This window comes from Bradyrhizobium sp. CCGUVB4N (assembly GCF_024199945.1).
Lineage (GTDB): Bacteria > Pseudomonadota > Alphaproteobacteria > Rhizobiales > Xanthobacteraceae > Bradyrhizobium.
The window spans coordinates 4,224,580-5,124,025 of sequence record NZ_JANADP010000001.1; the positions used below are offsets into that span (position 1 = coordinate 4,224,580).

898 protein-coding genes, 7 tRNA genes and 6 pseudogenes (2 of these 911 running past the window's edge) are annotated in these 899,446 nt (G+C 64.2%); 486 read left to right on the top strand and 425 right to left on the bottom strand.

The window, feature by feature from the left end:
- The 3 genes in view from exbB to NLM31_RS19010 are tightly spaced (at most 10 nt apart) and all read left to right on the top strand, a layout consistent with a single transcriptional unit that may run on beyond the window.
- Positions 1-189: the end of a tonB-system energizer ExbB gene (exbB, locus tag NLM31_RS19000; protein ID WP_254193242.1), read on the top strand. The gene continues 816 nt to the left of window position 1, outside the view; only the last 189 of its 1,005 coding nucleotides appear in the window; its start codon lies off the left edge, out of view; it ends in the stop codon at positions 187-189.
- Positions 190-192: 3 nt separating this feature from the next.
- Positions 193-654 carry a TonB system transport protein ExbD gene (gene exbD, locus NLM31_RS19005; RefSeq protein WP_254130822.1) on the top strand — a complete coding sequence of 154 codons (462 nt, stop codon included), beginning with the start codon at positions 193-195 and terminating at the stop codon, positions 652-654.
- A 10-nt stretch (positions 655-664) separates the two neighbouring features.
- The gene (locus NLM31_RS19010) at positions 665-1,456 is read left to right on the top strand and encodes a TonB family protein (RefSeq protein WP_254193243.1); all 792 of its coding nucleotides are present in this window, start codon (positions 665-667) and stop codon (positions 1,454-1,456) included.
- 3 nt (positions 1,457-1,459) lie between these two features.
- On the opposite strand, the gene NLM31_RS19015 is transcribed toward NLM31_RS19010, so the two are convergent.
- The 3 genes from NLM31_RS19015 to NLM31_RS19025 all read right to left on the bottom strand — a co-directional run bounded on the left by NLM31_RS19015 (position 1,460) and on the right by NLM31_RS19025 (position 3,612).
- Positions 1,460-1,882, bottom strand: a complete 423-nt coding sequence (locus tag NLM31_RS19015) for a hypothetical protein (RefSeq protein WP_254135381.1) — start codon at positions 1,880-1,882, stop codon at positions 1,460-1,462.
- Positions 1,883-1,990: 108 nt separating this feature from the next.
- On the bottom strand, positions 1,991-2,671 hold the full coding sequence (locus tag NLM31_RS19020) for a site-2 protease family protein (RefSeq protein WP_254130824.1): 681 nt from the start codon (positions 2,669-2,671) through the stop codon (positions 1,991-1,993).
- A 74-nt stretch (positions 2,672-2,745) separates the two neighbouring features.
- Positions 2,746-3,612, bottom strand: coding sequence for a LysR family transcriptional regulator (locus NLM31_RS19025; RefSeq protein WP_254193244.1), 867 nt, complete (start codon positions 3,610-3,612; stop codon positions 2,746-2,748).
- A 91-nt stretch (positions 3,613-3,703) separates the two neighbouring features.
- Between NLM31_RS19025 and NLM31_RS19030 the strand changes: the two genes are divergently transcribed.
- On the top strand, positions 3,704-4,615 hold the full coding sequence (locus NLM31_RS19030; protein WP_254193245.1) for a DMT family transporter: 912 nt from the start codon (positions 3,704-3,706) through the stop codon (positions 4,613-4,615).
- Positions 4,616-4,617: 2 nt separating this feature from the next.
- On the opposite strand, the gene NLM31_RS19035 is transcribed toward NLM31_RS19030, so the two are convergent.
- From NLM31_RS19035 to NLM31_RS19060, 6 genes are all read right to left on the bottom strand, one after another.
- Positions 4,618-5,010: a GFA family protein gene (locus NLM31_RS19035; RefSeq protein WP_254130827.1), complete on the bottom strand. Its 393-nt coding sequence runs from the start codon at positions 5,008-5,010 to the stop codon at positions 4,618-4,620.
- Complete coding sequence (locus NLM31_RS19040) at positions 5,007-6,164, bottom strand: serine hydrolase (protein ID WP_254193246.1); 1,158 nt, start codon at positions 6,162-6,164, stop codon at positions 5,007-5,009. Before NLM31_RS19040 ends, NLM31_RS19035 begins: the two co-directional genes overlap by 4 nt.
- A gap of 31 nt (positions 6,165-6,195) precedes the next feature.
- Positions 6,196-6,942: an SDR family NAD(P)-dependent oxidoreductase gene (locus NLM31_RS19045; RefSeq protein WP_254193247.1), complete on the bottom strand. Its 747-nt coding sequence runs from the start codon at positions 6,940-6,942 to the stop codon at positions 6,196-6,198.
- 123 nt (positions 6,943-7,065) lie between these two features.
- On the bottom strand, positions 7,066-7,797 hold the full coding sequence (locus NLM31_RS19050) for an SDR family oxidoreductase (RefSeq protein ID WP_254193248.1): 732 nt from the start codon (positions 7,795-7,797) through the stop codon (positions 7,066-7,068).
- 137 nt (positions 7,798-7,934) lie between these two features.
- Complete coding sequence (locus NLM31_RS19055; RefSeq protein ID WP_254193249.1) at positions 7,935-9,764, bottom strand: IlvD/Edd family dehydratase; 1,830 nt, start codon at positions 9,762-9,764, stop codon at positions 7,935-7,937.
- Between the two features lie 127 nt (positions 9,765-9,891).
- Positions 9,892-10,989 carry a LacI family DNA-binding transcriptional regulator gene (locus NLM31_RS19060; protein ID WP_254130832.1) on the bottom strand — a complete coding sequence of 366 codons (1,098 nt, stop codon included), beginning with the start codon at positions 10,987-10,989 and terminating at the stop codon, positions 9,892-9,894.
- A gap of 206 nt (positions 10,990-11,195) precedes the next feature.
- Here NLM31_RS19060 and NLM31_RS19065 point away from each other — a divergent pair, with 206 nt between their 5' ends.
- The 12 genes from NLM31_RS19065 (at position 11,196) to NLM31_RS19120 (ending at position 22,723) form a co-directional block, all read left to right on the top strand.
- Positions 11,196-12,257 (top strand): ABC transporter ATP-binding protein, encoded by a 1,062-nt coding sequence (locus NLM31_RS19065; protein ID WP_254130833.1) that lies wholly within the window; start codon positions 11,196-11,198, stop codon positions 12,255-12,257.
- Between the two features lie 57 nt (positions 12,258-12,314).
- The gene (locus tag NLM31_RS19070) at positions 12,315-13,628 is read left to right on the top strand and encodes an ABC transporter substrate-binding protein (protein ID WP_254130834.1); all 1,314 of its coding nucleotides are present in this window, start codon (positions 12,315-12,317) and stop codon (positions 13,626-13,628) included.
- A 67-nt stretch (positions 13,629-13,695) separates the two neighbouring features.
- A complete protein-coding gene (locus NLM31_RS19075) occupies positions 13,696-14,643 on the top strand; it encodes a carbohydrate ABC transporter permease (RefSeq protein WP_254130835.1) in 948 nt (315 codons plus the stop codon).
- Positions 14,644-14,645: 2 nt separating this feature from the next.
- The gene (locus NLM31_RS19080) at positions 14,646-15,521 is read left to right on the top strand and encodes a carbohydrate ABC transporter permease (RefSeq protein ID WP_254130836.1); all 876 of its coding nucleotides are present in this window, start codon (positions 14,646-14,648) and stop codon (positions 15,519-15,521) included.
- 73 nt (positions 15,522-15,594) lie between these two features.
- Complete coding sequence (gene denD / locus NLM31_RS19085) at positions 15,595-16,581, top strand: D-erythronate dehydrogenase (protein WP_254130837.1); 987 nt, start codon at positions 15,595-15,597, stop codon at positions 16,579-16,581.
- 30 nt (positions 16,582-16,611) lie between these two features.
- Complete coding sequence (locus NLM31_RS19090) at positions 16,612-17,592, top strand: sugar kinase (protein ID WP_254193250.1); 981 nt, start codon at positions 16,612-16,614, stop codon at positions 17,590-17,592.
- A gap of 18 nt (positions 17,593-17,610) precedes the next feature.
- Entirely contained in the window at positions 17,611-18,261 is a 651-nt protein-coding gene (gene eda / locus NLM31_RS19095; RefSeq protein WP_254130839.1) for a bifunctional 4-hydroxy-2-oxoglutarate aldolase/2-dehydro-3-deoxy-phosphogluconate aldolase, read from the top strand.
- A 77-nt stretch (positions 18,262-18,338) separates the two neighbouring features.
- Positions 18,339-19,508 carry an acetyl-CoA acetyltransferase gene (locus NLM31_RS19100; RefSeq protein WP_254193251.1) on the top strand — a complete coding sequence of 390 codons (1,170 nt, stop codon included), beginning with the start codon at positions 18,339-18,341 and terminating at the stop codon, positions 19,506-19,508.
- A gap of 125 nt (positions 19,509-19,633) precedes the next feature.
- Positions 19,634-19,840, top strand: a complete 207-nt coding sequence (locus tag NLM31_RS19105) for a hypothetical protein (protein ID WP_254130841.1) — start codon at positions 19,634-19,636, stop codon at positions 19,838-19,840.
- 181 nt (positions 19,841-20,021) lie between these two features.
- The gene (locus NLM31_RS19110; protein ID WP_254193252.1) at positions 20,022-21,221 is read left to right on the top strand and encodes a CaiB/BaiF CoA-transferase family protein; all 1,200 of its coding nucleotides are present in this window, start codon (positions 20,022-20,024) and stop codon (positions 21,219-21,221) included.
- 9 nt (positions 21,222-21,230) lie between these two features.
- Positions 21,231-22,367 carry a thiolase family protein gene (locus tag NLM31_RS19115; RefSeq protein WP_254193253.1) on the top strand — a complete coding sequence of 379 codons (1,137 nt, stop codon included), beginning with the start codon at positions 21,231-21,233 and terminating at the stop codon, positions 22,365-22,367.
- Positions 22,364-22,723 carry a Zn-ribbon domain-containing OB-fold protein gene (locus NLM31_RS19120; RefSeq protein WP_254193254.1) on the top strand — a complete coding sequence of 120 codons (360 nt, stop codon included), beginning with the start codon at positions 22,364-22,366 and terminating at the stop codon, positions 22,721-22,723. The genes NLM31_RS19115 and NLM31_RS19120 overlap by 4 nt, the downstream gene beginning before the upstream one ends.
- A 468-nt stretch (positions 22,724-23,191) precedes the next feature.
- Here the strand turns inward: NLM31_RS19120 and NLM31_RS19125 are convergent, their stop codons facing one another.
- On the bottom strand, positions 23,192-23,950 hold the full coding sequence (locus NLM31_RS19125) for a FadR/GntR family transcriptional regulator (RefSeq protein WP_254130845.1): 759 nt from the start codon (positions 23,948-23,950) through the stop codon (positions 23,192-23,194).
- A 128-nt stretch (positions 23,951-24,078) separates the two neighbouring features.
- Between NLM31_RS19125 and NLM31_RS19130 the strand changes: the two genes are divergently transcribed.
- From NLM31_RS19130 to NLM31_RS19150, 5 genes are all read left to right on the top strand, one after another.
- Positions 24,079-25,470: an aspartate aminotransferase family protein gene (locus NLM31_RS19130; RefSeq protein WP_254130846.1), complete on the top strand. Its 1,392-nt coding sequence runs from the start codon at positions 24,079-24,081 to the stop codon at positions 25,468-25,470.
- A 20-nt stretch (positions 25,471-25,490) separates the two neighbouring features.
- Positions 25,491-27,095, top strand: a complete 1,605-nt coding sequence (locus NLM31_RS19135) for an ABC transporter substrate-binding protein (protein ID WP_254193255.1) — start codon at positions 25,491-25,493, stop codon at positions 27,093-27,095.
- Positions 27,096-27,108: 13 nt separating this feature from the next.
- Positions 27,109-29,337 (top strand): N,N-dimethylformamidase beta subunit family domain-containing protein, encoded by a 2,229-nt coding sequence (locus NLM31_RS19140; RefSeq protein ID WP_254193256.1) that lies wholly within the window; start codon positions 27,109-27,111, stop codon positions 29,335-29,337.
- A 70-nt stretch (positions 29,338-29,407) separates the two neighbouring features.
- On the top strand, positions 29,408-29,935 hold the full coding sequence (locus NLM31_RS19145) for a carboxymuconolactone decarboxylase family protein (RefSeq protein ID WP_254193257.1): 528 nt from the start codon (positions 29,408-29,410) through the stop codon (positions 29,933-29,935).
- A gap of 28 nt (positions 29,936-29,963) precedes the next feature.
- Positions 29,964-30,266, top strand: coding sequence for a nucleoside triphosphate pyrophosphohydrolase family protein (locus NLM31_RS19150; RefSeq protein ID WP_254130850.1), 303 nt, complete (start codon positions 29,964-29,966; stop codon positions 30,264-30,266).
- An 8-nt stretch (positions 30,267-30,274) separates the two neighbouring features.
- On the opposite strand, the gene glsA is transcribed toward NLM31_RS19150, so the two are convergent.
- Both glsA and NLM31_RS19160 read right to left on the bottom strand, forming a co-directional pair.
- Positions 30,275-32,122: a glutaminase A gene (gene glsA, locus NLM31_RS19155; protein WP_254193258.1), complete on the bottom strand. Its 1,848-nt coding sequence runs from the start codon at positions 32,120-32,122 to the stop codon at positions 30,275-30,277.
- Between the two features lie 185 nt (positions 32,123-32,307).
- A complete protein-coding gene (locus tag NLM31_RS19160; RefSeq protein ID WP_254135382.1) occupies positions 32,308-32,529 on the bottom strand; it encodes an acetyl-CoA carboxylase biotin carboxyl carrier protein subunit in 222 nt (73 codons plus the stop codon).
- Between the two features lie 94 nt (positions 32,530-32,623).
- Between NLM31_RS19160 and NLM31_RS19165 the strand changes: the two genes are divergently transcribed.
- The 3 genes from NLM31_RS19165 (at position 32,624) to NLM31_RS19175 (ending at position 35,872) form a co-directional block, all read left to right on the top strand.
- Positions 32,624-33,598, top strand: coding sequence for an IclR family transcriptional regulator (locus NLM31_RS19165; protein WP_254193259.1), 975 nt, complete (start codon positions 32,624-32,626; stop codon positions 33,596-33,598).
- Complete coding sequence (locus NLM31_RS19170; RefSeq protein WP_254193260.1) at positions 33,528-35,087, top strand: acyl-CoA carboxylase subunit beta; 1,560 nt, start codon at positions 33,528-33,530, stop codon at positions 35,085-35,087. The genes NLM31_RS19165 and NLM31_RS19170 overlap by 71 nt, the downstream gene beginning before the upstream one ends.
- A gap of 431 nt (positions 35,088-35,518) precedes the next feature.
- Positions 35,519-35,872, top strand: a complete 354-nt coding sequence (locus NLM31_RS19175; RefSeq protein ID WP_309143695.1) for a hypothetical protein — start codon at positions 35,519-35,521, stop codon at positions 35,870-35,872.
- A 27-nt stretch (positions 35,873-35,899) separates the two neighbouring features.
- Here the strand turns inward: NLM31_RS19175 and NLM31_RS19180 are convergent, their stop codons facing one another.
- Entirely contained in the window at positions 35,900-37,375 is a 1,476-nt protein-coding gene (locus NLM31_RS19180; protein ID WP_254193262.1) for an FAD-binding oxidoreductase, read from the bottom strand.
- A 199-nt stretch (positions 37,376-37,574) separates the two neighbouring features.
- Here NLM31_RS19180 and NLM31_RS19185 point away from each other — a divergent pair, with 199 nt between their 5' ends.
- Positions 37,575-38,069, top strand: a complete 495-nt coding sequence (locus NLM31_RS19185; protein ID WP_254193263.1) for a hypothetical protein — start codon at positions 37,575-37,577, stop codon at positions 38,067-38,069.
- Positions 38,070-38,159: 90 nt separating this feature from the next.
- Complete coding sequence (locus NLM31_RS19190; protein WP_254193264.1) at positions 38,160-38,579, top strand: alpha/beta hydrolase; 420 nt, start codon at positions 38,160-38,162, stop codon at positions 38,577-38,579.
- A gap of 70 nt (positions 38,580-38,649) precedes the next feature.
- Here NLM31_RS19190 and NLM31_RS19195 read toward each other — a convergent pair whose 3' ends face one another.
- Both NLM31_RS19195 and NLM31_RS19200 read right to left on the bottom strand, forming a co-directional pair.
- Positions 38,650-40,023 carry an aldehyde dehydrogenase family protein gene (locus tag NLM31_RS19195; RefSeq protein WP_254193265.1) on the bottom strand — a complete coding sequence of 458 codons (1,374 nt, stop codon included), beginning with the start codon at positions 40,021-40,023 and terminating at the stop codon, positions 38,650-38,652.
- A gap of 312 nt (positions 40,024-40,335) precedes the next feature.
- Positions 40,336-41,511: a patatin-like phospholipase family protein gene (locus NLM31_RS19200; protein WP_254130860.1), complete on the bottom strand. Its 1,176-nt coding sequence runs from the start codon at positions 41,509-41,511 to the stop codon at positions 40,336-40,338.
- Between the two features lie 210 nt (positions 41,512-41,721).
- Here NLM31_RS19200 and NLM31_RS19205 point away from each other — a divergent pair, with 210 nt between their 5' ends.
- The 3 genes from NLM31_RS19205 (at position 41,722) to NLM31_RS19215 (ending at position 45,054) form a co-directional block, all read left to right on the top strand.
- On the top strand, positions 41,722-42,498 hold the full coding sequence (locus tag NLM31_RS19205; protein WP_254193266.1) for an acetoacetate decarboxylase: 777 nt from the start codon (positions 41,722-41,724) through the stop codon (positions 42,496-42,498).
- A 110-nt stretch (positions 42,499-42,608) separates the two neighbouring features.
- Positions 42,609-43,628 carry a transporter gene (locus NLM31_RS19210; protein ID WP_254193267.1) on the top strand — a complete coding sequence of 340 codons (1,020 nt, stop codon included), beginning with the start codon at positions 42,609-42,611 and terminating at the stop codon, positions 43,626-43,628.
- A gap of 31 nt (positions 43,629-43,659) precedes the next feature.
- Entirely contained in the window at positions 43,660-45,054 is a 1,395-nt protein-coding gene (locus NLM31_RS19215) for a carbohydrate porin (protein WP_375167550.1), read from the top strand.
- Here the strand turns inward: NLM31_RS19215 and NLM31_RS19220 are convergent.
- From NLM31_RS19220 to NLM31_RS19230, 3 genes are all read right to left on the bottom strand, one after another.
- Positions 45,051-46,346, bottom strand: coding sequence for an MFS transporter (locus NLM31_RS19220; protein ID WP_254193269.1), 1,296 nt, complete (start codon positions 46,344-46,346; stop codon positions 45,051-45,053). The genes NLM31_RS19215 and NLM31_RS19220 overlap by 4 nt on opposite strands.
- A 114-nt stretch (positions 46,347-46,460) precedes the next feature.
- Positions 46,461-47,657 carry an acetyl-CoA C-acyltransferase gene (locus tag NLM31_RS19225; RefSeq protein ID WP_254130864.1) on the bottom strand — a complete coding sequence of 399 codons (1,197 nt, stop codon included), beginning with the start codon at positions 47,655-47,657 and terminating at the stop codon, positions 46,461-46,463.
- 248 nt (positions 47,658-47,905) lie between these two features.
- Positions 47,906-48,676 carry an enoyl-CoA hydratase gene (locus tag NLM31_RS19230; RefSeq protein WP_254130865.1) on the bottom strand — a complete coding sequence of 257 codons (771 nt, stop codon included), beginning with the start codon at positions 48,674-48,676 and terminating at the stop codon, positions 47,906-47,908.
- Between the two features lie 153 nt (positions 48,677-48,829).
- Here NLM31_RS19230 and NLM31_RS19235 point away from each other — a divergent pair, with 153 nt between their 5' ends.
- Positions 48,830-49,369 carry a PaaI family thioesterase gene (locus NLM31_RS19235; protein ID WP_254193270.1) on the top strand — a complete coding sequence of 180 codons (540 nt, stop codon included), beginning with the start codon at positions 48,830-48,832 and terminating at the stop codon, positions 49,367-49,369.
- 59 nt (positions 49,370-49,428) lie between these two features.
- Complete coding sequence (locus NLM31_RS19240) at positions 49,429-50,049, top strand: TetR/AcrR family transcriptional regulator (RefSeq protein WP_254193271.1); 621 nt, start codon at positions 49,429-49,431, stop codon at positions 50,047-50,049.
- A 112-nt stretch (positions 50,050-50,161) separates the two neighbouring features.
- On the opposite strand, the gene NLM31_RS19245 is transcribed toward NLM31_RS19240, so the two are convergent.
- The gene (locus NLM31_RS19245) at positions 50,162-51,070 is read right to left on the bottom strand and encodes a LysR family transcriptional regulator (RefSeq protein ID WP_254193272.1); all 909 of its coding nucleotides are present in this window, start codon (positions 51,068-51,070) and stop codon (positions 50,162-50,164) included.
- Positions 51,071-51,172: 102 nt separating this feature from the next.
- On the opposite strand from NLM31_RS19245, the gene NLM31_RS19250 reads away from it, so the two are divergent.
- The 8 genes from NLM31_RS19250 to NLM31_RS19285 all read left to right on the top strand — a co-directional run bounded on the left by NLM31_RS19250 (position 51,173) and on the right by NLM31_RS19285 (position 60,540).
- Complete coding sequence (locus tag NLM31_RS19250; protein ID WP_254193273.1) at positions 51,173-52,669, top strand: CoA-acylating methylmalonate-semialdehyde dehydrogenase; 1,497 nt, start codon at positions 51,173-51,175, stop codon at positions 52,667-52,669.
- A gap of 21 nt (positions 52,670-52,690) precedes the next feature.
- Positions 52,691-53,836, top strand: a complete 1,146-nt coding sequence (locus NLM31_RS19255; RefSeq protein ID WP_254193274.1) for an isobutyryl-CoA dehydrogenase — start codon at positions 52,691-52,693, stop codon at positions 53,834-53,836.
- The gene (locus NLM31_RS19260) at positions 53,833-54,900 is read left to right on the top strand and encodes an enoyl-CoA hydratase/isomerase family protein (protein WP_254193275.1); all 1,068 of its coding nucleotides are present in this window, start codon (positions 53,833-53,835) and stop codon (positions 54,898-54,900) included. Before NLM31_RS19255 ends, NLM31_RS19260 begins: the two co-directional genes overlap by 4 nt.
- A 26-nt stretch (positions 54,901-54,926) precedes the next feature.
- A complete protein-coding gene (gene mmsB, locus NLM31_RS19265; RefSeq protein WP_254193276.1) occupies positions 54,927-55,817 on the top strand; it encodes a 3-hydroxyisobutyrate dehydrogenase in 891 nt (296 codons plus the stop codon).
- Positions 55,817-57,532 carry an AMP-binding protein gene (locus NLM31_RS19270; protein WP_254193277.1) on the top strand — a complete coding sequence of 572 codons (1,716 nt, stop codon included), beginning with the start codon at positions 55,817-55,819 and terminating at the stop codon, positions 57,530-57,532. The genes mmsB and NLM31_RS19270 overlap by 1 nt, the downstream gene beginning before the upstream one ends.
- 6 nt (positions 57,533-57,538) lie before the next feature.
- Positions 57,539-58,018: a MaoC family dehydratase gene (locus NLM31_RS19275; RefSeq protein ID WP_254193278.1), complete on the top strand. Its 480-nt coding sequence runs from the start codon at positions 57,539-57,541 to the stop codon at positions 58,016-58,018.
- 227 nt (positions 58,019-58,245) lie between these two features.
- Entirely contained in the window at positions 58,246-59,163 is a 918-nt protein-coding gene (locus NLM31_RS19280) for an SDR family NAD(P)-dependent oxidoreductase (RefSeq protein WP_254193279.1), read from the top strand.
- 144 nt (positions 59,164-59,307) lie between these two features.
- Positions 59,308-60,540 (top strand): TIGR03862 family flavoprotein, encoded by a 1,233-nt coding sequence (locus NLM31_RS19285; RefSeq protein WP_254193280.1) that lies wholly within the window; start codon positions 59,308-59,310, stop codon positions 60,538-60,540.
- On the opposite strand, the gene NLM31_RS19290 is transcribed toward NLM31_RS19285, so the two are convergent.
- Positions 60,541-61,758: an MFS transporter gene (locus tag NLM31_RS19290; RefSeq protein WP_254193281.1), complete on the bottom strand. Its 1,218-nt coding sequence runs from the start codon at positions 61,756-61,758 to the stop codon at positions 60,541-60,543.
- 92 nt (positions 61,759-61,850) lie between these two features.
- On the opposite strand from NLM31_RS19290, the gene NLM31_RS19295 reads away from it, so the two are divergent.
- The gene (locus NLM31_RS19295) at positions 61,851-62,753 is read left to right on the top strand and encodes a LysR family transcriptional regulator (RefSeq protein ID WP_254193282.1); all 903 of its coding nucleotides are present in this window, start codon (positions 61,851-61,853) and stop codon (positions 62,751-62,753) included.
- Here NLM31_RS19295 and NLM31_RS19300 read toward each other — a convergent pair.
- The 3 genes from NLM31_RS19300 to NLM31_RS19310 form a co-directional block, all read right to left on the bottom strand.
- Positions 62,750-63,829, bottom strand: a complete 1,080-nt coding sequence (locus NLM31_RS19300; protein WP_254130879.1) for a D-TA family PLP-dependent enzyme — start codon at positions 63,827-63,829, stop codon at positions 62,750-62,752. The two genes, NLM31_RS19295 and NLM31_RS19300, sit on opposite strands and share 4 nt — an antisense overlap.
- Positions 63,830-63,945: 116 nt before the next feature.
- Positions 63,946-65,757 carry an ABC-F family ATP-binding cassette domain-containing protein gene (locus NLM31_RS19305; protein ID WP_254193283.1) on the bottom strand — a complete coding sequence of 604 codons (1,812 nt, stop codon included), beginning with the start codon at positions 65,755-65,757 and terminating at the stop codon, positions 63,946-63,948.
- Between the two features lie 2 nt (positions 65,758-65,759).
- On the bottom strand, positions 65,760-66,251 hold the full coding sequence (locus NLM31_RS19310; protein WP_254193284.1) for a YaiI/YqxD family protein: 492 nt from the start codon (positions 66,249-66,251) through the stop codon (positions 65,760-65,762).
- A gap of 107 nt (positions 66,252-66,358) precedes the next feature.
- On the opposite strand from NLM31_RS19310, the gene NLM31_RS19315 reads away from it, so the two are divergent.
- Positions 66,359-67,159 (top strand): hypothetical protein, encoded by an 801-nt coding sequence (locus tag NLM31_RS19315; RefSeq protein WP_254193285.1) that lies wholly within the window; start codon positions 66,359-66,361, stop codon positions 67,157-67,159.
- A gap of 170 nt (positions 67,160-67,329) precedes the next feature.
- Here the strand turns inward: NLM31_RS19315 and NLM31_RS19320 are convergent, their stop codons facing one another.
- Entirely contained in the window at positions 67,330-69,699 is a 2,370-nt protein-coding gene (locus NLM31_RS19320) for a xanthine dehydrogenase family protein molybdopterin-binding subunit (RefSeq protein WP_254193286.1), read from the bottom strand.
- A gap of 211 nt (positions 69,700-69,910) precedes the next feature.
- Here NLM31_RS19320 and NLM31_RS19325 point away from each other — a divergent pair, with 211 nt between their 5' ends.
- On the top strand, positions 69,911-70,981 hold the full coding sequence (locus NLM31_RS19325; RefSeq protein ID WP_254193287.1) for a Ppx/GppA phosphatase family protein: 1,071 nt from the start codon (positions 69,911-69,913) through the stop codon (positions 70,979-70,981).
- A 1-nt stretch (position 70,982) separates the two neighbouring features.
- Positions 70,983-71,669: an RlmE family RNA methyltransferase gene (locus NLM31_RS19330; RefSeq protein ID WP_254130885.1), complete on the top strand. Its 687-nt coding sequence runs from the start codon at positions 70,983-70,985 to the stop codon at positions 71,667-71,669.
- A gap of 109 nt (positions 71,670-71,778) precedes the next feature.
- On the opposite strand, the gene NLM31_RS19335 is transcribed toward NLM31_RS19330, so the two are convergent.
- Entirely contained in the window at positions 71,779-73,269 is a 1,491-nt protein-coding gene (locus NLM31_RS19335; RefSeq protein WP_254193288.1) for an MFS transporter, read from the bottom strand.
- A 378-nt stretch (positions 73,270-73,647) separates the two neighbouring features.
- On the opposite strand from NLM31_RS19335, the gene guaB reads away from it, so the two are divergent.
- Complete coding sequence (gene guaB, locus NLM31_RS19340; RefSeq protein ID WP_254193289.1) at positions 73,648-75,138, top strand: IMP dehydrogenase; 1,491 nt, start codon at positions 73,648-73,650, stop codon at positions 75,136-75,138.
- A 16-nt stretch (positions 75,139-75,154) separates the two neighbouring features.
- Here guaB and NLM31_RS19345 read toward each other — a convergent pair whose 3' ends face one another.
- Positions 75,155-75,637 carry a hypothetical protein gene (locus NLM31_RS19345; RefSeq protein ID WP_254193290.1) on the bottom strand — a complete coding sequence of 161 codons (483 nt, stop codon included), beginning with the start codon at positions 75,635-75,637 and terminating at the stop codon, positions 75,155-75,157.
- A gap of 204 nt (positions 75,638-75,841) precedes the next feature.
- Here NLM31_RS19345 and NLM31_RS19350 point away from each other — a divergent pair, with 204 nt between their 5' ends.
- Both NLM31_RS19350 and NLM31_RS19355 read left to right on the top strand, forming a co-directional pair.
- Positions 75,842-76,864 carry an NADP-dependent oxidoreductase gene (locus NLM31_RS19350; RefSeq protein ID WP_254193291.1) on the top strand — a complete coding sequence of 341 codons (1,023 nt, stop codon included), beginning with the start codon at positions 75,842-75,844 and terminating at the stop codon, positions 76,862-76,864.
- Positions 76,865-77,058: 194 nt separating this feature from the next.
- Positions 77,059-77,367, top strand: a complete 309-nt coding sequence (locus tag NLM31_RS19355) for a hypothetical protein (protein WP_254130890.1) — start codon at positions 77,059-77,061, stop codon at positions 77,365-77,367.
- A 1-nt stretch (position 77,368) separates the two neighbouring features.
- Here NLM31_RS19355 and NLM31_RS19360 read toward each other — a convergent pair whose 3' ends face one another.
- The 10 genes from NLM31_RS19360 to NLM31_RS19405 all read right to left on the bottom strand — a co-directional run bounded on the left by NLM31_RS19360 (position 77,369) and on the right by NLM31_RS19405 (position 85,798).
- Complete coding sequence (locus NLM31_RS19360; RefSeq protein ID WP_254193292.1) at positions 77,369-78,433, bottom strand: LacI family DNA-binding transcriptional regulator; 1,065 nt, start codon at positions 78,431-78,433, stop codon at positions 77,369-77,371.
- 40 nt (positions 78,434-78,473) lie between these two features.
- Positions 78,474-79,499, bottom strand: a complete 1,026-nt coding sequence (locus tag NLM31_RS19365) for a succinylglutamate desuccinylase/aspartoacylase family protein (protein WP_254193293.1) — start codon at positions 79,497-79,499, stop codon at positions 78,474-78,476.
- Positions 79,500-79,557: 58 nt separating this feature from the next.
- Positions 79,558-79,902, bottom strand: a complete 345-nt coding sequence (locus tag NLM31_RS19370; RefSeq protein ID WP_254130893.1) for a RidA family protein — start codon at positions 79,900-79,902, stop codon at positions 79,558-79,560.
- A 56-nt stretch (positions 79,903-79,958) separates the two neighbouring features.
- Complete coding sequence (locus NLM31_RS19375; protein ID WP_254130894.1) at positions 79,959-80,756, bottom strand: transporter substrate-binding domain-containing protein; 798 nt, start codon at positions 80,754-80,756, stop codon at positions 79,959-79,961.
- Positions 80,757-80,787: 31 nt separating this feature from the next.
- Positions 80,788-81,516 carry an amino acid ABC transporter ATP-binding protein gene (locus NLM31_RS19380; protein ID WP_254130895.1) on the bottom strand — a complete coding sequence of 243 codons (729 nt, stop codon included), beginning with the start codon at positions 81,514-81,516 and terminating at the stop codon, positions 80,788-80,790.
- Positions 81,503-82,153 (bottom strand): amino acid ABC transporter permease, encoded by a 651-nt coding sequence (locus NLM31_RS19385; RefSeq protein ID WP_254130896.1) that lies wholly within the window; start codon positions 82,151-82,153, stop codon positions 81,503-81,505. Before NLM31_RS19385 ends, NLM31_RS19380 begins: the two co-directional genes overlap by 14 nt.
- Positions 82,154-82,163: 10 nt before the next feature.
- A complete protein-coding gene (locus NLM31_RS19390) occupies positions 82,164-82,823 on the bottom strand; it encodes an amino acid ABC transporter permease (protein WP_254193294.1) in 660 nt (219 codons plus the stop codon).
- A gap of 7 nt (positions 82,824-82,830) precedes the next feature.
- Complete coding sequence (locus NLM31_RS19395) at positions 82,831-84,126, bottom strand: amino acid deaminase (protein ID WP_254193295.1); 1,296 nt, start codon at positions 84,124-84,126, stop codon at positions 82,831-82,833.
- A gap of 143 nt (positions 84,127-84,269) precedes the next feature.
- Complete coding sequence (locus tag NLM31_RS19400; protein WP_254193296.1) at positions 84,270-85,112, bottom strand: metallophosphoesterase; 843 nt, start codon at positions 85,110-85,112, stop codon at positions 84,270-84,272.
- A 68-nt stretch (positions 85,113-85,180) separates the two neighbouring features.
- Positions 85,181-85,798, bottom strand: a complete 618-nt coding sequence (locus tag NLM31_RS19405) for an acriflavin resistance protein (protein WP_254193297.1) — start codon at positions 85,796-85,798, stop codon at positions 85,181-85,183.
- 166 nt (positions 85,799-85,964) lie between these two features.
- On the opposite strand from NLM31_RS19405, the gene NLM31_RS19410 reads away from it, so the two are divergent.
- Both NLM31_RS19410 and NLM31_RS19415 read left to right on the top strand, forming a co-directional pair.
- Positions 85,965-86,387 carry an MAPEG family protein gene (locus NLM31_RS19410; protein ID WP_254130901.1) on the top strand — a complete coding sequence of 141 codons (423 nt, stop codon included), beginning with the start codon at positions 85,965-85,967 and terminating at the stop codon, positions 86,385-86,387.
- A 115-nt stretch (positions 86,388-86,502) separates the two neighbouring features.
- Positions 86,503-87,804, top strand: a complete 1,302-nt coding sequence (locus NLM31_RS19415) for an RsmB/NOP family class I SAM-dependent RNA methyltransferase (protein ID WP_254193298.1) — start codon at positions 86,503-86,505, stop codon at positions 87,802-87,804.
- A gap of 215 nt (positions 87,805-88,019) precedes the next feature.
- Here NLM31_RS19415 and NLM31_RS19420 read toward each other — a convergent pair whose 3' ends face one another.
- The 3 genes from NLM31_RS19420 to NLM31_RS19430 form a co-directional block, all read right to left on the bottom strand.
- Entirely contained in the window at positions 88,020-88,229 is a 210-nt protein-coding gene (locus NLM31_RS19420; protein WP_027532363.1) for a cold-shock protein, read from the bottom strand.
- Positions 88,230-88,482: 253 nt separating this feature from the next.
- Positions 88,483-88,815: a DHCW motif cupin fold protein gene (locus NLM31_RS19425; protein WP_254193299.1), complete on the bottom strand. Its 333-nt coding sequence runs from the start codon at positions 88,813-88,815 to the stop codon at positions 88,483-88,485.
- A 179-nt stretch (positions 88,816-88,994) separates the two neighbouring features.
- Positions 88,995-89,366 (bottom strand): nuclear transport factor 2 family protein, encoded by a 372-nt coding sequence (locus NLM31_RS19430; RefSeq protein ID WP_254193300.1) that lies wholly within the window; start codon positions 89,364-89,366, stop codon positions 88,995-88,997.
- Between the two features lie 150 nt (positions 89,367-89,516).
- Between NLM31_RS19430 and guaA the strand changes: the two genes are divergently transcribed.
- The 5 genes from guaA (at position 89,517) to NLM31_RS19455 (ending at position 95,146) form a co-directional block, all read left to right on the top strand.
- The gene (guaA, locus tag NLM31_RS19435; protein ID WP_254196230.1) at positions 89,517-91,115 is read left to right on the top strand and encodes a glutamine-hydrolyzing GMP synthase; all 1,599 of its coding nucleotides are present in this window, start codon (positions 89,517-89,519) and stop codon (positions 91,113-91,115) included.
- Between the two features lie 52 nt (positions 91,116-91,167).
- The gene (locus tag NLM31_RS19440; RefSeq protein WP_254193301.1) at positions 91,168-92,067 is read left to right on the top strand and encodes an HNH endonuclease; all 900 of its coding nucleotides are present in this window, start codon (positions 91,168-91,170) and stop codon (positions 92,065-92,067) included.
- Between the two features lie 188 nt (positions 92,068-92,255).
- Positions 92,256-92,741, top strand: a complete 486-nt coding sequence (locus tag NLM31_RS19445) for a hypothetical protein (RefSeq protein WP_254193302.1) — start codon at positions 92,256-92,258, stop codon at positions 92,739-92,741.
- 105 nt (positions 92,742-92,846) lie between these two features.
- Positions 92,847-94,094, top strand: coding sequence for a serine hydrolase (locus NLM31_RS19450; RefSeq protein WP_254193303.1), 1,248 nt, complete (start codon positions 92,847-92,849; stop codon positions 94,092-94,094).
- Between the two features lie 170 nt (positions 94,095-94,264).
- Complete coding sequence (locus NLM31_RS19455) at positions 94,265-95,146, top strand: GyrI-like domain-containing protein (RefSeq protein ID WP_254193304.1); 882 nt, start codon at positions 94,265-94,267, stop codon at positions 95,144-95,146.
- 46 nt (positions 95,147-95,192) lie between these two features.
- Here NLM31_RS19455 and NLM31_RS19460 read toward each other — a convergent pair whose 3' ends face one another.
- The gene (locus NLM31_RS19460) at positions 95,193-96,323 is read right to left on the bottom strand and encodes an NAD(P)/FAD-dependent oxidoreductase (protein WP_254130908.1); all 1,131 of its coding nucleotides are present in this window, start codon (positions 96,321-96,323) and stop codon (positions 95,193-95,195) included.
- A gap of 77 nt (positions 96,324-96,400) precedes the next feature.
- Between NLM31_RS19460 and NLM31_RS19465 the strand changes: the two genes are divergently transcribed.
- Entirely contained in the window at positions 96,401-97,081 is a 681-nt protein-coding gene (locus NLM31_RS19465; RefSeq protein WP_254130909.1) for a TetR/AcrR family transcriptional regulator, read from the top strand.
- Positions 97,082-97,160: 79 nt separating this feature from the next.
- On the opposite strand, the gene NLM31_RS19470 is transcribed toward NLM31_RS19465, so the two are convergent.
- Positions 97,161-97,658 (bottom strand): peptide deformylase, encoded by a 498-nt coding sequence (locus tag NLM31_RS19470; protein ID WP_254130910.1) that lies wholly within the window; start codon positions 97,656-97,658, stop codon positions 97,161-97,163.
- Positions 97,659-97,736: 78 nt separating this feature from the next.
- Between NLM31_RS19470 and NLM31_RS19475 the strand changes: the two are divergent.
- Positions 97,737-98,316: pseudogene (locus tag NLM31_RS19475) on the top strand (TetR/AcrR family transcriptional regulator).
- A gap of 92 nt (positions 98,317-98,408) precedes the next feature.
- Positions 98,409-98,999: a DUF308 domain-containing protein gene (locus NLM31_RS19480; RefSeq protein WP_254130912.1), complete on the top strand. Its 591-nt coding sequence runs from the start codon at positions 98,409-98,411 to the stop codon at positions 98,997-98,999.
- 25 nt (positions 99,000-99,024) lie between these two features.
- On the opposite strand, the gene NLM31_RS19485 is transcribed toward NLM31_RS19480, so the two are convergent.
- Positions 99,025-99,501: an Lrp/AsnC family transcriptional regulator gene (locus NLM31_RS19485; protein WP_254130913.1), complete on the bottom strand. Its 477-nt coding sequence runs from the start codon at positions 99,499-99,501 to the stop codon at positions 99,025-99,027.
- A 110-nt stretch (positions 99,502-99,611) separates the two neighbouring features.
- Here NLM31_RS19485 and NLM31_RS19490 point away from each other — a divergent pair, with 110 nt between their 5' ends.
- Positions 99,612-100,145 (top strand): alpha/beta fold hydrolase, encoded by a 534-nt coding sequence (locus NLM31_RS19490; protein ID WP_254130914.1) that lies wholly within the window; start codon positions 99,612-99,614, stop codon positions 100,143-100,145.
- Between the two features lie 34 nt (positions 100,146-100,179).
- Entirely contained in the window at positions 100,180-100,650 is a 471-nt protein-coding gene (locus tag NLM31_RS19495) for an SRPBCC domain-containing protein (RefSeq protein WP_254193305.1), read from the top strand.
- 73 nt (positions 100,651-100,723) lie between these two features.
- On the opposite strand, the gene NLM31_RS19500 is transcribed toward NLM31_RS19495, so the two are convergent.
- Positions 100,724-101,185 carry a cupin domain-containing protein gene (locus tag NLM31_RS19500; protein ID WP_254130916.1) on the bottom strand — a complete coding sequence of 154 codons (462 nt, stop codon included), beginning with the start codon at positions 101,183-101,185 and terminating at the stop codon, positions 100,724-100,726.
- 184 nt (positions 101,186-101,369) lie between these two features.
- On the opposite strand from NLM31_RS19500, the gene NLM31_RS19505 reads away from it, so the two are divergent.
- Positions 101,370-102,596, top strand: coding sequence for an MFS transporter (locus NLM31_RS19505; RefSeq protein WP_254130917.1), 1,227 nt, complete (start codon positions 101,370-101,372; stop codon positions 102,594-102,596).
- 18 nt (positions 102,597-102,614) lie between these two features.
- Here the strand turns inward: NLM31_RS19505 and NLM31_RS19510 are convergent, their stop codons facing one another.
- The 4 genes from NLM31_RS19510 to NLM31_RS19525 form a co-directional block, all read right to left on the bottom strand.
- Complete coding sequence (locus NLM31_RS19510) at positions 102,615-103,001, bottom strand: ester cyclase (RefSeq protein ID WP_254130918.1); 387 nt, start codon at positions 102,999-103,001, stop codon at positions 102,615-102,617.
- Positions 103,002-103,057: 56 nt separating this feature from the next.
- Entirely contained in the window at positions 103,058-103,930 is an 873-nt protein-coding gene (locus NLM31_RS19515) for a helix-turn-helix domain-containing GNAT family N-acetyltransferase (protein WP_254130919.1), read from the bottom strand.
- 41 nt (positions 103,931-103,971) lie between these two features.
- Positions 103,972-104,388: a cupin domain-containing protein gene (locus NLM31_RS19520; RefSeq protein WP_254130920.1), complete on the bottom strand. Its 417-nt coding sequence runs from the start codon at positions 104,386-104,388 to the stop codon at positions 103,972-103,974.
- 70 nt (positions 104,389-104,458) lie between these two features.
- Positions 104,459-104,860, bottom strand: coding sequence for an Ohr family peroxiredoxin (locus tag NLM31_RS19525; protein ID WP_254130921.1), 402 nt, complete (start codon positions 104,858-104,860; stop codon positions 104,459-104,461).
- Between the two features lie 143 nt (positions 104,861-105,003).
- On the opposite strand from NLM31_RS19525, the gene NLM31_RS19530 reads away from it, so the two are divergent.
- Entirely contained in the window at positions 105,004-105,474 is a 471-nt protein-coding gene (locus tag NLM31_RS19530) for a MarR family winged helix-turn-helix transcriptional regulator (protein ID WP_254130922.1), read from the top strand.
- An 84-nt stretch (positions 105,475-105,558) separates the two neighbouring features.
- On the opposite strand, the gene NLM31_RS19535 is transcribed toward NLM31_RS19530, so the two are convergent.
- Positions 105,559-105,711, bottom strand: a complete 153-nt coding sequence (locus tag NLM31_RS19535; protein ID WP_254193306.1) for a hypothetical protein — start codon at positions 105,709-105,711, stop codon at positions 105,559-105,561.
- Between the two features lie 204 nt (positions 105,712-105,915).
- Here NLM31_RS19535 and NLM31_RS19540 point away from each other — a divergent pair, with 204 nt between their 5' ends.
- Positions 105,916-106,809 (top strand): LysR family transcriptional regulator, encoded by an 894-nt coding sequence (locus NLM31_RS19540; RefSeq protein WP_254193307.1) that lies wholly within the window; start codon positions 105,916-105,918, stop codon positions 106,807-106,809.
- Here the strand turns inward: NLM31_RS19540 and NLM31_RS19545 are convergent.
- Positions 106,806-107,150, bottom strand: a complete 345-nt coding sequence (locus NLM31_RS19545; RefSeq protein WP_254135385.1) for an MmcQ/YjbR family DNA-binding protein — start codon at positions 107,148-107,150, stop codon at positions 106,806-106,808. The genes NLM31_RS19540 and NLM31_RS19545 overlap by 4 nt on opposite strands.
- 69 nt (positions 107,151-107,219) lie before the next feature.
- Here NLM31_RS19545 and NLM31_RS19550 point away from each other — a divergent pair, with 69 nt between their 5' ends.
- From NLM31_RS19550 to NLM31_RS19580, 7 genes are all read left to right on the top strand, one after another.
- Positions 107,220-107,771: a carboxymuconolactone decarboxylase family protein gene (locus NLM31_RS19550; protein ID WP_254193308.1), complete on the top strand. Its 552-nt coding sequence runs from the start codon at positions 107,220-107,222 to the stop codon at positions 107,769-107,771.
- A gap of 109 nt (positions 107,772-107,880) precedes the next feature.
- Entirely contained in the window at positions 107,881-108,507 is a 627-nt protein-coding gene (locus tag NLM31_RS19555; RefSeq protein ID WP_254193309.1) for a PadR family transcriptional regulator, read from the top strand.
- 15 nt (positions 108,508-108,522) lie between these two features.
- On the top strand, positions 108,523-109,167 hold the full coding sequence (locus NLM31_RS19560; RefSeq protein WP_254193310.1) for an O-methyltransferase: 645 nt from the start codon (positions 108,523-108,525) through the stop codon (positions 109,165-109,167).
- Positions 109,168-109,402: 235 nt separating this feature from the next.
- A complete protein-coding gene (locus NLM31_RS19565) occupies positions 109,403-111,058 on the top strand; it encodes an acetolactate synthase large subunit (RefSeq protein WP_254130928.1) in 1,656 nt (551 codons plus the stop codon).
- A 244-nt stretch (positions 111,059-111,302) separates the two neighbouring features.
- Positions 111,303-113,129 (top strand): chloride channel protein, encoded by a 1,827-nt coding sequence (locus NLM31_RS19570; RefSeq protein WP_254193311.1) that lies wholly within the window; start codon positions 111,303-111,305, stop codon positions 113,127-113,129.
- A gap of 24 nt (positions 113,130-113,153) precedes the next feature.
- The gene (locus NLM31_RS19575; protein ID WP_254130930.1) at positions 113,154-113,501 is read left to right on the top strand and encodes a Lin0512 family protein; all 348 of its coding nucleotides are present in this window, start codon (positions 113,154-113,156) and stop codon (positions 113,499-113,501) included.
- 4 nt (positions 113,502-113,505) lie between these two features.
- Complete coding sequence (locus tag NLM31_RS19580) at positions 113,506-114,198, top strand: GNAT family N-acetyltransferase (RefSeq protein ID WP_254130931.1); 693 nt, start codon at positions 113,506-113,508, stop codon at positions 114,196-114,198.
- A 31-nt stretch (positions 114,199-114,229) separates the two neighbouring features.
- Here the strand turns inward: NLM31_RS19580 and NLM31_RS19585 are convergent, their stop codons facing one another.
- Positions 114,230-114,799, bottom strand: a complete 570-nt coding sequence (locus NLM31_RS19585) for a hypothetical protein (protein ID WP_254130932.1) — start codon at positions 114,797-114,799, stop codon at positions 114,230-114,232.
- Positions 114,800-115,045: 246 nt separating this feature from the next.
- On the opposite strand from NLM31_RS19585, the gene NLM31_RS19590 reads away from it, so the two are divergent.
- The 7 genes from NLM31_RS19590 to NLM31_RS19620 all read left to right on the top strand — a co-directional run bounded on the left by NLM31_RS19590 (position 115,046) and on the right by NLM31_RS19620 (position 119,142).
- Positions 115,046-116,230: a serine hydrolase domain-containing protein gene (locus NLM31_RS19590; RefSeq protein ID WP_309143696.1), complete on the top strand. Its 1,185-nt coding sequence runs from the start codon at positions 115,046-115,048 to the stop codon at positions 116,228-116,230.
- A 95-nt stretch (positions 116,231-116,325) separates the two neighbouring features.
- Complete coding sequence (locus NLM31_RS19595) at positions 116,326-116,535, top strand: DUF2892 domain-containing protein (RefSeq protein WP_254130934.1); 210 nt, start codon at positions 116,326-116,328, stop codon at positions 116,533-116,535.
- Positions 116,532-117,053 carry an RNA polymerase sigma factor gene (locus NLM31_RS19600; protein WP_254193313.1) on the top strand — a complete coding sequence of 174 codons (522 nt, stop codon included), beginning with the start codon at positions 116,532-116,534 and terminating at the stop codon, positions 117,051-117,053. The genes NLM31_RS19595 and NLM31_RS19600 overlap by 4 nt, the downstream gene beginning before the upstream one ends.
- A 3-nt stretch (positions 117,054-117,056) precedes the next feature.
- The gene (locus NLM31_RS19605; RefSeq protein ID WP_254193314.1) at positions 117,057-117,398 is read left to right on the top strand and encodes a carboxymuconolactone decarboxylase family protein; all 342 of its coding nucleotides are present in this window, start codon (positions 117,057-117,059) and stop codon (positions 117,396-117,398) included.
- A gap of 31 nt (positions 117,399-117,429) precedes the next feature.
- Positions 117,430-118,095, top strand: coding sequence for a DUF429 domain-containing protein (locus tag NLM31_RS19610; RefSeq protein WP_254193315.1), 666 nt, complete (start codon positions 117,430-117,432; stop codon positions 118,093-118,095).
- A gap of 117 nt (positions 118,096-118,212) precedes the next feature.
- Positions 118,213-118,356, top strand: a complete 144-nt coding sequence (locus NLM31_RS19615) for a hypothetical protein (protein ID WP_254130938.1) — start codon at positions 118,213-118,215, stop codon at positions 118,354-118,356.
- Between the two features lie 81 nt (positions 118,357-118,437).
- Positions 118,438-119,142, top strand: a complete 705-nt coding sequence (locus NLM31_RS19620; RefSeq protein ID WP_254193316.1) for a glutathione S-transferase family protein — start codon at positions 118,438-118,440, stop codon at positions 119,140-119,142.
- A 2-nt stretch (positions 119,143-119,144) separates the two neighbouring features.
- On the opposite strand, the gene NLM31_RS19625 is transcribed toward NLM31_RS19620, so the two are convergent.
- From NLM31_RS19625 to NLM31_RS19635, 3 genes are all read right to left on the bottom strand, one after another.
- Positions 119,145-119,927: a sulfite exporter TauE/SafE family protein gene (locus tag NLM31_RS19625; protein ID WP_254193317.1), complete on the bottom strand. Its 783-nt coding sequence runs from the start codon at positions 119,925-119,927 to the stop codon at positions 119,145-119,147.
- A gap of 3 nt (positions 119,928-119,930) precedes the next feature.
- Complete coding sequence (locus tag NLM31_RS19630) at positions 119,931-120,563, bottom strand: TetR/AcrR family transcriptional regulator (RefSeq protein ID WP_254130941.1); 633 nt, start codon at positions 120,561-120,563, stop codon at positions 119,931-119,933.
- 189 nt (positions 120,564-120,752) lie between these two features.
- Positions 120,753-121,124 carry a tRNA-binding protein gene (locus NLM31_RS19635; protein ID WP_128961888.1) on the bottom strand — a complete coding sequence of 124 codons (372 nt, stop codon included), beginning with the start codon at positions 121,122-121,124 and terminating at the stop codon, positions 120,753-120,755.
- 107 nt (positions 121,125-121,231) lie between these two features.
- Here NLM31_RS19635 and NLM31_RS19640 point away from each other — a divergent pair, with 107 nt between their 5' ends.
- Entirely contained in the window at positions 121,232-121,597 is a 366-nt protein-coding gene (locus NLM31_RS19640) for an ArsC family reductase (RefSeq protein ID WP_254193318.1), read from the top strand.
- Here NLM31_RS19640 and NLM31_RS19645 read toward each other — a convergent pair.
- On the bottom strand, positions 121,594-122,244 hold the full coding sequence (locus tag NLM31_RS19645) for a PAS domain-containing protein (protein ID WP_254193319.1): 651 nt from the start codon (positions 122,242-122,244) through the stop codon (positions 121,594-121,596). The two genes, NLM31_RS19640 and NLM31_RS19645, sit on opposite strands and share 4 nt — an antisense overlap.
- Positions 122,245-122,584: 340 nt before the next feature.
- Between NLM31_RS19645 and NLM31_RS19650 the strand changes: the two genes are divergently transcribed.
- From NLM31_RS19650 to NLM31_RS19680, 7 genes are all read left to right on the top strand, one after another.
- Positions 122,585-123,340, top strand: a complete 756-nt coding sequence (locus NLM31_RS19650; RefSeq protein WP_254130944.1) for an ABC transporter ATP-binding protein — start codon at positions 122,585-122,587, stop codon at positions 123,338-123,340.
- Positions 123,333-124,079 (top strand): ABC transporter ATP-binding protein, encoded by a 747-nt coding sequence (locus NLM31_RS19655; protein WP_254130945.1) that lies wholly within the window; start codon positions 123,333-123,335, stop codon positions 124,077-124,079. The genes NLM31_RS19650 and NLM31_RS19655 overlap by 8 nt, the downstream gene beginning before the upstream one ends.
- Positions 124,080-124,127: 48 nt before the next feature.
- A complete protein-coding gene (locus tag NLM31_RS19660) occupies positions 124,128-125,348 on the top strand; it encodes an ABC transporter substrate-binding protein (protein ID WP_254193320.1) in 1,221 nt (406 codons plus the stop codon).
- 72 nt (positions 125,349-125,420) lie between these two features.
- A complete protein-coding gene (locus NLM31_RS19665; protein ID WP_234680633.1) occupies positions 125,421-126,284 on the top strand; it encodes a branched-chain amino acid ABC transporter permease in 864 nt (287 codons plus the stop codon).
- Position 126,285: 1 nt separating this feature from the next.
- Positions 126,286-127,254: a branched-chain amino acid ABC transporter permease gene (locus tag NLM31_RS19670; RefSeq protein ID WP_254193321.1), complete on the top strand. Its 969-nt coding sequence runs from the start codon at positions 126,286-126,288 to the stop codon at positions 127,252-127,254.
- A gap of 156 nt (positions 127,255-127,410) precedes the next feature.
- A complete protein-coding gene (locus NLM31_RS19675; protein ID WP_254193322.1) occupies positions 127,411-128,055 on the top strand; it encodes a DUF47 domain-containing protein in 645 nt (214 codons plus the stop codon).
- A gap of 15 nt (positions 128,056-128,070) precedes the next feature.
- Entirely contained in the window at positions 128,071-129,078 is a 1,008-nt protein-coding gene (locus NLM31_RS19680; protein ID WP_254130948.1) for an inorganic phosphate transporter, read from the top strand.
- Here NLM31_RS19680 and sugE read toward each other — a convergent pair.
- Positions 129,071-129,385, bottom strand: coding sequence for a quaternary ammonium compound efflux SMR transporter SugE (gene sugE, locus NLM31_RS19685; RefSeq protein WP_254130949.1), 315 nt, complete (start codon positions 129,383-129,385; stop codon positions 129,071-129,073). The genes NLM31_RS19680 and sugE overlap by 8 nt on opposite strands.
- 158 nt (positions 129,386-129,543) lie before the next feature.
- On the opposite strand from sugE, the gene NLM31_RS19690 reads away from it, so the two are divergent.
- The 8 genes from NLM31_RS19690 (at position 129,544) to NLM31_RS19725 (ending at position 138,277) form a co-directional block, all read left to right on the top strand.
- Positions 129,544-131,163, top strand: coding sequence for a peptide chain release factor 3 (locus NLM31_RS19690; RefSeq protein WP_254193323.1), 1,620 nt, complete (start codon positions 129,544-129,546; stop codon positions 131,161-131,163).
- Between the two features lie 102 nt (positions 131,164-131,265).
- Positions 131,266-131,844 carry a hypothetical protein gene (locus tag NLM31_RS19695; protein ID WP_254130951.1) on the top strand — a complete coding sequence of 193 codons (579 nt, stop codon included), beginning with the start codon at positions 131,266-131,268 and terminating at the stop codon, positions 131,842-131,844.
- Positions 131,845-131,915: 71 nt separating this feature from the next.
- On the top strand, positions 131,916-132,500 hold the full coding sequence (locus NLM31_RS19700) for an NnrU family protein (protein ID WP_254193324.1): 585 nt from the start codon (positions 131,916-131,918) through the stop codon (positions 132,498-132,500).
- Between the two features lie 73 nt (positions 132,501-132,573).
- Positions 132,574-134,169, top strand: a complete 1,596-nt coding sequence (locus NLM31_RS19705; RefSeq protein WP_254193325.1) for a class I adenylate-forming enzyme family protein — start codon at positions 132,574-132,576, stop codon at positions 134,167-134,169.
- A gap of 172 nt (positions 134,170-134,341) precedes the next feature.
- Positions 134,342-134,995: a tetratricopeptide repeat protein gene (locus tag NLM31_RS19710; RefSeq protein WP_254193326.1), complete on the top strand. Its 654-nt coding sequence runs from the start codon at positions 134,342-134,344 to the stop codon at positions 134,993-134,995.
- Between the two features lie 35 nt (positions 134,996-135,030).
- Positions 135,031-135,591, top strand: a complete 561-nt coding sequence (locus NLM31_RS19715; RefSeq protein ID WP_254193327.1) for a hypothetical protein — start codon at positions 135,031-135,033, stop codon at positions 135,589-135,591.
- 50 nt (positions 135,592-135,641) lie between these two features.
- Positions 135,642-137,024, top strand: coding sequence for a ribosome biogenesis GTPase Der (gene der, locus NLM31_RS19720; protein WP_254193328.1), 1,383 nt, complete (start codon positions 135,642-135,644; stop codon positions 137,022-137,024).
- Complete coding sequence (locus NLM31_RS19725; RefSeq protein ID WP_254193329.1) at positions 137,021-138,277, top strand: TCR/Tet family MFS transporter; 1,257 nt, start codon at positions 137,021-137,023, stop codon at positions 138,275-138,277. The genes der and NLM31_RS19725 overlap by 4 nt, the downstream gene beginning before the upstream one ends.
- 101 nt (positions 138,278-138,378) lie before the next feature.
- Here NLM31_RS19725 and NLM31_RS19730 read toward each other — a convergent pair whose 3' ends face one another.
- The 7 genes from NLM31_RS19730 to radA all read right to left on the bottom strand — a co-directional run bounded on the left by NLM31_RS19730 (position 138,379) and on the right by radA (position 145,958).
- Complete coding sequence (locus NLM31_RS19730; RefSeq protein WP_254130958.1) at positions 138,379-139,605, bottom strand: ABC transporter substrate-binding protein; 1,227 nt, start codon at positions 139,603-139,605, stop codon at positions 138,379-138,381.
- Between the two features lie 165 nt (positions 139,606-139,770).
- A complete protein-coding gene (locus NLM31_RS19735; protein ID WP_254193330.1) occupies positions 139,771-140,916 on the bottom strand; it encodes a hypothetical protein in 1,146 nt (381 codons plus the stop codon).
- 78 nt (positions 140,917-140,994) lie between these two features.
- On the bottom strand, positions 140,995-141,738 hold the full coding sequence (locus NLM31_RS19740) for an SDR family NAD(P)-dependent oxidoreductase (protein ID WP_254193331.1): 744 nt from the start codon (positions 141,736-141,738) through the stop codon (positions 140,995-140,997).
- A 69-nt stretch (positions 141,739-141,807) separates the two neighbouring features.
- Positions 141,808-142,161, bottom strand: coding sequence for an immunity 8 family protein (locus NLM31_RS19745; protein WP_254193332.1), 354 nt, complete (start codon positions 142,159-142,161; stop codon positions 141,808-141,810).
- Positions 142,162-142,171: 10 nt separating this feature from the next.
- Entirely contained in the window at positions 142,172-143,683 is a 1,512-nt protein-coding gene (gene purF, locus NLM31_RS19750) for an amidophosphoribosyltransferase (RefSeq protein WP_254130962.1), read from the bottom strand.
- A 28-nt stretch (positions 143,684-143,711) separates the two neighbouring features.
- The gene (locus NLM31_RS19755) at positions 143,712-144,341 is read right to left on the bottom strand and encodes a CvpA family protein (RefSeq protein WP_234680617.1); all 630 of its coding nucleotides are present in this window, start codon (positions 144,339-144,341) and stop codon (positions 143,712-143,714) included.
- A 168-nt stretch (positions 144,342-144,509) separates the two neighbouring features.
- Positions 144,510-145,958 (bottom strand): DNA repair protein RadA, encoded by a 1,449-nt coding sequence (radA, locus tag NLM31_RS19760; RefSeq protein ID WP_254193333.1) that lies wholly within the window; start codon positions 145,956-145,958, stop codon positions 144,510-144,512.
- A gap of 237 nt (positions 145,959-146,195) precedes the next feature.
- Between radA and NLM31_RS19765 the strand changes: the two genes are divergently transcribed.
- Together NLM31_RS19765 and NLM31_RS19770 are read left to right on the top strand one after the other, a co-directional pair.
- Positions 146,196-147,317: an ABC transporter substrate-binding protein gene (locus NLM31_RS19765; RefSeq protein WP_254196231.1), complete on the top strand. Its 1,122-nt coding sequence runs from the start codon at positions 146,196-146,198 to the stop codon at positions 147,315-147,317.
- Between the two features lie 17 nt (positions 147,318-147,334).
- Positions 147,335-149,371: a bifunctional diguanylate cyclase/phosphodiesterase gene (locus tag NLM31_RS19770; RefSeq protein WP_254193334.1), complete on the top strand. Its 2,037-nt coding sequence runs from the start codon at positions 147,335-147,337 to the stop codon at positions 149,369-149,371.
- Between the two features lie 9 nt (positions 149,372-149,380).
- Here NLM31_RS19770 and NLM31_RS19775 read toward each other — a convergent pair whose 3' ends face one another.
- On the bottom strand, positions 149,381-150,106 hold the full coding sequence (locus NLM31_RS19775) for a sulfite exporter TauE/SafE family protein (protein WP_254193335.1): 726 nt from the start codon (positions 150,104-150,106) through the stop codon (positions 149,381-149,383).
- Between the two features lie 183 nt (positions 150,107-150,289).
- Between NLM31_RS19775 and NLM31_RS19780 the strand changes: the two genes are divergently transcribed.
- From NLM31_RS19780 to NLM31_RS19795, 4 genes are all read left to right on the top strand, one after another.
- The gene (locus NLM31_RS19780) at positions 150,290-150,598 is read left to right on the top strand and encodes a hypothetical protein (RefSeq protein ID WP_254196232.1); all 309 of its coding nucleotides are present in this window, start codon (positions 150,290-150,292) and stop codon (positions 150,596-150,598) included.
- A gap of 71 nt (positions 150,599-150,669) precedes the next feature.
- Positions 150,670-151,326: a hypothetical protein gene (locus NLM31_RS19785; protein ID WP_254193336.1), complete on the top strand. Its 657-nt coding sequence runs from the start codon at positions 150,670-150,672 to the stop codon at positions 151,324-151,326.
- Between the two features lie 84 nt (positions 151,327-151,410).
- The gene (locus tag NLM31_RS19790; RefSeq protein ID WP_254193337.1) at positions 151,411-151,779 is read left to right on the top strand and encodes a GFA family protein; all 369 of its coding nucleotides are present in this window, start codon (positions 151,411-151,413) and stop codon (positions 151,777-151,779) included.
- Between the two features lie 97 nt (positions 151,780-151,876).
- Complete coding sequence (locus tag NLM31_RS19795; RefSeq protein WP_254193338.1) at positions 151,877-152,692, top strand: DUF4886 domain-containing protein; 816 nt, start codon at positions 151,877-151,879, stop codon at positions 152,690-152,692.
- Between the two features lie 114 nt (positions 152,693-152,806).
- Here the strand turns inward: NLM31_RS19795 and NLM31_RS19800 are convergent, their stop codons facing one another.
- Positions 152,807-153,577: an exodeoxyribonuclease III gene (locus NLM31_RS19800; RefSeq protein WP_254193339.1), complete on the bottom strand. Its 771-nt coding sequence runs from the start codon at positions 153,575-153,577 to the stop codon at positions 152,807-152,809.
- A 41-nt stretch (positions 153,578-153,618) separates the two neighbouring features.
- On the opposite strand from NLM31_RS19800, the gene NLM31_RS19805 reads away from it, so the two are divergent.
- The gene (locus NLM31_RS19805) at positions 153,619-153,837 is read left to right on the top strand and encodes a cysteine rich repeat-containing protein (RefSeq protein ID WP_254130970.1); all 219 of its coding nucleotides are present in this window, start codon (positions 153,619-153,621) and stop codon (positions 153,835-153,837) included.
- Positions 153,838-153,845: 8 nt separating this feature from the next.
- Here the strand turns inward: NLM31_RS19805 and alr are convergent, their stop codons facing one another.
- The 3 genes and pseudogenes from alr to NLM31_RS43435 all read right to left on the bottom strand — a co-directional run bounded on the left by alr (position 153,846) and on the right by NLM31_RS43435 (position 158,010).
- Complete coding sequence (gene alr / locus NLM31_RS19810) at positions 153,846-155,129, bottom strand: alanine racemase (RefSeq protein WP_254193340.1); 1,284 nt, start codon at positions 155,127-155,129, stop codon at positions 153,846-153,848.
- Between the two features lie 46 nt (positions 155,130-155,175).
- Positions 155,176-156,687, bottom strand: a complete 1,512-nt coding sequence (locus NLM31_RS19815; RefSeq protein ID WP_254193341.1) for a replicative DNA helicase — start codon at positions 156,685-156,687, stop codon at positions 155,176-155,178.
- A 762-nt stretch (positions 156,688-157,449) separates the two neighbouring features.
- Positions 157,450-158,010: pseudogene (locus NLM31_RS43435) on the bottom strand (class I SAM-dependent methyltransferase).
- Positions 158,011-158,320: 310 nt separating this feature from the next.
- Between NLM31_RS43435 and NLM31_RS19825 the strand changes: the two are divergent.
- The 3 genes from NLM31_RS19825 (at position 158,321) to NLM31_RS19835 (ending at position 160,526) form a co-directional block, all read left to right on the top strand.
- Positions 158,321-159,346 (top strand): hypothetical protein, encoded by a 1,026-nt coding sequence (locus NLM31_RS19825; protein WP_254193342.1) that lies wholly within the window; start codon positions 158,321-158,323, stop codon positions 159,344-159,346.
- A gap of 104 nt (positions 159,347-159,450) precedes the next feature.
- Positions 159,451-160,062, top strand: coding sequence for a TetR/AcrR family transcriptional regulator (locus tag NLM31_RS19830; protein WP_254193343.1), 612 nt, complete (start codon positions 159,451-159,453; stop codon positions 160,060-160,062).
- Entirely contained in the window at positions 160,059-160,526 is a 468-nt protein-coding gene (locus NLM31_RS19835; RefSeq protein ID WP_254130974.1) for a PaaI family thioesterase, read from the top strand. Before NLM31_RS19830 ends, NLM31_RS19835 begins: the two co-directional genes overlap by 4 nt.
- A 50-nt stretch (positions 160,527-160,576) precedes the next feature.
- Here the strand turns inward: NLM31_RS19835 and rplI are convergent, their stop codons facing one another.
- The 4 genes from rplI to rpsF form a co-directional block, all read right to left on the bottom strand.
- Positions 160,577-161,182 (bottom strand): 50S ribosomal protein L9, encoded by a 606-nt coding sequence (gene rplI, locus NLM31_RS19840; protein WP_254130975.1) that lies wholly within the window; start codon positions 161,180-161,182, stop codon positions 160,577-160,579.
- Positions 161,183-161,229: 47 nt separating this feature from the next.
- The gene (locus NLM31_RS19845) at positions 161,230-162,198 is read right to left on the bottom strand and encodes a DUF2232 domain-containing protein (protein ID WP_254193344.1); all 969 of its coding nucleotides are present in this window, start codon (positions 162,196-162,198) and stop codon (positions 161,230-161,232) included.
- A 128-nt stretch (positions 162,199-162,326) separates the two neighbouring features.
- Positions 162,327-162,566 (bottom strand): 30S ribosomal protein S18, encoded by a 240-nt coding sequence (rpsR, locus tag NLM31_RS19850; RefSeq protein ID WP_007592020.1) that lies wholly within the window; start codon positions 162,564-162,566, stop codon positions 162,327-162,329.
- A 5-nt stretch (positions 162,567-162,571) separates the two neighbouring features.
- Positions 162,572-163,075 (bottom strand): 30S ribosomal protein S6, encoded by a 504-nt coding sequence (gene rpsF, locus NLM31_RS19855; RefSeq protein ID WP_254130977.1) that lies wholly within the window; start codon positions 163,073-163,075, stop codon positions 162,572-162,574.
- A gap of 344 nt (positions 163,076-163,419) precedes the next feature.
- Between rpsF and NLM31_RS19860 the strand changes: the two genes are divergently transcribed.
- From NLM31_RS19860 to gmk, 9 genes are all read left to right on the top strand, one after another.
- Positions 163,420-164,136: a TetR/AcrR family transcriptional regulator C-terminal domain-containing protein gene (locus NLM31_RS19860; protein ID WP_254193345.1), complete on the top strand. Its 717-nt coding sequence runs from the start codon at positions 163,420-163,422 to the stop codon at positions 164,134-164,136.
- Between the two features lie 3 nt (positions 164,137-164,139).
- Entirely contained in the window at positions 164,140-165,165 is a 1,026-nt protein-coding gene (locus tag NLM31_RS19865; RefSeq protein WP_254193346.1) for a fatty acid desaturase family protein, read from the top strand.
- A 173-nt stretch (positions 165,166-165,338) separates the two neighbouring features.
- Positions 165,339-166,298, top strand: coding sequence for an ACP S-malonyltransferase (gene fabD / locus NLM31_RS19870; protein ID WP_254193347.1), 960 nt, complete (start codon positions 165,339-165,341; stop codon positions 166,296-166,298).
- Between the two features lie 67 nt (positions 166,299-166,365).
- The gene (gene fabG / locus NLM31_RS19875; RefSeq protein WP_254193348.1) at positions 166,366-167,103 is read left to right on the top strand and encodes a 3-oxoacyl-[acyl-carrier-protein] reductase; all 738 of its coding nucleotides are present in this window, start codon (positions 166,366-166,368) and stop codon (positions 167,101-167,103) included.
- Between the two features lie 310 nt (positions 167,104-167,413).
- Positions 167,414-167,653, top strand: coding sequence for an acyl carrier protein (locus NLM31_RS19880; protein WP_008130699.1), 240 nt, complete (start codon positions 167,414-167,416; stop codon positions 167,651-167,653).
- Between the two features lie 107 nt (positions 167,654-167,760).
- On the top strand, positions 167,761-169,026 hold the full coding sequence (gene fabF, locus NLM31_RS19885) for a beta-ketoacyl-ACP synthase II (RefSeq protein WP_254193349.1): 1,266 nt from the start codon (positions 167,761-167,763) through the stop codon (positions 169,024-169,026).
- A gap of 125 nt (positions 169,027-169,151) precedes the next feature.
- A complete protein-coding gene (gene mltG / locus NLM31_RS19890; protein ID WP_254130983.1) occupies positions 169,152-170,426 on the top strand; it encodes an endolytic transglycosylase MltG in 1,275 nt (424 codons plus the stop codon).
- 134 nt (positions 170,427-170,560) lie between these two features.
- A complete protein-coding gene (locus NLM31_RS19895; RefSeq protein WP_254196233.1) occupies positions 170,561-171,448 on the top strand; it encodes a YicC/YloC family endoribonuclease in 888 nt (295 codons plus the stop codon).
- A gap of 3 nt (positions 171,449-171,451) precedes the next feature.
- Positions 171,452-172,111, top strand: a complete 660-nt coding sequence (gmk, locus tag NLM31_RS19900; RefSeq protein ID WP_254130984.1) for a guanylate kinase — start codon at positions 171,452-171,454, stop codon at positions 172,109-172,111.
- On the opposite strand, the gene NLM31_RS19905 is transcribed toward gmk, so the two are convergent.
- From NLM31_RS19905 to lptF, 16 genes are all read right to left on the bottom strand, one after another.
- Complete coding sequence (locus NLM31_RS19905; protein WP_254193350.1) at positions 172,044-173,357, bottom strand: hypothetical protein; 1,314 nt, start codon at positions 173,355-173,357, stop codon at positions 172,044-172,046. The two genes, gmk and NLM31_RS19905, sit on opposite strands and share 68 nt — an antisense overlap.
- 323 nt (positions 173,358-173,680) lie before the next feature.
- Positions 173,681-176,209, bottom strand: coding sequence for an arylsulfatase (locus NLM31_RS19910; protein WP_254193351.1), 2,529 nt, complete (start codon positions 176,207-176,209; stop codon positions 173,681-173,683).
- Positions 176,210-176,505: 296 nt separating this feature from the next.
- A complete protein-coding gene (locus NLM31_RS19915) occupies positions 176,506-176,739 on the bottom strand; it encodes a hypothetical protein (RefSeq protein ID WP_254130989.1) in 234 nt (77 codons plus the stop codon).
- 34 nt (positions 176,740-176,773) lie between these two features.
- Entirely contained in the window at positions 176,774-176,950 is a 177-nt protein-coding gene (locus NLM31_RS19920) for a hypothetical protein (protein WP_254130990.1), read from the bottom strand.
- Positions 176,951-177,068: 118 nt separating this feature from the next.
- Positions 177,069-177,485, bottom strand: coding sequence for a phosphonate metabolism protein PhnM (locus NLM31_RS19925; RefSeq protein WP_254130991.1), 417 nt, complete (start codon positions 177,483-177,485; stop codon positions 177,069-177,071).
- A 195-nt stretch (positions 177,486-177,680) separates the two neighbouring features.
- A complete protein-coding gene (locus NLM31_RS19930; protein WP_254130992.1) occupies positions 177,681-177,896 on the bottom strand; it encodes a DUF6894 family protein in 216 nt (71 codons plus the stop codon).
- A gap of 57 nt (positions 177,897-177,953) precedes the next feature.
- Positions 177,954-178,658 carry a Crp/Fnr family transcriptional regulator gene (locus tag NLM31_RS19935; RefSeq protein WP_254130993.1) on the bottom strand — a complete coding sequence of 235 codons (705 nt, stop codon included), beginning with the start codon at positions 178,656-178,658 and terminating at the stop codon, positions 177,954-177,956.
- A gap of 278 nt (positions 178,659-178,936) precedes the next feature.
- A complete protein-coding gene (locus NLM31_RS19940; protein ID WP_254135390.1) occupies positions 178,937-179,164 on the bottom strand; it encodes a hypothetical protein in 228 nt (75 codons plus the stop codon).
- A 75-nt stretch (positions 179,165-179,239) separates the two neighbouring features.
- A complete protein-coding gene (locus NLM31_RS19945; protein WP_045000328.1) occupies positions 179,240-179,401 on the bottom strand; it encodes a Flp family type IVb pilin in 162 nt (53 codons plus the stop codon).
- Positions 179,402-179,550: 149 nt separating this feature from the next.
- Entirely contained in the window at positions 179,551-180,609 is a 1,059-nt protein-coding gene (locus tag NLM31_RS19950; protein ID WP_254193352.1) for an alcohol dehydrogenase, read from the bottom strand.
- Between the two features lie 25 nt (positions 180,610-180,634).
- A complete protein-coding gene (gene rsmA, locus NLM31_RS19955) occupies positions 180,635-181,489 on the bottom strand; it encodes a 16S rRNA (adenine(1518)-N(6)/adenine(1519)-N(6))-dimethyltransferase RsmA (protein WP_254193353.1) in 855 nt (284 codons plus the stop codon).
- Positions 181,489-182,499, bottom strand: a complete 1,011-nt coding sequence (gene pdxA / locus NLM31_RS19960; protein WP_254193354.1) for a 4-hydroxythreonine-4-phosphate dehydrogenase PdxA — start codon at positions 182,497-182,499, stop codon at positions 181,489-181,491. The genes rsmA and pdxA overlap by 1 nt, the downstream gene beginning before the upstream one ends.
- Positions 182,499-183,443, bottom strand: coding sequence for a SurA N-terminal domain-containing protein (locus NLM31_RS19965; RefSeq protein WP_254193355.1), 945 nt, complete (start codon positions 183,441-183,443; stop codon positions 182,499-182,501). The genes pdxA and NLM31_RS19965 overlap by 1 nt, the downstream gene beginning before the upstream one ends.
- A gap of 69 nt (positions 183,444-183,512) precedes the next feature.
- Positions 183,513-185,999 (bottom strand): LPS-assembly protein LptD, encoded by a 2,487-nt coding sequence (locus NLM31_RS19970; RefSeq protein WP_254130998.1) that lies wholly within the window; start codon positions 185,997-185,999, stop codon positions 183,513-183,515.
- The gene (gene lptG / locus NLM31_RS19975; protein ID WP_254193356.1) at positions 185,999-187,096 is read right to left on the bottom strand and encodes an LPS export ABC transporter permease LptG; all 1,098 of its coding nucleotides are present in this window, start codon (positions 187,094-187,096) and stop codon (positions 185,999-186,001) included. The genes NLM31_RS19970 and lptG overlap by 1 nt, the downstream gene beginning before the upstream one ends.
- Positions 187,093-188,262 carry an LPS export ABC transporter permease LptF gene (gene lptF / locus NLM31_RS19980; RefSeq protein WP_254131000.1) on the bottom strand — a complete coding sequence of 390 codons (1,170 nt, stop codon included), beginning with the start codon at positions 188,260-188,262 and terminating at the stop codon, positions 187,093-187,095. The genes lptG and lptF overlap by 4 nt, the downstream gene beginning before the upstream one ends.
- Before the next feature lie 341 nt (positions 188,263-188,603).
- Here lptF and NLM31_RS19985 point away from each other — a divergent pair, with 341 nt between their 5' ends.
- From NLM31_RS19985 to NLM31_RS19995, 3 genes are all read left to right on the top strand, one after another.
- On the top strand, positions 188,604-190,103 hold the full coding sequence (locus NLM31_RS19985) for a leucyl aminopeptidase (protein WP_254193357.1): 1,500 nt from the start codon (positions 188,604-188,606) through the stop codon (positions 190,101-190,103).
- Positions 190,104-190,109: 6 nt separating this feature from the next.
- On the top strand, positions 190,110-190,562 hold the full coding sequence (locus NLM31_RS19990; protein WP_254193358.1) for a DNA polymerase III subunit chi: 453 nt from the start codon (positions 190,110-190,112) through the stop codon (positions 190,560-190,562).
- 166 nt (positions 190,563-190,728) lie between these two features.
- Positions 190,729-191,229, top strand: a complete 501-nt coding sequence (locus NLM31_RS19995) for a hypothetical protein (RefSeq protein WP_254196234.1) — start codon at positions 190,729-190,731, stop codon at positions 191,227-191,229.
- Positions 191,230-191,303: 74 nt separating this feature from the next.
- Here NLM31_RS19995 and NLM31_RS20000 read toward each other — a convergent pair whose 3' ends face one another.
- Positions 191,304-192,092 (bottom strand): class I SAM-dependent methyltransferase, encoded by a 789-nt coding sequence (locus NLM31_RS20000; RefSeq protein WP_254193359.1) that lies wholly within the window; start codon positions 192,090-192,092, stop codon positions 191,304-191,306.
- A gap of 479 nt (positions 192,093-192,571) precedes the next feature.
- Here NLM31_RS20000 and NLM31_RS20005 point away from each other — a divergent pair, with 479 nt between their 5' ends.
- The 5 genes from NLM31_RS20005 (at position 192,572) to NLM31_RS20025 (ending at position 200,741) form a co-directional block, all read left to right on the top strand.
- Positions 192,572-193,735, top strand: a complete 1,164-nt coding sequence (locus NLM31_RS20005; protein ID WP_254193360.1) for a YncE family protein — start codon at positions 192,572-192,574, stop codon at positions 193,733-193,735.
- 77 nt (positions 193,736-193,812) lie between these two features.
- A complete protein-coding gene (locus NLM31_RS20010) occupies positions 193,813-194,058 on the top strand; it encodes a hypothetical protein (RefSeq protein WP_254193361.1) in 246 nt (81 codons plus the stop codon).
- A gap of 240 nt (positions 194,059-194,298) precedes the next feature.
- A complete protein-coding gene (locus NLM31_RS20015; protein WP_254193362.1) occupies positions 194,299-197,148 on the top strand; it encodes a calcium-binding protein in 2,850 nt (949 codons plus the stop codon).
- A gap of 22 nt (positions 197,149-197,170) precedes the next feature.
- A complete protein-coding gene (locus NLM31_RS20020) occupies positions 197,171-199,303 on the top strand; it encodes a type I secretion system permease/ATPase (RefSeq protein WP_254193363.1) in 2,133 nt (710 codons plus the stop codon).
- The gene (locus NLM31_RS20025) at positions 199,290-200,741 is read left to right on the top strand and encodes an HlyD family type I secretion periplasmic adaptor subunit (RefSeq protein ID WP_254131009.1); all 1,452 of its coding nucleotides are present in this window, start codon (positions 199,290-199,292) and stop codon (positions 200,739-200,741) included. Before NLM31_RS20020 ends, NLM31_RS20025 begins: the two co-directional genes overlap by 14 nt.
- 10 nt (positions 200,742-200,751) lie before the next feature.
- On the opposite strand, the gene NLM31_RS20030 is transcribed toward NLM31_RS20025, so the two are convergent.
- The 10 genes from NLM31_RS20030 to NLM31_RS20075 all read right to left on the bottom strand — a co-directional run bounded on the left by NLM31_RS20030 (position 200,752) and on the right by NLM31_RS20075 (position 212,026).
- Positions 200,752-202,896, bottom strand: a complete 2,145-nt coding sequence (locus tag NLM31_RS20030) for an adenylate/guanylate cyclase domain-containing protein (RefSeq protein ID WP_254131010.1) — start codon at positions 202,894-202,896, stop codon at positions 200,752-200,754.
- A 24-nt stretch (positions 202,897-202,920) separates the two neighbouring features.
- A complete protein-coding gene (locus NLM31_RS20035; protein ID WP_254131011.1) occupies positions 202,921-203,310 on the bottom strand; it encodes a cyclic nucleotide-binding domain-containing protein in 390 nt (129 codons plus the stop codon).
- The gene (locus tag NLM31_RS20040; RefSeq protein WP_254193364.1) at positions 203,307-204,275 is read right to left on the bottom strand and encodes a formylglycine-generating enzyme family protein; all 969 of its coding nucleotides are present in this window, start codon (positions 204,273-204,275) and stop codon (positions 203,307-203,309) included. The genes NLM31_RS20035 and NLM31_RS20040 overlap by 4 nt, the downstream gene beginning before the upstream one ends.
- An 80-nt stretch (positions 204,276-204,355) precedes the next feature.
- A complete protein-coding gene (locus NLM31_RS20045; RefSeq protein WP_375167551.1) occupies positions 204,356-206,011 on the bottom strand; it encodes an arylsulfatase in 1,656 nt (551 codons plus the stop codon).
- Positions 206,012-206,136: 125 nt separating this feature from the next.
- Positions 206,137-206,556, bottom strand: a complete 420-nt coding sequence (locus NLM31_RS20050; protein ID WP_256561495.1) for a response regulator transcription factor — start codon at positions 206,554-206,556, stop codon at positions 206,137-206,139.
- Positions 206,557-206,690: 134 nt separating this feature from the next.
- A complete protein-coding gene (locus tag NLM31_RS20055; RefSeq protein WP_254131015.1) occupies positions 206,691-207,308 on the bottom strand; it encodes a response regulator transcription factor in 618 nt (205 codons plus the stop codon).
- 8 nt (positions 207,309-207,316) lie between these two features.
- Positions 207,317-209,113: an ABC transporter substrate binding protein gene (locus tag NLM31_RS20060; protein ID WP_254193367.1), complete on the bottom strand. Its 1,797-nt coding sequence runs from the start codon at positions 209,111-209,113 to the stop codon at positions 207,317-207,319.
- Between the two features lie 353 nt (positions 209,114-209,466).
- Positions 209,467-211,329 (bottom strand): ABC-F family ATP-binding cassette domain-containing protein, encoded by a 1,863-nt coding sequence (locus NLM31_RS20065; protein ID WP_254193368.1) that lies wholly within the window; start codon positions 211,327-211,329, stop codon positions 209,467-209,469.
- A 47-nt stretch (positions 211,330-211,376) separates the two neighbouring features.
- Positions 211,377-211,550: a hypothetical protein gene (locus tag NLM31_RS20070; RefSeq protein ID WP_254193369.1), complete on the bottom strand. Its 174-nt coding sequence runs from the start codon at positions 211,548-211,550 to the stop codon at positions 211,377-211,379.
- Between the two features lie 215 nt (positions 211,551-211,765).
- On the bottom strand, positions 211,766-212,026 hold the full coding sequence (locus tag NLM31_RS20075; RefSeq protein WP_148752965.1) for a sulfur globule protein precursor: 261 nt from the start codon (positions 212,024-212,026) through the stop codon (positions 211,766-211,768).
- A gap of 321 nt (positions 212,027-212,347) precedes the next feature.
- Between NLM31_RS20075 and ndk the strand changes: the two genes are divergently transcribed.
- Both ndk and NLM31_RS20085 read left to right on the top strand, forming a co-directional pair.
- On the top strand, positions 212,348-212,770 hold the full coding sequence (ndk, locus tag NLM31_RS20080; RefSeq protein ID WP_027535388.1) for a nucleoside-diphosphate kinase: 423 nt from the start codon (positions 212,348-212,350) through the stop codon (positions 212,768-212,770).
- 44 nt (positions 212,771-212,814) lie between these two features.
- Positions 212,815-213,675, top strand: coding sequence for a TerC family protein (locus tag NLM31_RS20085; RefSeq protein ID WP_254193370.1), 861 nt, complete (start codon positions 212,815-212,817; stop codon positions 213,673-213,675).
- Positions 213,676-213,678: 3 nt separating this feature from the next.
- On the opposite strand, the gene ppx is transcribed toward NLM31_RS20085, so the two are convergent.
- From ppx to NLM31_RS20105, 4 genes are all read right to left on the bottom strand, one after another.
- The gene (gene ppx, locus NLM31_RS20090; RefSeq protein WP_254131020.1) at positions 213,679-215,181 is read right to left on the bottom strand and encodes an exopolyphosphatase; all 1,503 of its coding nucleotides are present in this window, start codon (positions 215,179-215,181) and stop codon (positions 213,679-213,681) included.
- 15 nt (positions 215,182-215,196) lie between these two features.
- On the bottom strand, positions 215,197-217,398 hold the full coding sequence (locus NLM31_RS20095; RefSeq protein WP_254196235.1) for an RNA degradosome polyphosphate kinase: 2,202 nt from the start codon (positions 217,396-217,398) through the stop codon (positions 215,197-215,199).
- Between the two features lie 145 nt (positions 217,399-217,543).
- Positions 217,544-218,221 carry a DnaA ATPase domain-containing protein gene (locus NLM31_RS20100; RefSeq protein WP_254193371.1) on the bottom strand — a complete coding sequence of 226 codons (678 nt, stop codon included), beginning with the start codon at positions 218,219-218,221 and terminating at the stop codon, positions 217,544-217,546.
- A 96-nt stretch (positions 218,222-218,317) separates the two neighbouring features.
- On the bottom strand, positions 218,318-218,860 hold the full coding sequence (locus tag NLM31_RS20105) for a CDP-alcohol phosphatidyltransferase family protein (protein ID WP_254131022.1): 543 nt from the start codon (positions 218,858-218,860) through the stop codon (positions 218,318-218,320).
- A 156-nt stretch (positions 218,861-219,016) separates the two neighbouring features.
- On the opposite strand from NLM31_RS20105, the gene purM reads away from it, so the two are divergent.
- On the top strand, positions 219,017-220,090 hold the full coding sequence (gene purM / locus NLM31_RS20110) for a phosphoribosylformylglycinamidine cyclo-ligase (RefSeq protein ID WP_254193372.1): 1,074 nt from the start codon (positions 219,017-219,019) through the stop codon (positions 220,088-220,090).
- A complete protein-coding gene (gene purN, locus NLM31_RS20115; RefSeq protein WP_254193373.1) occupies positions 220,090-220,743 on the top strand; it encodes a phosphoribosylglycinamide formyltransferase in 654 nt (217 codons plus the stop codon). The genes purM and purN overlap by 1 nt, the downstream gene beginning before the upstream one ends.
- Before the next feature lie 91 nt (positions 220,744-220,834).
- Here the strand turns inward: purN and NLM31_RS20120 are convergent, their stop codons facing one another.
- Complete coding sequence (locus NLM31_RS20120) at positions 220,835-221,041, bottom strand: cold-shock protein (protein WP_008129967.1); 207 nt, start codon at positions 221,039-221,041, stop codon at positions 220,835-220,837.
- A 373-nt stretch (positions 221,042-221,414) separates the two neighbouring features.
- Between NLM31_RS20120 and NLM31_RS20125 the strand changes: the two genes are divergently transcribed.
- On the top strand, positions 221,415-222,572 hold the full coding sequence (locus NLM31_RS20125) for an autotransporter outer membrane beta-barrel domain-containing protein (protein ID WP_254193374.1): 1,158 nt from the start codon (positions 221,415-221,417) through the stop codon (positions 222,570-222,572).
- Positions 222,573-222,594: 22 nt separating this feature from the next.
- On the opposite strand, the gene NLM31_RS20130 is transcribed toward NLM31_RS20125, so the two are convergent.
- Complete coding sequence (locus NLM31_RS20130) at positions 222,595-223,635, bottom strand: LysR family transcriptional regulator (RefSeq protein WP_254131026.1); 1,041 nt, start codon at positions 223,633-223,635, stop codon at positions 222,595-222,597.
- A 71-nt stretch (positions 223,636-223,706) separates the two neighbouring features.
- On the opposite strand from NLM31_RS20130, the gene NLM31_RS20135 reads away from it, so the two are divergent.
- From NLM31_RS20135 to NLM31_RS20155, 5 genes are all read left to right on the top strand, one after another.
- The gene (locus NLM31_RS20135; RefSeq protein WP_254131027.1) at positions 223,707-224,324 is read left to right on the top strand and encodes a hypothetical protein; all 618 of its coding nucleotides are present in this window, start codon (positions 223,707-223,709) and stop codon (positions 224,322-224,324) included.
- Complete coding sequence (locus NLM31_RS20140; RefSeq protein ID WP_254131028.1) at positions 224,311-224,931, top strand: GNAT family N-acetyltransferase; 621 nt, start codon at positions 224,311-224,313, stop codon at positions 224,929-224,931. Before NLM31_RS20135 ends, NLM31_RS20140 begins: the two co-directional genes overlap by 14 nt.
- 25 nt (positions 224,932-224,956) lie before the next feature.
- Entirely contained in the window at positions 224,957-225,520 is a 564-nt protein-coding gene (locus tag NLM31_RS20145; protein WP_254193375.1) for an isochorismatase family protein, read from the top strand.
- Between the two features lie 34 nt (positions 225,521-225,554).
- On the top strand, positions 225,555-225,722 hold the full coding sequence (locus NLM31_RS20150; RefSeq protein WP_254131030.1) for a hypothetical protein: 168 nt from the start codon (positions 225,555-225,557) through the stop codon (positions 225,720-225,722).
- 158 nt (positions 225,723-225,880) lie between these two features.
- A complete protein-coding gene (locus tag NLM31_RS20155) occupies positions 225,881-227,263 on the top strand; it encodes an aspartate aminotransferase family protein (RefSeq protein ID WP_254193376.1) in 1,383 nt (460 codons plus the stop codon).
- A 238-nt stretch (positions 227,264-227,501) separates the two neighbouring features.
- Here the strand turns inward: NLM31_RS20155 and rnd are convergent, their stop codons facing one another.
- The 9 genes from rnd to NLM31_RS20200 all read right to left on the bottom strand — a co-directional run bounded on the left by rnd (position 227,502) and on the right by NLM31_RS20200 (position 237,106).
- On the bottom strand, positions 227,502-228,650 hold the full coding sequence (gene rnd, locus NLM31_RS20160; protein ID WP_254193377.1) for a ribonuclease D: 1,149 nt from the start codon (positions 228,648-228,650) through the stop codon (positions 227,502-227,504).
- A gap of 361 nt (positions 228,651-229,011) precedes the next feature.
- The gene (locus NLM31_RS20165) at positions 229,012-229,434 is read right to left on the bottom strand and encodes a hypothetical protein (RefSeq protein WP_254193378.1); all 423 of its coding nucleotides are present in this window, start codon (positions 229,432-229,434) and stop codon (positions 229,012-229,014) included.
- A 145-nt stretch (positions 229,435-229,579) separates the two neighbouring features.
- Positions 229,580-229,735 carry a hypothetical protein gene (locus NLM31_RS20170; RefSeq protein ID WP_254193379.1) on the bottom strand — a complete coding sequence of 52 codons (156 nt, stop codon included), beginning with the start codon at positions 229,733-229,735 and terminating at the stop codon, positions 229,580-229,582.
- On the bottom strand, positions 229,732-230,919 hold the full coding sequence (locus tag NLM31_RS20175) for a heme-binding protein (RefSeq protein ID WP_254193380.1): 1,188 nt from the start codon (positions 230,917-230,919) through the stop codon (positions 229,732-229,734). The genes NLM31_RS20170 and NLM31_RS20175 overlap by 4 nt, the downstream gene beginning before the upstream one ends.
- Positions 230,920-231,415: 496 nt before the next feature.
- Complete coding sequence (locus NLM31_RS20180; RefSeq protein ID WP_254193381.1) at positions 231,416-232,750, bottom strand: ABC transporter substrate-binding protein; 1,335 nt, start codon at positions 232,748-232,750, stop codon at positions 231,416-231,418.
- 11 nt (positions 232,751-232,761) lie between these two features.
- Positions 232,762-233,631: a carbohydrate ABC transporter permease gene (locus tag NLM31_RS20185; protein WP_254193382.1), complete on the bottom strand. Its 870-nt coding sequence runs from the start codon at positions 233,629-233,631 to the stop codon at positions 232,762-232,764.
- Positions 233,628-234,578 carry a carbohydrate ABC transporter permease gene (locus NLM31_RS20190; protein WP_254131037.1) on the bottom strand — a complete coding sequence of 317 codons (951 nt, stop codon included), beginning with the start codon at positions 234,576-234,578 and terminating at the stop codon, positions 233,628-233,630. Before NLM31_RS20190 ends, NLM31_RS20185 begins: the two co-directional genes overlap by 4 nt.
- 1 nt (position 234,579) lies before the next feature.
- Complete coding sequence (locus tag NLM31_RS20195; protein ID WP_254193383.1) at positions 234,580-235,431, bottom strand: phosphodiesterase; 852 nt, start codon at positions 235,429-235,431, stop codon at positions 234,580-234,582.
- 202 nt (positions 235,432-235,633) lie between these two features.
- Positions 235,634-237,106 (bottom strand): YdiU family protein, encoded by a 1,473-nt coding sequence (locus tag NLM31_RS20200; RefSeq protein WP_254193384.1) that lies wholly within the window; start codon positions 237,104-237,106, stop codon positions 235,634-235,636.
- Between the two features lie 196 nt (positions 237,107-237,302).
- Here NLM31_RS20200 and aspS point away from each other — a divergent pair, with 196 nt between their 5' ends.
- Positions 237,303-239,072, top strand: coding sequence for an aspartate--tRNA ligase (gene aspS / locus NLM31_RS20205; protein WP_254193385.1), 1,770 nt, complete (start codon positions 237,303-237,305; stop codon positions 239,070-239,072).
- A gap of 144 nt (positions 239,073-239,216) precedes the next feature.
- On the opposite strand, the gene NLM31_RS20210 is transcribed toward aspS, so the two are convergent.
- Positions 239,217-241,187, bottom strand: a complete 1,971-nt coding sequence (locus NLM31_RS20210) for a hypothetical protein (RefSeq protein ID WP_254193386.1) — start codon at positions 241,185-241,187, stop codon at positions 239,217-239,219.
- Positions 241,188-241,439: 252 nt separating this feature from the next.
- Here NLM31_RS20210 and NLM31_RS20215 point away from each other — a divergent pair, with 252 nt between their 5' ends.
- From NLM31_RS20215 to NLM31_RS43240, 8 genes are all read left to right on the top strand, one after another.
- The gene (locus NLM31_RS20215) at positions 241,440-243,749 is read left to right on the top strand and encodes an NADP-dependent malic enzyme (RefSeq protein WP_254131042.1); all 2,310 of its coding nucleotides are present in this window, start codon (positions 241,440-241,442) and stop codon (positions 243,747-243,749) included.
- A 303-nt stretch (positions 243,750-244,052) separates the two neighbouring features.
- Positions 244,053-244,505, top strand: coding sequence for a DoxX family protein (locus NLM31_RS20220; protein WP_254131043.1), 453 nt, complete (start codon positions 244,053-244,055; stop codon positions 244,503-244,505).
- A 166-nt stretch (positions 244,506-244,671) separates the two neighbouring features.
- Positions 244,672-246,117 (top strand): outer membrane protein, encoded by a 1,446-nt coding sequence (locus NLM31_RS20225; RefSeq protein WP_256561501.1) that lies wholly within the window; start codon positions 244,672-244,674, stop codon positions 246,115-246,117.
- Between the two features lie 128 nt (positions 246,118-246,245).
- Positions 246,246-247,709 carry a tetratricopeptide repeat protein gene (locus NLM31_RS43440; RefSeq protein WP_375167494.1) on the top strand — a complete coding sequence of 488 codons (1,464 nt, stop codon included), beginning with the start codon at positions 246,246-246,248 and terminating at the stop codon, positions 247,707-247,709.
- An 825-nt stretch (positions 247,710-248,534) separates the two neighbouring features.
- Complete coding sequence (istA, locus tag NLM31_RS20235) at positions 248,535-250,040, top strand: IS21 family transposase (RefSeq protein WP_254191935.1); 1,506 nt, start codon at positions 248,535-248,537, stop codon at positions 250,038-250,040.
- The gene (gene istB, locus NLM31_RS20240) at positions 250,030-250,809 is read left to right on the top strand and encodes an IS21-like element helper ATPase IstB (protein WP_254191783.1); all 780 of its coding nucleotides are present in this window, start codon (positions 250,030-250,032) and stop codon (positions 250,807-250,809) included. The genes istA and istB overlap by 11 nt, the downstream gene beginning before the upstream one ends.
- Positions 250,806-251,027 (top strand): hypothetical protein, encoded by a 222-nt coding sequence (locus NLM31_RS20245; RefSeq protein WP_254191782.1) that lies wholly within the window; start codon positions 250,806-250,808, stop codon positions 251,025-251,027. Before istB ends, NLM31_RS20245 begins: the two co-directional genes overlap by 4 nt.
- A gap of 179 nt (positions 251,028-251,206) precedes the next feature.
- On the top strand, positions 251,207-251,713 hold the full coding sequence (locus tag NLM31_RS43240) for a glycosyltransferase family 9 protein (protein ID WP_254193389.1): 507 nt from the start codon (positions 251,207-251,209) through the stop codon (positions 251,711-251,713).
- Between the two features lie 85 nt (positions 251,714-251,798).
- Here NLM31_RS43240 and NLM31_RS20255 read toward each other — a convergent pair whose 3' ends face one another.
- The 4 genes from NLM31_RS20255 to NLM31_RS20270 form a co-directional block, all read right to left on the bottom strand.
- Positions 251,799-252,362, bottom strand: coding sequence for a dihydrofolate reductase (locus tag NLM31_RS20255; RefSeq protein WP_254131047.1), 564 nt, complete (start codon positions 252,360-252,362; stop codon positions 251,799-251,801).
- A 7-nt stretch (positions 252,363-252,369) separates the two neighbouring features.
- Positions 252,370-253,386 (bottom strand): polysaccharide deacetylase family protein, encoded by a 1,017-nt coding sequence (locus tag NLM31_RS20260; protein WP_254193390.1) that lies wholly within the window; start codon positions 253,384-253,386, stop codon positions 252,370-252,372.
- Between the two features lie 179 nt (positions 253,387-253,565).
- Positions 253,566-254,135, bottom strand: a complete 570-nt coding sequence (locus tag NLM31_RS20265; RefSeq protein ID WP_254193391.1) for a glutathione peroxidase — start codon at positions 254,133-254,135, stop codon at positions 253,566-253,568.
- 149 nt (positions 254,136-254,284) lie between these two features.
- Complete coding sequence (locus tag NLM31_RS20270; RefSeq protein ID WP_254193392.1) at positions 254,285-256,006, bottom strand: L,D-transpeptidase; 1,722 nt, start codon at positions 256,004-256,006, stop codon at positions 254,285-254,287.
- A 208-nt stretch (positions 256,007-256,214) separates the two neighbouring features.
- Here NLM31_RS20270 and NLM31_RS20275 point away from each other — a divergent pair, with 208 nt between their 5' ends.
- Positions 256,215-256,763: a CreA family protein gene (locus NLM31_RS20275; RefSeq protein WP_254131051.1), complete on the top strand. Its 549-nt coding sequence runs from the start codon at positions 256,215-256,217 to the stop codon at positions 256,761-256,763.
- Between the two features lie 52 nt (positions 256,764-256,815).
- Here the strand turns inward: NLM31_RS20275 and NLM31_RS20280 are convergent, their stop codons facing one another.
- Complete coding sequence (locus NLM31_RS20280; RefSeq protein WP_254131052.1) at positions 256,816-257,010, bottom strand: hypothetical protein; 195 nt, start codon at positions 257,008-257,010, stop codon at positions 256,816-256,818.
- Between the two features lie 232 nt (positions 257,011-257,242).
- Here NLM31_RS20280 and NLM31_RS20285 point away from each other — a divergent pair, with 232 nt between their 5' ends.
- Complete coding sequence (locus NLM31_RS20285; protein ID WP_254193393.1) at positions 257,243-257,578, top strand: hypothetical protein; 336 nt, start codon at positions 257,243-257,245, stop codon at positions 257,576-257,578.
- A gap of 34 nt (positions 257,579-257,612) precedes the next feature.
- On the top strand, positions 257,613-257,978 hold the full coding sequence (locus NLM31_RS20290; RefSeq protein ID WP_254193394.1) for a hypothetical protein: 366 nt from the start codon (positions 257,613-257,615) through the stop codon (positions 257,976-257,978).
- Positions 257,979-257,980: 2 nt separating this feature from the next.
- Here NLM31_RS20290 and NLM31_RS20295 read toward each other — a convergent pair whose 3' ends face one another.
- Together NLM31_RS20295 and NLM31_RS20300 are read right to left on the bottom strand one after the other, a co-directional pair.
- Positions 257,981-258,226, bottom strand: a complete 246-nt coding sequence (locus NLM31_RS20295; protein ID WP_254193395.1) for a DUF6719 family protein — start codon at positions 258,224-258,226, stop codon at positions 257,981-257,983.
- 67 nt (positions 258,227-258,293) lie between these two features.
- Positions 258,294-259,763 (bottom strand): PLP-dependent aminotransferase family protein, encoded by a 1,470-nt coding sequence (locus tag NLM31_RS20300; protein WP_254193396.1) that lies wholly within the window; start codon positions 259,761-259,763, stop codon positions 258,294-258,296.
- A 76-nt stretch (positions 259,764-259,839) separates the two neighbouring features.
- Between NLM31_RS20300 and NLM31_RS20305 the strand changes: the two genes are divergently transcribed.
- The 5 genes from NLM31_RS20305 (at position 259,840) to kynU (ending at position 265,042) form a co-directional block, all read left to right on the top strand.
- Positions 259,840-260,565, top strand: a complete 726-nt coding sequence (locus NLM31_RS20305; protein ID WP_254193397.1) for a pyridoxamine 5'-phosphate oxidase family protein — start codon at positions 259,840-259,842, stop codon at positions 260,563-260,565.
- 52 nt (positions 260,566-260,617) lie between these two features.
- Positions 260,618-261,895 (top strand): ArgE/DapE family deacylase, encoded by a 1,278-nt coding sequence (locus NLM31_RS20310; protein WP_254193398.1) that lies wholly within the window; start codon positions 260,618-260,620, stop codon positions 261,893-261,895.
- A 252-nt stretch (positions 261,896-262,147) separates the two neighbouring features.
- A complete protein-coding gene (locus tag NLM31_RS20315) occupies positions 262,148-262,957 on the top strand; it encodes an alpha/beta hydrolase (protein ID WP_254193399.1) in 810 nt (269 codons plus the stop codon).
- Between the two features lie 34 nt (positions 262,958-262,991).
- Positions 262,992-263,831 (top strand): tryptophan 2,3-dioxygenase, encoded by an 840-nt coding sequence (gene kynA, locus NLM31_RS20320; RefSeq protein WP_254193400.1) that lies wholly within the window; start codon positions 262,992-262,994, stop codon positions 263,829-263,831.
- Between the two features lie 8 nt (positions 263,832-263,839).
- On the top strand, positions 263,840-265,042 hold the full coding sequence (gene kynU, locus NLM31_RS20325) for a kynureninase (protein WP_254193401.1): 1,203 nt from the start codon (positions 263,840-263,842) through the stop codon (positions 265,040-265,042).
- Between the two features lie 2 nt (positions 265,043-265,044).
- Here kynU and NLM31_RS20330 read toward each other — a convergent pair whose 3' ends face one another.
- Positions 265,045-265,824: a cobalamin-binding protein gene (locus tag NLM31_RS20330; RefSeq protein WP_254193402.1), complete on the bottom strand. Its 780-nt coding sequence runs from the start codon at positions 265,822-265,824 to the stop codon at positions 265,045-265,047.
- 119 nt (positions 265,825-265,943) lie between these two features.
- Between NLM31_RS20330 and NLM31_RS20335 the strand changes: the two genes are divergently transcribed.
- Positions 265,944-266,342 carry a PaaI family thioesterase gene (locus NLM31_RS20335; RefSeq protein WP_254131063.1) on the top strand — a complete coding sequence of 133 codons (399 nt, stop codon included), beginning with the start codon at positions 265,944-265,946 and terminating at the stop codon, positions 266,340-266,342.
- Between the two features lie 152 nt (positions 266,343-266,494).
- Positions 266,495-267,100 (top strand): GNAT family N-acetyltransferase, encoded by a 606-nt coding sequence (locus NLM31_RS20340; protein WP_254193403.1) that lies wholly within the window; start codon positions 266,495-266,497, stop codon positions 267,098-267,100.
- A gap of 88 nt (positions 267,101-267,188) precedes the next feature.
- Here NLM31_RS20340 and NLM31_RS20345 read toward each other — a convergent pair whose 3' ends face one another.
- From NLM31_RS20345 to NLM31_RS20355, 3 genes are all read right to left on the bottom strand, one after another.
- A complete protein-coding gene (locus tag NLM31_RS20345; RefSeq protein WP_148779049.1) occupies positions 267,189-267,494 on the bottom strand; it encodes a hypothetical protein in 306 nt (101 codons plus the stop codon).
- 85 nt (positions 267,495-267,579) lie between these two features.
- Positions 267,580-267,879 (bottom strand): putative quinol monooxygenase, encoded by a 300-nt coding sequence (locus NLM31_RS20350; RefSeq protein WP_254193404.1) that lies wholly within the window; start codon positions 267,877-267,879, stop codon positions 267,580-267,582.
- A gap of 23 nt (positions 267,880-267,902) precedes the next feature.
- Complete coding sequence (locus NLM31_RS20355) at positions 267,903-268,589, bottom strand: DUF2161 domain-containing phosphodiesterase (RefSeq protein WP_254193405.1); 687 nt, start codon at positions 268,587-268,589, stop codon at positions 267,903-267,905.
- 126 nt (positions 268,590-268,715) lie between these two features.
- Between NLM31_RS20355 and NLM31_RS20360 the strand changes: the two genes are divergently transcribed.
- On the top strand, positions 268,716-269,063 hold the full coding sequence (locus NLM31_RS20360; RefSeq protein ID WP_254131067.1) for a GrlR family regulatory protein: 348 nt from the start codon (positions 268,716-268,718) through the stop codon (positions 269,061-269,063).
- Here the strand turns inward: NLM31_RS20360 and NLM31_RS20365 are convergent, their stop codons facing one another.
- Complete coding sequence (locus NLM31_RS20365) at positions 269,064-269,744, bottom strand: SDR family oxidoreductase (RefSeq protein ID WP_254193406.1); 681 nt, start codon at positions 269,742-269,744, stop codon at positions 269,064-269,066.
- A 47-nt stretch (positions 269,745-269,791) separates the two neighbouring features.
- On the opposite strand from NLM31_RS20365, the gene NLM31_RS20370 reads away from it, so the two are divergent.
- The gene (locus NLM31_RS20370; protein ID WP_254193407.1) at positions 269,792-270,586 is read left to right on the top strand and encodes an SGNH/GDSL hydrolase family protein; all 795 of its coding nucleotides are present in this window, start codon (positions 269,792-269,794) and stop codon (positions 270,584-270,586) included.
- Between the two features lie 15 nt (positions 270,587-270,601).
- On the opposite strand, the gene NLM31_RS20375 is transcribed toward NLM31_RS20370, so the two are convergent.
- On the bottom strand, positions 270,602-271,345 hold the full coding sequence (locus NLM31_RS20375; RefSeq protein WP_254193408.1) for a tyrosine-protein phosphatase: 744 nt from the start codon (positions 271,343-271,345) through the stop codon (positions 270,602-270,604).
- A 48-nt stretch (positions 271,346-271,393) separates the two neighbouring features.
- Here NLM31_RS20375 and NLM31_RS20380 point away from each other — a divergent pair, with 48 nt between their 5' ends.
- Positions 271,394-271,705, top strand: coding sequence for an MliC family protein (locus NLM31_RS20380; protein ID WP_254193409.1), 312 nt, complete (start codon positions 271,394-271,396; stop codon positions 271,703-271,705).
- Positions 271,706-271,815: 110 nt separating this feature from the next.
- Here the strand turns inward: NLM31_RS20380 and NLM31_RS20385 are convergent, their stop codons facing one another.
- Entirely contained in the window at positions 271,816-272,019 is a 204-nt protein-coding gene (locus NLM31_RS20385) for a DUF2735 domain-containing protein (RefSeq protein ID WP_254131072.1), read from the bottom strand.
- Positions 272,020-272,553: 534 nt separating this feature from the next.
- Between NLM31_RS20385 and NLM31_RS20390 the strand changes: the two genes are divergently transcribed.
- The 4 genes from NLM31_RS20390 (at position 272,554) to NLM31_RS20405 (ending at position 276,064) form a co-directional block, all read left to right on the top strand.
- Positions 272,554-273,588 (top strand): glutamine synthetase beta-grasp domain-containing protein, encoded by a 1,035-nt coding sequence (locus NLM31_RS20390; protein WP_008129886.1) that lies wholly within the window; start codon positions 272,554-272,556, stop codon positions 273,586-273,588.
- Between the two features lie 217 nt (positions 273,589-273,805).
- The gene (locus tag NLM31_RS20395) at positions 273,806-274,507 is read left to right on the top strand and encodes a GrlR family regulatory protein (RefSeq protein WP_254193410.1); all 702 of its coding nucleotides are present in this window, start codon (positions 273,806-273,808) and stop codon (positions 274,505-274,507) included.
- Positions 274,508-274,526: 19 nt separating this feature from the next.
- On the top strand, positions 274,527-275,210 hold the full coding sequence (locus NLM31_RS20400; RefSeq protein ID WP_254193411.1) for a substrate-binding domain-containing protein: 684 nt from the start codon (positions 274,527-274,529) through the stop codon (positions 275,208-275,210).
- Between the two features lie 32 nt (positions 275,211-275,242).
- Entirely contained in the window at positions 275,243-276,064 is an 822-nt protein-coding gene (locus NLM31_RS20405) for a tetratricopeptide repeat protein (RefSeq protein ID WP_254193412.1), read from the top strand.
- A 31-nt stretch (positions 276,065-276,095) separates the two neighbouring features.
- On the opposite strand, the gene NLM31_RS20410 is transcribed toward NLM31_RS20405, so the two are convergent.
- Entirely contained in the window at positions 276,096-276,554 is a 459-nt protein-coding gene (locus NLM31_RS20410) for a hypothetical protein (protein WP_254193413.1), read from the bottom strand.
- A 275-nt stretch (positions 276,555-276,829) separates the two neighbouring features.
- On the opposite strand from NLM31_RS20410, the gene NLM31_RS20415 reads away from it, so the two are divergent.
- Positions 276,830-277,537 (top strand): hypothetical protein, encoded by a 708-nt coding sequence (locus tag NLM31_RS20415; RefSeq protein ID WP_254196236.1) that lies wholly within the window; start codon positions 276,830-276,832, stop codon positions 277,535-277,537.
- 1,003 nt (positions 277,538-278,540) lie between these two features.
- Here the strand turns inward: NLM31_RS20415 and NLM31_RS20420 are convergent.
- Positions 278,541-280,115, bottom strand: a complete 1,575-nt coding sequence (locus NLM31_RS20420; protein ID WP_254193414.1) for a winged helix-turn-helix domain-containing protein — start codon at positions 280,113-280,115, stop codon at positions 278,541-278,543.
- Positions 280,116-280,273: 158 nt separating this feature from the next.
- Between NLM31_RS20420 and NLM31_RS20425 the strand changes: the two genes are divergently transcribed.
- Positions 280,274-280,513, top strand: coding sequence for a DUF1127 domain-containing protein (locus NLM31_RS20425; protein ID WP_254131078.1), 240 nt, complete (start codon positions 280,274-280,276; stop codon positions 280,511-280,513).
- Positions 280,514-280,582: 69 nt separating this feature from the next.
- Here NLM31_RS20425 and NLM31_RS20430 read toward each other — a convergent pair whose 3' ends face one another.
- The 4 genes from NLM31_RS20430 to NLM31_RS20445 form a co-directional block, all read right to left on the bottom strand.
- Positions 280,583-281,197 (bottom strand): Isoquinoline 1-oxidoreductase subunit, encoded by a 615-nt coding sequence (locus NLM31_RS20430; protein WP_254193415.1) that lies wholly within the window; start codon positions 281,195-281,197, stop codon positions 280,583-280,585.
- Positions 281,198-281,208: 11 nt separating this feature from the next.
- Positions 281,209-281,733 carry a (2Fe-2S)-binding protein gene (locus NLM31_RS20435; RefSeq protein ID WP_254193416.1) on the bottom strand — a complete coding sequence of 175 codons (525 nt, stop codon included), beginning with the start codon at positions 281,731-281,733 and terminating at the stop codon, positions 281,209-281,211.
- On the bottom strand, positions 281,730-284,501 hold the full coding sequence (locus tag NLM31_RS20440) for a xanthine dehydrogenase family protein molybdopterin-binding subunit (RefSeq protein ID WP_254193417.1): 2,772 nt from the start codon (positions 284,499-284,501) through the stop codon (positions 281,730-281,732). The genes NLM31_RS20435 and NLM31_RS20440 overlap by 4 nt, the downstream gene beginning before the upstream one ends.
- A gap of 190 nt (positions 284,502-284,691) precedes the next feature.
- Positions 284,692-285,780 carry a hypothetical protein gene (locus tag NLM31_RS20445; protein WP_254193418.1) on the bottom strand — a complete coding sequence of 363 codons (1,089 nt, stop codon included), beginning with the start codon at positions 285,778-285,780 and terminating at the stop codon, positions 284,692-284,694.
- A gap of 191 nt (positions 285,781-285,971) precedes the next feature.
- Here NLM31_RS20445 and NLM31_RS20450 point away from each other — a divergent pair, with 191 nt between their 5' ends.
- The gene (locus NLM31_RS20450; protein ID WP_254193419.1) at positions 285,972-287,594 is read left to right on the top strand and encodes an ABC-F family ATP-binding cassette domain-containing protein; all 1,623 of its coding nucleotides are present in this window, start codon (positions 285,972-285,974) and stop codon (positions 287,592-287,594) included.
- A gap of 45 nt (positions 287,595-287,639) precedes the next feature.
- On the opposite strand, the gene NLM31_RS20455 is transcribed toward NLM31_RS20450, so the two are convergent.
- A complete protein-coding gene (locus tag NLM31_RS20455) occupies positions 287,640-289,844 on the bottom strand; it encodes an alkaline phosphatase family protein (protein ID WP_254193420.1) in 2,205 nt (734 codons plus the stop codon).
- A gap of 254 nt (positions 289,845-290,098) precedes the next feature.
- On the opposite strand from NLM31_RS20455, the gene NLM31_RS20460 reads away from it, so the two are divergent.
- Entirely contained in the window at positions 290,099-290,974 is an 876-nt protein-coding gene (locus NLM31_RS20460; protein ID WP_254193421.1) for an MBL fold metallo-hydrolase, read from the top strand.
- Positions 290,975-291,141: 167 nt separating this feature from the next.
- Here NLM31_RS20460 and NLM31_RS20465 read toward each other — a convergent pair whose 3' ends face one another.
- The 4 genes from NLM31_RS20465 to NLM31_RS20480 all read right to left on the bottom strand — a co-directional run bounded on the left by NLM31_RS20465 (position 291,142) and on the right by NLM31_RS20480 (position 294,703).
- Positions 291,142-292,230 (bottom strand): type II asparaginase, encoded by a 1,089-nt coding sequence (locus NLM31_RS20465; RefSeq protein ID WP_256561512.1) that lies wholly within the window; start codon positions 292,228-292,230, stop codon positions 291,142-291,144.
- 255 nt (positions 292,231-292,485) lie between these two features.
- On the bottom strand, positions 292,486-292,734 hold the full coding sequence (locus NLM31_RS20470; RefSeq protein ID WP_148777798.1) for a hypothetical protein: 249 nt from the start codon (positions 292,732-292,734) through the stop codon (positions 292,486-292,488).
- A gap of 95 nt (positions 292,735-292,829) precedes the next feature.
- Positions 292,830-293,714, bottom strand: a complete 885-nt coding sequence (locus tag NLM31_RS20475; protein WP_254193422.1) for a dienelactone hydrolase family protein — start codon at positions 293,712-293,714, stop codon at positions 292,830-292,832.
- Positions 293,715-293,740: 26 nt separating this feature from the next.
- On the bottom strand, positions 293,741-294,703 hold the full coding sequence (locus tag NLM31_RS20480; protein ID WP_254193423.1) for an alpha/beta hydrolase: 963 nt from the start codon (positions 294,701-294,703) through the stop codon (positions 293,741-293,743).
- 125 nt (positions 294,704-294,828) lie between these two features.
- On the opposite strand from NLM31_RS20480, the pseudogene NLM31_RS20485 reads away from it, so the two are divergent.
- Positions 294,829-295,503 (top strand): annotated as a pseudogene (locus tag NLM31_RS20485) (nitroreductase); the annotation flags it as partial.
- A gap of 396 nt (positions 295,504-295,899) precedes the next feature.
- Here NLM31_RS20485 and NLM31_RS20490 read toward each other — a convergent pair.
- The 3 genes from NLM31_RS20490 to NLM31_RS20500 all read right to left on the bottom strand — a co-directional run bounded on the left by NLM31_RS20490 (position 295,900) and on the right by NLM31_RS20500 (position 298,523).
- Positions 295,900-297,021: an HD domain-containing phosphohydrolase gene (locus tag NLM31_RS20490; RefSeq protein WP_254196238.1), complete on the bottom strand. Its 1,122-nt coding sequence runs from the start codon at positions 297,019-297,021 to the stop codon at positions 295,900-295,902.
- A gap of 66 nt (positions 297,022-297,087) precedes the next feature.
- Positions 297,088-297,408, bottom strand: a complete 321-nt coding sequence (locus tag NLM31_RS20495; protein ID WP_254131092.1) for a PilZ domain-containing protein — start codon at positions 297,406-297,408, stop codon at positions 297,088-297,090.
- Positions 297,405-298,523 (bottom strand): DUF2336 domain-containing protein, encoded by a 1,119-nt coding sequence (locus tag NLM31_RS20500; protein ID WP_254193424.1) that lies wholly within the window; start codon positions 298,521-298,523, stop codon positions 297,405-297,407. Before NLM31_RS20500 ends, NLM31_RS20495 begins: the two co-directional genes overlap by 4 nt.
- Positions 298,524-298,823: 300 nt before the next feature.
- Here NLM31_RS20500 and NLM31_RS20505 point away from each other — a divergent pair, with 300 nt between their 5' ends.
- The gene (locus tag NLM31_RS20505) at positions 298,824-299,771 is read left to right on the top strand and encodes an AraC family transcriptional regulator (protein WP_254131094.1); all 948 of its coding nucleotides are present in this window, start codon (positions 298,824-298,826) and stop codon (positions 299,769-299,771) included.
- A 42-nt stretch (positions 299,772-299,813) separates the two neighbouring features.
- Positions 299,814-300,404 (top strand): NADPH-dependent FMN reductase, encoded by a 591-nt coding sequence (locus NLM31_RS20510; protein ID WP_254193425.1) that lies wholly within the window; start codon positions 299,814-299,816, stop codon positions 300,402-300,404.
- Positions 300,405-300,576: 172 nt separating this feature from the next.
- Here the strand turns inward: NLM31_RS20510 and NLM31_RS20515 are convergent, their stop codons facing one another.
- The 4 genes from NLM31_RS20515 to NLM31_RS20530 form a co-directional block, all read right to left on the bottom strand.
- On the bottom strand, positions 300,577-301,320 hold the full coding sequence (locus NLM31_RS20515) for a hypothetical protein (protein WP_254193426.1): 744 nt from the start codon (positions 301,318-301,320) through the stop codon (positions 300,577-300,579).
- Positions 301,321-301,575: 255 nt separating this feature from the next.
- Entirely contained in the window at positions 301,576-303,657 is a 2,082-nt protein-coding gene (locus NLM31_RS20520; RefSeq protein WP_254193427.1) for a methyl-accepting chemotaxis protein, read from the bottom strand.
- A 118-nt stretch (positions 303,658-303,775) separates the two neighbouring features.
- On the bottom strand, positions 303,776-304,561 hold the full coding sequence (locus tag NLM31_RS20525; protein WP_254193428.1) for a 2-keto-4-pentenoate hydratase: 786 nt from the start codon (positions 304,559-304,561) through the stop codon (positions 303,776-303,778).
- A gap of 15 nt (positions 304,562-304,576) precedes the next feature.
- Complete coding sequence (locus NLM31_RS20530; protein ID WP_254193429.1) at positions 304,577-305,281, bottom strand: TetR/AcrR family transcriptional regulator; 705 nt, start codon at positions 305,279-305,281, stop codon at positions 304,577-304,579.
- Between the two features lie 15 nt (positions 305,282-305,296).
- On the opposite strand from NLM31_RS20530, the gene NLM31_RS20535 reads away from it, so the two are divergent.
- Positions 305,297-306,076, top strand: coding sequence for a crotonase/enoyl-CoA hydratase family protein (locus tag NLM31_RS20535; RefSeq protein WP_254193430.1), 780 nt, complete (start codon positions 305,297-305,299; stop codon positions 306,074-306,076).
- A gap of 10 nt (positions 306,077-306,086) precedes the next feature.
- On the opposite strand, the gene NLM31_RS20540 is transcribed toward NLM31_RS20535, so the two are convergent.
- On the bottom strand, positions 306,087-306,524 hold the full coding sequence (locus tag NLM31_RS20540; RefSeq protein ID WP_254193431.1) for a DUF1810 domain-containing protein: 438 nt from the start codon (positions 306,522-306,524) through the stop codon (positions 306,087-306,089).
- Positions 306,525-306,713: 189 nt separating this feature from the next.
- Between NLM31_RS20540 and NLM31_RS20545 the strand changes: the two genes are divergently transcribed.
- The 3 genes from NLM31_RS20545 to NLM31_RS20555 all read left to right on the top strand — a co-directional run bounded on the left by NLM31_RS20545 (position 306,714) and on the right by NLM31_RS20555 (position 308,575).
- Complete coding sequence (locus NLM31_RS20545; protein ID WP_254196239.1) at positions 306,714-307,670, top strand: DUF2778 domain-containing protein; 957 nt, start codon at positions 306,714-306,716, stop codon at positions 307,668-307,670.
- Between the two features lie 64 nt (positions 307,671-307,734).
- The gene (locus NLM31_RS20550; protein WP_254131101.1) at positions 307,735-307,992 is read left to right on the top strand and encodes a hypothetical protein; all 258 of its coding nucleotides are present in this window, start codon (positions 307,735-307,737) and stop codon (positions 307,990-307,992) included.
- A gap of 79 nt (positions 307,993-308,071) precedes the next feature.
- Entirely contained in the window at positions 308,072-308,575 is a 504-nt protein-coding gene (locus NLM31_RS20555) for an SMI1/KNR4 family protein (protein ID WP_254193432.1), read from the top strand.
- A 171-nt stretch (positions 308,576-308,746) separates the two neighbouring features.
- Here the strand turns inward: NLM31_RS20555 and NLM31_RS20560 are convergent, their stop codons facing one another.
- Positions 308,747-310,603 carry a tannase/feruloyl esterase family alpha/beta hydrolase gene (locus NLM31_RS20560; protein WP_254193433.1) on the bottom strand — a complete coding sequence of 619 codons (1,857 nt, stop codon included), beginning with the start codon at positions 310,601-310,603 and terminating at the stop codon, positions 308,747-308,749.
- A 235-nt stretch (positions 310,604-310,838) separates the two neighbouring features.
- Between NLM31_RS20560 and NLM31_RS20565 the strand changes: the two genes are divergently transcribed.
- From NLM31_RS20565 to NLM31_RS20575, 3 genes are all read left to right on the top strand, one after another.
- Positions 310,839-311,621 (top strand): MarR family winged helix-turn-helix transcriptional regulator, encoded by a 783-nt coding sequence (locus NLM31_RS20565; protein ID WP_254193434.1) that lies wholly within the window; start codon positions 310,839-310,841, stop codon positions 311,619-311,621.
- A 150-nt stretch (positions 311,622-311,771) separates the two neighbouring features.
- Positions 311,772-312,863 (top strand): TRAP transporter substrate-binding protein, encoded by a 1,092-nt coding sequence (locus NLM31_RS20570; RefSeq protein ID WP_254193435.1) that lies wholly within the window; start codon positions 311,772-311,774, stop codon positions 312,861-312,863.
- Between the two features lie 401 nt (positions 312,864-313,264).
- Entirely contained in the window at positions 313,265-314,512 is a 1,248-nt protein-coding gene (locus NLM31_RS20575) for a YadA family autotransporter adhesin (protein WP_254193436.1), read from the top strand.
- A gap of 9 nt (positions 314,513-314,521) precedes the next feature.
- Here NLM31_RS20575 and NLM31_RS20580 read toward each other — a convergent pair whose 3' ends face one another.
- The 6 genes from NLM31_RS20580 to NLM31_RS20605 form a co-directional block, all read right to left on the bottom strand.
- Positions 314,522-315,304, bottom strand: a complete 783-nt coding sequence (locus NLM31_RS20580; protein ID WP_254193437.1) for an ABC transporter ATP-binding protein — start codon at positions 315,302-315,304, stop codon at positions 314,522-314,524.
- Entirely contained in the window at positions 315,292-316,347 is a 1,056-nt protein-coding gene (locus NLM31_RS20585) for a dihydrodipicolinate synthase family protein (RefSeq protein ID WP_254193438.1), read from the bottom strand. Before NLM31_RS20585 ends, NLM31_RS20580 begins: the two co-directional genes overlap by 13 nt.
- 6 nt (positions 316,348-316,353) lie before the next feature.
- Complete coding sequence (locus NLM31_RS20590) at positions 316,354-317,175, bottom strand: GNAT family N-acetyltransferase (protein ID WP_254193439.1); 822 nt, start codon at positions 317,173-317,175, stop codon at positions 316,354-316,356.
- Complete coding sequence (locus tag NLM31_RS20595; protein ID WP_254193440.1) at positions 317,162-318,199, bottom strand: NAD(P)-dependent oxidoreductase; 1,038 nt, start codon at positions 318,197-318,199, stop codon at positions 317,162-317,164. The genes NLM31_RS20590 and NLM31_RS20595 overlap by 14 nt, the downstream gene beginning before the upstream one ends.
- 41 nt (positions 318,200-318,240) lie before the next feature.
- Positions 318,241-319,014: an ABC transporter permease gene (locus NLM31_RS20600; protein WP_254193441.1), complete on the bottom strand. Its 774-nt coding sequence runs from the start codon at positions 319,012-319,014 to the stop codon at positions 318,241-318,243.
- An 82-nt stretch (positions 319,015-319,096) separates the two neighbouring features.
- The gene (locus tag NLM31_RS20605) at positions 319,097-319,744 is read right to left on the bottom strand and encodes a TetR/AcrR family transcriptional regulator (RefSeq protein ID WP_254131112.1); all 648 of its coding nucleotides are present in this window, start codon (positions 319,742-319,744) and stop codon (positions 319,097-319,099) included.
- A 100-nt stretch (positions 319,745-319,844) separates the two neighbouring features.
- On the opposite strand from NLM31_RS20605, the gene NLM31_RS20610 reads away from it, so the two are divergent.
- Positions 319,845-320,849 carry an ABC transporter substrate-binding protein gene (locus NLM31_RS20610; RefSeq protein ID WP_254193442.1) on the top strand — a complete coding sequence of 335 codons (1,005 nt, stop codon included), beginning with the start codon at positions 319,845-319,847 and terminating at the stop codon, positions 320,847-320,849.
- Positions 320,850-320,851: 2 nt separating this feature from the next.
- Here NLM31_RS20610 and NLM31_RS20615 read toward each other — a convergent pair whose 3' ends face one another.
- Positions 320,852-322,336 carry a lytic transglycosylase F gene (locus tag NLM31_RS20615; protein ID WP_254193443.1) on the bottom strand — a complete coding sequence of 495 codons (1,485 nt, stop codon included), beginning with the start codon at positions 322,334-322,336 and terminating at the stop codon, positions 320,852-320,854.
- Positions 322,337-322,618: 282 nt separating this feature from the next.
- Here NLM31_RS20615 and minC point away from each other — a divergent pair, with 282 nt between their 5' ends.
- From minC to NLM31_RS20640, 5 genes are all read left to right on the top strand, one after another.
- Positions 322,619-323,317 (top strand): septum site-determining protein MinC, encoded by a 699-nt coding sequence (gene minC, locus NLM31_RS20620; protein WP_254193444.1) that lies wholly within the window; start codon positions 322,619-322,621, stop codon positions 323,315-323,317.
- Between the two features lie 21 nt (positions 323,318-323,338).
- Positions 323,339-324,154 carry a septum site-determining protein MinD gene (minD, locus tag NLM31_RS20625; RefSeq protein ID WP_254131116.1) on the top strand — a complete coding sequence of 272 codons (816 nt, stop codon included), beginning with the start codon at positions 323,339-323,341 and terminating at the stop codon, positions 324,152-324,154.
- Positions 324,151-324,432: a cell division topological specificity factor MinE gene (gene minE, locus NLM31_RS20630; protein ID WP_254131117.1), complete on the top strand. Its 282-nt coding sequence runs from the start codon at positions 324,151-324,153 to the stop codon at positions 324,430-324,432. The genes minD and minE overlap by 4 nt, the downstream gene beginning before the upstream one ends.
- A 204-nt stretch (positions 324,433-324,636) precedes the next feature.
- Positions 324,637-325,677 carry a linear amide C-N hydrolase gene (locus NLM31_RS20635; RefSeq protein WP_254196240.1) on the top strand — a complete coding sequence of 347 codons (1,041 nt, stop codon included), beginning with the start codon at positions 324,637-324,639 and terminating at the stop codon, positions 325,675-325,677.
- A gap of 99 nt (positions 325,678-325,776) precedes the next feature.
- Positions 325,777-325,962: a hypothetical protein gene (locus NLM31_RS20640; RefSeq protein WP_254131118.1), complete on the top strand. Its 186-nt coding sequence runs from the start codon at positions 325,777-325,779 to the stop codon at positions 325,960-325,962.
- A gap of 19 nt (positions 325,963-325,981) precedes the next feature.
- Here NLM31_RS20640 and NLM31_RS20645 read toward each other — a convergent pair whose 3' ends face one another.
- From NLM31_RS20645 to NLM31_RS20655, 3 genes are all read right to left on the bottom strand, one after another.
- Positions 325,982-328,093, bottom strand: a complete 2,112-nt coding sequence (locus NLM31_RS20645; protein ID WP_254131119.1) for a PAS domain-containing protein — start codon at positions 328,091-328,093, stop codon at positions 325,982-325,984.
- Positions 328,094-328,223: 130 nt separating this feature from the next.
- Positions 328,224-328,472: a hypothetical protein gene (locus NLM31_RS20650; RefSeq protein ID WP_254131120.1), complete on the bottom strand. Its 249-nt coding sequence runs from the start codon at positions 328,470-328,472 to the stop codon at positions 328,224-328,226.
- A gap of 107 nt (positions 328,473-328,579) precedes the next feature.
- Entirely contained in the window at positions 328,580-328,972 is a 393-nt protein-coding gene (locus NLM31_RS20655; RefSeq protein WP_254131121.1) for a hypothetical protein, read from the bottom strand.
- A 129-nt stretch (positions 328,973-329,101) separates the two neighbouring features.
- Between NLM31_RS20655 and NLM31_RS20660 the strand changes: the two genes are divergently transcribed.
- A complete protein-coding gene (locus NLM31_RS20660) occupies positions 329,102-329,887 on the top strand; it encodes an SDR family NAD(P)-dependent oxidoreductase (protein WP_254193445.1) in 786 nt (261 codons plus the stop codon).
- Here NLM31_RS20660 and NLM31_RS20665 read toward each other — a convergent pair whose 3' ends face one another.
- Together NLM31_RS20665 and NLM31_RS20670 are read right to left on the bottom strand one after the other, a co-directional pair.
- On the bottom strand, positions 329,888-330,118 hold the full coding sequence (locus NLM31_RS20665; protein ID WP_254131123.1) for a DUF6894 family protein: 231 nt from the start codon (positions 330,116-330,118) through the stop codon (positions 329,888-329,890). It lies immediately after the preceding gene.
- 368 nt (positions 330,119-330,486) lie between these two features.
- Positions 330,487-331,500, bottom strand: coding sequence for a hypothetical protein (locus tag NLM31_RS20670; protein ID WP_254193446.1), 1,014 nt, complete (start codon positions 331,498-331,500; stop codon positions 330,487-330,489).
- A 339-nt stretch (positions 331,501-331,839) separates the two neighbouring features.
- Between NLM31_RS20670 and NLM31_RS20675 the strand changes: the two genes are divergently transcribed.
- Positions 331,840-332,436 carry a L,D-transpeptidase gene (locus NLM31_RS20675; protein ID WP_254135397.1) on the top strand — a complete coding sequence of 199 codons (597 nt, stop codon included), beginning with the start codon at positions 331,840-331,842 and terminating at the stop codon, positions 332,434-332,436.
- Between the two features lie 157 nt (positions 332,437-332,593).
- Positions 332,594-332,815 (top strand): hypothetical protein, encoded by a 222-nt coding sequence (locus tag NLM31_RS20680; RefSeq protein ID WP_254131125.1) that lies wholly within the window; start codon positions 332,594-332,596, stop codon positions 332,813-332,815.
- Here the strand turns inward: NLM31_RS20680 and NLM31_RS20685 are convergent.
- Both NLM31_RS20685 and NLM31_RS20690 read right to left on the bottom strand, forming a co-directional pair.
- Positions 332,812-333,252 carry a hypothetical protein gene (locus tag NLM31_RS20685; RefSeq protein ID WP_254193447.1) on the bottom strand — a complete coding sequence of 147 codons (441 nt, stop codon included), beginning with the start codon at positions 333,250-333,252 and terminating at the stop codon, positions 332,812-332,814. The genes NLM31_RS20680 and NLM31_RS20685 overlap by 4 nt on opposite strands.
- 186 nt (positions 333,253-333,438) lie before the next feature.
- A complete protein-coding gene (locus NLM31_RS20690; RefSeq protein WP_254193448.1) occupies positions 333,439-333,897 on the bottom strand; it encodes a MarR family transcriptional regulator in 459 nt (152 codons plus the stop codon).
- Positions 333,898-334,000: 103 nt separating this feature from the next.
- On the opposite strand from NLM31_RS20690, the gene NLM31_RS20695 reads away from it, so the two are divergent.
- The 5 genes from NLM31_RS20695 (at position 334,001) to NLM31_RS20715 (ending at position 338,388) form a co-directional block, all read left to right on the top strand.
- The gene (locus NLM31_RS20695; protein ID WP_254193449.1) at positions 334,001-335,923 is read left to right on the top strand and encodes an FAD-binding monooxygenase; all 1,923 of its coding nucleotides are present in this window, start codon (positions 334,001-334,003) and stop codon (positions 335,921-335,923) included.
- A 141-nt stretch (positions 335,924-336,064) separates the two neighbouring features.
- Complete coding sequence (locus NLM31_RS20700; protein ID WP_254193450.1) at positions 336,065-337,033, top strand: SH3 domain-containing protein; 969 nt, start codon at positions 336,065-336,067, stop codon at positions 337,031-337,033.
- 169 nt (positions 337,034-337,202) lie between these two features.
- A complete protein-coding gene (locus NLM31_RS20705) occupies positions 337,203-337,481 on the top strand; it encodes a hypothetical protein (RefSeq protein ID WP_254131130.1) in 279 nt (92 codons plus the stop codon).
- A 334-nt stretch (positions 337,482-337,815) separates the two neighbouring features.
- Positions 337,816-337,983: a hypothetical protein gene (locus tag NLM31_RS20710; RefSeq protein WP_245305985.1), complete on the top strand. Its 168-nt coding sequence runs from the start codon at positions 337,816-337,818 to the stop codon at positions 337,981-337,983.
- 27 nt (positions 337,984-338,010) lie between these two features.
- Positions 338,011-338,388 (top strand): hypothetical protein, encoded by a 378-nt coding sequence (locus tag NLM31_RS20715; protein ID WP_254193451.1) that lies wholly within the window; start codon positions 338,011-338,013, stop codon positions 338,386-338,388.
- A gap of 9 nt (positions 338,389-338,397) precedes the next feature.
- Here NLM31_RS20715 and NLM31_RS20720 read toward each other — a convergent pair whose 3' ends face one another.
- From NLM31_RS20720 to NLM31_RS20730, 3 genes are all read right to left on the bottom strand, one after another.
- Positions 338,398-338,967, bottom strand: coding sequence for a TetR/AcrR family transcriptional regulator (locus NLM31_RS20720; protein ID WP_254193452.1), 570 nt, complete (start codon positions 338,965-338,967; stop codon positions 338,398-338,400).
- Entirely contained in the window at positions 338,967-339,311 is a 345-nt protein-coding gene (locus NLM31_RS20725; RefSeq protein WP_254131133.1) for a multidrug efflux SMR transporter, read from the bottom strand. The genes NLM31_RS20720 and NLM31_RS20725 overlap by 1 nt, the downstream gene beginning before the upstream one ends.
- 201 nt (positions 339,312-339,512) lie before the next feature.
- The gene (locus NLM31_RS20730; RefSeq protein WP_254193453.1) at positions 339,513-340,178 is read right to left on the bottom strand and encodes an O-methyltransferase; all 666 of its coding nucleotides are present in this window, start codon (positions 340,176-340,178) and stop codon (positions 339,513-339,515) included.
- Positions 340,179-340,276: 98 nt separating this feature from the next.
- Between NLM31_RS20730 and NLM31_RS20735 the strand changes: the two genes are divergently transcribed.
- From NLM31_RS20735 to pdxY, 3 genes are all read left to right on the top strand, one after another.
- Positions 340,277-340,921 carry a TetR family transcriptional regulator gene (locus NLM31_RS20735; RefSeq protein ID WP_254193454.1) on the top strand — a complete coding sequence of 215 codons (645 nt, stop codon included), beginning with the start codon at positions 340,277-340,279 and terminating at the stop codon, positions 340,919-340,921.
- 90 nt (positions 340,922-341,011) lie between these two features.
- Positions 341,012-341,653 (top strand): FMN-binding negative transcriptional regulator, encoded by a 642-nt coding sequence (locus tag NLM31_RS20740; RefSeq protein WP_254193455.1) that lies wholly within the window; start codon positions 341,012-341,014, stop codon positions 341,651-341,653.
- A 48-nt stretch (positions 341,654-341,701) separates the two neighbouring features.
- On the top strand, positions 341,702-342,514 hold the full coding sequence (pdxY, locus tag NLM31_RS20745; protein ID WP_254193456.1) for a pyridoxal kinase: 813 nt from the start codon (positions 341,702-341,704) through the stop codon (positions 342,512-342,514).
- Between the two features lie 8 nt (positions 342,515-342,522).
- Here the strand turns inward: pdxY and NLM31_RS20750 are convergent, their stop codons facing one another.
- Positions 342,523-343,920: a hypothetical protein gene (locus NLM31_RS20750; RefSeq protein WP_254193457.1), complete on the bottom strand. Its 1,398-nt coding sequence runs from the start codon at positions 343,918-343,920 to the stop codon at positions 342,523-342,525.
- 176 nt (positions 343,921-344,096) lie between these two features.
- Between NLM31_RS20750 and NLM31_RS20755 the strand changes: the two genes are divergently transcribed.
- The 4 genes from NLM31_RS20755 (at position 344,097) to NLM31_RS20770 (ending at position 345,322) form a co-directional block, all read left to right on the top strand.
- On the top strand, positions 344,097-344,252 hold the full coding sequence (locus NLM31_RS20755) for a hypothetical protein (RefSeq protein WP_254196360.1): 156 nt from the start codon (positions 344,097-344,099) through the stop codon (positions 344,250-344,252).
- A complete protein-coding gene (locus NLM31_RS20760) occupies positions 344,233-344,397 on the top strand; it encodes a Flp family type IVb pilin (RefSeq protein ID WP_254135398.1) in 165 nt (54 codons plus the stop codon). The genes NLM31_RS20755 and NLM31_RS20760 overlap by 20 nt, the downstream gene beginning before the upstream one ends.
- A 207-nt stretch (positions 344,398-344,604) precedes the next feature.
- Complete coding sequence (locus tag NLM31_RS20765; protein WP_254193458.1) at positions 344,605-344,853, top strand: hypothetical protein; 249 nt, start codon at positions 344,605-344,607, stop codon at positions 344,851-344,853.
- 322 nt (positions 344,854-345,175) lie between these two features.
- On the top strand, positions 345,176-345,322 hold the full coding sequence (locus NLM31_RS20770; protein WP_187437598.1) for a hypothetical protein: 147 nt from the start codon (positions 345,176-345,178) through the stop codon (positions 345,320-345,322).
- 4 nt (positions 345,323-345,326) lie between these two features.
- Here the strand turns inward: NLM31_RS20770 and NLM31_RS20775 are convergent, their stop codons facing one another.
- Entirely contained in the window at positions 345,327-345,908 is a 582-nt protein-coding gene (locus tag NLM31_RS20775) for a bifunctional transcriptional activator/DNA repair enzyme AdaA (RefSeq protein WP_254193459.1), read from the bottom strand.
- Between the two features lie 113 nt (positions 345,909-346,021).
- Between NLM31_RS20775 and NLM31_RS20780 the strand changes: the two genes are divergently transcribed.
- Together NLM31_RS20780 and NLM31_RS20785 are read left to right on the top strand one after the other, a co-directional pair.
- A complete protein-coding gene (locus NLM31_RS20780) occupies positions 346,022-346,441 on the top strand; it encodes a nuclear transport factor 2 family protein (protein WP_254193460.1) in 420 nt (139 codons plus the stop codon).
- Between the two features lie 73 nt (positions 346,442-346,514).
- Positions 346,515-347,435, top strand: coding sequence for a DMT family transporter (locus tag NLM31_RS20785; protein WP_254131142.1), 921 nt, complete (start codon positions 346,515-346,517; stop codon positions 347,433-347,435).
- 12 nt (positions 347,436-347,447) lie between these two features.
- Here NLM31_RS20785 and NLM31_RS20790 read toward each other — a convergent pair whose 3' ends face one another.
- From NLM31_RS20790 to NLM31_RS20820, 7 genes are all read right to left on the bottom strand, one after another.
- The gene (locus NLM31_RS20790) at positions 347,448-348,296 is read right to left on the bottom strand and encodes an outer membrane protein (RefSeq protein WP_254193461.1); all 849 of its coding nucleotides are present in this window, start codon (positions 348,294-348,296) and stop codon (positions 347,448-347,450) included.
- A gap of 177 nt (positions 348,297-348,473) precedes the next feature.
- On the bottom strand, positions 348,474-348,761 hold the full coding sequence (locus NLM31_RS20795; RefSeq protein ID WP_254193462.1) for a hypothetical protein: 288 nt from the start codon (positions 348,759-348,761) through the stop codon (positions 348,474-348,476).
- A 97-nt stretch (positions 348,762-348,858) separates the two neighbouring features.
- Complete coding sequence (locus NLM31_RS20800) at positions 348,859-349,101, bottom strand: hypothetical protein (RefSeq protein WP_254131145.1); 243 nt, start codon at positions 349,099-349,101, stop codon at positions 348,859-348,861.
- Between the two features lie 133 nt (positions 349,102-349,234).
- The gene (locus NLM31_RS20805) at positions 349,235-349,585 is read right to left on the bottom strand and encodes a zinc ribbon domain-containing protein YjdM (protein WP_254131146.1); all 351 of its coding nucleotides are present in this window, start codon (positions 349,583-349,585) and stop codon (positions 349,235-349,237) included.
- 199 nt (positions 349,586-349,784) lie between these two features.
- Complete coding sequence (locus NLM31_RS20810) at positions 349,785-350,621, bottom strand: PhzF family phenazine biosynthesis protein (RefSeq protein WP_254193463.1); 837 nt, start codon at positions 350,619-350,621, stop codon at positions 349,785-349,787.
- A gap of 63 nt (positions 350,622-350,684) precedes the next feature.
- Complete coding sequence (locus NLM31_RS20815) at positions 350,685-351,338, bottom strand: hypothetical protein (RefSeq protein WP_254193464.1); 654 nt, start codon at positions 351,336-351,338, stop codon at positions 350,685-350,687.
- Between the two features lie 155 nt (positions 351,339-351,493).
- The gene (locus tag NLM31_RS20820; RefSeq protein WP_254193465.1) at positions 351,494-351,922 is read right to left on the bottom strand and encodes a hypothetical protein; all 429 of its coding nucleotides are present in this window, start codon (positions 351,920-351,922) and stop codon (positions 351,494-351,496) included.
- A 381-nt stretch (positions 351,923-352,303) separates the two neighbouring features.
- On the opposite strand from NLM31_RS20820, the gene NLM31_RS20825 reads away from it, so the two are divergent.
- The 6 genes from NLM31_RS20825 to NLM31_RS20850 all read left to right on the top strand — a co-directional run bounded on the left by NLM31_RS20825 (position 352,304) and on the right by NLM31_RS20850 (position 356,652).
- Positions 352,304-353,110 carry an FkbM family methyltransferase gene (locus NLM31_RS20825; protein WP_254193466.1) on the top strand — a complete coding sequence of 269 codons (807 nt, stop codon included), beginning with the start codon at positions 352,304-352,306 and terminating at the stop codon, positions 353,108-353,110.
- A gap of 304 nt (positions 353,111-353,414) precedes the next feature.
- A complete protein-coding gene (locus tag NLM31_RS20830) occupies positions 353,415-353,696 on the top strand; it encodes a hypothetical protein (protein WP_254193467.1) in 282 nt (93 codons plus the stop codon).
- 262 nt (positions 353,697-353,958) lie between these two features.
- Positions 353,959-354,957 (top strand): acyl-CoA desaturase, encoded by a 999-nt coding sequence (locus NLM31_RS20835; RefSeq protein ID WP_254193468.1) that lies wholly within the window; start codon positions 353,959-353,961, stop codon positions 354,955-354,957.
- Positions 354,958-355,194: 237 nt separating this feature from the next.
- Positions 355,195-355,704 carry a GDSL-type esterase/lipase family protein gene (locus NLM31_RS20840; protein WP_254193469.1) on the top strand — a complete coding sequence of 170 codons (510 nt, stop codon included), beginning with the start codon at positions 355,195-355,197 and terminating at the stop codon, positions 355,702-355,704.
- A gap of 173 nt (positions 355,705-355,877) precedes the next feature.
- A complete protein-coding gene (locus NLM31_RS20845; protein ID WP_254193470.1) occupies positions 355,878-356,306 on the top strand; it encodes a MerR family transcriptional regulator in 429 nt (142 codons plus the stop codon).
- Positions 356,242-356,652, top strand: coding sequence for a carboxymuconolactone decarboxylase family protein (locus NLM31_RS20850; RefSeq protein WP_254193471.1), 411 nt, complete (start codon positions 356,242-356,244; stop codon positions 356,650-356,652). The genes NLM31_RS20845 and NLM31_RS20850 overlap by 65 nt, the downstream gene beginning before the upstream one ends.
- A 66-nt stretch (positions 356,653-356,718) precedes the next feature.
- On the opposite strand, the gene NLM31_RS20855 is transcribed toward NLM31_RS20850, so the two are convergent.
- From NLM31_RS20855 to NLM31_RS20865, 3 genes are all read right to left on the bottom strand, one after another.
- Positions 356,719-357,513: a transglycosylase SLT domain-containing protein gene (locus tag NLM31_RS20855; RefSeq protein ID WP_254193472.1), complete on the bottom strand. Its 795-nt coding sequence runs from the start codon at positions 357,511-357,513 to the stop codon at positions 356,719-356,721.
- A gap of 47 nt (positions 357,514-357,560) precedes the next feature.
- Positions 357,561-358,439 (bottom strand): hypothetical protein, encoded by an 879-nt coding sequence (locus tag NLM31_RS20860; RefSeq protein ID WP_309143697.1) that lies wholly within the window; start codon positions 358,437-358,439, stop codon positions 357,561-357,563.
- A gap of 312 nt (positions 358,440-358,751) precedes the next feature.
- Positions 358,752-359,267, bottom strand: coding sequence for a ParB N-terminal domain-containing protein (locus NLM31_RS20865; RefSeq protein WP_254193474.1), 516 nt, complete (start codon positions 359,265-359,267; stop codon positions 358,752-358,754).
- Positions 359,268-359,514: 247 nt separating this feature from the next.
- On the opposite strand from NLM31_RS20865, the gene NLM31_RS20870 reads away from it, so the two are divergent.
- A complete protein-coding gene (locus tag NLM31_RS20870; RefSeq protein ID WP_254193475.1) occupies positions 359,515-360,129 on the top strand; it encodes a hypothetical protein in 615 nt (204 codons plus the stop codon).
- Between the two features lie 857 nt (positions 360,130-360,986).
- On the opposite strand, the gene NLM31_RS20875 is transcribed toward NLM31_RS20870, so the two are convergent.
- Positions 360,987-364,754 carry a vitamin B12-dependent ribonucleotide reductase gene (locus tag NLM31_RS20875; protein ID WP_254193476.1) on the bottom strand — a complete coding sequence of 1,256 codons (3,768 nt, stop codon included), beginning with the start codon at positions 364,752-364,754 and terminating at the stop codon, positions 360,987-360,989.
- A 767-nt stretch (positions 364,755-365,521) separates the two neighbouring features.
- On the opposite strand from NLM31_RS20875, the gene NLM31_RS20880 reads away from it, so the two are divergent.
- The 4 genes from NLM31_RS20880 to NLM31_RS20895 all read left to right on the top strand — a co-directional run bounded on the left by NLM31_RS20880 (position 365,522) and on the right by NLM31_RS20895 (position 369,108).
- The gene (locus NLM31_RS20880; protein ID WP_254131159.1) at positions 365,522-366,418 is read left to right on the top strand and encodes a DMT family transporter; all 897 of its coding nucleotides are present in this window, start codon (positions 365,522-365,524) and stop codon (positions 366,416-366,418) included.
- A 93-nt stretch (positions 366,419-366,511) separates the two neighbouring features.
- Positions 366,512-367,258 carry a response regulator gene (locus tag NLM31_RS20885; protein WP_254193477.1) on the top strand — a complete coding sequence of 249 codons (747 nt, stop codon included), beginning with the start codon at positions 366,512-366,514 and terminating at the stop codon, positions 367,256-367,258.
- A gap of 119 nt (positions 367,259-367,377) precedes the next feature.
- Complete coding sequence (locus NLM31_RS20890; RefSeq protein ID WP_254193478.1) at positions 367,378-368,637, top strand: hypothetical protein; 1,260 nt, start codon at positions 367,378-367,380, stop codon at positions 368,635-368,637.
- Between the two features lie 72 nt (positions 368,638-368,709).
- Complete coding sequence (locus tag NLM31_RS20895) at positions 368,710-369,108, top strand: hypothetical protein (RefSeq protein ID WP_254193479.1); 399 nt, start codon at positions 368,710-368,712, stop codon at positions 369,106-369,108.
- Between the two features lie 96 nt (positions 369,109-369,204).
- On the opposite strand, the gene NLM31_RS20900 is transcribed toward NLM31_RS20895, so the two are convergent.
- The 5 genes from NLM31_RS20900 to NLM31_RS20920 form a co-directional block, all read right to left on the bottom strand.
- Complete coding sequence (locus NLM31_RS20900) at positions 369,205-371,004, bottom strand: adenylate/guanylate cyclase domain-containing protein (RefSeq protein WP_254193480.1); 1,800 nt, start codon at positions 371,002-371,004, stop codon at positions 369,205-369,207.
- Between the two features lie 8 nt (positions 371,005-371,012).
- Positions 371,013-371,984 (bottom strand): ABC transporter substrate-binding protein, encoded by a 972-nt coding sequence (locus NLM31_RS20905; RefSeq protein ID WP_254193481.1) that lies wholly within the window; start codon positions 371,982-371,984, stop codon positions 371,013-371,015.
- Positions 371,985-372,362: 378 nt separating this feature from the next.
- A complete protein-coding gene (locus NLM31_RS20910) occupies positions 372,363-374,621 on the bottom strand; it encodes a CHASE3 domain-containing protein (RefSeq protein ID WP_254131165.1) in 2,259 nt (752 codons plus the stop codon).
- Positions 374,618-375,031: a response regulator gene (locus NLM31_RS20915; RefSeq protein ID WP_027530880.1), complete on the bottom strand. Its 414-nt coding sequence runs from the start codon at positions 375,029-375,031 to the stop codon at positions 374,618-374,620. The genes NLM31_RS20910 and NLM31_RS20915 overlap by 4 nt, the downstream gene beginning before the upstream one ends.
- Positions 375,032-375,614: 583 nt before the next feature.
- Positions 375,615-376,220, bottom strand: a complete 606-nt coding sequence (locus tag NLM31_RS20920; RefSeq protein WP_254193482.1) for a BA14K family protein — start codon at positions 376,218-376,220, stop codon at positions 375,615-375,617.
- A gap of 248 nt (positions 376,221-376,468) precedes the next feature.
- Between NLM31_RS20920 and NLM31_RS20925 the strand changes: the two genes are divergently transcribed.
- Entirely contained in the window at positions 376,469-376,876 is a 408-nt protein-coding gene (locus NLM31_RS20925) for an NADH:ubiquinone oxidoreductase subunit NDUFA12 (RefSeq protein WP_254131167.1), read from the top strand.
- Positions 376,877-377,294: 418 nt separating this feature from the next.
- Here the strand turns inward: NLM31_RS20925 and NLM31_RS20930 are convergent, their stop codons facing one another.
- Positions 377,295-377,981 (bottom strand): DJ-1/PfpI family protein, encoded by a 687-nt coding sequence (locus tag NLM31_RS20930; RefSeq protein ID WP_254193483.1) that lies wholly within the window; start codon positions 377,979-377,981, stop codon positions 377,295-377,297.
- A gap of 91 nt (positions 377,982-378,072) precedes the next feature.
- Between NLM31_RS20930 and NLM31_RS20935 the strand changes: the two genes are divergently transcribed.
- Both NLM31_RS20935 and NLM31_RS20940 read left to right on the top strand, forming a co-directional pair.
- A complete protein-coding gene (locus NLM31_RS20935; RefSeq protein WP_254193484.1) occupies positions 378,073-379,011 on the top strand; it encodes a GlxA family transcriptional regulator in 939 nt (312 codons plus the stop codon).
- A gap of 35 nt (positions 379,012-379,046) precedes the next feature.
- A complete protein-coding gene (locus NLM31_RS20940) occupies positions 379,047-379,835 on the top strand; it encodes a methyltransferase domain-containing protein (protein ID WP_254193485.1) in 789 nt (262 codons plus the stop codon).
- A 12-nt stretch (positions 379,836-379,847) separates the two neighbouring features.
- Here the strand turns inward: NLM31_RS20940 and NLM31_RS20945 are convergent, their stop codons facing one another.
- From NLM31_RS20945 to NLM31_RS20960, 4 genes are all read right to left on the bottom strand, one after another.
- Entirely contained in the window at positions 379,848-380,849 is a 1,002-nt protein-coding gene (locus tag NLM31_RS20945) for a Na+-dependent transporter (protein ID WP_254193486.1), read from the bottom strand.
- Positions 380,850-380,865: 16 nt separating this feature from the next.
- Entirely contained in the window at positions 380,866-381,813 is a 948-nt protein-coding gene (locus NLM31_RS20950; RefSeq protein ID WP_254193487.1) for an alpha/beta hydrolase, read from the bottom strand.
- Positions 381,814-382,077: 264 nt separating this feature from the next.
- Positions 382,078-383,196, bottom strand: a complete 1,119-nt coding sequence (locus NLM31_RS20955) for a tyrosine-type recombinase/integrase (protein ID WP_254193488.1) — start codon at positions 383,194-383,196, stop codon at positions 382,078-382,080.
- Positions 383,197-383,448: 252 nt separating this feature from the next.
- Entirely contained in the window at positions 383,449-383,688 is a 240-nt protein-coding gene (locus tag NLM31_RS20960; RefSeq protein ID WP_254193489.1) for an Arc family DNA-binding protein, read from the bottom strand.
- 67 nt (positions 383,689-383,755) lie between these two features.
- Here NLM31_RS20960 and NLM31_RS20965 point away from each other — a divergent pair, with 67 nt between their 5' ends.
- The 8 genes from NLM31_RS20965 to NLM31_RS21000 all read left to right on the top strand — a co-directional run bounded on the left by NLM31_RS20965 (position 383,756) and on the right by NLM31_RS21000 (position 389,447).
- Positions 383,756-384,367: a helix-turn-helix domain-containing protein gene (locus NLM31_RS20965; RefSeq protein ID WP_254193490.1), complete on the top strand. Its 612-nt coding sequence runs from the start codon at positions 383,756-383,758 to the stop codon at positions 384,365-384,367.
- Positions 384,364-384,747, top strand: coding sequence for a transcriptional coactivator p15/PC4 family protein (locus tag NLM31_RS20970; RefSeq protein ID WP_254193491.1), 384 nt, complete (start codon positions 384,364-384,366; stop codon positions 384,745-384,747). Before NLM31_RS20965 ends, NLM31_RS20970 begins: the two co-directional genes overlap by 4 nt.
- The gene (locus tag NLM31_RS20975) at positions 384,744-385,445 is read left to right on the top strand and encodes a hypothetical protein (RefSeq protein WP_254193492.1); all 702 of its coding nucleotides are present in this window, start codon (positions 384,744-384,746) and stop codon (positions 385,443-385,445) included. The genes NLM31_RS20970 and NLM31_RS20975 overlap by 4 nt, the downstream gene beginning before the upstream one ends.
- Positions 385,446-385,869: 424 nt before the next feature.
- Positions 385,870-386,430 (top strand): hypothetical protein, encoded by a 561-nt coding sequence (locus tag NLM31_RS20980; protein ID WP_254193493.1) that lies wholly within the window; start codon positions 385,870-385,872, stop codon positions 386,428-386,430.
- A gap of 23 nt (positions 386,431-386,453) precedes the next feature.
- Entirely contained in the window at positions 386,454-387,203 is a 750-nt protein-coding gene (locus tag NLM31_RS20985) for a recombinase family protein (RefSeq protein ID WP_254193494.1), read from the top strand.
- Positions 387,204-387,869: 666 nt separating this feature from the next.
- On the top strand, positions 387,870-388,139 hold the full coding sequence (locus tag NLM31_RS20990) for a hypothetical protein (RefSeq protein WP_254193495.1): 270 nt from the start codon (positions 387,870-387,872) through the stop codon (positions 388,137-388,139).
- Positions 388,140-388,395: 256 nt separating this feature from the next.
- Positions 388,396-389,226 carry a hypothetical protein gene (locus NLM31_RS20995; protein ID WP_254193496.1) on the top strand — a complete coding sequence of 277 codons (831 nt, stop codon included), beginning with the start codon at positions 388,396-388,398 and terminating at the stop codon, positions 389,224-389,226.
- On the top strand, positions 389,226-389,447 hold the full coding sequence (locus tag NLM31_RS21000) for a hypothetical protein (RefSeq protein ID WP_254193497.1): 222 nt from the start codon (positions 389,226-389,228) through the stop codon (positions 389,445-389,447). The genes NLM31_RS20995 and NLM31_RS21000 overlap by 1 nt, the downstream gene beginning before the upstream one ends.
- 149 nt (positions 389,448-389,596) lie before the next feature.
- Here NLM31_RS21000 and coaD read toward each other — a convergent pair whose 3' ends face one another.
- The 4 genes from coaD to NLM31_RS21020 form a co-directional block, all read right to left on the bottom strand.
- Positions 389,597-390,091 carry a pantetheine-phosphate adenylyltransferase gene (coaD, locus tag NLM31_RS21005; protein WP_254193498.1) on the bottom strand — a complete coding sequence of 165 codons (495 nt, stop codon included), beginning with the start codon at positions 390,089-390,091 and terminating at the stop codon, positions 389,597-389,599.
- A 200-nt stretch (positions 390,092-390,291) separates the two neighbouring features.
- Positions 390,292-390,594 carry a hypothetical protein gene (locus NLM31_RS21010; protein WP_254193499.1) on the bottom strand — a complete coding sequence of 101 codons (303 nt, stop codon included), beginning with the start codon at positions 390,592-390,594 and terminating at the stop codon, positions 390,292-390,294.
- 88 nt (positions 390,595-390,682) lie between these two features.
- Positions 390,683-391,327 (bottom strand): hypothetical protein, encoded by a 645-nt coding sequence (locus NLM31_RS21015; RefSeq protein ID WP_254193500.1) that lies wholly within the window; start codon positions 391,325-391,327, stop codon positions 390,683-390,685.
- Positions 391,324-391,674, bottom strand: a complete 351-nt coding sequence (locus NLM31_RS21020; RefSeq protein WP_254193501.1) for a hypothetical protein — start codon at positions 391,672-391,674, stop codon at positions 391,324-391,326. The genes NLM31_RS21015 and NLM31_RS21020 overlap by 4 nt, the downstream gene beginning before the upstream one ends.
- A gap of 121 nt (positions 391,675-391,795) precedes the next feature.
- On the opposite strand from NLM31_RS21020, the gene NLM31_RS21025 reads away from it, so the two are divergent.
- The 10 genes from NLM31_RS21025 (at position 391,796) to NLM31_RS21070 (ending at position 396,610) form a co-directional block, all read left to right on the top strand.
- Positions 391,796-391,987, top strand: a complete 192-nt coding sequence (locus NLM31_RS21025) for a hypothetical protein (protein ID WP_254193502.1) — start codon at positions 391,796-391,798, stop codon at positions 391,985-391,987.
- A gap of 69 nt (positions 391,988-392,056) precedes the next feature.
- A complete protein-coding gene (locus tag NLM31_RS21030) occupies positions 392,057-392,260 on the top strand; it encodes a hypothetical protein (RefSeq protein ID WP_254193503.1) in 204 nt (67 codons plus the stop codon).
- Complete coding sequence (locus tag NLM31_RS21035; RefSeq protein WP_254193504.1) at positions 392,244-393,962, top strand: hypothetical protein; 1,719 nt, start codon at positions 392,244-392,246, stop codon at positions 393,960-393,962. The genes NLM31_RS21030 and NLM31_RS21035 overlap by 17 nt, the downstream gene beginning before the upstream one ends.
- A gap of 12 nt (positions 393,963-393,974) precedes the next feature.
- A complete protein-coding gene (locus NLM31_RS21040) occupies positions 393,975-394,352 on the top strand; it encodes a hypothetical protein (protein WP_254193505.1) in 378 nt (125 codons plus the stop codon).
- 2 nt (positions 394,353-394,354) lie between these two features.
- Entirely contained in the window at positions 394,355-394,606 is a 252-nt protein-coding gene (locus NLM31_RS21045) for a hypothetical protein (RefSeq protein ID WP_254193506.1), read from the top strand.
- Positions 394,607-394,617: 11 nt separating this feature from the next.
- Positions 394,618-394,953, top strand: coding sequence for a hypothetical protein (locus NLM31_RS21050; RefSeq protein ID WP_254193507.1), 336 nt, complete (start codon positions 394,618-394,620; stop codon positions 394,951-394,953).
- A gap of 3 nt (positions 394,954-394,956) precedes the next feature.
- Complete coding sequence (locus tag NLM31_RS21055) at positions 394,957-395,814, top strand: hypothetical protein (protein ID WP_254193508.1); 858 nt, start codon at positions 394,957-394,959, stop codon at positions 395,812-395,814.
- 3 nt (positions 395,815-395,817) lie between these two features.
- Positions 395,818-396,054 (top strand): hypothetical protein, encoded by a 237-nt coding sequence (locus NLM31_RS21060; protein ID WP_254193509.1) that lies wholly within the window; start codon positions 395,818-395,820, stop codon positions 396,052-396,054.
- The gene (locus tag NLM31_RS21065; protein WP_254193510.1) at positions 396,054-396,233 is read left to right on the top strand and encodes a hypothetical protein; all 180 of its coding nucleotides are present in this window, start codon (positions 396,054-396,056) and stop codon (positions 396,231-396,233) included. The genes NLM31_RS21060 and NLM31_RS21065 overlap by 1 nt, the downstream gene beginning before the upstream one ends.
- Positions 396,233-396,610: a hypothetical protein gene (locus NLM31_RS21070; protein ID WP_254193511.1), complete on the top strand. Its 378-nt coding sequence runs from the start codon at positions 396,233-396,235 to the stop codon at positions 396,608-396,610. The genes NLM31_RS21065 and NLM31_RS21070 overlap by 1 nt, the downstream gene beginning before the upstream one ends.
- Before the next feature lie 15 nt (positions 396,611-396,625).
- Here NLM31_RS21070 and NLM31_RS21075 read toward each other — a convergent pair whose 3' ends face one another.
- A complete protein-coding gene (locus NLM31_RS21075) occupies positions 396,626-397,456 on the bottom strand; it encodes a hypothetical protein (RefSeq protein WP_254193512.1) in 831 nt (276 codons plus the stop codon).
- Positions 397,457-397,620: 164 nt separating this feature from the next.
- On the bottom strand, positions 397,621-397,908 hold the full coding sequence (locus tag NLM31_RS21080; protein ID WP_254193513.1) for a hypothetical protein: 288 nt from the start codon (positions 397,906-397,908) through the stop codon (positions 397,621-397,623).
- A 392-nt stretch (positions 397,909-398,300) separates the two neighbouring features.
- Between NLM31_RS21080 and NLM31_RS21085 the strand changes: the two genes are divergently transcribed.
- The gene (locus tag NLM31_RS21085) at positions 398,301-399,362 is read left to right on the top strand and encodes a DUF2155 domain-containing protein (RefSeq protein ID WP_254193514.1); all 1,062 of its coding nucleotides are present in this window, start codon (positions 398,301-398,303) and stop codon (positions 399,360-399,362) included.
- A 6-nt stretch (positions 399,363-399,368) separates the two neighbouring features.
- Here the strand turns inward: NLM31_RS21085 and aat are convergent, their stop codons facing one another.
- From aat to NLM31_RS21135, 10 genes are all read right to left on the bottom strand, one after another.
- Positions 399,369-400,049: a leucyl/phenylalanyl-tRNA--protein transferase gene (gene aat, locus NLM31_RS21090; RefSeq protein ID WP_254193515.1), complete on the bottom strand. Its 681-nt coding sequence runs from the start codon at positions 400,047-400,049 to the stop codon at positions 399,369-399,371.
- A gap of 62 nt (positions 400,050-400,111) precedes the next feature.
- Entirely contained in the window at positions 400,112-401,218 is a 1,107-nt protein-coding gene (locus NLM31_RS21095; protein WP_254131175.1) for a sensor histidine kinase, read from the bottom strand.
- Positions 401,215-401,655, bottom strand: coding sequence for a response regulator (locus tag NLM31_RS21100; protein ID WP_254131176.1), 441 nt, complete (start codon positions 401,653-401,655; stop codon positions 401,215-401,217). The genes NLM31_RS21095 and NLM31_RS21100 overlap by 4 nt, the downstream gene beginning before the upstream one ends.
- On the bottom strand, positions 401,652-403,169 hold the full coding sequence (locus NLM31_RS21105; protein ID WP_254131177.1) for a CHASE3 domain-containing protein: 1,518 nt from the start codon (positions 403,167-403,169) through the stop codon (positions 401,652-401,654). The genes NLM31_RS21100 and NLM31_RS21105 overlap by 4 nt, the downstream gene beginning before the upstream one ends.
- Before the next feature lie 106 nt (positions 403,170-403,275).
- A complete protein-coding gene (gene accC / locus NLM31_RS21110) occupies positions 403,276-404,634 on the bottom strand; it encodes an acetyl-CoA carboxylase biotin carboxylase subunit (protein WP_254193516.1) in 1,359 nt (452 codons plus the stop codon).
- 31 nt (positions 404,635-404,665) lie between these two features.
- Positions 404,666-405,157 carry an acetyl-CoA carboxylase biotin carboxyl carrier protein gene (accB, locus tag NLM31_RS21115; protein ID WP_254131179.1) on the bottom strand — a complete coding sequence of 164 codons (492 nt, stop codon included), beginning with the start codon at positions 405,155-405,157 and terminating at the stop codon, positions 404,666-404,668.
- A 37-nt stretch (positions 405,158-405,194) separates the two neighbouring features.
- A complete protein-coding gene (aroQ, locus tag NLM31_RS21120; RefSeq protein WP_212427781.1) occupies positions 405,195-405,662 on the bottom strand; it encodes a type II 3-dehydroquinate dehydratase in 468 nt (155 codons plus the stop codon).
- A 258-nt stretch (positions 405,663-405,920) separates the two neighbouring features.
- Entirely contained in the window at positions 405,921-406,730 is an 810-nt protein-coding gene (locus NLM31_RS21125; protein WP_254193517.1) for a DUF1236 domain-containing protein, read from the bottom strand.
- 221 nt (positions 406,731-406,951) lie between these two features.
- Positions 406,952-407,719: a DsbA family protein gene (locus tag NLM31_RS21130; protein WP_254131181.1), complete on the bottom strand. Its 768-nt coding sequence runs from the start codon at positions 407,717-407,719 to the stop codon at positions 406,952-406,954.
- A gap of 97 nt (positions 407,720-407,816) precedes the next feature.
- Complete coding sequence (locus NLM31_RS21135) at positions 407,817-409,220, bottom strand: M48 family metalloprotease (protein ID WP_254193518.1); 1,404 nt, start codon at positions 409,218-409,220, stop codon at positions 407,817-407,819.
- Between the two features lie 216 nt (positions 409,221-409,436).
- Between NLM31_RS21135 and NLM31_RS21140 the strand changes: the two genes are divergently transcribed.
- From NLM31_RS21140 to NLM31_RS21150, 3 genes are all read left to right on the top strand, one after another.
- The gene (locus NLM31_RS21140; RefSeq protein WP_254193519.1) at positions 409,437-410,624 is read left to right on the top strand and encodes a pyridoxal phosphate-dependent aminotransferase; all 1,188 of its coding nucleotides are present in this window, start codon (positions 409,437-409,439) and stop codon (positions 410,622-410,624) included.
- Positions 410,625-410,711: 87 nt separating this feature from the next.
- The gene (locus tag NLM31_RS21145; RefSeq protein ID WP_254135400.1) at positions 410,712-411,269 is read left to right on the top strand and encodes a biotin transporter BioY; all 558 of its coding nucleotides are present in this window, start codon (positions 410,712-410,714) and stop codon (positions 411,267-411,269) included.
- Between the two features lie 86 nt (positions 411,270-411,355).
- The gene (locus NLM31_RS21150; RefSeq protein WP_254131184.1) at positions 411,356-412,690 is read left to right on the top strand and encodes a dicarboxylate/amino acid:cation symporter; all 1,335 of its coding nucleotides are present in this window, start codon (positions 411,356-411,358) and stop codon (positions 412,688-412,690) included.
- Between the two features lie 33 nt (positions 412,691-412,723).
- Here the strand turns inward: NLM31_RS21150 and NLM31_RS21155 are convergent, their stop codons facing one another.
- Entirely contained in the window at positions 412,724-413,602 is an 879-nt protein-coding gene (locus tag NLM31_RS21155; protein ID WP_254131185.1) for an SDR family oxidoreductase, read from the bottom strand.
- A gap of 92 nt (positions 413,603-413,694) precedes the next feature.
- Between NLM31_RS21155 and NLM31_RS21160 the strand changes: the two genes are divergently transcribed.
- Positions 413,695-414,528, top strand: coding sequence for a helix-turn-helix transcriptional regulator (locus NLM31_RS21160; RefSeq protein WP_254193520.1), 834 nt, complete (start codon positions 413,695-413,697; stop codon positions 414,526-414,528).
- A 38-nt stretch (positions 414,529-414,566) separates the two neighbouring features.
- Positions 414,567-416,672 carry a tetratricopeptide repeat protein gene (locus NLM31_RS21165; RefSeq protein WP_254193521.1) on the top strand — a complete coding sequence of 702 codons (2,106 nt, stop codon included), beginning with the start codon at positions 414,567-414,569 and terminating at the stop codon, positions 416,670-416,672.
- Here NLM31_RS21165 and NLM31_RS21170 read toward each other — a convergent pair.
- The 3 genes from NLM31_RS21170 to NLM31_RS21180 form a co-directional block, all read right to left on the bottom strand.
- The gene (locus tag NLM31_RS21170) at positions 416,669-417,901 is read right to left on the bottom strand and encodes an FAD-binding oxidoreductase (protein ID WP_254193522.1); all 1,233 of its coding nucleotides are present in this window, start codon (positions 417,899-417,901) and stop codon (positions 416,669-416,671) included. The genes NLM31_RS21165 and NLM31_RS21170 overlap by 4 nt on opposite strands.
- A gap of 16 nt (positions 417,902-417,917) precedes the next feature.
- Positions 417,918-419,132, bottom strand: coding sequence for an MFS transporter (locus NLM31_RS21175; RefSeq protein ID WP_254193523.1), 1,215 nt, complete (start codon positions 419,130-419,132; stop codon positions 417,918-417,920).
- 62 nt (positions 419,133-419,194) lie between these two features.
- The gene (locus tag NLM31_RS21180; protein WP_254193524.1) at positions 419,195-420,691 is read right to left on the bottom strand and encodes an amidase; all 1,497 of its coding nucleotides are present in this window, start codon (positions 420,689-420,691) and stop codon (positions 419,195-419,197) included.
- 209 nt (positions 420,692-420,900) lie between these two features.
- On the opposite strand from NLM31_RS21180, the gene NLM31_RS21185 reads away from it, so the two are divergent.
- The gene (locus tag NLM31_RS21185) at positions 420,901-421,581 is read left to right on the top strand and encodes a helix-turn-helix domain-containing protein (protein ID WP_254193525.1); all 681 of its coding nucleotides are present in this window, start codon (positions 420,901-420,903) and stop codon (positions 421,579-421,581) included.
- 64 nt (positions 421,582-421,645) lie between these two features.
- Here the strand turns inward: NLM31_RS21185 and NLM31_RS21190 are convergent, their stop codons facing one another.
- Entirely contained in the window at positions 421,646-424,027 is a 2,382-nt protein-coding gene (locus NLM31_RS21190) for a ribonuclease E/G (protein WP_305884450.1), read from the bottom strand.
- On the opposite strand from NLM31_RS21190, the gene NLM31_RS43150 reads away from it, so the two are divergent.
- The 8 genes and pseudogenes from NLM31_RS43150 to NLM31_RS21225 all read left to right on the top strand — a co-directional run bounded on the left by NLM31_RS43150 (position 423,992) and on the right by NLM31_RS21225 (position 434,832).
- Complete coding sequence (locus NLM31_RS43150; RefSeq protein ID WP_305884451.1) at positions 423,992-424,849, top strand: hypothetical protein; 858 nt, start codon at positions 423,992-423,994, stop codon at positions 424,847-424,849. The two genes, NLM31_RS21190 and NLM31_RS43150, sit on opposite strands and share 36 nt — an antisense overlap.
- 615 nt (positions 424,850-425,464) lie before the next feature.
- A complete protein-coding gene (locus tag NLM31_RS21195; RefSeq protein WP_254193527.1) occupies positions 425,465-426,754 on the top strand; it encodes an N-acetylmuramoyl-L-alanine amidase in 1,290 nt (429 codons plus the stop codon).
- Between the two features lie 232 nt (positions 426,755-426,986).
- Complete coding sequence (locus tag NLM31_RS21200; RefSeq protein ID WP_254131193.1) at positions 426,987-429,494, top strand: penicillin-binding protein 1A; 2,508 nt, start codon at positions 426,987-426,989, stop codon at positions 429,492-429,494.
- Positions 429,495-429,603: 109 nt separating this feature from the next.
- Positions 429,604-430,735, top strand: a protein-coding gene (gene prfB / locus NLM31_RS21205) for a peptide chain release factor 2 (RefSeq protein ID WP_254131194.1) whose coding sequence is annotated in 2 segments (ribosomal slippage) — positions 429,604-429,672 and positions 429,674-430,735 — 1,131 coding nt in all. Because the reading frame shifts where the segments join, the coding sequence is not laid out codon by codon here.
- A gap of 2 nt (positions 430,736-430,737) precedes the next feature.
- Positions 430,738-431,619: an NAD(P)-dependent oxidoreductase gene (locus NLM31_RS21210; RefSeq protein ID WP_254193528.1), complete on the top strand. Its 882-nt coding sequence runs from the start codon at positions 430,738-430,740 to the stop codon at positions 431,617-431,619.
- 14 nt (positions 431,620-431,633) lie between these two features.
- Positions 431,634-432,503 carry a DMT family transporter gene (locus tag NLM31_RS43245; RefSeq protein WP_254193529.1) on the top strand — a complete coding sequence of 290 codons (870 nt, stop codon included), beginning with the start codon at positions 431,634-431,636 and terminating at the stop codon, positions 432,501-432,503.
- A 71-nt stretch (positions 432,504-432,574) separates the two neighbouring features.
- Positions 432,575-433,486, top strand: coding sequence for a DMT family transporter (locus NLM31_RS21220; protein WP_254193530.1), 912 nt, complete (start codon positions 432,575-432,577; stop codon positions 433,484-433,486).
- Positions 433,487-433,595: 109 nt separating this feature from the next.
- Positions 433,596-434,832: pseudogene (locus NLM31_RS21225) on the top strand (ABC transporter substrate-binding protein).
- A 63-nt stretch (positions 434,833-434,895) separates the two neighbouring features.
- On the opposite strand, the gene NLM31_RS21230 reads toward NLM31_RS21225, so the two are convergent.
- Genes NLM31_RS21230 through NLM31_RS21250 form a run of 5 tightly spaced genes read right to left on the bottom strand, consistent with a single transcriptional unit; the run spans position 434,896 to position 440,402 of the window.
- On the bottom strand, positions 434,896-436,179 hold the full coding sequence (locus tag NLM31_RS21230; RefSeq protein WP_254193531.1) for an O-antigen ligase: 1,284 nt from the start codon (positions 436,177-436,179) through the stop codon (positions 434,896-434,898).
- Positions 436,176-437,561, bottom strand: a complete 1,386-nt coding sequence (locus NLM31_RS21235; protein ID WP_254193532.1) for a glycosyltransferase family 1 protein — start codon at positions 437,559-437,561, stop codon at positions 436,176-436,178. The genes NLM31_RS21230 and NLM31_RS21235 overlap by 4 nt, the downstream gene beginning before the upstream one ends.
- Positions 437,558-438,298 carry an ABC transporter ATP-binding protein gene (locus tag NLM31_RS21240; protein ID WP_254193533.1) on the bottom strand — a complete coding sequence of 247 codons (741 nt, stop codon included), beginning with the start codon at positions 438,296-438,298 and terminating at the stop codon, positions 437,558-437,560. The genes NLM31_RS21235 and NLM31_RS21240 overlap by 4 nt, the downstream gene beginning before the upstream one ends.
- Positions 438,299-438,301: 3 nt before the next feature.
- On the bottom strand, positions 438,302-440,230 hold the full coding sequence (locus tag NLM31_RS21245) for a glycosyltransferase (RefSeq protein ID WP_254193534.1): 1,929 nt from the start codon (positions 440,228-440,230) through the stop codon (positions 438,302-438,304).
- 7 nt (positions 440,231-440,237) lie between these two features.
- Positions 440,238-440,402 carry a hypothetical protein gene (locus NLM31_RS21250; protein ID WP_254131203.1) on the bottom strand — a complete coding sequence of 55 codons (165 nt, stop codon included), beginning with the start codon at positions 440,400-440,402 and terminating at the stop codon, positions 440,238-440,240.
- 126 nt (positions 440,403-440,528) lie between these two features.
- On the opposite strand from NLM31_RS21250, the gene NLM31_RS21255 reads away from it, so the two are divergent.
- Together NLM31_RS21255 and NLM31_RS21260 are read left to right on the top strand one after the other, a co-directional pair.
- Complete coding sequence (locus tag NLM31_RS21255) at positions 440,529-441,428, top strand: DUF6502 family protein (RefSeq protein ID WP_254193535.1); 900 nt, start codon at positions 440,529-440,531, stop codon at positions 441,426-441,428.
- Positions 441,428-442,618 (top strand): DUF5666 domain-containing protein, encoded by a 1,191-nt coding sequence (locus tag NLM31_RS21260; RefSeq protein ID WP_254193536.1) that lies wholly within the window; start codon positions 441,428-441,430, stop codon positions 442,616-442,618. Before NLM31_RS21255 ends, NLM31_RS21260 begins: the two co-directional genes overlap by 1 nt.
- A gap of 11 nt (positions 442,619-442,629) precedes the next feature.
- Here the strand turns inward: NLM31_RS21260 and NLM31_RS21265 are convergent, their stop codons facing one another.
- From NLM31_RS21265 to NLM31_RS21290, 6 genes are read right to left on the bottom strand one after another with little or no spacing between them, the layout of a single operon-like run.
- Complete coding sequence (locus tag NLM31_RS21265) at positions 442,630-443,352, bottom strand: amino acid ABC transporter ATP-binding protein (RefSeq protein WP_254193537.1); 723 nt, start codon at positions 443,350-443,352, stop codon at positions 442,630-442,632.
- 8 nt (positions 443,353-443,360) lie between these two features.
- Positions 443,361-444,065, bottom strand: a complete 705-nt coding sequence (locus NLM31_RS21270; RefSeq protein WP_254193538.1) for an amino acid ABC transporter permease — start codon at positions 444,063-444,065, stop codon at positions 443,361-443,363.
- A complete protein-coding gene (locus NLM31_RS21275; protein ID WP_254131208.1) occupies positions 444,065-444,763 on the bottom strand; it encodes an amino acid ABC transporter permease in 699 nt (232 codons plus the stop codon). Before NLM31_RS21275 ends, NLM31_RS21270 begins: the two co-directional genes overlap by 1 nt.
- Before the next feature lie 49 nt (positions 444,764-444,812).
- The gene (locus NLM31_RS21280) at positions 444,813-445,631 is read right to left on the bottom strand and encodes an ABC transporter substrate-binding protein (protein WP_254193539.1); all 819 of its coding nucleotides are present in this window, start codon (positions 445,629-445,631) and stop codon (positions 444,813-444,815) included.
- 25 nt (positions 445,632-445,656) lie between these two features.
- Positions 445,657-446,874, bottom strand: a complete 1,218-nt coding sequence (locus NLM31_RS21285; RefSeq protein WP_254193540.1) for an aspartate transaminase — start codon at positions 446,872-446,874, stop codon at positions 445,657-445,659.
- Positions 446,871-447,545 (bottom strand): RraA family protein, encoded by a 675-nt coding sequence (locus NLM31_RS21290; protein ID WP_254193541.1) that lies wholly within the window; start codon positions 447,543-447,545, stop codon positions 446,871-446,873. The genes NLM31_RS21285 and NLM31_RS21290 overlap by 4 nt, the downstream gene beginning before the upstream one ends.
- A gap of 130 nt (positions 447,546-447,675) precedes the next feature.
- Here NLM31_RS21290 and NLM31_RS21295 point away from each other — a divergent pair, with 130 nt between their 5' ends.
- Positions 447,676-448,614 (top strand): LysR family transcriptional regulator, encoded by a 939-nt coding sequence (locus NLM31_RS21295; RefSeq protein WP_254193542.1) that lies wholly within the window; start codon positions 447,676-447,678, stop codon positions 448,612-448,614.
- On the opposite strand, the gene NLM31_RS21300 is transcribed toward NLM31_RS21295, so the two are convergent.
- Entirely contained in the window at positions 448,601-449,965 is a 1,365-nt protein-coding gene (locus NLM31_RS21300) for a M23 family metallopeptidase (RefSeq protein ID WP_254131213.1), read from the bottom strand. The two genes, NLM31_RS21295 and NLM31_RS21300, sit on opposite strands and share 14 nt — an antisense overlap.
- 111 nt (positions 449,966-450,076) lie before the next feature.
- Complete coding sequence (locus tag NLM31_RS21305; protein ID WP_254193543.1) at positions 450,077-450,796, bottom strand: peroxiredoxin; 720 nt, start codon at positions 450,794-450,796, stop codon at positions 450,077-450,079.
- A 204-nt stretch (positions 450,797-451,000) separates the two neighbouring features.
- On the opposite strand from NLM31_RS21305, the gene NLM31_RS21310 reads away from it, so the two are divergent.
- The gene (locus tag NLM31_RS21310; protein ID WP_254196241.1) at positions 451,001-454,807 is read left to right on the top strand and encodes an AsmA-like C-terminal region-containing protein; all 3,807 of its coding nucleotides are present in this window, start codon (positions 451,001-451,003) and stop codon (positions 454,805-454,807) included.
- Between the two features lie 166 nt (positions 454,808-454,973).
- Here NLM31_RS21310 and NLM31_RS21315 read toward each other — a convergent pair whose 3' ends face one another.
- From NLM31_RS21315 to tyrS, 4 genes are all read right to left on the bottom strand, one after another.
- A complete protein-coding gene (locus NLM31_RS21315; RefSeq protein WP_254193544.1) occupies positions 454,974-456,668 on the bottom strand; it encodes a methyl-accepting chemotaxis protein in 1,695 nt (564 codons plus the stop codon).
- 359 nt (positions 456,669-457,027) lie between these two features.
- Positions 457,028-457,465, bottom strand: a complete 438-nt coding sequence (locus tag NLM31_RS21320) for a DoxX family protein (RefSeq protein WP_254193545.1) — start codon at positions 457,463-457,465, stop codon at positions 457,028-457,030.
- 220 nt (positions 457,466-457,685) lie between these two features.
- A complete protein-coding gene (locus NLM31_RS21325; RefSeq protein ID WP_254196242.1) occupies positions 457,686-458,930 on the bottom strand; it encodes an MFS transporter in 1,245 nt (414 codons plus the stop codon).
- A gap of 55 nt (positions 458,931-458,985) precedes the next feature.
- Positions 458,986-460,239, bottom strand: coding sequence for a tyrosine--tRNA ligase (gene tyrS / locus NLM31_RS21330; RefSeq protein ID WP_254193546.1), 1,254 nt, complete (start codon positions 460,237-460,239; stop codon positions 458,986-458,988).
- A 167-nt stretch (positions 460,240-460,406) separates the two neighbouring features.
- Between tyrS and NLM31_RS21335 the strand changes: the two genes are divergently transcribed.
- The 3 genes from NLM31_RS21335 (at position 460,407) to NLM31_RS21345 (ending at position 462,631) form a co-directional block, all read left to right on the top strand.
- Positions 460,407-461,510: an anhydro-N-acetylmuramic acid kinase gene (locus tag NLM31_RS21335; RefSeq protein ID WP_254131219.1), complete on the top strand. Its 1,104-nt coding sequence runs from the start codon at positions 460,407-460,409 to the stop codon at positions 461,508-461,510.
- Positions 461,511-461,619: 109 nt separating this feature from the next.
- The gene (locus NLM31_RS21340; protein WP_254131220.1) at positions 461,620-462,297 is read left to right on the top strand and encodes a glutathione S-transferase family protein; all 678 of its coding nucleotides are present in this window, start codon (positions 461,620-461,622) and stop codon (positions 462,295-462,297) included.
- A gap of 10 nt (positions 462,298-462,307) precedes the next feature.
- Positions 462,308-462,631: a multidrug efflux SMR transporter gene (locus tag NLM31_RS21345; protein WP_254131221.1), complete on the top strand. Its 324-nt coding sequence runs from the start codon at positions 462,308-462,310 to the stop codon at positions 462,629-462,631.
- Positions 462,632-462,646: 15 nt separating this feature from the next.
- Here the strand turns inward: NLM31_RS21345 and NLM31_RS21350 are convergent, their stop codons facing one another.
- The 5 genes from NLM31_RS21350 to NLM31_RS21370 form a co-directional block, all read right to left on the bottom strand.
- A complete protein-coding gene (locus NLM31_RS21350) occupies positions 462,647-462,937 on the bottom strand; it encodes a DUF1330 domain-containing protein (protein WP_254193547.1) in 291 nt (96 codons plus the stop codon).
- 39 nt (positions 462,938-462,976) lie between these two features.
- Positions 462,977-463,489 (bottom strand): DUF1697 domain-containing protein, encoded by a 513-nt coding sequence (locus NLM31_RS21355; RefSeq protein ID WP_254131223.1) that lies wholly within the window; start codon positions 463,487-463,489, stop codon positions 462,977-462,979.
- 7 nt (positions 463,490-463,496) lie between these two features.
- Complete coding sequence (locus NLM31_RS21360; protein ID WP_014495555.1) at positions 463,497-464,144, bottom strand: alpha/beta hydrolase; 648 nt, start codon at positions 464,142-464,144, stop codon at positions 463,497-463,499.
- A 354-nt stretch (positions 464,145-464,498) separates the two neighbouring features.
- On the bottom strand, positions 464,499-465,044 hold the full coding sequence (locus NLM31_RS21365) for a LytTR family DNA-binding domain-containing protein (RefSeq protein WP_309143698.1): 546 nt from the start codon (positions 465,042-465,044) through the stop codon (positions 464,499-464,501).
- Positions 465,045-465,091: 47 nt separating this feature from the next.
- Positions 465,092-466,471, bottom strand: coding sequence for a transposase (locus NLM31_RS21370; protein ID WP_254192027.1), 1,380 nt, complete (start codon positions 466,469-466,471; stop codon positions 465,092-465,094).
- A 115-nt stretch (positions 466,472-466,586) separates the two neighbouring features.
- Here NLM31_RS21370 and NLM31_RS21375 point away from each other — a divergent pair, with 115 nt between their 5' ends.
- Positions 466,587-466,871 carry a hypothetical protein gene (locus tag NLM31_RS21375; RefSeq protein WP_254192028.1) on the top strand — a complete coding sequence of 95 codons (285 nt, stop codon included), beginning with the start codon at positions 466,587-466,589 and terminating at the stop codon, positions 466,869-466,871.
- Positions 466,872-466,893: 22 nt separating this feature from the next.
- On the opposite strand, the gene NLM31_RS21380 is transcribed toward NLM31_RS21375, so the two are convergent.
- Positions 466,894-467,280: a hypothetical protein gene (locus tag NLM31_RS21380; RefSeq protein ID WP_254193548.1), complete on the bottom strand. Its 387-nt coding sequence runs from the start codon at positions 467,278-467,280 to the stop codon at positions 466,894-466,896.
- 44 nt (positions 467,281-467,324) lie between these two features.
- Between NLM31_RS21380 and NLM31_RS21385 the strand changes: the two genes are divergently transcribed.
- From NLM31_RS21385 to NLM31_RS21425, 9 genes are all read left to right on the top strand, one after another.
- Positions 467,325-468,533, top strand: coding sequence for an acyltransferase family protein (locus tag NLM31_RS21385; protein WP_254131225.1), 1,209 nt, complete (start codon positions 467,325-467,327; stop codon positions 468,531-468,533).
- A 51-nt stretch (positions 468,534-468,584) separates the two neighbouring features.
- Positions 468,585-469,724 (top strand): cysteine desulfurase family protein, encoded by a 1,140-nt coding sequence (locus tag NLM31_RS21390; protein WP_254131226.1) that lies wholly within the window; start codon positions 468,585-468,587, stop codon positions 469,722-469,724.
- Between the two features lie 113 nt (positions 469,725-469,837).
- Positions 469,838-471,334, top strand: coding sequence for a Fe-S cluster assembly protein SufB (gene sufB / locus NLM31_RS21395; RefSeq protein ID WP_254131227.1), 1,497 nt, complete (start codon positions 469,838-469,840; stop codon positions 471,332-471,334).
- Between the two features lie 62 nt (positions 471,335-471,396).
- Positions 471,397-472,149, top strand: coding sequence for a Fe-S cluster assembly ATPase SufC (gene sufC / locus NLM31_RS21400; RefSeq protein WP_254131228.1), 753 nt, complete (start codon positions 471,397-471,399; stop codon positions 472,147-472,149).
- An 11-nt stretch (positions 472,150-472,160) separates the two neighbouring features.
- Entirely contained in the window at positions 472,161-473,465 is a 1,305-nt protein-coding gene (gene sufD, locus NLM31_RS21405) for a Fe-S cluster assembly protein SufD (protein ID WP_254131229.1), read from the top strand.
- Positions 473,462-474,709: a cysteine desulfurase gene (locus tag NLM31_RS21410; RefSeq protein ID WP_254193549.1), complete on the top strand. Its 1,248-nt coding sequence runs from the start codon at positions 473,462-473,464 to the stop codon at positions 474,707-474,709. The genes sufD and NLM31_RS21410 overlap by 4 nt, the downstream gene beginning before the upstream one ends.
- The gene (locus tag NLM31_RS21415) at positions 474,706-475,077 is read left to right on the top strand and encodes an SUF system Fe-S cluster assembly protein (RefSeq protein ID WP_148748806.1); all 372 of its coding nucleotides are present in this window, start codon (positions 474,706-474,708) and stop codon (positions 475,075-475,077) included. The genes NLM31_RS21410 and NLM31_RS21415 overlap by 4 nt, the downstream gene beginning before the upstream one ends.
- A 49-nt stretch (positions 475,078-475,126) precedes the next feature.
- Complete coding sequence (locus NLM31_RS21420; RefSeq protein WP_254131231.1) at positions 475,127-475,537, top strand: iron-sulfur cluster assembly accessory protein; 411 nt, start codon at positions 475,127-475,129, stop codon at positions 475,535-475,537.
- Between the two features lie 210 nt (positions 475,538-475,747).
- The gene (locus NLM31_RS21425; protein ID WP_254193550.1) at positions 475,748-476,188 is read left to right on the top strand and encodes a TfoX/Sxy family protein; all 441 of its coding nucleotides are present in this window, start codon (positions 475,748-475,750) and stop codon (positions 476,186-476,188) included.
- A 46-nt stretch (positions 476,189-476,234) separates the two neighbouring features.
- On the opposite strand, the gene fabA is transcribed toward NLM31_RS21425, so the two are convergent.
- The 4 genes from fabA to NLM31_RS21445 form a co-directional block, all read right to left on the bottom strand.
- Positions 476,235-476,765 carry a bifunctional 3-hydroxydecanoyl-ACP dehydratase/trans-2-decenoyl-ACP isomerase gene (gene fabA / locus NLM31_RS21430; RefSeq protein ID WP_254193551.1) on the bottom strand — a complete coding sequence of 177 codons (531 nt, stop codon included), beginning with the start codon at positions 476,763-476,765 and terminating at the stop codon, positions 476,235-476,237.
- Positions 476,766-476,983: 218 nt separating this feature from the next.
- Positions 476,984-478,054 (bottom strand): GGDEF domain-containing protein, encoded by a 1,071-nt coding sequence (locus tag NLM31_RS21435; RefSeq protein WP_254131234.1) that lies wholly within the window; start codon positions 478,052-478,054, stop codon positions 476,984-476,986.
- Between the two features lie 128 nt (positions 478,055-478,182).
- Entirely contained in the window at positions 478,183-479,727 is a 1,545-nt protein-coding gene (locus NLM31_RS21440) for a DEAD/DEAH box helicase (protein WP_254131235.1), read from the bottom strand.
- Between the two features lie 282 nt (positions 479,728-480,009).
- Entirely contained in the window at positions 480,010-480,972 is a 963-nt protein-coding gene (locus NLM31_RS21445; protein ID WP_254193552.1) for a helix-turn-helix transcriptional regulator, read from the bottom strand.
- Positions 480,973-481,164: 192 nt separating this feature from the next.
- Between NLM31_RS21445 and NLM31_RS21450 the strand changes: the two genes are divergently transcribed.
- The 4 genes from NLM31_RS21450 to NLM31_RS21465 all read left to right on the top strand — a co-directional run bounded on the left by NLM31_RS21450 (position 481,165) and on the right by NLM31_RS21465 (position 486,109).
- Positions 481,165-482,679, top strand: a complete 1,515-nt coding sequence (locus NLM31_RS21450; RefSeq protein ID WP_254193553.1) for a caspase family protein — start codon at positions 481,165-481,167, stop codon at positions 482,677-482,679.
- Positions 482,680-482,758: 79 nt separating this feature from the next.
- Positions 482,759-484,012: an FAD-dependent oxidoreductase gene (locus NLM31_RS21455; protein ID WP_254193554.1), complete on the top strand. Its 1,254-nt coding sequence runs from the start codon at positions 482,759-482,761 to the stop codon at positions 484,010-484,012.
- A gap of 179 nt (positions 484,013-484,191) precedes the next feature.
- Positions 484,192-484,962, top strand: coding sequence for an outer membrane protein (locus NLM31_RS21460; protein WP_254131239.1), 771 nt, complete (start codon positions 484,192-484,194; stop codon positions 484,960-484,962).
- Positions 484,963-485,293: 331 nt separating this feature from the next.
- Positions 485,294-486,109, top strand: a complete 816-nt coding sequence (locus NLM31_RS21465; protein ID WP_254131240.1) for an outer membrane protein — start codon at positions 485,294-485,296, stop codon at positions 486,107-486,109.
- 72 nt (positions 486,110-486,181) lie between these two features.
- Here the strand turns inward: NLM31_RS21465 and NLM31_RS21470 are convergent, their stop codons facing one another.
- Both NLM31_RS21470 and NLM31_RS21475 read right to left on the bottom strand, forming a co-directional pair.
- The gene (locus tag NLM31_RS21470; RefSeq protein WP_254131241.1) at positions 486,182-486,952 is read right to left on the bottom strand and encodes an SDR family NAD(P)-dependent oxidoreductase; all 771 of its coding nucleotides are present in this window, start codon (positions 486,950-486,952) and stop codon (positions 486,182-486,184) included.
- A gap of 21 nt (positions 486,953-486,973) precedes the next feature.
- On the bottom strand, positions 486,974-487,159 hold the full coding sequence (locus NLM31_RS21475; protein ID WP_254193555.1) for a hypothetical protein: 186 nt from the start codon (positions 487,157-487,159) through the stop codon (positions 486,974-486,976).
- A 138-nt stretch (positions 487,160-487,297) separates the two neighbouring features.
- Between NLM31_RS21475 and NLM31_RS21480 the strand changes: the two genes are divergently transcribed.
- The gene (locus NLM31_RS21480) at positions 487,298-487,936 is read left to right on the top strand and encodes a hypothetical protein (protein ID WP_254193556.1); all 639 of its coding nucleotides are present in this window, start codon (positions 487,298-487,300) and stop codon (positions 487,934-487,936) included.
- Positions 487,937-488,014: 78 nt separating this feature from the next.
- Here NLM31_RS21480 and NLM31_RS21485 read toward each other — a convergent pair whose 3' ends face one another.
- Entirely contained in the window at positions 488,015-488,800 is a 786-nt protein-coding gene (locus NLM31_RS21485) for an outer membrane protein (protein WP_254193557.1), read from the bottom strand.
- Positions 488,801-489,228: 428 nt separating this feature from the next.
- Positions 489,229-491,277, bottom strand: coding sequence for a DNA topoisomerase IV subunit B (parE, locus tag NLM31_RS21490; protein WP_254193558.1), 2,049 nt, complete (start codon positions 491,275-491,277; stop codon positions 489,229-489,231).
- A gap of 274 nt (positions 491,278-491,551) precedes the next feature.
- Between parE and NLM31_RS21495 the strand changes: the two genes are divergently transcribed.
- From NLM31_RS21495 to argC (NLM31_RS21510), 4 genes are all read left to right on the top strand, one after another.
- Entirely contained in the window at positions 491,552-492,082 is a 531-nt protein-coding gene (locus tag NLM31_RS21495; RefSeq protein WP_254193559.1) for a DedA family protein, read from the top strand.
- A 225-nt stretch (positions 492,083-492,307) separates the two neighbouring features.
- Complete coding sequence (locus tag NLM31_RS21500) at positions 492,308-492,991, top strand: FMN-binding negative transcriptional regulator (protein WP_254193560.1); 684 nt, start codon at positions 492,308-492,310, stop codon at positions 492,989-492,991.
- Positions 492,991-494,040, top strand: coding sequence for an N-acetyl-gamma-glutamyl-phosphate reductase (gene argC / locus NLM31_RS21505; protein ID WP_254193561.1), 1,050 nt, complete (start codon positions 492,991-492,993; stop codon positions 494,038-494,040). The genes NLM31_RS21500 and argC (NLM31_RS21505) overlap by 1 nt, the downstream gene beginning before the upstream one ends.
- Before the next feature lie 46 nt (positions 494,041-494,086).
- A complete protein-coding gene (gene argC / locus NLM31_RS21510) occupies positions 494,087-495,076 on the top strand; it encodes an N-acetyl-gamma-glutamyl-phosphate reductase (RefSeq protein WP_254193562.1) in 990 nt (329 codons plus the stop codon).
- A 65-nt stretch (positions 495,077-495,141) separates the two neighbouring features.
- Here the strand turns inward: argC (NLM31_RS21510) and NLM31_RS21515 are convergent, their stop codons facing one another.
- The 3 genes from NLM31_RS21515 to NLM31_RS21525 all read right to left on the bottom strand — a co-directional run bounded on the left by NLM31_RS21515 (position 495,142) and on the right by NLM31_RS21525 (position 498,384).
- On the bottom strand, positions 495,142-495,909 hold the full coding sequence (locus tag NLM31_RS21515) for an outer membrane protein (RefSeq protein WP_254193563.1): 768 nt from the start codon (positions 495,907-495,909) through the stop codon (positions 495,142-495,144).
- 198 nt (positions 495,910-496,107) lie between these two features.
- Entirely contained in the window at positions 496,108-496,506 is a 399-nt protein-coding gene (locus NLM31_RS21520) for an MAPEG family protein (RefSeq protein ID WP_254193564.1), read from the bottom strand.
- A 57-nt stretch (positions 496,507-496,563) separates the two neighbouring features.
- On the bottom strand, positions 496,564-498,384 hold the full coding sequence (locus NLM31_RS21525) for an alpha/beta hydrolase (protein ID WP_254193565.1): 1,821 nt from the start codon (positions 498,382-498,384) through the stop codon (positions 496,564-496,566).
- Between the two features lie 253 nt (positions 498,385-498,637).
- Here NLM31_RS21525 and NLM31_RS21530 point away from each other — a divergent pair, with 253 nt between their 5' ends.
- The 6 genes from NLM31_RS21530 (at position 498,638) to NLM31_RS21555 (ending at position 504,268) form a co-directional block, all read left to right on the top strand.
- Positions 498,638-498,913 (top strand): hypothetical protein, encoded by a 276-nt coding sequence (locus NLM31_RS21530; protein WP_254131252.1) that lies wholly within the window; start codon positions 498,638-498,640, stop codon positions 498,911-498,913.
- A 248-nt stretch (positions 498,914-499,161) separates the two neighbouring features.
- Positions 499,162-500,382 (top strand): LL-diaminopimelate aminotransferase, encoded by a 1,221-nt coding sequence (locus NLM31_RS21535; protein ID WP_254131253.1) that lies wholly within the window; start codon positions 499,162-499,164, stop codon positions 500,380-500,382.
- A gap of 39 nt (positions 500,383-500,421) precedes the next feature.
- Positions 500,422-501,738 carry a homoserine dehydrogenase gene (locus NLM31_RS21540; RefSeq protein WP_254131254.1) on the top strand — a complete coding sequence of 439 codons (1,317 nt, stop codon included), beginning with the start codon at positions 500,422-500,424 and terminating at the stop codon, positions 501,736-501,738.
- Positions 501,739-501,876: 138 nt separating this feature from the next.
- Positions 501,877-502,878: a class II fructose-bisphosphatase gene (gene glpX / locus NLM31_RS21545; protein ID WP_254131255.1), complete on the top strand. Its 1,002-nt coding sequence runs from the start codon at positions 501,877-501,879 to the stop codon at positions 502,876-502,878.
- Between the two features lie 88 nt (positions 502,879-502,966).
- A complete protein-coding gene (locus tag NLM31_RS21550; protein ID WP_254193566.1) occupies positions 502,967-503,686 on the top strand; it encodes a haloacid dehalogenase type II in 720 nt (239 codons plus the stop codon).
- A gap of 81 nt (positions 503,687-503,767) precedes the next feature.
- Positions 503,768-504,268 (top strand): hypothetical protein, encoded by a 501-nt coding sequence (locus NLM31_RS21555; RefSeq protein ID WP_254193567.1) that lies wholly within the window; start codon positions 503,768-503,770, stop codon positions 504,266-504,268.
- A gap of 54 nt (positions 504,269-504,322) precedes the next feature.
- Here NLM31_RS21555 and NLM31_RS21560 read toward each other — a convergent pair whose 3' ends face one another.
- On the bottom strand, positions 504,323-505,198 hold the full coding sequence (locus tag NLM31_RS21560) for an ABC transporter substrate-binding protein (RefSeq protein ID WP_254193568.1): 876 nt from the start codon (positions 505,196-505,198) through the stop codon (positions 504,323-504,325).
- An 88-nt stretch (positions 505,199-505,286) separates the two neighbouring features.
- Between NLM31_RS21560 and NLM31_RS21565 the strand changes: the two genes are divergently transcribed.
- Entirely contained in the window at positions 505,287-506,213 is a 927-nt protein-coding gene (locus tag NLM31_RS21565; protein ID WP_254193569.1) for a LysR family transcriptional regulator, read from the top strand.
- Between the two features lie 19 nt (positions 506,214-506,232).
- On the opposite strand, the gene NLM31_RS21570 is transcribed toward NLM31_RS21565, so the two are convergent.
- The gene (locus NLM31_RS21570; RefSeq protein ID WP_254193570.1) at positions 506,233-506,898 is read right to left on the bottom strand and encodes a GntR family transcriptional regulator; all 666 of its coding nucleotides are present in this window, start codon (positions 506,896-506,898) and stop codon (positions 506,233-506,235) included.
- 116 nt (positions 506,899-507,014) lie between these two features.
- On the opposite strand from NLM31_RS21570, the gene NLM31_RS21575 reads away from it, so the two are divergent.
- From NLM31_RS21575 to NLM31_RS21600, 6 genes are all read left to right on the top strand, one after another.
- Positions 507,015-507,809: an enoyl-CoA hydratase/isomerase family protein gene (locus NLM31_RS21575; RefSeq protein WP_254193571.1), complete on the top strand. Its 795-nt coding sequence runs from the start codon at positions 507,015-507,017 to the stop codon at positions 507,807-507,809.
- Positions 507,810-507,818: 9 nt separating this feature from the next.
- On the top strand, positions 507,819-509,078 hold the full coding sequence (locus tag NLM31_RS21580) for a CaiB/BaiF CoA-transferase family protein (protein ID WP_254193572.1): 1,260 nt from the start codon (positions 507,819-507,821) through the stop codon (positions 509,076-509,078).
- 55 nt (positions 509,079-509,133) lie between these two features.
- On the top strand, positions 509,134-510,126 hold the full coding sequence (locus NLM31_RS21585; RefSeq protein ID WP_254193573.1) for a tripartite tricarboxylate transporter substrate binding protein: 993 nt from the start codon (positions 509,134-509,136) through the stop codon (positions 510,124-510,126).
- A 148-nt stretch (positions 510,127-510,274) separates the two neighbouring features.
- Positions 510,275-510,757 carry a tripartite tricarboxylate transporter TctB family protein gene (locus NLM31_RS21590; RefSeq protein WP_254131262.1) on the top strand — a complete coding sequence of 161 codons (483 nt, stop codon included), beginning with the start codon at positions 510,275-510,277 and terminating at the stop codon, positions 510,755-510,757.
- Positions 510,758-510,768: 11 nt separating this feature from the next.
- Positions 510,769-512,307 carry a tripartite tricarboxylate transporter permease gene (locus tag NLM31_RS21595; RefSeq protein WP_254193574.1) on the top strand — a complete coding sequence of 513 codons (1,539 nt, stop codon included), beginning with the start codon at positions 510,769-510,771 and terminating at the stop codon, positions 512,305-512,307.
- Entirely contained in the window at positions 512,304-513,302 is a 999-nt protein-coding gene (locus tag NLM31_RS21600; RefSeq protein ID WP_254193575.1) for a 4-hydroxythreonine-4-phosphate dehydrogenase PdxA, read from the top strand. The genes NLM31_RS21595 and NLM31_RS21600 overlap by 4 nt, the downstream gene beginning before the upstream one ends.
- A 40-nt stretch (positions 513,303-513,342) precedes the next feature.
- Here NLM31_RS21600 and NLM31_RS21605 read toward each other — a convergent pair whose 3' ends face one another.
- Both NLM31_RS21605 and cax read right to left on the bottom strand, forming a co-directional pair.
- A complete protein-coding gene (locus NLM31_RS21605; RefSeq protein WP_254193576.1) occupies positions 513,343-513,777 on the bottom strand; it encodes a hypothetical protein in 435 nt (144 codons plus the stop codon).
- Positions 513,778-514,026: 249 nt separating this feature from the next.
- A complete protein-coding gene (gene cax, locus NLM31_RS21610; protein WP_254193577.1) occupies positions 514,027-515,130 on the bottom strand; it encodes a calcium/proton exchanger in 1,104 nt (367 codons plus the stop codon).
- A 155-nt stretch (positions 515,131-515,285) separates the two neighbouring features.
- Here cax and NLM31_RS21615 point away from each other — a divergent pair, with 155 nt between their 5' ends.
- Positions 515,286-516,293: a L,D-transpeptidase family protein gene (locus NLM31_RS21615; protein WP_254193578.1), complete on the top strand. Its 1,008-nt coding sequence runs from the start codon at positions 515,286-515,288 to the stop codon at positions 516,291-516,293.
- A gap of 16 nt (positions 516,294-516,309) precedes the next feature.
- Here NLM31_RS21615 and NLM31_RS21620 read toward each other — a convergent pair whose 3' ends face one another.
- The 18 genes from NLM31_RS21620 to NLM31_RS21705 all read right to left on the bottom strand — a co-directional run bounded on the left by NLM31_RS21620 (position 516,310) and on the right by NLM31_RS21705 (position 536,654).
- A complete protein-coding gene (locus NLM31_RS21620) occupies positions 516,310-517,053 on the bottom strand; it encodes an SDR family oxidoreductase (RefSeq protein ID WP_254131268.1) in 744 nt (247 codons plus the stop codon).
- 186 nt (positions 517,054-517,239) lie between these two features.
- Positions 517,240-518,244 (bottom strand): ABC transporter substrate-binding protein, encoded by a 1,005-nt coding sequence (locus NLM31_RS21625; RefSeq protein ID WP_254193579.1) that lies wholly within the window; start codon positions 518,242-518,244, stop codon positions 517,240-517,242.
- On the bottom strand, positions 518,241-520,346 hold the full coding sequence (locus tag NLM31_RS21630) for an adenylate/guanylate cyclase domain-containing protein (RefSeq protein WP_254193580.1): 2,106 nt from the start codon (positions 520,344-520,346) through the stop codon (positions 518,241-518,243). Before NLM31_RS21630 ends, NLM31_RS21625 begins: the two co-directional genes overlap by 4 nt.
- A gap of 21 nt (positions 520,347-520,367) precedes the next feature.
- Complete coding sequence (locus NLM31_RS21635) at positions 520,368-521,384, bottom strand: transporter (protein WP_254193581.1); 1,017 nt, start codon at positions 521,382-521,384, stop codon at positions 520,368-520,370.
- A 77-nt stretch (positions 521,385-521,461) separates the two neighbouring features.
- Positions 521,462-522,889 (bottom strand): DUF1254 domain-containing protein, encoded by a 1,428-nt coding sequence (locus NLM31_RS21640; protein WP_254193582.1) that lies wholly within the window; start codon positions 522,887-522,889, stop codon positions 521,462-521,464.
- An 11-nt stretch (positions 522,890-522,900) separates the two neighbouring features.
- Entirely contained in the window at positions 522,901-523,842 is a 942-nt protein-coding gene (locus tag NLM31_RS21645; RefSeq protein ID WP_254193583.1) for an HlyD family secretion protein, read from the bottom strand.
- Positions 523,842-524,081: a DUF3302 domain-containing protein gene (locus tag NLM31_RS21650; protein ID WP_254131274.1), complete on the bottom strand. Its 240-nt coding sequence runs from the start codon at positions 524,079-524,081 to the stop codon at positions 523,842-523,844. The genes NLM31_RS21645 and NLM31_RS21650 overlap by 1 nt, the downstream gene beginning before the upstream one ends.
- A gap of 33 nt (positions 524,082-524,114) precedes the next feature.
- The gene (locus NLM31_RS21655; protein ID WP_254193584.1) at positions 524,115-524,624 is read right to left on the bottom strand and encodes a hypothetical protein; all 510 of its coding nucleotides are present in this window, start codon (positions 524,622-524,624) and stop codon (positions 524,115-524,117) included.
- 58 nt (positions 524,625-524,682) lie between these two features.
- Positions 524,683-525,696 (bottom strand): HAD family phosphatase, encoded by a 1,014-nt coding sequence (locus tag NLM31_RS21660; protein WP_254193585.1) that lies wholly within the window; start codon positions 525,694-525,696, stop codon positions 524,683-524,685.
- Between the two features lie 28 nt (positions 525,697-525,724).
- Entirely contained in the window at positions 525,725-527,410 is a 1,686-nt protein-coding gene (locus tag NLM31_RS21665; protein ID WP_254193586.1) for an arylsulfatase, read from the bottom strand.
- 86 nt (positions 527,411-527,496) lie between these two features.
- Positions 527,497-528,894, bottom strand: a complete 1,398-nt coding sequence (locus tag NLM31_RS21670; RefSeq protein WP_254193587.1) for a BatD family protein — start codon at positions 528,892-528,894, stop codon at positions 527,497-527,499.
- On the bottom strand, positions 528,891-530,405 hold the full coding sequence (locus tag NLM31_RS21675) for a VWA domain-containing protein (RefSeq protein WP_254193588.1): 1,515 nt from the start codon (positions 530,403-530,405) through the stop codon (positions 528,891-528,893). The genes NLM31_RS21670 and NLM31_RS21675 overlap by 4 nt, the downstream gene beginning before the upstream one ends.
- Complete coding sequence (locus NLM31_RS21680; protein WP_254193589.1) at positions 530,398-531,396, bottom strand: VWA domain-containing protein; 999 nt, start codon at positions 531,394-531,396, stop codon at positions 530,398-530,400. The genes NLM31_RS21675 and NLM31_RS21680 overlap by 8 nt, the downstream gene beginning before the upstream one ends.
- Positions 531,389-531,880 (bottom strand): DUF4381 domain-containing protein, encoded by a 492-nt coding sequence (locus NLM31_RS21685; protein ID WP_254193590.1) that lies wholly within the window; start codon positions 531,878-531,880, stop codon positions 531,389-531,391. The genes NLM31_RS21680 and NLM31_RS21685 overlap by 8 nt, the downstream gene beginning before the upstream one ends.
- Positions 531,873-532,874: a DUF58 domain-containing protein gene (locus tag NLM31_RS21690; RefSeq protein WP_254193591.1), complete on the bottom strand. Its 1,002-nt coding sequence runs from the start codon at positions 532,872-532,874 to the stop codon at positions 531,873-531,875. The genes NLM31_RS21685 and NLM31_RS21690 overlap by 8 nt, the downstream gene beginning before the upstream one ends.
- A 7-nt stretch (positions 532,875-532,881) precedes the next feature.
- Entirely contained in the window at positions 532,882-533,916 is a 1,035-nt protein-coding gene (locus NLM31_RS21695; RefSeq protein WP_254131283.1) for a MoxR family ATPase, read from the bottom strand.
- A 64-nt stretch (positions 533,917-533,980) separates the two neighbouring features.
- Positions 533,981-535,630, bottom strand: a complete 1,650-nt coding sequence (locus NLM31_RS21700) for an arylsulfatase (RefSeq protein ID WP_254193592.1) — start codon at positions 535,628-535,630, stop codon at positions 533,981-533,983.
- A 10-nt stretch (positions 535,631-535,640) separates the two neighbouring features.
- Positions 535,641-536,654: a formylglycine-generating enzyme family protein gene (locus NLM31_RS21705; protein ID WP_254131285.1), complete on the bottom strand. Its 1,014-nt coding sequence runs from the start codon at positions 536,652-536,654 to the stop codon at positions 535,641-535,643.
- A gap of 495 nt (positions 536,655-537,149) precedes the next feature.
- Between NLM31_RS21705 and NLM31_RS21710 the strand changes: the two genes are divergently transcribed.
- Positions 537,150-538,136: a helix-turn-helix domain-containing protein gene (locus NLM31_RS21710; RefSeq protein WP_254193593.1), complete on the top strand. Its 987-nt coding sequence runs from the start codon at positions 537,150-537,152 to the stop codon at positions 538,134-538,136.
- On the opposite strand, the gene NLM31_RS21715 is transcribed toward NLM31_RS21710, so the two are convergent.
- Positions 538,133-538,630 (bottom strand): VOC family protein, encoded by a 498-nt coding sequence (locus NLM31_RS21715; RefSeq protein ID WP_254193594.1) that lies wholly within the window; start codon positions 538,628-538,630, stop codon positions 538,133-538,135. The two genes, NLM31_RS21710 and NLM31_RS21715, sit on opposite strands and share 4 nt — an antisense overlap.
- A gap of 190 nt (positions 538,631-538,820) precedes the next feature.
- The gene (locus tag NLM31_RS21720) at positions 538,821-539,897 is read right to left on the bottom strand and encodes a methyl-accepting chemotaxis protein (protein ID WP_254193595.1); all 1,077 of its coding nucleotides are present in this window, start codon (positions 539,895-539,897) and stop codon (positions 538,821-538,823) included.
- A 285-nt stretch (positions 539,898-540,182) separates the two neighbouring features.
- On the opposite strand from NLM31_RS21720, the gene recJ reads away from it, so the two are divergent.
- The 3 genes from recJ (at position 540,183) to NLM31_RS21735 (ending at position 543,812) form a co-directional block, all read left to right on the top strand.
- Positions 540,183-542,024: a single-stranded-DNA-specific exonuclease RecJ gene (gene recJ, locus NLM31_RS21725; protein ID WP_254193596.1), complete on the top strand. Its 1,842-nt coding sequence runs from the start codon at positions 540,183-540,185 to the stop codon at positions 542,022-542,024.
- A 90-nt stretch (positions 542,025-542,114) separates the two neighbouring features.
- The gene (locus NLM31_RS21730) at positions 542,115-542,924 is read left to right on the top strand and encodes an SDR family NAD(P)-dependent oxidoreductase (protein ID WP_254193597.1); all 810 of its coding nucleotides are present in this window, start codon (positions 542,115-542,117) and stop codon (positions 542,922-542,924) included.
- Positions 542,925-543,020: 96 nt separating this feature from the next.
- Positions 543,021-543,812, top strand: a complete 792-nt coding sequence (locus tag NLM31_RS21735; protein WP_254193598.1) for an aldolase — start codon at positions 543,021-543,023, stop codon at positions 543,810-543,812.
- 6 nt (positions 543,813-543,818) lie between these two features.
- Here NLM31_RS21735 and NLM31_RS21740 read toward each other — a convergent pair whose 3' ends face one another.
- The gene (locus NLM31_RS21740; protein WP_254193599.1) at positions 543,819-545,051 is read right to left on the bottom strand and encodes a lytic murein transglycosylase; all 1,233 of its coding nucleotides are present in this window, start codon (positions 545,049-545,051) and stop codon (positions 543,819-543,821) included.
- 136 nt (positions 545,052-545,187) lie between these two features.
- Here NLM31_RS21740 and NLM31_RS21745 point away from each other — a divergent pair, with 136 nt between their 5' ends.
- The 3 genes from NLM31_RS21745 (at position 545,188) to NLM31_RS21755 (ending at position 545,997) form a co-directional block, all read left to right on the top strand.
- Entirely contained in the window at positions 545,188-545,448 is a 261-nt protein-coding gene (locus tag NLM31_RS21745) for a hypothetical protein (protein ID WP_254193600.1), read from the top strand.
- Positions 545,449-545,505: 57 nt separating this feature from the next.
- Positions 545,506-545,757, top strand: coding sequence for a hypothetical protein (locus tag NLM31_RS21750; protein WP_254193601.1), 252 nt, complete (start codon positions 545,506-545,508; stop codon positions 545,755-545,757).
- 75 nt (positions 545,758-545,832) lie between these two features.
- Entirely contained in the window at positions 545,833-545,997 is a 165-nt protein-coding gene (locus tag NLM31_RS21755; RefSeq protein ID WP_254193602.1) for a hypothetical protein, read from the top strand.
- Here the strand turns inward: NLM31_RS21755 and NLM31_RS21760 are convergent.
- Positions 545,994-546,515: a MarR family winged helix-turn-helix transcriptional regulator gene (locus tag NLM31_RS21760; protein ID WP_254193603.1), complete on the bottom strand. Its 522-nt coding sequence runs from the start codon at positions 546,513-546,515 to the stop codon at positions 545,994-545,996. The two genes, NLM31_RS21755 and NLM31_RS21760, sit on opposite strands and share 4 nt — an antisense overlap.
- Before the next feature lie 57 nt (positions 546,516-546,572).
- On the opposite strand from NLM31_RS21760, the gene NLM31_RS21765 reads away from it, so the two are divergent.
- Entirely contained in the window at positions 546,573-547,052 is a 480-nt protein-coding gene (locus NLM31_RS21765; protein ID WP_254193604.1) for a carboxymuconolactone decarboxylase family protein, read from the top strand.
- Positions 547,053-547,073: 21 nt separating this feature from the next.
- Positions 547,074-547,577 (top strand): cupin domain-containing protein, encoded by a 504-nt coding sequence (locus NLM31_RS21770; protein ID WP_254193605.1) that lies wholly within the window; start codon positions 547,074-547,076, stop codon positions 547,575-547,577.
- Positions 547,578-547,625: 48 nt separating this feature from the next.
- Here NLM31_RS21770 and NLM31_RS21775 read toward each other — a convergent pair whose 3' ends face one another.
- The 3 genes from NLM31_RS21775 to efp form a co-directional block, all read right to left on the bottom strand.
- Positions 547,626-548,534, bottom strand: a complete 909-nt coding sequence (locus NLM31_RS21775) for an amino acid ABC transporter substrate-binding protein (protein WP_254131297.1) — start codon at positions 548,532-548,534, stop codon at positions 547,626-547,628.
- A gap of 168 nt (positions 548,535-548,702) precedes the next feature.
- Positions 548,703-550,316, bottom strand: a complete 1,614-nt coding sequence (locus NLM31_RS21780; protein WP_254193606.1) for a M23 family metallopeptidase — start codon at positions 550,314-550,316, stop codon at positions 548,703-548,705.
- 23 nt (positions 550,317-550,339) lie between these two features.
- Positions 550,340-550,906 carry an elongation factor P gene (gene efp, locus NLM31_RS21785; protein WP_234682817.1) on the bottom strand — a complete coding sequence of 189 codons (567 nt, stop codon included), beginning with the start codon at positions 550,904-550,906 and terminating at the stop codon, positions 550,340-550,342.
- A 162-nt stretch (positions 550,907-551,068) separates the two neighbouring features.
- Here efp and epmA point away from each other — a divergent pair, with 162 nt between their 5' ends.
- From epmA to NLM31_RS21800, 3 genes are read left to right on the top strand one after another with little or no spacing between them, the layout of a single operon-like run.
- Positions 551,069-552,133, top strand: coding sequence for an EF-P lysine aminoacylase EpmA (gene epmA / locus NLM31_RS21790; protein WP_254193607.1), 1,065 nt, complete (start codon positions 551,069-551,071; stop codon positions 552,131-552,133).
- On the top strand, positions 552,130-553,224 hold the full coding sequence (locus NLM31_RS21795) for a lysine-2,3-aminomutase-like protein (RefSeq protein ID WP_254193608.1): 1,095 nt from the start codon (positions 552,130-552,132) through the stop codon (positions 553,222-553,224). The genes epmA and NLM31_RS21795 overlap by 4 nt, the downstream gene beginning before the upstream one ends.
- Positions 553,225-553,264: 40 nt before the next feature.
- A complete protein-coding gene (locus NLM31_RS21800) occupies positions 553,265-553,519 on the top strand; it encodes a hypothetical protein (protein ID WP_254131301.1) in 255 nt (84 codons plus the stop codon).
- 63 nt (positions 553,520-553,582) lie between these two features.
- On the opposite strand, the gene NLM31_RS21805 is transcribed toward NLM31_RS21800, so the two are convergent.
- The 7 genes from NLM31_RS21805 to NLM31_RS21835 all read right to left on the bottom strand — a co-directional run bounded on the left by NLM31_RS21805 (position 553,583) and on the right by NLM31_RS21835 (position 559,462).
- Positions 553,583-554,668: a 3-deoxy-7-phosphoheptulonate synthase gene (locus NLM31_RS21805; RefSeq protein WP_283044025.1), complete on the bottom strand. Its 1,086-nt coding sequence runs from the start codon at positions 554,666-554,668 to the stop codon at positions 553,583-553,585.
- A 233-nt stretch (positions 554,669-554,901) separates the two neighbouring features.
- Complete coding sequence (locus NLM31_RS21810; protein WP_254131302.1) at positions 554,902-555,480, bottom strand: HdeD family acid-resistance protein; 579 nt, start codon at positions 555,478-555,480, stop codon at positions 554,902-554,904.
- A gap of 69 nt (positions 555,481-555,549) precedes the next feature.
- A complete protein-coding gene (locus tag NLM31_RS21815) occupies positions 555,550-556,590 on the bottom strand; it encodes a PrsW family intramembrane metalloprotease (RefSeq protein ID WP_254131303.1) in 1,041 nt (346 codons plus the stop codon).
- A gap of 620 nt (positions 556,591-557,210) precedes the next feature.
- On the bottom strand, positions 557,211-557,468 hold the full coding sequence (locus tag NLM31_RS21820) for a hypothetical protein (protein ID WP_254193609.1): 258 nt from the start codon (positions 557,466-557,468) through the stop codon (positions 557,211-557,213).
- A gap of 114 nt (positions 557,469-557,582) precedes the next feature.
- Positions 557,583-558,209, bottom strand: coding sequence for a PilZ domain-containing protein (locus NLM31_RS21825; protein ID WP_254131305.1), 627 nt, complete (start codon positions 558,207-558,209; stop codon positions 557,583-557,585).
- 254 nt (positions 558,210-558,463) lie between these two features.
- Positions 558,464-558,670 carry a hypothetical protein gene (locus NLM31_RS21830; RefSeq protein WP_148778603.1) on the bottom strand — a complete coding sequence of 69 codons (207 nt, stop codon included), beginning with the start codon at positions 558,668-558,670 and terminating at the stop codon, positions 558,464-558,466.
- Positions 558,671-558,793: 123 nt separating this feature from the next.
- Positions 558,794-559,462, bottom strand: a complete 669-nt coding sequence (locus tag NLM31_RS21835) for a hypothetical protein (protein ID WP_254193610.1) — start codon at positions 559,460-559,462, stop codon at positions 558,794-558,796.
- A gap of 212 nt (positions 559,463-559,674) precedes the next feature.
- Here NLM31_RS21835 and NLM31_RS21840 point away from each other — a divergent pair, with 212 nt between their 5' ends.
- The 3 genes from NLM31_RS21840 to NLM31_RS21850 all read left to right on the top strand — a co-directional run bounded on the left by NLM31_RS21840 (position 559,675) and on the right by NLM31_RS21850 (position 564,133).
- Positions 559,675-560,751 (top strand): acyltransferase, encoded by a 1,077-nt coding sequence (locus tag NLM31_RS21840; protein ID WP_254193611.1) that lies wholly within the window; start codon positions 559,675-559,677, stop codon positions 560,749-560,751.
- Between the two features lie 260 nt (positions 560,752-561,011).
- Complete coding sequence (locus NLM31_RS21845) at positions 561,012-562,463, top strand: glycosyltransferase (protein ID WP_254193612.1); 1,452 nt, start codon at positions 561,012-561,014, stop codon at positions 562,461-562,463.
- Between the two features lie 20 nt (positions 562,464-562,483).
- The gene (locus NLM31_RS21850) at positions 562,484-564,133 is read left to right on the top strand and encodes a hypothetical protein (RefSeq protein ID WP_254193613.1); all 1,650 of its coding nucleotides are present in this window, start codon (positions 562,484-562,486) and stop codon (positions 564,131-564,133) included.
- Between the two features lie 16 nt (positions 564,134-564,149).
- On the opposite strand, the gene NLM31_RS21855 is transcribed toward NLM31_RS21850, so the two are convergent.
- Positions 564,150-564,224, bottom strand: a tRNA-Glu gene (locus NLM31_RS21855).
- A gap of 229 nt (positions 564,225-564,453) precedes the next feature.
- On the opposite strand from NLM31_RS21855, the gene NLM31_RS21860 reads away from it, so the two are divergent.
- From NLM31_RS21860 to NLM31_RS21870, 3 genes are read left to right on the top strand one after another with little or no spacing between them, the layout of a single operon-like run.
- Positions 564,454-564,708 (top strand): PilZ domain-containing protein, encoded by a 255-nt coding sequence (locus NLM31_RS21860; protein WP_254131310.1) that lies wholly within the window; start codon positions 564,454-564,456, stop codon positions 564,706-564,708.
- Between the two features lie 46 nt (positions 564,709-564,754).
- On the top strand, positions 564,755-564,997 hold the full coding sequence (locus tag NLM31_RS21865) for a porin (RefSeq protein WP_254193614.1): 243 nt from the start codon (positions 564,755-564,757) through the stop codon (positions 564,995-564,997).
- A gap of 7 nt (positions 564,998-565,004) precedes the next feature.
- The gene (locus NLM31_RS21870) at positions 565,005-565,172 is read left to right on the top strand and encodes a hypothetical protein (RefSeq protein WP_254193615.1); all 168 of its coding nucleotides are present in this window, start codon (positions 565,005-565,007) and stop codon (positions 565,170-565,172) included.
- Between the two features lie 132 nt (positions 565,173-565,304).
- Here the strand turns inward: NLM31_RS21870 and NLM31_RS21875 are convergent, their stop codons facing one another.
- Both NLM31_RS21875 and NLM31_RS21880 read right to left on the bottom strand, forming a co-directional pair.
- Positions 565,305-565,943, bottom strand: a complete 639-nt coding sequence (locus NLM31_RS21875; protein ID WP_254193616.1) for a glutathione S-transferase family protein — start codon at positions 565,941-565,943, stop codon at positions 565,305-565,307.
- A 319-nt stretch (positions 565,944-566,262) separates the two neighbouring features.
- Complete coding sequence (locus NLM31_RS21880) at positions 566,263-566,715, bottom strand: VOC family protein (protein ID WP_254193617.1); 453 nt, start codon at positions 566,713-566,715, stop codon at positions 566,263-566,265.
- Positions 566,716-566,901: 186 nt separating this feature from the next.
- On the opposite strand from NLM31_RS21880, the gene NLM31_RS21885 reads away from it, so the two are divergent.
- Entirely contained in the window at positions 566,902-567,330 is a 429-nt protein-coding gene (locus NLM31_RS21885; RefSeq protein ID WP_254193618.1) for a hydrogenase, read from the top strand.
- A gap of 193 nt (positions 567,331-567,523) precedes the next feature.
- The gene (locus tag NLM31_RS21890; protein WP_254193619.1) at positions 567,524-567,997 is read left to right on the top strand and encodes a hypothetical protein; all 474 of its coding nucleotides are present in this window, start codon (positions 567,524-567,526) and stop codon (positions 567,995-567,997) included.
- Between the two features lie 103 nt (positions 567,998-568,100).
- Here the strand turns inward: NLM31_RS21890 and NLM31_RS21895 are convergent, their stop codons facing one another.
- The 3 genes from NLM31_RS21895 to NLM31_RS21905 form a co-directional block, all read right to left on the bottom strand.
- A complete protein-coding gene (locus NLM31_RS21895) occupies positions 568,101-568,550 on the bottom strand; it encodes a hypothetical protein (protein ID WP_254193620.1) in 450 nt (149 codons plus the stop codon).
- Positions 568,551-569,065: 515 nt separating this feature from the next.
- Positions 569,066-569,734 carry a hypothetical protein gene (locus NLM31_RS21900; protein WP_254193621.1) on the bottom strand — a complete coding sequence of 223 codons (669 nt, stop codon included), beginning with the start codon at positions 569,732-569,734 and terminating at the stop codon, positions 569,066-569,068.
- A gap of 82 nt (positions 569,735-569,816) precedes the next feature.
- Positions 569,817-570,095, bottom strand: a complete 279-nt coding sequence (locus NLM31_RS21905) for a recombinase family protein (protein WP_254196243.1) — start codon at positions 570,093-570,095, stop codon at positions 569,817-569,819.
- Between NLM31_RS21905 and NLM31_RS21910 the strand changes: the two genes are divergently transcribed.
- From NLM31_RS21910 to NLM31_RS21920, 3 genes are all read left to right on the top strand, one after another.
- Complete coding sequence (locus NLM31_RS21910) at positions 570,058-570,306, top strand: hypothetical protein (protein ID WP_254196361.1); 249 nt, start codon at positions 570,058-570,060, stop codon at positions 570,304-570,306. The two genes, NLM31_RS21905 and NLM31_RS21910, sit on opposite strands and share 38 nt — an antisense overlap.
- 223 nt (positions 570,307-570,529) lie before the next feature.
- Positions 570,530-571,504 carry an ABC transporter substrate-binding protein gene (locus NLM31_RS21915; protein WP_254193622.1) on the top strand — a complete coding sequence of 325 codons (975 nt, stop codon included), beginning with the start codon at positions 570,530-570,532 and terminating at the stop codon, positions 571,502-571,504.
- A 428-nt stretch (positions 571,505-571,932) separates the two neighbouring features.
- A complete protein-coding gene (locus NLM31_RS21920; protein WP_254193623.1) occupies positions 571,933-572,568 on the top strand; it encodes a LysE family translocator in 636 nt (211 codons plus the stop codon).
- Positions 572,569-572,584: 16 nt separating this feature from the next.
- On the opposite strand, the gene NLM31_RS43445 is transcribed toward NLM31_RS21920, so the two are convergent.
- The 3 genes and pseudogenes from NLM31_RS43445 to NLM31_RS21930 form a co-directional block, all read right to left on the bottom strand.
- The gene (locus NLM31_RS43445; RefSeq protein WP_375167552.1) at positions 572,585-573,103 is read right to left on the bottom strand and encodes a tannase/feruloyl esterase family alpha/beta hydrolase; all 519 of its coding nucleotides are present in this window, start codon (positions 573,101-573,103) and stop codon (positions 572,585-572,587) included.
- A gap of 18 nt (positions 573,104-573,121) precedes the next feature.
- Positions 573,122-574,228, bottom strand: a pseudogene (locus NLM31_RS21925) (tannase/feruloyl esterase family alpha/beta hydrolase); the annotation flags it as partial.
- 422 nt (positions 574,229-574,650) lie between these two features.
- Positions 574,651-575,946 carry a hypothetical protein gene (locus NLM31_RS21930; protein ID WP_254131325.1) on the bottom strand — a complete coding sequence of 432 codons (1,296 nt, stop codon included), beginning with the start codon at positions 575,944-575,946 and terminating at the stop codon, positions 574,651-574,653.
- Positions 575,947-576,205: 259 nt separating this feature from the next.
- Here NLM31_RS21930 and NLM31_RS21935 point away from each other — a divergent pair, with 259 nt between their 5' ends.
- Positions 576,206-577,138, top strand: coding sequence for an alpha/beta hydrolase (locus NLM31_RS21935; RefSeq protein ID WP_254193625.1), 933 nt, complete (start codon positions 576,206-576,208; stop codon positions 577,136-577,138).
- Between the two features lie 119 nt (positions 577,139-577,257).
- A complete protein-coding gene (locus NLM31_RS21940; protein ID WP_254193626.1) occupies positions 577,258-577,449 on the top strand; it encodes a hypothetical protein in 192 nt (63 codons plus the stop codon).
- A gap of 176 nt (positions 577,450-577,625) precedes the next feature.
- On the opposite strand, the gene NLM31_RS21945 is transcribed toward NLM31_RS21940, so the two are convergent.
- Entirely contained in the window at positions 577,626-578,093 is a 468-nt protein-coding gene (locus tag NLM31_RS21945) for a cupin domain-containing protein (RefSeq protein WP_254193627.1), read from the bottom strand.
- A 213-nt stretch (positions 578,094-578,306) separates the two neighbouring features.
- Here NLM31_RS21945 and NLM31_RS21950 point away from each other — a divergent pair, with 213 nt between their 5' ends.
- The 4 genes from NLM31_RS21950 to NLM31_RS43075 all read left to right on the top strand — a co-directional run bounded on the left by NLM31_RS21950 (position 578,307) and on the right by NLM31_RS43075 (position 579,387).
- Positions 578,307-578,513: a hypothetical protein gene (locus NLM31_RS21950; protein ID WP_254193628.1), complete on the top strand. Its 207-nt coding sequence runs from the start codon at positions 578,307-578,309 to the stop codon at positions 578,511-578,513.
- Positions 578,514-578,519: 6 nt separating this feature from the next.
- Positions 578,520-578,684, top strand: a complete 165-nt coding sequence (locus NLM31_RS21955) for a hypothetical protein (RefSeq protein WP_254131329.1) — start codon at positions 578,520-578,522, stop codon at positions 578,682-578,684.
- Positions 578,685-579,127: 443 nt separating this feature from the next.
- Complete coding sequence (locus NLM31_RS43070) at positions 579,128-579,262, top strand: hypothetical protein (protein WP_256561560.1); 135 nt, start codon at positions 579,128-579,130, stop codon at positions 579,260-579,262.
- On the top strand, positions 579,262-579,387 hold the full coding sequence (locus tag NLM31_RS43075) for a hypothetical protein (protein WP_256561562.1): 126 nt from the start codon (positions 579,262-579,264) through the stop codon (positions 579,385-579,387). Before NLM31_RS43070 ends, NLM31_RS43075 begins: the two co-directional genes overlap by 1 nt.
- Positions 579,388-579,499: 112 nt before the next feature.
- Here NLM31_RS43075 and NLM31_RS21960 read toward each other — a convergent pair whose 3' ends face one another.
- Positions 579,500-579,808, bottom strand: a complete 309-nt coding sequence (locus NLM31_RS21960; RefSeq protein WP_254193629.1) for a hypothetical protein — start codon at positions 579,806-579,808, stop codon at positions 579,500-579,502.
- Between the two features lie 156 nt (positions 579,809-579,964).
- Positions 579,965-581,497: a carboxylesterase/lipase family protein gene (locus NLM31_RS21965; protein WP_254193630.1), complete on the bottom strand. Its 1,533-nt coding sequence runs from the start codon at positions 581,495-581,497 to the stop codon at positions 579,965-579,967.
- A gap of 107 nt (positions 581,498-581,604) precedes the next feature.
- Between NLM31_RS21965 and NLM31_RS21970 the strand changes: the two genes are divergently transcribed.
- The 5 genes from NLM31_RS21970 (at position 581,605) to NLM31_RS21990 (ending at position 584,612) form a co-directional block, all read left to right on the top strand.
- Entirely contained in the window at positions 581,605-582,411 is an 807-nt protein-coding gene (locus NLM31_RS21970; protein WP_254193631.1) for a helix-turn-helix domain-containing protein, read from the top strand.
- A 287-nt stretch (positions 582,412-582,698) separates the two neighbouring features.
- Entirely contained in the window at positions 582,699-582,995 is a 297-nt protein-coding gene (locus tag NLM31_RS21975; RefSeq protein WP_027531020.1) for an HU family DNA-binding protein, read from the top strand.
- 520 nt (positions 582,996-583,515) lie between these two features.
- Positions 583,516-583,668, top strand: a complete 153-nt coding sequence (locus tag NLM31_RS21980) for a hypothetical protein (protein WP_254131333.1) — start codon at positions 583,516-583,518, stop codon at positions 583,666-583,668.
- Positions 583,669-583,913: 245 nt separating this feature from the next.
- A complete protein-coding gene (locus tag NLM31_RS21985; RefSeq protein ID WP_254193632.1) occupies positions 583,914-584,264 on the top strand; it encodes a GrlR family regulatory protein in 351 nt (116 codons plus the stop codon).
- Positions 584,265-584,414: 150 nt separating this feature from the next.
- The gene (locus NLM31_RS21990; RefSeq protein WP_254131335.1) at positions 584,415-584,612 is read left to right on the top strand and encodes a hypothetical protein; all 198 of its coding nucleotides are present in this window, start codon (positions 584,415-584,417) and stop codon (positions 584,610-584,612) included.
- Positions 584,613-584,644: 32 nt separating this feature from the next.
- Here the strand turns inward: NLM31_RS21990 and NLM31_RS43080 are convergent, their stop codons facing one another.
- Together NLM31_RS43080 and NLM31_RS21995 are read right to left on the bottom strand one after the other, a co-directional pair.
- Positions 584,645-584,770, bottom strand: coding sequence for a hypothetical protein (locus NLM31_RS43080; protein ID WP_256561566.1), 126 nt, complete (start codon positions 584,768-584,770; stop codon positions 584,645-584,647).
- Positions 584,771-584,861: 91 nt separating this feature from the next.
- Complete coding sequence (locus NLM31_RS21995) at positions 584,862-585,092, bottom strand: hypothetical protein (protein ID WP_254131336.1); 231 nt, start codon at positions 585,090-585,092, stop codon at positions 584,862-584,864.
- 282 nt (positions 585,093-585,374) lie between these two features.
- Between NLM31_RS21995 and NLM31_RS22000 the strand changes: the two genes are divergently transcribed.
- On the top strand, positions 585,375-585,650 hold the full coding sequence (locus NLM31_RS22000; RefSeq protein ID WP_254131337.1) for a hypothetical protein: 276 nt from the start codon (positions 585,375-585,377) through the stop codon (positions 585,648-585,650).
- An 80-nt stretch (positions 585,651-585,730) separates the two neighbouring features.
- Here NLM31_RS22000 and NLM31_RS22005 read toward each other — a convergent pair whose 3' ends face one another.
- Entirely contained in the window at positions 585,731-585,895 is a 165-nt protein-coding gene (locus NLM31_RS22005; RefSeq protein ID WP_164933808.1) for a hypothetical protein, read from the bottom strand.
- A gap of 265 nt (positions 585,896-586,160) precedes the next feature.
- Between NLM31_RS22005 and NLM31_RS22010 the strand changes: the two genes are divergently transcribed.
- The 7 genes from NLM31_RS22010 to NLM31_RS22040 all read left to right on the top strand — a co-directional run bounded on the left by NLM31_RS22010 (position 586,161) and on the right by NLM31_RS22040 (position 590,512).
- Positions 586,161-586,922: an NAD-dependent protein deacetylase gene (locus NLM31_RS22010; RefSeq protein ID WP_254193633.1), complete on the top strand. Its 762-nt coding sequence runs from the start codon at positions 586,161-586,163 to the stop codon at positions 586,920-586,922.
- A 208-nt stretch (positions 586,923-587,130) separates the two neighbouring features.
- Entirely contained in the window at positions 587,131-587,763 is a 633-nt protein-coding gene (locus NLM31_RS22015; RefSeq protein ID WP_254131339.1) for a cold-shock protein, read from the top strand.
- 130 nt (positions 587,764-587,893) lie between these two features.
- Positions 587,894-588,379, top strand: a complete 486-nt coding sequence (locus NLM31_RS22020; protein WP_254193634.1) for a DUF192 domain-containing protein — start codon at positions 587,894-587,896, stop codon at positions 588,377-588,379.
- 129 nt (positions 588,380-588,508) lie between these two features.
- Positions 588,509-588,585: transfer RNA gene (locus NLM31_RS22025), tRNA-Pro, on the top strand.
- A 239-nt stretch (positions 588,586-588,824) separates the two neighbouring features.
- Entirely contained in the window at positions 588,825-589,028 is a 204-nt protein-coding gene (locus NLM31_RS22030) for a hypothetical protein (protein ID WP_254193635.1), read from the top strand.
- A gap of 111 nt (positions 589,029-589,139) precedes the next feature.
- Positions 589,140-589,430, top strand: coding sequence for a hypothetical protein (locus NLM31_RS22035; protein ID WP_254193636.1), 291 nt, complete (start codon positions 589,140-589,142; stop codon positions 589,428-589,430).
- 353 nt (positions 589,431-589,783) lie between these two features.
- On the top strand, positions 589,784-590,512 hold the full coding sequence (locus tag NLM31_RS22040; protein WP_254193637.1) for an outer membrane protein: 729 nt from the start codon (positions 589,784-589,786) through the stop codon (positions 590,510-590,512).
- 48 nt (positions 590,513-590,560) lie between these two features.
- On the opposite strand, the gene NLM31_RS22045 is transcribed toward NLM31_RS22040, so the two are convergent.
- Together NLM31_RS22045 and NLM31_RS22050 are read right to left on the bottom strand one after the other, a co-directional pair.
- The gene (locus tag NLM31_RS22045; protein WP_254193638.1) at positions 590,561-590,782 is read right to left on the bottom strand and encodes an RNA-binding protein; all 222 of its coding nucleotides are present in this window, start codon (positions 590,780-590,782) and stop codon (positions 590,561-590,563) included.
- Positions 590,783-590,946: 164 nt separating this feature from the next.
- Positions 590,947-591,327, bottom strand: coding sequence for a hypothetical protein (locus tag NLM31_RS22050; RefSeq protein ID WP_254193639.1), 381 nt, complete (start codon positions 591,325-591,327; stop codon positions 590,947-590,949).
- Between NLM31_RS22050 and NLM31_RS22055 the strand changes: the two genes are divergently transcribed.
- Together NLM31_RS22055 and NLM31_RS22060 are read left to right on the top strand one after the other, a co-directional pair.
- Complete coding sequence (locus NLM31_RS22055; protein WP_254131347.1) at positions 591,308-591,472, top strand: hypothetical protein; 165 nt, start codon at positions 591,308-591,310, stop codon at positions 591,470-591,472. The two genes, NLM31_RS22050 and NLM31_RS22055, sit on opposite strands and share 20 nt — an antisense overlap.
- Before the next feature lie 728 nt (positions 591,473-592,200).
- Positions 592,201-592,395, top strand: coding sequence for a hypothetical protein (locus NLM31_RS22060; RefSeq protein ID WP_254193640.1), 195 nt, complete (start codon positions 592,201-592,203; stop codon positions 592,393-592,395).
- Positions 592,396-592,444: 49 nt separating this feature from the next.
- On the opposite strand, the gene NLM31_RS22065 is transcribed toward NLM31_RS22060, so the two are convergent.
- Positions 592,445-593,623, bottom strand: a complete 1,179-nt coding sequence (locus NLM31_RS22065; protein WP_254131349.1) for an OpgC domain-containing protein — start codon at positions 593,621-593,623, stop codon at positions 592,445-592,447.
- A gap of 270 nt (positions 593,624-593,893) precedes the next feature.
- Between NLM31_RS22065 and NLM31_RS22070 the strand changes: the two genes are divergently transcribed.
- Both NLM31_RS22070 and NLM31_RS22075 read left to right on the top strand, forming a co-directional pair.
- A complete protein-coding gene (locus tag NLM31_RS22070; protein ID WP_057754809.1) occupies positions 593,894-594,199 on the top strand; it encodes an ETC complex I subunit in 306 nt (101 codons plus the stop codon).
- A gap of 97 nt (positions 594,200-594,296) precedes the next feature.
- On the top strand, positions 594,297-594,791 hold the full coding sequence (locus NLM31_RS22075) for an Lrp/AsnC family transcriptional regulator (RefSeq protein WP_254193641.1): 495 nt from the start codon (positions 594,297-594,299) through the stop codon (positions 594,789-594,791).
- Positions 594,792-594,801: 10 nt separating this feature from the next.
- Here NLM31_RS22075 and NLM31_RS22080 read toward each other — a convergent pair whose 3' ends face one another.
- Positions 594,802-595,839 carry an AraC family transcriptional regulator gene (locus tag NLM31_RS22080; RefSeq protein ID WP_254193642.1) on the bottom strand — a complete coding sequence of 346 codons (1,038 nt, stop codon included), beginning with the start codon at positions 595,837-595,839 and terminating at the stop codon, positions 594,802-594,804.
- A gap of 115 nt (positions 595,840-595,954) precedes the next feature.
- Here NLM31_RS22080 and NLM31_RS22085 point away from each other — a divergent pair, with 115 nt between their 5' ends.
- The 4 genes from NLM31_RS22085 to NLM31_RS22100 are packed head-to-tail and all read left to right on the top strand — an operon-like array spanning position 595,955 to position 601,702.
- Positions 595,955-597,127, top strand: coding sequence for an isovaleryl-CoA dehydrogenase (locus NLM31_RS22085; RefSeq protein WP_254193643.1), 1,173 nt, complete (start codon positions 595,955-595,957; stop codon positions 597,125-597,127).
- Positions 597,128-597,164: 37 nt separating this feature from the next.
- A complete protein-coding gene (locus NLM31_RS22090) occupies positions 597,165-598,769 on the top strand; it encodes a carboxyl transferase domain-containing protein (RefSeq protein WP_254131353.1) in 1,605 nt (534 codons plus the stop codon).
- A 4-nt stretch (positions 598,770-598,773) separates the two neighbouring features.
- Positions 598,774-600,789: an acetyl/propionyl/methylcrotonyl-CoA carboxylase subunit alpha gene (locus NLM31_RS22095; RefSeq protein WP_254193644.1), complete on the top strand. Its 2,016-nt coding sequence runs from the start codon at positions 598,774-598,776 to the stop codon at positions 600,787-600,789.
- A 1-nt stretch (position 600,790) separates the two neighbouring features.
- Positions 600,791-601,702, top strand: coding sequence for a hydroxymethylglutaryl-CoA lyase (locus tag NLM31_RS22100; protein WP_254193645.1), 912 nt, complete (start codon positions 600,791-600,793; stop codon positions 601,700-601,702).
- Between the two features lie 115 nt (positions 601,703-601,817).
- Here NLM31_RS22100 and NLM31_RS22105 read toward each other — a convergent pair whose 3' ends face one another.
- Genes NLM31_RS22105 through dctP form a run of 3 tightly spaced genes read right to left on the bottom strand, consistent with a single transcriptional unit; the run spans position 601,818 to position 604,746 of the window.
- Positions 601,818-603,176: a TRAP transporter large permease gene (locus NLM31_RS22105; RefSeq protein ID WP_254131356.1), complete on the bottom strand. Its 1,359-nt coding sequence runs from the start codon at positions 603,174-603,176 to the stop codon at positions 601,818-601,820.
- Positions 603,173-603,727, bottom strand: a complete 555-nt coding sequence (locus NLM31_RS22110) for a TRAP transporter small permease (protein WP_254131357.1) — start codon at positions 603,725-603,727, stop codon at positions 603,173-603,175. Before NLM31_RS22110 ends, NLM31_RS22105 begins: the two co-directional genes overlap by 4 nt.
- Positions 603,724-604,746, bottom strand: a complete 1,023-nt coding sequence (dctP, locus tag NLM31_RS22115) for a TRAP transporter substrate-binding protein DctP (protein ID WP_254131358.1) — start codon at positions 604,744-604,746, stop codon at positions 603,724-603,726. Before dctP ends, NLM31_RS22110 begins: the two co-directional genes overlap by 4 nt.
- A gap of 332 nt (positions 604,747-605,078) precedes the next feature.
- On the opposite strand from dctP, the gene NLM31_RS22120 reads away from it, so the two are divergent.
- Positions 605,079-605,321, top strand: coding sequence for a pentapeptide MXKDX repeat protein (locus tag NLM31_RS22120; protein WP_254193646.1), 243 nt, complete (start codon positions 605,079-605,081; stop codon positions 605,319-605,321).
- A gap of 166 nt (positions 605,322-605,487) precedes the next feature.
- On the opposite strand, the gene NLM31_RS22125 is transcribed toward NLM31_RS22120, so the two are convergent.
- Positions 605,488-605,835, bottom strand: a complete 348-nt coding sequence (locus NLM31_RS22125) for a DUF6481 family protein (protein WP_254131360.1) — start codon at positions 605,833-605,835, stop codon at positions 605,488-605,490.
- Between the two features lie 267 nt (positions 605,836-606,102).
- Here NLM31_RS22125 and NLM31_RS22130 point away from each other — a divergent pair, with 267 nt between their 5' ends.
- The 3 genes from NLM31_RS22130 (at position 606,103) to NLM31_RS22140 (ending at position 607,644) form a co-directional block, all read left to right on the top strand.
- Positions 606,103-606,339 (top strand): hypothetical protein, encoded by a 237-nt coding sequence (locus NLM31_RS22130; RefSeq protein ID WP_254131361.1) that lies wholly within the window; start codon positions 606,103-606,105, stop codon positions 606,337-606,339.
- Positions 606,340-606,415: 76 nt separating this feature from the next.
- Entirely contained in the window at positions 606,416-606,640 is a 225-nt protein-coding gene (locus NLM31_RS22135) for a hypothetical protein (RefSeq protein WP_254193647.1), read from the top strand.
- 185 nt (positions 606,641-606,825) lie between these two features.
- Positions 606,826-607,644 (top strand): hypothetical protein, encoded by an 819-nt coding sequence (locus tag NLM31_RS22140; protein ID WP_254193648.1) that lies wholly within the window; start codon positions 606,826-606,828, stop codon positions 607,642-607,644.
- 133 nt (positions 607,645-607,777) lie between these two features.
- Here the strand turns inward: NLM31_RS22140 and NLM31_RS22145 are convergent, their stop codons facing one another.
- The 3 genes from NLM31_RS22145 to NLM31_RS22155 all read right to left on the bottom strand — a co-directional run bounded on the left by NLM31_RS22145 (position 607,778) and on the right by NLM31_RS22155 (position 609,419).
- Positions 607,778-607,954, bottom strand: a complete 177-nt coding sequence (locus NLM31_RS22145) for a hypothetical protein (protein WP_254131364.1) — start codon at positions 607,952-607,954, stop codon at positions 607,778-607,780.
- A gap of 982 nt (positions 607,955-608,936) precedes the next feature.
- Complete coding sequence (locus NLM31_RS22150; protein ID WP_254193649.1) at positions 608,937-609,146, bottom strand: hypothetical protein; 210 nt, start codon at positions 609,144-609,146, stop codon at positions 608,937-608,939.
- Between the two features lie 196 nt (positions 609,147-609,342).
- Positions 609,343-609,419: transfer RNA gene (locus tag NLM31_RS22155), tRNA-Arg, on the bottom strand.
- 402 nt (positions 609,420-609,821) lie between these two features.
- Here NLM31_RS22155 and NLM31_RS22160 point away from each other — a divergent pair.
- From NLM31_RS22160 to NLM31_RS22190, 7 genes are all read left to right on the top strand, one after another.
- Positions 609,822-615,026, top strand: a complete 5,205-nt coding sequence (locus NLM31_RS22160; protein WP_254193650.1) for an alpha-2-macroglobulin — start codon at positions 609,822-609,824, stop codon at positions 615,024-615,026.
- A gap of 8 nt (positions 615,027-615,034) precedes the next feature.
- Positions 615,035-617,167 carry a penicillin-binding protein 1C gene (gene pbpC, locus NLM31_RS22165; protein WP_254193651.1) on the top strand — a complete coding sequence of 711 codons (2,133 nt, stop codon included), beginning with the start codon at positions 615,035-615,037 and terminating at the stop codon, positions 617,165-617,167.
- A 50-nt stretch (positions 617,168-617,217) separates the two neighbouring features.
- Positions 617,218-618,960: a glycosyltransferase family 39 protein gene (locus NLM31_RS22170; protein ID WP_254193652.1), complete on the top strand. Its 1,743-nt coding sequence runs from the start codon at positions 617,218-617,220 to the stop codon at positions 618,958-618,960.
- 1 nt (position 618,961) lies between these two features.
- Positions 618,962-619,807, top strand: a complete 846-nt coding sequence (locus NLM31_RS22175; protein ID WP_254131369.1) for a phosphatase PAP2 family protein — start codon at positions 618,962-618,964, stop codon at positions 619,805-619,807.
- Between the two features lie 66 nt (positions 619,808-619,873).
- Entirely contained in the window at positions 619,874-620,608 is a 735-nt protein-coding gene (locus tag NLM31_RS22180; RefSeq protein WP_254193653.1) for a glycosyltransferase family 2 protein, read from the top strand.
- Positions 620,605-620,943, top strand: coding sequence for a lipid-A-disaccharide synthase N-terminal domain-containing protein (locus tag NLM31_RS22185; RefSeq protein ID WP_254193654.1), 339 nt, complete (start codon positions 620,605-620,607; stop codon positions 620,941-620,943). Before NLM31_RS22180 ends, NLM31_RS22185 begins: the two co-directional genes overlap by 4 nt.
- A 33-nt stretch (positions 620,944-620,976) precedes the next feature.
- A complete protein-coding gene (locus NLM31_RS22190; protein ID WP_254193655.1) occupies positions 620,977-621,420 on the top strand; it encodes a DUF3592 domain-containing protein in 444 nt (147 codons plus the stop codon).
- On the opposite strand, the gene NLM31_RS22195 is transcribed toward NLM31_RS22190, so the two are convergent.
- Both NLM31_RS22195 and metC read right to left on the bottom strand, forming a co-directional pair.
- Complete coding sequence (locus NLM31_RS22195) at positions 621,394-623,082, bottom strand: Na/Pi cotransporter family protein (protein WP_254193656.1); 1,689 nt, start codon at positions 623,080-623,082, stop codon at positions 621,394-621,396. The genes NLM31_RS22190 and NLM31_RS22195 overlap by 27 nt on opposite strands.
- Positions 623,083-623,242: 160 nt before the next feature.
- Positions 623,243-624,427: a cystathionine beta-lyase gene (metC, locus tag NLM31_RS22200; RefSeq protein WP_254193657.1), complete on the bottom strand. Its 1,185-nt coding sequence runs from the start codon at positions 624,425-624,427 to the stop codon at positions 623,243-623,245.
- A gap of 386 nt (positions 624,428-624,813) precedes the next feature.
- Between metC and NLM31_RS22205 the strand changes: the two genes are divergently transcribed.
- The 5 genes from NLM31_RS22205 to NLM31_RS22225 all read left to right on the top strand — a co-directional run bounded on the left by NLM31_RS22205 (position 624,814) and on the right by NLM31_RS22225 (position 629,945).
- Positions 624,814-625,830 carry an amino acid ABC transporter substrate-binding protein gene (locus NLM31_RS22205; RefSeq protein ID WP_254193658.1) on the top strand — a complete coding sequence of 339 codons (1,017 nt, stop codon included), beginning with the start codon at positions 624,814-624,816 and terminating at the stop codon, positions 625,828-625,830.
- 27 nt (positions 625,831-625,857) lie between these two features.
- Positions 625,858-627,063, top strand: a complete 1,206-nt coding sequence (locus tag NLM31_RS22210; RefSeq protein ID WP_254193659.1) for an amino acid ABC transporter permease — start codon at positions 625,858-625,860, stop codon at positions 627,061-627,063.
- Positions 627,060-628,580, top strand: coding sequence for an amino acid ABC transporter permease (locus NLM31_RS22215; RefSeq protein ID WP_254131378.1), 1,521 nt, complete (start codon positions 627,060-627,062; stop codon positions 628,578-628,580). The genes NLM31_RS22210 and NLM31_RS22215 overlap by 4 nt, the downstream gene beginning before the upstream one ends.
- 11 nt (positions 628,581-628,591) lie before the next feature.
- Positions 628,592-629,332: an amino acid ABC transporter ATP-binding protein gene (locus NLM31_RS22220; protein ID WP_254193660.1), complete on the top strand. Its 741-nt coding sequence runs from the start codon at positions 628,592-628,594 to the stop codon at positions 629,330-629,332.
- A 184-nt stretch (positions 629,333-629,516) separates the two neighbouring features.
- The gene (locus NLM31_RS22225; protein ID WP_254193661.1) at positions 629,517-629,945 is read left to right on the top strand and encodes a hypothetical protein; all 429 of its coding nucleotides are present in this window, start codon (positions 629,517-629,519) and stop codon (positions 629,943-629,945) included.
- Positions 629,946-629,971: 26 nt separating this feature from the next.
- On the opposite strand, the gene NLM31_RS22230 is transcribed toward NLM31_RS22225, so the two are convergent.
- The 4 genes from NLM31_RS22230 to NLM31_RS22245 form a co-directional block, all read right to left on the bottom strand.
- Positions 629,972-631,006: a cysteine synthase A gene (locus NLM31_RS22230; RefSeq protein ID WP_254131381.1), complete on the bottom strand. Its 1,035-nt coding sequence runs from the start codon at positions 631,004-631,006 to the stop codon at positions 629,972-629,974.
- Positions 631,007-631,103: 97 nt separating this feature from the next.
- On the bottom strand, positions 631,104-632,333 hold the full coding sequence (locus NLM31_RS22235; RefSeq protein WP_254131382.1) for a cyclopropane-fatty-acyl-phospholipid synthase family protein: 1,230 nt from the start codon (positions 632,331-632,333) through the stop codon (positions 631,104-631,106).
- Positions 632,334-632,428: 95 nt separating this feature from the next.
- Positions 632,429-633,265: a DUF1365 domain-containing protein gene (locus tag NLM31_RS22240; protein WP_254193662.1), complete on the bottom strand. Its 837-nt coding sequence runs from the start codon at positions 633,263-633,265 to the stop codon at positions 632,429-632,431.
- 4 nt (positions 633,266-633,269) lie between these two features.
- Positions 633,270-634,583, bottom strand: a complete 1,314-nt coding sequence (locus tag NLM31_RS22245) for an NAD(P)/FAD-dependent oxidoreductase (protein ID WP_254193663.1) — start codon at positions 634,581-634,583, stop codon at positions 633,270-633,272.
- A 397-nt stretch (positions 634,584-634,980) separates the two neighbouring features.
- Between NLM31_RS22245 and NLM31_RS22250 the strand changes: the two genes are divergently transcribed.
- The 9 genes from NLM31_RS22250 to NLM31_RS22290 all read left to right on the top strand — a co-directional run bounded on the left by NLM31_RS22250 (position 634,981) and on the right by NLM31_RS22290 (position 647,069).
- A complete protein-coding gene (locus NLM31_RS22250) occupies positions 634,981-636,456 on the top strand; it encodes an efflux transporter outer membrane subunit (RefSeq protein WP_254131385.1) in 1,476 nt (491 codons plus the stop codon).
- Complete coding sequence (locus NLM31_RS22255; RefSeq protein WP_254193664.1) at positions 636,446-637,894, top strand: efflux RND transporter periplasmic adaptor subunit; 1,449 nt, start codon at positions 636,446-636,448, stop codon at positions 637,892-637,894. Before NLM31_RS22250 ends, NLM31_RS22255 begins: the two co-directional genes overlap by 11 nt.
- A 36-nt stretch (positions 637,895-637,930) precedes the next feature.
- On the top strand, positions 637,931-641,083 hold the full coding sequence (locus NLM31_RS22260) for an efflux RND transporter permease subunit (protein WP_254193665.1): 3,153 nt from the start codon (positions 637,931-637,933) through the stop codon (positions 641,081-641,083).
- Positions 641,083-644,190, top strand: coding sequence for an efflux RND transporter permease subunit (locus tag NLM31_RS22265; RefSeq protein WP_254193666.1), 3,108 nt, complete (start codon positions 641,083-641,085; stop codon positions 644,188-644,190). Before NLM31_RS22260 ends, NLM31_RS22265 begins: the two co-directional genes overlap by 1 nt.
- Before the next feature lie 36 nt (positions 644,191-644,226).
- The gene (locus NLM31_RS22270; RefSeq protein WP_254193667.1) at positions 644,227-644,967 is read left to right on the top strand and encodes a tRNA-uridine aminocarboxypropyltransferase; all 741 of its coding nucleotides are present in this window, start codon (positions 644,227-644,229) and stop codon (positions 644,965-644,967) included.
- A gap of 157 nt (positions 644,968-645,124) precedes the next feature.
- The gene (locus NLM31_RS22275) at positions 645,125-645,841 is read left to right on the top strand and encodes an ABC transporter permease (protein WP_254193668.1); all 717 of its coding nucleotides are present in this window, start codon (positions 645,125-645,127) and stop codon (positions 645,839-645,841) included.
- 8 nt (positions 645,842-645,849) lie between these two features.
- Positions 645,850-646,602 (top strand): ABC transporter ATP-binding protein, encoded by a 753-nt coding sequence (locus NLM31_RS22280; RefSeq protein ID WP_254193669.1) that lies wholly within the window; start codon positions 645,850-645,852, stop codon positions 646,600-646,602.
- Positions 646,603-646,658: 56 nt separating this feature from the next.
- Positions 646,659-646,732, top strand: a tRNA-Cys gene (locus NLM31_RS22285).
- Between the two features lie 190 nt (positions 646,733-646,922).
- Complete coding sequence (locus NLM31_RS22290; RefSeq protein WP_254193670.1) at positions 646,923-647,069, top strand: hypothetical protein; 147 nt, start codon at positions 646,923-646,925, stop codon at positions 647,067-647,069.
- 45 nt (positions 647,070-647,114) lie between these two features.
- On the opposite strand, the gene NLM31_RS22295 is transcribed toward NLM31_RS22290, so the two are convergent.
- Positions 647,115-647,309 carry a hypothetical protein gene (locus NLM31_RS22295; protein WP_254131393.1) on the bottom strand — a complete coding sequence of 65 codons (195 nt, stop codon included), beginning with the start codon at positions 647,307-647,309 and terminating at the stop codon, positions 647,115-647,117.
- A gap of 270 nt (positions 647,310-647,579) precedes the next feature.
- Between NLM31_RS22295 and NLM31_RS22300 the strand changes: the two genes are divergently transcribed.
- Complete coding sequence (locus tag NLM31_RS22300) at positions 647,580-647,843, top strand: hypothetical protein (RefSeq protein ID WP_254131394.1); 264 nt, start codon at positions 647,580-647,582, stop codon at positions 647,841-647,843.
- Positions 647,844-648,080: 237 nt separating this feature from the next.
- On the opposite strand, the gene NLM31_RS22305 is transcribed toward NLM31_RS22300, so the two are convergent.
- The gene (locus NLM31_RS22305) at positions 648,081-649,223 is read right to left on the bottom strand and encodes a transporter substrate-binding domain-containing protein (protein ID WP_254193671.1); all 1,143 of its coding nucleotides are present in this window, start codon (positions 649,221-649,223) and stop codon (positions 648,081-648,083) included.
- A gap of 453 nt (positions 649,224-649,676) precedes the next feature.
- Between NLM31_RS22305 and NLM31_RS22310 the strand changes: the two genes are divergently transcribed.
- The 10 genes from NLM31_RS22310 (at position 649,677) to NLM31_RS22355 (ending at position 660,916) form a co-directional block, all read left to right on the top strand.
- On the top strand, positions 649,677-650,840 hold the full coding sequence (locus NLM31_RS22310) for a PspA/IM30 family protein (RefSeq protein ID WP_254193672.1): 1,164 nt from the start codon (positions 649,677-649,679) through the stop codon (positions 650,838-650,840).
- Positions 650,841-650,850: 10 nt separating this feature from the next.
- On the top strand, positions 650,851-651,519 hold the full coding sequence (locus tag NLM31_RS22315) for an OB-fold-containig protein (protein ID WP_254131397.1): 669 nt from the start codon (positions 650,851-650,853) through the stop codon (positions 651,517-651,519).
- Between the two features lie 11 nt (positions 651,520-651,530).
- Positions 651,531-653,240 (top strand): flotillin family protein, encoded by a 1,710-nt coding sequence (locus NLM31_RS22320; protein WP_254193673.1) that lies wholly within the window; start codon positions 651,531-651,533, stop codon positions 653,238-653,240.
- A gap of 213 nt (positions 653,241-653,453) precedes the next feature.
- Positions 653,454-653,825 carry a hypothetical protein gene (locus NLM31_RS22325; protein WP_254193674.1) on the top strand — a complete coding sequence of 124 codons (372 nt, stop codon included), beginning with the start codon at positions 653,454-653,456 and terminating at the stop codon, positions 653,823-653,825.
- Between the two features lie 135 nt (positions 653,826-653,960).
- A tRNA-Asn gene (locus NLM31_RS22330) sits at positions 653,961-654,035 on the top strand.
- A 213-nt stretch (positions 654,036-654,248) separates the two neighbouring features.
- Positions 654,249-654,428: a hypothetical protein gene (locus NLM31_RS22335; RefSeq protein WP_254193675.1), complete on the top strand. Its 180-nt coding sequence runs from the start codon at positions 654,249-654,251 to the stop codon at positions 654,426-654,428.
- Positions 654,429-654,564: 136 nt separating this feature from the next.
- Positions 654,565-655,227, top strand: a complete 663-nt coding sequence (locus tag NLM31_RS22340) for a protein-L-isoaspartate O-methyltransferase (protein WP_254193676.1) — start codon at positions 654,565-654,567, stop codon at positions 655,225-655,227.
- A 205-nt stretch (positions 655,228-655,432) separates the two neighbouring features.
- Entirely contained in the window at positions 655,433-656,824 is a 1,392-nt protein-coding gene (locus NLM31_RS22345; protein ID WP_254135405.1) for a TolC family outer membrane protein, read from the top strand.
- 303 nt (positions 656,825-657,127) lie between these two features.
- Positions 657,128-657,910: a PopZ family protein gene (locus NLM31_RS22350; RefSeq protein WP_254193677.1), complete on the top strand. Its 783-nt coding sequence runs from the start codon at positions 657,128-657,130 to the stop codon at positions 657,908-657,910.
- 129 nt (positions 657,911-658,039) lie between these two features.
- A complete protein-coding gene (locus NLM31_RS22355; protein WP_254193678.1) occupies positions 658,040-660,916 on the top strand; it encodes a valine--tRNA ligase in 2,877 nt (958 codons plus the stop codon).
- Here the strand turns inward: NLM31_RS22355 and NLM31_RS22360 are convergent.
- Positions 660,913-661,521 (bottom strand): DNA-3-methyladenine glycosylase, encoded by a 609-nt coding sequence (locus tag NLM31_RS22360; protein WP_254193679.1) that lies wholly within the window; start codon positions 661,519-661,521, stop codon positions 660,913-660,915. The genes NLM31_RS22355 and NLM31_RS22360 overlap by 4 nt on opposite strands.
- Positions 661,522-661,651: 130 nt before the next feature.
- Between NLM31_RS22360 and lipA the strand changes: the two genes are divergently transcribed.
- Both lipA and NLM31_RS22370 read left to right on the top strand, forming a co-directional pair.
- The gene (gene lipA / locus NLM31_RS22365; RefSeq protein WP_254193680.1) at positions 661,652-662,608 is read left to right on the top strand and encodes a lipoyl synthase; all 957 of its coding nucleotides are present in this window, start codon (positions 661,652-661,654) and stop codon (positions 662,606-662,608) included.
- 6 nt (positions 662,609-662,614) lie between these two features.
- Positions 662,615-663,085, top strand: a complete 471-nt coding sequence (locus tag NLM31_RS22370; RefSeq protein ID WP_254131406.1) for a type II toxin-antitoxin system RatA family toxin — start codon at positions 662,615-662,617, stop codon at positions 663,083-663,085.
- Here the strand turns inward: NLM31_RS22370 and NLM31_RS22375 are convergent, their stop codons facing one another.
- From NLM31_RS22375 to NLM31_RS22400, 6 genes are read right to left on the bottom strand one after another with little or no spacing between them, the layout of a single operon-like run.
- On the bottom strand, positions 663,086-663,901 hold the full coding sequence (locus NLM31_RS22375; protein WP_254193681.1) for a cytochrome c: 816 nt from the start codon (positions 663,899-663,901) through the stop codon (positions 663,086-663,088). It lies immediately after the preceding gene.
- Entirely contained in the window at positions 663,901-665,523 is a 1,623-nt protein-coding gene (locus NLM31_RS22380; RefSeq protein ID WP_254193682.1) for a b(o/a)3-type cytochrome-c oxidase subunit 1, read from the bottom strand. The genes NLM31_RS22375 and NLM31_RS22380 overlap by 1 nt, the downstream gene beginning before the upstream one ends.
- Complete coding sequence (locus tag NLM31_RS22385) at positions 665,510-666,073, bottom strand: cytochrome C oxidase subunit II (RefSeq protein WP_254193683.1); 564 nt, start codon at positions 666,071-666,073, stop codon at positions 665,510-665,512. The genes NLM31_RS22380 and NLM31_RS22385 overlap by 14 nt, the downstream gene beginning before the upstream one ends.
- A complete protein-coding gene (locus NLM31_RS22390; protein WP_188103317.1) occupies positions 666,070-666,246 on the bottom strand; it encodes a hypothetical protein in 177 nt (58 codons plus the stop codon). Before NLM31_RS22390 ends, NLM31_RS22385 begins: the two co-directional genes overlap by 4 nt.
- Before the next feature lie 8 nt (positions 666,247-666,254).
- Positions 666,255-667,493 (bottom strand): cytochrome c, encoded by a 1,239-nt coding sequence (locus tag NLM31_RS22395; protein WP_254196244.1) that lies wholly within the window; start codon positions 667,491-667,493, stop codon positions 666,255-666,257.
- An 11-nt stretch (positions 667,494-667,504) separates the two neighbouring features.
- Entirely contained in the window at positions 667,505-668,212 is a 708-nt protein-coding gene (locus NLM31_RS22400; protein ID WP_254131410.1) for a c-type cytochrome, read from the bottom strand.
- A gap of 700 nt (positions 668,213-668,912) precedes the next feature.
- Between NLM31_RS22400 and NLM31_RS22405 the strand changes: the two genes are divergently transcribed.
- Positions 668,913-669,107 carry a hypothetical protein gene (locus NLM31_RS22405; protein WP_254131411.1) on the top strand — a complete coding sequence of 65 codons (195 nt, stop codon included), beginning with the start codon at positions 668,913-668,915 and terminating at the stop codon, positions 669,105-669,107.
- A 225-nt stretch (positions 669,108-669,332) separates the two neighbouring features.
- Here the strand turns inward: NLM31_RS22405 and NLM31_RS22410 are convergent, their stop codons facing one another.
- Positions 669,333-669,944, bottom strand: a complete 612-nt coding sequence (locus NLM31_RS22410; RefSeq protein WP_254193684.1) for a CinA family protein — start codon at positions 669,942-669,944, stop codon at positions 669,333-669,335.
- Positions 669,945-669,947: 3 nt separating this feature from the next.
- Complete coding sequence (locus NLM31_RS22415) at positions 669,948-671,144, bottom strand: bifunctional 2-C-methyl-D-erythritol 4-phosphate cytidylyltransferase/2-C-methyl-D-erythritol 2,4-cyclodiphosphate synthase (RefSeq protein ID WP_254193685.1); 1,197 nt, start codon at positions 671,142-671,144, stop codon at positions 669,948-669,950.
- Between the two features lie 281 nt (positions 671,145-671,425).
- On the opposite strand from NLM31_RS22415, the gene dusB reads away from it, so the two are divergent.
- Genes dusB through ntrC form a run of 3 tightly spaced genes read left to right on the top strand, consistent with a single transcriptional unit; the run spans position 671,426 to position 675,051 of the window.
- Complete coding sequence (gene dusB / locus NLM31_RS22420; protein ID WP_254131414.1) at positions 671,426-672,427, top strand: tRNA dihydrouridine synthase DusB; 1,002 nt, start codon at positions 671,426-671,428, stop codon at positions 672,425-672,427.
- Entirely contained in the window at positions 672,424-673,599 is a 1,176-nt protein-coding gene (locus NLM31_RS22425; RefSeq protein ID WP_254131415.1) for a nitrogen regulation protein NR(II), read from the top strand. The genes dusB and NLM31_RS22425 overlap by 4 nt, the downstream gene beginning before the upstream one ends.
- A gap of 9 nt (positions 673,600-673,608) precedes the next feature.
- Positions 673,609-675,051, top strand: coding sequence for a nitrogen regulation protein NR(I) (ntrC, locus tag NLM31_RS22430; RefSeq protein ID WP_254131416.1), 1,443 nt, complete (start codon positions 673,609-673,611; stop codon positions 675,049-675,051).
- Positions 675,052-675,237: 186 nt separating this feature from the next.
- Here the strand turns inward: ntrC and NLM31_RS22435 are convergent, their stop codons facing one another.
- Positions 675,238-675,384 carry a hypothetical protein gene (locus NLM31_RS22435; protein WP_254131417.1) on the bottom strand — a complete coding sequence of 49 codons (147 nt, stop codon included), beginning with the start codon at positions 675,382-675,384 and terminating at the stop codon, positions 675,238-675,240.
- 179 nt (positions 675,385-675,563) lie between these two features.
- On the opposite strand from NLM31_RS22435, the gene NLM31_RS22440 reads away from it, so the two are divergent.
- The 5 genes from NLM31_RS22440 (at position 675,564) to NLM31_RS22460 (ending at position 682,865) form a co-directional block, all read left to right on the top strand.
- On the top strand, positions 675,564-678,008 hold the full coding sequence (locus NLM31_RS22440; RefSeq protein WP_254193686.1) for a PAS domain-containing sensor histidine kinase: 2,445 nt from the start codon (positions 675,564-675,566) through the stop codon (positions 678,006-678,008).
- 17 nt (positions 678,009-678,025) lie between these two features.
- Entirely contained in the window at positions 678,026-679,396 is a 1,371-nt protein-coding gene (locus NLM31_RS22445) for a sigma-54 dependent transcriptional regulator (protein WP_194475938.1), read from the top strand.
- Between the two features lie 235 nt (positions 679,397-679,631).
- Positions 679,632-679,880: an RNA chaperone Hfq gene (gene hfq, locus NLM31_RS22450; RefSeq protein WP_007591126.1), complete on the top strand. Its 249-nt coding sequence runs from the start codon at positions 679,632-679,634 to the stop codon at positions 679,878-679,880.
- An 11-nt stretch (positions 679,881-679,891) separates the two neighbouring features.
- The gene (gene hflX, locus NLM31_RS22455; RefSeq protein ID WP_254193687.1) at positions 679,892-681,274 is read left to right on the top strand and encodes a GTPase HflX; all 1,383 of its coding nucleotides are present in this window, start codon (positions 679,892-679,894) and stop codon (positions 681,272-681,274) included.
- Between the two features lie 193 nt (positions 681,275-681,467).
- Positions 681,468-682,865 (top strand): NAD(P)-binding protein, encoded by a 1,398-nt coding sequence (locus tag NLM31_RS22460; protein WP_254193688.1) that lies wholly within the window; start codon positions 681,468-681,470, stop codon positions 682,863-682,865.
- Positions 682,866-682,928: 63 nt separating this feature from the next.
- On the opposite strand, the gene NLM31_RS22465 is transcribed toward NLM31_RS22460, so the two are convergent.
- From NLM31_RS22465 to mazG, 4 genes are all read right to left on the bottom strand, one after another.
- Complete coding sequence (locus NLM31_RS22465) at positions 682,929-683,957, bottom strand: DUF2278 family protein (protein ID WP_254193689.1); 1,029 nt, start codon at positions 683,955-683,957, stop codon at positions 682,929-682,931.
- 200 nt (positions 683,958-684,157) lie between these two features.
- Entirely contained in the window at positions 684,158-684,616 is a 459-nt protein-coding gene (locus NLM31_RS22470; RefSeq protein WP_254193690.1) for a GNAT family N-acetyltransferase, read from the bottom strand.
- 21 nt (positions 684,617-684,637) lie between these two features.
- Positions 684,638-685,054, bottom strand: coding sequence for a hypothetical protein (locus NLM31_RS22475; RefSeq protein WP_254193691.1), 417 nt, complete (start codon positions 685,052-685,054; stop codon positions 684,638-684,640).
- A gap of 12 nt (positions 685,055-685,066) precedes the next feature.
- The gene (mazG, locus tag NLM31_RS22480) at positions 685,067-685,903 is read right to left on the bottom strand and encodes a nucleoside triphosphate pyrophosphohydrolase (protein ID WP_254193692.1); all 837 of its coding nucleotides are present in this window, start codon (positions 685,901-685,903) and stop codon (positions 685,067-685,069) included.
- Between the two features lie 126 nt (positions 685,904-686,029).
- Between mazG and queC the strand changes: the two genes are divergently transcribed.
- Positions 686,030-686,743, top strand: coding sequence for a 7-cyano-7-deazaguanine synthase QueC (gene queC / locus NLM31_RS22485; protein WP_254193693.1), 714 nt, complete (start codon positions 686,030-686,032; stop codon positions 686,741-686,743).
- A gap of 173 nt (positions 686,744-686,916) precedes the next feature.
- Here queC and NLM31_RS22490 read toward each other — a convergent pair whose 3' ends face one another.
- From NLM31_RS22490 to nthA, 3 genes are read right to left on the bottom strand one after another with little or no spacing between them, the layout of a single operon-like run.
- Positions 686,917-687,294 (bottom strand): nitrile hydratase accessory protein, encoded by a 378-nt coding sequence (locus tag NLM31_RS22490; RefSeq protein ID WP_254193694.1) that lies wholly within the window; start codon positions 687,292-687,294, stop codon positions 686,917-686,919.
- Positions 687,294-687,953, bottom strand: a complete 660-nt coding sequence (gene nthB, locus NLM31_RS22495) for a nitrile hydratase subunit beta (protein ID WP_254193695.1) — start codon at positions 687,951-687,953, stop codon at positions 687,294-687,296. Before nthB ends, NLM31_RS22490 begins: the two co-directional genes overlap by 1 nt.
- A complete protein-coding gene (nthA, locus tag NLM31_RS22500; protein WP_254135407.1) occupies positions 687,950-688,585 on the bottom strand; it encodes a nitrile hydratase subunit alpha in 636 nt (211 codons plus the stop codon). Before nthA ends, nthB begins: the two co-directional genes overlap by 4 nt.
- A gap of 121 nt (positions 688,586-688,706) precedes the next feature.
- Here nthA and NLM31_RS22505 point away from each other — a divergent pair, with 121 nt between their 5' ends.
- From NLM31_RS22505 to NLM31_RS22530, 6 genes are all read left to right on the top strand, one after another.
- Positions 688,707-689,513 (top strand): enoyl-CoA hydratase/isomerase family protein, encoded by an 807-nt coding sequence (locus NLM31_RS22505; protein ID WP_254131451.1) that lies wholly within the window; start codon positions 688,707-688,709, stop codon positions 689,511-689,513.
- Positions 689,514-689,638: 125 nt separating this feature from the next.
- On the top strand, positions 689,639-690,880 hold the full coding sequence (locus NLM31_RS22510) for a sensor domain-containing diguanylate cyclase (protein WP_254193696.1): 1,242 nt from the start codon (positions 689,639-689,641) through the stop codon (positions 690,878-690,880).
- Positions 690,881-690,985: 105 nt separating this feature from the next.
- The gene (locus tag NLM31_RS22515; protein WP_254131453.1) at positions 690,986-692,428 is read left to right on the top strand and encodes a DASS family sodium-coupled anion symporter; all 1,443 of its coding nucleotides are present in this window, start codon (positions 690,986-690,988) and stop codon (positions 692,426-692,428) included.
- Between the two features lie 233 nt (positions 692,429-692,661).
- Entirely contained in the window at positions 692,662-693,783 is a 1,122-nt protein-coding gene (locus NLM31_RS22520) for a methionine ABC transporter ATP-binding protein (RefSeq protein ID WP_254193697.1), read from the top strand.
- Positions 693,773-694,438, top strand: a complete 666-nt coding sequence (locus NLM31_RS22525) for a methionine ABC transporter permease (protein ID WP_254193698.1) — start codon at positions 693,773-693,775, stop codon at positions 694,436-694,438. The genes NLM31_RS22520 and NLM31_RS22525 overlap by 11 nt, the downstream gene beginning before the upstream one ends.
- A 29-nt stretch (positions 694,439-694,467) precedes the next feature.
- Complete coding sequence (locus NLM31_RS22530; protein ID WP_254193699.1) at positions 694,468-695,241, top strand: MetQ/NlpA family ABC transporter substrate-binding protein; 774 nt, start codon at positions 694,468-694,470, stop codon at positions 695,239-695,241.
- Positions 695,242-695,256: 15 nt separating this feature from the next.
- Here the strand turns inward: NLM31_RS22530 and NLM31_RS22535 are convergent, their stop codons facing one another.
- Positions 695,257-696,240, bottom strand: coding sequence for a helix-turn-helix domain-containing protein (locus tag NLM31_RS22535; RefSeq protein ID WP_254193700.1), 984 nt, complete (start codon positions 696,238-696,240; stop codon positions 695,257-695,259).
- Between the two features lie 188 nt (positions 696,241-696,428).
- On the opposite strand from NLM31_RS22535, the gene NLM31_RS22540 reads away from it, so the two are divergent.
- The 3 genes from NLM31_RS22540 to NLM31_RS22550 all read left to right on the top strand — a co-directional run bounded on the left by NLM31_RS22540 (position 696,429) and on the right by NLM31_RS22550 (position 701,035).
- Positions 696,429-697,625 (top strand): serine hydrolase, encoded by a 1,197-nt coding sequence (locus NLM31_RS22540; RefSeq protein ID WP_254193701.1) that lies wholly within the window; start codon positions 696,429-696,431, stop codon positions 697,623-697,625.
- Positions 697,626-697,640: 15 nt separating this feature from the next.
- The gene (locus tag NLM31_RS22545) at positions 697,641-699,635 is read left to right on the top strand and encodes a primary-amine oxidase (RefSeq protein ID WP_254193702.1); all 1,995 of its coding nucleotides are present in this window, start codon (positions 697,641-697,643) and stop codon (positions 699,633-699,635) included.
- Between the two features lie 77 nt (positions 699,636-699,712).
- Positions 699,713-701,035, top strand: a complete 1,323-nt coding sequence (locus NLM31_RS22550; RefSeq protein ID WP_254193703.1) for an adenylate/guanylate cyclase domain-containing protein — start codon at positions 699,713-699,715, stop codon at positions 701,033-701,035.
- Between the two features lie 67 nt (positions 701,036-701,102).
- Here the strand turns inward: NLM31_RS22550 and NLM31_RS22555 are convergent, their stop codons facing one another.
- Both NLM31_RS22555 and NLM31_RS22560 read right to left on the bottom strand, forming a co-directional pair.
- Complete coding sequence (locus tag NLM31_RS22555) at positions 701,103-701,495, bottom strand: cupin domain-containing protein (RefSeq protein ID WP_254193704.1); 393 nt, start codon at positions 701,493-701,495, stop codon at positions 701,103-701,105.
- A 107-nt stretch (positions 701,496-701,602) separates the two neighbouring features.
- The gene (locus NLM31_RS22560) at positions 701,603-702,142 is read right to left on the bottom strand and encodes a helix-turn-helix domain-containing protein (RefSeq protein WP_254193705.1); all 540 of its coding nucleotides are present in this window, start codon (positions 702,140-702,142) and stop codon (positions 701,603-701,605) included.
- Positions 702,143-702,334: 192 nt separating this feature from the next.
- On the opposite strand from NLM31_RS22560, the gene NLM31_RS22565 reads away from it, so the two are divergent.
- On the top strand, positions 702,335-703,150 hold the full coding sequence (locus NLM31_RS22565; protein ID WP_254193706.1) for a hypothetical protein: 816 nt from the start codon (positions 702,335-702,337) through the stop codon (positions 703,148-703,150).
- Here NLM31_RS22565 and NLM31_RS22570 read toward each other — a convergent pair.
- From NLM31_RS22570 to NLM31_RS22580, 3 genes are read right to left on the bottom strand one after another with little or no spacing between them, the layout of a single operon-like run.
- The gene (locus tag NLM31_RS22570) at positions 703,147-704,016 is read right to left on the bottom strand and encodes an SMP-30/gluconolactonase/LRE family protein (protein ID WP_254193707.1); all 870 of its coding nucleotides are present in this window, start codon (positions 704,014-704,016) and stop codon (positions 703,147-703,149) included. The genes NLM31_RS22565 and NLM31_RS22570 overlap by 4 nt on opposite strands.
- Positions 704,013-705,185: a Xaa-Pro peptidase family protein gene (locus tag NLM31_RS22575; protein ID WP_254193708.1), complete on the bottom strand. Its 1,173-nt coding sequence runs from the start codon at positions 705,183-705,185 to the stop codon at positions 704,013-704,015. Before NLM31_RS22575 ends, NLM31_RS22570 begins: the two co-directional genes overlap by 4 nt.
- A gap of 54 nt (positions 705,186-705,239) precedes the next feature.
- On the bottom strand, positions 705,240-705,899 hold the full coding sequence (locus tag NLM31_RS22580; protein WP_254193709.1) for a GntR family transcriptional regulator: 660 nt from the start codon (positions 705,897-705,899) through the stop codon (positions 705,240-705,242).
- 228 nt (positions 705,900-706,127) lie between these two features.
- On the opposite strand from NLM31_RS22580, the gene NLM31_RS22585 reads away from it, so the two are divergent.
- The 8 genes from NLM31_RS22585 (at position 706,128) to NLM31_RS22620 (ending at position 714,586) form a co-directional block, all read left to right on the top strand.
- Positions 706,128-707,147, top strand: coding sequence for a TRAP transporter substrate-binding protein (locus NLM31_RS22585; protein WP_254131466.1), 1,020 nt, complete (start codon positions 706,128-706,130; stop codon positions 707,145-707,147).
- A gap of 76 nt (positions 707,148-707,223) precedes the next feature.
- Positions 707,224-707,733: a TRAP transporter small permease gene (locus tag NLM31_RS22590; protein WP_254131467.1), complete on the top strand. Its 510-nt coding sequence runs from the start codon at positions 707,224-707,226 to the stop codon at positions 707,731-707,733.
- A 1-nt stretch (position 707,734) separates the two neighbouring features.
- Positions 707,735-709,015 carry a TRAP transporter large permease gene (locus NLM31_RS22595; protein WP_254193710.1) on the top strand — a complete coding sequence of 427 codons (1,281 nt, stop codon included), beginning with the start codon at positions 707,735-707,737 and terminating at the stop codon, positions 709,013-709,015.
- Between the two features lie 32 nt (positions 709,016-709,047).
- Positions 709,048-709,542 (top strand): type II 3-dehydroquinate dehydratase, encoded by a 495-nt coding sequence (locus NLM31_RS22600; RefSeq protein ID WP_254193711.1) that lies wholly within the window; start codon positions 709,048-709,050, stop codon positions 709,540-709,542.
- A 15-nt stretch (positions 709,543-709,557) separates the two neighbouring features.
- Positions 709,558-710,214, top strand: a complete 657-nt coding sequence (locus tag NLM31_RS22605; RefSeq protein WP_254193712.1) for a hypothetical protein — start codon at positions 709,558-709,560, stop codon at positions 710,212-710,214.
- A complete protein-coding gene (locus NLM31_RS22610; protein ID WP_254193713.1) occupies positions 710,214-711,032 on the top strand; it encodes a sugar phosphate isomerase/epimerase in 819 nt (272 codons plus the stop codon). Before NLM31_RS22605 ends, NLM31_RS22610 begins: the two co-directional genes overlap by 1 nt.
- 43 nt (positions 711,033-711,075) lie before the next feature.
- On the top strand, positions 711,076-712,779 hold the full coding sequence (locus NLM31_RS22615; RefSeq protein ID WP_254193714.1) for an FAD-dependent oxidoreductase: 1,704 nt from the start codon (positions 711,076-711,078) through the stop codon (positions 712,777-712,779).
- Positions 712,780-712,927: 148 nt separating this feature from the next.
- Positions 712,928-714,586, top strand: coding sequence for a carboxylesterase/lipase family protein (locus NLM31_RS22620; RefSeq protein ID WP_254131473.1), 1,659 nt, complete (start codon positions 712,928-712,930; stop codon positions 714,584-714,586).
- On the opposite strand, the gene NLM31_RS22625 is transcribed toward NLM31_RS22620, so the two are convergent.
- A complete protein-coding gene (locus NLM31_RS22625) occupies positions 714,576-715,601 on the bottom strand; it encodes a LysR family transcriptional regulator (protein WP_254131474.1) in 1,026 nt (341 codons plus the stop codon). The two genes, NLM31_RS22620 and NLM31_RS22625, sit on opposite strands and share 11 nt — an antisense overlap.
- 228 nt (positions 715,602-715,829) lie before the next feature.
- Here NLM31_RS22625 and NLM31_RS22630 point away from each other — a divergent pair, with 228 nt between their 5' ends.
- From NLM31_RS22630 to NLM31_RS22665, 8 genes are all read left to right on the top strand, one after another.
- Entirely contained in the window at positions 715,830-717,038 is a 1,209-nt protein-coding gene (locus tag NLM31_RS22630) for an ABC transporter substrate-binding protein (protein ID WP_254193715.1), read from the top strand.
- Positions 717,014-717,799 carry a nitroreductase gene (locus tag NLM31_RS22635; protein WP_254131476.1) on the top strand — a complete coding sequence of 262 codons (786 nt, stop codon included), beginning with the start codon at positions 717,014-717,016 and terminating at the stop codon, positions 717,797-717,799. The genes NLM31_RS22630 and NLM31_RS22635 overlap by 25 nt, the downstream gene beginning before the upstream one ends.
- Positions 717,778-718,323, top strand: coding sequence for a DUF4863 family protein (locus tag NLM31_RS22640; protein WP_254131477.1), 546 nt, complete (start codon positions 717,778-717,780; stop codon positions 718,321-718,323). The genes NLM31_RS22635 and NLM31_RS22640 overlap by 22 nt, the downstream gene beginning before the upstream one ends.
- A gap of 512 nt (positions 718,324-718,835) precedes the next feature.
- A complete protein-coding gene (locus tag NLM31_RS22645; protein WP_254193716.1) occupies positions 718,836-719,867 on the top strand; it encodes a TRAP transporter substrate-binding protein in 1,032 nt (343 codons plus the stop codon).
- 25 nt (positions 719,868-719,892) lie between these two features.
- Entirely contained in the window at positions 719,893-721,776 is a 1,884-nt protein-coding gene (locus tag NLM31_RS22650) for a TRAP transporter large permease subunit (RefSeq protein ID WP_254193717.1), read from the top strand.
- A 26-nt stretch (positions 721,777-721,802) separates the two neighbouring features.
- The gene (locus tag NLM31_RS22655; protein ID WP_254193718.1) at positions 721,803-723,452 is read left to right on the top strand and encodes an acyl-CoA synthetase; all 1,650 of its coding nucleotides are present in this window, start codon (positions 721,803-721,805) and stop codon (positions 723,450-723,452) included.
- Positions 723,453-723,617: 165 nt separating this feature from the next.
- Entirely contained in the window at positions 723,618-725,069 is a 1,452-nt protein-coding gene (locus NLM31_RS22660; protein ID WP_254193719.1) for an autotransporter outer membrane beta-barrel domain-containing protein, read from the top strand.
- Positions 725,070-725,347: 278 nt separating this feature from the next.
- Positions 725,348-726,769, top strand: a complete 1,422-nt coding sequence (locus NLM31_RS22665) for an autotransporter outer membrane beta-barrel domain-containing protein (RefSeq protein WP_254193720.1) — start codon at positions 725,348-725,350, stop codon at positions 726,767-726,769.
- A 2-nt stretch (positions 726,770-726,771) separates the two neighbouring features.
- On the opposite strand, the gene NLM31_RS22670 is transcribed toward NLM31_RS22665, so the two are convergent.
- From NLM31_RS22670 to NLM31_RS22695, 6 genes are all read right to left on the bottom strand, one after another.
- A complete protein-coding gene (locus NLM31_RS22670; protein WP_254193721.1) occupies positions 726,772-727,569 on the bottom strand; it encodes an MBL fold metallo-hydrolase in 798 nt (265 codons plus the stop codon).
- A gap of 13 nt (positions 727,570-727,582) precedes the next feature.
- Positions 727,583-728,359 (bottom strand): TatD family hydrolase, encoded by a 777-nt coding sequence (locus tag NLM31_RS22675; RefSeq protein ID WP_254193722.1) that lies wholly within the window; start codon positions 728,357-728,359, stop codon positions 727,583-727,585.
- Positions 728,360-728,371: 12 nt separating this feature from the next.
- Positions 728,372-730,363: a methionine--tRNA ligase gene (gene metG, locus NLM31_RS22680; protein WP_254193723.1), complete on the bottom strand. Its 1,992-nt coding sequence runs from the start codon at positions 730,361-730,363 to the stop codon at positions 728,372-728,374.
- A 107-nt stretch (positions 730,364-730,470) separates the two neighbouring features.
- Positions 730,471-731,517 carry a DNA polymerase III subunit delta' gene (locus tag NLM31_RS22685; protein ID WP_254193724.1) on the bottom strand — a complete coding sequence of 349 codons (1,047 nt, stop codon included), beginning with the start codon at positions 731,515-731,517 and terminating at the stop codon, positions 730,471-730,473.
- Positions 731,514-732,200: a dTMP kinase gene (gene tmk / locus NLM31_RS22690; RefSeq protein ID WP_254193725.1), complete on the bottom strand. Its 687-nt coding sequence runs from the start codon at positions 732,198-732,200 to the stop codon at positions 731,514-731,516. The genes NLM31_RS22685 and tmk overlap by 4 nt, the downstream gene beginning before the upstream one ends.
- Positions 732,201-732,202: 2 nt before the next feature.
- A complete protein-coding gene (locus NLM31_RS22695) occupies positions 732,203-733,465 on the bottom strand; it encodes a D-alanyl-D-alanine carboxypeptidase family protein (RefSeq protein WP_254193726.1) in 1,263 nt (420 codons plus the stop codon).
- 152 nt (positions 733,466-733,617) lie between these two features.
- Here NLM31_RS22695 and NLM31_RS22700 point away from each other — a divergent pair, with 152 nt between their 5' ends.
- Entirely contained in the window at positions 733,618-734,574 is a 957-nt protein-coding gene (locus NLM31_RS22700; protein WP_254193727.1) for an alpha/beta fold hydrolase, read from the top strand.
- Positions 734,575-734,584: 10 nt separating this feature from the next.
- On the opposite strand, the gene NLM31_RS22705 is transcribed toward NLM31_RS22700, so the two are convergent.
- Positions 734,585-735,511 carry a septal ring lytic transglycosylase RlpA family protein gene (locus NLM31_RS22705; protein ID WP_254131489.1) on the bottom strand — a complete coding sequence of 309 codons (927 nt, stop codon included), beginning with the start codon at positions 735,509-735,511 and terminating at the stop codon, positions 734,585-734,587.
- A gap of 814 nt (positions 735,512-736,325) precedes the next feature.
- Here NLM31_RS22705 and NLM31_RS43085 point away from each other — a divergent pair.
- Positions 736,326-736,454, top strand: a complete 129-nt coding sequence (locus tag NLM31_RS43085) for a hypothetical protein (protein ID WP_256561590.1) — start codon at positions 736,326-736,328, stop codon at positions 736,452-736,454.
- A gap of 16 nt (positions 736,455-736,470) precedes the next feature.
- Here NLM31_RS43085 and NLM31_RS22710 read toward each other — a convergent pair whose 3' ends face one another.
- Positions 736,471-736,758, bottom strand: coding sequence for a hypothetical protein (locus NLM31_RS22710; protein ID WP_254131490.1), 288 nt, complete (start codon positions 736,756-736,758; stop codon positions 736,471-736,473).
- Between the two features lie 109 nt (positions 736,759-736,867).
- Here NLM31_RS22710 and NLM31_RS22715 point away from each other — a divergent pair, with 109 nt between their 5' ends.
- Complete coding sequence (locus NLM31_RS22715) at positions 736,868-737,446, top strand: TIGR00645 family protein (protein WP_254131491.1); 579 nt, start codon at positions 736,868-736,870, stop codon at positions 737,444-737,446.
- A gap of 5 nt (positions 737,447-737,451) precedes the next feature.
- Here the strand turns inward: NLM31_RS22715 and NLM31_RS22720 are convergent, their stop codons facing one another.
- Both NLM31_RS22720 and NLM31_RS22725 read right to left on the bottom strand, forming a co-directional pair.
- Complete coding sequence (locus tag NLM31_RS22720; protein ID WP_254131492.1) at positions 737,452-737,784, bottom strand: DUF1476 domain-containing protein; 333 nt, start codon at positions 737,782-737,784, stop codon at positions 737,452-737,454.
- A 243-nt stretch (positions 737,785-738,027) separates the two neighbouring features.
- Entirely contained in the window at positions 738,028-738,219 is a 192-nt protein-coding gene (locus NLM31_RS22725) for a hypothetical protein (RefSeq protein WP_254135408.1), read from the bottom strand.
- Positions 738,220-738,614: 395 nt separating this feature from the next.
- On the opposite strand from NLM31_RS22725, the gene NLM31_RS22730 reads away from it, so the two are divergent.
- Positions 738,615-738,863, top strand: a complete 249-nt coding sequence (locus tag NLM31_RS22730) for a DUF3551 domain-containing protein (RefSeq protein WP_254131493.1) — start codon at positions 738,615-738,617, stop codon at positions 738,861-738,863.
- A 1,534-nt stretch (positions 738,864-740,397) separates the two neighbouring features.
- Here the strand turns inward: NLM31_RS22730 and NLM31_RS22735 are convergent.
- On the bottom strand, positions 740,398-740,748 hold the full coding sequence (locus NLM31_RS22735) for a phasin (protein ID WP_254131494.1): 351 nt from the start codon (positions 740,746-740,748) through the stop codon (positions 740,398-740,400).
- Between the two features lie 261 nt (positions 740,749-741,009).
- Here NLM31_RS22735 and NLM31_RS22740 point away from each other — a divergent pair, with 261 nt between their 5' ends.
- The 3 genes from NLM31_RS22740 to NLM31_RS22750 are packed head-to-tail and all read left to right on the top strand — an operon-like array spanning position 741,010 to position 742,478.
- Entirely contained in the window at positions 741,010-741,657 is a 648-nt protein-coding gene (locus NLM31_RS22740; RefSeq protein WP_254193728.1) for a CoA transferase subunit A, read from the top strand.
- Positions 741,658-741,661: 4 nt separating this feature from the next.
- Positions 741,662-742,312: a 3-oxoacid CoA-transferase subunit B gene (locus NLM31_RS22745; RefSeq protein ID WP_254193729.1), complete on the top strand. Its 651-nt coding sequence runs from the start codon at positions 741,662-741,664 to the stop codon at positions 742,310-742,312.
- 13 nt (positions 742,313-742,325) lie between these two features.
- Positions 742,326-742,478: a hypothetical protein gene (locus NLM31_RS22750; protein ID WP_254193730.1), complete on the top strand. Its 153-nt coding sequence runs from the start codon at positions 742,326-742,328 to the stop codon at positions 742,476-742,478.
- A gap of 12 nt (positions 742,479-742,490) precedes the next feature.
- Here NLM31_RS22750 and fabI read toward each other — a convergent pair whose 3' ends face one another.
- The 4 genes from fabI to NLM31_RS22770 are packed head-to-tail and all read right to left on the bottom strand — an operon-like array spanning position 742,491 to position 747,710.
- Complete coding sequence (fabI, locus tag NLM31_RS22755) at positions 742,491-743,279, bottom strand: enoyl-ACP reductase FabI (RefSeq protein ID WP_254193731.1); 789 nt, start codon at positions 743,277-743,279, stop codon at positions 742,491-742,493.
- Complete coding sequence (locus NLM31_RS22760; RefSeq protein WP_254196245.1) at positions 743,276-744,490, bottom strand: acetate/propionate family kinase; 1,215 nt, start codon at positions 744,488-744,490, stop codon at positions 743,276-743,278. Before NLM31_RS22760 ends, fabI begins: the two co-directional genes overlap by 4 nt.
- A gap of 5 nt (positions 744,491-744,495) precedes the next feature.
- A complete protein-coding gene (locus NLM31_RS22765; protein WP_254131499.1) occupies positions 744,496-745,458 on the bottom strand; it encodes a phosphate acetyltransferase in 963 nt (320 codons plus the stop codon).
- A 29-nt stretch (positions 745,459-745,487) separates the two neighbouring features.
- Positions 745,488-747,710, bottom strand: coding sequence for a DUF3141 domain-containing protein (locus tag NLM31_RS22770; protein ID WP_254193732.1), 2,223 nt, complete (start codon positions 747,708-747,710; stop codon positions 745,488-745,490).
- Positions 747,711-747,869: 159 nt separating this feature from the next.
- On the opposite strand from NLM31_RS22770, the gene NLM31_RS22775 reads away from it, so the two are divergent.
- Entirely contained in the window at positions 747,870-748,391 is a 522-nt protein-coding gene (locus NLM31_RS22775; RefSeq protein ID WP_254193733.1) for a GNAT family N-acetyltransferase, read from the top strand.
- A 185-nt stretch (positions 748,392-748,576) separates the two neighbouring features.
- Positions 748,577-748,924, top strand: coding sequence for a hypothetical protein (locus tag NLM31_RS22780; protein ID WP_254193734.1), 348 nt, complete (start codon positions 748,577-748,579; stop codon positions 748,922-748,924).
- A gap of 1,527 nt (positions 748,925-750,451) precedes the next feature.
- Here NLM31_RS22780 and NLM31_RS22785 read toward each other — a convergent pair.
- Positions 750,452-751,363, bottom strand: a complete 912-nt coding sequence (locus tag NLM31_RS22785) for a LysR family transcriptional regulator (RefSeq protein WP_254193735.1) — start codon at positions 751,361-751,363, stop codon at positions 750,452-750,454.
- A gap of 240 nt (positions 751,364-751,603) precedes the next feature.
- On the opposite strand from NLM31_RS22785, the gene NLM31_RS22790 reads away from it, so the two are divergent.
- The 5 genes from NLM31_RS22790 (at position 751,604) to NLM31_RS22810 (ending at position 757,393) form a co-directional block, all read left to right on the top strand.
- Positions 751,604-752,686: a zinc-binding dehydrogenase gene (locus NLM31_RS22790; protein ID WP_254193736.1), complete on the top strand. Its 1,083-nt coding sequence runs from the start codon at positions 751,604-751,606 to the stop codon at positions 752,684-752,686.
- A gap of 78 nt (positions 752,687-752,764) precedes the next feature.
- On the top strand, positions 752,765-753,901 hold the full coding sequence (locus tag NLM31_RS22795; protein WP_254193737.1) for an ABC transporter substrate-binding protein: 1,137 nt from the start codon (positions 752,765-752,767) through the stop codon (positions 753,899-753,901).
- A 57-nt stretch (positions 753,902-753,958) separates the two neighbouring features.
- Positions 753,959-755,449: a sugar ABC transporter ATP-binding protein gene (locus NLM31_RS22800; protein WP_254193738.1), complete on the top strand. Its 1,491-nt coding sequence runs from the start codon at positions 753,959-753,961 to the stop codon at positions 755,447-755,449.
- Positions 755,446-756,414 carry an ABC transporter permease gene (locus NLM31_RS22805; RefSeq protein WP_254193739.1) on the top strand — a complete coding sequence of 323 codons (969 nt, stop codon included), beginning with the start codon at positions 755,446-755,448 and terminating at the stop codon, positions 756,412-756,414. Before NLM31_RS22800 ends, NLM31_RS22805 begins: the two co-directional genes overlap by 4 nt.
- A 7-nt stretch (positions 756,415-756,421) precedes the next feature.
- On the top strand, positions 756,422-757,393 hold the full coding sequence (locus tag NLM31_RS22810) for an ABC transporter permease (protein WP_254193740.1): 972 nt from the start codon (positions 756,422-756,424) through the stop codon (positions 757,391-757,393).
- Positions 757,394-757,692: 299 nt separating this feature from the next.
- Here the strand turns inward: NLM31_RS22810 and NLM31_RS22815 are convergent, their stop codons facing one another.
- Positions 757,693-758,466, bottom strand: a complete 774-nt coding sequence (locus tag NLM31_RS22815) for a hypothetical protein (RefSeq protein ID WP_254193741.1) — start codon at positions 758,464-758,466, stop codon at positions 757,693-757,695.
- A gap of 749 nt (positions 758,467-759,215) precedes the next feature.
- On the opposite strand from NLM31_RS22815, the gene NLM31_RS22825 reads away from it, so the two are divergent.
- From NLM31_RS22825 to NLM31_RS22840, 4 genes are all read left to right on the top strand, one after another.
- Positions 759,216-759,536, top strand: coding sequence for a hypothetical protein (locus NLM31_RS22825; protein ID WP_254193742.1), 321 nt, complete (start codon positions 759,216-759,218; stop codon positions 759,534-759,536).
- Positions 759,536-759,805, top strand: a complete 270-nt coding sequence (locus NLM31_RS22830; protein WP_254193743.1) for a hypothetical protein — start codon at positions 759,536-759,538, stop codon at positions 759,803-759,805. Before NLM31_RS22825 ends, NLM31_RS22830 begins: the two co-directional genes overlap by 1 nt.
- Before the next feature lie 10 nt (positions 759,806-759,815).
- The gene (locus NLM31_RS22835) at positions 759,816-760,091 is read left to right on the top strand and encodes a hypothetical protein (protein ID WP_254193744.1); all 276 of its coding nucleotides are present in this window, start codon (positions 759,816-759,818) and stop codon (positions 760,089-760,091) included.
- Between the two features lie 131 nt (positions 760,092-760,222).
- Positions 760,223-760,972: a hypothetical protein gene (locus NLM31_RS22840; protein ID WP_254193745.1), complete on the top strand. Its 750-nt coding sequence runs from the start codon at positions 760,223-760,225 to the stop codon at positions 760,970-760,972.
- 69 nt (positions 760,973-761,041) lie between these two features.
- On the opposite strand, the gene NLM31_RS22845 is transcribed toward NLM31_RS22840, so the two are convergent.
- The 15 genes and pseudogenes from NLM31_RS22845 to pncA form a co-directional block, all read right to left on the bottom strand.
- Positions 761,042-761,326, bottom strand: a complete 285-nt coding sequence (locus tag NLM31_RS22845; protein WP_254193746.1) for a hypothetical protein — start codon at positions 761,324-761,326, stop codon at positions 761,042-761,044.
- A 50-nt stretch (positions 761,327-761,376) separates the two neighbouring features.
- Positions 761,377-761,466, bottom strand: a tRNA-Ser gene (locus NLM31_RS22850).
- A 68-nt stretch (positions 761,467-761,534) separates the two neighbouring features.
- Positions 761,535-761,750 (bottom strand): hypothetical protein, encoded by a 216-nt coding sequence (locus NLM31_RS22855; protein WP_254193747.1) that lies wholly within the window; start codon positions 761,748-761,750, stop codon positions 761,535-761,537.
- Positions 761,751-761,769: 19 nt separating this feature from the next.
- The gene (locus NLM31_RS22860) at positions 761,770-762,552 is read right to left on the bottom strand and encodes a hypothetical protein (RefSeq protein WP_254193748.1); all 783 of its coding nucleotides are present in this window, start codon (positions 762,550-762,552) and stop codon (positions 761,770-761,772) included.
- A gap of 433 nt (positions 762,553-762,985) precedes the next feature.
- Positions 762,986-763,312: a hypothetical protein gene (locus NLM31_RS22865; protein WP_254135410.1), complete on the bottom strand. Its 327-nt coding sequence runs from the start codon at positions 763,310-763,312 to the stop codon at positions 762,986-762,988.
- A 229-nt stretch (positions 763,313-763,541) separates the two neighbouring features.
- Positions 763,542-765,392, bottom strand: coding sequence for a dihydroxy-acid dehydratase (ilvD, locus tag NLM31_RS22870; RefSeq protein ID WP_254193749.1), 1,851 nt, complete (start codon positions 765,390-765,392; stop codon positions 763,542-763,544).
- A gap of 198 nt (positions 765,393-765,590) precedes the next feature.
- A complete protein-coding gene (locus NLM31_RS22875; RefSeq protein ID WP_375167495.1) occupies positions 765,591-766,514 on the bottom strand; it encodes an ABC transporter permease in 924 nt (307 codons plus the stop codon).
- Positions 766,511-767,440 carry an ABC transporter permease gene (locus tag NLM31_RS22880; RefSeq protein WP_254193750.1) on the bottom strand — a complete coding sequence of 310 codons (930 nt, stop codon included), beginning with the start codon at positions 767,438-767,440 and terminating at the stop codon, positions 766,511-766,513. The genes NLM31_RS22875 and NLM31_RS22880 overlap by 4 nt, the downstream gene beginning before the upstream one ends.
- Positions 767,440-768,431 (bottom strand): annotated as a pseudogene (locus tag NLM31_RS22885) (ABC transporter ATP-binding protein). The gene NLM31_RS22880 and the pseudogene NLM31_RS22885 overlap by 1 nt, the downstream one beginning before the upstream one ends.
- A complete protein-coding gene (locus tag NLM31_RS22890; protein ID WP_254193751.1) occupies positions 768,428-769,411 on the bottom strand; it encodes an ABC transporter ATP-binding protein in 984 nt (327 codons plus the stop codon). Before NLM31_RS22890 ends, NLM31_RS22885 begins: the two are co-directional and overlap by 4 nt.
- Positions 769,412-769,415: 4 nt before the next feature.
- Positions 769,416-771,053, bottom strand: coding sequence for an ABC transporter substrate-binding protein (locus tag NLM31_RS22895; protein WP_254131509.1), 1,638 nt, complete (start codon positions 771,051-771,053; stop codon positions 769,416-769,418).
- Between the two features lie 29 nt (positions 771,054-771,082).
- Positions 771,083-771,898, bottom strand: coding sequence for a sugar phosphate isomerase/epimerase (locus NLM31_RS22900; protein ID WP_254193752.1), 816 nt, complete (start codon positions 771,896-771,898; stop codon positions 771,083-771,085).
- 449 nt (positions 771,899-772,347) lie between these two features.
- Entirely contained in the window at positions 772,348-774,381 is a 2,034-nt protein-coding gene (locus NLM31_RS22905) for an NAD(+) synthase (RefSeq protein ID WP_254193753.1), read from the bottom strand.
- Positions 774,382-774,564: 183 nt separating this feature from the next.
- Entirely contained in the window at positions 774,565-775,683 is a 1,119-nt protein-coding gene (locus NLM31_RS22910; protein WP_254193754.1) for an alpha/beta fold hydrolase, read from the bottom strand.
- Between the two features lie 13 nt (positions 775,684-775,696).
- The gene (pncA, locus tag NLM31_RS22915) at positions 775,697-776,335 is read right to left on the bottom strand and encodes a bifunctional nicotinamidase/pyrazinamidase (RefSeq protein ID WP_254193755.1); all 639 of its coding nucleotides are present in this window, start codon (positions 776,333-776,335) and stop codon (positions 775,697-775,699) included.
- A 204-nt stretch (positions 776,336-776,539) separates the two neighbouring features.
- Between pncA and NLM31_RS22920 the strand changes: the two genes are divergently transcribed.
- The 4 genes from NLM31_RS22920 to NLM31_RS22935 all read left to right on the top strand — a co-directional run bounded on the left by NLM31_RS22920 (position 776,540) and on the right by NLM31_RS22935 (position 779,339).
- The gene (locus NLM31_RS22920) at positions 776,540-777,604 is read left to right on the top strand and encodes an IS630 family transposase (RefSeq protein WP_254191403.1); all 1,065 of its coding nucleotides are present in this window, start codon (positions 776,540-776,542) and stop codon (positions 777,602-777,604) included.
- Between the two features lie 119 nt (positions 777,605-777,723).
- Entirely contained in the window at positions 777,724-778,692 is a 969-nt protein-coding gene (gene glk / locus NLM31_RS22925) for a glucokinase (RefSeq protein ID WP_254193756.1), read from the top strand.
- A gap of 144 nt (positions 778,693-778,836) precedes the next feature.
- On the top strand, positions 778,837-779,040 hold the full coding sequence (locus NLM31_RS22930; RefSeq protein WP_128966278.1) for a hypothetical protein: 204 nt from the start codon (positions 778,837-778,839) through the stop codon (positions 779,038-779,040).
- 143 nt (positions 779,041-779,183) lie between these two features.
- Positions 779,184-779,339, top strand: coding sequence for a hypothetical protein (locus NLM31_RS22935; RefSeq protein WP_254131514.1), 156 nt, complete (start codon positions 779,184-779,186; stop codon positions 779,337-779,339).
- Between the two features lie 141 nt (positions 779,340-779,480).
- Here the strand turns inward: NLM31_RS22935 and NLM31_RS22940 are convergent, their stop codons facing one another.
- Positions 779,481-779,858 carry a response regulator gene (locus NLM31_RS22940; RefSeq protein WP_254131515.1) on the bottom strand — a complete coding sequence of 126 codons (378 nt, stop codon included), beginning with the start codon at positions 779,856-779,858 and terminating at the stop codon, positions 779,481-779,483.
- 111 nt (positions 779,859-779,969) lie between these two features.
- Positions 779,970-780,803: a Spy/CpxP family protein refolding chaperone gene (locus NLM31_RS22945; protein ID WP_254196247.1), complete on the bottom strand. Its 834-nt coding sequence runs from the start codon at positions 780,801-780,803 to the stop codon at positions 779,970-779,972.
- 474 nt (positions 780,804-781,277) lie between these two features.
- On the opposite strand from NLM31_RS22945, the gene NLM31_RS22950 reads away from it, so the two are divergent.
- The 6 genes from NLM31_RS22950 to NLM31_RS22975 all read left to right on the top strand — a co-directional run bounded on the left by NLM31_RS22950 (position 781,278) and on the right by NLM31_RS22975 (position 787,508).
- Positions 781,278-782,621, top strand: a complete 1,344-nt coding sequence (locus NLM31_RS22950) for an ABC transporter substrate-binding protein (protein ID WP_254131516.1) — start codon at positions 781,278-781,280, stop codon at positions 782,619-782,621.
- Positions 782,622-782,751: 130 nt separating this feature from the next.
- Positions 782,752-783,690: a carbohydrate ABC transporter permease gene (locus NLM31_RS22955; RefSeq protein ID WP_254131517.1), complete on the top strand. Its 939-nt coding sequence runs from the start codon at positions 782,752-782,754 to the stop codon at positions 783,688-783,690.
- Positions 783,690-784,601 (top strand): carbohydrate ABC transporter permease, encoded by a 912-nt coding sequence (locus NLM31_RS22960; RefSeq protein ID WP_254131518.1) that lies wholly within the window; start codon positions 783,690-783,692, stop codon positions 784,599-784,601. The genes NLM31_RS22955 and NLM31_RS22960 overlap by 1 nt, the downstream gene beginning before the upstream one ends.
- Before the next feature lie 20 nt (positions 784,602-784,621).
- Positions 784,622-785,722 (top strand): ABC transporter ATP-binding protein, encoded by a 1,101-nt coding sequence (locus NLM31_RS22965; protein WP_254193757.1) that lies wholly within the window; start codon positions 784,622-784,624, stop codon positions 785,720-785,722.
- A 33-nt stretch (positions 785,723-785,755) separates the two neighbouring features.
- Positions 785,756-786,745 carry a hydroxyacid dehydrogenase gene (locus NLM31_RS22970; protein WP_254193758.1) on the top strand — a complete coding sequence of 330 codons (990 nt, stop codon included), beginning with the start codon at positions 785,756-785,758 and terminating at the stop codon, positions 786,743-786,745.
- A gap of 259 nt (positions 786,746-787,004) precedes the next feature.
- Complete coding sequence (locus NLM31_RS22975; RefSeq protein ID WP_254193759.1) at positions 787,005-787,508, top strand: hypothetical protein; 504 nt, start codon at positions 787,005-787,007, stop codon at positions 787,506-787,508.
- 175 nt (positions 787,509-787,683) lie between these two features.
- On the opposite strand, the gene NLM31_RS22980 is transcribed toward NLM31_RS22975, so the two are convergent.
- On the bottom strand, positions 787,684-788,181 hold the full coding sequence (locus tag NLM31_RS22980; RefSeq protein WP_254196248.1) for a DUF1993 family protein: 498 nt from the start codon (positions 788,179-788,181) through the stop codon (positions 787,684-787,686).
- Positions 788,182-788,310: 129 nt separating this feature from the next.
- On the opposite strand from NLM31_RS22980, the gene NLM31_RS22985 reads away from it, so the two are divergent.
- The 3 genes from NLM31_RS22985 to NLM31_RS22995 all read left to right on the top strand — a co-directional run bounded on the left by NLM31_RS22985 (position 788,311) and on the right by NLM31_RS22995 (position 790,824).
- Positions 788,311-789,105 carry a transporter substrate-binding domain-containing protein gene (locus NLM31_RS22985; protein ID WP_254193760.1) on the top strand — a complete coding sequence of 265 codons (795 nt, stop codon included), beginning with the start codon at positions 788,311-788,313 and terminating at the stop codon, positions 789,103-789,105.
- 263 nt (positions 789,106-789,368) lie between these two features.
- Entirely contained in the window at positions 789,369-790,286 is a 918-nt protein-coding gene (locus NLM31_RS22990) for a DUF2147 domain-containing protein (RefSeq protein ID WP_254193761.1), read from the top strand.
- 181 nt (positions 790,287-790,467) lie between these two features.
- Positions 790,468-790,824 (top strand): hypothetical protein, encoded by a 357-nt coding sequence (locus tag NLM31_RS22995; protein WP_254131524.1) that lies wholly within the window; start codon positions 790,468-790,470, stop codon positions 790,822-790,824.
- A 62-nt stretch (positions 790,825-790,886) separates the two neighbouring features.
- Here the strand turns inward: NLM31_RS22995 and NLM31_RS23000 are convergent, their stop codons facing one another.
- Positions 790,887-791,291, bottom strand: coding sequence for a cupin domain-containing protein (locus NLM31_RS23000; protein WP_254131525.1), 405 nt, complete (start codon positions 791,289-791,291; stop codon positions 790,887-790,889).
- A gap of 18 nt (positions 791,292-791,309) precedes the next feature.
- On the bottom strand, positions 791,310-792,008 hold the full coding sequence (locus NLM31_RS23005; protein WP_027536148.1) for a ribonuclease activity regulator RraA: 699 nt from the start codon (positions 792,006-792,008) through the stop codon (positions 791,310-791,312).
- 247 nt (positions 792,009-792,255) lie between these two features.
- Here NLM31_RS23005 and pxpB point away from each other — a divergent pair, with 247 nt between their 5' ends.
- The 3 genes from pxpB to NLM31_RS23020 are packed head-to-tail and all read left to right on the top strand — an operon-like array spanning position 792,256 to position 794,820.
- A complete protein-coding gene (gene pxpB, locus NLM31_RS23010; RefSeq protein WP_254131526.1) occupies positions 792,256-792,987 on the top strand; it encodes a 5-oxoprolinase subunit PxpB in 732 nt (243 codons plus the stop codon).
- A complete protein-coding gene (locus NLM31_RS23015; protein ID WP_254193762.1) occupies positions 792,984-794,021 on the top strand; it encodes a biotin-dependent carboxyltransferase family protein in 1,038 nt (345 codons plus the stop codon). The genes pxpB and NLM31_RS23015 overlap by 4 nt, the downstream gene beginning before the upstream one ends.
- 28 nt (positions 794,022-794,049) lie before the next feature.
- Positions 794,050-794,820 (top strand): LamB/YcsF family protein, encoded by a 771-nt coding sequence (locus tag NLM31_RS23020; RefSeq protein ID WP_234685658.1) that lies wholly within the window; start codon positions 794,050-794,052, stop codon positions 794,818-794,820.
- A gap of 26 nt (positions 794,821-794,846) precedes the next feature.
- On the opposite strand, the gene NLM31_RS23025 is transcribed toward NLM31_RS23020, so the two are convergent.
- The 6 genes from NLM31_RS23025 to NLM31_RS23050 all read right to left on the bottom strand — a co-directional run bounded on the left by NLM31_RS23025 (position 794,847) and on the right by NLM31_RS23050 (position 801,657).
- A complete protein-coding gene (locus NLM31_RS23025) occupies positions 794,847-794,999 on the bottom strand; it encodes a hypothetical protein (protein WP_187434626.1) in 153 nt (50 codons plus the stop codon).
- 306 nt (positions 795,000-795,305) lie between these two features.
- Positions 795,306-796,919 (bottom strand): sulfite reductase subunit alpha, encoded by a 1,614-nt coding sequence (locus NLM31_RS23030; RefSeq protein ID WP_254193763.1) that lies wholly within the window; start codon positions 796,917-796,919, stop codon positions 795,306-795,308.
- Complete coding sequence (locus NLM31_RS23035) at positions 796,916-798,712, bottom strand: NirA family protein (protein ID WP_254193764.1); 1,797 nt, start codon at positions 798,710-798,712, stop codon at positions 796,916-796,918. Before NLM31_RS23035 ends, NLM31_RS23030 begins: the two co-directional genes overlap by 4 nt.
- Positions 798,713-798,725: 13 nt before the next feature.
- Positions 798,726-799,556, bottom strand: coding sequence for a formate/nitrite transporter family protein (locus NLM31_RS23040; protein WP_254131531.1), 831 nt, complete (start codon positions 799,554-799,556; stop codon positions 798,726-798,728).
- A 350-nt stretch (positions 799,557-799,906) separates the two neighbouring features.
- Positions 799,907-801,070 carry a CmpA/NrtA family ABC transporter substrate-binding protein gene (locus NLM31_RS23045; protein ID WP_254193765.1) on the bottom strand — a complete coding sequence of 388 codons (1,164 nt, stop codon included), beginning with the start codon at positions 801,068-801,070 and terminating at the stop codon, positions 799,907-799,909.
- Positions 801,067-801,657: an ANTAR domain-containing response regulator gene (locus NLM31_RS23050; RefSeq protein ID WP_148772657.1), complete on the bottom strand. Its 591-nt coding sequence runs from the start codon at positions 801,655-801,657 to the stop codon at positions 801,067-801,069. The genes NLM31_RS23045 and NLM31_RS23050 overlap by 4 nt, the downstream gene beginning before the upstream one ends.
- A 112-nt stretch (positions 801,658-801,769) precedes the next feature.
- Between NLM31_RS23050 and rimO the strand changes: the two genes are divergently transcribed.
- A complete protein-coding gene (gene rimO / locus NLM31_RS23055) occupies positions 801,770-803,095 on the top strand; it encodes a 30S ribosomal protein S12 methylthiotransferase RimO (RefSeq protein ID WP_254193766.1) in 1,326 nt (441 codons plus the stop codon).
- Between the two features lie 100 nt (positions 803,096-803,195).
- Here rimO and NLM31_RS23060 read toward each other — a convergent pair whose 3' ends face one another.
- Entirely contained in the window at positions 803,196-804,137 is a 942-nt protein-coding gene (locus NLM31_RS23060) for a hypothetical protein (RefSeq protein ID WP_254131534.1), read from the bottom strand.
- A 123-nt stretch (positions 804,138-804,260) separates the two neighbouring features.
- Here NLM31_RS23060 and NLM31_RS23065 point away from each other — a divergent pair, with 123 nt between their 5' ends.
- Positions 804,261-805,406, top strand: a complete 1,146-nt coding sequence (locus NLM31_RS23065) for a tetratricopeptide repeat protein (RefSeq protein WP_254131535.1) — start codon at positions 804,261-804,263, stop codon at positions 805,404-805,406.
- A 256-nt stretch (positions 805,407-805,662) separates the two neighbouring features.
- Positions 805,663-806,859, top strand: coding sequence for an acetylornithine transaminase (locus NLM31_RS23070; protein ID WP_254131536.1), 1,197 nt, complete (start codon positions 805,663-805,665; stop codon positions 806,857-806,859).
- Between the two features lie 121 nt (positions 806,860-806,980).
- On the opposite strand, the gene NLM31_RS23075 is transcribed toward NLM31_RS23070, so the two are convergent.
- From NLM31_RS23075 to pcsA, 3 genes are all read right to left on the bottom strand, one after another.
- Positions 806,981-807,955, bottom strand: a complete 975-nt coding sequence (locus NLM31_RS23075) for a quinone oxidoreductase (protein WP_254131537.1) — start codon at positions 807,953-807,955, stop codon at positions 806,981-806,983.
- A gap of 75 nt (positions 807,956-808,030) precedes the next feature.
- Positions 808,031-808,765 carry a TerC family protein gene (locus NLM31_RS23080; RefSeq protein WP_254131538.1) on the bottom strand — a complete coding sequence of 245 codons (735 nt, stop codon included), beginning with the start codon at positions 808,763-808,765 and terminating at the stop codon, positions 808,031-808,033.
- Entirely contained in the window at positions 808,762-809,499 is a 738-nt protein-coding gene (pcsA, locus tag NLM31_RS23085) for a phosphatidylcholine synthase (protein ID WP_254131539.1), read from the bottom strand. The genes NLM31_RS23080 and pcsA overlap by 4 nt, the downstream gene beginning before the upstream one ends.
- A 128-nt stretch (positions 809,500-809,627) precedes the next feature.
- Between pcsA and NLM31_RS23090 the strand changes: the two genes are divergently transcribed.
- The gene (locus NLM31_RS23090; protein ID WP_254193767.1) at positions 809,628-810,812 is read left to right on the top strand and encodes a UbiH/UbiF family hydroxylase; all 1,185 of its coding nucleotides are present in this window, start codon (positions 809,628-809,630) and stop codon (positions 810,810-810,812) included.
- Between the two features lie 3 nt (positions 810,813-810,815).
- Here NLM31_RS23090 and NLM31_RS23095 read toward each other — a convergent pair whose 3' ends face one another.
- The gene (locus NLM31_RS23095) at positions 810,816-811,769 is read right to left on the bottom strand and encodes an AEC family transporter (RefSeq protein WP_254193768.1); all 954 of its coding nucleotides are present in this window, start codon (positions 811,767-811,769) and stop codon (positions 810,816-810,818) included.
- Between the two features lie 106 nt (positions 811,770-811,875).
- On the opposite strand from NLM31_RS23095, the gene hspQ reads away from it, so the two are divergent.
- On the top strand, positions 811,876-812,208 hold the full coding sequence (gene hspQ / locus NLM31_RS23100; protein ID WP_018317973.1) for a heat shock protein HspQ: 333 nt from the start codon (positions 811,876-811,878) through the stop codon (positions 812,206-812,208).
- A gap of 77 nt (positions 812,209-812,285) precedes the next feature.
- Here hspQ and NLM31_RS23105 read toward each other — a convergent pair whose 3' ends face one another.
- On the bottom strand, positions 812,286-813,122 hold the full coding sequence (locus NLM31_RS23105; protein ID WP_254131542.1) for an invasion associated locus B family protein: 837 nt from the start codon (positions 813,120-813,122) through the stop codon (positions 812,286-812,288).
- A gap of 260 nt (positions 813,123-813,382) precedes the next feature.
- Between NLM31_RS23105 and NLM31_RS23110 the strand changes: the two genes are divergently transcribed.
- The 3 genes from NLM31_RS23110 (at position 813,383) to NLM31_RS23120 (ending at position 818,045) form a co-directional block, all read left to right on the top strand.
- Positions 813,383-815,230 carry an extracellular solute-binding protein gene (locus NLM31_RS23110; RefSeq protein WP_254193769.1) on the top strand — a complete coding sequence of 616 codons (1,848 nt, stop codon included), beginning with the start codon at positions 813,383-813,385 and terminating at the stop codon, positions 815,228-815,230.
- A 4-nt stretch (positions 815,231-815,234) separates the two neighbouring features.
- Positions 815,235-816,737, top strand: a complete 1,503-nt coding sequence (locus tag NLM31_RS23115; RefSeq protein ID WP_254131544.1) for a class I adenylate-forming enzyme family protein — start codon at positions 815,235-815,237, stop codon at positions 816,735-816,737.
- A gap of 84 nt (positions 816,738-816,821) precedes the next feature.
- Positions 816,822-818,045 carry a GGDEF domain-containing protein gene (locus NLM31_RS23120; protein ID WP_254193770.1) on the top strand — a complete coding sequence of 408 codons (1,224 nt, stop codon included), beginning with the start codon at positions 816,822-816,824 and terminating at the stop codon, positions 818,043-818,045.
- A 39-nt stretch (positions 818,046-818,084) separates the two neighbouring features.
- On the opposite strand, the gene NLM31_RS23125 is transcribed toward NLM31_RS23120, so the two are convergent.
- The 5 genes from NLM31_RS23125 to NLM31_RS23140 all read right to left on the bottom strand — a co-directional run bounded on the left by NLM31_RS23125 (position 818,085) and on the right by NLM31_RS23140 (position 823,421).
- Complete coding sequence (locus tag NLM31_RS23125; protein WP_254193771.1) at positions 818,085-818,711, bottom strand: TerC family protein; 627 nt, start codon at positions 818,709-818,711, stop codon at positions 818,085-818,087.
- A complete protein-coding gene (locus NLM31_RS23130; RefSeq protein WP_254193772.1) occupies positions 818,704-819,039 on the bottom strand; it encodes a hypothetical protein in 336 nt (111 codons plus the stop codon). Before NLM31_RS23130 ends, NLM31_RS23125 begins: the two co-directional genes overlap by 8 nt.
- A gap of 98 nt (positions 819,040-819,137) precedes the next feature.
- Positions 819,138-819,269, bottom strand: a complete 132-nt coding sequence (locus NLM31_RS43090; RefSeq protein ID WP_256561598.1) for a hypothetical protein — start codon at positions 819,267-819,269, stop codon at positions 819,138-819,140.
- A gap of 346 nt (positions 819,270-819,615) precedes the next feature.
- Complete coding sequence (mfd, locus tag NLM31_RS23135; RefSeq protein ID WP_254193773.1) at positions 819,616-823,134, bottom strand: transcription-repair coupling factor; 3,519 nt, start codon at positions 823,132-823,134, stop codon at positions 819,616-819,618.
- Positions 823,131-823,421, bottom strand: coding sequence for a succinate dehydrogenase assembly factor 2 (locus tag NLM31_RS23140; RefSeq protein ID WP_254193774.1), 291 nt, complete (start codon positions 823,419-823,421; stop codon positions 823,131-823,133). The genes mfd and NLM31_RS23140 overlap by 4 nt, the downstream gene beginning before the upstream one ends.
- 185 nt (positions 823,422-823,606) lie before the next feature.
- Here NLM31_RS23140 and recG point away from each other — a divergent pair, with 185 nt between their 5' ends.
- A complete protein-coding gene (recG, locus tag NLM31_RS23145; RefSeq protein WP_254193775.1) occupies positions 823,607-825,715 on the top strand; it encodes an ATP-dependent DNA helicase RecG in 2,109 nt (702 codons plus the stop codon).
- Here recG and panE read toward each other — a convergent pair.
- The 4 genes from panE to glmS form a co-directional block, all read right to left on the bottom strand.
- The gene (gene panE, locus NLM31_RS23150; RefSeq protein ID WP_254193776.1) at positions 825,712-826,641 is read right to left on the bottom strand and encodes a 2-dehydropantoate 2-reductase; all 930 of its coding nucleotides are present in this window, start codon (positions 826,639-826,641) and stop codon (positions 825,712-825,714) included. The two genes, recG and panE, sit on opposite strands and share 4 nt — an antisense overlap.
- 81 nt (positions 826,642-826,722) lie before the next feature.
- Positions 826,723-827,580 carry an NAD(P)-dependent oxidoreductase gene (locus NLM31_RS23155; protein ID WP_254193777.1) on the bottom strand — a complete coding sequence of 286 codons (858 nt, stop codon included), beginning with the start codon at positions 827,578-827,580 and terminating at the stop codon, positions 826,723-826,725.
- Between the two features lie 109 nt (positions 827,581-827,689).
- Positions 827,690-828,460, bottom strand: coding sequence for a DUF502 domain-containing protein (locus NLM31_RS23160; RefSeq protein ID WP_254131553.1), 771 nt, complete (start codon positions 828,458-828,460; stop codon positions 827,690-827,692).
- 79 nt (positions 828,461-828,539) lie between these two features.
- A complete protein-coding gene (gene glmS / locus NLM31_RS23165) occupies positions 828,540-830,366 on the bottom strand; it encodes a glutamine--fructose-6-phosphate transaminase (isomerizing) (protein ID WP_254131554.1) in 1,827 nt (608 codons plus the stop codon).
- 219 nt (positions 830,367-830,585) lie between these two features.
- On the opposite strand from glmS, the gene NLM31_RS23170 reads away from it, so the two are divergent.
- Entirely contained in the window at positions 830,586-830,816 is a 231-nt protein-coding gene (locus tag NLM31_RS23170; RefSeq protein WP_254131555.1) for a hypothetical protein, read from the top strand.
- 9 nt (positions 830,817-830,825) lie between these two features.
- Here the strand turns inward: NLM31_RS23170 and NLM31_RS23175 are convergent, their stop codons facing one another.
- Complete coding sequence (locus NLM31_RS23175) at positions 830,826-831,002, bottom strand: hypothetical protein (RefSeq protein WP_254193778.1); 177 nt, start codon at positions 831,000-831,002, stop codon at positions 830,826-830,828.
- A 47-nt stretch (positions 831,003-831,049) separates the two neighbouring features.
- Entirely contained in the window at positions 831,050-832,417 is a 1,368-nt protein-coding gene (glmU, locus tag NLM31_RS23180; RefSeq protein ID WP_254193779.1) for a bifunctional UDP-N-acetylglucosamine diphosphorylase/glucosamine-1-phosphate N-acetyltransferase GlmU, read from the bottom strand.
- A gap of 180 nt (positions 832,418-832,597) precedes the next feature.
- Between glmU and NLM31_RS23185 the strand changes: the two genes are divergently transcribed.
- Complete coding sequence (locus NLM31_RS23185; RefSeq protein ID WP_254193780.1) at positions 832,598-834,025, top strand: hypothetical protein; 1,428 nt, start codon at positions 832,598-832,600, stop codon at positions 834,023-834,025.
- A 397-nt stretch (positions 834,026-834,422) separates the two neighbouring features.
- Positions 834,423-834,803, top strand: coding sequence for a hypothetical protein (locus tag NLM31_RS23190; protein WP_254131559.1), 381 nt, complete (start codon positions 834,423-834,425; stop codon positions 834,801-834,803).
- On the opposite strand, the gene NLM31_RS23195 is transcribed toward NLM31_RS23190, so the two are convergent.
- Entirely contained in the window at positions 834,763-836,427 is a 1,665-nt protein-coding gene (locus tag NLM31_RS23195; RefSeq protein ID WP_254135416.1) for a beta-(1-6) glucans synthase, read from the bottom strand. The two genes, NLM31_RS23190 and NLM31_RS23195, sit on opposite strands and share 41 nt — an antisense overlap.
- 225 nt (positions 836,428-836,652) lie before the next feature.
- Between NLM31_RS23195 and NLM31_RS23200 the strand changes: the two genes are divergently transcribed.
- The 3 genes from NLM31_RS23200 (at position 836,653) to NLM31_RS23210 (ending at position 840,533) form a co-directional block, all read left to right on the top strand.
- Positions 836,653-837,249, top strand: coding sequence for a beta-1-3, beta-1-6-glucan biosynthesis protein (locus NLM31_RS23200; RefSeq protein ID WP_254193781.1), 597 nt, complete (start codon positions 836,653-836,655; stop codon positions 837,247-837,249).
- 222 nt (positions 837,250-837,471) lie between these two features.
- Complete coding sequence (locus tag NLM31_RS23205; protein ID WP_254193782.1) at positions 837,472-840,135, top strand: glycosyltransferase; 2,664 nt, start codon at positions 837,472-837,474, stop codon at positions 840,133-840,135.
- 322 nt (positions 840,136-840,457) lie between these two features.
- Positions 840,458-840,533 (top strand) — tRNA-Lys (locus tag NLM31_RS23210).
- A 162-nt stretch (positions 840,534-840,695) separates the two neighbouring features.
- On the opposite strand, the gene NLM31_RS23215 is transcribed toward NLM31_RS23210, so the two are convergent.
- The 8 genes from NLM31_RS23215 to NLM31_RS23250 all read right to left on the bottom strand — a co-directional run bounded on the left by NLM31_RS23215 (position 840,696) and on the right by NLM31_RS23250 (position 848,864).
- Positions 840,696-841,382, bottom strand: a complete 687-nt coding sequence (locus NLM31_RS23215) for a hypothetical protein (RefSeq protein WP_254193783.1) — start codon at positions 841,380-841,382, stop codon at positions 840,696-840,698.
- 210 nt (positions 841,383-841,592) lie between these two features.
- The gene (locus tag NLM31_RS23220) at positions 841,593-842,051 is read right to left on the bottom strand and encodes a hypothetical protein (protein WP_254193784.1); all 459 of its coding nucleotides are present in this window, start codon (positions 842,049-842,051) and stop codon (positions 841,593-841,595) included.
- On the bottom strand, positions 842,035-842,952 hold the full coding sequence (locus NLM31_RS23225) for a DUF2950 domain-containing protein (RefSeq protein WP_254193785.1): 918 nt from the start codon (positions 842,950-842,952) through the stop codon (positions 842,035-842,037). The genes NLM31_RS23220 and NLM31_RS23225 overlap by 17 nt, the downstream gene beginning before the upstream one ends.
- Entirely contained in the window at positions 842,949-844,646 is a 1,698-nt protein-coding gene (locus NLM31_RS23230) for a DUF3300 domain-containing protein (RefSeq protein ID WP_254193786.1), read from the bottom strand. Before NLM31_RS23230 ends, NLM31_RS23225 begins: the two co-directional genes overlap by 4 nt.
- Before the next feature lie 156 nt (positions 844,647-844,802).
- Positions 844,803-846,698 carry a sensor histidine kinase gene (locus tag NLM31_RS23235; RefSeq protein ID WP_254193787.1) on the bottom strand — a complete coding sequence of 632 codons (1,896 nt, stop codon included), beginning with the start codon at positions 846,696-846,698 and terminating at the stop codon, positions 844,803-844,805.
- 83 nt (positions 846,699-846,781) lie between these two features.
- Entirely contained in the window at positions 846,782-847,195 is a 414-nt protein-coding gene (locus NLM31_RS23240) for a hypothetical protein (protein WP_254193788.1), read from the bottom strand.
- Between the two features lie 27 nt (positions 847,196-847,222).
- A complete protein-coding gene (locus NLM31_RS23245) occupies positions 847,223-848,455 on the bottom strand; it encodes an HlyD family secretion protein (RefSeq protein WP_254193789.1) in 1,233 nt (410 codons plus the stop codon).
- Positions 848,448-848,864 carry a hypothetical protein gene (locus NLM31_RS23250; protein ID WP_254196249.1) on the bottom strand — a complete coding sequence of 139 codons (417 nt, stop codon included), beginning with the start codon at positions 848,862-848,864 and terminating at the stop codon, positions 848,448-848,450. Before NLM31_RS23250 ends, NLM31_RS23245 begins: the two co-directional genes overlap by 8 nt.
- Before the next feature lie 161 nt (positions 848,865-849,025).
- Here NLM31_RS23250 and NLM31_RS23255 point away from each other — a divergent pair, with 161 nt between their 5' ends.
- On the top strand, positions 849,026-849,478 hold the full coding sequence (locus NLM31_RS23255) for a hypothetical protein (RefSeq protein WP_254193790.1): 453 nt from the start codon (positions 849,026-849,028) through the stop codon (positions 849,476-849,478).
- Between the two features lie 25 nt (positions 849,479-849,503).
- A complete protein-coding gene (gene ppk2, locus NLM31_RS23260) occupies positions 849,504-850,304 on the top strand; it encodes a polyphosphate kinase 2 (protein ID WP_254193791.1) in 801 nt (266 codons plus the stop codon).
- Between the two features lie 56 nt (positions 850,305-850,360).
- Here ppk2 and NLM31_RS23265 read toward each other — a convergent pair whose 3' ends face one another.
- Both NLM31_RS23265 and aspD read right to left on the bottom strand, forming a co-directional pair.
- Positions 850,361-850,789: a hypothetical protein gene (locus tag NLM31_RS23265; protein ID WP_254193792.1), complete on the bottom strand. Its 429-nt coding sequence runs from the start codon at positions 850,787-850,789 to the stop codon at positions 850,361-850,363.
- 57 nt (positions 850,790-850,846) lie between these two features.
- A complete protein-coding gene (gene aspD, locus NLM31_RS23270; RefSeq protein ID WP_254193793.1) occupies positions 850,847-852,481 on the bottom strand; it encodes an aspartate 4-decarboxylase in 1,635 nt (544 codons plus the stop codon).
- 328 nt (positions 852,482-852,809) lie between these two features.
- Between aspD and aspT (NLM31_RS23275) the strand changes: the two genes are divergently transcribed.
- A complete protein-coding gene (gene aspT / locus NLM31_RS23275; RefSeq protein ID WP_254131574.1) occupies positions 852,810-854,501 on the top strand; it encodes an aspartate-alanine antiporter in 1,692 nt (563 codons plus the stop codon).
- A gap of 18 nt (positions 854,502-854,519) precedes the next feature.
- Positions 854,520-856,226, top strand: a complete 1,707-nt coding sequence (gene aspT, locus NLM31_RS23280; protein WP_254193794.1) for an aspartate-alanine antiporter — start codon at positions 854,520-854,522, stop codon at positions 856,224-856,226.
- Positions 856,227-856,239: 13 nt separating this feature from the next.
- On the opposite strand, the gene NLM31_RS23285 is transcribed toward aspT (NLM31_RS23280), so the two are convergent.
- Positions 856,240-858,993, bottom strand: coding sequence for a decarboxylase (locus tag NLM31_RS23285; RefSeq protein WP_254193795.1), 2,754 nt, complete (start codon positions 858,991-858,993; stop codon positions 856,240-856,242).
- A 137-nt stretch (positions 858,994-859,130) separates the two neighbouring features.
- Complete coding sequence (locus tag NLM31_RS23290; RefSeq protein WP_254193796.1) at positions 859,131-860,834, bottom strand: SulP family inorganic anion transporter; 1,704 nt, start codon at positions 860,832-860,834, stop codon at positions 859,131-859,133.
- 190 nt (positions 860,835-861,024) lie between these two features.
- Here NLM31_RS23290 and NLM31_RS23295 point away from each other — a divergent pair, with 190 nt between their 5' ends.
- Positions 861,025-861,900 (top strand): dienelactone hydrolase family protein, encoded by an 876-nt coding sequence (locus tag NLM31_RS23295; RefSeq protein WP_254193797.1) that lies wholly within the window; start codon positions 861,025-861,027, stop codon positions 861,898-861,900.
- 24 nt (positions 861,901-861,924) lie between these two features.
- Positions 861,925-862,494, top strand: coding sequence for an invasion associated locus B family protein (locus NLM31_RS23300; protein WP_254131579.1), 570 nt, complete (start codon positions 861,925-861,927; stop codon positions 862,492-862,494).
- 15 nt (positions 862,495-862,509) lie between these two features.
- Here the strand turns inward: NLM31_RS23300 and NLM31_RS23305 are convergent, their stop codons facing one another.
- Both NLM31_RS23305 and NLM31_RS23310 read right to left on the bottom strand, forming a co-directional pair.
- On the bottom strand, positions 862,510-862,932 hold the full coding sequence (locus tag NLM31_RS23305) for a response regulator (RefSeq protein ID WP_309143699.1): 423 nt from the start codon (positions 862,930-862,932) through the stop codon (positions 862,510-862,512).
- A 119-nt stretch (positions 862,933-863,051) separates the two neighbouring features.
- Entirely contained in the window at positions 863,052-863,675 is a 624-nt protein-coding gene (locus NLM31_RS23310; protein ID WP_254193798.1) for a response regulator transcription factor, read from the bottom strand.
- A gap of 314 nt (positions 863,676-863,989) precedes the next feature.
- Here NLM31_RS23310 and NLM31_RS23315 point away from each other — a divergent pair, with 314 nt between their 5' ends.
- On the top strand, positions 863,990-864,673 hold the full coding sequence (locus tag NLM31_RS23315) for a helix-turn-helix domain-containing protein (protein WP_254131581.1): 684 nt from the start codon (positions 863,990-863,992) through the stop codon (positions 864,671-864,673).
- Between the two features lie 215 nt (positions 864,674-864,888).
- Here the strand turns inward: NLM31_RS23315 and NLM31_RS23320 are convergent, their stop codons facing one another.
- A complete protein-coding gene (locus NLM31_RS23320) occupies positions 864,889-865,335 on the bottom strand; it encodes a potassium channel family protein (RefSeq protein WP_254193799.1) in 447 nt (148 codons plus the stop codon).
- 94 nt (positions 865,336-865,429) lie between these two features.
- A complete protein-coding gene (locus tag NLM31_RS23325; RefSeq protein ID WP_254193800.1) occupies positions 865,430-866,551 on the bottom strand; it encodes an AI-2E family transporter in 1,122 nt (373 codons plus the stop codon).
- 204 nt (positions 866,552-866,755) lie between these two features.
- On the opposite strand from NLM31_RS23325, the gene NLM31_RS23330 reads away from it, so the two are divergent.
- The 3 genes from NLM31_RS23330 (at position 866,756) to NLM31_RS23340 (ending at position 867,745) form a co-directional block, all read left to right on the top strand.
- Positions 866,756-866,926 carry a hypothetical protein gene (locus NLM31_RS23330; RefSeq protein ID WP_254131583.1) on the top strand — a complete coding sequence of 57 codons (171 nt, stop codon included), beginning with the start codon at positions 866,756-866,758 and terminating at the stop codon, positions 866,924-866,926.
- A gap of 171 nt (positions 866,927-867,097) precedes the next feature.
- Entirely contained in the window at positions 867,098-867,340 is a 243-nt protein-coding gene (locus NLM31_RS23335; protein ID WP_254131584.1) for a hypothetical protein, read from the top strand.
- A 141-nt stretch (positions 867,341-867,481) separates the two neighbouring features.
- Entirely contained in the window at positions 867,482-867,745 is a 264-nt protein-coding gene (locus tag NLM31_RS23340) for a hypothetical protein (protein WP_254193801.1), read from the top strand.
- Positions 867,746-868,171: 426 nt separating this feature from the next.
- Here NLM31_RS23340 and NLM31_RS23345 read toward each other — a convergent pair whose 3' ends face one another.
- Positions 868,172-869,092: a LysR family transcriptional regulator gene (locus tag NLM31_RS23345; RefSeq protein ID WP_254131586.1), complete on the bottom strand. Its 921-nt coding sequence runs from the start codon at positions 869,090-869,092 to the stop codon at positions 868,172-868,174.
- 107 nt (positions 869,093-869,199) lie between these two features.
- On the opposite strand from NLM31_RS23345, the gene NLM31_RS23350 reads away from it, so the two are divergent.
- From NLM31_RS23350 to NLM31_RS23400, 11 genes are all read left to right on the top strand, one after another.
- Positions 869,200-869,523, top strand: coding sequence for a Dabb family protein (locus NLM31_RS23350; RefSeq protein WP_254193802.1), 324 nt, complete (start codon positions 869,200-869,202; stop codon positions 869,521-869,523).
- Positions 869,520-870,599, top strand: coding sequence for a maleylacetate reductase (locus tag NLM31_RS23355; protein WP_254193803.1), 1,080 nt, complete (start codon positions 869,520-869,522; stop codon positions 870,597-870,599). The genes NLM31_RS23350 and NLM31_RS23355 overlap by 4 nt, the downstream gene beginning before the upstream one ends.
- A gap of 5 nt (positions 870,600-870,604) precedes the next feature.
- Positions 870,605-871,969, top strand: a complete 1,365-nt coding sequence (locus NLM31_RS23360; protein WP_254193804.1) for an amidohydrolase family protein — start codon at positions 870,605-870,607, stop codon at positions 871,967-871,969.
- Positions 871,970-871,988: 19 nt separating this feature from the next.
- On the top strand, positions 871,989-872,891 hold the full coding sequence (locus NLM31_RS23365; protein WP_254193805.1) for an NAD(P)-dependent oxidoreductase: 903 nt from the start codon (positions 871,989-871,991) through the stop codon (positions 872,889-872,891).
- A 15-nt stretch (positions 872,892-872,906) separates the two neighbouring features.
- Positions 872,907-873,791, top strand: coding sequence for an intradiol ring-cleavage dioxygenase (locus NLM31_RS23370; protein WP_254131591.1), 885 nt, complete (start codon positions 872,907-872,909; stop codon positions 873,789-873,791).
- Positions 873,792-873,854: 63 nt separating this feature from the next.
- On the top strand, positions 873,855-875,246 hold the full coding sequence (locus tag NLM31_RS23375) for an FAD-linked oxidase C-terminal domain-containing protein (RefSeq protein ID WP_254193806.1): 1,392 nt from the start codon (positions 873,855-873,857) through the stop codon (positions 875,244-875,246).
- Positions 875,243-876,757 carry a sugar ABC transporter ATP-binding protein gene (locus NLM31_RS23380; RefSeq protein WP_254193807.1) on the top strand — a complete coding sequence of 505 codons (1,515 nt, stop codon included), beginning with the start codon at positions 875,243-875,245 and terminating at the stop codon, positions 876,755-876,757. Before NLM31_RS23375 ends, NLM31_RS23380 begins: the two co-directional genes overlap by 4 nt.
- Positions 876,750-877,700 (top strand): ABC transporter permease, encoded by a 951-nt coding sequence (locus NLM31_RS23385; protein WP_254193808.1) that lies wholly within the window; start codon positions 876,750-876,752, stop codon positions 877,698-877,700. Before NLM31_RS23380 ends, NLM31_RS23385 begins: the two co-directional genes overlap by 8 nt.
- Entirely contained in the window at positions 877,697-878,674 is a 978-nt protein-coding gene (locus NLM31_RS23390) for an ABC transporter permease (protein ID WP_254193809.1), read from the top strand. Before NLM31_RS23385 ends, NLM31_RS23390 begins: the two co-directional genes overlap by 4 nt.
- Before the next feature lie 43 nt (positions 878,675-878,717).
- Entirely contained in the window at positions 878,718-879,692 is a 975-nt protein-coding gene (locus tag NLM31_RS23395; protein ID WP_254131596.1) for a sugar ABC transporter substrate-binding protein, read from the top strand.
- A gap of 72 nt (positions 879,693-879,764) precedes the next feature.
- Entirely contained in the window at positions 879,765-880,052 is a 288-nt protein-coding gene (locus NLM31_RS23400) for a YciI family protein (protein ID WP_254193810.1), read from the top strand.
- A gap of 168 nt (positions 880,053-880,220) precedes the next feature.
- Here the strand turns inward: NLM31_RS23400 and NLM31_RS23405 are convergent, their stop codons facing one another.
- The 3 genes from NLM31_RS23405 to NLM31_RS23415 all read right to left on the bottom strand — a co-directional run bounded on the left by NLM31_RS23405 (position 880,221) and on the right by NLM31_RS23415 (position 882,777).
- Positions 880,221-880,613 carry an NUDIX hydrolase gene (locus NLM31_RS23405; protein WP_254131598.1) on the bottom strand — a complete coding sequence of 131 codons (393 nt, stop codon included), beginning with the start codon at positions 880,611-880,613 and terminating at the stop codon, positions 880,221-880,223.
- A 156-nt stretch (positions 880,614-880,769) separates the two neighbouring features.
- Positions 880,770-881,885 (bottom strand): AI-2E family transporter, encoded by a 1,116-nt coding sequence (locus NLM31_RS23410; protein WP_254131599.1) that lies wholly within the window; start codon positions 881,883-881,885, stop codon positions 880,770-880,772.
- A gap of 169 nt (positions 881,886-882,054) precedes the next feature.
- Complete coding sequence (locus tag NLM31_RS23415) at positions 882,055-882,777, bottom strand: outer membrane protein (RefSeq protein WP_254131600.1); 723 nt, start codon at positions 882,775-882,777, stop codon at positions 882,055-882,057.
- Between the two features lie 263 nt (positions 882,778-883,040).
- Here NLM31_RS23415 and NLM31_RS23420 point away from each other — a divergent pair, with 263 nt between their 5' ends.
- A complete protein-coding gene (locus NLM31_RS23420; RefSeq protein WP_254131601.1) occupies positions 883,041-883,268 on the top strand; it encodes a hypothetical protein in 228 nt (75 codons plus the stop codon).
- A gap of 61 nt (positions 883,269-883,329) precedes the next feature.
- Here the strand turns inward: NLM31_RS23420 and NLM31_RS23425 are convergent, their stop codons facing one another.
- A complete protein-coding gene (locus NLM31_RS23425) occupies positions 883,330-883,575 on the bottom strand; it encodes a hypothetical protein (RefSeq protein WP_375167496.1) in 246 nt (81 codons plus the stop codon).
- 281 nt (positions 883,576-883,856) lie between these two features.
- Between NLM31_RS23425 and NLM31_RS23430 the strand changes: the two genes are divergently transcribed.
- Both NLM31_RS23430 and NLM31_RS23435 read left to right on the top strand, forming a co-directional pair.
- A complete protein-coding gene (locus NLM31_RS23430) occupies positions 883,857-885,905 on the top strand; it encodes an acetoacetate--CoA ligase (RefSeq protein ID WP_254193811.1) in 2,049 nt (682 codons plus the stop codon).
- A gap of 129 nt (positions 885,906-886,034) precedes the next feature.
- Entirely contained in the window at positions 886,035-886,337 is a 303-nt protein-coding gene (locus tag NLM31_RS23435) for a hypothetical protein (protein WP_200493911.1), read from the top strand.
- Positions 886,338-886,343: 6 nt separating this feature from the next.
- On the opposite strand, the gene NLM31_RS23440 is transcribed toward NLM31_RS23435, so the two are convergent.
- Both NLM31_RS23440 and NLM31_RS23445 read right to left on the bottom strand, forming a co-directional pair.
- Positions 886,344-886,580: a hypothetical protein gene (locus tag NLM31_RS23440; RefSeq protein WP_254131604.1), complete on the bottom strand. Its 237-nt coding sequence runs from the start codon at positions 886,578-886,580 to the stop codon at positions 886,344-886,346.
- 339 nt (positions 886,581-886,919) lie between these two features.
- Positions 886,920-887,204, bottom strand: a complete 285-nt coding sequence (locus NLM31_RS23445) for a hypothetical protein (protein ID WP_254193812.1) — start codon at positions 887,202-887,204, stop codon at positions 886,920-886,922.
- Between the two features lie 191 nt (positions 887,205-887,395).
- Between NLM31_RS23445 and NLM31_RS23450 the strand changes: the two genes are divergently transcribed.
- From NLM31_RS23450 to NLM31_RS23460, 3 genes are all read left to right on the top strand, one after another.
- Positions 887,396-887,983 carry a formyltransferase family protein gene (locus NLM31_RS23450; protein WP_254131606.1) on the top strand — a complete coding sequence of 196 codons (588 nt, stop codon included), beginning with the start codon at positions 887,396-887,398 and terminating at the stop codon, positions 887,981-887,983.
- A gap of 183 nt (positions 887,984-888,166) precedes the next feature.
- Positions 888,167-888,517 carry a hypothetical protein gene (locus NLM31_RS23455; RefSeq protein WP_254131607.1) on the top strand — a complete coding sequence of 117 codons (351 nt, stop codon included), beginning with the start codon at positions 888,167-888,169 and terminating at the stop codon, positions 888,515-888,517.
- A complete protein-coding gene (locus NLM31_RS23460) occupies positions 888,462-889,007 on the top strand; it encodes a hypothetical protein (RefSeq protein ID WP_254131608.1) in 546 nt (181 codons plus the stop codon). The genes NLM31_RS23455 and NLM31_RS23460 overlap by 56 nt, the downstream gene beginning before the upstream one ends.
- 53 nt (positions 889,008-889,060) lie before the next feature.
- Here NLM31_RS23460 and NLM31_RS23465 read toward each other — a convergent pair whose 3' ends face one another.
- Entirely contained in the window at positions 889,061-889,459 is a 399-nt protein-coding gene (locus tag NLM31_RS23465; protein ID WP_254193813.1) for a RidA family protein, read from the bottom strand.
- A 150-nt stretch (positions 889,460-889,609) separates the two neighbouring features.
- On the opposite strand from NLM31_RS23465, the gene NLM31_RS23470 reads away from it, so the two are divergent.
- Together NLM31_RS23470 and NLM31_RS23475 are read left to right on the top strand one after the other, a co-directional pair.
- Positions 889,610-890,485, top strand: a complete 876-nt coding sequence (locus tag NLM31_RS23470) for a DMT family transporter (RefSeq protein WP_254193814.1) — start codon at positions 889,610-889,612, stop codon at positions 890,483-890,485.
- A gap of 214 nt (positions 890,486-890,699) precedes the next feature.
- Positions 890,700-892,130, top strand: coding sequence for a caspase family protein (locus tag NLM31_RS23475; RefSeq protein ID WP_254193815.1), 1,431 nt, complete (start codon positions 890,700-890,702; stop codon positions 892,128-892,130).
- 75 nt (positions 892,131-892,205) lie between these two features.
- Here the strand turns inward: NLM31_RS23475 and NLM31_RS23480 are convergent, their stop codons facing one another.
- Complete coding sequence (locus NLM31_RS23480; protein WP_309143700.1) at positions 892,206-893,171, bottom strand: LysR family transcriptional regulator; 966 nt, start codon at positions 893,169-893,171, stop codon at positions 892,206-892,208.
- 120 nt (positions 893,172-893,291) lie between these two features.
- On the opposite strand from NLM31_RS23480, the gene solA reads away from it, so the two are divergent.
- The 5 genes from solA (at position 893,292) to NLM31_RS23505 (ending at position 897,795) form a co-directional block, all read left to right on the top strand.
- The gene (solA, locus tag NLM31_RS23485; RefSeq protein WP_254193816.1) at positions 893,292-894,461 is read left to right on the top strand and encodes an N-methyl-L-tryptophan oxidase; all 1,170 of its coding nucleotides are present in this window, start codon (positions 893,292-893,294) and stop codon (positions 894,459-894,461) included.
- Between the two features lie 76 nt (positions 894,462-894,537).
- Positions 894,538-895,350: a transporter substrate-binding domain-containing protein gene (locus NLM31_RS23490; protein WP_254193817.1), complete on the top strand. Its 813-nt coding sequence runs from the start codon at positions 894,538-894,540 to the stop codon at positions 895,348-895,350.
- Positions 895,351-895,449: 99 nt separating this feature from the next.
- Positions 895,450-896,193 (top strand): amino acid ABC transporter permease, encoded by a 744-nt coding sequence (locus tag NLM31_RS23495; RefSeq protein WP_254131615.1) that lies wholly within the window; start codon positions 895,450-895,452, stop codon positions 896,191-896,193.
- Complete coding sequence (locus NLM31_RS23500) at positions 896,190-897,032, top strand: amino acid ABC transporter permease (RefSeq protein WP_254193818.1); 843 nt, start codon at positions 896,190-896,192, stop codon at positions 897,030-897,032. Before NLM31_RS23495 ends, NLM31_RS23500 begins: the two co-directional genes overlap by 4 nt.
- A gap of 10 nt (positions 897,033-897,042) precedes the next feature.
- A complete protein-coding gene (locus NLM31_RS23505; protein WP_254131617.1) occupies positions 897,043-897,795 on the top strand; it encodes an amino acid ABC transporter ATP-binding protein in 753 nt (250 codons plus the stop codon).
- Between the two features lie 33 nt (positions 897,796-897,828).
- Here NLM31_RS23505 and NLM31_RS23510 read toward each other — a convergent pair whose 3' ends face one another.
- The gene (locus NLM31_RS23510; protein ID WP_254193819.1) at positions 897,829-898,068 is read right to left on the bottom strand and encodes a BrnA antitoxin family protein; all 240 of its coding nucleotides are present in this window, start codon (positions 898,066-898,068) and stop codon (positions 897,829-897,831) included.
- 3 nt (positions 898,069-898,071) lie between these two features.
- The gene (gene cysK / locus NLM31_RS23515) at positions 898,072-899,043 is read right to left on the bottom strand and encodes a cysteine synthase A (protein ID WP_254193820.1); all 972 of its coding nucleotides are present in this window, start codon (positions 899,041-899,043) and stop codon (positions 898,072-898,074) included.
- 230 nt (positions 899,044-899,273) lie between these two features.
- Here cysK and NLM31_RS23520 point away from each other — a divergent pair, with 230 nt between their 5' ends.
- On the top strand, positions 899,274-899,446 hold the 5' end (the start) of the coding sequence (locus NLM31_RS23520; protein WP_254193821.1) for an ester cyclase. It continues 385 nt past the right edge of the window; 173 of the gene's 558 nt are visible here — the first part of the coding sequence; its start codon is at positions 899,274-899,276; its stop codon lies off the right edge, out of view.

Below are 899,446 nucleotides of genomic sequence, written 5' to 3' on the forward strand. Positions count from 1 at the left end.
GAGGCACTGCTCGCGACCGCCATCGGCCTTGTCGCGGCGATCCCGGCCGTCATCATCTACAATCACTTCTCGCGCGTGACGAAGGGCTATCTCGAGCTCGTCAGCCGCGCCTCGGGAGCGGCGGCGCGGCTGTTGTCGCGCGATCTCGATCGTAGCCACGGCAGCGCACATTCGCGCGCGGCGGAGTAGGCCATGGCTGTCTCGCTCACCGACAACGATGACGACGACGACTTCTCGGAAACGCATGACATCAACGTCACGCCGTTCATCGACGTCATCCTGGTGCTGCTGATCATCTTCATGGTCGCGGCTCCCTTGTCGACGGTCGATCTGCCGATCGACCTGCCGACCTCGAGCGCGACGCCGCAGAAGAAGCCGGACAAGCCGACCTATGTCAGCATCAAGCCCGATCTGACGCTCGCGATCGGCGAAAACGCGGTCAAGCGGACCGACCTGGTCAGTTCGCTCGACGCCATCGCCGACATGAGCAAGGACAAATACGTGTTCCTGCGCGCCGACAAGGCCGTGCCTTACGGCGAGTTGATGGGCGTCATGGAAATCCTGCGGTCCGGCGGCTATTCTCGGATCAAGCTGGTGGCGCTCGAAGCACCTCCTGCGGCGGCTGGGCCGGCGCAGGGGGCGGTCCAACCCTGACGGCAGCGCGATGTCCGACCCTGTAATCGACGCAAAACCATCCCGGCGGCTCTGGATTCTGGCCGCGATCGCCGCGATTGGCCTGCATCTCGGCGGGGCTGCGCTGGCGCTCGCCAACCTTCGTGCCGACGACGGCGACGATGGCCTCGGCGCCAACGGCGCGGAATACGCCGTCGAGATGACCTCGCCGAAGCTTCCCGAGACGGATCTGCCTCCCGGCCCGGATAGCGAAGCCTCGCAGTATCAGCCGCAGCAGATGCAGCAGCAGGCCGAGGTTCACGAGACCGATCTGCCGAAGGAAATACCTCAGGAGGCCGAAGACCCGGACCGCCTCGTCACCGAGAACGACTCCAAGAAGCCGGTCGAGGACACCACGAAAGTGGCCAAGGTCGAAACCCAGGCCGTCGAGGAGATGCCGAACGCCCAGGAATCGGCGAGGCAGGCGCTACACGAAGACGCGCGCGAGGACGAGAAGGCGGCTGCCCCCAACCAGGGCATCGGCAAGGACCTTCGCAAGCTGACGGCCGAGTGGGGCAAGCGGATCAGCGCCTATTTCGAGCTGCACAAGCGCTATCCCAAGGACAAGAGCAAGACGACGACGGTCAAGCTCAGCCTGGTCCTGAACCGACGCGGCAATGTCGTGTCAGTCGACGTGGCCGAGTCCTCCGGCGATCCCGCCTTCGACAGCGAGGCCATCTCCATGGTGCGCCGCTCGGATCCCGTGCCGGTCCCGCCGGCCGACCTGACGGACGATCAGTTCGCCTTCAGCCTGCCGGTGAATTTCAAGAAGCCGTCGAAATAACCTTCAGCGCCAGTAGAACTTGATCGAGACGTAGACCACGACCAGGCAGGCGAAGATCAGCGCCACCGGGAGGGGGCGCTTCTCGGTTCCACCGAACATCGCCGCTCCGAACATGGCGGCCTTCTTCGGCTTGGGGGCCGGGCGCCGGAAGGCGGTAACATTGTCCGCCACCGGCTCAGCCGGCCGCGAGCGGACGTCGGGCGGGTTCCCGGCGCCACCCATCTCCAGATAGTAGGATTTGTAGACCTCGGCGATGGTGGCTTCGGCCGCCTCGCCCTCGCTCATCCGCTCCAGCAGCTTCTTGTAGCCGTCGAGGAAGCCCTGTGCGTCCGCAGGCAGCGCCGACAACCCATTCAGCTTGGCCATCATCTTCCAGGTGGCGAAATCGGCGCGGGCACGGGTGTCGGCGCGTCGCGCGATCAGCATATCGGCAGCTTTGACCAAGTTGGCCTCTAGCCCTTCGGCTTTGTCTTCAAGTGCAGGATCTTCAAGTCCGGGATCTTCAAGTGCATGGTCTTGAAGGAGTGTCTTCAACTACGCATTGCCGGTAGCGAAGAGAACAGCTTGAATCACATAACCGGTCAACGTTCGCAGTATTGCTGAAATAACATCAAGATTTAGACCGAACTGGGAACCCGCAAGCGGCAGCAGGATCAGAAGCGCGATCAGGATCATCATGCCGTACGGCTCGAGCCGTGACAGCGGCAGGGCAAGCGGCCGTGGCAACAACCCGACCGCGACCCGTCCGCCGTCCAGCGGCGGGATCGGCATCATGTTGAAGACCGCCAGCACGGCGTTGATCAGCAGCGCATTCTTGAGGTTGTCGAAGATCCATTGCGCCGAACTGGCGGGCGCCAGGGGTAGGGCGTGCAGGGCGAGGCCAGCGACCAGCGCCAGCAGGATGTTGGTGACGGGGCCGGCCAGGGCGACCCAGACCATGTCCAGCTTCGGATTGTTGAGGTTGCGAAAGTTCACCGGCACCGGCTTGGCGTAGCCGAACAGGAAGGGCGAATGCGCAAACAGCAGCATCGCCGGCAGAATCAGCGTGCCGAACGGGTCGATATGGCGCAGCGGATTGAAGCTGACGCGGCCGAGCTGCCAGGCGGTGTTGTCGCCGAGGCGGTGCGCGACGAAGCCGTGCGCCGCCTCGTGGAAAGTGATGGCAAGCACCAGCGGCAGCACCCACACCGAGAGGTCATAGAGGGAAATGTTCAATTTGCATCTCGTCCGGTTTTGCTCGTCGCCTTGCAGACGACCTGGCCAGACCGGCGGTGCAGCAACGCTTCGGCTCAAGATAGGATGGCCGGTTCCGAAATGCCACGCTGCAAATGATCGGCAAGCCGGGCCGCCGGGCGCGGCAGGTTGCGCGCGCGGTGGAGGCGGATGTCGGCCGCGGGAAGCGGCGGCAGGCCGTCGCGTGCGCCGAGAGCGCGGAGCCGAGGCGGCAGGATGCCGGCCTTCACCACGGTAATCGCAAGGCCCTCCGCCGCGATCGATTCCACCGCCGCCAGCGTCCGGCTGACGAAGGCGAGCCGCCACCGCCGGCCGGCGCGATCGAGCGCGTCTGCGGCCCATTGGCGAAACAGGCAACCGGGCGGGTACAGCGCGACGGGCAGAGTGTCTTCAGCCGTAGCGCGGCAGGCGGTGGCCGCCGCCCAGACGGCCTGTTCGCGCCGCAACAGCTCGCCGTCGCCACGCCCTTGCGGATGCATGGCGATGACGAGGTCATAGGCTTCGCCGAGCCGCGCCGGCATCGTCGCGGTCAGCCCGGTCTCGATCTCGACCCGCACCGCCGGATACTCCTTGGCAAAGCTCGCCAGCAGGGGCGGAATGACGATCGTGCCATAATCGTCCATCACGCCGAGGCGGATGACGGCTTCCGGCTTGCGTGCGCGTAACGCGCCGATTGCTTCGGCATGGAGCGCAAGGATGCGCTGCGCATAGGCCCGCAACTCGTCGCCCGCGGCGGTCGGCACGATTCCGGCCCGATTGCGGTGAAACAGCTTTGCGCCGAGCCGCTCCTCGAGGCGCCTGACCTGCACGCTCACCGCCGACTGGGTGCGGTTGAGCTGATCGGCCGCGCGCGTGAACGAGCGATGCTCGGCGACGGCGAGAAAAGCCCTCAGCAGATCGGGATCGAGATCGGGCGCGGTCATGATGGAACGTTATCCCAGCATGACGGAAATTCCATTCCCAGTTTGGGCACGGCCCGTATGCTCTTCGTCCAGGCGTTCGACGGGAGGGATGGTGGGCGAGATTCTTGGCGTTCTGGCTGCGGTGCTATCGAGTGCGTTCGGCGGCACCTCGATCGGTGCGACGCGCTATCTCGTTGGCAGCATCGATCCCCTGGCGATCGGCTCGTTCCGGTTCGGGATCGGCTTTCTGCTGCTGCTGCCGCTGACATGGCTGCGTGGCGATCGCTGGCCGTCGCGGGGCGACTGGGCTGTTGCTGTCGGGCTCGGCATCCTCTTCTTCGCGCTGTTTCCGATCCTGTTCAACGCATCGCTGATCTTCACGACAGCCGCGCGCGGCGCGCTCGCGCTGTCGACGCTGCCGCTGTTGACGCTCGTGATAGGCGCCGCGCTCGGCAGCGAGGCGCTGAGCTGGCGCAAATCGATCGGCGTCGTGGTGGCAACATCAGGCGTTGCCGTCGCGTTGCTCACGGACCTCAACGCGGCGCCATCGGGCGCCTGGCGCGGCGATCTCCTGATGATGGCGGCTGCGCTGTGCATGGCGCTGTACGGCATCTGGTCGAGGCCGTTGATCCGGCGCTCCAGCCCGATCGCCTTCACCACCATGAGCATGGCAGCGGGCGCCGTCTGCCTTGTCCTGCTCTCGTGTTTCCGCGGCAGTTTTGCGCCCGTCGCAAATTTCGGCACGCCGCAATGGCTCGCCGCGCTTTACCTCGGCGCCTTCGGCGCGGCGCTGACCTTCTATCTCTGGGCCTTCGCGCTGGAGCGGACGACGCCGACGCGCGTAGCGATCTCGGTGACGGTCAATCCGATCACGGCATCGCTCGTCGGTGCCTTTCTGCTGAACGAGCCGCTGCGCTGGAATCTCGCCGCCGGCATCGTCGCGGTGTTTGCGGGAATCTGGCTGGCCACGACGACAGGACGGCGCGTTGAGACCGCCAGCTTGCCTGCTTCAAGCCGGCCCTGACGTTACGCCGGGATCGTCCTCTCATATTGCTTGAGGCCGTCGTCGAGCTTCAGCCAGGCGAGCTTTTCCGACACCCAGATGTGCTCGGTCGGCGCGAAGGCATTGCGGTCATCGAAGGTCGCGAGCGCCACGCCGGCCAGCGTGCCGTTGCGCCGCCAGGAGAACAGCCGGGTTCCGCAATTCTTGCAGAACACGCGCTCGATGGCCTCGGACGATGCGTAACGGCCGGTGTCGCCCTCGACCGTCAGCGCTTTCTGGTCGAACTGGGCGCGAACGAAGTAAGGCGAGCCCATCGCCTTCTGGCACATGCGGCAATGGCAGATGCGCACATTCAGCGGCTCGCCCTCCGCCTTGAACCGCACTGCGCCGCACAGGCATCCACCTTCTCTAATCATGCCACCCGCCATTCGCTGACTTGCCGCGCCATGTTCCAGTTGAGCTCATCGAGTTCGTCATCCATCTTGGTGTTCGGCCGGCTGACGTTGGTGAAGGCGGCCCAGCAGAAGCCGCCATGGGTTCTGACCGCAATGGTGCTGGTGCCGGGCAGGCTGCCATTGTGCCACCAATTGCCTGAACTGTTGATGCAGAATCCCTTGGCATAGTCCGGGCTATAGCTCGGTGCCGTGGTCATGACCTGGATGGTGCGCGGCCGCAGGATGTTCGCCGGCCGCGCATAGCCGTCGACGTGCATCAGGAACTGCACGAGGTCGGTCGGAGTCGCGATCCAGCCGCCATGGGAATCCATGCGGCGGACGTTCATCTCGTAGGGACTTTCGACCTTGCAGTAATAGGCGACTTCGCCGGCCTGGCGCTGGTCGCTTGTGTTGCCTGCGATCGTCATGTCGGTGATGCCGCAACGGCCAAGTACCTCGGCGCGGACATGTTCGGCATAGCGCTGGCCGGTGAGCTTCTCGATCACGCGGCCCAGCACGCAATAGCCGAAATTCGAGTAGGCATAGTGCTGGCCCGGCGGACGGTCCAGCGGCCGGTTCGCTAGCGTCCAGGTGATCAGCTGCGCGTGGTCCATGTGCGGATGCGTGAACATGGGATCGCGGTTGTCGTTGGTCCAGCCGCCGCCGGTATGTGTCAGGAGATGCTCGAGCGTGATCTGGTCGATGCCGGGCGAGTAGGGTGGCGCACCGTAATCGGTGCCGAGCAGCGCGCCGGGACCGAACACGCGGTCGGTGAGCTTGACCCGGTTCTCCTCGATCAGCCGAAACAGCGTGACCGAGGTGATCATCTTGCTGACGCTGGCGATGCGAAACAGATGCTGCGGCGTCGTTGCTTCATTCTGCTCGCGATCGGCGACGCCGAAGGCGGCCTGATGGACGATCGCACCCGCATAGCCGATCGCAAAAGAGAGCCCCGGCACGTCGAACTTGCCCATGAAGCTCTGCGCCAGCCGGCCCATCGCCGCGCGTTCGGCCGGCGAGGGCGGGCGGATGCTCGGCGGGTTGGGCGCGAGCTGCGCCAGCGTTCGTTGCGACAGCAGCGGCAGCGCGCCTGCGCCGGCTGCGAACTTCACAAAATCCCGACGCCCAAGCTGCATGGTCCGCCTCCCTGGACGGACCATCACGCTCTCAATAGGTCGCCCGTCCCCCGGAAATATCAAAGACCGCGCCGGTGGAGAAGGCACAATCTTCGGATGCAAGCCACGCGGCCATCGCGGCGAGCTCTTCCACCAGGACGAAGCGGGCTTTGGGGATTTTCGACAGCATGAAATCGATATGCTGCTGCGTCATCTGGTCGAAGATCGCAGTCTTCGCCGCCGCCGGCGTCACGGCATTCACGAGAATGTCATGGGCGGCGAGCTCCTTGCCGAGCGACTTCGTCAGCGCGATCAGGCCGGCCTTCGACGCCGAATAGTGCGAGGCGTTCGGATTGCCTTCCTTGCCGGCGATCGAGGCGATGTTCACGATCCGCCCGTATTTCTGCTTGAGCATCACGGGCACGATCGCCTTGCAGACGATGAAGGGGCCGTCGAGGTTGATGCGCAGCACCTTGCGCCATTCCTCGAGATCGGTCTCCCACACCGGCTTGTTGACGCCGGCGATGCCGGCATTGTTGACGAGGATGTCGATCTTGCCGAAGGCGGCAAGCGTGGCATCGCGCGCCTGCTCGACGCCTGCGGTGTCGGTGACGTCGACCTTGACGACGCGGACGCTGTCGCCGATTTCCTTCGCCGTCTTCTCGGCCAGCGCGGCATCGAAATCCCAGATCGCGACCTTGGCACCGGAGGCGACGAAGCGCTCGGTGATCGCGCGGCCAAAACCCTGCGCGCCGCCGGTGACGACGGCGACGCGGCCCTGGAGATCAATCTTGTTCATCGATGAATCCTCTTATCTGTCCCTCATGGTGAGGAGCGCACAACTGGCGCGCGTCTCGAACCATGGAGCCCGTGGCCCATCCCTCGAGACGGCGCTGGCGCGCCGCCTCGGGATGAAGAGTGATCAGAGCATGTAGCCGCCGTCGACGACGAGGTCGACGCCGGTGGTGAACGCGCTCTCGTCGCTGCCGAGATAGATCGCCATGTTGGCGATTTCGTCGGCGGTGCCGAGCCGGCCCATCTTCTGGCGGGAGATGAACATCTCCTTGCCCTGCGGTCCCTGGGCTGCGGCGCGATCGAGCATCGAGGGGGTCTCGACCGTGCCGGGGCAGATCGAGTTGCAGCGGATGCCCTTGGTGATGAAGTCGAGCGCGACCGCGCGGGTCAGCAGCGACACGGCGGCCTTCGAGGAGCTGTAGACGTAGCGGTTCGCTGGCGGCCGCAGCGCCGCGCAGGACGAGATGTTGACGATGCTGCCGCCGCCGCCCGCGAGCATGTCGGGCAGGAACGCCCTGATGGTCCGGTGCATCGACTTGACGTTGAGGTCGAACGAGAAATCGAAATCCTCCTCCGAGCACTCCAGGATGGTGCCGTGATGCACGAAGCCGGCGGCGTTGAGCAGGATGTCGATCTTGCCGATGCGCTTGGCGAAGGCGTTGACGTCGGCGGTGTTGCGGACGTCGAGCTTTGCGACCTCGGCGATGCCTTCCTTGGTCAGGCCGGCGATGCCGGCCTCGTTGATGTCGGTGGCGATGACGGTTGCGCCTTCACGCGCGAATGCGAGGGCGCATGCGCGCCCGATGCCTGCCGCTGCAGCCGTGATGACGGCGCGCTTACCCTTGAGGCGGTCTGCCATGTTCTTGTTCTCCTCACCTTGAAAATTTGACTGTTGGTTTCTCGTCATTGCGAGCGAAGCGAAGCAATCCAGATTCTTGCCGCGGGGGCAGTCTGGATTGCTTCGTCGCTACGCTCCTCGCAATGACGGTGTCGCTGTCAGTGATTATCCCGCGGCACGCCAAACGCGGCGGCGATGTTCTGGTAGCGCGTGGCGAGCTCCATGCAGGCGCCGGTCGATTGCTGGCCGACGGTGTTGCGATAGATCTCCTGCCAGGGCGTCTGGTTCGCCGGGTGCTTGAAGCCGCCGCTGGCCTTCAATTCGGCGTGGCGCTTCTTCAACTCGTCGTCCGAGATCAGGATGTTGGCGCTGCCCTTGTTGAGGTCGATGCGCACCTTGTCGCCGGTCTTGAGGATCGCAAGGCCGCCATTGGCGGCGGCTTCCGGCGAGGCGTTCAAGATCGACGGCGAGCCCGACGTGCCGGACTGGCGACCGTCGCCGATGCAGGGCAGGGACAGGATGCCGCGTTTGATCAGGGCGGCCGGCGGCTGCATGTTCACGACCTCGGCGCCGCCGGGATAGCCGATCGGGCCGGTGCCGCGGATGAACAGCACGCAGTGCTCGTCGATGTCGAGCGAAGCGTCATCGATCCGCTCGTGATAGTCCTCCGGACCCTCGAACACGATCGCGCGGCCCTCGAAGGCATTCGGATCCTTCGGGTTGACGAGATAGCGGTCGCGGAATTCCTTGGAGATCACGGAGGTCTTCATGATCGCGGAATCGAACAGATTGCCCTTCAGCACCAGGAAGCCGGCGTCCTTCACCAGCGGCTTGTCATAAGCCCAGATCACGTCGTTGTCGGGCTTCGGCGCATCCTTGCAGTTCTCGCCGACGCCGCGGCCGTTCACCGTGACCGCGTCCTCATGGATGCGCTTGTGCTTCATCAATTCGCGCACCACGGCCGGCACGCCGCCGGCGCGGTGGAATTCCTCGCCGAGATAGAAGCCGGCCGGCTGCATGTTGACCAGCAGCGGCACGTCATGGCCGAACTTCTGCCAGTCATCGATCGACAGCTCCACGCCGATATGGCGGGCCAGCGCATTGATGTGGATCGGCGCGTTGGTCGAGCCGCCGATCGCCGAATTGATGACGATGCAGTTCTCGAACGCTTTGCGGGTCAGGATGTCCGAGGGCTTGAGGTCTTCCCAGACCATCTCGACGGCGCGCTTGCCCGTCTCGTAGGCGATCTGGCCGCGCTCGCGGTAGGGGGCCGGAATCGCCGAGCAGCCCGGCAGCGAGAAGCCGAGCGCTTCGGCAAGGCCGTTCATGGTCGAGGCCGTGCCCATGGTGTTGCAATGGCCGACCGAAGGCGCCGAGGACGCCACGATCTCCATGAACTCTTCATAGTCGATCTCGCCCGCGGCGAGCCGCTCGCGCGACTTCCAGACGATGGTGCCGGAGCCGGTGCGCTCGCCGGCATGCCAGCCGTTGAGCATCGGGCCGCCCGACAGCACGATCGCGGGCAGGTTCACGGTCGCCGCCGCCATCATCAAGGCGGGCGTGGTCTTGTCGCAGCCGGTGGTCAGCACCACGCCGTCGAGCGGATAGCCGTAGAGGATCTCGACCAGGCCGAGATAGGCGAGGTTGCGGTCGAGCGCCGCGGTCGGGCGCTTGCCGGTCTCCTGGATCGGGTGGGTCGGGAATTCCATCGCAATGCCGCCGGCCTCGCGGATGCCTTCGCGGACGCGATGGGCGAGCTCGATATGATGGCGGTTGCAGGGGGAGAGGTCGTTGCCGGTCTGGGCGATGCCGATGATCGGCTTGCCGGACTGCAGCTCGGCGCGGGTGAGGCCGTAGTTCAGATAGCGCTCCATGTAGAGCGCGGTCATGCCCGGATTATGCGGGTTGTTGAACCAGTCCTGCGAGCGAAGGTGGCGGCGGGTGCCGTTACCGGCGGGCGCATGCCCATTGGTTGGCTTTTTTGTCATTGGATTCTCCTTCAATGCAAACGCACGGGCCGGCGTCCGGGATGCCGATCGGTGCGATGCCCGGCAGCGCGAGCATGTCGTGACGGCCCGCCTGCTGGCGAACGTTTCCTGATGGCAGGGATACTACTCATGGGTCGTTGGTAACGCTATCATTTTGTACGGCTGGCGCCCATTCCGGCGTGTGCGGGCCGGCCGCGAGCCGCTGCGTCTGCGAACTCTGCCGCTCGATCACGGTAAAGCCGAGATCGAGCACGGGCTCCTCGGGACGCTTGCCTTCGATCGCCTCGATCAGCATCGCGGCAGCAGCGCTGCCCATTTCGTAGCGGTTGGTCCGGACGCTCGTCAGCGTCGGCACCGAGGAGGCCATGAATTCGAGGTCGTTGAACCCGACGATCGCGATCTGATCGGGGACTGCGATGTCCCGTCGGCGGCATTCGAACAGCACGCCGAGCGCGAGGTCGTCATTGGCGCAGAACACCGAGTCGATGCCGGGCTCGCGCGCGAGCAGATCGGCGAACAGCGCACCGCCGAGCGTGACCGAGGTCGGCGTCGCCGTCGTCACGATCAGTCTTTGGTCGAACAGGCCGGCGTCCTTCATGGCCGCGACGTAGCCGTCGAGCCGGCGCTGCACCCGCGGGTCCATGCGCGCGCCGACAAAGCCGATCCTGCGGTGGCCCTGCGCGAACAAATGAGCAATCGCCGCGCGCGCTGCATCATAATGGGAAAAGCCGATCATCATGTCGACCGGGTTGGGCCCGATCTCCATGATCTGCACGATCGGGCAGTCGGCCGCCTCCAGCATCGCGCGCGATTCCGTGGTCTGGTCGATGCCCGTGACGATCAGTCCCGCCGGCTTCTGCGCCAGAAACAGGCGCAACAGTTTCTCCTCCTGGAGGATGCTGTAACGCGTGTTGGATAGCTGGATCGAGTAACGGCTGCTTTCGGAGGCGTCATAGATGCCGCGCAGCACGTCGGAGAACACGTTGTTGGTCAGTGACGGAATCAAGACACCGATCACCTCGGTGCGCTGCGAGGCCAGCGCGCGTGCCGCAAGGTTGGGCACATAGCCGAGCTCCCGGGCCGCGCTTTCGACCCGCGTCCGCTTGGCGACCGACAGCGCCTCGGGATTGCGGAAGAAGCGGGAGGCCGTAATGGGGCTGACGCCGGCGAGCTCGGCGACTTCCGCCAACCGAATCTTGCCCGACTTGGTGCGCTTTCGTCCCATTTGTTGCTCTTAACACAGCCACTCCCGCAAACAAAGGATCGTTGACAGCGCTACCAGCAACGACTAACCAAAGACAAATTGCCAAAGCCGCACAAACTGCCGACAATGTCGCCTGTTAAGAGGGGCTTCGGGTCGGCGAAGTTCAGAAAAAACAAGACGGTGGCGGCGCCACAGTTGCGTCGTCTAAGTCGGAGGAGGGAGCCTAGATGTCGTCTGTGCAAATCCGCGACGTGCGGAAATCGTTCGGCAATTTTGAAGTCCTGCACGGCGTCTCGATTCCGATCGAGGACGGCCAGTTCGTCGTCCTGGTTGGCCCTTCCGGCTGCGGCAAGTCGACGCTTCTGCGCATGCTCGCAGGCCTCGAGAACATCACCTCCGGAACGATCTCGATCGGCGACCGCGTCGTCAACAATGTCCAGCCCAAGGAGCGGGACATTGCGATGGTGTTCCAGAACTACGCGCTCTACCCGCACATGACGGTCGGCGAAAACATGGGCTTCTCGCTGAAGCTGCGTAACGCCGGCTCCGACGAGATCAACAAGCGCGTCAAGCGCGCTGCCGAAATCCTCGCGCTGACGCCGTTGCTCGAGCGCTATCCGCGCCAGCTCTCCGGCGGCCAGCGCCAGCGCGTCGCCATGGGCCGCGCCATCGTGCGCGATCCCCAGGTATTCCTGTTCGACGAGCCCTTGTCGAACCTCGACGCCAAGCTGCGCGTCGCCATGCGCACCGAGATCAAGGAGCTGCACCAGCGGCTCAAGACCACGACCGTCTACGTCACCCACGACCAGATCGAGGCCATGACCATGGCCGACAAGATCGTCGTGATGCATGACGGCATTGTCGAGCAGATGGGCACGCCGCTCGAGCTCTACGACAAGCCGGAGAACCAGTTCGTCGCGGGTTTCATCGGCTCGCCCGCGATGAACTTCCTGAAGGGGCATGTCCGCGTCAACGGCGTTGCGACCTTCGAGGGACCGAACGGCGTCAGGCTGCCGCTCAAGAGCGCGCCGGCGGGCTCCGATGGCAAGCCTGTGGTCTATGGCGTCCGTCCCGAGCATTTCACCATCGCCGATGACGGTGCCGACGCCGAGATCGTCGTGGTCGAGCCGACCGGTTCGGAGACGCAGGTGTTTGCGAAGGTCGGTGGCGAGCAGGTCGTCGCGGTTTTCCGCGAGCGTCACCAGTTCAACCCGGGCGACAAGGTAAAGCTGAAGCCCGATCCGGCCCTGGTGCATCTGTTCGACGAGGCGACCGGCAAGCGCATGTAGCGGCGTTTCGTGACGTAAGACGACTAAATACAAAATATAAAATTCAGGGAGAGAACGATGAGCCATTTCGACAGGCGTAGTGTGCTTAAAGCCAGCCTGGGCGGCGCAGCTTTGCTCGCTGGCCCAGGGATCGTCCCGGTGCGTGCTGCGGAGTGGACCAACACGCCGGAGCCGAACGCCTCCATTCGCGTGCTGCGCTGGAAGCAGTTCATCCAGGCGGAGTTCGACAAGTTCGCCGAGCAGACCAAGAAGTTCTCCGAAAAGACCGGCATCAAGGTCAAGCTCGAGGCCGAGAGCTGGGAAGACATCCGCCCGAAGGCCGCGGTCGCGGCCAATGTCGGCGCCGGTCCGGATCTGATCGTCGGCACGCTCGACGATCCCTTCAAGTTCCCCGAGAAGCTGATCGACGTGACCGACGTCGCCGACTATCTCGGCAAGCAATATGGCGGCTGGTATCCGGTGGCCGAGCGCTACGGCAAGAAGGGCAACAACTGGATCGCCATCCCGCAGGGCGCGACCGGCGGCTGCCTCAACTACCGCATCAGCCACGTGAAGGCCGCGGGCTTCGAGGAATTCCCCAAGGACACCGACGGCTTCCTCAAGCTGTGCCAGGCCCTGAAGAAGAACAACACGCCGGCCGGCTTCGCGCTCGGCCATGCCACGGGCGACGCCAACGGCTGGTGCCAGTGGGCGCTGTGGGCGTTCGGCGGCAAGGTCGTCAACGACAAGAACGAGGTCGTGATCGACTCGCCGGAGACGATCGCCGCGATCGAATACGTCAAGCAGCTCTATGCGACGTTCATTCCGGGCGTGCTGTCTTGGAACGACTCGAACAACAACAAGGCGTTCCTCAACGGCGAACTCAGCCTCACCCTGAACGGCATCTCGATCTGGACCGTCGGCAAGAACTCGACCGATCCGAAGCAGCAGGAGATCGCCAAGGACATGAACCACGCGCCGATGCCGATCGGCCCCGTGGGCGTGTCGACCGAGCAGCAGAACGTGCTGGTCTACTACGGCTACAAGCACTCGAAGTATCCGAAGGCGGTCAAGGAATTCATCAAGTTCATGATGGACAAGGAGAACTACGACGCGTGGGAGGTGGCCTCCAACGGCTACGTCTCGCCGCCGCTCCCGGCCTATAACGACAACCCGGTCTGGACCTCCGATCCCAAGATCACGCCGTATCGCGACTGCCTGAAGCGCTGCCGCGACAACGGCTATGCCGGCGATCTCGGCTACGCCTCGGCCGCCGTCATGGGCGACTTCGTGGTGGTGGACATGTTCGCGGAAGCCGCATCCGGCTCGGCCACGCCGCAGGAAGCAGCCAAGCGCGCTGCCGAGCGTGCCAAGCGCTACTACCAGGTCTGATCAGCCACAGGCGGCGGCGTCCGGTTTGCTGGGCGCCGCCGTTGTCGTTCTTTGAGGGGAGTCCGACATGGCCGTTATCGCCGAGCCCGCCGCTGCGGAAGTCAAGCGCAGCAGCTTGTGGAGCAGGGCGTTCGAAAGCCGGCATTTTCTCGGCGCCATGTTCATGGTGCCGGCGATCGCGATCCTGATCCTGTTTCTGGCTTATCCGCTCGCGCTCGGATTCTGGCTCGGCATGACCGACACCAAGATCGGCGGCGTCGGTCGTTACATCGGCTTCCAGAACTTCGTCTCGCTGTCCAAGGACAGCGTGTTCTGGCTGTCGGTGTTCAACACCATTTTCTACACGGTGTTCGCGAGCATCGTGAAATTCGCGGTCGGACTTTACCTGGCCCTGCTGCTCAACGAGCGGCTGCCGTTCAAGTCGATGGTCCGCGCCATCGTGCTGTTGCCCTTCGTGGTGCCGACCGTGCTGTCGGCGATCGCGTTCTGGTGGATCTATGACAGCCAGTTCTCGATCATCTCCTGGGTGCTGATCAAGGCGGGCCTGTTGACCCACTACATCGACTTCCTCGGCGATCCCTGGAATGCGCGCTGGTCGGTGGTGCTCGCCAACATCTGGCGCGGCGTCCCCTTCGTGGCCATCACGCTGCTGGCGGGATTGCAGACGATCTCGCCGTCGCTTTACGAGGCCGCCAATCTCGATGGCGCCACCAACCTGCAGCGCTTCCGCCACATCACGCTGCCGATGCTGTCGCCGATCATCGCGGTGGTGATGACGTTCTCGGTGCTGATGACGTTCACCGACTTCCAGCTGATCTACACCATCACGCGCGGTGGCCCGATCAACGCGACCCATCTGATGGCGACGCTGTCGTTCCAGCGCGCCATCACCGGCGGCAATCTCGGCGAGGGCGCGGCGATCTCGAACGCGATGATCCCGTTCCTGGTCGCGGCAATCCTGTTGAGCTTCTTCGGGCTTCAGCGCTCCCGTTGGCAGCAGGGCGGGAGGGACTGACCATGACCACCGTGGACGACCAAAGCGTCGGAATGGACTATCTGGAAAGCTTTCCGCGGAAGTTCCTCCGCGTCTACCTTCCGCTCGGCCTGATCATCGTCTTCCTGCTGTTCCCGTTCTACTGGATGGCGGTGACGACGTTCAAGCCGGACGCGGAGATGTACGACTATGAGAAGTACAATCCGTTCCTGATTGCGCATCCGACGCTGGAGCACATCAAGAAGCTGTTCTTCGACACGGACTATCCGTTGTGGATGTGGAACACCGTCATCGTCTCGGTGTCCTCGACCTTCATCTCGCTGTTCGCCAGCGTCTGCGCGGCCTATGCGATCGAGCGCCTCCGCTACAAGGGCTCGCGCTATGTCGGCCTTGCGATCTTCCTCGGCTATCTCGTCCCGCCCTCGATCCTGTTCATTCCGCTGGCGGCGATCGTGTTCCAGCTCGGCCTGTTCGACGGCAATCTGGCGCTGATCCTGACCTATCCAACCTTCCTGATCCCGTTCTGCACCTGGCTCCTGATGGGCTATTTCCGCACCATCCCGTACGAGCTTGAGGAATGCGCGCTGATCGACGGGGCGACGCGGCTGCAGATCCTGACCAAGATCACGCTGCCGCTGTCGCTGCCGGGGGTGATCTCGGCGGGCATCTTCGCCTTCACGTTGTCCTGGAACGAGTTCATCTACGCGCTGACCTTCATCTCCTCGTCCGAGAACAAGACGATTCCGGTCGGCGCCATCACCGAGCTCGTCAATGGCGACGTCTACCATTGGGGCGCCCTGATGGCGGCGGCCCTGACCGGCTCGGTCCCCGTAGTTATCCTTTATTCCTTCTTCGTAGAGTACTATGTGTCGGCGATGACCGGCGCCGTGAAGGAATGATCGCGGGGCCTGCCTGAGAACGCGTCAGTAGATCAAGGGCGGCGCGTTCCGGCCAATAAGAAGGAGTAGGCTCTTGCACATTCTGGTTCTGGGTGCTGCCGGCATGGTCGGCCGCAAATTGTGTGAACGTCTCTTGCGCGACGGCCGGCTCGGCAAGAGCGACATCACCAAGCTGACCATGCACGACGTGGTCGAGCCCAAGAAGCCGGAGAAGGCCGGTTTCCCCGTCGAGACCGTCTCGGGCGATTTCGCCGTGCCGGGCGCTGCCGAAAAGCTGATCGCCGGCCGTCCCGACGTGATCTTCCATCTCGCCGCGATCGTCTCGGGCGAGGCCGAGCTCGATTTCGACAAGGGCTACCGCATCAATCTCGACGGCACGCGGATGCTGCTTGACGCTGTCAGGCTCGTCGGCGGCGGCTACAAGCCCCGCGTCGTGTTCACGTCCTCGATCGCGGTGTTCGGCGCGCCGTTCCCGGATGCGATCGGCGACGAGTTCTTCCACACGCCGCTGCTCAGCTACGGCACCCAGAAGGCGATCGGCGAGCTGCTGCTGGCGGATTATTCGCGCCGCGGCTTCCTCGACGGCATCGGCATTCGCCTGCCGACCATCTGCATCCGTCCCGGCCTGCCCAACAAAGCGGCATCGGGCTTCTTCTCCAATATCCTGCGCGAACCGCTCGCCGGCAAGGAAGCGGTTCTCCCGGTCTCCGAGGACGTCCGCCACTGGCACGCCACGCCGCGCTCGGCCGTCGGCTTCCTGCTTCATGCCGGCACCATGGACCTCGCCAAGGTCGGTCCGCGTCGCAACCTGACCATGCCGGGCTTCTCGGCCACGGTCGGCGAGCAGATCGCCGCGCTCAGGCGGGTCGCGGGCGACAAGGTCGCCGCGCGCATCAAGCATGAGCTCGATCCGTTCATCGTCGGCATCGTCGGTGGTTGGCCGCGCAATTTCGAGGCGAAGCGGGCGCGCGAGCTCGGCTTCACCACCGAAGAGAAGTCCTTCGACGATATCATCCGCATCCACATCGACGACGAGCTCGGCGGCAATTTCGTCGCCTGATCGTTGGAGATGAACAGCGTGGACATGACGATGGCGAGCGTTGCTTGCATCGGTGAATGCATGGTCGAGCTCCGGCAGGCTCAAGGTGGACAGTCCACCGGCCAGTCTGCCGGGCAGGGCGGTGGCCTGTTCTCGCGCGGCTTCGGCGGCGATACCCTCAACACGGCGGTCTATCTGGCGCGGCTCGAGATCAAGGTCGACTATCTCACCGCGCTCGGCGACGACGGCATGAGCGAGGAGATGATCACGGCCTGGAATGCCGAGGGCGTCGGCACGCGGCGCGTGGTGCGGCTGCCGGGCAAGCTGCCCGGCCTCTACATGATCCAGCTCGATGCCAATGGCGAGCGCCAGTTCTTTCACTGGCGCGACAGTGCGGCGGCGCGGCAGCTGATGAGCCTGCCGGAGACCGACGAGCTGCTCAACTCGCTGATGAGCTACGACATCGTCTATCTCTCGGCGATCACGCTCTCGATCTACGACGCCGCCGGACGCGACCGCCTGTTCGCGGCGATCAAGCGCGCCCGGCTGCTCGGCACCCGCTTCGTGTTCGACACGAATTTTCGCGCACGCGGCTGGCCCGACCGAGACGTCGCGCGCGAGGTGTTTGCCGCGGCGTTCGCGGCGGCCGACATTGTGCTGACCTCGACCGAGGATCTGCTCGCGCTCTATCCCGGCGAAAGCCGTGAACAGCTGATGGCGCGCATCCCGACGCCCGAGCTGGTGTTCCGCCTGGCCGAGCCCGTCAGCATGCTGCGCTTTCCCGGGGCGACCTATGAGGTCCACGCCGAACCAATGACCAAGCCGGTCGTTGACACCACGGCGGCCGGGGACAGCTTTGCCGCGGCCTATATCGCGGCCCGGCTCGGCGGTTCCGATCCGGTCGAGGCCGCCCAGGCCGGGCATCGCCTCGCCAGCCTCGTGATCTGCTATCCCGGCGCCATCATTCCGGGCTATGCCATGCCGCCGAAGAAGCGGCACCGGCCGGCGACCACGCGTCAAGCGACCAAGTGAAACGAAAAGATCCCAGAGATGCCCACGACCGCCCAACAGAACCACCTCGTCGCGCTGTTCAAAGCCGCGACCGTCATTCCCGTCCTGACCATCGACCGCATTCAGGATGCCGTGCCGTTGGCGCAAGCCCTCGTGGCCGGCGGCGTTCGCACGCTGGAGGTGACCCTGCGCACCCCCATCGCGATCGAGGCGGCGCGGGCGATCATGTCCGAAGTCCCCGACGCGGTCGTCGGCATCGGCACCATCCTCAATCCGGCCGACTTCACCCGTGTGGAGAAGATCGGCGTCGCCTTCGGCATCAGCCCGGGCCTGACCCCCGATCTCCTCAAGGCCGCCGCGCACAGCTCCTTGCCCTTTGCGCCCGGCATCGCCACGGCGTCCGAGCTGATGATGGCGCTGTCGCATGGATTCGACGTCGCAAAATTCTTTCCGGCGGAGCAGGCCGGCGGCATCAAGGGGCTGCGCTCGCTCGGTGGGCCGTTCCCGAACGTTCGGTTCTGCCCGACCGGCGGGGTCGGTGAGGCCAATGCGGCGACCTGGCTCGCCGAGCCCAATGTCGTCGCGGTCGGCGGTTCCTGGCTGTGCCCGACAGCCGAGATCAAGGCCGGGAACTGGGCTGGCATAACTGCCATCTGCCAGCGCACCCTCCAGGCCCTTAAACCTGCGTGAAGTCTTGCCATCCCTGGGCTAAGACTTAGGTCAGGATAAGACTTGGGTCAGCAAGAGACCGCCAGGGAGAAAAGACCATGACCGCCAGCATCGTCGGATGGGCGCATACGCCGTTCGGCAAGTTCGACACCGAAACCGTCGAAAGCCTCGTCACTCGCGTCGCCAACGAGGCGATGGCCGATGCCGGCATTTCGGCCTCCGATGTCGACGAGATCGTGCTCGGCCATTTCAACGCCGGCTTCTCGGCGCAGGATTTTACCGCCTCGCTGGTGCTCCAGGCCGACCCGAAGCTGCGCTTCAAGCCGGCCACCCGGGTCGAAAATGCCTGCGCGACCGGATCGGCCGCAGTGCACCAGGGCCTGCGCGCGATTGCCGCAGGTGCGGCCAAGATCGTGCTGGTTGTCGGCGTCGAGCAGATGACCCGCACCCCGGGTCCGGAGATCGGCAAGAACCTGCTCAAGGCGTCCTATTTGCCCGAGGACGGCGACACCGTCGGCGGCTTCGCCGGCGTGTTCGGCAAGATCGCCAGCTCCTACTTCCAGAAATACGGCGACCAGTCCGATGCGCTGGCGCTGATCGCGGCCAAGAACCACAAGAACGGCGTCGCCAATCCCTTCGCCCAGATGCGCAAGGACTTTGGCTTCGACTTCTGCCGCGCCGAGAGCGAGAAGAATCCGTATGTCGCCGGCCCCCTGAAGCGCACCGACTGCTCGCTCGTCTCCGACGGCGCGGCCGCGCTGGTGCTGGCCGATGCCGAGACCGCCAAGGGCATGGGCAAGTCGATCGGCTTCCGCGCCACCGCGCACGCCCAGGACTTCTTGCCGATGTCCAAGCGCGACATCCTCCAGTTCGAGGGCTGCACGGTCGCCTGGCAGCGCGCGCTGGAGCAGGCGGGCGTGACGCTCAGCGATCTCTCCTTCGTCGAGACCCATGACTGCTTCACCGTCGCCGAGCTGATCGAGTACGAAGCGATGGGCCTGACGCCGAGGGGGCAGGGCGCCCGCGCCATCAAGGAAGGCTGGACGCTCAAGGACGGCAAGCTGCCGGTCAATCCGTCCGGCGGGCTGAAGGCCAAGGGCCATCCGATCGGCGCCACCGGCGTCTCCATGCACGTGATGACCGCGATGCAGCTCGCAGGCCAGGCGCCAGAGGGCATGCAGCTCAAGAACGCCAAGCTCGGCGGCATCTTCAACATGGGCGGCGCCGCCGTCGCCAACTACGTCTCGGTCCTCGAACCTCTGAAGTAGCCAGTCCCGTAGGGTGGGCAATGGCGCGCAAGCCCCTTGCCCACCATTTCCTTGCGTTAGATCATGGTGGGCACGCTACGCTTTGCCCACCCTACGGCTCCTGATTGATTTGAGAGAAAGCTATCATGAGCAATGCCTACGAAGATTCACTCTCTATTGAAGCCCTCAACGATCGCATCGCGATCCTCGAAGACAATATCCGCCAGCTGATCGAGCAGGCTGCGGCCGCCTCGGGCGAGCAGAACGAGTCGCGCATTGCCGACCGTATCAACCAGCAGAACGACGAGCTCGATCGCCTCATGAAAATCCGCGAATCCCGCCAGAAGAAATAGTGGCCGCACCGCGCATGCGGCCATACCCCGGCCGCCCTTGCGCGTGCGCTGCTGCTGCCTTTAGCTGGACCGAAATCGCGGGGCCGCGCCTGTAGCGTTTTCGAGCGAAGTGGATACCGGTTCGCACAAAGAAAACGCGTCAAAACAGGAATCCATAGCCTGCGCAATCGGGAGCGAACGAATGGGGCCGCTGAAGGGCATCAAGGTCGTCGACATGACCACCGTGCTGATGGGGCCCTATGCGACCCAGATGCTCGGCGATTACGGTGCCGACGTGATCAAGGTGGAATCGCTCGACGGCGACGTCACCCGCCTGATCGGCCCGATGCGGCATGCCGGCATGGGGCCGGTGTTCCTCAACACCAACCGCAGCAAGCGCTCGATCTGCCTCGACCTGAAGAAGCCTGCAGGACGCGATGCCGTGCTGCGGCTGCTGAAGGATGCCGACGTTCTCGTCTACAACGTTCGCCCGCAGGCGATGGCGCGGCTTCAGCTTGGTTATGACGTCGTCTCCGCGATCAACCCGCGCCTCGTCTATGCCGGCGTGTTCGGCTTCGGTCAGGACGGGCCTTATGCCGCCAAACCTGCCTATGACGATCTGATCCAGGGCGCCACCGCGCTCCCCGCCCTGATGGCGCAGACCGGCGACGGCGTGCCGCGCTACGTGCCGAACGCGCTGGTCGACCGCATCGTCGGCCTCACCGCCGTCGGCGCGATCTGCGCCAGCCTCGTGCATCGCGATCGCACCGGCCGCGGCCAGCGCGTCGACATCCCGATGTTCGAGACCATGGCCGGATTCGTCATGGGCGACCACATGGGCGGGCTCACCTTTGATCCGCCGCTCGACAAGGGCGGCTATGCCCGGCATCTCTCGCGCGACCGCAGGCCGTACAAGACCTCCGACGGCCATCTCAGCGTCATCGTCTACAACGACAAGCAGTGGGAGAACTTCTTCAAGGCCACGGGGCGCGACGACCTGCGCGCCGATCCCAAATTCGCAACCTTCGCCGGCCGTGCCGCCAATATCGACGTCGTCTATGCCGAGCTCGCGCGCATCTTCGAGACGCGCACCACGGCCGAGTGGATCGAGCTGCTGACCAGGGCCGACGTGCCCGTGATGCCGATGCACGACCTCGCGTCGATCCTGCACGACCAGCATCTGGAGGCGACGGGCTTCTTCCCGGTCGTCAACCATCCGACCGAAGGCCCGATCCGCAGCATGAAGGTCACGGCGACCTGGTCGGAGACCGAGGCCGAGCCTGTCAGGCTCGCCCCACGCCTCAACGAGCATGGCGCGGAGATCCTGCGCGAGATCGGCTACTCCGCCGACGACATTGCCGCCATGGTTCGCGATGGCGTCACGCGCTTGGCGCCGGAGTAGGAGGGCATCATGAGCTTCATCACCGGTGTCGGCCTCACGTCCTACGGCAAGCACGAAGGCTCGTCCTCGCTCGACCTGATGAGCAAGGCTGCGCAATCCGCGCTCGACGATGCCGGGCTGAAGCGGGCCGAGATCGATGGCATCCTCTGCGGCTACTCAACGGTGTCGCCGCACATCATGCTGGCGACGGTGTTCGCTGAACATTTTGGCATCCGCCCGTCCTATGCGCACGCCGTGCAGGTCGGCGGCGCCACCGGACTTGCGATGACGATGCTCGCCCATCATCTCGTTGACGCCGGCGTCTGCCGCAACGTGCTCGTTGTCGGCGGCGAGAACCGCCTGACCGGGCAGAGCCGCGATGCCTCGATCCAGGCGCTGGCGCAGGTCGGTCATCCCGACTACGAGGTGCCGCTGGGCCCGACCATTCCCGCCTATTACGGTCTCGTCGCCACCCGGTACATGCACGAATACGGCGTCACCGAACAGGACCTCGCCGAATTCGCCGTGCTGATGCGCGCGCATGCCTGCGCGCATCCCGGCGCTCAATTCCACGATCCCATCACGGTCGCCGACGTCATGGCCTCGAAGCCGGTGGCGATGCCGCTCAAGCTGCTCGACTGCTGCCCGGTGTCTGACGGCGGCGCGGCCTTCGTCATCAGCCGCGAGCGGACCGGCGAGGCGGGCGTGCGCATCCGCGGTTGCGCCCAGGCGCATACCCATCAGCACGTCACCGCTGCGCCCGGCTTGAGCGAGCTCGGCGCCGAAATCTCCATCGCGCGCGCCAGGGAGGCCTCCGGCCTTGCGATCTCCGACGTGCGTTACGCCGCGATCTACGACAGTTTTACCATCACGCTCGCGATGCTGCTGGAAGACCTCGGCCTGGCCGGCCGCGGCGAGGCGGCGGCACGCGTGCGCTCAGGCCATTTTGGCCGTGACGGCGCGATGCCGCTCAACACCCATGGCGGCCTCCTGAGTTACGGCCATTGCGGTGTCGGCGGCGCCATGGCGCATCTGGTCGAGGCGCATCTGCAGATGACGGGACGGGCGGCGAATCGCCAGGTTCGCGATGCCTCGATTGCGCTGCTGCACGGCGACGGCGGCGTGCTGTCGTCCCATGTCAGCATGTTTCTGGAGCAGGTGCGATGAGCGAGCGAATCGCGGACTGGACCAAGGGCGAAGAGGCCATCACCTTTCAGACCTGCGGCGCATGCGGCCATGTGCAATATTTCCACCGCGCCTTTTGCGCGGCCTGCGGTGCGTCAGACCTGCACGAAGCGCGTGCCGGCGGCAAGGGCAGGGTCTACGCGACCTCGCTGGTCTGCCGCGCCGCCACGCCCGAGACGCGGGCGCACGTGCCCTACAACATCCTGCTGATCGATTGCGCCGAGGGATTTCGCATGATGGCCCATGGCGAGAATGATCTTGCCATTGGCGACGAGGTGATCGCGGGCTTCAAGCCGTTTGCGGGTAAGCTCGTGCCGTTCTTTGCGAAGAAGGCGTAGTGGGCTTCGTCATTCGGGGGCGGTCCAAGGGACCGAGCCTGGAACGGGTATTCTGGGCCTGGCCTGTGCGAGGGCCACCCCGGAATGACGAAAACTGGAAAACGCGAACGCAACGCCCGTAAAGCTAACTCAACGCCCGTAGAATAATATGCTGGCGATGACGAGCATCGCCATCACCGCCAGCATATGCGCGAGCGCTTCCGAGGCCGCCCCCTTGGTGGCTTCCTTCATGCAGTTTTCTCCCTAGACTTGGGCGTGACTCATCGTTGCGCTACTCGCGCACCCGACGGCCAATTATTTTACTCGGAACACCCCACTTCGAGTACTCACCGCAATCAAGTCCCCACGCGGCGAATATCGACTGTGCCAAGGTCGATCAGCAATGCGGCGGCATTTTGACTCGATGATGTTGCTCCTGCGGTCTCGCTGCGCAGAGTTTGAGGAACCTTTCCTCGACCGCGACAAGTCTCATCGAATTTTCTTGGAAGAGTTCCCGGACGATTTCGGTGTGGCCATCGATTTGGCCTTCGAAGCCACCATCAGCGCATCCCTGATATTGCTGAGGTGACGTGTCATCGCCTGGCTCGCCTTGCGAGCGCTCCTCGCTTGAACGGCTTCGAATATGGCTTCGTGATCCCTGAGCCACATGGGACGATAATCCTCCATCTGCATGTGGTTGTGAATCTCCTGCCAGATGCCGGACTCGGTTTGCGCACGCCACAAGGAGTCGCTGATCGACACCAGTGCTCCGTTTCCCGTCGCCTCGGCCAGCACCATGTGGAAGCGGTGGTCCGACGTGTCGGCCTCGCGTCCCTGCGCGTGTTCCCAGCGCATCATGGCGAGTGCTTCGGCAAGCTGCACGAAGGTGGCCTCCGAGGCGCGCTGCGCCGCGATCGCCGCGATCTGCGGCTCGATGAGCTGACGCGCTTCCAGATTCTCGAACGGCCCAAAGCCTTCGAGCACATGCACGTCAGGCGCCTCCTGACGACTGATGACATAGACGCCGCTATTGCTGCGGACCTTCAGCATCCCGGCCATCGCGAGCGACAGGATGGCCTCGCGCACCGTCGGGCGTGACACGCCAAAAGTCTTCGCGAGATCGCGCTCGGCCGGCAGGCGCTGGCCGATGCGGTAACTCGTCTGGATCATTGCAGCAATGCGCCGCGCGACGATCTCGAAGCTGCGTTCAGGTTTGGTTGGAGGGTCGTGCAACATCTTCGTGCTCATCAGCTGTTTTTTTGAGTTTGACAAGCTGCCGCGCGAAACCCAAGCTGGTCAGACCAATTTGGCCTGACCAATTTGGGTCGAACCGACGCCGGATCTGCATCACCGGCGGGAAGACGGAGCAACCGCGCGTGTCCGACCGAAGACTGAATTCAGCCGAGGCGCGCGACATCGCGTTCCATCTGCACTCGCAGACCAATCCTCTGCATCATGCAGAAATCGGACCGCTGATCATGACGCGCGGCGAGGGCGTCCATGTCTATGACGCAAGCGGCAAGCGTTATCTGGAAGCGATGGCCGGGCTCTGGTGCACCTCGCTCGGCTTTTCCGAGGCGCGGCTGAAGGCGGCCGCAGCTGCGGCCTACGACAAGTTTGGATTCTATCACAGCTTCAATCACAAGACGCCCGACAACACGATCGACCTCGCCGAGAAGCTGGTTGAGATCTCGCCGATCCCGGATGCGCAGGCCTATTTCGCCACCTCGGGCTCGGAAGCCACCGAGACGATGGTGAAGCTCGCCTGGGTCTATCACGCGGTCCATGGCAAGCCGGGGAAGCGCAAGATCATCGCTCGCGACCGCGGGTTCCATGGCTCGACGATCGTCGCGGCCTCGATGTGCGGTCTGCCCCGCATGCACCGCGAATTCGGCCTTCCGCTCGACGGCTTCCTGCATACGCATTGCCCGGATGCCTATCGCGGCACCAGGCCTGGCGAGAGCGAGGCGGCGTTCGTCGCTCGCCTTGCGGCCGATCTCGAAGCGCTGATCACGGCCGAGGGACCCGATACGATCGCCGCCTTCATCGCCGAGCCGATCAACGCCGGCGGCGGCATCGTCGTGCCGCCGAAGGGATATTTCGCTGCGATCGAGGCGGTGCTGCGCCGTCACGACATCCTGGTGCTTGGCGACGAAGTGGTCTGCGGCTTCGGCCGCACCGGCAACTGGTTCGGCTGCGAGACGGTCGGCATGAAGCCGGACATGGTGGCGCTCGCCAAAGGCATCACCTCGTCCTACTTCCCGATGTCAGCCGTGTTGCTCGGACGTCCGATCCGGGACGCGCTTGCCGAAATGAACAAGGGCGGCGAGCTGTTCGGACACGGCTTCACCAATTCCGGGCATCCGGTCGGCGCGGCCATCGCGCTCGAGACGCTGAAGATCTATCACGAGATGGACGTCGTGCCGCATGTCCGTCGCATGGGCGGCAGGCTCCGTGCCGGGCTGGAGCAGATCGCGCGGGATTCGCGCATCGTCGGCCAGGTTCGCGGCGAAGGATTGATGATCGGGGTCGAGCTGGTCGCTGACCCCGCGACGCGGCGGGCGTTCGATCCGGCGTTGAAGGTCGGCGCGATGTTCGATGCGCTTGCGATCGAGAATGGCCTGATCATCCGCGCAATGGGCGATACGATCGGGTTCTGTCCGCCGCTCATCATCGACGAAGCCGGGGTCGACGAAGCGCTCGACCTGTTCGCGCGGACCTTGTCCGGCGCCGAAGCCAAGCTTGCCGAGAACCGTCCATCTTCGTAATCCGTTGAGGAGACAAAAACATGCGTCGTCGAGACCTGCTCCGATCCACACTGGGCGCCGGTCTCGGCGTCGCCCTGGGTTCGACCCTTCCGATGCCGCGGCTGGCCCGCGCGCAGGGCTCGCGCGTGCTGCGCTTCGTGCCGCAGGCCGATGCGGCCATTCTCGATCCGATGATCACCACCGGCCTGGTCAACCGGAATCATGGCTTCCTGATCTGGGATACCCTCTACGGCGTCGACGAGAAATTCCAGGTTCAGCCGCAGATGGTCGCGGGCCACACCGTCGAGAACGACGGCAAGCTCTGGACGATGACCTTGCGCGACGGCTTGAAATTCCACGACGGCGAGCCGGTGCGCGGGCGCGACGTAGTGGCGAGCCTGAAGCGCTGGGCCTCGCGCGATGCGTTCGGCAATTCGCTCTTCAATCTGGTCGATGAGGTCTCCGCGCCTGACGACAAGACCGTGCGCTGGCGGCTCAAGTCGCCGTTTCCGCTGCTGCCGGAGGCGCTCGGCAAGGTCGGTGCCATCATTGCCTTCATCATGCCGGAGCGTCTGGCGCAGACCGACAGCGTCACGCCGGTCAAGGAGCTGATCGGCTCCGGTCCGTTCAAATTCCAGGCCGATCAGCACGTGCCCGGCGCGCGTCTCGTTTACTCGCGTTTCGACGGCTATGTGCCGCGTCCCGAGGGGACGCCGAGCCTCCTTGCAGGTCCGAAGGTCGCTTATTTCGACCGGGTCGAGTGGCAGGTCATCCCGGATCCCGCGACGGCCGCGGCCGCGCTTCAGCAGGGCGAGATCGACTGGTGGGATCAGCCCATCGTCGACTTGTTGCAGAAGCTGAAGGCGAACAAGGCGCTCAATGTCGAACTGCTCGATCCCATCGGCAATGTCGGCGTGCTGCGCTTCAACCATACGCAGCCGCCCTTCGACAACCCGGCCATCCGCCGCGCCGTGCTCTCCGCCATCAGCCAGAAGGAGTTCATGTCCGCGGTTGCGGGAGACGATACCAGCCTCTGGCGCGACAAGGTCGGCTTCTTCGCGCCCGGTGGCGCCATGGCGAACGATGCCGGCATGGACGCGCTGAATGGTCCGCGGGACATCGCCGCCGCCGCCAAGGCGATCAAGGATGCCGGCTACAAGGGTGAGAAAGTACTGTTGATGGCGCCGGGCGATTTCCCCGTCATCGGACAGATGAGCGAGGTCGCCGCCGATCTGTTCCGCAAGCTCGGCTTCAATCTCGATTACGTCATGACGGATTGGGGCTCGATGCTGCGCCGCATGGGCAACCGCGAGACGCCGGACAAGGGCGGATACAGCGCCTTCTGCACCTATTCCGCCGGCGTCACGCAACTGAACCCGTCGGCCCACAACTTCATCCGCGGCAGCGGCGACAAGGCGACCTTCGGCTGGGCCAGGAGCGAGAAGCTGGAGCAGCTCCGGGATTCCTGGTTCGCAGCTCCCGATGTTGCCGCGCAGACCAAGATCGGCATCGAGATGCAGAAGCAGTGCTTTGTCGATGTTCCCTATGTGCCGCTTGGTGTCTTCTATCAGCCGACCGCGTACAAGAAGAGCCTCACCGGCATGCTCAAGGGCCTGCCGTTGTTCTGGAACGTGCGCGGCGCCTGAAGAAGGATTTTCGATGCTTCCGATCACCGGCTATGCGGACCGCTGGAGCGTGCGCCCCGGCGACGACATCAAGTTCATGATCGCGGTCAAAGGCGGCGGCCGCTATTCGGCGCGGATCGCACGGATCATCTGCGGCGACCCGAACCCCAGGGGGCCCGGCTATCGCGAGATTCCGGTGAAGTGGGATCTCGAAGGCCAGCACGACGGGATCGAGCAGACCATCGCCAAGGGCTCATGGGTCGATGTATCCGCGCTGACTTTGCCGGCGGGTCCGGTCGCCTTCGCTGCGACCGTCTGGCCGACCTTGCTCGCCGCGGGCAGGCAGGCCGTGCTGAATTTTGCGGGCGCCGGCGGCTCGCTGACGCTCGGCGTCGGTGAAAGGGGTGCTTTCGCCCGGCATGTGACCGGTGAGGGCACCGTCGAGGTCGAGACCGGTATCGCGCTCACCGAGCGTACCTGGCACGATATCGCCTGCCTGTTCGATCCCGCGACCGGAACGCTGGCGATCGCGCAGGCGCCGCGCAAGATCAGGCTCGACCGCGACGAGCGCGCGACGAAAACGCTGAGCGCGCCAAAGGCCGCGTTGGCCGGCACGGGCGCGGCGGCAATCGCCGCGGAGCGCGGAAGCCGGGGCGCAGTCCACCACTTCAATGGCAAGATCGAGCGGCCGCGCATCACCGATGGCGGCACCGGTCTTGACGGCGTCATCGCCGCGCAAGCCGCTGGGGCGGTGCCCCCGGCCATCGCCGAATGGGATTTTTCGATCGGCATTCCGACTGACACAGCGACGGATATTGGCGCAGCCAAGGCGCACGGCACCTGCGTCAATTTGCCGACGCGCGCGATGACGGGCTCGCGCTGGACTGGCGGAGTGACGCATCGCTGGACGGAAGAGCCAAAACTCTGGGGCGCGATCCATTTCCACGATGATGATATCGGCGATTCCGGCTGGCAGCCGTCGCTGAGCTTCACCGTGCCGGAGGACTGGACGAGCGGCGTCTATGCGCTGCACCTCGAAAAGGACGGCGCGCGCGACAACATCGTCTTCTATGTCCGCGCCAAAATACCGGGATCGCAGGCCAAGGTGGCGTTCCTCGCGCCGACCTTCAGTTACACCGTCTACAGCCAGTATCAGAAGAAGGGCAGGCAGGCTCTGATCACGGAGCGCTCGCTGGCCTGGGGCGCGCTGGCACAGGCGCCGGATGGTCATCCGGAATACGGCGTCTCGCCCTACAATTTCCATTCGGACGGCAGCGGCGTGGTGATGTCGACCATGCGCCGGCCGCTGATCGACAAGCGCGTCAACCAGATCCACCTGGTCGATCCCAGCGATGACGGTTCCGGCCTCTACTGGATCGCCGCCGACAGCGCCATCACCGATCTCCTGACCCGCAAGGGCATCGACTTCGAAGTCATCACCGATCACGACGTCCATGCCGAAGGCGTCGATCTGCTGTCGAAATATTCGGTCGTCCTGACCGGCCAGCATCCGGAATATCATACGCACGAGACGCTCGATGCGCTCGGTGCCTATATCGGCAATGGCGGCCGCTTCATGTATCTCGGCGGCAACGGCTTCTACTGGAAAGTGGTACCGCACGCGACAGGCACCTGGGCTTTCGAGCTGCGACGCGCCGAGGGCGGCATCCGACTCTGGGAAACGCTGCCCGGCGAGAGCTATCATGCGTTCGATGGGTCGTATGGTGGCCTCTGGCGACGGCTTGGCCGGCCGCCGCAGGCGCTGGTCGGCGTCGGCTTCAGCACGCAAGGGGAATACAAGGGTTTCCCCTACACCTTCCTCGACGGCATTCTCGATCCCCGCGTCGCGTTCATGCGCGAGGGGATCGAGGATCTGGCGAGCCCCGGTGCCAGGCTTGGCGAGCGCGGCTTCATGGGCGGAGGCGCGGCCGGTCACGAGCTCGACCGTGCGGATACGCGCCTCGGCACGCCGCATCATGCGATCATCATCGGCCGCGCTGTGCTTGATGATCCGACCTATCAGCCCGTCAACGAAGAGCGCTACGACCATACCTGGCCGGCGTCGCGCGAGGAGATCATCCGCTCCGACCTGACCTTCTTCGAAACGCCGAATGGCGGCGCGGTCTTTTCGGTCGGCTCGATGAATTTCATCGGCGCATTGCCGGTCGACGGCTACGCCAACGTGGCGGCCCTGCTGGTGACCAACATCGTCAGGCGCTTTGCCGATCCGACGGCATTTCCGGAGCCGAAGTCCTCCGCATGATGTTGCTCTTGCGTCGGGGCAAGAATAGTCTTGGGTCGTCCAAAAAACGAGAACAAGACCCAAGGTGATCATGGCCCGCATCGACTACAGCGACCCGTCCAAGGCGTCCGACCGCACCCGCGAAATCCTCGACAAGAACCGCAATGCCAACATCTTCCGCATGATGTCGCATTCGCCGAGCTATTTTGAACAGTATTGCCGCCTCGGCGGCGCCATCCGCCACAAGGGCGAGCTCGATCCCATCGTGCGCGAGCTCGCGATCACGCGCACCGGCATTCTGTGCGAGGCGCCGTACGAGATCGTCGCGCACAAGCGCATCGGCAAGAACGTCGGCGTCACCGACGCGCAGAACGAGGCGCTGGAGAACTGGCAGGCTGCGACCTGTTTCGACGAGACGCAGCGCGCCGCGCTTGCCTTCACCGACGAGATCGTGAAGCTGAGGAAGCCGACGGATGCGATCTTCAAGGCGATTGCCGCAAAGCTGACGCCGGCAGCGCTCGTCGAGCTGCAGCTCTCGGTCGGCTTCTACATCATGACGTCGAAGTTCCTGGAGACGTTCGAGATCGATCTCCAACCCGTCACCGAGGTGGTGGGCTGATCCACAGCGTGGCTTGCGAGGGATGGTCATGACGATCGATGAATATGCGGCCTGGGCTGCAACCGTTGCGAAAGTCGATGAGCATCCTTCGAACGAACGGCTGTCCTATCTCGGGCTCGGCCTCGCCGGTGAATCCGGCGAGGTCGCCGAGCACATCAAGAAGCTGCTGCGCGACGACTGGCTCGACAAGGCGGGGCTGATCGAAGAGCTCGGCGATGTCATCTACTACTGGGCCTGCCTGTGCGCCGCGACCGGCCAGCAGCCGTCCGAATTGCTGAAGGCCAGCGCGGCCAAGATCAAGCGACGTATCAGCGAGGCGGCGAGCCGATAGGCGATCGCTTACGTCGACGTCAGAATATCGACCTTGGTGTTGGCGACGATCAGGCGATCGGCCAGGAGCTGCGCCAGGTTGCGCATGATGCGCTCGGAGGCGCGCGGGTGCTGCCGGCGAAAACGCTCGAAATCCCTGAGCGACACTTCGAAGGCGGTCGCCGCCATGTCCGCGAACACGTCGGCGGAGCGGGCGGTCTCGATCAGTGCCATCTCGCCGAAGGCCATGCCGGCGGTCAGCGTCGCAAGCCTGACGCCATCGGGCAGGGTGACATGCACGGCGCCGCTGCGCAGGAAGAACAGGGCGTCGGCAGGATCGCCTGCGGTGAGGATCTTTGCACCGGAGTGATAGGTTTTGATCGTGCAGATCGAGGCGAGGTCGGTCAGCTCCTCGGTGCTGAGGCCGTCGAGCAGCGGCTGTTCGGACAGCTCGGTGGTCTCGTGGAAATCGATCGAACCGCCATAACGGTAGACGATCTGGTCTTCGGCCCATTCGATCGCGGTATCGAGCAGATAGAAATCGCGAACGTTCTTCAGCTCCGCGGTCCATTCCCGCAAGCTGTCCCATTCCTTGGAGGCACGACGGACGCCGGAAATCACCACGGTGACGTTCAGCGCGGCGAGCTGCTCGAAGGCTTCGGCCACAAGGCGTGCGCCGGCCCGCGTGGTGGAGGTGACGCGGTGAAGATCGAAGATCACGAACTGCGGCCGCGGTCGATCGGCCAGCCGGCGCGAGACATAGTCGACCGCCGAGAGCGACAGCGTGCCGACCAGCTCGATGACCCGCACGGCCTCTTCATGCGCGGCGAGGATGTCGCGCTCCTGCTGGCGGCGGACGCGGCGTGACGGGCTCTTGCCGATGTCGTAGTCCGCGATGACGGCGTTGCGGGCGTCATCGCTGCGGTTGAGCATGTGCAAATCGTAGTGCGATGACAGCGCCTCGCAGACCTTGATGCCGCGCACGCTGTTGCCGTGCTTGTCGAGCCTTGGCGAGTAGCTGCCGAGGCCGAGGCGGGCGGGGAGCGCGGCCAGGATGCCGCCGCCGACGCCGCTCTTGGCGGGGATGCCGATCCGGTAGATCCACTCGCCGGCGTAGTCGTACATGCCCGACGAGGTCATCACCGACAACGTCCGCGAGATCGCATACGGCGTCAGCACCTGTTCGCCGGTGACCGGATTGACGCCGCGATTAGCGAGCGTCGCCGCCATGATCGCGATGTCGCGCGCGGTGACCAGCACCGCGCATTGGCGGAAATAGACGTCGAGCACGCCGGCGACATTGTCCGAAATCACCGCATTGGTCTTGAGCAGATAGCCGATGGCGCGGTTGCGGTCGCCGGTCTGACTTTCGGACGTGTAGACCGCTTCGTCGACGGCGAGGTCGCGTCCCGCGAAGCGGCTGAGGGCGAGCCGGATCTGCTCGAAAGCATCAGCGCCCTTGCTCGCATGGATCAGTCCGGTGCAGGCGATCGCGCCGGCATTGACCATCGGGTTGAACGGATGATTCTCCGCATTGAGCCGGATCGAGTTGAAGGGATCGCCCGAGGGCTCGACGCCGATCGCGCTTTCGACCTTGCCCGCACCCAGAAGATCCAGCGCCAGCGCGAACACGAACGGCTTTGACATCGACTGGATGGTGAAGGGCACCCTGGAGTCGCCCACTTCGTAGACATGGCCGTCGAGCGTGGCGAGGCTGATGCCGAAATAGGCAGGGTCGGCCTTGCTCAGCTCGGGAATATAATCCGCAACTGCGCCAGAGGTCTCCGCGGAGAACTCATTCAGGCATGTGTCGAGAAACCGCAGCAGCGGCGGCTTCGAGCGGGTCCAGGCGGCGGCGGGCGGCGGTTGCGCTATCATCGCCTCCCTTGTGCAACGCAATCCTGACATGCGCAACCCGTTCGGCTCTGTTGTAACGCCCGAACGCAAGACGCCGCGCGCGATTGCATCATGATCTGTTTCAGATTGTCGCAGATCCGAAAGCCGCCAGGAAAACTTCAACGAAACTGCAACGGAAACTGCAACGAAACTGCGGCGGCGTGTGCTCAGCTCGCGACGATCGCGATCGCTTGGCCTTCGGCGACAAGGTCATCGATCTTCACGAGCAGTGATTTGAGCGTGCCGGCCGCAGGCGAGGACACCGGGATCTCCATCTTCATGGCCTCGACGATCACAACGTCTTCGCCATCCGCGACGGTTCCTCCAACTTGCACGGGCGTTGCGCAGATACGTCCCGCAACTTCAGTGACGATCTTTATTTCTGGCATGCCATCGCCTTTTTGTTGTCGTCGCAAAATGCCTGAGGTAGCGTCTTTCACAAGTGGAATTTAATTCCGCAGAGCGGAACAAACGGTAGGGATCATGGGACGACGTTCGGAGCGGTTGAGTAGGCAAGGTGCACTCGCTGGCGATGCCGGTGAAGGTGATGTCATCCAGGTGGTGTCGCGCGCGTTCGACGTGTTGCGATGCTTCGAGGGCCACGATAGCAGGCTCGGCAATCTCGAGATTTCAAATCGCTGCGGCCTGCCGCGTTCCACCGTGTCGCGGCTCACGCACACGCTGACGCGCATGGGGCAGCTGGTCTACCTGCCGCGCGACCAGAAATATCGCATCGGGCCGAGCGCGGTGGCGATGAGCGCCTCGATGATGAAGGGCGCGCAGCTGCGCAGCATGATCCGCCAACGGCTGCAGGAAGTCGCCGACCAATTGCCTGGCACCGTCGGCTTCGTCGTGCCCGATCGCTTCCATCTCGTTTATCTCCAGTTCGCGCGCTCGGCCTCTGCGCTCGGTCTGCACGAGGGCACAGGCAGCCGCATCTCGATGGCCTCGACCGCTGCAGGCGCGGCCTACACCGCGGCCTTGTCGCCGGAAGTCGGCGATGCCTATATCGCCGAAATGGAGCGCGAAGCGCCCGAGGCGGCGAAGATCCTCAGGCCCCGCATCGAGGCCAACCGGCAGTCGCTGCGCGAGCGCGGCTATGTCACGGCCTGCGGCCTGTGGAGCCCGCACATCAATGGCCTGGCGGTGCCGGTCTGGTCGCCGCAGTACCAGACCTTCGTGGTCGTCACGATCGGCCTTCTCTCGGCGATGTTTGACGAGCAGCGTCTCCACGCCGAAGTCGCGCCGGTGATGGTCGCGCTCGGCCGTTCGCTCGGCAGCCTGATGGAGGGCGCGGAAGGCGACGCCTTCAACAACCGCATCTCGCGCAAACCGGTCGCAATGGCCGTGCACAACAATAACAAGCCGATCAATTCGGAGGGAGTGAATGAACTGGAAGCCGGAACTCGACGAGCTCGCCCGGCGCGAAGCCTTCGCGCGGGAGATGGGCGGCGTTGACAAGGTCAAGCGACAGCATGACCAGGGCCGGCTGACTGTTCGGGAACGCATCGACAAACTGATCGACAAGGGTAGCTTCCACGAGATCGGTGCCGTTTCCGGCATCGGTGAGTACGATCCCAAAGGCGAGCTGAAGACCGTGACGCCGGCGAACTGCGTGTTCGGCCGCGCGCGCGTCGACGGCCGCACCGTGGTTGTCGTCGGCGACGATTTCACGGTGCGCGGCGGCTCGGCGGACGCATCGATCTCGGCAAAGCCCTTGATGGCGGAGGAGATGGCGCACGACCTCCGTCTGCCCATCGTGCGTATCATCGAGCGCTCCGGCGGCGGCGGCTCGGTCAAGACCATCGAGACCAAGGGCGCGGCGAACCTGCCGGGTGGCATCGGCGGCACGCGCTGGTATCGCTTCACGACGGAGAATCTGTCGCGCGTACCTGTGGTCGCGCTGGGCCTCGGCTCGGTTGCGGGCCTCGGCGCTGCGCGTCTGGCCGCCAGCCACTATTCCATCATGACGCGGAAGTCCGCGATGTTCGTCGCCGGTCCGCCGGTGGTGAAGGCGCTTGGGCAGAACCTCTCGAAAGAAGAACTCGGCGGCGCGGATATCCAGACCCGCGCCGGCGCGGTCGATCATGCCGTCGACACCGAGGAGGAGGCCTTTGCCTGCGCGCGCCGCTTCCTCTCCTACCTGCCGTCATCGGTCTACGAGCTGCCGCCGACCTTGCCCTGCATCGATAATCCGGAGCGCAGCGAAGAGGCGCTGATGAATGCGGTGCCGCGCAACCGCAAGCAGGTCTACAAGATGCGGCCGATCATCGAGCAGGTCGTCGACAAGGGCTCGTTCTTCGAGGTCGCCTCCAATTTCGGCAAGCCGATCATCGTGGGCCTTGCGCGGCTCGAGGGCAGGGCGGTGATGCTGCTCGCCAGCGACAGCTTTCACTATGGCGGCTCCTGGACGGCGGATGCCTGCCAGAAGGTGGTGCGCTGGGTCGACTTCGCCGAGACCTTCCATCTGCCGATCGTCTATCTCATGGATTGCCCCGGCTTCATGATCGGTCTCGACGCCGAGAAGGTGGCGACCATCCGTCACGGCGTGCGCGCCATGGCCGCTGTCAACCAGACCACCGTGCCCTGGTGCACCGTGATCCTGCGCAACGCCTTCGGCGTCGCCGGTGTCGTGCATCAGCCGGCGGACCGCTTCTCGATCCGTTACGCCTGGCCGTCGGCCTATTGGGGCTCGCTGCCGCTCGAAGGCGGCATCGAGGCCGCCTACCGCGCCGACATCGACGCGGCCGAGGACAAGGAAGCCAAGCTCAACGAGATCCAGGAACGGCTCAACAAGCTGCGCTCGCCGTTCCGCTCGGCCGAAAAATTCTGGGTCGAGGAGATCATCGATCCGCGCAAGACCCGCTCGCTGCTGTGCGAGTTCGCGCGGCTGGCCGAGCCGCTGCGAAAAGCAGGGCCGCCGGAGAACATGACGATCCGGCCGTAACGTCCCGCCGTCATTGCCGGCGACCTGTCCGCGCAAGCTCGGAGAGCGAAGGCGGAAGCGTCGCAATTGATCCTCTCACCGCGGACACGTCTGGATTGCGTTGTCGCAATCCGGGCGAGCGGGGAACACATTCGAGGCGGCGGCGCCCAAATCCAGCCATTTTTCGCCGCGCTTCAGGCCCATTTCGGTCAAACCGATATCTGTAGCTCGTCGCCGGGGCAGGGCCCTCCAACCGGAGTCCTGCAATGATCAAGTTAGTAATTTCTGCGTGTTTTTTAATTGCAGTTAGTTCAGTTGCTTCGGAAGCGCGGCCCTCGCGCAATCTTCAAGCGCCCGGGTGCAACATCACCATGCCCTGCGACTTCTCGTATCCGCAGGCGCGACGCGAGCGGGCTCCCCGCCAGGCATTGCAAGCCTATCGGGCGACCCAAATGACGGTGACTGACGCGGGAAGCCGCGCCACGACAATCAGCGTGTCCGGTGGTGATCGCATCATTGGCGGTCGTCCGGCCGGGTGTCCCTCGTCCTTCTGCGGTTGTGGCGCGGCGCTGCGCGTGTTCGGCCGTATCGTGCCGGAATTGAACCTTGCGGCCAATTGGCTGCGTTTCCCGCGGACGGCGCCGGCGCCGGGAATGGTTGCGGCGCGCCGCGGGCACGTCTTCGTTCTGGAGCAGCACCTCAGCGGCGACATGTGGATGGCCTATGACGCCAATTCGGGCGGTCACGCCACGCGCATGCACGCACGTTCGTTGCGGGGCTACACCATCGTCAACCCGCGCGCTTGAGACGACGGGGAGGGTGCTCGGACGTCATCACACCCGCAGCACCTTCCCCGGATTCATGATGTTCTGCGGGTCGAGCGCGCGCTTGATGGTGCGCATGATGTCGAGCTCGGTCTTCGAGCGGTAATGGCTGAGCTCGTCGAGCTTCTCGATGCCGATGCCATGCTCCGCCGAGATCGAGCCGCCCATCGAGGTGATGATATCGTTGACGGCCCGCGTGATCGCGGCGGTGTATTGGTTCAGCGTCTGCTGATCCATGCCCTTCGGCCCCATGAACGAGAAGTGCAGATTGCCGTCGCCGATATGCCCCAGAGGATAGGGGCGAATGCTCGGGAGAATATCGAGTACGGCCTTGAGCCCCTTGTCGATGAACTCCGGAATTTTTGAGATCGCCACCGACATGTCGTAGCTGATCCCCGGTCCCTCGGCGCGCGAGGCCTCGGCCATGGCTTCCCGGATGCGCCACATGTTGCGCGACTGGCTGACGGTCTGCGCGATCACCGCGTCGATCACGCGACCGGCCTCGAGCTGGTCGGCGAGAAACTGCTCGAGCTTCTCCGACATGCCGGTGGCCCCGTCCTGCCGGGGGCGCGAGGACGACCATTCGAGCAGCAGGTACCATTGCGTATCCGCCTTGAGCGGGTCCTGGACGCCGGGAATGTGGCGCATTACGAGGTCGACGGCCGCGCGGCTCAAGAGCTCGCAGGACCCGACATTGTCCTCGGAGGCCGCATGCGCTTCGGAGAGGATCTCCAGCGCCGCGCGCGGATCGCGGACAGCCAGCCACGCCGTGGCGACGTCCTTCGGCGCCGGCCATAGCTTGAGGACGGCCTTGGTGATGATGCCGAGCGTGCCCTCGGCGCCCATGAAGAGGTGCTTGAGGTCGTAGCCGGTGTTGTCCTTCTTCAGCGCACGCAGTCCGTTCCAGACATCGCCGTTGGGCAGGACGACCTCGAGACCGAACACGAGGTTGCGCGCGTTGCCGTAGCGCAGCACCTGCACGCCGCCGGCGTTGGTCGAGAGATTGCCGCCGATCATGCAGGAGCCCTCGGCGCCAAGGCTCAGCGGCAGGAACCTGTCGTGCCTGGCCGCGGTCTCCTGCAGCGTCTGCAAGACGCAGCCGGCCTCCACCGTCATCGCATAGCCGACGGGATCGACGTCCAGCACGCGGTTCATCCGGCCGAGCGACAGCACGATGCCGGTATGGGCGGGCCAGGGCGTGGCGGCGCCCATCAGCCCGGTGTTGCCGCCCTGTGGCACGATCGCGACGCCGTGGTCGTGGCATAGCCGGACCACTTTCGAGACCTCCTCGGTGCTGCCGGGACGTATGACGGCCCCGGCGCCGCCCACCAGCAGCCCCCGCCAGTCCGTGACGAACGGCTGCTTGGCGTGCTCGTCCTCGATAAATCCCTTCTCGCCGACGATCGCGCGCAGGGCGTCGCGTAGCTCTGCGGTCACAGGTGCGGTCGGAATGGCGGGTACGGGTGACGGGAAGGCAGTCGGCATTTTGTTTCCTCTGGCGCATCTTGGTGTGCACTGCGCGCGCGAAGCGCTTTAAGGGCATTGTCCACGTTTGGGCCGCGAAGTCTAACGGCAATATCGGTCACACCGGGACAATCTTGGCAACATCTCCAAACATGTTCGCCAACATCTTGCGGCTGTCTCGTCCTAGGACGGGCCCCGACCCCGCAAGCAGGATTGGCAGATGCGATTGAAACCTTCGGCGACACGTCTTGGCGCAGGCGTGGCCTGCCTGATGCTCGCAAGCATCACATCGGTGCACGCAGAGCCGGTGTTCGACAGCCTGGGCGGCACATGGTCGGGCACCGGTTCGATGAAGCCATCGGACGGCCCGCGTGAGAAGGTGCGCTGCAAGGTGGCGTACGACATCACCAGGCCCGGACGTTCCGTGAGCCTCGACCTGCGCTGCGCGAGCGATGCGTACAAGATGGTCCTGTCCGCGAACATCGATCAGAACGGGACCGAGCTGTCCGGAAACTGGTTCGAGCACGAGTATCGGCAGGGCGGCAAGGTCACCGGCACCAACAAGGACGGCTTGATCGAGGCGCGCATCGAAGGAAACACCGTGGCTGCGCTGGTGACGATCCAGACCAAGGCCAATCATCAGTCGTTCCTGATGGAGGCGCCGGGGTCCTGGATGTCGGAAGTCGCGATCGAATTGAACAAGGACGTGAAGTGACGCTGCGCGCATCACGGGCCGTCAGGCATTTGCTCGCCGCGATATTCCTTCTCGCTTCCATCGGTCAACCTCGCGCACAAATGCCCCCTGGTGACGCTCGATGCGCTGCGGAACAGGGCACAGCACGGTGGACCGCCCTCGAAGCTGAAGAATGTCGCGCTTGTCGCGCCCGACATCGGCTTTGATGAGTTCATCAGCCAGATCAGTGCGGCGGGACCGCTGCGTCCCCGCATCGGGCTGTTCCTGTCTCAGGATGATGTTGCTCTGAAAATATCGAGGTCCCTTGCCGGAGGAACAGCCCGTCTCGGCGAATTCAATCCGCAGGACGAGCCGTACAGAAGCGCGCTTGCGCAGCAGAAGATCGCGGTGTTCGACCTGACGCACCTGGGCGGCGATGACGCGCACTCCAGAGCCTTCGAGGACGTGACCTCCGTCATGGGAATGATCAGGCAGAGGCTCGCCCAGGGCCAGCAGCTCGGCGAGGACGCGTCGCGAATGGCCTCGCGCTAGAGTTAGGTTTTTCCTGTTAGGTCGCTGCGCGAGCGGGTGCTGGCCTGCGCGTCTGACTGCGGGGTCACGTTCACTTGAACACGATCATCTTCTCCGCGGTCATCTCGTGCATCGTATAAGGGATGCCTCCAACGCCGTGGCCCGATACGCGACGACCCGCGAAGGGCATCCAGTCGGTGCGGAAGGCCGTGTGATCGTTGATCATCACTGCCGCCGCATCGAGGCGCTCCGCGGCATCGAGGGCTGTCGCGAGATCGCGCGTGAAGATCGCGGACTGGAACGAGACGGGAAGTGAATTGGCTTCTGCGATCGCATCGTCGATGCGATCGAACGGATAGACGCAGGTCACCGGCCCGAAGACTTCCAGGGTGGAGACCTTTGCGTCGCGCGGTGGCGAGACAAGAATCGATGGCTTGAGTGTCGTCTCGCTCAGCCGCCCGCCGCCGATCTGTCGCGTCCCGCGGGACGTAGCCTCTGCGATCCAGCCCTCGACACGCTCGACCTCCCTTGGTGTGATCAGCGGTCCGACCTCCGTCTCGGGACGCGTCGGATCTCCCACTTTGAGCGCTTCGACCCTCGCGGCCATCCTGTCGATGAATTCCTTCTGAAGCGATGAGTGCACATAGATCCGCTGGACCGATACGCAGACCTGGCCGGCATGGTAATATCCACCCTTGACGACTGGTTCGATGATCTTCTCGAGATCGGCGCTGCGGTCGACGATGAGGGGAGCGACGCCGCCGTGCTCCAGCGCGCAGCGCGCACCGGGTGTGATGACCGATCGCAGGTGCCAGCCGACACGCGCCGATCCGATGAAGCTCAGGAAGGCGACGCGCGGGTCGGTCGCAAATTTTTCCGGAAGGCTTTGATCTTCGGGGAGGAACGTCTGGACCCAGCCTTCGGGCATGCCGGCCTTGTGAACAAGCTTCACCAGTTCCACGCAGCACAGCGGCGTCGTGCCCGCAGGCTTCACGATCACCGGGCAACCGGTCGCAATCGCCGGCGCGACCTGGTGAACGATCAGGTTGAGGGGATGATTGAAGGCGGAGATTGCTGCGACGATGCCGATCGGCTCCTTGATGGTCCAGGCCCGGCGGCCATCGCTTGCGGGCGTCAGGCCCATCGGGATCTCGACCCCGGCGCGGGTTCGGAGAAAATCCGCCGCAGAGCGGATGCCGTCGATCGCCCGATCGGTCTCGATCAATGCGTCAGTCAGCGGCTTTCCGCCCTCCCGTGCGATCAGAATGCCGAAATCCTGCCGCTTCTCGGCAACGAGATCGGCGAGTTTGTGGAGGATGGCTATCCGCTGATGGGTTTTCAGCCAGGACTTTCGGTCCGCAAGCAGCTTTCGCGCGGTCTCGAACTTCGCGTCCAATGCGGCGGCGTCGTCACTGGCGAGCTCGGTGATCTCTTTTCGGTCGAAGGCCTGTACGACTTGAATCATGATTGTCTCCCGCGCATCGACGAGGGCATTACGAAGCTGGCGGCACAGAGGATCGTGACTGTCTGCACCGCGCGGATTGACCTTGCCGTCTGACGCTCTCAACGCTCAGTGTATGGCGCCGGGCGCAAGCTCGCCACGTCGCGCGTTGGCGCAGAGCGGATCTGTCGTGCGATTTTGCAATGATGATATTGTGCAGGTGTTTTGCCCGACGTGTCAAACCGCGTGCCAGGGAGCTAGTCGTCGCGAATCTAAATTCTTGAACGATCTCTACTGTGCATGGGGTTGTTTTCGACGTTTTGTCGAGAGCGCCCGTCAGGCGCTCTCCGTCTCCCGGTGCACGTCGTGCACGACGAGCCCCATGCCTTCGTCGGGCATCTTGATCCAGTCGCGGCGCTTCAGTGTGCGCTTGGTGTCCTCGTAGCCGCTTGTCCAATGCTCGCGCATCGAGGTGCCCGAGAATTCGTGGTCCTTGGCGTCGCCCTCATAGGCCTTCTGCTGGTAGATCAGGTGCAGGATCGCGATCTCCGGCATGCGGCGCAGGCTCGATTTCAGCTGGCGGTCCTCGTCGGAGAGCTGCTCGTCCGGAATCTTCGCCAAGGCCTTGTAGAGCAGCACCTTGAGATTATGCGTGCGGCGATAGACGTCGGTGTTATGGCGGGTGCGCGAGGAATACATGATGTCCTTGTGGCGGGCCATCACGTCCTGGATCGAGCGCGGCAGCACACCGCGCGCGCTGAACAGGTCGACCTGGAACACCAGCGAATTGATCGCGTCCTCCTGGTCGAGCAGGTGCTGCAGCGGCGTGTTGGAGACGATACCGCCGTCCCAGAAATGATCGGTGCCGATCCGCACCATCGGCAGCGCCGGGGGCAGGGCGCCGGAGGCCATGATGTGCTCCGGCTCGATCTCGTCATGGGCGTTGTCGAAATAGATGAAATTGCCGGAGAGCACGTTCACCGCGCCGACTGCGAAGCGGATCTTCTTTTCGTTGATGAGGTCGAAATCGACGAGCTCGAGCAAGGTCGCCTTCAGCGCGGCCGTGTCGTAGTAGCTGGTCGCGGTCTTGGCGCCGACCGGGCTGAACCAGGGATTGACCTGGTGCGGCGTGAAGAAGCCGGGCTGGCCCATCGCCGATGTCATCCAGGAGCTGTAGAGGTTGCGCCACTGGCGGAAGATGTCGCCGTCCGGCGTGTAGTGCCAGATCTTGCGGTTGGTGATGCGCTCCCAGAAGATGCGCAGCGCTTCGAGCCGCTTCTCCGGTTTGTTGCCGGCGATGATGGACGAGTTGATCGCGCCGATCGAGACGCCGGTGACCCAGTCGGGCTCGATGCCGGCCTCGTGCAGCGCCTGGTAGACGCCGGCCTGGTAGGCGCCGAGCGCGCCGCCGCCCTGCAGGACCAGCGCGACGCGATCACAGCGTTCGGGCCGCCAGCCCCGCGCGGGCGGCTGATGGGTCTGATGTGTCGGTTGCGACGTGCGAGCGTCCATGGCGATACCTCCAGCCTTCGCCGGACGATTGCGGCCGGTGGTGACGGCGTGATGACAAAGCAGGCCGATGCCGCCTTTGCATGCAGGTCAACCGCGACGGGAATGGCGGGAGGTCGTGTCCCTGACGGAAATCGGTCACATCGCAGTCAATGACGGCAGCTAGCAATCTGCGTGAAGTCGGAACTTACCGGATCACCAGAGGAGACAGCGATGCGCAGGGAAGACGTGCTGAGGCTTCCGTCCATGCCGGCCGCCGGGCCGAGCTATCCGGCCGGCCCGTACCGCTTCGTCAACCGCGAATTCCTGGTGATCACCTACGAGACCGACCCGGACCTGATCCGTGCCGGCCTGCCTGAGCCGTTGGAGCCGATCGATGAGCCGATCGTGCACTACGAATGGATCAAGATGCCGGACTCCTCCGGCTTCGGCAGCTACACCGAATCCGGCCTCGTGATCCCGGCGCGGCTGCACGGCGAGGAGGTCAACTTCGTCTCGCAGATGTATCTCGATGATGATCCGCCGATTGCGGCGGGCCGTGAGATCTGGGGCTTCCCGAAGAAGTACGCCCACCCCAAGCTCGAGATCGTCAAGGATACGCTGACGGGCACGCTTGAATATGCCGGCCAGCTCGTCGCCATGGGCACGATGGGCTACAAGCACGAGAGCATGGCCGGCAACGGCGATCTCACCCGCGCCACGCTGTCGAAGACGCAAATCAATCTGAAGATGATCCCCGGCGTCGACGGCCATCTCGAGGTCTGCCAGCTCGTCGCGATCAACCTGATCGACATCGTGCCGAAGGGGTCCTGGATGGGACCCGGCCGGCTGCATCTGGTGCCGCACGTCAACGCGCCGGTTGCGGATTTCCCGGTCCGCCGCTGCATCGGCGCGCATCACTACATCGCCGACCTGACACTGCCGTTCGGCCGCGTCGTGCACGATTACATCAAGGAAGCCCAGGCCGCGACGGGGCTCGCCGCGGAATAGGGCGGCGCGCCATCATCAAACTGTAACACTGGCGTAATTGACTGCACGGAGGACCCGGAGGAGGCCAATAACGGCCCCCCGGGATTGGGCTGCAATGATATGGGGTCAGCATGGCCGAGCCGGCAATGCTTGTCAGCGCGACATCGGATGTCGCGCCTGTCATTCCTGGACTGGTGTGGGCGTTTCGTTTGCATGGCGACGGCAGCGCCGAGGCGCTGCCGATCGACCAGCCGATCGAGTTCAGCCATGATGGCCGGCTCTGGCTGCATTTCAATTTGACAGATGGTCGCGTGCGGCCGTGGATCGCAGCATCACAGCTGCCGCCGCTTGCGCGCGATCTCTTGCTGTCGAGCGACACGTTCCAGCAGCTTCACGTCATCGACCATTGCGTCTACGGCGTGTTCTCGGATCTCGTCCGCGACATCGATGCTGCAACGGAAGAGACCGCGTTCCTGCGCTTCGCCATGACCGAGCATCTCCTGGTCTCCGGCCGTCACCAGGCGCTTTGCTCGGCGGATGCGACGCGTCGCGTGCTCGAGGGCGGCTACCGCGTCGACAACGTCGCCCATCTCCTGGAAAAGATCGTCGACGAGGTCGCCGACACGCTCGATCGGATGGCCGACAAGCTCGGCCAGGAAATCGACGGCATCGAGGAGCGCATCCTCGCCGACGAAGCCAAGCCGGAGATGCGCCGCACGCTTGGTCGGTTGCGCCGGACCTGCGTGCGGCTGCATCGTCAGCTCACCGGCCTGCGCGTACTGTTCCACCGGCTCGACCAGAAGAACACCGATCATCTGTCGCCGGGGCTTCGTATTCAGGCCGGCAAGCTCGCCCAGCGGCTCGACGGGCTCGACCACGACATCGTCGAGTTGCGCGAGCGCAGCCGCCTGCTCGAGGAGGAGCTGCGGTTCAAGAACGAGGAGGAGAGCAATCGCCACCTCCACACGCTCTCGATCGTGACGACGCTGCTGCTGCCGCCGACGCTGATCACGGGCATCTTCGGCATGAACACCAAGGGCCTGCCGCTCACCGACGTGGACGAGGGTTTTCTCTGGGCGGCGGCGCTGATGGTGAGCTCGATCGGCCTTGCCTATCTGTTCATGCGGCGCACCGGCATCTTCAAGAAATAGCGCAGGCCAGCCGGTGTCGGCCGTGAGTGCGATTGTTTCGACATTTGCGTTGCGACGCTCGCTCGTGATCGCCGCGACGCTGGTCGCGAGCACCAGCGCCTTCGCCGGCGCTAAGGACGAGAGCGCCGCCGACTGGCTGTTCCCGAAATGGTTCAACGAATGGCATGACGGGCTCGCCAACAAGGGACTGAATTTCGGCGCGACCTACATTGCCGACAATATCGGCAATGTCTCGGGCGGGGTCTCGCGCGGCGCCATCCATTTCGGCCGGCTCGATCTGTCGGTCGACGCCGATCTCGACAAGCTCGTCGGCTGGACCGGCGGACGCTTCTACGCCAACGGCTACATCATCTACGGTCGCGGGCTCAGCCGGAACTACATCCAAAATCTCGCCACCATCAGCGAGATCGAGGCGCTGCCAGATCAGCGGCTTTACAACGCCTATTTCGAGCAGAGCTTCTTCAACGACCGCCTCAACATCCGGGCCGGCCAGCAGGCGGCCGACGTCGAGTTCTTCGACAGCCAGACCGACGACCTCTTCATCAACGGCACCTTCGGCTGGCCCGCCATCAAGGCGACCAATTTGCCGGCCGGCGGCCCGGCGCCGCCGATCGCGGTGCCCGGTATTCGGCTCAAGGCTCAGGTCGCGAACAACGTCACCGTCTTCGGCGCAGTGTTCAACGGCAATCCGGCCGCCCCCGGCGACGGTGATCCGCAGACGCGTGACAATCACGGCCTCGCATTTCGTGTCAATGATCCGCCGTGGGTCATCGGGCAGGTCCATTTCGACTATCACGTTAACATCGGCGGAAGCACGCTTGCCGGCAACGTCACGCCCGGCGGCTGGTATCATTTCGGCGACTTCGACAGCCAACGCTTCACCGCGGACGGCATCTCGCTCGCAGACCCGACCGGATCCGGAATTCCTGCGAAGCTTCGCGGCAATTACGGAATCTACGCGGTCGTCGAGCAGGCGCTCTGGCGGCCGCCGGGGACGGAAATCGAAAAGACCGTGTCGGCCTCGATACCCGGCGTTACCGCGTTCGGCCGCATCGCCTACAGCCCGCCGGATCGCAATTTGATCGATCTCTATGTTGACGGCGGCGTCGGCTTTGTCGGCTTTACGCCCGGTCGTCCACTCGATCGGTTCGGGATCGGGCTTGCCTACATGCGGACCTCGGGGGCGGCCCGGAGCCTCGATGTCGACACGCAGATCTTCAGCGGGATCCAGAGTCCGGTACGCAGCAGCGAGGGCCTGCTTGAAATTATCTATGAGGCGCACATCAAGCCGGGCTGGCTGATCGCGCCTTACTTCCAATATGTGCGCAGGCCGTCCGGCGGCATTCCGAACCCGAACGATCCGACCGGCGTGTCGCGGATCGGTGACGCCGCCGTGTTCGGCGTCACCACCACGCTCCGGTACTAGGCCATCGCCGGTTTTGGTTGCGGTTTTGGCTGTCGCGACAGCGCCAGCACGATCAGCGAGGCGAACACGCAGAGTGCGCCGGCCACGAAGAAGGCGGGCAGGTAGCTCTGCAGCAGCGTCCGCGACAGGCCCGCGCCGAAGGCGGCAGTGCCGGCGCCGAGCTGGTGGCCGGCGAAGATCCAGCCGAACACCAGATTCGCGCGTTCGGGTCCGAATTTCTGCGCGGTCAGCCGCACCGTCGGCGGCACGGTGGCGATCCAGTCGAGACCGTAGAACATCGCGAAGATCGACAGGCCATAGAACGAGAAATCGCTGAACGGCAGGAAGATCAGCGAGAGCCCGCGCAATCCGTAGTACCAGAACAGCAGGAAGCGATTGTCATAGCGGTCCGACAGCCAGCCCGACATGATGGTGCCGAAGAAGTCGAAGATGCCCATCGCCGCCAGCAGGCTCGCCGCCTGCACCTGCGGGATGCCGAAGTCGAGGCACATCGGAATCAGATGCACCTGCACGAGGCCGTTGGTCGAGGCGCCGCAGACGAAGAAGGTCGCAAACAGGATCCAGAACGCGCTCGACTTCGAGGCGTCGCGCAGTGTGCCGAGTGCCACACCCGTGATCGAGCCGTGGTTCACCGGTGGCGCGGGCAGGGGCTCGGTGCCTTCGTCGCCGAACGGACGCAGGCCCAGATCGCTCGGCCGGTCGCGCATGATGAGCAGGACCGCCGCTGCGGAGACGCCGAGCATGATACAGACGAAGCCGAGCGCCAGGCGCCAGCCGTAACGCTCGGTCATACTTGCCAGCAGCGGCAGGAACACGAGCTGGCCGGTGGCGACGCTCGCGGTCATGATGCCGACAACGAGGCCACGCCGCGCCGCGAACCAGCGCGTCGCGATGGTGGCGCCGAGCACCAGTGCGGTCATGCCGGTGCCGATGCCGATCACCACGCCCCACAGCGCCACGAGCTGCCAGACCTGTGTCATGCCGAGCGAGGCCACCAGCGCCGAGACGACGATGAGCTGTGCGGTCAGCGTGACATTGCGCAGGCCGTAGCGGTTGAGGAGGGCGGCTGCGAACGGTGCCATCAATCCAAACAGGATGAAGCGGATTGAAAGCGCAGATGAGATCTCCGCCGTGCTCCAGCCGAACTCCTTCTGCAAGGGAACGATGAACACGCCGGGCGCGCCGACCGTGCCGGCGCTGATCAGAGCGGCGAAGAAGGTCACGCCGACCATCACCCAACCGTAGTGGATGTTGCGACGGCCGAGCGCGGCCGAAAGCCAGTTCGAGATCATTGCCCCTCAATCCAGGTTGGCGGGCTCCGGGACGCCCGCGTCATTGTTGCAGTCTGGCACGGAAACGGGAAGTCTGAAATGACAGACTTCCCTCAATTCAGGACGTCGCGGCAGCTAGTGCGCGAGACGCTCCACCGCGATTGCAGTGGCTTCGCCGCCGCCGATACAGAGTGCCGCGACGCCGCGCTTGAGGTTGTTGGCCTCGAGCGCATGCAACAGCGTCACAATCAGTCGGGCGCCGGTGGCACCGATGGGATGACCGAGTGCGCAGGCGCCGCCATTGATGTTCAGCTTCTCGCGGGGAATGCCGAGATCGCGCTGCGCCGCCATCGCGACGACAGCGAACGCTTCGTTGATCTCGAACAGGTCGACGTCACCGGCGCTCCAGCCGACCTTGTCGAGCAGCTTGCGGATCGCCGGGATCGGCGCCGTGGTGAACCATTGCGGCTCCTGGCTATGCGTGGCATGGCCCTTGATCTCGGCGAGTGCAGGCAGCCCGTTACGATCGGCAAGCGAGCGCTTGGTCAGGACCAGCGCGGCGGCGCCATCGGCGTTTGCGGAGGAGGCTGCGGGCGTGATCGTGCCATTGGCGCGGAACGCCGGCTTCAGTCCGGGAATTTTGGCGGGATCCACCTTCAGCGGATGCTCGTCATTGGCGACGATGCGCGGCCCCGCCTTCTCGGTCAGTGTGATCGGCGCGATCTCGACCTTGAATGCGCCGCCCTCGACCGCCTTGCGGGCGCGGCTCAGCGTCTCCATCGCATAGGCATCCTGGTCCTTGCGGGTGAACTGATAGGCTTCCGCGGTGGCCTCGCCGAAGTCGCCCATGGAGCGGCCGGTCTCGTAGGCATCCTCGAGCCCGTCCATCATCATGTGATCGATGATGCGGTCATGACCGGCGCGATAGCCGCCGCGCGCCTTCGCCAGCAGATACGGCGCGTTGCTCATGCTCTCCATGCCGCCGGAGACGACGATCTCGGCCGAGCCGGCGCGGATGATGTCGTGCGCCAGCATGGTGGCCTTCATGCCGGAGCCGCAGACCTTGTTGACGGTGGTCGCGCCGGTGGCATCGGGCAGGCCGGCGCCACGTGCCGCCTGGCGCGCGGGCGCCTGGCCCTGGCCGGCCGGCAGCACGCAGCCCATGAAGACCTCGTCGACCTTCTCGGGCGCGAGCTTGGCGCGTTCCAGCGCCGCATTGATCACGTGCGATCCGAGCTTATGCGCTGCGAGCGGCGACAATTCGCCCATGAAGCGGCCGAGCGGGGTGCGGGCGGCGGAGACGATGACGACGGGATCGGCTGCTTCGGCCATGACAAGACTCCCTGGCGATGACAAGTGAGATTATGATCATCATATGATGCGGCGCAAAAAATGCAACCGCGCCCGGCATGAGAAATTGTCGTGGTTCGGATGAGATTCCCTCAAGTCGTCCCGGCGGAGGCCGGGACCCATACTCCGCAGCGAGTGTTGATGAGGCGAGATGGTAACTCGGAGTCTTCGTCAGATTGAATTCGGTGGTTATGGGTCCCGGCCTTCGCCGGGACGACACCGATGACAGGTCACCGCTTCCGGTTCACGAACGCCTGCATCAGTCGCGTCGGCTCGTCGGTCAGGAATGACTCGCCGAAGACCTTGACGCTGAGGTTCACCGACTCCGTCAGCGGCAGTTCCTCCCACTGTCGCAGCAATGCCTTCTGCGATCGCAGCGCTTCGGGGCCGCATTCGAGCAGCGCGTGCACGAGGTGCTCGATCTCGGCATCCAGTCCGCCGGCCGGCGCGATCTTGTCGATCAGGCCCCAGGCCAGCGCCGTCGGCGCGTCGATGTTTTCAGCGGTCATCACCAGCCAGCGCGCGCGGGCCCAGCCGATCAGGCGTGGCAGCAGGGCGGCGTGGATGACCGAGGGGATGCCGACGCGAACCTCGGGCATGCCGAAATGCGCATCATGTGCGGCGATACGGAAGTCGCAGGCGGCAGCCACTTCGAGCCCGCCGCCAAGGCACCAGCCGGGCATGCGTGCGATCACGGGGGCAGGGAATTGGCGTACGGCTTCGCAGAGATCGCGCAGGCGGCTGATGAACGCCTCGGCCGATTTCTGGTCGAGCTTCGCCATCTCCTTGATGTCGGCGCCCCCGATCATGCTCTTTTCGCTTTGGCCGCGCAGGACCACGGCTCGAATGCTGCGATCAGTGGCGAGTTGTTGCAGGCCTTCGCGCACCGCATCGGTCACGGGCGAGCCCAGAATGTTGAGCGATCCGGCATTGCAGATCGCGACATGGACGACGCCGCGCGCATCGCGCGTCACGCCGCAGTGATTGTTGAGCATTTCCATCGTGGCATCTCGAAGGTTTCGTGGACAGGCGCGAGGCGCACCGGTCGGAATTACTTCCGGGCCGAAATGCCTCCCTTGTCAAGCGGCGGGGACGGAGTTGCCAGCGGGAAGTCCGCAGCATAGTATGATGATGATCATACAAAGAGGCCGCCCATGACCGATTCCGCTCAACTCGACCTGTTTTCGCCAGCGCAGCGCCGCGAGCGCTTGGTGGACTGGCAGGTGCCTGCGCCCGTTGCAAAAGTGGCGATGGGCTTGTCCGGCATCGACGCCATGTTGGGCATCCGTGATGGCCGACTGCCCCCGCCGCCGTTTGCAAAGCTGATCGGCTTCGTCATGGCCGTGGTCGAGCCGGGCCGGATCGTGATGGAACTGGAGCCGCGCGAGGACCTCGAAAATACCATCGGCCTCGTGCATGGGGCGATCGCCGCGGCGCTCCTCGACACCGCCATGGGCTGCGCGATTTCGACGCGGCTGGAGGCAGGGCAGGGGTCGGTTACCCTCGACCTGAAGATGACCTTCCTGCGTCCGCTCTCGGTCCGTTCGGGACTGATCTCGGCCGAAGGCAAGATCATCAAGCTGGGGCGCCAGACCAGCTACACCGAAGGCTTTGTGCGCGACGGCAAGGGCGCCCTCGCAGTCCATGCAACTGCAACCTTTTCCATGATCGGCAACAATTTTACCGGGAATTAATGCGCCGCTGGACCGATATCCGTGTTATGAGATGACCTCCGACATCCAATGAGAGCCGCATGCGCTATTCTCGGGAACACAAGCAGGAAACCCACGATCGCATCGTGAAGAAGGCATCGGTGCGACTGCGCGAAAAGGGGGCCCACGGCATCGGTGTTGCCGACCTCATGAAAGAGGCGGGCCTGACCCATGGCGGATTCTACGCCCATTTCGATTCCCGCGAGGCGCTGGTGATCGAGGCGTTCGCCTACGCCATGGACCGCTCGATGGAGCACTGGCGCAAGCAGTCCGATCAGGTCGCGCCCGAGAAGCAGCTCGCCCAGATCGTCGACACTTATCTTTCGGCGCTCCACCGCGACAATCCCGGCCATGGCTGCTCGATCCCCGCGCTCGGCGCCGAGATCGCCCGCGAGAGTCCGAAGACGCGAAAGGCCTTTTCCGGCAAGCTCGACGAGATGGTCGAGATGATGACCGATTTCATCCCTAATTTGCCGCGCAAGGCCGCGCGCAAACAGGCGATCGCCACGCTGGCCACGATGGCCGGCACCATGCTGCTGGCGCGCATTGCGGGCTCCAGTGAGCTGTCGGATGAGGTGCTGAAGGCGGGCAAGGACAGCGCGCTGGACGGCGCGCGCCGTGAGCCTGCGAAGTCTGCACCGGCCAGGAAGAAGCAGAACTAGGCGAGATACCGTAGGGTGGGCAAAGCGGAGCGTGCCCACCATCTGTCGCCGCTCGAGAAAGATCGTGGGCACGGCGCTGGCGCGCCTTTGCCCACCCTACGAGAGTGGTGTTTTATCGCCCCGCAAACAGCGCCCGCTCGCGCTCCACGATCTCGCCGATGTAATCCGCCACCGCCCGGATCCGCGCGAGATCCTTGCTGTCGGCGTGCATCAGCATCCAGAACGTCCGCGTGATCGAAATCTCCTCCGGGAGCACCGCGACAAGCTGCGGATAGTCGGCCGCCATGAAGTGTGGCAGCACCGCGATGCCGAAGCCTGCAAGCGTCGCATTGAGCTGCGCGATCAGATTGGCACTGCGGAGGCGTGCCGAGATGCGCGGGGACACCTGCGGCAGATAGTCGAGCTCCGGCGTGAACAGGAGCTCCTCAATGTAGCCGACGAAACGATGCTGCGGCAGCACCTCGCGCGAGGCGATTTTCGGGAAGCGATCGAGATAGGCGGGGGCGGCATAGAGCCCAAGGCGATAATCCAGCAGCTTTCGGCCGACGATGCGGCCTTCCTTCGGCATGGTCAGGCTGATTGCGATATCAGCCTCGCGCTTGGAGAGACTGAACAGTCGCGCGGTGGCTACAAGTTGCAGATCGAGGTCAGGATAGCGGTCGGCAAAAGGCGCGAGCCGCGGTGCCAGGAAAGCGGTGCCGAACCCGTCGGGCGCGCCGATCCGCACCGTGCCGGTCAGCCGCGCCACCGAGCCGCCAACCTGCTCCTGGTTGGCGACGATGGTGGATTCCATCGCCTCGGCGCTGTCGGCGACGCGCTGGCCGGCCTCGGTGAGGAGGTAGCCGGTCTTGCGGCGGTCAAATAGCTTGGCCGAGAGGTGCTTTTCCAACCGGTCGACGCGACGGATCACCGTGGCGTGGTCCACGCCAAGCTGTTTTGCCGCAGCCGACACCGAGCCGCCCCGCACGATGGCCAGCACGAAGCGGAAGTCGTCCCAATCGATGTGACCTTGATCCAGCATTTTCGCACATCTATGGTGCATTATCTCAGACTTGAATCCTATAAAATGCAGGTCGATAGGATTTGTCAAAGCTATCAGACCGGGACCTAAGGAGTTCATTCCATGCGCGCAGTCGGACATTTCATCGGTGGCAAGGAGGTCAAGGGCACCTCGGGCCGTACGGCCGACGTTTTCGAGCCGATGACGGGCGACGTCCAGGCCAAGGTCGCGCTGGCGTCCAAGGCTGAAGTCCGCGCCGCCGTGGAAAATGCCCGCGCAGCACAGCCCGAGTGGGCTGCAACCAATCCGCAGCGCCGCGCCCGCGTCATGACGAAATTCGTCGAGCTGGTGCAGCGCGACTACGAAAAGCTCGCCGAGTTGCTCGCGCGCGAGCACGGCAAGACCGTGCCCGACGCCAAGGGTGACATCCAGCGCGGCCTTGAAGTCGCCGAGTTCGCCTGCGGCATCCCTCATCTGATGAAGGGCGAGTACACCGAAGGCGCCGGTCCCGGCATCGACATCTATTCGCTGCGCCAGCCGCTCGGCGTCGTCGCCGGCATCACGCCGTTCAATTTTCCGGCGATGATCCCGATGTGGAAATTCGCGCCCGCGATCGCCTGCGGCAACGCCTTCATCCTCAAGCCGTCCGAGCGTGATCCCGGCGTGCCGATGAAGCTGGCCGAGCTGATGATCGAAGCGGGCCTGCCGGCCGGCATCCTCAACGTCGTCAACGGCGACAAGGAAGCGGTCGACGCCATCCTCGACGATCCCGATATCAAGGCCGTGGGCTTCGTCGGCTCGACTCCGATCGCGCAGTACATCTATGAGCGCGCCGCCCAGACCGGCAAGCGCTGCCAATGCTTCGGCGGTGCCAAGAACCACGCCATCATCATGCCGGACGCCGACATGGATCAGGCGGTCGACGCGCTGATCGGCGCCGGCTACGGCTCGGCCGGCGAGCGCTGCATGGCGGTTTCGGTCGCCGTGCCCGTCGGCAAGACCACCGCGGACCGCCTCATGGAAAAGCTGATCCCGCGCGTCGAGTCGCTCAAGATCGGCACCTCGATCGATCCGTCCGCCGACTACGGTCCGTTGGTGACGCGCGAGGCGGTCGAGAAGGTCAAGGGCTACATCGATATCGGCCTCAAGGAGGGCGCGACGCTCGCCGTCGACGGCCGCGGCTTCAAGATGCAGGGCTACGAGAAGGGCTTTTATCTCGGTGGTTCGCTGTTCGACAACGTCACCAAGGACATGCGGATCTACAAGGAAGAGATCTTTGGCCCCGTGCTCTCGGTCGTGCGCGCGCACGACTACAAGGAAGCGCTGGCGCTGCCGTCCGACCATGACTACGGCAACGGCGTTGCCATTTTCACCCGCGACGGCGACGCTGCCCGCGACTTCGCAGCCAAGGTCAACGTCGGCATGGTCGGCATCAACGTGCCGATCCCGGTGCCGATCGCCTATTACACCTTCGGCGGCTGGAAGAAGTCCGGCTTCGGCGATCTCAACCAGCACGGCCCGGACTCGATCCGCTTCTACACCAAGACCAAGACGGTGACTTCGCGCTGGCCATCCGGCGTCAAGGAAGGTGCGGAGTTCTCGATCCCGACGATGAAGTAACTCAAGCAGCGCGAGCTCGACATGCAGTTCGCCCTGAATGAGGATCAAGTCGCGGTTCGCGATATGGCGTTGGCGTTTGCGGCGGAGAAGATCGCGCCGCACGCGCTGCGCTGGGACGAGGAGAAGCATTTCCCCGTCGACGTGATGCGCGAAGCCGCAACGCTCGGCATGGGCGGCATCTACATCCGCGAGGATGTGGGTGGCTCTGCCATGACGCGGTTCGACGCGGCGCTGATTTTTGAGGCGCTGGCGACGGGCTGTCCGACGACCTCGGCCTTCATCTCCATCCACAACATGGCGTCCTGGATGATCGATGCGTTCGGCAGCGACACCCAGCGCCACACATGGTTGCCGAAGCTATGCACCATGGAGCTGATCGCGAGCTATTGCCTGACCGAGCCGGGCGCCGGCTCCGATGCAGCAGCACTCCGCACCCACGCGGTGCGCGAGGGCGATCACTATGTTCTCAACGGCCAGAAGCAGTTCATCTCCGGTGCCGGCGGCACCGATCTCCTGGTTGCAATGGTCCGCACTGGCGGCGACGGCCCCGGCGGCATCTCGACCCTCGTCATCGACGGCAAGACGCCGGGCGTGTCCTTCGGCGCCAATGAGCGCAAGATGGGCTGGAACGCGCAGCCGACCCGCGCGGTGATGTTCGAGAACGCCCGCGTGCCGGTCGCTAATCGCTTGAGCGAGGAGGGCGTCGGCTTCAAGATCGCGATGGCGGGCCTCGACGGCGGCCGCCTCAACATCACGGCGTGTTCTCTTGGTGGTGCCCAAACGGCGCTCGACAAGGCGCGCGCCTACATGAAGGAGCGCAAGGCGTTCGGAAAGCGGCTCGACGAATTCCAGGCCCTGCAATTCAAGCTCGCTGACATGGCGATCGAGCTCGAGGCCGCACGCACATTCCTGTGGCGTGCTGCGGCGGCGCTCGACCGCAAAGATCCCGACGCCACCATGCTGTGTGCAATGGCAAAGCGCTTCGGCACCGATGTCGGTTTCGAGGTCGCCAACCACGCGCTGCAGCTTCACGGCGGCTACGGCTACCTCAGCGAATACGGCATCGAGAAAATCGTGCGCGATCTGCGCGTGCACCAGATCCTCGAAGGCACCAATGAAATCATGCGGCTGATCGTGGCGCGCAAATTGATCGAGGGCGCGCGATGAGTTCGGTGGAAGAGGGCGATCTGATCGTTCGCCGCGAGGGCGCAGCGGGCGTGATCCGCCTTAATCGCCCGAAAGCGATCAACGCTATGACGCTGGAGATGTCCGAGGGCATCGACGCGGCGCTGGATCGCTTCGAGACCGATCCTGAAGTCGCATTGATCATTCTGGAAGGCTCTGGCGAACGCGGCCTCTGCGCCGGCGGCGACGTCCGCGGCCTCTGGGAGAGCTCGCGCGAGGGCGGCGACCTCGGCGCGCGGTTCTGGCGCCAGGAATACGTCATGAATGCGCGGATCGCGAAGTACCCAAAACCCTATGTCGCGTTCATGGACGGCCTCGTGATGGGCGGCGGCGTCGGGCTTTCGGGCCACGCCAGCCATCGTGTCGTCACTGATCGTACCAAGCTCGCGATGCCCGAGGTCGGGCTCGGCTTCTTCCCCGATGTCGGCGGCACCTGGCTGTTGTCGCGCTCGCCCGGCGAGATCGGCACCTATTTTGGTTTGACCGGCCAGACCATGAACGGGCCTGACGCGATCCACGCCAAGTTTGCGGATGCCGTGGTACCGGCGGCCAAATGGCCGGCGCTGCGCGAGGCGCTGACCAGGGTTCGCGCCGGCGTCACAGCGGCGGATGTCACCAAGCTCATCAACGGCTTTGCGACTGGTGAGACCGCTGGGCCGGTTGCAGCAAAGAAGGCCGTTATCGACGCCTTGTTCGGCTTCGACCGCATGGAAGACATCTTCGCGGCCCTGAAGCGCGACGGCTCCGAGTTCGCGCTGGCGACGCTCAAGACACTGAATGAAAAATCGCCGCGCGGCATGGTGGTGACGCTGAAGCTGCTGCGGCTCGCGCGCACCGCATCGAGCCTGGAGGAATGCCTGGTGCGCGAATATCGCGCCGCGCTGGAGGTGTTCCGCAGCGACGATTTCCGCGAGGGCGTGCGCGCGGCCGTGATCGACAAGGACCGCAATCCGACCTGGTCGCCGCCGCGGATCGAGGACGTGACGCCGCAAATGCTGGCGCCGTATCTCGCGGAGATCGGCGTCGACGAGCTGAAGTTCAACTAACAACGCTACAAGCGGAGGAAACGACAATGGCCACGATCGCATTCATCGGTCTCGGCAACATGGGCGGCCCGATGGCCGCCAATCTGGTCAAGGCCGGCCACAAGGTGGTGGCCTTTGATCTCGTCGAAGCCTCCCGCAATCAGGCCAAGGCCGATGGAGCCGGGATCGCCGACAGTGCGTCGGGCGCAGTGAAGGGCGCTGACATCGTCGTCACGATGCTGCCCGCAGGCAAGCACGTGCTCGGCGTCTGGAACGAGGTGGTGCCCGCCATGGCCAAGGGCGCGCTGATCATCGACTCGTCCACCATCGACGTCGAAAGCGCGCGCCAGGCGCATGCGCTTGCCGCCAAGCACGGCGTGCTCTCGGTCGACGCACCGGTCTCCGGCGGCACCGGCGGCGCCAAGGGCGCAACGCTCACTTTCATGTGCGGCGGCGAGGAGGGCGCCTTCGCGGCGGCAAAGCCAGTGCTCGAGAGGATGGGCAAGAAGATCGTGCATTGCGGCGGCGCCGGCGCGGGCCAAGCCGCAAAGATCTGCAACAACATGATCCTCGGCATTTCCATGATCGCGGTGAGCGAAGCCTTTGCGCTCGGAGAAAAGCTCGGGCTTTCACACCAGGCGCTGTTCGACGTCGCCTCGACCTCGTCGGGCCAGTGCTGGTCGCTCACGACCTATTGCCCGGTTCCGGGTCCGGTTCCGACCTCGCCGGCCAACAACGACTACAAGCCCGGTTTCGCCTCGGCGCTGATGGTGAAGGACCTGACCCTGGCGCAGGACGCCGCGAGGGCCGCAGGCGCCGCGACGCCGCTCGGCCAGCATGCGCAGGAGATTTACCAGGCCTTCGACAAGGCGGGGCAGGGCGGGGTGGATTTTTCCGGAATTATCAAGCACGTTAGGGAGCTAGCCGGGAAAACTTAATGACGACATTTCAGGAAGCGCGTGCGTTTCTTCTTGCTCATCGCACTGATTACGAGACAGCGGTCAGAGATTTCCGCTGGCCCGATCCGGTTCCCTTCAACTGGGCACTCGACTGGTTCGACGAGCTGGCGAAAGATGCGGAAGCCAAGGACAGGCCTGCGCTCTGGATTGTCGATGCTGCACAGGACAAGCAGACAAAGCTGTCCTTCGCAGCGCTCTCACAGCGCTCGAACCAGGTCGCCAACTTCCTCCGCGCACAGGGCCTGAAGCGCGGCGATCACCTCCTGCTGCTGCTCGGCAACGTGGTTCCGCTGTGGGAGACGATGCTGGCGGCGATCAAGCTCGGCGTCGTTGTGATTCCCGCGACCACGCTGCTCACGGCCGAGGAGCTGCGCGACCGGCTCGATCGCGGCAAGGCGAAGGCGGTGGTGGCCGCCGAAGATCAGGTCACGAAATTCGCAAGCCTTGGTGCGGAGAACATCGTGCGCATCGTGGTCGGCGCCGCTTCCGAAGGCTGGCTTGCCTATGACGAGACGGCGAAAGCTTCTGAGAGTCTTGTGCCGGACGGCCCGACCCGCGCCGACGACCCGATGCTGCTCTATTTCACCTCGGGCACGACGGCAAAACCAAAGCTCGTGCTGCACAGCCAGCGCAGCTATCCGGTCGGTCATCTCTCGACCATGTACTGGATCGGGCTGAAGCCCGGCGACGTCCATCTCAATATCTCGTCGCCCGGTTGGGCCAAGCACGCCTGGAGCTGCTTCTTCGCGCCGTGGAATGCGGGTGCCACCGTGTTCGTGGTCAATCAGCCGCGCTTCGATGCCAAGGGCCTGCTCGCCACCATCGGCCGCTGCGGCGTCACCACGCTGTGCGCGCCGCCGACGGTGTGGCGGCTGTTCATTCAGGAAAACCTTTCGGCCTTCAAGGTCGCCTTGCGCGAAGTCTGCGGCGCCGGCGAGCCGCTCAATCCGGAAGTGATCGACCAGGTGCAGGCCGCCTGGGGCCTCACCATCCGCGACGGCTATGGCCAGACCGAAACCACGGCGCTTGCCTGCAACTCGCCGGGGCAAAAGATCAAGATCGGCTCGATGGGCCGGCCGCTGCCGGGCTATCGTGTGCAGGTCAGCGACGCCGACGGCCATCCGGCCAAGGAAGGCGAGGTGGCACTGCTGCTCGGTGCCGACCGTCCGGCGGGTCTGATGCAAGGCTATCAGGGCGACGACGGCAAACTCTCGGGCGCCGAAGGCGAGCTCTATCGCAGCGGCGACGTGGTCTTCGCTGACGAGGACGGCTATCTCACCTTCGTCGGCCGCTCCGACGACGTGTTCAAATCATCCGACTATCGCATCAGCCCGTTCGAGCTGGAGAGCGTGCTGCTCGAGCATGAACTCGTTGCGGAAGCCGCGGTGGTGCCGAGCCCGGATCCGATCCGGCTCGCGATCCCCAAGGCCTTCGTGCTGCTGACCTCGGGCGCGGAGCGGACGCCGGAGACGGCGCTCTCGATTTTCAAGCACCTGCACACGCGGCTTGCGCCGTTCAAGCGTATCCGTCGCCTCGAAATCGTCACCGAACTGCCGAAGACGATCTCTGGCAAAATCCGCCGCGTGCAGCTACGACGGCTCGAACGCGACGATGATCGCAACGATCCGCTGCGCGGCCGGGAATTCCGCGAGGAGGATTTTCCGGAGCTGCCGAAAACAAGAAGTGAGACCTGAAGCGACATGAACGAAATCTGGAAGAAGCCGCCGATCACGCTGGAGGCCTATCAGGCCATGGTCGGCAAGGAGATCGGCGTATCGTCCTGGCACCTGATCGACCAGCCCCGCATCGACACCTACGCCGACGTCACCGAAGATCACCAGTTCATCCATGTCGACCCCGAGAGGGCTAAGGCGGAGACGGCGTTCGGCACCACCATCGCGCACGGCTTCCTGACGATGTCGATGCTGTCGGTGATGTCCTACGAAGTGATGCCGGCGATCGCGGGCACCACGATGGGCGTCAATTACGGCTTCGACAAGCTGCGCTTCATCTCGCCGGTGCGCTCGGACAAGCGCGTCCGCGGCCGCTTCGTGCTGGCGGAAGCCAAGCTGCGCAAGCCCAATGAGTTGCAGTCGCGCACCAACGTGACGGTCGAGATCGAAGGTGAGGACAAGCCCGCGCTGGTCGCGGAGTGGCTCGGCCTGATCTATTTCGCCTGAGCCCAGCCGTCAGGGCCGGGCTTGACCCGGCCATGCATCGCTGCTCAAAAGTTACCTCAGAGCGGGGTTTAACCCTCTCCCCTTGCGGGAGAGGGTGCCTCGCGAAGCGAGGCGGGTGAGGGGTTTCTCTCCGCGAACTCGCTAGCTGACACAACCCCTCATCCGGCGCTGCGCGCCACCTTCTCCCGCAAGGGGAGAAGGGAAGAAAGAATAGGGAATCTTATCTCATGGCAATCAGGTTCGACGGACGCGTCGCTATCGTCACCGGCGCGGGCAATGGTCTCGGCAAGGCGCATGCGCTGGGCCTCGCCAGCCGCGGGGCGAAAGTCGTGGTCAACGATTTCGGCGGCGCGCGCGACGGCACCGGTGCCTCGCTCTCGCCGGCTGAGGCCGTGGTCGAGGAGATTCGCAAAGCAGGCGGCACCGCGATGGCCGACGGCGCCGACGTCTCGAATTTCGAGCAGGTTACCGCCATGGTCGAGCGCGCCACCAAGGAGTGGGGCAGCGTCGACATCATGTGCGCCAATGCCGGCATCCTGCGCGACAAGTCGTTCGGCAAGATCGAGGCCGCCGATTTCCAGAAGGTGCTCGACGTGCACCTCGTCGGCACCTTCTATTGCTGCAAGGCGGTCTGGGCCGGCATGCGCGATCGAAATTACGGTCGCATCGTGCTGACCACCTCGTCCTCCGGCCTCTACGGCAATTTCGGCCAGGCCAATTACGGCGCCGCGAAGTCGGGCATGGTCGGGCTGATGAATGTGCTCGCGGAAGAAGGCCGCAAGACCAACATCCGCGTCAACATCATCTCGCCGACCGCGGCGACGCGCATGACCGAAGAGCTGCTGCCGCCGCAGGCGCTGCAACTGATGAAGCCGAACGCGATCACGCCTGCGGTCGAGTACATGCTGAGCGAGGACGCGCCGACCCGCACCATCATGGGTGCCGGCGCCGGCTCCTTCGCGGTGATCAAGATTGTGGAGAGCGAAGGCATCAACCTTCCGGAGTCCGAATGGACCCCCGACGCCGTCGCCGCCCATTTCGCTGAGATCAGTGACATGTCGAAGGCCAAGGCGTTGACCGGCGCGTTCGAGCAGACGCAGAAGTATGTGGCGCAGGCCGCGGCACGGGCGGGCATCAAGCTCTAATTCTCTCATTCCGGGGCGCCCGAAGGGCGAGCCCGGAATCCATCGTGCCACCGACTCTGCCGCCCAATGGATTCCGGGCTCGCGCTGCGCGCGCCCCGGAATCACACTGTTTGTGGCGCGATAATCTGGCCTTAAACTCCCGTCATGACTTCATCCGAGACAAACATCGCTGTCATCGGCGCCGGTCCCGCGGGCTTGATGGCGGCGGAGGTGCTGGCGCAGGGCGGCGCCCGCGTCACTGTCTACGACGCCATGCCGTCGGCGGGCCGCAAGTTTCTGATGGCCGGCCGTGGCGGGCTCAATCTCACCCACAGCGAGCCGCTCGTGGATTTCCTCCCGCGCTACCGCGAGGCGATGCCGCACTTGCGCGCCGCGGTCGAGGCGTTTCCGCCCGATGCGCTGCGCGATTGGAGCGCAGCTCTGGGGCAACTGACCTTCGTCGGCAGCAGCGGCCGGGTGTTTCCAAAGACGTTCAAGGCCTCGCCCTTGCTGCGCGCCTGGCTGCGGCGGCTCGATGTATCAGGCGTGCACTTTGCGTTTCGCCATCGCTGGACCGGGTGGGACGAGCAGGGTCGGCTCCAATTCCAGGCACTCAACGGTCCGCTTGCCATCGCCCCGAGCGCAACCGTGCTCGCACTCGGTGGCGCGAGCTGGCCGAGGCTCGGCTCGGATGGCGCCTGGGTCGGATATCTCGCCGCGAAGGGCGTTGCCATCTCTAGGCTCAGGCCGGCCAATTCCGGCTTCACGGTTGCATGGTCCGATGTGTTTCGGGATCGATTCGAGGGCCAGCCTCTGAAGGGCGTGGCGCTGACGGTCGGCGCGCACGCGGTTCGGGGCGAAGCCATGATCACGCGCAGCGGCATCGAGGGCGGCGCGATCTACGCGCTGTCGGCGGAGCTGCGCGAGGCGGTGTTGGGGATCGGGCAGGCGACACTGACGATCGCCTTGCGGCCCGATCTCGACAAGGCGGCACTGACCACGCGCCTGTCGGGCACGCGCGGCAAGCAATCGCTGGCGAACTTTCTCCGCAAGGCGGCGCAAGTGTCGCCGGTCGGTATCGGCCTGATGCAGGAAGCGGCCATAGCGGCCGGCCGGCCGCTGGCGGCGTTGTCGCCGGCGGAGCTTGCGCATCTGGTGAACGCAATCCCGGTTCAGCTCACCGGCGTGGCGCCGATCGAGCGCGCGATCTCCACCGCGGGCGGGATCGCCTTCGACGAGCTCGACGGCCACTTCATGCTGCGTAAACTCCCGGGCGTATTCGCTGCCGGCGAGATGCTGGACTGGGAAGCGCCGACCGGCGGTTATCTGCTGCAGGCCTCGTTCGCGACAGGCGCTGCCGCGGGCAGCGGCGTGTTGCGATGGCTTGCGTCATCCTGATCACGACGTGCCGGTCCGGGTCAAAAGATCGGTGAGAAGGCCGAGCACGCCAAAGCTCGCCGCGACCACACAGACCGCGCTCCAGCCGCCATAGCTCCAGGCTAGCGAAGCTGCCGCGGAGCCGACCCCACCGCCGACAAAGAACAGCGCAACGAACAGGCCGTTTATGCGGCCGCGCGCCTCCGGCCGCAACAGATTGACGGCGCGGCGGCCCAGCGTCTGGTCGGCGGTGATACCGACATCGAGCAGGATGGTGCCGAGGCTCAACACCAGGAGAGCCGCGATACGGGACTCGATCGCGCCCGCCCAGGCGCAGAGCGCGAGCGAGCCGATGATGCACAGATGTGCGGCGAAGAACAGCGGGCGTGCCCAGCCCTTGTCGCCCCAGCGACCGGCGAGCGGTGTCGCCGCGGCGCCCGCGACGCCGATCAGTGCGAAAGCGGCAATGCCCTTGGCATCGAGCGTGAACGGGACCTCCGGCAGGCGCAGCGCGACCGCGGACCAGAACGCGGTGAAAGACGCCATGACCAGGGACGCAGTCCAGGCCCGCACCCGCAGCACGGGTTCTTCCCGCAACAGTTTCGGGAACGAGCGGAGCAGATCGCCGTAGCCGACGCGGGCCGCCGGTTGCAGCATCGGCAGATAGCGGCCGAGCGCACCGGCGAGCAGCGCCATCAGGATGGCCGAGGCGAGGTAATAGGCACGCCAGCTCCAGAGATCTGCGATCAGGCTCGCGGCAGGCCGCGACAACAGGATGCCGATCATCAGCCCGCTCATGACTTCGCCAATGGCCTGGCCGCGGCGCTCGGGCGCGACCATCGAGGCCACGAGCGGAACCATCATCTGGATCGCCGCGCAGGACGCGCCGAGGACGAAGGTTGCGAGCAGCAGCAGCACTGGCGTCGGCGCGAGTGCAGTTGCCAGCGCCGCGAGGATGGCGCAGCCGAGCGTGCGCAGGATCAGGCGGCGGTTCTCGACGAGATCGACCAGCGGCACCAGCAACAGCAGGCCGAGCGCATAGCCGAGCAGGGTGAGCGTGCTGACGAGGCCGGCCTGCCAGGCGGTCATGGCCAGCGACTGGCCGATCAGTCCAACGAGAATCTGCGGCGCGAACAAATTGGTGACGACGACGCCAGTGGTGATGGCGCCGAGCCAGATCAGCGATCGCTCGGCGAGTTTCTTCGGGGATACGAGCTTGGTGGTTTCGGAGATGGTCATGGGACCTCGCGGGCTGAATGCGGGTCCCCTTTAAGCGGGACGATCAGTATGCTACAATTGAATTAAGTCTATAAAGAATATGCGAGTTACTTATGAATACCCATGACCTCGTCGCGTTCGTTGCTGTGGTCGAGACCGGATCAATCGTTGCCGCCTCGACGCGCCTCAACCTCACTCAGCCTGGCGTGACCCGGCGCATCCAGAATCTCGAGGAGATGCTGGGAGCGCAGTTGTTGGACCGCCTGTCGAAACCGTTGAAGCCCACGGCCGCAGGCCACGAGGCCTATGAGCAGGGTCGGCGCCTGCTCAGGATGCTGGATGATCTCAAGGCCGGCGTCGCCAAGGATGGCGTGGTGCGCGGTGAGTTCCGGCTCGGCCTCACGCCGTTTCTCTCCGAGGCCGGACTCAGCGGGCCGCTCGATGCGGTGCGTGCCGAATTTCCGGCGCTGAGCGTGCGCGTCGTCTCCGGCTGGTCGCCCAATCAGGTCGAGCGGGTCAGCCGCAACGAGCTGGATGCGGCCGCGATCTGCCTGCCCGACGGGGCCGCGCCGCCCGCCGATCTCGTCGCCGACGATCTCGGATCGCAGCCGGTCGTGTTCGTCGTTGCGCGCGAGATGAAGATCCCGCGCACCGTCGACCTCGAGCGCCTGTCGCAGCTCTCATGGGTGATCAACCAGGACGGCTGCGGATTTCGCGACACGCTCAAGCGTCGCTTCGATGCCGAGCATCTGCCGTTCACCGTCGCCGTGGAAGCGCTCGACAGCGAGCTTCGGCTCTCGCTGGTGTCACGCGGCCTTGGCGTCGGGCTGGTGACGCCGCTTGCGCTGAAGCGCAGCGCGTTTCGCGACAAGCTCAAGCCGGTCGCCGCGCGCGACTTCAATCCCGCGGTGCGCGCATGGCTCGTGCATCGTCCGCCGGCGGGGCGGTTGACCCGCCCGATCAATCTGTTCCGCGAGGGGCTCGACCGGGAGCTTCAGGCTCTCATTCGCGCCTAGCGCAGCTTGCCCCGTGCGGCCACCGGCAGCGTGCCGATGATCTCGTCGCCGCGGACCATCACCACCTCGTCCATCATGTTGACGACGACGCAAACATGATTGGGCACGATGCGGACGACGTCGCCGACGTTCGGGCGGGTGTTGCTGCGGGAGAGGTCGAGGAAGCCGTGCTCCTCGGCGAATTTTGCGATCTTGGCTTCGGGGTGCTCCAGGATCAGACCGTGGCCGTCGAGCCCGCCGGTATCGGTCGTGAGCGTCTTCGAGCCGGCGTCCAGAATGCCGCGCTCGGGTGCGGCACGGCTCACCACCGTCGAATAGATGTGCAGGGCGCAATCGTCCCAGGTGGCGGAGCCGGCGGCGACCTGCATGCGGTCGTTGTAGATGTAGGTGCCGAAGCGATGCTCGGTGCCGCCCTTGAGCTTGCCGATGTTGACGAGATTTGGCGTGCCGCCGGTCGAGACGATCCTGGCATCGAGCCCGTGCGCCCTCACGCCGGCGAGCGCCTCGTCGAAGAATTTCTGCGCATCGCCCCAGCCGGTCTCGGTCGGGTAGAGCATGAAGCCGGCAAACTGCAGTCCCTTGGACGCGGCGATCTCGCGTGCCAGCGCGATCGCCTCCGCCGGCGTCTCGACGCCCGCGCGCTTGCGGCCGGTATCGCATTCGACCACGACCGAGAGCGGGCGGCCCGAAGCCGCGGCCGCTTTCGGCAGGCCGGCAACGACGGTCGAATTGTCGGCGGCGACCGTCATGTTGGTCTTGGCATTCAGCGCGCCGAGCCGCGCCATCTTTTCTTCGCCCAGCAGATTGTAGCTGATCAGGATGTCGTCAATGCCGGCATTGGCCATGATCTCGGCTTCGCCGATCTTCTGGCAGGTGATGCCCTTGGCGCCCGCCGCGACCTGCATCTTCGCAATGGTTGGATTCTTGTGCGTCTTGATGTGCGGGCGGTTGGCGACGCCGGCGTCGTCGCAGGCCTTCTGGATCCGCGCGATGTTGCGCTCGACCTTGTCCATGTCGATGACCGCACAGGGCGTGCCATATTCGCGGGCGATTTTGGCGGCGAGGGGAGTGGTCATGTGATCTCTCTATTTCCGGCCCTGTGGGATGGGTAGAGCGAAGCGAAACCCATCAGAACCAATTCGCGTTAGGCGATGGGTTTCGCTGCGCTCTCCCCATCCTACGATATCCATGATCAGGCTTGCTCGATTTCTTCACGCAACATTTCGAGCTCCAGCCAGCGCTCTTCAGCGCTTGACAATTCGTCGTGCGCCTTGGCGATGGCGGCGGAGGTGTCGTCGAATTTCTTGCGATCCTTGGCATAGAGATTGGGATCGTCGAGCACACGCTGCAGCTTGGCAATATCGGCGTGCAACGTTTCCATCTTCTTCGGCAGCGTTTCCAGCGCGTGTTTTTCGTTGAAGCTCAGCTTCCGCTTGGACGTGGAGGCGGGAGCGGCAGTGCGCTCCTCTTTCCTCTCCGCAGGCGCCGACGTCTTCGCGGTGTCGCGCTTCAAATCCGCGCCGCGCTGCGCCAGCATGTCGCTATAGCCGCCGGCATATTCGATCCACTTGCCGTTGCCCTCGGGCGCGATCACGGAGGTGACGACGCGGTCGAGGAAGTCGCGGTCATGGCTGATCAGGATGACCGTGCCCTCGTAGTCGCCGAGCATGTCTTCGAGCACGTCGAGCGTCTCGAGGTCGAGATCGTTGGTCGGCTCGTCCAGCACCAGCAGGTTCGATGGTTTTGCCAGCGCGCGCGCCAACATCAGCCGGCCGCGCTCGCCGCCTGACAACACCTCAACGGGCGTGCCGCGCTGCTCCTGCGCGAACAGGAAGTCCTTCATATAGCCTACGACGTGCTTGGGCTTGCCGCCAACCATGATCTGGTCGCCGCGACCACCGGTCAGCGCCTCGGCCAGTGTCGATTTCGGATCGAGGCTTTCGCGATGCTGATCAAGTGTGGCGGTCTCGAGGTTGGCGCCGAGCCGCACGATGCCGGTGTCAGGCTCGCCGCCGCCGGTGAGTAGATTGACCAGCGTGGTCTTGCCGGCGCCGTTCGGGCCGATGATGCCGAGCCGGTCGCCGCGCTGGATTCGGGTCGAGAAATTGTCCACGATCACGCGGTCGCCAAAGGCCTTGGTGATGCCCTTGGCCTCGATCACCAGCTTGCCGGATTGCTCCGCCTCGGCTGCGGCGAGACTCGCGGTGCCGGCCGTGCCGCGATAATTGCGACGCTGGTCGCGCAATGTGTGCAGATTGGCGAGCCGCTTGACGTTGCGCTTGCGGCGGCCGGAAACGCCGTGCCGCAGCCAGTGCTCCTCGTCGACGATCTTGCGGTCGAGCTTGTGCTGGTCGCGCTCTTCTTCCGCCAGCACCTCGTCACGCCAGGTCTCGAACGAAGCGAAGCCGCGGTCGATCTGCTTGATCTTGCCGCGGTCGAGCCAGGCCGTCGAGCGGGAGAGATTGGTCAGGAAGCGGCGGTCATGGCTGATGATCACCAGCGCGCTGCGGCGGCCGTCGAGCTCCTTTTCCAGCCATTCGATGGTGGAGAGATCGAGATGGTTGGTCGGCTCGTCCAGCAGCAGGATATCGGGCGAAGGTGCCAGCACACGCGCCAGCGCCGCGCGGCGGGCCTCGCCGCCAGAGACGTTGGCCGGGTTCTCGTCGCCGGTCAGCCCGAGCTGCTCGACCAGATAGCGCGCCTGGTATGGATCGTCGCCGGGCGCGAGCCCGGCCTCGACATAGGCCAGTAGGGTCCTGTGCTCGCCGAAATCAGGCTCCTGCGGCAAATAGCGAACCGTCGCGCCGGGCTGCACGAATCGTGTGCCGCCGTCGGGCTCGACGAGACCGGCCGCGATCTTCAGCAGTGTCGATTTGCCGGAGCCGTTGCGGCCGATCAGGCAGACACGTTCGGATGGCGAGACGTTGAGTTCGACTCCCGACAGCAGCGGCGTGCCGCCAAAGGTCAGCTTGATGTCTTTGAGTTGGATCAGCGGCGGCGCCATGACTAACCTTGGCTCGTGGCGGCTTGGTCGGCACGACGGCGCTGGATCCGGCGTAGCGTCTGGTCGAGCGCCGAGAGGAAGGCGGAGCGGTCGCGCGGGGAGAACGAGCGCGGGCCACCGGTAACTTCGCCGGCCGAGCGCAGATCCGTCATGAGATTGCGCACTGCCAGCGTCATGCCGATCGACTCCTCCGTGAATGGCTTGCCGTTCGGCGCGATCACGTCGGCGCCGGCCTTGACGCAGCGGCTCGCCAGCGGAACGTCGGAGGTGATGACGACGTCGCCGGGCCTGGCACGCTCCGCGATCCAGTCGTCGGCCGCGTCCATCCCAGCGCCCGCGGCGATGCGCTCGATGAGGGGATCGTGCGGCACGCGAATAAGATTGCCGGCGACCACGCTCACGGGCACGCCGTGGCGAAGCGCCACGCGGTAGATTTCGTCTTTCACCGGGCAGGCGTCGGCGTCGACATAGATGCGGGTGGGGGTGTCGGTCATTCGCCGCGTGGTACCCCATTCGGGCCCCAAAGGCGAGGGGATTGACCCTGGTTCCTCAGGCCGTACGATCGGCCCTGAAAGAACAAAAACAGAGGGGAAAGCCCGCCATGCCGAACCGGCTCGAAACCTACCGCGTCGCGGCTTACAACACCGCCAAACAGTCCGAAAACAAGATGCACGACGACACGGTGGCGCGCCGCTTCGGCTTTTCCGGTGGCCTCGTCCCGGGCGTCGACGTCTTCGCCTACATGATGCACGTGCCGGTGGCGCGCTGGGGCCGCGATTTCCTCGCGCGCGGGTTGGTCGAGGCACGCTTCATCAAGCCGGTCTATGATGGTGAGACCGCCGATGTCGACGCGACCGAGCACAACGGCCTGCTCACGATCGAGGTGTTCAGCCGTACCGAGCTTTGCGCCACCGGTACGGCGTCGCTACCTGCGGCCCCTCCCGCGGTGTCATTGAGCGACTACGTCGAGGTACCCGCGGTGGCCGAGCGCCGGCCGGTCAGCCCTGATATCTTCGAGGTCGGCAAATGGCTCGGCACAACGCCGCGCCGCTGGGCCGGGCAGGACGCGACGGATTACCTCGCCGATGTCAGGGAGGCCGATCCGATTTTCGCGCGCGAGGGGCTCGGTCACCCCGGCCTGATCCAGCGCGTCATGAACCGCGTGCTGGTGGACAATACGATCCTCGGCCCCTGGATCCATGTCGGCAGCCGCATGCAGCTCTTGTCGCCCGCGCGCACCGGCGACGAGATCGTCGCGCGGGCGAAGGTCACGGCGAATTACGAGAAGAAGGGCCATCGCTTCGTCGAGTTCGACGCGCTTGTCGTGGCCAACGGCACAACGCCGCTGGCGCATTGCCAGCACACCGCGATCTACCAGCCGCGCGAGCAGGCGGCGGCGTAAGGCGCGGAAAGAAGCGAGCCTGCTGCTCCAAAATCGCTGTCATGCCCCGGCTTGACCGGGGCATCCAGTACGCCGCGGCCCCTCGGCTCAAGCCGCGCCGTCTCTGGAATACTGGATCGCCCGGTCAAGCCGGGCGATGACAGCATTTGTTGTGAGGCGGAAGGGCAGCCTTACGCCGCGCCCTTCGCGTCCTGGATCGCGCGCCACACCCGCTCCGGCGTCAGCGGCATGTCGATGTGCTTGATGCCGTAGTCCGATAGCGCATCGACCACCGCGTTCACCACCGTCGAGAGGCTGCCGGCACAGCCGGCTTCGCCGCAGCCCTTGGTGCCCAGGGGATTGCTCTTGGCCGGCACCGGGTGATCGCCGACCTCCATGAACGGCACGTCCTCGGCGCGGGGCAGCGCGTAGTCCATCAACGATCCCGTGATGGGCTGGCCGCTCTCGTCGTAGCGGACGTGTTCCATCAGCGCCTGGCCGATGCCCTGGACGACGCCGCCATGGAGCTGGCCCGCGACCAGCATCGGGTTGATCACGGTGCCGAAGTCGTTCACGGCGCTGTAGCGCACGATCTGCACCACGCCCGTATCCGGATCGACCTCGACCTCGGCGACATGGCAGCCGTTCGGGAAAGCCGAGGCGACCGGATCGCTGGTGTGATCGACGTCGAGACTGTCAGGCACGCCATCCGGCACCTTGCCGTCATGCAGCTTCTTGGCAAGCTCCATGATGTCGATGCTGCGGTCGGTGCCGGCGATGGTGAAGGCGCCGTCGGCGAATTCGATGTCGGCTTCCGAGGCCTCCAGCATGTGCGCGGCGGCGCGCTTGCCCTTTTCGATGACGAGCTTTGCCGCGCCGACGATGGCCTGGCCGCTCGCCGTAATCGAGCGCGAGCCGCCGGTGCCGTTGCCGGTATGGACGATATCGCTGTCGCCCTGCACGAGCTTCACGCTCTCGAAGGGGACACCGAGCTGCGCGCTCAGCACCTGCGCGAACGGCGTCGCGTGGCCCTGGCCGTAGTCGAGCGTGCCGGTGATGAGTTGCACCGAGCCATCGGGATCGAACACGATCTTGCCGAGCTCGGGGCTCGGCGGCGCGGTGACCTCGAGATAGGAGCCGACGGCGATGCCGCGCAGCTTGCCGGCCTTCTTGCTCTCCTTCTTGCGCTTGGCGAAATTCTCGTGGTCGGAGATTTCGAGCGCCTTGGTGAACACCGCCTGGAAGTCGCCGCTGTCATAGGTGACGCCCGAGGAGGCCGGGAACGGCATCTGGTTCGGCTTGATGAAGTTGCGCTTGCGCATCGTCAGCCGGTTGATGCCCATCTCGTCGGCGGCGCGGTCGATCAGCCGCTCCATGTAGTAGTTGGCTTCGGGACGGCCGGCGCCACGATAGGCGCCCATCAGCGTGGTGTTGGTCAGCACCGTCTTGATGTCGACGCCCATCAGCGGCGTGCGGTAGACGCTGGAAAAGTTCTTGCCGGTGTTGAGCGAGAGCGGGCCGGGCGCAACGCCGGTGATGTAGGCGCCGAGATTGCCGTAGCCGGAGAGCTTTGCCGCGAGGAAGTGACCCTCGGCATCGAGCGCGAGCTCGGCATGGATGCGCTGCGCGCGGCCGTGGCTGTCGGAGAGGAAGCTGGTGGAGCGCTCGTCGAGCCACTTTACCGGACGTCCCAGCGCCTTCGCCGCGTACAGGATGCACATGTATTCGGGATAGTTGACGTTCTTCATGCCGAAGGAGCCGCCGACATTGGCGGTGAGGATGCGCACCTTCTCGTTCGGCACCTTCAGATTCTTGGCGAGGTTGGCGCGGTTGCCCGCGACGCCCTGCGTCGGCATCTGGATGGTGTAGCGCTCGGTCGCCTTGTCGTAGGAGGCAAGACCGACGCGCGGCTCCATCGAGACCACGGCAACGCGGGTGTTCTCGATATCGACCTTGGTCACATGGGCGGCGCTGGCGAACGCGGCGTTCACCTTCTCCATGTCGCCATAATGATAGTCGAGCGCGACGTTGTTCGGGATGTGGTCGTAAAGCTGCGGCGCGCCGGGCTTGGTGGCTTCCTCCGGATCGGTCACGGCCGGCAGCGGCTCGATATCGAGCTCGACGGCTTCAGCCGCGTCGCGCGCCTGCGCCAACGTCTCGGCCACCACGAAGGCGACGGGGTCGCCGACGAAGCGGACCTTGTCGGTTGCCAGCGGCTGGCGGTTGGTCTGGAGCAGGGGCGAGCCGTCGCGGTTCTTCAGCGGCAGGCCGCAGGTGAAGGGACCGTAGCCGGCCGCGTCGAGGTCCTTGCCGGTCCATACGCCCAGCACGCCCGGCATTGCCCTCGCGGCCTCGGTGCCGATGCCGCGGAGGATGCCGTGGGCATGGGTTGAGCGGACGACCACGCAATGGGCCTGGCCGGGCAGGTTGAAATCGTCGGTGTAGCGGCCCTTGCCGCGCACCAGCGTGTCGTCTTCCTTGCGGCGGACCGGCTGACCAACGCCGTATTTTTGCAGTGCAATAGCGTTTTCGAGCGTCGAGGATTTCGTGTGTTCTTGCATGGAAATGACCTGAAAAGCCGGCAATTGCGCGTTTTGTGGGCGCCTGGGGGGACCGGACCCCATTGAAATAACCCACCGACCCGTTCACGACAACGCACGAATGGGCATGGTCCCATGTGATGCGTTGTTGCGCATACCCGCCGCGCTGCTAATGTTTCAGGCGAAAAATCAATTCCAGACCGGCCCGACCGGCCGCGGAAAGACAGTTTGTATGAATGACCACACGCGGCTCCGCGACGGCCATGGGCCGCACGGTGAGCTCGAGGGGTCGATGGCGGCGGTGGCGTTGGCCCCCGAACCGGCCGTCCCCGCGCAAGCGGGAACCGGCGTCTACGCGGCGCTGGACCTCGGCACCAACAATTGCAGGCTTCTGATCGCCTGTCCGACCCACGACGGCTTTCGCGTGGTCGATTCCTTCTCGCGCATCATCCGGCTCGGCGAGGGCGTCTCGGCGACCGGCTCGATCAGCGAGGCCGCGATCGATCGCGCCATCGCCGCGCTCAGTATCTGCCGGGACAAGATCAACCTGCGCAAGGCCAAGCGGCTGCGGCTGATCGCCACCGAAGCCTGCCGCGCGGCCTCGAACGCGGAAGGTTTCCGCAGTCGCGTCGCGGCCGAGACAGGCATCGAGCTCGAGGTCATCGACCGCGAGACCGAAGCCTCGCTCGCCATGCTCGGCTGCTCGCCGCTGGTCGATCCGAAGGGACGCGGTGCCATCCTGTTCGATATCGGCGGCGGCTCGACCGAGCTGGTGCGGATCGAGCGCGATCCCGCCAATCCGGAGCCGCGCATCAAGGCCTGGATGTCGATCCCGTTGGGCGTCGTGACGCTGGCCGAGCAGTTCGGCGGCCGCGACGTGACGCCGGAGATTTATGCTGCGATGGAGCAGGAGGTCGCAAACCATGTCGCGCCGTTCGCGGAACAACATGGCCGCGATCTCGCCGACATGCATCTGCTCGGCACCTCAGGCACCGTGACCACGCTCGCCGGCATCCATCTCAATCTCGCGCGTTACGACCGCCGCCGCATCGACAGCATCTGGATGAATGATACCGACATTACCGCGACCATCAACAAGCTGCTCGGCATGAGCTACGAGGACCGCGCCAACAACAATTGCATCAGCGTCGAGCGCGCCGATCTCGTGCTGGCCGGCTGCGCCATCCTCGATGCGATCCGCCGTGCTTTCCCGCTGCCGCGCCTGCGCGTCGCCGACCGTGGCCTGCGCGAGGGCATGCTGGTCGAGATGATGCGCGAGGACGGCGCGCTCAGGAGCTGGTGAGATGGCGAAGGACACCACCGGCCGCTTGCACGTTCAGGTCAAGACCGGCGGCAAGCGCAAATTGTCGTCAAAGCTCTGGCTGGAGCGGCAGCTCAACGATCCCTATGTCGCCAAGGCCAAGGCGGCGGGCTATCGCTCGCGCGCCGCGTTCAAGCTGCTCGAGATCGACGACAAGTTTCGCCTGTTGAAGCCCGGCATGGCCGTGGTCGATCTCGGCGCGGCGCCCGGCGGCTGGAGCCAGATCGCGGCCAAGCGCGTCGGCTCGGTCGACGGCAAGGGCAAGGTCGTCGCGATCGACCTCCTGGAGATGCCGGAGATCCCCGGTGTCGACTTCGCGCAGCTCGATTTCATGGACAACGACGCACCCAACAAGCTGACCACGATGCTGGGTGGCGGCGCCGATATCGTGATGTCCGACATGGCCGCCAACACCACAGGCCACCGCAAGACCGACCAGCTCCGCATCGTCGGCCTGGTCGAGACGGCAGCCGCCTTTGCCTGCGACGTGCTCAAGCCCGGCGGCACGTTCCTGGCCAAGACGTTCCAGAGCGGCGCCGACGCCGATCTGCTCGCCCAGCTCAAGCGCGACTTTGCGACGGTACGTCACGTGAAGCCCGCCGCGAGCCGTCAGGATTCCTCGGAGCGCTACGTGCTCGCGACCGGATTTCGGGGCGAGGCGAAAGCGTAGACGCATACTTCTCCGTCATTGCGAGGAGCGAAGCGACGAAGCAATCCAGTCTGCTCCCGCGGAAAGATTCTGGATTGCTTCGCTGCGCTCGCAATGACGAGTAGAGGGACTAGCCCAGCCGCTGATCCCGCATGTCCTGCGTGTCTTCCGTGGCGACCTTGACGGCGGCGGTTGCCGCGCTCTTGGCTGCGCCCTTGCGGCTCGCGATCTCCACCGCCTTGCGGCCCGAGATCTCGTGGCCGGCATCGGCGGGCATCTGCCAGAAGAACCAGCTCGAGACCGCCGAGGTCAGCCCCACCACGATGAAGGCCGGCGCGAACACGGTGGCGTTGAGCTCGTTGACATGGCTGAGCCACATCGTGGTCTCGACCGAGGCGGCACCGACCGCGACGCCGGCGGAGACCGCGAGCTGCTGGTTGACGCTGACCAGCGTCGTGGCGCGGCTCATCTGCGCGCTCTCGACGTCGGCATAGGCGACCGTGTTGATCGCGGTGAACTCGAGCGAACGGAAGAAGCCGCCGACCACCAGGATCACCAGGATGATCAGCAGCGGCGTGGTCACCGTGAACAGCGCGCAGACGCCGAGGAAGAATGCGCTGATGATGGCGTTCACCGTCATCAGGTTGCGGAAACCGAAGGTGCGGATGATCCGCGCGGCCAGCGTCTTCATGCCCATCGCACCGAGCGAGGAGCCGAAGGTGACGAGGCCGGAATGAAATGGCGACAGCCCGAAGCCGATCTGCATCAACAGCGGCAGCAGGAAGGGCAGGGCGCCGATGCCGAGCCGGAACAGGAAACCGCCGAGCACGGCCGCGCGCAGCGTCGGCAGGTTCAGCAGCGAAAAGTCCAGCACCGGCGATCCCGTCCGCCGGGCATGGATGACGTAGAGCGTCATCGAGATCGCGCCGCCCGCGACCAGGGCCGCCACGATGCTCCAGGGCAGCAGGTTGAGGCCGGCCACCGACAGGCCGAACGCGATGCCGGCAAGCCCGATGCCCGCCAGCACCATGCCGTAGAGATCGAACGGCTCGCGATTCTCGCTCTTGATCGGATCGATGAACTTCAGCGCCATGAAGATGCCGAGCAACCCGATCGGAATGTTGATCAGGAAGATCCAGTGCCACGAGGCGTAGGTGGTGATGAAGCCGCCGAGCGGCGGCCCGATCACGGGACCGATCAGGGCAGGGACCGTCACCCAGGCCATTGCGTTGACCAGCGCGCTCTTGTCGACCGAGCGCAGCAGCACGAGGCGCCCGACCGGCGTCATCATCGCGCCGCCCATGCCCTGGAGGATGCGCGCGAACACGAAGTCGGTGACCGAGGTCGAGAGCGCGCAGCCGACCGAGCCGACCATGAACACGCCGACCGCGATCGCGAACACCAGACGCGCGCCGAATCTGTCGGCGGTCCAGCCGCTCGCCGGGATGAACACCGCGAGCGACAGGAGGTAGGACGTGATCGCGAGCTTCAGCGTCAGCGGACTGGAGCCGATATCGGCCGCGATCGCAGGCAGCGAGGTGGCGATCACCGTGGAGTCCATGTTCTCCATGAAGAGAGCAGTGGCCACGATCAGCGGAATGATGCGTTGCTTGTCGACCATGACGGATTGTTAATGAAAATCAGAAGAATGGGTGGACTTGCGGCTTATCACCGCCGCGCGGCCGGGACCATTGCGGATCAACGCATAGCACCTAAATCCTGTGCTCCTTCCTCCGTCATTCCGGGGCTCGCGCCTTCGTCGCGCCCCCCGGGAATGACGGAGGGTGGGCCGCGGCCGGGCTATCCCCGCCGAATTTACGTAAAATGCCTGTGCATGGCTGGCCAGCGGTCCGATTTACTTTGATTCGTCGCGCGGCCGTGCTATCGACCCGCGTCAACCCCACCGATGGGCTCCGATTCTCCGGCGATGCCGCAAGGTACGCCGAGGGCGGCGCTCATCCATATTTATTTGCGGCACGGCCGCGGAAGGAGTTGGCACATGGCCACGGTACAACAAGGCATTCGCGAAGCCTTTACGTTCGACGACGTGCTGTTGAAGCCGGGCCTGTCGGACGTCATGCCAGGCGAAGTCGACATCCGCTCCCGCGTCACCCGCGCCATTCCGCTCAACATCCCGATCATGGCCTCCGCCATGGACACCGTCACGGAGGCCCGCATGGCGATCGCCATGGCGCAGGCCGGCGGCCTCGGCGTCATCCACCGCAATTTCGATCCCGAAGGGCAGGCCGCCCAGGTGCGGCAGGTCAAGCGCTACGAGTCGGGCATGGTGGTGAACCCGCTCACCATCAGCCCCGAGGCCACGCTTGACGAAGCGCTCAAGCTGATGAGCGATCACGGCATCTCCGGCATTCCCGTCGTCACCGGCGCCGGCAAGAACACGCCAGGCAAGCTGGTCGGCATCCTCACCAACCGCGACGTGCGGTTTGCCACCGACCGCCGGCAAAAAGTCTCCGAGCTGATGACGCATGAGAAGCTCGTCACGGTGCGCGAGAATGTCAGCCAGGACGAGGCGCGCCGGATGCTGCACCAGCATCGCATCGAGAAGCTGCTCGTGGTCGATGAGCAATATCGCTGCGTCGGCCTGATCACCGTGAAGGACATGGAGAAGGCGGTCGCCCATCCGCTCGCCTGCAAGGACGCGCAGGGGCGCCTCCGCGTTGCCGCGGCCACCACCGTCGGTGACACCGGCTTCGAGCGCACCGAGCGGCTGATCGATGCCGGTGTCGACCTCGTCGTCGTCGACACCGCGCACGGCCACTCCCGCCACGTGTTGCACGCCGTCAATCGCATCAAGCGTCTCTCCAACTCCGTGCAGGTCGTCGCCGGCAACGTCGCGACCGCAGAGGGGACGCAGGCGCTGATCGATGCGGGCGCGGATTGCATCAAGGTCGGCATCGGCCCGGGCTCGATCTGCACCACGCGCATCGTCGCCGGCGTCGGCGTGCCGCAGCTCACCGCGATCATGGATGCGGTGGAGGCTGCCAAAAAGTCGGACATCCCCGTCATCGCCGACGGCGGCATCAAGTTCTCCGGCGACCTCGCCAAGGCGCTCGCCGCCGGTGCTGACATCGCGATGGTCGGCTCGCTGCTCGCCGGCACCGACGAGACCCCCGGCGAAGTCTTCTTGTGGCAGGGCCGTTCCTACAAGGCCTATCGCGGCATGGGCTCGGTCGGCGCGATGGCGCGGGGATCTGCCGACCGCTACTTCCAGCAGGACATCAAGGACGCGCTCAAGCTCGTGCCTGAGGGCATCGAGGGCCAGGTGCCCTACAAGGGCCCGGTCGGCAACGTCATGCACCAGCTCGCCGGTGGCCTCCGTGCCGCAATGGGCTATGTCGGCGCAAAGGACATGAAGGAGCTGCACGAGAAAGCGAACTTCGTCCGCATCACCGGCGCGGGCCTGCGCGAAAGCCACGTCCACGACGTGACGATTACCCGCGAAGCCCCGAACTATCCGGGTGGCGGTTAGTTCGCGCGACCCAAGGTCATGTGCTGATCGTTGTCAGCGATGCGATCGGCGGCGCGGAGTGATCCAGCGCCGCCGCGTCCGGTCTTTTGCTGTTGTTCAACGACCAGATAAGCGCGACTGGCGTCCCCAGGATCGACCACCACGCTTGGCCGTCGAGGCCGACGCAGCTGTTGACGGGTATGCCGGCCAGGCAGAGCAGGGACGTTATGAAGGCAAGGAAATTCAACAGGAATATAAACAAGACACAGGGATGATTGAGAAAGAGTGCGATCCATGTTGGCGAGAGGATCAGCACGAAACCTGCAAGATAGTGGACCGCTTCACGAAAATTAGGAGGGGCGTCCGAGAGCCACGCAGTGAGCACGGGGCCGATCACAAAGATGAGGATCGGCAAGGAAGCCAGGGCGGCCGTTACTTTCCATGCCGTGCTCTTCGGGGCCGCGAGACCCATTTGCCCGATCTGCTGCCTCAGCGATGCCATTCCCTGTCCAATTGTCATTTGCCTATCGCGGTGCCCGGCAGAGGCGAAGCGATCTCCCTGGTACAGCCTAAACTGGTGAGCTGATCGCGGCCTTAATCCGGCACATAAAATTCTACGGGGTCGGGCGACGACAGCGAGTGCGCGGCTCCACCGCTTTTGTATTGACGCGCCTCAATCCCTCCGCTTCCGTCCGCGTCGAAAGACAAAACGGAGGAAGCCATCATGTCCCAAGCAAAACGCATCGTTCTCGCCGCGCGTCCCGTCGGCGAGCCCAAATCATCCGATTTTCGCCTGGAGGAATTCGCAGTGCCGACGCCGGGTGCGGGCGAGGTGCTGCTGCGCACGATCTGGCTATCGCTCGACCCCTATATGCGCGGGCGCATGAGCGAGGGGCCGTCCTATGCTGCGCCGGTGCCGGTCGGTGGCGTGATGGAGGGCGAGGCGGTCAGCGAGGTCGCGGCCTCCAACAATCCTGATTTCGCAAAAGGCGACATCGTGCGCATCCGCTCGGGCTGGCAGACGCACGCGATCTCGAACGGCAAAGGTCTCATCAAGGTCGATCCCAAGCTCGGTCCGATCTCGACCTCGATCGGTGTGCTCGGCATGCCCGGCATGACCGCCTATACGGGTCTGCTCGACATCGGCAAGCCGCAACAAGGCGAGACCGTCGTCGTCGCCGGCGCTTCCGGCGCCGTCGGCTCGGCCGTGGGTCAGATCGCGAAGATCAAGGGCGCACGCGCGGTCGGCATTGCCGGCGGCAAGGACAAGTGCGACTACGTGGTGAAGGAGCTCGGTTTCGATGCCTGCATCGATCACCGTGATCCTGATCTCGCTGCGAAGCTGAAGGACGCCTGCCCGAAGGGGATCGACGTCTATTTCGAGAATGTCGGCGGCGCGGTGTTCGAGGCGGTCTTCCCGCTGCTCAATCAATTCGCGCGCGTGCCGGTGTGCGGCCTGATCGCCCATTACAACGACACCGAGGCCAAGCCGCCGAAATGGGCCGCAAGCCTGATGCGCGCGACGCTGACCAAGCGGCTTACCTTCCGCGGCTTCATCGTCTCCGACTTCGCCTCGCGCCATGGCGACTTCCTGCGCGACATGTCCGGCTGGGTCCGCGACGGCAAGGTGAGGTACAAGGAGTTCGTCACCGAGGGTCTGGAGAGCGCCCCGGGCGCCTTCATCGGGCTGCTGAAGGGCGCCAATTTCGGCAAGCAGCTGGTCCGGGTCGGGCCGGATAAGGCCTAACAGAGGGGCCTGGAGCGCCTCCTGTCGGCCTGGAGCGTCTCGTAGTTGCACCGGTGTCACACCCCCTGACACCGGTGGTTAACAAAGCGTTACCAATTAGCAACACTTGCCCGCAAAAACCCGTATGTGTGACCGAGGGTTCATTGACGTCCGGGCGAAGGCATTGAATCATCGCGCATATTTAGGGTGTTGCGATGTTAGAGATTGGTATTTTCTGCGTAATCCTTTTGGCTGCCGGCTATTGGGTGGCCATGTATGTCATGGGCCGCCATGACGATGTCATCCATGGCAAGTTCGTGCACAGCGAGGACGAGGCTGCGTTCACGCAGGCCCCGATGCCGGCGCCGCCACCATTCCCGAAGCGTCCGGTCAAGGCGGCGCAGTCCGCTCATGTCCAGCCTGCCAAGGCTCAGCCCGAGATGGCTGAGGCCAGGCCGGTCAGCAGTGCCGCGCTGGAATCCCTGCTCGCTGCGATCCAGCAGGACCTCAAGAGCGTCGCCTGAATCAGACGCTGCCGCGCTCGACCAGGAACAGGTCGACGGCGAGCCGCTGCGCAGCGAGCGGCGTGCCGGACAGGCGCGCCAGAAGCAGTTCTCCCGCAATACGCCCGACCGCCGCGGCATCGAACGAGATCGTCGTAAGGCCCGGCGTGATCTGGTCGGCAACATCATTGTCGCCGAAGCCGAGCACGGCGAGATCGCGTGGCACCGACAGGCCGCGGCCGCGAGCCTCGATCAGTGCGCCGGTCGCCAGCAGGTCATTGGCGCAGAACACGGCATCGATGCGGTCGCCGCGGTCGAGCAGGGTGGTGAAGGCCGCGCGGCCGTCGACGAGGCCCGTGATCTCGCCGACGCCGATCTCGTGGACGATCTCGATCCCAAGCCCGGCTGAGGCCGCGCGAAATCCATCGCGGCGAAGCGCGCCGCGGCCGCTGGTGCGACCGATGAAGGCGACGCGGCGATGTCCGGCATCAGCCAGGCGACGCGCTGCCATCGCGCCGGCATCCGCATTCGGCAGGCCGACCAGCATGTCGATGGGATCGCGCGGATACGCCCAGGTCTCGATCACGGGAATGCCGAGCTCGAGCAACGCGGCGCGATTCTCCTCGAGCTCGATCACGCCCGTGAACATCACCGCCGCAGGCCGGATGCCGCGCAGCGACTGGATCATCGCGACCTCCTTGGCATAGGAGTAGGAGGTCTGGCCGACCAGCACCTCAAAGCCCTCCGGCTCGAGCGTGGCGGCGAGGCTGCGGACCGCGAGGCCGAACTGCTGGCTCAGAATGTTCGAGACAAAGGCCACGACCACGTTCGATCGGCCCGAGCGCAGCGCGCGCGCATGCGGGTTGGAGGCGTAGCCGGTCGCCTCGATAACTTCGAGGATGCGCTCGCGGGTGTCGCGATTGACCTTTTCGGGATGGCGCAGCACCCGCGACACCGTGATCGGCGACACGCCGGCGCGCTCCGCCACCTCCTCGATGCGCGGCGGCCGTCCGGTCGCATTGCTGCGGCCGGGCGGCGCCGGAATGCGCACCACATCGTCATAGGTCGGCTTTGCCGGATCGGTCATCGATTCCCGAAGTTAGTCGAAGTCGGTGGCTCTCCAAAGCTCAGCGCGCCACCTCGTCGCGCGACAGCGCGCGGCCGACCTGGACCAGGCAGTCGCCGCTCTGGCTGTCGGTGTGCAGGCGCTGCGAGATCACGATGCCGTCGGCAGGGAAGCGCAGCACCTCTTCCGCCAGCTCCGGTCGCTCGAAATCATGGTACCAGCCGGCGATGTCACCCGCCTTGACCCGTGCGCCGACCGTGACGGCCGGCTCGAACCAGCCGCGGCGTGTCGCGAACACCGCCTGCGCGTGGCTTTGCAGCGCCAGCAATTCGGTGGCGCGTTCGACCGGCGCGTGAGGCCCCAATACCGGCGCCTGAACCAGGCCGAGCGCGAGCAGCAGGCGATCGACGGCGCGCGCGGTCAGCGCCATCGTCTGCGGTGTGACAGTGCCGCCGCCGCCGAATTCACCCGACAGCCCGATCGCGCCGGCGCGCGCGGCGGCGGCCATCGAAGTCGGTGCGGCCGCGCCGTTCTCGGCGACGAAGGCAAAGGGCATGCCGAGCCCTTCCATCAGCCGCAGCGCGTGGGCGAACATCTCGGGCGGTCCCTGCCGCTCGATCAACGCGCAAGGCACGTGCGCCATCGACGTGCCGCCGGAATGGATGTCGAAGACGAATTGGTGACGCGGAAACAGCTCGTGCTCGAGGAAGTGGGCAAGCCGGAACGTCGGCGTGCCCGCGGCATCGCCTGGGAAGGCGCGGTTGAGATTGCCCTCGTCGAGCGGCGAGCGCCGCCGCGCCGCCATGACCGCAGGCCAATTGGCAAACGGAAGAATGGTGATCTCGCCCTTGATGGCTTTCGCATCGAGCCGGCGATACAGCCGTGTCAGCGTGATCTCGCCCTCGTACTCGTCACCGTGATTGCCGGCCATCAGCAGCAGTTTCGGGCCGGCGCCGTTCTTGATCCGGAAGATCGGGATCTTGAGCTGGTAGTAGGGAGAGCGATCGATCGAGAAGGGAATGCCGAGATGGCCGGACCATTTCTGGTCCTTCTCGAAATCGATCTCGTGGAAAAGTCCGGTATGCATGGGAGGCCTCAGGGCCGCGCCGTCGCCGACGCCGGCCGAAGGTTGAGAGAAGTGCCGTTCAGAGCAGGGCGACCGCGGTCATCTCGACGCGCAAATCGGGATCGGCGAGGCGGGCCTCGACGCAGGCGCGCGCCGGCGGATTGGCCGGATCGATCCAGGAATCGTAGACCGAGTTCATGGAGTCGAAGTCGATGATGTGCGGCAGAAAGACGTTGACCGCGATCAGCCTGGAGCGGTCGGTGCCGGCTTCCTTCAGCAGCGCGTCGATCTTGGCGAGCACCTGCTGGGTCTGCGACACGATGCCTGCCTTGCGGTCATCCGCGACTTGACCTGCGATGTGCACCATGCCGCCGGCGGCGACAGCCTGGCTCATGCGCGAGCCGACGACATAACGTTTGATCATTTCGAATTCTCCTCGTGAAAGCGGCCCCCGCGCACACCGCGGGAGCCGTTGCGTTCTTACAGCGTCGGCAGCGTCTGTTCTTCCTTGAACCACTTCAGTTGCAGCGCGCCGAGCTTGCCGCTGAGCTTGTTGGTGAAGATGTCGGTGTTGATCCAGTTGAGCAGGTTCTGCTCGCCCTGACGGACGCCGACATGGGCTGGCGACTGACGGATCAGGAATTTCAGCTCGACCTCCTTGGTCGGGTTCTGCTCCTGCACCTTGATCGCGATGGCGCTGTTCTCGGCGAAGGTATCGGCTTGTCCCGCGAGGAACGCGGCGAGCGCGGCCGGCGTGTCCTCGAAGCGCACCAGCTTGACCTTGGGCGCGTTGTCGGTGAGCCAGACGTCGAGCGTCGTGCCCTTGGCGACCGCGACGGTGCGCCCCTCCAGATTGTCGGGCTTCTTGCCGGTGGCGGCCGGAATCGACTTGGCACCATAGACGCCGAGATTCACCACCGCATAGGGCTGCGAGAACATCACCTGCTGGGCGCGCTCGGGCGTGGCGCCGAGGCCCGCGATCAGGATGTCGATCTTGTCCGAGAGCAGGCTCGGGATGCGTGCCGCGCCCGTCACCGGGACCAGCTCGAGCTTCACGCCCATGTCGGCGGCAATCAGCCGCGCGAGGTCGGCGTCGAGGCCCGCGATCTCGCCCTTATCGTCCTTGAAGCCCCAGGGGGCGGCATCGGTGAGGATGCCGACGCGGAGCTTGCCGGAGCCGAGTACGTCCTGGAGCTTGTCGGCTTGCGCTAGGGTCGGTACCGCGAGAACGGCGAGAGCCGTGGCTGCGATCGCAAAGAGGGACTTCAGTGGTCTCATGACGGTCTCCTGGTGGCGGATGGGTTGATGTTCATTTCGACGAGGCGATGAAGCTTGCGAGCTCTGATGTCTCGGGGTTGGCGAACAGTTTTGCCGGCGGTCCCTGTTCCCAGACGCGGCCCTGGTGCATGAAGACGATGCGGTTGGCGACGTTGCGGGCAAAGCCCATCTCATGCGTGACCAGGATCATGGTCATGCCTTGCCTGGCCATCGCCTCCATCACCTTCAAGACTTCGCCGACAAGCTCGGGGTCGAGTGCGGAGGTCACCTCGTCGAACAGCATGAGGTGAGGGGCCATGGCGAGGCAGCGTGCGATCGCGACGCGCTGCTGCTGGCCGCCGGAGAGCTGCTCGGGCCAGGCGTCGATCTTGTCGGCGAGGCCGACGCGGGTCAGCACGTCCTGCGCCAGCGCACGTGCTTTCGCTTTGTCGGTGCGGCCGGTGAGCAGTGGGGCGAGCGTGATGTTGCGCTCGACCTTCAGATGCGGAAACAGGTTGAAGGCCTGGAACACAATGCCGACGCGCTGACGAAACTTCTTCAGGTCGGGCATTTTGGCGTGGACCCTCTCGCCCTCGACGCGGATCTCGCCGGAATCGACGCTCTCCAGCGCGTTGATGCAGCGGAGCAGCGTCGACTTGCCCGAGCCCGAGCGGCCGATGATCGTGACGATCTCGCCTTCCTCAACATCGAGCGAGACGCCCTTGAGCACCTCGACCTTGCCGAATGTCTTGTGCACGTCGCGGATTTCAACGAGAGCCATCGAGGCGGGCCTCCAAGGAGCGGGACCAGAGCGTGAGCGGCAGGCACAGCGCAAAGTAGATCGCGGCGACGAGCGCGTAGGTGAGCAGCGGCTGGAACGTCGCCGCGCTCACCACTTGTCCGGCGCGGGCAAGCTCGACGAAGCCGACGATCGAGGCGAGCGAGGTGCCCTTGATCAGCTGCACCAGGAAGCCGACGGTCGGCGGCAGCGACAGCCGCAGCGCCTGCGGCGCGATGATGTGGCGGAACTGCTGCCAGGCGGAGAGGCCGAGGCAGGCACCGGCCTCCCATTGCGCCTGCTTCACCGCCTCGAGGCCGCCGCGCCAGATCTCGCCGAGGAAGGCGGCGGTGTAGAGCGTGTAGGCGACGGTGACCGCGACGATCGCGGGCACCTGGATGCCGAGGAAAACCGGCATGCCGAAATAGAAGAAGAACAAGAGCCCGAGCAGCGGCACGCTCTGGATCACCTGGATCAGCGCCGCCATCGTCCAGCGCAGGCCGTTGAAGCGGCTGATGCGCCCGAGCGCGAGGCCGAGCGCCAACGGCGCACCGAACGTGAGCGCGAGTGCGACCAGCGCGACGGTCCAGCGCAGGGCCGAAAACAGCGAGACGAAATCGATGAGGGTGAAGGATCGCATCGCTTCGTCCCTACCTTCGCCGCGGCCAGCGGAAGGCGGCCGCCGCGATGATGGCGAACAGCGCCTTGAACGCCATCGCCATCGCGAAATAGACCACGCAGATCACCGCGTAGACCTCGAAGCTGCGATAGGTGCGGCTCTCGATGAAGCCGGCGACATGAAACAGCTCGTCGGCGGCGACCTGCGAGGCGAGCGAGGTGCCGAGCAGCAGCAGGACGAACTGGCTGGTCACGGCCGGATAGGCGTTGCGCAGGGCCGGCGGCAACACGATGTGGCGGAACACCTGCCAGCCGGACAGCCCGAGGCATTGCCCCGCTTCGACCTGGCTTCGCGGAATGGAGTCGAGCCCCGAGCGGATGATCTCGACAGAATAGGCACCGAAATAGAGCGAGAGGGCGACCGCGGCGGATTCGAAGGCCGGGAGCTTCAGGCCGAAGGTCGGCAGCACGAAAAAGATGATGAAGATCTGGATCAGCGACGGCGTGTTGCGGAATAGCTCGATGTAACCGCGCACCAGCCAGCGCAGCGCTGCGATGCGACCCTTCAGTGCAACCGCGCCGGCAACGCCGATCAGGAGCCCGGCGACCGCCGCGATCGTCGTCAGCTCGAGCGTGACGATGGCCCCGTCGATGAGCTGGTTCTGATAGCGCCAGAGCGGGAGGAAGTTCATGAGCCGCTCAGCCGAACTGGGTGGGAAGTGCGCGCGTCACGGTGCCGGCGGCATCGACGCCAAAAATCACGCGCCAGCGATCGAGGCAGGTGCAGGGATGCGAGATGCCGAAGGCGATGACGTCTCCGACGTCGAGCGGGCAATCGGGCGCGACGGACAGGAACGCGTGCTGGTCGTTGAGGCGCGTGACTGACACGCTTGCGGCAAGCCCTTTCTGTTCGACGCCGTCGCGAAAGATGTGCAGCGGCTGCGGCAGTCCCTGATCGAACGAGGCGTCGCGCATGCCGAAGCCCGCAATCGCAAGCCCGGCTTCGGGGCGCGACAGGACCTCGGCCCAGAGCGTCAGCGCGGGTCGAAAGCTTTCCGCCGCAGAGTGGTGCGTGCCGGCGATGACGAGACCACCGCGCCGGTCGAGCTCGGCGAAGGCGCGGGCATAGATGCCGTGATCGGCAAAGAACAACGCACCGGAGCGCAGGACGACGGTCGCATGGCCATCAGCCTGCGCGGCCGGTGCGAGCGCGCGGGCCACGACATCGAAATAGGCCGAGCCGCCGGCGCTGAGGAGCAGCGGCAGGCGCGGGGCGGCAGCGCGGACCATGGCGAACGCCGCGATGGTGCGCTCCATCAGCGCTGCAATCGCCTGCATGGTCGCCTCGGCATCGGGGGTCGCGACCGCGCCTTCGTAAGCAGCGACGCCACCGAGCACGAGGCGGTCGGCGGCGAGCACCGCGGCAATCGTTGCCCCGACCGCGATGCGATCGCGCGCGCCGGCGCGGCCTGCGCCGAGCTCGATCAGCACCGAGAGCTCGTGCCGGTCAGCGACGCGTGCCGCCTCGGCCAGCGCTGCGACTGCGGCCGGTGAATCGGCGAAAGCGTGAAGCTCGACATCGGGATAGGCGCTCAGCAGCGCGCCGAGCCGCCGGCCGGCCGCAAGCCCGCCGATTTCGTTGGCCAGCAGCAGCCGCCGCTCGCCATGACCAAGCAGCACGGCGGCCTGCTGGATATTGGCAACAGTCGTGCCCCAGGCGCCGGCCTCGCGCAGCGAGCGTGCGAGCTCCGGCGACATCGGCGTCTTGGCGTGAGGGGCAACGGCAACGCCGGCGCTCCGGCACCAACGCAGGAAGAGGTCGCGATTGGCGGCGAAGGCGGTCTCATCAAGCGTGAGGGCGGGCAGCGCGAGGTCGCCCCGTGCCGGCAGCCAGCCTTGGCTGCCAACGTGCTCGGCAGCGAGGCCATCGACCACGGGAATGCCCCGCGTTGTCGTGGACAGGCGCTGGTTATCCCACCGGGACAAAAACTGCATCGTTACTCCCTCGCGCGGCTCTTGACCGCTGAAGGGAACGATATGCGCTGATGACAACGTTGTCATTAGGCAAAATCAAGCACTCCAAGGCCAAATTCGGAGCAGAGAGGTAATTAGGTAAAGCGACGTTCCCGCGCGTTGAGCTAGTGCTCGCCGCCCATCTGGGCGAACAGCTCTTCGATATCGACATCGACCTGGCCGGCGGCGCGGACGTGGCGGACTTCGAAGCTATCGGAGGCGAAGCGGTACTCGACGAGGCCGGTCTCCTTGATTGCGATCCGATCCTGCCGGGCGTCGTTGATCTTGAAGCCCGCCGAGGGGGTCCAGACGTGGCGCGTGTGGCGGAACGTGAAGTCGCGACGCTGGTGCACGTGACCGCTCGCGATCAGACGGAGATCAACATGCGCAAACATCTCGATCAGCCGCGCGCGCGCCGGCTGCGGTACGTAGCGGATCGAGGTCTCAGGAGTTTCCGGGTCGTCGGGCAGGTTGAGAAACAGCGGCTTGTGGATGAACAGCGCGACCGGTTTGCCGTTCACGCGCGAAATGTCTGAAGCAAGCCAGTCGAACTGCTCGGCCTCGAACGCGAGCCCTGAATTCATCGCGAGCGAGTTGAGACCGATGAAGCGCCAGCCCGCGGCCTCGAACGACCAATGATCCTCGCCGATGATGTCGCGGAACTGCTGGCGGTGTGCTTCCGCGACCGGCGGCTTGGGCGCAGGCCCGATTGCGGTCGGGTTGTCGCCGATGTCGTGATTGCCCGGAACATAGCGGCAGTCGACGGGCAGCGCGTCGTGCAGGCCCTTTGCAAACTGCATATCGTCGCGGCTCGTCGGACCGTCGAAGGACACATCGCCGGTGTTGATCACGAGATCAGGCCTGTCAGCGTCGATATGCTCGCTGACGCGATGGAAGTTCGCGATCAGGCCGGGAAAGCGCCGGCCGAGATGCGTGTCGGAAATCTGGGTGAGGCGAAATTCGGACATGGGCGAAGTATCGCCCGCGCAAACGTCGGAACGATGACGCGTGCGCAAAACCTGCGATCGAACAAAGTTTAAAGCACGCGATAGCGGATCGTGTAATCGTCCTGCGGCGCGACGGCGCCTGCAAGTGGCGAGGCGATGCGGTCGGCGAGATGCCAGGGACTGAACTGCTCGGTGCGATGCGGCTCGGCGGGCAGGCGCAGGCGGAATTCGAACGTGCCCTTGCCGGGCAGGTTCACGACCAGCATCCGGTCGGCTGTGCGATGGTTGAGCGCGACCGCGCCGCGCAGCAACGCGCGTCCGTCGGCGAGATCGCTGACGCCGCTGACCAGAGCGAGGGTCTGGTTGCGGTCGGTGTGCAATTCGATCTGGGTGTCGGCGGTGACCGCCGCGAGCGTTTCCCGCGGCATGCGGATCTCGAACTCGACCGCGGGCTTGGACGGGTTGAGGCCGAGATAGGCGAGCGCGGCGTGGCGCATGTCGTAGGCGGCAAAAGCGAGCAGGGCGAGGGCGGCGAGCACGGCCAGGCCGTGCCTGACAACATCGCGCCAGGTCCGGTATCCCAGGCGGAAATACACGGTCATTGCCAGCGCAACAGCGAGTGCCGCTGCGACGCCAGCCAGCGCTGACATCCAGATGCCGAGCTGGCCATCGGCGGATTCGGTCCAAAGGCTGGGCAGGGTGTTCATGCTGCTCTCTTGGCGCTCTCTCGCCGGGCTCGAGGGGGGCAAAAATCGCTTTAAAGATCGGCAGTTGGTCGCAGATGCAGGAACGCCGGTTCAACTGGTTGATTGTCAGCGCCAGAAGTCGCGGCTAATGACGGTCTGCGGCACGCCGCCTCACGGGAAAGTTCCGATGTCTGTCCAAATGGTCCTGCTGCCGGTCTTCGTGCAGGTCGGCCTCACCTTCGCGCTCCTGCTCGGCATGGTGTTCGGGCGCCGGAATGCGCTGGTCTCGGGCGAGACCAAGATCCGCGACATCGCGCTCGGCGAGCCGAACTGGCCGAAGGGGGCTACCCAGGTCGCCAATTGCTACCGCAACCAGTTCGAGCTGCCGGTGCTGTTCTATGCGCTGATCGCGCTGGCGCTGCCGCTCCGCCATGCCGATCTCTTCATCGTGCTGATGTCCTGGGTGTTCGTGGTGACGCGCTTTGCCCATGCCGGCGTGTTTGTGACCTCGAACGATCTCGGCCGGCGCTCGTCGGTCTGGCTCGCCGGCGTGCTGGTGCTGCTGGCGATGTGGATCTACTTCGCACTCAAAATTCTGTTGCTGATCTGACCCGCGCATGATCCGGAAAAGTGGCCACCGGTTTTCCGACAAGATCAAGCGCAATAACAAACCCTTAGAGCGCGATCTTAAAATCGCGCCGTCGGACCTGATCTGAAAGATTCAAATGACTCCCGCTGCCCGGCTGTCCGCAGCCATCGAACTGATCGACACCATCGAACGCGACCGCGTGCCCGCGGCGAAAGCGCTGAAGGAGTGGGGCACCGCGCACCGCTTTGCCGGCTCCGGCGACCGCGCTGCCATTGCCGGCCTGGTCTGGGACGTGCTGCGCCGGTTTTCCTCCAGCGCGTTCCTGATGGGCTCCGATTCGGCCCGCGCGCGGCTGATCGGCATGCTCCGCCTCGAGCGGAACATGGACACCGCCACCATGGCCGCCTTGTTCGACGGCAGCCGGTTTGCGCCCGAGCCGCTGACGGCGGCCGAGGAGGCCGCGCTTGCCTCGCGATCCTTGAAAGATGCGCCCGCCGCGATCGCCGGCGACTACCCCGAATGGCTGGATTCCCATCTCGCCAAGGTGTTCGGCGAGGACCGCGCGGCGGAGGCCGTGGCGATGGCGAGCCGGGCACCGCTCGACCTGCGCGTCAACACGCTAAAATCCAATCGCGACAAGGTGCTGAAGGCGCTTGCTCATCTTCATGCGAAACCGACGCAATGGTCGCCAAATGGCCTGCGCATCGAGCTTTCGGCCGATGCGCGCAACCCGGGCATCCAGGCGGAAGAGGATTTCATCAAGGGCGGCGTTGAAGTGCAGGACGAAGGATCGCAGCTTGCGGCCCTTCTCACCGCGGCAAAACCGGGCGAGCAGGTGATCGATCTCTGCGCCGGCGCCGGCGGCAAGACGCTGGCGCTCGCAGCCATGATGCAGGGGAAAGGCCGGCTGATCGCGACCGACAGCGACAAGCGTCAGCTCGCACCGATCCACGAGCGGCTGTCGCGCGCCGGCGTCCACAATGCCGATGTCCGCACGCCCAAGGGCGAGGCCGATCCGCTGGCCGATATCCGCGCGACCGCCGACCTCGTCGTCATCGACGCGCCCTGCACGGGAACCGGAACCTGGCGTCGCAATCCCGATGCCAAATGGCGCATGCGCCCGGGCGCGCTTGAGATTCGCTTGAAGGACCAGGCCGAGGTGCTGGAGCGCGCCGTGCCGCTGGTGAAGGCCGGCGGCCGCATCGCCTACATCACCTGCTCGGTCTTGCCTGAGGAAAACGGCGAGCAGGTGAGGGCCTTCGTCGCGAAGCATCCGGACTTCGCGGTGGTGCCGCCGGAGCAGACCGCGAGCGTGCTCTGGGACAAGGCCGAGGCATTTGGGCAAGCGGCGCTGCAGTCGGACGAGGGCTGGCTGATGACGCCAAGGCGGACCGGGACGGACGGGTTCTTCGTGTCCGTTCTGAAAAAGGGCGGCTGATCTTGCTCGCCCGTCATTCCGGGGCGCCCGAAGGGCGAGCCCGGAATCCATCGGGCGGCGGATTCCGCGGATCAATGGATTCCGGGCTCTCGCTTCGCGAGCCCCGGAATGACAGCGCAAACAAAAACCCCGCGAACCGGAAGCCCGGTCGCGGGGGCTCTGAACTCAACGATCTGCCGGTACGTCCGTGGTCAGATCGCGAATGTCGCGGTCAACTAGCCGGCGCGGAGGTTGTCGGCCGAGGACTTGCCGCTGCGGCGGTCCGCAACGATGTCGAAGGAGACCTTCTGGCCCTCGTTGAGGGTGCTCAGACCAGCGCGCTCAACGGCGCTGATGTGAACGAAGACGTCCTTTGCGCCGTCATCCGGCTGGATGAAGCCGAAGCCCTTTTGGTTGTTGAACCACTTCACGGTGCCCATTGCCATAGTCATTTCCTTTCAATTGACGATGCACTCAGGGGGACAAATGCACATTGCTGCGCCCATCATCCCGGTTGGTCGATTTTGGAGAAATACCTGAAACGTGCTCGCCCATTGAAATGAGACGGAGCGGCCCAGTCGTTCGGCCAAGGATCGATGTTCACAATCTAGCGATTTTTTGGGGCAACTTCAAGGCGGCACGCGCCCACAGCGAGCGCCGCGCAGTTTGCTATTTTGCGCTGCACACCGAGCGGTTCCGTCAGTCCACGATGAAGAGGGTAGCGCCCGTCGCCGTCGATGAGCGGTGCGCGGCGTCGCCGAAATCCGAGACCTGGTAGCTCATGCCCGGCGTCAGCTTGAACTTGCGTCCGTCGCGCAGCTCGCTGTCGAGTTCGCCCGCGAGCACGTACAGCACGTGGCCGCGGTCGCACCAATGATCGGCGAGATAGCCCGGCGAATACTCCACCATCCGCACCCGGAGATCGCCGATGTTGAGCGTGCGCCACAGCGCGTGCCCGGTCTCCCCGGGATGCGTTGTCGCCTCGACCTTGCTCCAGTCGGTGACGGTGAAGGGTGAGGTGGGGAGCTTCATGGTGGGGTCCTGTCTCTGGGCCGGCGGTCACGTAGGGTGGGCAAAGCCTCCGCTTCGCTCGAAGAGCGAAGTCGGACGCGTGCCCACGTTCCCTTGCGATTTTGAAAGAGATCGTGGGCACGGCGCAAGCGCGCCTTTGCCCACCCAATGAGAGCTTCGCTCGGAATGATCGACAGCCCTCAATGCGGCAAATGATTAGCCGATCCCTGCACGATCAGCCCCGCATCATTCACCCGCAGATATTCGCAGATGCGCTTGCCCCGCTCGTTCTCGTAAAACACCACCAGGCTATCCGGGCTCACGAACACATCGATCAGCGAAAAGTGCAGCTCCGGCAGCAGCCCGATCGCCTTGCTCCAATACGCCCGCAAGGCATCCTTGCCGCGCACGGTGCCACTGGCGTCAAATCCCATCACCGGGATCCGGTCCGAGGTCATCACGGCGGCGTCGTCGTAAAGCGTGAGCACGCGCTCGAGATCGCGGGCATTCCAGGCCTCGAGCCAGGTCCGGCCGAGGGCGGCCAGCGTTGATGGCGGGTGGTGCTGCGACATGGGCGGTCTCCCTGATCGGCCCCTCTGTGACGTGGGGGCACATATAGGTCAATAATACTTACCTATTTTGATTTGTCCATGCCCAAAGAAGAATGTGGGCGCGCGGCCCGCGTGGTTGCGGGCAGGGGCGTGGTCGCGTATCTGCTGGCCATGACAGCAGCACAGAACGACCGCTCCGCGTCGGCGCCCTCCGTGGCCTCGGCGCACGACAAGATTCTCATCGTCGACTTCGGCAGCCAGGTGACGCAGCTGATTGCGCGTCGCGTGCGCGAGGACGGCGTTTATTGCGAGATCGTCCCGTTCAACAAGGCCGAAGAAGCCTTCAAGGAGATGAAGCCGAAAGCGGTGATTCTCTCCGGGGGCCCGGAGTCGGTGCATGAGGCAGGCTCCCCCCGCGCCCCGCAGCTGATCTTCGCCTCCGGCGTGCCCGTGATGGGCATCTGCTACGGCCAGATGACCATGGCGGCCCAGCTCGGCGGCGAGGTCGAGGGCGGCCATCACCGTGAATTCGGCCGCGCCGATGTCGAGGTGAAAGCCGACAGCCAGCTGTTCGAGGACGTCTGGTCATCGGGCAGCAAGAACCAGGTTTGGATGAGCCATGGCGATCGCATCACCAAGATGCCGCCGGGCTTCAGCGTTGCCGGCATCTCGCCGAACGCGCCCTTCGCGATCATCCAGGACGAGAAGCGCAAGTACTACGGCCTGATGTTCCACCCCGAAGTGGTGCACACGCCCGACGGCGCAAAGCTGATCCGCAACTTCGTGCGCAAGATCGCCGGCCTCACCGGCGACTGGACCATGCGCGCCTTCCGCGAGGAAGAGATCGCAAAGATCCGCGCCCAGGTCGGCAAGGGTAAGGTGATCTGCGGCCTCTCCGGCGGCGTCGATTCAGCCGTCGCGGCCGTGCTGATTCATGAAGCCATTGGCGACCAGCTCACCTGCGTGTTCGTCGATCACGGCATGCTGCGCCTTGATGAGGCCAAGACTGTCGTCGACCTGTTCCGCCACCACTACAACATCCCGCTCGTGCACGTGGATGCGTCGAAGCAGTTTTTGGGCGAGCTCGAAGGCGTCACCGATCCCGAGAAGAAGCGCAAGACCATCGGCCGGCTCTTCATCGAGGTGTTCGAGCAGGAAGCCAAGAAGCTCGGCGGCGCCGACTTCCTGGCGCAGGGCACGCTCTATCCCGATGTGATCGAGAGCGTCTCCTTCACCGGCGGCCCCTCGGTGACGATCAAGTCGCACCACAATGTCGGCGGTCTGCCTGAGCGCATGAACATGAAGCTCGTCGAGCCCCTGCGCGAGCTGTTCAAGGACGAGGTGCGCAAGCTCGGCTACGAGCTGGGCCTCCCCGAAATCTTCGTCGGCCGTCACCCGTTCCCGGGCCCGGGCCTCGCCATCCGCTGCCCCGGCGACATCACGAAGGACAAGCTCGACATCCTGCGCAAGGCCGATGCCGTCTACATCGACCAGATCCGCAAGCACGGCCTCTACGACGACATCTGGCAGGCTTTTGCGGTGCTGCTCCCGGTGAAGACGGTGGGCGTCATGGGCGACGGCCGCACCTACGATTATGTCGTGGGCCTCCGCGCCGTCACCTCAACCGACGGCATGACCGCGGACTTCTACCAGTTCGACATGAAGTTCCTGGGCGAGACCGCCACGCGCATCATCAACGAGGTGAAGGGCGTGAATCGGGTGGTGTACGACGTGACGAGCAAGCCGCCTGGGACGATTGAGTGGGAGTAGGAGTGTGCCGAATCGATCCCTGACGCTCAACACAGGCGGCTTCGCCTAGATCATGGGATTTGGGGTATTCATCCATCGATCGGACTCGATCTACGATGACAGCCCTGCTGAACGATACCAGTTTCCCAGTCAGTACTTGCGTCGCGTTGAAGCCTGCATCGGCGACTGGATCATCTATTACGAACCGAGCAAGGTCGCCGAGACGCGCGGCTATTTTGCGATTGCTCGGGTTCAGCAGGTTATTCCCGACCCCGGGACTGCGGGCATGTATCTAGCTCTGATTGAGGCCGGAAGTTATCTCGATTTTGCCAATCCGGTTTCCTTCAACGGGCCCGATGGTCCCGTGGAGCGCGGTGTCTTGAATGAGCAGGGACGAATTTCGGGGCGCGCTCAGTCGGCGGTCCGTGCGATCTCACCCGACGATTTCAATAGAATTTGCGAACTCGGTCTTGCTGAGAATGCTCCGCTGCTGCCGCGGCGTGATGACGATATCCGACCGCTCGATCTCAATGAGACGCAGGCGCCGTTCCAATTCGAACAGCAGCGCGACCGCGTCAACCTAACTGTGTCGAGAGTTCTGCGCGATCGCGTTTTTCGCCGCATCGTGCTTCGCGCTTACGATGAGCGCTGCGCTGTTACCGGTTTGAAGCTCATCAATGGAATGGGGCGCGCGGAAGTCGCCGCTGCTCACATAAGACCTGTTGAAGCCAACGGGCCGGACGTCATCAGCAATGGCATCGCTCTTTCAGGCACAGCGCATTGGATGTTTGATCGCGGCCTCATCAGTCTCGCTGACGATCTCGAGATTCTGATCTCGCGTCATACCAACGATCTCGACGGCGTGCGATCGATGATTAACAAGACAGGTCGTGCGAGTGCGCCCCAGCGCATATCAGATCGCCCACACCCACACTTTCTGAAGTGGCATCGCGAAAATTGCTTCAAGCAATAGGAATACACTGGCAGTGCACCGATGGTGAGCGTTACGATGCTTGTGACGTCGGACGCCGATTTAATGCAACTCGTAGGATGGGTGGAGCGCAGCGAAACCCATCGTGGTCGGATTGATGGGTATCGCTTTGCTCCGCCCGTCCTGCGAGCTCTGGCAAGTAATGCAATGTCGATAGGAGGGCGGGGGACATGAGTGAGGACGAAAACAAGAAGGAATTCGTTGAACGGGTCCGGCGCCACTTTGAGAAGATCACGCCTCGACTGAATAAAGAAATGGCGATGATCGCAGCATTGTCATGGGATGAAGAGGCGAGATTCCTCCTGATTGAATACGACGCGTCACAGTTCAGCGACGAATTTTTTGTGGCACTATGGGCGATGGATGCCGATGGCGAACCTGTTGATCGGGAAGGGCACTGGTTTCTGAAGGGCCGGACAGTCGTCGTTCCCTCCAAAATTTATGATGACGAGAAATACGAGGCGATTGAACCGGGGGAAGTGGCTTCAGAGCTTCTGGAGCAATGGTTCGCCCAAGCGTGGCGTGCCCACGGGCATAAGGGGCTTCCGGCGTATCTCGGCCACCACGACAGCTATTTCAAGATTGATCTGGCCACCAGCGAACAGGTGAATTGGGACAGCATCGTTGCGCGAGCAAAGGCTGGGTTGGCCCCATAGTGCTAACGAACCTATTCGCCGCGTAGGTGCCCAGCGCTTGCGTCGGATGTCCACCACGCGCTCCCGTGCTACGACATCATCATCGCATCTCCGGAGCCCGCGTTGATGTCCGTCCCGCCCACCAATCCCACTGCCGTCGAGTCCGACCCAGAAACCCTCGGCTGGATGCGCGGCTTCCCGCCGTCTCCTGATCGCCTCATCACTTTCCAGGACGGCTCATTCCGCAATTTCCCCGAGCTCCGTTGGGCCTGGAGCAACATTCGCCAGCTGGTGCCGACGGTGAATGTCTGGCGCGGCGCGGGGCCTGCGTCGCCGCTGCCGCGCGCGGAGCAGGACATCGGCGCGGTCGCTTCGACCACGCTGGACGGGCGGCCGATGACCTTCGCGACAATGCTGGAGGAGACGTATGCAGACGGCATCGCCGTGCTGCATCGGGGCAGACTGATCTATGAGCGCTATTTCGGCGCGTTGAAGCCGCACAAGCCGCATATCGCGATGTCGGTGACGAAATCGTTCACTGGTGTGCTGGCCGGCATCCTGATCGCGGAGGGCAAGATCGATCCGCAGGCGCCGGTCACCGACTATGTGCCGGAGCTGAAGGCGAGCGCGTTCGGCGACGCGCGCGTGCATGAGGCCATGGATATGACCACGGGTCTCGCATACACCGAAGTCTACAACGACAGGAATTCCGCCGTGTGGGACCTGCGGCGCGCCAACGGCATGGCGCCGATCCCGCCGGACTATGACGGCGCGACTAACATCTTCGACTTCCTCGTCGCGCAGAAAAAGCAGGGCGAGCACGGCAAGGCGTTTTCCTACAAGACCGTCAATTCCGACGTGCTGGCCTGGGTCATCAGGCGCGCCAGCGGCATGACGCTTTCAGATCTGCTCTCCGAACGGATCTGGCAGCCGATGGGCGCGGAGGAGGACGCGCACTATCACGTCGACCGCATCGGCACCGAGAGCGGCGGCGGTGGTCTCTCGACGACACTGCGCGATCTCGCCCGCTTCGGCGAAACCATCCGCAATCACGGCCGCTTCAACCGGCGCCAGATCGTGCCGTCGCAGGTGGTCGAGGACATCGCGCGCGGTGGCGACCCCGAGAAATTCAAGCCGGCCGGCTACACCACGCTGCCCGGCGCGTCCTACCGCAATCAATGGTGGGTGACGCACAACGCGTATGGTGCCTACATGGCGCGCGGCGTCCATGGCCAGGGCATCTACATCGATCCCAGGGCCGAGATGGTGATCGCGCGCTACGCCTCGCACCCGGTCGCGGGCAACGCGGCCAACGATCCGGTGACGCTGCCGGCGTATATGGCGCTGGCGAAGGAATTGATGGCGGGCGGGTAGGGGCTTGTAGGATGGGTAGAGCGAAGCGAAACCCATCATCGCGCCTCCATTAAGAACGCGATGGGTTTCGCTGCGCTCTACCCATCCTACACGTTTCTGCCAAACCGCAAGATCGGTCGAGCATATCACACCCATCTTCGCCTAACTCAAGCCGCCACGGAGGAGGGACGATGACGGCGGCATTGCGAAATTATCAGGCCCGGATGCGGCGGGTGCTCGATCATATCGACCAGCACCTCGACGCGGATCTGGACCTGGACAGGTTGAGCGACGTCGCAGCGTTCTCGAAGTTTCATTTCCACCGGCAATTCAAGGCGACCTTCGGGTTGTCGGTTCATCGCTATGTCCAGCTCGCCCGTATGAAGCGCGCGTCGCATCAGCTGGCCTACAATGACGCTCTTGATGTCACCGACATCGCGATGGATGCCGGCTACGACGCGCCTGACGCCTTCGCCCGCGCCTTTCGGCAACGGTTCGGGCAATCGCCGTCGTCGTTCCGGAAATCGCCGGACTGGGAGCCGTGGCTTGCGGCCTTCGGGCCTCTCGACAACGCGAGGAGCAAGCTCATGCAGAAGAATTTTAGCACTGACGACGTGACGATCCGCGATGTGCCCCCCACGCGGGTCGCGATCTTGGAGCATCGGGGAAACCCTGAGACGCTTGGTGACACGATCCGGCGGTTCATCGCGTGGCGCAAGGCCGCCGGCCTGCACCCCAGGACAAGTCCGACCTTCAATGTCTGGCATTCCGAGGGGCGCCCCGTGCAGCAGGACGAATATCACATCGACCTCTGCGTCGGCACCGACCAGCCGATCGTCGCGAACGGCGAAGCGATCAAGGCCGGCGAGATCCCCGGCGGACGCTGCGCGGTGCTGCGCGTCGTCGGCTTTACCGACAATCTGGAGCCCGCCGCGCTCTATCTCTATCGCGACTGGCTTCCGGCCAGCGGCGAGGAAGCGCGCGACTTTCCGATCTACTGCCAGCGGCTGAGCCTGTTCCCGGAGGTGCCGGAGCATGAGGCCATGGCGGACGTTTTCCTGCCGTTGAAGTAGTCGCTCGGATGGCGTGTAGGACGGATTGCGCTTGCGCTCATCCGCCCTACGCCTGTCGCATCCCCGTGAAGAAGTCCACCAGGCCGAACGGCGCGCGTTCGCCGAGGCAGAGCTCCAGGATTTCATGCGCGCCGATTGCGGCAGAGCGGCTGCGCGGGAACAGCGCGGCTTCGTAAGTCGCTAATGCCGCTTCGATGTCGTCGGGGTAGGCAGCGATGGCCTTGCCAAGCTCGGCGCCATCGAGCATCGCGAGGTTTGCGCCGTCGCCGGCCGGCGGCATCAAATGCGCGGCATCGCCGAGCAGCGTCACTCCACCCTCACGCTCCCAGCGATGGTCGTTGGGTAGCGCGTGGAGCATGCGCAGCACCAGCGGCGTGTCGGCGTCGGTGATCAGCGCCGTGAGCCCCGGCGCCCAGCCGGCGAATTCGGTCGCGATGCGTGCCGTTGCAGTGGGGACATCGGTGAAGTCGATCGCGGAAAACCATTCGGCGGAACGGTTCAGCGCGATATAGGCGTGAAGCGCGCTGTCCGGCTCGCGGTGCGCGAAAATGCCTTTGCCGGGCGCGTTCGCGAACAGCGCACCGCCGCCGACAGCCTCGGCCGCCGCACGATGCCGCGCGTCCGCATCGTGCAGATAAGTCTCGATGAAGGACGTTCCGACATATTTGGGCGTCGCATCCGACAGCAGCGGTCGCACCTTTGACCACGCCCCGTCGGCGCCAACGAGAAGTTCGGTGCTGACGCCAAAACCGTCGGCGAATGTCAGCTCATGCCGCCCGGCACCGCGTGCAACCACGCCCGCAAGCTTCTTGTCCCATCGGATCGTCTCGGCGGGCAGGGAGTCCAGAAGGATGCGCCGCAGCGCGCCACGACGCACCTCAGGTCGCCCGCCCGTGCCGTCGTCGGGCTCGTCGAGCAACACCTTGCCATTCTGGTCGAGAACGCGCGAGGCCTGGCCGCCCTCATGGATGAGCGCGCGGAATTCCTCGAACAAGCCAGCCGCCTTGAGTGCGAGCTGTCCGCTGTCGTCGTGGATGTCGAGCATGCCGCCTTGCGTCCGCGCCATCGCCGACGCTTCGGCCTCGTAGACGGTGACGGGAATGCCATGCAGGTGAAGTACGCGGGCGAGGGTGAGGCCGCCGAGGCCTGCACCGACAATCGTAACCGGAGGCGTCATCGGGTTCTTTACCAATGTGAATGGAACGTTGTTCCATAGCATTGGAACGACGTTCCAGTCATGTCAAGATGGCGACCATGGCGAAGAAGACCAACCGGATTGAGCGGCGCACCGATGCGCTCACGCGGGAGCGGATCGTCGCGGCCGCAATCGAGATCCTGGACAGCGGCGGCGAGGGCGCGCTGACCGTCCGCGCGCTCGCGGCGCATCTGGCAACCGGAAGCGGGGCGATCTATTGGCACGTGGCCGACAAGGGCGAGCTGCTTGCGGCCGCGACTGACGAGGTCATCGCGCGTGTCATGTCCGAGCTGCCCGGCGGCACCAGGCCGCGCGAGGCGATCCGTGCGGTCGCACTCGGCGTATTCGACGCGATCGATGTCCACCCCTGGGTCGGCGCGCAGCTGTTTCGCGAGCCGTGGCGGCCGGCGATGCTGGACATCATCGAGAGCGTCGGCGGACGGCTCCAGGCGCTCGGCGTGCCCAAGGCTGCGCAGTTCGATTCCGCATCGGCGCTGGTGCACTACATCCTCGGGGTCGCCGGACAGAACGCCGCGAACGCCCGCGTTCATGCCCCCGATACGGATCGATCGGCCTTTCTTGCATCCGTCGCGGCGCAGTGGGAGGCGCTCGATTCCGCAAAATATCCATTCGTGCGGCAGATGGCGACGCAGCTCCGCGACCACGACGACCGCGCGCAGTTCTTGGCCGGCATCGATCTGATCCTGGCGGGGATCGGTACGTTAGGTAGGGCGGATTAGCGAAGCGTAATCCGCCATCTTGGAGCGGCGCATAAACATGGCGGATTACGCCTTTGGCTAATCCGCCCTACGGAACCGTTCACCCCCGCGCCATCTTCTCGAATTTCTTCACCAGCCGCTCGCGCTTGAGCCGCGACAGCCGCTGGATCCAGAACATCCCGTCGAGCTGGTCGATCTCGTGCTGATGGCAGACGGCGCGCAAGGCCTCGGACTCCTCGCTTTGCGCGTTGCCGTCGAGATCCCAGTAGCCGATCCGCACCCGGGCGTGGCGCTGCACCTCGTCATTGACGCCGGGCATCGAGACGCTGCCTTCCTTGTGCAGGATCATCTCGGGCGAGGCCCATTCGATCACGGGATTGACGTAGGTCTGCGGGCCCACCTTGGCGTCGAGCTCGAGCACGACGATGCGCAAGGGCACGCCGATATGCGGCGCCGTGATGCCGATGCCGGGCGCGGCGCGCATCGTCTCCAGCAGATCGGCTGCGAGCTCGCGCAAGCCATCGTCGAAGGCGGTGACGGGCCGCGCGGGCATGGCGAGGCGGCGGTCGGGGTAGCGAACGATCGGACGAATGGTCATTTGAGGCTCCTACCACTCACGGGGGAGTGAAGCACCCCGGTTCTTGACGATCTACCAACTGGTAGGTAGTCAAGGGTCATGACCAATGTTTCCTCGACCGCCGACGACATCCTGGCTTGCGCCCGCACGTTGATCATCGCGGGCGGCTACAACGGCTTCAGCTATGCCGACGTCGCCGACATCGTCGGCATCCGCAAGCCGAGCATCCACCACCATTTCGCCAGCAAGGTCGATCTGGTCCGCACCCTGGTGTCGCGCTATCGCGAGGAGGCCGAAGCAGGGCTGGCGGCGCTCGAGCGCAATGTTCCGGACCCGCGCGAGCAGCTCAAAAGCTACGTGGCGTATTGGGAAGCGTGCATCGGCGATGCAACGGCGCCCTTCTGCGTCTGCGCGCTGCTGGCCAGCGAGCTCCCGATCCTGCCGGAGGAGGTGGCGCTCGAAGTCCGCTCGCATTTCCGCTCGCTGGCGTCCTGGCTGACGTCGGTGATGGAGCGCGGCAAGCGGAAGGGGCAGCTGAAACTCTCCGGCCCGGGTCGAGGCTGAAGGGTTCATGGCGACCATTCATGGCGCGATGCTATCGGCACGTGCCTATGGCGATCCCAGGATGTTCGGTGTGATCACCGCGCCGCTGCTGGAGCGGCTCTCCACGAAGCACTGAGGACATCGACGAGACGACAGCGGCGCCCGCAGGCATCGGGGCGGAGCGTCTTGCGCGTAAAACTACCAACTAGTAGGTAAGGGGTGAAAGCAATGGCTCATCTTCAAACGGATCTCGTTCGTGACGATCGCGAGCAATGGCTCAAGCAATATTACTTCCTCCGCGCGGCCTTCTCCGTTGCCTGGGTCGTTGCCGCGATTGCCGTCGCATCGTCGTCTTCGGCGATCGCCGGCGCGTTGCTCGTGCTCTATCCGGCGTGGGACGCCGCGGCCAATTTCGTGGACGCTCTGCGCAGCGGCGGGCTCGCGCAAAATCGTACGCAGGCGCTGAACGTTGCGGTCAGCCTCGCGACATCAGTCGCGGTCATCGTGGCCCTGCAAACGAGCATGAACGGGGTGCTCGGCGTCTTCGGCGCCTGGGCGATCCTGTCCGGCTTGCTCCAGCTGGGGACCGCGGTCCGGCGCTGGAAAAGTTTTGGCGCGCAATGGGCCATGGTGCTCAGCGGCGGTCAGTCGGCGCTCGCCGGCAGCTTCTTCATCTTTCAGGCGACGACGCCGATGTCGCCGTCGATCGCAAACGTCGCGGGCTATGCCGGCGTCGGTGCGCTCTACTTCCTGGTCTCGGCCGTATGGCTCACCGTCGGCGACTGGCGCAGGCGTACCAGGCGGATGCAGCAGGGGTGATGCGATCGAATGGTCAAATCCCGCGCTAGCTCTTTTGGATCAGCTCACGCCCGATACGCTTCGGCGGTTCGCTCCGCAGCACGATCGCCGTCGTGACCGAACCATATCGGGCAATCGCATCGACGATACTCTCGAGCTCCGCCGGCGAGGGCACCATCACCTTGAGGTGAAAGCAATCCTCGCCGGTCAACCTCAGGACCTCGATGATCTCAGGCATCTCCGCAAACTGCTTCAGGCAGGCCTTGATGTGCTCATGCGTCGTCCGCAGCCGGATGATGGCCATCATGTGGAGGCCGACCGCGGCCGGATCGATGACGGCGCGATAGGCCTTGATGATCCCGCGCTCCTCCAGCCGCTTCAGCCGTTCCGAGGTGGCCGGCTGGGACAGGCCGACCTTTCTGCCCAATTCCGAGACGCTGATGCGGCCATCGTCCTGCAGCGTTTCGATGATCGCGACATCGGTCGGATCGAGAACGGGATGAAACTCTTGGCTTCGCGTCATGACCTCTAATCTATCGGAATTGCGCTTCGCTTTCCGATGAATGCCAATTCCGTTTGCGCTTGTAAATCGCCATGCTCCGCGCCAGCGTGATGAAAGACGAGAGGTGAGGCGTGACGGAATTCATTCATTTGCCGGGCATTGGCAACTCCGGCGAAGCCCATTGGCAAAGCCGTTGGGAGCTGGCTGATCCTGCGATCCGCCGTTTCGCTCCGGCCAATTGGGAGCAACCTGATCTGGTCGACTGGATCGCGGCCCTGGATCGGGCCGTCGGCGCGGCGACAAGGCCGCCGGTGCTCGTGGCTCACAGCCTGGCCTGCCTGCTCGTTGCGCATTGGCAAAAACAGATGTCCGCGCCGGTGAAGGGAGCGCTTCTGGTTGCCGTTCCCGATCCGCGGTCTCCGGCGTTTCCTGTCGAGGCCGCCGCGTTCGCATCCGTACCGGAAGAGCGTCTTCGTTTTCCCTCGTTGATCGTGGCCAGCAGCAACGACCCTTACGCGTCGCTGCCATACGTGGAAGCAAGAGCAGGGCAGTGGGGCAGCGATCTCGTCAACATCGGCGCGAGGGGCCACATCAATGGCGGGAGCAATCTCGGCGACTGGCCGGAAGGGCGTCAGATACTCATGGAATTTGATGCGCGGATCTAGATGAGGGGCAGGTCAATCTGTGTCGTTTCATACGGTGCTTCAGTCGATCAGCATTGCAGCCGAACCGCGGGATGTGTGGGCGGCCCTGACCGGTCGCGATGCCGGGGACCAATGGCGCAATGCCCACTTTAGGACCGGTTGGCAGACCGGCGACCTGATCGAGATCGAGGCGATCATCGGACCGAGACGTTATCGGGACAAAGGGCAGGTCGTTCAGGTCCAGCCGCACGCGCTGCTGCAATACACCTATTGGTCCAGCGTGTCCGGTCTGCCGGATCGTGCGGAATGCTATTCGACCGTCACCATGACGCTCGAGTCCAAGCAGGGTGACGAGGGCGCGGAGACGATCTTGACGGTGGAACAGAGCGTGCCACCATCATCGGTGCGGAAGGGGCCGGGCTGGGAAATCGGCGAGGAGTCCGGGGCGAAGCATGTCGCTTTCTATTGGCGAGTGACCCTTCCGGTCCTCAAGCGCGTCGTGGAGGAAGCGCGGGGGGCGCCGTGATCCGATGCTGCTGGATCGAATGGATCGCCAGGTGGCTCGCTTTCGCAAAAGGCACTTCCTGTAAGTTCTCGGCTTACCTGTGCGGATAGGGCGTGCCGTCCTTATGCACGAACCGTCCATCGGAATTGGCGCTCATCATGTCGATGTCGGAGCAGGTCGTGAGGTCCTCGGGCGCACGCGAGCCCACCTCGAGATAGACGGCAATCGCGTCCGACCGGTTGATCATGTGATGGCCGTTGCCGCTGCCTTTCGGGAAGGCCGCGCAGTCGCCGGCGCGCAGCACCGTTTCGCATTCGTCTTCGACGAGGGTCACTTCGCCTTCGAGCACATAGACGAATTCGTCCTCATGCGAATGCCAATGCCGCTGGCTCGACCAGTTGCCAGGCGGCAGTCGCATCAGATTGACGCCGAAATCGGAAAGGCCCCCGGCATTGCCGAGCCGCTTGCGGATGCGCTCCGCACAAGGGGCGTCGAAGGGCGCGGGATAACCGGAGCCCTTGCGGGCCGGAACGGCGGCGACGTCGATTTTCGGCATGCATGACTTCCTGACATCTGCTGCCAGCACATAGGCAGCGTGCGCGGGGCGCACCAGAGGCATCCGCCGCGGAACCATGCGCTGTCGGCAGTCGTGATAGCTTGCGAAATAAAGTAGGGTCGCCCTGTCTGCTTTCCCCATTTCCATTCGTCTTCCACCCAGACAGACCTGACGGGAGACAAAAATGACTTCTTCCTCTTATCGCTGGGTGATCGTCGCCGCCGGCGGCCTGCTTGGCTGCGTCGCGATCGGCGGCATGTTTTCGCTGCCGGTGTTCCTGCAGCCGATCGCCAAGGACACCGGCTGGTCGGTGACCGGCATTTCCAGCGCGATGACGATCGGTTTTCTGGCGATGGCCTTCACGAGCATGGCCTGGGGCTCGTTGACGGATAAGTTTGGTCCGCTGCCGGTGGTGCTGACGGGATCGGTCGTGTTGGCGCTGAGCCTGTTCGCCGCGAGCCACGCGACCTCGCTGATCGCGTTCCAGTTCGTGTTCGGCCTTTTGGTCGGCGCTTCCTGCGCCGCGATCTTCGCGCCGATGATGGCGACCGTCACCGGCTGGTTCGACACCCATCGCGGCCTTGCGGTCTCGCTGGTGTCGGCCGGCATGGGCGTGGCGCCGATGACGATGGCGCCGCTCGCGGCATGGCTCGTGTCCAACCACGACTGGCGCACCGCGATGCAGATCGTGTCGCTGGTGGTCGCCGTCATCATGATCCCGGTCGCGCTTTTGGTCCGCCGTCCGCCGGCGCTTGCGCATCCGCCGGTCGGCGCAGCGGGGCCGGGTGGACCGCAATCCGAGATGACGGTGGGCGAAGCGCTGCGTTCGCCGCAATTCCTGATCCTGATCGCGACCAATTTCTTCTGCTGCGCCACGCATTCCGGTCCGATCATTCACACCGTCAGCTATGCCGTCAGTTGCGGCATCCCGCTGATCTCGGCGGTGACGATCTACAGTGTCGAGGGACTGGCTGGTCTCGGCGGCCGTATCGCATTCGGCCTGATGGGCGATCGCCTGGGCGCCAAGCGTGTGCTGGTCGGCGGCCTGCTCGCGCAAGCCTTCGGCGCGCTCGCCTATGTCTTCGCCCATGAGCTTACGACTTTCTACATGGTCGCGACCGTCTTCGGCTTCATCTATGCCGGCACCATGCCGCTCTATGCGGTGATCATCCGCGAGAACTTTCCGCTCAAGATGATGGGCACCGTGATCGGCGGCACCGCGATGGCCGGTAGTCTCGGCATGGCAACGGGCCCGCTCGCCGGCGGCATGATCTACGACGCGTTTTCCAGCTACGCCTGGCTCTATATCGGCTCCTGGGCGATGGGTCTCGGCGCGTTCCTGATGGCGATGACGTTCCGGCCCTTTCCGAAGCCGCAAAGCGAGCCCGCGCCGGCGCCGGTGGCGGCCTGAGCGGATCGAGGCGCAGCCTCAGAGCTGCGCCTCGATGGCCGCCTTGTCGACGAGCGACCACACCTGCCGGATCCTTCCGTCGTCGAATTCGTAGAACACGTTTTCGCAGAAGGAGACGCGCTTGCCGTTGACGGCAAGTCCGAGGAAGTTTCCGACCGGCTTGCAATCGAATTTCAACCGGCTGGCAATGCGCGGTGGTTCGGAGATCAGAAGCCTGATGTTGAAATGCAGATCCGGGATCTCGCGAAAATCCCGCTCCAGCATGGCGCGATAACCCGCCAGCCCGAGGGGCCATGCGTTGTGGGTGACCTCGTCATGGACGAATTGCCCGAGTGCAGGCCAATCCTGCCGGTTCAGGCAGGCGATGTAGTCGCGATAGATGTCGGCGAGTTCGACTGGCGTCATGGCGATGCTCCTGCGGCTCCGGGCCTAACGCGGGAGCAGGGGAATCGGCGTGCCGCTCACAAGGGTTTTTCGAAGAACAGATCTGGATACGGGTCGTCGTTGAAGCGCGGGATTTCGCGCCAGCCGGTGGTGCGGTAGAGCTGGCCGGCCTCGGGGAGCGCGCTGTTGGTGTCGAGCCGCAGCAGCGCGATGCCGAGCGTGCGCGCGGTATCCTCGGCGGCATCCATCAGGCGCTTGCCGAGGCCCAATCCGCGCGCGGAAGAGGCGACCCACAGCCGCTTGATCTCGGCATAGCCATGATCGGTTCCCTTCAACCCGACGCAGCCGATCGGTAACGTATCCGACATGGCGACGATGAAGCTGCCGCGGGGCCGGCGCATGTCCTTGGCATCGGGGTCGCGCGACAGCGAGACGTCAAATCCCTGTTTGAAGCGGCGCCCGAGCTCGGCATAATATTCCCTGAGGCAATAGCGCGCCTCGTCGCTGCGCGGATCCATCTCGGCAAGCGCGATACGGTCGCGCGTCAGCGCAGACGCAATCAGATCCATCGCCGCGAGCAGTGCTTCGCGCTGCCCATTGCGGGCGAGAAAGCCTTCGGCCTGCGTGTTGGACAGCGCTTCATAGGCTGCGAATTCGCGCTTGCCGGCGCGGGTAAGGCTGGCCACGCGGCGCCGCGCATCGTCCTCGTGCGGATGTGTTTCGATCAGGCCTTCATCTTCCAGGCTGCGCAACAGCCGGCTCATCAGCCCGGAATCGAGGCCGAGATAGTCGCGGGCCTCGCCGAGGTCGGAGCGTCCCTGTCCGATCGCATTGAGCACGCGCGCCGCGCCCAGCGGCCGGCCGCGCCCGAGGAATGAATTGTCGAGCGCGCCGACGGCGGAAGTCACGGCACGGTTGAAGCGGCGGACGCGGGAGACGGGATCGAGCATTATCTGACTTTAGTCAGATATCACGCCTTGGTCAATCGTGTTCACTTCGCGATCGTCAGCAGCGGCTTGTCCTTTTCGACGATATAGGTCGCAAGCTCGCTCGCGGACACGTCGCCGGCGTTCTTCGCGGCATGAATCGTTCCGGCAGGGATGAAGAGGACATCGCCGGTCTTCAACGTCACCGGCGGTTTACCGTCGAGGTCGTATTCGATGGAGCCGGCCAGCACATAGATGATCTCTTCGCCCGGATGGCTGTGCCGGCCAAACGCGACGCCCGGGGCGAGATCGACACGCACCTGGACGGCCTCGCGGCCGGGCGCGCTGAGATCGTGACGCTGCAGGTCGGTGCGGGTAACGCCGGCCGGCTGGGCCGCCGCGGCCGGCAGCGTGACGAGGTTGGTCGCGAGTACGGCTGCACTCGCCAGCACGCGCACGGTTCGCAGGAAAGAGTTGGTCATGGTCGGCTCCCGGATTGATGATCCGCGCCGCGCGCCCGGCCGTTCTTCGGCCGGGCCGCGTCGGGGTGTGTCAGACGAGGGTGGTGGTCACTTCGATGTTGCCGTGGACGGCCTTGGAGTACGGGCAGATGCCGTGCGCGGCCTCGATCAACTCCTGCGAAACTGCGCGATCTACGCCGGGGACGCTGACGTCGAGACGTGCGCGCAGGAAGAAGGCGCCGTTTGCGTTGTTCAGGTCGATCGCGGTGTCGACCGAGGGCTCTTCCGGCAGCTTGACCCTACGCTGGGCGGCGGCGAGGCCGATGGCGCCGAGATAGCAGGCCGACCAGGCGGCGGCGAACAGGTTCTCGGCAGCGGGGTGCGGCTGCGGCAGTTTGATGTCGAGTTGGCCGTCCTGCGAGCGCGCAGCGCCCTGATGACCTGCGGTGACGTGGGTCTTGCCGGTGAAGAGAACCTTTGCAGCGGTGGTCATGACGATCGTCCTTTCCATTTTGATCGTGTCCGATCCAATCGGATACGATGCGAAATAAACCTCGCGCGTCCGCCGGTCAAGCTCTTCCGATTTAATCGGATGCGATTTATATGGATTGCGGATCACGAATTGCGGAGGTTCCAATGGCCCGTTCCCCCAAAACCGCCGACAAAGGCCGAAAACTCTCGAATTTCCTGTGCTTTGCCGTCTATTCGGCCAATCTGGCCTTCGGTCGTGCCTACAAGCCGCTGCTGGATAAGGTCGGCCTGACCTACACCCAGTACATCGCCATGGTGGCGCTATCGGACGAGGATGAGCTGACGGTCAGCGCGCTCGGCGAAAAACTGTTTCTGGAATCCAACACGCTGACGCCGATCCTGAAAAAGCTGGAGCAGGTGGGCTTCATCAAGCGCCACCGCGATCCCGCGGATGAGCGGCAAGTGCGGGTCAGCCTGACCCCGACCGGAAGGAAGCTGATCGAGCAGGATCTCGGCGAATCCGTGGTCGATGCGACGGGCCTGGGCGACGAATTTCCGGTGGTGCAGAAGACCGTAAGCCGGCTGCGCGACAATTTGCTGCGCAACACGCAGGCGGGCAGCGCGAATAAGCGTTAATCGAAACCGCGACCCGGATCTGATGTCAAAGTCGGAGGCGATGTTCGCCTCCGACGCAAGTATCAAGGACGAGCGCGCCGCATTCTAGATGCAGGTCACCTGCGGAATCATCCACGTCGCAACGGTCTGCCAGAGGCCGTCGTCGCGGCGCCGTTGATAAGAGACGAAGTCGGTATCGTCGTCGTGTACGAATTCGTAGCGATGGTTTTTCGTGGATGCGGTGTTGGGCTTGGCCATGGAAATCTCCATCAGAGAGAACCTTTCATCTTAGCTAGGTGCGGTGCAGTAGCGCGCCAATAGGAGGACGATCGTCATATCATCACGTTGCGGAGAGTGGCGGCGCTTCGCGCGGGCCGCCTGTGCCGGGATCGGCCGATCGCTCCGCGTGCGATCATCCCGCGGCTCTTGCCATCACCTGGCGGCTATGTTGAACAATCGGCCATGGACCGCTTCGAGACCATGCGCCTGTTCGTCCGCCTCGTGGAAAGGCGAAGTTTCACCGCTGCTGCGGCCGATCTCGGCCTGCCGCGCTCCACCGCAAGCGAAGTCCTGCGCGGCCTCGAGGCGCATCTCGGCGTGCGCCTGCTCGAACGCACCACGCGACATGTCACGCCGACGCTCGACGGCGAGGAGTATTATCGCCGCTGCGTCGCCATCCTGGCGGAGGTCGAGGAGGCGGAGAGCGCGATGCGCGACGCGCAGCCGCGCGGCCTGTTGCGGTTCGATGCGCATCCGCTGCTGACGCGCACCTTCATTCTGCCGAACCTGCCTGAATTCTTGGCGCGCCATCCGTTGATCGAGCTGCAGATCGGGCAGGGCGATCGCCTCGTCGATCTCGTGCGCGAGGGCGTCGACTGCGTCATCCGGTCCGGCCAGCCCGAAGACAGCGGCATGATCCAGCGTCGTCTCGGCTCGATTGCGGAGGTGACGGTGGCGAGCCCCGCCTATCTCGCCGCGCACGGCACGCCCGCGTCGCCGGATGCGCTCGACGGCCACCAGATGGTCGGATTCATCTCGTCGCGAACCGGCGACGTGCTGCCGCTCGAGTTTTCCGTGGGCGGTGCCCTGCGCGAGATCGTGCTGCCGAGCCGGATCAGGGTGAACAATTCCGACACGATGGCGGATCTGGCGCGGCTCGGATTCGGCCTGGCGCAGGCGCCGCGCTATCGTTTCGAAGATGATCTCGTCAGCGGCGCGCTGGTCGAAGTGCTGCCGAACCATCCACCATCACCGACGCCGCTGTCGGCGCTCTATCCGCAGAACCGCCAGCTTACGCTGCGCCTGCGTGTCTTCCTCGACTGGGTTGGACGCATTTTTGGCGAGGCCAAGCTCTAGTCCAGGCCCAGCGCCTTCCGCGATTTGCGTGTGAGCCTTGCCACGATCAGGGCGTGGGCCTGCGCGAGATAGGCCGTCAGTTCCGCATCGGGCAACGCGTTGTTGCTCACCAACTGCACCCATTTGGCCCGTGCCAGATAGGGCGCCGGCCGCGCGACACCGTGCTCGATCAGCATCGCATAGGCCATATCAGCGGTCTTGAACATGTAGCTTGCGGTAAAGCCGCCGCTCAGCGCGAACATCTTGCCGCCGACCTTGAACACGGAGGTGCCTTCCCACTGCACCACTTTGGTAGCAGCGGGCAGGCGCAGGCAACGGGCCTCAAAGGTCTTGGGAGTCATGCGATTGCAATAGCGGACATCGGCGCACCTTTGTGGCAGCATGCATGTTCCAACCGAGGATGGAATGCCATGTCGCGTGTTTCGATCAAGACCAGGGACGATCTGCCGGAAGCACTGCGCCCCCTGTGGGACAAGATGACGACCTATGGTGCGTTCGAGAACCAGGCCGGTGTGATGGCGCATCGCGCGCCGATCTTCAAGCACATGTGGTCGCTGCTGGTCGATCTCGCCAGCGAAGGCATAGTCTCGAAGCGCCATCTCGAGCTGGCGCTGGTCACGGTGTCGCTGCTCAACAAGTGCGATTACTGCGTTTCCCACCACGCGCCAAAACTCGCGGTGCAGGGTGTGTCGGAGCAGGGGGCCGCGCGCCTCATCGACTACAAGGATCACCCCGAACTCGATGAACGCGACAAGCTGGTCGTCGAATACGCCATCGCCGTCACCAACAACTGGAACAGGACGCGCGACGAGATCTTTGGCTGCCTGCGCATGCACTTCTCGGAAGCGCAGATCGTCGAACTGACCTGGCGCATCGCGCTGTGCGGCGCCTTCAATCGCTTCAACGACATTCTCCAGCTCGAGGTCGAGCAGGGCGTTCCCCATAGCGAGGCTGCCGAGTAGCGGCCGGCGGCTGCAGCTTCCGGACGACGGAAGATCACGGATCCGTGATTTGCGTCTCGATTATCGCAAACTATATCGTAAGATATGTTTTGAGAAGGCGACGTAAGATATGTTCGGTAAACACCGAGACCACAGAGACTTTCACTTTGGGCACTTCGCCCACTTCGCCATGGGCCGGCATGGCGGGCGGCATCGCTTCGGCCGCGGCGGGCATGGCTTTTTCGGGCGCGGCGGCGACGAGTTTCCGGGCGCACGGCGGCTGTCCTCGCAGGACCTCCAGCTCGTGATCCTGGCGCTACTCGCCGAAAAGCCCGTGCATGGCTACGAGCTGATCAAGATCATCGAGGAGCGTTCGGAGGGGTTTTATACGCCGAGCCCCGGCGTGATCTATCCGGCGCTGACCTATCTCGAGGAGGTCGGCCACACCAGCGTCGCACAGGATGGCGGCAGAAAACTCTACAGCATCACGCCGCAGGGTGAGGCCTATCTCGCCGAGCAGCGTGGGACCGCTGATGCGATCCTCCAGGCGCTGTCACGGATCGGGCGCCGCATGGACGAGGTGCGCGAGGCCTTTGCCGGCGTCAGCGATCTCGATGCCGATGCCTCCGACGAGCTGCATCGGGCCCGCCACAACCTCAAGCGCGCGCTGCGTTCCAGGCACGGCAGCGACTCCGCCGAGGCGCGTCGCATCGCCGGCATCCTGGAGCGTGCAGCCGCGGAAATTCTCGGCAAGTGACGAGGAAAGCGGGACATGACTGATCAGCCGCACAGTCCGATCCGAGATCCGCGCGTCAACGCCGTGATCGCGCGCCTGCAAGGTGCGCGGCAGCGGCCCTCCGGCGGCGGACCGCGCAGTTCTTTCAACAGCCGCGATCCCCACGCTTATGCCGAGCAGGGCTTTTCGATCCATCCCGAGCAAGGCGAGCTGATCTACCTGCTGTGCCGCGGCCTGCGCGCCACACGCGTGGCGGAGTTCGCGACCTCGGTCGGCATGTCGACGCTCTATTTCGCCGCCGCCTTGCGCGACAATGGCGGCGGGAAGGTGATCGGCTCGGAGATCGTGCCAGCCAAGGTCGAGGCCGCCAGGCGTAACCTCGCTGAGGCGGGGTTGGCCGACTATGCCGAGATCCGCGAAGGCGATGCCCGCAAGACGCTGCGCGATCTCGGCGGCCCCGTCGACTTCGTCCTGATCGACGGCTGGCCGGGCGAGGGTGGTCCCTCGCTCGCCCGTGAAGTGATTGAGATCGTCGCGCCGCAGCTGCTCGTCGGCGGCTATGTCATGAACGACAATGCCGAACCCGATTATCTCTCCTTCATCCGCGATCCCCAAAACGGCTTCGTGTCGATGACGCTGCCGCTCAAGGGCGGCACGGAGCTAAGCCTGAAGGTGAAGTGAGGTCCTCCGCCCACAATACCTTCCGTTGGTGTGCCATCGTTGAACGATGGTCTCGTGCCACGGGCGCAGCAACGCCAAGAGGCGTTGCTGCGCCGTGAGAGCGATGGATACGAAGAAAATTCGTGCGCCCTGACAAGCCAGCTGCATTGTGAGTTGTGCCTGAACGCCACGCGGTTACGATGCGTGCCGAGTTCCTGCGGTGTGCAGGAGCGGACATCGTCACTGGAGAGGCGACATGAGCGAGCAGGAACGCAAAGTCAAAGGATCGGACCTGTTCGTCGCGGCGCTCGAGAACGAAGGCGTCGACCGAATTTTTGGTGTGCCTGGCGAGGAAAACCTCGACCTCGTCGAATCGCTGCGCACCTCGAAGATCGAGCTGGTCCTGACTCGCCACGAGCAAGCGGCCGCCTTCATGGCAGCGACCCACGGCCGGTTGACCGGCAAGCCCGGCGTCTGTCTCTCCACGCTTGGCCCGGGCGCGCTCAACCTGTCGACCGGTGCCGCCTATGCGCATCTCGGCGGGATGCCGATGATCCTCATCACCGGGCAGAAGCCGATCATGAGCAGTCGGCAGGCACGCTTCCAGATCGTGGACGTGGTTGCAACCATGAAGCCGCTGACGAAATTGTCGCGGCAGATCGTCAGCGCCTCCTCGATTCCGACCGTGGTCCGCGATGCCTTCCGCGTGGCGATGGAGGAGCGGCCGGGTCCGGTGCATCTGGAATTGCCCGAGGACATCGCGGGCGATGAGGTGGCTGCTACCCCGGTGATCCCGATTCATCCGATCGAAATCCCCGTTGCGCACCGCGCCGCGCTCGACCGTGCCGCCGAGATGATCCTGGCCGCCAAGCGCCCGCTGGTGATGATGGGCGCTGCGACCAGCCGGCCGCACTCGACCCACGGCATCGCCAGCTTCGTGCGGCGGACCGGCATTCCCTTCTTCACAACGCAGATGGGGAAGGGCACCGTGCCCGGCGGCACCAATCTCTACATGGGCACCGCGGCACTGTCAGAGCGCGACTATGTCCATGATGCGATCGACGCCGCCGATCTGATCGTGGCGATCGGCCATGATCCGATCGAGAAGCCGCCCTTCATCATGGGGCCGTCGGGCCCGAAGGTCATTCACGTCAGCTACACGTCGGCGAGCGTCGAGCTGGTCTATTTTCCCGACGCCGAGGTCATTGGCGACGTCGGGCCGAGCCTGGAACTCCTGGCCGACCGGCTCGAGGGCAAGCTGCCCCAGGCAGCGGCGCTGCTGCCGTTGCGCGAGGAGATCCTCAACCACATCGCCGACCGCGCTACCGAGACGCGCTGGCCGCCGACGCCGCAGCGCATCGTGCACGACATCCGCCAGGTCATCCCCGAGAACGGCATCGTTGCGCTCGACAACGGCATGTACAAGATCTGGTTCGCGCGCAACTACCGTACCCGCGTCGCCAACACGCTGCTGCTCGACAACGCGCTGGCGACGATGGGGGCCGGCCTGCCGTCGGCGATGATGGCCGCGATGCTCTATCCCGATCGCCGCGTGCTCGCGGTCGCCGGCGACGGCGGCTTCATGATGAACAGCCAGGAGATGGAAACCGCCGTCCGCCTCAAGCTCAATCTGGTCGTGCTGGTGCTGGAGGACAACGCCTACGGCATGATCCGCTGGAAACAGGCTGTCGACCATTTCGCCGATTACGGCATGACCTTCGGCAATCCCGACTTTGCGCTTTACGCCAAGGCCTATGGCGCCAAGGGCCACCGCATCGCCAGTATCGACAGCTTCGGTCCGACGCTCGATGCCGCCTTCAAGGAGGGCGGCGTGCATTTGGTCGTGATTCCGATCGATTATTCGGAGAACGTGCGGGTGCTGGTCGACGAGCTGCGCGCGCGGCAGAAATAGGAGAGCGGGGCCTGCATGGTTCGAGACGCCCGCTTTCAGCGGGCTCCTCACCATTAGGAATTAGCATCTCGCCGCATATCCGGACCTCATCCTGCGGAGCCCGCAAAGCGGGCGCCTCGAAGGATGGCCACATCGGGACGATCTCGGCCCGATTTACGGCTCGGTGAATACCAGCCATTCCTTGATATATATCGTTCTACGATATATTGGCAGGCGCGAAGCATCCTCCCGACAAGAGACATCCATGCGCCAGACCCCCGACATGACCGGCGGCCTCCCGCGGCCTCGCGGCAAGCCCGGAGATTTTACCGCCGACCGCCGCGTGCTGGTCCTGATCGGCATGGCGCTGCTGGTCGGCAGCATCAGTGCCGGGGCCGCCTGGGTGCTGCTGAAGCTGATCGCGCTGGTGACCAATCTGGTCTGGTTCGGCCATGTCAGCGCCGAGAATGTCTCGCTGGCCAATGCCCATCCGGGGATCTGGATGGTGCTGGCGCCGGCGCTGGGCGGTCTCGTGATCGGGTTGATGGCGCGGTTCGGCTCGGAGAAGATCCGCGGCCACGGTATTCCCGAGGCGATCGAGGCGATCCTGATCGGTGGCAGTCGCATGCAGCCGAAGGTCGCGATCCTGAAGCCGTTGTCCTCCGCGGTGTCGATCGGCAGCGGCGGTCCGTTCGGCGCCGAGGGACCGATCATCATGACGGGCGGCGCGATCGGATCGATCTTCGCCCAGTGCTTTCATCTCGCCGCCGCCGAGCGCAAGACGCTGCTGGTCGCGGGCGCGGCCGCCGGCATGACGGCGATCTTCGGCACGCCGATCGCGGCGGTGCTGCTCGCGGTCGAGCTGCTGCTGTTCGAATGGAAGCCGCGCAGCTTCCTGCCTGTGGTGACGGGGGCGGTGATCTCGGCGGCGTGGCGCCCGCTGCTGTTCGGGACCGGACCGCTGTTTCCGTTCGCGGAGCGGCCGGATCTGCCCTGGTGGGGCCTCGTGGCTGCGATCGGCGTCGGCATCGTCGCCGGCCTGCAATCCGGGCTGATGACGCGGCTGCTCTACGCGATCGAAGACCTGTTCGACCATCTGCCGGTGCACTGGATGTGGTGGCCGATGCTCGGCGGCCTCGTCGTCGGCCTTGGCGGGCTGATCGATCCCCGCGCGCTCGGCGTCGGCTACGACGTCATTGCCGATCTGTTGTCCGGCCACATGGTGCGCGACGAGGCGATCCGGTTGCTGCTGGTGAAATCCGCGATCTGGGTGATCGCGCTCAGTTCGGGCACCTCGGGCGGCGTGCTGGCGCCGCTGCTGATCCTGGGCGGCACGGCCGGCTGGTTGGAGGGATTGGCGCTGCCGGGTGGCGCATCATTCTGGGCGCTGGTCGGCATGGCCGCGATGATGGGTGGCACGATGCGCTCGCCGCTCACCGGCGTGATGTTCGCGATCGAGCTGACCGGCAATATCGACATGCTGCTGCCGCTGCTGGCGGCGACCGGCGCGGCGCACGCCGTCACTGTGCTTTTGCTCAAACGCTCGATCCTGACCGAGAAGATCGCGCGCCGCGGCCAACACATCACGCGCGAATACGCGATCGATCCGTTCGAGCTGATGCGCACGGCCGATGTCATGGTCACCAAGGTCGACACGCTGCCGGTCGACATGTCCATCGATGCGGCGGTTGCTTTCTTCACCTCGGATCAGCGCCGTCACAAATCCTATCCCGTCGTCGCCGCCGATGGACGGCTGAACGGCATGGTGACCCGCGCCGACGTGCTGCGCTGGCGCACCGAGGGCGATCATCAGGCGGCGACGCTCGACGACGTCGTGTCGGATACCTCGGTCGTGGTGGCGCATCCCGACGACGTGCTGGGGCGGGTCGCCGATCTCATGGTCGCCTCCGACCTCGGGCGGCTGCCGGTGGTCGATCGTGCGAGCCATCGCGTGGTCGGCCTGGTCGCTCGCAAGGATTTGCTGAGAATTCGCGCGGTCGTGAACGCGCAGGAGGAGGACCGCAACGCATATTTCCTGCGCGAAAAGGCGCTTGTGCCGGAGGCGCGGATCGCGGAAGGTCAGCCCCTCTGAACTCCAGCACCGGCAGGAATGAACATGACTCGCGTTCGCTGTATCACCGAGATGGGCATGGGCGTCGACGTTCACGGCAGGGACGCCACCAAGGCAGCGAAGCGGGCCGTGTCGGATGCGATCCGGCACTCGAGCCTCGGCTTCTTCCGGATGATCGACAAGACCGCGAACGACATGTTCGTCGATGTCACCATCGGCGTGCCCAATCCCGAGGCCGTCGACAAGGAGGCGGTCGCGAAGGAGCTTCCCTACGGCACCGTGACCGTCACCGCGGTCAAGGGCGGGCTGGAGATTCCCTCGGCCACGGAAGTGGCCAATGATCCCATCCTGATCGCCAACGCCGCCGTCATCGTCAGCTTCGACAAGGACTAGGCCGGTGTCCGACAGCGATGTGCGGCTCCTGGACCGTCCGATCTGGAGCGCACTGACGACGAGCCATCGGCATCTGGCCGAAGGCGGGCCGCGCGCGCTGCGCTATCCCCTGGACATGACGCCGTTCGCCGACATGGTCGACATGTCGGCGGCAAGCTTTGCCGCGCTCGGTGATCTCATGTCCGGCTCACAAGTTGCCGCGCTGTTCACGCCTGATACGGTCGATGTTCCCGCGGGCTTCAAGGTCGTGTTGGCCGAAACCGGCGAGCAGATGATCGGCTCGCCCGCGGATAGCCCGTTGCGCGATGCCGAGATCGTCACGCTTGGTGCGGCCGACGTTCCCGCGATGATGGCGCTCACCGCGCTGACCAAGCCCGGGCCGTTTGCATTGCGAACGCATGAGCTCGGGACGTTCCTCGGCATCCGCGTCGACGGCGAGCTGGTCGCGATGACGGGCGAGCGGATGAAACCGGGGAAGTTCGTCGAGATGACCGCGGTCTGCGTTCATCCCGACTATCGCGGGCGCGGCTATGCGCAGGCGCTGCTCGCCGCGGTCGCGCGCCAGATCGAGGCGCGCGGCGAGATTCCGTTCCTGCACGTATTCTCCCACAACACGTCCGCCATCGCGCTCTATCAGCGCCAGGGCATGCACATCCGCCGTCGTCTGCACGTCACGGCGTTCATGAAGCAGGAATGACGGCCCGGCGGCCTGCGCCGGGCCGCGCATCCTAGGTCGTGTAGTCGACGAGCAGCGCGCTCGATGCGTTGGAGGACGCCGAGTTGCCGTTGGAGCCATAGGATGTCGACTGGCTGGTTGCGTTCTGGAGCAGCGAGATCAACTCCTTCATCAGCTCTGCGGTGGTGGCCGAAGACGAGCTGGACGAGGAATCGGACGACGAGGTCGAGTCGGTGCTGCCAGTGCTGCTCGTGCTCGACGAATCGCTGCTGCCATCGGGCGGTGGCGGCGGTCCGCCGGCGCCATTGGCGCTGCCGGAGAAGGTGTTGGCGAACACGTTCTTCAGCTCACTGGCCTGGTCGCTGGTCAGCTTGCCGCTCGACACCTCGTTCTGGATGAGGTCGTCGATCTTGGACTGCATCTCGTCGGCCGAGGGCGGCGACGAGGAGCTGGCGCTGGATGCGCTGCTCTTCATCGCCGAGTCGATATCGTCGAGCGCGGACGACAGTGCGGATTCATCGCTCGACGAGATGGTGCCCGCCGAGACTTCCTTGGTGAGCTCGCTCTTAAGGCGGTCGAGTGGGGAGTAGGAATTGGTGGTCGTTGCGGAGATCGAGGTCATTGCCGGTCACCCTTGATGAAATTGAAGATACGCTGAACATGGGTGTGAGGCTAAAGGTCGCGCGCTTAATGAGATCTTGCCGTAGGGATTGCTGGCGTTTTCGTTGTGTTGCTCGCGCCGAGGCGAACATGCGGTGAAACAAAAATGCGGGTGTTGACGGCGCCGGCCGCGCCTTGCGCGAACAGGCTTCCCCGCGGCCGATTCGTTGCTATATCCATCGCCATCATCTCGGGAAGGGACCGGTTTATGGATGCCAGAACGACAGATTTTTCCGCCGCGCGGACAGCGATGCAGCGCTACGTCGATCAGGAGATCGTCCCCGGCATGTCCTGGGCAGTGCTGCGCGGGCGCGAGGTGGTCGATCAGCAATGCGTCGGCTTTGCCGATCGCGAGGCGAAGACGGCGCTCCGGCCGGACCATATCTTTCGCGCGTTCTCCAACACCAAGATCTTCGTCACCTCCGCGATCATGCTGCTGGTCGAAGAGGGCCGCATCGGGCTCGATGATCCAATCGAGAAATTCCTGCCGCAGCTTGGCAATCGCAAGGTGCTGAAGCAGGGGGCTTCGAGCCTCGCCGATGCGGAGCCGGCGAAGAGCCCGATCACGATCCGGCACCTCCTGACCCACACCTCGGGCCTCAGCTACGGCATCTTCGATCCCGGCACCGTGCTGTTCAAAGGCTACAACGATGCGCGCGTGCTCAATCCGTTGACGCCTCTGATCGACATGATCGACAAGCTTGCCGATCTGCCGCTGTCCTACCATCCCGGTACCAGCTGGGAATATTCGGTGGCGACCGACGTGCTCGGTCGCGTCGTCGAGGTCGTCGCGGGAAAACCTCTCGACGCCTTCTTCAAGGCACGCATCTTCGATCCGCTCGGCATGACCGATACCGGCTTCTCGGTGCCCGAAGCGCAGCAGGGCAGACTGGTCGCGCACTATACCGGTGCCGACGTGCTCGATCCGACCAAGCCGGGCCTCACCCGTGCCGACGATCTGCCTTACCCGCAGGCCTATCGACGGCCGTTCCCGCGGCTGTCGGGCGGTGGTGGGCTGGTCTCGACCCTGCCGGACATGCTCGCGCTGGTGCGTGCGCTGGTGCCCGGACCGGAGGCGCTGCTGAAGCCTGAGACGCTGCGGCAGATGATGACCAACCAGTTGCCGGCGGGCCAGACCATCCGCTTTGCCAATCTCGGGCCGATGCCGGGCAAGGGCTTTGGCCTCGGCGGCGCCGTGACGTTCGCGCCGACCCAGTTCGATCCTCCGAACTCCACAGGCGAATTCCAGTGGGGCGGTCTTGCCGGCACCCATTGGTGGATTTGCCCTGAGGCCAACACCGCCGGCGTCCTGATGGCGCAGCGCCACATGGGCTTCTGGAATCCGTTCTTCTTCGAGTTCAAGCGCCTGGCCTACCAGGCGGTCGGAGGCTGACCGCAAAAAAATTGCAGGCAGCCGCGAATCCTTTTGCGCGATCGCGCCCTCTTCACGGTCGAGGCATTCCGTCTCGGCTCGTGTTGGAGGATGTGATGGCATTTTACAGGAAGAATATCGGCGGCCTGCACCAGGCGGTGCGGGTGGTCGCCGGAATCGCCGTAGCGATCGCGGCATTGGTTCATCTCACCGGTGCGCCGGCATGGCTGGTCGCGCTCGGCGGCGCCGGCTTCGCGCTGACCGGTCTCGTCGGCTATTGCCCGATGTGTGCGATGGCCGGCATCGGCAGGGGAGGCGTGTCGTGAGTGCTGCGGCGATCTCTTCAAACCTGTTCGAGGCGGCCCGGCTCGGCGATCCCCAGGCGATCGCCCGTCTGCTCGAGACGGCGCAACCCGATATCCGCCGTTACGCACGCGCGACCTGCCGCAATTCGGCGGACGCCGAGGACGCGGCGCAGGAAGCGTTGTGGATCCTGAGCCGGCATGTCGGCGCGATCCGTTCGCTGCTTGCATTTTCGGCGTGGCTGTTCAACGTGGTCCGCCGCGAATGCCTGCGCCTCGCGCGCAAAGCGGGTTTGGCCCCGTTGATCGACGAGAGCCAGGCGGAGGCCGCGCTGCTGTCGCGCCCAGAGGCCGATCTGCGGCTCGACGTGGCCGCGGCCTTCGAGGCGCTGCCGCTGCATTACCGCGACGTCGCGCTGATGCGCGATGTCAAGGAAATGACCATCGATGAAATCGCCGAGGCGCTCGGCGCAACGCGGCAGACTGTGAAGGCGCGCCTGCATCGCGCCCGCGCCCTGATGCGCGAATATCTGACGAGATGAGCCATGACCGATTATCAAACCCCTGACGATCTGAAGTCGATCCCGGCCTTCGTCGCGCTGGCGCCAATCGAGGCCAAGGCGTTCCTCGCGTTCAACCACGCGGTCGAGCGCCACGACGGATTGATCCCGCCGAAATATCGCGAGCTGATCTCGCTCGCCGTCGCGCTCACCACGCAATGTGCCTATTGCCTCGACGTGCATACGGCGCAGGCCGCGAAAGCCGGTGCCTCGCGCGAAGAGGTGGCGGAAGCTGCGCTGATCGCAGCCGCCGTGCGCGCCGGCGGCACGCTCGGCCATGCGCTGCTGGCACAACGGCTGTTCGAGGGGCATCGGGGCGCTGGATGAGCGAGCATTGGTGGAAGGCGGGACCGGACGCGTGAACAACTATCTCGGTCTCGACGGATTTCGTTTCGGCTGGGTCGCCGCGTGGATCGATGATCGCGGCGATCACGGCTTCGATTATTCGCCGGGCCTCACGCGCCTGCTCGCGATGCCGCATGCGCGTACGATGATCGATATGCCGATCGGGTTGAAGCCGACCGGCTATCGAACATGCGATCTGCGTGCGCGCGAAATGGTGGGGCCGGCGGTGTTTCTCGGGGCCCGGCGCGACCTCTGGTTATTTTCCGACATGGCGGCGGCCAATCGGCATTATTGGGAGCACGAAGGCAAGGGCAGGGGTGTTTCCGCGCAACTCTGGAACATCAGGGACAAGATCAGGGACGTCGACGAGATCATGACGCCGTCGCGGCAAGCGACAATCGGCGAAGCCCATCCGGAGTTGATTTTCTGGAATCTCTCAGGGCGTATCCGGCTTGCGAGGAAGACATCGGCGGAAGGCCGCGAGCAACGCATCGCGCTGCTGGCGCAGCGCGGCTTCACGCGCTTGCCGAAATGGCTGACGCAGCGGCACGGCACCGGCATCGGCCGCGACGATCTCATCGATGCCTGCGCCTGTGCGGTCGCGGCGCGGGACAGCACGCAGCACGTCGGCGGGGATGAGATCGATCCGCGCGGGCTGCGCATGGAGATCAATTACTGAGGGCGCCGGGCTGTAGGCCGAACCCGGGAAAAACAGGCAAATTATTTGAACCATGCAGGAACTGGCGATGGCCGGCGCGCGTTCCCCGTGCGAACCGAATTGAGAGAAGCCCGTGCGATGAATGATGCCAGCCAGTTCGCGACAGCGATGCTCGCGCTCGTTTTCACCGGAGCATTGCTCGTCACCGGGCAGCTCTTCATCGAGCAGCGCGCCCAGCGCGAAGCGCTCTACGCCACCAATCATTTGCTGCGGCCGTTGTAGTTTGACGGAATGACCCGGCCTTGCGCCGTTCGATGGCTCGCCTAGATTAAGCGCCATCTCACGCATGAAGCCGGGGTTCCGATGTCTGATTTGTCCGCCTTTCCGATCACCAAGCGCTGGCCTGCCAAGCATCCGGAGTTGCTCCAGCTTTATTCGCTGCCGACGCCGAACGGCGTCAAGGTTTCGATCATGCTGGAGGAGATCGGGCTGCCTTACGAAGTTCATCTCGTCGACTTCGGCAAGGACGACCAGAAGACGCCGGAATTCCTCTCCCTCAATCCAAACGGCAAGATCCCGGCGATCCTCGATCCCAACGGCCCCGGCGGCAGGCCGCTGCCGCTGTTCGAGTCCGGTGCGATCCTGCAATATCTCGCGGACAAGACCGGCAAGCTGCTGCCGCAGGACGCTGCGCGGCGCTACCAGACCATCCAGTGGGTGCATTTCCAGATGGGCGGCATCGGGCCGATGTTCGGCCAGGTCGGCTTCTTCCACAAATTCGCCGGCAAGGACTTTGAGGACAAGCGGCCGTTGGAGCGTTACGTCGGCGAGTCCAAGCGCCTGCTCGGTGTGATGGAGACGCATCTTTCCGGCCGGCAATGGTTCATGGATGACGACTACACCATCGCCGACATCTCCATGCTTGGCTGGGTACGCAACCTCATCGGCTTTTACGGTGCCGGCGATCTCGTCGAATTCAGCCAATTCAAGTCGGTCGCGGCCTGGCTTGAGCGCGGGCTGGCCCGTCCGGCCGTTGAGCGCGGATTGAATATTCCGAAGCGGCCTTGAAGCTAGCCCAGCGCCTTGTAGGTCATGTAGAGCGCCATCAGCGCGACGAGTCCGATCATGCTCTGGCGCAGCACCGCTTTGCTGACGCCATTCGCCATGCGCGCGCCGAGATCGGTGCCGACCCAGAGGCCGGCGATAATGCCGATGATGGCCGGCCAGCCGACCATCAGTCCCTTGCTCCAGTAGATCCAGGCGGCCGGAATGTTGGTCGGGATCACCGAGAAGATGAGGCTGATGAGTTGGGCCTGATGCTGCGGCACGCGCAGGCCAGCGGCGAGGCCGACCGTGATCGCAAGTCCGCCGCCGATGCCCATGAAACCGGAGGAGAAGCCGGCAAGCACGCCGATGAGCAGCAGGAGGAGCCAGGGCAGGTGGTCCTGATCAGCGGTGGGGCTGCTACCGTCCTTGCGGTCACGACGCAGGATCAGAAGCGCGATGAGAGCGACCAGGTAGGCGACGTAGGTCCATTGCAGCACCGCGTCGGAGACGGCGGCCGCGGCGTAGCCGCCGCCCGCGCCGCCGATCAGAAATCCGACGCCGATCCAGACAATCCACAGCAACGGGCTGTGATTGCCGCTTTGCCAGTAACGACGTACGCCGGCGAGACCTGTCGGCGGGACCTGCGTGATCAGCGAGGTTCCTTGGGCGACGTGCTGCTCGGCGCCGAGCAGCAGCACCGTGAAGATGACGAGGCCGCCGCCCGGGCTCGTGCCCATGAAGCCCGAGGTCAGTCCGCCGATGAGACCGACGCCGGCACCGGCGAGGAGGTCGTGGATTGCCGACATCGTTCACGTCCTCGTTCGTCGCTTGATGTCGGGCTTGGCCGTACGAAAGCCATCGATCACGCCGGTCACAGTCGCCATGCAGGCGGCGACGTCAAAATCCTCGCCCCAGCATTTTTGCAGCACAAAGCCCTGGAAGATCGCCACCAGCACGCGCGAGATCGCATCGGCGCCGAGATCGTGCTTGATCAGGCCGTCGTGCTGGCCGCGTTCGACCAGCGCCACGATCAGCGCGCGCGGCATGTCGATGCCTTCGACAACGCTGGTGCGGACGCGGCGGTTGCGCAGCGCCTCGGCCCAGCCATGGATGCCGACGCGGCGCCGCGCTTCGCCGGCGGGATCGGTCAGCCATTGCGCGTAGACGCGCACCAGCGCGTGCAATCCTTCGATCGGATCGCCCGAGCCTTGCGCGACCGAGTTGAGGACGGCCTCGCGGCGATGCCGGTCGTCGGCCAGCGCCTCGATCAGATCGTCCTTGCTCTGGAAGTAGAGATAGACCGCGCCGTGGCTCAGGCCGGACCGCTTGACGATATCGGCCATGCCGGTCTGGTGAAATCCGTCTTCGGAGAAGCAGGCGAGCGCGGCTTCGAGGATCTGCTGGCGGCGGTCTTCACGCTTCTTGTCGCTGATCTTGGGCATCCGTCCCGTCCGTAAATAACTGACCGTGCGATCGTTTTAGGAGGCAGTCAGAAATGGCCCCCACGAAGCTTGCTTTAATAAAAAACGATCAGTCAGTCATTTTAATGGCAAAGCGGTTTCCGGTCAAGTCCGGGCGATTGAGCCGAAGAAACCGGACGAGATCTGAGAGAGGCCGCGAAGGCGATTCCGCTAGAACAGCCGCCCGCCGTTCGGCACCGGCTTGCTCGGCTGCATCAGCACGACCTTGCCGTCGGCATCGGGGAAGCCGAGTGTCAGCACCTCGGAGACGACAGGCCCGATCTGGCGCGGCGGGAAATTGACGACGGCCGCGACCTGCTGTCCGACCAGCGTCTCGAGCGGATGGTTCTCGGTGATCTGCGCCGAACTCTTGCGCACGCCGATGGCCGGGCCGAAGTCGATCCACAGCCGCCAGGCCGGCTTACGCGCCTCGGGAAACGGCTTTGCGTCGACGATGGTGCCGACGCGGATATCGACCGCGAGGAACGTGTTGAAGTCGATGGTCGGCGAGGCGGATGCCGCGGGATCGTGGGTCACGTGCATGATGTGTCCGTTCGGAAGAGGTCGAAAGCGTCGATGGCAATATTGTCGCGCGAACCGGAGTTTCGTACAACGCCACAGCACGTCACGACGCATGCGCGAGGACCGTCTTGCCCAACATCATCTACGGCATCAAGAACTGCGACACCATGAAGAAGGCGCGCGCCTGGCTTGACAGTCATGGCGTCGCCTACGAGTTCCACGACTACAAGGCCGCCGGCGTCGAGAAGGACAAGCTCAAGCAATGGAGCGACAAGGTCGGCTGGGAGACGTTGCTCAATCGCGCCGGCACCACCTTCAAGAAGTTGCCGGACTCCGACAAGGAAGGCCTGACCGAGAAGAAGGCGCTGGCGCTGATGCTAGCGCAACCATCGATGATCAAGCGGCCGGTGCTCGACATCGGCGGCAAGCTGCTGGTCGGCTTCAAGCCTGATATCTACGACAAGGAAGTCGGCGCCAAATCGCGCAAAAGCTAATTCAGCTCGATGATTTCGGCGGTGATATCAGGACCGCCGGGCTGATCGGCGAATTCGACGACGTCAGCGGCGGCGATGCGTCCGGGGGCGCGGTGAAACAGTTCGCGGTCGATCACCGTGCGCAGTTTCGGCCGCGGCAGCGCGTCATTTCCGCGCAGCAGATTCTTGATCTCGAAGCCGCCGTCCTCGCAGAAGGTCTTGAGCGAAGCGATGACGTGACTGACCTTTTCGTCGGTCAGGAAGGGCAGCAACAGCCGTTCATAGGCGACGACGCGGCCGTAGATGTCGTCAACCTCGGCAACGCTGTAGACCGGAAGGCCGCGCGCGACGCATTCGTGGTAGACCGGCATGACGAAGGGCGCGAGCCGCAGCCCGACATAATCCTCCAGCAGGATTCCCTTGCCGGTATGGCCATAAGCGCGCGAAATCCGTGTGCCCTCGCTCTGAATGGTCAGGCGAGGCGTCGCCGGCGAATTGTCCACCGTGTAGTAGATGAGATCGGACAGCTCTTCCTCGAGTCGCGCGGGCTGATACTCCCAGATCGCCGGCGCAGCCTGCTGGCGCGCATAAAGTCGCAGCCACGTGTTGAGCAGGTCACGCTGCTTGATCGATTTGACGACGGAGGGAGCGGCGCTGGCGAAATCCAAAACAATATTCCCGGCGAATGAAACCCGCACATGATCGCCACGGTGGGGAAATTTTTGATGAAGGCTGGCGCGCGGGACCAAAGACCGTTAACGACGGCTTGATGACCGGTGTCTTGCGAACCGGAAGGCCGGCAGGCGCAACATCACAAAACCTCCAACTAAGGGAGCATAAGACTCCCGGCCGGAGGCCTGACCTGCTCAGCTTTCCGCCTTGCCTAACCCCCGTCACCTCCGGCATATTCCGCGCCCGGAGGCGGCGTTCCGGGAAGGCTCCAAGGCCTCCGGAAAGCCGAAGTATCAAGGACAGCCACGCGTATTGCGCGGGCAGGGGGAAATCTGTTTGGCCGATGAGTTCATTCTCGAAACGGAAGGCTTGACCAAGGAGTTCGCGGGCTTCTTCGCCGTCCGCGACGTTGCGCTCAAGGTCCGCCGTGGGAGTATTCACGCGTTGATCGGCCCGAACGGCGCCGGCAAGACGACGTGCTTCAATCTTCTGACCAAGTTCCTCAAACCGTCTGCCGGAAAAATCCTGTACAAGGGACAGGACATCACCGCGATGGCGCCCGCCGATGTTGCGCGCCTGGGGCTGGTGCGTTCGTTCCAGATCTCGGCGGTGTTTCCGCACCTGACCGCGCTGGAAAACGTCCGTGTTGCGCTCCAGCGTCAGCACGGCAGCTCGTTTGATTTCTGGCGTTCGAAATCGGTGCTCAACCGTTTCAACAACCGGGCGCTAGAATTGTTGAACGATGTCGGCCTCAGCGAATTTGCCAATACGCCGGCGGTCGAGATGCCCTACGGGCGCAAGCGCGCGCTCGAGATCGCGACCACGCTGGCGCTCGATCCGGAGATGATGCTGCTGGACGAGCCGATGGCCGGCATGGGCCACGAGGACATCGACAAGATCGCAGCGCTGATCAAGCGTATCTCGGCGAAGTACACCATCCTGATGGTCGAGCACAATTTGAGCGTCGTGGCCAATCTCTCCGACATCATCACCGTGCTGACGCGCGGGCAGGTGCTCGCCCAGGGCAATTACGCCGATCTCACCAAGGACGAGCGCGTCAAGGAAGCCTATCTGGGAGCCGGTCATGCCTGAGACTGCGATGGCCGAAGCTCCGGCGAAGGCCGCAACCGGCGGTAACATCCTCCAGGTCCGGAACTTGGAGGCCTGGTACGGCGAATCCCACATCCTGCACGGGATCAATTTCGACGTGAACGCGGGCGAGGTCGTCACGCTGCTGGGGCGCAACGGCGCCGGCAAGACCACCACGCTGAAGTCGATCATGGGCATCATCGGCAAGCGTGCCGGCTCGATCAAATTCAACAACCAGGACATCATCCGCGCGACCTCCGACAAGATCGCGCGGATGGGCATCGCGTTCTGCCCGGAAGAGCGGGGGATTTTCTCCAGTCTCGACGTGCGGGAGAATTTATTGCTGCCGCCGGTGGTGCGCCCGGGCGGACTGCCGCTCGAACAGATCTTCGATCTGTTTCCGAACCTGAAGGAGCGGCTCAACAGCCAGGGTACCAAGCTGTCCGGCGGCGAGCAGCAGATGCTCGCGATCGCGCGCATCCTGCGCACCGGCGCCAGCTTCCTGATGCTCGACGAGCCGACCGAAGGTCTTGCGCCTGTCATCATTCAGCAGATCGGTCACACCATTGCGCGGCTGAAGAAGGAAGGTTTCACGATCCTTCTGGTCGAGCAGAACTTCCGGTTCGCATCCACCGTTGCCGACCGCTATTACGTCGTCGAGCACGGCAAGATCATTGACGGATTTTCCAATGCGGAGCTTGCCGCCAACATGGACAAGCTCCACACCTATCTCGGCGTCTAGTCCGGCCAGAGGTCGAACGGTCACGAGAAGATTCACGAGGGAAGTAGCATGAAAAAGTCGATTGCATCGTTGTTGCTCGGCACGGCGTTGGCCGTTACCACCGCTGGCGCGGCTTTCGCGCAGGACAAGACGGTCAAGATCGGCGCGCTGTCCGATCAGTCCGGTCTCTATGCGGACCTCGGTGGGCCCGGCTCGACGCTCGCAGCCCAGATGGCGGTGGAAGATTCCGGCCTCGCCGCGAAGGGCTGGAAGATCGACATCATCTCGGGCGATCACCAGAACAAGCCGGATATCGGCACCGCCATCGCAAGGCAGTGGTTCGACGTCGATAAGGTCGACATCATCGTAGACGTGCCGAATTCCGGCGTGGCGCTCGCGGTCAACAACGTCGTGAAGGAAAAGAACGGCGTCTACATCAATTCGGGCGCGGCGACCTCCGACCTCACCAACGCGCAGTGCTCGCCCAACACCGTGCACTGGACCTACGACACCTACATGCTGGCCCACACCACGGGCCAGGCCCTGGTGAAGGCCGGCGGCGACACCTGGTTCTTCCTGACCGCGGACTACGCCTTTGGTGCGGCGCTCGAGCGCGACACCACCGCCGTCATCACCGCCAACGGCGGCAAGGTCGTCGGCGGCGTCAAGCATCCGCTCAACACGCCGGACTTCTCGTCCTTCCTGCTGCAGGCGCAGGCCTCCAAGGCCAAGATCATCGGCCTTGCCAATGCCGGCGGCGACACCACCAATACGATCAAGCAGGCGGCCGAGTTCGGCATCGTCAAGGGCGGTCAGAAGCTCGCGGCGCTGCTCTTGTTCCTCACCGACGTCAAGGCGATCGGCCTGGAGACCGCGCAGGGCCTGAACTTCACCGAGACCTTCTACTGGGACATGAACGACCAGAGCCGGGCTTTCTCCAAGCGGTTCTCGGAGAAAATGAAGAACGGCGCGATGCCGACCATGGTGCAGGCGGGTGTCTATGCGGGCGTGCGCCACTATCTCAAGGCGCTGGACGGGCTCGGCGGCAATCCTCATGACGGTGTCAAGGTCGTCGAGAAGATGAAGTCGATGCCGACGGAAGACGATCTGTTCGGCAAGGGCGAGATCCAGCCCAACGGCCGCACCATCCACAACGCCTATCTGTTCGAGGTGAAGAAGCCCTCCGAGTCCAAGGGACCGTGGGACTTCTACAAGCTCGTCGGCACGGTGCCGGGCGATCAGGCCTTCACGCCGCTCTCCGAGAGCAAGTGCGCGCTGCTTAAGAAGTAAGACCAACAGCCCGCTGGCGGCGAGCCGGCGGGCGCGACTTTGGGAACGCCGAAGGGACTGGGTGCTGGATCGATGCAGGCTCTCTACGCACAGCTACTGGTGGGATTGATCAACGGCTCGTTCTACGCGCTGCTCAGTCTCGGGCTCGCCGTCATCTTCGGCATGCTCAACATCATCAATTTCGCCCATGGTGCGCTCTACATGATGGGCGCCTTCGTCGCCTATTTCCTGCTGAACCTCGGTGGCATCAGTTACTGGTGGGCGCTGCTGTTCGCGCCGATCATCGTCGGCATCTTCGGCATGATCCTGGAACGGACCATGCTGAAATTCCTGACCGGGCTCGACCATCTCTATGGTCTGCTGCTGACCTTTGGCATCGCGCTGATCGTGCAGGGTGTGTTCCAGAATTTTTTCGGGTCCTCCGGCCTGCCTTATGCCATTCCGGATCAGCTCAAGGGCGGCATGAATCTCGGCTTCATGTTCCTGCCGATCTATCGCGGCTGGGTGGTCATCTTCTCGCTGGTGGTGTGTCTTGCGACCTGGTTCCTGATCGAGAAGACGCGGCTCGGCGCTTATCTGCGCGCCGCCACTGAAAATCCGACGCTGGTGCGTGCCTTCGGTATCAACGTGCCGCGCATGATCACGTTGACCTACGGTCTCGGTGTCGGGCTGGCCGCGCTCGCCGGCGTGCTCTCGGCGCCGATCAACCAGGTGCGGCCGCTGATGGGCGCCGACCTCATCATCGTCGTGTTCGCGGTGGTGGTGATCGGCGGCATGGGATCGATCATGGGCTCCATCATCACCGGCTTCGCGCTCGGTGTGATCGAGGGTCTGACCAAATATTTCTACCCCGAGGCCTCCAACACCGTCGTCTTCGTGCTGATGGTGCTGGTGCTCTTGGTGAAGCCAACGGGATTGACGGGAAGGGCAGCCTGACATGACAGCCTTGACGGACGACACGCTGCCGGTAGCTCCGCGGGCGATGCGCGACGAGATGATCGTCTTCGTGGTGATGGCGCTGCTGCTGGCCTCGGTGCCTTTCAGCGGCATCTATCCGTTCTTCGTGATGCAGGCGCTGTGCTTTGCGCTGCTTGCCTGCGCCTTCAATCTCTTGATCGGCTATGGCGGCCTGTTGTCGTTTGGCCATGCGATGTTCATGGGCACCGCGGGCTATTGCAGCGCGCACGCGCTGAAAGTATGGGCGCTGCCGCCTGAACTCGGCATCCTCGTCGGCATAGCCGCCGCGTTCGGGCTGTCGCTCATCACCGGCTACATCTCGATCCGCCGCCAGGGCATCTATTTCTCGATGATCACGCTGGCGCTGTCGCAGTTGCTGTACTTCATCTATCTCCAGGCGCCGTTCACCCATGGCGAGGACGGCATCCAGGGCATTCCGCAGGGGCACATGTTCGGTGTGCTCGATCTGTCGAAGCCGACCGTGCTCTATTACGTCGTGCTGGTCGGCTTCCTCGCGGGCTTCCTGCTGATCTATCGCATCATCAACTCGCCGTTCGGCGAGGTCCTGAAGTCGATCCGTGAGAACGAGCCGCGCGCCATCTCACTCGGCTACCGGACCGATCAGTACAAGTTCCTGGCGTTTGTCCTGTCGGGGACCCTGGCGGGCTTCGCCGGCGCGCTGAAAGTGTTCGTGGCGCAGAACGCCTCGCTCACCGACGTGCACTGGTCGATGTCGGGCGAAGTCGTGCTGATGACGCTGGTTGGCGGTCTCGGTACCATCTTCGGTCCCGTGGTCGGCGCCTTCGCGATCATCGCCATGCAGCAATATCTGGCCGGCTTCGGCCAGTGGGTGACGGTGATCCAGGGCTCGATCTTCGTGATCTGCGTGCTCACCTTCCGCCGTGGTGTCGTTGGCGAATTTGCCCATTACTTCCGGCGGTCGCTCTAAATCATTGATATCGCACCAATTCCGTTGGCGCGTAAATCCGGTGGATGATCCGGCGCCGCGGGCGTGAGATGACACGCGCGCGGAACGAAAATGGTCTATGACAGTTTTGTGACGGCCTGTTCGGGCCGGGTCATGTCCAACCGGTAGCCTATCCCCATGATGCGATGGTTTCGTGCTTTCCTGCCCAAGGAAGAACGCTTCTTCGACCTGTTCGACCGCCACGCCCAGACCGTGATCCAGGGCGCGATCGCGCTTCAGGGCGTGTTGAACGGCGGCGAGGAGACGCCGGTCTACTGTCAGCGCGTCAACCAGTTCGAGAACGATGCCGACAATATCACGCGTGAGGTGCTGACGGCGGTGCGCCGCACGTTCATTACGCCGTTCGATCGCGGCGACATCAAGAACCTCATTACCTCGATGGACGATGCCATCGACCAGATGCAGCAGACCGCCAAAGCCGTGATGCTGTTCGAGGTCCGCACCTTCGAGCCGCCCATGCGCGAGATCGGCGCGCTCCTGATCGAGTGCGCCAATCTGGTCGGACGTGCGCTGCCCCTGATGCAGTCGATCGGGCCCAATGTCGCGATGCTGACCGCGATCACCGAAGAGCTGACCAAGCTCGAAGGCCGCGTCGACGACCTCCATGACATCGGGCTGAAGGAGCTGTTCCTCAAGCACCGCGAGGGCAGCGCGATGGACTTCATCGTCGGCGTCGAAATCTACGACCACCTCGAAAAGGTGGCCGATCGCTTCGACGACGTCGCGAACGAGATCAACAGCATCGTCATCGAGCAAGTTTAGGGCAGGGGCCGCGCCGTGGATGCTGCGTTGGGTCTTCCCGTCCTGGTCGGATTGATTGCCGTCGCGCTGCTGTTCGATTTCCTGAACGGCCTGCACGATGCCGCCAATTCGATCGCGACCATCGTTTCGACCCGCGTTCTGCGGCCGCAATTCGCGGTGTTCTGGGCTGCGTTCTTCAATTTCGTCGCCTTCATGGTGTTCGGCCTGCACGTCGCGCAGACCATCGGCACCGGTATCATCGACCCCGCAATTGTCGATGCCCAGGTGATCTTTGCAGCTCTTGTCGGCGCCATCGTCTGGAATCTCGTGACCTGGGCGCTCGGCATCCCGTCTTCCTCGTCGCATGCGCTGATCGGCGGGCTCGTCGGCGGCGGCATGGCCAAGGCCGGAATCTCGGCGGCGGTCTGGAGTGGGCTGACCAAGGCGGTCCTGGCGATCGTGCTGTCGCCGCTGGTCGGCTTCCTGCTCGCGATGATGCTGGTTGCGGTCGTATCCTGGCTCTCGGTGCGCTCGACGCCGTTCGCGGTCGACCGCGCCTTCCGCATCCTGCAATTCGCCTCCGCCTCGCTCTATTCGCTCGGGCACGGCGGCAATGATGCGCAGAAGACGATGGGCATCATTGCCGTGCTGCTCTATTCGCAGGGCCATCTCGGCGGCGAATTCACGGTGCCGTTCTGGGTGGTGCTCTCCTGCCAGTCGGCGATGGCGCTGGGCACGTTGATGGGCGGCTGGCGTATCGTCCGCACCATGGGGCTGCGCATCACCAAGCTGACGCCGATGCAGGGTTTTTGCGCCGAGACCGGCGGGGCGGCGACCCTGTTCATAGCCACCTTCCTCGGCGTTCCCGTCTCGACCACCCACACCATCACCGGCGCCATTGTCGGCGTCGGCGCCGCGCGGCGCGTCTCGGCCGTACGCTGGAACGTGGCAAGCTCGATCGTCTATGCCTGGGTGATCACGATCCCGGCCTCGGCCATCGTCGCAGCACTCTCCTGGTGGGCGGTCCAGCTCTTCCTCAGGTAACGAATTTGAGCCCCGCGATGCCCGCGACGATCAGGGCGATGCTGGCGAGCCGGAAGGCTGTGGCGGGCTCGCCGAACAGGATGATGCCGAGCGTCGCGGTGCCGACCGCACCGATCCCGGTCCAGACCGCATAGGCGGTTCCGACCGGCAGCGACTTGAGCGCCAAACCGAGCAGGATCACGCTGCCGGCCATGGCCGCGAGCGTGATGACGGACGGAACCAGCCTGGTAAAGCCCTCGGTATATTTCAGGCCAATCGCCCAGGTGATCTCGAGAAGACCGGCGACGAACAGGATGCTCCAGGCCATGACGCCCCTCCATTCAAGGCAGGGCCGTCCCCGCAGGCTGCTATGCTGATGAGCAGGAAGGTCGTCCTCCCGGAAGCCGATATGGGGCTGGCCGAAGGGCTCCGCAATCACCAAATGAGGCTTGATTGGGCCCATTTTCCCTGCCAAACGCTCCCGCCATGTCCGACATCGCCACCACAGCCGAATCGCCGGCCCGTTCCCCGCTTGCCGCAGAAGTGTCGCGGCGTCGCACGTTTGCGATCATTTCGCACCCGGACGCCGGCAAGACCACGCTGACCGAGAAGCTGCTGCTGTTCGGCGGCGCCATCAATCTGGCCGGGCAGGTCAAGGCCAAGGGTGAACGGCGCAACACCCGCTCGGACTGGATGAAGATCGAGCGCGAGCGCGGCATCTCGGTCGTGACCTCGGTCATGACCTTCGAGTTTGAAGGCCTGGTCTTCAACCTCCTGGACACGCCGGGCCACGAAGACTTTTCGGAAGACACCTATCGTACGCTCACGGCGGTCGATTCCGCCGTGATGGTGATCGACGCGGCCAAGGGCATCGAGGCGCGGACGCGCAAGCTGTTCGAGGTGTGTCGTCTGCGCGACATCCCGATCATCACCTTCATCAATAAAATGGATCGCGAGAGCCGCGACGTTTTCGAGCTGCTCGACGAGATCGAGAAGACACTGGCGCTCGACACCACGCCGATGACCTGGCCGGTCGGCCGCGGCCGCGACTTCCTCGGCACCTACGACGTCGTCAATGGCGGCGTACGCCTGCTCGAGGGTGGCGGCGCCAAGACGGGCGCTGCGCAGCAGATCGAGATCGCCGAGCTCGCCAAGCTCAATGCGAATCTCGACGTCTCCGGGGTGAAGGACGAGCTCGAGCTCGTGACCGAGGCCTCAAAGCCGTTCGAGCTCGACGCGTTTCGCGAGGGCCATCTGACGCCGGTTTATTTCGGCAGCGCGCTGCGCAATTTCGGCGTCGGCGATCTCCTGGAAGGGCTCGGCAAGTTCGCGCCCGAACCGCGTGCGCAGGACAGCGACCAGCGCAAGGTCGAAGCCACCGACCCGCGCATGAGCGCCTTCGTGTTCAAGATCCAGGCCAACATGGATCCGAACCACCGCGACCGCATCGCGTTTGCGCGGCTGTGCTCAGGCAAGCTCAGCCGCGGCATGAAGGCGAAGCTGGTGCGCACCGGCAAGAGCATGCCGCTGTCGAGCCCGCAATTCTTCTTTGCCCAGGACCGTTCGGTCGCGGACGAGGCCTTTGCAGGCGACGTCGTCGGCATTCCCAATCACGGCACGCTGCGCATCGGCGACACGCTGACCGAGGGCGAGGATTTCAACTTCGTTGGCGTGCCGAGCTTCGCGCCCGAAATCGTTCGCCGGGTGCGTCTCACCGACGCGATGAAGGCGAAGAAGCTGAAGGAAGCGCTTCAGCAGATGTCGGAAGAGGGCGTCGTGCAGGTGTTCCGTCCGCGCGACGGCGCACCGGCGCTGGTTGGCGTGGTCGGCGCGCTGCAACTCGACGTGCTCAAGGCACGGCTCGAGGCGGAATATTCGCTGCCGGTCGAGTTCGAGGTCAGCGAGTTCCAGCTCGCGCGCTGGGTCTCCTCGGAGGACCGCAAGAAGCTCGACACCTTCATTGCTTCCAACACCTCCAGCATCGCCGACGACGTCGATGGCGATCCCGTGTATCTGGCACGGAACGAGTTCTATCTCGGCTACACCAGGGACCGCGCCGAGGGGATCGAGTTCACCAACGTCAAGGACGTCAAGAAGAAGGGGTAGGGCGCACCCCGGCGGCTTAAGCGCGAGCATGTGAACGCACGCGGGCTTGACGCATGCTGCGGCGGTGCCACGTTGGTCTACATGATATCGCGAGCGCGCATCATGTGGCGTGGCATCCTCATCTTTCTCCTTCTTGCGATCTCAACCGTCGCGGTCGACGCGCAGCGCCGGCAGATCAATCCGATCCCGTTTGCGCACGAGCCGTGCAGTGTGCTCGACGGCCGTCCCTGCACGCCGTCCTATTGCAGCCCGCTCGATCACGGGCCCTGCATTCCCGAGATGGACTATCCCTACGGGCAGAACCTCCAGCTCACGATCGAGAGCGTCCCGTCAGAGGCTGATCGGGCCAAGTACCAGAAGCCGGATCACGATCTCGATACGATCGGCGACCTCTTTGCCGAGCTGCGCACCTGCTGGTCGCCGCCATCGGACAATGCCCGCGCGGGCATGCAGATGGCGGTGCGATTCAGCTTTAACAAGACCGGGGGGCTGATCGGCCCGCCGCGCCTGACATATGCGACCGCAGGCGTTCCGGCGGACACAAGGACGGCCTATCTCAACGCGATCAATTCATCGCTGAACGCCTGCCTGCCGTTGAACTTCACCAGCGGCCTCGGCGGTGCCCTGGCCGGGCGTCCGATCGCGATCCGATATGTCGATAATCGAGAGACTGGCAAGTAGCGCATCAGTTGCGACCGGCGGCCGATCGATGATACGCCATAGGCGGGGGCGCTGGTTGAGGGGAGGATGTCGTGGGTCTGCTGGTCATGATCCTGGGGCTGGTGCTGTTTTTCGCCGCCCATGTTTTCACAACGAAACGAGAGGCACGCGCGCAGGCGATCGCGCGGCTGGGTGAGGGGACCTACAAGATCCTCTATTCGGTCGTCTCGCTCGCGGGGCTGGCGCTGATCGTCTGGGGCTTTGGCCATTATCGCGCGACCGGCTGGATCGATGTCTGGTATCCGCCGAAGGCGATGAAGCACATCACGGTCGCGCTGATGCTGCCTGCCGTCATCCTGGTGGTCGCATCATATTTGCGGGGCCGCATCTATGCGACGCTGAAGCATCCGATGCTCGCCGGCATCAAGCTGTGGGCGGCGGCCCATCTGCTCGCCAATGGCGATCTCGGCTCCATCATCCTGTTCGGCTCGTTTCTGGGGTGGGGGGTCTATGATCGTATTTCGCTCAAGCATCGCAAGGATGCCGGTGGCCCGCCGATTCCAGTGGGCGGCGTCACCAACGATCTGATCGCTGTTGCGGTCGGTATCGTCGCCTATCTGGCGCTGGCGTTTGCGTTCCACCCTGTTGTGATCGGCGTTCCCGTCATGGGCGGCTAGCCGATCGGCGCAAGACATCATCTCCGTACTCATGTGCGGAAGGTGACAAAAGCAACAAGACGAGGACCCTCCGATGGACTGGTCGCAATCTCAGATTCCGCCGATGCGGTTCGAGGCGCGTTTTGGCGATCGGGTGGTCCCGGCCTTCACCGACCGGCCGGCTAGTCTCTGGGCGATGATCGCGGAGGCTGCCGCGCGCAACGGCGATGGCGAAGCGCTGGTCTGCGGTGACGTTCGCCTCAGCTGGCGACAGGCGGTGGCGCAGGCCGCGCGGATTGCATCGGGCTTTCGCAAGCTCGGCCTGCAGCGCGGCGACCGCGTCGCGATCCTGCTCGGCAACCGCATCGAATTTCCGCTGCTGCTGTTTGCCGCCGCGCATGAGGGGCTGGTCACCGTGCTGCTCAGCACACGCCAGCAGAAGCCGGAGATTGCCTATGTTCTCACCGATTGCGGCGCCAAGATCCTGATCCACGAAGCCGGTCTCGCCGAGCGGTTGCCCGACGCACAGGATGTGCCTGATGTCGTCCATCGCGTCGCCGTCGACAATGATCCGCAAGTGTCGCGCTTCGCGGTGCTCGCCGACAACGCACAGGCCGCAGCACCGGTCGAAGTGAACGAGGAGGATACCGCGATGATCCTCTACACCTCGGGCACCACGGGCAAGCCGAAGGGCGCGATGCTCGCCCATTGCAACATCGTGCATTCCTCGATGGTGTTCGTGTCCTGCCTGCAATTGACGAAGGTCGACCGCTCGATCGCAGCCGTCCCGCTCGGCCATGTCACGGGCGTCGTCGCCAATATCACGACGATGATCTGCTGCGGCGGCGCGCTGATCATCATGCCGGAGTTCAAGGCTGCTGATTACCTCAAGCTCGCGGCGCAGGAGCGCGTCACCTACACGGTGATGGTGCCGGCGATGTACAATCTCTGCCTGCTCCAGCCGGATTTCGACAGCTATGATCTCTCGAGCTGGCGCATCGGTGGTTTCGGCGGTGCGCCGATGCCGGTTGCGACGATCGAGAAGCTCAAGGCGACGATTCCGGGCCTGAAGCTCGCGAACTGCTACGGCGCGACCGAGACCACGTCGCCGTCCACCATCATGCCGGGCGAGCTGACGGAGAGCCATATCGACAGCGTCGGCCTGCCGTGTCCCGGCGCGCGGATCATCGCGATGGGGACCGAGGGACGCGAGCTGCCGCCCGGCGAGATCGGCGAGCTCTGGATCCAGAGCGCCTCCGTCATCAAGGGCTACTGGAACAACCCGAAGGCGACGGCGGATAGTTTCACTGCCGGCTTTTGGCATTCGGGCGATCTCGGCTCGGTCGACGCCGAAGGGTTCGTCCGTATCTTCGACCGGCAGAAGGACATGATCAATCGCGGCGGCCTCAAGATCTATTCGGCCGAGGTCGAATCCGTGCTGGCCGGCCACCCGGCCGTGGTCGAGAGTGCGATCATCGCCAGGCCATGCCCGGTGCTGGGCGAACGTGTCCACGCGGTCGTGGTCACCCGCGTCCAGGTCGGCACCGACGACTTGAAGGCCTGGTGCGCCGAGCGCCTGTCCGACTACAAGGTGCCGGAGACCATGACGGTCACCACGGAGCCCCTCCCGCGCAACGCCAACGGTAAGGTGGTGAAACGCCAGCTGCGGGAGCTGCTGGTCGGGGCCTGAATGGAGGCGGGTGGGGTACCGGGATATCCCGGATCGCGCGTTAACGCCTTGATCGGCCTTGCTTTGCCTTGCCACCGCCATATCGATAGGGTATCGCCGCCGCCACGTGGGGACGGGCTTTAGACGCGCACGATCTGGCGCGCGCTCCCGGCCGGGCATGGGATTAGCATAAGTGTCTGAATTATTTGACGAAGTCGACGAGGAAGTACGTCGCGAGCAGCTCAAAAAGCTGTGGGACAAATATTCGCTCTACTTCATCGCCCTGATGGTGCTGGTCGTGGCGGCCGTGGGCGGCTGGCGCGGCTATCAGTATCTCGAGGCCAAGAAGGCCGCCGAGGCCGGCGCGACCTTCGAGAAGGCCGTGGAGCTGTCGGAGCAGGGCAAGCACGCGGAGGCCGAGACGGCCTTTGCTGACCTCGCTGCCAAGGCTCCGTCCGGCTACCGCACCCTGGCGCGGCTCCGGGCCGCAGCCGAGGCCTCGGCCCGCGATCCCAAGGCCGCCGCCAAGATGTATGACGACATCGCCGCCGACAGCGGCGTCGGCAGCGAGTGGCGGGATCTTGCCAAGATTCGCGCGGCCGGCCTGCTGGTGGACAGCGCGAGCTACGCCGACATCCAGCAGCGGCTGGAAACCTCCGCCGAGCCCAAATCGACCTTCCGCCACAGCGCCCGCGAATTGCTGGCGCTGTCGGCCTGGCGCAACAATGACATGACCGCGGCACGCAAATGGGTCGACGCGATCGCCGAGGACGGCGAATCGCCGCCGGGCCTGCGCTCGCGCGCCGAGGCGCTTCAGGCCTTGCTGCCGCCCGTCGCCAAGAGCTGAGCCGACGGTCCCGAGAGCCCAGACGAGATTCTGATATGCGCCGCACGCCACGTTTGATCGCAGCCGCCGTTCTGATCGCCTTCACGGGCGTCCTGGGCGGTTGCTCCAGCTTCGATCCGAGCGATCTCCTGGACTTCCTCGACACCAAGAAGAAGCTGCCGGGCGAGCGCAAGCCGGTGTTCCCCGAGGGCGTGCCAGGTCTGGAGCAGGGCGTGCCGAAGGACATGTACAAGGGCGCGCAGCAACAGCAGGATCCGAACGCGCCTGCCGTCGCGGCGTTGCCGGCCGAGCCGCCGCCGGCTGAGACCGCCAAATCGTCGAAATCCGCCAAGGGCAAGAAGACCAGGCAGCCGGCCGCGACGGCAGCCGCACCGGCTGAAGCGCCGGCCGGTGAGGTCGACGGCGAGGCTCAGCCCGAGGCAGCACCGGCGCCGGCCGCTCCGCCGCCCAAGCAGAAGATCGTCCGCAAGCGCACCACCGCGCCGCCGCCGGATCAATCCGCACAGCAGCCGGCGCAATCGGCGCAGACCACCCAGCAACAGCAGACGCAGGGAGCCTTCCCGGCGCCGATGCCCAGCGGCAGTTTCTCGCGCTGATATTTTTCACCGATTTGACAGGCGCTGCCTCGACGGCGCACGAATGACTGATGTCCTTTACGATCGCCATCATCGGCCGGCCCAATGTCGGCAAGTCGACGCTGTTCAACCGCCTGGTGGGACAGAAGCTCGCGCTTGTCGATGATTTGCCGGGCGTCACCCGCGACCGCCGCGAGGGCGATGCCAGGCTCGGCGATCTCGAATTCACCATCATCGACACCGCAGGCCTCGACGAAGGCGCCAAGGGCTCGCTGACGGCGCGCATGCAGGAGCAGACCGAGGCCGCGATCGCGCAAGCCGACGCACTGTTCTTCGTGATCGATGCCCGCATCGGCCTCACACCCACAGATCGCGCCTTCGCCGATTTCGCCCGCAAGGCCAACAAGCCGGTGCTGCTGGTCGCCAACAAGAGCGAGGGCAAGCATGGCGATGCCGGCGCGATGGAGTCCTTTGCGCTTGGTCTCGGCGATCCCATCCAGATCTCGGCCGAACACGGCGAGGGCATGGGCGAGCTTTACGACGAACTCGCCAAGCTGATGCCGGAGCCCGTCGACGAGGATGAGGCCGAGGACGACGAGCCGCTGACCGAGGAAGAGGCCGCGACGCGCCCGATCCGGGTTGCCATCGTCGGTCGTCCCAATGCCGGCAAGTCGACGCTGATCAACCATCTGCTCGGCGAGGAGCGCCTGCTGACGAGCCCGGAGGCCGGCACCACGCGCGATTCCATCGCGGTCGAGATCAACTGGAAGGGCCGCGATTTTCGCGTGTTCGACACCGCGGGCCTTCGCCGGCGCTCGCGCATCGAGGAGAAGCTGGAGAAGCTCTCGGTGGCCGATGCGCTGCGCGCCGTGCGCTTCGCCGAAGTCGTCGTGATGATGATGGACTCGCAGAACCGCTTCGAGGAGCAGGATCTGCGCATCACCGACCTGATCGAGCGCGAGGGTCGCGCGGTCGTGCTCGCCGTCAATAAATGGGACCTGATGGAGACCAAGGGCGGTGGCGCGATTTCGGGTCTGCGCCGCGACGCCGATCATTGGCTGCCGCAGCTCAAGGGCGTGCCGATCGTCGCCGTCTCCGGCCTGATGGGCGAGGGCATCGATCGCCTGATGCAGGCGATCCAGGACGCCTACGCGCTCTGGAACAGGCGCGTGCCGACCTCTGCGCTCAATCGCTGGTTCGAGCAGGCGATCCAGGCCAATCCGCCGCCCGCGGTGTCCGGCCGCCGGCTGAAGCTGAACTACATCACCCAGACCAAGGCGCGCCCGCCGAGCTTCGTGCTGTTCTGCTCGCGCGCGGACGCGGTGCCGCAGTCTTACCTGCGCTACCTCGTCAACTCGATGCGTGAGGCCTTCGATCTGCCGGGCACGCCGGTGCGCATCACCCTGCGCGAGAAGGCCAATCCCTTCGCGCACAAGCGCAAGCGGCCGTCGTGAGCGGCGAGGCCGGCGAGGCGATAGCGCAAGGCGCTGCGCCGGTCCGGCGCGGGGCGGTCGCCTTCATCTTCGTCACCATCCTGCTCGACATGCTCGCGCTCGGCGTGATCATGCCGATCCTGCCCAAGCTGATCGAGAGTTTTGTCGGCAACGACACCGCGCATGCAGCCCGCATCTTCGGCCTGTTCGGCACGGCCTGGGCGCTGATGCAGTTCGTATTCTCTCCGCTGCTCGGCGCGCTGTCGGATCGCTTCGGGCGCCGGCCGGTGGTGCTGCTGTCGAATTTCGGGCTCGCCGCCGACTACGTGCTGATGGCGCTCGCGCCGTCGCTGACCTGGCTGTTCATCGGCCGCGTGATCTCCGGCATCACCTCGGCCAGCATCTCGACCGCCTTTGCCTACATCGCCGACATCACGCCGCCGGAGCGGCGCGCGGCCGTGTTCGGTAAGATCGGTGCCGCTTTCGGTGCAGGATTCATCCTGGGGCCGGCAGTAGGCGGCCTGCTCGGCGATATCGATCCACGATTGCCGTTCTGGGCGGCGGCAGGCTTGAGCTTTGCAAATGCCCTCTATGGCCTGCTGATCCTGCCGGAATCGCTGGCGCCGGAGAAGCGCGCCTCGTTCCGCTGGAGGAGCGCCAATCCGGTCGGCGCGTTGCACCTCCTGAGTTCAAGCGCCGGGCTGGCGGCGCTGTCGGTCGTCAATTTCATCGCCCAGGTGGCGCATGTCGTGCTGCCATCGACCTTCGTGCTCTATGCGACCTATCGCTACGGGTGGGATTCAAAGACCGTCGGACTGACGCTGGCGATGGTGGGCGTCTGCGCCATGGTGGTGCAGGGGCTCGCCATCGGTCCCATCGTGCGCCTGCTCGGCGAACGCAACGCGATGTTGATGGGCCTGTGCTGTGGCGCGATCGGCTTCGTGATCCTGGGTGCGGCTCCGACCGGACCGCTCTCCTGGCTTGGCATTCCCGTGCTGTCCCTCTGGGGTATCTCCGGCGCTGCGATGCAGTCGCTGATGACGCGGCTGGTCGCGCCGGATCAGCAGGGCCAGTTGCAGGGCGCGACCTCGAGCGTGCAGAGCGTGGCGCAGCTCGTCGGTCCCTTCCTGTTCACGCTGACGTTTTCGTATTTCATCGGCGGCAGCGCGCCGTTGCATCTGCCCGGCGCACCGTTCCTGCTCGCAGCCACGTTGATGGTGATTTGCGTAGCCATCGCGGTGCGGACGCTGGCAGCAACGAAGACGGTCTCGTAGGGTGGGCAAAGCGCAGCGTGCCCACCGCTACTTCGATCGTGGAGAGATGGTGGGCACGGCGCTTTCGCGCCTTTGCCCACCCTACGGCAGTGTTGACTGGCTTACTTCTTCACCAGCGGACACTCGCTGTCCTTGAGCGGCTTGGCCGCGTCTTCCGCCGAGATGGTCGAGACCAGCTTGTAATAGTCCCACGGGCCCTTCGACTCCTCCGGCTTCTTCACCTCGAACAGGTAGGCCGGGATGATGCGGCGGCCGTCCTCGCGGAGCGGGCCCTTGCCGAACAGCGGATCGTCGGTCGGGATTTCCTTCATCTTGGCGACGACCTTGGCGCCGTCATGTGGATTACCGCCGAGCGCCTCGAGCGCCTTGAGGTAGTGTATCACGCCGGCATAGTTGCCGGCCTGCGTCATCGACGGCATCGCCTTGTTGGCGGTCTTTTCCTGGAAACGCTTTGACCAGGTGCGCGTGGCATCATTGAGGTCCCAGTAGAAGGACTCGGTGAAGGTCAGGCCGTGCGCGGTCTTCAGGCCGAGCGAGTGGACGTCGTTGATGAAGAGCAGCAGCGCTGCGAGCTTCTGGCCGCCCTCGACGATGCCGAATTCGGCCGCCTGCTTGATCGAGTTGGTGGTGTCGCCGCCGGCGTTGGCAAGCCCGACGATCTTCGCCTTCGAGTTCTGCGCCTGGAGCAGGAAGGATGAGAAGTCGGAGGTGTTGAGCGGATGCTTGACGCCGCCGAGCACCTTGCCGCCGTTCGCGGTCACGACCGCGCTGGTGTCGCGCTCGAGCGCGGCGCCGAAGGCGTAGTCGGCGGTCAGGAAGAACCAGGTATCGCCGCCAGCCTTGGTCAGCGCCTTGCCGGTGCCGGTGGCAAGCATGTAGGTGTCGTAGGTGTAGGAGATGGTGTTGGCGTTGCAGGCCTTGCCGGTCAGGTCGGCGCTGGCGCCGCCATTGTTGAGCAGGACGACGTTCTTTTCCTTGGCGACGTTGCTGACCGCCAGCGCCACGCCGGAGTTCGGCGTGTCGGTGATCATGTCGACCTTCTGGGTGTCGATCCACTGCCGCGCGATGTTGACGCCGACGTCAGGCTTGTTCTGGTGGTCGCCGCTGACGACCTCGATTTTCCAACCCTTCGCGGCGAGGCCGGAATCCTCGACCGCCATCTTCACCGCCACGACGGAGCCGGGACCGCCGATATCGGCGTAGAGGCTGGACATGTCGTTGAGCACGCCGATCGTGACGGTCTTGTCCTGGGCGTAGGCTGATGATGCAAATCCGAAAGCGGCGCAGGCCAGAAGGGCCGCAGTGCGGCGCGCGAACGTCGTCGTCATAAAAGGTTTCCTCCGGTGTCAAATATTCGGACGGCCCTCTTGCGGAGCCTTGTTCCGGCAAATTCCGTAGCCTGTCCCAGGGACGGCGGCAATGCGCCTAAAGCCGGATGACACTGCGTCGTAGCGTCATCCGTCGTTAACTTTTGGGCAAAATGCGTTGAGGCGCTATTTCAGCGCGTCCGAAATCAGCTTGAATTTCTGGATGCGCTTGCCCTCGACCTCGCCGGTATAAACGTTCCCCTTGGCGTCGACGGCCATGGCGTGGAGCAGTTCGAACTGACCGGCGTTGCGGCCGCTGTGGCCGAAGGTGCCGACCACGCTGCCGTCGTCACGCTTGATGACGCGGATCTCGTTGTTGGTGCCGTCGGCATTCAACAGGTAGGTCTGCTTTGGATCGGGCCACAGCGCCAGATCGAACACTGCGCCGTCACCACGGCTATCCTTCTCGTAGACCCACTCCTTCACGAAGGTGCCGTCCTTCTTGAAGACCTCGATACGGTTCTGGCTGCGGTCGCAGACATAGACGAGGCCGTCATTGGCGATCTTGATGCAGTGGACGGGATTGCCGAACTGCTCCTGTGCCGTGGCGCTCGGATCGTAAGGCGGTTGCTTGTCGTCGTTCGGGGTCTTGCCGTGGCCACCCCAATGCCGCTTGTAGGCGAGTGTGGTGGCGTCGAACACGATGACGCGGCGATTGCCGTAGCCGTCGGCGATGTAGAGTTCGTTGGCCTCCTTGTCGATCGCGATCTCCGCCGGACGACCGAGCTGCGTCGTGTCGTTGCTGTTGGTGCGCGGCGCGATCTTGCCGATCTGGCCGAGATATTTGCCGTCGACCGTGAATTTCAGGATCGCGCTGTCATTGTCGGCATTGCCGCCGATCCAGACGAAGCCACGCTCGTCGACCTCGATGCCGTGCTCGCGGCCGACCCATTCATAGCCGTCGCCGGGCCCGCCCCAGGACCGCAGCAGATTGCCGTCGACGTCGAATTCCAGCACGGGCGGTGCGGGCACGCAGCATTTTGCCCGCGGCGGATTGAGGGTCGCGGCCTTCTCGCCGTCGATCAGCGAGCGGGGACGGTGGATCACCCAGATGTGCCCCTGCCAGTCCACGGTGATCCCGCCGATCTGGCCGATAATCCAGTTGTTCGGAAGCTGCTTCGGCCAGGACGCATCGACCGCGAAGGTCGGGACGTCACCGGCCGTGGCGACGTTCGGAAGCGCGAAGGCGATGGCTGCAATCAGGATGGAGACGGCGTGAGAGACGCGTGCGAGCGCACGGTAAAAGCCTGCGCGATCATGCCATGACGCCATGGCGACCTCCCTTTTTTGGCTTGCGGCTTGCTGCCGCTTGAGCGCGCGCAGTCAATCGCGGGGAGGTGCTTGAGTCAATCAGGCCGGCGCGCGGAAGCCCATCAGGCTGCGGGTCTTGTAGTCGTAGAACTTGCCGGTCTCGATCCAGTCGGGCGCGCACAGCGGGACGATGAACTCGGCGACCTGCTCGGGCGTGTCCAGCGTCGCCGGGTCTTCGCCCGGCATCAGGGTTGCGCGCATGCGGGTGCGGATCGGGCCCGGATTGAACAGGTTGACGCGCAGGGGCGTGTTCGCAGTCTCCTGCGCCCAGGCACGCGCCAGCGTCTCCAGCGCGGCCTTGGAGGCAGCGTAGGGGCTGACATAGGCGGTGGCCTTGTTGGCGGCGCCCGAGGTGATGAACACGGCGCGGCCGGCGTCGGACTGCTTGAGCAGCGGCTCCATGCAGCGGATCAGCTGGAAGTTCGCGGAGACGTTGACGGCCATGACGTCGTTGAATGTCTTGAGCTCGATATGGCCGACCGGCGAGGAGGGGCCGAGCACGCCGGCATTGCCGACGAGAATGTCGAGCTTGCCATAGCGCTCGTGCAGGCCTGCCCCAAGCCGCGCGATACCGTCGAAATCAGTGAGGTTGAGCGGCACCAGCGTGGCGCCGCTGCCGCCTAATTTGCGGATCTCGTCGTCGAGCTCCTCGAGCCCGCCCTGCGTGCGCGCGGTGGCAACGATATGCGCACCGGCCTTGGCCAGCGCGAGCGCCGTGGCAAAACCGATGCCGCGCGAGGCGCCGGTGACGAGAGCGATACGGTCAGCGAGGAGCTTTGTCATGGCGGGGTTTTACAGGCGTGGATGGCTGGGACAAGCCCGGCCGAGACAAAATCCGACCGCCTACCAGGCTCAAGGTTCGTAGTTTTCGAATTCCCAGGAGCCAAGGAGGCCAACCTTTTCGGCAACCTCTTTCCAACTGTTGCCCATGCACCTCTGGCAATAGCCACGCACATATTGTTCGAGCGCTGGGTAGTCGTATTCCTTGACGAAGAGGAAGTGTCTTCCCGGGACATGAGCGTCCTTCATGTTCTCCGCGAACCATTCCGGTGTGCAAAGAGTGAATCCAAAGGATTCTTCGCCCGGCCCGCCAGCCGGACCGACCATTGCAGAAATGTAGATTCCGAATGGCCCTTCAGGCCAAAATGCTTCCAGCGACGGCGTGTCGCTGCAAGATAGCCGCCTGAGGTTGGCTACAACGACCACGCCGGCATCGTCAGCTCGCCTCCGCCAGCAGCGACAGCTGCCGCGGTTGCGGCTCGGTCTGGGTCTGGTCGGTGAGGTGGGTCGGATAGACGCCCGTGAAGCAGTGATCCGCAAACTTCGGATTGGCGGGGTCGCGGCCGGGTTCGCCCATCGCGCGGTACATGCCGTCGATCGACAGGAAGGCGAGCGAGTCGGCGCCGATGAGCTCGCGCATCTCCTCCAGCGAATGCGTCGCGGCCAAGAGGCCGCCGCGGTCCGGCAGGTCGATGCCGTAATAATCGGGATAGAGGATCGGAGGCGAGGCGAGGCGGAAGTGCACTTCCTTGGCACCGGCATCGCGCATCATGCGCACGATCTTCTTCGACGTGGTGCCGCGCACCAGGGAGTCGTCGATCAGGATGATGCGCTTGCCTTCGATCGCGGCACGGTTCGCCGAGTGCTTCATGCGCACGCCGGATTCGCGGATCGCCTGCGTCGGCTGGATGAAGGTGCGGCCGACATAATGGTTGCGGATGATGCCGAGCTCGAACGGCACGCCCGAATGCTGGCTGTAGCCGACCGCGGCGGGCACGCCGGAATCCGGCACCGGCACCACGACGTCGACAGGCACATGGCTCTCGCGCGCGAGCTGAGCGCCGAAGGCCTTGCGCACCTCGTAGACCGAGCGCCCGTGGACGATGGAGTCAGGACGCGAGAAATAGATGTATTCGAAGATGCAGGGGCGCGGCGCCATCGGCGGGAACGGCTTGTGGATGTCCTGGCCGTGCTCGTCGAACACGATGACTTCGCCGGGCTCGATGTCGCGGACGAAGCGCGCGCCGATGATGTCGAGGGCGCAGGTCTCCGACGTCAGGATCGGGCAGCCGTCGAGTTCGCCGAGCACCAGCGGGCGGATGCCGCGGGGATCGCGCGCGCCGACCAGCTTCTTGTTGGTGAGCGAGACCAGCGCATAGGCGCCTTCGATCTCGCGCAGCGCGTCGATATAGCGCTCGATGAAGCGGCTGCGCCGGGAGCGCGCCACCAGGTGCAGGATCACCTCGGTGTCGGAGGTCGACTGCATCATCGCGCCGTTCTTGACGAGCTCGCGGCGCAGCGTCAGGCCGTTGGAGAGGTTGCCGTTGTGGGCGACCGCGAGGCCGCCGGCATTGAGCTCGGCGAACAGCGGCTGCACGTTGCGCAGGATGGTGGCGCCGGTCGTGGCGTAGCGGACGTGGCCGACCGCCATGGTGCCGGGCAGGCGGTCGATCACCTCGCGGCGGGAGAAGGTGTCGCCGACGAGGCCGAGGCGGCGTTCGCTGTGGAAGCGGCTGCCGTCGTAGGAGACGATGCCGGCGGCTTCCTGGCCGCGGTGTTGAAGTGCGTGGAGGCCGAGCGCCGTGATGGCGGCAGCTTCAGGATGTCCGTAGATGCCGAATACGCCGCATTCCTCGCGGACCGTATCTCCGTCCAGGTCGTCCTGAAGCTCTAGCGCGGCGGAGCCGGGATCGAGTTCAGTGTGGGCGTCCTGGTCAGGGTGTCGCATCTCGTCCGCGCCTCTCTTTAGGGCTCAATCAACGCGCCGCAGGTTTCTCGATCAGCTTCTTGAGGCTGTCACGAGCAGGTTTACTGTAACCGTCACCAGTGCCCGAAGGCTGCTGTTCGGTATCAGCTTGATCATCATCTGGTTTGTTTTTCTTGAATCTCTTCAAGATGGTGTTCTCGGGGTCATCCGGCAAGAGGGACATCAGCCAATCCCCGGTTCCCTGGAGCACCACACGGGATTTTGCCCCCGAGACCCAGTCCGGGCGCTGCTTGTCCGGCACCAGCCAGGTGAAGAACAGGAAGGCCACCACGACGATCAAGAGCCCGCGAGCGAGCCCGAACAGGAACCCGAGGGTGCGATCCAGCGCGCCAATGCGCGAATCCAGGATCATGTCGGAGATCCGGACCGTGATCACGGAGACCACGACCAGGGTACCGACGAACACACCGGCGACCACGACCACGCTGGCGACGGTGTCGTTGTTGAAATAGGTCTTGGCGGTCGGCAGCAGCTTGGAGAACGAGTACAGCGTCACGATCGCCGCCGTGCCCCAGGCTGCGATCGACAGGATTTCGCGCATGAAGCCGCGGACCATCGCAAGCAGGCCCGAGATCAGCATCACACCGAGCAGGATCAGGTCGAGGAGTGTAACTGGCATCGGCTGGTCTGGTCCGCTCGTACTCTCAAAGGGTGCTCAGCGAATCGGTGTTTGGCCGCCGCCCTAACTGAAGGCCAGACGACGTTCCCGGCAAGGCCGTAACCACGCAATCCCATGCTGCTTTTGTGACGGCTGTATAGCGGCGGGGACGCTTGACGTCACCTCCGGCTACCCCTCTCCACGGCGGAATCTTGCCGGTGTGGCATTTTTCTCCGCAGGCGGGTTCTGATCGCCGCGGCGGGAGCCCTTGGCGGCGATTTCAGCGACCAGCGTGGTGAGGCTGTTGACCGCGTTCAGGGTCAGCCCGGCGTCACCGCCGGCCTCACCGCCGCGGGCCGATTCGGGCAGCACGGCGCGCTTGAAGCCGAGCTTGACCGCTTCCTTGAGCCGGGCCGGGGTCTGCGCCACCGGGCGGATGACGCCGGAGAGCGAAATCTCGCCGAAATAGACCGCATCGGTGGGTAACTGCGCATTAACCAGGGAGGACACCAGCGCGGCCGCAGCTGCCATATCGGCCGCCGGCTCGTGGATGCGCAGGCCGCCCGCGACGTTCAGATAGACATCGTGGCCCGACAGCTTGACCCCGCAATGGGCTTCCAGCACCGCCAGCACCATCGAGAGCCGGCTCTGGTCCCAGCCGACCACGGCGCGGCGCGGGGTGCCGAGCGAGGTCGGCGCCACCAATGCCTGCAATTCGACCAGAACGGGCCGCGTGCCCTCGATGCCCGCGAAGACTGCGGTGCCGGGGGTGCCGAGGTCACGCTCGGACAGGAACAGCTCGGAAGGGTTGGTGACCTCGCGCAGGCCGAGGCCGGTCATCTCGAACACGCCGATCTCGTCGGTCGGACCGAAGCGGTTCTTGACGGCGCGCAGGATGCGGAATTGCTGCGAGCCTTCGCCCTCGAACGACATCACGGCATCGACCATGTGCTCGACCACGCGAGGGCCCGCGATCTGGCCGTCCTTGGTGACGTGGCCGACCAGGATGATGGCCGCGCCGGTTTTCTTCGCGAACCGAATGAGGGCCTGCGCCGAGGCACGCACCTGGGTGACTGTGCCTGGGGCGGATTCCACCGTGTCGGTCCACATCGTCTGGATCGAGTCGATCACGATCAGCCGCGGGACGGCGCCTTCCGACAATGTCGAGACGATGTCCTCGACCGAGGTCTCGGCCGCGAGTTGCACGGGTGCATCCGACAGCCCGAGCCGTTCGGCGCGCAGCCGCACCTGGGCGATGGCTTCTTCGCCGGAGATGTAGACGATGCGGTGGCCGGCGCGCGCCATCAAGCTGGTCGCCTGCGTCAGCAGCGTCGATTTGCCGATGCCGGGATCGCCGCCGACCAGCAGCACCGAGCCGCGCACGAAGCCGCCGCCGGTGACGCGGTCGAGCTCGGTCAGCCCCGAGGACAGGCGCGGCGCGTCAGGGCTTTTGCCCGCGAGGCTCTCCAGCGCAAACGTGCGGCCCTTGCGCTTGGAGCGGATCGAGACCGGGACGCTGCCGGTCGCATCCTCCTCGGCCAGCGTATTCCACTCGCCGCAGGACTCGCACTTGCCCTGCCAGCGGTTATAGGCCGCGCCGCAGTTCTGGCAGACGAAGGAAAGCGTGTTCTTGGCCATGGGATGGTGAGTCGGAGGTTTCAGATTTGCTGATAGCACGGAACGGCGGGTTGTGCGGGCGGCCGTGAGCGCTCCAATTAGCCCAATTCCGTGCAGCCGATACACCCTTTGTTAGCTCTACGCCGCCGCGCCGCGCCGGACTTTGCCAAATGTTAGCGGACGCGGGTCCAGCTTCGGAACAAGACGGGGTGGCTAAAAAGAATGACGGCAGTCTTACGGATATTGCTCGCTGTGAGCATGGCCCTTGGCGTTCTCGCGCCAGCCGGCCACGCTGTTGCGGCTGACGCAAAACCCCTCAACATCGTTTTCGTGAGCCCGGGCAAGATCGGTGAGGTCTACTGGGACATGGTCGCGCAGACCATGCAGGCCGCCGGCCGCAAGCTCGACGCCAATGTCGAGGTGCTGAGCAGCGAGCGCAATTATCGCACCATGCAGGAGCTCGGCCTCGGCGTGGTCGCGCGTGCCGACAAGCCCGACTTCCTCATTCTCTCGAACGAGGAATCCGCCGCCGTTCCGATCCTGGAGGCGGCCGAGGCCGCAGGCGTGAAAACGCTGCTGCTGTCGAATACGCTGATCGGCGAGGATGCGCTGCGTCTCGGACCGCCGCGCAGCAAGCTCAAGACCTGGCTCGGCGACATCACGACCGATCTGACGACCGCGGGCGCGCGCATGGCGAATGCGTTGATCGACGCGGCGCGTCACGAAAAATGGCAAAGCCCCGATGGCAAAATCCATCTTCTCGGGATCGGCGGTGACGAGATCACGCCGGCCTCGATTGCCCGCAATGCCGGTCTCCAGCTCGCAGTCGCGGCTGCGCCCGACGTCATCGTGGACCGGATGCTGTTTGCCAATTGGACGCAGTCGGAAGCGGAACAGGTTGCGGCCAACTATCTGAGCTGGGCCTCGCGCAAGGGCATCCGTCCCGCAGGAATCTGGGCCGGCAACGATCCGATGGCCCTTGGTGCGCTCAAGGCGGCGGCCGCCGCGGGACTTGAGCCCGGCCAGAATATCCAGGTCGTCGGCCTGAACTGGTCGGAGGACGCGCTGCGCGAAATCAAGGCCGGTCGTCTGCTGCTGACCGATGGTGGCCATTTCCTGCTCGGCGGCTGGTCGATCGTGCTGCTGCGCGACTATGCCGACGGTTGCGACTTCGCAGCCAGCTCGCCGCACATCGAGGTCAAGACATCGGCGATCACGCGCGACAATCTCGCCTCCGTCGCCGCGCTGATCAAGACCCGGGCCTTCGACCGGATCGACTTCGCGCGGTTCAAGGCAAGGCCGGGACGTTGCGGCCAATACGATTTCTCGCTGGATGCGCTGATTTCGTCGCTGTCGCCCCCAAGCGCCGCCGGTGAATGATGCAGGACGCTGACGGCATGAACGCTCCGACCAGGCCGGCTGCATCGCGCTCCGTCGTCCGCGCGATGATCTGGGCCACCGTGCCGGTGCTGCTGGTGGTGCAGCTGCTGGCGTCGGCCGGCGTCGAGGTCTCGAGCTTCTGGTCGCAGATCCGGCAGCTCGACGCCCGCATTGCCCGCGTCGCCGAGAGTCGCGCAGAGCTGATCGCCGAGCCGCTCTGGAAGATGCGCTACGACCAGGTCACCGGCGTGCTCAACGAGATCATGCACGACGAGACCATCGCGGCTGCTGCCGTCTACGACGACACCGGCGTCGTGATCGCCCGCGTGGTGGCGCGGCCCGCGGTTCAGGCTCTCACCGAGGTCTCGCGTCCGATTGCCTACCGCAACGGCAACATCGCCGTTCAGGCCGGCCGCATCGTGATCGCCTATTCCTATGCGACGCTCTATGTGGACACCGGCAGCAGGCTGGGACTGCTTCTCGTCGTCGGCCTCCTCGGGACGCTTGCGACCGTGATCGCGATGCGGATCTCCGCCAACATCTTCATCGGCAAGCCGCTGGCCGCGATGATGTCGGCGATCCAACGCAGCAAGCAGGACGGCCGCGCCTATCCGGCCGACGTCAAATCGTCGAACGAATTCGGCCAGCTCGCGAGCGCCTTCAACGCGATGCAGCACACGACGTCGGGCGCGCTCGACCGGCTCGGCCACATGGCCGCGCACGATCCGCTCACGGGCCTGCCCAACCGCCGCTCACTGTCCGAGCGCCTCGTGACCTTGAGCAGGGATGCCGGCTCGCCGGACGCACTGATTGCCTTCTCCTTCATCGATCTCGACGATTTCAAGGGCATCAACGACACCTTCGGTCACGACGCCGGCGACAAGTTCCTGGTTCATATCTCCGAACGGCTTCGTGACACGGTCGAACCGGAAGATTGGGTCGCGCGGCTCGGCGGCGACGAGTTCGTGGTCATTCGTCCGGAAGTCAGCGATGAAGCGGCCGCGCAGGCCTTCGCGCGGCAAGTGCTGGACGCCATTTCTGAACCGATCCTGCTGCATGACAAGCAGGTCGTGCCGCGTGCCAGCATCGGCCTTGCCGTGCGCCGTGCCGGCGACCCCGAATTATCCCACTTGCCGGCGCTCGCCGACATCGCGCTCTACCACGCCAAGAGCAAGGCGCCCGGCACCGTCGCGGTGCTCGACGAAGCGCTCCAGCGCGACTATCGCCGCCGCAGGGATCTCGAGCTTGCGATCCCGACAGGCTTTGCCGAGCAGCAATTCGAGGTCTGGTATCAGAGCCAGGTCGATCTGGTGACCCAGGAGGTCATCGGCCTGGAGGCGCTCATTCGCTGGCGTCATCCCGAGCATGGCGTGATCGGTCCCGGTGAATTCCTGCCGCTGATCGAGCGCAGCGGCAACAATGCGCGGTTGACACGCTATGTGCTGACCGACGCCTGCCGCGCGCTGCAACGCCTCGCAGCTGCGGGCAGGCCGCAGATCCGGATTGCGATCAATCTGCCCCCATCTGAATTGGCCGACCATTCGCTCGCCGCCGAGCTGCGCGAGACGTGCGAGCGGCTCGGCGTCGCGGCCTCGTCGCTCGAGCTCGAGATCACCGAGGGGTCGCTGATCAACAACATCGCCAGCGCATCCGAGACGCTGCGCCGGCTGCGGCGCCTCGGCGCCACCATTGCGCTCGACGATTTCGGCACGGGCTATAGCTCGCTCGCCCATCTGCGTCGGTTTCCGCTCGACAAGGTCAAGATCGACAAGGCATTCATCCGCGAAATCCCCGAGAGTGCCGAGGACAAGGCGATCGTCGGAGTGATTGCCTCACTCGCGGAGACGCTGGGGCTCACCTTGGTCGCGGAAGGCATCGAACGGGCCGAGCAGGCGCAGGCCATGCGCGAGATGGGCGTGAGGCTCGGCCAGGGTTTTCTGTATCACAAGCCGCAGCCGCTCGATGCCGTGCTGCGGGGGCTTGCGGCAACCGGCGGCGGCGAGGATCGTCTGTTCGCAGACAGCCCGCCAATCGCGCCGGAATTCGCCGCCTGAGCGGTGCGGCTAGGGCTGCGTCGCATTCCAGAGCATCGAGAGCCCGGCTGCGATCATGATCGCATCCATCACCATGCGGAACATCTCGGGTTTCAGGTGCATGACGAAGCGCTTGGCGACGAAAGCACCGGCCATCAGCGAGGAGCCTGCGATCAGGCCCTTGATGAAGACGTCCTGCGTCAGCGCGCCGAAGCGTTCGAACGTCACGGATTTGGCGAAGTAGAGCCCAAGCGAGGCGGCGGCTTCGGTGGCGAGAAAGGCGCCTTTGGACAAGCCATAGAACAGGAACAGCGGCACGCTGAGCGGTCCGGTCGAGACCACGATGCCGGTGAGATAACCGATGACGGCGCCGCCGATCGCCAGATGCCAGAGATTGGCCTTGAGGTCGTGCCGCGCCAGCCAATGCCGCACCGGCACCATCGCGATGAGGAAGATGCCGATGGCAAGATCGACGGCGTGCGAGGGCAGGGCGAGCAGCGTCCGCGCGCCCAGCGCCGCGGCCGGAATGCCAGTGACGGAATAGGCCAGGCAGGCCCGCCAGTCGACGTCTCGCCACCACGCCAGAATGCGCGAAAAGTTTGCCATGACGGAAGCGACCGCCATGATCGGCACGGCCTCCTTCGGCCCGTAGGCATAGACCAGCACGGGCATCAGCATGATCGACGAGCCCGTGCCGACGATGCCGGAAATAGTGCCTGCGATCAGGCCGACGCTGAGGACGAAGAGAAAAGCCAAGGGCGGGCTCCGGGAATCGGCAGAGTTTAGCCGGAGGAGGGGGAGCGCGCGAATGGGGTTACCGGCCGCCCGTAGTTAACCGCCGGTGTCGCGCCCGCCGCCAATCCGACCGGTTCCCGGGCCTGATCCTTAGAATTTGAAGCGTATTGATCGGAGCGTCGCTCAAAGAATTTGAGGTCCATGATGCCTGACCACCATTCCTTCTCCGCGCTCGACCGCCATGCGGTGCTCGGCGGATCCGACAATGGCTTTCCCTGGTACGCGGGCGCGATGCTTGCGGTCGAGGCGAGCGAAGTGGTTCGGCTCCGCTGCGAGAAGCTCAGCCATGGCGATGAGGCTGCCGGGCAGGAAGCCGTGCTGATGGTCAGCGAGAAGGTCGCGGCCGCCTTCGAAGCGTTCGCGTGCCTGCTCGCGGGCGCAACGCCTGCGGCGGTGGTTCAGCGCTATCGCGAGCATGTGGCCGCCAACGCCAAGCGCCTGTCTGCGAATTGAGACGTCGCGCGGCATCCGCGTGACGGCTCATCGGTCGCCATGAACCCGCCGTGCGGTGGGGGCGACAGACGGTGGATGATGCCGCGCTAGCTCCTGTAGCAATTCCAAGTTCGTTCGCCGACAGACGCGTGCGCCTGGCACCCAAACTGTCGGAGGCCATTTTGAGTGACATAAAGCGGCGAGATTGGGCAGCCCGGTCCATTGCATTGCTGGCGGTGGTCGTTGTCCTCGCGGGAGCCCTGCTGCTGTTCAATGCGCCGAACCGCGAACGCCGGACCGCGATCACGACCAGTTGCAGTCAATTCGAGGCCGATGCCCACAAACTGTTCGGCAAAGGTGATACTGCCGTCCTGAGCGCGTCGTTCGCGGCCGGCGACAACGTGCATCTGGCGATCGATTTCAAGGGCGTCGGTTATGTCTGGGAACTGACCGGCGTGTTGGCGACGGCCAAGAAGGATGTGACCGGCTCCGGCTCGTTCACCACGGTCACCAAGTCCAAATCGACGTCCGCCGCGGCCAATTCCGGCACATCGACCATTTCGCATGGCGAGATCAATGGCTTTGCCACCTTGGATGTGGCGAGCGACATCATTGCGGCCGGGGAAGGCGGGATCGTGATCACCAACACTAACAGTTTGCCGCCGTTCGCGCTGCCGAGGGTCGCGAGCGCAAGCTGCGAGGCCTCGAAAGGGCAGGTCCAACTCTCGGTTCATGCGACGACAAAGTGAGACAGGCCAGTTCTCCCGCTGCTGACAGCATGTTGGCAGCAGGGGCGGGCTATGACCATCTCCTGACAAAACGGGGAGCGGATCATGCCGGTCGAGGCAAGCTGTCATTGTGGTGAGACGGTGTTCGAGGTGACAGAGGCGCCTTCGAGCGTGACGCGTTGCACCTGCTCGCTCTGCGCCAAGCGCGGTGCGCTGTGGGCCTATTACACGCCGGCACAGTTTCGCCTGCTGTCGCCCGCCGACAACGTCGCGACCTATCTCTGGGGCAGCCGCACCGTCAAACATCACTATTGCGCGAATTGCGGCTGTGGCACCTATTCGGAGTCGCCGGACTGGTCGAATGGCAAGCCCGATTTCGACAATCCCAAGGTCGCGGTGAATGCGCGCTTGTTCGACGATTTCGACCTGGAGGCCGTGCCGGTCAACATGATCGACGGCAAGAATCTATGGTGAGCAGGCGGCCTCCCGCATATCTGCCCGCACGCCCATCCTCTTGAGGCTCTTTTGAAAAGCTGATTTGGTTCCGGCCCAATAAAAAGGGGAGGAAGCCATGATGCGTCTTTTTGCGCGAGTGATGCTCGCAATGTGTCTGGCCGTTGCAGCCGGCTTCAATGCGCAAGCGCAAACCAAACCGAAGGTCACGACGCTCGGACCCGACTTTCCGAAGGCCGCATTGTTCGTCGGCAACAGCTTTTTCTACTACAACAACGGCATGCCCGGGCATCTCTCCTTCATGGAGCGGGCCGCGGATGAGGCCAACAAGGCGGCCTATCGCAACACCATGGCCACCATCGGCGGCTCCGGGCTCGACTGGCACGATATGGACAATCTGCTGCGTCCGGGCGGTCTCGGCGCCTATTCCTTCGACGACCAGAACGTCGTCGTCTTCAACAAGCCAGGCAAGCAGTTCGATGCCGTCGTGATGATGGATTGCAGCCAGTGCCCGATCCATCCGCAGCTGAAGGACGCCTTCGCCACCTTCGCCAAGAAGGACAGCGAGATCGTCCGCGCTCATGACATGCGGCCGGTGCTGTTCATGTCCTGGGCCTATCTCGACAAGCCGGAAATGACCGAAGCGCTGGCCGAGGCCTATACGATTGCCGGCAATGCGAACAATGCGCTCGTGATTCCCGCAGGGCTCGCCTTCGCGCGCGTCCGCAAGCTGCAGCCGGAGCTCAATCTCTATGCGCCGGACAAGCGTCACCCGAGCCCCGCCGGCACCTATCTCGCGACCTGTGTCACGCTGGCTGCGTTGACCGGCCGCTCGCCCATTGGCAATTCCTACACGATGGGGATCGATCCGGAGACGGTGCAACTGCTGCAGAAGGCGGCGTGGGACACGGTGCAGGAGTATTACGGACGGTGATCTGGCACGGTCTCGTAGGGTGGGCAAAGGCGCACTTGCGCCGTGCCCACCATCTGCTTCCGTAGACGAATTTCGTGGGCACGCTTCGCTTTGCCCACCCTACGAGACCATCGCTTACTTCAACACCACCCACGCAGGAGCATGATCGCTCGCACCATCCTCGCCACGAACCGTCTTGTCGACGCCGGCCTTCGCCAGACGCGAGACGAGGGCAGGGCTGAGCAGCAGATGGTCGAGCCGTAAGCCCGCGTCGCGCGGCCAGCGGTTTCGCTTGTAGTCCCAGAAGGTGTAGATGCGTTTGTCTCCGTGCAACTCGCGGATCGCATCGCACCAGCCTTGCTCGACCAGCGAGGCGAACGCCGCACGGCTTTTCGGCTGGATCAGCGCATCCTTGTCCCATGAGCGCGTCGGATAGATGTCGATCTCATCAGGCGCGACGTTGAAGTCGCCGGCGAGCACCACGGGCAGATCCTGCTTGAGGAAGGTTTTGGCGTGGCGCTTCAGCCGCGCGAACCAGTCGAGCTTGTAGTCGAATTTCGGCCCGGGCTGCGGATTGCCGTTCGGCAAGTAGATGCTGGTGACGATGACGCCGCGGACGGCGGCCTCGATGTAGCGCGCTTCGTGGTCGTCGGGCCGCCCCGGCAGCCGGTCGCGCGTGAGCACCGGTTCGGCGTTGCGGGCGAGGATGGCGACGCCGTTCCAGGTCTTCTGTCCGCGCCAGACTGCGCCGTAGCCGGCCTTTTCGATCGCGGCCGCCGGAAATTCGCCATCACTTGCCTTCAACTCTTGGAGTGCAACGACATCCGGCTTCGCCGCGCGCATCCATGCGAGCAGGTTGGGCAGGCGGCGGTTGATGTTGTTGATGTTGAATGTCGCAATCTTCATGTAGAGCTGATCGCCTCGTACGTCCCGACACCGGAGATACAATGACCAAGTTGAGCTTTGCCGCTATTGCATTCGTCGTCGCGTTTTCCGGAGCCGCTTCGGCACAATCGGCCGATCCGCGCGGCGCCTGCAAGGCGGATTACGACAAATTCTGCGCCGGCATCGCGCCTGGTGGTGGCAAGATCGTCGCCTGCCTCAACGCCAAGCGCGACCAGCTCAGCGCGACCTGCAAGGCGGCGCTGGATAGCCGGAAGAAGTAAGAGGCGTCCTAGCTCGGCAGCGGCGGCGGAGCCGCTGGCTGCTCGAGCGGCGGCGGGGCGGGCGGCTGTTCCGTCGCCAGCGCAGGCTCCGGCTCCGGTTTTGCGAGCGGCTCCACGACATCGCCGCCCTTGTAGACGCGGGCGTAGCGGTGGCCGAGGCTGGTCAGCACCTCGTAACCGATCGTGCCGAAATGGTGGGCGAGCTCGTCGACGGTGATGCCCTCGCCGAGCAGCGTCACCATGTGGCCGCGCCGCGCCGCGTTCGGCGGCAGATCGGTGATGTCGATCGCGATCAGGTCCATCGAGACGCGACCCGCCACCGGGCAGCGCTTGCCGGCAACGATCACCTCGGCGCCGCGGGTGCCGTCATTGGAGCTTGCAGCGCGGAAATAGCCGTCGGCGTAACCGACCGCGATGATCGCGAGCTTGGTCGGCCGACGCGCGGACCAGGTGCCGCCGTAACCGACGGTCTCGCCGCGCTCGATGTTGCGGATCTGCACGATGCGCGCCTTGAGATCGACCACGGGCTGCATCGGATTGTCGGCCTCCGGGGTCGGATTGACGCCGTAGAGCGCTGCGCCCGGCCGCACCAGGTCGAACTGGAAGGGCGCGCCGAGAAAGATGCCCGAGGAGTTGGAGAGCGCCGCCGGCACGCCGGAGAATTCGCTGGCGATGCCGCGGAAGGCCGCGAGCTGCTTGGCGTTGACGGGGCTGTTGAGCTGCTCGGCCGAGACCAGATGGCTCATCACCAGCGTAATGCCGTGATCGCCGGCAGTGATGCGGGGAATGATGGCCTGCGCTTCCGCGAGCGTCAGCCCGAGCCGGTTCATGCCGGTGTCGATGTGCACAGCGGCGCCCCCGGACCAGCCGGTGCGGCGGCAGAACACGTCCCATTCGGCGAGCTCGTTGAGGTCGCCGATCACGGGACGGCAGTTGATCTTGGCGTAGTGCTCGCCGGTGTTCTGGAAATAGCCGCCGAGCACGTAGATGGCCGCGTCCGGCACCGCCGCGCGGGCGGTGCGTGCCTCCTCGATGGTGGCGACGAAGAAGGTCTTGCAGCCGGCCTTGTTCAGCGCCTGCGCGACCTGTGCGGTGCCGCAGCCGTAAGCGTCGGCCTTGATCACCGCCGAGCACTCTGCCGGCACGGCGGTCTTCTCGAGCTTGCGCCAGTTGGCGATGATGGCGTCGAGATCGACGGTGAGCACGCCGCCGAAGGCAGCGAGCGCGGCAGCCTGATTGGCCTCCGCGGAGAGAAGGCCGGATTGCTGGATCATGTTCGGGTCGGACGCCATTGTCATGACGCCGTTTTACGCAAGAGGCTGGTCCGGTTCAAGGAACTCAATAATCGTTGCTGCTGCGAACCGGCAGTTGACTGTCCGGCGCGAGGTCGCCGAACCGCGTGACCGAAGCTTCGAACGCCAGATCGACGGTTCCTGTCGGGCCGTGGCGCTGCTTGCCGATGATGACTTCGGCCTTTCCGTGCGCCAGACTCATGTCAAGCTGCCACTTCTCGTGTTCAGGCGTGCCCGGGCGCGGCTCCTTCATGGCGAGGTAATATTCCTCGCGATAGACGAACAGCACGACGTCGGCGTCCTGCTCGATTGATCCGGATTCACGCAAGTCGGAGAGCTGCGGTCGCTTGTCGTCGCGGGATTCCACCTGACGCGAGAGCTGCGACAGCGCGATGACGGGGACGTTGAGTTCCTTCGCCAGCGCCTTCAGGCTCGTCGTGATCTCCGTGATTTCCTGCACGCGGCTGTCGCTGGCGCGCTTGCCCGAGCCGGAGAGCAGCTGGATGTAGTCGATCACGAGCAGGTCGAGGCCCTTCTGTCGCTTCAGTCGGCGCGCGCGCGCCATCAGCTGCGCGATCGACAGGCCGCCCGTCGCGTCGACATAGAAGGGCAGCGACTGCAGCTCGATCGAGACCTCCCGGATCTTGTCGAAATCGGCTTCCGAGATGCCGCCGCGGCGGATGTGGGAAGAGGGAATGCCGGTGCGCTCGGCCACGATACGCGTGGCGAGCTGGTCGGACGACATTTCGCAGGAGAAGAAGCCGATCACGCCGCCATTGGCGGCCTTCATGGTGCCGTCGGCCTGAAGCTCGCCGACATAGGCCTTGGCGACGTTGTAGGCGATGTTGGTCGCCAGCGATGTCTTGCCCATGCCCGGGCGTCCGGCCACGATGATGAGGTCGGAGTGCTGCAGGCCGCCCATCTTGGTGTCGAGGTCGCGCATGCCGGTCGAGATGCCGGACAGCTTTCCGTCGCGCTGGAACGCCTTTGCCGCGAGATCGACCGCGATCGCCAACGCCTGCGAGAATTTCTGGAAGCCGCCGTCGTAACGGCCGGATTCGGCGAGCTCGTAGAGGCGGCGCTCGGCGTCCTCGATCTGCGCGCGCGGTGCGAAATCGACCGGCGCGTCATAGGCGACATTGACCATGTCTTCGCCGATGCCGATGAGGTCGCGACGCAGTGCAAGATCGTAGATGGTGCGCCCATAGTCCTGGGCGTTGATGATGGTGGTCGCCTCGGCCGCGAGCCGCGCCAGATATTGGCCGATGGTCATGCCGCCGACGTCGGTGTCGGCGGGCAGGAACGTCTTCAGCGTCACGGGCGTGGCGATCTTGCCCATCCGGATCAGGCTGCCGGCGGTCTCGAAGATGGTCTGGTGCAGCGGCTCGAAATAGTGCTTCGGCTCCAGGAAGTCGGAGACCCGATAGAAGGCGTCGTTGTTGACCAGAATCGCGCCCAGAAGGCTCTGTTCCGCCTCGATATTATGCGGCGCGCTCCGATAAGCGGGAGTTCCGGGCTCGGGCGCGAGTTTGAGGACGTTCGAATCAGTCAGGGCCATGGTCGAGCGATAGCAATTTTCTTGGGCGGATGCGGGGCCGGGATAAAGCGCCGACGCAGCCCGAAGCGGAAGCAAAAGCTCGTCGCTATCAACCGATCATTAAAAATGGTGGATGATTAGCAGTCGCAGCAAGCGCCGCGCTTGACGGATTTTCGCGGAACTCGCCCGGCGCTGGACGTGGCCGCGGCCGCATCACGGAAAAATCCGGATGCCGTGAACCTTATGGATTGAGGCGCAGACGTATCGAAGAGCGCGCGAAATGACGCACGCTGGCCGCTTTCGGCGCGGGTTTCAGACCAGCAGGAGGTAGACCAGCGCAACCAGGGCCGCGCCGACGCCGGTGGCGATCAGGGCGTAATCGGTGCGGAGGTCGTCCTGCACGTCGAATGAGGTTTGGGTCTCTTTGCTCATGGCGACGATCTAGGCCAGGACCAAACAGACTTATGTGAAGCAGATCACATCTCTCCGGATTCTTTCGGGGTACCTCGGGAACAGGACTGGCGGGTAGGGGATTGTCTCCCATAACCTGCCAATAGGGAGACGAGGCAAGCCATGCGGCCAGAACGGCAGCTACAGGTTTGGCGAAGCGAGGCTGGTAGTCGGCTTTGGCTGTCCGGGCTGATCGCGGCCATGGAGCACGCCACGCGGCCCGAGCAGCGGCGACTGCCTGTCGCGCCCGAAACCCTCGCGGAATTGCGCGCCCAGCTAGCGTTACCGACTTCTTGCCGGATCCCGCCGATTTCGACCCTGTGTCATTAGAATTCATTCACCAGCAAGCTTCAGCTTGGATCTGGCGCCCCCTTCGCGGGCGCGCAGCCCGGCTTCCTCATGCGCGATATCGTCGCGCGTGATCGGGACCACGCCCTGACGCTTGGTGAGCTGAAGCTCGAAGTTCATCATGCCCTGCTTCCGGAACGTCGTCTCGCAGGCGGCGAGGTAAAACTCCCACATCAGCGCGAAGCGCGCGTCATAGAGCTGCACGGCCTCCTCGCGCCGGGCCGTGAAACCTTCCCGCCAGGCCTTCAGCGTCTCACGCCGGTCTCGGCGAACTGTGCGTCGTCGAGGGTTGTTTCCGGTGTCTCGAAGTAGACGCAGCTATTTGCTGGTCGGCGCCGAGAAATCATAGAGCCGCACATCGAGATCGTAGTGATGTGCGACATTGCTGCGCGATCGCGCCCGCGGATTGAACTGTCTGAGGTGCCGGACGAGATAGCGCAGGTGCCACCAGGGCTTTGCCCAGTGCGGCAACAGGTCGGCTTGATTGAGCAGGATCGCGTGAGCATCAGCTATGTTGCCGCGCTCGACGACAAACTCGCCGTTCATGGAGGCCTCGTCAAGAACCTGCGTAACAAGCGGTCCATGGGCACCAACCTCTCGCGAACCCGAAAAGATGCGACGACCCGGCCGTCACACCGATGCTTGGACGACACGTTGGTTCCAATGCGTTCGCATGGACGTCCAGGCAGCCTATTCCCGCCCGGCTATTGCGTTGTGTTCAAACCCGATATTCGAAAATCGCGTGTTCACATGCTTGTTGAGTGCGCTTCCATTCGCAGCGCAATCGGCTAAAAGGTGACCCGCCGCCGCGCCGAATGCCGGCCGTATCTGTCGGATTTCAATGGAGATGATGGGAATGTCGAGCCGAGCGCTCAGCCTCGCCACGGTGCTGTTTCTGATCGGCTTCGGCGCCTCCGATGCCGTTCTGGCGCAGGCGACGAACCTCGAGGCCGGCAAGGCCCCATCCCAGCTTTTCGCGCAGACCTGCAACGCCTGCCATAAGAGCCCGCGAGGGCTGTTGAAGACGGTCGCGCCGGGCTCGCTGCCGGGCTTCCTGCGGCAGCACTACACTACCAGCCCCGACATGGCGGGCGTGCTCGCCTCCTACCTCATCTCCAATGGTGCCACCGATACTCGCTATCAGGCCAAGGACGGGAAGGACGGCAAGGAGAAGAAGGACGGCGCCAAGGAGAAGGACGCCAATACGGCTCCGGGGCAATCGCCTGAGCACCAGGGCCGACGCCAGCGCTCGCAGGAGGCCGCAAGGCCCGAGGGCGAGGGTGCCGCTGGCCCGGCGCCTGAAGGCCGCCAGAAGCGCGCGGCGCGGCCGAGCGAAGAGGGCGCCAAGGAAGGTGTCAGGGAAGGCGCAAAGCCGGAGGCCGCCACCGAACAGCCGCCCGAAGGCCGCAAGGGCAAGCGGATGAGCAAGCGCGGTAAGCCGGAAACGGAAGACGCAGCCGCGCCGAAGGTTGAGCCCAAGGTCGATTCCAAGACTGAGCCCAAAGCCGAACCCAAGGCCGAACCCAAGAGCGAGAGCGCCAAGGTCGATTCTGAATCCAAGCCCGACAGCGGCAAGCCGGCTGAGAAGCCTGCAGAGGCCAAGCCGGAAAGCGCCAAGGTCGAGCCGAGCAGCAGCGAGACGCCGGCTCTGCGCCCCGATCCGGTGCCGCAGGTCACACCGGCCCCGCCGGCGGCTGCCAAGCCCGCTGAACCGGCTGCGCCCAAGCCGGCAGAAGCGGCCGTCTCCAAACCGGCCGAGCCCGCGCCCAGCGCCGAACCGGCCGCCAAGCCGTCAGAGCCGGCACCGTCTGCGCCCGCCGCGGCCGCGTCGCCCGCGCCCGCCGAGTCCTCCGGTCCGCCGGCGCCGCCGATCTCGCGCTAAGCCGACAATCCCGCCGATCTGCGAAGGCCGCGCCCAGCGCGGCCTTCGCGTCGTCTTGACCATCATTAGAGTTACGCTCTAGAGTAATACTCTAGGAGGCGGCGATGTCATCCGGCGTTCGCGACGATCTATTGGCTGCGGGGCTCGCGGTGTTCGACCGGTCGGGCTTCGAAGGCGCGACGGTGGCCGCCATCCGCGCCAAGGCCCGTGCCTCCAATGGCAGCTTCTTTCATGTGTTCGGCTCCAAGAAGGAGCTTGCCGGTGCGCTGTTCCTGGACGTGCTGCGGCACTATCACGCCGCGATGCTCGCCGCGCTCGATCAGGCGCTCGAAGCGGAGCAGGGCATCGATCGCCTGATCCGCGCCCATCTCGACTGGGTCGTGCTGAGCCGGCGCGAGGCGCGCTATCTTTTCGAGATCTCGCGCAACGAATGGGGCGAGGACATTCGCGACGCCCAGCGCGCACAGAATGCACGGCTCGCCGAAGGCATCGAGCGCTGGCGCGCGCCGCTGGTCGCAAGCGGCGAGCTTCTGCCGATGACATCCGTGATGTTCGTCAGTCAGCTGATCGGCCCCGCGCAGATCTTCTGCCGGGCCTTTCTCTCCGGGCGCGATCGCGCCGATCCTCGCGGCGAGGCCGACACGCTGATCGCCTGCGCCATCCGTGCGCTGGTGCCGCCCGGGCGCCTCAACCCCAAGCAAGGAGTGGCGACATGAGCAACGAAGCCGATCCCGAGTTCGTGGCCGTAGCCGAGCGCATCCACGCCAATGTCGGCCGGCAGGGCTTCATGAACCTCGTCGGTGCCGAGCTGTCGGACTTGTCGCGGGGCACTTGCACGATTGCGGTCGAGCGTCGGCCGGAGTTGTTGCAGCAGCACGGCTTCTTCCACGGCGGTGTGACGGCCTTCCTGGTCGACAATGCCACGACCATTGCGGCGGCGACCTCGCGCGGACAGTCGGCGCTGACGGCGGAATACAAGCTCAATCTGTTGTCGCCCGCGGTCGGTGACAAGTTGATCTGCCGTGCAAGGGTAATCAAGCCGGGCCGTCAGGTCTCCGTGGTCGCGGCCGACGTGTTCTGCGTCAGCGACGGTGTCGAGAAGCACACGGCAACGGCACTCGCCTCGATCGCGATGCTGAGCGAGGATGTCGCGTCCAAAACGAAAAGCCCGGCTGCCTGAGGCAGCCGGGCTTCGTAGCCCTGCTTCGTAGCCCTGCGCGAGCGCGAGGCTTACTTCTCGGTCTCTTCCGCAGCCGGGGCCGGCTCGGCGTCGTCGTGCTGGGCTTCCGGATCGAAGAACTCGCCGGCGGCGGCAATCGCCTCGGCGGCCGCGTCGCGGTCCTCGTTGCGGGTGGAGATGTCCTCGCCGCGGTTGATGCGCTCGGCCTCATCCTGGCTGCGCGCGACGGTGACGGTGACCTCGACCTCGACCTCGGGGTGAACCGCGACGGTGATCGAGTGCTTGCCGATGGTCTTGATCGGTGCGTCGAGCTGCACCTGGGGACGCTCGAGGGCAACGCCGTCGGCCTCGAACGCCGTAACGACGTCACGCACCGTGACCGAGCCGAACAGCTGGCCGGCTTCGGACGCCTGACGGATCACGATGATGTTCTTGCCCTGGATCTTCTCGGCGACCTTGGACGCCTCGCCCTTCGAGGCAAGGTTGCGGGCTTCGAGGTCGGCCTTCATGCCGTCGTACTTGGCGCGGTTGTCGGCGGTGGCGCGCAGCGCCTTGCCGCGCTTGAGCAGGAAATTGCGGGCATAGCCGTCGCGAACCTTCACGACTTCGCCCATCTGGCCGAGCTTGCTCACGCGTTCCAGCAAAATGACTTCCATATTCGTTCTCCTTTGAGGTGCTCTGGTTTTCAGTTTTCGGGTTGGACTTAAGTTGTCGGCAATGGCGGCGGTTGCCGGTTGCGCAGGAAGCGCTCGCGGAAGCCGAACACGGCGTCCGCGAGCCCAAGGACGGTCAGCAGGATGAGGCTCACGCTGAACATGAAAACGATGGCGTAGGCGGTAGCGAGCCAAATTCCGCGATTGGCGAGGTCGCGCGTGATGGTGTGCAGAACGGCAAAGCCGACCAGCGCATAGGCCATCATCAGGACGGTCGTGACGACGACGGCGAGAATGCCGGTCATTCCGCCGGAGAAGCTGAACGCGAGCGCGACACAGAGGGCCACCAGCGTCATTGGCGGCAAGCTCGTGCTGCTGAGGTCCGGCCACGGCCGATGCAGCCGACCTGAAACAGCCGCGACCTTGGCGGCAAGCCAGAGGTTCAAAGTCAGCGTCGCCATCTGCGACGCCGCGACCAGAACCGGAATGACCGCGACCATCAGGCCGACGCGGGGATCGCTCTCCGTAACGGTCGTCTCGCTCACCATTGAAAGAATCTTGGCGAAGCCGCGCCGCATCGCATCGCTGATGGCCGAGGCGTCGCTTCCCAGCGAATACAGCGATCCCGCGGTCAGCAGCGTCGCCAGCGCCGCAATCCAGAGCAGGATGCGCCCAAGCGGGTACCATTCGACCTGGGGCGAAGCCGCATCCTGGCCCGCGATGCCGCCGGCGATCGGCCTGCCCAGCATGGCGAGATGGCCAAGCCACCAGGCCGGCAGCGCGAATGCGAGACCGTAACCGAGGGCGAGGGGCGGGCTGAGCGCGCCGGCAATGACGAGCGTCGCGATGAGGCCACCGAGGGCGCCGCACAGCGGCCCCCAGGCGATCGCGGCGAGCATGAGCGGCAGCGGAGCGAGATAAACCAGGACGAGCGAGATCAGCGCGCCCGACACGATCGAGGCGAACATCAGGGCCGACGCAGCGCCGGCGATCAGGGCTATCAGTCCAAATACCATCATCAGCTGTCCCGCTCCCTTCGAGCGGTTAGAGGCGCTTTGCCCCAACCATCGGCGACCGGAGGACCCGGAAGCCTTATGAGTTCAGAAAGTCGCGACCGGCGGCGTGATCGCCGCCGGTCGAATTCGTCTTAGCGAATGACGTAGGGCAGCAGGCCCAGGAACCGCGCGCGCTTGATGGCGCGGGCGAGCTCACGCTGCTTCTTCGCGGACACGGCGGTGATGCGGCTCGGCACGATCTTGCCGCGCTCGGAGACGTAACGCATCAGCAGCTTGGAGTCCTTGTAGTCGATCTTCGGAGCATTGGCGCCCGTGAACGGGCAGCTCTTGCGGCGACGGAAAAACGGACGGCGTGCACCAGCTTCAGCCATTGGTCTTACTCCCCATCCGTCGTGGTTTCAGCTTCGTCACGCGGACGGCGCGGGCCGCGATCACCGCGGAAGCCACCACCGTCGCGATCGCCGCCACGGAAACCGCCTTCACGGTCGCCACGGAAACCGCCGCCGCCTTCACGGTCGCGGAAGCCGCCGCCACGGTCGTCACGCTCGCGATCGCGGTCAGCCTTGCGCATCATCGCGGACGGGCCTTCCTCGAGCTCTTCGACGCGGACGCTGAGATAGCGGATCACGTCTTCGCTGATGCGCTCCTGGCGCTCGATCTCGGCGATCGCCGCGGAGGGCGCGTCGATGTTGAGCAGCACGAAGTGCGCCTTGCGGTTCTTGTTCATGCGGTAGGTGAGGGAGCGAACGCCCCAATTCTCGGTCTTGGTGACCTTGCCGCCGAGACCCTCGACGATTCCGGTCATCTGCGCAGTCAGCTCTTCGACCTGCTGCGTGCTCGCGTCTTGGCGCGCGAGAAAAACATGCTCATAGAGAGCCATAGTCGTCCTTTCCTCGTGTTAGCGCATTGCCCGGCGTCAAGCCCTTAAGAGACCTTCGGAAAGGACTCTGGGATTAAGCTCAGAAGGCGGAAACACGGGACGACGGGCCGACTGGCCCTGCCACACCAAAATCACGAATGATTTGCTGAGACCGTCCGTTCAGCTCCCGGCCGGGGTCTGCGGATGCGCGCGTTATACGGATTTTGGCCGGCTTGGCAAGGTTGGAGGCCGCATTTTCGGCCCGGATCGCCCGGTGCGGGTGGTGGGAGGCCGGTCCTCTTATACCACATCCGCCTTGATTTCTTTGTTTGTATGTCATACAAATAAATCAGGGAGAGGATCCGATGGTGGAAAAGTCGGCCCAAGAGCCGTTCGAAGAGCCATTTGAGGCGGCTGGCGACCCCAAGCATGCCGCGCGGGCGACGCGCTCGGCCGGGCGCAAGATGCGGTCGCTGCTGCTGGACGCGGCAAGCCCGCTATTCCGGGAGCGGGGGCTGTCGGGCACCGCGATCACCGATATCGCAGCAGCGGCGGACGCGTTCCCGAGCCAGATCACCTATTACTTCCGCACCAAGGAAGCGCTGTTCGTCGAATGCGCCTGCCGCGAACTTTTGTATCTGGCGCGCGCGACCGAGCAGGCGGCGCTGCAGGCGCGCACGCCGCGAGACTACACCCACGCGCTGGCCGAGACCGTGACGGCGAGCGATTCGATCGCCTTCTTCGCCGAGGCGTTGACCCTGACGCGGCGGCGCCAGGATCTGGCGCCTTTGGTCGAGCGCACCATCGAGCGCCTGCACAGTGAGGGCGCACGCGCTTATGCAGGCCAGGTGGCGCGTCATGGCTGGCGCTCGCTGCGCGCGCCCGACGAAAGCTCGCGGCGGTTCTGGGCGGTTGCGATCGGCGTCATTCTCGAAGGCTACGCCATGGGCCGCTCGCCCGAGGCACTCTGCGAAGAGATGCTGCGCGTGCTCGGCGAGCAGGCCAAATCCAGCGCTGACACTGCGCGCCTGCGTCTCGTCGACGAGCGCGGCGCATCAAGCAATTCGAACGAGGAGGGGTAGGTCATGACGGCGCTTCGCATGCGTGCCCGCGATTTCCTGACCGACGATCAACTGGCCGACGTGCGCCAGCGCGTGACCTGGAAGGGCGTCGCGATGATCGCGCACGCCTGGGCGCTGATCATTGGCGCAATCGCCCTGGTCGCCTGGTGGCCCAATCCGATCACCTACGTTCTCGCCGTCGCCATCATCGGTTCGCGTCAGCTCGGGCTCGCAATCCTGATGCATGACGGCGCGCATGGCTGCCTGTCCGCGGACGAGAAGACCAATCTCGCGCTGAGCCAGTGGTTTTGCGCCTATCCGCTCTTTGCCGAGACACGCAGTTATCGGCGCTATCACTTGCAGCATCATGCACGCACCCAGCAGGAGGATGATCCCGATCTGGTGCTGTCGGCGCCGTTTCCGATCACCAGGCTGAGCTATCGCCGCAAGTTCATTCGCGACATCACCGGGCAGACCGGGTACCAGCAGCGCAAGGCGCAATTGCTCAACGCGCTCGGTCCGAAGGACTGGCCGTGGCGGCAGCGCGCCGGGCATTTCTGGGAGAAGCTCGGCCCGCAATGCCTCGTCAACGCCGCGATGTTCGCAAGCCTCGCTGCGGCCGGTGTGTGGTGGGCCTATCCGCTGCTCTGGCTGGTGCCGCTACTGACCTGGATGATGGTCATCACGCGCATCCGCAACATCGCCGAGCACGCCGTCGTGCCCGACAGCAGCGATCCCTTGCGCAACACCCGCACCACGCATGCCAATGTCCTCGAGCGCCTGTTCATCGCGCCGTATTACGTGAACTACCACCTCGAGCATCATCTGCTGTTCTACGTGCCCTGCTACAATCTGCCGAAGGTGCATCGCCTGCTCAGCGAGAGCCGGCATACCGAGCGGATGGAGGTGCAGCCGGGCTACGCAGCCGTGCTGCGGCTCGCCACGGCGAAGCCGAACCGGGATGACCGGCCGGGCCAACTGGTCAGCAATGCGCGCCGTGCGCAAGCCGGCGCCGAGGTCGGTGCGGACCAGAAGGCCGGCGGGTTTTGACAGGCCGAATCCCCAGTCCAATGCAGGCCGAAGCTCCTATCTTGGCTTGACATTCCAGCCCCGGACAGTGTCTACGGCCCCCTTCGGAGCATGGTCGGGAACCAAGGCTCGGGCCGGACGTCATCGGCTGCGGGTTCTCGAACCACACGGCTCGAGCGATCCAGGGAGCGCCGATGACGGCAGCATTCACATTTCCGGGGCAGGGTTCCCAGGCAGTTGGTATGGGCAAGGCTTTGGCCGACGCCTTTCCGGTGGCGCGTGCCGTGTTCGACGAAGTCGATGCCGCGCTTGGAGAGAAGCTGACGGCCACGATCTGGGATGGCCCGGCCGAAACCCTTCAGCTCACCGAGAACGCCCAGCCGGCCCTGATGGCCGTGTCTGTGGCCACTCTGCGCGTGCTGGAGGCTGAAGCCGGGTTTTCCGTGGGGCGGGATGCGGCGTTCGTTGCCGGTCACTCGCTCGGCGAATATTCGGCGCTGGCGGCGGCCGGCAGCCTGACGATCTCGGACACCGCGCGGCTGCTTCGCACCCGCGGTCTCGCAATGCAAAAAGCCGTGCCGGTCGGTGCCGGCGCGATGGCCGCGCTGCTCGGCCTCGATTACGACGCGGCCATGGAGGTCGCCAGGGAGGCGGCCCAGGGGCAGGTCTGTCAGGCGGCCAATGACAATGGTGGCGGCCAGGTGGTCGTCTCCGGCGACAAGGCCGCGGTTGACCGCGCCGTCGAGATCGCCAAGACCAAGGGCGCCAAGCGCGCCATGTTGCTGCCTGTGTCCGCACCGTTTCACTGCAAGCTGATGCAGCCCGCCGCCGACGCGATGGCCGAGGCGCTGTCCAAGGTTACGATCAAGGCGCCGGCTGCGCCGCTGGTGTCGAATGTGCTGGCGAGCGCCATCACCGATCCCGACGAGATCCGCCGCCGCCTGGTCGAGCAGGTCACCGGCACGGTGCGCTGGCGCGAGTCGGTTGCCTATATGGCAGGGCAGGGCGTCACCCGTTTCTTCGAGATCGGCGCGGGCAAGGTGCTGACGGGACTCGTCAAGCGTATCGCCGATGGCGCCGTCGGCGTTGCCGTGGGCGGGCCGAACGACATTGCCGCCGCCAAGGATGCATTGGCCGCCGCGAAGCAGGCTTGAGTTTACGCACGATCTTTCCGGAAAACCGCTGCACACTTTTCCGGATCGTGCTTTGGAGGATTTTTCGATGTTCGATCTGACTGGCAAGAAGGCGCTCGTCACCGGCGCGACCGGCGGCATCGGCGGCGCGATCGCGCAGGCGCTGCATGCGCAGGGCGCCACCGTCGCGGTCTCGGGAACGCGCAAGGACGTGCTGGATGAGCTGGCCGGCAAGCTCGGCGAGCGCACCCATGTGCTGCCCTGCAATCTCTCCAAGGCCGACGAGGTCGAGGCGCTGGTGCCGGCTGCGGAAGCTGCGATGGGTCAGGTCGACATTCTCATCGCCAACGCCGGCATTACGCGCGACAATCTGTTCGTTCAGCTTCGCGACGAGGATTGGGAGGAGGTCATCAACATCAATTTGACTTCGACCTTCCGCCTGGCGCGTGCCGCCACCAAGTTGATGATGCGCAAGCGCTTCGGCCGCATCATCGCCATCACCTCGGTGGTCGGCGTCACCGGCAATCCCGGGCAGGGCAACTACACTGCGTCGAAAGCCGGCCTGATCGGCATGATCAAGACGCTGGGCGCCGAATACGCCAAGCGCGGCGTGACCGCGAATTGCATCGCACCCGGCTTCATCAAGACGCCGATGACGGATGCGCTCAACGACAAGCAGCGCGAGACGATTCTGACCAAGGTTCCGGCCAACCGCCTGGGGACGCCCGAGGACATTGCGGCGGCCGCGGTCTACCTGAGTTCGAACGAAGCGGCCTACGTCACCGGCCAGACCATCCACGTCAACGGCGGCATGGCCATGATCTGAGACGTCGTTCCGCACTGCCCACATGGGTGGGGCAGGATGCGGCAAACGGCCGTTTTCGGAGCGAATTGAGGCGTGTAGTCAAGGCAGTTGAAGTATGATAACCGGACCTTCAACGGATGGGCAAAGAACGCCATTGCAGGTTTTTGAAACCCTGTATATTGGCGATGCGGAGCCTTGGCCGTCATTCGCCGGGCCTCTACCGGTTAAGGTGGGGCCAAATCAAAGTTCGTAAGCGAAGGCAGTCAACGACCACGACGGCTCGTATCGTCCCGGGGGGTCGGGTCTACAGGGAACAACACGAGGTTATGCAATGAGTGACATTGGCGAGCGGGTTAAGAAGATCGTGGTCGAACACCTTGGTGTTGAACCCGAGAAGGTTGTCGACGCAGCGAGCTTCATCGATGACCTCGGCGCCGACAGTCTGGACACCGTCGAACTGGTGATGGCGTTCGAAGAAGAATTCGGGTGCGAGATTCCGGATGACGCCGCGGAGACGATTCTCACCGTCGGCGACGCCACGAAGTTTCTCGAGAAGAACGCGAAGAGCTAAGGCTCTTCATTTCGCGGGGACAACATTGAAACCGGACGGGCCGCTTTGCAGCGGTCAGCCGGTTTCTTGTTATTGGCCGTGAATCTTTCGATGCGGAGTTTTCGGATATGAGGCGGGTTGTCGTCACTGGTCTCGGCATGGTGTCGCCACTCGGTTGCGGCGTCGAGCCGACCTGGAAACGCATCCTCAACGGCGAAAGCGGTGCGCGCAGGATCGAGAGCTTCGATGTCTCCGATCTGCAGACCAAATACGCCTGCACGGTCGTGCGCGGCGACGGCAGCAACGACACCTTCAATCCCGACAAGTGGATGGAGCCGAAGGACCAGCGCAAGGTCGACGACTTCATCATCTTCGGCATGGCCGCGGCCGGCCAGGCGCTCGACGATGCGAACTGGCATCCCGAGACCGAAGAGGACAAGTGCGCGACCGGCACCATGATCGGCTCGGGCATCGGCGGCCTCAACGGCATCGCCGACACCGCTATCCTGCTGAAGGAGCGCGGTCCGCGCCGGGTGTCGCCGTTCTTCATTCCGGGCCGCCTGATCAATCTCGCATCCGGCTACGTCTCGATCGCGCACGGCCTGAAGGGACCGAACCATTCGGTGGTCACGGCCTGCTCGACCGGTGCCCATGCCGTTGGCGACGCCGCCCGCCTGATCGCGCTCGGCGATGCCGACGTGATGGTCGCCGGTGGCGCGGAGTCGCCGATCAGCCGCATCGGTATTGCCGGCTTCAACGCCGCACGCGCGCTGTCGACCGGCTTCAACGACACGCCCGAGAAGGCCTCGCGCCCCTACGACAAGGATCGCGACGGTTTCGTCATGGGCGAGGGCGCCGGCGTCCTCGTCCTGGAGGAGCTCGAGCACGCCGAGCGCCGCGGCGCCAGGATCTACGCCGAGGTGATCGGCTACGGTCTGTCGGGTGATGCCTATCACATTACGTCGCCGTCGCCCGATGGCGATGGCGGCTTCCGCAGCATGTCGGCCGCGCTCAAGCGCGCCGGCCTCACCGCATCCGACCTCGACTACATCAACGCCCACGGCACCTCGACACCGCTCGGCGACGAGATCGAGCTCGGCGCGGTGGAGCGCCTGCTCGGCAATGCCGCCTCCAAGGTTGCGATGTCCTCGACCAAATCGTCGACAGGCCATCTGCTCGGCGCGGCCGGCGCGATCGAGGCGATCTTCGCGATCCTTGCGATTCGCGATAACATCGTCCCGCCGACCATCAACCTGGACCATCCGTCGGTGGAGACCGCAATCGATCTCGTGCCGCACAAGGCGAAGCAGCGCGAGGTGAATGTCGCGTTGTCGAATTCTTTTGGTTTCGGCGGTACCAATGCCTCGGTCATCGTCCGGCGCCTGACCCATTAATTTGTGTTTGCGACGAATCCACCGTTTTGCCGTATTCGGCGATAGTCATGTCTGTGGGCGTGTGCATTTGGCTTGGCAAGCGATTGTCAGGCTGCGATTGAACCGGCAGGATTCAGGTTGCTTCGATGAGTGAAAGGCCGCCCATTTCGCCCCGGAGTCCGCGGGCAGCGCTCGAGCCCGAGCAGGTCCCGCCGCCGCCGAGGCGTTCGGAGCGGGCCCGCAATCCCTTTGTCGTGGTCGGCAACGCCATCATCACCCTGTTGCTGATCGCCATGCTCGGCGCCGGCGGCGCCTATTATTACGGCCGGCAGGTGCTCGAGGCGCCGGGGCCGCTGAAGGAAGACAAGATCGTCAACATCCCGCAGCGTGCGGGCAAGCGCGACATCGCCGAGACCCTGAACAAGGAAAGCGTGACCGACGTCAATCCGTGGGTGTTCATCGCCGCGGTGGCTGCGCTGAAGGCGAGCTCCGACCTGAAGCCGGGTGAATATTCGTTCCAGAAGAACGCATCCCTGCGCGACGTCATCGCCACCATCGTCGAGGGCAAGGTGGTGCAGCATTCCGTCACGATTCCGGAAGGCCTGACCTCCGAGCAGATCGTGGCACGGCTGTCCGACAACGACATCTTCACCGGCAGCGTGCGCGAATTGCCGCGTGAAGGCACGCTGCTGCCCGAGACCTACAAGTTCCCGCGCGGGACCCCGCGCGACCAGGTGATCCAGCGCATGCAGCAGGCGCACAAGCGCGTGCTCGCGGAGATCTGGGAGCGCCGCAGCCAGGACCTTCCGGTCAAGACGCCGGAGCAGCTCGAGACACTCGCCTCGATCGTCGAGAAGGAGACCGGCAAGCCGGACGAGCGTAGCCGGGTCGCGGCCGTGTTCGTCAATCGGCTGAAGCAGAAGATCAAGCTGCAGTCCGATCCGACCATCATCTACGGCCTCGTCGGCGGCAAGGGCACCCTGGGGCGCCCGATCAAGCGCAGCGAGATCACGCAGCCTTCGCCCTACAACACCTATGTGATCGAGGGACTGCCGCCGGGCCCGATCGCCAACCCCGGCCGCGCCTCGCTGGAGGCGGCCGCCAACCCGGCCCGCACCCGCGATCTCTTCTTCGTCGCGGACGGCAGCGGCGGGCACGCCTTCACCGAGACCTACGACGCGCACCAGAAGAACGTCGCCAAGCTGCGCGCGATGGAGAAGCAGATCCAGAACGACACGGTCGAGCCTGCCGAGGACGCACCTGCGCCGGCCGCCGCGGCGCCTGCGGCTGCCGATACGGCGCCGACCGCGACCACGCCCAAGCCGACCCAGCAGAAGAAGCCGCCGGCGCGGCCCGCCACCACTCCCGCGCCCGCGCGGCAGGGCGCCGTGCAGCCGTCGCCGCCGGTCATCCAGCGCTAGGGCTGGTCCAGCCTCGGTCGCTGTGCAGACCTGCCTACGGGACTTTGCGGATTCCACTTTCCCGCAAAATAGTCTTAAGATTCGCGTGGCCTGATGGCCTCGCGAATCCCATGTTTGTCGGAGAATTTGACCTGATGGCGCTGTCGTCCATGACCGGCTTTGCCCGAAGCCACGGCGCAAGCGGGCCGTATACGTTCGAATGGGAATTGAAGTCGGTCAACGCCAAGGGCTTTGACTTGCGGGTGCGGCTGCCGCAGGGGTTCGACGAGCTCGAGGCCCACGCCAAGAAGCGCGCCGGCGAGCTGCTCTCGCGCGGCACCGTCTACGCCAACCTCAACGTCAAGCGCGCCAATGCCGCCGCCACCGTCCGCGTCAATGAGGACGTGCTCAACGCCGTGCTGAAGGCGGCCTCCGTCATCGCCGGCAAGGTCGACGCGGTCGCGCCTAGCGTCGACGGCTTGCTCGCCATCAAGGGCGTCGTCGAGGTCGCCGAGCCCGAGGGCGACGAGGAGGAGGACAAGGCCGCACGCGCTGCCGCGGCCGACGCCTTCGACAAGGCGCTCGACGAACTCGTCGCGATGCGCAAGCGCGAGGGCACCTCGCTCGGCCAGATCCTGACCCAGCGGGTCGACGAGGTCGAGCAGCTGGCGAAGAGGGCGGAAGCCGCACCGGGGCGCAAGCCCGAGGCGATCAAGGCGAAGCTCGCCGAGCAGATCGCCGCGCTGCTGGACACGTCCGACCGTTTCGATTCCGACCGCCTGATGCAGGAGGCGATCCTGATCGCGACCAAGGCCGACATCCGCGAGGAGCTCGACCGCATCGCCTCCCACATCGCACAGGCGCGCGAGCTGATCGGCAAGGGTGGTCCGATCGGGCGCAAGCTCGATTTCCTGGCGCAGGAGTTTCACCGCGAGGTCAACACCTGCTGCTCGAAGTCGAACGACATCGAGCTGACCAATACCGGGCTCGCCATGAAGAACGTGGTCGAGCAATTTCGCGAGCAGGTCCAGAATCTGGAGTGATCGATGACGACGGGCGGTCACGGAACTGACGGTGTCGAGCGGCGCGGGCTGATGTTCGTGCTGTCCTCGCCATCGGGCGCGGGCAAGACGACGCTGTCGCGTCTGCTGATCGACCGCATGCCCGGTCTGCGCATGTCGGTGTCGGCGACGACGCGGTCGATGCGGCCCGGCGAGGTCGACGGCCGCGACTATCTGTTCGTCGACAAGCCCAGGTTCGACGCCATGGTGAAGGGCGATGAGCTGCTGGAATGGGCCACCGTGTTCGACAACAGCTACGGCACGCCGCGCGCGCCCGTCGAGGCCGCGCTGTCGGCGGGGCAGGACGTGCTGTTCGACATCGACTGGCAGGGCACGCAGCAGTTGCGCGAGAAAGCACGCGCGGACGTCGTCAGCGTCTTCATCCTGCCGCCGTCAGCCGGCGATCTCGAGAAGCGGCTGCATTCGCGCGCGCAGGATTCGGATGAGGTTATCCGCAAGCGGATGAGCCGCGCCAGTCACGAGATGAGCCACTGGGCCGAGTACGATTACATCGTCATCAACCACAATGTTGATGACGCCTTCGCCGAGGTGCAGTCGATCCTGAAGGCCGAGCGCCTCAAGCGCGAGCGGCGGACTGGCCTCGTGAGCTTCGTGCGAGGGCTGCAAGGTCAGCTTCAAGGCTAGCAGGGAAGGCTTCAGGGCGAGGCTGCGTCAGCCGTGGCCCTTCGGTCGCCAGCCGCTCCAGCATCGCCGTAATGATATCGATGTCGGCGGCGCTGGCCGCTTCGTGCGCATGTTCGTCACGCGCGTCCGCGTTCTGCTCTGCTGGCTCTTCGCGGTGGGCGGCGTCGGCGGCGAGCTGCGGCGCAGGAGGCTCGATCTCGAACTCGCCGTCGAAATAGTCGATCCCGGTCTCGTCAGGCTTTGTCTCGTCAGGCTCTGCTGTCGCAACCTCAACGGAACGGCCCTGCGCAGCGATCCGGCCGATGGCGCTTGAGAATGCGGCGATCTGCGGGGCTTCCGCACGCATGGCGTCGAAGTCCACCGGGAGCGGCCGTACGACGCGCGGCGCCGGCTCGGTATGCCAGGGCGCACGGCTGTCGGCGTCATCCTGCCGATGATCCCAGTTCACGCGGCGATCGGCCGCCCGGGCGCGCGCGCGTCGACCGGCGAAGCGATAAATCACGCTGGCGAGGAGGCCGGCGAGCGTCAGCGCGCCGCCGATGACGAGCAGCAGCATCTGCACCGATCCGGTCGGCTTGTCGGCGGGGGCCTCTGCCGCGGCGAGCGTTACCGGGGAGGCGGCTGGCTTCGCACTCGGCTGTACCGACGCTGCTGCAGGTGCGGCAGCGGTTGCAACTGATGGCTGCGGTGCGGGCGAAGCGAGGGCGGCGTCGGGCCAACGCGTGGCGACGGAGGGCTGCGCCGCATTGGCATCACTGGCGCCGGGAGCCTGCGGCGTGGCGGCTGCGGCTGACGCCGGCGCGTTCGCGGCGGGGTTGGTTTGCTGTGCAATGTATTCGGCATGCGCATTTTGCACCGATGACGGCGCGGCTGGAGCTGCACTCGGCGTGTCGGTCGTCGCCTGCGCGCTCTGTATGGGCTTGGCACCTTCCTTGGCACCGTCCTTGGTACCTTCGGCACGCAGATACCAGCATTGCCGCTTGGTCCCGCGCTCGACGCGATAGAACCAGTGCTGCCCCTGCGGCGCGACACCCTTTGGCGAGGCGACGCAATCGCTCGCGGCATTCGCCGTGCTTGCGCTCGCGGTATTCGCCGTGCTTGCGGCGCTGGGTGTGCTTGAGGCGCTGGATGTGCTTGGCGCGTTCTGTGAAACGGCAGCCAGCGGCGCGCCGGCAATGATGCTGCCGACTAGCGCGGACATGAACTTTGCGGTGCGGTTGCCCATCCTGGTCTCCCGTTTACGCATGACGCAACTCGTTACCTTCCCTTTCTCAACAAAGAGTTAGGTGGCAATGAGCCGCAAATCCGGAGAGGATGTGGCTTGAATCGGGCCTGCGCGGTGTTCGTTCCGCCGCGAATTCAGGCTTTTTGCCGGCGCTATTGCTTGCTCGCGGTCCAGGTTCCCGAGCAGCCGTCAGAGCGGCGGAAAGTGCCGGAACCGCTGCGTCCGGACAGGTGGCCAGCGCCGGTATAGGTGATGCCTTCTGATGCGACGAAGCAATCCAGACCGCCGCGGCGGAGAGATTCTGGATTGCTTCGCAACATTCGCAATGACGGAAAGAGCCGCTCCTAATCCCGCGACATCGCCCGAGAGGCTTCCTTCTCCAAGTCATGATAGACTTCGGGACTGACGTCGACGCCCACGCCGAGGATAGAGCCGCCCTTGAACGTGCCTGGCGATTTGTACTCCTGGCTGACGGCATCGCCGCTGTCATAGCCGACGCAAAGGCCGTCGCCGGCAAGGGTGAATTTTCCCGATTGTGTGCGCATGTCGCCTTGGGCGACGGACTGCCCGTTGACGTAGAGCGTCGTCTTGCCGACGGATTCACCCTTCGGGCCCGCCTTGTCGCGGACGAACTCCATGCCAAGCGTGTACTTGCCCGGCTTCAGTTCGTTGGAGACGAAGCGTTGTTCCGGCTTGATGCCGAGGAAATTATACACGTAGTTCAGCTTGCGATCCTTGATGAACAGGCTGTGCCCGCCGAAGCGGGAGCCGTGCGCAAAGATCACCCCGGTTGCATCGGGATCGCTGATCTCGACATCGGCGACGATCTTGTAGGAGCGGCCGCGCACATTGACGGCAACGCCTTCCGGGACCGGCGAGGTGCCGGGATAATAGACGTAACGCGTGCGGGGCTTTTCCTCGCTGGGCCGTTCGATGCCGAGCAACTCGGCCGGAGTCCGGTCGTCGAGTGGCAGCACGAAATTCTTGTCCGCCTCTTCGAACCAGGCCTTGATGAGACCTTTCAGTTTGTCAGGATACTGCTTGGCGACGTTGACCGATTCCGATCGATCGACGTCGACATGATAGAGCTCCCAATCGTCCTGGTCGAAATGCCCCTTGCCGGTGAGGGGCGCGTGCAGGGCCGCGGCCTTCCAGCCGTCCTCCCAGATGCCGCGGGTGCCGAGCATGGCGTAATATTGCCGCTTCTTCTGCGTGGGAGCGTCCTTGGCATCGAAGCTGTAGCGCATCGAAACCCCCGACATCGGGTATTGCTCGACGCCGCGGAACACTTTCGGCATGTCGAGCCCGCAGACATCGAGGATGGTCGGAACGATATCGGTCGAGTGGTGATATTGGTCGCGGATCTCGCCCTTGGCCTTGATCCCCTTCGGCCAGGAGATCACGAGGGGGCAGCAGGTGCCGCCGGCATATTCGGAATAGCGCTTGAACATCTGGAACGGGGTCGAGAACGCCGTCGCCCATCCGGTCGGGTAGTGGTTGTAGGTCTCGACGCTGCCGAGCACATCGAGATATCTCATATTCTCGGCCATCTCGTCCGGATAGTTGTTGAAGAACTTGTTCTCGTTGACCGAGCCGTTCGGGCTGCCTTCACCGGATGCGCCGTTATCGGCGCAGTAGAACACCAGCGTATTGTCGAGTTGACCGCTCTTCTGGAGATAATCGATCAGCCGTCCGATCTGCACGTCGGTGTATTCCGAGAAACCGGCATAGACCTCGGCCATACGTGCGAACAGTTTCTTCTCGTCGGCGCTGAGCGAACTCCACGGTCGCACCGCGTCGAGCTGGTTCGCGACGCTCTGCGGCAGCGGATTGATCTGCGTGAGCTTGGTATCCTTCGGCAGCAATCCTTTCGCGATCATGCGCGGCAACACCCAGTCGCGATAGGCTTCATAGCCATCGTCGAACTTGCCCTTGTACTTGTCGACATACTCCTTGGGGGCATGATGCGGGGCATGGTTGGCGCCGGGACAAAGCCACATGAACCACGGCTTCGACGGATTGCTGGCCTTCTGGTCACGGATCATCTGGAGCGCGTTCTCGACCAGATCGCGGGAGAGGTGATAGCCCTCCTCAGGTGAATAAGGTGCGTCGACGAATTTGTTGTCCTCGGTCAGATCGGGAAACCACTGGTTGGTCTCACCACCGAGAAAGCCATAGTAGCGATCGAACCCTTTCTGTAGCGGCCATTGCGAACGGGTCGCGCCGGCGGCGATGTCCTGCTCCGGCACGTTGTGATTCTTGCCGAGCCAGAACGTGCTCCAGCCGGCGCCCTGGAGCACCTGGCCGATGGTGGCGCATTCGTCCGGGATCCGTCCGCTCCAGCCCGGGAAACCCTGGGCGGCTTCCGTGATGCACGAATTGCCGTTGAGATGGTGGTTGCGGCCGGTCAGGAATGTCGAGCGGGTCGGCGAGCACAGCGCGGTGGTGTGCCATTGCGAATACATCAGGCCATTGTCAGCAAGCTTCTGCAGCGTCGGCATGTTGATGCCGCCGCCGAACGGAGACCATGCCGCCAGGCCGGTGTCGTCGTAGAGGATCACCAGAATGTTCGGCGATCCCTCGGGCGCGCGTGCCGGCGTGAAGGGACCCCAGTCCGGTGTCGAATCGCGCGAGTCCAGCTTGATGACGCCATTGAAGCCCTTCTTCGTCAGCGCGCCGGGCGTTGTGGATGGCGTGGCCGTCGCTCCCTGCGCCGAGGCCGGAGCGGTTGTCCCGGGCGCTGCGGACAATGCAGCGACGGCTCCGATCGCCGTCGATCCGAGCAGGACATTCCGCCGGTTGATGGCGGACGCTTCGTTCGTGGTCTTCTGATCGGGGGAGGAATTGATGTTTTTGGGAGCGCCGTTACTCATGGTGGTCTCCGTGTTGCTAAACGACCCCGGATGCGCTCGCTTGCACGCAAGCTGATCGCGAAGGTCAAGCCATGCAGGCGCGTGTTTGCGTCAACGCGATTGGTTGCGATGACGTCAAACTGACGAAGAGCAGCACCTTGCGAAAACTCGTGACCCGCAATCTGTCGCGAGAGGCTAGTCGCTGGAGCGAGGGGAGATTAGCTCAAGGCTGCGGGGATAACATGTGCACTTTGTGCCAATGGCTGCAGCCGTGAAAGCAAGTACCTCTTGCCTTGAGATGATCTCGAGGCGGGAGCCTATTTCCACACCCGCGCCAACATCAGCGCGAGACATCCCAACGCTGCGCTGATGAGACACACCATCGCGTAGGATTGCGCGAACAGACCGGACTCGATGAAGACGCGGCACGCCAAGGCGAGGCAAATGGCTGCGAGCAGCAGGCAGGCGGAGCCCGCCGCGATCGACAGATATCGTATCGCGGTCGCGACTGGCCTTGCGGATGATCTTGCGGGTGATGCGGGATCGTTCATGGGGAATAACAGCAACGCCTCCGGCGCGGCAGCATCAGTTGCGTGCGCAGCAATCGACCACCGTGCGCCAGATGCGCTGGATCTCGACTGACCTCTGGAGTTCGATCACGTGGTTCTCGCTCGCGTGGCGGGATGTCGGGACGGGGTGAAGTTCGCGCGGTGCGATCCAACGCTCCGAGATCGGATCGTACCATTTGCCGAGATTGACCAAGCTCGTGTCTCCTGTCGTCGCTTCTCCCCCTGTGGTTTCCTGTTCGCCAACGCGCTGGACGCGCCGCGTGTTCCAAAATCCAGGTCTGAAGTGATAGGGAACGATGCCGCGAGGAGCGTCAGTGCTTCGAACTGTCTTGCTCGGGAGAAGACGATCCGCCGGTCGAACTCTGGCCTTCTCGCGCCCGGAGCTCTTTCGGGGTCGTCTCGAGGGATCGCTCGTCGCTCGCCGGTTCGGCGTACTGCCGCTGCTTGCGGTATTTGCCGATCATCCGCTTGATGTCGTCGACGGCCTCCAGCAGAGGCGGCGTCAGCGAGAACAGCGCACCCATCGCAACGGCGATGATGGTGTGCCGCAGCGAGACCTTTTCGTCCTCATCGTAAACGTAGGCATTTTGGCCGATCGGGACGGGCGCGAGCCCGCTCGACGCGCGAGGCTCACTCGATTTCCGTGGCTTGCGCGGCGGGACCATGATCACGACGAACAGGACGTTGATCAGGATCCAGATGCCCAGAATGATAAGAAAGGTCCGCATTCCACTCAAAACCAAAGGTGATGCAATGTGCTGCCGGCTTATGCGGGTATTGAACGGCTGTTCGCATCCTAATGCAAGTTGTGCTTTGGTGTGACGCAAGTTTCGGGGTGTAGCCGGCTATCGAAATTCGGCAAGTCGGGCCGGGTCCACCCCCGGAACCGGGGCGGCGGCGGACGTTAACGTTCTGCCGACGCGTTAACGAAACCGCCGGGTCACCATCGCCAGCACGAACACCGGCTCGGTGCCGTCGAACACGCTGAGCGTCCAGCTGTCGCCGGGACGCAGCGCATGCTCGACGTCGCGGGAGAGGCGGACGGCTTCGCGCCAGGCGGCCTCGTCGTCGGTGAGCGCCTCGCCTGTGGTGTCGATGTGAGGTTGCTGGCCTTCGAAATGGAAAAAGTACCGCGGCATGTCCCGGCAATGCGGGCCAGTCGAATATGTTCCGACGCGCGCGGATTGGCCGCTCCGTCAGGAGTGACCCAGCACTTCGCGGAAATGCTTCTTCACCGTGACGTTGCAGGCGCAGGCGCTCGCCTGCAGCGCCGGTCCGTCGAGGATCAGGATGGCGCCGCGGCGCGTTGCGAGGATGCGCCTTGCCTTCAGCATCTGGATGACGCGGCTGGCATAGCTGCGGGAGACCCCGAGCATACCGGCGAGCTGCTCGTGGGTGAGGGGAATCTCGTCGCCGCCGAGGTGCTCCTGCGCCGCGAGGATCCATTTCGCGGCGCGCTGCTCGATCGAATGCGCGGCGTTGCAGGCCGCGGTCTGCAGCAGCTGCGCAAGCTGGCAGGCGGCGTAGCGCGCGAACAGATCGTGCAGGCTCGCCGATCTCTGCTGCGCCTGTTCGAACGCGCGCAGCGGCAGGCGGAGCACCGAGCCGCCCACCTTCACGACGATGCGGGCATAGGCCAGCGACGGGCCGCGTCCGGCGGGGAGACCGACCGCACCCTCGCGTCCGACCAGCAGGCTTTCGACCTCGCGATCGTCCTCGACCGGTACCGCGAACGACACGAACGTGGGGCCGCACGGGAAGTGGACGGCGCCGATGCTGTCGCCGGCATGATGCAGGATGTGGTTCGAAGCCAGCTCGACCGATTGCAAATGAGGAGCAAGCAGCTCGAAATCGTGGGCATTGAGCTTCTGGAGGAGCTCGTTCTTGGGCCGGCCGGTCACACTGATTCTCTTGCCTGCCGGGAATCGGCACCGGGGAGAACCCTACGTTTCCCGGCAGAAACCGACGGTTCCAAAGTGCACACAAGGGGTTACGGGAAATCGAAAAAATGGCGCCGAACGCGGAAGAGCGTCCTGCGTTGCACGGGCGCCACGCCTCGAACTTTGTTCTTGGCCGGAGAACTACGGAATTTCGAAATGGAGCGGACGCTCTGTTCAGGAGTGAACACAAGGTACCGCCGCCGGGCCGGCGGGGCCAAGGGCATCACGTGCCGTTGCCGTCAGCCCAAGCGGGCCGCGCGCGCAGCCGACAGGCGGTTCTGATGCCTGTAGGTGTCGATCGCCCTGTTGGCGAGCATCAGCGGCCGGCGCTCGCCGGTTTTCAGCTGTGCTTCAATCGCATCGAGAATGATGTTGGCGGAATTGTCGGGCGGGCCGAGCTCGCCGCTCTTCTCGAGGAAGCTCCAGGCGATGAAGAATGCGCTCTCGACGGTGCAGCGGATGGTCATGCGCTGCCAACGCGGTGCGGCCGCAGCCGTTCCGAGCGTCGGGCTTCGTACCAAGGCCTATTCTAAAGGTGCGCGCTACTTCAGCGACGAGCTGATCGAACCGAACTTCAGCTTCAGCGTCGAGCCGAGATTGTTGACCACCGCGATGATGGCCAGCGCGATGCCGGCGGCAATCAGACCGTACTCGATCGCAGTCGCGCCGGATTCGTCGGCCAGGAAACGGCGAATGGTCTGCATGCTCACACCAGAATTCCGAAATGGGATGGTGAGGATTATAGTCGTCAGCGTGCAGGTTCCCCTATTTGGAACCGGGCCTTTCGTGAATTCCGGGTTAATCGCGCAAACGAAAGCGGCGGCGAGACGCCTGTCCCGCCGCCGATCGAAACTCAGTTCTTCAGCACGATGCGGCCGACCACGTGGCCTGCGCGCAGCTCGTCGATCCACTTCTGGACATCGCCCATCGGCTCTTCGCGCATCGGCGTCTGCTTGATCTTGCCGGCGCGGGCAAGCGCCATCAGCTCATGCGCCTCCGCGAGCGTGCCGACCATGAAACCTTCGACGGTGAGGCGTTTGTAGACCCATTGCACCATCGGCAGCGTGAACTGGCCGCCCATCAGGCCGGACACCACGACCTTGCCGCCGCGCGCGGCAACCGCGACCGCGAACGCCATCGACTTCTCGTTGCCGGCGAAATCGACGACCTCGTCGAAACCGCCGTCGGTCTCCTTCAGGATGCGCTTGATCACGTCGGGCTCGGACGGATCGTAGGCATTGGCCGCGCCGTTCTTCAGCGCGGTCTCGCGCGCGGCCGGCGAGAGATCGGCGACCGTGATCGGCTGCTTGAACATCGCTTGCGCGAACGACAGGCCCATCATGCCGACGCCGCCGAGACCGATCAGCAGCAGATTGCGCTGACGCGGACGGTCGACCAGGCGCTTGAGCGCGCCGTATGCGGTGACGCCGGAGCACATCAGGGTGGCGGCCTGGTTGACGGGCAGGGGATCGTAGTCGAGCAGATATTTTGCGTCGGGCACCAGCACGTGGGTGGCGAACCCGCCGTCGATGGAGACGCCGAGGAAGCGCTGCTTGGCGCAGAGGTTCTCGTCGCCGTTCTTGCAGTCGCGGCACTGGCCGCAGCCGATCCAGGGAAACACCGCCTTCTTGGCTCCGACGAGACCCGCCGGCACGTCGGGGCCGACTTCGTCGACGACGCCGGCGATCTCGTGGCCGAGCGTGAAGGGCAGCGTCATGCCGCGCGTGGTGTCGAGCTTCTTGCCGCCGCCGAGATCGGCATAGCCGTCCTGGATGTGCAGATCGGAATGGCAGAGGCCGCAGCGTTCGATGCGCACCAGCACTTCGGCGCCTTGCGGCTTGGGCGTATCGACGATGGTCTCGCACAGGGGCGCATCGAACTTGACCAGCGACTGCCGACGCATCAACGCCATTTTCTTTCCTCCGGAATTTCCATTCTCACGTTTCGGCTCGTATATCGGCCAATTCACGCGCCATGGCAACAAAGCCGGAGATGGGAATGGTCTCGGCACGCCGCGTCGCATCGACGCCGGCGGCTGCCGCAAGTCGCGCGGGATCGACACCGAGCGATTTCAGGCTTTGGCGCAGCATTTTCCGGCGCTGGCCGAACGCCGCGGCCGCGACCTGTTCGAGCATCCTGCGATCGCAGGGCAGAGGCTCCGCGCGCGGCACCAGGCGCACGACGGAGGACGTGACCTTCGGCGGCGGCACGAAGGCGGACGGCGAAATGTCGAACAGGATTTTGGTCTCGCAGCGCCAGTTGGCGAGCACGCCGAGGCGGCCATACGCCTCCTCGTCCTCGCGCGCGACGATGCGCTCGCCGACCTCGCGCTGAAACATCAGCACCATCATGTCGAACCAGGGCGGCCAGGGCTCGGTGGTGAGCCAGTTGATCAGGAGCTGGGTCGCGATGTTGTAGGGCAGATTGGCGACGATCTTCGCGCGCTCGCCTGCCAGCAGCGGGCGCGGATCGAACGTCATGGCATCGCCATGCACGATCTCGAGCCGGCCGGGATAGCGCGCGGAAATATCGTTCAGCGCCGGGATCGCGCGCTCGTCGTGCTCGATCGCGATGACGCGTCTGGCGCCGAGCGCGAGCAACGCACGTGTCAGTCCGCCCGGGCCCGGGCCGATCTCGACGATGGTGCTGTCGTCCAGCGGCGCTGCTGCGCGCGCGATGCGCGCGGTGAGATTGAGGTCGAGCAGAAAGTTCTGGCCCAGCGACTTGCGGGCGGACAGCGCGTGCTGGCGAATGACCTCGCGAAGCGGCGGGAGGTCGTCGATCGCGCTCATCAGCTGTTTGCAGCCGCCATGCGGCTGGCAAGCTTGAGCGCGGCGATCAGGCTGGCCGGATTGGCCTTGCCGGTGCCGGCGATGTCGAAGGCGGTGCCGTGATCGGGCGAGGTGCGGATGAAGGGCAGGCCAAGCGTGACATTGACGGCGTCGTCGAACGCCACCGTCTTGATCGGGATCAGCGCCTGGTCGTGATACATGCAGACCGCGCAGTCATAGGTGTTGCGCGCGGCCTCGTGGAACATGGTGTCGGCGGGGAGCGGTCCCCTGGCGTCGACGCCGTCATTGCGCAGGAGCTTGAGCGCCGGTGCAATCACGGTCTGCTCTTCATGGCCGAGCGAGCCGTCCTCGCCGGCATGCGGGTTGAGGCCGGAGACCGCGATGCGGGGACGGGCGATGCCGAAGCGGGATTTCAGCTCGGTCGCAACGATGCGCACGGTCGAGACGATGAGCTCGCTGGTAAGCTGGGCGAGCGCGTCCCGCACGGACACGTGGATCGTCACCGGCACCACGGCGAGCCGCGGCGACCACAGCATCATCACCGGCTGCGGCACGCGGCCATCGAGGCTCGCAAGCTCGGCGAGGAATTCGGTGTGGCCGGGATGACGGAAGCCCGCGCGGTAAAGCACGCTCTTGGCGATCGGGTTGGTGACGACGGCGCTGGCGCGACCGGCGCGGACGTCGTCGATCGCCTGGCGGATCGAGGCAAGCGCTGCCGGTGCGCTCGATGCGTCGGGCTTGCCGGGCGCAGCGGTCGCTCGCTCGCCGGTCGCGACCACGGGCAGGGCGTCCGCAAAGGCAGTCTCGGCTTCGCCCGGCTTCACCGCGGCGATCCTGATATCGGCGTCGAGTGCCTTGGCGCGCTGCGCGATCAGCGCCTCGTCGCCGAGCAAATAGAAGGCGGGAAGGTCGAGCTCGCGGCGCCTGAGCCAGGCCGCGATGGTGATGTCGGGGCCGATGCCGGCGGGCTCTCCGAGCGTCAGTGCAAGGGGCTTTGCGGGAGCGGCCATCAGCGGTTGCGATATTCGATCATCGCCGCCTTGCGGAGCTCGTCGAGATAGGCCCTCTGGGTCTTCTCGTACTTTTCAATATACATCTTCTCGCGGATCTCGCGCTTCTTCGGCGTATCGATCGTGGTCGGCTTGCGCGCGCAAAGCACGACCATCTCGATGCCGGCCTTGGTCACTTCAGGGGCCGTGAGGTGACCGATCGCGGTGTCGTCGAGAACCTTGCGCAGTGCCTCCGGCAGGTCAGCCGTGGTCTTGGTGACGGTGTCGCGGATGGTGGCGTTCGGCGTCGAACGGAACAGCGAATTGGCTTCCTCGCAGCTTCCGACACGCGAGCGATACTGCTCGGCTTCCTTCATCCGCGTCTCCTGGAAAGCGGCGGACGAGCCGCGCGGCACGATCAGCACGATCGGCTGCATCTTGTATTCGGTGCCCTCGATCTGCAGCTTCTCGTCGCCGCCTTCGCGCACCTTGTCGGCGACGTCCTTCTCGCCGACGATCAGCTTCTCCTTGAAGCGGCCGCGCACGAGACTGGTCCAGACCATCTCGGCCTTCATGCGGTTCTTGAGCGCTTCGGGGCGCACGCCCTTGGTCTCGAGCGATTTGCTGAGCTGATCGATCGAGATGCGCATGCGCTGCGCCATGCCCTCGTAGGATCCGTTGACGTCGGATGCGGTGGGGTCGACGCCGTATTTCTTGCCTTCCTTCAGCTTGATCTTGTCGTCGATCAACGTGTTGATGATGTCCTGCCGGTTCTGCGGCTTCTGCGTCGTCAGCGTCTCGAGCTTGGTGCGCTGCTCGATGTCGAAATCGGTGATGGGATCGCCGTTGACCATGACGACGATGTTCTGCGCATGCGCAGGTGCACCGGCGAGAACCAGTGCGGAGGCCAGCACAGCGCCCAGCACGAAGAGGGGGAGACGGAAGACAGGCAATCGGGTGGTCATATTTGTCGCTCGCATGTCAGCCGCAATGATCCCGCGAGAGGGAACAAGCGGCCGGCAATTCAAACGGGTTCACTGGTAGCCGGCGGATGAGCTGGACCCGGTCGAGGTCGCCAGCGTGCGCAGGCCGATCTGGAACATGAACGCGTGGCTCAGCACGGGCGGCGTGGTGCCCGCGGAATAGCTATACGAAGTTACATAGTTCGCCGCCAGCACGAAGCAATCGTCGACATAGCCGGCGCCGAGCACATATTGGTTGATCTTGTTGGCCTCGAGGTCCCAGCGCGCCGAGCCCGTCACCACCCAATTGGTCGCGACCTTGATCGAGCCGGTCGTCAGGATGCCCTCGCGGCGGGTCAGGTAGCCGAGTTCCGGCTGCGGCGCGTAATTGCCGTACATCACGCTGACCGACCAGCGATTGAAGTTGGCGCGGCCTTCCGCCTCGAAGCGCTGGATGTTCCAGGTCTGCTCGTCCATGCGGGAGCGGACGCTGAACGTATAGGTGCTGTTCGGTGAGTAGGCGGCGCTCGCCACGTAATCCGAACGCGGCTTGTCGAGGCCGGAATTGATGCCGGTGTTGATGGAGTCCTGCACCGCGAAGGAGTTCATGCCGAACAGCTGGTAGGACTGGCCGAACAGCACCTTGACGGCGCCGCCCTTGTCGAACTGTGTGGTCGCCTGCACGCCGACATTGGCGCGGCCGCCGCCTTCGACGCGGTCGTAGCCGGAGAACTTGTCGACGCTGAACAGGTTCGAGGCGTCGAACACCATGCTCTGCGCATCCTCGTTCGGGAGCTTGCCGGCGTAGGTCTCGTTCGGGCGGATGATGATCTGCGCGATCGGCTCGATGGTGGTCGAGCCCCAGGGCTGAACGTTGATGAAGGGATAGCGATATTCGAGGCCGACGGTCGGCATCAGGCGGAACGCCTGGGTGTTGCCGACGGGCAGGTAGTTCGACACGCCCGGCTGGTTGGAGACGTCGGAATTGATCGCGTCGGCGCGCAGGATCGCGAACGGCGTCCAGATCTCGCCGAACGGATCGGTGAAGGACTTGCGCCACTGCGCCTCCGCCGTCAGGCGGGTGTAGGTGCCGGGGAAGCCGCGCAGCAGGCACTGCGACGGTGTGCGCGCGAGCGGATCGGCCGAGGTCGTCGTGCACAGGCCGTTGGTGTTGGCCGTCGTCGTGATCGGATCGAACGCCGCGTCGTTACGCGTCAGATTGACGAAGTTGGTCTTGTAGGAGACCTCGCCGCCGAAGATCGGATAGTTGAGCACGTTCGAGTAGTCGATCACGGGATAGACGACCGGGACCTGCTGCTGGTTACCCGAGAAGCTCGTCCAGTACATCGTGCGCGCGTCGAAGAAGCTGCGGTTGCCGACGCCGGTCAGATAGAGCTGCGACAGCGCATCCGTCGGCAGGTTCAGGAACGAACCGAGCGGATCGCGATAGGCCGACAGGCGGTAGTCCGACATGAAATAGTAGTCGGAGAGCAGGACGCCGTCCCAGCCCCAGACCCATTTGTCGTTCAGCGCGAACTGGCCCTTGGTCTCGATGCCGCCGCGGAACTGACGATCGCCCGGCTGGCCGGCGAAATTGCCGGGGTTGAGCTGGTCGATGCCGTAGACGCGAACCTGGTAGGCACCGTCCAGCAGGCGCTGGCGGAACTCGGCCTGGAACAGCACGCCCTGCTTGGAGGTGATGCGCGGGCTGAAGGTCGCGTCCATGTCGGGCGCGATCGCCCAGTAGAACGGGACTTCGACGCCGTAGCCGAACGCCGTGTAGGAGGTGAAGCCCGGCATCAGGAAGCCGGTCTTGCGCTTCACGGTCGGATCGGGCGTCGAGAAATAGGGCATGTAGGCGAGCGGCACGCCGAAGAACTCGAGCTGCGCCGTCTCGAAATACAGCATCTTCTCCTGCTGGTCGTGGATGATGCGGGCACCCTTGACCTGCCAGAGCGGGGGCTTCTTCGGATCGTCCTTACACGGCGCGCAGGCCGTGTAGACGCCGTTCTCGAACACCGTGTAGTTGCCGCTGGAGCGGTCGGCGCGGGTCGCGGCCATGCGGGTCTGGTCGGCGGTGTCCACGCGCAGCGAATCGACGAAACCGTCGCGGTAGTCGTCGGAGAGATCCAGGATCTCGGCATAGGTGATCTTGCCGTCGGCATCCGTCATGCGGATGTTGCCTTCGGCATGGAGCCGCTTGGTCTTCTGGTCGTAGATGACCCGGTCGGCCTCGACGCTGGTGCCGTTGTAGAACAGCTGGACGTTGCCGACCGCCGAGACGCGCGAATTGTTGTAGTCGTAATCGACCTCGGTCGCCTGCACGAGCATCTGCCCGTCATTGGCGGCCTTCGGCGGCTTCGGACGCGGCGGCAGCGGATTGTAGGTGTAGCTCTGGGCGGCAGCCGGCGTCACCGCGGCAAGATCGATCATGCCGGCGAACGATGCGGTCGCGATCAGGGCGAGGACGAGCCTGCGGACAGCCAAGCCGTATCCGTTCGCGCGCACGGGGGTGCGCAACGTCGAATCAGACACAAGTCCTCTGCGGACGGCAGTCACTAACCGTCCTCCTGGTACAACAAGGCCAAAAAGCCGGTGAGGCCGCCCACCACTACGGGCAACCACGCCGCAGCGATCGGATGCATCAACTCAGCCTTGCTCAAGTCTTCAGTCACTTTCGACAAAACGTAGAGCAGAAAGCCTGCGCCCACGCCACTCAAAACCATCTTCTGTACGCCGCCCATCCGGAAGAAGCGCAGCGACACGGAAGCCGCGAGCATCACCATGGCGGCGAGCAAAAACGGCTGTGCCAGCAGCTTGTGATACTGGAGTCGATATCCGGCTGTCGCGAACCCCGAGCTCTCCGATGAGCGGATGTAGCTCGGTAGTTGCCAAAAAGACACAGTCTCGGGTGTGGAAAAGCTGTTGCGGACCTGTGCTTCGGTCAACGTCGTCGGAATCTCCAGGCTGGCCTGGTCGACCGGCGGAGAATCGAGCGAGAAGCGGCGCACGCCCTTGAACAGCCAATGGCCGGCCTCGAGCGTCGCCTCGCGCGCCTCGATGCGCTCCTTGAAGTGCTGCTCTGTGTCAAACCGGAACAGTGTGAGCCCGGTCAGCCGGACGCCCTGCTGCTCGCTGCGCGCGGCGTTGATGATGGTCTGGCCGTCGCTGGTCACCTGGTTGAGCCAGAAGCCCGAGGCGTCCTGAATGCCGCCGCCGGGCGCCGAGCCGAACAGCTCGGCTTCCATGCGCTTGGACAGCTCGCGTAGGTTCGCCGACATCGGATTGTAGGCGACGGTGGCGATCACGCCGATCAGAAGCGCGCTGCCGAGCGCGGGCGAGATGAACTGCCAGGCCGAGATGCCGGCGGCGCGCGCCACCACGAGCTCGAGCCGGCGGGAGAGGGCGAGATAGCAGGTCATGGCGCCGATCAGCATGCAGAACGGCGTCAGCTTCTCCAGCAATTGCGGCACCCGGAACAACGAGGTCTCGGCCACCATGATCGCCGACGCCGACGCAAGCCCCGAGGTCTTGCGCACCATCTCGATGTAGTCGACCAGCACCAGCAGCAGGAAGATGCTCGCGAACACGCCGAGTGCGGCGACCACGAAGCGGCCGGCGAAATAGCGCCCGAGCGTGTTGGTGAGCATGCTCATGCGGCGGCCGGCCGTCCGAACAGCCGCGCGATCCGCGCGTTCGATTTGTTGATGGCTTCCATCAGGCCCGGCGGCGGCTCGACCACGATGCCGCCGATGACCATCCACAGCCCGACGGCGATCGCCCCGAGCACCATCACGTACTGGGCCAGCACCGGGCCCGACGATTTCACGGCCATGACCGAGCAGGCGAAGCCGGCCATGCGCAGGCCGAACACGGCGAGGATCGAGGAGCCGATCGAGAAGTTGCGGCTCTGGCGGGTGGTGCGCGGCGCCCCCAGGAAGGCGAAGGTCAAGACGGCAAAGGCGAACGGATAGATCGGCGCCAGCAGGCTGTCATGCAGCGCCGAGCGGAACTGTCCGGGGATTTGCTTGTAGACCGGGTCGTCCTCGGACGGCGAGAACAGCTCCCACAGATAGCGCTCGCGGATGCCGAGGGTGACGTCGTGGCCCTGGTTGCCGAACTTCGACATGTCGAAGCCGTAGCGGCCGAAGGCCACCAGCGCAGGATCGCGCTTGCCCGCTTCGAAACGCTGCAGATTGCCGTCCTTGAGCACCAGGAACGATCCGTTCTCGTTCTTCACGACCTCGCCGTGCTCGGCCACGATCGAGACGCGCTCATTGGGATCGCGGCGGTCGTCGATGAAGATGCCGGCGAGGATGCCGCCGGGCAGCCGCTCGCGAATCCGGATCGTGAGGTTCTTGTCGAGCTGGGCGAAGCGACCGGGCTGCAGGATGTTGGTGAGCACGTCGGCGGTGATCTCGGCATCCCACTGCTTGATCCGCCGCATGCCGTCGGGCGCGAGATAGGCGGCGATGAAGGCGACCAGCAGCGCCACCACGCAGGTGGCGTAGAAGAACGGATAGAACAGCCGGAACGGCGAAAAGCCGGCGGCATTCATCACGATGATCTCGGAATCGGTCGCGAGCTTGTTCAGCGTGTGCGAGATCGCGATCATCAACGCGATCGGCGAGATGATCAGCACCAGCGCCGGGATCACGAGGCTGGTAATGCCGAGGAAGGTCATGATGGTCTGACCCTGGCTCGTCATCAGGTCGATGCCGCGCAACGCCTGCGTAATCCAGATCACGCCGGTGAGGCTGACCAGGACGAGCGCAAACGACGCCAGCGTCGTGCGGAAAATATACCTGTCGATTGACCCCATGCGCTACCGCACGAATCCCACCAAAGCCCCAACGCGCGCACCGGAATTCCTTCTGTCCAACCAATCCCCGCGAGGGGATCCCCAAGGTCGGACAGCCAGCTCTTCCGGAGCCTCACTTTCTCACTACCATCCCTTTGATCCGTCAACAAAATGGCTGACCCATGGCGCCCTCAATATATGGTTAATATTTCCCTCGTTGTGGCGTCCCGGCCACGGGCGGTGCTTGGCATCGACCGCGCTTCTCGCCCATAGTGGGGCGAGACGAGTGAATCGCCGTTCAGGTCTGGCCTTCCGTTGGACCCGCTGATCGGTAAAAGCCCCATGCTTTCGAGGAGTTACCCATGTCCGATGCCATCAAGGTCGGCTTCGTCCCGTTGGCCAGTGCCGCCCGTGGCATCTTGATCGTGTTCTGTGACGATGCCCTGAAGGTCGGCCCGGCGACGGCCAAGGCGCTCGGCGGGGCTGCCGAGATCGTGAAGCGGGCGGCGGCTGCCGCCTCATTCAAGGGCAAAACCGGCTCCGTCCTGGACATCCTGGCGCCCGAGGGTCTGAAGGTCGAGCGCCTGATCGTGATCGGGACCGGCAAGACATCGAGCCTCAAGGGCAACGACTTCCTCAAATTCGGCGGCATCGCCGCCGGCAAGCTCAAGGCGGGAACGACCGCCATGACCATCATGGCGGAACTGGCGACCGGCGCCATGACCGGCGAGCAGGCGGTCGCGATCGCGTCGGGCCTGCGGCTGCGCGCCTACAAGTTCGACCGCTACAAGACCAAAAAGAAGGACGGCGAGGAGGGCGCGCTCCGCGCTGACGTCTCGCTGGCGGTCGGCGATGCCGCCGCGGCGAAGAAGGCCTTTGCCTCGGCCGGTGCGGTCGTCGACGGCGTCATCATCGCGCGCGATCTCGTCAACGAGCCGCCGAACGTGCTCTTCCCCGAGGAGTTCGCGCGCCGTGCCGGTCAGCTGCGCAAGCTCGGAGTCAAGATCGAGGTGCTCGACGTCAAGGCGATGCAGAAGCTCGGCATGGGCGCGCTGCTCGGCGTCGGCCAGGGCTCGGCGCGTCCGAGCCGCACCGTGATCATGCGCTGGGACGGCGGCAAGAAGGGCGAGGCGCCGGTCGCCTTCGTCGGCAAGGGCGTCTGCTTCGACACCGGCGGCATCTCGATCAAGCCGGCCGGCAGCATGGAGGACATGAAGGGCGATATGGGTGGAGCGGCCTGCGTCGTCGGCCTGATGCATGCGCTCGCGGCGCGCAAAGCCAAGGTCAACGTGGTCGGCGCCATCGGCCTCGTCGAGAACATGCCCGACGGCAACGCGCAGCGGCCGGGCGACATCGTGACCTCGATGTCGGGCCAGACCATCGAGATCATCAACACCGACGCGGAGGGCCGTCTCGTGCTGGCCGACGTGCTCTGGTACGTGGCCAAGAAGGCCAAGCCAAAATTCATGGTCGACCTTGCGACCCTGACCGGCGCGATCGTGGTCGCGCTCGGCACCGATCATGCCGGCATGTTCTCCAACAATGACGAGCTCGCCGAGCGCCTGCTCGCCGCAGGCATCGAGAGCGGCGAGAAGGTCTGGCGCCTGCCGCTCGGCCCCGAATACGACAAGCTGATCGATTCCCAGTTCGCCGACATGAAGAACACCGGCGGCCGTCACGGCGGCTCGATCACCGCGGCGCAGTTCCTGCAGCGCTTCGTCGACGGCACGCCCTGGGCGCATCTCGACATCGCCGGCACCGCAATGGGCGCGCCCAAGACCGACATCAACCAGAGCTGGGGGTCGGGCTACGGCGTCCGGTTGCTCGATCGCCTGGTGGCGGATCATTACGAGCGCAAATAACGCGAGATGACTGAAGTCCTGTTCTACCATCTGCAAAACATGACGGTTGAGAACGTGTTGCCGCCGCTTCTCGAGAAATCGCTCGAGCGCGGCTGGCGCGTCGTGGTGCAGTCGACCTCGCCGGAGCGCGCCGATGCGCTCGACGCGCATCTGTGGACCTATCGCGACGATTCCTTCCTGCCGCACGCGACATGGCGGGTGAACGATGTGGCCGAGCAGCCGATCGTGCTGGCGATCGAGGCGGATAACCCGAACGGCGCCAATGTCCGGTTCCTCGTGGATAATGCCGCGCTGCCCCAGGACGCGGAGGCCTATGAGCGAATGGTGTTGCTGTTCAACGGCGACGATCCGGATGCGCTCGCGGCGGCCCGCAGCACCTGGACGGATTGCAAGACGCGCGGATTTGAGGTCACCTATTGGCAGGCGGACGAACGGGGCCGGTGGCAGCGTCGGAATTAGCGGCCCCGCGCAATTAATGATAATTTGGACTTTCTCGGGCAGACTGGCTTTGGCCACCTTCGTGCCGCAAAGTGATGTTGGTACAATCGCTTAGGGCCGCTCCTTGACGTGGGGAATTTAGTTTATCGTGCGACATCAAAAGCTTCCAAAGTCGCTCATAGTTGCGTTGGCCGCTGTCGCGCCGCTGCTGGCGGGCTGCTCGGGCGCAACCGACATGCTGGCGTCCGCCAAGGACGCCGAGTGGTTCAACAAGCCGAGCCGCCTGTTCATCAAGAACATCTCGATCGAATCGCCGCCCCTGACCCCCGACAAGCCGGTTGGCGCTGAAGATCTCGTCAGCGCCGATGGCGGATGCCCCGGCATGACACCGCCGCCCGGACCTGCCGACGCCAATGCGTCGACGACGGCGCCTGCGCCGATGGGCGGAACGGTCGCGCTCGGCCACACCGAATGCGACGTGGTGCGCGGTATCGGCGCGCCCTCGACCGTCAATCTCTCCAGCGATGCGGCCGGTCGTCGCGTCGCGACGGTGACCTGGACTACGGGTCCGCGCGCCGGCATCTACACGTTCACGTCAGGGCGCCTCTCCGCGATCGAGGGCTCGCCCGAACCGCAGGTCGTCCCGAAGGCGACCAAGCCGAAGGCGAAGAAGAAGGCGGCGACGTAACACGTCGTCGGTCTTTCGCACTGAAGTCGGCTGCGGCTGGCAACGCGATCAGCCGCGCATGGTCGTCCAGATGATCAAGCTGCCTTGCGTCCCTTGATCGCGGTGGCGAAGGCATGAACGGTGATCTCACCGGTCGCGCTCGCCGGCAGTCGCGCCTGCAATCGGCGTTGCAGTTCCGCGCTCTCTGTCTCCGACAGCCTTCCCAATACGCCGGCCGGGCTGCTGACGACCATCGATAGCCAGTAGTCATCGAAATTCGCAAACGTTCGTTCGACGACCAATTCGCGGGTTTCGACATCGCGCAGACCGAGCTCTGCCCAAAGCGCCTTCAGCGCTTCGAAACGTGATATGTCTGCACTCGGCGGGCGCATCGCCGGCTTGCCAAGTCCGTCCATTTCTTCCCACAGGGGCTGAGTGGGTGAGCCGCCGCGCACGATGTCCCAGGTGTAGGACGCAACCATCCCGCCCGGCTTGGTGACGCGGACCATTTCCGCGGCGCCCTTGCGGGCGTCGGGCACGAAGAACAGCGCCAGCGCCATCACCGCGACGTCGAAACGGTCGCGGACGTAGGGAAGCGCCATCGCATCGCCAATCGAAAACTCGACCAGCTTTGCCGATATCTTTTGGCGCGCAGTCGTGATTTGTCCGTCGGAGGGATCGATCGCGCAAACGGATGAGGGAGCAGACTTCGCAAGAAGGAGCTCAGTGAACGCGCCGTTGCCCGCACCGACATCCACCCAGGCCAGCCTGGAGCGTGGCGCCAGCCAGTCGAGGAACAGAGTCCCGGCCGATCGGCTCCACGGCGCCATGAAGCGCTCGTAAGCCGCACCGTCGGCGAATTTGATCGGTTCGGGTGACGACATCTCGGCCTCCCCAAAAAAATAACTTGTTTGAAATTGCATTCGGCCGAAGAGGCCGCTTCACGCACCGTAGCATGGAGCCGAACCACGCGCGATGCGCCGCCGCAAACTCTGCTAGCCCGGATATGTCCGATGGAAATGCATCCGGCATCTATCAAACGTTACGCTTGAACAGTTACACTCCCTGCATTCAAGGGGCGAGGTTGGGGCATGCGGCGGCGCGAATTCATTGCAGCATTGCGCTACGAGCTCGTCGTCAATTTGAAGACGGCCAAGGCGCCTGGCGCTGAGATGCGCCGGTGCTGCTCGCGCGCCGATCGCGTGATCTCGAATAGTCGGCTGCCTGATCGCACGGCCCACGCGGCTCGATGAATCGTCCCATTCGCGCGCGACGGCGCGGTTCTGGTTGCACGCCATGGAGGCCGCGAGGTAGGGTAGAAGAGGAGCTCGATCAAAACGAGCCGATGGGGAGAAAATGCATCATGGACTTACGCAATGTAATTTGCGCGACGTGCGTGGTTTGCTTTGCCGCAACTGGCTCGGCGATCGCCGGAACCAATGACATGCTGATCGGCCTTGACAGCAAGGTCACCTTTGGTGCCGACGGCCAAGTGAACGTCGCGCCGGCAACCGACGCTGTGCTGGTTGTCGACATTTCTGAGCCGGCCAAGCCCAGGATTCGCGCCAACCTGCCACTGACCAATTCGCTTTTGGGGCCACCGACCAATCTGCAGATCACGCCGGACGGCAAGCTCGGCCTTGTCGCGAATTCCGTGACTAACGTTCAGGACGGCAACGCCTGGAAAGCAGTCCCGGATAACAAATTGTACGTGATCGACCTCACCGCGGAGCCGCCGAAGTTGATCGATACGGTCACCGTCGGGCGACAGCCGTCCGGCCTGTCGATCTCGAAGAAGGGCGACCTCGCACTGATTGCCAATCGTGATGGCAAGAGTGTTTCTGTTGTCTCTATCCAGGGTTCGACGGTCAAGGCGATTGCCGAAGTGCCTGTAGAGCAGCAGGCCGCGGCGGTTGCTATCACACCGGACGGCAAGCGCGCCTTCGTTTGCCTGAATCTTGTGAACAAGATCGGTGTGCTGTCCATCGATGGCGACAAGGTCACCTACGACAAGTCGCTGGACATTCCGTCGGCAATCAACCCCTACAACATCGACATCACGCCGGATGGCAAATACGCCATCGCCTCAAATACCGGTGCAGGGAAGAACAACGTCGACGCAGAGGTGATCATCGAAGCGACAGGTCCGCATCCTCACGTGGTCGACGTCATGAGCCCCGGCATTGGACCAGAAGGCTTTGCCATCGCGCCAGATGGAAAGACAGCGGCGGCGCCGCTGCTGCTCGGCACCTCCGCCAAGGATAGCGACTGGTTCAAGACCAAGACCGGCGAGTTGGCTCTGATGTCGATCGGGGAGGGAGGCAAGCTGACGGTCATCTCTCGCGCGCCGCTTGGTGGCCTGCCGGAGGGCGTCGTCTATAGTCCGAGCAGCGATTATCTCTATGTGGGCAATTACATTGACCAGGATTTGCAGGTGTTCGCGCTCGCCGGAGGCAAGCTGACCGAAGTTGCGCCAAAGCTGAAATTGCCGGGGCAACCGGCCTCGATGCGCGGGCCTGTGCGGTAGTAGGGCGTTCTCCGGAATCGTCCGCGGACGCTAGCTCTTCTTGTCGAACTGTGCGGTCGCAGGACAGCGGCCCGCTCGTGATTCCCGAACCCTTCACCAACGGGCATCGCGATCACATCGTCGCCCAGTGCGCCCGCTTTCACGTGCCCGCCTTGAATTCGGTGCTGGGCGCCGTCGATGGCGGGGCGCTGATGTCCTACACATTCGTCTGGGATGAATTGGTCAGCGCACCCGTCGACTATATTGATTGCATTCTGAAAGGCGATTCGCCGCACGATCTGCCAATCCAGGCACCGCGCCGCTACGAACTGGTCATTATTTGAAGACGGCCAAGGCGCTTGGTTTCGATGTGCCGCCCGTGCTGCTCGCGCGCGCCGATGGAAAATCGCGCGGTTGTGAAACGTGATCGAGCGCCTCGCAATGTGCCAGCCGTCACATCCGCCGCAAATCTGGAGGAAATCTCCAGAATAATCACGCGCGTCTCAAGCAACGCTCCAAGATTGTCTTGATGGCGGCTGCTACGGATCGAGAGGAGGGGCTAGATCGATCGAAGGAATATTTGGATGTCTATTACCTCGGTTTTTTCCCCGGTTACGGGGCAGCTCACGATTTTCGGCGACAGCGCCAATAACGGCCTCGTGATAGGCCGCGACAAGTCCGGACGCATCCTGATCAATAACGGGCACGTGAAGACGGTCGGTGGCGATCCCACCGTGGCCAACACCAACGCGATTGATGTCTTCGGTCAAGGCGGTGACGACACGATCACCGTCGACGAAAGCCACGGTGCGATGCCGGCGGTGAACATTTTCGGCGGCGACGGCAATGACAGGATCACCGGCGGCTCGGGAAACGAGTTGCTGTTCGGGCAGGCCGGCAATGATGTGATCAAGGGCGGCGGCGGCAACGATCTGCTGTTCGGTGGCGCGGGCAACGACACGCTCGACGGCGGCAGCGGCAACAACCAGCTGTTCGGCGAGGCCGGCGACGACCTCATGATCTGGAATCCCGGCGGCGGCAGCAACGTCTTCGAAGGCGGCGACGGCAACGACACCGCGCAGATCAACGGAAGCAATGCGTCCGAGACATTCACGATCACCGCGAACGGCACCCGCGTGCGGTTCGACGGGACGGGCACCTCGCCATTTTCGCTCGATATCGGCACGACGGAGAATCTCGTGCTGCACGCCGGCGGCGGCGACGATGTCATCACCGCGGGCAACGGGCTGGCCAGCCTGATCTCGCTGACACTCGATGGCGGCGCCGGCAACGACACGATCACCGGCGGCGACGGCAACGATCTCCTGATCGGCGGTTCCGGCAATGACATCGTCAATGGCGGCCGCGGCAACGACGTCGCCCAGCTCGGGAGCGGTGACGACACCTTCATCTGGAATCCCGGCGACGGCAGCGACACCGTGGAAGGCGGATCGGGCAACGACAAGCTCGTGTTCAACGGCGCCAACATCAACGAGAACATCAACATCACGGCCAATGGCGGCAGGGTGCGCTTCACCCGCGATGTCGCCAACATCACGATGGACCTCAACAGCATCGAGGAGATCGAGTTCGATGCGCGCGGCGGCGCCGACAACGTCACCGTCGGCGATCTCACCGGAACCGGCGTGAAGCAGGTGCTGGTCGATCTCGGAACCGTTCCCGGCGGCACGCAAGGCGACGGCGCGGCTGACACCGTGACCGTCAACGGCACCAACGGCAATCAGCACATCCAGGTCACGGCCGTCGGCACCACGGTCACGGTGACAGGCCTGCCGGAGATCGTGACCATCGCCAATGCGGAGGCTGCCAACGACCGGCTGGTAATCCAGGCGCTCGGCGGCAACGACGTCATCGATGCGTCGATGCTCGCTGCGGTGATCGGGCTGACCATTGACGGCGGCGCAGGCAACGACACCATCACCGGCAGCCAGGGCAACGACACCCTGATCGGCGGCGACGGCAACGACAAGGTCACCGGCGGCCGCGGCAACGATTTGGCTCTGCTCGGTGCGGGCGATGACATCTTCACGTGGAATCCCGGTGACGGCAGCGACGTCGTCGAAGGCGGCACGGGAACGGATACGCTGGTGTTCAACGGCTCCAACGTGGCCGAGAACATGTCGATCTCGGCGAATGGAAGCCGCGCGCTGCTCACCCGCGATGTCGGCAATGTCGTCATGGATATCAACGGCGTCGAGCACGTGCAGATCGCTGCTGCCGGCGGTGCCGACAACATCACGGTCAACGATCTCACCGGCACCGATGTCACCCAGGTCGCGATCGACCTCAGCGCCAGCCCCGGCAGCCAGAGCGGCGACGGCGCGGCGGACCGCGTGACGGTGAACGGCAGTGCGGGCGACGACACCATCAAGGTCGTCACCTCAGGCGGGTCGATCGACGTCAACGGGCTGGCCGCGCAGGTCACGATCGCGCATGCCGATGCCGGCGACGTGCTCGCCGTCAACGGCGGAGGCGGCAACGACGTCATCGACGCCTCCGCGATCAAGGCCGGACAGCTCCTCAGCCTCAACATCAACGGCGGCGACGGCAACGACACCATCACCGGCAGCGCCGGCAATGACGTCGTGAACGGCGGCCGCGGCAACGACGTCGCCAATCTCGGCGCCGGTGACGACACCTTCGTCTGGAATCCCGGCGACGGCAGCGACACCGTCGAAGGTGGCAAGGGCACCGATACGCTGTTGTTCAACGGCGCCAACGTCAACGAGAACATCAACATCTCCGCCAATGGCGGCAGGGTGCTGTTCACCCGCGATGTCGCCAACATCGCGATGGACGTGAACAACATCGAGCATATCGACTTCAATGCGCTGGGCGGCGCCGACAACATCACGGTCAATGATCTCTCCGGCACCGGCGTGAACCAGGTCAACCTCGACCTCGGCGCCAATGACGGCGCCGCCGATACCGTGACCATCAACGGAACCAGTGGCGCCGACGTCATCACGGTGACCGAGCACGACGGCATCATCACGGTGTCCGGGCTTGGCCAGGACATCAACATCACCGATGCCGGTGCGGGCGACAGGCTCGTCATCAACGGCCTCGACGGCGACGATGTCATCACCGCCACCGGCCTGCACGGCGGCATCCAGCTCGTCGCCAACGGCGGCAACGGCGATGACGTCCTGATCGGCGGCTCCGGAAACGATACGCTGACCGGCGGCGCGGGTGACGATGTGCTGATCGGCGGTCCCGGCCAGGACGTCCTCGATGGCGGCACCGGCAACAACGTCCTGATCCAGGACGGTGGGGCGATGGCGGCCGCGATGCTGCTCAACCAGGCCATGGCGGCGAGCTTCGTTCCCGCAGGCGACGGCCATGGCGTGATGCCGCTGGCCGATCCGCACACGGCGCAAACCCAGACGCTCGCTCCGCCGCAGCACGCCTGACGCTCCGGCCTGGAGAACGCCCATGACGACGCACGCGGTCTCGACCGATACGGGGCTCGACGCGCTCCTGACCTTGCTTCACCTGCAAGGCGTGGCGGCCGAGCGCGATCAGCTCAGGCACCGGCAAGGTACGGCCCATTTTGGCGCAGCGGACATCATCCGCTGCGCCAAATCCCTCGGCTTAAAAGCGCGAACCCATCGAACGCAGTGGAGCCGCCTGCCGGACACTCCGCTCCCGGCGATCGCGATGCTGCGTGACGGCAGCTTCATGGTCATCGCAAAAGCCTCCGCCGACAAGGTGCTGGTGCAGTCGCCGATGACGCAGCGGCCCGTGTTCATGGAGCGCGACGAGTTTGCCGTGATCTGGGACGGCGGATTGATCCTGACGACCCGGCGCGCAGGGTTATCCGACCTCGGACGGCGCTTCGACATCACCTGGTTCATCGGCGCCATCGGCAAGTACCGGCGGCTGCTGGGGGAGGTGGTGGCGGCCTCGTTCTTCCTCCAGCTGTTTGCGCTGGTGTCGCCGCTGTTCTTCCAGGTCGTGATCGACAAGGTGCTGGTGCACCGCTCGCTGTCGACGCTCGACGTGCTCGTCGTCGGCCTCGTGGTCGTCTCGCTGTTCGACACCATGCTCGGAATCCTGCGCAACTATCTGTTCTCGCACACGACCAACCGCATCGACGTCGAGCTGGGCGCGCGCCTGTTCAATCATCTGCTGGCGTTGCCGATGGCCTGGTTTCAGGCGAGGCGCGTCGGCGATTCCGTGGCGCGGGTCCGCGAGCTCGAGAACATCCGGAATTTCATCACCTCATCGTCGCTGACGCTGCTCATCGACCTGGTCTTCACCTCGGTGTTCCTGGCGGTGATGTTCGCCTATTCGCCGCTGATGACCTGCATCGTGCTCGGATCGTTCCCGTTCTACATCGCGATCTCGGCGGTCGCGACGCCGCTGTTTCGCCGCCGGCTGGAGGAGAAATTCCGCCGCGGCGCCGAGAACCAGGCGTTTCTGGTCGAGAGCGTCTCTGGCATCGAGACGCTGAAGGCGATGGCGGTCGAGCCGCAGATGCAGCGCCGCTGGGAAGAGCAGCTCGCTGCTTACGTCTCTGCGAGCTTTGGCGTCACCAGCCTCGGCAACACCGCAAGCCAGCTCGTGCAGTTCGTCAGCAAGGTCGTCACCGCTGGCATCCTCTATGTCGGCGCGCGGCTGGTGATCGGCGATGCGCTGACCGTCGGCGAGCTCGTGGCCTTCAACATCTTCGCGGGCCGCGTCTCGGCGCCGGTGTTGCGGCTGGCGCAGGTCTGGCAGGATTTCCATCAGGCGCGGCTCTCGATCGCGCGGCTCGGCGACATCCTCAACAGTGCCGCGGAGCCGGCTTACTCCGCGGGCCGCGCCGGGCTGCCGGCGCTCCAGGGCAACATTCGCTTCGAGCACGTCGCGTTTCGCTACCGGCTCGATGGGCCGGAAATCCTGCATGATGTCTCCTTCGATATTCCGGCCGGCCAGACCGTCGGCATCGTCGGCTCGTCGGGGTCCGGCAAGAGCACCTTCGCAAAGCTGGTGCAGCGGCTGTATTTGCCGCAGGGCGGCCGCGTGCTGATCGACGGCATGGACCTGGTGATGACCGACCCGGCCTGGCTGCGGCGACAGATCGGCGTGGTGCTGCAGGAGAACATGCTGTTCAACCGCTCGGTGCGGGACAACATCGCGCTCGCCGATCCGACTTTGCCGATGGACCGGATCATCGAGGCGGCAAGGCTTGCCGGCGCGCATGATTTCATTCTTGAGCTTCCCGAAGGCTACGACACGGTGGTCGGCGAGCGCGGCTCGACACTCTCGGGCGGCCAGCGTCAGCGCATCGCGGTCGCCCGCGCGCTGGTGACCAATCCGCGCATCCTGATCTTCGACGAAGCCACCAGCGCGCTGGACTACGAAAGCGAGCGGATCGTCCACGACAACATGAAAGACATCGCGAAGGGCCGCACCGTCCTGATCATCGCGCATCGTCTCTCCACCGTCCGCGGCGCCGATCGCATCTTCACGCTGGAGCGCGGCCGTCTGGTCGAGGACGGCACGCATGATGCCTTGATCAGGAGCGGCGGCCGCTATGCCAACCTGCACCGGCTTCAGGGAGGACTCTATGAGGTCGGCTAGCACCGCACCGGCCCGAAAGCCGGAGCAGACTGTCGTTCCGTTCCGGACTACGAAGAACCGGAGCGCCGCGGAAACCGCGTTCCTGCCCGCTGCGCTGGAGATCACGGAAACCCCGCCGTCGCCGATCGGCCGCGCCATCGCGTTCGCGCTGATGGCCCTGGTTTGCGTGGCGCTGGCTTGGTCGGCCTGGGGCACGATCGACATCGTGGCGTCCGCGACCGGCAAGGTGGTGTCGAGCGGCCGCAGCAAGGTGGTGCAGCCCTTCGAGACCGGCGTGGTACGCGCCATCCATGTGCAGGACGGGCAGGCGGTCAAGTCCGGCGACGTGTTGATCGAGCTCGATCCGACCGTCAATGCCGCGGAGCGCGACCATCTGCATGACGATCTCATGGCCGAACGGCTCAACAGCGCGCGCCTGCGCGCGGCGCTTGCCGCCGGCGAAGATGGTCCCGCCAATCTGGTCCCGCCCGCCGATACCGATCCCTTGCTTGTCGCGACGCAGCAGCAACTTCTCGCCAGCCAGGTTGGCGAGCACCGCGCCAAGCTCGCGGCGCTTGCCGGCCAGGAGGCGCAGAAGAACGCCGAGCAGCAGACGATCGCGGCGACGATCCACAAGCTCGGTGCCTTGCTCCCGGTGACCGAGCAGCGCGTCGATATCCGCAGGACGCTGATGGAGAAGGAGATCGGCTCGAAGCTGACCTATTACGAGACGCTCCAGCTCCAGATCGAGCAGCAGGAGGAGCTCGGGGTCCAGCGCAGCCATCTGAAGGAAGCCGAGTCCGCCGTCGCCGCGATCAGGGAGACCCGCATCCAGGCGGTGGCCGAGTATCGCAAGAGCCTGTCCGACGAGCTCGCCAAGAGCGAGCAGAAAGCCAACGGCCTCGCGCGCGATCTGATCAAGGCGCAGCAGCGGACGCAGCTTCAGCGACTGACGTCACCGGTGGACGGCGTCGTGCAGCAGCTGGCGGTCCACACCGTCGGCGGCGTGGTCACGCCGGCGCAGTCGCTGCTCGTGATCGTGCCGTCGGATACCCGGCTCGAGATCGAGGCGATGATCTCCAACCGCGACATCGGCTTCGTCGAGCCCGGGCAGGGCGCCGCAATCAAGATCGACACGTTCAACTTCACCCGCTACGGCCTGCTGCAAGGCCGCGTCGAGAGCGTCTCGCAGGACGCCATCATTCGCGACCGTCCGCCGGAGCGTGGCGACCGCGCGCCCGGCGCGCAGCACGATAGCAGCGAGCCCACCGGGCAGGAGCTGAGCTACAGCGCACGTATTTCGCTCGACCGCACGCAAATGCAGGTGGACGACCGCCTCGTCAGCCTCACGCCGGGCATGGCGGTCACGGTGGAGATCAGGACCGGCTCGCGCACCATTCTGAGCTATCTGCTGTCGCCGCTGCAGCGCTACCGGCACGACATCATGCGGGAGCGCTAGGGTGCGCGCCTCACTTCCTGGTAAACCGGATCGTTCCATCCCAATCGTCCGGAGGTGGTTCGAGCAGGAAGCCGACCACGCGGTCGAGGTAGATTCCGGCCAGCACATCGTCCGGACGGGCGCGGGCAAACGCCTCCAGCGCCTCGAACGCACGCATCCAATCCCGGCTGGCGTAAGCCTCGTAAACGCGGTGCCAATCGCGAACGATGTCGGTCATATCAGCCGTTGCAAGGCAATCCTCCGGACCCTCGAGGGCGCCAAGAAGCTCGAAGAGGTCGAGTGACCTCTTCGCGCCCTTCGGCTGGATCCTGTCGACGCGACGAAACAGAAACGCGTCCGAGCAGAGGTCCGCGATCTCTGCGCTCGCCAGGATTTCGGTGCCGTAATATTTGTTGAGGCCTTCGATCCGGGAGGCGACATTCACGGTATCGCCGATGGCGGTGTAGTCGATCCGGTCGGTCGAGCCGACATTGCCCAAGATCGCTTCGCCGCCGTGGAGCCCGAAACGGGTGTGCCACGGCGTAAGGCCGTCTGCCTTCCAGCGTTCTCCAAGGCGGTGGGCCGCCGCCCGGCACTTGAGCGCCGTACGACAGGCCACGTGTTCGTGCCGCGCAACCGGCAGCGGCGCATTCCAGAAGGAGAAGATGGCGTCGCCAATGAACTTGTCGACGGTCCCTTGCTCGCTGATGACCACGGAGGCGAGTTCCTCGAAATATGTCGACAGATTCACCATCAGATCCTTGGCGGGCGTGACACCGGCCATCGACGTGAAATCCTGGACATCCGTGAACATGATGCTGACGTTGCGGGTCTCGCCGCCGACCGCGACAACCGTCTCGCTTTGCAGGATGTCCCTCACGAGCGCCTTCGGGACGAACTTCGTCACTTCGCGGAGCGTGCTCTTCATCCCGGACATCGACCTGATCAGCACATCGAGTTCCCGGACACGCGAGCCGAAGCCGATCGGATCGTCCAGCTTGAATGCCCGGATCAGATCCGCCTCGCCGGCGAGCTTCATGACGGGCCGCGAGATCGAATGCGCGAGGTAGGCGATCGCCGGCAGCGACAACACGAAGATGAGCAGGGCAGGCGGGATGCTCCGCGCTGCGGCATCGGCCAACGTGCCCATGAAATCCGAAAGTGGCGCCGCATAGAGCACGAAGAACGCGCCGCCGTCCCTTGCGACCTGGCGAACGACCGTTGCGAGAAAGTCCGCGCCTGCGGCATGGAAGCGGACCAGGGAAAACGGACCGTTCTGCTCGAATAGTCGTACGGCTTCCTGAATCACGGGATCGGAAAGTTCGCTGACGGTCGCGACCTGCATCGCGTCGCCTCCATTGATGCCGGATGGCTTGAACATCTGGCTGGGATCGGAGTGGGCCAGAAGCCGCTTCTGCTCGTCGAAGGCCACAAAGCGATGGCTGTCATTGAGGCGGACGGACCGCACATAGGCCATTAATCGGTCGATAGTGATGTCGACGCCGACGGCGCCGCCCTCGAAGGCCTTGGCGAGAGTCATTCCCGCCTGCGATGTGGTGGCGAAAATGTAGGGCACGTTCCGGACGATATTCTGCGGCTGCGCCCTCGCATCGCGATACCATGGGCGAAGGCGCGGATCATAATCGGCGGCAATGTTGCGCGTGCCGACCTGACGCCGGCCGGCATCGAGAAATCGCCAGGTCTCGGTGCGCACCCCGGCTTCATCGTGGTTGATCTCCTGTATCGCGAACCGGGTCGTCGGAGGCGCGCTCAAGGCCGAGACAAAGGAGCTTTCAGCCTCCGAGATGGACAGGATCTGAAAATAGTCCCCATTTTCGTAGCCGACGTAAGTTGAGGAAATCTGGGGACTGAGCGCCAGGCTCGTCAGGATCAGCGGCTCGATTGAAGCTTTCAGCCCCGCGATCTGCCGGACCGCGGGCGCGTCGCTGAGCTGGGCCGCGATCAGGAACGCGGGAGCAAAGAAGCCCAGCCGCCGTTCGTTGATCCGATCGATCGTCGTCTTGAAGCTGTCCGAGGCTGCCCTGATCGCTGCTCTGCGGGTCTCGAGGTAGTTAGTGACCGTCAGCGCGGTTCCGAGCAGGAACGCCGCGAGTACGAAAAGCGTGAGCACGGTCACGAATATCGGGATGCGTGGCGTACGATCTGCTGCATGCATGGCTGCGGACCCTCACGAGCCGCGTTACGTGGACAGGTCGATGATGCGCTTGGACAGATAGTCCACCCAGTATCGAAGGAAGGGGTCGGCCTCATCGAGCTTCTGCTTGAGCCTGCTCTCGCTGACTGCCAGCAGGTCGCATCCGTTTTTGGTATAAGCCGATGCGGCGCGTTGTGCGCCCGCCATCAAGGCGTGCACGCCAAACATCTGGCCCGGCTGGAGCTCGGTGACGAGGCGCTGCTGGTCGGTGCCGAACCGGAGATAGATCGTGACGTCGCCCCGAAGCAGGATGTAGGCGATCGTTCCGATTTCACCCTCGACGAAGATCGTCGCGCCCGCAGGACAGGTTCTTCGGCCGAGACCCTCCCGGATCGAAACAATCGGGGCATCCGTGCTTCCAGGTTCGATGATCATCGCGGACCAGGTGCTTCTGCCGGGCTTTGAGTTCCTCGGACGACGCAACGGAAGCCGACATGGCTCGTCGAGGTGTCGATCGGTTCGGCGTGACGCGCGGCCGGACGGTAGCGCCGACAATAGTTCGGTGCGCACAGATGCGAGCCGCCCTTCAAGACCTTCCGGGGAATCCGGATCGATGGCTGGCAGGGATCGTAGCTCTCGTCCTCACGGGGCCCGCGCGGGTTCTTTGGAATGCAACACGCCTTGGCCGGATTGGCCGTATGGCGCGCAATGTACCAATCGCTGGTCCACTCCCAGACGTTTCCGATCATGTCGTGAATGCCGTATCCGTTCGGAGGGAAGGCGGTCACTGGCGAGGTCCGGGAAAACCCGTCCTCGCAGAGATCTTGAACCGGGAATTTTCCTTGCCAGGTGTTGGCGCGGTGTTTGCCGCCTGGAGCGAAGTCGTCGCCCCACGCATATTCCGCGCTATCGAGCCCGCCGCGTGCCGCGAATTCCCACTCGGCTTCCGTAGGCAGGTCCTTCCCGGCCCATCGTGCGCAGGCGAGGGCATCGGCATAGGCGACATGCACGACCGGATGGTCATCGAGGTCGTCGATATTGCTCTCTGGTCCGTAGGGATGACGCCAGTCGGCGCTCCTCATGAAGCTCCACCATTGGCTCCAGTGCTTTGGATCGACGGTGCGTCCGGGCGGTGTAAAGACCAGCGAACCGGCATAAAGCATCTGCGGTTGAGCGCCGGGATAGTCTTTCGGGTCCGGTGGGATTTGCGCGGTCGTGACATAACCGGTCGCCGCGACGAACGCCCTGAACTGCCGGTTCGTCACTGGTGTAACATCGATCCGGAACGGATCGACGGTGACGCGATGGGCTGGAGCCTCCTCGGGATAATGCCGGTCCGATCCCATGCTGAACGTACCGCCCGGGACGAAAATCATGTCCTTGAGGTCAGACATCAGCATGAGCGCGCCCTTCCATCTCGCATGTCGGGGAGGCATCCGGGCAGGGCGCGCGACCGCGACCGCTGCCCGGGCTCGATCGTCTATTCGCCGTGCTTGTCCAGCTTCTTCATCGCTTCATCGACGGCCTTCTTCATGCTGAAGGTGTCTGCTCCCTGGCTTGGCGGGAACGCAGCCATGCTCTCCAGATGAGCCTGAACGAAAGGTCCCGCCGCGGTCGGCGCCCAGAGTTTCTGGGCAAAGAATTTGCGGCCGGCATAGCCCCATTCGTGAGACTCGGGATCCATCTTCTCCATCGGATCCATTCTCAAATTGAACACATAAGGGATGCTTGGATAGGACTTCTCGTTGAACCAGCTGCCGTCCTTCTTGACGCCAAAAGCGATCTTCCAGTCGTCGACGCGCAGCGCCATCAGATCGGTTTCGTCGTAATAGAAGAACTCGCGACGGGCCGACTTCCTGGATTTGCCGGTCCACAGCGCCGTATTGTCGTAGCCGTCGAGATGAACCTTGTACTGGGTCTGGCCGATTTGAGTGCCCGCGAGCAGCTTGTCCTTGAGCCCCGTCTGGCCGGCCGCTGTCGCAAGGGTGAGGAAGAGATCCTCATGCGCCTGCACTTCGTTTGAGACCTGGCCGGGCGGAATCTGTCCCGGCCAGCGCACCATGCAGGGAACGCGAACGCCACCTTCCCATGTGGTTCCTTTCTCGCCCCTGAACGGCGCGTAGCCGCCATCGGGCCAGTACAACAGCTCGTTGCCGTTGTCGGTGGTGTAGACAACGATGGTGTTGTTGGCGACGCCGAGATCGTCGAGCTTCTTCAACAGCACGCCGACATGCTCGTCGTGCTCGATCATGCGCGCACGCACCACGTCTTCCTCGGCGCGCCCCTCGTCCACGGCCATCTGGATATATTTGGGATTCGGGTGCGACCAGACGTGAATGGCCGTCGAGTTGAACCAGGCGAAGAACGGCTTGTCGCCTTTGCCGTTCGTGTCCAGCCATTTCAGGGTCTCGTCGAGCACTTCCTTGTCGATCGTTTCCATCCGCTTCCGCGTCAGGGGGCCGGTATCTTCGAACTTCTGTTTGCCGACGCGCCCGAATTTCGGGTCGGTGGTTGGATCGTCGACGTCGGTCGCCCAAGCGCGCAGCACGCCGCGCGGTCCGTATTTCTGCTTGTAGGCCGGATTTTTCTGGCCGGGATAGTCGAGCTCCTCCGGCTCTTCCTCTGCATTCAAATGATAGAGATTGCCGAACCAGTAGTCGAAGCCGTGCATGGTCGGCAGGAACTCGTTGCGATCGCCGAGGTGGTTCTTGCCGAATTGCGCGGTCGCGTAGCCAAGCGGCTTCAGGACCTCGGCCAGGGTGGGATCGGTCTTCTGGATGCCGCGGGTCGAGCCGGGAATGCCGACCGTCGTCATGCCGGTCCGGATCGGCATCTGCCCCATCAGGAATGCGGCGCGGCCGGCGGTGCAGCTGGGTTGTCCATAATGATCGGTGAAGATGATGCCTTCCTTGCCGACGCGGTCGATGTTCGGCGTCCAGCCCATGAGCCCGTTATTGTAGGTGCTGAGGTTCCACATCCCGATGTCGTCGCCAAAAATGACGAGGATGTTCGGCCGCCGTCCGGTGGCTGCCGGCGGGCTCTGCTGCGCCTGAGCCGTGGGGATCGCAGCTCCCGAACCTGCTGCCGAAACGGCAGCGATGGCGGTCCCGGCGAGCAGGATCTTTCGCCGGCTCATGAAGGGCTGGTCCGGCTTGCCGTCCGCAGTCTGACCGCGCGTCTCGATGGGATCTTCCTTGATCTCGCTCATCACTGGCTCCTGGGTGGTTGGGGACGCCTTCTTGATTGACCTGAATGTCCTGTTCAGCCGCTCCCGAGGCTGTCGCCGAGCGCCGCACGCGCGGACGACGAAACGTAGCTGTCGCCGGCAAGAACGGCGTCGATCGCGTCGGCCAGCTCGTCGCCGGCGTCCGACTTCACGACGTAGCCGCGAGCGCCATCGGCGAGCGATCGCCTGATGATCGCCGGCTCATCCAGAACGGTCACGAAGATGATCGGAAGCTTCGGATGTGTCGCCAGGACTCGCCGCGCCGCTATCAGTCCGTTGACGCCCGGCATGGCGATGTCGGTGATGATCAGATCTGGTCTCTGGAGGCTCGCGGCCTCGATCAACGTCTGCCCGTCGGAAACGACGTCGACGTGGTAGCGAGAGTCGAGCAGCGCTTGCAGGTGCTGAGCCATCTCGGGGTGGTCCTCAGCCAAGATGACACGTATTTGACTCATGTCCGTCTCGGCGGCTTGTCATAGGCTACGATGCGCGCAAGACCTACGCGTTCGGCCGGGAGGACGCATCGGGGAAAGCTGAAGGATCGGGTGTGGAAATCACGGGGGCGGTCGGCCCGGAATTCCCGGTCGCATCACTCGGGAATAAGCCCCTGCTTGACGGCAAATTTGACCAGATCGGCGGTGCTTTTCGCGCCGAGCGCCGCGAGCAACTGGCTCTTGTGATCTTCCACGGTTCTCACCGAAATGTTGAGCTGGGCCGCGATCTCCTTCATGCGCTTGCCCTGCGCGATCAATCGCAGCAATTCCAGCTGCCGTGGGGAGAGCGAGGGCCGGTCGTCCCCGCGCGTGCGTGACATCGTCTGCAGCACGTCCCGGGTGATGTGCGGCGTCAGATAGATGCGCTCAGCCATGACCGCGCGGATCGCGTCGATCAATTCTTCGCCCGCGGCGGCCTTGAGAAGATAGCCACATGCGCCTTCGCGGATCGCCTGCGTTGCGAGTTGCGGGTCGGCGTGAACCGTCAGGAAAATGAAGCGCGCCTTCGATCCTCCGGTCTTGAGCTGACGCAGGGCGTCCAGCCCGCTCATGACGGGCATCGTGACGTCGGACACGACGATGTCGGGCTTCAACCGCTGGACGGCTTCCACGAGTTGCTTGCCGTCGGCAACCTGCGCAACGAGGTCGGCGACTTCGCCGACCAGTCGGCCCAGTCCTTCCGCGACCATCACATGGTCGTCTGCGAGTACCACGCGCGGCCTCATTGGGAGCCTCCGGCGGGAATAGAGGTGGTGGCGATGGTGCCGGCGTTCGGCGCCGAAATGATCTCGAACGTGCCGCCCAGCATCCTGACGCGTTCGCGCATGCTCAGCAGCCCGAGACCGCAATGGCCGCCGTCCGTACTCGCGTCGAAGCCATCGCCGTCGTCGACGATCTTCATCACGATCTGCCCTTGCTCGCGGGCCACCGAGATGTTTGCGCGCCGGGCATGGGCATGCTTGGCAATGTTCCGCAGCGCTTCCTGCGCAACCCGGTACAGGCACAGTTTGACGTCGTCCGCGACCTCGGCGCAGCCGTCTGCGACGTCGAGGTCGATCGACGTGTTCGAGTTCCGGGCGATCTCCTCGCAGCGCTCGCGCAACGCTTCCGGCAATCCGGCATGTTCGAGCACGCCCTGGTGCAAGCCGTGTGAAAGCTCGCGCATGTCTTCCGCCAGATCGACAGTCAGCCGCTGAAGTCGGGACAGCTCGTTCTTGGTCAAATCTTGCGAGACCGGAAGGTGACGTCTCAGACTGCTCAATCCGATCGACAGCGAAGCGATGCGCTGGCCGACGTCGTCATGCAGTTCGCGCGCGATCCGACGGCGCTCTTCGTCCTGCGCATTGATCAGTCGTCCGGCGAGGTACCGTAGCTGCTCATAGCTGGTTCGCAGTGCGCTCTCCTTGGCGCGGTTGTCCCGCTCTGCCGCCCAGCGGCGCGAGCGCTGTGCGATCAGTGCGGTTATCAGGATCGATTGGAGAACGACGAGGGATCCCGCACCGATGATGTAGCGACGGTAAAGTTCCCAGACGCCGGGCTGCTTGAAGAGAACCACGGAGTCAGGCGGAAGATTGCTTTCATTCAGACCCCATCGCAGCATGGCCTGGTGGTCCACCCGGTAGGCCGCTTCAGAGCTGGTTCGTGGCGGAATCGAAGCCGGGTCCTTGCCTCCGAGAATTTCCAGCGCGATGTCGCCTGCAGTGCGTCCCATCGCGTCGTAGTTTTCGCTGAACCCGCCAACGAAGCCTCTCACCGGATAGGGATACGGCGCATAAACCGGTGCCGGCGAAGATTTGGCGACCTGGGCCGTGACCTCGGACGGCATTACGGCCGTTCCGCCGCCGTCGCGAAACATCGACAGCATAATGACGATCGCGTCGTTGGGGATCTCGGCGACCTTGGCGATGAGCTCATCATAACGCAGGTCGAACAGATAGGTTGTTTCGAGCTTGCGGTCGCGCGCTTCGATGATCCTTCGGGCGATGACTTGCCATCGGCGATCGACAAGTCCGCTTCCCGCGATGATGAAGAGGCGCTGCGCCTCCGGTTGGAGACGCTCGGCCAAATCGATGGTCCTGGTCAGATTTCCGTCGAGGTCGACCATGTGGCCGGTCACGTCGGGCGGTGGCTTTGCCGCTTCGTAGCCCTGCCTCGAGACACCGAGAAAGACAACGGGAACGTGGGGCGCGAAATCGTCCCGGTGCTGGATCACGAAGGGGAGGGCGTCGCCGCCGATGACGACCACGATGTCGGGTCGTCTCTGCGCATATCTGTCCCGGAGGAAGTGGGCCATGAGGGATTCGTGGCCCGGTTCGGAAAAGCGAGCGAGATCGAGATACTCGGCGTTGAGCTCGATCTTCTCGCGCGAACCTTCCAGCAGGCGACTGCGTGCTCCGTCCGACGCCATGGACGTCGCTGGAAACGTGTAATTGTACGAATGCAGGATCAGGATGCGCTTTGCCGTCTCGCTGGCGTAGCTGGGTGATCCGAAAAACAGCAGGCTGAAAAGGAGCAGCAAGCCGCACAGAAGGCTCGTCCCTCTGAGATGCCTTGTTGAGGTTCGCAGACGGGAAACGCCGAAGACTCTTGCGCGGTACATCGAGAAAACCTTGGCTTTCGTCGATGGGAACAAACTATCGTTTACCGGCCGCGCTGAGATGTGCAGTTTGTGCCACCGGCCCAATTATCGGCGGGGCAGGACAGGCTTTGTGGCCTTTGCCTGACCACGGCTGCAGGCCATGGGCGCGGGGTCGGGTGCGAATACCGACTATTGAATTTTAATAAGTTATTTCAACGTCTTACATTGTCCGAGTGGCGCATTGTCGGCCAGCGCCCCGCTACTGTGCATGGGGTTGTTTTCAGGTTTTGAACCTAGCCCGCCGCCTCGTCGAACTGCGCGCTCGCCTCGAGCCACTGTTCCTCCGCGCGCGCCAGCGCATCGGCCGCATTGGCGCGGGCCTTTGAGAGCTGCGCGGCCTGCTTGGGATCGCGCGTGAAGATGTCTGGCAGCGCGAGTGCCGTATCGATCTTGGTGATGATCTCGGTGACCCGCGCAATCTCGCTCTCGGCCTCCGCGATGCGTTTCTTCAGCGAGCCGCGATTGTCCGATTTCGGGCGCTGCGGCTTCTCGCTGGGCGCGCTGCGCTCGCGCGGGGCAGGCTCGGCGTTGCGCGAGGACAGCACCAGGCGGCGATACTCGTCGAGGTCGCCGTCGTAATTGGTCACGGTGCGGTCGGCGACGATCCAGAGCTGGTCGGCGCAGGCCTCGATCAGATAGCGGTCGTGCGAGACCATGATGATCGCGCCGGGAAACTCGTTGATGGCTTCGGCGAGCGCTGCACGGCTGTCGATGTCGAGATGGTTGGTCGGCTCGTCCAGGATGATCATGTTGGGGCCGTAGAACGTCGCGAGCCCCAGCAGCAGCCGCGCCTTCTCGCCGCCCGACAGTTTTCCAACTTTCGTATCAGCCGCCTTGCCGGAGAAGCCGATTGCGCCGGCGCGTCCCCGCACCTTCGCCTCGGGTGCATCGCCCATCAGCTTGCGGACGTGATCGTAGGCGGACGCGTCCTCGTTCAGCTCGTCGAGCTGATGCTGCGCGAAATAGGCGATCGAGAGCTTGTCGGCGCGCGTCACCTTGCCGGAGAAGGGGGCGAGACGCGCGGCGAGCAGCTTGACGAGCGTCGACTTGCCGTTGCCGTTGGCGCCCAGCAGCGCGATGCGGTCGTCGTTGTCGATGCGCAGCGTCACGCGGCTCAGCACCGGCGTGGCCGGATCGTAGCCGACCGAGGCGTTGTCGACGGCGATGATCGGCGGCGACAGGATTTTCTCCGGTGCCGGGAAGGTGATCTCGCGCACGTCCTCCGTCACCAGGGCCGTGATCGGCTTCAGCCGCTCCAGCATTTTGACGCGGGATTGGGCCTGGCGCGCTTTCGAGGCCTTGGCCTTGAAGCGATCGACGAAGGCCTGCAGGCGGGCACGCTCAGCCTCCTGGCGCTTGACCGCCTTGGCATCGAGCAACTCGCGCGCGGCGCGCTGCTCCTCGAAGGAGGAGTAGGTGCCCTTGTAGAGCGTGAGCTTGCCGCGCTCCAGATGCAGGATCTGGTCGACCGAGCTCTCCAGCAGGTCGCGGTCATGGCTGATCACGATCACCGTGCGCGGATAATGCGCGAGGTGATCCTCCAGCCACAGCGTGCCTTCGAGGTCGAGATAGTTGGTGGGCTCGTCGAGCAGCAGCAGGTCCGGGGCCGCGAACAGGGTCGCCGCCAGCGCCACGCGCATGCGCCAGCCGCCGGAGAATTCGGCGCAGGGACGCAGCTGGTCGGCGGCGGAAAAGCCGAGGCCGGACAGGATCGCGGCGGCGCGGCTCGGGGCGGAGTGCGCGTCGATGTCGACGAGCCGGGTCTGAATCTCGGCGATCCGGTGCGGATCGGTGGCGCTCTCGGCTTCGTGAAGCAGCGCGTCGCGCTCGAGGTCGGCCTTGAGCACGACCGAGATCAGGCTTTCGGGGCCGTTCGGCGCTTCCTGGGCCAGGCTGCCGACCCGCCAACGCGGCGGCAGGGTCACCGAGCCGTGCTCGGCGGCCAGCTCGCCGCGGATCACCTTGAAAAGCGTCGATTTGCCGGTGCCGTTGCGCCCGACCATGCCGACGCGCGAGCCGGGCGTGATCTGCACGGAGCTACTGTCGATCAGAAGGCGTCCGGCGAGGCGGATGGAGAGATCGGTGATGGAGAGCATGCGGCCTTGTCACCGCAGGCGGGATCAAACGCAACCCGATTTTTTCGTCAGTGCGACTCGCGTTCGCGCTTCCTCAACTCGTCCATCAGCTGCTCGAGATGTGTCGGGAGCCGAGGGTCGGGACGAAGGCTTTGCTGAAGCCGCTCGCCTACGGCATCGCAAATCGAGCGGCTGGTGCGCCGGTCGATCTGTTCGCTCTCATTGGCAAAAAGGCCAGCCATCTCGGAGTTCCGTGTGTTCAAAGTAACGACACGGTACCAAGTCATTGGCCCCCAAAATGGTTTCGCCGGTTGTTGGGGACGTCAGCCATTCTAGTGAAAATTGTATGAATTCGCCGTATCTGCCCAAAGACAAGGCCCCGGCGGGGGGAACGCCGGGGCCTCTCTTGGAAGGTACCGCAGGGGGGGAACGGCACCTCAGGAAGGTTCTGTCGGGCTCAGTAGCAGCGGTTGATCAGCCGCCAGCGGGGTCCCCAGGGGGTCGGGACCAGCCGGCGCACATAGCAGCCGCCATAACCGTAGGAGACGGGGGCAGCGTAGAAGCGCGGTCCGCCCCAGCCCCAGCCGCCGTGATGCCAGCCGCCACCGCCGTGCCAGCCCCAGCCGCCGCCATGCCAGTGAGCGGAGGCGGAGGTGGGAGCCAGCGCGGCACCCAGCGCGACCGCGGCGACTGCAGCGAGCGAAAGTTTCCTCAACATGATGATCTCCTCAAAACTGCCGGCGCGGGGCTATCGCGTCGATGGAAAGGCCGCCGAAACGATCCGCCTCGGGAGGAGGCTTTGGTTTCGATGGACCTGACATTAGGCCAGCGAGGCTGAACCAAACCCTCATGGGGCCTTCAGATTGGGTTCATCTGCGTGAAATCGTTGTAATCCATGTTGGAATTCGGCTCAGCCTCTCGGCCTGGCCCTGCGGCGAAGCGCCCGTGGGCTGTTCCGGCGGTCGCTTGCCGGATCGCGAAGGCGCCGATATAAGCCCCGCAACTCCAAACCACCCTTTTTCTCTTCAAGGACAAGATCATGGCCATCGAACGCACTTTCTCGATCATCAAGCCCGACGCGACCGCGCGTAACCTGACCGGCGCCGTGAACGCCGTGATCGAGAAGGCGGGCCTGCGGATCGTCGCGCAGAAGCGCATCCGCATGACCAAGGAACAGGCCGAGACGTTCTACGCCGTCCACAAGGCCCGCCCGTTCTTCGGCGAGCTGGTCGAGTTCATGACCTCGGGCCCGGTCGTGGTCCAGGTGCTGGAAGCCGAGGGTGCGATCGCCAAGTACCGCGACGCCATGGGCGCGACCGACCCGTCCAAGGCGGCCGACGGCACCATCCGCAAGCTCTACGCAAAGTCGATCGGCGAGAACTCCGCCCACGGCTCGGACGCCCCGGAGACCGCCGCGATCGAGATCGCGCAGTTCTTCTCGGGCAACGAGATCGTCGGCTGAGCTTTCAGCCGATAAGTTAAGTCGACGGGGCGAAAGGACTTATTGTGAACTGGCTCTGGCAGATCTTCGATCCCGCCACGATCGGGGCATTCTTCACCCAGTTCCGCAATGAGATGGCCGAACCGACCTTCTGGATTGCGGTCGGCAAGATCATCTGGATCAACATCCTTTTGTCTGGCGACAACGCGCTGGTGATCGCGCTTGCCTGCCGCGGCCTGAAGCCGCGGCACCGGCTCTGGGGCATGGTGCTCGGTGCGGGTGCTGCGGTGCTGCTGCGGATCATCTTCACCGGCATCGTCGCGAGCCTGATGGAGCTGCCGTACCTCAAGCTGGTCGGCGGCCTCGCATTGATCGTGATCGCGGCAAAGCTGCTGGTGCCGGAAAACGAGGACGAGGACGGCGTCGAGTCGGCCTCGCATCTGTGGCAGGCGGTGCAGATCGTCGTCGTCGCCGACATCGTCATGAGCCTCGACAATGTCATCGCGGTCGCGGCCGCCGCCAATGGCAGCGTGCCGCTTTTGGTGCTCGGCCTTGCCATCAGCGTGCCCCTGATCGTTGCGGGCGCGGCGCTGATCATGGCGCTGCTGTCGAAGCTGCCGATCCTGGTCTGGGCCGGTGCGGCGCTGCTCGGCTGGATCGCCGGAGAGGTGATCGCCACCGATCCCGGCATCGCGCCGAAGCTGCATTCGCTGTCCGAGGGTCCGTTCGGCGCCGCGCTGGACCAGATGCTCGGCACTCTGCACATCCCGCCGCAATTCGCCCATGGCGGCGGTGGCGCCGAATATCTCTGCGCTTTGCTCGGCGTTGTCGTCGTGCTGCTGGTCGGCGCGATCTGGCGCCGGCGCCGGCTGAGCCATGCCGCGCTCGAGGCCTCCGAGCACCACGCCAAGGCGTCGGCGGAGTAGTTTCTAACGCCGGACGATCGACCCCGAACGTCCGATCAGCCGGGCGAGCTGCTTGAAGCGGCTGCCGACGCGGTCGGCGACGAGGTCGCCGAGCCTGTGCTCGAACACCAGCATCAGATTGCGCGCTTGGCTGCGGAAATGCGTGGCGGGCAGGACGCCCGGGCGCGCTGCTGAGATCAGATGCGCGACACGGAACGCTGCCCCAAGGAGGCGGGCGCGTTCGAGCTGCGCCGGGGTCAGCAATTCCTGCATGGTCAGCGGCGGCTGGTTTTCCTCGCTGAGACCCGCATAGCGATAGAACACCGAGAGGCCGACGAAGGCGCGCTCGCGGTGGTCGATCGCGCCGAAATTGGCGTTGACCACCAGGCTCAGCGTCTGTTCGCCGCGATGGTCGGGATGGACGCGCCAACCGATGTCGGACAGGAGGCAGGCTGTGTGGCGGAGGCGGCGGTCTTCCTCGGTCTCGCGCAGCTTCACCACGCGTGCGAGGCGATCGGTCCAGGCAATCAGCTCGCGGGCGTGCTTGGCCGAGCGTGACAAGAGCTGGTTCAGCTCTTCGGCGGCGCAGATCAGGCCGTCCTTGTTGCGCTCGGAGTCCGGCAGCTTCTCGTGCAGCAGGCCCTCGCGCACGCCGAAGGTCGAGAACACGATGGTCTTCGGCTTCGCGACCCGGATGATATGCTCGAGCACCAGCGCTGCGTAGGTGAGGAGAGGGCGCCGCGCATCCGCGACGACCTCGATGTCGGCAAGCATGTTGGTGGCTGCAAGCCGCCGGAGGCGACGTGAGAAATCGAGCGCCTCAGCGGCGGGAATCGAATAGCCGTGCATCACCTGGAGCGGATAGCCGCTCTGGATGATGTGGATGCGCGCGAGCGCACGCCAGGTGCCGCCGACGGCATAGAAGGTGCGGCCACGACCCGCGGCGAGCTGCGGAACTTCGTCGATCGCCTCGCGCACGATGCGGTCGGCGCGCTTGAGCGATTTGTGGGCGAGGTCCTGCAGCGCGAGGCCGCCGAGCGGCAGTGTCACGCCGCTGCGTACGCTGTTCCCGCGTACGTCGATCAGTTCGAGCGAGCCGCCGCCGAGATCGCCGACGATGCCGTCGGGACGATGGATGCCCGAGATTACGCCGAGCGCCGACAGTTTTGCTTCGCGCGGTCCCGACAGGATCTCGATTTTAACGGCGCAGATGCGCTCGGCTTTCGCGATGAAGTCGGGGCCGTTGGAAGCGTCGCGGCAGGCCGCGGTCGCGATCGCGAACACGCGGCCGACCTGCATCACGCGGCACAACGCCCGAAAACGTTTCAGCGAGGTCAGCGCCTTGTCGACGGCATCCGGCGCGAGCAGACCCGTGCTCTGCACCTCACGCCCGAGGCCGCACAGCGTCTTCTCGTTGAAGATCGGAATCAGGCTGCGTGTCAGTCCCTCGTAGACGACGAGACGAACCGAGTTGGAGCCGATGTCGATGACCGCGACGCTAGCGCCACGCTTGCGCGGCCGTTTCACGGCAAAGATCTCCGGTCAGGACTGATGGCGTTCGTTTCGGCGCGTGAGACGGCGCGGCGAGGATTCCTTGAGCGACTTTCCACGGCCAGACAGACTCGGATTTGTCATGAAGTAGTTGTGCACGTTGAAGGGCTCCTCGCCCTTCGCGGCCTTCATACGCGTTGAGGACCCGTCCGGCAACAATTGCCAGCTCTGCTCATTGTCCTTCAGATTCGCGACCATGATCTGTTCGAGAACCTGCTGATGCACCGTGGGATTTTGCAGCGGACACAGCACCTCGACGCGGCGGTCGAGGTTGCGCGGCATCATATCGGCCGACGAGATATACACAGCCGCTTTCGCGCTCGGCAGGCCCTGGCCCATGCCGAAGCAGTAGATTCGACCATGTTCCAGGAACCGTCCGATGATCGACTTGACGCGGATGTTCTCCGAAAGGCCGGGAATGCCGGGCCGCAGGCAGCAGATCCCGCGCACCACGAGCTCGACCTGCACGCCGGCCTGTGAGGCCTCATAGAGCGCGTCGATGATATCGGGGTCGACCAGCGCATTCATCTTCATCCAAACCGCGCCGGGCTTGCCGTGACGCGCGTGCTCGGTCTCGCCCTGGATGTGCTCGATGATGCGTTTGCGCAGCGTCAGCGGCGACACCGCCATCTTCTCCAGATCGCTCGGTGCAGCATAGCCCGTGATGAAGTTGAACACGCGCGCGGCGTCGCGGCCGATGGTCGGTTCCGACGTGAAGTAGGAGAGGTCCGTATAAATACGCGCGGTGACCGGGTGATAATTGCCGGTGCCGGTATGGACGTAAGTGGTGAGGCTGCCGCCCTCGCGGCGCACCACCATGGAAAGCTTTGCGTGCGTCTTCAATTCAAGGAAGCCGTAGACCACCTGCACGCCGGCGCGTTCGAGGTCGCGCGCCCAGCGGATGTTGGCCTCTTCGTCGAAGCGCGCCTTCAACTCGATCAGCGCGGTGACGGATTTGCCGGCCTCGGCCGCTTCGGCCAGCGCGCGCACGATCGGCGAGTTGTTGGAGGTGCGGTAGAGCGTCTGCTTGATCGCGACGACGTCGGGATCGCGCGCGGCCTGTTGCAGGAACTGCACCACCACGTCGAAGGATTCGTAGGGGTGATGGACCACGAGGTCCTTCTGCCGGATCGCGGCAAAGATGTCGCCGCCATGCTCACGCACGCGCTCGGGATGGCGCGGCACGTAAGGGGTGAATTCGAGGTCGGGCCGGTCGAGCCTTGTCAGTTGCGAAAGCTCGTTCATGGCGAGCACGCCGTCGACCAGGAACACCTCGTCGTCGGCCGCCGAGAGCGCGTGCTGCACGAAGCTGCGCAACTGCTCCGGCATCTTGGCGTCGATCTCGAGCCGGATCACCGATCCGCGGCGGCGGCGCTTCAGCGCGGTCTCGAACAGGCGGACGAGGTCTTCGGCCTCTTCCTCGATTTCGAGCTCGGAGTCGCGGATGATGCGGAAGGCGCCCTGGCCGTGGAGATTGTAGCCGGGGAACAGGCGATTGATGAAAAGGCCGGTCACCTGCTCCAGCGAGATCAGGCGTACGACCTTGTTCTCCTTGCCGTCGCCCGGAAGACGGATGAAGCGGTCGATCTTGCCGGGCATGCGGATCAGCGCGTTCATCTGCTTGCCGTCGATGGCGCGCGTGAGCTGCAGCGCGATGGTGAAGCCGAGGCTCGGGATGAACGGGAAGGGGTGGGCTGGATCGATCGCCAGCGGCGTCAGCAGCGGGAACACGTTGTTGAGGAAATAGTCCTCGAGCCAGGTCCGCTCCGCCTTGCTGACGTCCTTGCCATCGACCAGCACGATGCCGACGCCGGCGAGCGTGCCGCGCAAATCGGCCCAGATCGCCTGCTGGTCGGAGGCGAGCTGCGAGACCGTTCGGTTGATCAGCGCAAGCTGCTCGGACGGCGTCAGGCCGTCGGGGGCGCGCTCGGCGATGCCCTCACGCACCTGCGCCTTGATGCCGGCGACGCGGACCATGAAGAACTCGTCGAGGTTATTTGCGGAAATCGACAGGAATCGTACCCGCTCCAGCACGGGATGGCTGGCGTTGACCGATTCTTCCAGGACGCGGCGGTTGAAATGCAGCCAGGAGAGTTCGCGGTTGATGAATCGCTCAGGGCTCGAGGCGATCGCCGGCAGGCCCTCGGCTTCCGTGGCTTTCTCTTTTATTTCAACAGTTTGCGCGGAATCCATGAGAAGTCGGTCCATCCAGTTCGCCCCAATTTGCGACTTATGCGCAAAACCGGCCGGAGCATGTGTTAGTGCGATGACGTTTCGATGACATTGATGTTCCGCGGCCGCGCCGCGTCAAGCGGGCCAAGGGGACAGGGGCCGGCGGTCAGGCGTCCCGGAGCAGCTCGGCCGCGAGCGCCCGGGTGACGGGGCGGCCGAGCCGCAGTGCCTCGCCGTCCAGCAATTCCACGGCGCGTCGGGCGGCGGCCGACGACCGCTCCAGCCGGGTCGCGAGGTAGCTCACCACGCTTTCGTCGACGGAGAGCTGACGGTCGGCGCAGAACTTGACGATCAGGCCGCGGAATAGCTGGTCGTCCGGCAGCGCCAGCGAAATCACCGGAATCGTCCGCAGCCGGGAGCGGAGGTCGCGGAGCTCGACCTCGATCGCCGCCGGCGCCTCACGGCCGGTGAAGAGTACATAGGCGCCGTCCTCGCGGGCGAGGTTCATCAGATGGAAGAGGGCGCGCTCGTCGAGATCCCCGGCCTTGAGATCCTCGACCACCAGCGCGCCGGTCGCGAGCGCGCCGGGGACGCTGGCCGCGGTCAGCGCATTGGCCGTGGTCGAGCGCGCGCCGGCCTCCTCGGCCCAGATCGCGGCGAGGTGGCTCTTGCCCGAGCCTTCGGGGCCGGCGAGCCACATGATCCGGTTCGGCCATTCCGGCCAGCCGTCGATCAGCGCGAGACCGGCGGCATTGGCAGGGCCCTCGAGAAAATTGTCCCGGCTGAGGCTCTCCGCATGCGGAAGCGAAAACGCCAATTGTCGGGGATGAACGCGGCCTGCCACGCTTGCTTTGCTCCGTGCCGGCGCGCCGGCTTTGTCTGAAGAGATTCGATCTATTCGATCGGGTTTTGGCCTTTTGCAGGGCGGCCGCGTCCCGGCTCATTTGGCCTCGATCGTGCTCATGTGCCGCAACCACTCGACGAGATAGAGCGACACGGAGGACAGCGTGAACACCGTAACGAAGCCCATCAGGACTATATCATACGGCGCCGGCCTGAAGCCGAAGGCGAGCGAGGCCAGCACCAGCGCCGCATAGGCCACCTGGGCCGCAGTGTTGAGCTTGGAGACCATCGACGGCTTCATCTCGACCGGCTTGTCGAACAGCCAGGACACGATCACGGCCGTGACGATCATGATGTCGCGCGACACCACCAGGATCACGATCCAGCGCGGAATGTCGCCCCAGATGCCGAGCGCGAGGTAGATCGACACCAGCAGCGCCTTGTCGGCCAGCGGGTCGAGCAGGGCGCCGAGCTCGCTGGTCATGTTGAAGCGCTTGGCCAGGAAGCCGTCCACGGCATCGCTGATGCCGGCGACCAGGAAGACGGCGAATGCCACCTCCATTTGGCTCGACACGATGGCCCAGACGATGATCGGGACCAGCATGATGCGGCCCAGGGTAATGATGTTCGGAATACTCACGCGGCGCTTCCCGGCACCCGGTCTGACCTCGAATCCGGCCTCCAAAGAGGCTGAACCGGTTGATATCTCTACATAGTATAGGGCGGGGCGCCACGCTTGCCATTGCGCGTCCCCGGAATTCGACGTAACCAGCCGCAAACCCACTGGAAATCGGGCATGACCGACCGCAAAAACGGCCTCACATACGCCGATTCAGGCGTCGATATCGATGCGGGCAACCGCCTGGTCGACCTGATCAAGCCGATGGTCCGCGCCACCGCACGGCCCGGCGCCGACGCCGAGATCGGCGGATTCGGCGGCCTGTTCGACCTCAAGGCGGCCGGTTTCAAGGATCCCGTCCTGGTCGCGGCCACCGACGGTGTCGGCACCAAGGTCAAGATCGCGATCGAGACCGGCCTGCATGGCGGGATCGGCATCGACCTCGTCGCCATGAGCGTCAACGACCTCGTGGTGCAGGGCGCCGAGCCGCTGTTCTTCCTGGACTATTTCGCCTGCGGCAAGCTCGACCCCGAGGCCACCGCCTCGATCGTTGCCGGCGTCGCCGAGGGCTGCCGTGAATCCGGCTGCGCCCTGATCGGCGGCGAGACCGCCGAAATGCCCGGCCTCTACAAGGACGGCGACTATGACCTCGGCGGCTTTGCCGTCGGCGCTGCCGAGCGGGGCACGCTGCTGCCGCGCAAGGACATTGCCGCGGGCGACGCCGTGATCGGCCTTGCTTCGTCGGGCGTGCATTCCAACGGCTTCTCGCTGGTGCGCAAGATCGTGGAACAGTCCGGCCTCGGCTTCGAGGCGCAGGCGCCGTTCGCGCCGGTCATGACGCTCGGCGGCGCGCTGCTGACGCCGACGCGGCTCTACGTCAAATCCTGCCTGCGCGCGATCCGCGAAACCGCTGCGGTGAAGGGCCTCGCCCACATCACCGGTGGCGGCTTCACCGACAACATTCCGCGCGTGCTGCCTGCACATCTTGGCGTCGGCATCGATCTGGCGCGCCTGCCGGTGCTGCCGGTGTTCAAATGGCTGGCGGCGCAAGCCGGCATCGCCGAGCTCGAAATGCTCAGGACCTTCAACTGCGGCATCGGCATGATCGCGATCGTCGAGCCCGAGAAGGTCGACGAGGTCGTGCGGGTCTTCACCGACGCCGGCGAGACCGCGGCGCAGCTCGGCACCGTGATCCCGGCCGAGGGCGAGCACCGCGTCGTCTATAACGGCCATCTCGATCTGGCGCTGTGATGAAGCGCCGCGTCGCCATCCTGATTTCCGGCCGCGGTTCCAACATGTCCGCGCTGATCAAGGCAGCTTCTGCTGCGGATTTCCCGGCGGAGATCTCGCTGGTCATCTCGAACAAGGCCGGTGCGCTCGGGCTCGAACGGGCCAAGGCGGCCGGCGTGAAAACGCTGGTGATCGAGAGCAAGCCGTTCGGCAAGGACCGCGCCGGCTTCGAGGCGGTGCTGCAGGCCGCCCTCGACCAGCACGGCATCGAGCTGATTTGCCTCGGCGGCTTCATGCGCCTGTTCACCGCCGACTTCGCCAGGGCCTGGTACGGACGGATGCTCAACATCCATCCCTCGCTGTTGCCGTCCTTCCCCGGCCTCGACCCGCATGGCCAGGCCTTGCGCGCCGGCGTCAAACTGTCTGGGGCGACGGTGCATTTCGTCATCCCCGAGACCGATGCGGGGCCGATCGTGATGCAGGGCGCGGTGCCCGTGAGCGATCACGATACGGCGGAGACGCTGTCGGAGCGCATCCTCGAAATCGAGCATCGCATCTATCCGGCTGCGCTGAGCCTGCTCGCGACCGGCAAGGTCAAGATCGAGGGCGATGTCTGCAAGACCGCAGGCAGTTCGGCGTCGGAGAATTTTCTGGTTGCGCCGGTGGCGCACTGAATCGCGGTCGCGTTTTCGACGTCCCCAAACAAAATCCCCCGGCAGAGCCGGGGGCATCGTCATGATCTCTCGCGCATCGCTTTGAGAGAAATCAGGAGACCTTGAGGTTCTCCGCGGACGACTTGCCGCGGTTCTCCACGAGGTCGTATTCAACCACCTGGTTCTCATTCAGGGTCGAGAGTCCGGCGCGCTCGACGGCCGAGATGTGGACAAACACGTCCTTATCGCTGCCGTTCGGCTTGATGAACCCATAACCCTTGGTCGGGTTGAACCATTTGACGGTGCCCTTTTGTGGCATCGTTAGTCTCCTCCGCTAGATACTAAAAAGACGCGGCCGCTTTTCGCGTGCCACGTCACAAACGGGCTTCCGGAAGTCTGTTCGAGTCTCATTGTCGCGAAACGCACAGCCGAGCGGCCAATTCCGATTGTGTGCAGTATTCCAACACGAAAATCGCGCGCTAGCAAGCCGCGCGCGAATTTCAAGACCATACCGGAGATGTCCCGCTGCAATTTGCGACCTGTGGCGCCGGAACCACAATCGTGGGCAATCGCCCCTGCGATAGCGTGCCAACCGGTTGACCCCTCGTGGCAGTTCGGCACAAATCGCCGCACCCGCTCACGGTTCGTGTTGTATTTTTGCGGGCCGCCATCTTGCTTTGGGATTCTTCGTCATGCGCTGCGCCTCGCAGCTTACCGGGACACGGCAGATGATTGGGCTGGACCGCGTCCGCCGGATCGTGACGGCAATCGCTATGGCGTTCGCGCTCGTCGTGATGCTGTCGGCTGTGACGCCCGTGCTGGCGCAAAGTCCGACGCCCACGCCGACCCCCACGCCCACGGCATCACCGACGCCGGTGCCGGTCCCGACCGCGACCAATTACGACCAGTCGGCCGGCAACAGTGCGCTCAATCTCGGCTCGAACTTCCTGGAGCGCCTCGGCAACCAGGCCTCCGGCGGCGTCAATCGCGCCTTCCGCACCAACCCCGGCGGTGGCGGAGCCTCGGCGAGCACGGAGGATCCGCGTTACCGCACCTGGTACGAGGGCTACGGCATTTCGCTTCGGACCGATCCGCAGGGCGATTTCGTCGGCGACAAGCGTAAGACGTTCGGCGGCGTCGCCGGTTTCGGTGCGCGGGTCGCACCGGGCGTCAATCTCGGCTTCTCCGTCGACCAGAGTCATACCGATATCGACGTGCCGTTGGCGCTGCAGTCGGCGACGCTCGACCTGACCCAGATCGGCTTCAACGGCTCTGTCGACAAGGGACCGTGGACCTGGGCCTTTGCGTTGGTGCACGGTTTCGGCAAGGTCCACTCCAGCCGGGACACCGGCTTCGGCTTCGCCACGGCGGGCTATCGCGCCGCGGTCGACGGGGCACTGACCGAGATCAGCTATTACTGGACCAAGGACCAGATGCGCGTCGTTCCCAAGGGCGCGATCGAATATGTGCGGGCCACCGGCGCGGCGTTCCAGGAGGCGGGCGGACTCGATCCGCTCAACGTCGGCTCGAGCGCGCTGGCGCGTGCGCGCGTCATGATCGGCGCCGAGATCGGGCGCTACTTCATCTTCGACCAGAAGATCCTGGACCTCTCGGCCTACGGCAAGTTCGTCGACAATTTCTATCAGGATCTGGGCGCGGTCCAGGTCAGCCTCGGCACCCAGAACATCGTCGTCCCCGGCATCGGCGAGAGCCGATACGGCATGGACGCCGGCGCCTCCGCGTCACTCAGCCTGACCAACACCGCGCGGCTCTACGTCAATTACGACGGCAAGTTCCGCAACGAGCTGACATCGCATCAGGGCACGATCGGCTTCGAATATCGGTGGTGACGCGCAAAACGACGATCTGCGCTTACTTCGGCGTCGCGGCAACGTATCCGGACAATCCAAAGCCTTCGCGCGCGGCCGTCATCATCGGCACCAGCGCGTTCGGATGGATGAATTCGTCGCGGAAGCAGGGGTGGGTCTTGGGATCGAAGATCTTCTTCAGCCAGTCGACCACGATCTTGTGCCGCTCGGAGGCGCGGAACTCCTTGTGATAGGTCAGCCAGAGGTCGGCATGGTGGCTGACGCCGAGGTCGACGGCGACGAGCGGCGCACCGAGCGCGATCGACACCGTCGGCAGGAATCCGATGCCGGCGCCACGCTCGACCGCGTAGAGCGCGCCGACCGACGAGTTGGTCTTGATCCCGACGATGCCTTCCAGCGATTTCAACCCGAGCACGCGGGCATAGGCGCCGTCGTCGACCTGCGGCGCGCTCTGCTTGATGATGCGGTGGCTCGACAATTCGGCGAGCGTCGCCGGCACGCCGTAGAGGTCGGCGTAGTCCCTCGAGACGAAGGGATAGATGTGCAGCCGGCCGAGCTTGGCGACGATCAGGTCGGGATTGGTCGGCGGCTCGAGCTGGATCGCGATATCCGACTCCAGCCGCGCGACGTCGGCTTGTTCCATCGCACAACGCAGGTCGACGGTGATCTTGCGGTAGGTCTTCTGGAAATCGATCAGTCGCGGCAGGATCCAGAAATTGCCGGGGCCTTCCGTCACTGCGACGCGCACCGTGCCGGAGGTGTCGTTCGAGGACCGCGAGGCGCGGCGGAAGACGTTGAAGGCGTGACGCTCCATATGCGCGACGTCGGCGATCATCGAGGTGCCTTCGTCGCTGAGCGTGAGCCCGCTCTGGTCGCGCAGGAAGAGCTTGCAGCCGATGCTCTCTTCGAGCCGGTCGATGCGGCGCATCAATGTGGTGGAGGTCAGCCCGAGCTCTTCGGCTGCATTCCGGAAACTTTTAAATTTCGCGCAAGCTAAAAAGAGTTTCAAATCGTCCCAGGACGCATTTAGCGCTTCTTCATGGTGCTGCATCAATGCAGCGCCCCGGTGCAATTGTTGCTGCATACTCCTGATCTCCAGCCGCTAAGCTTCCCCCCATAGCGGCGTACAAAACCCCTGAACGATAGAGGGACGACATGAGTATGGAAAGGGGCTCGTTTGCCGCAAGGCATGATTTCGATGCCTTGCCGCTGAGCCCCGAGGTGGATGTCCGGTGCGCGCAATTCGGAGAAATCGCAGCGCTTTCGGAAATGGCGCACCGCCTGGTGCCCGGCGTGCAGATCGGGACGATGGAGCTTGAGACATATTTCGCCTGGGATCCCGAGAGCATCCTGACCTTCAGTCGGAACGGCCATCTGCTCGGCGGCATGGCCTTCCTGTTCCTCAACGACCGCGGGCATGATGCCTTGCTGCTCGACGATATCTGTCTGACCGCGCCCGAGACGCACTACCTCGCTTCCGCGAAAGAGGATGTTTCGGCGATCTACATCTGGGCGATCGCGGCCACCGGCCGCGGCATCGCCGGTCTCGGCAAGGCCTCGGCGCATCTTCGGCAGATAAGGTTTCGCGGCGCGGACTGCTATGCGCAGCCGTCAACCGTGGCCGGACGTGAAATCATGAAGGCTACGGGCTTTACGCCCATTTCGAGCTTCCAGCGCGACCTCTGGTGTTACGAGCGGCCCTGGCATCGGCAGCCGATGCTCATGCCGGGCGCGGTCATCCAATCAAGGAGTTTTTCAGATGCACGGCACTAGGATTCCCCTCGCCAAGCCTGACTCCCGCGCGATCACAGTTCGCCTTGCGCGCGATCCGAGCGACCTCATGCTGGTCACGGCCATTCGCTCCGCGGTCTATCTCGCCGAGCAGGATTGTCCGTTCGATGAGGAGTTCGACGGCAACGATATGGTTGCCGCTCATTTCATCGGCTACATCGGCAACGAGCCGGCGGGTTGTTTGCGGGTGCGCTTCTTCGGCGACTTCGCCAAGGTCGAGCGGCTTGCGGTGCGTCACCAATATCGGCGCTCGCGCATCTCGTTCAAGCTGGTGCAGGCCAGCGTCGACTATGTGAAGCGCAAGGGGTTCCGCAAGATCTATGGTCAGGCACAGGATCGGCTGGTCGATTTCTGGGCTCATTTCGGCGCCAAGCCGCTGGGCCACAATCGCAAGATCACCTTCTCGGATTTCTCCTACACGGAAATGCTGCTGGAGATCGAGCCGGGGCCGGACGCCATCACGCTGGACAGCGATCCCTACGTCATCATCCGCCCGGAGGGCGACTGGGACCGGCCGGGCGTGCTCGACGCATCGGCGGGGCGAGCAGTGACGTCGCCGCTGCGGGACCTCGCGCTCGCCGACCGCTGAAACTGGTGCAGCTCTGCGCAAAACCATGCCGGTCTCCGTCCACGACGATCCGTTGATCCTGGTTTGCGCGGATCTCCAGGTCGAATATCTGGCCCCCGGGCGCCGCCACGTCATTCTCGACGGCGACGCCACGACGTTGCGCTGCCTGGAACTGCTGACGCTGTGGCGCAGCAACCTCTGGCCGGTGCTGCATTTGAAGCGCATCGCGCAGGCGGCCTGGTTCAATCCGTCATCCAGACTGACCGATTGGATCGCGGAAACGAGGCCGCGTCCGGGCGAGATGACGTTCGAGCACCCCTTGCCGTCGGCCTACAGCTCGTCGCGTTTCGCCGATTACATGTCGAGCATCCGCAATGTCGGCTGCGTGGTAACGGGCTTTTCCCTCGACGAAACCATCCTGGCCACCGCCGTCGAGGGATTTCACCGCAGCCACCGCTACCAGGTGGTCGTCGATGCCGTCGCCTGCCGGCAGCCGGGAACAACCGAGGCGGCCGCCTACAAGCAGTCGGTGGTGAATGTCATCGCCAACTTTGCTACACTCCAGTCCAGCGCCGAACTGATCAGAACCAGCGGCGCCGTCGCAGTCTGAGAGAGACGCGATCGGCGGATGGATGGGTGGGACATTGTCTCGGGAGGACGAACTCAAGGAGCTGGCGAGCGATCTGTCGCGTGCCGTCGAGGCGGCGCGCCGGATCGGCCTGTCCACGACCGTTTATCTGCTCTCGATGGCGCTGGTCGAGGTGAAGGAAGCCGCAGCCGACCAAGAGGGACATGACGACGGCGCGACCTGAGCGCTGCCTCGAGTGCGGCTTTGTGCATCGCTGCTGAGCGCTTGCTGCCGACGAATTGGCGTTGCAAGTTTTGCGTCGTCGCAATAGCCAAGTAATCTCACAATCGAGCGATGGCGTTGGCCGCAGCGGCGACGTCATGACTTAAGGGATCCCTGCAAATGTCCATCCTGCCCAATTCGCAAGAAGCCCGCGATGTGGCCTACCAGCTCCACGCCTACACCAACGCGCGGGCCCATCAGCAGGCAGGTCCGTTGGTGATCGAGCGCGGCGAGGGGCCCTACGTGTTCGACGCGTCGGGCAAGCGCTATTTCGAGGCGATGGCGGGCTTGTGGAGCGTCGGGCTCGGCTTCAACGAGAAGCGCCTGGTCGAGGCCGCGCACAAGCAGATGCAGGCGCTGCCGTTCTATCACACCTTCTCGGCCAAATCGCACGGGCCCTCGATCGACCTCGCCGAGAAGCTGGTCGCGCTCGCGCCGGTGCCGATGAGCAAGGTGTTCTTCACCAATTCCGGCTCGGAGGCGAACGACACCGTTCTCAAGCTGATCGCCTATCGTTCGAACGCGCTCGGCCAGCCCCAGCGCAAGAAGATCATCAGCCGCATGCGCGCCTATCACGGCGTCACCATTGCGTCGGCGAGCCTCACGGGCCTGCCCAACAACCATCGTTCGTTCGACCTGCCGCTGCCGAACATCCTGCATACGGGCTCGCCGCATTTCTACAAGGACGGCGCGCCCGGCGAGAGCGAGGAAGCCTTCGCGACGCGCCGGGCCGAGGAGCTCGACGCGCTGATCCAGAAGGAGGGACCCGACACGATCGCGGCCTTCTTCGGCGAGCCGGTGATGGGGGCGGGCGGCGTCGTCGTGCCGCCGGCGACCTATTGGGACAAGATCCAGGCGGTGCTGAAGAAGTACGACATCCTGCTGATCGCCGATGAAGTGATCTGCGGCTTCGGCCGCACCGGCAAGATGTTCGGCTGCGAGACCTACGGCATCAAGCCCGATGCGATGGTGGTCTCCAAGCAGATCACCTCCAGCTACTTCCCGCTGTCGGCGATCATCATGAACGACCGCATGTTCGAGCCGATCGCCGATGAGAGCAACAAGATCGGCGTGCTCGGCCACGGCTTCACCGCGGGCGGCCATCCGGTCGGCTCGGCGATCGCGCTGGAAAACCTCAAGATCATCGAGGAGCGCGGCCTGGTCGCGCATGCCGCCGAACTCGGCGGCTACATGCAGGCCAAGCTGCGCGAGCTCACCAGCCATCCGCTGGTCGGCGAGGTCCGCGGCGTCGGCATGATCGCGGCGCTCGAGCTCGTGCTCGACAAGGGCCGCAAGACCGCAGCCGCGACGCCCGGCGCCGTCGGCGGCATGGCGAGCCGCATGCTCCAGGAGCGCGGCGTGATCTCGCGCAACATGCTCGACGCCATTGCCATCTGCCCGCCGCTGATCGTCACCAAGGCCCAGATCGACGAGCTGATCGCGGCGATCACTGGCGTGCTGGACGACATGAAGCCCGAAGTGGCCAAGCTGCCGCAGGCGTAGGGCTGATCCTTCAAGGCGGAGCTGCCCGCCGCATATGCGGTGTCGTCCCGGCCTAGTGCGCAATTGCGCACGGGGGGCCGGGACCCATACCGCGTGATCTATCGAGGTTGGGCGGTCGTCGAACCTACGAACGAACAACGTCCGGTCTTCGCCAAACCACTCCCTGGGGCTATAGATCCCGGCCCCCCGTGCGCAATTGCGCACTAGGCCGGGACGACATTGGGGAGGCTATCGGGGCCTAAGCCCGCTGAACCCCGATCACGCGACCCTTCTCGATCGCAAGCGCCAGCTCGCCGCGCTTCAGCTTCAGCGCGTTGTCGCCGAACAGCTCGCGGCGCCAGCCGCGGAGCGCCGGCACGTCGGCCTCGTCGTCGGCTGCGATCTCCTCGAGATCGTCGACGGTCGCGATCACCTTGCTGGCCACGGCATGGCGCTCGGCGGTCATGCGCAGCAGCACCTTCAGCAGCTCGACGGTCGCCGCGCCATTGTTGTTGTTGCGCGGCTTCTCCAGCTTCGGCAGCGTCGAGAAATCCCGCGCCAGCCCGCGCTCGACGGCGGCGACGATGTCGGCGCCCCATTTGGACTTCTCAAAGCCCTTCGGCACCGAGCGCAGATGGGCGAGCTTCTCCAGCGTGTTCGGCGCGTGGGTGGCGATATCGCTGATGGCCTCGTCACGCAGCACGCGGCCGCGCGGCACGTCGCGGCTCTGGGCTTCCTGTTCGCGCCAGGCGGCGACCTCCATCAGCACGGCCAGGTCCTTCGGCTTGCGCACCCGCGTCTTCAGCCGTTCCCAGGCGCGTTCGGGGTGGAAGTCGTAGGTCTTGGGCGAGGTCAGGATCTCCATCTCGATGGAGACCCATTCGCTGCGGCGGCGCTTCTTCAGATCGGCATCCAGTGCTGCGAAGACGTCGCGCAGGTGCGTGACGTCGGAGACCGCGTAGTGCATCTGCTCCTTGGTCAGCGGCCGGCGCGACCAGTCGGTGAAGCGGTGGGTCTTGTCCGGCCGGTGGCCGGTGACCTTCTCGACCAGGGCGTCATAGGCGATGCTGTCGCCATAGCCGAGCACCATGGCCGCGACCTGGGTGTCGAACACCGGATGCGGGATGATGTTGGCCTGGTGCCAGATGATCTCGATGTCCTGACGCGCGGCGTGGAACACCTTCAGCACGCTCTCGTTGGCCATCAGCTCGAAGAACGGCTTGAGGTCGATGCCCTCGGCCAGGGTGTCGATGACGATCGCTTCCTCGGCGCTGGCCATCTGCACCACGCACAACAGCGGGTAGTAGGTGGTTTCGCGCAGGAACTCGGTATCGACGGTAATGACGGGGTGCTTGGCCAGCCGGCTGCAGGCAGCCGCGAGGTCAGCGGTGGTGGTAATCAAATCCATGAACGGCCCATGACACTTGCCATCAGCCGTTCTGCCGAAAGCGCTGTGATGTCAAGGGGGTTGGAGCGAATTCGAGCCTTGCATTAGGCTGGAATCGCCCCCGTCGGCCGAAATTCCTACTCGTAGCGGATCCGGTGCGAGGATTTGCGGGCGCAGGGTAGCGCCACCACGATCAGGCACATGCCAACCAGCGCCAACCCCAGGAACTCGAAAACCAGCAAATCCACGGCGGAAATCTCCAGAAACACCGTTAGATTTGTCGGCGGTGCGTTGACGCTCTGTTAATTCAAATGGTTACCGGCGGCGGGGCGACTGGAATGGTGGACGGGGGGTTAATGGGGCGGGGCTGCCCGGGATAGGACTAGTCAGCCGGTAGGACGTTGGGCTCAGTCGGCGCATCGACCCATTGAACCTTCTCGGCCTTGAACCGGGCCCATTTCCTGAAGCTGTGCTTGGGTTCGGCCTTGAGGCGGTCGCCGATCAGTTTTACGAGTTCGTCGTGACGTTGGCGGTCCTCGAGCAGGGCGGGTTGGGTTTCGTGGGGAGTTTGTCCCTGCCGATACGCACTCTGCCACCGCAGCCAGATCTCCCAATCCTCCAGCACCAACGAGAATAAGTCCGGATCGATCGGGCTCAACAGGAAGTGCGACGCGTAGTCGTCTCTCTCTCCGTCGAACTGTCGTTCGTAGATGTGCGGTTTTCCCAGATAGTCGGCAACGCCGAGTTCGGGTCCGTCATAGTATTTGTTGATCGTGTAGATTTTGTCCCAGACGTCGGTGTTCATGGTGCCGGCATCGCAAGATCGATCGCGTACTTCCAGTGTATGGCGGTGAGGTGATCGAGGACCTGGCCGCTATTCCTGACCAAAACGACTTCGGCGCCCCGCATGACGGAGTGCCGAAGATTGGTCCTTGAGATGAGCTACGCTCTTACGGCAGTTTCAGCGACGTCTCGGCATAGTACGGCTTCGAGAGCATCATCATCGCGGCGTTGCCGGAGATGAAGGGGGTGCTGACGGCGGGTCCCGGCGTCGCGCAGGGCGCGTGGACCTTGTGCTTCCAGACGATGTCGTCCCACCAGGTCATCGCGACGGCAAGCTCTCCATGATTGCTTCTGTCCTCGCCGCGGCCTCAACACGTTCCAACGTGTTGATGGAAATGTGAGGCCATCTCGCTCTGCCTGGATGTCCGTCCGGTCGATTGATGAAATCCAGAATGACGTTTTGAGCGTATTGCAGGAAATATCGCAGCGCTCCGGTTTTTGAGTCCTCTATCTCATATATAATAAACGTGCAGTTCATCGCCGTTGTGTCGGCTTGGCGCGTGATGAATGGTGTGTTGCCAATACTGGGATTTGTTACTCTGTTGATGCCGGAATGATCGATCGTGGAATCAACTTGAAGAGTGGTAACCTGTTTGATCGTTCCGATGCCTTTGAGAAAATTTTCGAAAGTGTGCCTCAAAAGAAGCGTCGGATTGACCGGTTCGAATCCGCTAAATCCATTAATTGTCCCATCCCCCTTGAACGGATTTTCGTGAAAGTATCTGTAAGGAGCAAAGTAATCTCCATTGATAATATTGCCCGCAGAGTTTCTTATTGGGTCGAGAGCGCGCTCATCAGGATCAGAGCCGCCCCCAACAACCACACCATTGATGCGCGGAATCGGGGGCCTCTTTTTCTCGTCGGGAAGCTGCGTCCAGTCTGATGTGCTTGCAGATCCAACGGCGATAAAGCTGTTGCCATGAGGAATACTTCCCATGCGCGCTACCGACACTTCGGCACCGCTTTCTTGAGAAATATTTTGATCAGTCATGAAAAGCCATAGACCTGGTTCATGATGTATCCCATGGCCGTTGAATTTTTCCGATATGTCGGTCTTGCCCAGCGTTGAGTCAGGGCCTGTGACGCTCACAAGATAAGAGTCTTCATTCGATCGTTGAGTAATAATTTGACTATAGCTCAAGGCAACGGCGGTTTGATCGGTTTGCGTGCCATCTGCTGGATTGACCCCTCTGTTGGGCACCCCGACGTCTGCCACAAGAAAGTTCAGGACCTCGTCATATTGGTTCATCAGCAATCGATACCCATTGGGCGAGCCGCCGAATGGGAGTGAAATTATATTGAACCCATGGCCCGCGAGTTCCGGGGTGTTTTTCCATGTGCCCGGCAGCCAGCGCAATGGTCCAAGTTTTGGGTCATCCTTTTCGGCGAGATAAATTTTGCGGCCCGCGACAGCCATTTCCTCGATTAGATTTTTGTCCAATGCCATTCTAATATCTCCTGACAATGTCTAGCTGCCCGTGCTCCGCGCACGGCGAAAATCTATCGATGTCGTGGCGCTCTTCAGGAGTCCCGACATCACGATGTAAGAAAAGTTCTTGCCCGCGATCTAATTCGGGCGGCCTGGGAGCTCTTGAATTCTCTCGGTCAGTGGGTTTGGTGGCGTAGCTGATTTTTTGATAATCTCTAAGGTTGAGCTGACTTTTTTCTTCCCGTCAAGGGTCGTTAGCTATCCGGTCGCTATGACGCAGTGGTGGACATCGCCGGACTCGGGCGAGGGGGCATCGTCGCCATCATGGAGGCGTCCAAAAACGTCTTCGGCGCCCCGCGTGCCGAGGCGCCGAAGATTGTTCTTTGCGATGAGCTGCGGTCTTGCGGCAGCCTCGGTTTCGAAGGGTGGGCAAAGCAAAGCGTGCCCGTCGCTCAAGGGATAGAGAAGGTGGGCACGGCGCTGTGCGCCTTTGCCCACCCTACGAAGCTCCTGCTTACGGCAGCTTCAGCGACGTCTCGGCGTTGTACGGCTTCAGCGTCTCGTCCGCGGCCTTCTGGGCGGCGACGAGCGCCTCCTTCGGCTGCTTCTTGCCGTTGAGGACCAGCATCACCTCGTCCTCGAGGTTCTTGCGCACCGGCACGGTCTTGTAGGTCGCAAACCAGGGCTTTGCGACGTCGAGCTGCTCGACGGCGGTCTTGGCGTCCGGGTTCTTGTTGAGGAAGTCGACCATGTCAGGCGTCTTGTAGGCGGCCATGTTGGGGGCGAAATAGCCCGTCGCACGGCTCCACCAGGCGCTCTTCTCGGGCGAGGTCATCCACTTGATCAGCGTCCAGGCGGCCTTCTGCTTGTCAGCTTCCACGCCGGCCGGAATGATCAGCGAAGCGCCGCCGATCGGCACGGCGTTGCGGACGTTGCGCGGGATGAAGGCGACCTTGTAGTTGAACTTGGCGTTCTCGCGCACATAGGTCAGCGAGCCCGTCGACAGCATCATCATCGCGGCGTTGCCGGAGATGAAGGAGGTGCTGACGGCAGGGCCAGGCGTCGCGCCGGGCGGGTGGACCTTGTGCTTGCTCACGAGGTCGTTCCACCAGGTCAGCGCGCCGAGCATCGAGGGCGTATCGTAATAGACCTCGCCGCCGAACTCCTCGTTGTAGTAACGCCCGCCATTGGTCATGGTGAGCGTTTCCATCATCCAGCCGCAATAGTCGTAGGCGCAGGGGATCGCGATGCCCCATTGGGTCACCTTGTCGCCCTCGCGCTTGGTGAGCTTCTTGGCCCAGTCGGTGAGCTCGGCCCAGGTCTGCGGCGGCTTGCTCGGATCGAGGCCGGCTTCCTTCGCCTTGTCGGCATTGATGTAGAGCAGCGGCGTCGAATTGTGGAAGGGCACGCCGTAGACCGAGCGATCGATCACCGCGTTGCCCTGCAGTGCCGGGAAGAACTGGCCCAGAAACTTTTCCTTGGTGCTGCCGTCGGCGGCGATCAGGCCGTCGAGATTGGTGAGCTCGTTCTCGATCTGCATGTCGAGCAGGAAGTTGGCCGACATGATCACGGCGGCCGGCGGCTTGCCGGCCTTGATCGAGGCGCGCGTCTTGATCAGCGTGTCGTCATAGGAGCCGGTATAGACCGCGGTCGCCTTGACCTCGGGATGGGTCTCGTTGAACTCCTTGATCAGCGTGCCCATGTCGCGGGCGAGCTTGCCGTCGACGGGAACGGGGAAGAACAGATCGATCTCGGTCGGACCTTCACCGGCCAGCGCCGGGACGGCGAGGGCGCCTGCCATAGAGCCTGCCATGGCGAGGCCGAGCATAAGCCTGCGGGAGAACAGCATCGACAAATCTCCTATTTGATGCCTGAGGTGACGAAAGAGCTGATGAAACGCTTCTGGAAGATCAGGAAGGTGATGAGCAGCGGCGCGATCACCATCAGTGTGCCCGCGGCGATGGTGCCCCAGGCCTGCGTGCCTTCCGCGGTCGCGGTGAAGACGGAGAGGCCAACGGTGAGCGGCCGTTTGTCCGGCGAATTGATCACCATCAGCGGCCACAGGAAGTCGTTCCAGTGGCTGGTGACGGAGATGATCGCGAATGCCGAGAAGCTCGGAATCGACAGCGGAATGTAGATGTGACGGATGCGCTGGATCAGGCTGGCGCCGTCGATCAGGGCTGCGTCTTCCAGCTCGGTCGGAATCGCCTCGAACGCCTGGCGCATCAGGAAGGTGCCGAAGGCCGACGCGAAGAACGGCATCATCACGCCCGCGAGCGTGTCGTAGAGACCGAGCTGGGCGACGAGCCGCAAATTCGGCACGATCAGCAGCACCGGCACCAGCATCAGCTGCATCAGGAACAGGTAGAAGATCACCGTCTTGCCGGCGAAGTCGAGCCGCGCGAACGCGAAGCCCGCGAGCGTGATGGTGACGAACTGCACGAGAAGAATGCCGGTGCAGATGATCGTGGTGTTGAGGAAGTAGCGCGGGAAGTCGCCGATCTCCCAGGCATCCCTGATGTTGTCGAGCGTCGGCTTCAGGCTCGGCATCAGTTCGGCCATCAGATTGATGCCGTCGGAGGCCGGACGCAGCGTTGCCACGCCCATCCACAGGAACGGGATCAGCCAGGCGAGCGCGAGCAGGACCGTCAGCGCGAATCCGAGTTTTGGCGTGATCTCGTTGCGGGTGGCGAGGGGCGCGTCCTTGTAGAGGGCATCGATGAGTTTCATGGCCCGCCCTCACGTTGCGCCATGGTGCGGAACGAGAGCGCGGTGAGGGCCATCAAGGCAGCGAGCGTCAGCAGCGTCGCCGCCGAAGCCATGCCGATGTCGTAGTGCTCGACGGCCTGCTGGTAGATGTAGAACAGCACGAGGTTGGTGGCGTTCGACGGTCCGCCCTTGGTCATGACGAAGACGTGGTCGACCTGCGTCACCGCGTTGAGTGTGGCGATCACGGTGACGAACAGGAAGGTCGGCTTGAGCTCCGGCAGGATGATGTGGCGCAGCCTATGATACGGACCTGCGCCGTCGAGATACGCGGCTTCCATGACGTCTTCGGGCACGGCTTGGAGGCCGGCGAGGAAGAACAGCATGTAGTAGCCGGCATTCTTCCAGATCGTGATGATCATGATCGCATAAAGCGCGATGTCGGGATCGCCGAGCCAGTTCGGCAGCACCGGCAGCAGCCGGCCGATGTAGTAATCGAGCAGCCCGACATTGGGCAGGAAGATGAAGAGAAACAGCGCCGAGGCCGCGACCATCGGGATCAGCACCGGCAGGAACAGCGCAGCCCGCAGCGCGCTGGTGACGGCGTTGGTGCGCGCCAGCGCCAGTGCGAACAGCAGCGCCAGCCCGATGCTCGGGACCGCGGTGCCGACGGCGTAGATGAGGTTGTTGACGACGGCGCCGGTGAAGGCGGGGTCCGCCAGCACCGCGGCGATGTTGTCGAGGCCGACGAAGCGCAGCGGCGCCTTCGGCGTGGCGCGCTGATAGAGCGCATCGATCAGCACGCGCCCCATCGCGCCGTAGGTGAACAGCGCGAGGAAGATCAGCGAGGGCAGCAGCAGCAGATAGGCCGGCAGCGAGGCTTTGAGGCGTGCCGAAAACCGCGTCGCGATATGTAGGCGCGGCGGCGCCGCAGCCGCGACCGGAAGAGCCGCGGGCTCAGCGAGGCTCATGTCACCGCGCCGGGAAATTGAGCGCATAGTCGCGGCCGTCCATTCCCGCAGGGGGCTCGAAGGGAAAGCGCAGACTGGTGTCGAGGAAGTCGTGGCTGTGCACGACGAGGTTTTGGTCGTCAATCAGCACGACGCCGTAGGCCGGCGGCTCGTGGCTCGCCAGATGGTCGGTGACGTTGGCGTCGAGCTCGAACCAGACCTGATGGTTGGTGCCGCGCAGCGTCGAGAACGGGATCTTGCCGTAGCTGCCGAAGATCGGACGGTGCACATGGCCGAAGAAGAGATGGCGGATGCGCGCGCGATAGGGCGCGATCACCTCGGCGAATTCGGCGCTCTGCTTCAGCGCGATCTCGTCCATCGCGTGCACGCCGACCGGGAAGGGCGGATGGTGCATGAACACGACAAACTGCTGATCGGCGGGTGCGGCGGCCAGCGTCTTCGAAAGCCAGTCGAAGCGCCTGGCGCACATCTCGCCGGCGTGACTGGTCTCGTCCAGCGTATCCAGGAATACGAACAGCCCGTGCTCGGTGGTGCGGGTGCCCTGCACGAAACCGTTGGGATCGCGCGGCGCGGCCTTCAGGGTGTCGAGGCAGGTGACACGCTTGTCGTGATTGCCGACCATGGCGATGTACGGCATTTTCAGCGCCGCCATCGCATCGGCGAAATTGGCGTAGGATTCAGCCTCGCCCCAATGGGTGAGGTCGCCGGTCACGACCGCGAAGGCGGCGTCCGACTGGTGCGCGTTGATGTCGGCGATCGCCGCATCCAGCCGCGCGCGCGGATCGAGGCCATAGAGCTTCAGCCCGGGGTTCGCGAGATGCGTGTCGGTGATGTGGATGAACTTGAAGGGCATGGCGCTTGTCAGGATCGTTGGAGGATGGGCGCCTCCGGCAAGACGGCCCTGACAGGCCGTTAGAGCGCGTGTGTTTCAGTTTGATGACAGCGGTTCCCGAGGTCGGGACGCGTCCACAGCATGAGCACGCGCGCGGTGGATCAGCTGAAAGCGCAATCCACCGTTGAGCCAATTAGAGGTAGCGGCGCGCCGGCGCCCGTCGTCACGTCCCGCAGAACGTCTGCAGCACCCGCTGGTCCGGTAGCGGCGGATCGGCGTAGGCGGCAAATTCCGGCTGATCCTGATACGGCTTCGCCAGCACCTTCACCAATTCCTCGAACGGCGCGTAATCGTCGTCATTCACCGCGGCCTGGATCACGGCCTCGACGCGATGGTTGCGCGGGATGAAGATTGGATTGGCAGCGTGCATGGCGGCTTGCCGCTCGGCCGCGGTCTGCGGCTCCAGCGCGATGCGGGCGCGCCAGCGGCCGGCCCACTCGTCGAAGGCTGCGGGCTCCATGAACTGCGCGCGGACGTCGGTGCCGTCATCGCCGGCGGCGTCGCCGAGCTTGCGGAACGTCAGCGTGAAGTCGGCCTGGTTCTTGGCCATGGCGTCGAGCAGATCCTGGATCAGCGCCTCGTCGCCGTCCCGCTCCGTGAACAGGCCGACCTTCTTGCGCAGGCCAGCCTGATAGGCGGCGCTGAACGTCTTCGAGAAGGCGCCGAGAATGTCCTGGGCTTCCGCGACCGCCTTCTCCTGGTCGTCGGAGAACAGCGGCAGCAGGCATTCGGCGAGCCGCGTCAGATTCCACAAGCCGATGCGCGGCTGGTTGGCATAGGCGTAGCGGCCCATCTCGTCGATCGACGAAAACACCTGCGCGGGATTGTAGGCATCCATGAACGCGCACGGGCCGTAGTCGATGGTCTCGCCGGAGATGGAGGAGTTGTCGGTGTTCATCACGCCATGGATGAAGCCGACCAGCAGCCAGCGCGCGATGAGCTCGGCCTGGCGCGCGACGACACCGGCGAGCAGGGCGTGATAGGGCCGCTCGGCGTGAAGCAGGTCCGGATAGTGCCTGGTGATGACGTGGTCGGCGAGCCGGCGGATCGCATCGGTGTCGCGGCGGACGGCGAAGAACTGGAAGGTGCCGACCCGGATATGGCTCGAGGCCACGCGCGTCAGCACGGCGCCGGGCAGCACGGTCTCGCGGATCACGGGCTCGCCGGTGATGACGGCCGCCAGCGAACGCGTGGTCGGAATGCCGAGCGCGTACATGGCCTCGCTGACGATGTATTCACGCAGCACCGGGCCGAGTGCGGCGCGGCCATCGCCGCGGCGGGAGAACGGGGTGGGGCCCGAGCCCTTGAGCTGGATGTCGCGGCGGATGCCGTCCTTGTCGATGACCTCGCCGAGCAGGATCGCGCGCCCGTCGCCGAGCTGGGGCACGAAATGCCCGAACTGGTGGCCGGCATAGGCCATGGCGATGGGGTCGGCCCCGGGGGGAACCGTCTTTCCGGCCAGGATTTCGGCGCCCTCGGGCGTCTCCAGCAGATCGGGATCGAGCCCGAGCTGGACCGCCAGGGGCCGGTTCAGCTTGATCAGCCGGGGCGCAGCCACGGGGGTCGGCGCGACGCGGGCAAAGAAGCTGTCCGGCAGCGCCGAATAGGAGTTCTGGAAGGGGAAATGGACTGTCATGGCCTCAAGATAGGCCTCGAACGCTGATCGGCAAAGGCTCGGGCCTGGATTGGCCAAAAATGGCCGCCTCCAGCCCCAAACAGCCCGTTCCTTTGGTTGCCGCCCCCGGCCTCGTCGGGTAAACCCTGCCGCAACCTCGGACCGGTCGTTTCAGGCCGTCCGATTCGTATCCTCCGACATTGATTTTGGGACGACCATGCATCGCTACCGGTCACATACATGCGGCGCGCTCCGCGAGAGCAACATCGGCGAGACCATTCGCCTCTCGGGCTGGGTCCATCGCGTGCGCGACCATGGCGGCGTGCTGTTCATCGATTTGCGCGACCATTACGGCCTGACCCAGTGCGTGGTCGACCCGGACTCGCCGGCGTTTGCGCAGGCCGAAAAGCTGCGCTCGGAATTCGTGGTCAAGATGGACGGCAAGGTCCGCCGCCGCCCCGAAGGCACCGACAATGACGACCTGCCGACCGGCAAGGTCGAGGTCTATGTCAGCGAGATCGAGGTGCTGGGACCTGCCGGCGACCTGCCGCTTCCGGTGTTCGGCGACCAGGAATATCCCGAAGACATCCGCCTGAAGTACCGCTTCCTCGACCTGCGTCGCGAGAAGCTGCACCAGAACATCATGACGCGCGGCGCGGTGGTCGACTCCCTGCGCAAGCGGATGAAGGAGCAGGGCTTCTTCGAATTCCAGACACCAATCCTGACGGCCTCCTCGCCCGAGGGCGCGCGCGACTTCGTGGTGCCCTCGCGCATCCATCCCGGCAAGTTCTACGCGCTGCCGCAGGCGCCGCAGCAATACAAGCAGCTGCTGATGATGTCCGGCTTCGATCGCTATTTTCAGATCGCGCCATGCTTCCGCGATGAGGATCCACGCGCCGACCGTCTGCCGGAGTTCTATCAGCTCGACGTCGAGATGAGCTTCGTCACCCAGGACGACGTGTTCGCCGCGATGGAGCCGGTCATCACCGGCGTGTTCGAGGAATTCGCCAACGGCAAGCCGGTCAACAGGAACTGGCCGCGGATTCCGTTCGCAGAGGCTCTGCGCAAATACGGCACCGACAAGCCTGACCTGCGCAATCCGATTGAGATGCAGGACGTCTCGGAGCACTTCCGCGGGTCCGGTTTCAAAGTGTTCGCGCGCATGCTCGAAGACCCCAAGAACCAGGTCTGGGCCATTCCCGCGCCGGGCGGTGGCAGCCGCGCGTTCTGCGATCGCATGAATTCTTGGGCACAGGGCGAAGGCCAACCGGGCCTCGGCTACATCATGTGGCGCGAGGGCGGCGAGGGCGCTGGTCCGCTTGCCAACAACATCGGACCCGAGCGCACCGCCGCGATCCGCGCGCAGATCGGCACCAAGGAAGGCGATGCCGCCTTCTTCGTCGCCGGCGATCCCGACAAATTCTGGAAGTTCTCAGGGTTGGCCCGCACCAAGGTCGGTGAGGAATTAAACCTGATCGACAAGGACCGGTTCGCGTTCGCATGGATCGTCGACTTCCCGATGTACGAGTATGACGAGGAAAACAAGAAGGTCGACTTCTCGCACAACCCGTTCTCGATGCCGCAGGGCGGCCTCGATGCGCTGAAGGGCCAGGATCCGCTGACCATCAAGGCGTTCCAGTACGACATCGCCTGCAACGGCTACGAGATGGCGTCCGGCGGTATCCGCAATCACGTGCCCGAGGCGATGGTGAAGGCGTTCGAGATCGCGGGTTATGGCGAGCAGGAGGTCGTCGAGCGTTTCGGCGGCATGTACCGTGCATTCCAGTACGGCGCGCCGCCGCATGGCGGAATGGCCGCAGGTCTCGAGCGTATCGTGATGCTGCTCTGTGGCACCAACAATCTGCGCGAGATCTCGCTGTTTCCGATGAACCAGCAATACGCGGACCTGCTGATGGGCGCGCCGTCGGAAGCGACGACAAAACAGCTCCGCGAGCTGCATGTGAAGGTGAACCTGCCGCAGAAGTGAGGCTCGTGCCCCGGACGCAGCGCAGCACGCAGTGGTGCGCTGCTGAGCCGGGGCCCATGCTCCAGCAACCAGCGGCCTCTGGGTCCCGGCTCTGCGCAGCAGCGTTTCACGCCGCAGCGCGTCCGGGACACGAGACCGCTAACTCTACAATCCCGTCGACGCCTCGATCCTGAATTGCGCCAGCGCGCTCTGCGGGTCGGTCTGCAGAAGTTGCATCAATTGCATCAGCGGCGCTTTGGCGCGCGGGGTGAGCTTGATGGACAGCGTCTGGCCTGGCGTCTCGACGAAGCGGGCGATCGCGTCCACGGCTGCGTCCGCGTCCGGATTGGCGGAAACAACTTGCTCGCGGTTGGCCTTGATGCTCTCGACGAGCGCCTGACGCGCGGCGTCACGGCTGACGTTCTGCATGCGCGCAAACTGCGTCACGACGAGATCGACGCCGCCATTGTCGCGCAGCGAGAGCTCGAGCGCGCCTGCCTCGATCCGGGCCGCCTGACCCATCAGCTGGGCGGGATCGGTCGAAAACACGCCGCGCGGCACGTTGTCGAGCGCGACGCGTAGTTGCGCCTTTGCGATCCCTCCGATGTCGAGCGTCGCCGGCGTCACGGCGAAGCTGCTGGACGGCTCGGTCCACGCCGCGCCGAGATCGAGGTCGATCGCGAGCTTGTCGATGCCGGCGGCAATCAACGGCATGTGCGCCGGCTCGGTTGAGTCGGTCGGTGCAATCATCTTGGCAACGACGTTCGCCTTGCTGGGTATCGAGCCAACCAGCTGTCCCCAATTGATGCTTAGCGTGTCGATGGTCGCCACTTTCTTGCTACGCGGATAGGGCGCCAGCATACCCTTGATCTCGATGCCTTCGAGCACCCTGAACAAGCCGACCGCCTGTTCGGCGGTGGGTTTGGACCCGGGATTTGAGAATTGTAACGCCCAGCGGATCAGGCTCACCGTACTGAAAGATTTCAGCGCAAAACGGTCCGTTTTGAGCCGCCCTTGCGTGGCGGGCATATCGAGGCCCTCGAGTGCGAACTCATCCTGGCTATAGCGGATGGCCGAGAGCTTGGTTGCCGCCTGCGGTGTGCCGATCGACGGATTGCGAATATCGATCTTGCCGATGCGAAGACCTTCGTAGAATCCAGCGAGCTTCTCCAGCAGCTCGCGTGCCTGCGCCGGCGTCTGAGGCGTTGATTGGTCCTGCGGTAGCGCGGCAAACATCTCGGACAGCCGGAATTTCGACGGCTGCACGGCGACGTCCTCGATGTTGAAGCTGTCGATGTCGACGCTCATCCCTTGGGCCGACTTGAGCTGGTAGGGACCGGCCGAGATTTGCCGGTAGACGCGATGATAGGTCTCGTCACTGCTGGTCTTTGGATCGAGCGCGGTGATGATCGCGGTCGCATCGAAATCGTTGACGATAATGTTCGACAGCTCGCCGGTCAGCTTGTCCGGCTTGCCTGGTTGCTTCACGTCGATCGCGAGGGCGGCGCGGTCCGCCTTCATCGAATCGATCTTGCCGTGCTTCAGGTTCTGGAACGCCAATCCGGAATAGGTGATCTCGCCGCTGCCGCCGGGACCGCTGCCGGAATCGAAGCTCATCGTCAGCGTCGGCGCCGTGAGCGTGGATGCCGTGACGCTCGCGTATTGATCGAGCACGTAGCGGTAGAGGTCGAGTAGGGAGCCGTCCACCGGTGCCGTCCGGGTGTGAAGGGGGCCGGCATAGTCGCGGATCGTCAGTTGCGGGATCTTGTAGGATGCCGTCACCTTGGCTGGGCCGATCTGGTCCAGGGCCACTTCGAAGCCGCTGATGTCGATCCTGTCGGCTGAAAATCTGGTGTCGTCGATCTGGCGAACGCCGGTGCCCCTGATGCCGGCGATCTTGATCTGCGCTTGCGGTTGATTGCCGGGCGTGACCGCAATGTCCTCGACGGTCAGCGTCCGCGTCATCAGGTCGAATTCAATCTTGCCGTGGCTCGCCTTGCCGCCTTGCTTGCGGATCTGCTCGAAGGCCGTCTCGATCTCGGCGGTGACGCGATGCTTTGCGTAGAGGTTGAAGCCGAACCATCCGCCGGCGGCGAGCACCGCGACTGTGATCAGGCCGATCAGGATCCGCTTCATTCCCAGCTCCAGTTGCTCGTTGTGCGCTGCGCAACCTGCCATATTCGGGAAAGGTCGCGAGGTCTAGGGAAAGCTAGCGCTGTCAAATATTTGAGCGTGTGATCTGCTAATGGGATTGCAATCGGATGTTGCCACCGAGGCGTCGGCCGTGCTTCATCGCGGTTTCCACGAGCCGGAATACCGTGTGCACTGCGGCGAACCGGCCGAGGTTGATGAACGATTGAGACCCGGATAACGCGAGGCAGAGACCGCATGTCGTCCTATTCTGATGATCTCCACCAGGCGGCGCTGGCCTATCACCGTCTGCCGCGCCCCGGAAAGCTCGAGATCCAGGCGAGCAAGCCGCTCGCCAACCAGCGCGACCTGGCGCTTGCCTATTCTCCGGGCGTTGCGGCGGCCTGCACCGAGATCGCCAAGAACCCGGCGGAAGCCGCGACCCTGACGACCCGCGCCAATCTGGTCGCCGTGGTCTCCAACGGCACCGCCGTGCTCGGCCTCGGCAACATCGGCCCGCTGGCGTCCAAGCCGGTGATGGAAGGCAAGGCCGTCCTGTTCAAGAAATTCGCCGGCATCGACGTGTTCGACATCGAGATCGCGGCCGACACCATCGAGCGCGTGGTCGAGACCGTGGCGGCGCTCGAGCCGACCTTCGGCGGCATCAATCTGGAAGACATCCGCGGGCCGGAATGTTTCGAGATCGAGGCGCAGCTGAAGGAGCGCATGAAGATCCCGGTCTTCCATGACGACCAGCACGGCACCGCGATCATCGTCGCCGCCGCCATCACCAATGGCTTGCGTCTGAACGGCAAGAAGCTCTCGGAGGTCAAGATCGTGGCGTCGGGGGCGGGGGCGGCGGCCATCGCCACGCTCAACCTGCTGGTCTCGATGGGCGCGCAGCGCAAGAACATCTGGGTCTGCGATATCGATGGCCTCGTACACGAGGGCCGCAACACCACGATGGACCGGTGGAAGGCGGTCTATGCGCAGAAGACCGACAAGCGCACGCTGGGCGACGTCATCGGCGGCGCCGACATCTTCATCGGGCTATCGGCTCCGGGCGTACTCAAGCCAGAGATGGCCAAGGCGATGGGCGAGAAGCCCCTGATCATGGCGCTCGCCAACCCGACGCCGGAGATCATGCCGGAGGAGGCGCGCAAGGTGCGCCCCGACGCGATGATCTGCACCGGCCGCTCCGACTATCCGAACCAGGTCAACAACGTCCTCTGCTTCCCCTTCATCTTCCGCGGCGCGCTCGATGTCGGTGCCAGCGCCATCAACGAGGAGATGAAGCACGCCGCCGTGGAGGCCATCGCGCAGCTCGCGCGTGAGGCGCCGTCGGATGCGGTGGCGCAGGGCTTTGACACCGGCGAGACGCAGGGCTTCGGTCCGGGCTCGCTGATCCCGAGCCCGTTTGATCCCAGGTTGATCCTGCGTATCGCGCCGGCCGTGGCCAAGGCCGCGATGGAATCGGGCGTCGCGACGCGGCCGATCACCAATTTCGACGAATACACCGCACTGCTCGAGCGCTTCGCCTTCCGCTCCGGCCTCGTTATGAAGCCGATGTTCGCCAAGGCCAAGACCCAGCCGGTGCGCTTGATCTACGCCGAAGGCGAGGACGAGCGCGTGCTGCGTGCCACCCAGGTGGTGCTGGAAGAGAAGCTGGCGCGGCCGATCCTGGTCGGCCGTCCCTCGGTGGTGGAAGCCCGCATCAAGCGTTTCGGCCTCCAGATCCGCGCCGGCAAGGATTTTGACCTCGTCAATCCCGAGGACGATCCGCGCTACCGCTCCTACGTGCAGTCCTATGTCGAGGTCGCCGGCCGCCGCGGCGTGACGCCGGATGCCGCGCGCACGGTGGTGCGCACCAACAACACCGTGATCGCGGCGTTGGCGGTGACGCGCGGGGAGGCGGATGCCATGCTCTGCGGCGTCGAGGGCCGCTACATGAGCCATCTGCGGCATGTCCGCGAAATCATCGGTTTCGTGCCGGGGGTCAGCGACTATGCCGCGCTGGCGCTGCTGATCACCAGCAAGGGTGCCTTCTTCATCGCCGACACCCAGGTGCGGCCCAATCCGAGCGCCGAAGAGCTCGCCGAGATCGCCTCGCTCGCCGCCGTCCACGTCCAGCGCTTCAACATCAAGCCGAAGATCGCGTTCGTCTCGCACTCCGATTTCGGCAGCTACGACACCGACTCCTCGCGCAAGATGCGCCGCGCCACCCAGTTGCTGAAGGAAAAGCATCCGGAGATCGAGGCCGACGGCGAGATGCAGGGCGATACCGCGCTGTCGGCTGCAGCGCGAAAAATGGTGCTGCCGCACTCCAAGCTGGAGGGCGAGGCCAACATCCTGATCATGCCGACGCTGGACACGGCCAACGTGGCCTATCAGATGATCAAGTCGCTGGCGGATGCGCTGCCCGTCGGCCCGATCCTGATCGGCCCGGCGCGGCCCGCCCACATCCTCACGCCCTCGGTGACTGCGCGCGGCATCCTCAACATGACGGCGGTCGCCGTGGTCGAAGCGCAGGAGCGCGCGGCCCGGCAGCAGCCGACGTTGTTCACGTAAGGGGCGCGATCTTTCCCTCTCCCCTTGCGGGAGAGGGTGGCTCGCCGCGCAGCGGCGAGACGGGTGAGGGGTATCTATCCGCGTGTCATCTCTCACGATTGAACTCGGGGATGGATACCCCTCATCCGGCGCTTCGCGCCACCTTCTCCCGCAAGGGGAGAAGGGGCACCGGTCGTGCGGCCAGATTTGAATTGCTCGCAGTTTTCCATTTCCCCGTTTGTAAACCGGCCCACGACTCTCCATAATCGCGCGGTCCTTGCGTCCAAGTTCCGATTTCAAAAAGCCTGAGCCAAGAGGCCGACCATGCCAGCGTTCGTGACTTTCGGGCGAATCCTGTTCGCCGTGCTGTTCATCTACACGGGCGCGACCAAGCTCTTTGCCATCCAGGCCACTGCCGATTTCATCGCCACCAAGGTGGTGGTGCCTGACGTGATCGCGCCCTATGCCAAGCAGGTCGAGACCGCGACCGCGATGACCACCCCGCAGCTCCTGGCAATCGCGCTCGGCGGGCTCGAGATCATCGCAGGCCTGATGATCGCGCTGAACTTCGGCGCACGCTTCTTCGCGATGCTGATGATCATCTACATGGTGGTGTCGACCGTCCTGTTCTACGATTTCTGGAATCAGGCGGCGCCGGACAACGCCAAGATGCTGGTCGACGCGCTGAAGAATCTCTCGATCATCGGCGCGCTCTTCATGATCATGGGCTATGGCCGCGCCACGCGCTCGGTCGAGACGGCCTACGGCGACGTGTAGCCGGGTAGAAATCTCCGCCCGCATAAGCGCGCGACGTGAACCGTCATTCACGCGTTATGGCTTTGAGAACACAGCGGTTCTACAAAATCGCGGCCGCTGTGGAGTGTGCATCTTTCTCGCCTTGTCTGACTCTGCCGGAACCGAATACTAGCCGTCGATCGGTTGTATGGGCGCAACCGGCACGGGGTGTTGGGGGCGGGACTTGGTTCATTCGAAGCGACGGTTGGCGCGTGCGGTTGTTGTTCTGGGAGCAGCCCTTGTCGTAACGGCGGCGAACGCTGCCGACTTGCCCGTGAAGGCGCCGCCGCAGATGGCGCCCGTGGCGAACTGGACCCAGTTCTATGTCGGTGCAGGCCTTGGCTTCGACTTCGCGTCGGGGCGGTCGAACCTCGCGCCCGTTGGCGGCGGGCCTTCGCTGTTCAGCTTCGATGGCCTGCAGGGCGCCGATCTCGGATTGTCGGCATTCGCCGGGTTTGACTTCCAGGTTGCACCGCGCTTCGTGGTCGGCGGCTTCGTTGATTACGACTGGTCGCGGCAGCGGACGACTTTGAGCGTGGGCGGGAATGCCTTCGGGCAGATCGCCACGGCAACCACGCCGTCGCTCGACCAGGGCTGGACCATCGGCGGCCGTGCCGGATTTCTGGCGACGCCGGATATCCTGCTCTACGGCCTCGCCGGCTACAGCCAGATGCGCATCAACAACTGGAGCGGAACTTACACGATCGTCGGCGGTCCCTCGTTTACAGCGCAGGAATCCGCCCAGACCTCGCACGGCTACACGGTGGGTGCCGGCGTGGAATATCGCCTTGCCAACAATTGGTCGCTGCGCGGTGAGTATCGCTATGTCGATCTTGGCCACAACACGACCGTTGATCCGCTCGGCCCGATCTGGACCAACGATCTGGCGGAGCATGTGATCCGGATCGGTGCGGCCTACCGCTTTGGCCAATTTGGCGGTCCTGCGACGACCGCAGCGGCCGCGCCGGCGATCAATCCGGCGTGGACCGGCGTCTATGTCGGCGCGGGCATCGGCGGCGATGCCGTCACACCCCATGTGGCGGCTTCGGTCCCCGGCGCTCTGGATTTCAACGCGGCGGGCCTTGGTGGTGCCGATGTCGGCGGCACCTTCACCATCGGCTACGATCGTCAGATCGCGCCGAAATGGGTGGTCGGCGCCTTCGGCCTGATCGATGTGGCGACGAATGGCGGGGCCAGCGTGACGGCGACGGGGGCAGGCGCGGGGGGGACAGTCACGTCGGATCTGGCGTCGGTGAAGTGGGCCTGGACCGTCGGCGGCCGCGTTGGCTATCTCGTCTCGCCGGAAACGATGGTCTATGTGCTCGGCGGCTATACCGGCTCGACCGCGCGGTCGATCACGTACAGCTTCTTTGGATTCCAGAGCACCAGTCCGGAGCGCGAATATCATGGCGCCACCTTTGGCGGCGGCTTCGAGCGCTTCTTCAGTGACAGGATCTCGGCCCGCGCCGAATATCGCATGACGCATGTCGAGACGCGCGATGATCTCACGGACACCCTCTTCACCAACATCAGCGCCGGCGGCACGATCCACACGCTGCGCGGTTCGCTGGTCTATCACTTGCCGACGCCCTAGGTTGTAGGCGCGATCCAAAGCGATCGCGCAAGGCGCCCACGGGAGCTAACGCGCGGACGCCGGCGGGTGTGTCCAGCCCCGCACAAGGACGTTGCTGCAGAATGATCGGCAGGGTGGGGCCGATCGTCATGTTTGCTCAGCAGTCATCAGATTCGGTATCGCTCGAGGCCGGACTGGCGCATCATCGCGCAGGCCGCTTGCCGCAGGCAGAGGCGATCTACCGGCAGATCCTGGCATCCGCGCCGGATCACGCGGACGTAATTTTCCTCCTCGGCGTTGCTTCGCTCCAGACAGGTCACCCCGACAGGGCGCTCGATCTCTTCAGTCGTGCCGTCAAGCTGCAGCCCCGCAACAGCGCCTATCACAGCAACATGGCTGTCGCTCTGCGCGCGCTCGGACGCAAGGGCGAGGCCGTCGCGAGCTACCGGGAAGCGCTGCTGCATCAGCCCGGCAATCTGGACACGCACATTCAGCTTGGCCTCCTGCTGGGTGAATGCGGGGATCTCGCAAACGAGGAGGCGCAGTACCGGCTCGTGTTGCGACATCCCGTTGGCCTCGACCTCGCGGCGGTTCGTACTCAGGTCGATGCCCGTTTCCATCTCGCCAATCTGCTGGTGAGACGGAAGCAATTCGATGATGCGATCAGCGAATTTCGGCAGGTGCTGCGGCAAAGGCCGGATTTTGCGGAGGCGCATTGCAATCTCGGGGCTGTGCTGTTCGATCTTGCCGCCTTCGAGGAATGCGAGCGTTGCTATCGCGAGGCGCTGCGCCTCAAGCCGGCATTCGCGGAGGCCCATAACAATCTTGGAGGTCTTCTCCTCAAATTGAGGCGCCTCGACGAGGCCGAGCTCAATCTTCGCGAAGCTTGCAAACTCCGGCCGAATTTCGCCGAGGCCTTGAACAATCTCGGTGACTTGCTGCGTCTGCGGGGGCGGCTGGAAGAGGCGGAAGCATCCTGCAGGGAAGCTTTGCGTCTGAAGCCGGACTATGTTCCAGCGCAATTGACCCTGGGCAACGCGCTTCGTGAGGCCGGTCGCTTCCACGAAGCGGAGCCTTGCTATCGGACCGCGCTCGATCGCAATCCGAGTTGGCCGGAGGCGCTCAACAATCTCGGCACGCTCCTTTACGATCTCGGGCGGACCGATGAAGCCATTCAGAGTTTGCGTGCGGCGGTGGCGCAAAGGCCGGATTATGCCGACGCGCATTTCAACCTCGGGATCACGCTGTTGCTGGCCGGCCAGTTCGACGAAGGCTGGCGGGAATATGAGTGGCGATGGAAGCAGGAGACGAAGAAGCCGCATCTGCGCGGTTTCAGCCAGCCGCTCTGGGATGGAGGCGATATCGGTGATCGGGTCCTGTTGCTGCATGCGGAGCAGGGCCTGGGCGACACGCTCCAGTTCTGTCGCTTCGTGCCGGCCATTGCGGCGGGGCGGCGGGTCGTTCTCGAGGTTCAGCGGCCGCTGATGCCGCTCCTGACCGGGTTGCCCGGAATCGAGCGCGTCGTCGCGAATGGCGATCCGCTGCCGCCATTCGATCTGCATTGTCCGCTGCTGAGCCTGCCGCGGGTCCTCGGCATGTTGGTGACTTTCTAAATCCGCGCAAGAATGACGACGAGGTACGACGGCGGTAGAGCGAAGGCGTCCGCACGCGCGCTCACCAATCGCGCCGAAGCGGGCGGACGCCTTTGCGGCGACGACCAGCGTCTGAGTTGAGGAATAAAAGACGCGGGGCACGTCTCCGGGCGCCCTGAGGCTCCTTTCGACGTACCCCGCTTTGCGCCTGCCTTATGGTAGATCTGCGGGTAATCAGCGCCGCAGAAACAAAACCGGCGTAACACCGATCTCAACTGGCAAGTGGGGCTCGATGTCACGCCCCTCGGACGGTGCGCGGCCTGCACTATCGCACTGTCCGCGCGTTCCGTCGACCTTTTCCAGCAACCTCCGGCGGCGCTCCGAAAGGACCGCCGCGGATGCTCACGGGCCGCTTCTTTCTGTGCGGCCGCTGCCGTTCGCAGGTCACGATCTGCCGCAACTGCGACCGGGGACAACGCTATTGCGGCCATGACTGCGCCCGTGCTGCCCGCCGCGAGAGCCTGCGCGAGGCGGGACAGCGTTATCAGCGCAGCCGCCGCGGACGCCTGGCGCATGCGACCCGGGCCCGACGATACCGGGCGCGGCACAATAACGTGACGCATCACTCTCCACCCGCATGCCCTGTCGGTTCACTACTGCGCCGGCCTGCGGACGATGTCGTCGTTGCACCTACTGACGTCGGCGAGCGAGCGACGACATCGATCATGCCCATGCCGAGCTGTCGGCTCTGCGGCTGTCGGTTGTCGATGTTCGTTCGTACCGGCTTCGTGCGTCGCCGGGGGCCTCGTCATGCGCACCCCGCCTATGGAGGCCGAGACCCGACCGATGACCGTTATCCCTGAATTGGAAGCGCAGATCCTGCGTCTGTATCACGTCGAGAAATGGCGCTGCGGCACCATTGCGAAGCAGTTGCGGGTTCATCACACGACCGTGCATCGCGTCCTGACCCAGGCCGGACTGCCCAGGAATAGGCCGATATTGCGGCCCACGAAGATCGAGCCCTATCTGCCGATCGTCCTGAAGACGCTGGAGCAGTTCCCCGCACTCACGGCCAGCCGCCTGTATGCGATGATGCGTGAGCGCGGCTACCGCGGGTCGCCCAGCTACTTCCGGCACCTGATCGCTTTGCACCGTCCACGCAAGCCAGCCGAGGCGTTCCTGCGGCTGCGCACGTTGCCGTCTGAACAAGGGCAGGTGGATTGGGGGCACTTCGGTCACATCGAGATCGGTCGCGCCCGCCGTCCGCTGATGGCGTTCGTCATGGTGCTGTCGTACTCGCGCGACATCTACCTGCGCTTCTTCCTCGATGCGCGCATGGAAAACTTCCTGCGCGGCCACATCGGCGCGTTCAACACATGGTGTGGGCTGCCCCGGGTCCTGCTCTACGACAATCTTAAGAGCGCGGTGCTCGAGCGCCAGGGTGATGCGATCCGATTCCATCCCACGCTGCTTGCCTTCGCCGGCCATTATCGGTTCGAGCCGCGTCCTGTCGCGGTTGCCCGGGGCAACGAAAAAGGCCGTGTCGAGCGCGCTATACGGCATATCCGGGAGGCATTCTTCATCGCCCGCAAGTTCACCGATCTCGACGACCTGAATGCCCAGGCCGAACAATGGTGCCGATCCGAAGCGGCGGACCGACCATGTCCGGAGGATCGCGAGATGACAGTACGCCAGGCGTTCGCAAAGGAGCAACCACTGCTTCTGCCGCTGCCCGCCAACCCGTATCCCGTTGAGGAGCAGGTCGCCGTGAAGGTCGGCAAAACGCCCTATGTGCGGTTCGACCTGAACGACTACACGGTTCCCCATACCCATGTTCGGCGCATGCTGAGCGTGCGGGCCGATCTCAGCCAGGTCCGGATCTTCGACGGCGCGCAAATGATCGCCAGTCACCGTCGCAGCTATGATCGTGGCCAAGAGATCGAAGACCGACGACACCTGAAGGATCTCGTCGAGATCAAGCGTGAGGCGCGCCAGCATCGCGGCCTCAACAGCCTCACCCGAGCCGTGCCGGTCTGTCAGACCCTGATGATCAGGGCCGCCGAACGTGGCGCCAACATCGGTGCGCTCACGACCGCGCTGCTGCGGCTGCTCGATCGCTACGGCGCAACGGAATTGCAGGCTGCGGTCGAGGACGCTTTGCGTGCGGGCTCCGTCCATGCGGCGACGGTCCGCGCCGCACTCGAACGTCGGCGCCTTGAGCGTGGTGAACCGCCGCCCGTCGAAACCAGCCTGCCCGAACATGTGCGGCGCAAGGATACAACGGTCCGGCCGCACCGCCTCGACAGCTACGACCAACTGACCCCTTCTGGAGATAACGACGATGAGCACTGATGATGCCCTGCTGAACCGCGCCAAGGCGCTGCGCCTCAACGGCCTGGTCGAACACTGGGACGAAATCGCCGGCGCCCCATGGCTGGCCCCCATGCTGCAATGGGAGGAGGAGGAACGTGCCCGGCGCTCGCTGCAGCGACGCCTGCGCGACGCCAGGATCGGTCACTTCAAACCGATGGCCGATTACGACTGGCTCTGGTCCAGGCGCCTCGACCGCGCCGCAGTGGAGCAATTGATGTCGCTGTCCTTCATGAACGACGCAACCAACATCGTCTTCGTCGGACCAAACGGCGTCGGAAAGTCGACCCTCGCGCAGAATATCGCCTACCAGGCGCTCATCGCCGGTCACTCGGTCTTGTTCCGATCGGCCAGCGAAATGCTCGGCGAGCTTGCCGCCCTCGACAGCGATACCGCTTTGCGCCGAAGGCTCCATCACTACGCCGCCGCCGACGTTCTGGCGATCGACGAGGTGGGATATCTATCCTACTCGAACCGTCACGCAGACCTGCTGTTCGAACTCGTCAGCCGGCGCTATCAGGCCCGCTCCACAATCGTGACCACCAACAAGCCCTTCGCCGCATGGACGGAGGTCTTCCCAAATGCCGCATGTGTCGTCAGCCTGGTCGACCGCCTCGTGCACCGATCCGAGGTGATCTCCATCGACGGCGAATCCTACCGCCTCAAGGAAGCTCTGGAACGCGCCGAGGCCCAGAGCACACAGCATCGAAGCCGGCCCGCCAGCACCAACGAGAAGGAGCACGTTGCATGACCAGAAACCACCATCAACCATCCGGCCTCAACTTCGGGATCAGCTTCCTCATCAATCCCGAATGGACCCCGGAGCAGGCGCTCGCTGTCCACGAGCTCCTCAAGGATCTATCCGACAACATCTGGTCGCACTACTGCCTCAAGATCCAGGAACTCATCCAGGAGCAACAAGCGCCGGCCGATCACCGCGACGACGAAGAGCAACCATACTCCTTCTGAAACACACACCACTGCGACACTCGGCGGCGGCCTTTGCGGGCCGCCTTTTTAGTTCCCTCACCATCCTACCGCCCATTCTTGTCGTCATTTTTGTGCGGATTTAGAAAGTCACCAACATCGGCACCACGCTCGACACCATCCCGCGCGAGGCACCTTATCTCCGCGCCGAACCGCAGCGCGTGGCGGCCTGGCGCGAGCGGGTCGGGCAGCTCGATGGCCTGCGGGTCGGCCTGGTCTGGGCCGGCAATCAGACGATGAGCGGCGACCGCCGACGCTCCGTTCCGCTCGAACGATTTTCGGAGCTTGCGGATCTGCCGGGGGTGAGTTTCGTCTCTCTGCAGAAGGGGCCAGGGGCCAGCCAGTCGCCGCCGCCGGGTCTGTCCATGCACGACTGGACGGACGATCTCCACGACTTCGGCGAGACCGCGGCGCTGATCGAGGCACTGGACCTGGTCATCGCTGTCGATACGGGCGTGGCGCATCTGGCCGGCGCGCTTGGTCGCCCGGTCTGGCTGCTCAATCGCTTCGATCGGTGCTGGCGGTGGCAGCTGGACCGCGACGACAGCCCCTGGTATCCGAGCCTGCGGCAATTCCGGCAAAGTCAGCCCGGCGATTGGACCAGCGTCCTCCGCAACGTGCGCGCTGAGCTCGAGGCTCGCAGCCTGGCCAGGCCCGTTCGGCCGTGAGGGTTATGCAGGGCTAGCCCGTCCATTGCATGAAGGTATCAAAATACCGGATACCGGTACTGTGCATGGGGTTGTTTCGCGCGCTTTAGACGGAGCTTCGCGCCGGCCGCCATGGCGTGACCGTCACATCATGGGCGGCGTCGAGCAGATAAGGCGTGCCCGGCTTCATCCCATGCGACGACAGCACCTCATGCGGCGTCCGCTTGGGGACGTCGACGAAGCAGCCTTCGCCGCCGGGCAACCGCACATGCGGGGCTTCCGACAGCCAGAACGTGTCGTAGCGCTCCATGAACATCTCGAACACGTCGGGGCCGCCGATGACCGCGATCCGTCCCGAGGCGACATCGGCGAACGCGATCGCGTCCTCGAAGCTCGCATGATCCGGATTCCACAGCGTCGCGTTCGGCATCTCCGGATCGACGGTGAGGGCCTTGATCTTGCGGGTGGTGATCAGCCGCTTGCGCTGGGGCGAGTTCGGCTGCCCCTCATGCGAGTTGCGGCCGTGCACGATCAGCGCCGCGCCATCGAGCGCCTGCTCGAAGAACAGCTTGTCGCCTGCGAACTTCAGGCTGTCGGGCATGACCCCGCTGGCGTCGGCAAGCATGCCGTCCGCCGAGACGATGACGTAGCCTTCGAAATGGAAAGACAAGCGACGTCTATTCGGAAACGGTCGTCACCACGGAATTGACCGGGCGCGTGCTCACCGTCGGCAGCTTGACGTCCTTCATCAGGTCCTGGTCGTATTCGGGGAGCGAGGCGACCGGCGCCTTGGCACGCATTGCCACCACCTTGTAGCCGCCGGCCTTGAGGCGGTTCAGCAGCTCGGGCAGGGCTTCCGCCGTGTGCTTCTGGAAGTCGTGCATCAGGATGATGCCCTTGCCCTTCTTCTCGAGCCCCTTCATCACGGTCTCGATCACCTTCTCCGGCTTGGAGGCCTTGAAGTCGAAGGAGTCGATGTCGCAGGAGAAGATCGCGACGTTGCGGTTGCCGAGATAGGTGACCATCTCCGGCGGGTGTTGCAGCGCCGGGAAGCGGAAGAACGCCGCGGGCGAAATGCCGCCGAGCGCCCATTTCACGGCACTGATGCCCTTCTCGATCTCTTCCTTGCGCTGCGCCTCGGTCAGCTTCTTGTTGTTGAGGTTGGCGTGCGACCAGGTGTGGGTGCCGACGGTGTGGCCGGCCGCATAGACCTGCTTCAGGATCTCCGGCTCGTAGGTGGCGTGCTTGCCGATCGAGAAGAAGATGCCGGTGGTGCACTGCTCGGCGAGCGCCTTCAGCACGGCGGGCGTGTTGTGCGGCCAGGGACCGTCGTCGAAGGTCAGGACGACCTCCTTGTCGCGCAGGAAGTCGAGCTCCTTGAAGTGCTCGAAGCCGAAGCCGGGACCGCCGGTGGTGTCGATCTCCACGGTGCGGGCGACGCCCAGCGCGTTCGGATTGTTGCAGGCCGCGCGCGCCGGCTGCGGCGCCTGTTGCGGCGGCGGCGGGAAGGCGGCGGCCTGCGGCGCGGGCGCTGCGGCAGGTGCTGCTGCAGGTGCCGGAGCTGCTGCCGGTGCTGCCGCGGGGGCGGCCTGAGTCGCGGCTGCGGGTTTCGCGGCCGGGGTCTGCGACCATGCCGCGCCTGTCAGCGCAACAGACATCGCGCTTGCCAAAATCAGTCCTGCCGCCACACGCATGGTGTTGTCCTCGAGATTGATCCCGTTGTTCCGCCGTGGCTTTTCGCCTCCGGCAAAACCCATCCTGCCCCTGATCATCCTAGCCTAGATGGTGCCCCGTCGCCATGGCAACGGCTGTTTGGCGCTTCGCCCCAATTGTGCCCAGACCAGTTCGAGAGGCCTGTTTGAGCGGGGATGACTCAGCTGTCAGCCAGGGTTCTGGCGATCGCCGTCTTGATGCGCGTGTCGGCGGGCTCGACAGCCGACGGAAACACCTCGGCGATGTAGCCGTCGCGGCCGATCAGGTACTTGTGGAAGTTCCACTTCGGGACCTCCTTCGGCCGTGCCTCGGCCGCCCATCTGTAGAACGGATGCGCCTTCGCCCCGACCACGACGGCCTTGGCGGTGATGGGGAAGGTAACGCCGTATTGGTGGTGCGCGGTCTCCGAGATCTCGCTGGTGCCGCCGGGCTCCTGGCCGCCGAAATCGTTGGAGGGCACGCCGATCACGGTGAGCCCGCGCTTGCCAAACTCGCTCCAGAGCTCCTGCAGCCCGGCATATTGCGGGGTGTAGCCGCACAGCGATGCGGTGTTCACGACCAGCACGGGCTTGCCGGTAAAGGCGGCCAGCCGGATGTCGTCGCCGGAGAGAGCTGGGAACGAGAACGCGTAAGCGGAAATGCGGCTCAAGCCGCCATCGGCCTGCACGCGCGTAGCCGATGTGGCTGCTGCGAGAAGCGCTGTGGTGAGAACGGCTCTGCGGTTCAACATGGCGGCGTCCCCCGGATGTGATCCGGCGCGCAGTCTACTCCGGCGAGACGGCCGGCCTGCTCAACACCGCGTTATCTGGTGCGGTGTCGGGCTCTTATTTTGACGCGTTTTCTTTACGCGAACCGGCATCCACTTCGCTTGAAAACGCTCTAGTAAAGGCGAACGATGAAGTCGGTGCCTTCGCCGGTCTCGCCCTGATTGATGCCCTGGTCGGAGACGATCACCGAGCCGCCGGTGCTGAGCATCTCGTTGATCTTCGCCATGGTGTCGGCGGGGATCGTGATGCGATCCAGTGCCTCGGCCGGGCTGTCCGGCGTGATCACCGGCTTTGCGGCGACGGGGATCACGGCGGCGCCACGCTGGCGGCGCGTAACGTGTCCGTCGTCCTCGCGCGAAGCGGCGCGGACGGCGACGGGCAGGGACACCACCGACCAATGCAGCGCGTTGGAATCGGTCTTGTCGACCTCGGCGGTGAAGACATGCGTGCCGAGCGGGCGGTCGCTTGCCGCAATCGTCACGGGCACGTCGAACAGCGGCGCAAAGTTCTGCCGCACGTAGAGCTTGGAATCCTTGCGGCTGATGAACACCGCGATCTGGCCGGTCCGCTTCGGCAGGTCCGGCTTCACGGACGGCGCGGGATCGGCGACGCGGGTCTGATCTTTCTTTGCGTCCGGCGAGGCGGCTTGCGCCGGCGCCGTTGCGGTCACCGCCGCGTCGGGCTTCTTCTCGGTCGCTGCAGCGTCAGCCTTGACCGGCTCGGGCTTGGTCGGTTCGGATTTGGTCGGTTCGGACTTTACCGTTTCGGCAGGCGCAGTTTCCGCCTTCGGCGCGTCGGACTTCGCAGCCTCGACGGCGTCAGCCGGCTTCTCGTCCGATGTCGTCTTGGGAGCTTCTGCAGCCTCTGCAGGCTTCGCGTCGGTGCTCGCCGCGTCGGGCTGCCTGGCCGGCTCGGAGGCCTCGGTGGACTTGGCGTCGGTCGTTGTCTCGGTCTTGGCGGCTTCCTCGCGGACCGGTGCATTGCCCGTGGTCACATCCGACATCACGGTATGGCCGACGCTGGAGCGCAGCTCGAGCACGCTGTCGGCGCTCGCGGTCTTCGTCTCAGGAGACTTCGTCTCGGCGGGCTTGGCGTCCGTGACCTTGGTCTCGGGCGCGCCCTTGTCCGCCTTGTCGCCGACGCTCGTTGCCGGCTCGAGGCTTGCGGCCGGCTGCGGCGGGACGCGCAGAGAGGCGAGCATCGGATGCGAGAAGTTCTGCGGCGTCATCTGGCCGGGCGCGACGATCACGCGCGCGCCCATCTTGGTCCAGTTCCACATCTTCACCGCGAACGCCATCGGCATGCGGATGCAGCCATGCGAGGCCGGATAGCCCGGCAGCACGCCGGCATGCATGGCGACGCCGGACCAGGTGATCCGCTGCATGTACGGCATCGGCGCGCCGCTATAGATGTTCGAGTGGTGGAATTTGTGCTTCTGGATGACGCTGAACACGCCCATCGGCGTCGAGTGGCCCTTCATGCCGGTCGACACCGGCGACTCCGCAAACACGCCCTTGGAGTCGTAAATCGTCACCTTCTGCCGGTCGATCGAGACAACGATCACGAGCGGACCCTGCGGCTTCGCGCCGGCCTCCTTCTCGGCGAGGGTTTCCTTCTTGCCCGCTCCCGCGCCGCGCTTCTGCGGCTTCTGTCGCGGTCCCTCGGGATGTCGCTCTGGCTGGGAGTAGTAGGACGTGCCCGAATAGTCCGGTGTGTAATAGAACGCGGCTTCTGCCTGGCTGGTCGTACCGATCGCCCCCGCGGCCGTCAGAATGGCAAACTGCCACAGCCGCACCGGCGCGGCAGCAAAACGGGACCCGTTCACGCTAGTCATTCCTCGAATCCATAATCCAAATCAGACATTAGTCTCGCAGAGGGGATATGCGTTCACCAGCACAGCAGTTCTGCCCTTGGCTACTTTTGTTCTGGACGTAGCAAAAAAGCCTCACAGAGCGGTAAACGACGGCCGCGGCCGGCTGCCATCATCTTCCTGAACGATCACCCCATACCTACATTGCCGGGACTTGTTACCGGAGAACTTCATGTCATCTCGTTTCCTCGGTCTTTCAGGCATCCGCTTGAAAGGCCTCGCTTTATTGCTTCTGGCTATGGCCGTGCCGGCGGCGTCCGCGCAAGCTGCCGACGAGCCGGATCTGATCTTCCGCCGCTCCACCGTGTTCAAATGGATGAGCCCGAATGACAAGCTCGCGACCTATGGCCTCGACGACCCCGAGGTCGAGGGCGTGGCCTGCCATTTCACAGTACCGGAAAAGGGCGGTTTCAAGGGCTGGCTCGGTCTTGCCGAGGAGGTTTCCGACGTCTCGCTCGCCTGCCGCCAGATCGGCCCGATCAAGTTCAAGGACAAGATGGAGCAGGGCGACGACATGTTCCGCAAGCGACGCTCGCTCTTCTTCAAGAAGATGCAGATCGTCCGTGGCTGCGACGCCAAGCGCAACGTCCTAGTCTACATGGTCTATTCGGACAAGCTGATCGAGGGATCGCCGAAGAACTCGACCTCGACGGTGCCGATCATGCCGTGGGGGCCGGCCGACGCGAACGTCCAGAAGTGCGGCGACTTCTTCACTCAGTGACGCACTTGCGTTCACTCAGTGGCGACTTGTTCACTCAGTGACGCGTTAGCGTTCACTCAATGATGTGATCGCGGCTCGCGCGCGGTTTCGCAAGGTGCGAGCCGCTCAGCCGTACGAACGCCTGTGGCGCGGCCTCGTAGCCGCGGCCCGATTGCAGGGCCATCGCTCCCGGCGAAGCGTTGCGTTGATCAGCGCGGTCGGTCCGTTCGGCCGCGTCGCGCGCCGTTGCGCGATCTTGCGCCATCATGATGGCAATTCCTTACATGCGCCCGGTTGACGGGCTTTCAGTTTTCGAAGGCTTCGGTCGCGCCCGGCAAACTGCGGGTTCATCGGCGGGACCGGCCTTCGTTTCGGTTCCTTTCAGCAGAGAACCGTAAAATGCATGTGAAGCGCTGACGTCGCGGATGTGACCACGTCACTTCAACCGACGTGGATGGCGGCTCCCAGGCAGGTTCAAACCGTCGCGCGCTCCATCTGAAATGATTGATGTTTTTCGAGAATTGTTTCGTCCGTGCGCGGGCGATGAAACAATTCTCACCTGGAACGAAACCATTTTGAGCTTTGGGCGCATCACGGAAGAAACCGCGGATGGTTATCAGCGTCACAACGACGACGGCACACCGCCGGCCACGCGATTCGGGGACAGATACATGCGCGCGCTCAGCTTCATCCTTGCTTTCGGCTTCGTGCTCGCCGGTTCCTCGTTTGCCGGTGCGCCGGACGGTAATCTGCCTGGTATCGGCACCTTCCAATACAGCGGCTCGCCGGTGACGACCACGGCGCCGCAGCCGATCGTTCTGGCCGCGCGTTTCTGATCAGCAACAAGAAAATAAACCGGCAAAAGCCATCATGCACCTTCGTCTCTGCGCTGCAGCGGTCCTCTCCCTTCTGATGGTCAGTTCCGTCCAGGCGCAGGTGCGCGCGCCGAACCGGTTGCCGGATCCGCGCACCGAATTCGTGCGGCAATGTGCCCCGCGCATGCTCGGACGCTGGGAGCATCCGGAAGAGGTTTGCGGCTGCCTGCACGACCATGCCGCGGCTGTCGTCGAAGATCGCGACCTGCGCGAGGCGCTGCTGCGCGGCATCAGCGAGACCGGTGTTCCCACGATCGAGACCGATTGGGTGCCGGCGGCCAAGCAAAGCGAAATCGGCGCGACCTTCACCAAGATCGCCAAGCCGACCCTGCAGTGCATGTTCGACCCGGCGAAGTCGTAGGGCTACTTCGATTTCGGACCGTACCGCGCCACGCAGGAACTGGTTCGCACGACGCCCTTGTCGCTCATCTTCGAACCGCGCACTTCCTTGACCTGTCCAGCTGGGCAGGTTCCGTCATCCACCATCACGCGCTGACCCAGCTTGAGATCCACGATGTCCTGCTCGCGGCCGACCGTGGCTGCGTGCGCCGTCGTCGCGAGCGCGGCTGAGATCAGGAGCGAAAGGCAGACTGCGTAGCGGAGTGACATGATCAGTGGTTCCGGCGTCGATGCCGCAATCTAGGGAGCGGCACACGATTCTCATAGTGAACCTTTGTCACGCGCGCCGGCCGACCTTGCCTTTGTTGCGCAAGGCGGCCCGCGCTTCCCGCGCGAGCCGCTCGGCAGAGGCGACGAGGTGTGGAACCGCGTGTCCCGAAAATCCGAGCACGAAACCGGGTAGCGGACGCGCCCGCGCGTAGGTGTCGGCGAGCAGCCAGCCCTCGGCGCCGGCCGCCTGCTTCGCTTCGGCCGCAATTGCTGGTGGGACCGACGGATCGAACTGCGCCACGAGGTGCAGGCCCTGCGACGGCACCGGGACCGACAGCGCGCCGTCCGAGGTCGCCTCGAGCGTTTCGGCCAGCGCATCGCGGGCCTCGCGATAGAGTTTTCGCACGCGCTTCAAATTTGCGGCAAACGCGCCGGAATTGAGCATGTCGGCGACCGCGCCCTCCATCAGCGTTCCCGGAAAACGGTCGAGCGCGGCGCGTGCGGCGGTGACGTCGCCGATCAGGCGTTCGGGCAGCGCGCAATAGCCGATGCGCAGACCTGGAAACAGCGTCTTGGCGAACGTGCCCATGTAGATCACGCGCTGGAGGTGATCGATGCCGGCGAGCGACATCAATGGCGCGCCGTCATAGCGGAATTCGCTGTCGTAATCGTCCTCGAACACGAAGGCGCCGGCCTGCTTCGCCCAGTCGAGCAGCTCGAGCCGCCGCGGCATCGACATCTGCACGCCCAGCGGAAACTGATGCGACGGCGTCACATAGGCCGCGCGCGCGGCCGGGGCGGCGGCGCGGCCCCTGGCGACTTGCAGGCCGTGGGCGTCGACGGGAATGGGCACGGTGCGATAGCCGCATTGCGCGATGGTCCTGCGTGCGATGGGATAGCCGGGGTCCTCGCACCAGACCTGATCGTTTGTCTTCAGGATCGCGCCGAGAACGATGCGCAGCGTATGCAGCGTGCCCGATGTGAGCATGATCTGGTCGGGGTCGCAGCGTAGCCCCCGCGCCGAGAGCAGATGGTCCGCGATCGCGACGCGCAGCTCGCGGCTGCCACGCGGATCGCCGTAATGCAGGTGTTCGCTACCAAAGGCGCGCATGCGCCGGCCGACGAAGGCGCGAAAGCGTTGTACCGCGCGCTCGTCGATATGGGTGCAGCCGAGCGAGAGCGCGCCTTGCTTCGGCGCCTCCACGATCACCTTCGGCTTCTTCGATACTGCAGCGCGCGCCGGGATGCGCGCAGCGACGAACGTGCCGGAGCCGACGGTGGCTTGCGCAAACCCGTCGGCGATCAGGCGTTCGTAAGCCGCGACGACCGCATTGCGCCGAAATCCGGTCTGCTTGGCCAGCGTGCGCGACGGCGGCAGCGGCTCGCCGGGTTTGACGAGGCCCGAGACGATCATCTCGCACAGCGCCTGGTACAGCCGATGCGCCGAGGAGGCGCCGGCGGTGATGTGCGCGCCGGTGAGATCGAGCGGCAGCTCGGCTTTGGCCGGGGCGAGAGAATTGGTCGGAATTTTTTGCATGGAATTGGCACTATCGCAGACCAAATGCCCCGCTACAACTAGCCTGGAATTCTTCCAATTCCGATGAGGAGCGGCCGTGAGCCAGACCGAGAGTCAAAATTCCTATCCGACGTCAGCGCGCAACCAGGTGAAGCGCCGGCACGATCGCGGCTTCTACGATCACGAGACGGTTCACCGCATCCTGGATTCCTCGATGATGTGCCACGTCTCCTATGTCATCGACGGCCAGCCCTACTGCACGCCGACCTTCTTCTGGCGCGAGGGGACCAAGCTCTATTGGCACGGCTCGAGCGCGAGCCGTATGCTGCGCAACCAGACCAGGGGCGAGCGGGTGTGCCTGACGGTCGCCCATCTCGACAGCCTCGTGCTGGCGCGCTGCGGCTTCAATCACTCCGCCGATTACCGCGCGGTGATGGCGTTCGGCACAGCCTATCTTGTCACCGACGCGCAGGAGAAGGAGCGCGCCGTGGTCGCGATGGTCGACCGCTTCTTTCCGGATCGCACCGCGAGCCTGCGTGCCAGCAACACCCAGGAGATCAAGGCGACCTCCTTCATCGCGATGGAGATCGAGGAAGCCTCGGCAAAGGTCCGCGCCAAGGGTGTCGCGGACGACGACGAGGACTACGAATTGCCGATCTATGCCGAGCGCATTCCGGTTCGCACCGTTCTCGGCGCGCCGGAACCATGCCCGCGGTTGCTCGGCGGCGTGAGCCGGCCGGCGACGCTGAATGGCTATTCCGAAGGCCGGCTGCTCGAAGATGCATTGCGGGATGCTTATTTTGTGGAGTACCCGAACGGCTGAAATCGGCTAGCTTGCGCGCACCCTTGACCAACTGGATGCCCGGAGTTGCCTGATGAATGCCGATACGCAGCAGAGGATTCTTGACGCCGTCGATGCCGGCTTCGAAGCCCAGCTTGCGACCACCCGAGATTTCGTCGCGATCCCCTCGACCCGCGGGGCGGAGGGGCCGTGCCAGGACATGATCGGCGACCTCCTGCGTGCGCGCGGTTACGAGGTCGACGATTGGCACATCAATGTCGACGACCTCAAGGATCTGCGTGGCTTCGGCCCGATCGAGCATGATTTCTCCAAGGCGCGCACGGTGGTCGGCACCTATCGCCCGACGACCGAGGCCGGCAAATCGCTGATCCTCCAGGGGCACTGCGACGTCGTGCCCGCGGGGCCGCTGGAATTGTGGGACACACCGCCGTTCTCGCCCGTCATCAAGGACGGCAAAATGTTCGGTCGCGGCGCCTGCGACATGAAGTCGGGGACCATCGGCGCGCTCTATGCGCTGGATGCGATCAAGGCGGCCGGCCTCAAGCCGACCGCGCGGATTCACTTTCAGTCGGTGATCGAGGAGGAGAGCACTGGCGTCGGCGCACTGTCGACGCTTCAGCGCGGTTACCGGGCCGATGCCTGCTTCATCCCCGAGCCCACCGCCGGCAAGATGGTGCGTTCTCAGGTCGGAGTGATCTGGTTTCGCCTGCGGGTAAAGGGCCATCCGACCCATGTCGCCTTTGCCGGCTCCGGATCGAATGCGATCATGGCGGCTTATCACCTCGTCCACGCGCTGCAGAAGCTCGAGATCGAGTGGAACGAGCGCGCCAAGGCCGACCGCCACTTCAAGACGCTCAACCATCCCATCAACTTCAATCCCGGCATCATCAAGGGTGGCGATTGGGCCTCCAGCGTGCCGGCCTGGTGCGACGTCGATTGCCGCATCGCGATCCTGCCGGGCTGGTCGGTCGCTGACCACCAGAAGGAGATCATGGCCTGCGTTGCCGCCGCCTCGCGCAACCATCGCTTCCTCGCCAACAATCCGCCGGAGGTCGAATGGTCGGGCTTCCTGTCGGAAGGCTATGAGCTGACCGATTCCGCCGCGCCGGAAGCTGCATTCGGCAAGGCCTTCAACAAGGTCTATGGCGGCGCGGTCGAGGATCTCGTCTTCACCGCGCTCACCGACACGCGTTTCTATGGACTCAATTACGGCATCCCCAGCCTGTGCTTTGGCGCCAGCGGCGGCGAGATGCACGGCTTCAACGAATATGTCGATCTGGACTCGCTGAAGAAGACCACCAGGGCGATGGCGCTGTTCATCGCGGAATGGTGCGGGGTGGAGAAGGCCTAGCGAGAGCCTCAGTCACAGCTCTCGTAGGGTGGGCAAAGGCGCGTCAGCGCCGTGCCCACGCGTCGTCTCGGACATGACCAAAGATCGCGGGCACGCTTCGCTTTGCCCACCCTACGGTGTCTCGGCCGGAGTAGCATCTGCCCGAAACAATGGCTCATCCAAATCCTTTAAGCTTAAAATAAAGACTAGGATGCCGCCCTCAGCGGTGGCAGACTGTCCGCCGGTTCGCTGGACGAGTCACCGGGAGTCACAATGCGCGATTGGGATGATGCTTACGCCAATTCGGCCCATATCCCGGGCTCGGACAAGATGCCGGCGCAATGGGCGGAGCGGGCGGCGGCCTACCGCACCGGGCTGAAGGCCTTTCGTCCCGACATCGCCTACGGCTCAGGTGAGCGCCAGCGCTTTGACCTGATCCTGCCCGAGGGCGACAGCAAGGGCCTCGTCGTGTTCGTGCACGGCGGCTATTGGATGCGGTTCGACAAGTCGACCTGGACGGATCTCGCCGAAGGCGCGCGGCACCACGGCTGGACGGTCGCGCTGCCGAGCTACACGCTGACGCCGGCAGCGCGCATCTCCGACATCACCGCGGAGATATCAGCCGCGATCGCGAAAGCGGCGTCGCTGGTCGCAGGGCCAATCCGGCTCGCCGGCCATTCCGCCGGCGGCCATCTCGTCACGCGCATGCTCTGCGACGACAGCCGGCTCGAGCCGGCCGTCTATAACCGCATTGCGGGCACGCTCTCGATCAGCGGCCTGCACGATCTGCGTCCGCTGCTCAAGACGAAGATGAACGAGACGCTGCGCATGACCATGGACGAGGCGACGCTCGAAAGCGCGGCGCTGCACCTGCCGCGCGGGCATTCGCCTGTCACCGCCTGGGTCGGCGGCAGCGAGCGCCCGGAATTCATCCGCCAGTCCGATCTGCTGGCCAATGTCTGGACCGGCTTCGACGTACCGACCCACCTCGTCGTCGATCCCGGGCTCAACCATTTTACCGTGATCGATGCGCTCAAGGATCCATCGTCGCCGATCACTGCGCGCCTGATCGGCCTCGACTGACGGAGGCAGGGATGATCGATCGAAAGGGCCTGTCATGACCTCCAGCGATTACGATCCCGCAAAAGAAGGCGCCGAGACTGATTTCGCCCGGCGCATGTCCTATGGCGATTATCTGTCGCTGGACGCGATCCTCGGCGCGCAGCATCCGCTGTCGGAAGCGCATGACGAGATGCTGTTCATCATCCAGCATCAGACCACGGAGCTCTGGATGCGCCTTGCCATCCATGAGCTCAGCGCAGCGCGTCGCGCCATTGCCAAGGACGAGGTCGCGCCCGCCATGAAAATGCTGGCGCGGATGTCGCGTATCTTCGAGCAGCTCAACAACGCCTGGGACGTGCTGCGCACGATGACACCCAGCGAATATACGCGCTTTCGGTCCCAGCTCGGCCAGTCCTCGGGCTTCCAGTCGCGCCAGTACCGGCTGATCGAATTCCTGCTCGGCAACCGCAACCACGCCATGCTGAAGCCGCACGCGCACGATGCTGAAACGACCAGGCTCCTCGAAGCCGAGCTCGCGACGCCGAGCCTCTATGACGAGGTGCTGCGGCTGGCGGACCGCAGCGGGCTCAAGATGCCTGCGACTGTCTTGGCGCGCGACGTCCGCGAAACCCACAGCTTCAGCGAGGGCGTGCTGCAGGCCTGGCGGATCGTCTACGAGGCGCCGGAGACGCATTGGATGCTGTACGAGCTCGCCGAGAAGCTGGTCGATTTCGAGGATTATTTCCGGCGCTGGCGCTTCAACCACGTCACGACGGTCGAGCGCGTCATCGGCTTCAAGCGCGGCACCGGCGGCACCGGCGGCGTCAGCTACCTCAAGCGCATGCTGGAGGTCGAGCTGTTTCCCGAGCTCTGGCGCGTCCGCACGATTCTGTAGAAATCCCCATGACCAAATATCGCGTCTATCACGACACCAAAGCGCTGTTCCATCTCCCCGACGGGGTAATCTATCTCGATGGCAATTCGCTCGGCGCATTGCCATTGGGCGTTGCCGAGCGCGTCAGCCGCGTGATCACGACCGAGTGGGGCAACGAGCTGATCCGCGCCTGGAACACGGCCGGCTGGTATGCCCAGCCGCGCCACGTCGGCGACCGCATCGCGCGGCTGATCGGCGCGGAGGCGGGGTCGGTGATGGTCGGTGATACGCTGTCGCTCAAGGTTTATCAGGCGCTCGCCGCCGCGCTCGACATGAACGCGTCGCGCAAGGTTGTCTTGTCGGACACCGGCAATTTCCCGACCGATCTCTACATGGCCGAGGGGCTGATCGCGACGCTCGGGCGCAGCCATCAATTGCGCCTGGTGGCGCCCGAGGAGGTCGAGGCTGCGCTGTCGGAAGAGATCGCGGTGCTTTACATCACCGAGGTCGACTACCGCACCGGTCGCCGCCACGACATGGCCGGGCTGACGGCAAAAGCGCAGGCGCTCGGCATTGTCACGGTCTGGGATCTCGCCCATTCGGCCGGCGCGCTCCCGGTCGATCTTGCCGGTTGCGGCGTCGATTTTGCGGCCGGCTGCACCTACAAATATATCAATGCCGGCCCGGGCGCGCCGGCGTTCCTCTACGTCGCGCCGCGCCATGCCGACGGCGCGCGCGCCGCGCTGTCGGGGTGGATGGGACACGCAAAGCCCTTCGCGTTCGAGCTTGGCTATGCGGCCGCCGGCGGCGTCGAGCGCATGCGCGTGGGTACACCACCGGTGCTGGCGATGGCGGCGCTGGAGGCTTCGCTCGACATCTGGGATCGGGTTGAGATCGCGGATGTCCGCGCGCGTTCGCTGGCGCTCGGCGATCTCCTGATTGCCGAGGTCGAACGCCGCTGTCCGTCTCTGCAGCTCGTGACCCCGCGCGCACACGAGCGCCGTGGCTCGCAAGTCTCGTTCGCCTTCGAGGGCGGCTACGCTGCCATGCAGGCCGTGATCGCCCGCGGCCTCATCGGCGATTTCCGCGCGCCTGACATCATGCGGTTCGGCATCACGCCGCTCTACATTGGCGAGAGCGAGATCATCCGCGCGGCCGAGATCATCGAGGAGGTGATTGCGGGCGAGGTGTGGCGGCGGCCGGAGTACCAGGTCGTCAATGCGGTGACGTGAGATCAGCCCCACAGCGCCGTCACGATCGCATCCAGCCCATCCGTCAACGCTGCCGGCCCTGGCTGCAGGATGATCGGCGACTTGATCTCGACAATCCGGTCATCGCGCACCGCTGGAATTTCGTTCCACCGCTCGCGCTGCCTGATGCGGGCAGGCACGACCTTTTTGCCGCACCATGACGCGAGGATCACGTCCGGCGCGGCCTCACGCACCGCATCCGCAGAGATAATGCGATCCTTCGCGGCCTGCCGATGGCGCAGGTCCGGAAACACGTCTTCACCGCCGGCGATCTCGATCAGCTCGGAGACCCAGCCGATGCCGGAGATCAAGGGATCGTCCCATTCTTCGAAATAGACTCTTGGTCGTGGCGAGCGGCGAGGCGCGGCCGCAATCGTCGCGAGGCGCTGCTCGAAACCGTTCGCAAGTTCCTCCGCCCGCCCGGCCGCACCGACCAGTGCACCCAGAGTGCGGATCATCGACAAAATGCCTGCGACGTCGCGCTGGTTGAAGACGTGGACGTCGATGCCCGCGCGCACGAGGTCGGCGGTGATGTCGGCCTGGAGATCGGAGAAGGCCAGAACGAGGTCGGGTTCCAGCGCCAGCACCTTGGGGATGTCCGCAGAGACGAATGCGGAGACCCGCGGCTTCTCGCGTCGGACCTGCGGTGGGCGGACGGCATAGCCGGAGACGCCAACGATGCGGTCCTGCTCGCCGAGCAGATAGAGCGTTTCCACCGTCTCTTCGGTCAGGCAGACGATGCGGCGGGGCGGGAAGTGGCGCATGGGAGGAGCATATGCCCGAATGGCAGGTCCGATGTCACGGCAACCATTACCTCCGACGTCATTGCTTTGCCCCGCGAAGCCATTCACGCTGAGACAACAACGAATTGGGAGGAGATCTGATGACGCCGCTCGAGAAACTTAAAGCGATGAAGATGCCGTTCGCGGAGCTCAAGGGCGTCGAGTTCGTCGAGGCCGAGAAGGATCGCGTGGTAGCGCGAATGACAGTGCGGCCCGATCTCTGCACGCTGCATCACACCGTCCATGGCGGCGCGGTGATGGCGTTCGCCGATTCCGTCGGCGCGGCGGCGACCGTGATCAACCTGCCGGAGGACGCCAAGGGCACGACCACGCTGGAGAGCAAGACCAACTTCATCGGCGGCGCCAAGGAGGGAACCACCGTTATCGCCACCGCCACCCCGGTCCACCGGGGCCGACGGACCCAGGTCTGGACCACCCGGCTGGAGACCGAGGACGGCAAGCTGGTCGCCATCGTGACCCAGACCCAGCTCGTCCTGTAAGACTACGGGGCCTTGATTTTGTTAACGAATTAGTCGCTTCCGCTGCCTCAAACTTGAGCAGGTTCCCGTCTTGAAAAGTTTGTTGCGACGCACAATATTGGAGGCCTAGGGATTCGAACGCCTCCTCGAGGGACACCAAGAGGAGTTTTGACGTGGTACTTGAAGACACCGTCCGCACCGCCCCGGGCTATGTGCGGACCCTGATCCAGCAGGAAGAATTGCCGCTGTTGCGCGATCACCTGCTGAGGCTTGATGCCGCAAGCCGGCATGACCGTTTCAACGGGTTTCTCGACGACAGCTTCATCGAGCGTTACGCCGCCCGCTGCGCCGAAGATGGCACCGTGATCGTCGCCTATATCGTCGATGGCGTGGTCCGTGGTGCAGCCGAGCTGCATCCGCCGGAGGGCGATTCGTTGCCCGAAGTCGCCTTCAGCGTGGAAGCCTCCGCTCGCCGCCAGAACGTCGGCACCGTGTTGTTCAGCCGCCTGATCGCGGAAGCGCGCTGGAAGGGCTACAAGAGCCTGCGCATCACCACCGGCGCGGAGAATCACGCCATGCGGGCGCTCGCCAAGAAGTTCGGCGCGCATCTGCAGTTTCGCCACGGTGAATCCACCGGCACGATCGATCTTGGCAAGACGCCCGAGGCCGAGCTCGCTGATCTCGCAGCGGCGCCGTTCAAGGCCGGTCGCGCGATTCTCAACTTCAATTCGACCTGCTGGAAGCTGATCTCCAGCATGTACGGCAATCGCGCCGCCTGAGATCGAAAGACCTGAAATTATAGGTCTGAATCAAAAAGCGGACCGGCTAGGCCGGTCCGCTTTTCGATTGAAGCAAGGGAATGAGCGCTCAGGTGCCGGTGCGCTTGTCGTTGCCGAAGCGGCGGACGACGCGGCGTTCGACCACGACGGAGCGCTGCGCACCTTGTTCGCCGGCGATCACGCGGGTCGCGGTGATACGGCTGTTGGTGCGGGCCTGCTTCTTCACTTCGGCCTGAACGACGTCCAGCGGCATCCCCATCAGCGAGGCGGCGATCTCTGCCTGCTGCTCCTGATCGTCGGTGATGCCGACGGCGGCGAAGATCGCCTCGTCCAGGGTGGGCGGATCGTGGCGCACGCGCCGCGTGCCATATTTGGTATTCCAGTCTGCGCTCATAACGGCCTCGTTTTGATGCCGGGATACCTAGTGCGACCCATGTTGCATTGCAATATGAATTTGGTGTGGCATCTCAGCTATGCACTCAAAGCTTTTCGAGCTTGCTGGCGTCGTAAAGTTCGAGCGTCGTCGCCCCGGTGGCGAGTGAGCGCAGGGCCCGTACGAAATCGCCGGACGCAGGTACCGCAAAATGGGCCGCAAGCGCGGCCCGGTCGGCCCATTGCTCGAAGAACACCAGCCTGAGCGGGTTCTCGCAGTCGACATGCACCGCATGTGAGATGCAGCCGGGCTCCAGGCGCGAACGATGGACGTGTTCGAGGCTGAGGCGGCGCGCGTCCTCGAACGCCTCGGGCCGGACCGTCACACTGCCAGTCACCACGATCATGCCGTTCTCCACAGTGATGGCCGCTAGGGCAGGGATGCTTCGCGCGCGATGGTCTTGACCGGTGTCTGCGGCCAGCGCTTCAGCGCGGCGTGGCCGGCCTCGGTCAGCCGATAGATCCCGCGCTCGGCGCGTTCGAACCAGCCATAGACGTTGTGCAGGAGAATTTTGCCGGCATCGGGACAGCGTTCGCGCAATTCGCGCACGGCCCGCGGGCCTGCGGCGAGCTGCGATGCGCAGGCCAGCGCCTGTTGCCGGTAGGCCGTCATGATTGGCGCGCGCGTGCTGCCGCCGAGCACGGGATCGCCTTGGCGGCGCTGATGTTCGGCTACGAGCCGGGAGCGCGTCTTTGGCTCGCGGCGCGGGGCGGCCGTCGGCGGCTTCACCAGCACCTCGACCTGGCCGTTGTCGGCCACCCCGAGCATACCGAAGCCGAGGCGCCGACACAGATTGCGATAGCGCGCGTCGCTCTCGCGGCCCTTGCCGCGGATCGACATCTTTGCGGCGATCCAGACCTCGTCACCTGCCGGCGCGCGATCGACCGCCTGCAGGATAAGCTCGAGATTGAAGGCGAGCTTGAGCTCGCCGATTACCACCACCGGCGGATCGCCGGCGCTCAGCCCCACGAGATCGCAACCGCCGATCTCGCCCTTCACGGAGAAGCCGAGCTCTTCGAGGAAGCGTTTCACGGGGAGATAGAGCTCGGTTTCCAAGGCGAGTTTCCGATCGGAGAATCAGTTGCGGCCAGTTTAGCCCGGATCGAACTCGGGCTGCCGGCCATTTGCCCGGACGCTGTCAAGCCAGCTATACCCCTGCGCGGGGAACAAGCGGGCGCGACGATGACGATCAGGAACGGGCTCTATCATATCCGGATCGAGATGCTGGATGGCGTCCAGGGCGGTAATCAGGGTGTCATGGTGCTGCGTGACGGCACCATGCGTGGCGGCGATTCCTTTTTCTTTGCCTATGGCAGCTACACGTCCGCCGATGGCAGATGGAAGGGCGAGCTGACCAACGAGGAGCATTCGCCCTCGTTCGACGAGCGCCCGGTGTGGGGCCGCAGGGTCGTGACCATCGGCTTCAGCGGCACCTATACCGATGAGACCGCCTACGGCGAAGGCATGGCGCTCGCCGGCAAGCAGAGCATCCGTTTCAAGGGCAATCTGCGCCTGCTTGTGCCGGATTGATCAGACCCGTCCGCTCACCGGAATGAGCGCGCCGGTGACGCCGCTTGCGGCGTCGCTCGCCAGGAACAGGATCACCTCGGCAAGCTCCTGCGGTGTCACCCATTTGGCGAAGTCGGCTTTCGGCATGTCGGCGCGGTTGGCCTTGGTGTCGATGATCGACGGCAGCACCGCGTTCACGGTGACCTTGCCCTTCCATTCGTTGGCCAGCGCTTCGGTGAGGCGGTGCACGCCGGCCTTCGACGCCGCGTAGGGACCCATGCCCGAGCCCGCCTGCAGCGCGCCCATGGCGCCGATGTTGACGATGCGGCCAGCCTTCGAGGTGGCCAAATGCGGCAACGCCGCGTGCGAGGCGTTGAGCGCCGTCAGCACGTTCAGCGCATGCATGCGGTGCCAGGTCTTGATGTCGCCGTCACCGACGGTCTCGAAGGCAAAGCCGCCGGCGATGTTGACCAGGGCGTCCAGTCCGCCGAAATGCTTCGCGGCTGCGTCCACCGCCGACTTCGCCTGAGCAGCATCGGACAGGTCGACGCCGCCGATCTCGATGCGCTCGGTCGTCGCAGGCATTTGAGAGGGCGCATGGTCGATGCCGGCGATCCGCGCGCCGCGTGATTGCGCGATGTCGGCGACCACCTTGCCAAGCGCGCCGAACGCGCCGGTCACGACAATGATTTTTCCCTGCACGATACTCTCCGTCGTCTCGCTTCGCGCCGACTATTGCGTGAGGCGAATTGGACTTGCAATGGCGGCGGCATCAAGGCTGGGCTATAAATGCAACTTTAGGCGGCGACGGAGGGCGTTTCATGTCTGATGAATTGCCGACTCTCGATAATCCTCCAGAGATCGTTGAATTGAAGCGTCCGCTGGAGAATTTCCGGGCGGCATTGGGCAGACGAGGCCCCGTGCGCGTGGTGGCGATGGGGTCGTCCTCGACTGCGGGACTTCGCAATGTCGTTCCCTATCCCGCGCGGCTCGAGCTGTATTTGAGAAAACACTACAAGGATGACGATCCCCATCCGAACATTCGGATCGACGTTTTCAACCGCGGCCAGGGCGGCCAGGAAGCGCCATTGGAAGTGCCTCGGTTCGACGACGATATCTTTGCCGACAATCCTTCTCTGGTGCTCTGGCAGGTCGGGACCAACGCGGTCTTTCGCCAGAAGGAGTTCAACTTCGACGAAGTGGTCGCGAGCATCACCAGGGGATTGGCCCTCCTGCGCAATCACCCGACCATGGATGTCATCCTGATCGACCCGCAATATGTGACGGCCATGCTGTTCGACGACAACGCCGATCTCGCGGAGAAGATGGTTTCGGCGATCCGAACCGCGGCGGAGGACGCCGAGGTCAACCTGTTCCAGCGTTGGGCGCTCATGCGCCACTGGCACGTCTACAACAAGGTCTCGTTCGAGCAGCTGCTCGATCCGGAGGATGACCTGAAGCTGCATCAGAGCAATTGGAGTACCATGCAGGTATCGCTCGCGCTGACCAATTCCATCATCAAGGCCGCAACTCCGACAGCGTGAGGCGCTTGTCGTCGATCACGGCTGAAGGTAGCGCTCCTTCAGCGCGGTTCGCTCCGCTGCCCCGAGCTTGATGCCGTCGCGCAGGTAAGTTTCGACATCGCCGTACTCGCCGCTGACGGCATCGAAGGCGGCGTCGAGATAGGAAGCGTTGACCGAGCCGATCGCGTCGAGGACGTCGGCGGGCAGATCGGAGACGCTCGACACGTCGCGCTTGTAGTGGCGATTGGTCAGCAGGTAATCCTCTGCAATGATCGCCTCGGGCACGCCGAGCGCATGCAGGATCAGTGCGCTGGCAAAGCCGGTGCGGTCCTTGCCGGCGGTACAGTGGATCACGAGCGGGGCGCGGGCCTGCAGGAGATGGCCGAACAGCATGCGGAAGCTGTGCGTGTTGTGGCGGACATAGTTGCGATAGGACTCGCGCATCAGTTCGAGCGCGACGGGCGCAGTCAGCGTGCCCCTGGCGAGCTCGGTGCGCAGTGAGGCCACGACCGTCGGCTCGATCGGAAGCGAATGCACCGTGATCTCGTTGACGACGCAGACGCCGGCCGCGCGCTCCTCGACGCCGCGGAAGTCGAACGCGCTTCTGACGCCGAGTGCGCGGACGATCGCGATGTCTTCAGCGGTGAGCTGGCCGAGATGATTGGAGCGGAAAATGTGGCGCCAGCGCGTGGTACGGCCGTCGCTGGTGGCGTAACCGCCGAGGTCGCGAAAATTGCTGGCGCCTTGCAAGGCGAGGTGACGGGCAGGGGAGTCTGACATCGGAGCTGCTTTTGTTATGTTGCCGACGGACCATTACAGGGGGCGATCATGGGCCGACACAAGGCCATTCTTTTGGGGATCAGCATGCTGACGGCTGCAATTTCCGGGGCGCGGCAGGCCGACGCGCAGACATTTCGGAACTACCGCTGCGCCGATGGTACGCAGTTCATTGTTGCGTTTTATGACGGCGACAAGCGCGCGTTCCTCCAGATCGACGGCGAACCGGCGACGCTTGCCAAGCGGTTGGCTCTTTCGGGGGTGCGCTATTCGGGAGCGGGCAACACGTTGAGGATCGGCAAGACCGGGGCGACCACGGTCAAGCATCTGAAGCGGCCGGCGACGGCCTGCGCGGTGATCTGACGCTAATCACGTCTGGAATCAAAAAGGGTCGAAACCTCGTTGTTTCGACCCTTTTCAAACTTCCGCTGCGCGCTTGGAGGAGCGCGTCGGTCTCAAACCAGATGCTGGCATTAGCGTTCCCATTTGGGCTTTGCTTCGTCGACCGCGTCCTGGTGGTACCAGCTGTCGCTGCAGATCGAGACGTTCGCGGGAAGCGAAGCGTGATCGGCGGGAAAGCGGGTCTCGCCATAGCGGCGTCCGGCGAGAGCCGCGCGGCCCCCGGCGGGGAATTGATAGATCTTCGCAGATCCCTGACTCAGTCCATTGTTCATCATGCGATTGCTCCTGGGTCGAAGCGCCTTGGCCTCCATGGTGCGCCCGACTCGTTCGATTGTGGTTACTGGAATCCCCATATCGGCCCGGCACTCCGAAATGCAAAGTGCTGAAAAGGAAATCAGTTTCCGCTCAATTTGTAGGCAGGTGATGGTCTGCACCCCCTAAGGCACCGTGTCGATGACTAACGCCTAGGCCATTCCAAAGGTTGCTGGGCAGGGGGTGGGGGCTTTACGAAAGTTGCCGGACGTTGATGCGCGTTTCATCGGCAACCTTCAGCTGGGGCTGGCCTGCTCCAGAATCAGGCGTTTTCCGCGGGATTTTTGCAGTGCAGCTTCACGCGAAGGTGCGCGCCTATGCCGCACGCTGCTGTGGACGGTTTGCCGCCCCCGGGCCGGTTCCGGTCGCGGTGGAAAACCTCCCGCGCTGCGGCCTTTTGGCACGCAAAATGCTTATAAGGCACCGGCCGATGATGGCCGGGTACAAACGTGCGGGGCTCTCAACCCCACCTTTCGCATCATCTACAGAGAGGCTCAATGACCAAGTATAAGCTCGAGTACATCTGGCTCGACGGATATACGCCGACTCCGAACTTGCGCGGCAAAACTCAGATCAAGGAATTCGCGTCGTTCCCGACGCTCGAGCAGCTTCCGCTCTGGGGCTTCGATGGCTCCTCCACCCAGCAGGCCGAAGGCCACAGCTCGGATTGCGTGCTGAAGCCGGTCGCGGTGTTCCCGGACGGCGCCCGCACCAACGGCGTGCTGGTGATGTGCGAAGTCATGATGCCCGATGGCAAGACCCCGCACGCTTCCAACAAGCGCGCCACCATCCTCGACGACGCCGGCGCCTGGTTCGGCTTCGAGCAGGAATACTTCTTCTACAAGGACGGCCGTCCGCTCGGCTTCCCGGCCTCCGGTTATCCGGCGCCGCAGGGCCCGTACTACACCGGCGTCGGCTTCTCCAACGTCGGCGACGTCGCCCGCAAGATCGTCGAAGAGCATCTCGACCTCTGCCTGGCTGCCGGCATCAACCATGAAGGCATCAACGCGGAAGTCGCGAAGGGCCAGTGGGAATTCCAGATCTTCGGCAAGGGCTCCAAGAAGGCCGCTGACGAAATGTGGATGGCCCGCTACCTGATGCTGCGCCTGACCGAAAAGTACGGCATCGACATCGAGTTCCACTGCAAGCCGCTCGGCGACACCGACTGGAACGGCTCCGGCATGCACGCCAACTTCTCGACCGAGTACATGCGTACGGTCGGCGGCAAGGAGTACTTCGAAGCGCTGATGGCGGCCTTCGACAAGAACCTGATGGACCACATCGCCGTCTACGGCCCGGACAACGACAAGCGTCTGACCGGCAAGCACGAGACCGCGCCGTGGAACAAGTTCAGCTACGGCGTGGCCGATCGTGGCGCGTCGATCCGCGTTCCGCACTCCTTCGTCAACAACGGTTACAAGGGCTATCTGGAAGACCGTCGTCCGAACTCGCAAGGCGACCCATACCAGATCGCTTCGCAGATCCTGAAGACGATCGCGTCCGTCCCGGCTGACAAGAAGGCCGCGGCTTAAGCATCCTCCAGGCCCGGGCCGGGGGCTGGCCCGGGTTGGCTTTCAAATCCGCCGGAGCTCATAAGGCTCCGGCGGATTTTTGCATTTCGATGACAGTGCTTGCCGATGACAGCGCTCGTTGTGGGTCTGGCGGCCATGCCGGCCTGGAGCCTGTCCATCGCAGCCCAAACCGGGCTAGAGTGGGCGCAGGATGCGCGCGGGGCCGGGGACACGGCTGGTGTTTGAAGGCTTCTACAAGGTGCGATTTCAGCTCGGCGACAGCGTCGGCCGGAGCGTGATGCATGCCGGCAACGGCAAGATGCTCGGTGGCAATTCGGCGTTCGCCCATATCGGCACCTACGAGAAGACCGCAGGTGGCGTCGACATCGTCATCAAGACCGTCCGCCACAACCCCGATCCGAACTACCGCGCCATGGCCGGCACCGACGATGCGACGCTGATCGCGAAGGGTTTTGCCGACGGCGATCTCTACCGCTTCAAGGGCGAGCTGAAGGAGCTGCCCGGCGTGCCCTTTCAGTCGCTGATGACGCCGATCACGGAGGACGAGGTGCCGATCGCCGGCGGCGTCGGCGAGGCCGGGATCGCCGATGGCCTCTACTCGATCCATCTGCGTATGCTCGACGGTGTCGACGGCGGGCTCACCGGCGTGATGCTGCTCAACCGGGGCCGCATCCTCGGCGGCGATGCCTCGTTCTATTACCTCGGCAGCTACACCGCCGCGAACGGCCGCTGGAAGGGGCAGATCCTCAACCAGGAGCACACGCCCGCCAAGGACGATCCGATCTTCGGCGGCCACGAGGTCGGCATCGGCTTCTCCGGCAGCTATGACGGCGAGGAGGCGGTGCTGGAAGCAACCGCGCTGGCCGGCAAGCGCAGCTTGCGCCTGACTGCGGCGCTGAAGCTGATGCATCGCGCCTGATCGCACCAGGAAAGTGCCCATGGAAAAAATTCGCATGCTCTCGACGCTCGGCCTGATGGGCGCGATGCGCAGCCTGTCCTTCGCCTTCGAGGCGGCGAGCGGCATTCACGTCGATGCCGACTTCGCGCCGACGCTGGCGCTGCTCAAGCGCTTACGCGCCGGCGAGGCTGCCGACCTCGTGATCCTCACGCGCGAAGGGCTCGACGAGATGATCGGCGAGGGCCGGGTGATCGCGGACAGCGCAGCCGACCTCGCGCGCTCCTATGTCGGCCTCGCCGTGCGGACCGGCGCGCCGCATCCCGGCATCGCCAATGAAGCCGCGCTGCGCAAGGCGCTGCTCGCGGCCCGGTCGGTCGCCTATTCACGGCTCGGCGCAAGCGGCGTCTACTTCGCCCAGCTGATCGTGCGGATGGGCATCGCCGCCGCGATCAACGCCAAGGCCACCATCGTCGAGCAGGGTTTTACTGCCGAGCGGCTCGTCAGCGGCGAAGCGGATCTGGCCGTGCAGCAGATCAGCGAGCTGAAGCAGGTCGAGGGCATCGAGGTGATCGGCCCGGTCCCGCATGATTTGCAGACGCCGTCGGTGTTTTCCGCAGGCCGCATGGTGGATGCGAAGCAGGCCGAAGGCGCCGAGGCGTTGCTGCGCTATCTGGCATCGCCGGAGGTCGTGCCCGTCTTGCGCCGATCAGGACTCGAGCCTTGAAATCGCCGGGGCGTCAACGCAACGTGATGGCCATGCGGATCCATCTCTTTGCCGTCCTCGTCGCGCTCGCCGTGCCTGTCGCTGCCCATGCGCAATCGGCCGACCTCGTCCTGTGCGATCGCGTCGCCGCCGATCCAAGCGATCCCGACAAGCCGGCTGACGTGAAGGGCGTGCCTGAGATCGCCGCCTCCGACGTCGCAACCGCGATCAAATTCTGCAAGCAGGCGGCATCCTCGTCGCGCCGCGCGATGTTCGCGCTCGGCCGTGCCTATGCCGCCAACCGGCAGACGGCCGAGGCGATCGCGGCCTGGCGCAAGGCGGCCGACAAGGGCTCCAGCGCTGCGATGGTCGAGCTCGGCGTCGCCTACGGCACCGGCTCCGGCGTGGCCAGGGACGAGCCACAGGCGCGAAAGCTGTTCGAGAAGGCGGCGCAGGCCGGCAATCCCCGCGGCGTCTCCAATCTCGCGGCGCTCGGCAACGCCGGCGGTGGCGCGCCCGCCGATCCGGCGCAGGCACGCACGCTGCTCGGCAAGGCCGCCGAGACCAACGCGGAGGCGCAGTACCAGCTCGGCCTGATGCTTGCCAACGGCAATGGCGGCGAGAAGGACGACGTCGCGGCACGCGCGCTGTTCGAGAAGGCGGCCGCGCAAAACCATCCCGGCGCGCTGGAGCGGATGGGGGCCTTCGCCGAGGGCGGCCGCGGCGGTCCGAAGGACAAGGATGCCGCAAAGGCATATTACGAGCGCGCTGCTGCGCTCGGCGACGAGGACGCCAAGAAGGCGCTGGAGCGGCTGCGCTGCCCTTACGCGATCAAGGACAAGCAAGGCAAGCTCGTCACCACGCTGTGCTTCTGACTCATGTCGATGTGATGAGAGCCCGCAGGGCTCACTTCATGTAGTAGGCGAGATTGTTGCGGGCGTCGCGATAGGTTGTCTCGAGGAAGCCGGGATATTGCGCCGCCGCCTGTGCCACCGCGCGCACGACGCAAGCCCAGAAATCGCCGTCCCACTTGAAATGCGCTTCGGCCGCGCCCTCGAACTTGACGGCGGTGATGATGGCCTGCCGGACCGCATCGTCGCCGGCATGCGGATGGGCGCGCTTGAGATAACCGAACATCGGCCCCTCATGGGCGTGGTCGCGATCGTGGCGATATTTCGCACCGATCTGCTCCGGTGAAAGCGTGCGATTGATGCGCGCCTCTTCGGCGGTCGGGCGCCCCTTGATCGAATTCAATAGGTAGCGCCAGCGCCAGAGTTCGAATGCGGCATCGAGCAGCGGCTGCTTCGCAGCGCTGGCGATGAAGGCTGCGATCTGCTCGTCGGCTGAGGGTTCAATCGGGTCCATGCCGCTTGGTCGCGCGCAGGCACTTGCGGGTTCGAAAGGCGAAAACAACCCCATGCACAGTAGCCAGGGGGCTGACGAAACACCCGGATAGCCGAACCAAACGGTCGGATGCGGATTTTACGAAATCTGCTTGCTCCGTCGGGCAAAACAGGCGCATGATGGCATCATGGCACGACCGGCTCCGCGCGCAGCCTGCGCGGAAAAGCCGGATGGCTTCGGTGCGGCGACGGTGCTAGGTAGCCCGCGATTCCTTTATTTTTTGCGGGTTCATGACTTTGCTCGACGGGCTCTACAAGGTTGAATACGGCATCCACGAGGCCTTCGGGCGCAGCATCATGTGCCTGCACGACGGCAAGATGTTAGGGGGCAATTCCGCCTTCGCGCATCTCGGCACCTATTCCGAGCGGGACGGCGAGATCGTTGCCGAGGTGATCACCGAGCGCCACAACGAGGACCCCCATTACAAGCCGCTGATGGGCGCCGACGTCGCAACGATCGGCGCGCGCGGCAAGCTGGTCGGCAACCAGATCCGCCTGGAGGGCAGCGCGGACACCATGCCGGGCGGTCAATTCTGGGCCAACCTGACGCGCCTCGATGAGGACGAGGCGCTGCCGCCCCGCGGCACGATCGGGCATGGTGGCATCGCCAACGGCCTCTATGGAATGAGCCTGCGCGCGCTCGACGGCGTCGATGCCGGGCTCTCCGGCGTGATGCTGCTGATCGACGGCCGCATCCTCGGCGGCGATGCGTTCTTCTACTACCTCGGCGCCTATTCGTCGGCGGACGGCTGCTGGAAGGGCGAGATGCTCAACCAGGAGCACACGCCGGCGAAGGGCGACAATCCCGTGTTCGGCGGCTACGAGGTCGGGATCGGTTTTTCGGGGACCTGCACGGAAGACAGCGGCGAGCTCGAGGGTATCGCACTCGCCGGCAAGCGCAGTCTGCGGCTGGCGGCCTCGCTCAGGCTCATGCGGCGGGCGTAGGGCGTCTCATCGGCTGTCGCGTCTGCTCTGCTAGAGCAAGGCGACGTTCGAGCCGTGCGTTTGGATGTTGGCCTTGGGCCAGACGCCGACCCCGCAACGGTGCGGGCGACGTTCTGTGGCCCCATGTCGATGGCGCAGATCGTCCTGCACCCTCCGAATTGCCGGTATCTGTATGCCGTGGTACAACCCTTAGCTGTAGGGACGGCATTTCCGTCCCGAATTTGGGAGGTACCCTATGCGACCGTCATTTGGCTTCGCCGTGCCGTCCGCCATCGTTACCTTGTCAGCTGTCTTGCTGTGCAGCAGCACGGCAATGTCACAACCCACACCAAGCTCCTCACTTCCCACCGTCTCGGTCGAAGCGCCGAAGGCAAGAACGACTGTTGTGCCGAGGCAGGGGCGAACGACCGTGACTTCCCACCACCACCGGGCAACCGGCTCATCGACCGCTCAAGGGCCGGTATTCGGCCCGAATACAGTGTTGGGGAAGATCGCCAGGCTGGAGCGATCTGCCAGCAGCTGTAACGGTGGCTGCGAAACCAGTTACAGGGTCGGCAACGCTCCCTGGGTTGGATGTAGCATGGCTGCCGGAGGCGGGACGGGCGGAGCGATTGACGGCAGCAATTTCTCGTCAACGTGCACGGACACGCTCAGCTACAACACTTACGCGCAGTGCGTAGAGACCAAGGCTCTCCTTGGCGCGCAACCCAGAGAATCCCGGTGGATTTGCACCAGCCTGCTGGCCGGAGGCAAGTTGCCCGGCGAAAGGCGAGTCGCCGAAAGCCGCCACTAGTCGACGCCGCCCACTGACTGCATAGAGACACAGGACAGCATGGCTCGAAACCTTCGAGCCTTGCTCGTTGTCCGCTTCGGGTCACAAGCCGCCGACGACCACTAGACGCGGCGACTGCCGCTCTAGGCCCCGAAGCGGACGTTCGCGCGTACTTACCCTCGCGCCTCATCGGTGTGCGAGCAGGGGGCTCAAGTGACCGGGCGCACGCGTTCATGGGGGGAGGCCTGCGATGTGGCAAGCCCGATTGATCCGTTCGAGGTGTTCCGGGATGTAAAATTGGGCGAGCTTGGGAATGAGTGTGGAGATGCGCAGCGCCGGCCTCGCTTCGACTAGGCGTGCACTGATCATCCGGGCTTCCTCGACCCGTCCGGACATTGCGTGGCATGCCGCCAGAATAAATTGTGCGTTTAGATAGTTAGGGCGGTGCAACACAGCCGACTTGGCCCATGATGTCCCGTCCTCGTATCGATCTGCCAAGAAATGCGCGAACGCTATTCCGGTCTGCATCAAGAAAATAAACGGATCCATGGGGCTTAAGCGCCCCCCGGCATGGAATTGCTTAAGTGCCGCGTCTAGGTTGCCGCGGCGAATGTGCTCCCAGCCGATCGTATACTGTGCGAGAGCCAGGCTTGGGTTAAGTTCATGCGCTCGGAAGACGAGGGCAACGCCTTCGTCGATCTCATATAGTACGGCGGCAATTGCCTGCCCAACCCTCACGAGTACGGTTGGATCGTCCTTATCGAGTTCAATCGCGCGCCTTGCAAACAGTCGGGTATCATTTCGTTCCTGATCCGCATCAACCGTCCAGCCGAAGACCTTGCGTTGCAGGTAGCAATAAGCACCAAGCGCGTATGCTACCGCCAATCCGGGATCGATCTTGACTGCAAGCCGGGTCAGTCTGAGGGCTTCAATGTTTTGCTCGCGGGTGAATTGATAGAAGCTCGAGAGTGAACGAAGATAGTAGTCGTAGGCCTGAAGATTTTCGGTTGGCTTGCGCTTTGCGCGCTCTATCTCGGCACGCTCCAAGTGAGGAAAGAGTGCGCTAATCACGCTGCTCGTCACTTGGTCCTGCAGATCGAAGATGTCATTGAGTTGGCTGTCGAAACGGTCTGCCCAAAGATGGGCACCCGTCGTGGCCTCGATCAGCTGCCCGATAATGCGAACTCGGTCGTTGGATTTGCGCACACTGCCTTCGAGTACATATCGAACTCCTAGCTCGCGTCCGACCTGCCTGACGTCGACAGTCTTGCCCTTGTAGGTAAAAGTGGATTGTCGCGCGATGACGAACAGCGATTTGGATCGTGAGAGGCCGGTAATGATGTCCTCGACCATGCCTTCGGCGAAATACTCCTGCTCTGGATCGGAACTCAGGTTAATAAACGGGAGAACGGCTAGCGACGGTATGTCGGGAAGCGTGAGGGCACCCTTGGCCGTTTCTCCTTGGATTTCGGTTACTACCCCTGTGGAAGCGTTGTGAGCTTCTTGCACAGTGCCGATAAAGCGATAGCCTTTCCTCGGCAGCGTCTTGATCAACCGCTGCTTCTCCCCGGAATCGCCAATCGCGGAGCGAGCGGCATTCAGCCGGGTCGTCAGCGCGGCATCCGACACGCATCGCCCCTTCCAAATGGCTGCGATAAGATCGTCCTTGCAGACGACGCGCTCGCGGTTGCGGATGAGGTAGTCAAGCAGGTCAAAGGCTTGTGGCGTCAGGGCGACGACTTTTGTATCGCGGTATAACTCGCGGCGGCCGGAATCCAGTTCGTAGTCTTCGAAGAGATAGCGCACGACGCGAAATCCCTTAAGCCGTCCCCGGTTAGGCTCGGCAACATTTGGAGGACGGAGAATAAGCTGCCCGTAAGGAAAATGTAAGCGACAGATTAAGCGTGCCGGGTCGGATCCTGGCAGCTTGCCTGGGTGGAAACAAGGCACCCGAGGATGCTGCAATGAACACGTTTTACCAGACAGCGGGCTTGGTCCAGACGACAGCACAGCGAGGCAATGTCAGCGCTCTCAAGAATTGTTGGGACGCTTTTCAAGAGTGGCGGAAATGGGAGCGGCTGCGGCACGATCTTTATAATCTAAGTGATCGAGAGCTTATGGATATCGGGATCTCGTATGGCGAGATCGACTACGTTGCCTCGAATCGAAATACTGACCCGCGAGGAATACGTTCCGGATCATAAGCCGTTGATGCTGCGATTTTCACGTGGCCTCTAGGAAGCCGACGCATGGTGACGCGCCGCCACGCCCCATCACGGCGCCGGGCACGCCGCTCCCGTCTTCACCCAGGCCTCCACCAATGCGCCGGCCTGCTCCTGTGTGCCCGGTGCAGGCGCGCGGCCGAAGCCGGGCTTCCAGGCCCAGCCGACGAGGGTGTCCTTGCCGATGTGGTCGATCAGCGCCTCCACCTTGCGGCCGCCGTTGCGCACGGGGTCCCTGATCTGCTCGCAGATCTCGCCGACCGTCTTGCCTTCCCAGGCCATCTCGCGCGGGGCGAGGTGCCATTCGGGATGGCCGGGAATGCGGCCGGGCTCGAAATTGGCCTTCTGGTGGCAGGTGTGACAGCGCATCGCCTCGAGGCCGTGGCCGTCGGCGCCGCGCGTCACCGGCGGCTGATGCAGGCGCGGATTGTCGCCCTGGCGCGGGCTGTCGCCGGCCGGATGGCAGTTGGTGCAACGTGGATGCGTCAGCACTTTTCCGAGCTCGGTGAAGATCGCGGCCGAGCGTTTTTCGGTGTCTGCGATGTTCGCAAAGCTTTCGGGCGAGGCGAGGCCGTGGCTCGCCGTATCAGACGCGGCGTAACCGGCGCACAGGCTGCTCGTCAGCGCCGCCATCACGGCCATGATCTTGATGCGCGTGGTGATCATCCCTTGCGCACTCATTTGGTGGCGACGAGATAGCGACTGGAATCGGCGAGGATCACGTCGCGCACCGCCTCGTGATATTTGATGTAGCCGGTGCAACGGCAGAGATGCCCGTCGAGCGCATCCGCAATGGTCTGCTCCAGCGCCTCGCGGGCGACAGGCGCGCGCGACAGACGTTCGAGCAGCACCTGGCCCTCATTGAGGAAGCCGGCGGTGCAATAGCCGCACTGGAAGGCGAAGTGATCGATGAAAGCCTGCTGCAGGGCCGAGAGCTGGCCGTCCCTGGCGTGACCTTCCACGGTGCGGATCGACTTGCCGTCGAAATTCACGGCGGGCGCGACGCAGGTCGGGCTGGTGTAGCTCGTGCCATCCGGCGCGTCGACGATGATGGCGCAGCTCAGGCATTGCGCGGCGCCGCAGCCGAACTTGGTGCCGGTCATGCCGAGCATCTCGCGCAGGAAATCGTTCATCGAGAGATCGTCGCGGACATCCATCGGGCCATGTTTCTGGCCGTTGATGGTGAGGCTGAGGGTCGTCACGCGAGCACTCCCTTCAGGAGGTTTGCAGTCACCGGCAGCGCGCGGAAACGGTGGCCGGTGGCGTCGTGGATGGCGTTGATCAGCGCCGGCACGATCGGGATCATCACGACTTCGGCCATGCCTTTCGGCGCTTCGTCCGGGCTGAGCGGCTTCAGCATCTCGATCTCGAGGTCGCGCAACGGCAGGTCGGAGCCGCGCGCAACCAGGTAACGGCCGAGATTCCATTCGCCGTTGCCGGGGCCGCCTTCGAACGGTGGCAGCGTTTCCAACAGCGCATAGCCAACGCCCATGGCGAAGCCGCCATGGGACTGGCCCATCACCACCTCAGGCACCAGCGCCGTGCCGCATTCGAACACGCTGTAGGCCTTGGCGATGCGAAGCGCACCGGAGGCACGTTCGATCTCGACGCGGACGAGCGTGCCGCACATCGAGGTGTAGGCGGTGCCGATGCGGTTGTTGTCGGTCGGCGGAAACTTGACGCTGATGCGGTTGATCCGCTCGAATTTAGCGTTGCCGCGGCGGATCGCGAGCGCGTCGATCTCGGCGCGGTATTGCTCGCCGAACAGGGGGAAGCGCGCTCGCGACCAGGCCCAGCGCGAAAAACTATGTGCGACCGCACCGGTGACGAAACCGCGTGCATGTGCGGTCGCGGCGAGCGCCGGCAGCGCCAGCGGTTCGAGGCCGGGCATGGTGAGCTGGCCGTTCTGCCAGATCGCGTTGGCCCATTGTTTGGCGCGCGGATCATTCCTGGGAATGCGCCACAGCTCCAGCGCCGCGGGCCACAGGCCGAAGCGGAAGATCACGCGGGCAGCTTCCGCCGACGAGTGCGTGCCGACATGGGCGCCGATCGAGGCCGATGTCGCCGAGGAGATCGAGGGCACCCAGCGCGGATTGCGCTCCGCGGCATCCTGGGTCTTCTGGTCCATCGTGTAGGGATCGCCCGAGGTGACGAGGCCGAGCACGTCGTAGCTGTCGACGCGCGCGACCGAGACCTCGTCGGCGATGGCGCCGAGATGGCTGGCGACCCGGTTCGCCAGCGCCGTGCCGATGCCGTTGCCCATCTCGACATGGTCGCAGAAGATCGCGATCTTGCCGTCGGCGCCGAGCTCGACGCGGCCGAGCGAGCAGTCCGCGCCGGAGCCATAATCCTTGGTGACGCAGGCAACGCCTGTGCCGACCAGCCGGTCGCCCGTGGTTTGCCTGAGCTGGGCGCGCTGCTGCCAGATCGGGTGCTTCTCGAGCTTGTCGAGAATCTCGGGCGTGCGTACCGAGACGATGTAGGGATTGCCGGTCATGGTCCGGCCGTTCTGCTTCAGCGCATTGCGGCGGCGGAATTCGATCGGGTCGAGCTTGAGCTCGCTTGCCGCTTCATCGATCAGCGCTTCAAGTGCGGTCATGGTCTGCAGCGTGCCGTAGCCGCGCATCGAGCCGGCGGTGACGCCGCGCGAATGCAGCGCGATCGTGGTGACGTCGACCTTGGGGATGTCGTAGATGCCGATCGCGCCGGTCGCGGCGACCACCGCGACGTTCGCGGAGAAGTTCTGCAGGCCGCCGCCGTCGAGCACGTGATCGGCGGCGAAGGCCTTGATCAGGCCGGTCGAACGGTCGATGCCGATCCGCGAGCGCATCTTGATCGGGTGGCGTTTGATGCCGCCCTGGAATTGCTGGTAGCGGTCATGCGCCAGCCGCACCGGCTTGCCCGGGAAGCAGATCGCGGCGAGCGCGACGTAAAGGATGAACGGCGTGTGGTCGCGGCCGCCAAAGCCGCCGCCGACATGGGCGAACTGCGCGTTGATGTGCGAGGGCTTGTAAGGCGCGCGCGCCTTCCCGAGCAGATGCGCGAGCGACTCCGCGGCCTCGTAAGGCGACTGCACGCCGAGCACCAGCTCGAGATTGCCGCCGCGGCCAGCGTACCAGGCGAGCCCGCACTCCGGCTCCAGGAACATCGGGTCGACCGATTGCGTCTCGAACTCGCGGTCGAGCACGAGGAGAGAGGCGTTGTCCGCGGCGAGCTCGCTGCGGATCTGGTCGCCGAGCTTGGCCGCCTTGACGTAGTCGGCCGGCATGTCCTTGGCGAGCGGCGACCACACCGGCAGCGCGGCGTTCTGCACCTTCTTGGGGGAGACCCAGCCGGCCTGGATCGGCGAATAGACGTCGGGCTTGTCGGGCGAGGCGCCTGCGACGCGGGTGAAACGGTAGGAGCCGTAATCGGGCGCGATCACCGGGCCGGTTTCCTCGCCGAACTTGACGAAGGTGCCGTCGCGCAGCACGAGGCGCGCCTGGTCGTAGGCGTCGAACTTTTCGAAGACCAGCAGCGCGACCGGCTGGCCGAGATAAAGCGGCGTCTTGCCGAGCGGGCAGAACAGATCGCCGGCATAGAATTCCGGCACCTCTGTGCCGATGCGGTCGAGATCGCTGGCGGTGACGACGACGGACGGCTTCAGCGGTCCCGACAGGCGGGCGAGGTCCATGCCGGTATAGACATGGGTGGCGTCATTGGCGCGCACCAGAATCGCGTGCGAGGTGGTCTGCGGCCAGCCGGGCATATCGTTGGCGCGGAAATCAGAGGCGTAGAGCTTTGCGCCAGTGACTTTGGCGACGCCGTCGACGCGGCCTGCGCCTTTTGTTGCTGGATTGAAATGTCCGCGGCCAGGCAGCGTCTCGTGTGACGCAAAGGGCGCGTTCGCCGCCGTCGCCATATGCGACAGGCTGACCGAGATGCCGCCTGCCGATAACCACTTCACGAACTCGCGTCGCGAAGGCCGCATGATCTTATCCTTGTACAAGGTCTTTTGGGGCTCACGATGCTGACGGCATCGCGACCACAGCTACGCGCCAACGCTGGCGTGAGGCTGTCATGATTCGCCCATGGCCGAATAGAACAGGGCGGCCGTTTACGAGAGGTGAAGGCGGCTGCGGCAAACGCAGCCGCCTCTCATCTGGCGCAACATCAAGCCTTCACTTGAGGTCGGCGATGGTCGCGGGCCCGGGGCCGGGCGTGACCAGGGTCGGCCATTGCTTGGAGCCGAACGGGACCAGCGGCGGCAGGAACGGCGTCATGCCGCGCTTTGCTGTTTCGGTGATGATCGCGGCGCGCGCGTCGCCTCCCATCAGCTCGTAGTCCATCAGATGATAATTGCCGAAGAACAGTGCGCCGACCGAGCGATCGGCGATGATCCGCGTCAGCGATTCCAGCATGTCCGCCGGCGTCGTGGTGAACGAGACCGTCTCGATCAGCAGCAGGCGCGTGTTGATGGCGTCGGGGCCGAAGAACTGCGCGAGCACGCTGAAGATCACGTTGTTCTGCCGTGCGACGTAGATGGTGTTGCTGGCGGCATAGGTCTTCTCCCAGTCGGGGCCGAGCTGCGCCTTCCAGTCCGCCAGCACGCCCATCCAGTGCGCGACCTGGGTCTGGGCCGCCCATGCGACGTTCCTGGCGAGGAACGGGGCCTGCTGCTTGCCGAAAGCCTCCAGCCTGGCGAACGGGATGACGCCGCTCGCAAGGCACTCGTCCATGAAGGCGATGTTGTTCTTCAGGATGGTGCGGTTGTTGTCGCGCCAGTCGGCCTGCATCGGCGTGGCGTCGAGGCTGTCCAGCGCCGACTGCATCCGGCTGCGGAAGGCCAGCATCGCGCCGCGCCAGGATTTGTTGTCGGGATTGTCGACATAGGGGCCGACCACCTCGGCCAGCGCCATGGTGCTGTGGCCGACCGATTTCAGTAGCTGATAGACGATCGGCACCTGCGGCGCGTCGAGCGGCGGCTGGCCCCGCCGATAGAGGATCAGGCGTCCGCCGGCGCCGGAGAACAGGCCGAGGATGACAGGGTGCTTGTCGAGGATGTTCTTCTGGAACACCTTGGCAGCATCGCCATAGAGCTCGAACATCGCCGTGTTCAGCGCAAGCACGTCCCTGGTGGCGACGTCGCCCGGCGCGGCGTTGGTCTTGCCGGAGATCGGCGCCATGTAGTCGGGCAGGGTCTGGGCGGTTGCGGCGCTGCCGCCGAGCATCAGTACGGCGGCCATGGCCAGGCCAAAGCGAGTTCTCATCGGTCGTCCCCCGGGTCACATCTCAGCTCTACGGACGCCCGTCGGAATCGCTGGGCGTCGCCACCCGCGCTTTTGGCCGAAAATTGCTAAGGATTTGTCAGGAGGGAACCAAACCCGGGTCCGGCCGGGCTTCCTTTGGCGGCCCGCATGGCCTATTACGCCGCAACGCAATAATTCCCCCAAAAGACCTCATGATCCGCCTCGACAACGTCAGCAAGCAAGCCGGCCACCAGATCCTGTTCATCGAAGCCTCCGCCGCCCTTAATAAGGGCGAGAAGATCGGCCTCGTCGGCCCGAACGGGGCCGGAAAGACCACCCTGTTCCGGATGATCGCCGGCGAAGAGCTGCCCGACGAAGGGCAGGTCTCGACCGATCGCGGCATCACCATCGGCTATTTCAACCAGGACGTCGGCGAGATGTCCGGTCGCAGCGCCGTGGCCGAGGTGATGAATGGCGCCGGTCCCGTCAGCGAGGTCGCAGCCGAGCTGCGCCAGCTCGAAGCCGACATGGCCGACCCCGACAAGGCCGACCAGATGGACGAGATCATCGCCCGCTATGGCGAGGTGCAGCACGCCTTCGAGGAGCTCGACGGCTACGCGCTCGACGGTCGTGCGCGCGAAGCGCTGTCCGGCCTCGGCTTCAGCCAGGAGATGATGGACGGCGACGTCGGAAAACTCTCCGGCGGCTGGAAGATGCGCGTGGCGCTGGCCCGCATTCTGCTGATGCGTCCCGACGTCATGCTGCTCGACGAGCCGAGCAACCACCTTGATTTGGAAAGCCTGATCTGGCTGGAAAAATTCCTGCACGATTACGAAGGCACGCTGCTGATGACCTCGCATGACCGCGAGTTCATCAACCGCGTGATCTCGAAAGTGGTCGAGATCGATTCCGGCTCGCTGACGACCTATACCGGCAATTACGAGTTCTACGAGCAGCAGCGCGCGCTGAACGAGAAGCAGCAGCAGGCGCAGTTCGAGCGCCAGCAGGCGATGCTCGCCAAGGAGATCAAGTTCATCGAGCGCTTCAAGGCGCGCGCCTCGCACGCCGCCCAGGTCCAGAGCCGGGTCAAGAAGCTCGACAAGATCGAGCGCGTCGAGCCGCCGCGCCGCCGTCAGTCGATTGCGTTCGACTTCCTGCCGGCGCCGCGCTCCGGCGAGGACGTCGTTGCGCTCAAGGGTGTCCACAAGGGGTATGGCAGCAAGCGCATCTATGACGGGCTGGATTTCATGATCCGGCGCAGGGAGCGCTGGTGCGTGATGGGCGTCAACGGCGCCGGCAAGTCGACGCTGCTCAAGCTCATTGCCGGCGCAAGCGAGCCGGACCAGGGCACGGTGGCGGTCGGCGGCAGCGTCAAGATGGGCTATTTCGCCCAGCACGCGATGGATCTGCTCGACGGCGAGCGCACCGTGTTCCAGTCGCTGGAAGACCAGTTTCCGACCGCGGGGCAGGGGTCTCTGCGCGCGCTCGCCGGCTGCTTCGGCTTCTCCGGCGACGACGTCGAGAAGCGCTGCCGCGTGCTGTCAGGCGGCGAGAAGGCGCGCCTCGTGATGGCGAAGATGCTGTTCGACCCGCCGAATTTTTTGGTGCTGGACGAGCCGACCAACCATCTCGACCTCGCCACCAAGGAAATGCTGATCACGGCGCTGGCCGATTTCGAAGGCACCATGCTGTTCGTCTCGCATGACCGCCACTTCCTGGCGACCTTGTCGAACCGCGTGCTCGAGCTGACGCCGGAAGGCATCCACCAATATGGCGGCGGCTATACGGAATACGTCGCGCGGACCGGGCAGGAAGCGCCGGGGTTGCGGAGCTAGCCGGGATGGGCGCCGATCGGCGCCCATCCGTGTCGCTCTCAATCGCTACCGCAAGATCTCGTTCAGCACTTCGCCGTCGACACCGTGCGGCCTGACGCCCAGGATCTGCATGATGGTCGGGGCGACGTCGAGATTGTGCATGCGGCGGATCGTGGTGTTGTCGCGGATGCCGGGGCCGGCGGCGATGAAGGTCGCGCTCATCACCGGCAGCTTGGGATCGTGGCCATGGGCGCCGTAGAAGTTCGGCATCGACAGCGTGGTGGTGGCTGCGCTGAATGCGGCATCGCCGAGGCGGGCGACGCCGGGGTTCTGGATGCCGTCGAAATTGTAGCCCGGCGCCATCAGCGCGAACACATCGCCAAAATCGTGGCCGATGGTCTTGCTGGTGCACTGCCCGAGCCCGGCCTCGCACTGCGCGGGACGGGTCTCGACCACCGTGAAGATCTTCCCGCTATCGAGCGAGCCGTTGAACTTCGGGTTGGGGTCGACCGCGTTCTGCACGGCCGCGGTGATCTGCGCCAGCAGCGCCTGGTAGGTGGCGGGATCGACGGTGCCGCCTTGCTCGCGCTGTTGCAGGTTGATGTAGATATTGGCTGCGGGGCCTGAGGTGCGGATCGCCACCTTGCTGGTGTCGATGCCGGCATTCCTGAGGATGTTGGTCATGCTGACCGAGGTGTGGAACGGCGCAAAACCGTGGTCGGACACGACGATGACGTTGCTGTCGGGGCCGGCTGCATCGGCGATCCGCTTCACTGCCTTGTCGGCGGTCTGATAGGCGAAGCGGACATAGGAGGCGTAGCGCGCGACCTTGGCCGGGTCCTGGTTGGCGCCGATCGAGTTCGGGTCCTTCGGGTTGGTACCCTGACGGGGATCTGTGAGCAGGAACTGGTGCTCGGAGCCGTCGGGCTGCTCGATATAGACCATCACGAGGTCGGCGTCGGGATGGTTCTGGATCGCGCGCTCGCCGATCTCGGCCTGGTAGCGCACGAAGGTTTTCACCATGTCCTCGAACATCGCCTCGATCTCGGGGAAGTTGGTGAAGCCCGGGCTCAGCCGCTCCGGAATGCGGAAATCGGCCTGCGGGCGCCAGAACCCGATGCTGTTGTTGATGTCGTCGACATCGGCCAGCACCGGCGCGTTGCGCGGAATGTAGTTGGCGCCGTAGCGGGCGAAGCGCACCACCGAGAGATCAGGCGCGAGCTGCGAGACGAAGTACGCAGCGCCAACCTTCGCCCCGCTGCCGTCGAAAAAGAAAGGCGCGTTCTCGCCGCCGAACTTGACGTAGGCAGGTCCAGTCGCCGGCGGCGCGAACGGGCCCGCCGTGATGCCGCGCGTGGCGTCGAAGAACACCAGCGTGTCGTAGTTCGCGACGTTGTCGTTGGTGGTGTCGAGTGCGGCAACGCGGATCGCGTATTTGAGGTCGAGCGTCGCCGCGCTGGTGCAGGTCGCGGTCGAGGCCGACGCGCAGGAGAAGCTCTCGATCGGATTTGTCGTCGCCAGCACCGGGCTGAACGAGAATCGGCCGGCCGCCTGCAGCGCCGTGGCCACCGCCGCATCGGGGGTGAAGTCGGTCCGGGTCAGCGAAAAACCCTGGGCGCTGAGGCCGCCGAAGGCGCCGAACGGCACGGTGTAGTCGGTGACGCGGATCGGCTGGGCCGGTTGCACCACGGTGCCGTTGATCGAGATGTCGGCGCCGTCGCCACCGGGCCACGTTGCGGTGGCGACTTTCTTGCCCTGCTGGCGCAATTGCACCCACAGTGGCTGGGCAGTCGGCCGCGGCGTCGGCCCAAGCGGGCTCTCGCGATAGCCGCCGATCGGCGCGGCGAAACCGCTGAGGCTCGAGGTGGCTGGCCCGACGATCGCCTGGAAGGTGTTGGACGGGATGTCGTTGTGAACGGCGGTCGAGCCGGTCGCGATCTCGATATGCGAGACCGCGGTGAGCGAGGGTGAGGCCGTGATGTTCTGCACGGCAATCGCGCCATGGCGGCTCAGTCGCGCCAGCCCGCCGTCGCGCGGCAGCACGCCTTCCGCGATGAATTGCTGAATGAAATCGGGCTTGGCCCCGTCGAGCGAGATCAGCACCACCGGCGGCGAGCGATGCCCGTGATGCCTGCCGTGATCGTGGTCACGCGAATTGTCGGAACCGCGGTCGCGGTTATCCTCGTCGGCATGGGCAGGCATCACCGTGCCGGCCAGCGATGCCGCGAGCGAGAGTGATGAAATCAGCGAGAAAACTTTCTTCTTGTCCACGTGCAGCCCCGTGTTTTTCTTCGCGCAATCTGTGCGCGTTTCACCTGGAATGACACGTGGAGTATCGAGTGCGGCCGACGACGCGCGTGTGACGCTTGAGCGACGCATGCGCGTCGGCGCGAGGATGTTGTCGCAAGAGTCCAATCCGATCTCCGTCGCGCGTGCGAGGGGAACTCGGCAAGGCAGGCCTGCGCCCACGCGCCTTGAACGCTGCGAACCCGTTCGTTACGCTCGAGAAAAATCAGGAGGGGCGCGTGAAGCAGTTGAGGATCGGCGACATCACCATCGATGCGGTGATCGAGCGGGAAGGGCCGTGGCGGCGGCCGCAAGATTTTTTCCCGGCTTATGACGACGGCGTGTTCAAGCACCATCTGCCGACGATGGAGCCGGAGGTGTTCGACGCCGCGCGCGGCATGATGGTCATCACCTATCAGACCTTCGTCGTGCGCACGCCGCGCTACACCATCCTGGTCGATACCTGCACCGGCGAGGACAAGGGCCATCCGCCGCCGTTCGACTTTCCCGGCAAGGAGCGCTGGCGCAACGAATTGTTCGCGCTCGGCATTGGCTTCGAGCAGATCGACTACGTCTTCTGCACGCATCTGCACATCGATCACACTGGCTGGAACACCACCTTGCGCGACGGTCGCTGGGTGCCGACATTCCCGAACGCGAAATACGTCTTCCACAAGGGCGAGTACGCGGCCTGGGAGGCCGAGAATGCCAAAGGCAACAACCCTCCCGGCACGGTGTTTCGTGACAATTGTCTGCCGATCGTCGAGGCGGGGCAGGCGCTGCTGGTCGACGACGATTATGCGCTCGACGACACCGTGACGCTGACCCCGACGCCCGGGCATTCGCCCTGCCATTGCTGCGTGAATATCTTGTCGAAGGGCCGGCGCGCGGTGGTCGCCGGCGACCTCATGCATCACCAGATCCAGTGCCGCGAGCCGGACTGGTCGGCGAAGCCCGATTGGGATGCCAAGCAGTCGGCGGTGTCGCGACGGAAGTTTTTCGCCTCCGTCGCGGACACCGATACGCTGATCCTGCCGATCCACTTTCCGGCGCCGACGGTCGGCCTGATCAAGCCGCTCGGCGCCGCGTTCGATTACCGCTTCAAGCGGGAGTAGGGCCGCTTGCCCCACGTCATGCCCGGGCAAAAGCGCGAAGCGCGTCTTCGCGCAGATGTCCCGGGCATCCACGTTCTTGTTCTCGTCGGACCAAAGACGTGGATGGCCGGGACAAGCCCGGCCATGACGAAGTCGCGGAGAGTCTGTGGAACAACGCGACGGATGGTCTAGTAGGAATAGAACATCCGCTGGATTTCCTTGGTGTCGGTCGTCTTGGTCAGCGCCAGCATCAGCAAGATTCGCGCCTTTTGCGGATTGAGCGTATCCGAAACGACGAAGTCGTGTTCGTCGTCCTTGGCCTCGCCATTGCGCGCGACGATGCCGTTGCCGACGCGGCTGCTGCGAACGATCACGACACCCTTCTTGCGCGCCTCGTCGAGAGCCGGCTCGACCGCGGGCCGGGCGAGGCTGCCGTCGCCCACGCCGGCATGCACGATCCCCTTGGCCCCGGCGGCGACGAATGCGTCGACCGCGACCCGGTTCATGTTGGCATAACCGTAGACGATATCGACCTGCGGCAGCGTATCGAGGTTGGACACGTCAAATTCGGAATCGGCCGTATGCCGGCGCGTCGATTGACGATAGAAGTACGGCTTGTTTCCCTGCATGTAGCCGAGAAAGCCGAGCTCAGGCGTGCGGAAAGTGTCGGCCGTGGAGGTGTTGTTCTTGGTGACCTCGCGCGCCGCATTGATCTGATCGTTGAGAGCAACCAGCACGCCCTTGCCGACCGCCTCCTCACTGCCTGCGAGGATCACCGCATTGAACAGGTTGATCGGTCCGTCCGCGCTGATCGCGGTCGACGGCCGCATCGCACCGACGATGACGACAGGCTTCTTGCTCTTGACCACGAGATCCAGGAAATAGCTGGTCTCCTCGATCGTATCGGTGCCGTGCGTGATGACGATCCCGTCGACGTCGTCCTGCGCGAGCAGCGTGTTGACGCGCTTGGCAAGCTTCAGCCAGTAGTCATTGTTCATGTTCTCGCTGGCGATCTGGAAAACCTGCTCGCCCTTGACGTTGGCCACCGTCTTCAGTTCGGGGACCGCGTTCAGCAGGGTCTCGATGCCCACCGTGGCCGCGGTGTACCCGACCACGGTCGTACTGCTTGCCCCGGTGCCAGCGATGGTGCCGCCGGTCGCCAGAACCATGACGTTGGGCAGGCCGACGCCCCTCGCGTTCGCGTCAAAATTGATGAGCAGCGCGAACAGCACGCTCGCTGTCGCCATGATCGGATGATGCACTCGAAGTTGCCACATCTTGACGTCCCTTTCCTGGAAAGCCTGGTCGATGCGCCCCATTTCGCTCAGCACGCCATGATCCGTCAGCCGACGGCGTCTGTCTAGGGTTGTAATGTCGAGGGATGATTTGATTGCGGTGCGCGGCGCGCACGGAGAGGCGGCCTTGGCGTCATGTCCGGGCAGAAGCGCGAAGACGCGCTTCGCGCTTCTGTCCGGCCATGACGGAGTTCGTTTGCAGACTGCCCGCTAAAGCGGCAGCGAATTCGTAGCGCCTTACGCGCCCATCTCGCACTTCTTCATGAAGCTATTCTTGGCGGCGCCGGCGAGCGCCTTGCCGTCGGAGCCGACGGCCTTGGGCGTGCAGGCGTCTTCCTTGCACTTCTTCATGAACGAGGTCTTGGCCGCTCCGGCGAGCGCCTTGCCGTCCTTGCCGACCGCCTTGCTCTCGCAGGTGTCGTCCGCAAGGGCCGAGCCTGCCGCAAAGGTGGCAACGATCGCAGCCAGGAAAATTCGCTTCATCATGGGTGTCTCCCTAAACCAAAAAGATGGCGCTGCGAATTGGAGCGCGGAATCGTGGCGCAATCAAGCAGGATCGCGGTGCGGTATCGGTCCTCGCTTCATTTTTTCCAGCGGTCGAGGATGCCGGCGGCCCTGGCGAGGGCATCGTTCATGGCCGCCTGATTGCCCAGCGCGGATTGCCGCCGCGACGACGGCTCGTCGAAATCATGGGTGGCGCCGGGATAGAGGGTGACGTCGACGGGGCTGCCCGCCTGCCGTGAGCGCTCGGCGACGCGCTGGCAGATCGCGGGCGAGACCTCCTCGTCGTCGGCGCCCAGGAACATCGCGATCGGCGCCGTGGTCGAGATGGTCGATGCGAGCAGGGCGGTCTGTCCGCAGCCCGGATAAAACACCAGGGCGCCGCGATAGCCCGGCTGATTGCCCTGCTGGCTTGCTTGCCGGATCATCACGTTCAACGCTGTGCTGCCGCCATTGGACCAGCCTTGCAGATAGATCCGGCCGGCGAGGACGTCGCTGCGGCCGCGCAGATAAGCGAGCGCGCCTTCGGCGTCGAGCGGGCGCACATCGGTCTCGTTGACGTCGGCGCGGTCGGGGTCGCCATGGGTGAAGCGGCCAAAGCCATAGGCCTTGCCGCGCGGGCCAAAACTGTCCGGCAGCAAGGCGAGGTAGCCGCGCGCCGACCAATATTCACCCCACATCGCATGACGCTTCGACAAGGTGTTCGCATTGCAGGGCGAGGTGGTGCCGGCGCCAACGAAGGTGCAATCTTCATTGTCATTGCTGGAGTACGGTCCGCCGCGCCCGTGCAGCATCACGATGGCGGGCCAGGGGCCGGGCGTGCTGGGCTGGAACAGATAGCCGGTGAGCGCCGTGCGGCCGTCGGCGCTGCTGAAATAGACGGTCTGGGGCGCGGCCGCGACGGCGTGTATCGACAGCAGCAGGGCTGCGATCAGGCTGACGATACGGACGAGATGAGGTCGCAATTCGAATCCGCCGGGCCGCAACGCGATCAGACCCCGCGCGCGAGCAAGGCCTTGAAGTCGGCGCGTGCACGCTGTGCTTCGGCACGGGCGACATCGGAGGCGTCCCCGAGCCCGAAATAGCCATGGATCAGGCCGGCGCCCTCGTGATGCTTCACCCGCACGCCGGCCGTCTCCAGCGCCCGCGCATAGGCTGTGCCTTCGTCGCGGAGCGGGTCGTACCAGGCGGTGGTCACGATCGCGGGGGCGAGGCCTGCGAGCGAGGCGGCACGCAGCGGCGAGACCCGCCAGTCGGCGGCGTGACCGGCATCGGCGAGATAATGGCCGGCGAACCACTCCATGACGGCACGCGAGAGGAAGTAGCCATCTGCATTCTCGGCGCGCGACGGAAAGCGGGCGTTCTCGCGCGCGTCGGCATAGGAGCCCACGACATCAGTGACGGGATAGACCAGGAGCTGCGCGGCGAGCTTGATGCCGGAATCGCGGCAGGCGATCGCAGTGGCGGCCGCGAGATTGCCACCGGCACTGTCACCGGCAACGCCAAGACGCCTGGCATCCCCACCAAATTCCGCGACGCGGTTGAACACGTCGCTCGCAGCATTGAAGGCGTCGTCGAAGGCGCCAGGAAAGCGTGTCTCCGGCGGGCGACGATAGTCGACGGAGACCACGACCGCGCCGGTCTCGATCGCAAGATTGCGCGCCTGTCGGTCGTGGGTCTCGAGGTCACCCGCAACCCAGCCGCCGCCGTGGAAGAACACAACGGTGGGCGCGGGCGCGCTGCCGACGCGATAAGCGCGCGCATCGAGCGGGCCGGCGCCGCCCTTCACCTTGATATCCTGCACGGCGTCGACGGGCGGCGGCGGGACGGCGGCACGTGAGGCAGCCAGTGCGCGCAAGGAATCGCGGGCGCTCTGTGGCGTCATCGTCGTGGGATCGCGCAGCGGCAGCAGCGGAATGATCTGGGCGATGACGGGATCGAGCGGCGCGGCCATGGTGGGGTCCTTACAGGGTTTTTGGTCTTGCTTGCGGGGTAGCATAGATTTCGCGCGCCGCATCGGCAACCGGAGACGTGTTGCAGATGTCATGCAGATGAATGAACGGGCAGGGAGGTCCTGAGGTGGAATTCGAAACGCTGGTCCAGTCGCGCCGCAGCGTGCGCGGCTTCAAGCAGCAGCAGGTATCCCGCGCCGTGGTCGAGGCGATCATCGAGAGCGCCAAGCGCGCACCGTCGTCGATGAACACCCAGCCCTGGCATGTTCACGTGCTGACCGGCGCGCCGCTGGAAGAAGTGCGCCGCCGCAACATGGAGGAGATGGTCGGGGGCGCAAAGGTCAAGCGCGACATCATCAGCCATGGCGAGTATCAGGGCATCCATCGTAGCCGCCAGGTCGACATCGCCAAGAAGCTGTTCGGCGCGATGGGGATTGCGCGCGACGACAAACCGATGCGGCAGGATTGGGTGCTGCGCGGCTTCCGCCAGTTCGACGCGCCGGTCTCGCTGGTGCTCACCTATGACCGCGTGCTTGATCCCGGCGCCGTCTGTCATTTCGATCTCGGCGCACTCTGCTACGGCATCGTGCTGGCAGCCTGGGACCGCGGGCTCGGCTCTGTCATCAACGGGCAGGGCATCATGCGCTCCGACATCGTGCGCGAAGTCGCAAAGATCCCGGAAGACGAAGTCATCATGACCTGCGTTGCGATGGGCTATCCCGACGACAACTTTGCCGCGAATGCCGTTCGTTCGGATCGCGAGGGTAATGACGAGTTCGTCCGCTACGTCGGTTTCGCCGACCGACATCGAGAGGTCGGAGGCGATTATTCCGTCACGAAATTTTTCGTGCGGACTCGTTACGGCCTCTTGCAATCTCTTCCGTGCAGGAGGAACAATACGCGGACTCAAAGGTTTGTTGCTGGCGCGAGGGAATTGACATGCGGCGGCTGGCTAGCCTGGTTCGATGGTTCTTCGGCCCGCGGGTGCGTGGTCCGATCGATGATGATCCCAGCCTTCCCTTCACTCCTGAAGAGTTCAGCAGGCTGGTTCGCAGTGGCCGGCGCGAGGATATGAAGCTGCTTGCCGAAGGGTTGGCCTCTCGTTCAATTCCGCGCCGCATCAAATACCGCGCTACGCATTAAAGCGCGTTGAGATCGGGATGAATCGCCGTCGTCCTTCAGGTTGTTGGGCGCGCGCTCAGCGTGAGAGTGCGACCTCCTTGAAGGAGGTGACCAGCGCCTTTTCGAGCTTTCCGGTCATGCCGCAGAGAATTTGATAGGCCTCGTTGCGCGGCATCGTCGGCTTGTAGTGCCGGTGCTCGATCAGCGCGGCGAAGATGTCCGAGATCGTGAGAATACGCACGATATCGTTGATGCTCTCGCCGGCCAGCGCATCCGGATAGCCGCTGCCATCGAGATATTCATGGTGATGGCGGACGGCATCGAGAATTTCCGGCGTGATCTGCTCGTGATCCTTCAGGAACTCGTAACCCGCCGCCGGGTGGGTTTCGATCATGGTGCGTTCCTCGGGATCGAGGCGGCCGGGTTTGTCGAGGATCGCAAGCGGGATCTGCGCCTTGCCGATGTCGTGGAACATGGCGGCCGTGTACATGCGCTCGAGATCCATTCGTCCGACGCCGAGACTGAGTCCGAAGTCGATGGCAACGCCGGTCACGAGCAGGCAGTGCTGATAGGTTCCCTCATGGTGGCGCCGTACCGTCGTGAGCCATTCCGACAGGCCATGCTCGGTGATGCGGTCGGCAATCTGACGTCCGGCTTCCTTGGTGCCGTTGACGTCAAGGGGCTGGCCAAGTGTCACGGCCGTGAACATCGATGCGATGGCGGTGGCAGCTGTCTCGACGGCGTTGTCCGGCCGGGGCGAACCGCCCGATGAGTCCGCGGCCGGCTCGACCGGATCGGCCAGCGCCGCGAGCAGCTTGGTCTTGTTGAGCGGACCGGGAAGCACGAGCGTCGCGCCGAGCGCATAGGCTTGCGAGATGCAGACATGCGAGGAGTGCTCGACGAGGAAGATGCGCTTGGCGGCCTTTGCCAGCCTGGCGGACCGTTTCTTGATCGCCGCGATATTGTCGACGTCGCGCAACTCGGCGCGGATGACGATGGCGAACGGCGCTTGAGACAACCTGGCTTCGGCGTCGAGCCGTTCGCCCGCAACGGCGAATTGCTGTTCGAGCGCCGAACAGATGCCCGACAATTTGTCGGATGAATCCGCCAGCACATGCACGAAGGGGCGTGCCGATTGCGCCGTTCGGATGCCGCCGTCGCCTTTGATGGGGCTGGTGATGGTTCGCGCGTTCTGCACGGGTGACATGGACTTTACTGAGGTACTGGAATTGAACGAGCGTGATGATCTCTTGAACCGGTTGGCCTACTTGGCCGGTGCGACGTCCGCCTTCGCACTCGTCAGCTTTTTCTTTGTATCGCCATTGATGAAGTGAACGCCGGCCATTGTGCCATCGATCCAAACCAGCTCGCAGCGCCGATACGCCAGCCCCGTCGACGACAGCACCAAGAAAAATTCCTTGGCTTGCAGTACGTCGAGTGTGCCCTCGACCTCGATCTTGGCGCCGGTGTTCGATACATCGAGCAGGACGCAACTGCGCCGCCAGGTGCCGTCCGAACCCATCAAATTGACGGGTTGCCGGTGGTCCATTTTCACACGAGAGTCCTTGCGGCCATCGAACTTCATCGGCTAACCCCCATTTTTGCGCCGCGATGTCCCGGATCGCCTGTGTTGGCGCTTGCTGCGATTTCCCCCCAGCGCACCGTCCATTGGCTGGTCGACAAGAGAAGCGTTTCGAACATCAGCTGCGCGCGTTCGCGCTGGGCAAAGGAGAGCCGGGGGCCGTTGCGATTGCTCAAGATGGCGAGCGTGGTCGCCCAGTTCAGGCGCGACGCCCGGCAGGCCATCACCAGGCCCTCGCAATCGTCATCGCTCATGACATGTTCGACGATCTCGATCGGCGCGCCCGACAGCACCGACAGGGCGGTGAAGAGATTGGCGGTCTCGCCGCGGATCGCGAAGCGATTCACGGTGGAATCGTTGAGCTTGCCGACGCGGCTTAACGCAACGATCTCGGGTCTGGCGCTTGCATAGTCGGCGGAGGAGGGCGGCTTTGGCGGAGCCGCAACGACTGCCTGCACGGGAGCAACGGCGGAGGCATTGGGCTTGGCGGGGGCTGCCCGGACGGGCGCCGGCTTGGCGGGTGCGGTGGAGAGCAGCTTCCGCACGATCAAGTCAGGGGTACCCGGCCGCAGCACCAGCGCTTTCGCAATCTCGCCGTCCTGGTCGGCCCCGGCGAGGGTGGCGTAAGCCGCCTCGGAGAATTTTGTTCCAGGGTTCTTAATCAGCGCATGAAAGAGATGCGCGCCGCGCTTGATCAGTGCCTCGGTCACATCAGGCTCGATGCAGTCACGCGCCGCGATGGCGCGTTGGTGCCGCTCGCCGCATGAGGCGGCGATCGCCGCCAGATCGGCCGTGGCAAGTGCCTGCGATCTCTGCAGCACGGGACATGCGACGTCCGCGTTGTCGTGGGAGGCAAGGCGCCGCAATGTCCGTGGCGGTGCGACCTTGAGGTCGGCAAGCGTCGTGGTGAGCTCAATCAGCACGCCGACCTCGACCCGTTCCGTCAGGCGCAGCAGAACGCCATCGACCACTCCGCAGAGCAGTTCCTGAGATCGGTCGCGGCTGCCAGTGAGCAACTGCAAAATGCCGGAAAGAATGCGAGCGCAACGGTCAAGCGGACACGTTGCGACCGCCGCTTCCAATTCGACCAAAATATCAGCAGGCGAATTTGCCATCATGGCAGGGGCCTGTACTCAAATAAACTTCGACGAACTAACGCCCCTCATTCCGCCAGAGATGCGTTAATTTGAAATTTAGGCCTCGCCCTCCCGGGGTATCTGCGCACCGCCTACCGCGCTGGAAACGCTATCGAAATTTGGCAGGAGGCGAACGCTCCGCTTGTCCTTTGCGCCGGACACTCGCCAACTGAGCGGGAAGGGCTTGGATGAGTCCTTCGCGCGAATGGGGGTTCACAGGAGGAATTCAGATCGGCGTATTGCCGGACACGCGCCGTTTCCTGGTGCGGTTTTTTATTTGTCATGAACAACAGTGATGCTGCGCCAGCGCTGGCGCCAAAGATATTTCGCTTCTCCGACGTCGACGAGTTTCGCAGTTCGATCCGCGGCCTGGATTACGAGTTCACGCCGTTCGTGCGAAGCATTGCGGCCGAGCAGATCATTCTGCAATTGCCCGGCTGCGACGTGAACATGACGCGGTCATTTCCGCGCGTCGTGGACGCGCAGCTCGTTGCCGATTGCACGGCGGTGGGCTTCGCGATGGACGAGCTCGAAATCCCGATCCGCTTCAACGGCGCGCAGCGCGACCGCGCCGTCATCGTCATCGGCAGCAGCGGCGCGGCCTACAACACGATCGAGGAAGTGCAGCGGCAGATCGCCTCGGTCGTGTTCCGGCCCGAGGTGAAGGACCGCGGCTGGCCCGTGACGAACTCCAGCTTCAAGATTTTCGAGACCAGTCCGTCGGCGCTGAACTGGCTGCGGAAGGTGGTCGGGGAAGTGCTGGCGGCTGCGGCCGAGCCGATCGATCCAGCCGAGGTGCCGTTGAAGGCGGCGGCGATGAAGGAATCCCTGCTCGCTGCGGTCGATGCCGCGTTCGCCGACATCGTGCAGGCGCGCTGGACCCAGCGGCCGAATGACGAGCGGCAGTTCAAGCTGTTCCAGGACATCCGCGCGCTGTTGTCAGACGACCTCTCGCAGCCGATCTACAGCGAGGAGGTCGCGCGCAAGCTCGATCTCTCCGTCCGAACCTTGCACGATGTCGTGCGCCGCTATCGCGGCATGAGCCTACATCGCTATCTGCGCCTGCGCCGCCTGTGGCTGGTGCGCCAGCGGCTGCTTGCCGGTGCCGACAGCGTCAAGGCCGTCGCGCTCGCGTTCGGCTTCTGGCATCTCAGCGACTTCTCCCGCAGCTATCGCGATCAGTTCGGCGAGACGCCGTCGGAAACGTTGGAGCGCGGCCGCAGGCGATAAGGGGTTGGGACCGGAGTCCGGTTTCGTGTTAGCCTGCCGGCCATGAGCAATCGCATCCTCGTCCTCTACGGTTCCTACCGGGCCGACTGCATGGGCATCCGCCTGGCGAATTTCGTCATCGATCGCCTGCGCAAGCGTGGCGAAGACGTCGAGTTCATCGACGCCAAGGCGGTCGGCCTGCCGATGCTCGACCGCATGTACAAGGAGCACCCGAAGGGTGGCGCGCCCGAGGCGCTGGAGAAGCTCGCCGGCCAGATCCGCGGCGCGGACGGTTTCGTCTTCGTCACCGGCGAATATAATTGGGGCATTCAGCCCGGCCTGAAGAATCTCACCGACCACTTCCTCGAAGAGTGGTTCTGGCGGCCGGCCGCGATCGTGAGCTATTCCGCCGGCCGGCTGTCCGGCGCGCGTGCTTCGACCGCGTGGCACGGCACATTATCGGAAATGGGCATGGTGGTGATTTCGAGCACCATCGGCGTCGGTCCGATCGCCCAGACACTGTCGGCCGAGAGTGAGCCGATCGGCGAGGGCGGCAAGGCGCTGGAACGCTCGTTCCCGCGCTTCGCCGACGATCTCTTGTGGTGGATCGAAGCGGCCAAGGCCCAGCGCGCGCGCAAGGCGCCGCCGTACTGATGTCGTTGACCGCGATGACGGTCCCGTAGCCCGGATGGAGCGAAGCGAAATCCCGGGGGCTCACACGTCAACGGCACCGTCCCGGATTACGCTTCGCTCCATCCGGGCTACGGGGCTCGCAACTTTGCTTAAGCGGCCCGGACCTCGCCGAGGAAGCGGTCGAATTGGATAGTTACCACTTGTCGCCGATAAGGATGACGATTCCAGCGCCCGCTTTCGTTGTTGAATTCATAACGTCATAGTTTTCGTCGCCAGTTGGAATAGCAGCGGCTTCGATGCCAGACCTGTTTAGGAGGTCAGCAAACGCTTCCGCGAATTCCTTCTCCACTTGACGATGCCTGGAGTACGTGATGCCCACACCGTTGGTGATGACGCCTGCCCCGGCAATGACGCGTTCATCAATTCCTCGGAACAAGTGAAGTCCGGCCGCATTATAGAGTTCAATGAATTGCGCGGCCAAAGCGGTTGCTTCGTAGGTTTGCGTCACGAGAGCAACAAAGAGTCCGCTGCTTGCCACCTTCCAATAGCGATCGTCGTTATATCTCTTTAGCATTGAGACGAATTCGGCTGCCTGTTCTTTGTTGAGAAGGCGAGGCGTTTTTAGCTTTGCAAGCGCAAGTTCTGCCTCTTTTGCCTTGGCTGTGGCCTCAGCCGCCCGCTGGTCGGCTTGAGCGATTGCTAATTTCGATTTCTCGATCTCTGCCTGCGTGGCGGCAAGATCTGCTTTGGCCCGAGCCGCTTCTTTCTCCAGCGCAGCAGCTCGCTCGTGCGCTTCGCCCGCAAGAGAGTTTGCGTGTGCAGCGTGCTCTTCGGCTTTAGCGATCCCTTCCTCGGCGCTCCTGTCAAAAAAGTAGGCGGTGCCCAGGGTCGCGAGCGCAGCTACAGCAGCGCAAATCCAAGCGAAAATGCCAGTCATTGATCGGTCCGGGGAACTGAATGTATCGACTTCATAACAAGCGATATATCGGGACTTAAGGGAGCATGACAACCACGCTGCGACCACACCGTATGACGGTGTCACGATCGTGCAGATGTTGTCAGCCGAAAGCTGGCCGATCGGCGAGGGCGCTGGAACGCTCGTTCCCGCGTTTGGCCAATGATCTCGCGTGGTGGATCGAAGCGGCCAAGGAGCAGCGCGCGCAAGGCGCCGCCGTATTAAACTGCGCCCGTTTCACGCCGCCCTGACTTCGCCGAGGAAGCGGTCGAACTGGCCGGCGAGGTCACGCGACTGGGTCGAGAGCTGCTCGGCGGCGCCAAGCACTTCCTGGGCGGCTGCACCGGTGTCGTCGGCGGCGCGCTGCACGCCAGTGATGTTGGTGTTGACCTCCTGGGTGCCGCGGGCAGCTTCCTGGACGCTGCGGGAGATCTCCCTGGTCGCCGACCCCTGTTGCTCGATCGCGGCCGCAATCGCGGTGCCGATCTGGTCGATCTCGGCGATGACGTCGGCGACGTTGCGGATCGCGGTGACGGTCTCGTCGCTAGCGGACTGGATCGCATTGATCTGCTCGGAGATCTCGGTGGTGGCCTTGGCGGTCTGGCCTGCCAGCGACTTCACCTCGGAGGCGACCACGGCAAAGCCGCGGCCGGCGTCGCCGGCACGGGCGGCCTCGATGGTGGCGTTGAGCGCCAGCAAATTGGTCTGTTCGGCGATGCTCTGGATCAGCGTGACGACATCGCCGATCTTCTGCGCGCCGTCGGCGAGTGCACGCGCGGTGTCGCCGGTACGGCGGGCGTTGTCGACGGCGCGGGCCGCGATCTCGGTCGATTGCGCGACCTGACGGCCGATCTCGGCGATCGAGGAGGTCAGCTCTTCCGTCGCGCTTGCGACCGTCTGCACGTTGGTCGAGGTCTGCTCGGAGGCGGCGGCCACGACCGCGGCCTGGCTGTTGGTCTGGGCGGCCGTCGAGGTCATCGACTGCGCCGTGGTCTCCATGGTGGAGGAGGCCTGCGACAGGCCGCCGACGAGCTCGGTGACCTTGGCCTCGAAGGCGCGGGTCAGCTCGTCGAGCGCCTGGGCGCGGCGCATCTTGCCGTCGTTCTCGGCCTGCTTCTCGGCTGCGAGCCGGTCGGCCCGGATCATGTTGTCCTTGAACACCTGGACGGCCGCGGCCATCGCCCCGATCTCGTCGGAGCGCTCGGCGCCGGGGATCTCCTGCGCGACCTCGCCGTCGGCGAGCCGCGACATCCGGGTGGTCAGGCTGACGATCGGCGCGCAGACGCGGCGGCGGACCATCACGATGAGGCCGGCGCTGGCGATCAGCACGGCGAGGAGACCGACGAGCGCGATCGTGAAGCTGGTGCGCGCGGCGGCGGAGGCGCCGGAGAGGATCTGCTCGGCGTTGTCGTAGAAGGCGTCGCGGACGCCGATGATCGAGCCGAGGCCTTTCTGGGAGGCCACGTAGAAGGTCTCGACATCGTGCTCGTACTTGCCGCTGAGCGCGCCGTCCTTGACGAGCTTCATCTCGCGGCCGAATTCCTCGACATAGCTCGTATTCATCGTCTCGAGCGCCGCGGCGACGTTGGATGGCGTTGCCGGATTGCCGCGCAATTCCATCAGCGACATCACGATCTGGTCGTTGCGGCCCTGCATGCGGGCCATGTCGGCTTTCTCGGAATCGTTGGCGACCTTCTTGGCGCCGACAAGGTTCTTGTGCACGCTGGAATTGAGGCCGCCGATGTCGCGCAGCGTCATGGCGATGTTGGCGTAATTGGACTGGCGATAGGCATCGCCGTTGAGGATCGCCATGCGCCGGACCTGCTCGTTGAGCAGCGCGGTCACGCCGGCGTTGAGCACGGCATTGTCGGCGACGATCTTCTTGGCGGCGTCCTTGCGCGTATCCGCAGGTCCCGCGATCGCCTTGTCGATGGCGTCGCGCAGTGCGGTGAATTTCGAATTGATGCCGTCGATGTTGCTGCCGATCGCGTTGCCGTCGTCGAAGGAGCCGGGCAGCTCCTTGCGCAGCGCGTTCATCTTGTCGCGCGCGCCGTCGGTCTGCTTGCGCAGCTTGTCATGCTCGGTGAGTTGCGCCGGGTCGACGGTTGCCGGTCCGTACATGATGTTGGTGGCGAAGCCGCGCTCGGGATTGAGATAACGCGGGATGTCGCTGACGGCGCGGACGATCGCGAGCCGGCCCTGCGCCTCGGCGATCCTGTCCATCGTCTGGTATTTCGTGACCGCGACGTAGACGGCGAGGCCGCCGCCGACGGTCGAGAGCGAGACGATGGCGGTGGTCAGCAGCGTACCGATTTTCATGATTCGTCCGGCAATTGCGCAGGTGGAGAAAAAAATTCTGCGCGAACGATAGGGGCGCCGTCTTAATCGCCGGTTTACGCTGCCGTCCGGCATGCTCCGCCTGCATGCGTCCATTCGGCTAGGTGTAGGCTGCACTCACGGTTCCGAACGGACCGAAATCAGCGACATAGGTCTCGCCCGCCTTCGGTCGCAGCATGCCCGTCAGCGTGCCGGTGCTGATCGTCTGCCCGGCCTTGAGACCGATGCCGGTCCGCGACAGTTCGTTGGCGAGCCAGGTCAGTGGCACCAGCGGATGATCGATTGCCTCCGCTGCGCTGCCGCGGCGCCTCTCGACGCCGTTGCAAGTGAGCACGACCTCCTGGGCCGCGACGTCGCGGCTGCGCCAGTCGGCGATGGGGTCGCCAAGCACGATCGTTCCCGAGCCCGCGCCGTCAGCCAGGATCGCCGGCATCGGCGGAAACGCCGCATCGTGGACGAACCGGCACTCGGCGAGTTCGATGCCCGGATGCAGGGACGCAACGGCATCGCCGACCTCGTTGATCGCATATGGCTGCGCGCGGGGCGGCAGATCGGCGCCGAGGCGCACCTGGTACTCCACTTCCGGAATCGGGCTGCATTGCCGGGCGTGCTCCACGCGCGCGGGCGAGGCCTTGATCAGCGGCGCGAACACGCGCCCATAGATCGGCGAGGAGGTGCGAAGCTGGCGTTGCAGCCCGGGCTTCATGCCGGCGATCTTCCAGCCGACGACGTCCCAGCCCAATTCCTCTTCGACCATGCGCGCAATGCGATACGCGGTGTCGGCATCCGGCGGCACCAGCAGCTCATCGAGGCCGCTTCGCTGCCGGGCGTTGCGACGCAAATCGGCGAGGTGGCGGGCGAGCTCGCGTTGCCGGGACACATCCATCGGTGCCTATCCAATCTATCTGGTGGTGCGGGCGAGGGCGGCGGACAGGACTGTCTCCAGCTCCTCCTGAACCTGATCGAGCGCGTCCGCGCTGCGGCTTGCGCGGCACAGCGCAACGGTGCCCTCGATCGAGGCGACGACGAGCGTTGCGAGCCGTTCCGCGCGGTCCGCGGCCAGCCCTTCGCGCAGCAAGGCCGCGTGCATGATCCGCCGCCAATCGGCGAAGACGCCGTCGGCGAGGTCGAGCAGTTGCTGCTGCGCCGTCTCGTCGTCTTTGTCGGAGGCTTCGCCGACATAGCGGTCGACGGCGACGGCGAGCACCGGACAGCCGGCCTCGAAGCCGGTCGCTTCCAGCCGGCGACGCCAGGATGCGGCGAAAGCCCGCAAGCCGCCGATCACGCCGCGTTCGCTCATGGCCTTCTCCAGGGGAATCGACACCGCCTTGCCGGCGAAGGTCACGGCTTCGGTGATCAACTGCCGCTTCCCCTCAGGAAAGTGATGGCTGATCGAGCCGCGCGGCGTCGCCGTGTAGTGGACGACGTCGCGCATGCTGGTGGCATTGACGCCGCGGCGGCTCATCAGGTCGGCCGCGCCGGCGATCATCTTGTCGCGTGTGGTGGTCATGCCGCGAATATGACAGTTGACATAGTCGAGGGCAAGCTCAAATATGACGTGTGTCATACTCAAGGGGTGCGGGCAGAGAAGCCGCGCCGGCAGCATCAGGGAGAGCCCGCCATGACATCCGAAGGTCAGATCCGCACCGAGGTGCACGACCACGTCTTCAAGATCATCATCGACAATGTCGCGAAGAAGAATGCGTTCACGCCGGCGATGATGGAGCAACTGTCCGATGCGCTCACCGAGCTGCACGACAACGAGGCCTATCGTGTCGGCGTGATCTGCGCCGAGGGCAGGGATTTCACCGCAGGTCTCGACATGCCGAAATTCTTCGGTCCGACCGCGGAGAAGCGCAACACGAAGGAGGGCAATGTTGATCCGTTCGGCCTTGCCAAGCGTTGTCGCAAACCCGTTGTCACCGCCGTGCAGGGCATCGTCTTCACCATCGGCATCGAGCTGATGCTCGCCGGCGATATCGTGGTCGCGGCTTCGGATGCTCGCTTCTGCCAGATGGAGGCCAAGCGCGGTATTGCGCCCTTGGGCGGTGCGCATTTCCGCTTTCTTTCGCGCGCCGGTTGGGGCGATGCGATGTATCATCTGTTCCTGTGCGACGAGTTTTCCGCCGAGCGCGCTCAGGCGATCGGGCTGGTCCAGGAGGTCGTGGCCCCCGGCGAACAGGTCGCGCGGGCGATGGCACTTGCCGCCATCATCGCGCGCAACGCGCCGCTCGGCATCCAGGTGACCAAGGAGGCGGCGGCGAAATATATCGAAGGCGGCGAGGCGGCTGCGATCGCCTACATCCCGAAAATCCGCGATCGCGTGCTGTCCAGCGCCGACGCGAAAGAGGGCATCCAGTCCTTCATCGAGCGTCGCGCAGCCGTCTTCCAGGGCCGCTGATCTCGGACGCTTACTGTTGCCGATCGCGTTTCGACAGGATCTCCAGCGTTGCATCGTCGCGCTCGCCGCCGAAATATTTGGCGAGCGCCTCGTCGAAAACGGGCTCTTGGGAGATCGCATCGAACAGCGTCATCGACGAGCGGAATTTGGCATCGTCAGGTGCGCCGAGGATCGCGTTGATGGTCCGCCCGTCGACGGCAAGCACGAGGCGGGTGCATTCGATCAGGCGCGGGCCGAGCACGGGGTGGGCGAGGTAGGCCGCGGCCTCGGCGCGCGAGCCGATGGCGTAGCGCCGCGACATGGCGCTGAAGCCGAGGCCGGCGACCTGCGGGAAGACGAACCACATCCAGTGAGTCCGCTTCCGGCCTTGGCCCAGCTCCCCCAGAACGTCGCGAAAAACCGGGTCCTGGGCCCTGAGGAAGCGCTCTAGATCGAAAGGATCGGTCATTGGATACCTTACGGGGTCCTGACGGCCGCGATTATGCCTAACTTTTGGCTCCCAATGTGGTAGCTGGTATAGAGTCTCCGGGTGGGGGTTGGGTCCCCCGGGGGTCGATTTGGGGATCTAATGGTTTCCGACCGCGCAAGCGCCGAGAGGCTGTTGCCGCGCCGCCGAATTGGGCGAGCCGAGGCAATACTGCTGTCTATGGCTGCCGTCGCGCTGGCGCTCGGCGCCGCCGCGTGGGTCGCGGATATCGGCGATTCGACCCCGCTGGTCACCGCCGCGCTGCCGCCGGCCAATTCTCCTTCGTTCGACGATCGTTTCGCCTCGCTGTCCGGCAATCCGCCCGCCCGTGAGCTCGGCCTGCGGACGATGGAGCGCTCCGCCCTGAGTGCGGTCCAGCTCAAGCTGCGCGATGCCAAGGCGATGCTCGCCCAAAAGCTCCAGGGCGATGACTGGCGTTCGACCCTGGCCGACAACGACCAGCAGCCTGCTGCCGAAGAGACGACAAAGCCCTCGCAGCGCGCCGACGCCGTTCCCATGCCGCGTTCGCGGCCGGTCCAGGCGGACTTCTCCGCGCAGATCGCCTCGAGCCAGTCCTATGCCGACACCAATCCCAGGGTCGACAACCGCAACTTCTTCGAAAAGTTCACCGACAAGATCAAGCTGGCTTCTCTGACGCCTGACAGCGGCCTGTTCGCCAAGGCGCCGGATCTGGCCGCGCTCGGCTACGATTCACGGACGGCGGTCTATGACATCTCGGCCAAGGCGCTCTATTTGCCGAGCGGCGTCGCGCTTGAGGCCCATTCGGGCATGGGCGCGCTGATGGATGACCCCCAGCATGTCGACCAGCGCATGGTCGGCGCGACCCCACCTGCGACCTACGATTTGAAGCCCCGCGAAAAACTGTTCCACGGCGTCCGCGCGTTGCGCTTGACGCCGACCGACGGCACCAGCGCACTCGGCCGCGTCGGCCTGCTCACCCACACCTACATGCTCGGACCGCGTGGTGATTCCAACGGCTGTGTCTCGATCAAGGACTACGATCGCTTCATGAAGGCCTATGACAATGGCGAATTCAACCGCCTTGTCGTGGTGCCGCGCCTGGGCAGCCCGGCAACTGTCGCGCAGCGCGCCAGCACCGATTCCTGACATTCGTCAGACGGTGGGGCTGCCGTTTTCCCTTCGTTAAGCCGTTGTCGTCCAGAAGCAGCCCATGAGTGATCCAGCAAGCTCCGAGACCCCGCTGCGCACGACGTTCAAGATCAAGCTGAACGGTGACACGCTGGCGATCGCGACCGTCGGCCAGGCCTATCAATTCCTCACCAACTTCAAATCGGTCGAGTGGATGGAATTCCGCTCGCTGCACGACGATGCCGTCCAGGCGCTGGAGGGGGCCGCCGAAAATGCCATCCTCGTGGTGCAGGCGACCAACGCGGTGCGCGCGTTGTTCGTGAGCGCGAAGCTGCTCTAAGCGAACCTCTTCTCCTCGAACCGGCTTCTCGGCTGCTGCGACGAAGCCATGGCGCGCGCACGCGCCGAGGAGAGAATGCATGGACATCGCTAAATTCATCGCGGACGTCGATAGCGCCGCAGGTGAGCCGCCGACCGAAGCCGCGCTCGCATCGTTCGAGACGATGCTGGGGTGTCGCCTTCCGGACGACTATCGCCAGTTCCTGCTGGCCTGCGCCGGCGGTTATGTCCAGGGCTCGGCCGAGTTCAACTGGCCGCAAGGGCATTGGGCCGGCGCGATCCAGGAGGTGCTGGGATTGCGGGGCGATGAATGCTCCCTGGTGCGGACGCGCGAGACGCCGCAATGGCCGACCGTCGATGAGCTCCTGTGGATCATGAGCGATCACGGCGGCAATCCGATCTGCATGACGATCGACCAGGCGCATTTCGGCAAGATCTGGTTCATCGATCACGAGATCGCCGAATACGAGAAGCCGTGGACGCTCGCCGAGGCGATGTCCGACAATTGGGGCTACGTCCTGCCGCTTGCGCCGACATTCAGCGACTTCATCGCGGGCGTGTACGAGGAGGCCAAGGCCGCGTGAGGTCTGGTCGTGTCCCGGACGCGCCGCAGCGTGCAACGCTGCTGCGCAGAGCCGGGTCCAGAAATCACAGGGCCAGCGGAAGCGTGGGCCCCGGCTCTGCAGCGCACCGCTGAACTGGACGATGTTCGCATCGCCAGGGAAGCGCTGCGCTGCGTCCGGGGCACCAGAACGTCAGTGCCCGTCGCCGCCGTGGCCGTCGTCATCGTCGTGGAAGTCGTGGTCGCCGCCGCGGCCGAAGCCGGGATCGACGCACGCAAAGCTTGCCGCATCGCTGGTCAGGCCGCTGCCCTTGTACGCGGGAATCCTGGGATAGACGCAGAGCGGCCGCGTGCCTCCGGTCGGGAAGTTCTGGGCAATGCGCGGGTCGAACACGCCGCCGGTCGGGTAGGGCGAGGTGGTGTTGGTATTGGCCGCGATGATCCGTTCCGGCGCGATGCCGTTCTCGACCCAGTCCGTGATCGCCTTGAGCTCGTTGGTGGCGAAGCTGGTGGTCGCCGCGCCGCCGCCGCAATGGGCCATGTTGGGCACCATGAACAGCCGCGCGAAATCGGTCGCGTGATTGTCCATGCGCTGGTTCATCTTGCGATACCAGCGGGCGATCGCGGCGCCGGAGAAGATGCCGTCATTGACCGAGGACGAGATGATCAGCTTGCCGCCGCGCGACCTGAACGGACGCAAATCGGTTGCGACCGCCGCCATGAAGTCCATCGAACTCTGAGGATAGGCCGCGGTCTTCGTGAAGATCTTCGGTGCATCCGTGTCGAAGTTGAATTTGAACACGAAGGCTTCCTGGCCGGTCGGTCCGTTGACGGGCGTGACGACGGGCGGCGTCTGGAAGATCATCGGGATCGCGCCGGCGCCGAGCGTCAGATTGATCGCGGTGTTGACGCCAGGCACCGGAGCGGTGACGACGTTCCAGAATTGCCAGCCTGCGCCCGGCGCGGTCGGCGGCGTCCAGATGCCGGCATCCCAGAACCAGTTCGAATAGAGCCGCTCGCCCTTTGAATTGACCGGTCCGGTGTAGATCTTCTTCAGCGCATCGACCTGTGCGCCGGTCAGGCAAGTGCCGCCGTGCGGCGTGCTGCCGTGCGAGCCGGTGCCGCAGGTGTAGCTCGCGAGTGCCGGATACACCTTCTTCGCCGTACATGCGTGGTAATTGTCGATGATGCCGTCAACAAGGCCGTCGAGTGCGTCGCAGGCGCTCAGGATCGCAGCCGATGCCACCTGAAGGTCCTGCTGCGGGAACGTGTCGGGAATATAGGGCTGGCCGTTGACGTCCTTGCTGGTCGACAGCGTGCCGAGCACCTGCTCGTTCCAGGCTTCGGCGAGGCCCGCCTGCGGTAGGTTGAAGCCCGGGTTTTGCGAGATCACGCCGTCGAACAGCCAGGGCGATCGTTGCGAGGCGACCATCGCGTCGCGGCCGCCGTTCGAGCAGCCCATGATGTAGGAATAGACGGTCTCGAGGCCGTAGAAATAGGAGATGATCTGCTTGGCGGTGGTCGCGGTCTTCTCGATGCCGTTATAGCCGTAGTCGCGGCGTGCCTGCGCATCGATCGCGAAATGCGCGGAGCCGCCGGCATTGGCGTCGTCGTCCTGATGGCCGCCGACCACGTTGGTCGCGCTGTCCTCGTGGCCGCCGTCGTCGGCCGCCACCGCCCAGCCCTGGCCGAGCTCGACGCCGGCCGCACCTTGCGGGTCGGCATTGAGGCTGCCGTCGGTGCCGCCGCCGCCCATCATCTCGAAGCGGCCATGCCAGGTGTTGGGCAGATTGAGCGCAAAGCCGATGCCGTAGGTGAAATGATCGGGGTCTTGCGTGGAGACGCGCTTGTTGATGATGCCGACCACGTTGCAATAGCCGGACTTCTGCGTCGCGCTCAGTATCTGCGTGTTCGGCAGAGTGAGCCCGGTGAGGGCGGTGCAGGACGAGCGCGGGGCCACGCCGCTCGGCGGCAGCCCGTGTGCCGTTGCCTGCGGGCCGAGCGACGCCCACGTGGCGACGATCGTCGAGGCGAGGAAAAATCGTTTCATGTCATGCCCTCCCGGTTTCAACGTTGATGATTGAACGAATGCACGCGACGCATCGCGAACCGGCGAGGTGTCGGGTGGTCGGAGACGTTTTCTGAATCGTTATGGGGAGAGATGAGTGTTCGCCGGCGATGCGCCGCGACGCAGTTTCATTCACGCGCAAAACCGCTCCGCCGCGATGCGCCATGGCATGCGGATCGGTGCCCACCCCTGATGACGGCACGGACGTTCGCTCCCCTTGAGCCCGCTCGCGGTGCGGCAGGCTTTCACGATCCTTAGGCGAGCCATGTTGCCGTGTCAACATGACGCATTGCGCGATATTGCTGTGCAACCTGTCGTAGAAGCTGTACGCGCCGCCGCGATGGTCCGCGCGGCTTCTCGATCCGACCGCGTTGCGTTAGACTCGCTGTCCGAATCCTCGAGATGCAGCCGGATGCGCTTGCACCGGCTTTGCGAAAGATGCACGTCGATGCAGCCAGGCAAGGCACGGATCAGGAAGCGGATCGCACGACCGCAGCGGGCGGCGCGCGTGACAAAGCCGTCGCGACCGGCGCCGCGCGTCGTATCCGGCACGAAAACGGCCAAGGCGAAACCGCTTGACCTCGGCGACCTCTCGCAACTGCTCGGCTATTCCATTCGCCGGGCGCAGCTCTGGATCTTCAAGGAATTCAGCCGTCAGTTGGCGGCCTTCGAGATCAGTCCCGCCCAATTTTCCGTGCTCTGCGTGATCGACGCCAATCCCGGCGTCAACCAGCTGGCGGTCGCGCAGCTTCTGTCGATCGAGCGGGCCGGGCTCGGCAGGCTGGTGGATCATCTGGAGGGCCGGGGCCTGGTCCGGCGCACGGCGTCGGCGATCAACCGCCGTTATTACGTGCTCTATTTGACCGAGGCCGGCACGGCGCTGCTGGGCCGGCTGAGGCCCGCGGCGGCCGAAAGCGACAAGGCGCTCGCGGCCAAGATCGGCCCGCGCGCCTACAAGGAATTGCGACAGGCTCTGTCGGTCTTTGTCGGGGACGCCTGACCGCGGCGGCACGCCGCGGCAGCGCTGATTGGGCAGGGCGCCCCTCCTTTATCATGGCTTGAACTGGGTGGCGGGAACGGGCAAACGGTCCGCGACGACCGTGGCTTACGCCACCCAATTCAAGCCTGACTGAGAGGGAGAGACCCCGACATGAAACGCCGTACATTTCTCACGGGCGGCGCGGTCGCCGGCGCGACGACGCTGGTTGCGGCCCCTGCGATCGCGCAAAGCGCGCCCGAGATCAAATGGCGCCTGACCTCGAGCTTCCCGAAGTCGCTCGACACCATCTACGGCACGGCGCAGACCTTCGCGAAATACGTCGCTGAAGCCACCGACAACAAATTCCAGATCCAGACCTTTGCCGCCGGCGAGCTCGTCCCCGGTCTGCAGGCGCTCGATGCCGTCAGCGTCAACACCGTCGAGATGGCGCAGACGCCGCTCTACTTCTACATCGGCAAGGAGCCGGCGCTGGCCTACGCCACCGGCGCGCCGTTCGGCATGAACCATCGCCACCAGGAGTCCTGGTGGTACTTTGGCGGCGGCGCCGAGCTGACCAACGAGGCGCTGAAGCCGTTCAAGACGCACGCCATTCTCTGCGGCAATTCCGGCACCCAGATGGGCGGCTGGTTTCGCAAGGAGATCAAGACCGTCGACGATCTCAAGGGCCTGAAATTCCGCATCGCCGGCATGGGTGGCCACGTGCTGGCGCGGCTCGGTGTCGTGCCGCAGCAGCTCGCGGGCGGCGACATCTATGCGGCGCTGGAGAAGGGCTCGCTCGACGCGGTCGAATTCGTCGGTCCCTATGACGACGAGAAGCTCGGCTTCCAGAAGGTCGCCAAGTACTACTATTTCCCCGGCTGGTGGGAAGGCGGCGCCATGCTGCACATGATCGTCAATGACGAGAAGTGGGCGAGCCTGCCGAAGCAGTATCAGGCCATCGTCAACCAGGCCGCGTCCGCGGCCGGCGCCTGGATGCTCGAGAAGTACGACAGCGTGAACCCGGCGGCGTTGAAGCGGCTGATCGCGAACGGCGCGGAGCTGAAGGCGTTCCCGCAGCCGGTGATGGAAGCCAGCTACAACGCGACCCAGGAGCATCTGAACGAGCTCGCCGCCAAGAGCGACCTGTTCAAGCGCACCAAGGAAAGCCACGACGCGTATCAGAAGGAACTGCTGTTCTACACGCAGATCGCGGAGAACTATTACGACAACTATCTGCTCAGCAAGATGCGGAATAAGAGCTGATCGTGAGGAGGGCGCGGTTGACTAAGCCGCGCCCGGCTCTCGTAGGGTGGGCAAAGGCGCATTTGCGCCGTGCCCACGATCTGTTTCCATTTGAGAGAGGCGGTGGGCACGCTTTCGCTTAGCCCACCCTACGAGTTCCGAGCGTGTGGCCGGGACGGAGGGCCGCGCAATGCGATGCATTGCTGCAACATCCTGCCGGAAAACGACAGGCCGGGACGCAGCCCGCTGTTTCTCAACCTTACGGTTGATGTGCGATTTTCGTGATTCCTCCAGACCTTGCGCAACAGGGAATGGAGTCGAAAATGGCCTCACGGAACAGCATTTTAGGGACCGCTAGGCGCCCGATCGCCTTTTGTTTGGCGATCCTTCTCGCGACCACATTCCTTCACACCGGATCCGCAATGGCTGCCGACTACGCGGCCGGCGGTGGCGTCAACAACGCGCCATCCGGCTTCGCCACGGCGGTCGGGCCGAGCGCGACGACACAGGGGATATTCGCTGCTGCCTATGGCTACTCATCCACCGCAACCGGCAATACCGCGATAGCCATCGGCGGCTTGTCCAATGCGACCGGCGATAACGCAACCGCGATCGGTACCGGCACCACGGCAACCGGACTATCGGCCAGCGCCTTTGGTGACAATTCCACCGCGACCGGCGCGGGCGCCACGGCAGCTGGTACCCACTCCAGTGCCATTGGCGACAATGCCGCTGCGTTCGGAGGCAACGCCTTCGCTAGCGGGCTGAATGCCACCGCGACCGGCGCCAGCAGCTTGGCATCCGGCGCGTCGGCGACCGCAACGGGCGCGGGCGCGAGTGCCGTCGGCAACAACGCGACCGCAACCGGCGCCAGCAGCTTCGCCAATGGCGACACTGCAACAGCCACGGGCCAGAACAGCAGGGCGAGCGGCCAATACGCGACCGCGACCGGTGCCAACAGCTTCGCCAACGGCGGTGCGGCCAGTGCCTACGGCCAGGGCAGCATCGCGACGGGTACCCGGGCCACGGCGATCGGCGAGACCAGCACCGCCACCGGCAGTTTCGCGACCGCACTCGGCAGCAACGCCATCGCCACCGGCAACACGTCGACGGCGGTGGGTACTTTCAGCAACGCCAATGGTGAGGGGACGACCTCGGTCGGGACCTCCTCCAACGCGACCGGGATCAACGCTACCGCGCTTGGCGCAGGTGCGACTGCATCGGCAGCCAATTCCGTCGCGATCGGCGCGGGCTCGGTCGCAACCGCCGCCAACACCGTGTCGTTCGGCACGGCCGGCAACGAGCGTCGCCTCACGAACGTGGCCGCCGGCGTCAACCCGACCGATGCCGTCAACATGAGCCAGCTATCCGGCATCACCTCCGGATTTCAGTCGCAGATCGGCTCGCTCCAGGCGCAGATCGGCAACAATCTGACCGAAGCGCGGCGCGGTATCGCTGCCGCTGTTGCGGCCGCCAGCGCGCCGATGCCGTCCGCGCCGGGCAAGACCACCTGGCAGGTGCGCGGCTCGGCGTTTCACGGCGAGGGCGGCTTCGGTGTTGGTTTCGCCCATCGCCTCAACACCGCCATGCCGTTCACCGTCGTGGGCGGCTATGGCAATGGCGGCGGCACCGAGCACACGGCCTATCTCGGCGTCGGCGGAGAATTTTGAGCGTTCGTCTCAGGAGGCGCCCAGCCCGAGTTTCGCGTAGATCCGCCGCGCATAGGCGCCGAACGCGTCGGTCGTCTTGAGCGGAAGATCGCGCGGGAAGGGCAGGTCGATCGCAAAGTAGTCGGCCATCTTCGCGGGGCTCGCAGTCAGCACGGCGCAGTGCGAGGACAGGAACACGGCTTCCTGGATCGAATGCGTGACGAAGATGATGGTCTTGCCGCTCTCGCGCCAGATCCGCAGCATCTCGAGATTCATCTGCTCGCGCGTCAGCGCGTCCAGCGCGCCGAACGGCTCGTCCATCAGGATCAGCTTTGGATCGTGGATGAAGGCGCGCGCGATCGCGGTACGCTGCTGCATGCCGCCGGAGAGCTCTCGCGGATATTTCTGTTCATAGCCGGCAAGGCCGACGAGGTTGAGCAGGTCGCGCGCCCGCTCGCGCGCGGCCTTGATCGGCAGGCCGACGATCTCGGCCGGCAACAGCACATTGTCCAGGATGGTGCGCCATTTCAGCAGCAGGGCCTGCTGGAACACCATGCCGATGTCCCGGGTCGGATCGAACGGGCTCTCGGCATTGCCGATCGTCACCGTGCCGCCGTCGGCACCGTGCAAGCCGGCCAGGATCTTCATCACCGTGGTCTTGCCGCAGCCGGACGGACCGACCAGCGAAACCAGCTCACCTTCCTGCACATCCATGGTCACGTCGGACACCGCGAGGAACTCGGCGCCGCCGCTGCGATAGACCTTTCGGACGCCTTGCAGGCTGATGAAGGGTTTTGAGCTCATGCCAGCCATTTGCTCAGATTGTCGGCCACAAAGGCATCGTCGCTCAGATCAGCGTGCTCGCGCGTGACGCGATCAATCTCGTCCTTCTGGCCGGGGCTCAGGCCCTCGTTCGGATCGAGGCACCACAGGCCCTGCATCAGGCCCTGGCGCCGCAGCACCTCGTGACAGCCGGCGATGCAGCCGTGAAAATTGTTGGCGACGTCGAAGAAGGCGCTGTTGCAATCGGTGACGCGGGCATCGAGTGCGAGCAGGTCGGCCGGCACGCTGTCCTTGTGCCGCGCCTGCTTGCAGCGTTCGAACTGCTGTATTGCGCTCGCCGTCCACACCGACCAGTGGCCGAGCAGGCCGCCTTTGAAATAGGTGCGCGTGGTGACGCCCTTGTCGCGCAAGTCGAACGGCAGCATCAGGTCGAGCAGGATGTGATCGTCGTTACCCGTGTAGAGCGCGACGCGATCGAGCGCACCGGCGGCCGCGACGCCGCGCAGGACGTCGAGCGTGCGATAGCGGTTGAACGGTGCGATCTTGATCGCAATCACGTTGTCGATCGAGGCAAAGCGCTGCCAGAACCGGCTCGACAGGATGACGCCGCCGACCGCCGGCTGAAGGTAGAAGCCGACGAGCGGGATCTCGGCAGCAACGGCGGTGCAGTGCGCGATGATCTCGTCCTCGGAGGCACTCTTCATCGCGGCGAGGCTGAGCAGGCCGGCGTGATAGCCGATGTCGCGCGCGGTGCGGGCTTCGGTGACGGCCTGTGCGGTCGGGCCGGCAAGGCCGGCGACCATGGCCAGCGGACGCTTGGTCCAGTTGGCGGCGGTCTCTGCGGCGAGCTCGAGCACGGGGCGGTAGAGGCCGACGTCGCGGATGGCGAATTGCGTGGTGTGAACGCCGACGGCAAGGCCGCCGGAGCCGGCGTCGATGTAGTAGCGCGTCAAGGCGCGCTGATGTTTCTTGTCGAGCTGGCGCTCGGCGGTGAGTGCGAGCGGATGCGCCGGCAGCACGGTACCATCGGCAATGAGCTTGCGGACGTCGGCGTTGATCTGGCTGTGGTGCATGATGTCCTATCCGAATTCGGGGCCGGCGACGGCGAATGGCATTTCTTCGCTCGCGGTGGTGGCGGGGCCGAACCGCATGCGCTGGAACGGGCGCTCGATGGTCCAGCCCGATGCGGTCAATCCTTCGAGGAACGCAGCCTGCGGCGCCACCGCGTCGAGCAGGAGCGGGCCGGTCTCGGAGCGTACGATCGCATGAACCAGCGCCAGCGCTGCCGCGGCATTGTCGGCGAATAGCGGGCCGATGTGGCGGGCGGTCCGGCCATCGCGCACCAGTGCGATGGCTCCGTTGGCCGAGACGATGCGCGAGCCGGAACGCTGCGCGACGGCTGACAGCAGCGCAGTGCGATCGAGCCCGGTGGCCCGCCGGTCGCGCGCGCGAAGCGCATCGATGCTCGCGGATGACAAGTGTGGCGCTGCGGCCCGCGCGGGTGTCGCGAGCTTCATCCGCCGCAATTGCAGCGTCGGCGTGAAGCCGAGCGGCCCGTAGACCGCAACCCCGTCCGGCGTGGCATCAAGCCAGCTGGTCAGGCCGTTCTTGCGCGCGGTTTCCAGGCAGGCATCGACGAGGCGCGTGGCGAGGCCGCGGCGGCGGTGGCTTGCCGTCACCAGTACCATGCTGATCCAGGCGTTGTTGCTGGAATAGGGCAGCAACGCGGCCGTTGCGACCAGCAGCACGCCGGTGCGGATGCCGAACACGACGCCGTCGCGAAGGAAGACGCGCCAGTCCTCCTCGGTCTGGTTCCAGTGCGCCTCCGTCGAGAGCACGAGCCCGGCCATGGCATCGTCCAGGCCGAGCTTGATGACGGGAGGCCCGTCAGTAACGGCCATCGCGCACCTCGTATTTGGTCGGCTTGCCGAGGCTCGGCATGGCGCGGGAGACCCAGTCGGCGGTCCAGGCGATCAACTGCTCGGTGTCGACGACCGGCAGGCCGAACAGCTCCACGGCTCTCGACGTGTCAGTCAGCCACGCCGTCGGTTCTTCCTTGCCTGTCAGCACCGGCGCGCGGCCGAAGCGGGCGCCGAATTTCTGCGCGAGATCGCGCACCGCCAGAATCTCGTGGCCGCTGACATTGATCGGCGTGGTCGGCGCCGTGCAATGCGCCAGGCACCGCAGCGCCTGCGCGGATGCATCGCCCTGCCAGATGAAATTGACGTGGCCGAGGCTGACGTCGATCGGTGTGCCAGTCAGCACCTTTGTCGCGATGTCGTGCAGCACGCCGTAGCGCATGTCGATCGCGTAATTGAGCCGGAACAGCCGGCCCGGCGTTGCGAATTTGTGCGAGAAATACTCGAACATGCGCTCGCGGCCGACGCAGGACTGGGCGTATTCGCCGGGCGGGTTCGGCGCCATGTCCTCGGTCGAGCCTTTGCCGTCGACGCCGACGAACGGATAGACGCAGCCGGTCGAGAACGCCACGATCCGCGACGACGGGAAAGCCTGCGCCACCAGCGCCGGCACATGCGCGTTCATCGCCCAGGTCAGCGACAGATCGCCCTCGGCGCCGAACTTGCGGCCGGCCATGAAGATGATGTTGGGCGCCTTCGGCAGCGCCTTGATCGCGGCGTCATCGAGCAGGTCGCAATTGATGGTCTCGACGCCGCGCGCCTGCAGCCAGTCCTTGACGCCCGCGTCGCTGAAGCGGGCGACGCCGATGACGCGGCGATCAGGGGCGGCGGCCTTCGCCAGCCCCGCCAGCGTCGGCCCCATCTTGCCGGCAACGCCGAGGATCATGATGTCGCCTTCGACCCTTTCGAGATCGTCGATCAACGCCTGCGTCGGACGGCAGAGGAGATCGTCGAGGGCCGCGATATCAGGGATCGTCTTCGGCAGCGTCTGGCGGGTGAGGAGCATCGATTGGTCCTTCAAGTTTGCCGTTTTCAGGTTTGCCGTTTTCAGGTTTGTCTTGCATCGCCCACGACGAACATGCGTTCGAGCACGAGCACCAGGCCGTAGAGGGCGACGCCGAGCAGCGTCAGCAGCACGACGGCCATCACCATCGCGGGCGTGTCGAGCGACGACTGCACCTGGATCATGAGGTAGCCGAGCCCGCGCTCGGAGGCGATGAACTCGCCGACGATGGCGCCGGCGACCGCGAGGATGGCGCCGACCTTCATGCCGGAGAACACATATGGCAGCGAGCCCGGCAACTGGATCTTGCGAAACAGCGTCCAGCGCGAGCCGCGTAGCGATTTGACGAGATCGAGCAGGTCCGGCTCGACCTCGCGCAGGCCGCGCGCGGTGGTGAGCAGGATCGGGAAGAAGCAGATGCTGAAGGCGATCAGGATGTTCGGCAGGATGCCGTAGGAGAACCAGACGATGAAGAGCGGACCGAGCGCGACCTTCGGGATCATGTTCAGCGTGACGAACAGCGGCAGCAGCGCGAGGCTGAGCAGCGGCGCCCAGCTGAAGATCACCGCAAGCGCGACGCCGACGAAAGCGCCGAGCGCGAAGCCGCCGAGGATCTCGACCGCCGTCACCAGCGTGTTGGCGCCCCAGGCATAGCTGGCAGTTCCTAGCGTCTGCACGGTTGCGAGCGGCGAGGGCAGGATGAATTTCGGCACGTGGAAGGCATCGACCGCGACCTGCCAGAGCACGAGCACGGCCAGATGCACGATCAGGACGATCGCAACGCTGCGCGCCGGACTGCTGGCTCCGCCACCTGCCACCGTCTGCTCCCTGTTGCCTCGGCCTCACTGCCGCAACGCCGAGCTTAACCGTCCCGGCGCCAAGTTTCAACCAGTTGGTTGATTACGGCCGGAGCGACTGCAGCACGAGATCGGCGACATGCCGGCGGCGGGCGCGGCGGGCGGTGCGGCTCGACAGGTCCTTGCCAAAGATCGCCGACAGCGTCGGCGTGTTGGAGAAGAAGAAATAGCTCAAGCCGGCGATGGAGATGTAGAGCTGGACCGGGTCGATCCCCTTGCGGAACAATCCGGCGCGCACGCCTTCGTGCAGGATGTGGGAGACGCTCTTCACCAGCGGCGAATGCATCGCCTCCAGCCGCGTCGAGCCGCGGACGTGGCGGGCGCCGCCGCGGTTCTCGTCGTTCAGAAGCACGATGAAATCGGGGTTTTCCGCCAAATGATCGAACGAAGCTTCGATCAGGCGGCGGATCGCCTTGTCCGGCGGCAGGCCCTCGAGATTGAGCTTGCGCTCCTGCTCGCGGATGTCCTCGTAGACCCATTCGAGCACGGCGAGGTACAGCGCGTCCTTGTCGCCGAAATAGTGGTAGACCAGCTGCTTGTTGACGCCGGCGCGCTCCGCGATCTCGTCGACGCGGGCGCCTGCAAAACCGTGCCGGGCGAACTCCAGGCGCGCCGCGGTGAGCAGCTTCTTGCGGGTGGCGACGGGGTCGCGGCGCTGCGGCACGGTGTCGCCTGATCGTTTTGCGGGCATTTCCAACCAAACAGTTGACAAGTTGAGGGCGGGCTTGTTGCATTGGTAGCCTCACACGGGGAGAGCGACAAGCCGGGTCGCGGCAACGGGGAGACAGACGATGAAACGTTTGCAGGCGGCTTTTGTGGCTCTGGCGCTGGGTTTGCCGGCAACGCCGGCGAGCGCGGGCGAGGCGGTCAACCTGATCCTGAACTGGACGCCGACCGCCGACCATTCGCCGTTCTATTACGCCAAGGCGCAGGGCTGGTACGAGAAGGCCGGCATCGACCTGACCATCGAGGTCGGCAAGGGCTCCGGCGTATCCGCCGCCAAGGTCGGCTCCGGCGGCTCGCCGTTCGGTATCGCCGATCTCGCCACCATGCTGGTCGCCAAGAGCAAGGGCGCCGACGATGTGGCACTGATGAGCATCTACGCCAACACCGGCCAGACGTTCTACTGGCTGAAGAGCTACGGCGTGAACGGCGTAAAGGATTTCGCCGGCCACAAGATCGGCAATCCGCCGGGGGACGCCTCGCGCGTGATGTGGCCGGCCTTCGCCAAGGCCGCCGGTCTCGCGCCCGACTCCGTCAGCTTCGTCAATATCGGGCCGACCGCGAAGATCGCCGCGCTGAAGAGCCACACCGTCGACATCATCAGCGATTTCTACAACGAGCACGATCTGAAGGTGATCGAGTTCGGGCAGGACCTCGGCTACGTCAACTGGAAGGACATCGGCCTCAACCCCTACGGCAATTCGCTGATCGTCAACGGCGCCTATCTCCAGAAGAATCCGAAGCTGGTCGAGGCGTTCGTGCGCATCTCGCAAAAGGCCTTTGCAGCCTGCGTCGCCGACGTAACGCCGTGCCTGAAGGCGCTGCTCGACCAGGTCTCCGGTCTCGACAAGGAGAACCAGGAGCGCCAGTGGGAGCGCATCAAGTATCTGATGACCGACGAGTTCACGACCACCAAGGGTCTCGGCTGGATCGACGGCGAGCGGATGAAGAAGGACTACGAGCTGGTCCAGACGTATCTGGGCATGGAAAAGCCGTTCGACGTGACGACGGCGTTCTCGACCGGGATGCTGGATCCCGCGATCAAGATGGATGCGAGCAAGGTGAAGAAGTAGGGCTACGGCTTGGCCACGGCGTCGGTCTTCGCGGCCTCCTCGTTTGCTTTGATCTGGGCCGCGTAGACGACGTAGTATTTGTAGATATTGCCGATATAGCCGACCGTCTCCTGCCCGACGATCGCTGCCGCTCCGTTCTCGACGTTGCCGAACCAGCGGTTTCGGTCGAGGCCATGCTTACTGGCAAAATCGCGAAACTTCTTCAGATTGCCGGGGCCCGCGTTGTAGGCTGCGAGCGCCATCAACACCTGTTCGCGGGCCTCGACGGCGGGCTCGGCGATATAGGTGTCGGCAAGGAAGCGGAGATATTTTGCGCCGGCGTGGATGTTGTCCTCCGCACGTGAGGTGACATCGTTGATGGCAATCTGCTTCTCGTGCGCCGTGCTCGGCTTGATCTGCATGATGCCGACCGCGCCGGAGCTGTTTCGCATCTTCTGGTCGAAGCCTGATTCCTGGTAGCCTTGTGCCGCGAGCAACATCGGATCGATGGCGTATCGACCGCCATACTCCGTGAATGCCGCGACCAGCGCCTGGAGCTTTCCGGCGTCGGCAATCGCATTCTTGATGGCCTTGGCGTTGGTCACGTAACGCGCTTTGAGGTTGTTGCCGAACTCCGTTCCGAGCCGGTGGCCAGCGACGAACTCGTTGAGCTCCTTGGTCAGGAGCGGGCTGTCCTTTCGTATGGCCCAGGCCAGCTCTCCGCCGTCGTTGATCGTGATGTCCTCGCGGACCTTGAGTCCCTTGAGCAGGCCCGACCAGGCGACTGCCTTGTGACGATCAACCACCACCCACGGCAGCAGGCCGCCACCGACCATTTCAATCAGATCCTCGTCCTGAAGATTTTCGTCGGCGGCATCGAGCTTGATCGGCGCTTTTCCCGACTGCTTGCGCTGTTCGTTGATCGCCTTCAGATGCGTGAAATAGCTGCTGGAGAGCCTCGTTGCCACGCCGGTTGCGGCGAGATCGTCGAGCCCTGCGATGGCTGGTGCCGCGGGTCCCGTCACGAGGACTTCCTTGACGTTCGTCGCCCAAGGCGCTGCGAAATCGACGATGCTGGCGCGCTCCGCAGTGATGGTGAGATTGCCGGCGGCGATGTCACCCTTGCCCGCTCGTAGTTCGTCGAACAATCGATCGCGCGGCGTTGGTATGAAGACCACGTTGATGTGATAGGGCTTCTTCCCGTAGCGTTTGTTCAGCCAGGCCTCGAACTCCTGACCAAGCTCGGCTTCGAAGCCGAAGGCTTCGCCCTTGTCGAGAAAGAACGACGTCCTGCTGAAGGGCACCAGGATGCGGACGAGCTTGCGGTCCTTCATCCCGTCGAAATCGCCGGTCCAGACGGGGACCGCGGGAAGTCCAATGATCCTTGCCGGTTGGTCGGCAAGAGCCGGGGTAATGTGCGCGCCAATCAGGGCCGCGGCGAGAAGCGACAGCAATGGACGAATGACCCGTGCTCGCCGGACTTCGCCCGGCCGATGCTTCGTCGGCATGATGTTCTCTCCACGACAGCCGAATGTTGCGAGCCGCGGGGCGACGCGCTTGGCGAGAAGAGCTCGCGGGGAGAGTAGGTCGATGCCGGCGAACCAGCTATGCAGTTTGTGCCAATAGCGCGCGAACGGCGTGCGACACGATTGCCAGCAGAGGCGGGCCAGGGGCGAGGCCCACCGCTAGCCAAATCCGCCCACGTACCCCTCCCAAGGAGAAATTAACCGGCCGTTAACCATATCGGCGGCATCGTTAACCATTCAATAACTGGGAACGAGTCGGCCGCCATGGAGGCTGAAGCAAAAATCCAACGCCAAATGGTGCGCCTGCGCGGGCGCTCCTACGTGGCCTTCGTGTTCGTGCCGACGGTTCCGATCCAGGACTGGCTCCAGGAGATCGACACCACCATCGCGCGTTCGCCGGGCTTCTTCGCCGGTCGGCCCGTGGTGGTCGACCTGTCCTCGGTCGATCTCAGCCAGGCCGGCATCGGTCATCTCCTCACCAGCCTGCAGGACCGCAACATCCGCGTGCTCGGTATCGAGGGTGTGGAGGAGGCGCGGCTGACGCCGTCCATGCCGCCGCTGCTCTCGGGCGGGCGAAGCTGCGTGATCGAACCCAGCGCGCCCAAGAAGCCGGAGGCGAAGGTCGAGACCAAGCCGACCTCGCTGCTGCTCGAGGCCCCGGTGCGCTCCGGGCAGACCGTGATCTTTCCCGAGGGCGACGTCACCATTCTGGGCTCGGTCGGCTCGGGCGCCGAAGTCGTCGCCGGCGGTTCCATCCACATCTACGGCGCGCTCCGCGGCCGCGCCATGGCGGGCGTGAACGGTCACACTAGCGCGCGCATCTACTGCCAGAAGATCGAGGCTGAACTACTTGCAATCGATGGGTTTTACCAGACCGCCGACGATATCGGCGCCGACTTGCGCGGCAAGCCGGCGCAGGCCTGGCTGCAGGGGAATACCATGCGAATTACAGCACTGAACTGACCAGCAAAGGAGACATTTCAGATGAGTAAGGTACTGGTCGTGACATCAGGCAAGGGCGGGGTCGGCAAGACCACCACGACCGCCGCATTGGGAGCTGCGCTCGCGCAACGCGGCGACAAGGTCGTCGTCGTCGATTTCGACGTCGGCCTGCGCAACCTCGACCTCGTGATGGGCGCCGAACGCCGCGTGGTGTTCGATCTCATCAACGTCGTGCAGGGCGTGGCCAAGCTGCCGCAGGCGCTGATCAAGGACAAGCGGCTGGAGAACCTCTGGCTGCTGCCGGCCTCGCAAACCCGCGATAAGGACGCGCTGACGGAAGAGGGCGTGGGCAAGGTCATTGCCGACCTGCGCAGCCGTTTCGACTGGGTGATCTGCGACAGCCCTGCCGGCATCGAGCGCGGCGCCTCCATGGCGATGCGCTTCGCCGACGAGGCCGTGATCGTCACCAATCCGGAAGTCTCCTCGGTGCGCGATTCCGATCGCATCATCGGCATGCTCGATTCCAAGACCGTGCGGGCCGAGAAGGGCGAGCGCGTCGAGAAGCACATTCTCATCACCCGCTACGATCCCTCGCGCGCCGCGCGCGGCGAGATGCTCACCATCGACGACATCCTGGAAATCCTCGCAACGCCCTTGCTCGGCATCATCCCCGAGAGCCAGGACGTGCTGAAGGCCTCCAACGTCGGCACGCCGGTGACGCTGTCGAACGCCCACGGCGCGCCCGCGCGGGCCTATATCGACGCGGCGCGGCGGCTGTGCGGCGACACTGTCGCCATGCATGTGCCGACCGAGCGCAAGGGCTTCATGGATCGTCTGCTGCGACGGAGGGCTGCATGAGCATGGGTCTGCTCCGGCTTCTCCGCGGCAACAAGGCGTCCGCACCCGTCGCTCGCGAACGGTTGCAGATCCTGCTTGCCCATGAACGCGGACTGCGTGGCCAGCCCGATCTGCTCGGCGTGCTGCGTGAGGAAATTCTCGCCGTCGTGTCCAAGCACGTGACGCTGGATCCGACCAAGGTCATCGTCCGGCTCGAGCGTGGCGACGAGGTCTCGACCCTCGAGGTCGACATCGAGGTGCCCAACGATATTGAGCGCAAGAAGGTGGCTGTCGCGTAGGGGACGCGACCGCAGACTTTGGGGTGGGTGAGAAGGCGGTCCGCCGGGCACGGCGGGCCGCCTTTGTCTTGCGTGCATGCCGGGAACCACGGTTTCGCCCGATTCCGTCTCGACGCTGGATTGTCATTGCAGGGCGTTGCGCGTCCTGCTGGTTCAGGAAGGGAATGCGCCATGCCGTCGGGACAGCCGATCCATCAACGCATCATGGCCGTGGCGCTCGCCGCAGCGATCGCGGCCGCGCCATCGGTCTCGCTGGCCTGCACGCGTTTCGTCTATCACGGCGCGGGCAATCAGGTGATCACGGCGCGCTCGATGGACTGGAAGAGCGATGTTGCCACCAATCTCTGGATCTTTCCGCGCGGCATGGCCCGAACCGGCGAAGTGGGGCCCAACTCGCTCAAATGGACCTCGAAATACGGCAGCGTGATCGCCTCGGGCTACGACATCTCGACCACCGATGGGCTCAACGAGGCCGGCCTGATGGCCAACGTGCTGTGGCTGGTGGAGTCGGAATACCCCAAGTTCGACCAGAGCAAGCCGGGCCTGACCATCGCGGCATGGGCGCAATATGTGCTCGACAATTTCACCACCGTGCAAGAGGCGGTCGACGTGCTCGCGAAGGAGCCGTTCACGATCGTCACCGACAACGTGCCGGGCGAGAAGCGGCTCGCGACGCTGCACCTGTCGATCTCGGATGCGACCGGCGACAGCGCCATCGTCGAATATATCGCCGGTAAGCAAGTCATCCATCACGGCCGGCAATACCAGGTGATGACGAATTCGCCGACCTTCGACGAGCAACTCGCGCTCAACGCCTATTGGAAGCAGATCGGCGGCACGGTGTTCTTGCCCGGCACCAACCGCGCTTCCGACCGGTTCGCGCGCGCCTCGTTCTACGTCAACGCGATCCCGAAGGACGAGAATCCCGACCGCGCGCTCGCCAGCGTCTTCAGCGTGATCCGCAATACCTCCGTGCCTTTCGGCATCAACACGCCGGATGAACCGAACATCTCGTCGACGCGCTGGCGCACCGTCGCCGACCACCAGCGAAAACTCTATTTCTTCGAGTCGGTGCTGACGCCGAACACGTTCTGGGTCGATCTCAAGAAGGTCGATTTCTCGCCGCAGACCGGAAAGGTGAAGAAGCTCGATCTCGGCCCGGACCAGGATCACACATTTGCGGGTGATGCGACCGCCAGCTTCCGCGAGGCCGAGCCGTTCAAGTTCCTAGGCCTGCCGATGTGATCGGTAGCGTGCGGAACGGGAGCTACGGCAAATCCGTTATCAGAAACCCGCGGAGCGCCGAGCCGGGCGCCGCGGTTTCCTTCAAACGGGAGTGCGCCCATGATGTCCGAGATCCAGCTCCATACTGTCGCGCGGCAAATGCTGGAAAGACACGGTTTCGCTGCGATTGCGAAGGCCGCCGAACAGGCGCAGGCTTGCGAGGGCCGTGGCGAGGCCGACGAAGCCAAGGAATGGCGCCACATCGCCGACGCCATGAAGATCATGCGCGGTCCGGCCGTTAGCTGATTCGCCGGAACCGGATTCGTCAGCTTGGTCCGGTTCCGTCCTTGATCATATCGAGCACGCGGCCCGCCAGCGCCTCGACGACGAACGGCTTGGTCAGCACCTGCATGCCGGGCGCGAGCTGGCCGTTGCCGATGATCGCGTTCTCCGCGTAACCGGTGATGAACAGCACCTTCAACGTCGGCTTGGTCGCGCGCGCGGCATCCGCGAGCTGGCGACCGTTCATGCCGCCGGGCAGGCCGACATCGGTGATGAGCAGGTCGATGGTCGCATCCGATTGCAGGATCTTCAGTCCGGTTGGGCCGTCATGCGCTTCGATGACGTCAAAGCCGATCTCTTCCAGCGCGTCCGTCAGCAGCATGCGGATCGAGGGCTCGTCGTCGACGATCAGGATGGTGTGGCTTGCCTGCGGGCGTACGGGGCTCTTGGTGGCGAGTGCTGACGGCTTGTCTGCCTCGTGGCCGTAATGGCGCGGCAGATAGAGGCACATCGTGGTGCCTTGTCCGACCTCGGAATAGATGCGCACCTGTCCGCCGGACTGCCGCACGAAGCCATAGACCATCGAGAGGCCGAGGCCCGTGCCCTGGCCGATCGGCTTGGTGGTGAAGAAGGGATCGAAGGCGCGATCGATCACATCTGCGGCCATGCCGGTGCCGGTGTCGGTGACACAGAGCGAGACGTATTGCCCGGGTTCGAGATCGCGTTCGCCCGCGCCATGTTCGTCGAGCCAGCGATTGGCGGTCTCGATGGTGATGCGGCCGCCCTCCGGCATCGCGTCGCGCGCATTGATGCAGAGGTTGAGCAGCGCATTTTCGAGCTGCGAGGCATCGATCAGCGTGGCCCACAATCCGCCTGCGGTGACGACCTCCAGCGCGATTTCGGGGCCGACGGTGCGGCGGATCAATTCCTCCATGCCCATCACGAGTCTATTGAGGTCGGTGGGCCTCGGATCGAGCGTCTGCCGTCGCGAGAAGGCCAGCAAACGGTGGGTGAGGGCGGCCGCGCGCCGGGCCGCGCCTTGCGCCGCGGTCACATAGCGGTCGATCTCCTTGACGCGGCCCTGGCCGAGCCGTGTCTGCAACAGCTCCAGCGAGCCGGTGATGCCGGTGAGCAGATTGTTGAAATCGTGCGCGATGCCGCCGGTGAGCTGGCCGACCGCTTCCATCTTTTGCGATTGCCGCAACGCCTCTTCGGCCTGGCGCAGGCGCTCCTGCTCTCTCAGCCGTTCGGTGACGTCGTAGACGAACTGATAGGCGCCGGCGATCCGGCCATCGCCGTCGCGCAGGCAATTGAAGCGCATCTCGTAGGAGCGCCGGATTCGGCTGGGGTCGCCGAATTCGCCGATCTCGACAAATTCCTGCCCGGAGAGCGCCTTCGCCCAGACGGAGCGGATGGCGTCCCGATGCTCGGGCCGATCCTCAAGCAGCTCGAGCATATTGTCACCGACCTGCGGCATCACCCCGTAGATGCGGAAGAATTCCCGGGCCGATGCACCGTTGATCGCAAGCCAGCGGAAGCTTGGGTCAACCACCTGCACGAAGGCGTTGGTGCCCTCGACGATATCGGCAAGCAGCTTGCGTTCGGCCAACGCCGCGACCACGCGCGCCTCCAACGTCTCGTTGAGCTGCTGCAGATCCCGCTCGGCGCGCTTGCGCGGCGTGATGTCCTGGAACAGCACCGCAACCTGCTTGCGGCTGGCCGGCTCGACCCGGAAGGCGGCGAGCTCGAGGTGGCGCCCTGTGGCCATCAGCTCGCGTTCGAAGCGAATCGGTACACCGGTACGCAGGACGTCGCCATAGAGCTCGACCCAGCCGCCAGCTTCGGTCGGGACCATCTCGCGGACCTTCTGGCCGACCACGTTCGGAATGCCCGCATGCTGGGTGTAGGCGGGATTGGCCTCGACATGGATGTAATCGCTGAGCGGGCCGTGCGGTCCGTCGAAGAACTCGATGATGCAGAAGCCTTCGTCGATCGAGTTGAACAGCGTCCGGTAGCGCTCCTCGCTTTCGGCGAGTGCGGACTCCGCCCTTTTTCGCTCGCCGACAACGGCGATCCCCTGGGCCTTGAGGCGTGCGTTTTCCTCCTCAAGCGCCTTCAGGCGGCGTTGCAGGTCCTCAAACTCGATCGAATCCACAAGAGCTCGCGGGGTTGGCGTTTCCAGCAGCTGATCCTCAGCCCTGCCCACGGCACCTTAGCTGGCCTATGCACCGCGGCAAGCCGACAACCCGGTCGAGGCCGCCCGGTTCCCGCTCTGTCGGGTTGGTCTAACGTTCGCCTTGCTCGGCACCTTGCGTTGCCGGCTTGTGCTGGGTCTGCGGCTGCGCCCGCTCGCCGGTCTCCTTGCAGGGGAGCTGCTCCCAGGATCCGTCAGCCGCCTGCTGATAGGCGCTGCAGGATGACGAGGTCGCCTTGTCCTCGCCCTTCCGGGAATCGGAATTCTTCGCCAGCGCGGGCGCTGTCAGCACGGCGCTCGCCGCGAGCAGCCCGGCGAAGACGAGATGAGTGATCCGCATGGGGTTCTCCAGTTTGAAGACGCCTCGCATGCTGGCCAGGAATGTGACGATTATGGGCCGCGACGAGGGTTCCGTCGCGGCGTGCTTAACGGTGCGGGGAAAGCCGGTTAACCGCCCTTGTTTCGGATCAAGCCGGCAAGGTTGGTCTTCTGCTTTTCGCACCAGCTGGTCATGCCGAGCCGGCGCTGGTCGAGGTCCGTCGTCTGGGTTGCGACCGCGACCTCAGCCATGATGTCGTCGGACTGCTTCTCGCCCATCTTGCCGCCGGTGTGCATCCAGGCAATGGCCTTGCGCACCTGCTCGGTGGTGCCATCGGGAAGCTGCATCTGCTGCGCCTTCTGCACCAGATCCTGATAGGCGACGTCCGTGTTCGGGCATTCGACCTTGGCGGCGAAGGCCTGCAAGACCATCGTCACATAGTTCGAGCGCGTATGGTCGTCAGCTGCCTGGGCGGGCGCGGCGAGCAGCAACAGGCCTGCCATCAGGAACGGGTAGCGCATCCTTGGGTCCTCCTCGTTTTTTGGGGAGGCTAGCGTCCGGCGGGCCGCTTCGCAATGGTTGGCGCGGCTGATTGTCGCCCGTTTGTTGCGTGCGCTAGATTGGACCCGCCCTGGCCCCCGGAGAGCGACATGAGCCTGTTCAGCACACCATTCGATCCCGCACGCGACAGGGCACTCGTCACCGGCGCGGGCAACGGCATCGGCCGCGCGATCGCGCAGGGCCTGGTCGGCGAGGGCGTGCGGACGCTCTTTGCCGATGTCAACGCGGAGCGGGTCAAGGCCGCCATCGACGCGAGCGGGTCGCCTGATCTGGCGCGGCCCTGGGTCGGCGATCTCGCCCGGCTCGAGGCGTGCGACGAATTGCTTGCGGTCGCCGAAGCGGCGCTTGGCGAGGTCACGCATTTCGTGCACAGCGCCTCGCCGCCGCGGCGCGAAGCCGATCATGCGCTCGCGGTCGATCGCCGGACCTGGCAGGAGATGCACGCCGTCAATCTCGATGCCGGCTTTCATCTGGCGCGCGAAATCGCAAAGCGGCTGATCGCGGCGAAGCGGCCCGGCTCGTTCCTGTTTCTCACCTCGCTGCACGCGGGCACGCCGCGCAACCTGCCGCACTACTCGACGGCAAAGGCGGGGATGGCGATGCTGGTGAAGGAGCTCGCGAAGACCTTCGGTCGTCACCACATCCGCGTCAATGCGCTGGTGCCGGGCGCGATCGCGGCCGGAGGGTTCGTCGCGGATGCTTCGCTGGCGCGACACATTCCGCTCGGGCGTCTCGGCGAGGCCGACGACCTCGTGCCGATGGCGCTGACCGTGCTCTCGAACAAGCTGTCAGGCTACGTCACTGGCGCGGCCTTCGTCGTCGACGGCGGCTTGTCGCTGACGAACTGGTTCGAAGCGCCGGTGCTGGACGACTAGCTAGCGACGCCAGGCCGGCACGGGATCGAGCGGCGTGCGATAGACCTCGTTGTGATCGCGATCGGTGACGCGCACCGAGCAACCTTTCCGCTGCAGCTCCGGCTTCACCTGCGACAGCTCGGTGGCGAGCTGAACGGCGCGATCGGAGGCAACCTCGATGTCTTCGAGGATGATTCCACCCTGGTTCTTGAACTCTTCACCAACCACGAGATCGAAGGAATAATACGGCATCCGAATTCCCCGGTGTGACGATCCAAATTTCCAAAAGAAGCCTTCAAACAGACGGCTTCGAAACATGAGAGATCGTACCACTGAGTCGATATTTATCCGATGATCGGATCGCGCAATCTCTGCGCTTATGGCGCAGAAATGATGTGCAAGGTTCGAGCGCTTTAAGATTTTATTAAATATATCGGCCTGATCATAAGGCATGGAATTGCAGCAGAACCGGGCTCCGGGAACCGGCAGCTGCAAGAGAAGGCCGGCGGCATAGATCCCGACGGCCTTTTCTCTTTGCGCGCGTCGGCGCATCACCGTAGTTGCACGGACTCACATCATCACATCGAGTCGGACAGCTTGCGTTGTCGTTTGATGCGGCGCTAGTGCACCGGCATCGGTGGACGCACGACAGGTCCGTCATCATCGGCAACGGCTTGCGTCGTCGCGACCGGTGCTGCCACCGGCGGCGGGACCGCGGCAGCCTGTGACGGCGGCGGCGGGGGCGCGATCGGCGGCGGCGAATAAGCCGGTGTGTAGCTGTGCGACACGATCGGCTTCGGCTTGCGAACCGGCGGCATCGGCGCCGAAGGGCGCGGCTGCAGCGCAGACACGCGCGCACGCGGATCGATCGGCGGTTTTGTCTCGGCGACCGGCTTTGGCGCCGATGATTTCGCCATCTCGCGGACCATCTGCTCCTGACTTGTTTTCAACTCGGCGATGTTGGCCTTGAGCTGCTCGATCTGCTGCGCCATCGCGGCGATGTCGCGCGTCATGGACTCCACTGTTTGCGAGGCATCGGCTTGTGTCGGGGCAGGCGCGGCGGCCGCGGTGACAACCGGTGCTGCGGGCGTCGCCGCAGGTTGGTCGGCGGCGGTGGCCTGATCCTGTGCGGCGGGCGGCGCGGCCTGCGCGGTTGCGACCGGCGCTGTCTTGGACGTTGAAGGCAGCAGCGACGTCAAGACCGGTGTCCATTCGGCAAGCATCTGCTTCGCAGTGTCGCCGTGCTTCTCCCAGCCGATGGTCGCGGCGGCGCTGCCGCCGGCCAACAGGGATGTGAGGAACGCGCCGCGCAACCACCTGCCGGCGGTCGATCGCTTCGGCCGGCCCCGACTATCGCTGGCCGTGACGCGCACAGCGGTGTCGACCGACGGCGTTGCCGCTTGCGGCTCCAGGACCGGGATGAATTTCGGCTCCGGATGAATTTTGGGCTCCGGCGCGAATTTTGGCTCCGGACGGGCGGTGAACTCGGGTGCCAGCGTGGGCGCTTCGCCGGTCACGCGCGAAGCCCGCACCACGTCAGGCGAAATCTGGACGGCATCGTGCGGATCGTTGTTGCTGACCGTGTCCTTCACGATCTCGTCGACGATCTGCCGGCTGTTCAACGTTGCGAGCATCGCAGCTCCTTTGACCCCTTGGTCGTCCGCATTCGCGCGAGCCGATCTGTTGCGTGAGCTCAACCAAATCCTGGGGTTGGCCTGATGTCGCACGAGTCCAGCCGGGTTTGACCAAAGCAAGGCAAGGCGATGGAGACATCGCGACGGTCTTCTGTCGTTTGTGGTGATGGAACCAGCCGTGCCGAACACGGGCACGTGTTCCGCATTGCCTTGTTTTCAGCACGATTTGGGCAGCATCCTTACCGTGCTGGGGGTGCTGCTATCCGCTATCGGGGGCCGGCGGTGCCAAAATCTCTATTCGCTTTATTCGTTCTCGCCCTGCTGCCGCTCGGTGGCTGCATGCAGACGACGCTCTCGCCATCGACGGATGCGAGCATGACGCCGCGCGACCGTCAGTTGCTGGCGCACACGCCTTACGCCCAGGCGAACGTGCCTGAGCAATATCTCCGCCACATCGTCGATTATCCGCGCAAGGAGCAGCCGGGCACGATCCTGGTCGATACCGATGCGCGCTATCTCTATTACGTACTGCCCGACGGCAAGGCGATCCGCTACGGCGTCGCGGTCGGCGAAGAGGCGATGGCCTTCTCGGGCGTCGCGCGTGTCGGTCGTCTGGCGGAATGGCCAGACTGGGTGCCGACGGCAGAGATCCAGGCGCGACTCGGGCCGTATCCGTCGCGCGTGGCCGGTGGTCCCGCCAATCCGCTGGGTGCGCGGGGCATCTATCTCTATACCGGCAACAAGGACACGCTCTACCGCATCCACGGCACCAATCAGCCGGAATATATCGGGCAGGCGATCTCGTCGGGCTGCATCCGGATGCGCAATGAGGACGTGATCGATCTGTTCGATCGGGTGAAGCTCAACGCAACCGTCGTGGTGCTACCGCCTGGACAAAGTGCGCAGATGAATGCAGGGCCGAACTGGCGCGGGTGAGACAGCTGATCTGACCTGTCACGTCAGCCGCATCACCGAAGCTTGAAGGTCGTGACTGCGTCGAGCGACGACCGGGCGGTTGCAAAGGTGAACTGCTTCACAGGCGCCAGGCGCCGGTTGCGCTATGTCTCAATGGCTCGTTGCCATTGGAGGCATCATGCAAAAATTTCTTGATCAATTGAATGAGGGCGACCGTCGCATTGTCCGCAACTGGCGCTTGGTTGCCGTTGGCTTCTACGGATCGATCTTCGCCGGACTGGTCGCGTACTCGGTGCTGCACTGGAATCCGGAGGTGAACTACGCCTCGGCCGATTCCGCGGCCCATGCGAAGCTTGTGGGCACTTCAGGCACTGATGGGCGTGCGCCGTTCGCGCCTTAATCCTCGGGCCGGGCGACGCGCCATTGCAACGTCGTGGCGGTGCCATTGGCTTCGCCCGGCGCCTTGTCGGCCACCGACGTGTAGAGCGGACGGTAGCGGAACGCCCACATCTTGCTGCCGTCATTGCGGGTGATCGGTGTGAAATCGCCGGTCGCCTGGGCATTCGCGGGAGCAGCCAGCGGAATCCAGGCCTCTGCGCATTTGCCGTTACAGCTCGATGTCTTGCCGCTGGTGTCGCGCTCATAGAAATAGAGCGTCATGCCCTTGAGGTCGACGAGCTTCGGGCCCTGCTTGGTCAGCACGTAGCGCGCAGGTGCGGGCACCGCCTCGACTTTCGGCGCGGCCGGGGCTTCGCCGCCGCCGCCGCCATGCCCATTCGCGAACGCATGCCCGGTGGACAGCGCGATGACCGTGGCGGCAATGACGACCCTGAACATCCGAAGCTCCAAACCGGCAAAGTTAATCGCGCGTTAAGCGCAGAATTGACGCCGACCGTAACAGCCGAAGGTTAGCTCCAGGTTTCGCGGGTCTGCGACAAATACGTACAAAACTACGGGGGTATTGGCTTTTTGCCTGTCGCGTTTTCTTGACGCGAACCGGTACCCACTTCGCTCGAAAACGCTTTACGCATCGCGCAGCGGCGCACGGCTGAGCTCGTTGCCGGCGGCGATGGCCTTGCGTAGCAGCCGCATCAAATCCTCGCCTTCCTTGGCGCTGAGGCCGCGCAGCATGATCTGTTGCGCAGATTCGACCGCGGGCGTGATCTTGCGCAGCGTGCGGCGGCCCTCGTCGGTGATCTCGAGCTCGCGGGCGCGGCGGTCGCGGCTGCTGGCGCGCCGCTCAGTCAGGCCTTTCTGCACGAGGCGATCGACCACGCCGGTGATGGTGGTTCGGTCATAGGCGATCAGTCCCGCGAGCGTGACCTGGTCGAGCCCCGGATTGGCCTTGATGGTCGCAAGCGCCGCGTATTGCACCGGGGTGAGGTCGAAGCCGGCTTCGCCGACCTCGGCGAGAAACACGGCGACCGCGATCTGCTGGAACCGGCGTGCCAGATGGCCGGGCATGTCGTTGTTGTCTTTCACCGAATTCTCCGTGCGGGCAGGGACGGTGGATGATTATTGACAAGTATACTGATAGTCAGCATACTGAGCAATATCCAACAAAACGTCAACGGGAGAGGTGCTCATGCAATTCCATCTCAATGGATTCCAGCCGGGCGACCCCGAGATCGCCGATCCCACCGAGCGCATCCAGGCCTCGGGCGCTGTCGGCGCCGTGCCTGATGAAGTCGATGTCCTGATCGTCGGCTGTGGCCCGGCGGGCCTGACGCTCGCGGCCCAGCTCGCACAATTCCCTGATATCAAGACCTGCATCGTCGAGCAGAAGCCGGGCCGGCTCGCGGTCGGCCAGGCCGACGGCATCGCCTGCCGCACCCTGGAGATGTTCCACGCCTACGGTTTCAGCGAGCGCGTGCTGAAGGAGGCCTATTGGGTCAACGAGACGACGTTCTGGAAGCCGGACGGGCAGGCGCCGGAGAAGATCGTCCGCAGCGGCCGGGTGCAGGACGTCGAGGACGGGCTGTCGGAATTCCCGCACGTGATCCTCAACCAGGCACGCATCCATGACGGTTTCCTCGACGTGATGCGAAAGTCGCCGGCCAAGCTCGAGCCCCATTACGGAAGGCGTCTGCTCGACCTCCAGGTCGATCCAGCCGCTGGGCCGTCCGACCATGCCGTGACGGTGCGCCTCGAACGCGTCGATGCCGCGAACGAAGGCAAGGTCGAGATGATCAAGGCGCGCTACGTCGTCGGTTGCGACGGCGCGCGCAGCACGGTGCGCAAGTCGATCGGCCGCGAACTGCATGGCGATTCCGCCAACCATGCCTGGGGCGTGATGGACGTGCTGGCGGTGACCGATTTTCCCGACATCCGTTTCAAAGTGCTGATCCAGTCGGCCAAGGACGGCAGCCTTCTCATCATTCCGCGCGAGGGCGGCTACATGGTCCGCCTCTATGTCGAGCTGGCAAAGCTCGACATCGGCGAGCGCGTTGCCAACCGCAACATCACGGCCGAAGACGTGATTGCCAAAGCGCAGCGGATCCTGAAGCCGCATACGCTCGAGGTGAAGGAGATCGCCTGGTGGTCGGTCTACGAGATCGGCCAGCGCCTGACCGACAAGTTCGACGACGTGCCGGAAACCGAGATCGACACGCGGCTGCCGCGCATCTTCATCGCCGGCGATGCCTGTCACACCCACAGCCCGAAAGCCGGGCAGGGCATGAACGTCTCGATGCAGGACGCGTTCAACCTCGGCTGGAAGCTCGCCGCCGTGCTGCGGAAGCAGAGTACGCCGAGCCTGCTTCATTCCTATTCGGCCGAGCGGCAGGCGGTCGCGAAGGAGCTGATCGATTTCGATCGTGAATGGTCCGGGATTCTCGCCTCCGCGGCGAAAGCCGGCGGTGGCGATGCGGCGAAGACGCAGGACTATTTCGTCAGGCACGGCCGCTACACCGCGGGCACGGCGACGCACTACACGCCGTCACTCCTCACCGGCGCAGCCTCGCATCAGCATCTCGCGCGGGGCCTCGTCATCGGCAAACGCTTCCATTCGGCGCCGGTCATACGGCTTGGAGACGCCAAGCCCGTGCATCTCGGCCACGCGGCGCAGGCGGATGGTCGTTTCCGGATCTATGCGTTCTCCGGTGCCGAAGATCCGGCCGCGCCCGGCTCCGCCATTCGCGCGCTGTGCAGTTTCCTCGCGGAGGCCAGGGAATCGCCGCTCAGGCGGTACACGCCGGCCGGTGCCGACATCGATGCCGTGATCGATCTGCGCGCGGTGTTTCAGCAGGATCATCGCGCGCTCGCCATCGAGGCGATGCCGACGCTGCTGCTGCCGCGGAAAGGGCGCTACGGCTTGCTCGACTACGAAAAGATGTTTTGTCCGGACCTCAAGAGCGGACAAGACGTGTTCGATATGCGCGGCATCGATCGGACGTCCGGCTGCATGGTCGTGGTGCGGCCCGATCAATACGTTGCACAGGTGCTGCCGCTCGATGATTTTGCGGCGCTCGCGGCGTATTTCGATGGCTTCATGTTGCAGGTGAACTGACACGTTGCTGCGCCGATGAATGGCGGATGAATATTGAACCGCGGGCGCAGCGCGCCTCTCAATCTTTTGGCTGATACGGCGTCGGCGCACGGAACGCTTCATTCCGCTCGCGCGTTCCGCCTCTCAGAGGAGGACTTCGCCATGAGACTGAGAACCGCTTTAGTTGCTGCATTGCTGCTCGCGCCGACGGCCGCATTGGCCGCGCCGGGAATCGTCACCGTCTCGACCGGTCTGCGCGCCGGCCCGGGTGCGGGCTTTCCGCTTGTCGATCGCGTCCCCGAGGGCGCCCGCGTCAACATCCACGGTTGCCTGCGCGGCAATGCCTGGTGCGATGTGAGCTTCTCCGACGACCGCGGCTGGGTGTCGTCGCAATATCTCGAATATCTCTACCGCAATCACTACGTCTATCTGCCCGACTATGCCGACGAGGTTGACGTGCCCGTCGTCCCGTTCGTGCTGAGCTCGTACTGGTCGAGCTATTACGAGGGCCGCCCCTGGTATCGCCGCCACGCCTACTGGAATAACTACTGGACGTCGCATGAGCGCTTTGCGACGCGGATGACGATCGATCCGCACGCCGCTCGGATCGGACGCGCCGCGACGCGTGACGCTGCGGTTGCGCTCGGCCGCGACGCGCATAACAAGGGCAATGTTGCCGTCTCCGGCCGTGATGCCGCGACGGCGCGGCATGATGCGACGATCGCCAAGCGCGAGGCTGCAATCGGCGTCGATCGGAATCGCACCGAACGGAGCCAGCGTTTCGTCAACGAGCGGACGGCGGTGCAGGGCCGCAATCCCCGTGACGCGCAGGCGCGGATGATGCACGAACAGGCGGCAAGCCGCGCTGCGATACGCGCGCAGCCGATGGCGCGTGCACATGAAGCGCCGCGTGTGTCGGCCGCGCCGGCGCCCCGGCCCGCGATGCCGCACGTCGCTCAGCCGAATATCAGCCATGGCGCGCCGATGAACGCCCACGCGCAGATGCCGGCACCGCGTGCGGCTGCACCTGCGCCTGCGATGCCGCATCCCGGTGGCGGCGGCGGCGCGCCGCACGTCAACGCCGCGCCGCATGGCGGCGGGCCCGGCGGTGGTCCGCAGAAGCACCAGTGACATTGGAAAGAAAAGCCCGGCCTCCGCGCCGGGCTTTTTGCTTGGGTTGTTCGGGTTCCGTGCGCGTACAATTTAAGAAAGTTCTTCGCGGGCAGATTTCATCGATCGTAATATGTGTACTCAAAGGTGTAAGCATCCACTCGGGGCAGCGGGGCACGGGAGGATGTAGATGAGACAGAGCCAGGCGGACTCGCGCCGCCAAAATGTCGCGAAGCGGTCGATGACCAAGGAGGCGAGGCAATTGGCCAGCTTGATTGCGGGCTTGCGCAAATCTCTCGATGGCATCCACAAGGAGCGGACGAGCACAAAGCTCTCCGGTGCCGAGATGGGGCTGCTCGACGAGCGCCGCAACAATCTGTTGCTCACCATAGCTGCCCTGGACGACCGTCTATCGGCTGTGCAGGGTCTGATCGATCTCGGCCGTCCACACGTGATCCGCGTTCACTGAGCGGATCGGCTCGGCATTATCGGTTCCGTCGCGGCGGCGATGGGCCGGCGCCGGCTGGCGGCTCTGCACCGCATAGGGGTTGTACAGCACTCGGCCGTCGCGGATCCAGGTCTGCGCGGTTGCGCGGCATGGCCGCGAACAAGCCCCCGGCAAGCAGAATCTCATTGATGATGCGGCGTATGGACCTTCGTCGCGCTGTTGGAACCGGTGTCGGCGCACAATGCTGCCGCGGACGGCACCAAATTGCCACGCTCCCGGCGAATTGCCGCCAAAGCCCGCTGCCACGACGGAACGGGGCAGGGCAACCGCAAGGGGACAAGCATTGGCCTATAAAATGGTCGCAGAACGCGACAATGAGAAGTACAGTTTTGCCCGTGAAAGCCGGTTGCTCATCGTGGCGAAGGCGAAGGTTTGGGCGAGCGAAGGGTGGCGGGTCGTCATCACCGATCAGGACGGCAAGGCCTACGCGCCGCCGGAGTTCGATCAGTTGCTGGCGGCGTGATCGCAAGGCGCGGGCTAGGGGACGACATTGAGATCGCACATTCGACCGGGGCGCGAAGTCATTGCGCCTCTGGTGATTCTTGGGACCGTGGCCGCGGCTGCGATCGCGCTGACGGCGCCGTTTGCCTTCGCGCAAAATCTCGACGCCGGCAAATCGGCTGAAAAGCTGTTCGCCGACGGTTGCACGGCCTGCCACCGCAGTCCGCGGGGGCTCGCGAAAGGGCGCTACACCCTGACGCTGTCCTGGTTCCTGCAGGACCATTATTCGGCCGGTCCCGACTCGGCCAAGGCGCTCGCAGCCTATCTGGTGTCGGTCGACACGCCGCCTCCAGTTGCTCCGGTGAAGCCTGGCGCAAAGTCACCCCGATCCAAGCCGCATCCGCCCAAGCCGGCGCAGAGCCAGTAGTCGGCTGGACTAGACGCGCCGATAGGTCTGCGCGATCAGGCGGTCGTGCACGGCGCGCAGATCGGCGTTCATGCGGGTCTGTCCCGTCGTGACAAAGGACAGCCAGGCGCCGTCTGCGGCCAGACGTACGATCTGCAGCTCAGGCGTCGCATCGGTGGCACGGTGGCGTTTAAGGCGCGCCTTCATCCAGTCGTTCCAGAGCTTGCGCAGTGACGGGTCGGTGACGACCACCATGCTCAACGCCGCCCAGGGCGTGGCGAAGCCGAACGCCTTGCCGGTGAACACCGCATTGACATAGGCGCGCGTAAAACTGCCGCGCGGCTTGGGATCCGCTTCGATGGCGGCGTCGATCTCGGCATCGACGCGGGCGAGCAGATCAGCGAACAGGCCCTCGATCAGCGCCTGCTTGCTTCCGAAATGATGGAACAGCCCGCCTTTGGTGACGCCGGCCGCCGCTGCCACCGCTTGCACCGTGACACCGGAGACGCCGTGGTCCATGGCGATCGCTGCGGCGTGGTCCAGCAGGGCGCGCCGCACCTGCTCGGGCTGCTTGGCGCGGGTATAGGCGCTCGCCGGCATCAATGCGCTGTCGTCTGCGAGAACAGGTTGATCACCACGACCCCCGAGACGATCAGTCCGATGCCGACGAAGGCTGCGGCGTCCAGCATCTGGCGGAACAGCACGAAGGAGACGGTGGCGGTCAGGATGATGCCGATCCCGCCCCAGATCGCGTAGGCGATGCTCAGGGGGATGACGCGGATCGCGACCGACAGCGCGTAGAACGAGGCCACGTAGAACAGCACCATCGCCAGCGTCGGCCAGGGCCGCGTGAACTGCGCGGACTGCTGCAGGAAGGCGGACGCCGTCACCTCGAACACGATGGCGAGGGCAAGCGCGGCATAGGAGGTGAAAGCGGACGTCATGACGATCTCGGGCCTGGCGCGCGAAAGATACCGCGCGGTAGGTATGTTTAGCACGCGTAATCTGGCTTTTGTCGGGAGCGGATATCACGTGTGAGTGACGAGCCTGCGACAGGGAGCGATGAGCCCGGGGCTGCGACGGGAAGCCGCCGCGCGACAAATCGCGCAGCGGCTTCAAGCCGTCGTGAGCCGTTCGATGCGGTGCTAGTTGATCCGCACGGTGAGTTCGACGTCCCCTGCGAAGGGCGTGGACATGTAGCCGTTGCCCGGATGGCGGACGCGGGCGAGATAGTCCGGGCTGAAATCGGCGTTGTCGGCGACGATGATCGCGCCGGGCTTCAGACGGTCTTCGACCAGATCGAGGATCTCCGGATAGAGCGCCTTGGCGCCATCGAGCAGCACGAGATCAATCTGATCGGGCAAATCCTTGCTGAGCGTCTTCAGCGCATCGCCTTCGCGGATTTCGACGAGATCGATCAGCCCGCCGTCTTTCAGGTTTTCCCGCGCCCGCGCCGCCTTGGACGGCTCGAACTCGCTGGTGATGAGCCTTCCCCCGCCATTGTCGCGCAAGCCTGCGGCCAGATGCAGGGTCGAGATGCCGAACGAGGTGCCGAACTCGACGATCACCTTCGCGCGCGAGCTGCGCGCCAGCATGTAGAGCAGGTTGCCCGTCTCGCGCGAGACGGCGAGCGGCGCGTCCCTCAGGCGTGCGTAGAGGTCGCGGTAATCGGTCTTGCTCTGCATCATCCGTGCGCGGTCGGCGTCGGTCACGTCGGCGAAGGCGGCTCGTGTCGCGCCGCGTGCGGCTTCGTCCTGGTCGAACAGGCGATCCAGCAGCGGCGCAAGCGAGGTGATGGTCGGGGTGGTCATTCGGTGTCTCCAGAGTTCGCGGCAAGGCGTGGGCTTGCGTGCGGATTGAAATACGACTAATTCGTCGCATTTCCTATTCGCATTCCCCCGGGTAGACCGTGGCCGATCGTCGAAGTCGTTCAGTTTCCTCACGAAAACAGCCGCAGCAGGCCCGCTCCAACGAGCTGGTCGCGGCCATCCTCGATGCCGCTGTTCAGGTTCTGGCGAAGGAAGGGGCACAGCGTTTCACCACCGCGCGGGTGGCTGATCGGGCCGGGGTGAGCGTCGGATCGCTCTACCAATATTTTCCGAACAAGGCGGCGATCCTGTTCCGCCTGCAGAGCGACGAGTGGCGAAGCACGAGCGAGCTCCTGCGCGGCATTTTGGCGGACCAGACGAAGCCGCCCTTCGTGCGTCTGCGCGCGCTGGTGCATGCCTTCATACGTTCCGAATGCGAGGAGGCGGCGATCCGCGGCGCGCTGAGTGATGCCGCGCCGCTCTATCGCGATGCGCCCGAGGCCGAGGCGGCGCGCGCGGCCGGCGAGGGCATCGTCGCAGCCTTCATGCGCGAGGCGCTGCCGCAGGCCCCGGAGGCGACGCGCGAGCTTGCCGGGGAGCTGATCAAGACGACGCTGGCGGAAGTCGGCAAGCGGTTCTCGGAAGCGCCGCGCAGCGAGGCCGAGATCGCGCGCCACGCCGACGGGCTGGCCGACATGTTCTGCGCCTACCTCGATCAGCTTGCAGGCCGCGGAAGTCATTCCTGACATCTGCGTTTGCGGCCCAATATCGTTTCGGATTTCGTGGGATCATGGGTTAGCTTTCCATCGCCCGTCGTCCAGCCCGAGTGCCGCGCCATGCATGTCCTTCGGCCCCAGTTCCGCATCGAGCAGCAGCGCGCTCTGGAATTTGCGTCAAGGCGCGGCTTCGGCGTGATCGTGGCGGCGGATGCGAACGGCCCGCGCGCCTCGCACGTGCCGTTCGTGCTGGTCGAGCGCGATGGGCGCGCGATCGTGCAGATCCATTTCACGGCAAAAAATCCGCTGGTCGAGCTGGCCGACGGCGTCAGGCGCTTCCTGCTGATCGTTGCCGGCGACGATGCCTACATCTCCAACGATTGGTACGCCTCGCCCGACAATGTCTCGACCTGGCTTTACGAGGCGGTGCATCTGTCGGGTGTGATGCATCTGCGCGGACACGATGAAAACCGTGGTCATGGCGATGCGCTGCTGTCGGTTGCCGAGGCGCGGCTGCCGAAACAGCCCTGGGACCTCCAGCAGATGGATCCGGGCAAGCGCGAGAGCATGCTGGCTGCGATCCGCGTCGTCGATCTCGTGGTCGATCAGATCGAGGGGCAGGCCAAGCTCAACCAACATAAAAGCGACGCGGACCATGTCGCGGTCGCCGATCAATTGGGGCGGTCGGAGGAGACCGGGCACCGGAGGCTGGCGCGGAAGATGCAAGCGCTGCGGCCCGGGCTCGGGTACGAATTTTCGTGATCCGGGCGACGCTTGCCACATCGCGCTTTTGACCCTACGGACCTCTGCATGCTCGTCATCTCGATTCAAAGCCAGGTGGTCCACGGCCATGTCGGCAACAGCGCGGCGGTCCACGCGATGCAGGCGGAGGGCGTCAACGTCGCCGCGGTGCCGACGACGCTGCTGTCGAACCATCCGCGTTATCCGACCGTGCGAGGGCGGGTGCTCGACGCCGAGCTGGTTGCCGATCTGCTGCGGGGTGTCGAGGAGCGGGACCTCGTCGACGAGGCGGCCGTGCTCGTCACCGGCTATCTCGGCTCGCCCGACAACGCCGTCGTCGTCGCCGATTTCGTCGAGCGAGCGCTGTCGCGCAATTCGAAGCTCGTCTATCTCTGCGACCCCGTGATCGGCGACGACGGCCGCGTCTATGTCGCCGACGGCATTTTGGACGTGGTGCGGCATCGCTTGTTGCCGGCCGCACATTTGATCACGCCGAACCAGTTCGAGCTCGAGCTGCTCTCCGGCGTCAAGATCGCAGACACGGATAGCCTGCGTGCGGCAGCGGCTGCCCTGGCGGGACAACGCCGGATCGACGTCGTTGCCACCGGCTGCACGCTCGCCGACACGCCCAACGGGCAGGTGGAGACGATCCTGTGTGCTGATGGGCAATTGTCGCGCTTTGCGACGCCGCGCCTGCCGATCCGCCCCTATGGCACCGGCGATCTCCTCACCGGCCTGATCGCGGCGCACCTGGCCAAGGGGACGGCAATCGAGGCGGCAGTGCGGCTTGCGGTCGAGACCATCTTCGCCGTGCTCGTTCGCACCGAGCAGGCAGGATCGGTCGAGATGCGTCTAGTGCCGTTGCCGGCCTCAGGGAACTGAGCGACGGCTCAGGTCGTTCGCTTCGCGGCGGACTGTGCCGATTTCTGCGACCTTGCCGAGCTCTTCTGCTCCCGCGCGGCCTGGGACTTCGGCGGCCTCGCGCTGGCCACCGCGCGCGCTTTCTTCGATCGGGTGTTGGCGGCTTCCTTGCGGTCGGTCGAACCGCCGCGCTTCGAGATATATTCCTGACCGTCGATCGGGCCGACATGCGGCGGATCGCGACCGAGATAGGGCCGGCCGATGCCGAGCGCCTTGCCGTTGGCATCCACCCACTTCCACAACACTTCGGTCGAGACCCAGCGCTGCGCGCGGTTGTTGCCGGCGGTCGAGACGATGTCGGCCGCCATGCCGTGACCGTAGCCGCCGCGAAGACTGCCGCCGTGATAGGAGCGGTTGGAGGCTGCCTTCAGGCCGCTTGCAATCTCCTGGCGATAATCGTCACGGAACGCGCTGGTGATCCCCGGCGAGAGGCCGGCGGCCTCGGCGGCGAGCAGCATGCGAAACAGCTTCTGCTTGAAGCTCTTGTCCATGCCGCCGATGACGTAATCCATCAGCGCCATCTTGGCGCGGTCGGCCGCCTTCGGATCCTTCCAGGCAAAATCCTCGTCGACGAGTTTCGTGAAGCTGCGCATCACCGTGACCATCTTGCCCCTGCGCTTGATGGTGACGGCGCGGCGGTCCTCGACCTTGATCGAATCTTCCTTCGGCGTGCGCTGATAAAGCGCCCAGAGATAGCGGTCGATGCAGGCATCCATGGCGAAGCATTCATCGAGCACGGCCACCGTATCGGCGGGCGGCGACGACTTGCTCTCGGTCACGGGCCCGCTCGCGATCGCCGCGGGTGACAGCGTTTCTTGCGGCACGACGTCACCGGGATCGGCGGATGCAAGCTTGATGGTGGGCGCGGGCGCGGGCTCAACTTCAGCCTTGTCCGCAGCCTTGGTCTCTTCAGCCTTGGTATCAACTTCAGCTTTGGCCTCGCCGGCGACGGGAGCGGCTTCGCTGATGACAGCGGCAGCCTCGCTGGCGGCAGCCGCGGGCTCAGGTGCGACCTGAGGCGCGGGCGAAGCCGCAGGCACGATGTCGGTCGGATCGGCCGAGGCGAGCTGGACGGCGGGGGCGGGCGTCTCGGGCGGAGGTGCTTCGACCAGCGCCACGCGGGGTGTAGCAGCCGCGGCGGCGGCGATGTCGGCGGTCAGGGCGATGCCATCATCGATCGTCGCCGCGCGCGGGATGTCGGCAAGTTCGAGGCGGGTGAGATCTTTGGCGCGGGAGACGGCGGCTGCATTGGCGCCGCTGTTCTCGATCAAAGCAGGGGCATAGGCGGAGAGAGACAGTGCCAGCCAGCCGACCATCACGGCCGAGGGGCATGAGACCGCCACAAGAAGAGACCGCCGATCATTCATGATCCCTGCCTCCAAGGTTCGTGAGCGAACCAGATTGCACAGCCAAGCACGCGGCGCGTCAATTGTTCGGGGGACGATGTGGCGGTGCAATGGCGCAAAAACCCTGAAAAGGGCTTTTCGCGCGAGTGTTGCCCGATTGCAACTTTGGTTCCCGCGCGGTTCCAGCAGCTTTGCAGGTGGAGAAGCAGGCAAAATCGGCCCCGAATGCCGATCAAATTGAATTATCCGGATTTACTCAATCTTGGATTGTGATGCTGCATTGCTCGCGTGCCGGCAACGTCCGGCAGATCTGGGAAGGATATGCTTGTGAAATTGAAATGCTTGTTGGCTGAATTCGTGGCCGATGAATCCGGTGCCACAGCGATCGAATACGGCCTGATTGCCGCGGGCATTGCGCTCGCGATTATTGAAGTCATTTATGCGCTCGGCACCAATCTCGTCGCAAAATTGCAAGCATTGGCGACTGCCTTGAAATAGGGCGTTGTCGCCCTCCTTTTGCGAGCTGAGCGAAGCAATCCAGCATTACTTCCGCATAAGCCATCGCAGCGAGGCGATTCGCCCAAGGCGTCCGGCGCGTTAAACATATCGCCATGCGCGACGCGCGATATTGCGTTGCAGCAATGCATGTCGCAACGCAGCAAATCAGCCCTACATGTGCTCCGAACTTCTCTTTGGAGCATCACCATGAACAAGAAGACTTTGTCGATCGCAGCCGCTGTCCTCGCTCTTGCGGGCACGACTGCCACCTTCGCCGCCGAGCTGCCTGCCTATGAGGCCAACGGCATTCCGGCCTCGCCCGTGCAGGTCCGCGTGCTCGGCGCCGCCCATGTCGAGCAGCAGGTGACGGCGCCCGCCACCAGCATGACGGCGCTTCAGGCCGCCGTGCTGACGCCGCGCAAGTTGAAGACTGCGACCGTGGGCTCCGCCCGGTAAGACCGACATTGCACCCGGCCGAGAGGCTGGAGCCAAAACCTTCACGACGTCATGGCCGGGCTAGTCCCGGCCATTTTTTTATTCGCGGCCGTCATGCCGTTGCGACGAAGTGATCGGTCACAGTAGACGCGTTCCATCTCTGGCCGCGCGTTGATGCGCTGACTGAGAATCTTTCGGCAGAAAAATTCCTCGCAACGCGCGACTTGTGTACCGGCGTTCAAAACGAGTGTGATCTCCTTAATACTTGTTTTGCAGATCGCGGCGCTTGATGCGGACGCCGCATATTGGCGGCCAAGAATCGTTTTTCATAATGGAGTCCGTCATGCCTGTTGCGCAGAAAGCCGTTGTTGTCGCTAATTCGCCGCGCGAATTCATCGTCCGGCACGTCGCAATGTTCGCAGCCGCCGCGCTGTTCGTGTTCGTGCTGAGCCTGACTTATGGCCTCGATCTCAGCCCCGGCTTCTTCTGAGCGATCACACTCTCCGTACTGCGCGCAAGCTTGATGGCGAACGGCCATAGAGCTCGGCGAAGGCGGCGTTGAAGCGCCGCAGGCTGCCGAAGCCGGACTGGAACGCGATGTCCGTCATGGTGTGCTCGCCGGCATCGAGCAGGCGCTTGGCGCGCTGGACGCGAAGCGTCTTGGCAAGCTGCTGTGGCGTCGCGCCGACATGGCGCTCGAACAGCCGCGCCAAATGACGCGATGAGATGCCGAGCCGCGTCGCAAGCGTCACCACCGAGGCCGCGTCGAGCGCACCTTCATTGATGAGCTTCATGGCGCGCGCGACCGTCGAACGCGTGCCGTTCCAGGCCGGACAGAACGGCGCGGTCTCGGGACGGCAACGCAGGCAGGGCCGGAAGCCGGCAGCCTCCGCCGCCGCTGCGGTCGGGTAGTAGGCCACGTTGCGTGTCAGCGGGTGCTTGGCGGGGCAGACCGGCCGGCAATAGATCCCCGTTGTCTTCACCGCCGTGAAGAACCGGCCGTCATAGCGGGGATCGCGGCGCAGCCGCGCGGCGTTGCAGGTCTCGAAGCTCAGCATCGGTGGATGATAGCGCATGCCGGCGCCGACGAAAGTGCCGCGGGATGACCGAGTCCGATTGTGGCGAGCCGCGGACCTTCTCGCGGCCTAGAAGGCACATCCTCACATCAACGCAAGCGAGGGAGCGCGCCGTGACCAGCCCGAAGGACATCGTGATCGCCGCCTGGAAAACCTTTTCGTCGCGCGACATCGAGCGCATCGCGGCGCTGTTCACGGAGGATGCCGAGTGGATCGCGCCAAAGGGCAACGCCACGGCCGTCGCGCTCGACCACACCGACCACATGGTCGGCGCCGAGCAGATCGCGCGCTTCATCGCGCAGGAGATGCACAAGATGTTCTCCGGGATCGATATCGCCTTTCGCGGCGTCTATGCCGACGGTGACACCGTCATCGTGGAGGAACGGATGCGTGCGACGCTCGCCGGTGGCAAGGCTTACGAGAACGACTACTGCTTCGTGTTCACGGTGGCGGGCAATCGCATCCGCGAGGTCAGGGAATACATGGATACGCGCAAGGGATGGCGCATGGTCTTTGGTGAGGAGACGCGATGATTGGATCATCGCGTGCCAGCCCTGCAGCTGCGTGGGTTGAGCCGATCGGCGCACTGACATAAGGCTTGGGCCCATGGATCAGCGAACGAGCGGCGCTGACGCTCTCACTCAAACGAACGATGCGACGCAAGCGCTAATCGGCGTCGTCTGCGGGCTGTCGGCTGCGCTGTTCTGGGCGCTCGGCTTTGCCGGCACGCGGCACGGGCTGAAGGTCGGCTTCACGCCGGTCGATCTCCTGGTGCATCGCTACGTCTGGTCGGGCATCGCCTTCCTGCCGCTGGTGCTGCGCGCCGGCGTCTCCGATCTCTGCGGCATCGGCTGGGCGAGGGGGCTTGCCCTGATGGTGCTCGGCGGCCCCGTGATGTCGCTGATCTCCTACACGGGGTTCCTGTTCGTGCCGCTCGGCCATGGCAGCGTGATCCAGCCGTCCTGCGCGACGCTCGGCGGCCTGTTGCTGGCTGCGCTGTTCCTGAAGGAGCGGATCTCCGCCTCGCGATTGGCCGGGGCGATCGTGATCGTCGGCGGGCTCGGCGTGATCGGCGCGGAATCGATCGGCCATATCGGCATCGACGGCGTGCAGGGCGATCTGATCTTCGTGCTGACCGGCCTGATGTTCGCCGGCTTCGGCGCGCTGCTGCGCCACTGGCGCGTCTCGGCGGTGTCGGCCGCGCTCGTCATCAACGTGCTGTCGCTGCTGCTGCTGCCGATCTACATCGCGACCGTCGGTCTCGCCCACGTCGCCGCGATCGGCATCACCGAGAACGCGATCCAGGCGCTGGCGCAGGGCGTGCTCGCCGGTCCTGCCGCGCTCTATCTGTTTGCGGTCTCGGTGCAGCGCCTCGGTGTCGCGCGCGCGGCGGTGTTTCCGGCCTGTGTGCCGGCGCTGACGCTGCTCACCGGATGGTTGCTGCTCGGCGAGCCGCCGACGGCGCTGCAGGCCGCCGGCCTCGTCACGGTGCTGTGCGGGTTCTATCTGGCGCAGCGACAGAGCTGAGGCGCAGCCGGCTCAGTATTTGGCGACGAGCGGCGTGCTGCCGAACTTGTAGTTGAGCGTCAGACGTGCCGTGTCGACGACAAAGCGCTGGCCTTGCGTGATTGTCGTCGTGGGCGCGAGGCCGGTCGTGTCAACAGCCGTGACCGACGAGCGCCCGAGATCGACATGAAGGTACTCGAGCCCGACGTTCCAGTTTCCGAAGGCTTTCGAGACGCCCGCACCGGCGCTCCAGCCCACGCGGGTCTCGGCAGCGCTCCCGACGAAATTGATGCCGGCGCAAGCAACGCCGCCCGGGGTACACGCAAATCCGATGCTGCTTTCCGTCCGGCCGTAGGCAAGGCCGCCGGTGCCGTAGAACAGCCAATCATTGGCGGCGTAGCCGACCTTCCCGCGCAACGTGCCGAACCAGTTGATCTTGGCCGACAGGCTTTCATCGACGTTCGCGGCCGTGGTCACCGCCGAAGTCGTCACCAGGCGACTGGCGCGAAAATCCGCGGCTTGAATGTCCGTGACGGCGCCGACCACCCATTGGCCGAATTGCTTGTCGTAACCGAACTGAAGCCCGCCAAACACGCCATTCGGGTTGAGGTTCGGGAATTGATTTCCGCTGACGAAGCCCGGAAAGCCGGTGGTCAGAAACGTCGTGATGTTTCCCGCGTTGCCGGGATTGACCAGGCTGAGACGGGGATCGGTATTTTCACCCCAGCCATAACCGACATTGCCGCCAACATAGAATCCGGTCCAGTCGTAGACCGCAGCCATCGGCGGAGCCTTGACATAGGGCCGGGCAGCCAGATCGGCCGCCTGGGCGCCGGTCAGTCCAATGATTGTCAGGCCCGCGGCAAGCGTCAGTCTTTTCATGAGGCAATTCCAACTTCCGGATCAAAACGCCTGCGAAAATACCTCAGGTTGTCTCGGCCGAATGTAGTGAATTTGACACACCGGCAAGCAAACGGCATTCGCCGGCGCGGCTAAAGGGCTCACGCCGGTGCTTGCGAATTCCATCTCGCGTCACGGGAGAGATAGAGGGCGCCGCGACTAGCCGCTCTTCGCCGGCGGGCTGCAGGTGACGGTGCAGCTGTTGAAATCGCAGACCAGCAGTTGGGATTTCGCCGGGCATGCCTTCAGACTGCGGATCGGCTTGGGCTCGCCGCCGGGGACGACCATTTCGAGCGTGGTGCAGTTGCCATAGCGGGAGCAGGCGCCGCTCGGGAAGACGATGTCGGTGCAGCGACAGGTCTGTGCGGCGTTCGCCGGTGCGCTGCCGACGAATGCGATCGGGGCCACGACGAGCGACGCGGCCAGAATGAACTGACGGAAATGCATGACGACCTCCCTATGGTTGTAAAGTATGCGGCAAGTTACCACAGGGGAGGTGCGGCGCTTGTGAAGCGCCTCACAAGGCCGCGCGTGCGAAGCTACTCTAATCGCCGACCTGGACCAGCCGCGATCCCTTGACCGGGGATTTCGGCAGCTTGCCGGGCTTCTTCTTTGCTTTTTTGACGGTCGCCTTCGCCAGCGCCGGTGACTTCTCGAGCCGGTGCAGGATGTGCTTGATCAGCCCCTCGCGATCGGACTTCTTGTCCAGGGCGTAGTGCTTGATCGTGATCTCGAGCCGATCCTTTTTCGGATGATAGTCGTGGTCGAGTGACGGCTTCTTCGACATGGACGGAACCCCCTCATGATGCAGCCGGGCTGCGTGCCCTTGCGTGTCATCCTAGCTGCATCGGGTGGGTTCGCCTATCGCGGTGTGCGTTCAGCGCGCAGGGGTATGACGCGTTGCCGAGCGGTGGGGCGGGTTAGGCCTTCTTTACGAACTCCGACTTCAGGTTCATGGCGCCGATGCCGTCGATCTTGCAGGCGATGTTGTGGCCGTCGGTGGCGTCCTGGAGACGGATGTTGCGGACCTTGGTGCCGCCCTTGACGACCGAAGACGAGCCCTTGACCTTGAGGTCCTTCATCACGATGACGCTGTCGCCATCGCTGAGCGCATTGCCATGGGCGTCGCGCACGCCGCCTTCATCAGGTGCAGCCGCTTCCGCACCCGCCGCGGCGCTCCATTCATGACCGCACTCCGGGCAGATCCAGAGATCGCGATCCTGATAGGCGTGCTCCGACTGGCAGGCGGGACAATGTGTGGAATCATTCATGCTGGTCTCGATCCTGGAAGGGAAACGCCTCGGCGGTCTTGATGCAGATCAATTTTCACGAAAACAACCCCATGCACAGTAGAAATGCTCGCGGGTTTTGAATTTCGGCGAATCGGAATAACATTTGACCCGTCGGGCAAAACAGGTGCATCATGGCAGGGTGGGCAGCTGCGATGGTTGAGGGCTGCACCCCGACGCACTACCCCTCCATGAACCGCGCCGTGCCCGACACCCGGATCGAGCTGCCCTTGGCCGCGCCGATCTCCGCGCGGATCAGCGAGCGCGCGCCCATGTCTTCGCCCTGGACGATGTCGATGGCGCCGCCGTGCGGCCAGCCGATGTCGCGCAGATAACCTGCGAACGCTGCGGCGGCCGCACCCGTCGCGGGATCCTCGACCACGCCGCCGGCGGCAAAGGCATTGCGAACATGAAACAGCCGCGGCGTTTCCACCGTCACCAGGGCGATGGTGACCAGGCCCGCTTGCTCCATCAGCGCGCGGCCCCGTTCGAACTCATAATTCATGCGCGCGAGCGCCTCGCGCGATCGCAACGCCAGCAGGGCATGATCGGCGCCGCCGTGAATTTTCGCAGGGCTCAGTTTCTGGTCGAGATCGCCGCTGGCGTAACCGAACAGATCCAGCAACGCATCCCGCAGCGACGCATCGAGCGGCGTGCTGCGTGTCGGCGGCGACTGCAGCGCGGCTGCGATGGTGGTGCCGTCGCGCTGCCCCGAGACGGAAATGTCGGCATCGTTCAGATGCAGCCCAAAGCTGCGATCGCCGTAGCGATGCGCAAGCGCCGCACCGAGCGCGATGGTGGCGTGGCCGCAGAACGGCACCTCCATCGCCGGCGAAAAGTATCGCACGCGCCAGGCCTCGCCCTCGGGTGCGGCAAAGGCCGTTTCCGAAAAGCCGACCTCGGTTGCGATTGCCTGCATCGCCGCTGCATCCGGCAACGCCTCGCCGATCCAGACGCCGGCGGGATTGCCGCCGGTGTTGCCGTCGGAGAAGGCCGCGATACGGAGGACATCGGTCATGAGGGGGATCCTGTTGGCCGCCAGGCCCGGCGGCCATTGGAGATGTGATGCGCGAAGGCGAGGCTATTGTTGGCGGGCGTTCCGCGTAAAGTAGTCGTGAATCCTCACGGCTTGCCGAACAGGCCAACTGGGCTTCTGCCCGGTGAGCTGACGAGATAGCGCGTCTCGCTGCGCATGCAAGTCGAAATGCAGACCTGCCCAACCAAATGCGGCAGCGATGAAAATGAGACCGGGAATAAAGTCGGCAATTTCGACGGGCCGGTGAGTGACAAGCTTGGCAAACGGCGTCGCGCTGCGAATGCCCGCTAGAGCGGCAATGAACTTGATCAAACTCCAGACGACGAATTGCTCGATTTGCCAGACGAACTTCGGGGCGATCGCGGCCCCGGATATCCCGGCAAGTACATATGTCAGCAATTGGGGACCGACAAAGACGCCGACGATGGCGCCGATGAAAATCACCTCGTCCCTGGCGTTCGTGAGGTAATCGACAATCGCTGCGCATGTCGCTTCGTAGGGTTTACAAACCGCAGCAAGGTGGGCGCTGTTCTTTGCCGCGACGATTTCCAATGCAAAGAAAAGCAAAAAGAAAAACGAGTTGATGTACCAGATCAAATAGAGCTCGCCGGCGTGCTGCTTTCTCAAGCGGCCTGCCACGTAAAATACCGCGACGGTCGCGACGATCACGAAAACGAGGTGCCAGCCCCAGCCCGCCATTTCAAGATTTCCCGCAGCAAGAACAGGGATGCGGAGCGTATTTGAGCACAAGAATTCGGGGCTGACCGCGGTCTGGCGCCTTCAAAACTGCCGACGATGCGGACAATCGTCGGCAGTTTGAGCCTGCGCCCGAAGTCTTAGGCTTGTCTCAATTTTCATTTTCCGCGTTGTCCGGGGCAGGTGCCCGACAACAGGCAGTAGGTCCCGGTACCTGTAATGGAACCACCGATCAGGGGCCCGGCCTTGCTGGTTTTGTCGGCCGAGGCAGTGGAATCCTGGGCTGGCGCAGCAAGAGTGAGATCTTGCTTGGGAATGGCAAGTTGCCGGACGAACTCATCCGGTTGGCGGAAGTTCTGCGTTTCGTATGGACTGTGATAATTGCCTAGCGGCCGCGTCAACGGCGCGGTCTCCAGCCTCTGCACAGTCGGTGAGAGCTTCAGCTCTGTAGCCGTACGCCCGAACCACCGTGCGGCCATTTCTTCCAGGACGACCAGAAACGTTCGGGGAGGAGGCCCGGCGTGAGCCGCGGTGCCGGACGCGCAAACAACTAAAAATACAAAAGCAGCAAGCATTTTCGCACGCATGGTGATCCCTCCATGAGCAAATGACTTTGACTGCAAACGCTCTAAATAATCAGCCAGCTCGGATGGACGCCCGCTGTTGGGCTACCAATGTCTGCAATGTTGCTTCTGCAATCTCGGGGCGGAACGCCCTGGAGAAGCAATATGTCCACCTGCATCTGTGGCGTGTGAGGGGGACAATCGGTTCACAGCGCCGTTTGAATTGGTCTTCACGGTTGCGCGATCATTCGAAAATGGACGTCGGCCACGCGGTTGTTGCGCTGCGTAATTCTGCGGGGATGCCGCGGTGAACGGGTCGCTGCGTTCGTGTCCAATGTCGGGGCAAGCTTCACGCAAGCAGGTATTGGGATAGAGTGGCATCGAATCATTGGGGGAGATTCTGCAATGCCGATCGCGGGGCAAAAGCTGGCCTTTGTCATGGCTTCGACCAGCCATGGGACGATGATCGTCAATCGATTCGACTATCGCATGGTCGCCCCTGACCGCGGCTACGGTGTCGGGTTTCAGCTCCTCGAGGGCGCCGCCTTCGATCCCGGCGAAGTCAAGGTCGCGCTCGAGCTGCTGGCCTTGCGGCGCAAGCACCACGGCGACGGCGTGATCGCGATCGACTGCGGCGCCAATATCGGCGTGCACACGATCGAATGGGCGTCCGCAATGACGGGCTGGGGCTCGGTGATCGCGATCGAGGCGCAGGAGCGGATCTACTATGCGCTCGCCGGCAACATCGCCATCAACAATTGCTTCAATGCGCTGGCCGTGCACGCGGCCGTATCGTCCGAAGCCGGTACGCTGCAAATCCCGAATCCGGACTATTTTACGCCGTCCAGCTTCGGCAGCCTGGAATTGCAGCAGCGTCCGAACAATGAGTTCATCGGCCAGCAGATCAATTATACCGACAACACCGTTCTGGTCCGGAAGATGACGCTGGACGAGCTCAATCTGCCGCGCGTCGATTTCATCAAGATCGATATCGAGGGCATGGAGATGGAGGCGCTGAGCGGCGCCCGGGAGACCATCAACAAATATCACCCGGTGCTGCTGATCGAGAAGATCAAGACGGACATCCCGCAACTCGAGCGATGGCTCGCCGACAACGGCTACAAGCCGTTCGGGCTCGGCATCAACATTCTCGCGGTCCATCAGGGCGACGCGAGCCTGAAGGATATCAACGCGCCGCAACGGGCGGGGTAGGCGGAGCGCGGCTTCACGGAAGCGAATGTCTCGTAGGTTGGGCAAAGCGAAAGCGTGCCCACGGACTTTTTGTGACGGAGAGAGGTGGTGGGCACGGCGCAAGTGCGCCTTTGTCCACCCTACGGCTTCGTGGCCGCGTAGGATGGGTAGAGCGGAGCGAAACCCATCAAGTGTTGTCGTGGAATGATGGGTTTCGCTGACGCTCTACCCATCCTACGGGCTGCGCCGCTACCAAGTCGTGATCGAAATTCGCTTGCCTTGCTTTGCGTCCTTTTGCACTCTTGCCGGGCAAGGAGACCAACGCATGAAGATCAAGACTGTCGCGTGTGCGCTCGGAACGGCCGGGGTGCTGTGCAGCCTCGGGATGTCAGGTGCTGAGGCCAAGACGCGGAAGGCCGTCGTCGTTCGCGCACCGCAAGAGAGGCTCATCGTCACGGCGCCCGTGCTGCGGCCAACGCCGTGGGATTACAATGTCGTTCCGCGCTATCGTTATCGGCCCGAAGACGACCGCGTCGATCCCTATGGCCCGCCGATCGTGCCGTCATATGTTCGGTACGAGGGATGGCGCTGGCCGTATTGGTGGTAGTGCGCAGCAATTCTTGGCTCTCGTAGGGTGGGCAAAGCGGAGCGTGCCCACCTGTTCTATCCGCATCAATGAGATCGTGGGGACGGCGCTTTGCGCCTTTGCCCACCCTACGGCATCGACGCTGACGCGCCATCCCGGCCACACCTGCTAACCACGTCCGATTCGGGTTCCGGCTCCGCGCTCCCCCGGCCTTGCCTGACATTCCCCCCGTCTATACCTTGCGTTGCGAAAGCGACGATTTTCTAGGAATGGATCGGCTGGAATGACCGTAATTGAGCGCGTTGCATCGGAGCAATCCGCAGCCCCGAAAATGCCGCCCGGCGTGCTGGTCGATGGCCCGGTGGTCGACGCGAAATTTCGCGATTCCTACATCTCGTTCGCCCTGATGATCGGAGGCTCGATCGGCGCGCTGATCTGGGCCTTCACGTATGGGATCGGCCGGGTGGAGATTTCGGTCTTCGCCGGCATGTTCATGCTGACCACGATGGGGATCGGTTTCATGCACCGCTACTTCGTGCATCGAAGTTATCGGGCGGGTCCGGTGATGCGGGCGATCCTCGCCGCGATCGCCACGATGGCGGTGCAGGGCTCGATCCTCAAATGGGCGAGCAACCACCGGCGGCACCACCTTCACTCCGACAAGCCCGGCGACGTCCACAGCCCCTATTATGACGGCGACGGTTATCGCATCGCCTCCTTCGCCAAGGGGATGGGGCACGCGCTAGGCAATTGGGTGTGGGACCGCGCCACCACCGATGCCGAATACTATGCCCGGGATATCCTGGCCGACCCGATCGCGATGTTCTTCACGCGGACGCGCTGGTACTGGTACGCGCTGTCGGCGCTGATCATTCCCGGCGGCATCGGCTATGCCTTCGGCGGCGTGCACACGATGATCGGCTGCGTGCTGTTCTCCGGCTTGTTCCGCAGCTACCTCATGACCATGGCGACGTCGCTGGTCAACTCGGTCTGCCATAGCGATGGCCGCTGGGGCTATCGCCGCTATGAGCTCAACGACGGCACCACCAACGAGCTGGTGACGACGATCCTCACCTTCGGCGAAGGTCTGCACAACAACCATCATCGCTTCCCGCGCGACGCCTATCTCTCGCACGCATGGTACGAGATCGACATCAACGGCCTGATCATTTTGGGGCTTGGGAAGCTCGGGCTTGTGCACGACATCTTCATGGCCGGAAGCCGGCAGCGAGCCTCGGACGGCGGGAAGGGGTCCGCGCCGGATACGGAGGCGACGGTCTGATCGGCACCCGTAGAAGCCGTAGGATGGGTAGAGCGAAGCGAAACCCATCAACAGTCGTCGCGGAATGATGGGTTTCGCAAGAGCTCTACCCATCCTACGGGCTACGCTCTCCAAGGCCGGATATCCGGAAGGAGAGTTGCCAAACGTGCGCGGACTGGCGAACATGGGTTGCTGATCTCGTCGGGGTATTCATTCGGCCCCGATCGACGCTATTTTGAAAAATCATTGGAGGGCGCCATGAATTGTTCGAGTTTGCGAATGTTCTTCCTTGCCGTTGCGGCCATCGTCGTTGCCACGGTCAATCCTGCGTCCGCGCAGATCGTGGCGCTCGGCCACAGCGCGGTCCACGGCAACGTCTCCGAATCCGAAATGTGGCCGGCGGTGCTGGAAGGCTTGCTGCGCGCCAAGGGATCTCAGGTTCATGTCGTCAATGCCGGCGTGTGGGGCGAGACCACCGATCAGACGCTTGCCCGTACGCCGAGCGTCGTTCCTGCGGGGACCAAGCTCGTCATCCTCTGCGACAACCCCGCCAATGACGTCAGGCACAATATGAGCCCGGTCAAGGCCATGGAGAACATCGCGGCCATCAAGAGCCAGTTGAAGGCCCGCGGCATTCGCGTCGTCGACGTCTGGGGAACCTACATGTCGGTCTGGCGGCAGCCGGGCAGCGTCGGTCCCGACGGCCGTCATCTCAGCGTCGAGGGCAACAGGAAGATGGCGGCGGCTGTGGTCGGCGTGGCGAGGTAGGCGACAGCAAAAGCGAAACGCATCAAGCGCCGCCATGATTGATGGGTTTCGCAAGTGCTCTACCATCCTAGGACATTGGAGCTGGTGCCTAGCGACCGGCGCATTTTCCCTATTGACTTAGAGTGCGCTCTAACCGGTAGCTTCCCGTGCGTCGTGACGAAAGAAGGGCGTTCATGAAGATTGGTGGACTGGCAAAACGTTCGGGGCTGTCGACCCACACCATCCGATACTATGAGCGGATCGGGTTGCTTCCCCACGCTGAGCGGGACCAATCGGGCCAACGCGAGTACGACGCATCGATCCTGACCTGGATAGAATTTCTCGGCCGTCTCAAGACAACCGGAATGCCTATTCGGGACATGCTGCATTATGCAGCCTTGCGGGAGCGTGGCGTCGGCACGGAAGCGGAACGCTGCGCCTTGCTCGAACAGCATCGCGAAAAAGTTCGCGCCCAAGTGGCCGATCTGCAGGCCTGCCTTTTCGTCCTCGACACCAAAATCGCCGGATACACCGGCGAGGACAAGAGGATGAGAGAATATGAAGCATCAATCCCCGAGCGTCGGCGAAAGCCGGCTGGAACGCGGCAAGCGGGCGCTCGCTGACATCGACGGCGAAGCTGGCCACAACGTCATTGCTGCGCTGGCGGATATCGCTCCCGATTTCGCAAACTATATTTTCGAGTTTCCGTTTGGCGACATTTATTGCCGCCCCGGCCTCGACCTGCGCGCCCGCGAAGTCGCAACCATCGCAGCGCTGACGGCGATGGGTACCGCGACACCTCAACTGAAAGTCCATATCGCGGCGGGGCTGAATGTCGGGCTGACCAAGGACGAAATCACCGAGGTCATCATGCAGATGGCTGTCTATGCGGGCTTTCCCGCAGCGCTCAACGGCCTGTTCGCCGCCAAGGAGGTCTTTGCTGCCCGGCGTCCGGGCCAGAACGGGTAACAGGAAAACCCATCAAGTGCCGTCGTGGAATGATGGGTTTCGCAAGAGCTCTACCCATCCTACGCGTCAATTGTCGTCATCCGCCGCAAGCCGCTGAAACTGCCGCTTCATTGCGTTGACCCGCGCGACATAGCTTGCAACGAGATGATCGCCGCAGCGCTCGGTGGCGATCATCTGAAAGTGGCGGCGCGCATAGGCGGTGGCGGGACCTCCGCCGCAAAGATGGATGAAGGCGGCGAGGTCCTGTTTTTGCTGCGCCGTGGCCTTCACATCGCCGGCGCGGGCGAGGACGTCAGCCACCTGGCGATCCAGATACACCGAGGCGAGCTCGATCGCGTGGCTCGGGATCGCGCGGGTGTAGAGGAAGGTCGAACCGCAGCCGTTGTCAGTCACCAAATTGCCGCGCACACAGAACCGCGCGGCGTCGCTCAGCGCCGGATCGGTCATCTGGTAGAGGCCGACGGCGGACGAGGCGGGCCGGTAGATCGCGAGCGGATTGATGCTCCATCGCCAGCGCCAATAGGTGCGCGCCACCGGATTGCCCGAACTCTCGACCTGCGCAAGGGCCGCCAGCAATTCGGGCGTGATCGTCGCGGTGGAGTAGGTGCGAAACAGCGGGCCGTATTGGCGCCAGTTTTCGGCCGGCTCCTTGTCGAGGGAATTGCCGATGAGGACGAACAGCTCTGTCGGCTTGCGGATGACGTGATAGGCGAGGTTCAGGAGCGCTGCGGCCGCAAGCAGGATCGCTGCCGTGCAGGCGATCCGAACCATTCGCGGCGCTCGCGCGAACGTCTTTCGCACCCACCGGGTACCCCGCCGGACGCTGAGGCGAGGGAGGAGGCGCTTGCTTTTGCTTGGCATGGGGCGTGTGTAGCATAGCACCAGGGCTGATGGCCGTGAACGCGAGCTCACCAATCCGCATCGCCGTAAGGATCCATCATATAGGGCGGGGGCATCCAGTGTCCTCGCGACGGAGGCCTGGGCCGGCGGGGCGGTGCGGCCGCTTGCACGTGCGGCCGTGCCGGTGCAGCCGTGTCGTTGCTCACCACGCTCCGCGCGACGGGTTTCGCGGATGCAGACGCAGGCGGAGCCGTCAGTTGTGTTTGCAGCGCCTGGACCTGCGCGGCGAGGCGCGCGTTGTCCGCTGCATCCTTCTCCTGCGCCGTCTTGAGCTGCTGAATGGTGTCGGCCTGCTCGCGCAGCGTCTGCTCGCTGCGGCCTTTCAGTTGCTCGAGCTTTCCGTTGATGGCCGCAAGCTCGCTGGTGATGGTCTTGAGCGATTGCGCGAGGTCGGACGATGATGGGTCGGCCGCCTGGGCGCTGGTTTTTGGCGCGTCCGTTTTTGGAACGTCAGCTTTTGAAGCGTCAGCTTTTGGAGCGATTTCCGGTTCCTTGGCGGGCGGCGGCGCCGGCACGGGCGTTGGCTCATCGGCCGCAGCCAGTTGCACGGCCGGCGGTTGCGCCGGACGTTCGACCGCGGACACTCGTGGCGGCTGACCGGCGGGTGGCGCCCATCGCGCCATGATCGACTTGCTGAATGATTTGGCCTCATCGCGATATTGCGAAGCGAAGGCGGCACCGAGAAGGCCGATCGCGAGCACGAGGATAACCAAAGCACGCAGCATGGGCCGATCTCCCCTCAGGCCTTGATTGCGGACCGTGCTAGCTCGTGCCGGCACGATGTCCCTGCGAGTCTTGTTCTCGGGAGGCTTGTTCTCGGGAGTTTTGGCCGCCTTCGCACTGCCGCTTGCCTGCGAGGCCCGCGAGCTTTCGCCGCCGCGTTCCATTCCGGAAACCAGCCGGTCGAGCCGCGCAAGGTCTTCCTCGGCGCTCTTGATCTGGTCAAGGGCCCGCGCCAGCCCGCCATCGGCGCGCCCCTCGTTCGGCTTGGGGGCCTCAGGCTTTTGGGGATCGGGTTTGGGGTCGTCCGCTTCAGGCACCGATGCACGCTCCATCCAGTCGGGCGCTAACGGCAGTCCGATCGCAGGAAGGATAGGCCTCACCGTCGTCCAACACAACGCGCGTGCGAAGGAGAAATTGTGGCGGCCACGGGGGCGGATCGAGGCTCCGGCACTGTCACCGCAATTCGGAGCCCGCAATCAATAGCGGCCGCCGCTGCCCTTTTGCTGCGTGATCCAGGCCGACAATGATTTCGGTGGCGCTTTCGCGGTCCGGCCCGCTGATGCCTTCGGATTGTCGCGGGCGCCTTGCGTCGAACGGGTGCGCGGCGCTTCCGTTGCGTTGACGCGCTTCGCGGCAGCCGTCGATGCCTCTGCGGCTTCCCTCTCGAGGCGCAACTGTTTCAATCGCGCCATCTTGAGGCGCTCCGCCTCGACTTCGGGTCCGTCGGACAGCAGGGCCTTGTGTTGAGCAAGCTCGGCCGGGACCAGGACGCCGAGAATGGTTGTCTCGCCGAGCGCCTTGCAGGCTTCGAGCCGATGCAGTCCCTCGACCAGAACGAGGCGGTCTCCGTCGAGCCGAACGGAAATGGGGGCCTGTTGTCCGATGTCCAGAATGCTTTCCGCGATCTCCGCGACGCTCTCGGGCCTGATCGCTTTCTTCTGCTTCGTGGGAACGAAGATCTTCTCGATCGGGAAGCTTTCCGGTTTGGGCATAACTCGACTCCGCTTCTACCGGGCCCATCGGAACCCATGCCGGTAGGTTCGGAGTTTAGCTCGTAGGATGGGTAGAGCGAAGCGAAACCCATCAATGTCCGTCGTGGAATGATGGGTTTCGCAAGTGCTCTACCCATCCTACGGGCTGTCACCGCAATTCCCATCATCTTCGCGAACCGCAAATACGGGTGGTTGAACGCTTGTGACACCCATCATCCCCGCGTGCCGCGTTGGCAGGCGGAGAAAAATGGCAAAGTTGAGACTGTCAACGACAGATTGGATTAGTAATGCCACTTATCCACGTCATACACTGAGTGTCGTTTGGGGTGCGGGGTGCGTATTGGGAGGGTCAATCATGGCAAGTGTCGGACAATTGCGCAGGCACGAAGGAGTGAACCTGGTTCAACTCGAGGCGGACATTTCATCGATCCGCCACGGAAGCTCGATCGCTTCAGTTGCTCTGCCTGATTACGTCGAGCACACCGAGGGCGTCACGCGCGTCGGCGCGCTCAGTGCAGAGGCGGTCATTCGCGACTATGAATCCGCTGCAAGAGAGATCGAGGCCATGGGCACCGAGTTGATCGACGCCGCGCAAAAATGCGAGGTGCTGACGGCCCAGGTCCATGATGCGATTGCCTTCATGCGCGAAACGGCCGCGGGCTATCGTGCAGAGGGACGCAAGATATTCAAGCGCATCGAAGAATGCGCGCTCTTCACGGAGGACGTCCGCAAGACATGTGAAGAGGTCAAACGCAGAATGACGGAAATCTCGGTCGGCGAGTCCCCCAATGAGGAGATTGCCGCACCAGTGCGCGAGCTGAGCGGAATCGCGGCCAACGTGTCGATGTCCGAGATGCCGTGATGCGGGAGCGGTAATAGCTCGTAGGATGGATAGAGCGAAGCGAACCCCATCAATGTTCGTCGTGGAATGATGGGTTTCGCAAGTGCTCTACCCATCCTACGGGCTGGCCGACTGTGCGAATTCTGGCCGGCGCAGCGGTCGGGCCAAATCGCACAGCGCCCAAAAAAAGTCGTACCGCAATTGTGAATTGTCCCACAGACGGCGGCCGTCCCGTCTGTTTATCTGCGGCCAAACGGCCCCTCGTGCGCACGCTTGGTATTGCGCACTTGGCGCCTCCGCATTCCGCAACGACTGGGTTATCGCTATGGGCGTTTTTCATCGCACGGCCATGCTTTGCAGCTGGATCATCGAGTCCACCATGAGCGGGTGTACCGAGAGATTTCGCGTGCGCTGAACAAGGCGTGCAGGAGTTGTCTTGAGGCCCCGCCGGTGAGGACGGGGCCTTTCTTATGTTCGCAATCTGCCCACTCCAGCCCGGCGGAGCCTTCGCGAGAAGGAGGCAGGGTCATGTGGGAGTATTTTGGCCCCGATTTCGCTTTCGACGTGGTCAAAGGGGTGGTCGCTGGGATCGCCTCATTGGCAGTTCAGGTCATCGCACCGCGGACCTTTCGTGCCGCGACACAGTTTCGCGCGCGTTGGGTTGCGAGAAGGGCGGCGAAGCAAGCTGCACGACAAGCGCGTCGAAATGCGGTGGCGAACGATGAGCGGTGAAGAGCGAATGGCCCGGGTGGAGCATACGCGACATCCGGGCGACACGGCGCTCCCGCAGCCGTGCGCAAATAGAGAAGGGCGGCCTCTCGGCCGCCCTTCGTCCGGGATAAGCCCGGGTCTAACGATCGTCGTGACCTGCTACCCCCTCACGAACACCCCGTCGTGCTGCCGCAAGTATCGCACTTCATGCAGGTGCCGTTCCGCACCAGCGTGAAGTTGCCGCACTCTGAGCACATCTCGCCTTCGTAGCCCTTGGCCTTGGCTTCCGCGCGGCGCTCGGCCTTGCTGGGGGCTGCGGTCGTGGCCGCGCTGCCGGCCTTGCTCCACTGCAGGGCCTCGAGCTTCTCCGTGGGGGAGAGGTCGTGGCTGACTTCCTGCTTCAGCGCGACCGCGCCTTCCAGGACATCGCCGACCCGGGCGCTCGCACCATGCCCGGCAAGAGCGGTGACCTTGCTGCCGCCGGCAGGCGCGTTGTCACTGCCGGAGGCGACCGCGGCCGAGCCGCCGCGCATCACCACGAGATTGTCGGTGCGGGAGCGGGTGAGGCCGCGCGACACCAGCTTGGTGGCGTGATGGGTCTCGTCCGGCTCCTTGCCTTCTTCCACGCCCTTGCCGAGCGCGTCGAAATTCGACTCGGTCGGATCGACATGGGCGAGATCGAAGCGCGACATGTAGCTCACCGCGAGCTCGCGGAAGACGTAGTCGAGGATCGAGGTCGCGTACTTGATGCTGTCGTTGCCCTGCACGGGGCCCGCCGGCTCGAAGCGGGTGAAGGTGAAGGCGTCGACATATTCGTCGAGCGGCACGCCGTATTGCAGACCGAGCGACACGGCGATGGCGAAGTTGTTGATGAAGGAGCGGAGTGCAGCGCCCTCCTTGTGCATGTCGATGAAGATCTCGCCGAGACGGCCGTCGTCATATTCGCCGGTGCGGAGATAGACCTTGTGGCCGCCGACGACCGCCTTCTGGGTGTAGCCCTTGCGGCGATCCGGCATCTTCTCGCGCTCGCGCATCACGATGATGCGCTCGACCAGCTTCTCGACGATCTTTTCCGAGACCTGGGTGGCACGTGCCGCCATCGGCTTCTCGTAGAGCGTCTCGACCGCATCGTCCTCGTCCTCGTCATCGCTGATGAGCTGCGAGTTGAGCGGCTGGCTGAGCTTCGAGCCGTCGCGATAGAGCGCGTTGGCCTTCAGCGCGAGCTTCCACGACAACATGTAGGCGGACTTGCAGTCCTCTACAGTTGCGTCGTTCGGCATGTTGATGGTCTTGGAGATCGCACCCGAGATGAAGGGCTGCGCGGCCGCCATCATGCGGATGTGGCTCTCGACCGACAGATAGCGCTTGCCGATCTTGCCGCAGGGATTGGCGCAGTCGAACACGGAGTAGTGCTCGGCCTTCAGGTGCGGGGCACCTTCCACCGTCATCGCGCCGCAGATGTGGACGTTGGCCGCCTCGATCTCGCGCTTGGTGAAGCCCACGGCCTGGAGCAGGTCGAAGCCGGGGGCCGCGATCGCCTCGGCACCGATGCCGAGCTGGTCGCGGATGAAATCCTCGCCAAAGGTCCACTTGTTGAAGGCGAACTTGATGTCGAAGGCGGTCGGAAGCGCCTTTTCGACCTTGGCGATGGCTTCATCGGTAAAGCCCTTGGCCTTCAGCGTCGAGGCGTTGATGCCGGGCGCGTTGGACAGCGAGCCGTGGCCGACGGCGTAGGCTTCGATCTCCGCGATCTCGCTCTCGCGATAGCCGAGCGCGCGCAGCGCTGCGGGCACCGCGCGGTTGATGATCTTGAAGTAGCCGCCGCCGGCGAGCTTCTTGAACTTCACCAGGGCGAAGTCGGGCTCGATGCCGGTGGTGTCGCAATCCATCACCAGGCCGATCGTGCCGGTCGGCGCGATCACCGTGGTCTGGGCGTTGCGATAGCCGTGCTTCTCGCCGAGCTCGAGCGCCGCATCCCAGGCCGCCCTCGCGTGCGCGATGATGTCCTGTTGCGGGCAGGAGGCGTGGTCGAGCGGCACCGGGTTGACGGAGAGGGCCTCGTAGCCGGAGGCCTCACCATGCGCGGCGCGGCGGTGGTTGCGGATGACGCGCAGCATGTGCGCGGCGTTCTTCTTGTAACCGGGGAAGGTGCCGAGCTCGGCCGCGATTTCGGCCGAAGTCTTGTAGGTGATGCCGGTCATCACAGCGGTCAGCGCGCCGCAGAGCGCACGGCCTTCCTTGGAGTCGTAAGAGAGGCCCATGGTCATCAGCAGGCCGCCGATGTTGGCGTAGCCGAGGCCGAGCGTGCGGAACTCGTAGGAGAGCTCTGCGATCGCGCGCGACGGGAACTGCGCCATCATCACGGAGATTTCGAGCACGATGGTCCAGAGCTGGCAGAGATGCTCGTAGCCCTTGACGTCGAACTGTTTGGTCTCGGTGTTGTAGAAGGTGAGCAGGTTGGCGGACGCCAGGTTGCAGGCGGTGTCGTCCAGGAACATGTATTCCGAGCACGGGTTCGACGCGCGGATGTCGCCGGACGCCTTGCAGGTGTGCCAGTCGTTCATGGTGGTGTTGAAGTGCAGGCCCGGGTCGGCCGACGCCCAGGCGGCGTAGCCGATCTTCTCCCAGAGGTCGCGCGCCTTCAGCGTCTTCGTCACCTTCTTGGAGGTGCGGGCGTTCAGGTTCCAGTCGCCATCGGTTTCGACAGCGCGCAGGAAGTCGTCCTTCAGCGAGACCGAGTTGTTGGAGTTCTGGCCGGACACCGTGAGGTAGGCTTCGCTATCCCAGTCGGTGTCGTAGACGTCGAACTGGATGTCCTTGTAGCCCTGTTTTGCAAATTGGATGACGCGCTTGATGTAGTTATCGGGAACAAGCGAGCGACGAGCCAGCTTGATTTCCCGGCGGAGCGCTGGGTTCTTCTCGGGGTCGAAGCAATCGTCGCCCGAGCCTTCGCAGTTCACGCAGGCCTTCAGCACCAGCTTGAGGTGCTTCTGGTTGATCTTGGAGCCGGTGACGAGAGCGGCAACCTTCTGCTCCTCCTTCACCTTCCAGTCGATATAGGTCTCGATATCGGGGTGATCGACGTCGACGACGACCATCTTGGCGGCGCGGCGCGTGGTGCCGCCCGACTTGATCGCACCGGCAGCGCGGTCGCCGATCTTGAGGAAGCTCATCAGGCCGGACGAGCGGCCGCCACCCGACAGCTTCTCGCCTTCGCCGCGCAGGCGCGAGAAGTTGGAGCCGGTGCCGGAGCCGTATTTGAACAGGCGGGCCTCGCGGACCCAGAGGTCCATGATGCCGCCTTCGTTGACGAGGTCGTCACCGACGCCCTGGATGAAGCAGGCGTGCGGCTGCGGATGCTCGTAGGCCGACTTGGACTTGGTCAGCTTGCCGGTGAAGGGGTCGACGTAATAGTGGCCCTGGCCGGGACCGTCGATGCCATAGGCCCAGTGCAGCCCGGTGTTGAACCATTGCGGCGAGTTCGGCGCGACCATCTGCATGGCGAGCATGTAGCGGAGCTCGTCGTAGAACGTCTGGGCGTCTTCGTCCGACGTGAAGTAGCCGCCCTTCCAGCCCCAATAGGTCCAGCAGCCGGCGAGACGATCGAACACCTGCTTGGACGAGAGCTCGCTGACATAGCGCTCCTTCTCGGGCAGAGCAGCAAGGGCCTCGGTGTCGGGCACGGAGCGCCACAGGAAGGAGGGGACGGACTCTTCCTCGACCTTCTTCAGGCGCGCCGCGACGCCGGCCTTGCGGAAATACTTCTGGGCGAGCACGTCGGAGGCGACCTGCGACCATTCGGTCGGCACCTCGACGCCGTCCATTTTGAACACAACCGAGCCGTCGGGATTCCTGATCTCCGACGTGGTCAGGCGGAATTCGATTCCCGCATAAGGTGACTGTCCCGAAGTGGTGTGGCGCCGCTCAATCCGCATGGTCTTGCCCCGTCCTTATCTTTGACCGGATCCGCCTCTCGTTGAAGGCGTCCGGGTCGCTATTTCGTTTCGCGTTTCCACCCAGGCCTGATCAGCCCTTGGGCACCGCAGTTCAGCCGGTGGATCCGGCCCAGTTTCTCCCGGGGATGTCGGGTGCGTGTGCACCTCTCATCCGCCGGCATGTCCAGACACATCCGCCCCCAAGGGGATGAGCCCGACATGCGTTCAAACGCCCCACAACGTCACAACGTCTACCGATGCCATCCGAGCCTGTTGCCGGCCCGTTCTGGCGCCCGAAAAGTCCGCTTATCGCGGGCAGACAAGCCCTTTCCCGCTGCCTTTGGCTGGCTGGCGGAGTGGCGATTTGCGAGACCCTTTGGGGGAGTGCCGGCGGGACGCAAACTCACTCGCGCCGAACGGACCGAAAGCTAGGACTCTCCGTTGCGCCCGTCAAGAACTAGTGCGAGTTCCTGAATCAAATACTAAATATGGTGGATTGCGGGGGATAACAGGGGGCAAGCCCTCACCTGTTGTTGAGCCAAGTATCAGTGAGTCCTCAGGGATTCCCAACCGAAAAAATTTGCATCCCGTGACGATACGGACCCTTCATCCCGCTGTTCACAGGGCAGGTATATTTTTGGGCAACGGGATTGCGTCAGCGGGACTCACGTAGTGGTACGGAAGGAGAGGGCAGGCATGCCCGCCGAGGCGGTGGTCGCGCCTGCGAATCCGCGCCAAGCTGACCTCGATTTTGCCGGACTGCCCACATGCTTGATTCGACCCGTCGGGATGCGCGACCGCGCATCGCCCCGGCCGGCCTGATGTTCCTCGCGATCACCTCGATCGGCTGGGGCTTCAATTGGCCGGTGACAAAGTTCCTGCTTGGCGAACTGCCGCCGCTCACCTTGCGCGGCGTCACCGGCGTGCTCGGCGCGGTGCTGCTGGCCGCGCTCGCCCTGGTCCGCGGCGACAGCCTGAAGGTCGCGCCCCAGATCTGGCCGCGGCTGGTCACCGCCGCCACCCTCAACGTCACCGGCTGGATGGTGCTGATGGGGCTCGCGCTGCTGTGGCTGCCGGCGAGCGAGGCGGCACTGATCGCCTACACCATGCCGGTCTGGGCCTCGCTGATCGCCTGGCCCGTGCTGGGAGAGCGGCCGACCTTGCTGCGCACGCTCGGGCTGGTGATGGCCTTTGCCGGCCTCGCCTCGATCATGGGCGGCAACGGCATCGCCGCCAGTGCGGAGAAAGCGCCCGGCATCATCATGGCGCTGTGCGGCGCGATCGGCTTTGCCGTCGGCACGGTCTTCTCCAAGAAGTACCCGATCCACCTGCCGCCGATCACGGCCGCGGCCTGGCAGATCGGGATCGGCTGCCTGCCGATCTCGATCGTCGGCCTCCTGATCGAGACCTCGCATCTGGACAAGGTGACACCAATCGGCTGGCTGCTGTTGGTCTATTCGACCGTGGTGCAATTTTGCATCGCGTACGTCAGCTGGTTCGCAGCACTCGCCCGCCTGCCGGCCTCGGTCGCGGCGATCGGGACGATGGCCGTGCCGGTCATCGGCGTGGTGGCGTCCGCGCTTGCGCTGCACGAGCCGCTCGGGGCAGGGCAGATCGCCGGGCTGATCTTTACGCTGGCGGCTGTGGTGCTGGCGACGCGCTGAGTAGTCTGCGAGGCCGCGAGCGCTGCAAACGGGTACAATAAAAACCGACCGGTCGACTTGTTTTTAAGGCCGCAGTCTGATATTGGCCGGCTGATGGAAGCTGCCACCGCGCCCGATTGCACCGACTATGCGGTGCCGGCCAGGATCCTCCTCGTCGAGGACGACCGGGACATCGCGCGCATGCTGGCCGAGCTGCTCACCGAGGCGAACCTCGTTGCCTCCGTCGTCGGATCTGGCGCGGAGATGGATCACGTCCTGCGGCGCGACGACTTCGATCTGATCGTCCTGGACGGGATGTTGCCGGGGGAAGACGGCTTCAGCATCTGCCGCCGGCTGCGCTCGACCGGAACGGTTCCAATCATGATGCTGACAGCACTCAGCGACGATGTCGATCGCATCGTCGGCCTGGAGCTCGGTGCCGATGACTACGTCACCAAGCCGTTCAGCTCGCGCGAGTTTCTGGCGCGCATCAAGAGTCTCCTGCGCCGGGCCTCCTACGCCAACCGCGTTGCCCGGCAGCCTGCCAGCATGACCTTCGCAGGCTGGAGGGTCGATCCGGTGCAGCGCAAGCTTCACGATCCCGACAGGGTCGAGATGCCCATGACCACGGCGGAGTTCGACATCCTGCTTGCCTTCTGCGCCAACCCGGGTCGGGTGCTGAAGCGCGAAGAACTCCTTTCGCTGACGCATGCCGGTTTGGCAGGGCCATTCCTGCGCAGCATCGACGTTCACGTCAGTCGCGTTCGTCAGAAGATCGAGCCGAACGTGCGAGAGCCGACGCTGATCAAGACCATTCGCCTCGGGGGCTATCTCTTCACGCCGACCGTTACGGCCGCCTGAGGTTGGAGCGGCTTGTTTACGCCGCGGGAAGGTCGCAGGGCGGGGCGCTAATATCTCTACACATACCGCCACGGCACGGACAAATTTCGACAGAAAAGACGCCGCAGCTTCGACCCCAAATGCTGCCGTTACGTTCAGCTCAGCGCGTCAGTCGAGGCGAGATTATGCACAATACGGAGTCAGTCATCCCAGAGGTCGCGCCGGGCCGGCGCTGGTGGCTTCCCATCTTCAGGGCGCTCGCGCATCTCCTTGGCTTAGGACGCGCCCGCGACCAGCGTCCGGTCGATGGGAGCGGCGTCATCGTGTCGAATGACGACGAGTTTGGCGATCCGAGCCGTGTGCATGCGCTTCTCGCGTCCATTGAATCCAAGCCTGAATCCACGCCGCGCGAGTTGCTCGCTGCTCCCGCGGTCATGTCGGAAGTGACCGTGCCGGAAGTGGTGGCCTTGCCGGATGCGTCTCACACGCCGCCGGACGCCGATCTCGACATGCCTGCGGTGCAGGAGAACGCGAGCCGTTCGCTCGTTCGACCGGCCGCAGCCGCGCCGCGTGCGCGCGTGCCGGCCTTCAGGTACGTTCCGCGCAGGCTCGCCTTTGAGATGCCGAGGTTTCGCAGGTCTCGTTTTCGTTTCCTGGACGCATTGCTCCTGCTTGCGATCGTCGGCGGTTTGTCCATGTCGCGCGGAGAGCCGGCGGCATCCAGCCCCGATGTGGCAGCGGTCAGTCAGGACATTCGCCGTGATCCAGCTGATGGAGCCGAAATAGATTCCACCGCGCAGCCGGGTGTGACAACCATATCCACGGAAGGCAATCAGCCGGTCGACGAAGCCACGTCCCCGCCCGGCACGCGTGCGGCCGAACCCGAGACTGGTGTCTCGGAAGCGCGCGATATCCTGACGACGACGACGACGGAGCCGAAGGCCGAGAAGGCATCTGCGGAGCCGGCACGTGAGAGCTCGAACCGCGACGTCGATGCCAACCGGGCGCCGGCGAAGGTCGCGGGCATCCCGGCTGAACAGAAAAAGGAAGCAAAGGCCAAGGTCGAACCCGCCGGGCGCCAGAGGTTGGTGCGCCTCGCTTCCACGGCGCCGGCCGAGAAGCCCAAATTGCTCGGCCAGCTACGGGGCGACGTCGACTATCGGAATTGGAGATCGAGTGCGGCTGACGTGACCCCTTCCTGGGGCGGACCCCCGCCGGTGATCTACGGCCCGGCACCAGCTCCGAATGTTGCCGTCGCCGAGCCGGCCAACGCGACCAAGCGACAGGATAGGCTGTCTTATGCCAGGTCCGGGGTTCTGGAGCGCGTGATGGATGCACCTGGAGCAGTGCTGAGCGGGGGCCGGCAGGCCCTGTCCAACATCCTCGATGCGATTTGGTGACCAGAATTAATGCCGAGCCGGGTGATCTGACTCAGCGATCCCGCCAGTCGCCCATTTCAACTCGACACAGCCATGTTGTTGCGTAGCTACTCTCGACCTGCGACCGGCAACTGCACCTTGGTACAGGGGCAGGCCGGTCGTCTGCCGGCCGCGCTTGGCATGCGCGGTATCATGCGGTTTGTTGTGCTGCCGGTCGTCATCGGATTGGGGCTTGGAGGTTGCGCGACGACCCCGGGTGGCGCTGCTGGCCTTCGCAATCCGCTCGATGCACAAGCATCTCTCGCCGAGGGCGGAAAAGCGACCGACAAGAGCGGTTATCTTGCAGTCCACGATTTGCCGCCGGCGCGCAAGGCGCCGCTCATGGACGTCGCCGAGCAGCAACGGATCAAGGCCGCACTGATCGCCGCTCGCGGGCGTCAGACAGTCGCGCCAACCAAGGCCTCATCAGCGGATGCCAATGCTTCGCGATAGCATGACCTCGATCAGCGACGCGTCAGCCCGCCGCCATCCCGCCGACGTTCAACGTCTTCCGGATCATCTCGCGCTAGCCGTCCGGACGCCGGGGTATCAGTGGTCCTGAGGCTCTTTCTCTCGGCGGCGTTGCCCAGAGGCCGGCGGTTTCAACGGCAGGTCAGCAGGTGCGACAGCAAAGACTTCGAGGGGCTGGTCGTAGCCTTTGATGTGTCGCTGCCCGAGCGATGCCAACGGAACGCTATCCCTTACCCTTCCAGCGATCGTCGGATCAGCCAGGATCTGCGCGTCCTTCGCGAGATTGCAGAGCCGCGACGCCAAATTCACCACGGCTCCCATCGCCGTGTAGTCCAGCCGACCGTTATAACCAACCGTTCCTACCGTTGCCGGTCCCATCGCAACGCCCACGCCAAAGCCGATCGCGTGGCCGGCGTCGCACCATTTGCCGGCAAGGGACTGCACCGTCGTTTGCAGGTCGATCGCGAGTCGGACCGCTTGGGTTGCCGGCTGTTCGCATGCGACCGGGGCATTGACGAGGAGCATGACTCCGTCCCCATCAAAGCCGATGAGCGTTGCCTCGTGACGAGTCGTCACGGCACCAACGGCCTCGTAGTATTCGCGCATGACGCTCATGATGACATCAGGTTCATTGCGCGTGGAGAACGCCGTGAAGCCGCGCAAGTCGCCAAAAATGACGGCGACTTCACGTCGCTGTCCTTCGAGCAGTTCGTGAGAATGCTCGACCAATTCGGCGACCTGCGATGGCAGGAACTGCTTCAGCCGTTCGATCCGCGCAGATTTCTGTTGCGAGATCGCCAGTTCAGAAGCCATTTCATTGAAGCGCAACGCCAGTTGCTGCAACTCGTCACCGCTGAAGATCCTGATGCGATGCTCGAATTGTCCGGTTCTGATCCGCTCCACGCCCTCTTCCAGTTGCTTGATCGGGCCGGACATTCTGTGCGCGCGCCAATAGGCGAGCGCCAGCGCGACAAGAAGACCGAAGGCAATCAGAATTGACGAGCGCCACAACGCCGCGTGAATTGATGCAAAGGCTTCCGAGACCGGCTGCATCGCGATCACAGTCCATCCCACATCGGCGGCTAGAACGGACAGCGCAACCACCGGCTTGCCTTGGTCCCCGGTTATCACCGCGGCTCCGCTCGACGCGCCAACGAGATGCTTGATCCGGCCGAAACTGCCCGAGCTGGCGCGGCCGCGCAGAACCAGACTGATGTCGGGATGGGCGATCAGATGACCGGAGTCATCGACAACAATGGCGTAGCCGGTCTCGCCAATTCGAATGGCGGCGATGACATCCCAGATCAGCTTCAGATTGACTTCGGCGATCACGACCCCCGCGGTCGGCAGGCTCCCGGCAACCGCGATCCTCATATAGGGCTCTGAATCCCGCTGGTACTGAACCGGCCCGTACCAGACCTTGTTGGCGCGTGCGCCGAGAACAGCGGGATCAGCAGACATATCCATGCCGCGCCCGGTCCTGTTCAGATGCAGCCTGGAAACAAAGATCCGCTCGGTGCCGGCCTCATCCAGAAGCGAAACCGAAACGATTGCAGGTACCTGCTGGAGAAGGCGCAAGGCGTCGATCTTATGTTGCGCATCGTCCCCGGCAGACCAGGGAAGCTGCACCATCCAACCCAGCTGATCCCGGATGCCGTCGGTGAACGCCTCGATCCTGTCGGACGCCGCGCGAGCATCGGCCTGCAGCACCGCGCTGATCTGGCGGCGCTGGTCCCGGTAACCGAAAGACGCCTCGACGGCCGCGCCCAGTATCAAAGGCACGACGGCAGCGACAAACAACGTCGCGAAGTACTTGCAGAACAGCGAGCGACGCGGGGGCATCGTACACGAAGAGGACTGCGCAGCACCGTCGGTCATCAATGCTCTCAGGAGATCACCTTGCTGGCCCGAAACAGGATCGACGACACGTCCAGGTCGATGCCCAGAAGCCTGGCTGTCTTCAGATTGACTGCCAGTTCAAACTTCTCGGGGCGCATCACCGGAAGATCTGACGGATTTTCACCGCGCAAGATGCGATCGGCATACGTGGCAAGCCGAAAGTAGGTCGTGCGCTGGTTTGCGCCGTAACTCAGGAGACCGCCAGCGTCACAATATTCAGACCAGCCAAACATCGAAGGCAGCCGGTGCGCGATTGCAAGCTCCGCAATCTTCGCACGATGCACCAGCGTCACAACATCGGGAAACACGAGGAGAGCATCCGCGTCCACGTTTCCGGCAGCGGTCAACCCATTCTCGATTTCGCGAGCGCCACAGAACGGAACGTAGGCAGCCTCGATGCCGAGATTCCGGCACGACTCCAAAGTCGCACGCCATTCCAGTGGCTCTCCCGGATGATCCGTGTTCGAGAAGACCGCCAGTTTTCGCAGCTTTGGATAGATGTCCTTGAGCAGCTCAACGCGCTTTCCTGCCAGCTCGAGCGACAGGAACGTGCTGCCGGTGAAATTGGTGCCGGGGTGAGCTAGGCTCTTCACCACACCCAATGCGACGGGGTCACCGCTCAGTGCAAACAGCACGGGGATGTCGGTGACCGCGGTCATGGCGCGTGTCGCCGGACCGCTCGAGACCACAAGGTCGATATCCCCTCGCTGCAACTCGGAGACGATCTTGCGCAGTGCCTGCGGATTTCCAGGGGCATAGTGCGTCTCGAAGGTTACGGTCTTGCCCTCGACGTATCCCAGCGCGCGCATTCCCTCGCGAAAGCCGTCCAGGAAGGGATCCGGTTCGGACTCAGTCGAGACCCAGAAGATGCGATGCAGCTTGGCTCCGCCCTGCGCCCGTGCGATCGCAGGCCAGACCAGTCCTCCACCAATCAACGAGATGAACTCGCGTCTTTTCATTCGAGCACCTGTGGAAAGCTGCGCCGTCAGTTCCGGCCGCAGACCAGGATCCTAGCTGTGCATCTGGTGACTGCGATCGGTATCGCGCTCCGCAAGCGGACTGTCGCGACGCCGGCTCCAACATTTGTCGCCGGGAGCATGCTCGGAGATGGGGGTGGTGAGACGATTTGTCCTTGAGATGCGCTTGATTTTTGCTTGAGACCGGCCCGATCGGAATCAAAACGGCCTTACTCGTTGCATTGCGCGGTTTCGGAACACCTCCGGCGCGGATCCGGGCGAGCCACGGCGGCTCAAGAGGACAACCGGAACTCACATCCTGAGCAGTGCGCTCGGCCTTATATATGCGAGACCGCAGCGCGCCTTCGGTAGTCCGTGCGCTCAGCCCGTCCGCATCCCGCCGCCACTCAACGCCCTCCGGATCATCTCGGCGAGCTGGTTGCGGCGGTACGGCTTGGTCAGCAGCATCACGCCGTCGTCGAGCTTGCCGTGGTGGACGATGGCGTTGTCGGTGTAGCCGGAGGTGTAGAGCACTTTGACGCCCGGGCGGCGCTTCGCCACCTCGTCGGCGAGCTCGCGGCCGCTCATGCCGCCGGGGATGACGACGTCGGTGAAGAGCAGATCGAAGGCCTGGCCGGCCTCGATCAGTTGCAGCGCGGCGCGGCTGTCGCCGGCGGCCACCGTCCTGTAGCCGAGGCTCTGCAGCTGCGCAGTAACGAAGTTGCGCACCAGCACGTCGTCCTCGACCACGAAGATGGTCTCGGCGCCGCCTTCGGCCTGCGGGGCGATTGCTGCGGCCACTTCCGTCGTGCCTTCGCCGGGCGGCAGATAGAGCTTGATCGTGGTGCCGTGACCTTGCTCGCTGTAGATCTTGATATGGCCGCCGGACTGCTTGACGAAGCCGTAGACCATGGAGAGCCCGAGGCCTGATCCCTTGCCGACCTCCTTGGTGGTGAAGAACGGCTCGAACGCCATGTCCTGCACGCTCTGCGGCATGCCCGTGCCGGTGTCGCTGACGGCGAGCATGACGTAGGGGCCGGGCCGCACGTCGGCGTTGGCCTGCGCGTAAGCCTCATCCAGCACGACGCGGTGGGTCTCGAGCAGGAGCTTGCCGCCGTTCGGCATGGCGTCGCGGGCGTTGATCGCCATGTTGAGCACGGCATTGGTCAGGCGCGACGGATCGATGTGCGAGGTCATCGGTCCCTGTTCCAGCACGGTCTCGATCTGGATCTGCTCGCCGAGGGTGGGGCGCAGCAGCTTTGCGATGTCGGTGATGGCGGCGTTGATCTCGACGTCGCGCGGCTGCAACGGCTGTTTTCGCGCGAAGGCCAGCAGATGCTGGATCAGTTCGGCGCAGCGCTCGGCGGCGTCGTCGATTAGGCGCGCGGTGCGCTGCAGCTCGGGCTGCTCCTTCAGGCTCGCCACCAGCGTCTCGGTATTGCCCGAGATCACGGTCAGCATGTTGTTGAAGTCGTGCGCGACGCCGCCGGTCAGCTTGCCGATCGAGTCGAGCTTTTGCGACTGGTGCAGCTGCCGCTCGGTTTCGCGCGAGGAGGTCGCATCGTGATAGACCAGCACGGCGCCGGAGATGTTGCCCTGTCCGTCCCGCATCGGCCGGCCGCTGACCATCAGATGGCGCGCGTTGTTGCCGCTGTGCGGGCGGACGATCATCTCCAGATTTTCGAAAGCGTCGCCGCGCAACACGCGCACGGACGGCAGTCCGTCGGACTCGAGCGGCGTGACGCCGTCGCCGTGGAAGACGTCGGACAGCGCGCGCAGATTGCGCAGGTTCGTGCCGGTGCGGTGCAGCAGTATGTGCTCCGCGGCCGGATTGGACAAAAGGACGTTGCCCTCGGTGTCGATCACCAGCACGGCCTCGGCCATGCTGCGGAACGTGCTCTGCAGCACGTTGACCGACAGGCGCAGCTCGTCATGGGCGGTGACGAGGTGCTCGGTGCGCTCGGCAACGGCGGCCTCGAGTTGCTGATTGGCCGCGGTGGTTTCCAGCAGTGAGCTCTGGAGCTGCACGGTGGTACGCCGGCTCTCGCGCAAGAGGATGGTGACGAGCAGCAGGATCACCAGCGCGCCAATGACGTCGATGCCGAGCAGCACGATGCCGGTCCGGCGCGAGGCCGCTTCGCGAGTGGCGCGTAGCTTCTCTTCGCTCGCGGCCAGCCGATCCAGATTTCCCGTGAGCGTCTCCATCAGGCCGCGTCCTTCGCCGCGGTCTCTCAGCGCGTTGGAGCCCTCAATGTCGCCATTGGTGCGCAGCCGAAGCGACTCGGCTGCGACCTCGATGCGCCGAAGGATGAGTGGCTCCGTCGCCTCCATCAGCGCCACCTGGTCGGCATTGTCGCGGATCGCGAGCTTGAGGTCGCCGAGCGCCGGTGCGATCTGGCCGCGGGCAGCCTGGAATTCGTCGATGAAGCCTGCCGTGCGGTAGATCTCATAGCCGCGTAGCGCGCTTTCCGCGCGGCGAACCAGCAGGTGCACGTCGGAGATCTTCTTCAGCACCTCGGCGGTGTGATTGACCCACGCAGCATCCGACCGCGACTTGACGTCGAGCCCGATCGAGGCGGCGGTGATGAGCAGGAGGATGGCAAGTCCAGCACCGAGAATGACGCGCTGCGAAGGGATCAAGGTGCTTCTTTCTGGTCCTTCGGCGGTGCGCTCTCGCCAAGGCATTCCCGGATGGTCGTCAACAGCGTCTCGGGCGTGAACGGCTTGCGCAGGCAGCGCGATGCGCCGAGCTCGAGCGCCATGCGGAGGAAGTCCGGGGAGGGCGAGGCGGATGAGGCGAAGGCGTAGCCCGACATGGCGATCAACGGAATCGCCGGCGCACGCTCGTGAAAGATGCGGATCGATTCGAAGCCGCGCATATGCGGCATGAAGATATCAACCAGCATCACATCAAACGTCTGCGCTTCCAGCGCAGCAAGCCCCGTTTCGCCGCCGTCGGTGAGCGTGACGTCGAAGCCCTGGCGCAGGAGGAGGACCTCGATGGTCGCGCCGACCATCGGATCGTCATCGACCACGAGAATACGCGGCATGACCCTTCCTAGTAGATCGAAGTCCCCACAGCGATTGGTGATATAGGCGAATCGTGCGCCGGGTCAATTTTGGATTGGACCTACATAGGTATGCACGTCGCAATGCATAGCGCCTCTGCGGGTTCCGGGTGGCAGGCGAATTTCGTCGGATTTCAATGACAGGTTGAGGCAAATCCGCACGATCCGCGAAAGCTGCTCCGTCATTGAACCGTTCTGGAGAGGCGTGGCGCATATGTCACCCGACGGGATGATGACGCATGTGGGCAGGTCGAATTACTGCAGAACCATGATCTGCGGAGGTTCTGCGATGACCCGGCTCGGGCTTGATGGACTGCGTTCGCGACAAGACGTGCAAGATCTGAGCGCGGATGATCGCAGGACGTATCGGCGATGGGCTCGCTGCTCATGCGCGGGCTACGCAATCGTTCTCATCGTCCTGTTCGCCGGCTTCTGGTTTCACGACCGCAGCGTGATGGTCGCTCAATCCGTGTCAGAGACCGGAAACACGCCGAGGGGCGGCCAACACAAATGAGAGCGGCGCCGTTGGTCGGCGCCGCTCAGGGATGATGATCTTCAGGCCGCGTTACGGGCAGGGATGACGCAGGCCGTCATAGCCGAGATAGGTGCCGGACGCCGGGTCGTAGGACCGGTAGCGCTGGGCACAATAGGCCGACGAATCGCCGCCGCTGTCCGGCACCACGGCCACGGTCGCACTGTCGTCATAGTAGCTGTTGTCGTAATAGCCATCGCCGTAATACGGGCCGTCGCCGTAATAGGCGTAGGACGAGCCCAGCGCGCCGATCGCCGCACCGGCTGCGACGCCCGGCCAGAAGCCGCCGTGACGACGCCAGCCGCCACCGTGCCAGTTGCCGCCGCCGCCGTTCCATTGGCCTCCGGTCGCTGCGAAGTTGCGGCCGCCACCACCGGTAAAGGCGGGGCCCGCACTGGGGCGCACAGCCGCACCGGCCGCGAAATTGCCGCCGCCGCCACCGATCCGGGGGCCGCCGCCGGCAAAGCCGCCGCCGCCCATGCGGGCGCCGCCGCCGCCACCGCCGAAATGAGCACCGCCGCCACCACCGCCGACATGTCCGCCACCGTGGCCGCCGGGGCCCTGGGCGAAGCTCGGGGTCGCCATCGGAAGAACCAGTGCCAGCGCCGCGGCCGCACTCAAAACTCTCAGACTGTTCATGTTCAAAACTCCTTTCCCGGAAGCAAATCCCTTGAACGGGCTACGGTTCCTGGGATCACGCCGGTTTGCGCATGAGGGGCAGGTTTTCACGGCGCCGCTGTACCCGGCATGAATGGATCGCGACCGATTTGCGGCAGGCAGGGCCGCCCCGTGTCACCGCGTTTGGGCTGGGCACGGCCGCACCGGGCGAACTGGACATTTGGCCGTCCGGATGGCATCAGGACCCCACGAAGCAGGGCCCTTGCCGCATGAAACAATTCTTCCTGAAGCTCTTCACCTGGTGGAACGGCCAGACCTTTGGCACCCAACTCTGGACCTCGCGGTTCGGGGAGCTGGTCGGTGAGGACGAGCAGGGCAACCGCTACTATCGGACGGCCGGTGGCAAGATCGACCCGACGCTCGGCTTCGAGCGGCGCTGGGTGATCTACAACGGCTATGCCGAAGCCAGCCGGATCCCGACGGGTTGGCATGGCTGGATGCATCACGTCGTCGACGTGCCGCCGACCGAAGAGAACTACCAGCCGCGCGAATGGCAAAAGCCGCACCAGCCGAATCCGACGGGGACGGCCAAGGCCTACCGTCCCTCCGGCTCGACGCTCGCCGGCGGCAAGCGCCCCAAGGCGACCGGCGACTACCAGCCCTGGACGCCTGGCTAGTCCCAGGCGCTCTCCATCATCGGTTTGGATGCACGCGCATCCGCATCACGCCGCTGTGGACAACGGGATCAGCGGGGATGCCGGCTGCGTGGCCGTTGCGCCTGCGCCAGCGATGCGGCTCAATGAACCCATCTTACGGAGATGGGAGACCATCGCGTTCGGTTCGGGCAACAGTTCGCGACTGTCCCGAGATGCAGCGGCCGCCGAGGAAGGACTCGATCGGGAGATAGGCCCCCGGTCTGGTAGTTCCGAAATCGCCCGATGAGAATGTGCGCCGCCGTGAGACAGGAAGGGCCGCTCGGGAAACCGGGCGGCCTCTTTCTGTTGGGCTAGGGTCCGCTTGCCGTGTCGCTGCTGGGTCCCGGCTCTGCGCAGCAGCGCAAGGGCGCTGCAGCGCGTCCGGGACACGAGAGCCGCGCTACATCATCCGCTCGGCTGCACGCTTGGCAGCCTCCAAGCGCCGCGCCTGGAATGGCGCGACCCGCTCCTTCATCAGCGCGAGCACGTCTGCCGGCGCAGTATCCGGCGAACCCGCATTGAACGGCGGGGCGGGATTGTACTCGAGGCGAAGTTGAATGGCTTCCGCGGTGGTGCGATCGACCAGCAGCGAGACCAGCTTCAGGGCGAAATCGATTCCGGCGGTGACACCGCCGCCGGTGACGCGATTTCGATCGACGCAGACGCGCGTCTTGGTCGGCGTCGCGCCGAACAGCGACAGCATCTCCATCGCGCTCCAATGGGTGGCGGCATTGTAGCCCTTCAAGAGCCCGGCCGCGCCCAGCACCAGCGATCCCGTGCAGACCGACGTGACGAATTTGGCGCCCTCAGCCTGCTTGCGCACGAAGTCGAGGGTCTCCTCGTCATTGAGGAGAGCGTCGGTGCCGAAGCCGCCGGGAATGCAGATCACGTCGAGTTGCGGGCAATCGGCGAATGTCACCGTCGGCGTCAGCATCAGCACGGAATCGCTTGGCACGGGATCCAGCGTCTTCCAGATCAGGTGCACGGTCGCGCCGGGGACGGATGAAAACACCTGCAACGGGCCGGTGAAGTCGAGTTGGGTGACGCGCGGGAACACCAAAAGGCCGATCTGAAGCGGTGCCGACATGAGAGCCTCCAATGAAGTGCTTGACGCCGGCAAATTGGCACGATGCCCTTCTGTCCAAAATGGCGTATTTCCCTCACTTTCGGACATGAGCATGATCGGCATCCTGATCTTCCCGGATTTTCAGCTGCTCGATGCGGCCGGCCCGATCTCAGTATTCGAGATCGCGGCACGCGCCGGCGACAAGCCGCTTGCGCTGCGCGTGCTGGCGATGACCGCGGGCCCGGTGCGCTCGTCCTCCGGCGTCGAGATGATGGCGCGCGATTTCAAATCGACGAATGCGATCACGACGTTGGTCGTGGCGGGCGGCGCGGGCGTGTCGGCGGCGGCGCGCTGTCCGACGACGCTCGCCTTCGTGCAGCGGCTGGCGAAGCGCGGCGTGCGGATCGCCAGCGTCTGCTCGGGCGCCTATGTGCTCGCGGAGGCCGGCCTGCTCGACGGCCGCCGCGCCACGACGCATTGGGGCCGCACGCGCGATTTCGTCGCGCGCTATCCCAAGATCAAGTTCGAGCCGGACCAGATCTTCACCCGCGACGGCCAGGTCTGGACGTCGGCGGGCATCAGCGCCGGCATCGACCTCGCGCTCGCGATGGTCACCGAAGACCATGGCGAGGAGATCGCGCAGGCGACCGCGCGCCAGCTCGTGCTGTATCACCGCCGCAGCGGCGGCCAGTCGCAGTTCTCGTCGCTGCTGGAATTGAAGACGCCGAACGGCCGGTTCGGTGCGCTGCTGTCGTGGGCGCGGGAAAATCTCGACACCCCGCTGACGGTCGAAAACCTCGCCGACCGCGCCGGCATGAGCGCGCGGCATTTCGCCCGCGCCTTTGCCGCCGAAACCGGCACAACGCCGTCGAAGGCGATCGAGCGGCTGCGGATCGAGGTTGCGCGCGAGCGCGTGCAGTCCTCGCGCGAGGCGATCGAGCTCGTGGCAGAGTCGACCGGCTTCGGCGATCCCGAGCGCATGCGCCGCGCCTTCATCCGTGCCTTCGGCCAGCCACCGCAAGCGCTGCGGCGCGCGGCGCGGGCGGGGTAGCGACTCTCACTTGCCACGCGACCGAGGAGGCGACGATGAGCGGGATGGAGTACAGCAATGAGAACGCGAAACGGCTCCAGAGACTCTATCTCACTAGCGATGTGAAGGCCCAGCGCGCGGACACAATCCGGCAGCTCGATCTCTCTGCCGGCGAGCGCGTTCTCGATATCGGATGCGGTCCGGGCTATCTCTGCGAAACCATGGCGCAGATCGTTGGGCTTCATGGCGCTGTCGTCGGTATCGATGTGTCGACCGACCTGATCGCCGTCTGCAACCGGCAGAAGGCTTCGGACTGGATTTCATATGCCATCGGCAACGCGACGGAGTTGGGCCAGCCCGATGCATCATTTGACGCCGTCGTGTGCACTCAGGTCGCCGAGTACGTCCCTGATGTCGACCGCGTGCTCAGGGAAGCGTTTCGCGTCCTGAAGCCGGGCGGCCGAACGGTTTTTGTCGCAACGGATTGGGACGCCGTGGTGTGGCATTCTGAGAACCGCAAGCGCATGGCCGCCGTCATGACATCATGGGAAGCACATTGTGCCCATCCGCGTCTCCCCAGATCGATGGCCTTCAGACTGATCAATGCCGGATTTCATCTCGACGGAGCATCCGTCTTTCCGATTCTGAATCTGCGGTTCGATGACGATAGCTACAGCAAGGGACTGGCCCAGGGGATCCGGGATTTCGTCAGCCGCACGAACGATGTTTCAGCCGACGATCTCAATGCATGGCACGGCGAATTCGAGCGCCTGACCGGGACGGGACAATATTTCTTCAGCACCAACCGCTATATTTTCAGGGCATCAAAGCTGCCGGCGCGCTGACATGAGAGCGCGCTAGCTGGTGCTGCCTGCGGCCGTCGCGCCGGTTCCTCGCGTCGCCAGCCGCCGCGCGATCGGCGTCAACATGTAGGGCGACAGATGGATCGGAAACTGCGTCATGGCGAAATAGAGCCAGGTCGTGGCCGGCAGCGCGCCGGCGGTCGCGGCGAGCATCAGGCCGAGATTGCGCTGCGACACCATCAGCCCGAGCGCCAGCGCGCGCTCATAGCCGATGCGGCGGAACAGCAAGGTCGTGACGGCGAGCAGGGTAAAATAGATCGCGAACGACAGGGCTGCCAGGCTGATCGTGAAGACCGGCCGCGCCATCAGGTCGCTCACGACATCGCCCATGATCGCGGACGCGAAGATCAGGAGGATGATGATGTTGAAGCCGTCGATCGGCTGCTTGTGGCGCTGGATCGCCGCGGCACCGAAGACCCATCGGATCATGGTGGCGCCCAGCAGCGATGCCGCGAGGATGCCGAGCAGCTTCAGCCCGAGTGTGAGCGGCGAGATAGCCAGCATGCCGCCGAGGAAAAGGCTCGCGAACAGCGACGCGGTGAAGGGCACGATCGCGGTCGCGGCCACCAGCGTGATCAGCACCAGCGTCGCGTCGAGGCCCATCAGCGCGGCCAACGCCGGAGAGGCCATCATCGGCGAGGCCATGCTCTGCAGCATCAGCGCCAGCGACAGGCCGGGCGCGCGCTCGGTGAGCCCGCTCGCATGCGCGATCAGTCCGACGATCAGCGGCACGCCGATCGTGGTCCACGCGGTGGCGGTTGCCACCAGCGCCGGCCGGCGCAGATGGCTGTAAAGCGCCGCGAGATCGACCCGCATGAAGGAGATGCAGAGCAGGACGAGGATCGCCTCGGTGACGTAGGGCCGCAGCAGCGCGCCGAGCGGCGGCACGGCGGCGGCAATGAACACGACGGCGGCCACCGCGCGCGTGCCCTGGCTGCCGAGCCAGGTCAGGCCGCGGACGGGAAGGGCAAAGACGGTTTTGAGCGCGGACGACATTCGGATGACGCTGCTGTCAGCCCAAGGCTCTCAGCCACGCGCCGATCTCGCTGACGGCGAGATTGGCCTGTTGCAGCAATTTGCCCATGGTGAAGAAGCCGTGGAATTGGCCGGGGAAGTGCTTGTATGTGACGCCCACGCCGGCCTGCTTGAGGCGCGCGGCGTATTCGTCGCCCTCGTCGCGCAGGGGATCGGCGCCGGCCGTGAGCACATAGGCCGGCGGCAGTCCGGCCAAGGTCTCGGCGCGCGCGGGCGAGGCGCGCCAGTCGTGAATGTCGGCCGCGCCGTTGAGATAATGGTCGCGGAACCAGCGGATCACCGAATGCGTCAGCAGGACGCTGGTCTCGGGCTCGCTGTGCGAGCCGTGCGTCATGGCGAAATCGACCGCCGGATAGATCAGCACCTGGCCGGCGAGTGCGGGGCCATCGCCGTCACGCGCGGCCAGCGCGACGACGGCTGCGAGATTGCCGCCGGCGCTGTCGCCGCCGATCGAGAGGCGCGAAGCATCGATGCCCAGCTCGCGCGCGTTCGCCGCAATCCATTTGGTCGCGGTGATCGCGTCGTCGGTGGCGGCGGGAAATTTGTGCTCGGGTGCGAGGCGGTAATCGACCGCGATCACGATCAGGGCGCCGGCATCAGCGAGCTGCCGGCAGACGACGTCATGGCTGTCGAGATCGCCGATCACCCAGCCGCCGCCATGGAAGAACACCAGGGCGGGCGCCAGCCCGTCCTTGAGGCGCGGCTCCGTCGGAACGTAGATGCGGGCGGGGATGGTCCCGTGCGGCGCCGGGATCGACAGCGGCGCGACCCGGGCAAGCTCCGGCGGCTCGGGGTTGGTGGCAAAGCGAGCCTGCGCGTAGTAGGCGCGCGCCTCCGCGGCGGTCAGCGTCTCGTAGGCGGGGCGGCCGGCGTCCTGGAAGGCCTTGTAGACGGCGGCGGCATCGGGATCGAGCACGACGGGCATGGGCAGGTACCCCAGAGGTTCTGGTGATCGGTGGACGTCATTTTCGGGGGGCGATGCCCGCGTTCCGCCTCGGGGGGAGGCGGCCGACTATCCCATCCGGAGGCCGGGATGGCCAGCTGGCGGCGGGCAGGGCAGGGATGCCGCCCTTTCCCCGCCGGAAACGGCGGGCTAATTGCATGTGCCTTGTTTTACAGGATTTGGTGAAGTCAGGGGCGCTTTGGTATCAGAAACGGTATCAGAAACGCTTCGTTGCTGACGCCGGTTTTAGCGCAGCTTGACGCTCAAGAGGTTATCGAACGTCTTGGGCGTTTCGTGCCGGTAGGTCTTCCGGATGGTTTCGACCGAGACGCCACAATACTGGCTGACCAGTTCGATATCAACGCCAGCATCAAGATACCAAGTGATCGCGGTATGGCGCAGCGTGTGCCGCACGATCTTCTTGCGCTTGTCGTCGGTCGCCAGCCCGGCCTTCTCGACCAGGGTATCCCACCCGTCGTGAATTCGCTTCACGGGCTTGCCCATGAATTCGACTACGGCACGGTTGGAGATGCCGAGGCGCTGCCAGCGCCGCATATGGGTGAGCAGGCGCGGCGGGAGCGGGATCGTCGGCTGCTGCTTCGAGGTCGCTTCCTTGTTGTCAGGCTTCCGCTTGAAGATGCCGCGCTTGAGATCGACATAGCCGCGATCGAGCGACGGTATCATGGAGGCGTTGCAGATGTCGCCGTTGCGGGAGCCGGTATAGAGACCAATCAGGATATAGCGGGCGATGTGGCGTAGCGTGTGCCGGCCCTTGCTTGTGACCAGCTTGGTCGCCTTCCGATAACGCCATGCGGTCCACAACAGCTTGGCCGCTTCGTCGCGCGTGAGGTAGCGCTCGCGCGACTTCGGGGCAGGCGGCAACGTTGCGCTGAACTTCGGTTGAATGCCGCCCTTCGTCTTTTTGACGCAGCGATTGATCGCAGCCTGCAACAGCTTCAAGTCACGATAGGCGGAAGGCTGCAATACGCGCTCTTCTGCATAGCGCTCTTGCAGGGCGCCATCAAGGTCACCGATGGTGTAGGCGGCAAACCAATTGCCTATACGCTGGACTGCTGAGATCAGTTGGTTCTTGTAGGTCTGACCGATATTGCGCTTGGCGATGTACTGAATTTCGAGCGAGCAAACATCAGTGATCCTGATCGTGTTTACGTCATTCGCGCTCAGTGCTTTTTTGGGATCATGCTTTTTGAGGATGTACGCGGCGAGGGCTTTTTCAGCTCCGACGCGATCATGTTCATCGCATCCAGTGCCAGCGATGCGCTGACCGTCTCGGATGATCCAGAAGACTTTTCCGCTTTCGCGCTTTTGCTTTGCGAGGCGGGGGCCTTTGCTTGGACGCGGCATCTGTCTCTCATGTCCTTGATGTCGGCGAGCGTGGTGAAGTCCTTGCCCGCAATTCTCTCGACCGTCAGAAGCCCTGCACGCGCGCAACGGCGCAGAGCGGCAACAGACATTGAACCATCTGGGAACGCCAGTTCGGCGACGACTGCCAATCGCAATGGTGTCGTCTCGGTGACGGCAGTAAGCGCCGGCAACTCAACACGGTTACGCATCCTTCCTGTCGGGGGCTAGCAATGCGGCTGTGCCGCAGACGTGTCATTGATCGGCCTTCGGCTTGATGCCGAAGCGCTGCAAGGTCAGTTCAACGGCTTGCGTCGCGGCGCTACTGGCGATGTCTTCCAGCGTCGCGGCGGCTTGACCGGACGACAGGAGCCGGTGAACCATTTCGGCATTGAGCGAGCGCTTGTTCCGGCGCGCCGCCGCCACCAGCTTACGCCGCAACGCCTGCGGGATGCGCAGGTTAACCTGCACCACGTCTCCGGCTTTTTCGGTCACCCAGCGCCTCCAGATTCCAACCTATATCAGATTGGTACCATGCTGGGGCTTGGTACCAAAATGATTTTTGACGTTATCGACCGGCAATAGCGGCGCCCGTAAAACGCGGCGCGCAAACCGTAAAAAATCCTTACAGATCAAAGAAGTTATCGACCATGAGCTGCGCCCCATTGCCTTGACGCAACTTGCCCGGCCCGATAGTTGGCAAATAATCGCTTACGCGATTTTGCCCTCGACGTGGACCCGACATGGAGCGGTCAGCGCGACGAGCCTGCAAGGAACGAACCGACCGCGTCCGGACTGGGGACGCCAACAAGTCGGTTCGCAAGGCCAAGCCGGAGGTCCGGCCGCCGTCATTGTGGAGCTGTCTATGCGTGCGGGTCGTAAGCGGATTCCCGGAGACCAACTTCTAGACCATCCGATGCGACGCGCGCTGTTGCGCCACCTCATTGAGCGCGGCGGCTGCTCGACAGCCGTCGAGGCATGCGCGGCGCTCGGCATCGCGCATCGCATGACTCTGCGAGAGCACGCTCGATTGCTCGCCCGAGATGATCATGTCTGGCTCGATTACATCTGCATCAACAGCAAGCGGTCCACGAGCATCACCATCACCCGGCGCGGCAAAGCCGCGCTCGCCCGCGCAACCAATCCCCCGCCAATGTTGGAGTTGAGTCCTTGACCAAAAATTACGCGCCGCCGAGGGCAAACTCGGCAGCGCGCGGGTCTTCTTCGGCGTCACAAGCCAGTGCCGATATAGCGTCGCAAGCGCAGCCCGCGCAAGAGTCCATCGCCTGTTCGCTGCCGATCGATGGTGTACATCTCAGCGCCATCTGGCGCGGCCCGCGTGATCGTTCCCGAGCGATCCAATTCGCGTTGAAGGAATTCGGCGGCCATTCGTTTTTGGACATCCGGCAATACGACAACAGCTCGGGATTCATGATCCCGAGCCGGAAGGGCGTGACGATCTCGGTCAAGCAGCTCGGCAAGTTCGCCGCCGCTGCCGGTGCAGCGTATCGCCAGGCGGTGAAGTTGGGCCTAATCACGGAGCCGTCTTCGTGAAAAAGGCCGCGACGACGTCGCGCATGTATTCGCGCAGCCGCAATGGCAAGCCCAACAGGGTGAAGCTGGGCGGCAAAGCCGTGCCGAAGCACGTCCGCACGATTCCGGGCGCAACACTGCGATGTGACGATCTCGACAGGTATTTCACAGATCGGTACGGCCCGGTGCTGCCCGACGACGATGCCGGGCGTGCCGATGCCCAGATCATGTTGAATCACATCCACTACCGGCAGGCCGTCGACCGGGTATGGCTCATGAACGACTGGCTCGACCGACGAACGCCGTGGCTCCACGGTGAAGAGCGAGAGGCGATGATCGCTGGGGTGTTCCGCAAGCCGATGAAATACACCGCCGACAGGCTCGCCGGGCTGTTGGGCCTGACCTACGCACGGCGCCAGCGGATTGGGATCACCACGATCGGCGCCATTGATGTTGACGCGGAACAGCGCAAGGAGATGCGGAAGGTGAAGAACAAGGAACAGCACGCCAAGCGTCGCCGTGACACCGGCCGGATGTCACGTGACGAGTACGAAAACAGCTCAATCACGAAGATTGCGCCGTGGAAGGCTTTGGGCCTGTCGCGAGCGACCTATTATCGCCGCGAGAAGCAGGCGGCCAATGAGGCAAAAACACATTATGCTGCGGACGGACTTGTCTCACACATTTCGCACGCGCTCGTAACCGTCAGGGTAGCTTGACGATGAGACAAGTGTGTCCGCAGCATACTTACTGTCATTGCTGCGGACGGACTTGTCTCATCAGTGGTGCTGTCGAGGCAGCGTGACGTCCGCGCTTCGCGCTCCACCACGTTGACGACGAGCTGAACATCAACCTTGTCATCGCCATTACCGCGCGTCTTGTCGGTCGCGCTACATGTCAGCCTCAAAATGGCAAGAGACGCCATCTCCAACAGCGTGGTAATTTCCTCGGCGCGAAGCAACGAGGAACAATGCATGACGGACGCAGAGCGAATAACGGGACTTGAGCAGCACGTTCAACTGCTCCAATCACGGTGCGACCTCCTCGACCAGCGATGCCGCTACATGGCGGGCCGCCTGATGGAGGTCATCAACGATGTCGGGCTCGATGCCACATCAACACACGATCCCGGGTACAGCTCCAATGGCTCCGCTCCGCAATCAACGTCATGAACTCTTCGCCAACCTGATCGTGCAGGCGCCCAAGAGCGGCATGTCGAACACCGGATGTTATCTCGCATGCGGCTACCGCGCCGAAGGCAACGCCGCCGAGGTCGCAGCATCACGCTTGCTAAGTTCCGATAAGATCAGGACCAGGATCGCCGAACTGACGGCTCCCGTGGTGAAGAAAACGCGGACGACGGTGGACACACTCGCGGCCCAGCTCGACGAAGTCTTTGCCGGCGCGTCCGGCGACAAGCAGTGGGGCGCGGCCGGTTCCGCTGCCGCGCTCAAGGCGCGGCTGTTGGGTTTCATGCGCGAAAAAATCGAAATCGGCGGGCCGGGCGACTTCGACGACTGCAAGACGCCGGACGAGCTGATGCGCCGCCTTGTCGATGATCTGGAGGACAGGCAGGCCGTGCGCGCCTTCTGCGTCGAGGTTGTGCGCCTGATCGACGAGGACGCGGCCGGAGCCGCGCTCGATGTCAGCCCGGCGCAGGAATGGCCGTCGATGGTGGAAAGGCGACACGGTTTCCGAGAGTAATCGTTGCTCAACGCCTCCAGGCCATGTACAGTATTCTCGGGTTATCTGTACAGACCGGGGGCAACACCATGTCGGATCAAGAGAAACGCCAGCGCAAGCCCGCGATCGGTTACACAAGAACTAGCTCGGCAACGAACGTCGGCGACGACAAGGACAGCGTGGCGCGCCAGCGCAAGGCGATCCAAGCCCACGCCAACCGCGCCGGCTACAAGATCGTTGCCTGGTTTGACGATCCTGCCGTGAACGGGAGCGACATGATCGATGTGCGCCCGGGCTTCATGGCCGCCCTCGAAATGATCGCGAGCAATGGCGTTCGCACCATCATCGTTGAAACTGCCAATCGTTTTGCCCGCGACCTCATCGTGCAGGAGACAGGTTGGAAGCGTCTACAGGCGGACGACATCACGCTGATCGCGGCCGACAAGCCGGACTCGTTTGTCGATGACACTCCAACCGCCGTGCTGGTGCGGCAAATCCTTGGCGCCGTTGCCCAGTTCGACAAGGCCATGACTGTTGCCAAGCTCCGAGGCGCGCGGGAGCGCAAGCGCCGCAAGACTGGCGACAAGGTCGAGGGCCGCAAGAGCTGGATCGAACAGGGGCAGGAGGATTCCGAGAAGGGCAGGAAGATCGCAAAGATGATCGCGGCAGCTAAGCGGCTAGAGAGCGACGGCCTGTCGCTACGTGACATCGCTGCCGGACTCGACAAGCTCGGCCATCGGAACGAGCGCGGCGTGACCTTCTCCCCGTCGTCGGTGAAGTCCATGCTGGCCTGACGGGCCGCCCCGATCTTTCCGGCCCCCTCGCTAAGGGGGTAGGCCACCCCGGCCAACCTTCCACCGACCATCCTCTGTTTAAATTCAACCCCGCATCTCTTCCCCCTCGCGCTATTTTTTTTGCTGGAGATTTTTTGGGCAACCTCTCGGGCTTTCCATTTTTCACGCCCCATTAACCTCTCGGCCTGAAGCTTCCGGGCATGTTGATCCTTGAGTTTCGAGATTGGGAGCGCGGCGTCGCGTTTTGCGTCGGTGACATCCCGGATACAAATCCCGGTGCCACGATGGGGTCCGTCAGCTTGATGTACATCTTGCAGGCGACAGGAAAGAGCCATCCGGATGGCCATCGGTTCGCCAGCGTCCACGTGATCCGAGACGGCCGCGAGATAGAGAGCGCGCATACGCCCGTCCTAACCTCGCCGCAGAGCGATTGCCATTAGCCCGCCAGATCGCGCCGCGCGCTGTGTGCGTTTCGGTGCGCCAGCCGCTGTCTCACGCGGGGCAGCGTCACGGGCGTCTCTATGGGCTCCGCTGGAGGTCAACGCTCACCAGAGTTATCGACCACGAGATCATGGTTGCGCACCACCAGTTGGGCTCCAGCCTATTGCCTCTTCGCAGCACCTGCGCTCATGTTCATTGCACAGTTTCGCAGTGGAGTATGAGTACATGGACACACGCAAGGTGCCAGTTACAACGCGCGCCGTGATCTCGCGCATCAACCGCAGGCTCAGGCCTGACTTGCTACGTCTTCGCGCTTGCCGCCCGAACAGTCGTTGGTGGAGCGACCTCGGCGATTATTTCATTGTTGATCTCGACCGCAACGCGATCGTGCAGAGTCACGTCGATCCCGAGACCTACGGCCGGGAGCTTGGCGTCGTGCAGCTGTTTGAGCAGGTCGCTGCCGATGAACCGCTAGCCGTAGCCGTAGGGCGATGAGGCAGGTCCGCACTGTATTTGCCACGACATCGAGGATTATGGGGTCGCCTGAGTTCGCGCTCGGTCTTGAAGAGGCACGGAAGGGCGTCCCATTCGATTGGCGCAGTGGCGCCGACAACGGCACAGCGTGGAACTACGAACGAGGCCGATTATTCGGGCACATTGCGCCGCTCGATATGCCGCTTCGTATCGGCGCCAAACTGAATCCTAGAGCAGTCGCACTGTGCAACTCGGCTTTCCGTAGGAGCCTCATGCTATGAGCGAACGCAACGTGAGACCCCTCGATAAGATCGCCGATGACATCGCTAGGTTGGAGCGCAAAAGCATCTTCGATATCGGTGATCTCCTGCTCGAAGCACGGGCGCAGTGTGAGCGGGGCGAATGGATCGTTTTTTTGGAGCAACTCGGATGGAGCTGGGACTCTGCTCACCGATATGCCGCTGTGGCTGAGCTGGCAGCGAAATTCCGCAATTTGCGGAATTTGAAGCTCCCAGCGACGATCCTCTACGACCTTGCCTATCGCGAGAAGGACGTTGATCTTCCCTCAATCGTCGATGAGCTGGCCAAGCATGCCAGTAAACGGCCAATGACGATCGTTGACGCTAAGCGCGTCATCCGGGTCGGCATTGGTCGGTATCGTTTCGGCGACTATCCAGACGCTACGCTCGCTCAGCTCGCGGGAGAGGAGCTGGACCATGTGCCCTGGTCCGAAAAAGCAATTAACGCGTTGAAAGAGCGCAAACCCGAGACCGACGAGAGTGCGAGTGCGATCATCAACGAAGTTCGGGACGAGTACATACAACAACTCAAAGCGCGCGTCGTTGAAGACGACGCCGAGGTTGACGCGATCCTTGACGGTGCCCCGCCAGATTTACCGCCGCCGCCGACACCATCCGAACCGCAAAGGCTGGAGGCCAGCACGGCTTGGGCAGAGGCCCCATTGTTTGCCCATGCCGTGACGGACTTGCGCGAGCTGCGAGCAAAGCCGATTGCGCGGTTTGTCGGCATGTTCTCTCCGGCTGAGTTAGGCGAGGTCGCGGATTTCCTAATGGCGGTCGCCTCGGCGACGAAAGCGGAGGCGGCCTGATGAATTGGAAGCTGTTTACGAGCGACGCCAATGTCGCGCCCCCGGCTGTCGGGCATACTCACCATAAGACGAGAGAGGAAGCCCTGCGTGCTGCCCGCAACATCACGGCGACACGGGTGCAGGTCTTGTACATCGAGGGGCCGAGCAAGGAGCGCATCGAGGCCGACGAGATCGCGCGATGGCCCCTTGACGACGAGGTCGGGCCAGATGAAGCCGGCTAGGCGAGTTCGGTTTGGAGCTGGGGCAGCGCGCGGTTCAGCGCGTTCGTGATGACGTCCGCTCATTGCTCAAAAGCGGCCGAAGGAACCGGGAGCCGACATGTCCGTGATGGGCCACTTGTGCCGTTTGGACACCTCCTTTCCGAGAGCGATCACTTCGCAAACCTGATCCTGAGACGTGAGGCCACAAGCTCCGGAACAAAATGGGAGACGTCGCCGCCCATTCCCGCGATCTGCCGCACCAAGGTTGCTTTGATGGGGCGCATTATCGGCGAAGCTGGGAGAAATACGGTCTTTACCCCTGGCATCATAGTTTCGTTCATCCCCGCCATCTGCATCTCGTAGTCGAGATCGGAGCCGTCCCGTAAGCCGCGGATCAGGATCGAGGCGTGAACGCGTTTCGCCGTGGTCACCACCAGATCATCGTAGGTTATGCAGTCAATCTCACAGCCAACTTGAGCCGCCACTGGCAGGATCACAGCCTGCACCATCTCGATCCGCTCATCGCTCGGAAATAGTGGCTTCTTGCCGGGATTGATGCCGATAGCCACAACTAGTCGATCAACCAATGCCGCGGCCCGGCGGATCACGTCGAGGTGCCCATTGGTCACCGGGTCGAACGTCCCCGGGTAGAGCGCAATCCGCATCCTGCTCTCCTCTACACCACACATCTGCTACCTTAAAACACGTCCACCCAACCTATATCATGCGCTGTGGCTCGCTATCATGCTAGGGGCGCCCATGAGTTGCGGGCATTTCCATTGCGGAGGGTGCGGTCGCATTGCCCCCGGAAAGCGGACATCGCCCATGGCGCCCCCCACCTTGCCAGATGCGGCCTACCACGCCGTCAGGTGCCCTCGATCACGACCGCAATCGTCCCCGACGCTGAATAGAGATAGATCGAGTTCATCGGGATGACATCGTCCCAGACCCAGCTCCCGCCTTGACCGCCCGGCGATGTCGCAGGATCAAGGCTCGCACCAAGTCCGGGGCCTTTCGGCGATGTCGAGAACCCGATGGTAAGCGGGCCGCCTGTGCCGACATTCTGAACCGAGAGATAGCTGCGGTACTGTCCGATTGGCAGCACGAACTGCGGGACCGAGGAAGCCAGCGTCACGGTCTTGGTGAAGAAGTTCAGAGGATTGGGCATGTCGAGTGCTCCTCGGTCAGCCCACCCTGACCAGAGCGATGCCGCCTACGCAGGTTCATGACGCGATCAAGTCGGGCGGCAATGTCGTTCATGCCACGGCCTCGACTTGATCGGATTTAGGGGCCGCCGCAACGCGCCGGTTGGGCTGCGGTCGTGGCCGCTCCTCGAAGAACTCCAGAAGAGCGGTGCGGTCCGGAAGGACGCGCTCCAAGATCAGTGTTGCTCGAACGCAGACATCCCTGACCTCGGCCGTTTCGATCAGGGCGTCGCGGGTTCGCCGGACCAGCGCTTGGCTATACGTGAGCCGCCCATGGCGATCGTCCCGGACTGGAGGTCTCACGCGGATCGGTGGCCGCTCTGGCCGCTCTGGCCGCGCCAGGCTCCTCTGCCAATGCTTCAAAACCGCGCCCGGCGAATTCCAAGCGAGCCGACGCCCGGACGACAAGTCCGCGCGCCAGCGCATGATGTCGGGCAAGGAGTCGATCATGCGCAGCGCCGAGCTGCGCTCTCGAAACGGGACGTCAGCGAAGCCATTCAGCGCCAGCCAGTCTTTGATGGCGGCTTGATACTTCGGACCGAATGGTTGGTTCACGCCTGCGACCTTGAACGCCTCGGCCCTGCCGACAGCGAAGGCCTTGCCGAGCGAGACCCAGAGATCGAAGTCGCGATGGCGATTGCGGAGCTGATTCCATGCCTCGCGCCCGGCTGAGATCGTTTCGATGTCCCCCATCATCCGATACCCGCTTGAACTGAGACGAGAGTGACGCTGGCGCCAGCGCTCGACTGCGAATTGAGATTCATCCGGTATCCGGCGATCGGGGCATTGATCGGCGCGGTCACCGTGCTGCCCAAACGGAACATCGCGTTCGAGCTGCCGGTGAAGATCGTGAACGGTGTCGGCGCCGATGAGACCGGCGACTTGTACGTGCCGCTCGGGTCTTCGAGGCAGACGTCAATGGAGTAGGAGGAGCCCCCAGTCGACAGGATCGCGAAGCTCATTTCTTGCGGCGTCGCGTGCCAGTTCACGATCTGCCAAGGCGATGATCCACTTGAGGAAAGGGTCACGTAACGAGGCTGCATTTTATTAAGCTCACCTGACGCTATTTGCTCAGATCAACTGACCATTACTTAGTCGATTGAAATGATTACTCTATTTCGATAGTATCCCGACAGTATTCCGAACACAACGGGAGGCTTTTCGATGATGTTCTGGACCGATCTCGATCGCGCTTACGATGAAGTTCACGACGCGCGCGCCGCCGTCGATAAGGCGCAGCGCGACTATTCCAAAGGCGGCAGCGCCAACGCGGTCAACTCCGCAAATCGCCGGCTTGCCGATGCGCATGATCGCCTTCGCGAGATCAATGGCGGGCGCGTTCGCGATACGCGCTGACAGGAGATTGGCGGGAGAGCGTCGGGAAGTTGTCCGGTGCTCTTCCCCCGTAACGCAGGGATATTCACCATGCCAAGGCCCCGACGCTTTCCCGTCATGTTCGAGTTCTACGGCCCCGAAGAGCATGAGGCCGCATTCGATGCGTTGGCGGCAAGCGGTCTATTCACCAAATCCGATCTCTATCGCATGGCATTCGATCAATTCCTGCGACAGCAGGGATTGCTCCCGGCGCGCAAGCTGAACAATGGGAACGCCCATGCCAGCGCAGCCTAACGCCAACGTCTTCGACCAGTTCGACCCCGACGCCTACCTCAAGAGCACGTCGGGGTTTGATCCTGATGCGTATCTCAGGAGCCAGCCAACGCCCCCCAAGAACGCGTTCGATCAATTTGATCCGCCCACTGCCAAGGCGGGCGATTGGGATGTTGTGAGCACCAAGCCGGTCGGTGATTGGGACGTCGTCCATCAAGGCTCGCCTCAACCAATGTCCTGGTCCGAGGTCGGATCGCAGGCGCTGCGCAACACGCCCTCCAGCGCTGTGCAGTTCGGCAGCGACATCTTGCAGCCGTTCATCCATCCGATTGATACGGCGTCAAATCTCAAAAACCTCGGCCTCGGCATCCTCGACAAGGTCGGGATCGGCTCCGGCGAGCACGCGCAATATGCCGACGCTGTCGGCAAGTTCTATGCGGACCGCTATGGCGGCGTGGAGAACGTCAAGCGCGCCCTCGCTAACGATCCAGTTGGCGTGCTCGGCGATCTATCCATGCTCCTGACTGGCGGCGAGAGCGCGCTCGCTCGCGCTCCCGGCATCGTCGGCAAGGCCGGCGAGATCGCAGGCGCTGCCGGCCGAGCCGTTGACCCGCTCCGTGCCGCTGCGGGCGCCGGGAAGGCCATCGCCAAGGGCGCGGGATATGTCGGAGCCGAAGGCCTTGGTCTGACGACCGGCGCCGGCAGCGAGCCGATCAGGATCGCCGCGCGCTCCGGCTATGAAGGCGGCGAGGCCGGCAACGCGTTCCGCGAGAACATGCGCGGCCTAGCCCCGATAGAGGACGCGGTCGAGGACGCCCGGAAGGCTGTCGGCCAGATGCGGCAGGAGCGCGGTAACGCGTACCGGACGGCTATGCAGGACATCGGCATGGACCAGAAGGTCTTGAACTTCGACGAGATCGACGACGCCCTGCGGCAGGCTGGCGGCGTGAAGACGTTCAAGGGGCGGGACCTCGCGCCGAGCACGGCGAACATCCGCCATCAGCTCGCCGACGTGGTCGATGAGTGGCGCGCGCTGGACCCGGCCGAGTTTCACACGGCCGAAGGGCTCGACGCATTGAAACAGCGGATTGGCGACGTCCGGGACACGACGCAATACGGGACGCCAGAGCGGCTTGTGGCGGATCGCGTCTATCAGGGGGTTCGCCGCACAATCGTCGCCCAGGCGCCGGATTACGCCAAGGCGATGAACGCCTATCAGGAAGCGAGCAACCTCATCAAGGAGATGGAGAAGACGCTTTCGATCAATCCCAAGGCCTCGGTCGATACCACGCTGCGCAAGCTGCAATCGGTGCTTCGCGACAACGTCACGACGGCCTATGGCCGCCGCGCCGAGTTGGCGGATTATCTCGTCAATGCTGGCGCGCCGCGCCTGATGGAGAAGCTTGCCGGTCAGGCTCTCGGCTCTTGGACGCCTCGCGGATGGGGCCGCCTTGTCGCTACGGAGCTGCCTGCAATGGCTGCTGGTGCGATTGGAGCCGGGACAGCGGGCGCAGGCGTCGGCGCATTGGCGACGCTGCCGGCGATGTCTCCGCGCCTTGTCGGCGAGATCGCACATGGCGCCGGCCGAGCGGCGAGACAGGCCGAGCGATTTTCGCCGCCGCTCTCTTTCCTGCCGCGTCCGGCGCGGCAGATCGGACGGCTACCCCCGAGCAACGAGCAATTCGATCCCGATGCGTATCTGCGGCAATCGGCCAACCAGTAAAGGAGTCTCTACATGTCTGATCTTCGAGAAGTCCATCAGCGCAGCCTTCGCGGCTACGAGTACGCAATGCAAGAATGCAACATGAACTTCCAACAGGCCCGTCTTCGGAACGATATGGAGGCCATGGTTGAGGCCTCGCAACAGATCGCGAATCTCAGGGTCGGCATGAACGAGCTGAACAACATGGCTCGCGAAGCCTATGCGGCTGCGCCGCGCGACATGAACCGTTTCGGTCTGAGCAAGGACGAGGTTGAGGTTGCGAACAGCCATCCGGACTCGTCGATGACGCCGGATCAGAAGCAGGAGCTGTATCTGCGGAACAAGCAGAAGTATCAGCACATGCGCATGACCGGCGAGTATCGCGACGATCAGGGCATGGTGCGGAGGTAATCATGTTTGGCAGGACCACGAACGACCTCAGCGAGACGCTGATGAAGATGCAAGACGAGGCAAGAATCGCCTGCAAGCATAACCAGACCGAAATGGCTCGGAAAATGGCCGCTTGGATGAAAGAGGATCGGCGCTTCGATTCCATCCCTGACAAGGTGAAGCTTGCCAAGGAAGCAATGGATGCGCGCTCTCGCGGGCGCGTTCTGAATCTGACAGAGCCGTACCGACCGCAAGCGGGCGGCGTGAGCGTTTAGGAGATCAACAGATGTCGAGACTAGATCGTCTTCGCGAATATTCCCGTCCGACCCGCCGCGAGAATTGGGATGGCGAGTCTTGCGACAAGGCCAACCTGGATCGCTGGAGCCAGCGAGCAACTGAGAATTCCAAGGTCGCTCCCAGAGCCCGGGGCGGCGCCATGCGCTTGCCGGACACAGACAGCGATGGTCGCGGCGGCAAGATCACGGCCGGTGCCGAGAGCGGCGTCGGCCGCCTCCAGAAGGCGGCTCATGCCGACAAGGATGCGCGCGCCGCAGCCAAGGCGGACACCAATCACGCCTCGTCAGAGTCGGATTATTTGGCGAGCATTCGGCGACAGGCGTAACCAATGGCGTCACGGCGCAGGTACAAAATCCAGGAATATCGCGACGGCGGCGCCGTCCCGCTCACTTCTGGAGGTGCGATTCCAGAAGTGGTCGAGCATCCCGAGGTAGTAGTGAACGCGGACGAACCGTCGCTGCCTCCTCGGGATGCTGACGATCCAATCCAGAAGGCATTGGATGGCCAGCTTCGCGCCGAGAAATTGCAGCGGCAGGCGCATCATGAACAGCAGGCGTCGCCGGCCGAACGGCATATTGACGGGCTGCGCATTTCCGACGCCAAGAAGCAATGGCTCCGGCAGAATCCGATGATGCTGCAAAACGAACATGCCGAGATCGTGAATCGCGCCCATGACGCAGCGATTAAGCACGGCATTCCCGACGACAGCCCGGCCATGTTCGAGTTTCTTGGCTCGACCGTTGCGCAGGAAATGGTGGCCAGGCGCGAACGCCTCGCCGAGGCCGCGCGCGCTGCCACCATGGCTCAGGCCGCACGGCCTGAATTGAGCGTTGAGCAGCACGCCCAGCGGCTGGCCGATGAAGCATCAGCCATCGGTGACGCCTACCACGCCAGGATGTCAGCGCCGGAAGTGCTGGCGTCGCAGCCTCAACCACAACCAGCGCAGCGCGCGCAAAGGTCAATGCCTATGACTGCCCCCGTTTCCCGAGATGTGCCCAGCGCCAGCGGGCACAGACTGACGCAGCTAGACAAGACGCTGTCGCCGGAGGAACGCGCTATCGCGCGCAACTCCTTCACCGACCCGAACATGTCGAATGCGCAGAAAGAGCATCTCTACTTGCAGAACCGCACCAAGCTGCAACGCCTCCGGCAGGAAGGCCTGTATCCCCAGAGAGAGCGAGGCTGAACCATGACCGTTCACCCCATCCGCTTCCATGAAGACGCCGAGGTCAACGATTGGGTCTGGCTATTGCTGACGATTGATTTTCATCCGTGGCGGCATCGGCTCCGGCTCGCCACGAATGAAGGCGAACCGGTGTCGATGCCTCTCGATTTGACGGCGAAAGACTTTGGCGAGACGTTGCTCGCCATCGCCGACAAATTCGGCGATCAGGCCGTCTTCGAGACGAACATCTGGAAGCACTGATGGGCATCCCGACGATTCAGGATATGCGGCTGGCGGAGGTCGAGCATCTGCACAACGTCGTCCTGGTTCGCTGCCGGAACTTCATGCACGCAGGGCCGCGTCGTGATCCCGCCAGCATCCGGGAGGCCTTGCAAAAGTACGTGGACGCAGTTTTTGATTTTGTGACCGAGGTAGACTGATGGCCTGGTACGACCGCTACCGGGCCAGTCAAGGGCATCCACGTCGTGAGGACTCGGAGCGCGCTTATCGGCGGCCGGTCAAAGACCAAACCCGCGTCGAGCGTCATGCTGCGATGGTAGCCCTTGTGGCTGATCGTGGGGGCTGGTTGACGTCGTCGCCCGGCGCCTTGGACGCGACCATGGACTGCTTGCCCGGCTCAACACTGCCGACAGAACTTGCCAATGCTGGCTATGAGGTTGAGGAGATCGGCGAAGGCCAACGCATCCTTCCGCACGCGATCACTGAGAGCGTCGTCATCGACGACGGAGCGCCGCCGATCACGGTGACGCATTCCGGGATCGTCAGGGTGCTGCGCTATTCGTTCCCGCTGCCTTAGTTAGCTCTAACCGCGTCACTTGAGTTCTTGTCTCAATAGCTCGGCGGCAACGAACCGCAGGGTGGCTCCTTGCTCTAAAAATCGCTTCCGGAGTTGGGCACGCTCTTCATCCTGCAAGTGACCTTCATAGTATAGATATACGACTCCAGTGAATTTGGCATTTTCACTCGTTTGAGGGTTGGTATCCCCATCAACCTGCATGGACATCTTGAACGGCCACCTTTCGCGCTTACCGTTCACTACAATGTTGGGCGGCCCTACCAGAATTCTGCTTAGGTCCAGAGCAAGCCGTTGGCAGGTTTCGTAGACGTTCTGATTTGGGACGTAAAAGGCGATGAACTTACTCATCGTCTGGTTATTGTAGTAGATGTTTCCCCGAACCTTCGTAACGGTTGTCGGCGAGAACTTGACGTCCCAATCGAACGGCTCTTGGAAGTCATTGCTCGGGAAATCGGCGTCCATCTTGGCCAGCAATGGCGGCAGGCTCGGACCTCGCGGTTGGACAGGCCATACAGCGTAGTACGCGAAGCAGCTAACGACGACTGCGGCCAAGATAGCCAAGCCGGCCGTCTTCGCCTTTGCGCCCAGAGGCGCACGCCAAATCGAGAAGATTAGAAGCGAGGCTGCGCCTATCACTAGCCACGCTCCCCAAGACAGCCATCCGCTCGTCATTGTAACCAATTGAAAGACGGAAGGCCGCTTTTGGGACCATTCGGGCGGCAGAAACTGCGAGCCGAAAGTGTCGTAAAAACCGATTACCGCCCAAAGGAGCAGGACACACCGGGCGACCCAGTGCTCCCGCAGGTCGCGAAGAAACGCGCCGCCGTTGCTCGCGCTGCCGAACATGTTCACAGCAGGCCGAGCCGATAGCGAAGCCGGCTAAGGTAGTGGGTTGTCCAATGACCGACGCTGATCTCCAGCACGGCGATGCTCCTATCGATTCGATCAATGCAAGCATTCCGCGCGCGCTCGCTGGATCGCGCAACCGCGATCACGGGAACGTGTGGGGGTTATCTGGTGTTGCGATACCCCATCGCCGCCAGCGGCGGGTTATCCCCATCGAAGTTCGGCCTGACCTCGGCGCCGCGCTGACCGCAGGCGGTGCAGACGAGGCGCGGCTCGACATCAGACAGCCGCACCTCATCAGGCCAGCGATCCGCGCTCATGGCAATGTGGTGGCCGCAGGAGCAGCAATAGATCAGGACGCCCCGTACGCCCATCTCGCGCATCTCGGCAAAGGTGATCTTGATCGGGCGACCATCGGGGCGGGTGGGGGTGATGCGTCCTGGGCGAGGCATCCCGCCAAGGATGCCGTTGTCGGCGCCGAGTCAAAAAGTCGATTCCCGGTAGGCCGGAACGGTGCCGAGCTACTGCCGGTCGTGGGGGTGGACAACCGAGAATCAAAGAGGCCGCCATTCTAGGCGGCCTGAACAACGGGCGTCAGCGCGCCCGATCCATTGCCTTGGAACTTGAGTGGTGCCAATAGTCGCCGTAGGGCCGCCCCCGGCAGTGAGAACAAGCGGTGATCCGGTATCAGATTGGTATCACAAACCCCTGAAAAAGGCGGCAACGGAATGAGAACAGGCGACACAGTTTACGTTGAAATTGCAGCCTTTTTCGATTGCGACGCAAACCCGCCGTATTCGCCGTGTTAACCGGATGGCCTGCGAGCGGCGGTATCCCCTGTAGAATGTCGAATAAGCCCGATTCGCTGTTGAAGCCGCGCGAGATTATGTTTCGAACCATTACCCTGACAGGTCTTGCGGCGCTTTTGGCCGCTACCGCTTTGACGGTGGCGACGCCCGCGCAGGCGCAGATCGGCACGATCTTCTCCGATCCGCCACCATTGCGGCCGCCGGGGACCATCCCGCGCGGCGGACAGCCGCAACCGCAGCCGACCCCCGACGACGACGAAGAGGTGCCCGAGCTGCCGCCGCAGGGCCGCGTGCTGCCGTCGCGTCCGATGCCGCGCCAGGGCAATGCCATGCCGGGGCCGGTCGAGACCCAGCCGCTGGCGCCGCCGCCAGGCAGCCCCGTCGCCCCGCAGAACCAGCCGCCGGCCGTCGCTGTGGCGCCGCCGGGCGCGCCTGCTCAGCCGGGCGCCGCTGTTCCGGGAGCTCCCGGCCAGCGCCAGCCGCAGCAGAAGGGCGGGACCCAGCAGGGCGCCGTGCCGCAGGCGCCGGCAAGCCTCCAGCCGGGCGACGAGGTCGTCACCGAGCCGCCGGCGCAGAAGATCGTGAACAAGAAGGCGACGTTCTCCGGCCTCGACAAGATCACCGGGCGCATCATCAATTTCGATGAGGATATCGGCGAGACCGTGCAGTTCGGCGCGCTGCGGGTGAAGACCGACGCGTGCTACACGCGGCCCGCCACGGAAGCCGCCAACACCGACGCATTCGTCGAGGTCGACGAGATCACCTTGCAGGGCGAGGTGAAGCGAATCTTCTCCGGCTGGATGTATGCCGCAAGCCCCGGCCTGCACGGCGTCGAGCACCCGATCTACGATATCTGGCTCACCGACTGCAAAGAGCCGCAGCAGACCATTGCGACCGCAGCGCCCGATCCCGCGACCAAGCCTGCGCCGCCGCCACCGCCTCCGGCACAGAAGAAAGCCGCGCCAAAACAGGCCGTGCAGCAGCGTCCGCCGCAGCCTCTGCCGCCGATCCAGCAGCAGCAGCCGGCGCCGCCGCCACCTCCGCCGCCGGAGCAGCGGCCGGGTCTGTTTGGTATCCCCGGGTTCGGTAGCCGATAACCTGATTTATTGCCGCGAGGCGACGATCTCGAGCGCGCGTGCGCCCGGGATCGCATCCCCCGCAGACAGTTTCAGGAAATCGCCGGGCTCACCGGCGAGCGCCTTGTCGAGCAACGCGGTGTAGCGCCGCCGCGAGATCTCGGCCGCACCAAAGCTCTTGAGATGCTCGGTGACATATTGCGTGTCGAGCAGCTCGAAGCCGCCATGGATCAGACGCGCGACCAGATGCACCAGCGCGACTTTCGAGGCATCGCGCGCGGTGTGAAACATGCTCTCGCCGAAGAAGGCACGCCCTAGGCTCACGCCATAGAGGCCGCCGACGAGGTCGTCGCCCTGCCAGGCCTCGACGCTGTGGCAATGGCCGAGCTCGTAGAGGCCGCCATAGAGGTCGCGGATGCGCTTGTTGATCCAGGTGTCCTCGCGCCCGGCCTGCGGCGCGGCGCAGCCGGCGATGGTCGCCTTGAACGCGGTGTTGACGGTGACGCGAAACGCATCCGAGCGCACCGTGCGGGCCAGTCGCGACGAGACGCGAAAGCCGTCGAGCGGGATCACGCCGCGCATTTCCGGTTCGACCCAGAACAGGGTCGGGTCGTCGGCACTCTCGGCCATCGGAAAGATGCCGCAGGCATAGGCGCGCAGCAGCACGGCCGGCGTGATTTCAGACGAGGCGGAGTCGCGCGAAGTCATAGCGTCCGACCATAGCAGGATCGCGATGCGCGTGCGATGGGGGGCAATTCCGGATGTGCGGATCAGCCCGCCGCGGCGGTGTTCGCCTTGTTGGGGGGCGCGGGCGTGCGCTGGAACCGCAGGATGATGCGGGTTCCGGAATGGGCGGGATCGCGCTCGACGGTGGCATCGAGCTTGCTGGCCATCGCCGCGACGATGCGCTGGCCCATGCCGGTGGAGCGCGGATCGGCCTTGACGTTGTCGCCGACGCCGTCGTCGGTGATCGACAGCAGGAGATCGTCGCCTTGCGAGCTCAGCTCGACATGGATGGGCCCGGCGCCGTCGGGATAGGCGTATTTCACCGCGTTCATCACCAGCTCGTTGACGATGATGCCGACGGCGACGGCGCGGTCCGGGTCGATCTCGATGGCTTCCGCCTTCACCGTCAGGCGCGACATCCGGTTACCTTCGGCCGAGCGGCGGAGATCCTCGAGCAGGGAGTCCAGATACTGGTTGAGCACGACGCTCTTCAGGTCCTGCGAGGTGTAGAGGCGGCGGTGCACCTGAGCGACGGCGGCGACGCGACCCATCGCGTTGGTGAGCGCGGCCTTGACCTCGTCCTGCGCGGCGGAGCTCGCCTGCAGGTGCAACAGCGAGGCGATGATCTGGAGCGAATTGCCGACGCGGTGATTGACCTCGCGCAGCAACAACTCGCGTTCGGCCGCAAGTGCGGCGTAGCGGTCGCGCGAGGCGTGGATCTCGGCTTCAGCCTCCTCGCGGGCGCGCTGCAACTCGGCCTGGCGCAGCGCGCCTTCGGCCGCGACATGCAGGAGCGGGATGAAGTCGCCCTTGACGTCCTTGACCAGATAGTCGGCCGCACCGGCCTTGAGCGCGGTCACCGCGATGCTGGAATCCTGCGAGGCCGTGACGAACACCACCGGCGGGGCGTCCGGGATCGCCATGATCTGCTCGAGCGTCTCGAGGCCGTCGAGACCGGGCATGTACTGATCGAGCGCCACCACATCGATGCAGCCTTGACTGCTTGCGTTACGGATGCGCTCCAGGCCTTCCTCGCCGCTCGCGGCATGGATGACCTTGTAGCCGCGCCGCGTCAGGCCGCGATCGACCAGGCGCGCAAGCGCGTCGTCGTCATCGATGTAAAGCAGTGTAGGCGTGCGCTGTTGGTTCATGAGGCGGCGGGCGGGACCTGGATGACCGAGAAGAACAGGCCGAGCTGCCGGATGGCATTGGCGAAATTCTCGTAGTTGACGGGTTTGGTGATGTAGACGTTGCAGCCGAGCTCGTAGCAGCGCTTGATCTCATGGCTGTCGTCAGTCGTGGTCAGCACCACCACGGGCGAGGCCTTGAGATATTTGTTTTCCTTGATCTGCTTCAGGATGTCGATCCCGCTCATATCGGGCAGGTTGAGGTCGAGCAGGATCAGGAGCGCGTTGCCCTTCTGGACCAGCCCGCTGCCGTCGGCGCCGAACAGGTGCTTCATCGCCTCGGTGCCGTTGGCGAACGACACGATTTCATTGTTGACCCCGGAGCGGCGGATATTGCGCTCGATCAGCCGGGCGTGGCCCTCGTCGTCCTCGATCATGATGATGGTGACGGGCAGTGTCATTTGTCAGCGTTCCGGTTGCTGGCGTTCCACGAGATGGGCAGCGTGATCGTAAAAGTGCTGCCCGCGTTCAGTTCCGACGATACCGACATCGTGCCGCCGAGGCGGCGCACAAGTGCACGCACATGGGCAAGACCGATGCCCTGACCGGGCTTGTCCTGGGTTCCCGCACGGCGGAACAGGTCGAAAATCCGCTGATGATCCCTAGCGTCGATACCGCGGCCGTTATCGCTGATTTCGAAGATAGCGTAGCCGAGCTTGGTGCGCCCGCGAATTCTGATCTCGCCGGGCACCCCGTTCTTCAGATACTTAATCGCGTTGTCGATCAGATTGGAGAAGATCTGCTCCAGCGCAAGGCGGTCGCTGACGATATTCGGCAGCGGCTCGATATGGATCTCGGCCTGCGCCTCTGCCGCCTGATGTGCCACCGACGACACGATGGCCTCGATGAAGTCGCGCGTATCGATCTTCTCCGGCTGGAACTCACGCCGGCCCTCGCGTGTGAGGTTGAGGATCGCCGAGATCAGCCGGTCCATCCGGGCGATCGAGGATTTGATGAAGCCGAGCGCTTCGGAAAAATCCGCCGACATCTGCTTGTCGGGGCCGTCCAGCGGAATCTCCGCGACATCGACGGGCGGGCCGCCGGCCGGCGTGCCCGTGAGACCTCCGATCCGTCGAAAGATGTCCTTGCCCAATTCCTCGAGCTCGCTGGTGAAGCCCATGATGTTGACCAGCGGCGAGCGCAGGTCATGGCTCACGATATAGGCAAAGCGCTGGATCTCGTCGTTGGCTTCGCGCAGGTCGGCCGTGCGCTCGTCGACAGTGGCCTCCAGATTGAGATTGGAGTCGCGAAGCCGTGTTTCCGCGTCGTCGCGGGCGCGGGCAGAGCGCCGCACCAGCCAGACCGAGATGATCGCTAGCAGCACGACGAGACCCGAGCCGATACCGGTCATCGATGCAGCGAGCGTCTGGCTGCGGTTGGCGTTCGCCGAACGGAGGCGGAACAGTCGCTCCTCCTCTGCGATCATGGCGGCCGCGACGCTGCCGATGGTGGCGGTCGTGTTGCCGTCAGCCGCCTCGCGAGCCAGCGCTGTGGCTTGGGCCTGCTGGCCCTGCCTGATGAAGTCGATCTCGCGTCCGAATTGGCCGAGACGGATCTCGATCGCCGCGCTCAGTTTCTCGATACTGTCGCGCTGCGCAGGATTGTCGCCAATGAGGCGCGTGACCCGGTCAAGCGCAGGAATGATTGCGGCGACGGCCTTCTCGTGGTCGCCCTGGAATTCTGGTCCCAGCGTCAGGAGATAGCCACGCAGGGCGCTCTCGGCGCGCCGGACTTCGAGCAGCAGACCGTTGATCTGGTTCTCCACCTCGAGGGTGTGAACCACCCATTTGCTGTCGTCTCGGGCTTCGTTGACGAGGTAGACGGAGCCGGCGCTGATCACGGTCAGCACCAGGAGTCCTGCCGCGAACAGCAGGATCTGCCAGAATGCGCGCCGCCGCTGTTCCCCAGCCGTCACGACGGTCTTGCCTTGTTAGGTGTCGCGGAGTTCAAATCGCCCCCTTGGAACTGTCCCCAACCGTCCATAATGCGATTGGGACCAAAGGGTTCCACGGCAGAGAAGATTATTTCGCGCTGGGTTCCGTCTTACCGGCCAGGTACTGCTCCAGCCAGTGGATGTGGTAGTCGCCGTTGATGATGTCGTCCTGGCGCACCAAATCGCGGAACAGCGGCAGCGTGGTCTCGATGCCGTCCACCACCATCTCGTCCAGTGCCCGGCGCAGCCGCATCAGACATTCGGCGCGGGTCTTGCCGTGGACGATCAGCTTGCCGACGAGGGAATCGTAATAGGGCGGGATCGTGTAGCCCTGATAGACCGCGGAATCGATGCGGACACCGAGCCCGCCCGGCGGGTGATATTGCGTGATGCGGCCCGGCGAAGGGCGGAAGGTCTGCGGGTTCTCGGCGTTGATGCGGCACTCGATGGCGTGGCCGATGATCTGGATCTCGCTCTGCTTGGCCGGCAGCTCGCCGCCGGCGGCGATGCGGATCTGCTCCAGCACGAGATCGATGTCGGTGATGCTCTCGGTGACGGGATGCTCGACCTGGATGCGCGTGTTCATCTCGATGAAGTAGAACTCGCCGTCCTCGAACAGGAACTCGATGGTGCCGACGCCGAGATATTTCATCTCGCGCATCGCCTTTGCACAGGTCTCGCCGATCTTGGCGCGCGCAGCGGCGGCCAGCACGGGCGAGGGGCCTTCTTCCCAGACCTTCTGGTGGCGGCGCTGCAGCGAGCAGTCGCGCTCGCCGAGATGGATCGCGCCGCCGCGGCCGTCGCCGAGAATCTGGATCTCGATGTGGCGCGGCTTCTGCAGGTATTTCTCGAGGTAGACGGAGGCGTCGCCGAAGGCGGACTTGGCCTCGTTGGCCGCCGTTGACAGCGCGATCTGGAGATCCGCCTCGGTCTGCGCGACCTTCATGCCGCGGCCACCGCCGCCGGCAGCCGCCTTCACCAGCACCGGAAAGCCGATCTTCCTGGCGATCGCCATCGCATCGTCGTTGGGACCAACCGCACCGTCCGAGCCGGGCACCACGGGGATGCCGAGCTTCTTGGCGGTCTTCTTGGCCTCGATCTTGTCGCCCATCAGGCGGATGTGCTCGGCTTTGGGGCCGATGAATTGCAGATTGTGCTCGCCGAGGATCTCGGCGAAGCGCGCATTCTCCGACAGGAAGCCGTAGCCGGGATGCACGGCGTCCGCGCCGGTGATCTCGCAGGCCGCGAGCAGCGCGGGCACGTTGAGATAGCTGTCCTTGGACGGCGGCGGCCCGATGCAGACGCTTTCGTCCGACAGGCGCACATGCATGGCGTCGGCGTCGGCGGTGGAGTGCACGGCGACGGTCGCGATCCCGAGCTCCTTGCAGGCCCGCAGGATGCGAAGGGCGATCTCGCCGCGATTGGCTATGAGGATCTTGTCGAACATGGTCCCTCAGCGGGCGAAATTCGCCACTCGCTTATTCAATGATAACCAGCGGCTCGCCGAACTCGACCGGCTGGCCGTCTTCGACCAGGATCTGCGTCACCGTACCGGCGCGCGTCGAGGGAATCTGGTTCATGGTCTTCATCGCTTCGATGATCAGCAGGGTCTGGCCGACCGAGACCTTCGAGCCGACCTCGACGAACGGCTTGGCGCCGGGCTCCGGCGACCAATAGGCAGTGCCGACCATCGGCGACGTCACGGCACCGGGATGTTTCGACAGGTCGGACGCAGCAGCCGCAGGTGCGGCAGCCGCAAGAGCGACCGGCGCGGGGGCTGCATGCGCCACCGGAACGGGCATGGTCGCGGCGACGCTGATGTTGCGGGCGACGCGCAGGCGCAGGCCGGCGCGCTCGATCTCGATCTCGGTGAGGCTGGTCTCATCGAGCAGCAGAGCGAGCTCGCGGACGAGTGCGGAATCCTCGCTGGAAAACTTTGCGGCTGCTTTGTCGTCTGGCTGGCGCGCCATGTTCTTTGATCCGAATGTTCTGTGTGAGGAGGGAGCGTCAGGCTTTGGGCTTGATGCCGACCTTGGCGGCAAGGCCCTGGATGGCGAGGCGGTAGCCCTCGATGCCGAAACCGCACAGCGAGGCGAAGGCCGCGCGCGCGGTGTAGGAGTGATGGCGGAAGCTCTCGCGGGCGTGGATGTTGGTCACATGCACTTCGACGGTCGGGATTTGCACTGCGAGCAGTGCGTCGTGCAGCGCGATCGAGGTGTGCGAATAACCGCCGGCGTTGATGATGATGCCCTTCATCTTGCGGGCATGCGCCTCGTGGATGAAGTCGATCAGCTCGCCTTCGCGGTTGGATTGACGGCAATCAGCCTTGAGGCCGAAGGTCGCGGCCGTCTCCCGGCACAGCGCCTCGACGTCGGCAAGCGTCGCGTGGCCATACTTCTCGGGCTCCCGCGTCCCCAACATGTTGAGGTTCGGTCCGTTGAGAACGAGGATCGTGTCGGTTGCTGGTTCGGCCATTCCTGTCCCGGCAAAGGTGTTTCGGCGTGGCGGGGGTTATAGGTAACAAAGTGACCCAGGGGAAGCCTTGAAGGGCTTCCCGATCGACTTCAGGCCCCTCATCCAGTGTGCAAAAACCTGTGCGGAAACTACGGAAATTGCTTGTTAACCAGTCGAAAGAGTGGCTGGCGGCAGGCCCCGGCGGGGCAGACCGCCCGATAGGCCAAAAGCCCCCGCCGATGGCTCGGCAGGGGCTCTCTTTGGCTTCAGCGATCCGGCTTAGCCTTCGATGATGTAGACGATCTCACGCGTCTGCGGCCGAACGATGATGTACTCGCCGTGCACGAAGATCACCTCATAGCCACGCCATTCCGGATAGATCTCGACGATCCGGGCCGGGAGCGGGTGGAAACGAACGCCCGCCGGAATGGCGGTGCCGACCGAGATGTTGAAGTTGACGTTGGTGGTCTCTTCGATCTTGGTCGACTTGATCGCGGTGGAGATCTCGGTCCGCTTCTCCGCCGGCGGCGCAGCGGTCGCCGAGGTGGCGGCGTTGCCGGTCGTGGTCTGCGACTTGCTGTCGGTCGCAGCCGGACGGTTCTCGGCATTGTTGCTCTTGGCGGCGCCGCCGGCCTTGTTGTCCTCGGCCTTCATGTTCTTGCTATCGGACTTGGTCGTCGAGTCGGAGCTCATGCTCTTCGACTTGTCCTGCGTCGCCTTGTCCTGCGCGCTCTGGGCGTGCTCACCCTTCGCCGCACCGGCCTTCTCGTCGGCCGCGTTCTTGTTCATCGCGCCGGACTTCTCCATGCCGCCGGATTTCTCCGCGGCGCCCGACTTCTCCATCGCGCCTGACTTCTCTTCACCAGGCTTCATGGAGCCACCGGCCTGACCGACCGTGCCCTTCTGCGGGCTCGCGGATTCCTTGCCCATCGTGCCGTGTTCGGCGGCGCCGCCGGACGGCTGCGACTGCTGCATCGGCTGCGCGCCGGCGCCGCCGTTGTCGTTCTTCATGGTGCCTTGTGCGTTCGCCAGACCGGTGCCGGCGACGAGTGCAAGCGCGGCGACCGAGATCATAAAGCGGTTCGACATCGAGTTTCTCCTCACGTGTTTATTCTGCGTCATTGCCCGCGCCGACAACGAGAGGAGGTGTCACTTGTTCCGGAACATCTGCTGTTCCAAGGTATTTGTTTCCTAAACGCGAGATGAACACGCGTGCCGGATTCGCGCCCGGATTCATGCAGAGAAGCGGCCAACGAAAAAGGCCGGCTTTTCAGCCGGCCTTGTCGCGTCTGCGAATTGCAGGATGATTGTCAGCAGGTCGCCTTGCCGCAGCGTGCGACGCCGATCTTTTCCTTGAGACCGTCGAGCCCGACGGCGCCGACCACGATCTGCTTGCCGATCACGTAGCTCGGCGTGCCGTTCATGCCCATCGCCTCGGCGAGCTTGAAGTTCTCCTCGATGGTGGCGCGCACCTCGGGGCTCGCGATGTCCTTCTCGATCTTCGCGGTGTCGAGGCCGGCTTCCTTGGCCGCCTGGAGCGCGCGTGCCTTGTCGGCCGCGCCGCGACCGCCGAGCAGCTTCTGGTGGAAGTCGAGATATTTCTTGCCGGAGGGATCCTGCATGCGCACGGCGACCGCAACCTGCGCGGCCTCGACCGAGCCCTGGCTCAGCACCGGAAACTCCTTCAGGACGACCTTAAGCTTGGGATCGGCCTTCATCAGGTCGAGCATGTCGCTCATCGCGCGCTTGCAGTAGCCGCAATTGTAATCGAAGAACTCGACGAAGGTGACGTCGCCGTCCTTGTTGCCGAGCACGACCTGCCGCGGCGAGTTGAAGATCGCATCCGAATTCTGCGTGATGCTGGCTTCGTGCTTCTTCGTTTCGGCATCAGCCTGGCGCTTGCTGAGCTCGGTCATAGCCTCTTCGAGCACTTCGGGATGGCTGACGAGGTAGTTCTTGATGATCGCCTCGATGTCGGTGCGCTGGGCATCCGAGAAGCTGTCGGCCGAAGCCGGTCCCGTTGCGCCGAAGATGGCGAGCGCAAACAGCGCGGGAGCAAGCAGGCGCAGCGAAGGCATTGGCAAATCCTCTTATCCAGAGCAGGTTTCGAAAAGAACGTCCCGGCGGACTTAATCGGAGTGTCGTGACGTCAACGTGGCGGATGTCGTGATCAGGCTAGTTGCGCGGCGGCTTCGACGCCACGATGTCGTCGGCCTTGACCCATCCGGGCGTGCCGACGGCGAAACGGGTTTTCGCGCGCGTGGCGAGCTCGCGAGCGGTCTTGTTGTCGCCGCGCAAATATGCGGCCTGGGCGGAGGCGAGATCCGCCTCGGCATAGTCTCCCTTCCGGCCATAGGCCATCGCGAGCTGGGTGTAGCCGATCGGCGCCTCGGGCTCGCGCGCCACCGCGGCACGGAGAATCTTGATGGCGTCGTCCGTGTAGGCCTTATTATCGGTTCCAACCAGAGCCTGCCCAAGTAACATCTCGATGAGGGCCCCGTTGTTCGAGAGTGCGACAGCCTTGCGCAGGGGGGCGACCGCGTCGGCCGGCTTGCCGCTTTCCAGCAGGGCCTGGCCGCGGACCTCGTAGAAGTACGGGTTGTTCGGCTGCACCGCGATCAGCGCGTCGATCTGGGTCAGCGCGCTGCGCAGATCGCCGTGCAGATAGGTGCTGATGGCGCGGGCATAGCGCGCCGGCAAGCTGTCATTGGTCAGGGGATAGCGGCGGTAGACGGTCTCGGGCCGCTCCATGAAGGCGGAGATCTTGGCGCGCACCATGTCGTGGCGGAGCTGCAGCGCGGGATCGTCCTTCTTGTCCCAATACGGACTGCTGCTGGCAAACTCCTGGAGCGCTGCGACGCGCTCGGCGGGCATCGGGTGCGACTGCAGATAGGGATCGGCGCCGCGTGCCGCGAACAGGCTCTCGCTGGTGAAGCGCTTGAAGGTCTCGTACATGCCCTTCGGCGATTGCTGGGTCGCGGTCAGGAATTTCACGCCGGCGCGGTCGGCGTTCTCTTCCTGCTGGCGCTGGTAGGACAACAGCGAACGGCGGATCATCTCCTGCGGTCCGGCGATCGCAGCGGCACCGGCATTGGCGAGGCCGTTATTGCCGCTGCCGCCGCCGCGGCTGGCGCCAGCCGCAAGGGCACCTGCGCCGAGCAGCATGGCGATGATCATCTGGGTCTGGGCACTGGCGAGCTGCTCGCGCAGCTTGGACAGATGGCCGCCGGCCAGATGCCCGGTCTCGTGCGCGAGCACGCCGATCAGCTGGTTCGGCGTCTCGGACTGGAGGATCGCGCCGTAGTTGACGAAGATGCGGCGGCCATCGGCAACGAACGCGTTGAACGTGCTGTCGTTGATGATCACCATCTGGATGTTCTGCTTCTCCAGACCGGCAACGCGCAGGATCGGGCGCGTGTATTCGCGCAGCAGCTGCTCGGTTTCGGTGTCGCGCAGGACCGGCGGTCCGCGGCCTTCCTGCGCCTGCGTTGCCGGCACCGGCAGCAACGCGATCGCAGCTGCCGTGACGAGGGCGGTGAGGGCGGAGGCCTTCTTGCGCAATGCGATCTGGAGCAACATCAAACGGTCTGGGTCAAACGGGCTTTGCAAGCGGACTTGGCGATCGGACTTGGCGAGCGAACTTGGAATGCAGCTTTTGTGATTGGTTTTGTCGATTGGCGGCGGACCGGATACGCGATATGCCCTTATGAGCCGTATAATGCGGCTAGTCTGGGGCGCAAGTGCCCTGTTTTCCGGACCGAATGGCCCGGTTCGCCAGCGAAATAGCAGATATCGATGCACGATGCGACATTGAGGAACCGGGTGGGGCAGTGGCTCGAGCCCTCCCGCCGCAGTGATGTTCCCCCGTTCATGGTGATGGACGTGATGGCCGCGGCGGCCCGGATCGAGGCGGCCGGTGGTCATGTCATTCACATGGAGGTCGGCCAGCCCGCGGCCGGGGCGCCGAAGACCGCGATCGCGGCGGCGCAGGCTGCGCTTCAAACGGGACGGATCGACTACACCTCGGCGCTCGGCATCCCGTCCTTGCGCGAGCGCATCGCGCGGCATTATCGCGATGCCTATGGCTGCACCGTCAGCCCGGAGCGAATCGTGGTGACCACGGGCTCCTCCGGCGGGTTCATCCTGGCCTTCCTGTCGATGTTCGAGCCCGGCGATCGCGTCGCCGTCACGGTGCCGGGCTATCCGCCGTACCGTCACATTCTCACGGCGCTCGGCTGCGAGCCGGTGCTGATCGAGACCACCAACGAGACGCGTCACGCGCTGACCGGCGAGGCGCTGCTCGCCGCCCATCGCAAGGCGCCGCTCAAGGGCGTGCTGGTCGGCAGCCCCGCCAATCCGACGGGCACGATGATGTCGCGGGAGGCGCTCGCCGGGCTGATCGCGGCCTCCGAGGATGCCGGCATCCGCTTCATCTCCGACGAGATCTATCACGGGCTCGACTACGCGTTTCCGGCGGTGACGGCGGCCGAGCTGTCTCCGCACGCACTCGTGATCAACTCGTTCTCGAAGTATTTTTGCATGACAGGCTGGCGCGTCGGCTGGATGGTCGTCCCCGAGATCCTGGTGCGCCCGATCGAGCGGCTGCAGCAGAACCTCTCGATCTCGGTGCCGTCATTGTCGCAAATCGCGGCCGAAGCCGCCTTTGACGGCGCTGCCGAGATGGAGGAGATCAAGCACGGTTATCAGGAGAACCGGCGCATCCTGATCGAGGGATTGCCCAAGGCGGGGCTGGCCAAGTTCCTGCCCGCGGACGGTGCGTTCTATCTCTATGCCGACGTCTCGGACTTCACGTCCGACAGTTTCGACTTCGCCAAGCAGATGCTGGAGAAGGCCCACGTCGCCGCGACACCGGGGGTCGATTTCGATCCGATCCACGGACGCTCGTTCATACGATTCTCCTATGCACGCTCGGCTGCGGAGATGCGGGAGGCAGTTGACCGGATCGCTCACTGGCTTAAATAGCCGCCAGTTTCGAACAGCCTTCCGGAGTGCATCTTGTCTGACCGAACCGTCCAGTCCGCCGCCACGCATTCTCCTCTTGCCGCAGTGATGTGGCCGACCCGACCGGGTGAGACCGTCGGCGCCTTGCGCGCCGTGGTCCTCGTGGCGCTCGGCTCCGCGCTGATGGCGTTGTCGGCCAAGGTGAATCTGCCGCTGCCTTACGTGCCCATGACGTTGCAGACCCTGGTCGTGCTGATGATCGGCGCGGCCTATGGCTGGCGCCTTGGCAGCGCAACCATGATTGCCTACCTCGCCGAGGGCGCGATGGGGTTGCCGGTCTTTGCCGGTCCGGTCGGTGGAATTGCACCGCTGGTCGGCCCGACCGCCGGTTATCTCTACGGCTTCGTGCTGGCTGCCGTCGTCATCGGCTGGTTCGCCGAACGGGGCTGGGATCGCAACGTCGTGCTGCTCTTTGCGGCAATGGCCGTCGGCCATGTCGTCATTTTCATCGCCGGTTTCGGCTGGTTGGCCTACGGCATCGGCCTTGGCGCGGACAAGGCTTGGGCCGTCGGCGTCGCGCCGTTCATTGCGGCCTCGTTGGTCAAGAACGCGCTGGGCGCTGCGCTGATGCCGGCAGTGCGCCGGATCGTCGACCGCCGCGGCTAGATTTCATCATACGGAATGTTCCAATTGACAGGGCCGGCCAAGTTGATCTTGGCTGGCTCTGAATTTTGAGGGGGGAGTAAAAAACAATGACAACGACAACAATGAGCGGCGCGCCGGCCGCACCGAGCGCAGCCAAGCCGTGGTATAAAGTTCTCTACGTCCAGGTGCTGATCGCCATCGTGCTCGGCGCCATCGTCGGCTGGCTCTGGCCGACGGTCGCCACCAACGATTGGATCAAAGCGCTCGGCGACGGCTTCATCAAGCTGATCAAGATGGTGATCGCGCCGATCATCTTCTGCACCGTGGTCTCCGGCATCGCCCACATCCAGGACGCCAAGAAGGTCGGACGCATCGGCGTCAAGGCGCTGGTCTATTTCGAGGTCGTCTCGACCTTCGCGCTCGTCATCGGCCTCATCATCGGCAACGTCGTGAAGCCGGGCGCAGGCTTCGGCAGTGCCGCCGCCAACGCGCAGGCCGTCGCCAATTACGCCAAGCAGGCCGAAGGCCAGCGGTCGGTCGACTTCATCCTGCACATCATTCCCGACACGGTCGTCGGCGCCTTTGCGCAAGGCGAGATCCTCCAGGTGCTGCTGTTCTCGGTGCTGTTCGGCTTCGCCATCATGGGGCTCGGCGAGCGCGGCCATGTCATCCGCAGCTTCATCGACGATGCCGCGCATGCGGTGTTCGGCGTCATCTCGATCGTGATGCGCGCAGCCCCGGTCGGCGCCTTCGGCGCGATGGCCTATACCATCGGCAAGTTCGGCACGGGCGCGATCCTCAATCTGATGGGCCTGATCGCGACGTTCTACCTCACTGCCGCATTGTTCGTGTTCGTCGTGCTCGGCATCATCGCGCGGATCGCGGGGTTCTCGATCTTCAGGTTCCTGGCCTACATCAAGGACGAGCTGCTGATCGTGCTCGGCACCTCGTCGTCCGAGAGCGCGCTGCCGTCCTTGATGGAGAAGCTCGAACGGCTCGGCTGCTCGAAGTCGGTGGTCGGCCTCGTGGTGCCCACGGGTTATTCGTTCAACCTCGACGGCACCAACATCTACATGACGCTGGCAACCCTGTTCATCGCGCAGGCGCTCGGCTTCGATCTGACCTTCGGTCAGCAGCTCACCATCCTGGTGGTGGCGATGCTGACCTCGAAGGGCGCCTCCGGCATCACCGGCGCGGGCTTCATCACGCTGGCGGCGACGCTCGCGGTGGTCGATCCGCGGCTCGTGCCGGGCATGGCGATCGTGCTCGGCATCGACAAGTTCATGAGCGAGTGCCGCGCGCTGACCAATCTCTGCGGCAACGGCGTGGCCTGCGTGATCGTCGCCTGGTGGGAGGGCGAGCTCGATCGCGACAAGCTCAATGCGCGGCTGAGCCAGCAGATCGATCCGACCGACCTCGAGACCGCGGTCACGACGGACTGATCCACCGGCTACATCTGGCGGCGTGATGCGCCGTCAGACCTTGAAGTAATAGGGCTGGTCGAGATCCTCGATCAGCCCGATTTCTTTTGGCGCCCAGCCAAGCAATGCGCGCGTCTTCGCACTCGATGACGGAACGTCGACGGCGGCAAACCGCGCGAACCAGCCGAAATGCGCTTCCGCTTCGTCGGGCGATTTCGAGACCACGGGCACGCCGAGCCTTTTGCCGATCACCTCCGCAATCGTCCTGAACGGGATGCCTTCCTCTGCGATCGCGTGATAGCGCGGCGCGGTTGCGCCTTGCTCGAGCGCGAGCCTGTAGACGCGCGCGGCATCGATGCGGTGCCCGGCCGGCCAACGATTCATGCCGTCGCCGATATAGGCCGCGACGCCCTTCTGGCGCGCGAGGTTGATCAGGATCGGGACAAAGCCGTGGTCACCTTCGCCATGGGTCGTCGGTGGCAGCCGAACCACGGCGGCACGAACGCCGTCCAGCGACAGCGCGGTCGCTTCCGAGACACGTGGGAAGCCGCGTGCCGGCTCGTCATCCTCCGTGGCGAGCCGTCCGGGCGCGAGCAGCGCCACGCCGGAGGTGACGATCAGCGGGCGCGCGGAGCCCTTGAGCTCCGCGCCGAGCGCCAGGATGGCGCGGCGGTCGAGCTCGCAATTGTCAGGGAATTTCGAGAAGTCGTGGTTGAAGCCGAGGTGCAGCACGCCGTCGGAGCCGGCCGCGCCGCTGCGCAAGGAGGCGTGGTCCTCCAGCGAGCCGCGGTGGACTGTCGCCCCCATCGCGGCGAGCGATGCGGCACCCGCATCGGAGCGGGCAAGGCCGGTGACGTTATGGCCGGCGGCGATCAGGTCGGCGACGACGGCAGAGCCGACGAAGCCGGTGGCGCCAGTGACGAATACACGCATGAGCAGTTTCTCCAGGGTTGGTGGAGGGCAGCATCTGCGCTACAATTATCCGGGTAAAGTAGTGACGTTATCAGGGTATAATAGCTAACAGGATGAGCGAGACCACCAGCGAGAACCTGCTCGGGACCTATTTGAAAGACCGCCGTACCCGGCTCGACGCGGCGGCCTTCGGCTTTGGCGGCAGCCGCCGGCGGACGCCGGGGCTGCGGCGCGAGGAGGTGGCGCAGCGGGCCAATATCAGCCCGACCTGGTACACTTGGCTGGAGCAGGGCCGCGGCGGCGCGCCGTCAGCCGACGTGCTCGACCGGATCTCGGCCGCGCTGATGCTGACCGACGTCGAGCGCGAGCATCTGTTTTTGATCGGGCTCGGCCGTCCGCCCGAAGTCCGCTACCAGGCGCGTGAGGGCGTGTCGCCGCGGCTTCAGCGCGTGCTCGACGCGCTCGAGACCAGCCCCGCCATCATCAGGACCGCGATCTGGGATGTCGTTGCCTGGAATCGCGCGGCGAGGCTCGTGCTGACCGACTATTCAAAACTCCCGCCCGAACGGCGCAACATCCTGCGGCTGATCTTCAGCGAGCCCAACATCCGGGCCGCGCAATATGATTGGGACAGCGTGGCGCGCTTCGTGGTCGCGGCGTTCCGGGCCGATGCGGCGCGCGCCGGCGCGGTCTCGCATGTCGCCGAATTCGTCGACGAGATGTGCCGTCTCAGCCCCGAATTCGCGAAGCTGTGGGCCGACAACGACGTCCGCAGCTACGGCGAGGGCGTCAAGCATCTGCGCCATCCCGTGCTCGGCCCGGTCGCGTTCGAATATTCGGCCTTCTCGGTCGACGGCCGGCCCGATCTCGGCATGGTCGTCTACAACCCGGCGACGCCGGAGGACGCCGAGCGCATCAGAAAAGTTCTCGCCACGCATATCGACTGACGGAATTCGCGGCCTCGCGCGTTTAACCGGCATCTCTGATGTCGGGGGGCGGTGGTATCGTGGGCGAGGCGGCGGTTAATCGGATCGTGCTGGCGGCGGCGGAGCATTTTGCGGCCGGTCGGCCGGATCAGGCGGAGGCGCTCTGCACCGAGGTCCTGAAGGCGGAGCCGGACCATGTGCCGGCGCTGCATCTGGCGGCCGTCGCGGCCTTCGTCACCGACCGTGCCGCCGAGGGCGCCGCGCTGCTCAACCGGGTCTTCAGTATCGATCCCGACCACGCGCCGGCGCTGGTCACGCTCGGCGATGCGCTGGCCGTGAAGGGCGAGCACGAGGGCGCCGTGGCCGCATTCCAGCGCGCGCTGCGCGGGCGGCCCGATGACGCCGGCCTGCACAACAAGCTCGGCGTGGCACTGGGCGAGCTGTCGCGCTTCGGCGAGGCCGAGACCGCCTATCGCCGCGCAATCGCGCTCGATGCGCATCTGACGCGCGCGTGCTTCAACCTCGCCGTCGCGCTCGCCGGGCAGGGGCGGCTGATCGAGGCGGAGGACGCCTACCGCGCCGTGATCGCGCGCGAGCCCGCCTTCCGGGGCGTCTGGCTCAATCTCGGCAACGTGCTTGCGGACCGGAACAGGTTGGGCGATGCCGTGGCCGCCTATCGCCGCGCACTCCAGCTCGATCCCAACGATGTCGGCCTGATCTGCAATCTCGGCGCGGCGCTCTATCGGCAAGGATTGCTCGAAGAGGCCATCGTCCAGTATCGCCGCGCCGTCGAACGCGCGCCCGACAATGTCGCGGCGCTGCGCCTGCTTGGTCTCGTGCTGCATGAAGCCCGCCATTTGCAGGAGGCCGCCGGGATCTACCGGCAAGCATTCGCGCGCGATCCCACGGATCATATGATCGCCACCAATCTCGGCGCCTGCCTCTCCGATCTCGGCGAACTCGACGACGCCGTTGCGGCCTGCGAGCACGCGCTGCGGCTCAAGCACGATCACGCGCCGGCCTACACCAATCTCGGCATCATCTTCGAGAAGCAGCAGCGCGTCATTGATGCCGTCGCCTCGCATCGCTGCGCGATCGCGACCGATCCGTCCTATGCCAAGGGCCACGCCAACCTCGCCGTCGCACTGCGCAACGCCGGCGAGATCGACGAGGCGCTCACGGTCTCGGCCCGCGCGGTTGCGCTCGATCCGGAGCAGCCGCTCGCGCAATACAACCACGCGCATTTCCTGCTGATGAACGGCCATTTCACCGAGGGGTTCGATGCCTATCGGTGGCGCCGCAAGTGCAAGACGCTCTCGGATGGCGATCCGACTTTCAGTGAGCCAGAATGGCAGGGCGAGCCGCTCGAGGGGCGCACCTTGCTGGTCTTCGCCGAATACGGCCTCGGCGATGCCCTGCATTTCGTGCGTTACCTGCCGATGGTCACAGGGAAGGACGGCAGGATCATCCTGCAGGTGCAGCCCGCGCTCGCCTCGCTGCTGCGGCAATTGCCCGATGTCACCGTGATTCCGCGCGGCGAGGCGCTGCCGCCGTTCGATCTGCAATTGCCGCTGATGAGCCTGCCACGCCTGTTCGGCACCACGCTCGATAATCTGCCTGCTGACGTTCCGTACCTGCACCCGGATCCCGAGAAGCTGTCGCGCTGGCGCGCCGTGCTCGGTCGCGAGACGCGACTGAAGGTCGGCGTGGTCTGGGCCGGCAATCCCAAGCACAAGGGCGACGCGCAGCGCTCACTGTCGGCCGGGGCGGTCCTGCCGCGGCTCGTGATGCCGGGCGTGCAGCTCTACAGCCTGCAAAAGGAGCCGCGCACGGAAGACGGTGCGGTGCTGGCGGGGCTCGGCGACGACATCATCGATCTCGCGCCCGCGCTCGGCGATTTCGCCGACACGGCCGCGGCCGTGGCCGCGCTCGATCTCGTCATCGCCGTCGACACGTCGGTTGCGCATCTGGCCGGTGCGCTCGGACGTCCGGTGTGGATGCTGACGCCTTACGCGCTCGACTGGCGCTGGCTGCGCGATCGCGAGGACAGCCCGTGGTATCCGACCATGCGCCTGTTTCGCCAACGCCGCCCCCGCGAATGGGACGATCCGCTGATGCGCCTGACGGCTGCGCTCTCAGTGCTCGCCGCGAAAGCGGAGAGCTAGAACCGCTCCGGCCGGTACGGCGTCGGATCGATTGACGGCGTCTCGCCGTTCATCATCTCCGCGAGCAGGCGTCCGGTGGCGGGGCCGAGCGTAAAGCCCTGGTGGCCGTGGCCGAAATTCATCCAGAGGCCGGGGTGGCGCGGGGCGCGGCCGAGCACCGGTACCATGTCGGGCGTGCACGGGCGGGTGCCGAACCAAGGCTCCGGCTCGGCGCGCTTGCCAAGGTCGATCAGTTCGCGGGCGGAAGCTTCGGCACTGGCGAGTTGCACCGGGGTTGCCAGCGCATCCGGGCCCGTGAGCTCCGCGCCGGTGGTGATGCGGATGCCCTTGGCCATCGGCCCCATGGCGTAGCCCTGGCCCTTGTCGACCAGCGGCAGATCGAGCGAGGCGCCGCCAGTGTAGTGCATGTGGTAGCCACGCTTGCGCACCAGTGGAATCCGGTAGCCGAACTTGTGCAACAGGTCGGGCGACCACGGCCCGAGCGTCACGACGGCGTTGGCGGCATCGATGCGGCCGTTGTCGGTGTTGACCGACCATCCGGTTGCGGTCTGCTGCAGCGACTGCGCATCGCCGAGCACGATGGTGCCGCCGAGCCGCTCGAACAGATTGGCGTAGGCCGTCACCAGCGCGCCGGGATCGGACACGGTCCAGGTATCGAGCCAATGGATCGCGCCGGGAAGGTCATCGCGCAGGATCGGCTCGGCTTTGGTCAGCTCGCTGCCCGAGAGCACGCGAAAATTCACGCCGAACTCGCGGCGGTCTTCTTCCGCGGCCTTGATCGACTGGTCGAGCGCGGCAGTATCGCGAAACAGCGCGCGATAACCGGCGCGGCGGATCAGATTGTCGGCATGGGCCTCGCGGATGAGGATGTCGTGCTCGGGGGTCGCATAGGCGATCAGCTGCGCCCAGGCGGCGATCGCCTCGCGATGCCGCTTCGGTGCCGAATGCCACCAATAGCGGAGCAGGGGCTCGACGTGGCGATGCAGCGAGGACAAGCTGTAGCGCACGTCGTTGGTGCGGCCGGTCGCGATCTTCACGAGCGAGGCGAGATCGCGCGGCATCGGATAGGGCCGCACCGCCTCCGCCTGGATCATCCCGGCGTTGCCGTAGCTGGTCTCGCGGCCGGGCTCCCTGCGGTCGACCAGCGTGACGGTCCAGCCGCGTTGCCTCAAATGCAAGGCGGCGCCGACGCCCACCATGCCGCCGCCGAGAATGATTGCGCTTTGCATTGGCGGAATACTCCTGTCAGGCCGGCTTCGGCGTGAGCCTGGGCTGCGCCGTATTGATGGTGGCGGCGACGATCACGGACAGCGCGGTCATTGCCACCAGGAAGCCGAAGGCCGCGTCAAACGATCCGGTCCCGGTCACGATGAAGCCAATCGCCGCCGGTGCGACAAAGCCTGCGCTTTGGCCGCCGAGATTGACCATGCCGACGCCCGACCCGATCTGGTCGTCGCGGAGCAGCTTGGTCGGAAGCGCAACCACCGCGGCCAGCACGAAGGATTTGAAAAAGTAGACCAGCGACTGATAGACGATCAGCACCGTAATCGTCTCCGCCTTGTACATGGCGTAGAGGAAGATGCCGGTCAACGCGGAGCTGCCGATCAGCAGATATTTCTCGCGCTCGGAAAAGAACGTGGTCATCACCCAGCCACCGATCGCGGTCGCGATCGTCGCCATCACGAACGGGATCGGCGCCACCACGCCGACGGTCTTGAGATCGAGCCCGCGCTGCTGGAGCAGATAGAGCGGCATCCAGGAATCCAGGCCCTTGTTGACGCAGCTCAGGCCGAACCACACCACCATCAGCTGCCACAGCAGCGGATTCTTCATCAGCTCGCGCATCGGCGCCCGCGGCTTCGCCGTCACCGGCCCCACGCCGATACGCGCGAGATGCGGAACGAAGACGAAATAGATCACCGCGAACAGGACGCCGGCGATGCCGATGGTATTGAAGGCGTGACGCCAGCCGAGCCAGAGGATCAGCGGCGCCATGATCAGCGGCGCGATCATGCTGCCGGCATAGTTCGACGACAGCAGCAGCGCGGACATTTTCGGCCGGCTATCCTTCTTGAACAGCTCCGCGATGGCGCGGATGCTCGCCGGCGGAAATCCGCCCTCGGCGATGCCGAAGATGAAGCGGATGGCGATCAGCGAGGTCAGCGACCAGGCGAGGCTGGTGAAGGACGTGAACAGCGACCACATCACGATGGTGACGATCACCACGTATTTCGAGCCGAAGCGGTCGGAGAGCCATCCGCCCGGCACCTGCATCGCGGCGTAACCTAAGAAGAACGCGCTGATGACGATGCCGAGGTCGGCAGCCTGGAGATTGAAGTCCTTGCCGATCTGCGCCAGCGCCAGCGAGATCGCCGCGCGGTCGATGTAGGAGATGCAGTAGGCGACATAGAGCAGGACGAAGGCGACGATGCCGGTCTTGCGGTTCGACAATTCGGCCATGCTGCTCTCCGCTTTGCCGGCGACCCGGCGGTCATGCCTGCTTGTTGATCTATTCCCGGGCTCTATTCCCAGGTGAGGAAACCGGGCGTCGACGACAGCGGCGGCGCTGCGGCAAGCCGTGCGAGGTCGGGAACAGGCCGGCACAGTTGTGGATCGCCCGCGAACGCAGCCTCGATGCTCGCGGCGACCGACAGCACGATGGCATCGCCACCGCGCGGGCCGACGATCTGCAGGCCGAAGGGCAGCCCGGCTTCATCGACGCCGAGCGGAACGCTGATCGCGGGATGGCCGGGAAGCGTGACGGCATAGGCGAGCGCGAGCCAGTGGAAGTAGGATTTCGTCGGCACACCGTCGATATCGGCGGGATAGAGCTCCGACCAGGGCCGCGGACTGAGCGTGATCGTCGGGCTGATCAGCACGTCGCAGGTTTCGAAGAAGCTTTGATAGGCGCGATAGATCCGCGTCTGCGTCGTCGCGGCGCGGCCGTGATCTTCCAGCGTGTAGCTCAGGCCTTCCTCGACATTGGCGCGGACATTGGGGCCGAGCATCTCCGGCCGCTCCTTGTAGTTCTTGCCGTGCATTGCCAGGAACAGGCCGGCGCGCAGCACGGCGAAGGCATCGTCGGCGCCGGTGCAGTCAGGCGTCGCCTCGCGGGAATCGGCGAACAGCGGCGCAAGCTTGTTGACGCGATCGCGGAAGACGCGGCGGATGGCCTGCTCGGTCGGCGCGAAACCAAAATCTTCGGTGAAGGCGAGGCGTAGCCTGCCAAGCTCGGCGGGACGCGGCGCGGCCCAGAGCTCGGCGCGTCCGCGCAGGGGCTCGCCGGGAAGCGTGTAGGCGAGCGGATCGCGGGCATCGTCGCTCGCCATCACCGAGAGCATCAGCGCGGTATCGGCGACATTGCGGGCCATCGGTCCGTCGGTCGACAGGTTGGACCAGCCGAAGGCGCGCTTTTCGCTCGCCACCAGGCCGTAGGAGGGGCGCATCCCGACGATGCCGGCATAGCCCGCGGGATTGCGCAGGGATCCGCCGGTGTCGGAGCCCGAGGCGAGCGGTGCCATGCCGCACGCAAGCGCAACCGCCGATCCGCCGGAGGAGCCCGCCGCCGAGCGCGAGGGATCGAAGGGATTGCCGGTCGCACCGAAAACAGGATTGCGGGTGTTGCCGCCCGCCGCCCATTCCGGCGTGTTGGTCTTGCCGAAGATGATGGCGCCCGCCGCACGCAGCCGCGCCACCGAGCCCTGGTCGGCGGCCGGGACATTGTCGCGCAACAGGGGGCTGCCGTAGGTCGAGCGCATGCCGGCGGTGTCTTGCGTATCCTTGATCAGGACGGGAAGCCCGTGCAGCGCGCCATGGTCCTCGCCGCGCAGGATCGCGGCCTCAGCCTTCTTTGCGGCGGCGCGTGCGCCCGGCTCGTCCAGCGTCACGACCGCATTGACGGCGGCGTTGGTGGTGGCGATGCGGGACAGGCAGGCGTCGAGCAGCTCGACGGGCGATATCGCCCGTGCGGCCAGCAGGCGGCGCAGCTCGACGGCACTTTTGTCGCAAAGTTCGGACAACGCCAGGCCCTTTCAAAATATGAAAACGATTTAGCATATCGGAAAGTATGTACAACGCACCAATATTCGCCAACCGGGGCATTTCATGCACAAATCGTGGCTTGCGTGCCCGAGAGGTAGCTCGGAGAGGTATTATGTGGCGGATTGAACCGAAAAGATTAGACGGATCGGCCAATACCTTTTTCCCGGCGGCGTGATAGAGATGCTGCATGAGCGAGATCACGACGCCCGAAAGTGCCAACTCCCAGCTCGGCCAGTGTCTCAAGGCTGCGCGTCAGGCGCGCGGCTTGACGCTCAAGCAGGTGGCGGAGCGGACGGGCATGGCGCTGTCGACCCTGTCGAAGGTCGAGAACGGCCTGATGTCGCTGACCTACGACAAGCTGCTGCAGCTCACTTCCGGCTTGAAGATGGAGATCGCGGAGCTGTTCAACCCGGCGGTCGCAGCTCCCGCGCAGGGTCGGCCGGTTACCGCGCGGCGTAGCATCAGTCGAGCCGGGCAGGGGCAGCTGATCAACACGAAATTCTACACCTACACCTATCAATGCACCGACCTGATCGGCAAACGCATGGTGCCGATCGTGGCCGAGGTCCGCGCGCGCTCGCTGGACGAATTCGGTCCGCTGCTGCGCCATGCCGGCGAAGAGTATTTTCTGGTGACGAGCGGACGCGTCGCTGTTCACACCGAGTTCTATGCGCCGGAGATCCTTGGCACGGGCGACGGCATCTATCTCGACAGCACCATGGGCCACGCCTATCTCAACGCCGGCGAGGCACCGTCCGCCACGGGCGTCTGTCTCTGCACCAGCGAGGCGCCTGACCTCTACGACCAGCTTCGCCAGATCGCGTCGCGCGAGGTGGCGCCGCTCGGTGATGACGAGCTGCCATCGTAATCGTCAGCCCTAGGCATAAAATGAAAAACGCCCGGCCAGGCCGGGCGTTTTTTTATTCGGGTGTCTATTCGCCGCCGCCGAAACGGCGCGACCACCAGCCGGCGCGACGCGGTGCTGCCGGCGTCTCGCTTGCCGGTTCCGGCGCGGGCTCGGGCGCAGGCGGAGCCACCGGCTCCGGCGCGGCCGCAACCGGGGTCGCGGGCTCGCTCGGGCTGCTCGACAGGAAGCTCACCTTCTCGCGGACGGTGGAGCGGCGTCGTGCCGCCTTGTCGTCGACTGCGGGCTCTTCCTCCACAACGGCGGCAGGAGGTTCGTGCTGCACCGGTGTTTCAACCGGGGCCTGCAACTGAAACTCGGGCTGAGACGTCTCAACCGGCGCGATGTGCTCCGAATGCGTGATCGACGGAGCTGTCTCGCTGCCGGAGCTGTCGAAATCGGCGACAGCGTCGGTCGCTTCCGACGGCGGATTGCCGCCGAGCTCGTCGCCGATGGAGCCGGCGAGACCTTCCTCGCCGTTACCGCGCCGACGACGTCCGCCCCTGCGACCACGCCGGCGCCGGCGCTCGCCGCTGCCCTGCTGCTCGCCACGGGCGGCCTGCTCCTCGCCTTCCTCGCCGTCCTGCTCGGTGTCGGCATCCTCTTCGCCTTCGCCGGCCGCTACGACCCCTTCGGGAGAAGCGGGAGCACCATCCTCGCGTGCCTCACCGTCGCGCTGACCGCCGCGGCCACGCCGACGGCGGCGACGCTTGCGGCGCTGGCCGTCCTGCTCGGGCGCGGCATCGCCAGCGGCCTGCTCTTCGGAGAGACCTTCGGTTTCCTCGCTCTCGACCTCGGATTCCAGCTCCGCGTCGAATTCCTCGTCGTCAAAGGCCTCTTCGACCAGCGGCGGCGGGCTTGCGGCCGCCTGCGCAGCGAGCAGTGCCTTGGCGGCTTCGAGCGTATGCACCTGCTCGCCGCGGTCGATGACATAGGCTTGCGGTCCCGAGACGCTGGGGTCGGCGATAACAGACAGCGAGACCTTGAAGCCGTTTTCGAGATCGCGCAGATGACCGCGCTTGTGGTTCAGCACATAGAGCGCGACGTCGGTGCGGGTGCGGACCACGAGGTTGTGGGTCGCGCCCTTCATCAGGATCTCTTCGAGGCCGCGCAGCAATTGCAGCGCCACCGAGGACACCGAGCGGACGTGGCCGGTGCCGCCGCAATGCGGGCAGGGATCGGTCGAGGATTCCAGCACGCTGGCGCGGATGCGCTGGCGCGACATCTCGAGCAGGCCGAAATGCGAGATGCGTCCGACCTGGATGCGCGCGCGATCCTGCCGCAGGCAGTCGGACAGCTTGCGCTCGACCGCACGGTTGTTGCGCTTCTCGTCCATGTCGATGAAGTCGATGACGATCAGGCCGGCGAGGTCGCGCAGGCGGAGCTGACGGGCGACCTCTTCGGCCGCTTCCAGATTGGTCTTGAGCGCGGTGTCCTCGATATGATGCTCGCGCGTCGATCGTCCGGAGTTGACGTCGATCGAGACCAGCGCCTCGGTCTGGTTGATCACGATGTAACCGCCGGAGCGCAACTGCACTGTCGGCGAGAACATCGCATCCAGCTGGCTCTCGACGCCCATGCGCGAGAACAACGGCTGGCCGTCGCGATACTGCCTGACCGCGCTGACATTGGCGGGCATCAGCATCTTCATGAAGTCGCGGGCTTCGCGGTAGCCGGAGTCACCGGCGACCGAGATCTCGTCGATCTCCTTGTTGTAGAGGTCGCGCAGCGAGCGCTTGATCAGCGAGCCTTCCTCGTAGACCAACGTCGGGGCCTGTGACTTCAGCGTCAGGTCGCGCACCGTCTCCCACATCCGGATCAGGTACTCGAAGTCGCGCTTGATCTCGGGCTTGGTGCGGGCGGCACCCGCGGTGCGCAGGATAATGCCCATGCCCTCGGGCACGTCGAGATCCTGCACCACTTCCTTCAGGCGGGAACGGTCCTGGGCGCTGGTGATCTTGCGGCTGATGCCGCCGCCACGGGCGGTGTTCGGCATCAGAACGGCATAGCGGCCGGCGAGCGACAGGTAGGTCGTCAGCGCCGCGCCCTTGTTGCCGCGCTCTTCCTTGACCACCTGCACCAGCATCACCTGGCGGCGCTTGATGACTTCCTGGATCTTGTACTGGCGGCGCGGACGAAAGGTGCGCTCCGGCACCTCCTCGAGAACGTCGTCACCGCCGACGGATTCGACGTGCTCCTCTTCGGCTTCCTCGCCGTCTTCATCGTCCTCATCGTCTTCGTCGGCCCTGGCTTCCGCGTCCTGATGCGGAGCTTCGGTGGGCTCGCCGGCGGCGTAGACGGCATCGGCCGGCTCGGTGACGGAGATCACGGCTTCGGCGAGAGCCTCGGCATGCGTTTCGGAGGCGGCGGCCTCTTGCTGCGGCTCGGCAACGGTCTCGGCCGCAACCATGGGCTCGGCTCCGACCGCTGCGACAGGCGCGGGCGTCTCGTCGGCATGATCATGGTCGTGATGATCGTGGTCATGACCATGGTCGTCATGATCGTGAGCGTGGTGCTCGTCATCATGGGCGTGATGGTGATCATCGTGCTCATGATCGTCATGCCCGTGATCGTCGTGATCATGGTCATGATGATCGTGGTCGAGATGGTCGTGACCTTCGTGCTCGCCGTGATGCTCGGCATCGGCGTGCAGGTGCTCGCCCTCATGCGGCGCGCCCTCGGCGTGCAGGGCCTGGCCCTCGACCGGCTGGGCCGCGGGATCGGCGCCGGCGTCGAGACCCTCGACGATGTCGCTGCGGACGCGCTCGCCATGACCGCGACGGCGGGCGTTGCGGTGGCGCGAGCGGCGGCGGCCGTGGGAGCGGTTCTCGCTCTCTTCCTCGGCTTCGCGATGGGCCTGCTCTTCGGCCTCGATCAGCGCCTGCCGGTCGGCGACCGGGATCTGGTAATAGTCGGGATGGATTTCGCTGAAGGCGAGGAAGCCGTGGCGGTTGCCGCCATATTCAACGAAAGCGGCCTGGAGCGAGGGTTCGACCCTTGTGACCTTGGCGAGGTAGATATTCCCGCGCAGTTGCTTGCGTTGCGCGGTTTCGAAGTCAAACTCTTCGACGCGATTGCCGCGGACCACGACGACCCGGGTCTCTTCCGGGTGGGTGGCATCGATCAACATCTTGTTGGGCATGTCTTAACTCTTCGCGGCGGCGGGCGCGATCGACCGTGGGCGCGAAGAGCGCTGCCGGGTGACGCGACGGTCCACCTGATTCGGGGGTGAGGGGAAGGCCGAAACGCCGTCTCTCGCGCCTCGCCGAATCGGAAGCTTCAGGACCGAAGCGGCGCGCGGGAGTGTCACTCCGCAGCGTCGCGAAAGGTCCTTCAGAATTCGTCGGCACAGTCTGGCGCATCAAGCGTCGGCCCGTATGAAACATTGGGCGGCGGGGCCGCCCCTAATCAGTTGCTGCTGGCCAGGCATGGCGCGAGCGCGCTCGCCCTGGGATCACGAACCGCCCCCTTGGGATTAAGGGACCGGGTAACTGGCCGCGTCGCTGTCAAAACTGTCCCGGAAACAGTGTGGTAACCGGAAACCGTCCGCCGCCGGGGCTTGCCCTGTTCCACCTCGCTGCCGCGCACCGCGCTGGTCTTAGAGGAGAACAGAAAAACGCTGGAATTCCCAAACCTTGGGAGTTCCGGCGCTGCACCGGGAGGCTGAATGCGACACAACCGGAAATTATTGGCCGTCAGCAATCCGTACATACGAGGAATGGGTCATCCGTGCAAGGGAGCGTCGCACGCCGGTCACAGTCGAAGAGTTTCGCGTTTTCGTCATTAAGGATCGATTAACCCTGTGGTTCTATTGCGTTAAAGAGGGCTGCTCGGAGGCACGGAATCGGTGGCGAGCCGCACAAATCAACGGGTTTTGCTGGGTTTCGCGCTGCTGTGCGCCGCAGCATTGCCGTGCGCCGATTCCTCGCGTTTGAGCGCGGCCGAGAGCCCATCGCAACCCTCTGTTGCGACGGCGAATTTTCCGATTGCCACGGCTGCACGCCTAGCCGGCGACGGCAAGCAGACCCGCTTCATTCTCGACCTCGACCAGACCGTCAGCTTCCGCGTCACGACGCTCGCCGACCCTTACCGCGTCGTGGTCGACGTTCCCCAGGTGAATTTTCAGCTGGCTCCGGGCTCGGGGGCCGGGCGAGGGCTGGTCAAGGCCTTCCGCTACGGGCTCGTGATGCCCGGCGGCTCCCGAATCGTGTTCGACCTGACCGGGCCCGCCAAGATCACCAATTCCTACGTGCTCGAGGCGGCCAACGGCCAGCCGGCCCGGCTGGTGCTCGAGCTGGAGGAGGTCGACCGCGCGGCTTTCGTGCAGACGCCCGCCCCGGAGAATCGCCCCGAGCTGCGACCGACGATCGCCACCGCGCCGCCGGCAACGGTTCCTGCCGCGCCCGACGCGGCGCCGCAAAAGCCCTCCGACGGCCGGCCGGTCGTCGTGATCGATCCCGGCCATGGCGGTATCGACAACGGCACCCAGTCGAGCGGCGAGAGCGAGAAGAACCTCGTGCTCGCCTTTGGCTTGGCGCTGCGCGATCGGCTGGAAAAAGCAGGCAAATACCGTGTGGTCATGACGCGGGACGACGACACCTTCATTCCGCTCAATGACCGATCCAAAATCGCCCGCAACCTGAATGCCGCGCTGTTCGTCTCGATCCACGCCGACGCGCTGCCGAAGGCCGAGGGCGATGCGCAGGGCGCCACGATCTACACGCTCTCGGACAAGGCCTCCGACGCCGAGGCTCAGCGGCTGGCGGACGCCGAAAACCGTGCGGACGCGATCGCCGGCTTCAATCTTGCGGAAGAGCCGACCGATGTCGCCGACATCCTGATCGACCTGACCCAGCGGGAAACCCGCACCTTTTCAAACCGTTTTGCCCATTTGCTGATGGGCGAAATGAAGTCGACCGTGCGGATGCACAAGCATCCCCTGAAGTCGGCCGGCTTCAGGGTGCTGAAAGCTCCCGACGTGCCTTCGGTGCTGGTCGAGATCGGCTACGTCTCCAACAAGGGCGACCTCGAGCACCTCGTGTCCGAGGGCTGGCGGTCCAAGGCTGTCGGCTCGATGGCCCAGGCGATCGACACGTTCCTGGCCAAGCGGATGGCGACGGCGGGGGCCAGCAATTAATCAGGGAATGCCGGTTCCGACGTTAAGCCCTAGTTTGGCCACAGCGGACGCTTTATAAAAACGATGCAGGGGGTTCCGGAATCGATCAGAATCCCGTTCGGCAAGCGTCTTTCGGTCCGGCATCGATGGTATTGAATAGGCCGGTGAATTCGCGACGTGAGGATGGCGTCCGTTTGGGGCGCCTTATTTGGGCGCCTTGGGCTGATCCCGAGATTGAACGGATAAACACATAATGCGCTTGCTTGTGCGGTTCATGGGCTTCCTGTTCGCCGCGGGAACGGTGATGTTCCTTGTTGGCGTCGGTGCCGTGGCAGGCCTGATCTGGCATTTCTCCAAGGACTTGCCCGACTACTCTCAGCTTCAGGATTACGAGCCGCCGGTGATGACCCGCGTGCACGCGGTCGACGGTTCGCTGCTCGGCGAATACGCCAAGGAGCGGCGGCTTTATCTGCCGATCCAGGCGGTGCCGAAGCTCGTGATCAACGCGTTCCTCGCCGCCGAAGACAAGAATTTCTACGAGCATGGCGGCATCGACTACACCGGCATGGCGCGCGCCGGCGTGCTCTATCTCCAGAACTTCGGCTCCAACCGCCGTCCGCAGGGTGCGTCCACGATCACCCAGCAGGTCGCCAAGAACTTCCTTCTGACCAACGAGGTCTCATTCTCGCGCAAGATCAAGGAAGCCTTGCTCGCGATGCGCATCGAGAAGACCTATTCGAAGGACAAGATCCTCGAGCTGTATCTGAACGAAATCTATCTCGGTCTCGGCGCCTACGGCATTGCCGCCGCTTCGCTGGTCTATTTCGACAAGTCGGTGAACGAGCTCACCGTGGCGGAAGCCTCCTACCTCGCCGCGCTGCCGAAGATGCCGGCGACGCTGCATCCGGTGCGTAACCGCGATCGCGCCATCGAGCGCCGCAACTATGTGATCGACCGCCTCCAGGAGAACGGCTGGATCAAGCAGGCCGACGCCGAGAAGGCGCGCAAGGAGCCGCTGGCCGTCACCAACCGCTCCAACGGTGCCCACACCTTCGCCGGCGAGTATTTCGCCGAGGAAGTCCGCCGCGACATCTTCGAGCGCTACGGCGAGAAGAAGTTGTATGAGGGCGGCCTGTCGGTCCGCACCACGCTCGATCCGAAGATCCAGGTCATGGCGCGCAAAACCATGGTCGCCGGCCTCGTGAACTATGACGAGCAGCAGGGCTATCGCGGCGCCATCAGCAAGCTCGATATTTCGGGCGACTGGGGCGTGAAGCTCGCCGAGATCAAGTCGCTCTCCGACATCTCGCCGTGGCGCATGGCGGTGGTACTGGAGACCAGCGACCAGTCGGCGCGGATCGGTTTCCAGCCCAACCGCGAGCTCGGCGGCGCCGTCAGTAAGCAGCGCGAGACCGGCCTGGTCACGCTCGACGGCGTCAAATGGGCGAAGGCGGCCTCAGGAGCTGCGAAGGGCAGGGCGGCGACGTCGGTGGCGCAGGTGCTGCAGCCCGGTGACGTGATCTATGCCGACCCGCTCTACAGCAAGGAAGGCCAACCCGTCGAAGGGCAATACCGTCTGCGCCAGATCCCCGAAGTGTCGGGCGCGATGGTGGTGATGGACCCCTGGACCGGACGCGTGCTCGCGATGGTCGGCGGCTTCTCGTTCGACCAGAGCCAGTTCAACCGTGCCACGCAGGCCTACCGGCAGCCGGGTTCGTCGTTCAAGCCGATCGTCTATTCGGCCGCGCTCGACAACGGCTACACGCCGTCGACCGTCGTGCTCGACGCGCCGATCGAAATCGACCAGGGCCAGGGCGCCGGTGTGTGGCGGCCTGAAAACTTCTCGTCGAACAAATATCAGGGGCCGGTGACGCTGCGGAACGCGCTGCGGCAGTCGCTCAACACGGTGACGGTGCGCCTCGCGCAGGACATCGGCATGCCCCTGATCGGCGAATATGCGCGCCGGTTCGGCGTCTATGACGAGCTGCCGAATTATCTCTCCTACGCGCTTGGCGCCGGCGAGACCACGGCGATGCGCATGGTCACGGCCTACTCGATGCTCGCCAATGGCGGTCGCCGCGTGAAGCCGACCTTGATCGACCGTATCCAGGATCGCTACGGCCACACCATCTTCAAGCACGACCAGCGCGAATGCCGCGGCTGCGACGCGCCCGGCGGCTGGAAGAACCAGAACGAGCCGCAGCTGATCGACCGCCGCGAGCAGGTGCTGGATTCCATGACCGCCTATCAGATCACTGAGCTGATGGAAGGCGTGGTCCAGGCCGGTACGGCGACCGTCGTGAAGGAAGTCGGCAAGCCGATCGCCGGCAAGACCGGTACGACCAACGAGGCCAAGGACGCCTGGTTCGTCGGCTTCTCGCCTGACGTCGCGGTGGCGATCTACATGGGCTATGACAAGCCGCGTCCGCTCGGCAAAGGCAACGCTGCGACCGGTGGCCATCTGGCGGCTCCGATCGCGCGCGATTTCCTCAAGCTTGCGCTCGCCGACAAGCCCGCGGTTCCGTTCAAGGTGCCGGCCGGCATCAAGCTGATCCGCGTCGTCTCCAAAACCGGCATGCGCGCCGGCCCCGGCGAAACCGGCGGAACCATCCTCGAAGCCTTCAAGCCGGGCACGGCGCCGCCGGACAATTACTCGGTCATCGGGGTCGCCGACGCAGACGGGCGCGGCGGCATGCCGTCGTCGCAGCAGCAGCCGGATTCCGGCTTCCTGATCCGGCCGGGCACCGGTGGGCTGTGGTAGCCGTTAACGCCTGATCCGGGCGAGGCGGGCGGTTGCGCTTTGGCGCTGCCGCCGTTACATCCCCGTTGCAAATCAAACGCGGACCAGCTCCGCGAGACCAGAGAACGACATGCGCGCCGAAATCGAACGGTTGGTAGAAGAGATCAAGCAGTCAGTCGGGCTGCTGAGGAGGCATCTTTGACGTCGAGAAATCGACGGCGCGCCTCGCTGAGCTGAACAAGCTCGCAGAAGATCCCAACCTCTGGAACGATCCCCAGAAAGCCCAGAAGCTGATGCAGGAGCGGACCTCGCTTGAGGACTCGCTCTCGGGCATCGGCAAGGTCGAGCAGCAGCTCGAAGACGACATCGGCATGATCGAGCTCGGCGAGGCCGAGGGCGATGCCGGCGTCGTGGCCGAAGCCGAAGCCGCACTCAAGAACCTCAAGAAGGAAGTGGCGCGGCGCGAGCTCGAGGCGCTGCTGTCGGGCGAGGCCGATCGCTTCGATTCCTATCTCGAAGTCCATGCCGGCGCCGGCGGCACCGAGAGCCAGGACTGGGCGCAGATGCTCTTGCGCATGTACACGCGCTGGGCCGAAACGCACGGCTTCAAGGTCGAGTATCTCGAAGAGTCCGAGGGCGAAGAGGCCGGCATCAAGTCGGCGACCATCCAGGTCTCCGGCCACAACGCCTATGGCTGGCTGAAGACCGAGGCGGGCGTGCATCGTCTTGTCCGCATCTCGCCGTTCGATTCCAACGCGCGCCGGCACACCTCGTTCTCGAGCGTGCAGGTGTTTCCGGTCATCGACGACAGCATCAAGATCGACATCAAGGAATCCGACGTCCGCACCGACACGATGCGGTCGGGCGGCGCCGGCGGTCAGCACGTCAACAAGACCGAATCCGCGGTACGCCTGACGCACATCCCGACCGGCGTCGCGGTGGTCTGCCAGGCCGGCCGCTCCCAGCACAAGAACCGGGCGCAGGCCTGGGACATGCTGCGCGCGCGGCTGTACGAGATCGAGCTGAAGAAGCGCGAGGAGAAGGCCGCCGCCGACCAGGCCGCCAAGACCGATATCGGCTGGGGTCACCAGATCCGCTCCTATGTGCTGCAGCCCTATCAGATGGTGAAGGACCTGCGCACCGGCGTGCAGACCTCCGACACGTCGGGCGTCCTCAACGGCGAGCTCGACGACTTCATGGCCGCGACGCTTGCCCAGCGCGCCTTCGGGACCACCGGCGCTGACATCGAGGACGTGGATTGATCATGCCCCGTGTTGCCTTCATCGGGTTGGGGCGGATGGGCCATGGCATGGCCGGTCGCTATCTCGATGCCGGCTTTACGGTGGCGCTGTGGAATCGCAGCAAGGCAAAAGCGGAAGACCTGATCGCGCGTGGTGCGCATTGGGCGACCTCGCCCGAGGATGCCGCGATCGACGCCGATGCCGTGGTGACCATGGTCGCCCACGACGAAGCCTCGCGCGCGGTCTGGCTCGGACCGAACGGGGCAGCCAAGACGGCGAAGGCCGGCACCATAGCGATCGAGTGCTCCACCGTTTCCTATGACCATGCGCGCGAGATGGGTCGCGAGCTCAATGCGCGCGGGCTGATCTATATCGACTGCCCCGTGACGGGATTGCCGGATGCGGCAGCAAGCGGAAAGCTGACGCTGCTGGCCGGCGCCGATGCGGCCGACCTCGAGCGCGCCCGCCCGTTCCTCGAACCCATCGGCTCGACCATCCGGCATTTCGGTGCTGTCGGCTCCGGCACGGTCTACAAGCTCATCAACAATCTCATGGGCGCGATCCAGATCGCTGGCCTTGCCGAGGGCCTCGCGATCGCCGAGCAGGCCGGGCTCGACATGAATCTGGTGCTGGAGTCGATCCAGGCCGGCGTCGCCGCCAGCCCGCAGGTGCAGCGCCACTCCAAGCGCATGGTCGCCCGCGATTTCAGCGGCGCGACGTTCACCGCAGCGCTGCGGCACAAGGATGCCGCCTACGCCGTGAAACTCGCCGAGAGCCTGCTGGCCGACACGCCGCTGGTCTCGCGCGCCGCGGTCGATGCATACGCCCTAGCCAAGGCCGCGATGCCCGATGACGACGAGGGCAAGATGATCGAGCTGGTGTCGCGGCCGAAGAAGCCGTCCTAACTGGGAATTTCGACGTGGGGCAGCCTCGATCGGAGCGCGGTCTCGGCATTGCCCTTGTCGCCGCAGCGGCGATTGCCTGGAGCACGGCGCCGTTCTTCACGCGACTGCTGCCGTTCGATCCCTGGACCATCCTGTTCTGGCGCGGCCTGTTCGGCGGCAGCCTGATCACGGTGCTCCTCGTCCTGATGCAGGGGCCGGGCGCGCTGCGGCAATTGGTGGTGCCGGGACGCGGGGGCTCGCTCGTCGCCTCGCTGTCCGCTGTCGGCATGATCTCGTTCATCCCCGCGCTGCAGATGACTGATGTCATGAATGTCGCGGTGCTGATCGCGACCCAGCCGTTCGTTGCGGCTGCACTGGCATGGCTGTGGCTTGGCGAATCCGCGACGTGGCGCACCCTGATCGCGAGCCTCGTCGCCTTTTCCGGCGTCGTCATCACGGTCGGCGGCATCAGGGCGGGCGCCGATATCGGCGGCGTGGCCCTGAGCTGCCTGATGGTGCTTGCGATCTCGGCCATGACGGTCGTCGTCCGGCGCCATAGGGAGACCTCGATGGTCGCGGCGGCAGCACTGTCGAACTTCATCGGCAGCCTCGTCAGCCTGCCATTCGCGCACGATATCGCCCATGTCGGCGGCCACAGCCTCGCGATCCTCGCGATGTTCGGCTGCCTCCAGGTCGCGCTCGGCCTGACCTTCTACATGCTCGGCTCGCGCCTGCTGCCGTCAGGGCAGGCCTCCCTGATCGCCACGCTGGAGACGCCATTGATGGCGTTCTGGATCTGGGTGGGGTTTGGCGAGGTCCCCGCCGTGCATGCGCTCATTGGCGGGGCGCTGGTGATCGGGGCGGTGATCGCCGATATCGCGGGCGACGCTCGTTCGCGCTTGTGAGCCGCGTCTTGTCGGGAATCGGGTGGCATTATCCGTTGGCTTGAACTAGGTCGACCGCCGAGATGAAACCCATGCTGCCGAACGATATCAGGATCGATGCGCGAGACTGGTCGCTGCTCGCCGTCCTCTCGATCCTCTGGGGCGGGTCATTCTTCTTCAATGGTGCGGCGTTGCGGGAATTGCCGCCGCTGACACTCGTGCTGCTGCGCGTCGCGCTTGGCGCAGCCATGCTGCTCCCGCTGCTTCGTTTGCAGGGGATCAACTTCCCGAAGGGCGTCAGGGGCTGGAAGCCGTTCTTTGCGATCGGCTTGCTCAACAACGTCATTCCGTTCTCGCTGATCGTGATCGGCCAGACCTTCATTCCGAGCGGGCTCGCCTCCATCCTCAATGCCACCACGCCGCTGTTCACGGTACTGGTGATGGCCGCCGCGGGTGAAGAGGCATTGCAGGCGCGGCGGGTCGCCGGCGTAGCGCTTGGGCTCGCCGGCGTGGTCATCCTGCGCGGATGGGGCATCGAGACGCGCACGGCGCAGGGGCTTGGCATCCTCCTCTGTCTCGGCGGCGCGCTCAGCTATGGCTTTGCGGCGCTCGCCGCGCGGCGGCTCCTGAAGGACTCGCCACCACTGGGAACGGCCACGTTTCAGCTGATGGCGTCGACGGTGATGATGGCTGTCGTCGCCGGCGCGGCGGAGCAGCCGTGGCGGCTGCCGATACCGGGCGTGTTGACCTGGCTTGCGGTCCTCGGTCTCGCCGCGCTCTCGACAGCGCTCGCCTACATCGTGTTCTTTCAGATCATACGACGCTCAGGCGCGAGCAACGTCATGCTGGTGACGCTGCTCATTCCCGTGACCGCGATCCTGCTGGGATGGCTGGTGCTGGGTGAGCCGATTTCCGCGCGCGAGATCGCCGGTGCGATCGTCATCGCCAGCGCGTTGATCGTGATCGACGGACGCGCGCTGAGGATGCTGCAGCGCGTCGCATAAGTTCCTGCCTCCGCGTTTCACGTTGCGGAAAATCCTGCCGCTTGCCAGCGGCAAGGCTGCTTGCGACACTCCCTCACAATAAGAACGACAAAACATAGGGGAGAGAACGATGCCGGGTCGTCGCGAAAACCTTGCTGCCCTCGCCATGCTTGCTGCCGGAGTGCTCGTCACGACGCCGGCCTCGGCGCAGAAGAAATACGATCCCGGCGCCAGCGACACCGAAATCAAGATCGGCAACATCATGCCTTACAGTGGACCGGCTTCGTCCTATGGCGTGATCGGCAAGACCGAGGCCGCGTTCTTTCGGATGATCAATGATCAGGGCGGCATCAACGGCCGCAAGATCAACTTCATCAGCTATGACGACGCCTATTCGCCGCCGAAGGCGATCGAGCAGGCGCGCAAGCTGGTCGAGAGCGATGAGGTGCTGCTGATCTTCCAGGCGCTCGGCACGCCCTCGAACTCGGCGATCATGAAATACATGAACGCCAAGAAGGTGCCGCAGCTGTTCGTCGCCTCCGGCGGCACCAAGTTCGGCGATCCCAAGAACTTTCCGTGGACCATGGGCTTTCAGCCGAATTACCAGAGCGAGGGGCGGATCTACGCAAAGTACATCCGCGACAACTTCCCGAACGGCAAGATCGCCGTGTTCTGGCAGAACGATGACGCCGGCAAGGACCAGTTCAAGGGCCTGAAGGACGGGCTCGGCGACAAGGCCAGCATGATCATCGCGGACAAATCCTACGAGGTCAGCGATCCCTCGATCGACTCGCAGATCGTCGCCTTGCATGATTCCGGTGCCGACATCTTCTTCTCATGGGCCGCGCCGAAGGGTTCAGCGCAGGCGATCCGGAAGGTCGGCGAGCTCGGCTGGAAGCCAAAATTCTTCCTGGCCAACACCGCGACCTCGGTCGCCTCGGTCTTGAAGCCGGCCGGCCTCGACTATTCCAAGGACATCATCTCGACCATCTATCTGAAGGAGCCGACAGATCCGACCTGGGACAAAGGATCCCGCGGTCGTGAAATGGCGCGAATTCATGGACAAGTACTATCCTGACGGCGACAAGGCCAATGCCAACAACGTCTACGGCTACGTGCAGGCCGAGGCGATGCTACAGGTCCTGAAGCAGTGCGGCGACAATCTCACGCGCGACAACGTCATGAAGCAGGCCGCAAGCCTGAAGAATTTCCACACCGACCTGATGCTGCCCGGCATCATGGTCAACACGTCAGCCGACGACTATTTCCCGATCGAGCAGATGCAGCTGATGCGCTTCAACGGGCAGGCCTGGGAGATGTTCGGCGATGTCATCACCGGCGAGGTCGGCCACGAGCGCAGCCAGTAGTCGGGGCTGGCTAATGGAGCGTTTTCCAGCGAAGTGGGCACCGGTTCGCGTCAGGAAAACGCGTCAGGACTTCCGTTCCGATTCGAACGGAACGGAAGTTCTGGCTTTCGCCTTCAGGACCATGCCGCCGGTGACGCCGACGCCGAGCACATAGATCCAGCCCTCGTGAAAATCGGCGAGATGGGAGTTGAGAAGCGAGCTCGTGATGTTTTGCACGACGATAACGAGGCCGATCCAGGCGGCAAGACCTTCGCCCGTGAACAGGCGCAGATGGGCGATCCACAGGGCGTAGAGCAGGATGACGCCCAGCAGTCCCCACTGCACCCCGACGTGCAGGGTCTGGTTGTGCGGGTTGCTGACGACCTCGGAATCAAGGCTGCTCTCGCCTGAGGCCGCGCGCTCGAACTGGCGCTTGATCGCCCCGGTGCCGTGGCCGAACAGCGGCGCCTCGGCGAAGGAGGCGACCGATTTGCGCCAATAGGTCAGGCGCTGCGCGGTCGAGGCGTGGCTGATGTCCTCGTGCCCGTGCTGATATTCCACGGCAATGTCGGAAATGCGCTGGCGCAGATAGGGCGATGCTGCCCAGGCCAGTGCGCTTGTGGCCACTGCGCCCGTGAGCAGCCACAACGCCGCGCGCCGGCTCAGATGCCGCCAAGCGAACAGCACCAGCAGGACCGCGACACAGAGCAGTGCCGTGCGGGCGGAGGCGACGAACACCATGTTGGTCAAAAACAGCAGGATCAGCGCAAGGCACGCGGCCGTCGCCAGTATGCTTCCGCCGCGCCAGAAGCTCAGCGCCGGCAGCGCGAGCGCGAAGGCGCACAACGTGAACTCCTGGCTCTGGTCGATGTAGTTCTTGACGGGAACACCGGCCGACGCCGTCGCGGTCAGCTTCAGGGCAGGATCGAGCAGCACGACCCAGGAGAACATCGCAAGCAGCGCGCAGGAGGCGAGAAAGGCTGCGCAAACCTGGAAGCCGCGCTCCGATCGGCTGAAATGATAAAGCAGCGGCGGAATCAGCACGAGCTTTGCAACCGGCTTGAACGCGTGCAGCCGGTCGGTCCAGGCGCCGTCCGACCACAGCATCCCCAGAAGCGCGAGCAGCAGGATGATGAAGGGCAGGGCGTAAGCAGGCTGCGCAAGCCTGCGGGCATAGTCCCGCCAGTCGATGGTGGGCGTCACCGCGAGCAGCCACAGACCGACGAAGATTGAAGGTGCCGTGGTCGACCACGGCAGCGACGCCGCGATCAATGCAGCGAGCCCATCGGCGGCCTGGGTCCATGCAGCCGAGCCGCGCGTGGTGCGGGCAGTGGCGTGACCCCCGTACGCCACCGATTGGGCGGTCATGCCCGTTGCGCCGCGACGGGGCGTTCCGGGGCCAGATATTGCCCGAGGAAATCGCGGGCCTGGGTCTGGTAGCCGAAGCGTTCGGCTAGCTCGGAGCGGCGCGCCCGGATTCGGCCACGACATTCTTCCTGCCGCGCCAGCACGCGGGTGACGGAGGCCACGATCGACTCGGTCGCGAACGGATCGAAATAGTCGGCCAGCTCGCCCGCGACTTCGCGGAACACGGCGATGTCGGAGCAGAGCACGGGCGTATTGGCAGCGAGCGACTCGATGATCGGGACGCCAAAGCCTTCGGCGAAACTCGGCATGATCAGGCCGTGCGCCTCCGCGATCAGGGCAGCCTTTTCCTGCTCGTCGACATAGCCGGCGAAACGAATGTTTGGCGGAAGATTGCGCATCTTGCTGATCTGGCCGGCCAGGCCGATCACCACCAGGTCGGCCTGGGGGATGCTGCGGAACGCGCGAATGACGGTCGCGACGTTCTTGCGCGGCTCGTTCGAGACGATAACGACAAAGCTCGGCCGCCCCGGACGCCCCGACGGGGCTGGGAGGTGCAGGACATCCGGGGCGTCGAACCGGGTGCGGGGATACACGACCCGCGCCGGCAGGTGCGCAAATTGCGGTAACAGGTCCCTGAACCGCATCATGCTATAGTTTGAAACGAAGGCGAGCTCGTCGGCCTGACGCAGGCTGGTGAGCAGCCGCGACAGGAAAAGCCGCGTTGCGACGTCGCTGAGCTTGAGATCGGTGAGCGGCAGCAGATCGTGCACGACGCAGATCACCTTGGCATCCGGCCTGCGCTTCACCGAGACCCGTGTCGGCGTGTCGATGACGATGACGTCATAATCGCGCGCGTCGATCCGCGGCGGCGGCAGCAACAAGAAGGCCGAGGAGTCCTGATAGCTGTAGAATCCGGGCTCGAGATGGAAGTCGCGGAACAGTTCGAGGTGACGCAGATCCGGCGGGATATATTCGAGAGCCGAGGTCTTGTTCTCGATCAGCCGCGCGTGCAGGCCGCGCAGGCCGATCGCGCGCAGGAAGCAGAGAGTATAGTCCCATGATACCGACATGGTGACCTTGTGGCGCAGCCAGTCGAGCGTACGCCGCAGTCCGTTGCGCGCCAGCGGCTCGGCCATGTTGATCTCGTCGAGAAAACGATAGAGCGCGAGCAGCTCGATGTTGCGCGATTGCGTGGGGAACAATCTCGTGCGGCGCTCGCGCCGGCGCAGCTTGCGGTAACGCCGGGTGGTCTCGACCAGCAGGGTGAGCTCGTGGCCCTCGGCGGCCAGCGAGCGCATCAATTCGCGGGTGAAATGAAAGATGCCGCGCTTGTGGTTGGGTTCGCCGAGCGCCTCGGAGACGACAAGGATGTTCTGCTTCATGCGCGTTTCTCGCGGAGCTCGAAAGACAGGGGCGACGGCGGCTCGACCGTGATGGTCGAGGCGATACGGCCGCGGTCGAGGTTGATGATGCTGGTGCAGGTGCGGCGCAGCAGCGGCTGGTCGTGCGAGGCGATGATGACGATCGCGGCCTGCGAGACCAGGTTCTGTAGCCGCTGCTCGGCCTTCTCGGCAAAGTGCTCGTCGACCACGCTCAGCCATTCGTCGAGCAGGAGGATGTCGGCCGGAAAGGCGGTCGCGGTCGCGAACAGGACGCGCATCAGCATGCCCGAGGAGAACATCCGCAACGGCAGCCGCTGCATGCGCTCTTCGAGCTCGGTGAAGGCCCAGATCTCGTCGATCACGGCGCGGGTCGGCTTGCGGCCGCTGATCCGCAGCAACAGGGCGATGTTGTCCTCGGCGATGAAGTCGAGGTTCACACCGGCATTGAGGCCGAGCAGGGGCACGACATTGCCTTTGACCGCGACGCGCCCGCTGCTCGGCGGATAGACCCCGGCGATCAGCCGCAGCAGCGTCGACTTGCCCGAGCCGTTGGGACCGGCAAGCCCGATGCGCGCGCCGGCCTCGGCCTCGATCGTGACGTTGTCGACGGCACGGATGATCCGCATCTCGCCCTTCTCGCGGATGAGGTGGCCGAGCAGACGCCGCTTCAGTGAGAAGTCGTAGGCGCCGTAGAGGGGATAATCGAGACAGACATCGTGCAGGCTGATCGAGGCCATCGGTCAGATCCAGAAAGCGGCTTTGCGCAAATGGACCAGCGTGAGCACGCTCGCGCAGAGCAGCAGCGCCAATGCGACCAGGACATAGATGATGCTGGTCGCATCGACATGGCCGCCCACAAGCGGCTCGCGCCACACCGCGAACAGATGGGTCAGCGGATTGAGCCGCATCACGGTCGAACGGTGATTGATGATGTCCGAAGACCAGATCACGGGCGAAGCGAGAAAGGCGAGCATCAGCGTCGATTCGATGATCGGCTTGAGGTCGCGATACCGCGTCGCCAGCGCGCCGAGCACGAGGCTCAGGCCGAAGGTGCAGATCACGAACAGCGACAGGCCCGGGAGCGCCGCGAGCGCGCCGGAGAGATCGTGCGGCGTGAGCAGCAGCCAGAGCAGGAGCGGGACGCAGGCATTATGCAGGGCGAACAGGCCCTGGCGGAACGTGCATTGCAGAAGGAAGATCACCGGCGGCAGCGCCCGGTCGCGGATCAGGCTCGCGGAGTTCTGCAGCGCCGTGGTCGAATCGAGCACCACGCTGTTGAGGAAGGTCCAGGCCGTCATCGACAGGGCCAGCATCGGCAGCCGCGCCAGCATGTCGGCGTTCGACATCTGGCCGATCACCGAGCCGAGCACCGCGACCACGATCGCCATCTGCAGCGACATCCAGAACGGACCGAGCAGCGAGCGCACATAGCGGTGGCGCATGTCGGACCAGGCCAGCGCTGCTGCAATTCGCAGGCTATCGAGCCAGCCCGTTGGCTGCGGCGCCTCGGCGACGGGGACGATCTCATTGGAGGGAGCGGTGACGGCGTTGCGGTAGACGGATTCCATGCCTTCCTTGAAGGCGGTGGCGGAATAGCGGCTGACGGCGCGGGCCCGGGCCGAAAGCCCCAGGCGGCGGCGGCGTTCGGGATCGCTGATCAGAGCGTCGATGGCTTCACCGAGTTTCTCGGCGTCGCCCGGCGGCACCGTGATTCCCTCCATGCCGTGACGGGCGACGCGCGGCACCGCGGTGTCGAGCGCCGTGTTCACCACGGGGCGGCCGGCGGCCATGGCTTCGAGCTGGGAGAGGCCGAAGGTCTCGGCATTGGTAACGGACGGCATCACGAAGACGTCGGCGAGGCACATCAGCTTGATGCGCTCGGAATCGGTGACGGAGCCGAGCAGGCGAACGCGGTCGCCGACGCCAAGCTCGCTGATCAGCTGCTCGAGCCGGGGCCGCTCGGCGCCTTCGCCGATGATCCAGGCCTCGAACTTGCGATTGACGGCGGCGCGGATCAGCACGTCGTAGCCCTTGTAGGGCACGAGACGGCCGCAGGCGAGCACGAGGCGGCCGCGATCGTTGACATGGTGCGGCTCGATCTTCGGCCAGTCATAGACGCTGGTGTCGATGCCGAACGGCACGACGTGGCACTTGTCCTCGAATTCCCGCAGCAGCGGCGTCTCTTCGATCAGAACGCCGTCGGAGACGATGATCGCCTTGGCGCGGCGCAGCGTCCGTCGCATCAGCGGCTCGATGAGCCAGCGCAGGCCCGAATGGGTGACGATGTCGGCGTGCCAGTGCACCACCAGCGGCCGGTTGCGGCCGAAGCCGAGGGCGAAGACGAGGTCGGCGAGCGGGAAGGGCGCATGCAGCGCCAGCAGATCGTGCTCGGCGATCTTCTGCCACAGCCGCCAGGGATAGGCGGGCGCGGCCGGTAGCGACATCACATTGCCGAACGAGCGGACGCGCTCGACCGGCACGTCGTTGACGACGATCTCGCGCTGGTCGGCCGATTGCGAGCAGGTCAGCACGGCGGAGGCGAAGGTGTCCTTCAGGCTGGCGCAGATGTCACGGATCACCGTGAGCGTGCCGCCGAACAGGTCGGGATAGTAGATCTTGAAGATGTGCAGCACCGACGGACGGCGCGGGGGAGAGCTGGTGTGATGCATGGTGGTGTCAGCCGGCGAGGAGTGCTGCGACGAACGGTGCGGATAGCACCAAGATGAAGATCACGCCGCGCAGCAACGCCGGCAGGATCGGCTCGATTGCAGCCGTACGGCTCCGCTCGGGAAACGGCACGGCACGCAGTGAACTGGAATTGCAGACCAAGCGGTCAGCCATGGGTGTCTGTCCCTTTACGTCGCGCCCTCAGTGGCGTTTCGTATATGTGGGAAAATTTACCACGTCAATCGCAAAATGGGAAAATGTGGGATTGTGTCCCACGTATGTCACGGGTACAATTCAGACATGAATGCCAAGTCCGGGCCCAAAGCGGCGGCGCCAGAGCCGAATGCCGCCGCAAAGCTGCACGCGCCGCTGGCGCGGCTGCTGCGCCCGCTCGTGCGCCTCTGCATCCGCAGCGGCATGACCTTTCCGGCCCTGGCGCAGCTGCTCCGCGAGCTCTTCGTCAACGTCGCCGAGCATGATTTCGCGCTTGAGGGCAAAGAGCAGACCGACAGCCGCGTCAGCCTGCTCACCGGCATCCACCGCAAGGAGGTGGCGCGGCTGCGCGGCGCCGGCGCGCCGGTGCATGAGACGCCGGCGGCGCTGTCGCTGACGAGCGCGGTGATCGCGCGCTGGCTCGCCGCGCCTGAATTCACCGATGCGCGCGGCGAGCCACTGGCATTGCCGCGCACGGCCGAGGGCGACGCGCCGTCCTTCGAGCAGCTCGTCGCCTCCGTCACCAAGGATGTGCGCCCGCGCGCGGTGCTCGACGAATGGGTCGACCGTCAGCTCGTCACCATCAACGCGGCCGACGAGATCGAGCTGGTGGAGGCGGCTTTCGTCCCGAGTGGCGCGGACGACAGCAAATGGCACTATCTCGGCCGCAATCTGCACGACCATATCGCAGCCGCTGCCGAGAACGTGTCGGGGCCGGCGCCGCGCTTCCTCGAACGCGCGGTGCATTACAACAACATCTCGCCGAAGCTTGCGAGGCGTCTCGAGGCGCGCTCGCGTGAGCTTGCGATGGATGCGCTGAAGACCGCCAATCGCGAGGCCAATCGCGCGCTTGCCAAGGACAAGGGCGGCGACGCGCGCTGGAATTTCGGCATCTACATCTACAGCGAAGACGCCGATGAGGAGGGCGAAGCCAAGGACGCGAACAAGGACGGTGGCAAGGAGAACGGCAAGGAGGGCAGCTCCTGATGAGCCGGCCGCCGCTGATCTCCCGCCGACTGCTGCTGACCGGATTCTGGCTCGCCGGAACGGCGATCGCGCGCGCGCAGGTCAAGCGCGGCACGGATCAGGGCATCGGCGGCACCGGAATCACGCGCGGTGACGATCACGGCATCGGCGGCACCGGCATCGTCGGCGTGATCCAGCGTTTCGGCAGCATCTACGTCAATGGCGAGCGCGTGACCTATGCGAGCGACGTGCCGGTGCGTATCGATGGCGAGGCGGCGAGCCCGAGCAGCTTGCGCATCGGCCAGCTTGCCCGCGTGGTCGCGACGCGGCAGGCCGACGGTACGCTCGTCACCCGCAACATCGCGATCGCGAGCGAGGTCTCCGGGCCGATCGAGCAGGTCAAGGGCAATGAGCTGACGGTGTTGGGTCAGAAGATCGTCGCCGGCAGCAAGGAGAGCAAGCTTCGCACCGGCACGCAGGTCGCCGTCTACGGCCTGCGCCGGACCGACGGCGTGATCGTCGCAAGCCTGGTCGAGCCGCGGAAGGACGCAGCCGAACGCGTCACGGGGCTGGTCGAGCGCGGACCCAACGGGTTGCATATTGGCGGGCTGAAGCTTGCCGGCGTCGATCCCTTGCTGGTCGGCCAGCGCGTCCAGATCGAGGGCAGCGCGAGCCAGGGCGCGATGCAGGCCGCGCGCACGCGCATCGACGATTTCTCGGATCTTGTCGGCGCGAGCCGGCTCTCGATCGAGGCCTATGTGCAGCGCGCAGGCTCCAGCCTGCAACTCGGCTCCGGCTTGGTGGCCCGCGACAGCTCACGCTTCGGGCCGGCGGCGGGCGAAGCGCGCATGGTGGTCAATGGCGTGTTCGATCGCTCGCGCGGGCTTCAGGTGGAGTCGACGCAAGCGATCGGCCCGGGACCCGGCGCGCCTCAGCCGGGCGGCAACAATCCCGGCCGGTCGCCCGGCGGTTCGATCATGCATCCGGATCGCGGCGCCCCGAGCCCGGGTAACAGCCCGCCCGGTGGGTCGACTGCGCCTGGATCCGGTCCCGCTGGCAATCCTGGCTCGGCGCCGTCGGGAGCAGGCGGCCCCTCAGGCCCCGGTGGTTTTGGCACGCCCGGTGGAGGCCCGATGGGCCCCGGCGGCGGAATGGGTGGTGGCGGCTTCGGAAGTCCCGGAGGCGGGATGGGCGGCGGCGGTCGGCGCTAGGGAGGAGCGCCTTAACGCGCTCTGGAGAGGAACGCGCGCAGCCGGTCGTGACGGGGAGCATCGAGGACATCGGCCGGTGGACCGCTTTCGACGATCTGGCCCTTGTCCAGAAACCAGACGGTGTCCGCGACTTCGCGCGCAAAGCCGATCTCGTGCGTGACGACGACCATCGTCATGCCATTCTGCGCCAGCGTCCTCATCACCCGCAGCACCTCGTTGACCATTTCCGGATCGAGCGCGCTGGTGGGCTCGTCGAACAGCATGACGTCCGGATCCATCGCGAGTGCGCGTGCGATCGCGACGCGTTGCCGCTGCCCGCCGGACAGGCGCGAGGGCAAGGCGTCAGCCTTGTCGACCAGCCCGACGCGGTCGAGCTCAGTCATCGCGCGTTCTCTGGCCGCCGCCTTGTGCATGTTTCGGAGACGCTCCAGCCCCAGCGTGATGTTGCCGAGCACAGTGAGATGCGGAAACAGGTTGAACGCCTGGAATACGAAGCCGACGCGCTGGCGCAAACGGTTGATATCGACGCCACGCCCGGCGACGTCCACGCCCTCGAACAGCACTTGTCCACCTTGAATGGCTTCCAGGCGCGTCACCGCGCGGATGAGCGTCGATTTGCCGGAGCCCGATGACCCAAGCAGCGTGACGACCTCGCCGCGTTTGACCTCGCCCGTCACGCCGGCTAGCACCTGGTGCCGGCCAAACCATTTTTCGACGGCCTCGAAGCGGATCATGACAGCCCTCACGCCGGCTGAACGCCGAGCCCACCGCGCTCGGCGGCCAGCCGGCGTTCTAGCCAGCGCGCTGCCGATGTCAGGGTGAAGCACAGCGTGAAATAGGTCAGCGCCAGCAAGCCATATACCTCGAACGGTTGGGTCATGAGCTGGTTGTTCACCTGGCTCGCCGCAAAGGTCACCTCGTTGGCGCTGATGACATAGCCGAGCGAGGTCTCCTTGATCGTGGAGACGAACTGGCTGACGAGGCTTGGCATCATGTTGTGCAGGACTTGCGGCAGGATGACCTTGAAGGTGGTCGGAAAGTAGCCGAGGCCAAGCGCCTTTGCCGCCTCAGCCTGGCCTTTCGGCAGGCCTTCAATCCCGGCCCGGATGATCTCCGACAGATAGCTCGCCTCGTAGACGACAAGCGCGAAGAGCAGCGTCTCGACGCCTCCGACCGTATGTCCGGTCAACAGCGGCAGCGCGAAATAGGTCCAGAAGATGAACATGATCAGCGGCAGGCCGCGCACGACGTAAACCACGGCGGTGGCCGGTCCGCGAAGCCAACGACGCGCACTGAGACGCGCCAGCGCGAGCGCAATTGCGACGGGAAAGCTGAGAGATAGACCAGCCATCGCGAGGAACAGCGTCATGGCGAGGCCACCGACGGGGCCGTGCGGATATTGCCCGATCAGAAATAGAAGCCAGTTGTCCTCGAGGATCTTCAGCATCAGCGGATCTCGAGTTTCAGGCGCCGGTCGGCGAAGCTGCCGAGCGCCATGATGGCGAAGGAAATCGCAAGATAAAGGATGGTCGCCACCGCAAACGCTTCGAACGTCTTGAACGTGTAGCTGTCGACCTCACGCGTGCGATAGGTCAATTCGCCGACGCCGATCGCCATGGCGAGGCTGGTGTTCTTGAACAGAAGCAGGGTCTGGTTGATCAGCGGCGGGATCACAATGCGCAGCGCCTGCGGCAGGATCACGTAGCTCATCGCCTGGAGGTAGTTGAACCCGATCGAGCGCGCCGCTTCGTACTGTGTCTTCGGGATCGAGCGAATACCGCTGCGCAAATCCTCAGTAATATAGGCAGCGCTGGCGAGGCCCAGCGCCACCATCGCGAGGAGAAACTCGCTGTGGTGGCTATTGACCCACATGCGGATGGCGCGAGGCAACAGTTGCGGGACGCCGAAATACCAGACCAGGATCTGAACCAGCAGCGGAACGTTGCGATGATATTCGACGTAACCAGCGACCAGCCATTCGAGCGGCTTGAACGGAAGCATGCGGACCAGCGTCAGGATGATCCCGATCGTCATTCCGAGCAGCCAGGCAGCCACGGTCAGCGCGATTGTCGTCGCCAGTCCCCAGATGAACCAGTCCAGATATTGGCCGGTCAGGACCGCGGCCGGGTCGAAGACATAGCCCATCGTTAAATCATGCACTCCCGATGTTCGGTTTCGCGCGGTGGCGAGGGGGTCAGCCCTTGATCTCCTCGATCTTGAAATCGAGCTTCATTCCATAGACGGTATCCGGGCCGAACCATTTTGCAAAAATCTTGCCGGCCTCACCGGACGCATCCAGCTCGGTCAGCACCTTGTTGACCTGGTCCTTGAAGGCGGCCTCACCCTTGCGGACGCCGAGTCCCCACGGTTCGACGAAGACCGACTTTTCGACGATCGACATCGGGGCGGATGCCTGCGCCTGTTTACGGAGCTTCACCAGGATCAACTCGGAAGCGCAAAAGCCGTCGACCTTTCCCTGAACGACCGCGAGGAAGGCCGAGGATGAATCCTGAAAGGTCACGGTTTCTGCCGTCGGTATGACACGCCTGACGCCCTGTTCCGAAGACGATCCCTTGAGCGCGCTGACCCGCTTGCCCGATAATTGCTCGAGGGTGGCGATGCCGGAATCGGCGGACACGAGAACCTTCTGCTCGCTGACGAAGTACGAATAGCTGTAGTCGATCTGTTGCGCGCGTTCCTTGGTCCAGCCGAGATTGGCGGCGAGGATGTCGACCCGCCCCTGCAACAGCTCGGGGATGCGGGCCTCGACGGCCATCGGCTTGAGCTCGAGCGCGACACCGAGCGAGTCTGCGACCTTGCGGCACATGTCGACGTCGTATCCAACGATCTCCCGCGTCTTCGGGTCCTGGAAGCTGAACGGCTCGGCCGTGCCGAGCGTCCCACAGACCAGCTTGCCGCGGCTCTTGACGTCCGCGAGCTCGTCTGCCTTTGCCGCGCTGACAACGCCTGTGAGGATCAGGAGTCCGGCGGCGGCGACCTTTGATAATCTCATGGCTCTCTCCTTCGTCCTTCGGCGGTTAGCGCAAGGCCGCACAGGTTCGCGCGAGCCGCGTGCAGGCTTCCTCGATCTTGGGCAACGAGGTCGCGATCGACATTCTCAGATAGGATGGCATGCCGTAGGCCGTTCCATCGATCACGGCGACGCCGGCAGCATCGAGAAAGTGCATCACGACATCCAGATCCGTCTTGAGGATCTTGCCCTCGGGCGTAGTCTTCGCGATCAGGCCGGCGCAAGACGGAAACACGTAAAAGGCGCCGTCGGGCGGGAGGCACGAGAGGCCGGGAATGTCGTTGAGCATGGCGACCGCACGATCGCGGCGACGGCGATACATCTCGCGAGCCTCCGCGACGAAGCCTTGATCGCCTTCCAGTGCGGCGGTCGCCGCTGCCTGGCTGATTGCCGACGTGCAGGACGTCGACTGCGACTGGATCGTGTTCATGGCCGAGATGAGCTCTGCGGGTCCCGCGCCGTAGCCGAGCCGGAAGCCCGTCATGGCATAGGTCTTGGAGACGCCGTTGACCAACAGAGTCCGCGTCCTCAGTCGAGGCTCGACGGCAACGATGCATGGCGTTGCCCCGCCATCGAACCGGATGTGCTCGTAAATGTCGTCGGTCATGACCGCGACATGGGGGTGCCGCAGCAGCACCCCGGCGAGCGCGGCTATCTCGGCAGCGGAATAAAATGCACCGGTGGGATTGCAGGGCGAGTTCAGAATGAGCCAGCGCGTCCGTGGCGTGATTGCTTTCTCGAGAGCCTCGGCCGACAGCTTGAAGCCTGCGTTCTCGCCGCAGCTCACGATCACCGGAGTGCCGTCGCAAGCCTCGACCATGTCGGGGTACGAGACCCAATAGGGGGCGGGGACAATCACTTCATCGCCGGCTCCGAGCGTGGCGGCGAGTGCGTTGTAGATGACCTGCTTGGCGCCGCCGCCAACGGAGATCTCGTTCATGGCATAGTGGACGCCGTTTTCGCGGGCGAGCTTTGCGATGATCGCCTTGCGTAGTGCCGGCGTTCCGTTGACCGGTGTGTAGCGCGTCTCTCCCGCTTCGAGCGCGGCTGTAGCTGCGTCACGGATATGCTTCGGCGTATCCAGATCAGGCTCGCCGGCGGTGAGATCGACGACGTCACGGCCCTCCGCGTGGAGCTGCCGGACCCGTTCCCGCGCGACCATGCTCGGTGACGGCTTGATCCGTTGAACCCTCGGGGCGAGGGCGATGGCGCTAGTGCTGCTCATGACGTTGCCCCTTGGGCAGGAGAGTTTCCGGTGCCTATGTAGGAATTGTCGAGACGGCCCTCGCGGATGGCGGCCAACGCGCCGGCTTCGCGCGCTTCCTGCTGTCTGACCCGGTCGAGCAGCTCCGGGGCAACGGATCGCTCGAAGGCCACGACACCATCCTCATCGCCGAGAATGACGTCGCCCGGCATCACCACCATGCCGTCGATCGAGACCGGCACGTTGATCTCTCCGGGGCCTGATTTGTACGGACCGCGATGCGTGACACCGCGCGCGAAGCAGGGAAAGCCAGCCTCGGCGAACGCGGCGACATCGCGGATGGCGCCGTCGATGACGAAGCCGGCGACTCCCATCGCCTTGGCGCGCGTCATCATGATCTCGCCGACCAGGGCCTGGTTGAGATCGCCACCACCATCGACCACGAGCACGTCGCCCGGCCGGAGCAGCTCATACGCCTTGTGCAGCATGAAATTGTCGCCGGCACGCGTCTTGACGGTGATCGCCGTGCCGATCAGGCGGGCGTTGCCATGGAACGGGCGGAGCGCGCGCGTGCCGTGCAGCCGGTTCATGTTGTCGGACACGATCGCGACCTGCTCCGCGGCAAAGTCGGCGATGATTGCAGGCGGGACCGAGGGCGGCGAGGGAAGCAGTCGATGGCCGGGCAGGAGCATGGGGCAAAACCGATGGGCTGTGCGCTGGAGCGCAGATTTCGCGTGAAGCCTGCCCTGCGGTTGACTTGAAGAAAAGTGAATATTTTTCTACGTATTGGATCACGTTTTTCGATTTATCGGGGGCGATGCCATGGTGAGCCTGACACTGAAGCAGGTCGAAGCCTTCTACTGGATTGCCGAATTGGGCGGGGTGGTTGACGCCGCGGAGCGGCTGAACCTGGCGCAATCGACCATTTCCAAGCGCATCGCCGAGTTGGAAGCTGCGATCGGGAGCACGCTGTTCGATCGCAACAGTCGAACGATCAGCTTGACGCGCAGCGGCGAAAATCTGATCGAGCTCGCGGCTGAGCTGTTGCAGCTCGAGGCGCGAATGCGCCAGGTCGCAGCAGGGCCGCTGGCTTTTAGCGGTGCCTTCCGGTTCGGTGTCACCGAGCTCGTGGCGCTGACTTGGCTCCCGAAACTGATCGTGGCCATGAAGGAGGCCTATCCGGCGGTCATTCCGGAGCCCGAAGTCGAATCCAGTGTCGTGCTTCTCGACAAGCTCGCCGATCGCCGCCTGGATCTTGTCATTGGTCTTGATCCGCCGGCCAGTGCCGACTTCAACGCGCTGCCGCTCGACAGCGTCACGTTGCAATGGATGTCGGCGCCTGGCGTCGGGCCGAAGGCCAACGAGGCCGCGCTCGAGGAGATCGCGCAATATCCGATCCTCACCCAGGGAGAAGGATCAGGCTTGCAGAAGCTCGTCCTGGATTGGCTGGGCGGGAGCGGCATCAAGCTCAATCGCGTCGTCAAGTGCAACAGTCTCAGCGTGCTCTCGGCGCTGGCGGTGGCCGGGCTCGGCATCACCTTTCTGACCGAGCAGTATTTCCGGCATGAGATCGAGATCGGTCTATTGCGTACGATCAGAACGTCGCCGCCCATCCCGCAGATCAGGTATTTTGCCGTGACGCGTACGGACATCGTCGATCCGTTGGCCGGGCAGATCGCACGGATTGCTCGTGAATGCTGTGATTTCTCGCTTCGAGGCCTATCGGCGCGGCGGGGGGCCGACAGACTCAGCCCGCGCTGAGCCGTACGCCGGCGCGCAAAAACTTCTGCGGGTCGACGGCTTCGCCATCGATGCGGGTTTCGTAGTGCAGATGCGGCCCCGTTGAACGTCCCGTCGAGCCGACCAGGCCGATGACCTGGCCGATCTTCACGATCTCGCCGACCTTGACGTTGATCTCGGAGAGATGGCCGTAGCGGGTCGAGAGCCCGTTGCCGTGATCGACCTCGACCATGCGGCCATAACCACCGGACCAGCCGGCCGAGACCACCTTGCCGTTGGCGGTGACGCGCGCGGGATCGCCGGTCGCGGCACGGAAATCGAGTCCGGTATGCATCGCGGGCCGGCCGAGGAAGGGATCGCTGCGCACGCCGAAGCCGGAGGTGAATTCGACCTCGCCGACGACAGGCTTGCGATAGGGCACCTGCGCCAGCGTGCGGTTGAGCCGGTCCATCTCAGCGCGGGTGGTGCTGATGCGATAGAGCTGCTTCTCGAACGGGCCCGCATTGGCCGTGAGCTTGACCGGCACGAACGGGCCGCCCATCGCGGCGCGCGGCACCGCCGCCTCGAGAGTGGCCATGTTCAGGCCGAGGTCGCTGACCACGCCGCGCAACCGCCGCATCCGCGAATCCATGCCTTCCTCGACGGCGCTGAGCGCCGCAACCTGGCGGCGCTCGACCTGATCGAGCGAGGTCGTCAGCCGGACCAGGACGTTGTCAAAGCCCTGGTTCTTGGCGAATTGATTGACCGGCGGGGCGATCGCGGCCGGCGCACGCGATTCGAGCCGCGCTTCGCGGTCGGGCGGCGCCACGAAGATCACGGTGTCGCTGATCGGCGACGGCTTTGGCGTGCCTTGCGTCGTCTGGTTCGCGTCGCCACGCTGCGGCGTCGAACGGGGAATCGATCCGGTGACGTCAGGCATGGCCCCCAGCGCCGTCGCCCGGGACTCCAGCGCCGTCTGGCGCTTCATGATCTGGTCGAGCTTCTGGTCGAACTGCTCCTGGTCGAGCAATTGCCGGCTGGTGGTGCGGTCGACCTTGGCGCGCAACTCGGCGATGCGGTCCTCATAGGCGTATTGCATCTCGGCCTGGCGGGCGATCAGCCGGGTCAGAACGTCGTCGCGGAAAGCGAAATAGGTGGCGGTCGCCGCCGACCACAGGCCGAGCAGCACGACGGTGCCGACCACGATCCAAAACACGACAGGCCCGAGGCGAACCTGCTTGCCGTGATGCACGATGGTGTAGGCGTCATCGGCATCGGGCAGGGGAATCGCGGCGGCTGCCGCAGCAGCGGCAGGACGGCGATGGAAGGCACGTCCGTGGTCGTGGGGATGATGCTGGGGGTACTGCGAGAATTGGGCAGAACTTTTCGACATCGGCACTCCCGCGCCGGTCGGAACGGTTCCTTACGGCCTAATTGCCGCAGCAATCTGGGCCGGTCATGGTTAATTTTCCGGAAACGGGAACGCTCGATTTTAACGGGCTGGTTAAAGACTTCTTGCCGCGAGCAGCACCTCGTCGGCATGGCCATCGACCCGCACGTTGCGCCAGATCTTGGCCACCTTGCCGTCGGATCCGATCAGCACCGTGGTGCGAAGAATCCCGAGGAAGCTCCTGCCATACATGGATTTTTCGCCCCAGGCGCCATACGCCTCCAGCATCTCGTGCTGTTCGTCCGAGATCAGGGGGACGCCGAGGCTGTGCTTGTCGCGGAACTTCTCCTGGGCCTTTAACGGGTCGGCCGAAATACCCAGCACGGCAGTGCCGGCAGCCGCGAAGTCGTCCTTCAGTCGGGTGAAGTCGATCGCCTCGCGGGTGCAGCCCGGCGTGTCGGCGCGGGGGTAGAAGAACAGGACGAGCTTCTGGCCGGCATAGTCCTGGAGGGTCACGACGTTGCCGCCGTCGCGAGGGAGGCGGAAGGCGGGCGCCTTCTGGCCCTCGGCCAGAGACTTTGCCGACGACGGTTTTGCCGAAGCGGCGGACGCCGACGCGGAAGGCTTAGAGGCCTTTTCAGAAGATTTTAACCGTTTCGATGCGGCCTTATGCGATGCTGCCTTGGCGGTTGCTTTGCCTGATTTGCTTGCCGATGCCGGCTGTGTTTTCGCGCCACTTGCTTGAGTCGATGCCCGTGTTTTCAGGGGCTTCTTTTTAGCGGTCGAACTGCCGGAGGGCGTTTTGGACGATTTCTTTCGGGATTTCTTGGACATACGCCTTCCTTTCGTCGCTTTCGGCGGGTCAACCAAAGCGGTATTGCAGCTCTCGTCCGGTGTGCCGGATTCGCGCCCTCGGCTGGGCAATTTTGGCGGCGACGGAGTATGGTTACAAGGAATTCCACGCACCACCCCACTGCTCGTTGAACGCGCTCCCGGGGCGAAATGACGAACAGCAGGAACATTCGAGGTATGGCGGCAATGCCGGGGCGGGGAGCGTCGATTCCCGTCGACGGCTGCGGTCCCGGCGGCGCTCAATCCTACGACGGGCGCCTGTATCGAGAGGCAATGGCTAGGAATACGTCGCCCCAGGATCACAATCGGGACTTCGATCGGCACGGCGGCCATCACGAGCAGCCGGAATGGCACGAGGACGACTGGGATCAAGACCAGGAAGAGGAAGCGGGACATCGCGCGCGCCGCCTGTTGTCGCGTTCCAACTCGCGCTTTCGCGTCGGTGACGGTTTCTCTTTGTTTCGGCGGGCGCTGCCGAGCGGACGCTGGCTGCGCCGGATGTCCGTCGTCCTCGGCGCATTGATCGTCATCTTCGTCGGTTGTTTTGGCGCGCTGTGGTGGCGGCTGGGCGCCGGTCCCATCAACCTCGACATGGCGACGCCCTGGCTCGCCGCTGCCATCGAGGACAATATCGGCCACGGCAATACCGTGGAGGTCGGCGGCACCCAGATCGAGCGCGCCGGGCGGGTCCGGATTGCCGTGCGCATCCGCGACATCATCGTTCGCGATCACGACCATGCCATCGTCGCCAGCGCACCGAAGGCCGAGGTGCGGCTGTCGGGGGCAGCACTTCTCACCGGGCACCTGCGCGCCGAAAGCCTCAACCTCGTCGATGCCGAGCTCGCGATCCGGATCGCACCTGACGGGACGGTCACGGTGTCCGCCGGCGACACGGCGAAGCCGCTCGCAACCGGCGTCGCGTCCAAGAAGGAAGCGGGCCTGCCGCCGACATTCCCGCGCAACGGCGTTCCGCCGCCACCGTTCGGGATGGCGCCTGCAACTCCGGACGCGTCCCAGGCCGCAGCTCAACCTGCCGCTCAGAGTGGAATTCTTCAGGGCCTCGACTGGCTCGACAGCTTGAGCTTGACCGGCCTCGACGGCCAGAACCTCAACGAGATCGGTCTCAAGAACGGCAATCTGATCGTCGACGATCAACAGCGCGGCAGCAAATGGACGTTTGAGAACATCACGCTCAGCCTGCGCCGGCCGAGCCATGGCGGCGTCGCGCTCAGCTTCGGCGAAGAGGGCGCGCGCCCGTGGTCGCTGCGCACCACGATCGGGCCGAGCGAGAACGGCGTGCGCTCGATCGATATCCGCGCCGACAAGGTGTCGACCGCCAACATCCTGCTGGCGCTGCGCGTCAAGGACTTCACCTATACGGCCGACCTGCCTCTGACCGGCGAGCTCAAGGGTGAGCTCGGCCGCGACGGTGTGCCGACATTCTTCCGCGGCAAGGTCGCAATCGGCGCGGGCAACATCATCGACACCGACACGCCCGACTATCCCATGGCGATCGACTCGGCCGAGATCAACGTCGAATGGGATGCGGGACGGCGGGTGCTGGTCGCACCGTTCAAGATCCTCTCCGGCGCCAATCGCCTGACACTGCTCGCCCATCTCGAGCCGCCGAACGGCACCACCAATGACTGGCAGCTCGGCTTCAGCGGCGGCTCGATCCTGCTCGGCGGCATCGACAACGAGCCGCCGCTCGTCTTCAACCGCATCGCGATCGGATTCCGCTTCGACACCGATCACAAGCGCATGCTGCTGACGCAGGCCGACATCTCCAATGGCGAGATCGGTGTCGCCGGCACCGGCGCGATCGACTATTCCGGCGAGCCGCGCCTGACGCTCGGCTTTGCGGGAACGCCGATGTCGGCCTCGGCCATGAAGCGGATGTGGCCGACGCTGGTGGTGCCCGAGTTGCGCCAATGGGTGATCGAGCGGATCGAGCGCGGCACGCTTCAGCGCATCGAGATCGGCATCAACTCGCCGACGCGCAACCTTCCGCGCAAGGGGCCGCCGATCCCCGACGACGGCCTGTCGGTCAACATCGTGGCGAACGGCGTCGCGGTCCGCCCTGTGGACGGCATGCCGGTGGTGCACGATGCGGACCTCAAGGCGCATGTGACCGGACGCACCGCCACCGTGAATATCGGCCAGGGCGTTGCCGACACGCCCGCAGGTCGCAAGGTCACGATCTCCGACTTCACGTTCGAGGTGCCGGACATGGCGCCGAAGCCGTCGCCCTCGCGGACGCGCTTCCGCGTTGATGGTCCGGTGCCGGCCGCTGCCGAAATGCTGTCCAACGACCGGTTGAGCGATCTGTCATCGACCGTCGTCGATCCCAACACCAGCAAGGGCACGTTCACGGCGAACATCCAACTCGGCTTGCCGGTCAAGGGCGAGCTGACCAAGGCGGACACCGTCTACGCCGTCACCGCCGATCTCAACGGCTTTGCCGCCGACAAGCTGGTGATGAACCAGAAGCTCGAGGCCAACAACCTCAAGATCGTCGCCAACAACCAGGGTTACCAGGTCAAGGGCGACGTCAAGATCAACGGGCAGGCGGCCTCGCTCGACTACCGCAAGGCGACCGATGGCGATGCCGACGTCAAGCTGCAGACGACGCTGGACGATGCCAGCCGTGCGCGGCTCGGCTTCGATCTCAGTCCGGCCGTCAGCGGGTCGGTGCCGGTCAAGGTGTCGGGCAAGATTGCCGGCGGGCCCGAGCAGACGACGAAGCTCGGCATCGAGGCGGACCTGACTTCGGTCAAGCTCGACAACATCCTTCCCGGTTGGGTCAAGCTGCCGGGCAAAGCGAGCAAGGCGACGTTCAAGGTGGTGCCGACGGCACAATCGACGCGGCTCGAGGACATCGTCATCGACGGCGGCGGTGCCTCGATCAAGGGCTCGCTGGAAGTCGACCCCAACGGCGACCTCATGAATGCGAATTTCCCGGTCTATTCGCCGTCCGACGGCGACAAGACGTCGCTGAAGGTGGAGCGCGGTCAGGACGGCGTGGTCCGTGGCACAATGCGCGGCGACGTATTCGACGGTCGTGGCTTCCTGAAGTCGGCGATCTCAGGCAATTCCAAGGACGACAGCAAGAGCAAGCTCAAGAACGTCGATTTCGACATCGATGTGAAGCTCGGCACGGTCGCCGGATTCAACGGCGAGACGATGCGCAGCGTCGACGCCAAGATGTCGAAGCGCAGCGGGGCCATCAAGGCGTTCTCGCTGAGCGGCAGGATCGGTCAGAACACGCCGGTGGCAGCCGATCTGCGCGGCGGGCGTGCGCAAGGCAGCCGCGAGGTGATCTATCTCCAGACCAACGACGCGGGCTCGCTGCTGAAATTCACCGACACCTATACCAAGGCCGTCGGCGGCCAGATGGTGGTGGCGATGGAGCCGCCGACATCGGACGCGACCACGGCGCGCGAGGGCCTCATCAACGTGCGCGACTTCACGGTGAAGGGCGAGGCGCAGCTCGAACGCGTCGCCGCAGGCGCGCCGAACGGCACTCCGGGCGGCGGTGGCGTTTCCTTCAGCGCCTTGCGCGCGGAGTTCACCCGGCAGAACGGCGCGCTCACGGTCCGCGACGGCCTGGTCAAGGGGCCGATGATCGGCGCCACCATCGAGGGCTCGATCGACTATCCCGGCAATCAGGTCTGCATGAGCGGCACCTTCGTGCCGATGTATGGCGTGAACAACATTTTCGGCCAGATCCCGTTGTTCGGCCTCTTCCTCGGCGGTGGCGACAAGGAAGGGCTGATCGGCGTCACCTACGAGGTCGTCGGCACGCCTGCGGCTCCCGTGATGCGCGTCAATCCGATCTCCGCGATGGTGCCAGGCGTGTTCCGCAAGATCTTCGAGTTCAACACCGGCAAGCAGAACATGCCGATCGACGAACTGCCGTCGTCGCAGTCCGGCGACAGTTCGACGGGATCGGCAAGGCCGCTGTCGAGCGGTTGCAGCGTCGCGCGGCGTTAGCCGCGAGTCCGTTCTATCGGGGCGGGCCCTGAAGTCTCCACAGCGTCATGGCCGGGCTCGTCCCGGCCATCCACGCATTCTCTAGCAGCACAAAGAACGTGGATGCCCGGGACGAGCCCGGGCATGACGACATCTTGTGAATGCTTATGCGACGAGCCGCGTCGTCTTACGCCGCGCGCACGCTCGCCAGGAATGTGCCGACTTCGCCCGAGAGCTGCTCGGCCTGCTTGGAGAGGTTCGACGCGGCCGCGAGCACCATGCCGGCGGCATTGCCGGTCTCGTTGGCCGCCGAGCTGACGCCGCCGATATTGGTGGTGACTTCCTTGGTCGCCTCGGCGGTCTGCGAGACGCTGCGGGCGATCTCGGCGGTGGCCGCACCTTGCTCCTCGATTGCGGCGCCGATCGAGGTGGCAATGCGGCTGACCTCCTCGATGGTGGCGGTGATGCCGCCGATGGCGTCGACAGCTTCCTTGGTTGCGCCCTGAATCTGGGCGATCTTGTCGCCGATCTCGCGGGTGGCCTCTGCAGTCTGACTTGCCAGCGATTTCACTTCGGAGGCGACGACGGCGAAGCCGCGACCGGCTTCACCGGCGCGTGCGGCCTCGATGGTGGCATTGAGTGCCAGCAAATTGGTCTGCGCGGCGATGCTGGAGATCAGCTCGGCGACGTGCTCGATCTGCTGGGCGCCGTCGGATAGCGCGCGCACGATGGTGTCGGTGTGGCGTGCGCTCTCGACCGCGCGGCCGGTGACTTCGGCCGATTGCGCGACCTGACGGCTGATTTCGGTGATGGAGGAGGAGAGCTCTTCGGCGGCGGCGGCGACCGTCTGAACGCGTTGGCTGGCTTCGGTCGCAGCCGAGCCGACCACGGCGGCGCGGCGGTTGGTGCCCTCGGCGGTCGACGACATCGACTTGGCCGTGGTTTCCAGCTCGCCGGAGCCCGAGGCCATCAGACCCACGAGCTGACCGACGGACGCATCGAAGCGATCGGCGAGGGAGATCAGGGCGTCGCGCTTTTCCTGCTCGCCGCGGGCCTTGGCTGCGACCTGTTCGGCTTCCAGCGTGCGCGCCGTCAGGGCGGTCTGGCGCAACACTTCGAGCGTCTCGGCCATGCGGCCGATCTCGTCGCCGCGATCGGTCTCCTCGACCGGCTTGTCGATGGCACCGTCGGCGATGTCCTGCATCCGGGTCTTCTGGCGGTCGAGCGCGCTGAGCACGTCGCGGGCGATCAGCCAGGACAGCGTCGCCATCAGCAGCATCAGGCCGGCGCCGATCGCGGCGAGCTCGAGCGTCAGCGCACGCACGTCGGCGTCGATATCGTCGACGTAAAGGCCGTAGCTGATCGTGGCGTTCCAGGGCGTGAACTGGCGGACGAACACGGTCTTGCGGACGGGCTCGGTCTGACCGGGGCGAGGGTAGAGATAGGATGTCACGCCGCCCTGCGGCGCCTGCCTGGCGGCGTTGAGCTGAGCATCGGCAATCAGGACGCCATTGGAATCCGTCGCGCCTGTGATCTTGCCTTCGAGCTGGGGATTGGCGCCGTTGACAAGGATCGACGTGTCGGAATTGTAGACGACAGGATAGCCCTGGCCGCCGCCGAACTTCATGTTGCGGGCACGCTGGCGAAACTGCAGCTTGGCGTCGTCCACCGTCATCTTGCCGGCGGCCGCGTCATCCTGGAAAGTCTGTGCGAGGCCGTGGAGCAGATCGACCGCGGCCTTCATCTGCTGGACCCGGTCGTCCATCATGCGGCTCTTGCTGAGGACGGTCGATACCGCGATGATGGCCGTGACTGTCAGAGCTGCGAGGCAGACCATGCTGGCAAGCTTGGTCCGGATCTTCAGATGGTTCAGCAGCTTCATCACAGCCCCTACGGAATGGTTGTTATTGTCATCATCCGTAACATCAAGTTCTTACCAATCATGAAGATGGACGCGCCGCGGCCGGCCGCGCGAGGGACTCTTCGCAGACCCATGCGCAACGGTGCAGGCAAATGGACACGCTCTGTTGCGCGTCCGTATATTTGCGGGAGGATGTCGATCTCAGATTTTGGTGGTCATCGCACCTGGCCGGACCCGCAATGAACCGATTCGTTCACCGCCTCATCATGTCCGTGCTGCTTGTCGCGGCCCTCGTTCTGATCTGGAACGTCCTGGGCTCTCGCTGAGACGGCGCCGGCAATGGCCGGCGCCGTCCTCGTTTTGCGAATTGAGCGCGCGCGTCAGCGCCGCGCGAAGGCGCCGCTCGGTGCGTCGGTCTCCTTGCCGATCAGCGCATCGACGCTGACCGAGCCGCCGCCCGCTGCCGAGATGTAGAGGCAGGCGAAGCAGAACAGGATCGCAGCCGTGCCACCGTTGAGCAGCGGCAGGAGCACCGGCGTGCCGGTCTTCATCACGTGGCCCATGAAGTAGGCGAAGGCCATTTCACCCGCCAGGATGAACGCCGTCAGCCGCGTGAACAGGCCGAGCATCAAGGTCGCGCCGAGCACCAGCTCGAGCGTGCCGGCCACATAGATCAGCGGCGGGATGTCGGCGAAGTAGGGGAGCACCGGGAACTTGAACAGCTTGGCGACACCGTACTGGAACAGCAGCAGTCCAGTGATGAAGCGAAACAGGCTCAAGAGAACCGGCTGAAAGCGAGTGAGATAAGGAAAGTTCATTGGTTTGTGCCCTCCATCCAATGCTGCGACTAGGACCGCATTCAATTCCACCCTGCAAGCTGCGCCAGGTCAATTTGCGCTGACTTTTTTGTCATGTCGGACAAAACACCGCAGGCTGTGATTTCAGCCGCGTGTCGACAGCATTTTTTCAACGTCTACGCGCCACGCCCACCCGTAGTTCCCCGGTGTCGCGAATGAGTGCAGGTTACTTCCGGGAGACCTATCGCCGCAAGGCGGGCACGATCAGGAACGGGATCATCCCGAGGATCACGTTTGCAAGTGCGAAGACAAGCAGCGCATTGTAGCCGTGGGTGGCATCGTGGATCAGGCCGCCGCTCCAGGAGCCGAAGGCCGAGCCGAGTCCGCTGCCGATTGAGATCGTGCCGAAGATGGTGCCGACCCTCTTGCCTCTGAAGATCTTCATCGCCGTTGCCGTGATCAGCGGCCCACGCGAGCCCATCATGCTGCCGAAGCAGACGACGAAGCCGGTGAGCAGGATGACATTCGGATAATACTGAAGCAGCCAGAGCAGGACAATGCCGAGGATCGAGATCGCGTAGCTCAGCAGCACCGAGGGACGGCGTCCGATCAGCCCGTCGAGCGCGGAGACGCCGATCATGCCGAACACCAGCACGACCCCCGAAAAGCCCCAGGCAGTCGCGGCCTGCAGCGGCGGGAAGCCGGCATCGATCAGATAGGCGACGATCTGCGCGGCGATACAATACATGCCGACCGCGGTGAAGAAGAAGGTCGAGAACAGCGCCCAGAACGCGTGGTGACGCATCGCGCTCACGAGCGTCCAGCCGTGGTCGACGAAATCAGGATCGGTCTTCTTGGCAACATACGGCGAGCCGGCCGCGAAACTACGCCAGGGCAGCAGCAGCAGCGGCACCAGCAGACCAAGTGTAGCGAAGCCGTAGACCTGATAGGTCTCGCGCCAGCCGAGATGATCGATCAGGAGCTGCGAGGCCGGCAGCAGCGCCAGCACGCCGCCGCCCATTGCCGAATACACCACCGCCATCGCGGTCGGCAGCTTTGGCCCGAACCAGCGGCCGAGTAGGATCGAGTTCGGCACATTGCCGATGAAGGCAACGCCAATACCGACGCACAAACCGATCGAGAGCTGGAATTGCCAGAGCGCCTGCGCATGGCCTGCGATCAGGAACGCGGAGCCGAGCAGCAACAGGCCGAGCGCATAGACGATGCGCGGTCCGGAATGATCGAACAGGCGGCCAACCAGCGGCGCCGTCAGTCCGCTGATGAGCCAGGTCAGCGAATAGATCGAAACCACCTGCGCGCGGTCCCAACCAAAATTTTCGGAGATCGGCTTGAGGAAGACGGTGAAGCTTTCGCTCAAGCCGCGGCCGAGCACGGCCAGCGTGAAGCACAACGCGAGCACGACGAGCGCGGTTCGTACCGCGTCCTGCTGCATGTTCCCCTGTTCGCTGGGCGTCTTCTGATCCATTGCCATCAGGGAGCGCGCTTCGGCGCGCCCTGACAAGCATCAAAAGCTCATACGCCTATGCAGGCTTGAGCAGGACGTGCTTCTTCTTGCCGAAGGACAGCTTGATCACGCCTTCCGGCGTCAGACTGGCCGCTGACAGCGCCATCTTCTCGTCGGTGACGGATTCGTCGTTGACGCGGAGGCCGCCACCCTTGATCTGACGGCGTGCCTCGCCATTGGAGGCGACGAGGCCCGCCTTGACGAAGGCGTTGAGCACGCCGAGGCCGGCCTCCAGCTCGCCGCGCGGAATTTCAACGGTCGGCAGGCTCTCGGCGAGTGCGCCTTCCTCAAAAGTGCGGCGTGCGGTTTCGGCCGCTTCGTTTGCTGCGTCGCGACCATGCAGCAGCGCAGTCGCTTCCGTCGCGAGCACCTTCTTGGCCTCGTTGATCTCCGAGCCGCCGAGCGCCTCGAGCTTCTTGATCTCGCTCATCGGCAGCGTCGTGAACAGTTTCAGGAATTTGCCGACGTCGGCGTCCTCGGTGTTGCGCCAGTACTGCCAGAAGTCATACGGCGAGAACTGGTCGGCGTTGAGCCACACCGCGCCTTGCGCGGTCTTGCCCATCTTGGCGCCCGATGCCGTCGTCAGCAGCGGCGTGGTCAGCGCGAACAGTTGATGCGTGCCCATGCGGCGGCCGAGATCGACGCCCATGATGATGTTGCCCCATTGGTCCGAGCCGCCCATCTGCAAATGGCAGCCGGTCCGCTTGGCCAATTCGACGAAGTCGTAGGCCTGGCAGATCATGTAGTTGAACTCGATGAAGCTCATCTCCTGCTCGCGCTCGAGGCGCAGGCGCACGGAGTCCATCGACAGCATGCGGTTGACCGAGAAATGCCGGCCGACGTCGCGCAGCATCTCGATCCAGTTGAGCTTGGTCAGCCACTCCGCATTGTCGAGCATGACGGCGTCGCTCTTGCCGTCGCCGTAGCGCAGCACCTTTGCGAACACGCCGCGGATCGAGGCCTTGTTGGCCTCGATCTCGGCGACGGTGCGGATCGCGCGCGTCTCGTCCTTGCCGGAGGGATCGCCCACCATGGTGGTGCCGCCACCCATCAGCGTGATCGGCTTGTTGCCGGACTGCTGAAACCAGTGCAGCAGCATCATGGTCAGGTAGTTGCCGATGTGCAGCGAAGGAGCGGTGCAATCGTAGCCGACATAGGCGATCGCCTCGCCCTTGGCGGCGAGCGCGTCCAGCCCCTCGAAATCGGAGCACTGGTGGATAAAACCACGTTCCTGCAGGGTATTGAGGAAATCCGATTTAAATGCAGTCATCTGTCGGCGTGCCTGACAATTCTTGGTTTACTGTTTCGGGCGCAATTTAAGCGTCCTTCTATGGGAACTCGATTGCCGCCCGCCACTTGGCGCTGTGGCATTATAAGATGTGTCCCTCTGGCACAAGATCGGCATGCCGGAGGGGGTGTTTTGAGGACGCTGATCCCATGATGTTGACGGCACTCGGTTTGATGAGCGGCACCTCGCTGGACGGGGTGGACGTCGCGCTGATCGAAACCGACGGAAAGCAGGTGAAAGCGTTCGGACCGTCCGGCTACCGGCCCTATAGCCCGGCCGAGCGCAATCTGCTGCGCCAGGCGCTGTCCGAGGCGGTACACTTGCCGCAACGCGATGCCCGGCCGGGAATCCTGGCCGAGGCCGAGCGCGCCGTGACGTTGGCGCATGCCGAGGCGGTTGCCGCGTTCGTGGCCCAGAACCGGATGAAGCCGGAGGATATCGACATCGTCGGCTTCCACGGCCAGACCGTGCTGCACCGTCCCGAGCGGCGCCTGACGGTGCAGATCGGCGATGCGCCGGCGCTGGCGAAGGTCATCCATATTCCCGTGATGTACGACTTCCGCGCTGCCGACGTCGAGGCCGGCGGGCAGGGCGCGCCGCTCGTGCCGGTCTACCACCGGGCGCTGGCCAATTCGCTGGCGCGCGAAGGGCCGATCGTCGTGGTCAATATCGGCGGTGTCTCCAACATCACCTATATCGACGGCAACGACACGCTGATTGCTTGCGACACCGGCCCCGGCAACGCGCTGCTCGACGATTTCATGTACCGCACCATGAACCAGGCCTTCGATGCCGAGGGCAAGTTCGCAGCCCTGGGCAAGGCCGACGAGGCCTGGATCGCGCGGGCGCTGGAGCTGCCGTTCTTCGCAGTCCCGCCGCCGAAATCGCTCGACCGCAACGACTTCGCCGCGGTCAAGCTCGGCGATGTCCAGCCGGCCGATGGGGCTGCGACGCTCACCGCCTTCACCGCGGCCGCGATCGCCCGGATCATCCCGCTGCTGCCGCGGCGGCCGCGGAGCTGGATCATTTGCGGCGGCGGCGCCCGCAACCTCACCATGCTGCGGATGCTGCGGGAGCGGGTCGGCGCGGCAACCGTCGAAGCCGCCGAGACGCTGGGCTGGGCCTCCGACGCGATCGAGGCGCAGGCCTTTGGTTTCCTTGCCGCGCGTGGCCTCAAGGGCCTGCCGCTGTCCTACCCGGCCACGACAGGCGTGCCGATGCCGATGACGGGCGGGGTGATCGTGCGGCCCTAAAGGCGACTGCCGGCGGTCACAGTAGGTTGATGCAGTTGCATTGATCTTGACGGTTGCATGCAAGTGCATCTATCTTGGGTGCAGTTGAATCCAACCGCCGGGATTAGCCATGACCGCTTCGCTCAAACTGATCAGCCACAAGCTTTGTCCGTACGTGCAGCGCGCGGTGATCGCGCTCAAGGAGAAGGGCGTGCCGTTCGAGCGGGTCGACATCGACCTCGCCAACAAGCCCGACTGGTTCCTGAAACTGTCGCCGCTCGGCAAGGTGCCGGTGCTGGTGGTTACGACGGACAAGGGCGAGGTCGCGCTGTTCGAGAGCAACGTGATCTGCGAGTACATCGAGGAGACGCAAGCCGGCGCGAAGCTGCATCCGATCGATGCGCTGAAGCGGGCCGAGCACCGGGCCTGGATGGAGTTCGGCTCGGCGATCCTCGGTGATCTCTGGGGGCTGGAGACAACGGCGGATCCGGCAACGTTCGAAAGCAAGCGCCAGGCGCTGGCGACGAAATTCGCGCGTGTCGAAGCCGCACTGGGCGCGGGACCTTATTTCGCCGGCGAGGCATTCAGTCTGGTCGATGCAGTGTTCGCGCCGGTGTTCCGTTATTTCGACCTGTTTGATGAGCTGACCGAGCACGGTATCTTCCGTGATGTGCCGAAAGTGCGCGCGTGGCGGAGCGAGCTCGCGAAACGTCCGAGCGTGCGCACTGCGGTCGGAGCAGACTATCCGCAATTGCTGCGCGCCTTCCTCGTGCGCCACGACGCGCATCTGCTCAAGCTCGCGGCCTGAGCACACGCCGATGTCGCAATCTCTGGCCTGGTTGATGCTGGTGATCGCCGGCGCGCTCGATGTCGGCTGGGCGATCTCGATGAAATATGCCGAAGGCTACACGCGCGTCGGTTGGAGCATCGTGTCGCTGGTGCTGCTCGCCGCCTTCGTGTTCCTGCTCGGGCGTGCCTTGAAGGTGCTCGAGGTCGGCGTCGCCTATTCGGTGTGGACCGGCATAGGCGCCGCGGGCACCTTCATGATGGGCGTCGTGCTGTTCGGGGAAGCACTGAGCGCGATGAAGCTTGCGGGCATCGCGCTCGTCTTGATGGGGATCGCCGCGCTCAAGCTGGCTTGAGCCGCGCTGCCGCGCTCAGGTGCAGCCGTCGGCGAGCAACAGTCTGCTCGTCGTCGTGGCATGGCGCAGCTTGAACAGGGCCTGAGCGTCGGGATCATCCAGGAAGGCCTGCGCGTCCGCGCGTTCCGGAAATTCGATGATGACGAGACGCTCGGGCGTCCAGTCGCCTTCGATTGCGGTCGGCTCGATGCCGCGGACGATGTATCGCCCCGAATGCCTGGCGATGAAGGCCGGGATTTCAGCGATGTATCTCTTGAAGCCGGCAGGGTCATTCACCGACAGGTCGAGCACCAGATACGCCTTCAATCCTTGTCCCCCGAAGCGAGCAATGTCGTCTTCGATCAGCTAGAGCTCAGCAGCCATCTTCGCTAGCGTCGCGATGGTATTCATGTTGCGTGCGGTACCGGTCTTGGCGGCGGGGATCGCGAGCTTTGACGTTCCCATACCGTCGCCATAGTGCACGTAGATCTCGCGGCGGCCGAGCTTGATCTCTTCGTCCTTTTGACCGCGAATGCCAGCAAGCGCGTCTGCCGGCGGTGGCTTGTCGAGGAAAATCGCAACCGTGCGGTTCGGTGCCATCTTTGGGAATGGATTGTCGGCCGCGACTTGCGCCATCTCGGCCGCGCTGCGCACGAGCACGCCGACCGGCGCGCCCGCATAGGTGTGCAGGCGCTTTTCCAACGCAGCCTTGATCGCGGTTTCAGATTTGCGGCTCGTGAAGACCACATTGCCGCTGGCGATGTAGGTGCGCACGGCACCCAAACCGAGCTCTTCGCACATCGCCTTGAGCTCGGTCATCGGCAGCTTGCCGGTGCCTCCGACATTGACCGCGCGCAGCAGGGCTACAAACGCGGCCATGTCATGCTTACCGCACGTTGGCGAGGCGCATGTCGAGATAGGCTGTGATGGTTTCCATCAGCGGCTCGAGCTTGGCGTCGAAGAAGTGGTTGGCGCCGGGGATGACCTGCTGGTCGATCACGATGCCCTTCTGTGTCTTCAGCTTCTCGACCAGCGTGTTGACATCCTTCGGCGGCACCACCGCGTCCTTCTCGCCATGCACGATCAGGCCCGACGACGGGCAGGGCGCAAGGAACGAGAAGTCGTAGAGGTTCGCGGGCGGCGCGATCGAGATGAAGCCTTCGACCTCGGGGCGGCGCATCAGAAGCTGCATGCCGATCCACGCGCCGAAGGAGAAGCCGGCGACCCAGCAGGCGCGCGCCTCGGGATTGATGGTCTGCGCCCAGTCGAGAGCCGCCGCCGCATCCGACAATTCGCCGGTGCCGTGATCGAACGAGCCCTGGCTGCGGCCGACGCCGCGGAAGTTGAAGCGCAGCACCGAGAAGCCGCGATGCGCGAAGGCGTAGTAGCACTGGTACACGATCTGATGGTTCATCGTGCCGTGAAACTGCGGATGCGGATGCAGGATCATCGCGATCGGCGCGTTCTTCTGCTTGGCCGGGTGATAGCGGCCTTCGAGACGGCCGGCGGGGCCAGTGAAAATGACTTCAGGCATGGATGATCTCTTGATTGATGTCCTGGAGAGACGGTTCTCCGCAATCAACCGATTGTGGCCTCATCGGCAGCGACGCCGGCGAGAGCGCGAATGGAAGGACGAGAAGGCGTGCGCCTCGCGGTGATGCGCAAATGGCGCGCGTTGACTTGACGGTGCGCGTTCTAACATAGGCGGCGGGGCTAAAAGCAAGCATCTTCGACATCTGCCAATTTGCTCAAGAACTTAGCCGGTCATCGCGGTGTCATGCCCAAGGCGGCCGGGATGAATCGGGGCAATGGCCCGCCTCGCATCCGTGGCGGCAACTGATTGGAATCACGATCGTTTATCGATCGCTCGGGCGATTTGGCGAGCGATTCACACGGGCGCCGTGCGCCCTCCGAGCGCGGCGACCGCGGGCCGGTAGCGGCGGCTGCCCCCAAGCGTTTGCCCGTTGTCGAATGTGAGCTCGAAATCTCCTGACGGCTTGAACTCCACGCCGCTCACGCGGTCGAGATTGGCGAGCCGGGTCCGGTGCACGCGCACGATGGCGAAGCGGGCGAGCTCGCTTTCGGTCGCAGCCAGCGTGCCGCGGATCAGGTGCTGGGTGCCGTTGGCGAGGATGTATTCGATGTAATTGCCGGCGGAGGCGACCCAGAGGATGTCACGCGGCGCGACGCGGATGCGGCTGGTGCCGTCCCGGAGCCAGATCAGATCGGATGAGGGTTGCTCCTGCGGAGCGGCCGGCATGGACGCAGGGGCGCGCGCGGCCTTCCTCAGCTCACGCCGGCTTTCGATCAGCCAGAGCGTTGCCCCAAGCAGCAACGCGGTCACGGCATCCTTGCGGAACTCGTACAGGACCGTCGCCAGCGAGAAGTGGAAGTCGTAGGTGCCTCCAGCGAGCCAAAGCAGGAGTTTCCGCAAGCCCACCATGCCGGTAATGTGGAGGGCTGAGCTCGACTTTGGCCGATTTATGCGGCGTAGGCGAGCGCGTTCTCCATCCGGCGCCAGATATGGCGCGGAATTTCTATACTGTTCCGGCGCGGCCGGGACATGAAAGAAATCTGATGAGCCCATATTTGGCGTCGGACGGATGCGATCGCATCGCTAAAGGTCAGCGCGGCTTTTGGATACCAAGCCGCGGTTCTGGGCTTGAGCTTTTGTGCCTTGGCGAGGTCGTGGGTCCATAGCGTGACGATGGAGTAGAGGCCGAGCAAGATCGGGGTAGTGCGCAGAATGGCTTTGTCCGACCATTGGCGCTGGGTCTCGACACCGAGGTGAGCGCGAACTTCCTCGAAGGTGACTTCGACCTGCCAGCGAGTGACGAACCAGGCGAGGATGTCGCGGGGAAGAGCGTTGAGATCGGTCGCCAGGAAGGCCTGCGGGTCGAACTCGCCGGTTGGGTCGCGGACGAGAAGCCAGCGGATCGGTACCGGCGGAACGCCGCCGCGATACCACAGAGCGGTGCCGGTTGCGATCTCGACAATGCGATTGGTTCGGCCGTACCAGAGACTGACCCGGTAGCGCGTCCAGGACACGTTGCGATCCTTGAGGATGGCAGAGAGTTTTTTGTGGGGCTTACCTCGGATTGGAGGGCGGCCACGACCTTTGCGCTTTGGTCGGGGAAATTCGAACAGGTTGGCATCGAGGCGCAGGCGGGTGACAATGCAGACATGCTTGCGGACAGCGGCAAGGAACTCGATGGCGGCAAAGGCGCTGTCGGCGACCAGTACGATATATCGATCGGGCAGCCAACGATGGATTTGCCAAGCAGCCTGGCGGGCCCAATCGAGCAGCGTCTTGGGCGAGCGCGACTTGCCGTCATAGAAGCGTTTGGAGGGGGCGAGCAGTGTGAGGAAGGGCAGCGCCATGATGCGATCGGCCCACGGCACGCGCACCAGCAACATGGCGGAAAGCCAGCGCAGACCGCTGGCTTTGACGAAGTGCCCCTTGGAGGAGCGCACCGGGTCGCGATAGATGCCGCGGGCGCTGATCTTGGGTCCCCAGCGCCGCTCGATGGTGTCATCGAGCCCGATCACCACTGGCTCGCCGGCCGCCACGAAGACCTTGATCAGCAGGAGCAGCAGGCGGCCTGCCGCGGCCCGCGACGACCACGCCGCCCGGTTGAGGACGCGATGGAAAGTACAGAAATCGGGATCGCGCTCTCGCCCGAGGATGCGCAGCGCCGCCGTGACAGTGCGCCGGCCGGGCGCCAGGATAACGCCGGCGAGCAGCATCAGAACATTCGGCCAGGTAGGACGCGTGAACAGATCGGTGAAGACTGCAAGCCGGGCTGCAAAACGCGGCGGCAGCGGATCGCAAGAGCGGGGAAGAAGACGGGCGTGTTGCATCCCATCGGTAGAATCGGCATGTTGAATCGCGGCAACCTCGTCCAGCTGCGACAAATTGAATCGGCAAACCGATCCACTCTGGCCCGCGCGGCACCGATCGAGCACATTGAGCGCTATGGCAAAATCCGACCCAACGCTTGCCCAGATTGCTGCTCAGTTCACGCATCACGACATAGAAAAGAGCCGTAGCGGTTATTTAGTTATCAACCGTCGGACTTCAAATCCGGTCGCACGGCTGCGCCCCATTCCAGATACCGATCGCTTCGAGCTCTTCTACTGGTCGAACGTGAAGGGGCGCTGGACAACCTTTGGCAATATGGGGCGCATGAAACTCATGCTCACGAGCGCTCATGAAATCGTCGAGAACGATCCCATGTTCAGGGGTCCGCGTATCCCATGAACGAGTTCAAAATTGGCCAAAGTCAAGCTGAGAAGCCGAGCAGGGCGGCCGCAGCGATTCCGATCCGCGCCACCAAGACCTTCGTCTCGCGCATGCGCCGAACGGCCAGCGCCAGGATCGGCACCAGCAGCAGGATGACGCTGATGCTCGACAGCTCCCAAAACAACCGCTGGCCGACATTGGAGCTGTCGCCACGCCAGGCGGCGTCCTGTGCGCCTGACAGTGCATTGACGATACCGATGGCAAGCGCGACGGCTGCGATGGTCGCGAACGTCGTCCACTCGCCGCCGCCGATCCCACCGCGCCAACCGCTCGTCCCGGCCGGGGACGATTCGTCCCCTCGCGCCCGGTTCTGATCCCAAACCGTCTCGACGCGCTCCGTTTCGGGGGCATTTTGGCCGTCAGCCATGGCCCGAAAACCGCGTTTGTCTTTCCGTCAAGGAGCAGAACACCATGTCAACACCGCAGCAATCAGCAAACTCGGAACGACGCATCGATCTGGATTGGGTGCGGATTTTAGCCTTTGGGTCGCTGATCTTCTACCACGTCGGCATGCTCTACGTGTCCTGGGGATTTCACATCAAGAGCGAGCACCGGCTGACCTGGCTGGAGCCAGCGATGCTGGTGCTCAATCCCTGGCGGCTGTCGCTGCTGTTCCTGGTTTCCGGGGTCGCCAGCCGCGTCATGCTGGGGAAAGTTCGCTTGGCTGCCTTCGCCCGTGCTCGATCGGCGCGGCTTCTGATCCCGCTGATCTTCGGCATGCTCGTGATCGTGCCGCCGCAATCCTATCTCCAGATCGTCGAGAGCCTCGGCTATCCCCAAGCCTCTTATCTCCAAGGTTTCGCTGATTATTACGTCCACCATTATCTGGCGTTCGGGGCGCAGTTCTGTCCGAACCCCTGCATCGCGCAGCCGACCTGGAACCATCTCTGGTTCGTGATCTATCTCTGGGTCTACACCATGGCGCTGGCTGGCGTGTTGTGGGTGTGGCCGAAGGCTGCCGACTGGATGGGTGAGAGGATGGCGGCCGTCCTCGCCGGACCATGGCTGCTGGTGCTGCCCTGCCTGCTGTTTGCAGCCTGGCGGCTGTTTCTCTCGCCGATCTTCCCGTCGACTCATGCGCTGTTCGGTGACTGGTACAATCACGCGGACTACGCGAGTGCGTTCCTTATCGGCTTCCTGCTCGCCCGCCAGGATGGCATCTGGCGCGACATCGAGCGGCAACGATGGCTAGCGCTCACCGTGGCGGCTGGCTGCTTCACCATCTTCGTCGTTGTCTATGCCGGCTTGTTGGCGCCTTCGTCGGTGCCGAAATGGTTCGCGAGCTCCGTCTATGGCTGCTACCAATGGCTGGCGATGGCGGCGGTGCTCGGCTTTGCGCGGCGACATCTGAAGGCTGATGGCCCTGCGCGGCGCTATCTCACCGATGCGATCTTTCCCTATTACATCGTGCATCAGACTGCGATCATCATGATCGCACATGCGCTACGAGGCAGCGGGCTGTCTGCGGGAAGTGAGGCTGCGATCGTGATTGTCGGCACCGCGCTCGCCTGTCTCGTCACCTACGAGGTCGCGCGCCGGATCGCCTGGCTGCGGCCGCTGTTCGGACTGCGGATGGAGCCCCGTTCCGTTGGTCGAATTGCGCAGCAACAGCCGGCCTGATGCGCGATGGCTGCCGATTGGCGCCGGGGCAAAAGGTGCTAAGAGGGCGCCATGCCGAGCCGCGTCTATCTCGACTGGAATGCGACCACACCGCTGCGCGCCGAGGCGCGCGCAGCGATGCTGGCCGCTTACGAGCTGATCGGCAATCCGTCCTCGGTCCATGCCGAGGGACGCGAGGCGCGGCGGCTGATCGAGGACGCCCGTGGTACGCTAGCGGCGGCCGTCGGCGCGCTGCCGCGAAACGTGGTTTTCACCTCCGCCGGAACCGAGGCTAACGCGCTGGCGCTGTCGCCCGGCTTGCGCAGCCGATCGGGCGAACCGGTGCGGCGACTTCTGGTTTCCGCGGTCGAGCATGCCTCGGTGCTGGCGGGCGGCCGGTTTCCGGCCGACGACATTGGCCAGATCCGGGTCACGCGCTCAGGCGTCGTCGACCTCGACCATCTCCGGGCTCTGCTCGCTGATGGTCCGCCCGCACTGGTCTCGATCATGGCGGCCAACAACGAGACGGGGGCGCTCCAGCCTGTCGCCGAGGCGGCGCCGATTGTCCATGAGGCCGGCGGCCTCCTGCATGTCGATGCGATCCAGGCCCTTGGCAAAATTGCTTTCAATATTAACGCGCTAGGCGCGGACCTTGCGACCTTTTCTGGCCACAAGATCGGCGGTCCCAAGGGCGTCGGCGCGCTGGTCGTGGCCGAGGGACTGGCCGGGTTGGAACCGGTGCTGCGGGGCGGCGGACAGGAGCTCGGCCGGCGGGCGGGAACCGAGAATGTCGCCGGGATCTCCGGTTTCGGGGCTGCGGTGAAGGCCGCCCTTCAGGCTCTGCCGGAAGATGCGGAGCGGATGACAAGCCTAAGAGATCGCTTGGGAAATGGCCTTCGGGCTATTGCCGGGGCGACCATCTTCGCGGAAGATGGCAAGAGGTTGCCGAATACCGTCTTGTTCACGGCGCCGGGGCTCAAGGCCGAGACGGCCGTGATCGGCTTCGACCTCGAAGGCATCGCCGTATCCTCCGGTTCGGCGTGTTCCTCGGGCAAGGTCCAGCCGTCCCACGTGCTCTCGGCGATGGGGTATGATGCCACCGTCGCCCAGGGAGCGGTGCGCCTCAGTCTGGGCTGGTCCACGCAACCTGATGACATCAATAGGGCGTTAGAGGCTTGGCGAAAGCTCGGTAATACCCTACTTAGAGGCTAAGCGATGAAACACGGCTTGAACGGTTCTAAGCCCGTGCTTTCCGCACAGAAACATCGTAATACTCGTCCGAGTTTGATCCACCGCGGTCCTTGAAACCGCGAGCGGAGGATAGAATGCCAGCCGTCCAAGAGACGGTCGAGCGCGTCAAGCGCATCGACGTCGACCAGTATCGTTATGGGTTTGAGACCCAGATCGAGTCCGACAAGGCCCCCAAGGGGCTGTCCGAAGACACCATCAGGTTCATCTCCGAGAAGAAGAACGAGCCCGCCTGGATGCTCCAGTGGCGGCTCGAAGCCTATCGGCGCTGGCTGACCATGACCGAGCCGACCTGGGCACGTGTCGACTATCCCAAGATCGACTTCCAGGATCTCTATTACTACGCGGCGCCGAAGCCGAAGAAGACGGTCACCTCGCTCGACGAGATCGATCCGGAGATTCTCAAGACCTACGAGAAGCTCGGCATTCCCCTGCGGGAAGTCGCCATGCTCGAAGGCGTCGAGCCCAAGCCCGGCGAGGAAGATCCGGCGCGCCGCAAGATAGCGGTCGATGCGGTCTTCGATTCGGTTTCGGTCGCGACCACCTTCAAGGCAGAGCTGAAGAAGGCCGGCGTGATCTTCATGCCGATCTCGGAGGCCATCCGCGAACATCCCGAGCTGGTGCAGAAGTATCTGGGCTCGGTGGTTCCGACGTCCGACAATTTCTATGCGACGCTGAACTCGGCGGTGTTCTCCGACGGCTCGTTCGTCTACGTGCCGCCGGGCGTGCGCTGCCCGATGGAGCTGTCGACCTATTTCCGCATCAACGAGCGCAACACCGGTCAGTTCGAGCGCACGCTGATCATCGCCGACAAGGGCGCCTACGTCAGCTATCTCGAAGGCTGCACCGCGCCGCAGCGCGACGAGAACCAGCTGCATGCCGCCGTGGTCGAGCTCGTCGCGCATGACGACGCCGAGATCAAATACTCGACGGTGCAGAACTGGTACCCGGGCAATTCGGAAGGCAAGGGCGGCATCTACAATTTCGTCACCAAGCGTGGTGACTGCCGCGGCAACAACTCCAAGATCTCCTGGACTCAGGTCGAGACCGGTTCGGCGATCACCTGGAAGTATCCGAGCTGCATTCTCCGCGGCGACAATTCCCGCGGCGAGTTCTACTCGATCGCGATCTCGAACGGCTTCCAGCAGGTCGATTCGGGCACCAAGATGATCCACCTCGGCAAGAACACGTCGAGCCGCATCATCTCGAAGGGCATCGCCGCCGGCAAGTCGCAGAACACTTATCGCGGTCTCGTTACGGCGCATCGGAAAGCGACCGGCGCGCGCAACTTCACCGCCTGCGATTCCCTGCTGATCGGCGACAAATGCGGCGCGCACACCGTGCCGTACATCGAAGCCAAGAACTCCTCGGCGACGTTCGAGCACGAGGCGACGACGTCGAAGATCTCCGAGGACGTGTTGTTCTACTGCGTCCAGCGTGGCCTCAGCCAGGAAGAAGCCGTCGGCCTCGTCGTCAACGGCTTCGTCAAGGACGTGCTGCAGCAACTGCCGATGGAGTTCGCGGTGGAAGCGCAGAAGCTGATCTCGATCTCGCTTGAAGGGTCGGTTGGCTAATTACCGACCCTCGCGGTGCGCATCTCGCGCTCCAACATCAATTGAATAAACTGGATACCAAGATGGCTTTGCTTGAAGTGAAAGACCTGAAGGTTCGTGTCGAGGAGCGTGAGATCCTCCACGGGCTGACGCTGACCGTGAACGAGGGCGAGATTCACGCGATCATGGGGCCGAACGGCTCCGGCAAGTCGACGCTCTCGCATGTCATCGCCGGCAAGCCCGGCTATGAGGTCACCGATGGCCAGATCCTGTTCAAGGGCGAGGACCTGCTGGAGATGTCGCCGGACGAGCGCGCCGCCAAGGGCGTGTTCTTGGCGTTCCAGTATCCGGTCGAGATCCCCGGCGTCGCCACCATGACCTTCCTGCGCACTGCGCTGAACGCGCAGCGCAAGGCGCGCGGCGAGAGCGAATATTCGACGCCTGACTTCCTGAAGAAGGTCCGCGAGGTCTCGAAGTCGCTGAACATCCCGCAGGACATGCTCAAGCGCGGCGTCAATGTCGGCTTCTCCGGCGGCGAGAAGAAACGCAACGAGGTGCTGCAGATGGCGCTGTTCGAGCCGAGCCTCTGCATCCTCGACGAGATGGATTCCGGCCTCGACATCGACGCGCTGCGCATCGCGGCCGATGGCGTCAACGCGCTGCATTCGCCCAAGCGCGCGATGGTCGTCATCACCCACTATCAGCGCCTCCTCAACTACATCGTGCCCGACATCGTGCACGTGATGTCGAAGGGCCGCGTCGTGAAGAGCGGCGGCAAGGAATTGGCGCTCGAGCTGGAAGCGTCCGGCTACACCCAATTCGAGGATGCCGCGTAAGGAATGTTGCAATGAACGTTGCTGTGGCAAAGACCGGAAAGGGCCGCGCGGTGAGCGATCTCTTCACCAGCGCCGAAGGCCGTTTGCCGGGTGCGCCGACCGTGATCGCAGCGCGCCGCGAGGCGTTCGAGACCTATGAGCGTCTCGGCCTGCCGCACCGCCGGATCGAGGAATGGAAATACACCGACCTGCGCGCGCTGGTCGGCGAGGTGCTGCCGCTCGCAGCCGCGCCGGATGCGGCCGCTCTGAAGCGTGCTGCGGACGCCGTGAAGGCGCATGCGATCGCCGGCGCCCGCAAGCTGGTGCTGGTCGACGGCGTGTTCGCGGGCGATCTGTCCGACGTCAAGGCGCTCGCCGGTGAAGCGGGCTTCAAGACGTCGCGGGAGATGCTGGAGAAGGATGCCGGCCTGCTGAAGACCGCGTCCACCGACGCCGTGATCGCGCTGAACGCGGCGATGGCGACCGATGGCGTGGTGCTGTCGATTGCCGACGGCGCGCAGCTGTCCGCACCGATCCAGATCATCCACATCGCGACGGCCGCTTCCGCATCCAGCTTCACCCGTTCGCAGGTCGCGATCGGGAAGGGCGCCCGCGCCACCATCGTCGAGACCTTCGTTGCCGCTGGCGCCAACGCCTACCAGATCAATGACGCCGTGCTCGTCACGGTCGGCGACGATGCGGATGTCGCACACATTCGCCTGATGGACGATGCGCCCGACGCGCTGAACGTCTCGTCGCATTTCGTCACCGTCGGCGCCAATGTGAAGTTCAACTTCTTCAACATGACGACCGGCGCGGCGGTCAGCCGCCTGCAGGGATTCATCACGCTGGCAGGCGAGGGCAGTGAGCTCTCCGCCAACGGCGTGAACTTGTTGCAGAAGACTGAGCATGGCGACACCACGCTGGTCGTCGACCACGCCGTGCCGAACTGTGTCAGCCGCGAAGTCTTCCGCGCCGTGATCGACGATCGCGCCCATTCGGTGTTCCAGGGCCGCATCATCGTTCGTCCCGATGCGCAGAAGACCGACGGCAAGATGATGACCCGCGCGCTGCTGCTCTCGGACGAAGCCGAGGCCGACAACAAGCCGGAGCTGGAAATCTTTGCCGACGACGTCTCCTGCGGCCACGGCGCCACTGCCGGCGCGCTGGACGACAGCCTGCTGTTCTATCTGAAGGCGCGCGGCCTGCCCGAGAAGCAGGCCCAGGCGCTGCTGATCCAGGCCTTTGTCGGCGAAGCCGTCGAGCAGATCGCAGACGATGATTTGCGCGAGCATGTGATCGGCATTGCCGAGCGCTGGCTGGAGCGCCGCCAATGAGCACGCATCCCGCGGTCAAGAACGGTGCCTACGACGTCGCGCGGGTGCGCCAGGACTTTCCTGCGCTCGCCATGCAGGTCTACGGCAAGCCGCTGGTCTATCTCGACAACGCGGCCTCCGCGCAGAAGCCGAGCGCCGTGCTCGACCGGATGACGCAGGCCTACACGAGCGAATACGCCAACGTGCATCGCGGCCTGCACTACCTCGCCAACGCCGCGACCGAAGCCTATGAGGGCGGTCGCACCAAGGCCGCGCAGTTCATCAACGCTGCCCGCACCGAGGAAGTGATCTTCACCCGCAATGCGACTGAGGCGATCAATCTGGTCGCTTCGTCCTGGGGCGGGCCGAACATCGGGGAAGGCGACGAGATCGTCATCTCGATCATGGAGCACCACTCCAACATCGTGCCTTGGCATTTCCTCAGGGAACGTCAGGGCGCGGTAATCAAGTGGGCGCCGGTCGACGATGAGGGCAACTTCCTGATCGACGAGTTCGAGAAGCTGCTGACGTCGAAGACCAAGCTGGTCGCGATCACGCAGATGTCGAATGCGCTCGGCACCATCGTGCCGGTCAAGGACGTCGTGAAGATTGCGCATGCCCGCGGCATTCCCGTGCTGGTCGACGGCAGCCAGGGCGCTGTGCATTTGCCGGTCGACGTTCAGGACATCGGCTGCGACTTCTACGTCTTCACCGGCCACAAGGTGTACGGGCCGACCGGCATCGGCGTGCTCTGGGCCAAGTACGACCACCTCGTCGCGATGCGCCCCTTCAATGGCGGCGGCGAGATGATCCGCGAGGTCTCGCGCGAGATCGTCACCTATGGCGATCCCCCGCACAAGTTCGAGGCGGGCACGCCGGCGATCGTCGAGGCCGTCGGCCTTGGCGCGGCCATCGATTACGTTAATTCGATCGGCAAGGAGCGCATCGCCGCACACGAGGCCGATCTCACCGCCTACGCCCAGGAGAAGCTGCGCGAGATCAACTCGCTTCGGCTGATCGGTACGGCACGCGGCAAGGGCCCTGTGATCTCCTTCGAGCTGAAGGGTGCGCACGCCCACGACGTCGCCACCGTGATCGACCGTCAGGGCATCGCGGTCCGCGCCGGCACCCATTGCGTGATGCCGCTTTTAGAGCGGTTCAACGTGACCGCCACCTGCCGCGCCTCGTTCGGCATGTATAATACGCGGGAAGAAGTCGATCATCTGGCACAGGCGCTGTTGAAGGCGCGGGATTTGTTCGCATGAGTGACACGGCCGAAATCAAAGCCAATCCGATGGAAACTCATTCGGCGCTGCCGCCGGAGGAGACCGAACGCCTGACCACCGAGATCATCGCGGGCCTCAAGACCGTGTTCGATCCGGAAATCCCGGCCGACATCTACGAGCTTGGCCTGATCTACAAGGTCGAGATCAAGGACGATCGTTCCGTCGACGTCCAGATGACGCTGACGACGCCGAACTGCCCGGCCGCCGGCGAGCTGCCGACCATGGTCGAGAACGCGGTCGCCAGCGTTCCCGGCGTCGGCGTGGTCGACGTCAAGGTGGTCTGGGAGCCGGCCTGGTCGCCGGAACGCATGAGCGACGAGGCCCGCCTCGTCCTCAACATGTGGTGACGCGTAACTCTGGCATTGAATTCGTTCAGCAACGGACCACATCACTGACATGACACAGATTTCGTCCGGCTCGACACCAGCATCCACTCCGAAGCCGCGGCGGCCCCGCCCGCAGGTGATGCGGTTGACGGATGCCGCTGCCCAGCGCATCTCCGAACTCACCCAGCGCGCCGATTCCGAGATCGTCGGCCTGCGGGTCGGCGTCAAGAACGGCGGCTGCGCCGGCCAGTCCTACACGGTCGAATACGCCCACGAGATCCGCGCGACCGATGAGGTCGTCGAGGACAAGGGCGTCAAGATCCTGGTCGACCCCAAGGCCGTGCTGTTCCTGCTCGGCACCGAGATGGACTACAAGGCCGACAAGATGCAGGCCCAGTTCGTCTTCAACAACCCCAACCAGATCTCTGCCTGCGGCTGCGGCGAATCGGTCGAGCTGCGTCCGGCCAAGATCGACGGGTAAACCCGGCTCGCGCCAATAACTCCGCCGTCGTCCCTGCGAACGCAGGGACCCATACCGCGCGATCTCTCTCTAGGGCGAGATATCCGTACCGGAGCTGGCACCACGACGAGTCTTCGCTAAACTCCTCCCTGTGGCTATGGCGACGAGCGCAAAGCGCTCGCGCTGGGGTCCTGGCTTTCGCCAGGACGATGCTGGGGAGAGAGTTGGGCCATGGACCGCGAATTCCTGATCGACCTGTTTTCCAGTTTCGGTCCCGTCACCGTGCGAAAGATGTTCTCCGGCCACGGCATTTCCGTCAACGGGGTCAACTTCGCGCTGTCCTTGCGCGCCGGCCTGTTCTTCCGGGCCGATGAGATCACGATCCCCGACTTCGAAGCCGAAGGCTCAAAACCGTTCCAGTATTCCACCCGTGCCAAGACCGTGCTGGTGAACTCCTATTGGGAGCTGCCGGCGCGCCTGTTCGATGATTCCGAGGATTTTGTGCAGTGGGCGAGGGCGGCGCTTGCCGCCGCCCAGCGTGCCAAGGTCAGGAAGCGGCCGAAGCAGAAAGCTGCGGAATCGAAGAAGTCGGTTGCGAAGAAGAGACCGGCCGAGAAGGCAGCCAAGAAAACGGTGCGTAGGGTGGGCAAAGCGAAGCGTGCCCACGGGTAAGATCGTGGGCACGGCGCTTACGCGCCTTTGCCCACCCTACGAGACCTCAATCTGCGGCCTTGGTCAGGCCGACCCTCATATCCTTCGCGGTGAAGACGCACGCGCCGTCCGCAACCACACGCCCGTCGGCAATCCCGAGCACCAGCTTGCCGCGGCGGACCATGCGCATGGCGACCTCGTAGCGGACGGATCGCGTCTGTGGCGTGATGGCGCCCGTGACCTCGACTTCGCCGACGCCGATGGCGCGGCCCTTGCCCGGTGAGCCCGACCAGCCGAGCCAGTAGCCGACCATCTGCCACATCGCATCCAGGCCCAGACTTCCCGGCATCATCGCGTCACCGCGATAGTGACAATCGAAGAACCAGTGCTCCGGCGCAATGTCGAGCTCGCCGACGATATGGTCCTTGCGGAATTCGCCGCCGTCCAGGCTGATCTCGGTAATGCGGTCCATCATCAGCATCGGCGGAGCCGGCAATTGCGCATTGCCCGGGCCGAAATAGCCGCCCTCGCTCGATCTCAGCAGCTCGTCCTTGGTGTAGGACGGTTGTGGCGTGTGAAAATCATGCGGGTTTGGCAAGGCGACAGAACCTCTATGGGGGCACGGTCAGGTGCATGGGACCGGCGACACAGCCTCAGATGTCGTTCGTCCGGGAACAATGTCAAGCGCGCCATCGGACAGAAACTGCCGCGGCGATGTCAGGCTGCGGACGTGGTGAGGGCCGACGCGCAGATCCCGTACGACATGGACGCAGGTTTCGTCGGCGAGCACGCGCCCATCAGCGACGGTGAGGCGGCTCAGGCCACCACCCGGTTGTGCGTCTCGACCGCGTATTCGGGATCGACTTCGCAGATCACACGGTTGCGGCCGTTGCGCTTGGCCGCGTAGAGGCAGGCGTCGGCACGATCGATCAGCGTCTCGGTGTCGTCACCCTGCTTCAGCATGGAGACGCCGACGGAGATGGTGACGCGGCCGAGGATCTCGCCGGTCGACTTCTTCTTCAATTCCTTCGCCATCACGGCGCGGCGGATATGGTCGGCGACGGTGAGAGCCTGGCGCAGCGCGGTGTTGGGCAGCACGACTGCGAATTCCTCGCCGCCGTAGCGCGCGGTGATGTCCTGGCCCTTGATGGTCTGCTTCAGGGACAGGCCGACGAGCCGGAGCACCTGGTCGCCGGTGAGGTGGCCGTAGGAATCGTTGAACGATTTGAAATGGTCGATGTCGAACAGCAGCAGCGACAGCGGCTCGCCGCTCGCGAGCGCGCTCTGCACGGCCATGCCGATCATGCGGTCGAAATATTTGCGGTTGCCGAGACCCGTCAGCGGATCCGTCAGGCTCTCGGCGCGGATCGCTTCCAGGCTCTGCTGGAGATTGCTGATCTCGTTCTTTGCCAGGATGAGCCGATCTTCGAGCGTCTTGTTGCTCTCGCGCATGTCGCTTGTCGAACGGAGCAGGGATTCGATGATGGATTGGAGCTGATCGGCCTTTTTGGCCAATGACAGATCCTTCGCCGCGCCCGACAGGCTCGCGTCGTAAGAGCTGGTCACTCCGAGTGCTTCGCTCAGCACCTCCACGACGTCGTCGATCTCGCCGATGACGCGCGCTCCGACCTTGTCGATGCGGTCGGTCGTTTTGATGTGGGAGAGATAGGTGTCGTAGATCTGCTCGAGATCGGCTTCGGTCAGCTTGCCGTTGCGCGCCAGCGTCTCGTTGATGATCTTGTTGAGCGGGGCATTGTAGCCGGTCGCGTAGACGTACCAGATCTCGTAATTGCGGGGGATTGCGGTCTGCTTCAGCGACCGGATCTGACCGAGCGCCACCTCGGCGAACGCCATCGTGCGTTCGTGTTCATCGAGAACCTTGACCACAGAACATACCCCACAGCGGTCGGTGCGCTAGCGACCGCAGCAATGCTTAAATTATGTTCGTAGGCTAACGGACGATCATGAACGGTCGGTAAACGGGCGACCGTCCAACTTACGCGTGTGTCGCGGTGTCAGGCCCCGGCGGGGGAGCGGACCGGTCGGAGCAGGAAGGCCGGAAGATGCGAGTGATCGCCGGGCTCGGTATCGGCTTCGCGCTGGCGGCGCGGCTCGGGGCGGCCGATCGACGGCACATGCGAATTGTTGGCCTGCTGGCGCGCGCCATGACGCGGCTCAGAGGATTGCCTGGCTTCGCGCGGAGGCCTTGCCTCGCGAGCAGGCCGCGCTTCGCGCGCGGGCCGTGCTTCGGCAGCAGGTCTTGCATCCGACGAAGGCGTTGCTTCGGAGGCGTGTCGCGCCTCGCGCGGCTCGTGGCTGCGCTCACGGTCGCGACCGCGCTGCGGCTTGCCGCGTCCGCCGCGGGAACGTTCACGATCGCGGCCGCGCGATTCGCGCGGACGGTCGCTCTGCTCGCCCGACCCTGCATGCACCTCGTAATCGCCTTCGGCGCGGGGAATGCTCTGGCCGATCAGCTTTTCGATCGCCACCATCGACTTCTGGTCGAGCGGCGTCACGATCGAGATCGCGGTGCCGGTGCGACCGGCGCGGCCGGTGCGGCCGATGCGGTGAACGTAGTCGTCGGCGTGGTGGGGAACGTCGAAATTGAAGACGTGGCTGACCTCGGGAATGTCGAGGCCGCGGGCGGCGACGTCGGAGGCGACCAGGAGGGGGAGCTCACCCTTGCGGAACTGGTCGAGCGCGGCCATGCGGGCCGGCTGGTCCATGTCGCCATGTAGCGCGCCGACGCTGAAACCGTGCTTCTGAAGCGACTTGTGAACGATCGCGACTTCGCGCTTGCGATTGCAGAAGATGATCGCGTTCTTGAGATCCTTGGCCTCGCGCAGCAGGCGGCGCAGCAGCTCGCGCTTCTCGTGCGCCTCGCGCCCGGCAGGCACTTGCGACTGCGTGACGGTGACGGCGGTGGTGGCGGGCTTGGAGACTTCCACCTTCTGCGGGTTGTGCAGGAAGGCTTCGGTGATCCGCCGGATTTCCGGCGGCATGGTCGCGGTGAAGAACAGGGTCTGCCGCGTGAACGGGACGAGCTTGCAGATGCGCTCGATGTCGGGGATGAAGCCCATGTCCAGCATGCGGTCGGCTTCGTCGATGACGAGCAGCTCGACGCCGGTGAGCAGCAGGCCGCCGCGCTCGGTATGGTCGAGCAGCCGGCCCGGGGTGGCGATCAGCACGTCGACGCCGCGCATCAGCTTGGCATCCTGGTCGCCGAAGGAGACGCCGCCGATCAGCAGGGCGACGTTGAGTTTCTGGCCGGCGCCGTAGCGGTCGAAGTTTTCCTTCACCTGGGCTGCGAGCTCGCGGGTCGGCTCCAGGATCAGCGTGCGCGGCATGCGTGCGCGGGCGCGACCCTTTTCGAGGATGGTGAGCATCGGCAGCACGAAGGCCGCGGTCTTGCCGGTGCCGGTCTGGGCGATGCCGAGCACGTCCTTGCGTGCGAGGACGTGGGGGATCGCCTGTTCCTGAATGGGGGTAGGGGTGGTGTAACCGGTGGCCGCCACTGCGGCGAGGACTTTTTCGGAGAGTCCGAGATTGGAAAAGGACATTGAGCCTCTGGTCGAAACCGCCGTTCGGAATCGAGGGTAAAAAGGCTGTCGCGTTCCACCCCGAAACGGCGCGCTCTCAAAGAAGCTGGGGGTGCTGACTCACGCGAACAAAGCGCCAAGCTCAGGAATCGCTCTTCGATACCGAGCCGCGTCGACCCGGAACATAGGGCGGAATCGGCCAAAGTCAATGGAGCAGGCGCGGGAAGGCCCTAAAAACCCTCATGTTTTTGCCCAAATACCGGGCGCGGCAGGGCTTTTCGATGCGGGTAGCCGGCCCGGTGGTTAACGCGCCCCTGCGGCCTGGGCCCGGAAATCGCCCGGCGCCATGCCATAGGCGGCGTTGAAGACCCGGTAATAGGTCGCCAGGCTCTCGAAACCGCAGGCGCTGGCGATGTCGGCGATCAGCCGCTCCGGCGCTTCGCGCATCAAGCGGCGGCTCTGCTTCAGGCGCTCTTCCGTCACGGTCTGGGAGAAGCTGCGATCGGCGACCTCGAACAGCATGTGCAGATGGCGCACGGAGACGCCGAGCAGGTCGGCCACCTGCGTCGGCGCCAGATCGGGGTCTTGCAGATGGCGTGCGATTAGGCGCCGCGCCAGCGAGAGGCGGGCGGTCCGGAGCGCGGCCTGTCCGCGTCGGCTGCCCGGTCTGACGATGCCGCGCTCGATCAGCGCCAGATGCCCCAAGGCCTGCACGAGCGGGACGGCGCTGGACGACCCATCGTTGGCGGCCGCCTCGCCGAGGTCGGCAAAGCAGGCATCGAGCAGAGGTGCGAGCGCGGGATCGTTGAAAACCTTGGGCGCAAGCTCGCGCGTGCGCTTGTCCTGTGTCGCAAGGCCGCTGACGGGGATCTTCAGGATCCGCAGGTGGAAACCGGAATCGCCCAGCGGCCTCGTGCGGTAGGGCAGGTCGGTATGGCTGGTGGCAAAGGCGCCATTGGCGATCGCGAAATCGCTGGAGCGCATGCCGCCGAACCAACCGCCGCCGCCGAGCTGCTGGTAGACGCAGATGCTGTCGCCCGGCGCGTAGCCGATGTCGGCCTGGCTGCGCTCGACCGCGTAGGACGAGGCCTTCAGCTCCACAAGGGCGCCATTGCCGACCTGGCTCAGCGAGAACTCCCCGTAAAAGCCTGCGCGCTGTTCGCGCTCGAGCTCCGCCGTGACCCCGAATAGCCCCTTGGAGCGCACCTCGCGCCAAAAATCGAACCGGTCGTGAGGCTCGACCTCGTCAGTGCACCAGCGATACACGGCAGCCCCTCGTCTCAAACGGAATTCCGCCTAAGAAAGAGCAGATTCCGCAGGAATCTGCCATAGGCGAGATGATGGAACTGCAGGGACGAACGGGTTGAACCGCCGTTACGGCTGGGCCGACTATCACATCAACGGTGTAAGGCTCCGCATGGAGCCAACGGGGAGCCGTTCTGCAACGGGATTATCACGATGACGCGTCTGGTTTTCAGGATTTTGGCAGCGCTTGGCCTGGCCGCGAGCCTTGGCGGTTTCGCGAGTGCCGCGCACGCCGAAAAGCGTGTCGCGCTCGTCGTCGGCAACAACGACTACAAGAACGTTCCCAAACTCCTGAAGGCCGTCAACGATGCCCGCACCATGGGCGATACGCTGAAGCAGCTCGGCTTCCAGGTGATGGTTGCCGAAAACCAGAACCGCCAGCAATTCTCCGAGACGCTGCTTGCCTTCGACCGGGCGATCGAGCCCGGCGACACCGCGTTCTTCTTCTACGCCGGCCACGGTTTCGAGATCGCGGGCCAGAACTATCTGCTGCCGACCGATGTGCCGGCGGCGACTGAAGGCCAGGAAGAGCTGGTGCGCGACGCTTCCATTCTCGCCGATCGTGTCGTCGAGCGTCTCCAGAACAAGAAGGCGCGCACCTCGATCCTGGTGTTCGACGCCTGCCGCAACAATCCGTTCGAGCGTTCAGGCAACCGCGCCGTCGCCGGTGGTGGCGGGTTGGCGCCGATGGTGCAACTGCCCGAAGGCGTGTTCTCGGTGTTCTCGGCGGGCCCGCGGCAGACCGCGCTCGATCGGCTCTCCAACGACGATGCCAATCCCAATTCGGTGTTCACGCGCACCTTCGCCAAGGAGCTGCTGCAGCCCGGCGAGAACCTGGTGCAGGTGGCGCAGCGCACCCGCCGTCTCGTCAGCGAGATGGCCGATACCGTGAAGCACAGGCAGGTGCCGGTCTATTTCGATCAGATGGTCGATGACGTCTTCCTCAGCGGCACCGCGAAGGATGCTGCCGCCCGGCCGGCCGATCCACCGCCGCAGAAAGTCGCGGCGCTGCCGCCGGTCTCGGTGCCGCGCGTGCCGAAGGAGGAGACCACCAACGCGCCGATCGCAAGCTTCTCCCGGCACAATGGCGGCTGGAGCGTGACGTTCTCCTTCGCCGATCCCACTCTCGGTGTGTCCTGGCGCATGGCCGGCAACGGTGATTTCCGCGAGACCGGCTTCATGGACACGCTCGATCCGCGCACGCGCAAGCGGATGCCGAACCCGTCGATCGAGCTGCCCCCGGACGCGCAGGCCGGCACCATCGAGGTCCGTTATGTCGATGCTTCCGGCGACATGCAGGGCCCGTTCCCGATCAAGTTCGATCCCGAAGCGGCGCTGGTCCGCGATCAACGCAAGATCCTCGACATGACCGCGACGAGCTGGCTGTCGTTCCGCCAGTTCAACGGGCTGCTGGTCTATTACACGCATCTCGTCTCGTACCGTTGTGCGATCCGCGAAGTGCGGATCGGCATCGACACGGCGGTACCGGACAAGGTGCTGAAGATGCCGCCTTGCGATCTCAGAGACCCCTCCGCAATCACCGCCGGCATGCTGCTTTATGAAAAGCTGCCACCCGCGACGCAGTTCATGTCCGTCGAATTGACCTACCGCGACGGCAGCGTGTCCGAGGTCAAAAGCTTCCGCACGGCCAACCGCAGCAACAATTGAGCGGTTGCAGATTGAACATGCTCCCGACGCCCGCTGGCGCTACAATCGATTGAGCGATTGCAGCAGCGAGAGTCGGGTCATGGAAGCAGTCACACAAGATGAACCTGCGCGCGTCCGAAAAGTCCGCTGCTGCATCGTCGGCGGCGGACCGGCCGGCATGATGCTCGGCTATCTCCTCGGTCGTGCCGGCGTCGATGTCGTTGTGCTGGAGAAGCACGCCGATTTCTTCCGCGACTTTCGCGGCGACACCGTGCATCCCTCGACGCTTCAGGTGATGGACGAGCTCGGCCTGATCGACGGTTTCCTCAAGCTGCCGCATCAACGCCTGCAGACGATGGACGGCCTGTTCGGCGGCACCAAGGTGCGGATCGCCGATCTCCGCCGGTTGAATACGAAGTACCCGTTCATCGCTTTCATGCCGCAGTGGGATTTTCTCAACTTCCTGCGCGAGGCGGGCAAGCGCTTCACCTCGCTCGAGGTGCTGATGAACACCGAGGCGGTCGACCTGATCCGCCGCGGCGATGCCATCGCCGGCGTGCGCGCCAGGACGCCCGACGGCATCGTAGACATCGAGGCGGATCTCACCATCGCCTGCGACGGCCGGCATTCGACGGTGCGCGAGCGCGCGGGCCTCAGCGTCGAGGAGATCGGCGCGCCGATGGACGTGCTCTGGTTCCGCGCCGGCCGCAAGCCGGACGAGACCGAAAACCTCTTTGCGCGGATCGAGCCCGGCAAGATGATGGTCACGTTCGATCGCGGCGATTACTGGCAGTGCGCCTATGTCATCGCCAAGGGACAATACGATGCGGTGAAGGCGAGGGGATTGCAGGCGCTGCTCGACGACGTCGTTCGCATGGCACCGGTCCTCAGACAGGGCGTCGCCGATGTGAAGAGTTTTGACGACGTCAAGCTTCTCACTGTCGCGATCAATCGTCTGAGCCGCTGGGCGCGGCCGGGCCTGCTCTGCATCGGCGACGCCGCGCATGCGATGTCGCCGGTGGGCGGCGTCGGCGTCAATCTTGCCGTGCAGGATGCGGTCGCGACCGCCAATTTGCTCGCGGATGACCTGACGCGCGGCTGCCCATCGGAAGATGCGCTCGATGCCGTGCGGCGCCGCCGCGCGTTCCCTGTGAAGATGACGCAGGCGATGCAGGTGATCGTGCAGAACCACATCATCAGCGGCGCGCTTCAGGGCGGCGATCGTCCGCTCACGGTGCCGTTGCCGCTGCGTCTGATCTCCGCATGGCCATGGCTTCAGGGGATTCCGGCGCGCTTCCTTGCGATCGGCGTGCGGCCCGAGCATGTGCGATCGAAGGCAGCGCCAGCGTCGTAACGCAGGAATTTGGTAGGGATAATGCCGCGTTAAATCGCGCACTTTGCGTTGCGTGCCTGCAACAGCGCATCCGGATTCAAAGAGGGCGAAGTGCCAATCCGGCGTCTTAACTTTCTTGATTCAAATTTGAGTAAGAACTGCGTGTGAGCGTGCATCCGTCAAAGGACACGGGATGTACCATGCGTAACAAATTGATTGCCGCCTTCGCCTGCACGACCGCTCTGGTTTCGACCGGCGCCGCTTCCGCCGCCGATCTCGCCGCGCGTCCTTACACCAAGGCGCCCGCCTATATCGAACCTCTGTTCAACTGGACCGGCTTCTATGTCGGCGGCCACATCGGTGGCGCCTGGACCAATGAGCAGTTCATCAACAATGGCGTCGGCGCGCCGTTCGGCGATCTGACGCCGGGCCAGGGCTATCGTCAGCGCGGTACCGGCATCATGGGCGGCGCCCAGATCGGCTACAACTGGCAGGCCAACAACTACGTGTTCGGCATGGAAGGCACGATCTCCGGCCTCGACAACAAGGGCACCGTCGTGAACACCGCGTTCGGCGCGGGCGACGACGTCTTCACCTGGCGTGCGAACGTGCTTGCGACCGTCGTCGGTCGCGCCGGCTTCGCGGTTCAGAACAACCTGTTCTACATCAAGGGCGGCTATGCCGGCGTCAACAACCGCCTGTCGGTGAGCGACACGGTCGGCCCGGCGACGGGTTCGGGCGGTCAGACCCACTGGGCCAACGGCTGGACCGTGGGCGCCGGCTGGGAATACGGCATCACCCGCAACTGGATCGTCGGCCTCGAGTACAACTACGCGGCCTTCGGCAGCCAGACCTATCAGCTCGGCGGCACCTCGGGGAACTACACCTTCGATGCCAAGCCGCGTGACATTCAGTGGGCCGTCGTCCGCGCCAGCTACAAGTTCGACGCCCCCGTCATCGCCCGCTACTGAGCAACGAAGTTCGACGCAACGAACGATTAGGAAGACAAGAAACGATCACTGCCAAAAATTCAAAGCCCCGGCTTCGGCCGGGGCTTTTTTTGCGCGAGTCGCACCCAACGGGAGTGCGGGCAGGCGACGCCGCTGCCTGCGGAATATGGCCGTTTGGCTGTGCACAAACCCGCAGTAGGGAAGGATCGCTTCCATATTTATGTAGCAGGAGGGCAACGCCCCGAAGCGAAATGGCCGAGAAACCAGGCGGGTACGACATTTGGGCTGGGTTTGAGTGAACAGCTGTCCATAAATGTTGATCTGATTATTTTTGCGCATTGGGGATTTGGTTATGAAGAGATATTTCGGATGGGCGTTCGCCACTGCTTCGCTGCTCTCAATTGCCACCATGGGCGCTGCTTCCGCAGCCGATATGGCCGTGAAGGCTCTGCCACCGCCTGCACCGATCTACAGCTGGACCGGCTGGTATGCCGGCGTAAACGGTGGCTGGGCATTTGACACCACGTCCACAGGAAGCTTGGTCGCGTTCACGCCGCCCTTTACGGGAGCGGTGACTGCGGGGGGCACCCCGAGCTTCCTCGGTGCCAAGCACGAAGGTGGTTTTGGTGGTGGGCAGGTCGGCTACAACTGGCAGATGGCCAACTGGCTGGTTGGCGTGGAAACCGACATCCAAGGCGCGGATATCGGTCGCACCTCGACGGTGATTTTCCCGGGGGGCGGAGGCATCGTTCCGAGCGTTTCAACCGGCCGCGACCATATCGATTGGTTCGGCACTCTCCGTGGTCGCGTTGGTGTCACGACTGGTCCGGTTCTCTTCTACGCAACGGGTGGCCTTGCCTACGGTGGCGTCAGGACCAGTGTCACCAATGTCTTCACGCCTGCGACTTCCGGCAATTTCGCAGGCAGCGACAGCAGCACCCGGGTCGGGTGGGCTGCTGGCGCCGGTGTGGAGTGGGGCTTCGCGCCCAATTGGACGGTTAGGGGAGAATATCTGCACGTGGATCTCGGTCGATCGAACGTGACGATGTTCGATCCGGTCAACTTCCCCACCGACTCGGCGACCTATCGTTTCAATCATGTGGTTGATGCGGTGCGCGTCGGCGTGAACTACCGCTTCGGTTCCACGGCTGTCGTCGCGAAATACTGAGTTTCTCCCGCGGATGACTTGATGCAAAGCCCCGGCGCGAGCCGGGGCTTTTTTCATGATCCGTTAGTTGGCTTACGCCATCACCGAGAAGCCGCCGTCGACGGGGATCGCGGTGCCCGTGACGAAGTTCGAGGCTGATGAGGCGAGGAACACCGCGATGCCGGCGAAGTCGTCGATATCGCCCCAGCGCCCCGCAGGCGTACGCGCCAGCACGCGCTCGTGCAGGCCCGACACCTGCTTCCGCGCGCCGCGGGTAAGATCGGTGTCGATCCAGCCCGGCAGGATGGCATTGACTTGGATGTTGTCCGGCGCCCAGGCGTTGGCGCAGGCGCGCGTGTATTGCACGATGCCGCCCTTGCTCGCCGCATAGGCGGTCGCGAAGCTCGCGCCGAAGATCGACATCATCGAGCCGATATTGATCACCTTGCCGTTGCCTGACGCCTTCAGCGCCGGATAGGCCAGCTTCGAGCAGACGAAGGCGCTGGTGAGGTTGGTGTCGATCACCTTGTTCCACTCGTCGAGCTCGAGCTCATGCGGCGGCTTGCGGATGCTCATGCCGGCGTTGTTGATCAGGATGTCGATGCGGCCGAGATCCTTGACGACGCGGTCGATCATCGCGGCGACCGCGGCTTTGTCGGTCACGTCGGTGGTAACGGAAATCGCCTTGACGCCGCGCGCCTTGAGATCGGCAACGGCTGCAGCCGACTTGGTTTCATTGCGTCCGACCACGGCAATATCGGCGCCGGCGTCCGCAAGCCCGTGCGCGAGGCCGAGCCCGATGCCGCCATTGCCCCCTGTGACGATCGCGACCTTGCCGCGGAGATCGAACCGGTTGGATGTCATGCTTTCACTTCCTGGTTTCTTCTATTGGTTGCTTTGCCAGACCAGCACCAGCCCGAAGCCTGCCATGGCGGCGCCATAGCCGGCCCATTGCAGCTGGTTGACCATGAAGCTCGATCGGGGCCAGGCGACCGTGCCCGTGCCTTGTCCGATCCAGAGCAGCCCGACGGCGAGGGCAAACAGGCCTGCCATCAGCAGAAATCTGCGCATGCATTCCTCCCCATTCGACTGCTTCTGTCGCGACCCACGGCAAAACGATCGCCGACAGTCGCGAAAACTTCCCGCAAGACTAGCCGTAGCTTCGGTTCAGATACAATGGCCGCGGACGCAGGGCCGCGGGAAGGATGCATGTCCGTGCGCAAGACCATTCTGGGCGTCGCTGCTGCAGCCGTCCTTGTCGCGGCCTATGCCGCCATTCCGCGGCACGCGGATCTGCGGGCGTTCGATCCGGCCGAAATGGCGCGTCTCGAGACGGCGATGTGGCGCGACTATTACGACAAGCGCTATGTCGCGCTGTTCTACCATCTCTATGAGTCCACACGGACGCAGTTCGGCTTCTCGCCGTTCAGGAGCCTGCATGTCGCGCTGAGCGCTGCCGAGGCGGCCCGGGCGTTCCAGCCGACCCGGTCACGCCGGGAGGCCGATGGAGCCCTGCCGGCACTCGTGGCGTACTACCGCGAGGTCGCAACGGCCGCGCCCGTGGCGTTCGAGGTGGAGGAGGCCGCGCGCCTGGAGCTCGACTGGTGGCAGGCGCGCCGCGAGGCGGTCGGTCCGCAGGACTATGGCCTGACCATCGCGCGCGTGACGGCGCTGACGTACGGCGGCAGCGCGGAGGATGCCGGGATCAGGCGGTTCGGCGTCGCGCGGGCCGAAGCGATGGCTTACCGCGATGCGCGCGGTGAGGGGATTACCGACACCGACTGGGCCGCCATCGAAACCCAGCTGGTCGGCGCCTACCGGTCGCTGAAGGCGAGTGTCGCACGCTAAATGGCCTCAAAACGAAAAAGCCCCGGCGATGCCGGGGCTTTGACGTCTGAAGTGAAGTTCAGCTCAGTACTTTTCGGCTCAGTACTTGGCGACGACCGGGCCGGTCCAGTTGAAGCGGTAGACCAGCGAGGTCGAGATCGTCTGGTTCCAGCTGTTGGCGCGGATGCTGTTGACGCCGGTCGGCAGGTTGGTGACGTTCGAGATCTCGTCCTGGGTCTTGGCGTTGTAGAAGGCCGAACGGTACTCGGTCTTCATGAACCAGCCGGGGGAGGAGATGCCGAAGATGTTCAGGCTGTTCTCGACGCCGCCGCCGACGAAGAAGCCGTTGCGGTTGTAGCCGTTCAGGTGAACGCCGCTCGCGCCGCCAGCCAGGGTCGTGAAGTTGGTGCTGCCGAAGTGAGCGCCGGAGTAACCGCCGTTGACGTAGGAGAGAACGTTCGGAGCGACCAGCCAGCCGAGGCGCACACCAGCGGCCCAAGAGTCTTCCAGCTTCTGGCTGCCAGTGAGGCCGAGGAGCGGATCCTGCACGGTGGAGCGGATGCTGCCGAACTGACCGTCAGCGAACACGCCGGCGACCCAGGTGCCGCTGAACTGCCAGTCGTAGCCGGCGCCGACGGTGCCGAACCAACCCGAACCACCCTGACGCTGGGTGATGGTCAGCGGAACAGCGCCGACGGTCGACTGGACGGACTGGTCGGAGTTCGAGAGACCGCCGCCGCCACCGCCGAACACGTAGAAGCCGGTCCAGCTGGCAACCGGGGCAACCACCGGGGCCTTGACGTAGGGACGGGCAGCAAGGTCGGCCGCCGAGGCCGAACCGGTCATCGCCGCGACCGCGGTCAGTGCGAGTGCAATCTTCTTCATGATAAAATCCCCAACCTTGGTCCGTAGCAGGCGCGAGCGCTCTGAAGTCCGTGTGATCTGATGCCCGGACTATAGACGGTTCTCTCCGAAATGCTGTTGCAGGGCAGGCACAGTTGCCGGAAAACGCCCGCCAGCCGGGTCTAGGGGCGGTCTTGCTCGGTTTCAGAAAAACCATGTAGTTTCAATTCATTACGCGAATTTCGGCGTCTCCCGTTTCGGTAGGTTTTCGTTAGGAATTCGCCTTTGTCCGAAACGGAGGCAATCCTGCCTCAGCCCTTGGCTTGCCGTCGGGCCACTGTGAGTCGCTGGCCGAGTCGCGCTTTGGAGGATGCGAATCCCGCGGATCGATCGTCGGCGAGGGGCTGCACCGTCTCCGCAAATGAAAAAGCCCCGGCGTCGGCCGGGGCTTTTCAGCGGGAACCGCCGTCTCAGACGTCGAGCAGCTCGTCGCTGGCGAACTCGGCCTTGTCGGAGATGAAGGCGAAACGTGCCTCGGCCTTGGTGCCCATCAGGCGCTCGACCGAGTCGGCCGTGGTGTCGCGATCGTCGGGCAGCAGGACCACCTTGAGCAGCGTCCGCTTGACCGGATCCATGGTGGTTTCCTTGAGCTGCGCCGGCATCATCTCGCCGAGGCCTTTGAAGCGATTCACCTCGACCTTGGCGTTGGCGTTGAACGCGCTCTTGATCAGCTCTTCCTTGTGCTTGTCGTCGCGCGCGTAGACCGACTTCTGGCCGTGGGTCAGCTTGTAGAGCGGTGGCACGGCGAGGAAGAGATGTCCTTCGTCGATCAGTTTCGGTATCTGCCGGTAGAAGAAGGTGATCAGCAGCGAAGCGATGTGCGCGCCGTCGACGTCGGCGTCGGTCATGATGATGATGCGCTGATAGCGCAGATCCTCTTCGCGATACTGCAGGAGCTGGCCGCAGCCGATCGCCTGCACGAGGTCGGAGAGCTGGGCGTTCGCCGTCAGCTTGTCCTTGCCTGCGGAGGCGACGTTGAGGATTTTTCCGCGCAACGGCAGCACGGCTTGCGTCTTGCGATCGCGCGCCTGCTTGGCGCTGCCGCCGGCCGAGTCACCCTCGACGATGAAAAGCTCGGAGCCTTCGGTGCCGGCGTCGGTGCAGTCGGCGAGCTTGCCGGGCAGGCGCAGCTTCTTGCCGGCGGTCTTGCGCGCCGTCTCCTTTTCCTGACGACGGCGCAGCCGCTCTTCAGCGCGGTCGATCACGAAGTCGAGCAGCCGGTTGGCCATGTTCGGATTGCCCGACAGCCAATGGTCGAACGGATCCTTCATCGCCTGTTCGACGATCCGCTGCGCTTCCGCAGTAGCCAGACGATCCTTGGTTTGGCCCTGGAATTCAGGCTCGCGCACGAACACCGACAGCATCACGGCGGCGCCAACCATCACGTCTTCCGAGGTGATGGACGAGGCACGCTTGCCCTGGCCGACGCGCTCGGCGTGATCCTTCAGGCCGCGCAGCAGCGCGCTGCGCAGGCCGGATTCGTGCGTGCCGCCATCGGGCGTCGGCACGGTGTTGGTGTAGGAGGAGAGGAAGCCGTCCGCATCCGCGGTCCACGCAACGGCCCATTCGCAGGCGCCATGTGCGCCGTTGCGGCCCGACTTGCCGGAGAAGATGTCGGGATGCACCAGCGTGTCGGCGTGGATCGCCGCGGCCAGATAATCCTTGAGGCCGCCGGGGAAGTGGAAGGTCGCTTCCGCCGGCACGTCCTCGACGCCCTTGAGCAGCTCGGGCGCGCAATTCCAGCGGATTTCGACGCCGCCGAACAGATACGCTTTCGAGCGCGTCATCTTGAACAGGCGCTGCGGCTTGAACGCGGCCTTGGCGCCGAAGATGTCGGTGTCGGGTTTGAACCGCACGCGCGTGCCGCGGCGGTTGTTGACCTTGCCGAGGTCCTCGAGCTTGCCCTTGGGGTGGCCGCGCTCGAAATTCATGCGGTAGAGCTTCTGGCTGCGCGCGACTTCGACCTCGAGCCGCGAGGAGAGGGCGTTCACGACGGAGATGCCGACGCCGTGCAGACCGCCCGAGGTCTCGTAGACCTTGCTGTCGAACTTGCCGCCCGAATGCAGCGTGCACATGATGACTTCAAGCGCCGACTTCTTCGGGAACTTCGGATGCGGATCGATCGGGATGCCGCGACCATTGTCGGTGACGGTGAGGAAGCCGTCTGCCGAAAGCTCGACGCCGATGAATGTTGCGTGTCCCGCCAGCGCCTCGTCCATCGAGTTGTCGATGACTTCGGCGAACAGGTGGTGCAGCGCCTTCTCGTCGGTGCCGCCGATATACATGCCGGGCCGGCGCCGGACCGGTTCCAGGCCCTCGAGCACCTCGATGTCGGCGGCCGTGTAATCGGCCTCGCCACCGCTCGCGCGTGGCGCTGCCTTCGCGGCAGTCGCGCGTCCCTTCGGCTCATTGCCGTCGAACAAATCGTCTTTGCTTTTTGTTTTCAACTGCTTGGACATATATCTTGATGCGTTTTGAGGGCCGCAGAAGCGGCGAATCGGTTAGGCCGACTATGCCACTTCTGGCCCCGAAAGGTTACCGCAGCGCCGGCCGGACGCTGTGGGTGGGAGCTAATGCCGGCGATTTTACGCCGCAAGCCAACCAAGTCCCGGCAATTTGACGCTGCTGTCCGGCCATAGCCGGTTTTTGTGACTTGATGTCACACAACCCCTTGGCTTACCAGTCTTTTCCATCTGACAGGACCTCGAGGCGGGGCGGGAAGGCTATTCTGGAATGGAGCAGTACGCGCACGCACTGGCCGATTTCGTGCGCCATCACCAGGCTTGGGCTGCTCCGATCGTGTTCCTGCTGGCGTTCGGGGAATCGCTGGCCTTCATCTCGCTGCTGATCCCGGCCTGGGGCGCGCTGGTCGCCATCGGCGCCCTGATCGGGGTGAGCGGCATCAGCTTTTATCCGGTCTGGATCGCCGGAGGCATTGGTGCCGCGCTGGGCGACTGGGTCTCCTACTGGTTCGGCTTTCGTTACAAGGAGCGGGTCGCACAGATGTGGCCGCTCTCGCGCTATCCGGAACTTCTGCCCAAGGGCGAGGCCTTCGTGCGCACCTGGGGCGTGCCCAGCATCTTCATCGGCCGCTTCTTCGGCCCCTTGCGCGCCTCCGTGCCGCTCGCCGCCGGCATTTTCGAAATGCCGTACTGGAGCTTCCAGGCCGCCAATTTCGTCTCGGCGCTGGTCTGGTCGGCGGCACTCCTGCTGTTCGGCGACGTGATCGCGAAGATCATGGAATGGCTCTGGCGGGTGATCTGACGCCGCGAACCTTGACGGAAACCGCATCTCGCCCTATAGCCGCGCGCCATGATCAACGCCGCGACCATCCTGTTCGCCCGTCGCCGCCGCCGCTCTTTAGCGGTTTGGGCGGTCGATCGCGTTTGAGATCATCGTCTTTGCCGCTGGATCCGATCCGCGGCATTCTCTCTCCTGTCAGCGCGATCTGATCCGGCGGCCCCCAAGGAGGCCCAGCAGGAGACCACGATGTACACGCCACCCTTTTTCAAGCCGGACCGCGCCACGAGCCTGAAATTCGCAGGCGAGCGCGGTTTCGGCACCATCTGCGCCTTCGATGGCCAAAAGCCGATCGCGTCGCCGCTGCCGTTCTATCTAACCTATTCCGCCGACGGCACGCCGCAGGCCGCCTTTCATGTCGCCCGTCACAATCCGCTGGTAAAGCTTGCGGATGGCGCGACGTCCTGGCTGCTCGCGGTCAACGGCCCCGATGCCTACGTATCGCCCGACTGGTACGTCTCGCCGGATCAGGTGCCGACCTGGCTCTACCAGTCGGTGCATTTGAGCGGAGCTGTCAGGCTGTTGTCGGACGATGAGTTGGCGCTGCAGATCGACACGCTCAGCGACATCTTCGAGAACTGGCTGATGCCAAAGAAGCCGTGGACGTCGGCCAAGATGACGGCGGGCCGGCTCGAGACGATGAAGAAGGGGATCGTGGGTCTGGTGATGATGGTCGAAGAGGTCGAAGGCAGCTTCAAGCTCAACCAGCACAAGTCCGATGCCGACTATATGGCGATCGCCGATGCGCTGGGCTCGCAGGCGGATGCGGACTCGCGCGCGATCGCAAGCCTGATGCGCGAAGCGAGACCGTTGGCCTTCGCAACAGATGCGATACAAGCACAACAAGCGCTTGCGCCTGAAGGGGGCGTGTGATGAGCACGAAGAAGAAGATCGGTATTCTCGGCGCGTCCGGTTACACCGGAGCCGACGCGGTGCGCCTGCTGGCACGGCACCCGAATGCCGAGATCACCGCGCTCACCGCCAACACCCATGCCGGCAAGGCCATGAGTGAAGTGTTTCCGCACTTCTTCATGCTCGAGCTGCCAAGGCTCGTGGAGTGGCAGAAGGTCGACTGGACCAAGCTCGACGCAGTGCTCTGCGGGCTGCCGCACGGCACCACGCAAGAGATCATCGCGGCCGTGCTCAAGGCCAATCCGAAGATCAGGATCCTCGATATGTCCGCGGATTTTCGCCCGCGCAACAAGGACACCTACGCGCAGTGGTACGGCCATGAGCACCGCGCGCTCGAACTGCAAGGTGAAGCGGTCTATGGGTTGACCGAATTCTACCGGGAGAAGATCGCTTCGGCACGGCTGGTCGCCTGTCCCGGCTGTTATCCGACCGCGGCGTTGCTGGCGTTGGTTCCGCTGGCGAAGGCCAGGCTGATCGACGTTGATGACATCATCATTGACGCGAAATCGGGCCTCACCGGAGCCGGTCGCGGGCTGAAGCAGAACACGCTGTTCAGCGAAGCGGGCGAGGGGCTGTCGCCCTATTCGGTCGGCACGCACCGGCATGCGCCTGAAATCGAGCAGGAGATCAGCCTTGCTGCGGGCTCGGCGGTGACGGTGAATTTCACGCCGCATCTGATTCCGATGGCGCGGGGCGAATTCTGTACCTCCTACGTCAAGCTCAACGGTGCAACGCCCGACGATTTGCGGGCGGCGCTGCAGAATGCGTACGCGAACGAGCCGTTCGTGCATGTCGCCCCAAAGGGCGTGCTGCCACAGACGCAGAACGTGCGCGGCTCCAACTATGTCCAGATCGGCGTCGTTGCCGACCGCATCAAGGATCGGGCGATCGTGCTTTCGACGCTCGACAATCTGGTGAAGGGCTCGGCCGGTCAGGCGATCCAGAACATGAACCTGATGTTCGGATTTCCTGAGACCGCAGGGCTTGAGCAGATCGCGCTGTTTCCATAAGGCGAGGCGCCGACGGTGATACGAACAAGCTCGAAAGGAGCGTGCCATGAGTCTTTCTGAAGTCGACGCCAAACAGGCCTCGAGCAGCGCCGCAACGACAAAGCCCGCCACCGTCTTCGTCGACGGCGGCTCCGGCACGACCGGGCTCGGCATCAATGAGCGGCTCAAGCTGCAGAACGACGTCGTGGTGAAGACCATTGCCGACGACAAGCGCAAGGATCCTGCGGCCAAGAAGGCGCTGATGGAGGAGGTGGATCTCGTCATCCTCTGCCTGCCCGATGATGCCGCCAGGGAAACGGTCGCGCTGATCGACAGCATGGGCACCTCGGGCCCGAAGGTGCTCGACGCCTCGACCGCCTACCGGGTTGCGCCGGACTGGGCCTACGGCTTTCCGGAGCTCGCCCCGGACCAGGCCAGCAGGATCAAGGCCGCGAAGAAGGTCTCCAATCCCGGCTGCTATCCGACCGGCGGCATCGCGCTGCTGCGGCCGATCGTGGATGCCGGCCTGTTGCCGCCTGACTATCCCATCAGCGTCAATGCGGTGAGCGGCTATTCCGGCGGCGGCAAGTCGATGATCGCGAGCTTTGAAGACGGCAGCGCGCCGTCCTTCGAGCTCTATGGCCTCGGCTTCGAGCACAAGCATCTGCCGGAGCTGCAGCTCTATTCGAACCTGACCCGGCGGCCGATCTTCATTCCCTCGGTCGGCAATTACCGGCAGGGCATGCTGGTCTCGATCCCGCTCCAGCTCGACACGCTGCCGGGCAAGCCCAGCGGCGCCGATCTGCAGGCCGCGCTCGCAAAACGCTACGCGGGTTCGAAATACGTCTCGGCGATGCCGCTTCAGAACGAAGCGACCAAGGGCGGCCGGCTCGAACCGGAAGCGCTCAACGAGACCAACATGCTCGAGCTCTACGTCTTCGCCAGCGACAAGTATCACCAGGCGGTGCTGGTCGCGCGGCTGGACAATCTCGGCAAGGGCGCCTCGGGCGCAGCCGTGCAGAACATGCGGCTGATGCTGGAGCTGCCGGAGGAGTAGGGCGCTGTTCGCCGCACGCAGAGCAGCACTTCTTCAGTGATGCGCTGCGTGCGGGACTCCAGACCTCAGTACTTGGCGATGACCGGGCCGCCGAACTTGTAGTTGATGCGGGCCGTGATCAGGTCGACATCCTGACGAATGCTATCGGTGCGCGAGAACGTGCCGACCGGCGCGAGCGCGCCGTTGGCCGTGAGCGTGACGTCGTGGCGGCCCATGAACAGGTGATCGTATTCGAGGCCGACCGACCAGTTCGGGGCAAAACCGTACTCGAAGCCGACGCCGACCGTGCCGCCCCAGCGGGTCTCGTTGGCACCATCGAACTCGGCCCCGGCAAGACCGCCTGTACCGATGCCGCGGTACTGATTGCTGGTGACCGCGGCGCCGCCCTTCACATAGAGCAGCGCATTGTTCCAGGCGTAGCCGACCTGGCCGGTGAACAGCCCGAAGGCGTCGATATGGGTGCGGTTCGCGACGCCAAGCACGGCGCTGGTATTCCGACCCGAGAGATCGGCCCAGTCACCCTGCGCTTCGAGGCCAAACACGAAGGCGCTGCTCTGCCAGCGATAGCCGATCTGGCCGCCGGCGACGGCGCCCGTCGCATCATGGCAGCCTTCGGCGATGCCGACCGGGAAGCCGGCGGTTCCGTTCCAGCAATTGTGCGAGGAGCCATAGCCACCGTTGGCGCCGATGTAGAAGCCGCTCCAGTCATAGACGGTGGCGATCATCGGCGGCGCCTTGGTGTAGGGGCGGGCAGCGAGGTCGGCAGCGTTGGCTTGCGTCGCGACGGCGGCGAGCGAAACCGCGCCGAGTGCGAAAATCATTTTCCGGTTCATGTCTGTTCCGAATCAATCAATTGCGATGCGTGAATTTTGCTGTGGATGGGTGACAACCTGTACGGGCAATCTGTCGCGCCAGTCGGTTTTTGCCGCACTGTCATCCTTCGGCAACAGCTGCGGTTGATGGCGGACAGCCGTCAGGGTGCGCAGGCCTGAAGCCTTCGCTAGGCATCGCCCCGCATGCGGGGTGCGCAGTCAGAAGATCTTGAAGATCGCCAGCGCCAGCACGGCCTGCGCGAGGAAGCCGACGGTGAAGGCGAGGGTGCGGAACACGGGAATGCCGAGCGCGTAGACGATCAGATGCGCGACGCGCGACCAGAAATAGACCACGCAGGCGAGCACCGTCCATTTCGAGGAGTAGTCGATCGCGTTCAGGATCAGCACCAGCGGGGCGAACAGCACGAGGTTCTCGACGGCATTGTCATGCGCGAACATCAAGCGGTTCGCCCATTCCGACTGCGGCTTGTCGCCGCGGGAGGGATTGGCCATCGCGCCGCCGAGGCCCCGAATCTGGCAGCGGTTGATGGTGTAGGGAATCCAGAGGATCCCGGTCAGGATCACCGTGCACGTCAGCCAGAACAATTCGCGCGTCATAACCCGGTCCCCTCCAAATCGATGTCGTGAGCTTATACGAAAGCGCGCGGCATTGCGCTATGCGCGCACCCTGACATAGCTGCCCGGAGCGTCCTCGATCGGCGGCTGCGCCTCGGTACCGACGCTGCGCGCGGGCACTTCCTCCGGATCGAGCCCGCCGAGCCATTCGCGCCAATCCGGCCACCAGGAGCCCTTGTGCTCCACCGCGCCCTTCATCCACTGGGCGACGTTGACGTCCTTGATGTTGTCGTTGGTCCAGTACTGATACTTGTTCGAGGCCGGCGGATTGACGACGCCGGCGATGTGGCCGGAGCCGGAGAGCACGTATTTCACCGGGCCGCCAAAGAACTGCGAGCCGTACAGCACGGATTCCGCCGGCGCGATGTGGTCCTCGCGCGTGGCGAGGTTGTAGACGGGCACCATGACCTTGGAGAGGTCGAGCAGCGTGTTGTCGAGCACCATGGTGCCGGTCGACAACCGGTTCTCCAGATAGCAGTTGCGCAAGTAATAGGAATGATTCGCCTGGGTCATCCGTGTCGCGTCGGAATTCCAGTGCAGCAGGTCGAACGCACTCGGCTGCTGGCCTTTGAGATAGTTGCTGACCACGTAGGACCAGATCAGGTCGTTGGAGCGCAGCATGTTGAAGGCCATCGCCATCTTCGAGCCTTCGAGCACGCCGGACGCCTTCATGTCCTGCTCGAGCGCCGTGATCTGGCCCTCGTCGACGAACACCAGGAGATCGCCGGCATGGGTGAAGTCGACCTGGGCGGCAAAGAACGTCGCCGAGGTCACGCGCTGGCGCCGCTTCTCGGCGAGCCAGGCCAGCGTGGTCGCGAGCATGGTGCCGCCGACGCAATAGCCGGCGGTGTGGACCTTCATCTCGCCGGTGACGCGCTCGATCACGTCCATCGCCGTGAGCGGGCCTTCCTTCATGTAGTCTTCCCAGCTCTTGGCGCCGAGCTTCTTGTCGGGATTGACCCATGAGATCACGAACACGGTGATGCCCTGGTCGACGCACCACTTGATGTAGGATTTCTCCGGCTTGAGATCGAGAATGTAGAACTTGTTGATCCAGGGCGGCACGATCAGCAGCGGCGTGCGCAGCACCTTCTCCGTGGTCGGAGAATACTGGATCAGCTGCATCATCTCGTTCTGGTAGATCACCTTGCCCGGCGTCGTCGCCATGTTGACGCCGACGACGAGGTTGTCCGGATTGGACTGGCGGATCTTCAGCATGCCCTTGCCGGCGGCGATGTCCTCCGCCAGCATCGTCAGGCCGCGCGCGAGGTTCTCGCCGCTGCTGGCAACCGTCTCGCGCAGCACTTCCGGATTGGTCAGCACGAAGTTCGACGGCGAGATCGCGTTGGTGACCTGCTGCATGTAGAACTCGGCCTTGCGCCGCGTCTGCGGATCGAGCCCCTCGGCATCGTGCACCAGCTCCTGTGCCCATTTGGTCGTGAGCAGATAGAGCTGCATCATGAAATCGAAGAACTGGTTCGACTTCCATTCCGGATCGGCAAAGCGCTTGTCGCGCGGCGAGGGCGCGATCGCGGGCTGGGCCTCCTGGCCGGCCATCCGCCGTGCGGCCGAACCCCAGAGATCGAGATAGTCCTTGGCGAGCTTGGTCTGGAGGTCGGACGACCGCGACTGGTCCGACAGCCAGTATTCGGCGACCGACGTGAAGGTCTTCACGACCTCGGCGAGCTCGGCCGGCGGACGGTCCTGCACCTCGCCGGTTTCGCGCGGCTTCAGATATGCGGCGAGCGCCTTGCCGCCGCTCTCCATGGCCCGCGCGACATTCATCGCGAAGGCTTCCGCATCGAACTTCGTTTCGGAGTTTGTCCCGGATTTGGGCGTGTCGGTCGTGGCGCTACTCATGAAGGCGACAGTAACGATTCATTCCCTATTCGTCACCGCGAAGCTCGCTGGTTTTGCGTTAAACACGCGCGGAAGATGTGCTGCACTGCGACAAGGCTTCTTGCTTTTGTCACAATCGCAGTGCACCTCTCCTGGTGTGGGCCTTGGATGATTTCTCGCTCGTACCATTTGTGGGCAGCAATGGTTTGAGCTTGGGCAGGTTGTTGGGATAAGCTCCCACAGCCTCGCATGGGACGAGTAGGGGAATTCCCAGGTGTTTGCGTTGTGGGACCTGCAAAAGTCGCGGCTTGCCGGCTGCGTGCTGCTGATGGCGGCGCTCGCGCTGGGCGGCTGTTCGAGTCAGCTCGCGGACATGTCGGCCGCCGACACGCCGGCTCATCCCAAGGAGCCCGGGGCCTATCTGCCGGTGCACGATTTGCCGCCGGATCGTGATCAGGCGATCATCCCGCCAGAGCAGCGCGCCAAGATCGAGGCCGAGCTTGCGGCCGCCCGCGACCGCCAGGCCGTCGCCGCCAAGGACGCCAAGTAAGCTCCGCCGATTCGGCGCGGGACGGCCATCGCAGGGCGCGCAAGGTAATCGCTGGCGCCCCCGCCACTCCGTGCTAAAAAGACTTCAATTCAGCCGAGAGTCAGGGCGAAGGAGTTCAGTCCTCGTCGCCGAAAATTGCTCCAAGTATTTGATTTTGAGCAATTTTTGTGTGTGGGGCGAGATCTCCTCGAAGGGTGGTCATCGCCCATCGATTCTGTCCTGACCGGTTGCCCGGAGCCCAGAGAGCCATGGACGATTTTTACCGCATCCGCCGCCTTCCGCCTTACGTGTTCGAGCAGGTCAATCGGGCCAAGGCGGCCGCGCGGAATGCCGGTGCCGATATCATCGATCTCGGCATGGGCAACCCGGATCTGCCGGCGCCGCCGCATGTGCTGGAGAAGCTCAAGGAGACGCTCGGCAAGCCGCGCACTGACCGCTACTCGGCCTCCCGCGGCATCCCCGGCCTGCGCCGGGCCCAGGCCGCTTACTACGAGCGCCGCTTCGGCGTGAAGCTCAACCCAGACACCCAGGTCGTGGCGACGCTGGGATCGAAAGAGGGGTTTGCCAATGTGGCCCAGGCGATCACCGCGCCGGGCGACGTCATCCTCTGCCCGAACCCGAGCTACCCGATTCACGCCTTCGGCTTTTTGATGGCGGGCGGCGTGATCCGCTCGGTGCCGTCGGAGCCGACGCCGCAATTCTTCGAGGCGGTGGAGCGGGCGATCGTGCATTCGATCCCGAAGCCGCTCGCGCTCGTGGTCTGCTATCCCTCGAACCCGACCGCCTATGTCGCGAGCCTCGATTTCTACAAGGACCTCGTCGCCTTCGCGAAGAAGCACGAGATCCTGATCCTGTCCGACCTCGCTTATGCCGAAGTCTATTTCGACGAGAGCAACCCGCCACCCTCGGTGCTCCAGGTGCCCGGCGCGATCGACGTCACCGTCGAGTTCACCTCGATGTCGAAGACCTATTCGATGGCCGGCTGGCGCATGGGCTTTGCGGTCGGCAATGATCGCGTGATCGCGGCACTCGCCCGCGTCAAATCCTACCTCGACTACGGCGCATTCACGCCGGTGCAGGTCGCTGCGACCGCGGCGCTGAACGGCCCTGACGACTGCATCAAGGAGATGCGCGACACCTATCGCAAGCGCCGCGATGCGCTGGTGGAATCGTTCGGCCGCGCCGGCTGGGAGATTCCGCCGCCGGAGGCCTCGATGTTCGCCTGGGTGCCGCTGCCCGAAGCGTTCCGCAGCGTCGGCAGCATGCAGTTCGCGACCCTGATGGTGGAGAAATCCGGCGTCGCGGTCTCGCCCGGCGTCGGCTTCGGCGAGCATGGCGAAGGATATGTCCGCATCGCCATGGTGGAAAACGAGCAACGGATCAGGCAGGCCGCGCGCGGCGTGCGCCGCTTCCTTGAAAGCGGCATCGAAACGTTGCACAACGTCGTTCCGCTCGCCAATCGGCGCTAATTCTCTTCAAGTTCTCTTCGACAGGTTTTCCTAGGCATCATGGTTGCACCCCTGAAAGTGGGCATAGCGGGGCTCGGCACCGTGGGCGCCGAAGTTGTCCGTTTGATTGAAACGCAGGCGCGCGTGCTCGCGGGCCGCAGCGGTCGCGGCATCCGCGTCGTCGCCGTCACCGCGCGCTCGAAGGCCAAGAAGCGCAGTATCGATCTGCGCGGCGTCGAATGGGCCAAGGATCCGATGGCGCTCGCCACCCATCCCGGCATCGATTGCTTCGTCGAACTGATGGGCGGCGCCGGCGATCCCGCGCTCTCCGCGGTCGAAGCCGCGCTGACGGCCGGCAAGTCCGTCGTCACCGCGAACAAGGCACTGCTCGCCAAGCACGGGATCAAGCTGGCAAAGGCCGCCGAAAAGCATGGCGGTGCGCTGAATTTCGAGGCAGCGGTCGGCGCCGCTATCCCTGTCATCAAGACGTTACGTGAAGGTCTTGCGGGAACCGGCATCAACCGCGTCTATGGCATCCTCAACGGCACCTGCAATTACATCCTGACCCGGATGGAGCAGGAGGGCCTGTCGTTTGCCGAGTGCCTCAAGGATGCGCAGCGGCTCGGCTATGCCGAGGCCAACCCGTCCTTCGACGTCGACGGCCACGATACCGCGCAAAAGCTTGCCATTCTCGCCAGCCTCGCTTTCGGCACGAAAGTTGCTCAAAGCGCAGTGTATGTCGAAGGTATCTCCTCCATCGCGCCGGAAGATCTGCGCGCCGCTGACGATCTCGGTTACCGGCTCAAGCTGCTCGGTGTTGCCGTTCGCACCGCCAAGGGCATCGAGCAGCGCGTGCATCCGACCATGGTTCCAAAAACCTCCTCGATCGCGCAGGTGATGGGTGTCACCAATGCGGTCACCGTCGATGGCGAGGGCATTCCGCCGATTACGCTGGTCGGCCCCGGTGCGGGCGGTGCTGCGACCGCGTCCGCCGTCGTCGCCGATATCGCCGACGTCGCACGCGGCATCCGCGCCAATCCGTTCGGCCGGCCGATCGCGCAGCTGCGCGACACCAAGAAGGCGCCGATGGAGCGGCACGAGGGCGGCTATTACATCCGCCTCCTGGCGCGCGATTTCCCGGGCACGGCGGCTGCGATCGCGACCCGGCTCGCGGAGCAGAAGATTTCGATCGAGTCGATCGTGCAGCGTCATCCCAATGGCGGCGCTGCCCCGGCCGACGGCAAGGCGGTCCCCGTGCCCGTCATCCTGATCACCTATGCCACACATGAGGACGCGGTGCGCCGCGCGCTCGCGGCCGTGCAGAAGGACAAGGTGATCAGCGGACGGCCCCAGGTCATCAGGATCGAGAAGAACTAGAGCATGATCCGGAAAAGTGTGAAGCGGTTTTCCGGTAAGGTCATGCTCAAACGATAAAACAGTTCGAACGAACTGTGGGTGTTACGAGTTGATGTGGGCGGAGATTCCCGCCCAGAACTGTTTCGAAGGAGTTAGCCGATGTCGACCCATATTTCAGTGCCGCCGCAAGCATTGCTCGAGCGCATTCTCACGCTGGAGATCGTGCGCGTCACGGAGCGGGCCGCGGTGTCGTCGGCGCGGCTGCGCGGGCACGGGCAGGAGAAGGCCGCCGACCAGGCCGCCGTCGACGCCATGCGCCGCGAGCTGAACAAGTTGCCGATCCAGGGCACCATCGTGATCGGCGAGGGCGAGCGCGACGAGGCGCCGATGCTCTTCATCGGCGAGAAGGTTGGCGTGAACGCCGGCCCGGAGGTCGATATCGCGGTTGATCCGCTCGAAGGCACCACGCTGTGCGCCAAGAACATGCCGGGTTCGATCGCCACCATGGCGATGGCCGATGGCGGTACGCTGCTGCACGCGCCTGACGTCTACATGCAGAAGCTCGCGGTCGGCCCCGGCTACGCCAAGGGCGTCGTCGAGCTCGACGCGACCCCGGCCGAGAACGTGCGCCGTCTCGCCAAGGCCAAGGGCGTCCAGCCCGACGGCATCACGGTTCTCGTGCTCGATCGTCCGCGTCATGCCGGCATCATCGAGAGCGTGCGCTCGACCGGCGCGGCCGTGCGCCTCATCACCGACGGCGACGTCGCCGGCGTGATCCACTGCGCCGACCCTGACAACACCGGCGTCGACATGTATCTCGGCACCGGCGGCGCGCCGGAAGGCGTGCTGGCGGCGGTGGCGCTGCGTTGCATCGGCGGCCAGATGCAGTGCCGCCTGATCCTCGATTCCGGCGAGAAGATCGAGCGCGCCGCCAAGATGGGCGTCAACGATCCCAAGATGATCTACGGCATCGAGGACATGGCGCGCGGCGACTGCCTGTTCGCCGCGACCGGCGTCACGACCGGTTCACTGCTGTCGGGCGTGAAATTCCGCAAGGACGGCGTGATCGAGACCGAGACGGTGGTGATGCGTTCCGTCACCGGCACCGTGCGCTACATCAAGGCCGAGCACCGCGAGCTCGCCAAGTTCCACCTCGACTAGGCTGACGACACGCGACCCTCATTCCGGGCCTGCGCCGTGCGGCGCATCCCGGAATGACCAAGAACAAGCAACATACAGGGAAGCGCCCATGTCCGATCTCTCCGCCGTCAAAGCGCTCGTCTTCGACGTGTTCGGCACCGTCGTCGACTGGCGCACCAGCCTGATCACGGACTTCATGTGGTGGGGGAAGGGGCGGGGCATCAGCACCGACTGGACCGCTCTGGTCGACGGCTGGCGCGCCGTGTACTCGGCCTCGATGGACGACGTGCGCAGGCATCCCGAGCGCGGCTATGTCATGCTCGACGATCTGCATCGCCGCTCGCTGGAGAAGCTGGTCGAGCAGTTCGCGATCAAGGGCCTCACCGAGGCCGATCTGGATTATCTCACCAAGGGCTGGCATCGCCTGCACCCCTGGCCGGACAGCGTCGCCGGCCTGACGCGGCTCAAGACCAGGTTCGTGATCTCGCCGCTGTCCAACGGCAATGTCGCGCTGCTCACCAACATGGCGAAGTTCGCGAAGCTGCCGTGGGACCTCGTCATGTCCGCCGAGTTGTTCGAGCACTACAAGCCCGATCCCGAGACCTATCTCGGCGCGGCCAAGCTGCTCTGCCTCAAGCCGGAAGAGGTGATGATGGTCGCTGCCCACAATTACGACCTCAAGGCGGCCCAGAGCTACGGCTTGAAGACCGCCTTTGTCGCGCGGCCGACCGAGTACGGCCCGTTGCAGAAGATCGATTTCGAAGCCACAGGCCAATGGGACATCGTGGCCAGGGATTTCGGCGGGATCGCCGACAAGCTGGGGTGCTAGAGGCGGCCCGAACGTGTTGAGGGCGACCAAATGAGCCGAGCTACGGCCATCGGCGCTGCCGATGCGATCAGCACGTACATCGTGGCGAAGGACGGCAACCGTCCTGAATTGATGACGCGCGCATTCGTGGACGACAGCGAGCTCGAAATGGCGGTCAAGACCGATGCCATCTCGTTTCCGAGTTCGGCCAAGGGGCTCGCGCAAATCACTCAAGTCCTGGTCACCGGCTTCGGCGACCAGTACGAGAATGTGCGCACTTTCTGCCTTTCCCGTCCCGATGCGGGCCTCCTGCCGCAGTTTCGTTGCGACTGGCTGGTCGGGATGTCGGCGCGGCAGGGCGGCGCCGTCCGCGTCGGATGCGGACATTATGACTGGCAGTTTGTCTCCGACGACGGGCGCGTGAAGAGTCTCGCGATCGACATCGAGGTGATGTGCGTGCTTCCGGCCGAGGACTCTAAGCCGATCATGCGGTGGGTGGCGGCTTTGCCCTATCCGTGGTGCTCAGCCCTCCAGGCTTGCGAGACTATTCCAGCCATTGACGCTCTGCGGCCGATCGCGGGCTTCCTTCGTGATCGGCACTGAATCACCCTCGAAGGGCGACGAGCACTCACGTCCGGTCGCCGATCGCCGGCGCGCTCAAGTCTTTCCGAACGCGACCGTCGCCTTGTCGTAGGTGCCTTCGCCCATCGTGCCGGCTTCGAAGAAGCCGTGCTTCTCAATCCAGTCGAACGACTGCTCGTAGATTTCGCGCGAATAGGGCTCGAACACGATCCGCTCGCCGGGCCCCCAGCGCCTGGTGTCCATGGCCGCGTGGAAACGATCCGGAAATTCGTTCTTGTAGTAGCGTGTGAAGAGCTCCGGACGCAGGTCGATGTCGCGCTGCGCCTTCTTCAGCGCGCGGAAGTAGCGCTTGATGTCCTCGGGCGCCGGATCGCCGTTGATCATCGACGCGATCATGAACGTGGTGTCGATGATCTTGCGATAGCCGAGCTGCTCGGCGAAATAGTAGGGGCCGTTGAACAGCGAGGCCGCCTCGCTCTTGCCTTCGAACAACAGCTCCATCCGGCGAAACAGCATGCCGTCCTCGAAGGTGAGGTTGATCTGGCCCGGCGCCAGATACGGCTCGAGCGCCTGGATCGTCGAATAATGACTGCCTGACTGGAAGCCGACCGAGATCGGCACGCCTGCGAGGTCCGCAGGGGTGCGGATTTTGGAGTCGGCCGGAACGAAGATGCCCGAAGGCGCGACCGAGTAGACGTCGGCGTAGAGCTTGGCGTGGCCGTTCGATGCGGCGACGTTGACGGTCCAGTGGCAGGCGCAGCTGACGTCGGCCTTGCGACCCTTCTCGATGCTCTGGAAGGCGCCTTCATTGACCTTGTTGTGGTGCTGGCCTTCGGTCGAGCGGATCAACTCGCGAAATTCGTAGTCGAGCCCTTCGTCGCGGAAGTAGCCCTTCTCCTCGGCCACCCATTCCTGCAGGCGAAAGTGAGACTCGATCACGAATTTGGTCATGGCGTCCTCCGTATCCGCGTGGCCGTTCGATTGACTGCAGGATAGCAAAGGGCGAAGCTCAATCCATAGCCAAACGGGAATGTTTCTCATGTCAAAAATGGAATCTTCCGGGATCGATTTTCGCGATCTGCGCGTGCTGGACGCGCTGATCCGCGAGGGCAGCATCACGCGTGCCGCGGTGAGCCTCGAGACCACGCAGCCGGCGATCAGCAAGCTCTTGGCGCGCTTGCGGTTGAGCTTCGACGATCCCCTGTTCGTGCGGCGTGGCAGCGGCGTGCAGCCGACGGCACGCGCCGTCGAGATGGCGGCGCAAATCCGCGCCTTGCTCGAGATGGCCGACCGGCTATGGCAGGAGCGGCTGCCGTTCGATCCCCGGAAATCCGAGAAGACCTTCAGCCTGCTGCTGACCGATGTCGGCATGGTGCGGTTCCTGCCGCCTTTGGTCGCGCGCCTTGCCGAACTCGCACCGCGGGTTCAGCTGCGCGCAATCCCGCTCGACTCCCGGCACTTCGCCGTCAAGCTCGAGTCGGGCGAGGCGGACCTTGCGCTCGGCGCCTTGCCGCGCGCGGCGGGGCATCTCCGCTCCCAGCGGCTCTATTCGGACGGCTACGCCGGCGTCGTGAGGCGAGGCCATCCAAGGCCGGCTGCGGCGCGCACGCGTCGGGGATTTCTCGACGAGAAGCATATCCTGATCACCGCGTCAGAGACCGGCCATGCGGCTCATCTCGAAACGCAGCGCGTGCTGACACGTGCGATCGCGCGCTCCAATATCCTGTTGCAGGTGCCGAGCTTCATCGCGGGCGCGATCGTGGCCTCGCAAACCGATGGGGTTGCGACCTTGCCCGCCAATCTCGCGGCCATCGTCGCCGAGCCACTCGGGATGACCGTGTTCAGGACGCCGGTGGCATTGCCGCGGATCGAGATCGCGCAATATTGGCACGAGCGCTACCATCGCGATCCCGCCCACCGCTGGCTGCGGTCGATCACGCTCGACCTGTTCGGCAATCGCGCCTAGCTGGCGAGGGCGAGCCGCCTCACGCGATCTTCAGCGTGGGCTCGCTGCCTTCCGTCTCCGCAAAGCCCGCCTGCAACACTTCTTCCCGCTTGTGCCGTAGATGCGCGCGCAAGATATGGGAGAGCCCGGCGCCGTCGCGGCGCTGGAGCGCGTTCAGGATGGCTTCGTGCTCGCTGACGGCGAACGCCCAGCGTTGCGGCGTCATCGGCGTCACATAGCGTGCGCGGCGGATGCGTGCGGTGACGGATGCGTAGAGCCCGGTCAGCACGGGATTGCCGGCCGCATTGACGATCCCCTCGTGGATGGCGCGGTTACCGCGGTAATACTGGATCAGATCGCCTTCGCGATAATGCTGCACCATCGCTGCGTGCGCAGCCGCGATCTCCGCGATCTCGCGATCGCTGATGCGTTCGCAGGCAAGCTCGCCGGCCAATGCTTCGAGGCCCTGGCAGACCTCGAAGAGGTCGCGCATGTCCTTGTCGGTCAGTTTTGCCGCGCGCGAGCCGCGATGGGGCAGGAGCTGCACGAGGCCCTCGGCAGCGAGCACCTTGAGCGCCTCGCGCAACGGCGTGCGCGAGATGTCGAGCCGCTCGCACAGTTCGCGCTCGGGAATTCGCGCGCCCGGCGGGATCTCGCCGTCGAGCAGAATGTCGCGGATACGGCCGACGACCTCCTCATGCAGCATGGAATAATCCCCAATTTGAATGCAAAAATGAGCCAGTAGACCAAAGTCTGGCAATTATATCTTGAAATTCTCAAGTTTTGCATTCAAAAATACAAAAAACAGCAGGGATCGAGGAAATGGACCAGGCCGTAGCGGCGGACGACCTCGTTTTTGAATGCAACGACGGCATCGGGCGGATCACCTTCAACCGCCCGCAGGCGCGCAACGCCTTCACCTTCGCCATGTACGAGCGGCTCGCCGCCATTTGCGAGCAGGCCAACGACGATCGCTCCATCAAGGTGCTGGTGCTGCGCGGGGCCGGCGACAAGGCCTTCGCCTCGGGCACCGACATCAACCAGTTCCGCGAATTCAAGACGCCACAGGACTCCATCGACTACGAGAACCGGATCGACCGGGTGCTGACCACGCTCGAGCAATGCCGGGTGCCGACGATCGCGGCGATCAACGGTTTCTGCACCGGCGGCGGGGCGGGCATCGCCGCGGCGTGCGATCTGCGCATCGGCACACGCAGCACGAAAATCGGCTTTCCGATCGCCCGCACGCTCGGCAATTGCCTGTCGATGTCCAATGTCAGCCGTCTCACGGCCCTGATCGGGGCTGCGCGGGTCAAGGATTTGATCTTCACCGCGCGCCTTGTCGATGCGGCGGAGGCAGCCCAGGTCGGGCTGCTCGGCGAGGTCGTCGAGGATCTTCCGGCGCTCGACAGGCGTGCCGACGAGCTCGCGCGCCTCGTCGCCAGCCACGCGCCGTTGACGCTCAACGCGACCAAGCAGGCGGTGGCCCGCCTGCAAAAGCGGCTAACGCGGGACGAGGGCGAAGACCTCATCCTGATGTGCTACACGAGCCAGGATTTTCGCGAAGGGCTCGATGCTTTCCTCAACAAGCGCGCCCCGCAGTGGTGCGGTCAATAGGACGTCCCGATGCCAAGCGATCGATCGCAATCCACCTCACGTCGTTCCGGCCCGCTCGCGGGCCTCAAGGTCGTCGATCTCACCCATGTCATGGCGGGGCCGACCTGCACCCTGATGCTCGCCGACATGGGCGCCGACGTCATCAAGATCGAGAAATGGCCGAACGGCGACGATACCCGTCATTCGGTGCCGCCCAGGATCGGCGACGAGGCCGCCTCGTTCCTCATGATGAACCGCAACAAGCGCGGCATCGTGCTGGATCTGAAGACCGACGGCGGCAAGGAGGTGCTGCGGCGGCTGATCGCCGACGCCGACGTGCTGGTCGAGAATTTTGCGCCGGGCGCGATGGAGCGCCTTGGGTTTGGCTATGAAGAGCTGCACGAAAAATTCCCTGCGCTGATCTATTGCTCGCTGTCGGGCTTTGGTCGCACCGGTCCCTACAAGCACCGTCGCGGCTTTGACCTGGTCGCGCAGGCCATGAGCGGCATCATGAGCTTCACTGGCGAACGCCCCGATGGCCCGCCGGTGAAATGTGGCCCGCCGCTATCCGACATCACCGCCGGTCTGCTCGCGAGCATGGGGATCCTCGCTGCCTACACTCACCGTCTCAAGACCGGCGAGGGGCAGTGGGTCGAGACCTCGCTCTACGAAGCGGCGCTGGTGCAGACCTATTGGCAGTCGACGATCGCGCTCGCCGCCGGCACCGCGCCGCGCGCGATGGGGTCGGCCCATCCGCTGAACGCGCCTTACCAGGCGTTCGAAGCCTCCGATGGCTGGCTGGTTGTCGGCGGGGCCAACAAGAAGCACTGGCTGTTGATGCTGGAAGCGCTCGGCGCGAGCGAATTGGCCTCCGATCCGCGCTTCGTCAACGGCGCCGACCGCATGGCGAATTTGAAGGAGCTCGAAGCCGTCCTGAGCGAACGCTTCCGCACGCAGTCGCGGGCGCATTGGCTCGCGGCGCTGGACGAGAAGGGCGTGCCCTGCGGCCCCGTGCACGACATGCTGGAGGCGCTCGGCGATCCGCAGACGCTGGCGCGCGAGATGGTCGTCGAGGTCGAGCATTCCACGCTCGGCCCGGTCAAGACGATCGGGTTGCCGGTCAAGTTCTCGGAAACGCCGGGCAAGGTTGTGTCCGGCGCGCCCATCTATGGCGAACATACGCGCGAGGTGCTCGCCGAGCACGGGTTCGATCAAAAGCAAATCGAAGCGCTCGAACAAGAAGGCGCAATCGTTTCGGCTTCAGGGGAGAGCAGGGAGCGCGTCGCCTGAGCGGACGTCGAGACGGCTGATCAAACAAAACAGAAAAAATCAGTTGGAGGAAATCATGCGTGGGACGTCTCTCTTCATGTTGTCCGTCAGTGCAGCCGTGTTCGCAGGCATTGCGCCGGCGTTTGCTGCCTGGCAGCCGCAGAAGCCGATCGAGTTCGTGGCGACCGCAGGTCCTGGCGGCGGCACCGACAACATCGCCCGTGCGGTGCAGAACATCATCACCAAGTACAAGCTGACGGACCAGCCGATCGTCGTCGTCAACAAGGCCGGCGGCAGCGGCGCCGAAGGCTATGTCTACGGCAAGGCTTCTGCCGGCGATCCCTACAAGGTGATCTTCGGGACCTCGAACGCCTGGCAGCAGCCGCTCGTCTCCAAGGTCGCCTTCAACTACACCGACCTCACCCCGATCGCGGCGATGGCGCAGGACGAATTCCTGCTCTGGGTCAAGCAGGACGCGCCCTACAAGACGGCTGGCGATTACCTGAAGGCTGCGGCAACCGGCGACTTCAAGATGGGCGGTGCGCAGTCCAAGGACACCGACGAGGTCCTGACCCGCATGATCGAGAAGGCCGGCCATGTGAAGCTGACCTACATCCCCTTCAAGAGCGGTGCCGAAACCGCCGTGCAGCTTGCCGGCGGACATCTGGATTCCCACGTCAACAATCCCAGCGAAAGCATTGGGCAGTGGCGCGGTGGCACGCAGCGCCCGCTGTGTGTCTTCAGTCCGAAGCGGCTGCCGCAAGGCGCCAAGGTCACGGCCACCGAAGGCTGGGGCGACGTGCCGACCTGTGCCGAACAGGGTCTCGACATCAAGCAATATGAGCAGCCGCGGACGGTCTGGTTGCCCGGCAAGGTCACGCCGGAGCAGGCCGCCTATTATGTCGATCTCATGAAAAAGGTGCAGGCGACGCCGGAGTGGAAGGACTACATCGACAAGAGCTCGCAGATCGACACGTTCCTCACCGGGGCGGACTTCGACAAATTCATCAAGGAGGATCTCGAGCACCTCAGGCAGGTTGCAAGCGAGCAGGGCTGGCTGGTCAAGTGAGGCGGGGCTGTTGCATCAGCTTTGATGGAAGCAGGGCTTACCCACCAGCTCCGCTGTCGTCCCTGCGAACGCAGGGACGACAGCGAATGCTGGGCAAAGACGTGGGCGTCTTAGCCGGCCGCTGTCCGATGCCACAAGGGAGCCTTCGATGATCTCGCGCCGCGCCCTCGAACTCGCGACCGCGATCCTCACCGGCAGTTTTGGCGTTGCGGTGGTGGTCCAGAGTCTGGACAACGGTATCGGCTGGTCGAGCGCGGGCGTGGATTCCGGCACGTTCCCGTTTCTGACCGGCATCATCATCGTCGCCGGCAGCCTCTACAATCTGGCGCGCGGCGTCGTGCCGGCCGCGACGCTTGCCAGCGTTCCCATCGCGATCACGTCCGTTGAGCTGCGGCGGCTGGCGGGACTGTTCGTGCCGGCCGCGATCTTCGTTGCCGCCATCCCGCTGCTCGGGATGTATCTGGCGTCGGCGGCTTACGTGTTCGCGGTGCTCGCGATCCCTCGGCACCAATCCGTGGTGCGTTCGGCGGTGACGGCGGCGGCAACGGCGCTCGCGCTCTACGTCGTGTTTGAGCGCATGTTTCAGGTGAGCCTGCCGCACGGCGCGGTCGCCGCTGTTCTTGGGTTCTAGGGGAGCACCCGATGGATAATCTCCAGGAACTCCTTCACGGCTTCACCATCGCGGTCACCGTGCCGCATCTGGCCCTGATGGCCGTGGGCGTGCTGCTCGGCATCCTCGTCGGCGTGCTGCCGGGGCTGGGTGCGCCGAACGGTGTGTCGCTGCTGCTGCCGTTGACCTTCGGCATGCAGCCGGTGTCGGCGATCATCCTGCTTTCCAGCATGTATTGGGGCGCGCTGTTCGGGGGATCGGTGACCTCGATCCTGTTCAACATCCCGGGCGAGCCGTCCTCGGTCGCGACGACCTTCGACGGCTATCCGATGGCGCGGGACGGCCGGCCGACCACGGCGCTGGCCACCGCCTTCGGCTCGGCGGCGTTCGGTGCGCTGATTGGCGTCATCCTGATCACCTTCCTGGCGTCCTGGGTGGCGCAGGTCGCGCTTGCCTTCGGTCCGCCGGAATATTTCGCGGTCTATTTCCTGGCTTTCGCAAGCTTCGTCGGCATGGGCGGCGCGGCGCCGATCAAGACCGTGGTGGCGCTCGCCATCGGCTTTGCCATCGCCGCCATCGGCATCGACACGGTTTCCGGCAGCGTTCGCCTCACCATGGGCGTGGACGAGCTGGTCAAGGGCGTCAACTTCGTCGTCGCTGTGATGGGTCTGTTCGGCATCGGCGAGCTGCTGGTCGCGGTCGAGGAGGAATTTCACGCGCGCGCCGTCTCCTCGAAGATCGACTGGCGCGAGGTGTTTCGCGCCGTCAGCCGCCTGCCACAGCACGGCGTTGCGCTGCTGCGGAGCGCCGCGATCGGCTGCTGGATGGGGATCACGCCGGGTGGTCCGACCGCGGCATCCTTCATGAGCTACGGCATCGCCCGCCGCTTCTCGCGCCGCGGCCGCTATTTCGGCACCGGTGAGGTCGAAGGCATCATCTCGCCGGAGACCGCCGATCATGCCGCCGGCACCAGCGCGTTGCTGCCGATGCTTTCGCTCGGCATTCCCGGCTCGGCGACCGCGGCCGTGATGATGGGCGGACTGATGATCTGGGGCCTCAATCCCGGACCGATGCTGTTCGTCGACCAGAAGGATTTTGTGTGGGGCCTGATCGCCTCGATGTATGTCGGCAACATCGTCGCGGTCGCGCTGGTGCTGCTGACCGTGCCGGTGTTTGCCGCGTTGATGCGAATTCCCTTCGTGATCATCGCGCCGCTGATCGTGATCATCTGCGTCGTCGGCGCCTATTCGGTGTCGAACTCCTATCTCGACGTCGTCATGATGCTCGGCTTCGGCGTGGTCGGCTATCTCTTCAAGAAACTGTTCTATCCACTGGCACCGCTGGTGCTCGCCATCGTCATCGGCGACAAGGCGGAGGATGCGTTCCGGCAGTCGATGCTGATGTCCAAGGGATCCCTCGGCATCTTCTTTGCCAACAAGCTGGTGACCTGCCTGGTCATGGGCGGCATCGCGCTGCTGCTGCTTCCGCTGGTGCTGCAGCTGGTGCGGCCCTTCCGCAAGCCCAATTCGTCCACTGCCGAGACGCGCGCCCAAGAAAAGGTGATCATATGACCGCAAAGCCGCTCATTGCGCTCGCAATGGGAGATCCCGCCGGCATCAGCCCGGAGCTGACGGCAAAGCTCGTGGCGCTGGACGAGATCCGCAGCCGCTGCCGCCTGGTCGTGATCGGCGATCGCCGCATCTTCGACGCGGGCGCACGCGTCGCCGGCGTCACGCCGGAGCTGACGAAGGTGGAGCAGGGGGCCGACTTTCGCGCGGCGAAAGGCGAGGCGCTGTTTATCGATCTCGGCCATCTCGACCCCAAGGAGGTCGAACCGAAAACCGCGACCCTTGCCGGCGGCAGGTTCGCGCTTGCCAATTACCGCCTCGCGCTCGAGCTTGCCCGGGACGGTTGTGTCGATGCCGTCTGCTTCACGCCGTTCAACAAGCAGGCGATGCGGTATGCCCGCGCCGACTATGACGACGAGATCGCATTCTCCGCGGAAGTCGCCGGGCTCAAGACGCCGGCCAGCGAATTCAACGTGCTGGGTGAACTCTGGAATGCGCGGGTCACCTCGCACATTCCGCTCAAGGATGTGGCTGCAAAACTCTCCGGCGAGCGCATCCAGCGTGCGCTGAAGCTGACCGATGCCTGCATGCGCAATGCCGGCTTTGCGCGGCCGCGGATCGCGGTCGCCGGCCTCAACCCGCACGCCGGCGACGGCGGCAATTTCGGCCGTGAGGAGATCGATGTCATCGCGCCGGTGGTGGAAGCGGGCCAGCGCGACGGCATTGCCGTGGAGGGACCGTTTCCGGCCGACACCGTGTTCCTGCGCGCCAAGGCCGGCGCCTTCGATGCGGTGCTGACGATGTATCACGACCAGGGCCAGATCGCGATGAAGCTGATGGGGTTCGATCGCGGCGTCACCTTGCTCGGCGGCTTTCCGTTTCCGATCTGCACGCCCGCGCACGGCACCGCTTACGACATCGCTGGCCAAGGCGTTGCGTCGACCGGCGCCAGCCGAGCGGCGGTGCTGCTTGCGGCCGAGATGGCGGGCGCGGCGTAGGGGCGACGCTTGAGCCGCCCCTTGCCGCAGCGCTGAGACGCTACTGACAGACGTGCATCAGGCCGTCACCACCTTTGAACGTGGTGCCGGGATCGCAGACGATGCCATTGCGCGCCTTGTAGTCAGTCCACCCGTTGTGGCCGTACCACGGGGCGCTTCCGGAGTAGGCGCGCTGCAGGTAGAACGGGCTGGTCTCAGCCGGCCCGGCATAATAGGCGTTGGCGGCAAGGGCATTGTTGCCGACATACGGCCCGTTCCCGTAATAGCCGTTGTTGTAGGGATCGCCGAAGGGTGAGGTGGCCGCGGCGACGGCGGCCGTTGTGCCCACCACGGCTGCGCCGGCGAGGCCGGCTCCAACGGCAGCGGCGCCGTAGCCATAGTTGCCCCGCCGATACTGACGCCGTGCAACGCCGGCGACGCTGACGGGTGTCAGCGGACGGCCGACACGCGCCTGAGCGCTGTCGATCGACAACACGGGGCCGCCTTGTCCGGACCAGCTAAAGGACAGCAGTGCGGCACACACAAAGGTTGAGGCCCCGATCGCAATATTTCTTGGACGCAAACAAGTCATGGATTGGCTCCACGGTTTCCTGCCCGCGGATGGCGTTGCGCCTGCCTGCGGCTCGCGCATTGCGCTAGATCAAGGTTGCCGGGAGGATTTCCGAACAACGCCAGCCATGCTGACGTGCCGCGTCCCGGATCGCGCCGTTAAACCGGCCACGATCTAGACCGGGCCGTGCGAGCCGGGCGGTATCATGTAGAGCGTCATGGCGAAGATGGCATAGATGAACAGCAGGAGCGCGCCGATGAACCATGCCGATCGTCCGCTGTTGGTGACGAAGCATGTCACCACGGTCGCGATCATCACCATGGTCACCGCGCCGCGCCAGAATTGGAGATCCATCGGGTGCGGCCCGACCAGATAGCTCAACAACACGAGGATCGGAGCAACGAACAGGGCGATCTGGGATGCGCTTCCAAGCGCGATGCTGACGCTGAGGTCGAGCCGGTTGTGGCGGGCCGCCGAGAACGCCACCGCCATCTCGGCCGCAGCTCCCACCAGAGCGACGACAACAAAGCCGACGAAGGCCGGGCTCATGCCAAGCGTTTCGGCCGCCTTCTGCACGGATTCCACGAAAATCTCGCTGACGATCGCGACGAGCACGGTTACGACCAGCAAGGTCGGGACGGCAATCCCGATCGGCAGCGCGGGTCCGGCCGCTTCGCCGTGATCCTCGCTGGCAAACAGCTCCTTGTGGGTCTTCATCGAGAACAACAGGCTGAGGCCATAGGCCGCAATCAGCAGGATTGCCAAGGCGGTGCTCAACCGCTGCACCGCGCTTTCCTCTCCGGCGAAGTCGAGATCGGCGATGGCCGACGGCGAGAGCAGGGCGATGGTCGCCATCAGCAGCAACGCGGAATAGAGCCTGCCGCCGGCGCGGTTGTACTCCTGCGTCGGATATTTCAGTCCTCCCAGCAGCAGGGAGGCGCCGAGCATGAATAGCGAGTTGGTGACAATCGCGCCCGCGATGGAAGCCTTCACCAGCATGTATTCACCGGCCTGCAACGCAGCGATCGCGATGATGAGTTCGGTCAGATTGCCAAGCGTGGCATTCAACAGCCCGCCAATCGCATCGCCCGTCTTCTCGGCAACCGCTTCAGTGGCATGGCTGAGCAGGCTCGCGAGCGGGATGATGGCAATGACGGCCAGCACGAACAGCAGGGTATGAGCATCCGGCCTGACCTGCGCGAGGACGATCACCACGGGCACGAACACCAGAAGCCAGAGCAATGGGTTGTGCCGGATTTCCTTGAGCAGCAGATTCATGCGCCGTCCTCAACGGGAATGCATCGAGCCTGCCGTCCGGGGGGACGTGAGACTTGATCTAGCTCAACGATCGCGGTCGGCCGGGAAGAACTGGAAACTTCTGCCGTCGAGCCGAGTTGCCGATCCGACAAACCTCGCCACGTCGGAGTTGGACCATGGCCGAGCAGGTGCCACACGCGGCAGCGAGAATTGCCTTCTCCGTCGCGCTCCTTGCCCTAGCGGCCGCGCCGGCGCTCGCCGCCGGGATGGACGCAGCCGCGATCGGTTCGGCTGAACCATCGAAGAAGACCCTCTCGAACGAGAAGCCGACCCCGGCGGGCGTGCGTCTGCAGGTGCTGCTGGACAGGGCCCATTTCTCGCCCGGCGAGATCGATGGCAGGTTCGGCGAGAATGCCAGGAAGGCGCTGCGCGCCTATGCGGAAGCGCGGCAATTGCCGAGTTCGGATGAATTGACGGATGACGTCTGGAAGGCGCTGCAGGCGGACGCGCGGCCACCTATGGCGACCTACACCATCACCGACAAGGACGTCGCAGGCCCGTTCCTGCGCAAGCTCCCGTCGAAGATGGAGGACATGAAGGACATTCCGACGCTCGGCTACACCAGTCCGCGCGAAGGATTGGCCGAGAAATTTCACATGAGCGAACAGTTGCTCGCCGCGCTCAACCCCGGGCGCCACTTCGACCGTGCCGGCGAGACCATCGCCGTCGTCGACACCAGCGACGGGAGCAATGCGGCGCCTGCCAAGGCCGATAGGGTCGAGATCGACAAGAAGCGGCAGACCGTCAAACTGCTCGACAAGTCGAACGTGCTGATCGGGTTTTATCCCGCCAGCGTGGGAAGCGAGGAGAAGCCGTCGCCATCAGGTACGCTGAAGGTCACCGAGATCGATCCAAATCCGACCTATCGCTACAATCCCGCCTATCATTTCAAGGGCGTTCATGCGCGAAGACCCTTCAAGATCAGGCCCGGCCCGAACAATCCGGTCGGCACGATGTGGATCAACCTGTCTGCCGACGGCTACGGCATCCATGGCACGCCGTCGCCGCAAAATATCTCGAAGGGGCAATCGCACGGCTGCGTTCGTCTCACCAATTGGGACGCCGAACGCGTCGCGGCCAGCGTCGCGAAAGGGACGCCGGTGGCGTTCGTGGAGGGCGGATGATGCCCGCGCCAGATCTCTAGATGCCCGTCAACCAGGTTGCGAGCGGCGTCTTTCCGAGCCGCGCCTCGCCGAGCGGGACGAGCGTCGTGTCATCGATGGCGACGCCGTAATACTGCGCCTTTCGGTCTCCCACCACTTGGCGGCCGTCGCCAGCCGCCTTCAGGCGTCGCGCGACGAATTCATTGAAGGGCGCCTTCTCGGGACCTGCGATGTCGATCGTGCCGTTCAAGGGCCGTCCCGTTGCGACCTCGGCAAGGCTATCTGCGACGTCGACCGATGCGATCGGCTGGAACAGCGCCGAGGGAACGACGATCTTGCCGTCGATCACACCTGCTTCGCCGATGGCGCCGAGGAATTCGAAGAACTGGGTGGCGCGGACGATCGAGTAGGGGATCGGCGAGGCCTTGATGACGGTCTCCTGCGCGAGCTTGGCACGGAAATAGGCGATGTCGGGCGAACGGTCGGTCCCCACGATCGACAGCGCGACATGATGCTTGACGCCAGCTTTGGCTTCGGCAGCGACCAGGTTCTGGCTCGAACGCTGGAAGAATTCGAGCACGGCGGCAGGCTCCCAGGATGGTGAATTGGCGACGTCGACGACGACATCCGCGCCGGCCAGCACCGTGGTGAGACCTTCCCCTGTAACGGCATTCACGCCGGATTTCGGCGAGGCCGCGATGACCTCGTGGCCCTGCTGCTTGAGCTTCGCAACGAGCTGGGATCCGATCAGCCCGGTTCCGCCGATCACGACGAACTTCATGGCGTGCCTCCTCGACATTGGGGAACGTAAGTTGACCAAATCCAGCGGATGCTCACGCTCTCGCGTTGGCGAGATCCATCTTATCAGAGTTGCTGGCCACGCTCTCGCCCGTCACGGACAAAACTTGCGCGAGAGACGTGCGTTCCGGGAAAAATGCGGTGAGGGATCTTTTGCGGCTGCTGGTCTCTATCCAGTTGCCGCCAGATAGAGCTGCGTATCAAAATAATCCGACGCGCGCTGTGCGCCGGTGACACCGGCGTCCGCCATGAAGAAGTCGCTGGCCTGCTGCAACCATTTCAGCACGGTGCCATCGGCATAGAGCCGCCGCCATTCGCGCGCGGAATAGAGCTTTTGCGCCTTGAAGGCTTCAGCGATGTCCTGGGGGCGTGACGGCTTGTAGTGAACCTGGAGCGCCTCCGTGGCAGCGGCCGGATTGCGCACCATGTGGTCGTTGGCGTCGACCCAGGCGCGGATGATCCTGCTCAGGACCTCTTTGTTGTCGGCATAATAATCCAGCCGCGCCGCCCAGCCGCCGAGCACGGCGGATTGCGGATAGAAGGCGGAGGCGTCCACCAGTTTCACGGCGTCAGGCAGCGCCTCGCGCACGGCGACATTGAACGGCACCCACAGCGCCACGGCCGGTACCTGGCCGGCGATGAACGCCTTGACGGCATCGGGCATGCTGGCGTTGACGATCTCCACCTCGGATGGGGCGATGTTGTTGGCCTTCAGCGCGCGGTCGAGAAAGATGTGCGCCGTGGTCTTCATGGTCGTCGCGATCCGCTTGCCCCTGAGATCGGCGAACTTGTTGATCCCGAGCGACGGCCGGACCCAGAGCTGCGCGGTCGCAACCTCGATGTCATTGATGAGAAAGCCCCGGCCGCGGCCGAGCGCGAGATAATTGGAGATGACACCGCCCGCCGAAGCGACATCGGTCTTTCCGCGCATCATCGCTTCGAACACTTCAGGGCCGGTGTTGAATTCGTGCAGCTCGAAATCGATGCCCTCGCGATCGAACGAGCCGCGATCCAGCCCGGTCCAGATATGCCCGTCCACGGCGACCACATGGAGATAGCCGAGCCGGACTTTTCTGCGCGCCTGTGCGATGGCGGGCATTCCGAGTGCCGAGGCGCCGGCCAGCGCCGTACCGAGGCGCAGGACTCGCCGGCGGCTGATGGGGTGGGCGCTCATGCCGCTGCTCCCGAATTGCGGGCGGTGCCGCGAAAACGCTGGGCGTGAAACTGCGCGATGCCGTCCTTGGGGTAGTCGTGCAGGAAGCCGGAGAGCCGGACCAGGGTGGTGTCGGCCGCGCCGTCCTGCGCAATCGCGGCAAACACCTCGTCCCAGCGCTGGCACATGATGATCTCGGCTTCGCTCGCCTGCGCCAGCTCGCCGCGCAGCTCGCTGACCTCGATCGGCTCGGCAAATCCCTTCGGCGTGATGCTGTCGACGCTGCGCAACAGGAACGCATGGCCGACGCGCGCACGGACCGCTGCGCTGACCAGCACGCGCGTGCCATAATTCTTGTTGAGGCCCTCCAGCCGCGAGGCCAGGTTCACGGTGGCGCCGAGCGCGGTGTAGTTCATCCGGTCGCTGGAGCCGACATTGCCGATCACGGCATCTCCGACATGCAGGCCGTAACGCGTGTCGTAAGGCGGCCAGCCCTCGCGCCTGAACTCCTTGTTGAGGGACTCGTTTGCCGTAAGGCATGCCAGCACGGCGCGGCAGGCGTTGACGGTATGATCAGGGTCATCCGCGGGCGCGTTCCAGAACGCCATCACGGCGTCGCCAATGTATTTGTCGATCGTGCCTCTGTGCCGCATGATCTCGTCCGAGAGTGCTGCGAAGTAGCGCGAGGTGAAGATCATCACCTGCGACGGGTCGGCCCGCTCGGTCTTGGCGGTGAAGTCGGCGACATCCGTGAACAGCACCGTGACCTCGCGCCTGCTGCCGCCGAGGCGGAGCGACGAGCCGGTTTCGATGAGCTGACGCACGATCGGGCGGGGAATGAAGCTGGCAAAGCTGCTGACCACGCTGCGCATGGTGAAGACCGAGCGCCCGAGCTCCTCGATCTCGGCAATCGCGGAATGGATGCGCGGCCGCTCCGCGATGTCGAAGCGCTGGATCGCGTCGGTCTCCTCGACCAGCTTGCGCAGCGGCTGCGCCATCCGCGATCCCAGCCAGAACGCGAACGGTAGTGTGGCACCGACGAAGGCGAGCGCCAGTGCGAACAGCGCGCGCCGCTCGCCGATGATCTGGGCGTAGAATTCGTCGAGCGGCGCGATCATCGCGAGCCGGACATTGGCCGAGCCGGCCGTCTCCAGCCGGTGCACCGCTGCGACATAGGTCCGGCCCGACGCATCGGCGAAGAATTGCTGCGCAGGCCCGCCATCGCGCCAGGACCGGATGATCGGAACCAATGCGGGCAGCTTGAGCGCGCCAATTTGCGGCAAATCGTCCTGCCGCTCCGGGATCTCCGCCATCAGGCGGCTCATCTCGGGATGACCGACGATGCGCTCGGCATCGTTGAACAGGAAGGCGAGCCCGGATTGGCCGAGCTTCTGCTCCCCCAGCATGGCCTCGAACCGGTTCAGCAGCACGTCGCCGGCGACGACGCCGCGGCGTCCTTCCTTCAGGGGCGTGCGCAATGTGTAGCCGGGCTCGCCCGTGGCATAGAACACGTAGGGCCCGGTCAGCAGCGTCTTGTCGTTCTTGAACGCCTCGACATACCAGGGCCGCTGCCGGGGATCGTAGCCGGTGGGGCCGGGGACCTCGGCGACCTGGATCAGGTTCTCCGACAGATATTGCGTGACTGGCGCGGCGCCGGCCGTGCGCGAGATCACGACCAGCCGGAACGCCGCGTCCTGATCGACCCTCAGGCTGGCGCGGAACGCCGGCTTGGCGCGGTCGATCACATCCATCTCGATGAACGAGCCGTCCTCATAGCCGACATAGAGGTTGAACAGCTGCGGGTTGTTGCGCAGCATCGCCGCCATCAGGCTGTAGAGCCGCGTATTGTCCGCGATGTCGGCTTCCTGGATCGGCGTCAGGCCGGACAGGATGTCGAGATTGTCGCGAACATTTTTGAACTGTTCGTCGACATGGTCGGACCCGAGTTGCGCGACCTTCTCGATGAAGCCGCTCGCCGCCGTGCGCGTGATCGAGGTCACGCGCTCGAAGCTGAGATAGACCAGGGTCAGGCCGACAAGCAGCACGACGGCCACGAACACCGTGATGATCGATGTTTGAAAGCCGATGCTGAATGGGCGCTTTCTGGTCTGATCTCCGGGCATTGCGGCTGCGTGACGCCTCCGTCAATACTTTCGAACAATGGGCTTGGTCGCGGCTGGCGGCGAAGCGGCCTGGGAGAGCGAGAAGGTCACCCAGGTCGACCAGCTGCTCGGCCGGTTCTGGACCTCGAGATCCTTGTAGCCGCGGACGTTGAGATAGCCCTGATAGCCATCGGACATCGGGATCATGAAGCCGATTTGTGGTCCGATGCCGACCGCCTGTCCGCGGAAGCCGCCGAGCTTGGCGCCGGGGCCGCTGTCGTCGGTGAGTTGCTGGAAGAAATAGCCGGCGATGCCGACATGGACGGTCTTGCTGACGAACTGCGAGGCGGCCCAGTCGACATGGAAATCGATGCCGTTCTGGTACTGCAGCGCGCCGTTCATGAAATTATAGGTGAGCCCGCCGACGACCGAAAATTCATGGCCGCTTTTGGGGTCGAGATAGGTGTAGCCGGCCCCGGCGTCGACCGCGGGGAAGCCGAAGCTCAAATTGGCGAGCCGGGTGGAGTCGTACGTCCCACTCGGGATGTTGCCCGTGACGTAGACCATCTCGTTGTGGACGCCCTGGTTCCATTTCAGCGTGCCCTGGTAGAACACGTCTGTCAGCGTGGTTCGGTTGTCGTTGACGCCGCCCGAGATGGCATTGCCGCGCGGTCCGGTCAGCGTCGCGTCGATGCCGACGCCGATATTGCCGGGCGCAGTGAGCAGCGTGAAGGCGGCCTGGCCGCCGAGCACCGGCATCGCCGAGGTGTAGGTGATGCCTTGCACGAGCACGTCGGCATGCGCGTTGAGGCCGGCCGTCACCGAACCGGGAATACCTCCGCTGGTGACGAAGTTCTGCCCGGCGCCGGCTCTTTCGTTGAGATGAATGTAGATGGTCGAATAGGCCCATCCCGGCGCGACCGGAACGGCGGCGAGGCTGCCGAAGATGCCGGGGAGCCAGAAGCTGACGCCGCCGGAATCGGCGAGGGCAGGCTGGGCGGTGAAGCTCATCGCCGCGAACGTCGCCGCAAGCGTGGTCTTCCGAAAATGTCCCGTCATGTTGCGTCTCCTTGGTCCCATCAAGTCATCCACCCGAGCAAGTCCAATCGTCCCTCAAAGCCGTCGTCATGGCTCATCTACTTTGTGGCGCCTCCGATCGTGGTCGCGACCCGCTCGACGTCGGGCAGCTTCCAGCTGTGATCGAACAGCGGCTTTTCCGGCCCGTAGAGGCGAAACAGCAGCTCGAACTTGCGGGCAGGGTCGGTCGGCACCCAATTGGCTTCCTTGCCGTCGGGCGCCTTCGGGCCGAAATAGACATCGACCGAGCCGTCGGCATTTTTCTGGAGGCCGGGGCTGATCGAGGCGCGGCTGGCGCTCGGCATGTTGCGCACCAGGGCGTGGGTTTCACGGTCGTAGACGGTGGCGGACCAGTATTGCTTGACCGGCGCGTTGGCCGGCACGGTCAGGCGATAGGTGGCGCCACCGTCAAACGGCTGGCCGTCCTTGTCCTTGTTCGACATCAGATAGAACTGGGCGGTACCGAGCCGCTTGATGCCGGTGAAGCCGAGCGTGTAGGTCACGCCCCGCGCATCGACCGGGTATGCATTCGGATCGGCGTATCCGCTGCTTGCAGCCCTCACCATTTCAGCCACCGCAGCCGGGAACCAGCGGATTCCCGGATTGATTGCGGGGAAGCCCGCGTCATAGATCTGCGCCAGGATGGCGTGGGCCTCGCCCGCAGCCTGGTCCAGCAGCACGACGGTCTTCTGGTCCGGATCAAACGGCTTGCCTTTCACGATGCCAATGGTTGCAAGCTGATCGATCATCGCGCGGTCGCGATCGAGCCATGGTTCGCTCTGCACGACGCGGTCGAGGCCGCGATAGAAGCTCGAATCATACGGGATCGTCGAGTCGAACAAGACGTCATAGGCGTCTGTGAAGTTGGTCGCGGGCGGCTCCTTCGCGCTCGACAATGGATAGATCTTGATCTGCTTGCCATAAGCGACCGATTTGGTGACGTCGGCATCGGCATGGCTGGCGAGATTGGACCGCAGCAGCGCGAAGCCGCTGAATGTGTCGGACTGCAGCGGAATGTAGCCAGCGGGCACAGCGCTTTTGTAATCGGGCGGCAGGATCAGGTATTTGCCACCTTGGCCCTTGTCGGCGCCTTCAGGGCCGGCGTCCTCCAGCGGCATCTGCCACGCCGTGACGATATTGCCCGCGATCGAGCCGCCTTGCGCCGGCGGGATCTCCAGCACGATCGGTCCGTCCTTCACGTTCCAGAACGACATGAAATAGATCGAGTCCGGATTCGGCGTCAGCGTCTGGTTCTTCCAGTTCACTGGCTTCGACCAATAGACGATCTCGTTGACCTTGGCTTTCGTGCTCCTCAGCATTGCCTGAAGCATCAAGTCGGTATTGACCGCCGGCATGGCCCAGATCATCGCCTCGACGGCGCGGCGATGGATGTTGCGCGCGGCGAGCTCATCCGGGGAGGGAGCCTGGGCCTGTGCGCTCAAAGCCACCAATGCAGCAACGGTGGCTCCGGCGATGACTCTCAACATGTGGCACTCCCTCAGAACGGATTGACGTAATTCAGGATCGCAAGCTGGCGCAGGATCACGCGGCGGACGACGTGGGTCGGTTTGACATGGTCGGTGTAGATCGCCGCCGTCCCGGCACTTCCTGCCGGCAGGCGCTTGACAAAATCGGCATCGTCGAGCCTGACGCGGACGATGAAGGGCGTGGCCTCGATCGCCTTCGGCAGCACGGCTGTGCCCGACGTTTGCGTCTGGCCCGTCGCGATCGCCTGGAGCACGCTCTCGACCTTGCCGGCAAAGATCTGCCCGGGTGCGAATTTGAAGGTGGCCTCGACCTCCTGTCCGGGCGCGACGTAACGCGCATCGATCTGGTTGATCTCGACGCCGATGATGGTCGAGGACGTGTCGATGAACGCCATCACCGGCGACAGCGGCAAGTTCGTCACCCGCGCGCCCTTGCGTAGCGCGAGGTTGGTGACGTAGCCGTCGGCCGGAGCGCGCACGACGGTCTTGTCGAGATTCCATTGCGCCGCCTCGAGCTGGCCGGATAACTGGTCGGCCTCGGACTGGCGCTGCTCGACGTCGAAGCCGCGGCCGGCGTCCTTCTCGTAGAGCTCGGTCATCTGCCCGAGCCGGGTCTTCGCGAGCTTGAACTGGGCGTCAATGGCCTTCACTTGCGCGGCGTAGGGCGTCGGGTCGATCTTGAACAGCACGTCGCCGGATTGCAGAGGCACGTTGGCGACGACGGGGACATCAGTCACTTCGCCTGCAACATCGGGTACGATCGAGACGGCATTGCGCACCACCAGCGCATTGCCTTGCGGGGCGCCCCATCCCATCGGAACCAGGAGCCCGAACAGGATCAGCGCCAGCACGATGGCGGGCGAGGCCTTCCAGAACGTGTTGAACGGCACGATCTTGAAGCGCACCAGCAGGAACAGCAGCACCAGATAGATATTGAATAGCGCAACGCCCATCACGCATCTCCTGCCTTGCGTGAGGGGACGTCGACATAGGCCCAGATGAAGGCGAGGGGCCACAGCGCGAAGCCGAAGAACAGCGTGATCCAGCCGGCGACCGCCACCGCCTGTGCGTAGGGATGGTTGCGCGATTTGGCGATATGGCCGGGCAGCCATCCGGCGATGCAGATCACGGCGACGCCGCTGGCGAGCAGGATCACCAGCACGATCCAGGCGAAGATGTCGTAGCCGCTCATGATGGCCGCCCCGGTGTCATTGGCGCGCCGCCGTCACTGGCAATAGTCCCAAAAGCCCTGGGTGCGGGACGGATCGGTGTAGTACCAGCACATGCCGGGCGCGGGGGCTGCACCGGCCCATGCGGCCGCCGTTGCCGCGGTCACGACGCCGATCGCGGCACCCGCGGCAATTGCGCCGCCACGCGGCCAGCCGTACCAGCCCGGCCGTGCCCAACCGCCACGTCCGGCGACCGCTGTGGTGTGGCGAACCGCAACATTGCCGCGCGGTCCTCTGACGGCTGTGGTGCCGCGATAGGCCGCGCCGCGCGGACCGACGGCAGCTCCGCCGCGATGAACGACCGCACCGCCACGGGGGCCCACCGCCGCCCCGCCGCGGCGACCGGCCGCGCGGACCTCGATGAGGTCGGGCGACGCCGTGGCGTCGTGCTGGATCGCGGTCGGTTGAAGCGGGGCCGCCGATAGCGTCGCCGGCGCTATCGTTATGCCGACGGCCAGCACCAGAATGCAGCCTGCCAGTCGTGCCACGTCGGTATGCTTAGACATTTTGTACCTCTTCTTGCTCTTCTGCTTATTGCCTGTCAGATCCATCACCAGTTTCCCGTCATTGCGACGCTCCCGTGCTGCCGCGCTCGGACGCGAACACCGTCTTCCAGTCTTTCGCCATGTCCACGACGGTCCAGCCGCGCTGGGTGGCCTCGTCCCAGGCCTTGTCGAGCTTTCCGACCTTCGATTGGCGGTCGTAGGCGTATTCGCGTGCGGCGTCGGTGTGGTGGACGATGCCGAGGAATCGCGCACCGGAGCCGGCCGCGGTCCATTGCAGCATCTGCTGGTCGCCGTCCGAATTGCCGAAGGCAAGGATCGGGCGGCGGCCGATGAAGCGGTTGATGCCCGACGGCTTGCCGGGGCCGTCGTCGATGAATTCGACCTTCGGCAGCTTCATCAGGACCGGCCGGCCGTCGGCGCCTAGCTTGAACTGCGTGACGCCGGACGAGCCCACGACCTGCTCCGGCGGAATGCCGTAGGCCTTCTCGGCCCAGACCCGCATGAATTCGACGCCGCCGCCGGAGACGATGAAGGTCTTGAAACCGTTCGCGCGCAGATAAGCGAGCAGCTCCACCATCGGCTGGTAGATCAGCTCGTCGTAGGGCCGGTTGAACCGCGGATGCCGGGCCTGCGCCAGCCAGTCGCCGACCGATCGGGCGTAAGCGTCCGTCGTCATGCCGCTGTGCGCCACCGCGAGCAGGGTGAGCATTGCCTTTTGGCCTTGGGCTGCGAGGGCGTCCTTGTCGCCGGCGAGGAACGCCTTGAACGGCTGCTGCTGCTTCCATTCGGGATGCTGCGGCGCCATCGCCTTGACCTGGTCGAGCCCGAACGCGAACTGGAAATAGATCGGCTGCTCGCACCACAGCGTGCCGTCATTGTCGAACACGGCGATGCGCTCGGCGGGCGGCACGAAGTCCGGCCCGCCGTCGCGCGTGACGCGCGCGACGAAGTCGGCAATCGCCGATTTCGCCGCGCCATCGTTCCAAGAGGGCAGGAGATCGGCCGGCTGCGCCATCGCAGCGGCGATGCCGGCCAAACATGCAAGCAGCAGAGCAGCGAGCCGTGCCATCATTGCATTTCCCTTTCCTCCATCGCTCCGGCTATTGCGGCTTCATGCGTTCGAGCTCGTTGAGCCGCTTCAAGGCCGCCTGCTGCCGAAGCAGGCCGTAATTGATGCCGCTCGCGTTCAGCGAGCTGCCTTCCTGATAGGGGAACTGGTCGAAGTCGGAGAAGAACTCCTTGATCTTCCCCTGCACCGGCACGATCAGCCACATGTTTCGGGCCAGGAAGTCGATCGCTCCGCCGCCGTCCTCCATGCCGCGCTCGTAGGGATCCATGCGCAGGTTCGCGATCAGCGACCATGCGGGAATTTCGCGGGTCGCGGTCGCGATATTTCCCTTGGAGGCTGTCGCGAAGCTCAGCTTCCAGTCGTTCCACCTGATGGCGTTGAGATTGCCGCCTTGGTCGAAATAGTAGAGCGCGTCCCGCGGCGGCGTGGTGGTCTCTCCCTTGAAGAACGGCATGAAGTTGTAGCCGTCGAGATGAACCCGGAAGCTTTTGCCGCCGGCGCCGGCGAAGCCGGTCTTCATCTTCTCCTTGATGTCGGGGATGCCGGCAGCGGCGCAGAGCGTCGGGAACCAGTCGATCAGCGAGATGATCTCGTTGTATTGCGTACCGGGCTTCACGACGCCGGGCCACCTGACCATCATGGGAATGCGCATGCCGCCTTCCCATGTCGTGCCCTTCTCGCCGTGGAAGGGTGTCTGGGCGCCGTCGGGCCACAGCGCGAGCTCGGCGCCGTTGTCCGTGGTGTAGAGGACGATGGTGTTGTCGGCGATGCCGAGATCGTCCAGTTGCTGCAGCAATTCGCCGACCATGCCGTCGTGCTCGACCATGCCGTCGGCATGCATACCCTTGCCGGTCTTGCCAAGCGACGACGGCTTCAGATGCGTGAAGACATGCATCCGGGTCGAATTGAACCAGACGAAGAACGGACGGTTCGCGCGGACCTGACGTCCGATGAAATCCTTGGCGCCGCCGAGGAACTCCTCGTCCACCGTCGGCATCCGCGCGGTATTCAGAGGGCCGGTGTCCTCGATCTTGCCGTCGGCCGATGTCTTGAGCACGCCGCGCGGGCCGTACTGCTTCCGGAAATTCGGATCCTTTGGGTAGAAATAGCCCTCCGGCTCTTCCTCTGCATTGAGGTGATAGAGATTGCCGAAGAATTCGTCGAAGCCATGCTTGGTCGGCAGATGCTCGTCGCGATCGCCGAGATGGTTCTTGCCGAACTGGCCGGTGGCATAGCCTTGCGTCTTCAGCACGTCCGCGATCGTCGGCATCCAGTCCTGGATGCCGTGGGGATCGCCGGGCATGCCGATCGTGAGCAGGCCGGTCCGGAACGGCTCCTGGCCGAGGATGAAGGAGGCGCGGCCGGCCGTGCAGCTCTGCTGGCCGTAGGAGTCCGTGAAGATCGCGCCTTCGCGCGCGATCCGGTCGATGTTGGGCGTGCGGTAGCCCATCATGCCCATGGTGTAGGCGCTGATCTGGGGAATGCCGATGTCGTCGCCGAAGATGACGAGGATATTGGGCTTGCGTCCGCTCGGCGGCGCCGCGGCGGGTGTTGGCGACGGCGCAGCCTTCTGCGCCTGGGCAACGGCCTGCGAGGTCAGCGCGGCTGTCGCGACGATCGACGATGTGCCGAGCAGAACCGCCCGGCGATGAATGGCTCGCGCGTGGTCGGAGGTGGAATCCGTGCTGGTGTCGTGCCTGGTCGTTTCACTGCTCATTTGACGCTCCTCGGTTACTCAAGGGTTGTTTGTGCTGGTGACGACGAGTTCCGTTCTGGTGCTTGTCTGGTCTCAACGTGCTTCGCTCATCTGGCGGGCCTCCTGCGGTCATGCGCAGGTATGGACGAAGGCCCGGCCGGATTGATGGATAAGGGGAGGCCTCTGCTGCGGCCGTGCCTCTCGCGCGGTCGCAGATTGCGGCGCGCCGTGGTCAGATGGCGCATCATCTCGTTGGGCGACCAGGGAGTGGCGTTGCGTCCCTTGCAAAAGAGTGTGCGCTCGAGCGCCTCGATCTGTGCGTCAAGCACCGGATCGCCTGCGGCCGCGCGAAAGGCCGCGGCGGTGCTGTCCGGGGCGGCCTTGAGGTGCGGCAACCAATCGAGCAATGCGAAATAGGCCCGGCTGGCGTCCCGGCGGCCGATCGCGCGGCGAAGCTGGTGGAATGCAAAGGCCTCCGACCGGCGGTAGGCGTCTCGGCGTCGTCGATGATCGGCGCTCGCTCGCCGGATCACGCGCGGCGCGATCAGGCCGAGGCCCACAGCGATGATGGCTGCGAGCAGGACGATCAACCAATGGTCTGCGAGGACGTCGCGAATGCCGGCCCAGGTCCAATTGCGGCCCGATTGGCCGACAGGCCTCTCGCCTGTCATCCCGGGAGTTGCGGCAACGGTGAAAGCCACACCGTCGAGATGGATCCGCTCGACCTTGCCGCCGGCCACGTTCCACCAACCGATCTCGATCGCGGGCAGCGCATAGGTGCCGGATCGTTCCACCATATAGGTCGCGGACTCGATCCGGGTCGCGGTCATGACGTCGGTACGCGCCTGCGTCTTGTCTTCGAGCTGAGGCTGCGCCGGATAGAGCCGCAGGCCGTCGACCGCCGAAAACTGCAGCGGGGGCAGCAGCATCGCCGGCGTCCCCTCGGCGGTGATCGTCACCGTCGGGGTGATGGCGTCACCGGCCTTGAGCGGGTCGGACGAACGTTTGATCTGCTGTTCGGCAACCAGCTTTTGGGCCGATACAAACGGACGAAGTGCGGCGGCCGCATCCGGAATGAAGGCCTCGAACGACACACGCGGCAGCGCGACGCTCAGCTCGCGCGTGGCGGGAGGGGCGGCGGCGTATTTGATGCTGACGCTCTGGTCCGCAATCGCATAGGTGCCGGGCTCCTGCGGCGAGATGGCATATTCGTACTGCACGCCGGCATAGGACACGCCGTCGCGCTGCTCATTGGTATTGACGCTCTGCAGCTGCCGGGTCACGGCATTGCGGACCTGGAAGTCGGGCAGCTCGGGCGGCGACGTCATGTAGTTGGGTGCGAGCACGACGATCCGGAGCGTCACGGGCTGTCCGACCACGACACGTGCCGGATCGGCCGTCACCTGCACGATCGGCTCCGCGGCGACCGGCTGTTGCGCGAAGGCGTGCGGTTGCAGCAGCAGCGCGGCGATCCAGACCATGGCTGATCCGATCCATCGTGTCATGGCGCGGCCTTTCGCTGCGCAGGCGCTGCGTCCTGGATCGCGAATTTCAGCTTGAGGAAATCGGCCGGCGAGGTCTGGACTTGACGCATCCAGGCTTCGGCCGCGCCTGCGGTGGTGACGTCCTGCGGCGTCACGGTGATCCTCTTGCCGCCTTTCTGGTTGGGATCGATGCGCGTCTCGTCGGCCTTCTCGTCCGGCGGCGCGGAATCGTCCTGCTCCTGCTTTCGGCGCTTCGCCTCCGCCGCCTCCAGCGCCGCCTGAACGATGGCGCGGTTGGTCTTTGCTGCGGCGTTGCCGGGCTGCGCCTTTAGCACCTCGTCGTAGCTCTTCAGGGCCTTTTCATAGGCGTGGTTCTGCGCCTGGGCATTGCCAAGCGCGAATTTGCCCGCGAGCGTATCGACGCGCGCGAATTCCTCGGCGGCTGCGATGAAGTCATAGCTGCGGTAGGCCGCGATGCCGCGCCACATCGGATCGGCGAACAGATTTTGCGCAGCCCGATACTCGCTGCGGTCGAACGCCAGCCGTCCCTGCTGATCGGGCGTCAGCCACAGGCCGGTGAACCCCGAGGATCCCTCGGCGCGCGACGGCGCCGCGTGCGAGACGATGCAGAGAGCCAAAATCCAGGCCACGGTCGTGCCGCGCCGGAACCAGAGCAGGCTCAGCAGCGCCAGCAGCCAATAGCCTTCGTCGCGCCATTGGGTTCCGAACGCATCGCCTTGCGCGGCCTGAAAACGTGTCTCGATCCGTCGCTCCAGCCGCGCAATGTCGGAGCCGTCGATGCTGACCTTGACGGCATCGATGCCGGCCGGCAGCGCAGAATCGTCAGCGCTGACCGCAAGGACGACAAGGCTGTTGCGCCCGGCCGCTTGCTGCATGGTGGCCGCATCGGCAGTGCCGAGATCGTCGGCGACAAGGAGGATGGTTCCGGCGACGGGTTCGGTCGCCAACGCGTCGGCGGAAAGGGCGATTGCGGCGGCCACATTCTTGCCGTCCGTAGGCATCAGGCCCGGAGACAGCGCGGCCAAGAATGGCGCGATCACGGAACGGTCATCGGTCGGCGGCATCACAAGATGCGCGGTGCCGGCATAGGCGACAAGGCCGGTCCGGGCACCGGCGCGGGCCGCCAGCAGATCGCTGACTTTCTGCTTGGGGCGTTCGAGGCGCGACGGCGCGATATCGGTCCCGCCCATCGAGGCGCCGACGGCGAGTGCGACCATCAGTGGCGCCTTGTCCTCGACAAAGGGCGGCAGCTCCCGCCGCCAGGTCGGTCCGGACAGCGCGACGATTCCGAGCGTCATGGCGGCAGCCACCAGATAGAGCGGATTGACGTGGCGTCCCTGCTGCGGCCGCACGATCAGGTGCGTGAGGAGATGGGGGGCGATCACGCCGCCCCATTGCGCGCTCGCGCTTTGCCGGCGCAGCAGGACGACCAACACCACAGCGAGCGGGATCAGCGCGAGCAGCCAGAGCGGTCGCAACAGATGGAAGGACATCGTGGCCGCGTCATGCATGGCTGACGCTCCTCATCCGGCGCCATTCGCTTCCGAGCAGGAGCGCAAGCCACAGCAGCAGGCCAAGCATGACGGCCGCGCCGAGCGGCCACTGGAACAGCGGTAGCTTCGGCCGCCACGACAGGGTCTGAAGTTTCGCCGGCGCCAGCCGGTCGATATCGGCGTAGATCGCCTGCAGCTCGGCGCCATCCTCGGCTCTGAAGAAGTGCCCGCCCGTGGTGGTCGCGACGCGCTGAAGGGCCCCGAGATCGACGCGAGTTTCGCCGGAAGCTGCGGGATCGCCGACACCGATCGTGTAGACGGCGACGTCGTTCTGGTGGGCGATGTCGGCGGCATGTTCGGGCGGCACGCGGCTCGCGGTGTCGTTGCCGTCGGTCAGGAGGACCAGCAGCTTTTGCTTCGCCGTGCTGGCCGCGAATGTCTTGATGGCAAGGCCGATCGTGTCACCGATCGCGGTCTGCTGGCCGGCCATGCCGACTGCGGCCTGATTGAGCAATTGCTGCGCCGTTTGCAGGTCCTGGGTGAACGGCACCTGCACATAGGCCTTGGTGCCGAACAGGAGGAGGGCGACCCGGTCGCCCTTGCGACGGGCAATGAAATCACTGACCACGCGCTTTACGCCGTCGAGACGGGTCAGCAGCTTGCCGTCGGACGCCTTGAAATCGTTCTGGTCCATCGAGCCCGAGATATCGATCGCCAGGATCAGGTCGCGCGCGGACACGTCGCGCGTCACGGCATCGCCGACCCATTGCGGGCGCGCGAGCGCGATCACCAGCAGTGTCCAGATCGCCACGGCGGCGATCATTTGCACGGCCCGGCGTTCCAGGATGACCGCGCCCCGCTGCGGCGTCTGTCCCGTTGCTGCGGCCAGCCTGTCGAAGAACGGCACCTGGATCGAGGCCTGTCGCGCCCGGTAGGGCGGCAACAGCCACCACGCCAGGATTGGCAGCGGCAGCAACAGAAGCAGCCATGGCCAGGCGAATTCAAGCATGGTGCCCCCTGATCCAGAGGCGGACTAGCCGAAGCAGCGATTGCAGCTCGGCCGGTTCGGGCGGTATTGGCTGATACGGACCGCTTGCGAGCAGGCGGCCCACGCCATGAGAGAACTCCTCGCCGCCATAGCTGCGATCGAGGAAGGAAAGCCATGCCGGCCCGATCAGGGGCGCGACCTGCGCGCGCGGGAAGGCGGCCAGCGACGTGCGCCGCACCAGCACGGTGAGCCTCGACAGCAGTTCCGAAGGCCCCGAATTGCCGGCATGCTCGATCCGCGAGAGCTCCGCGAGCGCTTCGCGGCGATAGCGGTCAACGCGGCGTCGATGCACATAGCGCCACGCCGCCGCAACCACCGCCAGCAGTAGCAGGCCAATCGCGAGCCGTGCCTCCCAGGTCTGTGGCCAGAGGCTCACCTCGCGCGGCAGCGGGACGTCGATCAGGCCGGCGACAGGATCTGCCGTTGCGGATGGAGCTTCAGCCAAGGGCCGCCTCCGTCCGGTTGTGGCGGGTACCACCACCATGGCGTGCCGAGAGGCCGCCGAGCAGCCGGCGAAGTTGTGCGGCGGTGTCCTCCGCGGCGCTGAGCGGCAGCACCGGGATTCCGAGTTCATGCGACCAGTCGAAGATACCCTTCAGGCGATCCTGAGTGGCTCGCGATACGCTTTCGCGAACGCTGTCACGGCCGACCTCGAGCCTGATCTGCAATTCCCCGTCGGTCACGGTCATCGTGGCCGAAGATGGCAGATCGCTTTGCAGGGGATCGTGGACCAGCACGGCGATCACATCGTTGTGCCGCGCCATGTCGGCGACCATGCCCCGCGTCGTCTCGTCGGCGCCATCGAAATCGCTGATGATGATCACGGCCGCATCATGGGGCGCGCGACGCCGCGCGCGATCAAGCGCGGCATTGAGCATCGCCGGCGCGGAGACGAGACCGCGCCCGACACCGAGCGCCTGGTTCTGCGCGACGACGGCGGCGAGGATCTGGAGCACGGTCGCCCGGCTGCGACGCGCCGTCACCTCCGTGATGCCTTGGTCGCCGAACACCACGCCGCCGATGCGGTCGCCGACGCCAAGCACCCGCCAGGCGCCGATCGCGGCTGCCTCCGCCGCCGTCACCGATTTCATCGCGCGTCGGCTGCCGAAGAACATCGACAGGCGCTGGTCGACCACGAGAATCGTTTGCCGGTCACGCTCTTCGTTGAAGACACGGATGTGCGGCTTGCGCAGGCGCGCCGTCACTTTCCAGTCGATCGAGCGGACGTCGTCGCCGGCGCGATAGTCCCTGATTTCCTCGAAGTTCAGGCCACGGCCGCGCATGCGTGAAGCAAAGCGGCCCGAAAGCAGGCTGTGGACCGGCTGACGCGGCAGGAACGAGACCCTGCGTCCGCGGTATTCGAGCGCAATCAGGTCGTCGAGATCGACATAGACACCTGGCAGTTTGGCTCCTGGCAGTTTGGCTGATGTCTCGGGCATGTCGGCCTCAGGCTGCCGCGACGAGCTCGGTGATCTTGTCGATCACCTGGTCGGGAGTGACGCCCTGGGACACTGCCTCGTAGCTGAGGATGATCCGGTGCCTCAGGCAGTCGTGGACGACGGCGCGAACATGGTCGGGTGTCACGAAGTCGTACTCGTCGAGCCATGCGCGGGTACGGGCGCAACGGTCGAGCGCGAGGCTGCCGCGTGGACTTGCGCCGACCTGGATCCATTTGCTCAGGCGCTCGCCATAACGGCCGGGGAAGCGCGTCGCGGAGATGACGTCGACCATGTATTTCTCGGCGAGGTCCGAGACGAAGATGCCGTCGATCTCGCCGCGCGCATTGAGAATTTCCTGCTGCGGGATCGGTGGCGGCTCGGTGGCGTGGTCCTTCGGTGCCTGTGCGTTTTCCGCGCGGTTGAGCCGGATGATTTCGGCCTCCGTCGCTTCGTCGGGATAGGTGATGACGACATGCATCAGGAAGCGGTCGAGCTGGGCTTCGGGAAGGGGGTAGGTGCCTTCCTGCTCGATCGGGTTCTCGGTCGCGAGCACCATGAACAGATCGGGCATCTTGTAGGTCTTGCCGGCGACCGTGACCTGGCGCTCTTCCATGGCTTCGAGCAGCGCGGATTGCACCTTGGCCGGCGCACGGTTGATCTCGTCGGCCAGCACCAGATTGGCGAAGATCGGACCCTTCTGAAACTCGAACTGGCCGCCCTTGTCGGTCTGCACGTAGATTTCAGCGCCGGTCACGTCCGATGGCAGCAGGTCGGGGGTGAACTGCACCCGCGACAGGTCCGCGGCCAGATGCTTTGCCAGCGTCTTGACTGCGCGCGTCTTGGCGAGGCCCGGCAGGCTCTCGATTAGGAGATTTCCATTGGCCAGAAGCCCGATCAGCATGCTCTCGACGAGATGATCCTGGCCGAGCACGGACTGGCCGATGCGTGACTTGAGATCGAGCACGGCGTCACGCGCCGCCGAGCGGTCGGCGTTCGCGGGTGCCTTGAAGGCCGCTGCTCCTGCCGTTCCGGATTCCGACATGCTCTTCCAGTCTTTTTGAGAAACCACCGGCCGGCATTTCGCCGGCCGATGCACGGCGTATTTCTTAGTTCTTGCCCGAGTTCGCCGTGGTCAGTTTGTCCATCACGTCACTGACGGTGAAGCTCGCTGCCTTTGCGCGTGGTGGAAACTCCTTGAAGCTCTCGATGTATTTCGCGACGATCGCTTGAGCCGGGACGAACATGAAGGCGCGGTGGGCCTGCCAATCGGCGTAGTAGATGCTGTCGGGGCCCCGCTCGAACGGATCTGCCCGGAGATTGTAGAGATTTGGCCCGCGTAGCTTGGTGAAGTTGCCTTGCCAGACGCCAAGCGGGGTTTGTGGATTCACCTCAGTGTGCTGCTCCATGAAGGTGATCTTCCACTCGCGGATGCGGAGGGCCATCAAGTCGCCGTCGTCACTCCAATACATGAACTCCTTGCGCGGCGATTCCTTTGCGTCACCCTTGAGGAACGGCAGCAGGTTGAACCCGTCGAGATAGACCTTGAAGGTCTTGCCGTTCAGCGTTGAGCCCTTTTTCAGCTTCTCGACGAGGTCGGTATCGCCATTCGCTGCCGCAAAGGTCGGGATGAAATCCTCATGCGCGCAGACATCGTTGATCACGGTGCCCGGCTGGATGACGCCCGGCCAGCGCATCAGGCAGGGAACGCGGAAGCCGCCTTCCCAGTTTGTCGCCTTCTCGCCCTTGAACGGCGTGGAGCCGCCATCAGGCCAGGTGAAGGCTTCGGCGCCGTTGTCGGTGGTGTAAACGACGATGGTGTTGTTGGCGACGCCGAGATCATCCACGAGCTTCAACAGCTCGCCGACCATCCCGTCGTGCTCCACCATGCCGTCGGGATAAGTGCCGAGCCCGGTCTTGCCCTGCGACTCCTTCTTCAGATGCGTGAAGATGTGCATCCGGGTCGAGTTGAAGTAGCAGAACCACGGCTTGTTGGCCCGATGCTGGCGGTTGATGAAATCCTTCGCCGCTCCGAGGAATTCCTCGTCCACAGTCTCCATGCGCTTGGTATTGAGTGGTCCGGTGTTCTCGATCTTGCCGTCGCTGGTGGCCTTGAGCACGCCGCGCGGCCCGAACTTCTTGCGGAACTCGGGATCCTTCGGATAGTCGGGGTTCTCCGGCTCCTCCTCGGCGTTGAGATGGTAGAGATTGCCGAAGAATTCATCGAAGCCGTGCGCGGTCGGCAGATGTTCGTCGCGGTCGCCGAGATGGTTCTTGCCGAACTGACCGGTGGCGTAACCATAGGTCTTGAGGACGTCGGCGACGCTTGGATCCAGCGGTCCAAGCCCGAGCTCGGCGCCAGGCAGGCCGACCTTGGTCAGGCCGGTGCGTATCGGTGATTGTCCTGTGATGAAGGCCGCGCGGCCCGCCGTGCAACTCTGCTGGCCGTACCAGTCGGTGAAAACAGCGCCTTCCTTGCCGATGCGATCGATATTGGGCGTGCGATAGCCCATGATTCCCAAATTGTAGGCGCTGACATTGAACCAGCCGATGTCGTCACCCATGATGAAGAGGATATTCGGCTTGCTGCCCGAATTGGACGATGACGCAGCGGGAGCCGCCTTCTGAGCCTGCGCGAATGCATCGGAGGTCAGCGCCGCGGCCGCGACGAGCGAGGATGTTCCCAAAAGAAGGTTTCTGCGATCGATCGACTTGTCAGCCCGCGACTGGTTTTTGTTGTTCTCCAATTCGCCACTCATTCCTTACTCCCTATGTTGCAGCACGTCCTTCTTGTTCGCGTTGATTGGCAAGCGGCGCTCGCACCACGCATCGGAAACCGACGTGGCTGGTCGATGTATCGATGGGCTCGGCGTGCCGCGCAGCAGGGCGATAGCGGCGGCAATAATTCGGCGCGCAAAGATGCGAGCCACCTTTCAAGACTTTGCGCGGGATGCGGATGTCTGGTTGACATGGATCAAAGCTCGCCTCCTCACGGCCGCCGCGGGGATTGCTTGGGACGCAGCAGGGCTTTGCGGCGTCGGCCGTGTGCTTGGCCGACCACCAGTCGGAGGTCCACTCCCAGACGTTACCGATCATGTCGTGAAGGCCGTAGCCGTTCGGCGGGAAGGCCATGACCGGCGAGGTACGCTCGAACCCATCCTCGCCGAGATTCTGGACAGGGAAGTTACCCTGCCAGATGTTGGCCATATGCTTGCCGCCGGGCATAAGTGCATCGCCCCAGGCGAACTCCTCGCCCTCGAGGCCGCCGCGCGCCGCGAATTCCCATTCGGCCTCCGTCGGCAGCTCCTTGCCGGCCCAGCGCGCATAGGCCGCCGCATCGCTGTAGGAGACGTGCACGACCGGATGGTCGTCGAGACCCTTGATGTTGCTGCCGGGACCGTAGGGATGGCGCCAGTTGGCGCCGCGCATGAACGACCACCACTGGCTCCAGTCCTTGAGGTCGGTGATGCGGGGCAGGGGCGAGAACACCAGCGAGCCCGCGTAGAGCATCTCCTTCAGCGCGCCGGGATAATCCTTCGGGTCGGGAACGATCTGCGCCTCAGTGACATGGCCGGTGGTATTGACGAACTGCTTGAACTGCCGGTTGGTAACCGGCGTGCGATCGATCCAGAAGCCATCGACGGAGACGCGATGGCTCGGCGCCTCCTCGGGATAATGATGGTCGGATCCCATGCGAAACGTCCCGCCGGGAATGAAGACCATCTCGCCGGTCTTCACGTCATCCGGCAACCACTCGCAGTGATCCAGATCCGCCCGCAGCATGGTGGACACTCCGATACGCGTATCCCACCTGACGCTAAGGCGTAGACATTGGCAGACGACGGCACGTTCCCCGGCTCATTGGACGCATTATCTGGTCCCCTCTTTTTTGGCGCTCGGGGAGAGGAAGACGCCTCATTGCGTCAACATCTCTTTCCTTTGCGCGCACGTAGTCCAGCACGCGGCAAACACCTGCCACGTGCGCTCCGCCATCTGCGGAGCGCGTTCTGTCGAAATCGCTAAGGTTGCAAACGGTATCCGAAGATTTGGCAGCTGTGATGTGCAGTTTGTGCCAGTACGTGTGAGCGACAGGTGAGACTTAATGACCCATGTCGCTAATCGCTCAATCCGCAGCGCGATCTGGTACTTAGCTCGCATCAAATACAGTATTGATTTAGATCAAACCACCAGATCACTTTGTCGCATGGACTCGCGCTAGGGTGGTACTTCACTATCGCCTGCCCCAGAATAGCCGCCCTTCAGCAACAGGGTTCAGCCATGGGGCAATTTCTTCTGGTTGATTCGAAAAAGCTGGACGGTTTCGAAGGACTTCAGCAGGCCGTCCACGGTTCGCATGTCGATGTGATGCAACTCGGCCGCGGGCGATTACGCGGAACGTTGTCCCATATCGGCATCGGCGATTTCTCGCTCAGCATCGGAACGTTCAATGTAGGTATGCGCACACAGCGTGTCTCCAGCGACGACAAGCTGATCATCGGAATGCTGCTGGCGGCCGAAGACCGCGTTGCGCACTGGTCGTTCGACATGCAGCTCAATGACGTGCTTGTGATCCCGCCGTTGCTCGAGCATGACGGGGTCTTTCACGGCGGGTCCGCTTATGCGGCGATGCGCCTCGACCTCAACGAAGTCGCATCCTTGTTCGGCGGCGAGACGAGGCTGAGCGATCCCGACACCTGGCGCAGCCGCGGCCATTTCCGGGCGGACCTCGAGACTGGCGCGATCGCATCGCGCCGCCTGGTTCGGATCATGTCGCATCTGGGCACTAACAAGCTTGGTCTGACGCCGTCGACGGCGGATTTCTGGAAGCGATCGATCGTCGAATGCATGGCGGCCAACGTCATGTCGTCGCTGCCGCCCGACGACGGCGGCTGGTTGCCTTCGGCGCGACGGCTGATCCGCAGGGTTGAGGACTATCTCGACGAAGCTGGTACGCGACCGGTGCATGTCTCCGAGATTTGCGCGGCACTCGGTGTATCGCGGCGCACCTTGCATCGCGCCTTTCAGGAGGTGTTCGGTCTCGGCCCGGTCAGCTTCCTCCGGCACAAGCGCCTCTGCGCCGTTCACTCGATCCTGCACCAGAGCGCGCCCGGCTCGACCACCGTAGCGGCCGTCGCGATGGAGCAGGGCTTTTACGAGCTCGGCCGGTTCGCGCAATATTACCTCGCGATGTTTGGCGAGCGCCCGTCGCAGACGCTCGGGGGTGCAACGTTGCACACGGTCGGAGAGCGCGTCGCCAGGGCCTAGCGCGGTCGGGGCAACGACGGCGCGCGCGTCCCCAGGCGTTCGACCAGGCGGATCAAATAGCCATCGGGATCCTGCACGAGAAACTCACGCTGCCCGACTTCGCGATCGCCGACCCGATACCAGGCCTCGTTCGGCGGCTCGTAGAGCGGCCATTTCGCGCCTTCGAGCGCGCGCAAGATCGGATCGACGCGATCGACGACCATCTGGAAATTGATGCCGCGCCCGAACGGCGGCTTCATCTCCGCCGTCTCCCATCGTCCGTTCAGCTCGCACAGCATCATCTGCAAACGGCCCCTGACCAGATAGGCAAATCGGGCGTCAGGGCGGTCATAGGCGATGTCGAAGCCGAGCAGGTCTCGCCAGAACGCCAGGCTGGTTTGGATGTTCGAGACGCTGAGCTCAGGCACGAGATCGGCAAAGCCGTCACGCGGGGCGCTTCCCGTGCTGTCGGAGGTGGCGCGGGCGACGGGGTCGGAAAGCGGAGGTTTGGACATTGCGGGGCGCGCCAGTCGTCAGCCTCGCTCGCGAACGACGCCATCGTCGCAGAATGCCGGTGTTTTGCCCGACGTGTCAAACCGCATCACGCGAAAAATCGCAGGCTGCTTTCGTCAGGCCCGATCGAAAACAAAAACCGCTATGGAAACAACCCGCCCGCTACTGTGCATGGGGTTGTTTTCGTCGGCCTTACGTCGCGCAGACGATCACGCCGTACCAGCCAAGCCCGCGATAGGTCTCGTAGCCCGGCGTCGCATGGAAGGCGATCATCGCGCCGGAGCGATCCTGGTAGAAGCCGGAGCGCTGGCCGTTGAGCGAGATCGAGATGCGCTCGCTCAAGATGCCCTGGCCGTCGGAGGCGGCGATGACGCGGAAATGCGAGTCGACCAGCAGCACGCGGGCCTTGTCGGCATCGCCGACGCGCACGCCTTGCACGATCGCGCGCGCCTGCGGCTCCCAGTCGAAATGGATGGCGAGCACGCCGATCGGCGCGCCGTTGGCCTGGCCGCCGGCGCGGACGCTGGCGCAGTAGGTCGCGACCTGCGCGTTGCCGAGCAGCGGCTGGTTCTCGATGTCGCCGGCGACATAGTCGTCGCCGGAGCGCAAGGTCTTTGCCTCGCGAAACCATTTGGTGTGGGCGACGTTCTGGCCGACCACACGAAAGCGATCCGCGCGGCCGTTGGCGATGACGTTGCCATCGAGGTCGCAGAGCCAGAGGTCGAGATAGACGGTGTAGGCGCCGAGGATGACGCCGAGGCGCTGCGAGGCATAGCTGACTGCGGCCGGCAAAGGCGAGGCCGCGCAATCGACCACGGCGGAATCGGTCGCCCACCAGCGCACGTCGCAGGTGCGCTCATAGAGGTTGCGGTCGATCAGCTCGACCGCATTGAGGGAGAGATCCATCATCCGCTCGCCGCGCGACCGCTGGCTCATGCGGTCGATAGAGGCGACGAGATCGCCGGTGCGTTTGGTCAGCTGCGTCTCGAGCTCGCGCGCGATGGTCTCGACCTGCTGGCCGACACCGCGGACCTCCTGCGCCACCACCGCAAAGCCCGCGCCTTGCGCGCCGGCCCGCGAGCTCTCGATCAGCGCGTTCAGCGCCAGCATCTTCATCTGGTTGGTGATCTGCTGGATCGACTTGGTCTTGTCGACCGCGATCTGGTTGACCTCCGCGGTCAGGCGGTTGATCAGCGCGGAGATGTCGGAATCGTCGTCGGCGGGTTCGGTGGTGGTCGGCTTGGTTTTCAGACCCAGCGCAGCAGACATCGGGCACTTCCCTTGGCAATGAGGCCTGATCTGCAATGAACCCGGAACAATCGCTTACAGATCGAATAAGATTCGTTTTCGAAGATTCCGCCTAACGCCCGCTTAATTTGCTGTTTTGCGGAATGCCTAAATGGTAGTCAGTCAGCGCAGCAAAGCGGCAATCCACCGCTTTGTGCGGTCCGGCCGTTGCAAATTCCGAGGGATTGCCGGCCAATCCCTTCCAGCCCAGTGACCGGACATCCGCGCTTGTCCGGGTCCCGAGTTCCCAACAGCCGACTTCCCCTTATGACGCCGCCCGCCACCGCCTTGCCCGTTGAAATGCCCCAGGCCTTCCTGGGCGTGGCGCGTTCGCTCACCGACAAGCTCTGGCGCGACCGGCTCGATCCGCGCGGGGCGGCCAAGGCGCTTGCCATCGTGCAGCAGCACCAATTGCCCGAACTGCTGGCCCGGGTGCTGGCCGGCCGCGGTGTCGACATCGACGCGGTCGCCGACTTCCTCGATCCGACCATCCGAAAGCTCATGCCGGACCCGTTCACGGTGACGGAGATGGAAGCCGCCGCGAAGCGGATTGCAGATGCCGCGGCGAAGGGCGAGAAGGTCGCGATCTTCGGCGATTACGACGTCGACGGCGCGACCTCGGCGGCGCTGCTGGCCTGGCACCTGCGCCATTGCGGGCTCGATCCGCTGATCCACATTCCCGACCGCATCTTTGAGGGCTACGGCCCGAACGTCGACGCGGTTCGCGGCCTTGCGGCCAAGGGCGCAACCCTGCTGGTCACCGTCGATTGCGGCACCACCAGCATCGAGCCGCTCGCCGAAGCCAAGCGCCTCGGCATGTCCGTCGTCGTGATCGACCACCACCAGGCCGGCACGGAGCTGCCGGAGGTCGACGCCCTGGTCAATCCGAACCGTCTCGACGATCTCTCCGGCCTCGGCCATCTCGCCGCCGTCGGTCTCGTGCTGGTCACGCTGGTCGCCGTCAATCGCGAGCTGCGCCAGCGCGGCTTCTGGAATGCGGAGATGCCCGAGCCCGATCTGCTCGGCATGCTGCACCACGTCGCGCTCGGCACCGTCGCCGACGTGGCGCCACTGATCGGCCTGAACCGCGCCTTCGTCGCCAAGGGACTGATCGCGATGCGGCGGCGCGACCATGTCGGCCATACCGCGCTGATGGACGTGGCGCGGCTGAATGGCCCGCCGGAAGCCTGGCATCTCGGCTTCATGCTGGGCCCACGCGTCAATGCCGGCGGCCGCATCGGCCGCGCCGATCTCGGCGTGCGGCTGTTGCTCGAGGCCGACAGCGTCGAAGCCGCGCGTATCGCGGCCGAGCTCGACCGTCTCAACAGCGAGCGTCGCGTCATCGAGCAGGCGGCCGAAGCACAGGCCGAAGCCGAAGCGCTCGCATCGATCGGGCTCGAGGACAAGCTCGGCGTCATCGTCACCGCGTCCGAAGGCTGGCATCCCGGCGTGGTCGGCCTTGTCGCATCGCGCCTGAAAGAGAAGTTTTCGCGACCCGCCTTCGCGATTGCGCTCGAACCCGGCGGTATCGGCACCGGCTCGGGCCGCTCGATCGCCGGCGTCGATCTCGGCAAGGTGGTGCGGCAAGCGGTCACTGACGGCATCCTGCTGAAAGGCGGCGGTCACGCGATGGCCGCGGGCGTGACGCTGCGGAAAGAGAAGCTCGCCGAATTCCGCGCCTATCTCGAAAACGCGCTGGCGCAGGACGTCGCCGAGGCGCGCCATGTCAACGAGCTCTATATCGACGGCGCGATCTCGGCGCGCGCAGTGACGACGGAGCTTGCGACCACGCTCAATCGCGCAGGGCCGTTCGGCAGCGGCAATCCGGAAGCCGTGCTGGCGCTGCCGGCGCATCAGCTCGTCTTTGCCGACGAGGTCGGGCAGGCGCATCTGCGGCTGCGCTTCAAGTCGGGCGACGGAGCCATCGTCAACGGCATCGCGTTCCGCTCGGTCGGGCAAAAGCTCGGCAACGCGCTGCTCGCCAATCGCGGCCAACAATTGCATGTTGCGGGCTCCTTGTCGGTCGATCGCTATCAGGGCGCCGAGCGCGTGCAGTTTCGCGTCATCGACGTCGCACTACCGGATCAGGGGCCATCCGTGATTAGGTAGCGCCTGATCCGGAAAAGTGCGAAGCGGTTTTCCGACAAGATCACGCGCAAGACAAAACGGCACCAAACAACAAAAAGAATGGGAGTGAACATGGCAGGACAGGTTGAGGGCAAGGTCGCACTGGTCACAGGCGGCGCATCCGGCATTGGCGAGGCGATTGTCGAGCTGTTGGCGCGCGAAGGCGCGACTGTTGTCATCACCGACATCGATGAGCTCCGCGGGCCCGAGCTCGCCACGCGAGTGACAAAAGCCGGCGGCAAGACGATCTTCCTGGACCAGGATGTCACCAGCGAGGAGCGCTGGATCGAGATCGTCGCCGAGGTCGCGACGCGCTACGGCCGGCTCGACATCATGGTCTCCAATGCCGGTATCGGCATTGCCGTGCCCTCGATCACCGACATGACGCTCTCGGACTGGCGCAAGCAGAATGCGATCAATCTCGACGGCGTGTTTCTCTCGGTGAAGCATTGTCTGCCCTTGATGCGCAAGACCGGCGGCGGCTCGATTGTCATGATGTCTTCGCTGGCGGGCCTGCGCGGCGCGCCGGGCCTCTCGGCCTATTCACTGACCAAGGGCGGCGTACGGCTGTTCGCCAAATCGATCGCGATGGAGTGCGCGGCGGCCGGCGACGGCATCCGCGTCAACTCGGTGCATCCCGGCATCATCGACACGCCGATCTGGGGCAAGATTCCGACCGGGGCCTCCGGCGCCGGCCAGAATGCACCGATCGATCCGGAGGAGCGCGCCAAGGTCGCAACCCCGCTTGCCCGTGCCGGCCAGGCCGCGGAGATCGCCTCCGGCGTGCTGTATCTGGCCTCGGATGCCTCGCGTTACGTCACCGGCAGCGAGCTCGTGATCGACGGCGGCATGAATGCCGGGGGCGTGCCACGGCGGGCGTGAGAGGCGCAGGGCAGGGTGGCGGCCGCAGGGGCTGACGCGCAGGCGCAGGCCCTGTAAAACGCGGCCGTCTCATGCCTAATAGAGGTCTCCTTCGCCATGGCGCATAGCCTTCATGCCTCCTCACCAGCGGCCGCTCGCTCGAACCGGCCGGACCTCGCGACCGATGCGATCCGCACGGCGCGCGAGGATCTCGCCGCCTGCTTCCGAATGGCCGCACGCAATGGTTTCGAGGAGGGCATCTGCAATCATTTCTCGGCCGTGGTGCCCGGCCATGACGATCTCTTCCTGGTCAACCCCTACGGCTACGCCTTCCGCGAGCTGACGGCGTCGAAGCTTCTGATCTGCGATTTCCACGGCCACGTGCTCGATGGCGAAGGCGAGCCCGAGGCGACCGCGTTCTACATCCACGCCGAGATGCACAAGCGCTTGCCGCGCGCCAAGGTCGCGTTCCACACCCACATGCCCTACGCCACGGCGTTGTCGATGACCGAGGGCGATCCCCTGATCTGGGCCGGGCAAACCGCGCTGAAGTTCTACGGCCGCACAGCGGTCGACCGCGATTACAACGGCCTTGCGCTCGACAACGGCGAAGGCGCGCGCATCGCATCAGCTGTCGGGGATGCCGACATCGTCTTCATGAAGCATCACGGCGTGATGGTGCTGGCGCCGACGATTGCGGAAGCCTGGGACGATCTCTACTACCTCGAGCGTGCCGCCGAGGTGCAGGTGCTGGCGATGTCGACGGGACGGAAAGTTCTGCCGGTCGATCCCGCGATTGCAGCTGCGACCTACAACCAGATGCGCGAAGGCGATTCCGAATCCGCGCGGCTGCACCTCGCTGCGATCCGCCGCCAGCTCGATGCGGAAGAGCCGCAGTACCGGCACTGAGGCCGTCTACGATCCCTGCCGCAGCTTCGCCAGCACCTTCAGCCCGCCGTAGCCATCGGCGGGCGCGATCCCGGCGCGCTGCTGGAAATCCTTGATCGCCTTCATGGTGTCGTTGCCGACGCGGCCGTCGGTGCCGCCGGTATCAAAGCCGGCCTTGGTCAGCCGCGTCTGCATCTCCTGCACCTCGGCGAGCGTGAGCACGCGCTCGGAGCCGGGGAAGGGCTGAATGAAGGGCGGCGCACCCAGACAGCGGTCGCCGAGATGGCAGATCGCGAGCGCGTAGTTCATCGAGGGATTGTAGCTCTTCACCGAATAGAAATTCGGCCCCAGCAGGAACGTCGGCCCGCCCGCGACAGGTGTCCACATCTGCGCTGATGCGTTCGGCTGCGGGAATGGCTGGCCGTCGGCGCGGGTGACGCCCGCCGCCTGCCACGCCGCATAGGTGCGGCTGCCGCTCATCTCGCCGGATGTGCGCACCTCGTAGCCCCAATGCTCGCCGCGATGCCATTTGCCGCGATTGACGAGGTACTTTGCCGTCGATCCCAACGCGTCGTCAGGCTTGCCGAACGGAGACACCTTGCCGTCGCCGTCATAGTCGATGCCGACATTGAGCCAGACTTCCGGCATCCATTGCGAATGGCCCATCGCGCCGGCCCAGGATCCCTGCATCTCCTCGGGCGTGCTCCAGCCCTTGTCGACGATGCGCAGCGCATTGATCAGCTCGGTCTCCCAATAGGCCTTGCGGCGCGGCTCGTTCCAGGCAAGTGCGGCGAGCGAGGGAAACACCGGCGTCATGTGGTTCTGCTGCACCAGCGGATCGCCGTAGGCGGATTCCACGCCCCACAGCGCCAGCAGCGTGCCGCGCTCGACGCCGAAATCGCGTTCGATCCGCGCAAGCAATGCCTCGTTGTTCTTGAGTGCGATCTTGCCGTTGATGATGCGCCAGTCCGAGACGCGGCGGTTGATGTATTGCCAGACCTGCTCGTGGAATTCGGGCTGGTTGCGCATCTGCTTGAAGACGCTCATGTCGGGCTCGACCCGCGCCATCGCACGCTGCCAGGTCGCGGCTGAAATGCCTTTGGCCATCGCGCGTGCGCGAAAACCTTCGCGCCATTCGTCGAAGCCGGGCGGCGACGCGAAGACGCTCGCCGGGGCTGCGAACAGAGCGGCAGCGGCCAGCGTGGATTGGAGCACGGCGCGGCGGGTGATGCGAGTGGCCGAGGAATCAGCGTGTTTCATGTGGCCATTGTAGCTGGAAACGTGGCGCCTGTGAGCCGGTTCCCGGAACAGGAGGAACAGGCTTTCGGCGTCACGTGCTCCGGAACAAAGTGTCGCAGTCCCGCATTCCCTCCGCACGACATTGGAGGAGGATGAGATGAGGAAGTATCTGTTCGCCGCTGCGGTGGTTACGGCTATCGCGGCCCCTGCGTTCGCAGATGAAGTCGGTGTTCATGTCGGCCCGGTCGGCGCCGGCGTGACGGTCGGCGAGTCCCACGAATATCGCGACCGCGATCGTGATCGTGATCGCACCACCGTCATCAAGGAGCGCGCGCCCGCCGACCGCACCACGGTGATCAAGAAGGAAGATGAATTCGGCAACCGCAGCAAGACCGTGATTCATCACGACAACGATTGACGGAGCGGGGCCCTGGCCGAACGCCAGGGCCTACCTCCAACAAGATTTCGGGGTGGAATGAAGATACGCGCGCACGCGGAAAGCCATGTTGTCGAGCTCGACGACGGATCGTGCTGGCAAATTTTTCCAGGAGATCTCGCGGCGACGCTGAGCTGGAAACCCGAAACGGATTTGCATCTGGAGCCGAGCGCAGACCGGATCAGTTCGCACGTGCTGGTCAATGCTGCGGACCGAAGTCGCGTCCGGGTCATTCGGGCAGGCGGGACCTGGCCCGACAGCGAGGTTAAGAAAGTGTTGAAGGGTGGCTAGGCCGGCCTCCCAAATCCCCAACTTTAAGCCTGTCCTTTTACGGTCGGTTCGCTTCCATCTGCGTATCATGCGCGCATGCGGGAGCTGTTCGACATCATCCGTTCCAATCCCTGGCCGTTCGGCGCGGGGCTGTTGGTCGTGGTCATGATGATCATCGCGGAGAATTTCGGCCGCGGCATTCAGGGGGACGGCGACTTCGGCTTCGGCGATTTCGGGGATGGCGACGGAGGAGGCGACTAGGCCTCGTCCTGCAGATCGGCCGCGACGCCCGCAAGCCAACGGCGGACGGTGACTTCAGCCTTGCCGTCGAGCCCTGTCACCAGACGCTTCTCCAGTTCGAGCACACGGTCCCGGCATGCCTTGAGCAGCGTCGCGCCACGCGGCGTCAGCGTCCATTGCTGAATGCGGCCGTGGACGGGATGCGGCGTCATCAGGATCGCGCCGTCGCGCTCGAGGTTGCGGATGATGACGCCGACGGTCTGCGGCGTCAGGAAGGTGAGGCGGGCGACGTCGGCGCCCGAGAGTCCGGGATAGGCGTTCAGCATGGTCAGCACGGCGAATTGCGGCGAGGTCACACCGAGATCAGCCAGCGTGCGTTCCATCTTCAGCCGCACCGCGGCGTGGGCCTGACGCAAGAGATAGCCGAGATAGCCTTGCTCGCCGCGCTTGCCTTCGCCGGGGGCGGGCACGTGCACCGCAGCCTCCTGCCTGGATCCCTTCGCCGGTTTCGATTTCGTGATGGTCGCCGACTTGCGCATAATATAAGAGCTCTTATAAGATGTAAGCAGTCTTATAATAGCACGAGGTGAACGGCAATGTCACACGCCCGCAGCGAGTACGAGGATTTCAAGAGAATTGCTCCGGACGCGTATGATCTGGTGCTGGCGCTGGGCCAGGTTGCGGCCAAGGCCGGCCTCGACAAGCAGCTGCTCGAGCTCGCCAAGCTGCGCGCCTCGCAGATCAATGGTTGCGCGTTCTGTGTGCAGCATCATATCCTCCTCTCGGAGCGGCTTGGCATACCCGCGGACAAGCTCCATCTGATCGCGGTCTGGCGCGAGGCACCGATCTACTCGGCGCGCGAGCGTGCGGCATTAGCCTGGGCTGAGGCGTTGACCTTGCTTCCCGACGGCTTCGGCGACGAGGTTTACGCAGAGGTACAGCGTGAATTCTCGGAGACCGAGCTGATGTACCTGACGTCGGCAATCGCCTCGATCAACGTCTGGAACCGGTTTGGTGCGGCCTATCGCTGGACGCCAACGAAGCGGCCGGTCGCGGCGAATGCCGCGGCGTCCTGATTGCAACGAGGGGAGGTTGCCATGACTGCAATGAATTTGGTCACCATGCCGCGCCCTGTGCCATTGCGCTCGATGGCGCTGGCCGTCGTCGGCGGCCTCGTCTGCGCGCTTGCGATCGGCAAGGTGCTGCCGGTGACGATGGACAAGGTATCAGGCGCACTGGCGCCGCTCTGCGCCACCGCCGCGGAAAGCTCGCCGCTCGACAAGGTCGAGCCGATCGGCTCATACGCATTGCCCAACGTACCGGGCAAGCGCGTCACCATCGTGCGCGTGTTCTACGGTCCCGGCGGGTTTTCGCGGCCGCACCGGCATGCCGGCTCGGTGACGGCCTATATCACCAAAGGCGAGATCCGCTCCCAGCTCGGCGGCGGCCCGGTCGAGACGTTCGGTGTCGGCCAATCCTTCTTCGAGCCGCCGGGCGCGACGCATCTGGTCTCTGCCAACGCCAGCACCACCGAGCCGGCTGAACTGATCGCCGTATTCGTGGCTGACGAGGGCGCGCAGCTGACGACGTTTCTGGAGTAAAGCCGGTAACCCGGATGACCCTTCGTCATCCGGGTCCTCAAGCCGTCCTCAGCCCCCGTAAGACGCAGGATCGGGATTGTCCGACGGGCTCTCGAACGATTTCTTCAGCGAGGCCGGCATCGGGACATGGAAGTTGAGGCCGCGCGGGGGCACCGACTCCATGAACCATCTGTTGTAGATCTTCTCGATCTCGGGGCTCTTGTAGAGCTTGGCCGTTGCGCGATCGACCACCGCCTTGAACGGCACGTCGTCCTTGCGGAGCATGATGCCATAGGGCTCCGGATCGGAAAATGCGCCGGTGCTGATGGCATAGAGCGACGGATCCTTTGACGAGGCGATCATGGCCGCAAGCTGGATGTCGTCCATGACGAAGGCCACGGCGCGGTCGGTCTCGACCATCAGGAAGGCCTCTGGGACGTCCTTGGCGCTCATCACGGTGATGCCGAGCGAGCGGGCGGCGTTGGCCTTGTTGAGCTGGGTGATGTTGGTCGTGCCGGAGACCGAGACGACCGCCTTTCCTTTGAGATCATCGACCTGGTCGAGCTTCAGCGCCTTCTTGGACACGAAACGGCTCGCCGTGAGAAAATGGGTATTGGTGAACCACACCTGCTTTTGGCGGTCGGCGTTGTTGGTCGTCGAGCCGCACTCGAGATCGACCGTGCCGTTCGCCATCAGTGGAATGCGGGTGGATGAGGTGACGATGGTCTCGTTGACCTCGAGCTTGTCCAGCTTGAGCTCGGTCTTGATCTCGTCGACGATCTTCATGCAGATGTCGACGGCGTAGCCGACGATCTTCTGCTTGTCGTCGATGTAGCTGAAGGGCACCGCACTGTCGCGTATCCCGAGGGTGATCGCGCCGGTGTCCTTGATCTTCTTCAGCGTGCCGCTCAATTCTTCCGCTTGAACCGGTATGGCGAAAGCGACGGCGAGAATAGCCGCCGTGGTGAGATAACGCATGAGCTTCCCCTTCATCCTGTTTGGCTGCGGACGCCAAGCAAGTCTGGGGCCAGAGAAGATCAGGTCATGGGGGAGCCGGCGGGATCAGGCTTGGCCAAGCCTGCAGGGCTGTCATTGGCGTGTCATCAACACACGCGTCCGAGCCACATGGCCGGCGCGAGCAGCGCGTCAATTCTCTTCGCTGCTCGATCCCTCGCGCTGATCGGGTTTGATCACATCCTCGGGCAGCGCGTGTGCGACCGGCTGCGGCGAGCTTGCGATCTCCGGCCCGACCTCGCGGCCGCGGGCGCGGATCAGGCGTTCATAGGCCGAAACCAGCGTGACGTAGGGGCTGACCCAGATCCAGCCGTCGCGGGTGAACACCTGGACGTCGAAATGCAGGTGCATCGACGTGCCGGCGGGGTGGTCAAGGTAGTTGGAGATCACGCCGATCTTCTCGCCCTCGGTGACGATGCGGCCGTTGAGAATGCCGTCGGCGTTCAACGCCTGCGGATTCATGTGCATGTAGCGGAAGCGGATGTGCTCGGTGCGGCTGTTGACCTCGAGCGTCGCGGCCTGATCCTTGGAGGCACGGATCACCGTGGCGTCGCGAACGGCAACGACGCCGCGCTGTTTGGGATCGCAGGGGTCGCGGCCGTCACCCGGCGAGGGGCAGTCGGCCGCGCGGATGTCCTCGCCCTGGTGGCCATAGCCGCCGCCGCACTGCCAGACTTCGAAGCTGCGTGACTCGCAGAAATTGTCGCGCCACGGATAGGCGGTCGGGCGATCGTCCTTGTCGCGCTTGGCGTAGGATTGCGAATGCACGAAGGCGGGCGCCTTCTCGAGCGGAAAGCGGATCTGCGCATAGGCCATCGGATCGGGATGGCCGCCCTGCTTGCGATAGCCGGTGTTCGGGATGATGTCGCCGCTCGGCCGGTAGCTGAAATCCGCTGAACGTGCGATCGGGCGATCGATCAGATCGGAGGCAACGTCCATCAGTGGCCGCGTGCGTTGCCCGCCGGCGACGTGCAATGCCTTCAGGAAGCGCTCGGCAACGGGATAGGCCTCCTTGCAGGCGAGCCGCCGCGGCTTCGCGACGCTGTCCAGGCACTGGATCGACACCACATAGGCGGCGCCGAAGCGCGTGAAGGCATAGCGCACATAGCCTTCGCGGATGAATTTGCGCAGGTCCGGATAAATCGCCGCCAGCGGCTTCACCGGCTCGCCCTTGCCGCCGGCGGGATCAGCGATGTCATAGACGAGCGCCGATCCGGTGATCTGCACCTCGACGGGCTTTGCGAAGGTGCGCGACGGCATGCCGTCGCCGGCGCCGGGCTCGAGCGAGAACGTCGCGCTGTAGCCGGCGGGACCGGCGTCGAACATGTCGGCGGGGCTGAAATCGGCCTGGTAGCGCGGCAGCGCCTGTGCGCCGGTGCGTTGCGCCTCGAGATAGGCGGCGGCATCGAACGGAAGCAGCACGGGTACGGAGCTGCGGGCAATGCCGGTGAAGAACAGCGAGGAGACCGCGTTGAGCTGCACCAGCGCCGGCGTGGCGCGCGGATCGTAGCGCGGCACCGAGCGGCGCGGCACGAAGATGAAATCGCCTGCGACCTGTGGGCGGCTGTTTATTTCGGTGCGGAGCTGGTCGAGCGCTGCGCGCCAATCGACGCGCAGGGCTGTGAGTGAGGGGCTGCGGAATTCGTCCGCGGCGAGCGGCGTTGCCAAGGAGAGCGAAAGCGACGCCAGAAAAAGCGAGACGAAGCAGAAAGCCTTCCTACCCACTGTCTCGCCCCCCGGCGGCACCTGTCCGATCCTCGATCCCTTGCCTAGTCCTTGGCGCGCTCGGAGTAGGAGCCGTCTTCGGTCATCACCACGATGCGGGTGCCGACGGCGATGTGCGGCGGCACGGTGGTGCGGATGCCGTTGGAGAGCACCGCGGGCTTGTAGGAGGACGAGGCGGTCTGGCCCTTGGTCACGGGCTCGGTCTCGACCACTTCCAGCGTCACGCGCTGCGGCAACGCGAGCGAGACCACGTTGACGTCGTGGGTCGACAGCTTGACCATCATCTCTGGCTGAAGATAGGCGGCCGCGTCGCCGACCACGTCCTTAGAGACCTGGACCTGGTCGTAGGTCTCAGGGTTCATGAAGTGGAAGCCGTCGCCGTCTTCGTAAAGGAAGGTGAAGTTGCGCTCTTCGATCGTGGCCTTTTCGACCTGATCGGTGGTCTTGTAGCGCTCGGAGATCTTTACCCCGTCCGAGATTCGGCGCATTTCGATCTGGCTGACCGGCGTGCCCTTGCCGGGATGGATGTTCTCGGCGCTCACGACGACATAGAGCTTGCCGTCTTGCTCGATCACGTTGCCCTTGCGAATAGAACTGGCGATGACTCTCAAAGCTATATTTCCTGCTTGCTTGGCCCGGCTCAGGCCAGGACGTGGTCAAATCGATGGGGGACTTGGGGCCTCAAATCAGACCTCGGCGCCCGTTTCGGGCCGCAACATACTGATTTTGCCGTTGGATGCCAGCACTTTGCTGGCTCAGGGGGTGGTCGGTTAATGGCTGGGGACAAGCCGATTTCGCCGTTCTGGGTGCCCAGCCGGCACCTCGACCGGCGGCCGTTTCTCCAGGCCAGGGGGGCCATTACCGGGTCTCTCAGGGGCTTTTTCGCCGAGCAGGGCTTTGTCGAGGTCGAAACCTCGGTGCTCCAGGTCTCTCCGGGCAACGAGACCCATCTGCACGCCCCCCGGACCGAGATCATCCGGCCCGATGGCAGCCGGATCAGCCGATACCTGCGAACATCGCCCGAATTCGCCTGCAAGAAGCTGCTGGCGGCCGGCGAGGAGCGGATTTTCGAGTTCGCACGGGTGTTCCGCGACCGCGAGCGCGGCGACCTGCATCTGCCCGAATTCACCATGCTGGAATGGTACCGGGCGGGCGCCCCCTATGATGCCATCATGGCCGACACGGTCGTGGTGATCGCCCACGCCGCGCAGGCGACCGGGATCGGGACCTTCGCGTTCCGGGGCCGGACCGCGGACCCCTTCGCCGAGCCGGAGCTGCTGACGGTGGCTTGCGCCTTCGAGCGCTTCGCCGGCCTCGACCTGCTGTCGACAATCTCGGGCAACGAGGGTAACCGTGCGGCGCTCGCCCAGGCGGCCGCCGGCAAGGTTCGCGTCGCCGAGGACGACACCTGGTCTGACATCTTCAGCAAGGTCCTGGTCGAGCATGTCGAGCCGCATCTGGGGCAGGGGCGTTTGACCATTCTGTTCGAGTACCCATCTCCAGAGGCGGCGCTGGCGCGGGTCAAGGCGGACGATCCGAGGGTCGCGGAACGGTTCGAGGTCTATGCCTGCGGCGTCGAGCTCGCCAACGGCTTTGGCGAATTGACCGACGCCGAGGAACAGCGCAAGCGCTTCACGGAATCCATGGCGGAGAAGCAGCGCCGCTACGGCGAGGCCTATCCGCTGGACGAAGACTTCTTGGCTGCGGTCGCCCAAATGCCGGAGGCGAGCGGTGTCGCGCTCGGCTTCGACCGACTGGTGATGCTGGCGAGCGGTGCAACAAGGATTGATCAGGTGGTGTGGACACCGCCTGCAAATGAAACGTTAAGTGGAAAATGACGAAGACCAATCTTGCACGCACCTTGCGTGAGCCGGCCGAGCTCGTGGCTGCAGATCTCGCGCCTGCGACGGCGCTGCCCGCGCTCGAGCGCGTCGCTGCGCGCTATGCGGTGGCGATCACGCCGGCGCTGGTCGAGTTGATCGACAAAACGGATCCCGAAGACCCGATCGCGCGGCAGTTCGTTCCGACCGCCGCCGAGCTGCAGACGCAACCGGGCGAGAACGCCGATCCGATCGGCGATCACCCGCACTCGCCGGTCCAGGGCATCGTACATCGCTATCCCGATCGCGTGCTGTTCAAGCTCGTTCACGTCTGCGCGGTCTATTGCCGCTTCTGCTTCCGCCGCGAGATGGTCGGACCCGGCAAGGAGAACGCTCTGTCGGACAGTGCCTACCGCGCCGCGATCGATTATATCCGCGCGCATAGCGAGATCTGGGAGGTGATCCTGACCGGCGGCGATCCGCTGATGCTGTCGCCGCGCCGGATGAGCGAGATCATGGCCGATCTTGCCGGCATCGATCATGTCAAGATCATCCGTCTGCACACCCGTGTGCCCGTCGCCGATCCGGCGCGGATCAGCGACGAGATGGTTGCGGCGCTGAAGGTCGAGGGCGCGACCACCTGGGTCGCCGTGCATGCCAACCATGCGCGCGAATTGACCGGGCCGGCACAGGCCGCCTGCGCGCGGCTCGTCGATGCCGGAATTCCCCTGGTGAGCCAGTCCGTGCTTTTGCGCGGCGTCAATGACACCGTCGCGGCTTTGTCTGATTTGATGCGAGCTTTCGTCGAATGCCGGATCAAGCCCTATTATCTGCATCACGGCGATCTCGCGCCGGGCACCGTGCATTTGCGAACGACGCTCGCGCAGGGGCAGGATTTAATGCGGCAGTTGCGAGGGCGGGTGTCAGGGTTGTGTCAGCCGGACTATGTCATCGACATTCCCGGCGGCGCCGGCAAGTCGCCGGTCGGGCCGAATTATGTGTTGGCGGAGCAAAATACCGCAGCCGATGCACGTGATGCGGCCTCCGAAACGCGCTATCGTATCGTCGACTATTGCGGCGACGTCCATCTCTATCCGCCCGAGACCTGAGCGGTCAGAGAACGCCGGTTTGAGGAATGGAGGATCGGACATGAAGAAGATCATGGTGGCTGCATCGCTCGTGGTCTTGCTCGGCGGTGCGGCGATGGCGCAGACCGGCACCAAGGGGTCGTCGACGTCAAGCGGCGCAACGTCCGGAACGTTGCCGCAAGCGCCCATCGGACATCGTCAGCCGCGCGCCGGCGACGTGCCGAACGAGAAGAATCTGAGCGATCCGAACAATCCCGTGAACAAGGAAGACGCTCTGCTCGACAAGAAAATCAAGAGCATCTGCCGCGGCTGCTAGGCCGCAAGTGCGGCGCGGTGGGCAGGACGCGAACAGCATCGCCCCGCCCACCTGTGGCCCCGCTTAGGCGGAGCGCTCGTGCAGTCCGGCGCGCGCGGTGTTGCGCCGGATCTCGACCGCATCGGCGAGCTGCTCGAGCACATTTGCCGTCGTTGCCCAATCAATGCACCCGTCGGTGATGCTCTGGCCGTAGGTCAGGGGCTTGCCCGGCACCACGTCCTGGCGGCCGGCGACGAGATTGCTCTCGATCATCACGCCCATGATGCGGTTCTCGCCGCCCGAGATCTGGCCGGCGATATCGGCCGTGACCAGCGGCTGATTTTCCGGCTTCTTGCTCGAATTGGCGTGGCTCGCATCCACCATCACCAGCGGCGCGACGCCGGATTTCGCGAGGTCGTTGCAGGCCGCGGCGACGCTTGCGGCATCGTAGTTCGGCTTGGCTCCGCCGCGCAGGATGATGTGGCAGTCCTCGTTGCCTGCGGTCGAGGCGATCGCCGAGCGGCCGAGCTTGGTGACCGCCATGAAATGATGCGGGTGCGAGGCCGACTTCACGGCGTCGGCTGCGATGCGGACATTGCCGTCGGTACCGTTCTTGAACCCGACCGGGCAGGACAGTCCCGAGGCCAGCTCGCGATGGATCTGGCTCTCGGTCGTGCGCGCGCCGATCGCGGCCCAGGAGACGAGGTCGGCGATGTATTGCGGCGTCGTCATGTCGAGGAATTCAGTGCCGGCGGGCAGGCCGAGATTGTTGATGGCCGAGAGCACGTTGCGTGCGAGCCGCAGGCCCTTGTTGATGTCGAAGCTGCCGTCCAGATCGGGGTCGTTGATCAGGCCCTTCCAGCCGACCGTGGTGCGCGGCTTCTCGAAATAGACCCGCATCACGATCTCGAGCTGGTCGGCCAGATCCTCGCGCAGGGCGGCGAGGCGCTCGGCATATTCGAGCGCGGCTTTGGGATCATGCACCGAGCAGGGGCCGACAACGACCAGAAGCCGGTCGTCCTGGCCGCTGAGGATGGCATGGATCGCGTTGCGCGCCGCCATCACCACACGGGTGGCCGTGAGGGTGCGCGGGACCTCCCGCATCACGTCCTCAGGCGTGCTTAGCTCTTTCAGTTCGCGGATACGAAGATCGTCGGTCGTGCTCAGCACGGCGGGCTCCTGTCATGTTGAGAACCTGCCGGCCAATAAAAAAGCCGCCAGGTCTGGCGGCTGTTCGGACGTTTGCTTCAATATTTCAGATTGAGCGCGATCCTCCTGCCGCCAGCGAGCTGTCGTAGCTAAAGTACCAATAAAAGCTGGTGGCGACGGTGATCATGGTCGCTCATATAGCTTGCCGTTGGCGCCTTGTCACCCCCCAATCGGCGCCGGTGCGACGAGGCGGCTCAGGTGTTGCTTTTGCGTGCCGCCAGGGCCACCCCGATCAGGGTGGCGCCGCCGAACAACAGGTTGATGCCGACCAGCACGCCGATGGCCCATTCCGCCGAACTCGGCAGTCCCGCGATCACCATGAACGCGATCGCGATGTCGACGAGGCCTGAGATCAGCAACCACGACCAGCGGCCGCTCAGCTCGCGGCGGTGCTCCAGCGCGTACATGATGGTGGTGACACCCTCGGCGAGGAAATAGGCGCCGAGCACGATGGTCAGCGTCAGCACGGCCTGCATCGGGCGGGCCAACAGCAGCATGCCGGCGAGCACCGCCAGCGCCGCCGAGATCAGCGACCACCAGAAGCCCGGCGTGGCGCGCGCCCAATAGGTCACGATCAATCCGCCGATACCGCTGACCAGGAACATCCAGCCGAGAAGAATCGTGATGGCGAGACTGGCGAGCGGCGGCAGGATCAGCGCGGCGATGCCGAGAGCGGCGAGCAGAATGCCTTCGAACAGAAAGGCCCTCCAATGCGCCTTTACCGCCTGGCTCATTGCCGATTGCAGCCGCGAAAATTCCTCAGGCGAAGTCATCGGCTAGCTCCGGATCGAACGACGTGCGCCCAATCTAGTACGCACATTCCACGCTTGCCATCCTGCGGATCAACCGCCTCCGTGCGCTGACGAAAAACCCTCACCAGTGGTGCGGATGCGGTTGCGGCCGAGGACGTAGATCGCGGTCGTGACCACCAGCAGCGCAAGGCCGAGCAGGATCGAGACGAAGCCGATCGGGATCAGGGCCAGCGTCAGATTGCGCTCGGGGTTGATGAGCCAGTGATGGATCGAGGTCAGCACGAAAGCGAGGCCGAGGAAGCCGACACCGCCGCCGGCGAGCCAGAGCGCCCACATCCGGCGCAGCTGGCTGAGCCGCTCCCGCGCGATATCGGTGCGGGGCGCGTGGTGGCGCGCGACGCGACGCACCAGGCGCATGGCAAAAGCGATCGAGCTGAAGCCGATCAGAAGGCTTGCCCCGCCCAGCCACATCCGGATTGTCGGATCGAGATCGGGCATGCGCTGGAGCGTGAGCAGCGGGAAGTCGAACGCCGCGTGCAGTGCGAGCGGGCCCGCGAAAATCAACAACCGGCTGGAGAGACGGGCCCAGTCGCGGTGATGGCGGTTTGCGCCCAGCGCCGTGCCGGCCCGGGCGATCGTGAGATAGGCGCCCGCGATGATGCCGAGCGCGCCGTGGAACGGCACGGTGAGAACGCTGCGCAGCGCCGCCAGCGACCGCCACATCTCGGCATGCTGCACCAGGTAGGCGAGGTTCTCGTAAGCCGCGAAGCCGAGGCCGACGGCGGCGCCGTAGACCACGGTGTCCATGGGGTTGGCGAAGGTCCGCCGCTTGGTCGAGGAGATCAGCACGATGGCGATCACCTTCACGGCCTCCTCGGGCAGCGCGACGCCGAAGACCGAATGCATCACAAGCGCCGTCCAGGGATTGTCGGGCGCCGCAACCATCTTGGCGAAGGGGGCCCGGGCGAGACCCAGCAGCGAGATGCTGGCCGCGCCAAGCAGGAACGCGGTCCAGACCTGGGCCGGCGGCCCGGGGCGTTCCTCGGCGGCAATGACAAGCCACAGCATCAGCAGCGCCGGGGCGATGGCGGCTGTCCCGATGACGGTGGGTAAAGCTTCAATCAGATACATCGGCGCCGAAATTAGGTTCCCTTGGTCCGCTTATCTACGTTTCCGGATGCGACCATCTGTCATGCGCCGGCTGTCCCGTAGCTTAACAGGCACGACAGCCGGCGTTCATCAGGGCCGCAAAGTGTAGAATACGAGCGCAATCAATTGCATGACAGAACCACCTCGTCGTCGACTATAACGGCTGCGCGCCGGTCAGCGGATCGCGATTGATAAGTCAGATCAAGGCAGTGTGCAGGTTTCTTCGATTCACGATGCACGTGCGCGCGCGGCGAGTCCAGAGGCGGGATGGGCCTCGTTCGGACAACGTCCGGCCAATGAGACCGCCTAATCACGCTTCGTTGTGCGTCGGCGAGGCGATGATGCGATCCGGCGGGCTCGCAGCTGCTCGAGCTCCCAGATGGCGCGTATGAGGCACGTGCCAAGACAGGAGACGATGAGCAGCAGCAGGAAGGCCTGGTCGGCGGGAGGAATATGGATCATGGCGTTGATTAAGCAACGCGCATGCCATGCGTTCCCGAGAAGGCCTGCACATGGTGCAACGGCGGCTCACACCGGGCACGGCTTGCTCCGGTTCGAATCGCCGGTTCCCGAAAGGCGGCCCTAGCCTGCGCTTTCCGCCCTCAATGGGTGGTGAACGGCGCTGGAGCGTCGGGCGTGATGTCGAAGGCCCCGAGGTGGAATTCCTCGCCGACGGCCTCATCTGGCTCGGAATAGTGGGTGAGCAGCGTGAAGGCGGCTTGTGGATACCGTTTCCAGATATCGAGGTCACCGGCCGTAATCGTGAGCCATCCAAACGTGTACATGTAGCGCCCGGGCTCGGTGACCCGGCCGACCCTGTCCCAAGTGATCTTATCAACTGTGATCTTGTCGACTGCCATCCGGTCCCCCGATCGCAAGCCTGCAATGATGCCCGGCACGCGGCACGGACCCCTCAGAGGCTGATCCCGCAATGGGGCCGCGGTAGGGCAGCAATCTGGTTCGTTTGTCCGGCGTTAGCCCGGCTGCGGCACGGCCTGGCGTACGACCAGGCGGACGAGGTCGTCCCGCTGCTGCTTCTCGGTGAACTTCACCGCAAAGCCATTGTCGAACTTACGGATGACGCGGCCAACGCAGGCGCCGACCGCAAGCGGGGTCCCGATCGGCGGGTCGTATTCGCAGGAGATCGCGACGCCGGCCGTTGAGACGTCGATGATGAAGCAGGGATGGGTGCTGCCGTCGGCAACCGTCAGGAATGTGTGTGAGGCCTGCGGGACAAAGCGCGCGTCACGGCGCAGATCCTGGATGCTGTCGTCCTTCTGCTTCTTTTCGAGCCAGGTCAGCTTTTCCGACATCCAGGCGCGGCGTGCGCGGGTCATGTCGAGCTCCATCAGGAAGCCCGATTTCAGCGTCGCGCTGATGGTGCACTGGAACTCGCCGAAATCCTGGAAGTAGGAGGTGACGCGCTCGCCGATCTTGCCGACGACCGGCACGTCCACGATCATGCGGAAGGGTGAAACGCGCTTGGTGCGGCAGGCGAAGTTTCGCAGCTTGCCATCGCAATCGTACCAGCGATGCAGCGAATAGCTGCCGCTCACGTTCACTTCCACGGCACGCTGCCTGAGGAACTCTGCGACGGACATGGGTGCCAGTTCGTGTTTCTGATTGTTTCCGTAATTCCACGGTAGCTGTCAAATTCTAAGCAAATGATACCGGCGCTCAGGAGCAGGGGTAAATTTCCGGTAAATGAGCAGGTCGGTAATGTGCCGGGATAAGCGGCAAAACGTCCCGGTTATCGGGCGCGCGCATTCACAACCACGTCATTGCGGCCGCCTTGTCCGCAATCGCGCGAAGCGCGACGACGGAAGCGGAGCAATCGAGGCTCACGCGTTTACTGTCAGCCGTTCCTGCATTTGGCGATGATGCCGTCGGCGAGGCGGATGTCATCGAGGGTCCAGTTGCCGAGCAGCGTGATGATCGCCTCCCGCCGGTACTGATGCCGCTCGTCCCTCGAGGTTTGCCGATAGTCGATGCCGTCCTGTCGTGCCAACGCGCGCGACACGATCGCGATCTGTCGCAGCTTCGCCTGCTCCAAGGAGCTCATGTCTCACCGCGTGGCAATGCCACCTGCCGTTTGGCGGGGTCTGTGAATCGGACGCCTTGAAACTAGCTGCACCGGCTTACGGAGACCTGACGCGGGTTTTTCGCCCGAGCTGAATGTCGCTGTTCAGGCAGGGCCGTGCAGCGCGAGCAAAGCCAGCACGCCAAGCGCAAGGGCGAGCTTCATCACCGCCCAGGTCAGGCCGTTGGAGCTGATCTCCAGCCCGAACCACGGCAATACGCGCCGCATTGCGCGCGTCGTGAGCGCTTCGGCGACGGTGAAAGCAAAGGCAATGCCGGCGATGAGAGACCAGGACGGTTCGGCCGGAGGCATCCAGGCCGCAAGCCAGCCGGGGACGAAGTCCCGCAACGACACGAGCAGTGCGAACCATCCGAACAGGGAGACGAAGCCCTTGACGATGTCAGGCCCGATCGCTTCCGGCTCGAACCGGATCCCCATCGTCGCGAGGGCGCCTTCGACGCGCTCGCCGTCGGTCAGGAAGATGAACGCCCCGAGATAAAACGGCACGCGCGATTGCAAAAAGAACGCGATGATCGCCGACAGGACGGCGTAGCCATAGGCGTCGCGGAGAATGTCCCAGCCGCTCATGTGCGTCGGCTCCGTCGCCTTCGCAGCTTGTGGCTGCGGCACCGATCTGGCGCGCGCCATGTGCTCCAGCATTTTAGCCCGTCGGTCGGGAGAGTAGGGCAACGTACGTCGCATCCAGGCCGGGGGCGTGGTCGCAGCCGGCGGGGCGCCGGCCGGGCCGTTCGCGGTGGACTTGCGTTGCTCCATAGGCCGAGCCCGGTCCTTCAAGATGTGACGCCATCGCGGTCTGCGAGGCGGTTCCTTCGGACGTTGGTCGGAGTTGAGGGCCGGGGAGGTTCATGCCGGAGGACAGATTCTGCCGGCGCATCATACGGGTGCCCGATTTCCCGAGCGATCAAGGCCGGTCCGCGGACGGACCCATTTCGATAGATTGCCATGGCGTGCCGTATTGTGCCTAAGTGCGAACCGATGCGGCCAGATCAGAAGCCGTCGAAATCCAGACCCTGGATGTCGGGACGAGCGTGATTCAAAAACTCGAATTCCTGCCGAGACTTGAGTCGCTGCGCGGCCTGGCCGCGGTCTCTGTCGTTGGCTACCACGCATTCGGACGCTTCACCGACACCTATGTCACAGGCATGGCGCCGGTGGTGCTCTTCTTCGTGCTGAGCGGCTTCGTGCTGTCGCGCTCGCTGGCTCGGAACGACGACATCGCGGTGTTCGTGCGTCGCAGGATTCTCCGGCTATTTCCGGCGGCGATTGCGGTCGTGCTGCTGCTGGCCGCGCTTCACGAGGCATTCGGGTTCTATCTGGGCTTGGGACCCGATTTTTCGCCGTTCAACGTGATGCTGAACGCGCTGATGATCCGGCACGACATCAATGGGCCGATGTGGTCGATGACGGTGGAGTGTTTCGCAACTCCGGTCATCGTTCTGGCTTTCCTGGGCGGACGGCGATTTGGCTCGCGGGTCCTGATCGCGGCGATCGCAGTGCTGTTCGGGTTGTCGTTCATCGGGCCATATGCGCACCTGCTCGGCGGCTACACGAACATCGCGCCCTTGTATGCTTTCGTGCTTGGCGCGGCGCTGCACTTCTCGGGACGCCGCCTCGAGGAACGTATCGGCGATCGGCAGATGGTGGTGGCTGTCGTGGCGGGTGGCCTGTTCCTCTATTGCGGTCTGCAGAAGCAAACCGCGCCGATCATTTTGCTCGAAGCCTGTTCATCCGGGCTGCTGGTTGCGTTGATCGCGTTTGGGGATCGGCAGCGCGGCTTTCGTTGGCTGGATCATCCGGCGCTAGGCTTCTACGGCCGGATATCCTACAGCTTCTATCTCTTCCACATCATCGGCTTGACCGTTGCGGTTAGCATCAGCACCATCGATGGCTGGCCCTTGCTGTCGATCCTGTTGAGCATTGTCATCGGCGTGATCTTGACCACGCCGATGGCGTGGATATCCCAGCGGTTCATCGAAGAGCCGTTCATCGCGATAAGCCGAAAATGGCGCGACCGGCGACGTGAGGTTTTCACGACGACCTGAGGAATCCGCAGCGCGGTCATTGACCTTCGCGCCGATGTGGCGCGCTCGGCAGCATTCGATCGTCGCCGGATTGGGGGCTTAAATTCTGGCCCGCCGAATGACGTTCCTGTTGAAGTCCCGCTGCAGTTGCGCTTGAGTAGCAGCAGGTTCGGGGGAACTGTTTTTATGTGTTTTTTTGTGTCTGTGGCGCCTCGCGCTGCGTTGTTTGATGTCGCGATAGATTATCGTTCGAGCAGGCGTGACGAGGCCTGTGTCCTGTCATGGACATGACCCTCACGTCGGACTGCCTGTCTCCGCGAAAAGCAGGCATCCTCGATCACGCCGACAGCGTCGCCACGGACCGCGTGGCCTGGCGCGAGAAGAACAGCTTCTTTCATGACGAGGATGAACGCTATCTCCGGTTCTTGATCCCGGCGGGAAGTCGCGTCCTGGAGATCGGATGCGGTGTTGGCGACACGCTCGCGAGCCTCGCGCCATCGCATGGCGTCGGAATAGATTTCTGTCGCAAGCAGATCGAGATCGCGCGGGAGCGCCACTCCGATCTCACCTTCGTCGTCGGCGATGCCGAAGACCCCGCGACGCTGGAAGCGCTGCAAGGTCCGTTCGACTATATCCTCGTCCTCGATACGATCGGTTCGCTGGAGGATTGTCAGAAGTTCATCGCACAGCTGCATCCACTGTGCACGCGGGATACGCGGCTGGTGATCGGCTACTTCTCGCATCTCTGGTACCCCGTGCTGAAATTGGCCGAGCTTGTCGGCCTGCGAATGCCGCAGCCGGATCAGAACGTGCTGTCGCCATCCGACTTGCGCAGCCTCGCGAGACTTGGGGACTTCGATCCGGTGAAGTCCGAGCAGCGCGTGCTGTCGCCGGTCCGGATGTTCGGGCTCGGGCGCTTCCTCAATCGTTTCGTCAGCGTGCTGCCGGGGATCCGCCAGGCGGCGCTGCGGCACTATATGGTCGCGCGCTCGAGCCGCAGGGCGAGGGAGGAGTTTTGCTCCGCCACCGTCGTGGTGCCGGCGCGCAACGAGCGCGGCAATATCGAGCCGGCCGTCCTGCGGATGCCCGACTTCTGCCGCGACATCGAGATCATCTTCATCGAAGGCCACAGCCAGGACGGCACCTTCGAGGAGATGGAGCGGGTCAAGCAGGCGTATCCCTCCAGGGACATCAAGGTGATGCGCCAGCCGGGCAAGGGCAAGGCCGATGCCGTCTTCACCGCATTCGACGCGGCACGCGGCGACGTGCTGATCATTCTGGATGCCGATCTGACCATGCCGCCGGAACAGATTCCGAAATTCGTCGAGGCGCTGCTGTCGGGCAAGGGCGAGTTCGTCAACGGATCGCGCCTGGTCTATCCCATGGACGAGGGCGCGATGCGCTTCCTCAACCTGATCGCCAACAAGATCTTTTCCTATCTGTTCTCCTGGCTGCTCAACCAGCGCTATACGGACACGCTGTGCGGCACCAAGGTTCTGCGCCGGAGCGACTATCAGCGTCTGAAGGCCGGCAAGGCCTATTTCGGCGATTTCGATCCATTCGGCGATTTCGACCTGATCTTCGGCGCCTCGAAGCTTAATCTGAAATCGGTGGATCTTCCGATCCGCTATGCCGCACGCACTTATGGCGAAACCCAGATCTCGAGGTTTCGTCATGGCTGGATGCTGTTGAAGATGGTGGCTTTCGCCTTTCTCAAGATCAAGGCGATCTAGGCCGTGGAAGCCACGGTTCGATGCCGATGATGTCAGCCGATCGCGCTTTTCCCGACACGCGCGTGAGCGGGAGGGTCAGAACGTCGCTGATCCTGATCGTGCCGACATTGTATCTGGCGGCGACGTTGCTCTATTCGGCCTGGCAGGCGGTCTGGGGTGTTCAGGTTGATCCGGAATCGGCCTACACCATGAACGGCCTGGTGGCGGCGGCCGGATATGGCTCGCTGAAATTCGATCATCCGGGAACGACGACGACGCTGCTCGTCGAACTGGTCATCAGGGGCTGGGCCTTGGTCGCCCGGCCTGACGATATCGTTGCGTTCGGGCTCAAGCACTACGATGCGATCACCTTCGCGGCGCGGACTTGCGAGGCGCTGGTGCTCTCGGGCGCGTTGCTGGCAGGCGGGCTCATCGTCGGCCGGACCACGCGCAGTGCCATTGCTGCGATGCTGTTTCAGGCGGGCGCGTTCGTTCATCCCGATGCGTTTCATTTTCAGACGGTGCTCGCCCCGGAAAGCCTCATGGTCGCGATCGCGCTATTCGGCATGGCGATCGTGCTCAAGGCTGCGCTCGACGCGCGACCGCCGGCGACCAGCCTCGGCGTCATGTCCGGATTGATATTCGCGCTCGGCTTCGCGACCAAATATCTCTACCTGCCGCAGGCGCTGTTCGCCGTATGCCTGCTCAGAAACCGGCGGGCGTTCGTCGCCTCCTTGCTCACCGGGGCGATCGGCTTCGTTGCCTTCAGTCTCGTCTTCAATCCCGGAACGATCACGCGCGGGTTCGGATGGCTGGTGCAGATCGCAACCCACAAGGGACATTACGGCGAGGGCGAGACCGGATTCATCGACTTCGCGACGTTCTGGTCGAACATGCGCGAGATCATCACGGCCGGACCGCTCGCGGCGGGTGCCTACATCGCAGCCGCTGCTGCGGCGCTGGCCTGGTGCATCAGGACGCGCGACTGGCGCGATCCGGTCAGCCTCACGCTCAGCGCTGCCGCCCTGGTCTTTGCGGCCTACCTCGTGGCGACGTCGAAGCATTTCGCGCTGCATTACATGATGGCGTCGTGGGCCCTGACGGGCGGTGTTCTCGTCCTGGTCGTGGTGCAGATCAGGCGCCTGGCCCCCGCGGTCCCGTCGGCGGCGCTGAGCCTGCTTGCGGGCGGCCTATGTGCCGTGACGGCCGCGGTGACGCTGATCGACGCGAGGACAGTCGCGCTGCAGGCCTCTGCCTCGAATGCGATCGGGGCCAGGCTCTCGAAAGCCGTGGTCGCGGCGGGGCCGGCCTGCGCCAACGTCTCCGGCATGTTCGTGGGAGCGCCGGAGAACGACATGAATCACGGCTGGGACATGACCTTGCAGCTCTGGGGCGACCAGGCGATGCGGGAGAGGTTCTCGGTTGCCTATGAGCACGCCTTCGCGGTCGCCCTGCTGGACCACAACACCTACACGCACGTCCTGAAGACCAATTTTCGCGCCACCAGCTACGCCAAGCTCGCCGCGGACTATCCCTGCATCGTCGTCCGCTCACCGTGGGAACTGAACGAGGACAATTCGATCGGACTGCTGGCGTTCCATCCGGACCATTGCGTGATCGAAGGGATCCACGTCTATACCGTCGGGCTCGCCTGCACGAAGGTGCGCGAGAGCTTCCTGGGCGAGCGGTGAGGGGATGGGCGCTGCTTGGCGCTCCCTAGCGGAATCGAACCGCTCTCTCCACCGTGAAAGGGTGGCGTCCTAACCGATAGACGAAGGGAGCAAACGCAAGGCCGGGCCGCATGTGGCGACAGGCCCGCTGGCCGGTCCGAGTCGTGCCCGGCGGCTTGCAGCGGGCGAACGTATAGTGGCCTTTGGGCCCGTGGGCAAGCCGTTCCGGAACGCTCTTTTGGGCCCGGTGGATAGCCTGCCCCGGGATCGTGCGGGCGGCGATTTCAATCGTTTCTTAGGGTTCCCTGGGCTAGCGCTGGGGCGGGAGATATCTTTCGCCGATGCCACAGCCCAAGAAGCGCGCAGCCCGCAAAATGCTGTCGCAGCACGCCTGGATCACGCTCGAGGGCGGATTCGCGGCGCGGCATTGCCTGGTCCAGGACATCTCGGCCTCGGGCGCCAAGATCACCATGGATGAGGATGCGAGCCAGCTGCCCGGCGTGATCCGGATGGCGTTTGCGCGCGACGCCCGGACCGGGCGGAGCTGCCAGGTGGTCTGGCGCCGCGGCAAGTCGGCCGGCATCAAGTTCCTCTGACGGCCGCCCGATAGCGCCTGGCCCGGGTCCGGGTTACAAGGCGGGCATGCGCCTTTCCGTCCTCGTCCTGATCTCACTCGCGACGACCTCCGCAGCCGGAGCCGAGACGCTGCGCCTGCCGCCGACCGAGCAGCCCCAGTCGGGCAAGACCCTGCCGCTGAAGAGCGCCACGGGGGCTGCCAGCAAGGCCAATGCCTGCGCCGCCTATGGCCGGGGCTTCATGATGGTCGAGGGCACCTGCGCGAAGATCGGCGGCTCGGTCAGGGTCGACACCGTGACCGGGCGCTGAGGGACAGATGTCTCAGGACCTGCTGCGGCTCGATCTGCTCGTCCCCGCGCTGATGTATTGCGCGCTGTTGTGGTGGGTCGGACGCGGGCTCTCATGGACGGCCAAGCTCGCCACCGCGGTGGTCACGCTGGTGCTGATCGTGGTCGTCGTGATGGTCGAGCGCGGCTGGCGCTGACGCGCCCTTCAACAAAAACGCGAAAACAACCCCATGCACAGTAGCCATCAAGAGAGACGTCAGGCGCGGGCGGTTTGCGCGGCCCGCGCGATTGTGCGTGCTCTCACCACGGCTTAAGCCGCGTCAGCGGCTTCACGACATCGGCGGCGCCACGTGCTGCGCAAATCCGGGCCGCTTGGCGAGCGCGGCGAGCCACCGCGTCAGGTTCGGCTGCGCCGGACGGGTGATCCCCTCGACGCCGAGCCAGCGCCGCGCGTAGCAACCGATCGCGATATCGGCGATCGTGAACTGGTCGCCTTCGATGAAGGTGCGCGAGGCCAGATGGTGGTCGGCGATGGCCCAGACCTCGGCGGCCGCATCAGCATCCCTCTGGATCTTGATCATGTCGCGCTCGGCAGGCGGCGTGCGCACGATGCCCCAGAACACCGGGCGATCGACCGGCTGCACCATCGACAGCGTCCAGTCGAGCCAGCGGTCGACGCCGGCGCGCTTCTTCGGCGGCTCCGGATAGATCGGCGTGCCGCGCCCATGCGCCATGCAGAGATAGCGCATGATCGAATTGGATTCCCACAGCGCATAATCGCCCTCGACCAGCGTCGGCACGCGCGCATTGGGGTTCATCGCGAGATAGCCGGCCTCGCGGGTCTTGCCGTAGGCCATGCCGGCGTCGATGCGCTCGTAGGGCAGGGAGAGCTCGGTCAGGCACCACAGCACCTTCTGCACGTTGACCGAATTGGCGCGGCCCCAGATCGTCAGTTTTTGGTCCGGCATGAAATCCTCCCGCAGCGGTTTTTGACGTTGCGCGGGTGATAGCGGAAATCGCGGCCTGGAGCGATGCGCATTGCCGTGAGCCCCTCATGCAAAAAGCTCCGCCGGAGGCGAAGCTTTCCTTGCAGAGTAAGCCGACGCGACAAACGCAAGATGCGTTTGCGCGGAGATCAATGGCCGAAGAACAGCCACAACAGAATGATCACCGGGATAGGGACACCCAGCAGCCACAGCAATATTCCTCGTCCCATTGCGTCCTCCTCCAATCGCCTTGTTGAAGGGAGAACGCGCCGGGTGGGCGCTGGTTCCTACGGTAAAAGCCCTACCAGTGGCCGGTATTCGGCATCGACGCCCACGGCTCGGCCGGCGCTTTCGGCTCGCCCTTCTGCAGGATCTCGATCGAGTGCAGATCGGGCGAGCGCACGAAGGCCATGTTGCCGTCGCGCGGCGGCCGGTTGATGGTGACGCCGGCCTTTTGCAGCTTCGCGCAGGTGGCGTAGATGTCGTCGACCTCATAGGCGAGATGGCCGAAGAACCGGTCCTCGCCGTACGTCTCCTCGTCCCAGTTGTAGGTGAGCTCGACCAGCGGCGCGCCACGCGTCTGCGGCTGCGTCTTCAGCGCCTCGAGATCATCAGACGAGCACAGGAACACGAGCGTGAAGCGCCCCTTGTCGTTCTCGATCCGCCGCACCTCCTTCAGCCCCAGCGCATCCTGGTAAAACTTCAGCGCGACATCGAGATTGCGCACGCGCAGCATGGTGTGGAGATAACGCATGGTTGTTGCTCCCTTGAACGGATGGGGTTTTGCTTTGGGCCGGGATGGCGGGGGAGAGATAGCAGGAAAAGGACGGGAGGGGCAGGGGGCGGGGGCAAATGTGCGTGAGGAGCCATGTGGGCTGCCGTTCGCTGCGGCCTGGCATAGAGTGCGGTGATTCAACGTTCGCGATTGGAGGGGAAGCTTATGGCGGATGAGAAGCGAAGGCTCCTCTGGCATGGCGCGGCCTTGTTTCTGATCGGATTGCTGACAGGGCTGGCCGAGCAGCATTTCACCAATGTGAGGATGGCGCTGGCCGCTCATCTGGAGGGCGTGATGAATGGCACGTTCTTGCTGGCGGTCGGCGCCATCTGGAACGAGGTCAGGCTATCGGCGCGAACAAAAGCCGTGGCATATTGGGCGCTGCTCGTCGGAACATACGGCAATTGGATCGTAACGACGTCGGCTGCCGTGCTTGGGACGGCCGCGCTCTCGCCCATCACGGCGGTAGGGCATGAAGCCGCGCCCTGGAAGGAGGCCATGATCACCGGCGGATTCATGTTCATCGGTTTGGCCATCATTCTGGCTGTCGTCTTGCTCATGATTGGGTTGCGGAGCACCGCAAAGCCGGAGTGAAGCGACAAGGGGCACTGACTCAATACGGAATTGCGGAGTGCAACGAATTGCTGCTTCCGCTAAGCATTATTCGAAGTCGCAGAAGTCGGCCATCGTGAGAGTTTAGTGCACTGTCACCGTAATTCCTCGAACCTACAGATTATGATTGCAACTCAAGGTATATTACAAGGAGCAGTGATTCTCGGGGGCGACCGTGGCGGACCAAGATAATCTGTCGGCAACATTTTTGACTGAGGTGGAAGCCCTCATCGCGAAGCACAGTTGGGCCTACACGAAAGATGCGGGATTATATCAGTCCATTGTGATCTCTTCCGCCATCTGCGGAATTCTCTCGCTCTTTGCAGGCGCGGTGGGCTACTCGATAACTGCGGGAGTTCTTGGAGGCGCAACAACTATCGCGTCTGTGCTCACTCAGACTCTCCATTGCGTCAAAGCGCAGGGATGGCAAGACCGAATGAAGGCAGAGCTCGAAGGAATCCGACTTCAATTCATATATGAGCACGGGGGAGTGCCGACACCGGAAGCACTTGCCGACTTAGCAAAGCAGCGACGGGACTTGGTTTCCCAGATGTCGAAGGAGTGGGAAAAAATTCTAAACTCTCAGGGCGGAGGGTTCAACTTCCGGCTACAAAGAGGAAAAAAGGGTTCAAAAGAGACCCAGGAGTAGGCTGGCCTCGGTGCTGCAAACTTTGGCCTTCGAGCACGTCGATCTCGATGCAGGCTATGCGCCCAGATATTTGGGGTTGTGAATTATGGCTATCCACACACTCTCAGACCTTGAGGACTACCCTGAAGTCGCTAAAGCCCTTGGTGAAATGATTATCGCGTGGGCTCGTATGGACGCAGCCTTGATTGGTGCCCTGACTCGCATATCTGGCGCGAGCCTCGACCAGATGCAGCGTGGTTTCCACCACCTTCCTACATTTGACACCCGCATCAGATTTATTCGATCGCTCATAGCCGACGCGCAAATTGACGGTTTTGATAAGGAAAAGATCGATAAATGTGTTGAGAAGATAGGAAAGCTTGCGAGCGCTCGAAACCATTGGGTACACGGCGATTGGTGCAACGACTCCGAATTGAACCTTCCCGTCATCTTTGACCATCGCACCAAACAATCGGGTGCGACGAAAAAGCCCGTTCGAGCAGCTGACATCAAGAACCATGTTGGCTCGGTACATGATCGAGCTGGGGAGCTTGAAGATCTGGTCAAGTTTCAAGAATTAGTCGACGCTCAGCCGTCCCGAACGTGAGACCAATTCCTGCGGAGACAGCCGGGATTGCTTAGTTGCGCCCGCAATAACGGTGTTGAGATAGCTCGTAGCTCGTAGGATGGGTTGAGCCCTTACGAAACCCATCTCTTCCCGATTACCGCCCTCCGTAGTTGCCGCCACCGTCCGATTGATCGCCGCCTAATCGGCCGTCTAGCTGTTTGGCCGCGTGTTGATCGAGCGACAACAGCGCCTGGTCGCGCCTGCGATGATCCGTTAGCTACGACAACTTCCATTGCGCAAGGTTATGGCAATGAAGAAGCATCGACTCGGAGCGTCACCAGGAAACAAGCTCGTAGGATGGGTTGGGGAAAGGCTTTGCTGCACATCTTGAAGCCACGCGGGTTCGCAGCGCGAGGGCAGTCGAGTTTCGATCGAACGAGACTATGCCAGAGGACTTAGCGAAGGAGTGAAGGCGCAAGCCGTATGGAGGCCCATCAAGAGATAACGGGGTGGTGCATTGTCTAGCCTTTGTTATTTTCAGCTCCGCACGTGGCTTCAATTTCCTCGTCCAAAAACTTTCTAATTTCCTCGTCGTCCAAGAGCCCTAAGTATTTGCTCGCACTATTGCACTTCTCCCGCTCGACCTGATCCGTCATATCAAACACTACCCCAACAAACTCCCAAAGGGAGGGGGTGTCCTTCTGAGCTGCCGCTACATAATCGTGGGCCACCGACCAATACCCCCTTATCCAATGGTGAAACCCAAAGTGCGCTGCTTCCGCGGTTATCTGATCTCCCTGTAAAAAGAATCCAACTTGATCAAAGAAATCAAAGAGACTGTTTAGATCGGGGGATCCTTTGCTGGCCCTATTTCCCTTGCCAGTTTTCAAGAACTTCGCGGCTTTGCACCTTATGGCCTGCGTCTCCGTGTCGTGAAACTCATCGGTGAATTTCACCAGCAATGTCGGGTCGTACGTCCGCTTCCGATACTCCGCACGCATTTGGAACAGAAGCAGCAGAATCGCGAGGATCAACACTCCCCACACGAGTACATTGGTAGGACTCAATCCTGCTTTAATATTTGTTGCTGCAAAGCCTGCGATGACAAACCCGCTGGCTAAGAGTACCGGCGATCCTGATGCGATTGCGCGCCGGGCACGATGTGACAACACTGAATTCGAAGATACCATAATAACTCCTCTCAAAATCACTTCAATAAGAACCGAGTGGGCCGAGCCACCGCCTTAGCGAAGCCCGCTAATCGTCGTGTGACTAGCCCCGAACGTCCGCGCGATATCCTTCAACGGCTCGCCGCGCTAGCGCTTCCCGTTGCTGATCCCGATTGAGCGCTGCAGATCTGCCCATGTGCACACCGCGCGCTTGGGCTCGCGTCCGTCCTTCGCTGGTGCGAGCCTTAATCAACTCTCGCTCGCATTCAGCTAGCCCACCTAGCACCGTCAGCATCAGCCTCCCGTGCGGCGTGGTCGTATCCGCCCAGGTGCCGGCAAGGCTCTTGAATCCAGCACCGGCCTTGCTGATCGTATCAAGCATGTTGAGAAAGTCGCGCGTGCTTCGCGCCGGCCGGTCGAGCCGAGCCGCTATACGGCATAATGTTGCCGATTTTGATCTCGGCATCGCTCGCGCCGAGATCATATTTCTTCTGAGCAAGAGCGCCGGTGTTGCTGGCGGCCAAAGGAAAATTGCGGTTGAAAGCGCCGCAACTCGTCGTGCGACGAAGGACATTTCGCTTCCCCTGCAATGAACAATGAAATTGTCTTTGGTATTCGCAGCCTCTTGTCGACCGCGCGTGGGCAGTTAATACCCTTCTCGAGGTTTTGTCGATCCGAAAATACAACCGATGCGCGGCAACCTAAAGAATTGCGGTGACGGTGCTGTCACTGCAATCAAGACGGACATCGTTTTCCTACACGTCGGGCCGCGCTAGGTGTAGTATGCGGGTTTCAGACTTATACCTTGAGGCGCAAATGAAGAGGCGCGAGTTCATCACGCTTGCAGGTGGTCTGACCATGTGGCCGCTTGCGGTGCAGGGTCAGAAACCCGCAAAAACGTGGCGGCTTGGCTATGTCGGCACGGGTGGGCTCGGCGATCAACTGTTTGGAGAGTTCACGAAAAAGCTGGAGTCACTCGGTTACGTTGAAGCGAAGAGCATATTTGTAGCTCGCTCTATTGTGCCGCCGGATGCAAAAACAATTGAGGCTGCGGTCGCGAAACTGCTTTCTGAAATTGATATCCTTGTTATTTGGGGAACGGTCGGTGGAGTAGTCGCAAAGCGCCTGAGCCAAACGACCCCCACCGTGTTTCTGTCGGTTGGCGCTCCCGTTGACATCGGACTAGTTCAAAGTCTTTCGCATCCCGGCGGAAACATGACCGGCGTTTCGTTTGAAGCTGCGATCGATACCTATGCGAAGCGACTGCAGATGCTGAAGGAGATCGTGCCGGCACTTAGGACGATTGCCGTCTTGGCGGCAGAGGGCGATCCAAACGTTACGTTCGCTATGCGATCCTTGGAGCAGGCTGCCTCTGGTATGCACCTCGAACTGACCACGATTTATGTGACGACCGCAGATGATTTGCCGGCCGCGTTTGATCAGATAAGGCAAGCCAACGTCGACGGTCTAATCGTCATTGCCGGCTTGCTCACTTCCATAAACGCAAAAACCATTGCGGAGCTCTCTCTCGCCCATCGCTTACCTAACTGCCACGGGTTTCGGGAAACCGTTGTTGCAGGTGGTTTGATAAGCCTGGGACCTGACCTCTTCGCGATTGCAAGGCAAGGTGCCGTTTATGTCGATAGGATAATTCGGGGCGCTAAGCCTGCTGACCTGCCAGTCGAACAACCAGATCGATACGAGATTTATATCAATCTCAAAACAGCTAAAGTACTGGGACTTGAAATTCCGGCCTACCTGCTTGCGGGCGCCGACAAGGTGATCGAGTAAGGCTCCGCAACATCTCGTGTTGGCCGATCATTGATTGCGGTGAGGGTGCACTCAATTTGCGCCGTCCGGGATTCGACGTGGATCGCGACGACAAATAGTTTGAATGCTGATAACCAATAAACCCGTGGCGGCTACGAGATGTTCAAGTTCGTATGATAGGTTGAGCCCTCGCGAAACCCATCTCTTCCCGATGTCAGCAACTATAGCTTCCGTTGCGCCAAGTTCACGATGACGAAGATGCATCCGTCCGGAACGAAGTTGCGGTGATCCACCGTCATGAGGACGCCACCAGGAAACAAGTGCGATGGGTTTCGCAAGTGCTCGACCCATCCTACGTGCTCATGATCTCCGTTTGGGTGCACCGGGCCGAGCCAAAACACTCGGCAGTGTGTATGATGGTCGACGGAAACGTGGAGGAGCAGCGGAGCATGCTGACTTTTCTTGCATTCATCGGGACGTCGATCATCGTCATCGTCACGCCGGGGCCCGACACGGCCACGACAATTCGCAACACCCTTTTGGCGGGGCGGACTGGCGGGATTTGCACAGCGGCTGGCATCGCTGTTGGACAGACGATCTGGGCCCTGGCGACCAGCGTCGGCCTTGCTGCTCTCCTGGTGGCTTCGGCGTCACTGTTTCTTGCGATCAAGTATTTGGGAGCCGCTTATCTCATCTACCTGGGCATCATTGCGTTGTACGAAGCCCTTTGGCCGCCGGAGCAAGGTTCTGACATCGCGGTGGAGAACCGCTTGCACGGCCGCGTCAGCCCTTGGATGGCCTTCAGGCAGGGGATGATCAGCGATCTCGGCAATCCCAAGATGGCTGTTTTCTTCACAAGCCTGCTTCCGCAGTTCGCGCCGACAGGCGGTTCGACCTTTGCGACACTGCTCGCTCTTGGAATTGTCTTTGCGGGGATGACCTTCGTCTGGCTCGCAGTTTACGCCGCAGCGATCCACAAGGTGCGGCATGCGCTGCAACGGCCAACCGTACGTCGCCTCGTGGAGGGCGTGACTGGAACTGTCCTGATTGCTTTGGGTTTGCGTATCGCCACCGAGCAGCGGTGAAGAGCCCTCCATCTGCCTACTTGCACTCAAAACTCTCCGCGCTCTCCGGATCGCCTTGGCCCTTGTACTGCGCGTGTTGCGGATAGGCGCAAAGCGGCCGACTGCGGCCGGGGAAGGCTCGTCCCGTCGCGACCACCGCATCGGGTGCCTTGCCGTCTTCCACCCAATTCACGACCGCGCTGAGGAGATCGAAACGATCGAGCGTTGCGCCGCTCGAGCAGTGACCCATGCCGGGCACCAGGAAGGCTCGGCTCGATTTCTCCCGCACCATCTCCATGCCGCCGGAATCCGCCGCCATGCGCTCGTAGTAATTCACGGTGTCTTCAGCCGAGAACCAGGGATCGCTCACGCCGTGGTAAAACAGCAGCTTGCCGCCATGGCCGAAGTAGCTCGAAAGGTTGGTCCAGTAGGCGGTGTTGCTGAGGCGATCGAGCCCGCTCGCGTTGACCCGGTCTTCGAGTTGATCGACATCGATGCTGTCCCAAACAGGCGGTCCGACCGGGCTGCGCGCGCCAGATGTCAGGATGCCGGGAATGGCAACGCCTTCGGCTGCGACGCCGCTGTCCCACGGGAACGGCGGGTAGACCTGCGCGCCGCGTGAATTCTTCGGTCCGGCAAAAGCTTTCCGGAGGGCATCGACCTGCGGCGGCGCCAGGCAAGAATCTGTCTTGCCATCTGTCTTGCCATCCGTCTTGTCGCCCGTGCAGGTGAGGACCGCGGGATCGAATTGACAGGCCTTGCGGTCGAAGATCAGGCCATCCTTGACGCCGTCTCTGGCGTCGCAGGCCTCGAGGATCGCGTTCGTGATCAGCTTTCGCTCGCCCGCGGAAAAAGTCTTGGCGGGCTCCGGCTTGCCGGACCCATCTTTCGGCGCGACCTGGCTGAAGGCAGCGTTGGCCCAGGCGAGACCGATATTGGAGTTGCCGGTGCGCATCGCAGGCGCGCCGGCGACGATGCCGTCGAATTGTTCGGGATAGCGCGCCGACGCCAGCATGCCCTCGCGGCCCCCGGTCGAGCACCCCGTAAAATAGGAACGTTTGGCGGGCTGGCCATAGTAATGCGCGACGATCGCCTTGGCGGCAATCGTCACCTTGCCGACGGATGAATTGGCGAAGTTGAGCGCGGCTTCCTGATCCTTCAGGAACGAGGCATCGAACACCGCGCCCTGATGACCGCTATCGGTCGAGACCACGGCAAAGCCGCGCGCCAGCGCCGGCACCTCGCCGGCCGCCTGGTAACCCAGCGGCGGCCGGATCGAGCCGTTCAAACCGCCGCCGCCCTGAAACAAGAACCGGCCGTTCCAGCGATCGGGCAGGGCGACGGCAAAGCCGATCGCGTAGGATTTGCCCTCGACCCCCACGCGCTGATCGATCACGCCATCCGCGCGGCAGTTCGGCGGCAGCGCCACCGATACGGTGGCCGGCGCCGGCGGCGACGGCTGCACGGTTCCCGGCGGCGCCTCCGGCACCATTTCGGCCTTGGTGATCAATGTCGTCGATCCCGGCATCTTCCAGCCGGTCAGGTCGGCGCATTTGAGTGCAGGTGATATGTTGGCTGAATCGTCGGCGCTTGCCGGCGGGATCGCAACGACCATGATGGCCGCGACCAGAGCCAGGCAAGCCATCGCACCATCAAGCGCCACATTGCTTTTTCGCTGCATTGTTCTTCCCTGCCGTTTTCTGATTTTTATTGCGGTGCATTGAACTCACGCTGACCGCCGGACGATGTGGTGCACCGACACTGAACTATCTTGTGTCATTCGGCAGGTGCAGTCCAGCGGCGCAGGCTTTCAACCGCGCTCGCCGTTCGCTCCTTGCGGCGGCATGAGTGAGTTGGGTGCATTGTCACCCAAACGCGTGGAGCTTAGCGCACAGTCGGCGCAATCTAGGGGCCAGGCCCGGATTGCTTCTCTTTCGCCGTCGCTCTTCGAGCTATGGCGGACAAGCCGCTCGCAATGACGTGTTGAGAGTGTGCGCCGATCTATCACCGTCATCCCTGAGAAGCCCGCCTTAGGCGGGCGTCTCAAAGGATGGGGTGCAACCAAGGCGCTCGCCAAGCTACTTTAATATACGATGGCCTGCCTCAAATCGCCTTCGCCTTCTTCAGCGCATCGAGATCGCGCCGCACGCCGGTCAGGCCGTCGTGGTTGTAGCGGATCAGAATCCGCTCGGCGCTGAGATACGACAGCGCCGGGTTGCGGAAGCCGTTGTTGAACTTCGCCGCATCCGCGGGGTCGAAGCCGTAGTCGGGCGCGAGCTTGGTGAGGATCGCCACTGACGCCGTCACCGCCGGGCCTGTGAAGATGTAGTCCGCATCCGACAGATTGTGGATCACGGTCTCGGCCGAGAGGTTGCCGATTTTGGCGGCGAGGAAGTCGATGTTGTCGGTGGTGCGTGCCGGCGGCAGGCGGAAATGGCCGTCAGCATCCTTCACCAGATAGCCGCGTGCGATCGGGTCGACATGGGCAATGATCGCCGCAGCGCGCAGCCAGTTCACCGCCATGTATTCCTTGCCGAGCGTCGGCGCGGTGTGGGCTGAGGCCTGGATCACGATGAACGGCGCGGGCAGGTCGCGCGCCATGGATTCAGCGACGCCGAGAATGTGATGGGCGCCGGTGCGGCTGTCGCCCTTGGCGCCATCCGCGTCGGTCTCGCCATTGCCGCCGAAGTTGAACTCGGCGAACTCGCTGCCGTCGGCATTCCACTGGAACACGATCGGCTTGGCCCAGTCGTGCAACATCGGGGCGGCGATGATGGCGTCGTTGTTCATGACGAGATCGGAGCGGTTGACCGCGTCGCGCGAACTCGGCAGCGGCGCCACCCGCGGCAGACCGTCCTCGCCGGTCAGGCCAACGGTGAGGCGATAGTTCTCGCTGAGGCTGATGGCACTCGCCAGGTTGAACGATTCATGCACCGGCAGGCCGCCGGGATAGGAGTGGTGGCCGGCGAATGCGCCGCCGGGTGCAGCTCCCCAGGCCATCGGCAGATGCGGGCAGGCGGTGCCGTCGTCGCGCAGCGGCGGAAACACGCCGGTCACCGCGCCGCCCGGGAATGCCTTGCCGTTGGCCTCGTTGATCAGCCCTTGGCTGGTCAGCTCGGCGATAATCTTTTCCTTGTCGGAGGCAGTGAGGTTAGCGCGATGGGCGACGCAGGTGTTCGGGTTGAACAGGGCGTCGCGGGTGGCGGCCTTCAGCTTGGCGTCGTCGATGGTGGCGATGACCTGCTCGATGCGCGCCAGAGCTGATGTCACCAGCGGCGATCGGGCGGCGAGCTCTCCTGCCGCCGCGTTGCCGGCTCCAAGCACGGTCTGGTCAACGGCCAAAGCCGGGGCGGAGGTTGCCAGCACGGCAGCGGCGACGACGGGAAGCATGAGGCGCATCAGCTGGTTCCTTCTGAAAAGACGCGCAGCGCTAGCATCGGACAATGACAGTCCGGTAACAGAAGGTGCCGCCGCTGTGGTTTCCCGAATTGCGGTGACGGTGCGCTTGACTCCGATGGCAGCACGAGTGTGAGTTGAGCGCACTGTCACCGTAAATCTATGGATGGCAACGTCAAATGGATTCAATGCTCATACCAACGAACCTGTGGCGGGCTACGACATGTTCAGGAACAGTTTGACGGCAGGGGTGGCGGCCTTGATGGCAGCGAGCATGATCGCGGCCGGTGCTGCGTGCGCGGCGCCGCTGAAAACCCGCGACGTCATCGAGCTATGGCCGGGCGGCGTGGGGCCGGGGTCGGAGAAGTCGCCGGCGCAGCTCACGGTTACCGAGCGCAGCAAGGTGGCGTACTGGCCCGATCGTATCGTCACCGGGATCACCAGGCCCAATCTCACCGCCTTCGTGCCTGACAAGCCCAACGGCACCGCGGTCATCGTGGCTCCCGGCGGCGCCTATTCCCGCATCGTGCTCGACAAGGAAGCCGCGGAGATGGCGCGCTGGCTCAATCCCTACGGCGTGACGGTGCTGCTGATGCAATACCGCTTGCCGGCGGAAGGCCATGTCGACGGCAAGGATGTTCCCTTGCAGGACGCGCAGCGTGCGATCCGCGTGGTGCGGCAGAATGCCGGGGAGTGGGGCCTTCAGCCCGACAGGATCGGCTTCCTCGGTGCATCCGCGGCGGGCCACATGGCGGCAAGCCTCGGCGCCCAGTTCGCCAAGAAGGTGTACGAACCGGTGGATGCGGCCGACAGCCTGTCCGCCCGTCCGGATTTGCTGCTGCTGCTGTATCCTGTCGTGTCGATGGACGACAAGCTGACCCATCTGGAATCGCGCACCAATTTGCTCGGCAAGGATCCTTCGCCGGAGCTGATCAAGGACTACTCGGCGGATCTGCACGTCACCAAAGAGGCGCCTCCGACATTCATCGTGGTCGCGAAGGACGATCCCGTGGTGCCGCCTGAGAACAGCATGCGCTATCACGACGCGCTGCAGAAGGCAGGCGTGTCCAGCGAACTCCATGCCTTCACGGAAGGCGGCCACGGCTTCGGCATCCGCGACGCGCGCCAACTGCCGGTCTCCGACTGGCCCAATCTGGCGGCGGCCTGGATGAAGGCGCGCGGCTACATCAAATAACAGATGAACCGGAAATGACGGTGACAGTGCTCCGTCACGTTATTCGCACAAGTAGCTGTTGCCAGAACACTCAACGTCTGGCTTAAATAGCCGTCATGCCATTTTGGTCGGAGATATCCATGCGCTTTCTTGTTTTGGTGATCGGTCTCGGCCTTGTGGTGGCGCCTGCTTCGGCGCAGCAGAAAACGACGAAGGCGTCCAAGGCGAAGACTTGCACGTACGAACAGTGTGTGGCCACAAACACTGGAAAAGGTTGGAGCAGCTCACAGGTGAGCGGCTGGTGCTCCGCCAATGCAGGCAAATGCCAATGATAGCGAGCCGCCCAAACTGGCGGCCTTCTCGTTGATGCCCCAAACAATTCAGCCCATCGGGGGCGGCTGGCACCAGGATCAGATGTACATGGTGCGGGATTAGGGATGATGCCGCACAAGGCGGTTCAATGCCCGACGCTAATCCTGTGCATGTGACGGGATCAATCGCTCTCCGTCTATTTCTCCTCCGCCGCGGTCGCTGTCGCCGGACCTTCGCCCATGATCAGCAGCACAGCGTCCTCGTCCTTGGCGCCGTCCCAATGCACCTGCTTGCCGGTGTGGGTGACGAAGCTGCCTGCGGGCATCGGCACGGTGCCGTTGTCAGGGTCGAATTTCGGGCCTGAGCCGACCCACCAGGTGCCTTGCAGGACCACGATGTAGCGGTCGTTCGGATGGAAGTGCGGGCGGCTGAAATGGTTGCCCTTGGTCCACTTGTTGTAGACCATGTAGAAGCCGGGCTTGTCGGGATTGCCGACCACCACGGCCGATTGCGCGCCGCGCGCGTCGACCGGGCCCCAGGGGATCTGGTCGGGCAATTTAAAGGTGACGGCGGCGGGATTGAGCTCGGCGGCGGAGCCGACGCTCAGCGTGCCGGCGAAAGCGAGCGGCAGCAGCAGAAGGCGCAGGGCGCGGCTGGTTGTCATGATGACCTCCCTTTTTTCAGTGCCGGTTGCTATGGCACCCCTGGGTTGCAGGAGATGCTAGCCGGTCCCGTCGCCACGGCAAAGCCACGGCGAGGCAAGGACACGCATGCGTGGTCTGCTGCAAGAACCGGCCGGCGAGGGGGCCGACAGTCGGCCTGATGAACCGGGATGGCGCTCAGGGCGACGAATGCCTGGAAACGAGGGCATTTCGCCGTGTCATGGTTCAAACGATATCTGATCAGCTTCCTGATCGCGGTGGTCTTTTTCGCCGGCTTCGATGCCTACAAGCGTCCGGGCGAGGATGCGCGTTTGGCGACCATCCTGGTCGCGTCTGCAGGCTGGCCTCTCTTCGCTGCGCTGGTCGTGGGCGGCGCCGTCGGCGACGCGGTGCACGCCATGAAGTACGGCAAGGCGGGATAAGCGGCCATGCTCGACGCCTTGCTCGGCTTGATCTTCGACATCGTCCTGAGCGCGATCGGGACCGTCATCGCCAAATTGTTCGGTGTGGCTGATGCCGCCGAGTTCGCGCCTGTCATCATCGGTCTCGGCTTTATCGGGATCGCCGTTGCTGCTGCCGTATGGGGGCACTGAAATTTGGGGACGTCGTGAAGACGATCACGCTGCTCGCGGCTCAATCGGCTCCGCTGAGCGGCGCGGCAGTCGTCGTGCTCTCGCGGCCGCAGGCTCGTCAGCTGTAGGCTTGAGAAAGGACGATCCAGATCCCGTAGGAGGCGCCAAGCAGGCCGAGCAGCCCGCTCACCATCACATAGAGATCGATCCCGAAGGTGCGGCGCATGATGGCCCTGTGCGCTGACCTATGGTTTGTCCACTCTCTCCTGGCGCGATGTGATCTGGCTGACATGCTCGAACACTCCGGACTCCCCTCGTGATGCAGCCTGAGCCTAACGCAAATTACCCGTTCCGCGTGTGAAGCGCCTCACGCATGTTCGTGGCATCTGGTTGCCCCACAAGCGTGACGCCGGTTACGGAGCGGGCGCGCCGATATCGGCACTCTCCGACGAAAGGAGTGTGTCATGCGATATGCCACGATCATCTTGTTTGTTCTCGCCGGCCTTCAGGCTGCGCGCGGCGGGTATCTCAGCGCCCCGCTTTTCATTATCCTGGCCTTGGGCGGCTGCGTTGGGGCGATCATGCTGAGGAAGGCGTGATGGATTTTTACGTCACCGCCATGTTCGAGCTCGCCGTCGAGTTGTTCTTCCACTTGCGGGCCAGGTTCAGGAGAAAGCCTGCCCTGGTAGGACGGCCGAGCGTGCCGCAGGTCACGCCGCGCTAGTTACGCGAAAAGCCGCCCATGGCATCGCCATGGACGGCTTGGCCTTGCCTTCAACGCTCATGACGATCTCCTGGTCTGGAGATGAGTCACTCCGCGCGACAGCCGAGTGTTCCTAAGCTGCGATCCGTTGCGCAACCTGGGCCGGCGTCGTCAGCAGTTTCAGCACTTCGGCATGCTCGAGATCGGGAACCGCGATGGCCGTGTGGCTGTAGGTCGCGTGCGCGCGCGACTTCGCGATTTTGTCCAGGATCTCTTTGCCTTTGATGACGTGGAGACCCATGCCGTCTCCGGACGGGAAGATCGCAAGCACCACGTCGTAGGCCCTGATAACGGTTCTGAGCGCCTCGGCCTTGTCTTCGGCGACATCGACAAAGACGCGAACATCGGCTGCGAGTTCACGCAGCTCGTCAAAATTCAGCACTGTGGGGGTACTCCAACGCAACAAGACTGATTTGGAGAGTGGCGGCGTTGGGTTACCAGAGTCTGAACAACATCCATCGAGATGAAAGTTTCACGATGAGGTGACGCCTCGTGTGGAAAACTCCGCGACGGGAACGCGGAGCCTTCTTGTGCGGCTTCAATCGCGCCAGCGCATCGGGAGCACGCCTTCATCTCGAAAACGGCCAAGGAAGCGGAAGCGATCGGCGTGCGGATTGCGGCGGGCTTCGATGGTGTTGCCGAGGACCTGCACGACATCGCCCGCGTCGTAAGCCGGCCAGGAGGGCAGGCCCGGCCCGTTGGGATCGCCTGATGTCGCGAAGTTCACCCAATAGTCCATCATCGTCTCCGAGAGTGCGCGGTCGGCTTCCGCCGGCGGTGTGGTGCTGCCGATCACCCGTTGCGGCGTCAGCGTGCCGAACACGAAGGGGATTTCGGTGACGTGCGAGGCGATCGGCGTGTAGGGCGAGGTGTAGTTGAAGTGATAGCCATAGACGGGGGCGCGACTGCTTGCCCGATGCAGCCGCAGCCACTGCCAGCATTGCTCGCCGACCACCATGTCGCCCGTGAGCGCGGCGGCGGATGCTTTTGCGCGTGCGTCGGTGTCGGCGGGATAGAGTGTCAGGAAATCCGCCAGCCGGTCCGTGCCGAACATGTCTTCGGCGGCGGCACGAAAGACTTGCGCGGAACGATGGGGTAGGGATTGCGACATGAAGGGGAATTCCTCCGCGCTGTTCCAGCCGGCCAGCAAGGGGATGTGCATCTGTTCGCCGCGCAGGAAGCGTCGCGCGGGCACGTCAGGCACGACGTAACGATCGATACTCGCCGAGAACGCCTGGCTGACGTGGTCGCGTTCAAAGTTCCAGGGCTCGGCTGCAATCAACTGCTCGGCCGGCATCGCGCGCAACGCGGCGATCGAGGCATCGCCTTGCCTTCGCGCGAAGGCGAGGCCGCGGGCGCGAGCCTCATTGAAAGTTTGTAGCGGCCCGCGCCGGCCATCCCAGAAGGCGCCGCTCTCGCCGATGGCCTTGTGGAACAGCCCGCGTGCCAGCGGCGACGCCATCAGAATCCCGACGGCCATGGCGCCGGCGGATTCGCCGAACAGGGTGACGTTGCCGGGGTCACCGCCGAACGCGGCGATGTTGGCTTTAACCCAGCGCAATGCGGCGAGTTGATCCTGCAGGCCGTAATTGCCTGACGGCGCCTGGGTATCGAGATCGGGATGGGCCAGAAAGCCGAAGACGCCGAGGCGATAGTTGAAGCTGACGACGACGACGCCCCTGGCCGCCAGGCGGCTTCCGTCGGTGGCGGGATTGGCCGAGGAGCCGAACTGAAAGCCGCCGCCGTGGATCCACACCATCACGGGGCGCTTCTCGTCAGCCTCTTGCGCCGCGGTCCAGACATTGAGGGTGAGGCAATCTTCATCGCGCGGTCCCGGGCGCGGATCATTCTCGAGCGACGAGAGCGATGCCGGGCCAAAGGCCAGCGCATCGCGCACGCCGCTCCACGGCGCCGGCGGCTGCGGCGCGCGCCAGCGCAACGGCCCGATCGGAGGTGCTGCATAGGGGATGCCTTTGAACGCGAGCACGCCACCGGCGTCGCGTGGCTCGCCGCGCACGAGGCCCGCTTGCGTGCGAATGGTCCGGCCCGACTGGGCTGCTTTGGAGATCATCGAGCCATGCACGGTCGCAACTCCTTGATGGGGGGCGAGGCGAGATCTAGCGGCTTTCCCGATGGGTGAATTTGTGCATAATTCCAATTGATCGCTAAAAAACGTCAATGATCAGACAGAAGCTCCAATACCCGCTCCAGTATCCCTGGCTCGACCTGGATGTGGACGACCGTGCCGCGCCGGTCATTGCCGTGCGCGTCGATGCCGGCGGGACCAAAGGCGAGGTGCCTGATCACAGCCATCGCAAGGGACAACTCGTGGTGTCGCTCGGCGGCGGCGTGACCTGCCGCGTTCCGAGCGGGCTGTGGATGGTGCCGCCGCATTGCGCGGTCTGGATTCCCGGCGACATGCCGCACAGCAATCGCGCGACGGCGAATGCGCGTCTGTTCTTCGTCTATATCGAGGCGGAGCTGGTCGGTCTGCCCGATCGCTGCTGCACCATTTCGATCTCGCCATTGCTGCGCGAGTTGATCGTCGCGCTGTCCGACGGCGCGCAGCATGACGAGGCGAGGCGGGAGCGCCTGATCGGCGTGCTGCTCGGCGAGTTGCCGCGCATGCCCGTGCAGCAATTGCATCTGCCGCTCTCGCGCGAGCCGCGGTTGAAACGCATCGGGACTGCCTTGGCGGACAATCCGGCGGACCGTCGCACGCTTTCGGAATGGGCCGATCATGTCGCGCTCAGCGAGAGCAGTCTTGCGCGGCTCGTCGCCAAGGAGACGGGGCTGACGTTTGGACGCTGGCGTCAGCAACTGCATCTGATCGTCGCGATCAGGGAGCTTGCTGCAGGCGCGAGCGTGCAGCAGGTCTCCGCCGATCTCGGCTATGAATCGGTCACGGCGTTCATCACGATGTTCAGGAAGGCGCTCGGCAAGCCGCCGGCCAAATATCTCAGCAGTGTGTCTCAGGAGACCTAGTCGCGCGCGAGCGAGGATGCATCCGCAGGGTTGGCGAAAAGCTTGGCGAACTCTCTAGGGATGCTGCGGAATTCGATTTGACGTCGCCGCACGTGGGGAATGTCCCGGCGGAAACATTACGGAACTCGGTCTGAACTGCGGCTTGCGTTTTCGGCCTCAATGGGTTCTAAGCCCGGCTGCTTCGTGGCCGACAGGCATGAACAGACGCGTGGCCCGCGTGGTTTTACCGCTTCCCGGATAAAGCCACGACGCAGCTCGTGCGCACCCAATTCAGAGGAAGTCCAGACATGGCAAAGATGACCAAGACCCAATTGATCGATGCAATTGCGGAAGGCACGCAGCTTGCGAAGAACGACGTGAAGTCGGTCATCGAGTACATGGCGACCGTCGGCTACAAGGAGCTCAACGAGTCCGGTGAGTTCGTTATTCCCGGTTTCGTGAAGATGTCGGTCGTCAACAAGCCTGCGACCGAAGCCCGCATGGGCGTCAATCCCTTCACCAAGGAGCCGATGCAGTTCGCTGCGAAGCCGGCGAGCAAGTCAGTCAAGGCTTCGCCGCTGAAGGTGGCCAAGGACTCGGTCTGATCCGGCGCCAGCGCGTCGTCTGCGTGCCAGCGGGCGACGTGATGTCGACCAGAAAGGGGAAAACCCCGCCTGGGGGAAGCGGGGTTTTCTGATGGGGGGTGAAGCTTGGGGGAAGCTTCATTGATTAGACGCGCCAGCGCTGAAAAAGTTCATCGCGCAAAGACGTGATCGTGCGCGTCGATCCCTCCAACTTCCCCGCAAGTCACCACCCGAATTTCAAAAAGAAAAACCCCGCGCTTGCGCACGGGGCTCTCTTGCTGACGGCGTTGGGATTTCAGCGCCTGGCCGTCAGCAGTGTGTCTAACTTAAGGTTGAAAATCCAAAAAGCAACAGCGCCGCGGTGACGGAGTATGATCGTCCATCGCGGCGCCGGCATCTGACTGGGCGCTGAAATCCCCAGCATCCATAGGTCCGTGGCGCGCCGAAAAGGTTCAACGCGACATCACAGGAAATTTCGCGCGAGGACTGGACTTTTTGTTCTCATTTTGTTCTAGTGAGTCTCCTGCTTTGGAGGTGACTCATGACCGTCGAAAAACAGCGCGAAGTGATCCGGCTCTGGAACCAGCTCAGGAAGGTCGAGGGCCCGGCCGCGGAAGAACTCCGCATCCAGATCCTGGAATGTTTCTCGGAGAAGGGCAGTTCGGAGAGGGGCGAGGCGAAGCGCGCGGCCTGAGTCGTCTCGGCGTGAAGCGACGACGATCCGATGTGACTGCGCGTCCGATGTGACTGCGCGTCTGATCGCGTGTCCGTCGTGATGTCGAGCTCGTTTGCATGCAAACGGATCGTTAAGAGTTGGTCGGCGGCGATTTCGTCGATTCCGATTCGTTCTTCGAGAACGAAATGGCGGCGAAGCCTGAACAAAGCCGGTCGACGCGTCCCATGCGCGGCGCTATCGTCCGGTGGACGGAGGGCGCATCGATGAAGAACGGGCTCTACTCCATCCACATCCACATGCTCGATGGCGTGAAGGGCCGCGACAGCGGCGTGTTGATCTTGCGCGATGGCGTGCTGCTCGGCGGCGGACCTTACTTCTGGTCGCGCGGCTCCTACACCGTCGGCAACGGTACCTGGAAGGGCGAGCTCGCCACCAACCAGCATTCGCCGTTCGCCGATCCGCTCGTGAGGCCGCTCTTCGCCGGTGCGGAGGCAACCAGCGGTTTTTCGGGAACGTTCACCGAGGAGGGGGCCGAGGTATACGGCACCGTGCTGGTCGCCGGCCATCGCAGCCTCGGCTTTCGCGCTTCGCTGAAGTGGCTGGCGGAAGCGTGAGGCGCTGGGCGATCTCCTAACGAAAGCTTGCAGCGATCGCGATAACCCTATTCGGTTAGGTTAAAAGCCCAATCGCGTTGCGCTTGCCGCGCGTTGGGATAGGTGTCTGGCAACGACAACAAGAAAACCGATTTTGCCAAGAACCAATTCATGACACCGTTTTTAGAACCGTCATTTTATCAGGGCGACCGCCAGACCTATCGCCGCGTCGCTGTCGTCGGCACGCTGTTCTGTCTCGCCTTCGTGGTGATCAGCTTTTCGCTGCGGCCGCAGAACGAGGACATTCGCGTCGCGGTCAAGGCCGACCGGCTGGTGCGCACCGCGGGCCAGGCGCCGCAGGCACATTAAGCGCCTCAGGCACATTAGGCGCCACACGCGGACTAACGCTTGCCGTTATAGACCTCACCGTCGGCGGAATCGCGCGGGCATGCGGCGCCGCGTGTCGCAAGCGCCACGAAGCCGGCATAGCCGGACAGGTTGAGCAGGACTTCGAGCCAGACAGGCATGACAAGCCACTTCTTCTCTTGCGGGAAGACTACCTTAACGTGTGCGGGACGTCCTTGTTCCCGATTGGCCCAGAGACTTGCTTCAAGGAAATCAGAGCGGCGAGGTCGGATCGAGCCGCCGCCCGAGCGCCGCAACCGATTCCGCCGAGGGCGATGCCTTGAGGAACTCGGCAATGGCGCGCGCGAGCTCGCCGTCGCTCATCGGCGTCGGCGGCGGGCGCAGCGCGCCGACGCCGAAGTTGCGCACGATCTCGTCGTAATGCTGCGCGTTGGATTTGGGAACAAGCCTGCGGATGCGGGCCAGCAAAGCGGATATCGGCAATCTCTCCTCCTCGACCTCCGCCCCGCCGGCAGCGCTTGATCTCTGCTGCCATTTTTGTCGTTCGAAACGGAAAACCCCGCCAGCACCGCGGAGATGCTGACGGGGTCTTTCGTGCTGTCGCCTCGACCCGGATGGCGGAGGCTTCCGCACTTGCATGTCCAATCCGCAATTCCCGATATCGTTCCCTCGGCGGCCAACTTTTTTTCGTGGCGCGCGGTTCCACGAAGGCCGAACCATCGCGTCTGGTCCGCGTTGTCCCTGCGAGATGCGAAGGAGGAGATCATGAAGAAGACACTCGCAGTCCTTGCCACCGTCGCGGCCGTCGGCGCGACCGCGGTTGCAGCACCTGCGCAGGCGCGCGGCATCGGCCCGGGTCTGGCGTTCGGCCTGGCGGCCGGTGCGATCACCGCCGGCGCGATCGCGGCGTCCCATCCGTATGGCTACTATGGCCCGGGTTACGGCTATTATGGCGGCCCGGCCTATTATAGCCCCGGTCCGTACGGCTACTACGGCGATGGGCCGTACTATCGGCACCGCCATTATTACCGTCACTGGTAACGGCTGAGGAATCGAAAAAGCCCGGAGCGATGCTCCGGGCTTTTTTCGTGTGCGCAGGTCTCGCGCGAAATTGCGCGATATTACGGCCAGAGCGAGGGCCGTTCCACCTTGCGGGCGTTCTCGAGCGTCGAGACAAAATACTCCTCGCGCTCGCGTTTGAATTTTTCCTGGGTGGCACGGAACGCGGCGACACGAGCGGCAATTTCTTCGCGTTCGCGGATCTTGCGTTGTTCGTCTTCGGTCATGTCAAATCCCCACGACTTGAGTATGTGCATTTCTGAACTCAAGCACTGCCGCCGCAATCACATTGAGTCGCGTCAACACATGCATTGGCGCTTCTGATTGGGGCGTCAATGGGGAGGAGGCATTGCAGGATTGTGATATGCGATGGTCGGAAAAAATTGCCGCCCTATCGCCGTTCACGGCTTGCGCGGCGGTGGATAACAGCGTCAACAATCTTGTCGCTTGCAGATGTTGCAGCTAGCGCGACGGCAAATCAGGAGGCGGCGAGTGATTGCATCGGACCTTCAGAGCGGTGTCGAACGACTCGGCGACATGATCGCAAGCGCGAAGATCATCGTGCCGTTCACCGGCGCCGGCATCTCGACCGAATGCGGCATCCCCGACTTCCGCTCGCCGGGTGGAATTTGGACCCGCAACCGTCCGATCCAGTTCGATGAGTTCGTTGCGAGCCAAGGGGCGCGCGATGAATCGTGGCGCCGGCGTTTTGCGATGGAGGAGGTGTTCGCCGCAGCGAAACCCGGCCGCGGCCATCGCGCGCTCGCCTCGCTGCATCGCGCCGGCAAGATCCCCGCGGTCATCACCCAGAACATCGACAATCTGCACCAGGCCTCGGGCTTCGCTGCCGATCGCGTGATTGAACTGCACGGCAATACCACTTACGCGCGCTGCATCGGATGTGGGCAGGACTATTCGCTCGACTGGGTGAAGCGCCGCTTCGACGAGGACGGCGGCGCACCCAACTGCGCCGCATGCGACGAGCCGGTGAAAACCGCAACGATCTCATTCGGTCAGGCGATGCCCGAGGATGAAATGCAGCGCGCGACCGAGTTGTCGCAGGCCTGCGATCTCTTCATCGCGATCGGTTCCTCGCTCGTGGTGTGGCCGGCGGCGGGCTTTCCGATGATGGCGAAGAACGCCGGTGCACGTTTGGTGATCATCAATCGCGAGCCGACCGAGCAGGACGACATCGCCGACCTCGTCATCCGTCACGACATCGGCGAAGCACTCGGGCCCTTTGTCGCAAATTGAGGCATCAATTTGATTCGCGGCTGTGCAAGCTGTTCATAGGTTCCGGCGAATCTCTTTTTTATCTATGCCTCGCAACCGGGAGTGTTATCTTTTGATTCGAAAGATTCGCGTCGCGTCGATTGAGAAGATTCTCTGAAGGTTCTCTAAAGACGCGTGATTCGACGCCGCCATTGAGGCGGGTTGCATGGCATGTGTGGGGTCCGGGGTTATGGGGTCGTCGGACGGATTTGAGTCCAAGAAGCTGGGAGTTCCAGCGCCGGGCGAGCACGGCGCTGGTCGCGATAGCGCGCTCAGTCCCTTCACCGGGCTAGGTGAGGGCAGCGCCAACCTCGTCGAGGTTCATGGCGTTATCAAATGGTTCGACGCCTCAAAGGGCTACGGCTTCATCGTTCCCGACAATGGATGGCCCGACGTGCTGCTGCACGTCACCGTGCTCAGGCGCGACGGCTTCCAGACCGCGTACGAGGGGGCCCGGATCGTCGTCGAGTGCATCCAGCGCGCCAAGGGCTATCAGGCCTTCCGCGTCGTCTCGATGGACGAGTCGACCGCGATCCATCCGGCGCAGATGCTACCGCCGCGCACCCACGTCACGGTGACCGCGACCAGCGGGCTCGAGCGGGCCCAGGTCAAATGGTTCAACCGGCTGCGCGGGTTCGGCTTCCTGACCTGCGGTGAGGGCACCCCCGACATCTTCGTCCACATGGAGACGCTGCGCCGCTTCGGCATGACCGAGCTGCGGCCGGGCCAGTATGTGCTGGTCCGCTTTGGGCCGGGCTCCAAGGGCATGATGGCCGCCGAGATCCATCCGGAGACCGGCTCGCCGGGGCTCCAGTCGCACTAGCGGCTTCCCGTTTTCGTATTCGTGAGCAGAAGCGCGCGGCCCCGGGGTCGCGCGCTTCTGGCTTTTGTCACGATCGCCGCGTAAGGATGTCGCAGTCCCACGCCCCAGCGCCCGTCCCGAGTGCCATCCCATGAAGCTTGATCGAACCACTGTCTGGTCCCTCGCCAGGGGCTGGCTTGCCGCCGTTCTCGTCGTTGCCGGCTTTGCCGTCGCAAGCGCGCCCGCCGGCGCCGCCAGCTTCCAGCCGCTCGAGATCGTCACCAAGAACGGCGTGCAGGTGTTCTCGGTGGAGATGGCGACCACCGACGAGGAGAAGCAGACCGGTCTGATGTACCGCAAGGAGTTGGCCGACGGCAAAGGCATGCTGTTCGACTTCAATCCCGAGCAGGAAGTCTCGATGTGGATGAAGAACACCTATGTCTCGCTCGACATGATCTTCATTCGTGCCGACGGGCGCATCCTGCGCATCGCCGAGAATACCGAGCCGCTCTCGACCAAGATCATTTCGTCGAAAGGTCCCGCCCGGGCCGTCCTCGAGGTGGTGGCGGGAACAGCGCAGAAATACGGCATCCGTCCCGGCGATCGCGTCGGCCATGCCCTGTTCGGCAGCAAATAGGTCCAATTAGTCCGGCGATGGCCGTCTTGGGGGCAGGTTGGACGCTTGGTGCCGCTTAGCGAGCTTGCTGGCATTAGTAAGCTTGCTGGCGCTTGGGGAAGCGTGTATCGACGGGGCTCGCCAGACATTCGGGGTATAGCGCAGCCTGGTAGCGCGGCAGTTTTGGGTACTGCAGGTCGTTGGTTCGAATCCAGCTGCCCCGACCAGCGATTTCAATGACTTAGACGTGACTTCCTGGCCTCTATCTTCCCAGAAAATCGAATTGGGAAGAGCCGGGCAGGGGGTGAGTCAATTTGACTCAGGTTCAGCGCGCAAAACTTCTGGCCAATGCGATGCCGGCCGCGTCGCTGGAGACCTGTCACGGATGCAGGCCGCGCTGCAAGGCCTTACCAATCTCTACCGAGCGATGTACGGGCAAATCGCCTAAGATCGATCGGCCGCCACAATGCCGAATGAAACTCCCGTCTTTCATGCCTTCGCAGTTGATCCAGCCACCGGCGCCTGGAAAATCTGGATGGGTACCGGCACCCGTGAAGCAATTGCAGCTGCGGGTTATCGCACGCCGCCGAAACCGTTTGGATACTGCTCGAAGAGCTCGCTGAAGGACGGCTGGGGATTCCGCTTTTTGCACACCCACGACGCGCAGTAGTAGATCTAGCGCGCGCATCGTACGATCAACGTCATACCCAACTCACGCTCGGCTGCATTGCTACCGCAATCGGCACGGTGCTATGCTCATCGCAGAACGGGGAGTTTCTCGATGCACAAAATCGCCGTCACCGTCTTGCTTGCCCTGATGATCGCCCCCGCGCTGGCGGAGGAGCATGTTCTAGGGCCTGGCGAAGAGCCCAAGGCGAAGACGGCGACGCAGAAGGAAGACGATGCTCGGGCTGTGCGCGCCTATCAACGCTCCCTCAACAGTGTTCCGGACCAGAAGCCGGTCGACCCGTGGGGAACTGCCCGTGGCGATGATGCGTCGAAGAAGTCGGCAGCGCCGGCCAAGCCGGCTGTGAAGCAGTCGTCCAAGGCTGCCAAGAGCGGCGCCAATTAGCAAAGATGCGGGCGCTAAATCGGCATTAAGTCCCGCCGCTCACCCCGAAAGGCAAAGAGCAGCACTAGGGCCGGCTCAGGCTGAAGAAAGATCATCAACCGTCTTCGTCGGCGTGAGCCGGGGGGCGTCATTGGCCGCTGCCGGTCGCGCTTCCTGTGCAGTTCTGCGCCGGAGCTTCATTGATCGCGCTCCGCCAAGATGCTGTAGATCTCGGCCGTCGCGATCGCCTGGTGTTCGCGCGCGAGTTGCGCGTAGTTGATCCGGCAAAATTGCCGCGACAACTTGTCCGCGACACAACCTCCGCGTCAGCCTCACGTGCTTTACCTCTGCGCGTGCAATTGGGATGACGGGACATGTTTAGAACTCTCTGCGGTGCGGTGCTTCTCGCTCTGTCTGCGACGACGGCATCCGCGGCTGACTATGCGTCGCAAGCGCCTGCACTGGCGGCGCTCACCTTCAACTGGACCGGTTGCTACATCGGCGGTCATCTCGGCGGCGGTGCGAGCGAGGATCGCACGATCAACAGCGCTGGTGGGACGGTGGATTTCGGCGCGGGTGGTTTTGTCGGCGGCGGGCAGGCTGGCTGCGACCATCAATTCGCATCCAACTGGGTTGTCGGCGCAGAAGGCCGGGCCGCATGGTCGAGCCTGTCGAGCCAGCACGCCAGCAATGTCAGATTTCCTGCGCTTGGAAACCTCGTCGCGCCGTCGCAGTTCGGTCTCAAGAACGATTTTGTCGCCTCGATCACTGCACGGTTCGGCTACGCTTATGGCTCAGGCTGGCTGTTCTACGGGCGCGGCGGCGTCGCCTGGACTCACGAGAAGATCGATGATGCCTATGTCAGTCCGGCCACCGGTCTTGCAGTCGATCCGAGCGCGTCCGTCATGCGGACTGGCTGGACATTGGGTGCGGGCGTGGAATGGGCGTTTGCGCCGTGCTGGTCCGCCAATGTCGAATACAACTACCACGACTTCGGCACGAAGGGCCCCATCCAGCTCATGAGTCCGACCGAAGGCATCACCGTGGCCCATCTCAAGGACACGATCCATGCCGCGACCATCGGCGTGAATTATCACTACTGACGGAATGGGGAGAGGGCGGCCGCCGCGATCGCGGTGGTCTGTCCGGGCCTAGGACAGGAGCCAGTCGGCCAGGCGCCAGGCCAGCCAGCCCAGCGTGCAGATCCAGCCCACCATCACGATCCCAGCGATCCCGAGCCCGCACAACGCAAACAGCGATGCCCGGGGCTCTTCTGCCTCGGGCAGTTTTTCGGTCGTATCAATCTGGCTCACAGCATCCCCTTGGCCGACGGCCTGCTGTTTATTGGTCTCCGTTTGCTCGCGAAAATTCACCAGCCGCGCTCCAACTCACACGGACGTGAGACGGGATGACTGTCCATTCATGGCGAGCGGGAGCCGACAGCGGGCTGGTCGCGAGCCATCCGGACAGGAGGGAAGCACCTGCAACTCGTGGCGCGGCGATTGGTTGCTGTCTGAGGCGCGGAGATGCAGAAGCGTCAGCGCTTTTTTCGTGCTTGGTGCGCCTGCTTCGCGCCTTCCCCGCGTTGAAGGGGAGAACAGGGCCCGCAATCGATGCTGCGCCCGCAGGTCCCTTCAGGCGAGGTCTTCATGTCGATCAGTGCAATCGCTTCTTCCGCCGCCACAGTGACGGCAACCCCCTCGAGCGCCGCAACGTCGTCCTCGTCGAAATCGTCAACGTCGTCGACGTCGTCCACCTCGGCAACATCATCCACGTCATCGACCTCAGCGACTTCGTCGACCTCGTCCTCGCAATCGGCCGGCGGCAGCTCCGGATCGGGCGGCAGCGGCAGCTCGTCCAAGACGGTCGTCAGCGAGGTCTCGACCACCGCGAACGGGATGACGACGACGACGATCACTTATTCCGATGGCACGACCGAGGTGGAGACAACGCCCGCCAGCTCGCAGGCCGGCCAGGGCAACCAGCCGGGACAGACCTACAATTCGCAAGGTGCGCTGAGCTCCGGCGCCAACACCGCCGCGGCTGCGAGCAGCGGGGTGTGAGTCGCGATCGACCGCGGGGCCAAAAGCGCGGTCACACGCGACGCTGAACGCTTGGCGTTCGTTGTTTGCGGGCCGCCATCTCTGCGCGATTTTTTCTGGAACCAAAACGGCTTAATCGGCGCAAAATTACCAAAGCTTCATCGAACCTTTGGCCGTCGCCACAGACATATCAGTGTTGGGGATTTCAGCGCCCAATGCCTAAACGGACGCCGCCAAGCGATAATATTCCGCTTGCGCGGCGTTGCGCTTTTTGGGCTCAGCCCGAGGCGTACCAGCCCGCCGGAAACGGGATGAGCGGCCAGACCGGATAATTGTCGTTGGCAGCTCGCGTCGGTCTGTCGTGGGGGGGCCGGGCAACCGGTGTCGGGGGCGATGAAACCATCGCCAGAAGCAAATGCGCAAATTGCAAATTCATGATCATCGACCTGCAGTCAGTCGTTTGAAAAATTCAGTCCGAGTCTTGAAATCAACCAGATGAGCGTTTCGGAAACGGCGCACTCATTCTCAAATCGCGCATGTATCTTAGGAAAGATAGGCACCTGTTTCAACCGGCAACGCGGGCTGTCCCCGGCAAGTAAGGGTTAATCGGTTAGGTTAAGCACGGGCCGTCGTTGCGGCCGTTGTGACGACTGGTATCAAACGCGTCCCGGCACGCGACGGCGCCGCCATCAGCGGCTCACACGAGGTCACATTCGTCGCGGCGTTTCGTTTCGCACGAGTTGTCCGCCATGGCTTTCGATCTCACCTCCAAAACACCCCGCCAACGGTCGAACTGGGCCGAGATCTGGCACCTCTGGACCGTGATCGTGCCGCGCCGCTCGATCAACGGGCAGCTCGTCTACGGCAAGGTCTGGCGTCGTCACGACGGGCGCGACTGGATCTACAAGAAGTTCACCGAATATGATAGCGAGGCGGCTGCCTGAGCTTCCGCCGCCAAAGCTTCAACAGCCAAACCTTCAACAGCCAAGCGTCTCAGGCGGCCTTTGCGGTCGGGGTGGCCGCGGGCTTCGCCGGCGGCGGCTTCAGCGGCTTGTCCTGCCGTTTCGACCACGAGATGTAATAGGCGACCGTCGTCATGATCGCGATGCCCGCGATGGAGACGAAGAGCTGCGCGAACAGCGAACCCGAGCTCATCGACAGCTCGAAATGGCCGACGAAGGACAGGAACACGCCGACGCAGAACACGGCGAGCGATTGCTGGCCGCAGACGATCACCGGATCGAAGATCTTCCACTCCAGCCCCGGCCAGTCCTTCGGCACGAAGCGGATCACCAGGATCACGATCACTGCGAAGTGGATGAAGCGGTAGGGCGCGAGGTTGGTCTTGTCGTTCGGATTGAACGTCGAGAACAGCCATTCCGGGAACATGCCGCCGAAGGTGGGGAAGCGGCCGGCCATGGTCATCACCAGCGCAAACGCGAGATAGCCGAGACAGAGCCACAGCGTGATCGGCGAGTTGATCAGCCACCCCGAGCGGCGCGCGCCGCCCATCGCACACCAGGCGCCGAACACGAACAGCACCTGCCAGCAATAGGGGTTGAAGTACCACTGGCCGGCCGGATAGGCGCTCAGGTTCAGGCTGAAGTGACGCGCGGTCAGCCACAAGACGATGGAGAGCACCATCGTCAGGTCGGGCTTGCGCAGCATGAACCACAGCACCGGCGGAAACAGGCCCATCAGCACGATGTAGAGCGGCAGCACGTCGAGATTGAGCGGCTTGAAGCGCAGGAACAGGCCCTGGCGCAGCGTCTCGGTGGCATTGTCGACGAGGCCGGCGACGTTGAACTCGTTGATCATCTCGGAATCGCCGAAGCGCAGCGCCAGATAGCTGATCGAGGCGATGTAGATCACGAACAGGATGATGTGGGCGACGTAGAGCTGCCAGACCCGCTTGGTGAGGCGGGTGGCGCCGACGATGAAGCCGCGCTCCAACATCATGCGGGCATAGACGAACGAGGCCGTATAGCCGGAGATGAAGACGAACAGGTCGGCCGCGTCCGAAAAGCCGTAGTTGCGCGTCGTGATCCAGTTCACGACATTGTCGGGGATGTGGTCGAGGAAGATCGCCCAGTTGGCGATGCCGCGAAACAGGTCGAGCCTGAGGTCGCGGCCCTTCTCGGGCAGCGTGGCGTTGATGTTCAGAAAGGCCATGCGACGGGAGCTTTCGAAGGGGACGGATACGCTGATGTCGGCGCGGCAGATGTTGTCAAGGCTTGGCCGCCGGGCGGGATTCCCGGGCGGTCGGCGGGTACGCAATTGTCACAGTGCAGCATAATGACTATACCCGTCGGTGAGGGACCCGGGGGCCCGGAATCACCGATCAGTTCCCGAAAGGTGTCTCTATACTATGCCCGCGGTTTCCACCAATCGCTACCGTGACGCATTAAAATCGAACGAAAAGACGAAGAGGCCGGACCGCCGATGACCGCACGCATTTTCAAGCCCGCCAAGAACGCGATGCAATCCGGCCGGTCCAAGACCAAGGAATGGCAGCTCGATTACGAGCCGGAGCAGCCGCGCGCGGTCGAGCCGCTGATGGGCTGGACCTCGTCCGGCGACATGAAGCAGCAGATCACGCTGCGCTTCCACACCAAGGACGAGGCGGTCGCCTATTGCGAGCGCAAGGGCATTGCCTACCAGGTGATCGAGCCGAAGGAATCGCTGCACCGCCAGGTCGCCTACGCCGACAATTTCTCCTTCCGACGCGGCGAGCCCTGGACGCACTGAGAGGCGGCGGCTTCGGCCGCCTCCGCGGGGAGCCCTTGGCACCCCTTCCGCCGCGTGCTTCGCTGGTTCGCATGACGGGACCATGACGGGGTGGGGGATGGCGGGGCGTGACCAGCTCGACAGCGTCGATCTGAAGATCTTATCCGAGCTGCAGCAGGACGGGCGGGTTCGCAACAACGAGCTGGCGCTGCGCGTCGGCGTGTCCGCGCCGAACTGCCTGCGGCGGCTCAAATCGCTGTTCAGCCGCGGCGTGATCCGCGCGGTGCGCGCGGTCATCGACGAGCGGCTGCTCGGCTATGAGGTGGTGTCGTTCGTGTCGATCCAGCTCGGCAGCCAGGCCCAGCCGGTGCTGGAGGCGTTCGAGGGATCGATATCAGCGATCCCGCGCATCCAGCAGTGCTGGCGCATTTCCGGCGACACCGACTATCTCCTCAAATGCGTGGCGCCGAGCGTCGAGAGCATGCGCCAGCAGCTGCTGCATTTCGCCGCCATGCCGAACGTGAAGAACGTGCGCAGCTTTCCCGTGCTGGGCGTCGCCAAGGACGTGCCGCTGCCGGTGGAGGAGATCGCGGCTGCGGCGCCGGCAGGATAGCTGCCGCGTTTCAGCGATACCGGCCGCGAAACTCGCGCGGGCTGGCACCGGTCCAGGTGCGGAAAGCCCGCGAAAAGCTCTTTTCGTTGCGGAAGCCGGCGATCTCCGCGATCCGCTTGATCGGGGTGCGGCCGCGCATCAGCTCCTGCTTGGCGAGTTCGAGCTTTGCTTCCTCCTTGAGGTCGCGCAGCGAGGTGGCTTCCTCGCGCAGGCGACGGTGCATGGTGCGGGTGGAGAGCGCGAGCTCGCTTGCGACATCTTCCGCGCCCAGAATGCGGCCGCGCGCCTCGCGCAGCACGCGCCGGACACGCTCGACCAGGAGCCGGTCGCGGCGATAGGGCCGATAGGGCAGCACGGTCAGCCGCAACGCACCCTTGAGCATGCTGTCGAGATCGGCCGCATTGCGGGTCAGCGGCAGCGAGAGATAATGCCTGTCGAAGACGATGCTGGCGCGGTCCGCGCCGAAGCGGACGGTCTTGCAGAAGATGGTCGGATAGACCGAGACATGGTCGGGCTCGGCATAGGGGAATTCCGCCGCGCGCAGCGCGATCGTGGAATCGATCGCCCAGCAGGAGAAGCCGAGCACGTAGCGGAGCAGGGTGACGAGGCAGAACTCACGCAATGCGCCGAGCTCGTGCTGCTCGCGGATCGAGATGGTCGCCGTCTCTTCGGCGACCGAGAGCTCGAACAGCACGTCCTCGGTCAGCAGGCGATGATGCCGGCACCAGCGCTTGAGCGCGACCTCGAGATTGGGCGCGGTGATCGAGGCGCGGCACAGCATGCCGTAAGTGCCGAAAGGGAGCCGGCGCGAGAACCAGCCGAGTGCCTCGTCATCGAGCTCACGCATGGCATGGCCAGCCAGCGCCTCGAACTGGGCGGCCGTCACCCGCCCATCCCCGGATTTGACGAGGTCGGGGAGAACCTGCCCCTTGCTCAACGCCTCGGCCGGGTCCCGCCCATAGCGGGCATAGGCCGCAACCACGCCGCGCACGAAGGCGGCGGGGGTCATGGCGCGGCGGGGCGTGGCGGTTGCGGCCTGAAAGGGCATGGACGATCCTTTGGAAAATCCTCGCCAAACTTGGCGGAAAATGCAACCTTTTCGACCGCCACGGCGCCCGGGCGGGGGTAGGTTCGGGGCCGATAAGAATCTTGGAGGACTCGCCTTGAACATCCCGAGCATCGACTTCGATCTGGGCGAAGACATCAGCATGCTGCGCGACACCGTGCGCGCCTTTGTGGAAGCAGAGGTGGCGCCGCGCGCGGTCGAGGTCGAAAAGGCAAACCTGTTTCCGGCCGACCTCTGGAAGCGGTTTGGCGACCTCGGCCTGCTCGGCATGACCGCGCCGGAGCAATATGGCGGCTCCAACATGGGCTATCTCGCCCATGTCGTCGCCATGGAGGAGATTTCGCGCGGCTCTGCCGCCGTTGGCTTGTCTTACGGCGCGCACTCCAATCTCTGCGTCAACCAGATCCGCCGCAACGGCAATGATGCGCAGCGCGAGCGCTATCTGCCGAAACTGATCTCCGGCGAGTTCGTCGGCGCGCTCGCGATGTCCGAGCCCGGCGCCGGCTCCGACGTCGTCTCGATGAAGCTGCGCGCCGACAAGCGCGGCGACCGCTATGTGCTCAACGGCTCGAAGATGTGGATCACCAATGGCGGCGATGCCGACGTGCTGGTGGTCTACGCCAAGACCGATCCGGAGGCCGGCCCGCGCGGCATGACCGCCTTCCTGATCGAGAAAGGCTTCAAGGGTTTCACCCATGGCCAGCATCTCGACAAGCTCGGCATGCGCGGCTCCAACACCTATCCGCTGTTCTTCGACGATTGCGAGGTGCCGGCGGAGAACGTGCTCGGCAATGTGGGCGAGGGCGTCAAGGTTCTGATGTCCGGCCTCGATTACGAGCGCGCGGTGCTCTCCGGCGGCCCGCTCGGGATCATGGCGGCCTGCATGGACGCGGTGGTGCCCTACATGCACGAACGAAAGCAGTTCGGCCAGCCGATCGGCGATTTCCAGCTGATGCAGGGCAAGCTCGCCGACATGTATTCGACCTGGCAGGCGACGCGCGCCTATGTCTACGCCGTGGGCAAGGCCTGTGACCGCGCCAACCACGCGCGTACGCTGCGCAAGGACGCTGCGGCCGCGATCCTGTATTCGGCCGAGAAGGCGACGTGGATGGCGGGCGAAGCGATCCAGGCGCTCGGCGGCGTCGGCTATACGTCCGAGTTTCCGGTCGGCCGGCTCTGGCGCGACGCCAAGCTCTACGAGATCGGCGCGGGCACCTCCGAAGTGCGCCGCATGCTGATCGGCCGTGAGCTGATGGCGGAAACCACCTAAACCCTTCGTAATTACGTCACCAGAAACGCGGGACCTCATGCCGCTCCATTCCAGCATCGATCCATCCTCATCCGATTTTGCGCGCAATGCGGAGGCCATGCGCGGCCTCGTCGCGGACTTGCGCGAAAAACTCAGCCAGGTCGCCGGTGGCGGCGGCGAGGCCTCGCGCAACCGCCACACGTCGCGCGGCAAGATGCTGGCGCGCGAGCGCGTCGATCTGCTGGTCGATCCCGGGACCTCGTTCCTGGAGCTGTCGCCGCTCGCGGCCCACGGCCTCTATGGCGGCGACGTGCATTCGGCAAGCATCGTCACCGGCGTGGGGCGTATCTCGGGCCGCGAATGCGTGATCGTCGCCAACGATGCCACCATCAAGGGCGGCACTTACTACCCGATGACCGTGAAGAAGCATCTGCGCGCGCAGGACATCGCGCGGCAGAACAATCTACCTTGTGTCTACATGGTCGATTCCGGCGGCGCCTTCCTGCCGCTGCAGGACGAGATCTTTCCGGACGAGCGCCACTTTGGCCGCATCTTCTACAACCAGGCGCAGATGTCGTCCCAGGGTATTCCGCAGATCGCGATCGTGATGGGCTCCTGCACGGCCGGCGGCGCCTATGTCCCGGCGATGTCGGACGAGAGCATCATCGTGCGCAACCAAGGCACCATCTTCCTCGGCGGCCCGCCGCTGGTGAAGGCCGCGACCGGCGAGGTCGTGAGCGCCGAGGAACTCGGCGGCGCCGACGTGCATTCGCGGCAGTCCGGCGTGACCGATCATTACGCCCAGAACGATGCACATGCGATCGGCATCGCCCGACGCATCGTCGGCACGCTGAAGCCATCCGCGCGGCCGAACCTGAACATGCATCCGCCGCGCGATCCGCTGTTCGCGGCCGAGGAGATCTACGGCGTGGTGCCCGTGGACGGCCGCAAGCCGTTCGACGTGCGCGACATCATTGCGCGCGTGGTCGACGGTTCCGAGTTCGACGAGTTCAAGAAGCTCTACGGCACCACGCTGGTGTGCGGCTTCGCCCACATCTGGGGCTATCCGGTCGGCATCATCGCCAACAACGGCATTCTCTTCAGCGAGAGCTCGCTGAAGGGTGCCCATTTCATCGAGCTGTGCTGCCAGCGCGGCATTCCCTTGGTGTTTTTGCAGAACATCACCGGCTTCATGGTCGGCAAGAAATACGAGGCCGGCGGCATCGCGCGCGACGGCGCCAAGCTGGTGACGGCGGTTGCGACCGCCTCGGTGCCGAAATTCACCGTGGTGATCGGCGGCTCCTACGGCGCCGGCAATTACGGCATGTGCGGCCGCGCCTACGCGCCGCGCTTCCTCTGGATGTGGCCAAACGCGCGCATCTCGGTGATGGGGGGCGAGCAGGCCTCGATGGTGCTGAGCCAGGTCCGCCGCGACAACATCGAGGCCAAGGGCGATAGCTGGTCGAAGCAGGAGGAAGACAAATTCCGCGAGCCGATCCGCGCGCAATATGAGAGCCAGGGGCACCCTTATTATGCGACCGCGCGTCTGTGGGACGACGGCGTGATTGATCCAGCCGACACGCGGCTCGTGCTCGGCCTCGGCCTCTCGGCGGCGTCGAACGCGCCGATCGAACCGACGAAATTCGGCCTGTTCAGGATGTGATGCGATGGACCGCTCAAAGCTCTACCGCCGTTTTCGCACGCTCCTGATCGCCAACCGCGGCGAGATCGCCTGCCGCGTCATCCGCACCGCGCGTGCCATGGGCCTGCGCACGGTCGCGGTCTATTCCGAGGCCGACCGCGACGCGATGCATGTCGCGCTTGCGGATGAGGCCGTGCTGCTTGGTCCCGCACGGGCCCGCGACAGCTATCTCAATGTCGAGCGGCTGATCGAGGCCGCGCGCAAGACCGGCGCCGAGGCCGTGCACCCCGGCTACGGCTTCCTGTCGGAGAATGCCGAATTCGCGCAAGCCTGCCTCGATGCAGGGCTCGTTTTCGTCGGGCCCACGGCCGAGATGATGATGGCGATGGGCTCGAAGTCCGGCTCCAAGGCGCTGATGGAGAAGGCCGGCGTGCCGCTGGTGCCCGGCTATCACGGCGACGCACAGGACGATGCGACGCTGGCGAAGGCGGCCGAGAAGGTCGGTTTCCCGATCCTGGTGAAGGCGTCGGCTGGCGGCGGCGGCCGCGGCATGCGCATCGTGCGCTCGGCGGCGGAGCTTGGGCCGGCGATCGTCAGCGCCAAGCGCGAGGCCAAGGCCGCGTTCGGCGACGACCGCATGCTGATCGAAAAATATGTCGACAATCCCAGGCATATCGAGGTGCAGATCATCGGCGACAGCCACGGCAATCTGCTGTCGCTGTTCGAGCGCGAATGCACCTTGCAGCGCCGGCACCAGAAGGTGATCGAGGAAGCGCCGTCGCCGACGCTCAATCCTGCGCAGCGCGAAACGGTCTGTGCCGCCGCGCGAAAGGCGGCGGGCGCGGTGAGTTACGTGGGCGCCGGGACCATCGAGTTCGTCTCCGACGGCAAGGACGTGTTCTTCATCGAGATGAACACGCGTCTCCAGGTCGAGCACCCCGTGACCGAGCTGATATCAGGGGTCGACCTCGTCGAATGGCAGCTGCGCGTCGCTTTCGGCGAGGCGCTGCCGCTGAAGCAGGACGAGATCAAGCTCAACGGCCACGCCATCGAAGCGCGCGTCTATGCCGAGAACCCGACCAAGAACTTCATGCCGTCGGTTGGTAGGATCTCGACCTGGCGGTTGCCCGCGGAGACCGGCGGCTTGCGCATCGACGCCGGCTATCGCGAGGGCGATACGGTCTCGCCGTATTACGACGCCATGCTCGCAAAGATGATCGCGTGGGCGCCGACGCGCGATGTTGCGATCGACCGGCTCAATCGTGGTCTGGAAGAGTCGGACGTCCGCGGCATCGTCACCAACATCCCGTTCCTGTCGGCGCTGATCACGCATCCGAAGGTGCGGGCCAATGCGATCGACACCGGATTCATCGAGCGTGAGTTGGCCGTCCTGACATCGGCGACACCGGCGCCCGGCGAGCTCGAGCTCTGTGCCGCAGTTGCCGCGATCGTCAATGACGAGCGGCAAGCGACGCAAAGTGAAGCCAATTCGCCTTTGAATTCTCCTTGGCAGACCTTCGGCTGGATGCCGGTCGGCCGGCGCCAGCGCAGCTTTGCCTTCCGTGTCGGCCATGGGACCGAGCAGAAGATCAGTCTGAACTACGGCAGCGGACCATCGACGCTGGTGATCGGCGAGCGCGAGCTGGCGTTCACGGTTGCGCCGAAGGATGGCGGATTCGACCTGACGCTCGACGGCGTGAAATCCTCCGTCGCAGCCGTTATCGACGGCCATGAGCTGTACCTGCGTACGCGCAACGGCCGCTTCGACCTGCACTGGGTCGACCCGTTCGGCGGCGAGAGCGAGGAGCAGACCGGTGCGGACAAGATCGCGGCCCCGTTGCCGGGCACGGTCGTCGCCGTGCTGGCCGAGGAGGGCGCGAAGCTCGAGAAGGGCGCGCCGATCCTGACACTGGAAGTCATGAAAATGGAGCAGACGCTGCGCGCGCCCTATGCCGGCGTGCTGAAGTCGATCAAGTGCAAGGTCGGCGACATCGTCCAGGAAGGCGTCGAGCTCGCCGTGGTCGAGCCTTCTGAGGAGTGACATGAGCGATCCCGTTCGCATCATCGAAATGGGGCCGCGCGATGGCCTCCAGAACGAGAAGACGCCCGTCAGTGTCGAGGCTCGCATCGCCTTCATCGAGGCGTTGGTCGCGGCCGGGCTCGATACGGTCGAGGTCGGCGCCTTCGTCTCGCCCAAGGCGATCCCTCAGATGGCGAGCTCCGACGCCGTGCTGCGCGGCGTTGCCCACGTCAAGGACGCCGAATTCCACGTGCTGGTGCCGAACGAGAAGGGCTATGACGCGGCGCGCGCCGCCGGCGCGAAGGTGGTCTCAGTGTTCGCCGCAGCCTCCGAAGGTTTTTCGCGCGCCAACATCAACTGCTCGGTTGCGGAGTCCATCGAGCGGTTCAAACCGGTGCTGGTCCGCGCCAAGGCGGACGGCATCCCGGTGCGCGGCTATATTTCCTGCGTGCTTGGCTGTCCCTTCGACGGCGAGATCAAGCCGAAGGCGGTTGCCGATCTCGCCAGCACGCTCTGGGATCTCGGCTGCTACGAGATCTCGCTCGGCGACACCATCGGCGTCGGCACGCCTGACAAGGCCAGGGAGATGCTGCGCGCGGTCGGCGCCAACATACCCGCGTCAAAACTCGCGATGCATTTCCACGACACCTACGGCCAGGCGCTCGCCAATCTCTACGCCGGCTTGGAGGAGGGGGTCCGCGTCATCGACGCGGCCGCTGGAGGGCTGGGCGGCTGTCCCTATGCGCCGGGCGCCACGGGCAATGTCGCGACCGAGGATGTCGTCTACATGCTCGAGGGCATGGGCGTGAAGACCGGGATTGATATGGAGAAGCTGCTGGCGGCGACCAACGCGATGAGCGTGGTGCTGGACAAGCCGCCGGTGAGCCGGGTGGCGACGGCGCTGAATGCGAAGAAGAAGCGGGCCAGTTCGTAGGTGCCGTAGGGTGGGCAAAGCGTAGCGTGCCCACGAAATCTATCCGATCATCGAGAGGTGGTGGGCACGGCGCTGGTGCGCCTTTGCCCACCCTACGACAGCGGTGTTTGTGTTGCTACCTGCTCCCGTCCGGCCCCATCACCAGGTCCGGCAGCCAGGTCGAGATCTCCGGCACGAGGCACAACAGCAACACGGCGCCCATCATCAGCAGCACGAAGGGCAGCGTGCCCCAGATCACCTCGCTGAGTGAAATGTCCGGCGCGACGTTACGAATAACGAAGATGTTGAGGCCGACGGGAGGATGGATCAGCCCCATCTCCATCACGATGGTCATGACCACGCCGAACCAGATGATGTCGAAATTCGCGGCGCGCAACGGCGGCAGGATGATCGGCGCGGTCATCAGAATGATCGAGACCGGCGGCAGGAAGAAGCCGAGGACGACGACCATGACGAGGATCGCAAACAGCAGCCCCCAGCGCGGCAGATGCATCGCGACGACGGATTCGGCGACCGATTGCGAGATGTGCAGATAGCTCATCACGTAGGAATAGAGCAGCGACATGCCGATGATCATCATCAGCATGGTCGATTCCCGGATGGTCGATTTCATGATCGGGCCGAGGTCGTCCGGCCGCCACACGCCATAGATCGCCGCGATCAGGCCCAGCGCCAGAAGGCCGCCGAGGCCTGCCGTCTCCGACGGCGTGGCAAAGCCGCCGTAAAGCGCCGCCATGACGCCGGTCAGCAGCAGCACGAACGGGATCACGCGCGGCAACACGCTGAAGCGTTCGGCAAGCGTATACTCGTCGCGGGCGAGGATCGCAGCTTCTGGGCCGCCATTCTTGTAGGCCGCTTCGGCCGCCGCATATTCCTGACGGAAGCGGATCACGGCATAGGCGCCGAACAGCGAGACCAGCAGCAGCCCGGGGCCAATGCCGGCGAGGAACAGACGCCCCAGCGATTTTTCCGCGGCGACCGCAAACAGGATCATGGTGATCGACGGCGGTAGCAGGATGCCGAGCGTGCCGCCGGCGGCGATGATGCCGGCGGCAAAACCGCCGGAATAGCCACGCTTGCGCATCTCGGGGATGCCGGCCGAGCCGATCGCAGAGCAGGTCGCTGGGCTCGAGCCCGCCATCGCCGCGAACAGCGCGCAGGCGAAGACGTTGGCAACGCCGAGGCCGCCGGGCACGCGATGCAGCCAGGCATGCAGCGCCGAATAGAGATCCTGGCCGGCGCGCGATTTGCCGATCGCCGCACCCTTCAGGATGAAAAGTGGGATCGACAGCAGCGTGATCGAGGCCATCTCCTCGTAGACATTCTGCGTCACGGTATCGAGCGACGCGGCAGGCATGTAGATGCCCATGAACACGACCGCGACCGCGCCGAGCGCGAATGCGATCGGCATGCCCGAAAACATCACGAGCAGCGTCGCGATCCCGTAAGCGATACCGATACCGAAAACGCTCATGGACGCTTGGCTCCCGCGAACGGCAGCGCCAGCTGCACGAGGATCTGAATGCACAGCAGGCTCATGCCGAGCGCCATCAGTGAATAGGGAATGGCGAGCGGCGGCGACCACATCGAGTTCGAGACCTGGCCATCGACATAGGCCTCATGGGCCAGCGTCCACGACTTCCAGGTGAAGAAACCACAGAACAGCAGCGTGGCGACATCGACCAGCCAGAGCCTGACACGGTTCGCCAGCGGCGACAGCAGGCCAACGAAGGCCTCGATGCCGATATGGCCGCGGTTCTGCTGCACATAGGCCGCCGTCATGAAGGTGGCGCCGACGAGCAGGAATACGGCGGCCTCGTCCTGCCAGTAATTGGCGGCCTTGAACAGCGCGCGGCTCAGCACGCTGTAGCTCAGGATGGCGCACGCGGCGATCAGCGCGACCGCGGCGAACGCGACGATGATGCGGTTGAGGATGGCGAGGCCGCGATCGAGCGCCGCCGCAAGGCCGGTCCTTGCGGCAGCATTCGCCGTGTCGTCACGATCCGTCAGCGGACCGTGGCTCATGCAGCGACGTCGGAGGCGAGCTTGAGCAGGTTCGCAGCGGTCGCGGTCTTGGCGCCGTAATCCTTCCACGCGGTGTCGCGGGCGATGTCGCGCCACTTGCCGACCGTCGCGGCATCGAGCGCCGAGACCTTAGCGCCGGCCTTTTCGTAGACCTTGGCGACCTCGACGTCGTCATCCTGCGCGCCCTTGCGGCCGAAGGTTTCGAGCTCTGCGCCCACGGTGACCAGAATGTCCTGCTGGTTCTTCGGCAGCTTGTCGAAGATCGCCTTCGACATCATCAGCGGCTCGAGCATGAACCAGTAGGATGCGCCCGCACCCGAGGTCAGCGACTTCGCGACCTCTTCGAGACGGAACGAGATCAGGCTGGTGGAGGACGTGATACCGGCGTCGCAGGCGCCGGTCTGCATCGCGGCGTAGATTTCGTTCGAGGGCACCGACAGCACCGAGGCGCCGGCGGTCTGAAGCACCATGTCCATCTCGCGCGAACCGCCGCGCACCTTCATGCCCTTGGCATCCTCAGGCGCCACGATCGGCTTGGAGCGGCTGGCGACGCCGCCGGCCTGCCACACCCAGCTCAGGAGGATGATGCCCTTGTCGGCGAGGAAGTCGGTCAGCGCCTTGCCGACCGGCTCCTTCTTCCAGCGCATGCCCTGGTCGTAGGTGGTGACGAGGCCGGGCATCAGACCGATATTTGTCTCCGGCAATTCACCGCCGGCGTAGGGCATCGGATACAGCGAGATGTCGAGCGCCCCCTTGCGCATCGCGGAGAACTGCGCGTTGGTCTTGATCAGCGAGGAGTTCGGATAGATCTCGGCCGCGATGTCGCCGTTGCTGCGCTTACTGACTTCGGCGGCGAACATGCGGCAGAGCCGGTCGCGGAAATCGCCCTTGTCGATGGTGCCACCGGGGAATTGATGCGAGATCTTCAGCGTGGTCGCGGCATGCGCGGTGCCGATGCCGAAGCGGAGAATGGCGGGTGCTGCGACAGCGGTCGCGAGCAGGTGACGACGCGTGAACATGGAGTATCCCCTTGACGGTTCTTTGAACGGCTCTTGTTTGACGTGATTTGGGCGGTCATGAGACCGGCGCGAAGGCCCATCTTAGCCGGTCTTTGCCCTGAACTTCTCTCATCTGATAGTTCGAGACCGAATGCCGCGGCAAGTGTTGGCCTTGCTGCGCTGCACACGCCGGATCCCGCTATTCCCGTTGTTGACAGACGACGTTCGCGCAGGTCGGCCGGACAATGTGAGAAAAAATCGCAACGTCGCGTAACAAGCAGGCGTGTCGAACCGTCGAGATTGTGTCGCGGCACAAGTCGCTGACGAACACCATCTCGAAGGGATTGTTTCTCATGACCATTCGCACCCGCATCGCGCTCGGCGTCTCGGCTGCCGTTCTCTCGCTGGGCCTCGCGCTGTCGCCCGCCGCTTTCGCCCAGGACAAGATGGGCAAGGACGACGGCATGATGAAAAAGGACACGATGTCCAAGGACGGCATGAAGAAGGACACCATGTCCAAGGACGACGGCATGAAGAAGGATACGATGTCGAAGGATGGGATGAAGAAAGACGACGGGATGATGAAGAAGAACTGATCTCATGCCGTCATGCCGGGCACCCTCGCGAGGCGAGCCCGGCATGCGCTGATCCAGGCTTGGTCGATGCCTGCCATCGTGCGCACGCGTTCGCGCGGACGGAGCTGGTCGCGCCGTCAGGATTCGACCTGAAGCACATCCGCTTCAGGTCAAATCTTGTTGAGAGTTACTTCCGCTTGGCCTTGCGGGCCGCGTAACGGGCGTCGCGCTTGGCCTTTTGCTCGGCTTCGAGCTCGGCCTGTCTGGCGACCGCCTCTTCGGCTTCGCGGGCGATGCGCGCCGCTTCGGCGGCGGCAGCCTCTTCCGCGACGCGCTTCTGCTCGGCCTTTTCAGCCTCGCGAGCGGCCTTCACCTCGGCGCGCTTGGCTGCGAGTGCCTCGCGCTCGGCACGCTTCGCCGCGACCGCGGGATCGTCATGCCCCGGCTGCGACTTGAATTTGTTTAAAAGATTTTTGCGTGCGTCCTGCGCCGCCTTTTGCCGGTCTGCAAACCCGGGTTCCCTGAATCCACTCATCGACGAGCCTTGTCTTCCTCGCTTTCGATCCTACATCACTGCCTGTTGGTACGTCGGCTGGGCACAAGCAGGCACCACACGACGCAGAAGCGTGTACATCGCCGCGCGCCGTGAAGCCACCCATAATCGCAGCCGATCAGGTCAACGAAAATCGCTTATCCAGCCGATCCTTCGTAGCCCGGAAAAACTGCCGAATTGTGATGCCCTTCATAAGGGCACCCAGCGGCGGCGCCTAGCGTCCGCCCCAATACGAGACGGAGCACGGGCATGATCTATTTCCGGCTAAGCCTGAAAGCCCTTGCAGTCACGGTCGCCACAGCGGCAGTTGTGGGTGCGGTGCTGTTGCTTGCCCGCCCGCAACCCATCGAGAGCACCGTTCTGGGGGGCGCATGGGAGTGCACCCAGACCGCGTTCATCCTGACGAGCTGTGCGCCACGCGCGCAGCAGGCCATCCCGGCGGTCGAGACCTTGCGCAAGGAGGCGCGGAGGGCAACGCGGGGCTGAGTGGCGATGCGGAGAGCAGGATGTGACGCGACGTCGCAGAGGTGATAAAGGGCCTCACCGAGCGCGATAGGTCCCCATGTCCGAGCCTGACTCCAAGCCTGACACCACCAAGAAGCCCAGTCCGCCGGCAAATCCCCAATCCGGTGACAACCGTCGTGGTGCCATCGCCGGGCTGATCATCGCCGCTGTGATCCTCGGTGTCGGGCTGTGGCTCGCCCGCGACCTCACGGCTGCCAGCAAGCTGCAGGATTGCCTGATGTCGGGGCGGAGCAATTGCAATGTGATCGAGCCGGCCCGCTAGGCCGGTCTTGCTGGACGCGTCCGGACGAAAAATTGCCGTGATCTTAAACATTTGTAACGGGACATAGCCGGCCTGTCAGGTCAGTTTGACAGGTCAGTCATGTCCGTCGGCATCACCCAGGCGCGACCCGAATCGTCTATCGCGCGTGGACTACGGCAATTGCGAAAGTTGAGGGGTAAGCACGCATGAGTGCGTCCAGCCGCATGAAGATCATCATTCCCATGGTTTCGGCCATGTCGTTGCTGGCACTGTCCGCGCAAGCGCAGGACGCCGCGCCGAGGGGCCCCGGCCAGCCGCCAGGGCAGGGCGCAGGTGGTCCACCCCCGGCCAATCAGAACATGCGCAAGGGTCCTCCGCCGCAGCAGGCCGTGCACCCCGGGCCTCAGCCGGGCGGTCAGGCCCACATGGCTCCGGCCCCAGGAGCAGGGCCAGCAGCCGCTCCCGGCCCGCATGGTCCCGGACCGCGCACTGCCGGTGGCCCGCCGCCGGGATCCGGCCGCTACATGGCACGCGGCCCCGCGCCGGCGCGTGATTGGGGCGGACATGCCTATCGCGGCAACCTTGCCTGGGACGGTGGACGCTGGCGTCACGAGGTCCATAACGGCCGCCCGGGCTGGTGGTGGGATGTCGGCGGCGTCTGGTACTATTATCCGCAGCGGATGGACGGCCCGCCCGCCTACATTTCCGAGGACTATATCGACGATGTGCCGGTGGCCTACGCGCCGCCCGGTCCGCCGGTCGCCTATGAACCGCCGCCTCCACCGCCGCCGGCAGATCCCGGCGCGAGCGCGCTCGGCGGAGCAATCGTCGGCGGCGTGCTTGGCGGCCTGATTTCCGGCAACGCCACGGGTGCGGCCGCAGGCGCCGTGATCGGCGGCGCAACTGGGGCGATCGCCGGCGCCACCGCCGCATCGCGCCCCGGTTACTATCTCGCCCAGGGCAATTGCTATTACCGCTATCCGAGCGGCCAGTATGTGCAGGCCGATCCGCGCGCCTGCTACTGAACCTCTCAAAGCGCAATCCAACACGAATGAGGCGGGCCTGGTGCCCGCCTCATTTGCGTTTGCTTCCACGGGGAGACGAGGTCTGACAACGTTGCGGGGGGGCGCACAACCAAGGCGTGCGACCGCGTTGCGCTCAGGAGACCAGCCAGGTCAGGAACGCCATCGCGGCCCAGACCAGGCCGCCGATCCAGATTGTCATCACCAGGACGATGGCGGCGAGGAGGGAGAGACCGAACAGGTCGGTCTTGCGCGATGATGCGTGAGCCCGTGCTGCGGCTTCGGCCTTGTGTGTCATGAGGCGAACAGCCATCCTTCCTGTGTCGCGTTCTTGCGGCGCGTAAGGCGCTGTTTAGCGAACGCGCCGGAACTCGGCTGTGATGCACTTCACAGATCGCCGGAATGAAAGCCGGCCTCACCGGCTTGTGCGCGCGGCGCCCTGAAGCAACACACTGTTGCCGAGCGGACAAAATCCGTCGCAACCGGCTCCGAACGCGAACCCGTCGACGGGGCCGGCTGTTTGCAGAATGAGGAAAATGCGAAGACCGGCGCGATCGGGTTCGCGCTGTCTTCGCGCTTTTGACGTGACGTCGTCTGCGAGAAGCGAGCCCGCGCAGCTCCCGGTCGCAACGACAGATTCGTCGCGGTACCATCGTGCGGAAACGCGCACGCCGGTGCGACTTTCGTCCTCCGCAATCATACGGACGAAATTGCCACGCACTTGTCCATATCGGCTGGTTAAACTTGGCCGCATGTGTACCAAGTACGACCCCCAGCATGAAGCCGAGGCGGCGATGAAGCGCGCCGCGGCGTCCGAAGGGCCCGATCGGCAACGACTGATCGAACTGGCCCTGGCCTGGCATCAGCTCGCTCGCGATCGGCGCGACGACGAGCGACAAAGCTGATTTTCGTCTAACGGACAGCTGCGCCCGATTCGGGATATTGGCATTCGAGTCTTGCCGATCGAGTCTCTTGGCACCCGTCATGAGAAAGCCCCGTGCTCGGGGGGACAAGCACGGGGCCCTTCAAAGCCGACCGGGGCTGGCAGGTCGGCACCACTCTGTTTCGTCGCATCAACGTGCCGATCGCGATCTCGTTCCCGCGCAGCGGTTGCATTTTATCGAAAGAACGACCCGATTAATGCGTGTTGGTCGTGGCTTGCGAAACGTGTCGTTAAGACATGCGTCGTGCCGCATTCTGCGGTGATGATTCGCATTTTGGGAACGGAGCGGAGTCGAACCGTGAACAATCGGAGCGCTCGACCGTGCGGAGCCGAGTTCAGGCCGAAGCCGGAATCACTCCACCGCCGACGGCTCTTTCTGGTGGCCTCGACGCGTCCAGGCGTGAACTGCGGAGGCGAGCTGATGCTGGCTCATGGCGGCATCCGCAATGGACGCCTGCGCCATCTCGATCCGCTTTGCGATCGCGCCGGAGTTGACGTCCACGACTGCGTCGAGCACGAGAAACGACATCGCGACGATCGCCACAGCAACGGCAATCCCCATTCTCGTCAATTCGGCTCGCGGCATCGATCGTCCTAACCGGGCGCAGGTCGCCCGCCGCGCATAGATAGGGCGCACCTGCGCGGTTCAAAGGCCGAGGCGAGGGTGCCCACGCGTTCGTGAAAGATGACGGATGTGTTATGGCGCGTCGACGTGCGCGTTAATGATGAACGCCGGCGCGCGCCAGCAAAACTGAGACTGGCGATCCCAGCAGGACTCGAACCTGCAACCCGCGGAGTAGAAATCCGCTACTCTATCCAGTTGAGCTATGGGACCGTCCTGGGCCACCCGGTCTAGGGGGGCTGGCTGTCATATAGCATGCCAATATGAAAAATCTGGTGTTTCGCCAAGCCTGAACCGAACCGTTTTCCTCGATGGCGCGACAAAGCGGAACGGCGGAGTGTCAGGGTGCCGGGTTGAGCGGCAGCGTACTGGACGATGGATCACATCGCCGGGGGCGCTGATGAGCTTCCGGGACACGGCTGCCGGACGACTGGTCCGATATGGCTGCGCCACAGGACGGCGTGCGCGGCGATAGCGCGATCGGTCTCCTTTGGGCGTGCCTTGCCATGGCGAATGCGACGTTTTGCACCTCTGGTTCCATCGCCATGAGTCTGTCACCTTTCCGCGCATTTTATGCGCCCGCGGCGTTCGTCCGCGATTTCCGGGAGTCCCTACATGATCGGTCTGGTTCGCGCCGTCACAATCTGCGCCGCGCTGGCGCTTGGCCTGAGCGCCGCACACGCGGCGGACAAGGCGTTCAAGCGCGACGATCTCGCTGATTCCGCCATCAAACTGGAGGCGCAGATCAAGAGTGAGGCAGGGCCGGTCGCCAAGACCGGGGCGACCTTGCGTACCGACGCGGATGCCGCCTTCAAGCGCAACGACTACCGCACCGGGCTCTCGGTCCTCGGCCAGATCGCCGCGGTCACACCTGACGACGCCGGCAACTGGCTGCGGCTCGCAAAGGTGATCTTCCAGATCACGCCGAAGAGCTCGAGCGAGCAGACCTTCCTGCTGGAGCGCGCCTCGACCGCCGCCTACATCGCCTACCAGCGCGCCGGCAATCCGGGCGAGGAGGCCGATGCGCTCGCCGTGCTCGGCAAATCGCTGTCCGAGCGCAAGCTGTGGCGGCCGGCACTGGATGCCCTGCGGCTGTCGCTGGACATGCGCGAGGTCGCGGACGTTCGCGGGAGCTACGAGAAACTGCGCGACGAGCACGGTTTCCGGCTGCTCGACTATACCGTGGACTCGGATTCGGCGAGCCCGCGCGCCTGCTTCCAGTTCTCGGAGGAGCTGGCCAAGCGCACCGATTTCGCGCCGTTCCTGGCGCTTGCCGGCCAGGACAAGCCGGCGCTGTCGGCGGAGGGTAAGCAGCTCTGCGTCGATGGGCTCAAGCACGGCGAGCGCTACAATATCAATCTGCGCGCCGGCCTGCCGTCGACCGTGAAGGAGGGCCTGCCGAAATCGGCCGAGTTCAACATCTATGTGCGCGACCGCAAGCCGTTCGTGCGCTTCACCAGCCGCGCCTACGTGCTGCCGCGTACGGGCCAGCGGGGCATTCCCGTGGTCAGCGTCAACACGCCCGCGGTGAACGTCAACGTGTTCCGGATCGGCGATCGCAACCTGATCAACACCGTGGTCGACAGCGACTTCCAGAAGACTCTGTCGAAGTACCAGCTTGGCGATCTCGGCGACGAGCGCGGCGTAAAAGTCTGGTCCGGCGAGCTTGCGACCGCGATGACTCTGAACCAGGACGTCATCACCGCGTTTCCGGTCGACCAGGCGCTGGGTGAGCTCCAGCCCGGCGTCTATGTGATGACGGCGGCGGCGAAGGGCCCGGGCAGCGACGACGACAACCAGCTCGCCACCCAATGGTTCATCGTTTCGGATCTCGGCGTCACGGCCTATTCCGGTAATGACGGCATCCATGTGTTCGTCAATTCGCTGGCCTCGACCGATCCGGTCGGCAAAGCCGAGGTGCGGCTGGTCGCACGCAACAACGAAATTTTGGCGACGCGCAAGACCGACGAGTCCGGCCATGTGCTGTTCGAGGCGGGGCTCGCGCGCGGCGAGGGCGGCCTGTCGCCGGCGATGCTGACCGTCACCGGCGAGAAGACCGACTATGCCTTCCTCAGCCTCAAGACCTCGGCCTTTGATCTGTCCGACCGCGGCGTCGCGGGTCGCGTGGTGCCATCGGGCGCCGACGCCTTCGTCTATGCCGAGCGCGGCGTCTACCGCTCCAGCGAGACGGTCTATCTGACTGCGTTGCTCCGCGACGGGCAGGGCAATGCCGTCAATGGCGGGCCGCTGACCCTGGTGATCGAGCGTCCCGACGGTGTCGAATACCGTCGCGCCGTGCTGGCTGACCAAGGTGCCGGCGGCCGGATGCTATCCGTGCCGCTGAACTCGGCCGTTCCGACCGGCACCTGGCGGGTCCGCGCCTTCACCGATCCCAAGGGATCTTCGGTTGGCGAGACCACCTTCATGGTCGAGGACTACGTCCCCGATCGGATCGAATTCGATTTGTCTGCCAAGGACAAGCTGATCAAAGCTAACGCTCCTGTGGAACTCAAGGCGGACGGTCATTTCCTCTATGGCGCGCCGGCGTCGGGCCTTCAGCTCGAAGGCGACATGCTGATCGCGCCCGCGAGCGAACGCCCGGGCTTTGCCGGCTATCAGTTCGGCGTCGACGACGAGCAGACCACCTCGAACGAGCGCACGCCGCTGGAGAACCTGCCCGAGGCCGACGCCAATGGCGTGGCGACCTTCCCGGTGACGCTGGAGAAGCAGCCGGCTTCGACCCGTCCGCAGGAGGCGCAGATCTTCGTCCGCATGGTCGAGACGGGCGGGCGCGCCGTCGAGCGCAAGCTGGTGCTGCCGGTCGCACCCGCGACCGCGCTGATCGGCATCAAGCCGCTGTTCGGCGACAAGAACGTCGCGGAGGGCGACAAGGCCGAGTTCGACGTCGTGTTCGTCTCGCCCGAGGGCAAGACGCTTCCGCGCGACGGGCTGCGCTACGAGCTCCTGAGGATGGAGTCGCGCTACCAATGGTACCGCCAGAACAATTATTGGGAGTACGAGCCGGTCAAGTCGACCTCGCGCGTGGCCGACGGTGACGTCACCATCGCCGCCGACAAACCGTCCCGGATTTCGCTCGCGCCCCAGCCCGGCCGCTACCGGCTCGATGTGAAGTCGAACGATGCCGACGGCCCCGTCACCTCGGTGCAGTTCGACGTCGGCTGGTATTCCGACGGAAGCGCCGATACGCCGGATCTGCTCGAGACCTCGATCGACAAGCCGCAATATGCGTCCGGCGATACCATGACCGTGTCGGTCAATGTCCGTTCGGCCGGCAAGCTCACCGTCAACGTGCTCGGCGATCGCCTGCTGACGACGCAGACCATCGACGTCAAGGAAGGCACCGCGCAGGTCAAACTCCCGGTCGGCAAGGACTGGGGCACCGGCGCTTACGTGGTGGCGACGCTGCGCCGTCCGCTCGACGCGGCGGCCCAGCGCATGCCGGGCCGCGCGATCGGCCTGAAATGGTTCGGTATCGACAAGCAGAGCCGCACGCTCCAGGTCAAGCTGACGCCACCGGCGCTGATCCGGCCGAACGCGACGCTGAAGATCCCGGTCAGGCTCGACGGCCTCAATCCCGGCGAAGACGCGAAAATCGTCATCGCTGCGGTCGATGTCGGCATCCTCAACCTGACCAACTACAAGCCGCCGGCGCCGGATGATTATTATCTCGGCCAGCGCCGTCTGAGCGCGGAGATCCGCGATCTCTATGGGCAGCTGATTGACGGCATGTCGGGCACGCGCGGCCAGATCAAGTCCGGCGGCGACGCCGGCGCAGCCGAACTGCAGGGCTCGCCGCCCGCGCAAAAGCCGCTCGCGCTCTATTCGGGCATCGTCACCGTCGGCGCCGACGGCAGCGCGGAAGTCAGCTTCGACATTCCGGAGTTTGCCGGCACCGCGCGCGTGATGGCGGTGGCGTGGACCGCGACCAAGCTCGGCCGCGCCAACACCGATGTCGTGATCCGGGACCCGGTGGTGCTGACGACGACTTTGCCGCGCTTCCTGCTCAATGGCGACCACGGCACGGTCAATCTCGAGATCGACAATGTCGAGGGCCAGGCCGGCGACTACGTCATCAACGTCAAGACGGGCGGTCCGGTGAAGATGACCGGCAATCCCGCCACCACCGTCAAGCTCGCCGCCAAGCAGCGCAATTCCTTCGCGCTCGCGATCGACGCGACCGCGGCGGGACCGGCGACGCTCGACGTCGACATCAAGGGACCGAATGGCCTGACGCTGGCGCGCCACTATGCGCTCGACGTCAAGGCGGCGACGCAGGTGCTGGCGCGGCGCTCGATCCGGACGCTGGCGAAGGGCGAGAGCCTGACGCTGACCTCGGACATGTTCTCCGACCTCGTGCCGGGCACCGGCAGCGTCTCGGTTTCGGCGAGCCTGTCGACGGCGCTCGATGCGGCGACGATCCTCAAGGCGCTCGACCGCTACCCCTATGGCTGCTCGGAGCAGATCACGAGCCGCGCCATGCCGCTGCTCTACGTCAACGATCTCGCGGCCGGCGCGCATCTGGCCATGGACACCGAGGTCGACCAGCGCATCCGCGACGCCATCGAGCGGTTATTAGCCCGTCAGGGATCCAATGGCTCGTTCGGCCTGTGGTCGGCCGGAGGTGACGACGCGTGGCTCGATGCGTACGTGACGGACTTCCTCACCCGCGCCCGCGAAAAGGGCTTTGTGGTGCCGGACGTGCTGTTCAAGAACGCGCTGGATCGTATCCGCAACTCCGTCGTCAACGGCAATGAGCCGGAGAAGGATGGCGGGCGCGATCTCGCCTACGGCCTCTATGTGCTCGCCCGCAACGGCGCTGCTCCCATCGGCGATCTCCGTTATCTCGCCGACACCAAGCTGAGCAACCTCGCAACCCCGATTGCGAAGTCTCAGCTCGCGGCAGCGCTGGCGCTGGTCGGCGATCGCAACCGCGCGGAGCGGGTCTATGGCGCAGCCCTCGACAGCCTCGCGCCAAAGCCGGTGCTGGAATTCGGCCGCACCGACTACGGCTCGCAGCTGCGCGACGCCGCCGCACTCGTCTCGCTCGCGAGCGAAGGCAACGCGCCCAAGGCAACGCTGACGCAGGCGGTGGCACGGGTCGAGACCGCGCGCGGGCTCACGCCCTACACCTCGACGCAAGAGAATGCGTGGCTGGTGCTGGCGGCCCGCGCCTTGGCCAGGGAGAACCTCTCGCTCGAGGTCGACGGCCAGAGCGTCAAGACCGCGCTCTATCGCAGCTACAAGGCGGATACGCTGACCGGCAAGCCGCTGAAGATCACCAACACCGGCGATGCGCCCGTGCAGGCGGTGATCTCGGTGTCGGGCTCGCCGGTCACGCCGGAGCCGGCCGCGTCGAACGGCTTCAAGATCGAGCGCAACTACTTCACGCTCGACGGCAAGCCCGCCGATATCAGCAAGGTCAAGCAGAACGATCGCTTCGCCGTGGTGTTGAAGATTACGGAAGCAAAGCCCGAGTACGGCCACATCATGGTGTCGGACTATCTGCCGGCAGGCCTGGAGATCGACAATCCAAAACTGGTGTCGTCGGGTGACAGCGGCACGCTGGACTGGATCGAGGATGGCCAGGAGCCGGAGGATACCGAGTTCCGCGATGATCGCTTCACGGCGGCCGTGGATCGCGCCTCGGACTCCAAGGCGGTCTTCACCGTCGCCTACGTCGTGCGCGTCGTTTCGCCCGGCAAATACGTGCTGCCGCAGGCCTATGTCGAGGACATGTACAATCCCTCGCGCTATGGCCGCACGGGTACCGGTACGGTCGAGGTGCGGGCGGCGAAGTGAGGCGTGAGATGAGCGAGGCGCTGAGCAAGAACGTGGATGGCCGGGACAAGCCCGGCCATGACGGCGTGCGGGGCAGGGGACATCGTGTCCTCTCTGGCCTCGCGCTCGCGTTCATCCTCGCCATCATCGGCTTCGTCGGCTGGGTCTATTCCCTCGGTCCTCTCCCGTTCGACGAAGCGCGCCGTGTCTCCACCACCGTCGTCGACCGCAACGGCAAACTGCTGCGCGCCTATGCCATGGCCGACGGGCGATGGCGGCTGCCGGTCGATGCCAAGGCCAATGTCGATCCGACCTATCTGAAGCTGCTGTTCGCCTATGAGGACCAGCGCTTCTACAGCCATGACGGGATCGATCCGCTGGCGCTGGGCCGCGCCGCGCTGCAGCTCTCGACGCGCGGGCACATCGTGTCCGGCGGCTCGACCATCTCGATGCAGCTGGCGCGGCTGATGGAGCCAAGGCGGCAGCGTTCGCTCTACGCCAAACTGCACCAGATCGTGCGCGCGATCGAGCTGGAGCGGACACTGAGCAAGGACGAGATCCTCAACCTCTATCTCGCGCTGGCGCCCTATGGCGGCAATCTCGAGGGCATTCGCGCTGCGTCCATTGCCTATCTCGGCAAGGAGCCGAAGCGGCTGTCGCTGGCGGAAGCAGCGCTGCTGGTCGCGCTGCCGCAATCGCCGGAGACGCGGCGGCTCGACCGCTATCCCGAAGCGGCGCGTATCGCCCGCGATCGCGTGCTCGACCGCATGGTCGAGGAGCATGTGGTCAGTGTGGACGATGCAAAGCAGGCCAAGTCCGTGCCTGTGCCGAAGCTGCGCAAGCCAATGCCGATCCTGGCGCCGCATGCCTCCGACAGCGCGCTCGCAACGGTCAAGGACGCGCCGGTCATCAAGCTGACGCTGGATTCCAATCTCCAGAGGGTGCTGGAGCCCTTGGCGCGCGATCGTGCCATTGCGCTGGGACCGAACATCTCGGTCGGCATCATCGTGGTCGACAATGAGAGCGGCGACGTGCTCGCGCGCGTCGGCTCGGCCGATTATTTCGATGAGAGCCGGGCAGGGCAGGTCGACATGACCCGCGCCATTCGCTCACCTGGCTCGACGCTGAAACCGTTCATCTATGGGCTCGCCTTCGAGGACGGTTTTGTTCACCCCGACAGTCTGATCGACGACCGCCCGGTCCGCTTCGGCTCCTACGCACCGGAAAATTTCGACATGACGTTCCAGGGCACGGTGCCGGTGAAGAAGGCGCTGCAGCTGTCGCTGAACGTGCCGGCGATCGTGCTGCTGGACCGCGTCGGCTCGAGCCGACTGGCCTCGCGGCTGCGCCAGGCCGGCGGCAATCTCGTGCTGCCCAAGGACGAGGCACCGGGGCTCGCCATGGGGCTCGGTGGCGTCGGCGTGACGCTGCAGGATCTTGTCCAGCTCTATGCGGGCTTCGCCCGGCTCGGCACCACCAGGCCGTTGCGCGAGGTCATGACGGCCGCGGATGACCGCGAGCCGCTGCGGCTGCTGGACCCCGTCGCGGCCTGGCAGGTCGGCAACGTGCTCCTGGGAACCCCACCGCCGGAGAACGCCGCCCACAACCGTATCGCCTTCAAGACCGGAACCTCCTACGGCTATCGCGACGCCTGGTCGGTCGGGTTCGACGGCCGCATGACCATCGGCGTCTGGGTGGGCCGGCCCGATGGCGCCCCGGTTCCCGGTCTGATTGGTCGCATCGCGGCGGCACCCATCCTGTTCGACGCCTTCGCCCGGACCGGCAAGACGCTGACCCCGCTGCCCAAGCCGCCCAAGGGAACCCTGGTCGCCAGCAACGCGAAGTTGCCGTTGCCACTGAAGCGGTTCCGCCCCGTCGGGGAACTCGTGCGGACCGGGGGCGAGCAGGCGCTCCATATCCAGTTCCCGCTCAATGGCTCCCGGATCGACGTGGATCGCTCGGCCGGAGCCGAGGCTGCCGCCATGCCCGTGAAGGTCGCCGGCGGGGTATTGCCGATGACTGTCATGGTCAACGGTACGGCGCTCGGCGAGATCGACGGGCGCCGCCAGCGCCTGATCGATCCACCCGGCCCGGGCTTTGCACGGCTGACCGTGATCGACGCCACTGGCGCCGCGGACACAGTTGTCATTCGAATTCAATGACCTTGCCTTAAGCGGTTGTGGCGATGGCGGTTTCAGCGTAAGCGGAACCAATGGCCGAGACCTATCCCACGCCCCGTTTTGGAGCGCCCCGAGAGCCGAAAACGCCCGTGAATCCGGGCAGCCGGCTCGTGCTGATGCTCGACTTTGTCACCGCCAGCCACGCCCGCGCTGTGGCCTTCCTCGCGGTGTGCGCGCTGCTGCTGTTCCTGCCCGGCTTCTTCACCATTCCGCCGGTCGATCGCGACGAGGCACGCTTTGCCCAGGCCACCAAGCAGATGGTCGAGAGCGGCGACTATGTCGACATCCGCTTCCAGGAGGACGTGCGCTACAAGAAACCCGTCGGCATCTACTGGTTGCAATCCGCCGCTGTCGAAGTCGCCACCGCGTTGAAGCTGCCGAAGGCCGAACTCCGGATCTGGGTCTATCGGCTGCCGTCGCTGCTGGGGGCGATCGGCGCCGTGCTCATGACCTATTGGGCGGCGCTCGGCTTCGTCACGCGGCGCGCCGCGGTCCTTGCCGGCCTTCTGGTGTGCTCCTCCGTGCTGCTCGGCGTCGAGGCGCGGCTCGCCAAGACCGACGCGATGCTGCTGTTCTGCGTAGTTGCCGCAATGGGCGCGATGTCGCGCGCCTATCTGTCCTGGCAGCGCGCCGAGGACGAAACCCATCCGCCCTGGAGCTGGCCCGCGATCTTCTGGACCGCGCTGGCCGTGGGTATCCTGATCAAGGGGCCGCTGATCCTGATGTTCGCGGGCCTGACGATCATCGCGCTCGCGATCCAGGACCGCGATTCCTCCTGGCTGTGGAAGCTCCGCCCGGTCTGGGGCCTGATGTGGATGCTGGTGCTGGTGCTGCCCTGGTTCGTCGCGATCTTCTGGCGCGCGGGCGATGCCTTCTTCGCCGATTCCGTCGGTGGCGACATGCTGAGCAAGATCGGCGCGCAGGAATCCCATGGCGCGCCGCCCGGACTGTACCTGGCGCTGTTCTGGATCACCTTCTGGCCGGGCGCGCCGCTGGCGGCGATGGCGGCGCCTGCGGTGTGGCGGGCGCGGCGCGAGCCCGGCGCGCAATTCCTGCTGGCCTGGTTGATCCCGTCCTGGATCGTGTTCGAGGCGGTGCTGACCAAGCTGCCGCATTACGTGCTGCCGCTCTATCCCGCGATTGCGATCCTGACCGTCGGTGCGCTGGAGCGGAATGTGCTGTCGCGCTCCTGGCTGGCGCGCGGCTCGGCCTGGTGGTTCGCGATCCCCGCGGGCGGCTCGATCATCGCGGTGGTCGGTGCTGTCATGCTGACGCGGCAGCCGGCCTTCGTAGCCTGGCCGTTCATCGCGGCCTCGCTGATCTTCGGCCTGTTCGCCTGGTGGCTCTACGACAACAACCGTGCCGAACGCTCGGTGCTCAACGCGCTGGTCGCGGCGCTGATGCTGGCGGTCGTGGTCTACGGCATCGTGCTGCCGTCGCTGACGCCGCTGTTTCCGAGCATCGAGGTCGCGCGGGCGCTGCGCAACGTCACCTGCGTCGGGCCGAAGGCGGCGTCGGCCGGCTATCACGAGCCGAGCCTCGTGTTCCTGACGGGCACCCAGACGCTGCTGACCGACGGATCGGGAGCCGCCGATTTCCTCAGGCAGGGAAGCTGCCGGTTTGCATTGATCGAGCAGAAGTCAGAGCGCAGCTTCGTGCAACGCGCCGAGGCGATCGGGCTGCGCTACAAGGTCGGTACGCGCATCGACGGCTATAATTTCTCGCAGGGACGCGCGATCTCGATCTCGATCTTCCGCTCCGAGGGCACCGAATAAGATGCCTGTAACGACCACCGTCGCGCCGCGCGCAAGCTACCCTGTGCAGCTGTTCGGGGTGGCGGGACACGCGCTGGCGCAGCTCGTGCGCACGCCGTCGCATTCGCGCCGCGCCGCGGCTGCACGAAAACTGGCGCGGCATTCGCTGTGGCTCAGTGCGGCGGGGGCCGCCTTGATCGTCGTGCTGATGGTCGCGTTCGATCGGACCGAGATCCAGCTGATGCCGGCGCGCGGTACGCCGGCGCTCTGGCCGATCCGCATCCTCACCGATTTCGGCAAGGACGAGAATGTGCTCTCCGTGCTGGGGGTCGTGCTCATCGTATTGGCGCTCGTTGCCGCCGCGATGCACGGCACACGCCGCGCGCTGCTGCTCGGATTCGGCACCCGGCTGCAATATCTGTTTCTGTCCGTTGCCCTGTCGACGTTCGTCACCGATGGCCTGAAATATCTCATTGGCCGCGGCCGTCCGTTCGTCGGCGGCAAGGCCGATCCGTTCAACTTCATCCCGCTCGAGGGGACGGGGGCCTATGCCAGCCTGCCGTCGGGGCATGCGGCGACGGCGTTCGCACTGGCCTTTGCGGTTTCGGCACTCTGGCCGCGCCTGCGCGTGTTCATGTTCACTTACGCAATCGTGATCATACTGACGCGCTTGGTTCTGCTGGCGCATCACCCGAGTGACGTCACGGCCGGTGCGCTGGTCGGCATGGTCAGCGCCATGGCCGTCCGCTACTGGTTTGCGGCGCGCCGGCTCGCTTTTGCCATCCGCGCCGACGGCACCATCGTGCCGCTTCCGGGACCGCTTCCCAGGCGCCTCAAAAGGGTTGCCCGCGGGGCATCTGCCCCATAAAAGCGGCTGCTTGCCGGGGCTGCCGGTTCCCCAGGTCGCAGGCCAATTCCAACCACGAGCTTCGATTTGTCGTCGTCCCAGCCTTCGGTTTCCATCGTCGTCCCCGTGCGCAACGAAGTCGACAACATTGCGCCCCTGATCGAGGAGATCACAGCCGCGCTCGATGGCCGCTGGGCCTATGAGATCATCTATGTCAACGACGGCTCGACCGATGCGACCGGCGAGCGGCTCGCGTCGATCATGGCGCAGCGGGACAATCTGCGGCAGTTGCGTCATGCCAGGTCGGGCGGCCAGTCGGCGGCGGTGCGCAGCGGCGTGCGCGCGGCCCGTGGCGCGATCGTGGCGACGCTCGATGGCGATGGCCAGAACAATCCCGCCTTCCTGCCGGACCTGATCGCGGCGGTCGAGAGGAGCGCGAATGTCGGGCTTGCCGCGGGACAACGCGTTGGCCGCAAGGACACCGGTTTCAAGAAATTCCAATCGCGCGTAGCAAACGGCGTCCGTAATGGCATCCTGAAGGACGGCACGCGCGACACCGGTTGCGGGTTGAAGGCATTCCGGCGCGACGTCTTCCTGACCATGCCCTATTTCGACGGGCTGCATCGTTTCCTCCCGGCATTGGTTCGCCGTGAAGGTTTTGACATCGCCTATGTCGACGTGATCGACCGGCCGCGCCATTCCGGCGTGTCCAATTACGGCTTCTTCGACCGGCTGTGGATCGGGATCATGGATCTCGCCGGCGTGTGGTGGCTGATCCGCCGCAAGAAGCCGACGCCAGAGGTGACTGAGGTGAACGCATGATCATCCAATACGGCCAGGCGCTGAGCAACTATCTCTACGACGTCTTCGTCGCCAAGTTCGATTTCTGGCTGGCCTTCGGCCTGGTCGCGCAATTGTTCTTCACCGCCCGCTTCCTGGTGCAATGGATCGCGAGCGAGCGCGCCGGCAACAGCGTGGTGCCGATGGCGTTCTGGTTCTGCTCGATGGGCGGCGGGTTGATGACGCTGGTGTACGGCGTCGTGAAGCGCGAGCCCGTCATCATCCTCGGGCAGGCGCTGGCGACGATCATCTACATCCGCAACATCATGCTGATCATCAAGAACCGCGGCCGCACGTCGAGGACGCTGGAGCGCTGATCCACGAGGGCGCGGAGACATGCGAATCTCCGGATGGAAATACGCAAATTACCGATAATTCTCTTCGTGTCGGTCCTTCTGGTCGGCCTGATCTCGCTCGGGTTCGGTCTTCTCGATCTTGGCGGCACCATCGCATTTCTCGCGAGAGCCGAGCAGACTGAGGCGCGCTTCGCCGGCGCCGTCGCGCGAAGTGGCGGGAATCACGGCGGGACGTTTCTTTATCCGACCTTTCAATTCGCAACGCGCGACGGCCACGTGATGACGTTCACGTCTTCATCGGGGTCGACTGCACAGCCCTATGCCGATGGTGAGCGGGTCCGGATTGCCTACGATCCGCAGCGCCCCGAAGATGCGCGCCTGCTGTCGTTCCTGACGCTGTGGATGGCCCCGACGCTGCTTTGCGCGGTGGGGCTTTTGCTCTCGGGCGGAGCGGTTTTGGTGCGCACGGTCCTAGCGCGGCAGCGCCGTGGCGCCTGAGGCGGGCAGGGCGGCCGTCTCCGCCTCAGTCTGGCGATAGGGCTGGCCCGCGGCATCCAGCACGGGATAGGCGACCGAGCAGATATGCGAATGGATGCGGCGCAGATCGCGCAGCACGTCCAGGTGCAGCGACGTGGTCTCGATGGTCTCGGGGCGGCCCTCGCGCAGGCGATCGAGATGGCGCTCCACGGCCGCGAGCTCGGTGTTCTTCAGCGCGGTCTTTTCCACCAACAGCTTGCGGGCCTCATTGGCGTCGCCCGACATGAACACGCCGAACGCGATCCGCAGCGAGTCCATCGTGCGCTTGTGGAACGCGGCGAGTTCCTCGGCGCCTTCAGCCGAGAACTGGAGGCGCCGCTTGATCTTCTTGGTGGCGAGCTCGCTCAAATTCTTGTCGATGATGTCGCCGATATGCTCGAGGTTGATGGCGAAGGAGATGATCTCCATCGCACGCCGGCCTTCGCTCTCATCGAGGCTGCCGCGGGTCAGCTTGGTGACGTAGAGCTTGATGGCCTCGTCGAGACTGTCGACGACATTGTCCGTCTTCGAGACCTGGTCGACCAGCGAGCGGTCGCCGGTCATCATCGCGGCCATGACCTTGCGCAGCATGGTTTCGACCAGATCGCCCATGCGCAACGTCTCGCGGGCGGCGTCCGCAAGCGCGAGCGAGGGGCTCTCGAGTGCGGTCTCGTCGAGATAGCGCGGCCGCGCGGGATCGGTTTCCTGCACGCGATCGGGCAGGAGCCGGGTCAGCAGGCGCGACATTGGGTCGAGCAGGCCGATGAAGATGACGGCCGTGCCGACGTTGAAGGCGATGTGGAACGCCGCGATCATCTTGGCGAGATCGGGCTGCCAGGCATGCATGTGACCCGCGATCGTGCCCAGGAACGGCAGCACGAGCGCAATGCCGATGACGCGGTTGACGAGATTGCCGACCGGCAAGCGATAGCTCGCGGGATCGTCGCGCCTTGCGCCTTCGAACACGGGGTTGACGGCGCTGCCGAGATTGGCCCCGAGCACCAGCGCCAGCGCCGCATCGGGCGTGATGAATTGCGAGTAGGCCAGCGACATGATCAGCAGCACGCTGGCGACGCTCGAATGCACGGCCCAGGTCAGAAGCCCGGCGACGATGATGCACAGAACGGGGTCGCCTGTGATCGCCGACATCACGACGCGCACACCGGGTGCGTTCTCCGCCGGCGCCAGCGTGTCGAGCAGGATGTGCAGCGACAGCAACATCAATCCGAGGCCGATTGCGATACGGCCGATGTCCTTGATCCGCGAGCGCGGGCCGGAGCGGAAGGCGACGAGGCCGAGCACGAACAGCACGGGCGCGACCGCTGCAATGTTGAACGACAATGCCTGCACGATCAGCGTCGTGCCGACATTGGCCCCCAGCATGATGGCGAGCGCGGCGACGAGGCTGAGCAGGCCCTCCGCGGCAAAGGAGCTGGTGAGGAGCGCGGTCGCCGTGCTGCTCTGAAGCAGTGCGGTGAGTCCCAGCCCGGCTGCAAACGCGCTGAAGCGATTGCCGAGTGCCTTGCCGAGCAGGCGTCGCAGATCGGGGCCAAAGGCGCGCAGGATGCCGCTCTGGACCATGTGCAGGCCCCACAGCAGCAACGCCACGCCGCCCATCAGATCGAGCAGAACCAACGTTCCCATGCTCCGTGTCCGGATGAGAGTCGAAGGGATTCAGGCTAGCGCCAAACGCCAGCGGATCAAACCCTTTGTTGGCGCGTCGGCGTTAACGCCTGCGGTCCTTGCTCGTTCCCGCTGCGGCGCGCTCTGGCGCGTCCGCAGGCGAGATGCCTCGTGAGCAGGCTCACATTGCCGCTTTGAGGGCAGCGAAGCCGCGATCGAGATCGGCCTTGAGATCGTCGGTGCTCTCCAGCCCGATATGCAGGCGCAGTGTCGGGCCACCGGGCGCCCATTTCGTCGCCGTACGATAGTCGTTGCAGTCGAAGGGAATCGCGAGGCTCTCGAAGCCGCCCCAGGAAAAGCCCATGCCGAACAGTTTGAGCGTGTTGAGCATGGTGTCGACGGCCGTCTGCGGCGCCGGCTTCAGCACGATGCTGAACAGGCCTGAGGCGCCGGTGAAGTCGCGCTTCCAGATGGCATGGCCCGGGTCGGTCTCGAGCCCCGGATGCAGGACGCGAGCGACCTCAGGGCGGCCAGCGAGCCAGCGCGCCATGTCGAGGCCCGAGCGATGATGCTGCGCGAGCCGCACCGACAGCGTGCGCAGGCCGCGCAGCGCAAGGAAGACGTCGTCGGGACCGGCGCAGACGCCGAGCAGGCGGATGCCTTCGGTAATCTGCGGCCAGGTCCTGGCGTTGGCCGAGATCGTGCCGAACATGATGTCGGAATGGCCGCCGATGTATTTGGTCGCGGCCTGCATGCTGATGTCGACGCCCTGCTCGAGCGAGCGGTGATAGAGCGGCGTCGCCCAGGTGTTGTCGTCGATGACGAGCGCGTCGCGCGCATGGGCGACGTGGGCGATGGCGCGGATATCCGGCATCTCGAACGATTGCGAGCCGGGCGCCTCGACCAGCACAGCGCGGGTGTTGGGCTTGAACAGCTTCTCGATGCCGGCGCCGATCAGCGGATCGAAATAGGTGGTCTCGATGCCGAGGCGGGCCAGCATGCCGTTGCAGAAATTGCGCGTGGGACGATAGACATTGTCGCAGACCAGGATGTGGTCGCCGGTCTTCAAGACCGCGAGCAGGGTGGTCGAGATCGCCGACAGGCCTGACGGGACGATGCCGACGCCGGCGCATTGCGGCCCCTCCAGCGCCATCAGCGTATCCTGGAACGCCCGGGTGGTCGGGCTGCCGTGGCGGCCATAAGTAAACTCGCCGCGATGGGCGTGCAGGTCCTCGGCGGTCGGATAGAGCACGGTCGAGCCGTGGAACACAGGTGGATTGACGAACCCCTTCTGCGCCTTGGTGTCGCGGCCGGAGGTGACCAGCCGGGTTTCGGCGTGCTGCTGTGCGGGGTGCGAGGAATCCATGCGACTGCTTTCAAAAAAGCGTTTCCGCCGGCGCGGATCGCGCGGTCGGGGCGGCCTGGAGGCCGCTGACGTTAATAACAGAACACAGAAGAGTCCCGTCAACCCCTTGACCCGGCTCGCCAGTCGTTCTGTGATGCGCAGGTGCTATTCAGTCGCCGCATGTTGAGGGGCCTGCCGCGACCTTCGATCCATCGTCTGACCGGACCTTGCGCCACAGCCACAACGGCGGGCGCCTGCGGCGAGGATTAAGGTATGGCCTCCCAGCATCGGCGAGTGTTCGGCAAGGTATTCCAGCATGACTCTTGCAAGGCTGCCCTTTGTGCAGGGAAAGTCTTGGCAGAGACACCGTTCCTGACGTTGAGATGACTTTGAAAGGCTTGAAGCCCATGAAACGCGTAACCCTGGCTCTCTCTCTTGCTCTCGCCGCCGGCCTCTCTGCCCAGGCCGCCGACGCGCAAACGCTCAAGACCGTCAAGGATCGGGGCACACTGTCCTGCGGCGTCAGCCAGGGCCTGCCCGGCTTCTCCTCGCCCGACGACAAGGGCAACTGGACCGGCCTCGACGTCGATGTCTGCCGCGCCATTGCGGCTGCGATCTTCAACGATCCGACTAAAGTCAAATACGTGCCGACCTCGGCCAAGGACCGCTTTACCGCGCTGCAGTCCGGCGAGATCGACGTGCTCTCGCGCAACACCACCTGGACCATCTCGCGCGACACCTCGCTCGGCGCCAACTTCACCGGCGTGACCTATTATGACGGGCAGGGCTTCATGGTGAAGAAGTCGCTCAAGGTGAACTCCGCACTGGAACTGAACAGTGCCTCGGTCTGCGTGCAGACCGGCACCACCACCGAGCAGAACCTCGCCGACTACTTCAAGGCCAACAACATGAAGTACGAGGTGATCGCGTTCGGCACCAACGACGAAACCGTCAAGGCCTACGAGGCCGGCCGCTGCGACGTCTTCACCACCGACCAGTCGGGCCTCTACGCCAACCGTCTGAAGCTCGCCAATCCCAACGACCATATGGTTCTGCCGGAGATCATCTCGAAGGAGCCGCTCGGACCGATGGTGCGCCATGGCGATGACCAGTGGTTCGACATCGTGAAATGGACGCTGTTCGCCATGATCACCGCCGAAGAGCTCGGCGTGACCTCGAAGAACGTCGACGAGAAAGCCAAGATGGAGACTCCGGAGCTGAAGCGCGTGCTCGGCACCGACGGCAATTTCGGCGAACAGCTCGGCCTGACCAAGGACTGGGTGATCCGCATCGTCAAGGCCGTCGGCAATTACGGCGAAGTGTTCGATCGCAACGTCGGCGCCGGCTCGCCGCTCGCCATCAACCGCGGTCTCAACAATCTCTGGAACAAGGGTGGTCTTCAGTACGCGCCGCCGATCCGCTGATTCCGCCCGATCGGTCGGCACACGGCAATGAGCACCGAGGCTCGTAAACCGCCGCTCCAGATCGCCCTGAAGATCAGGCGCCTTCTGGGTGGCAAGGCAGGCTGGAACGGCGTCGCCGTCCAGTTTGCCTTCGCGGCGGTGCTGGGCTGGATCGCCTACGAGATCATCTCGAACGCGCGCACCAACGTCGAGAACCAGCACATTGCCACCGGCTTCGGTTTCCTTTCGAACAACGCCGGCTTCGACGTCAACCAGACCCTGATCTCCTATACCGGCTCCGACACGTTCCTGCGGGTGTTCGTGGTCGGCCTATTAAATACGTTCGTCGTCTCTGTGGTCGGCATCGTGTTCTCCACGGTGATCGGCTTCATCGTGGCGCTGTGCCGGCTGTCGCCGAACTGGCTGGTGTCGCGCGTCGGCGAGATCTATGTCGAGATCATCCGCAACCTGCCGCTGCTATTCCAGATCCTGTTCTGGTACCTGGCGGTGTTGGCGGCGCTGCCCAATCCGCGACAGAGCATCTCGTTTCTCGGCATCGCCTTCATTAGCAATCGCGGTCTCGTCATTCCGCAGCCGATCGGCCAGGCCGGTCTGGAGCCGTTCCTGGCGGCGCTGGCCTTGGGCATCTTGGCGGCGCTGGCCTTGCGCGTCCACGCGCGACGAGCGCTGTTCCAGCGCGGGCAGATGATCCGCATCTGGCCTTACGCGCTGGGCCTCGTCATTGGGCTGCCGCTTGTGACGATGCTGGTGTTCGGTCTGCCGTTTACGGTCGAGCTGCCGCAACTCAAGGGATTCAATTTCGCCGGCGGCGCGCGCATCATCCCGGAATTCGTAGCGCTGACTCTAGCGCTGTCGACTTACACTGCGGCTTTTATCGCCGAGATCGTGCGCGCCGGTATCCTGTCCGTCCACGCCGGCCAGATGGAGGCGGGGGCCTCGCTCGGCCTCAGCCGTGGCACCACACTGCGGCTGATCGTGGTGCCACAGGCGATGCGCGTGATCGTGCCGCCGCTGACCAACCAGTACCTCAACCTCACCAAGAATTCCTCGCTGGCGGTCGCGATCGGCTATCCGGATCTCTTCTCGGTGTGGGCCGGCACGTCGCTCAGCCAGACCGGCCAAGCGATCGAGATCATCACCACGACGATGGGCGTCTACCTCCTGATCTCGCTCATCACCAGCGCCGTCATGAGCGTCTACAGTTGGCGCCTCAGCCGGAGTCTCGGCGCATGACCGACATCACCGCGTCATCCTTCGTCCGCGATGACCTGGTCGCCGAGCGGCCCGCGCCGGTGAAGACCACCGGTTTTGTCGGCCTGCTGCGCACCCGCCTGTTCAATTCGCCGACCAACATTCTCCTGACGATCCTGGGCGCGCTGCTGCTCTGGTTCACCATCATTCCATCCGTCAGGTTCCTGATCGTCGATGCGGTCTGGAGCGGCCAGGATCGGACGGCTTGCCTCGCTGAGAACGCCGGATTCGCCGTCGGCGCCTGCTGGCCCTACATCCAGGCCAAGCTGCCGCAGCTGATCTACGGCTTCTATCCCGAGGCCGAGCGCTGGCGGGTCAATCTCGCGCTGATCCTGGCGGCCGCGCTGCTGCTGCCGCTGCTGATCCCGCGCCTGCCGGCCAAAGGCCTCAACGCCAGCCTGTTCTTCTTCGCCTTTCCGGTCGTCGCGTTCTTCCTGTTGCATGGCGGCGGCATCAGCGGCTTCGGCCTGAGCTGGACTGCCGGCCTGCTGGAACTGTTCGACGACAGCATCGTCAGCGCCGGGCAGGTGCTGCTCAGCCTGAGCAAGACATCGGCGATCGCGCCGCTGCTGTGGGTTGTCGGCAATCTCATCGTGCTGGTTGGCACCGCGATTCATTGGCTGATCTTCCCGTTGACCTGGCTGCGCGACCAGATCCAGGCGTCAGGGCAGTCGGTCTGGCTCGATTTTGCCATCACGACGGCGTTCGTCTCGTTGATCGCCTTTGTCCTCAGTGGCGGCATGCGCACGGGATGGCGCGCGCTCGCCTCGAGCATCGCCACCTTCGTCGCCATCGCAATCGTTATCAAGCTGATGGGGCTCGACCGCGGCGGTCTGCCGATCGTCGCGACCAATCTCTGGGGCGGCCTCCTGGTGACGCTGGTGGTCTCCGTGACCGGCATCGTCACCTCGCTGCCGATCGGCATCGCGCTGGCCCTCGGTCGGCGCGCCTCCATCCCGCTGATCCGGATCTTCTCGATCGCGTTCATCGAGTTCTGGCGTGGCGTGCCACTGGTCACGGTGCTGTTCTTCGCCACCTACATGCTGCCGCTGTTCCTGCCGGGCAATTTCACCGTCGACGGCCTGGTGCGCGCGCTGATCGGCATCGCGCTGTTCACGGGCGCCTACCAGGCCGAGAACGTCCGCGGCGGCCTTGCTGCGATCCCGCGCGGGCAGGGGGAGGCAGCGGCGGCGCTCGGGCTGTCCTGGTGGAAGACCACGTCGCTGATCGTGCTGCCGCAGGCGCTGCGGCACGTCATCCCGAACCTCGTCAACAGCTTCATCTCGCTGTTCAAGGATACCTCGCTGGTGTCGATCGTCGCGCTGTTCGATCTGCTGGGTTCGCTGCGTGCCTCGTTCGCCGACCCCAAATGGTCGACGCCCTCGACCTTGTTCACCGGCTTTGCCTTCGCCGGGATCATCTACTTCATCTTCTGCTTTGGAATGTCCCGCTACTCGCTCTTCGTCGAGCGCCGCCTCAACGCCCACCGCCGCAACTGATCGAGCTCACCATGACCGCAGATCCCATCGTCAACATTTCCGGCCTCAACAAATGGTACGGCGAATTTCACGTGCTGCGCGACATCGACCTCGAGGTCAACAAGGGCGAGCGCATCGTGATCTGCGGCCCCTCGGGGTCCGGCAAATCGACACTGATCCGCTGCATCAATGCGCTCGAGGAATTCCAGGAGGGCGAGATCGTCGTCGACGGCATCGAACTCGGGCCGAACCTCAAGCATGTCGATGCGGTGCGCCGCGAAGTCGGCATGGTGTTCCAGAGCTTCAATCTGTTCCCGCACCTCACCGTGCTGGACAATTGCACGCTGGCGCCGATCTGGGTGCGCAACATCCCCAAGAAGGACGCCGAGGAGACCGCGATGAAATTCCTGGAGCGGGTCAAGATCCCGCACCAGGCCAACAAGTTTCCGGGGCAGATGTCCGGCGGGCAGCAGCAGCGCGTCGCGATCGCGCGCGCGCTCACCATGAACCCGAAGGTGATGCTGTTCGACGAGCCGACCTCGGCGCTCGACCCCGAGATGGTCAAGGAGGTCCTCGACACCATGGTCGACCTGGCCGACGAGGGCATGACCATGCTGGTCGTCACCCACGAGATGGGCTTTGCCAAGGAGGTCGCCAACCGCGTGGTGTTCATGGATGCCGGCCAGATCATCGAGGCCAACACGCCGAACGAGTTTTTCGCAGCCCCCCAGCATGCGCGGACGAAGCTTTTCCTGAGTCAGATCTTGCGCTGATCTCGTAGGATGGGCAAAGGCGCCCTTGCGCCATGCCCACCCTCCGTCCTCAACCTTGGCAAACCTGGGCTCGACCTCGTCGGAGCTTCGTAATCTCTCCTCAACCATATCCACGGTTGCGCGTCCGCCGCTTCACGCGTCCGAAAGTTCTTTCTGCACCTATGGCCTGAAAACGGAGGCGCTCGTGCTGGACCTCGTATTCGGCCTCAATACCCGCCTGGGGCGTTTGCAGTTCTTCCTCGCCACGCTCGTGCTCGCGGTGGTGATGACTGCGATCTGCTTCGTGGTCGCGATGTCGGTGCTGCGCAACGTCAATTCGGCCAACATCCGCCCCGATGATCTCCTAAAGAACGGGGGAATCATCGCGGCGATGGCGTTCTTCGCAATTGCGACGATCGAACTGTACTCGATGCGCTTCCGCGACATCGGCTGGGACCCGGTCTGCGTCGTCCCGGCCTGGATCGCGTTGATGATCGTCGACTACGTCGTTGCGATGAAGTTTCCGGCCTATGCGCTTGGCCAGGAGCACACCGGCACGGTCGTCGGCAGCATTTCCAATCTCGTGCTGACGCTGGCGCTGTTGTTCTGGCCGAGCCGCGACCGCTACACCTGAAGCGAGCGGTCGCCGCCATCCCGACCCTAGACGAACGGCAGCTTGATGTTGCTGCGCTTCTCCAGCCATTCCGGCACCGGCAGGTTCTTGGCCCGCATGAAGTCGGCGTTGAACAGCTTCGACTGATAGCGGCTACCGGAATCGCAGAGAATGGTAACGATGGTTTTGCCGGGGCCAAGCTGCTTGGCGAGCCGCATCGCGCCGACGATGTTGATGCCGGTGGACCCGCCGAGGCAAAGGCCTTCGTGCTGCAGCAGCTCGTAGATCACCGTGACGGCTTCCGCATCGGGAATGAGATAGGCGTCGTCGACCTTGGCGCTCTCGACGATCGCGGTTTTCCGGCCGAGCCCGATGCCTTCCGTGATGGAGTCGCCGGGCGTTGCCTTGGCTTCGCCGGTCCTGAAATATTCAAACATGCCGGCGCCGTGCGGATCGGCGCAGGCGATCCGGATATCCTTGTTCTTCTCTTTCAGAAAACGGCTGGTGCCGGCAAGCGTGCCGCCGCTGCCGACCGAGCAGACGAAGCCGTCGATCTTGCCGCCGGTCTGCTGCCAGATCTCGGGACCGGTCGAGTCGTAATGCGCCTTGGCGTTGTCGAGATTGTTCCACTGGTCGGCGAACAGCACGCCGTTTGGCTCGGTCTTGCGCAGCTCGTCGGCAAGACGGCGGCCGACATGCTGGTAGTTGTTCGGATTGGAGTAGGGCAGGGCCGGCGATTCCAGCAGTTCGGCGCCGCACAGCTTCAGAAAATCCTTCTTCTCCTGGCTCTGCGTCTCCGGGATCACGATCAGCGTGCGATAGCCGCGCGCGCTCGCCACCACCGCAAGACCGATGCCGGTGTTGCCGGCGGTCGCTTCCACCACGAGACCGCCCGGCTTCAGCTCGCCGCGCTTCTCGGCTTCCTGGATCATCCATTTGCCGGCGCGATCCTTGACCGACTGGCCGGGATTCATGAACTCGGCCTTGCCAAGAATGGTGCAGCCGGTCAGTTCGGACGCGCGCTTGAGCTTGATGAGCGGGGTGTTGCCGATGGCGTCGACAACGTCGTTTTTGATGGTCATGTCAGGCAATTACCGGCTGGATGCGAGAAGTCACCAGACCCTAAAGTAGGGTCGCCGGGCTTACAAGCGACCCCTTGCAAGGCGAGGGCGCAAACCCTTATTGCTGCTTTGCGAAGATGACCTGCCGGACGTCGATATTGCCGGACAGGAATCCGGCCTCGCAATAGGCGAGATAATACTCCCACAGCCGCCGGAACCGGTCGTCGAAGCCCAGCGGGACCAAGCCCGGCCACGCCGCGCGAAAGTTATTTCGCCAGGTGGCAAGCGTCTTGGCATAATCTTGCCCGAAGATGCGCTCGCCGATGACGGGGACGTTGAACCGGTCACCGAGCGACTTCAGCACCGCCGGCGAGGGCAGCATGCCGCCGGGAAACACGTAGCGCTGGATGAAGTCGACCTCGCGCCGGTAGCCCTGGAACAGCTTGTCCTGGATCGTGATGGCCTGGATGCCGGCCAGCCCGCCCGGCAGCAGCCGGTCGCGCAGCTGGGCGAAATAGCGCGGCCAGAACTGCTCGCCGACCGCCTCGATCATCTCAATCGACGCGATCCGATCGTAGCGATCCCGCTCGTCGCGATAATCCTGCAGCCGGATCTCGACCTTCTCCGCGAGGCCGGCTTCGTGGATGCGCTTGCGCGCAAAGTCGCGCTGCTCGGTCGAGATCGTGAGGCCGACGACGCGCGCGCCAAACGTCTTGGCGGCGAATTCGGCGAAGCCGCCCCAGCCGCAGCCGATCTCGAGCAGCTTCTGGCCGGGCTTCAGGTCGAGCGCTTCGGCGAGGCGGCGATATTTGTTGGTCTGCGCGGCCGTGAGGTCCGTGGTGGTCTCGTCGTACAGGGCTGAGGAATAGGTCATGCTCGGATCGAGCCAGGCCGAGTAGAACGCATTGCCGATGTCGTAATGGGCGTGGATGTTGCGCCTCGCCTGGCGGCGGGTGTTGCGGTTGAACCAGTGCTGGACCATCTGGACGAACCGCATCAGCGGCTTGTCACGCAGCATCGCCTGGATCAGATCGTGGTTGACGCAGAACAGGTAGAGAAACTGCGTCAGGTCCGGCGTATCCCAATCGCCGGCCAGATAGGCTTCTGCGATGCCGATATCGCCGCCATTGATCAGCCGCGCGGCGACGCTGTAATTGTGGAGGCGCATCGCTGCCTTCGGGCCCGGCTCGTTTCCGCCCAGCCGGATCAAGCGCCCGTCGGGCAGCGTGACGTCGAGCGTACCGCGCCGCAGTCGCGCCCCGAAGGCCAGCGCAAGGCGGACGATGCGCGGCAGGTCGGCAAACACTGTTTCGACGTCGTCGGGCGTCACCGAGATGGCATTCGACATCGGAAAATCCATCAACTGAACGGATACTGTCCGACCGCGAGCCGAGCGCGCCTATCCCGCTTCTATCGCTGGACCCGTGCGCGCCCCGCAACCGGTCAGCTATCAGCAATATAGGGATGCACTTTGTCGTGCGCCAAGGTGGTTTCGCCGTTACGCTGCTCTGCGGCATTCGGCCGTGGCACCAGCCGGACACCCTTCAGCCAAAGCCGTAGCGCCTCCCAGTGGATCGCCGCCATCACCTTGAGGCTGACGAGCGGCAACGCAACGAACGACCGCAGCAGGGCAGCGGAAGTCAGGGCGCGGCGGCGGCCGCTGAAGGTCGCCGCGAGCAGCGGGCCGTCGCGGTCGGTCTCCAGAATGCGCAGCTTGACCGTGTCGGACGGTGGCAACACCCGAAAACGGTAGCGCATCGCCATCGGCATGAAGGGTGAGACGTAGAACAGTTTGTCCTGCTGCTGCCGCAGGCCCGCATCGGTCCATTCACCCGGCTGCACCGGCAGGATGTATGGATGAATCTCACCAAAAGTGTTGCGCACCTCGTAGATCATCAGCGCCAGTTGGCCATCTGCGCGATAGCAGAAGTAGACCGAGAGCGGGCTGAAGCCGTAGCCGAGCAGGCGGGGATAACAGAGCAGCTCGACCCGGCCGCCACCGAGATCGATGCCGTGTGCGGCAGCGCGGCCCTCCGCATAGGCGCGCAGCGAGGAGCCGTCGCGCGGGCCGTGGTCTTTCTCGTGAAAACTGTAGAGCGCAGCGCGGTTGATGCCGAACAGCGCCGTCTGCCGGTCGGCCTCGCCAAGCCGGTCGAGATCAATCAGCAGGCTCATGACGCGGTAGCTGAAGCGATGGCCCGTCGGCTTCAGCCGCGCATGCATGACGTCGCCGAAATAGAGCGAAGCGGCGTCGGTCGCGGGAAGGGCTCTCGTCTCCATCGCGCTACTCCGCGGCCTCCGCGAGCTCGACTGGTGCCGCGCGCCATGGCGCGGTCGCCCCGAGCGCCTCGGCGACGCCAAGGGCCGAGCGCAGGCCATCCTCGTGAAAGCCATAGCCGGTCCAAGCGCCGCAGAACCAGGTGTGCTGCGTCCCCTGGATTTCGCCAAGCCGCTTCTGCGCGGCGAAGGCCGCCGCATTGTACTGCGGATGCTCGCAGAGGTAATGGCCGAAGGTGAGCTCGGGCGCGGGCTCGAACGGCGGGTTGAGGCTGACGAACAGCGGCATGCCGGGATCGATGCCCTGGAGGTTGTTCATCCAGTAGGTCACCGCGACGTCGTTTGTCGCATCTCCCTCACGCTGCCAGCGCAGGAAATTCCAAGACGCCCAGGCATGCCGGCGCTTCGGCATCAGCCTGACGTCACGATGGAGATAGACCCTGTTCGGGGAATAACGGATGGCGCCGAGGATGTCCCGCTCGCGCGGGTCTGCGTCGGACAGCATCGCGAGCGCCTGGTCGCTGTGGGTGGCGATCACCACGTGATCGAATGTCTCGCACCCACCGTGGCTGTCATGGACGACGACGCCATGAGGACTGCGCTCGACCGACGTGACCGCGCAGCCGAGCCGGACGCGATCCTTGAACCCGGCCTGCAGCCGCTCGACATAGCGCCGGCTGCCGCCCTTGACCGTACGCCAGACCGGCCGGTCGTAGTGCAGCAGGCGATGATTGTCGAAAAAGGTGACAAAGTTCTCGGCCGGAAAGTCGAGCATCTCGTTCGCAGGCGCGGACCAGATCGCGGCGCCCATCGGTGCGAGATAGTCGGTCAGCAGCCGTTTGGAGAAACGCCGTTGCCTGAAGTAGTCGCCGAGTGTCAGCCCGCTCAGGCGGCCGTCGCGCAAATCGTCGACACTTTGCCGACCGAATGTCGGGATCTCCGTGAGCATCCGCAGATAGGACGGAGAGAGCAGGTTGCCAGCCTGCGCAAACAGGCCTGCCGCCGTCTCCCGCCAGTCATTGCCGCCGCCGCGCCATTCGAACCGGCCGCGGTCGGCTGAGACGGCAAAGCTCATGCAGCTCGCCACCGTCTCGACGCCGAGATGGGCGAACATTGCGGTCAGGTCGGGATAGTTGAGCTCGTTGTAGACGATGAAGCCGATATCGACCGCGACCGGCGTGCCCTTGTAGTCGATGGTGACGGTGTGGCTGTGGCCGCCGGGGCGCAGCTCGCGGTCATAGACCGTCACCGGATAGCGCTGCGAAAGCGTCCAGGCCGCCGCGTTGCCGGCGATGCCCGTTCCGATGACCGCGATGCGCATGTGTGAAAGTGTCCCTGCCTCGTGTGAAGCAAGCTACGGTGCGTTGCGGTGCAGGTTTCAGTGGAGCAAAGGCGGCGTCCGCTGGTCTCGCGGCCAGTGTGGCCGCAATATCACATGAAATCTTGGTAAGCTTGAACGCGCTTCGGAGTGGCACGGCAAATCAAAAAGTCCCTGCGAGACAGTAGCTTTTTGTATTTTCGTTGTCTCGAACCGGCTGTGATCGGGCGTGCTTTTCGCAGGTGCGGGACTGTCCCGCAGTTCCGCACCCGGCTAGGATGAAATTCAGGTTCCGCAGAAAGCATCACGCTGTGATCGAGCTACAGAAAGGCCTCCAGCCGCCCGCCCGCGAATCGGCTAATCCGGCCGCGCGGTGGCGGCGTGATCTGCCTGGCAGGGGGTGGATGTGACACAGCGGGTTCCGGCCGTCGCGAAGCGGCAATTCCTCGGGTCTGCGTCGCGAACGCTGCGTGCGGTCGCCGTGGTGTGCCTGGCTTCGAGCTCGGGCGCCTGCGTCCTGACCCAGGACCTTCCCGATCCCGCACTCGATGTCCCCACACAATACAAATACGCCGGGAAGGCGGATGCGCCGCCGACGCTGGATTGGTGGCGCGGCTTCCGCTCGACCGAACTGACGCAGCTGATGGAGGAGGCGCAGACCGTCAACCTCGACATCGCGGCCGCGGTCTCGCGGATCGTGGAGGCCGACGCCCAGGCGCGCCAGGCGGGCGCGGCACTGCTGCCCAGCCTGTCGGGAAGCGGTTCGGAGACGTATTCGCGCACGTCCGGCTCGAGCGCGTCGGGCCTGACCAATGGCGGCCGTGAAGTCGTCAACTATTCCGCGTCGCTGAGTGCCAGCTATCAGCTCGATTTCTGGGGCCAGAACCGCGACGCCTTGCAGACGGCGGAGGAGACCGCCAACGCCAGCCGGTTCGACCGCGACACCGTCGCGCTGACGACGCTCGCAGCCGTCGCCAATGCCTATTTCCAGGTGCTGTCCTCGCAGGACCGCCTGCGCACCGCCCAGCGCAACATCGCCAGCGCCCAGCGCATCCTCGATGCCATCCGGGAGCGCCGCAAGGCCGGCACCGGCACCGATCTCGACGTCGCCCAGCAGGAGAGCGTGCTGGCCAACCAGAAGGCGCTGGTGCCACCGCTGCGCCAGACCCTCGACCAGAACACCAATGCGCTGGCGGTGCTGGTGTCGCGTCCGCCGGAGAGCGTGCGCCTCGCGGGCGGCTCGCTGGACCGGATCGCGATCCCGCGGGTCACGCCCGGCCTGCCGTCCGAGCTCCTGACCCAGCGGCCGGACATCCGCCGGCAGGAGGCGCAGCTCGCCTCGGCCACCGCCAATATCGGCAATGCGCGTGCGCAGTTCTTCCCGACCATCCAGCTCACCGGCAATGGCGGCTATCAGAGCTCGGCGCTGGTCTCGCTGTTCCAGCCGCACGCGGCGTTCTTCCAGCTGGTCGGCAGCGCGACCCAGCCGATCTTCGACGGCGGCAAGATCCTCGGCAATTTCGAGTACGCGAAGGCGCGGCAGGAGGAGCTGCTGCAGACTTACCGCAAGACCATCGTCCAGGCCTTCACCGACGTCGACAATGCGCTGTTCTCGATCAAGCAGACCACGATCAAGCTGCAATTGCAGCGCGATGTCGTCAACGCCTCGCGGCGCGCCTTCGACCTCGCGGAGCAGCAGCTGCGCGCCGGCACGGCCGATATCGTCACCGTGCTCAACACCCAACTGACGCTGTTCCAGGCCGAAGACACCCTGGCGCAGGCGCAGCTCGCACGCCTTCTTGCCATTGTCAGCCTGTATCAGGCGCTTGGCGGCGGCTGGGAGCCGCGAATGGAGAAACCGGTCAATGCTCTTTAAGCCGGATACGAAGGACAACGCGAAACAGGGGACGGCGAAAAAGTCGCGCGGCCGCGGCTTCGTCATGACCCTGATCACGCTCGCGATCCTCGGCGGCCTCGGCTATCTCGGCTGGACCGTGATGCAGCAGAAGCCGCAACAGGCGGCCGGCGGTCGTGGCCAGCAGCGGCCCGATCTGCCGGTGCCCGTGCTGGCGGCGACACCCAAGGTCCAGGACGTTCCGGTCTATCTCGACGGCGTCGGCGCGATCCGCGCGCTCAACACCGTCACCGTTCGCTCGCAGGTCGACGGCAAGCTGATTGCGGTCAAGTTCACCGAGGGCCAGGACGTCAAGAAGGGCGACGTGCTCGGCGAGATCGACCCGGCGCTCTACCAGGCGACCTATGACCAGGCCGTCGCCAAGAAGGCGCAGGACGAAGCCCAGCTCGCCAACCAGCGCATCGACCTGACGCGCTACGAGCAGCTCGCGGCCTCCAATGCCGGCTCGAAGCAGCAGGCCGACACCCAGCGCGCCGCGGTCGCCCAGACCGAGGCGCTGGTCAAGGCTGACCAGGCCGCGATCGACAACGCGGCGGCGACGCTGAGCTACACCAAGATCGTGGCGCCGCTGTCGGGCCGCGCCGGCCTGCGCCAGGTCGACCAGGGCAACATCATCCACGCCGCCGACACCACCGGCCTCGTCGTCATCACGCAATTGCAGCCGATCGCGGTGTGGTTCAGCCTGCCGCAGCAGCAGATCATGCGCGTCAACGCGGCCGCAGCGAAAGGCTCGCTTGCGGTCGACGTGTTCGGCAATGACGGCGTCACGGTGATCGACACCGGCAAGCTCACCGGCATCGACAACCAGGTCGACCAGACCACCGGCACGCTCAAGCTCAAGGCGGAATTCCCCAACGCCAATTACCAGCTCTGGCCCGGCCAGTTCGTCAATGTCCGCCTCAAGGTCGAGACATTGTCGCAGGCGCTGGTGGTGCCGACATCGGCGGTGCAGCGCGGACCGATCGGCACGTTCAGCTATGTCATCGGCGAGGGCGACATCGTCTCGGCCAAGCCGGTGACGGTGACGCAGCAGAATGAGCATGACGCGGTCATTGCGAGCGGCCTTTCGCCGAACGACCGGGTCGTGACCACGGGCTTTGCCAATCTGTCCGACGGCTCCAAGGTGATCGTCGGCCGCGATGAGCAGACGCCCTCGGCCGATCTCGCCCCGCGGAAGCGCACGCGCGCGCCTCAGGGAGACGGGAAGGGCGGTCAGGCCAAGGACGGGCAGAAGGACGGATCGGGCAAGGACGGCGAATTCCGCGCCAAGCGGAAAAGTAGCGAAGGCGACCAGAAGGGGCAGACCGGACCGGCACCGGGGCCAGGAGCAGGTCCGAGTGCAAGTCCAAGTGCAAGTCCGAGTCCGAGTGCATCGGGGGCTGGAGCAAAGCAGCCATGACCCGGACAAAGTCGGACTGACGACGAGGCGCATCTCATGGGTGTCTCAGAACCCTTCATCCGCCGGCCGATCGCAACCTCGTTGCTCGGCATTGCGCTGCTGATTGGCGGCGCGCTCGGCTATTTCGCGCTGCCGGTCTCCGCGTTGCCGCAGGTCGATTTCCCGACCGTGCAGGTGTCGACGCAGCTGCCGGGCGCGAGTCCCGACGTGATCGCTTCACTGATCACAGCGCCGCTGGAGCGGCAACTCGGGCAGATCCCGTCGCTGACGGCGATGAATTCGACGAGTTCGTTCGGCGTCAGCCAGATCTCGCTGCAGTTCGATCTCAACCGCGACATCGACGGCGCGACGCAGGACGTGCAGGCCGCGATCAACGCGGCCGCGGGCGTCTTGCCCAAGACGCTGCCTTACCCGCCGACCTACGCCAAGGTGAACCCGGCGGATGCGCCTGTCATGACGCTGGCGCTGCGCTCGGACACGATCTCGCTGCGCGCGATGAGCGATATCGCAGACACGCTGCTGGCGCAGCGGCTGAGCCAGATTTCCGGCGTGGGTCGTGTTTCCGTGCTCGGCGGGCTGAAGCCGGCCGTGCGCATCCAGGCGGATCTGGCGCGGCTGGCTGCCTACGGCATCGCCATGGAGGATCTCCGCAACGCGATCGCCAACGCGAACGTCTCCGGGCCGAAGGGCTCCCTCGACGGTGCCCAGCAATCCTACATCATCGCGGCCAACGACCAGATCGCCGCCGCCGACGCCTACAGGCCGATCATCATCGCCTATCGCAACGGCTCGCCGGTCACGATCGGCGACGTCGCGCAGATCGTCGACGGGCTCGAGAATGATCGCACCGGCGGCTGGTACCAGGGCACGCCGGCCGTCATCATCGACATCCAGCGCCAGCCTGGCGCCAATGTCATCGACGTCGTCAGCCAGATCCGCGCCGAGATCCCGAAGGTCCAGCGCGCCATACCGGCCGGTGTGCACCTGACCATCGTCTCCGACCGCACCGTCACCATTCGCGCCTCCGTCCACGACGTGCAGTTCACGCTGATCCTCAGCGTGGTGCTGGTGACGCTGGTGGTGCTGTTGTTCCTGCGCTCGCTGCGCGCCACGTTGATCGCCGGCGTGGCGCTGCCGCTGTCGCTGATCACGAGCTTCGGCATCATGTATTTTGCCGGCTTCAGCCTCGACAATCTGTCGCTGATGGCGCTCACGATCGGCACCGGCTTCGTGGTCGACGACGCCATCGTCATGATCGAGAACATCGTGCGCCATATGGAAAATGGCGACAGCGCAATGACCGCCTCGCTCAAGGGCGCGAGCGAGATCGGCTTCACCGTGATCTCGCTGACGGTGTCGCTGATCGCGGTGTTCATCCCGCTGCTGTTCATGTCGGGCCTGGTCGGCCGCATGTTCCGCGAATTCGCGCTGACCTTGACGATCGCGGTCGTGACCTCGGCGGTGGTGTCGCTGACGTTGACGCCGATGATGTGCTCGCGCCTGCTCAAGCACGCCCATGAGGAGCTGGCGGTGCCGGGGCTGGCTGCCATCAGTCGCTTCATCGACCGCACCGTCGAATTCTATCACCGCACGCTGCTCGTGGTGTTGCGGCACCAGCGCACCACGCTGGTCGTGACCTTTGCCACGCTGGTCGCGACGCTGGTGCTCTATGTCGTCGCACCGAAGGGCTTTTTGCCGCTCCAGGACACCGCCTCGATCACGGCTGTGACGGAGGCGGGGCCCGATGTCTCGTTCGGAGAGATGCAGAAGCGGCAGGCCGAGATCGCCGACGCCATCAAGGCCGACCCCGACGTGACCGGCGTGGTCTCGGTGATCGGCGCGGGCTCGGTCAACCCGACCACCAATGTCGGACGCCTGGTCATGAGCCTGACGCCTCGCGGCGAGCGGCGTGACGATGTCAGCGTCGTCATTGCCCGGCTGAAGCAGAAGGTCGCCGGCATCCCCGGCATGACCGTCTACTTCCAGCCCGTGCAGGACGTGCAGATCTCGACCCAGTCGAGCCGATCGCAATACCAGTACACGCTGACCGGTACCGATGCGACGCTGGTGTCGGAATGGGCGAAGAAGCTCGTCGACGAGATGCGGCACGATCCCCTGTTCCGTGACGTTTCCTCGGAGGCCCAGGAGGGCGGCCTGCGCGCGCAGCTCGACGTCGATCGCACCCGCGCCGGGCAGCTCGGCGTCAGCCTGCAGGCCATCACCGACACGCTCAACGATGCCTTTGCGCAGCGGCAGATATCGACCATCTACGGCCAGGCAAACCAGTACCGCGTGGTGCTGGAAGCGCTGCCGATGTACCAGCGCGATCCTTCGATCCTGTCGAAGCTCTATTTGCCGGGCGGGGCCAGCAGCTCGGTGGTCGGCGCGCCCAACGCGCAGGTCCCACTCGACGCGGTGGCGACGCTGAAGCGTACCACGGCGCCGCTGGCGATCTCGCACCAGGCGCAATTCCCGGCGATCTCGCTCTCCTTCAACCTCGCGCCGGGCGCCGCGCTCGGCGATGCCGTCGAGGCGGTGAAGGCGATCGAGACCCGGATCGAGATGCCCAACAGCATCGTCGGCGTCTATGCCGGCGACGCCGCGGAATTCGCCAAGGCGCTCGCCGGCCAGCCCTGGCTGCTGCTCGCTGCCGTGATCACGATCTACATCGTGCTCGGCGTGCTCTATGAGAGCTACATCCACCCGATCACGATCCTCTCGACGCTGCCCTCGGCCGGCGTCGGCGCCATCCTGGCGCTGATCCTGTGCGGGCAGGATCTCTCGGTCATCGGCCTGATCGGCATCATCCTGCTGATGGGCATCGTCAAGAAGAACGCGATCATGATGATCGACTTCGCGCTGGAGGCCGAGCGCGGGCAGGGCATGCCGGCGCATGAGGCGATCGTGCAGGCGTGTCTGTTGCGCTTCCGCCCGATCATGATGACGACGCTGGCCGCGCTGTTCGGCGCGCTGCCGCTGGCGATCGAGAGCGGCACCGGGGCCGAGCTGCGCTTCCCGCTCGGCATCTCCATCATCGGCGGCCTGCTGCTGAGCCAGCTGCTGACGCTCTACACCACGCCGGTGATCTACCTCGCGCTCGACCGCATCAACCGTCGCCTCGAACAGGCGCTGCCGCCGCCGGAGCCCGACGCGCCGCCGACGGCGGGCGCGACCGAGGGGATGCAGTGATGGCGTCGATCTCGGAGCCATTCATCCGCCGCCCCGTCGCAACCACGCTGCTGTCGATCGGGCTGTTTCTGCTGGGGGGCGTCGCCTACGAGTTCCTGCCGGTTGCTTCGGTCCCGAATGTCGACTTCCCCGCCATCTTCGTCTCGGCGAGCCGCCCCGGTGCCGACCCCTCCGTGATGGCCGCGACCGTGGCTGCGCCGCTAGAACGGCGGCTCGGCGAAATCGCAGGCATCAACCAGATCACGTCGACGAGCTCTCTCGGCACGGCCAACATCCAGCTCCAGTTCGATATCGGCCGCAACATCGACAAGGCGGCGCGCGACGTGCAGGCCGCCATCAACGCCGCGCTGGTCGACCTTCCCAGCGACCTGCCGGCGCTGCCGCGCTTCCGCAAGGCGAATACGGCAGGCGCCCCCGTCTTCGTGCTGGCGCTGACCTCCAAGACGCTGTCCGCCAGCGCCATCTACGACGTCGCCGATACCGTGCTGGCGCAGCGCATCTCGCAGGTGCCGGGCGTGGGCGATGTGACCGTGTCGGGCGCGGACCAGCCGGCGGTGCGGATCCAGCTCAATCCGGTGGCGCTGTCGAATGCGGGGATCGCGACCGACGACGTCCGGACCGCCATCATCAACGCCAACCCGCTCGGTCCCGTCGGCATCTTCAACGGCGAGCGCCAGAGCGAGACGCTGTCGCTGAACAGGCAGATGCGCACGGCCAAGGAATTCCGTGACATCGTCATCAAGAGTTCGAACGGCAATTTCGTCCGGCTCTCCGACGTCGCCGACATCGAGGACAGCGTCCGCAACGCGCGCTCCATCGCCTGGTTCAACAAGCAGCCGGCGGTGCTGATCCAGATCACCAAGCAGGGCGACGCCAACGTCATCGACACCGTCGACCGGGTGAAGGCGCTGGTCCCCGAGTTGAAGCAATGGATCCCGGCCGGCGTCGACGTGTCCACGCTGGTCGACCGCACCACCACGATCCGCGCCAGCGTGATGGACATGCAGTGGACGCTGCTCGCGACCGCGGTCCTGGTGATGGTCGTCGTGTTCGTGTTCCTGCGCCGGGTGACGCCGACGGTCGCGGCCGGCATTTCGGTGCCGCTGGCGCTGGCCGGTACCTGTGCCGGGATGTGGGTCGCGGGCTTCTCGATCGACAATCTGTCGCTGATGGCGCTCGCGATCTCGGTCGGTTTCGTGGTCGACGACGCCATCGTCATGATCGAGAACATGTTCCGCAATCTCGAGCACGGCATGCGGCCGATGCAGGCGGCGCTGGAGGGTGCCAAGCAGATCGGCTTCACGGTCGTTTCGATCAGCCTGTCGCTGATTGCCGCGTTCACGCCGCTGATCTTCATGGACGGCATCGTCGGCCGCCTCCTGCGCGAATTTTCGCTGACGCTGACCTTTGCGATCGTGGTCTCGACCCTGGTGTCGCTGACGGTCACGCCGATGATCTGCGCCCATTACATCCGGCAGACCACATCGGGTTCCGCCACGCTGTTCGATCGCCTGATCGAAGGCTCGCTGTCGCGCATCGTCTCGTTCTACGCCCGCACCCTGCGCGCCGTGCTGGAGTTTCCGCTGCTGACGCTGCTGGTGTTCTTCGCCACCATCGGCTTGACGGTGATGCTCTACATCAAGGTGCCCAAGGGCTATTTCCCGACGGACGATTCCGGCTTCGTCATCGGCGCGACGCGCGCCTCCGCCGATATCTCGTTTCAGTCGATGCTGACCCTGCAGCAGCGCCTCGCCGACATCGTGATGCAGGATCCGGCGGTGGCCGGCATCGGCTCGACCGTCGGCAGCGGAGGCGGGGGCCCGGGGGCTGCGACCTCGAACCGCGGCACCATGTTCATCAGCCTGAAGCCGCCGGAGGAGCGCGACCACGTCTCGACGCAGGTGGTGATCGACCGGCTGCGGAAAGCACTGTTTCCCGTGCCCGGCATCCGCCTCTTCATGTTCGCCGCGCAGGACGTCCGCGCCGGCGGCCGGCAGAGCGATTCCGACTATCAGTACACGCTCGCCTCGACGGATCTCGATCTGCTGCAGAAATGGGCGCCGATCGTGGCCAAGCGCATGGAGACGGTCGAGGGCATCACCGACATTTCCAGCGACCGCGATCCCGGCGGACTTCAGCTGACACTGAACATCGACCGCCAGAAGGCGGCCGCGCTCGGCGTCAAGGTCCAGGACATCGACAACGCCCTGAACAACGCGTTCTCGCAGCGCCAGATCGCGATCATCTACACCCAGCGCAACCAGTACATGACCGTGCTGGAGATCGACCCGAAATTCCAGGTCGATCCGTCCAATCTCGAGCGCATCTATGTCGCCGGCGCCAATGACGTGCAGGTGCCGCTGTCCGCCGTGGTGCACGCGACGCGCGGGCTGGCTGCGCTTGCGGTCTATCATTCGCAATCGGTGCCTTCGACGACGGTGTCATTCAATCTGCTGCCCGACGTGCCGCTTCAGGCCGCGACGCAAAACATCCAGCGCGCGGTCGACGAGTTGCACATGCCTGAGGGCATCCGCGGCAGCTTTGACGGCAATGCCGGCGATTTCGCCAAGACCAGCGGCCGGCAGCCGCTGCTCATCCTCGGCGCGCTGGTGGCGATGTATATCGTGCTCGGCGTGCTCTATGAGAGCTTGGCCCATCCACTCACGATCATCTCGACGCTGCCCTCGGCCGGCCTCGGCGCGCTGCTCGCGCTCCAGATCACCAACACGCCGCTGACGGTGATCGCCTTCGTCGGCATCATCCTGTTGATCGGCATCGTCAAGAAGAACGGCATCATGATGGTCGACTTCGCGCTCGATGCCGAACGCCAGCGTGGGCTGTCGTCAGCCGAAGCGATCTTCGAGGCCTGCCAGGCACGCTTCCGCCCGATCCTGATGACGACCATGGCGGCGCTGTTCGCCGGCATTCCGCTGGTCGTCGCGACCGGGCCGGGCACGGAGCTGCGCCGCCCGCTCGGCATCACCATCATCGGCGGCCTGTTCGTCTCGCAGATCCTGACGCTCTACACCACGCCCGTGATTTACCTCCTGATCGACCGTCTGCGCCGGCGGTCCGAGCCGCAGCCGCTCGCGGCGCCGGCGGAATAGGTTGTTGCAGCGCGGCTTCGAGCGTATAGCGGCGGCATGTCGAACCCAGCTGAAACCACGGCCGCAGCGCCGGAGCCGATTCCCGAATGCCCGCACTGCCAGAAGCCGATGCCGCTCTGCATCTGCGACAGTGTCACGCCGATCGAGAATGGCCTCGAGCTCCTGATCCTCCAGCATCCGCAGGAGCAGGACAGGGCGCTCGGCACGGCCCGGCTGCTGGCCCGGCATTTTGCCGATGCGACGGTCCGCGTCGGCCTGTCCTGGCCGAGCTTGTCCAAGGCGCTCGGGCACCCCATTGAAAACGCCTCGCACTGGGCCGTGCTCTATCTCGGCTCGGCCCGCGCAGCCGACCTCGACGTGGAGAGTGAGATCGTCGCGCTCAACCGCAAGGGCGAGGTCGCGGACAACCAGCGCGCCATTCTCGGCAAGCTCGAAGGGGTGGTGCTGCTTGACGGCACCTGGAGCCAGGCCAAGGCGCTGTGGTGGCGCAATCCCTGGATGCTGAAATGCCAGCGCGTGATCCTCAACCCGGCGCACCCGTCGCGCTACGGGCGGTTGCGCAAGGAGCCGCGCAAGGACGGACTGTCGACCATCGAGGCAGCCGCAACGCTGCTGGCGGGCCTCGAGCGGCGTCCCGACATCGCCGAGACGCTGAACGCCAGTTTTGAACGGCTGTTGACGCGCTACCGCGAAGTTCAGGCCGAGATGCCGGAACTGGCGCCAAAGCCGGCGCCAAAAGGCCGGCGACGCGATTTCCGGCGCGGCAAACGGTCCTGATGTGAGCCGATCTCGTCCGTACGGTTGATTGCCCTGTCAGGAGCGGGCAGATACAGACCGTCCGAGCCGGAGCAGAAGGGGCAGCCGAATTCAGAGCGCAGCGAAGGAGATCCTGGCCCAGGCAGCGCAGTTCGATCGTTGGGGCACGCTCGCCCTGATGGACATTTCGCTGCGCTACCGGCGTACCGTGATCGGGCCGCTCTGGATCACGCTGACGCTTGCGGCGACGATCGTCAGTGTCGGCACGGTCTACGCCGCGCTGTTCAGGCAGGATATCACCGCCTTCCTGCCGTCCTTCGCGGTTGGCCTGATCGTCTGGACGCTGATCGCCACGACGCTGCAGGAAGGTTCCAACATCTTCGTGGCCTCCGGCCATCTGATCAAGGCGGTGCCGGCACCGCTGATCGTGCACGTGCTGCAGATGATCGCGCGCAACGTGCTGATCTTCGCCCATCATCTCCTCATCGTCGTCCTGCTCTATGTCGTGATGCCCTGGCCGCTGCACGCGAGCATGCTGCTCGTCGTGCCGGGCTTTGCGATCCTGCTCATCGTGCTGCTCGGCGGCTCGGTCGCGCTTGGCATGCTCTGCGCGCGCTTTCGCGACATCGGATCCGCGATCGTGAGCGGCCTGCAATTCATCTTCTTCCTCACGCCCGTGATCTGGACCGAGGACAGCGTGCGCGGCACCGCGTTCCATTGGCTGACGCGAGTCAATCCGTTCGCGACGCTGCTCGATCTCGTGCGCAGGCCGCTGTTGTCGCAGCCGATGGATGCGGAGCAATGGCTGCTCGGCCTGGCTTACGCAATCGCCGTCGCCGCCGTCGGGCTGGGGTGCTACGCAAAATACCGCCACCGCGTGGCATATTGGCTGTGAGGGGCGGGATGAGCACCACGGCCCATATCGTGCTGCGCAACGTCTCGGTCACGTTTCCGGTGCTGTCGTTCCGCGACCGTTCGCTGCGCAGCCGCTTCGTTCGCGCCGTGACCTTGCGCCGCGAAGCAGCCCGTCCACACATCGTCACCGCGCTCGATGGCATCGACCTCGACATCCGTGCCGGGGATCGCGTCGCCATCGTCGGCGCCAACGGCGCCGGAAAGACCACGCTGCTGCGGGTCCTTGCCGGCATCTACCATCCGACCTCAGGCGGCATCGACGTGCTCGGCCGCTGCCTGTCGCTGTTCGACCTGTCGGCCGGCTTCGACGAAGAGGCGACCGGCTACGAGAACATCATGCGCCGCGGCCTGGTGATCGGTGCCCGGCGGACCGAGATCGATGCGCGGCGCGCGGAGATCGCTGAATTCACCGAGCTCGGCGACCGGCTCGACCTGCCGCTGCGGACCTATTCCAGCGGCATGATGCTGCGCCTGATTTTTGCGGTCGCCACCGCCGTCGAGGGCGAGATCGTGCTGCTCGACGAATGGATCGGCGTCGGCGACCAGCATTTCCGGAAAAAAGCGCGGCAGCGCCTCGACGAGATCGTGGCCCGCGCCGGCATCCTGGTGCTGGCCTCGCACGACGTCGAGCTGATCAAGAGCACCTGCAACCGCGCGATCCTGCTGGAGGAGGGGCGGATCACCGCGGCGGGCACGACTGAGGAGATTCTTGCCAGATACCTCGGGGCTGCCAAGGTGTAACTGGCCGGTCGGGGTTGCCTAAGCCGTTGATCCGCTATATTGCTCCGCCCTTACGGGGCCACGTGGCGGAGTGGTTACGCAACGGTCTGCAAAACCGTGTACACCAGTTCAATTCTGGTCGTGGCCTCCATCACAAGCTTCTGATACTTCAGCATAAATTTTGGTTTGTCCGCGTTCCGCCGATCGTGCGGGCGGAGCCGGCGGAGCCATGCCCACCGGGTTTGCCCGGGGCTTGCTGGAAACCCTCGATTCAGGCCGGATGGCACAACCTTCGCATCTGCGAAGGGATGCAGTCCCGACAATCGAGCGCTGGAGAGCACGTGGGCGAGATCGTCCGATTTATCCCGAAGTCCGAACTGGAGCGGGCCCGTCTCATTGCCGAGGCGCGCGCGATCTATGACAGCATCTTCCCGCCGGCTGAACCCGACCGGGCGCAGCGGGACGACGAGGATCGCGTCAAGAATTGATCGCAGCAGGCCCCGAGGCCCGCAATCAGGTCGGGCCGGAAGGTCTTAGCAGGCGGCGTACCAGCCGTCCGGAAAGGGCACGAGGGGCCAGGCACCCTCATTGTCATTCGCGGCCTTGGGCGTCGCGAAAAAGCTCCACGAGCGGGGCACGAATTCCTCCTCCGGCGCGGGCGCGAAATCTTCATTGATCATGGCGTCGCGGACGGCTTCCAGCATCAAGTTGAATTCGGCTTCGCTCATCACACCCTCCGGAACGCGGATGGCGCACTGTCGCAAAGCCGGTTTGTTTCCCGATTGACCCGATCGTTCGCATTTTAACGATCGGCCGATCGAGATCCGTTTGGTTAGCGATTCCTGAAAAATCCCCAGAGATCCCCGGATGGAACTTTAGGCGTCTCCAGGCAGCGGCCAGTGTGAAAGAGATCACATCCGGCGCGATTTATTCCTCCTACCCATACCCCCACGCCGGCCAACGCAGGCCGGGCGAGCAGGGCAGACAGGAGACTGGTCATGAAGGCGAGGTTCTTGCGGTTTGCGGGTGTGACCAGCCGGGCGCGTCGCGCCTCGACGGTCGGGCTGTTCCTGACGCTGTTCGCCACCGCCGCGAGTGCGCAGCAGGGCACGCCGGAGCAGCGCCGGGCCTGCACCCCCGACGTCTACCGGCTCTGCGCTGGTGAAATCCCGAACGTCCGTGCCATCACGGCCTGCCTGCGCCGTAACCGCTCAAGCTTGAGCGAGGCTTGCCGCACCGTGTTCGACCAGGCAGGCGGCTGACGGCCCCCTGTGGATTTGTGCGCAGCAAGTACTTTGCGCGGTCAGCGCAAATCCGTCAGGCCCGGCCTGTTGATATGCTGCGGAGAAGCTGTTGAAAGGCGGATATCCGACGCAATTCCGAAAGGTCGTCGAATCATATCTGTCAGATTTATGAAGCAGTTTCGTCTGGCAGCAAAACCATCTGATTTGTCGGAGCCTCGTGGCCCGCACGACTGGATCTCGTTTCGGCAAGCCGATCTAGCGCTTGCCGAACCATTCCTCGTAGATCCTCTGATACCTGTCGTTCTCGCGTAGCCCCAAGAGGGCTTCGTTGACCTGCTTGCGCAACGGGCTGCCTGTCGGAAAGACGATGCCGTAATCTTCCTTGTGGAACACCTCGCCGACGGTCCGCGCCGATCCCCGGCCATCGTGGGTCGTGTAGTAAAGCAGCGCGGGTGCATCGAACACGACCGCGTCGATCTCGTGGTTCAACAGGGCATTGTAGAGGTCGTCGACCTTCTCAAACTCGACCATCTGAGCCTTGACCTCGTTCAGATAGGCGGTCGCGGTGCTTCCTCGCGTCGTGCCGACGGTCTTGCCCACGAGATCCTGCGGCCCGTTAATCGGTCCCTTGATCTGTTGCACGGTCAGTGAAGCCGTCAGCTGCGCCGTATAGAAGGCAACGAACACGACGCCCGTGAACATCCACAGCACGGCGACGATCCGCGCCATCCAATGCCGTGGCATTTGATCCGCCTGGGTGGCCAGCGTGCCTGCCGCCCAGAACATCGCATGGAAGATTCCCGGGAAATAGTTCCTGGTTGGAATGATCCCGCTGTGATGCGTGCGCTCGACCAGGAACATCAGGTGCGCCGGCACGAGGATCAGGAGAAGCGCGATGCCGAGCCAGACCAGCAGGGTGCGCGAGAAGAACAGTTGCGCCAGCTCGCGCAGCGGATTGGCCTCGACATTCACGGCCGTGCCGCGAACAAGAATCTGCAGGCCGGAGTTCATGATCGGCTGAGAGAAGTCGAATCTGTCTTCCCGCTCCGACGTGATCGAGATGGCTGCGATGGCGAGATCGGCCTGTCCATGTCCCACGGCATCGAGCAATTCGCGCACATCGGGCAACACGACGTATTCGGTCTCGCGGTTCAGTTGTCTGCCAATGCTGTTCCAGAGCTCGATACTGAAGCCGGTCAGCGTGCCGTTCTTCTCGACGACCATGGGCGGCACGATGCGGGTCGCCACCCGGAGTTTGGCGGTCTCGGCCTGAGCCGCCGACGAGGTCATGCAGACGAGCAGTGCCAATACCAGCCCGCGCACGACATTGGCTACGACCGACCAGGGCAGCCGATCGCTTCGAGCGCGAGAGCTGGTCGCCGGTTGCGGACGAGGCATCGATGGGTTTCCCGGTCTCGAACCGCGCTGGCGGCGGACGCTTGAGGACAGTCCCGTTCCGGATTGATGGCGCAGTCCCGTACAAAACACCATCCCTCGTGTTGGCCGTCGGGCAAAGCACACCGCGCCCCCGTCAATCCACGCCCGGCAACATATTCGCCTTTACGGAAATTCTGATTTGACGCATTCCTCCTCCACCTCACCCCCGGTCAGAGAGGGCGTGACGGTTGGGAGACGGCCGCGCGCCACACCGCCATATCCTGTTCCGGGTCCGCAAGGACTTTCCGTAAAATTGCAACCCGCGCGTGCAAGAAGTCTTGATCCGCGGTCATCTAGAGGTGATGGCGCGCCTTGAACGCAGCCCCGGGCGACAGCGACTAACCCTCCGAGTGCATCAGGATCAGTGGAACGTGATTGAGCTTCCCCCTTGTAAAGCACCAAAATGGTGCTTTAGTGCTTTCCATGAGCCCGTCGCCCCGACATGCGCCATCGGCGCTGCGTTACAGGCTAGCCCCTGACCCGGCCGCCAAGGCCGCGATGGAGGCGACGTTTGGGGCTTATGACCGCATGATGGAGATCCTCGACGAGGTCGCGCGGACCCATAATGTGGGCTCCAACGTCGTGCTTCTGCATGCCCATGCCTATGAGCCGATCCGCAAGGAGACCGCGCTGCCGTCGCGGCTGGTGACGCTGGGCCTGCGCGACCGCGCCGACTATCGCGCGGCACAAGGCCGCCGCCTGCCGCTCGACGACAAGCTCGCCAAGATCAAAGGCCCGGCCACGATTTCGATATCGACCGTACAGGGACGCTTCAGCGTGCCCTTCGACTACGCCGGCTACGCGGAGGGCTGGGGCCAGAGCGTGCCCGCGCACCTGATCCGCACCGACGACGGTTTCGAGGTTCACTACGGCGTCACGCCGAACAGTCTGCCAGAGGAGGAGAACGCTATGGATACCATCGCTGCCGCTCCCGAAAATTTCCTGTCCCGGGTCGGACGTCTGATCGCCGGCATCGCCTATGACGCGATCGAGCAGGCGGAAGGCAACAACAAGCTGAAAGTGGTCGGCCAGGCCATCCGCGAGATCGAGCGCGCCGAAAGCGAGGCGCGCGATGCGCTCGCGGCCGCGCGCGCCGAGGAATATCGCCTCAATGCGCGCCGCACCGAGATCGAACGCGAGATGACCGATCTCGCCGCCAAGATCGAGGGTGCGATCGCAGATGGCCGCGACGATCTTGCCCGCGCTGGCATCGCGCGGCAGATGGACCTGGAAGCGCAATTCGAGGTGCTTTCGCGCGCCATCGACGAGAACAACGAGAAGATCGAGCAATGCGTGACGTCGCTGCGTGCGGTGCTCTCGGCGCTCCAGGATGCCGAGCAGCGGCGCGTCGATTTGGAGAAGAGCGAGGCGGCGGCCAGCCACCAGGCCTCGACCTCGCCCCGCAAACGTGGCGGCACGTCCGCGGCGGGCAAGGCGTTGCGCGCGGGCAGGGCAGTGGCCCGCGTCACCGGCGTGCCGCCGGGCATTCCTTATTCCAGCGACATCGACGAGCTCAGCGCGTTGCATCGCAACAAGGAGATTGCGGCGAGGCTCGCGCGGTTGAAGTCGCGCTCCTGAGGTTCGTGTCATGAGCGCATTGCTCGAACACGTCATGTCGCCCGAGGTCAGGCCGTTCGCGATCGCCGCGGCCATGATCCTCATCGTCGGCACGCTCGAAGTGGTCACGATGCTGGTCGGAGCCTCGCTCAGCGAGATGCTCGGCACCAGCGTCGATTTCAGCCATCCCAGCGACAACGGCGTGATCAACGCCATCTCCTGGATCAATGTCGGCGGCGTGCCGCTGCTGATCTTCCTGCTGCTGGCGCTCGGCGCCTTTTCCATCACCGGCTTCCTGATCCAGGATGTCGCGCGGATGGTGGCCGGTCCCTTGCCGGCCTCGATCGCTTCACTCGCGGCGGTCGTCGTCTCGGTCCCGCTGGTGCGGGGGGCGAGCCGCGGCATCGCCCGGATCATTCCCAAGGACGAGAGCTATGTTGTCGGCCTCGGCGATCTCGTCGGCCGCGTCGGTGAGGTCGTGGTTGGTCCCCTCGACCAGGGACCGCCCGGCCGCGTCAGCGTCGCCGACGTGCACGGCAACAGGCATTTTGTACTGGCGGTCGCCGCACCCGACTCGGCGCCATTGCCGCAGGGGACCCTCGTCCTCCTGGTTGATCGCGTCGACACCCGTTTCGTCGCGGTGAAGGCCGACGATGAACTCAAACCGACCAAACCCACTCTAAGCCAGCAAGTCCATTAGCGGAGAAAGTCATGTTCGACATCGCAGTCCCGGCCATGATCGGCGTCGCGCTGATCGTTGTCCTCGGGATCATCTTCACCATCCTCTATAAGCGCGCCACGCGCGACGAGGCGTTCGTGCGCACCGGCCTCGGCGGCAAGAAGGTCGTGCTCGACGGCGGCGCCATGATCCTGCCGATCTTTCACTCCTATGGCAGCATCAACCTGAAGACGCTGCGGCTGACCGTCGAGCGCAAGGAGCGGGAATCGCTCATCACCAAGGACCGTTTGCGCGTCGACATCGTCGCTGAGTTCTACGTCCGCGTCCGGCCCGACGAGGAGAGCATCGCGCTGGCGAGCCAGACGCTGGGTGCGCTGACCAACGATGCCGAAGCGCTGCGCAACCAGGTCGAGGCCAAATTCGTCGACGGCCTGCGCTCGGTCGCGGCGACCATGACCATTCTGGAGCTCCAGGAAAAGCGTTCGGACTTCGTCAAGCACGTACAATCGACCGTGGAGTCCGACGTCAAGTCGAACGGCCTCGAACTGGAGTCGGTGTCCCTGACCAAGCTGGACCAGACCGACGTCAAGTTCTTCAACCCGGAAAACTTCTTCGACGCCGAAGGTTTGACCCAACTGAAGACCATTACCGAAACCCGACGGCGCGACCGTAACGCCATCGTGCGCGACAACGAGGTGGCGATCGCCCAGAAAGACCTCGAGGCACGGCAGCAGACCCTGACGATCGAGCGGACCAAGAAGGAGGCCGAGCTGTCGCAGGAGCGCGACATCGCCAACAAGACCGCGAGCACCCGCGCGGAAGTCGCGACCGCCACGCAGACCGCGCGCCTGACCGAGGAGAATGCCCGCATCGACACCGATCGGGCCGTCGCGGAAAAGGAGGCGGGAGCCAAGCAGGTCAAGGAAACCGCGGTCATCGAGTCGGACCTCGCCATCAACAAGCGCAAGACCGACGCCCAGCGCGAGATCCAGATCGCCACCCAGGAGAACGAGATCCAGATCGCGTCCAAGAGCAAGCAGACCTCGGAGGCCGTGGCCGAAGCCAAGACTGCGGAAGCGCTGGCCGTCTCCGCAGAGGAAAAGGTCGTCACCGCACGCGCGGTCGAGGTCGCCGATCGCGCCCGCCTGACCCAGGTGCTCGCCGCGCGCACGGAAGCCGAGCGCAAATCGACCGAGCTGATCGTCGCCGCCGAAGCCGAGAAGAAGGCATCGCTCGACCGCGCCGAGGCCGTCAAGACGCTGGCCACGGCCGAAGCCGAGTCCAACAAGATCAAGGCGGTCGGCGTCCGCAACATCGGTGAGGCCGAGGCTGCCGTCATCACCATGAAGAACGAGGCGCAGAACAAGCTCGGCGCCAACGTCATCGATTTCGAGATCGCCAAGAAGCGGATCGAGACGATGCCGTCGGCGCTGGCCGAGATGGTCAGACCGATCGCCAACCTCAAGGACGTCCGTATCCTGCATACCGGCGGCGCTTTTGGCGGCAATGGTAATGGCGCTGCGGGCGGCGGCGTCGGCTTCGGTGAGGGGCTCGCCGGCGAGCTTCTCAAGGTTCACGCGCTGCGTCCGATGATCGACGAGATCCTGCGCCAGAGCGGTTTTGCGCCGGGCGATGATCCCGTGAAGGCGCTGGTCGGCGCCGTGACCGGCAAGGCCAATGGTGCTGCGGTCGCACCGGCGACCGTGCCTGCGCCGGAGAAAGCAAACACCGCCGATCTATGAATGCCGGTTCATTGCTGCTGAGAATTCGAATCGATAAGAACTGGCTCGTTGCGCGTCTCGCGTCGTGCAACGAGCCGGAGCGTGGATTGAGGGCGTGTCGAACCTCTCGATCTCGCTCCGGACGAACCCTCCCAGGCAACGCCATCGGTTGCCGCGGCGCCTGCGCCGATCGACGTCAGGCGCCGGAGCCTGTTTCGATCCGGAGAATTTCACATGAAGTTTTTTCTGTCTGGACTGGTCGCGATCGGACTTGCGATCGTAGCTACTCCGTCGTCGTTCGCCGCCGATGCCCGCAACGTCACCGTCGTCAACGAGACCGGTTATGCCATCAAATTCCTCGGCTTCAACGCACCGGACGATGGCCTGGACGAATGGGACAACGAGCTGGACAAGGTTTTGCAGAACCAGGCCTCGACCTATGTCGAGTTCGAGGAGGACGATGAGGGCTGCGTCTGGAACATCCGCGTCGACTGGCAGAACTATGACGAGTCCGTGCTCTGGAAGAACGTCAACCTCTGCAAGATGACCGCGCTGCGGCTGCGCTACGACCCCGGCACCAAGACCACGTCCTTCATCGCCGAGTAATATCGGCCCGGATGGCCAAGGGGAGGGGCCGGAGAGGCCCTTCCTCGATGCTTTGCTAGGGATGGCGAATTCGTCCTTTGCAAGCGCAACCGGCTTTGTTATACGCAGCCGCGCGCGAACGACTGGTTCGCCTTTTCCTCGGTAGCTCAGCGGTAGAGCATCCGACTGTTAATCGGATGGTCGCTGGTTCGAATCCAGCCCGGGGAGCCAAATTCCGCTTCATTTTCAATTGTTTGCCAACGCTCGCTGATGTGACGCACGACGGTGCTCGCTCAATATCTCAGTCGCGTTCCGTCTGGCCCCCCGCAGAATCGCGATCAAGTGGATGTGTATGGCGGCGGCACCACAGCCACGCCGACGGCGCCAAATCGACTTAATTCAAATCGAGCGTGATCGGGCCGGCCTCTTACGGAGCTGATTCCCATGCCCGACATCCAGATCGACCGCGTCCGCCTGGCCCCCTCGATTCTGCCGGCCGACATTCCAGAACTGAGCGACGATGAGTGCCTGGCCTGTCTCGCCCGTGCGGTCGAGACCCCCGATTCGGCGCGGCTGGACGAAGTCGCGGCCTTGATCGGCCGGCTCGCCGTGGCGATCGAATAGGGCATCTCGCCTCCGATACCTGCGTTGCATCGCCATTGCTTCACCGGCCAACGGACGTGTTGCGTTTTCGCGGAGCCTGCTCCAAATATGCCGCCAACTTTCGTCCGCGGCATCGTCCGCCTTGCAGGGTCCGCAAATGTCCGGTTTCTCGACCGCGCGCCAAAAAATGGTCGATGGCCAGGTGCGCACCAATGACGTCACCGATCGCCGCATTCTCGATGCCATGCTCACGGTTCCCCGCGAGGCCTTCGTGCCGGCGAGCCGGCAGGCGCTGGCCTATCTCGACCTCGATCTCGATGTGAGCGAGGGTGGCGCCAAGCGCTTCCTGATCAAGCCGCAGCTGATCGGCAAGCTGCTCCAGGCCGCCGAGATCGGCGAAGGCGACAACGTGCTGGTCGTTGGCTGCGCCACCGGCTACCTCGCCGCGCTTGCCGCGAAGCTTGCGCACCAGGTCACGGCCACCGAGAGCGATTCGGCTTTGGCCGCGAAGGCCAAAGACGCTTTCGCCGCAATCGGGCTCAGCAACGTCACCTGCAAGGCCGCCGCCAGCGCCGAGGGCGACCCGGCTGCCGCGCCCTATGACGTGATTATCCTCAACGGTGCGACCGAAGTGACGCCGGACGGGCTGTTCGGCCAGCTCCGGGAAGGGGGGCGACTGGTGGGGGTCTCGGCCGAATCGAGGCCGTCGCGGGCCATGATCGTGACCCGTACCCACGGCGAATTCGGCCATCGGCCGCTGTTCGACGCCGCTGCCCCGGTGCTTCCGGGCCTGGAACGGGCCGCCGCCTTCGTCTTCTGACCGCCGAAACCCCGTTAAAATCCCGTTCTGAATCAGAAGTGTGGCCGGGATGCTGCACGTGAAGAGTTTCCGCTGAGAACTCCCCTTGGGTAGTTCCGTTGCGCGCGGCCGCGTCCTATGTTGCTACGGGGCAACGACTCCACTTGGATACGGTAACCAGGCTCGCGGGCACGAGCCTGACGTGAGAATGAACGGATTTTCAAGGATGCATGGGGTGAAGTTCTTCACCGGAGCAGCGGTTTCGGTTCTCCTGGCGGCGATTGCCGGGCCGGCGCCTGCATTGGCGGATACGATCGAGGCCGCGCTGGTTCGCGCCTATCAGAACAATCCTCAGCTCAACGCACAGCGCGCCCAGGTGCGCTCAACCGACGAGAACGTGCCGCAGGCGCTGTCGGGCTATCGCCCCAAGGTCAACGTGACTCTCGGCACCGGGTATCAATATCAGGACATCCAGGCGGTACAGAAGGGTCTGTCGATCCATAACCCCGACCCACTTCAGTCCAACAGCGCCGCCCTGACCGTCAACCAGACGCTCTATAACGGCAATCAGACCGCCAACAAGACGCGCGCTGCGGAAAGCCAGGTGTCAGGCGCGCGCGAAGCGTTGCGCGTGCTAGAGCAGACGGTCCTGCTGCAGGCTGCCACGAGCTACATGGACTACCTGCGGGACGCGGCCACCCTCGAAGTCCAGCGCAGCAACGTGCGCGTGCTCGAACAGACCCTCAAGCAAACGCGCGACCGCTTCAATGTCGGCGAGGTCACGCGCACGGACGTGGCGCAATCCGAGGCCCAGCTGGCTGCCGGCAAGACCCAAGCGCTCACTGCCGAATCGAATCTGACGACGACGCGCGCGAACTTCCGCCGGATCATCGGCAACGAGCCGACGAATCTTGCCCCCGGCTCGCCGGTCGATCGTTTCCTGCCCGGGACGATCGCCACCGCCGTCAGCCTGAGCCTGGTGGAAAACCCCAGCGTCACGGCCGCGATGTACGGCATCGACGTCAACTTTCTTCAGGTCAAGATCAGTGAAGGCGCGCTGCTGCCGACAGTCACGGTTCAGGCTGGTGTCAGTACGGGCTATCAGCAGACCCTGCAGGTTTTCCGAACGAATACGGCGTCCGCTATCGCGACGGCTTCCATCCCGATCTTTCAAGGCGGCGCAGAATACTCGCTGATCCGCCAATCGAAAGAGAACCTGGCGCAGCAGCGCCTGAACCTCGAAACGACGCGCGACCAGACCCGCGCCAACGTCGTGCAGGCCTGGGGCCAGCTCGAAGCCGGCAAGGCGCAGGTGCAATCGGCGCAGGCTCAGGTCACGGCGTCCGAGATCGCGCTGAACGGCGTGCGCGAAGAGGCCAAGGCCGGTCAGCGCACCACGCTCGACGTCCTCAATGCCCAGCAGGCTTTGGTGAACGCGCGCGTCGCGCTCGTCACCGCGCAGCACGACCGCGTGGTCGCGTCCTACTCCGTGCTCAGCGCGGTCGGCCGCCTTGCACCGCAGGTGCTTGGCCTCAGCACCACCGTCTACGATCCGAGCGTGCATTACCAGCAAGTCCGCGACAGCTGGGTCGGCGTGCGCACGCCTGACGGACGCTAAGTCCCGTAGTCCTCCGGTCGGCCTCGCAAACAGACGAGTCCGACCGGCGCTTTGCTTGCAATCATCAAAATCCCTGACATAGCCTTGCCAAGAAGCTGCGGGTCGATTCGCCCCGCATCCAATGTTGCATGCGTAATGCTTGAGTGACGGGGCAGGGGCGCGCCGCCTCACGTTGAGCCGTGATCTGGGGACAAGTCTGGCTGTCGCGACGAAAATGTCGGGGCACACATCCGGAACCGGCCAATCCTGTCGTGCTTGGTGTAAAACAACGCATGCGAGGGCGTTGATGATGTGGAGTCGGAGATGACGCAGCCTGCAAAGGTCACAGAACCCTCCATGGAGGAGATTCTGGCCTCGATCCGGCGCATCATTGCCGACGATGAGGCGAAGCCGCCGCCGGCAGAGGCTGCCAAGCCCGCGCCGGCGCCCGCCGCTCCCGCACCGAAGCCGCAGGCGATGGCCGACATTCCGCCGTCCAAGGTCGCGCCTGCAAAACCTGCTGCCGAGAAGCCTGCGCCACCTCCGGCTGCGAAGCCTGCTCCGGCACCGCCACCGCCTCCCGCGCCCGCAGCGGATGCCGGCCCCAATAGCCAGGACGACATCGACGCGCTGCTGGCAGGGCTCGATACGGCCACGGCCGCGCCCGAGATTCGTGCTCCGGAACCTGAACCCGAGCCCGAACCCGACGTGCTCGAATTGACCGACGAGATGGCGATGGATCCGGAGCCGACACCGGCGCCGCCGCCGCCGAACTTCCGCAGGGTCGAGCCGCGCGACGATCTCGAATTCGCCGAAGCGCCGCCGCCTCGTTCGACACCCGCGCCGTCCTATGCGCCGGTGGATTTCGACGCGCCGCCGCTGCCGCCGCAGCAGCCGATTCTCGCCCAGTCGACCGTCTCGGCAGTCGAATCCGCTTTCAACTCACTGGCCCACACGGTGCTCAGCAGCAATGCGCGGACGCTGGAGGATCTGGTCAAGGAGATGCTGCGGCCGATGCTGAAATCCTGGCTCGACGACAACCTGCCGGGCCTTGTCGAACGCATCGTGAAGGCCGAAATCGAGCGGGTCTCGCGCGGCGGCCGTTGAACGGGGGCCGCCCGGCCCCGATAAAGCCCTGCTCCTGCGTCATAGTCGACCTGCCGGTCGGGCCGGAAAGCCCTTTTGCCGCTGAGCTTTCCGTTGACTTGAACCCCGCGCACGGCTTTCTAGCGCCCCATGATCGAGAAAAACTACCAGCCCGCCGATATCGAAGCCCGCATGTCCGTCGTGTGGGAGGACAGCCTCGCGTTCAAGGCCGGTCGTCCCGACCGCCGCGACGCCGTGCCCTTTACCATCGTGATCCCGCCGCCGAACGTGACGGGCTCGCTGCACATGGGCCACGCCCTCAACAACACGCTCCAGGACATCCTGTGCCGCTTTGAGCGCATGCGGGGCCGCGACGTGCTGTGGCAGCCCGGGACCGACCATGCCGGTATCGCCACCCAGATGGTGGTCGAGCGGCAGCTGATGGAGCGCCAGCAGCCCGGCCGTCGCGAGATGGGCCGCGAGAAGTTTCTGGAGCGGGTCTGGCAGTGGAAGGCCGAGAGCGGCGACACCATCATCAACCAGCTCAAGCGCCTCGGTGCGTCCTGCGACTGGTCGCGCGAGCGCTTCACCATGGACGAGGGCCTGTCCAAGGCCGTCATCAAGGTGTTCGTCGAGCTGCACCGCGACGGCCTGATCTACAAGGACAAGCGGCTGGTGAACTGGGACACCAAGCTCTTGACCGCGATCTCCGATCTCGAAGTGCAGCAGACCGAGGTGAAGGGCCACCTCTGGTATCTGCGCTATCCGATCGAAGGCAAGACGTTCAATCCCGAGGATCCCACGACCTTCATCGTGGTCGCCACGACGCGGCCCGAGACCATGCTCGGCGATACCGGCGTGGCGGTGCATCCGGAGGATGAGCGCTACCAGAAGCTGGTCGGCAAGAACGTCGTCCTGCCGCTGGTCGGCCGCAAGATCAAGATCGTCGCCGACGACTATTCCGATCCGGAAAAGGGCTCGGGCGCGGTGAAGGTGACGCCGGCGCACGACTTCAACGATTTCGAGGTCGGCAATCGCCACGGCCTGCGCCGTATCAGCGTGCTCGACAAGGAAGGCTGCCTCGATCTCGTCGACAACGAGGACTATCTGAAGGGCCTGCCGGAAGGCGCCTCGCAGTTCGCCGAGGAGTTCAACAAGGTCGACCGCTTTGCTGCGCGCAAGCGCATCGTCGAGCGGCTGGAGAGCTTCGGCTTCGTCGAGCGCATCGAGCCGCACACCCACATGGTGCCGCATGGCGACCGCTCCAACAGCGTGATCGAACCGTACCTGACCGATCAGTGGTACGTCGATGCCAAGACGCTCGCAAAGCCTGCGATCGCGGCGGTGCGTTCGGGCGAGACTTCGTTCGTGCCGAAGAACTGGGAAAAGACCTATTTCGAGTGGATGGAGAACATCCAGCCCTGGTGCATCTCGCGCCAGCTCTGGTGGGGCCATCAGATCCCGGCCTGGTACGGTCCCGACGGCAAGGTGTTCGTCGCGGAGACCGAGGAGGAGGCGATCAGCCACGCGCTCGGCTATTACGTCGAGCAGGAAGTCATCACGGCCGAGCAGGGCCGCGAGATGGCGCTCGACCGCAACAAGCGTGAAGGCTTCATCACCCGAGACGAGGACGTGCTCGACACCTGGTTCTCCTCGGCGCTGTGGCCGTTCTCGACGCTCGGCTGGCCCGAAGACGCGCCCGAGGTGAAGCGCTACTACCCGACCAACGCGCTGGTGACCGGCTTCGACATCATCTTCTTCTGGGTCGCCCGGATGATGATGATGGGCCTGCACTTCATGAAGGAGGTGCCATTCTCGACCATCTACATCCACGCGCTCGTCCGTGACGAGAAGGGCGCCAAGATGTCGAAGTCGAAGGGCAACGTCATCGATCCGCTCAACCTGATCGACGAATACGGCGCGGACGCGCTGCGCTTCACGCTGGCCGCGATGGCGGCACAGGGCCGCGACATCAAGCTCGCCACCAGCCGCGTCGAGGGCTATCGCAATTTCGCAACCAAGCTCTGGAACGCGTCCCGCTTCGCCGAGATGAACCATTGCGCCGTGCCCGAAGGTTTCGAGCCGGCGAAGGCCAAGGAGACGCTGAACCGCTGGATCGCGCATGAGAGCGCGCACACCACGCGCGAGGTGACCGAGGCGATCGAAGCCTATCGCTTCAACGATGCCGCCGGCGCGATCTACCGCTTCGTCTGGAACGTCTATTGTGACTGGTATGTCGAGCTCGCCAAGCCCGTGCTGCTTGGTCCGGACAGCTCTGCGAAGGACGAAACCCGAGCCATGGTCGCCTGGGCGCGGGACGAGATCCTGAAGCTGCTGCACCCCTTCATGCCCTTCATCACCGAAGAGCTGTGGGAGGTGACGGCCAAGCGCGACGGCCTGCTCGCGCTGGCGCCATGGCCGCTGAAGCCGTCCGGTCCGACGCCGGAGCAGCTTGCGATGCTCGCGGCTGCGGCCGGACCGACCGATCCGCTGATCTCGCCTGCCTTCGTCATGCCGATCTTCGACCATGCCGACTTCAGCGATCCCAAGGCGGAAGCCGAGATCGGCTGGGTGATCGACCTCATCACGCAGATCCGCTCGGTGCGTGCCGAGATGAACATTGCGCCGGCGACCTTGACGGCGCTTGTACTCGCCGGCGCCTCGACTGAGACCAGGGAGCGTGCGCCGCGCTGGACCGACGTCATCAAGCGCATGGCCCGGCTGTCGGACATCTCCTTCGCCGATCGAGCCCCTGACGGTGCCGTGCAACTCCTAGTGCGTGGCGAGGTGGCAGCGCTGCCGCTGAAAGGCGTGGTCGATTTCGCCGCCGAGCGCACGCGTCTCGACAAGGAGATCGCGAAGGCCGACGCCGACATCAAGCGCGCCGAGTCGAAGCTGGCGAATGAGAAATTCGTCGCCAACGCGGCCGAAGAGGTCGTCGAGGAGGAGCGCGAAAAGCGCGAGGCGGCGCTGGCCCGCAAGGCCAAGCTGCTCGAGGCGCTGGAGCGGCTGAAGCAGGCGTCCTAAACCGATTTCGGGAACGGCTTGCTGAGGAATTTCGAGCCCTTGACGCCATAGCGCCAGGGCAGCTCGACGGCCTTGGTGATGCCGATCCGGATGCCGGTTGCGACCGCGACATCCTCTGTCCGCGCATGCAGCGCGATCGGCGGACGGTCCAGCGGCAGGGTGTTGTGCGCGATGGTGATCCCGAGCGCCTCGGTCAGCTTGCCCGGGCCCGAGCACAGCGCGTGCACATCGACCGCGTGGCGGCGCCGGCGCATCGCGGCGAGGCCATGCGTCGGCTCCAGCGCACGGATCAGCACGGCGGCGGCCGAGCCTTCCTCCTCGCAGACGAAGTTGACGCACCAATGGATGCCGTAGGAACGGTAGACATAGGCAAAGCCGGGCGGGCCGAACATGATCTGGTTCCGCGGCGTCGGGCCGTTGTAGGAGTGTGCCGCAGGCTCGGTATGATGATAGGCCTCGACCTCGACGATGATCCCGCCGACGCCGTCGACCAGCATGGTGGCCCCGATCAGATCGGGGGCGACCTCACGGACGCTGCGCGCGAAAAAGGCACGCTTCAGCGCTTTGCCAAGCCGCGGCGTGGAAGTCATCGAGGTTGGAGCCATTCGAGGTGAGAATCGCCTGAGAACAGAGCAGGATATTGCCCATATCTGCCATGTTCCCTGAAGAGGCGCGAGCCGGGTTGCGGCAGGCAACCAGACCGACTAGGTAGGACCTGAACAGACCGGACAGATCATGGTCGTTATTGTCGATACCATCACGAACCCGTTGCGCCCGCGCCACCCCGAGAAGGTGAACCGCCCCGATTCCGCTTCGCCGCCGAAGCCGGACTGGATCCGCGTGCGCGCCCCCAATACTCGCGGCTATGCCGACACCCGCAACATCGTGCGCGCCAACGGCCTGCACACGGTGTGCGAGGAGGCGGGGTGCCCGAATATCGGCGAGTGCTGGGACAAGAAGCACGCGACCTTCATGATCATGGGGGACACCTGCACCCGGGCCTGCGCCTTCTGCAACGTCAAGACCGGCCTGCCCAATGCGCTCGATGCGGCCGAGCCGCAGAACGTCGCCGAGGCCGTCGCCAAGCTCGGCCTCGCCCACGTCGTCATCACCTCGGTCGACCGCGACGATCTCGCCGACGGCGGCGCCGAGCATTTTGCCCAGACCATCCGCGCGATCCGCGCCGCCTGTCCCTCGACCACGATCGAGATCCTGACGCCGGACTTCCTGCGCAAGGAAGGCGCGCTGGAGGTCGTCGTGGCCGCGCGGCCCGACGTCTTCAACCACAATCTCGAGACCGTGCCGTCGCGGTACCTGACGGTGCGACCGGGCGCGCGCTACTTCCACTCGATCCGGTTGTTGCAGCGGGTCAAGGAGCTCGATCCCACCATCTTCACCAAGTCCGGCATCATGGTCGGCCTCGGCGAGGAGCGCCACGAGGTGCAGCAGGTGATGGACGATCTGCGCTCGGCTGACGTCGACTTCTTAACCATCGGGCAATATCTCCAGCCGACCCGCAAGCATCATGCCGTGATGCGCTACGTGCCGCCGGACGAGTTCTCGTCCTACGAGAAAGTTGCCTACACCAAGGGCTTTCTGATGGTGTCGGCGAGCCCGCTCACCCGTTCGTCGCATCATGCCGGTGAGGACTTTGCGAGACTGAAGGCCGCGCGGGCAGCTAGCGCCCGCTGAACCGCTATGCCCAAATTTTCGAGCAAGCGCCGTGTCAATCACAGCGCGCCCAAGATGTTTGATCTGGTCGCCGACGTCGAGCGCTACCCGGAATTCGTGCCGCTGTGCAGCGCGTTGAAGATCCGTCAGCGCATGGCAAAGCCCGACGGCACTGAAGTGCTCGTCGCCGACATGACGGTGTCGTTCAAGCTGGTCAAGGAATCCTTCACCAGCCGCGTGACGCTCGATCGCGCCAATCTGAAAATCCTGGTCGAATATCTGCAAGGTCCGTTCAGCAATCTCGAAAACCGCTGGACGTTCGAGCCCAAAGGCGACGATGTCTGCGACGTCGGCTTCTTCCTCGCCTATGAATTCAAGAGCCGCATGCTGGCGATGCTGATGGGCTCGATGTTCGATGCCGCGTTTGCGCGATTCTCCACCGCGTTCGAAAAGCGGGCCGATGCGGTCTACGGCCGGCCGAAGCTGGCGTCGTCCTGATCAATCCACCGCCTTCACCACATCCGGCGGCTGCGAGGCGTAATACGCCGCGGCCGCTTCGATCTCCTGCGGCGTCATCGCGCGGGCGATGTTGCGCATCTGCTGGCTGATGTCGTTACGGCGCTCGCCTGCGGCAAATGCCTGGAGCTGCGCTTTCAAATAGGCCTCGGATTGTCCCTCCAGCCAGGGGCTGCCGGTCTTGTTGTCGAGACTGCCATGGCAGGCGCCGCAGGGCGCGATGCCGCGCAGCGGTGCGCCGTAGATGACGATGTTGGGCTTGGGCAATTGCGGTGTCGGGTGATAGGCCGGAAGCCGCGGCAGATAGGCGTAATAGTTCGAAAGGTCGGCGATTTCGTCGTCCGTCAGGTTGACGGCGAAGGGTGACATCACGGCATTGCTGCGCGCGCCGGCGCGGAAATCGTGGAGCTCCTTGTAGATCACGGCGGCATATTGGCCGGCAAGGTTCGGAGAATCCGCGCGGCTGATGCCGGTCGGGCCGTGACAGATCGCGCAACGCTGCGCCAGCGTGGCGCCGCGGCCGATCGCCTCCTGGCTCGGGCGTGACAGCGTGTGCGAGGTCAGCACGACCTCCGACAGGCGTTTTGCCTGCTCCGGGGCCGTGACGCTCGCCGCGCGCTGCGGCACCCCGGCGGCGCTGCAGATCGCGTCCCAGACGTTTGCAAACTGAACCCAGGGCTGGGCGAGGGGCAGCACGATGAAGCCGCCGATCGCGGTCACGATCAGGATCGCGACGGTGATGCCGACGCCCCGCGTGAAATGAGGATTGTTGAAGGTGAAGAGATCGCGGGTGCTCATCACTGCGCTCCCACATGAACGGCCGGCACAGAGGTGCCCGCCGTGGTCGCGAGGTTGAGGATCGGGTAGCCGTAATTGGTGATGGTGAGCGCGATCATCAGCGCCACCCACAGCGCGTGCGTGTTGAGCGCGACCGGCACGGTCGTCGGTTGGTGCACCGCGACTGCAAAGCGATAGGCGCCCGCGTCAGCCTGCGGGGCACGCATGCCGCGGGCAAGGATCACGATGAAGATGATGCCTGAGGTCAGGAGGATGAAGCCGCCGATCGCCGAGAAGGTCACCGAGAGCGCTTGCGGCGCGATGGCAGGATCGCCGAAGTCGAAATAGGCCATGCGGCGCGGCATTCCGAGAATGCCGACCCAGTGCCACGGGAAGGTCGTGACGATCATGCCGACGAACCATAACCAGAGCTGAGTGCGGATCAGGCGGAGGTCGATCAGCTCGCGGCCGGTGAGATGCGGCCACAGATCATAGGCGATCGCAAAATACATGATCACGATGGCGCCGCCGAAGATCAGGTGGAAATGGCCGGTGATCCACTGCGTGTTGTGGATCGACGCATCGAGCTGATAGCTCATGTTGATGAGCCCGCCGGCGCCGCCGAAACCGAGCATGACGAACGAAAACGCCAGCGCCAGCATCATCGGATTGTCCCAGGGCAGGGCCCTGATCCAGCCGAACATGCCGCGGCCACCGCGCAGGCGTGCTGCGATCTCGACCGAGGCGCAGATCGTGAACACGGTCAGCAGCGTGGGCAGCGCCACCAGCGCCGTGAAGGCCGAATGGATGAACTTGAAGCCGGCGCCGACCTGCGGATCGGCGAAGGTATGGTGTATGCCGATCGGCATCGCCACCACCAGGAACAGGATGAATGCGATCCGCGCCATGGTGTCGGAATAGACCCGGCCCCCGATCGCGCGCGGCACGATGGTGTAATAGGCGATGTAGGTCGGCATCAGCCAGAAATAGACGATGGCGTGCAGCGTCCAGGAGAAGAAGATACGGGCGAGGCCGGCATCGATCGTGTTCTTCAGCCCCGCCGCGACGGGGATGATCTGGAGCAGCAATTCAAGCGCGGCGCCGACGGCGGTCCAGGCCCACAGATATGAGCCCGCGACGTTCGCATACATCGCGAGCGGTACCGTCGCCCCGGGATGGGCCTTGCGCCAGACGCGCAGGTTGATCGACATCAGTGCGACCCAGATCCATGAGCCGACGACGACCAGCACGACGCCGAGATAGTAGAAGAGATTGCCGATCAGCGGCGGATAAAACGTGTAGAGCACGGAGGCGCGCCCCAACGCGATCGGGATCACCGCCATCACGCTGCCGAGGACGATCAGCCAGAAACCGGCCCAGGCCCAGCGCACGCCGACCAGCCGCTGCTCCAGCGCGGACTCGCTGATGGCATAGCCAAAGCCCATCGCGACCAGGGTCGGGAACACATAGCCCATCACCGTGCCATGCGCGGTCAGCGAGCGGTAATAGAGCTCGGGGTTGGAGAGCCAGGTGCCGATCGGGCTGCGGATGAACATCTGCCAGGCGCCGAGCGTCAGCGCCACGCCGAACACGGCGAAAGCAAACCAGAAATGGGCGAGAATGAGCTTCCTATTGACCAACACAGCTCAGCCTCCCGCCGGCCTTCGCGCGGGTTGCGAAGTCGGTCTTGTCGATCACCTTGACCTTGCCCCACATGCCCTCATGGCCGAAGGAGCAGAACTCCTGGCAGGGCATCAGATAGTCGCCGGTCCTCGTAAAGCGCATCAGCTGCTCGGAGACGTAGCCCGGCACCAGCATGGTGTTGACGTTGGTGCCCTGGATCAGGATGCCGTGCACGACGTCGGCGCTGGTGGCGCGCAGCGTGATCGGCGTATCCACGGGCACCACGATGCAGGCCGGCGTGAAGGAATATTGCTGGCCGATCGCGCGCACGGTGACATTGCCGTTGGTCTCCAGCACACTGCCGAGATTGCTCTCGACGAACTCGCCGGACAGATGAATCCGCGACGGATCGGTGGTCTCGACGCGCGGCTGCGGCATCGTCGCCTGATGGATGCCGGCGAACGCCGCCAGCAGCGCCATGCCCACGATGATGATCACGGCAATGGCGGCCCAGCGCCGCTCGACGCGGGCCGCGACCTCGACGCTGCGACGCGTGTCCTCCGCGCTCATTGCAGCGGTCCCCGCGGCAGGAAGACGAACAGGTAAAAGGCAAGCCACATCGCGACCACGCAGGCCGTGGCGATACCGGCCAGCACGATTGCGCCTGACGGGCCTTGCGCGACCACTTCCTCGACGGCCTGGTCGGCGGCGGCTGGGCTGGTCGGCGGATCGGAGTTGAACATGACGCCTCTCAGTTCAGCGGTGCGGAGCGCAGCTCGTTGGCCTCGCGCGCCGAGACCGGCGTGCCGCGATTGCCCCAGGCGGTGCGGATGTAGGAGACGACGGCGGCGACCTCGTTGTCGGAGAGGAGGCCCGCGAAGGGCGGCATGCCGTAGGGCATCGGATTGCCCTTGGTGCCCGGCGGATAGCCGCCATTGAGCACCATGCGGATCGGATTGACCGCCGACTGCATCTCGATCGACTGGTTGTTGGCAAGCGGCGGCCAGTGCGGCGGCTTGCCTTCGCCCTGCGCGCCGTGACAGCTCGCGCAGTTCTTGTCGTACACGGTCTTGCCGAGGCTGATCAGCAGGCTGCTCTCGGTGTTCGGCAAGGCCGTGCTTGTCGGCGGCGGCGACGAGCCTTCCGCGATGCCCTTAAGATACACCGCCATCGCCTTGGTGTCGGCGTCGTTGAGGTATTGCAGGCTGTTGTGCACGACCTCGGCCATCGGGCCGTAGACCACGCCGCGCGCGGAGACGCCGGTCTGGAGCAGATCGGTGATGTCCTTGATGCTCCAGTCGCCGAGGCCGGCCTCGCGGTTCGAGGTGAGCGAGGGCGCGTACCAGTTCTGCATCGGGATCAGGCCGCCCTTGAAGGCGTCCGACTGCGAGGTGCCGCCCAGCGCGTTGATCGGCGAATGGCACATGCCGCAATGGCCGAGGCCTTCGACCAGATAGGCACCGCGATTCCATTCGGCCGATTTGGTCGGATCGGGCTTGAACTCGCCTTCGCTGAAGAACAGCGTGCGCCATCCCAAGATGAGCTGGCGGTTGTCATAGGGGAAGCGCAGCTCGTGCGGCTTGTTCTTCTGGTTCACCGGCGCAATCGAGCGCAGATAGGCGAAGATCGCGTCGCTGTCGGCGCGTGTCACCTTTGTGTAGGAGGCGAACGGCATCGCCGGATAGATCAGCCCGCCATCCGGGAAGCGGCCGCTGTGCATGGTCCGATAAAAATCGTCCGCACTCCATTTGCCGATCCCGGCCTCCGGGTCCGGCGTGATGTTGGAGGTGTAGATCGTGCCGAACGGGGTCGGCATGGCGCGACCGCCGGCGAACAGGTGGCCTTCGGGGGCGGTGTGGCAGGCGGTGCAATCACCGGCGCGCGCGAGATATTCGCCGCGCGCGATGATGTCGCTTGTTTTATCCTGGGCCGGCGCCGGCGTGGTGAACGCGGCGAGAGCGAGGATTGCGATCGACAGTTTCGAGCCCATCATCCGCCTCGTCAGTTGGGCTGGCTGCCGCAGCCGAACGGCAACGCGTAGGTGCCTTTCGCAACGGGTGCAGGATTTGCGGGGGCAGGGCGCGTCGCAAGCCAGGCCGCGACCGCGGTAACGTCGGCCTCGGTCAGATGGCCGGCAACGAGCTGCATGCAGTCGGGCGATTTCGCCGTGCGGGTGCCGTAGCGCCATGCGCCGAGCTGGGCGCTGACATAGGCGGCGCGCAAGCCGAGCAGGCCGGGGATGCCGGGCTGCATGCCCGTGAGTCCCGGCCCGTGGCAGCTCACGCACGCCGGTATGTTACGACCGGCATCGCCGCTGGTCGCGAGCAATTCGCCCTGCGCGAGGACTTCCTTGCTGACCTCGCTCGGCACCGGCTGCGGCAGTGGCGGGTGCTCGCCGGCAAAATACTCCGCCATCGCCTCCAGATAGGGATCGGGCAGAAACTCCAGCAGATAGTTCATCGGCGGGTATTTGCGCCGGCCACTGCGGAAGGCGAGGAGCTGGTTGTAGAGATAGCCGGCCGGCTTGCCGCCAAGTCGCGGGAAATAGACGTCGCTGGTGCCTTCGCCCTTGTTGCCATGACAGGGCGTGCAGGCCTCCACCCGCGCCGCCATGGTATCAGGAGGCTGGTTGGCCGTTTGCGCGGCCGCACCATCAAAGACGGCCAAAGTGAAAAGTGCAGCGGCCAGAGCCGCGTCGCGAGCGAACACGGTGTCGCCCTCCAGTGTGCTGGACCGGTTGATTCCGGATCGCAACGTAGAGCGGCATTATTGCGCCAATATTTTTCAGCGCAAGATCACTTAGGGACGACGACGTTTGGTCGCGCCGCTGCATCGCACATGATGATCGATTTGGACAAATTTGCGTGCAATTTGAAAAGCAAACATGATGCTGCAGCCTCGCAGCCACTCGTGCCCGAGCTTAGCCTCGTTGTGTCACCCTCTTTGTCAGAGGGCGCAGAGAAGACCGGGTGCGGTCGTGCGCGCGACGCTCTCGCTCACGATTATCCGCCCTGCGATGCCCTTCGCGCCGATGCGACCTGCGTCCACCACGGCTCACCCCAAATTCGTGACGATCGCGATCCGCCCCTCTGACCGAGATGAGGTGGCGGATGTCCACTGCAAATCCGAAATTCGGTAAGGCGGAATCTTTTCGCGTGCGCGGATTGACCCGTTTGTGGGGTGTTTTGCCGACGGGCAACGCGAGGGCTGTGAAGTGCCCGCTAGCTGGCACCCAGCCGTCGATTCACGCCTCGATGAGGATCGGTGACAAGTGCAGTTTGTGCCAAAATGCAGAGGAGTGACGGAACACCCCTTGTCGTGGATGGCACATCAGGACGGGCTGCATTTCGCGAGGGGGACAATTAGACTCCGAGTCGGGCGCAGGGCTTGTGTAGCGGAACCAGGAGACATGGCGCGCTGGAAGCAGTCGTGGAGCGACGACGACCTCAATCGACTCAGGAAGCTTGCAGGGACCAAGCCAATCACGATGATCGCGAAGGAGCTCGGCCGGACCACCGGAACTGTGCTCGCGAAGGCGATCGAGCAGAAGCTTCCCGTCATCCATCGGATCGCGCGAACCTCGCAAGGATCGGACCTGACCTAGACGCGGAAGTCCTGCCGATCGATTCCCGGGATTCAGAGGCAAAGATGCGCAGGGGCGCACCAGCTGCAGGAGTAATCCGACCAGATCCTGCAGGAGCTGCGCGATGACCCGCGCGTCAGCGAGCAATTGACCGTGAGTGCAAAGGTGAAGCCGTCGGATGCCGATGCGGTCAAGCAACGCGTGCTCGACCACGCGAGCGCTTTGCTTGCGGCTGCGTAGGGCGCGTCACCCCCGCGGCGACCGCGGCGTCCTGCGCTTCACGACGTGCCGGCGCGGTGAGCGGGTCACGCGCGGACGAAGTCTCGTCGCGGCGGTGGCGCGGCGGGGCTTGGCAGCGGCTTGCGGGCCGCGGGCGAGCTCCATCAGCATGCGCAGCGCCTCGACCACCGAGCGCTGGCGCACGGCGGTACGGCCGATCGCGCCGAAGCGCTGCTCGCGATGGATGATGCGGCCGTCGCGTGCGGCGGCGGCAAAATGGACGAGGCCGACCGGCTTGCCCGGGGTGGCGCCGCCGGGGCCCGCAATGCCGGTGATGGCAACCGCGAGGTCGACGCCGGCACGCTCCAGCGCGCCGACTGCCATTGCGGTCGCGGTCTCCTTGCTGACGGCGCCGAAATTGGTGAGCGTGCCGGCCTCGACGCCGAGCATCGCGCGCTTGGCGTCGTTGGAATAGGTGACGAAGCCGCGGTCGATGACGTCAGAGGAGCCGGGGATGTCCGTCAGCGCGCCGGCAACGAGGCCGCCGGTGCAGGACTCGGCGGTCGCGATGGTCAGCTTGCGCATCCGGCAGAGGTCGAGCAGCGAGCGGGAGAGGGCGCGTGCGTCGCTGCCGGCCATGACCTAGACGCTCCAAGTCTTTTCGTTAAATGGCAGGCGGATGGTGGCGCTCGCGGTGGCCGCGATGCCTTCCTCGCGGCCGGTGAAACCGAGCCGCTCGCTGGTCGTCGCCTTCACCGCGACGCGAGAGACATCGACGCCGGAGATCTCGGCGATGCGCGCGCGCATGACGTCACGCAACGGACCGATCTTCGGCCGCTCGCAGATCATGGTGACCTCGAGATTGGCGATGCGGCCGCCGCGCGCCGTGACGCGCTCGATGGCGTATTTCAGGAACTGATCGGAGGAGGCGCCCTTCCACTTCACATCGCTCGGCGGGAAGTGCGAGCCGATGTCGCCGTCGGCGAGCGCGCCGAGGATCGCATCGACCAGCGCATGCAGGCCGACGTCACCGTCGGAATGAGCCAGGAAGCCCTTCGTGTGCGGCACGCGCACGCCGCAGAGCATGAGATGGTCGCCTTCGCCGAAGGCGTGCACGTCATAGCCCGTGCCGGTCCTGATGTCGCCGAGCAGGCTGGCCAGGCGCGCTTCCTCGCGCACGAAATCTTCGGGAGTGGTGAGCTTCATATTGGCAACATCGCCTTCAAAGGTCGCAACCGTCAATCCCGCCCATTCGGCGATCGCGGCATCATCGGTGAAATCGCTTCGTCCGTCCTTTGCCGCGCGACGATGCGCTTCGAGGATGACATCGAAACGAAAGGATTGCGGCGTCTGCGCGATTCGCAACGAAGCCCGATCGGGCGTGTCCGCGACATTGCCGTCCGCGCTCGTGACCTTGATCGTGTCGGTGACGGGGACGACGGGGATCGCCGCACCCGTGCGGCTTGCCGCCTCGATCGCCCGCGAGATCACGCCGGCCGAGACGAAGGGGCGCGCGGCGTCGTGAATCAGGACGATGTCGGGCTTGTGCTTTGCGAGCGCTTCGAGGCCGGCGAGCACTGAGGCCTGGCGCGTCGCGCCGCCATTGGTGGGTGGCTCGTGCTTCAGACCTGCGACCGCTGCCGTGAACATGGCGCTGTCATCCGGGTTCACCACCGGCTGCACCGCGAATACGTCGGCATGGGTGCTGAAGGCTTCCATGGCGCGGTAGATCACCGGCACGCCGCCGATCTCACGATATTGCTTCGGCCCGCCGGCGCCTGCGCGTAGGCCACGACCGGCCGCGACAAGAACAACTGCGGTGCGCTGTGATTTCGCCATAGGACTCAAATATTCAGCTGTTAGGGGATGCGTCGGGCGTGGGGTGATTGCCGGCATGCCTCTAGCACGGCAGGCCCGCAAAAAAAGGGGGTTTCCCCGGATTGTGGGATTCAGCATTTTGCTGCACTGCACTTGAAAGATTTGCAGAACTGTCTAAACTGTAGGCATGACGCTTGACTGCACAAGAATTGTGCGCAAGATAGGCCATGGCAGGCGCGATGAGGCCCTGTCCACTCAACGAGACCCCTGTGACCGGCTCGGCAAGATCAGGCTCTAAGCCGTTGAAAATAGGCGATATTGAAATCGCCACCCCGGTCTTCCTGGCACCGATGTCGGGAGTGACGGACTCACCCGTCCGGCGGTTGGCCGCTGAGCTTGGGGCGGGTCTGGTCGTCTCCGAAATGACCGCCAGCGATGAGCTCGCCAATGGGCACCGGATGTCGCGGTTGCGCTGCGAAGCAACCGGGGTCGGGCCGCATGTGGTCCAGCTCGCCGGTTGCGAGGCGCATTGGATGGCGGAGGGCGCCCGGATCGCCGAAGCCGAGGGCGCCGACATCATCGATATCAACATGGGCTGCCCGGCCCGCCACGTCACCGGCGGCCAGTCCGGCTCGGCCCTGATGCGCGATCTCGATCACGCCGTCAGCCTGATCGAGGCGACGATATCAGCCGTGAAAGTCCCCGTGACGCTGAAGATGCGGCTCGGCTGGGACGACCGCACCCGCAACGCGCCGGAGCTCGCCCGTCGCGCGGAGGCTGCCGGCATCAAGCTCGTCACCGTGCATGGCCGCACGCGCTGCCAGTTCTACAAGGGCGAGGCCGATTGGGATGCGATCCGCGCGGTGCGCGAGGCCATCTCCATTCCGCTCGTCGTCAACGGCGACATCACCACTTACGAGAAGGCGCTCGCGGCGCTTCAGGCCTCCGGCGCCGATGCCGTGATGATCGGCCGTGGCGCGCAGGGCCAGCCCTGGCTGCCCGGCGAGATCGGCCGGCGCCTGAACGGCGGGTCAGCTGAAGCGACGCCGTCGCTCGCAACGCAGCTGCATTATGTCCGCACGCTCTATGAGGGCGTCTGCGCGCTCTATGGCCTGCGTGTCGGCCTCAAGCATGCGCGCAAGCATCTCGGCTGGGCGCTCGACGTCGCGGCAGACGCGAGCGGCGCGCCGATCGAGACGCTGAAGGCCTGGCGCCAGAAGATCCTCACATCCGAAGATCCGGGCCTCGTCCACCAGTCGCTGCAGGATGCCTTCGACGATTTCGCATGGAGCGCCGCTGCATGAGCTCAGCCGCTGACTATCGCCGGCCGCTTCCGTCCGAGAGCGACGCGATCCTGGACGCCTTGCCCAACCCCGTGCTGATGATCGGGCCGGACGGCAAGATCGTCGCCGCCAATATCGCGACCGAAGCCTTCTTCGATATCTCGACGCAGTTCCTGAAGCGGCAGGCTCTGAAAGAGCTGGTGCCGTTCGGCAGCCCCTTGCTCGCGCTGATCGACCAGGTGCGTTCGTCGAATTCACCGGTCAACGAATACAAGGTCGATCTCGGCACGCCGCGCATGGGCGGCGACCGCCAGGTCGATCTGCATGTCGCGCCGCTGACCGAGCGGCCCGGCCACATCGTGGTGATGCTCCAGGAGCGCTCCATCGCCGACAAGATGGACCGGCAGCTCACGCATCGCAGCGCCGCCCGTTCGGTGATCGCGCTGGCCGCGATGCTGGCGCACGAGATCAAGAATCCGCTCTCCGGCATCCGCGGCGCGGCGCAACTGCTGGAGCAGCAGGCGTCCTCCGAAGACCGCATGCTGACGCGCCTGATCTGCGACGAGGCCGACCGCATCGTGACGCTGGTCGACCGCATGGAGGTGTTCGGCGACGAGCGGCCGGTGGTGCGCGGTCCCGTCAACATTCATTCGGTGCTCGACCACGTGAAGCGGCTGGCGCAGTCGGGCTTTGCCCGCAACATCCGCTTCATCGAGGACTACGATCCCTCGCTGCCGCCCGTGCTTGCGAACCAGGACCAGCTGATCCAGGTGTTCCTCAATCTGGTGAAGAATGCCGCCGAAGCGCTGATCGACGTCCCCGACGCCGAGATCCAGCTCACCACCGCGTTCCGCCCCGGCGTGCGCCTGTCAGTCCCCGGTCAAAAATCCCGGGTATCCCTGCCGCTGGAATTCTGCGTGAGGGACAATGGACCAGGCGTGCCGGACGACCTTCTGCCCAATCTGTTCGACCCCTTCGTGACCACCAAGCAGACCGGCTCTGGCCTCGGTCTCGCGCTGGTCGCGAAGATCGTGGGCGATCACGGGGGCATCATCGAATGCGAGTCTCAGCCGCGCAAGACCACCTTCCGCGTGCTGATGCCGATGTATTCCACATCGGTCAAACACGCTGATCACAGCAGTCGCGACGGCTCTGCCGGGAAGTCGTCGTCTGCATCACAGGGGGCAAAATGAGGATTAACGATGCCCGCAGGTAGCATTCTCGTAGCTGATGACGACACCGCCATCCGCACGGTTCTCAACCAGGCACTTTCCCGGGCCGGGTATGAAGTCAGGCTGACCGGCAATGCCGCGACGCTGTGGCGCTGGGTCAGCCAGGGGGAGGGCGATCTGGTCATCACCGACGTGGTGATGCCGGACGAAAACGCCTTCGACCTCCTGCCGCGGATCAAGAAGATGCGGCCGAATTTGCCGGTCATCGTCATGAGCGCGCAAAACACCTTCATGACGGCGATCCGCGCCTCGGAGCGCGGCGCCTATGAGTATCTGCCGAAGCCCTTCGACCTGAAGGAGCTGATTGCCATCGTCGGCCGCGCGCTCGCCGAGCCCAAGGAGCGGGTCGCGACGCCGGACGAGGACGCCGAGATGGAGGCGATCCCGCTGGTCGGCCGTTCGCCGGCGATGCAGGAAATCTACCGCGTGCTCGCGCGGCTGATGCAGACTGACCTCACCGTCATGATCACGGGCGAGTCCGGCACCGGCAAGGAGCTGGTGGCGCGCGCGCTGCACGATTACGGCAAGCGCCGCAACGGCCCGTTCGTCGCGGTCAACATGGCGGCGATCCCGCGCGACCTGATTGAATCCGAGCTGTTCGGCCATGAGCGCGGCGCCTTCACCGGCGCCAACACGCGTGCATCAGGCCGGTTCGAGCAGGCCGAGGGCGGCACGCTGTTCCTCGACGAAATCGGCGACATGCCGATGGAGGCGCAGACCCGCCTGCTGCGCGTCCTTCAGCAGGGCGAATACACCACGGTCGGCGGCCGCACGCCGATCAAGACCGACGTGCGCATCGTCGCGGCCTCCAACAAGGATCTGCGCGTGCTGATCCAGCAGGGGCTGTTCCGCGAGGATCTGTTCTTCCGCCTCAACGTCGTGCCGCTGCGCCTGCCGCCACTGCGCGAGCGCATCGAGGATCTGCCGGATCTCGTGCGTCACTTCTTCTCGCTCGCCGAGAAGGACGGATTGCCGCCAAAGAAGCTCGACGCGCTCGCGCTGGAGCGGATGAAGCAGCACCGCTGGCCCGGCAACGTACGCGAGCTGGAAAACCTCGCCCGGCGCCTCGCCGCGCTCTATCCGCAGGACGTGATCACCGGCTCCGTCATCGACGGCGAGCTGGCGCCGCCCACGGTCAGCCCGGGTGCGGCGGTCCAGCAGGGCGTCGACAATCTCGGCGGAGCGGTGGAGGCCTATCTGTCATCGCACTTCCAGGGCTTCCCGAACGGCGTGCCGCCGCCGGGCCTCTATCACCGCATCCTCAAGGAGATCGAGGTGCCGCTGCTGACGGCCGCGCTGGCTGCCACCCGCGGCAACCAGATCCGGGCCGCAGACCTGCTCGGTCTCAACCGCAACACGCTGCGGAAGAAGATCCGGGATCTCGATATCCAGGTGTATCGGAGCGGGGGTTAGTCCTCGCGACCAACGCTCAACGCGTTCGCGCGGAGTGGCTCAGCTCCCCCTACCAAAGGTGAGCTGAGCCTGTCCGGATCGCGCTGGCCTGTGTGGCTGACGCGGTGAGCAGAAGTCCGAATCGGGCCGAAATGTTCCGCTGGAACGTTTGAATTTGTCGTTCGGCCGCAGGGCGCGGCGTCGCACCTATCGGATCAGGCGCGCGACGACCGGCTGCATGTTGGCCATCTCCGCCGTCTGGTCCTGCCTGCTGGGGCCATTGACCAGCAGGTCCGACGCCACGATCAGTAGCAGCACGGCCGACACCATTATCGCGAGAAATATCCTGTCCATGCCGGGTCAAGCCGGAACGGCCCGATTCTGTTCCGGGGGAATTGACCAGCATCCGCCTGTGGATGCGCCCGTCCGCCGCGGGTGAGACGCCGCGGAATTGTCGCAATTCGGCAACAATGTGGTACGAATACATCAGTAGCCGCTCGTAGCGGACCCGTTTTCAGCACCCCATTGCCGGAATGACCAGCGCAGATACCTCGGCCGCATCCTTTGACACGGCCCCAGCGGAAGAGCCCCGGCGTTGGTCGGTGCGACGCTGGCTGGTCCCGTTTGCGGTGGCGCTGGCGCTGTTGTCGGGCCTCCTGACCTTCCTTGTCCTGACCGGCCTCACCAGGATCGATCCGACGCCGGAGGTGGTCCGGTCGTTCTACCTGATCAATGCGGGCACGATCCTGCTGCTGGTCGGCATCATCGTGCGCGAGCTTTGGCAGCTGATCCTGGCGCGGCGGCGAGGCCGGGCGGCGGCGCGCCTGCATGTCCAGATCGTCAGCCTGTTCTCGATCGTCGCGGTCCTGCCGGCGGTGCTCGTTTCCGTCGTCGCCAACGTCACCCTCGAACGCGGCCTCGACCGGCTGTTCTCGGGGCCGACCAAGGAAGTCATCCAGAACTCGCTGGATATCGCGCGGGCCTATATGCAGGACCATGCGCAATTGATCCGCGGCGACATTCTCGGCATGGCCAATGACATCGCCCATGCAAGGCCGCTCTACGACCAGGATCGGCGGTCGTTCCGCGAGCTGCTGACCGCCAGCGCCGGCTCCCGCAACCTGCCGGGCGCGATGATCATCGACAAGAACACCAATATCCTGGAGTCCGCCGACACCGGCATGCGGCTGGCCTATTCGCCGCCGGCGCCGGACTTCCTCAGCAACGTCAACGAGAATGAGCCCGAGATCGCGGTGCTGCCGGATGCGAGCTATGTCGCCGCGGTAATCCGCCTGCGCGCCTTCAGCGACACGTTCCTGTACGTCGCGCGCCCGCTCGATCCGAAGGTCGTCAGTCAGCTCAAGCAGACCGAGATCAGCGTCGCCGAATACGCCCAGATCGAGTCGCGCCGGCTCGGCATCCAGGTGGCGTTCGCGCTGATGTTCGCGGTGATCGCGCTGACCATTCTGATGGCCTCGGTGCTGATCGGCCTGAACTTCGCCAACTCGCTGGTGGCGCCGATCCGGCGGCTGATGAACGCGGCCCACACGGTTTCGACCGGCGATCTCCATGTGAAGGTGCCCGTGCATCAATCGGAGGGCGATCTCGCCCAGCTCGGCGAGACCTTCAACAAGATGACGCAGGAACTGCGCAGCCAGCGCGACGAGCTCGTCAACGCCAGCGACCTCATCGACAGCCGCCGCCGCTTCATCGAAGCCGTGCTGTCCTCGGCGAGTGCCGGCATCATCGGCGTCGACACCTCGGGCAGCGTCGGCATTCTCAACCGCTCAGCCGAGAAGCTGATCGGTCATTCCGAGGCCGAGACGCTCGGCCATCCGCTCTCCGACGTGCTGCCCGAGCTCGACGAGATGATGAAGACGTCGCGGGAAGGGACCCAGCGCCTGGTGCAGGGCCAGATCACCATCACGCGCGACGGCACCGAGCGAAACCTTTCGGTGCGGGTCAGCGCCGAGAAGAACCAGCCGCACGACAGCTACATCATCACGCTCGACGACATCACCGAGCTGGTCTCGGCGCAGCGCACCTCGGCCTGGGGCGATGTCGCGCGCCGCATCGCCCACGAGATCAAGAATCCGCTGACGCCGATCCAGCTCTCCGCCGAGCGCATCCGCCGCAAGTTCGGCAAGGACATCACCGAGGCCAAGGACAAGCAGATCTTCGACCAGTGCACCGACACCATCGTGCGCCAGGTCGACGATATCCGCCGCATGGTCGACGAGTTCTCGCGCTTTGCGCGGATGCCGAAGCCCGTGATGGAAGGCGAGGACGTCGCCGACACCGTGCGGCAGGCGGTGTTCCTGATGAAGGTCGCCCATCCCGAGCTCGATATCGAGGCCGAGTTCAAGGACGATCCGCTGCGCGCCCAGTTCGACCGGCGGCTGATCTCGCAGGCGGTCACCAACATCGTCAAGAACGCGACCGAGGCGATCGAGCAGGTCCCGCCGGAGGAGCTCGGCAAGGACGGCGGCAAGGGCCGCATCGACGTCGTGGTGTCGCGCGAGGGCGAGGACGTGCTGATCGACGTGATCGACAACGGCATCGGCCTGCCCAAGGTCGCGCGCTCGCGGCTGCTCGAGCCCTATGTGACGACGCGCGCCAAGGGTACCGGCCTTGGCCTTGCCATCGTCGGCCGCGTGCTGGAAGACCATGGCGGCCGCATTGAGCTGAAGGACGCCTCCGACTTCCGCGAAGGCCAGCGCGGTGCCTGGATGCGGATGCGCTTTGCGATCTCCGGCGAGGCCAAGAAGGCCGAGGGAGCCGTGCAGGCGCCGGCCGTCAAAGAACCGGTGAAGGACTTGGCCGAGGCGGCAGCCAAGGCCGGAGCCACGGCGGACATCAATGAAACGGCTGCGGCTTCCGTCGCGGCGCAGGAAACAAAAGAGCCGGCGGCCGAAACCAAAGAGCCCGCTGAAAAGACCAATGATTCAACGAAAATCGAAGCCTCAACAGGCAGCTGACAAGACAGGCGCGACCCATGGCAAGTGAAATTCTGATTGTCGATGATGAGGCCGATATTCGGGATCTCGTTGCGGGCATCCTCGAGGACGAGGGATTCGTCACCCGCACCGCGCGCGACAGCGACTCGGCTTTGGCCGAAATCGCCAATCGCCGGCCGCACCTCGTATTCCTCGACATCTGGCTGCAGGGCTCCAAGCTCGACGGCCTGCAACTGCTCGAGCAGGTCAAGAAGGACAATGCCGATCTGCCTGTGGTGATGATCTCGGGCCACGGCAACATCGAGACCGCGGTCGCGGCGATCAAGCGCGGCGCCTATGATTTCATCGAGAAGCCGTTCAAGGCCGATCGCCTGATCCTGGTCGCCAACCGCGCACTGGAGAACTCGCGGCTCAAGCGCGAGGTCAAGGAGCTGAAGCAGCTCGCACCGAGCGCGAGCCAGCTCGTCGGCCGCTCGCCGAGCATGAACCAGCTGCGCCAGACCATCGAGCGCGCGGCGAAGGCCAACAGCCGCATCCTGATCGTCGGCCCCGCCGGCGCCGGCAAGGAGCTGACCGCGCGCACGCTGCATACGGCTTCGGGCCGCGCCGATGGCCCCTTCGTCGTCATCAACGCCGCCGCGATCACGCCCGAGCGCATGGAGCACGAGTTGTTCGGCGTCGAGCAGTCCAACGGCGAGCAGCCGCGCAAGCCCGGCGCGCTCGAAGAAGCCCATGGCGGCACGCTGTTCATCGACGAGATCGCGGACATGCCGCGCGAGACCCAGAACAAGATCTTGCGCGTGCTGGTCGAGCAGTCGTTCCAGCGCGTCGGCGGCACCGCCAAGGTGCAGGTCGACGTCCGCATCATCTCCTCGACCGCGCGCAATCTCGAAGAGGAGATCGCCGCCGGCCATTTCCGCGAGGACCTCTATCATCGGCTCTCGGTGGTGCCGATCCGCGTGCCCGCGCTCTCGGAGCGGCGCGAGGACATTCCGGAGCTGATCGACTATTTCATGGAGCAGATCTCGGCCGGCAGCGGCCTGCCCAAGCGGCAGATCGGGCAGGATGCGATGGCCGTGCTGCAATCGCATGTCTGGCCGGGCAATGTGCGCCAGCTCCGCAACAATGTTGAAAGAGTCATGATTCTGGCCGCGGGCGGACCGGAGGTGATCATCACCGCCGATATGCTCCCGCAGGACGTTGGCTCGATGGTGCCGGCGATGCCGACCAGCAACAACGGCGAGCACATCATGGGCCTGCCGCTCCGCGAGGCCCGCGAAGTGTTCGAGCGCGACTATTTGATTGCCCAGATCAGTCGTTTTTCAGGAAATATTTCTCGTACGGCCGAGTTTGTTGGCATGGAACGTTCGGCGTTGCACCGGAAGTTGAAGGCGCTCGGCGTCGGTTGACGCCGGACGCGCCGGGGATAAGCGAGAAAAATCATCTATTTCCGTAGTTTTTCGGAGAAAATGGACGGGCCCTGCCGCGTCAAGCGGCTTGCCTAATAAGCCGACCTGTCCTCTAATCAAGGGGCTGTTCCTCCGAGGGGGATCTCATGAGGAACGGCAACCGGAAGAAGGCCCAATTTTGAAAACAGGGTCGCAACCGGCGCAATAAAAAGAAACTCAAAGCGAGAAAAAAACAATGGCGGCAGACCGCGCACAAAACCTGCAGGACACCTTCCTCAATCACGTTCGCAAAACCAAAACGCCACTGACGATCTTTCTGGTCAACGGAGTGAAGCTCCAGGGCATCGTGACCTGGTTCGACAATTTCTGTTTGCTGCTTCGGCGCGACGGTCATTCGCAGCTCGTCTACAAGCATGCGATCTCGACCATCATGCCGGGCGCTCCGATCCAGCTGTTCGAAGGCGGCGAGGATCAGCCGGCTTGAGAGTGCTCTGATTGGAACCCCGGAATTTCGACGGGGATGCCGATCGTCCGCGGTCGGCAGGGGCTAAGCAGACGGGGCGGGTGCTTGTCATCGGCCCCTATTTGCGGGTGCGCGCAGGCGGTGCCGACGCGCAATCGGAGAGTCATATCCAGCGCAATGCCGAGGCGCGGCTCGACGAAGCCGCCGGCCTCGCGCGCGCCATCGATCTCGTCATTGCGGACGCCATCATTGCACCGATCAGCCAGATCCGGCCCGCGACCTATATCGGCAAGGGCAAGGTCGAGGAGATCGCAGCGCTGGCCAAGAGCCTCGAGGCCGAGCTCGTGGTGATGGATTGCGCGCTCGCGCCGATCCAGCAGCGCAATCTCGAGAAGGAGTTGCACGCCAAGGTGCTCGACCGTACCGGGCTCATTCTCGAAATCTTCGGCCGCCGCGCCAAGACCAAGGAAGGCTCGCTTCAGGTCGAACTCGCCCATCTCAACTACCAGCGCTCGCGCCTGGTGCGCTCCTGGACCCATCTCGAACGCCAGCGCGGCGGTTTCGGCTTCATGGGCGGTCCGGGCGAGACGCAGATCGAGGCCGACCGCCGCCTGATCCAGGAACGCATCTCCAAACTCGAGGGCGAGTTGAAGAAGGTGCAGGCGACGCGGCGGCTGCATCGCGCCGGCCGCCAGCGCGTGCCGTATCGCGTGGTTGCGCTGGTCGGCTACACCAATGCCGGCAAATCGACGCTGTTCAACCGCCTGACCCGCGCCGACGTGCAGGCCGCCGACATGCTGTTCGCAACGCTCGATCCCACCTTGCGCGCGCTGACGCTGCCGCATGGCGGCAAGGCGATGTTGTCGGACACCGTTGGCTTCATCTCCAATCTGCCGACGCAGCTCGTCGCCGCCTTCCGCGCCACGCTGGAAGAGGTGCTGGAGGCCGATGTCATCCTGCACGTGCGCGACATCTCGCACGAGGATGCCGAGGCGCAGCAGAGCGACGTCGACGCGGTGCTGCGACAGCTCGGTATCAATCCGGATGACTCCGGCCGCATCATCGAGGTCTGGAACAAGATCGACCGCTACGATTCCGAACAGCGGGAGGAGCTGTTGAATATCGCGGCGCGCCGGCCTGAGGATCACCCGGCCATGCTGGTCTCCGCCGTGTCAGGCGAGGGGATCGATGCGCTGCTGAGCGCAATCGAGGAACGCCTCGCCGCCAAGCGCACCACGCTCGATCTCTCCATCGACGCGGCCGATGGCGCCGGCATCTCCTGGCTGCACCGCAATTCCGAGGTGCTTGCCAAGGAGCTGCACGACGGTCGCTTCGACATGACCGTGCGCGTGGACGAGACCAAGCGGGATATCGTGGTGAACAGGTTCGATGCCGTGCCGCGTCTGTCGGCGTGAGCCGCACCCAGCGGGGCTACGAATTTTAGCGTAAGTGTCGAAAATATCCCGAAGCTGACCTCGGGCGCCGGGCGTTTGGCCTGAGCGGAAGCCGCTCTAGGTGGTAGGTTGTTGTTCAGGAAAAGGAAGCAATTAAGCGCCCCGCGTGCCTAGCGGGTTTGGCGGTCCGTCACATGATCCGGGAGGCACAGCTATGCCAGAGAAGGTCATAGAGGCTGATTATGTCGTCGTCGGCGCTGGCGCTGCAGGCATGGCTTTCACCGACACGCTGCTACACCACGGCACGTCCACGGTAGCGATCATAGATGCCGGTCACGGGCCAGGCGGGCACTGGAACCATTCTTATCCCTTTGTCACACTTCACTTGCCTTCACACCATTATGGCGTGGAATCCCGCGCACTGGGGGATAACTCGATCGTTCGCGGAGGTTTGAATGACGGTCTATCGTCCATGGCATCCGGGTCGGAAATCATTTCGTATTATCGGGACGTAATGGATCACGTCTTCCTGCCTACCGGTCGGGTCACCTATCTGCCGATGACGCGGATCGACTGGAGCGGGCACGCCATTTCCTTGGTCACCGGAGAACAACGCGCGGTCAAAGCACGCAAGAAATTTGTCGATGCAACATATGCGGCGGTTGAAGTGCCAAGCTTGCATAAGCGAAAGTTTCAAACAGAGGAAGGAGTGCGGTGTATCCCGGTAGGCGATCTGGTCAGGATTTCAGGCGAAACGCATCACTATTGCATTATCGGCGGAGGGAAAACCGGCATCGATGCGTGTCTTTGGCTTCTTGAGAATGGTGCCGATCCAAGCAACATCAGGTGGATCGTCCCCCGTGACGCCTGGTGGATCAACAGATCGAAGGTTCAATTCACCGATGATTTCTTTGAGACGTCCTTCAGGTACGTAGCAGACCTACTGGAAGCAATCAGCGGGGCAGCATCTCTTGACGATCTTTTCCTGCAATTCGAGCAGCGTGACTTATGGCTTCGCCTTGATCGTTCGGTTACTCCGACGATGTTCCATGGTGCGACGATTTCAAAAGGTGAATTGGAGAGATTGCGACTGATCGGAGACGTCGTCCGAAACGGGCATGTCCAGCTAATTCATCGAGACCGCATCGTCTTCGATGAGGGGACCGTCTCTGCGAATGATGGTTGGCTATATGTCGATTGTACTGCCGCCGGGATTCCCTCGCGTGACGCGAAGCCGATATTCGAGCCGGACAAGATCACCTTGCAATGGGTGAAATGGGGGAGGTCGGCTCTTAGCGCTGCTGTGCTGGGATTTGTCGAAGCGACGATTGATGGCGACGATCTCAAGAATGACCTTTGTCAGCCAATCTCACCGCCGCGAACTCCCGCTGATTGGGTGGGCACGTTCTTAACGACCGCGAGAAACGAGAAACGCTGGTCGTCTCAGCAGAGCCTGGCAAAATGGGCTCGTACCTTGAGGCTTGATATGTCATCCAAGATCGCTTCGGAGGTCTCGCCGGATGACACTGAGCGCACGGCTCTACTGCAGCGCGCAAGGAAAGCCAGCCAGGCCGCAGTGATTAACGCGACGCGGCTCCTCGCTGAACTGTAAGGACTCACAAAAACGGTCCGTGTCGAAGCGAAGCACATCGACGAAAGACTATGGGTATATGCACTAGAACGGAATGGTCAGCCCCGGGGTTTTCGCTTGCGCCTTGGTATAGGCGACGCCGTGGATCTTGACACCATTCGCGTCCAGCAACGAAATGATGCCACCCTGGTTCGACAATTGCATCGGCGCCTGCACGACGACGGCGAGCGTGCCCCCGGCCGCGATTGTCCCTGACAGGACCATCTTGTTCTTCTGCTTGTCGGCCAGCATCCAGCCGGTGAGATCGATGTCGCGATCGGCCGTATTGAGCAGCGTGACGACCTCCCGCTCGGGAGTCTTCACGGCGTTGACGAGTGCCGCGATGATGCGCACGAGGCCATCCGGCAGTTGCCCGGTCGGAGGTGTCGTCGGATCTGGCTGCGGTGTCGGCGTGCCTCCACCGAGATCGATTGGATCGCCGGTCTTGTCGTCGGTGTGCCAGGCCTGCGTCTGGAATTTGAGGAAGACCGCGGTCCAAAGCTTTTGATTGGGGAATTCGAACACGAGTCCACCGTCCTGCCACGGGCCGTTGTCGGCCGAGAAGTTTCCGATCGGGTTTCCCTGGTTCATATGGATGTCGTGAATGCCGCGACCCGGGCGGAAGCCAAAATAATTGTCCGCCTTCGTCTCCGGTCCCCATGTGTCGCCGAATGCGTACATTATCGCGCTCTCGTCCGAGAGTGCGCGCTGGACGAACTGGTTGAGCTTCTCGTTGAGGTCGTTATCCGGCCCAGGCGCAGACAGCGGCAGCGGACTCATTTCCTGCGGCTGCATCAGATTGCCGCGAATGAAGTCGAGCGCGACGCCGCCCGGTTTCGGCGGCTGCGCATGCAGGCCTTGCGGCAGCGCCGCGAGTTGATCGGTGATCGGATGGACAAAGGGCGATCGCACCAGGAATTCGACTTCGCTTCCGTCGGCTGACTGAACATTGACGGCGATGCGGAAGTCCGCGTTGTCGGCCACGATATGGACCTGGTAATGCGGCGACTGGCCGGTGCCGAAACGCATCGCGATCGGGCGTCCCTTGAGGACCGAATAGCTCTTCAGTGGCATCGCACTCACCTGCCATGGGTTCGGCTGCATGGGCGCCGTTGCGCAACTCTAGACTGCCGGTCGTGACGTTTTCATGGCTTGAAGGGAATCCGAGCCCGGCCTCGCTGCATTCAGGAAAAGGGGCTGACCTAAATCAGGATCAAATCCGTGCGGTGAAATCAGATTGGCAGGCCGGTGACCGCATGGTCCCGGGTCGAAAATCACCTGGACAGGTCGAGGCTCATGAACTGGTTGTGAGGGCTCGCCTCATAGTCCGCAAACGGCGCACAAGTTATGAAGCCGGAACTGCGGTAGAGCGCGACGGCCGGAACGTGCAGGGGCGCCGTGCCGGTTTCCAGGCTGAGACGCGCGTAACCTCTTTTGCGGGCCTCAGCGATGATGTGGTGCAGGATGGTACGGCCAACACCGGTGCCACGCGCAGCCGGCGCCGCGCGCATCGACTTCACCTCTGCGTGCGCGTCATCCAGCTGCTTGAGAGCACCAAATCCAACCAGCGCGTCGTCTTGCCAAACGGTCCAGAACGTCACGCTCGGAGCTGAAAGACCGCTCGCATCCAACGCTTGTGCATGCTCGCCCATCACGCTCTGTAGTTCCGCAAGGTGATGCGCCAACAAATCGGCCACATGCGGTGCCTTCGGATCGTCTTGCTTGATTTCCACGTCGTATCCTTGAACTTGAAACTAGTCTTCGTCTTCGACCCACAGGCAACCACCACTGACTTCTCCAACGATGAGAATGCCTATGTCAAACGTGGATTTGGTCGCCGGATTCCACTGGTGCAGGCCCGAGCGGCAGTTTGAGAAAAGGCGAACTTTCTGGCCGTCGAATAGCTGCAAGAACTGTCCCCAGAGAGCCTCCGCACGAGCCGGGGACATGATCTCCGTATCGTAGGCGAGGTCTCGGCTCAGGATGCCGATTGCGATCGAGGCGGCTTCGGACCGGTCGACCGGACGATAGATCTCAGCCTCGTCCGATAGTCCAAAGCTTCGGGCGACGTCCGCGCAGGTGACATCCCCGTGGACGATGCCACATCGCGTATGCCCGACGCGCCGCTCGGCCAGGATCTGACGACAGATATCGGGCTCTGATCCGATCACGGGCGATTTGCGTCAGCGAGGGGACGCCGGCTTCTTGTCGCCTTTCGCTGCGTTCCACAGCGCGTCCATCTCCGCCAGCGAGGCCTGCTGCAGGGTGCGGCCCTGCGCCTCCAGCGCGCGTTCGATATAGGCAAAGCGCTTTTCGAATTTTGCGTTGGTTGCACGTAGCGCGGCTTCCGGATCGGCGTCGACATGGCGAGCGAGGTTGACGAGGGCGAACATGAGGTCGCCGGTTTCTTCCGCGATCTCCTGCTTGTCATTGCGATCGAGCGCGGCTTCGATCTCGTCCGCTTCCTCGCGGATCTTTTGCAGCACGGCGCGCGGATCGTTCCAGTCGAAGCCGACGGTGGAGGCCTTGCGCTGCAGCTCCATGGCGCGGGTCAGCGCGGGCTGGCCGGCCTTGACGCCCGACAGCAGAGATTTGTGCGGCGGCGTCGCCTCCGGCGGCCGTCGCGCGGCGCGCTCGGCTTTCTCCTCGGCCTTGATGCGGTCCCAGACTTCCTTGACGTGGGAGGAGGCGAGATTGCCATCCTTGTCGGCGAAGACGTGGGGATGGCGCCGGATCATCTTGCGGGTGATGGCTTCGACGACATCGCCGAACGCAAACGCGTTCTGCTCCGAGGCCATCTGGGCATGGAACACCACCTGCAAGAGCAGATCGCCGAGCTCCTCCCTGAGGTCGTCGAGATCGTTGCGATCGATGGCGTCGACCACTTCATGGGCCTCTTCGATCGTATAGGGTGCGATGGTCGCAAAGTTCTGCTCGAGGTCCCAGGGGCAGCCGGTCACCGGCGTGCGCAGCGCGGCCATGATCTCGATCAGGCGGGAAATGTCGCGGGAAGGGGTCATTGCGGGGCAGTCTCCTGGGTCCCATGCCTTATGCCAAAAGCGGGCCGCCGTTCCCAGCGGCGGCAAGCGGAACAGGCCGATTTCCACCGATTGGCTGCTGCGCTTCACAGTGCTAAAGCCCGGGCCATGAGCGACGCATTTTCATCACAAACCGCGCTGGTGCTGTTTTCCGGCGGCCAGGATTCCACCACCTGCCTTGCCTGGGCGCTCAGCCGCTTCGCACGCGTGGAAACGCTGGGGTTCGACTACGGGCAACGCCACGCCGTCGAGCTCCATTGCCACGACCGGCTGTTCGACGGCATCAAGGGCTTGCGTGCCGATTGGGCCGCCAAGCTCGGCGAGAGCCATACGCTGTCGATCCCGACGCTGGCCGCCGTGTCCGAGACGGCGCTGACGCGCGATGTCGCGATCGCGATGGGCGCCGACGGCCTGCCCAACACCTTCGTGCCCGGTCGCAATCTGGTGTTTTTGACGTTCGCCGCAGCGCTGGCGTATCGCCGGGGCATCACCCACATCGTCGGCGGCATGTGCGAGACCGACTATTCCGGCTATCCCGATTGCCGCGACGACACCATCCGCGCGATGCAGGCCGCGCTCTCGCTCGGCATGGCCCGCAAGTTCGAGCTGCATACGCCGCTGATGTGGATCGACAAGGCGGCGACGTGGAAGCTGGCGCATGACCTCGGCGGCGCGGGGCTCGTCGATCTCATCCGCGAGCAGTCGCACACCTGCTATCTCGGCGAACGCGGCGCGCAGCACGATTGGGGCTATGGCTGCGGCGAGTGCCCGGCGTGCAGCCTGCGGGCGAAGGGGTGGCGGGAGTTTGTGGCGGCGGGGTAGTTGCCTCGCCAGACTCCTCTCGTGCCCCGGACGCGGCGCAGCGCTACTTCAGCGGTGCGCTGCAGAGCCGGGGCCCATGTCTGTGTAGGATGCTGTGTGGCTTTCTGGGTCCCGGCTCTGCGCCGCAGCGTTGCACGCTGCAGCGCGTCCGGGACACGAGAGTGAGGCACTAGCTAGCCAAAATCCTCGTCCCGCAGCTCGATCGGCTTGCCATGCGGCGTACGATCCGCCGCATGATCCCAGGCATCGCGATAGCGATGCAGCGTGTCGATCGACGCCACGCCCTTGCGGGCGACGAGCCCTTCCAGGGTGGCGAGCCAGTGCAGATAATAGGTCTCGCCTGTATCGGGATCTCCGGCGGCCTGCGCGCGCTTGATCTCATCGGCCAAGGCTGCGGCCCATTCCGGCCAGGTGAAGACGCCGCGGTCGTGCAGGGTCAGCGCCATGGCGAAGGCGTGTGCTTCCCAGGGCGCGCGGAACACCGGGCCGTCGTCATCGCGCGGAATGCTCGGAATGGCTGCCGTCGCAGCGGCAGCGGCCTTGCTGCTCATTACGCCGGATCCAGATAAGGCTCGAACGCGTCGATCGAGACTTTCAGCGTCGGATCACCATCCGCGCCCCAGAGATCGCGGCCTTCGAATACGACGGTGTAGAGCCATTGCGGATTCTCACCGAGCTCCATCGCCGCGGAATCCGGAAACACGTGGCAGCCATGGTTCAGCTCGACCACGCCGACATGGCCGCGCACATAGCGCGGCAGCCGCGTGTGCGTGGTCGGGTGGATGTTCTTCGCACGGACGCGATCGCCGATGTTGAATTTGGCGGCCGCAGCGGCAGGGCGGGCGAACTTGCCGCGCACCATGATGCGCTCGACATTGGCGAGGTCGAACTTGCCGTGCTTGAGCGCCTTGCCGGGCTGCATCGCATGACCGGCGGCGACCTCTTCGCGCGTGAGGTAGCCCTTCTCGATCAGCATCTCCTCGAGCCCGAGGAACCACTTCTTGTAGTAGGAGCTCGAGAGGTAGACATGCGGCGGCAGCGTCTCGCGATAGAAGCGCGAGGTGTCGATGTTGAAGGCGCCGGCCGCGCCCATCGCGCGCACCATCGCCAGCACGCGGGACTCCCACTCCTCGTGGAAGACAGGCTCGTTCGGCTCAGGCTCGACCTTGCCGAACCCGTCCATGCCGCCCATGTCATGGACGCCGTTCACGACGGCGCTCCGGGCGTCTTGGGAAAGCCCGTACCGATCATGGAGTCGCGGGTGACGAGGTCGGCGAGCTGCTCCTCGCTCCAGCCCTCGGTGCCTGCGGGCCGCATCGGTAGCACCAGGAAGCGCGTCTCGGCGGTCGAATCCCACACGCGCACCTCGATGTCCTTCGGCAGCGTCACGTCGAAATCGGCGAGCACGCCACGCGGGTCTTTCACCGCGCGCGAGCGATAGGGCGAGGCCTTGTACCAGACCGGCGGCAGCCCGAGCATTTCCCAGGGGTAGCAGGAGCACAACGTGCACACGACCATGTTGTGTCGCTGCGGCGTGTTCTCGACCACGACGAGATGGTCCCCGACGCGGCTGACATGGCCGAGCGTGCCAATCGCCTTGCTGCCATCCTCCAGCAGGGCCTTCTTGAATGCCGGATCGGTCCAGGCCTTGGCGACGACGCGCGCGCCGTTATGCGGGCCGATCTTGGTCTCATAGGCCTGGATGATGGCATCGAGCGCGGCCGGCTCGACGTAACCCTTTTCGGTCAGAATCGTCTCGAGTGCGCGCACGCGCAGCTCGGTCTCCGACAATTCCGAGTGGTCGTGATCGTGGTGATGATGGTGGTCGTGATCGTGGCTCATGGCGCGAAAGATTAAGCGCATGGTCCTTGCCTGTCGAGCCTTCGTTGCAGCGCGGTCGGTCCCATATTCGTGACGTCGTTTGTGGGCTAACATCATCGAAAATCAGCTTCGGAGGCGCCCCATGAAAGACTTCGTCAAGATCGAGAGGGGCCTCGGCCCCGATGGGCGGATCGCGGTGGTGCGGTTCGACCGTCATGACGGCATCAATGCGCTGTCGCCGGAGGCGCTGCGCCAGCTCACCGCAGCGGCGCGCTCCTTCGAGGATGACGCGGCGACGTCCGTCGTGGTGCTGACCGGCAATTCGGGCGCGTTCAGCGCCGGCTTCGATTTGAAGGACGCCGAAGGGCGCTCGCGCAAGGAGATGGATCTCGGCGCGCTGAGACGGCATCTCAAGCTCGGACCGCGCCTGACGCACGCATGGCAGGAGATGGAGCAGATCACGATCGCGGCGATCGAAGGCTTTTGCGTCGGCGGCGGCGTGGCGCTTGCGGTCGCACTCGACTTCCGCGTGATGGGCGGCGATGCGCATCTGCGCGTGCCCGAGATCGGGCTCGGCATGAACATGAGCTGGCAGAGTATCCCGCGCATGTTGCATCTGATCGGACCGGCCCGCACCAAGCAGGCGGTGATCCTCGCCGGCGAGCGCATCTCCGCTGACGAGGCCTATCAATGGGGCCTGGTCGAGCAGGTCGTCGATCCCGGCCATGCCTTTGATGCCGCCATGGAGCTGGCGCGCAAGGTGGCCGCGCAGCCGCCGCTGTCGGTCGCGATGACCAAGCTGACCGTCAACCGGCTCGCGCACGCGCTGGACGATCTCGCCAGCCACATGGATATCGACCAGTTCGCGCTGGCGAGCCTCAGCGAGGACCACAAGGAGGGCGTCGAGGCGTTCCTGACGCGGCGCAAGCCTAAGTTTAAGGGAAGGTAGCCAACGCTTTCTTTACCGCTTTGCACAGGAGGGATGCGCCGCAAACTCATTCTCAATGCTGCCTGCGCTATCCACCCCGCATGTTCTGCCCGGAGGTGGGCGTTCGTGGTTAAGGAATTGCAGACATGCTCGCCGCCGAGACGCACGTCGTCGTACCTGATCTGGTACTCGCCAGCGGCATTGTGATCGCGCTGCTGATTGCGCTGGTCGCCGGCATCTGGCTGCGCTCCCGCCGCCTGTTCGGCAAGCTCATCGCGCTCGAAGCCGAACGCGCCGATCACGCGAGACAACTCCAGGACACCAACGCCCGGCTGACCTCATCGCTCAAGGCGGCCGAGATCCGTACCAAGGAAATCGCGCTGCTGACCGAGCTCTCCGGCCTGCTGCAGTCCTGCCAGAAGCCGGACGAGGTTTTTGCCGCGGTCGAGACCTATGCCGGCTTCCTGTTTCCGGAGGAGGCGGGCGCGCTGTACCTGATGAACGACGCCCGTGACGGCGTCACACGCGGGCCGCGCTGGGGCGAGGTGGCCGCGACATCGCAGGCGTTTGCGCTGGAAGATTGCTGGGCACTGCGCCGCGGCACCAAATTCCCGGTCTCCGAGGCGAGCCAGGGGCTCGTCTGCGGCCATGCCTGCTGCGAGGCCGGCGCCGGCACTTATGTTTGCGAACCCCTGGTTGCGCAGAACACGCTGCTCGGCGTGCTCTATCGTGAAGCCGGCAATGCTTGCTTTGCCGACGGCACCGACCAGCTTGCGACGATGCTTGCCGAGCAAATTTCGCTGGCGCTCGCCAACCTCCAGCTGCGCGAGCAGTTGCGCAGCCAGGCTATCCGCGACCAGCTCACCGGCCTCTACAACCGCCGCTTCCTCGAGGACGCGCTCGCGCGCGAATCCGGCCGGGCGATGCGCACCGGCGAGACGATGGCGCTCTTGATCATCGACGTCGACCATTTCAAGAAGATCAACGACACCTTCGGCCACGAATCCGGCGACGCGGTGCTGCGCGAGCTCGGCGCGGTGCTCGAGAAGACCATCCGCAAGACCGACATCGTCGGCCGCTTCGGCGGCGAGGAATTCCTGGTGCTGATGCCGGGCGCCGATATCGACGCGGCCATGTCACGCGCCAATGCCGTGCTCGATGCGGTCCGCGCGATGCATGTCGACATCCCCAACGGCGCGCCATTGCGCAACATCACGGCGTCGATCGGCCTTGCCGTGACGCCGCTGCACGTGCCGAAGGGCGACATGCTGGTGGCAGCGGCCGACACGGCGCTGTACCAGGCCAAGGGGCAGGGCCGTAACCGGGTCGTCGAGTCCGACCGCCGCTCCCTGATGGTGCCGCTCGCCAAGACGGGGACAGACGGCTAGCCGGCTTCGCGCAGGCATTGAATCGCCCGCCGATCTGTGCCGTAACAGGCTTTGGCGGCAGCGGCTCGGTCAACGATCCCGCGCGCGCCGCGGGAGGGACCGGGAATGCATCGCTGGAAGCTGATTGCGCCGCTGGTGGTATGGCTCGCGATCTATCTGTGGCCGGTTCCGGCGGGCCTCAACGTCAATCAGTGGCACTATTTTGCCGTGTTCGCGGCCGTCATCACCGGGCTGATCCTGGAATCGATGCCGGTCGGCGCGGTCGGCCTGATCGGGCTGACGGTCGCAGGCGTCGGCGGCTATGTCGATCCCGATCCCGGCAAATCGCTGCGCTGGATGCTGGCAGGATTCGCCGAGAGCACGGTGTGGCTGATCGTCGGCGCCTTCGTGTTCTCGATCGGCTATCGCAAGAGCCAGCTCGGCCGGCGCATCGCACTGGTGCTGGTGCGGCGCCTGGGACGCAACACGCTCGGTCTCGGCTACGCGGTCGCGATGTCCGACTTCCTGCTTGCCCCCGCGACGCCGTCCAACACCGCGCGCAGCGGCGGCATCGTCTATCCCATCATCAGCAACATCCCGCGCATCTACGGCTCCGAGCCGGGGCCGACCGCCGGCAAGATCGGCACCTACGTGATGTGGACCGCGTTCGCGGCGACCGCGATCACCAGCTCGCTGTTCTTCACCGCACTGGCGCCGAACGCGGCGGCGCTCGCCATCGCCAAGAAGACGGTCGGTGTCGACGTGAGCTGGGGCCAGTGGTTCATCGGCTTCGCGCCGCTCGGCATTCTCCTGATGATCCTCGTGCCGCTGCTCAGCTACGCGATCTGCCGGCCGGAGGTGAAGCACAGCCCCGAGATCTCCGACTGGGCCGCGAACGAGCTCGCGGAGATGGGCCCGATGTCGCGCAACGAGTGGATCATGCTGGCGCTGATCATCCTCGCGATGTTCCTGTGGATCGCGGGCTCGAGCCCGGACATCCATGTGCCCGTGCTCGGCTCGAACTTCGTCAATGCCACGACCGTCGTGTTCATCGTGATCTCGCTGATGCTGGTGACCGGCGTGATCGAGTTCGCCGACATCGTCAGCGAGAAGAGCGCCTGGGAGGTGTTCTTCTATTTCACCTCGCTGCTCACGCTCGCCTCGGGCCTCAACGAGATCGGCTTCATCAAATGGTTTGCGAACGAATTCGCCAAACCGCTCGCAGGCCTCACGCCTTCGACCGCGATGATCCTGCTGGTCGCGCTGTTCTTCTGGATCCACTATTTCTTCTCGAGCATCACCTCGCATGCCGCCGCCGTGCTGCCTGTCGTGCTCGCGGTCGGTTCCGGTATCGCCGATCTGCCGGTGACGACGCTGGCGATGCTCTGCATGTACTCGCTCGGTCTGATGGGCGTGATCTCGCCTTACGCCACGGGGCCGGCGCCGATGTATTACGGCAGCGGCTATATCGGGAAGGGGCAATTCTGGGGCTTTGGCCTGATCTTCGGAGTGCTCTATTTCGCCGGGCTGCTGCTGATCGTGCTGCCCTGGCTGCAAATGGTCCGGTGAGCCCGGCCGCAGGCTGATACCCCTGGCAGACGAATTTTCTTCCCAGCCGGGGGATTGGGAAAACTTCGCCCAATCGCCAGCAAATATCTGAAATTGCAAGAAAGACTGGAAAAGGCGATGGTGTGTTGCAGTGCAGCGTCGCCGTTCGGCACCTGTCACTGTTCCACCCTCTGTCGCTTGGATGGCGACCTGGTTCTCGTGCGCCTCTCGGGCGGGCGAGCTAAATATCGTGCATGAAAGTCGCTTCCATGAATGCGCACCCATCGCTGGTGATCGGAGAGCCGGTCGAGATCAAGGACACCGCGGCTGAACCGGAGGCCATGGTCCGTTTCGCCGACATCTCGAAGACCTATCCGGCCTATCGCGGCAAGCCCGGCGTCAATGCGCTGGAAGGCATCGACTTCGCGATCGCGCGTGGTTCCATCACCGGCGTGATCGGCCGCTCCGGCGCCGGCAAGTCGAGCCTGGTTCGGCTGATCAACGGGCTGGAGAAGCCGACCACGGGCCGCGTCGTCGTCGATGGCAAGGACATCTCGGCGCTCACCGGGCGGGACTTGCGGCTCGCGCAGCGCTCGATCGGCATGATCTTCCAGCACTTCAACCTGCTGTCGTCGCGCACCGCGGCCGACAACATCGCGCTGCCGCTGGAGATCGCCGGCTGGTCCAAGGCCGACATCAAGGCCCGCGTGGCCGAGCTGCTGGACCTCGTCGGAATCGCCGACAAGCACGACCGTTACCCCTCGGAACTCTCCGGTGGCCAGAAGCAGCGCGTCGGCATTGCCCGCGCGCTGGCGACACGGCCGAGCGTGCTGCTGTCGGACGAGGCGACCTCCGCGCTCGATCCGCAGACCACGCGCGCGATCCTCGATCTGCTTGCGAACATCAACCGCGAGCTCGGCGTGACCATCGTGCTGATCACCCATGAAATGTCCGTGGTGCGCCAGCTCGCCAAGGAAGTCGTCGTGCTCGATGCCGGCCACGTCGTCGAGAGCGGCCACGTCGCGGATATCTTCACCCATCCCAAACATCCGATCACCCAGTCCTTCCTGGCCGAGGTGACCGGCGACAGCCTGCCGGTCTCTCTGGCCAGCCGGATCGTGCAGGAGCCGGGCAGCCACGCCGTGATCCGCGTCCAGGTGCGCGGGGCAGCGGCGGGAGACACGCTGATCGCGCGGCTTGCCCGCGAGCTCGGCCTCGACGTCTCGCTGCTCTCGGCGCGCATCGACGAGATCGGCGGCCAGCATGTCGGATCGCTGGTGCTCGGCATTCCCGGCGGAGACAGCGCTGCGGCGCGCACGCTGGCCTGGCTGTCGCAATATCAATTCTCGGCGGAGCGTCTCGGCTATGTCGCCTGAACTCATCAACCTGATTATCCAGGCCACGGGCGAGAGCCTGTACATGGTCGGCATTGCGGCGCTGCTCGGCACCGCCTTCGGCCTGCCGCTCGGCGTCTTCCTTGCGACCAGCCGGAAGGGCGAGCTGTTCGCGGCTCCCGCCGTCAATCGCGTGCTCGGCATCGTCGTCAATGCGACGCGCTCGACGCCCTTCATCATCCTCGTCGTTGCCATCATCCCGTTTACGCGGCTGATTGCCGGCACCTCGATCGGCTCGACCGCGGCGATCGTGCCGCTGACCATCGCGTCGGCGCCGTTCATCGCGCGCCTCGTCGAGGCCGCGATCCGCGAGGTCGATGGTGGACTGACCGAAACCGCGTCCTCGTTCGGGGCCTCGCCGATCCAGATCGTGTTCAAGGTCTTGATCCCCGAGGCGCTGCCCGGCCTGCTGCTGGCGCTGACGCTCGCGGTGGTCAGCCTGCTCGGCTACTCCGCCATGGTCGGCGCTGTCGGCGGCGGCGGGCTCGGCGATCTCGGCATCCGCTACGGCTATCAGCGCTTCATGCCGGAGATGATGCTGGCCGTGGTGGTCGTGCTGATCGCACTGGTGCAGCTGGTCCAGAGCGCAGGCGATTATCTGGCGCGCCGGGTCAACCGCCGGCTGCGGCATCGCTGATCCACACTTTTTCGAAACTGGAGACACCAATGCGTTTTCTCGCAACCCTTGCGGCTGCAGCCTTGCTTGCGACTACGGCCCACGCCGAAACCATTCGCGTCGGCGTGACCGCCGGTCCCCACGCCGAGATCATGGACGTCGTGAAGAAGGTCGGCGCCGAGCGCGGCCTCGACATCAAGGTGGTCGAGTTCACCGACTATGTGATCCCGAACCAGGCGCTGGCACTGAAGGACCTCGAGGCCAACTCGTTCCAGCACGAGCCTTACCTGAAGAACCAGATTTCGAAGACCGGCTGGAAGATCGTCAAGGTCGCGACCACGATCGGCTCGCCGCAGGGCGTCTACTCGCAAAAATACAAGAAGCTCGCTGAGCTGCCCGAAGGCGCCCGCGTCGCCATCGCCAACGATCCCTCCAACGGCGCCCGCGGCCTGATGATCCTGGCGCTGCACGGCCTGATCAAGCTGAAGAACCCGAACGACGTCAGCTCCACGATTGCGGACATCACAGACAACCCGAAGAAGCTCCGCTTCGTCGAGCTCGACGCGGCCCAGCTTCCGCGCGCGCTCCAGGACGTCGATCTGGTCTCGATCAACAACAATTACGCCGTGCAGGCCGGCCTCAATCCGTCAAAGGATGCGGTTGCGCAGGAGAATCCGGACGGTCCCTGGGTCAACATCCTCGCCGTCCGCGAAGAAGACAAGGACAAGCCCTGGGTGCAGCAGCTGATCGAGGCCTATCACTCCGATCAGGTGAAGGCGTTCCTGGAGACGCGCTTCAAGGGCACGTACCTTCCGACCTGGTAGGCTCGCGCAGGCGCGTCAGGCCGCGAGCCTGGCGCGCCGCAGCGTCTCCGAGGGCAGCTCTGCGAAGTGGCGCTTGTAGTCGAGCGAGAACTGGCTGAAGTGCCAGAAGCCGTGCTGCACGGCGACGTCGTAGATTGACGCTTCCGTACCGCGCTTGAGGTCGCGCCGCACGCGGTTCAGCCGCATCGCCCGCCAATAGTGCATCGGGCTGGTGCCCACCACCTCCTGGAAGCAATAGCCGAGCTTGCGCGGGCTGGCACCCACCGCCTTGCAGACCTCCAGCAGCGACAGCGCGCGCTCACCGCTGCCATGCATCAGCTCACGGGCACGATCCACGGTCCGCTTCCGCGCAGCCGAACTGCGGCCGGGATCGCTCGGGCGTGCCGTCGGCAGCATGTCCATGATCTCGACGAGGAGGGCGTCTTCCAGCGCCTGCCGGGCGGCCGGATCGTCCAGGCGCTCGGGCGCGTTTCTAATGGTCTCCTGAATGGCGGCGAGATGGGCGCGCAGTCGCGCGACAGGAGCTTCGGCCGTCTCGATCACCCGCAGCTGGTGCCAGACGGCGCGCGGCAACTCGATATCGAGCCGGGCTGCAAGCTCCGCGATCAGCACCGTGCTGGCAACGACGCCGCGCAGCTCGAAGGCCCTCGGCGTGCACATGTCGATCTCGGCATCGATGCTGGCGAGCACGCGGGCGCCTCTCGCGCTGGTTCCGTTGCAGCTGAGTTCGCCATAGTCGTCCCAGGGCAGGCCGATGCCAAAACTGTCGGCACCTAACTGGCCGTATTGGCGCACTTGCTGGCTGGTGATCTCGCGGAACACCTCAAGCCGGGGCAGGGTCAGTTGCGTAAAGCTGCCCCGGAACGCCCCGGCGCTGATCTGGTCGTAGCTCAGCCTCCAGCGGCCGAGCTTGGCGCAATGCTCGTCGACATCCGTGCTATCAGCCTGAAGCAGGCTGGCAGCCGAGTCTTGAATCGGAAGAGTTGCGCTTAAGGCCATGACCGGACGTCAGAATTTGTCAGACGAAAACCACCAGCAAGAACTGCGCCAAGACTGGCACGCCCTGCGTCCGAGTCCAGCAAAATATTGCGGGATTTCGATAACGTCCCGCACGGCCTTCCGTGCAGTCTTCCTCCCCAGCCGTTCCCGACACCGGGGTTGGGATCGCGCCTTGTGGAGGGATCGAGATGCGACCGACCGAGATCATGCGCGGCAGCCCGCCCGCACCCGAGGCCCAGGTGACCCGCGCCAACTGGCGCAGTTTTCCAGCGATCCGCTGGGGCTTCACGCACGTTCGCGAAGTGCTGCCGACCGCCGACATCCGTCGCTCCGCGCATCCGACGCCCATTCAAAGCGCACCACGCGAGTTGGCAAAACTCGGCTTCACCGCGCCCGACGACAAGGCGACTACGATCGAGGCGACGCTACGCGAGACCCAGTCCGACACGCTGCTCGTGATGCATCGGGGCACGTTGATCCACGAATGGTATGGCGACGGCATGGGCGTGACCACGCCGCACCTGATCTGCTCCATCAGCAAGGCGATCGCCGGGACGCTCGGCGGCGTGCTGGCGGCGCGCGGGCTGGTCGATCCGGAGGCGAGGGTGGTGCGCTACGTGCCGGAGCTCGAGACCTCGGTTTACGGCACCTGCACCGTGCGCAACCTGCTCGACATGGCCGTCGCGATCCAATTCGAGGAAGACTACGAAGACCCCGCCGGCGACGTCGCGCGCTACCGCTTCTCATCGGGCTGGGATGTGCCACCGCCGGGTATCGAGCCCGGCCATCAGCGCGCCTATCTCGCGACGCTCCGCGGCACCGGCAAGCCGCACGGCAAGGTGTTCCACTACGTCTCGACCAACACCGAGGTGCTCGGCTGGGTCTACGAGCGTGCCTGCGGCATGCCCTATCCAAGCATTCTGTCCGAATTTCTCTGGCAGCCCCTGGGCGCCGAGGAGGACGGCTCGCTCACGCTCGACAGCCACGGCATGGGCCGCATCGCTGGCGGAATCTCCGTCACCGCGCGCGACCTGCTGCGCTTTGGCGAGATGATGCGCAATCGCGGCGTCGTCGAGGGGCGGCAGGTCGTGCCGGGCTGGTGGGTCGACGATATCCGCGAGAATGGCGATCCCAAGGCCTGGGCTGACGGTGACCTCGCGGAATTCTTCCCGGGCGCGCGCTACCGCAGCAAATGGTTCACGATCGACCCGGCGCGCAACGCGCTTACCGCGATCGGCATCCACGGCCAGCACCTCTATGTCGATCTCGAAACGGACACCGTCATCGTCAAGCTCGCGACGCAGCCCAAGGCGATGGACGTCCCGATCGACCAACGCTGGTTCGCGGCCTACCGCGCCATCACCACACATCTCGCTCCGCGCTGATCTCTGGACATCATCATGCTCGATACCGTCAAAGCCAAATCGCAGGCGCAGACCGCGACGCCGCATCCGCTCGACCCGCTGACCGCCGAGGAGATCACCGCCGCCTGCACGCTGGTGCGTACGGGCTCAGCCTCGCCGGAGAATTGTCGCTTCCCGACGGTGCGGCTGGAAGAGCCGACCAAGCAGGAGCTGGCCGCGGGTGGCGTGCCGCGTCGTGCGTTCGCGCTGACACTCGATGTCGCGACAGGAGAGGCGATCGAGCACATCGTCGATCTCGCCCGCAATGAGATTGTCGCCCGAAAAGTCATTCCGAACCGGGAGGCGCCCTATGGGCAGCCGTCGGTGATGCTGGAGGAAATCATCAAGTGCGAGGCTATGGTCAAGGCCGATCCCGGCTGGCGAAATGCGATGTACCGGCGTGGCCTCACCGACAAGGACATCGAGCTGGTCCAGGTCGATCCGTTCTCCTCGGGCTTCTTCGATTTTGAGTATGAGCGCGGCGCGCGCATCGTCCGCGCTGTCAGCTTCTTTCGCGAGCATCTCCAGGACAACGGCTATGCTCATCCGATCGAGGGCGTGGTTGCGGTCGTCGACCTCATCAGCGGCAAAGTGCTCGACCTCACTGACGGGGACCCGATCGTGCCGATCCCGCGCAAGAAGCGGAATTACGGCGCGCATGAAGTCACCAATACGCGAACCGACATCAAGCCGCTGCATATCGAGCAGCCCGAGGGCGCGAGCTTTGAGGTCGACGGCTGGAAGGTCGACTGGCAGAAATGGAGTTTTCGCGTCGGCTTCACGCCGCGCGAAGGGCTGGTGCTGCATCAGCTCGCCTACCAGGACGGCGCGCGCAAGCGGTCGCTGATCCATCGCGCCAGCGTCACCGAGATGGTGGTGCCTTACGCCGATCCCAGCGCGAACCATTTCTGGAAGTCGGCGTTCGATGCCGGCGAATACGGCCTCGGCATGCTCGCCAATGCGCTCGAGCTCGGCTGCGACTGCCTCGGCAACATCCACTATTTCAACGTGCCGGCCGCCGACAACAATGGAAAACCCTTCGTCATGCAGAACGCTATCTGCATGCATGAAGAAGACTACGGAATTGCCTGGAAGCACTACGAATTCCGCAACGGCCTGTTCGAGGTGCGGCGCTCGCGGCGGCTCGTGATTTCGTTCTTCGCCACCGTCGGAAACTACGACTACGGCTTCTACTGGTATCTCTACCAGGACGGCACGATCCAGCTCGAAACAAAGCTCACCGGCATCATCCAGACCGCCGCCGTACCGTCTGGCGAAAAGTACAAATGGGGCGGGATGGTCGACGACAATCTCGGCGGCCCGACACACCAGCACTTCTTCAACGTGCGCATGCACATGGATCTCGACGGCGGCGGCAACACCGTCAGCGAGCACGAGTTCGTGCCGCGGCCCTGGGGGGCGGACAACCCGCACGGCAATGCGTTCGACGCCACCACGCGCGTGCTGTCACGCGAGCGCGATGCCGCCGCCATTGCCAATGGCGAGACCGGCCGCTTCTGGAAGATCAGCAATCCCAACGAGACCAATTCGGTCGGCAACGCGCCGGCCTACAAGCTCGTGGTCAATCCAAGCCCTCTGATGCTGGCCCAGGAGGGCAGCTACGTCCGAAGGCGCGGCGGTTTTGCGACCAAGCACGTTTGGGTGACGGCCTTCGACGCGGCGGAAAAGTACGCCAGCGGCGACTATCCCAACAACCATGCCGGCGGCGACGGCTTGCCGCGCTATGCCGCGCAGAACCGCAACATCGAGAATACCGACATCGTGCTGTGGCACTCCTTCGGCCACACCCACATCTGCAAGCCCGAGGATTTTCCGATCATGCCGGTCGAATATGCCGGCTTCACGCTGAAGCCGACCGGCTTCTTCGCGGCCAATGCGGCCGGCGACATCCCGCCGGACCGCAACAGCCGCAGCGTGCTTGCGGGTGAGCAGAAGGACGCCGGCAGCGGGTCGTGCTGCCACAAGGGCTAGGTCTGCAGACCGCGCGGTAGGGGCTTGCTCAAGCACTAGCGGGAGCGCAACATCCACGACGGTCGTGGAGGCGCCCGATGAGCGATTTCGAATTGCCTGTGACCCGCTACGCGCTAAGCGGGGAGCTCAACATCGCATATCAAACAATCGGTGAAGGACCGATCGATCTCATCATCGTCCCCGGCATGGTGTCCCATGTCGAGTTCATGCATGAAGGCCCGGGATACACGGCCTCGTTGCGGCGCCTGTCTCATTTCGCCCGGGTCGTCACCTTTGACAAGCGAGGCCAGGGCCTCTCCGACAGAATGCCGGATGCTCCCTCGCTTGAACAGCGCATGGACGACGTTCGAGCCATCATGGATGAAATCGGTTCGCCCCGTGCGGCCCTGATGGGTATCTCCGAAGGTTCGGCAATGAGCATCTTGTTTGCCGCGACATACCCCGATCGCGTCTCTCATCTCATTCTGTACGCCGGCTTTGCGAGCTCACCGGCCCAAAAGGCCGCGAACTACGCAGCGCTCGTGTCCGAACGTGCAAAGGCGTGGGGAACGGGGGGATTGATCAATCTTATCAATCCGAGTGAGGCTCATAACCCTGAGGCGGTCAAACATTTCGCCAAGTTTGAAAGGCTGTCTGCCAGCCCAGGGGCGTTCAAGTCCTTTTCCTTGCTGAACGCCGCTATCGACGTCGAGTCCATATTGTCGGTGGTGCGAGTACCAACATTGATCCTTCACCGCGAGACGGACGCTCTCATTCCGGTGCAAGCCGGACGAAATCTCGCAAGGAAGATTCCCGACGCCAAATATATCGAGTACCCGGATGGTGATCACATACTGGGCTCCGGTGACGCCGACACCCTGTTAGGAGACGTCGAAGAGTTCATCACGGGCAGCCGCGAAAGCTCATCGCGCGACGGGGAGCGGGTTTTGGCGACCGTGCTTTTCACCGATATCGTCGATTCCACGCGCAACGCTGCCAATATGGGAGACCTGAAATGGCGACAGGTTCTGGACCGGCATGATCAGTTGGCAAAAGACGTCATCCAGCAGCATCGCGGCACGTTCATAAAAAGCACAGGTGATGGCATCCTGGCGACATTCGACGGCCCCGGCCGCGCGGTTCGTTGCGCGCTGGCTTTCAGTCATTCCTCGAAGCAACTGGGTCTGGCGGTGCGAGCGGGTCTTCACACAGGTGAGATTGAGATCAGGGGCGGCGACATCGGCGGGATTGCCGTGCACGCGGCCGCGCGCGTCATGGGGCATTCGAACGCTGACGAGGTTCTGGTCTCAAGGGTCGTAACTGATCTGGTTGCCGGCGCGGGTTTGAGCTTCGCCTCGCGTGGTTCGCACGAATTCAAGGGCCTTCCGGGCCGATGGGATATTTTCGCCGCCAGCCTGTAACGGTGATTGCCAGAGCCCTTGGCACGCCCGGGAGAGCCAGCCGAAAAACAGACGTTCGCGGAAACAGCTAGTTCGCCGGCGGATAGTAGAGAAATTCGATCATCAGGCAGCCATCGCGGGTGAAGGACGGTCCATGCTCGACATGGGCCGGCCTCACGGCATAGGTGCCGGCCTCCAGCAACTGCGTTTCCTGTGACGGCATGCCGATCGACAGCGTGCCCGAAACCAAAAAGACTTCCTCGCACCAATCATGCGAGACCGGATGGTCTACAGATGCTCCCGCAGCCCAGCGCGACAGGCGGGTCACGGCGCCCGTCCGCGTCGGATGATCGAAACGGCCGGACAGGATCTTTTCCTCGACCCCGACATAGCCGGGCACGGCCCGCCATCCCTCATCGGCCAGAGCGTTGAAAAACTCCCTGTGGTCCTTCATGAACCGACCGAAGCCGGGCTCCGTCATGCAATCATCTCCCGCGTCGACGCTGACACAGGTGCGAGCTTACAGCAGGCAAAAGGCGTTTCCCACATGGACCGGCAGAGCAGGGCTGTCCCGCAGGGGCAGTGCGCTCACTCCGCCATCAGCTCGACGTCGCTGGACGCCGGGCCGGCCACGAGACTGTCGAGATCGACCAGAAACAAATCGGCCATGTGGGTGAGCTGGTGGAGCGGGATGCTGATCTCGCCATTCTCGGCCCGCGAGACGAACTCGGGCGAGACGCCGACCAGGTTGGCGATCTGGGCCTCGGTGTAGCCACGCGCCTCGCGCGCGCCTTTGACCTGCGCGCCAATATGGCGCCGGTGCAGGGCCTGCTCTTCCTCGGTCATCATGAGCGCCTGTTCGTCCGCGCTCGCGACGCCATCGACGAAGGCGACGCCGATCAGCCGCCGCTTCTGCCAGGCGACGCGGCAGGTTTTTCGCAAGCCGTCGGCAAAGACCAGCGTGGCTTCTTTCGGAAACGACAGCGACCAGTCGAGCTTCAGCCGCGCGCCGGTGCCTGATACGTCCGCGATGGTGCAGGGGATGCTCACCGTGCCCCTGGCGCCATCGAATTCGATGATCCCGGTCCTGGCCGTGGATTGCCTGGTCGCAGCGCGCAATTCGCTCATGGACGTCGCCCCCGGGATGTCCAGCACCTGCTGAAAATCTGCAGCCGATTTTACCTCCCGGGTTCCCTGCGCTCAATCGAACCCGCAAGCCATGGTGAAGGATTGGTTCTCGACACACCGCGCCGAGATGAACCTTCCGGCCCGGCGACGCCACCAAGACTGGAGATCGCCCTTAGCCTTCCGGACATCGCAATGAGATCGCTCGCCTTGCTCTGCCTGCTCGCCTTCGCCACATCAGCACACGCGGCGTCTCCCGAGCAGCACTATCTCGATCTGCGCGACCGCTACATCGCGAAATTCTCGAAGGCCAAGGAGAGCGACGAGACCTTCAAGCAGCACGATGCGGCGCTCAACGAGCTGACCGGAGTGCTGCGCGGCCTGGTCGGTCCCGTCACGATCAAGGGACTGCCGGCCGAGGGCAAGTCCAACGCCGATACGCTGTTCGAGGGCGACATCGGCTTCGGCCATCTCGACGGGCTCGGCTTCGCCACCGAAGGCGACAAGCAGCAGGCCGTGGTGACCACGACATCGCTGCTCAAGCACTGGCTGCACGAGCACGGCAAGGACGGTATGCCGCAGGAGATCGATGCCGCGTTCAGGTCAGACCGCTTCTACTATCAGGCGATCCAGGACTCGGCCTTCGCCAAATACGCGGAGCTACCGATCACCAAACCCGCATCCGCGGGCGCTGCGGTCGCCGTCCTCGGCGTCCGTGGCAATGGCGATTTGAAAGGGCCGCCGCACGAGATCGACGTGGTCGCGATCCAGGGCGAGAAGGTCTTCTTCCTGGCCGCAACTGACGCCGTGAAGACGGCCGAGATCCCGGCTTGCGAGAAGGTCTGGAAGCAGATGATGGCCAAAAAGGTCCCGCAGGATTCCATGGCCAAGGAAGATCAGGCGATGGACGCCTACACAAAGTGCTTCGCCAAGGAGGCACCGAGCCAGAGCTGGTTTGCGGGAGCGATCAAGAAGGCGCAGAGCCAGTTGGAGCTGTTGCCGCTGCGCTAGCCGAAACGGTGTTCCGGCAGACCCTGCGCAACGCCGTGGATGGCGAGAAGATGACCGGCCCGAGGCTCGACGCTGAGCTGCTGCTGATCCAGGAACTTCCGGGCCGTGGTCAGGTACAGCGTTTTGAGGTCGCTGCCGCCAAAACACAGGCAGGTCGGATTGGTCACCGGCAGCGGGATGACGGTGTCGATCGTTCCGTCCGGCCGATAGCGCACCACCCGGCCGCCCGAGAAGAACGCCGTCCATAGCCCGCCGGTCACATCAACGCAGGCGCCGTCAGGTCGCTCCTGCGAGGCGCTGTAATCGGCAAACAGGCGCCTGTTTCGGATCACGCCGTCGTCGAGATCGAAGTCGAACGCAAAGGTGCGATACCGCCGCGTGTCGGTGAAATAGAGCGTGCGATGGTCGGGCGAGAACGCAATCCCGTTGGTGACGATGACGTCGTCGAAGATGCGTACGACCTGGCCGTCACCAGTCACGCGATACAGCGCGCCGTTCGGGCGATGCAGCTGGTTGTCCATGGTGCCGATCCACAGACGGCCACGGGCGTCGACGCGGCCGTCGTTGAGACGGTTGTCGAGGCCGCGTTCGACCTCGATCACGGTCTGGCGATGGTGGAGGGTCAAATCCCGTGCGAGCAGATGCGCACCGTCGGCCGTCAGGGCCTGGCTGCCGAGGAATTGGCATGCGTAGGAGGTGACATGATGCGCGCCCGTCGCCGGGTCGAAGGATTGATGCAGCCTGCCGTCGATGTCGATCCACCACAGCTTGCGGGAGCGGTCGCACCACAAGGGCGTCTCGCCCAGGATATCCGCGCTGGCGACGGCGGTCTCGACCTTGCGCGGGGAGATCGAATTCGCGCTCATGCCGGGATCCGGTTCCAGCCGCGCGCGTCGTCACCAAAGGCCTGATAGCCGTCCGGGGTCACGGCGATGGTGTCTTCGAGCTTGATGAAGCCTCGTCGCGGATGCGGCAGCGTGGTTTCGATCGAGATGACCATGCCGGCTTCCAGTGGCGCGTTGGCGTCGTCGGCGGGATAGGGAATGGGACCGCTCGCTGTCAGGCGCGGCGCTTCGTGGCTAACGATGCCCATGCCGTGGGCGACGAAATGCATCTGCTTGCCGTGAGGCGATCGCGCCAGCGCTTCCGTGGCGGCGGCGTAGATCTCGCAGCCGTCAAGACCCGCGCGGATCGGCGCCCGGGCTGCCTGCTGGATCAAATCGATCTCGTCGAGCAGATCGACCAGCTCGCCGTCCGGCGTCCCGTGCACGGCCATCCGGCAGAGATCGCCGATATAGCCTTTGTAGTTTCCGCCTGAATCCAGCGAGACGATATCGCCGGGCGCGAGGCGCTGCTCGGACGGCGCCCGGTTGAGGCTCGTGCCCATCGTCACCAGCGCGTATTCGAAGATCATGTCGCGCGACAGCTCCGCGTGGCGCAGATGATCGATGATCTCGCGCTTGCTCTGGCCGGCGCGGGTACGGCTCGCCGCGTCCATCATCGACGCGACCACGCGCTCGGACGCCTCGCGGAGGATCCCCAGCTCGGCCGCGGTCTTGATCGAGCGCAGTTTCTCCAGCGGCCGCATCGCCTCGACAAGCGGGCAATCGGGTCGCTCCCGGCGCAGCACATCCGCGGCATCGGCCGGCAGGAACGACAGCTCCGCGCCGACGCGAAGCGTGGGCGTCGCGATGGCTTTGATATGCCCAAGCGCGAGCGTCATCGCCTCGACCGAGGTCGACGATCCGAACACGACAGGCGGCATCCAATAGCCGGCGCCAGTCCGGTTCTGGACGCTGTCGCGTTCGTTGCGGTTGGCGATGTAAGCCGACTTGTCCAGCTCGCCCTTCACGTAGACGAAGATGGGCAAATACCGGCTGATGCCGATCGCTTCCATGTAGTCGAACTGGAAATGATAGTACCCGCCGAGAAGGTACTGGATGTTGTGCTTCGACGTCACGATCAGGACGTCGATGCCGGCATCGTCGAGCAGGCCGTCGAGCCTGGACGTGGAGAATGGAATATTGGCGTGCATCGATCGTTCTTCTGCGTCGACGATTTGATCTTGCGGGCAGGCGGGCGAGGGCGGTCAGGCGTCCTTCCAGGACGACAGGGCATGCGCGACGCAGCCATTGATGTGGTCGCTCAGCACGACCCTGGCGTTCTTGATGTCCCGCTTGAGCGCGCATTCCAGCAGCGCCTTGTGCTGGTTGATCGTCTCGGTGCCGCGATAGCGCAGCGCGTAGCGGAAGTACTTGTCGAATACGATCGCGTGCGTATGCATCAGCTCGCGCGAGCCGCAGCTCGAAATCAGCGCCTGGTGGAATTCGCCGTCGTAGCGCTTGCGCAGCTCGGGATCGTCGCCCTCCTTGAGGACGGTGCGCTCGGTCGCCGCCAGCTTGTGATGCGCCGACACCACGCGTCCCTCCCACTCGACGTCGCCGGCCCGAAACGACTCGGCCATCGCGTGATGCTCCAGCAGGATGCGCAGATCGGCGAGCTCGCGCAAATTCTGGATCGAGATCGGCGCCACCTCGAAGCCGCGCTGGCCTTCGGCCACCACGAAACCCTCCGACGTCAGGCGATTGAGGATCTCACGCAGCGTCGAGATGCTGACGCCGTAATCCTCCTTCATGGCATCGAGCTTGAGACGCCCGGAGGGCGTCAGCACGCCGAAAATGATGTCGGAGCGGATGCGCTGATAGCCGCTGTCGCCCGCCGACAAAGGCCGTTCCTCGAGTGCCGTCATGCCTTCTGATCCCGCTTGTCCGGACCGCCCGCTGCGCAAGAGCAGGCGAACCATCAATGTTGCCAGCACTATAGCAGATCGTCGATACCTGACGTCTACAATAATCTCATATGAAACGAATAATGTCGTTTGACTTGGAAATATATGTATGATGTGTAAATAACCTGAGGGTACGAGAAAATGAGCGCTTAAGCCGCCGTTCGTGCCCGTGGGACCAGGGAGGTAACGATGAGCTTGTGGGTACGGGCGCTGTCTGCGACGGCGATCTGCGTGGCGCTGACGGTCGGCGCATCCGCCGCCGATGACATTCAGGAGCGGACGATCAGGTGGGGGCACCTGAACAACACCGATCACCCCGTCAGCTTTGGCGTGCAGAAATTCGCCGAGATCCTGCTGGCGAAGAGCGGGGGCAAGATGAAGGTCCGCGAGTTCGCGGCCTCACAACTCGGCAACGAATTGCAGCAGCAATCCGCGCTACGCGGCGGCACCCAGGAAATGCTGTCGGCCTCCACGACCTCACTCGCAACCGTCATTCCGGAATTCGGCCTTGTCGATTTCCCGTTCCTGTTCAACACCACCGAGCAGGCCGATGCGCTGGCGACCGGCAAATTCGGCACCGCAATGCTCGATACGCTGCCGTCGAAGGGGCTGATCGGTCTCGGCTATTGGGGCCTCGGCTTCCGCAACGTCACCAACAGCACACGGCCCATCACCAAGCTCGAGGATTTCAGCGGCCTCAAGCTGCGCGTCATTCCGAACCCGGTCTATCTCGAGACCTTCGGCGCCTTCAAAGCCAATCCGGTCCCGATGGCCTTCGGCGAGCTGTATTCGGCGCTGGAGACCCGCACCGTCGACGGCGAGGAGAATCCCTACACGGTCATCCTCTCCAACAAATTCTACGAAGTGCAGAAATACGTCTCCGCCACCAACCACACCTTCACGCTGAACATCATCCTGGTGAGCAAGGCGTTCTGGGACAAGCTGTCGCCGACCGAGCAGCGCCTGATGCGCGAAGCCTATGAGGAGAGCCGCGGCTACCAGAAGGAGCAGACGCGCGCGCAGACCGAAAAGGCGCTGGCGGAATTGCAGGCCAAGGGCATGCAGTACAACGCGATCGCGCCCGAGGAGACCGAGCGCATGCGCAAGACGTCGCAGCCGGTCGCGGACAAGATCTCCGCCAGCTTTCGTCCCGAGACGGTGAAGCTCTTCAACGACGAAGTCGAGCGCATCCGCAAGGACGTGAAGTAGTCCACCTCTTCGTTAACGCAGGCGGCCGAGCCGGCCCATGGCCGGCCCACGCTCCTCCTTTGCCCGGACGTCACGCATGGCGCGCGCTCTCGATCTCTATTGCAGCTTCCTGAAAGCCGTCATTGCCGCGTGCCTCGCGGTCATGGTGGTCCTGGTCTTCGGCAACGTGGTGCTGCGTTACGGCTTCAACTCCGGCATCACGATCTCCGAGGAGCTGTCGCGCTGGCTGCTGGTCTGGCTGACGTTCCTCGGGGCCATCGTCGCGATGCGCGAGCACGCCCATCTCGGCGTCGACACCCTGATCCGGAAGCTGCCGGCCTCCGGCAAGCGCATCTGCTTCGTGCTCAATTACTGCCTGATGTTGTTTGCCGACTGGCTTCTGCTCTCCGGCAGCTGGCGGCAGACCATCATCAACCTCGACGATCGCGCGCCGGCGACCGGTCTTTCGATGGGCATCTTCTACGCGGTGGGGGTGATCTTCGGCGCATCGACCGCCGTTATCCTTCTCTACGACCTGTACCGCGTGATCAGCGGGCAGGCGAGCGAGGAAGACATGGTGGCCGTCCGGGAATCGGAGGAGCAGTGACATGACGATCGCCGTCTTCACCTTCTCGCTGCTCGGCGCCATGGCGCTGGGCATGCCGATCGCCTTCGCGCTCCTCATCTGCGGCGTCGCGCTGATGAGCACGATCGACATGTTCGACTCCCAGATCGTGGCGCAGAACGTCATCAACGGCGCCGACAGCTTTCCGCTGATGGCGATTCCCTTCTTCATGCTCGCAGGCGAGATCATGAACAAGGGCGGATTGGCCAAGCGCATCGTCAATGTCGCCCTCGTTGCGGTCGGGCATTTCCGCGGCGGGCTTGGTTACGTCACGATCATGGCCGCCTGCATCCTGTCGTCGCTGTCGGGGTCCGCGGCCGCCGACGCCGCCGCGCTCGCGGCGCTGCTGGTGCCGATGATGGTGGCGGCCGGGCACAAGAAGACTTACGCGGCGGGGCTCGTCGCCGCCGGCGGCGTCATCGGCCCGGTCATCCCGCCCAGCATCGGCTTCGTGATCTTCGGCGTCGCCGCCAACGTCTCGATCTCCAAGCTGTTTCTGGCCGGCATCGTGCCGGGACTGCTGCTCGGATTGGGCCTCTGCGCCGCCTGGTACTGGGTCGTGCGCAAGGAAAACCTGACGCCGCCGCCGCGGGCCTCGCTGCGCGAGATCCTGCACGCCATCATCGACGGTTTCTGGGCGCTGATGCTGCCCGGGATCATCATCGTGGGCCTGCGCTTCGGCATCTTCACGCCGACCGAGGCCGGCGTCGTCGTCGCCGTCTATTCGCTGTTCGTCGCGACCTGCATCTATCGCGAGCTGAAATGGTCGGAAGTTTACGCGGTGATGGTGTCGTCGGCCGTGACGACGAGCGTCGTCATGTTCCTGGTCGCCGCCGCGCTGGTGTCGTCCTGGCTGATCACGGTGTCCGAGATCTCCGCCCAGGTGGTCGATCTTCTAAAACCCTTCATGGGCAACAACACCATCCTGATGCTCGCGATCATGGTCGTAGTGGTGATCGTGGGCACGGCGCTCGACATGACGCCGACCATCCTGATCCTGACGCCGATCCTGATGCCGATCATCAAGGCGGCCCATATCGACCCGGTTTATTTCGGCGTGCTCTTCATCATCAACAATTCCATCGGCCTGATCACGCCACCGGTCGGAATCGTGCTCAACGTCGTCTGCGGCGTCTCCAGGATCAGCATGGAGGACATCATCAAGGGCGTCTGGCCCTTCATGATCGCGCAACTGATCGTCCTGTTCGCAATGGTATTGTTCCCGGGGCTGGTCACGATCCCGGCAAGATGGTTCGGCGGCTAGTCGCATCGGATACAATGGAACGGAGCAGGGCAATGGCCGCGAACATCATGATCCTCAACGGGCCCAATCTCAATTTCCTCGGCATCAGGGAGCCGCATATCTACGGCCGGACGACGCTGGAGGAAATCGAGGCGAGCTGCCGGGCGCTGGCCGACCAGCTCGGCGTCTCGATCGCGTTCCATCAGTCCAACATGGAAGGCGAGCTCGTCAGCCTGATCCAGTCCGCTCATGGCAACGCGGATGCGATCATCATCAACCCGGCCGGCTATTCCTTCACCTCGATCGCCCTGATCGATGCGCTCAAGATTTTTGAAGGCGTGAAGATCGAGCTGCATATCTCCAACATCCACGCGCGCGACGAGCTGCACCGCCACTCGATCACGTCGAGTGCCTGCACGGCCGTGATCTGCGGACTGGGTCCCTACGGCTATCTCGCCGCGATGCTGGCGGCCGTCCAAAAGCTCGGACAATTGCCTGCCACGATCCCGCCGGCCCTTCACGGGCTTGCGGCCGCGGGTCAGGCATAGCCTCAGGAGAGCGGGATGCGCGGATCGGGATTTCTCGCCATCTGGAGCGATGTCGTAGCGCAGGACCTGACCGATTACCGGCACTGGCTGACGCGCGAGCACACCACGGAGCGCGTGACCACGAAGGGGTTTCTCGCATCGCGTGTGTTCTGCACCACGCGGGACGATATCAATCGCTTCTTCATCCTGTACGAGCTGGAAACGCCCGAGGTGCTCGACGGCGAAGCCTATCTGGCACGCCTCAACGCGCCGACGCCGTGGTCACAGCGCATCATGCCAAGGCTTGGCAATTTCTTGCGGGGCGGCGGCGCCATGCTGGCGCGGGCAGGGCGGGGCGAGGGGGCCACAATTCTGGCGCTCCGGATCGAGAAGCTGCCTGGCAACCCCATGACATTGGCCGAGGCGCTGGTTGCATGCGACGGGGTCGCCGCCGTGCAGATCGGGGCAACCGACGAGGCGAGGACCTCGGTGCCAACGACGGAGAAGGGCATGCGCAAGGAGGAGGGCTTCTTCTCGGGCCTCCTGTTGATCGAGGCGCTCGATGAAGCCTCGCTACAGGCCGCCTTGCAGCAGGCACGCACGATTGCGCCTGACATTCTGGGGCGCGCGAGTGAGCCGGAAGTCTATCAAACCATGTTTACGCTCGACGCCCGCATCGCGGATTTCGGCTGATGGCAAATTTCTCGCTCGCCGCCCTGACCGTGCTCGAGCTTGCGCCGCCCGAGATGTTCGCGCTGGCGGCGCGCTGCGGCTACGAGAAAGTCGGGCTCAGGCTGCTGCCGGCAACGCCGGGCGGAACAGCCTACCGCCTGATGGACGATGCACCGCTCTTGCGGGAGACGCTGGCGCGATTGCAGGCGACGGGCGTGAGCGTTGCCGATCTCGAGGTCGTCGCGATCAGGCCGGAAACCGATATCGCGTCCTTCACGCCCTTCTTCGAAACGGGCGCGCGTCTCGGCGCGCGGCACATCCTCGTGGCCGCCTATGATCCGGATCTGACGCGGTTTTCGGACCGCTACCATCGGTTTTGCGAGGCGGCTGCCGCGTATGGACTGACGTCCGACCTCGAATTCATGCCCTGGACCAGCGTTCCGGACCTCAAGACTGCGATGCGGATCGTCGCCGATGTCGACCATCCCTCTGCCGGCATTCTGGTCGACGCGCTGCATTTCGATCGATCGCAGAGCTCGCTTGCGGATCTCCGCACCATCCCGGCACATCGGCTGCACTACTGGCAGCTCTGCGACGGTCCGACTGAGCGTCCGACGACGACGGAGCAGCTCATCCATGCCGCGCGCGAGGAGCGGATGTTTCCGGGCGAGGGCGGCATCGACCTTGTCGAACTGACGCGGGCGATGCCGGACGACCTCACCATCAGCATCGAGGTTCCGACCGTCCAGCTCGCGAAGACCGTCGATGCCGAAACCCGGGCGCGCCGGGCACTCGCGGCGGCCAAGGCCGTGGTCGAGAGGGCGCGCGCGAAGTCCTGAGGGAAGGGTGCTCCGGATGCCGCAAGGCGATCGCTCCTTTGACGTGAAGACCGATCTGCTGGTCGTCGGCGCCGGTGCGGCCGGCATGACCGCCGCGTTGGTCGGTGCCCTCGAGGGACTCGATGTCATCCTTTGCGAAAAGTCGGACATGGTGGGCGGCACGACCGCAACCTCCGCCGGGACCGTCTGGATTCCGGGCAACCGGCAGGGACAGCGCGCGGGCACGCCTGATACGGTCGAGGCCGCGCGCACCTATCTCGCCGCGATGCTCGACGCGCACGCGACGGACGAACGCCTGGACATGTTCCTGAAGGCAGGCCCGATCGTGCTCGATTATCTCGAGCAGAAGACGAGCGTGCAATTCGCGGCGCCGCCGGTCCATCCCGACTACAAGAACCTACCGGGCGCCGCGATCGGTGGGCGTGCCCTTGGGGCACTTCCGTTCGACGGCCGCCGGCTAGGCCGAGACTTTGCCCGGGTCAGGCCGCCGCGCCGGGAGTTCATGGTTCTCGGCGGCATGATGGTCGGAAAGGCGGACATTCCGCCCTTGCTGGCGCCCTTCCGTAACTGGGCAAACGTCAAGCACGTCGCCAGCCTCCTTACGCGCCATGCCCTGGATCGGCTGAGCTACAAGCGCGGGACGCGCCTGATCATGGGCAATGCGCTCGTCGCGAGACTGTTCGACAGTGTCCGTCGCACCGGCGTCGACTTGCGATTTGGGACAGCACTTCGCGAGATCATCCGTGAAGGCGACGACATCGCCGGTGCCGTGCTGTCGTCTCCAAGCGGAGAGGTGGCCATACGCGCCCGCAAGGGCGTGGTGCTGGCGACAGGCGGCATCGGCTGGAGCCGTGAGCTTCGGGAGCGTCTGTTTCCGGAGGCGGCGCGGCGCTTTTCCCTTGTGCCCTCATCCAACACCGGAGACGGCCTTTTGGCGGCCGAGCGTGCCAATGCCGTGATCGAGCGCGACCTCGAAAGCCCGGCCTTGTGGATGCCGAGCTCGGTGATGGCGCAGGCCGACGGTCATGTCTCGGTCTTCCCGCACATCATGCTCGATCGGGCCAAGCCGGGACTGCTGGCCGTGAACAAATCGGGGCGCCGCTTCGTGAATGAAGCGGATTCCTACCACGACTTCGTCGCCGCGATGCTGCGCTCGAACGCGTCGGCAGAGTCAACGACACCTGCTTTCCTGATCTGCGACCGTGCCTTCATCAGGGATTTTGGCCTCGGGTTGGTTCACCCCGGGACCAGGAATTTGAGCGGCTTCCTGGGGGCCGGATATCTGATGGAAGGCGACACCGTCGCGGCCCTGGCCCGCAAGATCGGCGTGGACCCCGACCGGCTCGCGCAGACAGTCGAGCGGTACAACGGCTTTGCAGAAACCGGGATCGACGAAGACTTCGGCCGGGGCGCCAGCGAACTGAATCGGTTCAATGGCGATCCCAAGGGCAAGCCGACCCCATGCCTGCGACGGATCGGGCCAGGGCCATATTATGCGGTGGCCGTCTGGCCGTCGGACCTCGCCAGCAGCGCCGGCTTGCGCACGGATTCACGAGGCCGGGTTTTGTCTCGCGACGGCGAGAGCTTATCCGGGCTCTACGCGGTCGGCACCGATGCATCCTCGATCTTTCGCGGAACGTACCCCGGACCTGGCACGATGATCGGCCCAGCGATCGTATTCGGCTGGTGCGCCGCGATGGATGCTGCGGGAACGTTGCGCAGATTTATCGATCCGCCACCGCGCTAAAGCACGTCGTTGCGGTCTCTCGGACATGCCGTTTTGTTCTCAAATCATTCCGATACGGCATTAGTGCTCGGGCCTGCACTCGTCCAATGTAGTCCGCAAATCGACAAGAGAGCCATCGGCCACGACCGATGGCCGCGCGGAGGAAACCATGAAGCTCAGCAGGATGCTTTCCGTAGTGGCTGTGGCGGGACTGACCGTTTCGCCCGCCATGGCGCAGACACCCGATGCCGCCATCGCCGTGGAGGGCGGGCAAATCCGCGGTGTCGCATCCGATGTCGCCGGAGTTTCCATCTACAAAGCGGTGCCGTTCGCAGCACCTCCGGTGGGCGGCAACCGCTGGAAGTCACCTCAGCCCGTGGTGCCCTGGTCGGGCGTCAAGGACAGCGGCGCGTGGCCAAACCGGTGCACCCAACTCGCCAGCGCCAATCCGCCGGGCACGTTCTACTTCAATGAATATTATTGGGACCCGGCGAAGGATCCCAAAGACAGCGAAGACTGCCTCTATCTGAACATCTGGGTGCCGGCAAAACCTGCCGGCGCGGCGCTTCCGGTGATGGTGTACTACCACGGCGGCGGCAACCGCCACGGCAACAATTCCGAGGTCGAGTTCAACGCGGCCAAGCTCGCCGCCAAGGGTATCATCGTCGTCTCGGCCGCCTATCGCCTGAACATCATGGGCTTCCTCGCTTTGCCCGGAATGAAGGAGGAGGGCGCCGGAAACTTTGCGATCCTCGACGCCGTGGAGGCGCTGAAATGGGTGCACAAGAACATCGGCGCGTTCGGCGGTGACCCCGGCAAGGTGACCATTGCCGGGCAATCGGCGGGATCGCGCAATGTCAGAAGCGTCATGTCCACGCCGCTCTCCAAGGGCCTGTTCCAGCGCGCGATCATGCACTCGAGCCCCACCGTGATGGCGCAGCCGGGAAAGCCGAACTACGTCACGCTTGCGGACAAGACGACCGCGGCCGGACCGGTCTTCGAGAAGCTCTTTCCCGGCAAGAGCCTCGACGATCTCAGGAAGCTGCCGGCCGAAGAGTTCTACAAGGATCCGGCCAGGATCGACGCCATGTATGGCGCAACCAGCAACATGTACGCGGTCATCGACGGTCACGTCCTGACCACGGACTCGGTCGACCTGACGAAGGAGGGCGCCCTCAACGGCGTTGATGTCATCGTCGGCACGGTCGCCGACGAGCGGACCGCGCTCGACGGTGCGCCGGACAAGGTCATGGAGATTGCGGCCTTCCATGCCTACTGGAAAAAGCTGCTGGGCGAACAGCTGTACGCCAAATATGCGTTCGAGAAGCTGTACCCGGCGTCCACCGAACGCGACGCCTACCGCCAGCACCTCAAGGCCCAGGCCGACCTGCTGCTCGAGCAAAACCGGATCGCGGGCTCGCTTCTCACGGCCCGAAACCCGTCCAGCAAGGTCTACGTCTTCTACTTCAACCACCCGACGCCCGGACGCGATCGCGAATATTACGGCGCGTGGCATTCGTCCGACCTCTGGTACACCTTCAACTCGCTTCGCAACGAGCCCGGCCAACGCCCGTGGGCGCCCTATGATTTCGAGCTGGCCGAGCAGGCCTCCTCGATGTGGGCCAATTTCGTCAAGACGGGCGATCCCAACGGAGAGGGCTTGCCGGCCTGGCCCAAGGCCAGCCGTTCCAACAACGGCACCTACATGTCATTCAACGAGACATCGACCGGCGCGACCAACGCCTCGCCGTATACAGGCACGACCGCCGAACGCCGCAACGCGCTGTTCCACGATTATCAGATGACGTTCTACGGCGTCAGCGAGTGACCCGCCCCTTACGCCGGGGACTCCGTTGCTCGAGAGGCGGCCGCTCGTTCCTGAGGTCCTCGGTCGCGCGCCTGAGGATGTCGTGGAGCCAGTCGTGCGACGGCTCGCCCGCGATGCGTTCGTGCCACAACAGCCGGACCTCGACCGGGGTCGTGGCGTAGGGCAGCTCGTACGTTGTGATGGCATGCGCGCGCGCGAACGCCCGCGCCAATGGCCGCGGAACGATGGCCGCCAATTCCGAGTCCGCGAGCAAAGCGGGCAGGGCCAGGAAATGCGGCAGCGAAACTGCTATTCGCGGTGGCCGATCGCTTTCGGACAATGCCCGTTCGAGCGCCGCGCGGTCGTACATTTCCGATCGCCTGGCGAGGCCGCGCTCGGAGATGAAGCCTCCGATCGCTCCTTCCTGCTCGCCGCCGAAGGAGACAACGACGAGCGGCATGCGCGCCAGAGCCGCATTGTCGATCCGGCCGAGCTTGCGCTTTCCGCCCACGATCAGCACGTCGTCATATTCGAACAACAGCGACGTCCGGAATCGGCTCGGCGGATCCGAGAAGACGCCGATCGCAACGTCGATGCGGCCAAGGTCGATCTGCTCGGCGAGGTCGATCCGCGTCACCGGCTTGATCATCAGGTCGACCGCCGGCGCCTCGTGCCTGAGTATCTTCAGGAGCGGTGAGGCCAGCACCATCGTGGTGAAGTCGTTGGCGGCCAGGGTGAACTGCCTGGTGGAGGCGGACGGAACGAAGCTCGGCAGTTCGACCGCCACCTCGAGCGATCGCAGGGCCTCGCGAACCTGCGGCGCCATCGTCAATGCGCGCGCGGTCGGCTGCATGCCGGTCGCGGTGCGCACGAACAGATCGTCTTCCAGCATCTCGCGGAGCCGGGCGAGCGAATGGCTCACGGCGGATTGACTGAGAGCCACCCGCTGACTCGCCCGCAGCACGCTGCGCTCCTCCATGACGGCATCGAAGACCTTGAGCAGGTTCAGGTCCAGGGTCTTGAAGGAAACAGCCACGAGCAGCACACCATCGCAGGCGGATCGCGCGCCCGTTGCGTACCTGCGATCTTGTCCAGTTAAGGCCAGACGGCCAGCCGACGCAACCGAGCAGGGCGCCGGGACCGCGACGCCGGGCCGCGCGTGGCGCCAAACTGAAGGTGGTTCAGGATCACTCTGCAAGAGTTTCACTTCCGCAATTGCGCGATCCCGTCATGATCCCGGCGCCGGATTTGGAGGAGACGGGCCATGACATCCTGCGGGATATCGATCGGAGTTGTCGGAGTAGCACTGGCGCTGTTGACGGCGCCGGCCATTGCGCAGGACGGTCCGGTGAAGCTCGGCGTCCTGACCGACATGTCCTCGCTCTACGCCGACAATGGCGGTCAGGGCTCGGTGGTTGCGGCGCAGATGGCCGTCGACGATTTCAACGGTCAGGTGCTCGGGCGCCCCATCCAGATCGTCGCGGGAGATCACCAGAACAAGGCCGATGTGGGAGCGACCATCGCCCGGCGCTGGCTCGAGAATGAGAATGTCGAGGTCATTCTCGATGTGCCGAACTCTGCCGTCGCACTGGCCGTGCAGGGCATCACGCGCGACAAGAAGAAGCTGTTCCTCGCCACCGGCGCCGCCACGTCCCGCCTCACCGGCGACGAATGCTCGCCGACCGGGATCCACTGGACCTACGACACCTACGCGCTGTCGCAGGGAACGACGAAGGCGATGTCGCGTCTCGGCGCAAACTCCTGGTACTTCATTTCGGTCGACTACTCCCTCGGAGCCCAGCTCGAAGCCGACAGCCGCAAGGTCATCGACGCCATGGGCGGCAAGGTGGCTGGAGCAGCCAAACATCCGATCAACACGCCCGACTTCTCATCCTTCCTGCTGCAGGCGCAGTCCTCGAAGGCGGACGTGATCGCGCTCGCCGATTCCGGCGGCGACTTCATCAACGCCGTCAAGCAGGCCGGTGAATTCGGCATCACGGAGCGGCAGAAGCTTGTCGGGTTGCTCGTCTTCATCGCCGACATTCACAGTCTCGGACTCCAGAGCGCCCAGGGCCTGATGCTGAGCTCGGCGTTCTACTGGGACCTCAACGACGACACGCGCGCGTGGTCCAGGCGTTTCATCGCGAAGACCCAGAAGGTCCCGACCATGATCCATGCCGGCACGTATGGCGCGGTCATGCACTACCTGAAAGCCGTCCAGGCGGCGGGCACGCTGGATGGGCCAACCGTCGCCGCCACGATGCGCGCAATGCCCGTGAACGATTTCATGACCCGCAACGGCCGGATCCGCGACGACGGCCGGCTGGTTCGCGACATGTATCTGTTTCGCGTCAAGGCGCCCGCGCAATCGAGATACAAGTTCGACTATTACGAGCTGCTGGCGACAATCCCGGGAGACGAAGCTTTCCGGCCGATGGAGCAGGGCGGATGTCCATTCCCCAAGAAGTCATGATCGGCCAAGGCGTCGTCGGCAAAGGCTTGGCGGCCCAGAGCCGCATCGACGAGATCATCGCAAGCCGTTTTGCATGCCGCGACTTCTCGGGCGCGCCGGTCGGGCGAGGGATCATCGAAGAGATTCTGCGCGTGGCGCGGTTCGCGCCGAGCGGCGCCAACATCCAGCCCTGGCGCGTCTACGTCCTGGCGGGCGACGCCAAGGAGCGGGTGTCGGCGGCGCTCCACGAAGCCCACGAAACCGCTCGCGACGCGCACGTGTCGGAATACCGCTACTATGCCAGCGACCTGCCCGAACCCTACCTGCAGCGACGGCAGGAGTTCGGCCGATTGTTCTACGGCTCGCTCGGCATCGCCCAAACCGATGCCGAGGCCAGAAGCGCGCAGACGGCCAAGAATTACGCGTTCTTCGGCGCGCCCGTCGGACTGATCGTCACAATCGACCGGCGCCTGCAGGTCGGGAGCTGGCTCGACCTCGGCATGTTCGTCCAGAACGTGCTGTTGGCGGCGGCAGGCCACGGGCTGCAGTCCTGTCCGCAGGAGACGTTCTCGAAATATCACCGGATCCTGCGCCCGCTGCTGCAGATCCCGGCGGAGCAAATGGTGGTGTGCGGCATCTCGATCGGCCGTGCCAGGGACGGGTCGCGGGGCAGGCTGATGCCGCGCGCGGACATCGCCGACTTCGCCGCGTTCGCGGGGTTCGAAGACCAGTGTGCAACCGAAACAGAAAGGACACGGCCATGGGAAGCCGAGAGGACCTGATTCAGAGCAGCATTCCGTTCCTGCGCGAGGTCAAGGACATGACGCCCGGCGCGCAGATGGAGCGGTGGCTCAACGAGAGATATGGCGAGGACAGCCAGCTCTACCAGGACCTGGCCCGCCTGATAAAGCGCGGCGTCGAGGAAGGCTGGGCAGCCAACCAGGAGGTCGATGGTCCGAACTACCGGCGCAGCCGCATCCTGGAGCCCACGCCCGACACGTTCCAGTTCAGCATCACGGCCGTCTACATGAACAGCGCCGATCCACGCCGCTTCAAGGACGAGGACGACCATGACCATGACGTGCTGCGTGGGCAGTATCACGGCCATCCGTATGGGGAGCTGAACCTGGTCGTGCCCCTGGACAAGGGCGCCGAGCTGAAGGGACTGCAGGGCTGGCAGGGGCCCGGCTGGACGGCGCCCGATCCCGGCAGCCGGCACTATCCCGAGGTCCGCGGCGGCGCCGTCATCGCGCTGTTCTATCTGCCCGCCGGACGCATCTCCTACGACTTCGCCGCACCGTCCTGATCACCCGCCGGACGATCCCGGATGACGCCGTTCGCCGGCGCCATCGGTTTCGAAGCAACCCCATCAAAGTAAGGACAGGCCCGCGCGGCGACGATGCGTCGCGCTGGCCACGGCCTGCGAGGCAGGCTGTGGTCGAAGAGGAGGCGTTTCGGCGACGCGACGCCGGATCGCACCCGATCCGGGACAGCCATATCCGTAATTCGCATAAGGTATATTATGGAATATATTTATATCAAATTAGATCAGTTATTTAGACGAAGTTCCTGACACCACGCCTTCGCTGCAGCCGATTTTCGAGCCGACCCATCGGTCGTCGCCGCAGCTCCTGACGGCTACTGTGCATGGGGTTGTTTTCGCCTTTTCGAATCCGACCCATCTGCCGAAAGCCGATATTGCCGCGACCTTGTCCGGCTGCAATAAGCGAGCTTCGCGAGATCGCAGATGACTGCTGACCAGACGTCCGTATAGGTTTGCATCTCACAACAAGAACAAACTTCCGAGGAAGCAGACCCATGGTCTTTTCGACGCGTTTTTCCCGCCGCACGCTTCTCAAGGCCTCCGCCGCGACCGCCGTCTTTGGCGGCGTCAGCGCGCCCTATGTGGCCCGTGCCCAGGCCGCCGAGTTCTCCTACAAGTTCGCCAACAACCTGCCTGAGTCGCATCCGTTCGTGGCGCGCGCCCGTGAGATGGCGGCGGCCATCAAGACCGAGACCAACGGCCGGTTCGACCTCCAGGTCTTTCCGAACAGCCAGCTCGGCTCCGACACCGACATGCTGAGCCAGGTGCGCTCCGGCGGCGTCGAGTTCTTCACGCTGTCCGGCCTGATCCTGGCGACCCTGGTGCCGGCGGCCTCGATCAACGGCATCGGCTTTGCGTTCCCGGATTACCCCACGGTCTGGAAGGCCATGGACGGCGAGCTCGGCGCCTATGTCCGCGGCGAGATCAACAAGGCCGGGCTCGAGGTCATGGACAAGATCTGGGACAACGGCTTCCGCCAGACCACGTCCTCGACCAAGCCGATCAACGGCCCGGACGATTTCAAGGGCTTCAAGATCCGCGTGCCGGTGTCGCCGCTGTGGACCTCGATGTTCAAGGCGTTCGACGCCTCGCCCGCCTCGATCAATTTCGCCGAAGTCTATTCGGCCCTGCAGACCAAGATCGTCGAAGGCCAGGAGAACCCGCTGGCCCTGATCTCGACGGCGAAGCTCTACGAGGTCCAGAAATACTGCTCGCTGACCAACCACATGTGGGACGGCTTCTGGTTCCTGATGAACCGCCGCGCCTGGGCGGCGCTGCCGGACGACATCAAGACCATCGTCGCCAAGAACGTCAACGCGGCCGCCGTCAAGGAGCGCGAGGACACCGAGAAGCTTAATATCAGCGTCAGGCAGGAGCTCGCCGGCAAGGGCCTCACGTTCAACCAGCCCGAGGTCGGGCCGTTCCGTGACAAGCTGCGCGCCGCCGGCTTCTACGCCGAGTGGAAGGGCAAGTACGGCGACAAGGCCTGGGATCTGCTCGAAAAGTCCGTCGGCAAGCTGTCGTAACGTACCAAGCAATAGGGGCCTCGCCATGGCTCATGTCGACATGACGCCAGCCGTGGCCGGCGAGGTGGCAACACCCCCTCGCCGCCGGCCTGTGCTCGGCGCGATCGAGCATGCATTGAAATGGCTGGTCGAGATCCCGGCGGCGATCCTTGTCGTCGCCGAGGTCGTGATCCTGTTCGCCGGCGTGGTCTCGCGCTACGTGCTGCATGCGCCGCTGGTGTGGTCGGACGAGCTGGCCTCGATGCTGTTCCTGTGGCTGGCGATGCTGGGCTCCGCGGTCGCATTCCGCCGCAGCGAGCACATGCGGATGACGGCGCTGGTCGCGAGCGCCGGCCCCAGGCTCTGGGCTTATCTCGACGTGGTCGCGACCTGCGCGGCGCTGGCATTCCTGCTGCTGATCGTGCACCCGGCCTATGAATACGCCTACGAAGAGAGTTTCATCACCACGCCGGCGCTGCAGATCTCCAATACCTGGCGCGCTGCGGCGCTGCCGGTCGGCATCTGCCTGATGGTGCTGTTCGCGCTGCTGCGGCTGCTCCGCGTCGGCGACATCAGGACGCTGCTGGCGGCCGCCGCCACGGTCGTCGTGCTGATCGCGCTGTTCTGGTTCGCCCAGCCGCTGCTCAAGCCGCTCGGCAATCTCAATCTCATCATCTTCTTCGTCGGCGTGGTCGGCCTCTGCGTGTTCGCGGGCGTGCCGATCGCGTTTGCTTTCGGGCTGGCGATCTTCGGCTATCTGGCGCTGACCACGCGGACGCCGCTGATGGTGCTGGTCGGACGGATGGACGAGGGCATGAGCCACCTCATCCTGCTCTCGGTGCCGCTGTTCGTGTTCCTGGGGCTCCTGATCGAGATGACCGGCATGGCGCGGGCCATGGTGGCGTTTCTGGCGAGCCTGCTCGGCCATGTCCGCGGCGGCCTGCATTACGTGCTGGTCGGCGCGATGTACCTGGTCTCAGGCATTTCGGGCGCCAAGGCGGCTGATATGGCGGCCGTTGCGCCCGTGCTGTTTCCGGAAATGAAGCAGCGCGGCGCCAAGCCGGGCGATCTCGTCGCCCTGCTCGCGGCAACCGGCGCCCAGACCGAAACCATTCCGCCGAGCCTGGTGCTGATCACCATCGGCTCGGTCACGGGCGTATCGATCTCCGCGCTGTTCACCGGCGGCCTGCTGCCGGGCGTCGTGCTGGCGCTGACGCTGTCGGGACTGGTGTGGTGGCGCTACCGCGGCGAGGACCTGAGTCACGTCACCCGTGCAACGTCGGGCGAGATTGCGCGCGCGTTCGTGGTGTCCATCCCTGCCCTGGCCCTGCCCTTTGTCATCCGTTACGCCGTGGTCGAAGGCATCGCGACCGCCACCGAAGTCTCGACCATCGGAATCGTCTACGCGCTGGTCATCGGGCTCCTGATCTACCGGCAATTCGACTGGCGGCGGCTATTGCCGATGCTGATCGAGACCGCGTGCCTGTCCGGCGCCATCCTGCTGATCATTGGGACTGCGACCGGCATGGCCTGGGGCCTGACCCAGTCCGGCTTCTCGCGCGCGCTGGCGGCGTCCATGACCGGCTTGCCCGGCGGCTCCGCCACCTTCATCGCCGTCTCCATCCTGGCCTTCGTGATCCTCGGCAGCGTGCTGGAGGGCATCCCGGCAATCGTTCTGTTCGGACCGCTGATGTTTCCGATCGCCCGGCTCGTCGGCGTGCACGAGGTGCACTACGCCATGATCATCATCCTGGCGATGGGCATCGGGCTATTCGCCCCGCCGTTCGGCGTCGGCTATTATGCCGCCTGCGCCATCGGACGGGTCGATCCGGCCGAAGGCATCAGACCGATCTGGGGCTATCTGCTGGCGCTGCTGGTGGGATTGATCATCGTCGCGGTCTTCCCCTGGATCTCGATCGGATTCCTGTAAACCGCGCGGCGTCATGGAGGGTGTCGATGAGCGATCAGCAGAACCAGTACAATATCGGCCTCGACAAGACCCCCGCCAACTACGTGCCGCTGTCGCCGCTGAGCTTCCTCGCGCGTAGCGCCGCGGTGTATCCGGATCACGTCAGCACGGTCTATGAGGGCCGCAGCTTCACCTGGGCTCAGACGCATGAGCGCTGCAAGCGCTTTGCATCCTGGCTCGCCGGCAAGGGCATCGGCGTCGGCGACACCGTCGCGGCGATGCTGCCGAACATTCCGGCGATGAACGAGGCCCACTTCGCGGTGCCCATGACGGGCGCCGTGCTCAATGCGCTCAACATCCGCCTCGATGCGCCCTCGATCGCGTTCCAGCTCGATCATGGCGGCGCCAAGATCATCCTTGTCGACCCCGAGTTTTCCGGCGTGATCACCGATGCGTTGGCGCAAATGAGCGGGCCAAAGCCGTTCGTAATCGACGTCGATGATGCCTCGTTTAAGGGCGGCAAGCGCATCGGCGAGTTCGAATATGAAGCCGCCGTCGCGCAAGGCGATCCGAATTTTGCGGCGATCCTGCCAAAGGACGAGTGGGATGCGATCGCGCTGAGCTACACCTCTGGCACCACGGGCAATCCCAAAGGCGTCGTCACCCATCATCGCGGCGCCTATCTGAATGCGGTCAGCAACATCCTTGCCGGCAATCTCGGTCAGCATCCGGTCTATCTCTGGACGCTGCCGATGTTCCACTGCAACGGCTGGTGTTTTCCCTGGACCTTGGCGGCGGCCGCCGGCATCAATGTCTGCCTCCGCAAGGTCGAGCCGACCAAGATCTTCGAGCTGATCAAGCAGCACGGTGTCACCCACATGTGCGGCGCGCCGATCGTCTACAACACGCTGATCAATGCGCCGGACGCGCCGAAGGGCGGTGCCGCCCGCCGCGTGGTCGGCCTGATCGCCGGCGCTGCGCCGCCCGTCGCCGTGCTCGAAGGCGCCGAAAGCATCGGCATCAAGCTCACGCACGTCTATGGCCTCACCGAGGTCTACGGTCCCGCCTCCGTCTGCGCCGAGCAGCCCGGCTGGGATGAGCTTCCCGCCCCCGAACGCGCGAAAATGAAACGCCGGCAGGGCGTGCCCTACCCGCTCGAGGAAGGCGTCACGGTCATCAATCCGCAGACCATGCAGGAGGTGCCGCGCGATGGAGAAACCATCGGCGAGGTCATGTTCCGCGGCAACATCGTGATGAAGGGCTACCTCAAGAACGAGAAGGCGACGAAGGAAGCCTTCGAGGGCGGCTGGTTTCACACCGGCGATCTCGGCGTGCTCGACGAGCACGGCTACGTCACCATCAAGGATCGCTCCAAGGACATCATCATCTCAGGCGGAGAGAACATTTCGTCCGTGGAGGTCGAGGACGTCCTCTACAAGCACCCGGCCGTGCTGTTCGCCGCCGTGGTCGCGAAGCCCGATCCGAAATGGGGCGAAGTGCCCTGCGCCTTCGTCGAGCTCAAGGACGGCGCGAGCGCGAGCGAGGCCGATATCATCGCCTTCTGCCGCACGCAAATGAGCGGCTTCAAGACCCCGAAGGCGGTCGTGTTCGGGCCGATCCCGAAGACGTCGACGGGCAAGATCCAGAAATTCCTGCTGCGCAACGAGGTCGGCTCGGCCAAGGCGATTACGGCCTGATTGATCTGCGACGACCGGGTCGGATTCCCGTGAAACCCCGGACATAACGGGAAAAGATTTGAAAAAGGTGGCGCCGCCCTTACGGTTCCATCGCACCGGGTTCGTCGATTCCTGAACGATGCGCCGCGCGGTTGGCGACCGGTACGGTTGGGGCGGTTGATGCGATTGATCTCGCGCGACGGCGCATTTTTGCGTCTCGCGCCGCTATTGATGATCGGACTGCTACCCGGTAGCGCCAACGCGCAAGCCCCGGCGAAGGTGCCTGCCAGCGCGTCTCCGCCGACCCAGAGCGCCATTCCTTCGGCTCCGTCGCAAACAACGCAGACGAGTGTGACGGCCGCTAGTCCGGCGCCATCGTCGCAGCCGTTGACGGCAACAACCTTGAGTACCGCGCTCGCCAGTCCGGCTTCTGTTGCTTCGGCCGCGTCCAGCAACAGCGTGACGGCCAGCAGTGGCACGAGCTCGCCTGCTCCTGCCAGCAATACCGTGACCAGTCAGCCGAGCGTCGCAACTGTTGCCGGCGCGCCGACCGCTACGGCGAACGTTGGCGCCGCCGCTGCGTTGTCGCCTTCGAGCCCTGCGGTGCTGTCGCAGGCCGAAACCGCACAGGCCACGTTCCTGGCGATGACGCAGTTCACGCAGACTCTGCTCGACCCCGCGATCGACGGCCGCGGAGCCGGTGCGGGGCCCGTCGATCAGGCGCTTGAGGCCTATGCGGCGGCACCGTCTGAGTCTGATCGAACGCGCGGCGGTGTCGGGCGCGATGTCTATGCGGCCTTTTACGGTAAGCTGCCCTTCACCGGCTCGTCTTACGCGCCGCATTGGAACGTCTGGGCCTCGGGGTTGGGCTCGCAGGTCTCGAGCAGCAACGCTGCGCCTGGCTCCAGCTCATCGAGCCGCATCTTTGCAACTGTGGTCGGCGCCGATTACTCGCTCTCGCAGCAAACGCAGCTGGGCTTCGCAATGGCTGGCGGCGGCACCAATTTCACCGGCAGTGCTGGAAGCGGCCGCTCCGACCTGTTCCAGGCCGGCGCGTTCGTCCGCCACACGGTCGGGCGGGCCTATGTCGCCACGGCCCTCGCCTATGGCTGGCAGGCGATGACCAGCGATCACCCGGGCATCGATCAGCTCAACGCTGCGTTCAATGCCGATGCCTATTCCGGCCGCATTGAGAGCGGCTATCGCTTCGCCACGCCAGGGCCCGGCGTGACCGCCTATGCCGCCGGGCAGTTCATGACCTTCAACCTGCCAGCCTATGTTGCGAACGCCGTTGCGACGGCTTTCGGCAGTGATCGCATCAACGATAGAAGGAGCGAACTGGGCTTGCGTACCAGTACATCCTTCGCGCTTGACGATGGCATCGCGAATGTTCGGGCGCGTGTGGCCTGGGCGCATGATTTCACTGCTGCCGGTACTCTGCCCGCTGCTTTCCAGGCGCTGCCGGGGCTCGGTTACGTCGCAAGCGGCGCGGCGCTGGCACCGAATTCGACGCTCGCGGGCGGCACCATCGAAGTGAAATGGCTGAACGGCTGGGCCGCGGCCGCAACCCTCGACGGCGAACTCTCAAGCCAAGTGAGGTCGTACACCGGCAAGGCCATCATGCGCTATGCTTGGTGAGGCCGCAGCGGGTATTTGGCCCCAAGCCGGCATCACGGCGACCATTGCCAGTCTGACATGCCCGTAGAAGCGCGGAGTTGCGTTTGCGGCGATCGGAATTCGCCCTGAAATGAATCGCGCATGTTTGACGACATCGAGACACGACAGGAAAAGATTGGAAAACGTTAGAGACGCATTTACGTTTCCTTCCCGTCGGATTCGCTGATTCCACCTGATTCGCCGTGCAGGCTGCGCGGCTGGCGACCGGCGCGGTTGGGGCGCTTCATGCGGTTGCTGTCGTGAGCACAGACGTGCGTGCGCGTCTGGCGCTGCTGCTATTGACGGCTGGATTGTTTCTGCCGCGCGCGGCGGACGCGCAAGCCATGCGTGAGTACGGCGGCTTCGCCGTTTCCGAGAATTTTGGTATGCCCAGTCCGAATGCACCCGGCAGCTTCGGCAATTTTGGTGGTGGCAACAATTTTGCTGGCACGGGCGGCGCGATGTTCGGCGCCCCACCGCCGATGTCTGGCTTTGGCGGCGCGCCGTACGGCAGTGGCAATAACGGCGCCTCGGGGATGCAGCCGAACTACGGCTGGAACGGAGAGCCACCAGGGCTCGCCGGCGCAGGCCGATTCGGCATGCGGCAGGCGTTTGGCGGCGGCTCCGCTGCTTCGTCACAGACCGATGCGGCGCAAGCCACGTTCCTGGCGATGACGCAATTCACGCAGACCCTTCTTGATCCAGCCATCGACGGACGCGGCATCGGGCGGCCCGAGTTCGACTCGGAGCTCTCTGCCTACGCCGATCTCGGCAATGACCGCACGCACGGCGGCATCGGGCGCGATGCGTATGAGGCGATCTACGGCAAGCCGTCACTTGCGGCTCCGCACTGGAGCATCTGGGCCGCAGGCTTCGGCGGATCGCAGACCGCAACCGATGGCAACGGCTCGTCGGCCCGCAGCTTCGCCACCGCCGTGGGCGCGGATTATTCGCTCTCACCACAGACGCGGATGGGCTTTGCGCTTGCCGGCGGCGGCACCGGCTTTGCCAATAATTTCTCAAGCGGCCGCTCTGACCTGTTCCAGGCCGGCACTTTCATCAGGCACTCCATCGGCGCGGCCTATGTCGCGACCGCGCTGGCCTATGGCTGGCAGGCCATCACCAGTGATCATCAGGTCACGCCGGCCGGCAGCGACCAGCTCTCCCCGGCCGTCAACGCCAACGCCTATTCGGGCCGCATCGAGAGCGGCTACCGGATTGCGATGCCATGGTTCGGCATCACGCCTTACGCAGCCGGCCAGGTCACCATGTTCCGCCTCGCTGCCAGCGCCGGTCAGCTGGCTGACGCTGCCGATCCGTCCAGGGCGCCCTCCAGCAACAGCAACAGCTTTACCGACAGCCGCAGCGAGCTCGGCCTGCGCACGAGCACCTCGTTCGTGCTCGCTGGCAGCCTCTTCGATCTGCGAGGACGTCTGGCCTGGGCGCATGATTTCAGCGCAACGCAGTCTTTGCCAGCGGTGTTTCAGGCGTTCTCCGGCCAGGGGGCCGGCCAAGGCTTCGTGATCGGAACCACGGCGCTTGCACCTAACTCGGCACTGACTGGCGTAGCCCTCGAGCTGCGCGGCTTGAACGGCTGGTCGGCGAGCGCGAACTTCGACAGCGAGCTGTCGAGCCTGGTGCGCGCCTATACCGGCAAGGCCGTAGTCCGCTACACTTGGTAAGGCTAGTTCGTCTCCAGCCGCAGTCCGTCATAGGCCGGCACCACGCCGGAAGGCAGCTTCTGCCGGATCACCTCGTAATCGACGTCGGCCGTCATGTTGGTGATGACGGCACGCTTCGGCTTGAAGCGCTCGATCCAGGACAGCGCGTCGTCGATGCTGAAATGGCTGACATGCGGGGTGTAGCGCAGGCCGTCGACGATCCAGAGATCGAGGTTTTCCAAGGCCCCCCAACTCTCGCGCGGGATGTCGTTGAGATCGGGCGTGTAGGCCGCGTTGCCGATTCGATAGCCCAGCGCCGGAATGTTGCCGTGCTGGACCAGGAAGGCGGTCATGGTCACGTCCCCGCCCTTGCCGCCGATAATCTGACTCCCGCCCGCCTCGATCGAATGCCGGTTGAGGATCGGCGGATAGTCGCTGCCCTCCGGCGAGATGAAGCAGTAGGAGAACCGCGCCATGATGTCCTTGGCGGTCGACTGATTGAAATAGACCGGAATGCGCTTGCGCATGTGGATCACGACCGAGCGCAGATCGTCCATGCCGTGGGTCTGGTCGGCATGTTCATGCGTCAGGAACACTGCGTCGATATGATCGACATCGGTCGAGATCAACTGCTCGCGCAGGTCCGGCGAGGTGTCGATCACGATGCGCGTGGTGCCGTGGTGTGATGTCTGCTCGACCAGCAGCGAGCAACGGCGGCGGCGGTTCTTGGGATTGTTGGGGTCGCAAGCGCCCCAGCCGAGGGCCGGACGCGGCACGCCGGCGGAGGAGCCGCAGCCCAGGATCGTCAGCGTCAGCGTCATGCGATTCAGAACCTCAAGCTTTCACCTTGGAGAACAGGCGGAAGAAGTTTTCGCTGGTCTGGTGTGAAATCTCTTCGAGCGACACGCCGCGCGTCTCGGCCAGTACCTTGGCGACCTCGACCACATAGGCAGGCTCGTTGCGCTTGCCCCGGAACTTGCCCGGCGCAAGGTAGGGCGAGTCTGTTTCAACCAGAATACGGTCGGACGGCAGTTCGGCCGCAAGCGCACGCAAGGCATCCGACTTCTTGAAGGTCAGGATGCCCGTAAAGCCGATATAGAGGCCGAGCGACACCGCCTTCAGCGCCAGCTCGCGCCCGCCGGTATAACAATGCAGCACCGCGCGAAACGACCCCTTCGCCGCCTCCTCTTCCAGGATGCGGGCGCAATCCTCGTCGGCTTCGCGGGTGTGGATCACCAGCGGCAGGCCGGTGACGCGGGCCGCGGCGATGTGGGCACGAAAACCCCTCGCCTGTGCCTCCGGCGAGCCGTCGTCGTAGAAATAGTCGAGCCCGGCTTCGCCGAGTGCGACGACCTTCGGATGCTGCGTCAGCGCGATCAGCTCGTCCGGCGAAATGCCGTCCTCCTCGTCCGCATTGTGCGGATGGGTACCGACCGAACAATAGACGTCGTCGTAGCGCCCGGCGATGGCGAGAAGCTGATCGAGCTTTCGCACCCGCGTCGAGATCGTGACCATGCGGCCGATCCCGGCCGCGCGGGCACGAGACACGATCCCGTCGAGATCCTCCGCAAAGTCCGGAAAATCCAGATGGCAGTGACTGTCGACCAGCATCGTGCGAACGCCTCAGGCCGCCGGCTCGATGTAGCGCGGGAACGCCGGCGTCGGCGCCGGCAGTGTCGAGCCGGGCGCGATCCGCCTGGCACCACCAAGCATCGCAAAGTCGCGCTCGCCTGCGGGAATGCCAAGGCTGTCGAGCAGCAAGCTCGATGCGGTCGGCATCGCCGGCTGGGCCAGGATCGCGATCTGGCGCACGACTTCGGCGGTGACATACAGCACCGTCTTCTGCCGCGCCGGGTCGGTCTTGGCCAGCGCCCACGGCGCCTCGCCCGCAAAATAGCGGTTGGCTTCCGCGACCACCGCCCACACGGCGTTGAGCCATTGATGGATCTGCTGCGTCGACATCGCTTCGCGGCCGGCCGCGATCATGCCGTCGGCCATCGCCAGGATCGCCTTGTCGTTGTCGCTGAACTCGCCGGGCTCGGGCAACACGCCGCCGAGCTGTTTGGCGATCATCGACAGCGAGCGCTGCGCGAGATTGCCGAGATCGTTGGCGAGATCGGCATTGATGCGCGCGACGATGGCTTCATGGTTGTAGTTGCCATCCTGGCCGAACGGCACCTCGCGCAGGAAGAAATAGCGCATCTGGTCGACGCCATACTGGTCGGCGAGGTTGAAGGGATCGACGACGTTGCCGACCGACTTCGACATCTTCTCGCCCCTGTTGAACAGGAAGCCGTGAGCATAGACCCGCTTCTGCACGGGAATGCCGGCCGACATCAGGAATGCGGGCCAGTACACGGCGTGGAAGCGGATGATGTCCTTGCCGATGATGTGCACGTCGGCCGGCCAGTAGCGCCAGTTCTGGTCGCTCTCGTCGGGGAAGCCGACGCCGGTGATGTAGTTGGTCAGCGCATCGACCCAGACATACATCACGTGCTCTTCGTCGCCGGGCACCTTGACGCCCCAGTCGAACGTGGTGCGCGAGATCGAGAGATCGCGCAGGCCACCCTTGACGAAGCTCACCACCTCGTTCTTGCGGGAGTCCGGTCCGATGAAATCAGGGCGATCCGTGTAGAGCTTGAGCAGCTTGTCCTGATAGGCCGAGAGGCGGAAGAAATAGCTCTTCTCCTCGACCCATTCGACCGGCGTGCCCTGCGGTCCCAGCCGCACGCCGTCGTCGTTCAGGCGCGTCTCGTCCTCGGCGTAGTAGGCCTCGTCGCGCACGGAGTACCAGCCGGAATAGGTATCGGCATAGATGTCGCCGTTCGCCTCCATGCGACGCCAGATCTCCTGGGTCGAGCGATGGTGCTGCTCTTCGGTGGTACGGATGAAACGGTCGAACGACACGTTGAGCCGCTCGTCCATCTCCTTGAAGCGGGCGGCGTTGCGGGTCGCGAGCGCGGCGGGCGTCAGGCCCTCGTTCTGTGCGGTCTGGACCATCTTCAGGCCGTGCTCGTCGGTGCCGGTCAGGAAGAACACGTCCTTGCCGTCGAGCCGCGCAAAGCGCGCCAGCACATCGGTGGCGATCGCCTCATAGGCGTGACCGATATGCGGAACGCCGTTGGGATAGGCGATGGCGGTGGTGATGTAGAAAACGTTGTCGCGCGCGGGCGCCGCTACGGGCGCGGCCGCCTTCGGCGCAGCCACCGGCTTCGGCGCAGGCGGCGCCTTCGGTTTCGACACTTTGGGCTTCACAGTCTTTGGCGGTGTGGCGACAGGCGCCGGCGCGGCGACCGGAGCGGACATCACGGCGGGCGCGCTCGCCCTCGCCTTCTTGGCCACCTTCTTCGCCGGAGCCTTGGCGGGCTTCTTGGCAGCTTGCTTTGTCACGGCTTTCTTGGCGACGACCTGCTTCTTCGAAGCCTTCTTGCCGACCTTCTTTGCCGTCTTCGTCGCGCCCTTCTTCACGCCCTTCTTGGCGGCCGCCTTCTTGGTCTTCTTGACCTTCTTGGCAGCTTTGCGCGCGAGCGCCTTCACAGCCTTCTTCGCGGCCTTCTTGGAAGCCTTCTTCTTGCTGCTCTTGCCCTTGGCGGTTTTCTTAGCTCGTGTTGCCACGACGAATTCCTTTACCGGCTTCTCGAAATTTGGAAACGAATTTGGGTTCGGTTATTGTTCTGAGCATGGTCTTCTCGGAAAACCTGCACACTTTTCCGGATCATGCTCTAGCGCGTTGCGTCCGCCAGCCAGCCGAACACCGAGAAAACCAAGGGCTTTCGCTCCAGATTATAGGTTTCGGTGTCGCGCGCGGCGCGGACGATCTTTTCCCATACCTCAGCTAGGCGCGCAAGGCGCGGCAGGTTCTGGTTGGCATTGGCCTCGTCGGAATGGAGGCGTTCCGCGATCCAGCGATCGATGCCGTCGATGAAGGCCGCAAGCGCGACGCGGTCGCTGGTGCCAAGGGATTCGCCGAGCGTATGCAATTCGCGCGGATCCACTTGCGGCAGACGTGAAAGCAGCGCCGCCGTGCGCTGCTGGAGCTTCAGCGCATCACCGCCGAGCAGGGTCAGTGCCCGTGCGACGCTGCCTTCGGAGGCCTCCGCGGCCTCGCGCAAAGCCAGATCGGTCGGAGCGAGATCGGCGGCCGTGGCGGCTGCGCGAATGACCTCGTCGGTCGTCAGCGACCGCAAACGCAGCTTGCGGCAACGCGACTGAATCGTGGCGAGCACCCGCGCGGGCGCGTGGCTGACAAGCAGGAACAGCGATCGCTGCGGCGGTTCCTCGAGGATTTTCAGCAGCGCGTTCGCCGCGTTGGGATTGAGCTCGTCGACCGTATCGACGATGCAGACGCGCCAGCCTTCTGCCGCCGCCGTCGAGCCGAAGAACGAGATCGTCTCACGTGTCTCGTCCACGGTAATGACAGTGCGCATCACGCCGCGGTCGTTCGCGGTCCGCTCCAGTGTCAGCAAGCCGCCATGCGAGCTTGCCGCCACCTGCCGCGCCACAGTGTCATCTGCATCGATCGCGAGGTCCTCGGCGCTCTGCACGGCAGGCGACAGCGGCTGGCCGTGGGCGAGCACGAAGCGCGCCATGCGATAGGCCAGCGTTGCCTTGCCGATTCCTTGCGGTCCGCCGATCAACCAGGCATGCGGGATCCGCCCGCTGCGGTAGGCGGTCAGCAGCGCGATCTCGGCCTCGCGATGGCCGAACAGAAGGCTTGTCTCGCGCGGATGCGGAATGGCGGATTCACGCTCGACCTGACGCGGGCTCATACTGAGACCACCGATGCAGGCGTCGGCAGGAGACGGTCGCGTAGCGCGGTCCAGACCCGTCCGGCTACCGTGTCAGGATCGGAATTGGCGTCAATCAGCACGCAGCGCGCAGGCTCGTCCGAGGCGATCTTGCGATAGGCCTCGCGCAGACCCTGGTGGAAGGTGAGCTTCTCGCCCTCGAACCTGTCGGGCGTGCCGCTGCCGCGCCGCGCCGCTGCGCGTGCCAAACCAATCTCGACCGGCAAGTCGAGGATGATGGTGAGGTCCGGCTTGAGATCGCCAATCGTGACCCGCTGCATGGCATTGATCAACCCGGCGGGCACGCTGCCGAGGCTGCCCTGATAGGCCCGCGTCGAGTCGGCGAAGCGGTCGCAGAGGACCCAAACGCCCTGCTTGAGCGCGGGCTCGATCACGGTACGGACATGGTCGTCGCGGGCGGCCGCGAATAGCAGCGTCTCGGCTTCGGGACCAAGCAGCTTGCCCATGCCTGACAGCACCAGATGGCGCATGATCTCGGCACCCGGCGAGCCACCAGGCTCCCGCGTGACGATGGTGCGGAGCCTCGCCGCACCGAGGCGGTCGGCGAGCTTCTTGATCTGGGTCGATTTGCCGGTCCCCTCGCCGCCCTCAAAGGTGATGAAGCGTCCGCGTCCGGACGGACGCTGTCCCGTGCTCTCACTCATGATCAGAGCTTCTCGGCGCCCGCGCGGAACATGCCGATCACGAGCTCGCTGGCACCATCGATCGCGCGCCGCATGGTCGAGCCGGTACCGATCGCCTCGGCCGCATAGACCGACGTCTCCACCGCGATATTGCCGCTGCGCCAGACCTTGACCACGCCAACCTGCTGGCCGGCCTGGACCGGCGCGCGCACCGGGCCGTTATAGACCACGCGTGCGATCAGCTTGTCGCCGCCGCTCTTGTGCACCATCACCTTCACCGGCTCTTTCGCGACCAGCTTCACCGAGCGGCTCTCGCCACCGAACACCTTGGCGTAGCCGACCTGCTGGTCGGCCGCGATCAGCGTGCGGGTCTCGAAATTACGAAAGCCCCATTCCAGCATCTTCTTGGCTTCGGTGGCGCGATCTTCGATGTCCTCAAGCCCGTTGACGACGACGATCAGTCGCGTGCCGTTCTGCACGGCCGAGCCGACCATGCCGTAGCCGCCTTCCTTGGTGTAGCCGGTCTTCAGGCCGTCGGCGCCCTCCATCGAATTGAGCAGCGGATTGCGGTTGGGTTGGCGGATCTTGTTCCAGGTGAACTCCTTCTCGCCGAACAGTTTGTAGAACTCGGGGAAGTCCAGAATGATGTGCCGGGCGAGCATGCCGAGCTCGCGCACCGTCATCTTGTTGCCGGGATCGGGCAAACCGTTGGAGTTGGCGAAGGTCGACTTGGTCATGCCGAGCTCACGGGCGCGCTTGGTCATGAAATCGGAGGCGAAGATCCGCTCGTTGCCCGCGATGCCTTCGGCGAGCGCGATGCAGGCGTCGTTGCCGCTCTGGATGATCGCGCCATGCAGGAGGTCGTCGACCGAGACCTTGCTGTTGATGGCTGCGAACATGGTCGAGCCGCCGGAGGGCGCGCCGCCCCTGCGCCAGGCGTTCTCGCTGATCCGGTATTCGTCGGTCAGCTTGACGTCGCCCTTTTTGATCGCGTTGAAGACGACTTCCGCGGTCACGAGCTTCATCATGCTGGAGGGGGCGCGGAGCTCGTCGGCGTTCTTCTCGAACAGCACGCTGCCGCTGGAGGCCTCGATCAGGATCGCGGTGGGGGCATCGCCATCGAAGCCGGTATCTTCGGTCTTCTTGGCGCCCTGGACGCTCTGGTTGGCGGCGTAGATCACGCCGCCCCAGCTGAGGCTCACCGCAATAGTCGCCGCGACCAGCCCGCGCGCCAGTGCTCCGGCCGTGAATCCGGTATGACGGAGCGAGATGAGACGAAATGCCATGGCGAAGCCCTGAGAGCGGCGTTCTAACAGCTGGAACCGGTGCGAACAACACGAGGATCGGCGCGTGCCCCGAGATTGCACGATTCTCGTCGCATCCCTATCGTGGCACCTGATATTTCCTGACCAAACCCCTGAAACAAGGCGGAAAAGCGATGTCCACCACCCGGGTGATCAAGGCCAACGGGATCGACCTCTTCATCCGTGAGGCCGGCCAGGGGCCGCTGGTCGTGCTGTGCCATGGCTGGCCGGAATTATCCTATTCCTGGCGACACCAGATCCCGGCGCTCGCCGATGCCGGCTTCCACGTCGTGGCCCCCGACATGCGTGGTTACGGCGAGAGCGCGGCGCCGCCTGACGCGACCGCCTATTCGATCTTCGAACTCGTCGGCGATGTGGTCGGCCTGGTCCAGGCGCTTGGTGCCACCAAGGCGATGGTGGTCGGCCATGACTGGGGCGCGCCGGTCGCCTGGCACTCGGCTCTGTTTCGTCCGGATATCTTCACGGCCGTCGCTGGCCTGAGCGTGCCACCGCCGTTCCGCGGACGCGGCAAGCCGCTCGAACTCCTGCGCCAGGGCGGCATCACCAATTTCTATTGGCAATACTTCCAGGCGCCTGGTGTCGCGGAGGCCGAGTTCGAGCATGACGTCGCCCGCACCATGCGCATCGTGCTCGGCGGCCGCGGGCTTGCCGATCCGAACGCCGCGATGTTCGTGCAGGGGGGCGAGGGCTTTCTCGGTCGCGCCAGCGCAGACGAGCCACTGCCGGCGTGGCTGAGCGAGGACGATCTCGCCCAGTTCACGGAGAGCTTCCGCAAGTCGGGATTCCGCGGCGGGCTGAACTGGTATCGCAATCTCGACCGCAATTGGGAGCTGACCGCGCCCTGGCAGAACGCGCAGATCCAGCAGCCCTCCCTCTTCATCGCTGGTGCGCAGGACGCCGTGATCACCGGCCTGATCGGCGCCAAGCGCGTCAACGAGCTCGAGCGCGTGCTGCCCAATCTCACGCGAAAGCTGATCATCGACGGTGCCGGCCACTGGGTGCAGCAGGAGCGGCCGGACGACGTCAACGCCGCGCTGATCAGATTCCTGCGTGAGGCGACTTCGCGCTAATGCGCGGCCGTCAGTAAAGGCCGCGGCCGGTCAGGATGCTGCGGGCCTCGGATGCCCCGTCATCGGCGGCGGCCGGACCGCTCCCGGCGGCATAGCGGCCGTCCTCGTCATAGGACACCTGGCGCGCATTCTGGAGCGCCCGGCCCCGGCTGCGGCTCGAGGCCGACATTTCCGAGGTCGCGTTGATCGAGGCGACGTCAGTCGAGGTGTTGCCGAGGCTATAGGGCCGCCCCTCCGGCATCGGGACATCGCCACGGATGGCGCCGCGGCTCGACGTCAGCTCCGGAACGAACGGCCGGGCCGAGGCGACCCGGACCATCGAGGGCGACGGCGCCGGAACGCCGGTGCGCAAGGTCGCCATCAGCTGGCGGTCGTCGGAGCCTTCGAGCGGCGCCCGGCCGACATATTCGACGCGAACCCTGGCGACGCCATTACCTTTGAATTCAAGCAGTTCGGCAGCCTTGTTCGAGACGTCGATGAGGCGGTTGCCATGATAGGGCCCGCGGTCATTGACGCGGACGATCAGCGACTTGCCGTTCGAGAGATTGGTCACCCGCGCATAGGACGGCATCGGCAGGGTCGGATGCGCCGCCGTCAGCGAGCCCATGTCGAACACTTCGCCATTGGCGGTCTGGCGGCCATGGAAATCGTCGCCGTACCAGGACGCCATGCCCTCGGCGCGGTAGTTGACGTCCTCCTCCGGCACGTAGGTCCGGCCCGCGACCACATAAGGCTTGCCGACGCGATAGGTGCCGCCGCCCTTGGGGACCGGATCGCCCCAGGCCACGACTCGCGGGCTCGAGGACACGCCGTATTTGGGATCGACCCGGCTGGCGAACTTGTTGGACGAGGCGCAATTGGCGAGCGCTAGGCAGCTGGCGACCACCGCAACACTGCGCGCGGCCCGCACCACCGAATCTGACCGTCGGATCCCCATTCGCCCCAAATACCATTTCGCCGGAGGCGGACCCAACCCGCTTGCCTGCGGGGGCGCCTTCCGGACCCTAAGCTCCGAGGCGGCCCACCACCGTCTCAGAGACGGTAACGATAACGCAACCCGAACACGGCGGAAATGGGGAGCCCACAGCGTTCGCGTCGGGATGGTAAACAGGACGTTCGGCATTCTCCGTTGATCTACGGTGCACGCGGCCCTCGGCGCCACCTCTGATGTGCCACTCCTGCACAAGCTGTTGCGCCAAAAGCTCACTCCACCCCCATTGTCGCCGGCTTCACCGGAATTCTTTTGACTGTGCAAGGCCGCCCGCGTTTTCTCGGCTGCAGGGGCGGGATTGGAATTTAACGATGATCGAGACGGTTTCGGCACTGATGGGTCTGGTAAGCGCAGGTATCTTCCTGGCCCATGCGTTTGAAGGCTACCGCACGAGGGCCTGACGGCACTCGCGCGGTCGACATTGCATCACTTCTTCACAGCGGCTCGTTCGGACAATTTTAATCAATCCGATTGAGCATCGAGGATGAGAGCAGCAGGTGTCCCATGCGCAAACATGACCTCGTATCCGATGGCTTTCTGGCATTGACCGCAGGCGGTCTGGTCCTGCTCTGCTCGAGCCTCGTCGCACTGGCCTTCGGCTAATCCTCAACCAGCGTTTTCGAATTTTCCGACCGCTGCACCATTGCGACGCAGCATGCGTATTGATCCGGGATTGCGACGCTCCCGTTTAGTTGATTGAATTTTCGCGTCGGCGCCTCGACTCATTTTCACGAGGCCATCACCAATGAGGGTGACGCACATGCTAGCCGAGAAATTCTTCCTGGTCCTGGAATCGCTGATCCGTGGCGGCCGGACTTATCCCGACGGAAGCCCCCGGGTCATCAGCACCTCCCCGCACGTCCCGGTGAAGCTGCCGAGCCAGAACTAGCTCACGCCCGCAGCCGTCAGCGCAAGCCCAGCGGCGATCTGCGATAGAGGCCGCCGCGCGCTTCGGTCAGACAGACAAAGCTGCCGTCGAACCCCTGGCCATAGAGCTTCTGGCCCTTGCGGTAGTAGACGCCCTTCCTGAAATCCAGCCACACCACCTTGTCGTCGGGGCAATGGCGCTGGGCCTGATCCTCGTAGCGAAATGGCGTCAGCGGTGTCGCCGATACCGGGGCCGCGCCGGCGTCCAGCATCAGTGCGGCCGCGATCAATATCTTCCCGAGCGCCCAGCCAAAGCTGCGAGACATCTGCCAGCCTCCCGATCCAGACCGCATGATAGCACGGCCGCGTCTTCCGCCGGCCATCTGGGCGGGTTACAGGTGAGCGAGACAATCTCGATGCGTGGATGCGACCTGCATGTCAACTGAACCAGACACCACGACCCGGCCCCGCCCGCCCTCGCCGCGGCTCGGCCTGTTGCCGATGATCATCTTCGGTTCGCGCTGGCTGCAGCTGCCGCTCTATCTCGGGCTGATCGTCGCGCAATGCGTCTATATCGTGCTGTTCCTGAAGGAGCTCTGGCACCTCTCCTCGCATGCGTTCGAGCTCACCGAGCAGGAGATCGTGATGAGCGTGCTGGCGCTGATCGACGTCGTGATGATCTCCAACCTGCTGGTGATGATCATCGTCGGCGGCTACGAGACCTTCGTGTCGCGGCTCGACCTGCAGGGCCATCCCGACGAGCCGGAATGGCTCGGCCACGTCAACGCCAGCGTGCTCAAGATCAAGCTGGCGATGGCGATCATCGGCATCTCCTCGATCGCGCTGCTGCGCACCTTCATCGAGGCCGGCAATCTCGGCTCCAACCGCGCCAGTCTCACCGAGAACGGTGTGATGTGGCAGGTCCTGATCCACATCACCTTCGTGGTCTCGGCGATCGGCATCGCCTTCGTCGACAGGTTCAGCAACACGGCCGCGCGCAAGGACGCCGAGTGAATTGACTATCCGCCAGCCTGGCGCGATGCGGCCTCGAGCTGCGCCAAGGCCTGGTGCAGGCATTCCTGGCACTTCTGCGCGACCTGCTCCCGCGAAATCCCCTTTGGCGCGAGATCGTTCGACACCTTGCGCAGGGTCTCGTTGATGGTCTGGTTGCCCAGATTGTCCGTGACCAGCGCCGTCGCGTAAGCGGCTGCGGCATCGCCGCTGAGCCCGAGCTGGCCCGCGGCCCAGAGCCCGAGCAGCTTGTTGGACCGGGCCGCGGCCTTGAACATGAGCTCCTCGTCGTGGGCGAATTTCGCCTCGAAGCCCTGCTCGCGCTTGTCGAACGTGGTCATGGTCAGCTCCATTGCGTTGCGCTGATGGGATCTGGACTGGGAGCGGATGTCTCCGTCGTTCTCGTCAATTGAGGATGATTTGAATCATCCGACCGAAGGCGCACGCCGTCAAGCCACTGGTCGGCCCAGGCGCAAGCGGCCGCGCGCCCCCGGGTCCTGAACCGGAGGCGCACGGCGAACAGATTTGTGAGATGCCTGACCGATGCGGCCTTGCTTGCCGTCAGGCCTTGTCAGGCCTTGTCGTTAGGCCTTGGCGGCGGCCGCCTCACGAGCCAGCCGCTCGGCTTTCAGCCGTTCGCGATTCTCATAGAATGCCTTCTGCGCGGCCTCATGATCGCGCATGGCCTTCTCCGCTTCGACGCGGCGCGCCGCATCGCGCGCCTGGCGCTGTTCGGGGGTCAAGGGTTTGCGTCGGAAGGAAAGATCTTCTGTCATGGCGAGGTAACGCGGCGGTGAGGAAAAGGTTCCGCGAGAGGTTCCCGTCCCATCAGGCGCCCCCGGCACAGACCTCTGCCAAAAATATCGAAAACAACCCCATGCACAGTAGCCCGCGCATCGCGAATCGACGATGTCCGCGCCCACCTTGCGCATCCCCGCAAAAGCCGTTTGACGCGTCGGGCAAAACAGTGAGATAATACTATTATTCCGAAATCGAATCGCGGACCCCAGCCCGCTTGCGCGATTCGAAATGAGCAGCGACAGCGCGTGTGATCTGACGTACCAGCCGCCCGGGTGAGCTATGGCCTCCACAGCAACCAAGACGCAGACTGCCATTGGCTTCGGCTCGCTCAAAGCTCTCTCGTCGAGGGCGTCATATCTGGAGAACCGAGATGCGCACCACAGTCCTGGCCCTGTTGATCCTTCTGGGATCCCTTCCTGCTGCGCACGCAGAGCGTGATTATCCCTGGTGTGTCGTTGGCGACGATCTCGGCTGGCCCGGCGAGTGCATGTACGAGACCCGGGAGCAATGCATGGCTTCAGCATCCGGACGGTGGGACACGACTTGCGACATCAATCCGCGCGTGAGGTTCAAGCAGCAGGCCCAGCCCGGGACAAAGAAGTTGCAGGAGCGGCGCTGATCGTCGCGACTGCTCCGGCGCTCACTCTCGCCGACGGCGTCAACGCGCCGAGCCTGGCCGCCGACGTAAACTCGCGGAAGACCCGACGGCCGCGCGCGTACCGGCCCTCGGATACTCGTTTTTCCCGACACTTCGTCTGCTGCGTCCCCGGCCGTCGAGCGGGATCACGACGTGGCAAAAGCCAGCTCGTGGCTGCGAGAGATAGGGACGAGCTCAGCACATCAGGATTTCGAGCAAGCGAGAAGCTGCCTATCGTTGTCTCAGCCGCGCCCTGATAGACGCAGCTGCTCCAATCCCTCCTCGATCACGCGAAGGTCCTCGAGTATGGACTCGCGAGACTTCGCCGCGTTGATGCTGGATGTCGTCTGGAGCGGTTCGAGCAACTGGCGCCGAAGCTCTCGCATATTCTCGAGAGCTTGCCGGTTATTCGAGCGCACGTAAGCAGAAACGATCATTTTTAGACTTGCGGCCAACGGGTAGCTCCAAATCAAAATTCTAAAATGAGTTGTATCCTAATCCGTCCGAGGCACCCCTAAAGGTCCGGAATTCTCATGGAATTCAATGAGCAATTGGGCTCAAGGTTCCCTTGGGCCGGGCCGCGGGGATGTATGCGGCTTGCGCTTGGGGTCGAGGGCCCGCCCGATAGCCAGCCAAAGGGCGGAGCTCTCCCTCATGACCTCCCACAAAGGTTAAGCAATTCAGAGATTCTCTCGCGGCCCGGCGGAATTAATTTGAAGATTGCCTAATTTTCCCGGTAGAATTTTTGGTACCGGGGCTGGCAGCATATTTCACTTGAATCTTTTCACCCGGCATTTTTGAGACGGCATGGGCCGCAGCGGATCATCGCTGCGGCCTTCGTCTTGAGCCCCCGAGGATAACGGCTCGGTGAACGAAGCCATTTATCGCTCCCTCGAAGCAGCCTGGAAACAATCAGGGCTCAGCCTGTCCGCATTAGAACGAGGGGAATTCAGATGATTGCTCTCAAAGTTATTGCTCTGGCGCTTGGGCTCGGGATTGCTTTGTCGATCTATTCGGGTGACCTCGGCTCGGATGTCGTTCTCGCCATCGTCGCTTGCCTCTCGTAGGGAGCGCGAACCGGTCGCGAACGAACCCGGGATCGTCCGAACTGTCGATGCTGGTCCTTTCGTAGGGGGTATGGAGCCGCCTCGTTGCCGCCGGTGCGGCAATGTTCCCGGTCGGCTCGGCGTCGATCGACCAGCGTCGGATCGGCAACAGGCGGCCTCCGATAAAGGTCACACATGCTGTCCCTGTCAGATGCGCTGCCAGCGAATCTGCAACAGTTCTCCCGGTTCCCCAAGTGAAACCAACGATTTACGTTGCGTCGAAAGCACGGGCGATTAGCATAGCGGATGCCGGGGCTGGCATTTCAATTCCGAACAATCATTGCAACCGGCAGGGGGGCCGCCATTGCGCGGCCCCCTTCTTTTGGGCCTCCGCAGGCCCAGTCCCGCCTGCCCGGGACTTATCCGGACCTGGCCCTTTTGCTTGACCTCGCCCAGCCGTACCCGCAGCTTCAGCCCTTCGGACCGAACAGACCGCCGGCGGCCTTCATCGCCGACTCGCCCATGGTCCGGGTCTGCTCGGTGAGCGCGCGCATCTGGTCCTGGAAGAAGTCGGCCTGGAGCTTGAGCGCGTCCGGCACATCCTTGGCATGGATCAGCTTGTCGCCGAGATCGAAGGTCGCGTTGACGTTGCGTTGCATGACGCTGCAAAACTCCTTCGCCTGGCTCGCAATCGGCAGTGGTGAAGAGCTCAGGGCTTTCTCCAGCAGCTCGAAATAATTCGAGTTGGCCTTGCGCACGCGATCGAGTGCGTCGGTCATTGTCGCACGCACGCCTTCAACGGATACGTTGATCTCAGCCATGACGTCTCTCCTTTCAGGAGTTCGTGGTTACGCGGCAAGTCTTCCGAACCAGGCGCCGACGGTCTGATCGATGATACGGTCGAACAGCGCCTGGATATCCGTCCAGGCCTTCACGGAAGCGTGCAACGGCGTTCGGCGCCGTACCAAGCATCGACATCTCACCCGCGAACGGCACGAAGCCTTGACGCAGATCAAAGCTGCGAGGCCGCTCGCGCCCACCATCAATCCGGTCACCTGCGCCCGCCGACCGGAGCTCCGACCATGAAGGCCGTTTCCGTCGAAGAAGCCGTCGCGATGATCCCGGCCGGCGCGAGCATCATGGTCGGCGGCTTCATGGGCGTCGGCACGCCGGAGCGGCTGCTCAACGAGCTCGTGCGGCAGAACAAGACCGGCTTGTCGCTGATCTGCAACGACGCCGCCACGCCGGGCAAGGGCGTCGGCAAGCTCTTTGACGCCGGGCAGGTCTCGAAGCTGACGGCCACCCATATCGGGCTCAATCCAAAGGCGCAGCAGCAGATGCTGGCAAACCAGATCGCCGTGGAGCTCGTGCCGCAAGGCACCTTCGTCGAGCGCATCCGGGCCGGCGGCTGCGGCCTCGGCGGCGTCCTCACGCCGACCGGCGTCGGTACGCTCGTTGCGGAAGGCAAGCGCCAGATCGAGGTCGACGGCAAGCCGTTTCTCCTGGAGACCGCCATCCGCGCCCAGTACGCGCTGATCCACGCCTTCCTCGCCGACTATCTCGGCAACCTCACCTACGTGCTGACGGCGCGCAATTTCAATCCGATCATGGCGATGGCGGCAGACACCGTCATCGTCACCGCGGAGCACATCGTCCCGGTCGGCGTGATCGCGCCTGATCACGTCGTCACGCCGGCGCCGCTCGTCGACTACCTCATTACGAACGGGTGAGATCATGGATCCGCAGATCATCATCGCCCGTCGCGTCGCCCAGGAGCTGAAGAGCGGCAATCTCGTCAATCTCGGCATCGGCATTCCGACCCTTGTCGCCAACTACGTCGCGGCCGATCTCAAGGTGTTCTTCCAGTCGGAGAACGGCCTGATCGGCACCGGCCCCATCCCGGAGCATGGCATGGCCCACCCCCTGCTCACCGACGCCGGCGGCCGTCCGATCAGCGCACTGCCGGGTGCGGCGACCTTCGACAGCGCGATGTCGTTCGGGCTGATCCGCGGCGGTCATGTCGACGTCACCGTACTAGGCGGTCTCCAGGTCGATGCACACGGCCTGCTCGCCAACTGGATGATCCCCGGCAAGATGGTCCCGGGCATGGGCGGCGCGATGGACCTCGTCAGCGGCGCCAAGCGCGTCATCATCGCCATGCAGCACGCCGCCAAGGGCAAGTCGAAAATCGTCGCCAAATGCACCCTGCCCCTGACCTCGGCGCGGCCGGTGAGCCTGGTCGTCACCGACATGGCCGTGATCGGCTTCCCCGACGGAAAGGCGACGCTGCTGGAGACCGCCCCCGGTGTCAGCGTCGGCGAGGTCATGGCGGTCACGGAGGCCGAGCTCGCCGTCCCCGACAACGTCCCCGAAATGAAGCTCTGATCAGGGGACCGTCATGCGGATATTCAGCGACCTCAACGAGATCAAATCCGCGGTCGGTACGGAGATCCCCGACGGCTTGCGCGTGAACGACCATCTCGTGATCGAGATCGAAGACGGCAAGAAGCCCGCCTGCATCGCCGAGCCGATCGCCCTGCACTGTCGTTGACGGACGCGACGCTCAATCGATGATGTGATATCCGCCGTCGATATAGAGCACGCTGCCGGTGATCAGCTTGGCGCCATCGAGCGCCAGGAACGCGGTCGCATTGCCGACATCGTCGATACTGACGAGGCTGCGCGCCGGCGCCTTCGATTGCGCCTTGTCCATGAGCTCGTCGAACTCCGGAATGCCCGACGCCGCACGCGTCGCCAGCGGCCCCGGCGAAATCGCGTGCACGCGGATCCCCTTCGGTCCGAGCTCGGCGGCGGCATAGCGGACGGCCGCCTCGAGCGCCGCCTTTGCGACGCCCATGATGTTGTAATTGTCCACCACCATCTGGCTGCCGTAATAGGTCATGGTGAACATCGTGCCGCCGTTCTTCATCAAGGGCTCGGCCAGATGAGCCATCCGCAGGAACGACCAGCACGACACGTCCATGGTCTTCAGGAAGCCGTCGCGGCCGACGTCCACGACACGGCCGTGCAGCGCCTCCTTGGGCGAGAACGCGATCGAGTGCAGCAGGAAATCGAGCTGCCCCCATTCCTTCGCGATGCGCTCGAAGACCGCCTCGGTCTGGCCTTCGACCATCACGTCCAGCGGCATGAAGATCGGCGCCTCCAGCGCCTGCGCCAGCGGCTCGACGTGCTTCCTGGCGCGGTCGTTCAGATAGGTCACTGCGAGATCGGCGCCGAGCGCGCGAAAAGCGCGCGCGCAGCCCCAGGCGATCGACTGGTCGTTGGCGATGCCGACAACCAGGCCCTTCTTGCCCTTGAGGGCCACCTTGCTCTCGGGGAATACGGGGATCATGACACCCTCTCAGGTCGTGTGTTGTGGAATTGACCGTTCATCAGCATCGACAATGTGTGCTGCGCGATCATCAACTCCTCGTCGGTCGGAACGACATAGACGGGGATCAGGCTGTTGGCCCGCGAGATCCGCCGGGAATGGCGGGCGTTCTCGCCCGCATCGAGCGCGACACCGAGCCATCCGAGCTGTTCTGCGATGCGTGCGCGGATCGATGCGGAATTCTCACCAATCCCGGCGGTGAAGACGAAGGCGTCGAGCCCCTGCAGGGCCGCCGCCAGCATGCCGGCGTTGAGGCCGATCCGATAGACGAAATAGTCGATCGCCAACCTCGCCTGCGGATTTGCGCTGGCTTCCAGTTCCCGCATGTCGTTGCTGACGCCGGACAGGCCTTTCAAGCCGCATTCGCGATAGAGAAAGTCCTGGGCCTGCGCGGGCGTCATGCCCTTCTCGGACATCAGATAGAGCACCACGCCCGGATCGATTTGTCCGGGACGCGTGCCCATCGGCAGGCCGTCGAGCGCGGTAAAGCCCATCGTGCTCTCGATGCTGCGCCCATCCTTGATCGCGCACATCGAGGCGCCGCTGCCGAGATGGGCAACGATCACGCGTCGCCTGGCGATGTCGGGCGCGACGCTCGGCAGGGTCCGTGCGATGTATTCATACGACAGCCCGTGAAAACCGTAGCGCCTCACCCCCTCGGCATGAAGCTGATGCGGGATGGCATAGTGATCGGCAACCACACCATGCGTGCGGTGAAAAGCGGTATCGAAGCATGCCACCTGCGGAAGCGCCGGGAAGTTCGCCAGCAGCGAGCGGATCGGCGCGAGATTGTGCGGCTGATGCAGTGGCGCCAGCGTCACGAAACGTTCGAGGCGGGACACGACGCCGTGGTCGATCAGGACCGGCCGCGAAAAGTCCGGGCCACCATGGACGACACGATGGCCGACCGCGATCGGCGTGACATGGAGCTCATCCCGCAGCCAGTTGCCGGCGACGGCCATTGCGGTCGGGACATCAGGCACAGCCTCGATGGGATAGGCGCGATCGGCCAGCGGATCACCGCTCGCGCCGCTGGCCCGCAGGCGCGGCCGGCTGCCGATGCCGTCCATCTGTCCCTTGATCTGGCGGCGAAGCGCACCGTCGCCTTCGACCGAATAGACCTGGAACTTGACACTGGAAGAGCCGGCATTGACGACCAGGATCGTATCCATGGCGGTCACGCCGCGACTGTCGGCGCCTTCCGGCGCCGGGCGTGAGCGTAGAGCGCGGCGACCGCGCATGAGGCCATCCGCGCCCGCGGCGAATCCGCCCGCGAGGTCAGGACGACGGGTACCCGGGCGCCGAGCACGATGCCGGCGCCGTCGGCCTTGGCAAAATAGGCGAGGTTCTTGGCCAGCATGTTGCCGGACTCGAGATCCGGAACCATCAGGATCTGGGCGCGCCCGGCGACCTCGGATGTGATGCCCTTGATCCGCGCCGCTTCGGGATCAATGGCGTTGTCGAAGGCCAGCGGGCCATCAAGCACGCCGCCGGTGATCTGGCCGCGGTCGGCCATCTTGCAGAGAGCGGCTGCTTCGATGGTGGAGGGAATCTTCGAGGTGACCGTTTCGACCGCCGACAGGATCGCCACCCGCGGCAATTTGCCGAAGCCAGCCTGGTTATAGAGATCGATCGCGTTCTGGATGATGTCGCGCTTGGCGTCGAGGTCGGGAAAGATGTTGATCGCGGCATCCGTCACGAAGATGGTCTCGGCATAGGCCGGCACGTCCATCACGAAGACATGGCTGATGCGGCGGTCGGTGCGCAGGCCTCCGGTCTTGGCCGTGACGGCGCGCATCAGTTCGTCGGTGTGGAGGCTGCCCTTCATCAACAGCTCACCCCTGGCGGAATGAATCAGCTCGACGCCCTTGGCGGCAGCGTCGTCGCTATGCGCGGCATCGACGATCTCGAATCCGGACACGTCCAGATCGAATTTCGCCGCGGTGTCCCTGATCCTCTTTGCGGGGCCGACCAGGATCGGCCGGATGATGCCCGCGCTCGCGCTGTCGACGGCCCCGCGCAGCGAGGTCTCGTCGCAGGGGTGGACGACGACGGTCGGCGTGGGTGGCGCGGCCCGGGCCGCGGCGATCAGGCGGTCATATTTGCTGCCGGACTGGGTTTGCGTCGCATCGGCTGACATCCTGTCACTCCCGCTTGCGCCAATGCGCGCTATGACGCTTTTGCTTTGGGGTCGAAAGGGGCGACGTTCGACGTCCACTCTCCTTCCCCGTCCAGTCCGAACAGCCCAGCGACCCGCCGCAGACGGTTCGCACGCTCGCCGCTGATGTCCTCGCTCGCCGACAGCACCTCGCGCATCGCAGCGAACGCCGCGCGCTTCTGATTGAGATCGTTCGGCAGCATATTGGGAATAGCGCCAAGCGCCGCGTCCCGGTCCAGCAGCAGCATGAAGAATTGCTCGCGCACCAGCGTCTTGAACGCCTGCAGCGTCATCCGATCGCCGGGATGATCGCGCCGGATCTGGCGCAGCGCCTCGATGCTCCGCTCGTCCACCATGCCGCGTGCCGAGCCGACATAGAGCAGTGCGCGGATGGCCGCCTCGCGAAGGCCGCCCTCTCCCATCCGGGACTTCAACTCGGCGATCCGCTTGTCGAGCATGGCGCGGTGCTCCGCCGACATCTCGCGCAGGCGCGACGGCGCGGAATTCGGATCCACGCCGACCGCGGCCTGCAGCGCCGGCGATCCGTAGACGTTGAGGAAGATCGTCTCGCTCAGCGCTTCCTGCGCATCACGCCAGCTATCCAGCGCGTGGACAATCTGCTTCGAGAACTGCTCCTGGAATGCCAGGAACGGATTGTCCTTCGAGACCGGCCTGCGATTGTCCTCGACGCGATCAGCCGCCGACTTGATGGCGGCCATCCAGGGGTTCTTGGTGCTGAAGGCTTCGTATTGCATCCGGAGCGGATGCATGTTGCGCGCCCAGTCCGCCACCTGGGGCGTGACCATCTTCTTGAGCCATGGCTGCACGAACTTCTGATAGGCCGCGAGATTGAGCTCCGAGACGCGCTTCGCCGCCGCGAACCGCCGCTCGTCTTCGGGCGAATTTCCGCCCATCGCGCGAATATCATCCAGCGTCCGCGCCTCGCAACGCATCACCCACTGCCCGGCAGCCAGATCGGCATTGCGAGTGTCGGAGCCCCTCGCCTGGAATGTGGCTTCGTACAGCCCGGGCGGCAGCACGTCGATCAGGTCGATATTGCTGGAAAACTCCGCATGCTCCTTCTTCGCGACGCCGCCGGAGACGAAGATGCCGAGATGGCCGATGCTCTCGTGAACGGTGTAGACGATGGTCTGGCCATAGGCCCTGATCTCGTCGACATCGGCGTAACAATCGAGGATCCAGTCCAGCGCCTGCTGCGGCGGAGTGACGTTGTCACCCTTGGAGCAGAACACCACGATCGGCGAGCGGATGTTGCGCAGGTCGACTTTCTGACCGTCGGACATCTCGATCCGGCCGGCGGCGAGATTGTTGCCGATGAACAGTTCGTCGACGATGAACTGGATTTCTTCGGCATTGAGATTGACGTGTCCGCCCCACCAGCGCTCGAAATCGAGATAGCGCTCGGCCTCGGTGTCGACCTTGGAATAGACGTTGTACTGCTTGGTCCAGAGCGTGTTCGACGGATTCTGGTTCTCGAAGTTTTGCACCAGCCAGGCGCCGTCGAACTTGCCGGCGCCGAGATCGCTCGTCATCGCCGTGAGCCAGCTGCCGCCCAGCAGTCCGCCGGAATAGCGCATCGGATATTTGCCGTGCACGCCGGCCCAATAGGCAAGCGGTGCGCCGGCGATGATCAGCGGCCCGAACAGTTCCGGCCGCAGCGACGCCAGAATCATGACGGCCCAGCCGGCCTGGCAGTTGCCGATCACGCAGGGCTTGCCGTCGGCGTCGGGATGGCGGCTGATGACCGTCTCGATGAATTTCGCCTCCGCGCGCGCGATGCGCTCGATGGTCTGGCCCGGCACCGGCTCGGGCAGGAACCCTATGAAATAGCAGGGATGGCCAGCCTTCATCGCGACGCCGATCTCGCTGTCCGCCTTGAAGCCGCCGATGCCGGGACCATGACCGGCCCGCGGGTCGACCACGACAAACGGCCGTCGGCTCATGTCGATCTCGACATCCTTCGGCGGAATGATGCGCACCAGCGCGTAGTTGACCGGCTCCTCCAGCGAGCGGCCATCCGTGATCAATTCGGCAGCATATTGCAGCACATGCGGTGCAGTCTGCGCGACGTGCTCGCGATACTGGTCGCCGCGCTGGCGCATGATGTCGAGAAACAGGACGCTGCGTTGTCCCGCATCGACCATGTATTCAACGGCCGAGGCGACCAGCCCCGACATCGGACCATCAGGCAGCTTTGGGATTTCCGTCGCCATGTTCGACCTCGTCGTCACGCGAGGTCATTCAAGAGGGCCGGCTATTGCCGTCGTTGATATAGGTCAACGGTCGGCGACGGCGTGCGCGTCAATCGAGATCAACATCGCCCGATTCCTCGACCGCGCAAGAGAGCGACAAGAGAGCGACGCGAGAGCCAAATGTCCGATGCCGCAAATTTCATCCGTCGCGAGACGCTGTGCGACGGACGATTGATCGAAATCAGGGCACTTCGCCCCGACGACGAACTCGACATGCTCGCTGCGCTCGAAGAAACCAGCGCACAATCGCTCCAGCGCCGCTTCTTTGTGACGAAACGCCATTTTTCCGAACGGGAGCGCGCTTTCTTCATGGAACCCGACTTCAGGAGCCATGTGGCACTCGTCGCGTGCACGGACGACGCGGGCCGCAGCACGATCATCGGCGGTGGCCGCTATGTCATGTCCGAGCCTGGACGGGCCGAGACGGCTTTCGTCGTGATCGATGCCTGGCAAGGGTGCGGAATTGGCGGGCTGCTGACGGGCCGCCTGATCGCTATCGCCCGCGAGGCTGGATTGACGGAGTTGACCGCGGAGGTGCTGTCAGACAACGCGGCGATGCTCCGCGTCTGCAAAAAATTTGGATTCACGCCAGCAACGACCTGCGAGCCCGGCGTCATTCACATGACATTGAAGCTGACCTAGCATGTCGGCGAGAAACGAGCTGGTGGCCGACTGGGTGTCCTGTGATTCATTCGCTGGTGGCTGGAACCAGGACGCTACCGATCCAGTTGTGAGGTGTTGTCTTATTGTTGCGTAGTCCAACCATGTCGTCGTTATCCAACCATCAGTCTTGGACACTTTCACAGGCTTCCAAGACGGTCTTGGTCTTGCTCGCGATCTATTTCCCGGTCGCGGTATATCTGCACTACAGCTACGTCCCGAAACCCGACCCGCCGAAGGCCGCGACGCTGGCCGGCCCGTTCCGCAAGCTCGATAACAAAGCTTATCAAGCCCTGATGCCGGGGCTCGACGGGCTCGCGGATTTTGATAGCGCGCCGACCCGGTCGACAGTCACGGTATTCGAAAACGGACGGCAGCTCGGTCCGGCGCATAGTCTCAAGACAATCGCCGACGGCAGCTATTCACATCGGCGCGGCAGCGGCATCATCTTCTCGGCCAGCGACAACAGCGACCCCAACACCAACGGGCGAACCTATTCGCTGACATGGCAATGAGCGCTTATCGCGGTTGTCTGGCAGAGCTGCGGCGGTCGCGGCGCCGATGTTCGGCCTGCCTTTAGAAAGGGAAAGGCCGCAGAGTGGTTCCAGCCCCTCCTGCGGCCATCCCGGGCAACTCGAAATTGCTTAGTACTCAAATCTCGCCGGTGTTCTCACAGTAGAACACCCCGTTCCGAAAATGGATTCCGTAAAACTACCGGAGTCCGCCATTCCCAGGATTGCACCTCAAGCGCGAACATGGCACGGCTCGTTTGCCAGCCCCCAAGCTCCCGGCAGCCGATCCAATTGCGGATTTGAGCGCCGGGAGTGCCAGCGCTCCCCGATCCATCGCCGCGAGACAACGAGGCCCACGAGGTCGCCAAGGAATATGCGGACGATCAGCGGGCCGTGGGCGGACTCCTGAGCTTTGACCTGTCAGCACGAAAGGCAGTGGCCTCCAACGCAGCATCGATTGTCGTGAAGCTCGTTCGAGGAAGCGGTGCCGCCTTGGGCGCGAACAATTTCGATGCTCTTGTGATTAACCACAAGCGACTAGCACAGCTGGCGCATTCGTAGAGTTTTAGCTCGAAGCCTTCAGCCACCGGAAAAAGTGCCTTGAGCACTCTGGGTTGGCAGCAAACTATGCATCCAGCTTCGCCGTGCACGCTAGTCCCCATAGAAGCAATTCCGGCTTCAACGAAGAGACCTGAGTCGAGAATGCGAGACAATGGCGCGGTGTAGAGTATTGCGATGCGTGCTCAAACGGCCACATTGTTTGCCGATTTCCGATAATCGCGACGCCAGCTTCACACAAGCTAGCCCGTCGTTACCGGTTGAACTTAATCGAATAATCGAATCTGCGGTTGCTTGCCGATTCCGCTCAAAGGCGTACGCTTCAACTGATTTGCAAACACGGAGGCACCGCATGACTGCAGTCCTCGTTTTCAAAGTCGCTATCGTTGGATTGAGTGTTTTTTCGACGGCTCTTGTTTATTCACTGATTCAAAGCTTTTGAAAAAAGACCGCCTCAGTGGGCGGCCCATCTCAATTCATCGTTCGACCGAACACTAACCGTTGAGCCGCTCCGAGGCAGGCTTGTCGCGGACCGAAATCCTATCGCCAAGCGTCCCACGCGCGATCGCTGTTCACGTCGCGAGTGAGCGCGCGAAGCGTCGACTAGGTCGGCTTCACTGTCCTAACCTGACGTCACGTGTGTCATTACGCGACATAAAACGTTGGCACGATCTGTGCTGACTATCCCGGACCGGGTTTTTGCAAACCCACCCGGGGCTGGAAAGCCGCCGCCCGCGATCATTTAAGCGGGCGGCGTTTTTATTCGCGGAAACGAAAGGCCCCAGCCCGGGGCTGGCCGGCTGAGGCCTTTGCGAGCACACGGCGATACGCCGCGCGTCTCGTTGCAACACCATTGTCTCAGATCAAAATGTCCCAATTCGGATTTGCGGGTGTTCAAATTCGGACGGTAGCGCAGGCGTTTCTTTGGCGCACGCCGCGATAGCTACCATCGCAATCCACGATTTTACCGCCCTACGGGCGGTCCCACGGCGGATATGGCCTCCAGGCTTCGAGCAGCGCATCGATGAACGTACGCACTTTCGGCGACAAGTGCCTGCTCGACGGATAGACGGCACGAATTGGCGCACCGTCGGCGTCCACGTCACTAAGGACCGGCACAAGGCGGCCGGCCCGCAGATCATCGCTGACAAGGAATGTTGCGAGCCGCGCGATGCCATAGCCCGCAAGCGTCGCGTCGCGCAGTGCCTCAGCGTTGGTCGCGACGAAACGGCCATTGATCGCGACCACCCGGGCCTGATCGTTCTCGTTGAAACGCCAGTCGACGGACCGACCGCCGTGCACAAAGGCGAGACAACTATGCTTCGCCAATTCATCGATGCTTTTCGGCGTTCCTCTCGCTGCGAGATAGGCCGGCGATGCACACGTCACCAGGCGATGCGGCGCCAGGAACCTGGTCATCAGACGCGAGTCCTCGCTGCTGCCAATCCTGACGGCGAGATCGACGCCCTCGTCGATGAGATCGACGTAGCGATCCCCGAAGGAAGCGCTGACCGAAATCTCCGGCCACTTGCGCATGAACTCGTTGAGGACCGGAAGCACGTGCAACCGGCCGAACGACACGGGTAGATCGAGCCTCAGCCGACCGCGTGGCGCCTGCGAGTGGCTGAGCATCGCCATCTCCGCCTCGTCGAGATCGGCGAGCAGGCGCACGCAGCGCTCGTGAAAGGCCGCCCCCTCCCCGGTCAGCGAAACACTTCGCGTCGTTCGCTGAAGCAACCTGACCCCGAGCCGGTCCTCGAGCCGAACGATGCTCTTGCCGACCGCCGATCGTGACAGGCCGATGCGTTCGGCGGCCGCCGTAAAGCTCTTGGCCTCGGCAACGTGGACGAACACGCTGATGTCCTTCATCCGATCGATCGCCATGCCGCCCTCCTCCCGTTTTTCGCGCATCGCCGATAGCTTGCGCCATTCATTGGGGCATTTCATTCCCGAGTGAAGGGAAATCACCGGATATTGTGGCCCCAAGGCGTCTATTCTAACCTTTTGGAACTGGCGGCTCTACTGTCGGGAGCAAAATTCCCCATCGAAGTCAGAGCAGTAATGATCGGTAACAACGTAAGGCGGCGCGGACCTTCCGTGCCTGCTGCAAAGGGGAAGAGCGCTGTGAAGGCTGTTCGTTATTACGGACGGAAGGACATCCGTGTCGAAACCGTCGATGAGCCCAAAGAGATGGGCGCCAACCAGCTTCTGGTGAAGCCGCTGTGGACCGGCATCTGCGGCACTGATCTTCACGAATACATCGCTGGCCCCATCGTCACCCCTGCTACGCCGCACGTCTTCACTGCGGCGACGCTGCCCCAGATTCTCGGACATGAGTTCTCGGCCGAGGTGCTGGATGTTGGTCGCGAGGTGACGCATGTCCGGCGCGGCGACCGCATCTCCGTACAGCCGCTTGTGATGCCGATGAACGACTACTACAGCCGGCGCGGCCTCAATCACCTCAGCGAAAAGATGGGTTGCGTCGGTCTCAGCTGGGCATGGGGCGGCATGTCCGACCTCGCCGTCATCAACGACTACAACGCGGCAAAGGTGCCCGAGTCCATCAGCGACGAGGAAGCCGCGATGATCGAGCCGGCTGCCGTCGCGCTCTATGCGGTCGACCGCGGCGGCGTACAAGCCGGCAGCACGGTGCTGATCGCGGGGGCCGGCCCGATCGGCGCTCTGACAATCCTGTGCGCGCATGCGGCGGGTGCCGCCAGAATCTATGTGTCCGAACCCAATGCCTCGCGGAGGAGAACGATCGAGAGCTGGGGGATCTGCGCCGGCGTCTACGATCCCAAGACGACGGATGTGGTCGCGCGGGTCAAAGAGCAAACAGAAGAGAATGTCGGCGTCGACATCGCCATCGAGTGCGTCGGCAACGAGAGCGCATTGAACACCTGTGTCGAGGCCGTACGCCGGCGCGGCGTCGTCGTTCAGGCCGGCCTGCATGTCGGCAAGGCCTCCACTGACCCGATGCTCTGGGCGCTGAAGGACATCACCATCGAGGCGACCTGGTGTTACCCCATCACGATGTGGCCACGCATCATCGGGCTCGTCGAGTCCGGCAAGTTGCCGATCTCAAAGATCATCGACGGCCGCATCCGCGCGGAGGACGTCGTGTCGAAGGGCTTCGACGTGCTCACTGCTCCGAGCAACGACAAGCTGAAGATACTCGTGTCCACGCAGCTTGCGGCACCGTCGTGAGACGACGCCGACACCGGAGTTGATCCAGAGCGACGTTCAAGTCGCCACGGTCATTAAAATCAAAGGGGAGGAATATCAATGAGAGCTACCGTCGCGAGTTGCCTGTCACTTGCCTGCCTTGCCTTGGCGACATCAAACGCGGCGCAGGCGCAATATTCCGGTGCGCCACGCACGTTCCTGTTCAACCCGGCGCTCGACGTCTGCATTCGTGACACCGCGAAGTTCAAGAAGGCGCCGCCCTACACCATTGGCTTCTCCAATGCCGGCCTTGGCGACAGTTGGCGCGTGGTTGGCCTGCACTCGCTTCAGAAGGCTGCGCACGACCATGCCGACGTGGTGAAAAAGCTGCTGATCACCGATGCCGGCCATGACGATGCCAAGCAGGTCGCCGACATCCAGGACCTGGTGTCCCGCGGCGTCGATCTCCTGATCGTCAGTGCCAACACCTCGCAGGCGCTCGATCCCGCCGTGACCCAGGCGACCGAACGCGGCATCCCGGTCGTGATGGTGGACCGCCGGGTCGATTCCGACAACTTCGTCACCTTCGTCACCGCCTCCGACGCGATGATGGGGCGCCTGTTCGCACAGTGGATCGTCGAGAAGCTGAACGGCAAGGGCAACGTGATCATCCTCGGAGGCCAGGCCGGCTCCAGCCCCAACGAGAACCGTGTCAAACCGGCGATGCAAGTGTTCTCCGCCTATCCCGGCATCAAGATCCTGGAGACCGTCTACTCCGACTGGAGCCCGGTCAAGGGTAAGCAAGTGATGCAGGCGATGATCGCCAAGTACGGCCACAGCATCAACGCGGTGTTCTCGCCGCACGGATTGCAGGTACCCGGTGCGATCGAGGCCTTCCTCGATGCCGGTTGGAAGGGCAGCGAGATTCCGCCGATCACCTCGGCCGACATGAACGGGCCGATGAAGATGGCCATCAAGAACAAGTTCCCGCTGCTCGACATTGACTATCCGCCCGCGATGATGGGCACGGCTCTCGACGTCGCGCTCAAGGTGCTGTCCGGCGCCTCGGTGCCCTGCGTGTATACGATCAACAGCAACATCGTGCTGACCCACGGCGACGAGACGCCCTCGATCCCGAAGCCCGACATGTATGCCGAACAGCACATCGTTCCTGACGGCCCGGATGACATGCTGGTGTCCGGCGGCATGGGCGCCACCTACAATCCGAGCACGTTCAAGATCGACTATCCGCACTGAACCCGGAACAATGGCGTATCGGCGGGGCCGGTACGCCAGAGGGGCGAGACGGGCCGCATGCTGACGCTCAAAGCGATCTCCAAGAGCTATCCCGGCGTACGCGCCCTCAGCGGCGTGAACCTCGACGTCAGACCAGGAGAGATCCATGGCCTGCTCGGCGAGAACGGCGCCGGGAAATCCACCCTGATCAAGATCATCGCCGGCGCGGTGGCGCCCGACGAGGGCGAGATCATTTTCGCCGATCAGCCCGTAAGCTGGACATCGCCACGCGAGGCAAAACTCGCCGGAGTCCACGTCGTTTATCAGGAGTTCGCGCTGTTCCCGCAGCTGTCGGTCGCCGAGAACATCTTCCTCGGCAACGAGCGACGCAACGCGATCGGTCTGGTGGACCACCGGCGCACAAGGAAAGAGGCAGCCGAACTGATGCGCAAGCTTGGCGTTGCCCTTGACCCGCGCGCGACGGTCGACTCGCTTTCGGTCGCCGACCAGCAGATGGTCGAGATCGCGCGCGCCATGACGCACAATGTTCGCCTGCTTATCCTCGATGAGCCCACCGCCGTGATCGCCGGGCGCGAGGTGGAGCTGCTGTTCGAGCGCCTGCGCCGGCTGCGCGAAACGGGCGTCTCCGTCCTCTTCATCTCACACCGCCTCGATGAAGTTTTCGCGCTGTGCGATCGCGCGACCATCCTGAAGGACGGTCGTCTCGTCGGCACACAGGATACCGCCGACGTCTCGCGCGAGCGGCTGATTTCCATGATGGTCGGCCGCGATCTCGGCGATCTGTTTCCGCCACGCTCGGCCGCAACAAGGACCGATCAAGCCGTGCTGCGGACCGACACCATTTCCGTCGGTGACAGGGTCCGGGATGTTTCCATCGAACTGCATGCCGGAGAGATCGTCGCGCTGGCCGGCATGGTCGGCGCCGGCCGGACCGACCTCGCCCTCGGCCTGTTCGGTGCGGTCCCGATCTCGAAGGGCACCCTCCACATCGCCGGTGAGCGCATCACGGCGATGTCACCCGCAAAGGCGATCCGGCTCGGCATGGGCCTCGTCACCGAGGATCGCACGTCGCAGGGCCTTGCGATGCTGCTTGACATCGCCGCGAACATCTCCGGCCCGGCGCTTGGCGAGCTTACGCGCTACGGCATGATCGATCGTGGCAGAGAAGCTACGATCGCCAGTCGCGAAATCGAGCGATACCGCATCGCCTGCCGCGGACCTGCAACGCCCGTCGCAACGATGTCCGGCGGCAACCAGCAGAAGGTGATCATTGCACGCTGGGCACGCCTGTGCAGATCGGTTCTCATCCTCGACGAACCGACGCGCGGCGTAGATGTCGGCGCAAAGGCCGACATCTACCGCATCATGCGCGAGCTGGCCGATTCCGGCCTCGCCATTCTGATGATCAGCTCGGAACTGACCGAGGTCATCGGCATGGCTGACCGCGTCATCGTCATGCGCGAGGGACGCGTCACCGGCGAACTGCCGGGGCGCGACGCCACGGAGGAAAGCATCATGCATCTGGCCACCAGCGAGCGCGCCGCATGACCACGATCGCTGCCGCTCGACTGACGACGCCCTGGTGGCTGCGCGCCAACGCCGGCCTCGCCGGCGTGCTCGTCCTGATCGGCGCCGTCTACACCATCGGCGCGACGGTGTCGGACCGTTTCCTGTCGCTGGGCAACCTGCTCAACGTGTACGAACAGACCACCGATCTCGCACTCGTCAGCATCGGACAAACGCTGACCATCCTCAGCGGAGGCATCGATCTCTCGGTCGGCTCGCTGATCAGCCTGACGTCGTGTCTGACGTCCGGCCTCATCAATGGCAATCCGGACCGTGTCGCTCCAGTCGTCATCGGCGTGCTCGCGCTCGGAACGCTCGTCGGAGTGGTCAACGCCGGTTTGGTCGTCGCGCTCCGCGTTCACCCGCTGATCGTGACACTCGGCATGGGTGCGATCCTCCAGGGCATGACGTTACTCTACGCGCTGGGGCCCGTCGGCCGCGTGCCGCGCGACTTCAGTTTTGTCGCCTACGGACGCATCGCAGGCATTCCGATCGGTGCGACGATCGCGGTGATCCTCTGCGTCCTGGTCGCGCTGTTATTGCGATATCTGCCGCTCGGCCGTCAGATCTACGCACTTGGAGATGACGACAACTCGGCTCGTCTCGTCGGGCTGCGACGAACCCGAATCCTGATGCTGGTCTACGGTGCTTCCGGTTTCTGCTGTGCCGCCACCGGACTTTACCTCGCGGCAAGGTTCGGCGTCGGACAACCCTATACCGGCGTCAACTACACTTTGGCCTCGATCACCCCGGTGGTGCTCGGCGGCACGTTGCTGAGCGGCGGCAAAGGCGGCGTGATCGGCACATTGTTCGGTGCCTTCTTGATCGCGCTCCTGAACAATCTGCTCAATTTCATGGACGTGTCGAAGCACTATCAACTGGTGGCGCAGGCGGTCATCATCATCCTCGCCGTCTCCGTCTATATCGAACGCCGCAGGCTGGGGTGACCAGGAGATGTCGGGCTCCATCGAGATCGCAGGCTCCGTCGCGCCATCCTGGTCGGTCCGCAGCGTCATGGCACGCTATGGCGTGGCCCTCACCTTGCCGCTGCTGCTCCTGCTCGGCGGCGCGATGTCGCCGGCCTTCATCAGTCCCGGCAATCTGTCCAATCTGCTGCTGCAGGTCGCGCCGCTCGCGATTGTCGCGATGGGACAAAGCCTGGTGATGATCGTTCGTGGCCTCGACCTCTCGGTCGCCTCGATGATGGCGACCGCCGCGGTGATTGCGACTGGCTTCTCGGGGGCTGACCAGAATGTCCCTGCCATCATCGCGACCGCGATGGCGGTCGGTGTCGCCGTCGGACTGCTCAACGGCTTCCTCGTCACCAAGCGCCAGGTATCCCCGTTTCTGGCAACGCTAGCGACAATGATATTGCTGCAGGGTTTCAGGTTCGTCTATACACAGGGTGCGCCGTCCGGAAACGTGCCACCGTTCTTGCGCCTGCTTGGATCCGGCAAGTTTCACGGCATGCCCTACAACGCGCTGGTTCTGTTGGTATTGGCGGTCGTGCTTGCCGTCGTCCTGCATCGCTCCGCATTCGGAAGACGGATCTTTATCGTCGGCGGCAATCCCGTGACCGGGCGCCTCCTCGGTATCAACTCCGATGCCGTCACGATCGTCTGCTACCTGGTCTCGAGTTGTCTTGCTGCCATCGCCGGCCTGATCCTGAGTGGCTATGTCGGGCTTGTCGATAACTGGGTGGGACAAGGTTACGAACTCGATTCCATCGTCGCCTGTGTCGTTGGACGCGTGTCGCTCAGGGGCGGACAGGGCTCCATTCTCGGGGCACTGACGGGGACGGCGATCATCGTCGTCATTGCAAATGAGGTGATCCTGCTCGGCGTTCCCGTCCAGGCTCAGCTGATCATCAAGGGCGTCGTCATCATTCTCGCCGCCGCGATCTATATCCGAAAGGACCGCCACTAAGCCGCCTTTCATATCGCGCTCGACTGCACGCGCGTGGCTTTCTCCCGTAGCCACGCCTGTGGCCGGCTCGGCTCGAAGGTCCGGTCAGCGGCCTGATCAAGAGGAACACCGGCGAACTGCGAAGCACAACCTCTCGCCGCAAGCAGCTGATCTTGCTGTCGAATTCGAATGATTGCGAATGATGGAGAACAATATACTGGCGGAAGAGGTGTCAACCGAAGGGAGCTGAATTTACGGACGAATTTCGATTTTCTACGGTTCAACCTACGCCCTGCCCCACGACCGTCTTAGGCCTCACGTCATGATAGCAATTTGGGCTGTTCAAGCTTGCGCCGATTGTTGCGACGCCCTCTTTTGCGACGAGGGACCTTTGCAATCTCTCGAAACACAACTCGCGGCTTAAGGTGATCGGGAGTATTTTCCTCGGCCTCGTAGAAGAGGAGTGATTGCTCTAGTTCGTCTTCCTTTCGGAGCACGGCTTTTGGTTCTTCCAGTGTGGGCCATTCTTTGGCTGGAGGAAGTTTGGGGCGGTTCAAGACTGGATCCAATGCCTGTCTCTCCTCAGGGGTGAGGTGCTGCGCTATGGCATCGAGTTCTGCTCGGAGATTCCCGAGTTCTTTCTGGACATCATGCGGGCTCAACTCGCCAACTGATTTTTCCAGTTTCTCGAGCCGCTTGCTGAAGCGATACAACTTGCCAGGAGTCTTTAGCCGCCGTTCGAATCGGTAGACCTCCTCATTCGGAACGCCGGCTTTTTTGATGAAAGGAGTACAAACGTCGACTGCGAATTCCCTTGCATCACCGCACATTTCAACAACGCCTTCTTTGAACCCCTTGTAGTTCGCGACAAATCCGTAAGTAGCCAGCAAAACGGAGAAAATCGAGCCCACCACGGTGACACGGGTGACCAGCGATCCTTCTTCGATTTGAACTTCGATTTCGACTTCGCCACCATATATGTCGGCGGCTGCTCTGACGGCGATGCGTTTTGCGTAACGCCCCAGCGATTGGATATCGCGGCGCGATGCGGAGTATGGCTTCAAATGAATGTATGCTTGAGCAAGTTCTGTCACTGAATCCCCCTAGCGAGAGTTCAGCACGAAACAACCTCTAACTGAAGCCGGGGAACAACGGGGTATTGCTGATACTCAACAATCATGTTGCCAACGCTCCGCAAGCAACTGACATCGTTGTATTTTCAGATTCGAGACTTTAGTCCAATCTCGATGAGCTGCTGGATCGCATCCGCTGGCGCGGCCCCTGCAAAGCGCGCGACCCATTAAAAGGGCATTTCGTCGCGAGGCGGCCGGGCTTTTGCCTGCGCCGCCTCTTTGCGTTCTGTCCGCGGCTCGCTCCGCGCGTGGTCGACCGCTGCCCTCGAAAGGTCCGCGGCCTGAGCATCGGCGGAAGCGCGGAGCCCTTTGCGAGCATCGTACCGCCGTTCCCAGGCTTCCTCGGCGGCGAGCATCTATCGAGAGGGTTCGCCAGTTGCTCGGACGGATCTGTGAACGCGGCGTCGAGTTGCAACCGGTCCCAGATCAGGCGCGAGAATACCCGCTTCGGGTGGGGCATCCAGCCAAGCTGCACCATCTGGTCAAACGTGATGTTGCTTACGCCAACGTAACGAGCTGATTCATCGCGCGACATACCGCGCGGCGGGTAGGCAATCTGATCTGGCCAGAGGGTCATGCCGACTCGTTATCACGCGCACCGCCGCCAGCATGTTGACAATCTACATAAGTAATTGTTTGCACAGGTAATTTGTAGTTGCGCCTGCCCTTCTATTGCGATTGGATGCTTTGATAGTCAGGGGAGGATTGGAATGGGGCTATTTGGGTCTCGGCAACAATGGAATGAAGTCTACCTGATCAATACCCGCAGGGTCGTCGGACGCAATTTCTTGGCAGTGCTATTCTGGCTTTGGGGTATTGCTGGATTCTTTGTCGTGATCGTCGACGCTCTCGACACCATGTCGAAGCTGCAATCTGGCGTCGGAGTCGGACAGTCATCCTTCCTAGCCGCGATAGCCGTCGTCTGGATCGGCGGCATGGTCTTTTTTGGCCTTGGGGCGCTGCTGGCCGGCAGCGATATGGAAGTCGTGCAGCGTGCCGAGGACTACGGTGACGTGAGAGTGGGACGATAATGAAGGAAGATTTGAACCAAGAATTTGAGACATTTCTTTCCGACTGGACCGCAAAGAACTTAGGAAGCTTGGGTGATCACACAGATCCGAGCGATCAAAGATATATAGCTGGTGTCCGCGCAGACCGATTAAAAGAGGATGCAGAAACGGCGGGATTCGCTGTTGAGATTCGACGATTGAGCTTTAATTTCAAAGGCGGGCTACGCGAATACATCCAAGTTGCTTATGAGCGAGCGGAGTTTCGTCGGAAGTTCGGCGACGACGTTTGAAGATCGGACGATGACCATTCCACTTTACCCCAGCGAAGACGAAATCGCCGCCCTCGTGCTAGGTGAAAAACGCGCCAAGGAGTGGCCGTCCCTGGCGCTACACCTCGAAAATAAAGAAGGTCTGCCGAGAGTCGACAAGCAGATGGGCGGCAGGTTCTGGCCAGCAATTGACGGCTATTTTCGCCAGCGGCACGGAATGCATCTGATGCCACATGCCGGTGACGCGCCTCCGGCGCGCCGCGTAGCCGACCACATCCAAGTCATACCGACTCCCGATAAACGATGACCAAGTTACTTTTCCAAACCACACGACTGCCGCCCGCCTAGCCCCATCGAACGCGGGACAACAGCGTCAATTCGCCGGACCCGATACCGTACTCATCCTAAGCCGAGCGCGTATTCAACGAGATTTGGCCAGTGAACAGCAATAGCATTCTTGTGATAGGCGCTTGGGTATTCGCGTTTGCCTACGTTGCTTGGGAAACGCATAAACGTGATGTCCGCTTGTTGGGACGTTCGCTTCAAGGGGAGAACGAATCCGTTCTCCAAGCGATTCGCGAATGGTTTAAGGCTTTAGGATTTCTCGCGGCGTCGATTGCCGCGATTTTCGCTTTTTGGCAATTCACCTTGGCCAACCATAGATTCCAAGTTGACCAGCGACCGTGGCTCAGCATGACTCCAGCAATGCTGGCCGACGTTCAACTCGGCTCAACTGGTTTAACATGGCGGTTAGATTTTTCATTGAAGAATTCAGGCCTAACACCCGCACTCCATGCCGCGGTGTCACAACAAGCAATGTTTGGAGCCTTCACTCCCGAAACAGAAAAGGCTGAGACGTGCGCGAATGCCGAGTCTTCGAACTCGACCCGAACGATCTTCCCCCGCGACGAACTTCCCTGGTCAAGTACAGGTATTCTTTCAAATGCGAAGATCGAAGCCTATCGCGCGATGTTAACAGGAAGCAGAGCCGCAGCATTTATTGCTCCACTCGTACTTGTCTGCATCGCCTATAAATCAACCCTTGATTCTGAATTTCATCATACTGTCTATGCGCTCGTTTTGACTCTCGATGAAGGCGTAACAATCGATACGCCACGCGATAAGCAGATTGACCTCCACGGATTCGTTCGCGAGCTTCCCTTCGACCGCATAGGATCGGCCGACTGACGATCATTTTGGAACCCCGTCGGGGCCGCAGTCCAGGCCGCATCAATCCGCTGTGCTCCCGCTGGATCATCACACTAGCTGAAGCTTTCGCGCTTTGCGCTCAACGATGTCGCGCTTCAGCCGGCTCATTTCCGGTTTTGGGTTACTGGCGTGCCAACGATCCCAATTGATTGCCCCCGGACTCAATAGTCCGCCGATCTGATCATCCCAGCGGTCGACGATGCGTTGCGAGACTCCGTCTCCCGCCAAGTGTCCGCCTAAACCCACGTCCCACCCCACGTCGAGCGCGAGGACGCCATAGTGCGTGGTCGAACACCACAGGAGAGAAATGTCGGGAAAGCGCTTTGTAATCAAGCACTTGTCCAACACGGCATGACAGATTAGGACAGATTGGGATTAGCAGGTGGCGGAAGGGGTGGGATTCGAACCCACGGTACCCTTGCGGGCACGCCGGTTTTCAAGACCGGTGCCTTAAACCACTCGGCCACCCTTCCAAGCCTTGATATTGTTTAGCTTTTCGCCACGTCGCAGAGACCATTTCGAGGACTCTGCTACCGCTTTGCTACCCAACGTCGTCGGTTCGCTTCTTTATGGCGGCTCGCATGGCGTCGTCAACCGCTGCGGCCACTTCGCCCTGCATGTTCGGCGTCAGATGGCTGTAAATGTCCATCGTGATCGCGATTGACAGGAAGCGCGACCAATAGCGGCTCATGACGCTCCCTTCGACTGATGCGATGACAATAAGGCCCGCCGGCTGCCGCTGGCGGGCCTTCAGCATGTGTGCCGTTCAGGCAGCGCTAGAACTGACTTGAAGACAAAATCGGTCCGGATATGCCGCTGTTGTTTCGGTTGTTGCCATAGCTGATCACGTTTCCGGAGACGTTTTTGATACCGGTGGTGTTGTTAAAAAGGTCATTATTCGACAGCCGCGTCGTACCACCTTGATTCAAAATACCTGTTACGTTGTTCGAGATCGCATTGTTGGTTGCAGCAATGTTGGCACCTTCGTTGTCAATCCCGGCGGTGGTATTGCCGGACAGTTCGCTATTGGCGATGGTGGCATTGATGCTCGCGCCGAGGGAAATTCCGAACCCGTTGTTGAATGACCTGAAGTTGTTGATCTGCAATTTCAGGGCGCCACCTGTTGCGGCTCCCAATCCGGCCCCGGCAACGTTCCGTGCGACGGAATCGATGATCGTGAGGGTCCCGGCAGTCGGACGAACATCCGCAATCGCCTGCTGCGAGAAGTTCGACATCGTCACGTTTTCGATTGAAACGGAGTTCGCGGCGAGAATATTGATCGCCCTGAGTCCGAGAGTTGTCCCCGCACCGTCGATGCTGAGGTTGCGCAAGACGACATTGCTCCCGGGAGAGTTGACGTTGATGCCGTTGGTCCCCGAGGCCAGGATGGAACCAAATGTTCCACCGCAGTCGATTGTGATGCTTTTGAGAATTGTTACCGTTCCAAATCCACCCGCATCGACGCAATCGATTTCGCCGCCATCTGCCGTCTGGGCAATCGCCCCGGCAAAGGTCTTGCAAGGTGCGGCGCGGCTGCACGCATTTACGTCGTCGCCCACACCTGACACCCAGGTTCGCGTCGCCTGAGCCTGGGCAGGGACTGACGAGACTGACAGACAGGTAAGACCAACAAATAAGGCCCATCCAATTATTCGGCGCATGGCTTTCTCCAAAAATCCAAGGATAAGCCCAGTCGTCCGTCGTCCGCCTCAACCGCACGGTTGAGATCGATCGTCTCAGCCACGTTTCTTACAGAACGGCTGCCGCCGCCTTTCCGCCGGAACGGGATCTGTCAGGCGCCCGTCAGTTTGGTGCTTTAGCCTCGGTCGGGACTGGCGATGCCACCCAGGGCGTCGCCGGTCGCGAGGCCCGGTTGGATTCGCCTCCATTTCCGGGCCTCGTTTGGCTTCGCCGGCAAAACAAAACGCGGCGCCCTTTTGGGGCACCGCGTGAAATCTTGTTTGTTGCGATGATGGTTGTTGTTGCGTCGGCTCAGTAGCCGCAATTGCCGCAAGCAGGCTGCACCGGTGCGTAATAGGAATAGCCCGGCGACACCATCTCGACGCGCTGGCGCGTGGCGTATTGCGGCGGGATGCGCTCGTACTGGACGCTCGGCGGCGCCACCATCACGGTCTGCGGAACCATCACGGTGCGGTACTGCGCCGGCGTGCGATGCGCGACGGTCGAACCGGGCGACACCATCACGGTTTCGTCGACGGTGCGGTATTGCGGCGCGACGTATTGCTGCTGATAGCAGGTCGTGCACGGCTGCGGCGGTGCGTAGCAATTGTAGCAGCCGGCGGAGGCCGCGGTCGTCATGGCAAGTGCAGCGACGGCCGTGGAGAAAACGACAGCAAGAGTACGAGACATTAGGTTGGTGCCCCAGTTGCCCAAAATGGATTTGCGAAGGTCGATCGCAGTATACGCCGCAAAATCCTGAGCTGCCGAAGTTCGTTGAGGCATCCTTAATGCGAACGGCCGGTTTTCACCGGCCGTTCAGAACTTGTTGACCATGCACGACCTGCGATCGCGCCAACGTAAAGCGCGCTTACTTCGTGCGACGCTTCACTTCGCGCACCGCGCCGCGCGCAGCGCTGGTGGTGAGCGCAGCGTAGGCCTGCAGCGCGGTCGAGACGTTGCGCTTGCGCGCGGCGGGCTGCCAGGCGGCGTCGCCCTTGGCCTCCTCCGCGGCACGGCGATTGGCGAGTTCCTCGTCGGAGATTTCGAGGTTGATGCTGCGGTTCGGAATGTCGATGGCGATGCGATCGCCGGTGCGCACCAGACCGATGTTGCCGCCTTCGGCCGCTTCCGGCGAGAGATGGCCGATCGACAGGCCGGACGAACCACCGGAGAAGCGTCCGTCGGTGACGAGCGCGCAAGCCTTTCCGAGGCCCATCGATTTCAGATAGCTCGTCGGATACAGCATTTCCTGCATGCCGGGACCGCCGCGCGGGCCTTCATAGATGATGACCACGATCTCGCCGGCCACGACCTTACCGCCCAGAATGCCTTCGACGGCCGCGTCCTGGCTTTCGAACACGCGCGCGGGGCCGGAGAATTTCAGGATCGAGGAATCGACGCCCGCGGTCTTCACGATGCAGCCGTCCTGCGCGAGGTTGCCGTAGAGCACAGCCAAGCCGCCGTCCTTGCTGAAGGCGTGCTCGAGGTTGCGCACCACCCCCTTCTCGCGATCGGAATCGAGCTCGTCGTAGCGGCGGTCCTGGCTGAAGGCGACCTGGGTCGGGATGCCGCCGGGCGAGGCGCGATAGAAGGTTCTGATGGCCTCGCTCTTGGAGCGCTTGATGTCCCAGCGCTCCAGCGCCTCGTTCATGGTCGGCGCGTGCACGGTCGAGACCGACGTGTCGATCAGGCCGGCGCGGTCGAGCTCACCCAGAATGCCCATGATGCCGCCGGCGCGATGCACGTCCTCGACGTGCACGTCGGCGACCGACGGGGCGACCTTGCAGAGCACGGGCACGCGGCGCGACAGCCGGTCGATGTCCTGCATGGTGAACTTCACCTCGCCTTCATGGGCGGCGGCCAGGAGATGCAGCACAGTGTTGGTCGAGCCGCCCATCGCGATGTCGAGCGTCATCGCGTTCTCGAACGCCTTGAAGTTCGCGACGTTGCGCGGGAGCACGGAGGCGTCGTCCTGCTCGTAATAACGACGAACGAGATCGACGATGGTGTGGCCGGCCTCGACGAACAGGCGCTTGCGGTCGGCATGGGTCGCGACCACCGTGCCGTTGCCGGGCAGCGCCAGGCCGAGCGCCTCGGTCAGGCAGTTCATGGAGTTGGCGGTGAACATGCCCGAGCAGGAGCCGCAGGTCGGGCACGCCGAGCGCTCGATCACCTTGACGTCCTCGTCGCTGACCTTGGAGTCGGCCGCAGCCACCATGGCGTCGATGAGGTCGACCGCCTTGGTCTTGCCCTGCAGCTTGACCTTGCCGGCTTCCATCGGGCCGCCCGAAACGAACACGGCGGGGATGTTGAGCCGCAGCGCGGCCATCAGCATGCCGGGCGTGATCTTGTCGCAGTTGGAGATACAGACGAGGCCGTCGGCGCAGTGCGCGTTGGCCATGTACTCGACGCTGTCGGCGATCAGCTCGCGCGACGGCAGGCTGTAGAGCATGCCGTCATGGCCCATGGCGATGCCGTCGTCGACCGCGATGGTGTTGAATTCCTTGGCGACGCCGCCGGCCTGCTCGATCTCGCGGGCGACGAGCTGGCCGAGGTCCTTGAGGTGGACGTGGCCGGGCACGAACTGGGTGAAGGAGTTGACCACCGCAATGATCGGCTTGCCGAAATCGCCGTCCTTCATGCCCGTCGCGCGCCAGAGGCCGCGGGCGCCCGCCATGTTACGGCCGTGGGTGGTGGTGCGGGAGCGATAGGCTGGCATGGCGATTTCCGTCCTCGGGTTTGACCGGCCGGGCGGGAAAATATGGAGCCGCCTCAGGCCTTTCCGGCCGGATAGCGCACGGGGTGGGCCGGCGCAACGGGAACTTGCCTCGAAAGGGCCCAGATCGGCTCGGTGCAGGCCTCCCCTGCTCCCGGCGCGGCCATTTCGTAGCCTGGATGGAGCGCAGGGCTACGGGCCCTACTGCAGCGTCGGATCCAACCGATCGCGCAGCCAGTCGCCGATCACGGACACCGCCAGCGTGGTCACCACGATGGTGGTCGCCGGCGCCAGCATGATCCAGGGCGCCCGGGTCAAATATTCGCGGCCATAGCCGACCATGTTGCCGAGGCTGGTCATCGGCGGCTGCACGCCGAGGCCGAGGAAGGACAGCCCTGACTCCATCAGGATCACCTCGGGGAAGACCAGCGTGGTCGAGACGATCAGGGTCGAGGCGATGTTGGGCAGGATATGCCGCAGGTAGATCCGCGTCGGCGTCGCCCCTAGCTGCCGGACCGCGGCCGCGTAGCCCTGCGCATTGGCGGAAATGGCGAGGCCGCGGGCGATGCGGGCATAGCGCTCCCAGCCGAACAGGCCCATCAGGCCGATCAGCAGCGGCAGTGAATTGCCGAAGAAGGCGAGCACGGCGAGTGCCATGATCAGGAACGGCATGCTGGCCTGGAAATCGGTCAGCATCAGCACGAGCTGCTCGATGCTGCCGCGGAAATGCGCGGCCAGAAAGCCGAGCGTGGTCCCGACCACGGCCGAGATCGCGGTCGCGCCGAAGGCGATCAGCAGCGAGATCCGGATCGAGACGAGAAGGCGCGACAGCACGTCGCGGCCGAGCTCGTCGGTCCCGAGCCAGTGCGCGACATTGCCGGGCGCCGAGAGGCGGTTGCGTAGATCGAATTGGGTGTAACCATAGGGCGCGATCTTCTCGGCCAACGCGGCGATCACCAGCATGGCGACGATCCAGCCGATCGCGAGCGCGACCGAGACCGGGATCGCCGGCAGGCCGATGCGGCGGCGGACGTTGGATTCCAGTTTTAACGCGTTTTCTTTACGCGAACCGGAATCCACTTCGCTTGAAAACGCTTTGCTATCCTTCAGCGTCGCGTCGGTCATGCGTGGGCCCCTTTGGCGCGCAGACGCGGATCGAGGAAGCCGTAGAGGAAATCGACGATCAGGTTCGACGTGACCATGGTCAGCGCCACCAGCAGCAAGATGCACTGCACCACGGCAAGGTCGCGGTTGGCAACGGCGACCACGAGCAGGCGCCCTACTCCGGGCCACGAAAACACGCTCTCGACCACCACCGCGCCCGCAATCAGCGTACCCACCATGAAGCCCAAAATGGTCACAGTCGGGATCGCCGCGTTCGGCAACGCATGCGACGTCACCACCTTGCGCCACGGCACGCCCTTCGCCGACGCCGTGCGGATATAGGGCTGGCCCAGCACCTCCAGCATGGCGCTGCGGGTGAAGCGCGCCAGCACGGCGGCGCCGCCGAGGCTGAGTGTCGCGATCGGCAGGATGGCGTGACGCCAGCTGTCCTGCCCGCCCGATGGCAGCCAGCCGAGCTGCACGGCGAAGACCAGCACCAGCAGCAGCGCGAGCACGAAGCTCGGCACGGTGAAGCCGGCGACCGCCGTCATCATCACGGCGCGGTCGATTGCCGAACCGCGATGCAGCGCGGCGTAGATGCCGGCGGGAATGCCCAGTGCAACCTTGAAGACAAAGGCCGGCAGCGTCAGCGCCAGCGTTGCCGGGATTCGCTCCAGCACGAGCTGGATCGCGGGCCGCCCGTCACGCATGGAACGGCCGAGCTCGCCCTTGGCGATCGCGCCGAAGTAATCGAGATACTGAAACCAGATAGGATCATCGAGGCCCCAGGCCTTGCGGAAGGCCGCGAGGACTTCCGGCGGCGCTTCCGGTCCCAGGATCATCAGCGCGGGATCGCCGGATAGCCGCAGCACCACGAAGGCGAAGGTGACGACGAGCACGATCGTGAGCGCCGCGCGACCGATCCGAATGGCGAAATAGCGCCCCATCACGCCGCGTCCCGCGTTTCGGCCTGCGGCCCGGTGACGAGATGGCAGGCCACCTGGCGGTCGCCGCCAACGGCAGCGAGTGTCGGCACCTCGCTGGCGCAGCGCGCCATGGCGCGCGGGCAACGCGGATGGAACGCGCAGCCGTTCGGACGAGCGGCCGGGTTCGGCGGATCGCCCGCCAGCACGATACGGCCTGCGCTGCGGCGGCCCGGTGCGGGGGACGCCGAGACCAGCGCCTGCGTGTATGGATGCTCAGGACGGCAAAAAGATCGTCAGCGCTGCCGATCTCGACGATGCGGCCGAGATACATCACGGCGACGACATTGCTGATCTGCCTGACGACCCGCAGATCGTGGCTGATGAACAGCATTGTCAGCCCAAGCTGTGCCTGGAGATCGGCGAGCAAATTCACCACTTGCGCCTGGATCGAGACGTCAAGCGCGCTGACCGGCTCGTCGCAGACGAGGAAATCGGGTTTCGTCGCCAGCGCCCGCGCCAGCACGATGCGCTGGCGCTGGCCGCCGGAGAGCGCGCCCGGATAGCGCGCGCCATGCGCGGGCGTCAGCTCGACGGCGCGCAGCAATTCGCGGACGCGGTCCTCACGCTCGGAGGCCGTGCCGAGGCCATGAATGTCGAGGGGCTCGCGGATCTGGGTCGCCACCGGCAAACGCCGATCCAGCGCGCCGAGCGGGTCCTGAAAGATCATCTGCATGCGGGCGCGCTGTGCACGCCACGCCGGCATCCCCGGCGCGGCCATCGCCTTGCCGTCGAACCGCACCTCGCCGCGATCGGGCGGCTCCAGGCCGAGCACGATGCGCCCCGTCGTGGATTTGCCCGAGCCGGACTCGCCGACGAGACCGAGCGTTTCGCCCTTGGGAATGCTGAGCGACACGCCATCGACGGCGTGCACGGCCGTAGCCCGGCCGAACATCCCGGAGCGCATCGCATAGCTGCGCGAGATCGAGGACACCTCGACGAGCGGCGCGCTCATTCGGCGGCGATCCCGAGCAGCGCACGTCGCGAGGCTTCGGCGCGGATGCAGGCGACCGCGCGATCGTTTGCGATGGGCGCAAGCGTCGGCGCCGCAAGCGCACAGGGCTCGGCTGCCAGTGCACAACGTGGCGCGAAGGCGCATCCATCAGGCATGTGCGCGGGATCGGGTACGGTGCCGGGAATGGCGGTGAGACGCCGGCGCGGCCCATCGAGCGGCGGCAGCGCGCCGATCAGTCCCTGCGCATAGGGGTGCACGGGATCGGCAAAGAGCTGGTTGCTAGGTGCCTCCTCGATGATGCGGCCGGCATACATCACCGCGACGCGGTCGCAATTCTCCGCGACGACGCCGAGGTCGTGGCTGATCAGGACCATGGCCATGCTCATCTCGCGGCGGATCGTGGAGAGCAGCTCCAGGATCTGCGCCTGGATGGTCGCGTCCAGCGCGGTCGTCGGCTCGTCCGCGATCAGCAGATCGGGATTTCCGGCCAGCGCCATCGCGATCATGATGCGCTGGACCTGCCCGCCGGAGAATTCATGCGGATAGGCGGACAGCCGCCGGCCTGCGTCGGGAATGCCAACGAGATTGAGCAGCCGCAGTGCCTCGGCCTTGACGGCCTCGCCCGAGAGATCGCGATGCAAGGCCAGCGCCTCGCAGAGCTGCCTGCGGATGGTCAGCACCGGGTTGAGCGCGCTCGCCGGATCCTGGAAGATCATGGCGACACGCCCGCCCCGCACCTGGTCGAGCTCCGACGACGGCGCACCGAGGATCTCGCGTCCATCGAGACGGACAGAGCCCGAGACTTTTGCGTGCCGCGGCAGCAGGCCAAGCGCAGCGAGCCAGGTTACGGACTTGCCGGAGCCGGACTCGCCGACGAGGCCCAGGGCCTCGCCCTTTTCCAAGGTCAGATCGACGCCGCGCAGGACCGGCACGCCGTTGAAGGCAACGCCGAGCCCCTGAATGCTGACGAGCGGCGCCACGGCCTCAAGCCTCGAAATTGCCGGCGCGGAAATCCATCGCGAAAGCGGGCGAGGCTTTCCACTTGATCGACTTCGGCTTGGCCGTGAAGGTCGCGTTCTGGTGCAGCACTGTGTAGGCGGGGTCCTCGCGCTCGGCGATCTCCAGCATGCGGTGGAACGCCTTCTTGCGCGCGGCGCGGTCGGTCGAGGTCTCCAGGAACTCCGAGAGCTTGTTCAGCTCCGCGTTGGTCCATTCGCCGATCTGCTGCTGCTGGCCGTTCGGACCGTGCTGGGCAACGATCGACGACACCGGATCGTTGAAGGCCGCGGAGTTCGACCAGTCGCGCACGGCGCGGGTCGGCGCACGTTCCATGATCTGCGACCAGTTCTCCTTGGTTTCGATCTGGACGTTGAGGCCGACCGACTTCCACATCTCGACCAGCACCTGCGCGGTCGCGACCTGGTTGGTGTAGTAGTTGTTGAGCAGGCGATAGGGAATCGGATCGCCCTTGTAATTGGCCTGCTTCAACAGATCCTGCGCGAGCTTCGGATCGTAAGCCGGCACGCTCCAGTCGGCGTTGAACATGTCGCCATAGAATTCCCACTGCAGGCCCTTCGGCACGCGGGTGCGGCCGGCCCACAGGCTGTCGACGATGGCCTGGCGGTCGATCGCGTGGGTGAAGGCGCGGCGGACCAGCGGATTGGCAAGCACGGCGTGGTTCTTGTCGAACACGGTCAGGCGATGATTGAGGATGGTGCCGCCCTGCACTTCGAACGCGGCATTCTTCTCGATCCCGGCGATCTGGTCCGGCGGGATGTCGCAGGCGAACTGGTATTCGCCGGACAAGAGTCCATTGATGCGGCTCGCGACCTCAGGCACTTCCAGGAAGCGGATGCGCTTGAGCGGCGGACGGCCGCCCCAATATTCGTCGTGCGCTTCCAGCGTCAGCGAGACGTCGGGCTTGAGCTCGACGACCTTGTAGGGGCCGGTAGTGATCGGCTTGCGCGCCCAGTCGAGATAGCTTGCGGATTCATCCCAGGCGCGACGGTTGGCGATGTCGGAGCCGTAGCGCGACAGGCGGCCTTCGATGGTGACGTCGGGCGTCGCGTTGTAGAAGCGCACCGTGTACTTGTCGACGGCATCGACGCGGACGAGGTCCGGCCAGATGCGGCGCGCGACCGCGGGCACGTCCGGCGGCAGCTCCTTGCCGGGCTTCGGCATCGGGATTTTTTCGAAAGCCTGGATGGTGGAGCGGCTCTTGGCTTCGGTCTCACCGAACATACGCTCGCGGCTGAAGGTGAAGACGACGTCTTCGGCGGTCAGCTCGTCGCCATTGTGGAATTTCACGCCCTGGCGCAACTTCACCTCGACTGTCTGATCGTCGATGCGGCGCCATTCGGTGGCGAGCCCCGGCACGGCCTCGAGATTGCCGCGGAAATTCTTCGAGATGAGGCCTTCCCAGATCGAGGAGAAGAACACGCGCTCGCCGACATTGGACTGCTCGCGCAGCACGTCGAGCACGTTCGCATTCGTCACCTTCTGCACGGCGATCGTCACCGACGGACGATTGTCACCCTGCCCGATCGCAAAGCGCGGCAGCAGCAGTGTGCCGGCGGCAGCGCCACCGGATTTCAGGATGGTACGACGGGTAAGCTTGCTCATGACGATGACCCCTGCCCTCTGCGATCTGGTTATTCGGCGAGACCGAGCGCGGTGAGATGCGCGGCACCCTTGCGGACGTCATCGTGGTTGCGCAGCTCGAGGATCAGCCGCGGATTGGATGTCAGCCGGCCCAGCGCGCGGAACAATGCGACCCAGGGGATGTTGCCTTCGCCCGGCGCCCAATGCCGGTCGGCAAAGCCGTCGGTGTCCTGCAGGTGCACATGCGTCAACATGTCACCGGCGGTTTCGACGTAATAATCGACCGGCGGCGCGCCGGTGGAGATGTGGGCGTAGTTGGCGTGGCCGGTGTCGAGCGAGACGCGCACCTTGCTGCTTTCGAGCGCCTTGGCGAGACGCACGCGGTCGCGCGGGTCCTTGTCCTCGATGTTCTCGATGACGATCTCGCAGCCGATGGTCTCGGCGCGGGCGATCACCTCCGCCAGCGTCGCCTTGACGCGCTCGACGATGTTGGCGCGGCTGTCCGGATAGAGATCGAGATTGTTGTGGTCCCAGGTCGTGAACGGCGAATGCATCACCATCTGCGTCGCGCCGAGGAATTCAGCGGCATCAAGGCCCTGCAGCAGCCGCCTGGTCACAGCCTGGCGGATCAGGGGATCGTGGCTGTCGATCTTGAAGCCCCAGAACGGGCCGTGGATGCCGAGGCGGCCGGTATGGCCTGAGAGCATCTGCTTGATCTCGGTGGCGGCGCTGCGCCAGTCGCCGTCGAGCAGATCGGCGCGGAAGAAGTCCTGAATTTCGAGATCGCGTTGTCGCTCCAGAAGCCAGTCGCGGTGAGCGGGGATCGATTTGATGGATAGTGCGGCGCCCAACACCGGCTTCGACATGGCTTGCTCCCTTGGCCGTCAGCGATGACGGGGAGCAGCGCTAGACCAGTTCAATGACAGGCCGGTGAAATGCGGATTCGGGAGATGTGGACATCGCGTCGCGCGTTTGCATCGATTTCGGGGAGCACCGAGCGCACCGCGTGCAGGCGCATGCATGCGTGCGCGAAATCAAGCGCGATTAAGTCCGTAGTGATCCGGAATGGTATCCTATGCCGATCTCACGTACATCGCGGACATCGATCGGCGGCCTTCACGGGGCATCACCCTCTGATCGCGCACCACGGGGTTGGGGGACCACTTGGGGCGGGGGCATCAAAGGCTGGGGCAAGGTTACGAGGTCCGGACTCCTAGGCACTCCGGACCTCGTGCTTTCTGAGGTTGAACGTGATTTCGCGCCGCCGGCTTGATCAGCCGTGCGGCGCGAAGTCGTTCTGGATTGCCCTCTTCGCTTACTTCGGCACGTTCCGCTCGAGATCCTCGAGCCAGGCCGCCGCACTCGAATCCGACGGCGCACGCCAGTCGCCGCGCGGCGACAGCGATCCGCCGGCCGAGACCTTGGGCCCGTTCGGCATCGCCGAGCGCTTGAACTGGCTGAAGGCGAAGAAGCGACGCAGGAACACTTCAAGCCAGCGCCGAATTTCCGGAAGATCATAGGCGCGGCGCTTGTCGGCCGGGAATGCCGGCGGCCACTCGCCCTCGGCGACGTCCTTCCAGGCCTGGAACGCCATGAAGGCGATCTTCGACGGCCGCAGACCGAAGCGCAGCGTGTAGAACAGGTTGAAATCCTGCAGCTCGTAGGGTCCGACGGAGGCTTCCGTGCTCTGCGGCTTCTCGCCCGGCTTGACCGGAACCAGCTCCGGCGAGATTTCGGCCGACAGGATCGAGGCGAGCGTCCCGTTCACATCGCCACTGAACTGCTTTGAGGCGATCACCCAGCGGATCAGATGCTGGATCAGGGTCTTCGGCACACCGGCGTTGACGTTGTAGTGCGCCATCTGGTCGCCGACGCCGTAGGTGCACCAGCCCAGCGCGAGCTCAGAGAGATCGCCGGTGCCGATGACGATGCCGCCATGATGGTTGGCGAGCCGGAACAGATAGTCGGTGCGCAGACCCGCCTGCACATTCTCGAAGGTGACGTCGTAGACCTTCTCGCCCTTGCCGAAGGGATGGCCGATGTCCTTGAGCATCTGCGTGGCGGTGGTGCGGATGTCGAGTTCCTGCCAGTTGGTCTGCAACGCCTTCATCAGCGCCAGCGCATTGGTCTTGCTCTCGCTGCCGGTGGCAAAGCCCGGCATGGTATAGGCAAGGATGTTCTCACGCGGCAGGCCGAGCAGGTCGACGGCCTTGGCGGCGACGATCAGCGCATGGGTGGAATCGAGACCGCCTGATACGCCGATCACGACGCGCTTGGTGCCGGTCGCGCGCATGCGCTGCACGAGGCCGGCGACCTGGATGTTGTAGGCCTCGTAGCAATCCTGTTCGAGCAGGCTTTCATCGCTCGGCACGAACGGGAATCGTTCGACCTTGCGCAGGAAGCCGATGTCGGCGGCCGGCGGGGTCACGGCGAAGCTGATTGTGCGATAGAAGTCCTCGCGCTGCCGGCGGTTGTCGTCGAACGTGCCCATCAGGGCGCGCTCCTGCCGGAGCAGGTCGAGGTCGACGTCGGCCAGCGTGATCTGGCCCTCCTGCCGGAACCGCTCACCCTCCGCCAGCAGCACGCCGTTCTCATAGATCGAGGTCTGGCCGTCCCAGGCGAGATCGGTGGTGGATTCCCCTGCCCCCGCGGCGGAATAGACATAGGCCGCAAGGCAGCGGGCCGAGGTCGACTGGCACAGCAGCGCGCGCGAGCGCGCCCGGCCGATCGTGATCGGACTGCCCGACAGATTGATCAGCACGCTCGCGCCGGCCAGCGCCAGTTCGGAGGCCGGCGTCACCGGGATCCACATGTCCTCGCAGATCTCGACGCCGATGGTCAGGCCCGGGACGTCCTCGGCCGCAAACAGCAGATCGGTCCCGAATGGCGCATGGAGCTTGCCGATGGCGATCGCCTCGCCGGCGATGCCGGCGCCGGAGGCGAAATGGCGTCCCTCGTAGAATTCGCGATAGGTCGGCAGATAGCTCTTGGGCACGACGCCCAAAACATTCCCGCGGTGAACGACGACGGCGCAATTGTAGATGCGGTGGCCAAACCGCAGCGGCGCGCCGACGATCAGCACGGTCATCAGCGCCGTGGAGGCCTCAACAATGGTGGCAAGCCCGCGCTCGACCGCATCGAGCAGCGGATCCTGCTTGACGAGATCCTCGATCGCATAGCCGGACAGGCAGAGCTCGGGAAACACGGCCACCGCGACCGACTGCGCATCGCAGGTTTTCGCCGTCGCGATGACTGCCTTCGCATTGGCCGCGGGATCGGCCACATGGGAGGTGGTGACGCAGGCTGCAACACGCGCAAACCCGTGGGCGTAGATCGAGTGGAAGCTCATCGAGCACAGCACCTTTAAATCTTGTCGGACCGGCCGTCGCCGGCTCTGCACTCTATTTAGCCCATCGACCGGGCCCCGTGCAGGCCATCCGCCATCATGCATAACGGAATTGCAGCTGCGCCGGCCTTGGCTTGCGGGCCTTTGCTTGCAGGCCTTTGCTTGCAGGCTTGGCTTCAGGTGCCGTCAGGCGCTGCGCGCAAGCACGCCGGAGAGGTCGTTGCGCAGCCATTCCGCGATCCGGGGCCAGGCATGGGCGTGGGTCCGCGCGCCCATGAACAGGCCGAGATGGTTGCTCGGTTCGGAGGCCGCGGCAACGAAAGCCGGCGGCGTGCCGACGAGGCTGGCGGTCGCGAGCGCCTGTGTGGCCGGCACGACATCGTCGTCGAGCCCGGCCAGCAGGAAGACCGGAGACTTGACGTTCTTCAGATCGATGGCGCGACCGAAGGCCATGAAATTTCCGCCGGCGATGCGGTTCTCTCGAAAGATCCAGTTGACGACCTGGAGATAGTAGGTGCCCGGGAGGTTGAGCGTCTCGGTGTTCCAGCGGTCGAAGCGCGCGAGCAGGGCCGCGCCCTCCTCGTCCGAGAGGTCTTTCTGCAACGCCGCCGCGATGTCGTCACGGTCAGGCGCCTTCGACCAGACCCGCAGCATCTCCTCGCCGCTGACATTGCCACCGCCACGTGCGACGATCTGGTCGTAGACGATCTCGGGCGCGTTGCGGGCGAGTTGCGACAGCCTGGACTCGACCGAGAGGTCGACCGGCGCACCTGCCAACACCAGCCGCCGCACCTTGGCCGGAAACCGCGCCGCATAGAGCAGCGACAACCAGCCGCCCTGGCACAGGCCGACCAGATCGACCGGCGAGCCGATCTCGTCGACAGCGACGTTGAGATCGCCGAGATAACTGTCGATCGAGAGATAGCGCATGTCCGACGTGGCCGAGCGCCAGTCGGTGAGATAGATCCGATCGATGCCGCCCTGCTGCAACGACTGCACCACGCTGTGGCCGGGCGCAAAATCGGCAATCAGGGCCCGGTGCAGCGCATAAGGCGCGCAGACCAAGGCCGGCTGACCGGATCGCGTGCGCGAACAATCGCGCAGCCGCATGGTGGCGAGCTCCAGCGCTGCAGTGCCGGGCGTGGTCCAGGGGAGTTCGCCCTCGCCCTGCTCCGCCGGGCCGCGCTCCAGCCACCAGAAGCAAGCGTCCATGGCGAGCCGTGCCGCAGCGAACGGCCACAACACGGGGTCATCGGGGCCGCGCCCAGCGTCGCCGGGCTGTGGACCGCTCGTCCTCGCCACCATCACCGCATGATCCTCACAAAAACGCCTCCAGGCTGACGACGGAGATGCCCCGCTCCCGGAAGCTGTGATGGGTCGCGGCCACCGAGCCGTCGAGGTCGATGCCGCGGCAGGCGTCCTCGATCACGACAACCTCGAAGCCCGCCTTGCGCGCATCCTCCGCGGAAAAGCGGACGCAGAAATCGAGCGCCAGGCCGGCGACGAAAACCGTCTTCAGCTCGCGCTCGCGCAGATAGCCGAGCAGTCCGGTCGGCGTCTTGTGGTCGTTCTCGAACAGCGCCGAATAGGAATCGATGCCGCGGCGGAAGCCCTTGCGCAGCACAAGGTTCGCGCGGGTGACCTCGAGCTCCCGATGGAATTCGGCGCCGGCGGTGCCCTGGACACAATGCGTCGGCCAGAGCACCTGGGTGCCGTAGTCGAGCTCGATGGTCTGGAACGGCTGCTTGCCCGCATGGTTCGGCGCGAAGGAGACGTGGTCGCCCGGATGCCAGTCCTGCGTCAGCACCACATTGGCGAATTTTTGGGCGATCCGGTTGATGGCCGGGACGACCTTCTCGCCCCCGGGAACGGCGAGCGCCCCGCCCGTGCAGAAATCGTTCTGCACATCGATCACCAGCAGCGCGTCGCGGTCGGTTATCTTCATCGCAGGCCCCATGTCGTCCGTCCGGCGCAATCGGCGCCGGCCGTCATCAATGTCGATCTTCCCGCGCGGCTTCGCAACCTCCGACACGCGTAACGATGTCGCGCAAACGGCCGGCTGATCCCCGCGCCGGTCCCCACCTGGATGCAACGCTTTGGCCTCGTCCGTGTTGACTAGTACCCACTTTTCTTGGATCGTGAGTCATGATTCAAGGTCGGGATGATCCCCGAAGCAAGAGAAGTCCACCTTTCGCGGAAAGATCGCAAGGTGCTTGAGGCGTGTTGTCGCTCGCCGGTGACGTTGCAGCGCGATTTGAAGCGGGCGCGGATAGTTCTGTTGGCAGCGGACGGGCGCAGCACCCGCTCGATCGCCAAAGAAGTCGGGGTCCAGCCGCGGATTGTCAGCCTTTGGCGGCGCCGCTATGCCGATCATGGCCTGGAAGGTCTGCAAGACAAGCCGCGGCCTGGCAAGCAGCCGATCTATACGAAGGCTACCGACAAGCGGATTCTGAAGCTGTTGGATAAGCCGGCCCCGCAAGGGTTCGCACGCTGGACCGGCCCTCTGCTGGCCGAGGCACTGGGCGATGTTGACGTCCAATATGTCTGGCGGTTCCTGCGCATCCACAAGATTGACCTCGTGGCTCGCAAGTCCTGGTGCGAGAGCAACGACCCGAACTTTACGGCCAAAGCCGCCGATGTTGTTGGCCTCTACGTCGCCCCGCCCGCGAAGGCCATTGTGCTATGCGTGGACGAGAAGCCTTCGATCCAGGCCTTGGAGCGAGCGCAGGGTTATCTGAAGTTGCCCAATGGCCGCGCCTTGACCGGCCAGAGCCACGATTACAAGCGGCATGGCACGACAACATTGTTTGCGGCGCTCGAAGTCGCCACCGGAAAGATCATCGCGACGCATTCAAAACGCCGACGCCGCGTCGAGTTTCTCGACTTCATGAACAGCGTCACCGCGGCTTTTCCGAACCGGAAGCTTCACGTCATCCTCGACAACCTCAACACCCACAAGAAGAACGAGCCCTGGCTCAAGGCCCACCCCAACGTGCAATTTCATTTCACGCCGACAAGTGCGTCCTGGCTCAATCAGGTCGAGGTATGGTTTTCGATCTTGCAGGGGCAGTCGCTCAGCGGCACCTCCTTCACAAGCCTCAAGCAGCTTCAGGATCACATCGATGCCTACGTCAACGCATACAACGACAGAGCCGAGCCCTTCGTCTGGACCAAGAAAAAGGTCCGTCAACGCCGTTTCAAAGGCCGCCGTATCACTCAGCTCTGATTCCGGGTACTAGCTGTACCCGAGGGCGGAATCTCTGATATCCGCGACGTGCGGATCGCGGCGAAGGCGTGGAGGAAAAGGGTTCCCGAAGCCTGCAAGGCTACGGGAGCCGGATGGTCATGAGTATCGGCAGGACAGGCAACATTCTTCTCGCCGATATCGGCGGCACCAACGCGCGGTTCGCGCTGAGCAACGGCGAGCAGATCGGCACCATCGACTATGTGAAGGTCGCGGACCATCCGACGGTCCGCGAAGCCATCACCGACGTGCTGCGGCGGGCCGATAGCGAGAAGCCGGTCAGAGCCGTGCTCGCCGTCGCCGGTCCCGTCACCAACAACCGCTGCGTCATGACCAACAGCCCCTGGGTGATCGACGGCAACGAGCTCCAGCCGGCGCTCGGCTTCGAGAGCGTCCACGTGCTCAACGATTTCGAGGTGGTGGCCTGGTCCCTGCCCGCCTTGCAGCCGGCCGACCTGATTCCGCTCGGCGGCCAGGACGGCATGTCCGGGGAGCCGCTTCTGGTGGTCGGACCCGGGACCGGTTTTGGCGTCTCCTGCCTGGTCGAGCGCCACGGCTCCCGGCTGGCTGTCGTCACGGAGGCCGGTCACGCGACGCTACCTGCCGAGAACGAGCGCGAGGAACGCGTGATCGCCGCCATGCGCCGGCGCTTCGGCCACGTCTCCATCGAGCGTGGCGCCCTCTCCGGCTCCGGGCTCCAATCCCTCTATGAGGCGATGGCCGAGGTCGATGAAGCCCAGGTGCCGCAACGCGATGCGGCCGGTATCACCAAGGCGGCGCTGGACGGGACCTGCGAGCTCAGCCGCGCGACGCTGGAGATGTTTTGCGCCATCCTCGGCTCGGTGGCCGGCAACCTCGCGGTAACCTTCGGCGCCAGAGGCGGCGTCTACATTGCCGGCGGAATCGTGCCGCGCTTTCCGGACTTCCTTTCGGCTTCAGCGTTCCGCGCGCGTTTCGAAGCCAAGGGGCGCTTCCAGGACTATTTGCGCAACATCCCGACCCGCCTCGTCATGAAGCCCGATGCGAGCTTCGTCGGCCTGAAGACGTTCGCCGACCACAATCTGGATTGAAACGCACCCGTTCGCGCATCTTCCGTTAAGCAATTCACAGCTGATTGCATCGTAGGTGCGGTTCCACGTAGGATCGTGCTTGCCCCCTTGTTTCCGATGGGAAACAATTCGCGCCTGTGTGTGGCGTAGGTACGGGGGCGTGGCATGCGCAAGCAGGATGTGGGCTTCGACTATCACCGTTATCACCGGCTGCTGACGGAGGCCGACGATGACGATAAGCGCATGGCGCTGATCGAGCTGTTGATCGAGGAGAAGGCCCGGGACAGGTTGGCGGCCCAGCGCGCCTCGGACCGCGCCGCGATGACGGCCCACACGATCGCCACGGTGCTGAGGGCCGGCCGCAACTAGCGCTTGCATGATCGGCTGCCGCGCAGCGACGAGTCTGCGATCAATTGCGATTCGATTAAGGATCTCTGGCAATCCTGTATCAAACTTTGTGCGCTACGGTTCCCCCACCTGATGCAATTCAGGATCAAACAGGGGGAATGAACATGAGCATGATTTCGCTCGCCGAAATGCCGGCTGCCGTCCAGACCCGGTCGATCGACTATTCTTTTAAAGCCATTATCATCTTCTGCGGCCTCGGACTTCTCGCCTCGTTCAGCCTGATGGCGAACGGCGTGGACCTCAGCGCCGGCCTGATGTGAGACACTGACGGACCTTCCGTCGCCAGATGGCCGCCCCTGTCGGGCGGCCATTTTCGTTTGACGACGTCTCGATCGATGACAATGTCAGCGTGCCGCCCTGGATCAGTGCCTGAGATCGGCGCCCTGGATCAGTGCCTTGGATCAGTGCGAAGCCTTGGCCGGCGCATCCGGAAACAGCGAGTCGATCATGATCTTGAGCTGCTCCATCGCAATCGGCTTGCGCAGGATCGGCCGGCGCCGAAGCAAGGACGGCAGCAATTCAGGCCCATAGCCCGTCGCGAACAGGAACGGCTTGCCGCGGCGCTCGATCAAATCGGCGACGGGATCGACGTATACGCCCATCAGGTTGATATCGAGGATCGCGAAGTCGTACTGCGCCGTCATCGCAAAGGCGCTCGCATCGCGCACGTTGTCCGCTTCCGCAACGACATGGTGGCCAAGCTCCTCCACCATGTCGGCGATCATCATCCGGATCAACGCCTCGTCTTCAACCAGGAAAACGGAGAGTCCGTCCGCCATATCAACCCCGCAGCCAATCAAGCGGAGTTAAGCATACCCGATTTGCAAGAAAGATTCACGAATTCGTGGCCTCCAAATTCCACGAATACATGCAATCCGATTCAAGCTCGATCAATCCAGGCCGCGCTCGTGGCTGAGGCGAACCATCTCCTGGATGAACACCTCCTTCTGCTTGTCATCGAGGCTTGAGAACAACGGCTCGGCGGCATCGGCGACATTGCGCTGGTCGGCAGCGCGGTCGATCAGGAATTGCGACTCGTTGCGCATTTGCTCGATGATGTCGTCCGGCGGATCGCGCTTGGCCCGCGCGATGCGCAGGTTCAGCCGCTCCGCGCCATTGTGCCCGAGATAGTGCATTGCGCTGGAGAAGCCGAACCAGTGCTTCTCCTGATCGGGCGTGAGATTGAGCTCGGTCTTGATACGCTCGATATAGGAATCGCTGTTGGCGACGATCTGGTCGGCGGTCAGCTGCGGCGTGCCGGGCTGGGTCAGAACGGTAACGTCCTTGTTGTCCTTATTGTCATTCTCCTTGGTGTCCGAGGGCGCGTTCTTGGCTTCCTTGGTCGCCTTGGCACCCTTGCCGCCTTTGGCGGTCTTGGCGTCCTTGTCCTTGGCGCCGCCCGGCTGCTTGGAGTCCTTGGCGGCATCCTTGGACGCGTCTTTGCTCGCGTCCTTGTTCGCGTCCTTGGCAGCCGGCGCCTGGCCACTGTTGTTGTTGACGCCGAGCACGCCGGTGAAGACGCCGACCACGCCGCCGATAGCGCCGCCGAGAACGCCACCGACGGGACCTGCCGCCTTGTTACCGGCCGCGGCCCCGTCCTGAACGCCCTTGACCAAACCTTGTGCATTCGCAACCGCGGCCGCGCCGATCAGCACAGTCAGCACGGAGCCGAGCGCGAGCCAATGCCGCAGGCCAAGCCGCACAGGCGGCGCCGGGGGGATGATTTGGGTCTTCATGTCGATCTGCTTGCCTTCTAGGAAACGGCAGGCCTCCTGCCGGTTGCAACTCTACCGTTTTCGCGACGCCGAGGTCTAGGCGCGGACCATCGCTGTCCCCGTTTGAAGGCCCTGTGGCGCGAAGCGGTGATGCAGGCTCATTCGGAACTGCGGCGTAATTGCGCACGGGATCGTCTCGAGCCGTCGCACGCGGAAGTGTGCGTCGCAATAAGAGCAGACGCAGCTCATCGCCGACAGAAGCGACGGGCATTCCGTACGCAACGTTAGTTCTAGAGCGCGAGGCTTCCGGCTTTCTCGACAGACGCAATCAATCATGATGTGATGGCGCTACCAATCCCGGCGCGATTGACCGCCCGGAAACGACGGCGCGAACAAGAAACGCCAACCAACAAACGCAAAACAAACTCGGGAAATTCAGAGGAAATGACAGAACGATAAAACACACCAAGGCGAGGAAACGAGATGTCACGCAATAGACTGACGCGACGTCAATTTGTAGCAGCCACTGCAATGTCCTCCGCGGCGCTCATCGCAGCGCCCTACGTCCGAGGCGCTTACGCCGCCGGCAAGCTCTCGATCGGCCTGTGGGACCACTGGGTACCCGGCGCCAACGCTGCCTCCACCGACTTGATCAACGAATGGGCGGCGAAGGAGAAGGTCGAGGTTTCAATCGACTACATCACCAGCCAAGGCAACAAGCTGCTTTTGACGATGGCCGCCGAGGCGCAGGCCAAGTCCGGGCACGATATCCTGTCGTCTCAAATCGGCTGGCAGCCGCACGCCTATGACGACTTGCTTGAACCGGTCAACGACGTCATGGAGCCGATCGTCAAGCAGAACGGCGAGGTGAACGGCACGGTCAAGTATCTCGGCCAGGCCGGCGGCAAATGGCTCGCTGTGCCGGCGACCGCCGGCAGTCAGATCAAGGGCCCCTGCTCGCGTATCGACCTGATGAAGAAATACGCCGGCATCGATGTCCAGGAAATGTATCCGGCCGGTTCACCGCCCAAGGCCGACAACTGGACGATGGAGACGTTCCTCAAGGCGGCCGAAGCCTGCCAGAAGGGCGGCTTCGCCTTCGGCATCGGCCTTGGCACGACCCCGGACAACATCGACACCGCGGGCGCGATCTTCCAGTCGTTCGGTGCCGAGCTCGTCAACGCCAAGGGCGACATCACCGTCAAGACCGACCAGGTGCGGCAGGCGCTGGAATTCTACAAGAAGCTGATCGCGGTGTTGCCGCCGGACGCCCCCTCCTGGGACGACGCCTCGAACAACAAATGGCTGATTGCCGGCAAGGGCGCGCTGATCATGAACCCGCCGAGCGCGTGGGCGGTCGCCAAGCGCGACGCGCCACAGGTCGCGGAGCAATGCTGGACGCACGGCTTCCCGGCCGGACCGAAGGGCCGTTTTGCACCTTTCCAGCCGTTCTTCTGGAGCATCTGGAAATTCTCCAAGAACAAGGACGCGGCCAAGAGCCTGCTCAGCCACCTGTCCCAGCCGTCGTCGATCGAAAAGTTCGTTCAGGTGAGCGGCGGCTACGATCTGCCGGCATACGCAAGCATGACGACGCTGAAGACCTGGGCCGAGGAAGGGCCGCCGAAGGGCACGCTTTATCACTATCCGAACCCCTACAATCATCAGATATTGTCGATTGCGGCCGCGCCGGCGCCACCAAAGATCGCGGAGCAGATCTACAATCAGGCGACGCTGACCAAGTTGGCGCTGCGTTATGCCAAAGGCGAGAAGATGGAAGACGCGCTCGCCTGGGCCGAGGGCGAGTGCGAGGGCTTCATGCGGAGCTGAGCCGGGTGTGTGCCGCGGTGGTTCACGCCTTCGGGCGTGAGCCGCCGAGGCCGCCTCGCGAAACCCGCCCGTCGATGCCGCTCGCCGCGCTGGCCTTCGGCGCCCTACGTCTTACGAAGAGGCTCGTGTCATGGCCGATGTCGTCGTTCAGCAAGGTCGTCTCGCCCGCGCTGCGAGCCCGCGCAAGGGGGCCAGTCTCCGCAATGTGCTCGGGCGCAAATCGACCGTGGCATTCCTGCTGACGCTGCCGCTGATCCTGCTGATCCTGCTGCTCGTGCTCTACCCCGCATTCTACTCGGTTTACCTGGCGACGCTGAACAAGGCGATGACGAAGTTCGTCGGCTTCGGCAACTTCACCTTCCTGTTCAAGCGCGAAACGTTCTGGATGGTGGTCAAGCAGTCCTGCATCTTCGCGGTCACCGCGGTGATCTTCAAGGCGCTGATCGGCTTCATCGTCGCGCATTTCGTCCACAACATACCGGGCAAGAAGCAACGCAAATGGCGCGGCATGCTGCTGGTGCCCTGGGTGATCCCGCCGGCGATGAGCACGCTGGCCTGGCTCTGGCTGTTCGATCCCTCCTACAGCGCCTTCAACTACACGCTCTCCTTCTTCGGCGTCGGCCCGATCCCCTGGCTCGGTGACACCTTCTGGGCGCGCTTCTCCGTGATCCTCGTCAACGTCTGGTACGGCGCGCCGTTCTTCCTGATCATGTACCTGGCGGCGCTGAAGTCGGTCCCCGACCAGCTCTACGAGGCGGCGTCGATCGACGGCGCCAATTGGTGGCAGAAGATCTGGCACATCACATTGCCGATGATGCGCAACATCATCGCCATCACCACGCTGTTCTCGCTGATCGTGACCTTCGCCAATTTCGACATCGTGCGCATCCTGACCGCGGGCGGCCCGCTGGATACGACCCATCTGTTCGCCACCTGGGCGTTCCAGGTCGGTATCCAATCGACCGACATTCCGCTCGGCGCCTGCGTCTCGCTGTTCATGGTGCCGATCCTCGCGATCGCGGCGGTCTTCATCCTGCGCGACGTCAACAAACGCGGAAACGAAGCCTGATGAGCACACTCACGATCGACAAGGCCGGACCGTCCCGCAAGCTCAAATACGGCAGCATGAGCCGGGACCGGGCCTGGGCACTGCGCTGGTCTTATTTCTTCCTCGTGCTGTTTGCGATCTTCTTCCTGACGCCGCCGATCTACATGCTGATCACCTCGCTCAAGAGCAGCGCGGAGATCTCGGCGGCGACCAATCCGTGGTGGGTGTTTCATCCGACCCTGTCGAACTATGTCGAGCTGCTGACCTCGAACCAGTTCCTGCGCTTCTTCTGGAATTCGGCGATCATCTCGATCGTGGTCGTGATCGTAACGATGCTGATCAGCATCCCCGCCGCGTTCGCGTTGGCGCGGATGAAGTTCTGGGGCTCGGCGACGCTCGCGACCGGCGTCTTCCTCACCTATCTCATTCCCGACAGCCTGCTGTTCATTCCGCTGTTCAAGATGCTCACCGTGATCCAGGACTTCACCGGCATCACGCTGCTGAACCGCTGGTATGTGCTGATATTCGTCTATCCGACGCTGACCGTGCCGTTCTGCACCTGGATCATGATCGGCTATTTCGCCTCGATCCCGAAGGAGCTCGACGAGGCCGCGATCATCGATGGCGCCTCGTGGCTGCAGACCCTGCTGCGGATCTTCATTCCGGTGGCGCTGCCCGGGCTGATCGCCGCGACGATCTTCGCCTTCACGGTGTCCTGGGCCCAGTTCCTCTATCCCCTGGTGTTCACCACGTCCGTGGACCAGCTCGTGCTGCCGGTCGGCATCACCACGACGCTGATCAAGGGCGACGTCTTCAACTGGGGTCAGATCATGACCGGCGCGCTGCTTGGCGCAGCGCCACCGCTGATCATCTACGCCTTCCTGATGGACTACTACATTGCCGGCCTGACCGCCGGCGCGACAAAGGGTTGATGTCGAAAGGTTGAGGTTTCATGGCTGACGTTGCATTGCGGAAGGTGGTCAAGCGCTACGACGATGTCGAAGCGGTGCGCGGCATCGACCTCGATATCGCCGACCATGAGTTCATCGTCCTCGTCGGGCCGTCCGGCTGCGGCAAGTCGACCACGCTGCGCATGATCGCGGGGCTCGAGGACATCAGCGACGGCGACATCATGATCGGAGGCGACGTCGTCAACGACGTGCCACCGAAGGATCGCGACATCGCCATGGTGTTCCAGAACTACGCGCTCTACCCGCACATGACGGTCGCGGAAAACATGTCGTTTGGGCTGCGGCTGAAGCACTACCCCAAGGCCGAGATCAAGGCGCGGGTGACGGAGGCCGCACGCCTGCTGGACATCACCGATCTGATCGACCGCAAGCCGAAACAGCTCTCCGGCGGCCAGCGCCAGCGCGTCGCCATGGGGCGCGCCATCGTGCGTAATCCAAAGGTCTTCCTGTTCGACGAGCCGCTGTCCAATCTCGACGCCAAGCTGCGGGTGCAGATGCGCATCGAGATCAAGAAGGTGCACCAGAAGGTGCGCACCACCACCGTCTACGTCACCCACGACCAGGTCGAGGCGATGACGCTGGCCGACCGCGTGGTGGTGATGAACAAGGGGCGAATCGAGCAGATCGGCACGCCGAACGAGCTCTACCACAAGCCGGCGACACGCTTCGTCGCGGGCTTCATCGGCTCGCCCGCAATGAATTTCATCCCGTGCCGGCTGGAGGATGCCGGCGGCACGCTGCAGCTCCGCCTGACCGACCGTATCGCCTTTGCGCTGCCGCCGGCCCGTGCCGCGCGCTACAACGCGCTGCCGCGCACGGACAGGCTGCTGCTCGGCATCCGTCCTGAACACCTCACGGAATCGCACGCGCATCTGGAGCCCGGCGTCGAGACGTTCGACACCGTGCTCGACGTCACCGAGCCGATGGGGATGGAGACCCTGGTTTATTTCGGGCTCGACGGCACGCCGGTCTGCGGCCGTGTCAATCCCAATGCCGGCGCCAAGGACGGGGCTCCCATGCGTTTGGCGATGGACCTCAACAACATGCACCTGCTAAACGAGGAGACCGGGGTCGTGCTGTGACGCCGGCCAAGAAACGCAAGCAGGCGGGGAGCGATGGCGACCAACAAGAAGAAGATTTTCGTTACACAAACTTTGTCGCAGGGGGCACGAGCCCTCCTCACCCAGCGGGACGATATCGAGCTCGTCGAGTTTCCAAACCTGATCTCCGCGAAGGACTTTGAAGCTCTGCTGAAGAGCCATGCGCCGGTTCACGGCGTGGCGCTCGGTGCCACCGCCTTCGGCGAGACCGAGCTCGAGGCGTCCAAGGACATGAAGGTGGTGACCCGCATCGGCGTCGGTTACGACGCCGTCGACGTACCAGCCCTCTCCCGCCGCAAGGTGCCGCTGATGGTCGCGGGCAGCGCCAACTCGCCCTCGGTCGCCGAGCAGGCCCTGTTCATGATGCTGACGCTGGCAAAACGCGCGAATGAAATGCACGCCTGCGTCAAGGATGGCCAGTGGGCCAACCGGCTCGGCATGCTGCCGTTCGACCTCTACGGCAAGACCGTGCTGATCATCGGCTTCGGCCGCATCGGCACCCGCACCGCCAAGCGCTGCCAGGCGATGGAAATGAAAGTGCAGGTCTACGACCCCTATAAGCCCGCCGCCGACATCAAGGCCGCCGGCTGCGAACCGGTCTCTGACCTCGACGCGGCGCTGCCCAACGCCGACTTCGTCACCATCCACTGCCCGAAGACGCCGGAGACGGTCGGTCTGTTCGATGCGGCGCGGATCGGCCGGATGAAGCCAAGATCCTATCTCATCAACACCGCGCGCGGCGGCATCGTGAAGGAGGCCGCGCTGTACGATGCGCTGACTTCAGGAAAGCTCGCCGGCGCCGGCATCGACGTGTTCGAAGTCGAACCGCCGCCGGTCAGCAATGCCCTGTTCGCGCTGCCCAACGTCATCATGGCGCCGCACGTGGCGGGCGTGACCGTCGAGGCCGTGAGCCGCATGAGCGAGCAGACCGCGCGCAACATCCTGAGTGTGCTGGACGGCGATCCGATCCGGCAGAACATCATCAATCAGGACGTGCTGGGCTGAGGCAAATGCGAAGGCGGACGACTAAAGCGCGATGAACTATCATCGCGCTTTAGGTTGTTGTTTGAGCATGATCTTTTCGGAAAACCGCTACACACTTTTCCGGATCATGCTTCGTCCGCCCGCCTTCGGATGGCCAGAATGCGTCCCATTTTGGTGCAGATCGGGCCCCAACTCAGCCTTAATCAAGCCCGCGTAATGTATCCGGCCGCGGCGGCAGTGGGACAGACATGCCGGCCGCGTCGAGCTGGAGGATGGACCCTTGTCAGAGATCGACCCGACCGACCAAGCGCTGGCGACCATTGCCAGCATTTTCGAGCACCCCGAGCCCGTTCTCGTCGTCCGCGACACCGAGACGGAAACGGAGGCTGCCGACGAGTATGCGGTCGCAGACGAGCATGAGGTCGCAGACGAGCATCACGCCTCCGACGATCATCAAGCCTCCGACGAGCATCCGATGGTCGAGGAGCAGCCGCTGGTGCCCGACCACACCGACGCTGATGGCTACAGCAAGGTCGGTCCCGGGCCGATGGTCGCCATCCGCCTGAAATGGACCGTCCATCGCGGCGACGACGACCAGTACTACGTGCACGAGACCATCGGCGAGCAGTCCGCCCCCGTGGTCAGCGGCCCCATGACCAGCGAGGCCGCCGTGCATTTCGTCGACGAACACGAGAGCGAGGCGCATCGGCGCTTCGAGCTGCTGCGCAGCGAGATCGCCGGCCGCAGCTCGCTCGCCGACTACGAGCGCAAGGGCGAAGCGTAAAGCAGTTTGCGAGTCGGATGGCTCTACACCTCTCCCGCAGGGAGAGGTCGGAGCGCATCGCGAGATGCGATCCGGGTGAGGATTACAGTCTCACTGGATGTGGCGGCCCCTCACCCGGATTGCTTCGCAATCCGACCTCTCCCCGTCGGGGAGAGGTGCACATCGAGCCTGCTGCCTACTTCCTTCCCAAAAAGTCCTTCTTCACGAGTTCGACGCCCGCGTGCCGCAACAGGTCGTACGCGGTCGTGACGTGAAAGAAGAATTGCGGGACGCTGTTGGTGAGCAGCAGCGTCCGCCCGGTGAAGGGCAGCTCGGTCCCGTTCTTCAGCCTGAAGAACACCTTCAGATCCGCAGCCGCATCGATCTCGGCACGCGGCAGACTTTCAATGAATTCGATTGAGGTGGCGATCCGCGCCTGCAGCCCGGCCATGTCGTGCTCCAGCGGCGGCAGCGCGACCGGTTCGCACTGCGCCAGCAAGGCCGGCGCGATGGTGGCATGGCGGCAGGCCTCACCGATCTGCTGCGCCAGGTCGTACATGTTCGGCGCCATGCGCATCCCGAGCAGGACCGCCGGATTGAACTTGCGGGTCTCGGCATAGGCAACGCCCTTGTCGAGCAGCACCGACAGGTTGCGCAGGTAAGGCACGAACAGGCCGACCGAGGCCTCGTACATCGAGATCGTCACTTCAAGATTCCCTTCAATTTCCGTCTCGCCAGAAACTGGCATCTGGTCTAAATCCACGTTCAAGAGCTGCACAATGACAGCTTGGGCTTGGGTGGAAAAGACTTGGGTGGAAAAGAGATGACCGTTCGAATAACCGTCCGAATCCTGGCGGCTTTGGCCGCGATGTTGCTGGCGAGCCTCTCGGCGCAGGCGCAGCAGCCGGCGCCTTCGCGCCTCGACGAGATCATCAAGCGCGGCACGTTGCGCGTCGGCATGACCGGCGACTACAAGCCTTTCACCTATCTGGACAAGGCCACGCAGCAATTCAGCGGATTTGACGTCGACATGGCGGAGGCGCTGGGCAAGGCGCTCGGCGTCAAGGTCGAGTACGTCGCCACCGCCTGGCCCAAGCTGATGAAGGATTTCGAGGCCGACCAGTTCGACATCGCGATGGGCGGCGTCTCGGTCACGCTTGACCGCCAGAAAAAGGGCTACTTCACCATGCCGATCATGCGCGAGGGCAAGACCCCGATCGCGCGCTGCGCCGACGTCGGCAAGTATCAGAGCATCGCCGATATCGACAAGAAGGGCACCCGCGTCATCGTCAATCCCGGCGGGACCAACGAGCGTTTCGCGCGCGCCAACGTCAAGGACGCCGACATCACCGTCTTCCCCGACAATACCGCGATCTTCGACGAGATCGCCAAGGGCAACGCCGACCTGATGATGACGGATGCCTCCGAGACCCGCTATCAGCAGAAGCAGCATTCCGGCGTGCTCTGCGCGGTGCATCCGGACAAGCCGTTCGACTTCTCGGAGAAGGCCTACTGGCTCCAGCGCGACATGGCGCTGAAGGCCTTCGTCGACCAGTGGCTGCACATCTCCATGGAGGACGGCAGCTACAAGAAGATCTACGCCGCCTGGTTCGATTAGAGCTCGTTTTCCAGCGAAGTGGGTACCGGTTCGCGCAAAGGAAACGCGTCAAAACTAAAATCTAAAGTCCCGTTCCGGACGGGACTTTAACCCGCGGCCTCCTGTCGCTGGCCCCTCGCCAAACTTTGGACCGGCTCCAGGGCTATTGAACCCGGAACCGCTGGAGGACGACTCATACCGTGACAGTGATCTAGATCACTTTTTGCGATCGAACCGGGGCGTAAGCGTCGGTGTGGGGACGACCACCTGTTCGGGAGATGGAAATGAGGAAGTTGTTGGCCACGGCCGCATTCCTTTTGCTGGCGAGCACCGCTGCGCAAGCGCAGTACACCTTCGAATATGGCGGACGCACCATCCGCATCGATCCGGATCGCGGCACGGTGCAGATTCCCGGCGTCTACGACAACACTGGCCAGGGCAAGGCCAAGAAGGCCAAGAAGAACGACACCAAGCCGGACCAGCAGGCCCCGCAGCAGGCCAAGGTTGATCCGCAAACGCCGGCCGCTCCCCCGCCGGCGCCAGCTCCTGCTCCTGTCGCTGCGCCCCCGGCGGCCGAACAGGCTCCTGCCCAGACGCCGGCGCCTGCCGCAGCAGCGCGCACCGCCCCGCCAGCTTCTCCGGCCACCACCGCCAACAATGCGCCGGCTGAAGATGCGATGGTGCCGCCGCCTCAACCGGCTCCAAGTGCCGCCCCGACGGTGGCCGCGGTACCGCCGGCACCTCCGCCGCCCGCACCGCCTCCGCCGCCGGCCCCCGCTGTCGCAGCCGCGCCTCCGGCGCCGCCCGCGCCAGTTGCTCCGGCACCGGCGCCTGCCCCCGCGCCCGTTCAATCCGCCGCCGTCGCACCGCCGGTTCCGGCGGCAGCGCCCGCGCGCGATCTCAATTCACCTCTCGGCGTCTGGCTCACCGAGGAGAAGGAAGGCAAGGTCCGCATCGAGCAGTGCGGCAATAACCTCTGCGGCTATTCGGTCGACAGCAAATCGAACCAGAACGGCGAACAGGTGCTGATCAACATGAAGCCAGGCAAGGACCAGAAATGGTCCGGCCGCATCCTCGATCCCAACACCGGCTCGACCTACGACTCGACGATCTCGCTGAAGGCAGGCGACCGCCTGCGCGTGCAAGGCTGCGCCTTCGGCGGCATGTTCTGCGGCGGCCAGACCTGGACGCGCGTGAACTAGATCCGCACCCACCATTTTTTGGAGAGACAAAGGGCCCGTGATCCGGGCCCTTTGCTTTTGCCGGCACAGTCGTTGCGATGTGCGTCATCTCACAGAGAACCCTTCGCGCGTGACAGCCCTCACATCGCCGGTTCCGCGCCCGTGACACGATCCCCGCATGGTCAACCCCAAGGGGCGCGTCATGAACGGATTTCGCAAAGGACTCTTCGCCACCATTATCGCCATCGCCTTTCCGCTCACGCAGGCGGATGCCGCGGGCTCGACTTTCGACGGCACATGGAACGTCCGCATCTCGTCATCGAGCGAGACCTGCGGCAATGGCGCGACTGTCGCGATCGGCATCAGCAACGGTCAGATCGCCTCGAGCAGCGCTGCGGTGACAGCGTCGGGCCGCGTCGCGGATGCCGGTGCCATCAACGTCAGCCTCAGCACGGGCATCAAGCACGCCGTCGGCTACGGCCGGCTCAGCGGCACCTCAGGCTCCGGCACCTGGCGCGGCGCCCTGTGCTCGGGCACGTGGACGGCCGAGCGGATGTAGGTCCAAGCCGAGGATGGGTGACGCATCGCCCCGAGGGCGATGCGTCTTGTCTGCAAATAGTGCTAGCCGAGCGGCGCGCCGTATTCGGCGTCCGTCACCGGCTCGAGCCAGGTCGAGAAAACGCCGTCGAGCGCTTCCTGCATGGCGATGTGGCACATGCTGTTGCCCGGCGAGGCGCCGTGCCAGTGCACTTCATTCGGCGGGATCCAGACGGTGTCGCCGGGACGGATTTCCTTGACCGCGCCGCCCTTGGTCTGGACGCGGCCGACGCCCGAAATCACGTAGAGCGTCTGTCCAAGCGGATGATGATGCCAGTTGGTGCGGGCGCCCGGCTCGAACGAGACGCGCGAGACGTTCAGCCGCGCCGGTGCCGGCGCCATGTTGATGGGGTCCTGCAGCACGGTGCCGGTAAAGTTTTCCTTGGGCGCGCGGCGGGTCGGCCGCGTGCCTGCGAGCGTGATGTCCATGGGATACCTCGTTTCCTGTTACTTCTTGCTGGCGGCGTAGCGCGCCTTGGTCTCGGCGTTCATCGGATAGAGGCCCGGCAGCACCGCGCCATTGTTCACCTCGTTGACGATCCAGGCTTCCATGCGCTCCTGCTCGACGCCCTCATTGAGGACGTGCTCGAGCATCGCCTGCGGGATCAGCACGCAGCCGTCCTGGTCGGCGACCACGATGTCGTTCGGGAACACGGCAACACCGCCGCAACCGATCGGCTCGCCCCAGCCGACGAAGGTCAGGCCCGCGACAGACGGCGGCGCGGCATAACCGTCGCACCACACAGGAAGGTTGGTGCCGAGCACGCCCTCGACGTCACGCACCACGCCGTCGGTGACGAGCGCGGTGACGCCGCGCTTCATCATGCGGGCGCAGAGGATGTCACCGAAGATGCCGGCGTCGGTGATACCCATGGCATCGACCACCGCGATGCAGCCTTCCGGCATCGCCTCGATCGCGGTGCGGGTCGAGATCGGCGACGACCAGGATTCCGGCGTCGCCAGATCCTCGCGCGCCGGAACGAAGCGCAGCGTGAAGGCAGGGCCCACCAGGCGCGGCAGGCCCGGGCGCAGCGGGCGCGCGCCGCGCATCCACACGTTACGCAGGCCCTTCTTCAGCAGGACCGTGGTGATGGTGGCAGTGGTGATGCCGGCGAGGGTCTTGCGGGCTTCGGGGGACAGCGACATGGAAACAGACGAGCTCCGGATGGGCGGGAAAGAACGCGCGCATCTTGCGAGCCGCGCGCTTGCCGTCAAGGCCCAAAGCTCTGACGAGAACGCGGCCCAGCCGGGCTGTTATGCGACGCGATAACAAGGCTTTATCGCCACCCCTTGCATTAATTTATTGGACTTGCGGGCGCATTTACGCGAAGCAAGGTGACGCGGAACTCAAGGCCGAGCCCGCGCTTTTCCAAAGGCCCGATTTCGAAATCTCATGGCCGCGACGCTCCCCCCGCCCCGCCTTTTGCCCAGTGGCGACAGCGCCGTCACGGTCGAGTTCAGCCGCACCATCGACGACGCCGCCAATGAGCGCGTGCTGGCGCTCGACAAGGCCCTTGCAGCCGCGCCCATCGAGGGCATCTCCGAGACGATCCCGACCTACCGCTCGCTGCTGGTGCATTACGACCCCGGCAGGATCGGCTTCGACGCGCTCGGCGAAAAGCTGCTCGCGATCGCCAGCCAGCCGCTGCCGCCCACGACGAAAGCGCGGCGCTGGCGCATTCCCGTCGCCTATGGCGGCGAGCACGGCATCGACCTCGAGGACGTCGCGAAAGCGCTGAACACCACGCCCGACGATATCGTGGCCCGCCACGCCGGCGGCGATTATCGCGTCGCCATGATCGGCTTCACGCCGGGCTGGTCCTATCTCAGCGGCCTCGACAAATCCCTGCACATGTCGCGACGGCAGAGCCCGCGGCTGTTCACGCCTGCAGGCACAATCTCGATCGGCGGAATCCAGGCCGGCATCCAGTGCCTCGCCGCGCCGAGCGGCTGGCATCTGCTTGGCCGCACGCCTGTTAGAACCTATCAGCTCCACCGGAATCCGACCTTCCTCACCGAACCCGGTGATCGCGTGACGTTTTTCGCGATCGACCACAAGACGTTCGAGGAGCAGGACCGCGCTGCGGAAGCCGGCGAGATCATTGCCGAGCGGGTGGACGCATGAGCAGGCTCGTCGTCGCCAGCATCGGTCCCGCAAGCTCCGTCCAGGACGGCGGGCGCTACGGCGCGCAGCGCTACGGCCTGACGGTCAGCGGCGCAATGGACCGGCTGGCGCTGGCCGCGGCGAACACGCTGGTCGGCAACGAGCCGTTCGCAGCTGCGGTCGAGATCGGCCCATTCGGTGCCACGTTCACGGCCAAGGACGGCGCCGTGCGCGTCGCCATCGCGGGCGCGCCGCGCAACGCCGATGTTGCCGGGAAACCCGTCGCGATGGACACGTCCGTCACGCTGAAAGACGGCGAGACGCTGACGCTGGGCTTCGCCCGCGGGGGCGCATTCACGTATCTGGCGATCGAAGGCGCCATCACAGGCGAGCTGGTGTTCGGCAGCCTCGCGGTGAATGCCCGCGCCGGTCTCGGCAGCCCCTACCCGCGCCCGCTCCAGGCCGGAGACGAGTTCGCGGTCGATGCCGCGAGCGGTGCACCCGAACTGCGGATCGAATTGCCGAAGGCGGTGAGCGGCCCGATCCGCGTCGTGCTGGGGCCGCAGGATGACGAGTTCGACGACGCCAACAAGGCGCTGTTCCTCGACAGCGAGTGGAAGATCTCGGCGACCTCCGACCGCATGGGCTACCGGCTCGAGGGCCCCGCGATCAAGCATCTGCACGGCCACAACATCGTCTCCGACGGCACCGTCAACGGCAGCATCCAGGTGCCCGGCAATGGTTCGCCGATCGCGCTGATGATGGATCGCGGCACCTCCGGCGGCTATCCCAAGATCGCAACCGTGATCACGGCCGATGTCGGCCGTCTGGCCCAGACCTCTGCCGGCACGGCGTTCCGCTTCAAGGCCGTCACCATGGCCGAGGCGCAAGACGAGGCGCGCAAATTCCAACAGCTGATCCGCACCCTGCCCGATCGCCTGCGTTCGTCCGACACGGTCGAGCTCAACATCGAGGCGCTGAGCGATGCCAACGTCGCGGGCTATGCGGTGAGCGCGGTGGATGCCGGGACCTGGCAGGTGACGGCCGAGCCGTAAACGACAAGACCAAAGGCGGAGAGCAGCCATGAAGACGATCGATCTCAATTGCGACCTCGGCGAAGGTTTTGGCGCGTGGGAGATGGGCAACGACGCCGCCATGATCGACCTCGCAAGCTCGGTCAATGTCGCCTGCGGCTTCCATGCCGGCGACCCCGACATCATGCGGCGGACGGTGGAGCTGGCGAAAGCGCGCGGCGTCTCGGTCGGCGCGCATCCCGGATATCGCGACCTGCACGGCTTTGGCCGGCATCCGATCGCGGGCCTGAAATCATCCGAGATCGAGAACCTCGTCGCCTACCAGATCGGCGCGCTGCAGGCGATCGCCACTGCGGCCGGCCACAAGGTGACGCATGTGAAAGCCCATGGCGCGCTCTCCAATGTCGCCTGCGAGGACGACATGACGGCGAAGGCGATCGCCGCAGGCATCAGGGCGGTCGACCCCAGCCTGATCTTCGTCGTGCTCGCCAACTCGAAACTGGTGAAGGCCGGCGAGGACGCGAACCTGCCGATGGTGCACGAGGTGTTCGCCGATCGCGCCTATGAGGACGACGGCAATTTGGTCTCGCGCAAGAAGCCCGGCGCGGTGCTGCACGATGCCAAGGCGATCGCCGATCGCGTGGTGCGCATGGTGCAGGACGGCGCGGTGGTGTCGGTCACGGGCAAAGTCATCAAGATGCGCACGGACACGGTCTGCATCCACGGCGACACGCATGGCGCCGTCGAGATCGCACGCACCTTGCGTCAGGCGTTGAAGGATGCCGGCATCGAGGTCGCGCCGTTCAAACGCGGGGCGTGAGGCACATCAGGTGCCGGTCAATCTCGTTAGAACGGGTGCACCGAGAGCGTGCCGAACACGATCGCGGCAATGACGGCGAAGGCGCTGTAGAGCCCGATATGATGGGCGTTCGCCGCGGTCCGACGCGAGAGCGAGCGCGCGTAGAAGTGCAGTCTGGCTTCCGCCGATAGTTCGCGCATGGTCGATCTCCAACGCCCCATTTGCGGGATTATGAGGGATCGACCGGGGTGGCGGGCAAGACGGCTATGGAAATAGCGATGAGCCTTCTCTGAAGATGGCCCATCCCAGGTGCAAATTCTCTTCAGGCCCGGGTTCCGAGAATCTTATTCGTTAAGATCCAAGCCAGATGGAACTCGCTGGATGACAGCTAGATGACAGCGCACCCTCCCGTCCAACGTGAATCGCGAAAACAACCCCATGCACAGTAGATCGTGGCCGCCGGCGCCCTGCGCGGCGCCGGCGATTCATGACACTCCCACCGAGGCTTAGTACACGTCAGCCTGGAAGCGGCCCTTCTTCTTGAGGTCGGCGACAAAACTGACGGCCTCGTCGGTCGAGCGCGCACCGAACTGGGCGACGATGTCGACCAGCGCACGCTCGACGTCCTTGGCCATGCGCTTGGCATCGCCGCAGATGTAGAGATGGGCGCCCTCGGCGAGCCACGTCCAGACTTCGCGGCCGAGCTCGCGCATACGGTCCTGCACGTAAAACTTCTTCTCGCCGTCACGCGACCAGGCGAGCGACAGGCGCGTCAGAAGGCCCGAGGTCTTCATCGCGTTGAGCTCGTCGCGGTAGAAGAAATCGCAATCGCTGCGCTGATGGCCGAAGAACAACCAGTTCTTGCCCTGCGCGCCGGTCGCCTTGCGATCGAGCAGGAAAGCGCGGAACGGCGCAATGCCGGTGCCGGGGCCGATCATGATGACCGGAATCTTCGGATCCTCCGGCAGACCGAAACCGTGCGCCTTCTGCACATAGACCTTGAGCTTGTCGCCCTCGTTGATGCGCTCGCCGAGGAAAGTCGAGGCGACGCCGAGGCGCTTGCGCTTGCCGATGACGTAGCGCACGGAATCGACCGTCAGCGACAGCTTTCCGGGCGTCGCATTGTGCGACGAGGAGATCGAGTAGAGCCGCGGCTGCAGCGGCTCCAGCGCTTCGACGAAGGCTTCCGGATGCGGCCGCGTGCCCGAAAACTTCTGCAGCGCCGCCATCACGTCGAGCGTCGCCGCATCGCCATCGGGATCCTCGCCCTGCGCCAGCGCCCGCGCCTTCTCGCGCTGCGCACCGCCGGTGATGAAGGAGAGCAGCTCGAACAGCTTGTCCGGCGCCGGTGACAGTGAGACGTCCTCGACCAGCGCTTCGCGCAGCGTCTTGTTGTTGACTTTGGTGGTGTGGGACGCCCCGAGCAGCGCGATGATCTGGTCGACGAGGCCGAGATCGTTGCGTGCGAACACGCCAAAGGAGTCGCCGACGACGTAATCGAGCTTGCTCTCGGAGAGATCGAACTCGACGTGATACGTCTCCTTCTCGGAAGCTCCCTTGTTGAGCAAGCGCCGCGACAGGAAGGTGGCGTCGGCCGGATTTTCACGGGCGCGGCCGAGCTCGGCCTTCACCTCGGGCGCAGCCGGTGCACTGGTGGTCGCAGCCGCCCCCGTCGCTGGCTTCGCGGCCGGCGCCTTGTCGACCTCCTCGAAGAGCTGCTTGAGCATCCGCGCCGTCTCCTTGCCGCCGGGGGCACAGAGGTTGAGGCGCGCTTCGCTCTTGTTGGCGATCGAGTCCGAATAGTCGGCGCAATTGTAGCCGCACTGGCCGCAATCCTGCTGCGCCATCGCCGCCATCATGCGGCGGCGGAGCGGACGTCCCTCCGCCAGCTTCATGCGGTCGGCGATCGCCATCCCGGGATCGTGCCAGGGAGCCTCACCGTCATCGCCGTCGCCCTGCGGCGCCAGCAAAGCCACGTTGTCGATCGGCGACAGAGCCGTCGAGCCGTCAAGGCCGAGCATGCCGACGAGAAATCCGTTCAGCCACAGCCGCTGGCCCTCGCTGAACGGTGCATTGGCCGGAATGATCTCGATCTTGGGAGGCACGGACATCTGGGTCATGCTGCTACTTCCGCTTCGGCGAGTTTGCGCAGGGCTTCACCGTCATGGCGACGGGAGAAGGTCAGGAACGTCTCTTCGGGCGAGGTGCGATTGGCGAGATAGGCCTTCAAGAGCCCCTCGACGGTCTTCGGCACATCTTCGGCCTTCACATCGTGAAACACCTCCTGCCCGATATCGGCATCGGGACCGAAGCCGCCGCCGGTGAAGAGGTGATAGCCCTCGACCTGGTCGTCCTCCGTCGCACCCGGCACCTTGGCCGCGATCAGGCCGATGTCGGAGATGTAGTGCTGCGCGCAGGAGTGATGGCAACCGGTCAGATGGATGTTGAGCGGCGTGTCGAGATTGATGCGCTCATCGCACCAGTCGCCGATCGCGGCGGCATGGCGCTTGGTGTCGGAGGCCGCGAACTTGCAGCCGGCATTGCCGGTGCAGGCGATCAGGCCGGCGCGAACGTTCGAGACCTGCGTGGCGAGGCCAAGCTTCTCGACCGCGGCGGTGACGAGCGCGACGCTCTCATCGCGCACGCCAGAGATCAGCAGGTTCTGCCAGACCGTCAGGCGGATATCGCCGTCACCGAGATCCTGCGAAATCTTCGCCAGCCCGCGCATCTGCTCACACGTGAGCTTGCCGACCGGCAGCGCCACGCCAACCCAGTTGAGCCCGGCCTGCTTCTGCTTGTGCACGCCGATATGGGCCATGCGGTCGGACAAGGGACGCGGCAGAAGCGCCTCGGCCGGCACGCGCGTGAACGGCTTCTTGAGCAGTTCCTCGACCAGCTTGAGGAAGCCGTCGTGCCCCAGATTGTCCAGCACGTATTTCAGCCGTGCCTTGTTGCGGTTGGTGCGGTCGCCATGCTCGATGAAGACGCGCACGATGGCATCGGCCACGGCGGTCGCGTCTTCCGGGCGAACGACGATGCCGGAATATTTTGCAAAGTCCTTGTGGCCGGTGATGCCGCCGAGGCCAAGCTTGAACCAGACACCGGGCTCGATGCCGTGGCCCTCCTTCACCTCGACCGCGGTAAAGGCGATGTCGTTGGTCTCCTCCAGCGCGGCGATCTTGCCGGCGCCGTCGAAGGCAACGTTGAACTTGCGCGGCAGGCCGAACAGCGAGCGGTCGTTGAGGATGTGGTAGTGCCATTCGCGCGCATAGGGGCGCGTGTCCAGCAGCTCCTGCGGGTCGATGCCGGCCGTCGGCGTGCCCGTGACGTTGCGGATGTTGTCGGCGCCGGCGCCGCGCGAGCACAGGCCGATATCCTGCACGCCCTCGATCAGCGCCACCGCGTTCTTCGGTTCGATCTCGCGGATCTGGAAGTTGGCGCGGGTGGTGACGTGGGTGTAGCCGCCGCCGCAGCTTTCGGCGATGTCGGCGAGGCCCGACATCTGCCAGTGCTTCAGGATGCCGTTGGGAATGCGCAAGCGGGCCATGTAGGAGGTCTGCGCCGGTGCCACCCAGAAGATGCCGTAATAGCGCCAGCGGAAATTGTCCGCCGGCGTCGGGTTGGCGTTGTTGCGCGCCTGGTCCTTCAACCGATCATACGCATCGAACGGATGCATCTCACGCTTGAACTTCTCCTGGTCGGCGAGCTTCTTGCCCGCCGCCGTGAGCTTGTCCTGCGCCTTGATCCCTGCTGCGTCCGGCCCCGTCGGTTCAGACGGAGCGTTGGCCGCAGGCGCGCCGCCGGCTGCGAAGGCGCGCCCGACACGTCCGACCTGCATGCCGGACATGAAGCCTTCGAGATAGCGCTTCTGCTCGTCGGAGAAATCGGCCGTGGGTGCTGTATCGAGTTTCATGGGCTGAATGGACCTACTCTGCTGCCTGGACCGCGACCTGCGCGACATCGGCCGTGGGCTTGGCGGGCTTGTACGTCGCGTAAAGCGCGAGACCGGTGAAGACGAAGCCGCCGACGAGATTGCCGAGCGTCACCGGGATCTGATTCCACAGCCACCAGTCGCTGAGCGAGACCTTGGCGCCGAGCAGCATGCCGGTCGGGATGACGAACATGTTGACGACGGCGTGCTCGAAGCCGAGCGCGAAGAACAGGAAGATCGGCAGCCAGGTCGCCGCGATCTTGCCGACCGTCGAGGTCGAGGTCATCGCCATGACGACGCCGAGACAGACCAGCCAGTTGCAAAGGATCGCCTTGACGAAGACCGAGACCATGCCCGCGGTGCCGATTGCGGCATTGCCGATGGTCTTGGCTTCGGCCACTGCAACGATGCGGGCGGCGACGCCGGCGACCTCGACCTTGCCCATGTTGGTGAGCGCAATCGCGATCAGCGCGCCGAAGGCGAGGCTGCCCAGCAGATTGGCGACGAACACCCAGGACCAGTTGGCGATCACCGCATTCCAGCTCGCCTTGCCTTCGAGGCGGGCCAGCGGAACGATGGCGAAGCTGCCGGTGACGAGTTCGAGACCGAGCAGCACGATCATCACGAGGCTGACCGGGAAGATCAGCGCGCCGACAAGGGGCTGGCCGGTGGTGAGAGCGCCGCTGAAGGCGAGCGTGGTGGCGGCGCCGAGCAGCGCGCCGGAGATCGCGCCGCGGATCATGATGTCGCGCGGGGCGAGCGCCAGCTTCTTCAGGCTGGCATCGACCATCGAGGCCACAACGTCAGAGGGTTTCGCGTAATCCATATCGAAGCTCCAGCTTGCCGCGCGCAGGCGGCGTCAACGGGTTGAACGGACGTTGATCGCTGGGAGCCGGTTGGAGGCGCATCAGCGCCCAGCCGGAACCCGAAGCGATCCGATCAGCTTCGTTGCTGCGGAAATCCACCATGGACCTGGAACCGCCGGCGCCCACGCCGGGCGGCTCAAGACCTCCTATTCAAGACGTGTGCCAACGCAGCATGAACTGCAAAGACACGTAAAATCAGTGATTTAGGATTGTGTGCAGTGCATGAAGTGGATCGCAATTCATGCTGCTTCGGGCAGCAATGGCCCAAAGAATAAGCTTCGAATCAGAATGATTACTTTTTAGGCAGAGACTAAAGCGCCCGCCGTCCGACCTCGAAAGAGGCGAGATAGCCACCCACGTCGGTGGGGTCGAAGGCCGGTCCGGCGAAGGCACCGAACGGCGTGCTGGCCTGACCATCCCCGGCCCGCCCAAGGGCGGCGTCATAGAGGTCCGGCCGGAACACGGCCATCGCCGTCCTGAGCGCTTCGGGGCTCAGCGCCGTCTGTCCCCACCGGACCATTTGCGCGTAAAGCCAGGCGGCCTGGACCGGATCCGGGCGCCCTGCCCCTTCGCGTCCGACCAAAAGATAACGGCCGCTCTCGCGCACCGCGCCCTCGGGCGCGATCTTCAGGCGCCCGGTGAGCGAGCGCTGGATCACTTCGGCGTCGACACCAATCCGCTCGGGCTGCGCGAGGAGTTGTGCTGCCTCAGCCAGATTTGCCGGCTGCTCGATGAACGCGGCCGCCTTCACCGCGGCGCGAACCAGCGATGCAACCACGTCCGGATGCTTGTCGGCCCAGACCTGGCGCACCGCCAGCACCTTCTCTGCAGCCCGCTCCAGAATATCGGAGACGAAATGCAGGATGTGGCCGATGCCGAGATCGACCGCGACCGAATTCCAGGGCGCGCCGACGCAGAAGGCGTCGACATGGCCGTTGGCGAGGCTGTCGACCATATAGGGCGGCGGCAGCACCACCAGGCGCACGTCCTCGTCGGGATCGACGCCGGCCGCCGCCATCCAGAACCTCAATTGATAATTGTGGGTCGAGAACGGAAAGGTCATGCCGAAGGTCAGCGGATCGGCACCCGCCTTGCGCCGCTTGGCCACCACCTTCGCCAGCGCCTTTGCGGTCGCGAGCGGATCGAAGCGGTCGCCGTCGATCTCCTCCATCAGCGCGGCGTGAAGCGCGGGCGACACCGTAATCGCATTGCCGTTGATGCCGAGATTGAAGGGCGCGGCGATCGGCACCTTGACGTGACCGAGCCCGAGCGACGACGCGATCGCCACGGGGGCGAGCAGATGCGCGGCGTCGAACAGGCCGATGTTCAGCTTGTCGCGCACGTTGGACCAGGACACCTCGCGCACCAGCTCGACCTCGAGCCCTTCGGCCGCGGTGAAGCCCTTGTCGACGGCGACGATCAGGGCGGCGGCATCGACCAGCGGGATGAACCCGATGCGGAGGGGTGCGGTCATTTCAGCATCTCCGACGCGGTGATGATCGATTGCGCGATCTCGCCGATTTTCTTCTTCTCGCGCATCGCGGTGGATCGCAGCAGCACGTAGGCCTCGTCCTCGGTGAGGCCCTTGACCTTCATCAGGATGCCCTTGGCCTTCTCGATGATCTTGCGGTCCTCGAGCTGCGACTTGGTGCGTTCCAGCTCCTCCTGAAGCTTGGCGAAAGCGTTGAAGCGCGACACACAGAGGTCGAGGATCGGCTTGATGCGCTCCTTCTTCAACCCGTCGACGATGTAGGCGGATACCCCTGCCTCCACGGAGGCCTGGATCGAGGATGAATCGCTCTGATCGACGAACATCGCGATCGGCCGCCGCACGGCGCGGCTGACCTGGAACATCGCCTCCAGCACGTCGCGGCTGGGGTTTTCGAGATCGATCAGGATGATGTCGGGATCCACCGCATAAATACGGGCGAGCAGGCTCTGCATCTCGCGGATGTGGACGATCTGCGTGAATCCGGCCTCCCGCAGCCCCTCTTCGAGGATCGCGGCCCGGATCGGGCTCTCGTCGACAATCACGATTTTAGGCGACTGTTCGGCGCTCATAGCTCACTCGCAACCCGGCGATTCATCCATAGCATGCCAGACGCCCATGCAAAGGGTTGTAATTATGAGCAATTGGGACTAGCTCAAGCCCGTCAATCAGGCAGATTTGGATATGGATCAGACGGCTGCGCCCAAGGTCAGCTTCGTGTCGCTCGGGTGTCCCAAGGCATTGGTGGATTCCGAGCGCATCATCACGCGCCTGCGCGCCGAGGGCTATGAGCTCGCCCGCAAGCATGATGGTGCCGACATCGTCATCGTCAACACCTGCGGCTTCCTCGACAGCGCCAAGCAGGAATCGCTCTCGGCGATCGGCGAGGCCATGGCCGAGAACGGCAAGGTGATCGTCACGGGCTGCATGGGCGCCGAGCCCGAGCAGATCGAGGAGGCCTATCCCGGCGTGCTCTCGATCACCGGTCCGCAGCAATATGAGAGCGTGCTCGACGCCGTGCACCGCGCGCTGCCGCCGGCGCACAATCCGCATCTCGATCTGGTGCCGCCGCAGGGCATCAAGCTGACGCCGCGCCACTACGCCTATCTGAAGATTTCCGAGGGCTGCAACAACCGCTGCACCTTCTGCATCATCCCGAAGCTGCGCGGCGATCTCGTCTCGCATCCGGCCAATGACGTGCTGCGCGAGGCCGAGCGTCTCGTCGGCGCCGGCGTGAAAGAGCTGCTGGTGATCTCGCAGGACACCTCGGCCTATGGCGTCGATCTCAAATATGCCGAGAGCCCGTGGAAGGATCGCCAGGTCCGCGCCAAATTCCTCGACCTCGCCCGCGAGCTCGGCGAACTCGGCGCCTGGGTTCGCCTCCAATACGTCTACCCCTACCCGCATGTCGACGAGGTCATCGCGCTGATGAACGAGGGCAAGGTGCTGCCCTATCTCGACATTCCGTTCCAGCATGCGAGCCCCGACGTGCTGAAGGCGATGAAGCGCCCGGCAGCCCAGGACAAGACGCTGGCGCGCATCAAGCGCTGGCGCGAGGAATGCCCCGATCTCGCGCTACGCTCGACCTTCATCGTCGGCTTCCCCGGCGAGACCGATGCCGACTTCGCCTATCTGCTCGACTGGCTCGATGAAGCCGAGATCGATCGCCTCGGCTGCTTCAAATACGAGCCGGTTGCGGGCGCGACGTCGAACGCGATCGCAAATCCCGTGCCGGAGGAGATCAAGCAGGAGCGCTACAACGCGCTGATGGCGCGTCAGCAGAAGATCTCGGCGCGCAGGCTGAAGCGCAAAGTCGGCACACGCCAGCAGATCATCATCGACGAGGTCGGCCCGACGGTGGCCAAGGGCCGCTCCAAGGCCGATGCACCGGAGATCGACGGCGCGGTGTATCTGTCGAGCCGCCGCCCGTTGCGCGTCGGCGAGATCGTCACTGCGAAAATCGAGCGCGCGGATCAGTACGATCTGCACGGTAGCGTCGCGGGGTTCTGAGGTTACTGCGTCATTGCGAGCGTAGCGAAGCAATCCAGAATCCGTCCGCGGAGACAGTCTGGATTGCTTCGCTACGCTCGCAATGACAATGTGGATGCAGTTAAGCCAGCCATTTCGGCACCCAGCGCTCCGGACGCGGGGCACGGGTGAGATCGGCCTGAGCCTCGGACAGTTTCGCCGGCTCGCCATCGATCATCGGGCGCCCATCGTATTCGAAATTGGGCATGACGCGGCCGTCGGCATAGAGGCCGAATTTCATCGCATACCAGAGCCCGAGCTCAGGCTGGGCGCGACGCATCTCCTCGCGCAGGTCGCGCAGCAGGGATTCGATTGAGGCGGCCTCCTCGAACGGCTGCGGTCCGCGCGACAGGACGCGCGCCTCGTATTGCTTGCCGACGATCGCGACCTCGAAATGGGTCTTGTCCCAGGCGTTCTTGCCCTTGGGCAGATGTGCGGCGAGCCGCCAGCCGAGCTCGGCCATCAGGCGGTGATTGGCCCAGTATTCTTCGCGGTCGCGGCTCCACTTCTCGACGAAGCCGCGGAAGTCGGGCAGCTCCGAGGTGACGTCCTCGCACGGCACCGGCTCGCCAGGCGGACGCCGGGCGAGCCATTGCGCGAGCTCGACGGTCTGCGGCTCGACTTCGTCATGCGGCCGCAGGTCGTGCCAAGCCTTGTCGAATTGCTGCGAGGTCAGTTTCGTCAGCAACGCATCGAGGGACGGTGCGAGCAACTCGTAATCGCCCTCCGAGCCCAGCCCTACGATCGGGGGATCGTCGCGGTCGAGACCGGCGCCGTACCAGCCACCGACGGCCGAGCCGTCAGGCAGGCGCATGAACAGCGCGAAGCGGTCGCGCAAGGGGCTGCCGTCGAAGATCGGGGCCTGATCGGAGAACTGGCCTTGCAGGGAGAAGCAGCCGACGCTGCCCCAGGCGCGCCCGTTCAGCCAGCCGGCAAAATCCAGCAGCAAAGGCGGCGCCTCGATGCCCGGCGGAAAGGCGCCGCGAATGCTGTCGAGGTCGATCGGATAAGGCGTGTCGGACAAGGCTGAAAACTATCTGGTTGGTCCCGTACCCGTTGGTCTGTCCCGATTTGCGTCAGGTTCGAACCAATTCGCGTTCCGAGATCACAAACGCGCTAGAGGCTTGTTGGTTTCTGCGCGGCAAAAATGAAACACAATCACAAGATCTGGACCTGCCTGTGCACGATCGCCGCAGCATTGACTTTGCTCACGTTCCCGGCGGCGGCGCAATCCCTCTCGGCTTCACAGGCGCGCCAATGGTGCTTCGCCAAGGACGACAAGGTCAGCGACGACCAGCGCATGGACGGATGCACCGTCGTGCTGAAGTCCAACCCGTCGAATGCGGCCGCGCTTGCCAATCGCGGCGAAACCTATCGGCGCAAGGGTGATTCGGAGCGCGCCGTCGCCGATCTCAACCGCGCCCTCGATCTCGATCCGAACGACGTCCTCGCCTGGTACAATCGCGGCATCGCCTATGACGATCTGGGCGACCGCGATCACGCCATCGCCAATTACACGCGCGCGATCCAGCTCGAGCCCGACGATGCGCGCTACTACAACAACCGCGGAAACTCTCGCATCGCCAAGAACGACTACGAGCGCGCAATGGCGGACTACGACCGGGCCATCAAGCTCAACCCGAAATTTGCGCTGGCCTATTTCAATCGCGGCAGCACCTTGCGCGAACACCACGAGGCCGAACGCGCGCTCGCCGATCTCGACATGTCGATCAAGCTCGACCCCAATTACGGCCCGGCTTACGGCAATCGCGCGCGCATCTTCCGCGACAAGGGCGACCGCCCGCGCGCGCTGGCCGATTTCGGCAAGTCGATCGCACTCAATCCGAACAACGACCGCGACGCCTATGCGCGCGCCGACATGTATTTCGACGACCACGACTATGCGCGGGCGCTGGAGGACTATGATCGCTCGATCAAGGCCAATCCAGGATATTCCGGTGTGTTCAACGCACGCTGCATGACGCACGCGATCCTCGGGCAGTTGCAGGAGGCGCTCGCCGATTGCGATCAAGCGCTCAAGATGCGCCCGAACGATCCCTACACGCTGGACAGCCGCGCCCTCACCTTCCTCAAGCTCGGCAATCTCGACGCGGCGATCGCCGATTACGACGCGGTGCTGAGTGCGAAGCCGGGGCTCGACAGCTCGCTCTATGGCCGCGGGCTGGCGAAGCGCAAAAAGGGGGATGCCGACGGCGCAGCCCGCGACATCGCGGCGGCGAAGGCGATCAATGCCGGCATCGCCGATACGTTCGCACCCTACGGCGTTCAGTAGGTCGAGCTTGACAAGCCCTGCCGTTCGGCTGTACGGACCCGCCCCATGATCAATTCCCGGACCCATCTGCGCCAAGCCATGCGTCGTCGCTCCCGCGACGATGATGGGTTGCGCCATGTCCGACGACGCCGCTGAACCAGTAAATTCAGCACAGTTTTCGAGAAGGCCGCACCCGCAAAGTGCGGCCTTCTTGTTTTTCGCGTCCCTTTTTCACCCGCCCCCCAAAAGATCTTGGCTATCTCCAGAGGAGTTCGACATGACCACCGCCACCCATCCGTATGACGCGCTGATGGACATCACCGCACGGCCCAAGGCCGTGTTCGTCCGTGGCGCCGGCTCATACCTCTGGGACGACAGCCGCAAGCGCTACCTCGATTTCGTGCAGGGCTGGGCCGTGAACTGCCTCGGCCACTCTCCGCCGGCGGTTGCGGATGCGCTGGCGTCGCAGGCCAAGCGCTTGCTCACGCCGAGCCCGGCCTTCTACAACGAGCCGAGCCTCAAGCTGGCGCAGGCGCTGGTCGAGAACAGTGCGTTCGACCAGGTGTTCTTCGCCAATTCGGGTGCAGAGGCCAATGAGGGCGCGATCAAGCTCGCGCGAAAATATGGCAGCCTGCACAAGAGCGGCGCGTTCGAGATCATCACGTTCGAGGGCAGCTTCCACGGGAGAACGCTGGCGACGATGTCGGCCTCGGGCAAGAAAGCGTTCGAGCCGCTGTTCGAGCCGAAGGTCGCCGGCTTCAAGAAGGCAAAACTCAACGACATTGCCTCGGTCGAGAAGCTGATCGGCAGCAACACCGTTGCGGTGATGCTCGAGCCGATCCAGGGCGAATCCGGTGTGTGGCCGGCGACCGATGCGTTCCTGCGGGAGCTGCGTGCACTCACGGAGGCGCACGGGCTGCTGCTGATTTTCGACGAGATCCAGACCGGCATGGGCCGGACCGGAAAGCTCTTCCACTATGAGCACACCGGCATCGCGCCCGATATCATGACGCTCGGCAAGGGCATCGGCGGCGGCGTGCCGCTCGCAGCGCTGCTTGCGACCGAACGCGCCTCCTGCTTCGAGCACGGCGACCAGGGCGGCACGTTCAACGGCAATCCGGTGATGTGCGCGGCCGGCCTTGCGGTCCTCGACGAAGTCAGCAAGCCGGCGTTCCTGAAGCAGGTGGGCGAAACCGGCCTGCTGCTCGAAAGCGAGCTGCAAAAAGTCTCGGCCCGGCATGGCCTCGGCGGCGTGCGGGGACGCGGGCTGCTGCTCGCGCTCGACCTCAAGCTGCCGATCGCGCCCGGCATCGTCGCGCAGGCGTTCGAAGCCGGCGTGCTCCTCAACGCCCCGCAGCTCGACGCGCTGCGCTTCATGCCGGCGCTCAACGTCGCGAAGGCCGAGATCGCCGAGATGATCGATTGCCTCGATGGGATCTTGACGAAGGCCGGCGCGGCGAGATGCGTGGCGTAAGTGAAGGTGCCGTAGGGTGGGCAAAGCGAAGCGTGCCCACGTTTTCTCTATTGTGAAGAGATCGTGGGCACGGCGCTGCGCGCCTTTGCCCACCCTACGAGATCTCGACCGTGACGGCGAGTTACGGCTTCAAAATCGACGCCCCGGTCGTCTTGCGGCTCTCGAGATCGATGTGCGCCTTCGCCGCATCCTTCAGCGCATAGGCGTGATTGATCGGCACGTGAAGCTTGCCGTTGATGACGGCGGAAAACAGCGTGTCGGCGCCTTCCAGCAATTCCTTGCGCGTGCCGATGTAGTCGTTGAGCTTCGGCCGGGTGGCAAACAGCGAGCCGTGATTGTTCAGCTCGGCGATCGAGAACGGCGGCACGGGACCTGAGGCATTGCCGAACGAAACGAACATGCCGCGCGGCTTCAGGCACGACAGCGAGCCGGGGAAGGTCGCTTTGCCGACGCCGTCATAGACGACGTCGCAGCCCTCGTTGCGGCTGATCTGTTTGACGCGCGCGACGAAGTCCTCCTCGTTGTAGAGGACGACGTGGTCGCAGCCATTGGCCTCGGCAAGTTCGGCCTTCTCGCGCGACCCGACGGTGCCGATGACATGGGCCCCCAGCGCCCTCGCCCATTGGCAGGCCAAGAGACCGATCCCGCCGGCAGCGGCATGGATCAGCACGCGATGATGCGGTTCGACCTTGAAGGTCTTGTGCAGGAGATACCAGACGGTCAGCCCCTTGAGCATCAGCACGGCGCCCTGCTCGTGGGTGATGTGGTCGGGCAGCTTGACCAGCTTCTCCCAGGAGATGTTGCGCTCGCTCGTATACGCGCCGAGGTTGTGGTAGTAGGCGACGCGGTCGCCGGGATGGAAATTCGTCACGCCGGGCCCGACGGCCAGGACCTCGCCCGAAGCCTCGTTGCCGGCAATGAAGGGCAGCCCCGGCGCCTTGTAGAGGCCGGTACGGTAATAGACGTCGATGAAGTTCAGCCCGACCGCATGCTGGCGGATGCGCACCTCGCCGGGTCCGGGCGCCGGAACGTCGACGCTCTCATAGACCAGTGCTTCGGGGCCTCCGACCTTGTGCACACGGACGGCTTTGGTCATCACCTGACCTCCTCTTCTCCAAGGCCAGCGAAAGACATAGCGCCTGCCTTGTCAACTCGACCCAAATTGGAGCGGCTAGACGGACGGCTTGCTGGCCCTCCTGCGGTTACGCTTCGCCAGCACATTGAAGAACTCGACCGCCGCCGAGAACGCAATTGCGAAATAGATGTAGCCGCGCGGAATGTGGAATTTGAATCCATCCGCGACCAGCGCGACGCCGATCAGCACAAGGAACGCCAGCGCCAGCATTTTCGTGGTCGGATGCTCCGCGACGAATCGCGCCACCGGTCCCGACGAAATGTACATGACCAGGCACGCGATCACGACGGCGGCGATCATGATCTCGAGGTCCTGCGCCATGCCGATCGCGGTGATGATCGAGTCCAGCGAGAACACGATGTCGATGACGATGATCTGGACGATCACCCAGAAGAAGGCGCTGCCGCCGGATTGCTTCTTCCCCTCGCCGTCATCGGCCTCGACCTCGGCGTGGATCTCGTGCGTCGCCTTCGCGATCAGGAACAGGCCGCCGCCGATCAGGATCAGGTCGCGCCAGGAGAAGTCATAGCCGGAGAACGACAACACCGGCGCGGTCAGGCCGATCAGCCAGACCAGCACGCTGAGCAAAATGATGCGGAACACCAGCGCCAGCGCCAGCCCGATCTGGCGGGCGCGATGGGCCTGCGGCTCGGGGATGCGCGAGACGATCACCGACAGGAAGATGACGTTGTCGATGCCGAGCACGATCTCGAGCGAGGTCAAGGTCAGCAGCGCGGCCCAGGCCTCCGGGCTGGTCAGCAAATGCATCATGCGAAGGACCTTGCGAGGCGGATCAGCGCATCGCTGAACGCGATCCAGAGCGCGATCGCGCAGAGCGCAACCGTCACGCCGGTGCCGACGCGAAAATCCATCTCCAGCGCGTAGAGCCCGAGCAGCGACCAGACCGCAATCAGCGACATCGTCAGCCAGCGCAGCCGCACCACACGAACCGGATGCAGGACGTGGAACGGCACGAAGGTCAGCACCACCAGCGCCGCGACCAGCAGCGTCGACGACAGCGGCGGCCAGTGCAGCAGGAACAGATAGAACGCCGCCGCATTCCACAGCGCCGGAAAGCCGCGGAAATGATTGTCATCGGCCTTCATGCGCAGATCGGCGAAGTATAATGCGCTGGTGACGATGATGGCGATGCCGAGCAAGGGCGCCGCCACCGGCAGCAACAGGCCGCTCGCCACGATCGCATAGGCCGGCACGAAGACGTAGGTGACGAAGTCGACCACGAGGTCGAGCACGTCGCCTGACCAGTTCGGCTGCACGTTCTTGACGTCGAGCCGGCGCGCGATCGGCCCGTCGATCGCGTCGATGATCAGGGCGACGCCGAGCCAGCCGAACATCGCCGCCCAGTGCTCGCGCACCGCCTCCAGCATTGCCAATAGCGCGATCGCCGCGCCGAAGGCGGTGAAGATGTGCACCGAAAACGCCGCGGCCCGGATCGCGGGCGTCGGCTTGAGGGAATCCTCTTGGCTGTCGATCTGAGTTTCCATGGCTTCTGCTACCAGAACGGGACCGATTTGCACATCCGCCGTCGCGGCATTGGGTCGCGCAATTCGTCATAAAAGCAGGCAAAATAGGTGGGCTTGAATTTGTCGCGGGGCGTGTCAAATGTCGTTCCATGACAGACGCATCCACGCTCTTTGACGCGGCCATTATCGGCGGCGGACCGGCCGGCCTTGCGGCAGGAATTGCACTGGCGCAGGCCGGTGCGCGGACCGCGCTGGTGGCGCGGCGCCTGCCCTATGCCGACAACCGCACCACCGCGCTGCTGGGTGCCTCCGTCGACCTCCTGGAAAGCCTCGACGTCTGGTCCCGCTGCAAAGACAAGGCGGCCGGCCTCGAGGTCATGCGCCTCGTCGACGACACCGGGCGGCTGTTCCGCAGCCCCGAGGTCCGGTTCTCCTGTCATGAGATCGCGCTCGAGGCGTTCGGCTACAACATCGACAACCGCTCGCTGATGCTGACGCTGGAGGCGCGCGCGGGCGAGCTGCCCAACCTCGTCCGTTTCGACGACGAGGCAGAGAACGTCGTCATCGAAGCCGATGACGTCGCAATCCGCACGGCGTCCGGACAATTCCTGTCCGCACGGCTCGTGGTCGGCGCCGACGGCCGGCACTCGCTGTGCCGGGAGGCCGCCGGGATTGCGGTGACGCGGCGCGACCTGACGCAGACGGCGCTGACCTTCAACGTCAGCCATGCCCGGCCGCATCGCAACGTCTCGACCGAGTTCCACACCCCGCACGGCCCCTGCGTGTTCGTGCCCCTGCCCGGCAACCGCTGCAGCATCGTCTGGGTCTCGGCGCCTGCGGAGGCCGAACGGCTTCGCTCCCTGAGCGACGAAGAGCTCTCCGCGGCGATCGAGAAACAGTCGCATTCCATCCTCGGCCGGATGACGGTCGAGCCCGGCCGCAACCTGTTCCCGCTGGCGATCGAACGACCGCAATCCTTTGCGCGCGACCGCATCGCGCTGGTCGGTGAAGCCGCCCATGTGGTTCCCCCGATCGGTGCCCAGGGCCTCAATCTCGGACTGCGGGATGCCGCCGACATTGCGAGGCTCGCTGGCGACGCCATCGCCGCCGGCCAGGATCCTGGCGCTGCCGACGTGCTCAAGCGCTACGACCGGGCGCGGCGTCCGGACATTCTGAGCCGGACCTTTGCGATCGACATCGCCAATCGCTCGCTGCTCAACGATTTCCTGCCACTCCAGCCGGTCCGCGCTGTCGGCATGCACTTGCTCGGCGCCATCGGCCCGCTCCGGCGCTTTGCCATGCGCGAAGGGCTGACACCGACCTGGCGGAAGTAGCGTTCACGGAAACACCAGCCGGCCGGTCTGCAGCAACCACATCACGGTGGTCAGCGTGACCACGGATGCGAACGTCCCGAGCAGCACGGCGACGGAGGCGGATTCGATCCAGGCATCGTTCTGGCGGGCAATCACGAACACATTCAGCGCCGGGGGCAGCGAGGCCATCAGGATCGCAGTCGCGGCCCAGGGCTGCGCGAACGGACCGAACGCCAGCATCAGGCCAAACGCCGCGAGCGGATGGATCAGGAGCTTGACGGCGATGACGCCCGGCACTTCCCAGGGCACGCGGTCGAACGGCCGCAGCGCCACGGTCACACCAAGCACGAACAACGCAGTCGGCGCAGCGGCGTTCTGGAGGAAGATGATGGTGCGGTCGAGCGCCACCGGCAGCTCGATATGGAGCGCGGCGACCGCTGCGCCAAAGCAGGCCGACATGATCAACGGGTTGAGGACGATCTGTTTCAGCACGACACCGAAGGCATGCACGATCGAGGGATGATCGCGGTCCGACAGCTCGATCAGCAGCGGCACGATCGTGAACAGGAAGATGCTGTCGCAGCAGAAGATCAGTGCAGTCGGCGCCGACGCCCTCGGCCCGAGCACGGCCAGCGCCAATCCCGGCCCCATGTAGCCGATATTGCCGTAGCCGCCGGAGAGACCCGCCAGTGTCGCCTCACGCAGTGTCAGGCCACCGAGCACCTTGCCGACGACCAGCGCCAGCGTGAACGCGGTAACCGTCGACAGCGTGGTCGCAACCAGGAACGGCGGATTGTTCAATTCGGAAAATGGCGTCTTCGACATGATCGCGAACAGCAGCGCCGGCAGCGACACGTAGAGCAGGAAGAAGTTCATCCAAGCGAGGCCCGATTCCGGCAGCGACTTGGCCTTGCCGCAGGCGAAACCGACGAAGATCAAGCCGAAATAAGGTAGCGCCAGATTGAGGATATCGACCATTGATGAAGTGACTTCTGAAGACCTGGGGGTTATCTCCCCCGCAACCGCGGGCTAATTCCAGATCAGGGCACTAGCATCGGCCACAATCCTGGTCTATCGACGGGGAATGATTAAAGCGCGGACCGCCAAATTCCAGATCGGACAGGTCGTTCGCCACCGGATCTTCTCGTTCCGGGGGGTGATTTTCGACATCGATCCGGAGTTCAACAACACCGAGGAGTGGTGGCTGTCGATCCCTGAAGAGGTGCGGCCTCACAAGGATCAGCCGTTCTATCATTTGCTCGCGGAGAACGCGGAGTCCGAGTACGTCGCCTACGTGTCCGAGCAGAACCTCCTGCCCGACGAATCCGGCGAACCGATCCGACATTCCCAGGTCGCCGAGATCTTCATCAAGAACAAGGATGGCGGCTACCGCCCGCGCAATCCTTCACTGAACTGAATTTCTCCGCCGACAAGCGGCCAGCAAAAAAGGCGCTCGAACCGAGCGCCTTTTTCATGTCCGGGATTTGGTCCCGATTACTTCTGACCCGCCGGAGCTGCACTGGGTGCACCAGGCGCGCCGCCGTTCTGCTCGAGCTTCTTGCGCTGCTCGTCAGCCTTCTTCTGAAGCTCTTCCTGGAGCTTCTTCTGGGTTTCCTCGAACACCTTCGGATCGGTCGGCGGACCGTCATAGGCCTTCTGGAATTCGCCGGTGAGCGGCAGCGGCAGGGTCAGCGGCGCACCGTTGGCGTTGATCGCCTGCACCACGAGGTTCTGGCCCTTCTTCATGTTGGCGAGAAGCTCGGGCGTCGCCTCGTAATCCGACATACAGCCGTTCTGGAAGCAGATCACATACGGGCTCTGCAGCGGCGGATTGTTGTCGACGATGACACGGGTGCCGTGCACGAGCTGCATGCCGAGCGGCAGCGTCACGCGCAGGATCTTCTTGGGCTCGCCTTCCGGCTCGATGATCACGGCCGCGATGACAGGCTGGCCCGATTCGATGCGGCCGTCCTTGCCGGTGAAGCAGACCTGCTTGGCGTTGGCGTCCTGGCCCTTCAGGCAGAACTTGGTCCAGGGGGCGTAGATCAGCTGGATCTGCTGATCCGCGGGCTGAGCGCCCTGCGCCGCCGGAGCGCCCTGCTGGGCCGGGGCCTGCTGGGCCTGCGGAGCCGGCGCGGGAGCCGCAGCTGGCGCCTTGGGGGCAGCCTTGGGAGCGGCTTTCGGGGTTGCCTTCGGCGCGGCGGGCGCACCTGGGGCCGGCGCGGGGGTCTGCGCCTCGGCAGCAAACGGGACGACCAACGCCGTCGCCGTCAACAGGGCGAGAACTCGCCCGCGCGGCCGGACGGACGCGGCCAAATAACGGAAATTCATTGCAGAAAACCCTTTCTGAACGGGAAGTGCCCGAACCGCTCCGAAACGCCGAACCAAGCCGCCTTGGGCGCGGCTCTCTCCCCGTCAATTGAGGCAGATAAGTGACGGGCTCGGCGCTCGTGCGCGATTGCGTGCCTTCTTAACGCGGTCGACGGAAAGATCAATGCCGACAAGCGTCTTTGCCCACTTCCGGGCAGGCGCTCAGTGAAATCCCTGTGATAGGATTCAGCTCCTGACGGCCCTCGAATCAACGTGTCCGAATGTTCATGTTCCAGCGCCTGCTCGAGGGCCCCAGCGTCCGATTCTGCAGCATCGCTTTGGCCCTCGCCATCGGGCTGTCGGCGTTCGGCGGCGCGCGAGCCGAGGAGGCCCATGCGATCGCCATGCACGGCAAGCCGGCGTTGCCGGCCGATTTCACCCACATGCCCTATGCCAACCCCGATGCCACCAAGGGCGGCCGGCTGACCTGGGGCATCCTCGGCACCTTCGACAGCCTCAACCCCTTCATCGTGAAGGGACTGGCCGTGCAGCCGATCCGCGCCTACGTGGTCGAAAGCCTGCTCTCGCGCGGCCAGGACGAGCCGTTCACGCTCTATGGCCTGCTCGCCAAGACCGTCGAGACCGATGACGAGCGCAGCTACGTCACGTTCCGCATCGATCCCCGCGCGCGCTTCTCCGACGGCAAGCAGGTCACTGCCGAGGACGTGCTGTTCTCCTGGCAGCTGCTGCGCGACCACGGCCGTCCCAACCTCCGGCAATATTACGCCAAGGTCGCCAAGGCCGAGGCGCCCGATCCCCTCACCGTCCGCTTCGACCTCGCCGGCGCCAACGATCGCGAGCTGCCGCTGATCCTCGGCCTGATGCCGATCCTGCCGAAGCACGCCGTCGATGTCGCGACCTTCGAGGAGACGACGCTGACCGGGCCGATTGCCTCGGGCCCGTATCGCGTCACGGCGGTCAAGCCCGGCGCCAGCGTGACGCTCTCGCGCAATCCCGATTATTGGGGCCGCGATCTCCCGATCAATCGCGGGCTGTTCAATTTCGACGAGATCCGGCTCGACTATTTTCGCGAAGCCAACGGCCAGTTCGAAGCCTTCAAGCGCGGCCTCTATGATTTTCGCGTCGAGCACGAGCCGTTGCGGTGGCACGACGGCTACGATTTTCCGGCCGCCAGGAACGGCGACGTGATCCGCGACACCATCAAACCCGGCGTGCCGCAGCCGTCTGAATTCCTGGTGTTCAACACCCGCCGTCCGATCTTCGCCGACATCCGCGTGCGCCAGGCGCTGACGCTGCTGTTCGATTTCGAGCTGGTCAATCGCAACTATTTCTTCTCGCTGTATTCGCGGGTCGCCGGCTATTTCGCGGGATCCGACCTCTCGGCCTATGGCCGCCCTGCGGATGCACGCGAACGCGAATTGCTGAAGCCGTTTGCCGCGCAGATCCCGCCGGACATCATGGACGGCAGCTACCGCCTTCCCGTCACCGACGGCTCGGGGCGCGACCGGACGACGCTGCGCGCTGCGCTAAAACTCCTGTCCGACGCCGGTTACGATCTCGACGGCACCGTGCTGCGCAACCGCGCGACCAAGGCCCCCTTCACCTTCGAGATGCTGGTGACGACCCGCGACCAGGAGCGCATCGCGCTCGCCTTCCAGCGCGACCTCAAACGCGCCGGCATCGCGCCGAGCGTGCGCTCGGTCGATCCCGTGCAGTTCGACCAGCGCCGGCTGGCCTATGAGTTCGACATGATCCAGAACCGCTGGGACCAGTCGCTGTCGCCCGGCAACGAGCAGTATTTCTATTGGGGCAGTGCTGCCGCCGACAATCCGGGCACCCGCAACTACATGGGCGCCAGGGATCCCGCCATCGACGCGATGATCAAAGCCCTTTTGGAGGCCCGTGATCATACGGCTTTTGCCGCGGCGGTCCGGGCACTCGACCGCGCCTTGATCGCGGGCTTCTACACAATCCCCCTGTTTAACGTATCCGAACAATGGATCGCGCGCTGGAATCGGATAGAACGACCATCGACCACGGCGTTGTCCGGCTATCTGCCGGAGACCTGGTGGTCGAAGGGTGAGCCTCAAGCCAGTCCAGCGAAGTGACGCCGTGAACCAGCCAGCCGTATCGCCGACGCTCGACACGCTGTTCCAGCGGACGCTGATGCGACAGCCGCACGCGCCCGCCCTGCTCGATCCGCTCAACAAATCCCGCATCACCGGGCACCAGCCGCGGCGGCTGACCTATGCCGAAGCCGACACGGCCATCGAGGCGCTGTCGGCGCATTTCGTCGAATCGGGCCTGCCGGCCAATTCGGTGATCGCCATCCAGTTGCCTTCCACGGTCGAGTTCGTGCTGACGGTGCTCGCCGCCCATCGCGCCGGCCTCGTGGTCGCCGTGCTGCCGCTGCTGTGGCGGCAGGCAGAGCTGGCGGCCGCGCTCAACCGCACCGCGGCGCGCGCCATCGTCACCATGAGCAAGGTCGACGGCGTCAGCTATTCCGACCTTGCGATGCATGCGGCCGCCGAAGCCTTCTCGATTCGCCACGTCTTCGGCTTCGGCGCCGATCTGCCCGAAGGCATGGCCTCGCTCGACGAGGTGCTCACGCGCCCGCCCGGCACCACGCGCGCGGTGATCCAGGACGGCCGCAAGGCGGCTATGATCTCCTTCGACGTCACGGCCGAAGGATTCCGCCCGGTGCCGCGGCCGCATTTCAGCCTGATCGCGGGCGGGCTTGCGATGTCGCTGGAAGCCGACATCCAGCAGGGCGCGACCGTAATGTCGGCGTTCACGCCGATGTCATTCGCGGGCCTCGCCTCCTCGCTCGCGGTGTGGCTGCTCTGCGGCGGCACGCTGGCGCTGCATCATCCGTTCGAGAGCGAGGTGCTGGAGCAGCAGATCAATGAGCACGCATGCGACGTGTTGATCGCGCCGGCCCAGCTCGCACTGCGGCTTGGCGATTCGAATCTCGCGGCGCGGATGCCGACCTTGCGCAATGTCATCGGGCTCTGGCGCGCGCCGGAGCAGGTGGCCGCAAGCGAAGCCTGGATCGCGCCGCATGCGCCGCTCACGGACGTCTATCTGTTCGGCGAGGCCGGGCTGTTCGGCGCCCGGCGTGGCGAGGACGGCGTGCCGGTGACGGTGATGCCGGGACCGCATGGCGCTCCGCGCGAGCAGTCCGGCTCCTCGATCGCGGGCGATATCCTGCTGACCCCGAAGGGCACGCTCGGCCTGCGCGGCCCGATGGTGCCGATCGCGGCCTACGCTCCGCCGCAGCCGGTCGGCGAGACCCTGACGGCGCAGCCGCCTCGCGACTACGTCGACACCGGCTATGCCGCGCGGATCGACCGCGCCAGTGGCGCAATCTGCATCACCGCGCCGCCCTCCGGCATCATGGCGGTCGGCGGCTATCGCTTCCTCTCCAACGACCTCCAGGAATGGGCACGCCGGCTCGGCCAGGGCGCGTTGCTGACGGCCCTGCCCGACCGCCTCTCGGGCCATCGGCTGGCCGGCCGGGCCCAGGACAATACCCGCGCCCGCGAGGCGCTGAGCGAACTCGGCCTTAACCCCCTGATGGTCGAGGCTTTTCGCGACCGCTCCGGGCCGGTTTGAGCACAGTTTTGGCTGGAACATTGACGCTGCATTAAGGCCGCCGGACTAGATTGCGCTGCATCGATTGTGTGATCAGAGTATCCCATGTCCCAGGCGGGCCCGATCCTGTTTGTGTCCAATGCCGAGCGCCCCGCCTTCATCGCGGCGCTGGACGAGGCCCGTCTGTTTCCCATCGTCGACAGCGACTGGGCGAGCGCGGCGCGCGCCGTCAGCGAGGTTCAGCCGGCCGCAGTCCTCGCCGCCATGTCAGCCGGCCACGAGCCCCATATCGCGCTCTTCGCCAAGAAGATCGCTGACCAGCCGCTTTATCTTCCATTGGTCGCGCTGGATGCGCAGACCCCGCTGCCCCACAACGCCTTGCCCTTCGCCACCCGCGGCAATGCTGCCGAACGCCTGATCGCGCGCCTGCGCGCCGCGATCCGCGTCCGCACGCTGCACGCCACCGTGCTGCGCCGGCTGCCGGAGGCGAAGGTCGCCGTGCCGGAGGCCGATCCGGTGCGCGATGCCATCGTGCTGCTGATCGGCCGCGGTGCCGCCTACCCGGCGCTCTCCGTCGCACTCGGCGAGCGCACCGGCGTGGTCGGCGCGCTCTCGATCGAGGCCGCCGCAAAACATCTCAACACCCGCGACATCGACGGCGTCGTGCTCTCCGACGGTTTCACCCCGCGCGTCACCGATGCCTTCCTCACGGTGCTTGCGGAGGACACGCGCTTCCGCAACCTCCCGGTGGTCGTCACCGCGCATCAGCTCACCCAGAGCTACGACCTGCCCAATCTCGAGCTGATCGCGGGCGAACCTGCGAAGGTCGCGGCCAATGCGCTGCCGCTGATCCGCCAGCACGCGATGGAAGCGCAACTGAGCCGCACGCTGCGCTCGATCGACGCCGGCGGCTGGCTCGACCCGCGCAGCGGCCTGTTGACGGTCGAAGCCTTCGCGCGCGATTTTGCCAAGGCGGTCGAGCAGACGCTTGCCCGCGGCGGCGGCCTGTCGGTGGCGCGTTTCGCCTTCGATCCCGGCAATCCCCGCGCGCAGCTCGATGCCGCACGCATCCTCAGCCGCCTGATGCGGCAGATGGATTTTGGCGCCGCGCAGAAGGACGGCTCGGTGATCGTGGTGTTCGCCGAGACCGACTTCCGCACCGCGCACATGATCGCCCGACGACTGTCGGCGGTGATGAAGCACACGTCCAACGGCAAGCACGAGATGCGCAGTGATCCCGTCGTCAGCGTGGATTCGCTGTCGCCGTCGGATACGGCAAGGTCGTTGCTCGGACGGCTATCGGCGGACGCGTCAAGGGCGGCGTCGTAGGTAGGCCGGCGCAGACGCAAGACACGACGCGGCCGCATGTCATGTCGACGCAACCCTCATGATATCCAGCGTTCCGCGAAAGATCATGTCGACTGCCACGTACAGAATCACGGCCAGGCCGACGTAGGCAATCCATCGTTGATCGTGCAGCAGGCGCGCTATGAAAGAAGCGGCCACGCCCATCATCGCAATGGAAAGCCCCAAGCCGAAAATCATGACCACGGGATGCTCGCGTGCCGCCCCTGCAACAGCCAGGACATTATCGAGCGACATGGAAACGTCGGCCACGATAATCTGCCAACTCGCTTGGACGAGTGTTTTGCGGGGCTGGCTTCCTGCGCTTGCTCCGGCCTCCCTCGCACCTGCGGGCCCTGTCGAGGAGGCGCGCAACTCTCGCCACATTTTCCAACACACCCACAACAACAGGATTCCGCCGGCGAGCAGGAGGCCGACGATCTGGAGGATTTGCGTGGCTAACACGGCGAACAGCACGCGCAGAATCGTCGCGACGACGATGCCGATCAGGATCGCCTTGGCCCGTTGCGTCTGAGGAAGTCCGGCGGCGGCAAGACCGATGACGATGGCGTTATCGCCAGCGAGCACGAGGTCGATCAGAACGACCTGCAAAAGAACGTTCAGGACATCTGTGATGGGAAATTCAATCACGGGTCAGCGGCTCGAAAAACAGTGCCACTTGATCCGGTTCGCTGAAAATCGCTGCGGCGCAACCCATCATGGTGAATGCACCAGCAATATCCCATAGCGTTACATTTTCCAGCGTTACATTTTCCGAATCCGTTCGGGCTAAAAGAGCGGCGATCATTGCGCCTGAGAAAAGCAGAATGCTGAGCGCAGGCAGGACGAGTTCGGACTCCAGCAAGTGGATCATCAACAATGCGGGTGCCGCGATCAGCATGCTCAATAGCGCGAGCATGCCGAAGGAATCCCGCCAGGGAGCATTCCTGTTTGTCCAGCTTGCATGAGGAGCAATCATTTTGTCCTCTTGCAGAGGGGCGTCCCAACCGTGCCGGCGCCGCTCATTGACCGAACCATGTCTGGTCCGGATGGCCGGTTTGCCGACGCCTCCCTCGATCAATGTTTTGTCGGGCGCCTACTTTCCACCAGCGAAATAACACCAGCAGCCACCACGGCAATCACGACGACGGTGGCAAGCGCCTCGACCGAGACCAGGGTCTCGTACCATTTGTTCCAAAGCTCGAGCATGCGCTGGCCCCTATCGAGAGCCCACCCGCGATCGATCAAATCCACTCTCTGAAGGACGTGCCTTTGCTACCAAAAACGCAATGCTACCTATCGACGCGCGGGTTTTGACCGCGCGGCAACATGACTATGCACCGCAATCGAATTAAGCCGCCTTCTTGCTCCGCGTCTGTCCGCCGACGCATCAAGGGCGGCCTCGTAGCCACGACCTGGACCCGTAGGGTGGGCAAAGCGGCTTGTCCGCCGTAGCTCAGAGAGCGAAGGCGGAAGCGTGCCCACCACACCTATCGTCGAGGAAAAATCGTGGGCACGGCGCAAGAGCGCCTTTGCCCACCCTACGGCACCTCGCCTACGCCGCCTTCTTTTTCTGCGCAAGCTGCGCCAGCTGCCGCATGATCTCCGTGGTGCCGGCGAGACGTTCTTCCGGCGTCTCCCAATCCTGCAGGAACACCACCTTCATGTCGGGCCGGACCTTGGCGGCCTGACCATAGCTGCGGATGAACGACACCAGGCGGTCGGGATAGGCGAAGGAATTGTCGCGGAAGGTGATGACGGCGCCCTTCGGGCCGGCATCAATCTTGCCGACATTGGCCTGGCGGCAGAACGCCTTGATGGCGGCAACCTTGAAGAGATAGCGCACCTCGTCCGGCAGCACGCCGAAGCGGTCGCGCATCTCGGCGCCAAAGTTGTCGATCTCCTCCTCGCTGTCGAGATCGGCGAGGCGCCGGTAGAGCGACAGCCGCACCGAGAGATCGCCGACATAATCCTCCGGAATGAGCACGGGCATGCCGATGGTGATGGTCGGCGACCAGCGGTCGGCGGCGGGCTCGGAAACGCCGGCCTTGAGGTTGACGATCGCCTCCTCCAGCATCGACTGGTAGAGTTCGAAGCCGACTTCCTTGATGTGGCCTGACTGCTCCTCGCCGAGCAGATTGCCGGCGCCTCTGATATCGAGGTCGTGCGAGGCGAGCTGGAAGCCGGCGCCCAGCGTCTCCAGCGATTGCAGCACGGTGAGCCGGCGCTCAGCCTGTGTCGTGATCTTCTGCTGCGACGGCAATGTAAACAGCGCGTAGGCCCGCAGCTTGGAACGGCCGACGCGGCCGCGGAGCTGGTAGAGCTGGGCGAGACCGAACATGTCGGCGCGGTGCACGATCAGCGTGTTGGCGTTGGGAATGTCGAGACCGGATTCGACGATCGTGGTCGACAGCAGGATGTCGAACTTGCCGTCGTAGAACGCGGTCATGATGTCCTCGATCACGGCAGGCGGCATCTGGCCGTGCGCGACCGCGACCTTCATCTCCGGCACGTTCTTGTCGAGGAAGTCCTTGACCTCGGCGAGGTCGTCGATGCGCGGCACCACGTAGAACGCCTGGCCGCCGCGATAGCGCTCACGCAGCAGCGCCTCGCGGATCATCAGCGGATCGTGCGGGGCAACGAAAGTGCGCACCGCGAGACGGTCGACCGGGGGCGAGGCAATGATCGAGAGCTCGCGGACACCGGTCAGCGCCAGTTGCAGCGTGCGCGGGATCGGCGTCGCCGACAGCGTCAGCACGTGCACCTCGGAACGCAGTGCCTTCAGCCTTTCCTTGTGGGTGACGCCGAAGTGCTGCTCCTCGTCGACGATGACGAGGCCGAGATCGCGGAACTTGATCGCCTTGCCGAGCAGCGCGTGGGTGCCGACGACGATATCGACCGAACCGTCGGCAATGCCCTTCTTGACCAGGTTCAGCTCCTTGGTCGCGACCAGGCGCGAGGCCTGCGCCACGTTCACCGGAAAGCCCTTGAAGCGCTCGGTGAAGGTCTTGGCGTGCTGGCGCGCGAGCAGCGTGGTCGGCACCACGACCGCGACCTGCTTGCCTTCGAGCGCAACGGCAAAGGCCGCACGCAGCGCCACCTCGGTCTTGCCGAAGCCGACGTCGCCGCAGATCAGACGATCCATGGGACGGCCGAGCTCGAGGTCCTTAAGGGTGGATTCGATGGCTCCTAACTGGTCCTCGGTCTCGTCATACGGGAAGCGCGCGCAGAACTCGTCATAGACGCCCTGCTGCACCGGCATCTTGGGTGCCTCATGCAAATGGCGCGCAGCCGCGATCTTGATCAGCTCACCCGCGATCTCGCGGATGCGGTTCTTCAGCTTCGCCTTGCGGGTCTGCCAGCCGGAGCCGCCGAGACGGTCGAGCTCGACCGTGGTCTGGTCGGAGCCGTAGCGCGACAGCAGCTCGATGTTCTCGACCGGCAGGAACAGCTTTGTCTCGGCGGCATAGTGCAGCTCGAGACAGTCATGCGGCGCGCCGGCGACGTCCAGCGTCTGCAGGCCGATGAAGCGGCCGATACCGTGATCGACGTGGACGACGATGTCGCCCGCGGTGAGGCTCGTCACCTCCGAGATGAAATTGTCGAGCTTGCGGCTCGCCTTGCGCGGACGCACCAGGCGGTCGCCCAGAATGTCCTGCTCGCTGATGAGAGCGATCTCGTCGGTCTCGAAACCGCTCTCCAGGCCGAGCACGGCGAGCATGGTCTCGTTGCGCGGGGTCGCCTGCACCGTCCGCCAGGCGTTGACGCTGGTGGTGTGGGTCAGCTTGTGGTCGCGCAGCATCGAGGTCATGCGGTCGCGCGAGCCTTCGCTCCAGAGTGCGATCACGACTTTCTTGCGGTTCGCCTGCAGGCCCATGACATGGGCGACGACGGACTCGAATACGTTGACCGTGCTGTCGTTGCGCTCGGGCGCAAAATCGCGGCCCTTGCGGGCGCCGGCATCGACGACACTCGTGCCATCCGTCGGCACCGAAAATGCCGTCAGCCGCGCCAGCGGGATGTCGCCGATCCGCTTGCCCCACTCGCTCTCGGTCAGATAGAGCCGGTCGGGCGGCAGCGGCTTGTAGATGGCGCCGCCGCCCGGATGCTCCATCGCATCGCGGCGGGCCTCGTAATAGTCCTGGATCTGCTTGAAGCGCTCGCGGACGGCGTCCTCGGCCTGCGGCTCGATCGCGACGGCTGCCCCTTGCAGATAGTCGAACAGCGTGTCCATCCGGTCCTGGAACAGCGGCAGCCAGTGCTCCATGCCGGGATGGCGACGGCCTTCGCTGACCGCCTCGTACAGCGCATCGTCGCGCTCGGGTGCGCCGAACTCGGCGACATAGCCCATGCGGAAGCGGCGGATGGTGTCGGTGACGAGCTGGAATTCCGAGATCGGCACCAGGTCGAGCGCGCGCATGTCGAGCAGCGTGCGCTGGGTCTCGGCGTCGAAGGTCCGGATCGATTCCAGGCTGTCGCCGAAGAAGTCAAAGCGCACCGGCTGCTCGAGGCCCGCCGGAAACAGGTCGAGGATACCGCCACGCACGGCGTATTCGCCGGGCTCGCGCACGGTCGAGGAACGATTGTAGCCGTTATGCTCCAGCCAGGCGACGATGGTATCCATCGGCACGACATTGCCGGGCGCAACCGACAGCGCCTGCGCCGCGACCAGCTCGCGCGCGGGCACGCGCTGCACGACAGCGTTCACCGTGGTCAGCACGATCAGCGGCTTGTCGCTGCCGGTGAGCGCGGCGAGCCGTGCCAGCGTGGTCAGACGTTGCGCCAGAATGCCGCCATGCGGCGAGACACGGTCATAGGGCTGGCAGTCCCAGGCCGGGAAGGTCAGCACCGGCAGATCGGGCGCGAAGAATTGCAGCGCGCGCTCGAGCTGCTGCATGCGGGCGCCGTCGCGGCAGACCACGGCGAGGCTGACAGGCGGCTTCTTCGGCCGTGCCGCCAGCGCGCGCGCAAGATCGGAGACGACGAGGCCCTCGGCGCCTTCGGCGACATTGGCAAGCGTCACCGCGCGGCCGGGCGTCAGCAGCTCGGCCGGAGATTTCATTCCCGGTTTCATACGTCGCGGTCCGCGATCGGATAGGCCTTGATCCGGGCATACAGGGCGCCGGTGACATCAGCTGGCAGCACCTTGTCACCGGTGATGGCGGCGTAGAGGTCGGGATCGTTGACCTCGAGCAGGATCTCCAGCTCGGTCAGCTCGGCGTCGGAGAGATTGGCGATCTCGGCATCCGCGAAGCGGCCGAGGATCAGGTCCATCTCGCGCGTGCCGCGGTGCCAGCAGCGGAACAGCAACCGCTTGCGGCGGTCGTCCAGCCCGTTGCTCGATCGTGTCGTTCCCGTCATGTCTCAAATCCAGTCAAACGCCGAAAGCCCGGACGTGCCGGGCCGGGGTGATATAGCCACTCGGACCTGCCGTGTCAGCCCTCGATTTGGCATGGCCGCACCGGCGCAAAGGGCCGCGAAAAAAGACGTGGATGCCCGGCATAAAGCCGGGCATGACGGGCCGAAACGATCCTAGATTCGCGTCCATGCGCCCCAGCCTGCTCAATCCGCTGTTTGCTCCCGTGACCACGCTTCCCGGCGTCGGTCCGAAGCAGGACAAGCTGCTGCAATATCTGCTCAGCCGCAACGAGACGCCGCGGCTGGTCGATCTGCTGCTGCATCTGCCGAGCCAGGTCATCGACCGCCGGGCGCGGCCGAAAATCCGCGACGCTGGTGTGGGAACCATGGTGACGCTGGAGGTCACCGTCGATCGCCACCGCCCGCCCCCGCCGCGCAACTCCCGCGCGCCGTATCTGGTCTATGCCAGCGACGACACCGGCGACGTCGTGCTGACCTTCTTCCGTGCCAAGCCCGGCTATGTCGAAAAGCTGCTGCCGATGGGCGAGAAGCGCTTCGTCTCCGGCACGCTGCAGATGTATGACGGCATCCTGCAGATCGTGCATCCCGACCGCGTGCTCGACGAGGAGGCGATCTCAAAGCTCTCGGGCATCGACCCGGTCTATCCGCTCACCGAGGGCCTCGCGCTCGGCTCGCTCCGCCGCGCGATCGCGCAGGCGCTGCAGAAGCTGCCGGCCCTGCCCGAATGGATCAGCCCGGAGGTGCTGCGCCGCTGCCATTTCCCGCCGATCGCGGAAGCGCTCAATCGCGTGCACCAGCCGGTCGAGCTGACGGACATCCTGCCGGACCAGCCGTTCTGGTCCCGCCTCGCCTTTGACGAACTCCTTGCCGGCCAGCTCGCGCTCGCCCTGATCCGCGCCCAATTGCGCCGCCCGGCCGGCGTGCGCAACGCCGGCGACGGCCACCTGCGCCACAGGATCATCGACGCCCTCCCCTATGCCTTGACGTCCTCGCAGCGTGACGCAGCCGCGGCGATTGCGAGCGATCTGCAACAGCCCGTGCGCATGCTGCGCCTGCTCCAGGGCGACGTCGGCTCCGGCAAGACCGTGGTCGCACTGCTCGCTGCCGCCGCTGTCGCCGAGGTCGGCAAGCAGGCCGCGCTGATGGCGCCGACCGAAATCCTGGCACGTCAGCACATCAAGACCATCGCGCCGCTGGCCGAGCGCGCCGGCATGCGGGTCGCGATCCTCACCGGCCGCGAGAAGGGCAAGGAGCGGCGCGAGATCATCACGCAACTCGCCGAGGGCGAGATCGATCTGCTCGTCGGCACCCATGCGCTGATCCAGGACGACGTGATCTTTCACGATCTGGCGCTGGCCATCGTCGACGAGCAGCATCGTTTTGGCGTGCGCGAGCGCCTGGCGCTGACCTCGAAGGGCGAAGCCGTCGACGTGCTGGTGCTGAGCGCCACGCCGATCCCGCGCACGTTGGTGCTGACCTATTTCGGCGACATGGACATCAGCGAGTTGCGCGAAAAGCCCGCCGGCCGCCAGCCGATTGACACCCGCGCCGTCGCCATGAGCCGGCTCGGCGAAGTCATGGACGGCGTCGGCCGTGCGCTCGAATCCGGCAAGCTGGTGTACTGGATCTGCCCGCTGGTCGAGGAGTCCGAGGCCGAGGGTACCGAGCATCTCACCAACGCGACCAAACGCTTCGAGAGCCTGCAGAAGCGCTTTGGCGATCGCGTCGGCCTCGTCCATGGCCAGATGAAGGGCACCGAGAAGGACCGCGTGATGGGCCAGTTCGCGGCCCACGAGATCGGTCTTCTGGTCGCGACCACCGTGGTCGAGGTCGGCGTCGACGTGCCGGCCGCCACCATCATGGTGATCGAGAATGCCGAGCGCTTCGGCCTCGCCCAGCTGCATCAGCTGCGCGGCCGCATCGGGCGCGGCTCGGAGGCTTCGACCTGCATTCTGCTCTACAGCGAGCCGCTGGGCGAAATGTCCAAAGCGCGTCTGAAAGTGATCCGCGAGACCACCGACGGGTTTCGCATCGCCGAGGAAGATCTCAAGCTGCGCGGCGAAGGCGATGTGCTCGGCGTCCGCCAAAGCGGCCTGCCTGGTTACCGCATCGCGCGCTCGGAGGTCCACGGCCAGCTCATCACGCAGGCCCGCGACGAGGCGCTGCGCATCATGAAGGACGATCCGAAGCTGAAGGGCGAGCGCGGCGAGGCGCTGCGCTGCCTGCTGTATCTCTACGAGCGCGACGAGGCGATCCCGCTGATCGGGGCGGGTTAGTTCGCCGGTTTTTGCCGCCCGACCTCATAAGCCGCGACATGCGCCCGGGCGAGATCGAGCACGGGTGTTTCGATGTCCAGCGCCCGGGCCCGATTGGCCATGTCGCCGAGGATATGCTCCGCCTCGGTGGTCGAACCGCGCTCGATATCCCGCAGCATCGACGCCTTCAGCGGCGAGTTCGCTGTGGTGAACAGCTTTCGGTCGAATTCGATGAACGGCGCGCGCGGCTCGAAGCCAGAGGCGGTCGCGACAGCGCAATGCTCCGCAAAAAGCCGGAAGATCGCCCGCTCACCATTCGGCACGGTCAGGATGTCGCCGATGCTGGCGCGCATCAGACAGGTGATCCCGGCAAGCGTGCTCAGCTGGACGAACTTCTCCCACATGTCCTGCATGATCACATCGCTGGCGCGCACGTCGATGCCGGGGACCCGCAGCAGGTTTTCCAGCGCGAGCACACGATCACTCAACGACCCCTTCACCTCGCCGAAGACGATGGTCTGGTTGGCCATGAACTGAACGACACGACCATCCGCATCGAGCCCGGCGCTGACATTTGCGAGCCCGCCGAGGACGTGCTCGGCGCCGAACCGCGCCGTCAGGGCGTCGATGTGTTTCAATCCGTTGAGGATCGGCACAATCATCGTGTTCGCGCCAACGGCCGGGGCAAACTGGCTCATGGCGTCGTCGAGCGAATAGGCCTTCACGCCAACGAGCACGACGTCGAAGGGATCGTTGAGCTCGTTCGCCAGCAGGATCTTCGGCTGCACGGCGAAGTCGCCGTGCGGGCTTTTGACCCTCAATCCGTCGCGCCGCAACTGCTCAGCCCGCGCGGACCGCACCAGAAAAGTCACGTCGGCGCCCGCTCGGACCAGGCACGCTCCGTAGTAACCTCCGAGCGCTCCCGCGCCGATCACCAGCACTCTCATTCCAACTCCCGTGTCATGTCAGCGATCGTCAGCCTTCGCTACATTGCATAAACAGGCAGACTGATCGCGAATGCCTGATCATCAGGCCTTTTTCTGCGCGATGCTTGCGGCAAACGCCTTCAACAGCGACGCATCGACCGCCTCACCCTTCGCGTCCCCGGCCAGATGCTCGAACCATTTGGCAAAGCCCTGGTAGATCTGGCTCGCCGGATGATCCGGCCCGAGGAAGCCGGAAATCTCCTGCATCTCCGCGACCCAGCGATAGGCCTTCGGGATCATGTCGGGCAGCGCGACCTCGAGCCGCGCCAGGATCGCGGGCTGGCTGAGTGCGAGCTCGTCGCGCAGCGCATCCGCAGCACCGGCTTTCGTGGCCGCGACCACCATGGCGGAGCCGATGCCGGCGAGACCCTTGACGATGCCGGCATAGGACATCTTGAGCGCGGAGGCTGCACCCACCGGGCCTTCGACAATGCGAACATCGAGCCCGAAATCTCTGAGCACGGCGACGTCTCTGGCGTGCTCGCCGGACAGATAGAAGGCCGGGCTCTTGCCGCCGGGTTGCGGCGGGAAGCCGATGATGCCGCCGTCGACGAAGGGCGCCTGCGCCGAGCCGATGATCTCCTCGATCCGCTTCACCGTGTCGACATTGACGGCGTTGCAGTCGACCACGACCGGCTTCTTTGCACGTTTCACGATCAGCGCCGCCAGCCGCTCGGCCAGCGCCACCGCCTCGCCGGGCGGCACGATCGAGAGGATGATATCAGCGTCCGCGATCGCATCGTCCTCGGCGCCGACCATGCCCGCATCCGCGGCCCGTTTCAGCGTCGCCTCGCTTCGCCCTTTCAAGGATGTCAGCACGCGCGCACCGTTATCGCTCAGGCGTCGCGCCACCGCGCTGCCCATGGCACCGGGCGCGAGGATCGCAATGGTTTTCGACATCGGGGGCACTCCAGTTCGAATTCCGAGCGTTGTCGCTCAGTTCGACCGGAACATTAGCAGAGGATGCGAACGCCCGCGTGATCCACGGCCATCCCGCCGCGGAATGGCCCTACTCCGCCTTCGCAGGCTCGGGCCGGAGCGTGGAGGCGTTGGCAATGCGCGCGGCATTGGCCATGCCGGCGAGCGCGGCTGCCTTCTTCGGATCCGGCGCTGCGCCGGGCTGCACCACGCCGGCCGACATGATCAGCGTTGCGGCATCCTCGGCGCTGAGGTCGACTTCGATGATCTTGCTCCTGGGCACATAGAAGAAGAAGCCGGTGGTCGGGTTCGGCGAGCATGGCAGAAACACCGAGACATGTTCTTCCTGCCCCGGCAGGCTGCGCGCGATGTCCTCACTCGGCGATTGCGAGATCAGCACGATCGACCACATGCCGGGCGATGGAAACTCGACGAGACCGACCTTGCGGAAGCTCGAGCCCTTGCCCGAAAACAGCGTCTCGAACACCTGCTTGAGGCCGCGATAAATCGCACGCACCGCCGGAATCCGGCCGAGGAACGTCTCGCCGACGTCGACCAGGGTGCGGCCGATCAGGTTGGCCGCGAGGAATCCGACCAGCGTCAGCGTGAAGAATGCGACAATCAGTCCCCAGCCGGGGACGCCGTAAGGCAGATAAGTTTCCGGCCGATAGGCCAGCGGCACGAAAGGCCGCACCACGCCGTCGACCCAGGTGACGAACCACCAGACCAGGTACAGTGTAATCGCAATCGGACCGGTGACGATCAGCCCGGTCAGGAAATAATTGCGAAACCGGCCCATCAGGCCGGTATGCGGTTCCGGGGCGGGATCAAGAGGCGCAGGCGCGTCGTCGCGGGTGGTCATTCGGGTTCCAGGTCGGTCGCTTGGTTCAAGCTAGGGGCTTCTAGCAGGTTTTGGAAGAGCGCGGCCTGGTCCCTGCTGCCTATTCCACCGTCACGGATTTCGCGAGATTGCGCGGCTGGTCGACGTCGGTGCCCATGACCACCGCCGTATGATAGGCGAGCAATTGCACGGGAACGGCATAGACCATCGGCGAGAAGGCCGCGGCCATGTCGGGCATGACGATGGTCACGAGCGACTCCACCGTCGCCTCCGCCGCGCCTTTGGCATCGGTCATCAGGATGATGTTGCCGCCGCGGGCGGCAACCTCCTGCATGTTGGAGACGGTCTTCTCGAACACGCGGTCGTAGGGCGCGATCACGACGACCGGCATGGTCTCGTCGATCAGCGCAATCGGGCCGTGCTTGAGCTCGCCGGCGGCATAGCCCTCGGCGTGGATGTAGGAGATTTCCTTCAGCTTCAGCGCGCCTTCGAGGGCGAGCGGGAAGCTGGTGCCGCGGCCGAGATAGAGCACGTCGCGGGATTTGGCGATCCTGTGGGCGAGCTTCTCGATCTGGAGCTCGGTCGTGAGCGCATCCGACATCAGGCGCGGGATCTCGACCAGGCCGTGCACGAGCTTGGTCTCGTCCTCGGCGGACAATTCGCCGCGGGCCTTGCCGGCCGCAATCGCCAGGTTGGCCAGCACCATGAGCTGGCAGGTGAACGCCTTGGTCGAGGCGACACCGATCTCGGGGCCGGCCAGCGTCTGCAGCACGGTCTCGCTTTCGCGCGCGATGGTCGAGGTCGGAACGTTGACGACGGCAATGGTGTGCGCGCCCTCGGCCTTGGCATAGCGCAGCGCCGCCAGGGTGTCGGCGGTCTCGCCGGATTGCGAGATGAAGATGGCGAGATCGCCCTTGCGCAACGGCGCTTCGCGGTAGCGGAATTCGGATGCGACATCGACCTCGACCGGCAGGCGCGCAAACCGCTCGAACCAGTATTTTGCGACGATGCCGGCGTAGCTTGCGGTGCCGCAGGCCGTGATGTTGATGCGCTGGATGTCCTTGAAGTCGAACGGCAGCTTGACCGGCAGCGAGACGCGCTCGGTCGCCATGTCGACATAGCGCGCCAGCGTGTGGCCGACCACTTCCGGCTGCTCGTGGATCTCCTTCGCCATGAAATGGCGGTAGTTCGCCTTGTCGACCAGCGAGGTCGAGGCGGCATGCTTGATCCTGTCGCGCTCGACGGCGTGACCGTCCTTGTCGAAAACCGTCGCGCTCTTGCGGGTCAGGACCACCCAGTCGCCGTCTTCGAGATAGCTGATCGTGTCGGTGAACGGGCCGAGCGCGATCGCGTCCGAGCCGAGATACATCTCGCCATCGCCATAGCCGATCGCCAGCGGCGGACCGTTGCGGGCGCCGATCATGAGGTCGTCATCGCCGGCAAAGATGAAGCCGAGCGCGAAGGCACCGCGCAACCGCGCCAGCGTCAGCTTGACCGCTTCCACCGGCTTGTTGCCGCGCGACAAGAGATCGTCGACGAGGTGCAGCACGATCTCGGTGTCGGTCTCGGTGTGGAACACCGTGCCCTTCTTCTCGAGTTCTTCGCGCAGCTCGCGGAAATTCTCGATGATGCCGTTGTGGACGACGGCAACGCGTTCGGTCGCGTGCGGATGAGCGTTGTTGACGGTCGGCTTGCCGTGCGTGGCCCAGCGGGTGTGACCGATTCCGGTCGTGCCCTTCAAAGGCTCGGCTTCCAGCCGCCTCTCCAGATTCTTCAGCTTGCCCTCGGCGCGTCGGCGCTCGAGATGCTTGCCTTCGAGCGTGGCGACGCCCGCGGAGTCATAGCCGCGATATTCAAGACGTTTGAGCGAATCCACCAATTGCTCTGCAACCGGCTCGCGCCCGAGAATGCCGACAATCCCGCACATGCGGATCAATATCCCCCAAATCGTCGAAAAATCGCCTAAACGACGCGCTCGGTTTTTAGCGAAGTTCCTAAGGAACCAGATACTCAATAATTATGACGGATTGCGACAGCAGCCGGCGACGTCATGCTTCGCCCATGTCGATGTGGCCGGCTTTAACCGCGCGGATTAACTTGTTGTCAACAAGTTTGGCCAACGATTCTCGCTCGGGAGATCAAGGCCATGAAAGCCACGTCCGACCGCAAAGGTCTGCCAACGACGTATCTGCTCGCCAGTGAGAGCACCGGCACTCGCCTCGCGCATTGGCCGCCGCCTCAGCGCGCCATGGAGCGCGGCAAGGAAAGCAAGCCCGTCCTCATGACGCAGGCCAAAGGCGAACCGGCAAAGCGCGCCAGGCCGCGCGGCTGGCGCTTGTCGCGCGCGATGTTCTCGGAAGTCGCCGACGACGACTGAGGGCGCGCCTCACCACCCCAGAACCAGGGCAAAGACGAGGCAAACGACGAACGCCCAGAACGTCAGGCCGGTGACCAGCGACGCGATCTCGGTTGGGTCGGGGTCGCCGGCCTGTTCCAGCACCCATCGTCCCGGCGGCGTGACAACGTGCTTGACGAGGAATTCGAACACATCCAGGTCGTTCATGAGCGCGCAGCCCTAACGACACAGAAAAGCGCCTGGGATCCGGCCGCTCATTTCTCCGGCTTCTTTTCCAACTTTTTGCCGCTGGTCTTCATCTCGCGGTAGCGCGCAGCACCACCCTCGCGAATGGTCTGCGGGCTGCGCTCCAGCGCCATGGCGTCGTCGGGCACGTCGCGCGTGATCACCGAGCCCGAGCCGATATAGGCGCCGTTGCCGATCTTCACCGGCGCGACCAGCGAGGAGTTGGTGCCGACGAAGGCGCCCTGCCCGATCACCGTCTTGTGCTTCTTGAAGCCGTCGTAGTTGCAAGTGATGGTGCCGGCGCCGATGTTGGAATTGGCGCCGATGGTGGCGTCGCCGATGTAGGAGAGATGGTTGACCTTGACGCCGGCCTCCAGCGTCGCGGCCTTGGTCTCCACGAAATTGCCGATCCGCGCGCCATCGCCGAGCGTGGTGCCGGGACGCAAGCGCGCATAGGGTCCGATCGAAACCTTCTTGCCGAGCGTGGTCTCGACGATATGCGAGAAGGAATGGATCACGGTGCCGTCGGCAATCGAGACACCCGGTCCGATCACCACGAACGGCTCGATGGTGACGTCCTTGCCGAACACGGTGTCGGCGGCGAGATACACGGTTTCGGGGGCGATCAGCGTGACGCCGGCCTCCATCGCGGCCTTGCGCAGCCGCGCCTGCATCACGCTTTCCGCTTCCGCAAGCTGGGCCTTGGTGTTGATGCCGCGCACCTCGTCCTCGCTGGTTTCGATCACGACGGACTCCCATCCATTGCTGCGGGTGACGCCGACCGCATCGGTCAGGTAATACTCTGCCTTGGAATTCGCATTGCCTATCTTGTCCAGGATCGCGAGCGCGCGGCGGCCGTCGATCGCCATCACGCCGGCATTGCACAGATCGATCTTGCGCTCGTCCGCGCTGGCGTCGGCGTGCTCGCGGATCGCGACCAGACGGTCGCCCTCGACGATGAAACGGCCATAGCCGGTCGGATCCGCCGCGCGAAAACCGAGCGCGGCAATTGCAGCACCTTTCGCCAGCGGCGCACGGAGCCGTGCAAAGGTCTCGGCCGAGATCAGCGGCGTATCGCCGAAGGCGATCAACACGTCGTCGACGCCTCGCGCAATCGCCTCCCGCGCCGCCAGCACGGCATGCGCCGTGCCGAGCCGCTCGGCCTGCACGAAGATGAGCGCATCGGAGCGGATCCGCTTCGCCTCGTCCGCGACCGCCTGGTGATCAGGGCCGATCACGACCGCAAGCGCAGTGCCGGTTCCGCGCGGTGCGGCACCGAGCACATGGGCAAGCAGCGTCTGGGAAGCGACGGGATTCAGCACTTTCGGCAGGCTGGATCGCATTCGCGTGCCTTCGCCGGCGGCGAGCACGATCGTGAGGCTTGAGCGGGCGGTCATCGCAATCCTGTCAAAAATGGTCGAATCGATCATCACATCGACGGGCGACACGCCAATGTCGTCCGAGCTAGTTGCCTTGCTACCCCCGCAAACGCCCGGAATTCAAGTGCGCGTGGGTTTTCCTGTTAATGTTCCCTGATTGATTCGGGGAAGCCAGGCAGGGCTGGGCACTAAACGTTCATGGCAAAGGATTCCGACCCACTGGCGGATGCCTTCGGCGACAAGGAGACCGGCGGACTGTTCTCCGGACTCTTGGCAGAAGAAAGCACATTCGATCGCCGGATGATGTGGCGGCTGGGCTCGTGGGGAGTCGCGGCCGTCGGTGCCGTTGTGGTGGCCGTGCTGGGCAACCAGGCCCAGCTCGGCTGGCGGCGCGACCAGGTCGCCTCGGCCGATCTCGCCCGCCAGTCCGACCGTCTGCAGGTGCTGACCAAGGAAAGCCAGCTCGAGGCGCGTCGCCTCGCCTCCGCCATCGAGACGCTGAACACCGATCGAGACCGACTCTATTCGCGCGTCACGGTGCTCGAGCAGGGACTTGATTCCGTCACCGGCGCCATCGCCAAGCAGAGCGCGACATCGCCGCAAGCGCCCGCGTCGAAGCCGCAGGACACGCCGATCGCCACCGCACAGCCCCCGGCTCCGGATGTCGCGCCGGTCGCGTCGACCGCGGCCTCGCTGGTCGACAAGCCGCGCGCGGGGGCCGGCAAGGAGCCCAAGGAAGCGTCGAAGGAAGCGTCGAAGGACAGCTTGAAAGACGCGGCCAAGGATCAACCGGGCCCGCCGCCACAGACTGCCTCTGCCGCATCGCTCGTTCCGCTGACGACGTCGGCGGTGCCGATCCTGCCGTTGGTGCCATCGAAGTCGATCATGGCGCCGCCTGATCCGGCGGCTTCGAAACTGATTCAGCCTCAACCAGACGCCTCGGAGCAGAAGCCCGAGTCGACGCCCGCCCCGACCGAAGTCGCCGCGGCGCCAGCCAAGCCCCCCGAGGCAACCGAAGCCGAGTCTCCCGCAATCGCAGTCCAGCAGACGCGCTTTGCCATCGATCTCGGCGGTGCGAACTCGGTCGACGGCCTGCGCGCGCTCTGGCGCAGCCTGAGCAAGTCCCATCCGGAGGTCGCCGCACTGCGGCCGATCATCATGATCAAGGAAGGCAATAACGGCCTCGGCATGCAGCTCCGTCTGGGGGCCGGCCCCTTGATCAATGCTGCCGCCGCCGCAAAGCTTTGCGCAGGCCTTGCCGAGAACGACCGCCACTGCGAGACGACCGTGTTCGACGGCCAGCGCCTGTCGATGCGCGGCGGCGCTGACAAGGGCCAAGACAAGGGACAAGATAAGGGGCAGGACAAGGGTTCAGACAAGAACCAGGACAAGAGCTCGGAGAAGAGCCAGGAAAAGAGCCAGGACGCGGTGCCGCAAGCTGAAACCGCGCCTGCGCCCGCGCCCGCCGCCAAGCCGGACAAGCGTCGCCGAAGCTACTCCTCCAAGCGCTCGTCAAGGCGCGAGGAGCCGGCGCCGCCGCCTGCACCCGCGCCGCAGCCGGCCGCTCAGGCCAAGCCGGAGACGGCATCGGCGAGTTCGACGATAACGTCGTTTTTCAGACGTTGAGGGGATCAGGGCTTCCGATTGAAACGCCGGAGCATCTCGCCTGAGACAGCGCCGCCTAGAGAGCGGCCATCAACTGGCTGATCTTGATTGCCCCGCAAATGATCATACCCCAAAGCGCAAAATTGACCTGCAACGCTTCAACCATTGCCAACCTCGCTCGCATCCCCGCAGTCGCGTTCTTGAACGACGTGATCTGCTTCTGATTAGATCTGCGATCACGCCTACGCTTCAAGTCGAATGTTAGGCGACGTTGAAATTCCCGCAAATCCGTATGGCTACGGTTCTAATGCGTTCGGGATGCCGCAAATCCATGCAGCGGCCCCTCCGCGATGCCCCCCGGTGCAAAAATCCCCCCGCCCCTGTTGCTCCCTCCCGCCATCCCGACCATATTGCCGGCATGACAAAGAAGCCGTTTCGCCTCACGCCCTACCAGGTGCAGTTTCTCATCGTCGTCGGTTTCGTCACCGTCGGCTGGGCGCTCTATGTGCGCTATCTCGCGGTCGAGTTCTCGCAGGTGGCGCTCGCATGCGATGCCGGCCTGCAGACCATGATCTGCAAGGCGCGCTCTGTGTCGACGTCGCTGTTCAAGAATTCGGTGTTCGGCATCGTCGCGCTGGTGATCGCGACGCTGAACCTGATGCGGCCGTCGATCGTGCTGCTCACGCTCGGCGTGGTCGCAGCCGGCCTCGGCATCGTGCTCTACAACATCGTGCTGTCGGGCCTGGCGATCGGCCTGCTCATCCTTGGCTTTGCTCGGCCCGCGCCCGCCACAGCGTGAGCGCGAACAAGAGGTAGATCGCGCAGGTCCACATCGCCTGCCAATTGTCGCGGCCTTCGTTCAGGATCACGTAGACCGCCGACAGCGCCAGCAGCCCTGCGAACACCGCTTCCGCGATCGGTCGCACGCCGATCTGCGGGCGGTTCAGCATCAACAGCGCGAACGGCACCACCGCCATCGTCAGCGAGGCATAGGGGAAGTCGCGATAGCGCGGGTCGAACACGAAGCCGAGCGCGGTCTCGGCTGCGATCACCGCCGTCACCGCCAGGGTCAGGCCCAGCACGGCCGAGAGCTTTGACCATTTCCGCCCTTCGCGCGGACCGAGCAGGTCGAGGAAGCTCGGCAAATTGCGGCCGATGACAAGCGCCTGCGCGCAGAAGATCGGCGACAGGATGCCGGCGAGCAGCAGCATGCCCCATTGCAGCCAGCCGCCCCAGCCGTAGCTCTCGTAATACATCTTGTCGACGGCGATCCCGAGCAGGATGCCCGCCGATGTCGCGGAGATGCCGACGCCGAGCCAGGCCGAGAAGCGCGGCGTCCAGGGCCGGCGGCGCAGCGTGATGCCGGCCACCGCGAACACCAGCACGCTGAGGACCATGCCGGCGCCCATGTACCATTTCCAGAACGGGAAATTGCTGATCGGCTCGCCCGGCGGATATTTCAGCTGGCGCCGGACGGAGTCGATCAGGCCCCAATAGCCGCCGACGGTGCCCTCGAGCCGCCGCTTCCACGGCTGGTCATAGGCCTCGATCAGGTTGACGCGAAACTTCAGCGCCTTCGCGAGCCCGAGGATTTCCGAGACCACGCGGGCCTGATTGGTGCGCGACGGCAGCGCGCCCTCGCGCATGCGGCCTTCGCTCGGCCAGCCGGTCTCGCCGATCAGGATTTCCTTGTCGGGGAACGCCACCGCCATGCGCTCGCGGATCGCCTCGACGTGGCTCGCGGCGAACTTCGCCTTCACCGGCATATCCTCCCAATAAGGCAGGATGTGAATCGTGACGAAGTCGACGGCGTCATAGACCTCGCGGTTCTTCAGCCAATATTCCCAGACGTCGGCATAGGTCACGGGCACGGTGACCTGCGCCTTCACCGAACGGATGATTGCGGTGAGGTCCGACGTCGTCATCTCTCCGCGCAGCAACACCTCGTTGCCGACGACGAGCGCGGAGATGGTGTCGGGGAATTCCTTGGTGAGGCGAACGGCGGTCGCAACCTGTGCGAAATTCTTGGCGCGGTTGCTGCCGAGCCAGATGCCCTGGATCACCTTCAGCCCGCCGATCCTGGCCGCGACCGAAGGCACCTGGTCGAGCCCGTTCTCGATCGAGTAGGTGCGGACGCAGTCGGTGATCTCTTTGAGCTGGCGCAGATCCTGCTCGAGCTGGTCAGCCTCGATGTGGGTCCATTCGTTCAGCGGCGTCTGGTCGCCCCGGAACGGGGCGTAGGAGACGCATTGAACCTTGTCGTTGGGATCGATGGGCGCGCGCGCGAGCGTGATCGGCGTGGCAAGCCACCACCACACGGCAGCAATCGCACCCAGGGAGACGAGCAGGAGCGCCAGTGGCGTACGAAGTGAAATCGGTTCCGTCCTCCGCGAGGGTCCGTCGATTACCTGCTCGCACGCCATCTGCCAAGGGGGTGCGGCAGGTCGGCTGCGCGCTCTCCCCGGGGAATTGGGCTGCGGCCGTTCGACCGGGCCCTAGGATCGTGACTTTGCTGGACAAAAATCCAATTACAGGTCATTGGATTTTGCGGGACTTTTCCGCCGCATTGGAGACCCATTTGGACGCCATCACGTCGGCGTCCGCGAGGTCCTCCCGCGCGGGCGGACGGCTGAGATATTGGGGAATTCATGCGGCGACGGGTGTTCGAGTTACGAAATGCGGTCCTGCGGCAGTTCGCCGCCACTTTGGCCGTCTCTTCCCTTGTCCTCCTGGCCAACATCGGCGGCGTTTCCGCCCAGAGCGGCTCGCCCGCGCCTGACCAGGGCAAGGCTGCCGCCCAGCCCGCCGACGCCGCCAAGGACGCCACCGCCCAGAACCAGCGCCGCACCGACGAATTCGCCGAAGCCGCCCAGGCCATCAACGGCCCGGCCGGCAACCCCGAATGCGTCTGGCTCGGCCGGCGCGTGGTGCGGCTGATGTGGCGGGATGACCTCGATACCGCGTTCCGCCATCTCGACCTCTATGACCGCTTCGGTTGCCCCGGCGGCCACATCCAGGCGGCGTTCCGCTGCCTGACCCGCTTCGGCGCCCAGATCGATCCCAAGATCGCCGAGACCCTGGACAGCCGGGTGCACGCGTGCTGGATCAATCCGGCCTCCCAGCCGCAGCAGGCGGCCGCCGCGGCCTCCCAGCCTCCGGCGCCGACGGCCGGCAATGCGCAGCCGCCCCAGCCGGCCGCGAGCCCCGCGCCTGCGGCAAGCCCGTCACCCGCTCCCCAGAAATAGCCGCGATCGTTTCAGCCGCCGTTCAGGAACGATCGGCGATAGCAACTGACGGCATTGCCGCGCGTTAACCCGACCGAACAAGGCCATGCCCTGATAAGGACATGAGGCCATGACAGTTGAGAAACCGCGCGGCAGAGGTATGCTCCATTTGCCGCGGACTTGGTCGGATCTCGGGGTCGGATCCGCTGCCCTGCCCCCTCAGCCCCTTTTGGTTTAGCCGCGATGCGCGTTGTCGCCGCCGTTCTGTTGCTCGTGTCCATGCTCCACGCCGGCCTCTGGGGAGTCCTGCGCGACAAGGAACCTGCGCCGGACTTCAAGGGCCTGTTGCCGAGCCTCTCCTACACCCCGTTCGAACCGGGGCATGTCGTCGACAACAATGTCGATCCCGACAAGATTCGCGCCGACATGAAGAAGCTCTCCACCATGACGCGTGCCATCCGCTCCTACTCTGCGACGGAAGGCAACGAGCTGGTGCCGCCAATCGCCGCCGAATTCGGCCTCAAGGTCACCGTCGGCGCCTGGATCGGCAAGGACCCTGATCGCAACGAGCGCGAGATCAAGGCCGCGATCGAGCTCGCCCGCAAGAACAGCAACGTCAACGGCGTCGTCGTCGGCAACGAGGTGATCTACCGCGGTGAGCAGAAGGTCGAAGACCTCATCGAGATGATCAAGAAGGTGAAGAGCGCGGTCCGCGTGCCCGTCACCACCGGCGAGATCTGGAACATCTGGCGCGACAACCCCGACCTGGCCTCCAACGTCGACTTCATCGCTGCGCACGTGCTGCCCTATTGGGAGAATTTCCACTCGGACGAGGCGGTCGACCAGGCTGTCGACCGGTACAACCTGCTGCGCAACCTGTTTCCCGGCAAGCGCATCGTGATCGCCGAGTTCGGCTGGCCGAGCGCGGGTTATAATCTGCGCAAGGCCGATCCGGGTCCGTTCCAGCAAGCGCTGACGCTGCGCAACTTCGTCAGCCGTGCCGAAGCCATGGGCATGGAATACAACATCGTCGAAGCGATCGATCAGCCCTGGAAGTTTTTTGAAGGCGGCGTCGGTCCTTACTGGGGCATCCTCAACGCCAGCCGCGAGCCGAAATTCGCCTGGACCGGTCCGGTCGAGAACCCCGATTATTGGAAGCTGATGACGATCGCGCTGCTGGTCGGCATCCTGTTGTCGCTGCCGATCCTGCGGCTGGAGCAACCGACCGCCAAGCAGGCGTTCTTGCTGTCAGCCACCGCCAACGGCGTCGGCGCCTGGGCTGCGATCGTGTTCGCGTTCTGGAACGGGCACTATTTCGTCTTCGGCTCGGCCTTCGCGCTGACGCTCGGCATGATCCTGCTCGTGCCGCTGGTGCTGATCGCGATGGCCCGCGTCGACGAGATCGCGGCCGTCGCCTTCGGCCGGCCGCCGCAGCGGCTGCTCGCCAAGGGCAAGCCGATCGAGAACGTGCCCGAGAATTACTACCCGAAGGTCTCGATCCATATCCCCGCGTATTTCGAGCCGGTCGACATGCTCAAGCAGACGCTCGATGCGCTGTCGCGGCTCGACTATCCGAACTACGAATGCGTGGTCATCATCAACAACACGCCCGACCCCGCATTCTGGCAGCCGATCCAGGACCACTGCCGCGCGCTCGGCGAACGCTTCAAGTTCATCAACGCCGAGAAGGTGCAGGGCTTCAAGGCCGGCGCGCTGCGCATCGCCATGGACCGCACCGCCGTCGATGCCGAGATCATCGGCATCCTCGATGCCGACTATGTCGTCGAGCCCGACTGGCTGAAGGACCTCGTGCCGGCGTTCGCCGACCCGCGCGTCGGCCTGGTGCAGGCGCCGCAGGAGCATCGCGACGGCGACCTGTCGATCATGCACTACATCATGAACGGCGAATATGCCGGTTTCTTCGACATCGGCATGGTCCAGCGCAACGAGCTCAACGCCGTCATCGTGCACGGCACGATGTGCCTTATCCGCCGTGCGGCGATGGACATGGCGGGCGGCTGGTCATCCGACACGATCTGCGAGGACTCGGACCTCGGGCTCGCGATCCAGGAGCTTGGCTGGACCACCCACTACACCCGCTACCGCTACGGCCAGGGCCTGCTGCCCGATACCTACGAGGCCTTCAAGAAGCAGCGTCACCGCTGGGCCTATGGCGGCCTCCAGATCGTGAAGAAGCACTGGCGGCATTTCCTGCCCGGACGGAGCCGGCTGACGCCCGACCAGAAGCGCGAATATGGTCTCGGCTGGCTGAACTGGCTGGGGGCCGAAAGCCTCGGCGTGGTCGTGGCGCTGCTCAACCTCATCTGGGTGCCGATCGTGGCGTTTGCCGACATCGCCATCCCGGACAAGATTCTGACGCTGCCGATCATCGGCGCCTTCGTCGTCTCGCTCGCGCACTTCCTGTCGATGTACCGGCTGCGCGTCGCGATCAAACCCGGCCAGATGCTGGGTGCCATGATCGCGGCCATGAGCGTGCAATGGACGGTGTCGCGGGCGGTCGCGCAAGGACTGATCACAGAGCACATCGCATTCGCGCGCACCTCCAAGGGCGGCCTGTCCAGGATGTCGATCGAGTTCCAGGCGTTCTGGGAGGCGGTGATCGGCGCCCTGCTGCTGATCGGCTCCGGCGTGCTGATCGCCTCCAACAGTTTCAGGCAGATCACCGAGATCTACATCTTCGCAGGCGTGCTGGTGCTGCAGAGCCTGCCGTTCCTCGCCGCGGTCGCGATTGCGATCCTCGAGCTCAGCCGCATCAACTCGTTCCAGTTCTGGCGCGACAGCGCGATCCGCACCGCCGAGCTGATCGGCTTGCGCCCCGTCGCGCTGCCGACACCCGCCGGCCCCGCACAGCCGGTGCCGAGCGAGGTGCGGCGGGAGGCGAACTGATCCGGGGCCGATTTGGGCGCCCCGGACCCCATGATTAAAAGTCACGAGGTCTTTGGGCGTGGATGACGGCTCACCAATCAGGTTCAAATCCCCGGCCTAAGCGCCGGAATCGGCGAGCAAATCCTCGCTACTGCCGCGTGTTTCGGCAGCCACCCCTGCTATTGACCTCCGCGTCCCATCCCCCTACACAGCGCGGGCCGAAAGCATGATCCGGAAACCGCCGGTTCTCCCCGCAGCGCTTCAGTCAAACGCGGGCAAGACATGCTTTTCCAAATGTCCGACGACGATGGCGATCAATCGGAAAGCCATCCGGCGGCCATGGGAGCGCGTAGCTCAGCCGGTAGAGCACGTGACTTTTAATCACGGGGTCCTGGGTTCGAGCCCCAGCGCGCTCACCAACAACTCCCCGAGTCATCATCTTCGCTAACAGTCGCAGGCGGGAGCGGTCCCGAACGGACTGTCACCGCAACGCGAAGGCGGGGACGGACGAAGACCCGTGGCGTGAGCCGTTAGGCCAAACTCACGCGAACAAGGGCCCAAGCAACTTACTCGACGCGCGCTCAGCTCTCCGGCGCAGCAACCGCAGCCGGCGCAGCAACCGTCGCGGGCGCGCTCAGCGGCGCTCCTCCCAGCGAAACGGGCCCTACGGATTTCGGTTGCCGAGCCATCCGCTTGCGCATCATGAGCCGATCGTGCGCGCGCAATTTTGGAATGGAGGAGGTTACTTCCGACATCATCGTACTTTGCAGCGTGTCGATCTTCGCGATCAGCGTCGAAAGCTGCGGCGATATCTTCTTCACGTCGACCCGTTCGTCCGTGATGCTCTGTCGGAGAGACAGGAGGGTCGTTGAATCCTGCTGCTGCAGAGCTGCATTTTGCTGCAATGAGGAATTGATCTCCAGCAGCGCGGCGGCCTGCTGCTGCTGGGCCGACTGGATATCCTTCAAGGCAGCGACGATCGGATCCGGCTTTGGCGCGGACTCTTCCAGACGAGGGAGCAGCGCAGCCAGGCTGGTGAGGTTCGGCGACGGAAGATCGAATGGCAACGTATAGATGGCCGCCGCGCCATTGATGGCCAGGGCACATACCGCCAATGCCAGGACCGATTTCCGGCTGGACTGCTTGACCACCGCGAGCGCTTCCGGGGCTTCAGGTTCGGGGCGGACCTCGGATGCGGCGACTGCAAGTGCTGCAGCATCGAGATGTTCGACAAAGCCCGGCGTTTCGGATGTCGTGGTCATGTGCATTGACCTCATGAGCAAGCAAAAGGAGGCCGTCGCCGGAACGTCCTCGCGACGCCTCCCTTACGCAGCACTCACAACAACTGACTTAAATTGTGGGCTTTTCAGATTAATTCCACGTTAGCGACGTGGCCGCGCGGCACACCTCGCCACCCCGGCCGATTACGGGGCGATGCGAACGGAAGAGCGGCGGCAGAGCACTGTGAACCCCGCGCGTCACTTCAGCGCGATCACAATCGTGCTCAGATTGGCCGCCAGTTCCAGTCCGGCCTTCGGACCCTGCAGGACGATCGTGACGCCCTTCTCGTTGCGGAGGTGGACGCCGTTGACGCCGCCGACCAGCGCAAAGCCGCCGCCGACGGAGCTGTAGGTGCCGGCGAAGTCGCCGACCTCGCGGATATCCGACGCCCAGCCGTCGAGACGGCCGATGGTGGCACCGGCGGTGATGCCGAAGCTCAGGCCGCTGACTTTGAACGGATAGGTCTTGCCGCGGTAGACCAGCGTTCCGCTGCCGACGCCGCCGCCGACGAGAAGGCCGGCCTTGACGATCTTGACCCGGACCTGACCGGCCGCCTGCGCGAATGATGGTGTCGCAGGTAGCGCGAGCCCCAGCGCCAGCAGGAGCATCGCAATCAGGCGGAACGCGCCGATGCGCCGTTCAGGGTTTTGCGGCATCGACTTTCTTCCAGGTCTCATCGGGGTCGAACAGCGTGGTGCGTTCGGCGATGGTCTCGGTACGCTTGCCAAGGTCCTTCTGGTAGACGGTGCCGGCATGATTGACGAGGAAGGTCATCACGCCGGAATTGCCGTATTCGGCAGGCCAGGCGATCAGGCCAAAGCCTCCGATCATCTTGCCCTTGACGACGTAGTTGAGCGCGCCGCCCGGCGCATCGCGGCCCTGCCCTTTGAGGATGTGAAAGTAGTAGCCGTGATAGGGCACGGGACCGACATCGCCTGCCCTGTAGCCCTCCTTCGAGGCCTCGGCCGCCAACGCGCCGAGCGGGCTCGGATCGCTGTCATCGCGCCAGAACAGGCCGTCCTTCTTGCCTGGTGACGAGACGATGCGCTGGGCATAAACACCGGCGCCCTCGCCGCGGTCCTTGTCGGCGTATTCGTTCTGCGCGTCGACATAGGCGAGCGCGGTCTGGATCGCGTCGAGCTCGTTGCGGCCGATGCGGCGACGAAGCACCTCGATCCGTCCCTCGTCGGTGTCGAACGCCCATCCGGTCTTGGTGTTCACGAGCGGGATCGGGAACGGGAAATCATCCGGTCCCAGCATCAGGGTCGCGGTCTTGTTGCCCTCCGCCTTGATGCCGTGCTTGGCGTCGTACATCGACGAGAAGCGCGCGCGGATGTCGTTGTCGGCGACCTCGTCGCCGGAGGCGACAATGTCCTCGGCGGCCCTGCCGAGCACCTTCAAGATGTCTTTCGGGCCACTCTTGACCGCGGCGGCAAGCGCGGCGGCTGCGTCCTCCGGCGACTTGTAGGATTCCTGCGCGAGGGCCGGCGAGCCGAACAATGCAAGCGCCACCATGCCGGGCAGGATCGCACGGCGGAACGATTTCAGGCCGATCATGGCATCACCTCCGCCGGGATCTTCGCGCCGCCGGCGACCCAGTCGCGGTAGGTGCGGAATGTCAGCCCGAGCTTTTCGTAATAGACCCGCAGATATCCGTCGCTGCCGCGGGTCACCGCGTCGGGCACCACCTGCTCGACCTCCTGCGCCATCACGCCGACATAGGCCTTGTCGTTGCCGATGTAGCTGAAGCGATAGTAGCCGAGGCCATTGGAGAGATGCCCGAGAAGGACGATGTCGTGCTTCAGAGCGATATCGGAGCGCCGGCCACCGCCGCCGCCACGACCTCCGCCACCGCCGAAGCCGCCACCACCGCCACGCATCGCCATGCCGCCGCCACCGCCACGGCCGGCCATGCTCGGCCCGCCGCCGCCGCGCGGCATGCTTGCCATGCTGGCACGTCCGCGTGCCGAGGCCGCGGCCGCCGACCGGCCGGAGGAGACGTTCATGGCGCCGCCGCGATTGCCACCGCCGCGATTGGCGCTCGCTGCCTTATTGCCGCCGCCACGGTTCGCTGCCTTGGCGCGATCGCCGCCGCCCTTACCGGCGTTCTTCGCCCGGTCGCCGCCGCCTTTGGCACGATCGCCCGCTCCGGCGCGGTCGCCACCTCCGGGCCGATCGCCGCGATTGCCGGCACGGTCACCCGCGCGATCCCCGGCCCGATCTCCGGCACGGTCACCCGGACCACCGCGATCACCCGCGCGGTCGCCTGCCCGGTCACGCGCTCCCTGGTCCGGACGCAGCACCTGGTTGCCGTCACGGCCGCGGAAATCCATCCGGTCGGACGCGCCGGCCCTGACGTTGGTGTTGCCGAAGCGCTGCTGAACATTGGTGTTGCTGTAGCGCACGCCGCCGCGATGCGCCGGATTGTGCTGCCAGCCGCCACTGATGTTGGTGGTGCGGTGATTGACGTAGACGTTGCGGTTGCCCCAGTTGCAGCCGCCGCCCCAGTAATTGCCCCAGCGTCCGATCGCCCAGGCCGTGCCGAAGGCGAGGCCCGCGGCGATCACCCCGGCGCCGATATAGGACGGGTAGCCCCAATAATACGGCGGATATTCCGCATAGGGCCAGGTGCCGTAGACCGTCGCCGGATCATAATACGGCACGTACATTTCGTCAGGGTTGGCCTGCTGGATCACGATCGCCTGCTTGCCCTCCTGGGTCTGGACGCTGACCTTCTGCTGCTTGGTGGTGACGAGCTTCTTGTTGTCATAGGCCTTGTTGCGCAGACGCTGGATCGCATCCATCACGTCGGGCTGCTGAGCGAGAAAGGCATCGCCGAGCTTCTGGGTCCAGTCGAGCTTGTCGCTCATCATGGTCAGGACATCGGCGGTGCTGGCCAATGCCTTGACGCTGTCATCCCAGGTCTGCTTGTCGACCTCGGTCTTCAGTGCATCGCCCTTCAGGCTCTTGCGCTCCTTCAGAAAGCGGTCAGCCTGCACCACTTCGAGCGGATAGGTCGAGGCAGCAAGCACGTTGGCGAGAAGCTCATCGGGATAGAGCGCAATCGGCGCGACGAGGGCTTCGAGCTGCTCCGGCTTCAGGAGCTCCGCAGCCGGCGGCGGTGGACTCGCGGGCTGCGCCTGCGCGCTCGGGGCGGCCGGCGTCGCCGGCGTGGTGGCCTGAGCCATTGCAGCGGCGGGCACCGCCGCCACCAGCGCAAGCGCCATCAGGATCTTGCCGCAGCGAAACATCGGAAACCTCCACAAAACTTTCCGTCCGCGACCATCGGGCCGGGGCAGAGGCGTTCGTTGATCGAGATCAACGAAACCGCGCCGCCGCGCTGTTGCAACGCAAGGCGCTCACGCGATCAGTTCGGCCTCCATCAGAAGCCGGCCGGGCACCGGTCGTTATCGGACGATCGGCAGCCTGACCGTGAACAGCGCACCGCCCGCCGGCAGAGTCTCTGCGGCCATCGTGCCGTGATGGGCCTCGACGATCGTCTTGGCGATCGCAAGCCCCATCCCCATGCCCTCCGGCTTGGTCGTGAAAAACGGATTGAAGACGTTTGTGAGATCGCCGGTTGCGATGCCGGGGCCGGTATCGGCGATCCTGATCTCGGCCTGGTTGCCCGCCCGGGCCGTCGACACGTTCACCTCGCGCTTCTTCATGTCCGCATCGGAGATCGCATCCATCGCGTTGATGATGAGGTTGAGGATGACCTGCTGGACCTGGACAGGATCGCCCTTGATCGGCAGAGCGGTGGCAGCAGGCACATAGCTCAGCGCAATGCGGCGTCCATCGGCGACGGCCGCGGCCAGCCCGATCGCCTCCCACACCGTGTCGTTGAGCTCGAGAGTCCTGATCTCGAACGGCGTCTTCCTCAACACGCTGCGCAGGCGGCGGATCACCTCGCTCGCGCGCTGGTCGTCGCGCCTGATGTCGGCGAGAATGTGCCTGATCTCGTCGATATCGGGCGAGGCTCCCTTGAGCATGAGCTCCGCGGTCTCGGCATTTGTCAGGATCGAGCCGAGCGGCTGGTTCAGTTCGTGGGCAATGGACGTCGTCAGCTCGCCGACGGCCGAATACCGGTTGGCATGCGCGAGCTCGGCCAGCCGCTGACGGGACTCGACCTCGGCGAGCTGGCGGCGGCGACGCTCATGCAGCAATCCGCTGATCAGGCCCGCCTGCACCAGGATGATGGCGGCGATGAGCAGCATCTGCCAGCGATAGCTCTCCCACATGGTCGGCTCGCGAAACAGAATCTCGCTCCCGGCAGGCAGACTGCTTTCGCTGATGCCCCAGCGCTGCAGCTCGCGCCAGTCGTATTTCGGCGCGGCAAACCCGATCGGTTCGTATTTGATGCTGGACGGCTTCTCGCCTTTGAGGATGCGGATGGCGGCATCGACAGTCTTCCGGGTCGTCTCGGCCGTTGAATGCATGGGGCCGCCGACGGTACTGCCGCCAAAGAACGGCTCCTGGTAGGAAAAGATGGGTGCATTCGCGACCGCATGAAGGCTGCGCAGCGCGATGTCGCCTTCATGGACGATTCCGGCGGCATCAACCGACATCAGGCCCCAGAACAGCACCGTGTGGGGCGGAAGATTCGCCGCTCGTTTCAGGATCTCCTCGAACGACAGGTCCGAAAACCAGACGAGCTCGAGCCGGCCATCCAAGGGCTTCAGCTCCCGCTTCACCTCGTCCATCCAGAACTGCTCGAGCGGCGACGCGCCGACGACGACAGCGACCGTTTTGGTCGCCGGCAAAACCTGAAGGATGTTGTTGAATGCGGCCAGGAAATCATTGCGGACCGACACCACCACGTCGTTGTCGGTGAGGTCCGAGCGATTGACGAGCCGTTGCTCGACCACGGTCAGCACCATCGGCGTGTCGGGGAAGAGTTTGGCCCGGTATCTCTGCACGAACCGCGCCGCCGGCGCGCCGATGCTCAGCACGATGTCGGGGAATGCGCCTTGATACAGCGAACTGAGATATTCGACAAAGGGAGCCTCCGGACCCGGATTGTTGAAGCGCGCTGAGAGCAGCGTGTGCTCCTGGACGTCGAGCGGCCATGGCGACTGACGCACGAGCTCGGCCTTGATGCTGCGGGCATACTCGCTCCACGGCCGAAACTCGCGGCCGAAGGAATGCAGGATCAGGACGCGCTTGAGCTCCCCGCCCAGCTTCCGTTCCACGGCATTGGCCGGCCCCGCCAACGTGCACACCGCAACGAACAGGCCAAGGCACAACAGCGCGGCCATCGCCGACCGCGACCTGAGCGTGTCAGTCGACATCCGCCTGTTCATGCTCCAATCCCGCGGCTTCCGACGGCCGCTTTCGGGACATTCTAGCGGGAATGGCAAGGCGCGGACAGCCCTTGGACCTGCCGCTAAGTCGCCGGGCAACGATGATAGCGGATCTCCATGTCCTCCATGCCCGGGAAGAGGCGGATCACGCTGTCGGCATCCAGCGCCTTCAGGCTGAACTGAACGTTGGACAGCATCATGTCGGTCGCACACGCCGCGATCAGATTGACATCCGGCCCGTTGTCCTTCCGCGCCTTGATCCGGCAGCGCGCGAACTTGCCGATGATCTGGTCGCCTTCGACGATGAAACCACCGCCGTAGACGTCCGACATGTCGGTGAAGCCTATCTGCGCGCCCTTGCGCACGAAGACTTTCGCGCAATTGTCGGCATCACTCGCCCAGGCGCCCTTGAGATCGACTGCGTTAGCCCTGCTCCCGGTGACGAGCACCGAGGCGAACAGCAATCCGCCCAATCCAAACAATTTTCTCGAATTCATTTTTGATTCCCTCGCGTGCTCAGTGCCTCAGTGCCCGCTCATCACCAGCGTCTTGATCGGCATCAGCAAGGCCTGGATACGCAGCAACAACGCATGCACGAGGCCGACGCCATCCACCACGTGGAGCGCGATCGCCCGGCCGGTGCTGGTGTGCTCCGCGGAAATCTCCTCGTGATTGCTGGTATAGGCGTTGACGATGCAGCTGCTGCCGGGCGTGACGCCGTCGAGCCCGTTCTTGTACAGCGGTTCGAGGAACACCAGGATCGTGCCGGGTTTGGGACCGTTCTCCGCCTCAATCAGTTGCTGGCCGCCTTGGAACTGTCCGGCCGCGATGTAGTCCTGCACGCTCGTGATGACCATGGGAATGATGACCCACGGCTTGGAGATGCAGGCTGCTTCCGCCACCATGCCTGCTTTCAACACGCCGGCCTCGATCTGGCCGAAGCCGGCCTGAAGCGTGCTCTTGCCCGAGCCCTCCGGAATGAGAATGCCGGCGGGCCGCATGATCTGCGCCACGAGGTCGCCGGGACGAAGGAAGAATTGCTCGACACGACCGTTGACGCCAGCCCGGATAGTGGTTTTGTCGAGATCGACCTGGGCCTGATCGAGCGCGGCCTGTGAACTCGCCTTCTGCGCCGGAAGCAACGTAGAGACTTGCAGGCTCGCGGCCTGCTTGGAGGCCGTCGCGGCATCGACGCCCGACTGACGCTGATCGACCAGTACCTGGAGCTTGTCGATGTCACGCTGGGCAACGATGCCGGGATTGCGGCGCTGCAGCTCGCTCTTGACGTCGAGTTCGTCCTTGGCCTGCTGATAATTCGCCTTCGCTTCGCCGATCTGCGCCTCCGCCTTGACGACATCGGCCTGCGCCGTCTGCATCGCGGCGTCGATTTCGGCAACTTTTCGCTTGGCCGTCTCCACAGCAGCCCGCTGCTTGGAGGCGTCCAGGGTGAACAGCACGTCGCCCTTCTTCACCTCCTGGCTGAAGCTGACTTTCACCTCCTCAACGCGCCCCGATCCTTCCGGCAGAATCGGTACGGTGCGGTAGTACAGCGTCGCCGAATCCGTCGCGGGATGGAAATAGAAGATCATGGTGATGAGCGAGATCGTCAGCATCAGGCAACCGGTGATGCCCCAGCGGAGCTCGTACCAGACCGAGAAGAAGGTGATCTCCTTGCCAAAGCGCTTGCCCTGCACATAGCGACGGTAGAGATAATCCGGCACGATCGTAAGGAGCGAGCAGAACATCAGCTCAAACATGGCTGTGCTCCTTCTTGGCGATATCCGACGCGCCCGCGGCGGCAGGGGCAGGACCGGCCTCTATCGGCGCGTCGTCCTGCCCCGGTGTCGCGTCGGCGATCTTCTCGACGGAGTCAGCGATGCTGCGCAGCGGCGTTCCGAAGTCGGGAATATCGATCAGTGCGAGCAACAGGCCCGCGATCCAGAAGATGTGCATGTGCGTGAATAGCGAGATCAACCCAAGCACCGCGACGAACTCGAACTGCAGCTTCTGCGACTTGTGCGCCATTCGCTCGGGGAGGCTGTGCAGCCGCCAGTACAGTGTGCCGACCCAGAGCACAGTGCCGATCAGGAAAATCCCCATCACGACCATCAATGTGTCGGTACCGCTTCCGGGCGCCAGATAGAATGGCAGATGGTGCGGTGCCATCGGATTTAGCTGCTCGTTCAAAGGTCTCTCCCGGCTCAACGTGCTCTTGCGGCACTGTGTTGGGGCAGCTTCCCAATTTGCTTGATTTGAATCAAGGGAATGCCCCTCACCGGACATAGCGTTTTGTGAATGCGTTTGAATAATCACAGGGAGCCGCTGCCATGCCCGGCCTCGACGATCTCATTCCCAACGCCACCCAGATCCGGAAGGAAGCCGCTCTCAAGGAGGCGGAGAAGGCCGAGGAATATGTCCGTCTCGCCACGGCTGCCGAGGCCGAGAAGCGCGCGCTGATCGAGCGCCTGAGCAAGCCCTCCGGCAAGAGCGAAGAAGAGAAGATCAAGCTCGCCGCCACCATCATCCAGCGTGCCGTGCGCAACGGCCTGACCGAGGTGCTGGTCTACCGCTTCCCGAACTCGCTCTGCACCGACAAGGGGCGCGCCATCAACCAGATGGAAAAGGGCTGGGAAAAGACGCTCACCGGAATCCCCAAGGAGATCTTCCAGCTCTGGACCGATTATCTCCAGCCGCGCGGTTATCGCATCGCCTACCAGATCATCGACTTCCCCGGCGGCATGCCCGGCGATATCGGCGTGACCATTTCGTGGGACGAGTAACGCGTGCAATAGCGAAAGGACAGGCATGGCCAAGGACGAGCCCGCGGAAAAAATGAAGCGCAAGGCCTATGAGAAGGAGCTCGAAAAGCTCCAGGTCGAGCTGTGCCACCTCCAGGAATGGGTCAAGGCCCAGAAATTGAAGGTGATCATCATCTTCGAGGGCCGGGACGCCGCCGGCAAGGGCGGGACCATCAAGGCATTGACGGAGAAGGTGAGCCCGCGGGTATTCCGGGTCTGCGCCCTGCCCGCACCGTCCGACCGGCAAAAGTCCCAGCTGTTCCTGCAACGCTATATCGAGCAATTCCCGGCCGGTGGCGAGATCGTGATCTTCGACCGCAGCTGGTACAACCGCGCCGGCGTGGAATATGTCATGGGCTTCTGCTCGCCGGCCGAACACAAGCGCTTCCTGGAATTGTGTCCGCTGGTCGAGAAATTCGCCGTGGACGCCGGCATCATCCTGATCAAGCTGTGGCTCGAGGTCGGGATGGAGGAACAGGAGCTTCGCTTCAAGGCACGGATCGAGGATCCGCTGCGGCAGTGGAAGCTGAGCCCGATGGATACCGAGTCGTTCGGCCGCTGGTACGATTACTCCCGTGCGCGCGACATGATGTTCGAGGCGACCGACACCAAGCATGCGCCGTGGCGGCTGATCCGCTCCGACGACAAGCGGCGCGCCCGGCTCAACGTCATCTCGCATATCCTGCAAAGGATCCCCTACAAGAAGATCAAGCGCGAGAGGGTCATGCTGCCGCCGCGCTCCCACAAGGGGCGCTACAACGACCAGGCCAGCCTGCGCGGGCTGAAATTCGTTGAGGAGCGTTACTGAAAAGCGGAACGGGCCGGGGGTAACCCAGCCCGTTCTCCCTCGCCGATGTCCTTCGTCTATTTCAGCTTGATCGTGACGCCGCCCACCGCGGCCGACACTTCCGCGCCGACCTTCGGTCCGCTGAGCTGAAGGATCACGCCGTTGCCGTTCTGCAACTGCACGGCGCCCGCACCGGCGGCAACAGCGCCACCCGCCCCGCCTGCCGCGTAGGAACCTTCGATCGACTGCGGCCCTTTGAGATTGAGCGCGCGGCCGACCAACTTGGTGGTCGAAGCGCCGATCGTGAATCCGACGCTCATGCCGGAGACGGTGAAGGGGTATTTCTTGCCCCTATAGACCAGCACGCCCTCGCCACCTCCGACGCCGACGATGAAACCGCCCTTGGTGAAGACGACGGCGACCTGCCCGGTATCGGCACGCGACGGCGTGCTGAAGGCCGTGACAGCGGTTAAGGCAAGAGCAGCACCAACAACAAACCCTTTCATGACTTTCGTTCCCCATTTGAGATTGACGTCCAACCAGTCCGGACCAGTACGCCGGCCCTATCGCGTCGCCTTGGCATTCCCGCTTCCCTTGGCGGCCTCGTAGGCGTCCCGATAACCGCGCGCGATGGCCCGAACGCCGCGACCGATGTCGTCGTAGACGTCGTCGGGAAGATTGGCCAATGACACACGCAAGGACCATTCGGGCGCATCGAAACCGCCGCCGTTCAGCAGGACGATGCCGTGGGCCTCAGCCAGGCGGAATGCGAGATCGAGCGGATGGATATTCTTCTTCAGATAGTCGACGGCTTCGTTCCCGATGTTCTTTCTCGCCCAGAACTCGAAATCGATCAGTCCGTAATAGGCGTCGTAGTTCGGATTGGGCGTCATCTTGTCGGCAAGCCCGAGCCCGTCGAGCAGCGCCCACAGGCGCTTGTTGACGATTTCCATACAGGCGGCCTGATAGGCCTTCTTCGTGTCCAGCATCTCCGAGAGCGAGAACAGGCTCATCATCACCTGCTGCGGCAGCGACAGGCCCGCCGTGTGATTGAGTGCGACATCGCGACTGTCGGCAACGATGCGGTCGATGATTTTCAGCTTGCGCGGCTCCAGCGTCAGCGGCCCGTAGCGCTTGTCGAGGGCCTTGACCGCGGCCTCGGGAAGCTTGGCGATCATCTTGTCGAAGATGTTGTCTTCGTGAATGGCGATGGCGCCAAGCCGCCACCCCGTGCAGCCGAAATATTTGGAATAGGAATATACGCCGATGGTGTTGTGCGGCAGCTCGCCCAGCAGCGAGCGGAAACCATGGACGAAGGTGCCGTAAACGTCGTCAGTCAACAGCATGAGATCGGGGCGTTTGGTCTTGACCAGCTTGCTCAGCTTGCCGATCGTTTCCGGGCTCACCCCCATCCCGCTGGGATTGGCCGGGTTGACGATGAAGAATGCCTTGATCTTCGGATCTTCCAGCTTCTTGATCTCGTCGTCGGTGAACTGGAATTTGTTCTCCTGCGGCGCCTTGATCTGGACGACCTTGAGGTCGTAGTCCTCCAGATGCGTCATCTCGATGTAGGGCGTGAAGATCGGCGTTCCCAGCGCGATGGTATCGCCGGGGAGCAACAGGCGGTTGGCCTTCAGCGACTTGAAGAGATAGCACATCGCAGCCGTGCCGCCCTCGACCGCATAGATGTCGAACTTGCCCGATGGCCGCGGTTCGCCGCAGACGGCCCACATCAGATATTCGTGTACGATCTTCTCGTTGTGCACCAGCATGCGGTCCGGCACCGGATAATTGTCGCCGATGATGGAATCGACGAGCTCGTGGATGAAGGCATCCGGCTCGAAACCGAATTTCTTGACTGCAAAGGGCAGCATCTCCGTAAGGAAGCTTGCGCCCGGCATGTCCGAATGCTTGGCGAGCCAGGCCTCGTAGCGTGCGGCAATGCCCTTGGCCTGGGGCATGCCACCGATCCCGGACGGGTGCTCCATGACCCGCTTGCTTTCGGTGATCGCGAACTGCCCGAGCAGGAAGAAGCCCTCGCGCGGCGTGGTGGCCACCCAGTTCGGGTTACCGCGGCCGGCGTTCAGGAATGCGGATTGCGTCCGCTTCGACGTCGCCTTGGCGAGATTGATCAGCTCGTCCTTGATCTCGAACGGGCTCAGTGCCTCGAATTTCTTCAGCGTCAAGATATCGGCCATATGACACTCCCGAACGATGCGATCTGTTGGGACGAGGTGGAGCAGGCTTCCCTGCCTGCGTCATCGCGCTCAGGATGATGGGCAGCCAGCGGCTTCCCTTGATCTAGCTCAAGGGTCTTGCAACCCGCCGCTGTCCCGCAACGCAGCGCGATGTGTGTTGTCGATCCTGCACGCTGCAAGGCTCGGCCGTTGACATAAATCAACATGTCCGGCGTGGGCCATCGCCTCATATCGCTCGATACGGCTTCAGATCTCGTTCTCGAGATCTTCGCATCCGATGTGGCGCGGAGCGAGCTGGGCGCGTGCCGATGCACGAAGGGGTGACATCATGATCGACTGGTTCTTTCAGACGCTCAAGAGCTATCCGGAAATCGCGATCTTCCTGTCCTTGGCCCTGGGCTATTATTTCGGCTCCTTCACCTACAAGGGCCTCGGGCTCGGAGCCGTCACCGCGACGTTGATCGCCGCTGTGATCATCGGCCAGATCGGCATTACGGTGACAGGTCCGCTCAAGCCGTTCTTCTTCCTGATGTTCCTGTTTGCCATCGGCTACGGCGTCGGGCCGCAATTCGTGCGCGGCATTGCGCAGGACGGTGTCCCACAGGCGATTTTCGCGGCCGTCGTGTGCGTGTTCTGCCTGATCTCGGCGTATGTTGGAGCAAAACTTGCCGGCTATGATGTCGGTTCAGCCGCCGGACTTTATGCCGGCTCGCAGACGATCTCGGCATCGATGGGCCTTGCAACCGATGCCATCAACCGACTTGGCCTCTCGCCGGAGGACACCAAGAAGATCCTCGATGGCATGCCGGTCGCCTACGCGGTCACCTACATCTTCGGCACCGTCGGATCCGCCATCGTTCTTGCGCTGTTGGGCCCCGCCCTGCTCGGCATCGACCTCGAAGCTGCGTGCAAGAAATATGAAGAAGAGCACGGCGGCAAGAAGCAGCTGGGCGGTCCCGGCACCGCGTGGCATCAGTTCGATGTCCGCGCATTCCGCGTTCGCGAGCGCGGCCCGGTGGTCGGAAAAACGGTGCGGGAGGCCGAGGCGCTGCTGCCCGACCATCGTGTGTTCATCCTGCGGCTGAGACAGGACGGCAAGATCATAGACGCCACCGCGGATGCCGTGATCCACGCGAACGATGTCGTCGCCGTGGCCGGCCGGCGCGATGTGCTCGTGCAGTTGATCGGCGAGCAGGCCGAGGAAGTCGATGATCGGGACCTCCTCTCGATGCCGATCGAGGGCGTCGATGTCTACGTGACCAGCAAGGACGTCGACGGCAAGACCCTGGAGCAACTGGCGCAGATCCCGGCATCGCGCGGCGTGTTCCTGCGCAAGATCACCAGAGGCGCCATCGCGGTCGATATCCCGATCCTCCCCAACACCAAGATCAATCGCGGCGACATCGTCACCATCGTCGGGCGCACGCCTGACGTCGCGGCCGCGACAAAGATGCTCGGCCGGCCGGACAAGGCGACCGACGTCGCCGACGTGGCCTTCATCGGCGCCGCCATCGCCATCGGCGCGCTGATCGGCGCCATCGTCTACAAGATCGGCAGCGTGCCGCTCACGTTATCAACCTCCGGCGGCGCACTGATCTCGGGTCTGTTCTTCGGCTGGCTGCGCTCGGTGCATCCCACCTTCGGGCGGATTCCCTCACCGACCGTCTGGTTCATGAACTCGGTCGGTCTCAATGTCTTCATTGCGATCGTCGGTATCTCGTCGGGACCAGGATTCGTGGCTGGCCTCAAGGCGCAAGGCATCGGCCTGTTCCTCTGGGGGGTCGCTGTGACGACCGTGCCGCTGATCCTCGCCATGTATGTCGGCAAATATGTATTCCGCTTCCATGACGCCATCGTGCTTGGATGCTGCTCGGGCGCTCGCACCACCACGGCCTCGCTCGGCATGATCAACGATCGCGCGCGCAGCCAAATTCCCGGTCTCGGCTACACCGTCACCTACGCGGTCGGAAACACGCTGCTGACGATCTGGGGCATGGTTCTCGTCATGCTGATGACGTAGAGATCGGGCGGCGCTGAGATGCTGACTGAGATGCTGACTTGGCTGGAACAGTTTCTCGTCCGCTATCCCGAGCTTGCGCTGTTCCTGGTGATCGCCGCAGGCTACTGGATCGGAAGCTTCAAGATCGGTGCCTTCAGTCTCGGCCCGGTCACGGGCTCGTTGTTCGCCGGCCTCGTGGTCGGCGACTTCGCGCATGTACCCGTCTCCGGCATGACCAAATCCTTCCTGTTCCTGCTGTTCCTGTTCGGGATCGGCTATTCCGTCGGTCCGCAATTCGTTCAGGCCATGAAGCGCGACGGATTGAAGCCGATGCTGCTTGCCGTCGTCGTGGGCCTCACCGGCCTTGCGGCCGCCATCGTCGTGGGAAAGACGCTCGGTCTCGATCCCGGCCTCGCGGCCGGGCTGATGTCGGGAGCCCTGACGCAAAGCGCGGCGATGGGAACGGCAACCGACGCGATCAACGGCCTCGCGGCACCCGAGACGCAGCGCGCGCTCTATGTCTCGCACATCGCGGTCGCAGACGCCGTCTGCTACATCTTCGGCTATGCGGGCGTGATCCTGTTTATCACGGTGGTCGCGCCTGCCCTCCTCAAGATCGACCTGCGCGACGAGGCGCTCAAGCTCGAGCAGTCGCTAGGCATGAGCCGGAGCAAGCCGGGCCTGGCGTCGGCATGGCGGAAATTCGAGCTGCGTGCCTATCGGCTGGACGCGGACTCTCCGCTGATCGGATTGACAGTCGCCGCCGCCGAAGCGCGCCTGCCGGAGCACCGCCTGTTCATTCACAGGATCCGCCACGGAGAACGCATGTTCCAGGCGGAACCGGGCACGGTTCTCGCACCTGGCGATGTGATCGCGATCTCGGCGCCGCGCCATATCATCGTCGATCTGATCGGCTCCCGCGCCGAGGAGGTTGAGGACAGGGATCTGCTCGACATTCCCTTGATCTCGGCGGACGTCTTCCTGATCAACGCCAAGCTCGCCGGCATGAACCTGCAGGACGCCTCACAGCAAGACTGGACACGCGGCCTCTATCTGCGTTCGTTGCGCCGCGGTGGTCAGGAGTTGCCGATTGCACCCGGCGTGGTCCTGCAGCGCGGCGATCTGCTGCGGATCGTCGGTCCCGAACCGGTCGTGGAGAACGCGGCGAAAAACATCGGCGTCATCGTCGAGCCCAGCACCAGCATCGATTTCGTGGTGCTTGGGCTCGCCATATTCTTCGGCGGCATCGTCGGCGTGCTCGTGAGCTTTCCTGTCGGCAGCATCAAGATCGCACTGAGCACCAGCGTCGGCACGCTGCTCGCCGGGCTCCTGGTCGGCTACCTCCGCACGCTCAACCCGCGGTTCGGCCGGATTCCGGACGGCGCCATCAGCCTGATGACGTCACTCGGGCTTGCCGCGTTTGTCGGTCTCACCGGAATCCACGCCGGGCCCATCTTTCTCTCCTCCCTGCGCGAGTCCGGCATCGGCCTGCTGCTCGGCGGCATGGTCGTGACGCTGCTGCCGCAGCTCGTCGGATTCTGCTTCGGTCACTTCGTCCTGCGCATGAACCCGATCCTTCTGCTCGGCGGATTGACCGGCTCGCAGACGGTGACGGCCGCCATGGCCGCCCTCCAGGAGCGATCGGGAAGCCCGGTGCCCGTGCTCGGATATACGCCGGCCTATCCCGTCGCGAACATTTTGTTGACGACCTGGGGCTCGGTGATGGTCGCCGTGTTCGCGCCCTGAAGGGGGCCGCGTGCTATGACGCGGCCTTGAGCTTCGGTTGCGCGCCCGGCTTCGGCCGGCCGATCTTGCCCAACGCCTCCGTGCGCACGAGCTTCAGGCCCTCCTTGGCGTCGTAGCCATGGATCTCCTTCACATCGAGCTTGCGCATGAAGTCGATGGTCTCCTGGGTGATGACCTGACCCGGCACCATGATCGGGAAGCCCGGCGGGTACGGGATCACGAAATTGGCCGAGACGAGCTCGGGGCCAGCCTTCAGACGACGATCGATCTCGGGATCGTTGAGGCGGATATGCTCGCAGCCGGCGACGTCATAGGCGGCATAGAATCCGCTGCGAATGTCGCCTTCGTTGGTCTTGGTGCCGGCATCGCCACGGAAGCTCGGGTGGAAGTGCGAGAAGTTCGGGAGATCAGGCACGTCCTTCATCAGGCTCTTGACCCGCGCCTCGAAGGTCTGGCGCGCATTGGCGCCGCCTTGCGCCAGCCCGCGGTCCACCTCGCCCGCGATCTCGGCGAGGACGCGCACGAGATGCGCGACATCGCTGCGGGTGTTGTTGATGTTGGATTGGACCAGGACCGAATTGCGCGAGGTCTTGTTGACCTGGATGTTGTACTCGTTGGCCAGAATGCCCTTGAACTGGGTGCCGTCGAAACCCGCCGTGCCGCACACCAGCGTCATGCGGGTGGGGTCGAGACAGAACTCGTCCTCGTCCAGGCTCTTGAGCGTGTTGGCCCAGTTCACACCGGCGGCGAGATAGTCCGTAAACCCGCTCTGGCGGTATTGCGCCGGCACCATGGCGTCGGCGCCGAGAACGTGGAAGTATTTTGAGATCAGCGGATTGTTGTTGACCGCGTTGCGAATGGCGAACGCGATCTCCATGGCGTTGGCGACGAGGCCATAGCCCTCCAGCTCCATCTGGCGCCGCGAGATATCGAGGCTGGCGATCAGCTGCTGGTTCGGACTGGTGGAGGCGTGCGTGAACACAGCTTCCTTGAACTGCTGCTCGACCGTGTGGAATTCGACGTCCTTGACCGAGAGCATCGAGCCCTGCCGGATCGCCGACATCGACTTGTGCGTCGAGTTGGTCTGGTAGACGCGGAGACGAATCTGGCGCGGATCGGGAATGAGGCGTGTCTTGAGCAGCACCTCGTCCGTCGGATTCCTGCCGAGCTCGGCCTGCTGCTTCTCATAGGCGGCGACCGATTTCGGGTCGCGCATCCACGCCTCGATCTCGTTGGCGGCGCCGAGGCCGGTGCGGCGGCGCAAGAACGGCGAGAAGCGCGCGAAGCCGAACCAGGCTTCATCCCACAGGAAGATCAGGTCCGGCTTGATGGCGAGGCATTCCTCCATCACCCGCCGGGTGTTGTAGATGTGGCCGTCGAAGGTGCAGTTGGTGAGGTCGAGCAGCTTGACGCGGTCGAGCCGGCCGTCGGCCTTGGCGTTGAGCAGCGCCTGCTTGATCGTCTTCAGCGGCACCGCGCCATACATCGAATATTCCGTCATCGGGAAGGCTTCGACATAGAGCGGCTGCGCACCGGCCAGCACCATTCCATAGTGATGCGACTTGTGGCAGTTGCGATCGACGATCGCGATATCGCCCGGCGCCAGCAGCGCCTGCACCGCCATCTTGTTCGACGTCGAGGTACCGTTGGTGACGAAGAAGACGCGGTCGGCGCCGAGTGCCCTCGCCGCCTTCTCCTGTGCCTTCTTGATGTTGCCGGTCGGCTCCAGCATGCTGTCGAGGCCGCCGGTGGTGGCGCTGCTCTCGGCCAGGAACAGGTTCGGGCCGTAGAACTCGCCCATATCGCGGATCCAGTCGGACTTGAAGATCGACTTGCCGCGGGCAATCGGCAACGCATGGAACGTGCCTATGGGGCGCTGCGCGTATTTCTTGAGGTTGTCGAAGAACGGCGTGTCGTAACGATCCTGGATGCCTTCGAGGATCGAAAGATGCAGCTCCAGCAGCTCTTCCACCGAATAGAAGATACGGCGAACGACGTTGGCCTCGGGATTACCGGCCATTTCCTCGACGTCACGATTCGAGATCATGTAGAGATCAAGCTCGGGCCGGACCCGCTTGATGATCTGGGCCAGCCGCAGCGCGGAGGCATCGGACTCGTCCTTGAGGCCGGCCGTAGCCGTCATCGAGCGGAGGACCGGCGCATCGTGGCGCGAGCGCAGGCCAAAGCCCTCGTTGATGACGACGGCGCCGAGGTTGGGATTGAGCATGGTCGCGCAAAAGGCGTCTTCCAGATTGCCGACGATGACCGGCTCGTAGATGAAGGCGTCCTCCGGACGGCGCAGCTTGCGCCATTCGGACGCCAGCGCCGGCCACTGGCCGGGTGACACGCCGGTGACAATCAGGGTTTCGAAATAGGGCCGGCGTGCCTTGTGCGCGCCGAAAGTGGGCGACACCAGTTCGGGCGCATCGCCATTGCCATCGTCCTTTGCATTCCAGTCGCCGGCATGCTGGCGGAATGATCGCGTCGCCAAAGCCTGGGTGATCCGGGTCGCAAGCGACAGCGACGCGGCCGCATCCCCGGCCGCGGCTGCTTCGCGCAGGGAAGCCATCAATTGCAGGCCGGGATAGCCGTGGAATTCTTCTGTCACCGACAGGCTGGCCAGCGCCGCGTCATAGGCCGTTCGATCGCCGCCGCGCGCCCAAACTTTTGCGGCCTCAACCAGATCACGCCAATCGTCGGCGCGCGCTCCGGGCCCGGAAAAGAACTGGTCGATGCGCTTCTGCGCGATCTTCGTATCCTTGGCCATGCGTCTCTCCCGATCTTTTTGGGGAAGGTGATGCGGGATCGTGCTTTCGGCGCCGGTCGCTCCATTTGATCCAAGTCAACGGTCGCGCGCATTCCGCAGGACGCGAAGCGTCGCAGTTCGCATCGCAGTACGCCGCATCAGGCCGTCCGCTGAGCCGGATCGCCCTTGGCGTCGCCGAGAACGCTGTCGAGCGAGCGCAGCCATTGCCGGCTGTCGGTCTTTTCCCCGAGCCCCTCGGCGCGCAGGAGGTCACGCAGTTGTGCATGCGCGCCGACGATGCAGAGGGTCACCCGGCGTGACGCGAGCTCGTCATGGAGATCATGCAGCATCCGTGCGCCGGCCAGATCGATATAGGGCGACGCCGAGAGGTCGCAGGCGACCAGATGGATGCCCGGCGAACGCCTGAGCGTGCTCAGGACCGTGTCCAGAATCGTCTCGGCATTGATGTAGAGCAGCGAGGCCTCGGGCCGGAATGCGATGATTCCGACCAGAGGCTCGACATCCGCGTGCCGCGCGCTGTCCGAATAACGGCCGGTGCCGGGCAGGCGGCCGAGGAACGCCACGTTCGGCCGCGACGCCCGCGCCAACAGCAGGAAGATCGACGCAATCGACGCCAGCAGGACACCCTGGAGGATACCAAGCAGCAGTACCGAGATCAGGGCAATCGACGCTGCCAGGAAATCGATCCGGCTGACCTGCCACATCCGTATCAGCGCACGCACATCGACCAGCTTGTAGACGGCGGCAAAGACGATAGCCGCGAGCACGGCCTTGGGCAGATTGGTGAGCAGTCCCGTGAAGAACAGCAGACACAGCCCGAGCGTCACGGAGCAGATGAGCAGAGCCAGAGGTGTTCGCGCACCGGCGCTGTCGTTGACTGCCGATTGCGACAAACCGCCCGCGACGGGATAGCCGTGGCCGAAGGCGGCCGCGAGGTTCGCCGCACCCAGTCCCAAAAATTCCTGTCGGACGTCGAGGGGATAGCCATGCTTGGCGGCAAAGCTCCGGGCCGCCGAGACGCCCTCGATGTAAGCCAGCAGCACGCAGCCGGCAGCGAGCGGGAAGAGATCGTCGAACTCCAACAGTCCGAAGGTCGGCATCCCCAGCGACGGCAGCCCTTCCGGTATCTTCCCGGTAACGGGCACACCAAGGCCCGGAAAGCCGAACACGGTTGCCACCACAATCGCCAGCGCCACGACGGTGATGCCGACCGGTTTGCCCGGTAGCAGTCGTTCGCCGAGCAGCAGCAACAACAGCGCAACCGCGCCGATGGCCAGCACGAGCGGATCAAGATGGCCGAGCTGCCCGACCAACTTGAACGCGCGGTCGAAGAAATTGTGGCCGCCGCCGGCGACGCCGAACAGGCTCGGCAGCTGGCTCATGATGATGGTGAGCCCCGCGCCGGCCTTGAAGCCAACCAAAATGCTGTCGCTGACGAGGCGAACGAGCACGCTGAGCTTGAACAGCCAGGCGATGAAGCACAGCACCGCGACAGCGAACGCCGCAAGACTCGCGATCTGCGCATACTTCACGGCATCGCCGCCGGCGAGCGCGCCGACGGTTGCCGCAATCATCAGAGAGATCGCCGACGTCGGGCCGATCGCCAGCTGCCGCGACGCCCCGAGCAAGGCATAGCCAATCCCGCCAAGCATGTAGCCGTAGACGCCGATCTGCGGCTGCAGGCCGGCGAGCGTTGCGTAGGCCAGCGAGACCGGAATGGCGTAGGCGGCGAGCGTGACGCCCGCGACGGCGTCGAAAGGAAGCCATTCGCGTCGATAGGCGGCGAGCCAGCCGAACGGCGGAAAGAAGCGTGTCCAACCTGGATCAGAAGGCTCGGCCATCCCCCTCCTCCCGACGAGAGACCTCGCAATGCGGCAACGATCAGCAGCGCCGTGACGACAATGCCAGCTATCGCAGGTTCTTCATCCATTCATAGGCGTCGTCGGGTCGACGTCGAAGCTTGATCTGGATCAAGCAATCTCTCCCCGTCGACAATCAAATCGCGCCAGCGCGCCCGAGGAAACCGCGACCATGCTTGAATTCCTCCGCCGTTTGGCGACGGCCCTCATCATCCTCTTCATTGTTCCCGTCCCTGCCCATGCCGAGGACGACGTCCGCATCCAGGAGGAGATCTGGGCCCTTCCGCTGCCGCTGCCGATGTTCGCTTATCTGGTCCGCCCGGTTGGCGACGGCCCATTCCCACTGGTGATCATGAACCACGGCGTTTCGCTGAACCCGACCGACCGCAGTTTCTTTCCACTGGTCGAATTCCGCGACGCCGCGAAATGGTTCGCGAAACGCGGCTATCTGGTGGTGGCTCCGGTCGGAAGCGGCTATGGCGCCGCCGCGATCGATATCCCCGAACGGGCGATCTACGGCCCGTTCTTCTCCAAGATCGGTAAATGCATCAATCCCAACTTCCACGATGCCGGGCTCGCTATCGCGCAAGTCGATCTCTGGATCATCGACTACATGGCCGCCGAAAAGCGCATCATTCCGAAGGATGTGATCGTGGTCGGCCAATCCGCCGGGGGCTGGGCGGCGATCGCTCTGTCGAGCGTGAACCCGCCGTCGGTGAAGGCGATCATCGTCTTTGCCGGCGGCCGCGGCGGTCGCGTCGACGGCAAACCCAACAACAATTGTGCACCCGACAAGCTGGTCGATGCGACGGCGGATTTCGGCAAAACCTCGCGCGTGCCGATGCTGTGGATCTACATCGAGAATGACACGTTCTTCGGTCCCGATCTGTCGAAGCGCATGCGTGCCGCCTTCACGGCCGCCGGCGGCAAGGCCGAGTACCATTTGATGCCGCCATTCGGCAACGAGGGTCACTTCTTCATCGGCTCACCGGACGCGATCCCGCTCTGGTCGCCCCTCGTGAGCAAATTCCTCGATACACAAAAATAGATCCCAGTTCCCGGAGACGCGATCATGTTTAGCGCCCGTGACTATCTCACAGCCCTTGCCGCCGCCATCGCCGCAACCACTGCATTGCCAGGTCTCGCCGCACAGGCAGATAAGCCTGCCGAAGTCGCAACACGCGGTCAGCGCGAGGCCAAGGACATCACCTATGGCGACTGGCAGAAGCTGTGCTTCAAGGCGGGTGGCGCGCCGATGCTGTGCCGGACGTCGATCACGGGTAAATTCCCAACTGGTCAGATAGCGGTACGCATCGACCTGATCGAGCGCGACGGCACCCCGACGGCACGACTTCAGCTCTTCGTACCCGTTGGCGTGTATCTGCAGCAACCGGCCAAGCTGACCGTCGACCAGGGCACTCCGGTCCGTGTGCCATATACCTGGTGCCTGACCAATGCCTGCATCGCGGCCGACGTCGCGCAAACCGGGATGATCGAGCAGATGGAGGCCGGAAAGACGCTGACCCTCGAGACCGTCGACTCCAATCTGCTGGCGTTGACGACTTCGATACCGCTGGTCCAGTTCGCATCGGCTCACAAGGGCGCACCGGCCAAGACGCTGGAGCAATATGTCGACGAATAAGCCGCCCAAGCGCCCCTAAGCGGCGGCCGATGCCCGCGTCACCGACTCGATCAGGGACTGCGCGGAAAACGGCTTCGCGAGGTAGGCGACACAGCCGGACGCAATCGCGGCGGTCCGATTTGCCGCGCTGTCGGTTCCGGTGATGTAGATGACCGGCACCTCAACGCCCGTCTCCGCCAGCTTCCGGCGCAGATCGATGCCGGACACACCGTCGAGATTGATGTCAAGAACGATGCAGATCGCCTCGTCGAAATGGCCGTGATCGCGCAGCGCGTTCGCGGACTCGAACAGCGTCGCGGCGAAGCCGTGCTCACGCAGCAATCTGGACAGGCTGGTGCGGATGGATGGATCGTCATCGACGATGAAGACGGACTGGCGCATCGACACGGCATCCACCTCTCGCGCAGCATCAACGGTGACAACGTTGCGCAGCTTCAATCGCGCACCGGGCGCGGCTGCACATCCATCACGTATGCATGGCAACATCTCGCTGCCGGCTTTCATATTGTCCCTTTGGGAAGTCACATCGCGGGAACTACGCGGCGACAGAAAATCAGCTAATCGCGGTTCGCATCGAGCATTCCAAGGCGCTCAGCGACCGAAACGAGCTCGGCAAGTGAATGGACCTGCATCTTCTCCATCACCTGGTGCCGGTGCGCCTTCACGGTGCGCTCCGTCGTTCCAAGCTCATGCGCGACCTGCTTGTTGATCCTGCCGCGCACGATCAGATCGAACACCTGCCGCTCGCGCTGGGTCAGCGTTGCAAGGTGTGCGCGCAGCGTATCGAGCTTGCCGCGCTGCGCACGAGCGGCATTCTGCCGCGTCAGGGCACGCTCGATCGCGTCGAGCAATTGCTCTGACGATACCGGCTTGGTCAGGAAATCCTCCGCGCCAGCCTTGATCGCTCGCACCGTGGTCGGCGTGTCGGCGTGCCCGGTCAGGAAGATGATCGGTAACGTCGAGCCCTGCGCGATCAGGCGGCCCTGCAGGTCGGGCCCGCTCAGCCCGGGGATCCGTACGTCGAGAAGGATGCATCCCGGCTGCGCATCATCGAGTTCGGCGTCGAGCAAATCCTCAGCGGTTGCGTAGGTCGCAACATCGTAGCCCGCGAGTTTCAGCCGGCGTTCGATCGCCGTCCGGAATGAAGCGTCGTCATCGACCACATGAACCAGAGCGGGCACCCTCACCTCTCGCCAGAGCCACCAAGACTGGACGAAGTCCGCTACGTTCTCGGCATCTTGTCAAACGGTTTGACAATCGTCGCACGTGTTTCGAAACGGGATACATTCCAGGCCGCGGATAACGCTTTCTCAATCTGCGCAACGAACGCCCGCCGGTGTCCGTTGGTACCATGCACCTTAGGACAATGGTTTGAAATGCGTCCTTGGTCGTAAATCAACTTCGGCGGGAGTGGGATAGCGCGGCACATTCCCCGCAAAGTACGCAATGAGTTCAGTCTGACAGACCAATTCGGCGATGAGCTGAGGAGTTGGCCATGTTCGTTCGTATCACGACTGATTCCGCCCCGCGTCCCAATTCTCTCCGTGATCTCGGAATGACCAGCGCTTCAAACTCGCTCGTCAATTTAAGCGAATTTTCCTACAAGAAAGGCAGCGAAATCTACGGCGAGAAAGAGCCCGCCGATTATGTCTATCAGGTCAAGTCTGGTGCAGTGCGAAGCTACAAGCTGCTGTCGGATGGCCGCAGGCAGATCGGCGCCTTTCATCTCGCCGGCGACGTCTTCGGCCTGGAGAACGGTGGAGAGCACCGCTTCACGGCAGAGGCGATCGTCGATACCCATGTGCGCCTCGTCAAGCGGCAAAGCCTCGAGATCGTGGCCGAGAGCGACGCCATGGTGGCGAAGAACCTGCTGAGCATGACCACGAACAATCTCCAGCACGCCGAAGACCACATGCTGCTGCTCGGCCGCAAGACCTCGCTGGAACGGGTCGCGGCCTTCCTGCTCGAGATGGACAAAAGGTTGACGGCGGCCGGCGTGATGGCGCTGCCGATGTCCCGGCGCGATATCGCCGACTATCTTGGCCTGACGCTGGAGACCGTCTCCCGCGCCCTGTCGCGGCTGCATGAGCTCGGCATTCTCGGCTTCATCGGCAATACCCAGCGCCAGATCGTGCTGCTGGACCGGGAACAGCTCGCAAGCCTCGACTTGCAGCCCTGATCCAGCCGAAAACGACTGACTGGACGGTGCGCGACGCACCGTCCAGGACCGATCGTGCGACCTCCGACACCCCGGTGACGCCAGGGTGGCACAAACTGCACATCACGCCGGCTCCCCTCAATGCTAGCCTCGATCCATGTCGAAGGAGATCGTATTTCGGATCGCCATCGTCGTCCTTGGCGCGTTGCCGGTGGCGTTCACGGCGCTTGTCCTTTTCATGGGATGAGGTCGTCTCGGGTAAGTCCGACATGGTCGAGCGTCTTGCGCAATACCTCGAACAGGATTGCGGCTGACCAGCCGAACAGCAGCACGCCGTTCATGGCGGTCAGCGGACCGAGCAACCTCCACGCCTGCACCGGCGTGATATCGCCATAGCCGAGCGTCGTGTAGTTGACGAAGGCGAAATAGAGCAGATCGCTATCGGGCGAGGCCGCGGCCTCGACGATGTCGTATGTCCAAGCCCATACCAGGACTTCCACCGTGTGCGCGAGATTCAGCACCGCGGCGGTCGCAACCATCACGCCCATCAAAAGCAATCTCGGTCGCTCGGTTCTTCGGAGCCCGGCGCTGCGCGCAATAGCCACGGCAACGACGGTGACCAGCGCGTGAATACCGATATTGATCGCGCTCACCAGCGCGCCGACTGCCAGCTGCAATATCATGAGAACCGATCTGAGGATGGCCTTTGGCTGGAACGTTTGCTTTCGGTCACGAAGGTTCGAAATTTGACGTGCGATGTTTCCGCGTCAATCCAGGTCAATGGTGCTGCAAGGTCGCGTCGCTCGCGACACCGCGCACCTCGTTGACCTCGGCCGGCGCGACGCGCTCGATGCGGATCCAGGCGGCCGCGAGCTCCCAGGCGACGGCAAGAATGATCGGCCCGATGAAGAGGCCGATGATGCCATGTGCGAGCGTTCCGCCGATCACCCCGATCAGGATCACGAGCGTCGGCGTGGTCAACCCGCGTCCCATCACCAGCGGTTTCAAGATGTTGTCGAGAACGCCGACGATGACGAAGAATATCGTCAGAGGCAGCGCGACCATCACGTCCTTGTCCATCCAGATCCAGATCACGACGGGAATGAGCACGATGGCCGGGCCGATCTGCACGATCGACAGCAGGAGAACGACCACGGCCAGCAGACCCGCGCTCGGAATGCCGGCGAGCTTGAAACCGATACCGGCGAACAGCGCTTGAATGATCGCAACCCCGATCACGCCCTGCGACACAGCGCGGATGGTCGCCCCGGAAAGCTCCAGAAAATGCTCGCTCTGTTCCGGCACGATGCGGAACAGGAAACCGCGGATCGCGCCGGCCAGTTGCGGACCGTACGGAAACAGGATTCCGGCGACCAGCACCGACAGCAGGAACTGGAGCGTTCCGATGCCGGCGCTGCCGGCGAAGGACAGCATGATCCCGGCGAGCGGCTTCAGATATGGCGTCACCTCGCGCAGCACCGCGCGGACATTGGTGTAGGCCAAATTCCAGAGATCGTAGAGCTGCGGTCCAATCAATGGCCAGCTCTTGATCTGCTCCGGAGCGGCCTTCAGCGCGAGATCGCCGGCGCTGATCTGGCTCGCGATATCCCTGATCCCCTCGACGGCGCTCAAGCCCAGCCACGCCGCCGGCCCGATGACAATTCCGAGCATCACCAAGGTGAGAATGGCTGCCGCGATCCGCGGGCTGCCGCCGAGCAGTTTCTCAAGCCAGCCGAAGACCGGATAGAACGCCACTGCCAGCACTGCGCTCCAGGTCAGGATCGGCACGAACGGCTTGATGATCAGGAACGTCCAGATGATCAGCAGCCCCAGCAACGCAAGCCGGATCACGAGCTGGACCACGGCGTCGGCGGGCAGAAACTGGCGAAGTGTCTTCACGGCTCGATACCTGTGTCTTGCGGAACGGCACACTCTCGTCGAGCGTAGCGGCGCCGAGCAAGCGGCAGGCTTGATCCAAATCAAATGGTCGATCGGAGGCACGACGGGCCGGGATTCTGCCCCCAGTTCCATGCGTCCCGTCGAAAAAAGCCAGAAGACAACCGGCTGGAAAGGTGTAGGATTCGACCAAACGGGAGGAGCGGCATGTTTGAAATCACCGGTTTCGACACGGCAGGCGTCGTCAACCTGAAGCGGGAGTCTCTCGCCGCCGCCCTCAAGAAGGCCAGGGAGCTGATCCAGGACGGCTGCCGCGACGTTCAGATCGTCGATCCCCATGGCCGGGTTTACACCTCGTTTGAGGAGCAGGCAGCCTAACCGCACCTTCGGCATCGTAACCGAAAATGAGACCTCCGCGCCCGGGAGCGCGGGGCTCTTTTGGCGTCTGTCTCTTGCAGTCCTCAACTCGCACGAGCCACGTCGTTGCCAATCAACTCATTTGGGCGCACCCTTCGGCGAGGCGCGCAGACGCCGCACAGGGAGAGACCCATGAAGGAGTCGGGCCTGGATGGTCGCCATCGGGACAAGGATGGCGCAATCAGCAAAAAGCACGGCAACACGCTGGTCGGCACATTGCGCAAGATCTACGGCAAGGGTTTTGCGGCCGGCTATCCGGACGCGACCCAGCTCAGTGAGGTCTTGCACCAGTTGAACGAGACGTCGCTGAGCCAGCTGCGGCGCGACCACGACACCGGCCATTTGGGGCACAAGATCGACCACGTCCCCAAGTGACGGACCTCACGTGAAGACATTGATGTCGTCAGGTCTGACAGCCGGCTCTCCGGCGGCCTGGGTCGGTCGGGGCTGGCTTTTGCCCCATCACACTTCCCGCATCGCACTTGCCGTTTGAGCCTTCCGAAACCAAGCGCTAGGATGAGCGCTTTTACGGAGACTCATTTGAATCAGTTTATTGTTGTCGCAGCCGTCGCGCTACTTGTCACGGTGCCTGCCCGATCCCAAGGCCTGGTCGATCCCAGCAAGGTTGCACCCGAATACCGCGAAGCGGCTGAAAAACGCCGCGCCGAGCAGATCCGTCAGCGCGAATGCGCCCTGAAGGCGGATCTGGAGAAAGTGCTGCCGCGCGATCGGACCGATTATCTCAATCACTGCCTGGACGCGATCGCCGCGAAGCAATAGCGGTTGCTGCCGGTTGCGCCGCAAGACGCGCGTGAAAGTCGCAACCGGCTTTCAGGCTTTCTTCAGATATTCGGCTCACCGTGGCTGCCGATTTCCAATAGTCATTGTTGTCGGCACATGAGTTTCGTCCAGGTCCAGTGCACGCGCTGCAAGACGATGTTTCGCGATCGCGCGGGACGGTTGCAGGACGGCTATTCCAGGCAATGTCCCGGTTGCGAGGTCGTGTTGTTCTTCGCCGAGGACTCGCAACATCCCTTCATCAAGCGCGCCATGCGAAACGCGAGGAAGGCCCGCAAGGAACAGCACGAGGTCGAAGCAGCCAGGCGCTCTATCCCGCCGGAACCGCGTGCGGCTCCTCGATCGCGGTCGTCGTCCGCCGGACGCGCGCGGGTGCAGGAACGATCCGAATAGGACCCGGCAGGCCTTTTACGTCGCCTCGATCCAGATCCCGGCGTCGGAATGCGCGCGGATGTGATCGACCAGAAAGTCCGAAAACACCCTGATCTTCGCCGGCAGCCGGACGCGGTTCTGATAGGCCACGTTCATCGTCAGCAGCGGCAATTCCCAGTCCGTCAACACGGGCACGAGCTTGCCGGCTGCGATGTCGCTCTGCACGATGTAGAGCGGCTGGATCAGGATACCGAGCCCCGCGCGCGCGGCGCCGCAGATGATCTGGCCGTCATTGCTGTCGAGCGTCGGCGCGATCCGAACGGTCTGCGTCGTGCTGCCCCGGCTCAACCGCAGCGAATAGGGATCGTTGGCGAGGTTGTAGACCAGCATGTCATGGCGCGCGAGATCGGCAGGATGCTCTGGCGTGCCGTGCGCCGCGAGATAGGACGGTGCAGCCGCCAGCACGCGGCGCATCTGCCCGATGCGGCGGATGATGATGTTGGAATCCGGCTCTTGCTCCCGCGTGCGGATGGCGACGTCGATGCCGGCCTCGATGAAGTCAGGATAGCGGTTGGCGGCGATGATCTGCACATCGAGCTTCGGGTAGAGCTTGCGAAACGCCGGCAGCATCGGCGCCATGTAGATCATCGCAAAGGACAGCGAGCTCGTGACGCGCAGCATGCCCTTGGGCGAGAGCGCGCGATCACTGACGGCATCCTCGGCCTCCGCGAGTTCGTTCAGCAGCGTGCTGCAACGCTGCAGCAGCTCCTGCCCGGCTTCGGTCAGCCATTGACGGCGCGTGTTGCGCTCGATCAGCCGGACCGCGAGCCGCTCCTCCAGTGCGCTGAGGTGCCGGCTCGCAGCCGCGTTCGACATCCGCAAGGTGTCGGCGGCCTTGGAGAGGCTGCCGAGCTCGGCCGTCCTGGAAAACACCTCGAGCTGGAGGAGCCGGTCCATTCTTCCTCATAGTGGAAAAGAGACTTACGATTTTTGGCCTTTATTTCCGATTTCTGCAAGGCAAAATGGAGTCAACAAGCAAGATCGCAGGCGAGGAAATTTGAGAAATGTCGGGTCCGATCAAGCACATCGTGATGTGGCGGCTGCGCGGGGAGACCGAGGCCGAGCGTTTGGCCGCCCGGACCAAGGTCAAAACCCTGTTCGAAGGCCTCAGGGGCCGGATCGACGGCCTCACCCATATCGAGGTTGGCGCTGATATCAGCGATGTCGATTACGCCTGCGACGTTGTCCTCGTCTCCGAGTTTACCGACAGCGCGGCCCTTAAGGCCTACGCCACCCATCCGGAACATCTGCGGGTGCGGGAGGAGCTCGGCGACTTGCGGATCGGACGCTTCCAGGTCGATTATCCCGTCAAAGAGACCGGCGCATGATCGGTTCGTTCACCTTTGAAAATCTGCCCTGCCGCGTCGTGTTCGGCAGCGGAACTCTTGCCTCGGCCAAGGCCGAGATCGAGCGCCTGGGCGGCCGCCGCGCTCTGGTGCTCACGACGCCGCAGCAGGAAGCGCAAGGCAAAGCGCTCGGTGCCGCATTGGGCCCGCTCTATGCCGGCATTTTTGCCGGCGCCACCATGCACACGCCCGTTGAGGTGACCGAGCACGCCATTGCGGCGATGAAAGCCTGCGACGCCGATTGCGTGGTGGCGCTCGGCGGCGGCTCGACGACCGGTCTTGGCAAGGCGCTCGCGTTGCGCACCGGCGTCAACCAGCTCTGCATTCCCACCACCTATGCCGGCTCGGAGATGACCCCGATCCTCGGCCAGACCGAGAACGGACTGAAGACCACGGTCCGCGATACCGCCGTGCTGCCGGAGACCGTGATCTACGATGTCGACCTGACGATGACGCTGCCGGTCGGCCTCACCGCCACCTCCGGCATCAATGCCATCGCGCATGCGGTGGAGGCGCTCTACGCGCGCGACACCAATCCCGTGACCTCGCTGATGGCCGAGGAAGGCATCCGTGCATTGGCGCGGGCGCTGCCCGCGATTGCGGCCAAGCCCGATGATCGCGCGGCGCGCAGCGATGCGCTCTACGGTGCGTGGCTGTGCGGCGTGTGTCTCGGCACCGTCGGCATGGCGTTGCATCACAAGCTCTGCCACACGCTCGGCGGTACGTTTGACCTGCCGCATGCCGAGACGCACACGATCGTGCTGCCGCACGCGCTGGCCTACAACGCGCCCGCGGTGCCTGATGCGATGGCGCTGATCGTGCGTGCAATCGGTGCGGCAGATGCGGCCCAGGGTCTCTACGATCTCGCCAAGCGACTGGGAGCCAAGGTCGCGCTACGCGACATCGGCATGCCCGAGAGCGGCATCGACAAGGCGGCCGATCTCGCCGTCACCAATGCCTACTGGAATCCGCGTCCGCTCGAGCGCGACGCCATCCGCGATCTGATCGCGCGCGCCTGGGCCGGCGATCCGCCCGTCGCAGCCAAAGCGGCGGCGTGACCGACATGCGGCGCACCCTTATCCAGTCAGCAACGATCATCAGCATGGACGCATCGATCGGCGATCTCCGTGTCGGCGACGTGCTGGTCGAGAATGGACGGATCGCCGAGGTGCGTCCCGGCATTGACGCCACCGATGCCGAGATCATCGACGGTCGCGGCCGCATCGTCATCCCCGGGCTGATCAACGCGCACATGCACACCTGGCAGACGGCGTTGCGCGGCTATGCCGCGAACTGGACGCTGCTCGAATATTTCCGCCGCATGCATGCCGGGCTCGCGACCCTGTTCGCCCCCGACGACATCTACATCGCCACCCTCGTCGGCGCGCTGAACCAGATCAATTGCGGCGCCACCACGCTGGTCGATTGGTGCCACAACAACCCGACGCCGGCTCACACCGACGCCGCCGTGCGCGGCCTGATCGAGAGCGGCATCCGAGCTGCCTTCTTCCACGGCTCGCCGAAGCCTGAGCCGAAACCGGGCGAGCCGCATTTCTCGGAGGTGCCGCATCCGCGCCGCGAAGTCGAGCGGCTGCTGGCGGGTCCCCTCGCCGACCGCAATGGCCTGGTCACGCTCGGACTTGCCATTCTCGGTCCGCACTATTCGACGCTCGACGTGTCCTTGCACGATTTCCGGCTGGCGCGGGAACTCGGCCTGATCGCCTCGATGCATCAGGGCGGCGGTCCTGCGAAGACGCAAGGTGGCTGGGAGAAGCTGATCGAAGCCGGGCTCGTTGGGCCGAACGTCAACATCGTTCATGGCAACGATCTGCCCGACGATCTCCTGCAAAAGTTGATCGATCTCGGCGTCAGCTTCTCGGTGACGCCCGAAAACGAGATGATCCAGGGCCACGGCTTTCCCATCACCGGACGGCTGCTCAAACGCGGTGTCCGGCCCACCATCGGCATCGACCTGGAATCCGTGCTGGCCGGAGACCTCTTTTCTGCCGCCCGCGTCGCCCTGTCGATGCAGCGCGCGCTCGACAATTCCGAGATGCGCAAGAGCGAAGGCACAATTCCAGCGACGACCACGATTCCCGCGCGCGAAGCGCTGGCCTGGATCACCACCGAAGGCGCACGCATGCTCGGCCGCGAGAGCCAGATCGGGTCGCTGACGCCGGGCAAACTCGCCGATCTCGTGGTCATCAACGCCGACGATCTCAACCTCTTTCCGGTCCATGATCCCATCGCCACCGTGGTGATGCAGACCAGCCTCGCCAACATCGAGTCGGTGATGATCGGGGGCGTCTGGAAGAAGCGGAACGGAAAACTGCTGGTTGACGGGCTCGACCGGAAGAAAGAGCTGCTCGCGCGATCCGGCCAGCGGCTGGTGAAAGACATCGAACGACAAGGGCACGCCGCAACATAGCGGCCAACGGACAACAACAATGACTGAAACAAGCAAACAGGTCGCCTTTATCGGCATCGGCAAGATGGGCCTGCCGATGTCGCTTCTCGTCGCCAAGGCCGGCTACGCCGTCACCGCCTTCGACCAGAGCACCGCGCGTCTCGACGAGGCACGCGAGCACGGGATTGCCGTGGCTGGCTCGCCCGCAGACGCCGTTAACGGCCGCCCATTGGTCGTCACCTCGCTCCCCGATGACGCCGCCTTGCGCGCGGTGATGCTCGGCCCGACCGGGCTGATCGGCGCGATGGCGCCGAAGGCGGTGCTGATCGAGACCAGCACGGTCAGCGCCGAAGCCTCCGCCGAAGTCGATGCCGCGGCGCAGGCGCGTGGCGTCGCCTATCTGCGGGCGCCGGTCTCCGGCAACGCCAGCATCGTCCACACCGGCACACTGAGCTGCTTCGTGTCTGGTCCAAAGGACGCCTTCGAGAGTGCAAAACCGCTGTTTGCGAGTTTTACCCGCGCGCAGACCTATCTCGGGCCGAGCGAGGAAGCGCGCTACGCAAAGCTCGCGGTCAATCTCATGATCGCGGTCTCGGCCGCGATGATGGCCGAGAGCCTGGCTCTGGCGCGCAAGGGCGGCATCGGCTGGCAGGACATTTTGAAGGTGCTGGACGAGAGCGCGGTCGCCTCCCCGATGGTGAAGTACAAGACCGCGCCGCTGCGAAAGCGCGACTTCGTCTCGAGCTTCTCCTGCAAGCAGATGGCCAAGGACCTCGACCTCATTCTCGGCGCCGGCCATGCCGTCGGCGTGCCGCTGCAGCTCGCAGCCCAGGTGCGCGAGACCTACGGCTCGCTGGTCGCGCAAGGCGACGGCGAGACCGACTTCATCGCGACCGTGAAGCATCTCGAACGGCTGTCGGGCCTTGATGAGCCCAAACTCTGATTAGCGGAGGCAGATTTGCGTAATTTCAGCGAGACCAACATCACCGACGCCGTGCTCGAGCGTATCGCAGGCGCCACCGATCCCCGCATCAAGCAGGTCAGCGAAGCCCTGGTGCGTCACCTCCATGCCTTCGTGCGCGAGATCCGCCCGACCCAGAAGGAGTGGGAATACGGCATCGACTTCCTGACCCGCACCGGACACATGTGCGACGACAAGCGACAAGAGTTTATCCTGCTGTCGGATACGCTCGGCGTCTCCATGCTGGTCGACGCGATCAACCACCCGGTGCCGGAAGGCGCGACCGAGACCACCGTGCTCGGTCCGTTCTTCGTCCAGGCCGCGCCCGAGAAGCAGAACGGCGACGATATTTCCGGAACCATGGAAGGCGATCCCATGATCGTCACGGGCTCGGTCTCGACCGTCGACGGAAGGCCGCTCGCAGGCGCCGTGGTCGACGTCTGGCATTCCGACAATGACGGCTATTACGACGTGCAGCAGCTCGACGAGATCGGCGATCTCACGATGCGCGCCCGCTTCCACACCGACGCCAATGGCCGCTTCCATTTCTGGTCGATCAAGCCCGCGGCCTATCCGATCCCGCATGATGGCCCGGTCGGCGAGATGCTGGAGGCGCAGGGTCGCCATCCCTGGCGCCCGGCGCATGTGCACTTCATGATCTCGGCGCCTGGCTTCGAGCAGCTCGTGACGCATGTGTTCGTCGCCGGCGACAAATATCTCGACTCTGACGTGGTGTTCGGCGTCAAGGACAGCCTGATCCACGATTTCGTGCATTGCCCGGCCGGCCGTGCGCCGGATGGTCGCATGGTGGACAGCGCCTACTTCCATCTCAACTATGATTTCGGCCTGAAGCAGGCTGCAAGCAACGCGCAAGCGGCGTAAGCCGAACGTCGAATCGACGGACTGACAACAGTCCGCGACAAGGACGGACGACAGGGAGAAACGATGGGACCGCGGGTCAACAGTGCCGCTTTGGCTGAACGCCTCACGGGCGTGATCGGTCCGCGTGCGACCATCGCGCGCGGCGTGCTCGACCAGCATGGCCAGAGCGAGTCCTATTATCGCGCCCTGCCCCCGGACATCGTCGTCTATCCCGAGACGACCGCGGAGGTCGCCGAGATCGTCAAGCTCTGCGCCGGCGCTGATATGCCGATCGTGCCGTTCGGCGCCGGCACCTCGCTCGAGGGCAATGCCTCCGCGGTCGCGGGCGGCGTCTGCATCGACTTCGCACGTATGAACAAGGTGCTGGTGGTCCACGACAGCGACATGAATGTCGTGGTCCAGCCCGGCATCACCCGCAAGCAACTCAATGCCGAGCTGCGCGGCACCGGATTGTTTTTCCCGATCGATCCCGGCGCGGATGCCTCGATCGGCGGCATGACGTCGACGCGAGCGTCAGGCACCATGGCGGTGCGCTATGGCACCATGAAGGACAATGTCATGGCGCTGGAGGTGGTGCTGGCCGACGGTCGCGTGATCCGCACCTCCCGCCGCGCCCGCAAATCCGCGGCCGGCTACGATCTGACACGGTTGTTCGTCGGCGCCGAGGGCACGCTCGGCGTGATCACCGAGATCACCCTGAAACTGCATCCGCTGCCGCAGGCGATCTCAGCGGCGGTGTGCAGCTTCGACACCCTGCACAACGCCGTCGATACCGCGATCGGCATCATCCAGGCTGCCATTCCCGTGGCCCGCGTCGAGCTGCTCGACGACGTCATGATGCGCGGGATCAACGCCTACGCCAAGCTCGGCTATCGCGAGGCATCGACCCTGTTCTTCGAATTCCACGGCTCGGAGACCGCCGTTGCCGAGCAGGCCGAGTTGGCTCAGGCCATCGCCGCCGAGCACGGCGGCCGCGGTTTCGAATGGGCCAAGGCGCCGGAGGACCGCAGCCGGCTCTGGCACGCCCGCGACAACACGCTCTATGCCGGCCTGGGCCTGCGACCAGGCGCGCGCGCCGTCATCACCGATGTCTGCGTGCCGATCTCGCGGCTGGCGGAATGCCTGACCGAGACGCGCCGCGATGCCGATGAGCACGGTTTCACCGCGCCGATCGTCGGCCATGTCGGCGACGGCAATTTCCACATGCTGATCCTGGTCGATCCCGCAAAGCCGGAGGAAATCGACGGCGCCAAGGCACTGCAGGCCCGCATGGTCGGCCGCGCCATCGCGATGGACGGCACCTGCACCGGCGAACACGGCATCGGGCTCGGCAAGATCGACTATCTCACCGACGAGCTCGGCGAAGCCGTCGACGTGATGCGGTCGATCAAGACCGCGCTCGATCCGGACGGATTGATGAACCCCGGCAAGATCTTTTCGGGAGTGCGGCCGTGAACACCCCTGTCGAGACCGCAGTTACACCGCTGCTCGAGCTGCGCGGCATCAGCAAGGAATTCCCCGGCGTCAAGGCGCTGGACGACGTGTCCTTTGCGCTCTACGCGAGCGAAGTCCACATGCTGCTCGGCGAGAACGGCGCCGGCAAGTCCAGCCTGATGAAGGTGCTGTGCGGCGCGTACCAGGCCGACGCCGGGGAATTCTTCTACAAGGGCGAGAAGGTCACGATTGCATCCACCGCCGACGCGCAAAAACTCGGCATTGCCGTGATCTTCCAGGAATTCTCGCTCGTCCCCTATCTCGACATCGCCCAGAACATCTTCCTCGGCCGCGAGCCGAAGGGTCGCATCCCCGGCACCATCGACCGGCGCAAGATCCTGGCCGATGCCAAGCGCCTGCTCGACACGATCGGCTTCGACATCGATCCGTCCGTCGTCGTCAACACGCTCGGCGTCGCCCAGCAGCAGATGGTCGAGATCGCCAAAGCCATCAGCCAGAACGCGCGCATCCTGGTGATGGACGAACCCACCGCCGCGCTGTCCGACCGCGAGACCGAGCTGCTGTTCGCGTTGATCGCGCGGCTGAAAGCCGACGGCGTCTCCATCGTCTATATTTCGCACCGCATGGCCGAGGTGTTTGCGCTCGGCGACCGCATCACGGTGCTGCGCGACGGCCGCCGCATCGACGGCGTCAAGCCGGCCGACGTCACGCCCGACCAGCTCGTTCGCATGATGGTCGGCCGCACCGTCGACATGACCTATCCGCGCAATTTTGCCGACAAGCCCGGCGAGGTCCTGCTTGCGGTCAAGGGGCTGACCGCACCGAGCGGCATCTCCGACATCAACATCGAGGTCCGCCGCGGCGAGATCGTCGGCCTCTGCGGCCTGGTCGGATCCGGCCGCACCGAGGTGGCGCGCGCGATCTTCGGCGCTGATCCGGTCGCCTCAGGCGAGATCGTGTTCGACGGCAAGGCGATCTCCGGCGAGCCCGACGTTGCCGCCCGCCGCGGCATCGCGCTGATCCCGGAAAGCCGCAAGAGCGAAGGGCTCGCGCTGCTGCGTTCGGTCGGCGACAATCTCGTGGTCTCGGCGCTGCGAAAACTGTTTCCAAGCGGGCTTTTCGATCCGCGCGGCGGCCAGCGCACCGCCGATGGCCTGATCCGTCAGCTCCGCATCGCCACCCCGAGCGCGCGCCAGACCGTTGGTCTGCTGTCCGGCGGCAATCAGCAGAAGGTCGTGATCGGCAAGTGGCTGGCGGCCGGCGCAAAGCTCTTCATCTTCGACGAGCCGACCCGCGGCATCGACGTCGGCGCAAAGTCCGAGATCTTCGCCCTGATCGACCGGCTGGTCGCAGAGGGCGCCGCGGCGCTGATGATCTCGTCCGAGCAGGTCGAGATCTGCCATGTCTGCGACCGCGCCTATGTGATGCGCGAAGGCCGCGTCGCCGGACATCTGGCGCGCAACGAGCTGACCGAGGAGAACATCGTGCGATTGGGGATGCACCATGCGTGAGGCCGCCGTCGTTTCCCAACCCAATCCGCTGCAGCGCATTCCCGGCGTCGCCATTGTGCTGGGCGCCTTGATCGTTCTGTTTGGCGCCATTGCGCCCGGCTTTCTCACCCCGGCCAACCTCTCCAACGTGCTGGTGCAGTCGACCATCCTGACCATGCTGGCGCTGCCGATGACGCTGATCATCATGACCGAGGGACTGGACCTCTCGATGGGCGCGGTGCTGACGCTGACCTCGCTCTGCGTCGCCATCGTCTCGCTCGCGACCAAGTCGATGCTGCTCGGCCTGGGCGCCGGCGTGCTGGTCGGCGCGGCCTTCGGCACCGTCAACGGCTGGCTGGTCGCGATCCTGGGCATCCCGCCCTTTGTGGCGACGCTCGGCACCCTCGGCATGGCGCAAGGCCTGTCGCTGATCGTCTCCGACGGCCAGAGCGTGGTCGGTATTCCCCACAGCGTCCGCGACATCTATTCGGCGACGCTGCTCGGCGTTCCCGTGCCGATCGTGATCGAGCTCGTGACCTACGCCGCCTTTCACGGCCTGCTCTATCACACCCGCTTCGGCAGCTACGTGTTCGCGCTCGGCGGCAATCGCGAGGCGCTCCGCTATGCCGGCCTCTCGCCCAACAAGCTGCTGATCGCGGTCTACGCGATCGGCGGCACCATGGCCGGCATCGCGGGCCTGCTGATGACCGCGCGCATGAATTCGGGCCATCCGACCGCAGGCCTCGGGCTCGAATTCGATGCGATCGCAGCCGTCGCGGTCGGCGGCACCTCGTTCGAGCGCGGCAACGGCTGGCTGCTCGGCACGCTCCTCGGCGTCATCGCCGTCGGCGTGCTGCGCAACGGGCTGAATTTGATCTCGCTGCCGTCCTCGGTGCAGGTCGCAAGCGTCGGCGTGCTCGTCATCGTCGCGCTGTTCCTCGATGGCCTGCGGAGCCGCACATGACCGACATCACCAAGGAAGCGCTGTCGCCGCCGCGTTCCTTCCTGTCCCAGGACGCGATCCAGCTGTGCTACCGGCTGCTCGCCGTGCTGCTGATCTGCGCCGTGCTGGCGGTGCTGAACGACTCCTTCCTCAGCCTCGGCAACATCCTCAACGTCCTGCGCCAGGCGAGCCTTACCTTCTTCATCGCCTCGGGCCTGACGCTGGTGGTGCTCACCGCCGGCCTCGATCTCTCGGTCGGCGCCAATGTCGCGCTGTCCGCCTGCGTCGCCGGGACCGTGATCCACACCACGGGATCGCCGGTGCTGGGCATCCTGACGGGTCTTGCCTGCGGCGGCATCGTTGGCCTCCTCAACGGCATCATGGTGACGGCGCTGCGCATCCCCTCCTTCATCGCCACCTACGGCATGCTCTGGGTGCTGAACGGGCTCACCTACTGGTACATGGCGGGCGAGACGCTGCACGGCTTCCCGGCTGGATTCCGCCAGATCGGGAGCGGCTATCTGTTCGGGCTGCCGATCCCGGTCTATCTGCTGCTGGTGTTCCTCGGCATCGGAACGCTGTTTGCCCAGCGCACGATCTGGGGCCAGGAGATCTATGCGATCGGCGCCAATCCGGTCGCCGCCCGCCTCTCCGGCATTCCCGTCACCCGCCGCCTACTGCTGGTCTACGCCGTCTCCGGCACCATGGCGGGGCTTGCCTCGATCATCTTCCTGTCTCGGCTCAATTCCGCCGAGGCCGACATCGGCGAAAGCCTGACACTGCCGGCGATCGCGGCCGTGCTGATCGGCGGCACCTCGCTGTTCGGCGGTGTCGGCACAGTGTTCGGCACCTTCATCGGCGCGCTGATCCTGACGCTGGTACTGAACGGCATGAACCTGCTCTCGGTCAGCGCCAATTGGCAGCCGCTCGTCACCGGCATCATCGTCATTCTCGCGGTCTGGCTCGACATGAAGACCCGCCGCCGCACGCAATGAATTCTCAAGCAATCCAACAAACCAAAATGGGGATGGAGACGACATGAAACAGAGACTGGGCTATCTCGCACTGCCATTGGTGATGGCGGCCGCGTTCACGACGCAGGCGCGCGCCGATGGCGAGACCATTGCCGTTTTCACCAAGAACCAGACCAACCCGTTCTTCCAGACGGTGCGGGTCGGCGCCGACAACATGGCGAAGACGCTGAACGCCAAGACGCTCCAGTACATTCCGACCAAGCCAGACTCGATCCCAGAGCAGCTCAGCCAGATCGAGGACGTCGTGGTGAAGAAGCCGAGCGCGATCGTGTTCACGCCGGTCGACTACAAGGCGATGGTGCCTGGTGTCGAGAAGATCAACGACGCCAAGATTCCCGTCGTCAACATCACCGACCGCTCCGCCGGCGGCAAGTTCCTCTCCTTCGTCGGCGCCGACGACTACAGCCTCGGCCTCGAGACCGCGCGCTTCCTGCTCAAGACGCTCGGCGGCAAGGGCAACATCGTGATCATCGAGGGCGTCAAGGGCTCGCTCACCAACGTCGATCGCGTCCGCGGATTCAACGATGCGCTGAAGGAGAACCCGGGCGCCAAGCTCTTGGCCTCGCAGCCCGGTAACTATCAGCGGCTCCAGGCGCTCCAGGTCATGGAGAACCTGATGCAGTCGAACGCGCAGATCGATGGCGTGCTCGCCGCCAACGACGCCATGGCGGTCGGGGCGATCGAGGCGCTCGACGGCGCCAACCGCAAGGCCCAGGTGATCGGCATCAACGGCACCAAAGAGGCGATCGACGCCATCAAGTCCGGCAAGCTGCTCGCGAGCGGAGACTACAACGGCTTTTACCAGGGCTGTCTCGGCACCATGATGGCGATCCGCTCGTTGCGCAATGAACCCGTGATCTCCGAGATCGTGCTGAAGCCGACGGTCATCACCAAGGACAATTACCAGCCGTTCGACCAGCCGCTCGAGCAACGCACCTGCCCGACCTTCGAGGAAGCCGGCAAGCTCGGCGCGAAGTAAGCCTCTTCACGACAAGCACGGATGGCCGCCAGCGCGGCCGTCCCAACAACCGAAGCAAGACACGGAGACACCATGCTGTTTGCCATCCATGCCATCGACCGCACCGGTGCACTGCCGACGCGGCTAGCCAATTACGATGCCCACAAGACGTTCCTGAGCGACACCTCGCGCTTCGGCGTCAAGATCGTGATGTCGGGACCGCTGGTCGCGGACGACGGCGCCACGATGATCGGCAGTCTGTTCCTGATCGAGTCTCCGAGCCGCGCCGAGGCCGAAGCCTTCAATCGCGCCGATCCGTTCGCGGCGGCCGGCATCTGGGAGAAGGTCACGATCACGGGCTTCCTGCGGCGGCAGGGCTGAGCAGGCCCCCGACACGAAAAACCCCAGTGCGCGGAGACACTGGGGTGTTTCGGGGAAAATGGATTGGTAAGGCAATGACGTCCTTATAGCAGCCCTCTCCGCAGCCGCCTGTGAACTGGTTCACACTTGCCGCGCGGAATGATCGGGCGATTTGTCACACCCTGGCGGCTAGCTCCGCCGCGGCTTCCTCGGAAACAGGCGATCGCGGATGTAGCGCGAGGTCGCGGTCAGGCGGATCCCGCGCGGCTTCTGCCAGGCTGCTCGGTCGAGCTCCTTCTTGTCGCCGATCGCAAGCCGGCCCTTGGCGCTCTTGGCGATGAAGATCGCGTCGCTCATCTTGCGGCCCGAGCGCTTGTTCTTGGCCGTCACTTCCTTCCAGAGGCTGATCCGGCCGAGCTTCAGCTTGGGCAATTCCTCCTTGATCTCGCGGCGCAGGCAGTCCTTGTCGGACTCGCGCGCGCGCTTGCGGCCGCCGGGGAACATCCAGAGGCCGTCCGACCGTCGCCTGACCAACAGAACCTTGCCGCGCCTGGCGGCAACCAGCTTGGAAGACTTCGCCATTACAACTGTCGCAAACTGAAAACAGAATCGCGCCATCGTAACTTGTCTATTTCATTAGACAAGTTCGCCGACCGCCCCGGATACCGTCGGCTCCCATCGTTGTCCACACGCAAGCGAGGCGCGGCAAGTCCGGGCCCTCCCGGGGCTGCCGGCCAGCTAACGGACCTCGTCGGCCGGCGCGATCGCGTTCGGTTTCGCAGCCGCGGTCCGGTCCTCGGTCCGGATCCACGCCGCCGCCATTTCCCATGCCACCGACAGGATGATCGGCCCGATGAACAGGCCGACGATGCCGTGGGCGAGCGTGCCGCCGATCACGCCGACGAAGATCACGATGGTCGGCGTGTTGAGACCGCGTCCCATCACGAGCGGCTTCAGCATGGTGTCGAGGAAGCCGACCAGGACGAAGAACACGGTGAACACCAGCGCCGTGGTGACGTCCTTGGCGGTCCAGATCCAGATGATCACCGGCAGCAGCACGAGGAAGGCGCCGATCTGCACGATCGATAGCAGCAGCACGATGAAGGCAAGCAGGCCGGCGCTCGGCACGGCGGCGAGCTTGAAGCCGATGCCGGCAAGCAATGCCTGCACGATGGCGACGCCGATCACGCCTTGCGCCACCGCGCGGATGGTGGCGCCGCCCAGCTCGAGAAAATGCTCGCCCTGCTCCGGCACGATGCGCGACAGGAAACCGCGTCCGGCCGCAACCAATCGCGGCCCGTGCGGAAACAGGAAGCCGGCGACGAACACCGAGACCAGGAACTGCAGCGTGCCGAGGCTGGCATCGCCTGCGAGCGACAGCAGCGGTCCCGCCAGCGGCTGCAGATAAGGCGCGACCTCGCGCAGCACGGCGCGGATGTTGTTATAGGCCTGGTCCCACAGCTCGAACAGCGTCGGGCCGATCACCGGCCACGACTTGATCGATTCCGGCGCCGCCTGAAGCGCGAGGTCGCCGGTACCGAGCTGGTGCGCCAGCTCCCTGCCCCCGTCCACGGCACTCACGCCGAGCCATGTGGCCGGGCCGAGCACGATGCCGAGCGTGATCAGGGTGAGGATCGCAGCCGCGGTCCTGGGCCGGCCCCCGAGGACCTTGGCGACCCAGCTGAAGGCCGGATAGAACGCCACCGCGAGCACGCCGCTCCAGGCCAGGATCGGCACGAACGGCCGGATGATGTAGAGCGTCCACAGGATCAGCAGCGCGAGCAGGCCGAGGCGGATCACGAGCTGGATGACGTCCTCGCCCGTCAGGAGCTGACGCAGACTTTTCACAGGCACGGCTTTCCTTGCGGCATCAACGCGGGTTCCGGCACTTGCGCGGGCTAGGGTTATTGCCAGCCAAGAGCCGGGCGTCAAGACGACCGGCCGCGCGCCCGGCCCGTCGGGGACGGGCCGGGTCGTGCGTCAAGATGAAACCACTGTGACGAAGCCGCCCGGACCTGCGCCCTTAGAAGTGATAGTTGACGCCCACCGTGCCGGTCTGGATGTTCAGCTTCACGTTGGCGGGCGAGGCCACCAGATTGCCCGTCGTCACCGGTTGCTCGGTGATGGAGCCGAAGCCGAGATAGTTGTACTCGGCCCGCACCGACCAGTTCGGCATGAACATCCATTCGACGCCCCCCCCGGCGAGCCAGCCGGTCCGGTTGAAGCTACCGTTGGCCGAGCCGGCGAGCGCGCCGGCCAGGCCATTGTTGGCGCTGTATTTGTCGCGGGTGAAAGCCGCGCCGCCCTTGGCGTAGAGCAGGACGCGGTCGAAGGCGACGCCGAAGCGGCCGGCAACCGTGGCGATATAGTCGTTTTTCAGCGACAGGTTGAAGCCGGCGCCGCCGCCGAAGGGACCGCCGGCATTGAGCGTGACGCTGGACCAGGCGCCGGTGCCCTCGAGACCAACCACGAAATTGCTGATCTGGTAATTGCCGCCGATCTGGCCGCCGACCACGCCACCACTGGCCGTCACAGAGCTCCAGGTCGCCGTCGGATCGGTCGGATCAATACCGGTCCACTTGCTCCAGGCGCCACCGCCGTGGGCGCCGATATAGAACCCGGTCCAGGTGAAGATCGGAGCCGGCGCGATCGGCGCCTTGACTGGCGCCGGCTCGATGATGTCAGCCGCAAAGACGGGCGTTGCCAGCGACAACAACGCAACCGTCAAAATAAGTTTCTTGCCCACGATCTCACCCCCAATGATTTTTGCCCTGCCCAACCAGGGCGATGGGATGAAATCTAGCTGTCCGATCAAGGAGGCGCTTGGACCGACCGGCGGCGCGATTTGGACTGACGGGCGCTGCAATTGTCGGGAAAATTCAGCAATATCCGCGACCGGCGCCCGGTTTGGCTAACGACGATTAACCGGATTTCAGCCGCCCGGTTTACGCCGATGCAAAGGCCCGCCCCTACGCTTTGCGACGAGGTCCCAAAAACAATTGCGGTGCAATGGCCAACAGCATCTGGACGATCGAAGAATTCACCTGCCCCGGTTGCAGCATGAACTACACTGCGACGAGGGAAGAGCACGCCGAGCCGCATTCGGGCCACTTCAAGTGCAGCATCTGTAGCGGCGTGGTGCACACCTGGTCGGGCAAGCATCATTTCTTCGGCTGGTCGGCCGTGAAGACCAAGCCGCCCGTATTCGGCCGCCGCTGGGCCGGCGTCGGGTGGTAGCATAGCAGGTCACGAACCCGGTCCCTCCGTCGTCGGGTTTCGTGACCCGCACGCCATTCGCTTAGCGACGTACGCCGACGCGATTGACGCCGCCATTCAGATTGGTCCCGCTCACGGTGCCGGCCCGAACCGCAGCACGCGCAACTGGACGCGGCCGCAGCACCACACCGGCGCGTGCGACACACGACGGGGGATAATCGACGTACTGGCAATAGACGACGGCATTTGCGGGCGTTGCCGTGAGAGTGACACCGGCAAATCCAAAGAGAATGCCGGCCGCAGTCGCTGCAACTGATAGTGACTTCATCGAGAGACGTTCGCTCCGGCGCATCGTGTTCCTCCCTCTTTGCACGCGTGACATGGTGATGGGTGCCGCCTCAGCGCGGCCGAACGCAATTTGAGCGCCGGAGGACCGGCAGCGTTGACCTGGATCAAACGGTGCCGCGAGGTCGGAGCGGGCTCAAAGCCTCCTGACGCATGACGCGAGATCGCGGCCGTCATGCCTGCCATTCGGCGGGGATGCGCGGCTTTTGCTGGAGCGCGACACCGGTTAAGTTCGCCCTTCCCCGCAATTGAAGCCGATGCAAAATGACCGCCCCTTTCGTCCCGCAGATCGCCCTCTATCGCAACTGGCTCGCCGCGCAGCGTGGCCTCACCTTCGCGAATTACGAGGAGATGCGGCAATGGTCGGTGCGCGACCTCGATGGATTCTGGCGCAGCATCTGGGATTATTACGATCTGCAATCGCCGACGCCGTTTGCAGCCGTCATCACCGAGCGCAAGATGCCCGGCGCGGTCTGGTTTCCAGGCGCACAGGTGAACTATGCGCGACAGGTGTTCCGGCACGTTGAGGCGGCGCATGCCGCGGGCCTGCCCGCGATCGTCAGCGGCGGCGAGGACGGCAAGCTTCACGAGACCAGCTGGCCGGAGCTCAAGCGCAAGGCGGCCGCGCTCGCGCTGCACCTCAAGGACAAGGGGATCAAGCCCGGCGACCGCGTCGCGGCCTATCTGCCCAACATCGCCGAGACCATCATCGCGTTTCTCGCCAGCGCCAGCATCGGCGCGGTCTGGAGTGTCTGCGCGCCCGACATGGCCGCGCCCGCCGTGATCGACCGCTTCAAGCAGATCGAGCCAAAGGTGCTGATCGCCTGCGATGCCGTCACCTATGCCGGGCGCAGGCATGACCGCAAGGACGTCGTCACCGAGCTGCGGCGATCGCTGCCGAGCGTCGCGCATGTCATCCTGCACAGCGACGCCACAGCGCCCGCCGCACCGGACGCCCTGCTCTCCGATATCACCGCCCGGAGGGGCGCCGCGATCGACGCGTTCGAGCCGATGTGGCTGCCGTTCGATCATCCGCTCTGGATCGTCTACTCCAGCGGCACCACCGGCCTGCCCAAGCCGATCGTGCACGGCCATGGCGGCATCGTCATCGTGGTGCTGGCGCTGCTCGGGTTGCACAACGACATCGGCTGCTCCTATCACCCAAACTCCTTTGGCGAGCGCTATCACTGGTATTCTTCGACCGGCTGGATCATGTGGAATTCGCAGGTCGGCGGCCTCTTGAGCGGCACGACCTGCTGCATCTTCGACGGCAGCCCCGGCGGCACCAAGGACAAGCCGGACTGGACCACGTCGTGGCGCTTCGTGGCGCAATCGAAAGTGACCTTCTTCGGCGCTGGCGCTGCGTTCTTTGCCAATTGCGCCAAGGCGGAGATCGATCTGGCAACGGCCGGAGATCTCTCGCGGCTGCGCTGCCTCGGCTCGACAGGCTCACCGCTCAGCGCCGATACGCAAGCCTGGTTCAACGAGCGCTTCGCGGCGCTGTCGAAAAAGAACGGCAACAAGGCGCAGGCCGATATCTGGTGGGCGAACATCTCCGGCGGCACCGACTTTGCCGGCGCCTTCATCGGGGGCAATCGCGAACTGCCGCAGACACCGGGCGCGATGCAGTGCCGCCTGCTGGGAGCAGCCGTCGAAGCCTTCAGTGAACAGGGCCGTGCCGTGATCGACGAGGTCGGCGAGCTCGTCTGTACCGAGCCGATGCCGTCGATGCCGCTCTACTTCTGGAACGACAAGGGCAACGCACGCTATCTCGCGAGCTATTTCGAGACCTATCCGGACAATTTCGACGGCAGCGGCCGCGGGCCGGTGTGGCGCCACGGCGACTGGCTCAAGGTCAATCCGGACGGCTCATGCGTGATCTATGGCCGCAGCGATGCCACCATCAACCGGCACGGCCTGCGCATGGGCACGAGCGAGCTCTATTCCGCGATCGAGGCGCTGCCTGAGGTGCTCGATAGCCTCGTTGTCGATCTCGAATATCTCGGCCGCGACAGCTACATGCCGCTGTTTGTGGTGCTGCGCGACGGCGTGGCCTTCGATGGCGCGATGCAGGCGAAGATCAACAAGGCGATCGAGGCCGGCCTGTCACGCCGCTTCCTGCCGAACGAAATCTTTGCGGTCGCCGAGATCCCGCGCACGTTGTCGGGCAAGAAGCAGGAGTTGCCGATCAAGAAGCTGCTGCTGGGCCAGCCCGTGGAGAAGGTCATCAACAAGGAGGCGATGGCCAACCCCGCCTGCCTCGACTGGTATCTCGCCTTCGCCCGCGACTATCTGGCGCGAACTGCGGCGTAAGGCGCAGCCGCCGCCGAAATTGGAGGGATCCGGGACGCGGCAGATCGGCCCAATTGCACCTTCGGCGTTTGCACTCCGTTCACCGATCACCGCTAGACGGGTCAGTATCCCCTCCAACGAACAGCAGCCATGGCCGACCTCAACGCCGTCCTCTCCAGGCTCAACGACCGCCTGCTCCGCCTCGAAGGGGAGCTGTTCGTGCTGCGCTCGCTGGCGCGGGCGACGCTGACGGCGGGCGACGATCACGCGGCGCGGATGCGCAAGCTGGTCGAGGCCGCCAAGGTCGCGCTCGATGACGAGGCGAAGCGCGAACTCGACAAGCCGACGCGCAAATATGTCGATGCGGCAACGGCGCTGGTGGAGGAATTGCTGGTGGAGCCAACCCCGGCGCGGCCGCTGTTCACCGTGATCGATGGCGGCCGGCGCGACTGAGCATTGTTAGCGGAACCGCGTCGCACCAAGCTCCGGCGCAGCCGCCGCGAGCCTCGCCAGTCCAGCCTCGATGATCGCGATTTCCTCGTCGATCTTCCCGATCGGCAGGCTGAAATCGTACTTGCCTGACCTGCTCTTGAGATCGACCGCCAGCCGCTGCCTGTGCATCATCAGTTCGTCGAGGCCACGGCGGTTCTTCAGCCGCACATAGGCGTCCACGATCTGTTCGATTGCGTTTGGCATGATATCGGCCCCGGCAAAAATGCCCGCGCGGCGCACCCACGCCGGCGGGACATTTTTGGTGTCGCGGTACGCAATACAAATCCGCGACGGATTCGTCGATACGACAGGCAGGTTGAGAACGCGTTACCGTTTGATGATTTCGTGATGGCAGCAATGAAAAAGCCGCTGGCGGTTACGCCAGCGGCCACAGCCGGGTTCGAAAACGGATCCGGAATGAAATTTGGCCAGCCCCGGTTAGCGCATGTTCTAACGGCACGCGGCGGATTCGTTCTGCTCGAAACCAAACACAGGAACCGGCGCAATGATCATTTGCCGCCGACCGTGGCCGTGCGGCAACGCCTAGTCCGTGACGCAGAAATATCTGCGCGGTGATTTGCGATAGGCGCTGTAGCGGTAATGCGGCCGGTAGGCATAGCCGCGATACAGTGCCGGCGGCTCCTCGCCGTAATAGGCGCCGTGGTAGAAATTGTAGATCGTGCCTTCGGCGCAGCGATAGGCATCCCAGGTCGGGCCGATGAAGGGCGCCACCCCGTTCTCGGGCGGAACTACCGGGTAAGGTCCGCCGGCGCGGGCCGGACCGGCCGCAATCAGGACGGCGAGTAGGACAAACCACGCGCACCGCATGTGCTCGCTCCGGGCTGGTCGCAATACGCTCATGGAAGCACCTGAGCGGGCGACTGCGCAATCGCGGAATTCACCGCCCCCTGCGCGCTCTGCGCATTGTTGATAACCGGCGCAAACGCCGCGCAGGTGGTGACAGGACGGCCGGACGTGTTATCGGGGGATGACGCATCTGCGAGACGGATCAGACACCCATGCGCATTACCCTCGTCGGCTCCCGCCATTTCGGCGTGACCACCCTGAACATGCTTCGCGAGCACGGCGTTGGGGTCGTGCGGGTTGTGGTGGCCGACGCGGATGACCGCCTCGCCGCGACCGCCAAGGCCGCCGGCATCGACGTGGTGGTGCAGGCCAATCCCAAGCTGGTGGTGGCCTCCGAGATCGCCCCCGACACCGATCTGATCATCACCGCCCACAGCCACGCCCGGATCGGCAAGGACGCGCTGGCGGCCAGCAAGTTCGGCGGGATCGGCTATCACCCCTCGCTGCTGCCGCGTCATCGCGGCAAGGCGGCGGTGGAATGGACCATCAAGGAAGGCGATCCGATCGCCGGCGGCACGATCTATCACCTCGCCGACCGTATGGACGCAGGCGCCATCGCCGCCCAGGACTGGTGCTTCGTCAAGAAGGGCGAGACCGCGCGCGAACTCTGGGAGCGTGCGCTGGCCCCGCTCGGCCTCAAGCTGCTGGCTGACGTGATCGATTACGCCAAGGTTCACAAGGCCTTGCCGTCGAAAGCTCAGGACGAACAATTCGCGACGTCGGCACCGAGTCTTTCGTGAGTCGCTCCCCGCGTTAACGATTAACGTGAAGGCGCCTTGATTCTGCTTCGAAAATTGGAGCCAGAAACGCAAATAAACCATTGTTTCCACAGGAACAATTTTCGGCTTTGCATCGCACCAAATTTCCGTCACATTTCGCCCGAATAAGCGTCAGCATATCAGACAAATTCGAGGACGGAATTCATGCGTTTTGGTCGCATCGCGGCGTTCTGTGCCGCTTCAGTCATTACCGCCACTCTCGCCGCCCCGGCGGTCGCCCAGACCCCGTTTGATGGCAATTGGCAGGTCACCATCGTGACCAAGACCGGTTCCTGCGAGCCGACCGCAAGCTCCATGCTGACGGTTGCCGACGGCAAGATCACCGCGCCCGGCGCTAACGTTTCCGGCACCATCGGCAGTGGGGGACTTGTGAAAGTTTCGATCAATGGTGCATATGCCAACGGTCAACTCAGCGGCAACGCCGGATCGGGGAAGTGGAATGGAGCATCTGCAGGCATACCGTGCAGCGGGCGATGGGAAGCATCGCGCCAATAAGCTATTCGGGACTAACCTCCTAAACCGGCGGCTGCTCATGGCGGCCGCCGTTTTGTTTGTGACAGCTGTTGCCAGCTCGGAGAGCAAGGCTCAGGCCGGCCCGTTCGCGCAGTTGGCGGGAAGCTGGAGCGGTGCCGGTACCGTCACCCTGGACGACGGCTCGACCGAGCGGATCCGCTGCCGCGCCAGATACGCCCCGGTCGGCCCGACCATGGAGATGTCGCTGACCTGCGCCAGCGACGCCTACAAGTTCAACCTCGGCGCCAACGTGAAGGCCGAGGGCGGCGCCGTCGTCGGCAACTGGAGTGAGACCAGCCGCAATATCAGCGGCTCGATCGAGGGCAAGGGTGCCGGCGGAAACTACGAGCTCGTCGCCTCGACCGCCGGCTTCAATGCCAACATCTCGCTGCGCACGTCCGGGAACAAGCAGAACGTCAGGATGCGCGCGGACAGCCAGTTCCGCGGCGCCGAGATTTCGCTCTCGAAATAAGATCGAGCGGTGACACGACAATCGATCCGGTGCCCGGCGCCGGATCGATTTTTTTATGCGCCCGGCACGAATGCCGTGACCTCGATCTCGACCTTGGCACGATCGTCGACGAGACCACCGATATAGAGCAGCGTCGAGGGTGGGAAATTGCGCCCGAGCGTCTCCTTCCAGGCCGCACCGATGCCGGCGCCTGCGGCCTCATATTCGCTGCGGCTGGTCAGATACCAGGTCAGGCGGACAATGTGCTCGGGGCCGGCGCCGGCCTCCGCGAGAAGCTTGATGATCCGCTTCAGCGCGGTCGCGACCTGGGCGGCCATGTCGGGCTCGTAGTTGCCGGTCTCGTCGCCGCCGGTCTGCCCGGCCAGCACGACCCATTGGCCGGGCCCCTCCGCCACCACGCCATGTGAGAAGCCGCGCGGTTTCTTCCATTCGGCCGGCTGCAGGATGCGCATGAGCGGAGATCTCCCGATTTTCTTGTTGCTCTGAGCTTGGCTTAGCACGTCGCCGTGCATCGCTGCACCGGCAGATTTGGCCGTTGCAAACTGCGGTGATGTCGCCGATACCGGCCCTCCCCTCAGGATCAATCTCCTGTCCCCACACCGATGAGCACAACACCGTCAAAAACGATGGCCGCACTATGGATGGCCGGCTGGCTCTCCCTGATGCTGGTTATGGCGGTGGCCGGTCGCGAAACCACGCGTGACTTGAACGTCTTCCAGATCATGGAGGTGCGGTCACTGATCGGATTCACGCTACTCCTGCCGATCATCTACCGGACCGGCGGCTTCAAGGCCGTCGCGACCAAACGCCTGGCGCAGCACCTCGCCCGCAACGGCGTGCATTATTTTGCGCAGCTCGGCTGGTTCTACGCGCTGATGCTGATCGGGATCGGCCAGGTTGTCGCGATCGAATTCACAATGCCGATCTGGACCGCGCTGCTCGCTGCAACATTCCTGGCCGAGCGCATGACCGTCTGGAAGATCGCGGCCGTCGCGCTCGGCGTCGTCGGCGTCGTCATGATCGTGCGACCGGCCACCGGCGAGATCAATCCGGGCCAGTTGATCGCACTCGGCGCCGCGATCGGGTTCAGCATCTCCATGATCCTGGCGAAATCGCTGACCCGGACCGAGAGCGCCTTGTCGATCCTGTTCTGGATGATCATCGTGCAGATGGTCGTGGGCTTCGTGCCGACGCTCTACGTCTGGACCTGGCCGTCGGCCACGCTGTGGGGCTGGCTGTTCGTCATCGGGGTCTGCGGCACTTTCTCGCACTACTGTCTCGCCAGCGCGCTGCGCTACGCGGACGCCACCATCGTGGTTCCCATGGACTTCCTGCGGGTCCCCCTCACCGCGACCGCTGGCTGGCTGCTCTATTCAGAGCGGCTCGACGCCTGGACCGTGCTGGGCGCGGCCCTGATCCTGTTCGGCAACCTCCTGAATTTAAAGCCGGCTGCACCGGTTCCTGCCCGCGCCCAGTGAACCGGCCCACGGCCTGAGGCGACTAATCCAAGTGGTCGAGCGTGATTTGGATCACGTTGGAGGGGCACACTTCCATCGTACACACTCGGTCACAGGGCAACGGGTTGGGTGAGTTGGGCGAACCGTCGTTTTGCTAGCGCGAGGCTGGGCGCTTTCGTGTAGGTTCGACGCCAATTTGTTGCTGCCTGTCATTCGATTCTGTTGGGGATTTCAGATGCGCACTCTCACCATCATCGTTTCGCTGATGTGCATGGCGCTGTCGGTCAGCGCCGCCAGGGCCGACCGCCGCGTCGCCTTCGTCGTCGGCAACGGCGCCTACAAGAACGTCGCACAATTGCCGAACCCGCCGATCGACGCCAAGGCGATGGCGGCGACATTGCGAAATGTCGGTTTCGAGGTGATCGAAGGATCCAACCTCTCCCGTGACCAGATGACGGAGAAGCTGCTCGACTTCGGCCGCAAGGCACAGGGCTCCGATGTCGCGGTGTTCTATTATGCCGGTCACGGCATCGCCGTCGGCGGCAGCAACTACCTTCTGCCCGTCGATGCCGACATCAAGTCGGAGATGGACGTCAAGTTGGGGGCCGCCATCAACATCGACCTGACGCTCGACCAGACCATGGGCGACGCCAAGGTCAAGCTGGTCTTCCTCGACGCCTGTCGCGACAATCCCTTCGCCGCCAAGATCAAGTCCAACTCGGCGACCCGCAGCGTTAACGTTCAAAGCGGCCTTGCCGAGATGAAGTCGGGCGAAGGCACCTTGATCGCGTTCGCCACCGGCCCGGGCCAGACTGCGCTCGACGGCCAGGAGGGCAACAACAGCCCCTTCACCCGCGCGCTGATCGACAACATCACCAAGCCCGGCGTCGAGATCCAGCAGGCGATGACCTCGGTGCGCGCCCAGGTCAATGAAGAGACCCACAAGGGCCAGCTCCCCTGGGGCCACACCAATTTGATCGGCGCCGTCTATCTCAACCCAGCGCAGCAGACCCAGCAGGTCGCCAACGCGGCTCCGACCGCCTCGAGCAGCATGCCGGCGGCTGCGGCCAGCAGCAGCTCCGACGGTGTCGAGCTCGAATACTGGCGCTCGGTGAAGGAAACCAACAAGCCGGAAGAGCTCAACGCCTACCTCTCGGCCTATCCGAATGGCCAGTTCAAGGCGCTGGCCCTGGCGCGGCTTGCCGCGATCCAGAACGGTCCGTCGACCACGACCCGCAACCTCAATGCCGGTGTCGATCCCGCAACCTTCACCGAAGACGCCAGCCAGCTCACCGAGGACCAGATCGGCCTCGACAAGGGTCAGCGCCGCGACGTGCAGCGCCGCCTCAACGGGCTCGGCTTCGACACCAAGGTGACCGGTGCGTTCACCGACGAGACCCGCACGGTGCTCAAGCGCTGGCAGGCCGCCCGCGGCTATCCGTCGACAGGCTTCCTCAACAAGCTGCAGCACAAGGCCCTGCTCTCCGAGATCGTCGCCTCGACGCCGACCGCGAGCGATGACAGCGCGAAGCCGGCCCGACGTGCCCCCTCCCAGGCCCAGAGCGCCCCCGCGCCCCGCCACAGCGGTGGCGGAGGCGGCGACGCCGGCGCGGCCTTCGTGGGCGGCGTGGTCGGCGGCATGATGGGCGGCATGTTCCGCCGCTGAGGCGACACCGAATCGCAAACAAAAAGCCCGGTTCACCGCCGGGCTTTTTTGTTGCTTTTATTGCTCATAGTCTTGCTAGTAGTCTTGGGTAAACCACGGCACCAGCGTCCGGATGCGCGGCATCGCCTGCGTCGTAATGCTCGTGCGCGCCATCTCTGCGATGCGCGGCGCCAGTGACGAGAGATCTCCGCGGCGCGTCACCAGAAGCAGCTCACGAAAAAATCCGGGACCCGGCAGAGGGAGAGCGCTGACTTGACCAGCGTGAGCGAGCCCCTGCAACAGACACAGCGGCGTGGTGATCGCCACGCCCATCCCGGTGGCCACCATGGCGACCAGGCTGTCCGACGTGTCAAACTCGAAGGCCCGCGGCGGACGAATACCCAAACGGCTCAGATGGCGCTCGACCTGAGCGCCTGCCCAGGAGCGTTCGCTGTACCGGACCAGGCGATGCCGGGTCAGGATCTCCCGCAAATCAAGATCGGCAAATTCGGCTTCCGATCCGCGCGGCACCACGAGCAGATTTGGCTCGCGATAGAATGGGAAGCGCTCGATATCATACAGGTCATCCATCGCATCGCATGTGATCGCCGCGTCGATCGTTCGGTGGACCAGCGCCTCGGCATGCGCGTGAGCAAGGCCCGACCAAACGGACAGACTCAGTGCGACCTCGCCCGTCATGAGCTCCTTGACGAGGTGTGCGCCGACCGTGGCTGCATAGGAGTCGATGACGCCGAGCCTCAGATCGACACGTTCAGGCAGTTTCGCTGCGTCCCGCAGTGCACGGACCAAGTCGTCAAAGTCACGATTCAGATCGCGAACACGGCCAGCAAGGATGCGGCCCGCCCGCGTCAGTGTCAGCGGCCTCCGGCTGCGGTTGAAGAACGCGACGCCGATCGAGGCCTCGGCCCGCCGCACTGCCTGAGAGACCGCTGATTGCGTCATCCCGAACTGACGGGACGCCTGAAGCATGCTGCCGGACTCCGCGACGGCAGCGACAATCTGCAAGCTTCGCAAGTCTGGAATGGGTGGCGTCATATCCATAGCTTAAGCAGAAGTCATATTAACATGCAAATTGACTTCATTACATGAATTATCCTTGTAGGAGAGCCGCCTTCGAAAGCAGAGTTCGGATCGTCCTAACAATTAAGCAGTCCCCGATCGATGAACGAGAAAGCGGATATTCTGGTGATCGGCCTCGGTGCCATGGGCAGCGCGGCGCTCTATCAACTGGCCAAGCGAGGGGTAAAGGCGATCGGTCTCGATCGCTTCGCCCCTCCCCACACGATGGGATCCAGCCACGGCGAAACCCGCATCACCCGGCAGGCGGTCGGCGAAGGCCGCGATTACGTGCCCCTGGTGCTCGATACCCACCGGATCTGGCGTGAGCTCGAAGCCGAGACGTCCACCGAGCTTTTGAACCCGTGCGGCCTCATCGTCATGGCGCCCGGTGTCGGCGAGACGTCGCACCACGGCAAACCCGATTTCGTCGCACGCTCGATCGCAGCCGCGCGGGACTTCGGCATCGCGCATGAGGTGATCGACGGGCGCGAAGTGGCGCATCGCTTCCCGCAATTCCTGAACCTCGAGGGCAACGAGAAGGCCTATTACGAGCCCGGCGGGGGCTACGTTTTTCCGGAGCGCTGCATCAAGGCGCAGCTGACGCGCGCGGAGCAGCTCGGCGCTACGATACGCAACGGGGTCGAAGTTCTCTCAATCGCGCAGAAGGGCTCCATTGTTCAGGTGGAGACGTCCTCAGGCACGTTCGAGGCGGACCAGGTGGTGGTCTCGGCAGGCGCCTGGAATGCTCACCTGCTCGGCGCACCGTTCGACCGTCTGCTCACGGTGAAGCGTCAGCTACTCCATTGGTTCGAACTCGACGACATGAGCGCCTATCGCGCCAACGCCCCCGTGTTCATATGGATGCACGGCGCGACGGATGTTGACTATCTCTACGGTTTCCCGCCCCTGCCCGGCGATCGTCGCCTCAAGGTCGCGACCGAGCAGTACGAGACCAGCACGACAGCCGATACCATCGACCGCACTGTCGATCCCACCGAGTCGGCCAGGATGTACAGCCAGCACGTCAAAGGGCGGCTCGCGGGCGCCACGCCCCGTGTCGCGCACGCGGCCGCCTGCCTCTACACGGTGACACCCGATCGAGGCTTCATCATCGACCGGCATCCGGAGCACGACAGGGTTCACGTCGTCTCCGCATGCTCGGGGCACGGCTTCAAGCACTCGGCGGGCATTGGCAACCTCGTGGCCGGGATGGTGACCGATGGTCGAAGCAAGATCGATATTGCTCCGTTCTCCGTGTCCCGATTTTCGTGACGTGTGGCACGAACTTTGTAACGCGAAACAGCAAGTGCGACGCGTGTTGTGATTGCAATCCTGGAGGTGTCATCCGATGAGAAATTTGGTCCGTTCCATGGTGACAGGCGCGACGGCGGTGCTGATGCTTGGCAGCGCGCAGGCCGCTGACGGCGTCGATGCCATCAAGCAGCGCGGCACGTTGAACGTCGGCGTCAAGGCAGACTACAAGCCGTTCGGATACCGCGATCCCGCAGGGAATGTCGTCGGCATCGAGCCGGATCTTGCCGCCGACATTGCCAAGCGCCTCGGCGTCAAACTCGAGCTCGTTCCCGTCGCGGCGTCGAACAGAATCGAATTTCTTCAGCAGGGAAAGATCGATCTGCTGATCGCGACCATGTCGGACAGGCCGGAACGCCGTCGCGTCGTTCAAGCCATCGAGCCGCTGTATTACTCGGACTACGTGAATATCCTTCTCAACAAGAAGGCCGGCATCAAGGACTGGGCCGACCTCAAGGGGAAACCCGTCTGTGCGACGTCGGGCGCCTGGTACAACAAGGATATCGCCAAATCCTACGGCCCCGAAATCGTTGCGTTCGACGGCTCGGAGAAGCCCCTGTTCGCCATGAAGCAGGGCAACTGCATCGGCTATGTCTACGATCAGACCTTCCTGCAAGGCAAACTGCTGGAGGACGAGTGGAAGACGGACTACGACCTCCCGCTCAAGGGCGTTCTGCCATCGCCATGGATGATCGCCGTCGCGCTCGACAACGCCAGTCTTCAGAAGATGCTCGAAGACACAACAAAGGACTGGATGAAGACCGGCTTCATCGTGGCAGCAGAAAAGAAGTGGGGCATTACGCCGACCGAGTATTCGCTCTCCATGCACGAGCAGTTCAAGGACAAATAGACCGGTGAAGCGCAGCGCCGGATTCGTCTGGCGCTCTGCTCCACGTCGAGCCCATGCACTGATACGAGGCATCGCCTCAACAGCTCGGTGTCGCGCAACATGCAAGCAATCGGCAACTGGTTTCAGCACCTCTATGAGACAACGGGGCTGAATTTCTCAGTCTTCTACGACGCCTACGATTGGGACCGCTATTTCGCCGGGCTCAAGATGACGCTGCTTCTCAGCGTCACGACCATCCTTCTGAGCCTCATCATCGGCGGTCTCGGCGCCTTGGCGCAGGGCAGTCCGTCCAGATTGGTGCGGCTGGGCGTCAATGCTTTCGTCGTGGTGTTCCGCAACACGCCGCCGCTGGTCCAGATTTTCTTCTTCTATTTCGGCCTCGGCACCATGCTTCCGGCCGTCGAAACGGCGGGCATGCGCGTCCCGCTGCTGAGCAACGTCCAGTGGGCGATCATTTCGCTGTCGCTGTTTGCGGCCGCCTTCAATATCGAAATCTTTCGTTCCGGTATTGAGGCCGTGCCGCGGACGACATTGGAAGCCGCGGAGGCGCTCGGTTACACGCGCTTCAAGGCCTACATTCACATCGTCCTTCCGCTGGCCGTTCGCGTCTGCCTCCCCGCGCTGAACAACAACCTCGTCAATTTGCTCAAGACGACCACGCTGGCCTACGCGATCGCGGTTCCCGAAACGCTGTACGCGGTCAAGCAGATCTGGTCGGAATCGCAGAACGTCTTCGAGATGATGGTCGTCCTGCTGGCGACCTACGGCATTCTTGTCGGCATTCTCGTCTGGTTGATGCATCGCTGGGAGCGGGCGATGCGCATTCCCGGATATGCACGATGACGAGCGACGAGCCCGGGCACCGGCTTGCTATCCTTCTGCCGTATCGCCTCACGCCGACGCGATTTTCGTTTCGGATCAGCCCGCTGTCGGCAGCGATCCTCTGTTTCTGCGCCATCATGGCCGCATCCACCGCATGGGCGCAGAGCGGACCGACCATGCTGTCGCCGCTCCAGGTCATCCTGAAATGGTCCCCCCTGCTCTTGCGAGGATTCGCCTTCAACATCCTGATCTCGCTGCTGGCCATGTTGCTGGGGACCATCGCCGGGCTTGGCTTGGGTCTGGGCCTGTTGTCGGAGTTCCGCCCTCTCGCCGCCGTGAGCTGGCTCCTCACCCAGTTCTTCCGCAACGCGCCCTGGCTTGTGCTGCTATTCTTCGTGATGTTTCTGGTGCCGTTCCAGGTCACCCTGTTCAAGACGACCATCCCCTTGCCGGACTGGATCAAGGCGACGGTCGGCTTCGCCCTGCCCGTCATGGCCAATGTCGCCGAGGTCGTGCGCGGCGCCGTCCGCTCCATTCCGTCGACGCAATGGGAGGCCGCGGAATCGCTTTCGTTCACACGGCGCCAGACGATGTGGCTGATCATGCTGCCGCAATGCATCAAGCGAATGCTACCGCCCTGGATGAATGTCTATGCGCTCGTCGCGATGTCGACGGTCCTCGCATCGATCGTGGGTGTCTCGGAAATGCTGACGCTGACGGCGCAGGTGCACGCAGCCGAGGGCGGCAGGCCGGAACTGTTCGCGCCGCTCTACGGTTTCGCGCTGCTGTGCTTCTTTCTCTATTGTTATCCGATCAACCTCTGGACGGCTCGTCTCGAGCGTCGGTTCCGCGTGCGCTGAGGAGAAGAGCATGGCCACGAGCTGGACTCCGGATCAGCCCATCGTTCAATGCGTTGACGTCAGAAAATCATTCGGCGCGCTCGAGGTCCTGAAGGGCATCAGCCTCTCGGTCAAAAAGGGCGAGGTGATCTGCATCATCGGGCCTTCGGGATCGGGCAAGTCCACGCTGATCCGCTGTATCAATGCGCTTCAGCCGATCACCTCGGGCAGCATTCAAATCGAAGGCATCGAGGTCACTGATCCCCGGCTCGACAAGCTGGCGCTTCGCCGCAAGGTCGGGATGGTCTTTCAGCAGTATAATCTCTTCCCGCACAAGACGGCGCTTCAGAACGTGATGATGGCGCCGATCCATGTTCTCCGCCAGAAGCGCGACGAGGTCGAAGCGCGCGCCCGGGCGCTGCTCGCCAAGGTGCGGCTCGCAGGCAAGGAGGACAGCTATCCCGGTGAACTCTCAGGTGGTCAGCAGCAGCGCGTGGCGATTGCCCGCTCACTGGCGATGCGGCCGGACATCATGCTGTTCGACGAAGTGACCGCCGCGCTCGACCCGGAAACGGTCAAGGAGGTTCTGGTCACCATCCGGGAACTGGCCGAGGACGGGATGACCTGCATCCTCGTCACCCACGAAATGAACTTCGCGCGCGAAGTCGCCGACCACGTCTACTTCACCGACCGCGGCGTGATCGTCGAGCACGGGCCGCCGGACATCTTGTTCACGGCGGCCAAGGATGAGCGCACGCAGCGGTTCCTGTCACAGGTGCTCTGATCTCGCCGCCCGCTCCCGTCCGCGGCCGGATGCCTACTTTCCCGCGGCCTTGCGGAGCGCTTCGTTGATGCGGTCCTGCCAGCCGGGCCCGCCCTCCTGGAAGAACTCCAGCACGTCCTGGTCGATCCGCAGCGTGACCTGCTCCTTGATCCCCGGTGCCACGTTCTGCTTCGGCGGCGGCGCGGCGACCTTGGCCGTCACCTTCTTGAACGCCGCCTCGGCCTCCGACCGCGCATCGCCCAACGTGCGCGGCCGTCTCGGTTGATCCGCCATCTCTCAGATTCCCTCAAACAAAGCCGTCGAAAGATACCGCTCCGAGAAGGACGGCACTATAGCCAGGATGGTTTTTCCCGCGGCTTCTGGCCGCTTGCCGATCTCGAGCGCAGCCGCAATCGCTGCACCGGACGAGATGCCGCCCGGGATCCCCTCATGCCGCGCCAACGCCCGCGAGGTCTCGATCGCGGCGGTCGAGTTGATTTTGACGATTTCATCGATGACGGAGCGGTCGAGAATATCAGGCACGAAGCCTGCGCCGATGCCCTGGATCTTGTGCGGCGTGTGCTGGCCGCCCGACAGCACCGGGCTCTCCTCGGGCTCGACTGCGACCACGCGCAAGGACGGCTTGCGCGGCTTCAGGACCTGACCGACACCTGTGATGGTGCCACCGGTGCCGACGCCGGCGACGAAGAAGTCGATATTGCCGGCAGTGTCGTTCCAGATCTCCTCCGCCGTGGTGCGACGGTGCACCTCGGGATTGGCGAGGTTCTTGAACTGCTGCGGCATCACCGAGTTCGGCGTCGTCTTCAGAAGTTCTTCGGCCGCCGCGATCGCGCCCTTCATGCCTTGCGCGGCCGGCGTCAGCACCAGCTCGGCACCAAGGAAGGCCAACATCTTGCGTCGCTCGATCGACATGGACTCCGGCATCACCAGCTTCAGCCTGTAGCCGCGCGAGGCGGCGACGAAGGCGAGCGCGATGCCGGTATTGCCGGAGGTCGGCTCGATCAGCACCGTGTCGGGCTTGATGATGCCGGCCTTTTCCATGGCGATGATCATGGCCGCGCCGATGCGGTCCTTCACACTCGCCGCCGGATTGAAATATTCGAGCTTGGCCAGAATGGTCGCATTGACGCCGTGCATGCCCGGCAGCCGGCGCAGACGCACGATCGGCGTATCGCCGAAGGCCTCGACGATCGAGTCATAGATCCGGCCGCGGCCGGGTTGGTGTCCCGTCTTGGACGATGCGTCCATGATCAACTCCCTGTTACGACGATTCGTGGCGTTTCCCGTGCGTCTGGATCGCATGATCGTCAACGTCCGTGCAATCACAATAGCAACCCGCGCGACCGACTTCCATCGGCGGGCCAGATTTCACATTCGCACGGATACTCAATCGGTTGCAGACATTTTCAGGTGTCACTCAAGGACCTCGGAGGCAGTATGCGCGCCGTGTGCTGACCACTGGCTTCGAGACAATTGCAATGAATGCCCATCTTGAAATGACTGCATCCTGGATGCGCCCGCTGGCGATCGCTTTTGCTATCGCCGCCTCCGTCGTCCTCCCTGCCCGTGCAGCCGAGCTTGTGCAACCGAGGCAGCTCGTCATCGATGCGAGTCTGCCCGAGGCGCGGCGCGAAGCGCAAATCCTCGCAGC

Excerpts from the sequence above, each read along its gene's own strand:
- NLM31_RS19740 (WP_254193331.1), bottom strand. The coding sequence starts at position 141,738 with ATGACAAAGCTCCTCGCTGACCGTATCGCTCTCGTCACCGGCGCCTCG.
- NLM31_RS22490 (WP_254193694.1), bottom strand. The coding sequence starts at position 687,294 with ATGAGCAGCAAGGCCGCTGCCGCTGCGACGGCAGCCATTCCGAGCATT.
- NLM31_RS23025 (WP_187434626.1), bottom strand. The coding sequence starts at position 794,999 with ATGCGCGAACTATCGGCGGAAGCCAGACTGCACTTCTACGCGCGCTCG.
- NLM31_RS23250 (WP_254196249.1), bottom strand. The coding sequence starts at position 848,864 with ATGGCACCGCACCATCTGCCATTCTATCTGGCGCCCGGAAGCGGTACC.
- NLM31_RS22980 (WP_254196248.1), bottom strand. The coding sequence starts at position 788,181 with ATGTACGAGGCCTCGGTCGGCCTGTTCGTGCCTTACCTGCGCAACCTG.
- NLM31_RS22260 (WP_254193665.1), top strand. The coding sequence starts at position 637,931 with ATGGGTGTCTCAGAACCCTTCATCCGCCGGCCGATCGCAACCTCGTTG.
- NLM31_RS23005 (WP_027536148.1), bottom strand. The coding sequence starts at position 792,008 with ATGTCGCTGTCCCCCGAAGCCCGCAAGACCCTCGCCGGCATCACCACT.
- NLM31_RS21250 (WP_254131203.1), bottom strand. The coding sequence starts at position 440,402 with ATGGCTGACCGCTTGGTCTGCAATTCCAGTTCACTGCGTGCCGTGCCG.
- NLM31_RS19015 (WP_254135381.1), bottom strand. The coding sequence starts at position 1,882 with ATGCTGATCGCGCGACGCGCCGACACCCGTGCCCGCGCCGATTTCGCC.
- NLM31_RS22235 (WP_254131382.1), bottom strand. The coding sequence starts at position 632,333 with ATGTCGAATGCCATCTCGGTGACGCCCGACGACGTCGAAACAGTGTTT.
- NLM31_RS20950 (WP_254193487.1), bottom strand. The coding sequence starts at position 381,813 with ATGCCCGTCGTGCTCGATCCCGATGCCGCCGCCGTCTACAAGGCCTTC.
- NLM31_RS19165 (WP_254193259.1), top strand. The coding sequence starts at position 32,624 with ATGGGACGACGTTCGGAGCGGTTGAGTAGGCAAGGTGCACTCGCTGGC.
- NLM31_RS21860 (WP_254131310.1), top strand. The coding sequence starts at position 564,454 with ATGCCACAGCCCAAGAAGCGCGCAGCCCGCAAAATGCTGTCGCAGCAC.
- NLM31_RS19835 (WP_254130974.1), top strand. The coding sequence starts at position 160,059 with ATGAGCAACGAAGCCGATCCCGAGTTCGTGGCCGTAGCCGAGCGCATC.
- NLM31_RS19275 (WP_254193278.1), top strand. The coding sequence starts at position 57,539 with ATGAACGAAATCTGGAAGAAGCCGCCGATCACGCTGGAGGCCTATCAG.
- NLM31_RS22140 (WP_254193648.1), top strand. The coding sequence starts at position 606,826 with ATGAGTGCGTCCAGCCGCATGAAGATCATCATTCCCATGGTTTCGGCC.
- NLM31_RS22090 (WP_254131353.1), top strand. The coding sequence starts at position 597,165 with ATGCCGCTCCATTCCAGCATCGATCCATCCTCATCCGATTTTGCGCGC.
- NLM31_RS20955 (WP_254193488.1), bottom strand. The coding sequence starts at position 383,196 with ATGCCGCGTCCAAGCAAAGGCCCCCGCCTCGCAAAGCAAAAGCGCGAA.
- NLM31_RS22630 (WP_254193715.1), top strand. The coding sequence starts at position 715,830 with ATGACATCCTGCGGGATATCGATCGGAGTTGTCGGAGTAGCACTGGCG.
- NLM31_RS23445 (WP_254193812.1), bottom strand. The coding sequence starts at position 887,204 with ATGCGGTGCGCGTGGTTTGTCCTACTCGCCGTCCTGATTGCGGCCGGT.
- NLM31_RS22570 (WP_254193707.1), bottom strand. The coding sequence starts at position 704,016 with ATGAGCGCGAATTCGATCTCCCCGCGCAAGGTCGAGACCGCCGTCGCC.
- NLM31_RS23020 (WP_234685658.1), top strand. The coding sequence starts at position 794,050 with ATGAAGACGATCGATCTCAATTGCGACCTCGGCGAAGGTTTTGGCGCG.
- tmk (WP_254193725.1), bottom strand. The coding sequence starts at position 732,200 with ATGAGTGAGAGCACGGGACAGCGTCCGTCCGGACGCGGACGCTTCATC.
- NLM31_RS19525 (WP_254130921.1), bottom strand. The coding sequence starts at position 104,860 with ATGACCACCGCTGCAAAGGTTCTCTTCACCGGCAAGACCCACGTCACC.
- NLM31_RS19145 (WP_254193257.1), top strand. The coding sequence starts at position 29,408 with ATGGCCCGCATCGACTACAGCGACCCGTCCAAGGCGTCCGACCGCACC.
- NLM31_RS22095 (WP_254193644.1), top strand. The coding sequence starts at position 598,774 with ATGGACCGCTCAAAGCTCTACCGCCGTTTTCGCACGCTCCTGATCGCC.
- NLM31_RS22610 (WP_254193713.1), top strand. The coding sequence starts at position 710,214 with ATGGCAAATTTCTCGCTCGCCGCCCTGACCGTGCTCGAGCTTGCGCCG.
- NLM31_RS20130 (WP_254131026.1), bottom strand. The coding sequence starts at position 223,635 with ATGCAGCAACAATTGCACCGGGGCGCTGCATTGATGCAGCACCATGAA.
- NLM31_RS19010 (WP_254193243.1), top strand. The coding sequence starts at position 665 with ATGTCCGACCCTGTAATCGACGCAAAACCATCCCGGCGGCTCTGGATT.
- NLM31_RS21100 (WP_254131176.1), bottom strand. The coding sequence starts at position 401,655 with ATGACACTGCCCGTCACCATCATCATGATCGAGGACGACGAGGGCCAC.
- NLM31_RS21535 (WP_254131253.1), top strand. The coding sequence starts at position 499,162 with ATGGACGATTTTTACCGCATCCGCCGCCTTCCGCCTTACGTGTTCGAG.
- NLM31_RS22695 (WP_254193726.1), bottom strand. The coding sequence starts at position 733,465 with ATGGCATTTCGTCTCATCTCGCTCCGTCATACCGGATTCACGGCCGGA.
- NLM31_RS22150 (WP_254193649.1), bottom strand. The coding sequence starts at position 609,146 with ATGGGGATTGCCGTTGCTGTGGCGATCGTCGCGATGTCGTTTCTCGTG.
- NLM31_RS22650 (WP_254193717.1), top strand. The coding sequence starts at position 719,893 with ATGGCTCATGTCGACATGACGCCAGCCGTGGCCGGCGAGGTGGCAACA.
- NLM31_RS19125 (WP_254130845.1), bottom strand. The coding sequence starts at position 23,950 with ATGAGCACGAAGATGTTGCACGACCCTCCAACCAAACCTGAACGCAGC.
- accC (WP_254193516.1), bottom strand. The coding sequence starts at position 404,634 with ATGTTCGACAAGATCCTCATAGCCAATCGCGGCGAGATCGCCCTTCGC.
- NLM31_RS20605 (WP_254131112.1), bottom strand. The coding sequence starts at position 319,744 with ATGCCCGCAAAACGATCAGGCGACACCGTGCCGCAGCGCCGCGACCCC.
- der (WP_254193328.1), top strand. The coding sequence starts at position 135,642 with ATGTCCTTTACGATCGCCATCATCGGCCGGCCCAATGTCGGCAAGTCG.
- NLM31_RS20470 (WP_148777798.1), bottom strand. The coding sequence starts at position 292,734 with ATGATGAAGCGAATTTTCCTGGCTGCGATCGTTGCCACCTTTGCGGCA.
- NLM31_RS19255 (WP_254193274.1), top strand. The coding sequence starts at position 52,691 with ATGCAGTTCGCCCTGAATGAGGATCAAGTCGCGGTTCGCGATATGGCG.
- dctP (WP_254131358.1), bottom strand. The coding sequence starts at position 604,746 with ATGTTCACGCGTCGTCACCTGCTCGCGACCGCTGTCGCAGCACCCGCC.
- NLM31_RS20045 (WP_375167551.1), bottom strand. The coding sequence starts at position 206,011 with ATGAGCCGGCGAAAGATCCTGCTCGCCGGGACCGCCATCGCTGCCGTT.
- NLM31_RS20850 (WP_254193471.1), top strand. The coding sequence starts at position 356,242 with ATGAAGCATCAATCCCCGAGCGTCGGCGAAAGCCGGCTGGAACGCGGC.
- NLM31_RS21965 (WP_254193630.1), bottom strand. The coding sequence starts at position 581,497 with ATGATCTCCAAAGCAGCCCAGTCGGGCCGGACCATTCGCACGCAAGCG.
- NLM31_RS19270 (WP_254193277.1), top strand. The coding sequence starts at position 55,817 with ATGACGACATTTCAGGAAGCGCGTGCGTTTCTTCTTGCTCATCGCACT.
- rplI (WP_254130975.1), bottom strand. The coding sequence starts at position 161,182 with ATGGAAGTCATTTTGCTGGAACGCGTGAGCAAGCTCGGCCAGATGGGC.
- NLM31_RS20260 (WP_254193390.1), bottom strand. The coding sequence starts at position 253,386 with ATGCGTGTGGCGGCAGGACTGATTTTGGCAAGCGCGATGTCTGTTGCG.
- NLM31_RS22435 (WP_254131417.1), bottom strand. The coding sequence starts at position 675,384 with ATGGACAGGATATTTCTCGCGATAATGGTGTCGGCCGTGCTGCTACTG.
- NLM31_RS19510 (WP_254130918.1), bottom strand. The coding sequence starts at position 103,001 with ATGACGCCAGTCGAACTCGCCGACATCTATCGCGACTACATCGCCTGC.
- NLM31_RS19400 (WP_254193296.1), bottom strand. The coding sequence starts at position 85,112 with ATGTCCGAATTTCGCCTCACCCAGATTTCCGACACGCATCTCGGCCGG.
- NLM31_RS19445 (WP_254193302.1), top strand. The coding sequence starts at position 92,256 with ATGAGTGAGGACGAAAACAAGAAGGAATTCGTTGAACGGGTCCGGCGC.
- NLM31_RS20730 (WP_254193453.1), bottom strand. The coding sequence starts at position 340,178 with ATGACCACCCCGACCATCACCTCGCTTGCGCCGCTGCTGGATCGCCTG.
- NLM31_RS19415 (WP_254193298.1), top strand. The coding sequence starts at position 86,503 with ATGACTCCCGCTGCCCGGCTGTCCGCAGCCATCGAACTGATCGACACC.
- NLM31_RS19620 (WP_254193316.1), top strand. The coding sequence starts at position 118,438 with ATGTCTGATTTGTCCGCCTTTCCGATCACCAAGCGCTGGCCTGCCAAG.
- NLM31_RS23015 (WP_254193762.1), top strand. The coding sequence starts at position 792,984 with ATGAGCAGGCTCGTCGTCGCCAGCATCGGTCCCGCAAGCTCCGTCCAG.
- NLM31_RS20375 (WP_254193408.1), bottom strand. The coding sequence starts at position 271,345 with ATGTCAGACTCCCCTGCCCGTCACCTCGCCTTGCAAGGCGCCAGCAAT.
- NLM31_RS19505 (WP_254130917.1), top strand. The coding sequence starts at position 101,370 with ATGACTTCTTCCTCTTATCGCTGGGTGATCGTCGCCGCCGGCGGCCTG.
- NLM31_RS19300 (WP_254130879.1), bottom strand. The coding sequence starts at position 63,829 with ATGACCACTCCCCTCGCCGCCAAAATCGCCCGCGAATATGGCACGCCC.
- NLM31_RS22120 (WP_254193646.1), top strand. The coding sequence starts at position 605,079 with ATGACCATTCGCACCCGCATCGCGCTCGGCGTCTCGGCTGCCGTTCTC.
- NLM31_RS22590 (WP_254131467.1), top strand. The coding sequence starts at position 707,224 with ATGGCGCGCGCTCTCGATCTCTATTGCAGCTTCCTGAAAGCCGTCATT.
- mmsB (WP_254193276.1), top strand. The coding sequence starts at position 54,927 with ATGGCCACGATCGCATTCATCGGTCTCGGCAACATGGGCGGCCCGATG.
- NLM31_RS23095 (WP_254193768.1), bottom strand. The coding sequence starts at position 811,769 with ATGGTCGATATCCTCAATCTGGCGCTACCTTATTTCGGCTTGATCTTC.
- NLM31_RS21540 (WP_254131254.1), top strand. The coding sequence starts at position 500,422 with ATGGTTGCACCCCTGAAAGTGGGCATAGCGGGGCTCGGCACCGTGGGC.
- NLM31_RS19025 (WP_254193244.1), bottom strand. The coding sequence starts at position 3,612 with ATGACCGCGCCCGATCTCGATCCCGATCTGCTGAGGGCTTTTCTCGCC.
- NLM31_RS22600 (WP_254193711.1), top strand. The coding sequence starts at position 709,048 with ATGGCCGCGAACATCATGATCCTCAACGGGCCCAATCTCAATTTCCTC.
- NLM31_RS21070 (WP_254193511.1), top strand. The coding sequence starts at position 396,233 with ATGGCCTGGTACGACCGCTACCGGGCCAGTCAAGGGCATCCACGTCGT.
- NLM31_RS19480 (WP_254130912.1), top strand. The coding sequence starts at position 98,409 with ATGGCTCATCTTCAAACGGATCTCGTTCGTGACGATCGCGAGCAATGG.
- NLM31_RS20135 (WP_254131027.1), top strand. The coding sequence starts at position 223,707 with ATGAGTATGGAAAGGGGCTCGTTTGCCGCAAGGCATGATTTCGATGCC.
- NLM31_RS21640 (WP_254193582.1), bottom strand. The coding sequence starts at position 522,889 with ATGTTGAGAGTCATCGCCGGAGCCACCGTTGCTGCATTGGTGGCTTTG.
- NLM31_RS21850 (WP_254193613.1), top strand. The coding sequence starts at position 562,484 with ATGCCGATGATGTCAGCCGATCGCGCTTTTCCCGACACGCGCGTGAGC.
- NLM31_RS19595 (WP_254130934.1), top strand. The coding sequence starts at position 116,326 with ATGGCATTTTACAGGAAGAATATCGGCGGCCTGCACCAGGCGGTGCGG.
- NLM31_RS21310 (WP_254196241.1), top strand. The coding sequence starts at position 451,001 with ATGCCGGGGCGGGGAGCGTCGATTCCCGTCGACGGCTGCGGTCCCGGC.
- lptG (WP_254193356.1), bottom strand. The coding sequence starts at position 187,096 with ATGAGCATGCTCACCAACACGCTCGGGCGCTATTTCGCCGGCCGCTTC.
- NLM31_RS21625 (WP_254193579.1), bottom strand. The coding sequence starts at position 518,244 with ATGAGCGCCCACCCCATCAGCCGCCGGCGAGTCCTGCGCCTCGGTACG.
- NLM31_RS20210 (WP_254193386.1), bottom strand. The coding sequence starts at position 241,187 with ATGAAGCGGATCCTGATCGGCCTGATCACAGTCGCGGTGCTCGCCGCC.
- NLM31_RS21325 (WP_254196242.1), bottom strand. The coding sequence starts at position 458,930 with ATGGATCAGAAGACGCCCAGCGAACAGGGGAACATGCAGCAGGACGCG.
- NLM31_RS23070 (WP_254131536.1), top strand. The coding sequence starts at position 805,663 with ATGACCACCGCCACCCATCCGTATGACGCGCTGATGGACATCACCGCA.
- NLM31_RS21655 (WP_254193584.1), bottom strand. The coding sequence starts at position 524,624 with ATGTCTAAGCATACCGACGTGGCACGACTGGCAGGCTGCATTCTGGTG.
- NLM31_RS20220 (WP_254131043.1), top strand. The coding sequence starts at position 244,053 with ATGCCAGCGTTCGTGACTTTCGGGCGAATCCTGTTCGCCGTGCTGTTC.
- NLM31_RS22360 (WP_254193679.1), bottom strand. The coding sequence starts at position 661,521 with ATGGCTCCAACCTCGATGACTTCCACGCCGCGGCTTGGCAAAGCGCTG.
- ppk2 (WP_254193791.1), top strand. The coding sequence starts at position 849,504 with ATGGCCAAGGACGAGCCCGCGGAAAAAATGAAGCGCAAGGCCTATGAG.
- NLM31_RS22175 (WP_254131369.1), top strand. The coding sequence starts at position 618,962 with ATGCCTGTAACGACCACCGTCGCGCCGCGCGCAAGCTACCCTGTGCAG.
- NLM31_RS20635 (WP_254196240.1), top strand. The coding sequence starts at position 324,637 with ATGGCCGTGGCGCTCGCCGCAGCGATCGCGGCCGCGCCATCGGTCTCG.
- NLM31_RS23335 (WP_254131584.1), top strand. The coding sequence starts at position 867,098 with ATGAAGGAGTCGGGCCTGGATGGTCGCCATCGGGACAAGGATGGCGCA.
- kynU (WP_254193401.1), top strand. The coding sequence starts at position 263,840 with ATGACCAAATATCGCGTCTATCACGACACCAAAGCGCTGTTCCATCTC.
- NLM31_RS20555 (WP_254193432.1), top strand. The coding sequence starts at position 308,072 with ATGGACATCGCTAAATTCATCGCGGACGTCGATAGCGCCGCAGGTGAG.
- NLM31_RS19220 (WP_254193269.1), bottom strand. The coding sequence starts at position 46,346 with ATGATCTCGAACTGGCTTTCGGCCGCGCTCGGCCGTCGCAACATCCAC.
- aat (WP_254193515.1), bottom strand. The coding sequence starts at position 400,049 with ATGACTTCGCGCGACTCCGCCTCGTCTGAAATCACGCCGGCCGTGCTG.
- NLM31_RS19755 (WP_234680617.1), bottom strand. The coding sequence starts at position 144,341 with ATGCCAGTTACACTCCTCGACCTGATCCTGCTCGGTGTGATGCTGATC.
- NLM31_RS23170 (WP_254131555.1), top strand. The coding sequence starts at position 830,586 with ATGAAAGCCACGTCCGACCGCAAAGGTCTGCCAACGACGTATCTGCTC.
- NLM31_RS21255 (WP_254193535.1), top strand. The coding sequence starts at position 440,529 with ATGAATGCCAAGTCCGGGCCCAAAGCGGCGGCGCCAGAGCCGAATGCC.
- NLM31_RS20200 (WP_254193384.1), bottom strand. The coding sequence starts at position 237,106 with ATGACAGTCCATTTCCCCTTCCAGAACTCCTATTCGGCGCTGCCGGAC.
- NLM31_RS21715 (WP_254193594.1), bottom strand. The coding sequence starts at position 538,630 with ATGTCCAAACCTCCGCTTTCCGACCCCGTCGCCCGCGCCACCTCCGAC.
- NLM31_RS20145 (WP_254193375.1), top strand. The coding sequence starts at position 224,957 with ATGCCGGTCTCCGTCCACGACGATCCGTTGATCCTGGTTTGCGCGGAT.
- NLM31_RS21595 (WP_254193574.1), top strand. The coding sequence starts at position 510,769 with ATGGATAATCTCCAGGAACTCCTTCACGGCTTCACCATCGCGGTCACC.
- NLM31_RS21970 (WP_254193631.1), top strand. The coding sequence starts at position 581,605 with ATGATCAGACAGAAGCTCCAATACCCGCTCCAGTATCCCTGGCTCGAC.
- NLM31_RS19110 (WP_254193252.1), top strand. The coding sequence starts at position 20,022 with ATGGGGCCGCTGAAGGGCATCAAGGTCGTCGACATGACCACCGTGCTG.
- NLM31_RS22710 (WP_254131490.1), bottom strand. The coding sequence starts at position 736,758 with ATGTCTCGCAGCTTTGGCTGGGCGCTCGGGAAGATATTGATCGCGGCC.
- NLM31_RS20245 (WP_254191782.1), top strand. The coding sequence starts at position 250,806 with ATGACCAGAAACCACCATCAACCATCCGGCCTCAACTTCGGGATCAGC.
- fabG (WP_254193348.1), top strand. The coding sequence starts at position 166,366 with ATGTTCGATCTGACTGGCAAGAAGGCGCTCGTCACCGGCGCGACCGGC.
- NLM31_RS21315 (WP_254193544.1), bottom strand. The coding sequence starts at position 456,668 with ATGAAGCTGCTGAACCATCTGAAGATCCGGACCAAGCTTGCCAGCATG.
- NLM31_RS22125 (WP_254131360.1), bottom strand. The coding sequence starts at position 605,835 with ATGAGTGGATTCAGGGAACCCGGGTTTGCAGACCGGCAAAAGGCGGCG.
- NLM31_RS19235 (WP_254193270.1), top strand. The coding sequence starts at position 48,830 with ATGACCGATTCCGCTCAACTCGACCTGTTTTCGCCAGCGCAGCGCCGC.
- NLM31_RS23080 (WP_254131538.1), bottom strand. The coding sequence starts at position 808,765 with ATGATGCATTTGCTGACCAGCCCGGAGGCCTGGGCCGCGCTGCTGACC.
- NLM31_RS20855 (WP_254193472.1), bottom strand. The coding sequence starts at position 357,513 with ATGCCAAGCAAAAGCAAGCGCCTCCTCCCTCGCCTCAGCGTCCGGCGG.
- NLM31_RS20880 (WP_254131159.1), top strand. The coding sequence starts at position 365,522 with ATGCTTGATTCGACCCGTCGGGATGCGCGACCGCGCATCGCCCCGGCC.
- NLM31_RS19500 (WP_254130916.1), bottom strand. The coding sequence starts at position 101,185 with ATGCCGAAAATCGACGTCGCCGCCGTTCCGGCCCGCAAGGGCTCCGGT.
- NLM31_RS21170 (WP_254193522.1), bottom strand. The coding sequence starts at position 417,901 with ATGCAAAGCGCAATCATTCTCGGCGGCGGCATGGTGGGCGTCGGCGCC.
- NLM31_RS21460 (WP_254131239.1), top strand. The coding sequence starts at position 484,192 with ATGCGTAACAAATTGATTGCCGCCTTCGCCTGCACGACCGCTCTGGTT.
- NLM31_RS22190 (WP_254193655.1), top strand. The coding sequence starts at position 620,977 with ATGGAAATACGCAAATTACCGATAATTCTCTTCGTGTCGGTCCTTCTG.
- aspD (WP_254193793.1), bottom strand. The coding sequence starts at position 852,481 with ATGGCCGATATCTTGACGCTGAAGAAATTCGAGGCACTGAGCCCGTTC.
- NLM31_RS21570 (WP_254193570.1), bottom strand. The coding sequence starts at position 506,898 with ATGCTGCATGAGGAGGTCGTCGGCCGTATCCGCGACATTCTGCTCGAC.
- glk (WP_254193756.1), top strand. The coding sequence starts at position 777,724 with ATGAGTATCGGCAGGACAGGCAACATTCTTCTCGCCGATATCGGCGGC.
- NLM31_RS23505 (WP_254131617.1), top strand. The coding sequence starts at position 897,043 with ATGGCCACGAGCTGGACTCCGGATCAGCCCATCGTTCAATGCGTTGAC.
- NLM31_RS21290 (WP_254193541.1), bottom strand. The coding sequence starts at position 447,545 with ATGCTCCTGCCCGGCCATCGACTGCTTCCCTCGCCGCCCTCGGTCCCG.
- NLM31_RS21085 (WP_254193514.1), top strand. The coding sequence starts at position 398,301 with ATGTCGAATAAGCCCGATTCGCTGTTGAAGCCGCGCGAGATTATGTTT.
- NLM31_RS21620 (WP_254131268.1), bottom strand. The coding sequence starts at position 517,053 with ATGAAGTTCGTCGTGATCGGCGGAACCGGGCTGATCGGATCCCAGCTC.
- NLM31_RS19295 (WP_254193282.1), top strand. The coding sequence starts at position 61,851 with ATGAATACCCATGACCTCGTCGCGTTCGTTGCTGTGGTCGAGACCGGA.
- NLM31_RS20685 (WP_254193447.1), bottom strand. The coding sequence starts at position 333,252 with ATGTTCAGGGTCGTCATTGCCGCCACGGTCATCGCGCTGTCCACCGGG.
- NLM31_RS20770 (WP_187437598.1), top strand. The coding sequence starts at position 345,176 with ATGCCTGTTGCGCAGAAAGCCGTTGTTGTCGCTAATTCGCCGCGCGAA.
- NLM31_RS19780 (WP_254196232.1), top strand. The coding sequence starts at position 150,290 with ATGCCTGACCACCATTCCTTCTCCGCGCTCGACCGCCATGCGGTGCTC.
- NLM31_RS23035 (WP_254193764.1), bottom strand. The coding sequence starts at position 798,712 with ATGAAACTCGATACAGCACCCACGGCCGATTTCTCCGACGAGCAGAAG.
- NLM31_RS20095 (WP_254196235.1), bottom strand. The coding sequence starts at position 217,398 with ATGGATTCCGCGCAAACTGTTGAAATAAAAGAGAAAGCCACGGAAGCC.
- NLM31_RS22605 (WP_254193712.1), top strand. The coding sequence starts at position 709,558 with ATGCGCGGATCGGGATTTCTCGCCATCTGGAGCGATGTCGTAGCGCAG.
- NLM31_RS20315 (WP_254193399.1), top strand. The coding sequence starts at position 262,148 with ATGCGCGATTGGGATGATGCTTACGCCAATTCGGCCCATATCCCGGGC.
- NLM31_RS21635 (WP_254193581.1), bottom strand. The coding sequence starts at position 521,384 with ATGACGGGACATTTTCGGAAGACCACGCTTGCGGCGACGTTCGCGGCG.
- NLM31_RS20915 (WP_027530880.1), bottom strand. The coding sequence starts at position 375,031 with ATGCCGCGTATTCTCGTGGTCGATGACGATCCGATGGTCGGCGCGACC.
- NLM31_RS21140 (WP_254193519.1), top strand. The coding sequence starts at position 409,437 with ATGCACGATGCGACATTGAGGAACCGGGTGGGGCAGTGGCTCGAGCCC.
- NLM31_RS20445 (WP_254193418.1), bottom strand. The coding sequence starts at position 285,780 with ATGAGAACTCGCTTTGGCCTGGCCATGGCCGCCGTACTGATGCTCGGC.
- NLM31_RS22265 (WP_254193666.1), top strand. The coding sequence starts at position 641,083 with ATGGCGTCGATCTCGGAGCCATTCATCCGCCGCCCCGTCGCAACCACG.
- NLM31_RS20430 (WP_254193415.1), bottom strand. The coding sequence starts at position 281,197 with ATGATCACCACGCGCATCAAGATCATGGCCGTGATGGCGGCGCTGACG.
- NLM31_RS19950 (WP_254193352.1), bottom strand. The coding sequence starts at position 180,609 with ATGGCGTTGATGCGTCGGCAGTCGCTGGTCAAGTTCGATGCGCCCCTG.
- NLM31_RS19655 (WP_254130945.1), top strand. The coding sequence starts at position 123,333 with ATGCCTGAGACTGCGATGGCCGAAGCTCCGGCGAAGGCCGCAACCGGC.
- NLM31_RS20560 (WP_254193433.1), bottom strand. The coding sequence starts at position 310,603 with ATGAAACGATTTTTCCTCGCCTCGACGATCGTCGCCACGTGGGCGTCG.
- NLM31_RS20660 (WP_254193445.1), top strand. The coding sequence starts at position 329,102 with ATGAGCCTGTTCAGCACACCATTCGATCCCGCACGCGACAGGGCACTC.
- NLM31_RS23510 (WP_254193819.1), bottom strand. The coding sequence starts at position 898,068 with ATGGCGGATCAACCGAGACGGCCGCGCACGTTGGGCGATGCGCGGTCG.
- NLM31_RS22105 (WP_254131356.1), bottom strand. The coding sequence starts at position 603,176 with ATGAGCGTTTTCGGTATCGGTATCGCTTACGGGATCGCGACGCTGCTC.
- NLM31_RS21020 (WP_254193501.1), bottom strand. The coding sequence starts at position 391,674 with ATGCAGCCTCGTTACGTGACCCTTTCCTCAAGTGGATCATCGCCTTGG.
- purF (WP_254130962.1), bottom strand. The coding sequence starts at position 143,683 with ATGCGACACCCTGACCAGGACGCCCACACTGAACTCGATCCCGGCTCC.
- NLM31_RS21815 (WP_254131303.1), bottom strand. The coding sequence starts at position 556,590 with ATGTATCTGATTGAAGCTTTACCCACCGTCATCGGGACAGCCGCCATC.
- NLM31_RS22575 (WP_254193708.1), bottom strand. The coding sequence starts at position 705,185 with ATGCACGCCAATATTCCATTCTCCACGTCCAGGCTCGACGGCCTGCTC.
- NLM31_RS21015 (WP_254193500.1), bottom strand. The coding sequence starts at position 391,327 with ATGATGGGGGACATCGAAACGATCTCAGCCGGGCGCGAGGCATGGAAT.
- NLM31_RS43090 (WP_256561598.1), bottom strand. The coding sequence starts at position 819,269 with ATGCTCGAGCTTTGGAACAAATGGTACGAGACCCTGGTCTCGGTCGAG.
- NLM31_RS21845 (WP_254193612.1), top strand. The coding sequence starts at position 561,012 with ATGGACATGACCCTCACGTCGGACTGCCTGTCTCCGCGAAAAGCAGGC.
- NLM31_RS22950 (WP_254131516.1), top strand. The coding sequence starts at position 781,278 with ATGTCACGCAATAGACTGACGCGACGTCAATTTGTAGCAGCCACTGCA.
- NLM31_RS23155 (WP_254193777.1), bottom strand. The coding sequence starts at position 827,580 with ATGTCGAAAACCATTGCGATCCTCGCGCCCGGTGCCATGGGCAGCGCG.
- NLM31_RS19115 (WP_254193253.1), top strand. The coding sequence starts at position 21,231 with ATGAGCTTCATCACCGGTGTCGGCCTCACGTCCTACGGCAAGCACGAA.
- NLM31_RS21775 (WP_254131297.1), bottom strand. The coding sequence starts at position 548,534 with ATGCGTTATCTCACCACGGCGGCTATTCTCGCCGTCGCTTTCGCCATA.
- NLM31_RS20585 (WP_254193438.1), bottom strand. The coding sequence starts at position 316,347 with ATGCACCACAGCCAGATCAACGCCGACGTCCGCAAGCTCATTGCCGAT.
- NLM31_RS19285 (WP_254193280.1), top strand. The coding sequence starts at position 59,308 with ATGACTTCATCCGAGACAAACATCGCTGTCATCGGCGCCGGTCCCGCG.
- NLM31_RS19695 (WP_254130951.1), top strand. The coding sequence starts at position 131,266 with ATGTGGCGTGGCATCCTCATCTTTCTCCTTCTTGCGATCTCAACCGTC.
- rpsR (WP_007592020.1), bottom strand. The coding sequence starts at position 162,566 with ATGGCTGAAGCTGGTGCACGCCGTCCGTTTTTCCGTCGCCGCAAGAGC.
- NLM31_RS22620 (WP_254131473.1), top strand. The coding sequence starts at position 712,928 with ATGAAGCTCAGCAGGATGCTTTCCGTAGTGGCTGTGGCGGGACTGACC.
- NLM31_RS19550 (WP_254193308.1), top strand. The coding sequence starts at position 107,220 with ATGTCGCGTGTTTCGATCAAGACCAGGGACGATCTGCCGGAAGCACTG.
- purN (WP_254193373.1), top strand. The coding sequence starts at position 220,090 with ATGAAGCGCCGCGTCGCCATCCTGATTTCCGGCCGCGGTTCCAACATG.
- NLM31_RS19440 (WP_254193301.1), top strand. The coding sequence starts at position 91,168 with ATGGGATTTGGGGTATTCATCCATCGATCGGACTCGATCTACGATGAC.
- NLM31_RS20860 (WP_309143697.1), bottom strand. The coding sequence starts at position 358,439 with ATGGAACGCGGCGGCGAAAGCTCGCGGGCCTCGCAGGCAAGCGGCAGT.
- NLM31_RS21475 (WP_254193555.1), bottom strand. The coding sequence starts at position 487,159 with ATGCGCAGATTTCTGCTGATGGCAGGCCTGTTTGCCCTCGCCGTCGGG.
- minD (WP_254131116.1), top strand. The coding sequence starts at position 323,339 with ATGAGTAAGGTACTGGTCGTGACATCAGGCAAGGGCGGGGTCGGCAAG.
- NLM31_RS21185 (WP_254193525.1), top strand. The coding sequence starts at position 420,901 with ATGAGCGAGATCACGACGCCCGAAAGTGCCAACTCCCAGCTCGGCCAG.
- NLM31_RS20940 (WP_254193485.1), top strand. The coding sequence starts at position 379,047 with ATGAGCGGGATGGAGTACAGCAATGAGAACGCGAAACGGCTCCAGAGA.
- NLM31_RS22135 (WP_254193647.1), top strand. The coding sequence starts at position 606,416 with ATGTCCGAGCCTGACTCCAAGCCTGACACCACCAAGAAGCCCAGTCCG.
- NLM31_RS22390 (WP_188103317.1), bottom strand. The coding sequence starts at position 666,246 with ATGTTCAACTCCGATCCGCCGACCAGCCCAGCCGCCGCCGACCAGGCC.
- NLM31_RS22280 (WP_254193669.1), top strand. The coding sequence starts at position 645,850 with ATGAGCACCACGGCCCATATCGTGCTGCGCAACGTCTCGGTCACGTTT.
- NLM31_RS21480 (WP_254193556.1), top strand. The coding sequence starts at position 487,298 with ATGTCCGTGCGCAAGACCATTCTGGGCGTCGCTGCTGCAGCCGTCCTT.
- NLM31_RS22990 (WP_254193761.1), top strand. The coding sequence starts at position 789,369 with ATGAGGAAGTTGTTGGCCACGGCCGCATTCCTTTTGCTGGCGAGCACC.
- NLM31_RS19670 (WP_254193321.1), top strand. The coding sequence starts at position 126,286 with ATGACAGCCTTGACGGACGACACGCTGCCGGTAGCTCCGCGGGCGATG.
- NLM31_RS19910 (WP_254193351.1), bottom strand. The coding sequence starts at position 176,209 with ATGAGTAACGGCGCTCCCAAAAACATCAATTCCTCCCCCGATCAGAAG.
- NLM31_RS20300 (WP_254193396.1), bottom strand. The coding sequence starts at position 259,763 with ATGCAAAAAATTCCGACCAATTCTCTCGCCCCGGCCAAAGCCGAGCTG.
- NLM31_RS23120 (WP_254193770.1), top strand. The coding sequence starts at position 816,822 with ATGTCCCAGGCGGGCCCGATCCTGTTTGTGTCCAATGCCGAGCGCCCC.
- mazG (WP_254193692.1), bottom strand. The coding sequence starts at position 685,903 with ATGACCCCTTCCCGCGACATTTCCCGCCTGATCGAGATCATGGCCGCG.
- NLM31_RS22205 (WP_254193658.1), top strand. The coding sequence starts at position 624,814 with ATGAAACGCGTAACCCTGGCTCTCTCTCTTGCTCTCGCCGCCGGCCTC.
- NLM31_RS19205 (WP_254193266.1), top strand. The coding sequence starts at position 41,722 with ATGCGCAGGGAAGACGTGCTGAGGCTTCCGTCCATGCCGGCCGCCGGG.
- NLM31_RS20450 (WP_254193419.1), top strand. The coding sequence starts at position 285,972 with ATGATCCGCCTCGACAACGTCAGCAAGCAAGCCGGCCACCAGATCCTG.
- NLM31_RS21465 (WP_254131240.1), top strand. The coding sequence starts at position 485,294 with ATGAAGAGATATTTCGGATGGGCGTTCGCCACTGCTTCGCTGCTCTCA.
- NLM31_RS23195 (WP_254135416.1), bottom strand. The coding sequence starts at position 836,427 with ATGGCGTGCGAGCAGGTAATCGACGGACCCTCGCGGAGGACGGAACCG.
- NLM31_RS21345 (WP_254131221.1), top strand. The coding sequence starts at position 462,308 with ATGTCGCAATCTCTGGCCTGGTTGATGCTGGTGATCGCCGGCGCGCTC.
- NLM31_RS23105 (WP_254131542.1), bottom strand. The coding sequence starts at position 813,122 with ATGAATTTCCGTTATTTGGCCGCGTCCGTCCGGCCGCGCGGGCGAGTT.
- pcsA (WP_254131539.1), bottom strand. The coding sequence starts at position 809,499 with ATGGAAACTCAGATCGACAGCCAAGAGGATTCCCTCAAGCCGACGCCC.
- NLM31_RS22595 (WP_254193710.1), top strand. The coding sequence starts at position 707,735 with ATGACGATCGCCGTCTTCACCTTCTCGCTGCTCGGCGCCATGGCGCTG.
- NLM31_RS22545 (WP_254193702.1), top strand. The coding sequence starts at position 697,641 with ATGCTCGATACCGTCAAAGCCAAATCGCAGGCGCAGACCGCGACGCCG.
- NLM31_RS23385 (WP_254193808.1), top strand. The coding sequence starts at position 876,750 with ATGCGTGAGGCCGCCGTCGTTTCCCAACCCAATCCGCTGCAGCGCATT.
- NLM31_RS22920 (WP_254191403.1), top strand. The coding sequence starts at position 776,540 with ATGATCCCCGAAGCAAGAGAAGTCCACCTTTCGCGGAAAGATCGCAAG.
- NLM31_RS23160 (WP_254131553.1), bottom strand. The coding sequence starts at position 828,460 with ATGACCACCCGCGACGACGCGCCTGCGCCTCTTGATCCCGCCCCGGAA.
- NLM31_RS22750 (WP_254193730.1), top strand. The coding sequence starts at position 742,326 with ATGCGGATATTCAGCGACCTCAACGAGATCAAATCCGCGGTCGGTACG.
- NLM31_RS21825 (WP_254131305.1), bottom strand. The coding sequence starts at position 558,209 with ATGTCCGTCGCAGAGTTCCTCAGGCAGCGTGCCGTGGAAGTGAACGTG.
- NLM31_RS23355 (WP_254193803.1), top strand. The coding sequence starts at position 869,520 with ATGATCGGTTCGTTCACCTTTGAAAATCTGCCCTGCCGCGTCGTGTTC.
- NLM31_RS20345 (WP_148779049.1), bottom strand. The coding sequence starts at position 267,494 with ATGAGCGCAGACTGGAATACCAAATATGGCACGCGGCGCGTGCGCCAC.
- NLM31_RS23390 (WP_254193809.1), top strand. The coding sequence starts at position 877,697 with ATGACCGACATCACCAAGGAAGCGCTGTCGCCGCCGCGTTCCTTCCTG.
- NLM31_RS19460 (WP_254130908.1), bottom strand. The coding sequence starts at position 96,323 with ATGACGCCTCCGGTTACGATTGTCGGTGCAGGCCTCGGCGGCCTCACC.
- NLM31_RS23320 (WP_254193799.1), bottom strand. The coding sequence starts at position 865,335 with ATGATATTGCAGCTGGCAGTCGGCGCGCTGGTGAGCGCGATCAATATC.
- NLM31_RS21080 (WP_254193513.1), bottom strand. The coding sequence starts at position 397,908 with ATGCCTCGCCCAGGACGCATCACCCCCACCCGCCCCGATGGTCGCCCG.
- NLM31_RS21200 (WP_254131193.1), top strand. The coding sequence starts at position 426,987 with ATGCGCTTGCTTGTGCGGTTCATGGGCTTCCTGTTCGCCGCGGGAACG.
- NLM31_RS22215 (WP_254131378.1), top strand. The coding sequence starts at position 627,060 with ATGACCGACATCACCGCGTCATCCTTCGTCCGCGATGACCTGGTCGCC.
- NLM31_RS22465 (WP_254193689.1), bottom strand. The coding sequence starts at position 683,957 with ATGCCACTGAAGAGCTATTCGGTCCTCAAGGGACGCCCGATCGCGATG.
- NLM31_RS22295 (WP_254131393.1), bottom strand. The coding sequence starts at position 647,309 with ATGAGCGAAGCCGAATTCAACTTGATGCTGGAAGCCGTCCGCGACGCC.
- NLM31_RS22055 (WP_254131347.1), top strand. The coding sequence starts at position 591,308 with ATGACGACGACGACGATCACTTATTCCGATGGCACGACCGAGGTGGAG.
- NLM31_RS21975 (WP_027531020.1), top strand. The coding sequence starts at position 582,699 with ATGGCAAAGATGACCAAGACCCAATTGATCGATGCAATTGCGGAAGGC.
- NLM31_RS21560 (WP_254193568.1), bottom strand. The coding sequence starts at position 505,198 with ATGACCAAATTCGTGATCGAGTCTCACTTTCGCCTGCAGGAATGGGTG.
- NLM31_RS21030 (WP_254193503.1), top strand. The coding sequence starts at position 392,057 with ATGCCAAGGCCCCGACGCTTTCCCGTCATGTTCGAGTTCTACGGCCCC.
- NLM31_RS22910 (WP_254193754.1), bottom strand. The coding sequence starts at position 775,683 with ATGGTGGCGAGGACGAGCGGTCCACAGCCCGGCGACGCTGGGCGCGGC.
- NLM31_RS19795 (WP_254193338.1), top strand. The coding sequence starts at position 151,877 with ATGATGCGTCTTTTTGCGCGAGTGATGCTCGCAATGTGTCTGGCCGTT.
- NLM31_RS22375 (WP_254193681.1), bottom strand. The coding sequence starts at position 663,901 with ATGAGCACCCGCGATCTCTTCACCTTCAACAATCCTCATTTCACGCGG.
- NLM31_RS22955 (WP_254131517.1), top strand. The coding sequence starts at position 782,752 with ATGGCCGATGTCGTCGTTCAGCAAGGTCGTCTCGCCCGCGCTGCGAGC.
- NLM31_RS19315 (WP_254193285.1), top strand. The coding sequence starts at position 66,359 with ATGCCGAACCGGCTCGAAACCTACCGCGTCGCGGCTTACAACACCGCC.
- metC (WP_254193657.1), bottom strand. The coding sequence starts at position 624,427 with ATGGATTCCTCGCACCCCGCACAGCAGCACGCCGAAACCCGGCTGGTC.
- NLM31_RS19715 (WP_254193327.1), top strand. The coding sequence starts at position 135,031 with ATGCGCCGCACGCCACGTTTGATCGCAGCCGCCGTTCTGATCGCCTTC.
- NLM31_RS19160 (WP_254135382.1), bottom strand. The coding sequence starts at position 32,529 with ATGCCAGAAATAAAGATCGTCACTGAAGTTGCGGGACGTATCTGCGCA.
- NLM31_RS19075 (WP_254130835.1), top strand. The coding sequence starts at position 13,696 with ATGGCCGTTATCGCCGAGCCCGCCGCTGCGGAAGTCAAGCGCAGCAGC.
- NLM31_RS20310 (WP_254193398.1), top strand. The coding sequence starts at position 260,618 with ATGAATGCCGATACGCAGCAGAGGATTCTTGACGCCGTCGATGCCGGC.
- NLM31_RS20840 (WP_254193469.1), top strand. The coding sequence starts at position 355,195 with ATGAATTGTTCGAGTTTGCGAATGTTCTTCCTTGCCGTTGCGGCCATC.
- NLM31_RS19055 (WP_254193249.1), bottom strand. The coding sequence starts at position 9,764 with ATGACAAAAAAGCCAACCAATGGGCATGCGCCCGCCGGTAACGGCACC.
- NLM31_RS23075 (WP_254131537.1), bottom strand. The coding sequence starts at position 807,955 with ATGACCAAAGCCGTCCGTGTGCACAAGGTCGGAGGCCCCGAAGCACTG.
- NLM31_RS19355 (WP_254130890.1), top strand. The coding sequence starts at position 77,059 with ATGTTAGAGATTGGTATTTTCTGCGTAATCCTTTTGGCTGCCGGCTAT.
- NLM31_RS20650 (WP_254131120.1), bottom strand. The coding sequence starts at position 328,472 with ATGCGGATCACTCATCTCGTCTTCGCCGGGCTGCTCGCGGCGAGCGCC.
- NLM31_RS21875 (WP_254193616.1), bottom strand. The coding sequence starts at position 565,943 with ATGCCGGACCAAAAACTGACGATCTGGGGCCGCGCCAATTCGGTCAAC.
- NLM31_RS23330 (WP_254131583.1), top strand. The coding sequence starts at position 866,756 with ATGTTTGAAATCACCGGTTTCGACACGGCAGGCGTCGTCAACCTGAAG.
- NLM31_RS23475 (WP_254193815.1), top strand. The coding sequence starts at position 890,700 with ATGCGCACTCTCACCATCATCGTTTCGCTGATGTGCATGGCGCTGTCG.
- NLM31_RS23130 (WP_254193772.1), bottom strand. The coding sequence starts at position 819,039 with ATGATTGCTCCTCATGCAAGCTGGACAAACAGGAATGCTCCCTGGCGG.
- NLM31_RS21420 (WP_254131231.1), top strand. The coding sequence starts at position 475,127 with ATGACACAGATTTCGTCCGGCTCGACACCAGCATCCACTCCGAAGCCG.
- NLM31_RS19845 (WP_254193344.1), bottom strand. The coding sequence starts at position 162,198 with ATGATGGTATTTGGACTGATAGCCCTGATCGCCGGCGCTGCGTCGGCC.
- NLM31_RS21160 (WP_254193520.1), top strand. The coding sequence starts at position 413,695 with ATGAGCGAGACCACCAGCGAGAACCTGCTCGGGACCTATTTGAAAGAC.
- NLM31_RS20175 (WP_254193380.1), bottom strand. The coding sequence starts at position 230,919 with ATGGCATTGGACAAAAATCTAATCGAGGAAATGGCTGTCGCGGGCCGC.
- NLM31_RS19540 (WP_254193307.1), top strand. The coding sequence starts at position 105,916 with ATGGACCGCTTCGAGACCATGCGCCTGTTCGTCCGCCTCGTGGAAAGG.
- NLM31_RS22745 (WP_254193729.1), top strand. The coding sequence starts at position 741,662 with ATGGATCCGCAGATCATCATCGCCCGTCGCGTCGCCCAGGAGCTGAAG.
- NLM31_RS23030 (WP_254193763.1), bottom strand. The coding sequence starts at position 796,919 with ATGACCCAGATGTCCGTGCCTCCCAAGATCGAGATCATTCCGGCCAAT.
- NLM31_RS22855 (WP_254193747.1), bottom strand. The coding sequence starts at position 761,750 with ATGCTGAAGGCCCGCCAGCGGCAGCCGGCGGGCCTTATTGTCATCGCA.
- NLM31_RS19485 (WP_254130913.1), bottom strand. The coding sequence starts at position 99,501 with ATGACGCGAAGCCAAGAGTTTCATCCCGTTCTCGATCCGACCGATGTC.
- NLM31_RS20065 (WP_254193368.1), bottom strand. The coding sequence starts at position 211,329 with ATGCTCTCCATCACCGATCTCTCCATCCGCCTCGCCGGACGCCTTCTG.
- NLM31_RS21885 (WP_254193618.1), top strand. The coding sequence starts at position 566,902 with ATGGCGGATGAGAAGCGAAGGCTCCTCTGGCATGGCGCGGCCTTGTTT.
- NLM31_RS20275 (WP_254131051.1), top strand. The coding sequence starts at position 256,215 with ATGTCATCTCGTTTCCTCGGTCTTTCAGGCATCCGCTTGAAAGGCCTC.
- NLM31_RS22935 (WP_254131514.1), top strand. The coding sequence starts at position 779,184 with ATGAGCATGATTTCGCTCGCCGAAATGCCGGCTGCCGTCCAGACCCGG.
- pdxY (WP_254193456.1), top strand. The coding sequence starts at position 341,702 with ATGCTCGTCATCTCGATTCAAAGCCAGGTGGTCCACGGCCATGTCGGC.
- NLM31_RS23350 (WP_254193802.1), top strand. The coding sequence starts at position 869,200 with ATGTCGGGTCCGATCAAGCACATCGTGATGTGGCGGCTGCGCGGGGAG.
- NLM31_RS19660 (WP_254193320.1), top strand. The coding sequence starts at position 124,128 with ATGAAAAAGTCGATTGCATCGTTGTTGCTCGGCACGGCGTTGGCCGTT.
- NLM31_RS23190 (WP_254131559.1), top strand. The coding sequence starts at position 834,423 with ATGACAAAGAAGCCGTTTCGCCTCACGCCCTACCAGGTGCAGTTTCTC.
- NLM31_RS21700 (WP_254193592.1), bottom strand. The coding sequence starts at position 535,630 with ATGAGTGGCGAATTGGAGAACAACAAAAACCAGTCGCGGGCTGACAAG.
- NLM31_RS21820 (WP_254193609.1), bottom strand. The coding sequence starts at position 557,468 with ATGGCAGTCGACAAGATCACAGTTGATAAGATCACTTGGGACAGGGTC.
- NLM31_RS21495 (WP_254193559.1), top strand. The coding sequence starts at position 491,552 with ATGGAGCAGTACGCGCACGCACTGGCCGATTTCGTGCGCCATCACCAG.
- NLM31_RS21415 (WP_148748806.1), top strand. The coding sequence starts at position 474,706 with ATGAGTGACACGGCCGAAATCAAAGCCAATCCGATGGAAACTCATTCG.
- NLM31_RS21265 (WP_254193537.1), bottom strand. The coding sequence starts at position 443,352 with ATGATCCGCTTCGAGGCCGTCGAAAAATGGTTTGGCCGGCACCAGGTG.
- NLM31_RS22645 (WP_254193716.1), top strand. The coding sequence starts at position 718,836 with ATGGTCTTTTCGACGCGTTTTTCCCGCCGCACGCTTCTCAAGGCCTCC.
- NLM31_RS19405 (WP_254193297.1), bottom strand. The coding sequence starts at position 85,798 with ATGAACACCCTGCCCAGCCTTTGGACCGAATCCGCCGATGGCCAGCTC.
- NLM31_RS22170 (WP_254193652.1), top strand. The coding sequence starts at position 617,218 with ATGGCCGAGACCTATCCCACGCCCCGTTTTGGAGCGCCCCGAGAGCCG.
- NLM31_RS19185 (WP_254193263.1), top strand. The coding sequence starts at position 37,575 with ATGCGATTGAAACCTTCGGCGACACGTCTTGGCGCAGGCGTGGCCTGC.
- NLM31_RS20575 (WP_254193436.1), top strand. The coding sequence starts at position 313,265 with ATGGCTGCCGACTACGCGGCCGGCGGTGGCGTCAACAACGCGCCATCC.
- NLM31_RS21940 (WP_254193626.1), top strand. The coding sequence starts at position 577,258 with ATGCGCTTTCTTGTTTTGGTGATCGGTCTCGGCCTTGTGGTGGCGCCT.
- NLM31_RS23255 (WP_254193790.1), top strand. The coding sequence starts at position 849,026 with ATGCCCGGCCTCGACGATCTCATTCCCAACGCCACCCAGATCCGGAAG.
- NLM31_RS22555 (WP_254193704.1), bottom strand. The coding sequence starts at position 701,495 with ATGACGGAGCCCGGCTTCGGTCGGTTCATGAAGGACCACAGGGAGTTT.
- NLM31_RS22565 (WP_254193706.1), top strand. The coding sequence starts at position 702,335 with ATGAGATCGCTCGCCTTGCTCTGCCTGCTCGCCTTCGCCACATCAGCA.
- NLM31_RS21000 (WP_254193497.1), top strand. The coding sequence starts at position 389,226 with ATGAATTGGAAGCTGTTTACGAGCGACGCCAATGTCGCGCCCCCGGCT.
- minE (WP_254131117.1), top strand. The coding sequence starts at position 324,151 with ATGAGCATGGGTCTGCTCCGGCTTCTCCGCGGCAACAAGGCGTCCGCA.
- NLM31_RS19380 (WP_254130895.1), bottom strand. The coding sequence starts at position 81,516 with ATGGCTCTCGTTGAAATCCGCGACGTGCACAAGACATTCGGCAAGGTC.
- NLM31_RS23205 (WP_254193782.1), top strand. The coding sequence starts at position 837,472 with ATGCGCGTTGTCGCCGCCGTTCTGTTGCTCGTGTCCATGCTCCACGCC.
- NLM31_RS19545 (WP_254135385.1), bottom strand. The coding sequence starts at position 107,150 with ATGACTCCCAAGACCTTTGAGGCCCGTTGCCTGCGCCTGCCCGCTGCT.
- NLM31_RS22060 (WP_254193640.1), top strand. The coding sequence starts at position 592,201 with ATGGCTTTCGATCTCACCTCCAAAACACCCCGCCAACGGTCGAACTGG.
- NLM31_RS21795 (WP_254193608.1), top strand. The coding sequence starts at position 552,130 with ATGACGAAGACCAATCTTGCACGCACCTTGCGTGAGCCGGCCGAGCTC.
- NLM31_RS22320 (WP_254193673.1), top strand. The coding sequence starts at position 651,531 with ATGTTCGACATCGCAGTCCCGGCCATGATCGGCGTCGCGCTGATCGTT.
- NLM31_RS20895 (WP_254193479.1), top strand. The coding sequence starts at position 368,710 with ATGTTGTTGCGTAGCTACTCTCGACCTGCGACCGGCAACTGCACCTTG.
- NLM31_RS20590 (WP_254193439.1), bottom strand. The coding sequence starts at position 317,175 with ATGGCCGTTACTGACGGGCCTCCCGTCATCAAGCTCGGCCTGGACGAT.
- NLM31_RS19605 (WP_254193314.1), top strand. The coding sequence starts at position 117,057 with ATGACCGATTATCAAACCCCTGACGATCTGAAGTCGATCCCGGCCTTC.
- NLM31_RS21525 (WP_254193565.1), bottom strand. The coding sequence starts at position 498,384 with ATGAGTAGCGCCACGACCGACACGCCCAAATCCGGGACAAACTCCGAA.
- NLM31_RS22715 (WP_254131491.1), top strand. The coding sequence starts at position 736,868 with ATGTCAACTGAACCAGACACCACGACCCGGCCCCGCCCGCCCTCGCCG.
- NLM31_RS20675 (WP_254135397.1), top strand. The coding sequence starts at position 331,840 with ATGCAGACGACGCTCTCGCCATCGACGGATGCGAGCATGACGCCGCGC.
- NLM31_RS20990 (WP_254193495.1), top strand. The coding sequence starts at position 387,870 with ATGGACACACGCAAGGTGCCAGTTACAACGCGCGCCGTGATCTCGCGC.
- NLM31_RS23440 (WP_254131604.1), bottom strand. The coding sequence starts at position 886,580 with ATGCCAAACGCAATCGAACAGATCGTGGACGCCTATGTGCGGCTGAAG.
- NLM31_RS19865 (WP_254193346.1), top strand. The coding sequence starts at position 164,140 with ATGACGGCGCTTCGCATGCGTGCCCGCGATTTCCTGACCGACGATCAA.
- NLM31_RS21760 (WP_254193603.1), bottom strand. The coding sequence starts at position 546,515 with ATGCGCAAGTCGGCGACCATCACGAAATCGAAACCGGCGAAGGGATCC.
- NLM31_RS20380 (WP_254193409.1), top strand. The coding sequence starts at position 271,394 with ATGGGCCGACACAAGGCCATTCTTTTGGGGATCAGCATGCTGACGGCT.
- NLM31_RS19230 (WP_254130865.1), bottom strand. The coding sequence starts at position 48,676 with ATGGAAATGCTCAACAATCACTGCGGCGTGACGCGCGATGCGCGCGGC.
- NLM31_RS21920 (WP_254193623.1), top strand. The coding sequence starts at position 571,933 with ATGCTGACTTTTCTTGCATTCATCGGGACGTCGATCATCGTCATCGTC.
- NLM31_RS21155 (WP_254131185.1), bottom strand. The coding sequence starts at position 413,602 with ATGCGTGTATTCGTCACTGGCGCCACCGGCTTCGTCGGCTCTGCCGTC.
- NLM31_RS20400 (WP_254193411.1), top strand. The coding sequence starts at position 274,527 with ATGGAAAAAATTCGCATGCTCTCGACGCTCGGCCTGATGGGCGCGATG.
- glmU (WP_254193779.1), bottom strand. The coding sequence starts at position 832,417 with ATGACCGCCCGCTCAAGCCTCACGATCGTGCTCGCCGCCGGCGAAGGC.
- NLM31_RS23090 (WP_254193767.1), top strand. The coding sequence starts at position 809,628 with ATGACAGACGCATCCACGCTCTTTGACGCGGCCATTATCGGCGGCGGA.
- NLM31_RS19430 (WP_254193300.1), bottom strand. The coding sequence starts at position 89,366 with ATGTCGCAGCACCACCCGCCATCAACGCTGGCCGCCCTCGGCCGGACC.
- NLM31_RS22345 (WP_254135405.1), top strand. The coding sequence starts at position 655,433 with ATGCATGGGGTGAAGTTCTTCACCGGAGCAGCGGTTTCGGTTCTCCTG.
- NLM31_RS21880 (WP_254193617.1), bottom strand. The coding sequence starts at position 566,715 with ATGCGTTATCTCCACACCATGCTGCGCGTGCGCAATCTCGATGTCGCG.
- NLM31_RS19565 (WP_254130928.1), top strand. The coding sequence starts at position 109,403 with ATGAGCGAGCAGGAACGCAAAGTCAAAGGATCGGACCTGTTCGTCGCG.
- hfq (WP_007591126.1), top strand. The coding sequence starts at position 679,632 with ATGGCGGCAGACCGCGCACAAAACCTGCAGGACACCTTCCTCAATCAC.
- NLM31_RS21320 (WP_254193545.1), bottom strand. The coding sequence starts at position 457,465 with ATGAACTTTCCTTATCTCACTCGCTTTCAGCCGGTTCTCTTGAGCCTG.
- NLM31_RS20190 (WP_254131037.1), bottom strand. The coding sequence starts at position 234,578 with ATGAGCCTCGCTGAGCCCGCGGCTCTTCCGGTCGCGGCTGCGGCGCCG.
- NLM31_RS20515 (WP_254193426.1), bottom strand. The coding sequence starts at position 301,320 with ATGACTGGCATTTTCGCTTGGATTTGCGCTGCTGTAGCTGCGCTCGCG.
- NLM31_RS19940 (WP_254135390.1), bottom strand. The coding sequence starts at position 179,164 with ATGACCATCCGCTGCACCGTCGAGAGCGCATTCTTCATCGCCTGGAGC.
- NLM31_RS21450 (WP_254193553.1), top strand. The coding sequence starts at position 481,165 with ATGACGCGTCTGGTTTTCAGGATTTTGGCAGCGCTTGGCCTGGCCGCG.
- NLM31_RS23300 (WP_254131579.1), top strand. The coding sequence starts at position 861,925 with ATGTTTAGCGCCCGTGACTATCTCACAGCCCTTGCCGCCGCCATCGCC.
- NLM31_RS21360 (WP_014495555.1), bottom strand. The coding sequence starts at position 464,144 with ATGCCTGAAGTCATTTTCACTGGCCCCGCCGGCCGTCTCGAAGGCCGC.
- NLM31_RS20075 (WP_148752965.1), bottom strand. The coding sequence starts at position 212,026 with ATGTTGAGGAAACTTTCGCTCGCTGCAGTCGCCGCGGTCGCGCTGGGT.
- NLM31_RS19625 (WP_254193317.1), bottom strand. The coding sequence starts at position 119,927 with ATGTCGGCAATCCACGACCTCCTCGCCGGTGCCGGCGTCGGTCTCATC.
- NLM31_RS21580 (WP_254193572.1), top strand. The coding sequence starts at position 507,819 with ATGCCAAGCGATCGATCGCAATCCACCTCACGTCGTTCCGGCCCGCTC.
- NLM31_RS21565 (WP_254193569.1), top strand. The coding sequence starts at position 505,287 with ATGTCAAAAATGGAATCTTCCGGGATCGATTTTCGCGATCTGCGCGTG.
- epmA (WP_254193607.1), top strand. The coding sequence starts at position 551,069 with ATGGCTGGGGACAAGCCGATTTCGCCGTTCTGGGTGCCCAGCCGGCAC.
- NLM31_RS21665 (WP_254193586.1), bottom strand. The coding sequence starts at position 527,410 with ATGAGCAGTGAAACGACCAGGCACGACACCAGCACGGATTCCACCTCC.
- NLM31_RS20805 (WP_254131146.1), bottom strand. The coding sequence starts at position 349,585 with ATGAATGATTCCACACATTGTCCCGCCTGCCAGTCGGAGCACGCCTAT.
- NLM31_RS21220 (WP_254193530.1), top strand. The coding sequence starts at position 432,575 with ATGCTGCCGAACGATATCAGGATCGATGCGCGAGACTGGTCGCTGCTC.
- NLM31_RS22325 (WP_254193674.1), top strand. The coding sequence starts at position 653,454 with ATGAAGTTTTTTCTGTCTGGACTGGTCGCGATCGGACTTGCGATCGTA.
- NLM31_RS20710 (WP_245305985.1), top strand. The coding sequence starts at position 337,816 with ATGGTCGCAGAACGCGACAATGAGAAGTACAGTTTTGCCCGTGAAAGC.
- NLM31_RS22655 (WP_254193718.1), top strand. The coding sequence starts at position 721,803 with ATGAGCGATCAGCAGAACCAGTACAATATCGGCCTCGACAAGACCCCC.
- NLM31_RS22760 (WP_254196245.1), bottom strand. The coding sequence starts at position 744,490 with ATGGATACGATCCTGGTCGTCAATGCCGGCTCTTCCAGTGTCAAGTTC.
- fabD (WP_254193347.1), top strand. The coding sequence starts at position 165,339 with ATGACGGCAGCATTCACATTTCCGGGGCAGGGTTCCCAGGCAGTTGGT.
- NLM31_RS20295 (WP_254193395.1), bottom strand. The coding sequence starts at position 258,226 with ATGTCACTCCGCTACGCAGTCTGCCTTTCGCTCCTGATCTCAGCCGCG.
- NLM31_RS20290 (WP_254193394.1), top strand. The coding sequence starts at position 257,613 with ATGCACCTTCGTCTCTGCGCTGCAGCGGTCCTCTCCCTTCTGATGGTC.
- NLM31_RS21585 (WP_254193573.1), top strand. The coding sequence starts at position 509,134 with ATGCGTGGGACGTCTCTCTTCATGTTGTCCGTCAGTGCAGCCGTGTTC.
- NLM31_RS43440 (WP_375167494.1), top strand. The coding sequence starts at position 246,246 with ATGTTTGCTCAGCAGTCATCAGATTCGGTATCGCTCGAGGCCGGACTG.
- NLM31_RS20695 (WP_254193449.1), top strand. The coding sequence starts at position 334,001 with ATGCAATTCCATCTCAATGGATTCCAGCCGGGCGACCCCGAGATCGCC.
- NLM31_RS22020 (WP_254193634.1), top strand. The coding sequence starts at position 587,894 with ATGAAGCTTGATCGAACCACTGTCTGGTCCCTCGCCAGGGGCTGGCTT.
- NLM31_RS21935 (WP_254193625.1), top strand. The coding sequence starts at position 576,206 with ATGGCAGCGAGCATGATCGCGGCCGGTGCTGCGTGCGCGGCGCCGCTG.
- NLM31_RS19170 (WP_254193260.1), top strand. The coding sequence starts at position 33,528 with ATGAACTGGAAGCCGGAACTCGACGAGCTCGCCCGGCGCGAAGCCTTC.
- recG (WP_254193775.1), top strand. The coding sequence starts at position 823,607 with ATGCGCCCCAGCCTGCTCAATCCGCTGTTTGCTCCCGTGACCACGCTT.
- NLM31_RS21385 (WP_254131225.1), top strand. The coding sequence starts at position 467,325 with ATGTCAACACCGCAGCAATCAGCAAACTCGGAACGACGCATCGATCTG.
- NLM31_RS22110 (WP_254131357.1), bottom strand. The coding sequence starts at position 603,727 with ATGAGCCACGGTCCGCTGACGGATCGTGACGACACGGCGAATGCTGCC.
- NLM31_RS21340 (WP_254131220.1), top strand. The coding sequence starts at position 461,620 with ATGACCGCTTCGCTCAAACTGATCAGCCACAAGCTTTGTCCGTACGTG.
- NLM31_RS19330 (WP_254130885.1), top strand. The coding sequence starts at position 70,983 with ATGGCGAAGGACACCACCGGCCGCTTGCACGTTCAGGTCAAGACCGGC.
- NLM31_RS20020 (WP_254193363.1), top strand. The coding sequence starts at position 197,171 with ATGACGACGCACGCGGTCTCGACCGATACGGGGCTCGACGCGCTCCTG.
- NLM31_RS19425 (WP_254193299.1), bottom strand. The coding sequence starts at position 88,815 with ATGAAGCTCCCCACCTCACCCTTCACCGTCACCGACTGGAGCAAGGTC.
- NLM31_RS19180 (WP_254193262.1), bottom strand. The coding sequence starts at position 37,375 with ATGCCGACTGCCTTCCCGTCACCCGTACCCGCCATTCCGACCGCACCT.
- NLM31_RS43085 (WP_256561590.1), top strand. The coding sequence starts at position 736,326 with ATGCTAGCCGAGAAATTCTTCCTGGTCCTGGAATCGCTGATCCGTGGC.
- NLM31_RS22765 (WP_254131499.1), bottom strand. The coding sequence starts at position 745,458 with ATGTCAGCCGATGCGACGCAAACCCAGTCCGGCAGCAAATATGACCGC.
- NLM31_RS20000 (WP_254193359.1), bottom strand. The coding sequence starts at position 192,092 with ATGTCGTCACCCGAACCGATCAAATTCGCCGACGGTGCGGCTTACGAG.
- NLM31_RS22070 (WP_057754809.1), top strand. The coding sequence starts at position 593,894 with ATGACCGCACGCATTTTCAAGCCCGCCAAGAACGCGATGCAATCCGGC.
- NLM31_RS20945 (WP_254193486.1), bottom strand. The coding sequence starts at position 380,849 with ATGTCGTCCGCGCTCAAAACCGTCTTTGCCCTTCCCGTCCGCGGCCTG.
- NLM31_RS23420 (WP_254131601.1), top strand. The coding sequence starts at position 883,041 with ATGGCCAACAGCATCTGGACGATCGAAGAATTCACCTGCCCCGGTTGC.
- NLM31_RS21680 (WP_254193589.1), bottom strand. The coding sequence starts at position 531,396 with ATGCTTGAATTCGCCTGGCCATGGCTGCTTCTGTTGCTGCCGCTGCCA.
- NLM31_RS22550 (WP_254193703.1), top strand. The coding sequence starts at position 699,713 with ATGAGCGATTTCGAATTGCCTGTGACCCGCTACGCGCTAAGCGGGGAG.
- sufC (WP_254131228.1), top strand. The coding sequence starts at position 471,397 with ATGGCTTTGCTTGAAGTGAAAGACCTGAAGGTTCGTGTCGAGGAGCGT.
- fabI (WP_254193731.1), bottom strand. The coding sequence starts at position 743,279 with ATGATCCCCGTATTCCCCGAGAGCAAGGTGGCCCTCAAGGGCAAGAAG.
- NLM31_RS21050 (WP_254193507.1), top strand. The coding sequence starts at position 394,618 with ATGTCGAGACTAGATCGTCTTCGCGAATATTCCCGTCCGACCCGCCGC.
- NLM31_RS19245 (WP_254193272.1), bottom strand. The coding sequence starts at position 51,070 with ATGCTGGATCAAGGTCACATCGATTGGGACGACTTCCGCTTCGTGCTG.
- ntrC (WP_254131416.1), top strand. The coding sequence starts at position 673,609 with ATGCCCGCAGGTAGCATTCTCGTAGCTGATGACGACACCGCCATCCGC.
- NLM31_RS20640 (WP_254131118.1), top strand. The coding sequence starts at position 325,777 with ATGATGTCCGAGATCCAGCTCCATACTGTCGCGCGGCAAATGCTGGAA.
- NLM31_RS19730 (WP_254130958.1), bottom strand. The coding sequence starts at position 139,605 with ATGACGACGACGTTCGCGCGCCGCACTGCGGCCCTTCTGGCCTGCGCC.
- NLM31_RS22245 (WP_254193663.1), bottom strand. The coding sequence starts at position 634,583 with ATGCGCATCGCGGTCATCGGAACGGGCATCGCCGGCAACGCGGCGGCC.
- NLM31_RS21230 (WP_254193531.1), bottom strand. The coding sequence starts at position 436,179 with ATGACCGCCCAATCGGTGGCGTACGGGGGTCACGCCACTGCCCGCACC.
- NLM31_RS19375 (WP_254130894.1), bottom strand. The coding sequence starts at position 80,756 with ATGAGACCACTGAAGTCCCTCTTTGCGATCGCAGCCACGGCTCTCGCC.
- NLM31_RS19045 (WP_254193247.1), bottom strand. The coding sequence starts at position 6,942 with ATGAACAAGATTGATCTCCAGGGCCGCGTCGCCGTCGTCACCGGCGGC.
- NLM31_RS20480 (WP_254193423.1), bottom strand. The coding sequence starts at position 294,703 with ATGGCCGCGCCGCTCGATCCCGTCATCGCCCAGATCATTCCGCTGCTG.
- NLM31_RS20005 (WP_254193360.1), top strand. The coding sequence starts at position 192,572 with ATGGACTTACGCAATGTAATTTGCGCGACGTGCGTGGTTTGCTTTGCC.
- NLM31_RS20825 (WP_254193466.1), top strand. The coding sequence starts at position 352,304 with ATGCCGATCGCGGGGCAAAAGCTGGCCTTTGTCATGGCTTCGACCAGC.
- pdxA (WP_254193354.1), bottom strand. The coding sequence starts at position 182,499 with ATGGCCGCTCCCGCAAAGCCCCTTGCACTGACGCTCGGAGAGCCCGCC.
- NLM31_RS20225 (WP_256561501.1), top strand. The coding sequence starts at position 244,672 with ATGGGCGCAACCGGCACGGGGTGTTGGGGGCGGGACTTGGTTCATTCG.
- aspT (WP_254131574.1), top strand. The coding sequence starts at position 852,810 with ATGATCGACTGGTTCTTTCAGACGCTCAAGAGCTATCCGGAAATCGCG.
- NLM31_RS20995 (WP_254193496.1), top strand. The coding sequence starts at position 388,396 with ATGAGCGAACGCAACGTGAGACCCCTCGATAAGATCGCCGATGACATC.
- NLM31_RS22395 (WP_254196244.1), bottom strand. The coding sequence starts at position 667,493 with ATGGGCTCGAAACTGTCGATCGCAATCCTCGCTCTCGCCGCGTTCACC.
- NLM31_RS19260 (WP_254193275.1), top strand. The coding sequence starts at position 53,833 with ATGAGTTCGGTGGAAGAGGGCGATCTGATCGTTCGCCGCGAGGGCGCA.
- NLM31_RS19905 (WP_254193350.1), bottom strand. The coding sequence starts at position 173,357 with ATGCGTAAACGGGAGACCAGGATGGGCAACCGCACCGCAAAGTTCATG.
- NLM31_RS20875 (WP_254193476.1), bottom strand. The coding sequence starts at position 364,754 with ATGCGGATTGAGCGGCGCCACACCACTTCGGGACAGTCACCTTATGCG.
- NLM31_RS19765 (WP_254196231.1), top strand. The coding sequence starts at position 146,196 with ATGGCCCTTGGCGTTCTCGCGCCAGCCGGCCACGCTGTTGCGGCTGAC.
- NLM31_RS21705 (WP_254131285.1), bottom strand. The coding sequence starts at position 536,654 with ATGCTGCGGGCGGATCTGGATCACTGCGAGTGGTTGCCGGATGACGTG.
- NLM31_RS20520 (WP_254193427.1), bottom strand. The coding sequence starts at position 303,657 with ATGAAAATCGGTACGCTGCTGACCACCGCCATCGTCTCGCTCTCGACC.
- NLM31_RS19390 (WP_254193294.1), bottom strand. The coding sequence starts at position 82,823 with ATGAACTTCCTCCCGCTCTGGCGCTATCAGAACCAGCTCATCGACGGG.
- NLM31_RS20155 (WP_254193376.1), top strand. The coding sequence starts at position 225,881 with ATGTCCATCCTGCCCAATTCGCAAGAAGCCCGCGATGTGGCCTACCAG.
- NLM31_RS22385 (WP_254193683.1), bottom strand. The coding sequence starts at position 666,073 with ATGAGCGCGGAGGACACGCGTCGCAGCGTCGAGGTCGCGGCCCGCGTC.
- NLM31_RS19585 (WP_254130932.1), bottom strand. The coding sequence starts at position 114,799 with ATGACCTCGATCTCCGCAACGACCACCAATTCCTACTCCCCACTCGAC.
- NLM31_RS20765 (WP_254193458.1), top strand. The coding sequence starts at position 344,605 with ATGAACAAGAAGACTTTGTCGATCGCAGCCGCTGTCCTCGCTCTTGCG.
- guaA (WP_254196230.1), top strand. The coding sequence starts at position 89,517 with ATGACAGCAGCACAGAACGACCGCTCCGCGTCGGCGCCCTCCGTGGCC.
- nthA (WP_254135407.1), bottom strand. The coding sequence starts at position 688,585 with ATGAGCCACGATCACGACCACCATCATCACCACGATCACGACCACTCG.
- solA (WP_254193816.1), top strand. The coding sequence starts at position 893,292 with ATGAACGAGAAAGCGGATATTCTGGTGATCGGCCTCGGTGCCATGGGC.
- NLM31_RS20165 (WP_254193378.1), bottom strand. The coding sequence starts at position 229,434 with ATGAACACCGACGTCTGGGACAAAATCTACACGATCAACAAATACTAT.
- NLM31_RS21410 (WP_254193549.1), top strand. The coding sequence starts at position 473,462 with ATGAGCACGCATCCCGCGGTCAAGAACGGTGCCTACGACGTCGCGCGG.
- NLM31_RS21035 (WP_254193504.1), top strand. The coding sequence starts at position 392,244 with ATGCCAGCGCAGCCTAACGCCAACGTCTTCGACCAGTTCGACCCCGAC.
- NLM31_RS20540 (WP_254193431.1), bottom strand. The coding sequence starts at position 306,524 with ATGACCGATCCTTTCGATCTAGAGCGCTTCCTCAGGGCCCAGGACCCG.
- NLM31_RS20925 (WP_254131167.1), top strand. The coding sequence starts at position 376,469 with ATGAAACAATTCTTCCTGAAGCTCTTCACCTGGTGGAACGGCCAGACC.
- NLM31_RS21175 (WP_254193523.1), bottom strand. The coding sequence starts at position 419,132 with ATGGCCGAATTGTCGAACCGCAAGACCGGCATCGTCGCCTTCGTCCTG.
- NLM31_RS21955 (WP_254131329.1), top strand. The coding sequence starts at position 578,520 with ATGCTCGACGCCTTGCTCGGCTTGATCTTCGACATCGTCCTGAGCGCG.
- NLM31_RS19555 (WP_254193309.1), top strand. The coding sequence starts at position 107,881 with ATGTTCGGTAAACACCGAGACCACAGAGACTTTCACTTTGGGCACTTC.
- NLM31_RS43070 (WP_256561560.1), top strand. The coding sequence starts at position 579,128 with ATGCGATATGCCACGATCATCTTGTTTGTTCTCGCCGGCCTTCAGGCT.
- NLM31_RS22640 (WP_254131477.1), top strand. The coding sequence starts at position 717,778 with ATGGGAAGCCGAGAGGACCTGATTCAGAGCAGCATTCCGTTCCTGCGC.
- NLM31_RS21650 (WP_254131274.1), bottom strand. The coding sequence starts at position 524,081 with ATGAGCGGCTACGACATCTTCGCCTGGATCGTGCTGGTGATCCTGCTC.
- NLM31_RS22675 (WP_254193722.1), bottom strand. The coding sequence starts at position 728,359 with ATGCTGGTCGACAGTCACTGCCATCTGGATTTTCCGGACTTTGCGGAG.
- NLM31_RS23045 (WP_254193765.1), bottom strand. The coding sequence starts at position 801,070 with ATGACCGCACCCCTCCGCATCGGGTTCATCCCGCTGGTCGATGCCGCC.
- NLM31_RS22230 (WP_254131381.1), bottom strand. The coding sequence starts at position 631,006 with ATGACCATCAAAAACGACGTTGTCGACGCCATCGGCAACACCCCGCTC.
- NLM31_RS20655 (WP_254131121.1), bottom strand. The coding sequence starts at position 328,972 with ATGCGCTACCCGTTCCTGATGGCAGGCCTGTTGCTGCTCGCCGCGCCC.
- aspS (WP_254193385.1), top strand. The coding sequence starts at position 237,303 with ATGCATCGCTACCGGTCACATACATGCGGCGCGCTCCGCGAGAGCAAC.
- NLM31_RS20535 (WP_254193430.1), top strand. The coding sequence starts at position 305,297 with ATGACATCCGAAGGTCAGATCCGCACCGAGGTGCACGACCACGTCTTC.
- NLM31_RS20835 (WP_254193468.1), top strand. The coding sequence starts at position 353,959 with ATGACCGTAATTGAGCGCGTTGCATCGGAGCAATCCGCAGCCCCGAAA.
- NLM31_RS19830 (WP_254193343.1), top strand. The coding sequence starts at position 159,451 with ATGTCATCCGGCGTTCGCGACGATCTATTGGCTGCGGGGCTCGCGGTG.
- NLM31_RS22370 (WP_254131406.1), top strand. The coding sequence starts at position 662,615 with ATGCCCAAATTTTCGAGCAAGCGCCGTGTCAATCACAGCGCGCCCAAG.
- NLM31_RS23435 (WP_200493911.1), top strand. The coding sequence starts at position 886,035 with ATGGCCGACCTCAACGCCGTCCTCTCCAGGCTCAACGACCGCCTGCTC.
- NLM31_RS20700 (WP_254193450.1), top strand. The coding sequence starts at position 336,065 with ATGAGACTGAGAACCGCTTTAGTTGCTGCATTGCTGCTCGCGCCGACG.
- queC (WP_254193693.1), top strand. The coding sequence starts at position 686,030 with ATGAGCGACGCATTTTCATCACAAACCGCGCTGGTGCTGTTTTCCGGC.
- NLM31_RS22505 (WP_254131451.1), top strand. The coding sequence starts at position 688,707 with ATGAAAGACTTCGTCAAGATCGAGAGGGGCCTCGGCCCCGATGGGCGG.
- NLM31_RS22560 (WP_254193705.1), bottom strand. The coding sequence starts at position 702,142 with ATGAGCGAATTGCGCGCTGCGACCAGGCAATCCACGGCCAGGACCGGG.
- NLM31_RS20845 (WP_254193470.1), top strand. The coding sequence starts at position 355,878 with ATGAAGATTGGTGGACTGGCAAAACGTTCGGGGCTGTCGACCCACACC.
- pncA (WP_254193755.1), bottom strand. The coding sequence starts at position 776,335 with ATGGGGCCTGCGATGAAGATAACCGACCGCGACGCGCTGCTGGTGATC.
- NLM31_RS20890 (WP_254193478.1), top strand. The coding sequence starts at position 367,378 with ATGCTGCCGTTACGTTCAGCTCAGCGCGTCAGTCGAGGCGAGATTATG.
- ndk (WP_027535388.1), top strand. The coding sequence starts at position 212,348 with ATGGCCATCGAACGCACTTTCTCGATCATCAAGCCCGACGCGACCGCG.
- NLM31_RS19915 (WP_254130989.1), bottom strand. The coding sequence starts at position 176,739 with ATGAACGATCCCGCATCACCCGCAAGATCATCCGCAAGGCCAGTCGCG.
- NLM31_RS21765 (WP_254193604.1), top strand. The coding sequence starts at position 546,573 with ATGTCACACGCCCGCAGCGAGTACGAGGATTTCAAGAGAATTGCTCCG.
- NLM31_RS20580 (WP_254193437.1), bottom strand. The coding sequence starts at position 315,304 with ATGGCTGGCATGAGCTCAAAACCCTTCATCAGCCTGCAAGGCGTCCGA.
- NLM31_RS21730 (WP_254193597.1), top strand. The coding sequence starts at position 542,115 with ATGGCAGGACAGGTTGAGGGCAAGGTCGCACTGGTCACAGGCGGCGCA.
- NLM31_RS22000 (WP_254131337.1), top strand. The coding sequence starts at position 585,375 with ATGAAGAAGACACTCGCAGTCCTTGCCACCGTCGCGGCCGTCGGCGCG.
- NLM31_RS22785 (WP_254193735.1), bottom strand. The coding sequence starts at position 751,363 with ATGGCGATCGATCGGATGAAGGACATCAGCGTGTTCGTCCACGTTGCC.
- NLM31_RS22185 (WP_254193654.1), top strand. The coding sequence starts at position 620,605 with ATGATCATCCAATACGGCCAGGCGCTGAGCAACTATCTCTACGACGTC.
- mltG (WP_254130983.1), top strand. The coding sequence starts at position 169,152 with ATGAGTGAAAGGCCGCCCATTTCGCCCCGGAGTCCGCGGGCAGCGCTC.
- NLM31_RS21295 (WP_254193542.1), top strand. The coding sequence starts at position 447,676 with ATGGTGAGCCTGACACTGAAGCAGGTCGAAGCCTTCTACTGGATTGCC.
- NLM31_RS19320 (WP_254193286.1), bottom strand. The coding sequence starts at position 69,699 with ATGCAAGAACACACGAAATCCTCGACGCTCGAAAACGCTATTGCACTG.
- panE (WP_254193776.1), bottom strand. The coding sequence starts at position 826,641 with ATGAGAGTGCTGGTGATCGGCGCGGGAGCGCTCGGAGGTTACTACGGA.
- NLM31_RS23200 (WP_254193781.1), top strand. The coding sequence starts at position 836,653 with ATGCGGCGACGGGTGTTCGAGTTACGAAATGCGGTCCTGCGGCAGTTC.
- NLM31_RS21690 (WP_254193591.1), bottom strand. The coding sequence starts at position 532,874 with ATGCCCGAGACATCAGCCAAACTGCCAGGAGCCAAACTGCCAGGTGTC.
- NLM31_RS19805 (WP_254130970.1), top strand. The coding sequence starts at position 153,619 with ATGACCAAGTTGAGCTTTGCCGCTATTGCATTCGTCGTCGCGTTTTCC.
- NLM31_RS20285 (WP_254193393.1), top strand. The coding sequence starts at position 257,243 with ATGATTGATGTTTTTCGAGAATTGTTTCGTCCGTGCGCGGGCGATGAA.
- NLM31_RS21240 (WP_254193533.1), bottom strand. The coding sequence starts at position 438,298 with ATGGCCTCGATCAGCCTGCACGATGTCTGTCTCGATTATCCCCTCTAC.
- NLM31_RS22100 (WP_254193645.1), top strand. The coding sequence starts at position 600,791 with ATGAGCGATCCCGTTCGCATCATCGAAATGGGGCCGCGCGATGGCCTC.
- NLM31_RS22315 (WP_254131397.1), top strand. The coding sequence starts at position 650,851 with ATGAGCGCATTGCTCGAACACGTCATGTCGCCCGAGGTCAGGCCGTTC.
- NLM31_RS22030 (WP_254193635.1), top strand. The coding sequence starts at position 588,825 with ATGCCGAATGAAACTCCCGTCTTTCATGCCTTCGCAGTTGATCCAGCC.
- aroQ (WP_212427781.1), bottom strand. The coding sequence starts at position 405,662 with ATGGCCGAACCAGCAACCGACACGATCCTCGTTCTCAACGGACCGAAC.
- NLM31_RS22800 (WP_254193738.1), top strand. The coding sequence starts at position 753,959 with ATGCTGACGCTCAAAGCGATCTCCAAGAGCTATCCCGGCGTACGCGCC.
- istA (WP_254191935.1), top strand. The coding sequence starts at position 248,535 with ATGACCGTTATCCCTGAATTGGAAGCGCAGATCCTGCGTCTGTATCAC.
- NLM31_RS23430 (WP_254193811.1), top strand. The coding sequence starts at position 883,857 with ATGACCGCCCCTTTCGTCCCGCAGATCGCCCTCTATCGCAACTGGCTC.
- mfd (WP_254193773.1), bottom strand. The coding sequence starts at position 823,134 with ATGAAACCGGGAATGAAATCTCCGGCCGAGCTGCTGACGCCCGGCCGC.
- NLM31_RS19470 (WP_254130910.1), bottom strand. The coding sequence starts at position 97,658 with ATGACCATTCGTCCGATCGTTCGCTACCCCGACCGCCGCCTCGCCATG.
- NLM31_RS20920 (WP_254193482.1), bottom strand. The coding sequence starts at position 376,220 with ATGAACAGTCTGAGAGTTTTGAGTGCGGCCGCGGCGCTGGCACTGGTT.
- radA (WP_254193333.1), bottom strand. The coding sequence starts at position 145,958 with ATGGCCAAGAACACGCTTTCCTTCGTCTGCCAGAACTGCGGCGCGGCC.
- NLM31_RS21865 (WP_254193614.1), top strand. The coding sequence starts at position 564,755 with ATGCGCCTTTCCGTCCTCGTCCTGATCTCACTCGCGACGACCTCCGCA.
- NLM31_RS19100 (WP_254193251.1), top strand. The coding sequence starts at position 18,339 with ATGACCGCCAGCATCGTCGGATGGGCGCATACGCCGTTCGGCAAGTTC.
- NLM31_RS19465 (WP_254130909.1), top strand. The coding sequence starts at position 96,401 with ATGGCGAAGAAGACCAACCGGATTGAGCGGCGCACCGATGCGCTCACG.
- NLM31_RS19070 (WP_254130834.1), top strand. The coding sequence starts at position 12,315 with ATGAGCCATTTCGACAGGCGTAGTGTGCTTAAAGCCAGCCTGGGCGGC.
- NLM31_RS19050 (WP_254193248.1), bottom strand. The coding sequence starts at position 7,797 with ATGGCAGACCGCCTCAAGGGTAAGCGCGCCGTCATCACGGCTGCAGCG.
- NLM31_RS21440 (WP_254131235.1), bottom strand. The coding sequence starts at position 479,727 with ATGTCCTTTTCCAATCTCGGACTCTCCGAAAAAGTCCTCGCCGCAGTG.
- NLM31_RS19290 (WP_254193281.1), bottom strand. The coding sequence starts at position 61,758 with ATGACCATCTCCGAAACCACCAAGCTCGTATCCCCGAAGAAACTCGCC.
- NLM31_RS19140 (WP_254193256.1), top strand. The coding sequence starts at position 27,109 with ATGCTTCCGATCACCGGCTATGCGGACCGCTGGAGCGTGCGCCCCGGC.
- NLM31_RS21485 (WP_254193557.1), bottom strand. The coding sequence starts at position 488,800 with ATGAAGAAGATTGCACTCGCACTGACCGCGGTCGCGGCGATGACCGGT.
- NLM31_RS21615 (WP_254193578.1), top strand. The coding sequence starts at position 515,286 with ATGGCCGAGCAGGTGCCACACGCGGCAGCGAGAATTGCCTTCTCCGTC.
- NLM31_RS21235 (WP_254193532.1), bottom strand. The coding sequence starts at position 437,561 with ATGAAGCAGAACATCCTTGTCGTCTCCGAGGCGCTCGGCGAACCCAAC.
- NLM31_RS22770 (WP_254193732.1), bottom strand. The coding sequence starts at position 747,710 with ATGGCGACGGAAATCCCAAAGCTGCCTGATGGTCCGATGTCGGGGCTG.
- NLM31_RS22700 (WP_254193727.1), top strand. The coding sequence starts at position 733,618 with ATGTCCACCACCCGGGTGATCAAGGCCAACGGGATCGACCTCTTCATC.
- NLM31_RS22535 (WP_254193700.1), bottom strand. The coding sequence starts at position 696,240 with ATGGCCTTAAGCGCAACTCTTCCGATTCAAGACTCGGCTGCCAGCCTG.
- NLM31_RS22440 (WP_254193686.1), top strand. The coding sequence starts at position 675,564 with ATGACCAGCGCAGATACCTCGGCCGCATCCTTTGACACGGCCCCAGCG.
- sufB (WP_254131227.1), top strand. The coding sequence starts at position 469,838 with ATGCCAGCCGTCCAAGAGACGGTCGAGCGCGTCAAGCGCATCGACGTC.
- NLM31_RS20870 (WP_254193475.1), top strand. The coding sequence starts at position 359,515 with ATGGCAAAGTTGAGACTGTCAACGACAGATTGGATTAGTAATGCCACT.
- NLM31_RS21520 (WP_254193564.1), bottom strand. The coding sequence starts at position 496,506 with ATGACGCGCGAATTGTTCTGGCTGACGTGCACGGTGATCCTGACCGGG.
- NLM31_RS23340 (WP_254193801.1), top strand. The coding sequence starts at position 867,482 with ATGAGCGCTTTTACGGAGACTCATTTGAATCAGTTTATTGTTGTCGCA.
- NLM31_RS19520 (WP_254130920.1), bottom strand. The coding sequence starts at position 104,388 with ATGACCAACTCTTTCCTGCGAACCGTGCGCGTGCTGGCGAGTGCAGCC.
- NLM31_RS19240 (WP_254193271.1), top strand. The coding sequence starts at position 49,429 with ATGCGCTATTCTCGGGAACACAAGCAGGAAACCCACGATCGCATCGTG.
- NLM31_RS22195 (WP_254193656.1), bottom strand. The coding sequence starts at position 623,082 with ATGGGAACGTTGGTTCTGCTCGATCTGATGGGCGGCGTGGCGTTGCTG.
- NLM31_RS20550 (WP_254131101.1), top strand. The coding sequence starts at position 307,735 with ATGAGTGATCCAGCAAGCTCCGAGACCCCGCTGCGCACGACGTTCAAG.
- NLM31_RS21755 (WP_254193602.1), top strand. The coding sequence starts at position 545,833 with ATGCGGGAGCTGTTCGACATCATCCGTTCCAATCCCTGGCCGTTCGGC.
- NLM31_RS19575 (WP_254130930.1), top strand. The coding sequence starts at position 113,154 with ATGACTCGCGTTCGCTGTATCACCGAGATGGGCATGGGCGTCGACGTT.
- NLM31_RS19880 (WP_008130699.1), top strand. The coding sequence starts at position 167,414 with ATGAGTGACATTGGCGAGCGGGTTAAGAAGATCGTGGTCGAACACCTT.
- NLM31_RS22730 (WP_254131493.1), top strand. The coding sequence starts at position 738,615 with ATGCGCACCACAGTCCTGGCCCTGTTGATCCTTCTGGGATCCCTTCCT.
- NLM31_RS19895 (WP_254196233.1), top strand. The coding sequence starts at position 170,561 with ATGGCGCTGTCGTCCATGACCGGCTTTGCCCGAAGCCACGGCGCAAGC.
- NLM31_RS19985 (WP_254193357.1), top strand. The coding sequence starts at position 188,604 with ATGTCCGATGCCATCAAGGTCGGCTTCGTCCCGTTGGCCAGTGCCGCC.
- NLM31_RS20215 (WP_254131042.1), top strand. The coding sequence starts at position 241,440 with ATGTCGTCCTATTCTGATGATCTCCACCAGGCGGCGCTGGCCTATCAC.
- NLM31_RS19225 (WP_254130864.1), bottom strand. The coding sequence starts at position 47,657 with ATGGCCGAAGCAGCCGATCCCGTCGTCATCGTCTCCGCCGCCCGCACC.
- NLM31_RS21165 (WP_254193521.1), top strand. The coding sequence starts at position 414,567 with ATGTCGGGGGGCGGTGGTATCGTGGGCGAGGCGGCGGTTAATCGGATC.
- NLM31_RS23290 (WP_254193796.1), bottom strand. The coding sequence starts at position 860,834 with ATGGCCGAGCCTTCTGATCCAGGTTGGACACGCTTCTTTCCGCCGTTC.
- NLM31_RS19925 (WP_254130991.1), bottom strand. The coding sequence starts at position 177,485 with ATGCGGACCTTTCTTATCATTCTGGGCATCTGGATCCTGATCAACGTC.
- NLM31_RS22525 (WP_254193698.1), top strand. The coding sequence starts at position 693,773 with ATGTCGCCTGAACTCATCAACCTGATTATCCAGGCCACGGGCGAGAGC.
- sufD (WP_254131229.1), top strand. The coding sequence starts at position 472,161 with ATGAACGTTGCTGTGGCAAAGACCGGAAAGGGCCGCGCGGTGAGCGAT.
- NLM31_RS23285 (WP_254193795.1), bottom strand. The coding sequence starts at position 858,993 with ATGGCCAAGGATACGAAGATCGCGCAGAAGCGCATCGACCAGTTCTTT.
- NLM31_RS21575 (WP_254193571.1), top strand. The coding sequence starts at position 507,015 with ATGGACCAGGCCGTAGCGGCGGACGACCTCGTTTTTGAATGCAACGAC.
- NLM31_RS19705 (WP_254193325.1), top strand. The coding sequence starts at position 132,574 with ATGGACTGGTCGCAATCTCAGATTCCGCCGATGCGGTTCGAGGCGCGT.
- NLM31_RS20410 (WP_254193413.1), bottom strand. The coding sequence starts at position 276,554 with ATGGACCCGATTGAACCCTCAGCCGACGAGCAGATCGCAGCCTTCATC.
- NLM31_RS20980 (WP_254193493.1), top strand. The coding sequence starts at position 385,870 with ATGGCTCCGCTCCGCAATCAACGTCATGAACTCTTCGCCAACCTGATC.
- NLM31_RS19410 (WP_254130901.1), top strand. The coding sequence starts at position 85,965 with ATGTCTGTCCAAATGGTCCTGCTGCCGGTCTTCGTGCAGGTCGGCCTC.
- NLM31_RS21040 (WP_254193505.1), top strand. The coding sequence starts at position 393,975 with ATGTCTGATCTTCGAGAAGTCCATCAGCGCAGCCTTCGCGGCTACGAG.
- NLM31_RS19250 (WP_254193273.1), top strand. The coding sequence starts at position 51,173 with ATGCGCGCAGTCGGACATTTCATCGGTGGCAAGGAGGTCAAGGGCACC.
- NLM31_RS22415 (WP_254193685.1), bottom strand. The coding sequence starts at position 671,144 with ATGGCGAAATCACAGCGCACCGCAGTTGTTCTTGTCGCGGCCGGTCGT.
- NLM31_RS20790 (WP_254193461.1), bottom strand. The coding sequence starts at position 348,296 with ATGAAAAGACTGACGCTTGCCGCGGGCCTGACAATCATTGGACTGACC.
- NLM31_RS19365 (WP_254193293.1), bottom strand. The coding sequence starts at position 79,499 with ATGCATACCGGACTTTTCCACGAGATCGATTTCGAGAAGGACCAGAAA.
- NLM31_RS23040 (WP_254131531.1), bottom strand. The coding sequence starts at position 799,556 with ATGGATTACGCGAAACCCTCTGACGTTGTGGCCTCGATGGTCGATGCC.
- NLM31_RS23315 (WP_254131581.1), top strand. The coding sequence starts at position 863,990 with ATGTTCGTTCGTATCACGACTGATTCCGCCCCGCGTCCCAATTCTCTC.
- NLM31_RS21125 (WP_254193517.1), bottom strand. The coding sequence starts at position 406,730 with ATGTCGAACCGCTTTATGATCTCGGTCGCCGCGCTTGCACTCGTCGCC.
- NLM31_RS21190 (WP_305884450.1), bottom strand. The coding sequence starts at position 424,027 with ATGGTTGCGGCCGAGACCGTTGCCGAGCCGCAGCAAGAGGCCGCCGCC.
- NLM31_RS22725 (WP_254135408.1), bottom strand. The coding sequence starts at position 738,219 with ATGACAGAAGATCTTTCCTTCCGACGCAAACCCTTGACCCCCGAACAG.
- NLM31_RS20385 (WP_254131072.1), bottom strand. The coding sequence starts at position 272,019 with ATGATGAACAATGGACTGAGTCAGGGATCTGCGAAGATCTATCAATTC.
- glmS (WP_254131554.1), bottom strand. The coding sequence starts at position 830,366 with ATGTGCGGGATTGTCGGCATTCTCGGGCGCGAGCCGGTTGCAGAGCAA.
- NLM31_RS22970 (WP_254193758.1), top strand. The coding sequence starts at position 785,756 with ATGGCGACCAACAAGAAGAAGATTTTCGTTACACAAACTTTGTCGCAG.
- NLM31_RS22355 (WP_254193678.1), top strand. The coding sequence starts at position 658,040 with ATGATCGAGAAAAACTACCAGCCCGCCGATATCGAAGCCCGCATGTCC.
- NLM31_RS22705 (WP_254131489.1), bottom strand. The coding sequence starts at position 735,511 with ATGGGGATCCGACGGTCAGATTCGGTGGTGCGGGCCGCGCGCAGTGTT.
- recJ (WP_254193596.1), top strand. The coding sequence starts at position 540,183 with ATGACGCCGCCCGCCACCGCCTTGCCCGTTGAAATGCCCCAGGCCTTC.
- NLM31_RS21270 (WP_254193538.1), bottom strand. The coding sequence starts at position 444,065 with ATGCTGAAGATCCTCGAGGACAACTGGCTTCTATTTCTGATCGGGCAA.
- fabF (WP_254193349.1), top strand. The coding sequence starts at position 167,761 with ATGAGGCGGGTTGTCGTCACTGGTCTCGGCATGGTGTCGCCACTCGGT.
- rsmA (WP_254193353.1), bottom strand. The coding sequence starts at position 181,489 with ATGAGCGCGATCGACGACCTCCCGCCGCTTCGCGAGGTCATTCGCCAG.
- NLM31_RS23405 (WP_254131598.1), bottom strand. The coding sequence starts at position 880,613 with ATGGCGAAGTCTTCCAAGCTGGTTGCCGCCAGGCGCGGCAAGGTTCTG.
- NLM31_RS21905 (WP_254196243.1), bottom strand. The coding sequence starts at position 570,095 with ATGCTTGATACGATCAGCAAGGCCGGTGCTGGATTCAAGAGCCTTGCC.
- NLM31_RS21260 (WP_254193536.1), top strand. The coding sequence starts at position 441,428 with ATGAGCCGGCCGCCGCTGATCTCCCGCCGACTGCTGCTGACCGGATTC.
- NLM31_RS19790 (WP_254193337.1), top strand. The coding sequence starts at position 151,411 with ATGCCGGTCGAGGCAAGCTGTCATTGTGGTGAGACGGTGTTCGAGGTG.
- NLM31_RS22035 (WP_254193636.1), top strand. The coding sequence starts at position 589,140 with ATGCACAAAATCGCCGTCACCGTCTTGCTTGCCCTGATGATCGCCCCC.
- NLM31_RS23065 (WP_254131535.1), top strand. The coding sequence starts at position 804,261 with ATGAAACACAATCACAAGATCTGGACCTGCCTGTGCACGATCGCCGCA.
- NLM31_RS20050 (WP_256561495.1), bottom strand. The coding sequence starts at position 206,556 with ATGAGTCAAATACGTGTCATCTTGGCTGAGGACCACCCCGAGATGGCT.
- NLM31_RS21990 (WP_254131335.1), top strand. The coding sequence starts at position 584,415 with ATGACACCGTTTTTAGAACCGTCATTTTATCAGGGCGACCGCCAGACC.
- NLM31_RS21380 (WP_254193548.1), bottom strand. The coding sequence starts at position 467,280 with ATGGCTGACGGCCAAAATGCCCCCGAAACGGAGCGCGTCGAGACGGTT.
- NLM31_RS21500 (WP_254193560.1), top strand. The coding sequence starts at position 492,308 with ATGTACACGCCACCCTTTTTCAAGCCGGACCGCGCCACGAGCCTGAAA.
- NLM31_RS23230 (WP_254193786.1), bottom strand. The coding sequence starts at position 844,646 with ATGTTTCGCTGCGGCAAGATCCTGATGGCGCTTGCGCTGGTGGCGGCG.
- NLM31_RS19615 (WP_254130938.1), top strand. The coding sequence starts at position 118,213 with ATGAATGATGCCAGCCAGTTCGCGACAGCGATGCTCGCGCTCGTTTTC.
- NLM31_RS20265 (WP_254193391.1), bottom strand. The coding sequence starts at position 254,135 with ATGTTGAACCGCAGAGCCGTTCTCACCACAGCGCTTCTCGCAGCAGCC.
- NLM31_RS23465 (WP_254193813.1), bottom strand. The coding sequence starts at position 889,459 with ATGCGCATCCTGCAGCCGGCCGAATGGAAGAAACCGCGCGGCTTCTCA.
- NLM31_RS22635 (WP_254131476.1), top strand. The coding sequence starts at position 717,014 with ATGTCCATTCCCCAAGAAGTCATGATCGGCCAAGGCGTCGTCGGCAAA.
- NLM31_RS21455 (WP_254193554.1), top strand. The coding sequence starts at position 482,759 with ATGGAAGCAGTCACACAAGATGAACCTGCGCGCGTCCGAAAAGTCCGC.
- hspQ (WP_018317973.1), top strand. The coding sequence starts at position 811,876 with ATGATTAAAGCGCGGACCGCCAAATTCCAGATCGGACAGGTCGTTCGC.
- rpsF (WP_254130977.1), bottom strand. The coding sequence starts at position 163,075 with ATGGCTCTCTATGAGCATGTTTTTCTCGCGCGCCAAGACGCGAGCACG.
- NLM31_RS21720 (WP_254193595.1), bottom strand. The coding sequence starts at position 539,897 with ATGTCTGCTGCGCTGGGTCTGAAAACCAAGCCGACCACCACCGAACCC.
- NLM31_RS23215 (WP_254193783.1), bottom strand. The coding sequence starts at position 841,382 with ATGCACATGACCACGACATCCGAAACGCCGGGCTTTGTCGAACATCTC.
- NLM31_RS19825 (WP_254193342.1), top strand. The coding sequence starts at position 158,321 with ATGTCGAGCCGAGCGCTCAGCCTCGCCACGGTGCTGTTTCTGATCGGC.
- NLM31_RS22960 (WP_254131518.1), top strand. The coding sequence starts at position 783,690 with ATGAGCACACTCACGATCGACAAGGCCGGACCGTCCCGCAAGCTCAAA.
- cysK (WP_254193820.1), bottom strand. The coding sequence starts at position 899,043 with ATGGACGCATCGTCCAAGACGGGACACCAACCCGGCCGCGGCCGGATC.
- NLM31_RS20610 (WP_254193442.1), top strand. The coding sequence starts at position 319,845 with ATGAAACGTTTGCAGGCGGCTTTTGTGGCTCTGGCGCTGGGTTTGCCG.
- NLM31_RS19815 (WP_254193341.1), bottom strand. The coding sequence starts at position 156,687 with ATGGCCCTGACTGATTCGAACGTCCTCAAACTCGCGCCCGAGCCCGGA.
- NLM31_RS22040 (WP_254193637.1), top strand. The coding sequence starts at position 589,784 with ATGTTTAGAACTCTCTGCGGTGCGGTGCTTCTCGCTCTGTCTGCGACG.
- NLM31_RS20330 (WP_254193402.1), bottom strand. The coding sequence starts at position 265,824 with ATGCGCCACTTCCCGCCCCGCCGCATCGTCTGCCTGACCGAAGAGACG.
- NLM31_RS20465 (WP_256561512.1), bottom strand. The coding sequence starts at position 292,230 with ATGTGGCAACTTCGAGTGCATCATCCGATCATGGCGACAGCGAGCGTG.
- NLM31_RS20180 (WP_254193381.1), bottom strand. The coding sequence starts at position 232,750 with ATGCTGTTCTCCCGCAGGCTTATGCTCGGCCTCGCCATGGCAGGCTCT.
- NLM31_RS22510 (WP_254193696.1), top strand. The coding sequence starts at position 689,639 with ATGCTCGCCGCCGAGACGCACGTCGTCGTACCTGATCTGGTACTCGCC.
- NLM31_RS19325 (WP_254193287.1), top strand. The coding sequence starts at position 69,911 with ATGAATGACCACACGCGGCTCCGCGACGGCCATGGGCCGCACGGTGAG.
- NLM31_RS23365 (WP_254193805.1), top strand. The coding sequence starts at position 871,989 with ATGACTGAAACAAGCAAACAGGTCGCCTTTATCGGCATCGGCAAGATG.
- NLM31_RS21130 (WP_254131181.1), bottom strand. The coding sequence starts at position 407,719 with ATGCCTTCGCTGCGCCTGCTTGCTCCCGCGCTGTTTGCGCTCGCCATC.
- NLM31_RS19945 (WP_045000328.1), bottom strand. The coding sequence starts at position 179,401 with ATGCAGACCATTCGCCGTTTCCTGGCCGACGAATCCGGCGCGACTGCG.
- NLM31_RS22740 (WP_254193728.1), top strand. The coding sequence starts at position 741,010 with ATGAAGGCCGTTTCCGTCGAAGAAGCCGTCGCGATGATCCCGGCCGGC.
- NLM31_RS22580 (WP_254193709.1), bottom strand. The coding sequence starts at position 705,899 with ATGACGGCACTCGAGGAACGGCCTTTGTCGGCGGGCGACAGCGGCTAT.
- NLM31_RS22080 (WP_254193642.1), bottom strand. The coding sequence starts at position 595,839 with ATGCCCTTTCAGGCCGCAACCGCCACGCCCCGCCGCGCCATGACCCCC.
- NLM31_RS19080 (WP_254130836.1), top strand. The coding sequence starts at position 14,646 with ATGACCACCGTGGACGACCAAAGCGTCGGAATGGACTATCTGGAAAGC.
- NLM31_RS19420 (WP_027532363.1), bottom strand. The coding sequence starts at position 88,229 with ATGGCAATGGGCACCGTGAAGTGGTTCAACAACCAAAAGGGCTTCGGC.
- NLM31_RS19120 (WP_254193254.1), top strand. The coding sequence starts at position 22,364 with ATGAGCGAGCGAATCGCGGACTGGACCAAGGGCGAAGAGGCCATCACC.
- NLM31_RS21135 (WP_254193518.1), bottom strand. The coding sequence starts at position 409,220 with ATGTTGCTCCAGATCGCATTGCGCAAGAAGGCCTCCGCCCTCACCGCC.
- NLM31_RS19450 (WP_254193303.1), top strand. The coding sequence starts at position 92,847 with ATGTCCGTCCCGCCCACCAATCCCACTGCCGTCGAGTCCGACCCAGAA.
- NLM31_RS22940 (WP_254131515.1), bottom strand. The coding sequence starts at position 779,858 with ATGGCGGACGGACTCTCCGTTTTCCTGGTTGAAGACGAGGCGTTGATC.
- NLM31_RS21210 (WP_254193528.1), top strand. The coding sequence starts at position 430,738 with ATGCCCCGTGTTGCCTTCATCGGGTTGGGGCGGATGGGCCATGGCATG.
- NLM31_RS22255 (WP_254193664.1), top strand. The coding sequence starts at position 636,446 with ATGCTCTTTAAGCCGGATACGAAGGACAACGCGAAACAGGGGACGGCG.
- NLM31_RS21930 (WP_254131325.1), bottom strand. The coding sequence starts at position 575,946 with ATGCGCCTCATGCTTCCCGTCGTCGCCGCTGCCGTGCTGGCAACCTCC.
- NLM31_RS19530 (WP_254130922.1), top strand. The coding sequence starts at position 105,004 with ATGGCCCGTTCCCCCAAAACCGCCGACAAAGGCCGAAAACTCTCGAAT.
- NLM31_RS21335 (WP_254131219.1), top strand. The coding sequence starts at position 460,407 with ATGATGTTGACGGCACTCGGTTTGATGAGCGGCACCTCGCTGGACGGG.
- NLM31_RS23140 (WP_254193774.1), bottom strand. The coding sequence starts at position 823,421 with ATGACGGGAACGACACGATCGAGCAACGGGCTGGACGACCGCCGCAAG.
- NLM31_RS23110 (WP_254193769.1), top strand. The coding sequence starts at position 813,383 with ATGTTCATGTTCCAGCGCCTGCTCGAGGGCCCCAGCGTCCGATTCTGC.
- NLM31_RS20570 (WP_254193435.1), top strand. The coding sequence starts at position 311,772 with ATGAAACGCCGTACATTTCTCACGGGCGGCGCGGTCGCCGGCGCGACG.
- NLM31_RS19385 (WP_254130896.1), bottom strand. The coding sequence starts at position 82,153 with ATGCGATCCTTCACCCTCATCGATTTCGTCTCGCTGTTTTCGGCCCTG.
- NLM31_RS22880 (WP_254193750.1), bottom strand. The coding sequence starts at position 767,440 with ATGGGGCGCTATTTCGCCATTCGGATCGGTCGCGCGGCGCTCACGATC.
- NLM31_RS21695 (WP_254131283.1), bottom strand. The coding sequence starts at position 533,916 with ATGTCGGAATCCGGAACGGCAGGAGCAGCGGCCTTCAAGGCACCCGCG.
- NLM31_RS19060 (WP_254130832.1), bottom strand. The coding sequence starts at position 10,989 with ATGGGACGAAAGCGCACCAAGTCGGGCAAGATTCGGTTGGCGGAAGTC.
- NLM31_RS21275 (WP_254131208.1), bottom strand. The coding sequence starts at position 444,763 with ATGGGCTATGTCTTCGACCCGGCCGCGGTCCTGACCGGCCAATATCTG.
- NLM31_RS19455 (WP_254193304.1), top strand. The coding sequence starts at position 94,265 with ATGACGGCGGCATTGCGAAATTATCAGGCCCGGATGCGGCGGGTGCTC.
- NLM31_RS21515 (WP_254193563.1), bottom strand. The coding sequence starts at position 495,909 with ATGAACCGGAAAATGATTTTCGCACTCGGCGCGGTTTCGCTCGCCGCC.
- NLM31_RS19360 (WP_254193292.1), bottom strand. The coding sequence starts at position 78,433 with ATGACCGATCCGGCAAAGCCGACCTATGACGATGTGGTGCGCATTCCG.
- NLM31_RS20615 (WP_254193443.1), bottom strand. The coding sequence starts at position 322,336 with ATGCCGACGAAGCATCGGCCGGGCGAAGTCCGGCGAGCACGGGTCATT.
- NLM31_RS21370 (WP_254192027.1), bottom strand. The coding sequence starts at position 466,471 with ATGCAACACGCCCGTCTTCTTCCCCGCTCTTGCGATCCGCTGCCGCCG.
- NLM31_RS22305 (WP_254193671.1), bottom strand. The coding sequence starts at position 649,223 with ATGCCTCGTCCGCAACCGGCGACCAGCTCTCGCGCTCGAAGCGATCGG.
- NLM31_RS20035 (WP_254131011.1), bottom strand. The coding sequence starts at position 203,310 with ATGATCATCGAACCTGGAAGCACGGATGCCCCGATTGTTTCGATCCGG.
- NLM31_RS19040 (WP_254193246.1), bottom strand. The coding sequence starts at position 6,164 with ATGCAGCTTGGGCGTCGGGATTTTGTGAAGTTCGCAGCCGGCGCAGGC.
- NLM31_RS22795 (WP_254193737.1), top strand. The coding sequence starts at position 752,765 with ATGAGAGCTACCGTCGCGAGTTGCCTGTCACTTGCCTGCCTTGCCTTG.
- NLM31_RS21300 (WP_254131213.1), bottom strand. The coding sequence starts at position 449,965 with ATGTCGAAAAGTTCTGCCCAATTCTCGCAGTACCCCCAGCATCATCCC.
- NLM31_RS22685 (WP_254193724.1), bottom strand. The coding sequence starts at position 731,517 with ATGAGCCCGCGTCAGGTCGAGCGTGAATCCGCCATTCCGCATCCGCGC.
- argC (WP_254193562.1), top strand. The coding sequence starts at position 494,087 with ATGAGTCTTTCTGAAGTCGACGCCAAACAGGCCTCGAGCAGCGCCGCA.
- NLM31_RS21095 (WP_254131175.1), bottom strand. The coding sequence starts at position 401,218 with ATGAACCAACAGCGCACGCCTACACTGCTTTACATCGATGACGACGAC.
- NLM31_RS23375 (WP_254193806.1), top strand. The coding sequence starts at position 873,855 with ATGGGACCGCGGGTCAACAGTGCCGCTTTGGCTGAACGCCTCACGGGC.
- NLM31_RS23500 (WP_254193818.1), top strand. The coding sequence starts at position 896,190 with ATGACGAGCGACGAGCCCGGGCACCGGCTTGCTATCCTTCTGCCGTAT.
- NLM31_RS20525 (WP_254193428.1), bottom strand. The coding sequence starts at position 304,561 with ATGGATGTGTCCCGGCAACGCGAGCTCGCCCGCCACCTCGCCGATTTG.
- NLM31_RS22875 (WP_375167495.1), bottom strand. The coding sequence starts at position 766,514 with ATGACCGACGCGACGCTGAAGGATAGCAAAGCGTTTTCAAGCGAAGTG.
- NLM31_RS22075 (WP_254193641.1), top strand. The coding sequence starts at position 594,297 with ATGGCGGGGCGTGACCAGCTCGACAGCGTCGATCTGAAGATCTTATCC.
- parE (WP_254193558.1), bottom strand. The coding sequence starts at position 491,277 with ATGTCCAAGCAGTTGAAAACAAAAAGCAAAGACGATTTGTTCGACGGC.
- NLM31_RS20390 (WP_008129886.1), top strand. The coding sequence starts at position 272,554 with ATGACCAAGTATAAGCTCGAGTACATCTGGCTCGACGGATATACGCCG.
- argC (WP_254193561.1), top strand. The coding sequence starts at position 492,991 with ATGAGCACGAAGAAGAAGATCGGTATTCTCGGCGCGTCCGGTTACACC.
- NLM31_RS23265 (WP_254193792.1), bottom strand. The coding sequence starts at position 850,789 with ATGAAAGGGTTTGTTGTTGGTGCTGCTCTTGCCTTAACCGCTGTCACG.
- NLM31_RS21945 (WP_254193627.1), bottom strand. The coding sequence starts at position 578,093 with ATGACAACCAGCCGCGCCCTGCGCCTTCTGCTGCTGCCGCTCGCTTTC.
- NLM31_RS20170 (WP_254193379.1), bottom strand. The coding sequence starts at position 229,735 with ATGACCTGGTGGGACGACATCGTCTGGAAGCACAAGGTCCACGCGCCC.
- NLM31_RS20335 (WP_254131063.1), top strand. The coding sequence starts at position 265,944 with ATGACGCCGCTCGAGAAACTTAAAGCGATGAAGATGCCGTTCGCGGAG.
- NLM31_RS21830 (WP_148778603.1), bottom strand. The coding sequence starts at position 558,670 with ATGAGCTCCTTGGAGCAGGCGAAGCTGCGACAGATCGCGATCGTGTCG.
- glsA (WP_254193258.1), bottom strand. The coding sequence starts at position 32,122 with ATGATAGCGCAACCGCCGCCCGCCGCCGCCTGGACCCGCTCGAAGCCG.
- NLM31_RS22240 (WP_254193662.1), bottom strand. The coding sequence starts at position 633,265 with ATGGAGACGAGAGCCCTTCCCGCGACCGACGCCGCTTCGCTCTATTTC.
- NLM31_RS23220 (WP_254193784.1), bottom strand. The coding sequence starts at position 842,051 with ATGCCGCAAAACCCTGAACGGCGCATCGGCGCGTTCCGCCTGATTGCG.
- NLM31_RS21150 (WP_254131184.1), top strand. The coding sequence starts at position 411,356 with ATGACAACGACAACAATGAGCGGCGCGCCGGCCGCACCGAGCGCAGCC.
- guaB (WP_254193289.1), top strand. The coding sequence starts at position 73,648 with ATGGCCACGGTACAACAAGGCATTCGCGAAGCCTTTACGTTCGACGAC.
- NLM31_RS19535 (WP_254193306.1), bottom strand. The coding sequence starts at position 105,711 with ATGGCCAAGCCCAACACCGCATCCACGAAAAACCATCGCTACGAATTC.
- NLM31_RS22350 (WP_254193677.1), top strand. The coding sequence starts at position 657,128 with ATGACGCAGCCTGCAAAGGTCACAGAACCCTCCATGGAGGAGATTCTG.
- NLM31_RS22160 (WP_254193650.1), top strand. The coding sequence starts at position 609,822 with ATGATCGGTCTGGTTCGCGCCGTCACAATCTGCGCCGCGCTGGCGCTT.
- accB (WP_254131179.1), bottom strand. The coding sequence starts at position 405,157 with ATGGCGCGCCAGCCAGACGACAAAGCAGCCGCAAAGTTTTCCAGCGAG.
- NLM31_RS20720 (WP_254193452.1), bottom strand. The coding sequence starts at position 338,967 with ATGCCGGCGAGCGCCTATACCCGCGCCAAGCAGCCCGAGCAGGTGCGG.
- tyrS (WP_254193546.1), bottom strand. The coding sequence starts at position 460,239 with ATGACTGCATTTAAATCGGATTTCCTCAATACCCTGCAGGAACGTGGT.
- NLM31_RS20140 (WP_254131028.1), top strand. The coding sequence starts at position 224,311 with ATGCACGGCACTAGGATTCCCCTCGCCAAGCCTGACTCCCGCGCGATC.
- eda (WP_254130839.1), top strand. The coding sequence starts at position 17,611 with ATGCCCACGACCGCCCAACAGAACCACCTCGTCGCGCTGTTCAAAGCC.
- NLM31_RS21675 (WP_254193588.1), bottom strand. The coding sequence starts at position 530,405 with ATGCATGACGCGGCCACGATGTCCTTCCATCTGTTGCGACCGCTCTGG.
- NLM31_RS20530 (WP_254193429.1), bottom strand. The coding sequence starts at position 305,281 with ATGCTGCCGGCGCGGCTTCTCTGCCCGCACCCCTTGAGTATGACACAC.
- NLM31_RS20185 (WP_254193382.1), bottom strand. The coding sequence starts at position 233,631 with ATGAAACTCATCGATGCCCTCTACAAGGACGCGCCCCTCGCCACCCGC.
- NLM31_RS19560 (WP_254193310.1), top strand. The coding sequence starts at position 108,523 with ATGACTGATCAGCCGCACAGTCCGATCCGAGATCCGCGCGTCAACGCC.
- NLM31_RS43075 (WP_256561562.1), top strand. The coding sequence starts at position 579,262 with ATGGATTTTTACGTCACCGCCATGTTCGAGCTCGCCGTCGAGTTGTTC.
- NLM31_RS19105 (WP_254130841.1), top strand. The coding sequence starts at position 19,634 with ATGAGCAATGCCTACGAAGATTCACTCTCTATTGAAGCCCTCAACGAT.
- NLM31_RS22965 (WP_254193757.1), top strand. The coding sequence starts at position 784,622 with ATGGCTGACGTTGCATTGCGGAAGGTGGTCAAGCGCTACGACGATGTC.
- NLM31_RS22405 (WP_254131411.1), top strand. The coding sequence starts at position 668,913 with ATGGCGCGCTGGAAGCAGTCGTGGAGCGACGACGACCTCAATCGACTC.
- pxpB (WP_254131526.1), top strand. The coding sequence starts at position 792,256 with ATGGCCGCGACGCTCCCCCCGCCCCGCCTTTTGCCCAGTGGCGACAGC.
- NLM31_RS21835 (WP_254193610.1), bottom strand. The coding sequence starts at position 559,462 with ATGGAGCAACGCAAGTCCACCGCGAACGGCCCGGCCGGCGCCCCGCCG.
- NLM31_RS19335 (WP_254193288.1), bottom strand. The coding sequence starts at position 73,269 with ATGGTCGACAAGCAACGCATCATTCCGCTGATCGTGGCCACTGCTCTC.
- NLM31_RS19570 (WP_254193311.1), top strand. The coding sequence starts at position 111,303 with ATGCGCCAGACCCCCGACATGACCGGCGGCCTCCCGCGGCCTCGCGGC.
- NLM31_RS21710 (WP_254193593.1), top strand. The coding sequence starts at position 537,150 with ATGGGGCAATTTCTTCTGGTTGATTCGAAAAAGCTGGACGGTTTCGAA.
- NLM31_RS19800 (WP_254193339.1), bottom strand. The coding sequence starts at position 153,577 with ATGAAGATTGCGACATTCAACATCAACAACATCAACCGCCGCCTGCCC.
- NLM31_RS21285 (WP_254193540.1), bottom strand. The coding sequence starts at position 446,874 with ATGAGCAGCACTAGCGCCATCGCCCTCGCCCCGAGGGTTCAACGGATC.
- NLM31_RS23490 (WP_254193817.1), top strand. The coding sequence starts at position 894,538 with ATGAGAAATTTGGTCCGTTCCATGGTGACAGGCGCGACGGCGGTGCTG.
- NLM31_RS21590 (WP_254131262.1), top strand. The coding sequence starts at position 510,275 with ATGATCTCGCGCCGCGCCCTCGAACTCGCGACCGCGATCCTCACCGGC.
- NLM31_RS21305 (WP_254193543.1), bottom strand. The coding sequence starts at position 450,796 with ATGTCCAAGAAATCCCGAAAGAAATCGTCCAAAACGCCCTCCGGCAGT.
- NLM31_RS22830 (WP_254193743.1), top strand. The coding sequence starts at position 759,536 with ATGAAGGAAGATTTGAACCAAGAATTTGAGACATTTCTTTCCGACTGG.
- NLM31_RS22515 (WP_254131453.1), top strand. The coding sequence starts at position 690,986 with ATGCATCGCTGGAAGCTGATTGCGCCGCTGGTGGTATGGCTCGCGATC.
- NLM31_RS21645 (WP_254193583.1), bottom strand. The coding sequence starts at position 523,842 with ATGGGCGTTGCGCTATTCAATATCTATCTGGTGCTGCTGTTCCTGCTG.
- NLM31_RS21075 (WP_254193512.1), bottom strand. The coding sequence starts at position 397,456 with ATGTTCGGCAGCGCGAGCAACGGCGGCGCGTTTCTTCGCGACCTGCGG.
- NLM31_RS20025 (WP_254131009.1), top strand. The coding sequence starts at position 199,290 with ATGAGGTCGGCTAGCACCGCACCGGCCCGAAAGCCGGAGCAGACTGTC.
- NLM31_RS23460 (WP_254131608.1), top strand. The coding sequence starts at position 888,462 with ATGGAGCATCTGCAGGCATACCGTGCAGCGGGCGATGGGAAGCATCGC.
- NLM31_RS20810 (WP_254193463.1), bottom strand. The coding sequence starts at position 350,621 with ATGACCGATGTCCTCCGTATCGCGGCCTTCTCCGACGGCAACACCGGC.
- NLM31_RS21065 (WP_254193510.1), top strand. The coding sequence starts at position 396,054 with ATGGGCATCCCGACGATTCAGGATATGCGGCTGGCGGAGGTCGAGCAT.
- rimO (WP_254193766.1), top strand. The coding sequence starts at position 801,770 with ATGGATCAGACGGCTGCGCCCAAGGTCAGCTTCGTGTCGCTCGGGTGT.
- lptF (WP_254131000.1), bottom strand. The coding sequence starts at position 188,262 with ATGGGGTCAATCGACAGGTATATTTTCCGCACGACGCTGGCGTCGTTT.
- NLM31_RS21045 (WP_254193506.1), top strand. The coding sequence starts at position 394,355 with ATGTTTGGCAGGACCACGAACGACCTCAGCGAGACGCTGATGAAGATG.
- NLM31_RS23345 (WP_254131586.1), bottom strand. The coding sequence starts at position 869,092 with ATGGACCGGCTCCTCCAGCTCGAGGTGTTTTCCAGGACGGCCGAGCTC.
- NLM31_RS23495 (WP_254131615.1), top strand. The coding sequence starts at position 895,450 with ATGCAAGCAATCGGCAACTGGTTTCAGCACCTCTATGAGACAACGGGG.
- coaD (WP_254193498.1), bottom strand. The coding sequence starts at position 390,091 with ATGCGGATTGCGCTCTACCCGGGGACGTTCGACCCGGTGACCAATGGG.
- NLM31_RS23425 (WP_375167496.1), bottom strand. The coding sequence starts at position 883,575 with ATGAAGTCACTATCAGTTGCAGCGACTGCGGCCGGCATTCTCTTTGGA.
- NLM31_RS23295 (WP_254193797.1), top strand. The coding sequence starts at position 861,025 with ATGCTTGAATTCCTCCGCCGTTTGGCGACGGCCCTCATCATCCTCTTC.
- NLM31_RS22810 (WP_254193740.1), top strand. The coding sequence starts at position 756,422 with ATGTCGGGCTCCATCGAGATCGCAGGCTCCGTCGCGCCATCCTGGTCG.
- gmk (WP_254130984.1), top strand. The coding sequence starts at position 171,452 with ATGACGACGGGCGGTCACGGAACTGACGGTGTCGAGCGGCGCGGGCTG.
- minC (WP_254193444.1), top strand. The coding sequence starts at position 322,619 with ATGGAGGCTGAAGCAAAAATCCAACGCCAAATGGTGCGCCTGCGCGGG.
- NLM31_RS23000 (WP_254131525.1), bottom strand. The coding sequence starts at position 791,291 with ATGGACATCACGCTCGCAGGCACGCGGCCGACCCGCCGCGCGCCCAAG.
- pbpC (WP_254193651.1), top strand. The coding sequence starts at position 615,035 with ATGAGCGAGGCGCTGAGCAAGAACGTGGATGGCCGGGACAAGCCCGGC.
- NLM31_RS22775 (WP_254193733.1), top strand. The coding sequence starts at position 747,870 with ATGTCCGATGCCGCAAATTTCATCCGTCGCGAGACGCTGTGCGACGGA.
- NLM31_RS20985 (WP_254193494.1), top strand. The coding sequence starts at position 386,454 with ATGTACAGTATTCTCGGGTTATCTGTACAGACCGGGGGCAACACCATG.
- NLM31_RS22460 (WP_254193688.1), top strand. The coding sequence starts at position 681,468 with ATGCCAGAGAAGGTCATAGAGGCTGATTATGTCGTCGTCGGCGCTGGC.
- NLM31_RS21425 (WP_254193550.1), top strand. The coding sequence starts at position 475,748 with ATGGACCGCGAATTCCTGATCGACCTGTTTTCCAGTTTCGGTCCCGTC.
- NLM31_RS21550 (WP_254193566.1), top strand. The coding sequence starts at position 502,967 with ATGTCCGATCTCTCCGCCGTCAAAGCGCTCGTCTTCGACGTGTTCGGC.
- NLM31_RS22930 (WP_128966278.1), top strand. The coding sequence starts at position 778,837 with ATGCGCAAGCAGGATGTGGGCTTCGACTATCACCGTTATCACCGGCTG.
- NLM31_RS22340 (WP_254193676.1), top strand. The coding sequence starts at position 654,565 with ATGTCCGGTTTCTCGACCGCGCGCCAAAAAATGGTCGATGGCCAGGTG.
- NLM31_RS22735 (WP_254131494.1), bottom strand. The coding sequence starts at position 740,748 with ATGGCTGAGATCAACGTATCCGTTGAAGGCGTGCGTGCGACAATGACC.
- NLM31_RS21660 (WP_254193585.1), bottom strand. The coding sequence starts at position 525,696 with ATGATGGCACGGCTCGCTGCTCTGCTGCTTGCATGTTTGGCCGGCATC.
- NLM31_RS21810 (WP_254131302.1), bottom strand. The coding sequence starts at position 555,480 with ATGACTTCGCCTGAGGAATTTTCGCGGCTGCAATCGGCAATGAGCCAG.
- NLM31_RS20775 (WP_254193459.1), bottom strand. The coding sequence starts at position 345,908 with ATGCGCTATCATCCACCGATGCTGAGCTTCGAGACCTGCAACGCCGCG.
- NLM31_RS22015 (WP_254131339.1), top strand. The coding sequence starts at position 587,131 with ATGGGGTCGTCGGACGGATTTGAGTCCAAGAAGCTGGGAGTTCCAGCG.
- NLM31_RS20405 (WP_254193412.1), top strand. The coding sequence starts at position 275,243 with ATGCGGATCCATCTCTTTGCCGTCCTCGTCGCGCTCGCCGTGCCTGTC.
- NLM31_RS19860 (WP_254193345.1), top strand. The coding sequence starts at position 163,420 with ATGGTGGAAAAGTCGGCCCAAGAGCCGTTCGAAGAGCCATTTGAGGCG.
- NLM31_RS20040 (WP_254193364.1), bottom strand. The coding sequence starts at position 204,275 with ATGCTGATGTCTGACCTCAAGGACATGATTTTCGTCCCGGGCGGTACG.
- NLM31_RS23240 (WP_254193788.1), bottom strand. The coding sequence starts at position 847,195 with ATGAATTCGAGAAAATTGTTTGGATTGGGCGGATTGCTGTTCGCCTCG.
- NLM31_RS21670 (WP_254193587.1), bottom strand. The coding sequence starts at position 528,894 with ATGACACGATGGATCGGATCAGCCATGGTCTGGATCGCCGCGCTGCTG.
- NLM31_RS22540 (WP_254193701.1), top strand. The coding sequence starts at position 696,429 with ATGCGACCGACCGAGATCATGCGCGGCAGCCCGCCCGCACCCGAGGCC.
- ilvD (WP_254193749.1), bottom strand. The coding sequence starts at position 765,392 with ATGCCAGCCTATCGCTCCCGCACCACCACCCACGGCCGTAACATGGCG.
- NLM31_RS20595 (WP_254193440.1), bottom strand. The coding sequence starts at position 318,199 with ATGCTCCTCACCCGCCAGACGCTGCCGAAGACGATCCCTGATATCGCG.
- NLM31_RS20350 (WP_254193404.1), bottom strand. The coding sequence starts at position 267,879 with ATGATCGTGGTGACTGGCAGTGTGACGGTCCGGCCCGAGGCGTTCGAG.
- NLM31_RS19635 (WP_128961888.1), bottom strand. The coding sequence starts at position 121,124 with ATGCACGTGACCCACGATCCCGCGGCATCCGCCTCGCCGACCATCGAC.
- NLM31_RS21915 (WP_254193622.1), top strand. The coding sequence starts at position 570,530 with ATGAAGAGGCGCGAGTTCATCACGCTTGCAGGTGGTCTGACCATGTGG.
- NLM31_RS22335 (WP_254193675.1), top strand. The coding sequence starts at position 654,249 with ATGCCCGACATCCAGATCGACCGCGTCCGCCTGGCCCCCTCGATTCTG.
- NLM31_RS20930 (WP_254193483.1), bottom strand. The coding sequence starts at position 377,981 with ATGTCGGCACCGCTTCAGATCGGCCTTTTGGTGTTCCCGCGCGTCACC.
- NLM31_RS20280 (WP_254131052.1), bottom strand. The coding sequence starts at position 257,010 with ATGATGGCGCAAGATCGCGCAACGGCGCGCGACGCGGCCGAACGGACC.
- NLM31_RS21740 (WP_254193599.1), bottom strand. The coding sequence starts at position 545,051 with ATGAAACACGCTGATTCCTCGGCCACTCGCATCACCCGCCGCGCCGTG.
- NLM31_RS19280 (WP_254193279.1), top strand. The coding sequence starts at position 58,246 with ATGGCAATCAGGTTCGACGGACGCGTCGCTATCGTCACCGGCGCGGGC.
- NLM31_RS20750 (WP_254193457.1), bottom strand. The coding sequence starts at position 343,920 with ATGAATGATCGGCGGTCTCTTCTTGTGGCGGTCTCATGCCCCTCGGCC.
- NLM31_RS23245 (WP_254193789.1), bottom strand. The coding sequence starts at position 848,455 with ATGTTTGAGCTGATGTTCTGCTCGCTCCTTACGATCGTGCCGGATTAT.
- NLM31_RS22825 (WP_254193742.1), top strand. The coding sequence starts at position 759,216 with ATGGGGCTATTTGGGTCTCGGCAACAATGGAATGAAGTCTACCTGATC.
- NLM31_RS22985 (WP_254193760.1), top strand. The coding sequence starts at position 788,311 with ATGACCGTTCGAATAACCGTCCGAATCCTGGCGGCTTTGGCCGCGATG.
- NLM31_RS21355 (WP_254131223.1), bottom strand. The coding sequence starts at position 463,489 with ATGGCCGCGTTTGTAGCCCTGCTGCGCGCGGTCAATGTCGGAGGCACC.
- NLM31_RS19135 (WP_254193255.1), top strand. The coding sequence starts at position 25,491 with ATGCGTCGTCGAGACCTGCTCCGATCCACACTGGGCGCCGGTCTCGGC.
- NLM31_RS21280 (WP_254193539.1), bottom strand. The coding sequence starts at position 445,631 with ATGAGATTATCAAAGGTCGCCGCCGCCGGACTCCTGATCCTCACAGGC.
- NLM31_RS20015 (WP_254193362.1), top strand. The coding sequence starts at position 194,299 with ATGTCTATTACCTCGGTTTTTTCCCCGGTTACGGGGCAGCTCACGATT.
- NLM31_RS20270 (WP_254193392.1), bottom strand. The coding sequence starts at position 256,006 with ATGACTAGCGTGAACGGGTCCCGTTTTGCTGCCGCGCCGGTGCGGCTG.
- NLM31_RS20070 (WP_254193369.1), bottom strand. The coding sequence starts at position 211,550 with ATGGCTGGCCTTTTTGCCAATGAGAGCGAACAGATCGACCGGCGCACC.
- NLM31_RS20815 (WP_254193464.1), bottom strand. The coding sequence starts at position 351,338 with ATGGCGGGCTGGGGCTGGCACCTCGTTTTCGTGATCGTCGCGACCGTC.
- NLM31_RS23395 (WP_254131596.1), top strand. The coding sequence starts at position 878,718 with ATGAAACAGAGACTGGGCTATCTCGCACTGCCATTGGTGATGGCGGCC.
- NLM31_RS21055 (WP_254193508.1), top strand. The coding sequence starts at position 394,957 with ATGGCGTCACGGCGCAGGTACAAAATCCAGGAATATCGCGACGGCGGC.
- NLM31_RS22275 (WP_254193668.1), top strand. The coding sequence starts at position 645,125 with ATGGACATTTCGCTGCGCTACCGGCGTACCGTGATCGGGCCGCTCTGG.
- NLM31_RS22865 (WP_254135410.1), bottom strand. The coding sequence starts at position 763,312 with ATGACGACCGCGGCCTCCGCCGGCTGCTACAATTGCTACGCACCGCCG.
- NLM31_RS23235 (WP_254193787.1), bottom strand. The coding sequence starts at position 846,698 with ATGAACAGGCGGATGTCGACTGACACGCTCAGGTCGCGGTCGGCGATG.
- NLM31_RS19200 (WP_254130860.1), bottom strand. The coding sequence starts at position 41,511 with ATGGACGCTCGCACGTCGCAACCGACACATCAGACCCATCAGCCGCCC.
- NLM31_RS21470 (WP_254131241.1), bottom strand. The coding sequence starts at position 486,952 with ATGACATCCAACCGGTTCGATCTCCGCGGCAAGGTCGCGATCGTCACA.
- NLM31_RS19930 (WP_254130992.1), bottom strand. The coding sequence starts at position 177,896 with ATGCCGCGGTACTTTTTCCATTTCGAAGGCCAGCAACCTCACATCGAC.
- NLM31_RS20725 (WP_254131133.1), bottom strand. The coding sequence starts at position 339,311 with ATGACGTCCGCTTTCACCTCCTATGCCGCGCTTGCCCTCGCCATCGTG.
- NLM31_RS23470 (WP_254193814.1), top strand. The coding sequence starts at position 889,610 with ATGAGCACAACACCGTCAAAAACGATGGCCGCACTATGGATGGCCGGC.
- NLM31_RS22445 (WP_194475938.1), top strand. The coding sequence starts at position 678,026 with ATGGCAAGTGAAATTCTGATTGTCGATGATGAGGCCGATATTCGGGAT.
- NLM31_RS19370 (WP_254130893.1), bottom strand. The coding sequence starts at position 79,902 with ATGATCAAACGTTATGTCGTCGGCTCGCGCATGAGCCAGGCTGTCGCC.
- NLM31_RS19395 (WP_254193295.1), bottom strand. The coding sequence starts at position 84,126 with ATGCAGTTTTTGTCCCGGTGGGATAACCAGCGCCTGTCCACGACAACG.
- aspT (WP_254193794.1), top strand. The coding sequence starts at position 854,520 with ATGCTGACTGAGATGCTGACTTGGCTGGAACAGTTTCTCGTCCGCTAT.
- NLM31_RS21900 (WP_254193621.1), bottom strand. The coding sequence starts at position 569,734 with ATGGTATCTTCGAATTCAGTGTTGTCACATCGTGCCCGGCGCGCAATC.
- NLM31_RS19175 (WP_309143695.1), top strand. The coding sequence starts at position 35,519 with ATGACGGTGACTGACGCGGGAAGCCGCGCCACGACAATCAGCGTGTCC.
- NLM31_RS20820 (WP_254193465.1), bottom strand. The coding sequence starts at position 351,922 with ATGCGTGCGAAAATGCTTGCTGCTTTTGTATTTTTAGTTGTTTGCGCG.
- NLM31_RS21630 (WP_254193580.1), bottom strand. The coding sequence starts at position 520,346 with ATGCCCGGAGATCAGACCAGAAAGCGCCCATTCAGCATCGGCTTTCAA.
- NLM31_RS23400 (WP_254193810.1), top strand. The coding sequence starts at position 879,765 with ATGCTGTTTGCCATCCATGCCATCGACCGCACCGGTGCACTGCCGACG.
- NLM31_RS20935 (WP_254193484.1), top strand. The coding sequence starts at position 378,073 with ATGATCGGCATCCTGATCTTCCCGGATTTTCAGCTGCTCGATGCGGCC.
- NLM31_RS22220 (WP_254193660.1), top strand. The coding sequence starts at position 628,592 with ATGACCGCAGATCCCATCGTCAACATTTCCGGCCTCAACAAATGGTAC.
- NLM31_RS20680 (WP_254131125.1), top strand. The coding sequence starts at position 332,594 with ATGCAAAAATTTCTTGATCAATTGAATGAGGGCGACCGTCGCATTGTC.
- istB (WP_254191783.1), top strand. The coding sequence starts at position 250,030 with ATGAGCACTGATGATGCCCTGCTGAACCGCGCCAAGGCGCTGCGCCTC.
- NLM31_RS23480 (WP_309143700.1), bottom strand. The coding sequence starts at position 893,171 with ATGGATATGACGCCACCCATTCCAGACTTGCGAAGCTTGCAGATTGTC.
- NLM31_RS19675 (WP_254193322.1), top strand. The coding sequence starts at position 127,411 with ATGATGCGATGGTTTCGTGCTTTCCTGCCCAAGGAAGAACGCTTCTTC.
- NLM31_RS20885 (WP_254193477.1), top strand. The coding sequence starts at position 366,512 with ATGGAAGCTGCCACCGCGCCCGATTGCACCGACTATGCGGTGCCGGCC.
- NLM31_RS20505 (WP_254131094.1), top strand. The coding sequence starts at position 298,824 with ATGAACAACAGTGATGCTGCGCCAGCGCTGGCGCCAAAGATATTTCGC.
- NLM31_RS20360 (WP_254131067.1), top strand. The coding sequence starts at position 268,716 with ATGACGATCAGGAACGGGCTCTATCATATCCGGATCGAGATGCTGGAT.
- NLM31_RS21010 (WP_254193499.1), bottom strand. The coding sequence starts at position 390,594 with ATGCCCAATCCTCTGAACTTCTTCACCAAGACCGTGACGCTGGCTTCC.
- NLM31_RS19990 (WP_254193358.1), top strand. The coding sequence starts at position 190,110 with ATGACTGAAGTCCTGTTCTACCATCTGCAAAACATGACGGTTGAGAAC.
- NLM31_RS21145 (WP_254135400.1), top strand. The coding sequence starts at position 410,712 with ATGTGGCCGACCCGACCGGGTGAGACCGTCGGCGCCTTGCGCGCCGTG.
- NLM31_RS23185 (WP_254193780.1), top strand. The coding sequence starts at position 832,598 with ATGGCAAAGGATTCCGACCCACTGGCGGATGCCTTCGGCGACAAGGAG.
- NLM31_RS20440 (WP_254193417.1), bottom strand. The coding sequence starts at position 284,501 with ATGCGGCCTTCGCGACGCGAGTTCGTGAAGTGGTTATCGGCAGGCGGC.
- NLM31_RS19150 (WP_254130850.1), top strand. The coding sequence starts at position 29,964 with ATGACGATCGATGAATATGCGGCCTGGGCTGCAACCGTTGCGAAAGTC.
- NLM31_RS20495 (WP_254131092.1), bottom strand. The coding sequence starts at position 297,408 with ATGAAGTTCGATGGCCGCAAGGACTCTCGTGTGAAAATGGACCACCGG.
- NLM31_RS20795 (WP_254193462.1), bottom strand. The coding sequence starts at position 348,761 with ATGCATTTCCGTCAGTTCATTCTGGCCGCGTCGCTCGTCGTGGCCCCG.
- NLM31_RS20670 (WP_254193446.1), bottom strand. The coding sequence starts at position 331,500 with ATGCTCGCAACGTTGAACAGCCGGCAGATCGTCGACGAGATCGTGAAG.
- lipA (WP_254193680.1), top strand. The coding sequence starts at position 661,652 with ATGGTCGTTATTGTCGATACCATCACGAACCCGTTGCGCCCGCGCCAC.
- NLM31_RS20030 (WP_254131010.1), bottom strand. The coding sequence starts at position 202,896 with ATGCATGCAGCAGATCGTACGCCACGCATCCCGATATTCGTGACCGTG.
- NLM31_RS22520 (WP_254193697.1), top strand. The coding sequence starts at position 692,662 with ATGAAAGTCGCTTCCATGAATGCGCACCCATCGCTGGTGATCGGAGAG.
- rnd (WP_254193377.1), bottom strand. The coding sequence starts at position 228,650 with ATGGATTTGATTACCACCACCGCTGACCTCGCGGCTGCCTGCAGCCGG.
- NLM31_RS22410 (WP_254193684.1), bottom strand. The coding sequence starts at position 669,944 with ATGGCCGGCAGCGACGCACGCGCCCTCTCCCGCTCGCTGCTCGACCTC.
- NLM31_RS21750 (WP_254193601.1), top strand. The coding sequence starts at position 545,506 with ATGAAGATACGCGCGCACGCGGAAAGCCATGTTGTCGAGCTCGACGAC.
- NLM31_RS22585 (WP_254131466.1), top strand. The coding sequence starts at position 706,128 with ATGAGCTTGTGGGTACGGGCGCTGTCTGCGACGGCGATCTGCGTGGCG.
- NLM31_RS43080 (WP_256561566.1), bottom strand. The coding sequence starts at position 584,770 with ATGCCTGTCTGGCTCGAAGTCCTGCTCAACCTGTCCGGCTATGCCGGC.
- NLM31_RS22995 (WP_254131524.1), top strand. The coding sequence starts at position 790,468 with ATGAACGGATTTCGCAAAGGACTCTTCGCCACCATTATCGCCATCGCC.
- NLM31_RS22805 (WP_254193739.1), top strand. The coding sequence starts at position 755,446 with ATGACCACGATCGCTGCCGCTCGACTGACGACGCCCTGGTGGCTGCGC.
- NLM31_RS19090 (WP_254193250.1), top strand. The coding sequence starts at position 16,612 with ATGGCGAGCGTTGCTTGCATCGGTGAATGCATGGTCGAGCTCCGGCAG.
- NLM31_RS19310 (WP_254193284.1), bottom strand. The coding sequence starts at position 66,251 with ATGACCGACACCCCCACCCGCATCTATGTCGACGCCGACGCCTGCCCG.
- NLM31_RS19770 (WP_254193334.1), top strand. The coding sequence starts at position 147,335 with ATGAACGCTCCGACCAGGCCGGCTGCATCGCGCTCCGTCGTCCGCGCG.
- glpX (WP_254131255.1), top strand. The coding sequence starts at position 501,877 with ATGTCGACCCATATTTCAGTGCCGCCGCAAGCATTGCTCGAGCGCATT.
- NLM31_RS21025 (WP_254193502.1), top strand. The coding sequence starts at position 391,796 with ATGATGTTCTGGACCGATCTCGATCGCGCTTACGATGAAGTTCACGAC.
- NLM31_RS20740 (WP_254193455.1), top strand. The coding sequence starts at position 341,012 with ATGCATGTCCTTCGGCCCCAGTTCCGCATCGAGCAGCAGCGCGCTCTG.
- NLM31_RS20830 (WP_254193467.1), top strand. The coding sequence starts at position 353,415 with ATGAAGATCAAGACTGTCGCGTGTGCGCTCGGAACGGCCGGGGTGCTG.
- NLM31_RS22905 (WP_254193753.1), bottom strand. The coding sequence starts at position 774,381 with ATGAGCTTCCACTCGATCTACGCCCACGGGTTTGCGCGTGTTGCAGCC.
- NLM31_RS23175 (WP_254193778.1), bottom strand. The coding sequence starts at position 831,002 with ATGAACGACCTGGATGTGTTCGAATTCCTCGTCAAGCACGTTGTCACG.
- NLM31_RS21060 (WP_254193509.1), top strand. The coding sequence starts at position 395,818 with ATGACCGTTCACCCCATCCGCTTCCATGAAGACGCCGAGGTCAACGAT.
- NLM31_RS22210 (WP_254193659.1), top strand. The coding sequence starts at position 625,858 with ATGAGCACCGAGGCTCGTAAACCGCCGCTCCAGATCGCCCTGAAGATC.
- NLM31_RS21770 (WP_254193605.1), top strand. The coding sequence starts at position 547,074 with ATGACTGCAATGAATTTGGTCACCATGCCGCGCCCTGTGCCATTGCGC.
- NLM31_RS19590 (WP_309143696.1), top strand. The coding sequence starts at position 115,046 with ATGGATGCCAGAACGACAGATTTTTCCGCCGCGCGGACAGCGATGCAG.
- NLM31_RS19195 (WP_254193265.1), bottom strand. The coding sequence starts at position 40,023 with ATGATTCAAGTCGTACAGGCCTTCGACCGAAAAGAGATCACCGAGCTC.
- NLM31_RS19350 (WP_254193291.1), top strand. The coding sequence starts at position 75,842 with ATGTCCCAAGCAAAACGCATCGTTCTCGCCGCGCGTCCCGTCGGCGAG.
- NLM31_RS23450 (WP_254131606.1), top strand. The coding sequence starts at position 887,396 with ATGCGCATTACCCTCGTCGGCTCCCGCCATTTCGGCGTGACCACCCTG.
- NLM31_RS22130 (WP_254131361.1), top strand. The coding sequence starts at position 606,103 with ATGATCTATTTCCGGCTAAGCCTGAAAGCCCTTGCAGTCACGGTCGCC.
- NLM31_RS21600 (WP_254193575.1), top strand. The coding sequence starts at position 512,304 with ATGACCGCAAAGCCGCTCATTGCGCTCGCAATGGGAGATCCCGCCGGC.
- NLM31_RS22270 (WP_254193667.1), top strand. The coding sequence starts at position 644,227 with ATGTCGAACCCAGCTGAAACCACGGCCGCAGCGCCGGAGCCGATTCCC.
- NLM31_RS19965 (WP_254193355.1), bottom strand. The coding sequence starts at position 183,443 with ATGACCACCCGATTGCCTGTCTTCCGTCTCCCCCTCTTCGTGCTGGGC.
- NLM31_RS20905 (WP_254193481.1), bottom strand. The coding sequence starts at position 371,984 with ATGAAAAGACGCGAGTTCATCTCGTTGATTGGTGGAGGACTGGTCTGG.
- NLM31_RS19305 (WP_254193283.1), bottom strand. The coding sequence starts at position 65,757 with ATGGCGCCGCCGCTGATCCAACTCAAAGACATCAAGCTGACCTTTGGC.
- NLM31_RS19065 (WP_254130833.1), top strand. The coding sequence starts at position 11,196 with ATGTCGTCTGTGCAAATCCGCGACGTGCGGAAATCGTTCGGCAATTTT.
- NLM31_RS22835 (WP_254193744.1), top strand. The coding sequence starts at position 759,816 with ATGACCATTCCACTTTACCCCAGCGAAGACGAAATCGCCGCCCTCGTG.
- NLM31_RS22145 (WP_254131364.1), bottom strand. The coding sequence starts at position 607,954 with ATGGCTGTTCGCCTCATGACACACAAGGCCGAAGCCGCAGCACGGGCT.
- NLM31_RS23050 (WP_148772657.1), bottom strand. The coding sequence starts at position 801,657 with ATGAGCGCCGAACAGTCGCCTAAAATCGTGATTGTCGACGAGAGCCCG.
- NLM31_RS20800 (WP_254131145.1), bottom strand. The coding sequence starts at position 349,101 with ATGTCGAAGAAGCCGTCACTCGACCACGACTATCATCCGAAAAAGGAT.
- NLM31_RS23455 (WP_254131607.1), top strand. The coding sequence starts at position 888,167 with ATGCGTTTTGGTCGCATCGCGGCGTTCTGTGCCGCTTCAGTCATTACC.
- NLM31_RS22300 (WP_254131394.1), top strand. The coding sequence starts at position 647,580 with ATGAAGGCGAGGTTCTTGCGGTTTGCGGGTGTGACCAGCCGGGCGCGT.
- NLM31_RS19515 (WP_254130919.1), bottom strand. The coding sequence starts at position 103,930 with ATGCTCGATCCCGTCTCCCGCGTCCGCCGCTTCAACCGTGCCGTGACT.
- NLM31_RS20500 (WP_254193424.1), bottom strand. The coding sequence starts at position 298,523 with ATGATGGCAAATTCGCCTGCTGATATTTTGGTCGAATTGGAAGCGGCG.
- NLM31_RS21745 (WP_254193600.1), top strand. The coding sequence starts at position 545,188 with ATGAGGAAGTATCTGTTCGCCGCTGCGGTGGTTACGGCTATCGCGGCC.
- NLM31_RS21375 (WP_254192028.1), top strand. The coding sequence starts at position 466,587 with ATGGCAAAATCCGACCCAACGCTTGCCCAGATTGCTGCTCAGTTCACG.
- NLM31_RS21985 (WP_254193632.1), top strand. The coding sequence starts at position 583,914 with ATGAAGAACGGGCTCTACTCCATCCACATCCACATGCTCGATGGCGTG.
- NLM31_RS21735 (WP_254193598.1), top strand. The coding sequence starts at position 543,021 with ATGGCGCATAGCCTTCATGCCTCCTCACCAGCGGCCGCTCGCTCGAAC.
- NLM31_RS20785 (WP_254131142.1), top strand. The coding sequence starts at position 346,515 with ATGGATCAGCGAACGAGCGGCGCTGACGCTCTCACTCAAACGAACGAT.
- NLM31_RS19665 (WP_234680633.1), top strand. The coding sequence starts at position 125,421 with ATGCAGGCTCTCTACGCACAGCTACTGGTGGGATTGATCAACGGCTCG.
- NLM31_RS20510 (WP_254193425.1), top strand. The coding sequence starts at position 299,814 with ATGAGCAATCGCATCCTCGTCCTCTACGGTTCCTACCGGGCCGACTGC.
- NLM31_RS19345 (WP_254193290.1), bottom strand. The coding sequence starts at position 75,637 with ATGACAATTGGACAGGGAATGGCATCGCTGAGGCAGCAGATCGGGCAA.
- NLM31_RS22900 (WP_254193752.1), bottom strand. The coding sequence starts at position 771,898 with ATGTCGAAGCCGGTGTTGGGCGCCGCACTATCCATCAAATCGATCCCC.
- NLM31_RS20665 (WP_254131123.1), bottom strand. The coding sequence starts at position 330,118 with ATGCCGTATTATTCCTTCGATCTCGTGGTTGGTGAAGAGTTCAAGAAC.
- NLM31_RS21800 (WP_254131301.1), top strand. The coding sequence starts at position 553,265 with ATGAAGAAGATCATGGTGGCTGCATCGCTCGTGGTCTTGCTCGGCGGT.
- NLM31_RS21390 (WP_254131226.1), top strand. The coding sequence starts at position 468,585 with ATGCCGAGCCGCGTCTATCTCGACTGGAATGCGACCACACCGCTGCGC.
- NLM31_RS22005 (WP_164933808.1), bottom strand. The coding sequence starts at position 585,895 with ATGACCGAAGACGAACAACGCAAGATCCGCGAACGCGAAGAAATTGCC.
- NLM31_RS20705 (WP_254131130.1), top strand. The coding sequence starts at position 337,203 with ATGAGACAGAGCCAGGCGGACTCGCGCCGCCAAAATGTCGCGAAGCGG.
- NLM31_RS19035 (WP_254130827.1), bottom strand. The coding sequence starts at position 5,010 with ATGATTAGAGAAGGTGGATGCCTGTGCGGCGCAGTGCGGTTCAAGGCG.
- NLM31_RS22670 (WP_254193721.1), bottom strand. The coding sequence starts at position 727,569 with ATGACGCTGACGCTGACGATCCTGGGCTGCGGCTCCTCCGCCGGCGTG.
- NLM31_RS21245 (WP_254193534.1), bottom strand. The coding sequence starts at position 440,230 with ATGCATCACACCAGCTCTCCCCCGCGCCGTCCGTCGGTGCTGCACATC.
- NLM31_RS22895 (WP_254131509.1), bottom strand. The coding sequence starts at position 771,053 with ATGAGCAAGCTTACCCGTCGTACCATCCTGAAATCCGGTGGCGCTGCC.
- NLM31_RS19735 (WP_254193330.1), bottom strand. The coding sequence starts at position 140,916 with ATGGCGTCATGGCATGATCGCGCAGGCTTTTACCGTGCGCTCGCACGC.
- NLM31_RS19690 (WP_254193323.1), top strand. The coding sequence starts at position 129,544 with ATGTCCGACATCGCCACCACAGCCGAATCGCCGGCCCGTTCCCCGCTT.
- NLM31_RS22425 (WP_254131415.1), top strand. The coding sequence starts at position 672,424 with ATGAGCTCAGCCGCTGACTATCGCCGGCCGCTTCCGTCCGAGAGCGAC.
- NLM31_RS21870 (WP_254193615.1), top strand. The coding sequence starts at position 565,005 with ATGTCTCAGGACCTGCTGCGGCTCGATCTGCTCGTCCCCGCGCTGATG.
- NLM31_RS22530 (WP_254193699.1), top strand. The coding sequence starts at position 694,468 with ATGCGTTTTCTCGCAACCCTTGCGGCTGCAGCCTTGCTTGCGACTACG.
- NLM31_RS20195 (WP_254193383.1), bottom strand. The coding sequence starts at position 235,431 with ATGCCCTTCAAGTTCATCCACATCACCGACACGCATCTCGCGAACCCC.
- NLM31_RS22065 (WP_254131349.1), bottom strand. The coding sequence starts at position 593,623 with ATGGCCTTTCTGAACATCAACGCCACGCTGCCCGAGAAGGGCCGCGAC.
- NLM31_RS21980 (WP_254131333.1), top strand. The coding sequence starts at position 583,516 with ATGACCGTCGAAAAACAGCGCGAAGTGATCCGGCTCTGGAACCAGCTC.
- NLM31_RS20865 (WP_254193474.1), bottom strand. The coding sequence starts at position 359,267 with ATGCCCAAACCGGAAAGCTTCCCGATCGAGAAGATCTTCGTTCCCACG.
- NLM31_RS22720 (WP_254131492.1), bottom strand. The coding sequence starts at position 737,784 with ATGACCACGTTCGACAAGCGCGAGCAGGGCTTCGAGGCGAAATTCGCC.
- purM (WP_254193372.1), top strand. The coding sequence starts at position 219,017 with ATGACCGACCGCAAAAACGGCCTCACATACGCCGATTCAGGCGTCGAT.
- alr (WP_254193340.1), bottom strand. The coding sequence starts at position 155,129 with ATGGCGTCCGACCCGAACATGATCCAGCAATCCGGCCTTCTCTCCGCG.
- NLM31_RS19210 (WP_254193267.1), top strand. The coding sequence starts at position 42,609 with ATGGCCGAGCCGGCAATGCTTGTCAGCGCGACATCGGATGTCGCGCCT.
- exbD (WP_254130822.1), top strand. The coding sequence starts at position 193 with ATGGCTGTCTCGCTCACCGACAACGATGACGACGACGACTTCTCGGAA.
- NLM31_RS23225 (WP_254193785.1), bottom strand. The coding sequence starts at position 842,952 with ATGATCGGCCTGAAATCGTTCCGCCGTGCGATCCTGCCCGGCATGGTG.
- kynA (WP_254193400.1), top strand. The coding sequence starts at position 262,992 with ATGACCTCCAGCGATTACGATCCCGCAAAAGAAGGCGCCGAGACTGAT.
- NLM31_RS19630 (WP_254130941.1), bottom strand. The coding sequence starts at position 120,563 with ATGCCCAAGATCAGCGACAAGAAGCGTGAAGACCGCCGCCAGCAGATC.
- NLM31_RS20125 (WP_254193374.1), top strand. The coding sequence starts at position 221,415 with ATGCGCTGCGCCTCGCAGCTTACCGGGACACGGCAGATGATTGGGCTG.
- NLM31_RS23360 (WP_254193804.1), top strand. The coding sequence starts at position 870,605 with ATGCGGCGCACCCTTATCCAGTCAGCAACGATCATCAGCATGGACGCA.
- NLM31_RS20425 (WP_254131078.1), top strand. The coding sequence starts at position 280,274 with ATGAACACGTTTTACCAGACAGCGGGCTTGGTCCAGACGACAGCACAG.
- sugE (WP_254130949.1), bottom strand. The coding sequence starts at position 129,385 with ATGGCCTGGAGCATCCTGTTCGTCGCCGGTCTTCTCGAGATCACCTGG.
- NLM31_RS20900 (WP_254193480.1), bottom strand. The coding sequence starts at position 371,004 with ATGACCGACGGTGCTGCGCAGTCCTCTTCGTGTACGATGCCCCCGCGT.
- NLM31_RS20120 (WP_008129967.1), bottom strand. The coding sequence starts at position 221,041 with ATGCCACAAAAGGGCACCGTCAAATGGTTCAACCCGACCAAGGGTTAT.
- cax (WP_254193577.1), bottom strand. The coding sequence starts at position 515,130 with ATGAATCTGCTGCTCAAGGAAATCCGGCACAACCCATTGCTCTGGCTT.